Source organism: Blastococcus sp. OS1-29 (assembly GCF_057628075.1).
Genome location: NZ_JBXXJK010000001.1, coordinates 228,787 through 968,629 on the forward strand (window position 1 = coordinate 228,787; position 739,843 = coordinate 968,629).

The 739,843-nt window shown below is 72.6% G+C and carries 723 protein-coding genes, 10 tRNA genes, 2 other RNA genes, 7 pseudogenes and 2 riboswitches (1 of these 744 cut by a window edge); of the genes and pseudogenes, 420 read left to right on the forward strand and 322 right to left on the reverse strand.

Annotated features, from left to right (window positions below; all coding sequences use genetic code 11):
• Nucleotides 1–456: the 3' portion of an ABC transporter ATP-binding protein gene (locus AC2H4J_RS01090; RefSeq protein ID WP_487462975.1), read on the forward strand. Its footprint begins 318 nt before the window's first position; the window shows 456 of its 774 coding nt (coding positions 319–774); its start codon lies beyond the left edge, outside the window; it ends in the stop codon at nucleotides 454–456.
• 2 nt (nucleotides 457–458) lie between these two features.
• Complete coding sequence (locus AC2H4J_RS01095; protein WP_487462976.1) at nucleotides 459–3,011, forward strand: ABC transporter permease; 2,553 nt, start codon at nucleotides 459–461, stop codon at nucleotides 3,009–3,011.
• A 222-nt stretch (nucleotides 3,012–3,233) separates the two neighbouring features.
• Here AC2H4J_RS01095 and AC2H4J_RS01100 read toward each other — a convergent pair whose 3' ends face one another.
• Complete coding sequence (locus AC2H4J_RS01100) at nucleotides 3,234–4,517, reverse strand: alpha-hydroxy-acid oxidizing protein (protein WP_487462977.1); 1,284 nt, start codon at nucleotides 4,515–4,517, stop codon at nucleotides 3,234–3,236.
• A gap of 118 nt (nucleotides 4,518–4,635) precedes the next feature.
• On the opposite strand from AC2H4J_RS01100, the gene AC2H4J_RS01105 reads away from it, so the two are divergent.
• The gene (locus tag AC2H4J_RS01105; protein WP_487462978.1) at nucleotides 4,636–5,682 is read left to right on the forward strand and encodes a hypothetical protein; all 1,047 of its coding nucleotides are present in this window, start codon (nucleotides 4,636–4,638) and stop codon (nucleotides 5,680–5,682) included.
• 9 nt (nucleotides 5,683–5,691) lie between these two features.
• Nucleotides 5,692–6,219 (forward strand): D-glycero-alpha-D-manno-heptose-1,7-bisphosphate 7-phosphatase, encoded by a 528-nt coding sequence (locus AC2H4J_RS01110; protein WP_487462979.1) that lies wholly within the window; start codon nucleotides 5,692–5,694, stop codon nucleotides 6,217–6,219.
• Nucleotides 6,220–6,226: 7 nt separating this feature from the next.
• Here the strand turns inward: AC2H4J_RS01110 and AC2H4J_RS01115 are convergent, their stop codons facing one another.
• The 4 genes from AC2H4J_RS01115 to AC2H4J_RS01130 all read right to left on the reverse strand — a co-directional run bounded on the left by AC2H4J_RS01115 (nucleotide 6,227) and on the right by AC2H4J_RS01130 (nucleotide 9,549).
• Nucleotides 6,227–7,864 (reverse strand): VWA domain-containing protein, encoded by a 1,638-nt coding sequence (locus AC2H4J_RS01115; RefSeq protein ID WP_487462980.1) that lies wholly within the window; start codon nucleotides 7,862–7,864, stop codon nucleotides 6,227–6,229.
• Nucleotides 7,865–7,958: 94 nt separating this feature from the next.
• Nucleotides 7,959–8,192, reverse strand: coding sequence for a DUF2630 family protein (locus AC2H4J_RS01120; protein ID WP_487462981.1), 234 nt, complete (start codon nucleotides 8,190–8,192; stop codon nucleotides 7,959–7,961).
• Nucleotides 8,193–8,206: 14 nt separating this feature from the next.
• Complete coding sequence (locus AC2H4J_RS01125; protein WP_487462982.1) at nucleotides 8,207–9,124, reverse strand: prephenate dehydrogenase/arogenate dehydrogenase family protein; 918 nt, start codon at nucleotides 9,122–9,124, stop codon at nucleotides 8,207–8,209.
• Complete coding sequence (locus AC2H4J_RS01130; protein ID WP_487462983.1) at nucleotides 9,121–9,549, reverse strand: PaaI family thioesterase; 429 nt, start codon at nucleotides 9,547–9,549, stop codon at nucleotides 9,121–9,123. Before AC2H4J_RS01130 ends, AC2H4J_RS01125 begins: the two co-directional genes overlap by 4 nt.
• A gap of 11 nt (nucleotides 9,550–9,560) precedes the next feature.
• Here AC2H4J_RS01130 and AC2H4J_RS01135 point away from each other — a divergent pair, with 11 nt between their 5' ends.
• The 5 genes from AC2H4J_RS01135 (at nucleotide 9,561) to AC2H4J_RS01155 (ending at nucleotide 11,998) form a co-directional block, all read left to right on the forward strand.
• Nucleotides 9,561–10,223, forward strand: a complete 663-nt coding sequence (locus tag AC2H4J_RS01135; protein WP_487462984.1) for an O-methyltransferase — start codon at nucleotides 9,561–9,563, stop codon at nucleotides 10,221–10,223.
• Complete coding sequence (locus AC2H4J_RS01140) at nucleotides 10,220–10,714, forward strand: tRNA adenosine deaminase-associated protein (protein WP_487462985.1); 495 nt, start codon at nucleotides 10,220–10,222, stop codon at nucleotides 10,712–10,714. The genes AC2H4J_RS01135 and AC2H4J_RS01140 overlap by 4 nt, the downstream gene beginning before the upstream one ends.
• Entirely contained in the window at nucleotides 10,711–11,358 is a 648-nt protein-coding gene (locus tag AC2H4J_RS01145) for an HAD-IA family hydrolase (protein ID WP_487462986.1), read from the forward strand. The genes AC2H4J_RS01140 and AC2H4J_RS01145 overlap by 4 nt, the downstream gene beginning before the upstream one ends.
• Before the next feature lie 82 nt (nucleotides 11,359–11,440).
• Complete coding sequence (locus AC2H4J_RS01150; protein ID WP_487462987.1) at nucleotides 11,441–11,899, forward strand: nucleoside deaminase; 459 nt, start codon at nucleotides 11,441–11,443, stop codon at nucleotides 11,897–11,899.
• A 10-nt stretch (nucleotides 11,900–11,909) separates the two neighbouring features.
• Nucleotides 11,910–11,998 (forward strand) — tRNA-Ser (locus AC2H4J_RS01155).
• 126 nt (nucleotides 11,999–12,124) lie between these two features.
• On the opposite strand, the gene AC2H4J_RS01160 is transcribed toward AC2H4J_RS01155, so the two are convergent.
• Together AC2H4J_RS01160 and AC2H4J_RS01165 are read right to left on the reverse strand one after the other, a co-directional pair.
• The gene (locus AC2H4J_RS01160) at nucleotides 12,125–13,762 is read right to left on the reverse strand and encodes a serine/threonine-protein kinase (RefSeq protein WP_487462988.1); all 1,638 of its coding nucleotides are present in this window, start codon (nucleotides 13,760–13,762) and stop codon (nucleotides 12,125–12,127) included.
• A gap of 17 nt (nucleotides 13,763–13,779) precedes the next feature.
• Nucleotides 13,780–14,127: a hypothetical protein gene (locus tag AC2H4J_RS01165; protein ID WP_487462989.1), complete on the reverse strand. Its 348-nt coding sequence runs from the start codon at nucleotides 14,125–14,127 to the stop codon at nucleotides 13,780–13,782.
• A gap of 134 nt (nucleotides 14,128–14,261) precedes the next feature.
• On the opposite strand from AC2H4J_RS01165, the gene AC2H4J_RS01170 reads away from it, so the two are divergent.
• From AC2H4J_RS01170 to ffs, 3 genes are all read left to right on the forward strand, one after another.
• Nucleotides 14,262–14,346: transfer RNA gene (locus AC2H4J_RS01170), tRNA-Ser, on the forward strand.
• A gap of 23 nt (nucleotides 14,347–14,369) precedes the next feature.
• Nucleotides 14,370–15,878: an aromatic amino acid ammonia-lyase gene (locus AC2H4J_RS01175; RefSeq protein ID WP_487462990.1), complete on the forward strand. Its 1,509-nt coding sequence runs from the start codon at nucleotides 14,370–14,372 to the stop codon at nucleotides 15,876–15,878.
• Between the two features lie 45 nt (nucleotides 15,879–15,923).
• Nucleotides 15,924–16,019, forward strand: an RNA gene (gene ffs, locus AC2H4J_RS01180) — signal recognition particle sRNA small type.
• A gap of 10 nt (nucleotides 16,020–16,029) precedes the next feature.
• Here the strand turns inward: ffs and AC2H4J_RS01185 are convergent.
• Entirely contained in the window at nucleotides 16,030–16,788 is a 759-nt protein-coding gene (locus AC2H4J_RS01185) for a hypothetical protein (protein ID WP_487462991.1), read from the reverse strand.
• 152 nt (nucleotides 16,789–16,940) lie between these two features.
• Between AC2H4J_RS01185 and AC2H4J_RS01190 the strand changes: the two genes are divergently transcribed.
• Nucleotides 16,941–19,052, forward strand: a complete 2,112-nt coding sequence (locus tag AC2H4J_RS01190) for a DNA polymerase III subunit gamma and tau (RefSeq protein ID WP_487462992.1) — start codon at nucleotides 16,941–16,943, stop codon at nucleotides 19,050–19,052.
• 20 nt (nucleotides 19,053–19,072) lie between these two features.
• Here AC2H4J_RS01190 and AC2H4J_RS01195 read toward each other — a convergent pair whose 3' ends face one another.
• Nucleotides 19,073–19,903: an N-acetylmuramoyl-L-alanine amidase gene (locus tag AC2H4J_RS01195; protein ID WP_487462993.1), complete on the reverse strand. Its 831-nt coding sequence runs from the start codon at nucleotides 19,901–19,903 to the stop codon at nucleotides 19,073–19,075.
• A gap of 48 nt (nucleotides 19,904–19,951) precedes the next feature.
• Here AC2H4J_RS01195 and AC2H4J_RS01200 point away from each other — a divergent pair, with 48 nt between their 5' ends.
• The 6 genes from AC2H4J_RS01200 to AC2H4J_RS01225 all read left to right on the forward strand — a co-directional run bounded on the left by AC2H4J_RS01200 (nucleotide 19,952) and on the right by AC2H4J_RS01225 (nucleotide 26,848).
• Complete coding sequence (locus tag AC2H4J_RS01200; RefSeq protein WP_487462994.1) at nucleotides 19,952–20,290, forward strand: YbaB/EbfC family nucleoid-associated protein; 339 nt, start codon at nucleotides 19,952–19,954, stop codon at nucleotides 20,288–20,290.
• 25 nt (nucleotides 20,291–20,315) lie between these two features.
• Nucleotides 20,316–20,915: a recombination mediator RecR gene (gene recR / locus AC2H4J_RS01205; protein WP_487462995.1), complete on the forward strand. Its 600-nt coding sequence runs from the start codon at nucleotides 20,316–20,318 to the stop codon at nucleotides 20,913–20,915.
• Between the two features lie 292 nt (nucleotides 20,916–21,207).
• Nucleotides 21,208–22,848, forward strand: a complete 1,641-nt coding sequence (locus tag AC2H4J_RS01210) for an ABC transporter substrate-binding protein (protein WP_487462996.1) — start codon at nucleotides 21,208–21,210, stop codon at nucleotides 22,846–22,848.
• A 126-nt stretch (nucleotides 22,849–22,974) separates the two neighbouring features.
• The gene (locus tag AC2H4J_RS01215) at nucleotides 22,975–24,081 is read left to right on the forward strand and encodes an ABC transporter permease (RefSeq protein ID WP_487462997.1); all 1,107 of its coding nucleotides are present in this window, start codon (nucleotides 22,975–22,977) and stop codon (nucleotides 24,079–24,081) included.
• Nucleotides 24,081–25,172 (forward strand): ABC transporter permease, encoded by a 1,092-nt coding sequence (locus AC2H4J_RS01220; protein WP_487462998.1) that lies wholly within the window; start codon nucleotides 24,081–24,083, stop codon nucleotides 25,170–25,172. The genes AC2H4J_RS01215 and AC2H4J_RS01220 overlap by 1 nt, the downstream gene beginning before the upstream one ends.
• Nucleotides 25,169–26,848, forward strand: coding sequence for an ABC transporter ATP-binding protein (locus tag AC2H4J_RS01225; protein WP_487462999.1), 1,680 nt, complete (start codon nucleotides 25,169–25,171; stop codon nucleotides 26,846–26,848). Before AC2H4J_RS01220 ends, AC2H4J_RS01225 begins: the two co-directional genes overlap by 4 nt.
• 1 nt (nucleotide 26,849) lies before the next feature.
• Here AC2H4J_RS01225 and AC2H4J_RS01230 read toward each other — a convergent pair whose 3' ends face one another.
• On the reverse strand, nucleotides 26,850–27,209 hold the full coding sequence (locus tag AC2H4J_RS01230) for a Rieske (2Fe-2S) protein (RefSeq protein ID WP_487463000.1): 360 nt from the start codon (nucleotides 27,207–27,209) through the stop codon (nucleotides 26,850–26,852).
• Nucleotides 27,210–27,347: 138 nt separating this feature from the next.
• Here AC2H4J_RS01230 and AC2H4J_RS01235 point away from each other — a divergent pair, with 138 nt between their 5' ends.
• Together AC2H4J_RS01235 and AC2H4J_RS01240 are read left to right on the forward strand one after the other, a co-directional pair.
• Nucleotides 27,348–29,402, forward strand: a complete 2,055-nt coding sequence (locus AC2H4J_RS01235; protein ID WP_487463001.1) for a TPM domain-containing protein — start codon at nucleotides 27,348–27,350, stop codon at nucleotides 29,400–29,402.
• Between the two features lie 78 nt (nucleotides 29,403–29,480).
• Entirely contained in the window at nucleotides 29,481–30,239 is a 759-nt protein-coding gene (locus tag AC2H4J_RS01240) for a VOC family protein (protein ID WP_487463002.1), read from the forward strand.
• Nucleotides 30,240–30,466: 227 nt separating this feature from the next.
• Here the strand turns inward: AC2H4J_RS01240 and AC2H4J_RS01245 are convergent, their stop codons facing one another.
• From AC2H4J_RS01245 to AC2H4J_RS01255, 3 genes are read right to left on the reverse strand one after another with little or no spacing between them, the layout of a single operon-like run.
• Nucleotides 30,467–30,889: a PPOX class F420-dependent oxidoreductase gene (locus AC2H4J_RS01245; RefSeq protein ID WP_487463003.1), complete on the reverse strand. Its 423-nt coding sequence runs from the start codon at nucleotides 30,887–30,889 to the stop codon at nucleotides 30,467–30,469.
• On the reverse strand, nucleotides 30,886–31,854 hold the full coding sequence (locus AC2H4J_RS01250; RefSeq protein WP_487463004.1) for a pirin family protein: 969 nt from the start codon (nucleotides 31,852–31,854) through the stop codon (nucleotides 30,886–30,888). Before AC2H4J_RS01250 ends, AC2H4J_RS01245 begins: the two co-directional genes overlap by 4 nt.
• A gap of 11 nt (nucleotides 31,855–31,865) precedes the next feature.
• On the reverse strand, nucleotides 31,866–32,864 hold the full coding sequence (locus tag AC2H4J_RS01255) for a pirin family protein (protein WP_487463005.1): 999 nt from the start codon (nucleotides 32,862–32,864) through the stop codon (nucleotides 31,866–31,868).
• 165 nt (nucleotides 32,865–33,029) lie between these two features.
• Between AC2H4J_RS01255 and AC2H4J_RS01260 the strand changes: the two genes are divergently transcribed.
• Both AC2H4J_RS01260 and AC2H4J_RS01265 read left to right on the forward strand, forming a co-directional pair.
• Nucleotides 33,030–34,031 carry a methylenetetrahydrofolate reductase gene (locus AC2H4J_RS01260; RefSeq protein WP_487463006.1) on the forward strand — a complete coding sequence of 334 codons (1,002 nt, stop codon included), beginning with the start codon at nucleotides 33,030–33,032 and terminating at the stop codon, nucleotides 34,029–34,031.
• Nucleotides 34,028–34,795 (forward strand): class I SAM-dependent methyltransferase, encoded by a 768-nt coding sequence (locus tag AC2H4J_RS01265; protein WP_487463007.1) that lies wholly within the window; start codon nucleotides 34,028–34,030, stop codon nucleotides 34,793–34,795. The genes AC2H4J_RS01260 and AC2H4J_RS01265 overlap by 4 nt, the downstream gene beginning before the upstream one ends.
• 31 nt (nucleotides 34,796–34,826) lie before the next feature.
• On the opposite strand, the gene AC2H4J_RS01270 is transcribed toward AC2H4J_RS01265, so the two are convergent.
• Nucleotides 34,827–35,372 carry a GNAT family N-acetyltransferase gene (locus AC2H4J_RS01270; RefSeq protein ID WP_487463008.1) on the reverse strand — a complete coding sequence of 182 codons (546 nt, stop codon included), beginning with the start codon at nucleotides 35,370–35,372 and terminating at the stop codon, nucleotides 34,827–34,829.
• 71 nt (nucleotides 35,373–35,443) lie between these two features.
• Between AC2H4J_RS01270 and AC2H4J_RS01275 the strand changes: the two genes are divergently transcribed.
• The 6 genes from AC2H4J_RS01275 to AC2H4J_RS01300 are packed head-to-tail and all read left to right on the forward strand — an operon-like array spanning nucleotide 35,444 to nucleotide 42,716.
• The gene (locus tag AC2H4J_RS01275) at nucleotides 35,444–36,040 is read left to right on the forward strand and encodes an ArsR/SmtB family transcription factor (RefSeq protein WP_487463009.1); all 597 of its coding nucleotides are present in this window, start codon (nucleotides 35,444–35,446) and stop codon (nucleotides 36,038–36,040) included.
• A complete protein-coding gene (locus tag AC2H4J_RS01280) occupies nucleotides 36,037–37,329 on the forward strand; it encodes an MFS transporter (protein ID WP_487463010.1) in 1,293 nt (430 codons plus the stop codon). The genes AC2H4J_RS01275 and AC2H4J_RS01280 overlap by 4 nt, the downstream gene beginning before the upstream one ends.
• Before the next feature lie 44 nt (nucleotides 37,330–37,373).
• Nucleotides 37,374–39,035 carry a circularly permuted type 2 ATP-grasp protein gene (locus AC2H4J_RS01285; RefSeq protein WP_487463011.1) on the forward strand — a complete coding sequence of 554 codons (1,662 nt, stop codon included), beginning with the start codon at nucleotides 37,374–37,376 and terminating at the stop codon, nucleotides 39,033–39,035.
• Nucleotides 39,029–39,979 (forward strand): alpha-E domain-containing protein, encoded by a 951-nt coding sequence (locus tag AC2H4J_RS01290; protein WP_487463012.1) that lies wholly within the window; start codon nucleotides 39,029–39,031, stop codon nucleotides 39,977–39,979. Before AC2H4J_RS01285 ends, AC2H4J_RS01290 begins: the two co-directional genes overlap by 7 nt.
• Nucleotides 39,976–40,863, forward strand: coding sequence for a transglutaminase family protein (locus tag AC2H4J_RS01295; RefSeq protein ID WP_487463013.1), 888 nt, complete (start codon nucleotides 39,976–39,978; stop codon nucleotides 40,861–40,863). The genes AC2H4J_RS01290 and AC2H4J_RS01295 overlap by 4 nt, the downstream gene beginning before the upstream one ends.
• 44 nt (nucleotides 40,864–40,907) lie before the next feature.
• Nucleotides 40,908–42,716 (forward strand): ABC-F family ATP-binding cassette domain-containing protein, encoded by a 1,809-nt coding sequence (locus AC2H4J_RS01300; RefSeq protein WP_487463014.1) that lies wholly within the window; start codon nucleotides 40,908–40,910, stop codon nucleotides 42,714–42,716.
• A gap of 30 nt (nucleotides 42,717–42,746) precedes the next feature.
• On the opposite strand, the gene AC2H4J_RS01305 is transcribed toward AC2H4J_RS01300, so the two are convergent.
• The 4 genes from AC2H4J_RS01305 to AC2H4J_RS01320 form a co-directional block, all read right to left on the reverse strand.
• The gene (locus tag AC2H4J_RS01305) at nucleotides 42,747–43,613 is read right to left on the reverse strand and encodes a VOC family protein (RefSeq protein ID WP_487463015.1); all 867 of its coding nucleotides are present in this window, start codon (nucleotides 43,611–43,613) and stop codon (nucleotides 42,747–42,749) included.
• Complete coding sequence (locus tag AC2H4J_RS01310; RefSeq protein ID WP_487463016.1) at nucleotides 43,606–44,118, reverse strand: RNA polymerase sigma factor; 513 nt, start codon at nucleotides 44,116–44,118, stop codon at nucleotides 43,606–43,608. The genes AC2H4J_RS01305 and AC2H4J_RS01310 overlap by 8 nt, the downstream gene beginning before the upstream one ends.
• Nucleotides 44,119–44,169: 51 nt before the next feature.
• Nucleotides 44,170–45,903, reverse strand: coding sequence for a 2-isopropylmalate synthase (gene leuA, locus AC2H4J_RS01315; RefSeq protein WP_487463017.1), 1,734 nt, complete (start codon nucleotides 45,901–45,903; stop codon nucleotides 44,170–44,172).
• 159 nt (nucleotides 45,904–46,062) lie between these two features.
• Entirely contained in the window at nucleotides 46,063–46,698 is a 636-nt protein-coding gene (locus AC2H4J_RS01320) for a helix-turn-helix domain-containing protein (protein WP_487463018.1), read from the reverse strand.
• 187 nt (nucleotides 46,699–46,885) lie between these two features.
• On the opposite strand from AC2H4J_RS01320, the gene AC2H4J_RS01325 reads away from it, so the two are divergent.
• Nucleotides 46,886–48,799 carry an anthranilate synthase family protein gene (locus tag AC2H4J_RS01325; protein WP_487463019.1) on the forward strand — a complete coding sequence of 638 codons (1,914 nt, stop codon included), beginning with the start codon at nucleotides 46,886–46,888 and terminating at the stop codon, nucleotides 48,797–48,799.
• Here the strand turns inward: AC2H4J_RS01325 and AC2H4J_RS01330 are convergent.
• Nucleotides 48,783–50,375, reverse strand: a complete 1,593-nt coding sequence (locus AC2H4J_RS01330) for a phospholipase D family protein (RefSeq protein ID WP_487463020.1) — start codon at nucleotides 50,373–50,375, stop codon at nucleotides 48,783–48,785. The genes AC2H4J_RS01325 and AC2H4J_RS01330 overlap by 17 nt on opposite strands.
• A gap of 74 nt (nucleotides 50,376–50,449) precedes the next feature.
• Between AC2H4J_RS01330 and AC2H4J_RS01335 the strand changes: the two genes are divergently transcribed.
• Genes AC2H4J_RS01335 through AC2H4J_RS01345 form a run of 3 tightly spaced genes read left to right on the forward strand, consistent with a single transcriptional unit; the run spans nucleotide 50,450 to nucleotide 54,017 of the window.
• Nucleotides 50,450–51,715, forward strand: coding sequence for an aspartate kinase (locus AC2H4J_RS01335; RefSeq protein ID WP_487463021.1), 1,266 nt, complete (start codon nucleotides 50,450–50,452; stop codon nucleotides 51,713–51,715).
• On the forward strand, nucleotides 51,712–52,776 hold the full coding sequence (locus tag AC2H4J_RS01340; RefSeq protein WP_487463022.1) for an aspartate-semialdehyde dehydrogenase: 1,065 nt from the start codon (nucleotides 51,712–51,714) through the stop codon (nucleotides 52,774–52,776). The genes AC2H4J_RS01335 and AC2H4J_RS01340 overlap by 4 nt, the downstream gene beginning before the upstream one ends.
• Nucleotides 52,777–52,793: 17 nt before the next feature.
• Nucleotides 52,794–54,017: a glycosyltransferase family 87 protein gene (locus AC2H4J_RS01345; protein ID WP_487463023.1), complete on the forward strand. Its 1,224-nt coding sequence runs from the start codon at nucleotides 52,794–52,796 to the stop codon at nucleotides 54,015–54,017.
• Here the strand turns inward: AC2H4J_RS01345 and AC2H4J_RS01350 are convergent.
• The 3 genes from AC2H4J_RS01350 to AC2H4J_RS01360 all read right to left on the reverse strand — a co-directional run bounded on the left by AC2H4J_RS01350 (nucleotide 53,950) and on the right by AC2H4J_RS01360 (nucleotide 56,831).
• Nucleotides 53,950–55,746: a S9 family peptidase gene (locus AC2H4J_RS01350; RefSeq protein WP_487463024.1), complete on the reverse strand. Its 1,797-nt coding sequence runs from the start codon at nucleotides 55,744–55,746 to the stop codon at nucleotides 53,950–53,952. The genes AC2H4J_RS01345 and AC2H4J_RS01350 overlap by 68 nt on opposite strands.
• Nucleotides 55,747–55,826: 80 nt before the next feature.
• Nucleotides 55,827–55,900 (reverse strand) — tRNA-Pro (locus tag AC2H4J_RS01355).
• A gap of 40 nt (nucleotides 55,901–55,940) precedes the next feature.
• Entirely contained in the window at nucleotides 55,941–56,831 is an 891-nt protein-coding gene (locus tag AC2H4J_RS01360; RefSeq protein WP_487463025.1) for a metallophosphoesterase, read from the reverse strand.
• A 51-nt stretch (nucleotides 56,832–56,882) separates the two neighbouring features.
• On the opposite strand from AC2H4J_RS01360, the gene AC2H4J_RS01365 reads away from it, so the two are divergent.
• Nucleotides 56,883–57,335: a GatB/YqeY domain-containing protein gene (locus tag AC2H4J_RS01365; protein ID WP_487463026.1), complete on the forward strand. Its 453-nt coding sequence runs from the start codon at nucleotides 56,883–56,885 to the stop codon at nucleotides 57,333–57,335.
• Here AC2H4J_RS01365 and AC2H4J_RS01370 read toward each other — a convergent pair whose 3' ends face one another.
• Genes AC2H4J_RS01370 through bagA form a run of 3 tightly spaced genes read right to left on the reverse strand, consistent with a single transcriptional unit; the run spans nucleotide 57,336 to nucleotide 61,761 of the window.
• Complete coding sequence (locus tag AC2H4J_RS01370) at nucleotides 57,336–59,540, reverse strand: transglycosylase domain-containing protein (RefSeq protein ID WP_487463027.1); 2,205 nt, start codon at nucleotides 59,538–59,540, stop codon at nucleotides 57,336–57,338.
• Nucleotides 59,541–59,581: 41 nt separating this feature from the next.
• Nucleotides 59,582–60,769, reverse strand: coding sequence for an ATPase BagB (bagB, locus tag AC2H4J_RS01375; protein ID WP_487463028.1), 1,188 nt, complete (start codon nucleotides 60,767–60,769; stop codon nucleotides 59,582–59,584).
• On the reverse strand, nucleotides 60,769–61,761 hold the full coding sequence (bagA, locus tag AC2H4J_RS01380) for an ATPase BagA (RefSeq protein ID WP_487463029.1): 993 nt from the start codon (nucleotides 61,759–61,761) through the stop codon (nucleotides 60,769–60,771). Before bagA ends, bagB begins: the two co-directional genes overlap by 1 nt.
• Nucleotides 61,762–61,820: 59 nt before the next feature.
• Here bagA and sp36 point away from each other — a divergent pair, with 59 nt between their 5' ends.
• From sp36 to AC2H4J_RS01395, 3 genes are read left to right on the forward strand one after another with little or no spacing between them, the layout of a single operon-like run.
• Complete coding sequence (gene sp36 / locus AC2H4J_RS01385; protein WP_487463030.1) at nucleotides 61,821–61,991, forward strand: Sp36 family protein; 171 nt, start codon at nucleotides 61,821–61,823, stop codon at nucleotides 61,989–61,991.
• Nucleotides 61,988–62,452, forward strand: a complete 465-nt coding sequence (locus AC2H4J_RS01390) for a RidA family protein (RefSeq protein WP_487463031.1) — start codon at nucleotides 61,988–61,990, stop codon at nucleotides 62,450–62,452. The genes sp36 and AC2H4J_RS01390 overlap by 4 nt, the downstream gene beginning before the upstream one ends.
• Nucleotides 62,452–63,243: an NUDIX hydrolase gene (locus AC2H4J_RS01395; RefSeq protein WP_487463032.1), complete on the forward strand. Its 792-nt coding sequence runs from the start codon at nucleotides 62,452–62,454 to the stop codon at nucleotides 63,241–63,243. The genes AC2H4J_RS01390 and AC2H4J_RS01395 overlap by 1 nt, the downstream gene beginning before the upstream one ends.
• Before the next feature lie 62 nt (nucleotides 63,244–63,305).
• Here AC2H4J_RS01395 and AC2H4J_RS01400 read toward each other — a convergent pair whose 3' ends face one another.
• Both AC2H4J_RS01400 and AC2H4J_RS01405 read right to left on the reverse strand, forming a co-directional pair.
• The gene (locus AC2H4J_RS01400) at nucleotides 63,306–63,980 is read right to left on the reverse strand and encodes a Crp/Fnr family transcriptional regulator (protein WP_487463033.1); all 675 of its coding nucleotides are present in this window, start codon (nucleotides 63,978–63,980) and stop codon (nucleotides 63,306–63,308) included.
• A gap of 164 nt (nucleotides 63,981–64,144) precedes the next feature.
• Nucleotides 64,145–64,447, reverse strand: a complete 303-nt coding sequence (locus AC2H4J_RS01405; RefSeq protein WP_487463034.1) for a hypothetical protein — start codon at nucleotides 64,445–64,447, stop codon at nucleotides 64,145–64,147.
• Nucleotides 64,448–64,486: 39 nt separating this feature from the next.
• Between AC2H4J_RS01405 and nth the strand changes: the two genes are divergently transcribed.
• The 5 genes from nth to AC2H4J_RS01430 are packed head-to-tail and all read left to right on the forward strand — an operon-like array spanning nucleotide 64,487 to nucleotide 68,276.
• A complete protein-coding gene (gene nth / locus AC2H4J_RS01410) occupies nucleotides 64,487–65,290 on the forward strand; it encodes an endonuclease III (RefSeq protein WP_487463035.1) in 804 nt (267 codons plus the stop codon).
• Complete coding sequence (locus tag AC2H4J_RS01415; protein ID WP_487463036.1) at nucleotides 65,287–65,865, forward strand: TlpA family protein disulfide reductase; 579 nt, start codon at nucleotides 65,287–65,289, stop codon at nucleotides 65,863–65,865. The genes nth and AC2H4J_RS01415 overlap by 4 nt, the downstream gene beginning before the upstream one ends.
• Nucleotides 65,862–66,596, forward strand: a complete 735-nt coding sequence (locus AC2H4J_RS01420) for an NUDIX hydrolase (protein ID WP_487463037.1) — start codon at nucleotides 65,862–65,864, stop codon at nucleotides 66,594–66,596. The genes AC2H4J_RS01415 and AC2H4J_RS01420 overlap by 4 nt, the downstream gene beginning before the upstream one ends.
• A 14-nt stretch (nucleotides 66,597–66,610) precedes the next feature.
• Complete coding sequence (locus AC2H4J_RS01425) at nucleotides 66,611–67,087, forward strand: cupredoxin domain-containing protein (RefSeq protein WP_487463038.1); 477 nt, start codon at nucleotides 66,611–66,613, stop codon at nucleotides 67,085–67,087.
• Between the two features lie 7 nt (nucleotides 67,088–67,094).
• The gene (locus AC2H4J_RS01430; RefSeq protein WP_487463039.1) at nucleotides 67,095–68,276 is read left to right on the forward strand and encodes a MarP family serine protease; all 1,182 of its coding nucleotides are present in this window, start codon (nucleotides 67,095–67,097) and stop codon (nucleotides 68,274–68,276) included.
• Nucleotides 68,277–68,345: 69 nt separating this feature from the next.
• Here AC2H4J_RS01430 and AC2H4J_RS01435 read toward each other — a convergent pair whose 3' ends face one another.
• The 3 genes from AC2H4J_RS01435 to acs form a co-directional block, all read right to left on the reverse strand.
• Nucleotides 68,346–69,272, reverse strand: coding sequence for an alpha/beta fold hydrolase (locus AC2H4J_RS01435; RefSeq protein ID WP_487463040.1), 927 nt, complete (start codon nucleotides 69,270–69,272; stop codon nucleotides 68,346–68,348).
• A 10-nt stretch (nucleotides 69,273–69,282) separates the two neighbouring features.
• Nucleotides 69,283–69,783, reverse strand: a complete 501-nt coding sequence (locus tag AC2H4J_RS01440; protein ID WP_487463041.1) for a phage holin family protein — start codon at nucleotides 69,781–69,783, stop codon at nucleotides 69,283–69,285.
• A gap of 151 nt (nucleotides 69,784–69,934) precedes the next feature.
• On the reverse strand, nucleotides 69,935–71,890 hold the full coding sequence (gene acs, locus AC2H4J_RS01445; protein WP_487463042.1) for an acetate--CoA ligase: 1,956 nt from the start codon (nucleotides 71,888–71,890) through the stop codon (nucleotides 69,935–69,937).
• Between the two features lie 100 nt (nucleotides 71,891–71,990).
• On the opposite strand from acs, the gene AC2H4J_RS01450 reads away from it, so the two are divergent.
• On the forward strand, nucleotides 71,991–72,683 hold the full coding sequence (locus tag AC2H4J_RS01450) for a (2Fe-2S)-binding protein (protein WP_487463043.1): 693 nt from the start codon (nucleotides 71,991–71,993) through the stop codon (nucleotides 72,681–72,683).
• A 642-nt stretch (nucleotides 72,684–73,325) separates the two neighbouring features.
• Complete coding sequence (locus AC2H4J_RS01455; RefSeq protein WP_487463044.1) at nucleotides 73,326–73,505, forward strand: hypothetical protein; 180 nt, start codon at nucleotides 73,326–73,328, stop codon at nucleotides 73,503–73,505.
• A gap of 23 nt (nucleotides 73,506–73,528) precedes the next feature.
• Here AC2H4J_RS01455 and AC2H4J_RS01460 read toward each other — a convergent pair whose 3' ends face one another.
• Together AC2H4J_RS01460 and AC2H4J_RS01465 are read right to left on the reverse strand one after the other, a co-directional pair.
• The gene (locus AC2H4J_RS01460) at nucleotides 73,529–74,557 is read right to left on the reverse strand and encodes an S-adenosylmethionine:tRNA ribosyltransferase-isomerase (protein ID WP_487463045.1); all 1,029 of its coding nucleotides are present in this window, start codon (nucleotides 74,555–74,557) and stop codon (nucleotides 73,529–73,531) included.
• Nucleotides 74,554–75,243 (reverse strand): SDR family NAD(P)-dependent oxidoreductase, encoded by a 690-nt coding sequence (locus AC2H4J_RS01465; RefSeq protein ID WP_487463046.1) that lies wholly within the window; start codon nucleotides 75,241–75,243, stop codon nucleotides 74,554–74,556. The genes AC2H4J_RS01460 and AC2H4J_RS01465 overlap by 4 nt, the downstream gene beginning before the upstream one ends.
• A gap of 48 nt (nucleotides 75,244–75,291) precedes the next feature.
• Between AC2H4J_RS01465 and soxR the strand changes: the two genes are divergently transcribed.
• Complete coding sequence (gene soxR / locus AC2H4J_RS01470) at nucleotides 75,292–75,750, forward strand: redox-sensitive transcriptional activator SoxR (protein WP_487463047.1); 459 nt, start codon at nucleotides 75,292–75,294, stop codon at nucleotides 75,748–75,750.
• Between the two features lie 67 nt (nucleotides 75,751–75,817).
• Entirely contained in the window at nucleotides 75,818–76,669 is an 852-nt protein-coding gene (gene ygiD / locus AC2H4J_RS01475; protein ID WP_487463048.1) for a 4,5-DOPA-extradiol-dioxygenase, read from the forward strand.
• Nucleotides 76,670–76,732: 63 nt separating this feature from the next.
• On the opposite strand, the gene cobA is transcribed toward ygiD, so the two are convergent.
• The gene (gene cobA / locus AC2H4J_RS01480) at nucleotides 76,733–78,046 is read right to left on the reverse strand and encodes a uroporphyrinogen-III C-methyltransferase (RefSeq protein WP_487463049.1); all 1,314 of its coding nucleotides are present in this window, start codon (nucleotides 78,044–78,046) and stop codon (nucleotides 76,733–76,735) included.
• Nucleotides 78,047–78,246: 200 nt separating this feature from the next.
• Between cobA and AC2H4J_RS01485 the strand changes: the two genes are divergently transcribed.
• Nucleotides 78,247–78,456 carry a hypothetical protein gene (locus tag AC2H4J_RS01485; protein WP_487463050.1) on the forward strand — a complete coding sequence of 70 codons (210 nt, stop codon included), beginning with the start codon at nucleotides 78,247–78,249 and terminating at the stop codon, nucleotides 78,454–78,456.
• A gap of 4 nt (nucleotides 78,457–78,460) precedes the next feature.
• Here the strand turns inward: AC2H4J_RS01485 and AC2H4J_RS01490 are convergent, their stop codons facing one another.
• Complete coding sequence (locus tag AC2H4J_RS01490; protein ID WP_487463051.1) at nucleotides 78,461–78,928, reverse strand: type II toxin-antitoxin system PemK/MazF family toxin; 468 nt, start codon at nucleotides 78,926–78,928, stop codon at nucleotides 78,461–78,463.
• Between the two features lie 142 nt (nucleotides 78,929–79,070).
• On the opposite strand from AC2H4J_RS01490, the gene AC2H4J_RS01495 reads away from it, so the two are divergent.
• Complete coding sequence (locus AC2H4J_RS01495; protein ID WP_487463052.1) at nucleotides 79,071–79,265, forward strand: hypothetical protein; 195 nt, start codon at nucleotides 79,071–79,073, stop codon at nucleotides 79,263–79,265.
• Between the two features lie 2 nt (nucleotides 79,266–79,267).
• Here AC2H4J_RS01495 and AC2H4J_RS01500 read toward each other — a convergent pair whose 3' ends face one another.
• Together AC2H4J_RS01500 and AC2H4J_RS01505 are read right to left on the reverse strand one after the other, a co-directional pair.
• Nucleotides 79,268–79,693, reverse strand: a complete 426-nt coding sequence (locus AC2H4J_RS01500; RefSeq protein WP_487463053.1) for a VOC family protein — start codon at nucleotides 79,691–79,693, stop codon at nucleotides 79,268–79,270.
• A gap of 76 nt (nucleotides 79,694–79,769) precedes the next feature.
• Nucleotides 79,770–80,360: an MSMEG_1061 family FMN-dependent PPOX-type flavoprotein gene (locus tag AC2H4J_RS01505; protein ID WP_487463054.1), complete on the reverse strand. Its 591-nt coding sequence runs from the start codon at nucleotides 80,358–80,360 to the stop codon at nucleotides 79,770–79,772.
• Between the two features lie 35 nt (nucleotides 80,361–80,395).
• Here AC2H4J_RS01505 and AC2H4J_RS01510 point away from each other — a divergent pair, with 35 nt between their 5' ends.
• Nucleotides 80,396–80,788, forward strand: a complete 393-nt coding sequence (locus AC2H4J_RS01510) for an acyl-CoA thioesterase (RefSeq protein WP_487463055.1) — start codon at nucleotides 80,396–80,398, stop codon at nucleotides 80,786–80,788.
• 9 nt (nucleotides 80,789–80,797) lie between these two features.
• On the opposite strand, the gene AC2H4J_RS01515 is transcribed toward AC2H4J_RS01510, so the two are convergent.
• A complete protein-coding gene (locus tag AC2H4J_RS01515) occupies nucleotides 80,798–81,439 on the reverse strand; it encodes a lysophospholipid acyltransferase family protein (protein WP_487463056.1) in 642 nt (213 codons plus the stop codon).
• Between the two features lie 42 nt (nucleotides 81,440–81,481).
• Complete coding sequence (locus AC2H4J_RS01520) at nucleotides 81,482–82,207, reverse strand: ANTAR domain-containing protein (protein WP_487463057.1); 726 nt, start codon at nucleotides 82,205–82,207, stop codon at nucleotides 81,482–81,484.
• 146 nt (nucleotides 82,208–82,353) lie between these two features.
• On the opposite strand from AC2H4J_RS01520, the gene def reads away from it, so the two are divergent.
• Genes def through AC2H4J_RS01540 form a run of 4 tightly spaced genes read left to right on the forward strand, consistent with a single transcriptional unit; the run spans nucleotide 82,354 to nucleotide 84,702 of the window.
• On the forward strand, nucleotides 82,354–82,911 hold the full coding sequence (gene def / locus AC2H4J_RS01525; protein ID WP_487463058.1) for a peptide deformylase: 558 nt from the start codon (nucleotides 82,354–82,356) through the stop codon (nucleotides 82,909–82,911).
• The gene (locus AC2H4J_RS01530) at nucleotides 82,908–83,558 is read left to right on the forward strand and encodes an HAD hydrolase-like protein (RefSeq protein ID WP_487463059.1); all 651 of its coding nucleotides are present in this window, start codon (nucleotides 82,908–82,910) and stop codon (nucleotides 83,556–83,558) included. Before def ends, AC2H4J_RS01530 begins: the two co-directional genes overlap by 4 nt.
• Before the next feature lie 5 nt (nucleotides 83,559–83,563).
• Complete coding sequence (locus AC2H4J_RS01535) at nucleotides 83,564–84,046, forward strand: FBP domain-containing protein (RefSeq protein WP_487463060.1); 483 nt, start codon at nucleotides 83,564–83,566, stop codon at nucleotides 84,044–84,046.
• A gap of 38 nt (nucleotides 84,047–84,084) precedes the next feature.
• Nucleotides 84,085–84,702, forward strand: coding sequence for a flavodoxin family protein (locus AC2H4J_RS01540; RefSeq protein ID WP_487463061.1), 618 nt, complete (start codon nucleotides 84,085–84,087; stop codon nucleotides 84,700–84,702).
• A gap of 6 nt (nucleotides 84,703–84,708) precedes the next feature.
• Here the strand turns inward: AC2H4J_RS01540 and AC2H4J_RS01545 are convergent, their stop codons facing one another.
• A complete protein-coding gene (locus AC2H4J_RS01545) occupies nucleotides 84,709–85,941 on the reverse strand; it encodes an MFS transporter (RefSeq protein WP_487463062.1) in 1,233 nt (410 codons plus the stop codon).
• A 93-nt stretch (nucleotides 85,942–86,034) separates the two neighbouring features.
• On the opposite strand from AC2H4J_RS01545, the gene AC2H4J_RS01550 reads away from it, so the two are divergent.
• The 4 genes from AC2H4J_RS01550 (at nucleotide 86,035) to AC2H4J_RS01565 (ending at nucleotide 88,506) form a co-directional block, all read left to right on the forward strand.
• Complete coding sequence (locus AC2H4J_RS01550; protein WP_487463063.1) at nucleotides 86,035–86,364, forward strand: tetratricopeptide repeat protein; 330 nt, start codon at nucleotides 86,035–86,037, stop codon at nucleotides 86,362–86,364.
• A 73-nt stretch (nucleotides 86,365–86,437) separates the two neighbouring features.
• Entirely contained in the window at nucleotides 86,438–86,635 is a 198-nt protein-coding gene (locus tag AC2H4J_RS01555) for a hypothetical protein (RefSeq protein ID WP_487463064.1), read from the forward strand.
• A gap of 38 nt (nucleotides 86,636–86,673) precedes the next feature.
• Nucleotides 86,674–87,462: a Fic family protein gene (locus tag AC2H4J_RS01560; RefSeq protein ID WP_487463065.1), complete on the forward strand. Its 789-nt coding sequence runs from the start codon at nucleotides 86,674–86,676 to the stop codon at nucleotides 87,460–87,462.
• A gap of 36 nt (nucleotides 87,463–87,498) precedes the next feature.
• Nucleotides 87,499–88,506, forward strand: coding sequence for an aldo/keto reductase (locus AC2H4J_RS01565; protein ID WP_487463066.1), 1,008 nt, complete (start codon nucleotides 87,499–87,501; stop codon nucleotides 88,504–88,506).
• Here the strand turns inward: AC2H4J_RS01565 and AC2H4J_RS01570 are convergent.
• Both AC2H4J_RS01570 and AC2H4J_RS01575 read right to left on the reverse strand, forming a co-directional pair.
• On the reverse strand, nucleotides 88,469–88,741 hold the full coding sequence (locus AC2H4J_RS01570) for a hypothetical protein (RefSeq protein WP_487463067.1): 273 nt from the start codon (nucleotides 88,739–88,741) through the stop codon (nucleotides 88,469–88,471). The genes AC2H4J_RS01565 and AC2H4J_RS01570 overlap by 38 nt on opposite strands.
• 52 nt (nucleotides 88,742–88,793) lie before the next feature.
• A complete protein-coding gene (locus AC2H4J_RS01575; RefSeq protein WP_487463068.1) occupies nucleotides 88,794–89,636 on the reverse strand; it encodes an HAD family hydrolase in 843 nt (280 codons plus the stop codon).
• Between the two features lie 126 nt (nucleotides 89,637–89,762).
• Between AC2H4J_RS01575 and ssd the strand changes: the two genes are divergently transcribed.
• The 7 genes and pseudogenes from ssd to AC2H4J_RS01610 all read left to right on the forward strand — a co-directional run.
• Nucleotides 89,763–90,821 carry a septum site-determining protein Ssd gene (ssd, locus tag AC2H4J_RS01580; protein ID WP_487463069.1) on the forward strand — a complete coding sequence of 353 codons (1,059 nt, stop codon included), beginning with the start codon at nucleotides 89,763–89,765 and terminating at the stop codon, nucleotides 90,819–90,821.
• Entirely contained in the window at nucleotides 90,818–91,957 is a 1,140-nt protein-coding gene (locus tag AC2H4J_RS01585; protein ID WP_487463070.1) for a TadA family conjugal transfer-associated ATPase, read from the forward strand. The genes ssd and AC2H4J_RS01585 overlap by 4 nt, the downstream gene beginning before the upstream one ends.
• Nucleotides 91,951–92,742, forward strand: coding sequence for a type II secretion system F family protein (locus AC2H4J_RS01590; RefSeq protein WP_487463071.1), 792 nt, complete (start codon nucleotides 91,951–91,953; stop codon nucleotides 92,740–92,742). Before AC2H4J_RS01585 ends, AC2H4J_RS01590 begins: the two co-directional genes overlap by 7 nt.
• Nucleotides 92,739–93,455: a type II secretion system F family protein gene (locus AC2H4J_RS01595; RefSeq protein ID WP_487463072.1), complete on the forward strand. Its 717-nt coding sequence runs from the start codon at nucleotides 92,739–92,741 to the stop codon at nucleotides 93,453–93,455. Before AC2H4J_RS01590 ends, AC2H4J_RS01595 begins: the two co-directional genes overlap by 4 nt.
• A 225-nt stretch (nucleotides 93,456–93,680) precedes the next feature.
• Nucleotides 93,681–93,818 carry a DUF4244 domain-containing protein gene (locus tag AC2H4J_RS01600; RefSeq protein ID WP_487463073.1) on the forward strand — a complete coding sequence of 46 codons (138 nt, stop codon included), beginning with the start codon at nucleotides 93,681–93,683 and terminating at the stop codon, nucleotides 93,816–93,818.
• 44 nt (nucleotides 93,819–93,862) lie between these two features.
• Nucleotides 93,863–94,195 carry a TadE family type IV pilus minor pilin gene (locus AC2H4J_RS01605; RefSeq protein ID WP_487463074.1) on the forward strand — a complete coding sequence of 111 codons (333 nt, stop codon included), beginning with the start codon at nucleotides 93,863–93,865 and terminating at the stop codon, nucleotides 94,193–94,195.
• A pseudogene (locus AC2H4J_RS01610) lies at nucleotides 94,192–94,533 on the forward strand (Rv3654c family TadE-like protein); the annotation flags it as partial. The gene AC2H4J_RS01605 and the pseudogene AC2H4J_RS01610, both read left to right, overlap by 4 nt.
• A gap of 27 nt (nucleotides 94,534–94,560) precedes the next feature.
• Here the strand turns inward: AC2H4J_RS01610 and AC2H4J_RS01615 are convergent.
• From AC2H4J_RS01615 to AC2H4J_RS01625, 3 genes are read right to left on the reverse strand one after another with little or no spacing between them, the layout of a single operon-like run.
• Nucleotides 94,561–94,953 carry a YybH family protein gene (locus AC2H4J_RS01615; RefSeq protein WP_487463075.1) on the reverse strand — a complete coding sequence of 131 codons (393 nt, stop codon included), beginning with the start codon at nucleotides 94,951–94,953 and terminating at the stop codon, nucleotides 94,561–94,563.
• Nucleotides 94,950–95,909 carry an agmatinase gene (speB, locus tag AC2H4J_RS01620; protein ID WP_487463076.1) on the reverse strand — a complete coding sequence of 320 codons (960 nt, stop codon included), beginning with the start codon at nucleotides 95,907–95,909 and terminating at the stop codon, nucleotides 94,950–94,952. The genes AC2H4J_RS01615 and speB overlap by 4 nt, the downstream gene beginning before the upstream one ends.
• Entirely contained in the window at nucleotides 95,909–97,480 is a 1,572-nt protein-coding gene (locus tag AC2H4J_RS01625; RefSeq protein WP_487463077.1) for a purine-cytosine permease family protein, read from the reverse strand. The genes speB and AC2H4J_RS01625 overlap by 1 nt, the downstream gene beginning before the upstream one ends.
• Before the next feature lie 144 nt (nucleotides 97,481–97,624).
• Here AC2H4J_RS01625 and AC2H4J_RS01630 point away from each other — a divergent pair, with 144 nt between their 5' ends.
• Together AC2H4J_RS01630 and AC2H4J_RS01635 are read left to right on the forward strand one after the other, a co-directional pair.
• Nucleotides 97,625–98,209, forward strand: coding sequence for a cupin domain-containing protein (locus AC2H4J_RS01630; protein ID WP_487463078.1), 585 nt, complete (start codon nucleotides 97,625–97,627; stop codon nucleotides 98,207–98,209).
• Nucleotides 98,210–98,223: 14 nt separating this feature from the next.
• On the forward strand, nucleotides 98,224–98,895 hold the full coding sequence (locus tag AC2H4J_RS01635) for a cyclase family protein (RefSeq protein WP_487463079.1): 672 nt from the start codon (nucleotides 98,224–98,226) through the stop codon (nucleotides 98,893–98,895).
• Nucleotides 98,896–98,905: 10 nt separating this feature from the next.
• Here the strand turns inward: AC2H4J_RS01635 and gabT are convergent, their stop codons facing one another.
• Complete coding sequence (gene gabT, locus AC2H4J_RS01640) at nucleotides 98,906–100,267, reverse strand: 4-aminobutyrate--2-oxoglutarate transaminase (protein WP_487463080.1); 1,362 nt, start codon at nucleotides 100,265–100,267, stop codon at nucleotides 98,906–98,908.
• A gap of 128 nt (nucleotides 100,268–100,395) precedes the next feature.
• Entirely contained in the window at nucleotides 100,396–102,798 is a 2,403-nt protein-coding gene (locus AC2H4J_RS01645) for a DEAD/DEAH box helicase (RefSeq protein WP_487463081.1), read from the reverse strand.
• A 216-nt stretch (nucleotides 102,799–103,014) separates the two neighbouring features.
• Between AC2H4J_RS01645 and AC2H4J_RS01650 the strand changes: the two genes are divergently transcribed.
• From AC2H4J_RS01650 to topA, 4 genes are all read left to right on the forward strand, one after another.
• Nucleotides 103,015–105,288: a sodium-translocating pyrophosphatase gene (locus tag AC2H4J_RS01650; RefSeq protein WP_487463082.1), complete on the forward strand. Its 2,274-nt coding sequence runs from the start codon at nucleotides 103,015–103,017 to the stop codon at nucleotides 105,286–105,288.
• 169 nt (nucleotides 105,289–105,457) lie between these two features.
• On the forward strand, nucleotides 105,458–105,781 hold the full coding sequence (locus AC2H4J_RS01655; protein ID WP_487463083.1) for a hypothetical protein: 324 nt from the start codon (nucleotides 105,458–105,460) through the stop codon (nucleotides 105,779–105,781).
• Complete coding sequence (locus AC2H4J_RS01660) at nucleotides 105,778–107,247, forward strand: alpha/beta hydrolase (protein WP_487463084.1); 1,470 nt, start codon at nucleotides 105,778–105,780, stop codon at nucleotides 107,245–107,247. Before AC2H4J_RS01655 ends, AC2H4J_RS01660 begins: the two co-directional genes overlap by 4 nt.
• A 207-nt stretch (nucleotides 107,248–107,454) precedes the next feature.
• Nucleotides 107,455–110,298 (forward strand): type I DNA topoisomerase, encoded by a 2,844-nt coding sequence (gene topA / locus AC2H4J_RS01665; protein WP_487463085.1) that lies wholly within the window; start codon nucleotides 107,455–107,457, stop codon nucleotides 110,296–110,298.
• Nucleotides 110,299–110,340: 42 nt separating this feature from the next.
• Here topA and AC2H4J_RS01670 read toward each other — a convergent pair whose 3' ends face one another.
• On the reverse strand, nucleotides 110,341–111,150 hold the full coding sequence (locus AC2H4J_RS01670) for a trans-aconitate 2-methyltransferase (protein WP_487463086.1): 810 nt from the start codon (nucleotides 111,148–111,150) through the stop codon (nucleotides 110,341–110,343).
• A 204-nt stretch (nucleotides 111,151–111,354) separates the two neighbouring features.
• Between AC2H4J_RS01670 and tmk the strand changes: the two genes are divergently transcribed.
• The 5 genes from tmk (at nucleotide 111,355) to AC2H4J_RS01695 (ending at nucleotide 116,525) form a co-directional block, all read left to right on the forward strand.
• The gene (gene tmk, locus AC2H4J_RS01675; protein WP_487463087.1) at nucleotides 111,355–113,451 is read left to right on the forward strand and encodes a dTMP kinase; all 2,097 of its coding nucleotides are present in this window, start codon (nucleotides 111,355–111,357) and stop codon (nucleotides 113,449–113,451) included.
• Entirely contained in the window at nucleotides 113,448–114,617 is a 1,170-nt protein-coding gene (locus AC2H4J_RS01680) for a DNA polymerase III subunit delta' (RefSeq protein WP_487463088.1), read from the forward strand. Before tmk ends, AC2H4J_RS01680 begins: the two co-directional genes overlap by 4 nt.
• A gap of 107 nt (nucleotides 114,618–114,724) precedes the next feature.
• Nucleotides 114,725–114,797 (forward strand) — tRNA-Thr (locus AC2H4J_RS01685).
• Between the two features lie 399 nt (nucleotides 114,798–115,196).
• Nucleotides 115,197–115,535: a hypothetical protein gene (locus AC2H4J_RS01690; protein ID WP_487463089.1), complete on the forward strand. Its 339-nt coding sequence runs from the start codon at nucleotides 115,197–115,199 to the stop codon at nucleotides 115,533–115,535.
• Nucleotides 115,536–115,814: 279 nt separating this feature from the next.
• Nucleotides 115,815–116,525, forward strand: coding sequence for a hypothetical protein (locus tag AC2H4J_RS01695; protein WP_487463090.1), 711 nt, complete (start codon nucleotides 115,815–115,817; stop codon nucleotides 116,523–116,525).
• 27 nt (nucleotides 116,526–116,552) lie between these two features.
• Here the strand turns inward: AC2H4J_RS01695 and AC2H4J_RS01700 are convergent.
• Nucleotides 116,553–117,140 (reverse strand): annotated as a pseudogene (locus AC2H4J_RS01700) (helix-turn-helix domain-containing protein); the annotation flags it as partial.
• A 188-nt stretch (nucleotides 117,141–117,328) separates the two neighbouring features.
• Here AC2H4J_RS01700 and AC2H4J_RS01705 point away from each other — a divergent pair.
• Nucleotides 117,329–117,625, forward strand: coding sequence for a hypothetical protein (locus AC2H4J_RS01705; protein ID WP_487463091.1), 297 nt, complete (start codon nucleotides 117,329–117,331; stop codon nucleotides 117,623–117,625).
• Nucleotides 117,626–118,038: 413 nt separating this feature from the next.
• Here AC2H4J_RS01705 and AC2H4J_RS01710 read toward each other — a convergent pair whose 3' ends face one another.
• The gene (locus AC2H4J_RS01710) at nucleotides 118,039–118,401 is read right to left on the reverse strand and encodes an ArsR/SmtB family transcription factor (protein ID WP_487463092.1); all 363 of its coding nucleotides are present in this window, start codon (nucleotides 118,399–118,401) and stop codon (nucleotides 118,039–118,041) included.
• 67 nt (nucleotides 118,402–118,468) lie between these two features.
• On the opposite strand from AC2H4J_RS01710, the gene AC2H4J_RS01715 reads away from it, so the two are divergent.
• Nucleotides 118,469–120,415, forward strand: coding sequence for a heavy metal translocating P-type ATPase (locus AC2H4J_RS01715; protein ID WP_487463093.1), 1,947 nt, complete (start codon nucleotides 118,469–118,471; stop codon nucleotides 120,413–120,415).
• Between the two features lie 52 nt (nucleotides 120,416–120,467).
• Here the strand turns inward: AC2H4J_RS01715 and AC2H4J_RS01720 are convergent, their stop codons facing one another.
• Nucleotides 120,468–120,962 carry an inorganic diphosphatase gene (locus AC2H4J_RS01720; protein WP_487463094.1) on the reverse strand — a complete coding sequence of 165 codons (495 nt, stop codon included), beginning with the start codon at nucleotides 120,960–120,962 and terminating at the stop codon, nucleotides 120,468–120,470.
• A 57-nt stretch (nucleotides 120,963–121,019) separates the two neighbouring features.
• Here AC2H4J_RS01720 and dacB point away from each other — a divergent pair, with 57 nt between their 5' ends.
• The 10 genes from dacB to AC2H4J_RS01770 all read left to right on the forward strand — a co-directional run bounded on the left by dacB (nucleotide 121,020) and on the right by AC2H4J_RS01770 (nucleotide 130,242).
• Nucleotides 121,020–122,444, forward strand: a complete 1,425-nt coding sequence (gene dacB, locus AC2H4J_RS01725) for a D-alanyl-D-alanine carboxypeptidase/D-alanyl-D-alanine endopeptidase (protein WP_487463095.1) — start codon at nucleotides 121,020–121,022, stop codon at nucleotides 122,442–122,444.
• Between the two features lie 118 nt (nucleotides 122,445–122,562).
• Nucleotides 122,563–123,645: a zinc-dependent metalloprotease gene (locus AC2H4J_RS01730; RefSeq protein WP_487463096.1), complete on the forward strand. Its 1,083-nt coding sequence runs from the start codon at nucleotides 122,563–122,565 to the stop codon at nucleotides 123,643–123,645.
• Between the two features lie 7 nt (nucleotides 123,646–123,652).
• Nucleotides 123,653–124,654 carry a tRNA lysidine(34) synthetase TilS gene (tilS, locus tag AC2H4J_RS01735; RefSeq protein ID WP_487463097.1) on the forward strand — a complete coding sequence of 334 codons (1,002 nt, stop codon included), beginning with the start codon at nucleotides 123,653–123,655 and terminating at the stop codon, nucleotides 124,652–124,654.
• Nucleotides 124,651–125,235: a hypoxanthine phosphoribosyltransferase gene (hpt, locus tag AC2H4J_RS01740; RefSeq protein ID WP_487463098.1), complete on the forward strand. Its 585-nt coding sequence runs from the start codon at nucleotides 124,651–124,653 to the stop codon at nucleotides 125,233–125,235. Before tilS ends, hpt begins: the two co-directional genes overlap by 4 nt.
• Before the next feature lie 186 nt (nucleotides 125,236–125,421).
• Nucleotides 125,422–127,410: an ATP-dependent zinc metalloprotease FtsH gene (gene ftsH, locus AC2H4J_RS01745; RefSeq protein ID WP_487463099.1), complete on the forward strand. Its 1,989-nt coding sequence runs from the start codon at nucleotides 125,422–125,424 to the stop codon at nucleotides 127,408–127,410.
• Nucleotides 127,407–128,006, forward strand: coding sequence for a GTP cyclohydrolase I FolE (gene folE, locus AC2H4J_RS01750; protein ID WP_487463100.1), 600 nt, complete (start codon nucleotides 127,407–127,409; stop codon nucleotides 128,004–128,006). Before ftsH ends, folE begins: the two co-directional genes overlap by 4 nt.
• A complete protein-coding gene (folP, locus tag AC2H4J_RS01755) occupies nucleotides 128,003–128,854 on the forward strand; it encodes a dihydropteroate synthase (RefSeq protein ID WP_487463101.1) in 852 nt (283 codons plus the stop codon). Before folE ends, folP begins: the two co-directional genes overlap by 4 nt.
• On the forward strand, nucleotides 128,847–129,227 hold the full coding sequence (gene folB / locus AC2H4J_RS01760) for a dihydroneopterin aldolase (RefSeq protein ID WP_487463102.1): 381 nt from the start codon (nucleotides 128,847–128,849) through the stop codon (nucleotides 129,225–129,227). The genes folP and folB overlap by 8 nt, the downstream gene beginning before the upstream one ends.
• Entirely contained in the window at nucleotides 129,224–129,730 is a 507-nt protein-coding gene (gene folK / locus AC2H4J_RS01765) for a 2-amino-4-hydroxy-6-hydroxymethyldihydropteridine diphosphokinase (RefSeq protein WP_487463103.1), read from the forward strand. Before folB ends, folK begins: the two co-directional genes overlap by 4 nt.
• Nucleotides 129,727–130,242 (forward strand): DUF3180 domain-containing protein, encoded by a 516-nt coding sequence (locus AC2H4J_RS01770; protein WP_487463104.1) that lies wholly within the window; start codon nucleotides 129,727–129,729, stop codon nucleotides 130,240–130,242. Before folK ends, AC2H4J_RS01770 begins: the two co-directional genes overlap by 4 nt.
• Before the next feature lie 105 nt (nucleotides 130,243–130,347).
• Here AC2H4J_RS01770 and AC2H4J_RS01775 read toward each other — a convergent pair whose 3' ends face one another.
• Complete coding sequence (locus AC2H4J_RS01775; protein WP_487463105.1) at nucleotides 130,348–131,538, reverse strand: ABC transporter ATP-binding protein; 1,191 nt, start codon at nucleotides 131,536–131,538, stop codon at nucleotides 130,348–130,350.
• Nucleotides 131,539–131,564: 26 nt separating this feature from the next.
• On the opposite strand from AC2H4J_RS01775, the gene AC2H4J_RS01780 reads away from it, so the two are divergent.
• The 3 genes from AC2H4J_RS01780 to AC2H4J_RS01790 all read left to right on the forward strand — a co-directional run bounded on the left by AC2H4J_RS01780 (nucleotide 131,565) and on the right by AC2H4J_RS01790 (nucleotide 134,150).
• The gene (locus AC2H4J_RS01780; RefSeq protein WP_487463106.1) at nucleotides 131,565–132,272 is read left to right on the forward strand and encodes an ABC transporter permease; all 708 of its coding nucleotides are present in this window, start codon (nucleotides 131,565–131,567) and stop codon (nucleotides 132,270–132,272) included.
• Complete coding sequence (locus AC2H4J_RS01785; protein WP_487463107.1) at nucleotides 132,269–133,003, forward strand: ABC transporter permease; 735 nt, start codon at nucleotides 132,269–132,271, stop codon at nucleotides 133,001–133,003. Before AC2H4J_RS01780 ends, AC2H4J_RS01785 begins: the two co-directional genes overlap by 4 nt.
• 145 nt (nucleotides 133,004–133,148) lie before the next feature.
• Nucleotides 133,149–134,150 (forward strand): glycine betaine ABC transporter substrate-binding protein, encoded by a 1,002-nt coding sequence (locus tag AC2H4J_RS01790; RefSeq protein ID WP_487463108.1) that lies wholly within the window; start codon nucleotides 133,149–133,151, stop codon nucleotides 134,148–134,150.
• Between the two features lie 4 nt (nucleotides 134,151–134,154).
• Here the strand turns inward: AC2H4J_RS01790 and AC2H4J_RS01795 are convergent, their stop codons facing one another.
• Complete coding sequence (locus AC2H4J_RS01795) at nucleotides 134,155–134,763, reverse strand: DUF1684 domain-containing protein (protein ID WP_487463109.1); 609 nt, start codon at nucleotides 134,761–134,763, stop codon at nucleotides 134,155–134,157.
• A gap of 91 nt (nucleotides 134,764–134,854) precedes the next feature.
• Here AC2H4J_RS01795 and AC2H4J_RS01800 point away from each other — a divergent pair, with 91 nt between their 5' ends.
• On the forward strand, nucleotides 134,855–136,294 hold the full coding sequence (locus AC2H4J_RS01800) for a DUF6779 domain-containing protein (RefSeq protein WP_487463110.1): 1,440 nt from the start codon (nucleotides 134,855–134,857) through the stop codon (nucleotides 136,292–136,294).
• Here AC2H4J_RS01800 and AC2H4J_RS01805 read toward each other — a convergent pair.
• Nucleotides 136,291–137,031 carry an SDR family oxidoreductase gene (locus AC2H4J_RS01805; RefSeq protein ID WP_487463111.1) on the reverse strand — a complete coding sequence of 247 codons (741 nt, stop codon included), beginning with the start codon at nucleotides 137,029–137,031 and terminating at the stop codon, nucleotides 136,291–136,293. The two genes, AC2H4J_RS01800 and AC2H4J_RS01805, sit on opposite strands and share 4 nt — an antisense overlap.
• Nucleotides 137,032–137,318: 287 nt before the next feature.
• Between AC2H4J_RS01805 and AC2H4J_RS01810 the strand changes: the two genes are divergently transcribed.
• The 8 genes from AC2H4J_RS01810 to AC2H4J_RS01845 all read left to right on the forward strand — a co-directional run bounded on the left by AC2H4J_RS01810 (nucleotide 137,319) and on the right by AC2H4J_RS01845 (nucleotide 145,550).
• Nucleotides 137,319–138,263 carry a Rossmann-like and DUF2520 domain-containing protein gene (locus AC2H4J_RS01810; RefSeq protein WP_487463112.1) on the forward strand — a complete coding sequence of 315 codons (945 nt, stop codon included), beginning with the start codon at nucleotides 137,319–137,321 and terminating at the stop codon, nucleotides 138,261–138,263.
• Entirely contained in the window at nucleotides 138,260–139,138 is an 879-nt protein-coding gene (panC, locus tag AC2H4J_RS01815; protein WP_487463113.1) for a pantoate--beta-alanine ligase, read from the forward strand. Before AC2H4J_RS01810 ends, panC begins: the two co-directional genes overlap by 4 nt.
• Before the next feature lie 8 nt (nucleotides 139,139–139,146).
• Complete coding sequence (gene panD / locus AC2H4J_RS01820; RefSeq protein WP_487463114.1) at nucleotides 139,147–139,554, forward strand: aspartate 1-decarboxylase; 408 nt, start codon at nucleotides 139,147–139,149, stop codon at nucleotides 139,552–139,554.
• Complete coding sequence (locus tag AC2H4J_RS01825) at nucleotides 139,551–140,360, forward strand: type III pantothenate kinase (RefSeq protein ID WP_487463115.1); 810 nt, start codon at nucleotides 139,551–139,553, stop codon at nucleotides 140,358–140,360. The genes panD and AC2H4J_RS01825 overlap by 4 nt, the downstream gene beginning before the upstream one ends.
• An 11-nt stretch (nucleotides 140,361–140,371) precedes the next feature.
• The gene (gene lysS / locus AC2H4J_RS01830; RefSeq protein WP_487463116.1) at nucleotides 140,372–141,877 is read left to right on the forward strand and encodes a lysine--tRNA ligase; all 1,506 of its coding nucleotides are present in this window, start codon (nucleotides 140,372–140,374) and stop codon (nucleotides 141,875–141,877) included.
• Between the two features lie 151 nt (nucleotides 141,878–142,028).
• Nucleotides 142,029–142,373, forward strand: coding sequence for a histone-like nucleoid-structuring protein Lsr2 (locus tag AC2H4J_RS01835; protein WP_487463117.1), 345 nt, complete (start codon nucleotides 142,029–142,031; stop codon nucleotides 142,371–142,373).
• A gap of 341 nt (nucleotides 142,374–142,714) precedes the next feature.
• On the forward strand, nucleotides 142,715–145,252 hold the full coding sequence (locus AC2H4J_RS01840; RefSeq protein ID WP_487463118.1) for an ATP-dependent Clp protease ATP-binding subunit: 2,538 nt from the start codon (nucleotides 142,715–142,717) through the stop codon (nucleotides 145,250–145,252).
• A gap of 103 nt (nucleotides 145,253–145,355) precedes the next feature.
• The gene (locus AC2H4J_RS01845; RefSeq protein ID WP_487463119.1) at nucleotides 145,356–145,550 is read left to right on the forward strand and encodes a hypothetical protein; all 195 of its coding nucleotides are present in this window, start codon (nucleotides 145,356–145,358) and stop codon (nucleotides 145,548–145,550) included.
• Here the strand turns inward: AC2H4J_RS01845 and AC2H4J_RS01850 are convergent, their stop codons facing one another.
• The gene (locus AC2H4J_RS01850) at nucleotides 145,551–146,450 is read right to left on the reverse strand and encodes an HhH-GPD family protein (protein WP_487463120.1); all 900 of its coding nucleotides are present in this window, start codon (nucleotides 146,448–146,450) and stop codon (nucleotides 145,551–145,553) included. It abuts the gene before it with no gap.
• A 77-nt stretch (nucleotides 146,451–146,527) separates the two neighbouring features.
• Here AC2H4J_RS01850 and AC2H4J_RS01855 point away from each other — a divergent pair, with 77 nt between their 5' ends.
• Nucleotides 146,528–147,202 carry a MucR family transcriptional regulator gene (locus AC2H4J_RS01855; RefSeq protein WP_487463121.1) on the forward strand — a complete coding sequence of 225 codons (675 nt, stop codon included), beginning with the start codon at nucleotides 146,528–146,530 and terminating at the stop codon, nucleotides 147,200–147,202.
• A 1-nt stretch (nucleotide 147,203) separates the two neighbouring features.
• On the opposite strand, the gene disA is transcribed toward AC2H4J_RS01855, so the two are convergent.
• The 3 genes from disA to AC2H4J_RS01870 form a co-directional block, all read right to left on the reverse strand.
• Complete coding sequence (gene disA / locus AC2H4J_RS01860) at nucleotides 147,204–148,289, reverse strand: DNA integrity scanning diadenylate cyclase DisA (protein ID WP_487463122.1); 1,086 nt, start codon at nucleotides 148,287–148,289, stop codon at nucleotides 147,204–147,206.
• A 126-nt stretch (nucleotides 148,290–148,415) separates the two neighbouring features.
• Nucleotides 148,416–149,780, reverse strand: a complete 1,365-nt coding sequence (radA, locus tag AC2H4J_RS01865) for a DNA repair protein RadA (protein ID WP_487463123.1) — start codon at nucleotides 149,778–149,780, stop codon at nucleotides 148,416–148,418.
• A gap of 55 nt (nucleotides 149,781–149,835) precedes the next feature.
• On the reverse strand, nucleotides 149,836–150,423 hold the full coding sequence (locus AC2H4J_RS01870) for a copper chaperone PCu(A)C (protein WP_487463124.1): 588 nt from the start codon (nucleotides 150,421–150,423) through the stop codon (nucleotides 149,836–149,838).
• Nucleotides 150,424–150,630: 207 nt separating this feature from the next.
• Here AC2H4J_RS01870 and AC2H4J_RS01875 point away from each other — a divergent pair, with 207 nt between their 5' ends.
• On the forward strand, nucleotides 150,631–151,221 hold the full coding sequence (locus tag AC2H4J_RS01875) for an RNA polymerase sigma factor (RefSeq protein WP_487463125.1): 591 nt from the start codon (nucleotides 150,631–150,633) through the stop codon (nucleotides 151,219–151,221).
• 10 nt (nucleotides 151,222–151,231) lie between these two features.
• On the forward strand, nucleotides 151,232–152,116 hold the full coding sequence (locus tag AC2H4J_RS01880) for a hypothetical protein (RefSeq protein WP_487463126.1): 885 nt from the start codon (nucleotides 151,232–151,234) through the stop codon (nucleotides 152,114–152,116).
• Between the two features lie 18 nt (nucleotides 152,117–152,134).
• Here AC2H4J_RS01880 and AC2H4J_RS01885 read toward each other — a convergent pair whose 3' ends face one another.
• Nucleotides 152,135–152,992 (reverse strand): UbiA family prenyltransferase, encoded by an 858-nt coding sequence (locus AC2H4J_RS01885; RefSeq protein WP_487463127.1) that lies wholly within the window; start codon nucleotides 152,990–152,992, stop codon nucleotides 152,135–152,137.
• A 121-nt stretch (nucleotides 152,993–153,113) separates the two neighbouring features.
• Here AC2H4J_RS01885 and AC2H4J_RS01890 point away from each other — a divergent pair, with 121 nt between their 5' ends.
• The 7 genes from AC2H4J_RS01890 (at nucleotide 153,114) to AC2H4J_RS01920 (ending at nucleotide 158,528) form a co-directional block, all read left to right on the forward strand.
• Nucleotides 153,114–153,596: a CarD family transcriptional regulator gene (locus AC2H4J_RS01890; RefSeq protein ID WP_246980866.1), complete on the forward strand. Its 483-nt coding sequence runs from the start codon at nucleotides 153,114–153,116 to the stop codon at nucleotides 153,594–153,596.
• Nucleotides 153,597–153,631: 35 nt separating this feature from the next.
• Nucleotides 153,632–154,291 (forward strand): 2-C-methyl-D-erythritol 4-phosphate cytidylyltransferase, encoded by a 660-nt coding sequence (gene ispD / locus AC2H4J_RS01895; RefSeq protein WP_487463128.1) that lies wholly within the window; start codon nucleotides 153,632–153,634, stop codon nucleotides 154,289–154,291.
• Nucleotides 154,288–154,806, forward strand: a complete 519-nt coding sequence (gene ispF, locus AC2H4J_RS01900; protein WP_487463129.1) for a 2-C-methyl-D-erythritol 2,4-cyclodiphosphate synthase — start codon at nucleotides 154,288–154,290, stop codon at nucleotides 154,804–154,806. The genes ispD and ispF overlap by 4 nt, the downstream gene beginning before the upstream one ends.
• Nucleotides 154,807–154,816: 10 nt before the next feature.
• Nucleotides 154,817–156,220 carry a cysteine--tRNA ligase gene (cysS, locus tag AC2H4J_RS01905; RefSeq protein WP_487463130.1) on the forward strand — a complete coding sequence of 468 codons (1,404 nt, stop codon included), beginning with the start codon at nucleotides 154,817–154,819 and terminating at the stop codon, nucleotides 156,218–156,220.
• Nucleotides 156,202–157,173, forward strand: coding sequence for a 23S rRNA (guanosine(2251)-2'-O)-methyltransferase RlmB (rlmB, locus tag AC2H4J_RS01910; RefSeq protein ID WP_487463131.1), 972 nt, complete (start codon nucleotides 156,202–156,204; stop codon nucleotides 157,171–157,173). Before cysS ends, rlmB begins: the two co-directional genes overlap by 19 nt.
• A gap of 124 nt (nucleotides 157,174–157,297) precedes the next feature.
• Nucleotides 157,298–158,143, forward strand: coding sequence for an IS110 family transposase (locus AC2H4J_RS01915; protein WP_487463132.1), 846 nt, complete (start codon nucleotides 157,298–157,300; stop codon nucleotides 158,141–158,143).
• Nucleotides 158,144–158,315: 172 nt separating this feature from the next.
• A complete protein-coding gene (locus tag AC2H4J_RS01920) occupies nucleotides 158,316–158,528 on the forward strand; it encodes a hypothetical protein (RefSeq protein WP_487463133.1) in 213 nt (70 codons plus the stop codon).
• Between the two features lie 307 nt (nucleotides 158,529–158,835).
• Here the strand turns inward: AC2H4J_RS01920 and AC2H4J_RS01925 are convergent, their stop codons facing one another.
• Nucleotides 158,836–159,603 carry a DeoR/GlpR family DNA-binding transcription regulator gene (locus AC2H4J_RS01925; protein ID WP_487463134.1) on the reverse strand — a complete coding sequence of 256 codons (768 nt, stop codon included), beginning with the start codon at nucleotides 159,601–159,603 and terminating at the stop codon, nucleotides 158,836–158,838.
• 199 nt (nucleotides 159,604–159,802) lie between these two features.
• Between AC2H4J_RS01925 and AC2H4J_RS01930 the strand changes: the two genes are divergently transcribed.
• The 3 genes from AC2H4J_RS01930 to AC2H4J_RS01940 all read left to right on the forward strand — a co-directional run bounded on the left by AC2H4J_RS01930 (nucleotide 159,803) and on the right by AC2H4J_RS01940 (nucleotide 162,896).
• Nucleotides 159,803–161,341, forward strand: coding sequence for a PTS mannitol transporter subunit IIBC (locus AC2H4J_RS01930; RefSeq protein WP_487463135.1), 1,539 nt, complete (start codon nucleotides 159,803–159,805; stop codon nucleotides 161,339–161,341).
• 67 nt (nucleotides 161,342–161,408) lie between these two features.
• Nucleotides 161,409–161,846: a PTS mannitol transporter subunit IIA gene (locus tag AC2H4J_RS01935; protein WP_487463136.1), complete on the forward strand. Its 438-nt coding sequence runs from the start codon at nucleotides 161,409–161,411 to the stop codon at nucleotides 161,844–161,846.
• A gap of 9 nt (nucleotides 161,847–161,855) precedes the next feature.
• Nucleotides 161,856–162,896: a zinc-dependent dehydrogenase gene (locus tag AC2H4J_RS01940; RefSeq protein WP_487463137.1), complete on the forward strand. Its 1,041-nt coding sequence runs from the start codon at nucleotides 161,856–161,858 to the stop codon at nucleotides 162,894–162,896.
• 120 nt (nucleotides 162,897–163,016) lie between these two features.
• Here the strand turns inward: AC2H4J_RS01940 and AC2H4J_RS01945 are convergent, their stop codons facing one another.
• The 4 genes from AC2H4J_RS01945 to AC2H4J_RS01960 form a co-directional block, all read right to left on the reverse strand.
• Entirely contained in the window at nucleotides 163,017–164,312 is a 1,296-nt protein-coding gene (locus AC2H4J_RS01945) for a DUF445 domain-containing protein (protein ID WP_487463138.1), read from the reverse strand.
• A 91-nt stretch (nucleotides 164,313–164,403) separates the two neighbouring features.
• The gene (locus AC2H4J_RS01950) at nucleotides 164,404–165,714 is read right to left on the reverse strand and encodes a S1C family serine protease (protein WP_487463139.1); all 1,311 of its coding nucleotides are present in this window, start codon (nucleotides 165,712–165,714) and stop codon (nucleotides 164,404–164,406) included.
• 105 nt (nucleotides 165,715–165,819) lie between these two features.
• On the reverse strand, nucleotides 165,820–166,596 hold the full coding sequence (locus AC2H4J_RS01955; RefSeq protein WP_487463140.1) for an ABC transporter permease: 777 nt from the start codon (nucleotides 166,594–166,596) through the stop codon (nucleotides 165,820–165,822).
• Nucleotides 166,597–166,645: 49 nt separating this feature from the next.
• The gene (locus tag AC2H4J_RS01960) at nucleotides 166,646–167,563 is read right to left on the reverse strand and encodes a universal stress protein (RefSeq protein WP_487463141.1); all 918 of its coding nucleotides are present in this window, start codon (nucleotides 167,561–167,563) and stop codon (nucleotides 166,646–166,648) included.
• Between the two features lie 188 nt (nucleotides 167,564–167,751).
• Between AC2H4J_RS01960 and AC2H4J_RS01965 the strand changes: the two genes are divergently transcribed.
• The 11 genes from AC2H4J_RS01965 (at nucleotide 167,752) to AC2H4J_RS02015 (ending at nucleotide 179,175) form a co-directional block, all read left to right on the forward strand.
• The gene (locus AC2H4J_RS01965; protein WP_487463142.1) at nucleotides 167,752–168,435 is read left to right on the forward strand and encodes a hypothetical protein; all 684 of its coding nucleotides are present in this window, start codon (nucleotides 167,752–167,754) and stop codon (nucleotides 168,433–168,435) included.
• A gap of 83 nt (nucleotides 168,436–168,518) precedes the next feature.
• The gene (locus AC2H4J_RS01970; RefSeq protein ID WP_487463143.1) at nucleotides 168,519–169,121 is read left to right on the forward strand and encodes a DUF1326 domain-containing protein; all 603 of its coding nucleotides are present in this window, start codon (nucleotides 168,519–168,521) and stop codon (nucleotides 169,119–169,121) included.
• A 4-nt stretch (nucleotides 169,122–169,125) separates the two neighbouring features.
• A complete protein-coding gene (locus tag AC2H4J_RS01975; protein ID WP_487463144.1) occupies nucleotides 169,126–169,941 on the forward strand; it encodes a DUF2182 domain-containing protein in 816 nt (271 codons plus the stop codon).
• Between the two features lie 235 nt (nucleotides 169,942–170,176).
• A tRNA-Thr gene (locus AC2H4J_RS01980) sits at nucleotides 170,177–170,247 on the forward strand.
• A gap of 473 nt (nucleotides 170,248–170,720) precedes the next feature.
• Nucleotides 170,721–172,532: a site-specific DNA-methyltransferase gene (locus AC2H4J_RS01985; RefSeq protein ID WP_487463145.1), complete on the forward strand. Its 1,812-nt coding sequence runs from the start codon at nucleotides 170,721–170,723 to the stop codon at nucleotides 172,530–172,532.
• 4 nt (nucleotides 172,533–172,536) lie between these two features.
• The gene (locus tag AC2H4J_RS01990) at nucleotides 172,537–175,029 is read left to right on the forward strand and encodes a DEAD/DEAH box helicase family protein (protein ID WP_487463146.1); all 2,493 of its coding nucleotides are present in this window, start codon (nucleotides 172,537–172,539) and stop codon (nucleotides 175,027–175,029) included.
• A 3-nt stretch (nucleotides 175,030–175,032) separates the two neighbouring features.
• Entirely contained in the window at nucleotides 175,033–175,968 is a 936-nt protein-coding gene (locus AC2H4J_RS01995) for an S-4TM family putative pore-forming effector (RefSeq protein ID WP_487463147.1), read from the forward strand.
• Between the two features lie 166 nt (nucleotides 175,969–176,134).
• Nucleotides 176,135–177,010: an SMODS domain-containing nucleotidyltransferase gene (locus tag AC2H4J_RS02000; RefSeq protein ID WP_487463148.1), complete on the forward strand. Its 876-nt coding sequence runs from the start codon at nucleotides 176,135–176,137 to the stop codon at nucleotides 177,008–177,010.
• Between the two features lie 236 nt (nucleotides 177,011–177,246).
• Nucleotides 177,247–177,405 carry a hypothetical protein gene (locus AC2H4J_RS02005; RefSeq protein ID WP_487463149.1) on the forward strand — a complete coding sequence of 53 codons (159 nt, stop codon included), beginning with the start codon at nucleotides 177,247–177,249 and terminating at the stop codon, nucleotides 177,403–177,405.
• Nucleotides 177,406–177,565: 160 nt separating this feature from the next.
• Entirely contained in the window at nucleotides 177,566–177,985 is a 420-nt protein-coding gene (locus AC2H4J_RS02010) for a hypothetical protein (RefSeq protein ID WP_487463150.1), read from the forward strand.
• Between the two features lie 437 nt (nucleotides 177,986–178,422).
• Nucleotides 178,423–179,175 (forward strand): DUF5131 family protein, encoded by a 753-nt coding sequence (locus AC2H4J_RS02015; protein ID WP_487463151.1) that lies wholly within the window; start codon nucleotides 178,423–178,425, stop codon nucleotides 179,173–179,175.
• On the opposite strand, the gene tcmP is transcribed toward AC2H4J_RS02015, so the two are convergent.
• The 5 genes from tcmP to AC2H4J_RS02040 form a co-directional block, all read right to left on the reverse strand.
• Complete coding sequence (gene tcmP / locus AC2H4J_RS02020; RefSeq protein ID WP_487463152.1) at nucleotides 179,172–180,332, reverse strand: three-Cys-motif partner protein TcmP; 1,161 nt, start codon at nucleotides 180,330–180,332, stop codon at nucleotides 179,172–179,174. The two genes, AC2H4J_RS02015 and tcmP, sit on opposite strands and share 4 nt — an antisense overlap.
• Nucleotides 180,333–180,403: 71 nt before the next feature.
• Complete coding sequence (locus AC2H4J_RS02025) at nucleotides 180,404–180,850, reverse strand: hypothetical protein (RefSeq protein ID WP_487463153.1); 447 nt, start codon at nucleotides 180,848–180,850, stop codon at nucleotides 180,404–180,406.
• Nucleotides 180,847–182,916: a hypothetical protein gene (locus tag AC2H4J_RS02030; RefSeq protein WP_487463154.1), complete on the reverse strand. Its 2,070-nt coding sequence runs from the start codon at nucleotides 182,914–182,916 to the stop codon at nucleotides 180,847–180,849. The genes AC2H4J_RS02025 and AC2H4J_RS02030 overlap by 4 nt, the downstream gene beginning before the upstream one ends.
• Nucleotides 182,913–184,625: a hypothetical protein gene (locus AC2H4J_RS02035; RefSeq protein ID WP_487463155.1), complete on the reverse strand. Its 1,713-nt coding sequence runs from the start codon at nucleotides 184,623–184,625 to the stop codon at nucleotides 182,913–182,915. The genes AC2H4J_RS02030 and AC2H4J_RS02035 overlap by 4 nt, the downstream gene beginning before the upstream one ends.
• Nucleotides 184,622–186,031 carry a tyrosine-type recombinase/integrase gene (locus AC2H4J_RS02040; RefSeq protein ID WP_487463156.1) on the reverse strand — a complete coding sequence of 470 codons (1,410 nt, stop codon included), beginning with the start codon at nucleotides 186,029–186,031 and terminating at the stop codon, nucleotides 184,622–184,624. The genes AC2H4J_RS02035 and AC2H4J_RS02040 overlap by 4 nt, the downstream gene beginning before the upstream one ends.
• Before the next feature lie 354 nt (nucleotides 186,032–186,385).
• Between AC2H4J_RS02040 and AC2H4J_RS02045 the strand changes: the two genes are divergently transcribed.
• The 3 genes from AC2H4J_RS02045 to AC2H4J_RS02055 all read left to right on the forward strand — a co-directional run bounded on the left by AC2H4J_RS02045 (nucleotide 186,386) and on the right by AC2H4J_RS02055 (nucleotide 189,828).
• Nucleotides 186,386–186,637, forward strand: a complete 252-nt coding sequence (locus AC2H4J_RS02045) for a hypothetical protein (RefSeq protein WP_487463157.1) — start codon at nucleotides 186,386–186,388, stop codon at nucleotides 186,635–186,637.
• Nucleotides 186,638–186,846: 209 nt separating this feature from the next.
• Nucleotides 186,847–189,612, forward strand: coding sequence for a helix-turn-helix transcriptional regulator (locus AC2H4J_RS02050; protein WP_487463158.1), 2,766 nt, complete (start codon nucleotides 186,847–186,849; stop codon nucleotides 189,610–189,612).
• A gap of 30 nt (nucleotides 189,613–189,642) precedes the next feature.
• A complete protein-coding gene (locus AC2H4J_RS02055; protein ID WP_487463159.1) occupies nucleotides 189,643–189,828 on the forward strand; it encodes a hypothetical protein in 186 nt (61 codons plus the stop codon).
• A 20-nt stretch (nucleotides 189,829–189,848) separates the two neighbouring features.
• On the opposite strand, the gene AC2H4J_RS02060 is transcribed toward AC2H4J_RS02055, so the two are convergent.
• The gene (locus AC2H4J_RS02060; protein ID WP_487463160.1) at nucleotides 189,849–190,493 is read right to left on the reverse strand and encodes an RNA polymerase sigma factor; all 645 of its coding nucleotides are present in this window, start codon (nucleotides 190,491–190,493) and stop codon (nucleotides 189,849–189,851) included.
• A gap of 153 nt (nucleotides 190,494–190,646) precedes the next feature.
• Between AC2H4J_RS02060 and AC2H4J_RS02065 the strand changes: the two genes are divergently transcribed.
• Complete coding sequence (locus AC2H4J_RS02065) at nucleotides 190,647–190,853, forward strand: dodecin (RefSeq protein WP_487463161.1); 207 nt, start codon at nucleotides 190,647–190,649, stop codon at nucleotides 190,851–190,853.
• 69 nt (nucleotides 190,854–190,922) lie between these two features.
• Here AC2H4J_RS02065 and AC2H4J_RS02070 read toward each other — a convergent pair whose 3' ends face one another.
• Nucleotides 190,923–191,321: a DUF5313 family protein gene (locus AC2H4J_RS02070; RefSeq protein WP_487463162.1), complete on the reverse strand. Its 399-nt coding sequence runs from the start codon at nucleotides 191,319–191,321 to the stop codon at nucleotides 190,923–190,925.
• Nucleotides 191,322–191,420: 99 nt separating this feature from the next.
• Between AC2H4J_RS02070 and AC2H4J_RS02075 the strand changes: the two genes are divergently transcribed.
• From AC2H4J_RS02075 to AC2H4J_RS02100, 6 genes are all read left to right on the forward strand, one after another.
• Nucleotides 191,421–191,852: a CBS domain-containing protein gene (locus AC2H4J_RS02075; RefSeq protein WP_487463163.1), complete on the forward strand. Its 432-nt coding sequence runs from the start codon at nucleotides 191,421–191,423 to the stop codon at nucleotides 191,850–191,852.
• A gap of 72 nt (nucleotides 191,853–191,924) precedes the next feature.
• Nucleotides 191,925–192,842, forward strand: coding sequence for an EamA family transporter RarD (gene rarD, locus AC2H4J_RS02080; protein ID WP_487463164.1), 918 nt, complete (start codon nucleotides 191,925–191,927; stop codon nucleotides 192,840–192,842).
• A gap of 127 nt (nucleotides 192,843–192,969) precedes the next feature.
• Nucleotides 192,970–193,293, forward strand: a complete 324-nt coding sequence (locus tag AC2H4J_RS02085) for a DUF3263 domain-containing protein (RefSeq protein ID WP_487463165.1) — start codon at nucleotides 192,970–192,972, stop codon at nucleotides 193,291–193,293.
• A 144-nt stretch (nucleotides 193,294–193,437) separates the two neighbouring features.
• Nucleotides 193,438–194,793, forward strand: coding sequence for a LytR C-terminal domain-containing protein (locus AC2H4J_RS02090; RefSeq protein ID WP_487463166.1), 1,356 nt, complete (start codon nucleotides 193,438–193,440; stop codon nucleotides 194,791–194,793).
• Nucleotides 194,794–194,868: 75 nt separating this feature from the next.
• On the forward strand, nucleotides 194,869–197,679 hold the full coding sequence (locus tag AC2H4J_RS02095) for an alpha/beta fold hydrolase (RefSeq protein WP_487463167.1): 2,811 nt from the start codon (nucleotides 194,869–194,871) through the stop codon (nucleotides 197,677–197,679).
• Nucleotides 197,676–198,548, forward strand: a complete 873-nt coding sequence (locus AC2H4J_RS02100) for an ABC transporter permease (RefSeq protein ID WP_487463168.1) — start codon at nucleotides 197,676–197,678, stop codon at nucleotides 198,546–198,548. The genes AC2H4J_RS02095 and AC2H4J_RS02100 overlap by 4 nt, the downstream gene beginning before the upstream one ends.
• Nucleotides 198,549–198,714: 166 nt before the next feature.
• Here AC2H4J_RS02100 and AC2H4J_RS02105 read toward each other — a convergent pair whose 3' ends face one another.
• Nucleotides 198,715–199,548 carry an HAD family hydrolase gene (locus AC2H4J_RS02105; RefSeq protein ID WP_487463169.1) on the reverse strand — a complete coding sequence of 278 codons (834 nt, stop codon included), beginning with the start codon at nucleotides 199,546–199,548 and terminating at the stop codon, nucleotides 198,715–198,717.
• A gap of 60 nt (nucleotides 199,549–199,608) precedes the next feature.
• A riboswitch (SAM riboswitch) is annotated at nucleotides 199,609–199,741 on the forward strand.
• 12 nt (nucleotides 199,742–199,753) lie between these two features.
• Here AC2H4J_RS02105 and thrC point away from each other — a divergent pair.
• The 3 genes from thrC to groL all read left to right on the forward strand — a co-directional run bounded on the left by thrC (nucleotide 199,754) and on the right by groL (nucleotide 203,327).
• Complete coding sequence (thrC, locus tag AC2H4J_RS02110; protein WP_487463170.1) at nucleotides 199,754–201,031, forward strand: threonine synthase; 1,278 nt, start codon at nucleotides 199,754–199,756, stop codon at nucleotides 201,029–201,031.
• Nucleotides 201,032–201,223: 192 nt separating this feature from the next.
• A complete protein-coding gene (locus AC2H4J_RS02115) occupies nucleotides 201,224–201,424 on the forward strand; it encodes a cold-shock protein (RefSeq protein WP_179706813.1) in 201 nt (66 codons plus the stop codon).
• A 274-nt stretch (nucleotides 201,425–201,698) separates the two neighbouring features.
• On the forward strand, nucleotides 201,699–203,327 hold the full coding sequence (gene groL / locus AC2H4J_RS02120) for a chaperonin GroEL (RefSeq protein ID WP_487463171.1): 1,629 nt from the start codon (nucleotides 201,699–201,701) through the stop codon (nucleotides 203,325–203,327).
• A 146-nt stretch (nucleotides 203,328–203,473) separates the two neighbouring features.
• On the opposite strand, the gene AC2H4J_RS02125 is transcribed toward groL, so the two are convergent.
• On the reverse strand, nucleotides 203,474–203,863 hold the full coding sequence (locus tag AC2H4J_RS02125) for a VOC family protein (RefSeq protein ID WP_487463172.1): 390 nt from the start codon (nucleotides 203,861–203,863) through the stop codon (nucleotides 203,474–203,476).
• Between the two features lie 25 nt (nucleotides 203,864–203,888).
• On the opposite strand from AC2H4J_RS02125, the gene AC2H4J_RS02130 reads away from it, so the two are divergent.
• Complete coding sequence (locus tag AC2H4J_RS02130; RefSeq protein ID WP_487463173.1) at nucleotides 203,889–204,689, forward strand: DUF72 domain-containing protein; 801 nt, start codon at nucleotides 203,889–203,891, stop codon at nucleotides 204,687–204,689.
• On the opposite strand, the gene AC2H4J_RS02135 is transcribed toward AC2H4J_RS02130, so the two are convergent.
• A complete protein-coding gene (locus AC2H4J_RS02135; RefSeq protein WP_487463174.1) occupies nucleotides 204,686–205,681 on the reverse strand; it encodes a Gfo/Idh/MocA family protein in 996 nt (331 codons plus the stop codon). The genes AC2H4J_RS02130 and AC2H4J_RS02135 overlap by 4 nt on opposite strands.
• A gap of 37 nt (nucleotides 205,682–205,718) precedes the next feature.
• On the opposite strand from AC2H4J_RS02135, the gene AC2H4J_RS02140 reads away from it, so the two are divergent.
• Nucleotides 205,719–205,997, forward strand: a complete 279-nt coding sequence (locus AC2H4J_RS02140) for a DUF4031 domain-containing protein (protein ID WP_487463175.1) — start codon at nucleotides 205,719–205,721, stop codon at nucleotides 205,995–205,997.
• Here AC2H4J_RS02140 and AC2H4J_RS02145 read toward each other — a convergent pair.
• Complete coding sequence (locus AC2H4J_RS02145; protein WP_487463176.1) at nucleotides 205,936–206,610, reverse strand: HD domain-containing protein; 675 nt, start codon at nucleotides 206,608–206,610, stop codon at nucleotides 205,936–205,938. The two genes, AC2H4J_RS02140 and AC2H4J_RS02145, sit on opposite strands and share 62 nt — an antisense overlap.
• 64 nt (nucleotides 206,611–206,674) lie before the next feature.
• Here AC2H4J_RS02145 and AC2H4J_RS02150 point away from each other — a divergent pair, with 64 nt between their 5' ends.
• On the forward strand, nucleotides 206,675–207,454 hold the full coding sequence (locus tag AC2H4J_RS02150; RefSeq protein WP_487463177.1) for a phospholipid scramblase-related protein: 780 nt from the start codon (nucleotides 206,675–206,677) through the stop codon (nucleotides 207,452–207,454).
• Nucleotides 207,455–207,832: 378 nt separating this feature from the next.
• Here the strand turns inward: AC2H4J_RS02150 and AC2H4J_RS02155 are convergent, their stop codons facing one another.
• Nucleotides 207,833–208,081, reverse strand: a complete 249-nt coding sequence (locus tag AC2H4J_RS02155) for a DUF6458 family protein (protein WP_487463178.1) — start codon at nucleotides 208,079–208,081, stop codon at nucleotides 207,833–207,835.
• A gap of 246 nt (nucleotides 208,082–208,327) precedes the next feature.
• Between AC2H4J_RS02155 and AC2H4J_RS02160 the strand changes: the two genes are divergently transcribed.
• Together AC2H4J_RS02160 and AC2H4J_RS02165 are read left to right on the forward strand one after the other, a co-directional pair.
• On the forward strand, nucleotides 208,328–208,462 hold the full coding sequence (locus AC2H4J_RS02160) for a hypothetical protein (protein ID WP_487463179.1): 135 nt from the start codon (nucleotides 208,328–208,330) through the stop codon (nucleotides 208,460–208,462).
• A 53-nt stretch (nucleotides 208,463–208,515) separates the two neighbouring features.
• Nucleotides 208,516–211,506, forward strand: coding sequence for a helix-turn-helix transcriptional regulator (locus tag AC2H4J_RS02165; RefSeq protein ID WP_487463180.1), 2,991 nt, complete (start codon nucleotides 208,516–208,518; stop codon nucleotides 211,504–211,506).
• 192 nt (nucleotides 211,507–211,698) lie between these two features.
• Here AC2H4J_RS02165 and AC2H4J_RS02170 read toward each other — a convergent pair whose 3' ends face one another.
• On the reverse strand, nucleotides 211,699–213,429 hold the full coding sequence (locus AC2H4J_RS02170; protein WP_487463181.1) for a DEAD/DEAH box helicase: 1,731 nt from the start codon (nucleotides 213,427–213,429) through the stop codon (nucleotides 211,699–211,701).
• Between the two features lie 295 nt (nucleotides 213,430–213,724).
• Between AC2H4J_RS02170 and AC2H4J_RS02175 the strand changes: the two genes are divergently transcribed.
• Complete coding sequence (locus tag AC2H4J_RS02175; RefSeq protein WP_487463182.1) at nucleotides 213,725–214,543, forward strand: alpha/beta hydrolase; 819 nt, start codon at nucleotides 213,725–213,727, stop codon at nucleotides 214,541–214,543.
• 12 nt (nucleotides 214,544–214,555) lie between these two features.
• Entirely contained in the window at nucleotides 214,556–214,927 is a 372-nt protein-coding gene (locus AC2H4J_RS02180) for an N-acetyltransferase family protein (RefSeq protein WP_487463183.1), read from the forward strand.
• Between the two features lie 60 nt (nucleotides 214,928–214,987).
• Here AC2H4J_RS02180 and AC2H4J_RS02185 read toward each other — a convergent pair whose 3' ends face one another.
• The 3 genes from AC2H4J_RS02185 to AC2H4J_RS02195 all read right to left on the reverse strand — a co-directional run bounded on the left by AC2H4J_RS02185 (nucleotide 214,988) and on the right by AC2H4J_RS02195 (nucleotide 220,419).
• Complete coding sequence (locus AC2H4J_RS02185; protein ID WP_487463184.1) at nucleotides 214,988–216,673, reverse strand: DNA repair helicase XPB; 1,686 nt, start codon at nucleotides 216,671–216,673, stop codon at nucleotides 214,988–214,990.
• Nucleotides 216,674–216,843: 170 nt separating this feature from the next.
• Complete coding sequence (locus tag AC2H4J_RS02190) at nucleotides 216,844–218,118, reverse strand: class I SAM-dependent methyltransferase (RefSeq protein ID WP_487463185.1); 1,275 nt, start codon at nucleotides 218,116–218,118, stop codon at nucleotides 216,844–216,846.
• A gap of 36 nt (nucleotides 218,119–218,154) precedes the next feature.
• Nucleotides 218,155–220,419 carry a helicase-associated domain-containing protein gene (locus AC2H4J_RS02195; protein ID WP_487463186.1) on the reverse strand — a complete coding sequence of 755 codons (2,265 nt, stop codon included), beginning with the start codon at nucleotides 220,417–220,419 and terminating at the stop codon, nucleotides 218,155–218,157.
• A gap of 122 nt (nucleotides 220,420–220,541) precedes the next feature.
• Here AC2H4J_RS02195 and AC2H4J_RS02200 point away from each other — a divergent pair, with 122 nt between their 5' ends.
• Together AC2H4J_RS02200 and AC2H4J_RS02205 are read left to right on the forward strand one after the other, a co-directional pair.
• Nucleotides 220,542–220,757: a hypothetical protein gene (locus AC2H4J_RS02200; RefSeq protein ID WP_487463187.1), complete on the forward strand. Its 216-nt coding sequence runs from the start codon at nucleotides 220,542–220,544 to the stop codon at nucleotides 220,755–220,757.
• A gap of 72 nt (nucleotides 220,758–220,829) precedes the next feature.
• The gene (locus tag AC2H4J_RS02205) at nucleotides 220,830–222,485 is read left to right on the forward strand and encodes an AMP-binding protein (RefSeq protein WP_487463188.1); all 1,656 of its coding nucleotides are present in this window, start codon (nucleotides 220,830–220,832) and stop codon (nucleotides 222,483–222,485) included.
• A gap of 25 nt (nucleotides 222,486–222,510) precedes the next feature.
• On the opposite strand, the gene AC2H4J_RS02210 is transcribed toward AC2H4J_RS02205, so the two are convergent.
• Complete coding sequence (locus AC2H4J_RS02210) at nucleotides 222,511–222,837, reverse strand: hypothetical protein (RefSeq protein ID WP_487463189.1); 327 nt, start codon at nucleotides 222,835–222,837, stop codon at nucleotides 222,511–222,513.
• Between the two features lie 50 nt (nucleotides 222,838–222,887).
• Nucleotides 222,888–223,664 carry an endonuclease/exonuclease/phosphatase family protein gene (locus AC2H4J_RS02215; RefSeq protein ID WP_487463190.1) on the reverse strand — a complete coding sequence of 259 codons (777 nt, stop codon included), beginning with the start codon at nucleotides 223,662–223,664 and terminating at the stop codon, nucleotides 222,888–222,890.
• A 68-nt stretch (nucleotides 223,665–223,732) separates the two neighbouring features.
• Between AC2H4J_RS02215 and AC2H4J_RS02220 the strand changes: the two genes are divergently transcribed.
• On the forward strand, nucleotides 223,733–224,299 hold the full coding sequence (locus tag AC2H4J_RS02220; RefSeq protein ID WP_487463191.1) for a hypothetical protein: 567 nt from the start codon (nucleotides 223,733–223,735) through the stop codon (nucleotides 224,297–224,299).
• 19 nt (nucleotides 224,300–224,318) lie between these two features.
• Here AC2H4J_RS02220 and AC2H4J_RS02225 read toward each other — a convergent pair whose 3' ends face one another.
• The gene (locus AC2H4J_RS02225) at nucleotides 224,319–225,014 is read right to left on the reverse strand and encodes a hypothetical protein (RefSeq protein WP_487463192.1); all 696 of its coding nucleotides are present in this window, start codon (nucleotides 225,012–225,014) and stop codon (nucleotides 224,319–224,321) included.
• A 155-nt stretch (nucleotides 225,015–225,169) separates the two neighbouring features.
• On the opposite strand from AC2H4J_RS02225, the gene AC2H4J_RS02230 reads away from it, so the two are divergent.
• Together AC2H4J_RS02230 and AC2H4J_RS02235 are read left to right on the forward strand one after the other, a co-directional pair.
• Entirely contained in the window at nucleotides 225,170–226,327 is a 1,158-nt protein-coding gene (locus AC2H4J_RS02230; protein WP_487463193.1) for a sensor histidine kinase, read from the forward strand.
• Entirely contained in the window at nucleotides 226,324–226,983 is a 660-nt protein-coding gene (locus tag AC2H4J_RS02235; RefSeq protein WP_487463194.1) for a response regulator, read from the forward strand. Before AC2H4J_RS02230 ends, AC2H4J_RS02235 begins: the two co-directional genes overlap by 4 nt.
• Before the next feature lie 6 nt (nucleotides 226,984–226,989).
• On the opposite strand, the gene AC2H4J_RS02240 is transcribed toward AC2H4J_RS02235, so the two are convergent.
• On the reverse strand, nucleotides 226,990–227,310 hold the full coding sequence (locus AC2H4J_RS02240) for a DUF202 domain-containing protein (protein ID WP_487463195.1): 321 nt from the start codon (nucleotides 227,308–227,310) through the stop codon (nucleotides 226,990–226,992).
• On the reverse strand, nucleotides 227,307–227,666 hold the full coding sequence (locus tag AC2H4J_RS02245; protein WP_487463196.1) for a YidH family protein: 360 nt from the start codon (nucleotides 227,664–227,666) through the stop codon (nucleotides 227,307–227,309). Before AC2H4J_RS02245 ends, AC2H4J_RS02240 begins: the two co-directional genes overlap by 4 nt.
• 119 nt (nucleotides 227,667–227,785) lie before the next feature.
• Between AC2H4J_RS02245 and AC2H4J_RS02250 the strand changes: the two genes are divergently transcribed.
• Nucleotides 227,786–228,181: a cold-shock protein gene (locus AC2H4J_RS02250; protein WP_487463197.1), complete on the forward strand. Its 396-nt coding sequence runs from the start codon at nucleotides 227,786–227,788 to the stop codon at nucleotides 228,179–228,181.
• Here the strand turns inward: AC2H4J_RS02250 and AC2H4J_RS02255 are convergent.
• Complete coding sequence (locus AC2H4J_RS02255) at nucleotides 228,178–228,666, reverse strand: DUF2771 family protein (RefSeq protein WP_487463198.1); 489 nt, start codon at nucleotides 228,664–228,666, stop codon at nucleotides 228,178–228,180. The two genes, AC2H4J_RS02250 and AC2H4J_RS02255, sit on opposite strands and share 4 nt — an antisense overlap.
• Nucleotides 228,657–230,168: an MFS transporter gene (locus tag AC2H4J_RS02260; protein ID WP_487463199.1), complete on the reverse strand. Its 1,512-nt coding sequence runs from the start codon at nucleotides 230,166–230,168 to the stop codon at nucleotides 228,657–228,659. The genes AC2H4J_RS02255 and AC2H4J_RS02260 overlap by 10 nt, the downstream gene beginning before the upstream one ends.
• A 116-nt stretch (nucleotides 230,169–230,284) precedes the next feature.
• On the opposite strand from AC2H4J_RS02260, the gene AC2H4J_RS02265 reads away from it, so the two are divergent.
• Nucleotides 230,285–231,100 (forward strand): DUF3027 domain-containing protein, encoded by an 816-nt coding sequence (locus tag AC2H4J_RS02265; protein WP_487463200.1) that lies wholly within the window; start codon nucleotides 230,285–230,287, stop codon nucleotides 231,098–231,100.
• A 68-nt stretch (nucleotides 231,101–231,168) separates the two neighbouring features.
• Here AC2H4J_RS02265 and AC2H4J_RS02270 read toward each other — a convergent pair whose 3' ends face one another.
• Nucleotides 231,169–231,402 (reverse strand): DUF2530 domain-containing protein, encoded by a 234-nt coding sequence (locus tag AC2H4J_RS02270; RefSeq protein WP_487463201.1) that lies wholly within the window; start codon nucleotides 231,400–231,402, stop codon nucleotides 231,169–231,171.
• Between the two features lie 145 nt (nucleotides 231,403–231,547).
• Here AC2H4J_RS02270 and AC2H4J_RS02275 point away from each other — a divergent pair, with 145 nt between their 5' ends.
• From AC2H4J_RS02275 to thpR, 5 genes are all read left to right on the forward strand, one after another.
• Nucleotides 231,548–233,092: an NCS2 family permease gene (locus AC2H4J_RS02275; RefSeq protein WP_487463202.1), complete on the forward strand. Its 1,545-nt coding sequence runs from the start codon at nucleotides 231,548–231,550 to the stop codon at nucleotides 233,090–233,092.
• Nucleotides 233,093–233,207: 115 nt separating this feature from the next.
• Nucleotides 233,208–233,642, forward strand: a complete 435-nt coding sequence (locus AC2H4J_RS02280) for a MarR family transcriptional regulator (protein WP_487463203.1) — start codon at nucleotides 233,208–233,210, stop codon at nucleotides 233,640–233,642.
• Nucleotides 233,639–235,033: an MFS transporter gene (locus AC2H4J_RS02285; RefSeq protein ID WP_487463204.1), complete on the forward strand. Its 1,395-nt coding sequence runs from the start codon at nucleotides 233,639–233,641 to the stop codon at nucleotides 235,031–235,033. Before AC2H4J_RS02280 ends, AC2H4J_RS02285 begins: the two co-directional genes overlap by 4 nt.
• A 48-nt stretch (nucleotides 235,034–235,081) precedes the next feature.
• Nucleotides 235,082–235,468 (forward strand): hypothetical protein, encoded by a 387-nt coding sequence (locus AC2H4J_RS02290; RefSeq protein ID WP_487463699.1) that lies wholly within the window; start codon nucleotides 235,082–235,084, stop codon nucleotides 235,466–235,468.
• An 8-nt stretch (nucleotides 235,469–235,476) separates the two neighbouring features.
• Nucleotides 235,477–236,022 (forward strand): RNA 2',3'-cyclic phosphodiesterase, encoded by a 546-nt coding sequence (thpR, locus tag AC2H4J_RS02295; protein ID WP_487463689.1) that lies wholly within the window; start codon nucleotides 235,477–235,479, stop codon nucleotides 236,020–236,022.
• A 63-nt stretch (nucleotides 236,023–236,085) separates the two neighbouring features.
• Here the strand turns inward: thpR and AC2H4J_RS02300 are convergent, their stop codons facing one another.
• Nucleotides 236,086–237,054 (reverse strand): aldo/keto reductase, encoded by a 969-nt coding sequence (locus tag AC2H4J_RS02300; protein WP_487463205.1) that lies wholly within the window; start codon nucleotides 237,052–237,054, stop codon nucleotides 236,086–236,088.
• A gap of 27 nt (nucleotides 237,055–237,081) precedes the next feature.
• On the opposite strand from AC2H4J_RS02300, the gene AC2H4J_RS02305 reads away from it, so the two are divergent.
• Complete coding sequence (locus AC2H4J_RS02305; protein WP_487463206.1) at nucleotides 237,082–237,903, forward strand: thioesterase family protein; 822 nt, start codon at nucleotides 237,082–237,084, stop codon at nucleotides 237,901–237,903.
• Nucleotides 237,904–237,989: 86 nt separating this feature from the next.
• Here the strand turns inward: AC2H4J_RS02305 and AC2H4J_RS02310 are convergent, their stop codons facing one another.
• Genes AC2H4J_RS02310 through AC2H4J_RS02320 form a run of 3 tightly spaced genes read right to left on the reverse strand, consistent with a single transcriptional unit; the run spans nucleotide 237,990 to nucleotide 240,111 of the window.
• Nucleotides 237,990–238,688, reverse strand: coding sequence for a TetR/AcrR family transcriptional regulator (locus AC2H4J_RS02310; RefSeq protein ID WP_487463690.1), 699 nt, complete (start codon nucleotides 238,686–238,688; stop codon nucleotides 237,990–237,992).
• A complete protein-coding gene (locus AC2H4J_RS02315) occupies nucleotides 238,604–239,395 on the reverse strand; it encodes an ABC transporter permease (protein ID WP_487463207.1) in 792 nt (263 codons plus the stop codon). Before AC2H4J_RS02315 ends, AC2H4J_RS02310 begins: the two co-directional genes overlap by 85 nt.
• Nucleotides 239,392–240,111, reverse strand: a complete 720-nt coding sequence (locus tag AC2H4J_RS02320) for an ABC transporter ATP-binding protein (RefSeq protein WP_487463208.1) — start codon at nucleotides 240,109–240,111, stop codon at nucleotides 239,392–239,394. The genes AC2H4J_RS02315 and AC2H4J_RS02320 overlap by 4 nt, the downstream gene beginning before the upstream one ends.
• 201 nt (nucleotides 240,112–240,312) lie before the next feature.
• On the opposite strand from AC2H4J_RS02320, the gene AC2H4J_RS02325 reads away from it, so the two are divergent.
• Nucleotides 240,313–241,119 (forward strand): TrmH family RNA methyltransferase, encoded by an 807-nt coding sequence (locus AC2H4J_RS02325; RefSeq protein WP_487463209.1) that lies wholly within the window; start codon nucleotides 240,313–240,315, stop codon nucleotides 241,117–241,119.
• Between the two features lie 26 nt (nucleotides 241,120–241,145).
• Here the strand turns inward: AC2H4J_RS02325 and AC2H4J_RS02330 are convergent, their stop codons facing one another.
• Nucleotides 241,146–241,619, reverse strand: coding sequence for a YflT domain-containing protein (locus AC2H4J_RS02330; RefSeq protein ID WP_487463210.1), 474 nt, complete (start codon nucleotides 241,617–241,619; stop codon nucleotides 241,146–241,148).
• 44 nt (nucleotides 241,620–241,663) lie between these two features.
• On the reverse strand, nucleotides 241,664–242,599 hold the full coding sequence (gene sepH, locus AC2H4J_RS02335; protein WP_487463211.1) for a septation protein SepH: 936 nt from the start codon (nucleotides 242,597–242,599) through the stop codon (nucleotides 241,664–241,666).
• Between the two features lie 225 nt (nucleotides 242,600–242,824).
• Here sepH and AC2H4J_RS02340 point away from each other — a divergent pair, with 225 nt between their 5' ends.
• On the forward strand, nucleotides 242,825–243,331 hold the full coding sequence (locus AC2H4J_RS02340) for an alpha/beta hydrolase family protein (protein ID WP_487463212.1): 507 nt from the start codon (nucleotides 242,825–242,827) through the stop codon (nucleotides 243,329–243,331).
• Nucleotides 243,328–244,773 carry a circularly permuted type 2 ATP-grasp protein gene (locus tag AC2H4J_RS02345; protein ID WP_487463213.1) on the forward strand — a complete coding sequence of 482 codons (1,446 nt, stop codon included), beginning with the start codon at nucleotides 243,328–243,330 and terminating at the stop codon, nucleotides 244,771–244,773. Before AC2H4J_RS02340 ends, AC2H4J_RS02345 begins: the two co-directional genes overlap by 4 nt.
• Nucleotides 244,774–244,850: 77 nt before the next feature.
• On the opposite strand, the gene serC is transcribed toward AC2H4J_RS02345, so the two are convergent.
• Complete coding sequence (gene serC / locus AC2H4J_RS02350; protein WP_487463214.1) at nucleotides 244,851–245,966, reverse strand: phosphoserine transaminase; 1,116 nt, start codon at nucleotides 245,964–245,966, stop codon at nucleotides 244,851–244,853.
• Between the two features lie 138 nt (nucleotides 245,967–246,104).
• The gene (locus AC2H4J_RS02355; protein ID WP_487463215.1) at nucleotides 246,105–247,235 is read right to left on the reverse strand and encodes a citrate synthase 2; all 1,131 of its coding nucleotides are present in this window, start codon (nucleotides 247,233–247,235) and stop codon (nucleotides 246,105–246,107) included.
• Nucleotides 247,236–247,387: 152 nt separating this feature from the next.
• Here AC2H4J_RS02355 and pdxH point away from each other — a divergent pair, with 152 nt between their 5' ends.
• A complete protein-coding gene (gene pdxH / locus AC2H4J_RS02360; RefSeq protein WP_487463216.1) occupies nucleotides 247,388–248,035 on the forward strand; it encodes a pyridoxamine 5'-phosphate oxidase in 648 nt (215 codons plus the stop codon).
• On the forward strand, nucleotides 248,032–249,402 hold the full coding sequence (locus tag AC2H4J_RS02365; RefSeq protein WP_487463217.1) for an MFS transporter: 1,371 nt from the start codon (nucleotides 248,032–248,034) through the stop codon (nucleotides 249,400–249,402). Before pdxH ends, AC2H4J_RS02365 begins: the two co-directional genes overlap by 4 nt.
• Before the next feature lie 44 nt (nucleotides 249,403–249,446).
• On the opposite strand, the gene AC2H4J_RS02370 is transcribed toward AC2H4J_RS02365, so the two are convergent.
• Entirely contained in the window at nucleotides 249,447–250,139 is a 693-nt protein-coding gene (locus AC2H4J_RS02370; RefSeq protein WP_487463218.1) for a UdgX family uracil-DNA binding protein, read from the reverse strand.
• 87 nt (nucleotides 250,140–250,226) lie between these two features.
• Between AC2H4J_RS02370 and AC2H4J_RS02375 the strand changes: the two genes are divergently transcribed.
• From AC2H4J_RS02375 to ppc, 5 genes are all read left to right on the forward strand, one after another.
• Nucleotides 250,227–251,138 carry an ABC transporter ATP-binding protein gene (locus AC2H4J_RS02375; protein WP_487463219.1) on the forward strand — a complete coding sequence of 304 codons (912 nt, stop codon included), beginning with the start codon at nucleotides 250,227–250,229 and terminating at the stop codon, nucleotides 251,136–251,138.
• Entirely contained in the window at nucleotides 251,135–252,325 is a 1,191-nt protein-coding gene (locus AC2H4J_RS02380) for an ABC transporter permease (protein ID WP_487463220.1), read from the forward strand. The genes AC2H4J_RS02375 and AC2H4J_RS02380 overlap by 4 nt, the downstream gene beginning before the upstream one ends.
• 39 nt (nucleotides 252,326–252,364) lie before the next feature.
• Nucleotides 252,365–253,345: a TIGR03557 family F420-dependent LLM class oxidoreductase gene (locus AC2H4J_RS02385; RefSeq protein ID WP_487463221.1), complete on the forward strand. Its 981-nt coding sequence runs from the start codon at nucleotides 252,365–252,367 to the stop codon at nucleotides 253,343–253,345.
• A gap of 79 nt (nucleotides 253,346–253,424) precedes the next feature.
• Nucleotides 253,425–254,291 carry a tetratricopeptide repeat protein gene (locus AC2H4J_RS02390; RefSeq protein WP_487463222.1) on the forward strand — a complete coding sequence of 289 codons (867 nt, stop codon included), beginning with the start codon at nucleotides 253,425–253,427 and terminating at the stop codon, nucleotides 254,289–254,291.
• A gap of 73 nt (nucleotides 254,292–254,364) precedes the next feature.
• Nucleotides 254,365–257,154: a phosphoenolpyruvate carboxylase gene (ppc, locus tag AC2H4J_RS02395; protein WP_487463223.1), complete on the forward strand. Its 2,790-nt coding sequence runs from the start codon at nucleotides 254,365–254,367 to the stop codon at nucleotides 257,152–257,154.
• Nucleotides 257,155–257,364: 210 nt separating this feature from the next.
• Here the strand turns inward: ppc and AC2H4J_RS02400 are convergent, their stop codons facing one another.
• Nucleotides 257,365–258,765 carry an FAD-dependent oxidoreductase gene (locus AC2H4J_RS02400; RefSeq protein ID WP_487463224.1) on the reverse strand — a complete coding sequence of 467 codons (1,401 nt, stop codon included), beginning with the start codon at nucleotides 258,763–258,765 and terminating at the stop codon, nucleotides 257,365–257,367.
• Nucleotides 258,766–258,848: 83 nt separating this feature from the next.
• Here AC2H4J_RS02400 and AC2H4J_RS02405 point away from each other — a divergent pair, with 83 nt between their 5' ends.
• The gene (locus AC2H4J_RS02405; protein ID WP_487463225.1) at nucleotides 258,849–259,157 is read left to right on the forward strand and encodes a putative quinol monooxygenase; all 309 of its coding nucleotides are present in this window, start codon (nucleotides 258,849–258,851) and stop codon (nucleotides 259,155–259,157) included.
• Nucleotide 259,158: 1 nt separating this feature from the next.
• Here the strand turns inward: AC2H4J_RS02405 and AC2H4J_RS02410 are convergent, their stop codons facing one another.
• From AC2H4J_RS02410 to AC2H4J_RS02425, 4 genes are all read right to left on the reverse strand, one after another.
• Nucleotides 259,159–259,974: a hypothetical protein gene (locus AC2H4J_RS02410; protein WP_487463226.1), complete on the reverse strand. Its 816-nt coding sequence runs from the start codon at nucleotides 259,972–259,974 to the stop codon at nucleotides 259,159–259,161.
• A 95-nt stretch (nucleotides 259,975–260,069) separates the two neighbouring features.
• Complete coding sequence (locus AC2H4J_RS02415) at nucleotides 260,070–260,879, reverse strand: Fpg/Nei family DNA glycosylase (RefSeq protein ID WP_487463227.1); 810 nt, start codon at nucleotides 260,877–260,879, stop codon at nucleotides 260,070–260,072.
• A complete protein-coding gene (locus AC2H4J_RS02420; protein WP_487463228.1) occupies nucleotides 260,872–262,251 on the reverse strand; it encodes a cryptochrome/photolyase family protein in 1,380 nt (459 codons plus the stop codon). Before AC2H4J_RS02420 ends, AC2H4J_RS02415 begins: the two co-directional genes overlap by 8 nt.
• 37 nt (nucleotides 262,252–262,288) lie before the next feature.
• Nucleotides 262,289–262,609 carry a GNAT family N-acetyltransferase gene (locus tag AC2H4J_RS02425; RefSeq protein ID WP_487463229.1) on the reverse strand — a complete coding sequence of 107 codons (321 nt, stop codon included), beginning with the start codon at nucleotides 262,607–262,609 and terminating at the stop codon, nucleotides 262,289–262,291.
• 162 nt (nucleotides 262,610–262,771) lie between these two features.
• Between AC2H4J_RS02425 and AC2H4J_RS02430 the strand changes: the two genes are divergently transcribed.
• The 7 genes from AC2H4J_RS02430 (at nucleotide 262,772) to AC2H4J_RS02460 (ending at nucleotide 267,947) form a co-directional block, all read left to right on the forward strand.
• Nucleotides 262,772–262,847 (forward strand) — tRNA-Arg (locus AC2H4J_RS02430).
• A gap of 330 nt (nucleotides 262,848–263,177) precedes the next feature.
• Nucleotides 263,178–263,480 (forward strand): urease subunit gamma, encoded by a 303-nt coding sequence (locus AC2H4J_RS02435; RefSeq protein ID WP_487463230.1) that lies wholly within the window; start codon nucleotides 263,178–263,180, stop codon nucleotides 263,478–263,480.
• Nucleotides 263,477–263,971, forward strand: coding sequence for an urease subunit beta (locus tag AC2H4J_RS02440; RefSeq protein ID WP_487463231.1), 495 nt, complete (start codon nucleotides 263,477–263,479; stop codon nucleotides 263,969–263,971). Before AC2H4J_RS02435 ends, AC2H4J_RS02440 begins: the two co-directional genes overlap by 4 nt.
• Nucleotides 263,964–265,673, forward strand: a complete 1,710-nt coding sequence (locus tag AC2H4J_RS02445; protein ID WP_487463232.1) for an urease subunit alpha — start codon at nucleotides 263,964–263,966, stop codon at nucleotides 265,671–265,673. The genes AC2H4J_RS02440 and AC2H4J_RS02445 overlap by 8 nt, the downstream gene beginning before the upstream one ends.
• Nucleotides 265,674–266,393 (forward strand): urease accessory protein UreF, encoded by a 720-nt coding sequence (locus AC2H4J_RS02450; RefSeq protein ID WP_487463233.1) that lies wholly within the window; start codon nucleotides 265,674–265,676, stop codon nucleotides 266,391–266,393. It abuts the gene before it with no gap.
• Nucleotides 266,383–267,078 carry an urease accessory protein UreG gene (gene ureG, locus AC2H4J_RS02455; RefSeq protein WP_487463234.1) on the forward strand — a complete coding sequence of 232 codons (696 nt, stop codon included), beginning with the start codon at nucleotides 266,383–266,385 and terminating at the stop codon, nucleotides 267,076–267,078. The genes AC2H4J_RS02450 and ureG overlap by 11 nt, the downstream gene beginning before the upstream one ends.
• Entirely contained in the window at nucleotides 267,078–267,947 is an 870-nt protein-coding gene (locus tag AC2H4J_RS02460; protein WP_487463235.1) for an urease accessory protein UreD, read from the forward strand. The genes ureG and AC2H4J_RS02460 overlap by 1 nt, the downstream gene beginning before the upstream one ends.
• Before the next feature lie 90 nt (nucleotides 267,948–268,037).
• Here AC2H4J_RS02460 and AC2H4J_RS02465 read toward each other — a convergent pair whose 3' ends face one another.
• Nucleotides 268,038–268,934: a dioxygenase family protein gene (locus AC2H4J_RS02465; RefSeq protein WP_487463236.1), complete on the reverse strand. Its 897-nt coding sequence runs from the start codon at nucleotides 268,932–268,934 to the stop codon at nucleotides 268,038–268,040.
• A 134-nt stretch (nucleotides 268,935–269,068) separates the two neighbouring features.
• Between AC2H4J_RS02465 and AC2H4J_RS02470 the strand changes: the two genes are divergently transcribed.
• The 4 genes from AC2H4J_RS02470 to AC2H4J_RS02485 are packed head-to-tail and all read left to right on the forward strand — an operon-like array spanning nucleotide 269,069 to nucleotide 271,735.
• Nucleotides 269,069–269,443: a hypothetical protein gene (locus AC2H4J_RS02470; RefSeq protein ID WP_487463237.1), complete on the forward strand. Its 375-nt coding sequence runs from the start codon at nucleotides 269,069–269,071 to the stop codon at nucleotides 269,441–269,443.
• A gap of 31 nt (nucleotides 269,444–269,474) precedes the next feature.
• The gene (locus AC2H4J_RS02475; RefSeq protein WP_487463238.1) at nucleotides 269,475–269,921 is read left to right on the forward strand and encodes an SRPBCC family protein; all 447 of its coding nucleotides are present in this window, start codon (nucleotides 269,475–269,477) and stop codon (nucleotides 269,919–269,921) included.
• A gap of 40 nt (nucleotides 269,922–269,961) precedes the next feature.
• Nucleotides 269,962–270,813 carry an NAD-dependent protein deacetylase gene (locus AC2H4J_RS02480; protein WP_487463239.1) on the forward strand — a complete coding sequence of 284 codons (852 nt, stop codon included), beginning with the start codon at nucleotides 269,962–269,964 and terminating at the stop codon, nucleotides 270,811–270,813.
• A 7-nt stretch (nucleotides 270,814–270,820) separates the two neighbouring features.
• Complete coding sequence (locus tag AC2H4J_RS02485) at nucleotides 270,821–271,735, forward strand: MSMEG_6728 family protein (RefSeq protein WP_487463240.1); 915 nt, start codon at nucleotides 270,821–270,823, stop codon at nucleotides 271,733–271,735.
• Here the strand turns inward: AC2H4J_RS02485 and AC2H4J_RS02490 are convergent.
• A complete protein-coding gene (locus tag AC2H4J_RS02490) occupies nucleotides 271,732–272,154 on the reverse strand; it encodes a PaaI family thioesterase (RefSeq protein ID WP_487463241.1) in 423 nt (140 codons plus the stop codon). The two genes, AC2H4J_RS02485 and AC2H4J_RS02490, sit on opposite strands and share 4 nt — an antisense overlap.
• Nucleotides 272,151–272,507, reverse strand: coding sequence for a VOC family protein (locus tag AC2H4J_RS02495; RefSeq protein WP_487463242.1), 357 nt, complete (start codon nucleotides 272,505–272,507; stop codon nucleotides 272,151–272,153). The genes AC2H4J_RS02490 and AC2H4J_RS02495 overlap by 4 nt, the downstream gene beginning before the upstream one ends.
• Before the next feature lie 139 nt (nucleotides 272,508–272,646).
• On the opposite strand from AC2H4J_RS02495, the gene AC2H4J_RS02500 reads away from it, so the two are divergent.
• Entirely contained in the window at nucleotides 272,647–273,342 is a 696-nt protein-coding gene (locus tag AC2H4J_RS02500) for a YbaK/EbsC family protein (protein WP_487463243.1), read from the forward strand.
• Here AC2H4J_RS02500 and mscL read toward each other — a convergent pair.
• The 4 genes from mscL to AC2H4J_RS02520 form a co-directional block, all read right to left on the reverse strand.
• Entirely contained in the window at nucleotides 273,339–273,776 is a 438-nt protein-coding gene (gene mscL / locus AC2H4J_RS02505) for a large conductance mechanosensitive channel protein MscL (protein ID WP_487463244.1), read from the reverse strand. The two genes, AC2H4J_RS02500 and mscL, sit on opposite strands and share 4 nt — an antisense overlap.
• Before the next feature lie 51 nt (nucleotides 273,777–273,827).
• Complete coding sequence (cpaB, locus tag AC2H4J_RS02510) at nucleotides 273,828–274,448, reverse strand: Flp pilus assembly protein CpaB (protein WP_487463245.1); 621 nt, start codon at nucleotides 274,446–274,448, stop codon at nucleotides 273,828–273,830.
• Nucleotides 274,449–274,554: 106 nt separating this feature from the next.
• Nucleotides 274,555–274,884: an FmdB family zinc ribbon protein gene (locus tag AC2H4J_RS02515; RefSeq protein WP_487463246.1), complete on the reverse strand. Its 330-nt coding sequence runs from the start codon at nucleotides 274,882–274,884 to the stop codon at nucleotides 274,555–274,557.
• A gap of 135 nt (nucleotides 274,885–275,019) precedes the next feature.
• Nucleotides 275,020–275,886: a class I SAM-dependent methyltransferase gene (locus AC2H4J_RS02520; protein WP_487463247.1), complete on the reverse strand. Its 867-nt coding sequence runs from the start codon at nucleotides 275,884–275,886 to the stop codon at nucleotides 275,020–275,022.
• 163 nt (nucleotides 275,887–276,049) lie between these two features.
• On the opposite strand from AC2H4J_RS02520, the gene AC2H4J_RS02525 reads away from it, so the two are divergent.
• Nucleotides 276,050–276,544 carry a MarR family winged helix-turn-helix transcriptional regulator gene (locus AC2H4J_RS02525; protein ID WP_487463248.1) on the forward strand — a complete coding sequence of 165 codons (495 nt, stop codon included), beginning with the start codon at nucleotides 276,050–276,052 and terminating at the stop codon, nucleotides 276,542–276,544.
• 6 nt (nucleotides 276,545–276,550) lie between these two features.
• Here AC2H4J_RS02525 and AC2H4J_RS02530 read toward each other — a convergent pair whose 3' ends face one another.
• From AC2H4J_RS02530 to AC2H4J_RS02540, 3 genes are read right to left on the reverse strand one after another with little or no spacing between them, the layout of a single operon-like run.
• On the reverse strand, nucleotides 276,551–278,083 hold the full coding sequence (locus AC2H4J_RS02530) for a carboxyl transferase domain-containing protein (protein WP_487463249.1): 1,533 nt from the start codon (nucleotides 278,081–278,083) through the stop codon (nucleotides 276,551–276,553).
• Nucleotides 278,080–279,273 carry a CaiB/BaiF CoA transferase family protein gene (locus AC2H4J_RS02535; RefSeq protein ID WP_487463250.1) on the reverse strand — a complete coding sequence of 398 codons (1,194 nt, stop codon included), beginning with the start codon at nucleotides 279,271–279,273 and terminating at the stop codon, nucleotides 278,080–278,082. The genes AC2H4J_RS02530 and AC2H4J_RS02535 overlap by 4 nt, the downstream gene beginning before the upstream one ends.
• A gap of 45 nt (nucleotides 279,274–279,318) precedes the next feature.
• Nucleotides 279,319–279,912: a 5-formyltetrahydrofolate cyclo-ligase gene (locus tag AC2H4J_RS02540; RefSeq protein WP_487463251.1), complete on the reverse strand. Its 594-nt coding sequence runs from the start codon at nucleotides 279,910–279,912 to the stop codon at nucleotides 279,319–279,321.
• A 26-nt stretch (nucleotides 279,913–279,938) separates the two neighbouring features.
• Between AC2H4J_RS02540 and AC2H4J_RS02545 the strand changes: the two genes are divergently transcribed.
• The 6 genes from AC2H4J_RS02545 (at nucleotide 279,939) to AC2H4J_RS02570 (ending at nucleotide 284,341) form a co-directional block, all read left to right on the forward strand.
• A complete protein-coding gene (locus AC2H4J_RS02545; protein ID WP_487463252.1) occupies nucleotides 279,939–280,883 on the forward strand; it encodes a UTP--glucose-1-phosphate uridylyltransferase in 945 nt (314 codons plus the stop codon).
• 79 nt (nucleotides 280,884–280,962) lie between these two features.
• Entirely contained in the window at nucleotides 280,963–282,399 is a 1,437-nt protein-coding gene (gene glp, locus AC2H4J_RS02550; RefSeq protein WP_487463253.1) for a molybdotransferase-like divisome protein Glp, read from the forward strand.
• Nucleotides 282,400–282,457: 58 nt separating this feature from the next.
• The gene (locus tag AC2H4J_RS02555; RefSeq protein ID WP_487463691.1) at nucleotides 282,458–283,018 is read left to right on the forward strand and encodes a GNAT family N-acetyltransferase; all 561 of its coding nucleotides are present in this window, start codon (nucleotides 282,458–282,460) and stop codon (nucleotides 283,016–283,018) included.
• Nucleotides 283,019–283,184: 166 nt separating this feature from the next.
• The gene (locus tag AC2H4J_RS02560; RefSeq protein WP_487463254.1) at nucleotides 283,185–283,850 is read left to right on the forward strand and encodes a hypothetical protein; all 666 of its coding nucleotides are present in this window, start codon (nucleotides 283,185–283,187) and stop codon (nucleotides 283,848–283,850) included.
• A 108-nt stretch (nucleotides 283,851–283,958) separates the two neighbouring features.
• Nucleotides 283,959–284,032, forward strand: a tRNA-Ala gene (locus tag AC2H4J_RS02565).
• Nucleotides 284,033–284,107: 75 nt separating this feature from the next.
• Complete coding sequence (locus tag AC2H4J_RS02570; protein WP_487463255.1) at nucleotides 284,108–284,341, forward strand: hypothetical protein; 234 nt, start codon at nucleotides 284,108–284,110, stop codon at nucleotides 284,339–284,341.
• Nucleotides 284,342–284,353: 12 nt separating this feature from the next.
• Here the strand turns inward: AC2H4J_RS02570 and AC2H4J_RS02575 are convergent, their stop codons facing one another.
• From AC2H4J_RS02575 to AC2H4J_RS02590, 4 genes are read right to left on the reverse strand one after another with little or no spacing between them, the layout of a single operon-like run.
• Complete coding sequence (locus tag AC2H4J_RS02575) at nucleotides 284,354–285,130, reverse strand: enoyl-CoA hydratase/isomerase family protein (RefSeq protein WP_487463256.1); 777 nt, start codon at nucleotides 285,128–285,130, stop codon at nucleotides 284,354–284,356.
• 17 nt (nucleotides 285,131–285,147) lie between these two features.
• Nucleotides 285,148–286,443 (reverse strand): MFS transporter, encoded by a 1,296-nt coding sequence (locus tag AC2H4J_RS02580; RefSeq protein ID WP_487463257.1) that lies wholly within the window; start codon nucleotides 286,441–286,443, stop codon nucleotides 285,148–285,150.
• Nucleotides 286,440–286,880, reverse strand: coding sequence for a MarR family transcriptional regulator (locus AC2H4J_RS02585; RefSeq protein WP_487463258.1), 441 nt, complete (start codon nucleotides 286,878–286,880; stop codon nucleotides 286,440–286,442). Before AC2H4J_RS02585 ends, AC2H4J_RS02580 begins: the two co-directional genes overlap by 4 nt.
• 44 nt (nucleotides 286,881–286,924) lie before the next feature.
• On the reverse strand, nucleotides 286,925–288,445 hold the full coding sequence (locus AC2H4J_RS02590; RefSeq protein WP_487463259.1) for a dolichyl-phosphate-mannose--protein mannosyltransferase: 1,521 nt from the start codon (nucleotides 288,443–288,445) through the stop codon (nucleotides 286,925–286,927).
• A gap of 43 nt (nucleotides 288,446–288,488) precedes the next feature.
• Between AC2H4J_RS02590 and rsmI the strand changes: the two genes are divergently transcribed.
• Complete coding sequence (gene rsmI / locus AC2H4J_RS02595) at nucleotides 288,489–289,328, forward strand: 16S rRNA (cytidine(1402)-2'-O)-methyltransferase (protein WP_487463260.1); 840 nt, start codon at nucleotides 288,489–288,491, stop codon at nucleotides 289,326–289,328.
• A 52-nt stretch (nucleotides 289,329–289,380) separates the two neighbouring features.
• Here the strand turns inward: rsmI and AC2H4J_RS02600 are convergent, their stop codons facing one another.
• Nucleotides 289,381–290,268, reverse strand: a complete 888-nt coding sequence (locus AC2H4J_RS02600) for a DUF559 domain-containing protein (RefSeq protein WP_487463261.1) — start codon at nucleotides 290,266–290,268, stop codon at nucleotides 289,381–289,383.
• Nucleotides 290,269–290,398: 130 nt separating this feature from the next.
• Nucleotides 290,399–291,511 carry a magnesium/cobalt transporter CorA gene (corA, locus tag AC2H4J_RS02605; RefSeq protein WP_487463262.1) on the reverse strand — a complete coding sequence of 371 codons (1,113 nt, stop codon included), beginning with the start codon at nucleotides 291,509–291,511 and terminating at the stop codon, nucleotides 290,399–290,401.
• A 71-nt stretch (nucleotides 291,512–291,582) separates the two neighbouring features.
• Here corA and AC2H4J_RS02610 point away from each other — a divergent pair, with 71 nt between their 5' ends.
• The 8 genes from AC2H4J_RS02610 to AC2H4J_RS02645 all read left to right on the forward strand — a co-directional run bounded on the left by AC2H4J_RS02610 (nucleotide 291,583) and on the right by AC2H4J_RS02645 (nucleotide 300,700).
• The gene (locus AC2H4J_RS02610; RefSeq protein ID WP_487463263.1) at nucleotides 291,583–293,088 is read left to right on the forward strand and encodes an amino acid permease; all 1,506 of its coding nucleotides are present in this window, start codon (nucleotides 291,583–291,585) and stop codon (nucleotides 293,086–293,088) included.
• A 74-nt stretch (nucleotides 293,089–293,162) separates the two neighbouring features.
• Nucleotides 293,163–293,828: a hypothetical protein gene (locus AC2H4J_RS02615; RefSeq protein WP_487463264.1), complete on the forward strand. Its 666-nt coding sequence runs from the start codon at nucleotides 293,163–293,165 to the stop codon at nucleotides 293,826–293,828.
• A 39-nt stretch (nucleotides 293,829–293,867) separates the two neighbouring features.
• Nucleotides 293,868–295,664, forward strand: coding sequence for a methionine--tRNA ligase (gene metG, locus AC2H4J_RS02620; RefSeq protein ID WP_487463265.1), 1,797 nt, complete (start codon nucleotides 293,868–293,870; stop codon nucleotides 295,662–295,664).
• The gene (locus AC2H4J_RS02625) at nucleotides 295,661–296,563 is read left to right on the forward strand and encodes a TatD family hydrolase (protein WP_487463266.1); all 903 of its coding nucleotides are present in this window, start codon (nucleotides 295,661–295,663) and stop codon (nucleotides 296,561–296,563) included. The genes metG and AC2H4J_RS02625 overlap by 4 nt, the downstream gene beginning before the upstream one ends.
• 57 nt (nucleotides 296,564–296,620) lie before the next feature.
• Nucleotides 296,621–297,457, forward strand: a complete 837-nt coding sequence (locus AC2H4J_RS02630) for a hypothetical protein (RefSeq protein ID WP_487463267.1) — start codon at nucleotides 296,621–296,623, stop codon at nucleotides 297,455–297,457.
• Nucleotides 297,458–297,843: 386 nt separating this feature from the next.
• Nucleotides 297,844–298,935, forward strand: coding sequence for a resuscitation-promoting factor (locus tag AC2H4J_RS02635; protein ID WP_487463268.1), 1,092 nt, complete (start codon nucleotides 297,844–297,846; stop codon nucleotides 298,933–298,935).
• Nucleotides 298,899–299,795 carry a 16S rRNA (adenine(1518)-N(6)/adenine(1519)-N(6))-dimethyltransferase RsmA gene (rsmA, locus tag AC2H4J_RS02640; RefSeq protein ID WP_487463269.1) on the forward strand — a complete coding sequence of 299 codons (897 nt, stop codon included), beginning with the start codon at nucleotides 298,899–298,901 and terminating at the stop codon, nucleotides 299,793–299,795. Before AC2H4J_RS02635 ends, rsmA begins: the two co-directional genes overlap by 37 nt.
• Entirely contained in the window at nucleotides 299,792–300,700 is a 909-nt protein-coding gene (locus AC2H4J_RS02645; RefSeq protein ID WP_487463270.1) for a 4-(cytidine 5'-diphospho)-2-C-methyl-D-erythritol kinase, read from the forward strand. Before rsmA ends, AC2H4J_RS02645 begins: the two co-directional genes overlap by 4 nt.
• A gap of 11 nt (nucleotides 300,701–300,711) precedes the next feature.
• Here the strand turns inward: AC2H4J_RS02645 and AC2H4J_RS02650 are convergent, their stop codons facing one another.
• Nucleotides 300,712–301,326, reverse strand: coding sequence for a TetR/AcrR family transcriptional regulator (locus AC2H4J_RS02650; RefSeq protein ID WP_487463271.1), 615 nt, complete (start codon nucleotides 301,324–301,326; stop codon nucleotides 300,712–300,714).
• A gap of 47 nt (nucleotides 301,327–301,373) precedes the next feature.
• A complete protein-coding gene (locus AC2H4J_RS02655) occupies nucleotides 301,374–302,375 on the reverse strand; it encodes an acyl-CoA desaturase (RefSeq protein WP_487463272.1) in 1,002 nt (333 codons plus the stop codon).
• A 171-nt stretch (nucleotides 302,376–302,546) separates the two neighbouring features.
• Here AC2H4J_RS02655 and AC2H4J_RS02660 point away from each other — a divergent pair.
• The 6 genes from AC2H4J_RS02660 to AC2H4J_RS02685 all read left to right on the forward strand — a co-directional run bounded on the left by AC2H4J_RS02660 (nucleotide 302,547) and on the right by AC2H4J_RS02685 (nucleotide 308,479).
• Nucleotides 302,547–302,619 (forward strand) — tRNA-Gln (locus AC2H4J_RS02660).
• Between the two features lie 32 nt (nucleotides 302,620–302,651).
• Nucleotides 302,652–304,112, forward strand: a complete 1,461-nt coding sequence (gene glmU / locus AC2H4J_RS02665) for a bifunctional UDP-N-acetylglucosamine diphosphorylase/glucosamine-1-phosphate N-acetyltransferase GlmU (RefSeq protein ID WP_487463273.1) — start codon at nucleotides 302,652–302,654, stop codon at nucleotides 304,110–304,112.
• Between the two features lie 14 nt (nucleotides 304,113–304,126).
• Nucleotides 304,127–305,107, forward strand: a complete 981-nt coding sequence (locus AC2H4J_RS02670; protein WP_487463274.1) for a ribose-phosphate diphosphokinase — start codon at nucleotides 304,127–304,129, stop codon at nucleotides 305,105–305,107.
• Between the two features lie 320 nt (nucleotides 305,108–305,427).
• Nucleotides 305,428–306,126, forward strand: coding sequence for a 50S ribosomal protein L25/general stress protein Ctc (locus AC2H4J_RS02675; protein WP_487463275.1), 699 nt, complete (start codon nucleotides 305,428–305,430; stop codon nucleotides 306,124–306,126).
• 106 nt (nucleotides 306,127–306,232) lie between these two features.
• Nucleotides 306,233–306,796: an aminoacyl-tRNA hydrolase gene (gene pth / locus AC2H4J_RS02680; protein WP_487463276.1), complete on the forward strand. Its 564-nt coding sequence runs from the start codon at nucleotides 306,233–306,235 to the stop codon at nucleotides 306,794–306,796.
• Nucleotides 306,797–307,051: 255 nt separating this feature from the next.
• Nucleotides 307,052–308,479 carry a sugar transferase gene (locus AC2H4J_RS02685; protein ID WP_487463277.1) on the forward strand — a complete coding sequence of 476 codons (1,428 nt, stop codon included), beginning with the start codon at nucleotides 307,052–307,054 and terminating at the stop codon, nucleotides 308,477–308,479.
• Between the two features lie 119 nt (nucleotides 308,480–308,598).
• On the opposite strand, the pseudogene AC2H4J_RS02690 reads toward AC2H4J_RS02685, so the two are convergent.
• From AC2H4J_RS02690 to AC2H4J_RS02705, 4 genes and pseudogenes are all read right to left on the reverse strand, one after another.
• Nucleotides 308,599–309,135, reverse strand: a pseudogene (locus tag AC2H4J_RS02690) (transposase); the annotation flags it as partial.
• Between the two features lie 84 nt (nucleotides 309,136–309,219).
• Nucleotides 309,220–309,855 (reverse strand): WecB/TagA/CpsF family glycosyltransferase, encoded by a 636-nt coding sequence (locus AC2H4J_RS02695; RefSeq protein WP_487463278.1) that lies wholly within the window; start codon nucleotides 309,853–309,855, stop codon nucleotides 309,220–309,222.
• Nucleotides 309,856–310,381: 526 nt separating this feature from the next.
• On the reverse strand, nucleotides 310,382–311,065 hold the full coding sequence (locus tag AC2H4J_RS02700; RefSeq protein ID WP_487463279.1) for an N-acetyltransferase family protein: 684 nt from the start codon (nucleotides 311,063–311,065) through the stop codon (nucleotides 310,382–310,384).
• Between the two features lie 198 nt (nucleotides 311,066–311,263).
• The gene (locus tag AC2H4J_RS02705) at nucleotides 311,264–312,376 is read right to left on the reverse strand and encodes a GNAT family N-acetyltransferase (protein WP_487463280.1); all 1,113 of its coding nucleotides are present in this window, start codon (nucleotides 312,374–312,376) and stop codon (nucleotides 311,264–311,266) included.
• Between the two features lie 454 nt (nucleotides 312,377–312,830).
• Between AC2H4J_RS02705 and AC2H4J_RS02710 the strand changes: the two genes are divergently transcribed.
• The gene (locus AC2H4J_RS02710) at nucleotides 312,831–313,652 is read left to right on the forward strand and encodes a polysaccharide deacetylase family protein (RefSeq protein ID WP_487463281.1); all 822 of its coding nucleotides are present in this window, start codon (nucleotides 312,831–312,833) and stop codon (nucleotides 313,650–313,652) included.
• Nucleotides 313,649–314,953, forward strand: a complete 1,305-nt coding sequence (locus tag AC2H4J_RS02715) for an O-antigen ligase family protein (RefSeq protein WP_487463282.1) — start codon at nucleotides 313,649–313,651, stop codon at nucleotides 314,951–314,953. The genes AC2H4J_RS02710 and AC2H4J_RS02715 overlap by 4 nt, the downstream gene beginning before the upstream one ends.
• Nucleotides 314,954–314,990: 37 nt before the next feature.
• On the opposite strand, the gene AC2H4J_RS02720 is transcribed toward AC2H4J_RS02715, so the two are convergent.
• Nucleotides 314,991–317,255 (reverse strand): hypothetical protein, encoded by a 2,265-nt coding sequence (locus AC2H4J_RS02720; RefSeq protein WP_487463283.1) that lies wholly within the window; start codon nucleotides 317,253–317,255, stop codon nucleotides 314,991–314,993.
• Nucleotides 317,256–317,570: 315 nt separating this feature from the next.
• Between AC2H4J_RS02720 and AC2H4J_RS02725 the strand changes: the two genes are divergently transcribed.
• Nucleotides 317,571–319,022, forward strand: a complete 1,452-nt coding sequence (locus tag AC2H4J_RS02725) for a tyrosine-protein kinase domain-containing protein (protein WP_487463284.1) — start codon at nucleotides 317,571–317,573, stop codon at nucleotides 319,020–319,022.
• Nucleotides 319,023–319,174: 152 nt separating this feature from the next.
• Here AC2H4J_RS02725 and galE read toward each other — a convergent pair whose 3' ends face one another.
• Nucleotides 319,175–320,152: a UDP-glucose 4-epimerase GalE gene (gene galE, locus AC2H4J_RS02730; protein ID WP_487463285.1), complete on the reverse strand. Its 978-nt coding sequence runs from the start codon at nucleotides 320,150–320,152 to the stop codon at nucleotides 319,175–319,177.
• Nucleotides 320,153–320,228: 76 nt separating this feature from the next.
• Complete coding sequence (locus tag AC2H4J_RS02735) at nucleotides 320,229–320,879, reverse strand: arsenate reductase/protein-tyrosine-phosphatase family protein (RefSeq protein ID WP_487463286.1); 651 nt, start codon at nucleotides 320,877–320,879, stop codon at nucleotides 320,229–320,231.
• A 251-nt stretch (nucleotides 320,880–321,130) separates the two neighbouring features.
• Here AC2H4J_RS02735 and mfd point away from each other — a divergent pair, with 251 nt between their 5' ends.
• The 7 genes from mfd (at nucleotide 321,131) to AC2H4J_RS02770 (ending at nucleotide 331,479) form a co-directional block, all read left to right on the forward strand.
• Nucleotides 321,131–324,673, forward strand: a complete 3,543-nt coding sequence (gene mfd, locus AC2H4J_RS02740) for a transcription-repair coupling factor (protein ID WP_487463287.1) — start codon at nucleotides 321,131–321,133, stop codon at nucleotides 324,671–324,673.
• Nucleotides 324,674–324,725: 52 nt separating this feature from the next.
• Nucleotides 324,726–325,745, forward strand: a complete 1,020-nt coding sequence (locus AC2H4J_RS02745) for a SurA N-terminal domain-containing protein (RefSeq protein ID WP_487463288.1) — start codon at nucleotides 324,726–324,728, stop codon at nucleotides 325,743–325,745.
• A 27-nt stretch (nucleotides 325,746–325,772) separates the two neighbouring features.
• A complete protein-coding gene (locus tag AC2H4J_RS02750; RefSeq protein WP_487463289.1) occupies nucleotides 325,773–326,678 on the forward strand; it encodes a nucleoside triphosphate pyrophosphohydrolase in 906 nt (301 codons plus the stop codon).
• Nucleotides 326,679–326,992: 314 nt separating this feature from the next.
• A complete protein-coding gene (locus AC2H4J_RS02755; protein ID WP_487463290.1) occupies nucleotides 326,993–328,192 on the forward strand; it encodes a mechanosensitive ion channel family protein in 1,200 nt (399 codons plus the stop codon).
• A gap of 13 nt (nucleotides 328,193–328,205) precedes the next feature.
• The gene (eno, locus tag AC2H4J_RS02760; RefSeq protein WP_487463291.1) at nucleotides 328,206–329,483 is read left to right on the forward strand and encodes a phosphopyruvate hydratase; all 1,278 of its coding nucleotides are present in this window, start codon (nucleotides 328,206–328,208) and stop codon (nucleotides 329,481–329,483) included.
• Nucleotides 329,480–330,040 (forward strand): FtsB family cell division protein, encoded by a 561-nt coding sequence (locus AC2H4J_RS02765; RefSeq protein WP_487463292.1) that lies wholly within the window; start codon nucleotides 329,480–329,482, stop codon nucleotides 330,038–330,040. Before eno ends, AC2H4J_RS02765 begins: the two co-directional genes overlap by 4 nt.
• Entirely contained in the window at nucleotides 330,037–331,479 is a 1,443-nt protein-coding gene (locus tag AC2H4J_RS02770; RefSeq protein WP_487463293.1) for a DUF501 domain-containing protein, read from the forward strand. The genes AC2H4J_RS02765 and AC2H4J_RS02770 overlap by 4 nt, the downstream gene beginning before the upstream one ends.
• A 9-nt stretch (nucleotides 331,480–331,488) precedes the next feature.
• Here AC2H4J_RS02770 and AC2H4J_RS02775 read toward each other — a convergent pair whose 3' ends face one another.
• Nucleotides 331,489–332,100, reverse strand: a complete 612-nt coding sequence (locus AC2H4J_RS02775) for a TMEM175 family protein (protein WP_487463294.1) — start codon at nucleotides 332,098–332,100, stop codon at nucleotides 331,489–331,491.
• A 105-nt stretch (nucleotides 332,101–332,205) separates the two neighbouring features.
• Here AC2H4J_RS02775 and AC2H4J_RS02780 point away from each other — a divergent pair, with 105 nt between their 5' ends.
• Together AC2H4J_RS02780 and AC2H4J_RS02785 are read left to right on the forward strand one after the other, a co-directional pair.
• On the forward strand, nucleotides 332,206–332,976 hold the full coding sequence (locus AC2H4J_RS02780; RefSeq protein WP_487463295.1) for a uracil-DNA glycosylase: 771 nt from the start codon (nucleotides 332,206–332,208) through the stop codon (nucleotides 332,974–332,976).
• A gap of 9 nt (nucleotides 332,977–332,985) precedes the next feature.
• A complete protein-coding gene (locus tag AC2H4J_RS02785; RefSeq protein ID WP_487463296.1) occupies nucleotides 332,986–334,365 on the forward strand; it encodes an NAD(P)/FAD-dependent oxidoreductase in 1,380 nt (459 codons plus the stop codon).
• A gap of 309 nt (nucleotides 334,366–334,674) precedes the next feature.
• Here AC2H4J_RS02785 and AC2H4J_RS02790 read toward each other — a convergent pair whose 3' ends face one another.
• Nucleotides 334,675–335,574, reverse strand: a complete 900-nt coding sequence (locus tag AC2H4J_RS02790; protein WP_487463297.1) for an alpha/beta hydrolase fold domain-containing protein — start codon at nucleotides 335,572–335,574, stop codon at nucleotides 334,675–334,677.
• Between the two features lie 84 nt (nucleotides 335,575–335,658).
• On the opposite strand from AC2H4J_RS02790, the gene AC2H4J_RS02795 reads away from it, so the two are divergent.
• Nucleotides 335,659–335,732 (forward strand) — tRNA-Leu (locus AC2H4J_RS02795).
• Here the strand turns inward: AC2H4J_RS02795 and AC2H4J_RS02800 are convergent.
• A complete protein-coding gene (locus tag AC2H4J_RS02800) occupies nucleotides 335,692–336,936 on the reverse strand; it encodes a N,N-dimethylformamidase beta subunit family domain-containing protein (protein WP_487463692.1) in 1,245 nt (414 codons plus the stop codon). The genes AC2H4J_RS02795 and AC2H4J_RS02800 overlap by 41 nt on opposite strands.
• 136 nt (nucleotides 336,937–337,072) lie before the next feature.
• Here AC2H4J_RS02800 and AC2H4J_RS02805 point away from each other — a divergent pair, with 136 nt between their 5' ends.
• Both AC2H4J_RS02805 and AC2H4J_RS02810 read left to right on the forward strand, forming a co-directional pair.
• Nucleotides 337,073–337,639 (forward strand): hypothetical protein, encoded by a 567-nt coding sequence (locus tag AC2H4J_RS02805; protein WP_487463298.1) that lies wholly within the window; start codon nucleotides 337,073–337,075, stop codon nucleotides 337,637–337,639.
• Between the two features lie 487 nt (nucleotides 337,640–338,126).
• Nucleotides 338,127–338,951, forward strand: coding sequence for a Bax inhibitor-1/YccA family protein (locus AC2H4J_RS02810; RefSeq protein ID WP_487463299.1), 825 nt, complete (start codon nucleotides 338,127–338,129; stop codon nucleotides 338,949–338,951).
• A gap of 174 nt (nucleotides 338,952–339,125) precedes the next feature.
• Here the strand turns inward: AC2H4J_RS02810 and AC2H4J_RS02815 are convergent, their stop codons facing one another.
• The 5 genes from AC2H4J_RS02815 to AC2H4J_RS02835 form a co-directional block, all read right to left on the reverse strand.
• Nucleotides 339,126–340,346, reverse strand: coding sequence for an acetyl-CoA C-acetyltransferase (locus AC2H4J_RS02815; protein WP_487463300.1), 1,221 nt, complete (start codon nucleotides 340,344–340,346; stop codon nucleotides 339,126–339,128).
• Between the two features lie 99 nt (nucleotides 340,347–340,445).
• Nucleotides 340,446–341,465 (reverse strand): SGNH/GDSL hydrolase family protein, encoded by a 1,020-nt coding sequence (locus AC2H4J_RS02820; RefSeq protein WP_487463301.1) that lies wholly within the window; start codon nucleotides 341,463–341,465, stop codon nucleotides 340,446–340,448.
• 128 nt (nucleotides 341,466–341,593) lie between these two features.
• Complete coding sequence (locus tag AC2H4J_RS02825; RefSeq protein ID WP_487463302.1) at nucleotides 341,594–342,028, reverse strand: GNAT family N-acetyltransferase; 435 nt, start codon at nucleotides 342,026–342,028, stop codon at nucleotides 341,594–341,596.
• Nucleotides 342,029–342,032: 4 nt separating this feature from the next.
• On the reverse strand, nucleotides 342,033–344,018 hold the full coding sequence (locus AC2H4J_RS02830) for a VWA domain-containing protein (protein ID WP_487463303.1): 1,986 nt from the start codon (nucleotides 344,016–344,018) through the stop codon (nucleotides 342,033–342,035).
• Nucleotide 344,019: 1 nt separating this feature from the next.
• Nucleotides 344,020–345,474, reverse strand: a complete 1,455-nt coding sequence (locus AC2H4J_RS02835) for a sigma 54-interacting transcriptional regulator (protein WP_487463304.1) — start codon at nucleotides 345,472–345,474, stop codon at nucleotides 344,020–344,022.
• Nucleotides 345,475–345,627: 153 nt separating this feature from the next.
• Between AC2H4J_RS02835 and ilvA the strand changes: the two genes are divergently transcribed.
• The 4 genes from ilvA to AC2H4J_RS02855 all read left to right on the forward strand — a co-directional run bounded on the left by ilvA (nucleotide 345,628) and on the right by AC2H4J_RS02855 (nucleotide 350,909).
• Entirely contained in the window at nucleotides 345,628–346,845 is a 1,218-nt protein-coding gene (ilvA, locus tag AC2H4J_RS02840) for a threonine ammonia-lyase (protein ID WP_487463305.1), read from the forward strand.
• 131 nt (nucleotides 346,846–346,976) lie between these two features.
• A complete protein-coding gene (locus tag AC2H4J_RS02845) occupies nucleotides 346,977–347,978 on the forward strand; it encodes an ATP-binding cassette domain-containing protein (protein WP_487463306.1) in 1,002 nt (333 codons plus the stop codon).
• Entirely contained in the window at nucleotides 347,975–348,778 is an 804-nt protein-coding gene (locus tag AC2H4J_RS02850) for an ABC transporter permease (RefSeq protein ID WP_487463307.1), read from the forward strand. The genes AC2H4J_RS02845 and AC2H4J_RS02850 overlap by 4 nt, the downstream gene beginning before the upstream one ends.
• Nucleotides 348,779–348,869: 91 nt before the next feature.
• Nucleotides 348,870–350,909, forward strand: a complete 2,040-nt coding sequence (locus AC2H4J_RS02855; protein ID WP_487463308.1) for a M3 family metallopeptidase — start codon at nucleotides 348,870–348,872, stop codon at nucleotides 350,907–350,909.
• An 80-nt stretch (nucleotides 350,910–350,989) separates the two neighbouring features.
• On the opposite strand, the gene AC2H4J_RS02860 is transcribed toward AC2H4J_RS02855, so the two are convergent.
• The gene (locus tag AC2H4J_RS02860; protein WP_487463309.1) at nucleotides 350,990–351,310 is read right to left on the reverse strand and encodes an RNHCP domain-containing protein; all 321 of its coding nucleotides are present in this window, start codon (nucleotides 351,308–351,310) and stop codon (nucleotides 350,990–350,992) included.
• A gap of 7 nt (nucleotides 351,311–351,317) precedes the next feature.
• Nucleotides 351,318–351,821, reverse strand: coding sequence for a transcription elongation factor GreA (greA, locus tag AC2H4J_RS02865; protein ID WP_487463310.1), 504 nt, complete (start codon nucleotides 351,819–351,821; stop codon nucleotides 351,318–351,320).
• Nucleotides 351,822–352,020: 199 nt separating this feature from the next.
• On the opposite strand from greA, the gene mca reads away from it, so the two are divergent.
• Both mca and AC2H4J_RS02875 read left to right on the forward strand, forming a co-directional pair.
• Nucleotides 352,021–352,908, forward strand: a complete 888-nt coding sequence (gene mca / locus AC2H4J_RS02870) for a mycothiol conjugate amidase Mca (protein WP_487463311.1) — start codon at nucleotides 352,021–352,023, stop codon at nucleotides 352,906–352,908.
• Nucleotides 352,905–353,225: a hypothetical protein gene (locus tag AC2H4J_RS02875; RefSeq protein WP_487463312.1), complete on the forward strand. Its 321-nt coding sequence runs from the start codon at nucleotides 352,905–352,907 to the stop codon at nucleotides 353,223–353,225. The genes mca and AC2H4J_RS02875 overlap by 4 nt, the downstream gene beginning before the upstream one ends.
• Before the next feature lie 19 nt (nucleotides 353,226–353,244).
• Here AC2H4J_RS02875 and AC2H4J_RS02880 read toward each other — a convergent pair whose 3' ends face one another.
• The 4 genes from AC2H4J_RS02880 to AC2H4J_RS02895 form a co-directional block, all read right to left on the reverse strand.
• On the reverse strand, nucleotides 353,245–353,793 hold the full coding sequence (locus AC2H4J_RS02880; protein WP_487463313.1) for an AMIN-like domain-containing (lipo)protein: 549 nt from the start codon (nucleotides 353,791–353,793) through the stop codon (nucleotides 353,245–353,247).
• A gap of 250 nt (nucleotides 353,794–354,043) precedes the next feature.
• A complete protein-coding gene (locus AC2H4J_RS02885; RefSeq protein ID WP_487463314.1) occupies nucleotides 354,044–354,865 on the reverse strand; it encodes an ABC transporter permease in 822 nt (273 codons plus the stop codon).
• The gene (locus tag AC2H4J_RS02890) at nucleotides 354,862–355,842 is read right to left on the reverse strand and encodes an ATP-binding cassette domain-containing protein (protein WP_487463315.1); all 981 of its coding nucleotides are present in this window, start codon (nucleotides 355,840–355,842) and stop codon (nucleotides 354,862–354,864) included. Before AC2H4J_RS02890 ends, AC2H4J_RS02885 begins: the two co-directional genes overlap by 4 nt.
• A gap of 142 nt (nucleotides 355,843–355,984) precedes the next feature.
• Nucleotides 355,985–356,671 carry a PadR family transcriptional regulator gene (locus tag AC2H4J_RS02895; protein ID WP_487463316.1) on the reverse strand — a complete coding sequence of 229 codons (687 nt, stop codon included), beginning with the start codon at nucleotides 356,669–356,671 and terminating at the stop codon, nucleotides 355,985–355,987.
• Between the two features lie 155 nt (nucleotides 356,672–356,826).
• On the opposite strand from AC2H4J_RS02895, the gene AC2H4J_RS02900 reads away from it, so the two are divergent.
• Nucleotides 356,827–357,417 carry a hypothetical protein gene (locus AC2H4J_RS02900; protein ID WP_487463317.1) on the forward strand — a complete coding sequence of 197 codons (591 nt, stop codon included), beginning with the start codon at nucleotides 356,827–356,829 and terminating at the stop codon, nucleotides 357,415–357,417.
• 22 nt (nucleotides 357,418–357,439) lie between these two features.
• Nucleotides 357,440–358,690, forward strand: coding sequence for a geranylgeranyl reductase family protein (locus AC2H4J_RS02905; protein ID WP_487463318.1), 1,251 nt, complete (start codon nucleotides 357,440–357,442; stop codon nucleotides 358,688–358,690).
• 7 nt (nucleotides 358,691–358,697) lie between these two features.
• On the opposite strand, the gene trhA is transcribed toward AC2H4J_RS02905, so the two are convergent.
• Nucleotides 358,698–359,510, reverse strand: coding sequence for a PAQR family membrane homeostasis protein TrhA (gene trhA / locus AC2H4J_RS02910; protein WP_487463319.1), 813 nt, complete (start codon nucleotides 359,508–359,510; stop codon nucleotides 358,698–358,700).
• A gap of 148 nt (nucleotides 359,511–359,658) precedes the next feature.
• Here trhA and AC2H4J_RS02915 point away from each other — a divergent pair, with 148 nt between their 5' ends.
• From AC2H4J_RS02915 to phoH2, 4 genes are all read left to right on the forward strand, one after another.
• The gene (locus tag AC2H4J_RS02915; RefSeq protein WP_487463320.1) at nucleotides 359,659–360,438 is read left to right on the forward strand and encodes an isoprenyl transferase; all 780 of its coding nucleotides are present in this window, start codon (nucleotides 359,659–359,661) and stop codon (nucleotides 360,436–360,438) included.
• A 12-nt stretch (nucleotides 360,439–360,450) separates the two neighbouring features.
• Nucleotides 360,451–361,668, forward strand: coding sequence for a DUF885 domain-containing protein (locus tag AC2H4J_RS02920; RefSeq protein ID WP_487463321.1), 1,218 nt, complete (start codon nucleotides 360,451–360,453; stop codon nucleotides 361,666–361,668).
• 2 nt (nucleotides 361,669–361,670) lie between these two features.
• On the forward strand, nucleotides 361,671–361,973 hold the full coding sequence (locus AC2H4J_RS02925; RefSeq protein WP_487463322.1) for a hypothetical protein: 303 nt from the start codon (nucleotides 361,671–361,673) through the stop codon (nucleotides 361,971–361,973).
• Between the two features lie 260 nt (nucleotides 361,974–362,233).
• Nucleotides 362,234–363,529: an RNA 5'-3' helicase PhoH2 gene (gene phoH2 / locus AC2H4J_RS02930; RefSeq protein WP_487463323.1), complete on the forward strand. Its 1,296-nt coding sequence runs from the start codon at nucleotides 362,234–362,236 to the stop codon at nucleotides 363,527–363,529.
• 78 nt (nucleotides 363,530–363,607) lie between these two features.
• Here the strand turns inward: phoH2 and AC2H4J_RS02935 are convergent, their stop codons facing one another.
• The 32 genes from AC2H4J_RS02935 to AC2H4J_RS03090 form a co-directional block, all read right to left on the reverse strand.
• Nucleotides 363,608–364,543, reverse strand: a complete 936-nt coding sequence (locus AC2H4J_RS02935) for a type IV toxin-antitoxin system AbiEi family antitoxin domain-containing protein (protein WP_487463324.1) — start codon at nucleotides 364,541–364,543, stop codon at nucleotides 363,608–363,610.
• Between the two features lie 164 nt (nucleotides 364,544–364,707).
• On the reverse strand, nucleotides 364,708–364,971 hold the full coding sequence (locus AC2H4J_RS02940) for a hypothetical protein (RefSeq protein WP_487463325.1): 264 nt from the start codon (nucleotides 364,969–364,971) through the stop codon (nucleotides 364,708–364,710).
• A complete protein-coding gene (locus tag AC2H4J_RS02945; protein WP_487463326.1) occupies nucleotides 364,968–367,907 on the reverse strand; it encodes a hypothetical protein in 2,940 nt (979 codons plus the stop codon). Before AC2H4J_RS02945 ends, AC2H4J_RS02940 begins: the two co-directional genes overlap by 4 nt.
• Entirely contained in the window at nucleotides 367,888–369,933 is a 2,046-nt protein-coding gene (flhA, locus tag AC2H4J_RS02950) for a flagellar biosynthesis protein FlhA (RefSeq protein ID WP_487463327.1), read from the reverse strand. Before flhA ends, AC2H4J_RS02945 begins: the two co-directional genes overlap by 20 nt.
• A 175-nt stretch (nucleotides 369,934–370,108) precedes the next feature.
• Entirely contained in the window at nucleotides 370,109–371,251 is a 1,143-nt protein-coding gene (locus AC2H4J_RS02955) for an EscU/YscU/HrcU family type III secretion system export apparatus switch protein (RefSeq protein WP_487463328.1), read from the reverse strand.
• 16 nt (nucleotides 371,252–371,267) lie between these two features.
• On the reverse strand, nucleotides 371,268–372,032 hold the full coding sequence (fliR, locus tag AC2H4J_RS02960) for a flagellar biosynthetic protein FliR (protein ID WP_487463329.1): 765 nt from the start codon (nucleotides 372,030–372,032) through the stop codon (nucleotides 371,268–371,270).
• 7 nt (nucleotides 372,033–372,039) lie between these two features.
• Nucleotides 372,040–372,315, reverse strand: coding sequence for a flagellar biosynthesis protein FliQ (gene fliQ / locus AC2H4J_RS02965; RefSeq protein ID WP_487463330.1), 276 nt, complete (start codon nucleotides 372,313–372,315; stop codon nucleotides 372,040–372,042).
• A 2-nt stretch (nucleotides 372,316–372,317) separates the two neighbouring features.
• Complete coding sequence (gene fliP / locus AC2H4J_RS02970) at nucleotides 372,318–373,184, reverse strand: flagellar type III secretion system pore protein FliP (protein WP_487463331.1); 867 nt, start codon at nucleotides 373,182–373,184, stop codon at nucleotides 372,318–372,320.
• Entirely contained in the window at nucleotides 373,181–373,630 is a 450-nt protein-coding gene (locus AC2H4J_RS02975) for a FliO/MopB family protein (RefSeq protein ID WP_487463332.1), read from the reverse strand. The genes fliP and AC2H4J_RS02975 overlap by 4 nt, the downstream gene beginning before the upstream one ends.
• On the reverse strand, nucleotides 373,627–374,361 hold the full coding sequence (fliN, locus tag AC2H4J_RS02980; protein ID WP_487463333.1) for a flagellar motor switch protein FliN: 735 nt from the start codon (nucleotides 374,359–374,361) through the stop codon (nucleotides 373,627–373,629). The genes AC2H4J_RS02975 and fliN overlap by 4 nt, the downstream gene beginning before the upstream one ends.
• Complete coding sequence (locus AC2H4J_RS02985; RefSeq protein ID WP_487463334.1) at nucleotides 374,358–375,479, reverse strand: flagellar motor switch protein FliM; 1,122 nt, start codon at nucleotides 375,477–375,479, stop codon at nucleotides 374,358–374,360. The genes fliN and AC2H4J_RS02985 overlap by 4 nt, the downstream gene beginning before the upstream one ends.
• A gap of 104 nt (nucleotides 375,480–375,583) precedes the next feature.
• On the reverse strand, nucleotides 375,584–376,048 hold the full coding sequence (locus AC2H4J_RS02990) for a flagellar basal body-associated FliL family protein (protein ID WP_487463335.1): 465 nt from the start codon (nucleotides 376,046–376,048) through the stop codon (nucleotides 375,584–375,586).
• A complete protein-coding gene (locus AC2H4J_RS02995) occupies nucleotides 376,045–376,950 on the reverse strand; it encodes a flagellar motor protein MotB (RefSeq protein ID WP_487463336.1) in 906 nt (301 codons plus the stop codon). Before AC2H4J_RS02995 ends, AC2H4J_RS02990 begins: the two co-directional genes overlap by 4 nt.
• Nucleotides 376,947–377,717 carry a motility protein A gene (locus AC2H4J_RS03000; RefSeq protein WP_487463337.1) on the reverse strand — a complete coding sequence of 257 codons (771 nt, stop codon included), beginning with the start codon at nucleotides 377,715–377,717 and terminating at the stop codon, nucleotides 376,947–376,949. The genes AC2H4J_RS02995 and AC2H4J_RS03000 overlap by 4 nt, the downstream gene beginning before the upstream one ends.
• A gap of 3 nt (nucleotides 377,718–377,720) precedes the next feature.
• On the reverse strand, nucleotides 377,721–378,014 hold the full coding sequence (locus tag AC2H4J_RS03005) for a flagellar FlbD family protein (protein WP_487463338.1): 294 nt from the start codon (nucleotides 378,012–378,014) through the stop codon (nucleotides 377,721–377,723).
• Between the two features lie 191 nt (nucleotides 378,015–378,205).
• Nucleotides 378,206–379,447: a flagellar hook protein FlgE gene (locus AC2H4J_RS03010; RefSeq protein ID WP_487463339.1), complete on the reverse strand. Its 1,242-nt coding sequence runs from the start codon at nucleotides 379,445–379,447 to the stop codon at nucleotides 378,206–378,208.
• 66 nt (nucleotides 379,448–379,513) lie between these two features.
• Nucleotides 379,514–379,948: a flagellar hook assembly protein FlgD gene (locus tag AC2H4J_RS03015; protein WP_487463340.1), complete on the reverse strand. Its 435-nt coding sequence runs from the start codon at nucleotides 379,946–379,948 to the stop codon at nucleotides 379,514–379,516.
• Nucleotides 379,949–379,966: 18 nt separating this feature from the next.
• Nucleotides 379,967–381,667, reverse strand: coding sequence for a flagellar hook-length control protein FliK (locus AC2H4J_RS03020; RefSeq protein ID WP_487463341.1), 1,701 nt, complete (start codon nucleotides 381,665–381,667; stop codon nucleotides 379,967–379,969).
• Entirely contained in the window at nucleotides 381,664–382,611 is a 948-nt protein-coding gene (locus tag AC2H4J_RS03025) for a lytic transglycosylase domain-containing protein (protein ID WP_487463342.1), read from the reverse strand. Before AC2H4J_RS03025 ends, AC2H4J_RS03020 begins: the two co-directional genes overlap by 4 nt.
• Nucleotides 382,599–383,066 carry a flagellar FliJ family protein gene (locus AC2H4J_RS03030; RefSeq protein ID WP_487463343.1) on the reverse strand — a complete coding sequence of 156 codons (468 nt, stop codon included), beginning with the start codon at nucleotides 383,064–383,066 and terminating at the stop codon, nucleotides 382,599–382,601. The genes AC2H4J_RS03025 and AC2H4J_RS03030 overlap by 13 nt, the downstream gene beginning before the upstream one ends.
• Nucleotides 383,067–383,130: 64 nt before the next feature.
• A complete protein-coding gene (locus tag AC2H4J_RS03035; protein ID WP_487463344.1) occupies nucleotides 383,131–384,441 on the reverse strand; it encodes a FliI/YscN family ATPase in 1,311 nt (436 codons plus the stop codon).
• Nucleotides 384,438–385,208 carry a FliH/SctL family protein gene (locus tag AC2H4J_RS03040; protein WP_487463345.1) on the reverse strand — a complete coding sequence of 257 codons (771 nt, stop codon included), beginning with the start codon at nucleotides 385,206–385,208 and terminating at the stop codon, nucleotides 384,438–384,440. The genes AC2H4J_RS03035 and AC2H4J_RS03040 overlap by 4 nt, the downstream gene beginning before the upstream one ends.
• A complete protein-coding gene (fliG, locus tag AC2H4J_RS03045) occupies nucleotides 385,192–386,274 on the reverse strand; it encodes a flagellar motor switch protein FliG (protein WP_487463346.1) in 1,083 nt (360 codons plus the stop codon). The genes AC2H4J_RS03040 and fliG overlap by 17 nt, the downstream gene beginning before the upstream one ends.
• Nucleotides 386,275–386,344: 70 nt before the next feature.
• Nucleotides 386,345–387,934 (reverse strand): flagellar basal-body MS-ring/collar protein FliF, encoded by a 1,590-nt coding sequence (gene fliF, locus AC2H4J_RS03050; RefSeq protein ID WP_487463347.1) that lies wholly within the window; start codon nucleotides 387,932–387,934, stop codon nucleotides 386,345–386,347.
• Nucleotides 387,934–388,248, reverse strand: a complete 315-nt coding sequence (gene fliE, locus AC2H4J_RS03055; RefSeq protein ID WP_487463348.1) for a flagellar hook-basal body complex protein FliE — start codon at nucleotides 388,246–388,248, stop codon at nucleotides 387,934–387,936. The genes fliF and fliE overlap by 1 nt, the downstream gene beginning before the upstream one ends.
• Nucleotides 388,249–388,250: 2 nt before the next feature.
• Complete coding sequence (locus AC2H4J_RS03060) at nucleotides 388,251–388,655, reverse strand: flagellar basal body rod protein FlgC (protein WP_487463349.1); 405 nt, start codon at nucleotides 388,653–388,655, stop codon at nucleotides 388,251–388,253.
• A 2-nt stretch (nucleotides 388,656–388,657) separates the two neighbouring features.
• Nucleotides 388,658–389,005, reverse strand: a complete 348-nt coding sequence (gene flgB, locus AC2H4J_RS03065; RefSeq protein WP_487463350.1) for a flagellar basal body rod protein FlgB — start codon at nucleotides 389,003–389,005, stop codon at nucleotides 388,658–388,660.
• A gap of 358 nt (nucleotides 389,006–389,363) precedes the next feature.
• A complete protein-coding gene (locus AC2H4J_RS03070; protein ID WP_487463351.1) occupies nucleotides 389,364–389,720 on the reverse strand; it encodes a hypothetical protein in 357 nt (118 codons plus the stop codon).
• Nucleotides 389,717–390,103, reverse strand: coding sequence for a flagellar export chaperone FliS (gene fliS / locus AC2H4J_RS03075; protein ID WP_487463352.1), 387 nt, complete (start codon nucleotides 390,101–390,103; stop codon nucleotides 389,717–389,719). Before fliS ends, AC2H4J_RS03070 begins: the two co-directional genes overlap by 4 nt.
• A 58-nt stretch (nucleotides 390,104–390,161) precedes the next feature.
• A complete protein-coding gene (gene fliD / locus AC2H4J_RS03080) occupies nucleotides 390,162–391,538 on the reverse strand; it encodes a flagellar filament capping protein FliD (protein WP_487463353.1) in 1,377 nt (458 codons plus the stop codon).
• 116 nt (nucleotides 391,539–391,654) lie between these two features.
• On the reverse strand, nucleotides 391,655–392,830 hold the full coding sequence (locus AC2H4J_RS03085; RefSeq protein WP_487463354.1) for a flagellin N-terminal helical domain-containing protein: 1,176 nt from the start codon (nucleotides 392,828–392,830) through the stop codon (nucleotides 391,655–391,657).
• Between the two features lie 129 nt (nucleotides 392,831–392,959).
• A complete protein-coding gene (locus tag AC2H4J_RS03090) occupies nucleotides 392,960–393,931 on the reverse strand; it encodes a sigma-70 family RNA polymerase sigma factor (RefSeq protein ID WP_487463355.1) in 972 nt (323 codons plus the stop codon).
• A 196-nt stretch (nucleotides 393,932–394,127) separates the two neighbouring features.
• Here AC2H4J_RS03090 and AC2H4J_RS03095 point away from each other — a divergent pair, with 196 nt between their 5' ends.
• The 8 genes from AC2H4J_RS03095 (at nucleotide 394,128) to AC2H4J_RS03130 (ending at nucleotide 400,919) form a co-directional block, all read left to right on the forward strand.
• Entirely contained in the window at nucleotides 394,128–394,613 is a 486-nt protein-coding gene (locus AC2H4J_RS03095; protein WP_487463356.1) for a flagellar protein FlgN, read from the forward strand.
• Nucleotides 394,610–396,049: a flagellar hook-associated protein FlgK gene (gene flgK, locus AC2H4J_RS03100; protein ID WP_487463357.1), complete on the forward strand. Its 1,440-nt coding sequence runs from the start codon at nucleotides 394,610–394,612 to the stop codon at nucleotides 396,047–396,049. The genes AC2H4J_RS03095 and flgK overlap by 4 nt, the downstream gene beginning before the upstream one ends.
• Before the next feature lie 5 nt (nucleotides 396,050–396,054).
• Nucleotides 396,055–396,945 carry a flagellar hook-associated protein FlgL gene (gene flgL, locus AC2H4J_RS03105; RefSeq protein WP_487463358.1) on the forward strand — a complete coding sequence of 297 codons (891 nt, stop codon included), beginning with the start codon at nucleotides 396,055–396,057 and terminating at the stop codon, nucleotides 396,943–396,945.
• Entirely contained in the window at nucleotides 396,945–397,433 is a 489-nt protein-coding gene (gene fliW / locus AC2H4J_RS03110) for a flagellar assembly protein FliW (RefSeq protein ID WP_487463359.1), read from the forward strand. The genes flgL and fliW overlap by 1 nt, the downstream gene beginning before the upstream one ends.
• A gap of 131 nt (nucleotides 397,434–397,564) precedes the next feature.
• Nucleotides 397,565–397,864, forward strand: coding sequence for a carbon storage regulator CsrA (csrA, locus tag AC2H4J_RS03115; protein WP_487463360.1), 300 nt, complete (start codon nucleotides 397,565–397,567; stop codon nucleotides 397,862–397,864).
• 222 nt (nucleotides 397,865–398,086) lie between these two features.
• A complete protein-coding gene (locus AC2H4J_RS03120; RefSeq protein ID WP_487463361.1) occupies nucleotides 398,087–398,590 on the forward strand; it encodes a hypothetical protein in 504 nt (167 codons plus the stop codon).
• 70 nt (nucleotides 398,591–398,660) lie between these two features.
• Complete coding sequence (locus tag AC2H4J_RS03125) at nucleotides 398,661–399,761, forward strand: sigma-70 family RNA polymerase sigma factor (protein WP_487463362.1); 1,101 nt, start codon at nucleotides 398,661–398,663, stop codon at nucleotides 399,759–399,761.
• Between the two features lie 159 nt (nucleotides 399,762–399,920).
• Entirely contained in the window at nucleotides 399,921–400,919 is a 999-nt protein-coding gene (locus tag AC2H4J_RS03130; RefSeq protein ID WP_487463363.1) for a hypothetical protein, read from the forward strand.
• 111 nt (nucleotides 400,920–401,030) lie between these two features.
• Here AC2H4J_RS03130 and AC2H4J_RS03135 read toward each other — a convergent pair whose 3' ends face one another.
• Complete coding sequence (locus tag AC2H4J_RS03135; protein WP_487463364.1) at nucleotides 401,031–402,323, reverse strand: YncE family protein; 1,293 nt, start codon at nucleotides 402,321–402,323, stop codon at nucleotides 401,031–401,033.
• A 221-nt stretch (nucleotides 402,324–402,544) separates the two neighbouring features.
• On the opposite strand from AC2H4J_RS03135, the gene AC2H4J_RS03140 reads away from it, so the two are divergent.
• Together AC2H4J_RS03140 and AC2H4J_RS03145 are read left to right on the forward strand one after the other, a co-directional pair.
• Nucleotides 402,545–402,892, forward strand: a complete 348-nt coding sequence (locus AC2H4J_RS03140; RefSeq protein WP_487463365.1) for a hypothetical protein — start codon at nucleotides 402,545–402,547, stop codon at nucleotides 402,890–402,892.
• Nucleotides 402,889–403,653, forward strand: a complete 765-nt coding sequence (locus AC2H4J_RS03145) for a hypothetical protein (protein WP_487463366.1) — start codon at nucleotides 402,889–402,891, stop codon at nucleotides 403,651–403,653. The genes AC2H4J_RS03140 and AC2H4J_RS03145 overlap by 4 nt, the downstream gene beginning before the upstream one ends.
• A gap of 57 nt (nucleotides 403,654–403,710) precedes the next feature.
• Here AC2H4J_RS03145 and AC2H4J_RS03150 read toward each other — a convergent pair whose 3' ends face one another.
• The 4 genes from AC2H4J_RS03150 to AC2H4J_RS03165 form a co-directional block, all read right to left on the reverse strand.
• A complete protein-coding gene (locus AC2H4J_RS03150; protein WP_487463367.1) occupies nucleotides 403,711–405,672 on the reverse strand; it encodes an NlpC/P60 family protein in 1,962 nt (653 codons plus the stop codon).
• A 184-nt stretch (nucleotides 405,673–405,856) separates the two neighbouring features.
• Complete coding sequence (locus AC2H4J_RS03155) at nucleotides 405,857–406,048, reverse strand: hypothetical protein (RefSeq protein ID WP_487463368.1); 192 nt, start codon at nucleotides 406,046–406,048, stop codon at nucleotides 405,857–405,859.
• A 131-nt stretch (nucleotides 406,049–406,179) separates the two neighbouring features.
• Entirely contained in the window at nucleotides 406,180–407,469 is a 1,290-nt protein-coding gene (locus AC2H4J_RS03160) for a citrate synthase (RefSeq protein WP_487463369.1), read from the reverse strand.
• A 38-nt stretch (nucleotides 407,470–407,507) separates the two neighbouring features.
• Nucleotides 407,508–408,926 (reverse strand): class II fumarate hydratase, encoded by a 1,419-nt coding sequence (locus tag AC2H4J_RS03165; protein ID WP_487463370.1) that lies wholly within the window; start codon nucleotides 408,924–408,926, stop codon nucleotides 407,508–407,510.
• A 205-nt stretch (nucleotides 408,927–409,131) separates the two neighbouring features.
• On the opposite strand from AC2H4J_RS03165, the gene AC2H4J_RS03170 reads away from it, so the two are divergent.
• A complete protein-coding gene (locus tag AC2H4J_RS03170; protein ID WP_487463371.1) occupies nucleotides 409,132–410,001 on the forward strand; it encodes a hypothetical protein in 870 nt (289 codons plus the stop codon).
• A gap of 83 nt (nucleotides 410,002–410,084) precedes the next feature.
• Entirely contained in the window at nucleotides 410,085–410,762 is a 678-nt protein-coding gene (locus AC2H4J_RS03175; RefSeq protein ID WP_487463372.1) for a DUF1707 domain-containing protein, read from the forward strand.
• Nucleotides 410,763–410,774: 12 nt separating this feature from the next.
• Here AC2H4J_RS03175 and glpX read toward each other — a convergent pair whose 3' ends face one another.
• Nucleotides 410,775–411,818, reverse strand: coding sequence for a class II fructose-bisphosphatase (glpX, locus tag AC2H4J_RS03180; protein WP_487463373.1), 1,044 nt, complete (start codon nucleotides 411,816–411,818; stop codon nucleotides 410,775–410,777).
• A 67-nt stretch (nucleotides 411,819–411,885) separates the two neighbouring features.
• Between glpX and AC2H4J_RS03185 the strand changes: the two genes are divergently transcribed.
• Entirely contained in the window at nucleotides 411,886–412,515 is a 630-nt protein-coding gene (locus tag AC2H4J_RS03185; protein ID WP_487463374.1) for a DUF4245 domain-containing protein, read from the forward strand.
• A 235-nt stretch (nucleotides 412,516–412,750) separates the two neighbouring features.
• Entirely contained in the window at nucleotides 412,751–412,993 is a 243-nt protein-coding gene (locus tag AC2H4J_RS03190) for a hypothetical protein (RefSeq protein ID WP_487463375.1), read from the forward strand.
• Nucleotides 412,994–413,012: 19 nt separating this feature from the next.
• On the opposite strand, the gene AC2H4J_RS03195 is transcribed toward AC2H4J_RS03190, so the two are convergent.
• Genes AC2H4J_RS03195 through AC2H4J_RS03205 form a run of 3 tightly spaced genes read right to left on the reverse strand, consistent with a single transcriptional unit; the run spans nucleotide 413,013 to nucleotide 415,571 of the window.
• Nucleotides 413,013–413,231 (reverse strand): exodeoxyribonuclease VII small subunit, encoded by a 219-nt coding sequence (locus tag AC2H4J_RS03195; RefSeq protein ID WP_487463376.1) that lies wholly within the window; start codon nucleotides 413,229–413,231, stop codon nucleotides 413,013–413,015.
• Entirely contained in the window at nucleotides 413,228–414,472 is a 1,245-nt protein-coding gene (gene xseA / locus AC2H4J_RS03200; protein WP_487463377.1) for an exodeoxyribonuclease VII large subunit, read from the reverse strand. Before xseA ends, AC2H4J_RS03195 begins: the two co-directional genes overlap by 4 nt.
• Before the next feature lie 43 nt (nucleotides 414,473–414,515).
• Nucleotides 414,516–415,571: a lipid droplet-associated protein gene (locus AC2H4J_RS03205; RefSeq protein ID WP_487463378.1), complete on the reverse strand. Its 1,056-nt coding sequence runs from the start codon at nucleotides 415,569–415,571 to the stop codon at nucleotides 414,516–414,518.
• A gap of 124 nt (nucleotides 415,572–415,695) precedes the next feature.
• Here AC2H4J_RS03205 and AC2H4J_RS03210 point away from each other — a divergent pair, with 124 nt between their 5' ends.
• The gene (locus AC2H4J_RS03210) at nucleotides 415,696–416,661 is read left to right on the forward strand and encodes a 4-hydroxy-3-methylbut-2-enyl diphosphate reductase (RefSeq protein WP_487463379.1); all 966 of its coding nucleotides are present in this window, start codon (nucleotides 415,696–415,698) and stop codon (nucleotides 416,659–416,661) included.
• Nucleotides 416,662–416,667: 6 nt separating this feature from the next.
• On the opposite strand, the gene AC2H4J_RS03215 is transcribed toward AC2H4J_RS03210, so the two are convergent.
• Nucleotides 416,668–417,741 (reverse strand): DNA recombination protein RmuC, encoded by a 1,074-nt coding sequence (locus AC2H4J_RS03215; protein WP_487463380.1) that lies wholly within the window; start codon nucleotides 417,739–417,741, stop codon nucleotides 416,668–416,670.
• A gap of 79 nt (nucleotides 417,742–417,820) precedes the next feature.
• Nucleotides 417,821–418,453 (reverse strand): hypothetical protein, encoded by a 633-nt coding sequence (locus AC2H4J_RS03220; protein WP_487463381.1) that lies wholly within the window; start codon nucleotides 418,451–418,453, stop codon nucleotides 417,821–417,823.
• Between the two features lie 167 nt (nucleotides 418,454–418,620).
• Between AC2H4J_RS03220 and AC2H4J_RS03225 the strand changes: the two genes are divergently transcribed.
• Genes AC2H4J_RS03225 through AC2H4J_RS03235 form a run of 3 tightly spaced genes read left to right on the forward strand, consistent with a single transcriptional unit; the run spans nucleotide 418,621 to nucleotide 420,936 of the window.
• Nucleotides 418,621–419,751, forward strand: coding sequence for a sensor histidine kinase (locus AC2H4J_RS03225; RefSeq protein WP_487463382.1), 1,131 nt, complete (start codon nucleotides 418,621–418,623; stop codon nucleotides 419,749–419,751).
• Nucleotides 419,748–420,431: a response regulator gene (locus AC2H4J_RS03230; protein WP_487463383.1), complete on the forward strand. Its 684-nt coding sequence runs from the start codon at nucleotides 419,748–419,750 to the stop codon at nucleotides 420,429–420,431. Before AC2H4J_RS03225 ends, AC2H4J_RS03230 begins: the two co-directional genes overlap by 4 nt.
• 52 nt (nucleotides 420,432–420,483) lie before the next feature.
• Entirely contained in the window at nucleotides 420,484–420,936 is a 453-nt protein-coding gene (locus AC2H4J_RS03235) for a VOC family protein (protein WP_487463384.1), read from the forward strand.
• Between the two features lie 8 nt (nucleotides 420,937–420,944).
• Here AC2H4J_RS03235 and AC2H4J_RS03240 read toward each other — a convergent pair whose 3' ends face one another.
• Nucleotides 420,945–421,478 carry a methylated-DNA--[protein]-cysteine S-methyltransferase gene (locus AC2H4J_RS03240; protein ID WP_487463385.1) on the reverse strand — a complete coding sequence of 178 codons (534 nt, stop codon included), beginning with the start codon at nucleotides 421,476–421,478 and terminating at the stop codon, nucleotides 420,945–420,947.
• On the reverse strand, nucleotides 421,478–422,977 hold the full coding sequence (locus AC2H4J_RS03245; RefSeq protein WP_487463386.1) for an AlkA N-terminal domain-containing protein: 1,500 nt from the start codon (nucleotides 422,975–422,977) through the stop codon (nucleotides 421,478–421,480). Before AC2H4J_RS03245 ends, AC2H4J_RS03240 begins: the two co-directional genes overlap by 1 nt.
• On the opposite strand from AC2H4J_RS03245, the gene AC2H4J_RS03250 reads away from it, so the two are divergent.
• Entirely contained in the window at nucleotides 422,976–423,137 is a 162-nt protein-coding gene (locus tag AC2H4J_RS03250) for a hypothetical protein (protein WP_487463387.1), read from the forward strand. The genes AC2H4J_RS03245 and AC2H4J_RS03250 overlap by 2 nt on opposite strands.
• A gap of 120 nt (nucleotides 423,138–423,257) precedes the next feature.
• Complete coding sequence (locus AC2H4J_RS03255) at nucleotides 423,258–424,466, forward strand: HNH endonuclease signature motif containing protein (protein ID WP_487463388.1); 1,209 nt, start codon at nucleotides 423,258–423,260, stop codon at nucleotides 424,464–424,466.
• Between the two features lie 84 nt (nucleotides 424,467–424,550).
• Here AC2H4J_RS03255 and AC2H4J_RS03260 read toward each other — a convergent pair whose 3' ends face one another.
• The gene (locus AC2H4J_RS03260) at nucleotides 424,551–424,838 is read right to left on the reverse strand and encodes a cupin domain-containing protein (RefSeq protein WP_487463389.1); all 288 of its coding nucleotides are present in this window, start codon (nucleotides 424,836–424,838) and stop codon (nucleotides 424,551–424,553) included.
• A 128-nt stretch (nucleotides 424,839–424,966) separates the two neighbouring features.
• On the opposite strand from AC2H4J_RS03260, the gene ychF reads away from it, so the two are divergent.
• The 3 genes from ychF (at nucleotide 424,967) to AC2H4J_RS03275 (ending at nucleotide 430,081) form a co-directional block, all read left to right on the forward strand.
• A complete protein-coding gene (gene ychF / locus AC2H4J_RS03265; protein ID WP_487463390.1) occupies nucleotides 424,967–426,040 on the forward strand; it encodes a redox-regulated ATPase YchF in 1,074 nt (357 codons plus the stop codon).
• Between the two features lie 71 nt (nucleotides 426,041–426,111).
• Nucleotides 426,112–428,580, forward strand: coding sequence for an excinuclease ABC subunit UvrA (gene uvrA / locus AC2H4J_RS03270; protein ID WP_487463391.1), 2,469 nt, complete (start codon nucleotides 426,112–426,114; stop codon nucleotides 428,578–428,580).
• A gap of 325 nt (nucleotides 428,581–428,905) precedes the next feature.
• The gene (locus tag AC2H4J_RS03275; protein WP_487463392.1) at nucleotides 428,906–430,081 is read left to right on the forward strand and encodes a flagellin N-terminal helical domain-containing protein; all 1,176 of its coding nucleotides are present in this window, start codon (nucleotides 428,906–428,908) and stop codon (nucleotides 430,079–430,081) included.
• A gap of 111 nt (nucleotides 430,082–430,192) precedes the next feature.
• Here AC2H4J_RS03275 and AC2H4J_RS03280 read toward each other — a convergent pair whose 3' ends face one another.
• The 3 genes from AC2H4J_RS03280 to AC2H4J_RS03290 are packed head-to-tail and all read right to left on the reverse strand — an operon-like array spanning nucleotide 430,193 to nucleotide 433,498.
• On the reverse strand, nucleotides 430,193–430,948 hold the full coding sequence (locus AC2H4J_RS03280) for a succinate dehydrogenase/fumarate reductase iron-sulfur subunit (RefSeq protein WP_487463393.1): 756 nt from the start codon (nucleotides 430,946–430,948) through the stop codon (nucleotides 430,193–430,195).
• Complete coding sequence (locus AC2H4J_RS03285) at nucleotides 430,945–432,741, reverse strand: fumarate reductase/succinate dehydrogenase flavoprotein subunit (RefSeq protein WP_487463394.1); 1,797 nt, start codon at nucleotides 432,739–432,741, stop codon at nucleotides 430,945–430,947. Before AC2H4J_RS03285 ends, AC2H4J_RS03280 begins: the two co-directional genes overlap by 4 nt.
• A gap of 13 nt (nucleotides 432,742–432,754) precedes the next feature.
• Nucleotides 432,755–433,498 (reverse strand): hypothetical protein, encoded by a 744-nt coding sequence (locus AC2H4J_RS03290; RefSeq protein WP_487463395.1) that lies wholly within the window; start codon nucleotides 433,496–433,498, stop codon nucleotides 432,755–432,757.
• A gap of 318 nt (nucleotides 433,499–433,816) precedes the next feature.
• Nucleotides 433,817–434,035: riboswitch (cobalamin riboswitch) on the forward strand.
• A gap of 119 nt (nucleotides 434,036–434,154) precedes the next feature.
• Here AC2H4J_RS03290 and AC2H4J_RS03295 point away from each other — a divergent pair.
• The 3 genes from AC2H4J_RS03295 to AC2H4J_RS03305 all read left to right on the forward strand — a co-directional run bounded on the left by AC2H4J_RS03295 (nucleotide 434,155) and on the right by AC2H4J_RS03305 (nucleotide 438,383).
• Nucleotides 434,155–436,587 (forward strand): ribonucleoside-diphosphate reductase subunit alpha, encoded by a 2,433-nt coding sequence (locus tag AC2H4J_RS03295; protein ID WP_487463396.1) that lies wholly within the window; start codon nucleotides 434,155–434,157, stop codon nucleotides 436,585–436,587.
• Complete coding sequence (locus AC2H4J_RS03300) at nucleotides 436,584–437,630, forward strand: ribonucleotide-diphosphate reductase subunit beta (protein ID WP_487463397.1); 1,047 nt, start codon at nucleotides 436,584–436,586, stop codon at nucleotides 437,628–437,630. The genes AC2H4J_RS03295 and AC2H4J_RS03300 overlap by 4 nt, the downstream gene beginning before the upstream one ends.
• Before the next feature lie 120 nt (nucleotides 437,631–437,750).
• Complete coding sequence (locus AC2H4J_RS03305) at nucleotides 437,751–438,383, forward strand: LURP-one-related family protein (RefSeq protein ID WP_487463398.1); 633 nt, start codon at nucleotides 437,751–437,753, stop codon at nucleotides 438,381–438,383.
• Here the strand turns inward: AC2H4J_RS03305 and AC2H4J_RS03310 are convergent, their stop codons facing one another.
• From AC2H4J_RS03310 to AC2H4J_RS03320, 3 genes are all read right to left on the reverse strand, one after another.
• A complete protein-coding gene (locus AC2H4J_RS03310; RefSeq protein ID WP_487463399.1) occupies nucleotides 438,384–439,079 on the reverse strand; it encodes a hypothetical protein in 696 nt (231 codons plus the stop codon).
• A gap of 44 nt (nucleotides 439,080–439,123) precedes the next feature.
• On the reverse strand, nucleotides 439,124–440,473 hold the full coding sequence (locus AC2H4J_RS03315; protein WP_487463400.1) for a multicopper oxidase family protein: 1,350 nt from the start codon (nucleotides 440,471–440,473) through the stop codon (nucleotides 439,124–439,126).
• A 91-nt stretch (nucleotides 440,474–440,564) separates the two neighbouring features.
• Nucleotides 440,565–441,059 (reverse strand): hypothetical protein, encoded by a 495-nt coding sequence (locus AC2H4J_RS03320; protein WP_487463401.1) that lies wholly within the window; start codon nucleotides 441,057–441,059, stop codon nucleotides 440,565–440,567.
• Between the two features lie 174 nt (nucleotides 441,060–441,233).
• Between AC2H4J_RS03320 and AC2H4J_RS03325 the strand changes: the two genes are divergently transcribed.
• The 3 genes from AC2H4J_RS03325 to AC2H4J_RS03335 are packed head-to-tail and all read left to right on the forward strand — an operon-like array spanning nucleotide 441,234 to nucleotide 444,018.
• The gene (locus AC2H4J_RS03325; protein ID WP_487463402.1) at nucleotides 441,234–442,214 is read left to right on the forward strand and encodes an LLM class flavin-dependent oxidoreductase; all 981 of its coding nucleotides are present in this window, start codon (nucleotides 441,234–441,236) and stop codon (nucleotides 442,212–442,214) included.
• 43 nt (nucleotides 442,215–442,257) lie between these two features.
• A complete protein-coding gene (locus AC2H4J_RS03330) occupies nucleotides 442,258–443,001 on the forward strand; it encodes a hypothetical protein (RefSeq protein ID WP_487463403.1) in 744 nt (247 codons plus the stop codon).
• A gap of 24 nt (nucleotides 443,002–443,025) precedes the next feature.
• Complete coding sequence (locus AC2H4J_RS03335; RefSeq protein WP_487463404.1) at nucleotides 443,026–444,018, forward strand: adenosine deaminase; 993 nt, start codon at nucleotides 443,026–443,028, stop codon at nucleotides 444,016–444,018.
• 73 nt (nucleotides 444,019–444,091) lie between these two features.
• Here the strand turns inward: AC2H4J_RS03335 and AC2H4J_RS03340 are convergent, their stop codons facing one another.
• A complete protein-coding gene (locus AC2H4J_RS03340) occupies nucleotides 444,092–444,481 on the reverse strand; it encodes a VOC family protein (protein ID WP_487463405.1) in 390 nt (129 codons plus the stop codon).
• 76 nt (nucleotides 444,482–444,557) lie between these two features.
• Here AC2H4J_RS03340 and AC2H4J_RS03345 point away from each other — a divergent pair, with 76 nt between their 5' ends.
• Nucleotides 444,558–445,454, forward strand: a complete 897-nt coding sequence (locus AC2H4J_RS03345) for a DUF1028 domain-containing protein (protein ID WP_487463406.1) — start codon at nucleotides 444,558–444,560, stop codon at nucleotides 445,452–445,454.
• The gene (locus AC2H4J_RS03350; protein WP_487463407.1) at nucleotides 445,451–446,974 is read left to right on the forward strand and encodes an MFS transporter; all 1,524 of its coding nucleotides are present in this window, start codon (nucleotides 445,451–445,453) and stop codon (nucleotides 446,972–446,974) included. Before AC2H4J_RS03345 ends, AC2H4J_RS03350 begins: the two co-directional genes overlap by 4 nt.
• On the opposite strand, the gene AC2H4J_RS03355 is transcribed toward AC2H4J_RS03350, so the two are convergent.
• Nucleotides 446,936–447,916, reverse strand: a complete 981-nt coding sequence (locus tag AC2H4J_RS03355; protein ID WP_487463408.1) for a magnesium transporter CorA family protein — start codon at nucleotides 447,914–447,916, stop codon at nucleotides 446,936–446,938. The two genes, AC2H4J_RS03350 and AC2H4J_RS03355, sit on opposite strands and share 39 nt — an antisense overlap.
• Before the next feature lie 9 nt (nucleotides 447,917–447,925).
• Nucleotides 447,926–448,315 carry an MmcQ/YjbR family DNA-binding protein gene (locus AC2H4J_RS03360; protein WP_487463409.1) on the reverse strand — a complete coding sequence of 130 codons (390 nt, stop codon included), beginning with the start codon at nucleotides 448,313–448,315 and terminating at the stop codon, nucleotides 447,926–447,928.
• A 153-nt stretch (nucleotides 448,316–448,468) separates the two neighbouring features.
• Between AC2H4J_RS03360 and AC2H4J_RS03365 the strand changes: the two genes are divergently transcribed.
• Genes AC2H4J_RS03365 through AC2H4J_RS03380 form a run of 4 tightly spaced genes read left to right on the forward strand, consistent with a single transcriptional unit; the run spans nucleotide 448,469 to nucleotide 452,065 of the window.
• Entirely contained in the window at nucleotides 448,469–449,410 is a 942-nt protein-coding gene (locus AC2H4J_RS03365; protein WP_487463410.1) for an ABC transporter ATP-binding protein, read from the forward strand.
• A complete protein-coding gene (locus AC2H4J_RS03370) occupies nucleotides 449,407–450,219 on the forward strand; it encodes an ABC transporter permease (protein ID WP_487463411.1) in 813 nt (270 codons plus the stop codon). The genes AC2H4J_RS03365 and AC2H4J_RS03370 overlap by 4 nt, the downstream gene beginning before the upstream one ends.
• Nucleotides 450,156–451,400: a sensor histidine kinase gene (locus AC2H4J_RS03375; protein ID WP_487463693.1), complete on the forward strand. Its 1,245-nt coding sequence runs from the start codon at nucleotides 450,156–450,158 to the stop codon at nucleotides 451,398–451,400. The genes AC2H4J_RS03370 and AC2H4J_RS03375 overlap by 64 nt, the downstream gene beginning before the upstream one ends.
• Nucleotides 451,397–452,065 (forward strand): response regulator, encoded by a 669-nt coding sequence (locus tag AC2H4J_RS03380; protein ID WP_487463412.1) that lies wholly within the window; start codon nucleotides 451,397–451,399, stop codon nucleotides 452,063–452,065. Before AC2H4J_RS03375 ends, AC2H4J_RS03380 begins: the two co-directional genes overlap by 4 nt.
• Before the next feature lie 132 nt (nucleotides 452,066–452,197).
• Here the strand turns inward: AC2H4J_RS03380 and AC2H4J_RS03385 are convergent, their stop codons facing one another.
• Entirely contained in the window at nucleotides 452,198–455,152 is a 2,955-nt protein-coding gene (locus AC2H4J_RS03385) for a helix-turn-helix transcriptional regulator (protein ID WP_487463413.1), read from the reverse strand.
• A 283-nt stretch (nucleotides 455,153–455,435) separates the two neighbouring features.
• Here AC2H4J_RS03385 and AC2H4J_RS03390 point away from each other — a divergent pair, with 283 nt between their 5' ends.
• On the forward strand, nucleotides 455,436–456,704 hold the full coding sequence (locus AC2H4J_RS03390; protein WP_487463414.1) for an MFS transporter: 1,269 nt from the start codon (nucleotides 455,436–455,438) through the stop codon (nucleotides 456,702–456,704).
• A 15-nt stretch (nucleotides 456,705–456,719) separates the two neighbouring features.
• On the opposite strand, the gene AC2H4J_RS03395 is transcribed toward AC2H4J_RS03390, so the two are convergent.
• Complete coding sequence (locus AC2H4J_RS03395; RefSeq protein WP_487463415.1) at nucleotides 456,720–459,281, reverse strand: putative bifunctional diguanylate cyclase/phosphodiesterase; 2,562 nt, start codon at nucleotides 459,279–459,281, stop codon at nucleotides 456,720–456,722.
• 261 nt (nucleotides 459,282–459,542) lie between these two features.
• On the opposite strand from AC2H4J_RS03395, the gene AC2H4J_RS03400 reads away from it, so the two are divergent.
• Entirely contained in the window at nucleotides 459,543–461,783 is a 2,241-nt protein-coding gene (locus tag AC2H4J_RS03400) for a putative bifunctional diguanylate cyclase/phosphodiesterase (protein ID WP_487463416.1), read from the forward strand.
• 4 nt (nucleotides 461,784–461,787) lie between these two features.
• On the opposite strand, the gene AC2H4J_RS03405 is transcribed toward AC2H4J_RS03400, so the two are convergent.
• The 4 genes from AC2H4J_RS03405 to AC2H4J_RS03420 all read right to left on the reverse strand — a co-directional run bounded on the left by AC2H4J_RS03405 (nucleotide 461,788) and on the right by AC2H4J_RS03420 (nucleotide 465,927).
• Nucleotides 461,788–462,333, reverse strand: a complete 546-nt coding sequence (locus AC2H4J_RS03405) for a PaaI family thioesterase (RefSeq protein WP_487463417.1) — start codon at nucleotides 462,331–462,333, stop codon at nucleotides 461,788–461,790.
• A 111-nt stretch (nucleotides 462,334–462,444) separates the two neighbouring features.
• Nucleotides 462,445–463,260 carry a succinate dehydrogenase/fumarate reductase iron-sulfur subunit gene (locus AC2H4J_RS03410; RefSeq protein ID WP_487463418.1) on the reverse strand — a complete coding sequence of 272 codons (816 nt, stop codon included), beginning with the start codon at nucleotides 463,258–463,260 and terminating at the stop codon, nucleotides 462,445–462,447.
• The gene (locus AC2H4J_RS03415) at nucleotides 463,257–465,203 is read right to left on the reverse strand and encodes a fumarate reductase/succinate dehydrogenase flavoprotein subunit (protein ID WP_487463419.1); all 1,947 of its coding nucleotides are present in this window, start codon (nucleotides 465,201–465,203) and stop codon (nucleotides 463,257–463,259) included. The genes AC2H4J_RS03410 and AC2H4J_RS03415 overlap by 4 nt, the downstream gene beginning before the upstream one ends.
• 19 nt (nucleotides 465,204–465,222) lie before the next feature.
• A complete protein-coding gene (locus AC2H4J_RS03420) occupies nucleotides 465,223–465,927 on the reverse strand; it encodes a succinate dehydrogenase cytochrome b subunit (protein ID WP_487463420.1) in 705 nt (234 codons plus the stop codon).
• Between the two features lie 268 nt (nucleotides 465,928–466,195).
• On the opposite strand from AC2H4J_RS03420, the gene AC2H4J_RS03425 reads away from it, so the two are divergent.
• From AC2H4J_RS03425 to AC2H4J_RS03435, 3 genes are all read left to right on the forward strand, one after another.
• The gene (locus AC2H4J_RS03425; protein ID WP_487463421.1) at nucleotides 466,196–466,801 is read left to right on the forward strand and encodes a sulfite oxidase-like oxidoreductase; all 606 of its coding nucleotides are present in this window, start codon (nucleotides 466,196–466,198) and stop codon (nucleotides 466,799–466,801) included.
• A gap of 7 nt (nucleotides 466,802–466,808) precedes the next feature.
• Nucleotides 466,809–467,540: an FAD-binding oxidoreductase gene (locus tag AC2H4J_RS03430; RefSeq protein WP_487463422.1), complete on the forward strand. Its 732-nt coding sequence runs from the start codon at nucleotides 466,809–466,811 to the stop codon at nucleotides 467,538–467,540.
• A gap of 69 nt (nucleotides 467,541–467,609) precedes the next feature.
• Nucleotides 467,610–468,179 (forward strand): hypothetical protein, encoded by a 570-nt coding sequence (locus AC2H4J_RS03435; RefSeq protein ID WP_487463423.1) that lies wholly within the window; start codon nucleotides 467,610–467,612, stop codon nucleotides 468,177–468,179.
• A 4-nt stretch (nucleotides 468,180–468,183) separates the two neighbouring features.
• Here the strand turns inward: AC2H4J_RS03435 and AC2H4J_RS03440 are convergent, their stop codons facing one another.
• Nucleotides 468,184–470,298, reverse strand: a complete 2,115-nt coding sequence (locus tag AC2H4J_RS03440) for a catalase (RefSeq protein ID WP_487463424.1) — start codon at nucleotides 470,296–470,298, stop codon at nucleotides 468,184–468,186.
• A 142-nt stretch (nucleotides 470,299–470,440) separates the two neighbouring features.
• Between AC2H4J_RS03440 and AC2H4J_RS03445 the strand changes: the two genes are divergently transcribed.
• Genes AC2H4J_RS03445 through AC2H4J_RS03455 form a run of 3 tightly spaced genes read left to right on the forward strand, consistent with a single transcriptional unit; the run spans nucleotide 470,441 to nucleotide 472,932 of the window.
• A complete protein-coding gene (locus AC2H4J_RS03445) occupies nucleotides 470,441–471,253 on the forward strand; it encodes a formate/nitrite transporter family protein (protein ID WP_487463425.1) in 813 nt (270 codons plus the stop codon).
• 48 nt (nucleotides 471,254–471,301) lie between these two features.
• On the forward strand, nucleotides 471,302–472,204 hold the full coding sequence (locus AC2H4J_RS03450; RefSeq protein ID WP_487463426.1) for an ABC transporter ATP-binding protein: 903 nt from the start codon (nucleotides 471,302–471,304) through the stop codon (nucleotides 472,202–472,204).
• Entirely contained in the window at nucleotides 472,201–472,932 is a 732-nt protein-coding gene (locus AC2H4J_RS03455; protein WP_487463427.1) for an ABC transporter permease, read from the forward strand. The genes AC2H4J_RS03450 and AC2H4J_RS03455 overlap by 4 nt, the downstream gene beginning before the upstream one ends.
• Before the next feature lie 4 nt (nucleotides 472,933–472,936).
• Here the strand turns inward: AC2H4J_RS03455 and AC2H4J_RS03460 are convergent, their stop codons facing one another.
• Nucleotides 472,937–473,590, reverse strand: a complete 654-nt coding sequence (locus tag AC2H4J_RS03460) for a hypothetical protein (RefSeq protein WP_487463428.1) — start codon at nucleotides 473,588–473,590, stop codon at nucleotides 472,937–472,939.
• A gap of 192 nt (nucleotides 473,591–473,782) precedes the next feature.
• Here AC2H4J_RS03460 and AC2H4J_RS03465 point away from each other — a divergent pair, with 192 nt between their 5' ends.
• Nucleotides 473,783–474,628: a HipA family kinase gene (locus tag AC2H4J_RS03465; RefSeq protein WP_487463429.1), complete on the forward strand. Its 846-nt coding sequence runs from the start codon at nucleotides 473,783–473,785 to the stop codon at nucleotides 474,626–474,628.
• The gene (locus AC2H4J_RS03470; protein WP_487463430.1) at nucleotides 474,625–475,020 is read left to right on the forward strand and encodes a DUF3037 domain-containing protein; all 396 of its coding nucleotides are present in this window, start codon (nucleotides 474,625–474,627) and stop codon (nucleotides 475,018–475,020) included. The genes AC2H4J_RS03465 and AC2H4J_RS03470 overlap by 4 nt, the downstream gene beginning before the upstream one ends.
• A 28-nt stretch (nucleotides 475,021–475,048) precedes the next feature.
• Here the strand turns inward: AC2H4J_RS03470 and AC2H4J_RS03475 are convergent, their stop codons facing one another.
• The 7 genes from AC2H4J_RS03475 to AC2H4J_RS03505 form a co-directional block, all read right to left on the reverse strand.
• Nucleotides 475,049–475,348, reverse strand: coding sequence for a 4a-hydroxytetrahydrobiopterin dehydratase (locus AC2H4J_RS03475; protein ID WP_487463431.1), 300 nt, complete (start codon nucleotides 475,346–475,348; stop codon nucleotides 475,049–475,051).
• Nucleotides 475,349–475,372: 24 nt separating this feature from the next.
• Nucleotides 475,373–476,083, reverse strand: coding sequence for a phosphoadenylyl-sulfate reductase (locus AC2H4J_RS03480; protein WP_487463432.1), 711 nt, complete (start codon nucleotides 476,081–476,083; stop codon nucleotides 475,373–475,375).
• The gene (locus AC2H4J_RS03485; RefSeq protein WP_487463433.1) at nucleotides 476,080–476,241 is read right to left on the reverse strand and encodes a hypothetical protein; all 162 of its coding nucleotides are present in this window, start codon (nucleotides 476,239–476,241) and stop codon (nucleotides 476,080–476,082) included. Before AC2H4J_RS03485 ends, AC2H4J_RS03480 begins: the two co-directional genes overlap by 4 nt.
• Entirely contained in the window at nucleotides 476,238–477,911 is a 1,674-nt protein-coding gene (locus tag AC2H4J_RS03490; protein WP_487463434.1) for a nitrite/sulfite reductase, read from the reverse strand. Before AC2H4J_RS03490 ends, AC2H4J_RS03485 begins: the two co-directional genes overlap by 4 nt.
• Nucleotides 477,912–478,007: 96 nt before the next feature.
• Nucleotides 478,008–478,094 carry a putative leader peptide gene (locus AC2H4J_RS03495; RefSeq protein WP_487463694.1) on the reverse strand — a complete coding sequence of 29 codons (87 nt, stop codon included), beginning with the start codon at nucleotides 478,092–478,094 and terminating at the stop codon, nucleotides 478,008–478,010.
• A gap of 58 nt (nucleotides 478,095–478,152) precedes the next feature.
• Complete coding sequence (gene cysC, locus AC2H4J_RS03500) at nucleotides 478,153–478,671, reverse strand: adenylyl-sulfate kinase (RefSeq protein WP_487463435.1); 519 nt, start codon at nucleotides 478,669–478,671, stop codon at nucleotides 478,153–478,155.
• A 43-nt stretch (nucleotides 478,672–478,714) separates the two neighbouring features.
• Entirely contained in the window at nucleotides 478,715–479,182 is a 468-nt protein-coding gene (locus tag AC2H4J_RS03505; protein ID WP_487463436.1) for an RrF2 family transcriptional regulator, read from the reverse strand.
• A gap of 35 nt (nucleotides 479,183–479,217) precedes the next feature.
• On the opposite strand from AC2H4J_RS03505, the gene AC2H4J_RS03510 reads away from it, so the two are divergent.
• Complete coding sequence (locus AC2H4J_RS03510) at nucleotides 479,218–479,979, forward strand: (deoxy)nucleoside triphosphate pyrophosphohydrolase (protein WP_487463437.1); 762 nt, start codon at nucleotides 479,218–479,220, stop codon at nucleotides 479,977–479,979.
• A 357-nt stretch (nucleotides 479,980–480,336) separates the two neighbouring features.
• Here AC2H4J_RS03510 and AC2H4J_RS03515 read toward each other — a convergent pair whose 3' ends face one another.
• Nucleotides 480,337–480,507: a CsbD family protein gene (locus AC2H4J_RS03515; protein WP_487463438.1), complete on the reverse strand. Its 171-nt coding sequence runs from the start codon at nucleotides 480,505–480,507 to the stop codon at nucleotides 480,337–480,339.
• Nucleotides 480,508–480,959: 452 nt separating this feature from the next.
• On the opposite strand from AC2H4J_RS03515, the gene AC2H4J_RS03520 reads away from it, so the two are divergent.
• From AC2H4J_RS03520 to AC2H4J_RS03545, 6 genes are all read left to right on the forward strand, one after another.
• The gene (locus tag AC2H4J_RS03520; RefSeq protein ID WP_487463439.1) at nucleotides 480,960–482,603 is read left to right on the forward strand and encodes a peptide ABC transporter substrate-binding protein; all 1,644 of its coding nucleotides are present in this window, start codon (nucleotides 480,960–480,962) and stop codon (nucleotides 482,601–482,603) included.
• 190 nt (nucleotides 482,604–482,793) lie between these two features.
• Nucleotides 482,794–483,720, forward strand: a complete 927-nt coding sequence (locus AC2H4J_RS03525) for an ABC transporter permease (RefSeq protein ID WP_487463440.1) — start codon at nucleotides 482,794–482,796, stop codon at nucleotides 483,718–483,720.
• The gene (locus AC2H4J_RS03530) at nucleotides 483,713–484,663 is read left to right on the forward strand and encodes an ABC transporter permease (protein WP_487463441.1); all 951 of its coding nucleotides are present in this window, start codon (nucleotides 483,713–483,715) and stop codon (nucleotides 484,661–484,663) included. The genes AC2H4J_RS03525 and AC2H4J_RS03530 overlap by 8 nt, the downstream gene beginning before the upstream one ends.
• Entirely contained in the window at nucleotides 484,660–486,429 is a 1,770-nt protein-coding gene (locus AC2H4J_RS03535) for an ABC transporter ATP-binding protein (protein WP_487463442.1), read from the forward strand. The genes AC2H4J_RS03530 and AC2H4J_RS03535 overlap by 4 nt, the downstream gene beginning before the upstream one ends.
• Nucleotides 486,430–486,433: 4 nt before the next feature.
• A complete protein-coding gene (mshB, locus tag AC2H4J_RS03540; RefSeq protein ID WP_487463443.1) occupies nucleotides 486,434–487,330 on the forward strand; it encodes an N-acetyl-1-D-myo-inositol-2-amino-2-deoxy-alpha-D-glucopyranoside deacetylase in 897 nt (298 codons plus the stop codon).
• On the forward strand, nucleotides 487,327–487,758 hold the full coding sequence (locus AC2H4J_RS03545; RefSeq protein ID WP_487463444.1) for a hypothetical protein: 432 nt from the start codon (nucleotides 487,327–487,329) through the stop codon (nucleotides 487,756–487,758). The genes mshB and AC2H4J_RS03545 overlap by 4 nt, the downstream gene beginning before the upstream one ends.
• On the opposite strand, the gene AC2H4J_RS03550 is transcribed toward AC2H4J_RS03545, so the two are convergent.
• Both AC2H4J_RS03550 and AC2H4J_RS03555 read right to left on the reverse strand, forming a co-directional pair.
• A complete protein-coding gene (locus tag AC2H4J_RS03550; RefSeq protein ID WP_487463445.1) occupies nucleotides 487,703–488,455 on the reverse strand; it encodes a GNAT family N-acetyltransferase in 753 nt (250 codons plus the stop codon). The genes AC2H4J_RS03545 and AC2H4J_RS03550 overlap by 56 nt on opposite strands.
• On the reverse strand, nucleotides 488,433–491,330 hold the full coding sequence (locus AC2H4J_RS03555) for a bifunctional diguanylate cyclase/phosphodiesterase (protein ID WP_487463446.1): 2,898 nt from the start codon (nucleotides 491,328–491,330) through the stop codon (nucleotides 488,433–488,435). Before AC2H4J_RS03555 ends, AC2H4J_RS03550 begins: the two co-directional genes overlap by 23 nt.
• A 222-nt stretch (nucleotides 491,331–491,552) precedes the next feature.
• Between AC2H4J_RS03555 and fdxA the strand changes: the two genes are divergently transcribed.
• On the forward strand, nucleotides 491,553–491,870 hold the full coding sequence (gene fdxA, locus AC2H4J_RS03560; RefSeq protein ID WP_487463447.1) for a ferredoxin: 318 nt from the start codon (nucleotides 491,553–491,555) through the stop codon (nucleotides 491,868–491,870).
• Nucleotides 491,871–491,905: 35 nt separating this feature from the next.
• The gene (gene dapC, locus AC2H4J_RS03565) at nucleotides 491,906–492,991 is read left to right on the forward strand and encodes a succinyldiaminopimelate transaminase (RefSeq protein WP_487463695.1); all 1,086 of its coding nucleotides are present in this window, start codon (nucleotides 491,906–491,908) and stop codon (nucleotides 492,989–492,991) included.
• 4 nt (nucleotides 492,992–492,995) lie between these two features.
• On the opposite strand, the gene AC2H4J_RS03570 is transcribed toward dapC, so the two are convergent.
• From AC2H4J_RS03570 to dapD, 3 genes are all read right to left on the reverse strand, one after another.
• Nucleotides 492,996–493,511 carry a hypothetical protein gene (locus AC2H4J_RS03570; protein WP_487463448.1) on the reverse strand — a complete coding sequence of 172 codons (516 nt, stop codon included), beginning with the start codon at nucleotides 493,509–493,511 and terminating at the stop codon, nucleotides 492,996–492,998.
• Nucleotides 493,512–493,583: 72 nt separating this feature from the next.
• Nucleotides 493,584–494,237, reverse strand: a complete 654-nt coding sequence (locus AC2H4J_RS03575; protein ID WP_487463449.1) for a hypothetical protein — start codon at nucleotides 494,235–494,237, stop codon at nucleotides 493,584–493,586.
• A 101-nt stretch (nucleotides 494,238–494,338) separates the two neighbouring features.
• A complete protein-coding gene (gene dapD / locus AC2H4J_RS03580; protein WP_487463450.1) occupies nucleotides 494,339–495,313 on the reverse strand; it encodes a 2,3,4,5-tetrahydropyridine-2,6-dicarboxylate N-succinyltransferase in 975 nt (324 codons plus the stop codon).
• 35 nt (nucleotides 495,314–495,348) lie between these two features.
• On the opposite strand from dapD, the gene dapE reads away from it, so the two are divergent.
• From dapE to AC2H4J_RS03615, 7 genes are all read left to right on the forward strand, one after another.
• On the forward strand, nucleotides 495,349–496,461 hold the full coding sequence (dapE, locus tag AC2H4J_RS03585; protein ID WP_487463451.1) for a succinyl-diaminopimelate desuccinylase: 1,113 nt from the start codon (nucleotides 495,349–495,351) through the stop codon (nucleotides 496,459–496,461).
• A complete protein-coding gene (locus tag AC2H4J_RS03590) occupies nucleotides 496,458–497,294 on the forward strand; it encodes an LOG family protein (RefSeq protein ID WP_487463452.1) in 837 nt (278 codons plus the stop codon). The genes dapE and AC2H4J_RS03590 overlap by 4 nt, the downstream gene beginning before the upstream one ends.
• On the forward strand, nucleotides 497,294–497,680 hold the full coding sequence (locus tag AC2H4J_RS03595; protein WP_487463453.1) for a DivIVA domain-containing protein: 387 nt from the start codon (nucleotides 497,294–497,296) through the stop codon (nucleotides 497,678–497,680). Before AC2H4J_RS03590 ends, AC2H4J_RS03595 begins: the two co-directional genes overlap by 1 nt.
• On the forward strand, nucleotides 497,673–498,131 hold the full coding sequence (locus tag AC2H4J_RS03600; protein WP_487463454.1) for an SRPBCC family protein: 459 nt from the start codon (nucleotides 497,673–497,675) through the stop codon (nucleotides 498,129–498,131). The genes AC2H4J_RS03595 and AC2H4J_RS03600 overlap by 8 nt, the downstream gene beginning before the upstream one ends.
• Nucleotides 498,128–499,033 (forward strand): DMT family transporter, encoded by a 906-nt coding sequence (locus tag AC2H4J_RS03605; protein ID WP_487463455.1) that lies wholly within the window; start codon nucleotides 498,128–498,130, stop codon nucleotides 499,031–499,033. Before AC2H4J_RS03600 ends, AC2H4J_RS03605 begins: the two co-directional genes overlap by 4 nt.
• Nucleotides 499,034–499,065: 32 nt before the next feature.
• On the forward strand, nucleotides 499,066–499,641 hold the full coding sequence (locus AC2H4J_RS03610) for a DNA-3-methyladenine glycosylase I (RefSeq protein ID WP_487463456.1): 576 nt from the start codon (nucleotides 499,066–499,068) through the stop codon (nucleotides 499,639–499,641).
• 108 nt (nucleotides 499,642–499,749) lie between these two features.
• Nucleotides 499,750–499,917, forward strand: a complete 168-nt coding sequence (locus AC2H4J_RS03615) for a DUF3117 domain-containing protein (RefSeq protein WP_012947303.1) — start codon at nucleotides 499,750–499,752, stop codon at nucleotides 499,915–499,917.
• A 137-nt stretch (nucleotides 499,918–500,054) separates the two neighbouring features.
• Here the strand turns inward: AC2H4J_RS03615 and AC2H4J_RS03620 are convergent, their stop codons facing one another.
• Entirely contained in the window at nucleotides 500,055–500,564 is a 510-nt protein-coding gene (locus tag AC2H4J_RS03620; RefSeq protein WP_487463457.1) for a DinB family protein, read from the reverse strand.
• 140 nt (nucleotides 500,565–500,704) lie between these two features.
• On the opposite strand from AC2H4J_RS03620, the gene AC2H4J_RS03625 reads away from it, so the two are divergent.
• The 3 genes from AC2H4J_RS03625 (at nucleotide 500,705) to AC2H4J_RS03635 (ending at nucleotide 502,712) form a co-directional block, all read left to right on the forward strand.
• The gene (locus tag AC2H4J_RS03625; protein WP_487463458.1) at nucleotides 500,705–501,112 is read left to right on the forward strand and encodes a hypothetical protein; all 408 of its coding nucleotides are present in this window, start codon (nucleotides 500,705–500,707) and stop codon (nucleotides 501,110–501,112) included.
• 85 nt (nucleotides 501,113–501,197) lie between these two features.
• Nucleotides 501,198–501,884: a DUF6766 family protein gene (locus tag AC2H4J_RS03630; protein ID WP_487463459.1), complete on the forward strand. Its 687-nt coding sequence runs from the start codon at nucleotides 501,198–501,200 to the stop codon at nucleotides 501,882–501,884.
• 66 nt (nucleotides 501,885–501,950) lie between these two features.
• Nucleotides 501,951–502,712, forward strand: coding sequence for a LamB/YcsF family protein (locus tag AC2H4J_RS03635; protein WP_487463460.1), 762 nt, complete (start codon nucleotides 501,951–501,953; stop codon nucleotides 502,710–502,712).
• Here AC2H4J_RS03635 and AC2H4J_RS03640 read toward each other — a convergent pair.
• A complete protein-coding gene (locus tag AC2H4J_RS03640; RefSeq protein WP_487463461.1) occupies nucleotides 502,709–503,446 on the reverse strand; it encodes an ANTAR domain-containing protein in 738 nt (245 codons plus the stop codon). The genes AC2H4J_RS03635 and AC2H4J_RS03640 overlap by 4 nt on opposite strands.
• Before the next feature lie 68 nt (nucleotides 503,447–503,514).
• Here AC2H4J_RS03640 and pxpB point away from each other — a divergent pair, with 68 nt between their 5' ends.
• Together pxpB and AC2H4J_RS03650 are read left to right on the forward strand one after the other, a co-directional pair.
• A complete protein-coding gene (gene pxpB / locus AC2H4J_RS03645; RefSeq protein ID WP_487463462.1) occupies nucleotides 503,515–504,129 on the forward strand; it encodes a 5-oxoprolinase subunit PxpB in 615 nt (204 codons plus the stop codon).
• Nucleotides 504,130–504,984 carry a 5-oxoprolinase subunit C family protein gene (locus tag AC2H4J_RS03650; RefSeq protein WP_487463463.1) on the forward strand — a complete coding sequence of 285 codons (855 nt, stop codon included), beginning with the start codon at nucleotides 504,130–504,132 and terminating at the stop codon, nucleotides 504,982–504,984.
• On the opposite strand, the gene AC2H4J_RS03655 is transcribed toward AC2H4J_RS03650, so the two are convergent.
• From AC2H4J_RS03655 to glgA, 4 genes are all read right to left on the reverse strand, one after another.
• Nucleotides 504,977–505,753 (reverse strand): ABC transporter ATP-binding protein, encoded by a 777-nt coding sequence (locus AC2H4J_RS03655; protein WP_487463464.1) that lies wholly within the window; start codon nucleotides 505,751–505,753, stop codon nucleotides 504,977–504,979. The two genes, AC2H4J_RS03650 and AC2H4J_RS03655, sit on opposite strands and share 8 nt — an antisense overlap.
• Nucleotides 505,750–506,829 (reverse strand): FecCD family ABC transporter permease, encoded by a 1,080-nt coding sequence (locus AC2H4J_RS03660; protein WP_487463465.1) that lies wholly within the window; start codon nucleotides 506,827–506,829, stop codon nucleotides 505,750–505,752. The genes AC2H4J_RS03655 and AC2H4J_RS03660 overlap by 4 nt, the downstream gene beginning before the upstream one ends.
• 10 nt (nucleotides 506,830–506,839) lie before the next feature.
• Nucleotides 506,840–507,781: an ABC transporter substrate-binding protein gene (locus AC2H4J_RS03665; protein ID WP_487463466.1), complete on the reverse strand. Its 942-nt coding sequence runs from the start codon at nucleotides 507,779–507,781 to the stop codon at nucleotides 506,840–506,842.
• A 231-nt stretch (nucleotides 507,782–508,012) separates the two neighbouring features.
• Nucleotides 508,013–509,185 carry a glycogen synthase gene (gene glgA, locus AC2H4J_RS03670; protein WP_487463467.1) on the reverse strand — a complete coding sequence of 391 codons (1,173 nt, stop codon included), beginning with the start codon at nucleotides 509,183–509,185 and terminating at the stop codon, nucleotides 508,013–508,015.
• A gap of 73 nt (nucleotides 509,186–509,258) precedes the next feature.
• On the opposite strand from glgA, the gene glgC reads away from it, so the two are divergent.
• Nucleotides 509,259–510,479 (forward strand): glucose-1-phosphate adenylyltransferase, encoded by a 1,221-nt coding sequence (gene glgC / locus AC2H4J_RS03675; RefSeq protein ID WP_487463468.1) that lies wholly within the window; start codon nucleotides 509,259–509,261, stop codon nucleotides 510,477–510,479.
• Nucleotides 510,480–510,571: 92 nt separating this feature from the next.
• Here glgC and AC2H4J_RS03680 read toward each other — a convergent pair whose 3' ends face one another.
• Nucleotides 510,572–510,913: a type II toxin-antitoxin system PemK/MazF family toxin gene (locus AC2H4J_RS03680; protein ID WP_487463469.1), complete on the reverse strand. Its 342-nt coding sequence runs from the start codon at nucleotides 510,911–510,913 to the stop codon at nucleotides 510,572–510,574.
• On the reverse strand, nucleotides 510,910–511,158 hold the full coding sequence (locus tag AC2H4J_RS03685; RefSeq protein ID WP_487463470.1) for a hypothetical protein: 249 nt from the start codon (nucleotides 511,156–511,158) through the stop codon (nucleotides 510,910–510,912). Before AC2H4J_RS03685 ends, AC2H4J_RS03680 begins: the two co-directional genes overlap by 4 nt.
• A 118-nt stretch (nucleotides 511,159–511,276) precedes the next feature.
• On the opposite strand from AC2H4J_RS03685, the gene AC2H4J_RS03690 reads away from it, so the two are divergent.
• A complete protein-coding gene (locus tag AC2H4J_RS03690; RefSeq protein WP_487463471.1) occupies nucleotides 511,277–514,483 on the forward strand; it encodes an RHS repeat-associated core domain-containing protein in 3,207 nt (1,068 codons plus the stop codon).
• Between the two features lie 601 nt (nucleotides 514,484–515,084).
• Here the strand turns inward: AC2H4J_RS03690 and AC2H4J_RS03695 are convergent.
• On the reverse strand, nucleotides 515,085–515,744 hold the full coding sequence (locus tag AC2H4J_RS03695; protein WP_487463472.1) for an O-methyltransferase: 660 nt from the start codon (nucleotides 515,742–515,744) through the stop codon (nucleotides 515,085–515,087).
• A 187-nt stretch (nucleotides 515,745–515,931) separates the two neighbouring features.
• Here AC2H4J_RS03695 and sigE point away from each other — a divergent pair, with 187 nt between their 5' ends.
• The 4 genes from sigE (at nucleotide 515,932) to AC2H4J_RS03715 (ending at nucleotide 519,045) form a co-directional block, all read left to right on the forward strand.
• Nucleotides 515,932–516,489, forward strand: a complete 558-nt coding sequence (gene sigE / locus AC2H4J_RS03700) for an RNA polymerase sigma factor SigE (RefSeq protein ID WP_487463473.1) — start codon at nucleotides 515,932–515,934, stop codon at nucleotides 516,487–516,489.
• On the forward strand, nucleotides 516,486–517,064 hold the full coding sequence (locus AC2H4J_RS03705) for an anti-sigma factor family protein (RefSeq protein ID WP_487463474.1): 579 nt from the start codon (nucleotides 516,486–516,488) through the stop codon (nucleotides 517,062–517,064). The genes sigE and AC2H4J_RS03705 overlap by 4 nt, the downstream gene beginning before the upstream one ends.
• A gap of 74 nt (nucleotides 517,065–517,138) precedes the next feature.
• Nucleotides 517,139–518,608 (forward strand): S1C family serine protease, encoded by a 1,470-nt coding sequence (locus tag AC2H4J_RS03710; protein ID WP_487463475.1) that lies wholly within the window; start codon nucleotides 517,139–517,141, stop codon nucleotides 518,606–518,608.
• A gap of 92 nt (nucleotides 518,609–518,700) precedes the next feature.
• Entirely contained in the window at nucleotides 518,701–519,045 is a 345-nt protein-coding gene (locus AC2H4J_RS03715; RefSeq protein WP_487463476.1) for a twin-arginine translocase TatA/TatE family subunit, read from the forward strand.
• On the opposite strand, the gene AC2H4J_RS03720 is transcribed toward AC2H4J_RS03715, so the two are convergent.
• Nucleotides 519,042–519,494, reverse strand: coding sequence for an SRPBCC family protein (locus AC2H4J_RS03720; protein ID WP_487463477.1), 453 nt, complete (start codon nucleotides 519,492–519,494; stop codon nucleotides 519,042–519,044). The genes AC2H4J_RS03715 and AC2H4J_RS03720 overlap by 4 nt on opposite strands.
• 70 nt (nucleotides 519,495–519,564) lie before the next feature.
• Nucleotides 519,565–520,716: an Mrp/NBP35 family ATP-binding protein gene (locus AC2H4J_RS03725; protein ID WP_487463478.1), complete on the reverse strand. Its 1,152-nt coding sequence runs from the start codon at nucleotides 520,714–520,716 to the stop codon at nucleotides 519,565–519,567.
• Between the two features lie 220 nt (nucleotides 520,717–520,936).
• Here AC2H4J_RS03725 and AC2H4J_RS03730 point away from each other — a divergent pair, with 220 nt between their 5' ends.
• From AC2H4J_RS03730 to AC2H4J_RS03740, 3 genes are read left to right on the forward strand one after another with little or no spacing between them, the layout of a single operon-like run.
• Nucleotides 520,937–521,299, forward strand: coding sequence for a hypothetical protein (locus AC2H4J_RS03730; RefSeq protein ID WP_487463479.1), 363 nt, complete (start codon nucleotides 520,937–520,939; stop codon nucleotides 521,297–521,299).
• Between the two features lie 37 nt (nucleotides 521,300–521,336).
• Nucleotides 521,337–522,047: an AzlC family ABC transporter permease gene (locus tag AC2H4J_RS03735; RefSeq protein ID WP_487463480.1), complete on the forward strand. Its 711-nt coding sequence runs from the start codon at nucleotides 521,337–521,339 to the stop codon at nucleotides 522,045–522,047.
• The gene (locus AC2H4J_RS03740; protein WP_487463481.1) at nucleotides 522,044–522,358 is read left to right on the forward strand and encodes an AzlD domain-containing protein; all 315 of its coding nucleotides are present in this window, start codon (nucleotides 522,044–522,046) and stop codon (nucleotides 522,356–522,358) included. Before AC2H4J_RS03735 ends, AC2H4J_RS03740 begins: the two co-directional genes overlap by 4 nt.
• Here AC2H4J_RS03740 and AC2H4J_RS03745 read toward each other — a convergent pair.
• The 3 genes from AC2H4J_RS03745 to AC2H4J_RS03755 all read right to left on the reverse strand — a co-directional run bounded on the left by AC2H4J_RS03745 (nucleotide 522,355) and on the right by AC2H4J_RS03755 (nucleotide 524,681).
• Nucleotides 522,355–522,825, reverse strand: coding sequence for a methylated-DNA--[protein]-cysteine S-methyltransferase (locus AC2H4J_RS03745; protein WP_487463696.1), 471 nt, complete (start codon nucleotides 522,823–522,825; stop codon nucleotides 522,355–522,357). The two genes, AC2H4J_RS03740 and AC2H4J_RS03745, sit on opposite strands and share 4 nt — an antisense overlap.
• 70 nt (nucleotides 522,826–522,895) lie before the next feature.
• Nucleotides 522,896–523,450, reverse strand: coding sequence for a DUF1003 domain-containing protein (locus AC2H4J_RS03750; protein WP_487463482.1), 555 nt, complete (start codon nucleotides 523,448–523,450; stop codon nucleotides 522,896–522,898).
• Complete coding sequence (locus AC2H4J_RS03755; protein WP_487463483.1) at nucleotides 523,443–524,681, reverse strand: magnesium transporter MgtE N-terminal domain-containing protein; 1,239 nt, start codon at nucleotides 524,679–524,681, stop codon at nucleotides 523,443–523,445. The genes AC2H4J_RS03750 and AC2H4J_RS03755 overlap by 8 nt, the downstream gene beginning before the upstream one ends.
• A gap of 25 nt (nucleotides 524,682–524,706) precedes the next feature.
• Here AC2H4J_RS03755 and AC2H4J_RS03760 point away from each other — a divergent pair, with 25 nt between their 5' ends.
• The 3 genes from AC2H4J_RS03760 (at nucleotide 524,707) to AC2H4J_RS03770 (ending at nucleotide 527,564) form a co-directional block, all read left to right on the forward strand.
• On the forward strand, nucleotides 524,707–525,576 hold the full coding sequence (locus AC2H4J_RS03760; RefSeq protein ID WP_487463484.1) for a PhzF family phenazine biosynthesis protein: 870 nt from the start codon (nucleotides 524,707–524,709) through the stop codon (nucleotides 525,574–525,576).
• A complete protein-coding gene (locus AC2H4J_RS03765; protein WP_487463485.1) occupies nucleotides 525,573–526,499 on the forward strand; it encodes a DMT family transporter in 927 nt (308 codons plus the stop codon). The genes AC2H4J_RS03760 and AC2H4J_RS03765 overlap by 4 nt, the downstream gene beginning before the upstream one ends.
• A 111-nt stretch (nucleotides 526,500–526,610) precedes the next feature.
• A complete protein-coding gene (locus AC2H4J_RS03770) occupies nucleotides 526,611–527,564 on the forward strand; it encodes an HpcH/HpaI aldolase/citrate lyase family protein (protein WP_487463486.1) in 954 nt (317 codons plus the stop codon).
• Nucleotides 527,565–527,606: 42 nt separating this feature from the next.
• Here AC2H4J_RS03770 and AC2H4J_RS03775 read toward each other — a convergent pair whose 3' ends face one another.
• Nucleotides 527,607–528,020, reverse strand: a complete 414-nt coding sequence (locus tag AC2H4J_RS03775) for a DUF4190 domain-containing protein (RefSeq protein ID WP_487463487.1) — start codon at nucleotides 528,018–528,020, stop codon at nucleotides 527,607–527,609.
• Nucleotides 528,021–528,219: 199 nt separating this feature from the next.
• Here AC2H4J_RS03775 and AC2H4J_RS03780 point away from each other — a divergent pair, with 199 nt between their 5' ends.
• Nucleotides 528,220–529,797: an FG-GAP-like repeat-containing protein gene (locus tag AC2H4J_RS03780; RefSeq protein WP_487463488.1), complete on the forward strand. Its 1,578-nt coding sequence runs from the start codon at nucleotides 528,220–528,222 to the stop codon at nucleotides 529,795–529,797.
• A gap of 106 nt (nucleotides 529,798–529,903) precedes the next feature.
• The gene (locus tag AC2H4J_RS03785) at nucleotides 529,904–531,103 is read left to right on the forward strand and encodes an acyl-CoA dehydrogenase family protein (RefSeq protein WP_487463489.1); all 1,200 of its coding nucleotides are present in this window, start codon (nucleotides 529,904–529,906) and stop codon (nucleotides 531,101–531,103) included.
• 11 nt (nucleotides 531,104–531,114) lie between these two features.
• On the opposite strand, the gene AC2H4J_RS03790 is transcribed toward AC2H4J_RS03785, so the two are convergent.
• Together AC2H4J_RS03790 and AC2H4J_RS03795 are read right to left on the reverse strand one after the other, a co-directional pair.
• Nucleotides 531,115–533,169, reverse strand: coding sequence for an ArnT family glycosyltransferase (locus AC2H4J_RS03790; RefSeq protein WP_487463490.1), 2,055 nt, complete (start codon nucleotides 533,167–533,169; stop codon nucleotides 531,115–531,117).
• Complete coding sequence (locus AC2H4J_RS03795) at nucleotides 533,166–534,449, reverse strand: bifunctional glycosyltransferase family 2/GtrA family protein (protein WP_487463491.1); 1,284 nt, start codon at nucleotides 534,447–534,449, stop codon at nucleotides 533,166–533,168. Before AC2H4J_RS03795 ends, AC2H4J_RS03790 begins: the two co-directional genes overlap by 4 nt.
• A gap of 106 nt (nucleotides 534,450–534,555) precedes the next feature.
• On the opposite strand from AC2H4J_RS03795, the gene AC2H4J_RS03800 reads away from it, so the two are divergent.
• From AC2H4J_RS03800 to AC2H4J_RS03810, 3 genes are all read left to right on the forward strand, one after another.
• Entirely contained in the window at nucleotides 534,556–535,491 is a 936-nt protein-coding gene (locus AC2H4J_RS03800; protein WP_487463492.1) for a quinone oxidoreductase family protein, read from the forward strand.
• Between the two features lie 175 nt (nucleotides 535,492–535,666).
• On the forward strand, nucleotides 535,667–535,978 hold the full coding sequence (locus AC2H4J_RS03805; protein WP_487463493.1) for an EthD family reductase: 312 nt from the start codon (nucleotides 535,667–535,669) through the stop codon (nucleotides 535,976–535,978).
• A 2-nt stretch (nucleotides 535,979–535,980) separates the two neighbouring features.
• Nucleotides 535,981–537,528 (forward strand): acetolactate synthase large subunit, encoded by a 1,548-nt coding sequence (locus AC2H4J_RS03810; protein ID WP_487463494.1) that lies wholly within the window; start codon nucleotides 535,981–535,983, stop codon nucleotides 537,526–537,528.
• A 45-nt stretch (nucleotides 537,529–537,573) separates the two neighbouring features.
• Here the strand turns inward: AC2H4J_RS03810 and AC2H4J_RS03815 are convergent, their stop codons facing one another.
• On the reverse strand, nucleotides 537,574–537,711 hold the full coding sequence (locus AC2H4J_RS03815; RefSeq protein ID WP_487463495.1) for a hypothetical protein: 138 nt from the start codon (nucleotides 537,709–537,711) through the stop codon (nucleotides 537,574–537,576).
• 77 nt (nucleotides 537,712–537,788) lie between these two features.
• Nucleotides 537,789–537,929 carry a hypothetical protein gene (locus tag AC2H4J_RS03820; RefSeq protein ID WP_487463496.1) on the reverse strand — a complete coding sequence of 47 codons (141 nt, stop codon included), beginning with the start codon at nucleotides 537,927–537,929 and terminating at the stop codon, nucleotides 537,789–537,791.
• A gap of 136 nt (nucleotides 537,930–538,065) precedes the next feature.
• Here AC2H4J_RS03820 and AC2H4J_RS03825 point away from each other — a divergent pair, with 136 nt between their 5' ends.
• Both AC2H4J_RS03825 and AC2H4J_RS03830 read left to right on the forward strand, forming a co-directional pair.
• On the forward strand, nucleotides 538,066–538,536 hold the full coding sequence (locus AC2H4J_RS03825) for a YeeE/YedE family protein (RefSeq protein WP_487463497.1): 471 nt from the start codon (nucleotides 538,066–538,068) through the stop codon (nucleotides 538,534–538,536).
• Nucleotides 538,533–539,006, forward strand: coding sequence for a DUF6691 family protein (locus AC2H4J_RS03830; protein WP_487463498.1), 474 nt, complete (start codon nucleotides 538,533–538,535; stop codon nucleotides 539,004–539,006). The genes AC2H4J_RS03825 and AC2H4J_RS03830 overlap by 4 nt, the downstream gene beginning before the upstream one ends.
• On the opposite strand, the gene AC2H4J_RS03835 is transcribed toward AC2H4J_RS03830, so the two are convergent.
• A complete protein-coding gene (locus AC2H4J_RS03835; protein WP_487463499.1) occupies nucleotides 538,993–539,403 on the reverse strand; it encodes a cupin domain-containing protein in 411 nt (136 codons plus the stop codon). The genes AC2H4J_RS03830 and AC2H4J_RS03835 overlap by 14 nt on opposite strands.
• Before the next feature lie 186 nt (nucleotides 539,404–539,589).
• On the opposite strand from AC2H4J_RS03835, the gene AC2H4J_RS03840 reads away from it, so the two are divergent.
• The 3 genes from AC2H4J_RS03840 (at nucleotide 539,590) to AC2H4J_RS03850 (ending at nucleotide 542,559) form a co-directional block, all read left to right on the forward strand.
• Nucleotides 539,590–539,928 carry an S-adenosylmethionine decarboxylase gene (locus tag AC2H4J_RS03840; protein ID WP_487463500.1) on the forward strand — a complete coding sequence of 113 codons (339 nt, stop codon included), beginning with the start codon at nucleotides 539,590–539,592 and terminating at the stop codon, nucleotides 539,926–539,928.
• Nucleotides 539,929–539,930: 2 nt separating this feature from the next.
• Nucleotides 539,931–540,728 carry a hypothetical protein gene (locus AC2H4J_RS03845; protein ID WP_487463501.1) on the forward strand — a complete coding sequence of 266 codons (798 nt, stop codon included), beginning with the start codon at nucleotides 539,931–539,933 and terminating at the stop codon, nucleotides 540,726–540,728.
• Between the two features lie 355 nt (nucleotides 540,729–541,083).
• Entirely contained in the window at nucleotides 541,084–542,559 is a 1,476-nt protein-coding gene (locus AC2H4J_RS03850; protein WP_487463502.1) for a sialidase family protein, read from the forward strand.
• A 74-nt stretch (nucleotides 542,560–542,633) separates the two neighbouring features.
• Here the strand turns inward: AC2H4J_RS03850 and AC2H4J_RS03855 are convergent, their stop codons facing one another.
• Entirely contained in the window at nucleotides 542,634–542,939 is a 306-nt protein-coding gene (locus AC2H4J_RS03855) for a trypsin-like serine protease (protein WP_487463503.1), read from the reverse strand.
• A gap of 472 nt (nucleotides 542,940–543,411) precedes the next feature.
• On the opposite strand from AC2H4J_RS03855, the gene AC2H4J_RS03860 reads away from it, so the two are divergent.
• The 6 genes from AC2H4J_RS03860 to AC2H4J_RS03885 are packed head-to-tail and all read left to right on the forward strand — an operon-like array spanning nucleotide 543,412 to nucleotide 547,532.
• Nucleotides 543,412–544,641 carry a TadA family conjugal transfer-associated ATPase gene (locus AC2H4J_RS03860; RefSeq protein ID WP_487463504.1) on the forward strand — a complete coding sequence of 410 codons (1,230 nt, stop codon included), beginning with the start codon at nucleotides 543,412–543,414 and terminating at the stop codon, nucleotides 544,639–544,641.
• Complete coding sequence (locus tag AC2H4J_RS03865) at nucleotides 544,638–545,501, forward strand: type II secretion system F family protein (protein WP_487463505.1); 864 nt, start codon at nucleotides 544,638–544,640, stop codon at nucleotides 545,499–545,501. The genes AC2H4J_RS03860 and AC2H4J_RS03865 overlap by 4 nt, the downstream gene beginning before the upstream one ends.
• A complete protein-coding gene (locus AC2H4J_RS03870) occupies nucleotides 545,498–546,439 on the forward strand; it encodes a type II secretion system F family protein (protein WP_487463506.1) in 942 nt (313 codons plus the stop codon). The genes AC2H4J_RS03865 and AC2H4J_RS03870 overlap by 4 nt, the downstream gene beginning before the upstream one ends.
• A 28-nt stretch (nucleotides 546,440–546,467) precedes the next feature.
• Entirely contained in the window at nucleotides 546,468–546,671 is a 204-nt protein-coding gene (locus AC2H4J_RS03875) for a hypothetical protein (RefSeq protein ID WP_487463507.1), read from the forward strand.
• Entirely contained in the window at nucleotides 546,664–547,074 is a 411-nt protein-coding gene (locus AC2H4J_RS03880; RefSeq protein WP_487463508.1) for a TadE/TadG family type IV pilus assembly protein, read from the forward strand. Before AC2H4J_RS03875 ends, AC2H4J_RS03880 begins: the two co-directional genes overlap by 8 nt.
• Nucleotides 547,071–547,532 (forward strand): TadE/TadG family type IV pilus assembly protein, encoded by a 462-nt coding sequence (locus AC2H4J_RS03885; RefSeq protein ID WP_487463509.1) that lies wholly within the window; start codon nucleotides 547,071–547,073, stop codon nucleotides 547,530–547,532. The genes AC2H4J_RS03880 and AC2H4J_RS03885 overlap by 4 nt, the downstream gene beginning before the upstream one ends.
• A 1,036-nt stretch (nucleotides 547,533–548,568) precedes the next feature.
• Here the strand turns inward: AC2H4J_RS03885 and helR are convergent.
• Complete coding sequence (helR, locus tag AC2H4J_RS03890; RefSeq protein ID WP_487463510.1) at nucleotides 548,569–550,719, reverse strand: RNA polymerase recycling motor ATPase HelR; 2,151 nt, start codon at nucleotides 550,717–550,719, stop codon at nucleotides 548,569–548,571.
• 143 nt (nucleotides 550,720–550,862) lie between these two features.
• On the opposite strand from helR, the gene AC2H4J_RS03895 reads away from it, so the two are divergent.
• Nucleotides 550,863–551,264 carry a VOC family protein gene (locus AC2H4J_RS03895; protein ID WP_487463511.1) on the forward strand — a complete coding sequence of 134 codons (402 nt, stop codon included), beginning with the start codon at nucleotides 550,863–550,865 and terminating at the stop codon, nucleotides 551,262–551,264.
• Between the two features lie 81 nt (nucleotides 551,265–551,345).
• Here the strand turns inward: AC2H4J_RS03895 and AC2H4J_RS03900 are convergent, their stop codons facing one another.
• Both AC2H4J_RS03900 and AC2H4J_RS03905 read right to left on the reverse strand, forming a co-directional pair.
• The gene (locus AC2H4J_RS03900; RefSeq protein WP_487463512.1) at nucleotides 551,346–551,501 is read right to left on the reverse strand and encodes a DUF6131 family protein; all 156 of its coding nucleotides are present in this window, start codon (nucleotides 551,499–551,501) and stop codon (nucleotides 551,346–551,348) included.
• A 119-nt stretch (nucleotides 551,502–551,620) separates the two neighbouring features.
• Nucleotides 551,621–551,857, reverse strand: a complete 237-nt coding sequence (locus AC2H4J_RS03905) for a hypothetical protein (RefSeq protein WP_487463513.1) — start codon at nucleotides 551,855–551,857, stop codon at nucleotides 551,621–551,623.
• Nucleotides 551,858–551,911: 54 nt separating this feature from the next.
• Between AC2H4J_RS03905 and cutA the strand changes: the two genes are divergently transcribed.
• Both cutA and AC2H4J_RS03915 read left to right on the forward strand, forming a co-directional pair.
• On the forward strand, nucleotides 551,912–552,238 hold the full coding sequence (gene cutA, locus AC2H4J_RS03910; protein ID WP_487463514.1) for a divalent-cation tolerance protein CutA: 327 nt from the start codon (nucleotides 551,912–551,914) through the stop codon (nucleotides 552,236–552,238).
• 96 nt (nucleotides 552,239–552,334) lie between these two features.
• Entirely contained in the window at nucleotides 552,335–554,143 is a 1,809-nt protein-coding gene (locus tag AC2H4J_RS03915) for a putative bifunctional diguanylate cyclase/phosphodiesterase (RefSeq protein ID WP_487463515.1), read from the forward strand.
• Between the two features lie 2 nt (nucleotides 554,144–554,145).
• On the opposite strand, the gene AC2H4J_RS03920 is transcribed toward AC2H4J_RS03915, so the two are convergent.
• Nucleotides 554,146–554,433, reverse strand: coding sequence for a DUF6343 family protein (locus AC2H4J_RS03920; RefSeq protein ID WP_487463516.1), 288 nt, complete (start codon nucleotides 554,431–554,433; stop codon nucleotides 554,146–554,148).
• Between the two features lie 46 nt (nucleotides 554,434–554,479).
• Here AC2H4J_RS03920 and prfB point away from each other — a divergent pair, with 46 nt between their 5' ends.
• The 13 genes from prfB to AC2H4J_RS03985 all read left to right on the forward strand — a co-directional run bounded on the left by prfB (nucleotide 554,480) and on the right by AC2H4J_RS03985 (nucleotide 565,641).
• Nucleotides 554,480–555,592 (forward strand): peptide chain release factor 2, encoded by a 1,113-nt coding sequence (prfB, locus tag AC2H4J_RS03925; RefSeq protein ID WP_487463517.1) that lies wholly within the window; start codon nucleotides 554,480–554,482, stop codon nucleotides 555,590–555,592.
• 94 nt (nucleotides 555,593–555,686) lie between these two features.
• Nucleotides 555,687–556,367, forward strand: coding sequence for a cell division ATP-binding protein FtsE (gene ftsE / locus AC2H4J_RS03930; protein ID WP_487463697.1), 681 nt, complete (start codon nucleotides 555,687–555,689; stop codon nucleotides 556,365–556,367).
• 46 nt (nucleotides 556,368–556,413) lie between these two features.
• On the forward strand, nucleotides 556,414–557,298 hold the full coding sequence (gene ftsX, locus AC2H4J_RS03935; protein ID WP_487463518.1) for a permease-like cell division protein FtsX: 885 nt from the start codon (nucleotides 556,414–556,416) through the stop codon (nucleotides 557,296–557,298).
• Nucleotides 557,299–557,357: 59 nt separating this feature from the next.
• Nucleotides 557,358–557,834, forward strand: coding sequence for an SsrA-binding protein SmpB (smpB, locus tag AC2H4J_RS03940; protein ID WP_487463519.1), 477 nt, complete (start codon nucleotides 557,358–557,360; stop codon nucleotides 557,832–557,834).
• A complete protein-coding gene (locus tag AC2H4J_RS03945; RefSeq protein ID WP_487463520.1) occupies nucleotides 557,831–558,754 on the forward strand; it encodes an NADP-dependent oxidoreductase in 924 nt (307 codons plus the stop codon). The genes smpB and AC2H4J_RS03945 overlap by 4 nt, the downstream gene beginning before the upstream one ends.
• A gap of 126 nt (nucleotides 558,755–558,880) precedes the next feature.
• Nucleotides 558,881–559,774 (forward strand): amidohydrolase family protein, encoded by an 894-nt coding sequence (locus AC2H4J_RS03950; RefSeq protein WP_487463521.1) that lies wholly within the window; start codon nucleotides 558,881–558,883, stop codon nucleotides 559,772–559,774.
• Nucleotides 559,771–560,160: a VOC family protein gene (locus AC2H4J_RS03955; RefSeq protein ID WP_487463522.1), complete on the forward strand. Its 390-nt coding sequence runs from the start codon at nucleotides 559,771–559,773 to the stop codon at nucleotides 560,158–560,160. The genes AC2H4J_RS03950 and AC2H4J_RS03955 overlap by 4 nt, the downstream gene beginning before the upstream one ends.
• Nucleotides 560,161–560,335: 175 nt before the next feature.
• A complete protein-coding gene (locus AC2H4J_RS03960) occupies nucleotides 560,336–561,154 on the forward strand; it encodes an N-acetyltransferase family protein (protein WP_487463523.1) in 819 nt (272 codons plus the stop codon).
• Between the two features lie 10 nt (nucleotides 561,155–561,164).
• Nucleotides 561,165–562,043 carry an SCO6745 family protein gene (locus tag AC2H4J_RS03965; protein WP_487463524.1) on the forward strand — a complete coding sequence of 293 codons (879 nt, stop codon included), beginning with the start codon at nucleotides 561,165–561,167 and terminating at the stop codon, nucleotides 562,041–562,043.
• Between the two features lie 239 nt (nucleotides 562,044–562,282).
• Complete coding sequence (locus AC2H4J_RS03970) at nucleotides 562,283–563,422, forward strand: magnesium and cobalt transport protein CorA (protein WP_487463525.1); 1,140 nt, start codon at nucleotides 562,283–562,285, stop codon at nucleotides 563,420–563,422.
• 2 nt (nucleotides 563,423–563,424) lie between these two features.
• Nucleotides 563,425–563,835 carry a protein-tyrosine phosphatase family protein gene (locus tag AC2H4J_RS03975; RefSeq protein WP_487463526.1) on the forward strand — a complete coding sequence of 137 codons (411 nt, stop codon included), beginning with the start codon at nucleotides 563,425–563,427 and terminating at the stop codon, nucleotides 563,833–563,835.
• A 129-nt stretch (nucleotides 563,836–563,964) separates the two neighbouring features.
• Nucleotides 563,965–564,340, forward strand: a transfer-messenger RNA (tmRNA) gene (gene ssrA, locus AC2H4J_RS03980).
• A gap of 332 nt (nucleotides 564,341–564,672) precedes the next feature.
• A complete protein-coding gene (locus AC2H4J_RS03985) occupies nucleotides 564,673–565,641 on the forward strand; it encodes an MsnO8 family LLM class oxidoreductase (protein ID WP_487463527.1) in 969 nt (322 codons plus the stop codon).
• A gap of 60 nt (nucleotides 565,642–565,701) precedes the next feature.
• On the opposite strand, the gene AC2H4J_RS03990 is transcribed toward AC2H4J_RS03985, so the two are convergent.
• Together AC2H4J_RS03990 and AC2H4J_RS03995 are read right to left on the reverse strand one after the other, a co-directional pair.
• Nucleotides 565,702–566,793 carry an FUSC family protein gene (locus AC2H4J_RS03990; RefSeq protein WP_487463528.1) on the reverse strand — a complete coding sequence of 364 codons (1,092 nt, stop codon included), beginning with the start codon at nucleotides 566,791–566,793 and terminating at the stop codon, nucleotides 565,702–565,704.
• 16 nt (nucleotides 566,794–566,809) lie between these two features.
• Nucleotides 566,810–568,558 carry a BCCT family transporter gene (locus tag AC2H4J_RS03995; RefSeq protein WP_487463529.1) on the reverse strand — a complete coding sequence of 583 codons (1,749 nt, stop codon included), beginning with the start codon at nucleotides 568,556–568,558 and terminating at the stop codon, nucleotides 566,810–566,812.
• 208 nt (nucleotides 568,559–568,766) lie between these two features.
• Here AC2H4J_RS03995 and AC2H4J_RS04000 point away from each other — a divergent pair, with 208 nt between their 5' ends.
• The 6 genes from AC2H4J_RS04000 to AC2H4J_RS04025 all read left to right on the forward strand — a co-directional run bounded on the left by AC2H4J_RS04000 (nucleotide 568,767) and on the right by AC2H4J_RS04025 (nucleotide 573,455).
• Nucleotides 568,767–569,264, forward strand: a complete 498-nt coding sequence (locus AC2H4J_RS04000) for a DinB family protein (RefSeq protein ID WP_487463530.1) — start codon at nucleotides 568,767–568,769, stop codon at nucleotides 569,262–569,264.
• A gap of 86 nt (nucleotides 569,265–569,350) precedes the next feature.
• Entirely contained in the window at nucleotides 569,351–570,484 is a 1,134-nt protein-coding gene (locus AC2H4J_RS04005; protein ID WP_487463531.1) for a beta-propeller fold lactonase family protein, read from the forward strand.
• A gap of 51 nt (nucleotides 570,485–570,535) precedes the next feature.
• Nucleotides 570,536–571,864, forward strand: coding sequence for an FAD-dependent monooxygenase (locus AC2H4J_RS04010; protein WP_487463532.1), 1,329 nt, complete (start codon nucleotides 570,536–570,538; stop codon nucleotides 571,862–571,864).
• Nucleotides 571,865–571,963: 99 nt separating this feature from the next.
• The gene (locus AC2H4J_RS04015) at nucleotides 571,964–572,347 is read left to right on the forward strand and encodes a (R)-mandelonitrile lyase (RefSeq protein ID WP_487463533.1); all 384 of its coding nucleotides are present in this window, start codon (nucleotides 571,964–571,966) and stop codon (nucleotides 572,345–572,347) included.
• Nucleotides 572,348–572,435: 88 nt separating this feature from the next.
• Nucleotides 572,436–572,903 (forward strand): LysM peptidoglycan-binding domain-containing protein, encoded by a 468-nt coding sequence (locus tag AC2H4J_RS04020; RefSeq protein ID WP_487463534.1) that lies wholly within the window; start codon nucleotides 572,436–572,438, stop codon nucleotides 572,901–572,903.
• A gap of 48 nt (nucleotides 572,904–572,951) precedes the next feature.
• Nucleotides 572,952–573,455, forward strand: a complete 504-nt coding sequence (locus tag AC2H4J_RS04025) for an SRPBCC family protein (RefSeq protein ID WP_487463535.1) — start codon at nucleotides 572,952–572,954, stop codon at nucleotides 573,453–573,455.
• Here AC2H4J_RS04025 and AC2H4J_RS04030 read toward each other — a convergent pair.
• A complete protein-coding gene (locus AC2H4J_RS04030; RefSeq protein ID WP_487463536.1) occupies nucleotides 573,410–574,453 on the reverse strand; it encodes an NADP-dependent oxidoreductase in 1,044 nt (347 codons plus the stop codon). The genes AC2H4J_RS04025 and AC2H4J_RS04030 overlap by 46 nt on opposite strands.
• Before the next feature lie 204 nt (nucleotides 574,454–574,657).
• Here AC2H4J_RS04030 and AC2H4J_RS04035 point away from each other — a divergent pair, with 204 nt between their 5' ends.
• From AC2H4J_RS04035 to AC2H4J_RS04090, 12 genes are all read left to right on the forward strand, one after another.
• The gene (locus AC2H4J_RS04035; RefSeq protein WP_487463537.1) at nucleotides 574,658–575,497 is read left to right on the forward strand and encodes a fumarylacetoacetate hydrolase family protein; all 840 of its coding nucleotides are present in this window, start codon (nucleotides 574,658–574,660) and stop codon (nucleotides 575,495–575,497) included.
• A 4-nt stretch (nucleotides 575,498–575,501) separates the two neighbouring features.
• Complete coding sequence (locus AC2H4J_RS04040; protein ID WP_487463538.1) at nucleotides 575,502–576,419, forward strand: VOC family protein; 918 nt, start codon at nucleotides 575,502–575,504, stop codon at nucleotides 576,417–576,419.
• Nucleotides 576,416–578,017, forward strand: a complete 1,602-nt coding sequence (gene mhpA, locus AC2H4J_RS04045) for a bifunctional 3-(3-hydroxy-phenyl)propionate/3-hydroxycinnamic acid hydroxylase MhpA (RefSeq protein WP_487463539.1) — start codon at nucleotides 576,416–576,418, stop codon at nucleotides 578,015–578,017. Before AC2H4J_RS04040 ends, mhpA begins: the two co-directional genes overlap by 4 nt.
• Before the next feature lie 3 nt (nucleotides 578,018–578,020).
• The gene (locus AC2H4J_RS04050) at nucleotides 578,021–579,478 is read left to right on the forward strand and encodes an ATP-binding cassette domain-containing protein (protein ID WP_487463540.1); all 1,458 of its coding nucleotides are present in this window, start codon (nucleotides 578,021–578,023) and stop codon (nucleotides 579,476–579,478) included.
• A gap of 82 nt (nucleotides 579,479–579,560) precedes the next feature.
• Nucleotides 579,561–580,775: an amino acid ABC transporter substrate-binding protein gene (locus AC2H4J_RS04055; protein WP_487463541.1), complete on the forward strand. Its 1,215-nt coding sequence runs from the start codon at nucleotides 579,561–579,563 to the stop codon at nucleotides 580,773–580,775.
• Nucleotides 580,776–580,785: 10 nt separating this feature from the next.
• Nucleotides 580,786–581,691 (forward strand): branched-chain amino acid ABC transporter permease, encoded by a 906-nt coding sequence (locus AC2H4J_RS04060; protein ID WP_487463542.1) that lies wholly within the window; start codon nucleotides 580,786–580,788, stop codon nucleotides 581,689–581,691.
• Nucleotides 581,688–582,749, forward strand: a complete 1,062-nt coding sequence (locus tag AC2H4J_RS04065; RefSeq protein ID WP_487463543.1) for a branched-chain amino acid ABC transporter permease — start codon at nucleotides 581,688–581,690, stop codon at nucleotides 582,747–582,749. Before AC2H4J_RS04060 ends, AC2H4J_RS04065 begins: the two co-directional genes overlap by 4 nt.
• Nucleotides 582,746–583,474 carry a GntR family transcriptional regulator gene (locus tag AC2H4J_RS04070; RefSeq protein WP_487463544.1) on the forward strand — a complete coding sequence of 243 codons (729 nt, stop codon included), beginning with the start codon at nucleotides 582,746–582,748 and terminating at the stop codon, nucleotides 583,472–583,474. The genes AC2H4J_RS04065 and AC2H4J_RS04070 overlap by 4 nt, the downstream gene beginning before the upstream one ends.
• Entirely contained in the window at nucleotides 583,471–584,217 is a 747-nt protein-coding gene (locus tag AC2H4J_RS04075; RefSeq protein ID WP_487463545.1) for an SDR family NAD(P)-dependent oxidoreductase, read from the forward strand. Before AC2H4J_RS04070 ends, AC2H4J_RS04075 begins: the two co-directional genes overlap by 4 nt.
• Complete coding sequence (locus AC2H4J_RS04080; protein ID WP_487463546.1) at nucleotides 584,214–584,618, forward strand: nuclear transport factor 2 family protein; 405 nt, start codon at nucleotides 584,214–584,216, stop codon at nucleotides 584,616–584,618. The genes AC2H4J_RS04075 and AC2H4J_RS04080 overlap by 4 nt, the downstream gene beginning before the upstream one ends.
• A 26-nt stretch (nucleotides 584,619–584,644) precedes the next feature.
• The gene (gene kce, locus AC2H4J_RS04085) at nucleotides 584,645–585,580 is read left to right on the forward strand and encodes a 3,5-dioxohexanoate:acetyl-CoA acetone transferase (protein WP_487463547.1); all 936 of its coding nucleotides are present in this window, start codon (nucleotides 584,645–584,647) and stop codon (nucleotides 585,578–585,580) included.
• Nucleotides 585,581–585,641: 61 nt separating this feature from the next.
• Complete coding sequence (locus AC2H4J_RS04090; RefSeq protein WP_487463548.1) at nucleotides 585,642–587,168, forward strand: adenylate/guanylate cyclase domain-containing protein; 1,527 nt, start codon at nucleotides 585,642–585,644, stop codon at nucleotides 587,166–587,168.
• A gap of 42 nt (nucleotides 587,169–587,210) precedes the next feature.
• On the opposite strand, the gene AC2H4J_RS04095 is transcribed toward AC2H4J_RS04090, so the two are convergent.
• Genes AC2H4J_RS04095 through AC2H4J_RS04105 form a run of 3 tightly spaced genes read right to left on the reverse strand, consistent with a single transcriptional unit; the run spans nucleotide 587,211 to nucleotide 590,339 of the window.
• The gene (locus AC2H4J_RS04095) at nucleotides 587,211–588,311 is read right to left on the reverse strand and encodes a tetratricopeptide repeat protein (protein WP_487463549.1); all 1,101 of its coding nucleotides are present in this window, start codon (nucleotides 588,309–588,311) and stop codon (nucleotides 587,211–587,213) included.
• On the reverse strand, nucleotides 588,308–589,858 hold the full coding sequence (locus AC2H4J_RS04100; protein WP_487463550.1) for a hypothetical protein: 1,551 nt from the start codon (nucleotides 589,856–589,858) through the stop codon (nucleotides 588,308–588,310). Before AC2H4J_RS04100 ends, AC2H4J_RS04095 begins: the two co-directional genes overlap by 4 nt.
• A 22-nt stretch (nucleotides 589,859–589,880) precedes the next feature.
• A complete protein-coding gene (locus AC2H4J_RS04105; protein ID WP_487463551.1) occupies nucleotides 589,881–590,339 on the reverse strand; it encodes a hypothetical protein in 459 nt (152 codons plus the stop codon).
• A 448-nt stretch (nucleotides 590,340–590,787) separates the two neighbouring features.
• Here AC2H4J_RS04105 and AC2H4J_RS04110 point away from each other — a divergent pair, with 448 nt between their 5' ends.
• From AC2H4J_RS04110 to AC2H4J_RS04120, 3 genes are read left to right on the forward strand one after another with little or no spacing between them, the layout of a single operon-like run.
• The gene (locus AC2H4J_RS04110; protein ID WP_487463552.1) at nucleotides 590,788–591,186 is read left to right on the forward strand and encodes a hypothetical protein; all 399 of its coding nucleotides are present in this window, start codon (nucleotides 590,788–590,790) and stop codon (nucleotides 591,184–591,186) included.
• Entirely contained in the window at nucleotides 591,183–593,210 is a 2,028-nt protein-coding gene (locus AC2H4J_RS04115) for a GMC family oxidoreductase (protein ID WP_487463553.1), read from the forward strand. Before AC2H4J_RS04110 ends, AC2H4J_RS04115 begins: the two co-directional genes overlap by 4 nt.
• A complete protein-coding gene (locus tag AC2H4J_RS04120) occupies nucleotides 593,207–595,120 on the forward strand; it encodes a peroxidase family protein (RefSeq protein WP_487463554.1) in 1,914 nt (637 codons plus the stop codon). The genes AC2H4J_RS04115 and AC2H4J_RS04120 overlap by 4 nt, the downstream gene beginning before the upstream one ends.
• A 32-nt stretch (nucleotides 595,121–595,152) precedes the next feature.
• Here the strand turns inward: AC2H4J_RS04120 and AC2H4J_RS04125 are convergent, their stop codons facing one another.
• Together AC2H4J_RS04125 and AC2H4J_RS04130 are read right to left on the reverse strand one after the other, a co-directional pair.
• Nucleotides 595,153–596,178, reverse strand: a complete 1,026-nt coding sequence (locus tag AC2H4J_RS04125; RefSeq protein WP_487463555.1) for a potassium channel family protein — start codon at nucleotides 596,176–596,178, stop codon at nucleotides 595,153–595,155.
• Nucleotides 596,179–596,256: 78 nt separating this feature from the next.
• A complete protein-coding gene (locus tag AC2H4J_RS04130) occupies nucleotides 596,257–597,996 on the reverse strand; it encodes a class I adenylate-forming enzyme family protein (RefSeq protein ID WP_487463556.1) in 1,740 nt (579 codons plus the stop codon).
• A 97-nt stretch (nucleotides 597,997–598,093) separates the two neighbouring features.
• Here AC2H4J_RS04130 and AC2H4J_RS04135 point away from each other — a divergent pair, with 97 nt between their 5' ends.
• The 3 genes from AC2H4J_RS04135 to AC2H4J_RS04145 are packed head-to-tail and all read left to right on the forward strand — an operon-like array spanning nucleotide 598,094 to nucleotide 600,313.
• Nucleotides 598,094–598,945, forward strand: a complete 852-nt coding sequence (locus tag AC2H4J_RS04135; protein WP_487463557.1) for a patatin-like phospholipase family protein — start codon at nucleotides 598,094–598,096, stop codon at nucleotides 598,943–598,945.
• Between the two features lie 11 nt (nucleotides 598,946–598,956).
• Nucleotides 598,957–599,496 carry a dihydrofolate reductase family protein gene (locus tag AC2H4J_RS04140; RefSeq protein WP_487463558.1) on the forward strand — a complete coding sequence of 180 codons (540 nt, stop codon included), beginning with the start codon at nucleotides 598,957–598,959 and terminating at the stop codon, nucleotides 599,494–599,496.
• Between the two features lie 19 nt (nucleotides 599,497–599,515).
• Entirely contained in the window at nucleotides 599,516–600,313 is a 798-nt protein-coding gene (locus tag AC2H4J_RS04145; RefSeq protein WP_487463559.1) for a methyltransferase domain-containing protein, read from the forward strand.
• Between the two features lie 84 nt (nucleotides 600,314–600,397).
• Here AC2H4J_RS04145 and AC2H4J_RS04150 read toward each other — a convergent pair whose 3' ends face one another.
• Both AC2H4J_RS04150 and AC2H4J_RS04155 read right to left on the reverse strand, forming a co-directional pair.
• Nucleotides 600,398–601,960 (reverse strand): long-chain-fatty-acid--CoA ligase, encoded by a 1,563-nt coding sequence (locus AC2H4J_RS04150; RefSeq protein ID WP_487463560.1) that lies wholly within the window; start codon nucleotides 601,958–601,960, stop codon nucleotides 600,398–600,400.
• A gap of 32 nt (nucleotides 601,961–601,992) precedes the next feature.
• Nucleotides 601,993–602,628, reverse strand: coding sequence for a TetR/AcrR family transcriptional regulator (locus AC2H4J_RS04155; protein ID WP_487463561.1), 636 nt, complete (start codon nucleotides 602,626–602,628; stop codon nucleotides 601,993–601,995).
• A gap of 106 nt (nucleotides 602,629–602,734) precedes the next feature.
• On the opposite strand from AC2H4J_RS04155, the gene AC2H4J_RS04160 reads away from it, so the two are divergent.
• From AC2H4J_RS04160 to AC2H4J_RS04170, 3 genes are read left to right on the forward strand one after another with little or no spacing between them, the layout of a single operon-like run.
• Nucleotides 602,735–603,952, forward strand: a complete 1,218-nt coding sequence (locus AC2H4J_RS04160) for an acyl-CoA dehydrogenase family protein (RefSeq protein WP_487463562.1) — start codon at nucleotides 602,735–602,737, stop codon at nucleotides 603,950–603,952.
• On the forward strand, nucleotides 603,949–604,926 hold the full coding sequence (locus AC2H4J_RS04165) for an acyl-CoA dehydrogenase family protein (protein ID WP_487463563.1): 978 nt from the start codon (nucleotides 603,949–603,951) through the stop codon (nucleotides 604,924–604,926). Before AC2H4J_RS04160 ends, AC2H4J_RS04165 begins: the two co-directional genes overlap by 4 nt.
• Nucleotides 604,927–604,928: 2 nt before the next feature.
• Nucleotides 604,929–605,810: an enoyl-CoA hydratase-related protein gene (locus tag AC2H4J_RS04170; RefSeq protein ID WP_487463564.1), complete on the forward strand. Its 882-nt coding sequence runs from the start codon at nucleotides 604,929–604,931 to the stop codon at nucleotides 605,808–605,810.
• Here the strand turns inward: AC2H4J_RS04170 and AC2H4J_RS04175 are convergent.
• Nucleotides 605,807–606,475 (reverse strand): hypothetical protein, encoded by a 669-nt coding sequence (locus AC2H4J_RS04175; protein WP_487463565.1) that lies wholly within the window; start codon nucleotides 606,473–606,475, stop codon nucleotides 605,807–605,809. The genes AC2H4J_RS04170 and AC2H4J_RS04175 overlap by 4 nt on opposite strands.
• Before the next feature lie 160 nt (nucleotides 606,476–606,635).
• On the opposite strand from AC2H4J_RS04175, the gene AC2H4J_RS04180 reads away from it, so the two are divergent.
• The 5 genes from AC2H4J_RS04180 to AC2H4J_RS04200 are packed head-to-tail and all read left to right on the forward strand — an operon-like array spanning nucleotide 606,636 to nucleotide 612,160.
• The gene (locus AC2H4J_RS04180; protein ID WP_487463566.1) at nucleotides 606,636–607,808 is read left to right on the forward strand and encodes a sensor histidine kinase; all 1,173 of its coding nucleotides are present in this window, start codon (nucleotides 606,636–606,638) and stop codon (nucleotides 607,806–607,808) included.
• On the forward strand, nucleotides 607,805–608,479 hold the full coding sequence (locus AC2H4J_RS04185) for a response regulator (RefSeq protein WP_487463567.1): 675 nt from the start codon (nucleotides 607,805–607,807) through the stop codon (nucleotides 608,477–608,479). The genes AC2H4J_RS04180 and AC2H4J_RS04185 overlap by 4 nt, the downstream gene beginning before the upstream one ends.
• Before the next feature lie 56 nt (nucleotides 608,480–608,535).
• Entirely contained in the window at nucleotides 608,536–609,063 is a 528-nt protein-coding gene (locus tag AC2H4J_RS04190; protein WP_487463568.1) for a (2Fe-2S)-binding protein, read from the forward strand.
• Nucleotides 609,060–610,070, forward strand: coding sequence for an FAD binding domain-containing protein (locus AC2H4J_RS04195; protein WP_487463569.1), 1,011 nt, complete (start codon nucleotides 609,060–609,062; stop codon nucleotides 610,068–610,070). The genes AC2H4J_RS04190 and AC2H4J_RS04195 overlap by 4 nt, the downstream gene beginning before the upstream one ends.
• Complete coding sequence (locus AC2H4J_RS04200; protein ID WP_487463570.1) at nucleotides 610,067–612,160, forward strand: xanthine dehydrogenase family protein molybdopterin-binding subunit; 2,094 nt, start codon at nucleotides 610,067–610,069, stop codon at nucleotides 612,158–612,160. Before AC2H4J_RS04195 ends, AC2H4J_RS04200 begins: the two co-directional genes overlap by 4 nt.
• A 105-nt stretch (nucleotides 612,161–612,265) precedes the next feature.
• On the opposite strand, the gene AC2H4J_RS04205 is transcribed toward AC2H4J_RS04200, so the two are convergent.
• Nucleotides 612,266–612,763 (reverse strand): MarR family winged helix-turn-helix transcriptional regulator, encoded by a 498-nt coding sequence (locus AC2H4J_RS04205; protein ID WP_487463571.1) that lies wholly within the window; start codon nucleotides 612,761–612,763, stop codon nucleotides 612,266–612,268.
• A gap of 106 nt (nucleotides 612,764–612,869) precedes the next feature.
• Between AC2H4J_RS04205 and AC2H4J_RS04210 the strand changes: the two genes are divergently transcribed.
• The 8 genes and pseudogenes from AC2H4J_RS04210 to AC2H4J_RS04245 all read left to right on the forward strand — a co-directional run bounded on the left by AC2H4J_RS04210 (nucleotide 612,870) and on the right by AC2H4J_RS04245 (nucleotide 619,100).
• A complete protein-coding gene (locus AC2H4J_RS04210) occupies nucleotides 612,870–613,433 on the forward strand; it encodes a YceI family protein (RefSeq protein WP_487463572.1) in 564 nt (187 codons plus the stop codon).
• 183 nt (nucleotides 613,434–613,616) lie between these two features.
• Nucleotides 613,617–614,120 (forward strand): MauE/DoxX family redox-associated membrane protein, encoded by a 504-nt coding sequence (locus AC2H4J_RS04215; protein WP_487463573.1) that lies wholly within the window; start codon nucleotides 613,617–613,619, stop codon nucleotides 614,118–614,120.
• Nucleotides 614,110–614,889, forward strand: a complete 780-nt coding sequence (locus AC2H4J_RS04220; protein ID WP_487463574.1) for a DsbA family protein — start codon at nucleotides 614,110–614,112, stop codon at nucleotides 614,887–614,889. Before AC2H4J_RS04215 ends, AC2H4J_RS04220 begins: the two co-directional genes overlap by 11 nt.
• A gap of 25 nt (nucleotides 614,890–614,914) precedes the next feature.
• Nucleotides 614,915–615,262, forward strand: coding sequence for a hypothetical protein (locus AC2H4J_RS04225; protein ID WP_487463575.1), 348 nt, complete (start codon nucleotides 614,915–614,917; stop codon nucleotides 615,260–615,262).
• A 98-nt stretch (nucleotides 615,263–615,360) separates the two neighbouring features.
• Nucleotides 615,361–617,262: a translational GTPase TypA gene (gene typA, locus AC2H4J_RS04230; protein ID WP_487463576.1), complete on the forward strand. Its 1,902-nt coding sequence runs from the start codon at nucleotides 615,361–615,363 to the stop codon at nucleotides 617,260–617,262.
• 222 nt (nucleotides 617,263–617,484) lie between these two features.
• The gene (locus tag AC2H4J_RS04235) at nucleotides 617,485–617,985 is read left to right on the forward strand and encodes a DUF5994 family protein (protein ID WP_487463577.1); all 501 of its coding nucleotides are present in this window, start codon (nucleotides 617,485–617,487) and stop codon (nucleotides 617,983–617,985) included.
• 124 nt (nucleotides 617,986–618,109) lie between these two features.
• Nucleotides 618,110–618,670: pseudogene (locus tag AC2H4J_RS04240) on the forward strand (NAD-dependent epimerase/dehydratase family protein); the annotation flags it as partial.
• 85 nt (nucleotides 618,671–618,755) lie between these two features.
• Nucleotides 618,756–619,100 carry a hypothetical protein gene (locus tag AC2H4J_RS04245; RefSeq protein ID WP_487463578.1) on the forward strand — a complete coding sequence of 115 codons (345 nt, stop codon included), beginning with the start codon at nucleotides 618,756–618,758 and terminating at the stop codon, nucleotides 619,098–619,100.
• Here the strand turns inward: AC2H4J_RS04245 and AC2H4J_RS04250 are convergent.
• The 5 genes from AC2H4J_RS04250 to AC2H4J_RS04270 form a co-directional block, all read right to left on the reverse strand.
• On the reverse strand, nucleotides 619,097–620,080 hold the full coding sequence (locus AC2H4J_RS04250; RefSeq protein ID WP_487463579.1) for a sulfite exporter TauE/SafE family protein: 984 nt from the start codon (nucleotides 620,078–620,080) through the stop codon (nucleotides 619,097–619,099). The two genes, AC2H4J_RS04245 and AC2H4J_RS04250, sit on opposite strands and share 4 nt — an antisense overlap.
• A 225-nt stretch (nucleotides 620,081–620,305) precedes the next feature.
• Nucleotides 620,306–621,727, reverse strand: coding sequence for an MFS transporter (locus AC2H4J_RS04255; protein ID WP_487463580.1), 1,422 nt, complete (start codon nucleotides 621,725–621,727; stop codon nucleotides 620,306–620,308).
• Entirely contained in the window at nucleotides 621,727–622,728 is a 1,002-nt protein-coding gene (locus AC2H4J_RS04260; RefSeq protein WP_487463581.1) for an anion permease, read from the reverse strand. The genes AC2H4J_RS04255 and AC2H4J_RS04260 overlap by 1 nt, the downstream gene beginning before the upstream one ends.
• 35 nt (nucleotides 622,729–622,763) lie before the next feature.
• Complete coding sequence (locus AC2H4J_RS04265) at nucleotides 622,764–623,381, reverse strand: DUF47 domain-containing protein (protein ID WP_487463582.1); 618 nt, start codon at nucleotides 623,379–623,381, stop codon at nucleotides 622,764–622,766.
• A 101-nt stretch (nucleotides 623,382–623,482) separates the two neighbouring features.
• Nucleotides 623,483–624,052, reverse strand: a complete 570-nt coding sequence (locus AC2H4J_RS04270; RefSeq protein WP_487463583.1) for a sigma-70 family RNA polymerase sigma factor — start codon at nucleotides 624,050–624,052, stop codon at nucleotides 623,483–623,485.
• 69 nt (nucleotides 624,053–624,121) lie between these two features.
• Between AC2H4J_RS04270 and AC2H4J_RS04275 the strand changes: the two genes are divergently transcribed.
• From AC2H4J_RS04275 to AC2H4J_RS04295, 5 genes are read left to right on the forward strand one after another with little or no spacing between them, the layout of a single operon-like run.
• The gene (locus AC2H4J_RS04275; protein ID WP_487463584.1) at nucleotides 624,122–624,778 is read left to right on the forward strand and encodes a zf-HC2 domain-containing protein; all 657 of its coding nucleotides are present in this window, start codon (nucleotides 624,122–624,124) and stop codon (nucleotides 624,776–624,778) included.
• Nucleotides 624,775–626,535: a copper resistance CopC/CopD family protein gene (locus AC2H4J_RS04280; RefSeq protein ID WP_487463585.1), complete on the forward strand. Its 1,761-nt coding sequence runs from the start codon at nucleotides 624,775–624,777 to the stop codon at nucleotides 626,533–626,535. Before AC2H4J_RS04275 ends, AC2H4J_RS04280 begins: the two co-directional genes overlap by 4 nt.
• Nucleotides 626,536–626,556: 21 nt before the next feature.
• Nucleotides 626,557–627,270, forward strand: a complete 714-nt coding sequence (locus tag AC2H4J_RS04285; protein WP_487463586.1) for a YcnI family protein — start codon at nucleotides 626,557–626,559, stop codon at nucleotides 627,268–627,270.
• Nucleotides 627,267–627,920, forward strand: coding sequence for an SCO family protein (locus AC2H4J_RS04290; RefSeq protein ID WP_487463587.1), 654 nt, complete (start codon nucleotides 627,267–627,269; stop codon nucleotides 627,918–627,920). The genes AC2H4J_RS04285 and AC2H4J_RS04290 overlap by 4 nt, the downstream gene beginning before the upstream one ends.
• Nucleotides 627,917–629,002, forward strand: a complete 1,086-nt coding sequence (locus AC2H4J_RS04295; protein ID WP_487463588.1) for a hypothetical protein — start codon at nucleotides 627,917–627,919, stop codon at nucleotides 629,000–629,002. The genes AC2H4J_RS04290 and AC2H4J_RS04295 overlap by 4 nt, the downstream gene beginning before the upstream one ends.
• 331 nt (nucleotides 629,003–629,333) lie before the next feature.
• On the opposite strand, the pseudogene AC2H4J_RS04300 reads toward AC2H4J_RS04295, so the two are convergent.
• Nucleotides 629,334–629,795: pseudogene (locus AC2H4J_RS04300) on the reverse strand (phosphocholine cytidylyltransferase family protein); the annotation flags it as partial.
• Nucleotides 629,792–630,901 carry a CDP-glycerol glycerophosphotransferase family protein gene (locus AC2H4J_RS04305; RefSeq protein ID WP_487463589.1) on the reverse strand — a complete coding sequence of 370 codons (1,110 nt, stop codon included), beginning with the start codon at nucleotides 630,899–630,901 and terminating at the stop codon, nucleotides 629,792–629,794. The gene AC2H4J_RS04305 and the pseudogene AC2H4J_RS04300, both read right to left, overlap by 4 nt.
• Before the next feature lie 481 nt (nucleotides 630,902–631,382).
• On the opposite strand from AC2H4J_RS04305, the gene AC2H4J_RS04310 reads away from it, so the two are divergent.
• From AC2H4J_RS04310 to AC2H4J_RS04325, 4 genes are all read left to right on the forward strand, one after another.
• A complete protein-coding gene (locus AC2H4J_RS04310) occupies nucleotides 631,383–632,027 on the forward strand; it encodes a M23 family metallopeptidase (protein WP_487463590.1) in 645 nt (214 codons plus the stop codon).
• 22 nt (nucleotides 632,028–632,049) lie between these two features.
• Nucleotides 632,050–632,463, forward strand: coding sequence for a helix-turn-helix domain-containing protein (locus AC2H4J_RS04315; RefSeq protein WP_487463591.1), 414 nt, complete (start codon nucleotides 632,050–632,052; stop codon nucleotides 632,461–632,463).
• Nucleotides 632,464–632,483: 20 nt separating this feature from the next.
• Complete coding sequence (locus AC2H4J_RS04320; protein WP_487463592.1) at nucleotides 632,484–632,897, forward strand: VOC family protein; 414 nt, start codon at nucleotides 632,484–632,486, stop codon at nucleotides 632,895–632,897.
• Nucleotides 632,898–633,009: 112 nt separating this feature from the next.
• Nucleotides 633,010–633,082 (forward strand) — tRNA-Ala (locus AC2H4J_RS04325).
• Between the two features lie 200 nt (nucleotides 633,083–633,282).
• Here the strand turns inward: AC2H4J_RS04325 and AC2H4J_RS04330 are convergent.
• The 3 genes and pseudogenes from AC2H4J_RS04330 to AC2H4J_RS04340 all read right to left on the reverse strand — a co-directional run.
• A pseudogene (locus tag AC2H4J_RS04330) lies at nucleotides 633,283–634,308 on the reverse strand (tyrosine-type recombinase/integrase); the annotation flags it as partial.
• 74 nt (nucleotides 634,309–634,382) lie between these two features.
• Nucleotides 634,383–634,625: a helix-turn-helix domain-containing protein gene (locus AC2H4J_RS04335; protein WP_487463593.1), complete on the reverse strand. Its 243-nt coding sequence runs from the start codon at nucleotides 634,623–634,625 to the stop codon at nucleotides 634,383–634,385.
• 179 nt (nucleotides 634,626–634,804) lie between these two features.
• On the reverse strand, nucleotides 634,805–634,972 hold the full coding sequence (locus AC2H4J_RS04340; RefSeq protein WP_487463594.1) for a hypothetical protein: 168 nt from the start codon (nucleotides 634,970–634,972) through the stop codon (nucleotides 634,805–634,807).
• Between the two features lie 530 nt (nucleotides 634,973–635,502).
• On the opposite strand from AC2H4J_RS04340, the gene AC2H4J_RS04345 reads away from it, so the two are divergent.
• The 3 genes from AC2H4J_RS04345 (at nucleotide 635,503) to AC2H4J_RS04355 (ending at nucleotide 639,763) form a co-directional block, all read left to right on the forward strand.
• Entirely contained in the window at nucleotides 635,503–637,482 is a 1,980-nt protein-coding gene (locus AC2H4J_RS04345) for a hypothetical protein (protein WP_487463595.1), read from the forward strand.
• 106 nt (nucleotides 637,483–637,588) lie between these two features.
• Entirely contained in the window at nucleotides 637,589–638,215 is a 627-nt protein-coding gene (locus tag AC2H4J_RS04350; RefSeq protein ID WP_487463596.1) for a hypothetical protein, read from the forward strand.
• 1,023 nt (nucleotides 638,216–639,238) lie between these two features.
• Complete coding sequence (locus tag AC2H4J_RS04355; protein WP_487463597.1) at nucleotides 639,239–639,763, forward strand: hypothetical protein; 525 nt, start codon at nucleotides 639,239–639,241, stop codon at nucleotides 639,761–639,763.
• A 392-nt stretch (nucleotides 639,764–640,155) separates the two neighbouring features.
• On the opposite strand, the gene AC2H4J_RS04360 is transcribed toward AC2H4J_RS04355, so the two are convergent.
• The 5 genes and pseudogenes from AC2H4J_RS04360 to AC2H4J_RS04380 form a co-directional block, all read right to left on the reverse strand.
• Nucleotides 640,156–644,238, reverse strand: a complete 4,083-nt coding sequence (locus AC2H4J_RS04360) for a helix-turn-helix domain-containing protein (protein ID WP_487463598.1) — start codon at nucleotides 644,236–644,238, stop codon at nucleotides 640,156–640,158.
• Between the two features lie 154 nt (nucleotides 644,239–644,392).
• Entirely contained in the window at nucleotides 644,393–644,884 is a 492-nt protein-coding gene (locus tag AC2H4J_RS04365; RefSeq protein WP_487463599.1) for a hypothetical protein, read from the reverse strand.
• Nucleotides 644,885–645,433: 549 nt separating this feature from the next.
• A pseudogene (locus AC2H4J_RS04370) lies at nucleotides 645,434–645,940 on the reverse strand (site-specific integrase); the annotation flags it as partial.
• Between the two features lie 15 nt (nucleotides 645,941–645,955).
• Nucleotides 645,956–647,593 (reverse strand): tetratricopeptide repeat protein, encoded by a 1,638-nt coding sequence (locus tag AC2H4J_RS04375; RefSeq protein WP_487463600.1) that lies wholly within the window; start codon nucleotides 647,591–647,593, stop codon nucleotides 645,956–645,958.
• Between the two features lie 785 nt (nucleotides 647,594–648,378).
• Nucleotides 648,379–650,994 (reverse strand): glycosyl hydrolase family 28-related protein, encoded by a 2,616-nt coding sequence (locus AC2H4J_RS04380; protein WP_487463601.1) that lies wholly within the window; start codon nucleotides 650,992–650,994, stop codon nucleotides 648,379–648,381.
• Nucleotides 650,995–651,675: 681 nt separating this feature from the next.
• Between AC2H4J_RS04380 and AC2H4J_RS04385 the strand changes: the two genes are divergently transcribed.
• A complete protein-coding gene (locus AC2H4J_RS04385; protein ID WP_487463602.1) occupies nucleotides 651,676–652,797 on the forward strand; it encodes an MBL fold metallo-hydrolase in 1,122 nt (373 codons plus the stop codon).
• 117 nt (nucleotides 652,798–652,914) lie between these two features.
• Here AC2H4J_RS04385 and AC2H4J_RS04390 read toward each other — a convergent pair whose 3' ends face one another.
• From AC2H4J_RS04390 to AC2H4J_RS04405, 4 genes are all read right to left on the reverse strand, one after another.
• A complete protein-coding gene (locus AC2H4J_RS04390; RefSeq protein ID WP_487463603.1) occupies nucleotides 652,915–653,175 on the reverse strand; it encodes an STAS domain-containing protein in 261 nt (86 codons plus the stop codon).
• A gap of 79 nt (nucleotides 653,176–653,254) precedes the next feature.
• A complete protein-coding gene (locus AC2H4J_RS04395; protein ID WP_487463604.1) occupies nucleotides 653,255–653,854 on the reverse strand; it encodes a GerMN domain-containing protein in 600 nt (199 codons plus the stop codon).
• Nucleotides 653,851–655,224: a sensor histidine kinase gene (locus AC2H4J_RS04400; RefSeq protein WP_487463605.1), complete on the reverse strand. Its 1,374-nt coding sequence runs from the start codon at nucleotides 655,222–655,224 to the stop codon at nucleotides 653,851–653,853. Before AC2H4J_RS04400 ends, AC2H4J_RS04395 begins: the two co-directional genes overlap by 4 nt.
• Entirely contained in the window at nucleotides 655,221–655,931 is a 711-nt protein-coding gene (locus tag AC2H4J_RS04405) for a response regulator (RefSeq protein ID WP_487463606.1), read from the reverse strand. The genes AC2H4J_RS04400 and AC2H4J_RS04405 overlap by 4 nt, the downstream gene beginning before the upstream one ends.
• Before the next feature lie 114 nt (nucleotides 655,932–656,045).
• Between AC2H4J_RS04405 and AC2H4J_RS04410 the strand changes: the two genes are divergently transcribed.
• The gene (locus AC2H4J_RS04410) at nucleotides 656,046–656,384 is read left to right on the forward strand and encodes an STAS domain-containing protein (protein ID WP_487463607.1); all 339 of its coding nucleotides are present in this window, start codon (nucleotides 656,046–656,048) and stop codon (nucleotides 656,382–656,384) included.
• A gap of 12 nt (nucleotides 656,385–656,396) precedes the next feature.
• Here the strand turns inward: AC2H4J_RS04410 and AC2H4J_RS04415 are convergent, their stop codons facing one another.
• The 16 genes from AC2H4J_RS04415 to AC2H4J_RS04490 all read right to left on the reverse strand — a co-directional run bounded on the left by AC2H4J_RS04415 (nucleotide 656,397) and on the right by AC2H4J_RS04490 (nucleotide 675,889).
• Nucleotides 656,397–656,642, reverse strand: coding sequence for a hypothetical protein (locus tag AC2H4J_RS04415; RefSeq protein ID WP_487463608.1), 246 nt, complete (start codon nucleotides 656,640–656,642; stop codon nucleotides 656,397–656,399).
• Between the two features lie 382 nt (nucleotides 656,643–657,024).
• Nucleotides 657,025–657,690 (reverse strand): fasciclin domain-containing protein, encoded by a 666-nt coding sequence (locus tag AC2H4J_RS04420; RefSeq protein ID WP_487463609.1) that lies wholly within the window; start codon nucleotides 657,688–657,690, stop codon nucleotides 657,025–657,027.
• A gap of 153 nt (nucleotides 657,691–657,843) precedes the next feature.
• Nucleotides 657,844–659,502, reverse strand: a complete 1,659-nt coding sequence (locus AC2H4J_RS04425) for a molybdopterin-dependent oxidoreductase (protein ID WP_487463610.1) — start codon at nucleotides 659,500–659,502, stop codon at nucleotides 657,844–657,846.
• Between the two features lie 132 nt (nucleotides 659,503–659,634).
• Nucleotides 659,635–659,868 (reverse strand): hypothetical protein, encoded by a 234-nt coding sequence (locus AC2H4J_RS04430; RefSeq protein WP_487463611.1) that lies wholly within the window; start codon nucleotides 659,866–659,868, stop codon nucleotides 659,635–659,637.
• A 585-nt stretch (nucleotides 659,869–660,453) separates the two neighbouring features.
• The gene (locus AC2H4J_RS04435; protein WP_487463612.1) at nucleotides 660,454–660,723 is read right to left on the reverse strand and encodes a hypothetical protein; all 270 of its coding nucleotides are present in this window, start codon (nucleotides 660,721–660,723) and stop codon (nucleotides 660,454–660,456) included.
• A gap of 60 nt (nucleotides 660,724–660,783) precedes the next feature.
• The gene (locus AC2H4J_RS04440) at nucleotides 660,784–661,125 is read right to left on the reverse strand and encodes a hypothetical protein (protein ID WP_487463613.1); all 342 of its coding nucleotides are present in this window, start codon (nucleotides 661,123–661,125) and stop codon (nucleotides 660,784–660,786) included.
• Nucleotides 661,122–665,705: an HAD-IC family P-type ATPase gene (locus AC2H4J_RS04445; protein ID WP_487463614.1), complete on the reverse strand. Its 4,584-nt coding sequence runs from the start codon at nucleotides 665,703–665,705 to the stop codon at nucleotides 661,122–661,124. Before AC2H4J_RS04445 ends, AC2H4J_RS04440 begins: the two co-directional genes overlap by 4 nt.
• Nucleotides 665,706–666,046: 341 nt before the next feature.
• Entirely contained in the window at nucleotides 666,047–666,304 is a 258-nt protein-coding gene (locus tag AC2H4J_RS04450) for a hypothetical protein (protein WP_487463615.1), read from the reverse strand.
• The gene (locus AC2H4J_RS04455; protein WP_487463616.1) at nucleotides 666,301–667,386 is read right to left on the reverse strand and encodes an enolase C-terminal domain-like protein; all 1,086 of its coding nucleotides are present in this window, start codon (nucleotides 667,384–667,386) and stop codon (nucleotides 666,301–666,303) included. Before AC2H4J_RS04455 ends, AC2H4J_RS04450 begins: the two co-directional genes overlap by 4 nt.
• Nucleotides 667,383–669,044: a GMC family oxidoreductase gene (locus tag AC2H4J_RS04460; RefSeq protein WP_487463617.1), complete on the reverse strand. Its 1,662-nt coding sequence runs from the start codon at nucleotides 669,042–669,044 to the stop codon at nucleotides 667,383–667,385. Before AC2H4J_RS04460 ends, AC2H4J_RS04455 begins: the two co-directional genes overlap by 4 nt.
• On the reverse strand, nucleotides 669,041–669,739 hold the full coding sequence (locus AC2H4J_RS04465; RefSeq protein ID WP_487463618.1) for a gluconate 2-dehydrogenase subunit 3 family protein: 699 nt from the start codon (nucleotides 669,737–669,739) through the stop codon (nucleotides 669,041–669,043). Before AC2H4J_RS04465 ends, AC2H4J_RS04460 begins: the two co-directional genes overlap by 4 nt.
• Nucleotides 669,739–670,167, reverse strand: coding sequence for a hypothetical protein (locus AC2H4J_RS04470; protein WP_487463619.1), 429 nt, complete (start codon nucleotides 670,165–670,167; stop codon nucleotides 669,739–669,741). Before AC2H4J_RS04470 ends, AC2H4J_RS04465 begins: the two co-directional genes overlap by 1 nt.
• 1 nt (nucleotide 670,168) lies before the next feature.
• Nucleotides 670,169–671,965 carry a thiamine pyrophosphate-requiring protein gene (locus AC2H4J_RS04475; RefSeq protein WP_487463620.1) on the reverse strand — a complete coding sequence of 599 codons (1,797 nt, stop codon included), beginning with the start codon at nucleotides 671,963–671,965 and terminating at the stop codon, nucleotides 670,169–670,171.
• Nucleotides 671,966–672,032: 67 nt separating this feature from the next.
• The gene (locus AC2H4J_RS04480) at nucleotides 672,033–673,835 is read right to left on the reverse strand and encodes a glycoside hydrolase family 15 protein (protein WP_487463621.1); all 1,803 of its coding nucleotides are present in this window, start codon (nucleotides 673,833–673,835) and stop codon (nucleotides 672,033–672,035) included.
• A gap of 34 nt (nucleotides 673,836–673,869) precedes the next feature.
• The gene (locus AC2H4J_RS04485) at nucleotides 673,870–674,922 is read right to left on the reverse strand and encodes a glucose 1-dehydrogenase (protein WP_487463622.1); all 1,053 of its coding nucleotides are present in this window, start codon (nucleotides 674,920–674,922) and stop codon (nucleotides 673,870–673,872) included.
• Nucleotides 674,923–674,962: 40 nt separating this feature from the next.
• The gene (locus AC2H4J_RS04490; protein WP_487463623.1) at nucleotides 674,963–675,889 is read right to left on the reverse strand and encodes an aldose 1-epimerase family protein; all 927 of its coding nucleotides are present in this window, start codon (nucleotides 675,887–675,889) and stop codon (nucleotides 674,963–674,965) included.
• Between the two features lie 111 nt (nucleotides 675,890–676,000).
• Between AC2H4J_RS04490 and AC2H4J_RS04495 the strand changes: the two genes are divergently transcribed.
• The 5 genes from AC2H4J_RS04495 to AC2H4J_RS04515 all read left to right on the forward strand — a co-directional run bounded on the left by AC2H4J_RS04495 (nucleotide 676,001) and on the right by AC2H4J_RS04515 (nucleotide 685,216).
• Complete coding sequence (locus tag AC2H4J_RS04495; protein ID WP_487463624.1) at nucleotides 676,001–676,444, forward strand: MarR family winged helix-turn-helix transcriptional regulator; 444 nt, start codon at nucleotides 676,001–676,003, stop codon at nucleotides 676,442–676,444.
• Nucleotides 676,445–676,523: 79 nt separating this feature from the next.
• On the forward strand, nucleotides 676,524–680,102 hold the full coding sequence (locus AC2H4J_RS04500; protein WP_487463625.1) for an ATP-binding protein: 3,579 nt from the start codon (nucleotides 676,524–676,526) through the stop codon (nucleotides 680,100–680,102).
• An 83-nt stretch (nucleotides 680,103–680,185) separates the two neighbouring features.
• Entirely contained in the window at nucleotides 680,186–682,204 is a 2,019-nt protein-coding gene (locus AC2H4J_RS04505; RefSeq protein WP_487463626.1) for a hypothetical protein, read from the forward strand.
• 25 nt (nucleotides 682,205–682,229) lie between these two features.
• Nucleotides 682,230–683,873 carry an FAD-dependent oxidoreductase gene (locus AC2H4J_RS04510; protein WP_487463627.1) on the forward strand — a complete coding sequence of 548 codons (1,644 nt, stop codon included), beginning with the start codon at nucleotides 682,230–682,232 and terminating at the stop codon, nucleotides 683,871–683,873.
• Complete coding sequence (locus AC2H4J_RS04515) at nucleotides 683,870–685,216, forward strand: sensor histidine kinase (RefSeq protein ID WP_487463628.1); 1,347 nt, start codon at nucleotides 683,870–683,872, stop codon at nucleotides 685,214–685,216. The genes AC2H4J_RS04510 and AC2H4J_RS04515 overlap by 4 nt, the downstream gene beginning before the upstream one ends.
• Here the strand turns inward: AC2H4J_RS04515 and hcaB are convergent, their stop codons facing one another.
• The 3 genes from hcaB to AC2H4J_RS04530 are packed head-to-tail and all read right to left on the reverse strand — an operon-like array spanning nucleotide 685,217 to nucleotide 689,749.
• Nucleotides 685,217–686,023, reverse strand: coding sequence for a 3-(cis-5,6-dihydroxycyclohexa-1,3-dien-1-yl)propanoate dehydrogenase (hcaB, locus tag AC2H4J_RS04520; protein ID WP_487463629.1), 807 nt, complete (start codon nucleotides 686,021–686,023; stop codon nucleotides 685,217–685,219).
• A gap of 27 nt (nucleotides 686,024–686,050) precedes the next feature.
• Nucleotides 686,051–689,302: an ATP-binding protein gene (locus tag AC2H4J_RS04525; protein ID WP_487463630.1), complete on the reverse strand. Its 3,252-nt coding sequence runs from the start codon at nucleotides 689,300–689,302 to the stop codon at nucleotides 686,051–686,053.
• A 42-nt stretch (nucleotides 689,303–689,344) separates the two neighbouring features.
• Nucleotides 689,345–689,749 carry a CBS domain-containing protein gene (locus tag AC2H4J_RS04530; protein ID WP_487463631.1) on the reverse strand — a complete coding sequence of 135 codons (405 nt, stop codon included), beginning with the start codon at nucleotides 689,747–689,749 and terminating at the stop codon, nucleotides 689,345–689,347.
• Nucleotides 689,750–689,866: 117 nt separating this feature from the next.
• Here AC2H4J_RS04530 and AC2H4J_RS04535 point away from each other — a divergent pair, with 117 nt between their 5' ends.
• The 3 genes from AC2H4J_RS04535 to AC2H4J_RS04545 all read left to right on the forward strand — a co-directional run bounded on the left by AC2H4J_RS04535 (nucleotide 689,867) and on the right by AC2H4J_RS04545 (nucleotide 693,407).
• Complete coding sequence (locus tag AC2H4J_RS04535) at nucleotides 689,867–690,427, forward strand: gluconokinase (protein WP_487463632.1); 561 nt, start codon at nucleotides 689,867–689,869, stop codon at nucleotides 690,425–690,427.
• On the forward strand, nucleotides 690,424–691,893 hold the full coding sequence (locus tag AC2H4J_RS04540; RefSeq protein ID WP_487463633.1) for a GntP family permease: 1,470 nt from the start codon (nucleotides 690,424–690,426) through the stop codon (nucleotides 691,891–691,893). The genes AC2H4J_RS04535 and AC2H4J_RS04540 overlap by 4 nt, the downstream gene beginning before the upstream one ends.
• Before the next feature lie 119 nt (nucleotides 691,894–692,012).
• Nucleotides 692,013–693,407, forward strand: coding sequence for a protein kinase domain-containing protein (locus AC2H4J_RS04545; protein WP_487463634.1), 1,395 nt, complete (start codon nucleotides 692,013–692,015; stop codon nucleotides 693,405–693,407).
• Between the two features lie 9 nt (nucleotides 693,408–693,416).
• Here AC2H4J_RS04545 and AC2H4J_RS04550 read toward each other — a convergent pair whose 3' ends face one another.
• The 5 genes from AC2H4J_RS04550 to AC2H4J_RS04570 all read right to left on the reverse strand — a co-directional run bounded on the left by AC2H4J_RS04550 (nucleotide 693,417) and on the right by AC2H4J_RS04570 (nucleotide 698,288).
• Nucleotides 693,417–694,187 (reverse strand): motility protein A, encoded by a 771-nt coding sequence (locus tag AC2H4J_RS04550; protein WP_487463635.1) that lies wholly within the window; start codon nucleotides 694,185–694,187, stop codon nucleotides 693,417–693,419.
• 3 nt (nucleotides 694,188–694,190) lie between these two features.
• The gene (locus AC2H4J_RS04555) at nucleotides 694,191–694,538 is read right to left on the reverse strand and encodes a flagellar FlbD family protein (protein WP_487463636.1); all 348 of its coding nucleotides are present in this window, start codon (nucleotides 694,536–694,538) and stop codon (nucleotides 694,191–694,193) included.
• A gap of 147 nt (nucleotides 694,539–694,685) precedes the next feature.
• The gene (locus AC2H4J_RS04560) at nucleotides 694,686–695,990 is read right to left on the reverse strand and encodes a hypothetical protein (protein WP_487463637.1); all 1,305 of its coding nucleotides are present in this window, start codon (nucleotides 695,988–695,990) and stop codon (nucleotides 694,686–694,688) included.
• Nucleotides 695,987–696,412: a hypothetical protein gene (locus AC2H4J_RS04565; protein ID WP_487463638.1), complete on the reverse strand. Its 426-nt coding sequence runs from the start codon at nucleotides 696,410–696,412 to the stop codon at nucleotides 695,987–695,989. Before AC2H4J_RS04565 ends, AC2H4J_RS04560 begins: the two co-directional genes overlap by 4 nt.
• A gap of 34 nt (nucleotides 696,413–696,446) precedes the next feature.
• Nucleotides 696,447–698,288, reverse strand: coding sequence for a hypothetical protein (locus AC2H4J_RS04570; protein WP_487463639.1), 1,842 nt, complete (start codon nucleotides 698,286–698,288; stop codon nucleotides 696,447–696,449).
• A 110-nt stretch (nucleotides 698,289–698,398) separates the two neighbouring features.
• On the opposite strand from AC2H4J_RS04570, the gene AC2H4J_RS04575 reads away from it, so the two are divergent.
• Nucleotides 698,399–699,169 (forward strand): MerR family transcriptional regulator, encoded by a 771-nt coding sequence (locus tag AC2H4J_RS04575; RefSeq protein ID WP_487463640.1) that lies wholly within the window; start codon nucleotides 698,399–698,401, stop codon nucleotides 699,167–699,169.
• Here AC2H4J_RS04575 and AC2H4J_RS04580 read toward each other — a convergent pair.
• From AC2H4J_RS04580 to AC2H4J_RS04590, 3 genes are read right to left on the reverse strand one after another with little or no spacing between them, the layout of a single operon-like run.
• A complete protein-coding gene (locus AC2H4J_RS04580) occupies nucleotides 699,147–699,368 on the reverse strand; it encodes a hypothetical protein (RefSeq protein WP_487463641.1) in 222 nt (73 codons plus the stop codon). The genes AC2H4J_RS04575 and AC2H4J_RS04580 overlap by 23 nt on opposite strands.
• A 45-nt stretch (nucleotides 699,369–699,413) precedes the next feature.
• Nucleotides 699,414–699,896: a bacterioferritin gene (bfr, locus tag AC2H4J_RS04585; protein WP_487463642.1), complete on the reverse strand. Its 483-nt coding sequence runs from the start codon at nucleotides 699,894–699,896 to the stop codon at nucleotides 699,414–699,416.
• Complete coding sequence (locus AC2H4J_RS04590; protein WP_487463643.1) at nucleotides 699,883–700,125, reverse strand: (2Fe-2S)-binding protein; 243 nt, start codon at nucleotides 700,123–700,125, stop codon at nucleotides 699,883–699,885. Before AC2H4J_RS04590 ends, bfr begins: the two co-directional genes overlap by 14 nt.
• Before the next feature lie 150 nt (nucleotides 700,126–700,275).
• Between AC2H4J_RS04590 and AC2H4J_RS04595 the strand changes: the two genes are divergently transcribed.
• On the forward strand, nucleotides 700,276–701,058 hold the full coding sequence (locus AC2H4J_RS04595; RefSeq protein ID WP_487463644.1) for an isocitrate lyase/PEP mutase family protein: 783 nt from the start codon (nucleotides 700,276–700,278) through the stop codon (nucleotides 701,056–701,058).
• A 3-nt stretch (nucleotides 701,059–701,061) separates the two neighbouring features.
• Here the strand turns inward: AC2H4J_RS04595 and AC2H4J_RS04600 are convergent, their stop codons facing one another.
• Entirely contained in the window at nucleotides 701,062–702,249 is a 1,188-nt protein-coding gene (locus tag AC2H4J_RS04600; RefSeq protein ID WP_487463645.1) for an acyltransferase family protein, read from the reverse strand.
• 267 nt (nucleotides 702,250–702,516) lie between these two features.
• Between AC2H4J_RS04600 and AC2H4J_RS04605 the strand changes: the two genes are divergently transcribed.
• Nucleotides 702,517–703,224, forward strand: coding sequence for a response regulator (locus AC2H4J_RS04605; RefSeq protein ID WP_487463646.1), 708 nt, complete (start codon nucleotides 702,517–702,519; stop codon nucleotides 703,222–703,224).
• A 10-nt stretch (nucleotides 703,225–703,234) separates the two neighbouring features.
• On the opposite strand, the gene AC2H4J_RS04610 is transcribed toward AC2H4J_RS04605, so the two are convergent.
• The 14 genes from AC2H4J_RS04610 to AC2H4J_RS04675 form a co-directional block, all read right to left on the reverse strand.
• Nucleotides 703,235–703,960: a response regulator transcription factor gene (locus AC2H4J_RS04610; protein ID WP_487463647.1), complete on the reverse strand. Its 726-nt coding sequence runs from the start codon at nucleotides 703,958–703,960 to the stop codon at nucleotides 703,235–703,237.
• Nucleotides 703,961–703,993: 33 nt separating this feature from the next.
• Nucleotides 703,994–704,671, reverse strand: coding sequence for a response regulator (locus AC2H4J_RS04615; RefSeq protein ID WP_487463648.1), 678 nt, complete (start codon nucleotides 704,669–704,671; stop codon nucleotides 703,994–703,996).
• Entirely contained in the window at nucleotides 704,665–705,264 is a 600-nt protein-coding gene (locus tag AC2H4J_RS04620) for a hypothetical protein (RefSeq protein WP_487463649.1), read from the reverse strand. Before AC2H4J_RS04620 ends, AC2H4J_RS04615 begins: the two co-directional genes overlap by 7 nt.
• Before the next feature lie 44 nt (nucleotides 705,265–705,308).
• Nucleotides 705,309–705,962 (reverse strand): signal peptidase I, encoded by a 654-nt coding sequence (locus AC2H4J_RS04625; protein WP_487463650.1) that lies wholly within the window; start codon nucleotides 705,960–705,962, stop codon nucleotides 705,309–705,311.
• A 32-nt stretch (nucleotides 705,963–705,994) separates the two neighbouring features.
• On the reverse strand, nucleotides 705,995–706,612 hold the full coding sequence (locus AC2H4J_RS04630) for a TasA family protein (RefSeq protein WP_487463651.1): 618 nt from the start codon (nucleotides 706,610–706,612) through the stop codon (nucleotides 705,995–705,997).
• A gap of 230 nt (nucleotides 706,613–706,842) precedes the next feature.
• Nucleotides 706,843–708,594 carry a sensor histidine kinase gene (locus tag AC2H4J_RS04635; protein ID WP_487463652.1) on the reverse strand — a complete coding sequence of 584 codons (1,752 nt, stop codon included), beginning with the start codon at nucleotides 708,592–708,594 and terminating at the stop codon, nucleotides 706,843–706,845.
• Entirely contained in the window at nucleotides 708,591–708,965 is a 375-nt protein-coding gene (locus AC2H4J_RS04640) for a response regulator transcription factor (protein ID WP_487463653.1), read from the reverse strand. The genes AC2H4J_RS04635 and AC2H4J_RS04640 overlap by 4 nt, the downstream gene beginning before the upstream one ends.
• A gap of 159 nt (nucleotides 708,966–709,124) precedes the next feature.
• Complete coding sequence (locus AC2H4J_RS04645) at nucleotides 709,125–709,757, reverse strand: DUF3618 domain-containing protein (protein WP_487463654.1); 633 nt, start codon at nucleotides 709,755–709,757, stop codon at nucleotides 709,125–709,127.
• 34 nt (nucleotides 709,758–709,791) lie between these two features.
• Nucleotides 709,792–710,313 carry a phage holin family protein gene (locus AC2H4J_RS04650; protein WP_487463655.1) on the reverse strand — a complete coding sequence of 174 codons (522 nt, stop codon included), beginning with the start codon at nucleotides 710,311–710,313 and terminating at the stop codon, nucleotides 709,792–709,794.
• Nucleotides 710,314–710,316: 3 nt separating this feature from the next.
• Nucleotides 710,317–711,099 carry a hypothetical protein gene (locus AC2H4J_RS04655; protein ID WP_487463656.1) on the reverse strand — a complete coding sequence of 261 codons (783 nt, stop codon included), beginning with the start codon at nucleotides 711,097–711,099 and terminating at the stop codon, nucleotides 710,317–710,319.
• A gap of 202 nt (nucleotides 711,100–711,301) precedes the next feature.
• Nucleotides 711,302–712,099 carry an enoyl-CoA hydratase/isomerase family protein gene (locus AC2H4J_RS04660; RefSeq protein WP_487463657.1) on the reverse strand — a complete coding sequence of 266 codons (798 nt, stop codon included), beginning with the start codon at nucleotides 712,097–712,099 and terminating at the stop codon, nucleotides 711,302–711,304.
• Nucleotides 712,096–713,007 carry a KPN_02809 family neutral zinc metallopeptidase gene (ypfJ, locus tag AC2H4J_RS04665; protein ID WP_487463658.1) on the reverse strand — a complete coding sequence of 304 codons (912 nt, stop codon included), beginning with the start codon at nucleotides 713,005–713,007 and terminating at the stop codon, nucleotides 712,096–712,098. Before ypfJ ends, AC2H4J_RS04660 begins: the two co-directional genes overlap by 4 nt.
• The gene (locus AC2H4J_RS04670) at nucleotides 713,004–713,669 is read right to left on the reverse strand and encodes an SIMPL domain-containing protein (RefSeq protein ID WP_487463659.1); all 666 of its coding nucleotides are present in this window, start codon (nucleotides 713,667–713,669) and stop codon (nucleotides 713,004–713,006) included. The genes ypfJ and AC2H4J_RS04670 overlap by 4 nt, the downstream gene beginning before the upstream one ends.
• Nucleotides 713,670–713,697: 28 nt before the next feature.
• A complete protein-coding gene (locus tag AC2H4J_RS04675; RefSeq protein ID WP_487463660.1) occupies nucleotides 713,698–715,281 on the reverse strand; it encodes a helicase HerA-like domain-containing protein in 1,584 nt (527 codons plus the stop codon).
• Between the two features lie 73 nt (nucleotides 715,282–715,354).
• On the opposite strand from AC2H4J_RS04675, the gene AC2H4J_RS04680 reads away from it, so the two are divergent.
• From AC2H4J_RS04680 to AC2H4J_RS04690, 3 genes are read left to right on the forward strand one after another with little or no spacing between them, the layout of a single operon-like run.
• A complete protein-coding gene (locus AC2H4J_RS04680; protein WP_487463661.1) occupies nucleotides 715,355–715,750 on the forward strand; it encodes a hypothetical protein in 396 nt (131 codons plus the stop codon).
• A gap of 1 nt (nucleotide 715,751) precedes the next feature.
• Entirely contained in the window at nucleotides 715,752–717,005 is a 1,254-nt protein-coding gene (locus AC2H4J_RS04685; RefSeq protein ID WP_487463662.1) for a glutathionylspermidine synthase family protein, read from the forward strand.
• Between the two features lie 9 nt (nucleotides 717,006–717,014).
• Nucleotides 717,015–717,461 (forward strand): nitroreductase family deazaflavin-dependent oxidoreductase, encoded by a 447-nt coding sequence (locus tag AC2H4J_RS04690; RefSeq protein ID WP_487463663.1) that lies wholly within the window; start codon nucleotides 717,015–717,017, stop codon nucleotides 717,459–717,461.
• On the opposite strand, the gene AC2H4J_RS04695 is transcribed toward AC2H4J_RS04690, so the two are convergent.
• Nucleotides 717,458–718,789: an MFS transporter gene (locus AC2H4J_RS04695; protein WP_487463664.1), complete on the reverse strand. Its 1,332-nt coding sequence runs from the start codon at nucleotides 718,787–718,789 to the stop codon at nucleotides 717,458–717,460. The genes AC2H4J_RS04690 and AC2H4J_RS04695 overlap by 4 nt on opposite strands.
• A gap of 146 nt (nucleotides 718,790–718,935) precedes the next feature.
• Here AC2H4J_RS04695 and AC2H4J_RS04700 point away from each other — a divergent pair, with 146 nt between their 5' ends.
• Entirely contained in the window at nucleotides 718,936–719,529 is a 594-nt protein-coding gene (locus AC2H4J_RS04700; RefSeq protein WP_487463665.1) for an RNA polymerase sigma factor, read from the forward strand.
• Nucleotides 719,519–720,115 carry a hypothetical protein gene (locus tag AC2H4J_RS04705; RefSeq protein ID WP_487463666.1) on the forward strand — a complete coding sequence of 199 codons (597 nt, stop codon included), beginning with the start codon at nucleotides 719,519–719,521 and terminating at the stop codon, nucleotides 720,113–720,115. Before AC2H4J_RS04700 ends, AC2H4J_RS04705 begins: the two co-directional genes overlap by 11 nt.
• Here the strand turns inward: AC2H4J_RS04705 and AC2H4J_RS04710 are convergent, their stop codons facing one another.
• Nucleotides 720,116–721,180 (reverse strand): winged helix DNA-binding domain-containing protein, encoded by a 1,065-nt coding sequence (locus tag AC2H4J_RS04710; RefSeq protein ID WP_487463667.1) that lies wholly within the window; start codon nucleotides 721,178–721,180, stop codon nucleotides 720,116–720,118. It lies immediately after the preceding gene.
• A gap of 39 nt (nucleotides 721,181–721,219) precedes the next feature.
• Between AC2H4J_RS04710 and AC2H4J_RS04715 the strand changes: the two genes are divergently transcribed.
• Complete coding sequence (locus tag AC2H4J_RS04715; protein WP_487463668.1) at nucleotides 721,220–721,798, forward strand: class I SAM-dependent methyltransferase; 579 nt, start codon at nucleotides 721,220–721,222, stop codon at nucleotides 721,796–721,798.
• Nucleotides 721,799–721,947: 149 nt separating this feature from the next.
• The gene (locus tag AC2H4J_RS04720) at nucleotides 721,948–722,379 is read left to right on the forward strand and encodes a DUF1801 domain-containing protein (RefSeq protein WP_487463669.1); all 432 of its coding nucleotides are present in this window, start codon (nucleotides 721,948–721,950) and stop codon (nucleotides 722,377–722,379) included.
• Nucleotide 722,380: 1 nt separating this feature from the next.
• On the opposite strand, the gene AC2H4J_RS04725 is transcribed toward AC2H4J_RS04720, so the two are convergent.
• On the reverse strand, nucleotides 722,381–723,022 hold the full coding sequence (locus AC2H4J_RS04725; RefSeq protein WP_487463670.1) for a phosphoribosyltransferase: 642 nt from the start codon (nucleotides 723,020–723,022) through the stop codon (nucleotides 722,381–722,383).
• 187 nt (nucleotides 723,023–723,209) lie between these two features.
• Here AC2H4J_RS04725 and AC2H4J_RS04730 point away from each other — a divergent pair, with 187 nt between their 5' ends.
• Entirely contained in the window at nucleotides 723,210–723,419 is a 210-nt protein-coding gene (locus AC2H4J_RS04730) for a three-helix bundle dimerization domain-containing protein (protein WP_487463671.1), read from the forward strand.
• A gap of 42 nt (nucleotides 723,420–723,461) precedes the next feature.
• Complete coding sequence (locus AC2H4J_RS04735) at nucleotides 723,462–725,081, forward strand: ABC-F family ATP-binding cassette domain-containing protein (protein ID WP_487463672.1); 1,620 nt, start codon at nucleotides 723,462–723,464, stop codon at nucleotides 725,079–725,081.
• Here AC2H4J_RS04735 and AC2H4J_RS04740 read toward each other — a convergent pair.
• The gene (locus AC2H4J_RS04740; RefSeq protein ID WP_487463673.1) at nucleotides 725,078–726,313 is read right to left on the reverse strand and encodes an amino acid deaminase/aldolase; all 1,236 of its coding nucleotides are present in this window, start codon (nucleotides 726,311–726,313) and stop codon (nucleotides 725,078–725,080) included. The two genes, AC2H4J_RS04735 and AC2H4J_RS04740, sit on opposite strands and share 4 nt — an antisense overlap.
• A gap of 128 nt (nucleotides 726,314–726,441) precedes the next feature.
• On the opposite strand from AC2H4J_RS04740, the gene AC2H4J_RS04745 reads away from it, so the two are divergent.
• Nucleotides 726,442–727,782, forward strand: coding sequence for a D-arabinono-1,4-lactone oxidase (locus AC2H4J_RS04745; RefSeq protein WP_487463674.1), 1,341 nt, complete (start codon nucleotides 726,442–726,444; stop codon nucleotides 727,780–727,782).
• Nucleotide 727,783: 1 nt separating this feature from the next.
• On the forward strand, nucleotides 727,784–729,031 hold the full coding sequence (locus tag AC2H4J_RS04750; RefSeq protein ID WP_487463675.1) for an MFS transporter: 1,248 nt from the start codon (nucleotides 727,784–727,786) through the stop codon (nucleotides 729,029–729,031).
• A gap of 64 nt (nucleotides 729,032–729,095) precedes the next feature.
• Here AC2H4J_RS04750 and AC2H4J_RS04755 read toward each other — a convergent pair whose 3' ends face one another.
• Complete coding sequence (locus tag AC2H4J_RS04755) at nucleotides 729,096–729,986, reverse strand: oxidoreductase (RefSeq protein ID WP_487463676.1); 891 nt, start codon at nucleotides 729,984–729,986, stop codon at nucleotides 729,096–729,098.
• Between the two features lie 24 nt (nucleotides 729,987–730,010).
• On the reverse strand, nucleotides 730,011–731,192 hold the full coding sequence (locus AC2H4J_RS04760; protein ID WP_487463677.1) for a zinc-dependent alcohol dehydrogenase: 1,182 nt from the start codon (nucleotides 731,190–731,192) through the stop codon (nucleotides 730,011–730,013).
• A 288-nt stretch (nucleotides 731,193–731,480) separates the two neighbouring features.
• Between AC2H4J_RS04760 and AC2H4J_RS04765 the strand changes: the two genes are divergently transcribed.
• The 3 genes from AC2H4J_RS04765 (at nucleotide 731,481) to AC2H4J_RS04775 (ending at nucleotide 735,189) form a co-directional block, all read left to right on the forward strand.
• The gene (locus AC2H4J_RS04765) at nucleotides 731,481–733,133 is read left to right on the forward strand and encodes a M23 family metallopeptidase (protein WP_487463678.1); all 1,653 of its coding nucleotides are present in this window, start codon (nucleotides 731,481–731,483) and stop codon (nucleotides 733,131–733,133) included.
• Nucleotides 733,134–733,238: 105 nt separating this feature from the next.
• On the forward strand, nucleotides 733,239–734,156 hold the full coding sequence (locus AC2H4J_RS04770) for a cation diffusion facilitator family transporter (protein ID WP_487463679.1): 918 nt from the start codon (nucleotides 733,239–733,241) through the stop codon (nucleotides 734,154–734,156).
• A gap of 76 nt (nucleotides 734,157–734,232) precedes the next feature.
• A complete protein-coding gene (locus AC2H4J_RS04775) occupies nucleotides 734,233–735,189 on the forward strand; it encodes a cytochrome c oxidase assembly protein (protein WP_487463680.1) in 957 nt (318 codons plus the stop codon).
• Between the two features lie 10 nt (nucleotides 735,190–735,199).
• Here the strand turns inward: AC2H4J_RS04775 and AC2H4J_RS04780 are convergent, their stop codons facing one another.
• Nucleotides 735,200–736,744, reverse strand: coding sequence for an MFS transporter (locus AC2H4J_RS04780; protein WP_487463681.1), 1,545 nt, complete (start codon nucleotides 736,742–736,744; stop codon nucleotides 735,200–735,202).
• 79 nt (nucleotides 736,745–736,823) lie between these two features.
• On the opposite strand from AC2H4J_RS04780, the gene AC2H4J_RS04785 reads away from it, so the two are divergent.
• From AC2H4J_RS04785 to ctaD, 3 genes are all read left to right on the forward strand, one after another.
• Nucleotides 736,824–737,333: a metallophosphoesterase family protein gene (locus AC2H4J_RS04785; RefSeq protein WP_487463682.1), complete on the forward strand. Its 510-nt coding sequence runs from the start codon at nucleotides 736,824–736,826 to the stop codon at nucleotides 737,331–737,333.
• Nucleotides 737,334–737,347: 14 nt separating this feature from the next.
• Entirely contained in the window at nucleotides 737,348–738,178 is an 831-nt protein-coding gene (locus tag AC2H4J_RS04790; protein ID WP_487463698.1) for a putative RNA methyltransferase, read from the forward strand.
• 138 nt (nucleotides 738,179–738,316) lie between these two features.
• The coding region (gene ctaD / locus AC2H4J_RS04795) for an aa3-type cytochrome oxidase subunit I (protein WP_487463683.1) at nucleotides 738,317–739,843 on the forward strand (1,527 nt) is incomplete at its 3' end.

A 739,843-nucleotide genomic window follows, 5' to 3' on the forward strand; every position in this document is an offset into this window, starting at 1 on the left:
GTCTTCCAGGCGTTCAACCTGCTGCCGACGCTGACCGCCGAGGAGAACATCACCCTGCCGCTCGACCTGGCGGGAAAGCCGGTAGACCGCGAGTGGTTCGACGTCGTCGTCCGGGCCGTCGGCCTGCAGGACCGGCTCGACCACACGCCCGCCCAGCTCTCCGGCGGCCAGCAGCAGCGCGTCGCCGCCGCCCGTGCGCTGGTCACCCGTCCCGAGATCGTCTTCGCCGACGAGCCCACCGGGGCGCTGGACTCGCGCTCCGGCGCCGACCTGCTCGCCTTCCTGCGCCGGGCCGTGGACGAGTTCGGCCAGACGATCGTCATGGTCACCCACGACGCGAACGCGGCCGCGCACGCCGACCGGGTCGTGTTCCTGGCCGACGGCCGGATCGTCGACGAGCTCGCCGCCCCCACCGTCGAGGCGGTCCTCGACGCCATGAAGCGGCTGGGCAGCTGACGATGCGCCGGGTCATCCTCAAGGGCCTGCTGGCCCGCAAGCTGCGCCTCGTGCTGACGGCGATCTCGATCAGCCTGGGCGTCGCGTTCGTCTCCGGCACCTTCGTCCTCGGCGACACGATGACGGCCACCTTCGACCAGCTCTACGAGGGGCTGACCGAGGGCACCGACGTCACCGTCCGAGGAGAGTCGGCGTTCACCGACACCAGCACGCTGGGCAGCACGAAGCCCTTCGACGCGGACGTGCTCGCGCGCGTGCGGGCTGTCGACGGCGTCGAGTCCGCGGCGGGCGTCGTCACCGGCTATGCGCTGATCCTGGACAAGTCGGGCGAACCGGTGCAGCCGGGCGGCGCCCCCACCCTGGGCGCCAACTTCCCGGACGGCGACGAGGTCGCGGCCGGCCTCACCGGAGGCTTCACCCTGCGCTCCGGGACCGCGCCGAGCGGTCCGGCCGAGGTGGCCGTCGACGCGGCCACGGCCCGGAAGCACGGCTTCGCCCCCGGCGATCCGGTGACGATCCTGTTCGCCGACGGACCCCGCACGTTCACCGTCTCCGGCATCGCCGGCTTCGGCGAGGCGGACAACCTCGCCGGCGCCACCATGGCCGCCTTCGACCTGGCCACCGCGCAGCAGGTCCTGGGCAAGGCCGGGGTCTACGACAGCATCGACATAGCGGCCGCGCCCGGAGTGGGCACCGACCAGCTGCGCGACCGGGTCGCCGCCGTGCTGCCCGACGGCCTGGAGGCGGTGACCTCCGAAGAGGTCGTGGCCGAGGGCAGCGCGGCCGTCGCCGACGCGCTCGGCTTCTTCACCACCGGGCTGCTCGGCTTCGCGGCGATCTCGCTGCTCGTCGGGGCGCTGATCATCTGGAACACCTTCTCGATCCTCGTGGCCCAGCGGACCCGCGAGCTCGCGCTGCTGCGGGCGGTGGGCGCCTCCCGCCGCCAGGTGCGGTTCTCCGTGATCGCCGAGTCGTTCGTCATCGGCCTGGTCGCCGCCGTCCTCGGGCTGGGGCTCGGCGTCGGCGTGGCGGCCGGGCTGCGCGCCGCGCTCGCCGCCGTCGGGATCGAGGTGCCGACGACGACGCTCCAGGTGGAGCCGCGCACCATCGTGGCCGCGCTGTTCGTCGGCGTCGTGGTGACAGTGCTGGCCGCGCTGATCCCGGCCCGGCAGGCCACCAAGGTCGCGCCGGTCGCGGCGATGCGGGCGATCGACGCGCCCGCCAAGCCCGTCGGCCGGGTCCGGATCATCGCGGGCGGGCTGCTGACCCTGCTCGGTGCAGCCGGTCTCGCTGCCGCCATCGCCGCGGAGGGCAGGCTCGCGCTCGCGGGCATCGCGATGCTGCTGACCCTGGCCGGGGTGCTCGCGCTCGCGCCGCTCATCGCCACCGCCGTCACCCGGGTCCTCGGTGCGCCGCTGGCCCGGCTCGGCGGGACGACGGCCGCGCTCGCCCGGCGGAACGCGCTGCGCAGTCCCCGGCGGACGGCGAACACCGCGACCGCCCTGATGATCGGTCTCGCGCTGGTGTCGACGGTCACCGTCGTCGCGTCGTCGATGAAGGCGTCCGTGGCCGACGTGATCGCCGACAGCAGCCGCGCGGACTTCATCCTCAAGGCCGCCGGGCAGGCGTCGCCGGGGCTCCCGCCGCAGCTGGCGAAGGAGATCCGCGGCGTCGAGGGCGTCGGCACCGTGAGCGAGATGCGGTTCGGCGCCGCGCAGGTCGACGGCGCCGGCGCCTTCGTCGCCGGCATCGACCCGGCCACCATCGAGACCGCCGCGAACCTGAAGGTCGAGTCCGGAGCCGTCGCCGACCTGCACGCCGGGTCGGTCGTCGTCTCCGACGCAGTGGCCAAGGCGCGGGGTCTGTCGGTCGGGGACCCGGTCGACATCGTGTTCGCCCAGACAGGAGCGCAGCGGTTCACCGTGGCCGGCGTCTACGGCAACACCGCGCTGATCGGGGGCGACTACGTCGTCGACCTCCCCACGCTCACCGCCAACACCGGATCGGCGCTGGACGTGGCCGTGATGGTCGTCGCCGCCGAGGGCGCCGATCTCGCCGACGTGCGGGCCGGGATCGAGGCCGTCACGGCCGACTACCCGATGGCCCAGCTCGACGACGCGGAGTCCTTCACCGAGGCGCAGGCAGCGACCATCGACCAGCTCCTGGCCATCGTCACGATGCTGCTGGCGCTCGCGGTGATCATCGCGCTGCTCGGGATCGTCAACACGCTGGCGCTCTCGGTGTTCGAGCGCACCCGTGAGCTCGGCCTGCTCCGCGCGGTCGGCATGACCCGCCGGCAGGTGCGGGCGGTCGTCCGTTGGGAGGCGGTGATCGTGGCCGTCCTCGGGGCGTTGCTGGGCGCCGTCCTCGGGCTGGCGTTCGGGGCGGCCCTGACCCGCGGGCTGGCGGGGGAGGGGCTCAGCATCCTCGAGATCCCCGGCGGGCGGCTGGGTCTCTACGTGCTGTTCGCGGCGCTGGCCGGCGTGCTGGCCGCGATCGCTCCGGCGCGGCGTGCGGCGAAGGTCGACGTCCTCCAGGCGGTGGCCGCCACCTGAGCCGGACGACGGCGCGCAGGCCCGCCTGCGCGCCGTCGGAAGCTGTGGGGGCGGGAGGCCGGGCCTGACGGTCTGGCCGCGTTGGTCGGTCTACCCAGCAGTGGGTAGCCACTCAATTGCCGGCTCTCCCGCCCCGCGAGAACTGTGACCCACCACACACGGCGGCGTCAACCCGCCCTCGGAGTGTCGCCCCCGACGAGTCACAGGCCGGGTCGTGGGCGGTCAGCCGACGCGGCGGAGCACGTCCTTCGTCAGCTGGTGCACCGCGGTGTGCCCGGTCAGCCCCAGCGTCAGGTCGAACTCGCCCAGGACGTCGGAGATCACCTGCCGCACGCCCTCCTCGCCGGCCAGCGCCAGCCCCCACGCGAACGGCCGCCCGAGCAGCACCGCGGATGCCCCCAGCGCGACCGCGGTGAACACGTCGGCGCCACTGCGGACGCCGCTGTCGAGCAGCACCGGCGCACGCTCGTCGATCGCGGCCACGACGTCGGGCAGCGCGTCCAGCGCGGCGATCGAGCGGTCCACCTGCCGCCCGCCGTGCGTGCTGACGACGACGCCGTCGACGCCCTCGTCCAGCGCGCGCCGGGCGTCGTCCGGGTGCAGCACGCCCTTGAGCAGGATCGGCAGCCGCGTCCTCGACCGCAGCCACGCGAGGTCTGCCCAGGTGATCGACGGGCGCGAGTAGATGCCGAGGAACGTCTCGACGGCGGCCCGGGGGAGCGGTGAGCGCAGGTTGTCGCGGAACGACCCGGGCCACGCCTTCGCCATGCCGACCAGCGCCTTGACCGCGGCGGGGGTCGGCCGCGGCTGGGCCTCGCCCGAGCCGGACGTCGCCGCCGCACGCTGCTCCACCAGCTTCCGGAAGACGGGGTCGGACGTGTACTGCGCGATGCCCTTGCCCAGCGCGAAGGGCAGGTGGCCGAGGTCCAGGTCGCGGGGCCGCCAGCCCAGCATCGTCGTGTCGAGGGTGACGACGAGCGCGTCGCAGCCGACCGCCTCCGCCCGCCCGACCAGGCTCTCGACCAGCTCGTCGGACGTCGACCAGTACAGCTGGAACCAGCGCGGGGCGTCCCCCATCGCCGCGGCGCACTCCTCCATCGACACCGACGCCTGATTGGAGAACACCATCGGCACGCCGAGCGAGGCCGCCGCGCGCGCCACCGCGAGGTCGGCCTCGTCGTGCACGAGCTCGAGCGCCCCGACCGGCGCCAACAGCAGCGGCGAGGGCAGCCGCCGTCCGAACAGCTCGATCGAGGTGTCGCGGGAGCTGACGTCCCGCAGCACGCGGGGGACGACGGCCCACCGGTCGAACGCCGCCCGGTTCGCCCGCTGCGTGGCCTCGTCGCCCGCGCCGCCGGCGACGTAGGAGTACGCCCGCGCGTTCAAGGCCTGCTTCGCCTTCGCCTGCAGCGCCCGCACCGCCGTCGGCACGCGGGGGTGGTGGCCGTAGACGCCGGCCCGGTAGACCTCGTCCTGCCGTCGTCGTCCCGCCCCTGGTTCGTCCACGCGGTCACCGTAGTGAGCGGGATCTCAACCGCCCGGGCCGGGGTTTTTCGCGACACGCCGCACGACACGCCAGCGGGCACCGGTCACGGGCTGGGAACGAAGCGTCACGTCCCGCATCATGAGTGCGCACAAGCAACGCAATGGGGGAGCACGTATCAGCACCACTCCGTGGGGCGCCGCCGGGCATCGGGCGGGGACCCCCAGCACCTTCCGCGCGGCGTCGTCCGCCGGACTCGTCACCGGTTTCGTCGCCGTCCTGTTCGGCCTCGCGCTGGCCACCGCCGCGCCGGCCTCCGCCGCGAACGATCCGTCGCGCCCGGAGGGGCACGTCACGCACGGCCCGAGCTGCCGCCCCGGGGGTCTGGTCGTCGAGGTCGTCGCCGGCACCAGCCCCTACGCCGTGCGGCTGGCCACCACCCGCACGCCGTCCGGCGAGGACGAGGCCGTCCTGCAGCCGGGCCAGAGCGTCGTCCTGCACAGCGGCGATGTCGCGTACGGCGAGACGATCGACGGCCGGCTGGAGTTCACCGCGATGGACGGCAGCGGCGTGACCTTCGTCGACGAGCTCGAGGAGTACAGCTTCACGCGCCCCAGCAAGGAGGACTGCGACGCGATCGCGGAGCCGTCCTCGACGCAGCCGGCCGGCACGACGACGGCATCCGGTTCGGCGGGCTCGAGCACGCCCACGACGGCGGCCACCACCGAGGCGCCGGGCACGGGCAGCGGGACGCCGACCCAGGGCGGCATCGCGCCGACCGTCGGTGGCGGCACCCCCGCGCCCCAGCAGGTCATCGCCGGCGACACGGTCACCGTGCAGGCGGGCGGCTTCCTGCCGGGCGAGCTGGTCACCGTCCAGCTGCAGGGCAGCGACCGCGTCCTGGCCACGGCGACGGCCGGCCCGGACGGGACGGTCCGCGCCGACGTCCGCATCCCGGACAGCACCGGCGCCGGCGCGACCACCGTGCGCCTGACCGGCACCCGGTCCGAGATCGTGACGGACGTCGCCCTCCAGGTGGCGGTCGCCGAGACCCCGCTGGCCTCCTCCGGCGCGGGAGACGTCGTGCCGCTCGTCGCGGCCGCGCTGGCCCTGATCGCGGCCAGCGGCGGCCTCGTCTCGGTGGCCGGCCGGCAGCGCGGCCGCGGCGTCACGATCCGGAGGGCCTGAGGCCGCGTCGTGAGCCGGCTGCCGGAGCTGGTGCTCTTCGATCGCGACGGCACACTCGTCCGCGACTTCCCGTACAACGGCGACCCGGACTGGATCCGGCCGGTGGACGGCGCCCGCGAGGCGCTGGACCGGCTTCGCGCGCACGGGGTCCGGGTGGGCGTGGTGACCAACCAGTCGGCGGTCGGGCGCGGACTGATCACCCGGGCGCAGGTCGAGGCCTGCAACGCCCGGCTGACCGACCTGCTCGGGCCGTTCGACACCGTGCAGGTCTGCCCCCACGGTCCGGACGACGGGTGCGCCTGCCGCAAGCCCGCGCCCGGCATGGTGCTGGTCGCCTGCGCCGAGCTCGGCGTGGACCCGACGCGGTGCGTGGTGATCGGCGACGTCGCCGCCGACACCGACGCGGCGGTGGCCGCCGGCGCGACCGGCATCCTCGTGCCGACCCCGGTGACCCGGCGTCAGGAGGTCGCGGCCGCCGCCCACCGGGCCGACGACCTCGCCGGGGCCGTCGACGACGTGCTCACCGGACGCTGGTAGGCGCCGCTCAGCCTCGCTGCCGCAGCGCGTCGAACAGCACGGTCTGCAGGTCGTTCTCGTCGACCGCCGAGTACGCGGCGCCGCCGGTGGCGGTGGCAATCTGCTTCAGGGCGTCCATGTCGGCGTCGGGCCCCAGCGCGATGCCGATGACCTTCACCGGCCGGCTGGGGTCGACCTCGGCGCGGAGCTGCTGCAGGAGGGCGGGCAGCCCGATGGTGCCGTCGTCCTCGTCCTTGCCGTCGGTGACGATGACGACGCTGTCGACGGCGGTCGGGTCGTAGTTCGCTCGGGCGGCGCGGACGGCGGCCAGCGTGGTGTCGTACAGCCCCGTGCCGCCCGGTGAGAGACGCCGGGGCAGAGAGTCCAGCGCCTCGGCGAGGGCGTCGCGCTGCGGGCGCCCGCCGGCGTCGGCCGCCAGTGCCCGGGTGGGCACGAGCTCGGTCCAGTCGGTGTCGCCGTCCAGCTTGCGCGCGAAGATCCACAGCCCGATGGCGGAGTTGTCGGGGAACAGGCCCAGGGCGCTCTTCGCCGCGTCCCGCGCGAGGGTGGCGCGGGTGCGGGGGCCGACCGGTGCCTTCATCGAGGTGGAGACGTCGAAGACGGCGAGCAGCCGCGACGGCTTGGCGAGGCTGGAGAGCCGGGCGAACAGCGCCTGCACGTCCGCCGGGTCGAGCCGCAGCGCGACCGGTGCGGCCTTCTGGACGCCGGTCTGCTCGCCCGCGCCCGGGGGCGCCGCGCCGTCGGGCCCGCGGAAGCCCGCCTTGCGCACCTGCGTCTGGGCGTGGGCGGAGGTGAGTGCCCGGACGACGGCGTCGGTGGCCGTCCTGGCCGCTCCCGCCGCCGTGCCCACGCGGAGCACCGGGTAGTCGAGGAAGGGCGTGCCCTCGGAGGGATAGACCGCGATCAGCGACGGGTGCGCGGTGTCGGAGTTGGCGCGGAACACCTCCTGCTCGCTCACCGGCACGATCGGGGCGTCGGCCCCGCCCGCGGCGCCCGCGGCGAGCGCGTCGGCGGGCGCGATCGGCGTCGTCCGCGCCGCGGCGAGCACCGCGGCGACGACCGCGTTGTCGGCTTCCGGGCCGCCGCCCAGGGACGAGTGCACCGCGCCCAGGGCGGACAGGCCCTCGGCGCTCGCGGCCAGGTCGGGCACGGCGAGCGGGCGGCCGGTGGTGAGCGCCTGGGTCCAGGACGGCGGCTGCGCGCTCCAGCCCAGCGCGTCGGCGACCGCGCGGCTGGTGGCGAGGACCACCGGCGAGGAGCCCATCGACCCGGCGGCCTTCAGCGGCGCGTCACCGGCGCGGGCGACCCACAGCGACGAGTCTGGCACCCAGACCGCGGGCAGCGCGCCGGCGTCGAGCGCCCCGAGATCGCCGACGGTCTGCAACGGTTCCTGGGCGGTCACGCGGGCGACGGCGCAGGCGCTGTCGGCCAGCTGGATCGGGTTCGCCAGCAGCTGCTCGGTGAGCGCGCCGAGCTCGGGCGCCACGGTCACCGCGACGGTCGTGCGCGTGTCGCACCCGCGGCCGGACCCCGCCAGCAGCCAGGTCAGCCCACCGGCCAGCAGGACGACGACGACACCGGCGGCGAGCAGGAGGGTGGCCGCCGGGCGGCGGGGCGTGGCAGTGGGATCGGCGTGGCGGCCCATGTTCGCTCTCTGTAGCTAGCTCAGGGGGTGGGCGCGGTTCCCCCCGGAGTCCGCAGTGACAGCGTAGATGGGCGCTGTGACCGTTCGGTCACGCCTACTGGAGGTAGCCCTCCACGGTCGACTCCGGCCGGACCTCCGCCTCGTCGGGGTTCTCGTCGTACTGGCGCTTGGCCCGCCGCTGCCGGAGCAGGTCCCAGCACTGGTCCAGGTCGGCCTCGAGGCGGCCGATCCGGGCGCGTTGCTCCTCGGTGTGCTCCTTGGTCTCGCGGAGCTGGTGCTCCTCGTCGACCAGCGCGTGGATGCGGCTGAGGATGTCGGTCTCGTCCATCCCCACAGCCTGCCCTACCCGACCTCGGGGACCCACCCCTCCACGAACGCCGCCTGCCGGCCGGTGATCGCGCCACCGGCACGGCCCACCGCCAGCAGGGCGGCGCGCTCCAGCGGCACGCGGACGGCGCGGGCCCCGGTCGCCCGGGTCGCGACCGCGTGCCCGGCGGCGATCAGCTCGGGCCAGGGCCGGTCCAGCTGGGCCTGCACGCGGGCCAGCGCGTCGGCGGTCGGGACGGCGTTGCCCTCGACCATCGCGGTCACGAACGCCGGGTCGCTGCCGATCACGCGGGTGCCGTCGCGGAAGCTGCCCGCGGCCAGCGCCAGCGCCAGGGGCCCCGCCTCGGCGGCGGCCGCGGCGAGGGCGGCGGCCAGCAGGTGCGGGACGTGGCTGATCGCGGCGACGGCGTCGTCGTGCTCGGCGGCCGTGACCGGCACGACGTGCGCGCCGGCGCTCAGCGCGACCTCGGCGACCCGCAGCCAGCGCGGCAGCTCGGTGCCCGGCTCCACGCACAGCGCCCACCGCGCGCCGGTGAACAGCGCCGGGTCGACGGCCGTGTGGCCGGAGCGCTCCGTGCCGCACATCGGGTGCCCGCTGACGAAGCGCCCGCCGAAGGCGGCCCCGAGCTCGGCGACGACCGGCCGCTTGACCGAGCCGAGATCGGTGATCGTCGCGTCGGCGTCGACGGTCAGCCCGTCGAGGGCGCGGGCCATCGCCGGCAACGGGACGGCGAGGACGACGACCCCCGCCAGCTCCTGCGTGATCGCGACCCCGCGGGCCGCCGCGGCGTCACGGGCGGCCGGGTCGACGTCCCATCCGCTGACCTCGCGGCCGGCGGCGACCAGGGCGGCGGCGAGCGACCCGCCCAGCTGGCCCAGCCCGACGACGGCGACCGGCGGGACGGGCATGGTCGCGACGGGGAAGGCGGTCATGCCTGCGCCCACGGGCGGTCGGTGCGGAAGACCCGGGCCAGCGCGGTGGCGACCAGCCGGTCGTCCTGCGCCCGCGCCTCGATGCGGTAGACCGCCGACCGGTTGGTGCGGTGCACCTCGACGCCCTCCGCCGTCAGCACGTCCCCGGGGCGGCCGGGGGCGCAGAACTCCGTGTGCACGTCCTGGGCGACGGCCACCGTGCCGTGGCTGTTGCTCACCGCCGCGTGGACGACGTCCAGCAGGGCCATCGTCGCGCCGCCGTGCGCGGTGCCGACGGCGTTCAGGTGGCTGGGCGCGACGGTCATCGTGGCTCGGGCGTACCCGGGGCGGACGTCGGTGAGCGCGATGCCCAGGTGGGCGGCCAGCGGGTCGGCCGCCAGCCGCGCGAACAGCTCGGCTGGGACGTCGTCGCGCGGGTCCGCCATGATCGGACCCTATGACGCCCCGGTCGTTCCTCCTCACCCAGGAACTCTCCGACTACGTTCGCGCCGGTTCCGAACCTCCGGACGCGCTCGTGGCCGACCTGCTGGCCGAGACCGCCGCGCTGGCCGGACGGGGGGAGGCGCCGGCGACCTTCCAGATCGCGGCCGAGCAGGGCGCGTTCATGCAGTCGCTCACCCGCGCGCTCCGTGTCCGGACGGCGATCGAGATCGGCACGTTCACCGGGTTCTCCGCGCTCTGCATCGCCCGCGGCCTGCGCGCCGACGGCTCGCTGCTGTGCCTCGACCGCAATGCCGAGTGGACGGCGGTCGCGCACCGGTACTGGGAGCGCGCGGGGCTCGGCGACCGGATCGAGCTGCGCCTGGGCGACGCGCTGCCGACGCTGCGGAGCCTGCCGGCCGAGGAGACCTTCGACCTGGCCTTCGTCGACGCGGACAAGACCGGCTACCCGGCCTACGTCGCGGAGCTGTACCCGCGGATGCGCACCAACGGCGTCGTACTGCTGGACAACACGCTGCGCGGCGGCCGGGTCCTGGCGCCGGAGACCGACGACGACCGCGCGGTCGTGCAGCTGAACGCCGACCTCGTCGCGGACCCGCGCTGGGAGACGGTGCTGCTGCCGCTCGCCGACGGGCTGACCATGCTGCGCAAGCGATGAGCGCGCCGGAGCGGACCAGCTTCGCGGTGCGGGTGAGCCGGCCGTCGTCCGGCTGGCAGGTGGAGCTCCTCGCCGACGACGCCGGGGACGAGCTGCCGGTGCTGGAGCGGGCGCTGGGCGAGCCGGGGGCCGACGGCTGGCCGCCGCCGTTCGTGCTGGTCGTCGACTCGCGGTTGTACTTCGTCGTCCTCCGGCACGGGCCGGGCGGCATGGTGCGGGCGCTGATCTCCGACGCGACGATGCTGGAGTGGGTGCTGGCCGCCGAGGTGGTCGAGCGCTACGGCATCGGCGTGGACACCGAGGGCGCGTTCGACGAAGACGAGGCGGGCTGGCCCGGCGGTGACCTGGACATCTTCGCCGACGACGGCCTGCCGCGCGACGAGCTGCACCGCATCGTGACCGCCGACGACCTGTGGGCCGACGAGATGGTCGAGCGCATCGCCGCGCGGCTGGGGTTCGCCGGCGAGCTGGCCGCGGCGGTGGCGCCATGACGGTCTCGGCGGTGGTCTTCGACCTCGGCGGCGTGCTCACCGAGAGCCCTATCCGGTCGTTCACGGCCTACGAGCGGGAGGCCGGCCTGCCCGAGGGCCTCATCGTGCGGCTCAACTCGACCGATCCGCACACCAACGCGTGGGCCCGGTTCGAGCGCAACGAGCTCGACGTCGCCGGGTTCTCGGCGGCCTTCGAGGCGGAGGCCGCGGCGGCCGGCCACCGGGTCGACGCCGCGCGGGTGCTGGAGGCGCTGCGCGGGGAGCTGCGGCCGGCGATGGTCGCCGCGGTCCGCTCGTTGCGGGCGGCCGGGCTGCCGCTGGGACTGCTGTCGAACAACGTCGCGCCGATGGAGCGCAGCGGCCGGCTGGGGGAGCTGCTCGAGCTGTTCGACGCGATCGTCGAGTCGTCGGTCGAGGGCATGCGCAAGCCCGAGCCGGAGATCTACGAGCGGGCGCTGGCCCGGCTCTCCGAGGCGGTGGGACGGCGGATCGCGGCTGTCGACTGCGCGTACCTGGACGACCTCGGCATCAACCTCAAGCCGGCCCGCGCACTGGGCTTCTCGACCATCAAGGTGGTCGAACCCGCCGCGGCGCTGGCCGAGCTGTCGTCGCTGGTCGGCTTCCCGCTGGACGGCGGCGCATGAGCGAGGCTCCCACTACTCCTTCCGGCACAGTTGAGCTCTGCTCCCCCTGTGTCAGCAGAGCCCAACTGTGCCGAGAACACCGATGACGCCCGAGGAGGCGATGGGGCGGGCGCTCGAGCTGGCGGCCGCCGCGCCGGAGTGGGGCGACACCCCGATCGGCGCCGTCGTCCTCGGCCCGGACGGCGCCCTGCTCGCCGAGGCCGCCAACGAGCGGGAGAAGCGCGGCGACCCGACGGCGCACGCCGAGGTGCTCGCGCTGCGGGCCGCCGCGCAGCTCTTCGGCGACGGCTGGCGGCTGACCGGCTGCTCGCTCGTGGTGACGCTGGAGCCGTGCACGATGTGCGCCGGGGCGAGCGTGCTGTCCCGCGTGGCGCGGGTGGTCTACGGCGCCGACGACCCGAAGGCAGGCGCGGCAGGGTCGCTGTGGGACGTCGTCCGCGACCGCCGGCTCAACCACCGGCCCGAGGTGACGGGCGGGGTTCTGGCCGACGAGTCCGCCACGCTGCTACGCGCGTTCTTCCGCGCTCAGCGGGGCCTGTAGTCTCTGCGGCGGTGGCGTGTCCGAGCGGCCGAAGGAGCACGCCTCGAAAGCGTGTGAGGGCAACCCCCTCCGTGGGTTCAAATCCCACCGCCACCGCCACGTGGGACGGCGGCGTCCGTGCAGGTCAACGACCTGGCGGACGCCGCCGTCTGCGTCCGGACCAGATCGGTCGGACTGCCTACGGCTGGTCCTCGTGCCGGCGGCCGATGGGGCGGCGCGAAAGCCCTACGCCTGGTTGTCGGAGTCGAGCAGGAGCCGGCCGCCATCGCCCTGGCTGAACCTCAGCACGTGGTGCTCGGTCTGCTGACGGCCGTCCTTGAAGACGTACAGGATGTCGAGCGTCGGCTCCATCGATCCGTCCGCGCTCTGGATGTTGCTGACCTTCACGTCCTTGAACTCGCTCCAGAACCCGGAGAAGTTCGCGTAGGAGTGTGCGCTCTGGAACGCGGGACTGGTCAGCTGGTAGGCCGCCTGGAGGTTGCCGGGGATGTTCGTGAAGAAGTCCTTGACGGCCTTGTCCACGTCCTGGGCGCGCACGGCTCCGGCGGTGGCAGCCTGCGTGGTGGGGGCCGGGGCGGAGGACTCGGCAGCACTGGTGGCGGCCGGGGCGCTCGACTCGGCGGCCGACTCGGTGGCCGGCTGCGACGCCGACGTGCCGGCCGTCGAGGAGCCCGAGGCGTCGGAGCTGTTGTCGGCGAACGGGTCCGTCACCCACAGTGCGATCAGCCCGCCCAGCACCAGCACGACGAGAGCCGCGGCCACCCACGGCCCGCGGCCGCGCCGCCGGCCCGGCTCACGAGGCGTCGGCTGGACGCGGGGCCGCGCCACGGGCGAAGGCGGCGGCGCGGCGGCCGGTGGAGCAGGCGCGGCGACCGGCGGAGCAGACGCGGCGACCGGCGGACCAGGCGTGGCGGCGGCCGCAGCCGCCTGGGCCGGGAACGTCGTCGTCCGGACCCGGCCGGGTGCGCCCGAACCCAGGTCGGTGCGCGCCAGCAGGATCGTCGTCGTGTCGCCGTCGCGTCCGGCGGCGAGCTTCGCGAGCTCGTCCCGGACCTGCGGCATGGTGGGGCGGTCGGCGGGATCGGCGGCAAGGATCTTCTGCAGCGGCTGGGTGAGCGCCCCCGACCGGTGGGGCGGCACGACCTGCCCGCCGGCGACCCGGTGCAGCATGCCGAGCGCGTTGTCCTCCATACCGAACGGCGGCGTGCCCTCGAGGCACGTGTACAGCGTCGCGCCGAGGGAGAAGACGTCGCTGGCCTCCGTCATCGGGTTGCCCTGGGCCACCTCGGGCGCCAGGAAGGCCGGCGTCCCGGTGATCTGGCCGGTCTGGGTCAGGGTGACGTCGCCGCTGGCGTGCGAGATGCCGAAGTCGGTGATCTTCACCAGGCCTTCGACGGCGCCGCCCTCGCCGATCAGGATGTTGGCAGGCTTCACGTCGCGGTGCACGATCCCGGCGGCGTGGGTGGCGGCCAGGGCGTCGGCCACCTGGGCGCCGATCTGCGCGGCCTGGTCGACCCGCAGGACGCCGTCCTCGCTGAGCACCTCCGCGAGGCTCCGGGACGGCAGGTATTCCATGACCAGCCACGGCTGGCCGTGCTCCAGGGCGACGTCGTAGACGCTGATGGCGTGCGGATGGCTCAGCCGGGCCGCGATCCGCCCCTCCCGGAGCGCGCGCTGGCGCTGCTGGTCGGCGTCCGCCTCGCTGACGCCGACCGCCGTGAGCACCTGCTTGACCGCTACGCGACGGCCGAGCAGCTCGTCCTGGGCAAGCCAGACCGCCCCCATGCCGCCCCCGCCGATCTGCGACTGCAGGCGGTAGCGCCCCGCGACCAGGCGGCCGGGAGCGGTGACAGGACGGGTCATGGGTGGGGGTCGCGGGATCAGACGCCGGAGGGGACCCCGAAGCGGCGCACGTACTCCTCCTGGGCGCCGGCCGGCAGAGCGTCGTAGAGGCTGCCGAGTTCCTCGTGCACCGACGGGTCGAGATCGTCGAATATCTGCTTCCAGCTGGGTGCCTCGTCGTAGGACCGGGTCAGGAGCAGCTCCCAGGCCTGCGACTGACGGTCGCGCTTGCCGCGCTCGGCCAGGAAGTCCGACAGGTAGGCGTCCTTCGCGGCTGCCTTCTCCGCGGATGTCGCACCCGGAGGCAGGCCCGCGGGGTCTCCGCCCTTGAGCACCTCGACGATGGCCGCCACCACTTCGGCTCGCACCTCGCTCGGTTCGCTCATGTCCTGCCTCCTCCCTGATCGTTCCGCTACGGGCACTTCCCCGGCGACCCGAAGATCAACCGCCTGCGGGAAGGATGCCCCACCACCGCCGGCCCGGCGCCTCTGGGCCGCCCGGTACGATCGCTCCTGCACCTGGAGGATTCGCCTAGTGGCCTATGGCGCTCGCTTGGAAAGCGGGTTGGGATAAAACCCTCGGGAGTTCGAATCTCCCATCCTCCGCAGCTGAGGACGACGATCCGCCCATGGACGCCGTCCAGATCGACGTTGAACCCGTACCCCTCGCTGACCTGCTGGCGGTCGCCCGGGGCGCGCCCGTGGCGCTGAGCGACGCCGCTCGGGAACGGATCGCGGCCGGACGACGGGTCGTCGACGGCGTGCTGGCCTCCGGCCGGGCGGTCTACGGGCTGACGACCGGCGTCGGGCACAGCAAGGACGTGCGGGTGCCCGACGAGGCCCTGATCGGCCAGCAGTACATGATCGTGGCGACGCACTCCGGCGGCTTCGGTCCGCTGCTGCCGACCGAGGTGACGCGCGCGGCCATGGCGGTGCGGCTCGTCGGCCTGACCCGCGGCGGCTCCGGTGTGAGCCCGGCCGTCGCCGACTCCCTCACCGCCCTGCTCAACGCCGGCGTCCACCCGCTGCTGCCGCGGACGTCGTCCGTGGGCGCCGCCGACATCGGCGCCATGGCGTTGATCGCGCAGGTCGCGATCGGCGACGGGCGCGCGGAGTACGGCGGCGAGGCGCTCGACGGCGGGGAGGCCCTCGCCCGGGCCGGGATCGAGCCCCTGGTGCTGCAGGCGAAGGACGGGCTGGCCCTGGTGTCGGCGAACGGGGTGTCGGTCGGCCAGGGGGCCCTGGTCCTCGAGCGGGCCCTCGCCCTGGCGGACGCCGCCGAGACGGTCGCGGCCCTGTCGATGGAGGCCACCCGCGGCAACCCGTCGGTGGCGCTTCCGGTCGTCGCCGAGGGCAAGCAGTTCCCGGGTCTGGTCGAGTCGTGCCGGCAGCTGCGGGCCGCGCTGGCGGGCAGCTACCTGTGGGACACCGGGGCCCCGGCGTCGGTGCAGGACCCGCTCTCGTTCCGCGTCGTCCCGCAGGTGCACGGGGCGTTCCGGGACGTCGTCGCCTGGGCCCAGCGCGCCGTGGAGACCGAGCTGAACGCCCAGGCGGACAACCCGCTGGTGTCGCCGTCCGACGGCACCCTGGTCTCCAACGGCAACTTCCATCCGATCCTGATGGCCGTCGCGTTCGACGCGCTGCGGGTGGCGATCGCCCACGTCGGCCAGCTGAGCGACCGCCGGCTCGGGCACCTCTGGACGGCGTTCTTCGCGGCGATGTCGGCCGGCGGCCCGCCCTCGCCCGGCAGCCCGCCGCCGGATCTGCCGGGGATGCACCTGCGCTATCCGGCCGCGGCCGCCTACGGGGAGCTGCGGCAGCTGGCGTCGCCGGTCAGCCTCGACGTCGGCGTCCTGGACCAGGGCGTGGAAGACCACGCCACGGCTGCGCCGCTCAGCGTCCGCAAGGCCGACGAGGCGCTCGACGCGCTCGCCGACATCCTCACGATCGAACTGCTGCTCGCCGCCGACCTCCTCGACCTGCGGTCCGAGCTCCCCGGCCTCGGCGAGGGGACGCGAGCCCGCTACGCGTCGGCGCGCGGCGCGATCGCGGTCTCGCCCGATCCGTCGACGGCCGGGCTCCACGCGGCGGTGCGCGCCACCCTGTCGCCGCCGGACCCGCGGAGCCGCCGCGCATAGGGCCCGGGGTGCCCGGGGTGGTGCGGCTTTCCACTAGAGTGGCGTCCAGACCCCTCGTGTGGCGTCATCCTGTGAACCTCCCCAGGGCCGGAAGGCAGCAAGGATAAGCGGGCTCTGGCGGGTGCGCGGGGGGTCCTTTTCTTTTCCCGGGTCAGCCCATGCGCAGCGACGCGACCAGGTCGCGGACCATCTGCTGACCGGCGGGGCCGCTGGCGAACATGCCGGCGACGTTGACGAACTTCCCGCCCGCCAGGATGTGCACGTCGACGGCGGTCATCGGCGGCTGGCTGTCGATGTCTCCCGTGCGCATGTGCCCCTGGTCGGCGCCGGGCACGGTGATCGGCTGGTACTCGGAGCCCAGCGTCGGAGCCTGGTCGGCCGGAAAGATCCGCACCGAGATCTGGGCGTTGGTGCCGTTCCCCAGGTCGGGGCCCGTCCAGACGAAGCTGGCCGGCGCGTCGGCGTTGCCCGGGTCCTGGACGTCGGCGGCCTGCGCGCCCGGCGGGACGGCGAAGGTGACGCCCTGGAACGTGCGGGCCTCCCAGCCGGCGGGCAGCGGCGCAGGCTGCGCGGTGCTCGGAGCGGCGGCAGCGGCGGGCGGGGTGGCGCCCGCGCTCGCGCCACCGTGGGACGTCTCGGTCTCCGGCGGCACCGTGGACGCAGTGGGGGCGGCGTCCGAGGACGCCGCTGCCGATCCACGCGACGGGCCGGTCGTCGCGTCCGAGTGGTCCGCGGTGGCGGAGTTCCCGTCGGCGGTGCTCCACGCGACGGCTCCGACGGCTCCGACGGCTCCGACGGCCACGACGGCGGCCGCGGCGGCCACGGCCAGCCGCCTGCGACGTCCGGTCTGCGGGGGCGTCGGCTCCGCCGTCGTCCGCTCGTCGATCACCGCAGTCTCGTCGTGGCCCATGTTCTGTGTGTCGGCGCGTTCCCGGTCCGACTTGAGGCCGGGACTGTGCACGTATCAACGCCACGTCCAACGGATGAGGTCACTCCGCGCACAGTCGCGCTGGTCGGCGGCGCAGATTCCGGACCGTCGGTGCCGCCACGTAACCTCGCGGCGTGGCTCTGGCGCTCTACCGCAAGTACCGGCCGGCGACCTTCGCCGAGGTCGTCGGGCAGGAGCACGTCACCGCGCCGCTGATGAACGCGGTCGACGGCGGCCGGATCAACCACGCGTACCTGTTCAGCGGGCCGCGCGGCTGCGGCAAGACGTCGTCGGCACGCATCCTGGCCCGCTCGCTGAACTGCGCGCAGGGCCCGACGTCGACGCCCTGCGGTGTCTGCGAGTCGTGCATCGCGCTGGCGCCCGACGGTCCCGGCTCGCTCGACGTCATGGAGATCGACGCGGCCAGCCACGGCGGCGTCGACGACGCCCGTGACCTGCGGGAACGTGCCTTCTTCGCCCCGGTGAACAGCCGCTACAAGGTCTACATCGTCGACGAGGCGCACATGGTCACCACGCAGGGCTTCAACGCCCTGCTGAAGGTGGTCGAGGAGCCGCCGGAGTTCCTCGTGTTCGTCTTCGCGACCACGGAGCCGGACAAGGTCCTGCCGACCATCCGCTCGCGCACCCACCACTACCCGTTCCGGCTGGTGCCCCCCACGACGCTGCGCGGCCTGCTGGAGAAGACCTGCGCGGCCGAGGGCGTCACGGTGGAGCCGACCGTCTTCCCGCTGGTCGTCCGCGCGGGCGGTGGTTCGGTCCGCGACTCGCTGTCGATCCTCGACCAGCTGCTGGCCGGCGCGGGGCCCGAGGGCGTCACCTACAAGACCGCCGTCGGGCTGCTGGGGGTGACGGACGACGCGCTGCTCGACGAGACGGTCGACGCGCTGGCAGCGCACGACGCCCCCGCGGTCTTCCGCGCCGTCGACCGGGTGGTGGAGGCCGGCCACGACCCGCGCCGCTTCGCCACCGACCTGCTCGACCGGCTGCGCGACCTGATCGTGCTGGACGCGGTGCCCGACGCCGGCGGCAACGGCCTGCTCGACACCCCGCCCGACCGGCTCGACCTGATGAGCCAGCAGGCGTCCGCGCTCGGCTCGGCCACGCTGTCGCGGATGGCCGACACGGTGCATGCCGGCCTCACCGAGATGCGGGGGACGACGGCGCCGCGGCTGCTGCTCGAGCTGGTCTGCGCGCGCATGCTGCTGCCGGCCACCGACGGCTCGGCGGCCGCGACGCTGCAGCGGCTGGAACGCCTCGAGCGCCGGATGTCGATCGCCGGGGAGACGGCGGGCCGTCCGGTCGCCGAGGCCCCCGTTCGCGAGGCGCCCCGCCCGGCGCCGGCCCAGGCCGAACCGGCGCCCGCACCTGCGCCCGCGCCCGACGCCGGGCCGCGCAAGGAGTACGTCCGCCCCTCGCGGCAGCGCGCGGAGCCGCCGAAGCCCCCCGCCCGCCCCGCGCCCACCCCTGCGCCGGCCGCCGACGACTGGCCGGAGACCGTGCAGCCGGGGTCGGGCAAGAGCCGCGCGCCGGCACCGGCCCGTCCCGCGTCGAGCGAGCCGGACATCCCGCTCCCGCCCGAGCCGACGGACGACGAGGACTATCCGCACGCGCCCAGCCCGGGGGCGGCGAGCGCCGCGGCGGCCCGCACGGAGACGGCCGGCACCCCGGCAGCGCTGCCGCGGGCGGCAGCCGAGTCCTCACCCGTGCCGCGCGGCGGCGAGCCGACCCCGGTCGTCTCGGCGAACCCCGAGCCCCCGGCCGACGGCGACCTGACCACCAGCGACGTCCGCCGGGTGTGGCCGGAGCTGCTCGCCGTGGTGAAGCGGCACAAGCGCACGACCGAGGCGCTGCTCAAGAACGCGCAGGTGCACCAGCTGCACAACGGCGTGCTCACGCTGGCGACGTCGTCCCCCGCCCTGGCGAGACGGCTCGGCGACGACCTGAACAAGGACGTCATCCGCGAGGCGCTCAACGAGCTGCTGGGCGTGCGCTGGCGGGTGGACGCGGTCGTCGAGGGTGCGGCCGCGGCCGCCGGCGTCGCGGTGGCGCCCGAGCAGGCCCGCGCGGCCGCCCGGGCAGCCGAGACGGCCGAGGCCGACGAGCTCATGGCCGAGCGGGCCGCGGAGACCGGTGGCGACAAGGAGCCCGAGCCGGTGGTCGACCAGGAGCAGGCGGCGTTGTCGCTGCTGCGCGCCCAGCTCGGCGCCCACCCGGTCGACGGTTAGTGCACTAACTGCCGCTTCGGCTAGCGCCCCAGGAAGTGCAGAACGGCCGCCGTGAGCTGGGCGGCGATCGCCTGGCGACCGGCCGCGCCCGACATCAGCGCGGCGTCGGCGGCGTTGCGCATGTTTCCGCACTCGACGTAGACCGCCGGCACCGCGTTGAGGTTCAGCCCCGCGAGGTCGCGCCGCGGGTCGAGCCCGTCGCTGCCCGTGTAGTTGCTCACCGGCTCCACGGCGGTCATCGCGTCCCGCACCGCGGCCGCCAGCGCCGAACTGCCGGCGGCCACGGCGGGCCCGGCCGGCGCCAGGGACGACGTGATCACGTGGAAGCCGCGCCCGCCCGCCGCCGCGCCGTCCCCGTGGATGCCGACGAACGCCGCCGCGCCCACCTGCCCCGCCAGCTGCCCCCGCACGTCCACGCACGGCCCGACGCCGGCGTCGTCCTGGCGGGTCAGCACGACCTCCACCCCGGCCGCCGTGAGCTGGTCGCGCATGCGCAGGGCGACGTCCCAGGTGAAGGCGTGCTCGGGATATCCGGCGTCCGTCGCGGTGCCCGTCGTGTTGCAGGGCTTCGTCCCGCCGTCGCCGTCGGGCACCAGGGCGTTGATGACGTCCGGGTGGGCCGCGTTCCCGCCGTTGTGACCCGGATCGAGGACCACGACCAGGGCGGGTGCAGGCGGCGGCGCCGGTGCCGGTGCCGGCGCGGGCGAGGGCGATGCGGATGCGGGCGGCGGAGGGACCGCGGAGGCGCCGGCGCTCGGCGTTGCTCGTGCGGCCGGCGGGGCGGGAGGTGTGGCGGTGCAGCCGGCGAGGGTCACCAGGAGGGCCGCCGTCGCCGCCTGCAGCCACCGCACGGGTCCAGGGTGGCACGGACCGTCGGGTCGGCGGCCTACCCTCATGGCATGTTCCCCGGTGGCCAGCCCGACCTCTCCCAGCTCATGAAGCAGGCGCAGCAGATGCAGCAGCAGCTGGTCGCCGCGCAGCAGGAGCTCGCCCAGCGCGAGGTCACCGGCTCGGCCGGCGGCAACCTGGTCACGGCCACGATGACCGGCAGCGGCGACCTCGTCTCGCTCACGATCGCGCCTGACGCCGTCGACCCCGACGACCTCGAGACCCTGCAGGACCTCGTGGTCGCCGCCGTCCGTGACGCCAAGCGCGCGGCCGACGACCTCGCCGCGACCACGATGGGCCCGCTCGCCGGCGGCCTCGGTGGCGGCGGCCTGGGCCTTCCCGGCTTCTGACCGCCCGACACCGAAGAGGAACACCGTGTACGAGGGCGCCGTCCAGGACCTGATCGACGAGCTTGGCCGGCTCCCCGGCGTCGGGCCCAAGAGCGCCCAGCGGATCGCCTTCCACCTGCTGGCCGCCGAGTCCGCCGACGTCACCCGGCTCGTCGCCGCGCTCACCCGGGTGCAGCGGGAGGTCCGCTTCTGCGTCACCTGCTACAACGTCGCGGAGGCCGAGCAGTGCAAGATCTGCCGCGACCCGCGCCGGGTCGACGACGTCCTGTGCGTCGTCGAGGAGCCCAAGGACGTCGTCGCCATCGAGCGCACCCGTGAGTTCCGCGGCCGGTACCACGTGCTGGGCGGCGCCATCAGCCCGATCGACGGCGTGGGACCCGACGACCTGCGGGTCAAGGAGCTCATGACGCGGCTGATGAACGGCGCCGTCACCGAGCTGATCATCGCCACCGACCCCAACCTCGAGGGCGAGGCGACCGCGGCCTACCTCGCGCGGCTGGTGTCGCCGATGGGGCTGGCCGTCTCGCGGCTGGCCAGCGGGCTGCCCGTGGGCGGCGATCTCGAGTACGCCGACGAGGTGACGCTCGGCCGGGCGTTCGAGGGCCGCCGCCGCATCGACGCCTGAGGGCGCGGCCCCGACCGCCGTCCTCCCCCACGGTTCGGGGTCCTCCCTCGCCGTCGACCGTGAGGTAGATCCCCTGTCGATCAGCGACCCTGATCATCAGCGCGCGGCGAGCGGGGGTGGCGGAACCGGATCTGCCGTCGGAGCTGCGCGCAGTCACGAGGCGGTAACAGTGCTTCCGCCGAACTTCTTACTGCTGAAAGACCGTGTTAGACCTGTTTCCTCCATTGGCCCGGCGGCCGCGATGGCGCATCTTCCCGTGCCCGCGAGCCGCCGTCTGAAGACGAGGTAACGGATGAGATCCGGTTCGAGCAGCCGTCGGCGCGTGGTCGTCACGGCGGGCGTTGCGGCCACGGCTCTGGTGCTGACCGCGTGCGGCGGCAGCAAGAACGACAACAGCGGCTCCTCCAGCGGTGGTGGTGGCACGCTGACCATCGGCACCACGGACAAGGTCACCACGCTCGACCCTGCGGGTTCCTACGACAACGGCTCGTTCGCCGTCATGAACCAGGTGTTCCCGTTCCTCATGAACACCCCGTACGGCAGCCCGGACGTCGAGCCGGACATCGCCGAGTCGGCCAAGTTCACGTCGCCGACCGAGTACACGGTCAAGCTGAAGTCGGGCCTGAAGTGGGCCAACGGCCACGACCTGACGTCCTCCGACGTCAAGTTCTCGTTCGACCGTCAGCTGAAGATCGCCGACGAGAACGGCCCGTCGTCGCTGCTCTACAACCTCGAGAGCACCGACGCGCCCGACGACACCACGGTGGTGTTCCACCTGAAGTCGGAGAACGACCAGATCTTCCCGCAGATCCTGTCCAGCCCGGCCGGCCCCATCGTGGACGAGGACGTCTTCTCGCCCGACAAGGTCACGCCGGACGACGAGATCGTCAAGGCCAAGGCCTTCCACGGCCAGTACACGATCACGAGCTACAAGCTCAACAGCCTGGTCTCCTACAAGGCCTACCCGGACTACAAGGGCCTGCTCGGCAAGGCGAAGACCGGGACGGTCAACGTCAAGTACTACGCCGACTCGTCGAACCTGAAGCTGGACGTGCAGAAGGGTGACATCGACGTCGCCTTCCGCAGCCTCTCGGCCACCGACATCGAGGACCTGCGCGGCAACGACAAGGTCAAGGTCGTCGACGGCCCCGGCGGCGAGATCCGCTACATCGTCTTCAACTTCGACACCCAGCCCTACGGCGCCAAGACCCCCGAGGCCGACCCGGCCAAGGCGCTCGCCGTCCGCCAGGCGGTGGCCGACCTGATCGACCGCAAGGAGATCGCCGACCAGGTCTACAAGGGCACCTACACGCCGCTCTACTCCTTCGTGCCGAAGGGCCTCACCGGCGCCATCGAGCCGCTGAAGGACAAGTACGGCGACGGCAAGGGTGGCCCCGACGTCGAGAAGGCGAAGGCGGCGCTGCAGGCGGCCGGCGTGCAGACGCCGATCACGCTGAGCCTGCAGTACTCCAACGACCACTACGGCCCGTCGTCGGGTGACGAGTACGCGCTGATCAAGGACCAGCTGGAGTCCAGCGGCCTGTTCAAGGTCGACCTGCAGACCACCGAGTGGGTGCAGTACTCCAAGCAGCGCACCGCCGATGCGTACCCGGCCTACCAGCTCGGCTGGTTCCCGGACTACTCGGACGCGGACAACTACCTCACGCCGTTCTTCCTCACGAAGAACTTCCTGAGCAACCACTACTCCAACCAGCAGGTCAACGACCTGATCCTCCAGCAGGCGAGCACCCCGGACGCGAGTGCCCGCACCAAGCTGATCGAGCAGATCCAGGACCTGGAGTCCGCCGACCTGTCGACGGTGCCCTACCTGCAGGGTGCCCAGGTCGCTGTGGTCGGATCGGACGTGAACGGCGCCCAGGACACCCTCGACGCCTCGTTCAAGTTCCGCTACGCCGCCCTCAGCAAGGGCTGATCCGCACACGGATCACGCCCCGGCTGAGAGGCTGAGGCACGCGGCCCCGGGTGACCCGCTCCGTGCGGGTCACCCGGGGTCCGGTCTGTCACGGCCCGCCTAGCCCGTCCGACCACAGGTGGAGAGATGACCACGACCACGACCGAGCTCACCGGCAGCGGTGCAGCTCCCGACGCCGCCCCGTCGGCGTCGGTCAAGCGACGCGGTGGCGGGGGAGGCCTGGGCAGTTATCTCCTGATCCGCTTCCTGCTGATCTTCCCCACGGTGTTCATCCTGGTGACGACCGTCTTCATCCTGATGCGCTCCACCGGTGACCCGATCACGGCGGCGCTCGGGGGCCGGCTGACCGGTGAGCAACTGGCCGAGCGGGTGCACGCCGCCGGCTACGACCGGCCGATCCTCACCCAGTACTGGGAGTACCTGGGCAACGTCTTCACCGGCGACTTCGGGACGACGATCAGCGACAACCGCCCGGTGACCGAGGTGCTGACCACCTACGGCGCGGCCACCCTGGAGCTCGCCTTCTACGCACTGCTGGTGGCCTTCGTGGTCGGCATCCCGCTGGGCCGGCTGGCGGCCTACTTCCGGGACAAGTGGAGCGACGCGACGCTGCGGGTGTTCGCGATCCTCTGCTACGCCACCCCGGTCTTCTTCTTCGGCCTGCTGCTCAAGCTGATCTTCGCGATCCAGCTGGGCTGGCTGCCGGTCGCCGGCCGCGCCTCGACCGGCGCGGAGATCCAGCTGGAGAGCATGGACGGCGCGACCGGCATCTTCCTGATCGACGCCATCAAACTGGGCGATCCGGAAGTGATCTCCGACGTCCTCCAGCACGCGATCCTGCCGGCCATCGCGCTCGGCCTGCTGACCGCGGGCATCTTCCTGCGCCTGGTGCGCACCAACGTGATCGGCACCCTGGGCATGGGCTACGTCGAGGCGGCGCGCTCCCGCGGCGTCCCCGAACGACGGCTGCTGAAGAAGCACGCGTACCGGCCGGCGCTCATCCCCATCATCACGGTGATCGGCCTGCAGATCGCGCTGCTGCTCAGCGGGGCGGTGCTCACCGAGACGACCTTCGAGTGGAAGGGGCTGGGCTTCCAGCTCACCGAGTACCTGAAGGCCCGCGACTTCGTCGCCGTCCAGGGCATCGTGGTCCTGCTGGCGGTGATCGTGGCGGTCACCAACTTCATCGTCGACGTGATCGCCGCGCTGATCGACCCCCGGGTGAGGTACTGATGGCCACCGTCGCCACACCACCGGACGCCACACCTCCGGGTGCCGCGGCCGCCGTCGCCGGCCGGCGCCGCGGCTGGCGCAGCCTGCCGCTGATCCGCCAGCTGCACCAGAGCGTCGGCCTGCAGCGCGGCATGCTCGTCGCGGGCCTGGTGCTCAGCGGCATCTTCGTGCTCACCGCGATCCTCGCCCCGCTGCTGGCGCCCTACGAGTTCAACCAGCTGCGCGACCCGTCCGGCCCGTTCGGCGCGCAGCAGCCGCCGTCGTCGGAGCACCTGCTGGGCACGACCGTCGGCGGCTACGACGTGCTGTCGCGGGTGATCTGGGGGTCCCGCACCGCGCTGTACGTCATCGTCATCGCCGTTCTGCTCTCGATCTTCCTCGGCGTGCTGCTCGGGCTGCTCTCCGGCTACTTCGGTGGATGGCTGGACCGCGTGCTCGTCGTCATCTGCGACGCGATCTACGCCTTCCCGTCGCTGCTGCTCGCGATCGTCATGGCGATCGTGATCAGCGGCGGCCAGTCGAGCCTGTGGGGCGGCATCATGGCCGCGGCCATCTCGATCACCGTCATCTACGTGCCGCAGTACTTCCGGGTGGTGCGTGCGGAAGTGGTGCGGATCAAGGCCGAGGCGTTCGTCGAGTCGGCGAAGGTCATCGGCGCCGGCCACTGGCGGATCATGACCCGGCACGTGCTGCGCAACTCCACGCGGACGCTGCCGCTGATCCTCACCCTGAACGCCTCCGAGGCCGTCTCGACGCTGGCCGCGCTCGGCTTCCTCGGCTTCGGCATCGAGCCGACGTCGGCCGCCGAGTGGGGCTTCGACCTCGGCAAGTCGCTGTCCGACGTCACGAGCGGCATCTGGTGGACGTCGTTGTTCCCCGGCCTCGCCATCGTGCTCGTGGTGCTCGGCCTGACACTGGTCGGCGAGAGCCTCAACGACCTGGCCGACCCGCGGCTGCGCACCCGCCGCCGGGGCGCCGACGTGCCGCCGGACGCCGTCGACGTGTCCGTCGTCCCGGGCGGGCCGCTCGGCGCCGGCCCCGCCGGGCTCGACGGCCTGGAAGGGCCCTCCGAAGGGGAGTGGAAGCAGTGAGCGACGTCGTCGACATCGACCGGCTGTCGGTCAGCTTCGCGACCGACGCGGGCACGGTCGCCGCGGTCCGGGACGTCAGCCTGTCGGTCGACGCCGGCGAGGTGCTGGCGATCGTCGGGGAGAGCGGCAGCGGCAAGACCGTCACCGCGCGCAGCATCCTGGGACTGCTCCCGGAGACGGCGACGACCCGCGGCGCCGTGCTGCTCACCAGCAAGGACGGCGGCAGCACCCACGACGTCGTCACGCTGACCGGGGCGCGCCTCGGTGAGGTACGCGGACGGGACGCCGCCATGGTGTTCCAGGAGCCGTCGACCGCCCTCAACCCGGTGTTCCCGGTCGGCTGGCAGATCGCCGAGGGCCTGCGCGCGCACGGCAAGTACAGCCGCAAGGAGGCCCGCGCCAAGGCGATCGACGTCCTCCGCCGGGTCGGCATCCCCGACCCCGAGCATCGCGTCGACCACTACCCGCACCAGTTCTCCGGCGGCCAGAAGCAGCGCATCGTCATCGCGCAGGCCCTGGTGCTCGACCCCGGCGTGATCATCGCCGACGAGCCCACCACCGCCCTCGACGTGACGGTGCAGGCCGAGATCCTCGACCTGCTGCGTCGCTGCCGCGACGAGTTCGGCACCGCGATCGTGCTGATCACCCACAACATGGGTGTGGTCGCCGACCTCGCCGACCGCGTCGCGGTCATGTACCAGGGGCGGATCGTCGAGGAGGCCGACGTCCGCACCCTGTTCTCGGCGCCCCAGGACCCCTACACCCAGCAGTTGCTGGCCGCGGTCCCGCGGCTCGGGCAGGGCACCGCCCGCACGCGGGAGCGCGCCGCGGCGCGGCCCGAGGGCTGGCAGACGGCGCCGCCCGTCGTCACCGCCACCGATCTGCGGATCGTCTACCCCGGCCGGCTGCGGCAGCCGGACTTCGTGGCCGTCGACGGCGTCAGCTTCTCGATCCGGCCCGGCGAGGTGCTCGGCCTGGTGGGCGAGAGCGGCAGCGGCAAGACCACGATCGGCCGGGCCATCGCGGGCCTGACCAAGGTCAGCGGGGGATCGCTGCAGGTGCTCGGCTCGGAGATGAACGGCGTGAAGGAGCGCTCGTTCCGGCCGGTGCGCAAGCGGATCGGCTTCGTCTTCCAGGATCCCGCGTCTAGCTTCAACCCGCTGCTGACCATCGCCGAGGCCGTCGCCGAGCCGCTGGTCGTGCACAAGCGGGCCGACGATCCCCGGGCCGCCCGCGCCCGGGTCGACGAGCTGCTCGAGGCGGTGCAGCTGCCCCGGTCGTTCGGCGACCGCTTCCCCCACGAGCTCTCCGGCGGTCAGCGTCAGCGGGCCAGCCTGGCCCGCTCGCTCGCCCTGAACCCCGAGCTGCTGATCGCGGACGAGCCGACGTCGGCCCTCGACGTGTCGGTGCAGGCGAAGGTGCTGGAGCTGTTCGACGAGATCCAACGCGAGTTCGGGTTCGCGGCGCTGTTCATCAGCCACGACCTCGCCGTCGTCGACCTGCTCGCCGACCGGATCGCCGTCCTCTACAAGGGCAAGCTGGTCGAGGAGGGCACCGGCGCTGAGGTGCTGGGTGCCCCGCAGCACCCGTACACACAGCGGCTGCTGGCCTCGCTGCCCGTGCCCGACCCGGACGAGCAGGCGGTGCGGCGGGGCGTCTGGAACGAGCTGCGGTAACTCAGTCGAGGACGACGTCCGTCCCCTCGCGGGTCGCCCGGCGCACGCGCAGCCTGGCCAGCTTGCCGAACGCGGCGACGAGCTGCGTGTAGACCGGCGTCGGCCCGTGGTAGCCGAGGAAGCCGCGCGGCCCCTCGACCATCTCGCCGGTGCGGACGTCGTACCGGCTCTGGTGCCAGGGGCACACCAGGCAGCCGTCGGCGTCGAGACTGCCCCCGGCGAGGTCGGCCAGCTGATGGCGGCAGCGCCGGGACACGGCGAAGTACCGGTCCTCCCCGCGGTTGCCCACCGCCCACTCGCCGTGGCCGCGGACGATGCCGGGCGGCAGGTCGGCGGCGGGGATCCGGTCGGGCTCGGGCACGGAGCGGCTCCTTCTGGGACGGACGTCGGCTGACCGCCCCTACCCACAGCCGGCCGCCGGGAACTCCGGACGTCGTCCGCTCGTGCGTAGAGTCCGGACGTCCCCATGGGACGCCCACGCGCATCGGAGGTTCCAGTCGTGCGACGGCTGTCTGTCGTTCTCGGCCTGTCGGCCGTCCTGCTCCTCGCCGCCGGCGGCCCGGCGCTCGCCGATCCCCCGTTCGGTGTCTCCGGCCGGGTCACCGACCAGTCCGGGGTGCTCAGCAGCAGCGAGAAGGCCGACGTCGAGACGGCGATCGACCAGCTGCAGAAGAACGAGGGCATCAACGAGTACGTCGTCTTCGTCAACTCGTTCGAGGGCCTCAGCGGCAAGCAGTGGGTGGCGCAGACCGCCGAGCAGTCCGGCCTGGGCGCCGACGACGTCATGCTCGCCGTCGCGACCGGCGGCGAGCGGCACTACGGCGTCCACCCCGGAAGCGCCATCGACACCGGCAAGCTCAACACGGTCGTGATCGACGACGTCGAGCCGAAGATGGCGTCCGGCGAGTGGGGCGGCGCGGCGATCGCGCTGGCCGACGGGCTGGGCGGCGGGTCGACCTCGGGCGTCTCGTCCGGCGCGGCCACGCTGGTCGTCGTCCTGGCGCTGATCCTGGTCGCCGGCGGCGGCTACCTGTTCTTCCGCTCGCGCAGCCGTCGCCGTCAGCGCGAGACCCCGGCGATCGAGCGGCACCAGCCCGTGGACCCCTACGCCGGGACGCCGACCGACCAGCTCAACTACCGGGCCAGCGCCGCCCTGCTGGACCTCGACGAACGGTCGCGCGCCGCGGGGACGAACCTCGACATCGCCCGCTCCTACTTCGGCGAGGAGGCCGTGCCGGGCTTCGACCGCGAGCTGGCGACCTCGCGCGACGAGCTGGCCCGGGCGTTCACCATCCGGCAGGAGCTGGACGACGAGATCCCCGAGGACGAGCCGACCCAGCGGCGGATGCTCGCCGAGCTGCTGAAGCTCACCGGCTCGGCCGGCGAGCGGCTGAAGAAGCAGGCTGCCGCCCTCGACGAGCTGCGCGAGCGGGAGCGGACGGCGCCGCAGGTGGTCGAGGACCTGAGCCGGCGGATCGCGGATCTCCAGCAGCGGCTTCCGGTGCAGGAGCAGAAGCTGGCCTCGCTGCAGAGCCGGTACGCCTCGGCAGCGGTGACGTCGGTGGCGCAGAACGTGCGCGAGGCCGGCGTCCGGCTGGACGCGGCGCAGCAGGCGGTGGACCTGGCCCGGCAGGATCAGGCGGCCGGTCAGGCCGGCCGCTCGGTGGGCCGGCTGCGCGGTGCGGAGGATGCCGTCGGCCAGAGCGCGACGTTGCTGGACGCGATCGACCGCATGGGCACCGACCTGGCCGCGGCCGAGGAGCGGCTGCCCGCGGTCCGGGCGGAGACCGAGAAGGACCTCGCCGAGGCACGCTCCCTGGTCCAGTCGGGCGACCGCAGCGGTCTGCAGCCGCAGATCGCCCGCGCCGAGGCGGCGCTGACCGCCGCGGACGCCGCCCTCCGGCCGGCCGACGGCTCGGCGGGCGATCCGCTGACGGCACTGCGGCACCTCGAGGAGGGTGACCTGGCGCTGGAGCAGGCGCTGTCGGTGGCGCGGGACGCCCAGACCCAGGCCCGCCGCGCGGCGGAGCAGCTCGACCAGGCGCTGCTCACCGCCCGGTCGACCACCGCCGCCGCGGCGGACTTCATCAGCACCCGGCGGGGTGCGGTCGGCCCGGAGGCGCGGACGCGGCTGGCCGAGGCGCAGCGGCACCTCGACGCCGCCGAGGGCATGGGACGGAACGACCCGGCCGCTGCGCTGGGCGAGGCCCGGCAGGCCGACCAGCTCGCGCAGTACGCCCTCGAGGTCGCCCAGCGCGACGTCGGCCAGTGGTCGCAGCAGACCGGGTACGGCGGCTACGGAGGCGGCTACGGCGGGAGCTGGGGCAGCGGCTGGGGCGGCGGCTACGGCGGTGGCTGGGGCGGCCGGCGCGGCGGGATGAGTCCGCTCGGCGCCGGGCTCGGCGGGCTCCTGCTGGGCGGCCTGCTGTTCGGCGACCACGACAACCACGGCGACTGGAGTTCCGGCGACTGGGGCGGCGGCGGTTTCGGCGACTCCGGCGGCGACTTCGGGGGCGACTTCGGCGGCGGCGGCGACTTCGGCGGCGACTTCTGACCGTCCACGGGCGGGCGCCTCTGGGAAGTGTCGGTGCCCGGTGGGACGGTTCCCCTCCCTACTGATGGAGGAGGAGCCATGCCCACACGAGACACACCCTGGCCGAACGGCACGCCCTGCTGGGTCGACTACGGCGCGGCCGATCTCGACGCCACGAAGCGCTTCTACGCCGATCTGCTCGGCTGGGAGTACACCGGCGGCGAGCCGGAGTTCGGGGGCTACCTGACGGCGACCAAGAACGGCGAGCAGGCGGCCGGTCTCGGCCCGCAGCAGGACCCGCACGACCCGCCGCGCTGGACGACGTACTTCGCGACGGACGACGCCGCCGCCACGGCCGCCCGCATCACCGAGGCCGGCGGCACCGTGCTCGTCGAGCCGATGGAGGTGGGGCCGATGGGCACGATGGTCATCGCCCTCGATCCGCAGGGAAACCCGTTCGGGCTCTGGCAGGCGGGCATGCACACCGGTTTCCGGATCGTCAACGAGCCCGGTGGTGTCACGTGGAACGAGGCGGCCGTCGACGACCCGGACGCGGCCCGGGCCTTCTACGGCGCGGTCTTCGGCTTCCGCTTCGACGAGGTGCCCGAGTCCGGCGGCTACACCACCTTCGCGACCGAGGACCGGCCGCTGGGAGGTCTCGGCGGCCACCAGCCCGGATCGCCGAAGGGCTGGACCACGTGCTTCTCGGTGGCATCGACCGACGCGGCCGTGGCGGCGGTCGATGCGGCCGGCGGCAGGGTGACGATGGCGGCCACGGACACCACGTTCGGCCGGTTCGCCGTGGTCGAGGACCCGTGGGGCGCGGCGTTCTCCGTCATGGAGTCGACGCAGGCCTGATCGTGGCGCGCCTCGGCGTCGCTGCTTCCCCGGCGTGCCAGGGTCCCCGCATGCTGAACCGGCGGGCGGCCCTGACCGCCGGCGGGGTCGCGGCCCTCGGGCTCGCCGGCATCGGTGCGGTGCAGCCGTCGGTCCACCGGTTCGTCCTCGACCTCGTCGATCCCGAGCCGGCCGCGCCGGCACCGAGGTCCGCCGCCGGCCCGCACGCCTCCGGCGTGCTGCGGGGATCAGCCCCGCAGCTGGCCGTACACGTGCTCGGGCCGGAAGCGGACGACGAGCCGGCGGTCCGCCACCATGGCGGCGCGGTACTCGTCCCAGTCGTCGTGCTCGCCGTTGATGCCGCGGTAGTAGGTGACCAGCTCCTCGACCGTGTCGTCGTGCGGGTCCGCGGCGACCGGGGTGAGGTCGGCGGTGCCCTCGACGGCGATCCAGGTCCAGAAGTCCTTCGAGGCGACGTGCAGCGTGACGCGCGGGTCGCGCTCGAGGTTCCGGGTCTTGGCGCGGTCGGCCGTGACCGAGACCCGGATCAGCCCCGACTCGGAGTCGTAGAAGTACCCGACGTTCGACACCTGCGGTCGGCCGTCGCCCTTGATCGTGACGAGCACGCCCCAGGAGTTCTCGGCGAGGAAAGCCAGCATCTTCTCGTTCACCGCTGCCGTCCTCGCGCCTTGAGCGGCACCGGCGGCAGCGGCGGGGCCTCCAGCCGGTCGCCGTCGTATCCGACGACCGCGCCGAAGCGTCCCGACTCGGCGTTCCACTGCTCGGCGTAGTCGGCGATCTCCTCACCCGACCGGCCGACGAAGTTCCACCACATCACCAGCTGCTCCTCGAACGGCTCGCCGCCCAGGAGCAGCAAGCGGGTGGGCTCTTCCGCACTCAGGCGGAGCGTGCGCCGTCCGGTGCCCAGGTAGAGCATTGCGCCGCGGTCGAGCGGCGCACCCTCGACGGTTGCCGAGCCGGACGAGGCCAGCAGCCCGTACTCGAACTCGGGCTCCAGCGGCAGCTCGACGTCGGCGCCGGCGGTCAGGTCCAGGTCGACGCCCACCAGTGGCGTGTAGGCGATCCCCGGCGAGGTCGCGCCGCCGAAGGAGCCCATGAGCACCGTCGTGGTCAGGCCGTCGGAGGTCCAGCCGGGCAGGGTCGCGTGGTGCTCGAAGGCCGGCGCGGTCTCGCGGTGGGCATCGGGCAGGGCGACCCACAGTTGCGCGCCGTGCAGGAACCGCGGGTGTTCCACCGGCGACTGCTCCGAGTGCGCGATGCCGTGCCCCGCCGTCATCAGCGCCAGCTCCCCCGGGCCGAAGCTGACGTCGCTGCCCAGTGAGTCGCGGTGGTGCACCGCCCCCTCGAGCAGCCACGACACGGTCTGCAGGCCGGTGTGCGGGTGCGGCGCCACCTGCATGCCGGCGGACGCGGCGACGTCGTCCGGACCGTAGTGGTCGACGAACGCCCACGCGCCCACCAGCCGCCGGCCCAGCGTCGGCAGCAGCCGGCGGACGCGCGTGCTCTCACCGAGCAGCACCTCCTTGCCGGGCAGCAGGTCCAGGACCGGCCGGGCCGAGCTGGCCTCCAGCCCACCCAGGACCTGTGCTGCCGGACGACGGTCGAGATTGCTCACGGGCGCACCCCCTACTCGGACGTCTGGCCAGTCTCGCCCCGGACCGCGCCGTGCGGAACGTAGGAGGCGGGAATGGAACCGAGTCGTCCGGCCTGGAAGTCGGTGAAGGCGTCCATGACCTCCTGGCGGGTGTTCATGACGAACGGTCCGTACATGGCAATCGGCTCGCGGATCGGTGCGCCGCCGAGGATGACGACGTCCAGCGCCGGCGTCCGCGACTCCTGCTTCACGGCACCGTTGATGGTGATCGTGTCGCCGGGGCCGAAGACGGCGAGCTGCCCGGTGCGCACCGGCTGGCCGTCGATGCCGACCGAGCCCGCGCCGGAGAGGACGTAGACCAGCGCGTTGAAGTCGGGCCGCCAGGGCAGGTCGAGGGTGGCGCCGGGCGCGACGGTGGCGTGCACCATCGCCATCGGGGTGTACGTCGAGCCCGGCCCGGTCTGGCCGGCGACGTCCCCGGCGATCACCCGCAGGAACGCGCCCGCGTCGGGGCTGGCCAGCAGCACCGACTCGTCGGCGCGCAGGTCCTGGTACCGCGGCTCGACCCACTTCTGCGCCTGGGGCAGGTTCACCCACAGCTGCAGTCCGTGGAACAGCCCACCGCTGACCACGAGCGACTCCGGCGGCTTCTCGATGTGCAGGACGCCGCCGCCCGCGGTCATCCACTGGGTGTCGCCGTTGCTGATCGAACCGCCGCCGCCGTGGGAGTCGGCGTGCTCGAAGGTGCCGTCGATGATGTAGGTGACGGTCTCGAAGCCGCGGTGCGGGTGCCAGCTGGTGCCCTTCGGCTCGCCCGGCGCGTACTCGACCTCGCCCATCTGGTCCATGTGGATGAACGGGTCGAGGTCGCGGAGGTCGACGCCCGCGAATGCGCGGCGGACCGGGAACCCCTCGCCCTCGAAGCCGGACGGCGCGGTCGTGACCGAGCGGACCCGGCGGCGGACCGTCCCGGGTGCGGGCACGGGGACGCGCGGAAGGGTGGTGGTGTCCTCGACGGTCACGGCAGGCATGCCGGCCTCCTTTGTTGAGATCTCAACTACTGAGGACTGTAGCGCTGCCGACCCTCGAAGTCATTCCCCCGGACTTTCTGTACACGAAGTCCCGCCCCGACAGGGACTTCGTGTACAGAAAGTCCCCGGGGTTTGGGGTTCCGGAGGACGGGTCAGCTCTCCACGATGGAGCCCGAGTTCGCCCTTGCCGGCCGCCTGGGCTGTCCGAAACGGATGGTGTTCGGGCCGTGCGGTGGAGTCCGGGACGACGGCCGCTGCGAGCTGGCCGACCATTCGTGCGTCTTCCTCGACACCCCACTGGTCCGCTGGTCCGAGCCGCCGGTGCCACCCGCCGCTCCACGTCAGCCGCCCATGGTGCTCGCCGACCTCTCCGTCACTCCCTTCGACGGTGCCTCCGTGCGGCGCGTCGTCGGCACCCTGGCCCCGGTCTCCGACGGCCTGCTCGTCGGCGAGCACGCCAACCGGCCGGACTTCCCGCCGACCATGTTCGCCGCCGAGGTGATGGCCGCCGGCGGCCGCGTCTGGACGACGCTGGCCTGCCGCGACCGCAACCGCGTCGTCCTAGAGCAGGAGCTCGCGGGCCTGGCCGCGGTCGGCGTCGACGGTGTCCTGTGCGTGACCGGCGACGGCCGCGGTGCCAGCGTCCGGCACGGGGTCACGCAGGTGTTCGACCTGGACGGCGTCCGGCTGGCCGCCCTGGCCGCGGGGATGGGCCTGCCGGTCGCCGTCCCCGAGTCTCCGGAGGCGCCGCCGGTCGACCTGCGCCCCGCACGGGTGGTCGAGAAGCAGCGGGCCGGCGCCCAGCTCTGCGTGCTCAACCATGTGAGCAGTCCGGCCCGGGTCGCCGAGTTCGTGACCGCGGCCCGCGCAGCCGGGGCGACGCTGCCGTTCGTCGCCGGGGTCGCCGTCTACACCGACGAGCCGTCGGCGCGGGTGCTCCAGCGCTTCCCCGGACTGCACCTGGACGACGCCGTCGTGGAGTCGGTACTGGGCGCCGAGGACCCGCGCGACGCCGGCATCCAGGTCGCCGTCGCCGAGGCGCGGGCGCTGCTGGCGATCCCGGGCGTCGTGGGGGTGAACCTGTCCGGAGCGGGATCGAGCACGGGCGTGGACGAGGGTGCCGCGGTGAAGGCCGCGATTGCCGAGCGACTGAGAGAGGTGGCATGACCGAGCTCGAGAGCGAGGCCATGGAGGCGGAGTTCGACACCGTCGCCGGATGGACCGAGGAGGCGGTGCGGGCGCTCGGGCAGGAGTACGCGATCCCGGCCGGGTGCCGAGGGACGGGCAGCGAGGCGGCGCTGCGCTGGCTGGCCGACCGGCTCGCCCTCGCCCCCGGCACGCGGATGCTGGACTCGGGCGCCGGTGTCGGTGGGCCGGCCGGATGGCTCGCGGCCGACCGTGGCGTGCGGACGGTCTGCGCCGAGCCGATGGCCGCCGCGGTGCGCGCGAGCCGTCGGCTGTTCGGACTGCCCGCGGTGGTGGCGCTCGGGCAGGGGCTGCCGTTCGCCGGCGCCTCCTTCGACGCCGCCTGGTGCCTCGGCGTCCTCTGCACCACCTCGGACAAGGCCCCGGCGCTCGCCGAGCTGCGCCGGGTGCTCGCGGACGGCGGCCGGCTCGGTCTGCTGGTCTTCGTCGCCGACGCAACCCTGAGCCCGCCGCTGCCGGAGGGGAACGCCTTCCCGTCCGAGGCGGAGCTGCTCGGCCTCCTGCGCGACGCCGGGTTCGTGCTCGAGGACTCGGCCGACGCGGACCTGGGCGACAGTCCGGAGGAGTGGACCGAGCGGGCCGACGCCGTGGACGCCGAGGTGGCACGCCGCCACGGCCAGGACCCCGCCTTCCGGCAGGCGCAGGAGAACGCGAAGCGCGTCGGCCGGCTGCTCTCCGCCGGCGAGCTGCGGGCCTGGCTGGGGGTCGCGACCGTCGTCCGGTGAGCGCTCACGTTTCAGGGGATCCTGCCGCCGGTCAGTCGGTGGCGAGGCGCGCCCAGAGCAGTTCGTCGTACCGCACGCCGTCGCCGTAGCGGTGCGACTGGCGCAGCCGCCCCTCGCAGGTGAAACCGGCCTTCTCCGCCACCCGCCCCGAGGCCACGTTCTCGACCGCGTGGAAGAGCTGGATCCGGTGCAGCCCCAGGTCGGTGAACGCCCAGCGGCAGGCCACGTCGACGGCCAGCCCCGCCAGGCCGCGGCCGCGGGCGGGCGGCGCGATCCAGTAGCCGATCTCGGCGTCCTCCTGGTCCCGATCGATCCGGTGGACGGAGATCGAGCCGAGCAGCTCGGCGCCGTCGACGAGCGCCCAGGAGGCGTGGTCGCCCAGGGTCCAGTCGCGACGGCGGGCCAGGCCGGCGACGACGTCGTCACGAGTCGCCTGGGACGAGCCGTGCCAGAGCCGGCCGCCGGGTGACTCGAGTGCCGCCCAGTAGGCGTCGGCGTCGTCCTCCCGCCACGGGCGCAGCAGGAGGTCGCCCAGGCGCAGCTCCACGGGGTCGATGGGGGGCGGGGTGTCGGCCATCCGCCGATCGTCGCGCACACTAGTGCAAAGAGAAGGTTGCAAAGAAGCGTTTGCACTCATATCCTCACCGCATGCCCGAGGAGCGACCGGTGGAGACCGCCGTCCAGGTGAGCGACGTCCGGGCGCTGCGCGCGCTGGCTCATCCGCTGCGCAGCCGCCTGCTCGCCCAGCTCCGGCTGCACGGCCCGGCCACCGCCAGCCGGCTGGGCCGCGCCGTCGGAGAGAGCAGCGGGTCGACCAGCTACCACCTGCGCCAGCTCGCGGCGTACGGGTTCGTCGAGGAGGTCGAGGGCGAGGGCACCGCCCGCGAGCGATGGTGGCGCGCCCGGCACCGGCTGACCAGCTGGCACGCCGACGAGATCGAGGCGCAGGAGGGCGGCGCGGAGGTCGAGGACGAGCTGATCCGCATCCAGCTCGACGCCCGCGGTCGGGTTCTCCGGGCGTGGCGCGAGCAGCGCGAGGTGCTCGACCCCACCTGGACGGCGGCGGCCTCGCTGAACGACCACGTGCTGCGCCTGCGCCCCGACCAGGCGCGCGAGCTGGCCGACGAGCTGAACGCCGTCCTCGCGCGCTGGATGGCTGCGCACCCCAGCGACGTCCCGGCCGAGGGCACGGAGCTCGTCGAGGTGTTCACCGACCTCGTGCCGCTGAAGGAGTACCCGCTGTGAGCGCGCCGACGACGGTGCGGTCGGCCACCCGGCGCCTGGTGGGGCTCACCGCGCTGCGCTGGCTGCCGGTGGGTCTCACGACGCCGATCACCGTGCTGCTCGCCCAGGCCCGCGGGCTCTCCCTGGCCGAGATCGGCGTGCTGTTCACCGTGCACGGGGTCGTCGTCACGCTGCTCGAGCTGCCCACCGGCGGCCTCGCGGACGTCCTGGGTCGCCGTCCTGTCGTGGTCACCGGCGCGCTCCTGCACGTGATCTCGTGCGTGGTCTTCGCGACCGCGGCCAGCTTCCCCGGCTTCCTGGTGGCGATCCTCGTGCTCGGCACGGGCCGGGCGCTGGACTCCGGCCCGGTCGAGGCCTGGTACGTCGACACCGTGCACCGGATCGACCCGGCCGCCGACGTCGCCCCGGGGCTGGCCAGGCACGGTGCGGCGGACGGCGGCAGCCTCGCCCTGGGCGCGATCGTCGGCGGGCTGCTGCCCGCGCTGCTCGGCGGCGCGGGGGCGACCGGGCTCGCGCTGCCCTACCTGGGCGCCGCCGTCCTCGACCTGGTCTTCATCGGCGCCGTCGTCCGCCTGCTCACCGAGGACCGGGCACCCCGGCGGGGCAGCGTCCGGACGTCGCTCGCGGCGGGGGCGCGGGCCGTGCCCGGAACCGTGACCGGCGCGGTGCGCATGTCGGTCACCGACGGGCCGATGCGGCTGGTCCTGCTGCTCACTGCGGTCGGTGGCATCGGGCTGGTCGCGTGCGAGCTGCTCGGCCCGGGGCGCTTCGCCGACCTCGCCGGCGGCCGCGACCACGGCGCCGCGCTGTACGGCACGGTGCTCGCGGTGTCCTTCGCCGCCGCGGCGGTCGGGTCGATGGCGGCGCCGGCGCTGCGCCGGCTGCTGCGCGGCTCCACCCGGATCACCTGTGCGGCGCTGTTCGTCCTCGGCGCGGTCGCGCTGGCCGCCGTGGCGGGGCCGGACCTCCTGTTCGTCGTCGGCACGGCGTTCGCGCTGTACTACCTGGCGCACGGCTCGGTGTGGCCGCTGCTGAGCGCCGTCCTGCACACCCGGGTGACGGCGGCGCACCGGGCGACCGCGGTCTCGGCGATGTCACTCGCCCAGGCCCTGGGCGGGATCGCCGGCAACCTCGGGGTCCCGCCGGTGGCGGCGCACCTGACTCCCGGGGCGGGCTTCGTGGTCGTCGCCGGGGTCGTCCTGCTCGGCGGGCTGGCCTGCCTCGGGCTGCCCCGGTCGACGGTCGCGGTGCCCGCGGACGGCGAGGTCGCTCCCCTCGGCGTCGTCTGACGTCTCGAAACGCGCGTGACACACGTTCTCACTAAGTTCGACCCATGGCGGACCTGTTCGACGGCTACCCCCTCGGGGAGGTCTGGGACGAGATGTTCGCCGATGCGGGCGTCCCGCGTCCGGCCTACTCGGGGCTCTACGCCGCTGTGCAGCCGATCGACGGCGAGGAGCTCGCCGCCCGCGCCGACCTGCTGAGCCAGACCTACCGCGACGCCGGGGTCACGTTCGCGCACGCGGGCGAGGAGCAGCCGTTCCCGCTCGACATCGTGCCGCGGGTCATCGGCGCCGAGGAGTGGGCGGTCATCGAGCGCGGAGTCGCTCAGCGGGTCCTCGCGCTGGAGGCCTTCCTGGCCGACGTCTACGGCGCGGGCCAGGTGTTCGCCGACCGGGTCGTGCCGCGCAACGTGGTCACCACCAGCGCGCACTTCCACCGGCAGGCGCACGGGCTGGTGCCGCCCAATGGCGTCCGCGTGCACGTCTCCGGCATCGACCTGGTGCGCGACGAGGCCGGCGACTTCCGGGTGCTCGAGGACAACCTGCGGTCGCCGTCCGGCGTCAGCTACGTCATCACCAACCGCGCCGCGATGAGCCAGGTGCTGCCCGAGCTGTTCGCCGACCACCGGATCGAGCCGGTCGCCGAGTACCCGAGCAAGCTGCTGGCCGCGCTCAAGGCCTCGGCGCCGTCGAACGTGGCCGACCCGACGGTCGTCGTCCTCACCCCCGGCGTCTACAACTCCGCGTACTTCGAACACGCGCTGCTGGCCCGCCAGATGGGCGTCGAGCTGGTCGAGGGCCGCGACCTGATCTGCGCGGGCAACCAGGTCAGCATGCGGACGACGGACGGCCAGCAGCGCGTCGACGTCATCTACCGCCGCATCGACGACGAGTTCCTCGACCCGGTGCACTTCCGCCCCGACTCGGTGATCGGGTGCGCCGGCGTGCTCAACGCCGCGCGGGCGGGGCGGGTGACCATCGCCAACGCCGTGGGCAACGGCGTCGCCGACGACAAGCTGATCTACACCTGGGTGCCCGACCTCATCCGCTACTACCTGGGCGAGGAGCCGGTGCTGGCCAACGCCGACACCTACCGGCTGGACCAGCGCGACACCGTGGAGTGGGTGCTGGAGTCCCTCGACCAGCTGGTGCTCAAGCCGGTCGACGGCTCGGGCGGCAAGGGCATCGTCATCGGGCCGCGCTCGGACGAGAAGACGCTGTCCGACCTGGCGGTCAAGGTACGGGCGCGGCCCCGGGACTGGATCGCGCAGAAGCCGATCGGGCTGTCCACCTGCCCGACGCTGGTGGGCGGGCGGATCGCCCCCCGGCACGTCGACCTGCGGCCGTTCGCGGTCAACGACGGGTCGGATGTGTGGGTGCTGCCCGGCGGGCTGACGCGAGTGGCGCTGCCGGAGGGCGAGCTGGTGGTCAACTCCAGCCAGGGCGGTGGCTCGAAAGACACCTGGGTGATCAGCCCGCCCCGCCAGGCGACGGACGTCGACGAGCCCGACCGCACCCGCGTCGAGTTCACCGCCGCCGACCTGCCCGACGAGCCGCCCGCGCAGGACCCGGGCCCGCTGGGCGACACGGTCGTCGGCCAGTCCCAGCAACAGCAGCAGCAGAAGGACCCCGTCCTTCTCGGCACTCGCAAGCTCGCGCCGAGCCTCCGGACGAGGCCGAACAGCCAGCGGAAGGGGTCCTCCTCGTGCTGAGCCGGATCGCGGAGTCGCTGTTCTGGATCGGCCGCTACGTGGAGCGCGCGGACGACACCGCCCGCATCCTCGACGTGCACACCCAGCGGCTGGTCGAGGACCCGTGGATCGACGAGCGCCGCGCCTGCTCCAACCTGCTGGCGCTGATGGGCTCGCCGACGCCGGAGAGCGAGGCCGACACCGAGCGGGTGCTGGCCACGCTCGCCTTCGACCGGGCCAGCCCGAGCTCGATCGTCGGCGCCCTGTCGGCGGCGCGGGAGAACGCCCGCGGCGCGCGCGAGGTGCTGTCGGCGGAGATCTGGGAGTCGCTGAACGTCACCCACAACGCGCTGCCGCAGCAGCGGACGATGGCCCGCCGGTACGGCCCGCACTCGCTGTTCCGGTTCGTCCGCGAGCGGTCGGCCATGGTCTTCGGCCTGGCCGACGCCACGATGAGCCGCGACGAGAGCTGGTTGTTCCTCATCCTCGGCCGGTCGATCGAGCGCGTCGACATGACCTCGCGGATCATCTCCACGCGCATCCTGGCCGGTGACGCCGCGCCGTCCTGGACCCTTGTGTTGCGCTCCACCGGCGCCTACGAGCCCTACCTGCGCACCTACCGCGGCGTCGTGAACTCCAGCCGGGCGGCGGAGTTCCTGCTGCTCGACCGGCTGTTCCCGCGGTCGGTGTTCGCCGCGCTGGAGCAGGCGGAGGCGTGCCTGGCGGACCTCGAGCGGTCGACCGTCCGGGACGGGTCGCGGATCGGCGTCGCCGGTGAAGCGCACCGCATCGTCGGCCGCGCCCGCACGATGCTGGAGTTCATGAGCCCGCCCGAGCTGCTGGCCCAGCTGCCGTCACGCCTGGAGGAGCTGCAGCGCACCTGCTCGGCGGCCAGCGCCGCGGTCACCCACCGTTTCTTCACCGAGCAGGCGCCGCAGGTGTGGGTGCCGGAGGAGGCCGGGTGACCCAGACGCAGGAGATCCAGTCCGCCCCGCGGCCCGCGGCCCACCGGTGGCGGCTGCAGGTCGTACACCGCACCCGGTTCCACTACACCGGACCGGTCCGCTCCTCCTACAACGAGGCCCGGCTGACGCCGGAGAACAGCAACCGGCAGACGACGTTGCGCTCGCGGGTGGAGATCGAGCCGGCGGCGACCGCCTATCCGTACCGCGACTACTGGGGCTCGACGGTCACCGCCTTCGACCTGCACAGCCCGCACTCCGAGCTGGTGGTCACCGGGACGTCGATCGTCGAGGCCGGGCCGGACCTCGCCGGGCACGACCGGGTCGGCTGGAGCGCGCTGGGCGCGCGGGAAGTGCGCGAGCAGTTCGGCGAGCTGCTCACCCCCACCCTGCTGACCGCGATGGACGCCGAGGTGGTGGACGCCGCGCGCGACGCCGTCGGCACCGCCAAACCGCACGAGGCCGGGGCGCTGGTCTGCCGGTTCGTGCACGACCACATCCAGTACCTCTCCGGCGCCACCAACGTGAAGACCAACGCCATGCAGGCCTGGGCGAAGGGCACCGGTGTCTGCCAGGACATCTCGCACGTGACCGTCGGCCTGCTGCGCGCGCTCGGCCTGCCCGCGCGTTACGTCTCCGGCTACCTGCACCCGAAGCCGGACGCCGCCATCGGCGAGCCGGTGACGGGGGAGAGCCACGCGTGGGTGGAGTGGTGGGACGGCGGCTGGAACGGGTTCGACCCGACCAACACGGTCGAGATCGGCCCGCGGCACGTGACGCTCGGCCGGGGCCGGGACTACGGCGACGTCCCGCCGTTCAAGGGCCTGTTCTCCGGCCCGAAGAGCGAGGGCCACACCGTGACCGTCGAGGTCACCCGGCTCGCCTAGCGGCGGTCAGTGCACAAAACGTCGCAGGGGATACTGGGGTACCTATGAGCGCACCCCTGAACCTGGTCAACCTCGAGCGGGTGCACAAGGCCCACGGCACGACCGTGATCCTCGACGATGTCTCCCTCGGGGTCGCCGCCGGCGAGCGGATCGGTGTCGTCGGCCGCAACGGCGGCGGCAAGAGCACCCTGCTGTCGATGCTCACCGGCGCCGACGAGCCCGACTCCGGCCGGGTCACCCGCCGCGGCGACCTCGCGATGGGCGTGCTGGACCAGTCCGGCACGCTGCCCGAGGGGACGACGGTCCGCGACGTCGTCCTGCCGCCGTCGATGTTCGCCGCCGAGCACGAGTGGGCCGGCGACCCCGCCGTCCGCTCGGTGCTGACCGGGCTCGAACTCGACCGCCTCGGCCTGGACGCCCCGGTCGCGCCGATGTCCGGTGGCGAGCGCCGACGGGTCGCCCTGGCGGCCCAGTTGATCCGTCCGCTGGACCTGCTGGTCCTCGACGAGCCGACCAACCACCTGGACGTCGAGGGCGTCGCCTGGCTGGCCGAGTACGTCAACCAGCGCGCCGGTGGGCTCGTCGTCGTCACCCACGACCGGTGGTTCCTCGACGAGGTCTGCACGACCACGTGGGAGGTCGCCGACGGCAACGTGCACGCCTACGACGGCGGCTACTCGGCGTACACCCTGGCCCGGGCCGAGCGCGCCCGGATCTCGGCGGTCACCGAGGAGCGCCGGCTGAACCTGGTGCGCAAGGAGCTGGCCTGGCTGCGCCGTGGCCCGCCGGCCCGCACCAGCAAGCCGAAGTTCCGGATCGAGGCCGCCCAGGCGCTGATCGCCGACGAGCCGCCCGCCCGCGACTCGATGGCGCTCAAGGGCTTCGCCGCCCGCCGGCTCGGCAAGACCGTCTACGACGTGGAGCACGTCGACTACTCGGTGCCCACCGACGACGGTCCGCGGATGCTCTTCAAGGACCTGGACTGGAACGTCGGCCCGGGCGACCGGATCGGCATCGTCGGGGTGAACGGCGCGGGCAAGACGTCGCTGCTCAAGCTGCTGGTCGGGGAGACCGAGCCGGACGCCGGCCGGATCGTCGTCGGCCAGACCGTGGCGCCGGCCTACCTCTCGCAGCACGTCACCGAGCTGCCGCCGAGGGCACGGGTGCTGGAGGCGGTGCAGGAGGTCGCGCGCATCGCGCGGATCGGCAACCAGGAGATCTCCGCGTCGACGCTGGCCGAGCGCTTCGGCTTCGCGGCCAACCGGCAGTGGACGCCGGTGGGCGATCTCTCCGGCGGCGAGCGTCGTCGGCTCCAGCTGCTGCGGCTGCTCATGGCCGAGCCGAACGTCCTGGTGCTCGACGAGCCGACCAACGACCTCGACATCGACACCCTGACCGCCCTCGAGGACCTGCTCGACAGCTTCCCCGGCACGGTGCTGGTCGTCAGCCACGACCGGTACTTCGTCGACCGCGTCTGCGACAAGGTCGTCGCGCTCCTCGGTGACGGCACGCTGGCCGAGCTGCCGGGCGGGGTCGACGAGTACCTGGCTCGCCGCGCCGCCGGGGGAGCGCCGCTGACGACGGCCGCCGGGGCGGAGACGCGACCCGTCGGGTCACCGTCGACGACCGTGTCAGCCGCCGACGTCCGCGCCGCCAAGAAGGAGGCCTCGCGGCTCGAGCGGCGGATGCTCAAGCTCGACGCCGACGAGAAGAAGCTGCACGAGCAGCTCGCCGCTGCCGCCTCCGACTACGCGAAGGCCGCGGAGCTGGACGCCCAGCTCAAGGCCGTGCACGCGGAGAAGGAGCAGGTCGAGGAGGAGTGGCTGGTGGCCTCGGAGCTCGCCGAGGGCTGACCCTCCAGCGTCCTACCTCACCATGGCGGGTCAGCTGAGCTGGCCGAGGTAGAACGGCAGCCCCTGGTCGTCGTGGCAGTGCACCGTGAGGCCGTAGGGCTGCCGCTCGATCTCCCCGGCGTCCCCGCCCGCCGTCCGCACCACGGCGACCGCGACCTCGATGTCGTCGACGGCGTACATGGGCACCATGCCGGGCTCGTCCGACCCCCCGCCGATGCCCAGCATCGGTGTGGTGCCCTCCACCTGCCAGCCGTCGGGCACGCGGCCGGGCACCGCCGTCCAGCCGAGCACCGCCTCGTAGAAGTCGCGGGCCCGGGCCCCGTCGGGCACCTGCAGGGTCAGGTACACGGTGTCGCCGGGCTTCGCGGTGGCCGCGGCGGCGGCCGGCGCGCTCTGCACCATCCAGCGGTGGCCGTAGGGGTCGATGAGCCGCCCGCCCCGGCCGTAGGGCTCATCGGTCGCCGGCCGCTCGACGGTCGCACCGGCGTGGGCGGCGCGGTCCATCACGGCGTCGACGTCGGGCACCGAGAGGTGCAGCGACACGGGGGGCTTGCCGTCCCCCGGCCCCTCGAGGCCGTACTCGGGGTAGGCGTCGGCGAGGTAGAGGGTCGCGCCGGCCACGTCGAGTTCGGCGTGACCGATGCGGTCGCCGTCGAGGTAGGGATCCCCGACGGTGTGCGCGCCGAACGCCTCGGCGTACCAGGCGATGGCTGCCCGGGCGTCGCGGACGATGAGGTAGGGCACCAGTGCGGACATCGGGGAGGCACCTCCGGAGGTGGGACGGGCGGGCTGCTGCAGGAGTGCCCGGCGCAGGCGCTCGCGCAAAGACGCGGCGAACGCCGGGTCGGGGTGGATGGGCTGGATCGGCTGCCGCAGGCCGAAGAACGGGTCAGTCATCGCTGCCCCCGGTGGAGACGTAGTCGCGGCGGAAGGCGTTGCGGGCGCGGACGAGCAGGGCCTCCGTGGCGTGCACGGTGCGCTGCAGGAGTGCGGCCACCTGCGGCACGGGAAGATCGTCGACGTAGCGCAGGGTGAGCGCGGCGCGATGCTGCGGGGACAGCCGGTCGAGGACCTGCCGGGCCCGCAGCGCGTCGAGGCGGACGTCCCAGGGGTCGTCCACGACCGCAACGTCCACGAGTCGCAGGCTGCGTCCCTCCCGCTCCTGCCGGCGCCAGTGGTCGACGAGCTTGTGCCGGGCGGTGCCGATCAGCCAGGCCACCGTGACCGGCCCTTGTGCGCGGACGGCGGCCAGGAACGTCTCGGCGGTGAGGTCCTCGGCCACAGCTACCTGCCCACAGCGGGCGAGCAGGTAGCCGTACACCTCGGGCAGCGCCCGGTCGTAGAGCGACAGCAGCCCGGGATCGGGCGGTGGTCCCACCGCGCGCGATCCCGGGCTGCTCATGTCTCTCCGTCGTCCGGGCACCAGAGTTTCCGACGCCCGCCGACGAACTTTCTAGCGCTGCGCGCGGTTGACCGCCGACACCACCGCGCGCAGCGAGGCGCTGACGATGTTGGGGTCGATGCCGACGCCCCAGAGGACGCGGTCGCCGACGGCGCACTCGACGTAGGCCGCCGCCCGCGCGTCCCCGCCGGCCGACATGGCGTGCTCGGCGTAGTCGAGCACCCGGACGTCGACGTCCACAGACTTCAGCGCGTCGACGAAGGCGGCGATCGGCCCGTTGCCGCGGCCCTCGACGGTGACCGGGACCCCGTTGTCGACCAGCTCGACCACCATCTCGTCGACCTGGTCGCCGTGAGCCGTGTGCCGGTGCCCGGCCAGCGAGAAACGGCCCCACGGTGCGTCGGGGTCGGGCAGGTACTCGCTGCTGAACGCGGTCCACATCTGGGCGGCGGTGACCTCGCCGCCCTCGTCGTCGGTGTGCTGCTGGATGACCGCGCTGAACTCGATCTGCAGGCGACGGGGCAGGTCGAGGTGGTTCTCGGTCTTCATGATGTAGGCGACGCCGCCCTTGCCGGACTGGCTGTTCACCCGGATGACGGCCTCGTAGCTGCGGCCGACGTCCTTGGGATCGATCGGCAGGTAGGGCACCGCCCAAGTCATCTGGTCGACGGTCTTCCCGGCGGCCGCGGCGTCGGCCTCCAGGGCCTTGAAGCCCTTGTTGATCGCGTCCTGGTGGGAGCCGGAGAACGCGGTGTAGACCAGGTCGCCGCCGTAGGGGTGCCGCTCGTGCACGCCCAGCTGGTTGCAGTACTCGACGGTGCGGCGGATCTCGTCGATGTCGGAGAAGTCGATCTGCGGGTCGATCCCCTGGCTGAACAGGTTCAGGCCCAGGGTGACCAGGTCGACGTTGCCGGTGCGCTCGCCGTTGCCGAACAGGCAGCCCTCGATGCGGTCGGCGCCGGCGCGGTAGCCCAGCTCCGCGGCGGCCACCGCGGTGCCCCGGTCGTTGTGCGGGTGCAGGCTCAGGACGACGGAGTCGCGGCGGCCCAGGTTGCGGTGCATCCACTCGATCTGGTCGGCGTAGACGGTCGGCTCGGCCATCTCGACGGTCGCCGGCAGGTTGATGATCGTCGGCCGGTCGGGGGTGGGCTCCCACACGTCGGTGACCGCGTTGCAGATCTCGACGGCGAAGTCGAGCTCGGTGCCGGTGAACGACTCGGGTGAGTACTCGAACAGGATCTCCGTGCCGACCATCTGCTCGGCCAGCTTGCGCACGAGTTGCGCGCCGTGGACGGCGATGTCGATGATCCCCGCCCGGTCGGAGTTGAACACGACGCGGCGCTGCAGGGTGGACGTCGAGTTGTAGAGGTGCACGATCGCCTGCTTGGCGCCGCGCAGCGACTCGTAGGTGCGCTCGATGAGCTCGTCGCGGGCCTGGGTCAGCACCTGGATGGTGACGTCGTCCGGTACCAGGTCCTCCTCGATGAGCTGGCGGACGAAGTCGAAGTCGGTCTGGCTGGCGGCGGGGAAGCCGACCTCGATCTCCTTGTAGCCCATGCGCACGAGCAGCTCGAACATGCGCCGCTTGCGGTCGGGGGTCATCGGGTCGATGAGCGCCTGGTTGCCGTCGCGCAGGTCGACCGCGCACCAGCGCGGGGCCTTCGTGGTGACCGTGTCGGGCCACGTGCGGTCGGCCAGGACGACGGGGGTGAAAGGGGCGTAGCGGTGGATCGGCATCCCCGAGGGCTGCTGGGGGTTGCGTACGTGCGGGTGCTGCTCGTTCACGGAAGGGCTCCTCTGGCGCGGGCTGGACTCAGCTCCGATGGGGCGGTCAGCAGCGCCTGGAACGCGCGAAACCCGCGGCGAGGGGGCCGACCTAGGAGAGGGCCTCGCCGCGGCTCATAAGCAGGAGGCTGCCGCGCACGGCACCACGGTAGCAGCGCCTCAGGCGATGTCGCAGTGACACCGGCAGGTGTCGGCATGCACCGGCGCGCCGGATCGGTCGTCGAGCTGGTCGCACTCGGCCGGGCAGGTGCAGGAGAACGCCTCCCGGACGTTCGTGAACTCGCCCGCCAGGAAGCGCCGTTCCCGCTCCGCCGCCCTCGCCGCCCACCGCACCCGACGCCGCTCCTCGGCCCGCTGCTCCGGCGAATCGCCGGGTTGCGGGAGCTGGTGGTCCTCCGGCGTCCCCATGGCGAGCCGGAACTCGTCACGCAGATCCCGACGCCGGTCGAACGTGTACCGCGGCCGGTCGCGCTTGTAGCGGTGCTCGCCGTGCCACCAGTCCTCGTCGCCGTACCGGGTGTCCAGGTGTGCCGGGAAGCGTCGCCCGCTCATGTCTCGCACCGCCGCGTCGCTCATCGGCCCGACCTCGCGGCCGTTGCCGTCGACGAGCGCCAGCCGGAGCGCTGCCACCTCAGCGATGCGTGCGAGAAGAGAGGTGGGTAGGTCTCGCGTGCCGGACTCGGCCTTGGCAACGGCCGACGCGCTGATACCGGCGGCCGCGGCGACCTCGCGCTGCGACATGTCGGCGCGCCGGCGCACGCGCCGGAGCGCTCCGGGCAGGTCGAACGCTGTCATGCCCGGAGCTTCCGTCGCCGGGCCTCTCCGCCGGGGGACAAGGAACACATCTGTGGACAGTTGAGCTCTGCTGACGCCGGGGGAGCAGAGCTCAACTGTCGGACAGGTAACTCGGTGGCGGCGGACTCGTGCCGGAGGCTCACGATGCGCGGCCGGGTCCGATGAGAGCCCCGCATAGACTGCGCCGGTGGAGCGTCCCGGACCGAACGGCACCGCCGAAGCCGTGGCCGACGCCGCCACCGTCCTCGAGCTCCTCACCGACGACGCCTCGTTCGCGCTCATCCGGCACCAGGGCTCGGCGTTCGTCGACGTCCTGCTCGGCACCGTGCACGACGCGCCGTCGCTGGCCGAGATCCCGCTGCGCGCCGACCGCGCGCCCGGCCCCGACGTCCTGGCGCTGGTGCCCTACCGGCAGGTCACCGAGCGCGGGTTCGTCGCCCACGACGACGGGATGCCGCTGGCGTGCCTCGTCGTCGACCGGCACCTGCGGGTCGACGTCGACGACTTCCTGGCCGCCTGCCCCGCCACCGGACTGACCCTCGACGACGTCGCCTACGACCTGGACGACGACCAGTACGCCGACGTCGTCCGCCGGATCGTGCGCGACGAGATCGGCCAGGGTGAGGGCGCCAACTTCGTCGTCCGCCGGACGCTGACCGCCCGGGTGCGCGACTGGTCGACCGGGCAGGGGCTGGGCGTCTTCCGCAGCCTGCTGGCGAACGAGAAGGGCGCCTACTGGACGTTCTACGTCAACACCCCCGAGCGCACCCTGGTCGGGGCGTCGCCGGAGCGGCACATCACCAGCCGCGGCGGCACGGTGACGATGAACCCGATCAGCGGCACCTTCCGCATGCCGAAGGACGGCGTCTCCGCCGACGACCTGCGCTCGAAGCTCGAGGCCTTCCTGCGGGACGAGAAGGAGACCCTCGAGCTGATGATGGTGGTCGACGAGGAACTGAAGATGATGGCGGCGCTGTGCCCCGAGGGCGGCCGCGTCATCGGACCGTTCCTCAAGCCGATGAGCCACCTCGTGCACACCGAGTACATGCTCGAGGGGCACGCCTCGGCCGACCCGCGCGACCTGCTGCGCGGCAGCATGTTCGCCGCCACCGTGCTGGGCAGCCCGGTCGAGAACGCCTGCCGGGTGATCAAGCGCTACGAGACGTCGGGTCGGGGCTACTACGGCGCGCTGATCGCCGAGTTCGGCCGGGACGTCGACGGCGGCGCCACCCTGGACGCCCCGATCGTCATCCGGACGGCGGACATCGACCGCGCCGGCAACCTGCGGGCGAGCGTCGGCGCGACCCTGGTGCGCGACTCGGTGCCCGAGTACGAGGTCGCCGAGACCAAGGCCAAGATCGGCGGCCTGCTCGCGGCGCTGGGCGCCGGTCCTGCGGCGGGGGGCTCGGCGCGGTTCGACGTGCACGACCTGGTGCCCGCCGACTCGCCGCTGCTGATGGCCCGCAACGCCCGGCTGTCCCCGTTCTGGCTCAACGAGTCGCCGTCGCCGATCCGCTACCCCGAGCTCGTCGGCCGCACGGTGCAGCTGATCTCGGCCGAGGACGACTTCGCGAACATGCTCGCCCACATGCTGCGGTCGATGGGCATGAAGGTTCAGCAGAACACCTGGCGCGAGGTGGCGGACGGCGGCGCCGGCGACCCGGACGTGCTGATGATCGGGCCCGGCCCGGGTGACCCGCGCGCGACCGACAGCGCGCGGATCAAGGTGCTGCGCCGGCTGACCGCCGACCGCCTGGCCGCCCGCCGTCCGCTGGTCGCCGTCTGCCTCGGCCATCAGGTGCTGGCCTCGGAGCTCGGCCTGCCGCTGCGCCCGAAGCGCACGGTCGTGCAGGGCGCGCAGGAGCGGATCGACCTGTTCGGGCGCGAGCAGGTGGTCGGCTTCTACAACACGTTCACCGCCGCGCTGCCCGACGACCCGGCCGCGCTGGCCTTCGAGTGCGCGACCGACGACGACGAGGTCGTGGCGCTGCGCGGGCCGGGCTACGCCGGGCTGCAGTTCCACGCGGAGTCGGTGCTCACCCCCGACGGCCGCTCGATCCTCGCCGACGCGTTCCTGACCGCGCTCAGAACTCCTTCTTGAGCCGTTTGCGCAGCGGCCGGCCGTCCGGGTCGTCGAGCAGGCGGTAGACCGGGGTCGCCCACAGCCGGGTGACCAGGGGCAGCTTCTCGGCGCGGTGCGGGCGCAGCCGGCCCGGCGGGCGAGGGCCCGTGCCGCCGCCCTCGTGCCAGGCGTCCAGGGCGCGGGCGCTCGCGACGACGGTCTCGACGAACCGGTCGGGGTCGAGGATGTCGTCGTCCGCGCTGCCGTCGCCGGGCAGGTCCAGGTGCTCCCGGGCCAGCATCAGCCGCAGGCCGCGGGCCAGCGTGCGCGCGCCGTCGCCGGTGCCGGCCGGGTCGCGGGGCTCGCGCGGGTCGCGGGTGGTGTCGAGGACGCCGCTGGACAGCTCGCTGTCGTGGGTCCAGGAGCGGCGGTTGAAGTTGTCGCTGCCGACGCTCACCCAGACGTCGTCGACCACGCACACCTTCGCGTGCACGTAGACCGGCGTCCCCTGGTGGTTCTCGACGTCGAACACGTGCACGCGGTCCTTCCCGGCCCGCTGGCACATCTCGATCGCCTGCCAGCGGCCGATCAGCTGCGGCCGCTTGGCGAACGCGCCGTCCTGGTCGGGCACGCGCGGGACGACGACGACCAGGTGCAGCTCGGGGTGCTCGCGCAGCGCGTCGGCGAACAGCCGCGCCACGTCGGCCGACCACATGTACTGGTCCTCGAGGTAGATCAGCCGGCGGGCCCGCTGGATCGCCTTCGTGTAGCCGCGGGCCACCGAACGCTCGCCGTCGGGCGCGAAGTCGTACGGCGGCCGGATCGCCGGATAGGTGCGCAGGCTCTGCACGAGGTGCGGCCCGCATTCCGGCGGCGGCGGCAGCTGCGGGGGGAGCGGGTCGGCGTGCATCCGGGTGTGGTGCAGCTTGTCGTGCACCCAGGCGATGGGGTGGTCCTCGTCCGGCGAGTTGGGGTCCTCCCAGCGCTCCCGGAACACCGTGTCGAGGACGCCGACGCCGGGCCCGCGGATCTCCAGCTGCACGTCGTGCCACGGTGGAGTAGGCCCGTAGACCTCGGCCATCGGCAGCCCCTGGGGGTCGCCGCGGTGTTCGGCGTCGTCGCGGCGGGAGTAGCAGAGGTCGATCCCGCCGACGAAGGCGACGTCCTTCTCCGGGGCCTCGTCGTGCCGGAGGACGACGAACTTCTGGTGATGGCTGCCCATCCGGCGGATCCGCTGGTCGAGGATCACCTCACCGCCGCCGTGCTCGATCTCCCGGTCCAGCGCCCGGTTGGACTCCTTGTTCAGCGCGAGCTGCTGCATGTGCGACCGCCACACCAGGCCGCGGACGCAGACGCCCTTCTTCACGGCCTCGGTGAACAGTTCGGCGACCGTGGGGCCCTCGGGGCGGAGCAACTCGCGAGGATCGCCGCGCCAGTCGGTGAAGAACAGGTGGTCGCCGGGGTTCAGGGCACGCACCTCGTCGACCAGGCGGTCGAAGTACGCGTTGCCGTGCACGAGGGGTGTGACGAGGTTGCCCGCGGTCCACGCCGGCAGCGTCGTGTGGGGGTTTCCCCGCTCGTCGGCGCGCAGCAGCCAGCCCTCGGGGTCGTCCATCGGATGATCAGATCCCGTGCCGGTCAGGGACGCAACCGCCGGTGCGTGGCGAGACCTCGGTAGCCTGTGGACCCGTGGCCCTCGTCGTCCAGAAGTACGGCGGTTCCTCCGTCGCCTCCGCAGAGCACATGAAGCGTGTCGCCGAGCGGATCGTCGGCGCGAAGAAGAACGGTGACGACGTCGTCGTGGTCGTCTCCGCGATGGGCGACAGCACCGACGAACTGCTCGACCTGGCGGGCCAGATCACCGACGACCCGCCCGGCCGCGAGCTCGACATGCTGCTCACCGCCGGCGAGCGGATCTCGATGGCGCTGCTGGCGATCGCCATCTCCACGCACGGCTACGAGGCGCGGTCGTTCACCGGCTCGCAGGCCGGCGTGATCACGACCGGCAGCCACGGCAAGGCGCGGATCATCGACGTGACCCCGGGGCGTCTGCGGTCGGCGCTGGACGAGGGCTCGATCGTCATCGTGGCCGGTTTCCAGGGCGTCAGCCAGGACACCAAGGACATCACCACGCTCGGACGCGGCGGTTCGGACACCACCGCCGTCGCCGTCGCCGCGGCGCTGCGGGCCGACGTCTGCGAGATCTACACCGACGTGGACGGCGTCTACACCGCCGACCCGCGGATCGTCCCGAACGCCAAGCGGCTGGACACCATCACCTACGAGGAGATGCTCGAGCTCGCCGCCTCGGGAGCGAAGGTGCTCATGCTGCGGTGCGTCGAGTACGCCCGGCGCGAAGGCATCCCCGTGCACGTCCGCAGCTCCTACTCACAGCTCCCCGGCACGATCGTGGCCGGCTCGATGGAGGACCTCCCGGTGGAACAGGCGATCATCACGGGCGTCGCGCACGACCGCTCCGAAGGCAAGATCACCGTCTACGGCGTGCCGGACCGGCCGGGTGAGGCCGCGCAGATCTTCCGCGTGCTCGCCGACGCCGAGATCAACATCGACATGATCGTGCAGAACGTGTCGGCCGAGGCCAGCAAGCTCGCCGACATCTCCTTCACGCTGCCGGTCAGCGACGGGCCGGCGGCGATCGCGGCGCTGGAGAAGGTCAAGCACACGGTCGGTTACTCCGACGTGAAGTTCGACCAGCACATCGGCAAGGTGTCCCTCGTCGGCGCCGGCATGCGCTCGCACCCGGGCGTGTCCGCCAAATTCTTCGGCGCGCTGGCCGACGCCGGTGTCAACCTGGAGCTCATCAGCACCTCGGAGATCCGCATCTCGGTGGTCTGCCGGGACACCGAGGTCGACATCGCGGTGCGCGCGGTGCACGACGCGTTCGACCTCGGCTCCGAGGTCGAGGCCGTGGTCTACGGAGGGACGGGCCGATGAGTGCGCTTCTGAATGGGCATGGTTCGAGTGACGGCCTGCGGGTCGGCATCGTCGGTGCGACCGGTCAGGTCGGCACCGTGATGCGGCAGATCCTCGCCGAGCGGAACTTCCCGCTGGCCGAGCTGCGCTTCTTCGCGTCGTCCCGCTCCGCCGGCAGCACGCTGCCGTGGGCGGACGGCGAGATCATCGTCGAGGACGCCGCGACGGCCGACCCCACGGGCCTGGACGTCGCGCTGTTCTCCGCCGGTGCGACCACCTCACGGGCGCAGGCGCCGCGGTTCGCCGAGGCGGGGGTGACCGTCGTCGACAACAGCTCCGCGTGGCGGCGCGACCCCGACGTCCCGCTGATCGTCAGCGAGGTCAACCCGCAGGCGCTGGCCGAGATGCGCAAGGGCATCATCGCCAACCCCAACTGCACGACCATGGCCGCGATGCCGGTGCTGCAGCCGCTGCACGCGGAGGCGGGGCTCGTGCGGATCATCGCCAGCACGTACCAGGCGGTGTCGGGCAGCGGGCTGGCCGGCGTCGAGGAGCTCGACCTCCAGGTGAAGGCGGTCGTCGACAAGGCCGCCGAGCTCACCCACGACGGGTCGGCGGTGACGTTCCCGGAACCGGTCAAGTACGTGCGCCCGATCGCCTTCAACGTGCTGCCGATGGCCGGCTCGCTGGTCGACGACGGCACGTTCGAGACCGACGAAGAGCAGAAGCTCCGCAACGAGAGCCGCAAGATCCTCGGCATTCCTGACCTGAAGGTGTCGGGGACCTGCGTCCGGGTGCCCGTGTTCAGCGGGCACTCGCTGTCGCTCAACGTCGAGTTCGCCCGGCCGCTGTCTCCTCAGCGGGCCACCGAGCTCCTGTCGACCGCGCCGGGTGTGGAGCTGTCCGCCGTCCCGACGCCGCTGCAGGCCGCGGGCCGGGACCCGAGCTTCGTCGGCCGGATCCGGCAGGACCCGGGTGTCGACGACGGCCGCGGGCTGGCGCTGTTCGTGAGCAACGACAACCTGCGCAAGGGCGCGGCGCTCAACACGGTGCAGATCGCGGAGCTGATCGCCGCCCGCTGACTTGGGGGGCCCTGCCGATGGCCCGGACCGTCACCCGGCCGGCGGCCGTCGGCGCGGTCGCGGTCGCCGTCGGGCTGTACCTGAGCGGGCCGGTCGTCTACTCGCCGTGGCACCGCTTCTTCGACCTGCGGGTGTACCGCGGCGCGGTGCAGTGGTGGCTGCACGGCCGGCCCCTGTACGACTTCGTGCTGCCGCACACGTCGAAGGGGTTCACCTATCCGCCGTTCGCCGTCCTCGTGCTGCTGCCGGCCGCCGTCGGCAGCGAGACGACGGCCGAGGTGCTGCTCACCGCGGTCTCGACGGTGCTCGTCGGCCTGACCACCTGGATGCTGCTCGCGCCGGTGGCCGACCGGCACGGGTGGTCGCGGTGGTTCGTCGTGGCCCTGGCCGTTCCGCTGGTCGTCGCCCTGGAGCCGATCCGCGAGACGCTGGGCTGGGGGCAGGTCGGCCTGATCCTGCTGACGCTCGCCCTGGCCGACGTGGCGGCGCTGCGGTCCGGGCGGCCGTGGGCCGGCGTCGGCCTGGGCCTGGCGGCCGCCATCAAGGTGACGCCCGGCCTCTTCGTCGTGTACCTGCTGCTCGGCGGACGACGGCGGGCAGCCGGCGTCGCTGCGGGCACCTTCCTGGCCGCCACCGCACTCGCGTTCGCCCTGAGCCCGCGCGACAGCGTGCACTTCTGGACGCGGGCGCTCTGGCAGACCGGCCGCGTGGGGGCGGCCGACCGGACGTCGGACCAGTCGGTGATGGGACTGCTCGCGCGAGTGGCCGACCCGGGGCCGCCGGACCGGCTGGTCTGGGCGCTGCTCGCGGCGGCCGTCGCCGTGGTCGGGCTGGGGCGGGCGGCCCGGGCGGCGCGGGCGGGTGACGACCTCACCGGCGTCACGCTCACCGGGCTGGTCTCCTGCCTGATCAGCCCGATCGCCTGGACGCACCACTTCTTCTGGGTGGTGCCGGCGGTCGTCGTCCTGGTCGACGTCGCCGCCGGCACGCCGTCCCTGACCGGGCTCCGTGCGCGCGGGGCGGCCATGGCGGCCGTGCTGGTGACAGCCGTCTTCGGGTCGTCGCTGATCTGGTTCTTCCCCGGCGCCACCGCTGCGCGCGCCGGCGTCCTGCCGGTGCTGGGCGAGAACGCCTACCTGCTGGTGAGCGCCGCGCTGCTGGTCCTGCTCCCGATCAGGGACGTACGTGCTTCAGCGCGAACGCCAGCGCCACCTCGACCTGCCGAATCGTCTCCTCGATGACCAGCGAGCCGTGGCCGGCGTCGAACCGGTACACCTCGTGTTCCTTGCCGAGCTTCTCCAGTTCGGCCAGGTAGTTGTCGATCTGCCGGATCGGGCAGCGCGGGTCGTTGGCGCCGGCGACGACCAGCACCGGTGCGGCAACCGCGTCGACGTAGGTCATGGGGGAGGACCGTACGTAGACGTCGTGCACCTCCTCGGGTGCGCCGCCGAACAGGGCGCGGTCGTAGGCCCGGAGGCCCTCCATCTCGTCCTCGTAGGCCGCGAGGTAGTCGGCCACCGGCACCTCGGCGATGCCCGCGGCCCAGCGCTCGGGCTGGGTGCCGAGGCCGAGCAGCGTGAGGAACCCGCCCCACGAGCCGCCGGACAGCAGCGCGCGCTGCGGGTCGACGACGCCCTCGGCGACCAGGGCGTCGTACACGGCGCCGACGTCCTCGAGCTCGGTGAGCCCCGGCCGGCCGGTGAGCGCGTCCCGCCAGGCGCTGCCATAGCCGGTGGAGCCGCGGTAGTTCACGTGCACGACGGCGTATCCCGCGTCGACGTAGGCGGCGCGGCGGGCGCGGTAGGAGTCGTCGTCGGCGGCCTCGGGGCCGCCGTGCACCAGGAACGCCGTCGCGTACGGGGCCGGGCCGGACGGGCGGACCAGCAGGGCGTGCACCTTCCCTCCGGGCCCGGGCACCCAGCGGTCCTCGACCGGGTAGGCGGCCGGCGGCTCCTCGTCGGTGACCGTGAGGACGACGGGCCCGTCGGCGCGGCGGACGACCGGCGGCAGCTCCGAGTTGGACCACGCCAGCTCCACGGTGCCGTCCGGCCGCGCGGTGGCCCCGCGGACGACGCCGGTCGGGGTGTCGAGCTTCTCGAGGACACCGCTGCCGAGGTCGTAGCGGTACAGCTCGCTGCGGGCGGCGTGGTCGTGACCCACGAGCAGCGCGGAGCCGTCGGGGTAGAAGCTCGCCGTCACGTCGCCGGGGAGGTCCAGCTGGATCTCGGACTCGGTGTCGGCGGCGACGTCCCAGATCAGCAGCTCCTCGCGGCCGCGGCGCTCGTGGCCGACCAGCAGGCGGCGGTCGTCGGGCAGCGGGCCGAACTCCAGCGCGTGCAGGCCGCGACCGTCGCCGTCCCACTTCTCGGCGACGACGCTGTCGTCGTCCGTGCGGAGCACCCGCAGTGCCGGATAGCGCGGATCGCCGTGCTCGGAGTGGGACATGACCAGCAGGGCGTCGTCCCGGGTCAGGGCGTCGACCGACGCGGGGTCGGGGTGCCGGTAGATCACCCGGGGAGCGCCACCGGACGGCGCCAGCCACAGCTCGCTGCCGTCGTCGGTGGAGCGGCCGATCGCGACCGTCGTGCGCCCCACCTCCAGCCCGGCCGGATAGGCGGGCTGCACCTGGGGGACGGCGACGGTGTCGGGGCCGCCGGCGAACGGCTGGGTCTGCCAGATGCCGAACTCGTCGCCGTCGGTGTCGGCGAACCACCAGATGGTCTCGCCGTCCGGGCTCAGGGTGCTCATCAGCGTGCCGTTGGGCCGGTCGGTGACCTGGCGGCGCTCACCGGTCTCGCGGTCCCATGCGTACTGCTCGACGACGCCGCTGACGTCGGAGGAGTACAGGTTGCGGTGCGGGGCGTCCTGCGCCCACTCCGGGAGCGAGACCCGCGGCGCGCGGAACCGGGCCTGCCAGCGGGCGGTGACCTGGGGGGAGAGCGCGGGAACGGCGGTGGGTTCGGCAGTCACCGATCCATCCTCCCAGGCCCAGGCCATGCACTCTCAGAACATGACTCAGGGGCCGCCATCGGCGGCCCCTGAGCAGTGCGTCGGGGTGACAGGATTTGAACCTGCGGCCTCGTCGTCCCGAACGACGCGCGCTACCAAGCTGCGCCACACCCCGAGGTCCGTCGAGAAGTCTAACGCCCGCCGGCGAGCGGCTTTCAGGCGGTCCGGGCGGTGAGCGTGAGCAGCGTGGCCTCGGGCGGACAGGCGAACCGCGCGGGGGCGTAGGGGCTGGTCCCGAGGCCGGCGGAGACGTGCAGCCAGGTGCGGTCGGTCCACCGGTGCAGCCAGCGCACCCGCTCCCGGTCGATGCCGCAGTTGGTCACCAACGCGCCGTAGAAGGGCACCCGCAGCTGGCCGCCGTGCGTGTGCCCGCTGAGCAGCAGGTCGTAGCCGTCGGCGGCGAACCGGTCGAGCACGCGCGGCTCGGGGGAGTGCGCCAGCCCGATCCGGACGTCGGCGCTCGGGTCGGCCTCCCCGGCCACCTGGTCATAGCGGTCGCGCTTGAGGTGGGAGTCGTCGACGCCGGCGAACGCGATCCGCCGTCCGTCGACCGTCAGCTCGCCGGCGGCGTTGGTGAGGTCGAGCCAGCCCCGGTCCTGCATGCCGTCCCGCAGGTCTCGCCACGGCAGCTGGACGCCGTGCACTCGCTTGTGATCGGGCCAGAAGTACTTCAGCGGGTTCTTCGGCCGCGGGGCGTAGTAGTCGTTGCTGGCCAGCACGAAGGCGCCGGGGCGGTCCATCAGCGGGTCCAGCGCCTTCAGCGTGCCGGGGACGGCGTCGTGGCCGGCCAGGTTGTCTCCGGTGTTGATCACCAGGTCCGGCTCCAGCTCGGCCAGGCCGGCCACCCACTCCTGCTTCGAGCGCTGGTTCGCGGTCATGTGCAGGTCGGAGATGTGCAGGACGCTCAGCGGCGCCGAGCCCGGCGCCAGGACCGGGACGTCGAAGCGGCGCAGCGTCCAGCGGTTGCGCTCGTAGAGGCTCGCGTAGGCGGTGACCGCCACGCCGGAGGCGACCGCGGCAGCGGGGAGGGCGGTGTACCAGCGCACGTCGGAAGCCTACGTGCGCGGCGTTGCGGGCCGTCGTGTCAGGCTGAGCGGGTGCCTGACCTGAAGGAACAGCTGCGTGCCGACCTGACCACCGCCATGAAGGCCCGTGACGAGTTGCGCACGGCCACCCTGCGCATGGTGCTCACCGCGGTCACGGCCGAGGAGGTGTCCGGCAAGGAGGCCCGCGTCCTCAGCGACGACGAGGTACAGGCCGTGCTGCGCCGCGAGGCGAAGAAGCGGCGGGAGGCCGCCGAGGCCTTCGAGACCGCCGGACGCACCGAGCAGGCCGAGCGCGAGCTGGCCGAGGGCGAGGTCCTGGCCGGCTACCTGCCCGCGCAGCTCGAGGACGCCGACCTCGCTGCGATCGTCGCCGACGTCATCACCCGCACCGGGGCGTCCGGGATGAAGGACATGGGCAAGGTGATGGGTGCGGCCAACGGTGTCGTGGCCGGCCGGGCCGACGGCGGCCGCGTCGCCGCGGAGGTGCGCCGCCAGCTCGGCTGACTAGTGGCCGCCGCCGTTGCCGGGGTTCCCGCCGTCCTGGCCCGGGTTGCCGGCGTTCGGGTCGGGGGTCGTGGCCGGCGGCTGGTCCGTGGGAGCCGGTGCGGGTGCCGGTGCGGGCTCGGGTGCCGGTGCCGGCGCGACGTAGCCGGTGCCCTTGGTGCCGGCCGCGACCGCCGGGTCGGCCGGCGGGAACGGCACGACCGGCTCGGCCGTCAGGATCGGCGTCATCGCGGCGTTGAAGATCTGCGCCGGGATGCCACCGCCGTGGCCACCGACGTCCTCGCCGGCCTTCGGGTTGAAGTACATGACGCTGACCGAGTACGTCGGCGTGATGCCGACGAACGTCGCCGACTTGTCCCCCTGGATCGTCCCGGTCTTACCGGCGATCGGCACACCGGGGATGGCGGCCTTGCGGCCGGTCCCGTCCTCGACGACGTGCACCATCATGTTGGCCAGCGTGTTCGCGACGCCCGCGGGGATCGCATTCGGGGTGCAGTGGTCGCCGGTGTCGATGACGGCACCCTTGTCGTTCTCCAGGGGCTTCCCGTTGCGGTCGAGGATCGACGTCACCGGGGTGGGGTCGCACCGCGTTCCCTGGGCGGCGATGGTCGCGTAGGCGGTCGCGAGGTCGAGCGGGCTGGTCGCCACGGTGCCCAGCGTGAACGAGCCGAGCTGGTTGTCGATCGTGTACTGCCCGAAGTCGTCGCACTTGCCGTGGCACTCGGCGATCTGGCGCGGACCGTCGAAGTGCATGCCCATGGCCTTCGCGGTGGTGACCGGGCCCTCCATGCTGCCGAGCGCGTCCTCCAGCCCGACGAAGTAGGTGTTGGCCGAGGCCGTGAGCCCGGTCGTCATGTTGTAGGTCGAGGCGTACCCGGGGTTGTCGTTGAAGACCTTGTACGGCGCCCCGCGGGTGCCGCCGTTCTGCTTGTAGACCTTGGAGTAGTACGGCTGCGGCACGTTCAGCGTGTACTCGGAGCCGAATCCGGCGGCCAGTGCGGCGGCGGCGGTGAAGACCTTGTACGTCGACCCGGAGCCGAGGCTGGCCTGCACGTTCAGGTTCACCGACTCGCACTCGTCGCCCGAGCAGCCGTACCGGCGGTTCTCGCTCATGGCCAGGACGTGCCCGGTGCCCGGCTGCACCGCGGTGAGGATGCCGGCGAACCGGTCGCCCATCGGCGCGTAGTTGAGCACGCCCTGGTCGCCGTTCTGCTGCACGTCGGGCCGCAGCGTCGTCTGGATCGTCAGGCCGCCGCCGTCCAGCTGGGCGTTGCTCAGACCGAGCGCGCCGGTCAGGTACGTGCGCAGGTAGTCGCAGAAGAAGCCACCCACCGCGGCGTCGATGCAGCCGTTCGGCGGGTCGGCACCCTCGACGACCGCCACCGGCTGGGCGGAGATGTCCGCGGCGTCCTTCTCGGAGATGTGCTTGAGCTGCTTCATCCGCGCCAGCACCTGATTGCGCCGGTGCGCGGCGTTCTCCGGCTGCGTGATCGGGTCGTCGTTCGCCGGGCTCTGCACGAGGCCCGCAAGCATGGCCGCCTGGGGCAGGGTGAGGTCGGCGGCGTTGACGCTGAAGTACTTCTGCGCCGCGGCCTGGATGCCGTAGGCGCCCTCGCCGAAGTACACGATGTTCAGGTAGCGGGTGAGGATCTCGTCCTTGGAGTAGCTCTTCTCCAGCGCCAGGGCGAGACGGGCCTCCTTGAGCTTGCGGCCGACCGTCTGTTCCTTGGCCGCGTTCTGCTCCTCGGGCGTGGCCGCGGTCTGCAGCAGGGTCTGCTTGACCAGCTGCTGGGTGAGGGTCGAGCCACCCTCCTGCACCGACCCCGCGGCCACGTTCTTGACCAGCGCGCGCATGGTGCCCTGCACGTCGAGGCCGTTGTGCTCGTAGAAGCGCGAGTCCTCGATGTCGACCAGGGCCTGCTTCATGACGTCGGAGATCTGGTTCGGCGCCACGGGCGTGCGGTTGTTCTTGAAGAAGTTGGTGATGAGCGACCCGTCGGCGGCCAGCACGCGCGTGTTGCCGGCCGGTGTCTGGTTGGTCAGCTCGACCGGCAGGGCGTCGAGCAGCGACGCGGAGTTGCGGGCCACGAGGCCGCTCCCGCCGACCCATGGGAACAACAGCCCGGCCAGCAGCGCACCGGCGACGACGATCGTCGCGGCGAGCTTGGCGAGCAGAAGGGGACGGGACTGCGCGTTCTCCGACATCGACGCCGAGGATACGTGGCGGCGGCCGTCTCCCGCCCAGGTCAGCCGCGGCGCGCGGGGAGCACCCGGGCCCGGGGCGTGCCGGTCGGCGTGTCCGTCTCCGCCCCGGTCAGCTCGCCGGCCATGACCCGGAGCCCGTCGAGGTCGTGCACGTCGCCGGCTGCGGCCGGGACGGTGCGGACGGCGACCTCCGGGTGGGCGCTGGTGAACCGGTCGGCGAGGTGCTGCTCGCGGGCCGCCACGGTCATGCGCTCGGCGTGCACCCGCAGCGCGGCGGCGACGACCTCCGCGCCGTCCGCTCCCGACTCGGCGACCTCCTCGGCGGCGCCTTCGGCACGGGTGGCCGACAGCGCCGTGGTCGCCGGGGGGTGCGTGCGGTTCAGCACCAGGCCGGCCAGCGGCATGCCCTCGGCGGACAGCCGGTCGACGAAGTAGGAGGCCTCCCGCAGCGCGTCGGGCTCCGGGGTGGCGACGACGACGAACCAGGTACCGGGACGGCGGAGCAGCTCGTAGGTGGCGGTCGCGCGCTCGCGGAATCCGCCGAACATGGTGTCCAGCGCCGCGACGAACGCGGAGATGTCGCGCAGCAGCTGGCCGCCGAGGATCTTCGACACGATCCGGCTGAAGATCATGAACCCGGCGCTGGCGAACTTCAGCCCCGCCCGGCCGCCACCGGTCAGCAGCCGGATCATCGTCCCGTCGAGGAAGCGGCTCATCTTGTTCGGGGCGTCCAGGAAGTCGAGCGCGGACCGCGACGGTGGCGTGTCGACGATGATCAGGTCCCACTGGTCGGTGGCGCGCAGCTGCCCCAGCTTCTCCATCGCCATGTACTCCTGCGTGCCGGAGAACGACGAGGACAGCGACTGGTAGAAGGGGTTCTCGAGGATCGCCTGGGCCCGCTCCGGCGTGGAGTGCGCGGCGACGATGTCGTCGAACGTCCGCTTCATGTCCAGCATCATCGCGTGCAGCTCGCCGTCCGCCCCCGGGACGTCCACCCGGCGGGGCTCGTTGTCCAGCTCCTCCAGGCCGAGGGACTGCGCCAGCCGCCGGGCCGGGTCGATCGTGAGGACGACGACCGTGCGGCCGGCCTCGGCCGCCGCGAGCGCCAGCGCGGCCGACGTCGTCGTCTTGCCGACACCACCGGACCCACAGCAGACGACGATCCGCGTCGCCGGGTCGGCGATCAGCGCGCCCAGGTCCATCGGGCGGGCCTGCGAACGGTCGGCCATCAGGCGGCTGCCTGGGTACGGAGGTGGTCCTCGAGCCGGCCGGCCAGCTCGAACAGCGTGCCGAGGTCCATCGGGCCCGGCAGCAACGGGAGCTCGACCGTGGGCCGGCCGAGCGCCTCGACCTCGTCCCGCAGGGCGTCCTGCCCGGCCCAGCGCTTCGCGTGCTCGCTGACCTCCGCGGCCAGCGCGTCGGCGATCGCGGCATCCCCCGGCAGGTGCGCGGCGGCCAGCGCCGGCAGCAGCTCCGCGCCGGTGAGCAGGCCCTCGGCCGCGTCGGTCATCGCGTCGACGGGCAGCACCGGCTCGGTCGCCATGTTCACGATCACCGAGCCGACGGGCAGCCCGGCCTTCGCCAGCTCCTCGATCGCGTCGGCGGTCTCCTGCACCGGCATGTCCTCGAGCAGGGTGACCAGGTGGACGGCCGTCTGCGGCGACCGGAACACCGCCATGACGCCGTCGCTCTGCGTCTTGATCGGGCCGGAGCGGGCGAGCTGGCCCATCTCGTTGGTGACGTTGAGAAATCGGGTGATCCGGCCCGTGGGTGGTGCGTCGACGACGACGGCGTCGTAGACCTGCCGCCCGTCGTGGCGGCGCGTCACCGCCTCCTTGATCTTGCCGGTGATCAGGACGTCCCGGAGGCCCGGGGCGATCGACGTGGCGAAGTCGATGGCGCCCATCTTGCGCAGCGCCCGGCCGGCGCGGCGCAGGTTGTAGAACATGTCGAGGTAGTCGAGCAGCGCCTCCTCGACGTCGATCGCCAGCGCCTTGACCTCGCCGCCACCACGGGCCACGGCCACCCGGCGCTCCTCGTAGGGCAGCGGCGGGGTGTCGAAGAGCTGCGCGATGCCCTGCCGGCCCTCGGTCTCGACCAGCAGGACGCACCCGCCGTCGGCGGCCAGGGCGAGGGCCAGCGCGGCGGCCACGGTGGTCTTGCCCGTCCCGCCCTTGCCGGTGACGACGTGCAGTCGCGGCGGGGCGGAGAGGGGGCTCACGTCACCAGCCTAAGAGCAGCCCCGACGGCGGGCGCGCGGGCTGCGCTAGCGTCCTGGCCATGACCGAACCGGCCCGCCGCAAGTGGGAGTACGCCACGATCCCGCTGCTGACCCACAACACCAAGGCGATCCTCGACTCCTGGGGAGTCGACGGGTGGGAGCTGGTGACCGTCCTGCCCGGTCCCGGCGGCCCCGAGCAGCTCGTCGCCTACCTGAAGCGGCCGGCATGACCGAGACCAGCTGGCACGCCCGCCTCCAGGAGCTCGGCATCCGGCTCCCGGCCGTCGCGGCGCCGGTCGCCTCCTACCTCCCCGCCGTCCGCAGCGGGTCGCTGGTCTACACCTCGGGGCAGCTGCCGTTCGTCGACGGCGGGCTGCGCCGCACCGGCAAGGTCGGCGGCTCGGTGGACCTCGAGGAGGCCGCCGCCGACGCGAAGGTGTGTGCGCTGAACGCGCTGGCGGCGATCGACGGCCTGGTCGGCCTGGACTCGGTCGCCCGGATCGTCAAGGTCGTCGGTTACGTGGCCAGCGCGGAGGGCTTCACCGGCCAGCCGCGCGTGGTCAACGGCGCCAGCGAATTCCTCGGCAAGATCTTCGGGGACGCCGGGCAGCACGCCCGCAGCGCGGTCGGCGTGGCCGAACTGCCGCTGGGCGCCCCGGTGGAGGTCGAGCTCACCGTCGAACTGCGCTGATGGCCGTCGAGCCGAAGCAGGCGGCCACCGTCCTGCTGCTGCGCGACGGCGCCCCCGGCCTCGAGGTCTACGTGCTGCGCCGCACCAAGGGCATGCCGTTCGCCGGGGGGATGACCGCCTATCCCGGCGGTGGCGTCGACCCGCGCGACGGCGACACCGAGATCGGCTGGGCCGGGCCGCCGCCGGCGCAGTGGGCGGCCGCGTTCGGCTGCGACGAGCGGATGGCGCGCGAGCTGGTCTGCGCCGCCGTCCGGGAGACGTTCGAGGAGGCCGGCGTCCTGCTCGCCGGTTCGGACGACGGTTCCGTCGTCCCCGATGTCTCCGGGGACGACTGGGAGGAGCAGCGGCAGGCGCTGCTCCGCCGCGACCTCTCGCTGGCCGAGCTCCTCGCCGGCCGAGGGCTGGTGCTGCGCTCGGACCTGCTGCGCCCGTTCGCGCACTGGATCACCCCGCCGGTCGAGCCGCGGCGCTACGACACCAAGTTCTTCGCGGCGGCGCTGCCGGTCGGGCAGGAGGCGCGGCACGTGTCCGGGGAGGCCGACGAGGCCGACTGGCTGACGCCGTCCGCGGCGCTGGCGGAGGTGTCGGCGGGGGTGCGGCCGATGATGCCGCCGACGATCCACACCCTCACCCAGCTCGACCGGTTCCCCGACGTCGCCGCCGCGCTGGCGGGCTCGCCACCGGACCCGATGGAGCCGATCAGCCCCACGTTCGAGGAGACGCCCGACGGGAAGTGGGCCGTGCTCCCCGACGGCACCCGCATTCGGCTCGTGGTGCCGCTCCCGTCCTGAACCGGTGAACGCGAGATGCCCAGAACCAGGTCGGTTCTGGGCATCTCGCGTTCAGTGCTCGTTCAGCGGGCGCGGCGGCGCAGGCGCTCCTCGTCGAGGACGACGACCGACTTGCCCTGCAGCTGGATCCAGCCGCGGTGCACGAAGTCGGCGAGGGCCTTGTTCACCGTCTCGCGGGAGGCGCCGACCAGCTGGGCGAGCTCCTCCTGCGTGAGGTCGTGCTTCACGCGCAGGCCCTCGGACTCGCGGCTGCCGAACCGGTCGGCCATCTGCAGCAGCGCCTTGGCCACGCGGCCGGGGACGTCGGTGAAGATCAGGTCGGCGACCGAGTCGTTGGTGCGGCGCAGGCGACGGGCGAGGACGCGGAGCAGCTGCTCGCCGATCTCGGGGTGCGCCTCGATCCACAGCCGTAGCGTCGACTGCGGCATGCGGGCCAGCTTCACGTCGGTGACAGCGGTCGCGGTGGCCGTGCGCGGGCCGGGGTCGAACACCGACAGCTCACCGAACTGGTCGGACGGCCCCATGACGGCGAGCACGTTCTCGCGGCCGTCGGGGGAGCGACGGGAGAGCTTGATCTTGCCCGCGGTGACGATGTAGAGGCTGTCACCCGGCTCGCCCTCGTTGAAGATGACTCGGCCGCGGGGCAGCGTGAGCATCTCGAGTCGGCTGACCACCGGCTCCACTGCCTCATCCGAGAGCCCCTGGAAGAGCCCGGACTGGGCCAGCACCTCGTCCACTGCACGTCCTCTCGCAAGCGATTCGACGGACGCCCCGACAGAGTGCACTGGCGTCCGTGTCCGCAGGGAGTCTAGGCGGCTGTGCCATCGATCACCCGATCGGTGGGCACGCACGTCCCCCCAGCGAGCGAGTGGCGTCGCGCACACCCGCTGCGCCGACGGGCTCAGACCAGGGGCGGATTCGCCGTCGTCCTTCGGCCGCGCCTGCGGCGTCGCCAGCGGGAGAGGGCCCGCCGGATGCCCGAGGACGCGAGCGTGTCGACCTCGCCGACGGTGGCGGTGTCGAGGAACTCGGACACCTCACGGGGGGACGCCGGACGACGCAACGGCTCCTCGACCCGCTCCATGACCAGCAGGAAGGCGATCAGCAGCGGGGGGAAGAGGATGACGCTGAACGCGACCACAGCGACCTCCTCCGCCTTGCTCCCCGCGCGACCGGGTGTCGCGACCTCGTCCGATGATGACACGGCCGAGACCTGTCAGCCGGGCCGCCTACGCTCGGATGCGTGTCAGCGACCGCCCCTGTCGAGCCCGCCTACGCCCGGCCCGTGCGCCTGCGCCGCCCCACGCGCGCGGCGCTGACCGGCGCTTCTCCGTTCGATCCGGAGGAGACGCCGCTCTCGCGCACGAGGCGCGCCCGCCGGATGGCCCGCGAACTGGCGGTGCTCCACCCCGACGCGCACTGCGAGCTCGACTTCACCAGTCCGTTCGAGCTGCTGGTCGCCACGGTCCTCTCGGCGCAGACCACCGACAAGATGGTCAACAAGGTGACGCCGACCCTGTTCGCCCGCTATCCGGACGCCGTCGCGCTCGCCGGTGCCGACCGGGACGAGCTGGAGGCGATCCTCAAGCCGACCGGGTTCTTCCGCGCCAAGGCCAACTCGGTGCTCGGCCTCAGCCAGGCGCTGGTCGAGCGGTTCGACGGCGAGGTGCCGGGCCGGATGGCCGACCTGGTGACGCTGCCGGGCGTGGGCCGCAAGACGGCGAACGTCGTCCTCGGCAACGCCTTCGGGGTGCCGGGGCTCACCGTCGACACCCACTTCGGGCGGCTGGTGCGCCGCTTCGGCTGGACCGAGGAGGACGACCCGGTCAAGGTCGAGGCCGAGATCGCTCGGCTGGTGCCGAAGAAGGAGTGGACCGACTTCAGCCACCGGGTGATCTTCCACGGACGACGCGTCTGCCACGCGAAGAAGGCCGCCTGCGGGGCGTGCGGCCTCGCGCAGTGGTGCCCGTCCTACGGCATCGGACCGGTCGACCCAGAGCTGGCCACCAAGCTGGTCAAGTCCCCGGCCGCGTCGGACACCGAATGAGACGGACGGCGGCGGCGGGCGCGCTCCTGCTGACGGTGGCGCTGAGCGGATGCTCCGCCGGCACGGGTGCCGCCACGCCTCCGGCGGCATCGGGGTCCACGCCGCCCGGCGCGCTGCAGGCCTGTCCCGAGCAGTCCCGGACCGCGGCGACGGGTGCCGAGGTCCTGCCGGCGCTGTCCTTCGACTGCCCGGGCGGCGGCACCCTCGACCTCGGTCGGGCGCCGGGGGAGCCCACGGTGCTCAACCTCTGGGGCAGCTGGTGCACGCCCTGCCGCGAGGAACTGCCGCTCCTGCAGCAGTTCGCCGACGCCGCGGCTGGGCAGGTACGGGTCATGGGCGTGATCAGCAAGGACGGCCGCCCGCAGGCCGAGTCGTTCGCCGCCGATGCCGGCGTCACCTTCCCCAGCGCGTTCGACGGGAAGGGTGACCTGATGACCGACCTCGGCCTGCGTGGCCTGCCGTACACGTACTTCCTCGACGCCGACGGTGCGGTCGTCTACACGCAGATCGGCCCGGTCGCGTCGGTGGACGAGCTCCGCGCGCTCACCGCCGAGCACCTGGGAGTGCAGCTGTGATCCCGGAGTACCTGAAGCGGCTGATCGACTCCGCCGACGACCTGCCGCTGCGGCACCGGATGCCGGAGGCCACGGCGACCGCGCGGCGATCGGCGGTGCTGATCCTCTTCGGGGAGGGCCCCCGCGGCCCCGACGTCCTGCTGATCGAGAAGTCCGCGCACCTGCGCAGCCACGCGGGGCAGCCGGCCTTCCCCGGGGGCGGGGTCGATCCGGGTGACGACTTCCCGATCGGGACGGCGCTGCGGGAGGCCGAGGAGGAGGCGGGGATCGATCCGGAGGGCGTCCGCGTGCTGGCGACGCTGCCCGAGCTGTTCCTGCCGCCGTCGAACCGGCTGGTGGTGCCGGTCATCGGCTGGTGGGACGACCCGCGGGACGTGACGGTCGGCGATCCGGACGAGGTCGCGCGCGTCGCCCGCGTGCCGCTCGACGACCTGACCGACCCGGCCAACCGGTACCGGCTGCGGCACCCGGCGGGGTTCATCGGGCCGGCTTTCTGCGTCGCCGACATGGAGGTCTGGGGCTTCACCGCGGGGCTGCTCGACGCGATTCTCGACGCGGCGGGGCTGGCCCGGCCGTGGAACACCGCCGACGTGCGGCCGTTGCCCGAGTCCGCGATCCGGCCCTACCGGCTCCCCGGCTCGGCCAACGACGAGGAGGACGACGCCGCCGCGCCGACGGTCGCGGACCCCGCGCCGGACGGCCCTCCGACGCGTACGGTTCCCGGGCGATGACAGAAAGGACCTTCGTGCCCCCCACCCTTCGCAGGCTCAGGATGGGCCCCTGCACGAAGGCCATCGCCGCACAGGTCCCCGTGGTCGCGGCCGTGATGGTCCTGTTGACCGGCTGTGGCGGAGACTCCCCGGCGGCGTCCGGCGCGGCGCCGACCACGGCCGACGGGGTGGGCACGGTGACCGTCGCGCCCGACGGCGTCCAGGAGATCACCCTGCAGACGCAGGACGACTACGTCTTCACTCCCGACCACTTCACGGTGGCGCCCGGCAAGGTGCGGCTGACCGTGACGAACGTGGCCAAGCAGGCCACCCACGCCTTCGACTTCACTCCCGGCCAGGGCCCCGCGCGGATCGACGCGTCGATCCCACTGCTGGCGCCGGGGGAGAAGAAGACGATCGACTTCGACGTCGCCGCCCCGGGCGACTACCCGTTCGACTGCGCGTTCCACGTGCAGCTGGGGCAGGTCGGCACGATGACGGTCCGGGGCTGATCGGCCGGTGTCCTTCGTCGACCTGGTGCTGATCGCCCTCGCGCTGCTGTTCGCCCTCTCCGGCTTCCGCCAGGGCCTGCTCGTCTCGGCCACCTCCATCGTCGGGTTCCTGGGCGGCGCGGTCCTGGGCGCCCAGCTGTCCCGGTCGGTGGCCGACCGGATCGACGGGTCGAGCGTCACGCGGGTGTTCGCCGCGCTCGTCGTCGTCCTCGCCGGGGCGTTGCTGGGCCAGATCCTGGCCGGAGCAGCCGGCCGTGCCCTGCGCTCCCGGGTGACCTGGGAACCGGCGAAGCTCCTCGACTCGGTCGCGGGGGCCGTCGTCTCGTCGGCGGCGGTCCTGCTGGTGGCCTGGATGGTCGCCTCCCCGCTGGCCAGCTCGCCCTTCCCGTCGGTGTCCAGCCAGGTGCGGCAGTCCGCGCTCGTGCAGGCGGTCGACAGGGCCGTGCCCGACAGCGTGCGGGCGGTCTACAACAACCTGCGCGACGCCATCGACCGGCGCGGGCTGCCCGACGTCCTCGACCCGCTGACGCCCACCCAGGTGCGCGACGTGCCGGCGCCCAACCAGCAGTTGCTCAACAGCCCTGTCGTGGCACAGGTGCAGGACTCGGTGGTCAAGGTCAGTGGCATCGCGCCGTCGTGCTCCCGCCAGATCGACGGCTCCGGGTTCGTCTATGCGCCCGAGCGGGTCATGACCAACGCCCACGTGCTCGCCGGGGTCACCGATCCGATCGTGCACGTCGGCGGCGACGAGTACGACGCGACACCGGTCTTCGTGGACCCGGAGGTCGACATCGCCGTGCTCGACGTCCCGGGCCTGCCGGAGAGCCCCCTGCCGTTCGCGCCGCACCCGGCCGCCACGGGCGCGGACGCGATCATCATGGGCTTCCCGGGCGGCGGCCCGTTCTACGTCGGGGCCGCCCGCGTGCGCGACCAGGGGGAGATCAGCGGGCCGGACTTCCGCAACACGCAGACCGTGCGCCGCGACGTGTACGCCCTGAACGGCATCGTGCGGGCCGGCAACTCCGGCGGCCCGCTGTTCGCGACCGACGGGACCGTGCTCGGCGTCGTCTTCGCCTCAGCGATCGACGACCCCAACACCGGTTACGCGCTCACCGCGCTCCAGGTGGCCGACGCCGCGCGCGCGGGCGCGAACGCGACGGCCCAGGTGGGCACCGGTCCCTGCGAGTAAGTCCCCGGAAAGGACCCCGTTCTCCTCACCGCTCGCACGCTCGCGGCGAGCCTCTGAACGGGGCCGGGGTCAGCGCGCCCAGACCTCTATTGCGGCGGTGATTTCGTCGGGTGCCTCTTCCTGCGGGAAGTGCCCGATGCCGGGCAGCTCCCGCCATTCGTAGGCGCCTGCGACGTAGCGGCCGGAGCCGCGCGCGGTGCCGGGCAGCACGCAGGTGTCGAGGGCGCCGTGCACCTGCAGCGTGGGGGCGGTGATCGGCGCGGCCATCCGCCGGGCGTAGCGCAGGCCGTCGGGTCGCAGCTGCGAGCGCGCCGCCCAGCGGTGGTACTCCATCGCGCCGTACGCCGCCTGCGGGATCCGGGACGCCGACCGGTAGCGGTCGACGGCCTCCGCGAAGTCCGCCGTCCGCCGCCACTCGGGCCCGGCCCAGCGCTGCATCAGGTCGGCCACCGGGTCGTCGTCGGCGCGGGTGAGCATGCGCTCGGGCAGCCGCGGCACCTGGAACCTCAACGCGTAGGCCGACGCCCGGCGCTGCCGTGAGTCGGTCATGCCGGCGCGCAGCCGCCGCGGGTGCGCCATCGACAGGACGACCAGCCGCCGGACGCTGCGCGGGTGCAGGGCCGCCGTCGTCCAGCCGAGCAGGCCGCCCCAGTCGTGCCCGACGACGACGGCGTCCTGCTCTCCGAGCGCCCGCACGAGCGCGGCGACGTCGGCGGACAGCGTCGGCAGGTCGTAGCCGCGCGGCGGCTTGTCGCTGGCGCCGTAGCCGCGAAGATCCGGGGCGACGGCGTGGAACCCGGCGGCCGCCAGGGCCTCCAGCTGGGTGCGCCAGGTCCACCAGAACTGCGGGAACCCGTGCAGCAGCAGGACCAGCGGTCCCGTACCGGCCTCGGCGACGTGCAGGACGATGCCGTTCGCGGAGATGCTGCGGTGGTTCCAGGGGCCGGGCAGCAGCACGCTGGTCGCGTCCGGCGGCCCGTCCGGTGGGACGGTCACGAGGTCGGGGTCAGAGCGTGTACGACTCGGTGCCCGGCCGCTGGACCCGGCCGTTGGTGATCTCCGGGACGGCGCGGTGGCGCTCGCCGGGCGCCTCGCGGTGCAGCACCTCGGGCAGGTCGTGCAGCGTCTCGAGCGTGCGCTCCGGCTTCTCGATCTTCTTGATGAACCGCCGTCCGACCAGCGCGGCGAGGCCCGCGACGAGCACCAGCGCGAACCAGACGATCAGGTAGGAGATCCACCGCTGCAGTCCCAGCCAGGTGATGAACTCGGCGAGCGCGATGAAGAAGAAGAACGCCGAGAACGCCAGCACGACCCCGGCGGCGCCGAAGGCCCCCGCGCCGATGCCGGCCTTCTTCGCCGCCTTGCCGACCTCGGCCTTCGCCAGCTCGATCTCGCCGCGCACCAGCGTCGAGAAGTCGGCCATCGCGCTCTGCACGAGGGTGCCGACCGAGGGCTCGGTCGTTCCCGCGGACCCGTCGCGCGGGGCCGGTGACACGGTGTGGGCCACGGGGGCTCCTCCTTCGTAGGGCAGGGCTGCTCAGGGGAATCGTGCCTCATGGGGGCTGTTTCCACGCATTTCGGCTCCCTCCCGGGCACCGCCCCGGCTCCGAGCAGGGTCCGGCCGCGAGCCTGCGAGTGGTGGGGGGCGAGGGGTGTTTTCAGTCCTCGGACGGCGCGGCGGGCAGCTTCTCCTTGATCAGGTTCATCACGGAGGAGTCGGTGAGGGTGGTGACGTCGCCGAGCTCGCGGTTCTCCGCGATGTCGCGCAGCAGCCGGCGCATGATCTTGCCCGACCGGGTCTTGGGCAGTTCCTGCACCACCATGATCTGGCGCGGCTTGGCGATCGGGCCGATGTCCTTGCCCACGTGGTTGCGGAGCGTCTGCACCAGCTCGTCGCCGGAGTCCTCGCCGCTCTCGCGGAGGATCACGAACGCCACGATGCCCTGACCGGTGGTGGGGTCGCTCGCGCCCACCACGGCCGCCTCGGCCACCGCGGGGTGGCCGACCAGCGAGGACTCGACCTCGGTGGTGGAGATGCGGTGGCCGGACACGTTCATGACGTCGTCCACCCGGCCGAGCAGCCAGATGTTGCCGTCGGCGTCCTTCTTGGCGCCGTCCCCGGCGAAGTAGAAGCCCTGGTCCTTGAACCGGGACCAGTACGTGTCCACGTAGCGGTCGTCGTCGCCCCAGATGGTGCGCAGCATCGACGGCCAGGGCTCGGTCAGCACCAGCAGGCCGGTGGAGTCGTCGGAGAGCTCGTTGCCCTCGTCGTCCACCACCATCGCGGAGATGCCCGGGAAGGGGGTCTGCGCCGACCCCGGGACCAGCGACGTGACGCCGGGCAGCGGGTTGATCATGTGGCCGCCCGTCTCGGTCTGCCACCAGGTGTCGACGATCGGGCAGCGACCGCCCCCGATGTTCTGGTGGTACCAGAGCCAGGCCTCGGGGTTGATCGGCTCACCGACCGACCCGAGCACCCGCAGGCTGGAGAGGTCGAAGCCCTTCGGGACGTCCTCGCCCCACTTCATGAACGTCCGGATGACGGTCGGCGCCGTGTACAGGATCGTCACGCCGTACTTCTGGATGATCTCCCACCAGCGGCCGCGGTGCGGCGTCTCGGGCGTGCCCTCGTACATGACCGACGTGGCCCGGTTGGCCAGTGGCCCGTAGACGATGTAGCTGTGGCCGGTCACCCAGCCGACGTCGGCCGCGGTCCAGAAGACGTCGTCGTCGGGCTTGAGGTCGAAGCTCGCCCAGTGGGTGTAGGCGACCTGGGTCAGGTAGCCACCGGTCGTGTGCAGGATGCCCTTCGGCTTCGCCGTCGTCCCGGACGTGTACATGATGTAGAGCGGGTGCTCGGCGTCGAAGGACTCCGGCTCGTGCTCGGTCGACTGCTTGTCGACGACGTCGGACCACCAGAGGTCGCGTCCCTCGGTCCAGTCGACGTCCTGACCGGTCCGCTTGACGACGACGACGTTGCGGACGCCGGGGCTGCGGCCCACCGCGTCGTCCACCGCGGGCTTCAGTGCGCTCGGGGCGCCACGGCGGTAGCCGCCGTCGGAGGTGATGACCAGCACCGCTCCGGAGTCGTCGAGCCGGCTGGCCAGCGCGTCGGCGGAGAAGCCGCCGAAGACCACCATGTGGACGGCGCCGATGCGGGCGCAGGCCAGCATCGCGATGACTGTCTCGGGGATCATCGGCATGTAGATGGCGACCCGGTCGCCGGTCTGGACACCGAGCTCGAGCAGGGCGTTGGCCGCCTTGCAGACCTCGTCCTTGAGCTGGGCGTAGGTGATGGTCCGGGTGTCGTCGGCCGGTTCGCCCTCCCAGTAGTAGGCGACCTGGTCGCCGTGGCCGTCCTCGACGTGCCGGTCGACGCAGTTGTAGGCGACGTTGAGCTTGCCGCCGACGAACCACTTCGCGAACGGGGGGTTGCTCCAGTCGAGCACCTCGTCCCAGTCCTGCGTCCAGGTCAGCCGGCGGGCGGCCTTCTCCCAGAACGCGAGCCGGTCGGCGGCCGCCTCGTCGTAGACGTCGGGGCCGACGTTGGCGTGTGCGGCGAGGTTCTCGGGCGGTGCGAAGGTGCGGCCCTCGGCGGAACTCGACTCGCTCATGTCTACCTCCGTATGACCTACGTGTGGCGCGGCTCCCACCACACCGTATGGGGTCGCCCCGGTTCCCGTCTCCCGATGGGGTGCCCCGCAGACTTGCCCGGTGGACGACGTCGCGCAGGCCTCGGTCGCGGCGCGCCTCCCGGGCGCCGCAGGGCTCGGGTTGGTGCTGCCGCCGGCCGCGCCGCTGGTGCCCGCCGCCGACCTCGCCGACCCCGACCGGGTGGCGCGGCTGATAGCGGCGCGGGCCCGCACCGTCGACCGGGTGACGGCGACGGTGTGGTGGTACTCGGTGTCGACCGTCCTGCTGACTCCCGCGCTGGCCGGGCTGGTCACCGGCATCCCGCTGTCGGGCCGGCTGGCCGACACGGCACTGGCGTTCCGGGGCGACGGGCTGCCGGTCGCGGCTGTCTCGACGGCGAGGACGGACGACGTGGCCGCGGACCTGCACGAAATGCTGACCGCCGCCGTCACCGCGGTAGCCGCCGCGGGACGGATGCGCTCGAGCCCGCTGTGGGCGATCGCGACCGACTCGATCGCGAACCAGCTGCTCGCCCTCGGCCGGGCGCTGGGGGACGTGCCGGGCGCGACGGCGCACGCGGCGCCCCTGGCCTCGGCGATCGGGGCTCCGCTGCCGGTGCCGCGCTACGTCGATGTCGCGGGCGCACGGTTCACCCGGCGGGCGTCGTGCTGCCTCGTGGTCGAGCTGCCGGGAGGGGCCTTATGCACGTCCTGCCCGCGCCGGACTCCGGTCGAACGGCAGGCGCTGCTGGAGCAGGCCGCCCGCTGGTTCTAGCGCCGGGGGGACGACGCGATGTCCCTGAAAGCGGCATCAAGGCAACGTTCCGGCCGATGGGACCGCCCCCGCCGAGAACGTCACCCGGGAAAGACCGACGGCGCGTTACCGAACGGGACGCCCGTGCGCTTCCGGTACAGCCGGCAGATCTTGTCGTCCGGACCTGAGGGCCGCTCACCCTCGGGGTGTCGCTGGACGTAGGAGTGGAATGCGAACCGGCACCGCAGTGGCTTCCGAGTCATGGACCCACGCCAGGAGTCGCCGTTCCCACCCGGAAGGGGAATACGGCGCCTCGGGCGCCAGCCTGTCCGATGCGCGGGCGTACGGCCGGCTGGACGGGCTACGTAACGCTGAAATGGGTCAGCCCGGGCGGAGTCGGGAAGCGTTCGTCCAGGTAGGGCGGCCATGGACGATGTCGTGGGCTCGCAGACGGCGGGCGTTGTGGTGCCCGATGGTGGAGCTGGGTGGGGGACTGTGCATGCCGTGCCCCGGACGGGAGCCGGCCGAGCGTGAGGCGTTGCTGGAGCAGGCCGCCGCCTGGTTCTGAATCACGTGCACTCCGGGTCCGGTTGCCCGATTCGGACAAGAATGCGGTCCCTATGCCCCTGTTCGGCGTCCAGCAATGGCGGGACGATCTCCGCCATGCCGGTGGTGCGTGCAGTCCTCCTGGTCGTCGTCGCCTTCGCGTTCCTGATGGCCGTGTCGCTGGTCTTGATCCGGGACACCGGCCCTCTCGAGAAGGTCGTGCTCGCCGCCGTCGCAGTCCTGCTGGCGACGTTGGTGCCGCGCATCCAGCGGCTCGGCAGACCTGTCACTCGGTAGCCGGTTCCGCGCCGAGGCCGTCCTCACGGCAGGAAGAGCATCGAGTCGCCGAACTCGTGCCAGAGGTACCGCTCGGCGACGGCGCGCTCGTAGGCCGCCGCGACCAGCTCCGGGCCCGCGACCGCCTCCAGCAGCTGCAGGTGGCTGGCCTCCGGCTCGTGCAGGCCGGTGATCAGCCCGGTCACGACCCGGGCCGGCCGCTCGCGGCCCAGGACGACATCCGTCCAGCCCTCACCTGCTCGCGTTCCGCCGTCCTCGTCGGTGACCGTCTCCAGTGCCCGGGTGACTGTCGTGCCCACCGCGACCACCCGTCCTCCGGCCCGCCGGGTGCTGTTCACCAGCCGCGCCGTCACCTCCGGGACGGCGAACCGCTCCGGGTAGGGCGGCTCGTGCAGCTCGGGGCTGGAGACGCCGGTGTGCAGGACCAGCGGGACCACCGGCACGCCACGCGCCATCAGCGCGACCAGCACCTCCGCGGTGAACGGCCGCCCGGCGCTCGCCATCTCCGCGCTGCCCGGCTGGGTCGCGTACACGTTCTGGAAGGCGGCGAGCTCGAAGTCGCCCTGCAGGTAGCCGTACTCGATCGGCGACCCGTGCGCGGGCAGGTACACCGTGGCGTCGACCGCCGGTGACGTGCGGGCGCGCCACAGCCGCGATGGCCGCGCGGGATCGGGATGTCCAGCGATCAAAGTGAGCCGGACGCCGCCAGGGAGCTCCAGTCGCGTGCCCGGTTCGCAGCCGAGGTCGGGCCCGCTGTTGTCCCGCCGGCGCAGCTCCACGACCCAGTCGCCGTCGTCGAGCGTCGTCGACCAGTGCAGCGGCACGGTGACGCCGTCCGCCCGTCGGACGGGCAGCCGGCCCGGCAGGGTGGCCGAGGTGTTGACGACGACCAGGTCGCCGGGATCGAGCAGCGACGGGAGGTCGCGGAAGCGGCCGCTGGTGACGCTGTCGGGGCGCAGGGCCATCAGTCGCACCTCGTCGCGCTGCAACCCGCGCCACTCCGGCGGTGTGGTCGCCGCCGCGTCGGCGGGCAGCGCGAACGTCGGCGTCATCGGGAGGCCTCCGCCGGAACCAGGTCGCCCGCGCGGTAGCGCCCGCTGGGCAGGTCGCCCTCGATCAACGCCAGCAGGGACGGGACGACGGTCTCCGGCGCCGGGCGGTCGCTGATGTCCTCACCGGGGAAGGCCGCCTGGTGCATGGCGGTGGCCATGTCGCCCGGGTCGACCGCGTAGACCCGCAGCTCCGGGTTCTCCGCGGCGAGGACGGCGGTGAGCTGATCGAGCGCGGCCTTGCTGGCGCCGTACCCGCCCCAGCCCGCGTACGCCTCGACGGCGGCGTCGGAACTGATGTCGACGACCGTGCCGCCGGCGGCCCGCAGCGCGGGGAGGGTGGCCTGCACGAGCGCGAGCGGCGCGGCGACGTTCACCTCCAGCACGCGACGGAAATCGTCGGCGCGGAGGTCGGCGAGGGCGGGGAGCGGGCTGGGACCGAGCTCGCTGGCGTTGTTGACGAGAAGGTCGAGCCGGGGTCCCACCGCCTCGGCCAGCACGGCGCGGTGTCCGGGATCGGCGACGTCGCCGGGGACGGCGGTGACGAGTTCGGAGGAGACGGTGGCATGCAGTCGCGCGGCGTCGCGGCCGTCGACGACGAGTCGCCACCCCCGGTCGGACAGGGCGGCGGCGAGGGCTCGGCCGAGGCCGCGGGAGGCGCCGGTGATCAGTGCGGTGCGGGAAGTCATGGGACTACCGTTGAACTTCAAGCGCACTTGAGGTCAAGGGGGTGCCGGGTGGAACTTCTGGCGATCGGCGAGGTGTCCGCGCGCTCGGGGATGGCAGCCTCCGCCCTCCGGTACTACGAGGACCAGGGGCTGATCAGCAGCACGCGGACGCCGGGTGGCGCGCGGCGATATCCCCGCAGCGTCCTGCGCCGACTCGCCGTCATCCGCGCCGCGCGGAACGTGGGGCTGTCCCTTCCGGAGATCCGCGCGGCGCTGGAGACCCTGCCCCCTGGTCGACCGCCGACCGCGACCGACTGGGCGGTCCTGTCGCAGGGCTGGCGGGACCGGCTCGACGAGCAGATCGCCGCCCTCTCGAAGCTCCGGGACGGGCTCAGCTCCTGCATCGGCTGCGGCTGCCTGTCGCTGGACCGGTGTGCGCTGTCCAATCCCGGGGACGTCGCTGCGCGCGAGGGCGCCGGTGCGCGGTGGCTGCCGCCTGCGCTGCGCCGGGTGCCCCCGGGCGGCTGACCGGCCGTGCCCTCGCAACCTGCGACGGCGGGGGCCATGATCGCCAGGACGACAGGGGGGAGGGGTCATGACCGTCATGCCCGCCGCGTTCTTCGGCCACGGGAACCCGATGAACGCGCTGGAGAAGAACCGGTACACCGAGGCCTGGCGGGCGTTCGGGCAGTCGGTGCCCAAGCCGCGGGCGATCCTCGTCGTCTCCGCCCACTGGTACGTGCAGGCGACCGCCATCACCGCCATGCCCAAGCCGCGGACGATCCATGACTTCTACGGCTTCCCGCCGGAGCTCTTCGCCGTCGACTACCGGGCACCCGGGCTACCGGAGCTGTACGACGAGGTCGCCGACATCGTGCACCCGACCTGGGTGGGCGCCGACCTGGACAGCTGGGGAATCGACCACGGCGCCTGGTCGGTGCTGATGCACGCCTTCCCGGAGGCCGACATCCCCGTCGTCCAGCTCTCGATCAACGCGCTCAAGCCGTTCGACTACCACCTCCAGCTCGGTGCCGCGCTCGCCCCGCTGCGGGAGGACGGCGTGCTCGTGGTCGGCAGCGGCAATGTCGTGCACAACCTCGGCGGGGTGAGCCGCGCGCTGCCCGACGCCGGGTTCGACTGGGCGCAGCGGTTCGACGAGCAGGCCAAGGAGATGATGCTGACCGACCCCACCGAGATCGGGCGGCTCGACGGGCACCGCGACTACGACCTCGCCGTGCCGACGCCCGAGCACTTCCTGCCGTTGCTGTACGTGGCCGGGGTCGCGGGTGCTACCAGCGCGCCCACCGACGTGCTCGTCGACGGTTACGCGTACGGCTCGTTGTCGATGACGGCCTACACGGTGGGGATGGAAAGCCCGGCCAGCGATGGCACCGGGTTCGCCGCGAGACTGCCGGACGGACCGCCGCCCGACGGCGCGAACATCTGAAAGGACCCCGTCCTCCCCACCCTTCGCAAGCTCAGGGCGGTGCCCGGGACGGGGCCGCGGGGCCTACTCCCAGTCCGTGTCGTCCGCCGGCGCCTCGTGTGGGCGGTTCAGGCCCACGACCTCACCGACCACCCAGACGGCCGGGGGTCGGACGCCTTCCCGCGCGATCGCATCGGGCAGCTCGGCGAGCGTGGTGCGCACCGTGCGCTGCGTCGCGATGGATCCGTCGGAGACGATCGCGACCGGCGTCGCGCCGGGGCGCCCGTGCTCCAGCAGTGACGCAGCGATCGCCGGCGCGGTGTCGACGCCCATCAGGACGACGACCGTCCCGCGCAGCCGCCCGAGCGCGGCCCAGTCGACGAGCGAGTTCGGATGACCCGGCGGCAGGTGCCCGGAGACGACGACGAACTCGTGCGTCAGGCCGCGGTGGGTGACCGGGATGCCGGCCAGCGCGGGGACGGCGATCGCGCTGGTGATGCCCGGCACGACCTCGACCGGCACGCCCGCGGCGACGCACGCCTCCAGCTCCTCCATGCCCCGGCCGAAGACGAAGGGGTCGCCGCCCTTGAGTCGCACCACCCGCTTGCCCGCCTGCGCGCGGTCGATGAGCAGCGCATTGATTTGCTCCTGCGCCATCGACCTCCCCCGCGGCAGCTTCGAGGCGTCGACGACCTCGACGTCCGCGGGCAGCGAGGACAGCAGTGCCTGCGGGGCGAGGTGGTCGGCGACGACGACGTCGGCCTGCGAGATCGCCCGCCGGCCGCGGACGGTGATCAGCCCGGGGTCGCCGGGGCCGCCACCCACGAGGACGACGGAGCCGCGCCGTCCGCCCGCGGGTACGCGGGACGCCCGGTCGGCGATCGAGCCGTCGGTCAGGCCCGCCACCACGGCGTCCCGGATGCCGATCGCCCGCTGCGGGTCGCCGCCGCCGTGCACGCCCACCACGACGTCGTCGTGCCGCCCGATCGCCGGCGTCCACACGCTGGAGGCACGGCGGTCGTCGGCACGGGCGCAGAAGATGTGCCCCTCCTCCGCCTCCGCGCCGACCGCCGCGTTGACGGCGGGGTCGTCGGTGGCCGCCACCGCGTACCAGGCGCCGTGGAGGTCCCCGGGCTCGTAGCCGCGCCGGATCCAGGTGAGCGAGCCCGCCGCGGCCCGCGACTCCAGCGCCGGGGTCACCTGCGGACTGACGACGGTCACCCGCGCGCCGGCGTCGAGCAGACCGGCGATCCGGCGGTGCGCCACCTGCCCGCCGCCGACGACGACCACGCGCCGGCCCGACAGTCGCAGCCCGACCGGGTAGACGGGTGCGCCGGGACCTGCGTGCGGAGGCGGCTCGGTGCTCAGCAGGACTCCTCGGGACGGACGGGTCGGCACAGGATCCCATCCAGCACGTGCGGCAGCTCCAGCACGCTGTGCGTGATCCTGCTCGGACCGCCCGGTGGCCCGAGTTCTGTGCGGCTCGGGAGGAACCGACCCCGTGGCGCGCCTACCCTTGCTGGTCGGTACACCAGCGAGGAGGAAGCACGCTGTCCGACGACATCGAAGCCGAGACGCGGACCAGCACGGACGACGCCGTGCTGCTGTTCATCGGCGGACCGCTCGACGGCCGGGTGGAGGTCCGTGCCGCGCGGCACGGCGACCCGCTGCCGACGGTCACCCATGTGCATCTCCACGACGGGCCCAAGGTCGTGCACCGCTACGACCTCGAGCCGCTCATCGACGGCGTCGGCATCTACAACCTGCGGCCGCCGGCGCGTAAGCCCGCGCCCGACCGGGCGGACTGACGGCTCACCAGCCCTGCGCGCGCCGGGCCTCGGCGACGACGCGGTCGAAGCGGACCCGGTCCAGCGCCGCGCCCTCCCGGCGGACGGCGCCCGGGTCGAGCACGAGCAGTCGGTCCAGGCGTACCTCGCTCGGCCGACCGCGGGAGTCCCAGGCGCCTGCCCCCAGATCGGTCCAGTGGCGACCGTGGCGGGCCTCGTCGGCGGCGTCCAGGTCGTGATCCTGGCTGGAGAGCATCAGCCCCAGCAGGTCCCTGCCTCGCCGGCCGATGACGAGGACCGGACGGTCCTTCCCGCGCCCGTCGTCCTCGTCGTAGGGCACCCACGCCCAGACGACCTCGCCGGGGTCGGGGCGGCCGTCGTCGCGCGGCCGGTACTCGACGTCAGGGGCCGGCTGCCCGCGGGTGTGCGCCGGCCGGCGGAGCACCCGAGCGACCCGCCCAGCGACACGGAGCAGGTCTCGGGCACGCGGCATGGCGCCACCGTACGACCACTCAACTGTCACTTGTGACACATCGGCACCAATTGGTCACGGACAGGGTTCATTCTGCCGATGAGGGGGCACCATGGTCCCAACGGGGCGTCGTGGCGGGGCCCCCGGGAGAACGGGGACTCCCATGACGACGTCCGAACCGGCTCGTCCGGCGGCACCGCGGGCGCGGGAGGTGCAGGCGAGCGTGCTCGCCGCCTTCCAGCTCGTCGAGGACGCCCACTACTTCGGTAGCGACCGTCGGCCCCGGCGGTGGCGCGCCCGCGTGATGGCCGAGCGCGCCGTCGCCGACCGCAAGCTCGCCCGCGACCTGGCCAGCTGACCTCAGGTCACGCAGAACTCGTTGCCCTGCGGGTCGGCGAGCGTGACCCACTCGTACGGCCCCTGGGACTGCCGCCAGAGCTCGGTGGCGCCCAGCCCGACCAGGCGGACCACCTCGGCCTCGCGGCGCTCGGCCCCCACCCGCACGTCCAGGTGCACGCGGTTCTTGACCGTCTTGGGCTCCGGCACCGCCTGGAACAGCACCCGGGGGCGGCCGGGATCGGGCGAACGCAGGGCCGCGCCCGTTCGCCACACCAGCGCCCCGCGGTGGCGCACCGTGTCCTCCTCGGACGCAGCGCCGGAGTCGACCATCCGCTGGATGAGCGCCTCGTCCTGCGGCTCGACCTGCCAGCCGAGCGCCTCGGCCCACCAGTCGGCGAGCTCGTGCGGGGCCGTGGAGTCGATGGTCACCTGGAGGTCGAACGCCATGGCCGCACGCTAGGGCAGGCCCCGTTCAGGGGCTCGCCGTGAGCTTGCGAACGGTGAGGGGAACGGGGTGTTCTTCTCACAGCTCCAGCGCGAGGTCGGCCCGCAGGGTGGCCTCGTCCGGGATGGTCTCGTCGCGGCAGTGGTCGCGCAGCACCTGGGAGAACGGGGGGAACGCGGAGCGCTCGACCCGCCGCTCCGGGTCCCACAGGCCCGACCGCATCACCGACTTCGAGCACTGGAAGTAGGCCCGCTCGACCTGCAGGACCAGCACCGACAGCGGGGGGCGGCCGAACTCGGTGAAGTCGATGCCGAGCGCGTCGGAGGCCAGCAGGCTGGTCCTTCCGTAGACGCGCAGCGTCTCGTCGATGCCGGGCACGAAGAACATCAGCGCCGCGCGGGGGTTGGCCACCACCTTGCGCAGGCTGTCGACGCGGTTGTTGCCCTGCCGGTCGGGGAGCGCCAGCCGGTTGCCCTCGAGCACGTGGACGAAGCCCGGCTCGCCGCCGCGGGGCGACACGTCCGGATCGCCGTCCGGCGAGGCCGTGGCCAGCGTCGCGAAAGGCGACAGCCGGATGAACGCCGCGCAGTGCTCGTCGATGCGGTGGATGACCTTGTCGAGGACGCGCTGTCCGGGCGTCCGGTACCGGTCGAGGGGGGATTCAGGCACGGGGCGACGGTAGCCGCCCGCTACGGTTCCTCCTCGTGCCGCAGGTCTGGAGCTCGCCGGTTCGCTACGTGGAGTGCGACCAGCAGGGCGTCGTCTTCAACGCGCACTACCTCACCTGGGCCGACGAGGCCTCGAATCACTGGTGGGTCGCGAACGGTCTGCACTGGGACACGGTCGCGGCACGCGTCGACCCCGTTGTGAAGGCCAGCACGCTGGAGTGGACGTCGTCGGCCCGCTGGGGCGACACGGTGACGGTGGACGCCGAGACGGAGAAACTCGGCCGCACGAGCGTGACCGTGCGGTACACCGTCCGCGTCGGGGACCGCGTCTGCTGCGTCGTCCGCAACACCTACGTGGCCACCGACGCGGCTCGGGCCACGCCCTGGCCCGAGGACATCCGGGCGGCGCTCGCGGGAGGGCTCAGCTGAGCCCGGAGCTCACCAGCCGGCCTTCTCCTGGCCGGAGAGCTCCGCGATCGCCTCCATGATCGTGTCGGTCACCTCGCGCCGGGCCTTGCCGTTGTTCGCCTTGCCGCGGTACTCGGGGAAGGTGAGCGGCTTGCCGAACGTCACCGAGAAGCGGTGCGGCCACGGCCAGGGCGCGCCGATCGGCTGGATCCTGTCGGTGCCGGCAACCGCCACGGGGACGACGGGGCAGTCGGCGGTCAGCGCCAGCCAGGCGACCCCGGTCTTGCCGCGGGCGAGCCGGCCGTCGCGCGAGCGCGTGCCCTCGGGGTAGATCCCGAACCCGCCGCCGGCCCGCAGCACGGTCATGGCCGTGTCGAGGGCCTCCTGCGCGGCCCGGTTGGTCTGCCGGTGGACAGGCATCGCGCCGAGGGCGGTGAACAGAGTGCGGGTCAGCCAGCCCTTGAGCCCGGTGCCGGTGAAGTACTCGGCCTTCGCCAGGTACCCGACCCGTCGCGGCGCCATGAGCGGGATGACCATGCTGTCGATGAAGGACAGGTGGTTGCTCGCGATGATGAACGGGCCGGTGGCCGGCACGTTCTCACGCCCGACGATCGTCGGCCGCAGGATGAGGAACGCCGGCCGCAGCACGAACCGGGCTATGAGGTAGAGCACGCCGCATTGTCCCGAATGGCGCCGGCGATGGTGGAGCCAGGCTCACCGGAGGGACTGGGGAGGCGGGCAGGCGTCGCGGATGATGGCCCGGACGTCGTCCGGAAGCTGCCCGTGCCCGGTCGCCGACTCGGTGATGACCTGGGCGATGTCGCGCACCTTCCGGTGGGTGTGGCTGGAGATGTGCGCCAGCAGGTCGAAGGCCACCGGGTCGCTGCAGCTGGTCAGCAGCATCAGGATCCCCTTGGCCTGCTCGATGCACGCCCGGCTGGCCATCGCGGCGCGCATCTGCCCCACCTCGGCCTGCAGCGCCTGCGCGCGGTCGGTCGGCGAGCCCGGCGGGTGGCACTCGGTGATGTCGACAGCCAGTCCCTCGACCGCGGTGACCACACCGTGGTCGTCGGTGCGGCACTCCCCGACGGTCACGACGTCCCGCTGCTGGCCGTCGGCCCGGATGGTGCGCGTCTCCAGCGCGAAGTCGCGCCCTGCCGAGCACGCCCCGGACATGGCGGCGAGGAGCCGGGCGCGGTCCTCGACGTGCTGGTACCGCAGGTAGGTCTCGGTGTCCGGCTGCGGCGCGGTCGGGGGCAGGCCGTGCAGCATGAACATCTCCGGCGACCACCACCAGCCGCCGCTGCGGCGGTCGTAGCGGTAGCGCCCCGCGATGCGGACGGACTCCTCGTCCTGCAGGCGTGGAGCGGGCGGCCCAGGCGTGACCGTGCGTGGCGCGTTGTCGACGAACCGGTGCCGGGACACGGTTGCTGAGGACATGGCTTCCCCCCGGGCTGACGCTCCGATGGGGGGACGGTACGTGCCAGGCGCGCCACGCGCAGGATTCAGGACGTGGGTGCTCGTGCCGTCACGGTCGGTTCCATCGGGACGACGGCGCGTCGGACCGGTCCCTAGGATCGGTGGACATGCGCCTGCCCGGCCGTTACGACGGCGTCGCCCGACCGATCGTCACCTACGGCAGCGATCCCGTGCTGCACCACCCCTGCACGCCCGTGGCGGAGTTCGACGCGAAACTCCGCCGGCTCGTGCTGGACATGTTCGCCAGCATGGAGGCGGCCGACGGTGTCGGGCTGGCCGCCAACCAGATCGGCGTGGACGCGCGGATCTTCGTCATCGACTGCCCGGACGCCGAGGACGAGGACGTCGTCGGGTACGTCATCAACCCGACGCTCACGCTGCCTGCGCCGGTGGGCGACGAGCCGGCCGAGCTCATCACCGACGAGGGATGCCTGTCGGTCCCCGGCCCGTACGCCGACCTGCCGCGGGCCTACCGGGCGCGAGTCGACGGTGTCGACGTCGACGGCAACCCGGTGACGATCGAGACGACCGGCATGGCCGCACGCTGCCTCCAGCACGAGGTCGACCACCTCAACGGCACGGTGTACGTGGATCTGCTGCCCGCGGAGCAGCGCGAGCAGTTGCTGGCCGAGGCGGCCGGGCCGGGCGGCGACCTGCCGGCATGAGCCGGCTGGTCCTCTTCGACCTCGACGGCACGCTGGTCGACTCCTCGCCGGGCATTCACGCGTCGGTGCGGGTCGCGGTGGCCTCGCTCGGCCTGCCGGAGCCGACGGCGGCGCAGCTGCGGGCCATGGTCGGCCCGCCGCTGCAGGAGGGTTTCGCGCTCGGCTTCGGCTTGACGGGCGACGAGGTCGACCGGGCCGTGACCGCCTACCGCGCGTACTACTCGGCGGGCGCGATGCTCGAGGCGCCGCCGTATCCCGGGATCCCGGACCTCCTGGGGCGGCTGCGGGCCGACGGGGCGACGCTCGCCGTCGCCACCAGCAAGCCGGAGCCGTTCGCCGTCGCCGTCCTGGAGCACGCCGGGCTGCTCGGGCAGTTCGCCTCGGTGCACGGCGCGACCCTCGACGGCGCCGTCCGGCACAAGGACCAGGTGGTGGCCGCCGCGCTGGCGCGGCACCCCTCGGGCCGCGACCCGGTCCTGGTCGGCGACCGCGCGCAGGACGTCCGGGGCGCCGCGGCGCACGGACTGCCGTGCATCGGGGCGGGCTGGGGGCCCGCGGAGGACGGCGAACTCGAGGCGGCGGGCGCGGCGATCATCGCGGCCACGCCGGCCGACGTCGTCGGTGCGCTGGCGAAGATGTCGGGATGAGACCCATGACCGAGCAGCAGGTCCGGCGGTCGTTCGTGAACTGCTCGCGGGGCGAGGCCCAGGGCCTCACCCTTCCCCGGGGCTTCGCCGACCTCGACTGGGCGCGGCTCGACGTGTTCGGGTGGCGGGACCCGAAGGCGCCGTTGCGTGGATACCTGGTCCTCGACGTCGCCGAGGGACCGGTCGGCATCGCCGTGCGGGCGGCGGACTCGCGCATGTCCAGCGGGACGGCGGTGATGTGCCTGCTCTGCGAGACCGGGCAGGCCGGCGACGCGGTGTCGCTGTTCACGGCGCGGCGCACCGGCGGGGCCGGGCGCAACGGCAACACGGTCGGTACCTACATCTGCGCCGATCTCGGCTGCTCGGAGCGGGTGCGGACGGAGATCCCGCCGTGGCTGCAGCTGCGTGATCCGGTGGAGGTGGTCGCCGAGCGGGCCACCGAGCTGCGCGAACGGGCCGAGCGCTTCCTGGCCGCCGTCCGGCGCTGATGTGTGAGCACGGTGCGCCGCGGGGCACCTGACCGCGCATGACCGAATCGACGCCGCTGCGCGCCCTCGCCCTCGTCTGCACGCTCTCGCCCTCCCCGACGGAGTCCAGCAGCGAGCTCATGGCTCGTCAGGTGCTCGACGAACTGGCGAAGCACGACGTCACCGGCGACGTCGTGCGGGTGGTCGACCACGACGTGAAGCCCGGCGTCGAGGTCGACATGGGTGAGGGGGACGCGTGGCCGGCGATCCGCGCGCAGATGATGGCGGCAGACATCCTGATCGTGTCCACGCCGACGTGGGTCGGGCACATGAGCAGCGTCGCGCAGCGGGTGCTGGAGCGGCTGGACGGCGAGCTGTCCGAGACCGACGACTCCGGCCGGCCGGTCATCAGCGGCAAGGTGGCGGTCACCGCCGTCGTCGGCAACGAGGACGGCGCGCACAAGATCACCGCTGACCTGATGCAGGGCCTCAACGACATCGGGTTCACGATCCCGGCGCAGGGTGGTACCTACTGGAACGACGAGGCCATGGGCAGCCGCGACTACAAGGACCTCGACGAGACGCCGGAGGCGGTCGCCTCCACCACGGCGACCCTGGCGGAGAACGCGGCAGTGCTGGCGCGGGCGCTGAAGCGCACGCCGTACCCGAGCAGCTGAGCGGGCTCAGGCCGCGAGCGCCTCGGCGTCCTCGGTCCGGGCCGACGCCGGCTCGAGTGCGCGACGGCGGAGCGTCAGCAGGGCGACGGCGCCGAGCGCGAGCACGATGACCACCACGCCGTAGATCTCCGCGGTCCGCTGGAGTCCGATGTCGCCGACCGCGATCCCCGCGGCGACCGCGGGGATGCTGAACGCGAGGTAGCCGACGACGAAGATGCTGGCCAGCAGACCCGCCCGGTAGCCGGACGCGACGCCGGCGGTGATCGTCGCGATGGCGCCGAGGAAGGCCCCGCCGAACCCGAACCCGCTGACCGCCGCAGCGACGAACAGCGCCGGCACCGAGCCGGCGAACAGCGTCGCCACCGTGCCGCCGACGCCGACGGCGAAGACGAGGGCGCCGACCACGAGGGCCCGCTCGGGCGCGGCCTTCCCGAGGGCGAGCGAGCCGAGCACGCCGGTGCCGTTCAGCGCGAAGATCAGCAGGCCGCCGGCCAGGTGGTTGTCGACGCCGAAGACGTCCACCAGCAGCGACGGGCCGAGCGAGGCGAAGAGCCCACCTATCGCCCAGCAGGCGGCCACGACGGGCAGCGCCACCAGGAACGGCCGCCGGTTGGCCGGCGGCACGTGGACTCGCGGCCGCAGCGACGACACCGTGCCCGGCAGGCGGGCGGAGGTCTCCGGCAGCCAGAGCAGCGTGCCGACCGACGCCAGGACGAACACGACCGTGAGGACGGAGAACACCCAGTCGGTCGGCGACGGGACGTACTGCACCAGCAGGCCGGCGCCGACCGCGCCGAGCGACAGGCCGAGCCCGGGGGAGGCAGTGTTGATGAACGCGCCGAGGGGCCGCTCGCGGTTCTGCAGGTCGAGGACCGCGGCGCCCAGCGTGCTGGTCAGCGCGCCGGTCGCCAGCCCCTGGACGATGCGGGCGGCGAGCAGCCAGCCCACGCCGTCGGAGACGAGGAACAGGACCATCGACGCGGCCTCGAGGAGGAACGCGACGACGAGCACGGGCCGTCGTCCCACGTGGTCGGACAGTCCGCCCACGACCAGCAGCGAGATCAGCAGGGCCAGCGCGTAGATGCCGAAGATCGTCGTCAGCACGCCCGAGCTGAACCCGAACTCCTGCTGGTAGACGCGGTACAGCGGCGACGGGACCCCGGACGCGGCGAGCATCAGGACCAGGAGCACCGCCACCCACCAGAAGGCAGCCGGCCTGCCGAGGCGACGAGAGGGCACGAAGAGGGGCAAGCCACCCGGCCGCCGGCGCATTCCCGCGGCTCCGCGCGCCGGGCGGGGAAGGGCCGAGGGGTGCGGTGCGTTGTCGCATGCATGACCCAGTCGTTCGAGATCGACCTGCACTCGGAGTACCTGCGGGCCGACCTGTTCCTGGCCATGGGACAGCCCACGGAGGCGGCGCGCATCCTGACCCACGTGGTGGCCGCGGAGCCGGCGAACCCGGCCGCGGTCGAGCTGCTCGCCCGCGCCTACTTCGGCTCGGCGCAGCTGGGCCGGGCCGAGGAGACGCTGACCCGGCTGATCGGTCTGGCGCCCACCAACGGCTGGGCGCGGCGGGCGCTGGCCCGCACGCTGGAGCGGCAGAGCCGCCACGACGAGGCCGTGGCCCACCACCGCGTGGCGGACGCCCTCGGCGCGGAGTGACGGCACGCCGTCCGGGGCCGCGGGAGGTGGCTGCGGGGGCCGCGGATCCTGCCCGACGGAGGAGCCTGCGCCCATGAGCATGCTCGGACGACTCATGGGCAAGGTGACGGGCACCGTCAAGCAGGCCGAGCGGGGCGACCACGGCGCGCACGGCACCGGTGATCGCAACGTCGGCGGCCGGGTGGGCGGTACGGCCGCCCCCAGCGCCCCCGTGCCGCCGGAACTGCCACTGGACGACGACGGGACCGACGCCCGCAACCTCGGGGGCTGATGGCGGTTCCGGGGCGGGCGCCTCGTACCGTCCTGGGCGTGACCATCCCCGTCCGTTCCGGCGGCGCACGACCGACGGCCCGCGCCGCGGGACCCGACCCACTGGCCCCCCTCCTCGACCTCCCCGGTGTCCGGGAGGCGGCCGACGGTGCGCGGGCCGGAATCGACCGGCTGCTCCGGCACAAGGTGCTGCGCCGCGAATCGGCGGGCGTGAGCACCGAGTCGGCGCTGCGCGGCGCCCGCGCGTCGGCGGCTCTGGAGGGTGTGGACGTCCCGCTGGCCGACCTGCGCGCCGGCAGCGTGTCCGATCCGCTGGTGCAGGGCGCGCTGCGGGTGTCCGCCGGGCTCGGCTCGATGATCGACACCTGGTCGCGGGCCCCGGGTCAGGTGCTGGCGCGGCTGCACGTCCTGGCCGCTGCCGACCTCACCGACAGCGGCGAACTCGGCCGTCCGGCGCCGCACGCCGGCCCGCGGTTGGCGGGCCTGTTCGCGCTGGCCACCGGGACGACGTCCGCTCCGGCCGTGCTGGTCGCCGCGCTGGTGCACGGCGAGCTCGCCGCGCTGGCACCGTTCGGCACCGCCGACGGCGTGGTCGCCCGGGGCGCGGCCCGGCTCACCGGGATCACCCGCGGGCTGGACCCGAAGGCCGTGTCGGTGCCCGAGGTCGGCTTCGCCGAGCTGGGCCGGGACGCGTATCTCGAGGCGCTGGACGGCTATGCCTCCGGCACGCGGCCGGGTGTGGCCGGCTGGCTCGTGCACTGCTGCCGGGCCACCGAGCACGGCGCCCTCGAGGGGCTGGCGATCTGCGAGAGCCTGCTCCGCGGCTGACCAGCGGGCCGCCGCGGGAGCGCGAACACTGACCCCATGGACTACCTCGACGTCGACGGGCTCGGCCCGGTCAGCCGGATCGGGCTGGGCACCTGGCAGTTCGGCTCGCGCGAGTGGGGATACGGCGACGCGTATGCCGACCGTGCCGCACGCGACATCGTCCGACGGGCCCGCGAACTGGGCGTCACGCTGTTCGACACGGCCGAGATCTACGGCTTCGGCCGCAGCGAGCGGATCCTCGGCGAGGCGCTGGGTCACGAGCGGGCCGACGTCGTCGTCGCCAGCAAGATCTTCCCGGTCGCGCCCTTCCCGCCGGTGATCCGGCAACGCTTCGAGGGCAGCGCGAAGCGATTGGGCCTGTCGCGGATCCCGCTCTACCAGGTGCACCAGCCCAATCCGCTGGTGCCCGACTCGGTGATCATGCCCGGGTTGCGCACGCTCCTGGACGACGACCGGATCGGCGCCGCCGGCGTCTCCAACTACTCGCTGGACCGCTGGCGTGCCGCGGACACCGCGCTGGGGCGCCCGGTGGTCAGCAACCAGGTGCAGTTCTCGCTGGCCCACGCCCAGCCGCTCGACGACCTGGTGCCCTTCGCCGAGCGGGAGAACCGGGTGGTGATCGCCTACAGCCCGCTGGCCCAGGGCCTGCTCGGCGGCCGGTACACGGTCGGCCACCGTCCGGGCGGCGTCCGGGCGGTGAACCCGCTGTTCGGCTCCGAGAACCTGCGCCGGGCCCAACCGCTGCTCGACGTGCTCCGCGAGGTGGCCGACGCCCACCAGGCCCGGCCCGCGCAGATCGCCCTGGCCTGGCTCGTGGCGCTGCCGCGCGTGGTCGTCATCCCGGGGGCGTCCAGCGTCGAGCAACTGGAGAACAACGCGGCCGCCGCGGCGATCAGCCTGGCGACCGACGAGCGGGCCGCGCTCACCGCCGCGGCACAGGCCTTCCGCCCGCTGTCCGCCACGCGGACGGCCGTGGACGGCGTCCGCGAGTTCGCCGCCGGCTGGCTCAGTGCGGCGCGAGGAGGTAGCCGGCCACCGCAGTGAGGACGACGCCGGCGCCGGCGCCGGCGGCTGCGGCCAGCCAGGCGCCGGTGAGCGCGCCGGCGGCGACACCGCCGAGGAGGGCCAGCCAGGGCCCGGACAGCGAGACGAACAGGCCGATGCGGCGCCGGCGGGAGCGCCTTCGCCGGCGCGGGGCCGCTCGGGCGGTCTGACCGAACAGAACCGCGGCGCCCACGACGGCAAGCACGGCCAGCCAGGCGAGGACCACGGGAACCACGTCGGCAGGATGGCCCACCCGGCGCGAGGCGGGGGAGTGCCTCGCCGTCGGGTCAGGCGCCGCGGTGGCGTCGTCGGCCGGGAAGCGGACCGAGGGCCGACGGCGGGGCCGAGCGCAGCGCCCGGTGGCGGGCGTACCAGGCCAGGCCGACGACGGCCGCACCCACGCCCATGGCCGCGCCGGTGACGACCGGGGTCGGCGGGGCCGAGAAGCGGGCCCGCATGCTCACCGGGCGGGTGAACTGCAGGACCGGCCAGCCGTTCTGGAGCGCCGCCTTGCGCAGCCCCCGGTCGGGGTTCACGGCGGTGGGGTGGCCGACGGCCGACAGCATGGGCAGGTCGGTGATCGAGTCGCTGTAGGCGTAGCAGTCGGCGAGGTCGTAGCCGCCCTCGGCGGCGAGCCGGCGCATGGCCGCGGCCTTGTTCTCGCCGTAGGCGTAGAAGTCGATCTCGCCGGTGTAGCGGCCGTCCGCGACGATCATCCGGGTGGCGACCACCCGGTCGACGCCGAGCATCTCGCCGATCGGCTCGACCATCTCCGCGCCACTGCTGGAGACGATGACGATCTCGCGGCCCGCGGCGCGGTGCTCCTCGATCAGATCGGCCGCCTCGGCGTAGACGAGCGGGTCGACGATCTCGTGCAGCGTCTCCTGGACGATGTCCTGCACGGTCGCGGCGTCCCAGCCGGTCACCATCGTGGTGAGCTGGGCGCGCAGCCGCTCCATCTGCTGGGCGTCGGCGCCGGCGAGGGAGAAGACCAGCTGCGCGTAGGCTGTCTTGAGCACGGCGCGGCGATTGATCAGCCCACCGTTGAAGAACGGCCGGCCGAAGGCCAGGGTGCTGGACTTGGCGATGACCGTCTTGTCCAGGTCGAAGAACGCCGCGGCGCGGGTCACAAGACACGACTGTAAGTGGACAGGAACGGGGCGGCTGGCTCCGCGCGCCGTCCACACCCGTTCGGGTCATCCACAGTTTCCCTCGGGATATGGCACTGTCTGCCCGCCCGCTGCTGGGCTGGCGCCGTGTCCCCTCCTCACGGCCCCTCCTCCCGCCCGCTCGTCGTCAGTTCGGACGAGGAGCTGATCGACGATCTGCTCCGGTTGCTCGCCACCGCGGGCGCCGAGCCGGAGCTGGCCACCGGCGGCCCGGCTCTGCGTCGCGCGCACCGGGATGCGCCGCTGGTGCTGGTCGGCGCCGACGCCCTGACGGGCAGCGCACTGCGCTCCCTGCCGCGCCGCCCCGGCCTCGTGGTGGTGACCCCACGCGAGCTCCCGGCCAGCGCATGGGCCGCAGCGGTCGAGCTGGGGGCCGAGCGCGTCGCGGTGCTTCCCGTCGACGAGGCGTGGCTGGTCTCGCGGGCGTCGTCGGCGGTGCGCGCCCCGGTCGAGCGCGGGTGGCTCGTCGTCGTCGGCGGCAGCTGCGGCGGGGCCGGTACCAGCACCGTCGCGGCCGCGGTCGCGCTCGCCGCCGCGCCCGGCGTGCTCCTCGTCGACGGCGACCCCTGGGGTGGCGGCCTCGACCTGGTCCTCGGCGCGGAACGCGCCGACGGCCTGCGGTGGCCGGACCTGGCGGGCCTGCGGGGACGCGTTGCCGGCGACGCCCTGCTGGCGGCGCTCCCCGAGGTCGGCGGTGTGCATCTGCTCGCCTCGGCGCGGGAGGCGCCGGACGAGGTCCCCGCGGAGGCGCTGACGGCCGTCGTCGAGGCGGCCCGGTCGGTCGGGTGCCCGGCGGTCGTCGACCTGTTCCGTGCCGGGCCGCACGAGGCCGGCCCGGTGGCCGCCGACGCCGATCTCGCGGTTCTCGTCGTGCCCGGCCGGCTGCGGGCTGCCACCGCTGCCCGGCTGCTCGTGGAAGCGTCCGGTTCGCCCTGGTCGGGCGCCCAGCTGGTCGTGGGCCGGGTGCCCGGCGGGCTCGGTCCGCGCGAGGTGGCCACCGTCGTGGGACGGCCGGTGCTCGCCGAGCTGCCGCACGACCGCAGCGCGGTGGCGCGGGGCGAGCGCGGGGAGCCGCCCGATGTGGGAGCCCGGTCTCCGCTGGGCGGCGTGGCCCGGCGCATCGTCGCGGCGGTCAGCGCGCGGTGACGGCGCTGCTGGACCGGGTCCGCGCCCGCCTCGCCCTCGAACCCGTCGCCCCGACCCACGCACGGGTGGCCGCGCTCGTCCGGGAGGAGACCGGTGGACTGCTGGGGGAGGACGACGTCCTGCGCGCGGTGCGGGAGGCGATCGACGACGTGGCCGGCGCCGGCCCGCTGGAGGTGCTGCTGCGCGAACCCGGGGTCACCGACGTCCTGGTCAACGGCCCCGACGAGGTGTGGACGGATCGCGGCGCGGGGCTGACGCGGACGGCGGTGCGGTTCCCCGACGACGACGCCGTCCGCCGGCTCGCCGTCCGGCTGGCGGGGCTGGCCGGACGTCGTCTGGACGACGCAGCTCCGTGGGTCGACGTGGGCCTTCCCGACGGCACCCGCCTCCACGCCGTCCTGCCACCGGTCTCGGGCAGCGGCACGTGCCTGTCCTTGCGGGTCCTGCGGCGGTGCGCGTACTCCCTGGACGACCTCGGTGCGCTGGGCACGCTGCCCGGGGAGAGCGGTGAGTTGCTGCGGGCGGTCGTGGCGGGACGGCGCCCCTTCCTGGTCACCGGTGGCACCGGCACCGGGAAGACGACCCTGCTGTCGGCGCTCCTGGGCGAGGCGGATCCCGCGGACCGGATGGTCCTTTGCGAGGACGCGTCGGAGCTGAACCCCGCGCATCCGCACGTCGTCCGGCTGCTCACCCGCCCCCCGAACGTCGAGGGCGTGGGCCAGGTGACGTTGCGGGACCTGGTCCGGCAGGCGCTGCGCATGCGGCCGGACCGGCTGGTCGTCGGCGAGGTGCGCGGGGCCGAGGTGGTCGATCTGCTCGCCGCGCTCAACACCGGGCACGACGGCGGCTGCGGCACACTGCACGCGAACCGGCCGGCGGAGGTGCCGGCGCGGCTGGAGGCGCTGGGCGTGGCCGCCGGGCTCGGCCGGACGGCGGTGCACAGCCAGGCCGCCGCGGCCCTCGCCCTGGTCGTGCACCTGCGCCGGACCCCTGGCGGACGCCGGGTCGACGAGATCGGCGCGCCACGGCGGTCGGGCGACCTCGTCGTCGTCGAGCCCGCATGGCGCGCCGACGGCGGCCCCTGCCCCGGCAGGGCGCGCATGGAGGAGCAACTCGCGGCGCAGCCGCCGTGCTGACCGCGGCCCTCTGCTGTGCCGTCGCGCTGCTGGCATGGCCGGACCGGGACACCGTCCGGCGCTGGAGAGTGGCCGCCCTGGCTGGCCGGGGCGCCGTTCCCCGGGGCGGTGACATCCGGACACTGCCCCTGCCGGCCGCCGCGGCTGCGGTCGCCGTGCTCGCCGGCGCCCTCCTCAGCACCCCGCTGGTCGCGGTGCTCGGCGGGACCGTTGCCCTCCTCGGGGTGCGCTCCTGGCTCTCGGCGCGGGCGGCACGGGCGGGCGGCGGACGGCTCCGGTCGCTCGCCGACGGGTTGGGTGCGCTCGCCGCGGACCTGCGCAGCGGCCGGTCCCTGGCGGCGGCGATCGAGTCCGCGGCGGTCGCGTGCGCCGACCAGGACTGCGGGGCCGCCCTGGCGAGGGTCCTGCGGGCACCTGCCCTCCCCGGCGGCCATGCCGATCCGCTGCTCGCGGACGCGCTCACCCGGGTCGCGGCCGCGGTGCAGTTGAGCGGACGCACCGGCTGCTCACTGGCGGCCGTCGTCCGCGCCGTCGAGGACGACCTGCGTGCCCGCCACCGACTCCGGCACGAGCTGCAGACCGCCACCGCAGCGCCCCGCGCCAGCGCAGCGCTGCTCGCCGGGCTGCCGGTGCTGGGGCTGGCGATGGGGCACGGGATCGGTGCGGATCCGTGGGGTGTGCTGACCGGCACCGCTGTCGGCCAGGTGCTGCTCGTCGCGGGAGTCGGGCTCGAGGCCGCAGGCGTGGCGTGGTCGCGCCGGCTGGTCGCGCGGGCTGCGCCATGAAGGCGGCGGCGCTGGCGCTCGGCGCGGCCCTGCTCCTGTGGGCACCGCGGGTGGACCCCCACCGGGTGACCTCGGTGCGCTCGCCGCGACGGTCGGAGGCGAGGGGACGGAGCCCGCTTCCGGTCGGCCCGAGACGGGTGCTCTCCGGCGCCGCGGCGCTCGCCGTCGCGTTGCTGGTCGGCGGCCCCACCGGCCTGCTCGCCGGCGGCATCGTCGCCGTCCTGGGGGAGCGGCTGCTCCGGAGGGGGGCGGACGACGGCCGGCGCGAGACCCGGGCGGCGCTGCTCCGCGACCTGCCGGCCGCATGCGACCTCATCGCCGTGTGCCTGATGGCCGGCGTGCCGGTGCCCGGGACGGTGGCGGCGGTGGGCGAGGCGGATGCCGGTCCGGTCGGCGCCGCGCTGCGTCGGGTGGCGGCGCTGCACCGGCTGGGTGCGGACCCGCGGCGTGCGTGGGACGACGTCCCCGACGAGCTGGCGGGGCTGGGGCGGGCCCTCGTCCGCGCCGGCGAGTCCGGCGCGGCCGTCGTCCCGGCGCTCCGGTCGCTCGCCGCCGACGGCCGAGCGGCCGCGCGGCTCGAGGCCGAGGCCGCCGTCCGCCGGGCCGGGATCTGGGTGCTGGCGCCGCTCGGAGCGTGCTTCCTCCCGGCCTTCCTGTGCCTGGGTGTCGTGCCCCTGGTGCTCGGCATCGCGGGCGACGTCTTCCGCTGGTGACCTCCGTGTCCACAGGCGGCCGCTCTCTCCACAGATCCGACCTGTGCCCGGGCCGGGTGGCCTCCGGCCGCGAGGGTCGGTGCAGCGCCCGGCCAGCGGGCTCGACGGAGGAGGTTCGCGATGACCAGCAGCACCACAGCCAGCACCACAGCCCGCCCACGACCGTGGTGGCGGGCCGCCCTGGTGGCGCGGTGGGCGACGGTACGGGAGAGCGGGGAACGAGGGATGAGTACCGCGGAGTACGCGGTCGGCACGGTCGCCGCCTGCGCCTTCGCCGCCGTCCTCTACCGCGTCGTGACCGGTGGCTCGATCGTCACCGGCCTCACGAAGCTGGTGGAGTCCGCGCTGGCGACGCTGTCCTGAACGCCAGGCTCCGGCGTGGGCGACGGATCCGGGCGGAGGCCGGCATGGTCACGGCCGAGACCGCCGTCGTGCTGCCCGTGCTGCTGTTCGTCCTCGCGGGTGCGGTGGCGGCCGTGACCGTGCTCGGGGCGCAGTTGCGCTGCGTCGACGCCGCCCGGGAGGGGGCGCGGGCGGCCGCGCGCGGGGAATCGGAGGTGGCGGTGCGGCGGCTGGTCGACCAGCTGTCGCCGGGCGGAGCAGTCACGCGGGTGAGCGGCGAGGGCGAACAGGTGCGGGTGACGGTCACCGTCCGGGTCGCACCCCTCGGGCCGATGCCTCTGGCGGTGACGCTGTCCGGCGCGGCGGTCGCCGTCCGCGAGCCCGGTGGCGCCGGGTGAGGGGCGGCCGTCCCGCCGGCGACCGGGGCTCGGCGACCGTCTGGGTCCTTGCGCTGTCCGGCGTCCTGGCGGTCCTCGCCGCCGCGGTCGTGCTGGTCGGCGCTGCCGCCGTCGCCAGGCACCGCGCGGGCACCGCGGCGGACCTCGCCGCCCTGGCCGGAGCCGGGCGGGCCGTCCTCGGGGAGCCGGATCCCTGCGGGCTCGCCGCCGAGGTGGCCCGGGCGAATGCCGCGAGCCTGGTCTTCTGCTCCGTCGACGCGTCGGCGGTGGTCGAGGTCCGGGTCAGCGTGCCGGTACGGCTGGGCCGGCTGGGGGTGCACGCGGCTTCGGCCCGGGCCCGCGCGGGGCCGGTGCCGGTGGGCGGGTCAGACAGCGGGGTCGGGGGAGAGGTGCTCGTGGACCCCGACCCACCGGCCATCCCGTTGGGCGAACACGATCGTCTCCCGCTCCCGCAGCACCTCGGTGCCGGCGTCGGTGGCGACGGTCGTGCGCACCCGGTGGGTCAGCACCGCCGCGTCCCCGAGCAGCTGGACGACCGTGTCCTGGGTGGAGCAGTCGAGCACCCGGAATCCGTCCTCGGCGGCCCAGCGCGCCCACTCCTGCCGGTACTCGGCGGTGGAGGTGATCAGCCGGTCGGTGGTGTGGAACAGGAAGGTCGCGTCCTCGGCGAAGCAGGCGAAGTAGCCCGCGACGTCGCCGCCGCCGAACGCGGCCACGAGCGCGGCCGCGGCTCGCCGCACCTCGTCCTCGGCGCTCATGCCGGCGGTGCCATGGCCGACAGCAGCTCGAACGCCACGTGGGACGCCGCGATGCCGGTGATCTCGGCATGGTCGTAGACCGGGGCCACCTCCACCAGATCGGCGCCGACCAGGTTGGCGCCGGCGAAGGAACGCAGGATGGCCAGCAGCTCGCGGCTGGTCAGGCCCCCGGCCTCGGGGGTCCCGGTCCCGGGGGCGAAGGCGGGGTCCAGGACGTCGATGTCCACCGAGACGTACACCGGGCGGTCCTCGATCCGTGCCAGGACCCGCTCGATCACCCCGCGGATGCCCAGGTCGTCGACCTCGCGTGCATGCACGATCTGGAATCCGAGCTCGCCGTCCTCGACGAGGTCCTGCGTCGAGTAGAGCGGCCCGCGGATGCCCACGTGCAGGCAGCCGCTCCGGTCGAGCAGCCCCTCCTCCGACGCCCGGCGGAACGGGGTGCCGTGGGTGTACTCCGCGCCGAAGTAGGTGTCCCAGGTGTCCAGATGGGCGTCGAAGTGGACGACGGCCACCGGGCCGTGCTTCGCGTGCAGGGCGCGCAGCAGCGGCAGGGCGATCGTGTGGTCCCCGCCGATCGTCAGGAGCCGCCCCGCCCGCTCGAGCAGGGCGCCGGCGCCGGCCTGGATCTCAGCGATGGCGGTCTGGATGTCGAATGGGTTGACCGCGATGTCACCGGCGTCGACGACCTGCTGGCGGGCGAACGGCTCGACGTCCAGGGCCGGGTTGTACGGCCGCAGCAGGCGCGAGGACTCGCGCACGTGGGCCGGGCCGAAGCGGGCTCCCGGGCGGTAGCTCACCCCGGAGTCGAACGGCACCCCCACCACCGCGACGTCGACATCGGACACCTCGTCGATCCGGGGCAACCGGGCGAACGTCGCCGGTCCGGCGAACCGCGGCACGACCGTGCCGTCCACCTGCCCGAGCCGGCCGTCTCGCGTGATCCGCTCGGCCATCACGCGACCGGCTCGGTGGGAACGGAGGCGCGGCGTCCGGCGCGGTGGACCGAGGCCCGTGGGTCATCCACGACCGTCGGCGCCTGGCCGTCACGCACGGGCACCCACCGCGGTCCCTCGGGTCCGAACGCGTACCGCGGCTCCGGGAACGCGAACAGCAGGGCCAGGTAGATGACGGCGGCCAGTCCGAGGGACACCGGGAGGCTGACGTCGATGCCGCCCGCGACTGCGTTGCGGAAGGGCCCCTCGATCAGCGGCGGGTAGTTGGCGAACAGCAGGCCGGCGATGGCGGCCGGTATCCAGGCCGTGATGCCTCGCCAGTTGATGCCGTTGTCGAACCAGTAGCGGCCGCCCGTCCGGCCCTGGTTGAACACCTGCACGTCCGGCGGCGAGTAGTAGCCGCGGCGGACCACGTAGCCGATGGTCATGATGATCATCCACGGCGTGGTGCAGATGACGATGGCACCGATGAAGGCATTGACGCTGCCCAGCAGGTCGAAGGCCAGCCTGCCGACGAGGATGAACAGGAACGCCAGCGTCCCGATGAACAGCGACGCCTGCACGCGGTTGAGTCGCGGGAACACCGAGGAGAAGTCCAGGCCGGTGCCGTACAGCGACGTGACGCCGGTCGACATGCCGCCGAGGAACGCGACGACGATCAGCAGCACCGCGTACCAGAGCGGCGAGGCCTGGATGAGTCCCACCACGTAGTCGTCGCCCGTGACCAGGGTCGCGGTGCCGACGCCGAAGAAGAACGGGACGAGCGTGGCCAGCTGGCCGAGCAGCGTGGCGCCCATCAGCCGGCCGCTGGGCGTCCCCGCCGGGATGTACCGGGACCAGTCACCCAGGAACGCGCCGAAGCTGATCGGGTTCCCCATGACGATCAGCGCGGAGAGGATGAACGTCGGCCAGAAGCCGCCCAGTGCATAGGCGTCGGGGCCCGGGTCGTAACCGAAGTCGAAGACCGACGCGTAGGCCACGATGCCCAGCAGGAAGAGCACCGTGTTGGCCAGGACGACGACCTTGTTCACCAGCAGCATGAACTGGTAGCCGTAGATGACGACGACGATGACCAGGGCACCGAGGACGGCGTAGATGATGCCGCGCAGCAGATCCGAGTCGCCCACCCCGAAGAGCCTGGTGGCCGCGCCGACGATCGCGTCGCCGCTCACCCACACCGAGATCGAGTAGAAGGCGATCGCGGTGAGCAGCGACAGGAACGAGCCGAGCACCCGTCCGCGGACGCCGAAATGGGCACCGGAGGAGACCGCGTTGTTGGTTCCGGTGCGCGGCCCGAACAGGCCCATCGGCATGAGGATCAGCGCGCCGACGAGAACGCCGAGGATGGTCGCGAGGACCGCCTGGACCAGCGAGAGTCCCAGGAGCACCGGGAAGGTGCCGAGGATGACGGTGGCGAAGGTGTTGGCGCCGCCGAACTGGATGCGGAACAGGTCGAAGGGCCCCGACGTCCGCTCCGCGTCCGGGATCGTGTCGATGCCGTGCTGCTCGACGTCGGTCACGCGGGGCCGTGCCGCCTCCGCCGCGAGGCCCGCCATCTCGGGTCCGCTCATGTGCCACCTCCGGGTGAGTCAGTGGCACCCGGCCACCGCGGTGGGCAGAGGCTAGAGGCAGGGTTGTCTGGGGGACAACTAATGTTGCGCGGATTCTTCGTGCGGCATGCTGGTCTCCGGGACCGCGTACGCAGGGAGGCTGGGATGGCGGGGGAGGTGCGCCGGCTGACCCGCCCCGCCGACCCGGTGGGCGCTCTCATCGGCGTCCGCCTGCGGGCGGCGCGCCAGGCGGCGGGACTGACCCTGGCGGCGGTGGCCGAGCAGGCCGGTCTCACCAAGGGGTTCCTCAGCCGGCTCGAGCGCGACGAGGTGTCGCCGTCCGTCGCCTCCCTGGTGACCGTCTGCGGTGTCCTGGGCATGAGCGTCGGCAGCCTGTTCGAGGCGCCGGAGACGTCCCTCGTCCGGTCCGGCGACGCGCCCTTGATCAACTTCGGCGGGCGCGGACTGCGCGAGTTCCTGCTCACCGCCGGCACCCAGCGGCAGCTGCAGGTGATCCGGTCGATCGTCGAGCCCGGTGGCGGCGGCGGTCCCGAGCTCTACGCGCTCGCCTGCGACGTCGAGTTCGTCTACGTCGTCTCCGGCCGGCTGCAGTTGCTCCTGCCCGGCGAGACGGTCGACCTCGCCGCCGGGGACGCGTTCACCATGCCCGGAGCCACACCGCACACCTGGCTCAACCCCTCGTCGCGCGCCGCCGCCGAGGTCCTCTGGGCCCTGACCCCGGCGCCGTGACCGGAGGAGGCTCCGTGAGCGGCTCGCCCGTGCGCGACATCGTCGACCTGTCCCACCCGCTCGCCGACGACACTCCGGTCTACCCGGGCGACCCGGTGGCCCGGTTCACGCCCGCCACGACGATCGAGGAGCACGGCTACAACGTCCTGCACGTGCGGATGGGCTCGCAGACCGGCACGCACGTGGACGCGCCGTTCCACTTCCTCGCCGACGGCGCCCGCATCGACGAGCTGCCACTCGAGCTGTTCCTCGGCCCCGCCGTCGTCGCCGACGTGCGCGGCAAACCGCCCCACGGCTCCATCACCTGGTCCGATCTGGCGCCGGTGGCCGATCGGCTCGCTGCCGGGCGGATGCTGCTGCTGCACACGGGGTGGGACGCCCACTGGGGCACCGACGCGTACTTCGACCACCCGTTCCTCGACGGGGACGCCGCCGCGCGCGTGGTCGCCGCCGGTGTGCGGACGATCGGGCTGGACGCGCTGAGCCTCGACGAGACGGTCCTGGGCGGCGAGCCCGTGGCCGGTTTCGTCGCCCACGCCGTCGTCCTCGGTGCCGGCGGCGTGATCGTCGAGAACCTGCGCAACCTCGGCGCCATCCGCTCCGACGAGCCCGTCGTCAGCGTGCTGCCCCTCCGTCTGGTGGGCGCCGACGGCGCCCCGGTCCGGGCCGTCGCCTTCGACGTCTGATCGCCGGGGATCAGGCGGGGGCGACCCCGAGCAGCGCGGAGCTCAGCACGTCCAAGGCGTCGTCGAGCAGGTCCTCCCCGATGACGAACGGCGGGAGCAGCCGCAGGACGTTGCCGTACGTACCGCAGGTCAGGACGACGACGCCCTGCTCGTGGCACGCGCGCGCCACCGCCGCGGCCGTGAACGGGTCCGGCTCGGTGCTGCCGGGCCGGACCAGCTCGACCGCGATCATCGCGCCCCGGCCGCGCAGGTCGCCGATCGCCGGCTGCTGCTCCTGCACAGCGCGCAGTCGCGCGGTGATCGTCTCGCCGAGCGCGGCCGCACGGGCGACCAGCCCGTCCTCCTCGATGGTGGTGATGGTGGCCAGCGCCGCGGCGCAGGCGACGGGGTTGCCGCCGTACGTGCCACCGAGGCCGCCGACGTGCGGGGCGTCCATGATCTCGGCGCGACCGGTCACGCCGGACAGGGGCAGGCCTGCGGCGATGCCCTTGGCCGTGACGATCAGATCAGGGACGACGTCCTCGTGCTCGCTGGCGAACATCGCGCCCGTCCGGGCGAAGCCGGTCTGCACCTCGTCGGCCACGAACACCGCGCCGTTGGCCTGCGACCATCGGGCCAGGCCGGACAGGAAGCCCGGTGCCGGCACGATGAAGCCGCCCTCGCCCTGGATCGGTTCGATCACGATCGCGGCCACGTTCTCGGCGCCCACCTGCTTCTCGATGACCTCGATCGCGCGCGCGGCGGCCTGCTCGCCGCTCAGGCCGTCGCGGAAGGGGTACGACAGCGGGGCGCGGTACACCTCCGGCGCGAAGGGGCCGAAGCCGTGCTTGTAGGGCATGTTCTTGGCCGTCAGTGCCATCGTCAGGTTGGTCCGGCCGTGGTAGCCGTGCTCGAAGACGACGACGGCGGACCGCTTCGTGTACGAGCGCGCGATCTTCACCGCGTTCTCCACGGCCTCGGCCCCTGACGACAGCAGGATCGACCGCTTCTCGTGGGTGCCTGGGGTGAGCCGCGCCAGCGCCTCGGACACGGCGACGTAGCTCTCGTACGGCGAGATCATGAAGCAGGTGTGCGTGAAGGCGGCGGCCTGCTCGGCGACCGCTGCGACCACCCGCGGCGCACCGTGCCCCACGCCCGTGACCGCGATGCCCGACCCGAGGTCGATCAGGTGGTTGCCGTCGGCGTCGACCAGCACGGCGCCGCCGGCGCGTTCGATGAACGTCGGGAGCATGATCCCGATGCCACGGGCCACGGCGCCCTCACGACGACCGAGGAGCTCCCTCGAGCGGGGTCCGGGGACGGCGGTCACCAACTCCCGGTGCTGGGGGATGCCGTTCACGGTCAGGTCGGCGGACGGTGCTGTGGCGGTCAACGCGCGGCTCCTCGTGAGATGGACGGAGTAGCAGGGGACGGTCGCCCGAGTGTCCGGTCGGACGACGCTCGGAGACCCTCGCCGCACAGGTGCGGTGCGGGCGTGCCGGTGTACAGAGTGGCACCCGGTCAGAAGACCAGGTCCTCCTCTTCTTCTCGGGGGTCGGCGCCCCCCGGCTCGGGTGCGGCCGCGAGCTCGTCGAGGACGACGTCGAGGATGCGGACCGCACCGGCCTTGTCCAGCGGGTCGTTGCCGTTGCCGCACTTGGGTGACTGGACGCAGGAGGGGCAGCCGCTCTCGCACTCGCAGCTGGCCACCGTGGCGCGGGTCGCCTGCAGCCACCGGCGGAGGACGGCGAATCCACGCTCGCTGAACCCGGCCCCGCCGGGGTGGCCGTCGTACACGAAGATCGTGGCGGTCCCGGTGTCCGGGTGCAGGGCCGTCGAGAGGCCGCCGAGGTCCCATCGGTCGCAGGTGGCCAGCAGCGGCAGGATGCCGATGGCTGCGTGCTCGGCGGCGTGCAGCGAGCCGGGCAGCTCGACGTCGTCGACCTCGGCGCGCTCGACGGCGCGGCCGTCGAGGGTCAGCCAGACCGCGCGGGTGCGCAACTGGCGGGCGGGGAGGTCGAGGGGGAACTCGGCGAGAACCTCGCCGGTGCCCAGCCGGCGCCGTTGGTAGGCCACCACCTGGTTGGTCACGTCGACCACGCCGGTGTGCGCGGTGACGGTGCCCAGCCGCTGGCTGCGTTCGATCGAGACGATACCGAGGTCGGTGACGTCGCGTGCGACGGTCGTCCACTCCGGGCTGTCGGCGTGCACGACGGCGCACGCGTCCTCGACGTCGAACTCGTCCACGACGAACGTCTCGCCGCGGTGCACGTACAGCGCGCCGTCGTGCACCGTGGAGTGGGCGGCCCCGCCGTCCACCGTGCCGAGCAGCCGCCCGGTGCCGGCTTCGATGATCGACACCGGCTCGTCCCCGCTGCCCCGGATGTCCACGTCCGGCCGGCCGCGGCCGGCCCAGTACCAACCGGCCGGCCGCCGCCGGAGCTGCCCCTCGGCGACGAGCTCGGCCAGCCGTGCCTCGGCGGCCGGACCGCCGAACTCGGGCAGGTCCTCCGGCCGCAGTGGCAGTTCGGCCGCAGCGCAGCACAGCTGCGGTCCCAGCACGTACGGATTCGTCGGGTCGGTGACGGTGGCCTCGATGGGCCGGCCGAACACCGCGCCGGGGTGGTGGGCGAGGTAGTGGTCGAGCGGGTCGTCCCGGGCGACGAAGACGACCAGGGACTCCCGCTGGGCCCGGCCGGCGCGCCCGGCCTGCTGCCAGAGCGACGCCAGCGTGCCGGGATAGCCGGCCAGGACGACCGCATCGAGGCCCGCGATGTCGATACCGAGCTCCAGCGCGTTGGTCGTCGCGACCCCCAGCAGGTCGCCGGCCGAGAGGGCGCGCTCGAGTTCCCGCCGCTCCTCGGGCAGGTAGCCCCCGCGGTAGGAGTCGACGCGGCCGACCAGGTCGGGCCGGCCACGGTCGTGCAGCAGTCTCCGCGCCTGCTCGGCGACGGACTCCGCGCTCCGCCGCGAGCGGACGAACGCCAGGGTCCGGGCGCCCCGCTCGACCAGATCGGCGAGCAGCCCGGCGGCATCGGAAGCGGCCGAGCGGCGCAGGGGCGCGCCGTGCTCGCCGGTGCGCTCGGTGAGCGGGGGCTCCCAGAGCGCGAACGTCGCCCCGGGCCGGGGGGAGCCGTCGTCGGTGACGGCCGCGACCGGAGCGCCCACGAGCCGGGACGCCGCCGCCGCGGGCTCGGCGACCGTGGCCGAGGCGAGCACGAACACGGGCTCCGCCCCGTAGCGGCGGCAGATCCGGCGTAGCCGCCGGAGCACGTGCCCGACATGGGAGCCGAAGACCCCGCGGTAGGCATGGCATTCGTCGATGACGACGTAGGCGACCCGGCGCAGCGTGCTCGACCACTTCTGGTGGGCCGGGAGGATCCCGCGGTGCAGCATGTCCGGATTGGTCACGATCCACCGGGAGTGCCGGCGGACCCAGTCACGCTCCTCGCCGGGGGTGTCCCCGTCGTAGGCGGCGGGCCGCACGGACGGGTCGGCGAGCGCCGCCACCGAGGCGAGTTGGTCGCGCGCCAGGGCCTTGGTGGGCGCGAGGTAGAGCACGCATGCCCGCGGGTCCTCGGCCAGGCGGGTCAGCGCCGGCAGCTGATACGCCAGCGACTTCCCCGACGCGGTGCCGGTCGCCACCACGACGTGGTGGCCGTCGCGCGCCAGTTGCGCGGCGTCGACCTGATGGCGCCAGGGTGCGCGGACGCCGCGCTCCTCCAGCTTCGACCGCAGGGCCGGGCTCACCCAGTCCGGCCAGGCCAGCGTGCTGCTCTGCCGTACCGGCACGTGGTGCACGTGGGTGATCGGTCGCTCGTCCTCTGCGGTCGCGGAGAGCACCGAGGCCAGCAGGTCCCCGCCCGGCAGGGCGGTTCCCGGGCCGGCGGGGGGAGCCGGACGGACCGGGTGGAGCGTCGTCACCGCACCACTGTCACACCTTCCTGAGACAGAGGTCGGGAAGGAATGCCACGAGTGTGATGCAGACAACAGAACGTCAGGACTCTGTGTACTGCGTGTGACCTCACTTACACTCGCGCCGCGCACCGGTGCGTGGGCTTCTCGCATGCCGGTCGCACCTCCGCCGATCCGGGGTGCACGAACGCCACCCGGCGGCCGTCGACCGCTTGGAGGAAACACATGCCCGACAGTTCGCTGTCCGGCGGGGACATGGCGCTGGTCGCCATCGTCCTCGTCGTCTCCCTGGCCGCGCTCGGTTTCGCCGCCTATCTGGTCAAGGCGGTACTCGCCGCCGACCAGGGCACGGTGAAGATGCGGGAGATCGCGCAGGCGGTGCAGGAAGGTGCGGCGGCCTATCTGAGGCGGCAGTTCCGGACGCTCGGCGTCTTCGCCGTGATCGTCTTCCTCCTCCTGCTCGTCCTCCCGGTCGCCGACGGGGGATGGGGCACGCGTGTGGGCCGCGCGGTCTTCTTCCTGATCGGCGCGGGCTTCTCCGCCTCGGTGGGCTTCATCGGCATGACTCTGGCCACCCGGGGGAACGTCCGGGTGGCTGCCGCCGCTCGTGCCGGGGGCTACCGGCCGGCCTTCCGCATCGCGTACCGCACCGGCGGCGTCTGCGGCATGATCACCGTCGGTCTCGGGCTCTTCGGGGCCGCACTGGCGCTGCTGCTGTTCGACCAGACCGCGCCGATCGTGCTCGAGGGCTTCGGCTTCGGCGGCGCCCTGCTCGCCATGTTCATGCGCGTCGGCGGCGGCATCTTCACCAAGGCCGCCGACGTCGGCGCCGACCTGGTCGGCAAGGTCGAGGCGGGCATCCCGGAGGACGACCCGCGCAATGCCGCCACCATCGCCGACAACGTCGGCGACAACGTGGGTGACTGCGCGGGCATGGCGGCCGACCTCTTCGAGTCCTACGCGGTCACCCTGGTCGCGGCCCTCATCCTGGGCCAGCACTTCTTCCAGGCGCCGGGCATGGTCTTCCCCCTGCTCGTGGCCGGAATCGGCGTCATCGCCTCGGTGGTCGGCATCCTGGCGAGCAACCCCGGCAAGTCCGACTCGAGCGGTCTCGCGCCGATCAACCGCGGCTTCTTCACCTCCGCGGCCGTGTCGCTCGTGCTCGTGGCCGCGGCCGCGTTCATCTACCTGCCGAGCATCGGTGACGGCGCGAAGCTCTCCGTCAGCCCGCAGGTGCTCGGCTTCCTCTCCGTGCTCATCGGGGTCGTCCTCGCGGCAGCCATCCAGCAGTTGACCGGCTACTTCACCGAGACCAGTCGCAAGCCGGTGCGCGACATCGGGCGGAGCTCGCTGACCGGCCCGGCGACCGTGATCCTGTCCGGTATCTCTCTCGGACTGGAGTCGGCGGTCTACGCCGCGCTCCTCATCGGCGCCGCGGTCTACGGGGCGTTCCTGATCGGCGGCGGTGCCGCGCTGTACGCCATCGCGCTGGCGGGCTGCGGGCTGCTCACGACCGCCGGCGTCATCGTCTCGATGGACACCTTCGGGCCGGTGAGCGACAACGCCCAGGGCATCGCCGAGATGTCCGGCGACATCGACGAGGAGGGTGGCCGGGTCCTCACCGACCTCGACGCCGTCGGCAACACGACCAAGGCGATCACCAAGGGCATCGCGATCGCGACGGCCGTGCTCGCCGCGACGGCGCTGTTCGGCTCCTACAGCGCCCAGCTCCAGGTCGCGCTCGACGAGGCGGGGGAGAACGCCGCGAACACCCTCGCCGAGGCGTTCAGCCTCGTGAACCCGAACAACGTCGTCGGCGCGGTGATCGGTGCGGCGGTTGTGTTCTTCTTCTCCGGCCTGGCGATCAGCGCCGTGTCCCGGGCGGCGGGCCGTGTCGTGTTCGAGGTCCGCGAACAGTTCCGTACCCGGCCCGGGATCATGGATTACACCGAGCGGCCCGACTACAGCGCCGTCGTCGACATCTGCACGAAGGACTCGCTGCGCGAGCTGGCCACCCCGGGTCTGCTCGCGGTGCTGGCACCGGTCGCGGTGGGCTTCGGCCTCGGGTTCGGTCCGCTGGCGGCGTACCTGGTCGGCGCGATCGCGGCCGGCACCCTCATGGCGGTCTTCCTCGCCAACTCGGGCGGCGCCTGGGACAACGCGAAGAAGATGGTCGAGGACGGTGCCTACGGCGGCAAGGGCAGCGACGCGCACGCGGCGACCGTCATCGGCGACACGGTGGGCGACCCGTTCAAGGACACCGCGGGCCCGGCCATCAACCCGCTGATCAAGGTGATGAACCTGGTCGCACTCCTGATCGCTCCCGCGGTGGTCACGCTCCGGGTGGGTGACGGCGCCAACACCACGGTGCGCGTGCTCATCGCACTCGCCGCCGTGCTGATCATCGTGATCTCGGTGGTCATCTCGAAGCGGCGCTCGGTGGTCGTCGGTGGCGCTCCGAGCGACACTCCCGACGCGCTCACCACCCGCGCTTCCTGACCTACCCACAGCCGGGATCCTCCGGTCGGCCGACGCCAGCCGGAGGATCCCGGCGGCATTCTGTGGACAGCGACGCCGGCTGTGGACGGCTGCCCCGCGCATCCGCCGGACCGCCCTAGCGTCCGTCTCCTCCGGTCCGCCCTGGGCCGGGACGACGACGGAGGCCGCCATGTCGCATCCCCTATCCGGCACCTCCTTCGCCGTCCTGCCCGACCGGGTGACCGCACTCGCCGACGAGCTGGTCGCGCTCGCGACGGAGCTGACCGGCGACGTCGAGCAGATCCGCTCGGCCGCTGCCTGCTTCCCCGACGCGCTCGAGGGCCTCGAGGGCTGGATGGCCGGTGCCACGGCGACGGCGTGGGCCCAGCTGTGCCACCTGCTGGTGACGCGCACCAGCGCCCTGGCCGACGTGCTGACCGCCGCCGTGGCGGCCTACCGGGCGGAGGACGCGGCCCTCGCAGGTTCTTTCGGGCCCGGTCGGCAACCGCGATGACCGCCCCACTGGCCGACGACGTCCGGTTGCGGAGCCTCGCCGGCTGGGACGTGCAGCAGGTCCGCCGGTCGGTGACCCTGCTCGCCGGTGCGATCGAGGGCCTGCCGACGTGGCGGGCGCGGCTGGAAGGCGTGGAGCGCGCCGTCGGGGCCGGGGACTGCTGGTCCGGTCCGGCCGCGCACAGCGCGGCCGGCGCCCTCGCCGAGGTCGCGGCGGCGGCTCATTCGGTGGCAGCGGCGCTCGAGCAGTCGCTCGCGTGCTACCGCAGGCTGGTCGTCGAAACCGCCCGCGCGCAGGAATCCGCCGAGCAGGCCCTGGCCCAGGCGGTCCTTGCCGACGGCGTCGACGGTCGTCCACCCGCCGCCGACACAGCCCGGTGGCACGCCTCGCTGGCCGGGGCAGCCGCCGACGACGCCGGCGACGCCCTGGCCCGGCTCGGCGTCCGGGACGCCTTCGCCCCCGCGCACTTCTTCCAGCTGCTCGTGCACGTCCCCGTCATGGGACCGATCCAGCCGCCGCCGGTGCCGGGGACCCGGGTGCCCACCGAGGTCGCGCAGTGGTGGGCCGGGCTGTCCGGGGTCCAACGGTCGGCCGTGATCTCCATGTGGCCGGCCGTGGTGGGCGCCCTCGACGGGGTCCCCGCCTGGGCGCGGGACCGGGCCAACCGGCTGCTCCTCGACCGCGCCCTTCAGCATCCCCGGACGTCGACTCCGGCGGCCGGCACGGCTCGCGCCGTCGCGGCCCGGATCGCGCGGGAGGAGGCGGCGGGGCAGACGGTCCAACTCCAGTTGCTGGATCTCGACGGCGACCGAGTGGCCCTGTCGCTGGGGGATCTGGACACCGCCGACGAGATCGCCGTCCTCGTCCCGGGTGTCGGCAACACCCCGGAGGACGACCTCGGCCGGCTGATCGGCAACGCGCGTGACATCGCCTCCGCGACCCGGAAGGCGTCGGACGGGGCATCGCTCGCGACGATGGTCTGGCTGGGATACAGCACCCCGGCGACCATCCTCACCGGCAGCATGCGCTTCGCCGCGGAGGACGGCGGGCCGGCACTGGCCCGCACGCTCGACGGGTTGGCGGCCGCTCGCACGGCCACGGCGACGGGCACGGCGCGCACCACGCTGGTCGCCCACAGCTACGGCACCGTGGTGGTCGACGAGGCGGCGGACGAGCCCGGATGGCTCGCCGCGGATGCCGTCGTGCTCCTGGGCAGCCCGGGGATGGAGGACTACGCGAACAGCCTCGAGGCGCCGGAGGTCTTCGACGCGGCGTCCCCCGGTGACCCGGTCACCTGGTTCCCCTGGAACGGGGACCGGTGGACCGGGGGCTCCTACGGGGCCACCGGTCTGCCCGTCAGCCCCGACATGGGGCACTCGGACTACCTGGAACCGGAGTTCCCGACACTGGCCGCGGTGGGGGAGGTGGTCGCCGGCGTGCGGGCCGCGGAACCGGGCCACTGCTGACCTCGGGAACCGTGGGGAACACCGCGCGGCGCATCGCGTTTGTCCCCGTGACGGCACGCCCACGGAGGGTAGCCCTCGGCGCCTTGTCGGCTGGGTGGCTTACCGTGGCCCGCCGGGGGCCGATTCGGGGCGTTCCTCTTCCGTCGTGGCCGACCGGACGGGAACCGCACGAACACGGCACCACCCCGCACCACCGACAGGAGCACCGTGCCCACGAAGACCAGCCAGACCGGAAGCGAGACCGCGGCAGCGACCGACGGCGACACCGTGGTGCCCGCCCGCCGGGGCGGCGCCGCGGCCAACGGCAAGCCGCTGGTCATCGTGGAGTCGCCGACGAAGGCGAACAAGATCGCCGGCTACCTGGGCTCGGGCTACGTCGTCGAGGCGAGCGTCGGGCACATCCGCGACCTGCCCCGCAACGCCGCCGACGTGCCCGCCGAGCACAAGGGCGCCGCCTGGGCCCGCCTGGGCGTCGACGTCGACAACTCCTTCGAGCCGCTCTACGTGGTCAGCCCCGACCGCAAGCAGCAGGTCAGCCGGCTCAAGCAGCTGATGAAGGGCGCCAGCGAGGTCTACCTCGCGACAGACGAGGACCGCGAGGGCGAGGCCATCGCGTGGCACCTGGTCGACACCCTCAAGCCGCGCGTCCCGGTGCACCGGATGGTGTTCCACGAGATCACGCCCGAGGCCATCGCCCGGGCCGTCGCCAACCCGCGCGCGCTCGACACCGCCCTGGTCGACGCGCAGGAGACCCGCCGCATCCTCGACCGCCTGTACGGCTACGAGGTCAGCCCGGTCCTGTGGAAGAAGGTCCTGCCGAAGCTGTCGGCCGGGCGCGTGCAGTCCGTCGCCACCCGGATCGTCGTCGAGCGCGAGCGCGAGCGGATGGCGTTCCACGCCGCCGACTACTGGTCGCTCGAGGGCACCTTCGCCGTGCCGAAGCCCGCCGCGGCCACCGACGAGGGCGAGCCGACGACGGTCCGCGCCAAGCTGGTCGCCGTCGACGGCAGCCGGGTCGCCACGGGTCGTGACTTCGACGCCGCCACGGGGCGGGTCACCGGCGACGTCGTCCACCTCGACGAGGCCGGTGCCCGAGGCCTCGCGGCACGGCTCGAGGGCCGCCAGGTGAGCGTCACGCGGGTCGACGAGAAGCCGTACCGCCGTCGTCCGTACGCCCCGTTCACGACGTCGACGCTGCAGATGGACGCCGGACGCAAGCTGGGCTGGTCGTCCGCGCAGACCATGCGGGTGGCGCAGCGGCTGTACGAGAACGGCCACATCACCTACATGCGTACCGACTCGACGAACCTGTCGCAGGAGGCCATCAACGCCGCCCGGCAGCAGGCCCGCGAGCTCTACGGCGACGCCTACGTGCCGGCCGAGGCGCGGCGCTACAAGAGCAAGGCCAAGGGCGCCCAGGAGGCGCACGAGGCGATCCGCCCCGCCGGTGACAACTTCCGGACGCCGGGTCAGCTCGCCCCGCAGCTGGCGCGCGACGAGTTCCGTCTCTACGAGCTCGTCTGGCAGCGCACCGTCGCCTCGCAGATGGCCGACGCCGTCGGGCAGACCGTGAGCATCCGGCTGGCCGGGCGCAGCGCCACCGACGAGGCGGTCGAGTTCACCGCGAGCGGTCGGACGATCACCTTCCCCGGCTTCCTCAAGGCCTACGTCGAGTCGCGCGAGGAGGGCAGCGCGTCCGCCGGGGACGACGAGGGCAACGACGACGCCGAGCGCCGGCTGCCGCGGCTGGAGCGCGGCCAGCAGCTCGACACCCGGGAGCTGGACGCGAAGGGCCACACCACCAGCCCACCGGCGCGCTACACCGAGCCGAGCCTGGTCGCCCGGCTGGAGGAGCTGGGCATCGGCCGGCCCTCGACCTACGCGTCGATCATGCAGACGATCCAGGACCGCGGGTACGTCTGGAAGAAGGGCAACTCGCTGGTGCCCTCGTTCATCGCCTTCGCGGTGGTGAACCTGCTGGAGCAGCACTTCGCGCAACTCGTCGACTACGACTTCACCGCCTCGCTGGAGGAGGAGCTCGACGAGATCGCCGGCGGCAACCTGCAGCGCGTCGACTGGCTGACCGAGTTCTACTTCGGCGGCGAGGGCCGGCACACCGGCGGGATCGCGGAGTCCGGCGGCCTCAAGCAGATCGTCGGCCAGCGCCTGGAGGAGATCGACGCACGTGGCGTCAACTCGATCCCGCTGCAGGCCACCACGACCGACGGCAAGCCGGTCGTGGCCCGGGTGGGCCGGTACGGCCCGTACCTGCAGGTCGAGGGGGACGACGGCGCACGGGTCAGCATCCCGGAGGACCTCGCGCCCGACGAGCTGACCAGCGAGAAGGTGCAGGAGTTGCTGGCCGCGCCGTCCAGCGACCGCGAGCTCGGCACCGACCCGCAGTCCGGGCACCCGGTCGTGGTCAAGGCCGGCCGCTACGGCCCGTACGTCACGACGGTCGTGCCCGAGGGCAGCAAGGACGCCCCGCGGACGGCCAGCCTGTTCTCCTCGATGTCCCCGGAGACGGTCACCTTCGAGGAAGCCATCAAGCTGCTGACCCTGCCGCGCACGGTCGGTGCGGCCCCCGACGGCGAGGAGATCCAGGCGCTGAACGGCCGGTACGGGCCCTACCTCAAGAAGGGCACCGACTCCCGGTCGCTCGACAGCGAGGAGAAGCTGTTCACGACCACGCTGGAGGAGGCGCTGGCGATCTTCGCCCAGCCCAAGCAGCGCGGACGTCGGGCGGCGGCGGCCCCGCTGAAGGAGCTCGGGCCCGATCCGGTCACCCAGGGCGTCGTGACCGTCCGCGAGGGCCGGTTCGGTCCCTACGTCACCGACGGCGAGACCAACGCCAGCCTGCGCAAGGGCGACGACGTCGAGTCGATCACCATCGAGCGCGCCGCCGAGCTGCTCGCCGACCGTCGGGCCCGCGGACCGGCGACCAAGAAGAAGGCCGCCAAGAAGGCCACCGCGAAGAAGACGCCCGCGAAGAAGGCACCCGCCAAGAAGGCCGCGGCGAAGAAGACGGCGGCGCCGGTCACGACGGGCTGACCGGCTCGAGGACCTCCGGCCGCGCGGAACCCGTCCCGTCGATCAGAAGGGGCGGGTGGCGACGGCGAAGACCCGGCGGAACGGCAGCAGCGTCGTCCCGTCGGGGCGGCTCGGGTAGGCGCCCCGGAGCGCCGCGGCGTACTCGGCGGTGAACTCGGCGGCCGCGTCGTCGTCGGTCAGCAGCGCGACGACCGGCCGCAGGACGGTGCTCCGGACCCAGGTGAGCACCGGATCCGTGCCGCGGAGCACGTGCAGGTACGTCGTCTCCCACACATCGGGTGCGAGGCCGGCGGCGGTCAGGACGTCGAAGTACTCGGCGGGATCGCGCACCGTGTCCGGCCGGGGCGCGGCCTCCGCGAGCCGGGAGTTCCAGCGCGGGGAGTGGCACAGGTCGGCGAGCAGTGCGTGCGTGGGCGCGCGGAAGTTGCCGGGTACCTGGACCGCGAGCCAGCCCCCGGGTCGCAGCCACCCGGCCCAGCGGGTGAGCAGCGACTCGTGGCCCGGCACCCAGTGCAGGACGGCGTTGCTCACGACGACGTCGACCGGCCCGTCGGGCGTCCACTCGCGGACGTCGCCGGCGGTGAACTGGACGCGTCCGGGAATCGCGGAGACGGCGGCCGCGGCGAGCATCTCGGGGGAGGAGTCCACGCCGGTGACCGAGGCCCCCGGCCAGCGCTCGGCCAGGGTCGCGGTCATCGTGCCCTCCCCGCACCCGAGATCCACCACGCTCGCCGGCGCCTCGGCGTGCACGCGGCTGAGCAGGTCGATGAACGGGCGGGCCCGCTCGCCGGCGTAGCGGAGGTAGACGGCCGGGTCCCAGCCGGGCGGTCGGGACTCGCCTGGTGCACTCACGTCGACGAACTTAGTGGGCCACCGGTCGGCCGATCCCGGTCCTCGTCGGGGTGAAACCTCCCGGAGTCGTCGGATGTGACCGGTACCGTGAGGCCGCCGAGGGACGCACAGCCGCTCCTCCGACCCCCGGGAGTTCCGATCCGTTCCGACACGACGCCACCGGCGCCGCAGCCCGACGACGGGCACGGCGCGCCTGCCGACGTCATGGGAGCCGTCGGGCTGGTCGCCAAGTTGCGCGCGGTCCTGCGGGTCCGTGACTTCCGGCGGCTGTGGATGTCGATGGCACTGTCGAGCTTCGGCGACTGGCTCGGCCTGCTCGCGATCACCGCGACCGCCACCTCGCTGGTCAGGGGGTTCGCGGCGGCCAACTTCGCGCTCGGCGGCGTGCTGCTGTTCCGGCTGCTCCCGGCGATCGTCCTGGGCCCGCTGGCCGGCGCCTTCGCCGACCGGTTCGACCGCCGCAAGACGATGGTGGTCGTCGACCTCATCCGGTTCGGGCTGTTCGCCTCGATCCCGGTCGTCGACAACCTGATCTGGCTGTTCGTGGCACAGTTCCTGATCGAGGCCTTCACGCTGTTCTGGATCCCGGCCAAGGAGGCCGCCGTCCCGAACATGCTCCGCAAGGATCAGCTGGAGCCGGCCAACCAGCTGTCCCTGGTCACCACCTACGGTCTGACGCCGGTGCTCGCCTCGATCGTCTTCGCGCTCCTGACCAGCGTCGGCGGGCGACTGTCGGCCGTCATCCCGGGCGTCGACCAGGTCGACCTGGCGCTGTACCTGAACGCCCTGACGTTCCTCGTCGCCGCGTTCGTCATCTGGAACCTGCCCTCGATCAGCGGCCGCCGGGCAGCCGGTCCGGTGGCCCTGCAGGAGACCTTCTTCGGCTCGCTGAAGCGCGGCTTCTCCTTCGCCGGACACACCCCGCTGGTGCGCGGTCTGGTCGTCGGCATCACCGGCGCGTTCGTGGCCGCGGGAGCGATCATCGCGACCGGGCAGTTCTTCGTCAACGCGCTGGGCGGCGGTGACGCGGCCTACGGCCTGCTGTTCGGCGCCGTGTTCGTCGGCCTCGGCACGGGCATCGCCTTCGGCCCCAGCATCGCCCGCGACCTCGCGCGCGAGCGGATCTTCGGTCTGGCGATCGTGGGCGCCGGCGCCATGGTGCTGCTGCTGTCGTGGACGTTCACGCTGTGGATCGCCCTGCTGCTCGTCGTCTTCATGGGCTTCTTCGCCGGCATCGCCTACCTGGCCGGGTTCACCCTCATCGGCACGGAGGTGGAGGACTCGATCCGCGGGCGCACGTTCGCGATCGTGCAGTCTCTCGTGCGGGCCGCGCTGATTCTCTCCCTCGGGCTGGTCCCGTTCGGGGTGGGCGGGATCGGGCAGCACCAGGTCGACGTCGGCATCTTCACGGTCCCCCTGACCGGCGAACGGGTCATGCTCTTCGCCGCCGGCCTGCTCGCCCTCGGCGTCGGCGTCGTCGCCTACCGGCAGATGGACGACGGCCGGCCGGTACCGCTGCTGGCCGACGTGATGACCGCGCTCCGGCGGGACACCACGGCTCGCCGGCGGCTGGCCGGCGGCGGCGTCTTCATCGCCTTCGAGGGCGGCGAGGGCGCGGGCAAGTCCACCCAGGTGCGCCGGCTGCAGGAGTGGCTGACCAACGAGGGCCTGGTCGCGCGGGCGACCTTCGAGCCGGGTGCGACGCCGTCCGGGGCCGGCATCCGGTCGATCGTGCTGGACCGCGCGCACACCGGGATCGCGTCCCGCTCCGAGGCGCTGCTGTACGCCGCCGATCGCGCCCAGCACGTGCACGACGTCCTCCGGCCGGCGCTCGACGCCGGCGAGGTCGTGATCACCGACCGGTTCGTCGACAGCTCGCTGGCCTACCAGGGCGCCGGCCGCACCATCCCGCTCGACGACGTCCGGATGCTCTCCCGCTGGGCCACCCAGGGGCTCGAGCCCGACCTCACGATCCTGCTCGACCTGCCCCCCGAGGTCGGCCTGGCGCGGGCGCGGGGCCGGGCGGTGGCCGACCGGCTCGAGTCGGAGTCGCTCGACTTCCACCAGCGCGTGCGCCAGACCTTCCGCGCCCTGGCCGAGGCAGATCCCGACCGGTACCTGGTCGTGGACGCCACGCTGGCGCCCGACGAGATCGCCGCGGTCATCCGTGTCCGGGTGGCCGAGCTGCTGTCCGGCCTTCCTCTGCAGCAGCTCGCCCAGACCGGACCCGCGGTGCGGGTCCACGAAGGCGCGCACCATCCGCATGCCCAGACGGGCTCGACCCCGCAGCTGCACCCGTGACCGCACCCGAGGGCGTCTGGGGGCAGGTCGTCGGTCAGGCCTCGGTGGTCGCCGAGCTGCGGGCGGCGATCGAGAGCCCGGCGGCGATGACGCACGCCTGGCTGTTCACCGGGCCCCCGGGTTCGGGGCGGTCGGTGGCCGCCCGCGCGTTCGCCGCCGCGCTGCAGTGCCCGGACGGCGGCGACGGCACCTGCCACGCCTGCCGGACCGTGCTCGCCGGCACCCACGCCGACGTGCACGTGGTGGTGCCGGACGGGCTGTCGATCGGCGCCGCCGAGGCGCGCGAGCTCGTGCGGGTCGCCGGGCGGGCGCCGTCCCAGGGGCGCTGGCAGGTGATCCTGGTCGAGGACGCCGACCGGATGACCGAGCAGGCGTCCAACGCGGTGCTCAAGATGATCGAGGAGCCGCCGCCGCGCACGGTGGTCATGCTCTGCGCGCCGAGCCTGCACCCGGACGACGTCCCGGTGACCATCCGGTCCCGCTGCCGTGTCGTCGCGCTGCGCACCCCTCCCGTGGACGCGATCGCCGACGTCCTGATCACCCGCGACGGCGTCGACCCCGCGCTGGCGGCCTGGTCGGCGGGGGCGGCCGGTGGCCACGTCGGTCGAGCCCGGCGGCTGGCGCGTGACGAGGACGCCCGGCTGGCGCGGAAGGCGGTGCTCGACGTCCCCTTGTCGTTGGTTTCCCTCGCCGCCTGCCTGGACGCCGCCGACGACCTGGTCGGGGCTGCGCAGGAGGAGGCGGACGTCGCCACAGCCGCTCTCGACGGCGCGGAGACCGAGGCGGTGAAGGCCAGCCTCGGGGTGGGTGCGCGCGGCCCCGGTGTGGCGGCGGCGAGCCGGGGGGCGGGCCAGCTGAAGGAGCTGGAGCGCAAGCAGAAGTCGCGGGCCACCCGGCTCGGCCGCGACTCGCTCGACCGCGCGCTGGTCGACCTCGCCGGCCTGTACCGCGACGCGCTCGTCCTGGACGCGGCGCCCGCCCAGGTGCCGCAGCTCAACCACCCCGACCGCAGGGCCGACGCTCAGGAACTGGCCCGTCGCATCGGGGCCGAGGAGGCGCTGCGCCGGATCGACGCGGTGCTCGCGTGCCGGCTGGCGCTGGAGCAGAACGTGAAGCCCCGGATCGCGCTCGAGGCGCTGACGGTCGCACTGCGCCTGCCCGCCTGAGAAAGGACCCCCGTGCCCCGCGCCGCTCGCAGGCTCGCGGCGGGCCCCTGCACGAGGGCCGCTCCGCAGAACCGGCGCGGCGGTGTCGTAGGCTGTCCGGGCAGTCCGCCGCCTTAGCTCAGTCGGTAGAGCATCTCACTCGTAATGAGAAGGTCGTCGGTTCGATTCCGACAGGCGGCTCTCCTCCAACGGCTCATCCAGCGCGAGCTCCACGGCGCCCGCGACGGACATCTCGTCGCCTGCCCGCCAGAGGAGGCGGAAGGTGTCGTCGCCGAGCGACGCCCGTGCCCGGGCGAGCCACGCCTCGCGCCGACGGGCGATGAGCGGCCAAGACTGTGTCCCCTGCCGATTTCGCAGGCATTCCGCCGCCCCCGCCAGGAGCACCGCCCGTTCGACGTGACCTTCGGCCATGGCCAGTTCGGCGTGCGCGTCGAGCACCCCATGGATGCCCAGCCGCTCTCCGGTCCGGTACATCTGCGTCACACTCTCCCGGAGCAACCGCTGGGCGGTGGATAGGTCGACGTCCGCTCTCGCGACGTCGCCCAGGGCCAGATGAAGTAGGGATACGAATCGGGGCAGTTGCAGGCGGAGATAGAGCGCCAGGCTCTCCTCGAGGAGGCGTCGCGCCGCCGACAGATCACCCCGGACGTCCGCGGCGATCAAGCCGAGGTGGTGCAGCGACGCGGCCTCGATGAAGGCGTGACCCGTCGAGCGCGCCGTCCCCAATGCCTCGGACAGAAGACCGGTGGCGTCCTCGGACTCCTCCTGCACCCGGGCGGTGAACCCCGCGGCGAGCAGCGCCTCGGCAAGCCCCGGTTCGTCGCCGAGGGACCGGAAAAGCGCGACGCTCTCGCGCAGCCAGAGGCGCGCCTGCTCGTAGTCGCCCTGCGTCGTCGCTACCTGGCCGGCGCCGAGTAGGGCCTGCGCCCGGGCGCGGTGCAACGGGAGGGCGGCCGGGAGACCCAGCGCCGCCTCCAAGTGCGCACGACCTTCCCCGGCGTAACCGCGGACGTACCAGAAACTCCAGAGGGCGGCGGCCATCCGCAGGGCCGCCTCGGCGTCCCGCGCCGCCACCGATCTCATCAGGGCTGCACGGAGGTTCTCGCGCTCGTCGTCGAGCCGGTCCAGCCACGGGGCCGCTGCCGGAGTGAAGGCAGCGCGTGCGGCCTCCTCGGCCAGGGCGAGGAAGTAGCGGTCATGACGTGCCCGCTGGACGTCGCGCTCGCCCAGCGCCGTCAACTGCTCGTCGGCGAACTCGCGGATCGTCTCGAACGACCGGTAGCGCGGCTCGTCCGTTGCAGAGGGAACGAGCCGCAGGAGACTGTTCCGCTCCAACTCCTCCACGGTTTCCAGCAGGTCGGTCTCCCACTCGCGGCCGGGTCCGTGGATCGCTTCGAGAGCGGCGAGGCTGACCCCGCCCTCGAAGACTGCGAGCGCTCTGAAGAGCCACTGAGCATCCGGTCGGAGCAGGTCGTAACTCCAGGCGATGGTGGCCCGCATCGTTCGCTGTCGCTCGGGGGCATCTGCAGCCGCATCACGCAGCACGGTGAGCCGATGATCGAGTCGCGCCAGCAGGGCCGACGGTGGCAGGACAGGGATCCGGGCCGCCGCAAGCTCGAGCGCCAGCGGGATGCCCTCCAGTCGACAACAGATGGCGGCGACGGCGGCCGCGTCTGCCCGCCGGAGGGCGAAGTGGGCCTGCGCCGCCTGGGCGCGGCGCAAGAAGAGGTCGACGGCGGGATTGGCGGCCAGCGCCTGCACCGAGACCGGATCCCGGGTACCCGGGGTGGGCAGTGGTCCGATCGCGATCTCATGGCCCGTGCGCAGGCGCAGAGCGACCCGGCTCGTGATCAGGACCCGCAGCAGCGGCAGCTTCAGGGCCAAGTCGGCAATCCCCCCGGCGGCTGAAGCGATCTGCTCGAAGTTGTCCAGCAGCAGCAGCGCGCGGCGGCCCTCCAGCGCGCGGCTGAGTGCCTGCGGCAGTGCTGCGGCACCGGCGTCGCGCAGGCCGACCGCCGCGCCAATCGCGGGAAGGACCAGGTCAGGATCGCTGACTGAACTCAACGGCACCCACACCGGCTCAGCGGGGACCGACCGGCGCCACCGAGAGGCCGCCTCGAGAGCCACGCGGGTCTTCCCGACACCGCCGGGACCGGTCAACGTCAGCACCCGCACCTCCGGTCGCACAAGGAGGTCGGTGATCGCGGCGACCTCCTGGTCACGGCCTATCAGCGGGCCGCCGGGCACGGGAAGGACGGCCCCTGGCACGCGCGTTCCGGACAGGCTGCGTGGCCGCGCCGCCGCGCGGAGTTCCTCGCTTTGCAGAGGATCCAGCGCCAGTGCGGCGATCAGCCGGTCGACGGTGTCGCGATTCGGCCGCCTCAGGCCCTGCTCCACGTAGCGCAGTCCCCGGATGCTGAGCTGGGCGCGCTCGGCCAACTCCTCCTGGGTGAGGGCTCTGGCCAGTCGATGCTCACGAAGAAGCTGCCCGAAGCACGCCTGGTCGGCTGCTGCAGTTCTCATCGCTCGCCGTCCGCCCGAACCGGGGCCGTGTGGATCGCGATGCTAGTCAGTCCCGGGATCAGCGGTAGCCGAATCTGTGCCGCTGACTGTGCCGCCGCTTGTTCCTGGTGCCCTCCGACATGCCTGCCTACGGTCCGATCCAGGGCGCCCACTCAGACAGACCGCCACGACAACCCCCGGAGGGACCCATGGCATTCGCGATGCTCGCGCACATCCCCGACCTGACCCCGGAGCAGTACGAGACGGTGGTCAAGAAGGTCAACGAGAACGGCACCCCAGCCGGAGCTCTGTTCCACGCCGGCGGCCCGGTCGAGTCCGGATACCGCGTGGTCGAGGTGTGGGAGACCCGCGAGGCGGCCGACGCCTTCTACGGCTCCACCCGCTACCTCGAAGCCGCAGCCGGGATCACCACCGAGCCAGAGATCGTCATGACCTGGCCGATCCACGGACTCGACGAGGGCAGCGGATGGCACGCCACGCCCTGATCACCCGCTCCTGCCCGGCGCCGCAGCCCGACGCCGAGCAGGAGCCCTCCCGAGGTCCATCCGTACGCCTCGGCGTCCACGTCCGTTTCCAGCGTCCTGGGAGGCCGAGATGCCCGCCGCCTGCAGCGCCATCACGACTCGATGCCCGCGCGCGAGATCGGTCCCGGGCAGCATCGGCATCTCCGCCCGGCTGCTGTTCGCAGCATGTCGATCTGGGAGTACGCCGCCGGCCTGAGCCCCGGTGGGCACAGTCCAGCCGGCGTCGTCAATCAACTCGGCTTCGCTCTCGCGCTCGCCGGATACGCCGTCATGGCAGTCAGCCTTCTCCGGATGCGACCCGGGGGTGACAGGACGGGTGCCGTCACCGGAATATCCACCGACCACCGACAGCGGCCCAATGCGTCGTCATCGGCCTAGGTCGCCGGCAGCCGCCCGACGGATGTGTGCGCGCCGTCGCGACCGGCCGTGTGGTCGGCGTGGGACAGCGCCTGGCGGACCAGTTCGCCGATGTGCTGGTCGGCGAGGCCGTAGAAGACGAAGTTCCCCTCCCGCCGGTTGGTCACCAGGCCGGCCAGTCGCAGCTTGGACAGGTGCTGACTGACGGCCGTGGGGGTGGTACCCGACAGGTCGGCCAGGCAGGCGACGGAGGTCTCGCCCTGCATGAGCGCCCACAGGATGCTCAGCCGCGTCGGGTCGGCCAGCATCCGCAGCGCGTCGGCCGCCCGACGGACGTCCGCCGGAGCGGGCATGTCGAAGTCGTCGATGCCCTCGTGCACGACCTCACGGTAGCGCCCCAGACCAGGACCTGCGCACCTTCGCAGTTGCGCAGGTACTGTCGACCGCGTGACGACGTCGGGCACGAGCGCCCGTCCTGCCGCCCGCACCGATCCGGCCGCACCGCAGCCGTCGATCCTCTGGTCACTGACCGAGGTGCGCTGGGCGGCGTCGGCCCTGGGCCTGTTCGTGCTGGGCGGTCTCGCGCAGTTGGCCGGGGCGCCGACACCGCTCTCCTGGGCGCTCTACCTGGCCTGTTACGCGGCCGGGGGCTGGGAGCCTGCCTGGGCGGGTCTGCAGGCGCTGCGGGCGAAGTCCCTGGACGTCGACCTGCTGATGATCGTGGCGGCGCTCGGCGCCGCGGCGATCGGCCAGATCTTCGACGGCGCGCTGCTGATCGTCATCTTCGCGACCTCGGGAGCGCTCGAGGCCTTCGCCACCCGGCGCACCGCTGACGCCGTCCGCGGGCTGGCGAAGCTGGCGCCGGAGCAGGCCACGCTGCTCCTGGACGACGGCACCGAGCGTGAGGTCGCCGCGGCCGACCTGGTCGTCGGCGACCACGTGCTCGTGCGACCCGGGGAGTCGCTCCCCGCCGACGGCCGCGTCGTGGCCGGCGCCTCGGAGGTCGACCAGGCGTCGATCACCGGGGAGCCCCTGCCGGTGGACAAGACGGTGGGCGAGGAGGTCTTCGCCGGCACGAGCAACGGCACGGGCGTGCTGACCGTCGAGGTGACCCGCGCGTCGCAGGACAGCGTGGCGGCCCGGATCTCGTCGATGGTCGAGGAGGCCAGCGCCACGAAGGCGCGCACCCAGCTGTTCATCGAGAAGGTCGAACAGCGCTACTCAGTGGGCGTGGTGGTCGCGACGCTGGCCATCTTCGCGATCCCGCTGCTCGCGGGCGACGACCTGCAGCGCGCGCTGCTGCGCGCGATGACCTTCATGATCGTCGCCTCCCCGTGCGCGGTGGTGCTGGCCACGATGCCGCCGCTGCTGTCGGCGATCGCGAACGCGAGCCGCCACGGTGTGCTGGTCAAGTCCGCGGTCGTCATGGAGCGCCTCGGGACGGCGTCCGTGGTCGCGCTCGACAAGACCGGCACCGTGACGCGCGGCGTGCCCACCGTGGTCGCCGTCCGTGCGGTCCCCGGCGGTCCGTGTGACGACGAGGAGCTGCTCCGCATCGCCGCCTCGGCGGAGTCGCCGAGCGAGCACCCGCTGGGCCGGGCGGTCGTCACGGCCGCGCGGGATCGCGGCCTGGTGCTGCTGCCGGTCAGCGGCTTCTCGGCAGCGGTCGGCTCCGGCGTCACGGCCACCGTCGACGGGCGATCGGTCCGTGTCGGCTCGCCCGCCTCCGCGGCCGATGGCGCCAGCGCGATCGCGGCGATCGTCGAAGGGGAGCAGGAAGCGGGCCGCACCGCGATCGTGGTCGAGCTGGACGGCCGGCCGATCGGTGTCCTCGCGCTCTCCGACCACGTCCGGGCCGAGGCGCGGCAGGCGGTCGCAGACCTCCGCGAATGCACGGACCGCGAGCCGGTGCTGCTCACCGGTGACAACGCCCGTGCCGCCGGAGCGCTCGCCACGCACGTGGGCCTGACCGACGTCCACGCCGGCCTGCTGCCGCGGGACAAGGTCGACGCCGTCCGGGCACTTCAGGACGACGGCCACCGGGTGCTGCTGGTCGGCGACGGGATCAACGACGCTCCGGCACTGGCCACCGCGGACATCGGCGTCGCCATGGGCGGGATCGGCTCCGATCTCGCACTGTCCACCGCCGACGTCGTCATCGTCCGCGACGACCTCCGCACGCTCCCGGCCGTCGTCCGGCTGTCCCGTCGCGCCCGACGGCTGGTCGTGCAGAACCTGATCGTGGCGGCCACCGTGATCGCGGTCCTCGTCACCTGGGACCTGGTCGGCCACCTCCCGCTGCCGCTCGGCGTCGCCGGCCACGAGGGCTCGACCATCCTCGTGGCACTGAACGGCCTGCGGCTCCTCCGGCGCTCGGAGTGGACCGCGAGGTGACCGAAGGGCCCCTGCAGGGGCCCGCTGCGAGCGTGCGAGCGGGGGGCCTTCCTCAGTGGTGCTGGGGCTCGTTCTTCGCGCGCTCCAGCGAGGCGAGGATCTCCGCCTCGGCCGCCTCGCGGCCGACCCACTCGGCACCCTCGACGGACTTGCCGGGCTCGAGGTCCTTGTAGGTCTCGAAGAAGTGCTGGATCTCCAGCCGGTCGAACTCCGAGACGTCGTTGATGTCCTGGAAGTGCGCCATGCGGGGGTCCGTCGCGGGAACGGTGAGGACCTTGTCGTCCCCGCCCTTCTCATCCGTCATCCGGAACATGCCGATGGCGCGGCACGTGATCAGGCATCCCGGGAACGTCGGCTCCTCGAGCAGCACCAGCGCGTCCAGCGGGTCGCCGTCCTGCCCCAGGGTGTTCTCGATGTACCCGTAGTCCGCCGGATAGCGGGTGGAGGTGAACAGCATCCGGTCCAAGCGGATGCGTCCGGTGGCATGGTCCAGCTCGTACTTGTTCCGCTGGCCCTTCGGGATTTCTACCGTCACGTCGAACTGCACCCGCCTAGTCTGGACTACGGCGGCCCCGCGCGATCAGCGGAGGTCGCCCTTTGGGGGGTGGGCACCATCGCGTCGAGTGGTTCGACGATCGTCAAGGCGAAGACCGGACGGTTCCGGCGACGGCTCGCGATGGGTGTCATCGGCCTCGTGCTGCTGCTCATCGCCGGCGTGGTCGGCCTCGGCGTGCTGCTCGCCGAGGGTGGCGGTTCCGGCAGCGCGAACGACGCCGTGGCCGTGCCCGAGGCGAAGCTTCCCCAGCTCGGGAACCCGACGCCGGTCCTGGCCGCCCTCAGCAAGGACGCGCCCGAGCCCACGAAGGAGGCGCTCACCAGCCGGTTGACCCCGCTGCTCACCGCGGCCGGTCTCGGCACCGGCGTCTCCGCCGAGGTGGTCGACGTCGCCACCAAGGACGTCCTGCTCGATCTCGACGCGAGCGACCCCGCCACGCCTGCATCGACGGCGAAGCTGCTCACCGCCGCCGCCGCGCTGACCACCCTCGACCCGTCCGACACCCTCGAGACCACGGTGGTCGCGGGGTCGTCGCCGGGCGAGGTCGTCCTGGTCGGCGGTGGCGACGTCACCCTCTCGCGCACGGCCCCGTCGCAGACGTACCCGGGTGCGCCCACCGTCGCCGATCTCGCGACCCAGGTCCTCGCGGCGATGCCGGCGGGGACCCCGGTGACCAGGATCGTCGTCGACAGCTCGCTGTTCAGCGGTCCGCTCACGGCCAGCGGCTGGGGCGCCGCGGACGCGCCGTCCAGCTACGCCGCCCCGGTCACCGCGACCGCCGTCGACGGCGCTCGGGTCAGCCCCGGGTCCACCGCGCGCAGCGGCCAGCCGGGCATCGACGCCGGCGCGGCGCTCGCCGACGCCCTCGGCGCCCGCGGGGCAGCCGTCGTCCTCGGTGAGGCCCCGGCCGGTGCGAAGACGCTCGCCACCGTGCACTCCGCGCCGATCTCCCGGCTGGTGGAGCAGGCGCTGTCCATGTCGGACAACATGCTGGCCGAGGCGCTCGCCCGTCAGGTCGCGATCGCGCGCAAGCTCCCGGCGAGCTTCGACGGCGCGGCGCAGGCGGTCATCGGCGCGCTCACCGACGCCAAGATCGACACGACCGGCGTGACCCTCAAGGATGGCAGCGGCCTCTCCCGTGACGACCGCGTTCCCGCCTCGGTGCTGACCGCGGTCGTGCGTGGGGCCGCCGACGACAGCCTGCGGGGAACCTCGGCGATCCTCTCGGGCCTGCCGGTGGCCGGGTACGACGGCACGCTGTTCGACCGCGGCGACGCCGAGACGGCGCCGGGCACCGTCCGGGCGAAGACGGGGACCCTCCTGGGGGTCCATGCGCTGGCCGGCACGGTGCTCACCGTCGACGGCCGGCTGCTGGCCTTCGCGGTGGTGGCCGACGGCTCGGGCAGCGACGCTGCCGCCGAGGCCGCCCTCGACCAGTTCGCGGCAGCGCTGGCCGGATGCGGGTGCCGTTGACAGGACCCTTCCGGCCCCGCCGGTGAAGGCCTCGTCCTCCCCACCCTTCGTAGAGCTCAGGGCGGTGCCCGGGACGAGGCCGGCGGCGGGACCCTGCAGGAGGGCCTAACGTGAGGCAATGACGAGCGCCTCCTCGATGGTCGACTGGGACCTGGCCGGACGGACGGCCCGGAAGCTGATCAGCTCCGGACCGTCGACCACCCGCGAGGAGGCCGCCGACGTCGTCCGCGAACTGCACGAGGCGGCCGCCGTCGCCCACGCCCACGTCGAGAAGCTCACCGGCATGCGGCCGGTCGCCGACGGGCCCACACCCGAGGTCGCGGTGGTCGACCGGCCGGCGTGGGTCGACTCCAATGCCAGCGGCATGGCCGCGCTGCTGGACCCCCTCGTCGAGGCGCTGACCGAGAAGCAGGACAGCCGCCCGGGACCGCTGGCCACCGCCATCGGCTCGCGCGCGACCGGCGTCCAGGCCGGTGGGCTGCTCGCCTTCCTCTCCTCCCGCGTCCTCGGGCAGTACGAGATCTTCGGCACCGGCGGCCGGCTGCTGCTGGTCGCGCCGAACATCGTCGCGGCCGAGCGCAAGCTCGGTGTCGACCCGGCCGACTTCCGGCTCTGGGTCTGCCTGCACGAGGCCACCCACCAGCTGCAGTTCACCGCCGTCCCCTGGCTCAAGCCGCACCTCGAGTCCGAGATCGCGAAGTTCGTCGAGGCCACCGACCTCTCCGCCGACGTGCTGCGCGAGCGCCTCCAGGACGTCCTGCGCGGTGTCGCCGACGCGATCCGTGGCAGCGACGAGAACTCCGAGGGCCTCATGGCGCTGATCAAGGATCCGGCGCAGCGCGCCGTCCTGGATCGGGTCACGGCGGTGATGAGCCTCGTCGAGGGGCACGCCGAGTACGTCATGGACGGCGTCGGCCCCGACGTCGTGCCCACGGTGAAGACGCTGCGCAAGCGGTTCGCCCAGCGGCGCAAGGGCCGCGGACCGCTGGACCGGGTCCTCCGCCGCCTCCTCGGCCTCGAGCAGAAGATGAAGCAGTACGCGGAGGGGCGGGTCTTCGTCGGCGGGGTGGTCGACCTCGTCGGCATGGAGGGCTTCAACCGCGTGTGGGAGGGGCCGCAGAACCTGCCGCTCCTCGAGGAGCTGACCGCCCCCGAGCGCTGGGTGGAGCGGGTGCACGGCCGCCCGGCCATCCCGGCCTAGCCGCGACGTGGCCGGCCCGCACCCGGCGGTCGCACAGCTCCGCAGCGCCGTCCGCCCCGCGCTGACCGCCTCGGACGAGCCGGTGCTGGTCGCCTGCAGCGGGGGAGCGGACTCCCTCGCCCTCGCCGCGGCCATCGCCTTCGAGGCGCCGCGGGCCGGCGTTCCCGCGGGGGCGGTCACCGTCGACCACGGCCTTCAGCCGGGTTCCGCTGCCCGGGCCGATGCCACCGCCGGTCTGCTGCGCAACCTCGGCCTCCAGCCGGTCGACGTCGTCCGCGTCGAGGTCGGTACCGACGGCGGACCCGAGGCGGCCGCCCGGACCGCGCGGTACCGGGCCCTGCGGTCCGCGGCCGCCCGGCACGGCGCCCGCATCGCCCTCGGCCACACCCTCGACGATCAGGCCGAGACCGTCCTCCTGGGTCTGGGCCGCGGTTCGGGTTCCCGCTCGGTCGCCGGGATGGTCGCGCGGAACCCGCCGTTCTGGCGGCCCCTGCTCGGCATCCGGCGGGCCACGACGCGCGCCGCCTGCGCCGCACTGGAGCTGCCGGTGTGGGACGACCCGTGGAACGACGACCCGGCCTACACGCGGGTGCGGCTGCGCACCGAGGCGCTGCCGCTGCTCGAGGAGATCCTCGGCGGCGGGGTGGCGCCGGCGCTGGCCCGCACCGCCGCGCTGCTGCGGGAGGACCTCGACCTGCTCGACGCCCTCGCGGCCGCGGAGCTCGACCGGCTGGCCGGTGAGGTCGGACTGCCCGCGGCGGACGTCGCAGCCCTGCCCGATGCGCTGCGCCGCCGGGTGCTCCGCGGCTGGCTCCGCGCCGCCGCCGTCCCCGATCTGCAGGCGGTGCACCTGGCCGCGGTCGACGCGCTGCTCACCGGCTGGCACGGGCAGGGCCGGGTCGACCTACCGGGCGGCGCCGGCGTCGTCCGGACGTCTGGCACCCTGACCGTGGTGCCCGCGCACGATGGGCCGCCCGCTGCACCCGACCCCGAGGAGCCTGTTCCGTGATCGAGCCTGCGACCAAGTCCGGGGCCCTGGGTCCCGACCACGGCTACGGCCCGGACATCGACCACGTCCTCCTGACCGAGGAGCAGATCCAGGCCAAGATCGCGGAGCTCGCCGAGCAGATCGCCACCGACTACGCCGGCCGGGAGGTCCTGCTGGTGGGCGTCCTGAAGGGGGCGGTGCTGTTCATGAGCGACTTCGCGCGCGCCCTCCAGCTGCCGACGCAGATGGAGTTCATGGCGGTCTCCTCCTACGGCTCGGCCACCAGCTCCTCGGGCGTCGTCCGGATCCTCAAGGACCTCGACCGCGACATCACCGGCAAGCACGTGCTGGTGCTCGAGGACATCATCGACTCGGGCCTGACGCTGTCCTGGCTGCTGAAGAACCTGGGCGGCCGCGCCCCGGCGTCGCTGGAGGTGTGCGCCCTGCTGCGCAAGCCCGACGCGGTTAAGGTCGACGTCCCGGTGAAGTACATCGGGTTCGACATCCCGAACGAGTTCGTCATCGGCTACGGGCTGGACTACGCCGAGCGCTACCGCGACCTGCCGTACGTCGCCACGCTCAAGCCCGAGGTGTACGCGTAGGGCGGCCCTCCCCATCCGGGGCATTCCGAGCCCGCATCCAGCGGTTGCACAGGCGCCCCGGTGTACCGTCGATCGTGACGACGCTGCACCCAGCGCCGGGGTGCTCGCCCCAGTCGCAGGCGGCGTCCCCGGACGATCAGGAGGGTGGACGGGCCGACCGGGTCTCCCGGCGCCCGGCATCGGTGTATGGAACGTAAGAAGATCTTTCGCTCCGTGTGGTTCTGGGTCGTCGTCGTCGTCCTCGTGGCCCTCACGTTCTCCACGCTGTTCACCGGCAAGGGTGGCTTCAAGGAGGTCTCGACCTCCACGGCGCTCGCCCAGTTCCAGGACGGCAACGTGGCGTCGGCCACGATCAACGACAAGGAGCAGACCCTCGACCTCGAGCTGAAGAAGCCGGTCGAGGGCAGCGACAAGGTCACCGCCTCCTACCCCCTCGGCGCGTCCAACGACATCTTCGGGATCGTCTCGGGCACGGCGCAGGGCAGTGACGGCGTCAAGTTCGACACCAACGTCACCCAGGACAGTCTGCTGGTCAGCCTCCTGGTGAGCTTCCTGCCGTTCCTCGTCCTCCTCCTGCTGCTGTTCTGGCTGTTCAACTCCATGCAGGGCGGCGGCCGCGGCGTCATGCAGTTCGGCAAGTCCAAGGCCAAGCAGGTCACCAAGGACACCCCGAAGACGACGTTCGCGGACGTCGCGGGCGCCGACGAGGCCGTCGAGGAACTGCACGAGATCAAGGACTTCCTGCAGAACCCGGTCAAGTTCCAGGCCGTCGGCGCGAAGATCCCCAAGGGCGTGCTGCTGTTCGGCCCGCCCGGAACCGGCAAGACGCTGCTCGCCCGCGCGGTCGCCGGCGAGGCCGGGGTGCCGTTCTTCTCGATCTCCGGCTCGGACTTCGTCGAGATGTTCGTCGGCGTCGGCGCCAGCCGCGTCCGCGACCTGTTCGAGCAGGCCAAGCAGAACGCGCCCGCGATCATCTTCGTCGACGAGATCGACGCCGTCGGCCGCCACCGTGGCGCCGGCATGGGCGGCGGCCACGACGAGCGCGAGCAGACGCTCAACCAGATGCTCGTCGAGATGGACGGCTTCGACGTCAAGGGCGGCGTGATCATGATCGCCGCGACGAACCGGCCCGACATCCTCGACCCGGCGCTGCTGCGGCCCGGCCGCTTCGACCGGCAGATCGCGGTCGACCGGCCCGACCTGCTCGGCCGCAAGGCCATCCTCGCCGTCCACGCGAAGGGCAAGCCGCTCGCGCCGGACGTCGATCTGGAGACCGTGGCCCGACGGACGCCCGGCTTCACCGGCGCCGATCTCGCCAACGTGCTCAACGAGGCCGCGCTGCTCACCGCCCGGCACAACGGCTCGCTGATCAACGACTCCACGCTCGAGGAGGCGATCGACCGCGTCATCGCCGGCCCCGAGCGGAAGACGCGCGCGATGAGCGAGAAGGAGAAGAAGGTCACCGCCTACCACGAGGGCGGCCACGCCCTGGTGGCGCACGCACTGCCCAACCTGGACCCGGTGCACAAGGTGACGATCCTGCCGCGCGGCCGCTCGCTCGGGCACACGCTCGTGCTGCCGACCGAGGACAAGTACACCCAGACCCGGTCGGAGATGATCGACACCCTGGCCTACGCCCTGGGCGGGCGCGCGGCCGAGGAACTGGTCTTCCACGAGCCCACCACCGGCGCCGGGAACGACATCGAGAAGGCCACGTCGATGGCCCGCGCGATGGTCACCCAGTACGGCATGAGCGCCAAGCTCGGCGCGGTGAAGTACGGCAGCACGGACGCCGAGCCGTTCCTGGGCCGCGACATGGGCTCCCGGCCGGACTACTCCGAGGCGGTCGCCGCCGACATCGACGCCGAGATCCGGGCGCTGATCGAGGCCGCGCACGACGAGGCCTGGGAGATCCTGGTCGAGTACCGGCCGGTGCTGGACAACCTGGTCCTCGAGTTGATGGAGAAGGAGACCCTCTCCAAGGAGGACATGGCGCGGATCTGCGCGCCGGTCGTCAAGCGGCCCTCGCTCGCCCCGTACAACGGCTTCGGCAAGCGGACGCCGTCCGACCAGCCGCCCGTGGAGACCCCCGCCGAGCGGGCCGCCCAGAACGGCGGCTCGGTCAACGGGCACACCACCCCGGTCGGGGACGTCGGAGCCCCCGCCCAGCGATGAGCGCGGGGACCGCTCCGCCCGCCGGCGGGCCGATCGACGAGGCGCGCGCCGCCGCTGCGGTCCGGGAACTGCTGCTCGCCGTGGGCGAGGACCCCGACCGTCCCGGGCTGCAGGACACCCCGGGGCGCGTCGCCCGTGCCTACGCCGAGATCTTCGCCGGCCTCGCTCAGGACCCCTACGAGATCCTGTCGACGACGTTCGACGAGAACCACGACGAGCTCGTGCTGGTCAAGGACATCCCGATGTACTCGACCTGCGAGCACCACCTGGTCCCCTTCCACGGCGTCGCGCACATCGGTTACATCCCCGGCGAGGACGGCCGCGTCACCGGCCTGTCGAAGCTGGCCCGGCTGGTCGACGTCTACGCGCGCCGGCCGCAGGTCCAGGAACGGATGACCGGCCAGATCGCCGATGCGCTGAACGAGGTGCTCAAGCCGCGCGGCGTCCTCGTGGTCATCGAGGCCGAGCACCTCTGCATGGCGATGCGGGGCATCCGCAAGCCGGGCGCCACCACGGTGACCTCTGCCGTGCGCGGGATGTTCCGGGACAGCGCCGCGACCCGGAGCGAGGCGATGAGCCTGGTGCTCGGCCGGTGAACGTCCCGCTGCCACGGCCGGGCCGCTGCATCGTGATGGGCGTCCTCAACGTCACCCCGGACTCGTTCTCCGACGGCGGCTGCTTCGACGACACCCCCTCGGCGGTTGCCCACGGCCTGCAGATGCACGCCGCCGGGGCCGACTACGTCGACGTCGGTGGGGAGTCGACCCGGCCGGGCGCCGACCGGGTGGACGCTGAGGAGGAGAGCCGACGGGTGCTGCCGGTGATCGCCGAGCTCTCTGCCGCGGGCGTGCGCACCAGCGTCGACACCACCCGCGCCGAGGTGGCCGAGGCGGCGATCGCGGCCGGCGCGACCCTGGTCAACGACGTGAGCGGCGGCCTCGCCGACAAGAACATGGCGGACCTGGTCGCCGACGCCGGTGTCCCGTGGGTCCTGATGCACTGGCGCGGCCACAGCCGGGAGATGTACGCGGCGGCCCAGTACGGCGACGTCGTCACCGAGGTGTGCGCCGAGCTGATGGCCCGCGTCGAGGACGTCGTGGCGGCCGGTGTGGCACCCGAGCAGCTCGTGCTCGACCCCGGCCTCGGCTTCGCGAAGAACGCCGAGCACAACTGGGCGCTGCTGGCCGGCCTCGACCGGCTGGTCGGGCTCGGGCTGCCGGTGCTGGTCGGGGCGTCGCGCAAGACCTTCCTCGGCCGGCTGCTGGCCGGTGCCGACGGCGCCGTCCGGCCGGCCGAGCTGCGCGACGACGCGACGTTGGCCACGACCGTGCTGGCCGCCCAGGCCGGCGCCTGGGCCGTGCGGGTGCACGACGCGGGCGCCTCGGTCGACGCGATCAGAACGGTCGAGGCCGTGCGGGCCGCAGGGGGAAGCGTTCGTGGCTGAGCGGCACCCGGCACCCGACCGGATCGCGCTGCGTGGCGTCCGCGCCCACGCGCACCACGGCGTCTACGCCTTCGAGCGGGAGCGCGGGCAGCTGTTCTCCGTGGACGCCGTCCTCGAGGTCGACATGCGCGCCGCGGCCGCCGGCGACGACCTGGAGAAGACCGTCAACTACGCCGATCTGGCCCAGAAGTTGCACGCCGTCCTCACCGGCGAGCCGGTCAACCTCCTCGAGACCCTCGCGCAGCAACTGGCCGACGTCTGCCTGGCCGACCCGCTCGTCGACGCCGTCGACATCACCCTGCACAAGCCGCAGGCCGAGCTGGGCGTGCCGTTCGACGACGTCACCGTCTCCATCCGCAGGGTCCGGCCGTGACGCGGGCGGTCCTGTCACTGGGCGCGAACCTGGGGGACCGGGCGGGGACCATCCGCACGGCGATCGCGGCACTCAAGGACGACGGGGTGCTGGTCGCCCGCTCGACGCTCTACGAGACCCCGCCCTGGGGGCCGGTCGAACAGCCGCCGTTCCTCAACGCGGTCGTCGTGGTCTCCGGCCCGCTCGACGCTGCCGGCTGGCTGGTCCGCGCGCACCAGCTCGAGCAGGCCGCCGGCCGCACGCGCGAGCTGCACTGGGGGCCGCGCACGCTCGACGTCGACATCGTCACCGTCACCGAGGACGACGGGACGCCGGTGCTGTCCGACGACCCGAGGCTGACCCTGCCGCATCCCTACGCCCACGAGCGGGCGTTCGTCCTGCTGCCGTGGGCGGCGCTGGAGCCGGGCGCCGTGCTGCCCGGCAAGGGACGGGTGGCAGACCTCCTCGACGCCCTGCCCACCGACGACCTGCTGGCGGTCAACCGCTGGGACCACCTGCATTGAAGCCGGTCCATCGCCGCGACCTCGTCGTCCTGGCCGCCGGTCTCGCCGTCGCGACCTGGCTGCTGGTGCGCGCCTTCTACCAGCAGCTGCCGCCGCTGGACTGGTGGCTGCCGACCCCGCTGGTCGTCCTCGCGATCGCGGAGGCCCTCGGTGCCCGCACGCTGCGCAGCCGCCTCGCGGACCTGCGCGAGGCACGCGCCGCGCGCGACCGGGCGGACGCCCGGCCCCCGACCAAACTGGTCCGCCCGGTCGAGCCCCTGATGGTCGCCCGCCTGGCGGTGCTGGCCCAGGCCAGTGCCTACGTCGGCTCGGTCTTCGCCGGCATCTGGATCGGGGTGCTGCTGCACGTCGGCCCGGCGGTCCATCGGCTCCAGACCGCGGGCCAGGACACCATCACCTCGGCTCTCGGCGTCGTCGGGTCGGCGGGAGTCGTGGCCGCCGGCCTGTGGCTGGAATCGGTGTGTCGCGTGCCCCCGGAGGACCACGACCCCACGCAGGGCGTCAGCGCCTAGTCCGAGCCCCGTGGGCGACGTCCTACCTCACGGTTCTGGGTCCTCCCTCACCGTCGACGGCGGGGGAGGACCCGGAATGATCAGCGACCCTGATCATCGTCGGGCCTACACGGAGCCGGCGGCCTCGGGGACGGTGCCCTCGACCGAGCGACGCAGGGCCGCGTGCAGGGAATCGGGGGTGAGGACGCCGAGGAACCGGTTCCCGTCGAGGACGGCGACCCAGCCCGCCTCCTCCTGCAGCATGACGGCCATCGCGGTCTTCAGCGACGTGTCGACCGGCACCCACGCCTCCATGCGGCGCGCGGACGCGCCGACGGTCCCGGCCCCGGTGGCCCGCTCGGCCGACAGCCAGCCGTGCAGGTTCTCGTCGTCGTCGAGGACGACGGCCCAGCGCGCCCCGGCCTTCTGCAGTGCGGCCCGGGCGTCGGCCAGCCCGTCGGTGACGTGCACGACCGGCGGTCGCTCCAGGTCCTGGACGTCGATGTCGGTCACCGCCAGCCGCTTGAGGCCGCGGTCGGCGCCGACGAAGTCCGCGACGAACGGGCTCGCCGGGCGGCCGAGCAGGTCGGCGGGCGTGGCGAACTGCTCGACGTGGCCACCCTGGCTCATGACCGCGATCCGGTCGCCGATCCGCACGGCCTCCTCGATGTCGTGGGTGACGAACACGATGGTCTTGCGCACGGCGGACTGCAGTCGCAGGAACTCCGACTGCAGCCGCTCGCGCACGATCGGGTCGACGGCAGAGAACGGCTCGTCCATCAGCAGCACGGGGGGATCCGCGGCCAGCGCGCGGGCCACCCCGGCGCGCTGGCGCTGGCCGCCCGACAACTGGGCCGGGTACCGGTCGCCGTGCAGCGAGGGGTCCAGGCCGACGGTCACCATGAGCTCGTCGACCCGCGCCCGGATCCGCTGCTTGTCCCAGCCGAGCAGCCGGGGGACGGTGCCCACGTTGGTCCGTACCGTCTGGTGGGGAAACAGCCCGATGCTCTGGATCACGTAACCGATCCGGCGGCGCAGCTGGTCGGGGTCGACGCGGGTGACGTCCTCGCCGTCGAGCAGGATCCGGCCGGTCGAGGGCTCGATCAACCGGTTGATCATCTTCATGGTGGTCGTCTTGCCGCAGCCGGAGGGGCCGACCAGCACGGTGAGCTCGCCGGCGGCGAAGGTGAGGTCCAGTTCGGCGACGCCGACGGTGCCGTCTGCGTAGACCTTGCTGACGCCCTCCAGCCGGATCTCGGCGGCCGTGCTGCCGGCGTTCGTGCTCGCCCGGTGGGTCGGGCGCGCAGTAGCGTCCACGGGGTGATCCTCCTCGGAAGCGCCCGGTGAGCGCGGCTGCGGGTGCGACCGGGGGGCTCGTGCTGGCAGCGGACGCGCCGCCCAACCCCTGGTTCGACCCTTCCTACGTCGTCGACAACTGGGACACCATTCTGCGGTACCTGGGCGAGCACGTGCGGCTCACGATCGTCGCCGTCGTCCTGGGCGCGGTCATCGCGCTCCCGCTGGCCGTCCTGGCCCGGCGCAGCAGGTTCCTCGCCGGTCCGGTCCTCGGGCTCTCGACGATCGTGTACACGATCCCGTCGCTGGCCATGTTCGCCTTCATCTTCCCGTTCACCGGGCTGTCCTCGACGACGGTGCTGATCGGCCTGGTGGCCTACTCGCTGGTCATCCTGGTGCGCAACTTCCTCGCCGGACTGCAGGGGGTTCCGGACGACGTCCGCGAGGCCGGCCGCTCCATGGGGTACGGCCGGCTCCGGCTGTTCTGGCAGATCGACCTGCCGCTGGCGCTGCCGGCGTTCATGGCCGGGCTCCGGATCGCCACGGTGTCGACCGTGGCGCTCACCACCGTCGGCGTGCTCGTCGGCCACGGCGGGCTCGGCCAGCTGATCACCGGCGGCTTCAACGCCAACTTCTACCGCGCGGAGATCGTCACCGGCACCATCGGCTGCGTCCTGCTGGCGCTGGTGGCGGACGTCCTGCTGGCCGGCGTCGAGCGGCTGCTCACCCCGTGGGCACGGCTGGCGCGGGCATGAACGCCTTCGGGGACGCCCTGGTCTATCTCAACGACCCGTTCAACTGGAGCCGGCCCGGCGGCATCCTCGACCTGCTGGGCGTGCATCTCGCCATCTCCGGGATCGCCGTTCTCGCGGCCTTCGTGCTGGCCTTCCCGATCGGGGTGCTGCTCGGCACGTCCGGCCGCGGCGGCGGTGCGGTCGTCGTCCTGTCCAACGTCAGCCGGGCGATGCCGACGCTCGCGCTGCTCACCCTGTTCGCCGTGAGCGCGATCGGCTTCGGCAACAAGGCGACGACGATCGCGCTCGCCGTCTTCGCCTTCCCCCCGATCCTGACCAACACGTTCGTCGGCTTCCGCGGCGTGGACCCCGACGTGCGGGAGGCAGCCCGCGCCATGGGCCTGAGTCGCATGCAGGTCATCGGCCGGGTCGACCTGCCGCTCGCGCTGCCGCTGGTCATGACCGGACTCCGGACGGCGGCGGTGCAGGTGGTGGCGACGGCGGGTCTGGCCGCCCTCGTCGGCGGCGGAGGCCTGGGGGTGATCGTGACGCTGGGCTTCGGTCAGCAGGACTACGGCCTCATCATCGCCGGAGCGATCCTCATCGCCGCGCTCGCGCTCCTCACCGAACTGCTCCTGGTCGTGCTCACCTGGTCGGTGACGCCCGGGCCGCGACGGTTCCCCTCGCTGCGGCCGCGGGGTCGTCCGGCGTCCGGGCAGCCCGAGCCGGTGGCGGCCGGCATGCCGCTCTGAACCCGGGTCGATAACGAATCAGCAACAACGGGGGCCCCAGGTGCATCGTGCGCAACCGACAGGAGTTGCATGACGCGTGCGGGAGACCTCTCGCCAGACACGCGTCGCGGCCACCAGCCGCACGGGACACAGAAGGCGGGCACCCATGCGCGCGCGGATCACCGTCATCGCACCCCTCCTCGCCGTGGTCGCACTGACCGCGGCCTGCGGGAGCTCGGGCTCGTCCGGCACCGGGGGTGGCAGCAGCGCGAGCAGCGGCAACGCGTCGGGCAGCACGTGCGCTCCGGTCCCAGGCAACAAGCTCGTCGTGCTCGAGGACGACAAGCACCTGCAGAACGCCGACAACGTCATTCCCGCGGTGAACGCCGCGTTCTCCCAGAGCCAGCCGGCGCTCCTGCCGGCACTGAACGCGGTGTCGGCCAAGCTCACGACCAAGGACCTGGTCGACATGAACGCCGCCGTCGACGTCGACCGCAAGAGCGCAGCGGACGTCGCCGCCGCGTGGGTGGACAAGAGCGGCATCACCAGCGGCCTCGACAAGGGCAGCGGCCCGGTGGCGGTCGGCGGCGCCGGGTTCACCGAGTCCACGGTCCTGGCCAACGTCTACGCCGACGTGCTCAAGGCCGCCGGGTTCGACGCCTCGGTCCGGGAGGTCGGCAGCCGAGAGCTGTACCTGAAGGCGCTCGAGAGCGGCACCGAGATCCAGGCGTTCCCCGAGTACCTGGCCACCCTCACGGAGTTCCTGGATGCCGACGAAGCCCGGCAGGTCGCCAGCGGCGACGTCGACAAGACCCTGGAAGCACTGAAGCCCCTGGCCCAGACGGCGGGGCTGGCGGTCGGCGACCCGTCGAAGGCCGTCGACCAGAACGCCTACGCCGTCACCACGGCGTTCGCCGACAAGCTGAAGGTGAAGACGCTGTCGGACCTCGCGAAGGCCTGCGGTGACGGCTCGCTGGTCCTCGGCGGTCCGGCGGAGTGCCCGACCCGCCCGTTCTGCCAGCCCGGCCTCGAGAAGACCTACGGCCTCAAGTTCGCCAGCTTCCAGCAGTACGGCGACACCGGTGGCCCGCTGACCAAGGCCGCGATCCAGAAGGGCGAGGTCTCGATCGGGCTGGTCTTCAGCTCCGACGGCGCGCTCGCGCAGTAAGCCGTCAGTACCAGGCGCCGCCGGGGGGCAGTTGCTCCCCGGCGGCGACCGGTGTCGTGACCCGGTTCCCCTCGGGAGCGAGTGGACACGACCAGCGCGGGTCATAGGTGCACGACGGGTGGTAGGCGAAGTTCAGGTCGACCACCAGTCCCTCACCCACCCCACCGAGGTCGGCTCCCTTGACGGTGTCGAGCAGGTAGCGACCGCCCCCGTACGTGGTCGTCCCCGCGCTGCCGTCGCGCAGCGGCAGGAAGACACCACCGCCGTAACTGTCCAGCCACCACACGTCGAGCCGGCCGACGCCGTCGAGCTGCACCGTCCCGACCCGTGCGAACGGCACGACCCCGTCACCGGCCGTGGGTACCTCCAGCCGCGCCTCCTCGGCCGGCTCCACGACCGCGTCGAAGCGCAGCGCCGGGTCGTACGGCCCGAACGGCAGGCCGCGGAACCGCTCGCGGGCGGCGGCGTCCAGGGGCGAGTCGGGGTGGGTCGCGAACAGTTCGTCGCGGCCGTCCCGCCAGCTGCGCCAGCCGGTCTCCGGGTCGGCGGCGGCCCGCGCCGCGGCGTAGAGCGCGGCCACCCGGCGGCGCCAGTCGAGCAGCGTCAGCGTCATGGCGGCCACTCTGGCAGCAGTACGGTCACGACGCGGAAGCGACCTCGGTGACCGACCGTGCACACAGCGCTGCCGCCGCTACGCTGGGGCCATGCCCCGCCGCGAGGACGACGTCGCCCCGCGGCCGGACGCCTCCACGACCCGGACCCTGACGCTCGTCGGCGGTTTCGTGCTCGCCGCCGCGGCCACCCTCGCCGTCTTCCTGACCGATAACGCCCAGTTCCTGAAGCTGGCGGTCGTCGCGGTGGCGTGGGCCTTCGTCCTGGCCACGTTCGCGGCCGGACGGCGGAGCACCGACCGGGTCGCCGCCGCGGCGCGGGAGCGGGAGCTGCGCTGGGCCTACGAGCGGGAGCTGGAGCGGGAGGTCGCCGCCCGCCACGAGTACGAGCTCGAGCTCGAGAACGACCTGCGCCGCGAGACCGAGGACTCGATGCGGTACGAGCTCGAGGCGCTGCGCGGCGACATCGCGTCGCTCTCGGGTCTGCGCGACGAGGTGGCGCGGGTGTCGCAGCTGCACGGTGACCTCGCGTCGCTGGCCGCGTTGCGCGAGGAGGTGGCCCGGGTGGCCGCCCTGCGCGACGACGTCGCAGCCCTCAACGCGCTGCGCCAGGACCTCGGCCAGCTCGCCGAGCTGCGCGCCGACATGAGCCGGCTGCGCGCCGAGCTCACCGAGCAGCTGTCCAGCGAGATGCTGGTCGAGCGGATCGTCATGCGCACCCAGGCCAGCCGGACGTCGGCCGACCCGGGACGGCTGGATCCCCCGACGCGCACTTTCGAGACCACCCAGAACTGGGCCGACGACGTCCCGCCCCGGGAGCTCACCGGAGGCTGGTCCGCCGTCCGCCTGGACGAGCCCCGCGAGACGCCCCGGTCCGAGCCTGTGCGGGTCGAGCGCGCGGCGACCCGGCCGCCCGTCCCGGCGCCCACCGCGCACGTGCGGCCCTGGGACGCGCCGTTGCCGACCCCGCCCTGGGAGGTGCCGCCGACGACGTCGTGGCCGGCCGTCCTGGAGCCGGAGGCGCCGCCGCTGTGGCCGCCGACGACCCGTCACGAGGAGGCCGCGGCTGCCTCCCGGCACTCGGCGCACGAGGTTCCGGTGCCGTCCACGACCAACTTCCCGATGACGCCGCGGCCGGCCGAGCAGCCGCCGTCGCCGTTGGAGTGGCTCGCCGCCCGGTCGCTGCAGGAACCGTCGACGTCCCCGTCGATGCGCCCGGCGCCGCACCGTCGCCGCTCCGACGCGGGCCCCGGCGACGCGGTCGACCCCGCGGCCGCGCCCACCACGCAACGCCCGGCGGTGCCTCCGGCGCAGCCCCCGGCACAGCCCGCCGTGCGGATCGACGACCGCGGGGGCTACCGCGTCCGCGTCCGCGAGGAACCCGACCCGGAGCCGGCCACCCAGGGCACCCGCGTGGCCGAGATCCTGGCCGAGAACGGCGTCAGCCCGTCGACCGGCGGACGGCGTCGCCGGCGGTACCGCGACGAGGACGACTCCGACGACGTCCTCGCCCGCGTTCTTCGAGGTAACTAGCGGCCGACCGAGAGCCGTCCGCCGTCCAGCACGAGCGTCTGCCCGGTGACCCAGCCGGCGCCCTCGCCCAGCAGATAGGCGGCGGCCTCACCGACGTCGGCCGGCACCCCGAGGCGGCCCACCGGGTAGCCGGCCGCCACCTCCGCCTCGCGCCCCTCGTAGAGCGCCTCGGCGAAGCGGGTCTTCACCACGGCCGGCGCCACGGCGTTGACCCGCACCTTCGGGCCGAGCTCGACGGCGAGCTGGGTGGTGAGGTTGATGACCGCGGCCTTGCTGACGCCGTAGGCGCCGATGTTCTCCGACGACCGGAGGCCCGCCACCGACGCCACGAACAGCACAGAGCCGCCGTGCTCGCCCATCCAGGCGCGCCACGCCTCCTGCACCAGGCCGAGGGACGAGACCACGTTCGTGTCCAGGATCTTGCGGAACGCGTCGAGGTCGAGGTCGACCAGCGGGCCGTAGACCGGGTTGACGCCCACGTTGCCCACCAGCATGTCCAGGCCGCCGAACGTCTCGATCGCCGTGCGCACCGCCGCCGCCCGGTGCGCGGTGTCCCCGGCGTGCCCCGCGACGGCCACCGCGACGTCCGCCCCGCCCAGGGTGTGGACCGCCTCGGCGAGCGCCTCGGGCTTGCGCGCGGTGAGCACCACCCGGGCACCCCGGTCCACCAGGCTCTGCGCGATCGCCAGCCCGATACCCCGGCTGCCGCCGGTGACCAGGGCGGTCCGCCCGTCCATCGTGCCCACCCTGTGCTCCTGTCCTCGCCGGCCGGATCCGGTGCCCACGGTAGGGGCGAGGGCGGCACCCCGTCCGGGTGTGGTGAGCGAAGCCACAGCCCGCACACGTTGCGGGGCGCAGCGGGCGGTCCCACACTCGCCTTCGGCGGCCGCACTGTGCGACACATCCGGTTGCAGCAGGACGTCCGCCGCACGACAGCGCCACCCGCACGACCCGGTGACCCCCAACGGAGGGGGCCACTCCCGACGTCTGGTACCCGACAGGGACTGGAACGAGAGGTGCACCGATGCCTGCTTCCCGCAGGACCCTCCGCGCTGCCGGCCTGACCCCGGCAGCCATCGCTCCCGCCCGCCTCCGCGTGGGTGTCGTGGGTGCCGGCCGGGTCGGGGCCGTCCTGGGCGCCGCCCTCGCCGCCGCCGGCCACGACGTGGTCGCCGCCGCGGGCCTGTCCGCCGCCTCCGCCGAGCGGGCCGCCCGCCTGCTGCCCGGCGTACCGCTGCTGCACACCGACGAGGTGGTCGCCGCCTCCGACCTCGTCGTCCTGGCCGTGCCCGACGACACGCTGCCCGGCCTCGTCGCCGGCCTGGCCGAGACCGGGGCCTGGCGCCCGGGCCAGCTGACCTTCCACACCTCGGGCGCCCACGGGCTGGCCGTCCTCGCCCCGGCCGAGGTGGCCGGGGTGCTGCCGCTCGCGCTGCACCCGGCCATGACCTTCACCGGCAACCCCGAGGACGCCGACCGGCTGGTCGGGACACCGTTCGGGGTCACCAGCCGCCCCGCCCACCGGGCGGTCGCCGAGACCCTCGTGCTGGAGATGGGCGGCGAGCCGTTCTTCGTCGCCGAGGCCGATCGCCGGCTGTACCACGCGGCGCTGGTCACGGGCGCCAACCACCTGGTCACGCTGGTCGCCGAGGCCGCCGACCTGCTCCGGGCGGCCGGCGTCGACGAGCCCGCACGGGTGCTGACGCCGCTGCTGACCGCGGCGCTGGACAACGGGCTGCGCCGTGGCGACCGCGGGCTCACCGGACCGGTCAGCCGGGGCGACGTCGGCACGGTCGCGGACCACCTGGACACCCTCAACGACCGCGCCCCCGCCTCGGTGGCCGCCTACGTCGCCATGGCCCAGCGGACGACGGAACGCGCGCTGGCCAGCGGACAGCTCAAGCGGCACGAGGGCGCGCCGCTGCTCGACCTCCTCTACGAGGCGGCCGACACCACGAGCTCCCGGTGACCACGACGACCGCCCCGGCCGTCGCCGAATCGGTTGCCGAGCTGCGAACGCTCCGCGACGCGCTGCCCGGCCCGGTCGCGCTCGTGCCGACGATGGGCGCCCTGCACGAGGGGCACCGGGCGCTGGTCCGGGCCGCCCGCGAGCGCGCCGGCAGCGTCGTCGTCTCGGTGTTCGTGAACCCGACCCAGTTCGGGCCCGGTGAGGACTTCGACCGCTACCCCCGCACCTGGGACGCCGACCTGGCCGCCCTCGCCGAGGAGGGGGCCGACCTGGTGTTCCACCCGGGCGTCGACGACGTCTACCCGCCGGGATCGGCGGGCGTGACCGTCGAGCCCGGCCCGCTGGGATCGGTGCTCGAGGGCGCGGTGCGGCCGGGCCACTTCGCCGGCGTCCTCACTGTCGTCGCCAAGCTCTTCGGCCTGGTCCGGCCCGACCTCGCACTCTTCGGCGAGAAGGACTACCAGCAGCTGACACTGATCCGCGCCATGGCGCGGGAGCTGGCACTCGGCGTCGAGGTGGTGGGGGTGCCGACGGTCCGTGAGGACGACGGCATGGCGCTGTCCAGCCGCAACCGATACCTCGACCCCGCCCAGCGCTCGGCCGCCGCCGCCATCTCCGCCGCACTCCGCGCCGGAGCGGCCGCGGGGCCCGACGGTGGTGACGCCGTCCTGGCCACCGCGCGCTCGGTGCTCGCCGGGCAGCCGACGCTCACCGCCGACTACCTCGAGCTGACCGACCCCGACCTGGGACCGGCGCCCGCCGTGGGGCCCGCCCGCCTGCTGGTCGCCGCGCGCGCCGGCACCACCCGACTGCTCGACAACGTCGCCGTCCACCTGGCTTCCGCCCACCCACCAGCCCCCGGGGAACTCCGATGATGCGCACGATGCTCAAGTCCAAGATCCACCGCGCCACGGTGACCCAGGCCGACCTGCACTACGTGGGCTCGGTGACCGTCGACGAGGACCTCATCGACGCCGCCGACCTGCTGCCCGGCGAGCAGGTGGCGATCGTCGACGTGACCAACGGGGCACGCCTGGAGACCTACGTCATTCCGGGCGAGCGGGGCAGCGGGGTCATCGGCATCAACGGGGCCGCCGCGCACCTCGTGCACCCCGGTGACCTGGTCATCCTGATCAGCTACGGCGTCATGGACGAGACCGAGGCGAAGAGCTACCTGCCCCGCGTGGTGCACGTCGACGGAGCCAACCGCGTGGTCGAGCTGGGTGCCGACCCGGCCGCGCCGTCCCCGGGCGTGCTCGGACAGGTGCGCGGCGACACGATCGCGTCGTGACGCTGCTCGCGGTCGACATCGGCAACAGCCAGACCGTCCTCGCCACGTTCGAGGGCGACCAGCGGGCCGGTTCCTGGCGGGTCACGACCGCGCCGCGGGCGACCGCCGACGAGCTGCGGTTCCTCTGGCGCGGGCTGATCCGCGACGCCGAGATCACCGGCGTGGCCGCCTGCTCGACGGTGCCGGCGCTGCTGCCCGCCGTCCGCGAGCTGCTGGACTCCCTCGAGGTCCCGGTCGTGCTGATCGGGCCCGGGGTGCGCACCGGCGTCCCGCTGCACGTGGACAACCCGCGTGAGGTCGGCTCGGACCGCGTCGTCACGGCGCTGGCCGCGCACGAGTTCTACGGCACGCGTCCCGACGGGCGGGGCCGGCCGGTCGTCGTCGTCGACTTCGGGACCTCCACCAACGTCGACGCCGTCGGCCCGGACGGGCAGTTCCTCGGCGGCGCCCTCGCGCCGGGCGTGGAGGTCAGCCTGGACGCGCTGGCGACCCGCGCGGCGCAGCTGCGCTCGGTCGAGCTGACCGTGCCCGAGCACGCGATCGGGAAGAACACCGTCGCGGCGCTGCAGTCTGGTCTGGTCCTCGGGTTCGCCGGTCTGGTCGACGGACTGGTGTCGCGGATCGCCGCCGAGCTGGTGGCGCAGTTCGGGGCGGCGCCGGTCGTCGTCGCGACCGGCGGGCTGTCCCCGCTCGTGGTGGACAGCTGCCGGTCGATCACCGAGCGGGAGCCCGACCTGACCGTGCACGGACTGCGGCTGGCGTTCGAACGGCATCAGGCGGCAGGCCGCCGTCCGGGCCCCCCGTAGGCTTCGCGTCCGTGAGCGACGAACCACCCGGCCAGCCTGAGGAAGAACTGCCCGAACAGATGCGGGTGCGGCGGGCCAAGCTGGACCGCCTGCGCGAGAGCGGCATCGACCCGTACCCGGTCTCGGTGGAGCGGACGACGACGCTCGCCGACGTCCGTGCCGCGAACCCGGACCTGCCCCCCGACACCATGACGGGGGAGAAGGTCGGCGTCACCGGCCGGGTCATCTTCTTCCGCAACACCGGGAAGCTCTGCTTCGCCACCCTGCGGGAGGGCGACGCCGAACTGCAGGTGATGCTGTCCCGCGACCGCGTCGGCGAGGAGTCGCTGGCCGCCTGGAAGGCCGACATCGACCTGGGTGACCACGTGCTGGTGACCGGTGAGGTCGGCACGTCGCGGCGCGGAGAGCTCTCGGTGTTCGCCGATTCCTGGCAGCTGACGGCGAAGGCGCTGCGCCCCCTGCCGGTCGCGCACAAGCCGATGAGCGAGGAACTGCGCGTCCGACGTCGTTACGTCGACCTGATCGTGCGCGACGAGGCGCGGCGGACCGTTCGTCAGCGGGCCACCGTCATGTCCACGCTGCGGAGCGGTCTCAATTCCCGTGGTTTTCTCGAGGTCGAGACGCCGATGCTGCAGACGGTGCACGGCGGCGCCGCGGCCCGGCCCTTCCGGACGCACATGAACGCGTTCGACCTGGATCTGTATCTGCGTATCGCGCCCGAACTGTTCCTGAAGCGCTGCATCGTCGGCGGTCTGGAACGTGTCTTCGAGATCAACCGCAACTTCCGTAACGAGGGTGCCGACAGCTCGCACTCGCCGGAATTCGCGATGCTCGAGACCTATCAGGCGTATGCGGACTACCAGGTGATGGCCACGCTCACCCGTGAGCTCATCCAGGAGTGCTGCGCCGGGCTGTACGGCGACCATGTCGCGCGCCACCACGACGGCACCGAGATCGATCTCTCCGGCGAGTGGCCGCAGATCCCCCTGTACACCGCGGTGTCGGACGCCGTCGGCGAAACGGTCACGCCGGAGACGCCGATCGAGACGCTGCGCGCGATCGCCGAACGGCACGAGATCGGTGTCGATCCGGCCTGGATCCCCGGGAAGCTGGTCGAGGAGCTGTTCGAGGCGCTCGTCCAGCACACGTTGCAGTCGCCCACGTTCGTCATTGACTACCCGCTGGACACCTCGCCGCTGACCAGGGCGCACCGCAGCGTGCCCGGGTTGGCGGAGAAGTGGGACCTCTACATCGGCGGGATCGAACGCGCGACGGCCTACTCCGAGCTCGTGGACCCGGTCGCCCAGCGCGAGCGGTTCTCCGCGCAGGCCGTCCTCGCCGCCGCCGGTGACCCCGAGGCCATGGCCCTGGACGAGGATTTCCTCGAGGCGCTCGAATACGGGATGCCGCCCACCGGTGGCATGGGGATGGGCATGGATCGGCTGATGATGACGCTCACGGGCCTCGGAATCCGGGAGACGATCCTGTTCCCGCTGGTCAGGCCGATTTCTTCTTAGGAACCGGGTCGGGGTCGTTTCCCCACAAAGAAGCGCCGCCGCGCAAGGGATTGACGGAATTGCGCGTCGCTGTGATGTAATGGTGCTGTCGCCCTTACTGGGCGTCAATTCCGTTCGGCTTCCGGGCCGCTGCGACAAGTGAGGGTGCTTAATGGCGCGCAAGGTTCAGGTCATCCTGAGCGACGACCTCGACGAGAACCTCTCGGCGGACGAGACGGTCAGCTTTTCCCTTGACGGGACCTCGTACGAGATCGACCTGGCGGAGAAGAACGCCAAGGAGATGCGTGACGCCTTCTCCCGTTACGTCTCGGCCGCCCGAAAGGTCGGCCGCGGGAACCGCGCTTCCGGCGGTGGCCGCTCCCGTGCGACCGGCGGTCGCATGGACCGCGAGCAGGCCGGCGCCATTCGCGACTGGGCCCGCAAGAACGGCCACCCGGTGAGCGACCGCGGTCGCATCCCTGCCAGCGTCGTCGAGGCCTACGAGGCCGCGCACTGAGGCTGTACCCGTGATGTCCGTGTGACGTCCGCGCGTGTCCTGCGCGCGGCGACGGCCCGGTTCCCCGCATGGGGAGCCGGGCCGTCGTCGTCCCCGGGTGCGGACGCTCCCACCTGCACGGAACACCGTCCGCTGTCGGCGTAACGGGCGCGGAAACAGGGCGCCGCCCGCGGGAGTTGGAACGGGCAGCCACCCACCGCCCCGCCGAACCGCGACGGGACGTCGTGGTCCGCGACTACAGTGGAAAGACCGGTGCCCCCAGCGCCGACGGATGTCGGGTGCTCCTTCCCATCACCTGGGAAGGGCAGTGCCGGACCAGCCGGTCGAAGGAGAATGAGCAGATGTTCGAACGGTTCACCGACCGAGCCCGCCGCGTGGTCGTCCTTGCCCAAGAAGAGGCTCGGATGCTCAACCACAACTACATCGGCACCGAGCACATCCTCCTGGGTCTGATCCACGAGGGTGAGGGAGTCGCAGCCAAGGCGCTCGAGTCCCTCGGCATCTCGCTCGAGGGCGTCCGCCAGCAGGTCGAGGAGATCATCGGCCAGGGTCAGCAGGCCCCGTCCGGTCACATCCCCTTCACCCCGCGGGCGAAGAAGGTGCTCGAGCTGTCGCTGCGCGAGGCGCTGCAGCTCGGCCACAACTACATCGGCACCGAGCACATCCTGCTCGGCCTGATCCGCGAGGGCGAGGGCGTCGCCGCCCAGGTCCTGGTGAAGCTCGGCGCCGACCTCAACCGCGTCCGCCAGCAGGTCATCCAGCTGCTGAGCGGCTACCAGGGCAAGGAGCCGGCCGCGGCCGGCGGTCCTGCCGAGGGCACCCCCTCGACGTCCCTGGTCCTCGACCAGTTCGGTCGCAACCTGACCCAGGCGGCGCGCGACTCCAAGCTCGACCCGGTCATCGGGCGGGCCAAGGAGATCGAGCGCGTCATGCAGGTCCTGTCGCGCCGGACCAAGAACAACCCCGTCCTCATCGGCGAGCCCGGCGTCGGCAAGACCGCCGTCGTCGAGGGCCTGGCGCAGGCCATCGTCAAGGGCGAGGTGCCCGAGACGCTGAAGGACAAGCAGCTCTACACGCTCGACCTCGGTGCGCTCGTCGCCGGTTCCCGCTACCGCGGTGACTTCGAGGAGCGGCTGAAGAAGGTCCTGAAGGAGATCCGCACCCGCGGCGACATCATCCTGTTCATCGACGAGATCCACACCCTCGTCGGTGCCGGTGCCGCCGAGGGCGCGATCGACGCGGCCAGCATCCTCAAGCCCATGCTGGCCCGCGGTGAGCTGCAGACGATCGGCGCGACGACGCTCGACGAGTACCGCAAGCACCTGGAGAAGGACGCCGCTCTCGAGCGCCGCTTCCAGCCCATCCAGGTCGGCGAGCCGACGCTGCAGCACACCATCGAGATCCTGAAGGGTCTGCGCGACCGCTACGAGGCGCACCACCGGATCAGCATCACCGACGCCGCCCTCGTGGCCGCCGCGACGCTGGCCGACCGGTACATCTCCGACCGGTTCCTCCCCGACAAGGCGATCGACCTGATCGACGAGGCCGGCGCGCGCATGCGCATCAAGCGGATGACCGCCCCGCCGGACCTGCGCGAGTTCGACGACCGGATCGCCGGCATCCGCCGCGAGAAGGAGTCGGCGATCGACGCGCAGGACTTCGAGAAGGCCGCGTCGCTGCGCGACAAGGAGAAGACCCTCCTCTCGGAGAAGGCCGAGCGCGAGAAGCAGTGGAAGGCCGGCGACATGGACGTCGTCGCCGAGGTCGACGACGAGCAGATCGCCGAGGTCCTCGCCAACTGGACCGGCATCCCCGTCTTCAAGCTCACCGAGGAGGAGACCTCGCGTCTGCTCCGCATGGAGGACGAGCTCCACAAGCGGATCATCGGCCAGGAAGAGGCCATCAAGAGCGTCAGCCAGGCGATCCGGCGCACGCGTGCGGGCCTCAAGGACCCGCGCCGTCCCGGTGGTTCCTTCATCTTCGCCGGCCCCTCGGGTGTCGGTAAGACGGAGCTGGCGAAGGCGCTGGCCCAGTTCCTCTTCGGTGAGGACGACGCGCTCATCCAGATCGACATGGGCGAGTTCCACGACCGGTTCACCGTGTCGCGGCTCGTCGGTGCCCCTCCCGGCTACGTCGGCTACGACGAGGGCGGCCAGCTGACCGAGAAGGTGCGGCGCAAGCCGTTCTCGGTGGTCCTCTTCGACGAGATCGAGAAGGCGCACGCCGACGTCTTCAACACGCTGCTGCAGGTGCTGGAGGACGGCCGGCTGACCGATGGCCAGGGCCGGATCGTGGACTTCAAGAACACGATCCTGATCCTGACCACGAACCTCGGGACGCGGGACATCTCCAAGGCCGTCGGTCTGGGCTTCCAGAAGGGCAACGACACCGCCAGCAACTACGAGCGGATGAAGCTCAAGGTCAACGAGGAGCTCAAGCAGCACTTCCGGCCGGAGTTCCTCAACCGCATCGACGACATCGTCGTGTTCCACCAGCTGACCGAGGCGGAGATCATCCAGATCGTCGACCTCATGCTGCAGCGGGTGGAGACCCAGCTGGCGAACAAGGACATGTCGATCGAGGTCACCCCGGCGGCCAAGTCGCTGCTGGCGACCCGCGGCTTCGACCCGGTCCTGGGTGCCCGGCCGCTGCGCCGGACCATCCAGCGCGAGATCGAGGACGCGCTCTCCGAGAAGATCCTCTACGGCGAGCTGACCGCTGGTCAGATCATCGTGGTGGACATCGAGGGCGAGGGCACCGACGCGAAGTTCACCTTCCGCGGCGAGGCCAAGCCGATCGACCTGCCCGACACCCCGCCGGTGGCCCTCTCGGGCGCCGAGGGCGACGACGAGGGTCCGGCCGCAGCCAAGGCCGAGTAACCCCCGCGCGAACGACAGGGGCCGCTTCCACCGTCACGGTGGGGGCGGCCCCTTCGTCGTCCCGACGGAGGATGCTCGACGTGTGGCCAGGGGTGATCACCCGATGCGGACGCCGGTCTACGGCGGCCTGCTGATCATGGCGGCCATGCTGGGCTCGATCGTGGTCTGGGAGGGCAGCGAGCCGATCTGGTTGCGGACCTGCCTCATGGCAGTCGCGCTGGTGGTGGCTCTCGTCGGATGGCTGATGACGTTCCGCGACCTGACCCCCCGGCGGGGACGTCGTCCGCCCTCAGCGTGATCAGCCCTGCGGGAGCCGGAAGCGGCCGTCGGGGGTCTGTTCCACCAGACCGTCGACGAGCAGCGAGTCGAGGCAGTGCGACCGCTGGACGGCGTCGTCCCACGCCCGGTCCAGCGCGGCGGCGTCCACCGGCTCGTGCGCCGCCCGCAGGACGTCGAGCAGCCGGCCGCGCACCTGGCGGTCGGTGCCCGCGAACTTCTGCACCCGTCGCGCGGGCCCGTCGTGGGGCGGTGAACCGGCCCGCACCCAGGCGCACCGGTCGCGGACCGGGCAGTCCCCGCAGCGCGGCGTGCCGGCGACGCAGACGAGCGCGCCGAGCTCCATCGCGGCCACCGAGAAGCGGGCCGCCCGGCCGCGGTCGGGCGGAGTCAGCGCGACGACGTCGGCCAGGTCCGCCACCCGCGCGTTGCCGGCCTCGGCGCGCCCGTGCAGCAGCCGCGCCACCACCCGCCGCACGTTGGTGTCCACCACCGGCTGCGGGTGCCCGTAGCCGAAGCAGGCCACCGCGCGCGCCGTGTAGGTGCCGATGCCCGGCAGCGCCTCCAGGTCCGCGACATCGTCCGGGACGACCCCACCGTGCCGTTCCACGATGGCCGCCGCTGCCTCGTGCAGCCGCAGGGCGCGGCGGGGGTAGCCGAGCTTGCCCCACGCCCGGATGACCTCGGCCGGTGAGACGGCGGCCAGCGCGGCGGGGGTGGGCCAGCGCGCGATCCACTCCCGCCAGACCGGCTCGACGCGGGCCACCGGGGTCTGCTGGAGCATCACCTCGCTGACGAGCACGGCCCACGCGTCGACGTCCGGACGCCGCCAGGGGAGGTCCCGGGCGGCGCCCTCGTACCAGTCGACGATCGCCTCGCCGGCGTCCGGACCGTTGAGGATGGCGGACGGCGGGCTGCTCACGGGAACCCAGTCTGCCGTGCCGCCGCGGCGGCGTGCCGAGCCGGCCGGCGCGGGAGCCGCGCGCTAGCGTTCCCGGGGTGTTGCACCCGGTCGGCAAGCTCCCTGCGGCCGTCTACTGGCGCCGCCGGGCGGTGCTGCTGCTCCTCGTGCTGGCAGTGGGCGGAGGTGGCGCCTGGTTCGCCGTCACGCTGCTGACCTCCCGGGCCGATGCCGCAGCGGCCACGACCATCGTTCCCCGTCCGGTGCCGGCCCTGGAGCGGGTCGTGCCGTCGTTCGCGTCCGTGGCGACACCGACGCCTCCGCTGGTTCCCACGAGCGCAGCGGCGGTCCCGGCGGCCCCCGCCGTGCCGGTCTCGGCGGCCGGCGGCCCGTGCACCGACGACATGATCGGCCTGCAGGTGCGCACGCCCGGCACGGCGACGGTCGGCAGCAAGCCCACCTTCGAGCTGCTGGTGTCGAACGTGTCGGCCGTGCCGTGCGTGCGGGCGCTGGACAAGGGGCTGCAGGAATTGCTGCTCTTCGACTCGGCCGGCACGCGCATCTGGGGCAGCAACGACTGTTTTCCGGAGGCCGGCACTGATACCCGGACACTCGCACCGGGGGAGACGGTGACCGTCCCGCTCGTGTGGGGCGGCCTGACCAGCGAGCCGACCTGCACGGCCCCGCGCTCGAACCCGCCGTCCGGGAGCTACCTGGTGCGGGGCCGGCTGGACACCAAGGTCTCGTCGGACGCCGCGCTCACGCTGAGCTGAATCAGCTGTAGCGGTCGAGGATCGAGGTTTCGGCCAGCCGGGACAGCCCCTCGCGGATGCCGCGGGCGCGCGCCTCGCCGACGCCCTCGACGGTCAGCAGGTCCTCGATCGTGGCGGCGAGCAGCTTCTGCAGGCCGCCGAAGTGCTCGACCAACCGGTCGATGATCCCGGTGGGGAGCCGCGGGACACGGTTGAGCAGTCGGTAGCCACGCGGACTGACGGGGGAGTCCAGCGCGTCCGGGGACGTCGGCAGCCCGTAGCAGCGGGCGACGACGGACAGGTCGAGCATCTCGGTGGCGGTCAGCGCCCGCAGGTCGGTCAGGACCTGCTCGATGCTGCGCGGACGGCGCCCGCCACCGGGCAGGTAGTCGCGGACCAGGAGCGCCCGGTCCTCCTCCACGCCGGCCAGCATCTCGTCCAGCTGCAGCGCCAACAGGCGGCCGTCGGTGCCCAGCTCGACGACGAACCCCTCGATCTCGTCCGCGATGCGGCGGACCATCTCCAGCCGCTGGCTGACGCTCATGGCGTCGCGCACGGTGACCAGGTCCTCGATCTCCAGTGCCGACAGCGTGCTGGCGACCTCGTCCAGACGGAGCTTGTACCGCTCCAGGGCGGCCAGGGCCTGGTTCGCCCGCGCCAGGATGGTGGTCGGGTGCTCGAGCGTGTAGCGCCGTCCGGCCACGTAGACGCTGATGATGTGCATCGACTGGCTGACCGAGATGACGGGGAAGCCGGTCTGGATGGCCACCCGCTCCGCCGTGCGGTGCCGGGTGCCGGACTCCTCGGTGGGGATCGTCGGGTCGGGCATGAGGTGCACGCCGGCCCGCACGATGCGTGTGCCGTCGTAGGAGACGATCACCGCGCCGTCCATCTTGGCCAGTTCCCGCAGCCGGGTGGCCGAGAGTGCGACGTCGAGCGCGAAGCCGCCCGTGCACAGCGACTCCACCACGCGGTCGTACCCGAGGACGATGAGCGCGCCGGTGCGGCCGGCCAGGATGCGCTCCAGGCCGTCACGCAACGCCGTCCCGGGGGCGATGCGGCCGAGGAGTTCGCGCAACGCGATCTCGGGGTCCACCTCGGCGGGCACGAGCGCTCCTGACGGTCGAGTGGTGCGGCGGCTGAGTCTACGTGGCCCGGATGGCCGGGGCCCGGGCTCGGGTCCCGGCTCCTCCAGGAGATCGCCGCGGCGCGGCGCATACGAAACTCTAGTGAGTCAGAACAGACGGTGGAAGGCCGTACCCAGATCGGGGACCTCCACCAGGCGCATCCCCGGCGGAGCGGCGCCGGCGTCCGGGGGGACGAGGGCCACGGTGTAGCCCTGCCGGGCGGCCTCAGCGAGCCGGCGACCGGTGCCGCCGACCCGGCGGATCTCGCCGGAGAGCCCGACCTCGCCGATCGCGACGATGCCCGACGGCAGGGCCCGGTCGTGGTGCGCCGACGCGATCGCCAGTGCCAGCGCCAGGTCGGCTGCGGGTTCGGCGATCCGGACACCGCCCACGGAGGCGGCGAACACGTCGGCGTCGGCGAGCTTCACGCCGCCGCGGCGCTCCACCACGGCGTTCACCATCGCCACCCGCTGGGAGTCCAGGCCGCTCACCGCCCGGCGCGGGTTGCCGCCACCGCCCGTGCTCGCCACCAGCGCCTGGACCTCCGCCAGCAGCGCCCGGCTGCCCTCGAGCGTCACGGTGACGCAGCTGCCCGGCACCGGGGCCGTCCGGCGGGACACGAACAGGGCGGAGGGATCGGGCACGCCGACGACCCCGGCGTCGCCGATCTCGAAGCAGCCGATCTCGTCGGCCGGTCCGAACCGGTTCTTCGTCGCCCGCACCAGGCGGAGCGTCGAGTGCCGCTCGCCGTCGAAGGCGATGACGACGTCGACCAGGTGCTCCAGCGTGCGCGGACCGGCGATCGCGCCGTCCTTCGTGACGTGCCCGACCAGGATCGTCGTCATCCCGCGGCTCTTGGAGACGGCCGTGAGCGCGCTGGCCACCGCGCGGACCTGGGTCGCCCCGCCGTCGGTGCCGTCGCCGGGGGACCGCACGGTCTGGACGCTGTCGAGGATCAGCAGGGTCGGGTCGACCTGCTCGATGTGACTGAGGACGGCGGACAGGTCGGTCTCGGCGGCCAGGTAGAGCCGCTCGTGCAGGGCGCCGATCCGCTCGGCGCGCAGCCGCACCTGCCCCGCCGACTCCTCGCCGGACACCACGAGCGCGGGACCGTTGGTTCCGGCCACCTTGTGGGCCACCTCCAGCAGGAGCGTGGACTTGCCGACCCCCGGCTCGCCGGCGACCAGCAGCACGGCGCCGGGCACCAGGCCGCCGCCGAGCACGCGGTCGAACTCCGGGATGCCGGTGGGGACGGCCCGGGCACCGGCGAGCTCGACCTCGGCGATCGGGCGGGCCGGAGCGGTCACCGGGCCGGCCGAGACCGAGCGCAGGCCGGGCGCCGGGGCGCCGACCTCCTGGATGCTGCCCCAGGCCTGGCACTCGGGACACCGGCCGACCCACTTGGCCGAGGCGTATCCGCACTCGGAACAGCGGTGGGCGGGGCGGGCGGACTTCACTCCAGCGGGCGGCACCCGGCCACGCTAACTCCGGGGTCGGACAGTTCCGGGGAGGACGCGGGCCGGGGGATCAGCCCTCGGTGTTCGCCTTCTGCTTGTCGTGGAAGTCGTACGCGTCGCCGCGCTCCTGGGCCTTCGGCGGGTTCGCGACCGTGACCGGCAGCGTGACCTCGCCGGCCTTCTCGAACGTGAAGGTCACCTGGAGGTACTGGCCGGTGTTCAGGGTGTCCTCGAGGCCGGTGAGCGTCACCGTGTAGTCGCTGTTCTGCTGGCCGACGAAAACAGACGACCGCGCGGGGATCTCGATCTGGTCCGCGGGCCCGCTGCTGCTGCTGCTGGACGAGATCCGGCTCGCGGGTTTCGCTATCTCGGCGGAGGCGAAGCCCTTCCCCTCGACCCTGACCAGGGTGTCGGCCTCGGAGCCGCCGTTGACGAACGCCACCTGCAGCTCGGCGTCGTCACCACGCTCGTAGCCACCGCTGCTGGGCGCCTCGAGCTCGGCCTGGCGGATGGAGATGTCGCCCACCTGCCCCTGGGCGCCGGTCTTGTCGCGCACCTGGGTGGCGGTCTGCGTCACCTGACCCGCGCTGCACGCGGACAGCGCGACGGGGGACAGGAGCAGCACGCCCATCGTGGCGGCGCGCAGCGCGCGGTTCACAGCCGTCGACCTCCAGCGGAACGGTCCGGCCACCGCGGGATCGGTGGCACGGGGTCGTCCGGAGCCTAACGGGCGGGCAGGGCGTAGCGCTCAGAGGGAACGCGGATCTCGGCGAGTCCCCCGAACGAGGCCCGTGCGGTGCAGTCCGCGCGCCGGTCTGCCGATCAGAGAGGGAGCGGGATCGGACCAGGGCGGGAGGCGGGGCGGATGGCGACCGGACTGCCCTTCGACGACGTCCTGGCGGCCGCGCAGGCGGGCGCCCCCTGGGCCTTCGAGGTCCTCTACCGCGACCTGGCGCCCTCGGTGACCGGATACCTGCGGTTGCACGGCGCGGCCGAACCCGACGACCTGGCCAGCGAGACGTTCATCGGGGTCTTCACCGGCCTGAGCGGATTCACCGGCGACGAGGCGGCGCTGCGCGGCTGGGTCTTCACCATCGCGCACCGCAGGCTGGTCGACGACTGGCGTCGGCGCAGCCGCCGTCCGCAGATCGCCGACGACCCCGGCGACCTGACCGCGTTCCTCGGGGGAGACGTCGAGGACGACGCCCTGGCCGGCCTCGGCACCGAGGTCGTGCACCGGCTGTGCGCCGAACTGCCCGACGACCAGCGCTCGGTGCTCCTCCTGCGGATCCTGGCCGACCTCACGATCGAGCAGATCGCGCAGGCGATGGGCCGGTCGGTGGGTGCCACGAAGGCCCTCCAGCGCCGGGGGCTGCGCACGCTGCGCACGCGGCTCGAGAGCGTCCCGGAAAAAGTCGGCGCCGGCGCGTACCCCTCCGCGGCCCTGCGGCGATGACAGGGGTGAGATGACCACAGCAGCCGACGACGCCGCCGACGAACTCGCCTTCGAGGCGTTCCTCGCCGGTCGGCCCGTGCCCGCGCAGGCCGACGGCTCTTCCCCTGCCGTCGCGTCCTTCGCGGGTGCGGTCCGGGCTTCGGCGACCGTGCCGGGGCGGCCCAGTGCCGCCCTCGCCGAACTGCTGGCCACCGGTCTTCTCACCGACCAGTCGAGCCCGTCCGCCCGGACGGCCCCAACGACCGGGGGATCGCCACGGCGCTCCCGGGTCCGGAGACGGAGATTCGCCATGTTCTTCCCCGCCCTGATCGCCAAGTTCCTGTCCCTCGGCGCCGTGGCCCAGGCCGCGTCCGGTGTCGGCATCGCCGTGGTGGCGTTCACCGGCGCCGGTGCCACCGGGCTGCTGGGCAGCGATGTGCAGACCACGTTGACCGGCGTCGTCGGCGCCGCGGAGGAGAGCGGCGACGTCAGCACGCCGACCGTCTCCCCGACGGCCGAGCCGACCGACACCGAGGCGGTCGAGACCCCCACCGAGAGCCCCGCGCTCGAGAGCCCGGCCCCGGCCGCGGCGGCATTCGACGCGAAGGCGTGGGCCGTCGAGGGCCCGAGCGACACCGAGTCCTTCGGCGAGTGGGTGCGCAAGGCCGCGCGCGCCGGGCAGGCCGACGGCGCCGTCATCAGCTCGTGGGCGCGCAAGAAGCACGTCGACCTCAGCGAGGTCGAGGGCATCGAGGACGTCAAGGGCATCGACCACGCCCCGTCCGCGACGCCGGCGGCGCCCACCGCTGCGGTGCGCACCGAGAGGGAGACCGAGCACTCGACCGAGTCCTCCCACGGCAACGGCCGGGGCAACGGCGGCGGCAACAGCGGCACCAGCGGTCGCGGCAGCCACTGACGCGAGGCGGGGCCGCGGTCAGCCGACCGCGGCCCCGCCCAGCAGCAGCAGGACGACGTCGAGAACGGTCAGCACCATGACCGCCGGGAAGGCGAGCCGGCGGAATCGCGAGGCACCGGCCGCGGCGGCCACCGCGACCGCGGGCGCCGCGACAGCGAGGACGACCCACCCCACCGCCGGAGGTGGGCCGTCCGGGCCGGCCACCAGCACCACCGACGCGCCGCCGAGCAGCAGGGCGGCGACCACCGCGGACATCCGGGCCCCGAGCCGGTGCGGCAGGCCGCGCACCCCGGTCGCCAGGTCGTCCTCGAGGTCGGGTGCCACGTTCGTGAAGTGCGCCGCCGCACCGAGCGCCCCGCCGGCGGTGATCAGCCACCACGGCGCGACCGGCGTCCCCGGGGCGGCCGCGACGACCCCGGCCGGGAGCGCCCCGAAACCGGTCACGTAGGGCAGCAGCGAGGCCGCGGTGCGCTTCAGACCCGCGTTGTAGGCCCATCCGCTGGCGACGAGGACGAGCAGCAGGAGTCCCGGGACCAGGCCCAGGGCGAGCGACAGGACGACGGCCAGCGCGGCCGACGCCAGGGCCGCCGAACGCAGCCGCTCGGGTCGGAGGGCACCCTGGACGACGGGCTTGTCGGTTCGCGCGACGGCGCGGTCGCGGTCGGCGTCGAGCCAGTCGTTGCTCCAGCCGATGGACACCTGACCTGCGAGAACGGCGATCCCGACCAGGGTCGCGCGGCCGCCGGGCACGCCCGCGAGGACCGCCAGCAGCGCCGCCACCGTGGTGACCGCGACCGTGGGTCCCAGATGCGTGGCGAGGGCCCACGCACGGAGCCCGGCCAGTGGTCCACCGACCGGCCGAGGCACATCGGTCACGCTCTGTCAACCCCTCAGATGTCGGTCACTATGGCTCTGACCTGCAGATTTACGGCCCGGGACAGATCCGTTCGCCAGTCTTCCGTGGTAACCTAGGGACAGCGAAAGGGGTCACATCCACATGGGCTTCACTGTCGGCGAGACCGTCGTTTACCCGCACCACGGTGCCGCACTGATCGAGGCGATCGAGCAGCGCACCATCAAGGGCGTCGAGAAGGCCTACCTCGTACTGAAGGTCGCTCAGGGCGACCTCACCGTGCGCGTTCCGGCTGACAACGCAGAGATCGTCGGTGTCCGTGACGTCGTGGGACAGGAGGGCCTGGACCGGGTCTTCGAGGTCCTGCGCGCGCCGCACACCGAGGAGCCGACCAACTGGTCGCGCCGCTACAAGGCCAACCTCGAGAAGCTGGCCTCCGGTGACGTGAACAAGGTGGCCGAGGTCGTCCGCGACCTGTGGCGCCGCGACAAGGACCGTGGCCTCTCGGCCGGCGAGAAGCGCATGCTCTCGAAGGCCCGTCAGATCCTGGTCAGCGAGCTCGCGCTCGCCGAGGGCACCAACGAGGACAAGGCCGAGATCCTCCTCGACGAGGTCCTGGCTTCCTGAGCCTCGCGCTCGATCGCATCTCCCAGACCACTCCCGTGCACGCTGTCGGCATCGTCGCAGCGGCCGGGAGTGGTCTGCGTCTGGGGGCAGATCTGCCCAAGGCACTGGTCTCCCTCGCCGGCCGCCCGCTGGTCTGCTGGGCGGTCGACGCACTGCGTGCCGGGGGGGTCGACGAGGTCGTCGTCGCCGTTCCCGCCGACCAGCGCATCGCGTTCGCCGCGGCGCTCGGCAGCGGCGTCCGGCTGGTCGACGGCGGTGCGAGCCGCACCGCGTCGGTGCGCGCTGCTCTCACCGCGGTGGCGGACGCCGAGGCCGTCCTCGTGCACGACGCCGCCCGCCCGCTGACCCCGCCGGACGTCGTCGCCCGCGTGCTGGCCGCCCTGGCGTCCGGCGCCCGCGCGGTGGTCCCGGTGCTGCCGGTGGCCGACACCACGGTGATCGTCGACGACGACGGCACCGTCACGGCGACACCCGACCGGTCTGCGCTCCGCCGGGTGCAGACGCCCCAGGGTTTCTCGCGCATCGTGCTGGCGGACGCCTACGGCGAGCTCCCGGTGGACGCGGAGCTGACCGACGACGCCGCCGTCGTCCGGGCGCACGGTGTCCCGGTCAGCACGGTGCCCGGTGACGAGCGGGCCGCGAAGGTGACCGTGCCGCACGACCTGGCGCTCGCAGAGCTGCAGGTGCGGGCATGAGCCTTCCCCGCGTCGGCATCGGCAGCGACGTCCACCCGATCGAGCAGGGCCGCCCCTGCTGGCTGGCCGGTCTCGAGTGGCCGGGCACCGACGGCTGCGCCGGGCATTCGGACGGTGACGTCGTGGCGCACGCCGTCGTCGACGCCGTCCTGTCCGCAGCAGGGCTCGGTGACATCGGAGTCCTGCTGGGCACCGACGACCCGCGCTGGGCCGGCGCCTCCGGCCTCGCCGTCCTCGAGCACGCCCGCGAGGCGCTCGCCGCCGCCGGCTGGCAGGTCGGCAACGTCTCGGTGCAACTGGTCGCCACCGACCCGAAGCTGGGCCCGCGCCGGGCCGAGGCGGAGGACGCGTTGTCGGCGGCCCTGGGTGCGCCGGTGAGCGTCACCGGCACGACCACCGACGGCCTGGGGCTGACCGGTCGCGGCGAGGGCCGGGCCGCGATCGCCACGGCGCTCGTGGTCCGGACGGGGGAGACCGACGCCGCGTCCGCACAGGTCACGCGCGACGCTCCGTAGACTCCCCGCAGTGAGCCTCCGCCTGTACGACACGGCCGCCCGAGCGGTCCGCGACTTCACGCCCCTGCGTGCCGGTCAGGCGTCCGTCTACGTCTGCGGGCTCACGGTGCAGGGCCGCCCGCACGTCGGCCACGTTCGGGCCGCGCTCGCCTTCGACGTGCTGCGCCGGTGGCTGGTCCAGAGCGGGCTCGACGTCACCTACGTCCGCAACGTCACCGACATCGACGACAAGATCCTCGCGAAGTCGGAGGCGCACGGTGTGCCGTGGTGGGCCTGGGCCTACGAGAACGAACGGGCGTGCACCCGCGCCTACGACGTCCTCGGCATCCTGCCGCCCACCTACGAGCCGCGGGCGACCGGCCACATCCCCGAGATGATCGTGCTGATGCAGCGCCTGATCGACCGCGGCCACGCCTACGCCGTCGACGGCGACGTGTACTTCGACGTGCGGTCGTTTCCCGCGTACGGGGAGCTGACGGGCCAGAAGGCTGACGACCTGCAACCGGCGGACGACGTCGTGGACTCCTCGCTCAAGCGCGATCCCCGCGACTTCGCGCTGTGGAAGGCGCACAAGGACGGCGAGCCCGAGACGGCGTCCTGGGACACCCCGTGGGGCCGCGGGCGGCCGGGCTGGCACCTGGAGTGCTCGGCGATGGTCGGCAAATACCTGGGACCTGAGTTCGACATCCACGGCGGCGGGCTGGACCTGCGCTTCCCGCACCACGAGAACGAGCAGGCCCAGTCGCGGGCCGCCGGCGACCCCTTCGCGCGGTACTGGCTGCACAACGGCTGGGTGACCCTCGGCGGCGAGAAGATGAGCAAGTCGATGGGCAACACCGCGCTGGTCGACGAGGTCGTGCAGCGCGTGCGGGCGGTCGAGCTGCGCTACTACCTGCTGACCCCGCACTACCGCTCGACGATCGAGTTCACCGACGCCGCTCTCGACGAGGCGGGGATCGCCTACCGCCGGCTGGAGTCCTTCGTCCGCCGGGCCGCCGAGCGGGTGGGTGCGGACGCCGGTAGCCCCGTCCTCTGCGCCGAGTTCACCGCAGCGCTCGACGACGATCTGGGCACCCCGGCCGCGGTCGCCGCGATCCACGAGCTGGTGCGGGAGGGCAACACCGCGCTGGCCGAGGGCGACGACTCGGCCGTGGCCGGGGCGCTCGGCTCGGTCCGCGCGATGCTCGGCGTGCTCGGCCTGGACCCGCTCGACGCCCGGTGGGCGGCCGGCGGGAGCGACGAGCAGCTCACCTCCGTGACCGACGGTCTCGTCTCGCTGGCGCTGGAGCAGCGGCAGGCGGCACGAGCCCGCAAGGACTACGCCGCCGCCGACGCGATCCGGGCCCAGCTCACCACCCTCGGCGTCTCCGTCGAGGACACCCCCCAGGGACCCCGATGGGAGCTGACCCGCTGATGGCCGGCAACAGCCAGCGACGCGGCCGCACGACCGGTGCCGGCAAGAAGACCGCCACCGCGGGAACGGGCGGCAAGAACCGCCGGTCGCTCGCCGGCCGTGGCGCCACCCCCCCGGCGGTCAACCGCCCCGGGCACCCCGCGCAGCGCAAGGCGGCGGCGGAGGCGAAGGCGCGGGCCGACCGCACCCGCGCCCGCCAGCGCGCCGAGGAGGCGCCGGAGCTCCTGCTCGGCCGCAACCCGGTCGTGGAGGCGCTGCGTGCGCAGATCCCGGCGACGGCGCTCTACGTGGTCACCGATGCCGGGCGGACGGACGAGCGCATCACGGAGGCGGTGCAGCTGGCGGCCGACCGTGGGCTGCCGCTGCTCGAGGTCGGCAAGGCCGAGTTCGACCGCATGTCGCAGGGCGCGCTGCACCAGGGGATCGGCCTGCAGGTGCCGCCCTACGACTACGCGCACCCCGAGGAGCTGCTCGACATCGCGCGTGACTCGGGCCGCCCGCCGCTGATCGTGGCGCTGGACGGGGTCACCGACCCGCGCAACCTCGGTGCCGTCGTCCGCTCGGCCGCGGCCTTCGACGCCCACGGTGTCGTGGTGCCGCAGCGCCGCGCCGTGGGCATGACGGCCTCGGCCTGGCGTACCAGCGCGGGTGCGGCCGCGCGCCTCCGCGTGGCGCGCGCGGTCAACCTCTCCCGGGCGCTGATCTCCTACCAGGAGGCGGGCCTGCAGACGGTCGGCCTGGCCGCCGACGGTGACATCGACCTCGACCGGTACGACGGGTTCGCCGACCCGGTCGCGCTGGTGGTGGGCGCCGAGGGCACCGGCCTGTCCCGGCTCGTGCGGGAGCGGTGCGACGTCGTCGTCCGCATCCCGATCGACCGTGCCACGGAGTCGCTCAACGTCAGCGTGGCCGCCGGCATCGCGTTGTACGCCGCGGCGGCCGCGCGCCGCTGATATGACCTGAGGCAGTCCTTCACGGACACCTCCGGAGGTGCTTGGAAGGGACCGTCAGGTTCCTCAACTCGAAGGTCCGGCGTTTGTGCGCCGTGGTCTTCCGGCACCCCCGGAGGTGGGTCCCGTGGTTGTTCATGCTGCCCCAGTCACGTCGTCGACGGTCTCCCTGGCTATCGATGTCGGGAAGTCCTCGTTCGCCTGGTCCCTGACGGATTCAGCGCGGGTGCGGTTGCTGGGGCCGGTCGAGTGCTCGATGACCGGTCCGTCGCTGCGCGAGCTGGTGTCGCGCATCGAGCGCGTGTTGCCGGCGGAGGCGCAGGTCAAGGTCGGGGTGGAGGCGGCCGGGCACTACCACCGGCCGCTGGTGGCCCCGACTGCGTGGCCGGCCGGCTGGGAGGTGCTCGAGCTCAACCCGGCGCATGTCACAGAACAGCGCCGGGTGATGGGCCGGCGACGGGTCAAGACCGACGCGATCGATCTGGAGGCGATCACCGAGCTTCTGCTGGCCGGCCGCGGCTTGGCCGTCACCCCGGCCGAGGCTGTGCTCGGTGAGCTCACCGCGTGGTCGGCGCACCGGAACCGCCGGGTCGCGATCCGCACCGCGACGAAGAACCAGCTGCTGGGCCAGCTCGACCGGTCCTTTCCCGGGCTGACGCTCGCGCTGCCGGACGTGCTGGGTACCAAGATCGGGCGGCTGGTCGCCGCCGAGTTCGCCGACCCGGCCCGGCTGGCCGCCCTCGGCGCCACTCGACTGATCCGCTTCGCCGCCACCCGCAACATTCAGCTTCGCCGGCCGTGGCCGAGCGGCTGGTCACCGCCGCCCGCGATGCGCTGCCCACCGCCGATGCCGCGGTCGCCCGTCAGGTGCTGGCCGCCGACCTGGTCCTGTTGGCCGACCTGGACTCGCAGATCGCCGCGGCCGAGGCCGAGCTGGCGTGGCTGCTGCCGGTCAGTCCGTTCACCACGCTGACCACCGTGCCTGGCTGGGGCACCGTGCGGGCCGGGAACTACGGCGCCGCCCTGGGCGATCCCGCCCGCTGGCCCGGACCCGGCCAGGTTTACCGGGCCGCCGGTCTCTCGCCGATGCGCAATACGAGTCCGCCGGCCACCGCCGGGACGGCGGCATCAGCCGGGAGGGCAGCGTGGCACTGCGCCGCGCATTGATCGACCTCGGCCTCGGGCTCTGGCTCAACGACCAGCCCAGCCGCGGCTACGCCGCCGGACTGAAGGCCCGCGGCAAGCACGGCGGCATCATCGCCTGCGCGCTGGCCCACCGCGCCAACAAGATCGCCCTCGCCCTGGCCCGCGGCCAGGCCCACTACGACCCGAACCGCTGGAGCACACCGGAGGACTGACCGGCTCCCTTCACAACTCCGGCCGGTGGTGCCACCCTGGACCGCACGAAGGGCCGGATCAGACGCCGCATCCGCTATGGCGGACACCTCCGGGTGTTACGTCGTGCCTAGCTTGGCGCCCGGCCCTTCGCCCATGACAGCAGCCCGAACGACGCCAGATGACCCGCCCCCCGCGAGGTCGCATAAACCAGCGTGGGCGCTCGGCACCGGACCCATCACAGCACCACCGGTCAAGATCACAACCAGCTCCGCTACGCGGAGCCGATGCTGCACGTCCACACGAACGCTTGACACGACCTACCGGCAGCTAGGCGACGACGACCTCCACGCCGGCCTTGTCGAGGGCCGCGAGGGTCTCCTCGTCGGCGCCGTCGTCGGTGATGAGGACGTCGACGTCCTCCGGGGCGGCGAAGCGCACCAGCGTCTCGCGGTTGAGCTTCGTGGAGTCGGCGAGCACGATCACCCGCTGGCCGGCGTGGACCATCGCCCGCTTGATCGATGCCTCGGCCTCGTCCGGAGTGGTGAAACCGTGGTCGACGGCGATGCCGTTGGTGCCCAGGAAGGCGACATCGACCCGCAGGTCGGCGAGCTTGCGGATGGCCTCGTCGCCGACGGCGCACTGGGTCACGCCACGCACGCGGCCGCCGAGCATGTGCACCGTGATCCCCGGCGCGTTCGCCAGCCGGGCCGCCAGCGGCACGGCATCGGTGACGACGAGCAGCCGCCGGTCGGTGGGCAGCAGCTCGGCCAGCGCCGCGGTGGTGGTGCCGCCGTCGAGGATGATGCTGCCGTCCATGCCGGGGACGAAGTCCAGCGCCGCGGCGGCGATCTTGGCCTTCTGCTCGGCGAGGTGACCGGTCCGCTCGCCGAGGCCCAGTTCCACGAGGGCCACCGCGCTGACCGGCACCGCCCCGCCGTGCACCCGGCGCAGCATGCCCGCCCGCTCCAGCACGGCGAGGTCGCGGCGGACCGTCTCGGTCGTGACGCCGAACTGCTCGGCCGCCGTGGTCACGCTCAGCCGGCCGCGCTGGCCGACCAGTAGCGCGAGGGCGTGCTGCCGCTCCTCGGGATACATGCCTCCACCTTTCCACGCAGGTCCGATGCCCGGCCGTGTGGTCTCCTGCCGCATATCTGTGGGTTTCTGTTGAAGCGTGTTGACAGACTAGCCCCGCTGCGTGACCCTGGTCACGTCTCGGCCGCCGGCCTCGCACCTCCGGGGGATCGGCCGGGCCCACGGCAGTCGACAACCATCCGTCCCCACGGGAGGAAAGCCAGTGAGCGCGACCACCACCGCACCTTCGGGAGCGTCCGGCGCGAGGATCGCGGTGCAGAAGGTCGGCACCTTCCTCTCCGGAATGATCATGCCGAACATCGCCGCCTTCATCGCCTGGGGCTTCATCACGGCCCTCTTCATCGAGAAGGGCCCGTTCCCGGTCGGCGGGATCGGCGGGTTCGGCAACGGCGCCGACGGGGTGCCGAACGTCGGCCTCGTCGGCCCGATGATCCGGTTCATGCTGCCGCTGCTCATCGCGGTGCAGGGGGGCCGGATGGTCTACGGCGTCCGCGGGGCGGTCGTCGCAGCCGTCGCCGTCATGGGTGTCATCGTCAGCACCGAGCAGCCCATGTTCCTCGGCGCGCTGATCATGGCGCCGCTGGCCGCCTGGGTGATGCAGCAGCTCGACAAGCTCTGGGACGGCAAGATCAAGCCCGGCTTCGAGATGCTGGTCAACAACTTCTCCGCGGGCATCGCCGCGGCCGCGCTCGCGGTGGCCGGCTTCTTCGCCTTCGGGCCCGTCATCGAGGTCATCTCCAAGGGCCTCGGCAACGGCGTCCAGTGGCTCGTCGACCACTCGATCCTGCCCCTGGCGAGCATCATCATCGAGCCGGCCAAGATCCTCTTCCTGAACAACGCCATCAACCACGGCGTGCTGACGCCGCTCGGCATCCAGCAGGCGGCCGACAAGGGCAAGTCGATCCTCTTCCTGCTCGAGGCCAACCCCGGCCCCGGCCTCGGCGTCCTGCTCGCCTACACGTTCTTCGGCACCGGGCTGGCCCGGAGCACGGCCCCGGGCGCCGCCGTCATCCACTTCTTCGGCGGGATCCACGAGATCTACTTCCCGTACGTCCTGGCCAAGCCGAAGCTCCTGCTCGGCATGATCCCCGCCGGCATGGTGGGCATCGGCACGCTGGTCGTCTTCGGCGCCGGCCTGCGGGCGCCGGCCGCTCCCGGCTCGATCATCGCGGTGCTCGCCGAGACCCCGGGCGGCAGTTTCATCGGCGTGATCCTGTCGGTCCTGCTCGCGGCGACGACGTCCTTCCTGATCTGCTCGCTGCTGCTCAAGCTCGACCGGAACAAGGACATCGACCTCGCCGAGGCGACGGCCGAGATGGAGGCCCTGAAGGGCAAGCGCAGCTCGGTCGCGGGCTACCTCTCGCCCGGCGACGAGGCGGTCGAGGACCAGCTGGAGGCCGCGGGGATCCACCACCACGCCGCTGCCGCCGCGGGCAAGCCGATCCACCGGATCGTCTTCGCCTGCGACGCCGGCATGGGCTCGAGCGCCATGGGGGCATCGGTGCTGCGCAACAAGATCAAGAAGGCGGGGTTCGCCGACGTCGACGTCCAGAACGTGGCGATCGCGAACCTGACCGACGACGTCGACCTGATCGTCACGCACCAGGACCTCACGCCGCGGGCCCGGACCATGTCCCCGTCCGCCCAGCACGTGTCGGTCGACAACTTCATGAACAGCCCGCAGTACGACGCGATCGTCGAGGAGCTGAAGACCACCAACGCGCAGGGCGCCTCGCGTTGATCAGACCGGCCGGCCGGCACCAGGATGACCTGGTGCCGGCCGGCCGCACCACATCCTGGGGGAGCCCATGAGCGACGTCCTGACCCAGTCCCATATCAAGGTCCCCGGTGCGGCGCGCAGCAAGGACGACGCCATCCGCGAGGCCGGCCAGCTGCTGGTCGACGCCGGGGCGGTCACCCCCGCCTACGTGGACGCCATGTTCGAGCGCGAGAAGTCCGTGTCCACCTACATGGGCAACTACCTCGCCATCCCGCACGGCACCAACGAGGCGAAGGACGCCATCACCCGGTCGGCGATCTCGGTGGTGCGCTACGACGAGCCGATCGACTGGAACGGCAACGAGGTGCGCTTCGCCGTCGGCATCGCCGGTGTCGAGAACGGGCACCTGGAGATCCTGGGGAAGATCGCGATCGTCTTCTCCGACTCCGACGAGGTCGAGAAGCTGCTGGCCGCCGGGTCGGCCGACGAGCTGTACGAACTGCTGTCCGCGGTGAACGAGGACTGAGAGGAAGACATGAAGGCGCTGCGCTTCTACGCACCGAAGGACGTCCGACTCGAGGACGTCCCCGAGCCCGACTGCGGCCCGGACGAAGTCAAGATCCGGGTGCGCAACTGCTCCACCTGCGGCACCGACGTGAAGATCTTCAACAACGGGCACCAGAACATCAGCCCGCCGCGGACCATGGGCCACGAGGTCGCCGGCGAGGTGGTCGAGGTGGGCGCCGACGTCACGGGGTGGGCGCCCGGTGACCGCGTCCAGGTGATTGCCGCCGTGCCCGACGGCGAGTGCTACGAGTGCCGCAAGGGCTGGATGGCCGTCTGCGAGAACCAGACCTCGATCGGCTACCAGTACGACGGCGGCTTCGCCGAGTACATGATCGTGCCGCCGCAGGTGCTGAAGGTCGACGGACTCAACCGGATCCCCGACAACATCGGCTTCGACGAGGCCTCGGTCGCCGAGCCGTTCGCCTGCGCCATCAACGCCCAGGAGCTGATCAAGGTCGGCGACGGCGACACGGTCGTCGTCTTCGGCGCCGGACCGATCGGCTGCATCCACATCCGGCTGGCCCGTGCCAACGGCGCGAGCCGGGTCTTCCTGATCGACGTCAATGCCGAGCGCCTGAAGATGTCCGCCGACGCCGTGCAGCCCGACGAGGTCATCAACGGCAGCGAGGTCGACGTCGTCGAGCGGGTCAAGGAGCTCACCGGCGGGCGCGGGGCGGACGTCGTCATCACGGCGACCGCGGCCAACATCGCGCAGGAGCAGGCGATCGGGATGGCGGCCCGGCGCGGCCGCATCTCCTTCTTCGGCGGCCTGCCGAAGACCAACCCCTACATCACGTGCGACTCGAACCTCGTGCACTACCGCGAGCTGATGATCATGGGGGCCAACGGATCGGCGCCCGAGCACAACAAGCGCGCCCTGGAGTACATCTCCAGCGGGAAGGTGCCGGTCAAGGAACTGATCACCGCGCGGTTGCCGCTGGAGCGGGCCCTGGAGGCGTTCGACATCGTGGCCAAGGGCGAGGCCATCAAGGTGACCATCGAGCCCTAACACTGCGATCCTCCGGATCGCACCGCGGCCACGAGCCGTCCCCTGCTGTGCTGAGCCCTACCGTCGCACCTGCGCGGAGCCCTCCGGGCCCCACTCGGCGCGACACTGCCCAGGTGCGGGTCAGCCGATCAGCTGCGCCACCGTGTAGATCACCAGGCCGGCGAGGCCGCCGACGACGGTGCCGTTGACGCGGATCCACTGCAGGTCGCGGCCGACCTGCAGCTCGATGCGCCGGCTGGTCTCCTCGGTGTCCCAGCGGGCGACGGTGGTGCTGACCAGGTCGGCGATATCGGGGGAGAACCGCTCGACGAGATAGCCCGCGATCGAGTGCGAGTGCCGCTGCACCAGCTCGCGGACGGTCGGGTCGGTCTGCAGCAGGCGCGCGCCGTCGCGGATGAAGCCTGCCAGCCGGCCCCGCAGCTCGGACTCCGGATCGGCGGCGGCGGTCAGGACGGCGTTCTTGGCGTTCCGCCAGAGCGATCCGGACCAGGTACGGACGGCGGGGTGCTCGAGCAGCTCCTTCTTCAGGTCCTCGATCCGGGCCGCGGCCTCCGGATCCGTGCGCAGCGCGTGCACGTACGCCCGCAGCCGTGCGTCGTAGGAGCGCCGCAGCTCGTGCCGCGGGTCGCTGCCCACCTCCTCCAGGAAGCTCTGCAGGCCGGCGAACACCCGGTCGAAGACGCGGTCGTCGACCCAGTCGGGCACCCACGACGGCGAGGCGTCACCGAGCTGCGCGCGGAAGACCAGGCGGTTCTCCTGCAGGAACCGTGACAGCCCCCGCAGGCCGGCCGACAGCACCTCCTGATGCCGGTCGCCCTCCACCACCAGCTCCAGGGCGCGGGCCACCGGCGGCGCGGCCGGGGTGGCGTGCAGCTTGCGGTCGACCAGGTTCGCGACGGCGGGCTCGAGGTCCTCGTCGCGCAGCAGCCCCGACAGTGCGGTGACCAGGGCGCCGGCGTCACCCGCCAGCCGCTCGGCCCGCCCGGGCGCGGCCAGGAAGCCGCCGAGCCGGCCGGGTACGTCGATCGTGGTCAGCTTGGCCTCGACCACGCTCCGGGTCAAGAAGTTCTCCTGGACGAAGGCGCCGAGGCTCTCGCCGATCTGGTCCTTCTTGCGCGGGATGATCGCGGTGTGCGGGATCGGCAGCCCGAGGGGATGCCGGAACAGCGCGGTGACGGCGAACCAGTCGGCCAGCGCGCCGACCATCGAGGCCTCGGCGGTCGCCCGGACGTAGCCGACCCAGGCGCCCGCATCCTGACCGAGCAGCACGCACGCGAGGAAGACCGCGGCAGCGCCCAGGAACAGGCCGGTCGCCAGCCGCTTCATGCGGGTCAGGTCGCGGGCGCGCGCAGGGTCCTCGAGGGACCCGGCGAGGAGAGATCCGGCGAGGGGGGCGGACGGTCGGGGTGCCGGCACTTGCACCAGCCTAGAGAAAGGACCCCCCTGCCCCCCACTCCGCTCGTGAGCTCGCGGCGCGGGGCCCTGCAGGGGGGCCGTCCTGTCGGACTCAGCTGGCCGAGCCCAGGGTGACCTCGACGGTCTTGGTGTCGTTCCCGCGCCGCACGGTCAGCGTGACCTTGTCCCCGGGAGCCTTGCTGCGCACCGCCGCGGTGAGTTCCGTGGACGTCGTCACCGGCCGGTCGCCGACCGCGGTCACGACATCGCCGGCCCGCAGTCCGCCGTCGGCGGCCGCCGTGCCCGGCTGGACGGACACGATCTCCGCGCCGTCCCCGACACCGGAGTTCTGGCTGTCCGCGGCGGTCCGGCTGCTCACACCGAGGAAGGCCCGGGTGGCCTTGCCGTTGGCGATGAGCTCCTTGGCGATCCGCTGCGCGGTGTTGGACGGGATGGCGAAGCCCACGCCGATGTTGCCACTCTGCGACTGGGAGCCCGGCCCGCCGGCGGCGACGGTCGCGATCGCGCTGTTGATGCCGATGACCTCACCGGCCCCGTTGACGAGCGCGCCGCCGGAGTTGCCGGGGTTGATCGCGGCGTCGGTCTGGATCGCGTCGAGGACGGTCGAGTCGTCCTGCGACGAGCCCGTCTCCACGGCCCGGCCGGTGGCGCTGACGATCCCGTCGGTGACCGTGTTGGACAGCCCCAGCGGCGCGCCGATGGCCACCGCCACGTCGCCGACCTGGACCTTGTCGGAGTTCGCGAACGTGGCCGGCTTGAGGCCGCTGGCGTCCTTCAGCTTGACCACCGCGAGGTCCGACGACGGGTCGGTGCCGACGACGCTGGCGTCGTAGAGCCTGCCGTCGGAGGTGCGCACCTGGACGGTGCCGGTGCCGGCTCCCTCCAGGGTGACCACGTGGTTGTTGGTCAGCACGTAGCCGTCGTCGGTCAGGACGACGCCCGAGCCACTCCCCGAGTTCGAGCCGCTGGACACGTAGATGGTCACCACGCTGGGCGCCGCCTTCGCGGCCGCCGCCGTGGCGGTCGTCGCCGTCTCGGGGTTCTTGATCGTGACGCTCTGGGCCGAGGCACTGGGGGAGTTGCTCGGCGTCGACGAGTCGATCAGGCCGGCCACCCCCGCTCCCGCGCCGCCGCCGATCAGGGCGCCCGCCACGAGACCGGCGATGCCGATCCGCAGCCGGCCCGCGCGCCGCTCCGGGCGCGCTGCGGGAACCGGCTCCGGGGCGGGGAACGGGTGTCCCCCGTAGCCCGGGTAGTACGGCGGCGAGGGTGGCGTCTGCACCTGCGTCTGCGTCCACGGGGCGTGCCCGCCGTAGACCGGCTGGGCGGGGGCCTGGGGCGGCGTTCCGGCCGAGCCCGTCTGGGCGTCGTCCGCGCCGGGCCCGGTTCCGTATTCGCTCACTGCTGTGGTCCTCCCTCCGCGCGGCCGACGTGGCCGCCGCGAGATCTCCACTGTGCGTGCTGCCGCTGGCCCGTCGCTGGAGGCCGGCTGTGAGATTCCTGGAAGTCAGCGCGGGAGGTCGTCGAGGATGGCGCCGCGGGCGATGAGTTCGGTGACCGTCCAGACCGCGAGCACCTGCGCGGCGAGCAGCCCGATCAGGACCAGCAGCTGAGCCGCGCCGGCCTCGAGCGGGCTCCCGCCGCCGAGCAGGACCCCGACGAACGCCCCCGGGAGGGTCACCAGCCCCACCGTCCGGGTCTGGTCCAGGCCCGGCACGAGGGCGGTGGCCGGGGCCTGGCCGCCGACCAGGAGGACGGCGTCCCGGTGGAGGAGTCCCAGCGCGAGTGCGGCCTCGAGCTCGCCACGGCGCGCGTGCAGCTCCTCGCGGAGGCGTCGTCCGGCCAGCGACGTGGCGGTCATCGCGCCGCCGATCAGGATGCCGGCGACCGGGATGACGGCCGTGCCGCGCAGCGGCACCGACCCACTGGCCAGCACCAGGGCCACCACCGGTGCCGCGCCGGTCACGATGGGCACGGCGGTCGGCAGCAGGCGCGCGGTCCGGCCGGAACTGCGCAGTCCCCGGCCGGTCACGCGCCCGGCGGCGGTCGCGGTCGCGACGGCGAGCATGAGGACGACGAACACGGCCGACAACGCCAGCGAGCGCACGACGACGAGAAGGACGGCGGACACCCCGGCCAGCTGGACCGTGGCACGCACGGCGGCGAGCACCACCGGCCGGTCCTGACCGAGACCGGACAGCCGGCCCGCGACCGCAGCCACCACCGCCAGGACCACCAGGACGACGGCCAGGCGCGGCCCGACGGCGACGACCGAGGACCCCACGACCGCCGATCCTGCCCGTGGCCGGGCCGGGACGCGCAGGCCGGGCCGGTCAGGAGGGCGGAGCGGCCTCCTCCGGGGTGCCGCCCTCCGACGAGCGCACCGCCGGCACGAGGGCCATCGGCGACGTGCAGTGCCGCAGGAGCCAGCGATGCGGGCCGTCCATCGACCGGTGCAGCAGCGTGCCGTGTCCCACGCTGATCACCACCAGCGGGGAGGGGCACGCCGCCCCGAGCACCTCGTCGGGCCGGGGCGAGGGCAGGTCGGACCGCAGGACGTGCACGTCCGGGAAGCGCTCGGCCCACGCGTCGTCGTCGTCGACCCAGCTCGCCGCCACGTTCTGCTGCGGGGACCGGGTCAGGAGCAGGGAGAGCGGCACGCCGTCCCGCTGGGCGGCGGTCGCGGCGAAGCGGGCGACCGCCTCGTCGTCGGCCCGGTCGCCCATCCCGAGGACGGCCACGATCGGCCGCCCCGGCTGCGCCGGTCCGCGGCGGCGCGGCACGACGACGACGGGGGCGCGGGACCGGGCGGCCACCCGCACGGCCACGGTGGCCAGCACCATCTCGTCGGCGGCGCCGGTGGCCGAGCTGCCGAGCACCAGCAGCTGGCTGTCGTCGGCGGCGCGCAGCAGCGCGTCGACCGGCTCGTCCGGGACGACGTCGGTGGAGGCCTGCACACCGGGCTGGTTGCGCCGGGCGACCGTGTACGCCACCGCCGTGATCCCGCGGGCATGGGGGAGTTCCGGCGACGGTGCTCCGCCCGGCTCCCCCCGGCCCAGGTAGGGCGCCGCATGCAGGATCAGCAGCGGTGCGTTCCGCCGGGCGGCCTCCTGCGCGGCCCAGCGGACCGCGCCGAGCCCGACCTCGGTCCCGTCGACGCCGACGACGACCGGGCGGCCCGGTGAGGCGGCGTCCGGGGTCTGCGCCTCGTCCTCCCCGGCGCGGTCGGCGGGGGCCATCGGGGCGGACATCGACACGGTGCACCTCCGGGAGCAATGGGTCCTTCCCTGACCTCGAGCCTCCTCGTTGCGAACGTCACAGGGAAGGGGCTCGCGGCCCCGTGTGCATCCGCGGGGACGGGGTATGTCCCGACCGGCGGAGCGGGCCCGGCATCGGCGGGCACCGCCCGCGCATGCCCGAGTGCATCTGGAGGCCGCCTGTGTCCATCCGCCGTCCGGTCGCTCGTGTGCTGCTCGGCTCCGCCCTGGCCGGTGCCGGCGCCCTCGCGGTGGTCGGGGGCCTCGCCCTCGGCGGCCCCGGGCTGGTCGGCGTCGGGCTGGCCGCGGCCCTGGCCGGGTGTACGGCCGCGGGGATCGCCCGGGAGGCGCCGGCTCGCTCACGCGGCTCGGTCCTGGAGGCCGCGGTGTGGGCGGCGGGGTGGACGGCCGGGGTGATCCTGCTCGTGGCCGGGATCTCGACCGTCGCCGGCGGCGCGGTGGCCGCGGTCGTCGTCCTCGCGGTGACGTCGGTTGTCGCGCTGCGGTGGGGTCGCCGCCAGCGCGCGCGGACCGCCCCGGCGGCGGGCCAGGTGGTCAGGCTGCCCGTCGGTCCAGCTCCCTCGGGCTTCCCGGTCGGCAGCCGCATGCTGCCGGTGACTGCCCTGAGCACGCGGGCCCTCGGGGAGGAATGGCTGCGTACGACGGCCGCTCTCGCCGGGCGTCTCTCGCCGGCCGCCCGGGCGTCGCTGGTGGGCCGCCGCGAGGAGGCGCTGGACGAGTTGGAGCTGCGCGACCCCGACGGCTTCGCGCGCTGGCTGGCCGCCGGCCCGGGCAACGACCCGGCGGAATTCGTGCGCGGGGGACCGGCCCAGCGAGGACCGGTCGCGGGCACCGACGCCGCCTGACGAGCGGTCGAAGCGTCGTCCGCACGGTTGACCGACCGCGTAGCACGGTTGGAGACTGGCCGCCTCTTCGCAGGAGGCCGGCCATGGCATGGAACCTCGAGGGCAGCTACACCGAGACGTGCTCGTGCGAGCTGATGTGTCCGTGCAACCTCTCGCTGGACCACGGCGCCACCTACGACTTCTGCCGGGTCGTCCTCGCCTTCAACATCCGTGCGGGGGACATCGAGGGGACGGACGTCGGCGGACGGCGGGTCGTCGCCATCGCGGACACCCCGAAGGTGATGACCGAGGGCAACTGGCGCCTCGGCGTCTACATCGACGACCGGTCGACCGAGGAGCAGTTCGGCAAGCTGGTCCAGGTCTTCGCCGGCCAGCTGGGCGGCCCGATGGCGGCGCTGGCCCCGCTGGTGGGCGAGATGGCCGGCGTCGAGCGGGCGGCCATCGAGTTCGTCGACGACGGCGTCCGGCACAGCGTCCGCGTGGGCGAGGCGATCGACTTCGAGGTCGAGGACGTCGTGCCGTTCGGCAAGGAGGACGGTCAGCCGGTGCGGTTCGACGGCATGTTCCACCCGGTGGCGCCCGATCTGACGATGGCCGAGAACCGCCGCTCGCACATCGATGCCTTCGGAATCCGGTTCGACGGCAGGACCGGACTGTCGACGGCCTCGTTCTCCTGGGCCGCCTGAGCCGATGAACGCGCCGGCCCGGCCTCGCCCGGCGGCGGGCGGCGGCCTGACCCCGGCTTTCGGCGCCGTCCGCACCCGGCGGGGCCTGGTCGCCCTCCTGTTCGCGCTCGCCGGTCTCGGGTGGTGGTGGACCGCCGGGCAGATGCGCGGCATGGACGAGGGGCCGTGGACCGGCCTCGGCACGCTGGGCTGGTTCCTCGGCATCTGGGTCGTGATGATGGCGGCGATGATGTTCCCGTCGGTCGCGCCGACGGTCGCGCTCTACGCCACGATGACGAGACGGCGGTCCGCGATCTCGCCCCTCCTCTTCGTCTGCGGCTACCTGCTGACGTGGGCGGCCGCCGGGCTGGTCGCCTTCGCGGTCATCGCGCTCGTCGGCCGGGCCGCGGGCGACGTCCTCGCCTGGGACCGGGCCGGCCGGTGGGTGGCGGGAGCCACCCTCGTCGTCGCGGCGGCCTACGAGCTGACGCCGCTCAAGGACGTCTGCCTGGGCAAGTGCCGCAGCCCGCTCGGTCTGCTGGTGGGCTCGTGGCGGGACGGCCCACGCGGCGCGCTGCGCATGGGTGCACGCAACGGCGCCTGGTGCGTCGGCTGCTGCTGGGCGCTGATGGCCTCGCTGTTCGCGCTGGGGGTCATGAGCGTCGTCTGGATGGCCGTCGTCGCCGGACTGATCGCGGTGGAGAAGACCCTGCCCTGGCGCCGGGCGGCGACGTACGGGACGGCGGTCCTGCTGCTCGCCCTGGGGATGCTGCTGTTCGCCGCCCCCTACGCCATCCCCGGGCTCACCCTGCCCGCGACGAGCCAGATGAACGGGATGTAGGCCGCCGGGACCACCCGCCCGGCAGTCCGGGCTCGGGGCTGCGCAGACGTGGTCCCTATCCTGGGGTCGGGAGCTCGCTCCCGTGTGCCGCCGACGTGGCGCAACTGGTAGCGCACCCGACTTTGGGTGTCGAAGCACTGTGTTACAGGCGCCCCGTGTCACACATGCTGAGCGTGAGGGCGGGCTAGGCTGCTCAACGGCTTGACGATGGTGTGTTACACGTCCAGCCTGTCCTGCCGGAGTGGCGTAGCGGTAACGCAACTGTCTTGTAAACAGTAGTCGCGGGTTCGACTCCCGCCTTCGGCTCTCTTCCCGTGGCGGTTCCTCTGGGTGCCGCCTCGACGGGTCAACAACGCGCGGAGCGAGGGGCTAGCGCCCGGTGGCCGGTGCCCGGGCTTCCCCGCGACACCTTCGGGAGACGCCTCGGGGCGAGGCGGCGACGCGCCCCGGTAGCGCCCGCAGCGTCCCCCAGGGCACCCCCAGGCGGTCACCCAAATCAATGCGGTCCGAGCCTCCCCGCGCTCGGCCTGGGGCGCGTGTGCCACGCTCCATGCCAAGACATCTCGTCAAGTCGCATGGGTGTGAGCCTGGAGTTGCTTCGCTTGCCGCTCCGGTGGAGCGCGTGGACAGTCTCGCCGCAGATCAGCCGATCTTCCGGATCCGTGACAGGAACCGCCTCGCTGCGCCGATAGACCTCTACGGGGTGCTCGCTGACGGGTGTCCGGTCTTCGAAGGGATAGCAGAGCGGTGGAGCACGACACGACGGACGCGAGGACTTCGTGAGCCCCGTCCGCAACCAGAATCCCAAGGGTCGCCTCGAACTGACCTGGAAGGGCAAGGACCTCGCCCTCATCCCTGCCGAGCACGGCAAGTACGACTACTCCTGGGTCGACCCCTCGGACCCACGTGCGTGTGAGGTCAAGAGCATCGAGCGCCTTGGGCGGGTGGGTGCACCAGACGGTCCCGTCGGAAGTGACGAGAACCTGCTCATCCAGGGTGACTCGGGAGATGCGCTACGCGCGCTCGGCAAGATCCCGGAGTGGTCGGCGAAGTACACCGGCAAGGTGAAGTTGGTCTACATCGACCCACCGTTCAACACCGAGCAGACCTTCGAGCACTACGCGGACCAACTCGAACACTCGGTCTGGCTCACGATGATGCGAGATCGCATTCGGGACATTCAGCCGCTCATGAGTGACGACGCGTCGATCTGGGTCCATCTCGATGACGCCGAAGTGCACCGGATGCGCCTGCTCTTGGACGAGGAGTTCGGGCCGGAGAACTTCGTTGCCACAATCCTGTGGCAACGCGTGGACAACCCGTCATCCCGAACCTCGGGCAAGATCGTCCCCAGCCACGACTTCATCCTCGTGTACTCCCGCAGCCAGGCGTTCACCCCGAACCGGCGACTGGTCGGCGAACTCCCCTCGCACTACGACAGACGCGATGAGGAAGGCCGCCCGTATTGCAGTCGATCCCTCCGCAAGGCAGGCACCGCCGCCTTGCGGACGGACCGACCGTCGATGTGGTTCCCGATCCCTTCGCCGTCTGGCGGCGAGGTCTGGCCGATCCGCTCAGACGGCACCGAAGGGCGCTGGCAGTGGGGTCAGGACAAGGTGCAGCGCGACTACGACCTGTTGGAGTGGTTGCCGAGCCCCCGCGGCCAACTGGAGCCCTTCATCCGCATCTATCCGCCGGACGAGTACTCGGCACCGTTCCACACGTGGTGGCCGTACTCAGAGGTCGACAGCAATCGCATCTCCAAGATGGAGATCAAGGCCCTCGTTCCTGGGATCACCCCGTTCAGCACCCCGAAGCCGGAGCGCCTGCTGGAGCGCATCATCAGCATCGGTTCAAACCCCGGCGACATCGTGCTCGACTGCTTCGGCGGGTCCGGGACCACGGCCGCGGTCGCGCACAAGATGGGGCGTCGCTGGGTGACCGTTGAGTTGCAGCAATCGACCGTGGACGCCTTCCTCCAGCCCCGGCTAACGAAGGTGGTCGAGGGTCAGGACCCAGGCGGAATCACCACGAAGACTGAGCGGGTCGCCGTCGCTGATCTCCCCGAAGGGATCACCGTGGACGACGCTCAGCGGTTCACCAGCCTGCTGGGCAAAGTCGCCAAGGCCATGGAGGGCCTGGACGAAGCGACGCTGAAGGCGCTTCGCGCCGCCACGAAGACCAAGGACGAGTCGACCGCCCAGTGGCAGGGCGGCGGCGGCTTCACCGTCGCTCGACTCGGTCCATCCATGTATGACGTGGACGACGAGGATGGCACGGTCTACCTCTCCGACGCCGCCACGAATGGTGCCTGGTCAATAGCCGTCGCCGGACAACTCGGCTACACGCTCACCCCGGACCACCCGGTCTTCTGCGGTGTCAAGCGCCGCATGCGTCTGGCCGTCGTCGACGGAGTGGCCGACGAGCAGGTCATCCGCACTGTCGTCGAGCACCTGGGTGACGGGGAGCGGGCTGTGATCGTGGCTAAGGCTGCACTCCCAGACGCCGAAGCATTGTTAAAGGACCTCTCTCCAGGTTCGCGGCTGCGCAAGGCACCCGACGACCTGTTCCCGAAAGCGACGGTGAAGTAAAGCCGTGGAGATCGCATACGACGAAACGCTCATCTACGAGATTGCCGCACGCTTCGATCTTCGGGAACCGAACCGTCAAGCCCTTGAGGCCGTGATCGCGGCCATCGTCAAGGCGGACGGAAGTTTCACCGAGATGGTGGCTGATCTAGCCACCGGCGTCGGCAAGACCTTCCTCATGTCCTCCCTCGTCGAGTACCTGGCGACCCAGGGGGTCCGGCACGTCCTCGTCGTCACGCCGAACGCGACCATCCAGCGCAAGACCCTCGCCAACTTCGATGCCGCGTCCGCCAAGTACGTGGCTGGGGCCGAGATCGCCCCGCTCGTGATCACTCCGGAGAACTTCCAGATCGCTTCGGTCGGAACTGCTCTGCGCAATCCCAACCGCCTGAAGGTCTTCGTCTTCAACATTCAGCAGTTGATCCGGCCCACGGACAACGTCTCGCGACGAGTGCGAGAAGACGACGAGAACCTCGGTGACGCGCTATACACCTACCTGGAAAACACAGACGATCTATTCGTCATCGCAGACGAGCACCACATCTACCACGATCGCGCCCAGGCATTCTCCGCCGCGGTGCGCCACCTGAACCCAGTCGCCCTCATCGGGCTTACCGCGACCCCAGACCCTGCCGACGTAGCGAAGATCATCTTCCAGTACACCCTGGGAGAAGCCATCGCCGACGGCCACGTCAAGACCCCCGTCATCGTCTACCGCAAGGACGGGCAGCGGGACGAGCGCACCCAGTTGGCCGACGCCTGCCAGTTGCTGCGGCACAAGGAGGCCGCCTACCAGGAGTACCGGAGCCTCCATCCCGACCTTCCGCAGACTCATCCGGTGCTCTTCGTGGTGTGTCAGTCGATCGACCACGCCACCGAGGTCGGGCAAACCCTGGCAGGGCCGAACTTCATCGGGGATCCCCAAGCCGTTCTGGAAATCACCTCTCAGTCATCGGAAGAGGCCCTCCAAGCCCTCGCCGACGTGGAGGCTTCCGACTCGCCGATCCGGGCCATCGTGAGCGTGAACATGCTGCGCGAGGGCTGGGACGTGAAGAACATCGCCGTCATCGTCGCCCTGCGCAGGCTCGCGTCACAGACCTTGACCGAACAGATCCTCGGGCGTGGTCTTCGCCTGCCATTCGGCCACCGCACCGGCGTCCCTGCGGTCGACCAGGTCGACTTGGTCGCGCACGACTCCTACCAGCAGTTGCTCCAGCAGAAGGATGTCCTTCGGGAACGCCTTCAGACCCCTGCCGTGCAGACGGCGGTCGACGAGCACGGCGCCGCGCCGACGACCATTGCGCCGCTGGGCGCAGAGGCGACCCCAACGGCGGTCGGTGGATCCGACTCACAATCTCCGGTGACGTCGACTGGCGGTGTGCCGTCACGGGCTGCCGCTGTCCTCCCCGGTCAGGCCGCTCTGTTCGGACTGGACGGCGAGGACGAGCCCGCGTCAGAGGCAGCCCCAACCCTCTTCTTCGAGGAAGTCGACACCCGACAGGCGGCTCCCACTCCGCAGCCGCAGGGGCGAACCGACGGAGCGCCCCAGATCACGTTCCCGCGAGAGGTATCACGGCTCGTCGTGTCTCCGTTCTCGCTCGTGGACATCCCCGACGGCGATGCTGAGGCGGCTGGCGCTCGGTTCATCCGGGAAGTGCCCACCTTCATCTACCGCGACGCGCTGGAGGCCCGGCGCAGCGGGGCCGACGTGCGCATCACGGTCACCCCGCAAGCCAACGCTGAGGCCCAGCAGGTGCTCGTCGGGATCGACGTTGTACGGCTCCAACTGACGCACGAGATCGTGCGACAGCCCGAGGTGACTGCGGACCGCCGCGAGAAGAACGCGGCGAGACGACTCGTCGACGCCTTCCTCAAGGGGGCTGGCGTCTCGTCCTCCGAGCAGGCATCGGCCGAATGGGGCGAACAGCGGCGGCGCCAAGCGGTTGAGGGGCTCCGTGTCTTGATCCGTAGCGCCATCGGTAACCGTAAGCAGGAAAGGCAGGTCGACCTGGAACCGGTCACCCTGCCGCTGGAGCCCGTCCTCGTGGACCCGAACGCTCCGAATGCGTACAACGACCCCTACATCAAGGGCGTGCACTTCCAAGGCTGGCGCAAGTCGATCATGCCTACCGCAGCGTTCGACGCGAAGACCACCGAATGGGAACTTGCCAAACTCCTCGATCGTGACGACGAGATCGTCTGGTGGCTACGCCTTTACACCAGCGGTCAGGCATTCATCCCCACGGAGACCGGCCGGTACTTTCCCGACTTCATCGCACTCGACAAGAGCGGTACCTACTGGGTCATCGAAGGCAAGGCGGACAGCGATGCACGCGACACCGACGTGATCGCCAAGAAGGTCGCCGCCGAACGATGGGCACGCCTCGTCCGTGACGAGGAGGAGTACGGCACCTGGCGGTACATGTTCGTCACCGAGTCCAACATCAAGTCCGCTGCCGGATCCTGGAACGGCCTCTACACCGCTACCAACCCCGAGTGAGCCGTGTCAGGAGCCGTCCGTCGCACTGATCCACCGATCACCGAGCAGCAGAACACCGAGCCGTTCCTTCGGCTCCTTGCCGCGCAACGGCGCCTGTATGCCGATGTGAAGGCCAGCCATAACCGCAGGCTGATCGCACTCGCGATCATCGCGGCGGTCACGATCATTGTCGGCGTCCTCGCTTCATCAGCGCGCAACTACATCGGCGGGATCGTCGCGATCGGGATGGGCCTCTGGGCTGTCCTCGGCGAAGTGGTGGAGAAGCGGAAGAACGGAACCGCGGCCAGCATTCAAGAGGAGTTCGACACCGGCCTCTTCCGTCTCGACCGCCACCCCTACCTGGCCACCCGGCCCAGTGACTGGGACATCACCGAAGCCGCCAACCGCGGGTCCCGCGATGGACTGCCCAACTGGTATCAGCCGCGCTCCCTCAGCGACCTCGTTCGCCCTCTCGATGTCCTGGTTTGCCAGCGGGCCAATCTGGACTATGGGGTCTCCCTGCACCGCGCCTACGCCCGCTTCCTGATCCTCGCCTTGGGCGTAGCCCTCGTCCTCGCGGTCACAGTCGGGGTGGCTTTCCAGTACACGCTGCTCAACTGGCTGTTCGCGCTCGTCGCGCCTCTGGCGGCGACGGCCGCTGCTCTGGTCAAGGAGGCTGTACTGCATCGGGAGAGCGCCATCCACAAGGCGACTCTTCAGGCCAAGGTCGCGGACATGTGGCGCAAGGCGCTCGACGACCCGGCCTCCGTCAGTGACACGGACTGCCGCGCGGCGCAGGACCGCATCCTGCAACTCCGGCAGACGAATGCCCGCGTCCCCGACTGGTTCTACAACCGGATGTGGGACCAGGACGAGGCAACGATGCTCGCGAACTCATCCCATCTCGTCGAGGAAGCCCGAGCCCGCGGGCACGTCCTGCCGGATCGCGGCGACACCTAACCGACACCGGCAGCAGCGCCTTGGCACAACGGCGACCAGCGTCTTCGACTGGTCTGGGCAGCGGCACTGTCGTAGGGCGGGGTTACGGTCCCGCCTCACGCCAGCCGACTACACCAGCAGCGGTGCCTACGACTGGGCCTGCGCGCCGATCACTACGGGGGAACCGATGCCTTACACCGTCTCCAAGTCCTTCGACGAGTTCCAGGCCAACATCGCGCTCACCGCGACCCAGCAGCAGGAGGTCCGCGACAAGAAGGCCAGCGCCACCGCGGCCGTCAAGCGCGGGTTCCCCGCCTCATCGAACATGCCGACTACGGCGCAGAAGTTGATCGGCTCAGCGGCACGCTCGACGATCATCCGGCCACTCGATGACATCGACATGCTCGCCGTGTTCGACCACACCCTCGTCTGGCCCACCTACCAGTACGACTCTCAGGCGTTCCTCTACCGAGTTCGGGACGCCCTCAGGAGCGAGACGAGCGTCCGCCTCGTCGGTAGCAAGGGCCAAGCCGTCCGGCTCCAGTACGTCACCGGCGCACACGTCGACCTCACCCCCGCCTTCAACCGGCAAGGAGGCGGCTACCTCATCCCCAAGGGCGACGGAGGCTGGCTCGCCACCAATCCCGACCAGCACGCCGACTTCATGGCCACCCGCAACCAGGCACTGAGCAGTCGCCTCAAGCCGCTCGTCCGCATGCTCAAGCGCTGGAACCGCAGCCACAGCAGTCGGCTGAAGTCCTTCCACCTGGAGGTCATGGCCCAGCACGGCGTCGGCTACCTCTACTCCAACGAAGGCGAACGCATCGAGGACTTCTTCCAGAATGCCGAGTACCGACTGGACGTGGCCGATCCAGCGGGTCTCAGCGGCACCTTCACGTCAAGTTGGTCCTGGGACAAGCGTCAGACAGTCATCACCAGCCTGCGCAGCGCGCGCGACCGCGCGTCGAAGGCTCGCGAGTACGAGCGAAACGGGCAAATCGCATCAGCCGTCGGGCAGTGGCAGATCATCTTTGGCAAGGACTGGTTCCCCGCCTACGGGTAAACGAGCGTTGGTGCCGCTGCTCAACCCCTCGCGTGCCAGTGGGATCTTTAGAGCAGGACGAGACACTGGACACCCTGAAGCCGCTCACTTGATGGCTATCGGCCTGGGAGGACTTCGGCCAGAGAAGGTACGCCCTGACTGGTCGGGCTCGTAGCAGTCCCTTAATGACTCCCTGTCTGCCGCGGGAGTCGCGCGACTAACAGATTGCGGGTCAGGTGGTCGCTAGCGTTAAGGGCATGACGTTGGACGAGTACAACCGCATCGCCGGAATCGCGACATTCTGGCTGCTCGAAGTCTTCGGAGAAGACGAGAACGCCATGCCCGAGGACTCCCCATGGTGGTATGACGCCGCAGAGGAACTCCTGCGCAACATCGGCATCAACCGGCCGCAGTAATGGCACGCTGGTCGGAGTGAGCGTTGCGCGCATCACCTGCAAGCCCGTTCACTGAGGCTCCGGCGCCCCTGTGGCTCGGGCAGCGGCCAGGGGGATCTCGGGCACCCATGTCGCCGCGCGAGTCCGTTAGCCTCGGCCGCACAGGCAGCGAGGAGGGGTCTTGGCTCACGAGTCCAACGGATGCACGTGCTGGCAGTTCTCTCTCCCCACCGGTGAGCACCACCCTGCCGCCCGGCTGTTCTCAGAGGACCGGGTCGCCGTCACATCCAAGGCTGGGGATCGTGTCCAGGGCATCCCTGGCGTCGTGTGGCAGGACGGCGACACCCCCCTGGTGAGCGTTGACCTCGACGACAGCAAGGACTCGTGGTTCTGCGCGCCGGAGGACGTGGCTTCAGTTGAGATCGTCTCCAAGATCGATGCCGACGCAGCCCTCAAGGCAGTCCGCGCGGCGCTCGTCGACCCCCTCAACCGGCTGGAGGAGGACCTCCTCCTGTCAGTGGTGACCGGAGACCACGAAACCGTGGAGATCACCGTGCAGCGGAGAACCTGGAGTTGCTGCCCGCCCGGCGCGGAGTGGTGACCTGCTGCGGCCCGAGCCGACGGGCGGGTAGCCGATCCATGTGTGACCACCGCGCATAGACGACCAGCGGTCGCCCGCAGGATGTAGCAGCAGCCTGACGTCGTCGTAGGGCGGCGCTACGGTCCGTTGCGGCTGTCCCAGGAGCATGACAGGCCCCTGGGGCTGCCGGGCCTCTGGAACGCAGTAGCGGGCGGCTCAGGGGCTGTCCGAGTCGGATGACCGACTGCTCGGGCACCCCGCTCCGACCTCGATGGCCGGGGGCCGGAGCGGGGCCACCGGCGGAACGACTGACGTACTCCAGCCCTGTAGATCCTGCCGGGACTGGAGGAACGGGTGAGGCGATGTCAGACCCTCCACCTACGTTCGCGGCGTCCGGGATGGACGTGGACGCTGCCGATAGCGTCCGTGGAGTCCGAGACGAGCGAGGGGGTGGAGACGTGGCGAGCAAGAGCACCATCGAGTGGACCGAAGTCACCTGGAACCCCACGACCGGCTGTGACCGAGTCTCGGTGGGCTGCGACAACTGCTACGCGCTGACCCTGGCCAAGCGGCTCAAGGCGATGGGCGCAGAGAAGTACCAGAACGATGGGGACTCGCGCACCAGCGGCCCTGGGTTCGGCGTAACCGCGCACCCACAGGCCCTTTCCGCGCCGTTCTCTTGGCGCCAACCGCGCTTGGTCTTCGTCAACTCGATGAGCGATCTGTTCCACGCGCGCGTTCCACTCGACTTCGTTCGCCAGGTCTTCGACGTAATGGCAGCGACGCCGCAGCACACCTACCAGGTGCTAACCAAGCGCGCCGCCCGCCTCCGAAAGGTCGCCGACCAGTTGGACTGGCCGGACAACGTCTGGATGGGTGTCAGCGTGGAAAACACCGATGCTCTATGTCGGGTGGATGACCTGCGCGATGTTCCGGCAGCCGTTCGCTTTCTGTCTTGCGAGCCGCTTCTGGGGCCGCTCGATGACATCAACCTCCATGGGATCGACTGGGTCATCGCCGGTGGCGAAAGTGGATCCGGGCACCGACCGCTTGACCCGGAATGGGTCATCAACCTGCGGGACGACTGCACGGCGGCCAAAGTGCCGTTCTTCTTCAAGCAGTGGGGTGGGCGCACTCCAAAGGCCGGTGGGCGCACGCTTGAGGGGCTGATCTGGGATGAGATGCCCGCTCGGGGGCTCGCGACCGCCTAAGTAGGGGGCTGGACGACCAGTTCACGGGTCTTGCCACCGATGCCGGTACTGGCGGTGCCGCCCTGGTGGTGCAGTGCCTTCACCGCCTTCCGGACCACCGACTCACGGACCTGCCCGTAGAAGTCGCCGAACACGGCCTTGGTGTGGTCGACCACTCGGAACCCGACAGGGTACGAGCGCAGGAGGGACCGCAGGTTGTCGGTGATGACCGGCAGGGCAGCCTCCTCGACGGTTTCCAGTACGGGGCGGACCGTGGCCGTGGTGGTGAAAAGCGTTCCCTGGTCCTCCTCGGCCTGCGCATCCACTTCGACTTCCTCCAAGGTGTCCCACCACGCCTGCGTGCTGCGCGCGACCGCGTCCCCGAACACCCAGAGGCCGTGCGGTGCCCGCGTACCGAAGATGAGGTCGTAGACCGGCTTGTGCGTGGGCGCTCGCCGGACCGGAACCGGCACCAGGTCCATTCCGGTCGCGGAGGACAGGCGGTTGGAGAAGCCAGCAACAACCGCCTCAACGGCGGCGTCGGTCACCCCGCCCGCGAAGTGCTCCCGCCACCAAGGGCCGCCGACGGTGTCGTCCATCCGCTTCATGGTCGCCGCGTTGGGTTGGCTGGCGGTGACGTGCCCGCCAATCCGACGAACGGCTTCCAGGCTGAAGTTGAGCAGGAACTCCGTGGGCGGCCACCCCTTCTTCCGCTCGCCGTTGAGGAGCCCGCTCATCCGGTCGAACGGCAGGCCCAGCCCGCACGGGTCCAGGAACAAGAACAGGGGGCATCCGACGGCGGAGGCGACGACGCGGTCCAGGACGTCTTGCACGTCTCCCCGGTGGGCGTGGGCGGTCACGCCCTTTGCGGCGTACTCGTCGACGACACCGGCGAGGACGCGGGCCGATTCAGCGTCCTGCTCGACGAAGAAGCAGGTCCATGCCAGGTTGACGCTCGCGTACTGCGCCTGCGCGACCATCATGATCTTCTCGGCCGAGGCGGGCGTGCCGTTGGCATACCGCCCTCGGCCGGCGTAGCCGTCGAGGTAGACAACCCGACGCCCGATTGAGCCGGTCATCCCGGCAAACGGGGGCACGTACTTGTCGAGCAGGGTGTGCTTGAAGACGCTGGGTAATGCCTGCCCCGACCAATACTTTTCCCTGGCCCCCGTCGCCATGAGTGCCCCCTCACTGTGGTTGGGCGAAGCGTGCCAGAGGACGGCGACAGCACCTCAGCCGACGCCCGTGGTCACGTGCGGCGTTTCGTGCTGTCCAGTCGCGTGACGGATCGCTCTGCTTCCAGTTCCTCGCGAAGCAAGCGGTTCTGCTCGGCGAGGAAGACGATCTGACTGGCAGCCCGGTCACGCTCCCCTCGGGCGGTTTCCCTTTCCTCGCGGTACCGCCGAGCAAGCCGCGTCGCCTCCGCGAGGTCTGCACGCAGCCGATGGATCTGCGCCTCGCGCTTATCCGGCATCTGGTCGCTCTGCCGTAAGGCGTCTGCACGCCGCTCGAAGTCCTCGGCGATCGCGACGTACTCGGTGCGGTAAAGGTAGTTACGGGGAACGCCTGCCTCTGTTGCCAGGGACTTCAGCGTCAACTTTCCGTCGCTGACGGCAGCGTCTCCGGCCAGGATGCGGGCGGCGGCTTCTTCGAGTCGTCGCCGGTTCCGCTGGGTCGGGTTCTCGGTTTCGGTCATGCCTCCTCCTGGGCGAGTAACGGCTCGATGAGGTCTTCCACTTCGCGGATCTTCTGCTGCACGCGCTGGCGCTCCCCGGTCGGTATCCGGCGGTCGGATAGAGAGACCTTGAGCGACTCCAGGCCCCCTACCCAGACGGGTGCGTGCTCGCGGTGGATGGTCGCGTTGGCGCACTTGGTCGGCTCGCAAGAGCCCACGAGTGGCCGGGTCTTGTCCGCGACGCCGCGCAAGCACCTGGCGCGGCTGGGATCGGTGAACCAACAATGCGCCAGTGGGCCGATGTGCAGCGTGTCAGCACGAGCCTTCAACAGGGTCCTGACTGCATCATCGCGGTCGCGGACCTGCGGGGCATCGCTCGCGTCGGCGAGACCCGCGTCAGCAATGGCGGCGGCGAGGCTTGCCGCACCGAGGCCAATGACCGGCTCTCCTCGTTCGGCGGCGTCGATGACGCGCTCGACTGCCGCCGCCGTGGCTTGACGGCGTTCGTGTTCCACTTCGGCTTGGAATGCTGTGACGGACTCGCCGTGCTTTCCGGCATAGCCCTCGGTCGTGGCCACCGAGATGTGCTTGAGGTGAACCTTCCCCGCAATGACGCCGTTGGGGCGCCAGCCGATCTCGCGTGCCAACTTCCTGCGAAACTGGCGAGGAACCAGGTCCCACTCCACGGGGATAGGTGCAAGCCCGGCCGTACCACCGTGCTCCCCGACCCACGACCGGAACTCGGAGAAGTGGTCCGCAAACGCGCTGATGACGAGTGGATTCCGGCTAGTTGTAAGTGCCTCCGCGAGTTCGATCGCCTGCACGACCTCGTCGATGACGACCCAGGTCTCTCGGCGTCCGCCCGGCGGTTCGCCCTTCAGCAGACTGCTCTGGATGCGTCGGCGGATGACTCCGGGAGCGAACTCTTCACGCTTGATGGAGTTGCGTTCGATCGCCGCGATCTCGCTGCTACGCATTCCTGAGAGAGCGGCGACGACGATGTAGCAGGCGATACGGACGAGGTTGGTCATGCCCGCTAAGGAGTCCAGGCTGAACTCCCCACGCCAGGGCTGTGCAGCATCACTGTCGGACGCGAGGGCAACGCTGCTGACCTCGGTGAGGATCCCGCCCCTAGCGACTCCTAGTTTCTCGGCTGCTCGCTGGATTGCTTCCAGGCGCTCCGGCTTCAGCAGGACGTCCGGATCCTTGACTCCGATGTTGAGCGCGATGGTCGTGCGGCAGACATCGCCGCCGATACGGCCGATGCGGGGGGTGGCTGCCGGGAGTTGGCGGCCCTCGGCCCGGAGCCGTTCTAGGTACTCCGTCAGTGCGTCGTCCACACGCCGGGCGCCAGGCACGCCGCGTTGCGCTGGTGCACTGCGAAGCCGCTCGACCTCACGCTTGGCCGCCAGCAAGTCTGGCCCGGCGACCTGAACGAGGAACAACGCAGCGGCAAGCAGGGGGGCAAACACCTCGTCCGGGATCAGGGGGGTCTTATTTCCGTTCGACCCAACACTCGGTTCACCGGCGGCGGCGACGGCGCTGATGTCACCCCAGGGGCGGAAGCCTGCTGCGTATGCGTCATGTGTCAGCAGCGAGCGGTAGTCGGCGAAGACTCTCAAGGCGCTGACGGCGATGTGCCGTGACTCGGGTGTGATCGTGTCCAGGAAGCCGTCGCAGTGCCCCTGGGTGACGCGGCTCAATGAGCGGACACCCTGGTCATCGAGGTATGCGAACCAGCGTCGCCAGTAGGAGAGGCGCTGTGGCGGCAGCGCCCATGGCGGGTACGCCGAGCGACGGACGTCGGGCAGGTGATGCTCGATTCCGACTCGGGGCTGCATTAGACACAGCGCGACCTCTTTGGCGGTGATTCGCCAGAGAGGGTTCCTAATGCCGGTCCAGTTGATGACGGTGTACCGCGCGTACGCGGGCCAGACGTCGAGCGCACCCAAGTCCCAGCGGTCGCTGCTGAACGGAACGGCGCTGCTGTCAGCAGGCGCTGTCCAAGAGAGGTATCCGAGCACATCGAGATCCGGCGGGAACACGGCCGACTCAAGCGGCGCGGCGTGCAGACTGTTGGTCGTCATTGGAGTTGCTCTCCCGGTCCAACGGGCAGGGCGGCTGCTTCAGCGGCCACGACTGCGCTGGCCTCCGCGAGGGCAGCAGTCGAGTAGCGCGGCAGGATCCGCGTTGTCAGTTGCACCCAGGCCGCCCCGTAGACGCTCAGCCACTCGCCTTGGGGGAGGTCGTCGGCCCGCTTGCGGATGTAGTCCTCCAGCCGAAGCAGGTTCGGCAACTTGGCTGGTGTGATGACGGCGAGCGGGCAGACGAGACACGACCAGACGCTGGCTGTGCAGAAGTTGCCCTTCGCGACGAAAGGTGAGTCGTACGGGTCCCGGCAGGTCGCCGCGAACATGTCCCATTCACCCGTGGTGGCGGGCACTGCCCGTTGGCTCATCACGTCAGCGCCGTCCACGGCGTCTGCGAGTTGCTCGTCATCTGTGAGGATGAGGGCCACCGTTTCGGCCCGGCGCAGAAGGTCTTGCTGAGCCGCCTCGACCGTTTCCGCCATGACTTCGGGGTCCGCCGACCGCGACAGGTAGTGGTCTCCCTCAACCGCCGCAGTGCGATTCGGGTCGATGGTGACGGCGCCGTGCCAGTCCCGGCCCTTGCGCACGGTCCACGTGGTCCTGAGGCGGCGGAGGTCGAGCGGCAGTGGCTGGCCGTCGTCGTCGGTCAGTCCTGTCCGCTCGATGAAGCGTCTACGGTGCTTCCCCCAGCGCGCGTCTGCGAAGTCGGCGACAGCGCCGCCCCCTGCCTCGGTGAAGCAGATCCACACGTGCGACTCGTCGTTCATGAGTGACCGCAGACGTTCCGACGTCCGCAACCAGTCGCGTAGCAGTGCAGGCCCACTCCACGGGCCCGCCTCCCTGTAGACCATCGCCTGGCGGTCTGACGCGCGCCGTTTGCGGAAGGCGACGCGCAACTGCCGCTTGCCCTGCCATTCGAGGTCGGCAGTCATCAGCGCGTTCATGCTCTCGGGAGGCAAGCCGAACTCCAGGCCGAGTAGCACGCGATAGGCAAGGGCTGTATCCATGTCGGGCAGCAAGGCTCGGCGGTAAGCCGTGAAGGCATCCGAGTCCGTAAGCCACCCGTCGGGGTGTCGCTGGCGCAGATCGTCAACCGGTTCGAGGCTGGAGCCTGCGAGCCACTGCAACCATGCCTGGCTACCGCCAGCGGACGGGCCTGTCTCGGACAGCAGTGCAGTGACTCGGCGCTGCTCCACGCGCCCCGCGCGCACGATCTCTTTGCACTTCGAAACGAGGCGTGTGTACTCGCCATGCGTGTACGCGGCGAGGGGAGTGCTGCGTGCCTTCGAAGCGCTGACGCGCGTGCCTGCTAGGTGGGGCGTCACATCGGACGAGACGGGGCGGCTCACTCCCGCTGCGGGCGTGGCTGCCGTGAGCAAGATCCGATTGCGGTTCTCGACGGCGCGCTTCTCCTGCTGCCAGTAGTCGTATAGCCGCTCCACCGTCAGGTCCCGAAGGTCCCCACGGAAGCCGTCGTCGTCCAACCACCTGGCGAAGCGGCCGATCGCGTCGCGGTACTTCTTGGCGGTCCACGCGGTCTTGACTGTCCCGTTCGCGTTCGTCAAGGACAGCAGCGCAAGAGCCAGAGGGCGAACCACCGCCGGGCACGGCAGATGGCTGAGGTCCAGCCGGAGTGGCTCGTCGCCTTCGAAACGCAGGTGCAAGGCCAGCGGTACCTGGACGAGCCCGTGGCGCGGGGCGGTCATGACGCACCCGCCAGGTCCTCTGCGTCGAAGTCCTCTTCTTCGGCCAGCAGTTCCATCTCGGCGTCGGTGAGGATCCGCGCGGGGTCTTGCAGGGCGAGGTAGACCTCTGTCGTCTGGAGGCTGCTGTGTCCGAGCAAGTCTCTCAGGATGAGGAGGGGGTCCTTCCGTCGCAGAATGGCCATGAGGAGCGGGTCCCCGCCGCTGAGTTCAGCCAGCCGCTCCGCCCGAGACAGGGAGCCCCTCGTCAGTTCGTTGAGGGTCTCCACGGCGAACGTGTGTCGCAGCATGTGGGGCGTGACCACAGGGAAGTTCGGGTCGAACTGCCGACAGCGGTCTGCGGCAGTCCTGAAGGTGTACCGCCAGTTGCCCTCTGACACGGGCGCACCGGTGCTCCTCACGAACAGGAGCCCGCTGCCGCCGTCGGGGGCCACAAGACGACGTCGCTGCGGAATGCTCAGGTGGGACCAGCGCACCCGCCGTCCGTTAATCGTCGCCCCCTCCCTCGTCGGATCCGTGACGATCAGGGGCCGCTGTGGCTCCCACGATGAGCCGTCGGTGTAGAGCGGACGCTCCAGGGACGCGTAGTCAGCGACAGCGCTGAGTGCGGGGGCTGTCACCCACGTCGTCCTGGCCCGCGCTCCCTTCGCAATCTTCTGCGACACCGGGAGCGGGATGTAGTTCTGGAAGGGGCCAGCAGGCTGTGGCATCTCCCAGACCAGCAGGTTCGAGAACTCCTGGCGACGGAGGCCGCTGTGGCGCACCAGTTCCCCCATGGCGCGGTTGCGGGTGGCGAGGCGCCCCGCGAAGTCGCCGTCGGGTTGACCAGTGGGGGCAGCGCCTCCGAGACCGGTAGAGACGAACATGTCTGCGTAGTCGACGTCGAGGTGTCTCAACGTGGCGAGGGCGGACCCGGCCTTGGCGCGGGCGAGGTTCCGCTTCACCGTGTCCTGGCCCCTGTGGGAGCGGGGGAGGCGCAGCACCTTGTAGTTGAACGGCGGCGCGCCGATCCTCCCGACCTCGACCGCCCATGCGTAGAAGTTCTCCATGGCTGAGACAGCGCGGTTCCAGGCCGACCCGCCGATGGCCTGAGAGGCATCGTCGGCGTCACCCTGGAGCCGGACCTCCCGGTAGTCCGACACCGCTGCCTTCAACCGGTCGACGTCGTCGAACAGCCACTGGTCGCGCGATCGCAGGAACTGCGCCCAGGCGAGGACATCATCGGCGTAGCCCGCCCACGTCCGTGGCGAGTGGCAGCCTCGCTCGCGCAGCGAGCGGAGCCAGGCGTTCAGGTCCTCGACGGGGCGCATCTCGTCGTCGAGTACGAACGGCAGCCCGTCGGGGATCGGCACGGGTGGGTTGCGGGTCAGAGCCTGGACGTGGGACCGGCTGAACACGTAGGTCTGCACGGGAGGCTGCTCCTCGACGGGGGACTGGGTGTAACACGGCGCCACACTTCTGCAAACGGTATCGGTCACCTCCGACAGGTCCTGGAGATGTCACACGTACCGTTTCAACCCCTAACCGACTTGTAATCGGGCGGTTGCGGGTTCAAGTCCCGCCGTCGGCTCCGTGCTCGCCTGTTGCCCGGGTGGACCCTCGACGTGACGCCGGCGGATCGTCTGCGAAAAAAGATGGTCCCCCCTCGTTACGGGAAGTCCAGCATTGCGCTAATTTCCTCCGCGCCGACAGGCCGAAGCAATCGATCAATTCCCGACCGGGTCCGTCGGATGGCATTTCCATTCCCTTTCGGAGGTATCGCCATGCCCCTCAAGCTCTCCGCTCTCGACGGCATCACCGACGGCATCTCGGGTGCCCTGCAGAGCAGCGCGGGCGCCGGAGCCCACTCGTCCCTGCCCGCCTTCCTGCCTGACGGCCTGCCCGCGCACCTGGTCAGCGCCTCGATCGAGGGCGCGCTGGCTCCGATCGCCGCTGCGGCGGTCCTCCTGGCCGCCGGGGGGCTCCACGTCCTGCGCACCCGGCCGACCGTCGCACTGCGTTTCCCCTTCGCCTGACGCTCAACGTCGGCTGCGCTCGACAATTCGGCCCGCGATCGGCCGGAGGGCAATTCCTCGACTGCGCACCGCATCGACCACAATTCCGCTGCGAATGGTTCGGCGGGCGCATTTTCACGGTCAACTCCGTGGCGGAGTATTCGGTCGCGAGAGTAGCGCGGACTGCCGAGAGTCTGGACTGTCGCGGGGCGCCACGGCAGGATGACCCGGTGATCGGGACGGCGGGGGTCCCCTACGTCGGCAGAACGCACCACCGGGCAACGGTGGCGGCGGCCTTCGCCGAGCCCGGCCACATCGTGCTCGTCTGCGGTGAGGCCGGCGTCGGCAAGTCGTCGCTCGTGGCCGCCGCACGTGCCGGCGCGACCACCGACGTCATCGAGGGGTCCTGTCTCCAACTGGCCGGGCAGGCGCTGCCCCTGGCCGCGCTGGAGCAGATCTTCTACGCCCGCGGCGGGTGGCCGACCGCACCGGAGGACTCCGAACAGCAGTCGTCGGAACAGCGGCTCAAGGCCGTGCGGCAGTGGGCGGACGCCCTCGCGCCGAGCGGCGCGCCTTCGCCGACCACGCTCGTGATCGACGACCTGCAGTGGGCCGACGAGACCACCTGCGACTTCCTGGTCTACCTGGCGTCCACGGCCGCGCGCCGCGGGCTCAGCCTGGTGCTGACGCTCCGCGACGACGAGACGCCGCGGCTGGACCGGGTGGAACAGGCCGTCTCCGAGCTGATCCGGCTCCCCGGCGCCAGCTGCGTGGAGCTGCAGCGACTGGACCGGGAGGAGACGCGCGAACTCGTCGCCGCCCTCACCGGCAGCGACACCGTCGACGTCGAGAGCTGGTACGAGCAGTCGCAGGGGAATCCCTACCTGCTCGGCGAGCTCGTCAAGGACCCGGGCTCGCGCCGGGTCAAGGACCTGCTGCTCTCCCGGGTGCGCGCCCTCGGCCCGGACGCCGCCGAACTCGTCGGTCTGGCCGCCATCTTCGGGCTCTGGGTGCCCGACCGGCAGCTCTGCCGCGCGTCGGGGCTCCCTCCGCGGCAGTACGGAGCCGCCGTGCGGGAAGCGGTGCATGCCGGCGTCCTCGTCGTCGACGGCGCCGACTACGCCTTCCGGCACAGCCTCATGTGCGAGGCGGTGCTCGCGCAGCTGCTGCCGTTCGAGCGCCGCGACCTGCATCAGCGCGCCGCCGAGGCCCTGGCGGAGGCCGCACCCGACGACGTGGTGACGGCCGCGGCGGTGAGCATGCACTGGACGGAAGCGGGCATCCCGGAGCAGGCCGCGGAGTGGAGTCTCCGAGCTGCCCGCGCCGCACGGTCCCGCCGGGCGTTCGTGGAGTCCTGGGGCTACTACCAGCGGGCCGTCGACTTCGGTGGGCGGACGCCGGGGCTGGACCTCGCCCTGGAGGTGGCGGGAACCGCCCGCCTGGCCGGGGATCCGGCTGCTGCTGCGGCCGTGCTGGAGAAGGCGCTGAGCGCCGGAGCCTCGGAGCCGGCCGAGCGGGCCACCGCGCTCGAGCGCCTGGGCCTCTTCCGCTGGGAGGCCGGTCTCACGGCCGGCAGCAGGGATGCGTACCTGGAGGCGGAGCGGGCTCTCGCTGCGGACGTCACGGCGGTGCACGCGCAGGTCTGGGGAGCGCTCGCCCGAGCGGCGCTGATCATGGCGGAGTTCGACGAGGCGATCGAGATGGCCGATCGTGCGGTGGACGCGGCCCGGTGCTACGGCACCCCGGGGGTGCTCGCCGACGCGCTGATCACCCGCGGTATCGCCGCCGCCATCTCCGGGCAGCCGCGCGGCCTCGACACCCTTCGCGAGGGGGTGGCCCTCGCTCGGAACGTCGAGGACCGCGGCGTGCTCTGCCGGGGGTACGCGAACCTGATCCTCGCGTACGAGTTCTCCGACCTCCCGGCGCAGGCGTGCGACGCGGCGCTGGAGGGGCTGGCCCTCCTGCCGGAGTACGGGTTGGAGCTCGCGGTCGGCGCCGCGTTGGCCTGCAACGCCGCGAACATGCTGATCCGCCGTGGTCACTACGAGAAGTGCGCGACCGTCCTCGCCGATCTCCTCGATGGGCGCGCCGTGCGCGGCCAGGGTCTGCACCTGTACATCGAGCGGGCAGAACTGCACCTGCGGATGGGGGATCTGGCCGGCGCACGAGCGAGCCTCGCCGCGGCGGCACCGCTGAGCGAGACCGATGAGCCCGCCGTCGTCGCCGCGCTCGCAGCCGCCACCGCCGAGCTGCTCGCACAGGAGGGTGACCGACACGGTTGCCTCCGGACGGTGGACGACGCCCTCGGGCGGCTGGCCGGCACGCAGGACCGCCGGTTCCGCACCGAACTGGTGGGCATCGCGCTGCGCAACGAGGCCGACCGGGCCCTCCCGCCGGCACGTCGGCGCGACGCCACGGCCCGGGAGCGACTCGACCGCCTCGCCGCAGAACTCGAAGGACTGGCGCCCGGGGCGGACGACGACGTCGACCAGACCGCGCACCATCGGACGGCGCGCAACGAGCTCGCCCGCGCGCAGGGGGCGGCGACCGCGGAGGACTGGCACGAGGCGGCGGCGCTCTGGCGCGCAGCGCAGCGCCCACGCGAGGAGGCCTACTGCCTGCTGCGCGCCGCGGAGTGCCACGTCGACGACAAGCACCGGGAGAAGGCGGCGGTCGCCGCACGCGAGGCGCGCGAGATCGCCGTCCGCCTGGGGGCCGCGCCGATCCTCGCGGAGGTGGACGCCCTGGTCGGTCGCACCCGCCTGTCCGCGGCCCCGGCTCCGCGCACACCGGCGGACGATCGACCCTACGGACTCACCGAGCGCGAGTACGAGGTCCTCGCGCTGCTCGGCACCGGTGCGACGAACCGGGAGATCGCCCGGAAACTGTTCATCAGCGATCGCACAGTGGGTGTTCACGTGTCCCGTGTTCTGCATAAGCTGCAGGTCACCAACCGTGCGCAAGCCGCAGCCCTTGCGGTCAAGGTCGCCCGGTAGGAGCCGGACGCCTCGCTGGAAGGGACTTCGATGTCGCCGTTCAAGCTGTCGCTCGTCAACCCGGGGAACGACGACCCGGACGAGACCGTGGAGCTGGACGACGAGCTCGTCGCCAAGCTCAAGCGGGTCGTCGACGACAACCCCGACCTCACGCTGGCCGAGGCCCTGCGGCAGGGAATCATCCACGTCGCGGAGAACGGCCCCGCCAGCCGCTGATCGGCCGGCCCGGCCTGCGCTCAGCGCAGGCTGGGCTCCAGCTGGGCGCGCAGGGCGCGGACGGCGCGGCCGCGCAGCGGGCCGAGGCTGCCCCGCGGGATGCCCAGCTCCTCGCTGAGCGCGTCGTAGGACGACGGCTCGCGGAGCAGCGCGCGCACGATCCGGCGCTGGCTCGGGGGGAGCGTCTCGACCGCCTCGTCGAGGGCGCGCCGCAGCTCGTCGTCCATCAGAGCCGTGGCGACGTCGGTGTCGTCGGGGGCGACGCGGTCGGCGACGTCCTCGGTCGGGATGGCCCGCTGCTGGCCGCGCAGGACCGCGAGCGCCTCCCGTCGCGCCGTGGTGGACAGCCAGCCGGGCAGGCAGCGCGGGTCGTGGATGCGGTCGGCGTTGCGGAACAGCAGCACCCACGTGCGCTGGACCGCCTCGTCGATGTCCGCCTCGCCGCGCAGGACCACCCGCGCCGCCGACCGCAGCAGGCCCTCGTACCGCCGCACGGTGCAGTGCCACGCGGTGGGGTCGCCGGCGCAGAGGGCCTCGAGCAGCCCGCGGTCGTCGTCCGCACGGTCGTCGGGAGCGGTGCGAGGGGTGGGAACCAGGGTCAGGACGGACATCGGGTGCGCTCCTTCGGCGTCGTTGCGGAACGACGCGAAGTCTTCGGAGTTCACCGGGTGCCGAAATCCGTCGGACGACGTATTCGGGGCCGCGGGAAGTACGTACGTCAGGGCGACGGGTCATCCGCACGACGTACGCAGAGGGCGCGCGCGACGCCGGTTTCTGCCACGGTCGACGCATCAACCCCTCAGCAAGGAGGAGGCATCGTGAGTGACCACGTGTACAGGCTCACCGAGGTCGTCGGCAGCAGCGAGACGAGCGTCGCCGACGCCATCCGGACGGCGGTGCGCAAGGCGTCGCAGACCGTCCGGAACATCGAATGGTTCGAGGCGAAGGAGGTCCGCGGCCAGGTGGTGGACGGCGACGTCGCCTACTTCCAGGTCACCGTCAAGCTCGGCTTCCGCGTGGATTGAATGGTTCTTTCGGCTCCGTCCAGAGGCTCGCCGCGAGCTTGCGAGTGGTGAGGGGGACGGGGTCCTCTTTCAGTCGAAGCTGCCCGCCCCACCGTGGCGGTACGGGGACCGGCGCTCGACCCGGTCCCGCTCGGCCCGTTCGGCGCGGACCCGCGCCGCGGTGCCGGGCGGGAAACCGGCCTTGGTGGCGCGGTGCTCGATGGTCTCGGTCATGAAGGCGATCGAGAACATCAGGGCGATGCCCAGGCCGCCGAACGCCGCGGTCAGCCGGTAGGCCAGCGGGACCGGGGGCAGCAGGAGGCAGAGCGCCATGAGCGGCAGGGCCTGGACGGCGGTCCGCACCAGGTGCCGCACCATCCAGGTCCGGCCGGTGGTGTCGGCCAGGACCCACGGGGCCAAGCGGCGGGGGAGTCCGCCGCCCATGGCGTACCAGACCCACTGGGCCGGATTGGGTCGCTGCACGGGCACCCATCGACGGTAGGCCGGTTTCGCGCGGCGTTGCCGTTCGCGTGCAGCGGGTGCACACTCCCGGCACCGTTCCGCGCAGGAGTCCGTCAGGAGGTTCCGGTGCAGATCAGCCAACTGCTCCGCCACAAGGGCCGCGAAGTGGCCACCATCGACGGAGCGCAGACCGTGCGCGACGCCCTGGGCGTGCTGGCCGAGAAGGGGATCGGCGCGCTCGTGGTGTCCTCCGACGGACGGCGGGTCGAGGGCATCGTCTCCGAACGCGATGTCGCCCGGGGGCTGCACGAGCACGGCGCCGGGCTGCTGACCCAACCGGTCTCCAGTGTGATGACCGCGCAGGTGCACACCTGCGCGCCGCACATGAGCGTGCACGACCTCGCCCGGACGATGACCGACCACCGGGTGCGGCACGTGCCCGTGGTGGAGGACGATGTCCTGGTCGGCATCGTCTCGATCGGCGACGTCGTCAAGGCCCGCCTCGACGAGCTCGAGGAGGAGCGCAAGCACATGGTGGACTACATCCAGACCGCCTGAAGAAGGACCCCGTCCCCCTCACCACTCGCAAGCTCGTGGCGAGCCTCCGGACGGGGCCATTACCGTGCGGGAGTGGACGAGAGACGCCTGGGAGTTCTCTCCGGGCTCTCCGCCTACGCCCTGTGGGGACTGTTCCCTCTCTACTTCCCCCTCCTGGAACCGGCCGGTGGGCTCGAGATCGTGGCCCACCGGGTGCTCTGGTCGGTGGTGTTCGTCGGCCTCCTGCTGACCGTCCGCCGGCACTGGGGGCAGGTGCGGGCCCTGGTCTCCGACCCGCGCCGGCTGCTGGTCCTCGCCGGCGCCGCCCTCCTCATCGCGGCCAACTGGCTGGTCTTCGTCTACGGCGTGAACTCCGGCCAGGTCGTCGAGACCTCCCTCGGCTACTTCATCAACCCGCTGGTGAGCGTGCTGCTCGGCGTCGTGGTCTTCAGCGAACGGCTGCGGCCGCTGCAGTGGTGCGCCGTGGGCATCGCCGCCGTCGCCGTCACGGTGCTCACCGTCGACTACGGCCGCCCGCCGTGGATCGCGCTGGCGCTCGCGGCCAGCTTCGGTCTCTACGGCCTCATGAAGAAGCTGGTCCGGGTGGAGGCGGCGCCCGGCCTGTTCGTCGAGACGGCGCTCGTGGCGGTTCCCGCCGCGGTCGTGCTGGCGGTCCTGCACTCCTCGGGGAACGGCACCTTCGCCAACGCCGGGGCCGGCCACGCCCTGCTGCTGGCGAGCTCGGGCATCGCGACCGCCATCCCGCTGCTGCTCTTCGCCGCGTCCGCCAGCCGCATCCCGCTGTCGACGGTCGGGCTGCTGCAGTACCTGACCCCGCTCATGCAGCTGGCGATCGGCGTGTTCGTCTACGACGAGCCGATGCCACCCGCCCGGCTGGCCGGGTTCGTGATCGTCTGGGTGGCGCTCGCGGTGTTCACCGCCGACAGCCTGCGACACGCCCGGACCGCAGGCCGACGTGCGATCGTCGACACGATTCCCGCCGGTCTCTGACGCCTCTCGAGTCCCAGCGGCCCGCGCCCACCGTCGGCGCCCGCCGAAACCGTCGGTACCCCCCGCTAGCGTCGGCGGCGAGCGACCGAGTCGCGGCTCGCCCGTCACGTGAGGAGTTCCACCGGCCATGACCGACGACGCGACCGCGCTGGTCTCCCCGCCCCCGGCCGAGGCTCTCGGCGACGAATCCGCGCAGGTCACGGGGGGAGGACTGTCCCGTCGCGAACACGAGATGCTCGCCTTCGAGCGTCATTGGTGGCGGCAGGCGGGTGCGAAGGAGACGGCGATCCGCGACCGTTTCGGAGTTCCGCCGACCCGCTATTACCAGGCGCTCAACGCCCTCGTCGACCGTCCGGACGCCCTCGCTGCCGACCCGTTGCTGGTCCGCCGGCTGCGTCGGCTCCGACGCGCGCGGGCACGAACACGTTCGTCTCAGGGTTCTAGTCAATGAGAGTTACAACGATTAGATTCGCTCACTGTGGGCAGGCACGCCGAATCAGGCAGTGACGGGCGGGACCGGGGCAGCAACCCTCCGGTTGCCGCGAATCGTCGGCGCACGGACGCCCCCGATGGCCTCTGGCGAGGAGCCCCGAGCATGAACGATCAGGCCGGCGCTCCCTCGCGTGACCGCTCCGTCGACGCCGGGCGCCCGGCGCCTGCCGGCGTTCGCCGCGCCCCCGACGCCGGCCGCCAGGTGTCCCGCTCACGTCTTCCGCTGCCCCCGGTCCCGGCCGCCCCCGCCCGGCCGAGCGTGCCGCGCACGCCCGCCGGTCCGCGTACCACCGCCGCCCCCTTCGCCGCCGTGCCGTCGCCGGAACCGCGTTTCGAGCTCGACCTCGACGACGCGTTCCCCGCCGCCGGCGGCCGCGCCGCCGGCCGCTCGTCCGGTTCGGCTCCGGCGATCGCCCGCCCGAGCCGTGCGCGGGTCGATGCGGAGCCTGCGCTCGCCTCGACGGGTCCCGGCGTAGCCGGTGGCTTCCGCCCCACGCCCCTCCCGCCGCGCGTCCCGCGCCAGACGGGGCCGACCAGCGCACCGTCCCCCGCGTACGGCGACTGGACGAAGCCGTCCCGCTCCGGCGAGGTCGACCTCGTCGCGGACGAGTTGTCGATCCGTGGGCAGCGGGTGCCCGCACCCGGAACGACGGCCATCCCCGAACGGCGCAGCTCGGGTCGCCGCCGCCAAGCGGTCGCGCCCATCCGGGACTCGATCGACCACGAGTTCGACGCCGACTACGAGCTCGACCACGACATCGACCGCGCCCACGACGACGACCGCGCGCCCCCGCCCGTCCGTGGGCCCGTCAGCGGGCCGGTCGTCGGTGGGCGGGCGGCCATGCGCGCCGAGCGGCAGGCCGCCGACATGGCTCGCCGCAAGCGGGAGAAGCAGACCGGCTCGGCCGTCGCCGTGCTCGACGAGCTCGACGCGGACGGCGCGGCCCGCAAGCCCCGCCGGGTCGTCAAGGGCCTGCTGGCGATGACGGTCGTCGCCCTCGGCGTGCTCGGCGTCTACTCCTACGTCTCGCCGGAGACCAAGGAGGTCGCGTCCCAGTCGACGGCGAATGCTCCGGCGATCGTGCCGGACGCGACGGCGCCGCTGCCCGAGCTGCCCAGCGCGCCGGTCGACACCCCGGTGGAGGCCACCACTCCGGTGCGCGCGCCGCTCACCGTCCTCAACGCCACCGAGACCACCGGTATGGCCGCCAAGGCCTCGGACGCCTTCGTGGCCGGCGGCTGGGAGTCGGCGGGAGTCGGCGGGTACAAGGGTGGCGACATCGCCGCCAGCACGGTGTTCTTCACCGAGGGCGACGAGACGCAGCGGCAGGCAGCCCTCCAGCTGGTCGACGCGTTCCCGCAGCTGCAGGGGCCGAGCCCGCGGTTCTTCGACCTTCCGGCCGGCGTCCCCGCTCCGGGCCTCGTGGTGGTCCTCGCCGCCGACTGGCAGCAGCCCTGATCGGTCGCTGACCAGCGGCGGAACACGACCGGCCGCTCGTCCGTTGGCCGCAGCGTGCGCTCCCTCCGCGGGTCCGTGCGCTCCCGCCCGCGCTCCGGCGCCCGTGCGACGCTCGCCGCCCTGCTCGCCGTCCCGCTGCTCGCCGGCACCGTCCTCGTCGCGCCGTCGGCCACCGCGGACGGCGTCCGCACCGAGGACGCCCGGGTCCCCTCGGGAACCGGCGCCGACGCCGTCGAACTCGACACGACGACCTACCTCCCCTCCGGTGGCGGCCGCGCGCCGGCGATCGTGCTCGCGCACGGTTTCGGGAGCAGCAAGGACGCGATGGCGGCCGGCGCACGCGACCTGGCCGAGCGCGGCTACGTCGTCCTCACGTACTCGGCCCGTGGCTTCGGCCGCAGCACCGGCCAGATCGGGCTGGACGATCCGCGCTACGAGGTCGCCGACCTCTCGACGCTGATCGACCGGCTGGCCCAGCGGGACGACGTCCGGCTCGACGGTCCCGGCGACCCGCGGGTCGGTGTCGCCGGCGGCTCCTACGGGGGAGCGCTGGCCCTGCTCGGGGCCGCCTACGACCACCGCATCGACGCCATCGCGCCGCAGATCACCTGGAACTCGCTCACGTCGGCACTCTTCCCGTCACAGGCGGGCACGGTCGACGCGGGCACGGTCGCGGCAACCCCGCAGACCGCGGGCACCGGCGTCTACAAGCGGCTGTGGTCCGGACTATTCTTCGGTGAGGGCGCGGCCCCCAGCGGCGGCCTGCTCGGCGCGCTGGGCGGTGGCGGCACCGGCGCGGGGGCGCCGTCCGGCGCCATCGATCCGTCGGCGCTGACCTGCGGCCGGTTCCGCGCCGACATCTGTGCCGCGTACCAGACGGCCGCCGCCACCGGCACGCTCACGCCGGAGATCGCCGCCGTCCTCGACCGCAGCAGCCCGGCCGGCGTGCTGGACCGGATCACGGCGCCCACGCTGCTGATCCAGGGCACCCAGGACACGCTCTTCGGCCTGGGCCAGGCCGACGCCAATGCCCGCGGGATCGCCGCGAACGGAACCCCGGTGAAGGTCGTCTGGTACGCCGGGGGGCACGACTCACAGGCGTCGGACGACGTGACCGCCGACCTGCGGGACCAGGTGGCGCAGTGGTTCGACTTCCACCTGCGCGGCACGGGCACCGACCCCGGCACCGGCTTCCGGTTCCCCGAGCCCACCGGGCTGGGCAGCACCGCCGGTGTCACCCGCGTGCAGGGCGGCAACCAGACCGTCGTCGCGAGCCGCTATCCCGGTCTGGACGGCGGACCCGCGGCGCGCCGGGCCACCGTGGCGCTGCGCGGCCCGACCCAGCCGGTCGTGACCCCCGCCGGCGGCGCCCCCGCGGCGCTGACGACCGTGCCGGGCCTCGGCGCGCTGTCCGCGGCGCTGGGCGGCAGCACGCTGGAGATCCCCGGCCAGTTCGCCGCGTTCCAGAGCGAGCCGCTGGACTCCGCCGTGGAGGTCGTCGGTGCACCGACGACCGAGATCGCCGTTTCCGCACCGTCGGGCACCGCCACCCTGTTCGCGAAGCTGTACGACGTCGCACCCGGCGGGACCACCAGCCTGCCGGCCGGGCTGGTCGCGCCGCTCGCGCTGACCGGGCTCTCGATCGACCCGGCGCGGCCGACCCGGGTGCCGATCACCCTGCCGGCGATCGACCACCGCTTCGAGGTCGGGCACACGATGCGGCTGGTGGTCTCCTCCACCGACCAGGGGTTCGCGCTGCCCGCGCAGGCGGCGGTGTACTCCGTCGGCCCGGCCGGAGACGGTCTGGCTCTGGGGGTGCCCGAGGTCGGTGGCCGGACGCAGAACGATGCCGGGTCGTCCCGCTGGTGGGTGCTGCTCGGCGTGCTGGCCGGGCTCGGGCTGCTGGGCTGGGCGACGGCGGAGCTGTGGGGCCGACGCCGCCGTCGGCGGGTGTCGGCCGTCGAGCCCGACGGCGAGGACGTGCCGCTGCGCTTCGAGGGCGTGACCAAGGCCTACAAGGACGGGTTCGTGGCCGTCCGCGACCTGTCGTTCGAGGTGCGCCGCGGTCAGGTGCTCGGCCTGCTGGGACCGAACGGGGCCGGCAAGACGACGTCCCTGCGCATGCTGATGGGGCTGATCCGGCCGACGGAGGGGCGGATCAGCATCTTCGGGCACGCGGCCGGCCCGGGCGCACCGGTGCTGTCGCGGCTGGGCTCCTTCGTCGAGGGCACCGGCCTCCAGCCGCATCTCTCCGGGCGGGACAACCTCACCCTCTACTGGGCGGCGACCGGCCGGCCCGCCGAGGACGCCCACCTGGACGAGGCCATCGAGGTGGCCGGGCTCGGGACCGCCATCGACAAGCGGGTGCGCAGCTACAGCCAGGGCATGCGCCAGCGGGTCGCCATCGCCCAGGCGATGCTGGGCCTGCCCGACCTGCTCGTGCTCGACGAGCCGACCAACGGCCTCGACCCGCCGCAGATCCACGCGATGCGGGAGGTGCTGCGCTCCTACGCGGCGACCGGCCGCACCGTGATCGTCTCCAGCCACCTGCTCAGCGAGATCGAGCAGACCTGCAGCCACGTGGTCGTCATGGCCAAGGGGCAGAAGATCGCGCAGGGCACGGTGGAGGAGATCGTGGGCACCGGTGGCGCGGTGCTGATCGGTCTGGCCGCCGACGGGGACACCGCGCGGGCGATCGCCGTCCTGGAGGACCTCCCGGGGGTGAGCGCCGAGGTGACCGACGACGGCCTGGTCGCCGAGCTCGACGGCACCAGCCGTGCGCGGGCGCTGCAGGCCCTGGTGGAGGCCGGCGTGGAGGTCGACCAGTTCACGCCGCGGCGCCGGCTCGAGGACGCCTTCCTGGCGCTGGTTGAGGAGAGCTCGTGAGCACCACCGAACACGTGCAGGTGACCGGGGCGGTCGCCGGCTACAAGCCGGGCCGCACGCTGCGCCTGTCGGTGGAGCTGCGCCGGCAGTTCAAGCGACGTCGCACGATCGGCGTCTTCGCGCTGATGGTCGCCCTGCCGCTGATCCTCATCGGCGCGCTGCAGCTCGGGGCGAGCGACAACGCGCAGCAGAACAGCCGGATCAACCTGGTCGACGTCGCCACCGCGAGCGGGCTGAACTTCACCCTGTTCGTGCTGTTCGCGACCACCGGCTTCTTCCTGGTCGTCGTCTTCGCGCTGTTCTTCGGCGACACCGTGGCCAGCGAGGCCCAGTGGGGCTCGCTGCGCTACACGCTGGCCACCCCGGTGCCGAGGGCGCGGCTGCTCCGGCAGAAGTGGTACGCGGCGCTGGTGCTGTCGGTCGGGGCGTTCCTGCTGCTGGTGGTCGTGGGGCTGGTGGCCGGCGGCATCGCCTTCGGGTTCGAGGCGATCACCACGCCGGTGGGCGTGGCGATCGGCCAGGGCGACGGTCTGCTGCGGCTGGCCGGGATGGTCGGCTACCTGACCGTGCACCTGCTCGTGGTCGGCACGCTGGCCTTCTGGCTCTCCACGGTCACCGACGCGCCCCTGGCGGCCGTCGGTGGCGCGATCTTCACGATGTTCGTGTTCGCCATCCTCGACCAGGTGGAGCAGCTCGGATCGATCCGCGACTGGTTCCCGACGGCGGGCGAGTTCGCCTGGACCGACCTGCTGCAGACGCCGGTCGATTCGGGCGCCCTGTTCCGCGGGGTCATCCAGTCACTGGTGTACGCGGCGATCTTCACCGCGCTCGCCTTCCGCCACTTCGCCCGCCGGGACGTGACGTCGTAGCGGCATTGCCTCTCGCACCGAGTGGCTCTGAAGGCGGTTTCAGGGCAACGGCCTGGAGCCAGCGCCGCGTTGCCGCCGCGGGGAGACCGTAGCGTGCGCTGACCTCGATGCACCCCTGAATGGGCATGTCAGGGACATGACGCCGCTCTCGCCGGGGACGACTTCGTCAGAGGCTTGCTCTGACGGCCTGAGCCCAGCCTTCGCCCATGGGCCCATCCGTGGCCCAGACGTTGGGGATGGCGTCGATGCGTGCGGCCATCCCGTCGACCGCGGCACCGTTGGCGGTGATCCAGAGCCGTCCGACCGCGGGTGCCATCTCCAGGTCGCTCACGCTGTCGCCGATCGCGATCGCGTCCGCCGGGCTCAGCCCTCGTCGCTCCAGGTCCCAGGCGATGGCGGCGCCCTTGGTGATGCCGCGCGGCATGAGGTGGTAGATCCGCGCCGGCGCCGGGTCGTCGTCCAGGGTCGTGCGGGCCCGCGGCGGCAGCGCACCGTTGTCCTTCAGGGTCAGCCAGCTCGCGCCCTGCTCGGCGAGCCACGCGTCGACCGCGAGCGGGTCGACCCGGCCGCGCAGCAGGGCATCGGTCTCGTGGGTGGCGTGCCAGGGTGCGTGCCACTCGAGCCGGCCGGGATGCGCGGCGAACAGCCGGTCCACGATGCCCAGCTCCGCCATGACGGCCATCGGCGTCCGGCCCTCGTAGTCGGCGGGAAGTTCCCCGCCGAGCCGGTGCAGCTCCCGGCCGCCGTCCCAGGCGATCGTGGCGCCGAGCTCCGCGATCGCGCCGTCCGCGGCGAAGATCCGGGCGGCCTCCACGACCTGCTCGAAGGTCCGTCCGCTGACCAGGACCAACGTGACGCCGGCCCGGTGCAGCTCGAGCAGTGCGGTCGCCGGGTCGTCGGTCAGGTCGCGTCCTGCGGTGTGCCAGAACGAGCCTCGCGGTCCGACCATCGTCCCGTCGAGGTCGGTGTAGACGATGCGCGCGGAGGAGGGAGGAGCCACAGCTCACATCCTGACCGGCGGTGGGGAAAGGCCCGCGCCTGGGTACAGTGAGCGGCGTTCCACTCATCCAGAGGGGCAGAGGGACACGGCCCGATGAAGCCCCGGCAACCGCCGTCCGTCGCGATGCAGCGACGGCGGGAGGTGCCAATTCCGTCCCGCGCGGCTCGACGGCCCGACGCGGGGAAGATGAGGAGGTAGTCGTCGCATGACTCTGACCGCTCCCACCGCCACCGAGATCCCGGCGTGCCCCGCGCGAGGGCTGGTGTGCCGCAACTGCGGCGCCACCTTCGGGCTGATCGCTGAACACGCCTGCGCCGAATGCTTCGGACCGCTCGAGGTGGACTACGACCACGACCTGCTCACGGCGGTCACCCGCGAGCAGATCGAGGCCGGCCCGCAGAACATCTGGCGGTACGCCGCGCTGCTGCCCGTGGGCCAGGACCCGGCTTCCCGGGTCACCCTCGACCCCGGGATGACGCCGCTGGTGCGCGCCGATCGCCTCGCCGCGGAGCTGGGCCTCACCGGCGGCCTGTGGGTGAAGGACGACTCCGCCAACCCGACCCACTCCTTCAAGGACCGCGTGGTGTCGCTGGCGGCCACCGCGGCCAAGGGGCTCGGCTACCGGAAGATCGCGGCCGCCTCGACCGGCAACCTCGCCAACTCCGTCGCCGCGCACGCCGCCCGGGCCGGCGTCGAGTCCTTCGTCTTCATCCCCTCGGACCTCGAGCCGGGCAAGGTCGTGCAGTCGGCGGTCTACGGTCAGACGCTCGTCGCCGTCGACGGGTCCTACGACGACGTCAACCGGCTGACCAGCGAACTCGCCGAGACCGACGAGTTCGAGGACACCGCGTTCGTCAACCAGAACGTGCGGCCGTACTACGCCGAGGGCTCCAAGACGGTGGGCTACGAGATCGCCGAGCAGCTCGGCTGGCGGATCCCGGCGCAGGTGGTCATCCCCATGGCCTCGGGTTCGCTGCTCACCAAGGTGGACAAGGCCTTCCGCGAGCTCACCTCCGCCGGCATCGTCGAGGCGACCGAGTGGACGATCTTCGGGGCCCAGTCGGCGGGCTGCGACCCGATCGCGACCGCGTTCGACAACGGCTGGGACGTCGTCAAGCCGGTGAAGCCCACCGGCATCGCCAAGTCGCTCAACATCGGCAACCCCGCCGACGGCCCTTACGCGCTCGACGCGATCCGGCGCACCGGCGGCTCGGTCGGCCGGGTCGGGGACGACGAGATCGTCCAGGGCATCCGCGACCTCGCCCGCACCACCGGCGTGTTCGCCGAGACGGCCGGTGGCGTGACGGTGGCGGTGCTGCGGCAGCTGGCCGAGGACGGCCGCCTGGACACGAGCAAGGAGACCGTCGTCCTCAACACCGGCGAGGGACTGAAGACCCTCGACCCGCTGGAGCCGGTCGTCGGGCCCACGCACCGGGTGAGCCCGTCGCTGAAGTCGGCGCGGGAGTCCGGCCTCATCGCATAGCCCGTCACCGGACCGGGGGACGACGTCGCAGAACGTACATATCGATTCTGCGTGGATTACCTGATTTCCGGGCTTTCTTGTTGTACCTTTCCGCGCGGTTCGAGTTCCACGTTCGTGCTGACGGGCGGAAGAGCAGAAACCCGGCCCCCCGATTCAGAGGGGTCGTCCGTCGCACGAAACGTGGGAGCACACGTGGCACAGGGCACCGTGAAGTGGTTCAACGCCGAGAAGGGCTTCGGCTTCATCGCCGTCGACGGCGGTCAGGACGTCTTCGTCCACTACTCGGCCATCCAGATGGACGGGTACAAGAGCCTCGAAGAGGGCCAGCGGGTCAACTTCGAGGTCGTCCAGGGCGCCAAGGGCCCCCAGGCGGACCAGGTCACCGCGGCCTGATCTCTCAGCTCGACACCGAGGCCCGGTCCCCTTCGGGGGGCCGGGCCTCGCTGCGTCTCCGGAGCCTCGGGAACAGCAGGCCCGGGTACCCCGTTCTTGCACTCACAAGGGTCGAGTGCCAGACTCGTTTCTGGCACTCGGGACACCCGAGTGCCAATCAGGTCGGAACGGTGAGGCACCGGTGCGTGGGCCGCAGGAGCGTCCACGCCACTGGCGTCGTCCGTCGCGGGCACCACCCGGCCGTGCACGACCAAAGCCTGGAGGACATCACCACATGGCCAAGATGATCGCGTTCGACGAAGAGGCGCGCCGTGGCCTCGAGCGAGGGATGAACATCCTCGCCGACGCCGTGAAGGTGACGCTCGGCCCCAAGGGCCGCAACGTCGTGCTCGAGAAGAAGTGGGGTGCCCCCACCATCACCAACGATGGTGTGAGCATCGCCAAGGAGATCGAGCTCGAGGACCCGTACGAGAAGATCGGTGCCGAGCTCGTCAAGGAGGTCGCGAAGAAGACCGACGACGTCGCGGGTGACGGCACCACCACCGCCACCGTGCTGGCCCAGGCGCTCGTGCGCGAGGGTCTGCGCAACGTCGCCGCCGGCGCGAACCCGATGGCCCTCAAGAAGGGCATCGAGAAGGCCGTCGCCGCCGTCTCCGAGTACCTGCTCTCGACGGCCAAGGACGTCGAGACCAAGGAGCAGATCGCCGCCACCGCGTCGATCTCCGCCGCTGACCCCGCCATCGGTGAGCTCATCGCCGAGGCCATGGACAAGGTCGGCAAGGAAGGTGTCATCACCGTCGAGGAGAGCAACACCTTCGGCCTCGAGCTCGAGCTCACCGAGGGCATGCGCTTCGACAAGGGTCACCTGTCGGCGTACTTCGTCACCGACCCCGAGCGCATGGAGACCGTGCTCGACGACCCGTACATCCTGGTCGTCAACTCCAAGATCAGCTCGGTCAAGGACCTGCTCCCGCTGCTGGAGAAGGTCATGCAGTCGGGCAAGCCGCTGGCGATCATCGCCGAGGACGTCGAGGGCGAGGCCCTCGCGACCCTGGTCGTGAACAAGATCCGCGGCACCTTCAAGTCCGTCGCCGTCAAGGCCCCGGGCTTCGGTGACCGCCGCAAGGCCATGCTGGCCGACATCGCCATCCTCACCGGTGGCCAGGTCGTCAGCGAGGAGGTCGGGCTCAAGCTCGAGAACGCCGACCTGTCCCTCCTCGGCCGCGCGCGCAAGTTCGTCACCACCAAGGACGAGACGACGATCATCGAGGGTGCAGGTGAGGCCGACCAGATCACGGGTCGGGTGAACCAGATCCGCGCCGAGATCGAGAAGTCGGACTCCGACTACGACCGCGAGAAGCTGCAGGAGCGCCTGGCCAAGCTGGCCGGTGGCGTCGCCGTCATCAAGGCCGGCGCCGCGACCGAGGTCGAGCTCAAGGAGCGCAAGCACCGCATCGAGGACGCCGTCCGCAACGCCAAGGCCGCCGTCGAGGAGGGCATCGTCGCCGGTGGTGGCGTCGCTCTCGCGCAGGCCACGGCCGTCGCGTTCGACAAGCTCGACCTCGAGGGTGACGAGGCGACCGGTGCCAACATCGTGCGCGTCGCGCTCGAGGCCCCGCTGAAGCAGATCGCGATCAACGCCGGCCTCGAGGGTGGCGTCGTCGCGGAGAAGGTCCGCAACTCCGACACCGGCTGGGGCCTCAACGCCGCCACCGGCGAGTACGTGGACCTGGTCAAGGCCGGCATCATCGACCCGGCCAAGGTCACCCGCTCCGCGCTGCAGAACGCCGCCTCCATCGCGGCGCTCTTCCTCACCACCGAGGCCGTCATCGCCGACAAGCCGGAGAAGTCCGCGCCGGCGATGCCGGGTGGCGACGGCGGCATGGGCGGCATGGACTTCTGAGTCCAGCCCCCTCGTAGTACAGCAACGCCCGGCAGGGGCGGTCCGCTTCGGCGGGCCGCCCCTGTCGGCGTCTCCAGGGGTGTTGTGCACGCTTCGGGAGTCCTGCAGACGCCAGGAAGCGTGCACAACACCCCCGAAGCAGGGCCTCAGGGGGTGAAGACGCAGAACTCGTTGCCCTCGGGGTCGGCGAGCACGTCCCACTCGATGGCGCCGTCGGGCTCGGTGTCGGCGTCCCGCATCCGGACGAGGGTGGCGCCGGCGGCCAGCAACGCCTGGGTGTCGCCGAGGACGTCGTGGTGCATCCGGTTCTTGACGATCTTGGCCTCGGGCACCGGCACGATCCAGATCAGGGGACCCGCGCCGGAGGGATCGACGATCGGCACCGGCCAGTCGAGGGGCCGGGTCCAGTCCTCCTCGGGCGGCGCGACCGTGTCGCGGCGCACGTAACCCATCGCGCCGCACCACCAGTCAGCGAGCGCCTGGTGGTCGAGCGCGTCGAGGCAGAGGTCCTTGAACCGGGCGGGTGCGTCAGCCATGACGCCGCAGGGTAGGCGGCTCTCCGTGACCGTGATCATCGGGACGTCAGGCTGGCAGTACCGCGACTGGCGCGGCGCCTTCTACCCGCCGAAGCTGCCGCAGCGGTTGTGGCTCGAGCACTACGTCGGCCACTTCGACACGGTCGAGAGCAACAACGCGTTCTACCGGCTCCCCGAGTTCGAGACGTTCGTGAAGTGGCGCGAGCGGACGCCGCCGGACTTCCGCTGGGCGGTCAAGGCCAGCCGCTTCCTGACCCACATCAAGCGGCTGCGCGAGCCGGAGGAGCCGGTCGGCCGGCTCATGGAGCGCGCGGCCGGCCTGGGTCCGAAGCTCGACACGATCCTGCTGCAGCTGCCGCCGACGTTGAAGGCCGACGCCGACCTGCTCCGTGACTGCCTGGCGCAGTTCCCCGGGGGAACCAGGGTAGCCGTGGAGCCGCGGCACGAGAGCTGGTGGACCGACGAGATCCGGGCGCTGCTCGAACGCTACGGCGCCGCGCTGTGCTGGGCCGACCGCGACGAGAAGGCCATCGCGCCCCTGTGGCGGACCACCGACTGGGGCTATCTGCGCTTCCACCACGGCTTCGAGCAGTGGGCCTACCGCCCGGAGACGCTCCAGCTGTGGGCGGACCGGCTGGCCGCGACCTGGGGGCCGGGGGAGGACGTGCTCGTCTACTTCAACAACGACCCCGGCTGCGCCGCGGTCGCCGACGCGGTGGTCTTCGCCGACGCGGTCCGGCGGGCCGGAGGGACACCGACCCGGGTGCCGACGGCGGAGCAGGCCGGGGGACTCGCATGGGCGGAAGGCCAGAAGACCCCCGGCTAGAGGACGGCGGGATCCTCCGCCTGCCGGACGCCGAGCTGCTCGGCGGCCTCGCCGAGGACGGTCTGGACGGCCAGGGTGTCCGCGAGCGGCATGACGCTGCTCTCGATGCGACCGGCACGCACGCACTCGGTCACCTCGATCAGCTCGTGCGAGTACCCCGCCCCCAGCGGGTGCCGCGTGATCGTCTCCGGCTCGGCGCCGGGGCGGTGCAGCACGATCGTCGTCGGGTGGTGGAACCGGGGGAGGACGTCGATCCAGCCCGTCGTCCCGAAGACCCGCGCCTGGCCGGGCAGGGCATTGCGCAGCGAGGTGGTGAGCGTCGCCGTCCGTCCGTCGCCGTGGTCGAGCAGCAGGGCGGCCTCGGCGTCGGCGCCGGAGGGGAACAGCGACCCGGCAGCCACCACGCGTTCCGGCGTCCCGAGCAGCATCTGCGCGAAGGAGACGACGTAGACGCCGAGGTCGAGGAGGGCGCCACCACCGTGGGCCAGGTCGAACAACCGGTCGGTCGGGTCGTACTCCCGCGCCACCCCGAGGTCGGCCTGGACCGAGCGCACCTCACCGATCGCACCCTCGACCACGAGGTCCCGCAGGGCGACGACCGCCGGCTGGAAGCGCGTCCACATGGCTTCCATGACGAAGACGCCGGTCTCGCGCGCGAGGTCGACGATCTCCGCGGCACCGGCCGTCGTGGCGGTGAACGCCTTCTCGATCAGCAGCGCCTTGCCGGCCCGCAGCGCGGCGAGCGCGATCGCGTGGTGCTGCGGGTGCGGGGTGGCGACGTAGAGGACGTCGACCTCCGGGTCGACGACGATGTCCGCGTAGGACCCGTGCGCCCGGTCGAGGTCGTGCCGGTCTGCGAACGCCCGCGCGCGGTCGGTCGAGCGGGACGCGACCGCAGTGACGCGGGCGCCGTCGACCACGGCGAAGTCGGCGACCACCTTCTCCGCGATGCGGCCCGGCCCCACGACTCCCCAGCGGATCTCAGCGCTCACCCGCCGAACGCTAGCCGGACCCGGCAGACTGCCGTCCGTGACCGTGCTGATCGACACCCCGGTGTGGCACTGGCGCGGCCGGCTGTGGTCGCACCTGATCAGCGACATGTCCTACGACGAACTGCACGCCTTCGTGCAGGGAGAGCTCGGCATCCCTCGGCGGGCCTTCCAGGGCGACCACTACGACATCCCGCAGGACCTCTACGACGTCGCCGTCGCGGCCGGAGCGCAGCCGGTGGGAGCGCAGGAACTGCTCAGCCGGCTGCTGGTGGCGGGTCTGCGGGTGCGGAAGCAGCGCGCGCCCGGAGCAGGCTGAGCTCCGCGGTCAGGTTGGCCGCCGCCCGGGCCGCCCACTGCGCCGCCGCCTCCGGCGTGCGGTAGAGGGCGGGCAGCGCGAGCAGGTGCTCCAGGACGGCGATCCGGCCGGCCGTGAACTCGTCGTCCGACAGGTGCGCGTACTCCTCGCGCACCGCCGAGGCGTAGGCGGCGTAGGCGTCGGGCGGCCCGGCCAGCACGGCGAGGTCGGCGTCGCAGAGCACCGCGCCGTTGGCGTCGTCTGGCCCGGGATCGTGGGCCGCCGTGAGCAGCACGAGCCGCTCCACCTCGTCGAGGCGGGCGTCCGGGACCAGCCCGCGCAGCCCGACGCGTGCCCGGGCCGCACTGACCTGCTCGTTGTCGGTGCGGTCGGGCTCGTAGACGACGTCGTGGTACCAGGCGGCCAGCCGGACGGCGTCGGGATCCTCGGCGCCCGGTAGCGCACCCACGATCCCCAGGACGGCGGCCAGGTGGGCGAGGTCGTGGTACCGGCGGTGCGGCTGGCTCCAGGCGTCGACGACGGCGGCCCACTCGGTGCGCGAGGTGGGGGAGTCGCCCGCGAGGAGGGCCCAGGCCTCGAACCCGACCAGCGAGCCGGCGGAGAGGTCCGACATGGTCGCGAGTCTGGCACGCGCCGCTGCGCCCCCGCGGACGTCCCGGGGCGCTAGCTTTCCCGCCGTGACTCAGCCGCCGCCTCCACCAGGCTGGTACCCCGATCCCGCCGGCACCGCCGGAACCCGCTGGTGGGACGGGCAGGGGTGGACCGACCACGTCCAGGAGGCGACCCCGCCGCCCCCGCCTCCGCCTCCGCCGCCTCCGCCGTCCTCAGCCGTTCCTCCGCCACCCCCGCCCGGCGTCGGCCCCTCGCTCTTCGAGCAGCCCGTCCTGCTGGTCTCCCAGAAGACCAAGCTGATCGAGCTGACCAACGAGTACGCGGTCTACGACGGCGAGGGCCAGCAGATCGGGGTCGTCGTCCAGGTCGGGCAGAGCGGACTGAAGAAGGCGATGCGGTTCGTCTCCAACCTCGACCAGTTCATGACCCACCACCTGGAGGTGCGCGACGCCCGGGGCCCGGTGCTCGTGCTCACCCGGCCGGCCAAGGTGATGAAGTCGCGCGTACTGGTGCAGCGGCCGGACGGTTCACCGATCGGCGAGATCGTGCAGGCCAACGTGTTCGGCAAGATCCGGTTCGACCTGGTCGCCGGCGGGCAGCTCGTCGGCGCGATCCAGGCCGAGAACTGGCGGGCCTGGGACTTCTCGATCACCGACGCGGCGGGGACGGAGGTCGCCCGCATCACGAAGAAGTGGGAAGGCCTGGCGCGGACGCTGTTCACCACCGCCGACCGCTACGTCGTCCTCGTGCACTACCGGCTGCCCGATCCGCTGGCGAGCCTGGTCGTGGCCTCGGCGCTGACCGTCGACACCGCGCTGAAGCAGGACGACCGCGGCTTCAATTGACATCGTCGTCCTCCGGACGACACCGCGGCCATGACATTGCGATCCTCCGCATCGCATCGCACCGCGGCCACGAGCCGTTCCCGAGCAGGGTTGAGCGCGTTCGTCGCGCCTGCGCGGACCCTCCGGGCCCACTCGGCGCGACAGGACCGTGCTCCCGTTGGCGCGTAGACTTGCTCGTGTCCGGGCCGGGTGCATCGTGCCCCCGGGTGCCATTTGGTTACGCCTTCACGGAATACCGCCCCGACCTCGGTCGGGGGCTGGAGCCGGGTTGTGCATCTCGCCGCGAGGCGGCCGTCATCCGGTCCGGACCTGCTCATGACACGCGACAGCCCCCGTCCTCCGTGAGGGCGGGGGCTGTCGCGGCTACGCCGGTGTGGATCAGTAGGTCTCTTCGGTGGTGCTGCGCCGGACGGGGGCGTCGGCCGGAGCCGCGTAGCCCTCGCTGTGGGTGACCCGACGCCGGGTGCGCGGTCCCCAGACGGCCAGCTCGAGGACGATGCCCAGGGCACCGACGATCATCAGGATCCAGCCAACGACGTCCAGGTTCACCCCGGAGACGCTCACGTTCAGCGCAAAGGTGAGGATCGCACCCAGCGCGATGAGGACGATCGACGTTCCGAGCCGCATGATGACTCCCTTCGTGGGGGTCCGGCGGGGGATTGCGCATGCCGGACCGGCGGCGGGCGCCGCGCTGCGGACCATGCCCTCAGCGCACTAGTTCCAATCGTCTGACCTCGACGGATCCCTCGATCGGGTGGGTCTGAGGGGTCTCAGCCCCATGCAGCGGCCAGGACTGCGTGAACGCCCGATGCCAGGGGGCACCCCTTAGGCCGAACGTCGTCGTCGTCCACTCCGGACGACGAAGGGAATGTCATGTCACCGCGCCAGCCCAACCCCGCTCTCGACGAGGAGCTCGCCTACCGGCGGCAGCTGCTGGAGGAGGCGGCCCTCACGGGCGGCTCCGGACGTCGAGGCGCCTGGTTCCGCCCCCGCCGACGTCGCCGCTGATCCCCGCGACGTCCGTGGCGGCCCTGTCGGAGGGGCGTGCCACGATCGATGTCGTGCCGCGCTGGGATGACGCCCCGATCGTGGGCCGGGCCGAGGAGCTCGGCCGCCTGCTGGCGCACGTCCAGCGGGCGGCCGAGGGGCACAGCTCCGCCGTCCTGCTCGCCGGCGACGCCGGGGTCGGCAAGACCCGGCTGCTCGACGAGTTCACCGCGCGAGCGACCGAGCGCGGCGTCCGGGTCCTCTCCGGCCACTGCGTCGACCTCGGGGACGTCGGGCTGCCCTACCTGCCGTTCGTCGACCTGCTGCGGCCGGTCGCCGGCGACCCCGAGCTCGCACCCGACGCCGCGGCGAATCCACTCCTGATGGGCCTGCTCGCGGGCCGGGCCTCCGGGCCGCCACCGGTGTCACCGCCGAGTGAGGGGCGTGAGCTCAGCCGTCCGCTGTCGCACCGGGCGACGCCGCAGCCGGTGGACGACGGCCGGCTCCAGCTCTTCGAATCGGTCGCCGGACTCATCTGCGAGCTCGCTGCGGCGGCACCGCTGGTGATCGTGCTGGAAGACGTCCACTGGGCCGATCGGTCCAGTCGTGACCTGCTCCGCTACCTCTTGTCCCGGCTGGTCGACGACTCGGTGCTCGTCGTCGCGTCCTACCGCGCGGACGACCTGCATCGCCGGCATCCGCTCCGTCCGTTGCTGGCTGAGCTCGTCCGACTCCCGATCGTCGAGCGGATCGATCTGGCACCGCTGCCCGACGCGGACGTGGCAGCTCTGGTCCGCGAGCTCGCCGCCGGGGGCGTGCCCGAGTCGACGGTCGACGACGTGGTGGCCCGAGCGGAGGGCAACGCGTTCTACGCCGAGGAGCTGCTGGCCGCGGGCCTGCAGGGCGAGACCCTGCCGCTCGGGCTCACCGACGTGCTCCTGGCGCGGGTGGAGCAGCGATCGCAGGCGGCCCAGCAGGTGCTCCGGATCGCAGCCGTGGCCGGCCGGCGGGTGCGGCACGAACTGGTCGCGGCGGTCGGCGGGCTCGCCACGGGCGTGCTGGAGGAGGCGCTGGCCGAGGCCGTCCACCACCATCTGCTCGTCGTCTCAGACGACGGCCGCTACCGCTTCCGGCATGCCCTGCTCCGCGAGGCCGTCCTGGCCGACCTGCTGCCCGGCGAGCGGGTGCGGCTGCACGCGTCGATCGCCACCTACCTCGCGGAGAACCCGGGCGCAGGCACGGCCGCCGAGCGCGCGCACCATGCCCGGGAGAGCAACGACCTGCCGCGCGCGTTCAGCGCCTCCCTCGAGGCAGCGGTGGACGCCTGCAACGTCGGGGCTCCCGCCGAGCAGCTGATGCACCTCAAGGAGGCGCTCGCGCTGTGGTCGGTGGTGCCCGACGCCGCCGAACGGGCCGGACGCGACCAGGTGGCGCTGCTCCTCGAGGCGGCCGCGGCCGCGCGGACGGCGGGGGAGCCCCACTGGGCCGTCGCGCTGCTCCGCTCGGCGCTGGACGAGCTCGGGCCGGACTCGCCGGCCGCGGTGCGGGCGCGCGTGCACTACACGCTGGCGCAGGCCATGGTCCGCGTCGAGGACGACGCCGGGGCCCACCGCGAGAGCTCGGCCGCCATGGCGCTGGTGCCGGCCGATCCGCCGTCCGAGGTGCGTACCTGGGCGGCGGCGACCCATGCCCGCATGAGTTACACCGTGGGTCTCATGGCCGAAGGTGACGCCGCCGCCGATGAAGCGCTCGCCGCGGCCGACGTCCTCGGACTGGACAGCGCCTGGTCCGACACCGCGGTCTCCCAGCTGCGGGTGCGCCCCGACACCGATCCGGCGGAGGTGCGACACCGGCTGGACGAGGCCCTCGAGCGGGCCCGCCGCTCCGGCGACCTGGACGTCGAGATGCGGGTTCTGTACAACCGCGCGAGCGTCGCGTTCGAAGGCGGCGACATCGTGGAGGCCCTGACCTGGACGCGCCGGGCGACGACGCACGCGCGGGACCTCGGCATCGAGTGGTCGTTCTATCCCGCGGAGCTGCGGCATCTGCACGTCACCGCCCTCTACCTGGCCGGCGACTGGGACGCGAGCCTCGCCGAGGCCGACCTCCTGGCGCGGGTGCCCGAGATGGCGGCGCACGTGCGGGCCGCGGGCCTGCTGGTGCAGGTCGGCCGCGGCGATCCGGCGGCCCGGGAACGGCTGGCGTGGGCCACGGCGCTCATCCCGCGCCTGCACGAGCACGTGCTGCTCGGCCTGGTGACGGCCGGCGCGGAGATCGACCTGGCGGCCTGGGACGGCGACCCGGGCCGCGCCGTGGAGGCCGCGCTGGTCGCCTGCCGCCGGCTGCAGGCGCAGTGGCCCGACGACCACCTCGGCGTCCTGCGCCTGGTCGGGACGGCGCTGGCGCCGGTGGCCGACGCGGCGGCAGGGGCCCGGCTGGTCGGCGACAGCGGCAGCGCCGAGCGGTGGGTGACCGCCGGGGAGGAGCTGGTCGTCATCGCGCGGTCCGCGGTCGACATCTACGGCGCCGCGTACGGACCGCTCGGCATGGAGGCGGTCGCCTGGCTGGCGCGGGTCGACGCCGAGGACGCGCGCCTGCACGGCGACGCGTCACCTCAGCTGTGGTGGGCCGCCGTCGAGGCGTTCGGGTTCGGGCACGCGTACGAGGAGGCTCGCTCGCGGTGGCGGCTGGCCGAGGCGTTGCTGGCCACCGGCGACCGTGCGGGCGCCTCCGAGCAGGCAGGCGCGGCGCACGAGGTGGCCGTCCGGCTCAGGGCCGGGCCACTGCGGACGGCGGTCGAGGCGCTGGTGCGGCGCGGCCGGCTCGACGTCGCACTCCCCGGCGTCCGCCCGGCCGGCATCGCGGCAGTGCTCACGCCCCGGGAGGCCGAGGTGCTGGCCCTGCTCGCACAGGGGCGCACCAACAAGCAGGTCGGCGCCGAGCTGTACATCAGCGAGAAGACGGCGAGCGTCCACGTCAGCAACATCATCGCGAAGCTCGGCGCGAGTGGCCGCACCGAAGCCGTGGCGATCGCTGCCCAGCGCGGCCTGCTCGCCGATCGTTGAACCACAGAGGCCCATGACCCTCGCCATTCCGGGCATCTCCGGTTCAACGCTGCCCGAGCCGAAGGTTCTGGAGTGCCGCTCGTCCACCCCGTGACGTCGGCCGGGAACAGGGCGTCGATCGAGGAACACGGACTCGATTGCGTCGCATGGGAGCCCGGAAGGACATTCCGCCGACCAGAGGACGACTTCGGCTCAGAGCATCGTGCGGAGGCGCTCGCGGCGGGCGCGCAGGACGTCGACCGAGGCGGACGCCGACGGCGGCCCCGGCACCGAGGCCCGCAGCTGCGTGTGCACCACCGCCTGCGGCTGTGACGTGCGCGCAGCCACCCGGTTGACCAGCCGGTTGATCTCGCGGCGCAGCTCGGCGGCGTCGCGCCACGACCGGCCGGCGTCGTTCTCGTCGGGGTGGTCCTCGACGATCAGGAAGTCCTCGCCGTGGTCGCGGTGGCTCTGCGCGATCCGCAGCCGGAGCTCCTCGTCCCGCTTGGACAGCAGCTCGGCGGTCTGCGCCGGGGTCAGCAGGCCCGGGATGCCGAGGAACTCCTCGTCCTCCTCGCCCACCACCACGGTCGGGCCGGAGCCCTCACCGGTGTGCGCCGTCCCGCTGTGCAGCACGTGCGCGAACCGCGCGTCGGCCTCCAGTGCCTCCCACTGCGGAAGTCCGTCCGGGTCCTTCTCCTTCGGCGGCAGCGGCTCGAGATCGAGCTCGTCACCCACCTCCGTCTTCGGCGGAGGCATGACGTGGTTGCGCTCCTCCTCCATCGACGCGGCGAGGGAGAGCAGCGGGCGCACGGCCGGGAGGAACACGGTCGCCGACTCGTGCGGGGCCCGCGAACGCACCACGCGGCCGACGGCCTGGGCGAAGAACAGCGGCGTCCGGTAGGAGGTCATCCACGCCAGGACGGCGGCCCGCGGCACGTCGACGCCCTCGGAGATCATGCGGACGCACACGGCGATGCGGGCCGACCCCGTGGCGAACCGCTCGATCTTCTTCGACGCCTTCGGGTCGTCGGACAGGATCAGCTCAGCGGCCTTGCCGGTCACCCGGCGGACGATCTTGGCGTAGTCGCGGGCGTCGTCCTGGTCGCTGGCGAGGATCAGCCCGGCGGCGTCCGGCATGCCGTTCTCGCGCAGGTGGGTGATCCGGTCGTCCATCGCGGCGATCACGTGCGGCACCCACTGGCCCTTGGGATCCAGCGCCGTCCGCCACGCCTGCATCTCCACCGACTTGGTGCCGGCCTCCGACAGCGACGCGGCCACGACCTCGCCGGCGGAGTTCCGCCAGCGCGACGTCCCGGTGTAGGCGGCGAAGACGACCGGACGGACGACGGAGTCCGCGAGCGCCTCCTTGTAGCCGTAGGTGTAGTCGGCGCGGCTGACCAGCCCGCCCTGCCCCTCGAAGCTGTCCTCCTCGTACCGGACGAACGGGATGCGCTCGTCCGGCTTGGTGCGGAACGGCGTCCCGGTCAGGCAGAGCCGGCGGGCGGCGCGGCCGAACGCCTCCTCCGACGCCTGGCCCCAGGACAGGCCGTCACCGGCGTGGTGCACCTCGTCGAGGATGACCAGCGTCTTGAGCGAGGTCGCCCGCGCCGCGTGCAGCATCGGCTTGCCGGCGACCTGGGCGTAGGTGGTGACGTAACCCTGGGTGCCCGCACGCACCGGGCCGACGGCGTTGGTCAGGCCGGGGTCGAGCACGATGCCCAGCCGGTCGGCGGCGTCGGCCCACTGCAGACGCAGGTGGTCGGTCGGGCAGACGACGATGACCCGCGCGACCTCGCGGCGGGAGAGCAGCCGCGCGGCGAGCGTCAGCGCGAAGGTCGTCTTGCCCGCGCCGGGTGTAGCGGTGACCAGGAAGTCCTTCGGGGACTGCTGCTCGTACTGCTCGAGGGCGGCCTGCTGCCACGCTCGGAGCGGCCGGCTCATCGTCTGCGGGCTCAGGGCCTCCGCTCGTGCTGCACTCCCCATATCGGGACCCATTCTGCGGTCCGCGGAGGCAACACGCCCAACCGATCGCCTCCCGCGCGCCTCCCCGAAGGCGACGTATAGGCGTGGTCCGCAGGGCGCTGACCAGCGCATATCGATGTCAGCCCCGATGCGTGTGGCGATCCTCATGTTCGTGGCGGACCGTCACGTCACGCCCCGGCGGCCCCGGCTTCCCCAACGGCCGCACGAGTCGGCCCGGGACGCTCCGTCCCAGCCTCCGGCGCATCCTGGACGCGTGCGGCACCACCGTCTACGAGCGCTCGCGGGCGCCGCAGTCATCGTCGCCGGCCTCGGCGGGTGTGGCGCGCAGGCCAGCCCGCCCGGTCCGTCCCTGCCGGCGCTGGCCGCCACGGTGGTCCCCGGCCCGCGGGGCGAGGTCGAGGACGTCCACCTGGCCGGCAGCAGCTTCGGCGCCCACGGCGACTACACGATCTACCTGCCGCCCGGGTACGGCCTGGACCCCGAGCGGCGCTACCCCGTCGTCTACCTGCTGCACGGCGGATCGGACACCGTCAGCTTCTTTCTCGAACTCGGCATCCAGGAGGCCATGGAGGAGGCTCTCGGGTCGGGCACGGTCGGCCCGATGCTGCTCGTGCTGGTCGACGGCGGGCCGAAGTTCGACGGCGACGGCCATGCGACGAGGAGCTTCGACGACTACCTCGCCGCCGAGCTGATCCCGGACGTCGACCACCGATGGCGCACGCGGGCCGAGCGCACCGGCCGGGCCGTCGGCGGGGTCTCCCTCGGCGGACGGCACGCCCTCGAGTTCGCGGCGGCGCACCCGTCACTGGTCGGCGCGGTGGGTGGGCACAGCACCACGGTTCCACGCTCGCCCGAGGCGCTCGCGCAGGCGAAGATCCCGATCTACCTCGACGTGGGCGAGAGCGACGGCCTGTACGACGACGACGCGGCCCTGGCGAGGCAACTACGTCGCCTCGGCGCGCACGTTCTGTGGCATCCCGCCCCCGGTCAGCACGGGCGGCCCTACTGGTCGGCCCATCTGCCCGACTACCTGCGCTTCTACTCCGATGCGCTCGGTGCCCGCGGCGGCTGACAGGCTGCGGAGGTGAGCGGGAGCGATCTCCGACTGCAGTGGCTGAGCCGGCCTGACGACGTCTCCGACCAGCTGCACCGCGCGCTGACGGAGTGCTGGCGGGACGTCGTGAACGCCGGGGGAGCGGTCGGGTTCGCCGAAGAGGTACCCGTGACCGAGGACGTCGTCGCGCCGGTGATGCGCCAGATCGTCGACGGCCTGCACCCGCGGCTGAGCCGACTGCTGGTCGCCACGACGGACGACGACGTCGCCGGCTGGCTGCTGCTCACCGGCAACGCCGACCCGGTCGTGTCGCACTGGGGCCGGGTGACCCGCCTGCAGACCGCACCGTCGGCACGGGGGACCGGGGTCGGCCGGGCGCTGATGGCCCTCGACCTGCGGTGAGCGTGTGCGCCCACCACCCATTTCCGGGCGCAAAACGGGGCGTGGGCGCACACGCTTCGTTCAGTCGGCGGGTTCGTCGGTCCAGTCGGGGCCATTGACCTCGCCGAGGCCGGCCAGGTCGGCGGCGTCGACGATCGTGTACGCGTAGCCCTGCTCGGCGAGGAAGCGCTGCCGGTGGGCGGCGTACTCCGCGTCCAGGGTGTCGCGGCTGACCACCGTGTAGAAGTGCGCCTGGCGGCCGTCGGCCTTCGGGCGCAGCACCCGGCCGAGGCGCTGGGCCTCCTCCTGCCGCGACCCGAACGTGCCGGACACCTGGACGGCGACCGCGGCCTCCGGCAGGTCGATCGAGAAGTTGGCCACCTTCGAGACGACGAGCGTGCGGATCTCCCCGTTGCGGAAGGCGTCGAAGAGCTTCTCCCGCTCCTTGTTGGTCGTCGAGCCCTGGATGACGGGCGCGTCGAGCGCGGTGCCGAGCTCCTCGAGCTGGTCGAGGTAGGCGCCGATCACCAGCGACGGCTCGTTCGGGTGCCGCTCGAGCACCCGGCGGATCACCGGCAGCTTCGACTGCGCGGTGGCCGCGATCCGGTACCGCTCCTCGGGCTCGGCGACGGCGTAGGTCATCCGCTCCTCGTCGTCGAGCGACACCCGCACCTCGATGCACTCGGCCGGGGCGATGTAGCCCTGCGCCTCGATGTCGCGCCACGGCGCGTCGTAGCGCTTGGGCCCGATCAGGGAGAAGACGTCGTCCTCACGCCCGTCCTCGCGCACGAGCGTGGCGGTGAGCCCGAGCCGGCGACGGGACTGCAGGTCCGCGGTCAGCCGGAAGATCGGCGCGGGCAGCAGGTGCACCTCGTCGTAGACGATCAGGCCCCAGTCCTGGGCGTCGAACAGGTCCAGGTGCCGGTACTCGCCCTTCCGGCGGGTGGTGATCACCTGGTAGGTGGCGATGGTGACCGGGCGGATCTCCTTGCGCTCGCCCGAGTACTCGCCGATCTCCTCCTCGGTCAGCGACGTCCGCGCGACCAGCTCGCGCTTCCACTGCCGGCCGGCGACGGTGTTGGTCACCAGGATCAGCGTGGTCGCCTTCGCCTCGGCCATCGCCGCGGCGCCGACCAGCGTCTTCCCGGCGCCACAGGGCAGGACGACGACGCCGGAGCCGCCGGCCCAGAAGCCCTCGACGGCCTCCTGCTGGTAGTCGCGCAGATGCCAGTTCGACTGGTCGAGCTCGATCGGGTGCGCGGCGCCGTCGACGTAGCCGGCGAGGTCCTCGGCCGGCCAGCCGATCTTGAGCAGCGCCTGCTTCAGCCGGCCGCGCTCGGAGGCGTGGACGACGATCGAGTCGTCGTCGATCCACGCGCCCAGCATGGGGGCCACCCGCTTGGAGCGGATGACCTCCTCGAGCACGGCCCGGTCGGAGGTGGTGAGCACCAGCCCGTGCACCGGGTTGTTCGCCAGGGTCAGCCGGCCGAACCGGTCCATCGTGTCGGCGATGTCGACCAGCAGCGCGTGCGGCACCGGGTAGCGGGAGTACCGCACCAGCGCGTCGACGACCTGCTCGGCGTCGTGACCGGCGGCGCGGGCGTTCCACAGCGCCAGTGGCGTCACCCGATAGGTGTGCACGTGCTCCGGGGAGCGCTCCAGTTCCGCGAACGGGGCGATCGCCGCGCGGCAGTTCTTGGCCAGCGGGTGGTCGACCTCGAGGAGCAGGGTCTTGTCCGACTGGACGATCAGCGGGCCGTCACTCACGCGTGGCTGTTCCTTCGGGGGGAGAAAGGGGGACTCTCCACCGTAACCGTGAGGGGCGACCGAGACTTCCCGGTACTGCCATCCCGAGCTGACCCCGACGGCGGTCTGTGCCAGTGACCGCGCGACGGTTAGTGCACAAACCGCCGCTCGGTGGCGTCAGACGCGGCGGGTCAGGTCCAGTCGCGGTGCAGCGGCGGTGGGGTGGCGCCCCGCCGCTGCAGGAGCACCTGGTTCAGACCCATCTTTCCTTCCTCGAAGCCGAGGGCGCTCGCCGACATGTAGAGCCGCCACACCCGGGCGCGGCCCTCGCTGGTCAGCGCCACCGCCTCGTCCCAGGAGGACTCGAGATTGCGCACCCACGCGCGCAGCGTCAGCGCGTAGTGCCGGCGCAGCGCCTCGACGTCGATCACCTCGAGGTCGGCCGTCGTCAGGGCGTTGAGCATGTCGCCGATGCTCACCAGCTCGCCGTCCGGGAAGACGTAGCGGGCGATGAAGCTGTCGTCCTCCCAGGTCGTCTCCCCGGCGTCCCAGGAGATCGCGTGGTTGAGCAGCCGTCCGCCGGGGCGCAGCAGCGCCGCGAGGTTCTGCGCGTAGCCGGGCAGCTTGCCGCGGCCGACGTGCTCGGCCATGCCGACCGAGCTGATCGCGTCGAACGGGCCGTCGTCGATCACGCGGTAGTCCTGCACCCGGATGTCGACCTTCTCCGTCAGCCCGGCCTCGGCCACGCGCTTGCGGGCCAGCGCTGCCTGCTCCTGGGACAGCGTGATGCCCACGACCTGCACGTCGTAGCGTTGGGCCGCGTGCAGGGCGAGGCTGCCCCACCCGCAGCCGACGTCGAGCAGCCGCATGCCCGGGCGCAGCGCCAGCTTCCGGCAGACCAGGTCGAGCTTGGCCTCCTGCGCGACCTCCAGGCCCACCGACTCGTCGTCCCAGACGGCGCAGGAGTAGACCATCGAGGGCCCGAGCACGAGCCGGTAGAAGTCGTTGCCGACGTCGTAGTGGTGCGAGACCGCGGCCGCGTCGCGCCGGCGGCTGTGCCGCCGTCCGTACCGGCGGACCCGGACCTCCTCCGCCGGCGGCGCGGGCTCGCGCCCGACGACGCCGAGGGCCAGCCCGGTCCGCACGAGCGACACCCGGTCGGCGACCGAGGGCCCGCCCGACTGCCCGGGAGCCAGGCGGCCCGACGAGCTCAGCGCCGCGAACGCCGCGTACAGGTCGTCGCCGGCCACGTCCAGCTCTCCGGCGACGTAGGCGCGGGCCAGGCCGAGCTCACCCGGCGCCCACACCAGCCGGCGCACGGCCTGCGGCGAGCGGACGACGACCTCCGGGGCGTCCTCGGGCCCGGCCGTGCTGCCGTCCCAGGCGGTCAGCCGGACCGGCAGCCGCTCCACGCCGAGGACGACGGCGAGCGCTCCCGCCAGCCGATCGGCAACGGTCTCCGTCATGTGGGCCTCCCGCCCAAGATGTTGGGGAGATCAACTTTACTGCGCCGGGGAAGCCCCCTGGTCCTCCTCGACGAGTGCGACCGAGGTGATCCGGTGCACCGCGAACGTGCTGTTCTCTCCCCGCCGCTCGTCGTAGCCCTGCAGGAAGCCGCCGGCCAGGGACACCGGGCGCACCACCCGCTGACTGCCGCTGCCCTGGGCGTCGACGTAGCCGAGCCAGACCGGCAGCCCCGCGCTGACCGCCCGGGAGAGCAGCTCCAGCGTGCTCGCCGTGGTCACGCCGGGGATCTGCCGGACCGCCTCGCCGCGGCGGGCGGCCAGCGCCGCGTCGCCGGCGCGCATCTGCCGCACGGTGGCATCCAGTTCGTCGGTGGTGAGCGGCCGCGGGAGGGGAGAGTGCTCGGTGCCCGTCCGTCGTCCGGCTGCCCGCGGACGGGCGGGGGGCCGGGTGAGGACGGCGCCGCCCGGGTTCTCCCCGGCCGGGGCGTACCCGGCTTCGCGGAGCACCGTGAGCACCTCGTCGGCGCCCAGGCCGCTGACCAGCACGCCCGGGGCCAGCCGCCGCAGCTCCGCCGCCGCCGCGCGCCGGTCGTTGAGCACCTGCGACAACAGCCCGTGGTCGTCGGAACGGACGTAGGACTCGACGGCCCCGACGCGGAGCCGGCCGTGCTGCCGCGCGACGTCGTCGATGAGGTAGTCCAGCGCCTGCGGCACCGGGGTGCGCGAGGCCTTCGAGAAGAAGTCGTGCAGGTCGGTCGCCGACCAGCCCGAGTCCAGCGCGCGCCGCACGCTGAACTCCGAGACCCGGAAGACCGTGGCGCCGCCGGAGGACTCGACGTCCGCGACGACGGCGAGGGTGTCGGCCAGCTCGGCGACCAGCGGCCCCGGCGCGATCAGCGACAGGTCGGGCTGGGCCAGCACGTGGTCGACCGGCTCGGGCAGCAGCCCCCGCATGCCGTCGCCCGCGCCGTCCTCGCCGGAGGCCAGCAGGCCGCGGCCGGCGGTGGACAGGACGCCGCCGACGACGACGCCCAGGCGCGCGGCCTCGGCGAGCATCGCCGTCACCGGCGCGAGCCGGTCGGCCCGCCGGGGGGTCCGCCAGCGGAGCAGGGCCACCAGGTCGTCGCCGGCCAGCCCCGAACCCGGCGGGAACTCGGCCAGCACGGTGAGCGCCGAGCGGCGGATCGCCGGTGCCGTGTGGCGCACCAGATCGGGGGAGAGCGGGTTCACGGCCTTGCCGGCCACGTCCCGCTGGCCGACCAGCGACGGCAGCCGCACCCCGGCCAGCCAGCCCACGGCGAGGGCCGCCCACCGGTCCGGCAGGTCCTGCTCGCGCCACACGTCGTAGGTGCGGGTGGGCAGCCACTCGTCGCGGTGCGGGCCGCCCACGTCGAGCAGCCCGGCGGCGTAGGCCAGCTCGAGCAGCCAGGCCGCCTCGGGCTCACCGACGTGCAGCACCCGCGCCAGCCGCTTCTGGTCGCGCACCCCGACGCCGCCGCTGCGCAGCAGCCCGGCCGGCTCCTCCTCCAGGACGGCCAGCAGCTCGCCGACCTTGCCCACGCTCTCCAGCGCCGCCCCGGCCGCGCGCCGGTCCACCGAGCCCTGCTCGTGGGTGGTGAGCGCAGGCTCGGGGCGCAGCCGCGGCGGGCCGTAGGGGCGGTCGCCGCGCAGGCGCAGGCCGATCTCGCGGGGCAGCTCGACGTTGAGCGCGTCGATGCGGGCCAGCAGGCCCCGCTGGAGCAGCCGCCGGGCCGGCGTGCGGGCGCCGTCCGCCGGCCCGTCCGGCAGGTGACCGACCGGGCGCTCGCCGGCGAGCCGCTCCAGCACGGCGCGCTCCTCGGGATCCAGCTCGCCGAGGGCGACGTCGAGGTCGGCCGGCAGCTGCAGGCGCAGCTCGGCCGCCCGCCGGCCCAGCCCTGCCGGGTGCCGGACGGCGCGGCGCACGGGGTCCGGCGCGCGCAGCAGCTCGTCGCCCCACAGCAGGGCCCGCGTGGCCAGCCGGTCGAGCGCGGCGACGAGGACGTCGTCCGGCAGCTCGGGGAGCGCCGCGGGAAGCTCGTCCGCCGTGACTCCGTCGGTGGGCGCGAGCAGGACGACGTCGAGGACCTGCAGGGTCGCCGCGTCCAGCTCGTCGAGGGCGCGGTCGACCGAGACGGGGACGGCGAGCCGGCTGGCCAGCGCGACGACATCGGAGGGGGCGGGACGGGCGACGTCGGGGCGGGCCACCAACAGCGCAGCCAGCTGCTCGTCGCTGCGGGTGCGCAGCCAGGCGGCCAGCGTCGCTGGAGGTTCCGGAGGCATCCGGTCCACGCTACGTCGTCCCGGCAACTACCCGGTCGGAGCACCCTCCGCGTGGCTAGGGGAGACACCGGAGACGCGGCGCGAGAAGATGGGGCGAGACGTCCCCGAGATCCGGAGCTGAGATGGCCAAGCGCAAGGCGAAGAACGTGCACCTGGTGGAGCCGACCTGGGGGGAGTCCGACGGCGGCGGCCCCCCGCTGACGGAGCTCTCCGCGTCGGTCGCCGGGCCGCTCTCGCCGTTCGGTGAGGACCACAGCTTCCCGCTGCCGGTGAGCGCGATCCGCTACGCGCACCCGACCGACAAGCCCAACCGGGCCGGCGTGCAGCTGGTCGACTGAAGGGCCCTCCTGCCCCCCACTGCTCGCAGCGGGACCCTGCAGAAGGGCCGACTCCAAAGGAACGAGGCACCCATGTCCACTCCTGCGCTGCCGTCCTACAGCAGCGGGACCTCCACGGTCCCCCTGCTGGGCGACACGATCGGGGCCAACCTGGATCGGACGGCAGCGCGGGTCGGCGCCCACGAGGCGCTGGTCGAGTGCGCCACGGGCCGCCGGTGGAGCTATCCGGAGTTCCTCGCCGAGGTCGACGCCTGCGCCCTGGGGCTGGACGCCCTGGGTGTGCAGAAGGGCGACCGGGTCGGCATCTGGGCGCCCAACTGCGCCGAATGGGCGTTCGTCCAGTACGGGACGGCGAAGCTCGGCGCGATCCTGGTCAACATCAACCCGGCCTACCGCACGCACGAGCTGTCCTACGTGCTGAAGCAGGCCGGCATCTCGGTGCTGGTCAGCGCCCCGCAGTTCAAGACCAGCGACTACCGGGCCATGGTGGCCGAGGTGCGCGGCGAGTGCCCCGACCTGCGTGAGGTGCTCTTCATCGGCGACCCCGACTGGGAGCAGCTGATGGACACCGGCCGGGCGGGCGACCGGGCGCTGCTGGCCGAGCGGGAGACCCAGCTGTCGGCCGACGACCCGATCAACATCCAGTACACGTCGGGAACGACGGGTTTCCCGAAGGGCGCCACGCTCACCCACCACAACCTGCTCAACAACGGGTTCTTCGTGGGCGAGGGCTGCACCTACACCGAGGCCGACCGCATCTGCATCCCGGTGCCCTACTACCACTGCTTCGGCATGGGCATGGGCAACCTGGCGGCCACCTCCCACGGCGCGACGATGGTCATCCCGGCGCCCGGTTTCGACCCCGCCCTGACGCTGCAGGCGGTGCAGGACGAGCGGTGCACGTCGCTGTACGGCGTCCCCACGATGTTCATCGCAGAGCTGGCGCTGCCCGACTTCGCCGACTACGACCTCTCCACCCTGCGCACCGGGATCATGGCCGGCTCGCCCTGCCCGGTGGAGGTGATGAAGCGGGTGGTCGCCGAGATGGGCATGGAGGAGGTGACCATCTGCTACGGCATGACCGAGACCTCGCCGGTGTCCACCCAGACCGGTGCCGACGACGACCTGGACCGCCGGACGTCGACGGTCGGGCAGGTGCACCCGCACCTCGAGGTCAAGGTGGTCGACCCGGCGACCGGCCTGACCGTGCCCCGCGGTGAGCCGGGGGAGTTCTGCACCCGCGGCTACTCGGTGATGCTCGGCTACTGGAACGAGCCGGAGAAGACCGCCGAGGTCATCGACGCCGCGCGCTGGATGCACACCGGCGACCTCGCGGTCATGGACGCCGAGGGCTACCTGAACATCGTCGGCCGGATCAAGGACATGGTCATCCGCGGCGGGGAGAACGTGTACCCGCGGGAGATCGAGGAGTTCCTCTACAGCCACCCCGACATCGTCGACGCGCAGGTCATCGGTGTCCCGGACGAGCGCTACGGCGAGGAGCTCATGGCGTGGGTGCGCCTGCGCCCCGGGGCCCCGCCGCTCACCGCCGAGGGGCTGCGCGAGTTCTGCGCCGGCAAGCTCGCCCACTACAAGGTGCCGCGCTACGTCAAGATCGTCGACGAGTTCCCGATGACGGTGACCGGCAAGATCCGCAAGGTCGAGATGCGCACGGTCTCGGTGGAAGAGCTCGGCCTGGAGTCGGCGGCGTCGATCAAGAACGCCTGAACGGCGGTCGGTGCACCGACCGCCGCTACGCCTTGGCCTTGTCCGACGACGTCGGGGTGAACCGGACGATCAGCTTCGACAGCAGGCTGCCGGCGACGACCCAGATGAGTGCGGCCAGCCCGTCGTTGATCGCCTCGGCGATCTTCGGGTCCGACGGCGTGAAGAGGTTCTTGGTGAACCAGCCGAAGGTGTCCCGCCAGCCGGCCGTGAACGTCACCAGCGGGTTGGTCGGGTTCGCCTCGAACAGCACGAAGACCGCGTGGATGACGATCAGCGCGGCGATGACCGAGCAGACGACCCGGACGACCGTGGCGAGGAGCGAGAAGACGCGCGCTGAACCGGTGCTGGCCATGACCGCATCGTGACGCACGAGGGGCAGGTACGCGAGTCGTCGGGTAACGGTCAGACCGGCCCGCAGGGGACGACGAGCGGGCGGTGATCGGACAGCCCGAGGCGCGGTGTCTCGGCGGGACCGGTCGCCCGGAGCCCGCCGCGCACCAGCACGTGGTCGAGCTGCCGCCGGGGCTCGTCGATCGGGAAGGTCGGCGCGGCCCCGGTTCCGCGCATGCCCGTCACCTGGGTGGCCTGGGCCGGCCCCATGTTGAGGTCGCCCATCAGTACCAGCGGCTCCGGCGTGCCGGTGAGCGACCGGACGAGCCGGCTCAGTTGCAGCGCGCTCCAGGCGGGGATGAAGGACAGGTGCGTGGTGCAGACCGTGAACTCCCCGAACGGCCCGTCGAGGACGGCGGCGACCGCGACCCGGGGCTCGTCGCGCACCCAGACCGGCTTGCGCGAGCCGGTGAACCACATCGGCACACTGACCCGCAGTGCCGGCAGCCGGATCACCCGCCACGAGACGACCGGGTAGCGGGACAGCAGGGCGATGCCGTAGGTGGCGGAGCCGGGCTGCTCGTCACCGGTGGCGGCCATCCAGGTGCCGCCCGGGGTGCCGGCGAGGGCGGCGACGAACTGGTGCTCGGTGGCGCCCATCGCCTCGGCGGCCACGGCCGTGAGGTCGGCGCCGAGCGATCGCGGCTGGTCCCGGTCGACCTCCTGGAGCCCGAGCACGTCGACGTCCAGGCTCTTCACGGCGGCGGCCAGCCGGTCGATGTCGACCGCGCCGTCGTCCAGGGAACGACCGTGCAGGATGTTGAAGGTCGCGATGCGCACGTCCGCCATGTGCCCCGCCCGGGCCGCTTCTACCGTGTTCGTGCGTGCCGCAGGCGCCGACGGGTAGCAGGACCGGCGTGCAGCCATCGGACCGGGACGAGATCCGCGACCTCCTCAAGCGCACCGCGGTCGCGCTCAAGCACGGCGACGTCCCGTTCGCGCTGTGCGGCGGGTACGCCGCCTGGGTGCGGGGCGCCCCGGAACCCGACCACGACGCGGACTTCCTCATCCCCGAGGCGGAGGCGGAGCGGGCCGCCACGGCGCTGGCCGACGCGGGGCTGGAGGTGCAGGAACCCGCCGAGGACTGGCTGGTCAAGGTCGTGGCGGGGGGCTCGTTCGTCGACGTGCTCTGGCGCACCTGCGGTCACCCGGTGGAGTCGGACCTGATCGACCGCGCCGACGTCCTGCCCGTCCTGTCGGTGCACATGCCGGTGCTGACCGCCACCGACATCGTCGTCACCAAGCTGCACGCCCTCGACGAGCACTACTGCGACTTCGGCCGGCTGCTGCCGGTGGCCCGCGCGCTGCGCGAGCAGGTGGACTGGGCCGCGGTCGGCCGCGAGGTCGCGGACAACGACTTCGCGGCCGTCTTCCTGCAACTGCTGGACCGGCTCGGGATCGTCGAGGATCCGGCCGCCGCCTGAGCTCCGGTCGTCCGTCGCCTCAGCCGCCGGCAGGGACCCGGACGTCGGCGCGCGCGGTCCGGACGCTCCGGACGGCGCCGGTGAGGTCGAACGCCACGATCGTGAGGCCGGCGGCGACTCCCCACTGCGCGGCGATCTCGAGCGCGCCGGAGAGCCCGGCGAAGTGCACGAGCGCGGCCGCGCTGACCACGGCCGGGCCCCACCAGCGGACGGCCCCGGACCGGGCCAGCGCCAGGCAGGTCAGGGCCACGACGGGCATGCCCAGGAGGCCGACGACCCCGACGGGCACCGACCACCATCCCGGGGCCTCCGAGAGGCGGTCGAGGAACGCGTTCATCGCGGCCGGATCCAGGTCGGCGGCCGTCGTCTCCAGGGCCAGCAGGTGCAGCATGCCGAAGGCGCCGAAGCAGGTGGAGAGCACCAGGACCAGCGTCGCGCCGATCCGGCCGCCGGTCCGGCCGCGGAGCCGCGCGAGCAGTCCGACCGCGGCATACGCGAGCAGCACTCCCGAGAGGACGTGCAGCAGCCCGGCGGACGCGATCCGGCCGGCGCCGCCGGCCATCGCGGCGACGTCGTCGAGTGCGTCGAGATCACCCAGCAGCGTCTCGGCGACCGCGATCGGCACCCAGCTCAGGCCGAGGGCGAGGGCAGTGGCGCGGCCGCTCAGCGGAAGGTCGCCGTGTCCCTGCAGGTCGGCGGTGGGCGTGGGTGCCATCGAGTGCTCCTGTTCGTCGATCGGAGCGGCCGACGCTAGGAGCGCGGTGCGGCCGCCGTCGTCCTCCCGGCGCCGATGGTTCTGTCAACCCTGGGTGATCACCCGATCGACGCAGGGTGCTGCTGGAACCGGCCTCCACGCCCTAGCGTGGCTCCGTGCGACCGCTCCCGGCCTCCGCGCGGCCTCCCGTGCTCGACGCGGTGCCGGCGCTCGCGCTGCTCCTCCTCGGGTGGGCCAACATCGCGTTCGGGCTGGGCAGCTTCGACGCCGGCGAGTCGCGCGTGCTCGACGCCGTCCTCCTCCCGGTCAGCGTCCTGCCGCTGGCCTGGCGCCGCGTCGCGCCCTGGCCGGCGTTCCTGCTGGTCGCGGGCGGCATCCTGGTGCCCGACCTGTTCATCCGCACCGGCTTCACGACCTACGGTGAGTTCCTCGCGCTCGTCCTCGCGCTCTACACGGTGTCCGCCCACGCCGCCGTCCGGTACGCCGTTCCCGCGCTGCTGATCAGCCAGCTGGAGTTGCTCGTGCTGGCCGCGCGGCGGCCGGACTTCGACGACCTCGGCGCCTACCTCTTCTGGACCGTCGTCACCGTCGGGCCGTGGGCCGCGGGACTGACTGCCGCCGCTCTGCGTCGGCGCAATGCCGCGCTGCACGACCTGGCCGCCCACCAGGCGGAGCTGGCGCGGCAGGCGATCGTCGACGAACGTGTCCGCATCTCGCGAGAGCTGCACGACGTGATCTCCCACCACGTGACCCTCATGGTGGTGCAGGCGTCGGTGGCCGACCGGCTGCTGCATAACGACCCCGCCCGGGCCCGGGCGGCACTCGCGCACGTGGCGCGCGCCGGACGCAGCGCGGTCGAGGAGCTGGAGCTCCTCCTGCAGGTGCTGCGCACCCAGCCGGACGAGAGTCCCGCGTCGCCACCGCCGTCGCTGGCCCGGCTCGGCCAGCTCCAGGACGACCTGCGGGCCGCGGGCCTCCGCGTGGACTGCACGGTCGAGGGCGACCGGCGCGAGCTCGCGCCGGCCGTCGACGCCTCCGCCTACCGGATCCTGCAGGAGGCGCTCACCAACGTGCTGCGGCACTCCGGCGGGGATACCGCCCGGCTGTGGCTGCGGTACGGCCCACGACAGCTCGAGCTCGAGGTGTGCGACGACGGCCGGGGGCGTCCGGTGCCTGCGCGCTCAGGCGGAACCGGTCTGGTGGGCATGCGGGAACGGGCGCTGTTGCACGGCGGCACGTTCGAGGCCGGCCGGTCCGCCGGCGGTGGTTTCCGCGTCCACGTGTCCCTGCCGGTCGCCCCGGGAACCACATGACGTCCCCGGCCATCCGCCTGGTCATCGCCGACGACGAGGAACTGATCCGTAGCGGCTTCCGCTTCCTCCTCGACGCTGAACCCGATCTCCAGGTCGTGGCCGCCGTCGCGGACGGCCGCGCGGCGGTTGCCGCCTGCCGCGAGGAGCGGCCGGACGTGGTGCTGCTCGACGTCCGGATGCCCGTCCTCGACGGGATCGCCGCCGCTGCCCAGATCCTGCAGCTCCCCGATGCGCCCCGCGTCGTCATGCTGACGACGTTCGACCGGGACGAGTACGTCCACGAGGCGCTGGGTGCCGGCGTCAGCGGTTTCCTGCTGAAGACCGTCTCGCCCGCCCGCCTGGCGCAGGCCGTGCGACAGGCCGCTGCGGGCGAGACGTTGCTCGCGCCTCAGCTGACGCGGCGGCTCGTCGACGACTTCGTCCGGCGTCCGAGGCTCCGCGACGGCCGGGTCCCGCAACTGACCGAACGGGAGGCGCAGGTGCTCCGCGCCGTGGCCAAGGGGCGTTCCAACGCGGAGGTCGGGGCCGAGCTCTTCCTCAGCGAGGCGACCGTGAAGACCTATCTGAGCCGCATCCTGCTCAAGCTCGGGCTCCGCGACCGGGCCCAGGCCGTGAGCTACGCCTACGAGCAGGGGCTCGTGCGGCCGGGGGAGTGACCACGGTCAGTACGCGACGACCACGCCGACGGCGGCCGCTGCAGCGGTGGCCACCGCGACGGCGGTCACCGCGGCGACCATGCCCGGCGCAGAGACGGCCGTGCTCGTGGCAACGCTCCGGCGCACCTGGCGGTAGCGCACTCGGGCCAACCCGGCCAGGGTGCCCAGCCCGCAGAGGGCCGCCACGCACCCCGCGACCAGCAGGGCCGGCGAGCCGCTCCGTATCGCGCTGTGCGCCAGGAGCCCGGCCACCGCCAGCGCCCCGAAGCCGGTCCGCTGCCAGGACAGCGCCGTCCGCTCCGGCTGGGTCTCCATCGGGGAGCTCACCGGCCGATCACCTGGACGGCGACGAGGACGGCGACCACGGTGATGACGGCGGCGACCGCCGTGGCGACCGCGGGCAGCAGCCGGCTGACCGGCAGCGGCCGGTCGGCGCCGATCGCCTCCTCGTTGGCCCGCCAGCGGCGGTAGCCTGCGACGGCCGTGCCGAGCCCGGTCAGGACCAGCGCGAACGCCACCGCGGCGCTGCCCCAGCGGACCCCGAGGTCAGGGGCGTAGGTCGCCACGGCGACCCCGCCGGCGACGAGCGCCAGGCCGGTGCGCAGCCAGGCGAGGAGGGTGCGTTCGTTGGCGAGGGTGAACCGGTAGTCCGGGTGCGCGGGAGGCTGCTGGTCGGGGCGCACCGGGTCAGGCTAGGGCGGGGACGTCGTCGGCACTAACCTGGGCGCGTGCGGCCACCACGCCGCCGTCGTCCCTCCGGCCCGCGTGCCGGCCCTGGTAGCGAGTGACTGAGGAATCCAACGTGCCCACCGGCAAGGTCAAGTGGTTCAACCCGGAGAAGGGTTTCGGCTTCCTCGCGCGCGAGGACGGCCCCGACGTCTTCGTGCACAAGGACGCGCTCCCTGCGGGGACGGCGGAGCTGAAGCCGGGCCAGCGGGTGGAGTTCGGCATCGTCGCCGGCAAGCGCGGTGACCAGGCGCTGCAGGTGCGCATCCTCGACCCGCTGCCCTCGGTGGCGGCCAAGGTCGCGGAGCGCAGCCGGAAGAAGCCCGACGAGCTGATCCCGATCATCGAGGACCTCATCAAGCTGCTCGACGACGTCGGCGAGGGCCTGCGCCGCGGGCGGCACCCCGACCGCGGGGAGTCCCGCAAGGTCGCGTCGGTGCTGCGCGCGGTCGCGTCGGACCTGGAGTCCTAACCGGCCGGCGGGGCGCTGCTGGACGGCGCCCCGCCGACGTCGCCGCCCGCACGGAGGAAGCCGACCGGCCAGGCGCCGGAGAACTCCCCGCAGGCCCCACCCTTCTTCTCGACCACGACGAGGTAGAACGCCGGGGGGACGACGTCGGAGGTGTTGATCCCGTCGAAGACCCGCTTGCCGTCGGGGACGTCGACCTCGCCGATCGCCTGCTCGAGCTTCTCGTCGAAGACCTGGACGCTCCAGCCGCGCTCCGCCACTGACGCCGGCACCTTCAGGGTGATCGCCGAGTCGGGGGAGACCTCGATGATCGGCGGGGTGGTGTCGTAGCGCTTGCCGTCCCCGTCCAGGCAGAACTGGGTGGGGTGGACCGGAACCTGCTGGGAACCGACCGCCACGTCGACGTCCTCCGGGGCCGCGGCCTGCCCGCGGCTGCACCCGGCGAGGACGAGCAGCAGCAGGGCAGCGGCGCACCTGCCTACGACCACCGCTGCTCCACAGGGGTCGTCGGGGCGTCCGGGGAGACCTCGCGGAACGGGCGCGGGGTGGCGCGGTACATGCTCCAGACGATCAACCCGACGGTGAGCACCAGCAGCCCGGCCGCCACGGTGAAACCGAGCCAGCCGGTCGGGGGGAGTGCGATGCCGAAGGCGCCGCCGACCACCCACGCCAGCTGCAGCCAGGTCTCCGAGCGCGCGAACGCGGAAGCCCGCAGGCTCTCCGGCACCTCGCGCTGGATGATCGCGTCCAGCGAGACCTTGCCCAGCGCGTTCGTCACCGAGGAGACGAGCACGACGGCCGCGGCCATGGCGAAGCTGTAGAAGACCGCGGCCACGACCGTGATGGCCGCGGCCGCGGCGGCGGAGAACAGCACGAGCCGGTCGGGGTCGGCGGCGTGCAGCCGGGAGCCGGCGGCCGTGCCGGCGAAGCTGCCCACCCCCGCGGCCAGGGCGAGCGCACCGAGGGCCAGGGTCGCCTTCCATCCCCCCGGGAAGGTGGCCTGGATGAGGAACGCGGCGAAGATCGTCAGGAACCCGCCGAGGCCGCGCAGCGCCGCGTTGGCGCGCAGGGCGAGGACGACGTGCGGGCTGACGCGGCGGCGGCGCCCCTTGCCGACGGGGATCTCCGCGGTGGTCAGCACGTCGGCCGGCAGCTCGCCGCCGGGCACGTCGACGTGGTGGGGGAGCCGGATCGCGAACGCCCCGCCGACGAGGAACACGGCCGCTGTCGCGCCCAGCTCCCAGTCGAACCCCAGCACCTTCGCGATGCCGGCGCCGATGCCGCCCGCCACGGCCGCGGTCGCCAGGCCGAACACCGACAGGCGCGCGTTGGCCGACGTCAGCGACATGGCCTGCGGCAGCACGCGGGGGACGACGGCAGCCTTCAGGACGTTGTGCGCCTTCGAGAGGACCAGCACGCCGAGGGCCGAGGGATAGAGCCACAGGTCGTGGAAGTGGCTCATCATCACGAGGGCGAGGACGCCGCGGCCGAGCTGGCTGCCGGCCATCGCCCAGCGCCGTCCGCGCTGGAGCTTGTCCAGCGCCGGCCCGATCACCGGCGCCAGGACGGCGAACGGCGCCATCGTGACCAGGAGATAGAGCGCCACGTTGCCGCGCTGGGTGCCGCTGGCGGCCGCGAAGAAGAGGGTGCCCGCGAGCGAGACGGCGACCATCGCGTCACCGGCCATGTGGAGCGCGTTGACCCACAACAGCTGGGTCAGGCCGCTCTCGGCAGCCCCGTCGGCCCGGCTGGCCGCCTGCACCCGGTGGGCGGCGGCCGCGGTGAGCTGGCGGGAGCGGGCCACGGCCACGCGGGTCACGGTCACCTTCGGAGCCGGGGAGGTCACCGGCGGCACGACGTCCGTCGGTTGCTCGTCCGGTCGCCACCAGCCACCGGCGTCGTCCGAGGGCCCGCCGGGCCGGGGCACGCCCAGGGGCGTGGTGTCGATCCGGTCGGGCCCGGTCGGCTCGGAACGCCCGGAGGACCGCACGCGCCGACCCGAACCGGGCGGACGACGGGAGGCGGGCACGGGTCCATGGTGCCGCACGAGTCCGTGCGCGGGAGCCGGTCGACCCCCGCGGGCGGTTCGTCAGGGACAATGGCCGGGTGAGCGACTTCTCCGGACACGCACGGTCCGTTCCCGACCCCGCCCTGGTGGCCGCGGTGGACCTGGCCCGTGCCGCCGCGGTCGAGACCGCGGGCGACCCGCAGGTCGTCGGCGACCACCTCGGCGCGACGCCCGAGGCGGTGGCGCCGGAGACCGGCGAGGTCCCCGTCGAGGCGCTCGGCAGCGTCCTCACCCACAGCTTCGAGAGCCGTCTACCCGGCTACGTCGGCTGGCACTGGGCCGTCACCGTCACCCGTGCGGCCGGCGACGACGAGGTCACCGTCGACGAGGTCGTGCTGCTGCCCGGCGAGTCGGCGCTGCTGGCCCCGGCGTGGGTGCCGTGGCACGAGCGGCTGCGCCCGGGCGACCTCTCGGTCGGCGACGTCCTGCCCTCGACCGAGGACGACCCCCGGCTCGCGCCCGCGTACACCGTCGACGACGACTCGGCCGACGACCCCGAGGGCAGCGTCGTGGCCTTCGAGCTCGGGCTGGGCCGCGAGCGGGTGATGTCCGCGGAGGGCCGCGGCGAGGCGGTCGGGCGCTGGACGGCCGGGGAGTTCGGTCCCGAGTCCTCCATGGCCCGGCACGCGCCCGGTCCGTGCGTGACCTGCGGGTTCTACCTGCCCCTGGCCGGCTCCCTGCGTCAGCAGGTGGGTGCGTGCGGCAACGCCTACGCCCCCGCCGACGGCCGCGTCGTCACCGCCGATTACGGCTGCGGGGCGCACAGCCAGGCGACGCTCGTCGTCGACGAGACGACCGAGGTCGTCCGGACGGCGCGCTACGACACCGGCGGGTTCGACGTCCTCACCGACTGAAGAAGGAACCCCCTTCCTCCCCGCCCTTCGCACGCTCGGGGCGGGCCCCTGGAAGGGGGCTGCGCTGCTCAGTCCCGGTGGCGGTCGCGCCGGGGGAGCTGGCCCTGCAGGCGCATGATGCCCAGGCCCAGCAGCCCCAGCCCGATCGCCGCGACGCACGTCCAGGTCCACATCCGGTCGACCCGGTCGCCGAGCAGCAGCAGGGCCACGAGGGCGATAGCCCACAGACCGGTGCCGGCGAGCACCACGCGCGCGGTGTCCACCTGCAGCGGGGGCGGGGCCTGCTTCGTCGGTCCGGGCACGATGTGACCTTAGGCGGACTACATCACGATCCGTACCGACCTGGCCTCCGGCGGACGATCATGTGGCACGCTGTCGCCGCCCAACCGGCCGGTGGGGGGCGCGCCCCCGGACCGGTCAGGAGACCGTTCGCACCGGGGAGTCCGAATGCCCGACAAGTCTCGTCCCTCCAGGGGAGCCGGCAGCGCGAAGGCCACGGCCGTCGACGACACCGGCACGCCGGCCGACGTCATCGGGGGCGCCGCCCCGCCCCGCCGCAGCGAGGGGCCGCGACCCCGGCCGAGGAACGGGCTCGACCGCTACTTCGAGATCAGCGCGCGCTACTCGAGCGTCGGCCGCGAGCTGCGCGGCGGCCTCACCACCTTCTTCACGATGGCCTACATCGTGGTGCTCAACCCGATCATCCTGTCCGGCGCGGACATCCACGGGAGCAAGCTCCCGTTCACCTCGGTCGCGGCGGTGACCGCGCTGGTCGCCGGTGTGATGACGATCCTCATGGGTGTCGTCGGCCGCTACCCGTTCGCGGTGGCCGCCGGGCTGGGCATCAACGCGATCGTCGCCGTGTTCGCCGCCACGCAGATGACGTGGCCGGAGATCATGGGCCTGATCGTCCTCGAGGGCCTGGTGATCACCGTGCTGGTGCTCACGGGCTTCCGGCGGGCCGTCTTCGAGGCGATCCCACCGCAGCTGAAGACGGCGATCGCCGTCGGCATCGGCTTCTTCCTGACGATCATCGGGCTCGCCGATGCCGGCATCATCCGCCCGGGCATCCCGCTGATCAGCTTCGGCGTGAACGGCGAGCTCGCCGGGTGGCCCACGCTGATCTTCGTCGTCGGCCTGCTGCTGACCAGCGTGCTCGTCGTCCGCAAGGTGAAGGGCGCGCTGCTGATCGGCATCGTCGTCTCGACGATCCTGGCGATCATCATCGAGGCGGCCGCGAAGATCGGGCCGCGCACCGGTGCCGACGGCAAGGAGGTCAACTCGCACGGCTGGGCGCTGCAGGTGCCGAAGCTGCCGAGCAGCGTGGTCGACAAGCCGGACTTCTCGGTCATCGGCCACTTCTCGCTGTTCGGCGGCTTCTCCCGCATCGGTGTCGTCGCGGCCATCCTCATCGTGTTCTCGCTGATGATCGCCGACTTCTTCGACACGGTGGGCACCGTGACGGCGGTGGGCGCCGAGGCCGGGCTGCTCGACGAGGAGCACAACCTGCCCAAGTCGCAGTCGGTGCTGCTGATCGACTCGCTGGCCGCCGCGGCCGGTGGCGCTGGCAGCGTCTCGTCGAACACCACCTACGTCGAGAGCGCCTCCGGTGTCGCCGACGGCGCCCGCACCGGGCTGGCCAGCGTGGGCACCGGCGTGCTCTTCCTCGTCGCGATGTTCTTCACCCCGCTGGTGCAGATCGTGCCCTCGGAGGCCGCCGCCCCGGCGCTGGTCATCGTCGGCGCGCTGATGATCAGCCAGCTGCGCTACCTGGTCTGGGACGACATGGCCCTGGTCATCCCGGCGTTCCTGACCATCGCGCTCATGCCGTTCACGTACTCGATCACCAACGGCATCGGCGCCGGCGTCCTCAGCTACGTGCTGCTGCAGTCGGTCACCGGCGGCCGGCGGCGGATCCACCCGCTGATGTGGCTGATCGCAGTGCTGTTCCTGGTCTACTTCCTGCTGAACCCGCTGCAGCAGCTGCTGTAGCAGCTCCCACATCCGGGGTGTTCTGGACGCGAAGGCGTGCGGAACACCCCGGACGCGCGTCCGCCGTCGGCGCGGTGCTGAGCACTGCTAAGGATCCGGGGCTACCCTCGGCCTCGTGAGCCGGACGACGCTGGACACCGCGGCGCTCGCCCACGACCTGCGCCTGGCGGTCATGCGGCTGTCCCGCCGGCTGCGCAGCCATCGTGTGAACACCTCCGTCACCCTCACCCACCTGGCCGCCCTCTCCACGCTCAAGCGGCACGGCCCGATGAGTCCCGGTGAGCTGGCCGCCCACGAGCGGGTGCAGCCGCCGTCGATGACCCGCGTGGTCGTCGCCCTGGAGGGCATGGGGCTGGTGACCCGCACACCGCACCCCACCGACGGGCGGCAGGTCGTCATCGGGCTCACCGACGGCGCCGACGAGTTGCTGTCGGCCGAGGCGCGAGCCCGGGAGGCCTGGCTCAGCGGCCGGCTGCAGCAGCTGCCGGCCGAGGACCGTGCCGTGCTGCGCGAGGCGGCGGTCATCATGGACAAGCTGGCCAGTGGGTGACCCGGCTGCCGACTGACTCCAGCACCGAACCCGCGGCCCCCGCCCCGGACAACGGCATGTTCCGCGCGCTCCGGGTGCGCAACTTCCGCATCTACGCGTCGGCGAACCTGGTCAGCCTCACCGGTACCTGGATGCAGCGGATCGGCCAGGACTGGCTGGTCCTGCAGCTCTCCCACGACAGCGGGGTCGCCCTCGGCCTGGTCACCGCGCTGCAGTTCGCGCCGACGCTGCTGCTCAGCATGTACGGCGGGGTGCTCGCCGACCGCTACGCCAAGCGCCGCGTCCTGCTGATCACCCAGGCACTGATGGGGCTGCTCGCGCTGGTGCTCGCGGTCCTGGTCGCCACGGACGGGGTCGCCCTGTGGCACGTCTTCGTCCTGGCCGGCGGTCTGGGGGCGGTGTCCGCCGTCGACGCCCCGGTGCGCCAGGCGTTCGTCTCCGAGATGGTCGGCCCGGCGCTCCTCACCAATGCCGTCAGCCTGAACTCGACGATCTTCAACGGCGCCCGGCTGGTCGGCCCGTCTCTCGCCGGCCTGCTCATCGGGGCCTCGGGGGGCGACACCGCGCCGGCGTTCTTCGTCAACGCCGCGAGCTTCGCCTTCACCATCGGCGCGCTGGCCGGGATGCGGGCCGCGGAGCTGAAGCCGAGCCGCCCGGTCGCCCGCGGCAAGGGGCAGCTCCGGGCCGGGCTGGCGTACACCTGGGCGCACCCCGACCTGGTGCTCGCCATGGTGCTCGCGTTCGTGATCGGCACGTTCGGCTTCAACTACCAGGTCACCATCGCGCTGATGGCCCGCGAGGTGTTCCACCTCGGCGCCGAGGCCTTCGGCCTGCTCTCCACCGCATTCGCCGTCGGGTCGCTCAGCGGCGCGCTGCTGTCGACGCGGCGCAGCGTCCGCCCGCGGCAGCGGTTCCTCGTCGGCTCGGCCGTCGTCTTCGGGCTGCTCACCGTCGTCGCGGGCCTGATGCCCGGTTATGCGTCGTTCGCCGTGCTGCTGGTGCCCACGGGCGCGGCCGCCCTGGTGTTCAGCGTGGCCAACAACAGCTTCGTCCAACTGGGCGCCGACCCGCAGATGCGTGGCCGGGTCATGGCGCTCTACTTCATGTGCTTCATGGGGGGCACGCCGATCGGGGCACCGCTGATCGGCTGGATCTCCGAGAACCTCGGCGCACCGTGGGGGCTCATCCTCGGCGGCGCGGTCTGCGTCGTAGCCGGGCTGACCGCCGCCGCCTTCCTCGCGCGTGGCCGTGCGGTGCGGCTGGAGGCCCGGCTCACGCCGCCCCGGCTCTACCTGCGGGTCGGCCCGCCGGCCGTCGCGTCGCCACCGCTGCGGGCGGCGGAGGAGGCCGTCGCCGACCGTGCGCCGGGGGTCCAGGCCCGCGGCGGCTGACCCGGGCGGGAGTAGCCTCGCCGCCATCCCACCGGTCGGGGAGGCGCGATGGTCGTCCCACTCCTGCAGATCGGCGGCACCGTGGCGGTGACCGCCGCACTCATCGCCTGGACCGGCCCGACCGTGCGGTGGGTCCTCCGCCGCCGGGGGAACCGCCGCGCCGCCCTGCATCCCGAGTCGCAGCGCCGTCCGTTGCAGGTCGTGGCCGCCGACGTGCGACGGCTGGGCAGGCAGCTCGCGCTCGTGCCCGCCGGTGCGCCGATGGCCCGCCGTCGCGCGCTGGCCGCCGCCTACGAGGACGTCCTGATCGAGGCGGCGGTGCTGCTGGACGTCCCGAACGACCTGCGGACCTCGCCGGTCGGCCCGGTCCGGGACGCGGCCCGGCTACGGCTGCTCGCCGACCTGGAGAACGCCGGGCTGGCGGTGCACGCCTGACCCGGCGGCTGTTCCTTGCCGTCGACCCGCCGGACGAGGCGCGCGCGGACCTCGAGCGGGCGCTGCAACCGCTCCGGGACATGCCCGGCGTCCCGCGGTGGACCGCGCCCGACCGCTGGCACCTCACCCTGCTGTTCCTGGGCGCGGTGCCGGAGGACCGGGTCCCTCCGCTGACCGAAGGCGCCGGGGCGGCCGTCAGGACGGCACCCCCCATGAGCCTGCGCCTGGCGGACGCGGGCCGGTTCGGGTCGGTGCGCCGTCCGCAGGTGTTCTGGGTCGGCCTGGACGGCGACGTCCCACCGCTCGTGGCCCTGGCGGAGCGGCTGGCGCGGGCCGCCCGGGCGCTGGACCTGCCGGTGGAGGACCGGCCGTTCCGCCCGCATCTGACCGTCGGTCGCTGGCCGCCGCGGCGGCCGGCCGACGGCACGCTGCCGGAGCGGCTGGCCGGCTACCGCGGTCCGAGCTGGCCGGTGGACGGCGTCCGCCTGGTCGAGAGCCACCTCGGCCGGCGGACGCCCTACGAGACGGTGGCCGCCTGGCCCTTGGTGACGTGATGGAGCGGCCGCGTCGCAGGGACCCATGCCGAGCGTGCGAGGCATGGGGGGCGACGGGGTCCTTCACCAGGCGTACTCCATGGGAGCCGCCTTGTAGCCGGGGAAGATGTCGTCGAGCCGGGCGAGCTGGCCGGCGTCCAGGGAGATGTCGAGCGCCTGCAGTGCCCCCTCGAGCTGCTCCATGGTCCGCGGACCGACGATCGGGGCCGTCACGGCCGGCTGGTGCAGCAACCAGGCGAGGCCTACGTCGGCCGGTGCCGATCCGATGTCGCGGCAGAACGCCTCGTACCGCTCCAGGGCCGGGCGGTGCTGTTCCACCCGCTTCTGCGTGCGCTCGTCGGCCCGCCGTCCGCCCTCGGCCTTCTCCAGCACGCCGGCGAGCAGTCCGCCGGCCAGCGGGCTCCACGGGATGACGCCGACGCCGTAGTGCAGTGCTGCGGGCAGCACCTCCAGCTCCACGTGCCGGGTGAGCAGGTTGTAGTGCGACTGCTCGCTGACCAGCCCCTGGAAGTTCCGGCGGCCGGCGGCCTCGTTGGCCGCGGCGATCTGCCACGCGGCGTGGTTCGACGAGCCGATGTAGAGCACCTTGCCCTGCGCGACCAGGGTCTCGCAGGCCTGCCAGATCTCCTCCCACGGCGTCCGGAGGTCGACGTGGTGGAACTGGTAGAGGTCGATCCAGTCGGTCCGCATCCGGCGCAGCGACCCCTCGCAGGCGCGGACGATGTTGCGGGCGGAGAGGAACGTGTCGTTCGGCCAGTCGGACATGCCGCCGTACACCTTGGTGGCCAGCACCGTCTTCTCGCGCCGCTCGCCGCCCTGGGCGAACCAGCTGCCGAGCACCTCCTCGGTGCGGCCCTTGCCCGCGTCGAAGCCGTACACGTTGGCGGTGTCGAAGAAGTTGACGCCCTCGGCGAGGGCCCGGTCCATGATCTCGTGCGAGTCGGTCTCCGCGGTCTTCCAGCCGAAGTTCATCGTGCCGAGGCAGAGGCGGGAGACCGACAGGCCACTGCGTCCGAGGTGCGTGTATTCCATGCGCAGCACCCTGGCACCCTGATCGGCGTGCCGCAGGACGATGTCGCCCCCGCCTCCTTCGCCGCCTCGACGGCGGTCCGTCGCGCCGACGGCGGCGTCGTCGCCGACCTCGACCCGGGCTGGGACGTCGGTGGCAGCATCCTCAACGGCGGTTATCTGCTCGCCGTCGTCGGCCGCGCCGCGGTGCTGGACAGCCCGCATCCCCACCCGGTGGCGGTGTCGGCCAGCTACCTGCGGGCGACCGGCCCCGGCCGCGCGACCCTCGCGGTCACGCCCGGGCCGGCCGGGCGCACGCTCGCGCACAGCACCGTCCTGCTCTCGGGCGCGGACGGCCCGACCCTCTCGGCGCAGGTGACGACGGCGACCCTGGGCGCCGACGAGCCGGTGTACGCGCTGCCTGCGCCGGAGATCCCGCCGGTCGAGGAGTGCCTCTCGGGCCGGGGTGGCGAGGATCTCGGCGGGCGCCCCATGCCGGAGGTGGGACTGCGCCGCCGCGTCGAGACGCGCCTGGACCCGTCGACCGCCGGCTGGGCGATGGGCCGACCCGCGGGGGAGCCGGTCATGCGCGGCTGGGTGCGGCTCACCGACGGCAGCGCGCCCGACCCGTTCAGCCTGCTGCTGTTCGCCGACGTGCTGCCGCCCACGAGCTGGTCGATCGGCCTGATGGGCTGGGCGCCGACGGTGCAGCTGCAGGTGCTGGTCCGCGCCCTGCCTGCCCCCGGCTGGTGTGCCGTGGAGGCGCGGGCCAGCGAGGTCGCCGGCGGGTGGCTGGACGAGGACTACCGGATCTGGGACTCGACCGGCCGCCTGGTGGCCCAGAGCCGGCAGCTGGCCCGCGTCCCGCGATGATGATCAGGTGAAGGACCCCGTCCCTCTCACCCCTCGCTCGCTCGGGGCGAGCCTCCGGACGGGCCCACGGTGTGGCCGGACGGCGGTCAGGGCGCGGGGAGGACGACGTCCCCGGTGAGGTAGTGCTGCACGTTCGGCCCGATCGCCGCGACCAGCCACTCCGGGGACGCCGACGCGAGCGGCTCCACCTTGAGCACGTAGCGGGCCATGACGATCCCGATCAGCTGGCCGGCGACCAGTCCGCCGCGGATCTCGCGCTCGGCGGGGGAGAGGTCCAGCGTGCCGACGACGCGCCGCAGCACCTGCGTCACCAGGAACTCGCGCAGCAGTTTCGCCGTCCACTCGTTGCCGACGGCGGACCGGACCAGCGCCAGCCCGGCCGGGCGCATCGGGCCGTCCCAGACCTTCAGGAGCAGCCGGACGACAGCCGCGCCGAGCTGGTCGCGGCCGGCGGCGAGCACCTCGGGCAGGAGGTCGGCGGGGTCCGCCGGTGCCTCGATGGCGGCCAGGAACAGCTGGTCCTTGTTGCCGAAGTAGTGGTGGACCAGCGCGGGGTCGACCCCGGCGGCGGTGGCGATGCCCCGGATCGTCGCGCCGTCGAACCCGCGCTCGGCGAACAAGGTCCGGGCGGCGGCCAGGACGACGTCCCGGGTGTCGGGGGTGCCCGGACGCCGTCCCGGCCGCCGGTTCGCGGCGGCGCTCAGGGGGTCCTCCGGCGCAGCGTGGCCGCCGCCAGGGACAGGGCGAGCAGCGCGACACCGGCGACGACCGCGAGGTCCCTCCAGAGGGTCCCGGTGGCCGAGGCCGACCGGCCGACCTCCTGCAGCGCGTCCACGGCGTACGTCAGCGGCAGCACGTTGCTGATCACCTGCAGCCAGCCGGCCATCTGGTCGACCGGCACGAGGAGGCCGCACAGGAAGAACTGTGGCAGCACGATCACCGGCATGAACTGCACCGCCTGGAACTCGGTGCGGGCGAATGCGCTGGCCAGCAATCCGAGAGCCACCCCGAGGACGGCGTCCAGGACGGCGATGAGCACGACGAGCCAGATGGAGCCGGCGACGTCGAGGCCGTAGACCGTCGTCGCGATCGTGACGGTGACCAGTGCCTGGACCGCGGCGGCGATCCCGAAGGCGGCCCCGTAGCCGAGCAGCAGATCCATGCGGGCGAGGGGAGTGGTGAGCAGCCGCTCGAGGGTGCCCGACGTCCGTTCCCGCAGCATGGCGATGCTCGTGACCAGGAACATGACGACGAACGGCAGGATGCCGAGCATGGTGAGCCCGACGCGGTCGAAGATGCTGGGCTGACCGGGGAAGGTCGGCACGTCCTTCCACAGCAGGTACAGCAGCCCGAGCAGCACGCTGGGGAGCACCAGCATCATCGCGATGGTGCGGTGGTCGTGCCGCAGTTGGCGCAGGACCCGGCCGGCGGTGGCGGCGGTCAGGCGCGGGCTGAGGTGGGTCGCGGCGGGGCGTCGGATCGTGGCGGTCATGCCGCCACCTCCGCCCGGGCGCGGACGACGTTGAGGAAGGCCTCTTCGAGGTCCTGGGATCGGCCGTCGGCGCGCAGCTGCGCCGGGGTGGAGTCGGCGAGCAGTTCGCCGTCGCGGAGCAGGAGCAGCCGGTCGCAGCGGCCGGCCTCGTCCATCACGTGGCTGGAGACGATCAGCGTCGTCCCGGCCGCGGCCAGGGCGTGGAAGCGCCCCCACAGCTCGACGCGGAGCACCGGGTCGAGGCCGACGGTCGGCTCGTCCAGGACCAGGAGCTCGGGGGCCCCGACCAGCGCGCAGGCGAGCGAGACCCGGCCCCGCTGGCCGCCGGACAGGTCGGCCACCAGCTGATCGGCGGCATCGGTCAGGCCCACGTCGGCGATCGCCACCTCGGCCTCGCGTGCGCTCACGCCGTACAGCGCGGCGAAGTAGCGGGCGTTCTCCCGTACCGACAGGTCCTCGTAGACGCTGGGCGCCTGGGTCACGTAGCCGACCCGGCTGCGCAGGCCGGCGGATCCGGCGGGCTCGCCGAGCACCGTGACCGCACCCGAGCGGACCTGCTGCACCCCGACGATCGCGCGCATCAGCGTGGTCTTCCCGCTGCCGCTGGGCCCCAGCAGGCCGGTCACCTGCCCCGGGACCACGGCGAACGACAGGCCGTCGAGCACCTGCCGATGGCCGCGGTCGACGAAGAGATCGGTGACGGTGACGGCGTCCATGGCGTCCTCCGAGAACTCAACAACTGATGAACTCAACGCTAGATGAGTTAAGCGGCGCCCGTCAACGGAGCCCTTCGTCCCTGCCATGTTGATCAGCGAACCTGATCGTTCTGCGTCCTCCCTCGCCGTCGACCGTGGGGGAGGACCCCTTTTGACCAGGGGACCTGATCAACACGGGAGAGCGGCGGGCAGAATCGGGGCGTGCCCGCACCCGTCGTCATCACCGACCCGGACGACCCGCGGGTGGCCGACTTCCGCGACCTGAAGGCGGGGGACCGGCCGGAAGGAACGCCGCGGTGGGGCGGCCCGGTGATCGTCGAAGGGGTTCCCGCCGTCGAGCGGCTGCTCGCCTCGGACTACCGGATCCGTGCGGTGTTCGGCGTCCCCGGCCGGGTGGCGGCGCTGGACCTGCCGGACGGCGTGCCCGCCTACGAGGCCGACAAGTGGTTGCTGTCGGAGGTGATCGGGTTCCGGCTCACGCGCGGGGTGCTCGCGTCGGCCGACCGCCGTCCGCCCGCGGACCTGGACCATCTGCTGACCGGACCGGATCCCGCGGCCCCTCGCCGGCTGGCCGTGCTGGAGGCGCTCAACGACGCGGAGAACCTCGGCTCCATCGCCCGCTCCGCCCTCGCGCTCGGCGTCGACGGCCTGCTGCTGTGCCCGCGCTGCGCCGACCCGTTCTACCGCCGCTCCGTGCGGGTCTCGATGGGGCACATCCTGGCGCTGCCGTTCGCCGTGCTGCCGGGGTGGCCCGGTGACCTCGAGCGCGTGCACGCGGCCGGCTACACGACGGTCGCGCTGACCCCCGCGATCGACGCGGTCGACCTGACCTCGATCGACCCGGCCGAGCACCCCCGGACGGCGGTGCTGCTCGGTGCCGAGGGCCCGGGCCTGACGCCCGAGGCGCAACAGGCGGCCACGATCCGGGCGCGGATCCCCATGCGCGAGGGCGTGGACTCCCTCGGTGTCGCGGCGGCGGCCGCGATCGCCTTCGCCACCCTCCGCTGAACGGCGGCCGGGGCACCGACCGCCGGTCAGCCGCGCAGCGCGAAGTGGGCGAGCAGCGCCCGGGCCTCCTCGGCGTGGGACGGCGCGCACATCACGTCGTACCGGTTGGCCATGATCTTGCTCGTGCTCGTGAAGTCGCGGCGCCCACGGGTGGCGGCGTAGCCCATCCAGCCGAACGCGGCGCCGAAGGCCAGCCCGATCAGCAGGCCGGTCAGCACCGAGCCGATCCAGGTGCCGCCGTTCGTGGAGAAGATGCCGAGCAGCAGCCCGACGAACAGCCCCCACCAGGCGCCGCCGGCGGCCCCGGCCGCGATCGCGCGGCCCTGCGTCAGCCGGCCGGTCACCGTCTCGATCATCCGCAGGTCCGTGCCGATGATCGTCACGTTCTCGACCGCGAACTTCTCGTCGGAGAGATAGTCGACGGCGGCCTGCGCCCGCTCGTAGTCGTCGTAGGACCCCACCTGGACGCCGCCGAGCGGCATCGACACCGAAGCAGCCATGTCCGTTCAACTCCCGGGCTCGTGGATCGTGCCCAGTATCGCTCTCAGCGGTGCCGGCGCACCCCGAACACGATGTCCTCCCACGCCGGGATGCGGGCGCGCGGGTCGTCGTCCTCGGGCTCCTCGCCGGAGCGGCCGAGGACCACCGTGTCGTGATCGGCGACCTCGTCCAGCAGCGCGTCGATCGACCGGTCGTCGTCGGGCGAGCCCGTGGCGGGGTGCACGTCGCGGACGCGCTCCTCGTCGTAGGCCGCGAGGTCGGTCGGGAGGATCTCGGGGGTGACCGTGTCGTGCACGACGTCGTCCTCGGCGCGGGCGGGCTCGCGGACCACGGACACGGCCCGGCGCGCGGCGGCGACGGCCAGGCCGGCCGGCACCTCGGGGACGACGCGCACCAGGCGGGTGCCCTCGGCGAAGTCCAGCGTGGCGGCATCGGACGGCGCCACGGTGCGCGAGGGGATGTCGAAGGCCCAGCGGGTCGTCCCGGACTTGTCGCCGGCCCGCCATGCGCCGGTGACCTGCCACGTGCCGTCGTCGCTGCGGTAGGCGTCCCAGGTGACGGCGTCGAGATCGGAGTCGATCAGCCGCAGCCGGTCGGTCATGAACTGCTGGAGCGCGACGCCGGCCGGGCCCTCGCTGAGCCGGACGCGGGCGTCGCGGCCCTGCTCGGCGACGCGGGCCCGCTCCTGGATGACCGGGTGGGCGAAGCGCATGATCCGCTCCACTCGCGTCCCGGACGCGGCGGCGACCTGCTCGGGGGTCTCGCCGGCCCGGATCCGCGACTGGATCACCCGCGGGGGCAGCTCGGTGCCGAGGTCGACGTCGATCTGCGTCAGCCGGCGGGCGTCGCCGCGCGCGGCCGCCCGCAGCCGGTCGTCGATGGCGAGCTCGAACTTCTCGCCCTCGCCGTCGGAGCCGTCGGCGACCAGCACCACGCTCTTCCCGTCGTCGGAGAGCGCCACGAGGCGCAACGTGCGCATGGGCGTACCTCCGCGGTGCGTGTGAGCGGGTCCGGGACCGAGACCGGAGTCCGAGGCTATCGGCGCGCGCAGCGCACGCAGCGCAGGCCGCTCGGCGTGGCGAGCGGCGACCCTCCGTGAACGCGGTGCGGGGACGGCGGGATCCCGCCGATGAGGGACGGGTGTGCCCCGTTCGTGCCGCGGACTCGGCACAGTGAGCCGCCGAACGGGCGAAGGAGGTGCGCGATGGCCGGACCGATGATCCAGCGGCGTCCCGTCGCCGCCACCGATGGGCTGACGGACGACGTCCGCCGCCGGATCGCCGCCATCTCCGGAGCACCCGGGGCCTGTGCCGCGCCGGCCGCCGCCGGCATCGCCGAACCCGGGCGGATCGGTGCCCACGGGTGGTCCTACGGCGGCTACCTGACCCGCGTCTCGCTGACCCGGTGGCCGGACCTGTTCGCGGCCGGTGCCACGCTTGCCGGGATGAGCGACCTGCGCACCTTCTTCGCCGGCACCCAGTCGTGGATGGCCGGCCTGCACCGGCTCACCTCACCGGTGCCCCTGGCCCACGGCGACCGGGACACCGACGTGCCGGTCGCCGAGTCGGTGCAGGCACACCGGCAGCTGCAGGCCCGCGGGGCGCCCAGCGAGCTCCTGCTGCTGCCCGGCGAGGGCCACACCGTCGTCGGCCGGGACGACCTCGTCGAGCTGAGCGGGCGCGTCGCCGCCTGGTTCGACCGCTGGCTGTGAGCCGGCCGCTCCTCGACGGCTACCCCGCGACGCCCGCCGACGAGGCGGTCACCCCGGACGGCCGCCTGCGCGACGGTTACGCGGCGCTCGCGCCCGCCCTGGAGGACCTCGGCGTCGTGGGCCTCGCCGCCGCGGCCGACGTGATGGCCGTCGAGCGGGGGGCGCGCGGGGTCACCGTCGCGTCGTGGACGGACGGCCGACAGACGGTGCGCCCCCTGCCGCTGGACCCGTTCCCGCGGCTCGTGTCGGCCGCCGACTGGGCCCGGGTCGCCGCCGGGGTCGAGCAGCGGCACCGCGCGCTGAACGCCTTCCTGGCTGACGCCTACCGGGCGGCCGGACGGCGGCGCGGGGACGCCGACCGCGACCCCGAGCTCGTGCGCGCCGGGGTCCTGCCGCAGTGGGCGGTCGCCCACAGCCCCGCCCGGCACGCCGATGCGGTCGGGCAGGCGTGGCCGGGGCAGCCCCGCGCCAGCGTGGCCGCGGTGGACGTGCTCCGGACCGCGACCGGGGAGTGGATGGCCGCGGCCGACCACGTGCAGGTGCCGGACGGGCTCGGCTACGCGCTGGCCAACCGGGAGAGCGCGCGGGCCGCGCTGCCGGCCCTTTCCGCGCCCGACGATCCCGGGGCCGCGGTCGACGTGCTCCGCGAGGGCCTCGCCACGGCGGCGCCGCCGGGCACGGGCAGCCCGCGGATCGCCGTCCTCAGCGCGGGGGAGAGCGACAACGCCTGGTTCGAGCACCGCGTCCTGGCTGACGCGCTGGGCGTGCCGCTGGTCCGCGCAGCCGACCTCTGGCCCCGACCGGACGGCGGTGTCGAGGCGTCGCTGGACGGCGTCCGGCACCCGGTCGACGTCCTCTACCGGCGGTTCGACGACGGCATGCTCGGCGCCTTCCGCACCCCCACCGGGCAGTCCCTGGACGCGCTGTTGACCGAGGGCGTGCGGTCGGGCCGGCTCGGGCTGGCGAACGTGCCCGGCAACGGGCTCGCCGACGACACCTCGACCTACGCGTGGGTGCCGGCGATGATCCGGTTCTACCTGGGCGAGGAGCCGATCATCGGCTCGGTGCCCACCTGGGTGCTGGCCGACGACCGCCAGTGGGCGCAGGTGCGCGACCGGCTGCACGAGCTGGTCGTCAAGCCGGTGGCCGGCTACGGGGGCCGGGGCACGGTCTTCGGCCCGGCGTGCTCGTCGGCGGAGCTGGCGTCGCTGGAGGCCGAGGTCGCGGCGGCGCCGTACCGCTACGTCGTCCAGGAGCCGGTGGCCGCGACGACGTTGCCGACCCTCGTCGACGGGACGCTGCAGCCCCGCCGGGTGGACCTGCGGGTGCTGTCCGTCGCGGGTCCCGGCGGCACGGCGAGGGCGCTGCGCGCACCGCTGACCCGGGTGTCCCTCGGGCCTGGCGCCGGCCGCGGCACGAAGGACACCTGGCTGCTCGACTGAGCCCGCAGCGTTGAACCCGAGAGGCCCAGAACCGCACCGGTTCTGGGCCTCTCGGGTTCAACGGTCCGCCGGGTGGCTCAGAGGCGCTCGACCACGTGGTCGATGCAGGCGGTCAGCGCGCTCACGTCGTCGGGGTCGACGGCGGGGAACATGCCGATCCGCAGCTGGTTGCGGCCGAGCTTGCGGTAGGGCTCGGTGTCGACGACGCCGTGCGCCCGCAGGATCTTGGCGATCTGCGCGGCGTCCACCGAGTCGGCGAAGTCGATCGTGCCGACGACCAGCGACCGGTGCGCCGGGTCGCTGACGAACGGCGTCGCGTACTCCGACTTCTCGGCCCAGCCGTACAGCCGGGCCGACGACTCCCGGGTGCGGTCGACGGCGCCTGACAGGCCGCCGAGCGAGTTCAGCCACCGGATCTGGTCGGCGAGCAGGAACAGCGTGGCGACCGCGGGGGTGTTGTAGGTCTGGTCCTTCGACGAGTTGTCGACGGCGATCGAGAGGTCCAGGAAGCCGGGGATCCAGCGGCCCGACGACTTGATCTCGGCGACCCGGGCCAGCGCGGCCGGGGACATCACCGCCAGCCACAGGCCCCCGTCGGCCGCGAAGGACTTCTGCGGGGCGAAGTAGTAGACGTCGGTCTGCGCGATGTCGACGGGGAGCCCGCCGGCGCCGCTGGTGGCGTCGATGAGCACCAGCGCGTCGTCGTCCGCCCCGGCCGGGCGCGCGATCGGCGCCATCACGCCCGTGGAGGTCTCGTTGTGGGCCCACCCGTAGGCGTCGATGCCGGCCTCGCCCGTGGGCAGCGCCAGCGAGCCCGGGTCGGCCTTGGTGATCACCGGGTCGCTCAGGAACGGCGCCTCGGCCACCCCGGAGGCGAACTTCGCGGAGAACTCGCCGTAGGTGCCGAAGGCGGCGCGGTCGCGGATCAGCCCGATCAGCGCGGCGTCCCAGAACGCCGTCGTCCCGCCGTTGCCCAGGACGACCTCGTACCCGTCGGGCAGGTCGAACAGCTGGGCCAGGCCGCTGCGGATCTCTGCGACCAGACCCTTCACCGGCGCCTGCCGGTGCGAGGTGCCCATGACCGCGGCGCCGTCGGTGGCCAGCGCCTGCAGCGCCTCCGGGCGGACCTTCGAGGGTCCGCAGCCGAAACGCCCGTCGGCGGGCAGCAGCTCAGCGGGGATCGTGATGCTCATCCGGGGAATTGCCTCTCGGTTTCTCTGTGCCGGTACGACCGGTCATCGGGATTCGGACGACGGTGTCCGGCGGGAGACGGCGACGGCCCGGGACCGCGCAGGGCGGGACCGGGCCGTCGACACGTCGGATCAGGCGCTTCAGGCCGGCGCGACCTGCGTCGTCGCCTTGGTCGTGATGGTGTCCCAGCCCTCGACCTCGTCGGGCTTGCGCGGGTCGGGACCGATGTAGCGGGCCGAGGGGCGCACGAGGCGGCCGGTGTTCTTCTGCTCGAGGATGTGCGCGCACCAGCCGGCGGTGCGGGCACACGTGAACATCGAGGTGAACATGTGGCTGGGCACCTCGGCGAAGTCCAGGACGATCGCCGCCCAGAACTCCACGTTGGTCTCGACCGGGCGGTCGGGACGCCGCTCGCGCAGCTCCTTGAGGGCCGCCTTCTCCAGCGCCAGGGCGGCCTCGAAGCGGGGTGCGCCCAGCTCCTCGGCGGAACGGCGCAGCACGCGGGCGCGCGGGTCCTCGGCCCGGTAGACCCGGTGCCCGAAGCCCATCAGCCGTTCCTTGCGGTCGAGCAGGTCCTTCACGTACTTCTCGGCGTCGCCGGTCTGCTCCACCTCGTCCAGCATGTGCAGGACGCGGGAGGGGGCGCCGCCGTGCAGCGGGCCGGACATGGCGCCGATCGCACCCGACAGCGAGGCGGCCACGTCGGCGCCGGTGGAGGCGATCACACGTGCGGTGAAGGTGGAGGCGTTCATGCCGTGCTCGGCGGCCGACGTCCAGTACGCGTCGACGGCGGCGACGTGGCGCGGGTCGGGCTCGCCGCGCCAGCGGATCATGAACCGCTCGACGATCGTCTTGGCCTCGTCGATGCGCTTCTGCGGGACGGCGGGGATGCCGATGCCGCGCGCGGACTGCGCGACGTAGGACAGCGCCATGACCGCGGCCCGGGCGAGCTCCTCGCGGGCCTCGTCGGCGCTGATGTCCAGCAGCGGCCGGTAGCCCCAGATCGGCGTGAGCATGGCGAGCGCGGCCTGCACGTCGACGCGGACGTCGCCGGTGTGCACCGGGATCGGGAACGGCTCGGCCGGGGGCAGGCCGGGGCCGAACTTGCCGTCGACGAGGAGGGCCCACACGTTGCCGAACGTGACCTTGCCGACCAGGTCCTCGATGTCGACGCCGCGGTAGCGCAGCGCGCCGCCGTCCTTGTCGGGTTCGGCGATCTCGGTCTCGAAGGCGATGATGCCCTCGAGGCCCGGTACGAAGTCGTCGGCCATCTCGCAAACTCCTCTGCGCGCGGGTCGTGAGGCCGGGAAACAGCCCACGATTGCCTGCCGACCCTAGGCGGTGGCGACACGCCCGGCACACGCGGGGGCGGCCCGACGGCCCGCCGCGAGCCTGCACGGTTGCGCGGTGCCAGCATGGCCACGTGCCTGACCTGTCGCGGATGCGCAACGAATACACGGCCGGCCGCCTGCGCGAGGAGGACCTCGCCCCGACCTGGGTCGAGCAGTTCGACCGCTGGTTCACCGACGTCGTGGCCGCCGAGCTGCCCGAGCCGAACGCCGTCGTCGTGGCGACGGCGGACGCCGACGGTGCACCCGATGCGCGGATCGTGCTGGTGAAGGGCTACGACGAGAGCGGCTTCCTCTTCGGCACCAGCTACGCGTCGGCGAAGGGCGCACAGCTCGCGGTCAACCCCCGGGCGGCGCTGGTCTTCCCATGGCACGCCCTGCAGCGCCAGGTGCGGGTGACCGGCCGGGTCGAGCGGGTCGGCGACGCCGCGTCCGACGGGCTCTGGGACCCGCGGCCGCGCGGGTCGCAGCTGGCGGCGGTCGCCTCGGTCCAGTCGACGGTCGTCGATTCCCGCGAGGAGCTGGCCGAGCGGGTGCGGCTGCTCGACGAGCAGACGCCGGGGGACAAGGTGCCGCGTCCCGCGATCTGGGGCGGTTATCGGGTCGTGCCGGAGACCGTCGAGTTCTGGCAGGGCGGGAAGGACCGGTTGCACGACCGGCTGAAGTTCGTCCGGGACGACGCGGAGGGTGGCGGCTGGATCGTGCAGCGACTCGCTCCATGACCTCTCCGGTCGACCCGGTCGAGGGGGGCGCGGCGGTCGAGGAGCCGGTACCGGCGCGGCGGTCGGGCTGGGCGATCGACACCGCGCCGCTGCGCAACCCGCACTACCGGCGGCTGTTCGGCGGTGTCGCCGCGACGATGCTCGGCCAGCAGATGACGCTGGTCGCCGTCCCGTTCCAGGTCTACGAGCTCACCCGCTCCTCGCTGCTGGTCGGTGTGACCTCGATCGTGGCGCTCGTGCCGCTGATCGTCTTCGGCCTGCTCGGCGGCGCGATCGCCGACGCGATGGACCGCCGCAAGCTGATGCTCATCACCTCCAGCGGAGCCGCGGTGACCAGCGCGTTGCTGGCGGTGCAGGCCCTGCTGCCCGGCGGCGGCAACCTCGCGGTGCTCTGGGTGCTGGCCGCGTGCGTCTCCGGCTTCGCCGCGGTGAACCAGCCGACCCGCAGCGCGGTCATCCCGGCGCTGGTCGGACCCTCGGGGGTCGCGGCCGCGAACGCGCTGTCGATGACGGTGCGCCAGGCAGGGGTCATCGTCGGCCCGCTGATCGCCGGCGTGCTCATCGGGCTGGGCGACCTGTTCCTGGCCTACGCCGTCGACGCGCTGGGCTTCCTCGTGGCCACGGCGCTGCTCCGCGGGCTCCCGCCCCTGTCGCCGGGGGTGGCGGTCGGGAAGCTGCGGCTGAGCGCAGCCGTGCGCGGCGTCGGGGAGGGCTTCGCGTTCCTGCGGACGCAGCCGGCGCTGCTCATGACCTTCGTCGTCGACATCATCGCGATGACGTTCGGCTGGCCGCAGGCGGTGTTCCCCGAGCTGTCGCAGACCCGGTTCGCCGAATCGGCCAACAGCCTCGGCTGGCTGTTCGCCGGCGCCTCGATCGGAGCGCTGCTGATGGGGCTGTCCTCGGGTTGGGTGACGCGGCTGGACCGGCAGGGCGCCGTCGTCCTCGCCGCCATCGCCGTCTGGGGGGTGGCGATCGTCGGCTTCGGTTTCGCACCCGCCCTCTGGCTGGCCGTCATCTGCCTCGCCGTGGCCGGCGCCGCGGACATGGTGAGCGCCGTCCTGCGGACGTCGATGCTGCAGATCGCGGCACCCGAGGAGATGCGCGGACGCATGCAGGGCGTCTTCATCGTCGTCGTCGCCGGCGGCCCGCGGCTGGGTGACCTGCGGGCCGGGGCGCTGGCGACCGCGACCTCGGTGACCGTCGCGATGGTGTCCGGCGGCGTGGTGATCGTGCTGGCGATGCTCGTCGTCGCCCTGGTCGTGCCGTCGTTCCGGCTCTTCCGCGCCGGGCGGCCCGCGGAGCAGGCCCGGCCGGGTTCGCCAGCCCCCGAGGATCGCGAGGACCGGCCGGGCCCCTCCGTCGCCTGAACGAATACACGACTTCGGGCCGTTTGTGTACCGGAACCGGCGCTTCAGGCCAGGGCGTGCGCGACCACGGTCAGGTCGGCGACCAGGGCGTCGTAGGCGGCGGCCCGGCCCTCGTCGGGGGTGCGCAGGATCGCCGAGGGGTGGGTGGTCGCGAGCATCCACGTCTGCGCGGGGGCGCCCTCGTCCGGCTCGTCGTCGTCGGCCTCCTGGTGCCCGTCGTCGGTTCCGGCCGACGGTGCGGGCGGCGTCCAGGGGATCAGCTGGCCGCGGTCCTTCGTGATCCGGAACGACGGCGAGATCAACGCCTTCGCCGCGGTCGCGCCCAGGCAGACGACGATCTCCGGCTGGAGCACCGTGAACTCGGCCTCCAGCCAGGGCCGGCACGCCCGCAGGTGCTCGGGGCCGGGCGTCTGGTGGATCCGGCGCTTGCCCTTCGGCTCGAACCGGAAGTGCTTCACGGCGTTGGTCACGTAGGCGTCGCGACGGTCGATGCCGGCGTCGGCCAGTGCCCGGTCGAGCACCTTGCCCGCGGGTCCGACGAACGGTTCGCCCGCTCGGTCCTCCTGGTCGCCGGGCTGCTCGCCGACGAAGACGATCCGCGCGGTCTCCGGGCCCTCCCCGAACACGGTCTGGGTGGCCGGCTCCCACAGCTCGCAGGCCTTGCAGCCGGCGGCCGCGGCGCGCAGCCCCTCGAGCCCCACCCCCGACGGCGGCTGGGCCGGCACGTTCTCGGTCATGTTCCGATTCGACCGCAGCCCACCTCCCCGCGCGAGCTCACGCCGTCGATACGGTTCGGCACAGGACCACGGAGGGCGGGAGACCAGGTGCTCGAGTTCGACGGGCTGCACAAGAGCTTCGGTGACAACCACGTGCTCGACGGCGTCGGCTTCAGCGTCGCGGCGGGGTCGATGTTCGGCTTCTGCGGCTCCAACGGCGCCGGGAAGACGACGGCGATGCGGATCGCGATGGGGCTGCTGCGGGCCGACGCCGGCGAGGTGCGGTGGCGCGGCACACCCCTGAGCCAGGAGACCCGCCGCCGTATCGGCTACATGCCGGAGGAGCGCGGGCTGTATCCCAAGATGAAGGTGGGCGAGCAGGTCACCTACTTCGCCCGCCTGCACGGACTGGACGCCGCGGCCGCGGTGCAGGCCAGCGACGAGTGGGTGGGTCGACTCGGTCTGGCGGGGCGACGGGGCGACCCGGTGGAGAAGCTCTCACTGGGCAACCAGCAGCGCGTGCAGCTGGCCGCGGCGCTGGTGAGCCGGCCGGAGGTGCTGATCCTCGACGAGCCGTTCTCCGGCCTCGACCCCGTCGGCGTGGACTCCCTCGCCGAGGCGCTGCTGGACCAGGCGCGCCAGGGGGTGCCGGTCGTCTTCTCCAGCCACCAACTGGATCTGGTCGAGCGGCTGTGCGACTCGGTGGGCATCCTCGCCCGCGGCCGGATGGTGGCCACCGGCACCGTCCAGGAGCTGCGGCGCCGCGAGGGAGGCCAGGTGCTGCGGGTCGTCGCCCCGGACGCCGCGCCCGGCTGGGCCGCCGCACTGCCCGGCGTGCGGGTCGTGTCCGAGCAGGCGGGGGACACCCTGCTGGAGCTGGCGGACGGCGCCGACGACCAGTCCGTGCTCGCCGCGGCGGTGCGCACCGGCCGGGTGACCCACTTCGCCTGGCGGGAACCCAGCCTGGTCGAGCTGTTCCGCGAGGTCGTCGCCGTTCCCACCGAGGAGGTGGCGGCGTGACCGCCCCGCGTACGCCCGGCAGCAGCGAGCTGGTCCGGCTGGTCGCCGCCCGGGAGGTCTCGACCCGCATCCGCGACAAGACGTTCCTGATCAGCTCCGCCGTCATCCTGCTCGTGGTCCTGGGCGCCATGGTGTTCCAGGCCGTCGTCGCCTCCGGGGCCAACGACGTCACCGTCGGGGTGGTCGGCGACGCGAGCACCCTGGAACCCGCGCTCGTGGCGCAGGGGAAAGCCGTCGGTGCCGACGTCACCGTCCGCACGCTGGCCGACGAGGCCGCGGCGCACCGAGCGCTGGCCGACGGGGACGTCGACGGCGCGCTGATCGACGGCTCGGGCCGTGCGCCGCGGCTGCTCGTCGAGCGCAGCCCGGACAGCACGTTGACCGCGACGGTGAAGGGCGCGGTCGGCCAGGTCGCCGTCGGCCGTCAGCTGGCGGATGCGGGGATCGCCCGGCTCGACGTGCCCGATCTGGCGGTCACCGCCCTCGCCCCGGGCGGGGATCCCACCGGTGAACGCACGGGCATCGCCGTCATCGGGATCATCGTGCTCTACACGTTGCTGATCCTGATCAGCCAGTTCGTGGCCCAGGGCGTCGTCGAGGAGAAGGCGACCCGCGTGGTCGAGCTGCTGCTCTCGACGATGAAGCCGTGGCAGTTGCTGGCCGGCAAGGTGATCGGGCTCGGGCTGCTCGGGCTGGCGCAGATCGTCGCGATCGCGGCCGTCGGCGTCACCGGGGCGCTGGTCTTCGACCTCGTCAGCCTGCCGGGTCAGCTCATCAGCACCGTGCTGTCGGTCGTGGCGTGGTTCGTCCTGGGGTACGCCTTCTACGCGTCGCTCTTCGCGGCGGCGGCGTCGCTGGTGAGCCGCCAGGAGGACCTCGCCGGCGTGATCACGCCGATGTCGATGGTGCTGGTCGTCGGGTTCTTCGTGGCGCTGCGGGCCGCCTCCGACCCGGCGGGCTCGCTGGCCCGGATCACGTCGTTCGTCCCGGGCCTCTCGCCGCTGGTCATGCCGGTGCGGGTCGCGGCCGGGGGCGCGGCGTGGTGGGAGGTGCTGGTCGCCGTCGGGCTGATGCTCGTGGCCATCGCACTGGTGGTGCGGCTCGGCGGCCGCATCTACGCCGGCGCGCTGCTGCGCACGAGCGGCAAGACCAAGCTGCGCGAGGCGCTGCGGGCCGAGCGGGTCTGAGCCGGGTTGCGCCCGTCCACCCGCGGGTAGCCGGGCGACATGGGCATGCAGCTGGGCTACACGATGATGACCGAGCAGGCCGGGCCGAAGGACCTGGTCGGCCACGTGGTGGGGGCGGAGGAGGCGGGCTTCGACTTCGCCGTCAGCAGCGACCACTACTTCCCGTGGCTGGACGAGATGGGCCACTCGCCCAACGCCTGGACGACGCTCGGCGCGGCCGCGCAGGCGACCAGCCGCATCCCGCTGATGACGTACGTGACCTGCCCGACCTTCCGGTACCACCCGACGCTGGTCGCGCAGCAGGCCGCGACGCTGCAGATCCTCGCCGACGGCCGGTTCACCCTCGGGCTGGGCGCCGGCGAGAACCTCAACGAGCACGTCGTCGGCGGCGGCTGGCCGCCGGCCGACGTCCGCCAGGACATGTTGGTGGAGGCGATCCAGATCATCCGCGACCTGTTCGACGGCGACGGGTACACCAACTTCCGCGGGGAGCACTTCGACGTCGAGTCGGCCAAGCTCTGGGACCTCCCGGACACGCGGGTGCCGATCGGCGTCGCCGTCTCCGGGCAGCAGTCCTGCGCGATCGCCGGCGAGCACGCCGACGTGATGATCGGGGTCGAACCCAAGCCGGAGCTGGGCGAGATGTTCGACGCGGCCGGGGGCGCGGGCAAGCCGCGGATCGGCCAGATGCCGATCAGCTTCGGCACCGACGAGGCCGCGGCCGTCACCCGGGCCCACTCGCTGTTCCGCTGGTTCGGGCTGGGCTGGAAGGTCAACGCCGAGCTGCCCGGCCCGCCCGCGTTCGACGCGGCCAGCCAGTTCGTGCGCGAGGAGGACGTCGCCGGCAGCATCCCGTGCGGGGACGACGTCGACGCGGTGCTCGAGGCGGCGAAGGAGTACGCCGACGCCGGCTTCACGCACCTGGCCCTGGTGCAGATCGGCGGCGACCAGCAGGTGCCCTTCATCCAGTGGGCCGAGCAGAAGCTTCTGCCGGCCTGGCGGGACGCGTTCGGGAACTGACCGGGTCACGCACACCTTTGGGGTGAGGTCACCCGGACGGGAGACGCGCAGCGGCGTCCGGCCCGGAATCATCGCCAGCATGACCGAGGACCTGGACGCGCGCCTCCGGCGGCTCCAGGCCTCCGGAGCGGCCGACGCCGACGAGCTGATCGACCTGGGCTGCGACCTGGCCGACGCCGGCCGGCAGTCCGACGCCGAGTGGTGCTTCCGCCGCGCCTCGGACATGGGCGACACCGTCGCCTCGTTCAACCTCGGCAACGCGCTCGCCGCGCAGCAGCGGTGGGAGGAGGCCGTCGCCGCCTACGAGCTGGCGCTGGCCGGTGGCGAGCCGGACGCCTGGCGCAACCTGGGCAAGGTGCTCGAAGACCTCGGCGACCTCGCCGGCGCCATGCGCGCCTACCGCGGCGCGGCCGACGCCGGCGACCTCGAGGGCGGCCTGCAGCTGGCGTTCCTGCTCCGCGAGCAGGGCGAGCGGCACGCCGCCATGGACGTCGCCCAGGAGATCGCCGCCATGGGCGACCAGGAGGCCGCCGCCGTCGTCGCCTGCTGGCGCTGGTGCGCCACCCTCGACCCGGCGCTGGAGCCCGAGCTCCGCGCGGGCCAGAACTTCTTCCCGGCGGCCCGGGCCGACCTCGCCCACCTGCTCCGCTCCACCGGCCGCGCGGCCGAGGCGCGCTTCGTCCTCGAGCGCGGTGCCAAGCTGGGCGAGGCGGTGGCCTGGCTGCCGCTGGGCAACTTCTACGCCGACGAACTGGAGGACGACGAGGCGGCGGAGGAGGCCTACCGCGGCGGTATCGCCGCCGGTGAGGCGTACTGCCACCACAACCTCGCCGTCCTGCTTGCCGAGCGCGGTGACTTCGACGGAGCGGTCGAGCAGTTCCGCCTCGGCGCGGCCGCCGGTGACCAGCTCGCCGCCGAGGCGCTGCGGGAGCTCGAGCGCGGCTGAAGAAGGACCCCGTCCCTCTCACGCTTCGTAAGCTCAGCGCGAGCCTCCGGACGGGGCCGTAGATACTGCCTGCGTGTCCGAAGCCACAGTCGACGTCGCCGACCTCCGCTCGTCCGAGGCCAACGAACCCCAGAGCGACGCGCCACTGCGCGAGGACATCCGCGTCCTGGGGCGCGTGCTCGGTGACGTGATCGGCGAGCAGGCGGGCCAGCACGTGCTCGACCTGATCGAGTCCACTCGCGTCGAGGCGTTCAAGATCCGCCGCTCGGAGGTCGACCGCGAGGAGTTGGCCGACCGGCTCGGTGGCCTCGACGTGAAGTCCGCGAACCACGTCATCCGCGCCTTCAGCCACTTCTCGCTGCTGGCCAACCTGGCCGAGGACATACACCACGAGCGCCGCCGCCGGTTCCACCGGCGCGAGGGCTCGCCGCCGCAGATCGGCAGCCTGGCCGCCGCGTTCCAGGCGATCGACGCCGCCGAGCTGGAACCGGAGGCGGTGGCCCGGGAGCTGGCCGGCGCGCTGGTCTGCCCGGTGGTCACCGCCCACCCCACCGAGGTGCGGCGCAAGACGATCTTCCAGGTGCAGCGGCAGGTGGCCGCGCTGCTGCGGGAGCGCGACCGGGTCACCGACATCGACGAGAAGGAGTGGTCGGCGCAGCTCTGGCGGTCGGTGCTCACCCTCTGGCAGACGGCGCTGCTGCGGCTGTCCCGGTTGCGGCTCGAGGACGAGATCGACGAGGCGCTGCGCTACTACGAGCTGTCGCTGTTCGACGTCATACCCGCGATCAACGCCGAGATCCGGCGGGCACTCGAGGAGCGCTGGCCGGACGCCGGCCTGATGCCCCGGCCGATGCTGCTGCCCGGGTCGTGGATCGGCGGCGACCGCGACGGCAACCCGTTCGTCACCGCGGGCGCCCTGCGGCGCGCCACCACGCAGAACGCCGCCGCGGCGATGGGGCACCACCTGCGCGAGCTGGAGGCGCTGCGCGGGGAGCTGTCGATGTCCGATCGGCTGGTCACCCCGACCGAGCAGCTCTACGCGCTGGCCGAGAACTCCGAGGACGACTCGCCGTTCCGGGCCGACGAGCCCTACCGCCGGGCGCTCGGCGGCATCTCGGCGCGGCTGGCCGCGACCGCGCACGCGGTGCTCGGCCGGATCCCGGGGCCGACGCCGGATGTCCAGCTGCCGCCCTACGACTCGCCGGACGAGCTGCGCGCCGACCTCGACGTGGTCGACGCCTCCCTGCGCAGCCACGGCGCCACCGAGCTGGCCGATGACCGGCTGCTGCGGCTGCGCGAGGCCGTCGAGGTGTTCGGGTTCCACCTGTGCGGGCTGGACATGCGGCAGAACTCCGCCGTCCACGAGGAGGTCGTGGGGGAGCTGCTGGCGTGGGCCGGCGTCTGCGACGACTACGCGAGCCTCGACGAGGAGGCGCGGGTGGAGCTGCTGTCCGGCGAGCTGACGCGGCGCCGTCCGCTCGTGCGGCCCGACGCCGAGCTCTCCGACACCGCGCGCGGGGAGCTGGACGTGCTCCTCGCCGCCGCCGAGCAGGTGGTCCTGCTCGGACCGCGGACCATCCCGAACTACGTGATCAGCATGTGCGAGTCGGTCAGCGACGTGCTCGAGACCGCGGTGCTGCTCAAGGAGGTCGGCCTGCTCGACCCCGGTGCGGACGGCGGCCCGGCCTGCTCGATCGGCATCTCGCCGCTGTTCGAGACGATCGACGACCTGAGGAACGCGGGCGCGACGCTGACCGCCGTCCTGGGTCAGCCGCTGTACCGGTCGCTGGTGGCCGGCCGGGGGAACATGCAGGAGGTCATGCTCGGCTACTCCGACAGCAACAAGGACGGCGGCTATCTCGCCGCGAACTGGGCGCTGTACCGGGCCGAGCTCGACCTCGTCGAGGTGGCGAAGCGCGAGGGCATCCGGTTGCGGCTCTTCCACGGCCGCGGCGGCACGGTCGGCCGGGGTGGCGGCCCGAGCTACGAGGCGATCCGCGCGCAGCCGCCCGGCGCCGTCGCCGGGGCACTGCGGCTCACCGAGCAGGGCGAGGTGATCGCCGCCAAGTACGCCGAACCCGACCTCGCCCGCCGCAACCTGGAGGCGCTGGTCGCCGCCACCCTGGAGTCGAGCCTGCTCGACATCGAGGGGTTGGGGGACGACGCCGAGCCCGCCTACGAGCTGCTCGACGACCTCGCCGCGCGCGCCCAGCAGGCCTACCGCGCTCTGGTGCACGAGACACCTGGGTTCGTCGAGTGGTTCCGGGCCGCAACGCCGATCAGGGAGCTGGGTGAGCTCAACATCGGCAGCCGGCCGCCGTCGCGCAAGGCCGGGGACAAGATCTCCGACCTGCGTGCGATCCCGTGGGTGTTCAGCTGGTCGCAGGCCCGGATCATGCTGCCCGGCTGGTACGGCACGGGTGCGGCCCTGGAGTCGTGGGTCGAGGGGTCGGACGAGAAGCTGGCGAGGCTGCAGGAACTGCACCGGCGCTGGCCGTTCTTCCGCAGCGTGCTGTCCAACATGGGCATGGTGCTGGCGAAGACCGACCTGGAGCTGGGCGCGCGCTACGCGGAGCTGGTGCCCGACGAGGACCTGCGGGCCCGGGTGTTCGACCAGATCACCGCCGAGCACGAGCGCACCTGCCGGATGTTGCTCGCGATCACCGGCGACGACCACCTGCTGGCCGACAACCCGTCGCTGGCGCGCTCGATCCGCAACCGGTTCCCCTACCTGGAGCCGCTGCACCACCTCCAGGTGGAGATGCTCCGGCGCCGGCGGGGTGGGGACGACGACGAGCTGACCCGCCGGAACATCCAGCTGACGATCAACGGGATCGCGACCGCCCTGCGCAACAGTGGGTGAGAGGGGACCCCGTCCTTCGCACCCCTCGCACGTACGGGGCGAGCCTCCGGACGGGGCCTGAACGGTCGGGGTCACTCCCGCGCGGGGGGAGCCCCGGCTGCGCCTGCTGGTCGACGACGCGGCCGCGGCGGTGCTGCTGCGCCGGAAGGCGATCGACCTCTGCCTGGTGGCGGACGGCAGGCCCCTCGCGCTCGGTCGAGCCGGCTGAGCTCAGCGCCGGGTCGCGGCGCGGACGGCGGCCAACAGGGCCTCGCGCTCGTGCAGCGTCGTGCGGGCCCGTCCCCGGGTGGCGCCGAGCGCGACCTCCGCAGCGTCGATCGCCTTCCAGTCGTCGATCAGGACCGGCTCCGCCCCGCGCGCCACGAGCGTCTCGACCAGGTCGCCGACCGGCCCAGAGGCCCGCAGCGTCCCGTCGGCGGCGTCGGCCAGCAGCGCGGCGACGGTCTCGCGCGCGTCGTGCTTGTTCGTGCCGACGACGCCGCTGGGCCCGCGCTTGATCCACCCCGCCACGTACTCGCCGAGGGATGGCCGGCCGTCCCGGAGCACCCGCCCGGCCTCGTGCGGCACCGTGCCCGACCGTTCGTCCACGGGCAGCCCGGGCAGCGGCATGCCGAAGTACCCCACCGAACGGACGACGAGGTCGGCGGCGAGCAGGTCGACCTCGCCGGTACCCATGGCTCGTCCGTCGGCATCCACCGCGGTGCGCTCCACCTCGACCCCGGTGACCCGCTCCTCGCCCAGCAGCCGGACCGGCCGGGCGAAGAACCGCAGGTGCAGCCGCGTCCGGCCCGGCTCGGGCACGTGGTCGGCCCACCCGCGCAGCACGGCGAGATTGCGGGCCACGTTGCGGTCCTCGGCGGCGCGCTCCTCGGCGACCGGGTCCAGCTCGAGGTCCGCGGCGTCGACCAGCACCGTCGCGTTCTCCAGCCCGTCGAGCTCCCGCAGTTCCTGGGTGGTGAAGGAGGCCTGGGCCGGGCCGCGCCGGCCCAGCACGGTGACCTTCTCGACGGCGGTGCCGGCGAGGGTGTCGAGGACGTGCTGCGGCATGTCGGTCGATTCCAGCTCCCCGGGGGTGCGCGCCAGCACGCGCGCCACGTCCAGGGCGACGTTGCCGACCCCGACCACGACGACCGACCTGATCCCGGCCAGCGCCGCTTCGACGCGTTCCCGGTCGGCGTCGGGGTGGCCGGTGTACCAGGCGACCAGGTCGGTGGCGGCGAGGCTGCCGGGCAGGTCCTCACCGTCGATCCCCAGGTGCCGGTCGAGCGAGGCGCCGTAGGTGTAGATGACGGCGTCGACGTGACCGCGCAGCTCGTCCAGCGAGATGTCCCGGCCGATCTCCACGTTGCCCACGAACCGGACCATCGGGTGGTCCAGGAACCGGTGCAGGGTGTCGCGGATGGCCCGCATCTTCGGGTGATCGGGCGCGATGCCGTGCCGGACCAGCCCGAACGGCGTGGGCAGTCGGTCGATCAGGTCCACGGCCACCGGGACGTCGTCCTGGCGGGTCAGCGCGTCGGCCGCGTAGATGCCCGCGGGGCCGGCGCCGACGACCGCCACCCGCAGGGGGCGGTCCTCGGACGGGGGACTGGCAGAACCGTCGGCGGGCACGACTGGCATCCTGACCCGGCCCGGGGCCCCGGCGCCAGACCAACACCCGGGTCCGTCCCGATCCCGTGCCACCTGGAGGACCTGTGTCCGTCGTCGTCGTCGCCACCATCACCCCGAAGCCGGAGCAGGTCGACGCGGTGCGGGAGGCGATCCTGGCCGCCGTCCCGAAGGTGCACGCCGAGCCGGGGTGCGAGCTCTACGCGCTGCACGAGGGCAAGGGACAGTTCGTGATGGTCGAGCGCTGGGAGAGCGCCGAGGCGCTGAAGGTGCACGGCGCGGCAGAGGCGCTGACGACGCTCGGGGGACAGCTGGCCGACCGGCTCGCGGCTCCGCTCGACGTCCGGCGGCTCACCGCCGTTCCGGCCGGTGACGCCGGGAAGGGTGCGGTCTGACTCAGCTGCAGGACACGTTGCGGTCCAGGTCGCCACGCAGGTATTGGGTGAGGGCCACCCGTCCGCCGGGCACGAGCGCCGGTTTGAGGCAGGCCCTCTGGGCCTCGGTCAGACTCGACGCTCCGGCGAGCCAGCTGTCGGCCGCGGCCAGGGTGCTGCCGGCGGGGACGGTGCCGACGATCTGGGCCCACTGCTGGCCGGTCGAGTAGATGCCGACGCGGCCGCCGGCCGCGAGCAGGTAGCTCGCCATTCCCTCGAGCGCGGCCCGGTTGCGCGCCAGCGCGTCGGAGCTGCCGCTCTGCCAGGTGTTCATGGTCTCCACGTCCAGCCACCAGGTGTAGCTGCTGGGCCGGCCGTCGATCTGGGCGGTGCGGGCGGCCGGGGTGAAGAACGAGTCGATGCTGTTCTGCGTGCGCTCCCAGCCGTACTGCCAGGAGCAGGCCGCGCTGTTGCTGCCGTCGCACGCGCCGTAGGGCGTGGACCCGGTCTTCGGCCAGGTGGTGACCTGGTTGCGCAGCTCGCCGGGGTTGGCGGTGTTGAGGTACACCTGGGCGCGGGGTTGCGCGGGCAGCGCCCCGGAGGAACCCCAGGCCCAGGTCAGCTGTGCGGCCAGGCAGGGATTGCCGCGGGTCGACAGGCCGCCGTTGATGCCCACGACGGCGAACGCGCGGTCGGAGGGGAGGGTCGTGCCGCATTGCGGGTAGGAGACGTCGTAACCGATCGGCGCGGGTGCGGCGGAGGCCGTTCCGGGCAGCGCGAGGAGCGCCGCGACCGCAGCGAGGGTCACGACGATCACCGCACGCAGTGCCGACGTCATCGGCCGCGAAGTTACACGTCATCCCGCGGTTACGGGATCCCTCGTCGGAGTCATCGGACTGATTCGTACCGCAATGGGGGTGCCTTGTCTCGCTCTCAGGCCGGCTGGCAGACCGGGCACCAGTAGAGGTTCCGGCCGACCATGACCTCGGTGCGCACCTCGGTGCCGCACACCCGGCAGGGGAGTCCGGTCCGCCGGTAGACGTAGTGCGCGTCCTCCCGATCGGCCGGGCCGCGACGGCGACTGCGGTGCTCGGGGCAGGTGGTGACGATCCGCCCGAGTCGCACGCCGGCCCGCATCAGCCGGACCAGGTCGGTCCACATCGCCGCCCACGCGTCGCCGTCGACGCTGCGGCCGGGCCGGAACGGGGAGACGCCGTGCCGGAAGAGCAGCTCCGCGCGGTACACGTTGCCGACGCCGGCGAGCACCGACTGGTCCATCAGGAGGGCGCCGATCGCCGTCCGGCTGCGAGTGATGCGCTGATGTGCCACGAGGGGATCGGCCTTCGGTCGCAGCGGGTCGGGGCCCAGCCGGGCGAGGATCGTCGCGACCTCGGGTGCGGCCACCACCTCGCACGCCGTCGGGCCGCGCAGGTCGGCCCACACCCCGCCGCCGTCGGGCCCGTCGCCCTCCCAGCGCATGCGCAGTGCGCCACGCGCCACCGGCGGCTGGCCGGACCCGCTGATGAAGGTCCCGTAGAGGCCGAGGTGGACGTGCACGGAGTCGCCGCCGAAGCGGGCGAACAGGTGCTTGCCGTAGGAGAAGACCTCCTCGAGCTCCCGCCCGTCGAGCAGCGCGGCGCCGGCCGCGAACCGCCCCTGCGGGCTGGTCACGTGCACCGGCCGGCCGGCGAACAGGGTCGACAGCTGGCGGGCCAGCCGGAACAGGGTGTGCCCCTCAGGCACCGGACCGGACCTCCTGGTAGCGGGCGAGGGCGACCTGCCGCTCGTGTGCGTGCTCGACGATGGGCTCGGGATAGCCGGCGGGCACACCACCGGGCGCGAGCCACGGTTCGTGCACGAAGCGGGTCGGGACGTCGCGCAGCTCGGGCACCCAGCGGCGGACGTACTCGCCGTCCGGGTCGAACTGCCGGCCCTGCCGGGTCGGGTTGAACACCCGGTAGTAGGGGGAGGCGTCCGTGCCCGTGCCGGCCACCCACTGCCAGCCGTGGTTGTTGCTGGCCAGGTCGCCGTCGACCAGGTGCGCGAGGAAGTAGCGGGCGCCGCGCCACCAGTCCACGTGCAGATCCTTCACGAGGAACGACGCGACGATCATGCGCACCCGGTTGTGCACCCACGCCTCGCCCAGCAGCTGCCGCATCCCGGCGTCGACGATCGGATAGCCGGTGCTGCCCTCGGCCCACGCCGCGAACCGGGCGTCCGCGTCCGGACCCTGGTCGTAGGTCATCGCTCCCATGCGCTCGTCGAAGGCCCGGTGCGCGGTCTCCGGCCGGTGCCACAGCACGTCGGCGTAGAACTCGCGCCAGGCCAGCTCGTCGGTGAAGCGGCCCACGGCACCCGCGTCGGCGCCCTCGTGGCGGGCCGTCGCCAGCTCGGCCAGCAGCGTGCGCGGGTGCAGGCAGCCGTACTTCAGGTACGGGGACATGCGGCTGGTCGCGTCTGCCGCCGGGCGGTTCCGTCCGTCGTCGTAACCGGACAGGGCCTCGTCGCGGAACCGCTTCCAGGTGGCCAGCGCGGCCCTCTCGCCGGCATCCGGGAGGCGTGCGGTGAGCTCCTGCGCCGGCGGCAGGCCGTCAGACGTCACGCCCGTCGCCCACCGGACGCCGTCCGGCCGGGGCGCCGGCGCCCGCCAGCCGTGCGCGCGCCAGGCGCGGGCGAACGGCGTGTACACCTTGAAGGGCGTGCCGTCGCCCTTGGTCACCCGGCCCGGCGTGACCGCGTAGGGCGAGCCGGTGCGGACCAGCGGGACCGCGCCCAGCGCCTGCTCGACCGCCGCGTCGCGTCGCCGTCCGTACGGGCCGGCGTCCGCGGAGACGTGCACGCTGCCTGCCGCCAGCTCGCGCACCAGGCTCGGGACGACGTCCGCCGGGTCGCCGGCGCGCACGACCAGCGCGCCGTCGAGCTCCTCCTGCAGCGCGGCGAGACAGTCGCGGAGGAACTGACGCCGGGGCGCGCCGGACGGGCCCCAGAGCCGCGGGTCGACGACGAACAGCGGGACGACGGCACCGTCCGCGCCCGCGGCGTCGACGGCCGCGAGCAGCGCCGGGTGGTCGGAGAGCCGGAGGTCGCGGCGGAACCACAGCAGCGACGTCGGCACCTGCGGAGCCTAGGCGGGGCCGGCCGGTGCCCGCAGATCAGCGGTCGGCGGTCTCCAGGCCGAAGTGCGGTCGGTCCTCCGCCGCGACGAGGTCCATGTGCTCGGGGTGCTGCTGGATGTAGTGCCGGACGAAGGAGCAGTAGGGCAGCACCGTCAGCCCACGCTCGCGTGCGGCCGCGAGGACGCCGGCCACGAGGATGCTGCCGATGCCCCGGCCACCGACGGACGGGTCCACCTCGGTGTGCGGAAGGGTCATCGTGGTGCCGTCGACGTGATAGCTCGCCAGGCCCACGACGCGGTCGTCGACCCGGACCTCGAAGCGTCCCCTCTCCGGGACGTCCACCACCTTCGCGTCCATGCTTTCCTCACCTTCCGTCCCCCGGCGCCGTTGCCGGAGCCTGACGTGTACCCGCACGGTAACCCGGTATGTGCCGCCGGGGGTTCACTTCTAGTGACGAGTCGGGTGTGGCGGGTGTTCCCGGCGGGCCGCGATCGGTGGCTCCGTTAGCCTCTGCGATGCGGCCCCGTAGCTCAGGGGATAGAGCATCGGTTTCCTAAACCGTGTGTCGGAGGTTCGAATCCTCTCGGGGCCACCAGCCGTGTCGGCCGTCGGCCGAGCAACTGGTCGACCTTGGTCACCGGTGGAGCAGGTGACGGCGTAAGTCTGCGGCCTCCCGGGACGGGATCAGCCGGCGGCGCGCCTTCCGGCGTTCCGGCCCGGGTACCCCCTCGGCTCGGTCGCTCGCGCCTGCAGATGCGGAGAGCAGCCGTCGGGACAGCTTCGGTGGTCACCGCTTCGCCCCCGTGCCAGTGTGTGAGCCACGTCACGCACCGATCGGCGTGGAGGTGGACGACGGGCGTACTCATCCGCCCGACCGATGGAACCGGCCGCGCACCCGACCGGACGACGACACGAGGGGCCTTCCATGCTGCTCTCACTGCACGAACGTGAACGCCTGATGATCTACACGGCGGCCAAGCTCGCCGGTGAGCGCAAGGACCGTGGCCTGAAGCTCAACCTCCCCGAGGCCACCGCGCTGATCACCTCGTTCCTCCTCGAGGGGGCGCGCGACGGCCGGATGGTCGAAGACCTCATGAGCGCCGGCCGCGACGTGCTGCACCGTGGCGAGGTCATGGAGGGCGTGCCGGAGATGCTCGCGCAGGTGCAGGTGGAGGCCACGTTCCCCGACGGCACCAAGCTGGTCACCGTCACCAACCCGATCTCATGACTGCCCGCGGCGAGCACCCCAGCGACGACCCCGGCGGCAAGGACAGCCGGGGCCGGGACGGCGAACGCCACCCGCACAGCGGACAGAACAGTCCCAGCCAGCCTCGGCGCCCGGGCACCGGTGAACGTCAGGCGCCCCGGCGGCGCTACACCGGCGACGACCCGCACGGCGACGAGCCGCTGATCCCCGGGCAGATCCTCTACGGGGACGACCCGGTCGTCATCAACGCCGGCAAGGATGTCGTCACCCTGCGTGTGGAGAACACCGCCGACCGTCCCGTCCAGGTGGGCTCGCACTATCACTTCGCCGAGGTCAACCACGGCCTGTCGTTCGACCGGAAAGCGGCCTGGGGGCGGCGACTCAACGTTCTGTCCGGCGGCTCCATGCGCTTCGAGCCCGGTGCCGCCGAGCAGGTCGAACTGATCCCGATCGCCGGTCAGCGCATCGTCGCCGGGCTGCGCGGCGAGTGCGGAGGACCGCTCGATGGCTGAGATCAGCAGGCAGGAGTACGCCGCCTCGTTCGGCCCCACCACCGGCGACCGGATCCGGCTCGCCGACACCAACCTGTTCATCGAGGTGACCGAGGACCGTTGCGTGGGCGGCGACGAGGCGGTGTTCGGCGGCGGGAAATCCATTCGCGAGTCGATGGGCCAGTCCCGAGCCACCCGCGCCGAGGGCACTCCGGACCTGGTCATCACCGGCGCCGTCGTCCTGGACCACTGGGGGGTCGTCAAGGCCGATGTCGGCATCCGCGACGGTCGCATCACCGCGCTGGGCAAGGCCGGCAATCCCGAGACCATGGATGGCGTCCACCCCGATCTGGTCATCGGCCCGTCGACCGAGATCGCGTCGGGCAACGGGCTCATCCTCACCGCGGGCACGATCGATACCCACGTGCACCTCGTGGCCCCGGCCTCCTTCGAGGTCGCGCTGGCCGCCGGTACCACGACGGTGGTCGGCGGGGGCACCGGACCCACCGAGGGATCCAAGGCGACCCTGGCGACCCCGGGGGCGTGGTGGCTGCAACGGATGCTCGACGCCGTCGACCCGTGGCCGATCAACGTTCTCCTGCTCGGGCGCGGCAACACCGTCAACCACGAGGCGCTGTGGGAGCAGCTGCGCGGCGGCGCCGGCGGGTTCAAGGTGCACGAGGACTGGGGCGCCACGCCCGCTGCCGTCGACGCAGCTCTCAGCGTCGCCGACGAGTCCGGCGTCCAGGTCGCCATCCACAGCGACACCCTCAACGAGGCCGGTTTCGTCGAGGACCTGCTCGCCGCGGTGAAAGGGCGGACGTTCCACGCGTACCACACGGAGGGTGCCGGGGGCGGTCACGCGCCCGACATCATCCGGATCGCGGGCGAACCCTACGTGCTCCCCGCCTCGACCAACCCGACCCGGCCGTTCACGCACAACACGATTCCCGAGCACCTCGACATGGTCATGGTGGCCCACCACCTGAACCCGCAGGTGCTCAACGACCTCGCGTTCGCCGAGAGCCGGGTGCGCACCGGCACGATCGCCGCCGAGGACGTGTTGCAGGACATCGGTGCACTGTCGATCATGTCCTCCGACGCGCAGGCGATGGGCCGGATCGGGGAAGTGGTGATCCGTACCTGGCAGACGGCGCACCGGATGAAGCAGCTGCGCGGCGCTCTGTCCGGAGACGGGCGCGCCGACAACAACCGCGCCCGCCGCTATGTCGCCAAGTACACGATCTGCCCCGCCGTCGCGCACGGTCTCGAACACGAGATCGGTTCGGTCGAGCCGGGGAAGATGGCTGACCTGGTGCTGTGGCAACCGGCCCTGTTCGGCGTCCGCCCGACCGTGGTGTTCAAGGGAGGCATGGCTGCGGTCGCCGCACTCGGTGACCCGAACGCGTCCATTCCGACCCCGCAGCCGGTGCTGCCGCGCCTGGGCTACAACGCGCACAGCCCGGCGAGCGCCGATACCGCCGTCGCGTTCGTCTCCCAAGCGGCGATCGACGACGGACTGTCCGACCGGCTGACCACCCGCCGTCCGCTGGTCGCGGTCGGCAACGTCCGCGGACGCACCAAGGCGGACCTGCCGGAGAACACCGCGCTCCTGCGCATCGAGGTCGATCCCGACACCTACAGCGTCCACGTCGACGGCGAGCTGATCGAGCACGAGCCGGCCACCGAACTGCCCATGGCCCAGCGTTACTTCCTCTTCTGAATGAGCATCACGTCAGCGGTTCCCGGCCCGGGCGTCTCGCCGGCGCTGCTTCTCCTCGCCGACGGCCGGTTGCCCGCCGGCGGGCACGCACACTCCGGGGGGCTGGAGGCGGCCGTCGGCCTGAAAGGTGTTCATGACGTCGCCGGTGTCGTCCACTTCCTCGAGGGCCGACTGCAGACGGTCGGTGTGGTCGCGGCCGCGTTCGCCGCGGCAACCTGCCAGCAGGCTCACGACGGCGAGCTGACCCGACCGTCGAGGGTCGCGTTGCTGGACCAGGAACTCGACGCGCGCATCGCGTCGCCGGCGTTGCGCGTCGCCTCCCGGCGGCTGGGGCGGCAACTGGTGCGAGCAGGGCGCACGATCTGGCCGCACCCGCTGCTCGACGAGCTGTCGACCGCCGTCGGACGCGGACCCCATCAGCCGGTCGCTCTCGGAGTCGTGGCGGCCGCTGCCGCACTGACAGCTGCTGACGCTGCCCTGCTCGCGGCGCACGAGTCGGTCACGGGGCCGGCGACTGCGGCGGTACGGCTGCTGGGACTCGACCCGTTCACCGTCCACGCGGCCCTCGCCAGGCTGGCACCCCAGGTCTCCCGCATCGCCACGGAGGGAGCGGGCTACGCCGCCTGCCCACCACCGGATCTGCCCTCCACCACGGGCCCTCTGCTCGATGTCCTCGCCGAACACCACGCCACCTGGGAGGTGCGTCTCTTTGCCTCATGACCACGCCGACGAGTCCCACCCGCACGAGCACACGCACTCCCATGCCGACCGATCCGGCGCGCTCCCGCGGTCCGCGGGCCGGGCGCTGCGGATCGGTATCGGTGGGCCCGTCGGATCCGGCAAGACGGCGCTGGTGGCGGCGCTGTGCCGCACGCTCAGCACGCAGCTGGCATTGGCAGTGGTGACCAACGACATCTACACCACCGAGGACGCCGACTTCCTGCTGCGCAACGGTGTGCTGCCCGCGGAGCGAGTGCGTGCTGTGGAGACCGGCGCCTGCCCGCACACCGCCATCCGCGACGACATCTCGGCCAACCTCGAAGCGGTGGACGAGCTCGAGGAAAGTCTGCCGCCGCTGGATCTGATCCTCGTGGAGAGCGGCGGGGACAACCTGACCGCGACGTTCAGCCAGGGCCTGGTCCACCACCAGATCTTCGTGATCGACGTCGCCGGGGGGGACAAGGTGCCGCGCAAGGGCGGCCCGGGCGTGACCCGGGCGGACCTGCTGGTCATCAACAAGACCGACCTGGCACCTCTGGTCGGCGCCGACCTCGAGGTGATGCGGCGCGACGCCCACGTCAAGCGCGGTGATCTGCCGGTCCTGTTCACCTCGCTGACCCAGGACCCCACAGCGGCCGACGTCGCCGGTTGGGTACGCGAGCGTCTCGCCGTCCCCGTGGACTGATGGACGCCGCCGCCGAACTGGTCGTCGAAAGAACTCACGGTCCAGCGGGACGCACGCGGATCAGCCGGCTCCATTCCGCGACCCCCTACCTCCTGCGACCGACCCATGCCGCCGCTGCCGAACCGGTGCCCTGCTGGCAGCTGGCCGGCCAGGCGCCGGCACGGGTCGCGCTGGTCGCCGGGGCCGGGGGGCCGGTCGGCGGAGACCGACTGAGCCTGCAGATCGACGTGGGACCCGGAGCGATCCTCATACTCCGCGCGGTCGCCGCGACGCTCGTCCTGCCCGGCCCGCACGGTGGGCGATCGCGGGTGATGGTCACCGCCCGCGTCGCGGACGGCGGCACCCTGGTGTGGCTGCCGGGCCCGACCATCGCTGCCCGCGGCTGCGACCACCACGCCACCACGCAGGTCGACCTCGCCCCCGATGCCCGACTGCTCGTCCGGGAAGAGCTGATCCTCGGCCGCAGCGGCGAGCAGCCGGGCGCCGTCCGCCAACGGCTGCGAGTGACCGTTGCCGGGGTGCCCCTCCACGATCAGGACCTGCACCTCGGCCCGGGCGCCTCGGGGTGGAACGGGCCGGCCGTCACCGGTGGGCGACGGGCCCTGGGCTCGCTCCTGATGGTGGACCCGACGCTGGGCTCGGTTGCGGCCGAACCCTGCCTGGACGCATGCGCGGATTCGGCTGTACTCCCGTTGGCCGGCTCCGGCCGCCTGCTCACCGTTCTCGCGGCCGACGCACTCGCCCTGCGGACCCGGCTCGACGCCGTGCTCACCGCCTTCGGACCCCCGCCGGGCGACGTGCGAAGCACGCCGGCCGTCCGCGCGGTGGCCGCGCCACCGCAGCTGCCGGCGCTGCAGACTCCCGCCTAGCAGCCGCGGACACGTCTTCATCCGCTCCGGTCGTCCTGGGCCTCCGCTGCCGGGGGCGGGGCCTGCCGGGCCGGCCGGCGGCCCCGCGGCTCAGGCGGCCTGGAAGGAGCGCTTCGCCAGGCCGATGGCGTAGCCGTCGATCGTCGTCGTCACCGGAGCCGTCGGGTCGGTGGCCGCGCCCAGGGCGACGAACAGCGGCGTGAAGTGCTCGACGGTGGGGTGCGCGTACGGCATCCCCGGTGCGCTGGAGCGGAACCGGGCCAGCTCCTCGACATCGCCCCGGTTCAGCGCGTCGGCCGCCCACAGGTCGAACTCCGACGACCAACCGGGCACCGCGTTCGGGTTGTGCCAGTCGATGAAGGGCAGCCCGTGCGTCATGTAGCCGGAACCGATGACCAGGACGCCGGACTCGCGCAGGCTGCGCAGCCGCTCCCCGAGGGCCAGCAGCCGGGTGCTGTCGTGGGTCGGCATCGACAGCTGCAGGACCGGGATGTCGGCCTCCGGGTACATGATCTTCAGCGGCACCCAGGCGCCGTGGTCCAGCCCGCGGGTGGCGTGCTCGTGCAGCGGCTCGCTGTCGGGCATGAGCGCCGCGACGTCGCGGGCGAGGCGGCTCGCGTCCGGGGTGTCGTAGCGCATCCGGTAGTACATCGGGTGGAAGCCGCCGAAGTCGTAGACCAGCTCCGTCGGCGCGCTGGTGCTGATACTCAGGGGAGCCGACTCCCAGTGCGCGGAGACGATCACGATCGCCCGCGGCTTCGGCAGCGCCCGCGCCCAGGCGTGCAGCTGGGTCATCCAGTCGGTCATCTCGAACAGCATCGGGGCGCCGTGGCTGAGGTACAGGCTCGGCAGCGGCCCGTCGTCCGGCGTCCAGGGCCGGTGCTCGCCGGTGGATGCGGCCCGGAGCAGGTGCGCGGCGAACGGGTGGGTGGCCGGGATCAGCGCGTCCGCGGCGGCGGTCGTGCTCTGTCCTGCGAGCTGGGTCATCTCTGCGTCTCCTCGTCCTGGCCGGCACGCGGCTCTTGGTACTCATTCTGCCCAACTCGTTTGAAAGTTCAAGCATTCCCCGCTCCGGGTCGTCGTGCTTCCTGCGCGGGCACGGCGGACGTAGCGTCGGATCCGTGGTCATGGGTCTGGTCGAGCTGCTCTTCTTCGCGGTCGCCCTGGGCCTGTTCCTGCTGCTGGGCTGGACCGTCTGGACGGCGGTGCGCGGCGGCACCCGGGGGGCGGGCGCTCTGCCCTCGCGGGAGCGTGCGGAGATCGCCGCGGCGATCGCCCAGGCGCGATGGGTGCCCGGCCACGACGAGGTCGACGGGACGACGCGGGTGCTGGTCCGGCGGGCGTACACGGGCCTGGACGGCCACCCGGTCGTGCTCGAGGAGCGGGTCCTGGAGTCGTTCCCGGCCGACGACCCCGCGTGGGAGGGCCGGTTCACCGAGGCCATGTCCAAGGCCCGGTTCCGCTGCACGTACCTGAACACCGAGGAGGGCTCGTAGCCGCCGCAGGGCCGCACGGGAGGATGGCGGCATGAGTGAGGTCGTCGCCACCGCAGAACACGTCGTCCGTGCCCCGTCGGAGCGGGTGATCGCCGCGCTCGGCGACTACGCGGAGACCCGGCCCCGGCTGCTGCCGGAGCAGTTCAGCCAGTACCGGGTCGAGTCGGGCGGTCAGGGGGCCGGCACCCGCGTGCGCTGGCGGTTCGCCGCCACGTCCAAGCGCGTGCGGGACCAGCTGATGACCGTCACCGAGCCGGTCCCGGGCACCCTCGTCGAGTCCGATGCCAACTCGTCGATGGTCACCACCTGGACGGTGCACCCCGCGGATGCCGGAGTCACCACCGTGCGGGTGCGCACCACCTGGAACGGCGCCGGGGGCATCGGTGGGTTCTTCGAGCGTACGTTCGCGCCGAAGGGCCTCCAGCGCGTGTACGGAGAGATCCTCGGCCGACTCGACCGCGAACTCGCCGGCGGCTGAGCGCCCGGCGCGGTTGCCGATCCGCTGGGACCATGGACCGGTGACCGCCGCGCCCACCACCGAGCTGCGGCCGGGGTCGCTCGACGCGCTCGCCGACCTGGTCGCCGACGGCGACGTCGTCGTCCTCTCCGGGGCCGGTCTCTCCACGGACTCGGGCATTCCCGACTACCGGGGCGCGACCGGCAGCCTGCGCCGGCACACCCCGATGACGTACCAGACCTTCACCCGGGACCCCCGCGGCCGGCACCGGTACTGGGCGCGCAGCTACGTCGGCTGGCGGCAGATCCGCGGCGCCCGACCCAACGACGGGCACGTGGCCGTGGGGGAGTTGCAGCGCGCCGGGCTGATCGGCGGGGTCATCACGCAGAACGTGGACGGGCTGCACCAGGCCGGCGGGGCGACCGGGGTCGTCGAGCTGCACGGCGGGCTCGACCGGACGGTGTGTCTGGGCTGCGGGGACGTCGCGGGCCGCGCCGAGCTCGACGTCCGGCTGCGGGAGGCGAACCCGACGTTCGGTCCCCGGGTCGACGAGGTGAACCCCGACGGGGACGCCGAGCTGCCCGACGAACTGCTCGACGGGTTCGTCATGGTCGGCTGCCTGGCCTGCGGGGACGGCCCGCTGAAGCCCGACGTCGTGTTCTTCGGCGAGACCGTGCCCCGGGACCGGGTCGAGCACTCGTTCGGCCTGGTCGAGGCGGCGGGCAGCCTGCTCGTGCTCGGTTCGTCCCTGACGGTCATGAGCGGCTACCGGTTCGTGCTGCGCGCCGCGAAGCTCGGCATCCCGGTGGCGATCGTCAACTCGGGGCCGACGCGCGGCGACGCGAAGGCCGACGTGCGGATCGACGCGCCGCTGGGTGTCGTGCTGCCCGAGCTGGCCCGCCTGGCCGGCTGAATTCGGCATGCAGACCTTCCTCCCGGTCGCCGACTTCGCCGACAGCGCCCGGCTGCTGGACTCCCCGCGCCTGGGCAAGCAGCGGGTGGAGACCCTGCAGATCCTGCGGGCGATCGAGCTGCCCGACTACGGGTGGGCCAACCACCCCGCCGTCCTCATGTGGCGGGGGCGGACGCCGGCGCTGGTGGCGTACGGGCTGGCGATGGCCCGGATCTGGCAGGAGCGTGGCTTCGCCGACAGCACCGCGAGCCAGATCGGCGAGTTCGCGCCCGACGTCGTGGGCCGGCCGCAGGACGAGCTGGCTGCCGCTGGTCTGCTGCCGTCCTGGCTCGGCGACGAGGAGTTGCACCGCTCGCACCGGTCGAACCTGATCGCCAAGGACCCCAGCTTTTACCGCGCGCGTTTCGGCGAGCGGTTCGGCGCCGAACCCGACGACCTGCCCTACGTGTGGCCGCCCCCGGACGACGTGCCGCCGGTGCCGCCCGCCGACGGCGTCCGGGTCTGGGTGGTCCGCCCCCGCTCGCACGACGAGCTCGGTGCGTGCGTGGCCGCCGGCGTCGTGGGGCTCGGGACGCAGTCGGGCGTCGACGTCGACGCGCGAGGACTCACGCCCGTCGAGCTGCGAGGGCTGGCACGAGAGCTGTCGGGACGGCGGCCGGCGAAGGACCTCCGCCAGCTGTCGGCGTTCCTCGACGAGGTCGCGGTCGGCGACCGGGTCGCGCTGCTGATCGAGGGCGGCGCCGCGTTGCTGGCCGGTGAGGTGACCGGCGACTACTCCTTCCAGGGGCGGGAGCGGCTGCCGCACCGCCGCCGGGCCCGCTGGGACCGGGTCGTCCCCCGGGCGGCGGCGCTCCCGCCGGCGACCTTGCAGGATCCGCGAGCCCTGTTCCAGGTCACCCTCGACCCGGCGGCGCTGGCCTAACCGCCGCCCGGCAGCGGCACGTTCTGCAGCCGCACCTGACCGCGGGCGACCAGCTTCCCGTCGTCGGCCCGGGTCAGCACCACCTGCCAGAGCTGGAGGGTGCGGCCCTGCTGGATCGGCTCGGCCACGACGTCGAGGACGCCGGAGGTCATGGGGCGCAGGAAGTCCGTGCTGTTGTTGACGCCTACCGAGAACTGGCCGCGGTCGGCCACGGCCGCGCTCGCCCCGATGCTGGCGGCGGACTCGACGACCGTGCAGTAGACGCCGCCGTGCACGACGCCCCACGGGGTGTGCTGGTCCGGTCCCAGGTCGACCGTGCCGGTGACCCGGCTGCCCGTGGCCTCGCTGACGGCGAACTTCGTCGACGCCACGAAGGCGCTGGCCGCGCTCAGGTCCACGGACGGCAGGTCGGCGCTCATGCGTCCCACACCAGGCAGAAGGGGTGGCCCACCGGATCGGCGTAGACGCGGAAGTCGCCCCCACCGCCGGGCAGGCGCCGGGCGCCCAGCTCGAGCACCTTCGGCTCGGCCTCCTCGACGTCGGCGACCCGGATGTCGAGGTGGAACTGCTGGGGACGGTTCGGGTCGGGCCAGTCCGGGGGCTGCAGGTCCGGCGCCTGCTGGAAGGCGAGCCGGTATCCGGCGCCGGTGATGACGACCCAGTCGTCGCCGGGGCTGCCCTTGACCTCCATGCCGAGCACGTCGGCGTAGAAGGTGGCGAGCGCGTGGGCGTCGGGAGCGTCGAGGACGACGGAGTGGAGCTGGCCGATCATGAGGCCATCCTGTCGTGCTCCCCGGCCTCGCGACAGTCGGATCCCGGCCGGTCAGCGCGGCGTCCCGGCCACCCCCTCTGCCGCCGGACGCGCCGGTGCCGCAAGATCTGCCCGTGCCCTCGCGACCTGGTCCCGCCCGATGAACGCCCCTCGCCTGGGCTCGCTGACCTGGCTGCCGGCCACCGAGCGGCCGGATCTGCTGGGCGCCCCCGTCGCTGCCGCCCTCTCCCTGCTGCCGGGCCCGGCCTGGGTCGCGGAGATCGACGCCGACCTCGCCGACACGGCAGCCTTCTGCGCCGCCTACGACGTGCCGCTGGAGTCGTCGGCGAACTGCGTGGTCGTCGCCGCACGCCGCGCCGGGCAGACGACGCTGGCGGCGTGCCTCGTGCTCGCCACCACGAGAGCCGACGTCAACGGGCTGGTCCGGCGGCACCTGCGCGCCCGCAAGGCCTCGTTCGCGCCGCAGGACGTGGCGGTGGCCGAGTCGGGCATGGAGTTCGGCGGGATCACCCCGGTGGGCCTCCCCGACAGCTGGCCCCTGCTCATCGACCCGGAGGTCGAGGCGGCCGACTTCGTCGTCATCGGGTCGGGCACGCGGGGCGGGAAGCTCGCCGTGGCAGGGTCGCTGCTCGCCGCGCTGCCGGTCGCCGAGGTGCTCGAGGGGCTCGGGCAGCCGGTTCCGCCCGTCCCGGCCGCCCCGGCGGAGGTCGCCCCGGCCCGTCCGATGCGCGCGCCCGACGACAGCGATGTCGGCTGGGGGGAACGGCCCGCCGATCCGGCTGACGACGACCGTCGCTACCTGGAGGACCGCCCGCCGCACTGGGGCAGCGACTAGAGCTGCCCCGGCAGGACGGTCGTGCCCGGGCCGGACGGGTCGTGGCCCGGGCCCATGCCCTGCTGCGCGCGGAGCAGGTCGCGGATCTCGAGCAGCAGTTCCACCTGCGTCGGCTCGGCAGGGCCCGCCTCCTCGCCCCGCTTGCGGCGCTCCATGATCGCCTTCATGGGCAGGACCACGACGAAGTAGACGACCGCGGCGGTGAGCACGAAGGTGATCACCGCGTTGATGAACGCGCCCCAGGTGAACGACTGGCCGTTGACCGTGGCCGTGCCGCCGTCGACGCCACCGCCCCCGATCAGGCCGATGAGGGGTTCGAGGAACGACTTGGTGAACGACGTGACCAGCGCGGTGAACGCCGTGCCGATGACGACCGCGACCGCGAGGTCGACGACGTTGCCGCGAAGCAGGAAGTCCTTGAATCCCTTGAGCATGGAGCCCATCCAGCCATACGGCGGCGGAGAGGGACAGGTCTCTTCGGCGCGTCATGGTGGTGGAAGTGTCACGGTGAGCGTGGCGGAGGTCGCCGCCGCAGCCAGCCGCGCCGCCGTCTCCGGGTCGACCGCGAGCAGGAGCAGCCCGGTAGCGGACCGGTCGTCGGCGGCACCGGTCGTCGCGACGACCAGCGCGCCTTCCGCGATCACCTCCGCGGATGCGGCGTCGGCCGTCGTGGCCAGCACGTCGACCCGGTCGCCGGTGCGCACCAGTGCAGCGACGGCCAGGTCGGCCAGCCGGACGGGGGCAGCCACCTGTCCGGGTGGGAGCAGGGCTGTGACACCCGCCCCGACGAGCCGCGCATCGGTGACCGGCTCGCGGGCGCGCATACCGCCGGCCAGGACCCGGTGCAGCAAACCGTGCGGATCGTCGACCACCCCGGCGGGGATCACGGCTGCCGGATAGCCGGCGATCGTGAGGTCGGCTGCCGTGAGGACGGTGCCGGCCGGGAGGTCGCGCGCCGACACGACGACCGGGACGGTGTCGGCGTCCGATGCTGTCGGCGCCGGGGACGGCCGCACGGCCAGCACGAGAGCGAGAACGGTCAGGACCGCCGCGGCCACCTGCCGCGCGAGGTGTACCGGAGAGCGGGGGCGGCGGAAGCGCGGCATGCCCCGAGGCTCGCCGGCTCAGCGGCCCTGCGCGAGGACCTGGGTCAGGTTGTGGACGAGCGGACGGCCTGTGGACGGACGGGACGGTCCTGGCGGTCCTCCGTGGTCAGCTGGCGGCCTTGGAACCGCCGGCGGACGTCGACGGCGCGGGCGTGGAGGAGGAGGTGGTCGATGAGGACGAGCTGTCCTTGGAGGTCGACGAGGAGCCGTCCTTCGACGTCGACGAGGAGGCGCTGTCGGACGCGCTGGCGCTCGTGCGGCTGTCGGTCCGGTAGAAGCCGGAGCCCTTGAAGACCACGCCGACGGAGCCGTACACCTTGCGCACGGGCGCGCCGCACTCCGGGCACTCCGCCACGGGTGCGTCGCTGAAGGACTGCACCACCTCGAACTGGTGCTTGCCCTCGGGGTTGGTGCAGGCGTACTCGTACGTGGGCACGGCGGTGGCTCCCATTGATGCTCTGGTCCGGTGGGCCGGGATTGGCACTCGCACCCGGCGACTGCCAATGATGCGCCATTCGGCGACGGCCCGTCCACGCGCGTCGCCCACGTCACGCCCGGGGGAGGGACGCGGTCAGTCCGGACGGCGTCCGGTGCCCACGAGCAGTTCGCAGGGGGCGACGAAACCGTGCGGCCCGTCGAACCGGCTCAGCTGCTCGCCGATCTCGGCCCACACCGCCGTCCGGGCGTCCGCGTCCAGGCCGGCCAGCATCTGGTGCAGCGCACCGAAGGACTCCTGCTCGAAACGGACGCAGTCCTCGACCGACGTCAGCCGAAGCGGCGCGGCGACCGGCTGCACCCGCACGTCGTCGAAGCCGGCCTCCTGGAGCGCGGACTCCAGGACACCGGGGTCGCCGAGGCTGAACGGGCCAGGCTGGCCCAGGACCGGCGGGCCAAGCTGCGCCCGTGCGCGGATCACCGCCAACGGGAGGGCGAAGAATCCGTTGGCCTCGGGGGTGGAGTAGGTGATCGTCGCGAAGCGGCCGCCGGGCCGGAGCGCTCCGCGAATTCCGGCCAGGGCCGCACTCCGGTCCGGGAAGTAGATGAGGCCGACCCGGCTGGTCGCCGCGTCGTAGTCCGCGTCGACGTCCAGGGCCTCGCCGTCGAGTTCCTGCACGGACACGTTGTGCAACCCGGCCTGGTCCGCCTCGCTCTTCGCGTAGCGGAGGATCGCCGGGGAGATGTCGGTGGCCAGCACGTGACCGCCGGGACCGGCCCGGCGTGCCGCCGCCAGGGTCTGGCCCCCCGCTCCGGCCGCCACGTCGAGGACCCGTGCACCGACGTCCACCCGGGCCATGTCCAGCATCAGCTCGGTGGCCGGACCCAGCCAGGCCTCCAGGGTCGGGCCCCACCGGTGCCAGGCGTCGGCCGTCTGCTCCCACTGGGCACGGGTGCTCGACTTGTAGGCGACCGGATCGAAGGTCGGGGGTGGGGTGGTCATCGTCGGCTTTCGGGGGGAGGGGACGGGCTCCTCGATCGGCCCATGATCGCCCGGAGTCGACCGCCGCAGAAGGGACCGGCGACCCCGACGACCCGTCGACCAGCACGTGCTGAACTGCGCACGGGGCCCGGAACTGCACCGAGTAGCCCGATAGGTTCGACGCGTGACTCAGCGGTGGCTGGACGAGGAACAGCAGCGGACCTGGCGTGCGTGGCTCGCCGTCTCCGAGCTCGTGCCTCGCGCGCTCGACACCCAGCTGCAGCGCGACGCCGGCCTCAGCCACGCGGCGTACGTCGTCCTCGCCATGCTGTCCGAGGCGCCCGGTCGCAGCCGCCGGATGAGCGACCTGGCGCGCCGGGCCAACCAGTCGCAGAGCAGGCTGTCGCACACGGTCGCCCGGCTGGAGGAGCGGGGCTGGGTGCGCCGCGAACGCTCCGCCGACGACGGCCGCGGCAACGTCGCCGTGCTCACCGACGCCGGCTGGGACATCGTCCGCACGGTCGCTCCCGGGCATGTGGACGCCGTCCGCGAGGCGCTGTTCGCCCCGCTCACCGCCGAGCAGACGCGCGTCCTCGGCGACGCGATGGAGGCGATCCTCGAGCGGCTCGATCCCGATCGCAGCCTGCGCATCGACCTCTCGGCCGACGCGGAACGCTAGCCCGGGTCAGCGACCCAGGTGCCGGTAGCGGTGGAGCCGGCTGCGGAAGCGCTGGGTGTCGTCGCGGCCGAGCAGCCCGGCGAGCTCCTCGCCGAGCACCCGGCCCAGCCGCTGGCAGAACTCGGTGGGCTCGTCGGCGGCGTCGGGGCGCTCGGGCACGACCCGGTCGACGATCCCCGCGCGCCACAGGTCCGTGGCCCGCACCCCCTGCGCGGCGGCCATCTCCCCGGCGTGCGTGATGTCGCGGTGCACGATCGCCGAGGCGCCCTCCGGGGGCAGCGGGCCGAGCCAGCCGTTGGCCGCGGCCAGCACCCGGTCGGCCGGCACCAGGGCCAGCGCGCCACCCCCGGTGCCCTGGCCCAGCAGCACCGCCAGGGTGGGGGCCTTGAGCATGACCAGGTCGTGCAGGCAGCGGGCGATCTCCCCGGCCATGCCGCCCTCCTCGGCCTCCCGGGAGAGGGCGGCGCCGGGGGTGTCGATCAACGTGATCAGCGGCAGCCGCAGCTCCTCGGCCAGATGCATGCCGCGCCGGGCCTCGCGCAGCGCCGCCGGGCCGAGCGGAGCCGACAGCGACTGCCCGCGCCGGTCCTGGCCGAGCACCACGCACGGCGCGCCGCCGAACCGGGCCAGCGCGAGCAGCAGCCCGGGGTCCTTCTCCCCGGCGCCGGTGCCGGACAGACCGACGACGTCGGTGGCCGCCGTGCGCAGCAGCCGCCGCACGCCCGGCCGGTCCTCCCGGCGGGAGGCGGTCACCACGTCCCACGCGGTGCGCCCGTCCTCGGGGTCGTCGGCGTCGGTGCCGTCCTCGGCCGTGGGCTTCTCCGCGCCGCTGACGTCGAGGTGCCAGGTCTGGCGTGCCGCGAGCACCCGCAGCGCCCGGTCGGCGACGTCGGCGATCTCCTCGTGCGGGACGACGGCGTCGATCAGCCCGTGGACGGCGAGGTTCTCCGCGGTCTGCACGCCCTCGGGGAACTGCTCCCCGTACAGCGCCTCGTACACGCGCGCACCGAGGAAGCCGATCGCGGCACCCGGCTCGGCGATGGTCACGTGCCCGAGCGAGCCCCAGGACGCCAGCACGCCGCCGAACGTCGGGTTGCGCAGGTAGACCAGGTACGGGAGTCCGGCCTCCTTGTGCCGGGCGATCGCCGCGGTGATGCCGACCATCTGCAGGAAGGCCACCGTGCCCTCCTGCATGCGGGTGCCGCCGGAGACCGGGGCGGCCAGCAGCGGCAGCCCTTCCTCGGTCGCCCGCTCCACGGCGGCCATCAGCCGCTCGGCGGCGGCGACCCCGATCGAGCCGGCGAGGAAGCCGAACTCGCCGGCGACGACGGCCACCCGCCGGCCGCGCAGCATGCCCTCGCCGGTGATGATCGACTCGTCCTGACGGCTCTTCTCCGCCGCGGCCGCGAGCTCGGCGGCGTAGGACTCCGACACCTGTCCCCGCTGCACCGGGGAATCCCACGACGACCACGACCCGGGGTCCAGCACCAGGTCCCGCAGGGCCCGGGCGTCCAGCCGCGCGGGGCGGTCGGCGCTCACGTGGCGGTCCCGTCGACCGACAGCCAGGCCCGGATGGCGGCGCCGTCGGCACCCAGCACCGGGGGAGCGGCGTGGTCGTGGCGGGTGGTCTCGGTCTCGCCGTCCGGACCCGGTGCGAAGAACCGCAGGGGCGGGCCGGGCAACTGGATCCGGCCGAGGGTGGCGTGCTCGACGTCGACGAGGAGCCCCTGCGACAGGGTCTGGTCCCAGCCGTAGACCTCGTCGAGGGTGCGCACCTTCCCGGCCGGGATGCCCGCGGCGGCCAGCCGGCCGAGCAGGTCCTCCGGGTCGATGTCGGCGAACGCCTTCTCGAGCAGGGCGATCACCTGCTCGCGGTTGCCGACCCGCTCGCCGTTGGTGGCCATGCCGGGCGCCTCGGGGTCGAAGCCGAACTCGGCGCACAGCCGGCGCCACAGCCCCTCCGACCCGCAGGAGAGCTGCACGCTGCCGCCCCGGCAGTGGAACAGGCCGTACGGGACGATCGACGGGTGGTGGTTGCCCTGCGCCCGCCCCACCTCGCCGGCGACGGTCCACCGGGTGCCCTGGAAGGCGTGCACCCCGACGATGGCGGCCAACAGCGAGGTGCGCACGACCTGCCCGCGGCCGGTCCTCTCGCGCTCCAGCAGGGCAGCGAGCACGCCGTAGGCGCCGTACATGCCGGCCAGCAGGTCGCCGATCGGGACGCCGACCCGCTGCGGGTCCTCCGGCCCCGACCCGGTCAGCGACATCAGCCCGCCCTCGCCCTGGGCGATCTGGTCGTACCCGGCGCGGGTGCCCTCGGGACCGTCGTGGCCGAAGCCGCTGATCGACAGGGTCACCAGCCGAGGGTTCAGCTCGGCCACCACGTCGGTGCCGAAGCCGAGCCGGGCGAGCGTGCCGGGGCGGAAGTTCTCCAGCAGCACGTCGGCGCGGCGCAGCAGCTCGGTGAGCACGGCCTTGTCGGCGTCGTCCTTGAGGTCGAGGGTGATCGACTCCTTGTTCTTGTTCGTCGACAGGAAGTACGTGGACTCCCGGTCGCCGGAGTCCGGCTGGACGAACGGCGGACCCCAGCCGCGGGTGTCGTCACCGCTGCCGGGGCTCTCCACCTTGATCACCCGGGCGCCGAGGTCGCCCAGCATCATCGCGGCGTGCGGCCCGGCGAGGGCCCTCGTGAGGTCGACGACGAGGACGCCGTCCAGTGGTCCGCTCATGCGAGGAATCATGGTCGCCATCGGCGCCGCCCCCCACATCGGGCCTCATCCCATGGCAGACACGGTCTGCCAACCCCCTGACGGTGTGACCACGGCGGTGACCGGCCGGTCGTGCGGCTCGGCCGGCAGTTCGTCGAGGAACTCGTCGTCGAACAGCAGGGCGACCACGACCGCGTCCGGCCGCGCGTGCTGCAGGGCGCGGTCGTAGTACCCCGCTCCTCGCCCCAGCCGGATCCCGTTCCGGGCGACGGCGAGAGCCGGGACGACGACGATGTCCGCCATTCCCACCGCGGTGGCACCGAGCCGCGGCCCGAGCGGCTCCAGCACGCCGTGTCGCCCGGGGGCGAGCCGGCCTGTGTCCACGGCCCACGCCAGCTCACGGCCGTCGGTGGGGGTGACCGGCAGCAGGACCCGGGCGCGGAGCTGGGTGAACGCCGCGGGGATCCGCCCGTGCCCCGGCTCGTCGTCCTCCGGCACGTACGCCGCGAAGACCCGCACGCCGGCCAGCCCGCGCAGCAGTGCCCTCGTGACCGCGGCTGCTGCCGCCTCCCGCTCGCGCACCGGGCGTTCCGCGCGGCGGTCGAGGATCTGTGTGCGCAGCGCTGCCTTGGCCGCACCTGCCGCGGGATCCCGGGTCACGACCGCAGGCTAGCTAGGCTGCGCCAATGTCCAGCCCCACCGCCTCCCCGGCCCGCCGGTCGGCCACCAAGGCCGTCATCCCCGTCGCGGGCATGGGCACCCGGTTCCTGCCCGCCACCAAGGCCGTGCCGAAGGAACTGCTGCCGGTCGTCGACCGTCCCGCGCTGCAGTACATCGTCGAGGAGGCGGCTCGCGCCGGCCTGCCCGAGGTGCTCATGGTCACCGGCCGCAACAAGGCGGCCATCGAGGACTTCTTCGACCGGCAGCCCGAGCTGGAGACGGCGCTGGAGAAGAAGGGCGACGCCGACCGGCTGGCCGCGGTGCACGAGTCCACCGACGTCGCGCAGGTGCACTTCGTCCGCCAGGGCGAGGCCAAGGGGCTCGGCCACGCGGTGCTGCAGGCCGCCGCGTTCGTCGGCGACGCGCCGTTCGCGGTACTGCTCGGCGACGACCTGATCGACGCCCGCGACCATCTGCTGGAGGAGATGCTCGCCGTCCAGGCCGAGCACGGCGGCTCGGTCATCGCGCTGCTCGACGTCGGCATGGAGAACATCGACAAGTACGGCGCGGTCGCGGTCGAGCCGGGCGAGCATCCGGTCATCGACGGCGACGAGGTGGTCCGCGTGACCGGCCTGGTGGAGAAGCCGCCGGCCGACGAGGCGCCGAGCAGCCTGGCCATCATCGGCCGCTACGTGCTGGCCCCGGAGATCTTCGACGCGCTTCGCGGAACGCAGCCGGGCCGCGGTGGGGAGATCCAGCTGACCGACGCGCTGGCCACCCTCGTCGAGCGCGGGGAGCCGGTGCACGGCGTCGTCTTCAGCGGTCGCCGGTACGACACCGGTGACCGGCTGGACTACCTGAAGGCCGTCGTCCGGCTGGCGGTGGAGCGCGACGATCTGGGCCCGCCGCTGCGTTCCTGGCTGCGCGAGTTCGTGGCCGACCTGCCCGCAGAGGGCGCGTCGCCGTCCTGACCGGGCTCGGCAGGGGCACCATCGGGCGGCGGGGCATCCGCAGAGCTGCCCGCGGCACGGCGAGACGACGGTGGTGAGGATGAGTCAGGACAGCACGGGCGCGGGGTTCCGGGGTTTCCGGGACACCGCGCAGGTGGACATGCCGATGGCTCCGCCGCGCGCGACCGGCCCCGTCTCCGGCCGGGCGCCCATGGGCACGCTCACCGAGCACCGGACCGGTCCGATCGTGGATCGCCCGCTGCAGGCCTCGCAGCCGGTGCCGATCCTCCAGCTGTCGGAGGGCCTCGCCACGGTGCGCACCGTGGAGCGCCACCTCGACGAGATCCTCGCCGCGGTGCCCCAGCCCGACCCGATCGAGCTCGCCGTCCTCGACGCGCAGGGGCTGCTCTGCGCGGAGGAGGTCACCAGCCAGCGGGCGCTGCCCGCCTTCGACCAGGCGGCGCTCGACGGCTACGCGGCCCGCGCCGAGGACGTTCTCGACGCGACCCCCGAGGCGCCGGTGGACCTGGCCGTGGTGGGGGAGAGCCTGCCCGGTGCGGCGGCGCCGTCGTCCATCGGTCCGGGCCTGGCCCTCAAGGTGGCTGCGGGCGCCATGCTGCCGACCGGGGCCGACGTCGTCGTCCCGGCCGTCTGGACCGACCAGGGAACCGTGCGGGTCGCCGTGCACGCCGGGCCGCCGGCGGGCAGCTACGTCCGCCGGACCGGCGACGACGTGGCGCCGGGTGACCCCGCCGTCCAGGTCGGGACGCCGATCGGTCCCGCCCAGATCAGCCTGCTCGCCGCCGTCGGCCGCGAGCGCGTGCTGGTGCGGCCACGCCCGCGGATCGCCGTGCTGTGCGCCGGCTCCGAGCTGGTGGACGTCGGGACGACGCCCGCGCCGGGCCAGCTCGTGGACGTCAACAGCTACGCCCTCGCGGCCGCCGCGCGGGACGCGGGGGCCGAGGCCTACCGGTCGGGGATCCTGCCTTCGGAGAAGCGCCGTCTCACCGAGGTGCTGGAGAGCCAGCTGCTGCGCAGCGACCTGGTGCTGATCGCCGGCACGTTCGCCAGCGGCGGGTTCGACATGGTGCAGGAGGCGCTCGCCGAGCTCGGCGAGATGCGCTTCCGGCAGGTCACGATGCACCCTGGCCCGGCGCAGGGGTTCGGGCGGCTGGGTCGCGACGACATCCCGGTGATCTGCATCCCCGGCGAGCCGGTGGCCGCCCTGGTGGCGTTCGAGGTGTTCGTCCGGCCGGCGATCCGGCTGATGCTCGGCAAGCGCCAGCTGTTCCGCCGCACCGTGCAGGCGATCGCCGGGCAGCCGCTGATGTCGCCGCTGGGCTACCGGCAGTACCTGCACGGCACGGTCATGCGGCATCCCGACGGCGGGTACGTCGTCGAGCCGGTGGGCGACGGCACCGAGGCGCTGCTCGCCCGCATGGCGCGGGCCAACTGCCTGATCGTCATCGACGAGGACGTCACCGAGGTGGCGGCCGGCGGACTGGTCACCGTGATGCCGCTCCTCCTGGGCGGCTGAGCTGGAGCCCGCTGCCCACCCCGGCTGGCCGGCCACGCTCGGCTGGGGCCCGGTCGAGCTGCACCCCCTCCGGCGCCGGGACGCCGGCGAGTGGAGCCGGCTGCGCGTGGCGAACGAGTCCTGGCTGAGCCGCTGGGAGCCTTCGCACGCGCTGCCCTGGCGGGACCGCCACACGCCACCGGCCTACCACGCGATGCGCCGCGCGGCGCTGCGTCGCGCGCGCCAGGGCACGTCGCTGCCGTTCGCCGTCCGCGTCGAGGGTCGGCTCGCCGGTCAGGTGACCATCGACAACGTCGTCCGCGGGGCGCTGCGCGCCGGCTACCTCGGCTACTGGATCGACCGCGCGGCCGCGGGCCGCGGCATGGCCTCGCTGGCCGTCGCGCTGGTCTGCGACCACGCCTTCACCGATGTCGGGCTGCACCGGCTGCAGGCCGACATCCGGCCCGAGAACGGTCCGAGCCAGCGGCTCGTCGAGCGGCTCGGCTTCCAGCGCGAAGGCCTGCTGCGGCGCTACCTGGACATCGACGGCGACTGGCGGGACCACTTCGCCTACTCCCTGCTGGCCGAGGACCTTCCCGGCACCGTGCTCGCCCGATGGCAGGAGCGGATACCACGGTGAGCGACTCCGGCCCCGGCAGGTCCGCCGCGACACGCCCCGTGAGTCACACGGGCCTCAGAACACATCAGCGACACACCGCGCGCCTCCCGGGATCGCGCGGCCGACCTGCATAACCTCGCCCCTGCGAGTGACTCATGTGACAGGTGGTGTTCGAATGGGATCGGGCGTGCTCTTGGCCGCTCTGGTCGTTCTCTGGTTCGTCGTGCTGGTGCCCATGGTGGTGACCCGCGGCGACACGCAGGGAGGCCGGGCGGAACTGGCCGACTCGGGCCGGACGCTGCAGCGGCGCCGGACCGTGGACCCCGTGGTCCACGCCGACACCGAGCGCGTCTCGGTCGACCGCGACCTCCTGCGCACCAGCGGTGAGCTGCAGGTCGACGTGCACGCGATGCGCCGCCGCACCCTCGGCGGCCTGGTCGCCCTCGCGGCGCTCTCCCTGGCCGGCGCGGTGCTCTACAGCCCGTGGCTCTGGACGGCGCAGCTGTTCCTCGACCTCGCCGTCGTCGGGTACGTGCTCGTGCTCCGGAAGGTCGCCCGCCGCGAGCGCCTGGCCGCCCGCCGGGCCGCACGTGCCGCGGCCCGCGAGGCGCTGCGTGCCGCGACGCGTCAGGTGCCGGTGGAGGAGTCGGTCCACGAGACCGTGGCCCAGACCGACCTGCCGCACCCGAGCGTGCCCATCGCCCCGGTCGCCCAGTTCCGGGCACGGGTCATCAAGGCGCGGACGGCGGCGCCGGCCGGCTGGCAGCAGAGCGCGGTGGTCGGGCTGGACGACGACGACATCGGGTTCGCCGACATCGACGAGTACCAGCCGCGCAAGGTCGCCAGCCTCTGAAGAACACCCCCTGCCCCTCACCGCTCGCATGCTCGCGGCGGGACGTTGCAGGGGACCGACTCCCCGGTGCTGGCGCCGGGGAGTCGGGACGGTAAACTGTCCATCGAAGGGGCTGTGGCGCAGTCCGGTAGCGCACCTCGTTCGCATCGAGGGGGTCAGGGGTTCAACTCCCCTCAGCTCCACACCTTCACCGCACCAACCAGCCGACGCCGTCGGGGCCTCCGCCCCGGCGGCGTTCGCCGTTCCAGGAGGACACAGTGAACTCGCCCGAGGCACCGGAACCGCCCGAGCCGCAGGCGGCCCGCGCCCGCCGGCTGATCTGGGCCGGTGGCACCGTCGTCGCCCTGTGGTTCATCGCCGACGGGCTCAGCGGCCTCTGGCCGGGGGCCGGTGGGCTCACCCGGGTGCTGATCGCCGTGGCGGCCGTCGTCGTGGTGCTCGCCGTCGTCCTGGGCGTCGTCGCCGTCGTCCGGCGCGATCGCGAGGACTGAGCCCGGGGCTCCTCAGCGGGCGTTGCGGAAGTCCGGCGTCCGCTTCTCGACGAACGCCCGCACGCCCTCGATTCCTTCGGGGTCGGCGGCGGACTCGGCGATCAGCTGCGCCTCGTCGTCCAGTTGCTCCTCGAGCGTGCGGATCGCGGCCTGCCGCACCAGCGACCGGGTGCGGACCATTGCGCGGATCGGGCCCGCGGCGACCTCGTGGGCCAGCGCGATCGCGGAGTCGCGCAGCTCGTCGTCCTCGACCAGCCGCCCGACGAGGCCGAACAGGTGGGCGTCCGCCGCCGACAGCGTGCCGTTGGTGAGCATGAGCTCCAGTGCCCGGGGGGCGCCGAGCGCGCGGGCGAGGGCCCACGACGAGCCGCCGTCGGGGGAGAAGCCCAGGCCGCCGTAGCCGGGGCGCAGCTTCGTGCCGCGCCCGCAGACGACGACGTCGCAGGCGCCGATCAGGCCCAGGGCGGCCCCGGCGACGGCACCCTGCACGCCGGCCACCACGGGCACCGGGGTCGCGAGGAGCAGCCGGATGACGTCGTGCCAGTCGTGCGCGAGCTGTCCGACGAACGCGCCCGGGTCCTCGGCGTCGCCGAAGGACTGCACGTCACCGCCCACGCAGAACCGGGGTCCGTTGCCCAGCAGTAGGACAGCCCTGGTCTCCGCCGGTCGGTCGCGGAAAGCGGCGGACAGCTCACCGGCGAGAGCGGGGGTCAGCGAGTTGCCCCGCTCCGGCCGGTCCAGCGTGATCCGCCAGACATCGCCGTCGATCTCGGTCAGCAGCTCGCTCATCCCGCCACCGTAGGGCGTCAGGAGCGGGCGCGTGCCTCCGCCTGGAGCTCGTCGTCGATCGCCCCCGGAGCGCCGCCGAACTCGTCGGCCACCTCGCCGGCGATGTCGTCGTCGGTCGGGGCATGCCCGCCCGACGCCATGTCGGCGTCCGCCCGGGCGAGCATGCGGTGACCGGTGGCCAGCACGCCGATGCCGGCCACGACCGCCACCGCCCCGACGATGAACGGCACGTGCAGGTTGAAGTGCTCGGCGAGCTTGCCCGCGGCGAACGGGGCCAGGCCACCGCCGATGAACCGGACGAAGCCGTAGGCCGCCGACGCGACCGGCCGCTCCACCGGCGAGACCAGCATGACGGCCTGGGTGGTCAGCGTGTTGTTGATGCCGACGACGATGCCCGAGGCGATGACACAGACGATCAGCGCCCAGCGGACGTCGGTGAACAGCCCGATGAGCAGCAGCAGGACGGCGAAGAAGCCCAGCGCGCCGTACAGCGACGGGGCGGTGCCGAAGCGGGCCTGCAGCCGCGGTGCGCCGATGACTGCGAAGAAGGCGACGAGCAGACCCCAGCCGAAGAACACGAAGCCGAGATGCACCGCGTCGAGCTCCATGGGGTACGGCGCGTACCCCAGCATCGTGAAGAAGCCCCAGTTGTAGAGCACCGCGGTCAGGCTCATGGTCAGCAGGCTGCGGTGGCGCAGCGCCTTGAGCGGCGCCAGGACCGACGTGCGGTGGGCCGGCTTCGGGGTCTCGTCCAGCAGGACGACGGTGGCCAGCAGGGCGATGGCCATGAGGACGGCGACGCCGAAGAACGGGCCCCGCCAGCTGATGTCGCCGAGCAGCCCGCCGACCAGGGGTCCGGCGGCGATGCCCAGGCCGAGCGCGGCCTCGTAGAGGACGATCGCGCCGGCGAAGCCACCGGTGGCCGAGGCGACGATGACCGCCAGCGACGTGGCGATGAACAGGGCGTTGCCCAGCCCCCAGCCGGCGCGGAAACCGACGATGCCGCCGATCGAGCCCGACAGCCCCGCGAGCGCGGAGAACACCACGATGATCACCAGGCCGGTGATCAGGGTGCGCTTGGCGCCGATCCGGCTGGACACCCAGCCGGTGAACAGCATGGCCACCGCGGTCACGACCAGGTAGCTGGTGAACAGCAGGCTGACCTGGCTCGGCGTGGCGTGCAGTTGCACCGACAGCGCCGGCAGGATCGGGTCGACCAGGCCGATGCCCATGAAGCTGACGACACAGGCGAAGGCGACGGCGTAGACCGCCTTCGGCTGCTTGAACATGCTGGAACCGGCGGCGGAGCTCACCGGCTCACCTCCTTCGTGGGCCGGCGCAGCGCGTCGGCGAGACGGGTCAGAGCGGGGATGGCGTCGGCGATCCGTGCGACGTCGTCGGCGGGCAGTTCGGCCAGCGCGCCGTCCAGTCGCCGGGTCCGGGCGGCTCGGCGCTCGTCGACGAGCGCCTGTCCGCCGGGGGTGAGGCTGAGCCGCACGGCGCGGGCGTCGTCCGGATCGGAGTCCCGCTGCACGAGCCCCTGATCGACCAGCCGGGCGATGAGGCTGCTCATGGACGGCTGGCTGACGCCTTCGGCCACGGCGAGCTCGGTCAGCCGGGCCGCACCGGAGCCGGCCAGGCGGGAGAGGGTGGCGGCGGCCGTGCGGCTGAAACCCTCGCGGCGGGTTGTGACCGCGGTGAGCCGGAGGACGAGAGCCTCGAGCTCGGCGGCGGTCAGGACGGGCGGCACGCAGTCAGTTGTACAACCCAACTATGTAAATGACCAGCCGACGCTCAGATCCATGACGGAAACCACATCCGCAGCGCCCACTGCGCACGGCTCAGCGGATCGCCGGTGAGCAGCGGGTAGAAGAAGGCGAAGGTGGCCGCGACCAGGGCCACGTAGAGACAGACGGCGCCGAGCCCGACCTGGCGGCGGGCGGCGTCGTCGTCCGCACGCCCGAGCACGTCCTGGAGCGCGAGGGTCACCGCCAGCACGAAGAACGGCACCACGGGCGCCATGTAGAAGATGAACATCGTGCGCTCGGGGTTGTTGAACCAGGTGAGCCAGCCCGCCGCGATCGCGACCGCGGCCACGATCGCGGCCGGGTCCCGGCGCGCGACGATCCGCCAGACGAGCCACAGCATCGCGGGCGCGAAGGCGAACCAGAGGGCGGGCGTCCCGATCATCAGGATGTAGCGGATGACGGGGGCGCCGTCCGCGCCGGTCAGGCCCTGCGGGTTCCAGAGCAGGATCGGCCGGCCGTCCACCAGCCATGACCACGGGCCCGACTGCCACGGGTGCGGGGTCGACAGGTTGTTGTGGAAGGTCAGCCACTGCGCGTGCTCGTGCCACAGCGAGCGCAGCGCGTCGGGGACGAACGGGAACGCCGTGTGCGGATGCTGCTGCGCCCAGGCCTTGCCCTGCGAGGTCTCCCCGAGGAACCAGCCGGTGAAGCTCGCCACGTAGGTCAGCACCGGGACGGCGCCCAGCGCCCAGACCGCCCCCGGCAGGCCGCGGCGCAGCGCGGTGCGGGCAGGCCGGGGGACGCCGGAGTCCCGCCACGCGGTGCGGTCCCAGAACAGCGAGAGGACGGCGAAGAAGGCGAGGAACCAGACGCCGCTCCACTTGACCGCGCAGGCGCAGCCGAACAGGAAGCCCGCGGCGATCCGCCAGCCGCGCGGTCCCAGCCGCGCCGGGACCCCGTTCATCGCGCGCACCCGGGCCCGCACCGTGTCGCGGTCGACGACCAGGCAGGCGACGGCGCCGAGGACGAAGACCTGCAGGAAGACGTCGAGCAGACCGATCCGCGAGATGGCGAAGGAGAAGCCGTCGAGCGCCAGCAGCAGACCGGCGAGCAATCCGAGCAGGGTGGAGCCGGTCAGCCGTCGCGCCAGCCGGACGAGGACGACGACCGCCACGGCGCCGGCGACCGCGGAGGGGAAGCGCCAGCCGAAGGAGTTGTAGCCGAACAGCTGCTCGCCGATCGCGATCATCCACTTGCCCAGCGGCGGGTGGACGATGAAGGAGTAGCCGCGGTTGTACTCGAAACCCCAGGTCAGCAGCTCGTGCGCCTCGGGCGGGTAGTACGCCTCGTCGAACAGCTTGTCCGGCGGGTACGTGATGCCCCAGAGCCGGCTGGCCAGGGTGGCGACGCCGAGCACGGCGGTCAGCACCCACGACAGCCGGCCGTCCAGTGGCAGGGGCGGCGTGCGGTCGCGGCGCGGGCGGGGGAGCGGCCACCGACGCGACGGCGCTGCCACGGCGGGATCCCGGGGGCTCGGGTCCGCCCGCTCGGGAGCCAGTACCGCCATGCCGCCAGGGTAGTGACCGGGCTGCCCGTGACAGGCTCGTCCCGTGAACGGTCGGCTGGTCCTCGGCGGGGCGCCCCTCGGGCAGCCGGGGGACGTCGGCCCGCGGCTGCGCGAGGTCATGGCGTCGGCCGACGTCCTGGCCGTGGAGGACACCCGGCGTCTGCACCGCCTCGCCGCCGACCTGGGCGTCACCTTCACCGGCCGGGTCGTCACGTTCCACGAGTCGGTGGAGCAGGCCCGCCTGCCCGGGTTGATGGCCGCGCTGGCCGAGGGCGCCACGGTCCTGCTGCTCACCGACGCGGGCATGCCGTCGGTGTCCGACCCCGGCTACACGCTGGTCCGGGCGGCGATCGACGCCGGCGTTCCGGTCACCTCGGTGCCGGGCCCGTCGGCGGTGACCACCGCGCTGGCGGTGTCCGGCCTGCCGGTCGACCGGTTCTGCTTCGAGGGCTTCCTGCCACGGAAGGCGGGGGAGCGGCGCTCGCGCCTGACGTCGCTGGCCGACGAGCGGCGGACGATGGTCTTCTTCGAGTCGCCGCACCGGCTCGCCGATGCGCTCGTCGACGCCGCGGCCGCCTTCGGGTCCGATCGGGAGGCCGCCGTCTGCCGGGAGCTGACCAAGACCTACGAGGAGATCCGCCGGGGGCCGCTGACCGAGCTCGCGTCGTGGGCGGCCGAGGGGGTGAAGGGCGAGATCACGCTCGTCGTCGCCGGTGCGCCCGAGCGGGCGGTCGAGATGGACGACGCTGCCCTCGCCGCGGCCGTGGCGGAGGAGGAGGCGGCCGGCGCCACGCGCAAGGACGCGATCCGGGCCGTCGTCGTCCGCACGGGACTCCCGCGCCGCACGGTCTACGACGCCGTCCTCGCCCACAAGACGCCCTAGCCCGCTCGCCGATTGCGCGGTTCCGGCCCGATCCGACGTCCCTGATCGGGCCTCACGTGCGCAATGACGACGAGGCGAGAGCGGCGGCGATCATCGCGATGAGCTTTTCGGGCTCGTAGAGCATCGCTGCGGTGACGAACACGACCTGCCAGCCGGCCGCGCGGAGTCGGTTCAGCCGGTCACGGTCCCTGGCGAACTGCCGGTTCTCGGCGTGCCAGAGCCCGTCATACTCGACCACCACCCTGTGCTCCGGCCAGGCGAAGTCCACCCGGCCGATGAAGCCCTCGCGGTCCCGGATCGTGAACTGGGCGACCGGCTCCGGGAGATGGCTGCGGCCGATCAGCAGGCGCAGCCGGGTCTCCTGCGGTGATCCGGCCAGGCCGTCGGCGAGCGCGGCGGCCCTGCGAGCCCGTGCGGAACCCGGGCCGTGCAGGGCCGCGGCGTGGCGGCGAACACCTGCGAGGTCGACCACCTTGGTGTCGATGAGCCGGTCGAGCGCAGCCACCGCGTCGTCCTCGGGGAGCACCGCCGCGAGCCGCGTCGCCGTCGCCTCCGGAGAGGTGGTCGGCACACCCCGGCGGTGCCAGATGTGGTCCTCGCACAGGGCAGCCCGTCTGGTGTGCAGGCCGGTGATCCGCAGCATGGACGTCCCCGGCGCGAGGGTGACCTCGACGTCGTCGTCGGGGCCGGCGAGATCGACCCCCCACAGAACGGCGGCGCTCCGGCCGGTGACGACACCAGCCGGCAGGAGTGCGATCGCCCCGCGGGCGCGGAGTTCATGCGTCACGGGGACGTCGCGGTGGACGTAGACGTCGCGGAACAGCCGGCGCCAACTCGCCCCACGGAGTTGCTTGCGGCTCAGCAGCCCAGCAGTGAGGACAGCTGACCCGCGGAAGACATCGCTGGTCAGCTGTGTGGGGACGGAGGGGGCGGGCGGCACCGACGAACCCTGGCGGATCCACGGGGTTCCCGCTGGCGTCGTCCACAGGCCGCCGTCGTTGCGTCGTCGTGGCCCGATTCGGCCACCGGGATCGGGCCCTCAGCGCGCAATCGCGGGGCGAGCCAGGTCTCTACAACCAGCCGTTGCGCTTGAAGCCGCGGTAGAGCAGCGAGCAGACGGCGACGATGACCAGCAGCACCAGCGGATAGCCGAACTTCCAGTTCAGCTCCGGCATGTACGTGAAGTTCATGCCGTAGACCCCGGTGATCAGGGTCGGGACGGCGATCATGGCGGCCCAGGCCGAGATCTTGCGCGTGTCCTCGTTGTCGGCCAGCGAGGTGCGGGCCAGCGATGCCTGCAGGATCGACGTCAGCAGTTCGTCGAGCGAGCTGACCTGATCGCGCACCCGGATGGCGTGGTCGAGGACGTCGCCGAAGTAGGACTTCATCTCGCGCGGTATCGCGTCGATCTGGCGGTCGGCCAGCTTCTGCAGCGGCACTTCCAGCGGCGAGACGGCCCGGCGCAGCTGCATGAGCTCCCGCTTGAGCTGGTAGAGCCGTCCGATGTCGTCGGTGCGGTCGGGACTGAACACCGACGCCTCGAGCTCGTCGACGTCCTCCTCGACGGCGCCGGCCACCTCCACGAACAGGTCGACGACGTGGTCGGCGATCGCGTAGAGCACCGCCGACGGGCCGAGGCAGAGCAGGTCGGCCTGGTCCTCGAGGCGGTGCCGCAGCTCGGTCAGCTCGCCGTGGGCGCCGTGTCGCACCGTGATGACGTAGTTCGCCCCGAGGAAGATCATGACCTCGCCGGTGCCCACGACCTCGCTGGTCGCCGTCAGCTGTTCGTGCTCCACGTAGGTGGCGGTCTTGAGCACCATGAACAGGGCGTCGTCGTAGCGGTCGAGCTTCGGGCGCTGGTGTGCGTAGACCGCGTCCTCCACGGCCAGGGGGTGCAGGCCGTACCGCGAGGCGATCGCGGTCAGCTCGTCCTCGGTCGGGGTGTAGAGGCCGAGCCAGACGAAGCCCCCGCGTTCGGTCGCCACCCGCAGCGCGTCCTCGGGCGCGACCGGCTCCTGCCGCACGCCGTCCACGTAGACCGCGCAGTCGATCACCGCCCCCATGCCGGGTTCGCGGGTGGGCGCCTTCTGCAGCGTCGAGGGGCGGGGCCGCGGTGTGGGCGTGCTCCGAGCCTCGGCCGTCCGGTCGGGCAGCCGCAGGGCAGACGGGTCCTCGCTGCTCATGGCTGCAGCGTAGGCATGCGGCGCGGCGGCACCCGTGCGACGCTGCCGGGAGAGGACGACTGGAGGACGCCGTGGCGACAGGTACACGCCGGATCAAGTCCGTCGAGGACTCCATCCGCGACACCGACGAACCGGAACACAGGCTCCGGCGACATCTGTCGGCGCTCGACCTCACCGTGTTCGGTGTCGGCGTCATCATCGGCACCGGCATCTTCGTGCTCACCGGAGTGGTCGCCAAGACGGTGGCGGGGCCGTCGGTCGCCATCTCGTTCGTCATCGCCGGCGTCGTCTGCGGACTGGCGGCGATCTGCTACGCCGAGTTCGCCTCCACCGTGCCGGTGGCCGGGTCGGCCTACACGTTCTCCTACGCGACCCTCGGCGAGTTCGTCGCGTGGATCATCGGCTGGGACCTGGTCCTCGAGCTGGCGCTGGGTGCCGCCACGGTCTCGGTGGGCTGGTCGGGGTACCTCAACCAGCTCCTCGGCGACCTGGGGATCCCGCTGCCCACGTCGATCGCGGGGGAGACGGCGACGGTCAACATCCCGGCGATCCTCATCGCGCTGCTGATGACCGGCGTCCTGATGCTCGGCATCAAGCTGTCCTCCCGGGTCACCGGGGTCATCGTGGCCATCAAGCTCGTGATCGTGCTGCTCGTGATCGCCGTCGGCGTCTTCTACGTCAAGGCCGCCAACTACCACCCGTTCATCCCGCCCGCGAAGGCCGGCGAGGGCGGCAGTGGCTGGTCGGCCCCGCTCATCCAGACGCTGTTCGGGTTCACGCCGAGCACCTTCGGCGTGGAGGGCATCCTCGCCGGCGCCGCGATCGTCTTCTTCGCGTTCATCGGCTTCGACATCGTGGCGACCGCGGCGGAGGAGACGAAGAACCCGAAGAGGGACCTCCCGCGCGGCATCATCGGCTCGCTGGTCATCTGCACGGCGCTCTACGTCGCGGTGTGCCTGGTCGTCGTGGGCATGCAGCAGTACACGAAGCTGTCGGAGACGGCGCCGCTCGCCGACGCGTTCCGCAGCGTCGGGCTCCCGTTCTTCTCCGGGGTCATCTCCCTGGGCGCGCTGGCCGGGCTGACCTCGGTCGTGCTGATCCTGATGCTCGGCCAGTCGCGGGTGCTGTTCGCGATGAGCCGCGACCGGCTGCTGCCGCCGACCCTGGGCCGGGTCCACCCGGCGTGGGGGACGCCGTACAAGCTCCAGCTGATCACCGGCGTGGTGGTCGCCGTGCTCGCCGGGTTCGTGCCGCTGACGACGCTGGCGGACCTGGTCAACATCGGCACGCTGTTCGCGTTCGTGCTGGTCTCGATCGCCGTCTGGATCCTGCGCCGCACCCGCCCGGATCTGCAGCGGTCGTTCCGCGTGCCCTGGGTGCCGCTCGTGCCCATCCTCTCGGCACTGGCGTCGATCTACCTGATGCTCAACCTGAAGGGCGAGACGTGGGTCCGTTTCGCCGTCTGGATGGTCATCGGCCTGATCGTCTACTACGCGTACGGACGGCGGAACAGTCGCTTCAGCACCCCCGGTGGCCGCGAGGACGCCGCTGCCGCGAACGCCGCACGGCGCGCCTGAGCCGCCGTCACCCGCGCGGGTGAGAAACCCGGGAGACCCTTCAGCCACAGCCGGGACGCGCCGAGCTGACCGGTATGGCGATCAGCGTCCTCGACGTCCGGGACACCTTCGCGGCCCCGCGCGCCCTCGCGCCGGTGCCGGCGACGGGTGCCGCGACGACCGCGACGGCGCCGCGCCGCATGCCGGTGACCGCGGCCTCGGCCGGTGTCCTCGGCGTCCTCCAGGCCGTCGGACTGATGGCGCTCGCGCTGACCCACCTCGACGGGCTGTTCTCCGCCGCGAACCGTCCCGCCGGATGGATCGCCGCCACCGTGCTGCTCGTGCTCGCCGCCTGGATCGTGCTGAGCGCCGGCAGCGGCGCCGCGCTGATCGACGCCGCCGGCCGCACGCTCTTCCTCGCCGTTGCCTACGCCGAGCTGCTGCTGGTGGCCGTGCTCCTCGTCGTCGCGACGGCCCTGCCGGTCCCGACCCCGGGCGACATCCCCGTCCCGCTGCTCGGGCTGATGGCCCTGGCCGTTCCGGTCGCCAAGCTGCTGCTGGCGAGCGCGCCGACCGCGCAGCGCTGGGTGGCGGCCGGACCGCGCACCCGCGTCCGTCGCGCCGACCCGGTCACGACGCACCGCACGCTGGCGACCGTGACGCTCGGCCTCATCGGCCTCTCCCTGGCGGCGATCGCCGTGCTCGCGCCGGTGCCGACCGACGGCCCGAACGCCCCGGCATCGGTCTACAGCCAGCACTGAGTCCCAACCGGGTGGACGCCGCTCCGTACTGTTTGACCCGTGAGTGATCGGCACATCCTGACCGCAGTCGCCTGGCCCTACGCGAACGGGCCGCGGCACATCGGCCACGTCTCCGGGTTCGGCGTCCCCTCCGACGTCTTCAGCCGGTTCCACCGCATGTCCGGGGACAAGGTCCTCATGGTCAGCGGCACCGACGAGCACGGCACCCCGATCACGGTCGCGGCCGACGCCGAGGGCATCACGCCCCGGCAGATCGCCGACCGCAACAACCGGATCATCGTGAACGACCTGGCGAGCCTCGGGCTCTCCTACGACCTGTTCACCCGGACGACGACGCAGAACCACGCGGCGATCAGCCAGGAGATCTTCCTCGGGCTGCTGAAGAACGGGTACGTCTTCCCGAAGACGACGCTCGGCGCGATCAGCCCGTCGACCGGCCGCACCCTGCCCGACCGCTACATCGAGGGCACGTGCCCGATCTGCGGCTACGACGGCGCCCGCGGCGACCAGTGCGACAACTGCGGCAACCAGCTCGACCCGATCGACCTGATCAACCCGGTCAGCAAGATCAACGGCGAGACGCCGAAGTTCGTCGAGGAGGAGCACTACTTCCTCGACCTACCGGCGTTCACCCGCGCGCTGGGCGACTGGCTGGCCACCCGCAAGAGCTGGCGGCCCAACGTCCTGAACTTCAGCGTCAACCTGCTCGCCGACCTCAAGCCGCGCAGCTACACCCGCGACATCGACTGGGGCGTGCCCGTGCCCCTCGACGGCTGGCGCGACCGCAACGACAAGCGGATCTACGTGTGGTTCGACGCCGTGGTCGGCTACCTGTCCGCGTCCATCGAGTGGGCCCGCCGCTCGGGGGACCCCGAGGCCTGGCGGCAGTGGTGGCAGTCGCCGGACGCCGACGCCTATTACTTCATGGGCAAGGACAACATCGTCTTCCACTCCGAGATCTGGCCCGCCCAGCTGCTCGGCTACAACGGCGAGGGCGACAAGGGCGGCACCCCGGGCGACCTGGGGCGGCTCAACCTGCCCACCGAGGTGGTCTCCAGCGAGTTCCTCACGATGGAGGGCCGCAAGTTCTCCAGCAGCCGCAACGTCGTCATCTACGTGCGGGACTTCCTCGCCCGGTACGACGCCGACGCGCTCCGCTACTTCATCGCGGTCGCCGGGCCGGAGAACCAGGACACCGACTTCACCTGGGCGGAGTTCCTCCGCCGCAACAACGACGAGCTGGTCGCCGGCTGGGGCAACCTGGTCAACCGCACCGTCTCGATGGCGGCGAAGAACGTCGGCGCCGTCCCGACGGCCGGCGACCTCACCGACGCCGACCGCGCGCTGCTGGCGACGACGTCCGGCGCGTTCGCGCCCGTCGGCGACCTGCTGGCCCGCAACCGGCAGAAGGCCGCCGCCACCGAGGCGATGCGCGTCGTCGGCGAGGCGAACAAGTACCTGTCGGACCAGGCGCCGTGGAAGCTCAAGGAGGACCCGGAACGCCGGGACACCGTGCTGCACACCGCGCTCCAGGCGATCAAGGACTGCAACGCGCTGCTCACCCCGTTCCTCCCGCACTCGTCGCAGAAGGTGCACGAGCTGCTGGGCGGCACGGGCACCTGGTCGGTGGCGCCGGAGGTGCACGAGGTCACCGACCTCGACGACGGCTCCCCGTACCCGATCATCACCGGCCCCTACGACCAGGGTCAGGCCGTCTGGGCGTCGACGCCGCTCGCCCCGTCGGGCACGCCGCTGGCCGCCCCGACACCGGTGTTCACCAAGCTCGACGACTCGATCGTCGACGAGGAGATCCGGCGGCTGGAAGAAGGGGAATGAGTCGCTCGGCCGCGTCGCGGGCGAACCGGCGGGGCGAACCGCCGCCGTCCCCGGAGCCGCTGCCGGCCCCCGCGCTGGACAGCCACACCCACCTCGACATCGTGCTGGGCGAACGGCCGGCGGACGACGAGCACGGCGAGTGGGCGTCCCCCGAGGCCGTGGACGCGGAGATCGCCGCTGCCGTCGCGGTCAACGTGACCCGGCTGGTGCAGGTGGGCGTGGACGTGCCGTCGTCGCGGTGGTCCGCGGTGCTGGCGGACCGGCACCCGAACGTGCTGGCGGCCGTCGCCCTGCATCCGAACGAGGCCGGCGCGGGAAAGGCGACGGACGACGCCCTCGCCGAGATCGACCGGCTGGCCGCGCTGCCACGGGTACGGGCCATCGGCGAGACCGGGCTCGACCGATTCCGGACCGGACCGGAGGGGTGGGCGGCGCAGGAGGCGTCGTTCCGCGCGCACATCCGGATCGCGAAGGAGCGTGGGGTCGCCCTGGTCATCCACGACCGGGACGCCCACCAGGAGATCCTCCGGGTGCTCGACGACGAAGGGGCCCCCGAGCACACCGTGTTCCACTGCTTCTCCGGTGACGCGGCCTTCGCCGCGGCGTGTGTCGCGCGCGGCTTCGTGCTCTCCTTCGCCGGCACCCTCACGTTCGGCAACGCCGGCTACCTGCGCGAGGCCGCCGCCCTGACGCCGGTCGACCAGCTCCTGGTCGAGACCGACTCGCCGTTCCTCACGCCCATGCCCCACCGCGGCCGCGCGAACGCCTCCCGGCTGGTGCCACTGACGGTCCGCGCGCTCGCCGAGGTGACCGGCATCGGGCTGGAAGAGCTGTGCCACATGCTGACGGTGAACGCCGAGCGCGTCTTCGGCCCGTGGGAGCAGACCTCAGGGCGTTGACGCCGAGGGCGTGCCCACCCGGCGCCGCCGCGCCGCTGGGCGAGGCACACTGGTGCCGTGGGTCGTCTGATCGCCGTGGTGCTCTTCATCGCCGTGCTGGTGCCGGGCTTCCTACTGGGCCGGGCCTGGTGGCTGGCGGCCGGCCGTCGCGCGGTCGCCGCGGGTTCGGTCGAGCTGGCGGAGCCGACCCCCGAGGGCACGCGGGCGCTGCAGCGACAGGCCCAGCACGGACGGCGGCTGCGGCGGGTCGGCCTGCTGCTCGGCATCGCCGGGGTGATCGGCAGCGTGGTGCTGTTCGCCGAGGCCTCGGTGTTCCTGTGGGTCCCGGTGCTCGTCGTCGGTCTGCTGGCCGGCGTCCTGCTCGCCGAGGTGACCCGGCCGGGCCCGCGCTGGAAGACCGCGGTGCCCCCCCGTCGTCCGCGCCAGTCGGAGCAGATCTCGCCCTGGCTGCTCTGGACGATGCGGGCGGTCGTCCTGGCCGAGCTCCTCCTGGCGGTCGCGCTGCGGCGCAGCGGTGATCTGCCCGACGGCGTGTCCTGGGCGGCGGTCGTCGTCCCCCTGGCCGGCTGGCTGCTCGCGGAGGCGGCGCTGTTGCGGACGCTGGTGCGGCTGCTGCCGGCCCAGGGCGCCGACGTGCCGGTCGACGAGGCGCTGCGCACGTGGACCGCGCACCTGGTCACCGCCGCGGCCAGCGTGCTGGCGCTGCTGCCGCTGGGCACCCTGCTGCTGGTCGCGGGAATCAATCCCGATCGCGACGCCCAGGGCTTCGATCTGCTCCCGGTCACCCTCGTGGCAGGGGGTTTCTCCGCGCTGGCGGCGGGGATGGCGGTGGCGGGTTTCCTGCTCACCTGGCTGCGGCCGGTGCGGGCCGGCGCGCGGGCGCTGGCCGGCTGACGGGCGGCCGGGGTTACCCCTCGGCACCCTCGAAATGCGCCCCGCGCAACCTCTCTTCACTGTGACGTCGATCACCGCGACCGGCGTCACTTCCCCAGGCGTCTCAGTAGCACCACCCGGCACGTCCGTCACGCAGGGTATCGGCGTGCCCACGTACCGCGCTTGAGAGCCTCTGGTTCACTCCCTGTGCACAGTTGCCAGCCGAACCGTGTTCGTTATCGTGTCGTGACCGACAGCCGGGGTGGAGACCGACCCGGGCGGCGTTCACCGGCCTGGAGCCTCGCTCCGGGCCGGATTGCCGTCCGAGCCGGCCTCGTGACCGGCAGGCCGTCCTCGGATGGCGTGCCCGTTCTCCTGCCCGGGTTCTGTGACCCGATGGATGTGTCTTGCGCCGCTCGCTCCAGCTCAGCCTGTTCGCCGTCGTCCTCCTGGGACTCATCGGCGGCACGCTGGCCTTCTTCGTCGCCCAGAAGTCCGTGACGCTCACCGTCGACGGACAGATCCGCCACGTCGGCACCTACGCCGACACGGTGGGCGACGTGCTGGACGACGAGGGGCTGCAGCCCGCCGCGCACGACGTCCTCCTGCCGGCGGCCGGTGACGCGCTCCGGGACGGCGACACCGTCGTCCTCAACCGCGCGCGCCCCCTCCAGCTCACCGTCGACGGCGTCTCCCGCCAGGTCTACGTCACCGCGCGATCGGTCGACGAGGCACTCGGCCAGCTGGGTTACCGGGCTGACGGCCTGGTCCTGTCGGCCAGCCGCAGCGAGCGTCTGCCGCTGCGCGGCATGGATCTGACGATCACCACGCCGAAGGAGATCGTCCTGGTCGCCGACGGCCAGCAGCGCGTCGTCACCACGACCGCGGCCACGGCCGGCGACCTGCTCGCCGAGCAGGGCATCGCGCTGAGCCAGACCGACAGGACGAGCATGTACCTGAACCAGGGCCTGCTCAACCGCATGCGTCTCCAGGTCTACCGCGTGCAGATCAACGAGGTCTCGCAGACCACCGCCGTGCCGGCGGAGAAGGTCGAGACGCCCGACCCCGAGGCGTTCGTGGGTGAGCGCACGGTGACCACCCCGGGCGTCGACGGCCAGAAGGTCACGCGCTACAAGGTCACCGTGGTCGACGGGGTCGAGACGGGCCGCGAGGTCATCGACGAGGCCGTCACCGTCCAGCCCGTCACCGAGCAGACCACCGTGGGCACCAAGCCGAAGCCCGCTGCGCCGGCCGTTGCCGACGGCAGCGTCTGGGACAGCCTGGCGAAGTGCGAGGCCGGCGGGAACTGGGCCGCGAACACCGGCAACGGCTACTACGGCGGCCTGCAGTTCAACCTGAAGACCTGGACGGCCAACGGCGGCGCGGGGCGGCCCGACCAGGCCAGCCGCGAGGAGCAGATCGCCGTCGGCCAGCGGGTCCAGGCCTCGCAGGGCTGGGGCGCGTGGCCCAGCTGCTCCAGCAAGCTCGGCCTCCGCTGACCGATCCGCTCCCGTCCGACGGGCTGCTGGGGCCGGCCGCCATCCGCGAGCTGGCCCAGCAGCTGGACCTCCGGCCGACCAAGACGCTGGGGCAGAACTTCCTGCACGACGCCAACACGATCCGGCGGATCGTGCGCACCGCCGCGCTCCGGCCCGACGACGTCGTCCTGGAGGTCGGCCCGGGTCTCGGCTCCCTGACCCTCGGGCTGCTCCCTGCCGCGGCGAGGGTGGTCGCCGTCGAGATCGACGAGCGGCTGGCCGCCCGGCTCCCGGTCACCGTCGGGGAGCGCCGTCCGGACCTGACCGACCGGCTGACGGTCGTCACCGCGGACGCCCTGCGCATCCAGGAGCTGCCGGGCCCGCCCCCGACCGCGCTGGTGGCGAACCTGCCCTACAACATCGCCGTCCCGGTCCTGCTGAACCTGCTCGAGCTGCTCCCGACGCTCGACCGCGCCCTGGTACTGGTCCAGGCCGAGGTCGCCGAGCGGCTGGCCGCGCCGCCCGGGCACGCGGCGTACGGCGTCCCCTCGGTGAAGGCCGCCTGGTACGGCGAGGTGCGCCGGGCCGGCAACGTCGGACGGCGGGTCTTCTGGCCCGAGCCCAACGTCGACTCCGGGCTGGTGTCCCTGGTCCGCCGTCCGCCGCCGCCGGGTGACCGTCTCGCCACCTTCGCCGTCATCGACGCCGCGTTCGCCACGCGGCGCAAGGGCCTGCGCGCCGCCCTCGCCGGCTGGGCGGGCAGCCCCGCAGCGGCCGAGGCACGGCTCCGGGCCGCCGGGATCGACCCGAGCACCCGCGGGGAGCGGCTCTCGGTCACCGATTTCGCGCGGCTGGCCGCGACCGCGCCGGTGCAGCCGTGACGGCGGTCGTCGCCCGCGCCCCGGCCAAGGTCAACGTGCACCTGGGGGTCGGTCCGCTCCGGCCGGACGGCTTCCACGAGCTGCGGACGGTGTACCTCGCGGTCTCGTTGTTCGACACCGTGACCGTCCGGCCGGGCGAGGGCCTGTCGGTCTCGGTGACGGGCATCGACGCCGGCCTCGTGCCGACCGACGGCCGCAACCTGGTCTGGCGGGCCGCCGAGCTCCTGGCCCGGCACGCCGGGGTGCGGGCGGACGCCGCCATCGAGATCGCCAAGTCGATTCCGGCCGCCGGGGGTCTCGCCGGCGGGAGTGCGGACGCCGCCGCGGCTCTCGTGGCGCTGGACGGGCTGTGGGGGACCGGCGCCGCGCGCGCCGACCTGCACCGGCTGGCCGGGGAGCTGGGCAGCGACGTGCCGTTCAGCCTGGCGGGCGGGGTCGCCCTGGGCTCGGGACGTGGTGAACAGGTCTCCCCGGTGCTCGCCCGGACGCCGACGCACTGGGTGCTGGGCATCGCCGGCGACGGACTGTCCACCCCGGCGGTCTACGCCGAGCTCGACCGGCTGCGCGCGGCGGGCGCCGTGCCGGGGGGCGATCCCATCGCGCCCGTGGAGCCCGCCATCGCCGCGCTGCGCAGCGGCACGCCGCCCGCCCTCGCGGAGGCGCTGGCCAACGATCTGCAGGCCCCGGCGCTCGCCCTGCGACCCGAGCTCGGCCGCGCCCTGCGGGCGGCGACCGCCGCGGGCGCCCTCGCCGCAGTGGTGAGCGGGTCCGGTCCCACGGTCGCGGCGCTGGCGCGCGACGAGGAGTCGGCCGTGCGGCTGGCCGCGGAGCTCGCCGGCGCCGGCGTCTTCCGGACCGTCCGGGCGGTGCACGGCCCGGTCCCGGGCGCGCGGCTGGTGGCCTGAAGCCGGCGAGCTCAGGCCTCGCCGGCCAGCGGGTCGTCGACCGGCTCCGGGGCCGGGTCCAGGTGGCTGAGGCCGTTGTAGGCCAGGTTCACCAGGTGGGCGGCCACCTGGCGCTTGTCCGGCGACCGCGTGTTCAGCCACCACTGGCCGACCAGCGCCACCATGCCGACCAGCGCCTGGCTGTAGAGCGCGGCGAGCTGCGGGTCGTAGCCCCGCGAGTCGAACTGGCGCCCGAGCAGGTGCTCCACCTTGCGGGCGACCTCGCCGATCAGCGACGAGAACGAACCGGCGCCGCTGGTCACCGGGGCGTCCCGGGTCAGGACCCGGAAGCCGTCGGTGTCGTCCTCGATGTACTCCAGCAGCACCAGCGCGGCACGCTCGAGCAGGTCGCGCGGGTGGCCGGGCGTCGCGAGCGCAGCGGTGAACCGGTCGAGCAGCACCTGCATCTCGCGATCGACGACGACCGCGTACAAGCCTTCCTTGCCGCCGAAGTGCTCGTAGACGACGGGCTTGCTGACGTCGGCACGGGAGGCGATCTCCTCGATGGAGGTCGCCTCGTAGCCCTTCTGGCCGAACAGCTCGCGGCCGATCGCCAGCAGTTGTTCGCGGCGCTGCGCGCCTGTCATCCGCACCCGTGTGCGCTGGCCGCCGCCCGCCGCGCCGATGTCGTCGCTCAGACCGACGCCATCTCGGGCAGAGGGGCCTCCGGACGCCGGCGCTTCGCGGCCAGCCGGACCGGGTCGGGCCACTTGACGTCGCGGGCCCAGCGCAGCTTCTCGAACAGCCAGATGACCCGGGCGCTGATGTCGATCTGCCCGCGCAGGACGCCGTGGCGGGCACAGGTCGGGTCCGCGTGGTGCAGGTTGTGCCACGACTCGCCCGCGCTCAGGATGGCCAGCGGCCAGAAGTTGGTCGCCTTGTCGCGCGAGGTGAACGGCCGGTTGCCGACGACGTGGCAGACGGAGTTGATCGACCAGGTGACGTGGTGCAGCAGCGCCACCCGCACCAGGCTCGCCCAGAAGAACGCCGACCAGGCGCCGCTCCAGCTGTGCGTCACCAGGCCACCGATCAGCGGCGGCAGGGCGAAGCTCAGGAATGCCCAGAAGGCGAACAGGCGGCTGGTGATCCGGAGGCCGCCGTCCTTCAGCAGGTCGGGCGCGTAGCGCTCCGCGTTGGTCTGCCGGCGGTCGAACAGCCAGCCCAGGTGCGCGTGGAACATGCCCTTGACCAGGGCGCGCGCGTCGGTGCCGTAGCGCCAGGGGGAGTGCGGGTCGCCCTCGCGGTCGGAGAAGGCGTGGTGCCGGCGGTGGTCGGCGACCCACTGCACGACCGGCCCCTGGATCGCCATGCAGCCCACGACGGCCAGCCCGATGCGCAGCGCGCGGTTGGCCTTGAACGAGCCGTGGGTGAAGTACCGGTGGTAGCCGACCGTGACCCCGAGCAGCGTCAGGAAGTAGAAGCCGACGGTCAGCCCCACGTCCAGCCACGAGAGGCCCCAGCCCCAGACCGCGGGCACGACGGCGGCCAGCGCGAGGAACGGCACGATGACGAAGAGGTAGAGCACACCCTGCTCGAGCGCCCCCTTCTCCTTGCCCAGCGCATTCGCCGGGAGGCCCGCGTTCGGGTCGGCGGTGCGCGGCGGAGCTGTCGGGCGGGTGAGTGCGGGAGCGGACAAGAGTTCTCCAGAAGCTGTGATGACGCCTCGCGCGCGGTCGGGGACCGTCCTGCACGAGGGCTACGTCCCCGTAACCTACGGCAGCGTAGGGAGACCTGCGACACGGCCCGGTTAGGCTCCTGACCGGACGCCGTCCCGCGACGGCGCCTGCGTGGCCACCCGTGCCGCGGGTGGGGGATGGGGTAATCGGCAGCCCGCCGGCCTTTGGAGCCGTGCAGTCTCGGTTCGAGTCCGAGTCCCCCAGCTGTACCGACCTGTCGCCGTCCGAGGAGATCCGTGACCCCGCAGGAACCCGCCGCCGGCATCGCGCCGCTGGCCGCCGTCGTCGTCCTCGCCGCCGGGCAGGGCACCCGCATGCGCTCGTCCACCCCGAAGGTGCTGCACGAACTGGGTGGGCGCAGCCTCCTCGGCCACGTGCTCGCCGCCGCGGAACCGCTGGGTGCGGGCACGACCGTCGTGGTCGTCGGCGCCGGCCGGGAGGCGGTCGAGGAGCACCTCGCCGCGATCGCTCCGGACGCCGTGCCGGTGCTCCAGGCGGAGCAGCGGGGGTCGGGGCACGCCGCCGCGGTCGCGCTCGACGCCGTCCCCGACGTCGACGGGCCCGTGCTGCTGGTCAACGGCGACGCACCCCTGCTGCGCACGGAGACGGTGCGCACCCTCGTGTCCGAGCACCAGCGGGCCGGCAGCGTGCTGACCGTCCTGACGGCGCAGGTCGACGACCCGACCGGGCTCGGCCGCATCGTCCGGGACGACGCGGGCGCCGTCCGGGCGATCGTCGAGGAGCGCGACGCCACCGAGGACCAGCGGGGGATCCGCGAGATCAACGCGGGCGTCTACGTCGGCGACGCGGCGGCGATGCGCCGGACGCTCGCGCGGCTCGGCTCGGACAACGACCAGGGCGAGCAGTACGTCACCGACATCCTCGGCCTGCTCGTCGCCGAGGGAGCGCCGGTGGGCGGTGTCCTGGCCGACGACCCCGACGACGTGCTCGGCTGCAACGACCGCCGCGAGCTGGCCGCGCGGCGCCGCACGCTGAACGACCGCGTGCTCGACGCGCTGATGGTGTCCGGCGTGACGGTCGTGGACCCGGCGACCACCTGGGTGGACGTGACCGCCGAGGTTGCGCCGGACGCGGTCCTCCAGCCGGGCACGCAGGTGCAGGGCGCCACCACGATCGCCTCCGGCGCCGTCGTCGGGCCGGACACCACGCTGCTCGACTGCGAGGTGGGCGAGGGCGCCTCGGTCGTCCGGTCGCACTGCCAACTGGCGGCCATCGGCCCGCGGGCCACGGTCGGTCCGTTCAGCTACCTGCGACCCGGCACCGAGCTGGGTGCCGGGGGGAAGATCGGGGCCTACGTCGAGACGAAGAACGCCCAGATCGGCGAGGGGTCCAAGGTCCCGCACCTGTCCTACGTGGGCGACGCGACGATCGGCCGCGGCGCGAACGTCGGGGCGGCGACGGTGTTCGTCAACTACGACGGCGTGACGAAGCACCGCACGACGATCGGCGACCAGGTGCGCATCGGGTCCGACACCATGCTCGTGGCGCCGGTCACCGTGGGGGACGGCGCCTACACCGCCGCGGGATCGGTGATCACCGTCGACGTCCCGCCCGGGGCCATGGCCGTCGCGCGGGCACCCCAGCGGAATGTGGCAGGCTGGGTGCGTCGCCGCCGGGCCGGCACGCCCGCTGCGCAGGCCGCTGAAGCGGCCGAGAACAGGGACACCGAGCAGTAGGGACGAGCGAGCCGATGAGCGCGATCCGGCAGGCGAACAGCAAGAGCCTCATGCTCTTCTCGGGACGGGCCTACCCGGAACTGGCCACCGAGATCGCCGGTCATCTCGGCGTCACGCCGACGCCGACCGCGTCGTACGAGTTCGCCAACGGTGAGCTCTTCGTACGGTTCGAGGAGTCGGTGCGTGGCTGCGACGCCTTCGTGGTGCAGAGCCACACGGCGCCGATCAACACCTGGCTCATGGAGCAGCTGATCATGGTCGACGCGCTCAAGCGTGCGTCGGCCAAGCGGATCACCGTCGTCGCGCCGTTCTTCCCGTACGCCCGGCAGGACAAGAAGCACCGCGGGCGCGAGCCCATCTCGGCCCGCCTGGTCGCCGACATGTTCAAGACCGCCGGGGCCGACCGGCTCATGGCCGTCGACCTGCACACCGCGCAGATCCAGGGCTTCTTCGACGGCCCCGTCGACCACCTCTTCGCCCTCGACCTGCTGGTGGGCCACGTGTGCGAGAAGTGGGGCGACCGCGACCTCACGGTGGTCTCGCCGGACTCCGGCCGGGTGCGCGTGTCCGAGCGCTGGAGCGACAAGCTCGGCGGCACGCCGCTGGCCTTCATCCACAAGACCCGCGACCCGATGCGCCCGAACGAGGTCGTGGCCAACCGCGTCGTCGGCGAGGTCGAGGGCCGCGTCTGCATCCTGGTCGACGACATGATCGACACCGGCGGCACGATCGTGAAGGCGGCCGAGACGCTGTTCGAGGCCGGCGCCGCCGACGTCATCGTCACCGCGACCCACGGCGTCCTCTCCGGACCGGCCGTCGACCGGCTGAAGAACAGCCGGATCAGCGAGGTCATCGTCACCAACACGCTGCCGATCGAGCCCGAGCGCCACTTCGACAAGCTCACGGTCCTCTCGATCGCGCCGCTGCTCGCGCGGGCGATCAAGGAGGTCTTCGAGGACGGCTCGGTCACCAGCCTCTTCGACGGGAATAGTTGACACTTGCGATCCTTCGGATCGCACCGCGGCCAGAAGCCGTCCCCCTGCTGCATGGAGCCGTTTCCGGCCGGGTTCGGGGAGCCTCCGGCCCCCGCTCACCACGGCCGCCCCGTGGGGCGGCTCTTGTTCCGGCGTCCTCGTCTCCCGACCCGTCCGGACTCGGGGGACCCTCCGGGCCCCTGCTCGGCCGGACCGCGTATCCTTCTGGTCAGCCCGGCGAGGGAGTCTTCCGACTCCGTGATCGACGTGCGTCTGCCCTCGAGGTGTGCCGCGCCCGTTCGCCGCGCGAGACCCGATCCACCTCTTGAGGAGCACACCCCGTGGCTGACTACCGCCTCGAAGCCGAGACCCGCACCGAGTTCGGCAAGGGCAGCGCCCGTCGCACCCGCCGCGCCGGCCGCGTCCCCGCCGTCCTCTACGGGCACGGCCAGGACGTCGTCCACCTGTCCCTGCCAGCGCGCGAGTTCGCCGCCGCGCTGCGCAACGGCGGTTCGAACGCCCTGCTGACCATCGTGCTCGACGGCAAGGACCAGCTGGCGCTGACCAAGGCCGTGCAGCGCGACCCGATCAAGCGCACTCACGAGCACGTCGACCTCGTCATCGTCCGCCGCGGCGAGAAGGTCACCGTCGAGGTCCCCGTCCACGTCATCGGCGACACCGCCCCCGAGACCCTGGTGAGCATCGAGCTCAACACCGTCTCGCTGACCGCGGCCGCCACCAACATCCCCGAGTCGATCGAGGTCGACGTCACCGGCCGCGGCGCCGGCGAGGGCTTCACCGCGGGCGACCTCACGCTGCCCAGCGGGGCCACCCTGGTCACCGACGAGGCCGCGCTGGTCGTCAACCTGATGGCCGCCCCGACCGCCGAGGCCCTCGAGGCCGAGCTCGCCGAGGCCGAGGCCGAGGCCGGCATCGAGCGCGAGGAGACGGACGAGGAGAAGGCTGCCGAGGCCACCGAGGGTGCCGGCGACGCCGCCGAGGCCGCTGCGGCCGAGGACTCCGGCTCCGACGAGTCCTGAGCGGGATCCGCTGACGGCGAGCACGACCGCCGGGGGCGCCGGCACTGCCGGCGCCCCCGGCTCGGCCCTGCCCGAGGTTCGGATCTCCGAGGGGCCCTTCCTCGTCGTGGGGCTGGGGAACCCGGGGCCCGGCTATGCCGGGAACCGCCACAACGTGGGGGCGATGGTCCTCGACGAGCTGGCCACGCGCGCCGGCGTCCGCCTGTCGCCGGGCAAGGGTGCGCGCTCCCGGGCGCTGTCGGGTGAGGGGCGGCTGGCCGGACGGCGGGTCGTCCTCGCCCGCCCGCTGACCTACATGAACGAGTCCGGAGGCCCCGTCCGCGGGCTGCTCGACTACCACCACCTCCCCGCCGAGGACCTCGTGGTGATCCACGACGAGCTCGACATCCCCTTCTCCGCGGTCCGCCTCAAGCGCGGTGGCGGGGAGGGCGGCCACAACGGGCTGCGTTCGGTCACGCGCTCCACGGGGACCAAGGACTACCTGCGCGTCCGCGTCGGCATCGGTCGGCCTCCCGGTCGCCAGGAGGCGGCCGACTTCGTCCTGAAGGACTTCTCGTCGACCGAGCGCAAGGAGCTCGACCTGCTGATCGTGGAGGCCGCCGACGCCGCCGAGGCGCTGCTCGCCAACGGTCTCGCCGCCGCGCAGAACGAGGTCCACCCCCGCAGCTGACGCTGTGACGGGGACGACGCCCCCAATGGGTGAAGACCGACTCGCCGTATTGACCTCCTAGGTGACGCTGCGTGACTCTTGTGGGGAACTCGAGCGCCTAAACGGGGGCAATCGCGACGACATCCGTCGTCCATCCGCCGCCCGGTTCGCCGTTCGATCACACACGGTTACGCGGGGGGCGTCGTGCTGCTGGAACGAAATGCGTTGAGCCTTGACCTTGCTGGGGTACCACTACCCCGTACGGGCACAGAGCAGTTGGCGCCTGAGCCAGCTGTCGTCGACTCTCCTGCAGCATCGTCCGCCTGGGCCCGTCGCTACGCGGCCACCCTGGCCGGCCTGGAGGCTCTGGCCGCCGCCCTGACCGGCGCAGTCGTGCTGGCCCTCGGCTCCGCGCCGGCGCCGACGGCGCTGCTATGGACCCTGCTCGCGCTGGTGCCTGCCTGGCCGCTCATCCTGACCGCGATGGGGGCCTACTCCGAGCGGGTGTTCGGCAGCGGGAGCGACGAGTACCGCCGGGTCGGCCGGGCCGGATTCATGCTCCTGGCCTGCACCGGTCTGCTGTCCTACGCCGCTGCGTTGGATCTCAGCCGCGCCCTGGTGCTCGTGGCGGTGCCCGCTCTCACGGCGGGAACGCTCGGCCTCAGGGTCGGGGCGCGCTGGCGGCTGCGCGCCCTGCGGGCCCGTGGCCGGTGCACCAAGCGCGTCGTCGTCGTCGGGCGGGGTGGGCCCGCGCTCGAACTCAGCGGGTTCCTCCAGCGGGAGCACTACGCAGGGATGGAGGTCGTCGCGCTGTGCGTTCCCCCGGCCGACCGCGTGCGGGTGGCCGGTACGTCGGGCGTGCCCGTCGGTGGGCTGGACGAGGTCGTCCGGCTGGCGCGGCAGCTGCGCGCGGACGCCGTCGCCGTCACCTCGGCGAGCGAGACAGCCGCGCAGTATCTCCGAGAGCTCTCCTGGCAGCTCGAGGGGACGGGGATGGAGCTGCTCGTGGCGCCGGGCCTGATCGAGGTTGCCGGCCCGCGCCTGCACATCCGCCCGTTCGAGGGCCTTCCGCTGCTCGCGGTGGAGCAGCCCCGGTTCGAGGGGTGGCAGCGCATGGTCAAGACGGGCATGGACCGATCCATCGCCCTGTGTGCGCTCCTCGTACTGGCTCCCGTGCTGCTGGGCATCGCACTCGCCGTGCGGATGTCGAGCCCTGGGCCGGTGCTCTTCCGCCAGGAACGGATCGGCCTCAACGGTCGTGCCTTCACGATGCTGAAGTTCCGCAGCATGGTCATCGATGCCGACCGCCAGCTCGAGAACCTCAGGGACGCCAACATCTCCGACGGTCTGCTGTTCAAGCTGCGCCAGGACCCGCGGGTGACTTCGGTCGGGCGGTGGCTCCGCCGCCTCTCCCTCGACGAACTGCCCCAGCTGCTCAACGTGGTCGGCGGGTCGATGTCGCTGGTCGGCCCCCGTCCGCCGCTGCCGGGTGAGGTGGCCCGGTACGACTCCTCGGTGAGCCGCCGGCTGCTGGTCAAGCCGGGTCTGACCGGCCTGTGGCAGATCTCGGGCCGGAGCGACCTCCCCTGGGAGGAAGCCGTGCGCCTGGACCTGAGGTACGTGGAGAACTGGTCACTGGCCCTCGACACCAAGATCATCTGGAAGACGTTCGCCGCCGTGCTGCGTGCCCGCGGGGCGTACTGACCCCAGTCGGCCGCATACCTCGCGCCCGCTGAGTCAGCGGGCGCGGGGAAGGGTGCCTTACGGCAGCCTCGCACGCAATGACGTCAAGCCCTCGAGGGCAGTGCCATACGGCCGTCTTAGTCGTGCGCGGTGCAGTACGCGGCGATCACCGCGGCGGCGCCGGGCACCTCCCGGGCGACCCGGCGGACCGCCGCGATCAACTGCGTGACGGAGTCCTGGGTGGCCACCGCATCCTCCAGCACCGTGGAATCCAGCGCGCGGCGGGTCTTCCCGGCCAGCGCGCCGGTGGCCTGCACGACCTCGCGAATCGCGTCGAAGATCCGCTGCGGCCTCTGCGAGCGGGCCAGTCGGCGCCGCCAGTAGGTGAGCACCGTCGGATGGAACGCCCTCGCATCGACCGCCAGCCCGCAGGCAGCCTTCCAGCGCAGGTCGAACGTCAGCGCCTCGGCCGCTTCACGATCCGAGCGCCCCTCCAACGCCTGCAGCACCAACACCGCCCCGACCACATCGGCCGCCACGCTCGGTCTGCCCAGGGCCGAGGGAAACAGATCGGCGAACATCGCATCCGGGAACAACCGGCGGCGATGCTCGGCCAGGAACGCGTACACGCTGCCCGAGGGCAACAGACCACGCAGCCACGACTCGGCGTCCATCATCCCATGCTGGGCCGGGGAAGTGCCCTCATAACCCTGATCGTCCCGCCGACCCCGGCGTCAGACGAGCCCCTTCTTCAGCAGGCTCTAGGCAGCCGACGCGGTCCCGGGTGGCACGGTGCTCGTCCTGGCGGCCGCCAGAGGGCGTGCGCCCTGTCCCGTGACGTACTGCGCGAGGGATGCGCGGGCGCGGAGTGCACGCACGGCATCGACGCTGTATCGACGCCAGAGTCGGCGCGGTTCCTTCGCGACCCGCACGAGCCAGTTGAGCTTGAGCGGATAGGCCCAGGACGGGTAGTAGGAGTCGCCGGCGAACTGGTCCAACCAGCCGCCGCACGTCGCGACGAGCATGCCCGTGCGCGCCAGGTCCAGAGCGTAGAAGTCCTGGAGCGGCGTGCCCAGCCCCACGATGACCAGCTGCGTCCGGAGGGCGCGCAACTCCTTCCGCAGGGCACCAGCGTCAGGCAGTCCGTCGTACCCGTCCCGCATGAGGACCACGCGATGTCCATACTGCTGCTCGATCTTCTTCGAGACGAGCTCCAGCGTCTCCGGCGTCGAGCCCAGGAGTGCGATGCGAAGCCCATGACTCCGCTCGAGCACTCGGGGCAGGACGAGGTCCGCACTGGTCCGGCAGGTGTTGCTGTCGACCCCGAGGAGGCGGCAGAGGAAGACCCCGTCGAGGCCGAGGTAGTCGAACCGGTCCAAGGGGACGCCGGCCTCCATTGCGACGAGGGCACTGAAGTGATTGAGCCACGTGATCGTGGTCCCGACCCCCCGAGAGATGCGGGCCGACAGTTCATCCGCGAAGAATTCAACGCAATCCTGCGGCGGCTCGTCCAGGCGGCGGACGAGTTCAGTCGAAGCGCTCGCCATGGCGTTCCTCTCGTACGACTCGGAAATTCGCGACACTGCCGACCGAAAGTCGGCTCGCTGCAGTGACGGTACGGAAGTCGGGCGAGAAGAATGGTCGGTTCAGCAGGGTCCGTCACCCGTAAGGGTCAATACGACATCAATGACTCCAGGGGCGCCGGAATGGCTGGGGGGTCGTCGCTCGGACGATCGCTGCGGCCCGGGCGTGGGCGCCCGCCGGTCCTCCACGGACGCGCAGCCGAGCCGGGCCTTCCCGGTGGCCGGACGACGTGCGTCGGACACCGGCGGGCCCGGCTCGGGAGAGAGGGCCACAGCCGCTCACTGCGGCCGCTGTTCACCGGGGGCGTCGCCGGTGCGGCGCCGCCGGGCGGCAAGGGGACTACTTCGTGAGCGAAGCCGCGGGAGTCGCCGGCCGGAAGGTCACCGACGACTTACCCATCCGCCACCGCAGCCGACGCTCGAGGTTCACCTCGAACCCTGCCCGGTAGCAGCCCTTGAGCGACGCGGTGTTGTCCACGCCCACGAACGTGGTCACGTACCGAGCGCCCACCGAGCGAGCCTGCTCCGCGATCAGGGACATCGCAGCGCTCATGATCCGCTGACCGCGGAACCCGGTCGGCGTGTACGCACCTTCAAGCAGCGCCGTCTCGGCATCCAGAGGCGGGAAGGTTCCGTTGAAGTGGCTGCGCAGGAACTCGTTGTCCTTGCTGCTGAACACCCACTGCGTGTAGCAGGGGACGTCATCCTCGGTGACCGCGACGAAGCAGGACCCGGCCCCGGCCTCCAGCAGCCTCAGCCGCTGATCCCGGTCCCACTTCTCCTCGAGGGTCAAGCGGTCGGCTGACTCGAGCACGGCCGGAACGTCCTCGTCCCGAATGGGTCGGACGGTGATCGGGATCAGCGCCTCGGGAGCGGTGTGGGGAACGTCCAGGTCTCGCTTCAGACCGTAGGCGGTCTGGTCGGACTTGAGTCGCTGGCCGGCCGATCGGTAGAGCTGCTTCAGCAGCGCCGGGTCCTGCAGCGAACCGCCCAATAGCCTTGCCGCGTTGCGGAATGCACTCACCACAAGTTCCTTCCATTAATGGACAGGTGACAGCCATTCGGGCGGTCCTCTGGCCACTCACGAAAGCGATTGCGATCGCGAGCTGTCAATACGGGGCGAGGACTCCTCACCCGACGGGGACAGGCTGTCGTCCGACGAGGCGAACGATGAACGGGAAGTTGCCGGCGCCGCGGGGACACCCGAGGAGCCCGGGCAGCCTCAGTCCTCATCCGCTCCTACGGACGCCAGCCCCGCGCGCGCCGTCGCCACCCGGGTGCGCACGCTGCGCACCCACGTCCGCCCTCGAGGGTGCGCCCGCAGGAAGCTCGTGGCGCTCTCCCGCGGCCAGCGGCGTGCGGCATCCAGACCGGCGGTGACGGGATCCCGGCTGACCGAGCCATTCAGGATCGAATGCTCCCCGTTCGCCAGCCGTCTCTTGTACTGCTCCTCGCCCTTTCCCAGATCCAGCAGTCGGAGGCCCTGGTCGGGCATCTCGCGGAGGATGTCGAGACAGAGGATGAGGCCGGGCGAGTAGCGGCTGAAGGCGGTTCGATACACGGGGAACCACCAGGCCAGCACCGACGGTGAGCGCAGCCCCAGGTGTGCAGCCACGACGTCGTCGCCGGCGCGCAGCACCGTCAAGGGCGCCCCGAACTCGCTCGTCTGCTCGTCGAGCAGGTCGTGGACCAGCCGCCGCATCGCGGGGTCTGCGAGGACGTCCCGCCGGCCGGTGCGCTTGTACTGCTGAGACTTCCACTCCAGCAGTCGGTCCAGGACGGCGTGGTTCGGTTCGCTGAGAACGAGCGACACGGGCCCGTGGTCTCGCTCGAGTCCCCGCCGTCGCCGCGCGGTCGTGGTCTGCAGTGAACTGGACGACGTTTTCAGTGCCGCGGAGTAGGCCGCCCAGCCGTCGCTCAGGTCCACGACCGGTGACTCGTCCTCCACCCATCGGTGCGGTGCAGAAGAGAGCCACGGCGCCTGGGTCGCGACGACGTGGTCAAAGTGCCAGGCGCGGAGCCCGCAGGCGCGGAGCAGGGTGCGCGCGTCGACATGGGCCGTGTCGGGCGCCACCAGCCCCTGCACGTCGGAGAAACCCAGCCCCACGGCCCGCCCGAGACCGGCGCGGCCGGACTCGAAGGGGAAGAAGCCCGTGACCCCCGCGTCATCGGTGAAGACGGCGACCCGGGTCCGCGGACGCACCCGCGCCCAGGCCACTGCGAACTGAGGACTGAGGAACGGGCTGGCGAGCTCACTCCTGGAGTTCTGGATGCTCGTCCATTCCGCCAGCTCTCCGGCGCCTAGTTCCTGTGGGGTGACGACTTCGATCTTCACGCTGGGTTCCTTACGTACTGCGGGTCGGTGGAGCTGGTGTTGCCCGTGATCGGTCGGGCTCCTCGGAGTCGGCGAGCTGCCAGGCGAAGGCGGGCTGACGGTGTCGAGGTCGCGATCGGCCCAGGTGTCGACGTCTCACGGTCCTCTCGCCCAGTTGATCCGAACCGCTGCGCTGGCCGGGTGTGTCGGGTGCCTCGGTCGAGTGACGCGTCTCTGCATCCGCATCGGCGGCTGCCCCCGAGCGTGCAGGAGGTGCCGACGGACGGGCAAGTGACCCAGGCCGGCATAGCCCCTTGGGGGGGAGGGGGGCTGGAACCTGTCACCGGTGGCACCGTCGGGCCCGGAATGCGGTTCCGTCCCGCCGGGTGAAGCAGCATGACTGGCATTACTCGAAGTGAGGGGGACTGGGACGAACCCATTAGGGCGAAGGGGCCGGAGTTCTTACACTGAACGGGTGGAAAAGGCGCGCACGGACGACGGTAATCGAACCGTCCCGATCCTGCTGTATCACGCGGTCACCGGGACGCCGGGAACGCATATTGCGCCCTTCGCCGTCACCCCGCGAGAGTTCGGGCGGCAGCTGGATCGCATTCTCGAGACGGATTACCGGTGCATCACGTTCAGCCAGCTGGTAGACGAGGTCGTTGCATCCCACCGTGTCCCGGAGAAGACCGTCGTCATCACGTTCGATGACGGATACGCCGATTTCGCCGAGCACGCCCTCCCGGCCCTGCGGGAACGGAACCTCAGTTCAACGCTGTACGTGACCACCGGCTGGATGGAGGGCGGCGGCCCACGCGAGCCAGGCCCCTCGGATCGGATGCTGGCCTGGTCGCAGCTGCCTGAACTGGCCGCCCAGGACGTGGAGATCGGCGGGCACAGTCACCGCCATCCGCAGCTGGACACGTTGAGCTCCGCGGCCCTCCGGGATGAGATGGTCCGCCCGAAGGAGCTGCTCGAGGACGTGCTCGGCGAACCGGTGCGCAGCGTCGCCTACCCGCACGGCTACAACGGCCTGCGGGTTCGCCGCGCGGCCCGCCGAGCCGGCTACGACTCCGGCGCCGCGGTCCGCAACCGGCTGAGCCCGCAGGGTGAGGACGTCTTCCGCTACTCGCGGTTGACGGTGGGATCGGCGACCACCGCCGACGACGTAGCGGCATGGCTGGTGCCGCAGGAGCCGGGCCGGGACCGGGAATCCCTGCGGACCACGGCCGGGCGGGCCTACCGCCGGGGCCGGGCGCTCCTGCGGGGAAGGCCGGGATCGGTGTACGCGTGACGACCTCGCCCACCCGGCGGATGGGCGCAGACCGTGCAGGTGCCGTCCGCGCGCGCGGCTCGGTGCGGCCGGCTGCGGCGCCGCCCGAGGTGCTGACCGCCGGCTTCGTCCGGTCCTACGCGCTCTACTGGGTGCTCGGGCTCGGCTTCCTGTGGTGGCCGATGCTTCTCCTGCGTGCGCTCCGCGGACGAACGCGCGGCGCTGCCGCGCACCTGCTCCCATCCGCCGTCGTGGTCTGCCTGTCGCTGTCGCTGCTGTGGGCCGCCGTCGCCGGCGCCGATCTGTCGCGCGTCATCTCCGCGTCGTACAACCTGACGATCTGGATCACCCTGGCGGTGCTCACGACAGTGCGCATCGACGTGCGCGCGCTGCTCTTGGGCGTCGCACAACTCGCCGGAGCCCAGAGCATCGCTGTCCTGGCCGCTGCGGCGGTGCATCCGGCCCTCGACGGGCTCTCGCTGCCGTCGTCGTACGTCCTGCCGGCCGCACTCGCGGAGGACCCGGCGTTCGAGAGCTTCACGTCGGTGCGGCTGGTGATCGAGGACTACTTCGGCGGCGCCGTCCTCCGCGCCGCCGGGTTCTTCGGCAACTCGACCTGGGCGGGGGCTCTGGCGGCCCTTGGCATCCTGGGCTCCATCCGCCTTCTCCGGGGGACGCGGGGCCTCACGCGGGCGTTCTACGCGGCGCTGCTCGTCCTCGATGCTGTCGTCCTCTACCTGTCGTACTCGAGGAACACCTGGGTCGCCGTCCTGGCGGCACTGCTCGCCATGGCGGTGGTGACGCTGGTCCGCCGACGTCAGTGGTTCGCGCTTCTGGTGACGGCGACCGGAGGAGCAGCGGCGCTGCTCTACGTCCTGACGTCGGTCGACCTGACCGCGACCTTCGACGAGGTCAACAGCGTCCGGGAGGGCTCTCTCGGCAGCCGCACCGCCATTTACGAGGCGACGTGGAAGGCGATCCAGGAGTTGCCCTTCCCGCTCATCGGCAGTGGCGTCAAGGACCGGATGCCGGGGCTCGTGGCAAGCCTCGGCACGCACAGCGGCTACCTCGGGATCCTGTACCGCGGCGGCTGGCTGGCCCTCGCAGCACTCGTCGCGTGGCTGATCGTCCTGTCGTGGCAGTCACTGCGGGCGTTGTCGCCGCTGGCGCTGGGCAGCGCCGTGCTGGCGACGATCTGGTTCATCGCGGAGGACATCGACGCCGGCCATCTGGCGCCGTTGGCGCTGGTCATCACGCTCGCAGCGCTTCAGCGCCGCCCCGCCGCGGAGTCAGCGGATGCCGAGGAACCGCACGCCGCCTGATCGCGCCCCGACCGTGCCGTCCGCCCGATCGGGTCGGTCAGCGTCGGACGGCGGGGGCCGGCACCCGGCCGGTGATCTCGTGCAGTCGGCCGCGCCAGGACAGGTGCTCCGGCTGGAGATCACCACGCGGACCGGGCCGGCGGAGCAGGTCCGCCAGCAGCTGCACCGCTTCGGTGTCGTCGTCCGGCAGGGTGGTGACGCAGGCGGCGAGCTGCTCGGGAACGGCGATGCCCCGGGCCGCGACCTGGAACCCGACGAGCGCGTTGAGCAGTTTCGCCGGCGTGATCGTGGCGGCACGAGGGCCGCGATAGGCGAGGATCGCGACCTGCCAGTGCTCGATCGATGCGGGCAGCGCTCCGATCGGGACCCCCGGCCGCATGACGACGCCGGCGTCCAATAGCTGCTGGGCGGCGTCGGCGTCCTCGACGGGGCCGACCGTCTCGACCCGCAGCCCGGCGCGGCTGGCCGTGCACAGCAGGTCGACGTCCACCTCGGCGTGGATCGAACCGAACCAACCGACGATCGGCCGGCGGTCCGCGGCCGACGGCCAGACGTGCGAGAGGAACGCCTCGTCGGCCGCGGGCGGCACCACGTCGATGGTCCGGTCGAGCCGCGCCTCGAGGTCACGCGCCACGTAGGGGTTGTCGCTGACGATCCGCCACGCGGCGGGCAATGACGCCTCGGCGCGCTGCGCGTCGCGCGGCGGGTGGAAGCGGGACGGGGCGAGCACCCAGTCGATCACGGCATCGTAAGTGACCCGAGCTCCCCCGTCTGCCAGCAGCCGGGCCAGCTCCAGGTAGGCCGGGCTCGGCGCGTAGAGGAGGACGTCGACGGGCCGGCCTGCCGCCTCGGCGAGGATCCAGCGGGACATCCGCCGCGCCCAGGCCCGGGGGGCGAGGACGGCGAACGGCGTGGGCGGTACCAGCCGGATCTGCGGCGGAGGTGGCGTGCTCACGTCGGCCGCGGCCCGCTGCCGCACCAGGGACAGTGGCGCGGTGAGCAACTGCCGGAATCGGCGGGGCTGGCTCTCGACGAACACGACCGACCCGGTCTGCGCCGCGGCCAGGGCAAGGCTCTGGTGCCGCTGCCACAGGTACCCCCACCGGATGCTGGACAGGACCACCAGCAGCTCGCCGTCACCGGCGGCGGCGGGCTCCGGTGTCGAGCGTGGGAGCGTGGCGCCGGACAGCCGCAGGTGGGCGGCCAGCGCCAGGTAGGACACAGGCGTCACCAGCGCGATCACGACCAGTGAGCCGGTCGCCATCGCGGCGAGAACGGTGATCCCCATGGACAGCGGGACGAGCACGAACGCGCCGGCGCCGACGATGCGGGTCCGGCCCAGGTAGGTGGCCCTGGCCTGCAGCTGTAGGTACACGCACTGCGGGATCCCGCTCAGTGCCGCGACGGCCGACACCGACCAGAGGCTCCACGGGTGGTAGCTCGCCGGCAGGAGGATGGCCAGAGCCGGGCCCGCGGCCACCGCCCCGACGAGGGCGAGCGCGGTCACGGACACCAGGTGGGCGCGGCGGGCCGCCGGCTCTCCGCGCATCAGGCGGGGCAGCCAGTGGTTGGAGAGAGCGACGCCCGCCGATGCGGCGAGCTGTCCGACGGTGAAGGCCGCCTGGTACTCAGCCAGCGCAGCGGCACCCAGGGCGCCCGCTACGACCAGTCGGTCACCGCTCCACAGCGCCACCACTGCGACCTGGGAGAACGTCAAGGGCAGCGACAGCGCCGCGCGCCGTTTCACCGCTGACCAGGGGGCAGATCGGAACCAGTCGGGGTCGGCCCACCTCAGCGCGACGAGGACGGACACCACCACGCCGAGGGCCCAGGTCGCGAGGTACCACTCCAGCGAGCCGGTGAGAGCCGCCGCGCAGGCCCCGATGCCGATGGACACCGGGCCGATCGCCACGGTCAGGGCCGCCCAGACACCAGCCAGGCCGCGGCCGGCGACCCGCGCGAGGACGAGGGCGGCCATCGCGTTGACGGAGCCGACGAGGACCGCGAAGAACAGGGGAGCCCATTGCGCGGCGAGGGCCGCCGCCGAGCCGACCACACCCAGTGCCAGTACCGGCAGGACAGCGCCTCGTCGGAGGCCACCGGTCTCGGCGCCGCTCTCCCAGCTGGTGACCATGCCGGGAAGGCCCATCCCGACGAACATGGTGACGAACTGCTGGATCACGACGACCACGCCGACCGTGCCGTAGTCCACCGGGGTCAGGTTGTGCGTCAGTACGGGGATCAGCGCCGCGCTGGCGACCGCCTGAGCGCCGACGGCACCGAGGTACATCAGCTGCTTCATCGGATCGCCGAGGGGATGGTCCGCAGGGAACGGCGAGCAAGGACGCACGCAGGCGGTCGGTGCTCACTCGTCTGTACGGTCAGCATGGTTCCGTTCCTGTCGCAGCCGGGGCTCGGCATGTCGGAGAGCCCTCCGTGGAATAGCTCGTCGCGCGAAGGCGGACGCCACCCGTTCGGACGAATCCTCTCGCCGACGGCGCGCACGCTGTCCGGTACCGCCCCTTCCTCATCGGAGGGTACGGGTCGCGGAGAATGCGCAGCGAATTCTGGGACAGCGCCTCTCCCATAAGGGGTAGAAGGCCCCCGGAAGGTGCCAATGGGACCTATTCGGGCACTTATCGTTCAGAAGAGGTGCAATGTCACGCATCGGGAGCGTGCCGATCAGAGGAATGGACCAGTGGACTTCAGAGAAGCACTTTCGGCGTTGCGCGCAGCGTGGTGGATGCCGTTGGTCGGTGCTCTTCTCGGGGCAGTCGCCGGATTCGGCATCTGCTGGGCCCAGACCCCGCTGTACACCTCGCCCACGCAGTTGTTCGTCTCTTCCACCGATTCCGGCTCGACGTCGGACTTCGTGCAGGGCAGCGAGTTCTCCCAGCAACGCGTCGCGTCCTACGCCCAGCTGCTCATGGGGGAGCGGCTGGCCGCCCGGGTCGTGGACGCGCTCTCCCTCGACATGACTCCGCAGGAGCTGTCCCACGCGATCGAGGCGACGCCCGTTCCGGACACCGTGCTCATCGATGTGACGGTGACCGACCCCTCCCCTCAGCGGGCGCAGGAGATCGCCCGGGCCGTAGGGTCGGAGTTCAGCGACATGGTGAGCGAGTTCGAGAGCCGGGGCGCCGGTCGTGCGGCGCCGATCGAGGTCTTCGTCGCCGAGGACCCGATGGTTCCCACCGCAGTCAGCTCGCCCAAGACCATCCGGACCACCGCGGTGAGCCTGGTCCTCGGGATCCTCGCCGGCGTCGGGCTGGCGATCGGCCGCAGGCGCCTCGACCGGTCCGTGAAGGATACCGACGTGGCTGCCGACCTGGCGGGAGCACCGGTGATCGGCACGGTGGCGGTCGACCGTTCCATCCAGCAACGGCCCGTGGTCGAGGAGGGCGTGCTGGATCGGGTGGCGGAGGACTTCCGCCGCATCCGCACCAACCTGCAGTTCCTCAGCGTCGACCAGCCGCCGCGAGTCATCATGGTCTCGAGCGCGCTGCCCGAGGAGGGCAAGACGACGCTGACCGCGAACCTGGCGCTAACGCTGGCCGACGCCGGCCGGACGGTCACCGTGGTGGAGGCCGATCTGCGCCGGCCGCGGCTGACCCGCTATCTCGGCTTGGTGGGCGGAGCCGGCCTGAGCAACGTGCTTGCCGGCACCGCCGACATCGATGACGTCCTCCAGCAGTACGGCGACGGTCGGCTGTCGGTGATCGCAGCCGGCCCGACCCCTCCCAACCCGGGCGAGCTCCTCGCGTCCAGCCACATGGCGGTGTTCCTGGGCAAGCTGCTGGCACGCAACGACTACGTGCTCCTCGACGCTCCTCCGCTGCTGCCCGTGGCCGACTCCGCCGGCCTCGCCGTGCACACGGACGGCACGCTGCTCGCGGTGCGGTACGGGAAGACGCGGGCCGACCAGCTCGAACAGGCGGCCGCCACTCTGGAGCGGGTGGGGTCCAAGACGCTCGGCGTCGTCCTGAACTTCATGCCCCCCAAAGCGGACATCGCCGCTGCTTACGGATACGGCTATGCGTACAAGAACGACGTGGAGGCCCGCTCGTAGTAGTCAGTGGCGCCGGCGCCGGCGCGGGCGCGGGCGCCGGTCCCCGCGGGTTCCGGGTGACCGGCGCCGGGCGTTCCGGCGATTGCCGCGCGAGGGCCCGACCGCCCAGGGGATGTCCGCCGCCATCGGCGACCCGTCCGCCAGGGAGCTCCTCAGCGTGGCTGGCGCTCGACCCAGCCGTTCCAGGCGGACGCGACCATGTCCTGCAGCCCGTACTGCGCGCTCCAGTCCAGCTGCTCCCGGATGAGGGCGGCAGAGGCGACGACACGGGGCGGATCACCCGCCCGGCGCGCCACAACCACAGGCTCGGACCATGCCTCCTCAGCCGTGCCGACGACCTCACGGATGCTGGTGATCATCTCCCGTACCGACACCCCCTCACCGCGACCGATGTTCGCAGTCAGTGCGCTGACCCGGCCCTCTGCCAACGACCGGGCCGCCGCCACGTGCGCGGTGGCGATATCGGCGACGTGGATGAAGTCGCGGACGCAGGTGCCGTCCGGAGTGGGGTGGTCATCGCCGAAGATCTGCGGTGCCTGGCGTGCGGCCAGCCGCTGGAAGACCATCGGGACGAGGTTCGACGTGCCTCGGTCGGTCAACTGGGGCGTGGCGGTACCGGCCACGTTGAAGTAGCGCAGGCTCACCCACCGCAGCCCGGTGGCCGTGGCGACGTCGGCGACCATCTGTTCGCCGATGAGCTTGGTCGTCCCGTACGGATTCACGGGCCGGCAATCGGTTTCCTCGGTCACCAGCTCCGTGTCGACATCGCCGTAGACGGCGGCGCTGGACGAGAAGACGAACGACTCCACGTCCGAGGCGGTGGCAGCTGCCAGCAGCACGCGCAGGCCCTCGACGTTCTGGTGGTAGTAGTACAGGGGGCGGCGAACCGACTCCTCCACCTGCTTCTTCGCCGCAAGGTGCACCACGCCGCGAACCGAGTGCTCGCGCAGGGTGCGCGTCAGCAGGTCACCGTCCAGGACGCTCCCCTGGACGAACGGGACGCCCCCCACGCGAGAGGCGTCGCCGGTCGACAGGTCGTCCAGCACCACCACGTCGCAGCCGGCCTGTCGCATCGCCGAGACCACGTGGGCGCCGATGTAGCCGGCTCCGCCAGTCACCAGCCAGGTCATGCGCCGAGCCTAATGGGCTGAGTCTCGGATCCGATCCGATACCGGGGCGGTCGGGCCAGGCTCGGCGGGTCGGGCCTCAGCGCGGCGAGGAGCATCGAAGGCCAGGCGAGTCGGGGACCCCACCCGCCGCGAGCGCCGCGAGTCGACGCACCAGCGGCACGACTGCCACGGCTATCGCCGCAGCCGCCTCTTCGTGCGCCTCGTAGGACAACCCGATCGGGTCTCGAACGTCGTCGTCGCTGCTGCCCCGTCGTCGGGACCTGGCCTTGGCCAACTGACGCACCCAGTCTCCGACGGAACCGGTGGCAAGAGCGCATCCCGGCAGAGTGCCGTCCGCGAGCAGGTGATGGAGGGCCGCGGCCTCCCGCAGGGTGAAGGTGCGGCCCAGAACCCGCGGCGAACGCTCGAGGACCTCCCGCCGGTGCTGCTCGGTCATTGTGAGAACGAGATCGGCTTCGTTCACCATGGCCTCGCTGAGCTGGCGGGCCCGAAAGTCGCCCGCGTCCGTCCCGTACCGCTGCAGGGCTCCAGCGCTGTCGGGGTGCATGCCCGAGCCGACGACCGCACGGATGCCGGCGCTGTGCAGCCGAACGGCCCCCGCCTGCGCTCCCGACGCTGAGTCGAGAACCGACTGCCCCAGCCGTTCGGCCATCGGAGAGCGGCAGACATTGCCCGTGCAGACGAGCAGCACTGTGGCGCATGGACGAGTCGACTCCGGGCTGGTCACGGCTCCAGTGTCCGGACGGCGGCTCCCTCGGTCACCGCCGCTTCATCTGTCTGGGTGAGGTGTCCGCCCCACCGACGTCGTCCCCATCACAGGCATTGGCACGTGCACGCAGGGCCCGGCGCGGCTGCTACGTCTCGCCGTGCGGCCCTCTCGCCGCCCCCGCCTCGGAAGGCGAAGCAACGGCTAGCCTGACGAAAGGCCCTCCGATCTACGCGGGATGTCGGCCGCCCGATCCTCCAGGGAGAACCAGCGTGACCTTGCGCGGCGTGCTCGACGTCGTCCTCACCGACCCGGGGATGTCCCGCGTGGTCGCTTCGGCCGGCCGTGCCTCGCTCGCCGTCACCGCGCCGCCGCCGGTGCAGCCGCTGGTCGCCGCCGCACTGGCGGCCCAGCAGCCGGGCGCCGGCGTGCCGGTCCTGGTGGTCACCGCCGGCGAGCGCGACGCCGACCAGGTCGCAGAAGGGCTCCGCTGCTTCCTCCCGGACCGGCGGGTCGAGACCTTCCCGGCCTGGGAGACGCTGCCGCACGAGCGGCTCAGTCCCCGCGCCGACACCGTCGGACGGCGGCTGGCCGTCCTGCGCGACCTGTCCCACCCCGGCGAGAACGGGACGATCGACGTGCTGGTCGCGCCCGTCCGCAGCCTGCTCCAGCCACTGGCCCCGGGCCTGGGCGACCTCGTCCCGGTCGAGCTGCACCCGGGGGCCGAGGCCGACCTCGACGACGTCGCTCGAGCGCTGACCGACGCCGCGTACACCCGGGTGGAGCTGGTGGAGAAGCGCGGCGAGTTCGCCGTCCGCGGTGGCCTGCTCGACGTCTTCCCGCCCACCGAGCCGCATCCGGTGCGGGTGGAGTTCTGGGGCGACGAGGTCGACGAGCTGCGCTACTTCGCAGCGGCCGACCAGCGTTCGCTCGACGAGCGGCCCGACCGGCTCTGGGCACCGCCCTGCCGCGAGCTGCTGCTGTCACCGGAGGTGCGTGAGCGGGCCGCGGCGCTGGCGGTCGAGCACCCCGAGCTGCTCGAGATCCTCGGCAAGCTGGCCGAGGGCATCGCGGTCGAGGGCATGGAGTCGCTGATCCCGGTCCTGGTGGCCGGCGAGATGCAGCTGCTCACCGACCTGGTGCACGTGCGCACGCACGTGCTGGTCTGCGACCCCGAGCGGGTGCGCACCCGCGCCGCGGACCTGGTGCGCACGGCGGAGGAGTTCCTGGCGGCCTCCTGGTCGACGGCCGCGGAGGCCGGACAGGCGCCGATCGATCTCGGTGCGTCGTCCTTCCGTGATCTGGCCGAGATCGAGACCGCGGCCCGCATCCGCGGCCTGCCGTGGTGGACCACCGGGCCCTTCACCCTGCAGGCCGAGGACGACGAGGAGCAGGTCACCCTCGACGCCACCACGGTCGAGCGGTTCTCCGGCGACGTCCCGCGCGCGACCGAGCAGGTGCGCACCTGGACCCACGACGGGTGGCGCGTCGTCGTCACGTTCGCCGGCCCGGGGCCCGCCCAGCGCGCGGCCGACCAGCTCGCCGAGGCCGACCTCGGCGTCCGGCTGGTACCCGACATCGCCGCGTCCCCGGACGGCGGACTGGCCCACGTCACGCAGGGCAACCTGGAGTCCGGGTTCGCCTTCCCCGGCGTGGGGCTGGCGCTGCTCACCGAGCACGACCTGACCGGGCAGCGCGGCACGTCGATGCGCGACGCCACGAAGATGCCCGCGCGCCGGCGCAACGCCGTCGACCTGGTGCAGCTGCAGCCGGGCGACCTGGTGGTGCACGAGCAGCACGGCATCGGCCGGTACATCGAGATGATCAGCCGCACGGTCAACGGCGGGCAGCGCGACTACCTGATCGTCGAGTACGCGCCGTCGCGGCGGAACCAGCCGCCGGACCGGCTGTTCGTGCCCACCGACTCCCTCGACCAGCTCACCCGCTACGTCGGCGGTGAGGCCCCCGCGCTGTCCAAGCTCGGCGGCGCCGACTGGAAGAACACCAAGAGCAAGGCCCGCAAGGCGGTCAAGCAGATCGCCGCGGAGCTCATCCGGCTCTACTCGGCGCGGATGGCCACCAAGGGGCACGCGTACGGCCCGGACACCGTCTGGCAGCGCGAGCTCGAGGACGCCTTCCCGTTCCAGGAGACCCCCGACCAGCTCGGCGCGATCGACGAGGTCAAGGCCGACATGATGCAGCCGGTGCCGATGGACCGGATCATCTGCGGCGACGTCGGCTACGGGAAGACCGAGATCGCGGTGCGGGCGGCGTTCAAGGCGGTGCAGGACGGCAAGCAGGTCGCCGTCCTGGTGCCGACGACGCTGCTGGCCAACCAGCACTACAAGACCTTCTCCGAGCGGTTCGCGCAGTTCCCGGTGAAGGTGGCGGTGCTGTCCCGCTTCCAGTCGGACGCGGAGAGCCGGAAGATCGTCGAGGAGCTCGGCCGGGGCGAGATCGACGTCCTGGTCGGCACGCACCGGTTGCTGCAGCCGACCACCCGGTTCAAGGACCTCGGGCTGGTCATCGTCGACGAGGAGCAGCGGTTCGGCGTCGAGCACAAGGAGTACCTGAAGAGCATGCGGACGGCGGTCGACGTCCTGTCGATGTCGGCCACCCCGATCCCGCGCACCCTGGAGATGTCGTTGACCGGCATCCGGGAGATGTCGACGATCCTCACCCCGCCCGAGGAGCGGCACCCCGTCCTGACCTACGTGGGTGCGTGGGAGGACAAGCAGATGGCGGCGGCGATCCGCCGCGAGCTGCTGCGCGACGGGCAGGTCTTCGTCATCCACAACCGGGTGCAGTCGATCGACAAGGCGGCGGCGAAGATCCGAAACCTGGTGCCCGAGGCCCGGGTCGCCGTCGGCCACGGGCAGATGAAGGAGCACGAGCTCGAGCGGATCATGGTCGGCTTCTGGGAGAAGGAGTACGACGTCCTGGTCGCGACGACGATCATCGAGTCGGGCCTGGACATCCCGAACGCCAACACCCTGATCGTCGACCGCGCCGACACCTTCGGGCTCTCCCAGCTGCACCAGATCCGCGGCCGCGTCGGCCGTGGCCGCGAGCGCGCGTACGCGTACTTCACCTACGACCCCACCCGGCCGCTGACCGAGACCTCGGTCGACCGGCTGACGACCATCGCGCACAACACCGACCTCGGGGCCGGCATGGCGGTGGCGATGAAGGACCTCGAGATCCGCGGCTCGGGCAACCTGCTCGGCGGCGAGCAGTCCGGGCACATCGCCGGTGTCGGCTTCGACCTCTACGTGCGGCTGGTCGGCGAGGCCGTGACCGACTACCGCGCGCAGATCAGCGGCGAGGACGCGCCGGTCGAGCCGCTGGAGGTCCGGGTCGACCTGCCGGTCGACGCGCACCTGCCGCACGACTACATCCCGGGCGAGCGGCTGCGCATGGAGGCCTACCGCAAGGTCGCCTCGGTGCAGACCGACGACCAGGCCCAGGCGGTGCTCGACGAGCTCACCGACCGCTACGGCCCCCCGCCGGCGCCGGTGCTCAACCTGCTGGCCGTGGCCCGGTTCCGCACCGCGATGCGGGCCCTCGGGGTCACCGAGGTGTCGCTGCAGGGCAGGGCCATCCGGATCAGCCCGGTGGTGCTGCCGGAGTCCAAGCAGATGCGCCTGGCCCGGCTCGCCGACGGCGCCTCGTACAAGGCCGCCGTCGAGACCATCGTGCTCAAGGTGCCGGTCGGCCCCGACCGCCGCACCCCGCTGCGGGACGTCGCCCTGCTGGAGAACGTGCACTCGCTGCTGACGGCCGTTCTCGAGCAACCCGTGGCCGCCGCATCCTGAGATGGACCACGTCCTCCCGACCCGTCGACGGCACGTGTGGCAACCTGCGGGCGTGCTCAAGCGTCGCGTTCCCCGGGTGCTCGTCACCGCGTTCCTGCTCGTCGTCGCGGTGGGGGGACTCTCCGGCTGCCGGACCTCCCCGAACGTCGCGGCGTACGTCGGCCAGGAGCAGATCACCGTCGCCGCACTGAACTCCGCCATCGACCAGCGCCTGGCCGACGAGGACATCGCGGCCTACGCCAAGGGCCACGAGGACGAGTTCACCCGGCGGGTGCTGTCCCTGCTGGTGCAGAACCGGATCTACGCCGCCGCGGCCGAGAAGTACCACGTGCAGGTGGGCGACGGCGCGGTGCAGGCGCGGATCACCCAGCTCCTGGGCACCGACGACCCGGACACGGTCTACGGCTCGCTCGCCCAGCAGGGCATCGGCCGGGAGGACGTCTTCGAGAACGTCCGCCAGCAGCTGCTCCGCCAGCGGATCGCGGAGGCGGAGGGCAAGGCGGACGCCCTGGACGTCACGGCGCTGAAGGCCCGCTACAACCAGGTCCGGGAGAGCCTGAAGCAGATCTCGTTCGGCTACATCACCGTGCCGGACGACGCGACGGCCGCCACCGTGGTCGCGCAGCTCACGGCCGACCCGGCGAGCTACCCGGCCGTGGCCGCCGCGCACCCGGACCAGAACACCCTGACGACGCTGCAGAGCCGCACGGCCGACAAGCTCCCCGGCGTGCTTGCGAAGGGGATCACCGCTGCCAAGCCCAACAGCGCTTTCAGCACCCCGGTCCCGGAGATCGGCGGGGTCGTCGTCACCTTCGTGGCCGGGCCGGTGTACCCCTCGTTCGAGGAGGTGCGCCCCGACCTGGAGAAGGAGGCCGGCGACACGGTCGACAAGGCGGGCGCCGCGCTCGTCGACGACGTCCGCAAGGACCTCGGCGTCCGGGTGAACCCCCGCTTCGGCGCCATCGAGGGCGGCAAGCTCGTGGCCGGCAGCGGCGGTGTCGTCGACATCCTGAAGGACGACGCGGCGAAGGCGGCCGCGGCGTCGTCCGCGGCCCCCACCCCGGGCAACTGACCCGCGGGCGTCGCGGACACTGACCGGGTGCCCACCTCCGTCGTCACGGTCAGTCCACGCCTGCCGGGTCTGCTGGGCCCCGCCGCCTGGCGCACGATCTCGGCCGGGGGACCGCTGGTCGCGCTGCCCGGTGCGGCCGCCACCGCGGACGTGCTGCGCGCCGAGGGGTTCGAGGTGCGCGACGTCATGGACCTCGCGGCCGCCGGGGACGACGCCGTCGTGCTGGCCGCACCCGACGAGGTCACCTACGCGGCGGCCCCGGTGGTCGGCGCCCCCGAGCCGGTGGGGGCCCGGTTGCTCGACGCCGTCGCCGTGATGGACCGGTTGCGCTCGCCCGGCGGGTGCCCGTGGGACGCCGAGCAGACGCACGCCTCGCTCCGCGGCTACCTGCTCGAGGAGGCGCACGAGGCCTACGACGCGATCGTCGACGACGACCCGGTCGCCATGCGCGAGGAGCTGGGTGACGTGCTGCTCCAGGTCCTCTTCCACGCGCGGGTCGCGGCCGAGGCCGTCCCGGGGCGCCGGTTCGACGTCGACGCCGTGGCCGGCGATCTGGTCGACAAGCTCGTGCGCCGGCACCCGCACGTGTTCGGGGACGCCGGCCCCCGGGACGTCGCCGCGGTCGAGGCGGGCTGGGAGGAGATCAAGCAGGCCGAGAAGCAGCGCCGGTCCCCGACCGAGGGGGTGTCACGGTCGCAGCCGGCGGCCGCGTGGGGGGCCGCGCTGGTGCGGCGGGCCGGCCGGGCCGGCCTGTCGACGCCCGAGCCCGCGGTGCTGGAGGCCAGCAGCCCCGAGGAGCTGGGGGAGCGGCTGTTCGCCGTCGTCACCGCCGCGGAGCAGCGCGGCTGGGACGTGGAGGACGCGCTCCGCGAGGCGGTCCGCCGCTACGCCGGGGAGCTCGACGCCGAGGCCGAGGCCCGCACCGCCCCCTGAGGGACTTTCTGTACCGAAAGTCCCTCGTGTCCGCCGGTCCGGCGGGGGTGTGGGGCAGTACACGTTCCCCGGGTGACAGCCGGGGGGGGAGCAGCACCTAGCGTGGCGGGGGTCCCCGGATCCATCCGAGGCCGGGCCCCGCGGTCGCGCGTTGCCCCGGGCGCGCCGCAGCGCCGCCGACGTCCCCGCCAGACCGCCGCCCGGCCACGAACCGTGCTGTCGCGCGGCCCCGGAGAGGAGCGATCCCGCTGTTCCGCAGACCTTCCCCGTCTGTCCCCGATCCCACGGCCACGCCGATGGAGGTGCACGACCTGATGCCCACCCAGACCTGGCAGCTCCTCGTCCTGCTCGCCGCCGCCGCGGTGGGCGCCTGGTTCGCCGGGGTCACGATCGGGGTGCTGGTCGGACGGCTGGGCCGACGCTCACCCGTGGTCGCCGGCATCGCGCGTCGCGGCCGCACGCCGCTGCGCACGCTGCTGGTCCTGGCCGCGGGCATCTCGGTGCTCGACGCCGCGCCCACCACGGGGGCCTGGCAGGGACCGGTGGTCCGGCTGCTGGGCCTGGCCCTCATCGGCACGGTGGGCTGGTTCGTGGCCGTCGCCGTCTTCGCGGCCGCGGACCTGGCGGTGGCGCGCTACGACGTCGACGTCGTCGACAACCGGCACGCCCGGCGGGTGCGCACCCAGATCTCGCTGCTGCGCCGGCTGGCGGTCGTGGTGATCGGCGTCCTGTCCGCCGCGGCGATGCTGCTCACCTTCCCGGCCGCCCGCGCCGCCGGCGCCAGCATCCTGGCCAGCGCCGGGGTCATCTCGCTGGTGGCCGGTCTGGCGGCGCAGACCTCGCTGGCCAACGTCTTCGCGGGCCTGCAGCTCGCCTTCACCGACGCCATCCGGGTGGACGACGTCGTGGTGGTCGAGGACGCGTGGGGCCGGATCGAGGAGATCACGCTGACCTACGTCGTCGTCCACATCTGGGACGACCGCCGCATGGTGCTGCCGTCGACGTACTTCACGACCACCCCGTTCGAGAACTGGACCCGCAAGGAGTCCGCCGTCCTGGGGTCGGTGGAGCTGGACGTGGACTGGACGATGTCCTTCGAGGCCATGCGCGCCGAGCTGGACCGGCTGCTGGCCGACCACCCGCTCTGGGACCGCCGCGCGGGGGTGCTGCAGGTGATCGACGCCGTCGGCTCCGTCGTCCGGGTGCGGGCACTGCTCAGCGCCCGGGACGCCGGCGCGCTGTTCGACCTGCGCTGCCAGATCCGCGAGTCCCTGGTGACCTGGCTGCAGCGCGAGCACGCGCACGGCCTGCCGCGCGTGCGGCTGGACGGCGCTCCCGCGGCCCCCGGGTCCCCGGTCGAGCCCGTCGCGGGGCCGGAGAACGCGGCGCTGTTCAGCGGCAGCAGCGAGGCCGAGGAGCGGTCCCGCGCCTTCGCCGGGGCCCGCGGAGCCGCCTCGTCGTCCCGTCCACCGCGTGCCGCACGCGGGCGCGCCGTCCGGGACGGACGGGGCTGACTAGGCTGCCCCCGTGCCCAGCATCGATGCCGTAGGCGCGCGGGAGATCCTCGACTCGCGCGGAAACCCCACCGTTGAGGTCGAGGTCGCGCTCGACGACGGGACGATCGCCCGGGCCGCCGTGCCCAGCGGCGCGTCCACCGGCGCGTTCGAGGCCGTGGAGCTGCGCGACGGCGGTAAGCGGTACGGCGGCAAGGGCGTGACCAAGGCGGTCGACGGCGTGCTCGACGTCATCGGCCCCGAGCTCGTCGGCTACGAGGCCAGCGAGCAGCGGCTGATCGACCAGCAGCTGATCGACCTGGACGGGACGCCGGACAAGTCCCGGCTCGGGGCGAACGCGATCCTCGGCGTCAGCCTTGCCGTGGCGCGCGCGGCCGCGGACTCCGCCGGCCTGCCGCTGTTCCGCTACGTCGGCGGGCCGTCGGCGCACGTGCTGCCGGTGCCGATGATGAACATCCTCAACGGGGGCGCCCACGCCGACAGCAACGTCGACGTCCAGGAGTTCATGATCGCCCCGATCGGCGCCGCCACGTTCGCCGAGGCGCTGGCCATGGGCACCGAGACCTACCACGCCCTCAAGGCCGTGCTGAAGAAGGACGGCCTGGCCACGGGTCTGGGCGACGAGGGTGGCTTCGCGCCGAACCTGTCGAGCAACCGCGCCGCGCTCGACCTGATCACCCGCGCGGTCGAGTCCGCCGGGTTCACCGCCGGCACCGACATCGCCTTCGCCCTGGACGTCGCGGCCACCGAGTTCCACGAGGGCGGCGCGTACGCGTTCGAGGGCAAGAAGATGTCGGCGGCCGAGCTGACCGAGTACTACACCGGTCTCGTCGACGCCTATCCGATCGTGTCGATCGAGGACCCGCTCTCGGAGGAGGACTGGGACGGCTGGATCGCGCTCACCGCTGCCCTCGGCGACCGGGTGCAGATCGTCGGCGACGACCTGTTCGTCACCAACCCGACCCGGCTGGCCGACGGCATCGCCCGCAAGGCCGCCAACGCGCTGCTGGTGAAGGTCAACCAGATCGGCACGCTCACCGAGACCCTGGACGCGGTGAACCTCGCCCACCGCAGCGGCTACCGCTGCATGATGAGCCACCGCTCCGGCGAGACCGAGGACACCACGATCGCCGACCTCGCCGTCGCCACCGACTGCGGGCAGATCAAGACCGGCGCCCCGGCGCGCAGTGAGCGCGTCGCGAAGTACAACCAACTGCTGCGCATCGAGGAGGAGCTCGACGACGCAGCCCGTTACGCGGGCGCGGCCGCCTTCCCGCGCCTGGCGGGATGAGCAGCACCCGCGGACGGCGGGGCGGGTCCCCGTCCGACGGACGGCGGACCACCGGCCGGGTGCCCCGCGTGCACTCGACGCGGCCGGTGCGCACCGGGCTGCGGTCCGGTGCGACCAGCCGTCCGGGCCAGCGGCGCCCGGGACGACGGACGGCGGGCGCCGCGACATCGTCGGCCCTGCGCCGTCGTCCGCTGTTCACCGGGCGGGCGGTGCTGCTGGGCGGGCTGGTGCTGCTCCTCGCACTGACGCTGGCGGGACCGATCCGGCAGTACCTGGCCGGTCGCGCGGAGCTGGTGCGGCTCGCGGCCGAGGGCCAGACGCTGGACCAGCGCGCGACCGATCTGCGCAACCAGCTGGTGCGGCAGAGCGACCCCGCCTACGTCGAGCGGCAGGCCCGGGAGCGGCTCACGTACGTGCTGCCCGGTGACCGCCTGGTGATCATCGCCGACGGCGCCGCCACCGACGGCGACGCCGGAACGGTGCCCGCGGCCGTGCCGGCCGACCCGGTGCCCTGGTACGAGGGGCTGCTGGACTCGGTGAGGGCCGCCGACGGATGACCGACCCGGTTTCCGACGACGACCGCGCCGTCATCGAACGGCAGCTCGGGCGGCCGCCTCGGGCTCTCGTGGCCGTCGCGCACCGCTGCCCGTGCGGTCAGCCCGACGTGGTGCAGACCGCGCCGCGGCTGGAGGACGGCACCCCGTTCCCCACGGTCTACTACCTCACCTGCCCCCGGGCGACGGCCGCGGCCAGCCGCCTCGAGTCGGCCGGGCGGATGCGCGAGTGGCAGGACGAGCTCACCACGGATCCCGAGCTGGCGGCCGCCTACCAGGCGGCCCACGACGCCTACCTGGCGACCCGTGACGCCGTCGACGTGCTGCCCACCCGCATGTCGGCCGGTGGCATGCCCGACCGGGTCAAGTGCCTGCACGCCCTCGCGGCGCACAGCCTCGCGGTCGGTCCGGGCGTGAACCCCGTCGGCGACCGCGCCGTCGCGGAGATGGGGGAGTGGTGGGCGGCCGGGCCGTGCGCCCCAGGAGCAGCCGTGAGCCGGGTCGCCGCGATCGACTGCGGCACCAATTCGATCCGCCTGCTGGTCGCCGACGTGCCCGCCACCGGGGCGCACACCGACCTGCTGCGCCGGATGGAGATCGTGCGGCTCGGACAGGGCGTCGACGCCACGGGCCGGCTGGCGCCCGACGCCATCGAGCGCACCCGCCGCGTCCTCGCCGAGTACGCCGCCGCCGCGCGCGACCTCGGCGCCGCGAAGGTGCGGATGGTCGCTACCAGCGCCACGCGCGACGCGGAGAACCGCCGCGACTTCGAGGACATGGTGGTGGCGACGCTGGGCCAGAAGCCCGACGTCGTCCCGGGCCGGGAGGAGGCGGAGCTGTCGTTCCTCGGCGCGACCGGCTCACTGGACGCCGCCGCCCGCGCCCACGGCGCACCGCCGCCGCTCCCGCCCTTCCTGGTCGTCGACATCGGCGGCGGGTCGACGGAGTTCGTCCTCGGCGACGGCGCCGGGGTGCGTGCCGCCCGGTCGGTCGACATCGGCTGCGTGCGGATGACCGAGCGGCACCTGCACGGCGACCCGCCGTCCGACGGGGAGATCCGGCGGGCCGAGGACGACATCCGGGCGGCTCTGGACGACGTCCGTGCCGAGGTGCCCGTCGCCGACGCCGCCTCGCTGGTCGGGCTGGCCGGATCGGTGACCACCGTCGCGGCGCTGGCCCTCGGACTGCCCGCCTACGACCCGGACGCCATCCACGGCTCGCGGATCGATCTCGACGCCGTGCGTGCGGTCACCGCCGACCTGCTCGCCGCCACCCGGGAGCGGCGGGCGGCGATGCCGGTCATGCACCCCGGCCGGGTCGACGTCATCGGCGCCGGCGCGCTGGTGCTGCGCGTGCTGATGGACGAGTTCGGCATGGCCGAGGTGGTCGTGAGCGAGCACGACATCCTCGACGGCATCGCGCTCCGGCTCGCCCGCGGCTGAACGGCCGCCTCAGCCGGCCGCCTCGGCCTCGCCCTCCGGCGCGAGCCCCGCGCGGATGGTGCGCTCGAACCGGCGGTCGGGGACCAGCCAGACCAGCGCGACCACCGTGTAGACGGCGATCGCCAGCCACGCGGCCACGAACGACAAGCCGATGCCGAGGAGGTACATGGCCGGCGACAGCTTGCCCTTGAGGTCGCGGCCGACCGCCGCGGCGACCAGGGACCTCTTGCCCTGGTCACGGATGATCACCTTCTCGAGCGTGTAGAACGCCAGCGCGGCGGCGAGCAGGACGATGCCATAGGCCGCGGCCGGGACGCGGGCGAAAGAGTTCTCGCCGAGCCACGCCGTGGTGAACGGGACCAGCGACAGCCAGAACAGCAAGTGCATGTTCGCCCAGAGGATGACGCCGTTGACCCGGTCGGTCGCCTGGAGCATGTGGTGATGGTTGTTCCAGTAGATGCCCAGATAGACGAAGCTCAGCACGTAGGTGAGCAGCACGGGCAGCGCCTCGTGCAGGGCCGCCCACGTCGTGCCGTGGGGGACGGGCAGCTCCAGCACCATGACGGTGATCAGGATCGCGATCACGCCGTCGCTGAAGGCTTCCATCCGGCCGGTCGACATGGCACGCGACGGTAGTTCCCCCTGGCCGTCGACGTGGCCGCCGTGCGTGCGCTGTGCTCGCGATGATGAACTGACGGTGTGGCAGTCGACGCCGGAGGGTTCCCGGTGACCCGGACGGCGGCGGGCGTCGCGCGTTCGGCCCGCAGCGCGCCCGACCTCGCCACGCTGGATGCGCGGATCTCCGGCTGCTACGCCTGCCCCCGGCTGGTCGCCTGGCGGGAGGAGGTCGCCCGGGTCAAGCGGGCGTCGTTCCGCGACTGGGACTACTGGGGCCGCCCGGTGCCGGGTCTCGGGCCGGCCGACGCCCGGATCGCCGTCGTCGGACTGGCCCCGGCCGCGCACGGCGGGAACCGGACCGGCCGGGTGTTCACCGGCGACCGCAGCGGCGACTGGATCTTCGCCGCGCTCTGGCGGGCCGGCCTGGCCAACCAGCCGACGTCGACCCACGTCGGCGACGGCCTGGAGCTCACCGACGTGCGCGTGGCCGCCTCGGTGCGCTGCGCGCCGCCGGCCAACGCACCCACGCCTGCGGAGCGGAACACCTGCTCGCCGTGGCTGGCCCGGGAGCTGGCGCTGCTGTCGCAGCTGCGGGTGATCGTCGTGCTCGGCGGCTTCGGGTGGACGGCGCTGTGGCCGGTCCTCGCCGCCGCCGGATACGAAATCCCACGCCCGCGACCGGTGTTCGGGCACGGCGCGGAGGTGGAGCTGGCCGGCCCGAACGGACCGCTCACGCTGCTCGGCAGCTACCACGTGAGCCAGCAGAACACCTTCACCGGGAAGCTGACCGAGCCGATGCTCGACGCCGTCCTCGCCCGCGCCCGGGCGCTGGCCGACGGCGCCGGTTCTCCCCCTGACGCCGGGCCGCCGGAGCCCTAGGCTGCCCCAATGGCGCAACGTCCGGTGATCCTGGTCGTGGGCGGCGGGTACGTCGGCCTCTACACCGCCCTGCGGCTGCAGCGGAAGCTGTCGCGCGGGCGGGCCGAGATCGTGGTGGTCGATCCGCAACCGCACATGACCTACCAACCGTTCCTCCCGGAAGCGGCCGCCGGATCGGTCGAGCCGCGGCACGTGGTCGTGCCCCTGCGGACGACGCTGCGCCACTGCCGCGTCATCACCGGCGCGGTCATCGGCCTGAGCCACGCCGACAAGCGGGCCCGGATCGCACCGATCGAGGGCGCGCCCTTCGAGGTGCACTACGACGTGCTCGTGATGGCCGCCGGCTCCGTGGCGCGCACCCTCCCGATCCCGGGGCTCGCCGAGCACGGCGTCGGGTTCAAGACGGTCGGCGAGGCCATCTTCCTGCGCAACCACGTCCTCGCCCGGCTGGACGCGGCCAGCTCCACCGACGATCCCGCGGTGCGGCAGCGGGCACTCACGTTCACCTTCGTCGGAGGCGGCTACGCCGGCGTGGAGGCGTTCGCCGAGCTCGAGGACATGGCCCGGCACGCGATCGAGCGCTACTACCCGCGGCTGTCGCCGTCGGACATGCGCTGGGTGCTCGTCGAGGCGATGGGCCGCATCCTGCCCGAGGTCGACCTCGACATGGCCGCGTACACGGTCCGCCAGCTCACCGAGCGGGGGATGGACGTGCGGCTCAACACCCGGCTGGAGTCGATCTCCGACGACGGTGTCGTGCGGCTCAGCGACGGCGAGGAGTTCCCCAGCGAGACCCTGGTCTGGACGGCCGGCACCAAGCCGAACCCGATGCTCGCCGAGACCGACCTGCCGGTCGACGGGCGGGGCCGGGTGGAGTGCGAAGCGACGCTGCAGGTGCGCGGGATGCCCGATGCGTGGGCTGCCGGCGACCTGGCCGCCGTTCCCGACCTCACCAAGGACGAGCCGGACGCGACGACGGCGCCGAACGCGCAGCACGCCGTCCGTCAGGCCAAGGTCCTCGCCGACAACATCGTCGCCGTCCTCGCCGGGGAACAGCCCAGGCCCTACCGCCACGAGTACGCCGGATCGGTGGCCAGCCTCGGCCTGCACAAGGGCGTGGCGCAGGTCTACGGCGTGAAGCTCAAGGGCTGGCCGGCCTGGTTCATGCATCGCACCTACCACGTGAGCCGGGTGCCCACCTTCAACCGCAAGGCCCGCGTCGTCGCCGACTGGACCCTGGCGTCGCTGTTCCGGCGGGAGGTCGTGTCGCTGGGCCAGCTGCAGGACCCGCGCCGCGAGTTCGTGTTCGCCGCCAACACCGGCCGCCCCGGGCACCTGTCGCCGGCCCGTCCCGAGCAGCCGTCGGCCCTGCCGCAGACGGGGAGCTGAACCTCACTGCTTGACCCTGGTGACGCGGCTTATTTGGTGACAGCCTGCCGTCGCATCCCGGTGCCGCCGGTGTACCGCCAGGCTGAACGAGCTCCGTGAGGGCCTGGCTGAGACGTTGCGGGCCCGGCGGCCCGGGGCGTGCCGACTGGCGACAGGGCTGCGCGCCTCGAGCGCCGATCAGTGAGCGACCGGCTGCACGTCCCGGACCGCGCGGTGCTGACCCCACTGATGCAAGCAGCGGAGGCAGCAAGTGAACGGTAGGGACGGCGAGCGCGCCGTGGAAGCCCGCTTCGGCGGGGTGGACTGGTCTCAGCCGAGCCGGGACGCGAGCCCGGCGCCGAACGCGGTGACCGCCGCCGTCGACGCGGGCACGAGGCCGGCCGAGGCGTGCGCGACGTGCCACAGGCCGTCCCAGCGGCGCAGCTCCACCGGCACCCCCGCGGCGCGGGCCGCCACGGCCAGCCGGACGGCGTCGGGCAGCAGGATCTCCTCGCTGCCGACGTGCACCACCATCGGCGGCAGCCCGCCCAGGTCCTTGGCGAGTGGGGCGAACTCGGCGGCGGTCAGGTCGGCGCCGGCCGCGAAGTCGGCCGCGCAGCGGCGCAGCCACGACGGCCGGAGCATCGCGTCGGACCGGTCGGCCGGCCACTGCGTGCCGAGCAGGTCCAGCCAGGGCGAGACCAGACCGAGGACGGCGGGCAGCGGGTCGCCGGCATCGCGCAGCCGCAGCGCGGCGGTGAGGGCCAGCCAGCCGCCGGCCGAGTCGCCGGCGAGCGCCGTCCGGCCGGGCGCGGCGCCGCCGCGGAGCAGCTCGCGCCAGGCCGCCAGGGCGTCGTCCAGGGCGGCGGGGAACGCGTGCTCGGGCGCCAGCCGGTAGCCCAGCAGGTGCACGGTCGCGCCGCTCGCGGCGGCCAGCTGGGCGGCCAGCGCCCCGTGCGTGCGCACCGAGCCGATCGTGAAGCCGCCGCCGTGCAGGTAGAGGACGGCGCGACCGAGGCGGCCGCCGCGGGGGGTGAACACCCGGACCGGGCGGCCGCCGAGCCGGCCGGTGCCGACGTCCACACCGTCGGCGAGCGGCGTGGGTCCGGTGACCAGGTCGAGCCACCAGCGCTGCACCGCCACCGGCGTCCGCGGCCCGAGGACCGGTCGCACCAGGCCGCGGACGGCGGCCCGCATCGCGCGGGCGGGGACCTGCGGTCGGCGACTCACGGTGACCTCCGGACGACGGGGGGACCGGGTCACGGTACGGGTGACCCGTCGTCGTCCCGGCGCCCCCGCTAGCGTGCGCAGGACGCCCCCGTAGCCCAATCGGCAGAGGCAGGCCCCTTAAAAGGGTCCCAGTGTCGGTTCGATCCCGACCGGGGGCACGTCCTGGACGCCCACACCGGCCCGGGCGAGCACGTTGGCCACCAGGGCGCTCAGCACCGGGTCGACGACCAGGCTGCCCCCGAACGTCAGCGATCCGGCGGAGAACACGAAGCCGCCCCCGGGGTGGTCGTAGTACGTCATCTCGGCTCCGGGGCCGACGCCGTCGGGCGCTCCCTGGGCCAGCACCACGAGTCCCTCGGGGAGCACCGAGGGCGTGACCGGTGCGGGGTCGATCAGGCAGCCGGGCGCAGGAATCCCGGTCGCGCCCGGCCCCCGGGTGGTGTCGACCTCCCAGCCGCTGGCCTTCCCGTTGCCGGCGCCGGTGTTGAGCCCGGAGTCGCCGATGGCGTCGCCGTCGGCCACTCCGGTGCCCGCGAACAGGTCGTGCCCGGCGGCCCGGACGAGGAACGGTGATCCCACGACGCCGCACCGCTCGGTGGCGACGCCGAGGAGCGCCAGCTCGGGCTTGCCCTGCGTCCGGAAGAGGGCGAGCTCGCGGGGGCCGCCCTCGACGCCCAGGCGGAACACCATCTCGGTCCCACCGTTGTCGGGCTCGCCGATCTCGAAGATCCCGTCGCCGCCGAGGTAGGCGACGCAGCCGCCGGCGTCGAGGTAGGCGGCGAGCTTGTCGTACATCTCCGTGGTCCAGTACTCGGGATGGGTCCCGAAGATCAGGCACGGGTACCGGGCCGGATCGCAGCCCTGCTCGTGGAAGTCGACGTCGGTGTAGACGTCGGGATGCTGACCCTGGCCCTCCAGCCACCCGAGGATCCACAGCTCGCCGCGGGTGAGATGCAGATCGCCCTCCGGTGCGGCCCCCGGCATCGGGCGCAGGAAGCTCGTGCGGGCCAGCCCGGTGTACTTCGACTGCCCGCCCCAGCCGTTGTAGGCCAGCCACGTGTTGACGTTCGCCAGCACGGCGATGCCTGCCCGGTCCGGCGGCGCCGGCTTCACGACGAACGTGATGTCGCAGGAGGTCTCGGCGGAGTCCGTGCAGTGGGCCGAGTAGATGCCCGAGATCCAGTCCGCGGGGATCGTGAGGTCGAAGGTGGGCGTCCAGCCGCAACCGTCGCGCCATGGCTCGTCGGGGACCGGCTGGCGGGGTGCGGTGAACTCCTGGGAGCCGACGGGGAGGGAGTCGACCTCCGGGCCGGTGGAGACGTGCCGCTGGAAATCGGCGACGGCGGCTCCCTCGCCGGACATGTGGAACGAGATCACCTCGCCCGGTGCCGCCGACAGCGGCCAGCAGTAGCCCTCGATCGGCCGCAGCGAGGACTCGCCCACCACGACGCCGCCGTCGAGGGGGGAGTAGCCGACGACGTCGTCCCAGACGTCGCCGTTGACGCTGGCCGTGACGAACTGCCAGCCCTCGCCGGTCGCCACGGCAGCCGGGGTGTCGCCGAACACGAAGCTCGACCCCTGGTTCTCCCCGACCCAGAGCGTGCCGCCGCCGGAGTGGTGGGCGAACAGGTCGGCCTTGCCGCGGCCGGTGAAGAAGCCGGAGTCGACGTGCCAGCCGGCGGCGGGGTTCACGGTGCCCCACCGGCTCAGGTCGAACGCCGAGCCGTCGTTCTCCCCGACCCAGACCGACCCGTCCGCGGCGCTGTACCCCACGACGTCGGTGCGCCCGTTGCCGACGAAGTCGCCGGTGGCGAACTGCCAGTCCCCAGCCGGGTCCACGGCCGCCCAGGTGCCCATGAACGTGAAGGCCGAGCCGGTGTTCGCGCCCACCCACAGCGTGCCGCTGTCGACGTGGTGCGCCAGCAGGTCGGCCTTCGCCCTCATCGTGAAGAACCCCACGCCGATCCGCCATCCGCTCGCAGGCGACAGTGTGGCCCACAGGGAGAACGCGAACGCGGAGCCGCGGTTCTCACCGACCCAGACCGTGCCGTTGCCGGGGTGGTAGGCGGCGACGTCGGCGAGGCCGTTGCCGGTGAAGTCGCCGACGGTGATCTGCCAGCCCGCCGCCGGACTCAGGTGGGCCCAGGCCTCGGTGAACGTGAAGTGGCCCTCCTCGTTGGCCCCGACCCACAGGGAGCCGTCGGCCGGCAGGTAGGCCAGCACGTCGGCCCCGGGACCCCCGAGGAAGCGGCCGGCCTGGACCACCCAGCCCGCCGCCGGTGACACCGTCGCCCACTGGTCCAGCTGGAACACTCGCTCCGGCACGGCGCGCTCACTTCCGGGACGACGGGGGACAGGTCGGGCGGCGAGGCTCCCAGGCTGCGCGTCACGGGATCGTCACGGGGCATCGGTGTCCCGGGCTGCGGGGGCCACCCGGACGGGTCAACCCACGACACGCCGGAACGTACCGGGGGCCCCGAACGTTGACCTGGACGAGTGGAGTGCAGCACCGTGACCTCCACGGACCGACCAGTTCCCTCAGGGAGATGACGATGCCCAGCAGTAACCCGGCCTTCAGCCGGTTCGGCGCCGACGGGAACGGCCGGCAGCAGCCGGCGCCGTGGGGCGCTCCGCCCCAGCAGTACGGCGCGCCCGGCCAGTACGGCGCGCCCTCCCAGCTCGACCCGTATGCGGCGCAGTCGCCGTATGCGGCCGCCACCCGCTACATGACGATGGACGACGTCGTGACCAAGACGGGGATCTCCTTCCTGGTCACCGTCCTGGCCGCCGCAGCGACGTGGGCCCTCCCGGGCGACATGGCCTGGGGCCTCGCGCTACCGGCGGTGCTGGTGGCGTTCGTGCTGGGCCTGGTGATCTCGTTCAAGACGATCGCCAACCCGGTCGCCACGCTGGCCTACGGCGCGCTGTACGGCGTCGCCCTCGGCGCGATCAGCGAGGCGTTCAACGCCGTCTACGACGGGATCGTCATGCAGGCGGTCATCGGCACCTTCGGTGTCTTCGCCGGCATGCTCGTCGTCTACAAGACCGGCGCGATCCGGGTCACCCCCAAGCTGACCCGCTGGGTCGTCGGCGCCGCCATCGGTGCCCTCGTCCTGATGGTGGTCAACATGGTCGCCAGTTTCATCACCCCGGGCGGCCTCGGCCTCCGCAGCGGTGGCGGACTGGCCATCGTGTTCAGCCTGGTCGTCATCGGCATCGCGGCGTTCATGCTGCTGCTGGACTTCGACATGGCCGACGAGGCGATCCGCCGCGGCGCCCCGGCGAAGTTCGCCTGGTACATCGCCTTCGGCCTGCTGGTGACGGTCGTCTGGCTGTACATCGAGATCCTGCGGCTGCTCAGCTACTTCCGCGAGTGACTTCCTGATCGACCGACTGTGGCCCGGCTCCGCGAGGAGCCGGGCCACAGTCGCGTCCGGGGCCCTGTCGTGCGCGCCGCGCGACCCTGACCTGGTCGAGCCGCCCGGGACGAGCCGAAGGCCCGGTCCCCGTGAGGGGCCCGGGCCTTTCTGCTTCGTACCGACGACGTCAGCTCAGGACAGGCGCTCCAGGACCATCGCCATGCCCATGCCGCCGCCGACGCACATGGTCTCCAGGCCGAACGTCTTGTCCTTGGTCTGCAGCCCGTTGATCAGCGTGCCGGTGATGCGGGCGCCGGTCATGCCGAACGGGTGGCCGACGGCGATCGCCCCGCCGTGCACGTTCAGCCGGTCGATGTCGATGCCCAGGTCACGGTAGCTCGGGATCACCTGCGCGGCGAAGGCCTCGTTGATCTCGACCAGGTCGATGTCGCCGATGCTCATGCCGGCGCGCTGCAGCGCGAGCTTCGAGGCGTCCACCGGGCCGTAGCCCATGATCTCCGGCGAGAGCCCGGTGACGGCGGTCGACACGACGCGGGCCAGCGGAGTCAGGCCGAGCTCGCGGGCCTTGGTGTCGCTCATGACCACCACGGCGGCCGCGCCGTCGTTCAGCGGGCAGGCGTTGCCGGCGGTCGCGCGGCCGTCCGGGCGGAAGACCGGCTTGAGCTGAGAGAGCGCCTCGAGCGTGGTGCCCGCCCGCGGGCCGTCGTCCTTGCTGACGACGGTGCCGTCGGGCGTGGTCACCGGGGTGATCTCGCGCTCCCAGAAGCCGTTGTTGATGGCCTCCTCGGCCAGGTTCTGGCTGCGGACGGCGAACTCGTCCATCTCCTGGCGGGAGACGTCCTTGAGCAGGGCCAGGTTCTCGGCGGTCTGCCCCATCGCGATGTAGATGTCGGGGACGTCGCCGTCCTCGCGCGGGTCGTGCCAGCTGTCGGCGCCGCTCTCGGCGACCTTGGCCACGCGGGCCTCGGCGTCGGCGAACACCGGGTTCTTCGTGTCCGGCAGGGAGTCGCTGTTGCCCTTCACGAACCGGGACACCATCTCGACGCCGGCGGAGATGAACACATCGCCCTCGCCGGCCTTGATGGCGTGCATCGCCATGCGGGTGGTCTGCAGCGACGACGAGCAGTAGCGGGTGATCGTCGTGCCGGGCAGGTGGTCCATGCCGAGCAGCGTCGCGACGACGCGGCCCATGTTGTAGCCCTGCTCGCCCCCGGGCAGGCCGCAGCCGAGCATCAGGTCGTCGATGTCAGTGGGGTCGAGCGCAGGGACCTTGTCGAGTGCCGCGCGCACGATGGTGGCGGTCAGGTCGTCGGGACGGAGGTCCTTCAACGACCCCTTGAAGGCGCGGCCGATGGGGGAGCGGGCGGTCGCGACGATGACGGCTTCGGGCATGGGGTCCTCCACGATGAGGCGGTCCGCGGACGGTCGGCGGACGACGGGTCGCCCCCGAAACTACTCCGCGGTAGGACCCGCCACGCGCGGCGTCGTCCCTCAGCCGACGACGGTGGCCTCCGCCGACTCCTCCATGTCCTCCGGCGTCGGGAGGTCGGTGGGCCGGCGGCGGCGCAGCATCGCCCACGGACCGCGCGGACCGGTGTCGGAGCCGCGCTTCTCGGCGGGCTGGACCTCGGTACCGGTGCGGCTGGCGGCGCGGGCCGCAGCCTCCGCGACCGGGCGCACCGTGCCCCGGCGGATCGGGCGCACGCTCCGCTGGGGTGCCGGCCAGACGCCGACGGCGTCCGCGACGGACGGCAGCAGGATCGCGGCCGCCTGGGCGTAGCCCAGCGCGCTGGGGTGGAACTCGTCGATGCTGAACATACTGCGGTCGGAGGCGAACGCCGGCCCGAGGACCGAGCCGAGGGACACGGTCCGGCCGCCGGCCTCGACGACCGCGATGGTCTGCGCGGCTGCCATCTGCCGGCTCCAGCGCCGGGCGAAGGTGCGCAGCGGCTGTGCGATCGGACGGATCGTGCCGAGGTCCGGGCAGGTGCCGACGACGACCTCGCAGCCGGTCTCGATCAGCCGGCGGACGGCGCTCTCGAGGTGCCGGACCGCGGTTGCCGGCTTGGTCAGCGTCGTGACGTCGTTCGCGCCGATCATGATCAGCGCTACGTCCGGGTGTTCAGCCAGTGCGCGGTCGACCTGGTCGCCGAGCTCCTTGGACTCCGCTCCGGTGACAGCGAGGCGGACGAGGCGCACCGGCCGCTCGGCGAGTTCGGCCAGCGCTGCCGCGATCAGCGCGCCGGGGGTCTCGGCCGCCCGCTCGACGCCGAGGCCCACCGCGCTGGAGTCGCCGAGCACGGTGAACACGAGCGGTTTGCCCTTGCCCCGGCCGTAGATACCGTCGCCCGAGGGCGGGTCGTCCTTGGAGGTCCGCGCCTCCACCCGGCGGCGGGCGAGGCGGGCCTCCTCGCGGAGGAGGGCGTAGAAGGCGGCGCCGGCCAGCCCGAGGCCCCCGCCGTAGGTGGCGGCGCCGGTCGCCAGTCGTCGCGCTGTCGCCGTCCGCGTCACGGTGCCTCCGTCCCGGTGCTGCTGCCCGTCGTTCCACTCGTGCCCTGAGGTTATCGGCCCTCACCGGTCCGACCTGTGGCCTCCTCACCCGCAGGTGTGACGCAGTGCACACCAGGGCCCTGACGTGTTCAGGCCAGGACCAGCAGCATTCCGACGTGCGGGCCGCCCTCCGGCTTGTCGAACCGGTCCGTGACCACCGCGAAGCCCATCCGCTCGTAGAACCCGACGGCCGGCACACGGGCGTCGCACCACACGAGATCCCCGCCGAGCGCGGCGAGCCGGGTGAGCCCCTCGGTCACCAGCGCCCGGCCCGCACCGGTGCCCCGGACGGAGGGATCGGTGGCCATGCCGCGCAGTTGCCACGGCGCGCGCGCCGGTCGCCACGGGCAGGGTGCCGGGGAGAAGCGGACGACGCCCGCCAGCCGGCCGTCCGGGGTGCGGGCGGCGAGGTGGAACGTGCCGGCCGGGTCCGCGAGGCGGTCCACGGGACGGCCCTCCCGCAGGACGTCGCGCCACAGGGGATACGTCGTCCCCGCGTCGGACTCCTCGACGGTGATGGTCACGCCCTCAGCGTGCCCGACGGCCCCGGCGGGTGCGGAGGTAGTCGGCCACCACGTACTCGCCGAGGCGTTCGGGGTCGGGCTGGAACACGCGGCCGCCGGCCCGCTCGGTGATGTCGTGGACGAAGTGCACCAGCCCGGGGTCGGGATCGAGGGCGAACACGTTCACCGTGGCGCCGCTGCGGGCGACGCGTTCCACTTCCGCCACCGTGCGGGCGATGGTCTCGGGCATCGGCGGCCAGCAGAAGAACGGCGTCCCGTCGTCCTCCAGGTGCGCGGTGGGCTCGCCGTCGGTGACGACGAGGACCACCGGTTCGGCATCCCGGTGATGGCTGAGGAACCTGCGCGCCAGCATCAGGCCGTGCTGCAGGTTGGTGCCCTGCAGCGTGTCGACCGACAGCTCGGCGAGCGTCTCGGGGCGCAGCACCTGCGCCACGGAGGAGAAGCCGATGATCTGGATGGCGTCCTGCGGGAACCGCGTCGTCACCAGGCTGTGCAGCGCCATCGCGGTCGACTTCGCCGCACCCCACGTGCCGCGCAGCGCCATCGAGTAGGAGAGGTCGACCAGCAGCGCGACGGCCGCGCCGGTCCGCCGCTCGGTCTCGACGACCTCGAAGTCGTCCACGGCGATGCGCACCCGCCGCTCGCCGTCGGCACGCGGCTCGTGCGCCGTCCGCAGGACGGCGTTCTTGACCGTGCGGACGACGTCCAGCGGCTGTTCGTCGCCGAACCGCCACTCCCGCGAGCTGCCGGTGAGCTCCCCGGCGGAGCCCGCGTCGGTGACGTCGTGGTCGCCGCGGCCGGTGGCGTCGAGCTTGGCGAACACCCGGCGCAGCGCGGTGGCGCCCAGCCGGCGGACGGCCTTCGGGGAGAGCTCGAGCCGGCCGTCGGAGCGGTTGAGGTAGCCCTGCCGCTCGAGCTCGCGCTCCATCTGGCGCAGCGCGGCGAGGTCGTCGACGGCGGGCCGTCCCAGCGCCCGCTCGAGGAGTTCCTCGTCGATGTCGGCCAGCGACGCGCCCGCGTAGCCCTGCGAGAGCTGGCTCGACAGCGCCTCCAGGTCGGCGAGCTCGGCGACGGCACTGGTCGCGTCACCCAGTCCCAGGCCCTGCTCGCCGTCGGGCACCTGCCCGCGCTGCCCCCAGGGCAGGTCGGGCCGGGCCTGGCGGAGTGCGTCCTGCAGGTGGGACATCTCGCTGGCCAGCCCCATGTCGGCCATCGTCTGGGCCATCAGGTCGGACAGTTCCGCCCGCTGATCGGGGGACAGGCCCGCCATCATCCGTTCCTGCGCGGCCGCCCGGCGGGCGAGGGAGTCGATGAGCTCCTCGATCGACTCGGGGTTGTCGGGGAAGAACTGGCCGTGCTTGTCCATGAACTCGGCGAACTGCTCATCGGTGTCCTCGCCGCGGTTGTGCGCGTCGATGAGCTGCGACAGGTCGGCGACCATGTCCTTGACCGCCTGCATGTCGGCCTCGGTCGCGTTCTCCAGCGCGTTCTTCATCGAGGCGAACGAGCTGTCGAGCACCTCGCGGCGCAGCAGATCCTGGATCTGCTGGTAGGCCTGCCGGGCCTCGTCCGACCGCCACGGGTAGTCCTTGAGCGCGCGGACGGCGCCGGCGGTGTCGTCGGGCAACGCGTCCAGCTCGTCCTCGGCCAGCCTCGCTGCGTCGTCCGGGTCGGGGAACAGCTCGCGCTTCTCGGCGGTCAGCGCCCGGTCGAGCAGCTCGCGCACTTCCTGCAGCGTGCCGTCCATGCGTCCGGCGGTGCGGGCCTTGCGCAGCCGCTCGCGGACCGAGCGGCGCAGCTCGTCCAGGCCGCGTCGTCCTTCGGTGCCGCGGCGCAGCAGCTCGCGCAGGGCCTCGCGGACGCCGCTGCCGGCGAGCACCGAGTCGCCGATCTCGTCGACGGCATTGCCCAGGTCGTACGGCGGCGCGAGTGGATCCGGACCGCCGTGCCAGCGGCTGTAGCGGTACCCGCGCCCGTGTCGCGTCGGCACGTCAGGCCCCGTAGATCGTGCGGGTGCCGTCGGTGTCCTTGGCCAGCCGGCGGGTCAGGTAGAGCCCCTCGAGGGCGAACTCGACGGCGGCCGCCGCCTGCTCGGCCGACTGCTCGTTCTCGTCGACGCCGAGCCGGCCCAGCAGCTCCGCCAACCTCGGGATGGTGCCCAGCTGGCCGAGCAGTGCGGGGGCGGGCACGAGCTCGCCGCTCTCGACGGTCTCGCCGCCGGTGAAGTGCTCCTGCAGGCCGGTGAGGTCCAGTCCGGCGCAGCGGGCGCGGAAGGTCTGCGCGGTCGCCTGCCGCAGCAGGTGCTCGAGGATCTCCAGCTCCCGCTCGTCGTCCGGGTCCGCGCCCGAGTCGGCGAACTCGACCTTGCCGCGGCTGGCCGGCACCACGCTCGGGAGGTCGACGACGCGCGCCACCGGCCGGGTCTCCCCGGCGATCGCGGCCCGGCGGACCGCGGAGGCCGCGATCGTCTCCAGGCCGGCGATGGCGAACCGCGCGCTGACCCCGGAGCGCTGGTCGACGTGGGTGGACTCGCGGACCAGGCGGGTGAAGCGGGCCATGATCTCGGCGAGGTGCTCGGGGACGAGCGGGCGCTCGAAGGCGTCGCCGCCGCTCCAGGAGACGTGCGCCTCCTGGTGCAGCAGCCGGATCTCGTCGGCCAGCTCCAGCGGGTAGTGGGTGCGCACCTCGGCCCCGAAGCGGTCCTTGAGCGGGGTGATGATGCGGCCCCGGTTGGTGTAGTCCTCGGGGTTGGCGCTCGCGACCAGCAGCAGGTCCAGCGGCAGCCGCACCCGGTAACCGCGGATCTGGATGTCGCGCTCCTCGAGCACGTTGAGCAGCGCCACCTGGATGCGTTCGGCGAGGTCGGGCAGCTCGTTGACGCTGAAGATCCCGCGGTTGGTGCGGGGGACGAGGCCGTAGTGGACGGTCTCCGGGTCGCCCAGGGTGCGGCCCTCGGCGACCTTGATCGGGTCGACGTCGCCGATGAGGTCGCCGACGCTGGTGTCCGGCGTCGCGAGCTTCTCGCCGAACCGGTCGCTGCGGTGCAGCCACCCGACGGGGGTGGCGTCGCCGTGCTCGGCGATCTGCCGGTGGGCCCAGACCGAGATCGGGTGCAGCGGGTGCTCGTTGAGCTCGCTGCCGACCAGGACCGGCGTCCACTCGTCGAGCAGGCCGACGAGGGTGCGGATCAGCCGGGTCTTGCCCTGGCCCCGCTCGCCCAGCAGGACGAGGTCGTGGCCGGCGATGATGGCCCGCTCCACTTCCGGCAGGACGGTGTCCTCGAACCCGACCATGCCGGGCAGGCTCGGTTCTCCGCGGCCGAGCCGCTCGAGCAGGTTGGTGCGGAGCTCGGCCTTGACCGGGCGGTAGGCGGCGCCGCTGTCGCGCAGCTCGCCCAGGGTCGTGGGGGCGGGGGAAGGGTTGCCCTGCGTGGGGACGTCCGTCACCCCGCCAAAGGTACGACGGGGAAGGCGGTTGTGGACCTGTCGTGGGCCCGGAGGGTCCCGGGGGGACACCCGGACGCGCTCCACGCAGGTCGGGACGGCACCTGGCCGCGGTGTCGCGCGGAAGCGCGACAGTGTCACTGCGATGATCGGCTCGTGAGCGAGATCCCCCTGGTCAGTGGTGCCGACGTCGACGCCGCCGCCGCGCTGCTGGCCGACGTCGTCCGGCACACCCCGCTGTGGCATTCCCGCGGGCTGGCCGACCGGGTCGGCGGGCCGGTCTACCTGAAGTGCGAGAACCTGCAGCGCACCGGCTCGTTCAAGATCCGCGGCGCGTACACGCGGATCTCCCGGCTCACCGACGCGGAGCGGGCGCGGGGTGTCGTCGCCGCGAGCGCCGGTAACCACGCGCAGGGGGTCGCCCTCGCCGCGCGGCTTCTCGGCTGCTCGGCGACGGTGTTCATGCCGGTGGCCGCCCCGCTGCCCAAGGTGGCGGCGACCCGCTCCTACGGAGCGGAGATCCGGCTGGTGGGGCAGACCCTGACCGAGGCGCTCGCCGCGGCCGCCGAGTACGCCGAGGACACCGGGGCGATCTTCATCCACCCCTTCGAGCACCCCGACATCATCGCCGGGCAGGGCACGGTGGGGTCGGAGATCCTCGAGCAGTGCCCGGACGTCGCGACGGTCGTGGTGAGCGCCGGAGGCGGGGGACTGCTCGGCGGGGTCGCGGCGGCGGTCAAGGCGCGCCGTCCGGACGCCCGGGTCGTCGCCGTCCAGGCCGAGGGAGCGGCCGCCTTCCCCGACTCGCTCGCCGCCGGCCGGCCGGTCCCGCTGACGACCATGACGACCATGGCCGACGGCATCGCCGTCGCGTCACCCGGCGAGCTCACCCTCGCCCACTGCGCGCAGCTGGTCGACGAGGTGCGCACGGTCAGCGAGGAGGACCTGTCGCGGGCGCTGTTGTTCTGCCTGGAGCGGTCCAAGCTCGTCGTCGAGCCCGCGGGGGTGGCCGCCGTCGCCGCGGTGCTGGCCGATCCGGAGTCGTTCCCGCCGCCGGTGGTGGCGATCGTGTCCGGCGGCAACATCGACCCGGTGCTGCTGCTGAAGGTGGTCCAGCACGGCATGGCGGCCGCCGGCCGGTATCTGTCGCTGCGCGTGCGGGTGCCCGACCGGCCGGGGTCGCTCGCGGCGGTGCTCGCCGAGTGCGCCGCGGTCGGTGCCAACGTGCTCGAGGTGGAGCACGAGCGGACCGATACCCAGCTGCACATCGGTGAGGTCGAGGTGTTCGTCGTCCTGGAGACCCGCGGTCCCGACCATGCCGATGAGGTCACCTCGGCGCTGACCCGGGCGGGGTTCGCGGTGCTGCCGGGCTGACCTGCGCCGCGATGAGTTTCGGCGGGGGCACCCGTCTCCCCTGACATGGATCCGGAAAATCGACGTCTGCTCGTTCGCCGGTCGCGAAAAGCGGTCGGAAAATGTCACCTCGACGCCCTAGCGTTCCGGTCATGAGCGACGCGATCGTGGTCGAGGGTCTGGTCAAGCGCTTCGGCGAGACCACCGCGCTGGCCGGGGTGGACCTGACCGTCCCCGAGGGCTCGGTGCTGGGCCTCCTCGGGCCGAACGGCGCGGGGAAGACGACCGTGGTGCGGATCCTCACCACGCTGCTGCGCGCCGACGCCGGCCGCGCCGAGGTCGTCGGCCTCGACGTGGTGCACCACGCCGACGAGGTCCGTGCCTCCATCGGCCTGACCGGGCAGTACGCCGCCGTCGACGAGTACCTCACCGGCTTCGAGAACCTCGAGATGGTCGGGCGGCTCTACCACCTGGGAAAGCAGGAGTCGCGGGCCCGGGCGGACGAACTGCTCGCCCGGTTCGACCTCACCGACGCGGCGAACCGCCCGGCCAAGACCTACTCCGGCGGCATGCGGCGCCGCCTCGACATCGCCGCCTCGTTGATCGCCCGGCCGCGGGTGCTGTTCCTGGACGAGCCCACGACGGGCCTCGACCCACGCAGCCGGCTGGGCATGTGGGAGTTCATCGCCGACCTCGCCGACGGCGGCACGACGATCCTGCTGACCACCCAGTACCTGGAGGAGGCCGACCGGCTGGCCGACCGGATGGTCGTGATCGACCACGGCCGGGTCATCGCCCGCGGCACCGGCGACGAGCTGAAGTCGCAGGTGGGCGGTCAGCGGCTGGAGTTCACGGTCACGCGGGCCGAGGTGCTGCCCGACATGGTCGAGCGGCTGCGGCCACTGGCGGTCGACGAGCCGCAGGTCGACGTGCAGTCCCGGCGGTTGACCCTGCCGGTCAGCGGGGGAGCGGACGTGCTCGCCGAGGCGCTGCGCCGGCTCGACGGCAGCAGCGCGGAGATCTTCGACGTCGGGCTGCGGCGTCCGGATCTGGACGACGTGTTCCTGGCACTGACCGGGCACGTGACCGAGGACGCGGCCGACGCGTCCACCGACGAGGCCGAGCCGGCCGCTGCCATGGGGAGTGCCCGATGAGCGCGCTGGGAGTCGCCGTCGCCGACGGCCTGACCATCACCCGCCGCAACCTGATCAAGGTCAAGCGGGTGCCTGATCTGATCGTGTTCGCGACGCTCAGCCCGATCATGTTCGTGCTGCTGTTCCGCTACGTCTTCGGCAGCGCTATCCCGATCCCGGGCATCGACTACGCGGAGTTCCTGCTGCCCGGCATCCTGGCGCAGACGATCGTGTTCGGCTCGACCATCACCGGCGCCAGCCTGGCCGACGACCTGCAGAAGGGGCTGATCGACCGGTTCCGGTCGCTGCCCATGTCCCGGTCGGCCGTGCTGGTGGGCCGGACGGTGGCCGACCTGGGGCTCAACAGCATCTCGATCGTGGTCATGGTCGTCACCGGGCTGCTGGTGGGCTGGCGGGTGCACTCCTCGCCGGGCGAGGTGGTCGTGGGCTTCCTGCTCCTGCTGCTGTTCTCGTACGCCATGAGCTGGGTGATGGCGACGGTCGGCCTGCTGGTCCGGACGCCGGAGGTCGTGCAGAACGCGAGCTTCATCGTCATCTTCCCGATGACCTTCATCGCCAACACGTTCGTGCCGACCAACAACTTCCCGGCGTTCCTCAAGGTGATCGCCGACTGGAACCCGGTGTCGGCCGTCGTCCAGGCCGCCCGGCAGCTGTTCGGCAACACGGCGCCGATCCTCGAGACGTCGAATGCCTGGTCCCTGCAGCACCCGGTCGTCTACACGCTGATCTGGGCGGTCATCCTGCTCGCGGTCTTCATCCCGCTGTCGGTGCGCATCTACCAGAGGACGGCGAGCCGCTGAGAGTCCCGCTCCAGGGGTGATGTGCACGCTTCCGGGGCCCCGCAGCACCCCGGGAGCGTGCACAACACCCCTGGAGCGACAGGATTGCTCCGTGTCTCCTGACAACCCGCTCGCGTCCGCGTCCGAGCTGCCGTTCTCCCTGCCGCCGTTCGCCGAGATCACCACCGAGCACCTGCGCGAGGCGCTGCTCGCCGGTATGGCGGGACAGCGCGCGGAGGTCGCCGCGATCGTCGGGTCGTCCGAGCCGCCGACGTTCGAGAACACGGTCGTCGCCCTCGAGCGCTCCGGCCGGCTGCTGTCCCGGGCGGAGGCGGTGTTCGGCAACCTGGCCTCGTCGATGTCCACACCGCGGCTGCGCGAGATCGAACGGGAGATGGCACCCCTCGAGGCCGCGCACGCCGACGCCCTGCGGCTGGACCCCGCGCTGTTCGCCCGGATCGACGCGGTGCACGAGGCCCGGCACGACGCGGGGCTCGACGACGAGGCCGTGCGGCTGGTCGAGCGATACCACCTGGACTTCGTCCTGGCCGGCGCGCAGCTGGACGATGCCGGGCGCACCCGGCTGACCGAGCTCAACCAGGAGCTCTCCACCCTGTCCACGACGTTCGGGCAGAACCTGCAGCTGGCGACCGAAGTCGCCGCCGTGCGGGTCGGCGACGCGGCCGAGCTGGGTGGTCTCGACGACGAGGAGATCGCGGCCGCCGCGACCGCGGCGGCCGACCGCGGCGTCGAGGGGTACTTGATCACGCTGCTGCTCCCCACCGGGCAGCCGGTCCTCACCAAGCTGCGCGACCGCGACCTGCGCCGGCGGGTGTTCGAGGCCTCGATCGCCCGGGCGTCCTCCGGCGAGCACGACAACCGGCCGGTCGCCCTGCGGATCGCCCGGCTCCGCGCAGAGCGGGCCCGCCTGCTCGGGTTCGACACCCACGCCGATCTGGTCCTGGCCGACTCGACGGCGCGCACCACGTCGGCAGTCGACGCGATGCTGGCGTCCATGGTTCCCGCGTCGGTGACGAACGCGCAGTCCGAGGCGGCTGCGCTGGCCGTCGCCGCCGCCCGGGACGGTGTGGAGTTCGCGGCCTGGGACTGGGCGTTCTACAGCGAGCAGGTCCGGGCGCAGCGGTACGCCGTCGACACGACCGCCCTGCGCCCGTACTTCGAGCTGGACCGGGTGCTGACCGACGGCGTCTTCCACGCGGCCGAACTCCTCTACGGACTCCGGTTCACCGCGCGACCGGACCTGCGCGGCTACCACCCCGATGTGCGGGCGTGGGAGGTCAGCGACGCCGACGGCGCCGGGGTCGGCCTGTACCTCGGCGACTTCTTCGCCCGCGAGGGCAAGCGCGGCGGGGCGTGGATGAGCTCGTTCGTCCGCCAGACGCGCCTGCTCGGCACCCGACCGGTGGTGGTCAACAACCTGAACGTGTCCCGCGCGCCCGAGGGCCAGCCGACCCTGCTGACCCTCGACGAGGTCAACACGCTGTTCCACGAGTTCGGGCACGCGCTGCACGGCCTGAGTTCCGCGGTGACCTATCCCCGCTTCTCCGGCACCAGCGTCCCGCGGGACTTCGTGGAGTTCCCCAGCCAGGTCAACGAGATGTGGGCGCTCTGGCCGCAGGTGCTGGGCAACTACGCCCGGCACGTCGAGACGGGGGAGCCGCTGCCCGCCGCCGCCGTCGAGGCCATCGACGCCGCGCGGCTGTGGGGTGAGGGCTTCGCGACGCTCGAGTACCTGGCGGCGACGCTGCTCGACCAGGCGTGGCACCGGATCACGCCCGAGACGGAGGTGGGCGACCCGGTCGCGTTCGAGCAGCAGGCGCTCGAGGCCGCGGGGGTGGCGTCAGCGCTCGTGCCGCCGCGCTACCGGACGACCTACTTCCAGCACATCTTCGCCGGGGGGTACGCGGCCGGCTACTACTCCTACATCTGGTCCGAGGTGCTCGACGCCGACACCGTCGAGTGGTTCAAGGAGAACGGCGGCCTGCGCCGGGAGAACGGCGACGCCTTCCGGACGAAGCTGTTGTCCGTCGGGGGCTCGGTCGATCCGCTGGACGCGTTCCGCGCGGTCCGTGGCCGGGACGCCGACCCGATGCCGTTGATGCGACGCCGGGGTCTGGCTCCCACGCCGTGACCTTCAGGGGTGTTGTGCACGCTTCAGGGGTTCTGCCCGGCTCCAGATGCGTGCACAACACCCCAGGAGCAGGCCGACGCTCACAACCAGGGCAGCGACAGCACCAGGTCCAGGTCGTCGGGGGACTCGCCCTCGCGGACCAGGCGGTTGGGCTGCCGGTGCCCGCACACGGTGCAGCGGTGCACGACCTGCCAGCCCTTGCCCGACTTCTCCACGAGCCCGATCGGCTCCATCGCCGCCCGGCACTCGCTCGCCCGGTCGCCGGGCAGTTCGTCGACGTGCAGGGACCACAGGCAGAACGGGCAGTGGTTGCGGTAGTGCCCGTCGGTGTTGGCCGGCACGGGTGCGGAGCAGTGCACGCAGGCGAAGCCGGTGTTCTCCGCCCGCCGGGAGCGGCTCACGGGGTCGTCAGGGGACGAACGGCTCGATGCCGACGACCTCGACGCTGATGTCGCGGCCGTTGGGGGCCTGGTAGGTCACCGTGGCGCCGGGCTTCGCGCCCATGATCGCCGCGCCCAGGGCCGACTCCGGCGAGTACACCGTCAGTCCGGTGCTGCCGGCGATCTCCCGCGAACCGAGCAGGAACTTCTCCGTCTCGTCGTCGCCGGCGAATCGCACGGTGATCACGGTCCCGGTCGCGGCGTTGGTGACCTCGGTCGGTGCCTCGCCGACCGTCGCCTTGCGCAGCAGATCGGTCAGCTGACGGATGCGGGCCTCCTGCTTGCCCTGCTCGTCCTTGGCCGCGTGGTAGCCGCCGTTCTCCTTGAGGTCGCCCTCTTCGCGACGGGCGTTGATCTCCGCTGCCATGGCGGGGCGGCCGGCCACCAACTGGTCGAGCTCGGCCTTCAGCCGGTCGTGGGCTTCCTGGGTCAGCCAGACGCCCTGGGACTGCTCGTCAGTGGGGGTGGACACGTTGCGGTACTCCTGTGAACTCGGCGGACCCGTCCCCGAACGGGGAACCGGCCATGGGTTGATCCGCCAAGCTAACACCGCGGTCACCGGCTGTGCACGGATGTGGGGCGGGCGAGCAGCAGGATCCGGAACCGCGGCGGATCGGGGTGCGTCACGGGGCGTCTGCCGGGGACGTCGTCGCGCGGGGGACAATGGACGGGTGACCGAACCAGACCAGTTGCGGCTGCTCGCCGTCCACGCGCATCCGGACGACGAGTCGAGCAAGGGCGCCGCGACGATGGCGAAGTACGTGGCCGAGGGTGCCCGCGTGCTGGTGGCGACGTGTACCGGCGGTGAGCGCGGTTCGGTGCTGAACCCCGCGATGGACCGGCCCGAGGTGTGGGAGCGGCTGCCGCAGATCCGCGCCGAGGAGATGAACCGCGCGCGGGAGATCCTGGGCGTTGAGCAGGAGTTCCTCGGGTTCGTCGACTCCGGTCTGCCGGAGGGCGACCCGCTGCCGCCGCTGCCCGACGGCTGTTTCGCGCTCGTGCCGATCGAGGAGGCCGCTGCCCCGCTCGTGGCGCTGATCCGGCGCTTCAAGCCGCAGGTGATCACCACCTACGACGAGCGCGGCGGCTATCCGCACCCCGACCACATCAAGACCCACGAGGTGTCCGTGCACGCCTTCGAGGCGGCCGGTGACCCCGAGCGGTACCCCGACCTGGGCGAGCCGTGGCAGCCCAGCAAGCTCTACTACCACATGAGCTTCACGCTCCCGCGTACGAAGGCGCTGCACGAGGCCATCCTCGCGACGGGTGCGGAGTCGCCCTACACCGAGTGGCTGGCGAACTGGGACCCGGCGCACGACATCTCCCACCGGGTCACCACCCGCGTGCCCTGCGCGGAGTACTTCCCGGTGCGCGACGCCGCGCTGATCGCCCACGCGACGCAGATCGACCCGGAGGGCCGGTGGTTCGCCTGCCCGATCGACACGCAGCAGCAGATCTGGCCGACGGAGGACTACGAGCTCGCCCGCTCCCTGGTCGACGTCGCCACGCCGGAGGACGATCTGTTCACCGGCATCCGGAGTGAGGTGGGAGTTCGATGAGCACCGTCCTGCTGGCTGTCGCGGGTGACCAGCTTCCTGAGGACGTCGGCAAGTCGGGACCACTCGGCCTGCTGCTGACCGTGCTGCTGCTCATCGCGGTGTTCTTCCTCGTCCGCTCGATGAGCAAGCACCTGAAGCGGATCCCGCGGAGCTTCGACCCGGCTGATCGCCTCGAGGAGATCCCCGACACCCCGGCCGAGCTGCTCGAGCCCCAGCCGGGGGAGCAGGTGCTCGACGAGCTGCGCAAGGCCCCCCGGGCCATCGAGTCGCCCCGCCGCAGCGTGGACGACCGGCCGGACCGTCCCGAGCGGGACTGATCCGACCGGTCGGCCCGGCCTACCAGGCGTGTGCGACGTCGATCACCACGCGCACGGTGGAACCGGGGCCGGACAGGGTGAAGACGCGGAACGGAAGCCTCGCCCGAAGGCCCAGGCCCTCGCTGGTGTAACCCTCGAAGCCACCCGCCGCGGCGACCTGCCGGAAGGTCCGGAAGCCGCTGACGTCGGCCACGTCGCCCGAGAATGCCGGCGGCGAGCCGTTGTTGTTGACGCCCAGGCTGATCTGCAGGAACGCCCCGCCGTCCAGTGGAACGACCGCGCCGGACGCGTCGGACCGGACCGCCGGGACGTACTCCACCCGGTAGGACGCGACGCGCGTGCTGCCGGTGACGTCGAGGACGAGCCGGTCGTAGCACACGTGCTGCGCGGCCCGGACGGCCGCGAGTTCCGAACCCCGGAGTGAGGGCGCGGAGTTCCCCGTCTGCTTGGCAAGCGAACCCCAGGTGATCCCGCAGTAGGGCGCGGCCTGGGCCGTGGCGGGAAGGACGAATGCGGCAGTGGCCGTCGTCAACGCGAGAACGAGGAGTCGGAACGGGGAACGGGACATGGTCGCCTCCTGTGGGCTGCGCCACCGATCTGGCGACGTAGTTGGGAGGATCCGCCGACACGCCCGCGGGGGCGATGGGCAGGGAGTGCCAATGGCAGCCGAAGTTCGGACGTCGTCCGGCTGATTACTGCCAAAGAGCGGCGGTCATTCGGCCCAGTGCGCGTTCTGGTTCGCGAAACGAAGATCACCCCGCCACACTCCGTGACGACCGGCGGTCGGGACGGCGGTGCGCCGTCCCGACCGCCACGCCTCACAGCGAGCGCTGGTACCGGCCGAACGCGCGGGTGCCCAGGTAGGCCATCGCCGTGGCCAGCGCGACCAGGAGACCCAGTCGCGGCCAGACCGCGCCCCAGTCGGTGCCCGCTGACAAGGCCTCGCGCGAGGCGACCACGGCCCAGTCGACCGGGTTGTAGCGCGCCGCGGTCTGCACCCACCCGGGGGACAGGCGGGTGTCCATCACCGCGGAGGAGAGGAACTGCAGGGGGAGCACCACGAACTGGCTGATCCCGATGAGCGCCTCCTGCTGACGGAGCAGCAGCGCCAGGGCGTTGGACAGCGAGGCCACGATCACCGAGATCAGCACGGCCGCGACGAGGGTGACGGCGACGCCCACCGGACCGCCGGGGAACCGGGCGCCGGCCAGCAGCGCCACCCCGACGACGACCAGGGTCTGGAACACCGTCGTCAGCCCCTGGTAGGCGAGGGTGCCGATCATCATCGCGCCCCGCCGCACCGGAGAGGCGAGCAGTCGGTCCATGACCCCGCGGTTCATGTCCTCGATGTAGACGGTGCCCGCCCAGCCGCTGGAGAACAGCGCCGTCATCGTCACCACGCCCGGGGTGATGAATTCCAGGTACGAGCCGCGCTGAGCGAACCCCGGCAGCTCGACCACGGAGCGGAAGAGCTCCCCGAACAGCAGCAGCCAGATGATCGGCTGCACCAGCGTGGCGACGGCGAACGCCGGCTGGCGCCACAGGGCGCGGGTGGAACGCGCCGTCAGGTAGGCCGAGTGCTGCAGCAGCGAACCGCCGGGGGCCGCTGTCGGGGTCGGCGTCGTCGTCAGCGTGCTCATGCCGCCACCTCGAAGCTCCGGCCGACGTGGCGCAGGTAGACGTCGTCGAGCGACGGCCGGCCGACGGTGACCGATTCCGCGGTGAGGCCGGCCTGGTCGAGCGCCGCGAGCACCGCGGGCACCGCGCCGGCCCCGCCGTCCGCACGGGCCCGCAGGACCGTTCCTTCCGCGGTCACGTCGTGCAGGTGGGGCAGTCGCCCGAGCACGGCGATGCCGGCCGGAACCGCGGTCGGTGCCGCGAGCTGGACCTGCACGGTGTCCCCCCGCAGGGCCCGCTTCAGTTCCTCCGGCGTTCCTTCGACCGCGATGCGTCCGGCGTCGACGATCGCCAGGCGGTCGGCCATCCGGTCGGCCTCCTCGAGGTAGTGGGTGGTCAGCAGGACGGTGACCGCCTCGTCCGCGGCGAGCCGGGAGATCTCGGACCACATGTCCGTCCGCGCCTCGGGGTCGAGTCCGGTGGTGGGCTCGTCGAGGAACAGCACCCGCGGCGAGTGGACGACGCCCAGCGCGACGTCGAGCTTGCGCGCCATCCCGCCGGAGTACGTCTTCACCAGCCGGTCGGCGGCGTCGGCGAGCCCGAAGCGATCCAGTAGCTGCTGGGTCCGGGCGCGGGCGTCGATGCCGGACAGGCCCTGGATGCGTGCGGCGAGGACGAGGTTCTCTCGCCCGGTCGCCATCGGGTCACCCGACGGCTTCTGCGACACCAGGCCGATCGCCCGACGGACGGATTCAGGACGGCGGAGGACGTCGAGTCCGGCGACCCGGGCGCCGCCGGAATCGGGTCGGGACAGGGTGGTGAGGATGCGGACGGTGGTGGACTTCCCGGCGCCGTTCGGGCCGAGGAGAGCGAAGACGCTGCCGGTGTCGACCTGCAGCGACAGGCCGTCGAGGGCGCGGACCGGCGGTGCGCCGCGGCCGGAGCGATAGGTCTTCACGAGATCGGCGGCCGCCAGGGCGACGCGGGGTGGAGCGGACATGCGGAAACTCCCTCGGGGATGGAGGGGGTCCGCCGCGCCTATCGTGGAGATGCGCCTCGGGATGGGCCGCGTGCGGTCCGCCTCGGGTGTTCGGGCCCCTGTCCGGTGTTGCCGCACCGGGCAGGGGTTCTCTGTCGCCGGGTCAGGCCGGCGGTTGCGGTGCGAGCGCGCGGGCCTCCTCCCCGAGATGGGCGACCGGATCGCCCAGGATCTCCTCGAACGCCAGACCCTCGGCGCGGAGCTCGTGGATGCGTCGCCAGATCGTCGTCCCGGCGAAGGTGCCGGCCCGGATGTCGCGGGCCAGGGCGCTGACGAAGTCCAGTTCCGCGGTCACCAGGCAGCGGCGGTACCGGCTCTCGACGAGGAAGAGCTCGGGGAGTGCCCGCTCCTGTGCCACCTCGAGGTTCGCGTCCAGGGCGCGCAGGTCCATGCGCAGCCGCTCCGCACGCTCGCTCAGCAGCCGCACGACCTCGTCCGGGGGCAGGCCGGGCATCAGCGAGAGACCCGCCTCCAGCGACGTGAAGTCGCGCACCGGCGTGGACAGCAGCTCCGCCAGCCAGTCCTCGAACTCCTCTTGGCCGGCCGCGGTGATCTCGTAGACGGTCCGCTCGGGACGCCGTCCCTCCCGCGTGGTCTCCCGCGCGGCGATCAAGCCGTGCTTCTGCAGCGACTCGACCACCGAGTACAGCGATCCGTAGTTGAGCTTGATGCTCTGTTCCTTGCCACGGGTCCGCAGGGTCGTGGAGATCTCGTAGGGGTGCATCGGGCGCTCGGACAGGCACGCCAGGACGGCGAGGGCGAGCGGGTTGGACACCCGGCGACGGGACACGGCACCTCCAGTGATCGAGAAAAAGTATTCGATATCGAGTATCCGATGTCAATCACGATGTTCTCTCTCGGCGAAGGCCTGTTTCTTCCCAGCGACGACGGAGACGATTACCTTGTAACTGTGTAATCGCCACTGCGATCGGTCGGGAGGCCACCATGCATGGACATCGATTCGCCGACGCCGCGTTCGGTCCCGGGTTCGGGCGTGGGCGCGGCAGAGGCCGCGGCGCGGATGCCGCCCCGCCGATCGAGCGCGCCGAGGTGGCGGGCTGGTTCGCCGGCCGGCTGCCCGACGCCTGGTTCACCGGTCCCGTGGACCTGGCGATCGACCGCGACGAGATCACCGTCGTCGGCACGCTCGCCGAGCCGGAGTCGGGGGAGGGCGACCCCGCCGCCGCCCGCGCGGGACGGATCAGCCGGTTCCGGGAGGAGACCCGCCAGCAGCGCATGGCCATCGCCGACGCCGCGCAGGAGCGCTACGGCCGGTCGGTCGCCTGGGGTGCTGCGTGCGGCGAGGACCGGGAGATCTTCACCAACGCATCCGTGCCGGTGATGACGCGGCTGCGCCAGCGCGAGCGGCTGGTGCTCGACACCCTGGTCGACGCCGGCGTGGCCCGCTCGCGGTCGGAGGCGCTGGCCTGGGCGGTGCGGCTGGTCGGTCAGCATGCCGACGACTGGCTGACCGAACTCCGCGATGCGATGGCGTCGGTGGAGGAGGTCCGAGGACGCGGTCCGCAGGTCGGGTGACCCGCCAGGGACACTGGACGACGTGCCGGTCCGTGCAGCCCCCGCAGCCACCGACGTCCTCGTCGTGGGCGCCGGTCCCGCCGGGTCCGCCGCCGCGGCCTGGGCGGCGCGCGCCGGGCACGACGTCGTCCTCGCCGACGCCGCCGTGTTCCCCCGCGACAAGACCTGCGGCGACGGCCTGACGCCGCGGGCGATCGCGGAACTGGACGCCCTCGGGCTGGGCGACTGGGTGCGCGGGCACGCGCGCAACCGAGGGCTCCGCGCCGCCGGGTTCGGCCGCGAGTGGCAGCTGCCCTGGCCCGGCGGCGCGTTCCCCGACCACGGCAGCGCCGTCCCCCGCACGGAGCTCGACGCGCGGATCCGGGAGGTCGCGCTGGAGGACGGCGCGGCCCCGCTGGACGGCGCCCGGGCCGTGGACGTCGAGCGGGACGGCGACCGGGTCACCGCGGTGGTCTTCGAGTCCGCCGATGACGAGCGGTTCCGGGTGGCCTGCCGCCGGCTGGTGGTCGCCGACGGCGTGCGCTCCCCGCTGGGCCGGTTGCTGGGCCGGGAGTGGCACCGGGGGACCGCCTACGGCGTGGCCGCCCGGGGGTATGTGCGCTCCGGGCGCAGCGACGACGAGTGGATCTCCTCGCACCTCGAGCTGCGTGGGGAGCAGGGCGAGCTGCTGTCCGGCTACGGCTGGGTGTTCCCGCTGGGCGCGGCGGCGGGCGAGGTGAACATCGGCGTCGGCACGCTGGCGACCGCCCGCCGTCCGGCCGGGGTGCAGCTCAAGGCCCTGCTCGAGACGTACACCGACGCCCGCCGCGACGAGTGGCAGATCGAGGGCGGCGTCCGGGCGCCGGCGTCGGCGCTGCTGCCCATGGGCGGGGCGGTGTCCGGCGTCGCCGGCCGCAACTGGGCGCTGATCGGCGACGCGGCCGGGTGCGTCAACCCGCTCAATGGCGAGGGCATCGACTACGGCCTGGAGACCGGGCGCCTGGTCGTGGACCACGTCGGCGAGGCGGACTGGACGGCGGCCTGGCCGGCGACGCTGCAGCAGCACTACGGCGAGGCGTTCTCCATCGCCCGCCGGCTGGCCGGGCTGCTCACGCTGCCCCGCTTCCTCCCCGCGGCCGGTCCTGTGGGCATGCGCTCCCGGGGGCTGATGACGGTCGCGCTGCGGGTGATGGGCAACCTGATCACCGACGCCGACCGCGATCTCGTGGCCCGCACCTGGCGCACCGCGGGCCGGCTGTCGGTCCGCCTGGACGACCGCAAGCCCTTCAGCTGACCGCCACTCAGACGAAGGGACTGTTGTAGACCGCGAAGTAGACGGCGATGTAGTGGCAGATCGCCGCGACGATCGTCATCGCGTGGAACACCTCGTGGTACCCGAAGGTCCCCGGCCACGGGTTGGGCCGCTTGACCCCGTAAGCCACCCCGCCGGCGGTGTACAGCAGACCCCCGACGGCCAGCAGCACCATCGAGGTCACGCCGGCGATGTGCAGGATGTCGGTGAGCACGAACACGGCGACCCAGCCGAGCCCGATGTAGAGCGGCACGCCCAGCCAGCGCGGCGCGGTCGGCCAGCTGAGCTTGAGGATGACGCCGGCGAGTGCCCCGACCCACACGCCGCCGAGCACCCAGTAGCCGGTGGGCTCATCGACGGCGAGCAGCGCGAACGGCGTGTAGGTGCCCGCGATGAACAGGAAGATCATCGAGTGGTCGAGCCGCTTCATGATCTTCCAGCCGCGGGGTGACCACCGGCGCCGGTGGTAGAGCGCGCTGATGCCGAACAGGCCACAGATGGTCAGGCTGTAGACGGCGACGGAGAAGCCCGCCCGGGCGCCCTGCACCGAGGCGAGCGGGATCAGGACGGCGCCCGCGACGATGGCGCCGAAGAACGCGAACAGGTGCAGCCAGCCGCGCATCCGCGGCCGGGTGTCGGGGTGTTCCCAGTCCTCGTCGCGGAAGTCCGACGCCGTCCAGACGTGGTCCGCGTGGTCGCCCTCCTCCAGGACGGCGGTCATGGCCTGGTCGCGCGGCGCCTCGAGCTCGGCGCCGTCGGCCTCCACCCGGACGGGCTCGTTCTGGGGGGGAAGGGCGCTCATGCTCCGAGGTTACGGAGCCGTAGGTTGCGCGTCATCCTGAACGGCCTGTGACTTCCGTGGGGGGAGGGCGGTACCGGTCCGGCGTCGTCCGGAAACGCGTCCGGTAAGGCGTCCGGCCGGCCGCGGGCGGGAGGCTTAGTGTGGCCCCGTGGGGGTGCGCCAGACGGTTCGCGATGTGCTGACCCTGGTCTACGAGCGCCGGCTGGCCCGGGCACTCGAGGGTGCCGACATCCCGCGACACGTCGGCGTGATCATGGACGGCAACCGGCGCTGGGCGAAGGCCATCGGGCTGGAGGACGTCGCCCACGGGCACCGGCGGGGCGCGGACAAGATCGTGGACCTGCTCGGCTGGTGCGACGACGCGGGCGTCGCGGTCGTCACCCTCTTCATGCTCTCGACGGACAACCTGCGGCGGCCGGAGCCCGAGCTGAGCGCGCTGATGCAGATCATCGAGGACGTCGCGGTCGACCTGTCCCGTCCCGGCCGGCGGTGGAAGGTGCGGGCGATGGGGGCGCCGGAGGTGCTGCCGCCGGAGACCGTCGCCGTCCTCAAGCAGGCCGAGGAGGACACCCGCGACCGGCCCGGTGCCACCGTGAACCTCGCGGTCGGATACGGCGGACGACGGGAGATCGCCGACGCCGTCCGCTCGCTGCTCGCCGAGCACGCCGAGCGGGGCACCCCGCTGGACGAACTGGTCGAGGGCCTGGAGGTCGAGCACATCGCCGCCCACCTCTACACCCGCGGGCAGCCCGATCCGGATCTGGTCATCCGGACCAGCGGCGAGCAGCGGCTGTCGGGCTTCCTGCTCTGGCAGACGGCGAACACCGAGTTCCACTTCACCGACGTGTACTGGCCGGACTTCCGCCGGGTGGACTTCCTGCGCGCGCTGCGCGACTACGCCGCGCGGCACCGCCGCTTCGGTGGCTGACAGACTCGGGCCATGCCGGCTGGAGCCCTCGACATCCCCCTCGAGTACGTGCGGCTGGGGCTGCGCTTCGACCGGCTGGAGGCCGGCTTCGTGGACGCCTACACCGGCGACCCCCGCATTCGGGCGCAGGTAGGCGACGAGCCGGCGCCCACACCGCTGGGCCTGCGCGACCGGGCGCGGGAGCTGCTGCGCGACCTGGACGCCGCGGGGCTCCCCGCCGACCGGCAGGAGTTCCTGCGCGGCCAGCTGACCGGACTGGAGTGCACGGGGCGCAAGATGAGCGGCGAGCCGGTGGGCTTCGTCGACGAGGTCGCCGCCTACTTCCAGGTCGACGTCACGCTCGGCGACCCCGAGGAGTACGCCGTCGCGCACGCCGAACTCGACGCGCTGCTGCCCGGCGACGGCACGCTCGCCGAGCGCTTCGCCGCCCATCGCCGGCGCGAGGAGTGCCCGCCCGACCGGCTGGAGGTCGCCGTGCAGGCGCTGTCCAGCGCGCTTCGCGACCGCGCGCGCGGGCTCTACGGCCTGCCGGAGGTGGAGACGGTCCGGTACGAGGTGGTCACCGACAAGCCCTGGTCGGGGTTCAACTTCTACGAGGGGGACTACCGGTCCCGCGTGGCGATCAACGCCGACCTGCCGCACCGGCTCAGCGCGCTGCCGCACCTCGTCGCCCACGAGTCCTACCCCGGCCACCACACCGAGCACTGCCGCAAGGAGCTCGGCCTGGTCGAGCGCGCCGACCGCGTCGAGCACACCGTCTTCCTGGTCAACACCCCCGAGTGCCTGATGGCCGAGGGGCTGGCCGACCTCGGCATCCCGGCGTCGGTCGGCGAGGGCTGGGGCCCGTGGGCGGCGGAGATTCTCGGCGACCTCGGCCTGCATTTCGACGGGCACCTGGCCGAGCGCCTGGCGGCCGCTGCCGCGCCGCTCAACCGGGTCCGGCAGGACGCCGCCATCCTGCTGCACGACCGCGGCGCCGACGCCGACGAGGTGAGCGCCTACCTGCAGCGCTGGTCGCTGGTGAACCAGGACCGGGCCACCCAGCAGATCCGCTTCCTCACCGATCCCCTCTGGCGCGCGTACATCTCCACCTACGTCGAGGGGTACGACCTGCTCAGCCGCTGGCTGGACGACCGGCCCGCCGACCAGCCCGTCGAGGACCGCTTCGTGCGGCTGCTCGACGAGCCGCTCACCCCGGGGGCCGTCGCCGCCGAGTTGCGGACCCGCTGAGCATGTCCCGCCGAGACCCTCGGGCGGCCCGGTTCCTCGGGCTGTGGACGGCGGGCTGGCTCGCCGTTCTCCTGATCCTGGGGTTGCTGTGGGTGGGTGATCTCTCGCTGCAGTGGCCCGTGCTCGTCGTCCCCCTGCTGTGGGCGCTCGTCGCTCTCCGACCCCGCCGCGGACTCCGCGATCGGACCGCCGACCGGCCCCGCGACCGAGCGCGCGACCGGCCCCGCGGCTGGGAGGTCCTGCCCCCCGCACGGACCGACACCGTCGAGCGTCCCGCCGTCCACGACCCGCCCGATCCGGGCTGAGACCGCTCCACGGGTGGGGTTACTGGGACGTCTGGTACCCCTTCGGGGGACACGCCGGATCTCGATAGGGGTAGAGGACACGAATCTGTCACCCGGGCGGCCTAGCGTCCGCAGTGGATGACGAGCTGCCCTCGCCGTCCACGGGAGGCCCGGTTGGTGCTGACGAGTTCGTCGACCAGGGGGGCCGGAACCCGGCCTCTGCGCCGGGGCCCGGCCACCATCGAGCGGGGGCGCGCCGTGCGCCCCACGGGAGACGCCTCGTGACCACTCGTCGTACGTTCGTGCTCGACACCTCCGTCCTGCTCTCCGACCCGGGCGCGCTCCTGCGCTTCGGCGACTGCGACGTCGTCCTCCCGCTCGTCGTGGTCGGGGAACTCGAGGCGAAACGCGACCACCCCGAACTCGGCTGGTTCGCCCGTCAGTCGCTGCGCATCCTGGACGACCTGCGGGTGACCCACGGGCGGCTGGACGCGCCCGTGCCCGTCGGTGAGGACGGCGGCACCCTGCACGTCGAGCTCAACCACAGCGATCCGTCGGTGCTGCCGGCCGGCTTCCGCAACGACAGCAACGACAGCCGGATCATGGTGGTCGCGCTCAACCTGCGCGCCGAGGGCCGCGACGTCTCGCTGATCACCAAGGACGTGCCGCTGCGGGTGAAGGCGGCGGCCGTCGGCCTGGACACCGACGACTACCGGATGCACGACGCCAAGGACGCCGGCTGGACCGGCATGGCCGAGATCTCCCTCGACGACGCCGAGCTCGACGGCCTGTACGAGGCCGGCGAGGCGTTCGTGCCGGCGGCGGGCGAGCTGCCGCCGCACACGGGGCTGGTCCTGCTCTCCTCGCGGGGTTCGGCGCTGGGCCGGGTGACCGCGGACAAGCAGGTCCGGCTGGTGCGCGGAGACCGGGAGGCGTTCGGGCTGCACGGGCGGTCGGCCGAACAGCGGATCGCCCTCGACCTGCTGCTGGACCCCGACATCGGCATCGTCTCCCTCGGCGGCCGGGCCGGCACCGGCAAGTCGGCGCTGGCGCTGTGCGCGGGCCTGGAGTCGGTGATGGAGCGGCGGGCGCACAAGAAGGTCGTCATCTTCCGGCCCCTGTACGCCGTCGGCGGCCAGGAGCTCGGGTACCTCCCGGGCAGCGAGAACGAGAAGATGTCGCCCTGGGCGCAGGCGGTCTACGACACCCTGGGCGCGCTCGTCTCCCCGGCGGTGATCGACGAGATCGACTCCCGGGGGCTGATCGAGGTGCTGCCGCTGACGCACATCCGCGGGCGGTCGCTGCACGACTCGTTCGTCATCGTCGACGAAGCGCAGTCGCTCGAGCGCGGCGTGCTGCTGACCGTCCTGTCGCGGCTGGGCTCCGGTTCACGGGTGGTGCTCACCCACGACGTGGCGCAGCGGGACAACCTGCGCGTCGGCCGGCACGACGGCGTGAACGCCGTCATCGAGGCGCTGAAGGGGCACCCGCTCTTCGCGCACGTCACCCTGACCCGCTCGGAACGTTCGCCGATCGCCGCGCTGGTCACCGAGATGCTGGAGGACCTCCCGCTCTGACCGTCGCTCCCGGGGTGTTGTGCGCGGTCGAGGGGTCCTGCAGAGGTCCCGGAGTGTGCACAACACCCCCGGAGCGGGTCACCGCCGGAGCGCTGCCCGTTCCTTGGCCCGCCGCACCCGGGCGGCCAGCCGGTCGGGGCGCTGCAGGTCCGCCCAGACCCACCGCACGACGCTCCACCCCTCGTCGCGGACGGCGTCCTCGCGGAGCTTCTCCTCGAAGACGGCGTCCCCGGGATCCTGGCCGGGGCGTAGCAGCCGCCCGTACTTGATGCGGCCGTCGAACTCGCCGACGAGCCGGTGCTCCTCCCAGGCGAAGTCCGTCCGCGCCACGTGCAGGCCCGTCTCCGTGCGGACCTCGAACTGGAGTTCCGACGGCGGGAGCTTCCAGCGGTGCAGCACCACGCGACTGCGGGACTCCCCGACGCTCTCGCTCCGCCCGTCGGCAGCAGCGACGGCGCGGGCCGCACTCCGGCTGCCCGGTGCACCCACGATGTCGAACAGGCGCGAGCGCAGTCCCTCGTGCGAGAGGAGCTGCTGGTTGAGGGCGGCGTCGAGAGCGACGACCGCGACCTCGTGGGGCAGCGACCGCGCCAGATCCAGCGCAGTGCGGATCGGATCGGTGACCAGGACGCCGTCGACGTCCACGACCTCGTCGTCCCGGAGTCTCGCGACGTGACAGCAGAGGGTCGAGCTGGTGTCGTTCCAGGCGCGCGGACGGCGGGTGATGTGCACGCGGTCGAGGGCGACACCCCACATCGGCAGCCCGTGCAGGACGGCCGCGGACTGGTGGCTGACCACCGCCTCTCGCCGCAGGCCGGCCAAGGTCGCCCGGATGAGGAGCCGGTGCCGCTCGGTCCGGCTCGTGGGGAGGATTGCGTCGACGTAGGCGCCCCGCCGCAGCCGCTGCAGCTCCCCGGCGCGGGTGAGCCGGCCCAGCTCGCCGTCCGAGATGCCGGAGGTGACGGCATCGCGCCGCAGGAGGAGGCCGTCCGGTACCTCGTCGATGTCGGTCATCCGACGACCCTGCGGCGCACGCGACCGGCCGGAGGGGTCCCCCCATGATCGGTGGACAGCCGCAGAGGCTGTGGACAACCGCTCCAGGGGTCGAGTTGACGCTTCGTGGGTCCCGCACGACCCGGGAACCGTGCACAACACCCCTGAAGGGCGCCGGCGACCGGTCAGTCGGTCGGCGCGTGCTGGCCGTCGACGTTCTCGGGGTCGGACGGCGTCCCCGGCTGACGCGCCGACCGGGCCGCCGGGCCGGAGGGCCGCGGAGTCGCCACCGCCCGCAGCAGGGCCACGACGCCCCAGCCCGCCGCGAGGCACCACGGCAGGCGCGTCACCATCTCTTCGGTCGTGAGGTCTCCGCGGAGCCCGAGCGCGAGAACGGGCAGGGCCAGCACGAACCCGACGAGGAGCACGTCCCAGCGCAACGGGCTCATGTCTGCGGGTTCTCCAGCCGCTCACAGAGCAGCGACGCCCACCGGTGCGGCGTCGCGCGCGCACCGTCGATGAGGGCCACCGGGGCGTCCACGCGGCGGATCACGGCGGCCGGGTCGGCGCTGAGGTCGGTGTCCTGGACGACGATGGCGTCCACCTGGGGCAGCCGGGCCAGCCACGGCTCCAGGTCCTCGGGCTTGCGGGTCGCCTCGACGACGGCCCAGACCGCCACCGGGTCGAAGATCGTCATCATCTGGGTGGTCCAGTACGCGTCGGCGCGCATCGGGGCGTCCACGGCCACGATGGTCACGGTGCCGGCGACGGCGGCGTCGTCGCGACGGTTCATCGCCGCGCCCACCGTGGTCACCCGGCTGCTCTCGGGAGCAAGGCCGGCCAGGTCGCCGCGGGTGGCCCACTGCACGCGGTCGGGGTCCAGCCGCAGGGAGGCGGCCAGCGTCTGCGCCGTCCGCAGGGTCTCGATGCCCGGGCCGACGAGGAACAGCACCTCGCCCGCACCGTTCGGCAGCTCCGGCGCCTTCGGCAGGTGGAGTGCGAGCGCGCGGGTCAGCGCCGCGTACGTGCCGCGCGCGGCGACGTCGTCGGCGAAGGTGGCGCCGAGCAGGCCGCGGGGGACACCCAGCTCGACGAGCCGGTCGGCGACTGCTCCGGTCGCGATCGCGGCGGGAGCGTCGTCGCTCACGAGCCCGGTGGCCGCCTCGGGGGACGGGTCGAACAGGCGCTCGGGCAGCTCGAGGACCTCCGGGCGCGCCATCAGCGGCGCGACGGGGAGCCGGGTCACCGTCGCCCACACGTCGTCGGTCGAGACGCGAGCGGCGTCGGTCTGCGGGGCCTCCGGCTCGACGACGGGGCCAGACGGCGCCGTGGGGGCGGCGGCCGACGCCGACGAGCGGCGCGAGGGTGCCGGGGGAACCGGCGGGCGGCCACGGCCCCGCGAACCCGGCAGCGGGGGAAGCAGGGAGAGCGGCGGCATGATCGTCGTGGAGTCGAACGACATCATCGGTGCGGGGTCGCTCGCGGTACGGGCGAGCAGCGGCGCGGGTTCCTCGGCGGCGTCCTCGATGACCGCGGCTTCGTCGACGACGACGTCCTCGACCACATTCTCGACCAGGACATCCTCGACCCCGTCCTCCATGACGACGTCCTGGACCAGGGGCTCCTCGACGAGGGGCTCCTCGACCGTGGGCGCGGCGGTCTCCATCGGCGCGTCGACCACCTCCTCGGCGGGCGCCGGCTCCTCGGCCACGACATCGTGGGCGATCGTCTCCGCGGGGAAGACCTCGGCACGCTCCTCGAACAGCGACGGCTCGAGCGTCTCGGCCACGATGATCGGCTCCGGCGCGCTCGCCTCGGCCCAGATCGGGGTGTACGTCGAGGTGCTGGGAGCGACCGGCGTGGCGGGCTCCCCCCACAGCGTCGCCGACATCGTGGGCGGGCCCCACATCGAGGTGGCGGGGGACAGCACCCACGCCGGAACCGGAGCCGCCTGCCGGACGACAGGCGCGAACGGGTCGAGGGGACGGTCGTCCGGCGTCGCCGCGCGGGTCTCGAGCACGGGCACCTCGAACATGGGGGCACCGGTGACCGGCGCCTCGTGGGCAGGGAGGTCGTACACGGGGGTCTCGACGGCGGCCGAGGCGAAGGCCGGCTCGAACTCGGGACCCTCGAACGCGGGTGCCTCGAACGCGGGGACCTCGAGGACGGACTCGTCGAGCATGGGGACGGACTCCAGCGCGACGTCTTCCGCGACGACGACCTCGGGGGCCGACGATGCTGAGGCCGGTGAGGCCGGTGAGGCCGGTGCGGCCGGTGCGGCCGGGGTGCCGATCCCGGCGTCCGCGTACCGGTCCGTCGGCTCGACGGCGGGCGCGCCGAACTGCACGACGTCGTCCTCGAGGACCACGTCCGGCGAGGCGGGAGCGGTCAGCGAGGTGTCCGGCGATGCGCCGTCGAGCACCTTGCGGAGGATGCCGGCGAGCGCCTCGTCGGAGTGCCCCTGCGCCAGCGCGTCGCGCAGCACCTCGGCGATGGCCTCCTCCCGGGAGGAGACCGACGGGGTCACGACCTCGGGCTCGGCCGCCCAGGTGGGCACCTCGACCGTCTGGGCCATGCTCGAGGAGGGCGCGATGACCTGATCTCCCACCGGTTCCTCCTCCTGCGGTGCCGGGGAAGTCGGCGCCGCTGTCTCGTCGATGCGCACCGGTCCCGGGTCCACGCCGGTCCGGCTGGCGCCGGGCCGGACGAGGGCCTCCTCGACCGCTTGGCGGACCTCGCGGTCGCCGGCCACCATCCGCGCGAGCGCGGCGGTGAAGGGGGACGGCGCGTCGGGGACGTCGTCGCCGGGGAGCACGCGCCGGTCCCCGTCGCGGCCGATCGGCGCAGCGCCCTCGTCGAGGGGTGCAGCGGGGTAGGCCGTCGGGCGCGCCGCCGAGGCACGCGGGAACGCGGCCCGGCCGTACGCCGGGGCCGCTGCCTCCTGCTGCTTGGCGGCGAGGAGCGAGGCGAACTCGTTCACCCGCTCGTCGTCGACCGGGCGCTTCGCCGGAGCGGCCTGCCAGGACGGCGCGGACGTACGGGCGGCCGGAGCGGCGGGGCCGTCGGTGGTGCGGGACGCCTCGGCGGCCCACGCGGCGGCGCCGTTGCGAGCGGGAGCCGCGGCGCGGGCGCGCGCGGGAGAGGCTGTGGCCAGCGGCGAGGAGAAGTCCGCCGGGACGTCGTCCTGACGGGCCGTCGGGGGCACCGCGGGCTTGGTCAGATCCGGGGCCACCTCGGCGACGTACCGCTCGGTCGCGAAGAACCCGAGCACGCCACCGGAGCGCACGCGGCGGACGCCGACCACGCGGGCGGACGGACCGAACTGTTCGCGCGCCGCGGCGATCGCGTCGTCGCGCGTGGCGGCCTCAACGGATCGCAACGGCACCGCTCACAACTCCCAGCGATTCGATCTGTGCCGTCCGGGAGACCTCGGCGTAGGAGATCACCGGCAGGCGGGGCAGGACCTGCCGCATCAGGCGGGCCAGGGGGGCCCGGACCTGGGGCGAGCAGACGAGGACGGGTGACAGACCCGACCGCTCGGCCTCTTCGAGCAGGCCGCTGCAGCCGTGGACGAGGGCATCGATGGCGCCGGCGTCGAGGGCGAGCACGAGCCCGGCGTCGCTCGGCCGGACCGCCTCGAGGAGGCGCTGCTCGAAGCCGGGGTCGAGCGTGAAGACGTGGAGGCGCTCGTCGGGCGTCACGTACGGATGACTGATCGCCGAGCCGAGTGCCGCCCGGGCCGCCTCGACGAGACCGTCGAGATCGGTGGACGTCTTTGCACGTACAGAGAGTGCCTCGAAGATGCGCACCAGGTCCCGGATCGACACACCCTCTTCGAGCAACGCGTGCAACACGCGTTGCACCTCTCCCAATGTGAGCAGGGTGGGGGTCAGTTCCTCGACGACGACGGGATGCGTGCGGCGGACCATCTCGACGAGCAGGCGCACGTCCTCGCGGCCGAGCAGGTCGGCGGCGTTCTGCCGGACGACTTCGGCGAGGTGGGTCGTGATGACCGACGAGCGGTCGACGACCGTCGCGCCGGACAGCTCGGCTTGGCGCTGCAGCTCCACCGGGACCCACTTGGCGGCAAGGCCGAAGACGGGCTCGCGCGTCGCCTTGCCCGGCAGTCCGTCGAGATTGTCGCCGATGGCGAGCACCGTGCCGCTCGGCGAGATGCCCTTCGCCGCCGGCACGCCGTTGAGCCAGATGACGTACTGGGAGCCGGGGAGGTCCAGGTTGTCGCGGGTGCGGACCAGCGGGATGACCAGACCGGTCTCCATCGCGACCTTGCGGCGCAGCGCCTTGACCCGGTCGAGCAGGTCACCGCCGCGGGTCGGGTCCACCAGCTCGACGAGGTCGAAGGCGACCTCGAGCTCCAGCGGGTCGACGCGCATCTTCTCGGCGATGGCCTCGGGGGAGTCGGGCTTGGGCTCGTTCTCGAGCGCGGCCGCCGCGGCCTCGGCCTCCTCGTCGACCGGCGCCACCTCCGACATGCGGGCGGCCATGATGAGGAAGGCGGAACCGATGACGAGGAACGGCAGCTTCGGCAGCCCGGGGATCAGGCAGAGCGCGATGGCCGCGCCTCCGGCGATCCGGATCGGCTGCTTGAACCGGCCGAGCTGCGCGAGCAGGTCGGTGCCCATGTCGCCCTCGGTGGCCGACCGGGTCACGATGATGCCGGTCGCGGTCGAGAGCAGCAGGGCGGGGATCTGGGAGACCAGGCCGTCGCCGACGGTCAGCAGCGAGTACGTGGATACGGCGTCGCCCGGCGCCATGCCCTTCTGGATGACCCCGATGGCGAAGCCGCCGATCAGGTTGATGATCGTGACGATGATGCCGGCGATCGCGTCGCCCTTGACGAACTTCGACGCACCGTCCATCGAGCCGTAGAAGTCGGCTTCCGCGGTCACCTCGAAGCGACGCTTGCGGGCCTGCGCCTCGTTGATCAGCCCCGCGTTCAGGTCGGCGTCGATGGCCATCTGCTTACCGGGCATGGCGTCGAGGGTGAAGCGGGCCCCGACCTCGGCGACGCGGCCGGCACCGTTCGTGATGACCACGAACTGGATGATCGTGAGGATCACGAAGATCACGAGCCCGACGACCAGCGAGCCGCCGATGACGAAGTGGCCGAACGCCTCGATGACCTTGCCGGCGTAGCCGTCGCTGAGCACGAGCCGCGTCGAGGACACGTTCAGCGAGAGCCGGAACAGCGTGGCGATGAGGATCAGGGAGGGGAAGACCGCGAAGTCCAGCGGCTTCTTGATCTGCATCGAGACGAGCAGGATCAGCAGCGAGCACGTGATGTTCAGGCCGAGCAGCAGGTCGAGGATCGCCGCCGGCAGCGGGACCACGAGCATCAGGACGATGGCGACGACCCCGATGGGGACGGCCACCTTGCTCACGTTCTTCATGCGTCCACCCCGCGCGGGGACGACGGACGCTGGCTCACCCCCTCCTCATCGGCAGGGCCGTCAGCCGCCGGTACCCCCGCCGATGGCGCCGTCCCACCTCACCGAAACGGGTCCTCCCTCACCGTCGACCGTGAGGGAGGACCCGTGATGATCAGCGACGCTGATCATCACGGGCTCAGGCGGCGATGCGGCGGCGGCCGGCCTTCGGCAGGTCCTTGGTCTCCGGCGGCTCGAAGCCCGGCCGGTGGAAACCGCCCTTCACGCCGCGCGCCCCCAGGTGCATGACGAAGGCCAGCACGCGGGCCACGGCGGTGAACAGCTGCGCCGGCACCTCCTGCCCCAGTTCGCAGGAGGAGTGCAGCGCCCGGGCGAGCGGGATGTCCTGCACCATGGGCACGCGGTTCTCGGCAGCGATCGCACGCAGTCGCGCGGCGACCTCGCCGGCGCCCTTCGCGACCACCCGGGGGGCGCCCTTCGCCGGGTCGTACTTCAGCGCGACGGCGACGTGGGTGGGGTTGACCAGCAGAACGTCGGCCTCGGCGGCGTCGGCCATCATGCGGTTGCGCGACATCGACAGCGCCACCCCGCGACGGTGCGCCTTCATGTGCGGGTCACCCTCGGACTGCTTGTGCTCCTGGGTGATCTCGTACTTGCTCATCTTGAGCTTCTTCATCGTCTTCATGCGGACGACGACGTAGTCGGCGACCGCGATGAGCAGCCCGGTGATCGCGACGACGCGGAACATCATGATCGCCGAGGACGTGAACGTGGCCGCCACCGCCGACAGCGGCAGGGCACCGGCGGAGGAGACCAGGTGCTGAGCCCGGTCGCTGGTGATGATCACGACGGTGCCGAGCGCCGCGGTCTTGATCAGCGCCTTGGTCGTCTCCCAGAGGCCCTGGGTGCCGAACATGCGCTTGATCCCGGGGAAGGGGTTGAGCTTCTTCAGCGTCGGCTTCATCGACTTGGTCGACACCGTGACGCCGCCCTGGGCCGCCGAGGCGGCCGTACCGACCACCATCATCCCGACCGCCATCGGGAGCAGGGTCGTGACGAACGCCGACAGCGCCTGACCCATCAGGGCCGACAGTGCCTCCGTCTCGGGGTGCTTGGCCACGGCGCCGACCTGCAGGAACAGCTTCTGCACGGCGTCGAACGAGTTGCTCACCAGCCCCGGGAGCAGCACGCTGGCCGCCGCGACGCCGAGCCAGGTGCCGAGTTCCTGGGTACGCGGGATCTGCCCTTCCTTGCGCGCCTTCTTCAGGCGCTGGGGAGTGGGCTTCTCGGTCTTCTCACCACCCGGGCCGTCCTTAGCCACGGCTCACCGCCACCGGTCAGCCCCCCCGCAGCGAGAGCATCGCGCGGGTGGCGTGCTCCATGAGGGCGTCCAGGGCGGGCGGTAGCAGCGGGAAGGTCAGGCCGAGCATCGTCAGCGTCAGCATGATCTTCACCGGGAAGCCCAGCTGGAACATGTTGAGCGCGGGGGCGGCCCGGCTGAGCAGCGCCAGGGCGACGTCGGCCAGCAGCAGGACGGCGACCATGGGCCCGGCGATCTGCAGCCCGGCCAGGAACATCATCGAGAACGCCTTCACCATGACCGCCGCGATCTGGTCCGTCGGCACGTTCCCGCCGACCGGCAGGCCGACGTAGGAGGTGGCGAACCCCCGCACGATGAGCAGGTGCCCGCCGCTGGTGAACAGCAGCGTGATGGCCAGCAGGTAGTGCAGCCGGCCGACCGTGGCGTGCTGGGTCATGGACAGCGGGTCGAAGGCGGGCTGCAGCGAGAAACCGCCGGTGACGTCGATCAGGTCGCCGGCCATCTGCACGGCCGTGAAGAGCACCTGGACGACGAAGCCGAGGGCCGCACCGATGACCACCTCGGTCAGCGCGGTGACGACGAGATAGCCGGCCGTGGGCGCCGGCAGGCCCGCCGCGATCTTGGTCGAGAGCAGCACCGACAGGGCCATGGCGAAGGCGGCCTTGACCGGGCCGGGGATCGCCTTCGAGTTGAACGGCGGGGCCAGCAGCACGAACCCGGTGGCACGCGCCGTCCCGAGCAGGAGTGCCGCCAGCGTCGTCGCCGGGACCGAGAGGTCCATGGCGGCCTCAGGTCCGGTCGAGCAGCGCCGGCAGCTGGTGGAACAGCGCCTGCGTGAAGCTGACCAGCTCGGAGAGCACCCAGTTGCCGGTGACCAGCAGCGCGATGGCGACGGCGATCATCTTCGGCACGAAGGACAGCGTCGGCTCCTGGATCTGGGTCGCCGCCTGGAAGAGCGAGATCAGGAAACCGACCAGGAGAGCGGTCAGCAGGATGGGGGCGGCGACCTTCGCGGCCAGCATCATCGTCTGGGCCGCGATCTGGGTGACGTCTGCGTCGCTCATGGCTAACCACCGCCTCCGTAGGAGTGCACGAGGGCTGTGGTGATCAGCGCCCAGCCGTCGACGACGACGAAGAGCAGCAACTTGAACGGCAGCGACACGATGGTGGGCGGCACCATCATCATGCCCATCGCCATGAGCGAGGCGCTGACCAGCATGTCCAGCACCAGGAACGGGATGAAGATGACCAGCCCGATGATGAAGGCGCTCTTGAGCTCCGAGAGCACGAACGCCGGGATCAGCGTGGTCATGCTGACGTCGGCCTTGTCCTTGGGCGCCTCCTCGCCCGAGAGGCCGATCATCAGCTTGAGCTCGTCCTCGCGGGTGTTGGCGAGCAGGAACTTCTGCAGGGGGACGACGCCGGCGTCGTAGGCCTGCGACACCGTCATGGTTCCGTCCATGTACGGCTGGACGGCGTCCTTGTTGATGTCGGAGAAGACGGGCCCCATGACGAACAGCGTCAGGAACAGGGCGATGCCGGTGAGCACCTGGTTCGGCGGCGACGTCTGCAGGCCCAGCGCGTTCCGGGTGAGCCCGAGCACCACGATGATCTTGGTGAACGAGGTGCACAGCAGGAGGACCGACGGGGCGATCGACAGCACCGTGATCGCGAGGATCAGCGTGATCGAGGAGCTGGGTGTGCCGTCGCCGACGGAGATGTCGACCGTGCCGGCGCCGGGCACCACCGGCGAGACCGGCGCGGTGGGGGCGACCGGGGAGGTCGGCGCGGCCGAGGCGGGCCCGGCCAGGACGGCCAGAGCCACGCTGCTGAGCACGGCGAGCAGCAGCACCAGGGCCGCACGCCGACGGGTCGACGGGACCCTCGTGGTGCCGCCGGCCGCCGCGGCGCGGCGTGCGGTCGACGCCGTCACGGCTTGCGCACCGTCCGCTCGCGCAGCGAGTGCACGAACGTGCCCCAGCCGGCGGGGTCGAAGACCGAGCCGGCCAGCGCGCCGCTCGACGTGCGCGCGGTGACGACACTCGCACCGGCCGACGCGGGGGCAGCGTCCGCCGTGGTGGCGTTGGCCGCGGGCCGCGGGGCCGGCAGGCGGCGCGCGGCCAGCGCCGAGTCCACGATCTCGGAGTCGACCTCGGCGAGCAGGGTCACCTGCTCCTCCGTGGCACCGATGACCAGGACGACGTCGGCGATGCGGACGACGTTGACGGTGCTGGACCGGCCCATGCGCTGCCGCGCGACGACCTCGATGAGGCCGTTGCCCTGACCCAGGCCCTTCTTCTTCGCCAGCCGCGCGGCCCAGAGCAGCACGACGGCGATGAAGCCCAGGGACAGGATCAGCCGGATGATCATCCAGGTCATGCGGAAACGGCCCCCAGCTCGGCGGCATCGGTCACGATCTCGCTGATCCGCAGACCGAAGTCCTCGTCCACGACGACGACCTCGCCGCGGGCGATCAGCGTGCCGTTGACGAGCAGGTCGGCAGGGGCACTGGCCGCACGGTCGAGCTCGACCACCTCGCCCGGGTGCAGCGAGAGCAGTTCCTGCACGGTCATGCGGGTGCGGCCGATCTCGACGGTCACCTCCATGGCGACGTGCCGCAGCAGGTCGAGGCTGCCGCGCTGGCTACGGGTGTTCGGGAGGGTGACCTGGAGGGCGAACGTGGCCTGGTGCTCGCCGTCGGCGAGCAGCGGAACGGCGACGAACATGCCCTTGTCGCGGAGCCCGTCCAGGGCGGCGACCGGCTCCTCCATGCGCTCGGAGGCGACGCGCACGCGGCCCAGCGTGGCCGCGGCGGCCTCGAGGGCCGGCCGCAGCGCGGCGGCGACGTCCATCTTGCCGACGGGGGAGTTGTTCAGGGCCTCCACCACGTCGGCGGAGATGACCAGGACCATGTCCCCGCTGACCTCGCCGGACAGCCCGGCCGCGACCGCGGACGTGGCGCCGGGCGGCAGCGGGACGGCGTCCGGGTCGCTGACCGGGTTCCCGGGGATCAGCTCGACCGTGGCGGGCACGAGGGAGGCGGCCGCGCGGGCGGCCGCGGTGACCACCGCGGAGACGGTCTGGGAGTCCTGCGACGTGTCGGTGCTCATGCTGTGTCCTTCGCGGCGGCGTACGGGGTCGGGACGATGGCGGCGGCCAGACGGCGCCGGTGGTTGCTGGCGATCGCGTAGGCGAACGTCACGTCGTTCGTGGTGACCTCCAGCGGCGCGTCCGGGGGGTGCCGCAGCAGCAGCACGTCACCGACGGCGAGGGAGAGCAGGTCGGCCGAGGAGACGGTCAGCGGCGCGAAGCGCACGCTGACGTCGACCGGCACGAGGTTCAGCCGCGCGGTCAGCGCTTCGGCGGCGCGCTTGCGCTTGGCCAGCGCGGAGTCCGACAGCTGGGGGGACGCCGCGTTGTTCAGCGCCTGCGCGAACGAGGAGAACGGCAGGACCAGCGTGGCCTCGCCCTCCCGGCTGCCCACCGACATCGTGAACGACGCGACCATCACGGTGTCCGAGCCCGCGGCGGCCTGGGCCAGCTGGGGGTTGTACTCGTGTCCGAGGAGAGCCGGCTGGATGTCGGTGATCGTCGCGAACGACACCGCGAACTCGTCGAGCAACCGGTCCAGCAGGTGGTTGGTGATGGTGGTCTCCATCGCCGTCATCGGCCGGCTGGGCTGGTCGGCGTTGCCTGAACCACCGAGCATGTGGTCGACGATCGCCATGGCGATGTCGAGCGGGTAGGCGAGCATCCCCTTCCCGGCCATCGGCTCGAGGCTGAACGTGGAGATGTAGACCGGGTTCGGCAGGGTGACGATGTAGTCGTCGTAGGAGGACTGCTCGATCCCGATCAGCTCCAGCCGGGCGCCCGCCCGCAGGAACGTGGTGAGGATCGTGGTCGCCTGGCGGGCGAAGGCCTCCTGCGCGATCTGCAGCACCCGGACGTGTTCACGGGAGAGCTTCGTCGGCCGGCGGAAGTCGTAGGTCTTCGGCGTTCCACGACGGCGCCCGCCGGGCGTGACGGGGGCGGCCGGGGCGGCCGGTGCGGGAGCAGGAGCGGGCGCGGCAGGCGCCTCGGCCGCGGCCGGTACGGACGGGGTGGCGGGGGCGGCGTCCTCGGCCGCCGGGGGCGCCTCTGCGGAGGTCTCGGCCGGTGGGACGGGTGACTCCGCCGCTGACTGGGGATCCGGCTCCGTGGGGGCCGGTCCGGTCGATGGTTCGGTCACGTTCCACCTCATCGGCGGGGACGGGACCGACCCTGACCGGCGGCGCCGTGGCGCCGCCGGTCACTCGGGGAGGGTGTGGCGGATGGTGCTACTGGGTCACGGCGTCACTGGGTCACGTAGTCCGTGTAGTAGATGCCCATCACCAGCTGCTTGTGGTCCTCGGTGTAGGCATCGATGATCTTCTGCTGGAGAGCGGCCTTCAGGGCGTCGCGCGCGCCGGTGACGTCGCCGGGCGCCGCCTGGGAGAACGTCGAGATGATGAGGTCGGTCGCCTTGGAGCCGTCCACGCCACCGTGCTCGCCGCCGGAGGCGCCGTCCGTCGTCAGCTCCAGTGCCACCCCGACCTTCAGGTAGCCGCCGCCGGCCAGGTTGACCGCGACCGGGTCGAGCGTCAGGAAGGTGCCGCTGGACACCGGCTTGCTCGGCGTCGAGCTCCCGCTGAACAGGAAGAAGTACGCGGCGCCGCCCGCGGCGAGCAGCAGCACCAGGACGACGAGCAGCAGCTTCTTCTTGCCCTTCGTGGGAGCCTGCTCGGTCTCCGCGGCCTTCTCCTTGGTGCGGGTGCTCATGGCGTGACTCCTTGATGGGCGGCGTCGATCCCCGGCAGCAGGGCGTTGGCCTCTGCCGAGGCGTTGGACAGGACGACGATGTCGACGCGACGGTTGACGCTGAGCGCGGTCGGGTCGGTGATCGGGACGAGGGGCTGGGTCGATCCGTACCCGGCGGCGTACATCCGCGGTTCGGCGACGCCGTCGTGTGCCAGGTAGGTGAGCACGGTGGTGGCCCGGTAGGCCGACAGCTCCCAGTTCGACGGCCACTTGCCGCCGCGCGTGACCGGCAGGTGGTTGGCATGGCCCTCGATGCGCAGCACGTTGGGCAACCCGCTCAGCGTGGGGGCGACGGCGTCCAGGATCTGCTTGCCCTTGGGCCGGAGAACGGCCTCCTCCGCGTCGAAGAGGACGGCGTCGGCCACGATGTGCACGACCAGTCCGCGCTCGTCGATCTGGTACCGCGCGGCGCCGCCGTACCCCGCCTTCTGCAGCGCCGCGTCGATCTTGTCGCGCGCGGCGGCGAGCTCGTCGTAGGCGTGCTGCGCTTCCCCGGCGACGTTCTGTGCCCGCTGGAGGGCGGCCTCCGCGGCGGCCTTCGCGACCTGGGCCTGGTCGGCCTGCTGACCGTTGGCGATGCCCTGGGCGATGTCGGCCGGCGCGGGCAGCGAGTCGAGCACCGAGCCCGGGGGCGTGGTGCCCGGCAGGGCGGTGATCGGTGCGCCGAAGCTGGTCGACAGGCCGGAGGCGAGGGCGGCGAACTTGGCCTTGTCGACCTGGCTCATCGCGAAGAGGACGATGAACAGACACATGAGCAGGGTGACCATGTCGGCGTAGGAGACCAGCCACCGCTCGTGGTTCTCGTGCTCCTCCTCCTCGTGCTTCTTCGGGCGCTTGCGGCCCGGGTGCGCGGAGCCGCTCATGCCGCCTCCCGCGCGACCTCACTGGGCGGCACGAGTGCGGTCAGCTTCTGGCGGACGGCGCGCGGGCTGGTGCCGGCCTGGATCTCGGTGATGCCCTCGACCAGGAGCTCCATCTGCGCGGCCTGCAGCTCGCTGATCCGGGTGATCTTGGCGCCCATGGGCAGCCAGAAGATGTTGGCCGAGAGCACCCCCCAGAGCGTGGCGACGAACGCGCCGGCGATGAGCGGGCCCAGCGCGCCGGGGTCGGACAGGTTCTCCAGCACGTGGATCAGGCCGACGACGGTGCCGATGATCCCGACGGTGGGCGCGTAGCCGCCCATCGCGGTGAAGAACTTGGCGGCGACCTTGTCCTCGCCCTTCTTGGCCGAGATCTCACCCTCGAGGACGGTGCGCAGCTCCTCCGGGTCGGTGCCGTCGATGCCCATCTGCAGCCCGCGCTTGAGGAACGGGTCGTCGATGTCCTTGACCTGCGCCTCCAGCGCGAGCAGGCCCTCCTTGCGGGCCTTCTCCGCCAGGGAGACCAGGGTGGCGATGCGGTCGGCGATCGGGGGCACCTTCGCCGGCATCAGCGCCTGCTTGAACCAGCCGCCGATCTTCATGACGTCGGCCATGGCCGAGCCGGCGATCGCCGCACCGAACGTGCCGCCGAACACCAGGATCATCGGTGGCACCAGGATGATGGCCATGGGGCTGGAGCCCTCCATGATCATCATGATGAGCAGCGAGCCGGCCGCCGCGGCGATGCCGATCAGGGTCGCCGGATCCATGGGTCAGCGCTCCTCTCGGCTCGGGAACGGGACGACGGAGGAGCTCCCCGCCGCGTCGTCGGGGGTCTGCTCGGACAGCCCGGAGCGGTACTCGCCCCGGTCCATCTCGTAGGAGGTGGCGAGGATCTGGGCGCGGTATTCGCGGATCTCGTCGAGAACCTCGTCCACGCTCTCCTTGACCACGTACTTGGTGCCGTCCACCAGGAAGGCGACGGTGTCGGGGTGGCCCTCGACCCGTTCGATCAGGTCGGGGTTGAGCGCGAACCGCTCTCCGTTCAAGCGCGTCACACGGATCACGGATCGGTCCTCTTGCTCGTCGGGAACCCGCTGACCCGTGGTCAGGGGGAGTCACTGTTTCTCTTCGGCTCACCAGCGTCTTTCCTTGAGCCGAACAAGCCCCGTCGCGGGCCCGGCGAGGCCCGGAACGACGCGGAAAGCGGGGCGGCCCGGTCACTCCGAGGAGTGACCGGGCCGCCCGGGGTCACCGCTTATCGCTTGAGGTTGACCAGGTCCTGGAGGATCTCGTCGGAGGCCGTGATCACGCGGCTGTTGGCCTGGAAGCCGCGCTGGGCGACGATCAGGCCGGTGAACTCCTCGGCGAGGTCGACGTTCGACATCTCGAGCGCGCCGGAGTTGAGCACGCCGCGCCCCCCCACGCCGGCCAGGCCGACGGAGGCCGTGCCCGAGTTGACCCCGACCCGGAAGGTCGAGCTGCCGGCCTTCTCGAGCCCGCTCGGGTTGCTGAACGACGCCAGCGCGAGCTGGCCGATGGGCTGGCGCAGTCCGTTGGAGTAGACGCCGGTGATCGTTCCGTCGTTGCCGAGCTGGAAGGACTGCAGCGAACCCAGCGCGTAGCCGTCCTGGTCGGTGGCCGTGACGGTGCTGGCGCCGCCGAACTGGGTCAGCGCGGAGACGTCGACGGTCACCGAACCGGTCCAGCTCGGGAAGGTGGCCACCGGCGGCGTGAACGGGGCGATGGTGCCCGGAGGAGTCGCCGGGGTGACGAGGGCACCAGCGGAGTCGAAGGCGACCGTGGCGCTCGGGACCAGCAGCGCGGTGCCGTTCTCGTGGGTGATGTCGAGGGTCCAGGTGTTGTCCGTCGCCGTCTTCGTGAAGTTGTAGAACACCTTCTGCGCGACGCCCTGGCTGTCGTACATCGTGACGCCGGTCTGGAACGTGTCACCGGCGATCGCGGCCGCGGGAAGGTTGCCGCCGAGCGCGCCGGTGCTGGTCTGCTTCGGGTTGACGATCTGGCCGTAGGGCACCGAGAGGTCACCGATCGGACCGTTGGGGTTGACGACGCCGGCCTTGTTGGCCATCCAGCCCTGCAGCACGCCGCCGTTGGGCGTGACCAGCTTGCCCTCCCCGTCGAAGTCGAAGGAGCCGGCGCGGGTGTACAGGTTCTCGGTGCCGGAGCGGGTGACGAAGAAGCCGTCGCCCTCGATCATGAAGTCCGTCGACCGGCCCGTGGTCTGCGTGGCGCCCTGAGTCCAGTTGGTGGTGGTGGCGGCCAGCTTCACGCCGAGCCCGACCTGGGCCGGGTTTGTGCCGCCACGGTCGGCCGCCGGTGCGCCACCGGCGCGGACGACCTGGGAGAGGGTGTCCTGGAAGACGGTCTGGCTGCTCTTGTAGCCGACCGTGTTGACGTTGGCGATGTTGTTGCCGGTGACGTCCATCTTGGTCTGGTGGGCGCGGAGGCCGGAGACGGCCGAGAACATGGAACGAAGCACGGGAGTTGCTCCTCGAGTGTTGGGTCCGCCGGGTGGCGGGGGAGTCGGGAGTGGTCGGGACGACGGTCAGGCGCTCGCCGGGGTGCTCGCGACCTCGGTGATGCGGCCCATGGCGACGGACACGCCGCCGACCATGACCGACGCCTCGGTCGTGTCGTTGCCGAGGCGGACCGACGTCACGAGTCCGGTCTGCTTGGCGCCGCTCGAGTCGCTGTAGGTGACCGTGCGGCCCACCAGCGCGCCGGCGCTGCTGGAGCGCTGGAGGGCCAGCATCGACGCGTTCTGCTTGGCGATCTCCTCGAGCTTCTCCACCTGCGTGAAGGTCGCGTTCTGCGCCATCAGTTCGCTGCTGCTCGCCGGGTTGGACGGGTCCTGGTACTTCATCTGAGCGATGAGGAGCTTGAGGAACATGTCCTTGGTGCTGCCCTGGTCCTTCCGCTCCACCGTGGTGGTGGCGGGGACGTATGCGGTTCCGGCGGTCCCGCTCACTGCGTCCGGCATCGGTCGGTCGCTCCTTCTTCAGACGCGGTAGTCCACGCCGGACGACGTGGATCGGTTGGCGGAGGGCGCGGGCCCACTGACCCCGGTATCGGCAGGCCGTTCCCACGGTCGTGACCGGCCGTCGCCCGGGTCCTGCCGGCTGCCCCGGTCGCCGAAGCCCTGCTGCTGGGCCATGGCTTGTTGCTGGGCCTGCTGCTGGGCGCTGTGCCGGGCCAGCCAGGCCCCACCGCTGTCGCGGTCGACCTCCAGCCGGGAGGTGGTGAGACCGGCGGCCTCGAGATCGCGGCGCAGGTCGGGGAGCGCCTCGAGGAGTGCGGCCCGGCCGTGCTCGTGCGCCCCGCGCAGGTGCAGGTCGATGGTGCCCTTCTGCAGGGTCACCTGGACCTCGACCGGTCCGACGGAGTCCGGGGTGAGGACCAGGGTCATGGTGTGCGCGCCGTCCGGGCCGTTCGCCAGGACCGCGACCTGCCGGGCGACCTGGGTCCCCACCGGCTGGGAGGCCGCGGCGCCGGTCGCCCCGCCGGCGGCAGCGGTCGCCAGGGTCGGCACAGTCGTGACGGGGGCGCCCGACGGCAGCACCGGCGCCGGCGCCGGGGTGGCGCCGCCGTCGGCCGAGCCCTGCTGGGAGGACGTGTCGGTGCCGGCGGACCGGCCCTGGCCGGCGGTCCCGGTCCCGGCCACGGGCAGGGAGACGTCGGACGTGGGGGCGGCGACCGGATCGGAGGCGCGCTGGGGCGTGGGCGCAGTGGGAACGGCGGCGGCGTCCGGGGGGAGGACCGACGGTGTCGTCCCGGGGGCGGTGGCGTCGGCCGCGGGCAGGTCGGCCGGTCGAGCGGCTGCGGCGTCCACGGTCGCCGTCGCGGGGGTCGGCCCGGCCGCAGGGGGCGCGGCGGTGACCGGCGCCGCGGTCGGGAGGTCGTCGGCGCGGACGACGGTGAAGTCGGAGAGCGCTGCCTCGGCGGCGGTCGGGGACGCGGCGGCAGGACGGCGCGCGGTGGCCGACGGCGCGGCGTCGGTGTCCACCACCACCGCCGACCGGGCCGGAGCGGTGCCGGTGCCCGGCGCGGTGTCCGGGACACCGACCGCGGCCGGGTCGACGGACGCGGCGGCGGCCCCGGCGGCGATACCGGCGAGCGGGGTGGTTCCCGTGCCGGTGGTCGGAGCGGCGTCCGGCGCCGGCGTCGGCGGGACAGCGCCACCCATCAGCAGCGCCCACACGGCAGCCGGCACTCCGCCCCCGGCGGTCGCGGCGTCGAGCGCCGGGGGAGCACCGTCCGGGTCGATGGCGAGGGGACCGTCGGTGCCCGTCGCCGGAGCGGGGACCGAGGTGTCGCCGGTCGTGATCGCGGCGTCGGCGTCGGCGTCCGTCGCGGGGTGCCCGACGGCCTTCACGGAGCGGGGGGCTGCGTGCGCTGCCGCCCGCTGAGCGCGGTGGGCCGCGCGGTCCCCGGCCTTCTCGGCCTTGTCCGCAGCCCGGTCGGCAGCGTCGTCCCTCCGCTCGGCCCGGTCGGCAGCGCGAGAGGTGGCGCGGTCGTCCGGCGTGCTCCGACGCTCGATGTCCCGCTCCGAGGGACCCCGGCCGCCGGCGCGGTCGGTGGACATGGCGTCGTCGAGCATCGACGCGAACGCGTCGCCACCGCGGCCGGGAGCCGAGCTGCGGGACGTGGCGCTCCCGGTCGACGTCGTCCGGACCGGGTTCGTGGTCACGGGTGCGTTCATCGGTAGGCCTCCGCCTTGCTCATCACGCTGCGCACGTAGTTCTGGGTCTCGGAGTACGGCGGGATGCCGCCGTACCGGCTCACCGTTCCGGGGCCGGCGTTGTACGCCGCCAGGGCCAGGTCGGTGGAGCCGAACTGCCTGGTCAGGCTGCTCAGGTAGCGGGCCGCGCCGTCGATCGCCGAGTTCGGGTCCATCGCGTTCACGCCGAGCCCCTTGGCCGTGGACGGCATGAACTGCATGAGGCCCTGGGCTCCCGCGGGGGAGACGGCCTGGGAGTTGAAGCCGGACTCCTGGCTGGCCATCGCGGCGAGCAACGAGGCGTCGACGCCGTAGCGGCTCGCCGCCCGGCTGAAGAGGTCGGCGTACGGCACACCGGCCAGCGCCGCACCGGCGGTCGGGGACGGCATCGCGGTCGTCTGCTCGGGGAGGATCCGGCGGATGACGGTGGGATTGCCGACGTCCTGCACCTTGACCGACTCGCCCGCCTGCGGGGCGGCGATCATCTTGCCGTTGCCGACGTAGACCCCCACGTGGTCGATCCCGGCGCGCGAGGACGAGTAGTCGAAGAACACGAGGTCACCGGGGCGGGCGTCGGCGAGCGAGGCGACGGGCCGGCCCGAGGTGGCCTGCTGCGATGCGGTGCGCGGCAGGTCGATGCCGAGGTTCTTGTAGACCACCTGGGTCAGGCCCGAGCAGTCCAGGCCCTTGGCCGGATCGGTGCCGCCCCACACGTAGGGCACGCCGATGTACTGCTGCGCCTGGGAGACGACCGCGCTCTCCGACGCAGTCGTTCCGATGCTGGTCGTCGAGAGCGCCGAGGTGGAGTTCAGGCCGGCCTTCGCCGCGACGGTCGCCCAGTCGCCGGAGCCGGTCGACCTGGTCGAGGACAGGAAGCGTGACTGGATCTCGCTGATCCGGCTCTGGACCTGGGTCACTCCGTCCACGGGACCTCCTCGGCCGCATGGACATCGGCGGCCCTACGGCGGCCGGCGCGGCCGGTGACCAGGTCGTCGACGGCGCGCTCCTCGGCCGCGTCCTCGGCGTGTTGCAGGGCCAGCTGGTGGCGCTCCTTCAGCTTCTCCATGCCCTTGGTCCGCTGGGCGGCGGCGGTCCACCGGGCGCGCACCAGCTCGGCCTGCTCCGCCTGGGCGGTGGCCAGGGCGCGGGCGTCGGAGGCGTCGGTCGCGGCGGTGCGCATCAGGGTCATCGCCAGGACGAAGTCGCGCGCCTGCAGCGACTGCGGCAGCACGGCCGCGCCCAGCGCGGTCTCGTACTCGGTCGCCCGTCGGTCGGCGTCGGCGGCGGTGTTCGCGGCCTGCGCCGCCAGGGCGGCGGCGGCCCGCTCCTCGGTGCGGCGCAGCTCGAGGACCGGCTGCAGCCGGAAGGCAGCCCTCTTCACGCTGTACCCCTGCGCGAGTCGACCGCGCTGGTCACGACCGGAGCGCGACCTCGCTCAGCGCTGGTCACGAGCCGCTCACGATCCGCTGCAGCCACGCCCACGACTCCGTCGGCGGGGTCGACTCACCCATCGGCTGCTGCAGGAAGGACTCGATCGCCGGCGCGAGCTGGCGCGCCCGGTCGACCAGGGGGTCGGTGCCGGTCTGGTACGCGCCGATCTCGATCAGCTCCCGGACGTCGCGCAGCGCGCCCATCAGCCGGCGGACCTCGCGGGCGTCGGCCATCTGCTGCGGCGGGACGACCGCCGACGCCACCCGGGAGATCGACTCGAGCACGTCGATGGCCGGGAAGTGGCCGGTGGTGGCGAGCTTGCGGGTCAGCACGATGTGCCCGTCGAGGATGGACCGGGCGGTGTCGGCGATCGGCTCGTTGTGGTCGTCGCCCTCCACCAGCACCGTGTACAGGCCGGTGATCGATCCGGTCACGCCCGTGCCGGCCTTCTCCAGCAGCTGCGGCATCATCGCGAAGACGCTCGGCGGGTACCCGCGCGTGGCCGGCGGCTCGCCGGCGGACAGGCCGACCTCGCGCTGGGCCATCGCGGTGCGGGTGATCGAGTCCATCAGCAGCAGGACGTCGCGGCCCTGGTCCCGGAAGGCCTCGGCGATGCGGGTGGCCACGAACGCGGCCTTGAGACGTACCAGCGGGGGCTCGTCGGACGTCGCGACGACGACGACCGTGCGCGCCATGCCCTCGGCGCCGAGGTTCTCGTCGAGGAACTCCTTGACCTCACGGCCACGCTCGCCGATCAGCCCGATGACGCGGACGTCGGCGTCCGTGCCGCGGGTGATCTGGGCCAGCAGGCTGGACTTGCCGACGCCGGAACCGGCGAAGATGCCCAGGCGCTGTCCCTTGCCGCAGGGCACCAGGGTGTCCAGTGCGCGGACGCCGAAGGTGAGCGGCTGGTCGACCCGCGTGCGCGACAGCACGTGCGGGGTCTCGCTGGCCAGGTCGACGTAGGAGACGAGCGAACCCAGGGCGGGACCGCCGTCGACGGGGCGGCCCAGGCCGTCGAGCACCCGGCCGAGCAGCGCGTCGCCGACGGGCACCTGCAACGGCATGCCCGTCGCGCGGACGGGGGCGCCGGCGTGGACACCGGAGAGGGTGCCGAGCGGCATGCAGGTCAGCCGGTCGCGGCTGACGGCGACCACCTCGGCGAGCAGCCCGCGCTCGCCCGGGTCGACCTCGACCAGGTCGCCGACCGCGGCGGAGAGCCCGTCGACGGTCATGGTCAGGCCCATGGCGCCGCTGACGGAGCCGGTCACCTGCGGCCGGGCTGCCGCGCGGGCCCGGGTCATCAGCGCGGGGGAGATCGTCATGAGGAGAGGACCGCCTGCACCCGCTCGAGCGCGGCCATCAGCTGGGCGTCGATCCGCCGGGGCCCGGTCTCGGCGACCGCGCCGGCCCGCTCGACGGTCGGGTCGGCGACGACGCGGACTGTCTCGGGGAGCTCGGCCAGCGCCCCGGCCGGGATCTCGCCGATGTCGTCGGGGTGCACCCGGACGACGGCGGGCGAGTCGGCCGGCACGAGAGCCAGCGCGCGCCGCACCGCGTCGAGCACGGGGGAGTCCGCGAGCGCGAGCTCCCGCCCGAGCAGGTCCTCGACGAGGGTCAGGACCGTGCCCATGATCGTCTCGCGGATGTCCTCGGCCAGGGGGACGGTGGCCTCGTCGAAGCGGGTGGCCGCCGTGCCGAGAGCGGCGACGGCCGACGCCACCCGCCGCTCCCAGCGCGCCTGGACGTCGGCCAGCCGGGCCGCGGCGGCGCGCTCGGTGTCGGCGACGACGGTGGCAGCGGCCTGCATGCCCTCGGCGTGGCCGGCCGCGAACCCCTGCGCGTGGGCGTGCTGGCGCAGCCGGTCCAGCTCCTCGGCGTACACGTCGCCGAGCCGGAAGCTCGTGCTGCCGCCGCCGACCACCGGCAGGTCCGCGGCCCGGCGGATCGTCGTCCGCCGTTCCTCGACCTGCGCCGGCTGCTCGGGTGACTCCCGCGGCGTCGGGTGCTGAACGGGACCCTGCTCGCGGTAGGGGGTCGCCTTCTGCGTCCCTCCGCCGCGCAGCAGCACACCCTCACGCAACGAACTCATCGTCCTGACCGCGCGTCAGCGTGAGCACGCCGGACTCCTCGAGGCCGCGGATGATGCTGACGACCTTCGCCTGGGCCTCCTCGACGGTGCGGGTGCGCACCGGGCCGAGCAGCTCGATCTCCTCGCTGAGGTTCTCCGCGGCGCGCTCGGAGAGGTTCCGGACCACCTTGTCGCGGACGTCGGGCCGCACACCCTTGAGCGCCGTCGCCAGGTCGTTGGCCTCCACCTCGCGCAGCACCTGCTGCAGGGAGCGGTCGTCGATCGTGACGATGTCCTCGAAGACGAACATCTGGGAGCGGACCTGCTCGGCGAGCTCGGGGTCGGTGTTGTCCAGCCACTCGAGGATGGAGCGCTCGGTGGGCCGCGGCGAGCGGTTGATGATCTCGACGAGGGTCTCGACGCCGCCGACCGTCGTCATGTCCTGGTGCGCGAGCAGCGAGCCCATCCGGCGGCCCAGCTCCTCCTCGACCAGGCGCACCATCTCCGGTGAGGTGCGGTCCATCGTGGCGACGCGGTGCGCGACCTCGGCCTGCTGCTCGGGGGCGAAGCCGGACAGCACCTCGGCCGCCTGAGCGGGCGTCAGGTGGGCGAGGACCAGCGCGATGATCTGGGCGTGCTCGTCCTTGAGGAACGTGACGAGCTGACGGGTGTCGGCGTTGCGCAGCGAGGCGAACGGGACCTCGGTGTAGACGACGTTGAGCCGCGACAGGATGCCCTCGGCCTTGTCCTCGCCGAGACCGGCCGCGAGGATCTCGCGGGCGAAGTCGACGCCGCCGCGGCCGATGAAGTGCTGGGCGGTCATGAGGCTGTGGAACTCGTTCATGACGCCGTCGACGTCCTCGACCTCGACCGAGCCCAGGCGCATGAGCTCGCGGGTCAGCGACTCGACCTCGCGCGGCCGCAGCTTGGACAGCAGGATGCCGGCCTCTTCCTTCGACATCTGGGCGAGGAAGACGGCTGCCTTGCGCAGGCCCGGCAGCTCCGGACGCGGGGGAGGTGCGGGGACGGCGGGCAGGTTCGGGGTGCCCCCCATCCCGAGGAGCTGCTCGACGCTGGCGATGCTCATGCCGACTCCTCGCTGATGTCCGTGGCCTGCTGGTTCAGGGCTGTGTCCCTGGATGTACCGGCGCGCTCGCTCACGACTTGCTCTCGCTCAGCCAGCCGCGCAGCATCGCGGCCACCTCGTCGGGCCGCTCGCTGACCATCGAGGAGATCTCGCCGCGGACCTTCTGCCGCTCGGCGGCCTCCAGCTCCATCGCGCGGTTGTCGACCTCGACCGCCTCGCGGGTGCTGGCGATCCGCAGCCGGTCCAGTTCGGCGAGCATGTCGTCGCTGAGCTCGAGCGGCTCGTACTCCTCCTCGATCTCCTCCCGGCGGCGCGAGCGCAGCCAGACGAGGAGGACGACGAGAGCGATGCCCGCCGCGATGCCGCCGGTCTTGATCATCGACCACATCTGGGCGCTGGACTCGGCCTGCTTGGCCGCGGCCAGGTCGGCGGCCGCCTTCTTGGCGGCGGTCGTGTCGAACGGCATGGAGGCCACCGTGATCGCGTCGCCGCGGGCGGTGTCCAGGCCGACGGCGTTGCCGACGAGCGACTGGATCTGGTTCTGGTTGAGGCTGCCCGCGACCCCGTTGTCCATGACCACCGAGACCGTGAGCCGGTTCAGGGCACCCGGCGCGGCGTCGATGGTGGTCGTCGTCTTGTCCACGGCGTTGTTGTCGGTCGTCGCCGTCTTGTCGTAGCTCGACGCCCCGCCGGTGGTGGACGACGCGTCGGGCATGTTCTCCGGGCCCAGGACGCCGCCGACCGGGGTGCCGCTGCCGGTGTACTTCTCGCTCGACGTGCTCGACGACAGCGGCGGCGTCCCGTTGTTGTAGGTGTAGGTCTCCGACGTCGACTGCTTCTTGTTCAGGTCGACGTCGGCGCGCACCGACACCTTCGAGTGGCCGGGACCGACGACGGTGTCGAGGATCTGCTGGGCGTTGGCGGCCAGCCGCGCCTCGTACTCCTGCTCCACCTGGGAGCGGGCGTCGCCGGCTCCCGCGGTGATGCCGGTGCCGGGCGCGGAGAGCACGTGACCGGTCGAGTCGGTGACCGTCACCTGGTCTGGGTTCATGCCCTGGACGCTGGAGGAGACGAGGTTGGTGACCGCCTGGATCTGCTCACCGGTGAGGTTCGTACCGGGGGCCAGGTCGAGCAGCACCGATGCGGTGGGCTTCTTCTGGTCGGTCACGAAGACCTCGTCCTTGGGCAGGGCGACGTGCACGACGGCCTGGTTGACGCCCGTGAGTGCCTCGAGGGTGTTGGAGAGCTCGCCCTCCAGCGCCCGCTGGTAGGTCACCTGCTGCTGGAACTCGCTCGTGGTGATGCCGGTCTGGTCCAGCAGGGCGTACCCGGTGTCCTGGCCGGCGGGCAGGCCCTTGCCGCTCATGGTCAGGCGCAGGTTGTAGACCTGGTCCTTGGCGACCATGATCGTCTGCCCGCCGTCGGCGAGCGTGTAGGCGACGCCCTCCGCGTTGAGCTCGTCGACGATCGCCGACGCGTCCGAGGACGCGAGGTTGGAGAACAGTGGGGCCTGGGTGGGGGCGGTGATCCAGCGGTAGAAGAAGAACCCGCCGAGGAGCAGCCCGACGAGCAGAATGCCGATGACGACCTTCTGCCCCAGGCTGATCGTGGAGAACGTGGAGCGGGCGCGCTCCAGCGTCCCGGCGAGTGCCGACTTCATCAGACGGGCATCCTCATGATCTCATTGAAGGCCTCAACGGCCTTGTTCTTGATGGTCACGACCATTTCGGTCGCCAGTGAGGCCTCGTTGCTCGCGATCATGTAGTCGTGGACGTCCTTCAGGTCACCGGTCGCGGCCTGGGTCGCGAGGGTGTCCGACGTCTTCTGGGCGCTCTGCAGCTGGTCGAAGGACGACGCCAGGATGGAGGCGAAGCCGTCGGCGTTCTGCGCCTGCGGGACGCCGCGCGTGTCGCCGGCGACGCCGGTGATGGCGCCGATGCCGACCGGCAGGATGCCGCCGATGGAGGAGGTCATGATCAGCCCTTCCCGAGCCGGAGGGCGGCCTGGTAGGCGTTGGTGGCGCGCTCGACGACGGCGAGGTTCGCCTGGTAGGCGCGCTGGGCCATGAGCAGGTTGGTCATCTGGTCGCCGAGGTCGATGTCGGGGTACTTCACGTACCCGTCCTTGTCGGCCAGGGGATGGTCGGGCTCGTAGACCATGCGCCCTTCAGCGCTGCCGAACTCGGCGGTGGCGACCCGGACGCCGCCGGTCCCGGACCCGTAGTCGACGGCCTGGGCGTTGATGAACCGCTCGCGGAACGCGTCCTGGTTGCTCGGGTTGACCGTGTTGATGTTCGAGATGTTGTCCGAGACGGCGTCCATCCACTTGCGGTTGACCATCAGGCCGGACGCCGAGATGCCGAGGGTGTCGAAGATGGCCATGGTCACTGCGTCCTGAGGGCGGTGCGCAGGACGTTGTACTTGCCGTCGAGCGCGTTGAGGGCGAGCTGGTACCGCAGGCCGGTCTCGGTGGCGATGACCGTCTCCTGGTCCAGGTTGACGTTGTTGCCGTTGGTGTTGGTCGGCTCGAGCGATCGCGCGGTGTAGGCGCCGTTGGTCGCCGGCAGCTCGCCGTTGCGCAGGGCGCCCTTGAGCGAGGACTCGAAGTCGACGCGCCCGGCGAGGAAGCCGGGCGTGTTGATGTTCGCGATGTTGTCCGCAGTGACTCGCTGCCGCTGCGCCAGCCCGGAGAGGGCGGCGTGCAGGGCCGTCGAGGTGGCGTCGCCGATCATTGAACGGGTCGCCGACGGGTGCAGCAGGACACGATCGACCTCCGGGTACGCGGAAGGCACTCGCGAGCGAGTGCGGGGTCCGCCGATCCGTGGCGATGTGGTGCTGTCCGTGCTCTTCCCTCATCGGCACCCGGGTGCCGAGGCCTGACGGCCTGTCAGCCACACGAGGGACAGCAGGGCCGCAGGAGGGGCGGGGGACGGATGGGACCAGCGGTGACCTCGCCGTGTCCTGGGCCGACCGGGGCGGGGGAGTTGGCAGCTTCCGTGCACAACGGTGCCCTGGGCGGCCGCCGGACCCCCAGAACGCACAAACGCCCCGCCGCCGGCGGCAGCCGGGACGAGGCGACGGGGAAGGGGCCTAGAGGGCGCGGTCGATGTAGGCGGCGACCGGGCGGGTGGACGAGTAGGACATCCGCGCGGCGACCTCGCGCTGCCGCTGCGACTGCGTGATCCGCTCGATCAGCGCCTCGGCGACGGCGAGCTGGTGCTGGAGCAGCCGGGCGGCGCGTTCGCGCAGGTCGGCCGGGATCTGCCCCAGGCTCGACGGCGGCACCCAGTCGTCGGCACGTCGTCCCCAGGCCGCGATCTCCTCGGCCCGGCCGCGCGCCATGGTCTCCTCGGCGGCGAGGACCTCGCCCTCGAGGTGGTCGAGCACGACGGTCCAGTTGATCGGACCCGGCTGCTGGCGGCCGTCGGAGGGGCGGCTGTCGGTCATGACGGAGTGCCGGCCAGCGACAGGGCGGCCTGTCGCCAGGCGTCGCGCAGGGGCTCGACGACCTGCCGGCAGGCCGAGATGCGGTTGGTGTCCAGCTTGATGTTGGCCTGGACCAGCTCGCTGATCAGCCAGTTGTAGAGCGACGCCAGCCGCGGACCGCCCTCCCAAGCGTCCACCTGCAGGCTCGAGAGCAGCTCGAGGACGATCGCCTGGGCGTGCTGCAGCTGCTCGCTCGCCGCCTCGCGCTCGCCCGCGGCCGCGGCCTTCTGGGCCCGCTCGAGGTCGAGGGCCAGCCGGTCGTACAGCATCACGAGCACCTGCTGCGGCGACGCCGTCGCGACGGAGTCGCCGAGGTACCGGGCGCGGAGGGAGGCGGAGCTCATCGAGGTTCTCCTGGAGCGGTGGGAAGAGCGTGCAGGTCAGCGGATGTACGGGCGCGGGTCACGAACGGGGCAGCTGGCTGATCTGGCCCGCCAGCCAGGTGGACTGGTTCTTCAGCGAGCTCAGTGCCGTCTCCATGGCGGTGAACTGCGCGGTGATCGTCTCCTTGCGCTTCGCCAGGCGGAGATCCCAGTCGGCGATGCGGTCCTGGATGTCCTTGATGATGGAGTCCTGGCCGTTGGCCATGCTGACGAGCGTTCCGGTGGTCGCGTCGGACGCGGAGACGGCGACGTTGCGCAGCCGCGTCGCCAGGCCCAGGACCGCCTTGACGTCGTCGCCGTTGCCCGGGATGCCGTCGGGGTTCGAGGCCGGCGTGCCGAGCACGATGCGCTTGGCCAGGTCCGGGGTGGCGGTCAGGGCGGCGGTGAACTTCGCCGAGTCGAACTTGATCGTGCCGTCCTTGTTCAGCTCCAGGCCGATCGCGGCGGGCGATCCGTCCTTCCCGACGGCTCCGGACACCGCGCTGGCCAGCGCGCCGGACAGGGAGGACACCGACCAGTCGCCCTTCAGCGCGGCGGTGCTTCCGGTCGCGGTGGACGTGTAGTCCTTGACGGTCTTGATGCTGGCGTTGACCGCGTCGACCAGGTTCTGCATCTTCGCCGCGACCGAAGCCGGGTCGGACACGACGCTGACGGTCACCGGCGTGAGCGGGTCGGCCTTCACGGCCGTGATCGTCGTGCCGGGCAGCACCCCGGTGAAAGTGTTCGTGGCCGACGCCACCGTGTAGGCGTTGACGGTGCCGACGCTGATCTTGGCGTCCTGCGCCTGCTGGTTGGGGAGGGACGTGCCGGCGCCGGTGAGCGTGAACTCGCTGGCGGCGCCGGTGGTCTTCGAGGTCACCTGGAGGCCGACCTCGGTGTCGCTGATCTTGACGACGGCGGCGGACAGACCCAGCGAGCTGGCGTTGATCGCCGCTGCCGCGTCGGCGATGGTCTGCGTGCCGCCGATGGTGATGGTCCCCGTGACTGCGCCGGACTTGTCCTTGACGGTGATGCTCGAGGTGCCGTACGCCGACGTGGGGGACGTCCAGACGCCCGGTGTCTCGCGGTTGATGACTGCGTGCGGGGCGGCGAGCTGGGTCACGCTGAAGGTCAGCGAGCCGGTCAGCGCACCCGCGCCGGCGGTCGCGGTGGCGTTCCCGCTCGAGGTGCTCGTGGCCCTCGTCGTCGACCAGAGGTCGGGCGTGAGCGCGGTGTCGGCCGCGGCGGTGATCGCCAGGAACGTCGTGTTGACGGTGCGGTAGGCCGAGGCGGCGTTCTGCGTGTCGGTGAGCTTGCTCTTCAGCGCCTTCTGCGGCGCGGCCTCGACCGTCATCAGCTGGCTGATGATGCTCGTGGTGTCCATGCCCGACACCAGTCCGTCGACACTCATGCTCATGGTGGCTGCCTCCTGGTTCGGGATCGGGTCGTGCTCCGTGCGAGTGAGGGGGGAGGCCGGTGGGCCTCCCCCCTCACCCGGGTGGAGCTATGGGCCTAGCTGGTCGACTGACGGGGTCACTTGAGCAGCTGCAGGACTCCCTGCGAGGCCTGGTTGGCCTGCGCGAGCATCGCGGTGCCGGCCTGGGTGAGGATCTGGTTGCGGGTGAACCCGACCATCTCCTGCGCCATGTCGGCGTCGCGGATGCGGCTCTCGGACGCGGTCAGGTTCTCGACCGTGACGTTGAGGTTGTTGATGGTGTGGTCGAACCGGTTCTGGATGGCACCCAGGTCGGCCCGCGTGTTGGACACCGCCTTGATCGCGGCGTCGATGGCCGTGACAGCCGCCGAAGCACCGTCGATGCTGAGCGTCGCGGCGTTGTCGCCCGCGGCGGTGCCGCCGAAGCCGGTGGCACCCAGGGCGGTCTCCACCGCGGTGGCGTCGGCGTAGGTGGCGTTGGCAGAGGAGAACGTCAGGTTCAGCTGGGTGTTCGTGGTGCCGTCCCACGCGCTGCTGGCGCTCCACTCGGTGCCCGACAGCGCCGTGGTCAGCTGGCCGTCGACGAGCGCCTTGTTCTTCGCGGCGTCATCGACGGTGCCACCGGTGGACCACTTGGACAGGTCGAGGGTCTTCCCGGCCACCACCGCGGTGGGCGCGGAGGTCGCCGCCAGGTCCAGCGTCAGACCGGTCACCTGCGAGCCGGTGCCGCTGGCGGACTTGGACACGTCGACCGACGCGAGCCCGAGCCCGTTGGCACTCATGTCGGAGCCGATCTTGACGCCGATGGTCTCGCCGACGTTCGCCCCGACCTGGAACTTCTTGTCGAAGAGGCCGTCCAGCAGCTTGGTGCCGTTGAACGTGGTGGTGTCGGCGATCCGGGTCAGCTCGCTCTTGAGCTGGCTGATCTCGGACTGGATGTTGCCCGTGGCGTCGCTGTTCAGTCCGCCGGAGTTGGCCGCCTGCACCGACAGGTCGCGCATGCGCTGGAGAATGCTGTGCGTCTCGGTGAGCGCACCTTCAGCGGTCTGCACGACCGAGATGCCGTCCTGGGTGTTGCGGACGGCGACCTTCAGGCCACCGATCTGAGAGCGCAGGCCCTCGGAGATGGCCAGCCCGGCCGCGTCGTCGGCGGCACGGTTGATGCGGAAACCCGAGGAGAGCTTCTCGAGCGACTTGCTCATCTGGCCGTCGGTGACGGACAGGTTGCGGTACGCGTTGAGCGCCGCGATGTTGTTGTTGACGCGCAAACCCATGGTGATCCTCCTTGGACGGGGTGTTCCCGCTGCATCCGTGCTGCGGGCGGTGCGAAGTCTTACTGGTCATTACGGCCGCGGGAGCCCGGGCCTTGAGGCGAACCCCGGTCCTTTTTGGCCGCGGTTCACTCAGGCGGGTTGCGCCCGCGGCCCCCATTCCGCCCGCGGGCGGGGTACTGCTGCCTGCAGGGGAGCGCGGCCGGCAACCCGGTCGAGGTAGCTCTTCTGCTGGTTCCGGGCACGGACCCCGCCGTCGGCGGGAACCGGTCGGCCCTCCCACACCTCGCTCATCGCTGCGTGCAGGAGGGTCAGCGCGCGTGCTCGCATCTGCGAGACCCGCGAGAGCGTGACGCCGAGGTCGTCGGCGATATCGGTGAGCGATTCGTCACCGAAGAAATTGCGTTCCACGACCTCGGCGAGCCGGTCGGGCAGGGCGCGGATCGCTTCGTGCAGGTAGCGGGCGCGCTCGCTGCGCAGCAGCGCGCGCTCGGGGGAGTCGCCGGTGTCGGGCAGGTCCAGGGAGCTGCCGTCGCCTGCGGTCTCGGCGTCCATGCTGACCATCACGGCCCGGTGGACGTCGATCTGCAGGCTGTCGAGGTCGGCGCGGGGGACACCGAGGCTCGCCGCCAGCTCCTCCCGCGTGGGCGGTCGGCCCAGCGAGATGGTGAGCGCGTCGGCGGCGGCGTCGGTCCGGCGCGCGGCCGCACGCACCGACCGGCTGGCCCAGTCGCCCGAGCGCAACTCGTCCAGCACTGCGCCCTGGAGTCGCGCGAGGGCATAGGTGGCGAAGGAGGCGCCGGCCGACGGATCGAACCGCTTGGCGACCTCGACCAGGGCCACGTGGGCGCAGGAGAGCAGATCGTCGCGGCTGACGTGCCCGGGCAGTGAGATGCGCGCGGCCACGGCGTTGACCGCGAAGGACGCCAGCGGCAGGTGTTCGGTGACCAGGTCGTCGATCTCCCGCTGGGCGCGGCCGTGGGCGGCCGGCTGCGGGCGCACGTTCGGGTTCCGGTCGCGCTGCTTGCGGTCACGCTGCTTCTGGTCGTGCAGCGACCGCTCACGCAGGGGGCGGTCGGCCGCCAGGGCACGGGCTGGGCTCACGTCCTACTTCTCGGCTGACCCCGGGGCGCACCGCACCACGTGTCGGCAGATTTCCATCTCGACTTGATTGCGGACTTGTCGGCTTCGGCTTGAGGGCCCCCGGCGGGGTGCCGATGGCAGGTCGACGAAGATCCGCCGGCGGTGCGAGTGGCCGCAGGCGTTTGCGGACGGACGACGACGGAAGGGCGGTGGACTCGTGGACTACCAGCACCTGTCGACATTGCTGTGGCGCGAGCAGGAGCTCCTGGACCTGCTGCTGTTCAAGGCCGAGGAGAAGCAGTACCTGATCCTCACCGGCAAGACCCGGTGGCTCGCGCGGATCGCCCACGAGATCGAGGTCGTCCTCGAGCAGCTCCGCACCCTCGAGGTGGAGCGGGCCGCCGCGACCGAGGCGATCGCCGTGAAGCTGGGTCTGGGCGCCAACCCGTCCCTGCGTCAGGTCGCGGACGCGGCGCCGGCGCCGTGGAACGACCTCTTCGCCAAGCACCACGAAGCCCTGCTGGTCCTGGTCACCGACCTGCGCAGCCTCTCCGACGCGAACCGGGAGCTGATCGAGGGCGGCCTCGCCGCCATCGGCGACGCGCTCCTGTCGGTCAAGTCGCAGTCCGCGGGCACGTACGGCTCCACCGGTCGCACGGACGACGGCTCGCACCGCGCGGTCACGCTGGACGGCGCACTGTGAGCACGTTCGGCAGCCTCAATGCGGCGACGACGGCCCTGTGGGCGCAGCGGCGTGCCCTGGACGTGACCGGCCAGAACATCGCCAACGTCAACACCGAGGGCTACTCCCGCCAGCGGGTCGACCTGCAGGCGATGGGCGGCAGCGTCGTCCCCGCCTTCTTCTCCACCAGCTCCGGTATCGGCAACGGCGTGAGCGCGGACGACGTGACCCGGATCCGGGACGCCTTCCTGGAGGGTCGCGGACACACCGAGCACGCCAACAGTGCGCGGCTGACCACGGAGAACGAGACCTACCAACTGGTTCAGCAGGCGTTCCGCGAGCCGGGAGAGACCGGGATCCAGAGCCTGCTGGCGGACATGTGGTCCGGCTGGGAGGACGTGGCGAACCAGCCGCAGGACGAGGCGGCCCGCGGGCAGGTGCTCAAGCGTCTCGAGACCCTGGTCGGCGGCATCCACTTCAGCCAGGCCTCGCTCGGTGCGCAGTGGACCCAGTCCCGCGAGAGCCTCGACGTCCTGGTCTCCGACGTGAACGCGGCGGCCAACAACATCGCCGACCTCAACAAGGCCATCCTGCGTGCCAACCAGAGCGGGACACCGGCCAACGACCTCTCCGACCAGCGCGACCTGCTGGTCATGAAGCTCGCCGACCAGGTGGGCGCTACCGTGCGGCACGGGGACTTCGGCGTCGTCGACGTCCTGGTCGGCGGCATGACTCTCGTCTCCGGGTCCACCGCGGCCAGCCTGGCGACCGCCGGCACCAGCAGCGTCGACGGAGTGACGGTGGATCCGCCGCGCATCGTCACCGGGACGGGCGGCTACGCCGTGCGCGTCGGCGGCACCGCGGAAGGACAGCTGAACTCCCTCAACACGATCATCCCGGGCTACCGCGCCGCCATGGACGCCACGGCGGTGAGCCTGGCGACCGCACTGAACAACGCGCACACGACCAACGCCTTCGACCTGAACGGCGACGCGGGCGGGCCGCTGCTCGGTACCGCCAGCGGCCCCATCACCGCTGCCTCGCTGACCGTGCTGATCACCGACCCGAAGAAGATCGCGGCGTCGTCCGTGCCACCCACGACCGACCCCGGCCCTCCGGTCGTCGTCACGCCGGCGCTCGACCACGGCAAGGCCGACGAGATCGCCCAGCTGCGCCAGTTGAACACCGGTCCCACCGCGACCGATGCGAACTACCGCAAGATGATCACCGAGCTGGGCGTGCAGTCGGCCGTGGCCGCCCGCAACCTCGACATCCAGTCGGTCATCAGCACCCAGGTCGACGCCGCCCGGGAATCGGTGGCCGGCGTCAACATCGACGAGGAGATGACCAACATGCTGTCCTTCCAGCACGCCTACTCGGCGGCCGGCCGGCTGGTGACGGCCATCGACGAGATGTTGGACAAGCTGATCAACGGCACCGGCCGAGTGGGGCTGTGATCTGAATGCGCATCACCCAGCGCGCAGTCGCGCTCACCAGCCTCCAGGGTCTCAACCGCAACCTCGACGGCCTCGGCAAGCTGCAGCAGCAGCTCACCTCCGGTCGGCTCATCAGCGCGCCGTCGGACTCGCCCACCGGTACGAACCGGGCGATGCAGACACGGTCGGACCAGGCCGCGGTCGCTCAGCAGGCCCGCAACATCAGCGACGCCAAGAGCTGGCTCGACCAGACCGACTCAGCTCTGCAGCAGATGCTCGACACCGCCAACCGCGTTCGTGACCTCACAGTGCAGGGAGCCAGCACGGGGTCGAACAGCGGTGAGAGTGCGCAGGCCATCGCCACGGAGGTGGCGTCCCTCCGCGAAGGACTGTTGAGCCTCGCGAACCGTCAGATCAGCGGGCGCCCCTTGTTCGGCGGCGTCACGCCGAAGCCGCAGGCCTACGACCAGACCGGCGCCTACATCGGCGTCCCCGGCCCGCCGGTCACCCGCCGGGTCTCCGACACCGAGGTCGTCCGGGTGGACACGACCGGTCCGCAGGCGTTCGGTCCCGTCGACCCCGGCGGTGACGACCTGTTCGCGATCGTGGACAAGATCGCGAAGGACGTGGTCGCCGATCCGGCCGCACTCCAGACGCACCTGGGCGCCCTGGACAAGGTCATGAGCGGCATGCGGACCGCCCTCGCGGACGTCGGTGCGAGGGCCGCGCGGGTCGATCGCGAGGAGCAGGTCAACTCCGACCGCTCGCTGACCCTTTCGTCCCGGCTGGCCGAGACCGAGAACATCGATCTGCCCAACACGATCATGCGGCTGCAGATGCAGCAGACCGGCTACCAGGCGGCGCTGAGCGCTACCGCCAAGGCGCTGCAGCCCACGCTGCTCGACTACCTGCGCTGATGGCCGCAGCCGCCCGCACGACGCCGTCCCCGGTCGCGACGCGGCCCGCCCCCGCGCGGCCGCCGGCCCTCACCGCGGTGCCCACCCCGGCGCCGGTCGTGCCGTCGGTCCAGGTGCTCCAGCTCGCCGAGCCGCTGCCCGGCTTCCCGACGCACCGCGACTACGTGCTGGTGCCCGCCGATCCGGGTGGTCACCTGTTCTGGCTGCAGTCGGTGGCGCCGGACGGCCCCCGGTTCCTCGCCGTCTCGGCAGCCTCGTTCTTCCCCGAGTACGAACCGGTGCTGCCCGGCGCTGCCTGCGACGAGCTGGAGCTCGCCGATGCCGCCGAGGCCTCGCTGTTCTGCCTGGTCACCGTTCCGGACGGCGACGTGGCCGCGGCGACGGCCAACCTCCGGGCGCCGCTGGTGGTCAACCCGGTGACTCGCCGGGCCCGTCAGCTCGTGCTCACCGACGGCGTGCACGCCATCCGGGCGCCCATGCGCCGATGACCGGTCGAAGGCGCCATGTCACCCTGGTGTCACGTCATCGGGATGCGGGCGTAGCGCCCAGACACAGCTGAACACGTCCGATCGACGGGCATTGCCAAGGACGGCCACACCACACCCATGGAGGGGTACACGTGCTCACACTCACCCGCAGCGTCGGCGAGACCATCCGGATCGGCGACGACATCGAGGTCCACGTCGTCGAGGTCCGCGGCGGAACGGTCCGCCTGGGCTTCAAGGCTCCCCGCGAGGTCGCGATCCACCGCGAGGAGGTGTACCGCCAGATCGCCGAGGCGAACCTGCTCGCCGCGCAGGTGACGGCGGACAGTCTCGGTGCCCTCGCCGCCTTCGCGCCGACCGCCACGGCGGCCGAGAGCGTGACCGACGACGGTCCGGACGCCGAGAACAGCGGCGAGGGCGCGGAGACCCTGTGACGCCTGAGGCGACGGCCTGACAGAACTGCATGGCGGACCCGGTCCCAGATTTGGCACACGCTCACAACGTGTCGGTGCCAGAACGCCCCTCGGTACCGACACGGGCAACTTCTGCCGAATAAGTCCGGCAGAACTGCGTAGAACACGGCGAGTGTTGTCGGCTTCGTTGCCGAGGGCGTAGGGCAGATTTCCTCCTGAAGCACGTGACAGGGGGCGATCAGCATGGAACACAGCGCAATGGGTGCCGAGGCATTCGATGCACAGGCATTCGAGGCACAGGCCAACCCGGCCGAGCCGGAGACCGTGGTCGTCCACGTCCAGCTCCGGCCGCGACGTGGTGCCACGCGCAAGTGCCTGGCCGCGCTGGCGAACCTCGCCGCCGAGCACCCGGAGGTCGGCTTCGCCGTCACCGGCCTCAGCAAGGACGACCGCGTCGTCCGCGTGACCGTCGGCGTCGACCTCGGCCCGCGGACCGCCGTCGCCAAGTTCTCGCCGCAGGCGCAGGCCGCCTACGCCTTCGTCAGCGCCATGTTCACGTCGCTGTACGACCACATGCCGGTCTACACCGCCGAGCCCGGCCCGGCCGAGCGCGCCGCGGCCGCCGTCCTCATGGGGCAGGCCGCCGGCGGCGTCCTCGCCGCGGACGTGCTCGAGGGACTGCCGGCCACCGCCGCGCCCGTCCCGAGCCCGCGGATGCCCCCCCCCGGTGAACGCATCCCGGCCTGACGGCCTCCCGAGCGACTTCCGGGCCTCCTTCCCCGAGGCCCTCCTTCCCCGTAGGTCCCCAGGAGTACCCGTGTCCGATCTCGTCCCGTCCCCGACCCTTCTCACCGACAACCGCAACCGTGTCCGCCAGCCGCTGATCTTCGGAGGCATCCCGGAGGCCGACGGCTGGGCGCTCGCGCCGATCACCCCCCGCGACCGCGTCCACTTCCGCGTGGACCACGAGCTTCCGCTCGACGAGTTCCGCGCCGACCTGCCCGACGGCGTCACGGTCAGCTACGACCAGGGTGACGGGCTCTACCGGGTCGACGGCGCCTGCGGGTCGGCGTCCGTGCTGGCCGACTGGATCCGCGCCTGGGCCGCGCGCCACGGATCGTCCACGATCGGCCTGCGGGCGGAGACCGACGTCCGGCGCCGTGCCCCGCGCGACCTGCCGGCCGACTTCCTGGGCGACCTCTGCCGGCACTACGGGCCGGTCAGCCTCAAGCGCCTGCAGCGCAACATGAGCACGATCCGGCTGCACCTGCCCGACCCCGACGACCTCGGCCAGCAGGTCTACGAGTGGGTGCTGAAGGCGGTCGCGCAGTACGACGAGGGCAAGGGCGTCCCGTTCGGGGCGTTCCTGGCCACGCAGCTGTCGAAGTGGGTGCACGACCTGGGCCGCAACGCCCACGGGCGCACCGCGGCTGACACCGAGCACAAGCAGCAGAAGGCGATCGCGGCGTTCATCGCCGAGCACCAGCGGCGCCCGAGCGAGAAGGAGCTGGCCGCCTACATGGGCCAGAGCGTGGCCACGCTGCGCCGCAACTCGCAGACCGTCGCCACCCTCAACGGGCTGCGCAACCTCCAGTCGCTGGACGGCGGGCCCGACGCGACCGAGATCCTGCTGCCGGACTCCTCCGAGGCCCCGGACGAGATCATGGGCGAGGCGGAGCAGACGCTGCTCTCGCACGCGCTCACCGCCGCCTGCGCCCCGGACCCGACCGCACGGCGGGACCAGCGCGCCGGCCAGCCCAACGTGCTGGGCTGGGCCACCTGGTACCTGACCACCTGGGGCGGGCAGACCAAGACGCAGCTGTCGTCGGACCTCAACACCTCCGTCCGCAACATGAACGTCTACGCCGACCGGGTCGAGCAGGCCCTCAAGGCTCGCCTGTCCGAACTCGTCGACTGACCGTCGGGGGCCCATGTTGATCAGCGTCGCTGATCAACATGGGTCCTCCCACGCCGTCGACCGCGGGGGAGGACCCGGAACGGCGGGGTAGGACGGCGGTTGTCCACAGCCGGCGTCGCGGAGTCTGCACCGCCCCGCGTCGGCAGTGAGACTTCCGGCGTGCACCCGCAGCTGAGCGCCCTCGCCGCCGGTCGTCTGGGCGTGTTCACCAGCCAGGAGGCCCTGCGGGTCGGTTACAGCGTGGACGACATCCGCGCCGAACTCCGCACGCGCCGGTGGTCGCGCCTCCGGAAGGGCATCTACATCCGCACTGACGATCTGACGTCGGCCGACGATCGCCAGCGGCACCTGATCGAATGCGTGGGCGTGCTGATGAGCCTCGGTCCCGGGCCGGTGCTGAGTCACGCGTCCGCGGCCCGGCTGCACGGGCTGGTCCTGCCGTGGCGGTCCTCGTCGGAGGTCAGGCTCACGGCGGCCGACAAGTGGCGTCGCGGCCGCGAGTACCGGGTGGCCCAGGCCATGATGACCGCGGACGAGGTGGAACGGTGGTCTGCGTTCCGGGCGACGTCGGTGCCGCGAACGCTAGTGGACTGTGCCCGCGAGTGGTCGCTGACCGACGGAGTGATCGCGATCGACGCTGCGCTGCAGAACGGGAAGGTCAGCCGAGCCGAGTTGCTGCGCGCGGTGTTGGCCGGAAGTCACCGGGTCGGCATCGCGCAAGCGGCTCGAGGGCTCCGACTCGCGGACGGTCGTGCGGAGTCACCCCTGGAGACCCGGGGGCGCCTGGCCCTCCTCGCCTCCGGCCTCCCGCTTCCGGAACTGCAGGTCGAGATCCATGGGCCGGCAGGGCTCCTCGGGCGGGCGGACGGCTGGTACGAGGAGGCCGCAGTGGTCATCGAGTTCGACGGCCGGATCAAGTACACCGATCCGCTGTACGCGGCCTCGCCGGCCGCGGCGTTGTGGCAGGAGAAGCGGCGGGAGGACGAGATGCGGGCGCTCGGCATTCGCTTCGTCCGTGTCGGGAACGAGGACCTCGGGCGTCCGTGGTCGGCGATGACGGCTCGCATCGAGGCGTTGCTGGCAGCCCCATACGTCGGCCCACGCCGGTGGCGCGCCGTCCGCACCGCCGAGCCGGGCGGGGCTTCGGACGCCGCCTGATCCGGCCCGCGACGTCGTCCTACCCCACCGTTCCGGGTCCTCCCCCGCCGTCGACGGTGGGGGAGGACCCCTGTTGATCAGCGACGCTGATCAACATGGCGCGGGGCGGGGCTACTTCCAGGTGGTGAGGACGGTGCGGTCGACGACGCCGGCGCGCACGCGCTGGGGGTGGTCGCCGACCGGGATCGTCGCGGTCGGCGTCGCGGTCGCGTAGTCGATGACGACGACCTTGTCCTCACCGCTGACCGACACCCAGCACTCGTCGCCGACCGCACCGTTGGTCGCCCAGTAGGGCTTCGCGCCGACGTCGACGATCGTGTGCCGCAGGCTCGTCCGGTCGACGATCGCCGCGTAGTCGTCCATGGTCCCGGCCGCGCACAGCGTCGTCCCGGCCGGGTTGATCGCCAGGCCGTGGTGAGCGGAGTCCAGGACGTACTGCTCGCGCGGCATGCCGTTGGTCCGGTCGGGCAGCGGGACGACGCGCTTCACCGCGCCCACCGCCGGCTCGCCGGGATAGGTCTGGGCAGGGTCGGCGTCCGGCGCCTGGGTGTCGAACTCGACGAACCCGTGGAAGAACGACACCTGCAGGTAGACGTAGCGCTCGTCGGGTGCGACGGCCATGGGGCGGACGGCGGAGCTCATCCCCGGGTACCCCGCCTCCGCGAGCTCCTTGCCCATGTCCCACCGCGCAGCGATCGACATGTCGCTGTTGTTCACGATCTGGAAGACCCGCTCGCCCTTGGTGGTGTCGAGAGCGGGCTGGTCGGTCGGCGTGTAGACGGTGCCGATGCTGGCGTGGAAGATCCGCGAGCCGTCGCGCGTGTAGTTGTTCTCGTGCGGGGTGTCGCCGCTGTCGAACTCGCGCAGTTTGGCGCCGGTGCGCAGGTCAAGCTCGTGCACCTTGCCGGCGGTGGAGTCGCTGACCAGCAGCCGCGTGCCGTCGGGGGAGACGCCCATGTGGTCGGCGCGGTAGCCCTCCATCGGGAAGCGCCAGCGGATCGCGCCGCTGGCCAGGTCGATGCCCACCACGTCGGCGAAGCTCGGCCGGCTCACGGCGACCATCCGCCCGTCGTGGGTGGTGAACATGTCGTCGGTGTACTGGTCGTGTCCCTCGCCCACGCCCTGCTGGACGGCGAGGTAGAACGCCAGCTTGTCCGGGTGGCTGAGGATGTCGGTCATCCGCTCGGTCTTGTCCGGAATCATGTTCAGCGTCCGCAGCGGCTTGTGCGTGCGCGCGTCGACGACCGTGGCGGTGCCGTCCCAGTTGTTGCCCACGAACATGACGTCGCGGGGGGCTGCGGACGACGAGCCCGGGGCAGCGGAGGCGGCCGTGACCAGCGCGCCTGCGGTGACGGCGGTCGTGGCGAGGCCGACGGCGACGGCGACGGCGGCGGTGCGGCGCATGGGGGCTCCCTGGCGGTCGGCGGTGCCATGAAAACGGCCTGGACGGCGTCCGGTTACGCGGCGATCTCCTGCCGTCGGCCGAAAAGGGTGTCGCGAACGGGTCGATCGGGGCCGTGCGCTGCCGATATCCACCACGTGAGAGCGAGCCCCGGTCCCCGCCGCCGCCCCCGGGTGGCGACGCCGGGTACGGGCCCGCTGCCCTGCGGCCGGGACGGGCTCGGTTGAGCGCGGCCCACGCCGGCGAGCCCGGCCCCGAGACGCTCGTGCCGCACTGGCTGGCCGGGGTGCACCGCACCCAGCTGGCGACGGCGGTGCGGGCCGCGCTGACCGGCCGCGCCATGCATCCGGTCGCTGCCATCCATCTCGAGGACGTGCTCACCGAACTGCACGTCGCGGCGGCCCGCGACGCGGTGTGGCCGGCGTCGGCCGCCCGGGTCCGCCGGGCCACCGGCTGGGGAGAGGACGTGCTGCCGGTGCGGCTCAGCGCGGCCGAGCGGTCCAGCGTCCTCGCCGTGCCGGGCCTGCCGGACGCCGTCCGCGAACAGCTCGGGGAGGCGACGGGCGAGTGACCGACTCCCGGTTCGGCGGCTCCTCGGCCGGCCTGATGCAGCGGCTGCGGCCGACCCGCGTGAGCGTGGGGGAGCTGCGCGAGGTCGCCGACGCCATCCTCCCCGCCCTGGCCACCCCGCGGCTGCGGCTCGGTCTGGTCCAGCGCACCGGGGCGGGCTCGGTCCTCGTCGTCGAGGAGGACGAGCGACAGGTGCGGACCGGGCTCCACGAGCTCGCCGACGACATGACGCGCGCGGGGGTTCCGCCGACGGCCACGGGCATCGCGCAGGCCCTCACCTCGTGGGTGGCGCACCGGCCGGTGGCCGACGCGACCGCGGCGGCCGGCGGGATCGCCGTCCTCGACTGGGCCGATCCGGACCGCACGTCGGTCGGGTGGGGAGTCGTCGTCCGCAGAGGGGAGTTCGCGCTGCCCTGGACGCCGTCGTCGGCAGCGGGTGCGGACGAGGTGCACCGCACCCGGTCGGCGGCCACCGGGCGCGCGCAGGACGTCGACCTCGCGCTGCGGGTGGAGGGGCCGGTGGCGCTGTGGTCGCACCGTGACCTCCCGGTGCTGGCGACCTCGGCACTGATGGACCCGGAACGGATGCTCCGGCGGATCACCGCGGCCGGGCTGGAGATGACCGACATGCACGTCGTGGTGACCCCGCACCGCCCGGTGGCCTGCGCGGGCCCGGGCATCGCCGCTCGCCTCGCCGGGGAGTCCAGCGAAGCCAGCGTGACGTTGCCGGGACGGGACGTCGAGACCATCCCCTGGCTCTAGGCCCCGTCCCGGGCCCCGCCCTGAGCTTGCGAAGGCTAGGGAGGACGGGGTCCTTTCTCAGGAGATGGCGCCGTACTCCCAGTGCCAAGGCTCCGGCTTCTCCGCGCGGGGGCGTGCCCAGTCCGGCTGCACGAACCCGAAGCGGGCCGAGTTGGCCGTCATCCAGGTCCACTGCGGCGAGCCGGCGACGTTGATGCCCCCGCACAGGTCGACCGCGAGCGCCCACCCGTGGTTGGACGTGCCGGGGTACGCCGCCAGCGCCGGCTTGCGCTGGAACGCCGACACCTGGCTGGCGTAGGAGCGGTACGAGTCGGTGATGCACAGCGGCGACCCGAAGGTGGACTCGAACGCCGTGCTCATCGCGGCATAGGACGCCGCGGCGTCGCAGCGCAGGGCATGGCGGGCCACCCCCAGCGCGCACAGCGCCTCGGGCGGGATCTGGCCGTTGGCGTACCCGCCCCAGGCCGGACTGACCGGACCGGGTGCCGGCAGCGGCGCGCCGCAGGCACCGGCAGCGGCCGGGGCCAACGCGGGGTTCGGCATCGCCGGGGCGGGCAGCGTCACGCGGGTGACCGACGAGCCGGCCACGACCGAGCGGACGCCGACCTGGTAGGTCGCCGCAGAGGCGCCGACGACGTCACCGTCGCCCACGTAGATGCCGACGTCCTGGCCGCCGGGGGAGAAGACGAGGTCACCGATCTGCAGCCCGGCGACGTCCACCGGCGCGCCGGTGCTCCACTGCGCCTCCGGCGTGGAGGGGACGGCGTACCCGGCGAGCAGCCACGCCGCCGCGGTCAGGCCGCCGCAGTCGTAGCTGTCCGGGCCGGAGGTGCCGCCGAGGAACGGCTTGCCGAGCTGGGACAGCGCGGTACTGACGGCCGCGACCGTCTCCGCCGGTAGCACCGTGACCGGGCTGTTGCCGATCACCGCCCACGCCACGCCCGGCACGGGCTGACCGGCCGCATCCAGGGCGGGGGACATGCCCGGTGGCAGGTCGGTCGCGCCGGTCAGGCTGGCGGCCGGCGGGGGCACGATGCCGGCGTCGGCGAGCCGGGTCAGATAGGTCTGCCAGCGAGCCAGTGCCGAGCTGTTGCGGTCCTGCTGTGCGCCGGCGGTCGGGATCGTGCCCAGTGCCGCGAGCTGAGCGGTCACGGCGGGGCTGAGGCCCTTCACCTTGTTCCGCACCGCGACCAGCACGGAGGACGCCTGGGCGCGGGCGGACGTGACGGCGGCCTGCGCCTCGGTGACGCCGGCGCGCGCGGCGGCCAGCGCGGTCGATGCGCGCTCGGCGCGCGCGACCGCCGCCTCGCGGCTGCGGTCGTCGCGGTCGGCCACGGCCTGCCGGTAGAGGACGTCGGAGGTCGCCCCGTCGTCGTGCACGTTCAGCGCCAGCACCGGAAGGCGCTGGGTGGACGCGGCACGGTACAGAGCTGCGGCGGTGCCGCCGACGACCTGCTGCTGGGCGTCGACCTTCGCGAGGGCCGCCTGCTCGGCGGCGCGTGCCTGCTGCAGTTCGGCCTGCCGCTCGGTGACGGACTGCTCGAGCTGCCGGTAGTGACCCGCCTGCCGGAGCAGGGTGTTCTGGGCGGTCAGTGCCAGCGACGCGGCGTCGTGCGCACCGCCGGTCGAGCCGCCGCCGTCGGTACCGGGCAGCGCCAGGACGGCGACCGCAGGCAGCAGCAGGGTGCTCGTCGCGACCACGCGCAGCCGGGTCGACCAGCGGGCACCGGTCCGTTCCGAACGGCGCGCGGCGGCTGTACGGCGAGGCGCCGGCTTGCGGGCCGCCGTCCGCCCGGCGGGCCGGGCGGACGGAGTCTTCCGGCGGACCGGCTGCCCCGTGCGGGCGGCCGCGGCCGTCGCGGTGGCGGTGGCGGCACGCAGAGCCTGGAGTTGGGCAGGCGAGAGGGTCTGGCCGGCCGCGAGGGCCTGGCGCAGGGCCAGCGCCTCACGGAGAGCCTGCGCCTCACGGGCACTGAGAGCCGGGCGGGGACGGACGGCGGACGTGCGTGATGCAGGCACTGCAGCGTCCCCCGGCGGTCTCGTCGTCGTTCCGTGGTCTGCCCTGCTGCGGGTGCAGCGGAGCGTTGACCTCGTATCGACGTGCCGAGGGGGGTCGCTGAAAGTCTTCTACCCCTCCCTCACCCCTCCGGGTGAGGGTGAATCCGGGGCCGTTCCAGCAGAACTGACCCGCACGGGGGAGGGGTCAGGGCGCCCACCAGGCGCCGTGCCGGTGGACGAGCGGGATCCGCAGCTCGCCGCCGTCCTCGGTGGAGACGACGAACTCGAGCTTCGTGATCCGCAGCGGTGGGCCGTCGTCCGGCGGCTCGATCACCTGGCCGGTGGCCAGCGGCATCGGCGGCACGACGAGGACGTCGTCGCCCGGCGGTTCGGCCATCGGCGGTCCTCCTGTCGGTCGTGTCCGGGCGGGGAGCGCGTCCACCGTAGGGCGACCGCCGCGACGCGGCGCGGGCCGGGTAGCGCCTCCACGGAGGAGGAGCTACCCGGCCCGTCGTCCGGGGCTGTCGGTTACCGCTCGCCGAGCGGGACGAAGCTCCGTTCGGTCTCGCCGGTGTAGAGCTGGCGCGGCCGGCCGATCTTGGTGGTCGGGTCGGCGATCATCTCCCGCCACTGGGCGATCCACCCGGGCAACCGCCCCATCGCGAACAGGACCGTGAACATCCGCGTCGGGAAGCCCATGGCCCGGTAGATGAGGCCGGTGTAGAAGTCGACGTTCGGGTAGAGCTTGCGCGAGACGAAGTAGTCGTCCTTCAGCGCGATCTCCTCGAGCTGGCGCGCGAGGTCGAGCAGCTCGTTGTTGCCGCCGAGCTTGTCCAGCACGCTGTCCGCCGTCGCCTTCACGATCGCCGCGCGCGGGTCGTAGTTCTTGTAGACCCGGTGACCGAAGCCCATGAGTTTGACGCCCGGCTCCTTGTTCTTCACCCGCTCGACGAAGCGCGGGATGTTGCCGCCGTCGGCCTTGATCGCCTCGAGCATCTCGAGCACCGACTGGTTCGCGCCGCCGTGCAGGGGGCCGAACAGCGCGTTGATGCCGGCCGAGACCGAGGCGAACAGGTTGGCGTGCGAGGAGCCGACCAGGCGGACGGTCGAGGTGGAGCAGTTCTGCTCGTGGTCGGCGTGCAGGACGAACAGCATGTCCAGCGCCTTCACGAACTCCGGGTCGACCTCGTAGGGCTCGGCCGGGAACCCGAAGGTCATGCGCAGGAAGTTCTCGACCAGCCCGCAGGAGTTGTCGGGGTAGAGCTGCGGCTGCCCGACCGACTTCTTGTAGGCGTAGGCCGCGATCGTGGGCACCTTTGCGAGCAGCCGCAGGGTGGAGATCTCCACCTGCTCCTCGTCGAAGGGGTCCAGCGAGTCCTGGTAGAAGGTCGACAGGGCGCTCACCGCCGACGACAGGACCGGCATCGGGTGCGCGTCGCGCGGGAACCCGTTGAAGAACTGCTTGAGGTCCTCGTGCAGCAGCGTGTGCCGCCGGATGCGCTGGTCGAAGGAGCCCAGCTGGTCGGCCGTCGGCAGCTCGCCGTAGATCAGCAGGTAGGTGACCTCGAGGAAGGTGGACTGCGAGGCGAGCTGGTCGATCGGGTAGCCGCGGTAGCGCAGGATCCCGGCGTCACCGTCGATGTAGGTGATCGCCGACGTGCACGAGGCCGTGTTCACGAACCCGATGTCGAGGGCGACCTTGCCCGTCGTCGACAGCAGCTTGCTCGTGTCGAGCCCATCGGAGCCCTCGGTCGCCTCGACGACGGGCAGGGCCAGTTCTCCACCGGGGTAGCGCAGGGCTACGTCTGTGTCGCTCACGCCTTCGGACGCTACTGCTCCATCCCCGGTGGTGCCCGTCAGGGGTGGGTCATGGACAGCACGTCGAGCGCCTCGTCGAGCTGCTGCTCGCTGAGCTTGCCCTGCTTCACGTAGCCGCGCTCCAGCACCACCTGGCGGATCGTCTTCTTCTCCTTGAGCGATTGCTTGGCCACGATCGCGGCCTCCTCGTAACCGATGTACTTGTTCAGCGGAGTGACGATCGACGGCGAGGACTCGGCCAGCTCGCGGCAGCGCTCGACGTTGGCCGTGATGCCGTCGATGCACCGGTCGGCCAGCAGCCGGCTGACGTTGCTCAGCAGGCGGATCGACTCCAGCACGTTGCGCGCCATCAGCGGCAGCGTGACGTTGAGCTCGAAGTTGCCCGTGGTGCCGGCGAACGCGACGGCGGCGTCGTTGCCGATGACCTGGGCGGCGACCTGCACCGTGGCCTCCGGCAGGACCGGGTTCACCTTGCCCGGCATGATCGAGCTGCCGGGCTGGAGGTCGGGCAGGAAGATCTCGCCGAGCCCGGTGCGGGGGCCCGAGCCCATCCAGCGGAGGTCGTTGGCGATCTTGACCAGGCCGACGGCGATCGTGCGGAGCTGCCCCGAGGCCTCGACTAGGCCGTCGCGCGAGCTCTGCGCCTCGAAGTGGTCGCGGGCCTCGGTCAGCGGCAGGTCCAGCTCGCCGGCCAGCCGCTCGATGATGGCGGCGGCGAACCCGGGCGGGGTGTTGATGCCGGTGCCGACGGCGGTGCCACCCAGAGGGAGCTCGCCGATCCGGGGCAGCGACGCGCGCAGGCGCTCGATGCCGTACCGGACGGCGGCCGCGTAGCCACCGAACTCCTGGCCCAGGGTCACCGGCGTGGCGTCCATCAGGTGTGTGCGCCCGCTCTTGACGACGTCGGCGAACTCGTCGGCCTTGCGCGACAGCGACAGTTCGAGGTGCTGCAGCGCGGGGATCAGGTCGCGCACGATCGCGCCCGTGGTGGCGACGTGGATCGCCGACGGGAAGACGTCGTTGGACGACTGCGACGCGTTCACGTGGTCGTTCGGGTGCACGGGCTTGCCCAGCGCCTCGGTGGCGAGGGTGGCGATGACCTCGTTGGTGTTCATGTTGCTCGACGTGCCCGAGCCGGTCTGGAAGACGTCGATGGGGAAGTGCTGGTCCCAGTCGCCCTGGGCCACGGTGGTGGCGGCTGCGGTGATCGCGGCGGCGACCTCCGCGTCGAGCACGCCGAGGTCTGCGTTGACCGCCGCGGCCGCTCCCTTGATCGCGGCCAGGGCGCCGATCAGCTCGCGCTCGATGGGCGTGCCGGAGATCGGGAAGTTCTCGACGGCTCGCTGGGTCTGGGCCCGCCACTTGGCCCAGGCGGGGACGCGGACCTCGCCCATGGAGTCGTGCTCGATGCGGTACTCCGTGCCCTTGGTCTCGCTGCCCTGGTTGTCGCTGGCCACGCTGCGCTCCCGGTGATGTGGATGGTGACGGTGCTCCGGGAAGGACCCTAGACACCCCGGTTCGCGTCGCACGGCTGGTGTCCGCGGGGAGTTCGTCGTCGACGCGTCGCACCCCGTCACCGGGCGCGCCCCAAGCGGTGCCGGTGACCGCCAGGGAGCCCTAGCATCCGCACCCCGGACCCGCATGCCGTCGAGGAGCGCTGCCATGTCACAGCCGCCGTACGCGCCGCGAGGTGGCAGCGAGCCGGAGGGAGAGCAGCCCGGGGCCCAGGGATGGCCGCCTTCCCCGGAGAACGCCGACGAGCCGACGCAGCAGTTCGGCACCCCGGGAGCACCCCAGCGGGAACAGACGCAGCAGTTCGCGGCACCGCCGTCCTACGGCCCGCCGGGGCAGCCGTACGGGCAGCAGCCCTACGGCCAGCCGGCCTACGGCCCGCAGCCGGGGCAGCAGCCCTACGGCCAGCCCCAGTACTGGCAGCCTCAGTACGGCCAGCCCCCGTACGGCCAACCCCCGTACGGCCAACCCCCGTACGGGCAGCCCCCGTACGGCCAAGCCAGCTACGGGCAGCCGGGGCAGCAGCCCTACGGCCGGCCCGGCGCACCGTGGGGTGCCCCCGGCGGGCCGGGGAACCGGCCGCCGAAGGGCAGCAGGAACACCCTGATCGCGCTGGTCATCGCCGGTGTCGTCGTCCTGGCCGCGATCGGCGTCGCCCTGTTCCTGGTGTTCGGCGAGGACGACAACACGGCGACGGCCGGCTCCGCGACGAACAGCGCGACCACCGGCGCGGCCTCGTCGACGGCGGAGCGGACCACGTCCTCCAGCTCGTCCGGTGCGTCGCCGGACGGCGCGAGCGGCATCCCACCCGCGGGCGGCACCCCCGACGGTCTCGGCGACGATCCCGTCCTCGACCAGTACGCGCAGAGTTGCTACGACGGCGACATGGCCGCCTGCGACACCCTCTACAACGAGTCGGAGGTCGGCTCGGACTACGAGACGTACGGCGGCACGTGCGCCGGTCGCCAGCCGGCCACGAACTCCGACGTCGTCTACTGCACCGACGCCTTCCCCGGCTGACCCGGTCGCGCCCGTCGCCTCGAGGGACGGCCCGGGGCGGGGTACGAACCGGCAGGCGCCGCGACGCACTACGGTCCGTAGGCGTGTCCGACGCCCTCGCCCCCGACGGTCCGCGGGCCGTCCGCGCCTCCGATGCCGACCGCGAGGCCACCGTCACGCGCCTCCAGTCAGCGCTCGGAGAGGGGCGCATCGACCTCGATGAGTTCGGTCAGCGGGCCGACGCCGCCTACGCCGCGGTCACCCGGAACGAGTTGGACCATCTGGTCGCCGATCTGCCGCTCCATCCCGCCCGGCCGGTCGAGATCGTCGGCCGGCGCACGCAGGAGGAGGTCTCGACCGTCTTCGGCGACGTCGTCCTGGCCGGAGGGGCGGCGCCACCGCAACGGGCCAGCACCGTGTTCGGCGACGTCCGGATCGACCTGCGGGGGCTGCGCACCAGCGAGGAACGCATCGACCTGCACCTGAGCACGGTGTTCGGTGACATCGACGTGATCCTCGCCGAGGGCGTGGACGGTGAGCTCCACGGTCGCACCCTTTTCGGCGACCGCACGATCGCCCTCGCGCCCGTGCAACGGCTCGCGGGCACGCCGCTCATCGTCGTCCACGCCAGGACGATCTTCGGCGACCTCCGGTTGCGGAGTCTCGCCCCCGGCGCGTCGGCCAGTCGCTGGTCGGCGTTGCTGGATCGGCTGGCGCGGCGGACGACTCCCCCTCCGCCCTCAGCGGGCGCGCCGCCACCGGCCTCGCCGACGCCGTCGTGAGCCGCCTGTTCCTTACTGCTCGTCGCGGTCGAACGGCACCGCCGAGTAGGCCCGCAGCTTCTCCAGCGAGTGCAGGCTCTCGATCGAGCGGATCGTGCCCGAGCGCGAGCGCATGACCAGCGACTGCGTGGTGCAGCCGCCGGCGCGGTACTGCACGCCGCGCAGCAGCTCCCCGTCGGTGATGCCGGTCGCCACGAAGAAGACGTCGCCCTGGACGAGGTCGTCGATGTGCAGGACCCGGTCGAGGTCGTGGCCGGCGTCGATGGCCTTCTGCCGCTCCTCGTCGTCCTTGGGCCAGAGCTTGCCCTGGAGCGCACCGCCCATGCACTTCAGCGCGCAGGCGGCGATGATCCCCTCCGGCGTGCCGCCGATGCCGAGCAGCAGGTCGACGCCGGTGCCCTCCCGGGCGGCGGCGATCGCCCCGGCGACGTCGCCGTCGGTGATGAACTTGATGCGGGCGCCGGCCTCCCGGACCTCCCGCACGAGGTTCTCGTGCCGGGGGCGGTCGAGGATGCAGACGGTCACGTCGCCGCGCGAGCTCTTCTTCGCCTTGGCGATGCGGGCGATGTTCTCCGCGACCGGCGCGGTGATGTCGACGACGTCGGCGGCCGCGGGGCCGGTGGCGAGCTTCTCCATGTAGAAGACGGCCGAGGGGTCGTACATGGCGCCGCGGTCGGCGACGGCCATGACGGCGATCGCGTTGGGCATGCCCTTGGCCATCAGGGTGGTGCCGTCGATCGGGTCGACGGCGACGTCGGTCTCGAAACCGCTCCCGTCGCCGACCTGTTCGCCGTTGTAGAGCATCGGGGCCTCGTCCTTCTCGCCCTCCCCGATGACGACGACGCCGTTCATGCTCACGGTGCCGATCAGCGCGCGCATGGCGTCGACCGCGGCCCCGTCGCCGCCGTTCTTGTCGCCGCGGCCCACCCAGCGGCCGGCGGCCATGGCGGCGGCCTCGGTGACCCGGACGAGCTCGAGGGCCAGGTTCCGGTCCGGTGCCGGTCGGTCGGTCCGGAAGCCGCGGTTCGTCGGGAGACCTTCAGGGACGGGCAGCACGGGACCTCCTGATCGGACCACCGGCGCTGGTGGCAAAGGGGGCAAGCTCTCCTGCGATCCTAGGTGCATGACCGCAGCCGGCCCGCCGAGTCAGCGACCGCCCGGGATGGACGACGCCCCGGGCCCCGAGCAGGGAACCCCGGCGAGTCCGGCCGTCCAGCGGGCGGCGCGCATGAACGCGGCCAACATGGTGCGTTCGCTGCTGCCGCTGGTGCTGATCTGCCTGGTGATCGTCTGGTGGACCAGCTTCCGGCAGGGTCCCGACGTCCAGCCGGTGCGCACGGTCGACCCCACCTCCACGATCGACCTGGCGGCCGCGCGGGCGAGCTACCCGATCGTGGTCCCCCAGGGCCTCGGGAAGGACTACCGGCCGACCAGCGCGCGCACCGATGCCGGCGCCGCCTCCGAGGGCGACCCGGTGACGCTCGAGATCGGCTACGTGACCCCGTCGGACGAGTTCGCCGGCTTCGTGGTCAGCGACGACCGCCGGGCGGACCCGGTCGCCGCGGTGCTCGACGGCGCCGAGGAGAGGGGGGCGGTCGACGTCGCCGGCCGGTCCTGGACGCGATCGACGACGCGGAAGGGCGAGACCGTGCTGTCCCGGGACGACGGCGGCGTGGTCGTCACCGTCAGCGGATCCGCGTCCGAGAAGGAGCTGGAGACCGTCGCGGCAGCGGTGGCGCCCTACACCCCCTGAGTGCCGCGGCTTCCCCGGTCGACGGGCCGAAATGTGGTCTACGTCACGACATGATTACTGTCCGGTGCGCCGCGCGTCGGCGATTCGCGACTGGCGGGACGCTTCCGCCCCACCCGTCACGCGAGCCACTCGCGCACCCCCAGGAGTCCCCATGCCCCCTCGTGTTCCCTGCTCCGGCGGCGACCACCGGCCACCCGCCACCGGCGGTTCGTGTGCCTGCGGGATGGTGACCCGGGTGCCCTCGGCACGGCCGCCGGTGCGCCCCGGCCCGCTCGTGCCGCCCGAGGTCCGCGACATGCTCGCGCGGTGCCTCTACGACGGTCCCGGTGACCCGCTGGCAGCCGACCTCAACAACCACCGGCTGGCCGACATGCAGATCTCCCGCCTGCTGCGTCTGCGGGCCGACCGGGTGCTCGCCCTCCTGTCGGACGCGGGGCTCGTCGTCACCACCGACGGCGACGTCCGGCGCGCGGCCTGACCGCAGCCGGCGGCGCCGGTCAGTCCTGATCGGCGCCGTCGGCGGGGGACGCGGCCGCCAGCCGTTCGCGGGCCCGGTCGAGCCAGTGCTGGCACAGCTTCGCGAGCTCCTCGCCGCGCTCCCAGAGCGCGAGCGACTCCTCCAGCGTCAGCCCGCCGGCCTCCAGGCGGCGGACGACGTCGGCGAGCTCCTCGCGGGCCTGCTCGTACGTGGTCGTCGGCTCGGTGCTCTCGGTCATGCGTCCTCCTCGGTCGGCGATGTCGGGTCGGCGGCGCGGTCGACGCGGACGGCCAGCCGGCCGCCGGCCACCCGCACGCGCAGCAGCTCGCCGTCGCTGACGTCGGCGGGGTCGCGCACCAGGGCGCCGTCGACCCGCTGGACGACGGCGTAGCCACGGTCGAGGGTGGCCGCGGGCGACAGGGCGGCCACCCGGGCACGCGCATGTTCGAGGTCGCGCTCGGCGCTCTCGACGCGGTGCACCAGCGTGCGCCGGGCCCGCGTACGAAGGCCGAGGACGTCGTCCACGCGACCGTGCAGCAACCGGTCGGGGGAGGCGAGCACGGGGCGGGTGCGCACCGACTCCAGCCAGCGCTCCTGCTGGTCGAGCCGGGTGGTGAGCAGGTGCCGTGCGCGGGACCGGAGACCCTCGACCAGCCGCCGCTGCTCACCGATCTCCGGGACGATCCGGTGCGCGGCGTCGGTGGGGGTGGCGGCCCGGACGTCGGCGACGTGGTCGACCAGCGTCGTGTCTGTCTCGTGCCCGACGGCGGTGACCACCGGCGTGCGGGTGGCGGCGATGGCGCGCACCAGGCCCTCGTCCGAGAACGGCAGCAGGTCCTCCACCGAGCCGCCGCCGCGCGCGATGACGATGACCTCGACGGCCGGGTGGGCGTCGAGCCGGCGCAGCCCGTCGATGACGTTCTGGGCGGCCTGCGGCCCTTGGACCGCGCAGTTGAACATCTCGAACCGCACGGCCGGCCAGCGCCGGCGCGCGGTCACCAGCACGTCCCGCTCGGCCGCACTGTCCCGCCCGGTGATGACCCCGACGACCGCGGGGGCGAAGGGCAGCGGCCGTTTGCGGACGGCGTCGAACAGACCCTCTGCCGCAAGCAACTGCCGGATCCGCTCGATGCGGGCCAGCAGCTCGCCGAGGCCGACGGCGCGGATCTCGGTCGCCCGCAACGAGAACGAGCCGCGTGCCACGTAGTAATCGGGCCGGGCGCGGACGATCACCCGTGAGCCCTCGGTGAGCTCCAGCCCGGGTCGCTCCGCCACGTCGCGGTGACAGGTGACCGGGACCGAGAGATCGGCCGCAGGGTCGCGGAGGGTGAGGAACACCGTGGCGGCGCCGCCTCGACGGGACAGCTGCGCGACCTGCCCCTCCACCCACACCTCGCCCAGGCGGCCGATCCAGTCGGCGACCTTGCGCGCCACCGTGCGCACCGGCCAGGGCGCCTCGGGGGAGGACGGAGCAGTCACCCGGTGAGGGTGTCAGACGGCACCGACACCCTCGGCCCAGCCCTCAGGTCCCGCGCGGGGCCAGCGGGCTGGACGCGATCGCCTGCTCCTCGAGCTTCTCCAGCCGGTTGCGCAGCATCGTCAGGTAGGGCGCGCGGGCACGGGTCGCCTGCTCGTAGGCGATCAGCTCCTCGACGGTGTTCAGTGCGTAGCCGCGCAGGCGTCCACGGAGCTGGGCCACCGTGAAGGCGTCATAGCCGTCGACGGGGGCGTTCCGTGGGGCCGGGGAGACCGACTCGGCGGTCCCGGTCGAGTCGGCGGTCCCGGTCGAGGCGTCAGTGCCGGTCGAGGCTTCCGCACCGGTCGAGGCGTCGCTCTCGGGCGCGGTGTCGCTCTCGGGCGCGGCGACGCTCTCGGGCGCGGCGACGCCCTCGGGCGCGGCGACGCCCTCGTCGGTGACGGTCGCGTCGACGGCCGCGATGTCACCTGCCGGCGTGAGGACGTCGACCGTCGTCGCCACGTCGGCGGACGGCTCCGCCTCCAGCAGTGCGGGCTGGACGGCGGTGGTGTCCTCGGCCGTCGTCGCGGACTTCCGTGGCCGCGCAGCCTTCCTGGCGGGCGCCTTCTTGGCGGCGGCCTTCTTCGCGGCGGCCTTCTTCGCCGGGGCAGGGGTCCCTGGTGCCGTCTCCTCCAGCGTGGGGGCCTGGTCGACGAGCTCGTCGATCGCGATCTCGTCCAGGATCTCCTGGGTGTCGGGAGCCTCCTCGGCGGTGGCGACCTCCTCGTCGAGGATCAGGTCGACGTCCGCGCTCGTCGGCTCGGTGTCGTCGGCGCGGTCGAAGGCGGACTCGCGGAAGCCGGTGGGCGCCGGCAGCGGCTCGTCGTCGTCGAAGGTCGCCAGACCGGGCTCGTCCTCGCCGCGCAGGCCGGTGAACAGCTCGTCCCCGCGGGCGACGAAGCCGGCGTACTGCTGCTGCACCTTCATCGCATGCTGCATCGCCAGCCCGATGAGCCGCACCGGCAGGCCGGGCAGGGTCTCGGGGAGCTTGCGCGCCTCGTCCAGAACGGTGGCGGCCAGTCCGGCGGCGGCGCGGACGACCTCAGGTATCTCTCGGGCCATGGGCACACCCTGCCCCACAACGAACGGGGCGACACCCCCTGTGTCCAGTTCCACCCTGAGGGGCGGTGGCCAGTGCCACGTCCGGGACCACGGTCGGTCTCTTCGCCCCGCCTACGATGGGTGCATGGCTGATCAGCGCGGACGCGTCCTCCTGGCCGACCCACGTGGGTACTGCGCCGGCGTGGACCGCGCGGTGATCGCGGTCGAGCGGGCGCTGGAGATCCACGGCGCACCGGTGTACGTGCGGAAGCAGATCGTCCACAACAAGCACGTCGTCGCCACGCTGGAACGTCGCGGGGCGATCTTCGTGGAGGAGACCGATGAGGTCCCCGAGGGCTCGGTCGTGGTCTTCAGCGCGCACGGCGTCTCGCCGGCGGTGCACGAGGAGGCCGCGAACCGGCAGCTGCGCACCATCGACGCGACCTGCCCGCTGGTCACGAAGGTGCACCAGGAGGCGAAGCGGTTCGCCCGCGACGACTACGACATCCTGCTGATCGGCCACCGCGGGCACGAGGAGGTCGAGGGCACCGCCGGTGAGGCGCCGTCCCACATCCAGCTCGTCGACGGGGCGGACGACGTCGCCAACGTGCAGGTGCGCGACCCGGAGAAGGTGGTCTGGCTGTCGCAGACGACGCTCTCGGTCGACGAGACCCTCGCCACGGTCGACCAGCTGAAGAACCGCTTTCCCGGGCTGCAGTCCCCGCCCAGCGACGACATCTGCTACGCCACCCAGAACCGTCAGCAGGCCGTGAAGCAGATGGCCGGCGAGTGCGACCTGGTGCTCGTCGTCGGGTCGACCAACTCGTCGAACTCCGTCCGCCTCGTCGAGGTCGCGCTGGAGGCCGGGGCGCGCGACTCGCACCTCGTCGACTTCGCCTCCGAGATCGACGAGGCGTGGCTGGAGGGCGTGGGCACGGTCGGCGTGACCAGCGGCGCCTCGGTGCCGGAAATCCTCGTCAGTGACGTCCTGGACTGGCTGGCCGAGCGTGGCTACGCCGACGTCGAGACGGTCAAGGCGGCGGAGGAGCGGCTGGTGTTCGCCCTCCCGCACGAGCTCCGCCGCGCCGAGAAGGCCGCCCGGACCGAGTAGCCCGACCTAGCCCGTTGTGCCGTCGCGGGACTCCTCCAGCTCGTCGTCGGACGGCTGGGCCGGCCGCAGGGTGCGGATGGTCGCCTCGACCGGGGCCGGCTCGGGCACCGGGCTCTCGGCGATGCCCAGGTCGTCGAAGCGGCGGGCCGCGGTCAGCACCGAGCGCTCGTAGGAACCGACCGTGTCGTTGAAGCGGGCCATCGTCGTGCCGAGAGCGGAGCCGAGCCGGTTCAGGTGCCCGGACAGCGTGCTCAGCCGGGCGTGCAGCCGCCGGCCCACTTCCAGCACCTGGTCGGCGTCCCGCGCGAGGCGCTCCTGCCGCCACGAGTAGGCGACGGTGCGCAGCAGCGCGAGCAGCGTGCTCGGCGTCGCGACGACGACGTCCTTGGCGAAACCGTGCTCCAGCAGTCCCGGCTCGGCTTCCAGCGCGGTCATGAGGAAGCCGTCCGAGGGGACGAACAGGACCGTGAACGGCGCGGCGGGCCGGAAGGCGGTCGGGTAGCGGCGCGCGGCCAGGGTGTCGATGTGGGTGCGCAGCTGCCGGGCGTGCGCGGCGACCCGCTGCGCGCGGACGGTGATGTCGTCGGCCTGGACGGCCTCGATGTACCCGGTGAAGGGCACCTTCGCGTCGACGATGACCTGTCGGCCGTCGGCCAGCGTCACCACGAGGTCGGGGCGGACGCCGGCGCCCTGGTCGTTGACCGCCGACGGCTGCTCGACGAAGTCGCAGTGCTCGACCAGCCCGGCCACCTCCACGACCCGGCGGAGCTGGACCTCGCCCCAGCGCCCGCGCACGTGCGGTGTGCGCAGGGCCGTGACCAGGGCGGCCGTCTCCTGCCTCAGCTGTGCCGAGGTGGAGCCGACGGTGCCCATCTGCTCCCGAAGCTCGCCGTGCGCGGTGGCACGCGCTCGCTCCATCCCGGCCAGCAGCCGGTGCAGATGGTCGAGCGACTCGTGCACGGGTTCGAGGCCGGTGTCGTCGGGGCGGTTCCGGGACAGCAACGTGACCACGCCGAGGGTGACGGCGGTGGCCAGCAGTGCGCCGAGGAGGAGACCGGTGAGCAGGGAAGCGGCGTCCATGTCCGGGAGGGTGCCGCACGGGTACGACACAACGTGGGACGAAGCCGGCCGCTGGTGGCGGCCGGCGCCGTCGCTGCGCTCATGCCGGCTGGCGCTGCGCCTCGATCGGTCGGCTCGTACGGGCGCCGGTCGCGGCAACCCAGACACCGAACCCGATCGCCCAGAGCCAGAAGAGGAACAGCGGGAAGAAGAACCCGGCGAGGAGGCCGCACAATCCCGCGACGGCGGTCACCACCCGCAGGGCAGACGGCAGGGCGCCACGGATGGCCAGGACCAGTGCGGCGCTCCCGATGAGGAAGGCGCTGGCGCACACCGCCACCAGGTTGCTCATCTCGCTCAGTGCATAGACGACCGGATGCGGAAGGGCCCTCAGTGGCGCGCCGCCCTCGGCGAAGACGACCGCCACGCCGCCGACCAGGAACCAGCCGACCACGGCGGCCGCGGTGCCGCCGACCATCAGCCCCCAGAACGTGTCGCCGCCCGAGCCCAATTCCGACCGCATGCGCCGGGCGAAGGGGAGGAGGCCGACGGCGGCGAAGGCACCGAGATAGGCCAGGGCGATCGAGCGGGCCCAGCTCCCGGTCGCCATGTACGCGACGACGGTGCTGTTCTCGTAGTCGCCGCCGGGCGATCCGATGCTCATGAAAGCGAGTGGGGTGCCGATGCCGTAGGCGAGCATTCCCAGCCCCGCCGTCCGTCGTGAGATGTCCATGGTTTCCTCCTGCAGTCGGGGCGGCCGTGCGGTCGGCGGAAACATAGGTTCGGCACCCCGGACACGTCGTCCTGCGCACTGACCATCTGCAGGTCGGCCGCGCGCAGGATCCTCACGTCATCCGCGAGGAGGACGCCGGAACACCGGAGGAGATCTAGGTTCTGCGGATGACCCGGCGGTCGATCGCTTTCGACGTGCTGCTGGCGCTCGTCGTCCTGGTGGCAGGTCAGACGGAGGCGTGGCTGGGCTGGCAGGAGACGCACCGGCAGGGTCCGCACTGGGTCCAGGCGCTGGGCTACGGCCTCGCGGCCGCCGCTCTGGTCATCCGGCGGCTCCACCCGTTGCGCTGCGTCGTGCTCGTCTGCGCCGTGCTGGCACTCGAGTTCGCCGCCGTGGGGTCGCCGGAGGGGATGGGCCTCGCGCTCATGCCGATGATCGCGGCGTACTCGGTGGCGAACGGTGAGGACCGGCGGCGCGCGCTGGCCGGCCTGGCCGCCCTCGTCGGGCTGGGCGCGGCCTGGTTGGCCTTCGACCCGCTCACGGTGCGACCGATCCAGTACGTCCAGGGGAGTAGTTGGCTCTCGTTGTGGCTGGTCGCCTGGTTGCTGGGCGCGTACCTGCGCACTCGCCGCCTCTACAAGGAGGGGCTGGCCCGCGAGCAGGAGGAGCGCGCCCTCACCGCCGTCGCCGAGGAGCGCAACCGGATCGCCCGGGAGTTGCACGACGTCGTCGGCCACAGCGTCAGCGTGATGACCGTGCAGGCGTCCGCCGTCCGCCGGCTGATGCGGCCCGACCAGGAGAAGGAGCGGGCCGCCCTGGAGACGGTCGAGGCGGCCGGCCGGGAGGCGCTGGCCGAGATGCGCCGGATGGTCGGAGTGCTCCGATCCGGTGACGCGCCCCCCGACCTCGCCCCGCCGCCCACGCTCGATCAGCTGGACCGGCTGGTCGAAAAATTCCGGCGGGCGGGGCTCGACGTCTCCTTCGAGACGACGGGGGAGCCGGCGCCGCTGCCACCCGGCCTCGACCTCACGGCCTACCGGCTGGTCCAGGAGGCGCTCACCAACACACTGCGGCACGCGGGAGCACGCCAGGCACTCGTGCACATCGGCCACGGCGACGACCGGCTGGTCATCTGCGTGCGCGACGACGGCGCGGGGCCCAACGGCTCACCCCCGGGCACCGGGCTGCTCGGCATGCGCGAGCGGGTCGCGGTGTACGGCGGAACGCTCACCACAGGTGCCGCGGAGGGCGGCGGATTCGAGCTGCGCGCCGAGCTGCCGGTGGTGACGGCGTCATGACCTCCGCCGGACCGGTCCGCGTGTTCGTCGTCGACGACCAGGCTCTCGTGCGCGCCGGGTTCCGGATGATCCTGGAGGCCGAGTCCGACCTCGTCGTTGCGGGGGAGGCCGCGGACGGCGAGGAGGCCGTCGCGCGCGTCACCGCTGACCCGCCGGACGTGGTGCTGATGGACGTCCGGATGCCGGGCGTCGACGGCATCGAGGCGACCCGGCGCATCCTGGCTGACCCCGCGCACGCCGCCGTCCGCGTGATCATGCTGACCACGTTCGACATGGACGAGTACGTCTACGAGGCCCTCCGGGCCGGCGCCTCCGGCTTCGTGCTCAAGGACGTCCCGCCCGAACAGCTCGTCGACGGCATTCGGGCCGTCCACAGCGGCAGCTCGCTGCTCGCCCCGTCGATCACGCGGCGGATGATCGAGGTCCACCTCGTCCGTCCAGCGGTCGTTCCGGCCCCGGACTCACTGACCCCGCGCGAGCGGGAGATCCTCGGCCTGCTCGGCCGCGGCCTGTCCAACGCGGAGATCGCCGACACGCTCGTGGTGTCGGAGACGACGGTCAAGACGCACGTCGGCCGGGTGCTGATGAAGCTGGGGCTCCGCGACCGCGTGCAGGCGGTGATCTTCGCCTACGAGAGCGGCGTGGTGACGATCGGCTACAACCCGGCCGCGGGGCGGTAGCCGCCGCGATCGCGGACAGCCGGAACGTCAGCGCATGGCCCACAGTGGCCCGGTGACCGACACCTCCGAGCCGCTGGCCCGCCCCGACGCCATCCATCACGTCCGGCTGACAGTGACCGACATCGCCCGTTCCAAGGGCTTCTACGTCCGCCTGCTGGGCGCGGGGCCTGCCGTCGACTTCAGCGATCAGGCGGGTGACCCGGCCGTGCTCGCGGACCCGTCGCGCGTCTACGGCGGCTGCGTCTTCTCCGTGGGCCATCAGTTGCTGGGTCTGCGTCCGGTGGCCGAAGCGGGAGATCGCTTCCGGTCCACCCGGGTGGGGCTGGACCACCTCAGTCTCGCCGTCGGGTCGGTCGAGGACCTTCATGCGGCCGCGGGCCGCCTGGATGAGGCCGGCGTCGAACACGGCGACATCCAGGAGCTGACCGGGTTCGGGATCGCCATCCTGTCCGTGCAGGACCCGGACGACATCAACCTGGAGCTGACCGCCCCCCTGCCTCGCTGACGCCGGGATCAGGCGGCGAGCGGTGCGTGCTCCGCCTCGTGGTCGAGCAGCCAGCGCTTGACCGGCGTTCCCCAGCGGAAGCCGCCGAGGCCGCCGTCGGAGCCGAGCACCCGGTGGCACGGCACGAAGAGGGCTGCCGCGTTGCGAGCGCAGGCGTTCGCGGCGGCCCGGATCGCGGCGGGCCGGCCGCAGCGCGCGGCGAAGGCGGCGTAGCTGTCGGGGTGCCCCGCGGGCACGGTGCGCAGGATCTGCCAGGCCTCGGTGAGGAAGGGCCCCGACCGCTGGCGGACCGCGACCTCGTCGATGGCCGTGACGTCACCGGCGACGTACTTCTCCACCGCGTCGAGCACGGGCAGGTCTGCCACCCGCTCGCTGCCGGCCGGACGCAGAGAGAGGTGCACGACGGGCAGCAGATCGGCGACGTCCGCGGTCCAGCCGCTGGCGAGGACGACGTCGTCGGCGTCCACGAGCACGGTGAAGGGCCCGGGTGGCGTGGTGATCGTGGCGTGGCGGGCTGGGCCAGGGCGGGCTGGGGTGGACATCAGGCACTCCTCGGGAGGGCAGGTTCCGGGCTCGGGCGGGTGAAGAGGGCGGGCACGGCGAGCGCCCACAGGTGCAGGACGGCGTAGGACGACCACGGCCGCCACCGCGCGGCGGCGTCGGCGTCGCTGCTGCCGAGGGACTCCAGTGACCGGCGCACGGCGAGGTCGCCGGGCAGCCAGACGTCGGGGTCGGCGAGGCCGCGCAGGCCGACGAGTGCCGCGGTCCAGGGACCGATCCCGGGGACATCGAGCAGCGCCCGCCGGGCCTCGTCGCGGTCGGCACCCGGGTCGAGGGCGATGCCGTCGCCGGCCAGCGCGGCCGACAGGGCGTGCACCGTGCGGCGGCGCGCGCCGGTCAGGCCGACGGCGGTGAGATCGGCCTCCGCCAGTGCTGCCGCCCGGGGGAAGGCGTGGGTGAGCGTGCCGACCGGCTCGGCGAGAGGCGTGCCGGCTGCTGTCACCAGCCGTGCGGTGAGGGTGCGCGCCCCGGCCACCGAGACCTGCTGACCGAGGACGGCGCGCACGGCCAGCTCGTCGGCGTCCGGCGAGGCCGGCACCCGGCGCCCGGGGGCGGCAGCCACGACGGGTGCCAGGGCGGGATCGCCGCCGAGCACGTCGTCGACCGCGACCGGGTCGGCGTCCAGGTCGAGCATTCGGCGGCAGCGGGTGACGGCGGCCCCCAGGTCGCGCAGCTCGGCGAGCCTCAGTCTGGCCGTGACCCCGGCGCCGCCGCCGGGCGCGGGGGACAGCTGCACGACCGCCGGGCCGTGCGGCAGGTCCAACACGCGGGAGAACGTCGTCCCGTCCCACTCCTCCAGGCCGGGGACGGCGTGAGCGCCCAGGAACAGCAGCACCTCGTCCGCGGCGTAGGGAGCGCGGGCCGCGAGCCGGATGGTCAGCCAGCCGGGTGCGGCGTTCGTCGCCCCGGACGGGGTCGTGGTCCTGCGGAGCCCGGTCGGTGACATGGCGAACACCTCGCGGACGGTGTCGTTGAACTGCCGGATGCTGGCGAACCCCGCCGCGAAGGCGACGTCGGCCATCGGCAGGTCGGTGGTCTCGATGAGCAGTCGCGCGGTCTGGGCGCGCTGCGCACGGGCGAGTGCGAGCGGACCGACGCCGAGCTCGCCGACCAGCAGGCGGTGCAGCTGGCGCTCGGAGTAGCCCAGCCGCGCGGCCAGCCCCGGAACGCCGGAGCGCTCCACCTCGCCGTCCGCGATGAGCCGCATGGCGCGGGCGACTACGTCCGCCCGGACGTCCCACTCGGGTGACCCGGGGACGGCGTCGGGACGGCAGCGGCGGCAGGCGCGGAAGCCCGCCGCCTGGGCTGCCGCGGCGGTCGTGAAGAAGGAGACGTTGCGGGCGAGCGGGGTGCGGGCCGGGCAGGACGGACGGCAGTAGATGCCGGTCGTGTGCACGGCGGTGAAGAACCAGCCGTCGAACCGGGCGTCGCGCCCGGCGACCGCGCGGTAACAGCGCTCGTGGTCCAGCGTCCGGCTCATGAAGACGAGCATGCCAGCCCCGGACGGCGAGAACTGGCGGTTTTCGGACGTCGCCGTGCCCTCCGTCGACTCCACCGTCTCCACCGTCCGGTGGACGGCGGGACCGCGCACCGGCGGTTCCCGCGGCGGACTCGGGACTGCTGCCGTCTCCGGTCACTGATCACCTCGTGTCAAGAGGCCCCGTTCATCTGTGGACAGGCGGTTGACCTGGGGATTCGTGGTGCGCGAGCCGCGTGTTGCCGGTATTATTCGAACAAGTGATCGAGGGCGGGGAGGTGTCGTGCGGGAACTGCTGCAGGCACTGCTCGACGCCGGCGATCTGGACGATCTGGTCACCGACGCCCAGGTGCTGGATCGGACGGCGCTGCTCACGGCGATGGTCAATGCCGGACAGGCGGAGCTGGCCCGAACGGTGCGCCGGGCTGAGAACCTCCAGGCGCCGGAGCGCGACGGGCAGAAGTCGATGCGGTCCTGGCTCCGCGGTCATCTACGACTGTCGGCAGGTGCGGCGCACCGCCTGGTCCGCAACGGCCGCGCACTGGAGCAGCTGCCGGCCGTGGCCGCAGCGTTCGCCCGAGGCACGGTGAACGCCGAGCAGGTCGCCGTGATCGCCGCGGTTGCGGCGGGGGATGTGCAGGCGGAAGCGGTCGGGCAGGGCATCGACCTCGCCGAAGTGGACCGGATCCTCGCCGACGTCGCCTCCACCCGGCCGTACGACGAGCTGCGCGCGGTCGTGCAGCACTTCCTGGACCGGCTGGATCCCGACGGCACCGAACCGGATCCGACCGAGCGGCGCGGAGTGTCGATCGCCAAGCACGCCGACGGCAGCATCACCCTCCGCGCCGACCTCGACGCCGTGGGCGGGGAGAAGGTCCAGACGGTGCTGGAGTCGATGGTGCAGGCCTCCCGCCCCAAGGGGGACCTGCGCACCCGCGCCCAGCAACTGGGTGATGCGTTCGTGCAGTGGGCCGACAACACGCTCGCTGCCGACGGGCTGCCCATCCTGCGCGGATCCAAGCCTCATGTGATCGTGACCATTCCGCTGGCGGACCTGGTCGACCTGGCCACCCTCCCGGGTGCGGGGCGGACCGGCTACGGCTCGCAGATCTCAGCAGCGCGCGCCCGGATGCTGGCATGCGACGGCAACATCACCCGCATCGTCATCGGCCCGGAAGGGCAGCCACTGGAAGCGGGTCGCACCAAACGGCTCTTCCCGTTGCACCTGCGGCGGGCCATCGAGGTCCGCGACCACCACTGCGTATTCGCCGGCTGCGACGCTCCCAGCTTCTGGTGCGACGTGCACCACCTCATTCACTGGGCCCACGACGGCCAGACCGATCTCGACAACGGCGCCCTCCTCTGCGAGCGCCATCACGCGAAGGTCCATCACGGCTTCCGGATCGAGCGACAACCCGACGGCCGATGGCGCACCTGGCGCCCCGACGGCACCGAGATCGTCGTCTACGAACCCCTGCACGCCGGCGTCTGAACCCGCACCCTCCTCAGAGGACGCGGCGCTCCGACGTGAGCTCGCTCGGGGTGTCCCCTGTATTTACCGTCGCGCTGGGCTCGATCAGCACACCTCTGCGCCGTCTCGGGAGGCCGGCTGGTGCGCCACACCCTTGGGGACGACGTAGAGCTGACCTGGGCCGAGGGCGACGTCGCCGTCGTCCAGGCGGATCGTCAGAGATCCGGAGAGCACGAGGAACACCTCGTCGGTCTCGGGGTGGCTGTGCAGGGTGAACTCGCCGTGGGTGCGCACGACCCGCAGGTCGTAGTCGTTGAGGACGGCGACGGTGCGGGGCTGCCACGGCTGCTCGAGTTGTCCGAGGGCGGCGGCCAGGTCGACGGGTGCGGGCATCGGGCCATCGTCGTCCGTCAGGTGCTCGGGGTCCACGTAACCTGGGCTCGAGAGAGCGAGCTTGCGAGCTCGACAGAAGACACAGCAGCTGGGCGATCGCGGACGACGAGCGCCAGCGAGGAGAACGCGTGAGCCTCACCATCGGGATCGTCGGCCTGCCCAACGTCGGCAAGTCGACCCTCTTCAACGCCCTGACCAAGAACGACGTCCTCGCGGCGAACTACCCGTTCGCGACGATCGAGCCCAACGTCGGCGTGGTGGGCGTGCCCGACCCGCGGCTGGCGAAGCTCGCCGAGGTGTTCGGCTCGCAGAAGATCATCCCGGCGACCGTGTCGTTCGTGGACATCGCCGGCATCGTGCGCGGGGCGAGCGAGGGCGCGGGCCTGGGCAACAAGTTCCTGGCCAACATCCGCGAGAGCGACGCGATCTGCCAGGTGATCCGGGTGTTCACCGACCCCGACGTCGTGCACGTCGACGGGAAGGTGTCTCCCGCCGACGACATCGAGACGATCAACACCGAACTCCTGCTGGCCGATCTCCAGACGCTGGAGAAGGCGGTCCCGCGGCTGGAGAAGGAGATGCGCAAGGACAAGGAGCGCGCCGCCCTGCACGCGGCCGCCGTCGAGGCGCAGCAGGTCCTCAACGAGGGGAAGACGCTCTTCTCCGCCGGCATCGACCCCGCACCGCTGCGCGAACTGGGTCTGATGACCACCAAGCCGTTCCTCTACGTCTTCAACGTCGACGAGGAGGAGCTGGGGAACGAGGAGCTGATCGCCGAACTGCGCGGACTGGTCGCACCGGCCGAGGCGATCCTCATGGACGCCAAGATCGAGTCCGAGCTCGCCGAGCTGCCCGACGACGAGGCCGCCGAGCTGCTGGCCGGCATCGGGCAGGACGAGCCGGGGCTCGACCAGCTGGCCCGGGTCGGCTTCGCGACCCTCGGGCTGCAGACCTACCTGACGGCCGGACCGAAGGAGACGCGCGCCTGGACGATCCCGGTGGGCGCGACCGCCCCCCAGGCGGCCGGCGTGATCCACACCGACTTCCAGCGCGGCTTCATCAAGGCCGAGATCGTCTCCTTCGACCAGCTGATCGAGGCCGGCTCGATGGCGGACGCCAAGGCCAAGGGCTGGGTGCGCATGGAAGGCAAGGAGTACGTCATGCAGGACGGCGACGTCGTGGAGTTCCGCTTCAACGTCTGACGGCGGGCCAGGCCTCGGGAATGGCCATGGACCGCGAGGTCCGCTTCCGGCCGGCTGGGTAGTCTGCGGAGGTGGCTGTCGATCCGACCGACCACTTCGTGCGGGTCCGGGGCGCCAGCGAGCACAACCTGCGCGACGTCGACGTCGACATCCCGCGCGATGCGATGGTCGCCTTCACCGGCGTCTCCGGTTCGGGGAAGTCCTCGCTCGCGTTCGGCACGCTCTACGCCGAGGCGCAGCGACGGTACTTCGAGTCGGTCGCCCCGTACGCCCGCCGGCTGCTGCAGCAGGTGGGCGCACCACACGTGCAGGAGATCACCGGGCTGCCACCGGCGGTGGCCCTGCAGCAGCGTCGTGGGGCGCCCAGCTCGCGGTCGACCGTGGGCACCCTCACCACGCTGTCCAACCTGCTGCGGATGCTCTACTCGCGTGCCGGCACCTATCCGAGGGGCGCCTCGCGGCTGGACGCGGAGGCGTTCTCGCCCAACACCGCGGCGGGTGCCTGCCCGCGCTGCCAGGGGCTGGGGCTGGTGCACGACGTCACCGAGGACCTGCTGGTGCCGGATCCGTCGCTGAGCATCCGCGAGGGTGCGATCGCGGCGTGGCCGGGGGCCTGGCAGGGCGCCAACCTGCGCAGCATCGTGAACGGCCTGGGCATCGACGTCGACATGCCCTGGCGCGAGCTCAGCAAGAAGGACAGGGACTGGCTGCTGTTCACCGATGAGCAGCCATCGGTGCTGATCGCGCCCGAGCCCGGCCGCATCGACCACGGCTACCACGGGAAGTTCTGGAGTGCGCGCAAGCACGTCATGCACGTGCTCGCCGACTCCACGAGCGCCCGGATGCGTGACCGGGCGATGCGGTTCGTCCGGAGCATGCCCTGCCCCGTGTGCCACGGCAGCCGGCTCCGCCCGGAGGCGCTGGCGGTGACCTTCGCCGGCCGTTCGATCGCGGAAGTCAACGCCATGCCGCTGGCCGAGCTCGTGGCGTTGCTGCGTCCCGTGGCGAACCTGCCCGACGCGGATGCCGCCACGTCGAGCGCCGCGTCCGGAGAGTCGACCGAGGTCGCGGTGCGGATCTGCGCCGACCTGGTCGCCCGGGTCGAGGTGCTGCTCGACCTCGGGCTGGGCTACCTCGCCCTCGGGCGGCCGTCGACGACGCTCTCGCCGGGCGAGGCGCAGCGCCTGAGGATCGCCACCCAGCTGCGCTCGGGGCTGTTCGGGGTCGTCTACGTCCTCGACGAGCCCTCGGCGGGCCTGCACCCGGCCGACGCGGAGCCCCTGCTGGACGTGCTCGACCGGCTGAAGGCGTCGGGCAACTCGCTCTTCGTCGTCGAGCACGATCTGGACGTCGTCCGCCGCGCCGACTGGGTCGTCGACATCGGCCCCGGCGCGGGCACGGGCGGCGGACGGGTGCTCTACAGCGGCCCGGTCGCCGGACTCGAGGACGTGGAGGAGTCGGCCACCGGTCGGTACCTCTTCGGGCGCGTCCAGCCGCTCGAGCACCGCACCCGCTCTCCGCGGGGCTGGCTGCACCTGCGCGGGGTCTCCCGCCACAACTTGCAGGACGTGTCCGTCGACGTGCCGCTCTGCGTGCTGACCGCCGTCACCGGGGTCTCCGGCTCCGGCAAGTCGACGCTGGTCACACAGGTGCTCGCCGAGGTCGTAGGCAGCCACCTGGGCCTGACGCCCGAGAACCAGGACGACGCGGAGCTCGAGGTCGACGTGCAGGATGCGTCCGGGCTGGAGTCCTTCGACCGCCTCGTCCTGGTCGACCAGCGGCCGATCGGCCGCACCCCCCGGTCCAACCTGGCGACCTACACCGGCATGTTCGATGCCGTGCGCAAGCTCTACGCGTCGACGGACGAGGCGCACGCGCGCGGCTACACAGCCAGCCGGTTCTCCTTCAACGTCCCGGAGGGCCGGTGCGAGACCTGCCAGGGGGAGGGGTTCGTCGCGGTCGAACTGCTGTTCCTCCCCGGCACCTACGCGCCGTGCCCGACCTGCCACGGCGCGCGCTACAACGCCGAGACCCTCGAGGTGACCTACCGCGGCACGAACATCGCCGACGTACTGGCGATGTCCGTCGACGACGCCGCGACGTTCCTCGCCGACGTGCCGGCTGCCTCACGGAGCCTGGAGACCCTCCGGGACGTCGGACTGGGATATCTGCGCTTGGGCCAGCCCGCGACCGAGCTCAGCGGTGGTGAGGCCCAGCGCATCAAGCTCGCCACCGAATTGCAGCGAGCCCGCCGTGGCCACGCGCTGTACCTGCTCGACGAGCCGACGGCCGGGCTGCACCCCGCCGACATCACGCTGCTGCTGCGACAGCTGCACCAGCTCGTCGACGCCGGCAACACGGTCGTCCTGGTCGAGCACGACCTCGACACGGTCGCCTCCGCCGACTGGGTCATCGACCTGGGCCCCGGCGGCGGTGACGCGGGCGGTCGCGTGGTCGCCACCGGGCCTCCGGCCGAGGTCGCCGCGGCCACGGGCAGCGCCACCGCGCCCTACCTCGCCCGGCGGCTCCGACGCTCCTGACGGTCGGCGTCGACGTCCGTCCGCCGGCTGTCGCGACAGCATTGCGGAGACCTCGCTCGCACGGGGGTCGCCCTCGCCTGGGTAGCCGGAAACGCCGCTGACCTCGCGTTTTGCGTCTCGGGCGAGAGAACCGGCTCCAGCTGCATCGGCACTGCGCACGGCGATCGTGACCGTGGTCGACAACTTTCACCCCATCAGTCACAACTGTTTCAGGGTTTCGCCTCAAGTTTCACAGGGCTCCCGCCGTAGACACCACCAGCACCAAGCAAGGCCTTCGCTGCACGGACGTAGCGGAGGAGCAAGGTCCCTTCCAAGGAGGAACATCGTGGGTCTGCGCGTCAACAACAACATCGCGGCGCTCAACGCGTACCGCAACCTGTCCGTCACCGACGGCCAGATGAGCAAGTCGCTCGAGAAGCTCTCCTCGGGTTTCCGCATCAACCGTGCCGCCGACGACGCGGCCGGGCTGGCCATCTCCGAGGGCCTGCGCTCTCAGATCGGTGGCCTGAAGGTCGCCGTCCGCAACACCCAGGACGGCATCTCGGTCGTGCAGACCGCTGAAGGTGCGCTCACCGAGACGCACAGCATTCTTCAGCGCATGCGCGACCTGTCGGTGCAGGCGGCCAACGCCGGCGGCATCAACGACGACGCCAAGGGCAACATCCAGTCCGAGATCAGCCAGCTCAAGAGCGAGCTGACCCGGATCGCCGACACCACCACGTTCAACGGCACCAAGCTGCTGGACGGCCTCTTCGACAAGAAGTTCCAGGTCGGGGCGAACGTCGGCGAGACCATCGGCGTCAAGGTCGGCGCTGACATGAGTGCCAACGGGCTCGGGCTCGCGTCGGTCGACGTGTCCAAGGCCGCCAGCGGCACCGGTTCGAAGGTGGACGGGCTGCAGCTCGACCTGGTGGCGACCTCCGCGCCCACCGCGGTGGTGGCCGGGAAGACCCTGGACCTGTCCAAGTGGTCCACCGGTGGCACCGTCGATGACGCCGCGAAGAACAAGGCGCTCGTCGACGGCCAGCTGACCACGGCCCTGTCGGGCACCGAGTGGAGCGCCAGCAGCGCGTGGGACGGCACCACGAACACGACGCTGAACCTGACGTTCTCCTCCAACAAGGCGACGTACGCCGACGCCTCGGCCGTGGAGACCGCCCTGGGTGCTACCGGCTTCAGCGGCACCGCCGCGGGCGACAACGCCGCGACGCTCAGCATCGACGGTGCTTCGGCGGCTGTCACGGCCATCGACGCCGCGATCAAGACGGTGTCCAACACGCGGGCCGACCTGGGTGCCATCCAGAACCGGTTCGACCACACCATCAACAACCTCAACGTCACGGTCGAGAACCTGACCGCGTCCGAGAGCCGCATCCGCGACGCCGACATGGCGCAGGAGATGGTCGGGTTCACCCGCAACCAGATCCTCACCCAGGCCGGCACCGCGATGCTCGCGCAGGCCAACCAGGCCTCGCAGGGTGTCCTGCAGCTGCTGCGCTGACCTCGGTCGGCTGAGTAGCTGAGGCGCTCAGTACTACGAGCACCTCCCTGGACGAGGGGGGAGGCCTTCGGGCCTCCCCCCTCTTTCGCGTTCCCTGGAAGCCGAGGGAGCTCAGTCCTTCGGCCGGCGCCTGATCTTCGACCCCAGGAACGTGATCGGGTCGAACTTGCGGTCCACCACCCGCTCCTTCAGCGGGATGATCCCGTTGTCGGTGATGTGGATGCCCTCCGGGCAGACCTCGGTGCAGCACTTGGTGATGTTGCAGTAGCCGAGCCCGAAGTCGTCCTGCGCCGCGTGCCTGCGGTCGACCACGTCCAGGGGGTGCATGTCCAGCTCCGCCAGCCGGATGAGGAACCGGGGACCGGCGAACGCCGCCTTGTTCTCCTCGTGGTCGCGGATCACGTGGCAGGTGTCCTGGCAGAGGTAGCACTCGATGCACTTGCGGAACTCCTGCGATCGCTCCACGTCGATCTGCTGCATCCGGTGGTTGCCGTCGGCGTCCCGCGGACGGGGCGTGAACGGCGGGATCTGCGCCGCCTTGTCGTAGTTGAACGACACGTCGGTGACCAGGTCGCGCATGACCGGGAACGCCCGCAGTGGTGTCACCGTGACGATGTCGTCCTCGCCGAAGGTGCTCATCCGGGTCATGCACATCAGCCGTGGCCGGCCGTTGATCTCGGCGCTGCACGACCCGCACTTGCCGGCTTTGCAGTTCCACCGGACGGCGAGATCGCCGGCCTGGGTGGCCTGCAGTCGGTGGATGATGTCGAGGACGACCTCGCCCTCGTTCACCTCGACGGTGAAGTCCTGCAGGTCGCCGCCCGTGGCGTCACCCCGCCAGACCCGGAACCGCGCGCTGTAGCTCATGCCGACTCCTCGAAGATCTCGGCCAGCTCCGGCGGCATCTGCGGCAGCGGTTGTCGCGTGACCTGGACGCCCCCGTCGGGGGCAGGGGTGCAGATCAGGTTGAGCTTGGCCCACTCGGGATCGGCGGCCGGGAAGTCGTCGCGGGTGTGGCCGCCCCGGCTCTCCTGCCGTTCCAGCGCCGCACGGGCGACGCACTCGCTCACCAGCAGCATGTTCGGCAGGTCGAGCGCGAGGTGCCAGCCGGGGTTGTACTGCCGGTGTCCCTCGACCGAGAGGTTGGCGACCCGAACCTTCAGCGCCTCGATCCGCTCGAGCGCCTGCTCCATCTCCGGCGCGGTCCGGATGATCCCGACCAGGTCGTGCATCGTCTGCTGGAGGTCGTGCTGCACGGTGTACGGGTTCTCGCCGCCCTCCCGCTCGAAGGGGGCCAGCGCCGCGCGGCCGGCGTCGGCGAGCTCCTCGTCCGGCAGTGGCGCCCGCGACGGGCGGGACGCCGCATGCTCGGCGGCGGCCGCACCGGCCCGCCGTCCGAAGACCAGGAGGTCGGACAGCGAGTTGCCGCCCAGCCGGTTGGACCCGTGCATGCCGCCCGCGACCTCGCCGGCCGCGAACAGCCCTGGAACGCGCGCCGCCTCGGTGTCGGGATCCACCTCCACGCCGCCCATCACGTAATGGCAGGTGGGGCCGACCTCCATCGCCTCGGTCGTGATGTCGACCTCGGCCAGCTCCTTGAACTGGTGGTACATCGAGGGCAGCCGCTTGCGGATGTACTCCGGCGAGCGGCGCGTGGCGATGTCGAGGAAGACCCCGCCGTGCGGCGTGCCGCGGCCGGCCTTGACCTCGCTGTTGATCGCGCGGGCGACCTCGTCGCGGGGGAGCAGCTCGGGGGGACGGCGGTTGTTCTTCTTGTCCTCGTACCAGCGGTCGGCCTCGTCCTCGCTCTCCGCCGTCTCCTTGCGGAAGAAGTCGGGGATGTAGTCGAACATGAACCGGTTGCCCGCGGAGTTCTTCAGGATGCCGCCGTCACCGCGGACGCTCTCGGTGACCAGGATCCCGCGTACCGACGGCGGCCAGACCATGCCGGTCGGGTGGAACTGGACGAACTCCATGTTCACCAGCGACGCGCCGGCCTGCAGCGCGAGGGAGTGCCCGTCCCCGGTGTACTCCCACGAGTTCGACGTCACCTTGAAGGACTTGCCGATCCCGCCGGTCGCGAGGACGACGGACGGCGCCTGCCAGGCGACGAACCGCCCCGACTCCCGCCAGTAGCCGAAGGCCCCGGTGATCCCGTCGGCGTCGGTGAGCAGCCGGGTGACCGTGCACTCCATGTAGACGTCGATGCCGAGCGCGACGGTGCGCTGCTGCAGCGTGCGGATCAGCTCCAGGCCCGTGCGGTCCCCGACGTGGGCGAGGCGGGCGTAGCGGTGGCCGCCGAAGTCACGCTGGCTGATGAGCCCCTCCGGCGTCCGGTCGAACAGCGCGCCCCAGTCCTCCAGCTCGCGCACCCGGTCCGGGGCCTCCTGCGCGTGCAGCTGCGCCATCCGCCAGTGGTTGAGCATCTTCCCGCCGCGCATGGTGTCGCGGAAGTGCACCCGCCAGTTGTCCTCCGGCCAGAGGTTGGCCATCGCGGCCGCGATCCCACCCTCCGCCATGACCGTGTGCGCCTTGCCGAGCAGCGACTTGCACACGACCGCCGTCCGGGCGCCGTTCTCGTGGGCTTCGATGGCGGCCCGGAGGCCCGCACCTCCCGCCCCGACGACGACGACGTCGTACTCGTGCCTCTCGAGTTCCATCAGCAGGGCTCCATCAGAAGAAGCGAAGGTCGGAGATCGTGTCGGTGGCCACCATGAACACGTAGAAGTCGGCGAACGCGACGCTGAACAGGGACGCCCAGGCGAACTTCATGTGGTTGGTGTTCCACCGCGAGACGAGGGTCCAGAACCGGTAGCGCAGCGGGTGCCGGGAGAAGTGGTTGAGCCGGCCGCCGACGATGTGCCGGCAGGAGTGGCAGGACAGCGAGTACATCCACAGCAGTCCGGCGTTCACGAGGAGGACCAGCGTCCCCAGCCCCATGTGCCCCCAGGCGCCGGTCCCGTCGCGGAAGGAGAGCACCGCGTCGTAGGTGAGGATCACGTTGAAGACGAGCCCCGCGTAGAAGAAGTAGCGGTGCACGTTCTGGAAGATCAGCGGGAACCGTGTCTCGCCGGTGTAGCGGGCGTGCGGCTCGGCCACCGCGCACGCCGGCGGGGACAGCCAGAACGACCGGTAGTAGGCCTTCCGGTAGTAGTAGCAGGTCAGCCGGAAGCCCAGCGGGAAGACCAGGATGTACAGCGCCGGCGAGATCCACGAGGGCCCGGTGAACAGCTCCGGGAACGTGTCGCCCTCGCACTGCGTGGTCAGGCAGGGCGAGAAGAACGGCGAGATGTAGGGCTCGGCGAAGTAGTGCGCGTTCTGGAAGGCGCGGAACGTCGAGTAGATGATGAACGCGACCAGGGCCAGGACGGTCAGCAGCGGCTGGAGCCACCAGCGGTCCTGCCGGAGCGTCCGCACAGCGATCGCCGCGCGCCGCGGGGCGGGTCCGCCGTCACCGCGCCCGGGGGTGACCGCCCCGGTCCGGCGGGGAGCCGTCGCCGTCACGATGCCGTGTGGCTCGGTGTGCAGGAGCCTTCCGTGTTCGTCGCCGCCCCGTGCTGACCCAACGACATCCGTGCCTCCCGGCTGGTGACCCCGCTCACATGGCGGCCCGAGCGAATCTGATCACGGAGATCGGGCCGGGGAAAGGGGGGCGACGGCGATTCGCGGCATGTCGATCGCCGAGCCGACACGCCGACCAACATGTAGGGGCCGCATGGACGTTGTGCCGCCACATATGGTGGGCGTGCAGCTGGTCCGGACCGCTTGCACGAGCGGTCCGGGGCAAGAGGGAACCCGGTGGGAATCCGGGACTGTCCCGCAGCGGTGAGTGGGAACGACCGCCGTCACGAGCACTGGGTGTGCGAGCACCTGGGAAGCGACGGCCAGTAGGAGCCGACCGGTCCGGTCGGCGAGCCCGCGAGTCCGAAGACCTGCCAGCCGCACCGCGCACACCCCGTGCGCGGTCGTCCGGGGCCTCGGGGATCGGGTCCGTCGGACAGCCCCGGCCTGCCCGGGGCTGGCGGCTCCTCCTCGCCCGGACTCTCCGAGTCCAGCTCACGAGGAGCGAGCAGATGACCCTCACCGACCAGCCGGCGGCTCCGTCGCCCGCCATGTCCCTGGCCCTCGACGGGGCGCGCGCCGGCGCCGCCACGACGGGCCCGGTCCGGCCGGCCGCCGTCCGCAGCGCCATGCAGGTGCGCAAGCGCAGCGGCCACCTGGAGCCGGTCGACGTCAACAAGATCGTCCGGGCGGTGGAACGGTGGTGCGACGACCTCGAGTGGGTCGACCCGCTGCGCGTCGCCACCCGGACGATCAGCGGCCTCTACGACGGCGCGACCAGCGCCGAACTCGACCGGCTGTCGATCCAGACCGCAGCGGAGATGACCGGTGAGGAGCCGGAGTACTCCCGTCTGGCGGCCCGGCTGCTGGCCAATTACCTGCGCAAGGAGGTCGCCGGCCAGGCGATCGCCTCGTTCAGCCAGAGCGTGGCGCTAGGTCACGCGGAGGGCCTGATCGGCGCCGAGACGGCGGCCTTCGTCGCCCGGCACGCGCGCAAGCTCGACGACGCCGTCGACCCGGACGCCGACCGGCGGTTCGAGTACTTCGGCCTGCGCACCGTCGCCGACCGGTACCTGCTGCGACACCCGACCACCCGGCTGGTGGTGGAGACGCCGCAGTACTGGCTGCTCCGGGTGGCCTGCGGGTTGTCCCGGACGCCGGCCGAGGCGATCGGCTTCTACCGGCTCATGAGCTCGCTGGCCTACCTGCCCAGCTCGCCGACGCTGTTCAATTCCGGCACCCGGCACACGCAGATGAGCTCCTGCTACCTCGTCGACTCACCGCGCGACGAGCTCGGGTCGATCTACGAGCGGTACGCCCAGGTGGCCGCGCTGTCGAAGTTCGCCGGAGGCATCGGCATCTCGTGGTCGCGGGTGCGCTCCCGAGGCGCGCTGATCCGGGGCACCAACGGACGCTCGAACGGCATCGTCCCCTGGCTGCGCACGCTCAACGCCTCGGTAGCGGCGGTCAACCAGGGCGGCCGGCGCAAGGGTGCGGCGTGCGTCTACCTCGAGCCGTGGCACCCCGACATCGAGGAGTTCCTGGAGCTGCGTGACAACACCGGCGAGGACGCCCGCCGCACCCACGACCTCAACCTGGCCAACTGGATCCCCGACGAGTTCATGCGCCGGGTCGAGGCCGACGAGCCGTGGTCGCTGATCGACCCCGACGAGGTGCCGGAGCTGCCCGACCTGTGGGGGGAGGAGTTCGACACCGCCTACCGGGCCGCCGAGGCCGCCGGCCGGGTCGTCCGGCAGCTGCCGGCCCGCGAGCTCTACGGGCGGATGATGCGCACCCTCGCGCAGACCGGCAACGGCTGGATGACGTTCAAGGACGCCGCCAACCGCACCTGCAACCAGACGGGCCGGCCCGGCAACGTGGTCCACCTGTCCAACCTGTGCACGGAGATCATCGAGGTGTCGAGTGACGCCGAGACGGCGGTCTGCAACCTCGGCTCGGTGAACCTGGCGGCGCACCTGGCCGCCGACGGGATGCACTGGGAGAAGCTGCGGACGACGGTGCGGACAGCGGTGCACTTCCTCGACCGGGTCATCGACATCAACTTCTACCCGAGCGAGCAGGCGGCCACGAGCAATCCGCGCTGGCGGCCGGTGGGTCTCGGGCTGATGGGGCTGCAGGACGTCTTCTTCGCGCTGGGGCTGCCGTTCGACGGCGCCGAGGCCAGGGAGCTCTCCACGCGCATCGCCGAGGAGATCTACCTGACCGCACTGGAGGTCTCGGCCGGGCTCGCGGCCGAGCACGGCGCCCACCCGGCGTTCCCGGAGACGCGGGCGGCCGCCGGGCAGCTGCAGCCCGACCTCTGGGGCGTCACCCCCACGCAGACGGCGCGCTGGGACCGGGTGCGGGCGGCCGTCGCAGAGCACGGGCTGCGCAACTCGCTGCTGGTGGCCATCGCTCCCACGGCGACCATCGCGTCGATCGCCGGCTGCTACGAGTGCATCGAGCCGCAGGTGTCGAACCTGTTCAAGCGGGAGACGCTGTCGGGGGAGTTCCTGCAGGTCAACGGGGCGCTGGTGAGGGAGCTGAAGCGGCTGGGCCGGTGGACCGACGACGTCCGGCAGGCGCTCAAGCGGGCCGAGGGATCGGTGCAGGGCATCGCCGGCCTGCCCGAGGAGACCCGGCGGCTGTTCCGCACGGCCTGGGAGCTGCCGCAGAAGGCGCTCATCGACCTGGCCGCCGCGCGAGCCCCCTACGTCGACCAGAGCCAGTCGCTGAACCTCTTCCTGGCCAGCCCGACCATCGGGAAGTTGAGCTCGATGTACCGCTACGCCTGGACCAGCGGCCTGAAGAGCACGTACTACCTGCGCTCGCGGCCGGCCACCCGGATCCAGCAGGCCACCGTCGCGGTCGCCTCGGCCCCGTCCGACGACGCCGCCGTCGCCTGCTCGCTGGAGAACCCGGAGAGCTGCGAGGCCTGCCAGTGACCGCCGTCCCGACCCCCGCCGTCCGCACCGATCAGGAGAACGCCATGCTGCTCGACCCCGGGATGGAGCTCACCCTCCGGCCGATGCGCTACCCGCACTTCTACGACCGCTTCCGCGACGCCATCAGGAACACCTGGACCGTGGAGGAGGTGGACCTGCACTCCGACCTGGCCGACCTGCAGCGGCTCAGCCCCGCCGAACGGCATCTGGTCAGCCGGCTCGTCGCCTTCTTCGCCACCGGCGACACGATCGTGGCGAACAACCTGGTGCTCAACCTGTACCAGCACGTCAACTCGCCCGAGGGGCGGCTCTACCTCTCCCGGCAGCTGTTCGAGGAGGCGGTGCACGTGCAGTTCTACCTGACCCTGCTCGACACCTACGTGCCCGACGAGAACGAGCGGCACGCGGCGTTCGCGGCGGTGGAGACCATTCCCTCCATCAAGCGCAAGGCGGAGTTCTGCTTCCGCTGGATCGACTCCCTCGGCGACCTGGACCAGCTGCGCACGCGCGAGGACCGGCGGACGTTCTTGCTCAACCTGATCTGCTTCGCGGCCTGCATCGAGGGGCTGTTCTTCTACGGCGCCTTCGCCTACGTGTACTTCCTGCGGTCGCGTGGCCTGCTCAACGGCCTCGCCAGCGGCACCAACTGGGTGTTCCGTGACGAGTCGATGCACATGGCCTTCGCGTTCGACGTCGTCGACACCGTCCGCCGGGAGGAGCCCGACCTCTGGGACGACGAGCTGGCGACCCAGGTCAGCGACATGCTGGCCGAGGCGGTGGAGTGCGAGTACCGGTTCGCCGAGGACCTGCTCGGCGGTGGCGTCTCGGGCATGAGCCTCGCCGACATGCGCGCCTACCTGGAACACGTCGCCGACCGGAGGTTGGAGCTGCTGGGGATCCCGCCGCGCTACGGCTCGGTGAATCCCTTCGCGTTCATGGAACTGCAGGACGTGCAGGAGCTGTCGAACTTCTTCGAGCGGCGGGTGTCGGCGTACCAGCTCGGTGTGGGCGGGTCGGTGTCCTTCGACGACGACGACTTCTGACCGCCTGAGCCCCGCCCGGCGGGCCGGTGGACGCACCGGACCGCCGGGCGTTGCCCGGATAACCGCACCCATGCGCCAGGATGGGCGTCCGCATCCCCGATCAAGTCCGGAGCAACCCACGTGACCGTGCCTCCCGTACCGCAGCAGCCGTCCGGAGCGCCGGCCGTCATGTACGTGCCCCGGTTCTTCGTCAAGCAGCGGATCACGCTCATGGTCAACCGCTACGAGATCCGGATCGCCAACCCCGACGGCACCGAGGGCGCGCTGATGGCGTTCGCCGAGCAGAAGCGGATGAAGCTCAAGGAAGAGATCAACTTCTTCACCGACGACTCCAAGACCCGCCGGGTGTTCTCCTTCAAGGCCCGGCAGCGGCTCGACGTGCACGCCGAGCACGACGTGTTCGACGAGGGCGGCCAGCAGCTCGGGTACTTCAGCAAGGCGTTCGGCGCGAGCCTCCTGCGGTCGACCTGGAACCTGTCGGGCCCGGGTGTCCAGGCGGTGGGCCAGGAGCGCAGCCAGCTGGTCGCGATCCTGCGCCGGATCTGGAACTGGATTCCCTACCTCGGCGACATCTGGGTGCCGTTCGTCTTCCACTTCGACTTCGTCGACACCGCGACCGGGCAGCCGGTGATGACCAGCGAGCGGATCTGGGCGGTGCGCGACCGGTACGCCGTCACCGTTCCCGACCAGCGGCTGGACTTCCGCGTCGCCGCCGCCATGGCCGTCGCCCTGGACGCGCTGCAGAGCCGCTGACTACTGCAGGATCCCGACTCCGCGGGAGATGACCAGCACGGAGACCACCAGCGCGCTCGTCGCCTCCACGCCCATCAGCAGCTTGGCGCGGCCGGTCAGCGGCATCGTGTCGGTCGGGCTGAACGCGGTGGAGTTGGTGAGCGAGACGTACAGGTAGTCGTGCAGGGCGGGCACCCAGCCGGAGTTCTTGCTCGACCCGACGGCAACCTCGGAGATGGTGTCGTGGTTCTCGTCCTGCGAGAACCGGAAATCGGCGGGCGGGATCTGGTCCCGCGGCTTCTGCGTGCGGGTCACCGGACCTCCGCGGTCGAGCTCCCAGTACGCCAGGCCGAACACGATCACGTTGGTCAGCCACACCTGCAGTGCGGCCACGAGCAGCGCCCGCCCGTCCTGCACGTGGCTCTCCAGCAGGGCGCGCAGCAGCATGACCAGCGACGCGGTGTTCGCCAGCCCGATGAGCGCGACCAGGGCCAGGCTGGCGACCCGCGACAGGCGGGTCTGGCGGGTGAGCCGCCGCGGGTTGACCACCGTCAGCGCGACGAGGAGCAGCAGGCCGAGCAGCGGGATCAGCAGCCGGGGCAGCACCAGCAGCGTCGCGGGCAGCAGCGCGTACAGCGCGATGGCGGCGAGGACGGCGACGACGGCGGGCAGCCGGGCCTCGCCGCGGCGCTCGTGCCGCACCGATCCGTTGGTCACGTCCTGCTCATCGGCGCCGGTGCGCCGGTCCTGAAGCCCACGTCTCACTCCGGCTGGTTCGCATCCGATCCGCCCACCCGGTACGGCTCGGTCACCCCGGCGTAGGCCAGGTGCGCCACCAGACCGTCGCGGGCGTGGTCGAGGTTGTGGCAGTGGTCCATCCAGATGCCGGGGTTGTCGGCGACGAAGGCGATCTCGTAGGTGTCGCCGTCGGCGACGTTGAGCGAGTCCACCCACCAGGGGCTGCCCGTCGACCGGACGCCGTTGCGGGACAGCACGACGGCGTGGTGCCCGTGCAGGTGCATCGGGTGCACGTTGCCGCTGTCGTTGCTGATGGTCATGCGGACGACGTCGTCCTCGGCGACGTGGAACATCGGCACGTCCGGGAAGAGCTTGCCGTTGATCGTCCACCAGAAGCCTGGCTTGCCGTCGACGAGGCCGATCCGGCGTCCGATCCGGTAGTCGAAGTGCCGGTCGGCCTGGTCCGGGTCGAACGGGAGCGGCGCCGGGCTGCCGTAGCTGAGCAGGTCCACGCTCCGGCCGGGCTCCGGGGCCGGGTCGACGTGCGTGCCGCGGGGTCCCACCACCAGCGCCGTCCCGCCCCCGACGTCGATCCGGGCAGGGGCGGTCACCAGCAGGTCGACGCGTCCGCCCGCCGTGACGAGGACCCCCTCGCCGGTGACCTCGGACGGCTGGTTGACGTCCCGGCCGTCGACGGCGACGACGCGGTACGGGCTCCCGCTGACCCAGGCCGGCAGCGGCCCGTTGTCGGTGTTGATCAGGCGCACGCGGACGGCGGAGTCGGCCGGTGCGGCCACCGAGGTGACCCCCGTGCGGCCGGCGAGGGTCCGCCGCCCGCTGTAGGTGTGTACGGGGGCGACGACGTCCTGCGCGCCCCGGGGGTCCGGCGGCAGGACGACCAGCGTGCCGAAGAGGCCGTCGCGCACCTGTTCGTGGGAGACCTGGTGGGAGTGGTACCAGAAGGTGCCGGCGTCCTCGGTGCGGAACCGGTAGAGGTACTTCTCACCGGGGCCGACGGCGTCCTGCGTGACGCCCGCGACGCCGTCCTCGGCATTGGGGACGTCGACGCCGTGCCAGTGCAGCGTGATGCCGTCCGGCACGTCGACGTTGGTCAGCGTGACCTGGACCAGGTCGCCCTGGTGCGCCTCGATCAGCGGGCCGGGCGAGGTCCCGTTGAGGGTGTAGCCCTCGACCCGTTCGCCGCTGGCGAGCGCGAACGACTGCCTGCGGGCGGCCAGCGCGACGGCGACGTCCGGCTTCCCGTCGGCCGGTCCGGTCAGGTCGGCGACGCTGATCCCGCCGCCGTGCTCGTGCTCGGGGCCCCCGCCGTAGTCGACGTGCCCCATGTCCATGACCGAGTAGGTCGAGGGCACCAGGCTCGTGGACCAGTACCAGCCGAGGCCGCCGAGCAGGAGTACCGCGACGGCCGCAGGGACGAGTACCCGCCACCGGCGGCGGAGGACGTCAGTTGACAGGACGCGACGCCTCGGGGGCCGACGAACCGGTCGTCTGCCGCGGGACGTCGAACGCGCCGGTCGAGCTGCTCCGGGCGACGGCCGACCCGCGCGCGAGCATGGATGCCCGAACGGCGGTGCCGAGGACGGCGAAGGCGTTGATGCCGTGCAGGGCCCCGACGACCGGCGCGCTGAACGACACGAAGGCGAGGACCACCTGCAGCACGATCAGGCCGAACACGATCGCGGCCCACTTGGGCGCTCCGGGGACGGACTTCGCCGCGAAGAACGACACGATCAGGAGTGCGAGGCCGAGGACGGGGATGACGTACATGCCGTCGATCCCGTGCAGGACCTGGCCGAAGTTCGGTTGGAAGTTCTTGTCGACGACGAGGCCGTTGTCGACGTCGTGCAGGACGCCGAAGCCTCCCAGCGCGATCGCCATCGCCTGGACGACGACGCCCAGCGCGATCAGGCCGGACAGGACGCGGTAGGTCTGCTTCACGATCGTTCCTCCGAGAGCCCCCTGACGGACCGCTCGGGTCCGTATGACGCGGACGTTGTACACCCAGGGCGGGGCGCGAAGACAGATGTATCCGCACGGCGCGCTGTCGGATCGGGAAGCCCGTCGGGACGGACCGCGTTGCACCGGGCAACCAACTCGGAAGGCACGAATTCCATGCGTATCCCGCTGTCCATCCTCGACCTCGCGCCGATCAGCCGCGGTGAGACCGCCGGCAGCAGCATCGCCGCGAGCGTCGCCCTCGCGCAGCGCGCGGAGGAAGCCGGCTATGTGCGGGTCTGGTACGCCGAGCACCACAACATGCCGTCGATCGCGTCGTCGGCGACCAGCGTCCTGATCGCGCACGTGGGCGCGCACACGAGCACCATCCGGCTCGGCGCCGGCGGCGTGATGCTGCCCAACCACGCCCCGCTCACCATCGCCGAGCAGTTCGGCACGCTCGACGCCATGTACCCGGGCCGGATCGACCTGGGGCTGGGCCGGGCCCCGGGCAGCGATCAGAACACGATGTACGCGTTGCGCCGCGATCCGATGTCGGCGGACAAGTTCCCGCAGGACGTGCTGGAGTTGCAGGCCTACCTCGCCGGCCAGACGCGGGTGCCCGGCGTCGACGCGATCCCGGGCAAGGGCAGCCGCGTGCCGCTGTACGTCCTGGGCTCGTCGATGTTCGGCGCGACGCTGGCCGCCGCGCTGGGGCTGCCGTACGCCTTCGCGTCCCACTTCGCGCCGCAGATGCTCGAGCCGGCGGTCGCCGCCTACCGGCGCGAGTTCCGCCCCTCCGAGCAGCTCGACCGGCCCTACGTCATCGCCGGCGTCAACGCCCTGGCGGCCGACACCGCGGAGCAGGCGCAGGAGCAGCTGCAGCAGTCGCGGCGGTTCCGCGCGATCGCGCTGTTCGGCCGCGGCCAGGCGCTCACCGACGAGCAGGCCGACCAGCTGCTCGCGCAGGGCGCCGCGCAGCACGTCGACCAGATGCTGACCTACGCCGCCGTCGGCACCCCGGCCGAGGTCGGCGAGTACCTCGACGGCTTCGCGAAGTCCGCCGACGCCGACGAGCTCATCGTCGCCCACCCGGCGCCCACCCCCGAGGGCCGGCTGCGGTCGGTGACCCTCGTCGCGGAGGCGATGGAGTCCTGAGCGCTCACAGGTCGCGCACAGCCGCAGCGGCGACGATGCGCGGGTGGAACTGCGTTCGGTAGGCGTCGGGGCGATCGACGAGGTGCTGGAGGAGGCGGTCGGACGGCGGCACCGGCCCGACCCCGCCCTCGGCCGGACCGCGGGGCCGGCAGGCAACGCCCAGCTCACCGCCTGGACGGGGCTGCTGCTGCTCGCCCTGGCGGTCGTCGAGCTCGTGACGCTGATCGACGTCCGCGGACTGCTCAGCTGGCACGTCGTCGTCGGGGTCCTGTTGTCCGCCGTCGCGGCGCTGAAGATCGCGAGCGCCGGATGGCGGTTCCTCCGCTACTACGGCCGCAGCCGCCCGTACCGGCAGGCCGGGCCGCCGCCGATGCTGCTGCGCATCCTCGGGCCGTTCGTCGTCCTGGGCACCGTCGCCGTGCTCGCCTCGGGCCTCTGGCTGATCGCCGTCGGGCCGGCCATCGGACGTCGGACGCTGCTCCCGCTGCTCGGTCAGCGGATCGATCTCGTGTCGCTGCACCAGGCATCGTTCGTCGTGTTCGCGGTCGCCGCGGGGCTGCACCTGCTGGGACGGTTCGTGCCGGCGGTCGTGCTCGCCACCGAACGAGGGCGCCGGGACGGCGGACGGCTGCGGGGGCGCGGTCCGCGGATCGCCGTCCTCGTGGCGGCGGTCGTCGCCGGGGCGCTGGCCGCCGCGCTGATCCTCCCCGCCGCGGCGCCGTGGCAGGACGAGCACGGGGACTTCTTCCCCGGCGGTCCGCCGCCCCCGGGCTTCAGCCACAGGTAGTCGCGGCGGATAACGTTCTCCCGCGTGAGCGACGACGTCCCCGTGCTGCCGACCGCCGAGCTGCACGTGCACATCGAGGGCACGCTCGAGCCGGAGCTGGCGTTCTCCCTCGCCGAGCGCAACGGCACCCGCCTGCGGCACGCCGACCTGGGTGAGCTGCGCCGGGCCTACGCCTTCGCCGACCTGCAGTCGTTCCTGCATCTCTACTACGAGCTGACCGAGGTGCTGCAGCGCCCGGAGGACTTCGCCGACCTCGCCGACGCCTATCTGGCGCGGGCGGCGGCGCAGGGCGTCCGGTACGCGGAGGTGTTCGTCGACCCGCAGGCGCACACCAGCCGTGGGGTGCCGCTCGAGGTCGTGATGGAGGGGCTCGGGGAGGCGTTCCGGAAGGCCCCGTCCCGGCACGGGATATCGGCCCGGCTGATCGCCTGCTTCCTGCGCGACCGCGACCCCGCCGAGGCGGAGGCGCTGGTGCCCCGGCTGGCGCCGTACCCGGACCTCGTCATCGGCGTCGGCCTCGACAGCGCCGAGGTCGGCTTTCCGCCGGAGCTGTTCGAGCGGGCGTTCGCGCTGGCCGCCGACCAGGGGCTGCACCGCGTCGCGCACGCGGGGGAGGAGGGGCCACCCCCGTACGTCTGGTCGGCCCTCGACCGGCTGGGCGTGGAACGCATCGACCACGGCAACCGCAGCCTCGAGGACCCGTCGCTCGTCGCCCGGCTGCGCGAGGAGCAGGTGCCATTGACCGTCTGCCCGCTGTCCAACGTGGCCCTGCGATGCATCGACCGGCTCGAGCAGCACCCGCTGGTGCGCATGCTGGACGCGGGCCTCGCCGCGACGGTCAACTCGGACGACCCGGCCTACTTCGGCGGCTACCTGCACGACAACGTGGCGGCCGTGACCCGCGCCCTCGGCCTGTCCGCGGGCCAGCGCCGGCAGCTCGCCGAGAACAGTTTCCGGGCCAGCTTCCTGCCCGACGTCGACAAGGCCCGCTACCTCGCCGAGCTCGGAGTCACCTGAGGCGGCAGCGATGTGCAGCCAGGGCGCATTTCTCAGCTGGAATGCGCCCGCAGCGCACATCGCCTGGTGGCGGTCAGGGCTGCTCGACCACGTAGAGCCTGTTCCCGTCCGGGTCGCGGAAGGAGAACATCGGCGGCACCCCGGGGAAGCGCAGCACCTCGGTGTCCACGTCGACACCCGCGCCGGTGAGAGCGGCGTGGTCAGCGGTGGCATCCGCGGTGGTGAACCGGATCCCGGTGTCCACGCCGGTCGCCGTCCCGTCCTGTGCGGCGGCCAGCGCGATCGTCGTCGTGGCACCGGGCGCGGCCACCTCGATCCACCGGCCGCCCGGGAACGGGCTGTCCATCCGGATCTCGAAGCCGAGCACGCCGCCGTAGAACGCGAGCGCGCGCTCCTGGTCGCTGACCGGTACAGCGACGGTGCGGACGTCGGAGATGCGGGTGGTCATCGAGGCATCGGTCATGACGGTAGGACTCCCACCGCGGGCCGGACTCATCGCCGGGTTTGGCCCCCCGGGGAGTCGCGGGTAGGGCGCAGCGGTGACCTACTCGATCGTCGCCCGCGACCCCGACACCGGGGAGATGGGCGTCGCCACCCAGTCCCAGGCCTTCGCCGTCGGCAGCAGCGTGCCGTTCGCCCTGCCCGGGCACGGGGTGATCGCCACCCAGTCGATGGCCGAGCCGATGTACGGCTCGGTCGGCCTCGACCTGCTGCAGGGCGGGTTCACCGCGCAGGAGGTGCTCACCGCCCTGAGCAGCGTCGATCCCCAGCCGCAGCGCCGGCAGGTCGCCGTCCTCGGGGTGAACGGTGACCTCGCGGCCTACACCGGCGAGCACTGCGTCGACGCCGCCGGCCACCTGATCGGCGACACCTGCGTCGCGCTGGCCAACATGGCCGCCTCGCCGCTGGTCTGGGAGACGATGGTCGAGCGGTTCGAGAACTCCGGGGGGCCGCTCGCGCAGCGGCTGCTCAGCTCGCTGCAGGCCGCGGAGGAGGCCGGGGGCGACTTCCGGGGACGACGATCGGCGGCGATCCTGGTCATCCGCGCGACCACGACCGGCCGCCCCTGGCACGACACCGTGGTCGACCTCCGCGTCGACGACTCCCAGGACCCGGTCGCCGCGCTCGCCGACCTGCTGGTCACCCGCGCCCGGTACACCGACGTCGTCCGCGCGTTCCAGCAGGCGATCGACGGCGACCCGGTCACCGCCGACCGCGAGCTCGAGCTGCTGCGGCCGATGGACCCGACCACCGAGCCCGACCAGCTGATGTGGCGGGCCGTGGTCGCGGGCCTGGCCGGCCGGGAGGAGGCCGCCCGGGAGATGCTGGTCGAGCTCGGCAGGTGCGCGCCGCAGTTCCTGGAGGCGGCCCGGCGGTTCGGCAAGGCGGGTCTCATGCCGGCCGACGTGCTCGACCGGATCCTGCCGGTCGGGTGAGCAGCCGCGCAGGCGGATCCCGGACCGAACCCGATCCGCGTCGGTGGGCCGCCCTCGCCGTCTGCGTCTCGGCCCTGTTCATCACCCTGCTCGACGTCAGCATCGTCAACGTCGCGCTGCCGTCGATCCGCCGCAGCCTGGGCGCGGATCCCTCCGAGCTGCAGTGGGTCGTGTCCGGCTACGCGCTCGCGTTCGGGATGGTGCCGATCATCGGCGGCCGGCTCGGCGACGACCGGGGCCGCAAGCCGATGCTCATGCTCGGCATCACCTGCTTCGTCGCCTTCAGCGCGCTGGTCGGCCTCGCGCCGTCGCCGGGGGTCATCATCGTCGGCCGGGTGCTCCAGGGGCTGGCCGGCGGGCTGCTCAACCCGCAGGTGTCGGGCATCGTCCAGCAGCTCTTCCCGCGGATCGAGCGCGGCAAGGCCTTCGGCCTGCTCGGCGCAGCGGTCGGCATCGCCACCGCCGCCGGGCCGGTGGTGGGCGGGGCGATCATCGCCCTGGGCGGCCCCGAGCTGGGCTGGCGGCTGTGCTTCCTGGTCAACGTGCCGGTCGGCATCCTCTCGCTGGTGCTCTGCGCCCGGCTGCTCCCGCCGACGCCTCCGCGGGACGGCAACCGGGCGCTCGACCTGCCCGGCGCCGCCCTGCTGACCGTCGGCGTGTTCGGCCTGCTCTTCCCCGCGGTGGAGTTCGACGCGAGCCACGACCTGCGCCTGGCGTTCCTGGTGCTGCCGGCGCTGGCGGTCCTCGTGGGTTTCGGCTTCTGGGAGCGCGGCCCCGCCGTCCGCCGGGGTCACCCGCTGATCGACCTGGGCCTGTTCCGCATCCGGTCCTACACCGACGGCGTCGTCCTCGCGGTGCTGTTCTTCTGCGCCTACACCGGCACGCCGCTGGTGCTCGCGCTCTTCCTGCAGGACGGGCTGGGCTTCTCCCCGCTGCACTCGGGCCTGACCGCGTCGGCGTACGCGGTCGGCGCCGCGATCTCCGCGCCGATCGCCGGTCGCCTCCTGCACCGCCACGGCCGGCGGGTGCTGGTCGCCGCCCTCGTGCTGTTCGGTGCGGGGGTCGGAGCCGCCGCGCTGGTGGCGGCCTCGGCGGCCGGGGTCGTCGGTCCGTCGGCGGTCGCGCTGCTGATGGCGCCCGCCCTCCTGCTGGCGGGGCTCGGCGGGGGATCGGTGATCACCCCGAACCAGGCGCTGTCCCTCGCCGAGGTCGACGTCCGCGGCGGCTCGACGGCGGGCGGGATGCTGCAGACGTCGCAGCGGATCGGCAACGCCATCGGCGCGGCGGTGATCAGCGCGGTCTTCTACGCCGCCGTCGCCGGCGCCCCCGCCGCCGGGGCGGCGCGGGCAGCCGAGTACGGACGCGGTTACGCGACGGCCCTGCTGGTCAGCGTCGGTTTCACGCTGGCCGCCTTCGCCGTGGCGGTGCGGGACGCCCGGCGGCCGGCCGCTCCGACCACCGGGCGTCCCGCACCGGCCGGCTCACCACCAGCCGTGGCGCTTCGCCCAGATCAGCAGTAGCACCGACGACACGACCATCCCGGCCACCAGCACCGTCAGGAAGACCGGGTCGGTGCGCGAGTTGACGATGACGTTCATGCCCATGACCGACGACAGCGCGGTGATCGGCAGGGTGACGGCGGCGATGACGGCCAGCCGTTCGGCCGCGATGGTCATCTTCGTGTTCGTGCGCGTCTGGTAGAACTCGATCACGCCCTGGAGATAGTCCTCCTGGCTGTGCGCCATCGTGGCGAGCCGGGAGAACTGGTCCACGTTGTTCTCCAACAGCCACTGCCCCTCGTTGCCGAACACACCGAGGGCGTGCATGCGCCCGTAGACCTCCGAGCTCAGGGCGGCCATCGTCCGGACGGTCAGGAGGCCGTGCCGCACGCGGAACATCCCGTCGAGGAACCGTTCCGCGTCGCCGAACTCGCCGCCCGTCACCTGCTGCTCGTAGCGCCACACCTCGGTCGTGCGCGAGCTGATGTGGTCGCGCATCCGTCCGGTCAGCGCCGACACGACCGCTGTCGACAGCTCGTAACCCGACGGCGGGCTGAGTCGTCCGCCGTCCACGCGTCCGGCGATCAGATCGGTCTCGACCCGGGCCGCGGCCGGGTCGACGGCGACATTGACCGGGCCGTGCACCGTGACCAGGTAGCGCTTCCCGATGAACTGGTCGAGCTCGACGTAGTGGACGTGTCCGCCGGCGCCGGCCTCCGGCGCGTGCAGGACGACGAACACGTGGTCGGCGTAGACATGCACCTTGGGTACGGGGGAGCGCCCGATGCAGTCCTGGACGGCCTTGGGGTGGAAGCCGAACACGTCGCCCAGCACGCGGACGGCGTCCGGGTCGCCCTCCGGGATGTCCACCCACAGGACGCCGTCGGTACGGCACAGCAGGTCCGGGAGGTCGGCCACCTCGTGTCGGCCGACCCGCTCGGGGGTGATCAGCCGGATCTCCATGGGCCGGGGCTACCGCGGTGCGACGGGATGCTCGGCCAGGAGCCGGCGGGGCGCCCGGCAAGCCCAGGCCTCGACCGCCAGCTCGGTCAGCGCCTGAGTATCGAGGCGGTCCAGCCGGCACAGGACGGCCGGATAACCGTCGAAGTGGTGCGTCGTGAAGTAGACCTCCGGCTCGTCGGCGATCAGCGCCGCCTTGGCGCCCTCGTCCGGCACCCGGGCACCGAGCACGATCCCGGACGGCGCGGCGTCCCCCAGCTCGTCGAGGTCGGTGCGGCGCAACGGCCGCTCCCAGACGAACAGCTTGTCCTTCACCCGCCACTGCCGGGCGCCGCGCGAGACGACCTCGCTGGTCTCCGGCAGCGCGAGGCAGGCCGTCGCGACGTCGTCCAGGGTGGTCATGGGCCGCACGGTACGAGCCCTGGGACAGCCGGGACAGGGGGTGCGACGTGTACGACGAAGGTCGTACGTGCCGAGCGGCCAGAGCTGGTCCCTGCGGTGGATGGCAGATGCCGCCGGGCCGCCTAGCGTCGACGCCATGATGAGGGACGACGCATGATCGAGGCGCGAGGACTGACGAAGCGGTACGGCGACAAGGTCGCCGTCGAGGGGCTGTCGTTCACGGTCCGGCCCGGCATGGTGACCGGATTCCTCGGACCCAACGGCGCGGGCAAGTCGACGACGATGCGCATGATCATGGGGCTGGACCGGCCCACCGCCGGCAGCGTGACGGTCAACGGCCGGCAGTACGACGACCTGGCCGCCCCCCTGCACGAGGTCGGCGCCCTGCTCGAGGCGCGGGCCGTGCACACCTCCCGATCCGCCTACAACCACCTCCGCGCCCTGGCCGCCACCCACGGCATCTCCCGCGCCCGGGTCGACGAGGTCATCGACCTGGTCGGCCTGACCGACGTCGCCCGCAAGCGGGCCGGCGGCTTCTCCCTCGGCATGGGTCAGCGGCTCGGCATGGCGACGGCGCTGCTCGGCGACCCGCCGACCGTCGTCCTGGACGAGCCGGTCAACGGGCTGGACCCCGAAGGCATCCGCTGGGTCCGCGACCTGCTCAAGGGCCTGGCGGCCGAGGGTCGGACGGTCTTCGTCTCCAGCCACCTCATGAGCGAGATGGCGCTGACCGCCGAGCACGTGATCGTCGTCGGGCGCGGTCGGCTGATCGCCGACACCACCGTCGCGGAGATCATCCGCGAGGCGTCGACGAGCGCCGTCCTCGTGCGGAGCCCCGACGCCGCGCAGCTGCGGACCGCCCTCGCCGGCCCCGACGTCACGGTCTCGAGCACCGAGGCCGACGTGCTGACGGTGACCGGGCTGACCGCCGCCCAGATCGGCGACACGGCCCGCGGCCTGGGCGTCGCGCTGCACGAGCTCACCCCGCAGCACGCCTCGCTGGAGGAAGCCTTCATGACCATGACGCGCGACGACGTCGAGTACCACGGCCATCTGGCCGCCGAGGCGACCGTCCTGGAAGGGGAGCGGGCATGAGCGCGCCGACCGCGACGCCGTCCCGTCCGACGCGGGAGCGGGTCACTCCGGTCCGGGCCGCGAAGTCGGAGTGGATCAAGCTGATCTCGCTCCGGTCGAGCTGGATCACCTTCGCCGCCTCCGTCGTCGCGGTCATCGGGCTGGGAGTGCTGATCTCCTACGTGACCAACAGCCACTGGGCCGAGATGGATCCGCAGGAGCGGCTGCGGTTCGAGCCGGTTCAGCGCAGTCTCGCCGGCATCAACCTCGCCCAGCTGGCCATCGGCGTCCTCGGTGTCCTGATCGTGACCGGCGAGTACTCCACCGGCATGATCCGCTCGAGTCTCATGTCGGTGCCGCGACGGCTGCCGGTGCTCGCCGGCAAGGCCGTCGTGTTCGCCATCGCGACCTTCGTGCTCATGCTCGGGTCGGCCTTCGTGGCCTTCCTGCTCGGTCAGCAGGCGCTCGGTTCGCACGGCACCACGCTGAGCGCCCCGCACGCGCTCCGGGCGGTGTTCGGCGTCGCGCTGTACCTCACCGTCATCGCGCTCTTCGCGGTCGGGATCGGGTTCATCATCCGGAACACCGCGGGCGGCATCGCCACCCTGTTCGGCCTGCTGCTGGTTGCGCCCGGCCTCGGCCAGTTGCTGCCCACGTCGTGGCAGCCGCACATCCTCCCGTACCTGCCCAGCAACGCCGGGGCGGGCGTGTACTCGGTGCGGACCGACCCCGGCATGCTGAGCACGTGGACCGGCTTCGCGGTGCTGTGCGGCTGGGCCCTCGCCGCGCTGCTCGTGGGCGGATTCCTGCTGCGCCGGCGCGACGCCTGACCGACCCCGCAAGTACGCCCGACTCCGCGCGGGGGCCCTGGCGCCGATGGGCGTCGGGCCACCCGCGCGGAGTCGACGCGCTCGTCGCCCTCCTCGTCCTGGCCCTGGCATCACCGGCGACCCTGCACGCCGCACACGGGACGCCGTGGGCCTGGGTCCTGGACCTGGCCATGGTGGTCCCGCTCGTGTGGCGCCGGCGCTTCCCGGTGCCGGTCTTCGCGATCCAGGCGTTGATCGCGCTCGTGCAATGGGCGTTCGCGGTGCGGCTGAGTGCCGACATCGCCCTGCTGGTCTCGCTCTACACGGTGGCCACCACGCAGTCACGGCGGATCGCGGTGACCGCACTGGCGGTGCTCGAGGCCGGGGTCGTGCTCGCCGCCGTGCGGTTCGCCCCGGCCGGTGACGTGCTCGGCTCGCTCGTGTTCCTGTCGGGGCTCGTCGTCGCGGCGTACTTCCTCGGCACCAGCGTCCGCAACCGCCGCGCCTATCTCGGCGCACTGGTCGACCGGGCTGCGCGGGCAGAACGGGAGCGGGACCAGCAGGCCCGGCTGGCCGCCACCGCCGAGCGCACCCGGCTGGCCCGCGAGCTGCACGACATCGTGGCGCACAGCCTGACCGTCGTCGTGACCCTCGCCGAGGCAGCGGCGGTCACGGCGGAGTCCGATCCGCCGTCCGCCCGGGACGCGATGGGCCAGGTCGCGACCACGGGACGGGCGGCCCTGGCCGAGATGCGCCGGCTGCTCGGCGTCCTGCGGGACGAGACGGACGGCGACGCCGCGCTGGCCCCCGCGCCCGGGCTGGACGGCCTCGACGCGCTCGTCGCCGGCGCCCGGGCCGCGGGTCTCCCCGTCCGGCTCACCGTCGGAGGCCGGCCGCAGCCGCTGCCCACGGCGATGGACGCGACCGCGCACCGCGTCGTCCAGGAGTCGCTGACCAACGTGCTCAAGCACGCGGTCGAGCCGTCGGCGGTCGACGTGGTGGTGCGCTGGGGCGAGCGGGACCTCGTGCTGCAGGTGAGCGACGACGGCCGGTCGCCGACCGCGACGGGCGAGCCCGGCCACGGCCTCGTAGGCATGCGCGAGCGGCTGGCGATCTTCGGAGGCGAGCTCTCAGCAGGCCCCACCAGGTCGGGCGGCTGGCGCGTGCGCGCGGTGCTGCCGCTCACCGAGGTGGCGCAGTGAGCATCCGGGTCCTGCTCGTCGACGATCAGGCGCTGCTGCGCACCGGCTTCCGGATGATCCTGCAGGCCCAGCCGGACGTGGAGGTGGTCGGCGAGGCGGTCGACGGAGCGGACGCGGTGCGCCAGGTGGCGGCGCTGCACCCCGACGTGGTGCTGATGGACGTCCGCATGCCCGTCATGGACGGCGTCCAGGCGACCGAGGCCATCGTCGCCGGCGGAGCGGCCGCCCGCGTGCTCGTCCTGACCACGTTCGACGTCGACGAGTACGCGTTCGCCGCGCTGCGGGCCGGCGCGAGTGGATTCCTGCTCAAGGACGTGCCCCCGGCGGAGCTCGCGGGCGCGATCCGCTCGGTGGCCGCCGGCGACGCGGTCGTCTCACCCCGGATCACCCGCCGACTGCTCGACCGTGTCTCCCTGGAAACCCCGGGGAGTGCGCCGGATACCGGCCCGCGGAATCAGGTGCTCGAGGTGCTGACCGACCGGGAGCGCCAGATCTTCGGCGAGGTGGCGAGAGGACTCAGCAACGCCGAGATCGCTGCCCGGCTGTACCTGTCGGAGGCCACGGTGAAGACCCACATCACCCGGATCCTCGCCAAGCTGCAGCTGCGCGACCGCGTGCAGGTGGTGATCTTCGCCTACGAGCGCGGGCTGCTCGACGACCGCTGAGCAGCCACCAGCCGCGCAGGAGCGCGGCACGCCCAGGCCCTCGCCCACCAGCTCGGCGAGCGACCGCTGGTCCAGCGCGTCCAGCCGGCACAGCACGACCGGTACGCCGTCGAAGTGCACCGTCGTCCCCGTTCATGCGCCGCCGCTGAGCCCCAGTCGATGGGCGACCGCGGCCGCCTCGACCCGACCGCTCACGCCGAGCTTGGCCAGGATGTTCGACACGTGCACGCTCGCCGTCTTGGGGCTGATGAACAGCGCCGCGGCGATCTGGCCGTTGGACCGCCCCGCCGCCACCAGCGCCAGCACCTCGCGCTCCCGGTCGGTCAGCCCGAACGGCACCGCCGGCGGGGCCGAAGGCGTCGGCGTCGTGGAGGCTCCGAGGTCGATCCGCGCCCGGCGGGCGAGGGCCTGGACGTCGTCGAGAAGCGGCTGCACGCCGAGCCGTCGGCAGGTGGCGGCGGCTGCGCGGAGCAGCTCGCCCCCGGACTCGCGCTCGCCGGTGCCGCAGAGCGCTTCGGCCAGGCGGTACTGCGCGTAGGTCAGCGGCCAGATGTCGCCGGCCACCTCCCACGCGCGCAGCGCGTCCTGCCACGGCCGGACGGCGGGCGCACCTGTCCGGCGGAGGAGTTCGGCCTCGCTCATCGCGCGGTAGGCCCGGCTGGCCGGCGCCTCGGTTCCGACGGCGGCAAGGATCGACGGGGGGAGGACCGCCTCGGCGACGACCACGGGGTTCTCTTGCCGGTCCAGTGCCTGCACGGCCAGGTCCGCGCCGATCCGCGTGCTGAGCCACATCAGGGGCCAGGAGTAGCGGGCCGACCATGCGGTGCTCTCCGTCAGCCCGCCTGCGATCAGCGCGGCCGCGGTGCCCAGCTCGCCCCGCGCCCGGGTCACCTCGGCCTCGACGTAGAGCAGCGCCTGGGTGAACTGTGGCTCCGGGTTGTCGCCGAGCTGCCGCCGGGCGTTCCGGACGTGCTGCATCGCCTCGTCGAGCCGGCCCGCCTTGGCGTCCATGTAGCCCAGAAGTTCCTCGACCGATGCGGGGAAGACGCCGGTCAGCCCGATGCCGGCGACCCCCTCGGCGAGTTCTACCGCCTCGTCCCACTCCCCGAGCCGGACCAGCGGCTCGACGAGGTTGCCCACGAGGTAGGCGCCGAAGTTGCGAGGCAGTCCCACGCGGCGGGCCAGCTCGACGCCCTCCCGGGCCGCGGCGGCTGCGTCCCGGTGCAGGCCCCTGGCCTCCAGGGCGTCGGAGAGGTTGACGTAGCCGCGCAGGGCGGTCTCGTGATCGTCGATGGCCAGAGCCAGCTGCAGCCCCTCGCGCAGGAGCGACTCGCCCTCCTGCGGGTCCTCCAGGTAGCTCAGCGACGAACCGAGGGTGATGAGGGCGCTGGCTTCCTGGCTCGCCGCCGCTGCGGCCCGCGCGGCCGCGAGTGCGGTGCGCCCCACGGCCGGTCCCCGATCGGCCCCCATGCGCATCAGCGTGTTGGCCAATGATGTCAACAGTGCGGCTCGGGCCAGTGTGGGTGGATCCTCCGGAAGGCGCGCCAGCGCTACCTCGAGCTCCTCGATGGTCTCCCCGCCTTCGCCCAGGGCGCGCCAGGTGACGGCTCGCTGGTCAACCACGAAGGCGGCCCGCTCCGGGTCTCGGTCGGCGTCGATCAGGTCGAGTGCCTGCTGGAGCAGGGTCAGCGCCCGCACGGGATCACCGCCGTGGAAGGTCGCCCGCGCCGCCAGCTGCAGGACCTCCACCTGGTCGGTGCCGGCCGCGGCCTCCGCGTCGGGCACGCTGCGCCACACCTCGAGCGCCCGCTCCAGGTGCTGGCGGGCCTCGGCCGGCGCGAACGCGTCCATCGCCTGCCGGCCGGCACGGACCGAGGCGGCCAGTGCCCGCGGCATGTCATGTGCGGCGTACCAGTGGACGGCGAGGGTCGCGGCGACGGAGGAGTCGTCGCCGGCCAGCCCCGGATCGCGCTCGAGGGCCTCCGCGTAGGCGGTGTGCAGCTCCACGCGCTCGCCGGGAAGCAGGTCCCCGTACACGGCGTCGCGGGTCAGCGCGTGCCGGAAGGCGTAGCCGCGACCGGTGCGGTCGACGAGGAGGAGCGAGGCGTCGACCGCCTCCCGGAGCGCCTCGTACAGCTCGGCCGCGGACAACGCGGCCACCTGGGCCAGCAGCCGTTCGGGGACCCAGCGCCCGGCGACAGCCGCCGTGCGCAGGAGTCGCTGGGCGGGGCGGGACAGCTCCTCCGCCCGGGAGAGCAGCACGTCGCGCAAGGAGGGCGGGAGGTCGGTCTCGTCGGCGCCGTCGCGCACCGTCTGCACCAGCTCCTCGACGAAGAACGCGTTGCCCTCGGAGCGGTCGTAGACCAGCTCCACCATGGCCGCGGGCGGCGTGGATCCCACGATCGCCGACATCTGCGCGGCGACCTCGTCGCGGCTGAAGCGCTCGAGCTGGACTCGTTCGACGCCCCGCAGGCGTTCCCAGCCCGACAGCAGCGGGCGCAGCGGCGAGCGGCGGTCCACCTCGTCGGAGCGGTAGGTGAGCACGAGGAGCACGCGGGTGCCCTGCAGCGCCCGGACGAGGAAGGCCACCAGATCCAGCGTGGTGCGGTCGGCCCAGTGCAGGTCCTCGACGACGAGGACCAGCGGGCGTTCCTGCCCGAGCCGGGCGAGCACTCCCAGCACGAGTTCGAAGAGTTGCGCGGTGCTGCCGGCGGTCGGCGGTGCGGGAGCCACGTCTCCCGACGCCAGTTCGGGAAGCAGGCGGGCGAGCTCACGTCGACCAGGGCCGAGGAAGCGCTCCAGCTCGGCGTCGGGAGTGGACCGGACCAGCGTGCGCAGCGCCTCGACCAGCGGGACGAGCGGCAGACCCTCGCCGCCGAGCTCGATGCAGCCGCCGGTGAGCACGCGCACCTCGGGGCCGAGCCCCCCGAACGCCGCCTCGAGCAGCCGGCTCTTGCCGACGCCGGCCTCCCCGCCGACCAATACGACGGAGGCCTCGCCGGCGGCGGTGCGGTCGAGGGCACCGCGCAGCCGGGCCAGCTCCTGTTCCCGGCCCACCAGGACAGGACTGACCACGTCGACCGGCACGCGCAGATGCTGGCATGCGGACCGCATCTGAGGTGCCTCAGGACCTCTCCTCCCGGGGACGACTCCCGCTCTGAGGAAGGTGCCGGCCCCGGAGCCCGGCGGATCTGAGGTAGCGGACCTGTCAGGAACGCGACGACCGACCGATCCGGGGACCGGCACCTCAGCGGAACTCTTGGGTCATCGCCAGAGCGGCGGGAACTGCGGAGGAGATCGAGATGAACGACCACGACGTCGTCTGCAAGGGCATCGTCATCATCGGCCTGAGCACCGTGGACGTCCGGCCGTGAACGCCGCCCCGGGCACCATGCGCGGCGCGCTCCGCCACCGCCCCTTCCGTCGGCTGCTGATCGCCCTCGCCGTCTCGCAGGCGGGGGACTGGCTCTACAACGTGGCGCTGCTGGCCTTCGTCTACGAGCGCACCCACAGCGCCGGCTGGCTGGCCGCCACCACCGCCGCGCGGATCGTGCCGATCGTCGTCCTCGGCCCGCTCGGCGGCGTGCTCGCCGACCGATTCGACCGACGCCGCGTCATGGTCGTCTCCGACGTCCTCCGGGCCGTGCTCATGCTGGGGCTCGCCGCGGTCGCGCTGGCCGGACTGCCCGTCGTCCTCGCGCCCGTGCTGGCGGGGCTCGCCACGGCCGCCGCCGTGCCCTACCTGCCGTGCACCGCCGCCACCACTCCGCGGCTGGTCCCCGACGCCGACCTGCCCGGGGCGAACGCGTTGCGGTCCGCGGTCGGCATGGGCGCGATCGCGGCGGGACCGGTGGTCGGCGCGGTCGTGCTGCTGGTCGGGCCGCCCAGCACCGCGTTCGTCATCAACGCCGCCACGTTCGCCGTGTCGGCGCTGGCGGTGCTGTCGATCCCGGGCGGCCGGACCTTCGCCCCGCCGCCGGCGCCGGCGCCGGCCGAGCGGCAGGGGATCGTGTCCGACGTCGTCGAGGGCGCTCGTGCGCTGCGCGGCCACCCGGTCGCCGTCCGCCTGGTCGGTGCCGACGTCGTCTGCAGCGTCATCTACGGCGCGCAGACGGTGCTGCTCCTGCTGCTCGCCCGGCACCTCGGCTTCGGCGACGCCGGGTACGGCTACGTGCTCGCCGGTCTCGGGGTGGGCGGCATCCTGGGGACGACGGCCGCCGGTCGGGCCGCCGCCAGCAGCCGGCCGCGCGCCGTGCTCGTCGGGGCGCTGCTGGTGCTCGCCGTCCCCTCGAGTCTGATGGCCGTGGTTCCGTGGCTGCCCGGGCTGCTGGTGCTGGGCATGGTCGGCGGCGCCGGAGCCGTGGTGGTCGAGGTCCTCTGCGAGACCGCGCTGCAGCGGGAGCTGGACGAGGAGGTCTTCGCCCGGGCCTACGGCGTCGCGCTGCCGGTGATCCTGGGCGGCATCGTCGGCGGCTCGCTGGTCGCGGCGCCGCTGGTCGCGCTGGTGGGACTGACCGGGACGATCGTGCTCACCGGGGCGCTGGCCGCCGGGTACGCGGGCGTCATCCTGCTGCCGCGCCGGGCCGTCGGGCGCCACCGGGCCCCGCGCCGGGTCGCCGTCGCCGGAGCGGTCGCGTAGGGCGAGCGGCGCTGTTCACACCACTCGGAGGCCGCCGTGTCCGGCGGCCTTCGAGCGCGTCGCCAGCCAGGCGGGCAGCTCGCCGGTCGGCATGGGCCGGGCGAGGTGCCAGCCCTGGACGAGGTCGCAGTGCATGGAGGCGAGCAGGTCCCACGTGGCGGCGTCCTCGACGCCCTCGGCCACGACCTCGAGTCCCAGGTGCCGGCCCAGGTCGATGATCGCCCGCACGATCGCGACGTCCTCGCTCTCGGTGCCCAGACCGGTGACGAAGCTGCGGTCGATCTTGACCTCCTGCACGGGCAGGCGCTGGAGGTAGGACAGCGAGGAGTAGCCGGTCCCGAAGTCGTCGACGGACAGGCGGACGCCGAGGTCGCGGAGCTGGTGCAGGACGGCGACCGCGCGGCTCGGGTCGGCCATCACCGAGCCCTCGGTGACCTCGAGGGTCAGCCGCTCGGCGGGGACGCCGTGCCGGCGCAGCAGCCGATCGACCTCCTCGACGAGGTCGGCGTCGTGCAGGCTGCGCGCGGAGAGGTTCACCGCGACCGAGAGGTCGTGGCCCGCTCGCCGCCAGCGGGCGGACGCGGCCAGGGCGCCGTCCAGGACCCGCGTGGTGAGCGGCCCGATCAGGCCGCTGCGCTCGGCGATCGGGATGAACTCCTCCGGCGGGACCCAGCCGAGCTCGGGGTGCTGCCAGCGCACGAGCGCCTCCACCCCGACGACCTGCCCCGAATCGAGCCGCGCCTTCGGCTGCACGTGGACCTGGAGGTCGCCGTTCTGCAGCGCGGCGCGGAGCTCGGTGACGAAGGTGAGCCGCCGCGGGGTCTGGTTGTGCATCTCCGGCTCGTACAGCCGCATGCTGCGGGTCGAGGTCTTCGCGTCGTACATCGCGAGGTCGGCCCGCTTGAGCAGCGTGGCCGCGTCGGTCGCGTGCGCGGGGGCCAGCGCGATGCCGACCGAGGCGCCGACCTCGACCTCGAGCCCGTCGAGGGCGATCGGTTCCTCGAGCGAGCGGAGCATGCGGCGCCCGATGCGCAGGACCCGCTCCTCGTCGGAGGTGTCGGGCAGGAGGACGGCGAACTCGTCGCCCCCGAGGCGGACGACGGTGCCGGCGGTCCCGACGGCCGAGCACAGCCGCGTGCCGACCTCCACGAGGAGGGCGTCGCCGTGCTCGTGTCCCAAGGTGTCGTTGACGGCCTTGAACTCGTCGATGTCGAGGATCATGACCGCTGCTCCGGCGATCCGGCCGGCCGCCACCTCGTCGAGGGAAGCGGCCAGACCCCGCTGCAGGAAGGCGCGGTTGGGCAGGCCGGTGAGCGCGTCGTGCAGCGCGTCGTGCCTCAGCCGGCCGATCAGCTCGCCGTTGCGCAGCGCCACGCCGGCGTGGTTGGCGACCGTCTCGAGCAGCAGCACGTCGTCGTCGTCGAAGGTGCGGATCGTGCCCAGGCGGTCGGACACGACGAGCAGCCCGAGCGTCCCCTCGTTGCCGGCGAGCGGGACGATCACCGCCTCACGCATGCCGTAGGAGGCGAGCCAGCGGCGTCCGGCCGACTCCCGGGTGTTGCGGGGCAGGAGCAGCGGGCGGCCGGTGCTGATGACCTGCTCGATCACCCAGTCGTCGTCCTCGCTCTGGGGTTCCTCCGAGCGGCTGAGCCGGTCGTCGGCGTCCAGGCGGGCGCGGGCAACCAGGCTGCCGTCGGGGGCGAGGAACGCGGCCGAGGCCCGTTCGGAGTGGAGCAGCTGCTTCGCCTCGCCCAGCACGTTGCGCATGACGTCGTCGATCTCGGGCGCACTGCTCACGGCCTGGCTGAAGCGGTAGAGCCGTTCGAGGTTCAGGTGGCGCTCGGCGAGCGACGCGTACGCGCGGAAGCTCAGCAGCATCAACAGCCCGAACACCAGCAGCAGCACGGCGCTGTCCAGCGATGCGGACAGGCTGGTCACCGCCACCAGACCGGCCGTGACCGCGATCGCCGGCGCGGGCTGGCCGATCCCCGTCTTCATCAGGCCGAGGAAGCCGAGACCGCGACCCTCGTGCAGGGCGATGACCGAGCCGACCGCGAGCGCGCTGAGCGCGGCCGCGGCGAAGGCTCCGCCGAAGGCGCCGGCCCAGGTGATCGGTCCGGTCGTGCCGGGCACGGTCGCGACGACACGGAACACCGCGACAGCGACCGAGACCTCCGCGAGACCCAGCGCGAGGTTGAAGGCGCTCTTGATCGGCCCCACGCGGCGGACGAGGACGAAGACGATTGCGGCGGCGACCACGCGCCCGACCAGCAGGTCCTGCGGGGCGCCGAGGAACAGACCGAGCACCAGCGGGATCTCGCTCAGGGAGATCGTGTGCGCCTCGCGCCGCACCTGGATGTGCAGCACGAAGGACTCCGTCAGCAGGTACCCACAGGTGAGGGCCCACCACGGGAGGACCGGGTGCTCAAGGAAGGTCGCCTCGCCGACGAACGGCGCGGCGGTGACGGCGACGATCGCCAGAAGGGTGGCGATCATCCCCAGGACGCCGAGCGTCTGCGAGGACAGCCGCACGCTGCGCGCGGGCGACCGCCGGTCGGTGCGTGTGATCGTCGCCAAACCGGTGCCTCCCTTCGCGCGATCTCCTGGTGTTGTCGTCATCGCGAGCCGATCCCTGAACTGCGCTCTCCCTCGAACGAGGGATCGCCAGACGGGGGCCGCGCCGGCACGTCTGCGCAGGTCAGCGGCGCGCTGGGGGAGTTGCCGGCCCGGAGCCGCGCGGGCGCCCGATCCGGTGGGACTGCAGGAAACGGCCGATCGGGCCGATGGGATCCCATGCGCGCGCACCGGACCGACGGCGGAGGACAGGCCTCTGCCTCCGTGCGCGCGCACGACTTCTCGCTGACCGGCGTCCGGCTGCTCGCGGCCGTCCTGGCCTCGACCTACGGGCTGTCGCTGTTCGCGAACGCCCTCGGGGCCCGCGGCGTCCTGGCGGCGCTCGCGGTCGGCGGCAAGGCGCTCTTCCTCGTCGGGCTGGTGGCGCTGCTCGTCCTCCGGGCACGGCGCACGTCGCAGGACCGGATCGCCTGGCTCAGCCTCGCCGCCGCCGTCGCGGCGTACTCGGTCGGGACCGCCGGCTACCAGATCGTCGGCCAGGGCGGCCCCGTGTCGGCGCGCCCCGACTGGTTCGACGCCGGGTTCATGGCGTTCTACCCGTTGGTCTGCGCGGCGCTGTTCCTCATGCTGCGCGGGCGGTTGCCGCAGTTCACCTCGAGCATGTGGCTCGACGGCATCGTGACCGGGCTGACCGCCGCGTCGGTCGCGACCGCGCTCGCCCTCGGGGAATCGTTGACCGAGAGCGGTGGCACGGCGCTGGTCGTCGTCTACCCGATCGCCGACCTGCTGCTCCTGGTGCTGCTCGCCGGGGCGCTCGCCGTGATCGGCCGCGGGTCCGGTGCCATCTGGTGGCTGCTCACCGCGGGCACCACGTTGTTCGTCCTGACCGACACCGTCTACGCGTACCGGGTCGTGCAGGGCACCTATGCGGTCGGCGGGGTGCTGGACACCGGCTGGGGAGTGGCCTTCCTCTGCTTCGGGCTGGCCGCCTGCCAGGCGCCGCGGCCGGTCACCTCCCGCGGATTCGACGGCGTCCGGGCGCTCGTCGTCCCGGGGATCTGCGCGCTCACCGCCCTGGTCCTGCTCCTGGTCGGGTACTCCCGGGACAGCGACGCCCTGGCCGGCGCCCTGGCCTTCGGGGCGGTGCTGGCGGCTCTCGCGCGCACCGTGCTCACGTTCCGCGAGGTGCAGGGCCTGGCCGACAGCCGCCGGCAGGCCCGGACGGACGAGTTGACCGGCCTGCCGAACCGCCGGTCGGTCTTCGAGGCCCTCCAGGGCACCGACGCCCGGCTCGCCGCCGGCCGGGCGGTCGCGGTCGTCGTCCTGGACCTCGACCGCTTCAAGGAGATCAACGACTCCCTGGGCCACGCGGTCGGCGACGCCCTGCTCCGGCAGGTCGGCCCGCGCCTGACCCGCGAGCTGCGCGAGCAGGACGTGCTGGCCCGGCTCGGCGGGGACGAGTTCGTCGTCCTGGTCGACGACCTGGACGCCGCAGGGGCGACGGCCCTCGCGGAGCGGCTGCGCGCCCAGCTGCAGCAGCCGTTCCTCGTCGGCGGGATGAGTCTCACGATCGACGCCAGTGTCGGGGTCGCGATCGGTCCCGAGCACTCGGCCACCGCGGAGGAGCTGCTCCAGCTCGCGGACCTGGCGATGTACTCGGCCAAGGGTGCGCGCACCGGCGTCGCCGTGTTCGACGAGCAGCGCGACGGAGGTGGGCGGCACCGGCTGGAGGCGGTCGGCCAGCTGCGACGCGGCATCGCCGACGGCCAGCTGGTGCTGCACTACCAGCCCAAGCTCGCCCTCTCCTCGGGCGCCGTGGACGGGGTGGAGGCCCTGGTCCGCTGGCAGCACCCCAGCCGGGGGCTGCTCTTCCCCGACGCGTTCATCGATCTGGCGGAGTCGGCGGGCCTCATGAGCCGGCTGACCTCCACGGTCGTGGAGATGTCGTTGGCGCAGTGCCGGCGCTGGGCCGACGACGGCATCCGGCTCACCGTCTCGGTCAACGTCAGCCCGTCCAACCTGGTCGACGACGACTTCCCCGACGAGGTCGCCGCGCTGCTGCACCGGTTCGGGCTCCCGGCGTCGGTGCTGGTGCTCGAGGTGACCGAGAGCATCCTCATGGAGGACCGCGAGCGCGCCGTCCGCGTGCTCTCCCGCCTGCGCGAGGCCGGGGTCGGCGTCTCGATCGACGACTACGGCACCGGCTACTCCAGTCTCGCCTACCTGGCCGCCCTCCCGGTGACCGAGCTGAAGCTCGACCGCGTGTTCGTCGCGGCCATGACCGGCAGCTCACGGGCGGCCTCGATCGTCACCTCCACCCTGCAGCTCGCGCACGCGCTCGACCTCGTGCTGGTCGCCGAGGGCGCCGAGGACCAGGCGACCGTCGACGCGCTCAGCAACCTCGGCTGCGACATCGTGCAGGGCTACCACCTCAGCCGCCCGCTGCCGCCGGCGCAGCTGCTCGACTGGCTGCGCGACCACCGGGCGGCACAGCAGCGGGTCTGACCGGTCAGCTCGCCGGGACGGGGAAGACCAGCAGGGAGCTCGACGCCGTCGCGACGCTGCGACCCTGCGCGTCCAGGACCTCGGCCTCGGCGAAGGCCACCCGCCGTCCGGGCTTCGTGACCCGGCCGATCGCGGTGAGCGGTCCGCTGGTGGAGTGCACCGCGCGCAGGTAGTTCACCTTGATCTCGATCGACGTGTAGGCCATGCCGCTGGGCAGGGTCGTGTGCACGGCACATCCGGCCACCGTGTCGAGCAGCGTGCAGACCAGCCCGCCGTGCACGACGCCGATCGGGTTGTAGACCGACTCGTCGAGAACGCAGCCGAACTCGACGCAGCCCTCCTCCAGCGACCGGATGTCGAACTGCATGAGCATCGCGATGGGCGGCGGCGGGAGGACGCCGTCGCGGATGGCCTCCATCGTCTCCAGCCCGGACCGCTCTCTCGCGCCCGCAGCCGTGATCAGCGGGTCGTGCCAGGTGACCGTGCGGGAGCGGGCATCACCCCACGCGGGTGCCGTGTCAGGTGGCGCCGTTGTCACATCTGAGTTCATGAACCGAACCTAGCATGACGATGCCGACGGAAACGCGCAGGAGCGGGCGCTCGTTGCGCGGAAAGGGCCCCTTCCGAGGTGTCGGAAGGGGCCCTTTGCGCGCAATGGCGGCTAGCTCTTGGGGCGGGCGCCGGCGCGGAGCGCGCCGAGCAGGTCGTGGTTGAGCCGCGAGATCGTCTCCATGGAGATGCCCTTGGGGCAGGACGCCGAGCACTCACCGATGTTGGTGCAGCCGCCGAAGCCCTCGCGGTCCTGCTGGGCGACCATGTTGACCACGCGGTCGTTGCGCTCGGGCTGGCCCTGCGGCATGAGCCCGAGGTGGGTGACCTTGGCGGCGGTGAACAGCATCGACGACGCGTTCGGGCACGCCGCCACGCAGGCGCCGCAGCCGATGCAGGTGGCGGCGTCGAACGCGGCGTCGGAGTCCTTCTTCGGCACCGGCGTCGCGTGCGCCTCGGGTGCCGTGCCGGTCGGCACGCTGATGTAGCCGCCGGCCTGGATGATCCGGTCGAACGCCCGCCGGTCGACGGCGAGGTCCTTGACCACCGGGAAGGGGCTGGCCCGCCACGGCTCGATGTCGATCGAGTCGCCGTCGGAGAACGACCGCATGTGCAGCTGGCAGGTGGTGGTCTGCTGCGGACCGTGCGCCTGGCCGTTGATCATGACGCCGCACATGCCGCAGATGCCCTCGCGGCAGTCGTGGTCGAACGCGACCGGGTCGTCGCCGTCGAGGATGAGCCGCTCGTTGAGCACGTCGAGCATCTCGAGGAAGGACATGTCGGGGGAGATGTCGCTGACCTTGTAGGTCACCATCTTGCCCTTGGCCGTCGGGCCGCTCTGCCGCCAGATGCGCAGGGTCAGGTTCATCCCGCGCTTCTCCGACTGATGGCCGACGGTCGAGTGCGGCCCCTCCTGGGTGATGGTCACTTGTAGCTCCGCTGGGCGAGGTGGACGTACTCGTACTCGAGGGCTTCGCGGTGCAGGACCGGGGGCTGCCCTTCGGGCGTCCACTCCCAGGCCGCCACGTACGCGAAGTGTTCGTCGTCGCGGAGCGCCTCGCCCTCGGGCGTCTGGCTCTCCGCGCGGAAGTGGCCGCCGCAGCTCTCGGCGCGGTGCAGGGCGTCGACGCACATCAGCTCGGCGAGCTCGATGAAGTCCGCGACCCGGCCGGCGTGCTCGAGGGTCTGGTTGAAGGAGTCCTCGGTGCCGGTGACCTTCAGGTTGGTCCAGAACTCCTGGCGGATCTCCGGGATCCGGTCCAGGGCCTTGCGCAGGCTCTCCTCGGAGCGCTCCATGCCGCAGAGGTCCCACATCAGCTTGCCCAGCTCCCGGTGGAAGGACGCCGGGGTGCGGGTGCCGTTGATCGCGAGCATGCGCCGCACCTGCGACTGCACGTTCTCCAGCGCCTCGATCGCCGCCGGGTGGCTGTCGTCGACCGGCTCGAACGGGCCGGCGGCGAGGTAGTCGCTGATGGTCGCGGGCAGCACGAAGTAGCCGTCGGCGAGCCCCTGCATGAGGGCGCTGGCGCCGAGCCGGTTGGCGCCCTGGTCGGAGAAGTTGGCCTCGCCGATCACGAACAGGCCCGGCACGTTGGACTGCAGGTCGTAGTCGACCCACAGGCCGCCCATCGTGTAGTGGACGGCCGGGTAGACGCGCATCGGCGTCTGGTAGGGGTCCTCGCCCGTGATCTGGGCGTACATGTCGAAGAGGTTGCCGTACTTGGCCTCGATGGCCGGCCGGCCCAGTCGGGCCATGGCGTCGGCGAAGTCGAGGTAGACCCCCAGGCCGCCGGGGCCGACGCCGCGACCCTCGTCGCACATGTTCTTCGCCTGCCGCGACGCGATGTCGCGGGGCACCAGGTTGCCGAAGGCCGGGTAGATGCGCTCGAGGTAGTAGTCGCGCTCGTTCTCGGGGATCTCCCTCGGGTCACGGGTGTCGCCGCGCTCCTTCGGCACCCACACGCGGCCGTCGTTGCGCAGCGACTCGCTCATCAGCGTGAGCTTGGACTGGTAGTCGCCCTTGACCGGGATGCAGGTCGGGTGGATCTGCGTGTAGCACGGGTTGCCCATGTAGGCGCCGCGCTTGTGCGCCCGCCAGATCGCCGTGGCGTTGGAGCCCTTGGCGTTCGTGGACAGGTAGAAGACGTTGCCGTAGCCACCGGTCGCGAGCACGACGGCGTCGGCGTAGTGGGTGGTGATCTCGCCGGTGACCAGGTCGCGGGCCACGATGCCGCGGGCCTTGCCGTCGACGACGATCAGGTCGAGCATCTCGGTGCGCGCGTGCTGCTCGACGTTGCCCGCGGCGATCTGGCGCTCGAGGGCCTGGTACGCGCCGTAGAGCAGCTGCTGTCCCGTCTGGCCGCGGGCGTAGAAGGTGCGCGACACCTGCGCGCCACCGAAGGACCGGTTGTCGAGCAGGCCGCCGTACTCGCGGGCGAAGGGCACGCCCTGGGCCACGGCCTGGTCGATGATGTTCACGCTGACCTCGGCCAGCCGGTACGAGTTGCTCTCGCGCGAGCGGAAGTCGCCGCCCTTGACCGTGTCGTAGAACAGCCGGTGCACGCTGTCGCCGTCGTTGCGGTAGTTCTTGGCGGCGTTGATCCCGCCCTGCGCGGCGACGCTGTGCGCGCGACGCGGGCTGTCCTGGTACCAGAACGACTTGACCTTGTAGCCCTGCTCGCCCAGCGTCGCGGCGGCCGAGCCACCGGCCAGCCCGGTCCCGACGACGATGACGTTGAGTCGGCGGCGGTTGGCCGGGTTCACCAGCTTGCCGCGGAACTTCCGTTCGCTCCAGATGTCGGTGATCGGGACGTCGGTCGGGGCCTTGGTGTCGGCGATGGGCTCACCGACGGTGAAGAGTTCCAGAGGCATGAGGAGTGCGTTCCTGTCCTTAGTCCACGAGCCCGAAGACGACGGCCGCCGGCACGACGAGGTACCCGGCGATGAGGAGGGTGGCGAAGGCGATCGCGAAGGCGTTGACCGAACGCTCCCGCCGCCGGTTGCTCTGACCCAGAGTCTGCGTCGCGCTCCAGATGCCGTGCCGCAGGTGCATGCCCAGCAGGATCAGCGCGATGACGTAGACGATGGTGGGGATCGGGCTCTGGAAGCTCGCGACCAGCCGGTCGTAGGGCGTCGAGTTCGTCCCGTCGGGGTTGGCGACCCCGAACGTCAGGTCCAGCAGGTGGTAGACGATGAACAGGCCGACGATCACGCCGCCCCAGCGCATGGTGCGCGACGCGTAGGTCTGGGCCACCGACTTCTTCGTCACGTACCGCTGCGGCCGGGCGCGCCTCGCCTGGCGCCACAGCGAGACCGCGGCCCAGATGTGCACGATGACCGCGACGGCCAGCACGACCTCGAGGATGGTCAGGAACCACCGGTAGCCGAGCGCCGGCTCGCCGACCGTCCGCAGCCACTCGGAGTAGGAGTTGAAGGATCGCGCGCCTTGGAAGACGTGCAGGTTGCCGATCATGTGCGCGATCAGGAACAACAGCATGATGATGCCGCTGACCGCCATGACGACCTTCTTGAAGACCGAGTTGGTCTTCGCGACCTTCGGGGTCCTGCGCTGGGCCGAGTCCGTAACCGTCACCACGCACGCAACGCTAGGTCCACCCGCAGGTTGCGGCCAGATCAACACGGGGTGACAACGCTCATGTAAGGCTGCCCTCACTGCGGCGCGTCCTGCCGTGCCGCGCCGCACGCCGTTGACGGCCCGGCGTCGGCGCGAGGACCATCCGCACGGCCATGGGGACGAGCCTCGGAGGACGCTCGGATCCTCGACCGGGCGGCCGCGCACGCGCACCGCCGGCGCGGGCCGCGCACGTGCCGGCCCGATCGACGACCGCAGTGGGGGAGTGACCATGCCCGGTGTCACCAGAGGGTTTCTCGGCCGGCGGGCGCGGGATCCGCGGCTGCCCCCGGGGCAGTACGACGTGGGTGCCGACTGGCCGGTGCTGACGGCGGAACCGACGCCGCGGATCGCTCCGGAGACCTGGAGCATCAGCGTCGACGGGAAGGTGGAGAACCCCACGACGTGGACGTGGGACGAGGCGCACGCGCTGCCGCGGTCGGAATACCGCGGCGACATCCACTGCGTCACCACCTGGTCGAAGTTCGACACGCAGTTCGCCGGGGTCAGCGTGGACACGCTGTTCGAGGCGGCCCGACCGACCGCCGAGGCGCACTTCGTCATGGCGACGTCGAAGACCGGCTACACCACCAACCTGCCGCTGGAGCACGTCACCGGCGGCAAGGCGTGGGTGGTCTGGGAGTTCGACGGCAAGCCGTTGCCGATCGAGCACGGCGGCCCGGTCCGGCTGCTGGTGCCGCACCTCTACTTCTGGAAGAGCGCGAAGTGGGTCAGCAGGCTGACGCTGCTCGCGCGCGACCAGCCCGGGTTCTGGGAGCAGAACGGCTACCACGACCTCGGCGACCCCTGGCGCCAGCAGCGCTACCAGGGAGATTGAGGACGTCGTGACCGAGGTCCTCGGCCCCGGAGCCGCGGACGCCCCGCGGGGCGGCTGGCGGACGGCGACGGTCTTCGGCGTTCGGCGGCCGATCCAGCGCTCGGTGGAGCTGCGGCTGGACGTGCACGACCGCATCGACCACCTGCCCGGGCAGCACTACGTCGTCCGGCTGACCGCCGAGGACGGGTACACCGCGCAGCGCTCGTACTCGGTGGCCTCCGCGCCGGGCGACCCGCTGGTCGAGCTGTTCGTCGAGCGGCTGGACGACGGCGAGGTGTCCACCTACCTCGCCGACGTCGTGGAACCGGGCGACGAGCTGGACGTGCGCGGCCCGATCGGCGGCTGGTTCGTCTGGGACGGCGAGACCCCCGCCCTGCTGGTGGCCGGCGGGTTCGGCGTCGTCCCGTTCATCGCGATGCTCCGGCATGCGAAGGCCCTGGGCCGCGAGGACCTGCTGCGCATCGCGGTCTCCAGCCGCACGCTGGCGGAGCTGCCGTACGCCGACGAGCTGACGGCCGCCGGGGCGCTGATCGTGCTCACCCGTGAGGCGCACGGCATCCGGCCCGCCGGGCGGCTCACCGCGGGCGAGCTGGTGCCGCTGTGGGAGCCGGGCCAGACCGCCTACGTCTGCGGTGGATCGTCGTTCGCCGAGTCGGCCAGCCGGATCCTGGTCGACCTCGGGTTCCCGGAACCGAAGGTGCGGGTCGAGCGGTTCGGTCCCAGCGGCCCGACGGTCTGACGACGGCGAACCCCCTCGCGGGGGCCCGCCGTCGTTACCCTCGTTGCAGAGCTCTGGGGGGAGACGGCCATGGCCGACGACGACGCGCTCCGGCGGGACCTGTTGTGGCGGATCGAGGCGCGGCGCGGGTCGATCCAGGCCTATCTCCGCGCTCATCGGCCGCGCACCCGCCGCCGTTCCACGATCACCGTCGTCCTCAGCTCGCTGGCGGCGCTGTTCACCGCCGGCCCCGCGCTGGGCGGCGAGCCGTTCGCGCAGGCGGTGCAGAACAGCCTGGGCCTGGCCAGCGACAGCTACGTCTGGCGGACGCTGTGCTTCCTCACCCTGCTGGTGTCGATCGGCAGCGCGATCCTGGTCAACCTCGGGAAGGCCGATGACGATGTCGCGAAGCTGTCCAGTGCCGAGGCGGCGAACACCGAGCTGGAGGGACTGACCGGGCTGCTGGAGTACGGCCGCGTGTCCCTGGAGGACGGCAGCAAGCTCTACCAGCAGTACATCGTGAAGATCCCGTTCGTCGACGACCTGCCGGCCAGCACCCCGCCGGCGCCGTGGCCGGGGCAGTACGCGGCCCCGCCGTCGGCGCCCGACTCCTACGCACGCCCGCCGCGCGGTCAGTACCCGCCCCCGCCGCCTGGCTGAGCGTTCAGGGGGACGGCGGGACCATCGACGCGGCGACCAGCGGGGTGCGGTCCCACGCCCGGTGCATGCCGAGCGCGGCGATCAGCCCGGCGGCGAGCTTCGCGCTCGCCTTCTTGCCGGTCAGCACGCCCGGCGCCTCCGGATCGATGCCCGCGGCGGCGAGCACCGCCACGCCGTCGCCCCATGCGGCGACCGCCTTCAGATGCCGGAACATCTCCTGGAGCATCACGACGGCCCGGAAGTCGCCGTCCTTCGGGGCGCCGTCGGCCACCACGATCGCGTCGAACTCGATCGACCGGCCGGTGGCGAAGGTGCGCTCGACGATCTCCACGTTCTTGCCCTTGACGAGCTGACCGCCGTGGGGGGCGATGACGCGCAGCAGCGCACCCTCGGCCTCCAGCGCCGTGCGCAGCTTCGCGATCCCGTCGAGGTCTGCCTGCGGCCCGGCGACCACGCCGACGATCCGGCCGGCGACGGGGAACGGCGTGGGCTTGATCTGCCGCAGCGCGGGTGACTCGGCCCCGTGCTCGACCGGCTCAGGAGGAGGCACCGGCAGTCCGAGACCGAGGGCAACCTGCGTGCAGAGGTTCTCGTCGAGCTTCGCGAGCACGGTGAGCGCCCGCTCCTTGATGCCCTGCTCGTAGCACTTGCCGAGCTCGAACGTGTAGGCGTCGATGACGTGCTGCTGCTCGACGCTGGTCAGGCTGGCGTAGAACAGCGCCGCCTGGGAGTAGTGGTCGTCGAACGACGCGGGCGCCGTCCGCCCGACCTCTCCCGCCACCGCCCGCGGCACGTGCACGTAGCCGCCGTCGGCCCAGTCCGACGGGAACGGGACCCCGTCGTCGACGCTGTTGGGCGTGTAGGGCGCCTGCCCGGTGTGGATCGCCTGCTGGTGGAACCCGTCCCGGGCGTTGTCGTTGACCGGCGCGTGCGGGCGGTTGATCGGGATCTGGGGGAAGTTGGGGCCCCCCAGCCGGGTGAGCTGGGTGTCGAGGTAGGAGAAGTTGCGGCCCTGCAGCAGCGGGTCGTTGGTGCCCTCGATGCCCGGCACCAGGTGCCCGGTGTGGAAGGCGACCTGTTCGGTCTCGGCGAAGAAGTTCGTCGGGTTCCCGTTGAGCACCAGCGTGCCGATGACCTGCACCGGCGCCAGTTCCTCGGGCACGAGCTTGGTCGGGTCCAGCAGGTCGATGCCCTCGAACGTCTCCTCCGGGGTGTCGGGGAAGACCTGGATGCCGAGGTCCCACTCGGGGAAGGCGCCGTTCTCGATGGCGTCGTAGAGATCGCGGCGGTGGAAGTCCGGGTCGACGCCGGCGGCGATCTGCGCCTCCTCCCAGGTGAGGGAGTGCACGCCCAGGCGGGGCTTCCAGTGGAACTTGACCAGCACCGTGTTGTGGTCGGCGTCGACCAACCGGAACGTGTGGACGCCGAAGCCTTCCATCGTCCGGTAGCTGCGCGGGATGCCCCGGTCGCTCATGTTCCAGATCGTGTGGTGGGTGGCCTCGGTGTGGAGGGTGACGAAGTCCCAGAACGTGTCGTGCGCCGACTGCGCCTGCGGGATCTCCCGGTCGGGATGCGGCTTGGCCGCGTGGACGATGTCGGGGAACTTGATCGCGTCCTGGATGAAGAAGACCGGGATGTTGTTGCCGACCAGGTCCCAGGTGCCTTCCCTCGTGTAGAACTTCGTCGCGAATCCGCGGGTGTCGCGCACGGTGTCGGCCGAGCCGCGCGAGCCCAGCACGGTGGAGAAGCGCACGAAGACCCGCGTCTGCAGGCCCTTCTCCGCAAGGACGGCGGCCCGGGTGACCTTCGCTGCGGCGCCGTTGGCGGTGAACACGCCGTGCGCGCCGGCCCCTCGGGCGTGCACCACGCGCTCGGGGATCCGCTCGTGGTCGAAGTGCATGATCTTCTCGCGCAGGTGGAAGTCCTCGAGGAGGACCGGACCGCGCGGCCCCGCCTTCAGCGAGTGGTCGCTGTCGGGGATGCGGACCCCGTTCGGCGTGGTGAGCGCGTCGCCGGACTGCTCCCGGGGATCGCGGCCGTCCTCGGGGCCGTCGTAGCCGACGCCCGTGGGGCTGACCGTGCGCGGGGCCTTCTGGTCGGGCTGGCGTGCTGGGGGCATGAGAGCTCCTGACGGTCGGATCCTGCACTCATCGGTCGCGCTACCCCTGGGCCCGCTGCCGAACCCTGGCTGCCACAGGGCGGAAGCCGGTGTGCACCGGCAGGCGCCGGGTAGAGGACGACGACCGTCGTGAGGAGTGCAGGTGGACCAGGCGCGAACCGAGCTCGGCGAGAGCGACAGCCCCATGGAGGACGAGCTCGCCGAGGCCTTCGGCCGGATCGTGAGCGAGGGCGCGCAGCGCCTGCACCGCACCTGGCGCGAGGTGCTCACCACCGGCCTGGCCGGCGGCCTGGAGGTCGCGACCGGCGTGGTCGCCCTCCTGGCCGTCTACGCCGAGACCGGCAGCCACCTGCTCGCCGGGCTGGCGTTCGGTATCGGCTTCATCGCGCTCCTGCTGGCCCGGAGCGAGCTGTTCACCGAGGGCTTCCTGGTGCCGGTGACAGCGGTCGTCGCCGGCCGGGCCGCCGTCGGTCAGCTGGCCAAGCTCTGGGCCGGCACGCTGGTGGCCAACCTCGCGGGCGGGTGGCTGGTCATGTGGCTGGTCGTGCGGGCCCTGCCCGGCCTGGGGGCCACCGCCGTCGAGTCGGCCCGGACGTTCGTCGACGCGCCGCTGGACCTGCGGTCGGTCTGCCTGGCCCTGCTCGCGGGCAGCTTCATCACATTGATGACGCGGATGCAGCACGGCGCGAGTTCCGAGGCCGGCAAGGTGGCGGCGGCGCTGGCCGGGGCGTTCCTGCTGGCCGGGCTCGTCCTGTTCCACTCGATCCTCGACTCGCTGATCATCTTCGGCGCGCTGCACGCGGGCGCGCCGTTCGGCTACGCCGCCTGGCTCTCCTGGTTCTGGTACACGGCGCTGCTCAACATGGCGGGCGGCCTGGGCGTGGTCACCCTGCTGCGCCTGGTGCGCAGCAAGGAGCTGCTGGAGCAGGAGCGGGCCGCCGCCAAGGAGTCCTGAGGGGCGCGCCTCGCACACCGGAAACGTGCTGGTCGCCATGCTGCTCCCATGATCGAACTCGCGGGCCTGACCAAGCGCTACGGCGCTCGCGTCGCCGTCGACGAGCTGACGGTCACCATCCAGCCCGGCCGGGTCACCGGCTTCCTCGGTCCCAACGGCTCGGGCAAGACGACGACGATGCGCTGCGTTCTCGGACTGACGCGCCCCACCTCCGGAACGGCCACCGTGCTCGGACGGCCGTACCGCGAGCTGGCCGAACCGATGCGCCGGGTCGGTGCGCTGGTCGACCCGCGCGCCCGCCACCCCGGCCGGACCGCCTACCGGCACCTGCTCGCGCTGGCCCAGAGCAACCGGCTGCCCCCCGCCCGGGTGGACGAGGTGATCGAGCTGGTCGGGCTGGACGCCGTCGCCGACGAGCGGGTGCGCGGCTTCTCACTGGGCATGGGCCAGCGGCTGGGCATCGCGGCCGCGCTGCTGGGCGACCCCGACGTCCTCCTGCTCGACGAACCGGTGAACGGCCTGGACCCCGAGGGCATCCGCTGGGTGCGGGAACTGCTGCGTGCGCTGGCCGACGAGGGACGCACGGTGCTCGTCTCCAGCCACCTGATGAGCGAGATGGAGGACACCGCCGACCACCTCGTGGTCCTCGGCCGGGGGCGGTTGCTGGCCGACGTCCCCATGGAGGAGCTGCTGGGCGCGCACTCCGCCGTCCGGGTGCGGACGCCGCAGGGGCCGATGCTGGCCGACGCGCTCCGGCGCGCCGGCGGCACGGTGGAACTGGAGATCGACGGCGCGCTGCGCGTGGACGGGCTCGGGCTGGCCGAGGTCGGCGACGTCGCGTTCGTCGCCGACGTCCGGCTGCACGAGCTGAGCCGGGTGACCGCGTCGCTCGAGGCCGCCTACCTCGCCCTGACCGACGCCGACGTCGAGTACCGGGCGGTGGCCCGGTGAGCGGGGTGCTGCGCAGCGAGTGGACGAAGCTCTGGTCGGTGCGGTCGACCTGGTGGTGCACGGCCGTCTACCTGCTGGTGGTCGGCGGGGGCGGCTGGCTGGCTGCGGCGGGCACGGACTCCGCCGCCCGGGCCGACGTCGCGGTGCAGACCGCGCTCACCGGTTTCGGCATCGGCCAGCTGGTGCTCGTCGTCCTCGGCGTCCTGGTCGTGACCGGCGAGTTCGCGTCGGGCATGGCGCTGGTGTCGCTGACCGCCGTACCGCGCCGGAGCCGGCTGCTGCTGGCGAAGACGGTCGTCGTCCTCGCGTACTGCCTGGTGCTCAGCGCGCTGCTGGCCGTGGTCTGCGCGCTGGCCGCCCGCACGCTGACCGCCGTCCCCGGTGGGGTGCAGCCCGGCGACCCGGCCGTGCTGCGCACCCTCGGCCTCCAGGTCGGCGGCGCCGGTCTGGTCGGCGTCCTGTCCGTGGCGCTGGGCACCGTGCTGCGGTCGACCGCCGGTGCGGTCGGGATCGCGATGGCGCTGGTCTTCGTGGCGCCACCGGCGCTCGCCCTGGTCGGCAGCCGGCTCGCGTCGCGGCTGTCCCAGTCGCTGCCGGCGCTCCGGGTCGGCGAGGACGCCTTCCTCGCCGTCGCGACGCCGTGGCAGATCGGCATGGCGGTGCTCGCGGGCTGGACGGTCGTCGTCTGGCTGCTGGGCGCCGTGCTCTTCGCGCGGCGGGACGTCTAAGGGATCACGGTGCCGGCTCGCTCGTCGCCGGCGGGCTGGTGGTCGTCGTCTCGGTCGTGGTCGGGCTGCTGCTCGTCGTCTCGCTGCTGGTCGTGGTCCCGGTCGGAGTGGTCGTGACCTCCGGGGTCGTCGTCACGGGGGTCGTCGTCACGGGGGTCGTCGTCACGGCGCTGGGCGTCCCGCCCGGCGTCGACACCGCTGCTGCCACGGCGGCGCCGACCGTGGTGGTCGGTGCCGGCGGCTTCGTGGTCGTCCGCGGGGCGGATGGCGTCGTCGTCCGCGGGGGCGTGGCCCGGAGAGCCGGCGCCCGCGGGGCGGCCACCACGAGCGCATTCCCGGTCGCGACCGCCTGCTCGGTGGCCGGTGCCGCCGGGCCCCCGGTGTAGGCGGGGCCGGCGAGCCACTGGCGGGGGTCCTGCGTCGGGTCGGCGGTGGGCGGGGAGGCGTCGTTCTCGGAGTGGGGTCGGTCGGTGACGGTGCTGCTGTCGCTGTTGGCCGCGGCCGGGATCACGACCAGGCCCACCCATGCCGTGGCGAAGGTGACGGCCAGCACGAGCAGGGTGTCCAGGGGGCGGCGCCAGCCGGGCACCTCGAGCCACTCGTCCGGGCTGGCGCCGCCGGTTCGAGGGGCGCGCCGGCCCGCAGGACTCCTCGCCATCGCTGCCTCCCGAGGTCCGCCGGTGGACGTCGAGGGCACACCCTGCTGACCTGCGGGTCCTTCCCGGGACGTCGTCGGCGCGGCCGGCCTGCCCTCGACGCCGTCGCTCGGCGGGTTGCGACACGCCGGAACGGGATCGTCGCCATAAGTGCGGAGCCGCGGCCCGTCCTGACCACGTAGGTTGTCGGCACTGTGCTGCCCTCGGTCACCGCCACCCGTTACGTCACCCCGCTGCGCGAGGGTGGGTCGCTGCCTGGGCTCATGGAGGCAGACGACCTGGGCACCTACGTGGTCAAGTGGCGCGGCGCCGGGCAGGGCGTCAAGGTGCTCGTCGCCGAGGTGGTGTGCGGCGAGCTCGCCCGGGCACTGGACCTGCCGGTGCCCGCGCTCGTGACCGTCGACGTCGCGCCCGAGCTGGCGGTGGGGGAGCCGGACGTCGAGGTGCAGGAGCTGCTGCAGCGCTCGGCCGGCCGCAATCTCGGCCTGGACTACCTGCCGGGCGCCCTGGACTTCGAGGCCGGCGCGGACGGCGTCGATCCCGGCCTGGCCGGCCGCGTCCTGTGGTTCGACGCGCTGGTGGGCAACGTCGACCGGTCGTGGCGCAACCCGAACATGCTCTTCTGGCACGGACGGTTGCAGCTGATCGACCACGGCGCGGCCCTGGCCTTCCACCACAACTGGCCGGGTGCGGCCGCCGCGGTCACCCGGCCCTACGACGCGTCCGCGCATGCCCTGCTGGAGTGCGAGCCGCAGGTGCCTGCCGCCGATGCCGCGCTCGCCCCGCGGGTCACCCGGCCGGTGCTCGAGCAGGTGCTGGCGCAGGTGCCCGACGAGTGGCTCGAGGACGACGACCCTTCCGTGCTGCGCTCGCGGTACGTCGACCAGTTGCTCGCCCGGCTGACCGCCCGGGACGCGTGGCTGCCCGGTCTGGTCGCTGCCGCCGAGGCAGGCGGGGGCGGCCGCCGCCGGACCCGCGTGGGGGAGAACCGGCCGTCCTGGCTCGGTCCGCCGCCGCCCGAGGGGGTCACCCAGCGATGACCCGGGACACCTTCGAGTACGCCGTCCTGCGCGTCGTCCCCCGGGTCGAGCGGGGGGAGACGCTCAACGCCGGCGTCCTCGTCTACTGCCGGCAGCGCGACTACCTCGGCTCCCGCGTGCACCTCGACGTCGACCGCCTGCGGGCGCTGGACCCGACCGCCGACGCGGTCGCGATCGGCCGGGCGCTGCAGGCGGCCGCGGACATCTCCGCCGCCGAGCCGGGTGCGGGTGCGGCCGGGCGGGAGGCGCTGGGCTCGCGTTTCCGCTGGCTGACCGCGCCGCGCAGCACGGTCATCCAGCCGGGCCCGGTGCACACCGGGCTCACCGAGGACCCGGACGCCGAGGCCGACCGCCTCCTCCGCCTGCTCGTCCTCCCCGTCACCGGCGGTTAGTGCACAAACCGCCGCGACGGTTTGTGCACTAACCGCCGCTCGGGAGGAGGGCGTCGATCCGGCGGGCCAGCTCGAGGTCGAGTTCGGTCACGCCGCCCGCGGAGTGGCTGACCAGCGTCAGGTGCAGGGTGCGCCAGCGCAGGTCGACGTCCGGATGGTGGTCCAGCTCCTCGGCGACGTCCGCGATGCGCACGATCGCGTCGACGGCGTCGCGGAAGGTGGGCAGCTCGACGGTGCGGGAGAGGCCGTCGCCGTCCCCGGACCACCTGGGCAGTCCGGGCAGCGCGGCGGCGATCTCGTCGGGGGACAGGCGCGGGGGACGGGGCATGCCGCCATCCTGCCGCCGATCAGACTAGGTGTGGATGCCGCACTCGGTCTTCCCTCGGCCGGCCCAGCGGCCGGCACGCGGGTCCTCGCCCGGGGCGACCGGCCGGGTGCAGGGTTCGCACCCGATCGACCCGTAGCCCAGCTCGAACAGCGGGTTGACCGGCACCTGGTGCTCGACGACGTAGGCGTCGACCACGTCCTGTGTCCAGCCGGCCATCGGGTTGACCTTGACCATCCCGCGCTTGGCGTCCCAGTCGACCAGCCTGGTGCCGGCGCGGCTCTCCGACTCGTCCCGCCGCACGCCCGACCCCCAGGCCACGTAGCCCGCGAGCGCCTGGGCCAGCGGCTTGACCTTGCGCATCTCGCAGCACAGGTCGGGGTCGCGGTCGTGCAGCCTCGCCCCGAAGGACAGGTCCTGCTCGGCGACGGTCTGCGGCGGGGTGACGTTCACCAGGGTGATGGGCAGCGCCGACGTGATCCAGTCGCGGGTGCCGATCGTCTCCGCGAAGTGGTAGCCCGTGTCGAGGAAGACGACGTTCACCCCCGGGATCACCCGGCTCGCCAGGTGGGAGAGCAGCCCGTCGGCCATGGACGACGTGATCGCGAAGCCCTCGCCGAAGGACTCCCCGGCCCAGCGGAGGACGGCGAGCGCCTGCTCCACCGGGTCGGCGATGCCCTCGAACCGGGCGTTCGCCTCGGCCGCGAGCTCCGGCGTCGGCAGGACGGCGATCGTCACTCCTTCACCCCTGTCGCGATCAGGCGGACCGTGAAGGCCCGCAGGCAGGCGCCGCAGCGCCAGCCGTTCTCCCCGTGGGGGGTCAGCTCCTCGTCCCCGCAGTACGGGCAGTGGAAGACCGGCAGCTGCCGGGACCGTCCGCCCGTCTCCTCAGTCACAGCAGCCAGCTCTCCTCGGCGCGCGCCACATAGGCGGCGAACCGCTCGCCGGGCTCGCGACGGTCGAGGTAGCCGCGCAGCACGCGCTCGCAGTAATCCGCGGTCTCGGCCTTGGTCACCTTGTGGCCGCGGAACTTGCGCCCGAACGCGGCGTCGGCGCCGCCCAGGTGGCCGCCCAGGTGAACCTGGAAACCCTCCACCATCTCGCCGCTGTCGTCGCGCACCATCGAGCCCTTGAAGCCGATGTCGGCGGTCTGGAAGCGGGCGCAGCTGTTCGGGCAGCCGTTGACGTTGATGCCGATCGGCTCGTCGAAGTCCGGCAGCCGCTTCTCCAGCTCCGCGTACAGGTCCTGCGCGTGCTGCTTGGTCTCGACGATCGCCAGCTTGCAGAACTCGAGGCCGGTGCAGGCCATGGTGCCGCGGCGGAAGGCGCTGGGGCGCACGAGCAGGTCGAGCTCGGCCAGCGCCGCGACCAGGGTCTCGACGTTCTCGTCGGGGACGTCGAGGATGACCATCTTCTGCTGCGTCGTCGTCCGGATGCGGCCCGCCGCGTACCGGTCGGCGAGATCGGCGATCCGGGTGAGCACCGTGCCGGTGATGCGGCCCGTCCGCAGGGCGAAACCGAGCGCGTTGGCGCCGTCCTTCTGCTTGGCGACGCCGACGTGGTCGCGCTGGTCGTGCGCGGCGGGAGCCGGCGCCGGACCGTCCGGGAGCGGCTCCTTCAGGTACTCGTCCTCCAGCACCTGGCGGAACTTCTCCGGGCCCCAGTCGGCCATCAGGAACTTCATCCGCGCGTGGTTGCGCTGCCGGCGGTAGCCGTAGTCGCGGAAGATGGAGGTGGCGCCCACCCACACGTCGGTCACCTGGTCGGGCCGGACGAAGACGCCGATCCGGTGCGCGAACTTCGGGTTGGTCGACAGGCCGCCGCCGACCCACAGGTCGAACCCGGCCTCGCCGTCGGCGTTGACAACACCCACGAACGAGACGTCGTCCAGCTCCGGCTCGGTGCAGTGGTCCGCGCAGCCGGACATCGAGGTCTTCCACTTGCGCGGCAGGTTGCTGAACGCCGGGTCGCCGACGTAGCGCGCGACGGTCTGCGCCATCACGTCGCTGGCGTCGAGCACCTCGTCGGCGAGGACGCCGGCCAGCGGGCAGTTGAGCATGCCGCGGGGGGTGTCGCCGCAGGCCTCGGTCGTCGTCAGCCCGACGGCGCCGAGCCGGTTCCAGATCTCCGGGACGTCCTCGATGCGGATCCAGTGGTACTGGATGTTCTGCCGGTCGGTGATGTCGGCGATGTCGCGGCCGAACTCGGTGCTGATGCCGCCGAGCACGCGCAGCTGGTCGCTGGACAGCGCCCCGCCGTCGGTGCGCACCCGCATCATGAAATAGGAGTCCTCGAGCTCCTCGGGCTCCAGCAGGGCGGTCTTGCCGCCCGGGATGCCCTGGGCGCGCTGGGTGTAGAGGCCCATCCAGCGCATCCGGCCGCGGAGGTCTCCGGCATCGATGCCGTCGAAGCCGCTCTGCGCGTAGATGTCGAGGATCCGCTCGCGGACCTCGAGGCCGTCGGAGTCCTTCTTCATCCGCTCGTTGGGGTTCAGCGGCTCTCGATAGCCGAGAGCCCACTGGCCCTGCCCTCGTTGCGGACGGGTGCTCGTGCGGGGAGTGGTCACGGTCGAACTTCTTCCTGCGCTCACCACGCACGGCGCCGGCCGTGCAATGGGGCGCTGCAGATCGGGGACGCGGAGAGTCGCGCGGGAAATCTGGTCTCAGCGCTGAGAGCGACAGGCGGCGCTGGACACGCGCGCCAGGTCGACGTGCAGACGCGCGACGAGGAGGCTGCCGCGATCCGTCACGCCGCCAATGGTCTCACATCCTGCGGCGCTTCCGGCCCCCGTCGATCGGTGGAACCGCTCACTCCGCCATGGCTGCGCGGATCCGCGTCACGGCCTCCGGGAGGGGGGTGATCGAGGTGTCGACGACGACCTCGGCCCGTACCGGCGGCTCGTACGGATCGCTCACCCCGGTGAACTCGCGGATCTCCCCGGCGCGCGCCTTCGCGTACAGGCCCTTCACGTCGCGCTGCTCGCACACCTCGAGGGGTGTGGACAGATGCACCAGCACGAACGGGCCGTGCTTCTCGACGAGCTGACGGGCCGCCTCCCGCGCCGCCTCGTACGGTGCGATCGCCGCGACGACGACGGTGCCGCCGTGCTTGACGATCTCCCCGGCCACCCAGCCGATGCGCGCGATGTTGAGGTCGCGGTGCTCCCGGGAGAACGTGAGCTCGCTGGACAGGTGCGTGCGGACGACGTCGCCGTCGAGCACCGTCACCGGCCGCCCCTCCGCCTCCAGTTGGGCGACGAGCGCATCGGCGACGGTGGACTTCCCGGCCCCGGAGAGCCCGGTCAGGAAGACGGTCACGCCCTGCATGCGCACCAGTCTCCAGCACCGGCGGACGGCGCCCGCCCGAGGGTCAGTGCGCGGCGCCGAACGAGTGCCAGGCCGCTTCCATCGCGACCAGCGCGGCGGCGCGCTCCGGCAGCCGCCCGGCGACGACGTCCGCGAGGGTGACCTCCTCGAGCACCTGCCGGTAGGCCTCGCGGGCGGCCACCCAGACGGTCCCGAGGGTGCTCGCGGCGCCCGGGTACTCGACGTCCTCGGGCCGCTTGCCGTGGACGTCGGCGAGGAATCCCTGCTCGACGCGCATGACGCGGGCGATGGAGATCTCCGTCGGCGGGAGGGCCAGGCGGTAGCCGCCGTCCCGTCCCCGCTGGCTGGTGACCAGCCGCGCGTGCTGGAGGTCGCCCAGGATGGCCTGCAGGAAGCGGGACGGGATGCCCTGCGCCGTCGCGATGCGTTCGCAGGTCAGCGCTTCGGGCGTCACCGCCGCGAGTTCGAGGGCCGCTCGCACGGCGTAGTCGGTCCGGGCAGTGATGCGCACGGGCTCGATCATGCCTGCTCTGGGAGGGTGGAGCCGTGTTCCAGCTGCGTTTCACCACTGTGGTGGAGGCCCCGCTGACCGTGGCGTTCGACGTGGCCCGGGCGCTGGGGCGTCCGTGGGACGCGCCGCTGGAGGAGGTCGTCTCCGTCCGGCCCGAGCGCGATGTCTACGCGGTCACGCCCGGCCGCGGCTGGCGGTGGCTGACCCATTCGCGGCGGTTCTCCGCCACCGGTGCCGGCACGCAGGTCGACGAGCAGGTGGACTGGGCGACGTCGCTGCCCGGTCTGCTCGGCGGGTTCGTCGACCAGGTCGTGCTGCGCCGGCGGATCCTGCGGGCGATGCAGAGCCATCTGGACGCGTACGCCGCGGCGGCGGCGCGGGCGGCCCTCGACGTCGTCCAGGTGGTGGGCGCGGCGATCGTCGACGGCGACCGGGTGCTGGTCGCTCAGCGGTCCGGTGGTCCCTACGACGGCCGCTGGGAGTTTCCGGGCGGCAAGGTGGAGCCGGGGGAGTCCGACCTGTCGGCGCTGGTGCGCGAGATCGCCGAGGAGCTGGGGACGGAGATCGTGCCGCAGGCATTTCTCGGTGAGGTGCTGCTGGACGGCGTCGTCGGCGGTGGAGCGCCCGGCGTATCCACCCTGCGCGTGTGGTGGGCCCGGCTCGCCGGCGGTGCGCCCGTCGCGCACGAGCACGCGGCCCTGCGCTGGGTGCGCGCCGACGAACTCGACGCCCTGGCCTGGATCGACGCGGACCGCCCCCTGCTCCCCGCCGTCCGCACCCTCCTCACCCGCCTCTGACCCCCCGGCGGTTTGTGCACTGACCGTCGCGGCGGTCAGTGCACAAACCGTCGGAGCTGTGGACAACGACCACGGCCGGCGGCTGGGGACAGCCACCATGCGCGGGTGTATCTGCGATCCATAGCTCGTGGACGCGGGCTGGCGGGTGATCCGCCTCAGCGCTGCGGATCTCCGGGACATGGGCGCCGTCGTCGCGCGCATCGCCGCGGCTCTGGCGGAGCCGCTGTCCGCCAGCTGAGTCCTGCTGAGTCCTCCGGACGAGGGAACTTTGTGTACAGAAAGTCCCCCGGGACGGCGACGGACGCCGCATCCCTGGCGGGTGCGGCGTCCGGTCGTGGCTGACTTTCGGGGTGCGGCCTACTTGAAGACGTCCTTGACCTTCTCGCCGGCCTGCTTGAGGTTCCCGCTGACCTGATCGGCCTTGCCTTCTGCCTCGAGGTCCCGATTGTCGGTCGCGTCGCCGACGGCTTCCTTGCCCTTGCCGCCCAGCTCCTCGGCCTTGTTCTTCATCTTGTCGATGCCACTCATCGTGATGTTTCCCTTCGTCGCGGTGCCAGGTCTTGTGTGCATTACCCGCTCGGCGCCATGCGACACGCCTGATCGTGGCCGCCCTGGAAACCCTCGTCCCACACGTCACTTCCGCGGGAAACACGACGGGTTCCTGGGTCGTGCGGTGTGGATGTTGCGGTTGTCGCAGTGCCATCAACTTCAGGTCACAAATGAATGACGGCGGTGGACTACCGCTTCCGACGGTGCCTAGGGTCCACCCCGTCACAGTGAGCAGCCTTGGGTCCCATGACCCGGACTTCTCATCGATGGTGAGTCGGAGGTCGTGCGAGCGGTGCCACTAGTCGCGCCCCTCTGCAGGCGCCCACTCGGACCGGTCGACCGGAACGCTTCCGTGGTCCGACCGGGAGCGGGCGCAGTATCGATGCACCCAACCGGGCTCGGACGAGCCCAGTATTTTTAGGAGACGCAGGATGACGGTATCGACCCGCATAGGTCGTGGCCTGGCGGCCGCGGCCGCCGCGGCCCTCTTGCTCACAGCGTGCTCGAGCAACAGTGACTCGGGCTCCAGCGGCAAGAGCGAGAGCAGCGCCGGCGGTCAGGGGATCGTGACCGCCAACTCGAGCGAGCCGCAGAACCCGCTCATTCCCCAGAACACGAACGAGCAGGGCGGCTCCAAGATCCTCTCGTCGATCATGTCCGGCCTCGTGTACTACGACGCCAAGGGCGAGCCGCACAACGACCTGGCCGAGTCCATCGAGACGAAGGACCAGACCAACTACACGATCGCGATCAAGAGCGGCCAGAAGTGGTCGGACGGCTCTGCAGTGACGGCGAAGAACTTCGTCGACGCCTGGAACTGGGGCGCCCTCTCGACCAATGCCGCCCTGCTGAGCTCGTTCTTCGCGCCCATCGAGGGCTACGACGCGGTCTCGGCCGACCCGCCGACCGCCCAGACGATGTCCGGCCTCGCCGTCGTCGACGACACGCACTTCACCGTGAAGCTCTCACGCCCGCAGGCCGACTTCGCGCTGCAGCTGGGTTACATCGCCTTCTACCCGCTGCCCGATGCAGCCTTCACCGACATGGCGAAGTTCGGTGAGGCCCCGGCCTCCGACGGGCCGTACATGTTGAAGTCGCCGACGGCGTGGCAGCACAACGTCAAGATCGATCTGGTGCCGAACCCCGACTACGATGGTCCGCGCAAGCCGAAGAACGGCGGCATCTCGCTGGTCTTCTACCAGACGCAGGAGGCGGCATACAACGACCTGCTGGCCGGCACCCTCGACGTCCTCGACGCCGTGCCGCCGAGCGCGCTCGGCAAGTTCGAGCAGGACCTGGGCGACCGTGCCGTCAACCAGCCGGCTGCCATCTTCCAGTCCTTCACCATCCCGCAGAACCTGCCCCACTTCTCCGGTGAGGAAGGCGCGCTGCGCCGCCAGGCGATCTCGATGGCCATCGACCGCCCGACGATCACCAAGGCGATCTTCCAGAACACCCGCACGCCGGCCACGGACTTCACGTCCCCGACGATCGCTGGTTACGACAAGAACCTTAAGGGCAACGACGTGCTGAAGTTCAACGCGTCGAAGGCCAAGGAGCTGTGGAAGCAGGCGGACGCCATCTCCCCGTGGAGCGGCACCTTCTCCATCGCCTACAACGCCGACGGTGGTCACCAGGCATGGGTCGACGCGACGACCAACAGCATCAAGAACACGCTGGGCATCGACGCGCAGGGCAAGCCGTACCCGACGTTCGCGGCGCTGCGGACCGACGTCACGAACCGCACGATCACCGGCGCATTCCGTAGCGGTTGGCAGGCCGACTACCCCGGTCTGTATGACTTCATCCAGCCGCTGTACTACACCGGCGCCAGTGCGAACGACGGGGACTACTCGAACCCGGAGTTGGACAAGAAGATCGACGAGGCCGCCTCGGCCAAGACGATCGACGAGTCGAACAAGCTGCTCAACGACGCGCAGGCCATCCTGTTCAAGGACCTGCCGGCGATCCCGCTGTGGTACTCCAACGTCACGGGTGGCTACGGCGAGGCAGTGTCCGACGTCCAGATCGGCTGGGACTCCGACCCGCTGTACTACGCGATCGCCAAGAAGTAACCGCCTGACGGTCTGACCGTCGGCAACGGTGCGGGGTGGGGTCCACTGGACCCCACCCCGCAACCATGATCAGAGGCGGTACCGGCAGGCGGCCGTGCCTGCCACGGTCGTAGATTCACACCTGCGGACTCGCACGACGAGAATGCGCCTGCGCGCTCCCACGACGAGCGCGCACGATGAGGAGGTCCTGGTGGGCTGGTACGTGGGACGACGGGTCCTACAGCTGGTGCCCGTGTTCTTCGGCGCGACCTTGCTGGTCTACGCCCTGGTGTTCCTGCTACCCGGTGACCCCGTCGCGGCGCTGTCCGGGCAACGGCAGCTCGCCCCGGGGGTAGCCAACCAGCTGCGACACCAGTACCACCTCGACCAGCCGTTCATCGTCCAGTACCTCATCTACCTCAAGGGAATTCTTTCCCTTGATTTCGGCACGTCCTACTCGGGCCGCCCGGTCATCGACGTCATGGCGCAGGCCTTCCCGGTCACCATCCGGCTGGCACTCCTGGCACTGCTCTTCGAGGCGGTCTTCGGCATCGGGGCAGGGCTGATCGCCGGCCTGCGTCGGGGCGGCTTCTTGGACGCCACCCTTCTGGTGGCCAGCCTGATCGTCATCGCCGTCCCGATCTTCGTCATCGGGTTCATCGTGCAGATCGTCTTCGGTGTCAAGCTCGGCTGGATCAGGCCGACCGTGGGGCCGGAGGCCCCCTGGGCGCAGTTGATCGTCCCGGCGCTGGTCCTCGGCTCGATCTCGTTCGCCTACGTGCTGCGCCTGACCCGCGACTCGGTCACGGAGAACATCACGGCGGACTGGGTGCGCACGGCGACGGCAAAGGGCCTGTCCCGTCGCCGTGTCGTCACCACGCACGTGCTGCGGAACTCGCTGATTGCGCCCGTGACGTTCCTCGGCGCCGACATCGGGGTGCTCATGGGCGGCGCGATCATCACCGAGGGCATCTTCAACGTTCCCGGCGTCGGCCATGCCCTGTACCAAGCGATCATCCGGGGTGAGGGCCCCACGGTCGTCTCGATCGTCACGGTGCTGGTGATCGTCTACATCTTCGCCAGCCTGTTCGTCGACCTGCTCTACGCCGTCCTGGACCCGAGGATTCGCTATGTCTGAGAGCGCACTCCGGGCCGAACAGGTCCATTTCGTCGCCGACCTGGAGGAGACCCCTCTGGCGGACACCGATCAGGTGGACGAGTCGACCCCACCCGGCGGTCTGTGGCTCGAGGCCTGGCGCACGCTGCGGCGGCGCCCGTTGTTCGTCTTCTCGGCGCTGATCATCCTGCTGCTGATCGTCGTGTCCGTCTTCCCCGGCTTGTTCACCGGCCAGGACCCTCGCCACTGCGTGCTGCAGAACAGCCTCGGCGGAGGGCGTTCGGGCCATCCGTTCGGCTTCGACCTGCAGGGCTGCGACGTCTACTCGCGCGTCGTCTACGGGGCCCGCGCCTCGGTCAGCGTCGGCGTCCTGAGCACGACGCTCACTGTGCTCATCGGCGGGACCATCGGCGCCCTCGCCGGCTTCTACGGCGGCTGGCTGGACGCGGTCCTCGCCCGCATCACCGACATCTTCTACTCCGTGCCGCTGCTGCTCGCGGCCATCACCTCCATGCAGGCGTTCGCGGACAAGACCGTCATCGTCGTCGCGCTCGTGCTCGCCGTGTTCGGCTGGCCCCAGGTCGCCCGCATCATGCGCGGCTCGGTCATCTCCGTCCGCAGCGCCGAGTACGTCACGGCCGCCACCGCGCTCGGCGCGTCGCGGATGAAGGTGCTGCTGCGGCACGTGCTACCCAACGCGCTACCGCCGGTCATCGTCGTCGCGACCGTGTCGCTCGGCGCGTTCATCGGCGCCGAAGCGACGCTGTCGTTCCTCGGCATCGGGCTGAACCCGGCCACCACGGTGTCCTGGGGCGGCGACATCAACCAGGCGCAGAACGTCCTGCGCTCCAACGCGTCGGTGCTGCTCTACCCGGCCGCGGCGTTGTCGGTCACCGTTTTGAGCTTCATCATGCTGGGCGACGCCGTGCGCGAGGCCCTCGACCCGAAGTCACGGAAGAGATGAGCGACACCATTTCCTCGTCGGTGCAGACGCCCGTCGATCCCTCCGCGCCGCTGCTCGAGATCGTCGACCTCGACGTCAGCTTCCGGTCGGCCCGCGGCAAGGACGTGCCCGCCGTCCGCAAGGCGAACCTCGTCGTCCACGCCGGGCAGACGGTGGCCATCGTGGGGGAGTCCGGCTCGGGAAAGTCGACGACCGCGCACGCGATCATCGACCTGCTCCCGGGTACCGGGCACGTCACCGGCGGCCAGATCCTGTTTCAGGGCCGCGACCTCACCAAGCTGAGCCCCCGGGAGTTCGAGGGGATCCGCGGGGACGCCATCGGCCTCGTGCCGCAGGACCCGATGTCCAACCTCAACCCGGTGTGGAAGATCGGCTTCCAGGTCGCCGAGGCGCTGCGCGCCAACGGCCGGGCCAAGGGCGCCGAGGCCAAGAAGCAGGCCGCGCAGCTGCTGACCGAGGCGGGTCTCGGTGACGCCGAGCGCCGACTCAAGCAGTACCCGCACGAGTTCTCCGGAGGCATGCGGCAACGCACGCTGATCGCCATCGGGCTGGCGGCCCGGCCCAAGCTGCTCATCGCCGACGAGCCGACGTCCGCCCTCGACGTCACCGTCCAGCGGCAGATCCTCGACCACCTCGAGGAGCTGACCGCAGAGCTCGGCACCGCGGTGCTGCTCATCACCCACGACCTGGGCCTCGCCGCGGAGCGCGCCGAGCACCTGGTCGTCATGTACAAGGGGCAGGTCGTGGAGTCCGGGCCCGCCCGGAAGATCCTGACCGCCCCACAGCACCCCTACACCCGCCGGTTGGTCGCCTCGGCGCCGTCGCTGGTGGCCCGGCGCAGCGACACCGCCGCCGCCCGTGCGGAGGTCGTGGAGCGCGCGGAGCAGGTCGCCGACGCCGCGGTGGCCGACGGCGGCGCCACCGCCGCCGCGGCCGTCACGGGCGCCGACATCCTCAGGATCGAGAACCTGACGAAGGTCTACAAGCTCCGGGGCGCCGGCCGTCGGGCAGGTGACTTCAAGGCCGTCGACGACGTGTCCTTCTCCGTCCGCCGGGGGACGACGACCGCGGTCGTGGGGGAGTCGGGCTCGGGCAAGTCGACGCTGGCCCAGATGGTGCTGCGGCTGCAGGAGCCCACCGAGGGCCGGGTGCTCTTCGACGGCGCGGACGTCACCAGCTTCGACCGCAAGGCGCAGTTCGCCTTCCGCCGCAGGGTGCAGCCGATCTTCCAGAACCCCTACGGCTCCCTGGATCCGACGTACAGCATCTACCGCACGATCGAGGAGCCCCTGCGGCTGCACGACGTGGGCGACAAGCGGTCCCGCGAGGCGACGGTGCGCGAGCTGCTCGACCGGGTGTCGCTGCCGCCGTCGGTGATGCGCCGGTTCCCGAACGAGCTGTCCGGCGGTCAGCGCCAGCGCATCGCGATCGCGCGTGCGCTGGCCCTGCGCCCGGAGGTCGTCGTCTGCGACGAGGCCGTCTCCGCCCTCGACGTGCTGGTGCAGGCGCAGATCCTCGACCTGCTGTCGGAGCTGCAGGCCGAGCTCGGTCTCACCTATCTGTTCATCACCCACGACCTCGCCGTCGTCCGGCAGATCGCCGACCAGGTGTGCGTGATGCAGAGCGGGAAGCTCGTGGAGCACGCGGACACCGACACGGTGTTCGAGAACCCGCAGCAGGAGTACACGCGGGCACTGCTCAACGCGATCCCCGGTGCGACCCTCGCGACCTCGGTGGTGGACGCCCCGGCACGGTCGGGGGAGTAGCGGCGTGAGCGACGACCGGCGGCTGTTGCTGGTGCACGCCCATCCCGACGACGAGACGATCAACAACGGCGCCACCATGGCCCGGTACGTCGCCGAGGGCGCCGCGGTCACCCTGCTCACCTGCACGCTGGGTGAGGAGGGCGAGATCCTCGTGCCCGAGCTCGAGCAGCTCGCCGCCGACCAGGCCGACCAGCTCGGTGGCTACCGCATCTGGGAGCTGCGCGCCGCGATGGCGGCCCTCGGGGTGACCGACATCCGGTTCCTCGGCGGCCCGGGCCGGTTCCGGGACTCCGGGATGATGGGGACGCCGGCCAACGAGCATCCGCGCGCCTTCTGGAACGCCGATCTCGACGAGGCCGTCGCGCACGCCGTCGCCGTGGTGCGCGACGTCCGCCCGCAGGTCGTCGTCACCTACGACGAGAACGGCGGCTACGGCCACCCCGACCACATCCAGGCCCACCGCGTCGCGATGGCAGCCGTGGAGGCCGCCGCCGACCCCGCCTACCGCCCCGACCTGGGGACGGCGTGGACGGCGGCCAAGGTGTACTGGAACTGCCTGCCGCGCTCGGTGCTGCAGCAGGGCATCGACGCGATGAAGGCCGCCGGGGATGAGTCGTTCTTCGGCGCCGTCGACAGCGCCGACGACCTGCCTTTCGCGGTGGACGACGACCTGGTGACCGCGGCGGTCGACGGGCGCGCCTACGCCGGCGCCAAGGACGCCGCCATGCGATCGCACCCCACGCAGATCCAGGTCGACGGACCGTTCTTCGCACTCTCCAACAACCTGGGCCTCGAGGTCCTCGGCGTCGAGTACTACCGCCTCGTGCGCGGGGAGCGTGGTCCGGCGGGGCAGGCGCCGGACGGCTGGGAGGACGACCTGTTCGCGGGTCTGGCCGGATGAGCCGAGGCCGCCGGGTGGGCGGCGGCGCCGTCGTCCTGGTGCTGGCCCTGTGGATGGCGCTGGTGGAGGTCTTCTGGCTGCCGCTGCGGATCGGTGGTGTGCTCGTGCCGGTCTCGGTGGTGGCTGCGGTGGTCGCCAACCTGCTGCTGCCCCGGCTGGCCCTGCGGCTGTCAGGCTCGCGGCTGGTGGCCGGGCTGACCGGGGTGGCCTGGCTGGTCGTGGTCGTGGCGGGCATGATCCGGCGACCGGAGGGTGACCTGCTCATCATCGGCGGCGGGGCGACCGGCGTGGTCAACCTCGCCTTCCTGCTGTGCGGGGTGCTGGCGGCGGCCTTCGCCGTCGGCCGCGCGCTCGGCGGCCCACGGCCGGCGGTCAGGCAGGAGCCGGCTCCGGGCCGAGCCGGTAGTGGTAGCGGTGGTGCTCGGTGAAGCCCAGCCGCTCGTAGAGCGACAGCGCGGGCGCGTTGCTCCCCGCCACCTGCAGCAGGCAGGAGAGGGCGCCGCGCTCGCGCGCCCAGGTGCCGAGCCCGGCCATGACGGCGGTCGCGAGTCCCTGCCGCCGGTAGCGGTCCTCGACGGTCACCGCCGTGACCACCAGCCAGTCGTCGACGACGACGCCGCGCGCCACGGCGGCCAGCGGAGCCGGGGCCGGATCGCAGCGGATCGCGGCGAAGACCGGGTCGTCCGCGTTCACCAGCACCGCCCGGGCGACCGGTGGCAGCGGCGTGCCCCGGTAGCGGTAGCCGGCCAGCCAGGCCTCGTCGGGCTCCGGCGCCAGGTCGACCGCGATCCGCGGCGGCGGCCAGCCGGCCAGCGGGGCGGTGAGCACCAGGTTGTCGTCGTCCCGGATCCAGCCGGCGGCGTCGAGGGCCGCGTCGGCGGCCTCGCCGCCGGGCACCGGCACCTGCGCCCGTGGGCGCAGCCCGCGGGCCGCGTACCAGTCGGTCAGCGCGCGGACGGCGGACGGCAGGTCGGCCGCTGGGTCGCCGACGACGAGCGCGGAGTTCGCCCGCCCGGTGAAGCCACCGCTCGCCCGGAGCAGCCAGTCGCCGAAGCGCTCCTCCTCCAGGCCCCGCCAGCTGCGGGCCGCCAGCCGCTCGAGGTCAGCGGGCGAGACGCGGGGCACGCACCCGATCCTGCCGGTCGTCACCCGCCGGCCGGGGAGCGGGGAGGGCGACCTGCGCCGGGCGCCCGGGCAGCCAGGCGAGGAACGTGTCGGCCGGCATGGGGCGGGCGATGTGGTAGCCCTGGGCGACCTCGCAGCCCCAGGCCCGCAGCGCCTCGAGCGTGGCGGCGTCCTCGACGCCCTCAACCACCATGCTCATGCCGAGGTCCAGGCTCAGCTGCAGCGTGCTCCGGACGATCGCCGCCGCCCGCTCGTCCGACGTCAGGTGGCTCACGAAGCTGCGGTCGAGCTTCAGTTCGTCGACCGGCAGGGCGCGCAGGTAGGACAGCGAGGAGTAGCCGGTGCCGTAGTCGTCGATGGACAGGCGGACGCCGAGCCGTCGCAGCGCCGCCATGACCTGCTGGCTGCGCGCGGCGTCGGCCATCAGGACGTCCTCGGTGATCTCCAGCGTCAGCGCCTCGGCCGGCACCCCGCAGCTGTCGAGCAGCATCCCGACCTGGTCGGGCAGGGCCACGTCCTGGAGGTTGGAGACCGACAGGTTCACCGCCGTCGAGAGGTCGAGTCCGCGGGACCGCCACAGCTGGAGGTCCCGCAGCGCACGCTCGAGCACGCGCAGGGCGAGCCGGCGCATGAGCCCCGCCTGCTCGGCCAACGGCAGGAAGACGTCGGGGTAGAGGAGCCCTCGTTCGGGGTGGTTCCAGCGGACCAGCGCCTCGACCCCGATCACGTTCCCGGTCCGCAGGTCCAGCTTGGGCTGGTAGTGGACGTCGAGCTGGTCGTCGTCCATGGCGGTGCGCAGCTGTTCCAGGGTCTGCAGCCGGTCGCGGGTGGCCGGTGTGCCGTCCGGGGCCCAGATCTCGAATCCGAGGCGGCCCCGCTTGGCCACGTACATGGCGGTGTCGGCGCGGGCCAGCAGGAGGGAGCGGTCGCGGCCGTGGTCGGGGCAGACGGCGATGCCGATGCTGGCGTCGACGTGCAGCGGCATGCCGTCGAGCACGAACTCGTCGCGCAGCGCGGCGCCGAGCGCCACCGCGACCTCCCGGGCCCGGTCGGCGTCGGCATCGGGCAGGAGGACGGCGAACTCGTCCCCGCCCATGCGGGCGAGCAGGTCGTCCGTGCCGAGCGTGGCCTGGAGCCGCGGGCCGACCAGGCAGAGCAGGTCGTCACCGACGCTGTGCCCGAAGCTGTCGTTGATCTCCTTGAACCGGTCGAGGTCGAGCATGAGGACGGCGCAGCGGCGGTCGCCGGACCCGTAGACCGTGCGCTCGAGCTCCTCGATCAGCCGTCGCCGGTTGGCGAGCCCGGTGAGCGGGTCCTGGTGCGCCTCGTTCGCCAGCTGCGTGAGACGCAGTTGCTCGACGGCGCGCAGCGCGGCGTTCTCCACCACGAGGGCGCCTTCCAGCGTGACCTGGCGGACCGCGTCCTGCACGGACGCGGACCATCCCCGGCGTTGGTGGGTCGTGCCGGTCACGACGACGCCCAGCAGCCGGTCGCCCGACAGCAACGGCACGCTCACGTACGAGGCGAGGTCGAGGGCCGACACCAGGCGGGGATCGAGGAGCTCACTGCCGGCGGCGTCCTCGACGAACACGGGCAGCTTCTCCTGCTCGGTCAGCCGCCACAACGGCACATCGGCCGCCGGTCGCCCGATCAGCTGGCTGCGGACGACCTCGCGGTGGGCGTCGGGCCAGCCGACGTGGATGACGTCGCCGATGTTCCCCTGGTCGTCGACGAGGTACGCCGCACTGCGGTCGGTGCCGGCCAGCGCCTGCACGGCTCGGGCGAGGACCTCGGCGGCCACGTCGACGCCGGTGGCCTTGGAGCCCTCGACGAGCATCTGGCGGACGACGCGCGCGGTGGCCAGCGACGTGGCCCGGGCCTGGCTGGTCCGCGCCTGCTCGATGACCCCGCCCAGGTGCGCCCCGGCCGCGGAGGCGAGTCGGCGGACGTCCTCGGAGAACGGCCGGACCTGGCCGCTGTCGAGGGTGAGCACCCCGGCCAGGTTCGGGGACCGGCCCAGGGGGACGGCGAGGCCGGAGCCGATGCCGAAGCTGTCGGCCCACCAGCCGGTGAGCAGCTCGGAGTCGCGGTCGGCGGTGATCGGCTCGCCGGTGCGCAGCACCGTCTCGGCCAGCTCGAAGCTCACGGGGGCGTTGCGGAACTGCGCCCACGTGGCGGGGTCGCGGCGGCCGTCGGCGTAGCTGGCCATGCGCGGCACCAGCCGGCCGTCCTCGAGCAGGAAGATGCATGCGCGGTCGACCTCGCCCAGCTCGGCGAGCTTGCGGCACGCCTCACCGAGCAGGGAGTCCATCGACTGTCCCTTGGCGGCGGATTCGATCAGTCCGAGCAGCACCTCGGCCTGCGCCGTCCGGCGTTTCTCCGACCGGCGGGTCCAGGTCTCGGCCAGCGCGACCGCCAGCTTGGGGGCGGCCTGCCGGAGCAGGTGCGGCGAGGCGGCCGCGGCCGGCTCCACGGTCAGGACGCCGATCGGCGCGCCGTCGACGAGGAGCGCCTGACCGTGCACCGAGCGGATGCCGAGCGCCTCGATCTCCCTGTCCGCCGCCCGGCGACCGGTGGCATAGGCCTGCACGGGCTGGTCGTCGCGGATCACCCTCGACAGGAACGGCGACTGGCCCAGGGAGACGGGGGACCGCAGCCGGGGGGGCTCGACGAGCGGTTCTGCGGTGGTCGCGACGGCCGAGCGGAAGGCCACCACCGACTCGCTGCTCGCCTCGTAGACCCATACGGCGACGCGGGTCGCCCCTGATGCGGCGCGCAGGCGTTCGAGCAGGGTCTGCAGTGCGCTCTGGGCATCGAACGGCGACTCGCCCCGTTCGACCCGCGGGGCCGGAACGGGCGACCGTCGCGAACGCACCCGTCGTGCTGACACGCGATCAAGATCGGCATGCTTCGCCGATGCTTGAGTCGCCCCTCCGGCCCTCCCCCCTCGGAGGGAGAGCACCCCGCGCGGACCCGTCGCGTCCGGGGACGCAGGGGCGCGGCATACTGAGCGCGCGAAGATCGACTGCCGGGAGTCCCCCACGGGGCCGCCCGGCGCTGCCCCGCGCGCCCCTGGGAGGGACCCACCGTGACGTACGTGATCACTCAGCCCTGTGTCGACGTGCTCGACAAGGCGTGCATCGACGAGTGTCCGGTGGACTGCATCTACGAGGGCGACCGGATGCTCTACATCCACCCCGACGAGTGCGTCGACTGCGGTGCGTGCGAGCCGGTGTGCCCGGTCGAGGCCATCTACTACGAGGACGACGTCCCGGACAAGTGGAAGGACTTCTACGACGCCAACGTCGAGTTCTTCTCCGACCTGGGCAGCCCCGGTGGCGCGGCGAAGACCGGGAAGATCCCCAAGGACCACCCGCTGGTCGCCGCCCTCCCTCCCCAGGGCGAAGGGCACTGACGGCCGCGACCCGGGGGGCGGGGGCGGATCGCTCGCTGCCCGACTTCCCGTGGGACGCCCTCGTCGAGGCTCGAGGGCGCGCCGCCGGGCATCCGGGCGGGGTGATCGACCTGTCGATCGGCACCCCGGTCGACGACACCGCCGACCTCCTCTCCGGGGCGCTGGCGGCCGCGGGCAACGCGCCCGGCTATCCCACTGCGCTCGGCACCGCGGAGCTGCGCACCGCCGCCGCGGGGTGGCTCTCCCGCCGGCTCGGCGTCCGGATCGCCGACCCGTTGGGTGCCGAGCCCTCCGTCGTCCCCACGATCGGCTCGAAGGAGCTGGTCGCCCTGCTGCCGACCCTGCTGGGGCTGCAGGGCAGCGGCACCGTGGTCATCCCGGAGGTGGCCTACCCGACGTATGAGGTGGGGGCGGTCCTGGCCGGGCTGGCGGTGCGCCGGGCCGACGCGCCACCGGCCGACGCCACCGGGATCGTTCTCGTCTGGCTCAACTCGCCCGGCAACCCGCACGGGCGGGTGCTGACCGACGACCAGCTGCGGGAATGGGTCGGCTGGGGGCGGACGCACGGCATCCCGGTGGTGGCCGACGAGTGCTACATCACGCTCGGTTGGGACGTCGAGCCGCGCTCGCTGCTGCACCCGTCGATCGCCGGGGCCGACCACGCGGGGCTACTGGCGGTGCACTCGCTGTCCAAGCAGTCCAACGCCGCGGGCTACCGGGCAGGGCTGCTCTCCGGTGACCCGGAGCTGGTGCGCCGGATCTGGGACGTGCGCCGCCACCTGGGGTTGCTCGTACCGGCCCCGGTGCAGGCGGCCATGACCGCCGCCCTGGCCGACGACGGCCACGTCGACGCCCAGCGCCAGCGGTACCGGGCCCGCCGGGACCAGCTGGCCGCGGCCGTGCGGACGGCGGGGCTGCGCATCGACCACTCCGAGGCGGGCCTGTACCTGTGGGCTACGCGCGACGAGGACTGCTGGACGACGATCGACTGGCTCGCCGGTCTGGGCATCGTCGCCGCGCCGGGCAGCTTCTACGGCCCGGCCGGATCGCGGCACGTCCGCCTGGCTCTCACCGCGACCGACGAGCGCATCGCGGCCGCGGTGGAGCGACTCGCGGCGTAGCGGCTCAGGCCGGCCCGCGGAGCTGGACGACGCCGCCGGGGCCCACCTGCCGGGCGGAGGTGAGGCTGAGTGTGGCGCGGCGGAGCGCCTCGGCGGCGGTGATGCCGGCCGAGAGGTCCGCGATGCCGGCGGCGGCCGACAGCCCAGGCACACCCAGCCCGTCGACGGCCGTGACCAGTCGGTGCGCGACGGTGTGGGCGCCGACGGCCGACCCGGACATCACGATGACGAACTCGGCCGGACCGGAGCTGCCCAGCCAGTCCTCACCGCGCAGCGAACGGGCGAGCAGCGAGGTGACCTGGCCGACCGTCGCGGCCGGGGTCGGCCAGCCGTCGTCGCGGCGCAGCAGCCCGATGATCAGCAAGGTGGCGGCGGGCGTCCCGTCCGGAGCCGACAGCTGGCGGTCGAGGCGGGCGAGGACGGCCTCACGCGCGGGGAGCAGCGCGGTCACATCGGCGACCCCGGTGTCGTCCGCGGCGAGGAGGGCCGCGGAGCCAGCGGAGTTCGGCGCGATCGTCATGGACGTGTCTTCGGCCGGCCGCCGTCCCTTACTGAACCTGTTTCGTTCCGTTTCCCTCCGTGGGGGGAGCCGCTACGCGCAGGCCACCGTGTCGGCAGCGAGGGCGCCGACCAGCGCGGTGGCCATCTCCTCCCACTGCCGGTACGCGAGCGGATGAGCGCTGCGCTGAACCCTGTCCGCGACCGTCGTGAGGTCGCCGACCTCCCAGCCGGGCACCCGGACGAGGTGGTCGAAGAACTTGTTCGCCGCGTAGACCGGGTCCTGCACCTCCGCCTCGGTGCCCCAGCCGGCTGAGGGCCGCTGCTGGAACAGGCCGAGGGAGTCACGGTCGCCGTAGTCGAGGTTGCGCAGCCGCGACTCCTGCTGGGCGGTGGCCAGGGCGATCACCAGGGCGCGGTCCGGGAGGCCGCGGTCGCGCGCGACCTGAGCGATCGTGCGAGCGTTCGTGACCTGCTCGGCGGTGAAGGTGAACGGCGAACCGGCGATCGTGCACTGTCCGACCACGGCCGGCACCCCCTTGCTCTGGCTGTCCCAGGCGACCCCGACCAGGACCGCGGCGGCGACGACGAGCGCCGGCCACCAGCGATTCGCGTCCCAGCCCTTCTTCCGCCGGGTGCGCTTCCTCCGGTTGCCCGCGACCGCGGGACGGCGGCGCTGGGGCGGGCGGCGTCGGGTGGTCCTTCTCCTGGTCCCGGCGGGATGAGAAGTGATCGTCGAGCCGGCCATCGCCGTCGACTGTATGTCGGCCGGACGACCTCTCGGCGCTCCCCGGCGAGTCTCGGCGAGGCGTCCCAACGACGGTTAGTGCACTAACCGTCGCCCGGCGCTCAGTTGGCGTGGAGGTCGGCGTTCAGCGCGCCCCAGTTGCCGTCACGCGGGAGCGCCTCGAGGGCACCGCTCACGCTGTTGCGACGGAAGAGCAGCCCGTTGCGGCCGGAGAGCTCCGCCGCTTTGACCACCGAGCCGTCGGGCAGCGTCACCCGCGAACCGGCCGTGACGTAGCAGCCGGCCTCCACGACGCAGCCGTCGCCGAGGGAGATGCCGATGCCGGAGTTGGCGCCCAGCAGGCAGCCGGTGCCGATCGAGATCACCTGGGTACCGCCGCCGGACAGCGTGCCCATGATCGAGGCGCTGCCGCCGATGTCGCTGTCGGCCCCGACGACGACGCCGGCTGAGATCCGGCCCTCCACCATCGACGGGCCCAGGGTGCCGGCGTTGTAGTTCACGAAGCCCTCGTGCATGACCGTCGTCCCCTCGGCGAGGTGGGCGCCGAGCCGCACCCGGTCGCCGTCGGCGATGCGGACGCCGGAGGGGATGACGTAGTCCACCATCCGCGGGAACTTGTCGACGCCGAACACGGTCACGTGCCCCACCGCCGCGCGCAGCCGGTGGGCGTTGAAGCCCGCCGCCTCCACGGGGCCGGCGGACGTCCAGGCGACGTTGGCGAGCAGCCCGAAGATGCCGGTCAGGTTTGCGCCGTGCGGCTTGACCAGGCGGTGGGAGAGCAGGTGCAGGCGGAGCCAGACGTCGTGGGTGTCGACCGGCGGTGCGGACAGGTCGGGGATGACCGCGCGGACGGCGATGACCTCGACCCCGCGCGCCTCGTCGCGGCGCACCAGGCCGCCGTAGTCCGGGCCGAGCTCACCGGAGAGCTCCAGCGCGCCGAGGCGGGTGGTACCGGGCTTGGCGTCGTCCGGGGCGCCGAGTCGTGGCTCGGGGTACCAGGTGTCGAGCACCGTCCCTGAGGGGGTCACGGTGGCCAGACCGGCGGCGACGGCAGAGGGAGGGACGGCGTCAGTCACGAGAGGGACGCTACCGACCCCTACGCTGAGGCATCGTGAGCGACCTTCCCGAGCTGGACCTCTCCGCCGACGTCCTCACCCTCACCCGCGCGCTGGTGGACGCCCCGTCCGTCTCCGGTGCGGAGAAGGCCCTCGCCGATGCCGTGGAGGCCGCGTTGCGCGCACTGGGCGGCCTGGAGGTCGAGCGGGTCGGCGACGCCGTCCTCGCACGGACGAACCTGGACCTGCCCAGCCGGATCGTGCTCGCCGGGCACCTCGACACCGTGCCCATCGCCGACAACGTGCCCAGCTCGCTCGACGAGGCGACCGGCCGGCTCTACGGCTGTGGCACCAGCGACATGAAGTCCGGCGACGCGGTGATGCTGCGGCTGGCCGGCCGGTTCGGCGTCCCCGGCGCCACGCCCGCGCACGACCTCACCTTCGTCTTCTACGACAACGAGGAGGTCGAGCACGCGAAGAACGGGCTCGGCCGCGTGGCGCGGGAGAAGCGCGGCTGGCTCTACGGCGATCTCGCCGTCCTCATGGAGCCGACGGACGGCGAGATCGAGGCCGGCTGCCAGGGCACGCTGCGGGCGCGCCTGGAGACCACGGGGCGGCGGGCGCACAGCGCGCGCAGCTGGCTCGGGGTCAACGCCATCCACGCGCTGACCGGCGCCGTCACGGCACTGGCCGCCTACCAGCCGCGGACGGTGGAGATCGACGGGTGCGAGTACCGCGAGGGCCTCAACGCCGTCGGCATCTCCGGCGGTGTCGCGGGCAACGTGATCCCCGACGAGGCCGCGCTCACGGTGAACTTCCGCTACGCCCCCGACCGTGACGAGGACGCCGCCGAGGCGCACGTCCGCGAGGTCTTCGCGGCAGCGATCGCCGACGGGGCGACGCTGACGGTCACCGACAACGCCGGCGGCGCGCTGCCCGGACTGTCGGAGCCCGCGGCCGCCGCGTTCGTCGCCGCCGTCGGGCGGCCGGCCCGCGCCAAGCTCGGCTGGACCGACGTCGCCCGCTTCGCCGCCTTCGGCATCCCCGCGGTCAACTACGGCCCCGGCGACCCCCAGCTCGCCCACACCCGCGAGGAACACGTCCTGGTCGACCGGCTCCAGCCGGCCGAGGCCGCGCTCGTCGCCTACCTGTCCGGGAGCCCCGCATGACCCTGCCGCCGCCGACCCCGCAACCCGAGCGGCGGCCGCGCCCCACCCGACACCGCGGGCCCGTGGTCCTGCGGGGCGGCGAGCCGGGCGGGCAGCCGGAGGGCTCGACCACCGATCAGCGGCTGCTGGACCGGCGCGGGCCGAGCGACTGGGTGCACACCGACCCGTGGCGCGTCCTCCGCATCCAGAGCGAGTTCGTCGAGGGCTTCGGCCTGCTGGCCGAGCTGCCCCGGGCGGTCAGCGTGTTCGGCAGCGCCCGCACGCCCCGCGAGCACCCGCACTACAAGGCCGGCGTGGCCATCGGCGCCGCGCTGGCGGAGGCCGGCTATGCGGTGATCACGGGCGGCGGGCCGGGCGCGATGGAGGCCGCGAACCGGGGCGCCAGCGAGGCGGGCGGGCTGTCCGTCGGCCTGGGCATCGAGCTGCCGTTCGAGCAGGACCTCAACGAGTGGGTCGACGTCGGCATCGCGTTCCGCTACTTCTTCGTGCGCAAGACCATGTTCGTCAAGTACGCGCAGGCCTTCGTCATCCTGCCCGGCGGCTTCGGCACCCTCGACGAGCTGTTCGAGGCGCTCACGCTCGTGCAGACCCGCAAGGTGACCCGGTTCCCGGTCATCCTCTTCGGCACCGAGTACTGGTCGGGCCTGATCTCCTGGGTGCGCGGGACCCTCGCCGAGACCGGCACGATCAACGTCGCCGACATCGACCTCATCACCCTCACCGACGACGTCGACGAGGCGCTCGCGGTCATCCAGGCAGCCGACGCCGAGCGCCGGGCGGGCGAGGGCGGCGGCGGGATGCAGCACATCCACCCGGGTCCGCTCGAGGCCTGATGCTCGCGTTCGTCGCCTTCGTCGTCGGCGTCCTCCTCGTCGGCGGCCTGCTGTTCCTCGGCGCCTCCCTCCTGATGGGCCGCGGGGAGACCCAGCCACCTGCGGACCTGGACCGCTCCCCGGTGGAGCTCCCCGACGACCGCCCGGTCACCCCGGACGACGTCCGCGCCCTGCGGATCTCCCCGGTCTTCCGCGGGTACCGGATGAGCGAGGTCGACTGGCTGCTCGACCAGTTCGCGCTGGCGCTCGAGGAGCGGGACGCCGAGATCGCCGCGCTCACCGAACGCCTCGCCGTCCGTCCGGTCGAGCCCCCGCACGCGAACGACGACGGGACGGACGACGCGGCCGCGCCCCCGGCCGACGAGGAGGAGCACCCCCGTGCCTGAGCTGACCGAACGGATCGACGTCGACGCGCCGCCGGAGCGGACCTGGGCGGTGCTCACCGACTGGACGGCGCAGGGCGAGTGGATGCTCGCCACCGACGTCCGCGAGGTGGACGGGCCGGCGCAGCGGCTGCACGGCCGGCTGGCCGCTCGCACCGGACTCCCGCTGCCCGGCGGCCGGCACGTCGGCGTCCTCGACACCATGATCATCACGAAGTGGGAGCCGCCGCGGCTGGTCGAGGTGCAGCACACCGGCCGGCTGATCCGCGGGCCCGGCATCTTCCGGATCGAACCCCGCGGAGAGCAGTCGACCCTGGTGTGGACCGAGCGCCTCTACCTCCCGTACGGCTACCTCGGCGAGCTCGGCTGGTTCCTGATCCGCCCCCTCGCCGTGGCGGGCATCCGGCGCTCGCTGAAGCGGTTCGCCGCCGTCGCCTCGCGAGGGCAGTCGTGAGCCGACGGGGGTGGGCGCTCTTCCTCGCCATGTCGGTGATCTGGGGCATCCCGTACCTGCTGATCAAGGTGGCCGTCGGGGAGACGTCACCGGTGGTCGTGGTCTTCGCCCGCTGTGTCGTCGGCGCGGCGATCCTGCTGCCGTGGACGATCGCCAAGGGCCAGCTGCGACCCGCGCTGCGGCACTGGCGCGCGCTGCTGCTGTTCACCCTGCTGGAGATGGCGGGGCCGTGGCTGCTGCTGTCCTACGCCGAGACGACCCTGTCCAGCTCGCTGACCGGTCTGCTCGTGGCGACGGTGCCGTTCGTGGCGGCGCTGGCGGCCCGGCTGGCCGGTGAGGACGAGCGGCTGACCCCGGTCCGCCTGCTCGGCATGGGCATCGGCGTCGTGGGCATCGCGGCGCTGCTCGGGCTCGACGTGGGCGGCGCGCAACTGCTGCCGATCCTCGCCGTGGCGCTCACGGTGGTCGGGTACGCCACCGGCCCGCTCGTGATCAGCCGGTCGCTGCCCGAGGTGCCGGGCGTGGCGGCGAGCGCGATCGCCCTCGGCGTCACCGCGGTGGTCTACGCGCCGTTCGCGATCCCGCGACTGGGTCAGGTGCGGGATGCGTCCGGGCCGGCGTTGCTGTCGCTGGCCGGTCTCGGGGCGGTCTGCACGGCGCTGGCGCTGGCCCTGTTCTTCGCGCTGATCCGCGAGGTGGGCCCGCAGCGCGCCCTCGTCATCACGTTCGTCAACCCGGCGGTCGCGGTGCTGCTCGGTGTCCTGCTGCTCGGGGAGCCGTTCACGCTCGGGATCGGCATCGGACTGCCGCTGGTCCTGGCGGGCTGCGTCCTGGCCACCCGCCGGGGACATCCCCAGCACCCCGAGCCGAGCACCGAGAGCCTCGACGCGGCCGCACGCTGATCGTGTCGTACCCCGTGGCTACCGTCGGCGCCGTGGAAACTCCGCGAGTGCGCTGCGCCTGGGCCGACAGCGCTCCCGAGTACGTCGTCTACCACGACGACGAGTGGGGCACGCCCCTGCGCGGTGACGACGCGTTGTTCGAGCGGCTCTGCCTCGAGGCGTTCCAGTCCGGCCTGTCCTGGATCACCATCCTGCGCAAGCGGCCGGCGTTCCGGGCGGCGTTCGCCGGGTTCTCGATCGACGCGGTCGCCGAGTTCGATGCCGACGACGAGGCCCGGCTGATGGCCGACGCCGGCATCGTGCGCAACCGGGCGAAGATCGCTGCCGCCATCACCAACGCACGGGCGGCGCAGCAGCAACCGGAGGGGCTGTCGGACCTGCTGTGGTCGTTCGCGCCCGGCGGGGGGCGAACCCGGCCGGCCACGCTCGCCGACGTGCCCGCCACGAGCCCCGAGTCGGTCGCGATGGCCAGGGAACTGAAGCGGCGAGGCTTCTCCTTCGTGGGCCCCACGACCGCCTACGCCCTCATGCAGGCCACCGGAATGGTCGACGACCACGTCGCCGAGTGCTTCCGAGCACACCCGCGTTCCGAGCCTGCAAGGGGCTGATGTTGGACGGAAGCCGGACATACGGGATCATTGGTCAGAGCACAGCATCGACGGACGCCGTATCGCCTTCCTGCCCGGCAGGTGGTCCGGCTGGCGAAGGAGGCACGCATGGCGGCCATGAAGCCGCGCACGGGTGAAGGTCCCCTCGAGGTCACCAAGGAGGGGCGAGGCCTGGTCATGCGGGTGCCGCTCGAGGGAGGCGGTCGCCTGGTCGTCGAGCTGTCGCCCGACGAGGCGGCCGCGCTGTCGGAGGCACTGAAGGGCGCCACCAGCTGACACCTCCCCGCGAGCCTGCCTCCGGGCAGCCCGCGCACGACGACACGGCCCCGGCCGCCGGCACACAGCCGGCGCCGGGGCCGCGTCGTTGGCGTCGCCGCCGACCGCCTGGGGGACTTTCTGTACAGAAAGTCCCCTCATTCGCCGGTGACGCCGTCGATGGCCTCCCGGATCAGGTCGGCGTGGCCGGCGTGCCTCGCGGTCTCCTCGATCAGGTGCAGCATCGTCCAGCGCAGGTCGAAGTGCTCGCCGTTGCCGCGTGGCTGCACCGACAGCTGGTCGAGGCTCGTCGCGGCCGCCACCACGTCACGGCTGCGAGTGCAGGCGTCCTCGTAGCGCCGGCGCAGCTCATCGGGCTCGAGGTCGGCGGCGGTGCGGAACTCGTAGTCGGGATCGGCGTCCCAGTCGATCCCGACCCACCGCTCGTCCTCCGGCTGGCCGGCGAAGCGCACGGTGAACCACGAGTCCTCGACCAGCGCCAGGTGGTTGAGCAGGCCGGCGAGGGTGAGCGTCGACGGCGGATGTGGCCGGGAGAGCTGCTCGCGGGTGAGCCCTTCGCACTTCAGAAGCATCGTCGCCCGCTGCAGGTCCAGAAAGGCGGTCAGCTGGGCGAGCTCGGGGCCGGTCTCCGGCGGATCGGTGCGCATCGGCCCGACCTTGCCCGACGCCTGGTCGGGCAGCAACGCCCGGGTCCGCTGCCCGACCGGGTGAAGATCGTTTGCGCCCCGCGTCCCCTCGGGTAGCGACCGTCGAGGCACGCCGTGTCGTCGTCGGGGAGGTGAGGCGCGTGCGCAGGAGACGGTCCGCGAGGGCGAGCAGGGCGCTGGTCGTCGTCGGAGCGCTCGCCTGGGTGCTGAGCGGTTGCGCCAGTACGCAGCAGCCCGAGGTGCAGCGGGTCGCGACGTCGTTCGAGGACTCCGGGGCGGACCCGGGGGCGCGCTGCGATCTGCTCACCCCGAAGGCCCTGGCCGCGCTCGAGAAGAGCGAGTCGCAGCCCTGCGCCGACGCGATCGGCCAGCTTCCCCTGGACGGGGGAACCGTGCGGTCGGTGCAGGTCTGGGGTGGCGACGCCCAGGTGAAGCTGTCCGGCGACACCGTGTTCCTGACCGAGACGAGCGGCGGCTGGAAGGTGTCGGCGGCCGCGTGCACTCCCAACGCCGACGCGCCCTACGACTGCGAGGTGACGGCGGGATGAGGGGTGTCCGGGCTGTCTTCTGGCTCTACCTGGCCGTGATCGTCGTCGGCGTCGCGTACGCCATCGCGCTGGGGCTGATGGGCCGATGAGCGAGAAGTCCCGCGGGTTCCTTCGCGACAATTCGCTCAGCCTCGGCTTCGGCGCCGTCTTCCTGGCCACCCTGGTCGGGCAGGCGCTCTCCGGGGTGGCCGACTTCAACGCCCAGCAGATCGCCGACGGGCTGGAGCCGGTCTCGCTCGGGGAGTACGTCACGTCGTCGTCCTTCGGCGTGGACGTCATGGAGAACTGGCAGTCGGAGTACCTGCAGTTCTTCCTCTACATCTTCGCCACGGTCTGGCTGGTGCAGAAGGGGTCGTCGGAGTCGAAGAAGCCCGGCGAGGAGGGCATCGAGTCCGACGAGGAGCAGCGCGTCGGTCGCTTCGCCGGCGACGACTCGCCGGAGTGGGCGCGCACCGGCGGTTGGCGGACGGCGGTGTTCTCCCGCTCCCTCGGCCTGCTCATGGGCGGGCTGTTCCTGCTCACCTGGGCCGCCTCCTCGATCGCCGGCTGGGCCGCCTACAACAGCGAGCAGCTGGGCCAGCTCGAGGACCCGGTGAGCTACCTGGGCTATCTCGGTGCGGCCGATTTCTGGAACCGCTCCTTCCAGAACTGGCAGTCCGAGATGCTCGCCGTCGGCTCCATGGCGGTGTTCTCCGTGTACCTCCGGCAGCGGGGATCGCCCGAGTCCAAACCGGTGGGGGTAGCGCACGCGGAGACCGGTCAGACCGGCTGATCGACCTGTCGCGATGTCGACTTGTCGCCCTCTCGACCGAGGCGACGGGGGTGCGAGACTGCGCCGGTGAGCACGATCGATCTCAACGCCGACCTCGGTGAGGGGTTCGGGATCTGGCGGCTCGGGGACGACGACGCGCTGCTCGGTGCCGTCACCAGCGCGAACGTCGCCTGCGGCTTCCACGCCGGCGACCCCGCGACGATGCGCCGGGTGTGCGCCCGGGCCGCCGAGGCGGGGGTCTCCGTCGGCGCCCAGGTCTCCTACCGCGACCTCGCCGGGTTCGGCCGCCGGTTCATCGACGTCGAGCCGGGTGAGCTGGCCGACGACGTGCTGTACCAGGTGGCCGCCCTCGACGGCATCGCCCGCGCCTCGGGCACCCGCGTCTCCTACGTCAAGCCGCACGGCGCGCTGTACAACGCCGCGGTGGCCCACGAGGAGCAGGCACGCGCCGTCGTCGACGCGGTCGCCGCGTACGGCGGCGAGCTGCCGGTCCTGGGTCTGCCGGGCTCGGCCCTGCTGCGGGCGGCGGAGTCCGCCGGTCTGCGCGCCGTCCGGGAAGGCTTCGCCGACCGCGGGTACACGGCGGCGGGCACGCTCGTGCCGCGACGGAAGCCCGGCGCGCTGGTGCACGACCCGGCCGCGGTGGCCGACCGGGCGGTGCGCATGGCCGTGCACGGCGAGGTCGTCGCCCTCGACGGGACGCGCGTGCCCCTCGACATCGAGTCGGTCTGCGTGCACGGGGACACCGACGGCGCCGTGGAACTGGCCCGCGCGGTGCGGACGGCGCTGGAGGCCGCCGGCCTCGCCCTGGCGCCCTTCGCGAGCTAGTCGGCCTCCCGGCCGGCCGCCAGTTCCGCGCCGGTGAGCGCGCCCGCCAGCAGGTCGGCCGCGACGTCGTCGACCGTGACACCTGCGGCGTAGGCGTGCGCGCGGATCAGGGTCAACGCGTCGGGGGCGCTCAGCTCGAGCCCGACGCTGAGCTTCCCGATCGCCTCCCAGACGGCGGCCCGCCGCCGCGGCGCCGGGCCGTGCATCCACTCCGGCCCCTCCGCGGGGGTCCACTCCGACCAGACGGCGGCGTCGCTGAGCGCGGAGGTGACCAGCTCGCCGACCGCCATGGCCTCGAAGACCTCGAGGTCGAGCACCTCGGCGGAGGTGCGGAAGTAGAGGTCGATCGCCCCGGCGCCGGCCAGCGCCGGCTGCAGCGGGAGCGCGACGACGGCCCGGAACGGGGTCTCCTGGACCAGGAGCTCGGTGAACACCGGCCACCGCCGCCGCAGGTCCTCCTCGACCGCGAACACCGGCTGCCGGGTGTCCTGGGCGGTTATGCACGGTCCGGAGCCGACCGTGAACTGCAGCCGCTCGGCCACCTCCGCCGCGTCCGAGCTCGCACCCAGGGGCACCCGCTGCTGGGAGCCGTCGACCAGGCTGAGCCCGGCGTCGTCCACGTCGAGCGTGCGGGCGCACGCGCCTGCCAGTCGGACCGGGAGCAGTTCGGGGCCGGCCAGGGCGGGATCGGTGAGCCCCGCGAGGGCGGACGCGAAGCGTTCGGCGATGCTCACGACTCATCGTGCGCCACTGAATGGTGGTCCGCTTGGTCAGACCGGCCGCCCGAGTCGATCATGGAGGCGTGACACCCACCGTGGTCCGCTACGGCGAGCGCGCGCTGCTCGTGGAGGTGGCCGACCTGGCCGCGGTGGCCGCCGTCCGGACGGCGCTGGAGCGCTCGCCGCTGCCCGGCCAGCGCGATCTCGTGCCGGCCGCCCGCACCGTGCTCGTCGTCCTCGACCGGGCGGTCACCGACCTGGATGTGGCGACCCTCCGCCGGCTCGACGCCGACGCCCCGGTGCCCGCGGAGCGGACGGCGGTCGTGGAGCTGCCCGTCGTCTTCGACGGCGCAGACCTGGGCGACGTCGCCGAGCTGACCGGCCGGGACGCGGACGACGTCGTCCGCACGCTGACCACCGTCGAGCTCACCGTCGCCTTCTGCGGCTTCGCGCCCGGCTTCGGCTACCTCACCGGGCTGCCCGAGGAGCTGCACGTGCCCCGCCGCGCGACCCCGCGCACCCGGGTGCCGGCCGGCTCGGTGGCGCTGGCCGGCCCGTACGCCGGCGTCTACCCGCAGGCCTCGCCGGGTGGCTGGCAGCTGGTGGGCCGCACGGACGCCGTCCTGTTCGACGTCGACCGCGACCCGCCGGCGCTGCTCTCGCCGGGCACCGCGGTGCGCTTCCGGGACGGAGGCTGAGTGCTCGCCGTCCTCGCGACCGGTCCGCTGACCACGGTGCAGGACCGTGGCCGCAGCGGGTTCGCCGCCATCGGGGTGCCGCGCTCGGGCGCCGCCGACGACGCAGCCGCCGGACTGGCCGGCCGGCTGGTCGGGAACGACCCGGCGGCCGCCGTCCTCGAGGTCACCGCGGGCGGCCTGCGGCTGCGTGCCGAGCGGACCCTGCTGGTCGCGGTCACGGGGGCCCCGGCGCCGGTGACGGTGCGCGGGCGGGCCGCGCCGTTCGGGGCGCCGCTCACCCTGCGGCCGGGGGCGGAGCTGGCCCTCGGTGCGCCGTCCCGCGGTCTGCGGACCTACCTGGCGGTGCGCGGCGGCATCGACGTCCCGCCGGTGCTCGGCTCGCGCAGCACCGACACCCTCTCCGGGCTCGGGCCGCCGCCCCTCGCGGTGGGCGACCGGCTGCCGGTGGGCAACCTGCGGGCGGAGGAGCCGATCGTCGACGTCGCGCCGGTGCGGGCGCCGTCGTCCGAACCCGTGCTGCGGGTGCTGCCGGGGCCGCGCCGTGACTGGCTGGCCGCCGAGGCCTGGACGGAGCTGACCACGCGGCAGTGGACGGTCACCGCCGACAGCAACCGGGTGGGCCTGCGGCTGGCCGGCCCGTTGCTGCCGCGAGCCCGGGACGACGAGCTGCCCAGCGAGGGGCTGGTGCCGGGTGCGCTGCAGGTGCCTCCGGACGGCGCCCCGGTGCTGTTCCTCGCGGACCACCCGGTGACCGGCGGTTATCCGGTGCTGGCGGTCGTGCTGACGGCCGACCTCCCCGCCGCCGCGCAGGTGCGCCCGGGCGACGTCCTGCGGTTCCGGCCGGCGGTCACCTGACCGGCATGACCGTCGGGCCGTCCGGTCCGGCGACGACCTCGGCGCGGGCGCCGTAGTGCGTGGCGAGCGCGGCCGGGGTGAGGACGTCGGCCGGCGGGCCCTCGGCGACCACACGCCCCTCCGACAGCAGCGCCAGCCGGTCGGCGTACTGGCCGGCGAGGGTGAGGTCGTGCAGCGTGCTGAGCACGGTGAGCCCGTCCTGCCGGCGCAGCCGGTCGACCAGGTCGAGCACCTGCTGGGCGTGGCCGAGGTCGAGCGCCGCCGTCGGCTCGTCGAGCAGCAGCACCCGCGGCTGCTGCGCCAGCGCGCGGGCCAGGACGGCACGCTGCTGCTCCCCGCCGGACAGGGTGGCCAGCGGCCGCTCGGCCAGCGGGCCGAGCCCGAGGCGGTCCATGACGTCGGCGACCACCTGCCGGTCGACCGCGCGCGGCGCCGAGAGCAGCGGCCGGTGCGGGGTGCGGCCGAGGGTGACGTACTCGCGGGTGGTGACGCCCTCGGGCAGCACCGGGGTCTGCGGGGCGTAGGCGAGGATGCGGGCGCGTTCCCGCCGGGGCACGCCGGAGGTCGGGACGCCGTCGACGCGCACCTGGCCCTCGTGTGGGTGGAGTCCGAGGATCGAGCGCAGCAGCGTCGACTTGCCCGAGCCGTTGGGGCCGATGATCGCCAGCCACCCGCCCGGCTCGACGGTGAGCCGCACGGACTCGACGACCCGGGTCCGCCCGTAGTCCGCGGACAGGCCGACGACCTCGACGCGTGCGCCCCCGCTCACCGGCGCCGCGCCCCGAACCACAGCAGGCCCCCGAAGAAGGGGGCGCCGACGAAGGCGGTGACGACGCCGATGGGCAGCTCCGCCGGTGCGAGCACGACGCGGGCGACGAGGTCGGCGAGCACCAGGAACGCGCCGCCGATCAGCAGCGAGACCGGGAGCACGCGGGCGTTCGAGCCACCGACGAACCGGCGCGCGATGTGCGGCACCACCAGGCCGACGAAACCGATCAGACCGCTGACCGCCACCGCCGAGGCGGTGGCCATCGACGCGGCGAGGATGACCAGCAGGCGCACCCGGCGGGGGTGGACGCCGAGACCGCTGGCCTCGTCGTCACCGACGGCCAGCACGTCGAGCGGCCGGCCGCAGAACAGCAGCACGAGGCAGGCGGGAACGAGGTAGGGGAGCACCAGGGCGACGTCGGACCACTGGGTGCGGCCGAGCTGGCCGAGCAGCCAGCCGTAGACCTGGCGCAGGTCGTCGGTGTTTTGCTGCTGCACGAGGGTCTGCCCGGCGGCCAGGAACGCGGCCACCGCCACGCCGGCCAGCAGCAGGGTGGCGCTGTGCGAGCCACCGGCCGCCGTCCCGAGGGCCAGCGCGCAGCCGACGCCGACCAGAGCGCCGACGAAGGCGGCCAGCGGCACGATCCCGAACGGGCCGAGCGTCGACGTGGGGGAGTAGGCGATGACGAGAGTGGCGCCGAGGCCGGCGCCCGCGGCGGCGCCGAGCAGGTAGGGATCGGCCAACGGGTTGCGGAAGACGCCCTGGTAGGCGCCGCCGGAGATGGCCAGGCCGGCGCCCACGAGTGCGGCGAGGACGACGCGGGGCAGCCGGAGCTGCAGGAGCACGGCCTCCTGGGTGGGTCCCAGGCCGCCGGTCAGATGGACGCCGGGCAGGCGGTCGAGCAGGGTGACGACGACGGCGCCGGGCGGCAGGGGGAGGGCCCCGACCCAGACGCCGGCCAGCAGCGCGGCGACCAGGGCGAGAGCCGCCCCGGCGAGCACCGGACCGGGCCGGCGGCGCCTGCGCGGCGCCACCGGCTCGGTCTGCGGGCGGGTGCCGCCCGCCGTCGTCGTCACGGTGCCTCGTTCAGCCCTTGAGCTCGGCGGCGACGGACTCGGCGAAATCGGCGACCCGCGGTCCCCAGCGGGAGGCGATGTCGTCGTCCACGGCGAGGACCTTGCCGTTCTTGACGGCCGGCACGGTGTCGAAGGCCGGGCGCTGGGCGAGGGTCTCGGCGGTCTGGTCGCAGCACTTGGTGTCGGCGAGCACGATCAGGTCGGGCGCCTGGCCGACGATGTACTCCGCCGAGAGCTGCGGGTAGCCGCCGGCGGGGTCGGGGGCGCCGTCGGCGATGTTCGTCAGGCCGAACATGGCGTAGATGCCGCCGATGAAGGTGCTGCTCGCCGCGCTGTAGAAGGTCGGATCGAGCTCGTGGTAGACCTTCTCGCCCTTGGCGTCGGCCGGCACGGAGGCGACGGCCGCCTTGATGCGCTTCTGCATGTCGGCGACGACGGCGTCGGCCTTGTCGGCGTGCCCGGTGGCCTGACCCAGGGTGTCGATCTGCCGGTAGGTGTCGTCGAGCGTCTTCGCGCCGCCGAGCAGCAGCGTGGGCACCTTAAGCGCGGCGAGCGCGGCGACGATGCCGTTCATGTCGTCGCTGAGCACGACCAGGTCGGGGTCGTACTTCGCGATGGCCTCGGCGTTGGGCGTGAAGGCCGACAGGTCGGTGGTCGGCACGTCCTTCGGGTAGTTGGACGTGCTGTCGACGGCCTTGACCTGGTCGCCGGCGTCGATCGCGAACAGCATCTCGGTGGCGGTGGCCGACATCGAGACGATGTGCTCCGGCTCCGCGTCGAGGGTCACCTTGCCGTTGTCGCCGGTGACGGTGACCGGGAAGGCGCTGCCCGACGAACTGCTCGCCGCTGCCTTGTCGCCGGAGGAGGAGCCGCCGCAGGCCGTGAGGGCCAGGAGCAGCGAGAGCAGCAGCGCCAGGAAGGGCAGCCGCTGCGTTCGGGTGGTGCGGGGCACGGGAATGCCTCTCTGAGGAGGCGGAAGACATCGCCCACTGAGCCGGCGAGGACGCCGCTCCATGCGCGACCCTTACCGCGAGGGTCGGTGACATGACGGAAGGGCAGGCGATCTGGCTCGGGCCTTCGAGTGGCCTTCACAGTTGCGGGACAGCGCCGGGTTCTCGCCGGACTTCGCTGCCGCTCCGTCACCGGCCCCGGGGGCCGGCGCGAGGAAAATACCAGGGGGCGGTCAGGCCCGGGCGGCGAGCACCCGCGAGTAGACCTCGACGGTCTGCTGGGCGATGGCCGGCCAGCCGAACTCGGCGAGCACCCGCTCGCGGCCGGCGGCGCCCATCGCGGACGCGCGACGGGGGTCGGCGGCGAGCTCGGCGATGCGTGCGGCCAGGCCGGCCTCGAACGCGGCGGGATCGGCCGGGTCGTAGTGCACCAGCAGTCCGGTACGGCCGTCGTCGACGACCTCCGGGATGCCGCCGACGTCGCTGGCGACCACGGCGGTGCCGCAGGCGGCGGCCTCGAGGTTGACGATGCCGAGCGGCTCGTAGACCGAGGGGACGACGAAGACCGTGGCCGCGGTGATCAGCGGGACGAGCTGCTCGCGGGGCAGCATCGCCTCGATCCAGACGACGCCGCCCCGGCGCTGCTGGAGCTCGGCCACGGCGTCGGCGACCTGCTGGCGCTCGGCGGGGGTGTCGGGGGCGCCGGCGCAGAGCACCAGGCCGACGTCCGGCGGCAGTTGGTCGGCGGCGGCGAGCAGGTGCATGACGCCCTTCTGCCGGGTGATCCGCCCGACGAAGAGGGCGTAGGGCCTTTCCAGGTCGACGCCCAGGTCGCGGACGACGTCCGGCGCGTCGGTCGGGCGGTAGGCGTCGGCGTCGACCCCGTTGCCGACGACGAGCACGCGATCGGGGTCGAGGTCGGGGTAGGCGTCGAGGACGTCGGTGCGCATGCCGTGGCTGACCGCGATGACCGCGTCGGCGGCGAGGTACGCCGTCCGTTCGACCCACGAGGAGAGCCGGTAGCCGCCGCCGAGCTGGTCGGCCTTCCACGGCCGGCGCGGCTCGAGGGAGTGGGCCGTGACGACGTGCGGGACGCCGTGCACCAGCGAGGCGAGCAACCCGGCCGCGTTGGCGTACCAGGTGTGGCTGTGCACGAGGTCGGTGCCGGCGAGCGCCGCGGCGATCTCGACGTCGACGCCGACCGCCTGCAGCGCCCCGTTGGCGCCCTGCAGGTTCGCCGGCACGGCGTGGCCGACGGCGTCGGCGCGTTCGGCGCCGAAGCAGTGGACGTCGATGTCGGGACCGCCGGGCAGCGAGCGCATCGCGGCCACCAGGTGCTCGACGTGCACCCCCGCGCCGCCGTAGACGTCCGGCGGCCACTCCCGCGTCACGATTCCGATGCGCACGAGGTCACCCTAGGGGGCGGAACCGCGCGCGCAGGACGGGCGAGTGCTCGCTCCACCAGCTACGTTGCGGAACATGCGTGGCGGTCCTCGGGTGCTCGGCATCGTGCTCGCGGGCGGTGCGGGGAAGCGGCTGGCCCCCCTCACCGACGACCGGGCCAAGCCGGCGGTGCCGTTCGGCGGCAACTACCGGCTGATCGACTTCGTGCTGTCCAACCTGGTGAACGCCGAGATCCGGCAGATCGCCGTCCTGACCCAGTACAAGAGCCACAGCCTCGACCGGCACATCACCCAGACCTGGCGGATGTCGCAGCTGCTGGGCAACTACGTGACGCCGGTGCCGGCGCAGCAGCGGCTCGGCCCGCGCTGGTACACCGGCAGCGCCGACGCCATCTTCCAGAGCCTCAACCTGGTCTACGACGAGCGGCCCGAGATCGTCGTGGTCTTCGGTGCCGACCACGTGTACCGGATGGACGTCGGTCAGATGGTCGACCAGCACATGCAGACCGGCGCGGGCGTGACCATCGCCGGGCTGCGCGTGCCGCGCAAGGATGCGACCGAGTTCGGCGTCATCGACTCCGACGCCGAGGGCAAGGTGCGCGGCTTCCTGGAGAAGCCGGCCAACCCGCCAGGCCTGCCCGACTCGCCGGAGGAGAGCTTCGCCTCGATGGGGAACTACGTGTTCACCACCGACGCGCTGCTCGATGCGCTGCGCACCGACGCCGCCGACGAGTCCTCGGTTCACGACATGGGGGGCTCGATCATGCCGATGCTCGCGGAGGCGGGTGCGGCGTGGGTCTACGACTTCTCGACCAACGTCGTCCCGGGCGCCACCGAGCGCGACCACGGGTACTGGCGCGACGTCGGGACGATCGACGCCTACTACGACGCGCACATGGACCTCGTGTCGGTCACCCCGGTGTTCAACCTCTACAACGACCGCTGGCCGATCTTCACGCTGCCGCCGCAGCTGCCGCCGGCGAAGTTCGTGCTGGGTGGCCGCGCCGAGGAGTCGATGGTCAGCGCCGGCGCGATCATCGGTGGCGGCTCGGTGCACAACTGCGTCGTCTCACCGGGGGTGCGGGTGGAGCGGGGAGCCCGCGTCGAGGACAGCGTGCTCATGGACGGCGTCTACATCGGCGAGGGCGCGTACGTGCGCCGGGCGATCCTCGACAAGAACACCGTGGTGCCGCCGTGGGCGCGGATCGGGGTCGACCACGCGGCCGACAAGGAGCGGTACCACGTGAGCGAGGGCGGCGTGGTCGTGCTGGGCAAGGGCGCCCGCGCAATCGTCTGAGTTCACGCCCGTTGTGCGCTCAGCGGGGTGATCGCTGGGGGGTCATCACCCCGCTCTCCGCACAATTGCGCGCCTGGGGTGATCCGGGCTCGTCAGAAGGCCAGTACGCGGCGTAGTCCGCGATCCACCTCCCGCATCACCGACAGCGGAACCGTTCCGGTCCGTTCTCGGAGGTCATCCTTGTCGAGCGTGACGATCGCAGTCACGTTGACGACCGAGTCGCGGGGGAGTCCGGTCGCGGCGGCCGGGAGGAACGTGTTCCCCGGCATGGCCGCAAGCGCGGTGTTCGAGGTGACGACGGCGGCGAGCACGGTCGAGAGCCGGCTGGCGTTGTAGGTGTCGGCCTGGATGACGAGCACGGGGCGTCGTTTGGCCGGCCGGCTCCCCACGGCCGGACCGAGGTCGGCCCAGTAGATGCCTCCGCGTTCGATCACCAGTCGTCGTCGGGTCCGTCGAGGGTCCGCCGTCCCGCGTCGACGGCGTCCTTGGATGACTCTTCCGGGTGTGCCGACTTCTCCAGGGCCAGGTCGATCTGGCGGGTCGTCGACTCGTCGTCCAGTTCGTCGAGGTAGTGCCGGGCGGCCGTAGCAAAGAACTCCGAGCGGCTCATACCCAGTTCGGCCGCGCGCTTGGAGGCCCGGTCGAAGGTGTCGTCGGGCAGCGAGATCGCCGTCTTCATACGCCGAGTATGACCCGGTATAACCCAGGTGTCGAGTCAGAGGCGTGGCGCGGCAGCAACAGGTCGTCCGAAGACCCGATCGCAGGTGAGATCCGGGCTCTCGCGGGATGACCCAGCAGTGGACGGCGCTGATCGAAACCTGCCGCGAGCGCTGGTCAAGCTTGCCGCTGACCTGCACGAAGAGGCAGCGACCGCGATCTACGGGCCGGAGGACGTGCCGTCGGTGACAACGGCCAATGCCACGACGCCGGGCAAGGACGGCTACAAGCCGGCGACGATCCACTACCTGGACGCGTCGGGTCGTGAGGTGAACACCGCGACGCCGTCGGGTCCGGACGCGCCGTCGGCGGGGTTCATCGACACGGCCGAGTACGACCAGTACGGCAACGTCGTCCGCTCCCTGGACGCGACGAACCGGCTGCTGGCGCTGGGGCAGCTGCCGTCGGCGGCGGCGGACCTGGCCGCGCTGAGCCTGACGCAGGCGGGCACGGCGACGCGCGCGGTGGCGCTCTCGTCGGAGTCGACCTACGGCCTCGAGGGGCTGGACCTGCTGCGCAGCCGGGGACCACTGTTGCGGCTGGCGTTGGGCAACGATCCGAACAACGTGCAGCTGGTCCACGACGTGACCACGTACGCCTACGACGAGGGCAAGCCGGACGGCGTGGCCTATCACCTGGTCACTACCCAGACCGAGGCGTTGCTGGTGGCTGGGTCCGTGCCGGAGCAGTTGGTGGACGTGGGCGTCACGGTGAACCGGTACAACCCGATCGACGGTGCCTCACCGATCGGTCCGACATCGGGCTGGAAGGTCGGCCAGCCGACCGAGGTCGTGGTGGATGCCGGCGCGGGTGGTGCCGCGCTGACGGCCCGGGTCCGGTACGACGAGCAGGGTCGCGTGGTCGAGTCCCGTAAGGCCGGTTCGACCGGGTCGGACGCCGGTACCGGTCGGTCGGTCTACTACACGGCGGGCGCGAACAGCGAGCGCGCCGAGTGCGGCAACAAGCCTGCCTACGCAGGCTTGGCGTGCATGAACTACGTCGCCGGAGCGGCGACCGGTCTGGACACCGGCCGGATGGCGTCCAACCTGCCGGTGAAGACGATCACCGGCTACAACCGGTACGGGTCGATCGCCGCGGTGACCGAGTCGGCCACCGGGCCGGTGGCGGGCGCGACCGTCACTCAGTCGCGGACGACGACGACGGCCTACGACACTGCTGACCGCGTCACGTCGGTGACCATCAGCGGGACCGGCACCGGGACGGCGGCCGTGGCGTTGGGCCAGACGGTGTCGACGTATGACCCGGTGTCGGGGGATGTGACCCGAGTGGAGTCGCGGGACCCGGTCACCGATGCCGTGGTGTCGGCGACGGAGAAGACGTTCGACCAGCTGGGTCGGATGACCCGGTACGACGACGGCGTCGGCGGGGTCACGACCAGCGTCTTCGACCAGTTCGGCAAGCCGACGACGGTGTCGGACAGCCTGGGGACGTCGACGTCGTTCACCTATGACCGGTCGGTGGAGCCGCGCGGGTTCGCGACGTCGGTGACGGACTCGGTGGGCGGCACGCTGTCGGCGACGTACGGGCCGGACGGGCAGCTGCTGACCCAGTCGCTGCCCGGCGGGGTGGCGCTGGGGGTGTCCTACGACGCGAACCGCAACCCGGTCTCGCGGACCTACACCCGTGCCGGTGACGGTCAGGTGATCTCGTCGTCGGTGGTGGTGGAGAACGGGTCGGGGCAGTGGATCACCCACACCACCGCGGCGTCGTCGAAGCGGTACTCCTATGACCGGATCGGCCGGCTCACCGACGTCTCGGACACGACGGCCGGGGTCGGGTTGTGCACCGCCCGGCGGTACGCGTTCAACGACCGGGCCGAGCGGACGTCGCTGACGACGGCGGTGTCGGGCACCTCGACGTGCGCGGACCCCGGCAATCCGGGGTCGGCGGCGGTGTCGGCGACCGGCTACGCCTACGACTCCGCTGACCGGCTGGTGTCGGACACAGCCACGGGCGCCGGCGCCTGGACCTACGACCCGCTGGGGCGGATCACCACGGCACCGGGACGCGGCTCCCCGGGCGCCTCGGTGACGAACACGTTCTACGCGAATGATCTGGTGGCGTCGCAGACGATCGCCGGGGTCGCTCGGCAGTCGTGGACGCTGGACGCGCTGCAGCGATTCTCCTCCTACACCAACGACGCGTGGGTGGTCGGCGGGACCGGGCAGCCGGGCTGGCAGCAGGCGGTCACCAAGGTCAATCACTACGACTCCGATTCCGATTCGCCGGCGTGGATCACCGAGGACGCGTCGCTGCCGGACGAGGTGACCCGCTACGTCGACGGGCTGGACGGCAACCTCGCGGTGCAGACCGGCAAGACCGGTGCCCGGGTGCTGCAGCTGGTGGACCTGCACGGCGACGTGATGACCACCGTCCCGATCCGGGACGGGGAGTCCACGGCGGACTGGACGGCGCTGCGCCACCAGACCGCCGACGAGTACGGCAACCCGACCGACCTGACCACCGGCACGGTGCGGGCCTCGACCGGGCAGACGCCGGGACGCGACGGCCGGTACGGCTGGCTGGGCGGCAAGCAGCGCTCCGCCGACGCCCTGGCCGGCGTGATCCTCATGGGCGTCCGGCTGTACGACCCGGGCACCGGCCGGTTCTGGTCGGTCGACCCCGAACCAGGCGGCAACGCCACCGCCTACGACTACTGCTCGGCCGATCCGGTCAACTGCACCGACCTCGACGGGCGCTGGGGCTGGCTGGACAAGGTCGTCAAGACCGTCAAGAAGGCCGCCAAGGTCATCGCACCGCTCGCTGAGCTAGCGTCGATGATCCCAGGTCCGATCGGTGCCGCCGCTGCAGGTGTTTCCGCGGTGGCCTACGCCGTATCCGGGAATAAGTCCAAGGCCCTTCAGGTAGCGGTTGGTATAGCGCTGGCCGCGGTCGGGGCCGGCGCCGCCATCGCTGTAGCGAAGACTGCCGGCGCGGCCCTGAAAGCGGGGAGAGGCGTGCGCCTCTTCCGAAGCGTGGGCCCCGATGAGCTCGCGGATATCCGCAAGACCGGTAATTTCCGGTCTGGCAATGGATCGATGGAGGATAAGTGGTTTGCCACCACTAAGAAGCACGCGCAGGAATGGGGTGCGAAGTTAAAAAATCCACCCGGCAGTAAGATTGTAAGTACCCGAATCTCCCGGACTGCTTTGGCAAAGTTGGAAAGTAGGCAAAAACTCGACGGTATTGGCCCCGCCTATGCCGTCGGCCGCTCGCAGTTGGGTTGGTTCAACAAAATCCGTTCCCGAATCCGGATCCATAGGTAGGAGATTGTCCATGCGAGTAAGAGTCCACCTCCTGAGGGCCGAAGACGGTGGACGTCTGGGGCCGACGTCCACTCGTTATCGTCCCCAACTGCACATTGGCCAGATGTTGAGTAGCGGCGAACGCGTCGAGTGGGATTGCGAGTGGTTGCTGATGCGTCCCCTTCACCCTGGAGAGGATGCAGAGGTGGATATTCGCTTGACTTCGCTGCCCTCATCGGTACTGCAAAAATCGGAAGTTCTTCACTTCTACGAGGGACCCCGCTTGGTTGCGACCGGAACAATTTTGAGGATCTAACGGGCCGAGCCGTGCGAAGTTGGCGGGCTACATAGTGCTGGACAAGCTCCGGGCCGGGTTATTTTAAGGCGACACTCCATAGGCGCCGACGGCAATGCTGGAACATCTCGTCCGGCGTCTCTCAAAGACGGTCTGAGTACGACTTTGTGAGATCTCGGTTGCGTCGAACGCCTCTGTGCCGCACGTCCCTGTTCCACATTCCTGCCCTAGCCGTTAGTAACCGTGGGTGCGGTTGCGCGCATCAGCACAAGTTCTGCCTGACTCCCAGACCTGCGTGGAGGAGTGGTGTATTAACTGGGCGGTTGTTCAGGCGCGCTTGGTCGCAACCAGGAGTCCGTCACCGATGGGGAGGACGGCGGATAGCAGGGTCTCGTCGTCCCGGATCATGTGGCTGATCTGGCGCCAGGCCACCGTCTGCGGATCGCGGACCGTTCGCTCAGCGACGCGCATCCCCTCGAGCAACCCGTGGCAGACGAGCATGCCGCCCACGCGCACCAGGTCGAGCAGGCCGGCGAGGTGCTCGGAGTACTCCCGCGGCGGGCCGGCGCACACGACCATGTCGTAGGCGCCGGGCGAGAGTCGGGGCAGCACCTCGGCCGGCGTCCCGAAGATCATCCGCGCCCGGCCGGCGGCGAGACCCGCCTCGGTGAACGCCTTCTTGGCGGCGCGCAGTTGCTCCGGGTCGCCGTCCAGGGCCGTCAGGACGCCGTCCGGACGCATGCCCTGCATCAGCCACAGCCCGGCCAGGCCGCCACCACTGCCGATCGACACCACGGATCGGGCGCCCACGGTCGAGGCCAGCACCGCGAGCGTCGCGCCGACCGCGGGCTCCACCGGCGGCGGCCCCGACAGGTGGAAGGCGCGCTCGCGAGCGGCGACCATCTCCGGCGTCTCGACGGCGAACCGGTCGGCGTAGGCGGCACCCTCGGCGGTCGCGCCTCCAGGCGGATGCTGGGCGCTCGTCACTGGGGTGAGGGTAGTGGTCGGGGCGGACGTCGTCGGAAAGCTGTGTATTTGCTGCGAACAGCTGGGCCCGGGAACAGGGGGACGGCACTCGTCCGTTGGTCGTGGCGTGCGCCTGAAGCGAGCCGCGTCCCCTGTCCCCGCTGAGTCCGGGGAGGTTTCTGTCGGTCCCGTCTGCGATCCTGAGGTCGTGTCCGACACCGCCGCGCGTCCCGAGGCCGAGGCCTGGGTCGCCCCGACGTGGGAGCAGGTCGTCCGTGACCACTCCGCGCGGGTCTACCGGCTCGCCTACCGCCTGTCGGGCAACGCGCAGGACGCCGAGGACCTCACGCAGGAGACCTTCGTCCGGGTGTTCCGCTCGCTGGCCAGCTTCTCGCCCGGCACCTTCGAGGGCTGGCTGCACCGCATCACCACCAACCTCTTCCTCGACATGGTCCGCCGCCGGCAGCGGATCCGCTTCGACGCGCTACCCGAGGACACCGAGCGCCTGCCCGGCACGGCGCCCAGCCCCGAGCAGGTCTACGCCGACACCCACCTCGACCCGCAGATCCAGGCCGCCCTCGACGCGCTCTCCCCGGAGTTCCGCGTCGCCGTCGTCCTCTGCGACATCGAGGGCCTGACCTACGAGGAGATCGCGGCGACCCTCGGCATCAAGCTCGGCACCGTGCGCAGCCGCATCCACCGCGGCCGCGTGCAGCTGCGCGAGGCCCTGGCCCACCTCGCCCCCCGGGCGCCGGTGATGCCATGAGCATCCCCGAGAGCCACCTCGCCCAGGAGGCCATCGCCGCCCTCGTCGACGGCGAGCTGACCGCCGGCCCGGCCCACCGCGCCGCGCGGCACCTCGCCGGGTGTCTGCAGTGCCGCATGGCGGTACAGGCCCAGCGCGAGGCCAAGGAGGCGCTGCACGAGAGTGCGGACGTCGACCTGCCCCGCGACCTGATGTCGCGGCTGTGCGCCATCCCGTTCACCACCGACGTCCCGGGCTCGGGCGGCGGCGGCACCATGACCGCAGGCCCGGGTGAGCTCACCGTCGCGGGCACCTCGGGGGCCTGGTCCTTCGACCTGCACCCGCACCGCCGCCGGCACACCGACGACTCCACTGGCCGCTGGCTGCGCCGCGGTTTTGTCGGCACGCTCGTCGGTCTCGGCGTCGGAGTGACCGCACTGGCCCTCAACCTGCCGTCCGCGCCCGTACCCCAGCCGCAGGCGCCGGTCGCCGGCCCGACGTCCACCCAGCAGCACACCGGCGTCGTGCCGCCGGTCGTCCGCACGATCACCGTCGGCACCACCACGGCCCTGCTGCATCCGGGCGGGACCCCCTGACCACGCCCGACGGCACGGGACGGCACTCCGCCGCCGAGGGCGACGAGGTCTTCGCCCGACCGGCCGACGGCATCGTGGACGACGCGCCCGTCCGGCTGAGCCCGCGGCCGGTCACCGGCCCGCGCCCCAGCCCCGGTCAGGAGGCGGCGTTCGGGCGCCCCGAGGCCGTCGACGGTTCGTTCGCGGGCAACCGGCCCACCCCGCCGACGCGCCCGGTCCCGCCGCCGCCCGCCGAGGCGCTGCTGCGCGCCTTCGGCCCGCCCGCCATCGGTCAGCGCGGCCTGCAGGACCCGCCCACGGGACGGCCCGGCCGCCGCAACACCTCCTCCGGGCCGTGGTGGAAGCCCGACGCCCGCAGCGATCCGTGGCGCGACCCCTACGCCCCCGCTGGCCTCGGCGCGCCGGCCGTCTACGACGAGGACGCCCAGGCGGGCCCGATCGTCGTCGACGCCAGGGGGCGCAAGAAGCTCCGGCTGCGCGACCTGTCGATCCGCCTGACCGTCCTCGGCCTGCTCGCCGTGCTGCTGGTCGGGGCGATCGGCGGCGGGGTCGGCTGGTTCCTCACCCGGAAGACCAGCGAGACCCCGCTGCTCGCCCCCGGCACGCAACTGTCGAAGGTCGAGCCGGGCGTCACCCGCAAACCCGGCTCGGTGTCCGACATCGCGGAGAGCGTCACGCCCGCCGTCGTGTCCATCGAGGTCCGGGTCGGACAGGCCGGCGCCACCGGGTCCGGCGTCGTCATCGACGGCAAGAACGGCTACATCGTCACCAACAACCACGTCGTCTCCGGCGCCGACGGCGTCCAGGGCGCCGAGATCCGGGCGGTCTTCTCCGACGGCAGCGGCTCGGCCGCCCGCATCGTCGGCCGCGACCCGGCCAGCGACGTCGCCGTCGTCAAGGTCGAGAAGCCCGGCCTGCTCACCGCATCGCTGGGCAGCTCGAAGGACGTCGTGGTCGGCGACCCGGTCGTCGCGATCGGCTCGCCGCTCGGCCTGGCCGGCACGGTCACGAGCGGCATCGTCAGCGCCCTCGACCGGCCGGTGCGGCTGGCCGGTGAGGGCAGCGACACCAACGCCGTCATCAGCGCCATCCAGACCGACGCCCCGATCAACCCGGGCAACTCCGGCGGCGCGCTGGTCGACGCCTCCGGCGCGGTCATCGGCATCAACACCGCGATCGCCTCCACCGGCGGCGGGTCGATCGGCCTCGGGTTCGCCATCCCGATCGACCGGGTGCGCGACATCGCCCAGCAGCTCATCTCCACCGGCTCGGCCGTGCACGCGACGCTTGGGGTGGCCACGCGGTCGGTCACCGACGGCACCCGCGACGGGGCGTTCGTGCTCAACGTGGAGCCGGGCAGCGCCGGGGCGGACGCCGGCATCCGCGAGGAGGACATCGTCATCGCCGTCGACGGCGAGCCGGTGGGCAGTTCCGAGGAGCTCACCGTCGCGATCGACGCCCACGCGCCCGGCGACACGGTCACCGTCGAGGTCGTGCGCGGCGGTGGGTCGACCGAGCTGAAGGCGACGCTCGACAAGGCCTGAGAGAGGACCCCGTCCTCCCCGCCCTTCGCAGGCTCAGAGCGGCCCCTGGACGGGGCCGCCTACGCTTATCCCACTGAGGAGGGAGTGGCCGCGTGTTCGACTCGATCGGCTGGGGCGAGATCATCGTCCTGGGTCTCGCCGCGCTCTTCATCTTCGGCCCCGAGCGCCTGCCCACCCTGGCCAAGGACGCCGCCGCCGGCCTCAAGCGGGTGCGCGAGGCGATCACCGGCGTCCGCGAGCAGATGAACGACTCGCTGGGCGACGACTTCGCGGAGTTGCGCGACCTCGACCTGCGCAAGTACCACCCGAAGACGTTCATCCGCAGCCAGCTCCTGGGTGACGACGACGGTCCGGTGTCGTCGCCCGTGGTCTCGGCGCCCGCACCCCGGCCGCGCGACCGGGCCACGCCGCCCCCGTTCGACCCCGACGCGACCTAGCGCGCGTCGGCCTCGGCGGCCTGCTTCAGCCGCGCCAGCGTCTCGGTGATGCCCTGCTGGTTCCGCTCCGGGAACTTCGCCCAGCGCACGACCGCGTCGGTGACCGGATCGGCGCGGGACATGTCGAACGTCTCGGTCACCGTCGTCCCGCCGTCCGCCGTGGGCGTCAGCTCGTAGCGCCAACGGTTCGCGGTGAAGTGCCGCCAGGCGATGAGGCGGTTCGGCTCGAACTCCACGACCCGGTTCACGATCACGTACGGGACGCCGAACAGCTTCATGCGGACGACGAAGCTGTCGCCTTTCGCGGTGATGCGATCCGGCCCGCGCAGCACCGACTGCACCGAGCCCGAGCCGTCGATCCGGCTGTGCTGGCGCGGCGCTGCGAGGATCGCGAACACCACGCCGGGCGGCGCCTTGATCCTGATGCTGTCGGAGACCTGATCACTCATCCCGCGACCGTATGCGGCCGTCCCGGACGGCGCCCTGCGACGGTTAGTGCACTAACCGTCGCAGGGGCCCTCAGCGGCGGACGGGCGTGAGGCCCAGCGACATCCCGGACAGGCCGCGCTGGCGGGTGGCCAGGCCGTCGGCAATCTTCTCCAGCGCCTGTGCGGCCGGGGAGTCCGGCTCGGCCAGCACGATCGGGGCGCCGGCGTCACCGGCCTCGCGCAGCCGGGTGTCCAGCGGGATCTGGCCGAGCAGCGGCACGCGGGCGCCGAGGGTCTTGGTGAGCGCGTCGGACACCGCCTCGCCGCCGCCGGAGCCGAACAGGTCCATCCGGGAGCCGTCGGGCAGGTCCAGCCACGACATGTTCTCGACCACGCCGACCACCTGCTGGTGGGTCTGCGTGGCGATCGCACCGGCGCGCTCGGCCACCTCGGCGGCGGCGAGCTGCGGCGTCGTCACCACGAGGATCTCGGCGTTCGGCACCAGCTGGGCCACGGAGATCGCGACGTCACCGGTGCCGGGCGGGAGGTCCATGAGCAGGACGTCGAGGTCTCCCCACCACACGTCGGCGAGGAACTGCTGCAGCGCGCGGTGCAGCATCGGCCCGCGCCAGACCACCGGGGTGTTGCCGGGGGTGAACATGCCGATCGAGATGACCTTCACGCCGTAGGCCTGCGGCGGCATGATCATGTTGTCGACCTGGGTCGGCTTGTCCTCGACGCCCAGCATGCGGGGCACGGAGTGGCCGTAGATGTCGGCGTCGACGACGCCCACCGACAGCCCACGCTTGGCCAGCGATGCGGCGAGGTTGACCGTGACCGACGACTTGCCGACCCCGCCCTTGCCCGACGCGACCGCGTAGACGCGGGTCAGGGAACCGGGCTGCGCGAAGGGGATCACCGGGTCGGCGGCGTCGGTGCCTCGCACGGTCTTGCGGAGCTCGGCGCGCTGCTCGTCGCTCATCACGTCGAGCTCGACCTGCACCGAGGTCACGCCCGGGACGGCGGACACCGCGGTGGTGACGCGGTTGGTGATCGTCTCGCGCATCGGGCACCCGGCGACGGTCAGGTAGACCTCGACCCGGACGGCGCCGTCGCCGCCGATCTGCACATCCTTGACCATGCCCAGCTCGGTGAGCGGGCGGTTGATCTCGGGATCCTGGACGGTGGCCAGAGCGGCGGTGACGGCGTCGAGCGCCGGCGTGCCGGTCAGCGTGTCGGTCATCGGTGCGTGACTCTCCTTCGACGGAAGACCCTGATCCGGCGGTCGGCCTGAGGACGGCGACCTGCACGATCGGGTCGCCTGCCACTGTACGGCGGACGATTCGGGGTGCCTTCGGCCCACGGTTCCTGAGGCCCTCAGACGCGCGGATCCCCTCGGGGCAGCCGGACACTGCCCGGTCGACCGATGTCCGGGCGCAGGCCTCAGGGCGAGTGTCGCCGTCATGACGACGACCGCGCTCGACACCGGCACCACCCCCGCCACCGACGCACTCCGCGTCCTGCTCGACGACGTCCTCCTGTCCGTGACCGCCGACGACGCCGACCGCTACGCCGGAGGCACGCCGGCGGGGCAGGCGCTGCGCTCCCTGGCCGCGCTGGCCCGGCAAGCGGCCAGCGCGCTGACCGCGCAATCCGCGGGCACGCTCGACGGCGCACCCGGCAGCGCGGTGCAGCAGCAGTTCACGGACGCTGCCCGCCTGCTGGGCGAGGCAGCCGATGCCGCGCACGGGGAGTCCTGGCGGATCGCCGACCTGCTGGTGCGGGCCGAGCGGGTGCAGGCTCGGCTGGCGGCGAGCGGAGGGTGACGCGGTGGGCGGCCCTGGGGTCGCTAGCCTCGCGGGAGTGTCGTCCCCCGAGCGGTCCGCGATGCTGCGCGACGCCATCGGGCTGGGCGTGGCGGTCGGCCTCTACGGCGCCGCGTTCGGTGCCGCCGCCGACGCCGCCGGGCTGAACCTCTGGCAGGCGATGAGCCTGTCGGCGCTGATGTTCACCGGCGCCTCGCAGTTCGCCTTCGTGGGCGTGCTCGGCGCGGGGGGGAGCGCGCTGGCCGCCGTCGGCAGCGCCCTTCTGCTCGGTACCCGGAACACGGTCTACGGCGTCCGGCTGGTGCCGCTGCTCCAGCCGCGGGGCGTCCGCCGGGTCGGCCTGGCGCACTGGGTCATCGACGAGACGACGGCGATGGCGCTTGCGGCCCCGAACCGCGCGCTGGGGCGGCTCGCCTTCCTTGCCACGGGGGCGGCGATCTACCTGATGTGGAACGCGATGACCGTCGTCGGCGCGCTGGGCGCTGCCGCGCTCGGCGGCACGGCGCGGGCCGCGCTGGACGCGATCGTCCCCGCCGCGTTCCTGGCCCTGCTCTGGCCGCGCCTGCGCAGGACGTTCCCCGAGGCGGCGACCCAGCGGCGGGTGGCGCTGGGCGGTGCGGTGGTCGCGCTGGCGCTGACGCCGGTCGTGCCCGCCGGCGTACAGGTGATCGCGGCGGTGGTGGCCGTGGCGCTGGCCGGACGGCCGCGGGCCACCGAACGGCCGACGGCGGCGGAGGAGATGGCGTGAGCGGCACCGTGCTGTGGGTGGCCGTGCTCGGCGCCGCCTTGGGGAGCTACCTGCTCAAGCTCGCCGGGCTGTCGGTGCCGGCGGCGTGGGTGGAGCAGCCCTGGGTCGCCCGGATCGTCGACTTCGTCCCGGCCGCGCTGCTGGGCGCCCTCGTCGCGGTGCAGGTGGCGACGAGCGGGCGGGACCTGGTCGTCGACGGCCGGCTGGTCGGGCTCGCTGTCGCCGCTCTGGCACTGGCGCTGCGGGCGCCGTTCATCGTCGTCCTCCTGCTGGCCGGGGCCGCGGGAGCGCTCGTGCACGTGCTGGCTTAGAACAACCGCTCCTCGCGGTGCTCGAGGTCGAGAAGGAAGCGCTTGCGATCGAGGCCGCCGCCGAAGCCGACCAGGCTGCCGTCGGCTCCGACCACCCGATGACAGGGAACGACGACCGGCAGCGGGTTGCGCCCGCACGCGGTGCCGACAGCCTGCGCGAGGGTGCGGTCGCCGAGGTCGCCAGCGAGGTCGCCGTAGGAGCGGGTGACGCCGTACGGAATGTCGGCTATCAGCTTCCACACCGCCAGCTGCAGCGGATTGCCGGTCGCGCGGATCTTCAGGTCGAACGAAGTCCGGCTGCCGGCGAAGTACTCGTCCAGCTGGGTGCGGACGTCGGTGAACGCCGCGTCGTCGCGCGGGCCGAGGTCGTCGACGTCCGTCGGTGCCATCCAGAGCCCGACCAGGACGCCGTCCGCCCGCACCGCGGTCAGCGAGCCGATCGGTGAGGGGATCACCGAATGCGTCATGGACACGGGGAGGACGCTAACGCCGGGCAGCGACACTTCCGCGCTCGTCGAGTGTCGGTTTGGTGTCGTCTCAGGCGGTCGGAGGGGACGACAACCCGACACTCGTGGGCGGCTCGGCCGACCGGTCGCGCTTCTTCTTGTCCTTCTTGCGGTCCTCACCGTCGGCGGCCGGCGGCGTCAGCCGGCCCAGCTGGTCGCGGATGAAGTCGCGGGTGGCCAGCTCGCCGACGGAGATGCGCAGCGCGGCCAGTTCCCGGGCCAGGTACTCGGTGTCGGCGCGGATCGACGCCGCGCGCGCCCGGTCCTCCTCGGACTGCACGCGGTCGCGGTCCGCCTGGCGGTTCTGCGCCAGCAGGATCAGCGGGGCGGCGTACGCGGCCTGCGTCGAGAACGCCAGGTTCAGCAGGATGAACGGGTAGGGGTCCCACCGCAGGTGCACCGCGGCGACGTTCAGCGCGATCCAGACGACCACGATGATCGTCTGGACGGCGAGGAACCGGCCGGTGCCGAGGAAGCGGGCGATGCCCTCCGCGAACTGACCCACGGCGTCCGGGTTGAGCCGCAGGAAGCCGCCGAAGCTGCGGGTCCGGCTGCGCGGGACGTCGAGCCGCTGGCTGTCAGCCACGACGGGCCCGCTCGCGCCAGTCGTCGGGCAGCAGGTGGTCGAGGACGTCGTCGACGCTGACCGCGCCGACCAGCCGGCCCTGGGCGTCGACCACCGGGGCCGCGACCAGGTTGTACGTGGCGAAGTAGCGGGTCACCTCGGCCAGCGGGGCCTCGGGGCGCAGCGGCTCCAGGTCGTCGAGCACGCCACTCACCAGCGACGACGGCGGCTCGCGCAGCAGCCGCTGGAAGTGCGCGAGCCCCAGGTAGCGGCCGGTGGGCGTGGCCGACGGCGGCCGGCACACGTAGACCTGACTGGCCAGGGACGGCGTCAGCTCCGGCTCGCGCACCCGCGCCAGCGCCTCGGCGATCGTCGCGTCGGGGGAGAGGATGACCGGCTCGCTGGTCATCATGCCGCCGGCGGTGTCCTCCGAGTACTTGAGCAGCTGGCGCACCGGCTCGGCCTCGTCGGGCTCCATGAGCTCCAGCAGCCGGTTGCGGTCGACGTTGGAGAACTCGGCGAGCACGTCGGCGGCGTCGTCGGGGTCCATCGCCTCCAGGACGTCGGCGGCGCGGCGCTCGTCGAGCGTGCCGAGGATGACCACCTGGTCGGGCTCGGGGAGCTCGCCGAGGACGTCGGCCAGCCGATCGTCGTCCAGCGCCTCGGCGACCTCGTGCCGCCGCTTGACCGGCAGCTCCTGCAGCTGGTGGGCGAGGTCCGCGGCGTTGAGCTCGCGGTAGGTGGCCAGCAGCGTCTCGGTGCCCTGGCCCGACTGCGGCAGCGCGAGCCCCTGCACCTCGTCCCACCCCAGCTGGTGCTGCTGTCCCCGGCGGCCCAGGCGGCCGGGCTCCTGGACGGCGAGCTTCGACAGCACCCAGTCGCCGGTGCGGGTCTGCTCCATTCCGGCGTCGACGACGTGGGCGGGGCGGCCGGACTCGTTGATCCGCACCGAGCGGTCCAGCAGCTCGCCGAGCACCAGGGTCTCGCCGGCGCGCTGCTCGAACCGCTTCAGGTTGATCGTTCCCGACGCCAGCATCACCGCGCCCGCCTCGATCGCGGTCACCCGGCCCATCGGCACGAATATCCGGCGCCGGGCGACGACCTCCACGACCAGGCCCAGCACGCGCGGCGCGGCCGTGTCGACCCGCAGTGCCACGACGACGTCGCGGACCTTGCCGACGCGGTCGCCGTTGGGGTCGAAGACGGTCAGTCCGGCCAGTCTGGAGACATAAGCCCGGGTCACCGTCGTCACGACCCGGAAGGCTACCGTCGGCGCCGTGGCAGGCCCGGGGATGCTGGAGTACGAGATCGTCGACGTGTTCGCCCCCCGCGCCTACGCCGGCAACCCGCTCGCCGTCGTGTTCGACACCGACGCCCTGTCGGCCGAGCAGTGCCAGGCGCTGGCGAACGAGTTCCACCTGTCCGAGACGTCGTTCCTCAGCGCCCCCACCGAGGCCGGCGCCGACTACCGGGTGCGGATCTTCACGCCGTACGCCGAGCTGCCGTTCGCCGGCCATCCGAGCGTCGGTGCGGCGCACACGCTCGTGCGCACCGGCCGGCTGCCGGCCGGCACGGTGCGCCAGGAGTGCGGCGTCGGCGTGCTCGACCTCGTGGTGGACGACGGCGGCGCGACCCTGACCGGAGGCAGCCCCAGCCTCGGCGTAGAACGGGCACCCGAGGCGCTGGCCTCGGCGATGGGGCTGTCGCCGGACGACGTGGCCGGTGTGCCCGCCCACCTGGCCGGCTGCGGCCTGCCCTTCACCTACCTCGCCGTGCGGCCGGGCGCGGTCGACCGCGCCGTGCCGGACAAGGCGGCGCTCGACGGGCTCGGCGTCGGCGAGGGCGTCTCCGTCCTCTCCTGGGACGCCGACAGCTCCAGCGCCTACGCCCGCGTGTTCGCCGGTGACCTGCACTGGGACGAGGACCCGGCCACCGGATCGGCAGCGCTCGGCACCGGCGTGTGGCTCGTCGCCACCGGGCTGCTCGGCGCCGACGGCACGTCGTCCTACGTCGTGCGTCAGGGCGAGAAGCTGGGTCGTCCGTCGGTGCTCACCTGCACGGTGACGGCGACCGGTGGGACGGCGCGGTCGGCGACCGTGCAGGGCGCCGTCGTGCCCATCGCGTCGGGCCGCATCCGCATCCCGTGAACGACACAGCCGCCCCGGCCGCATGGGCGCTGTACCGGCCCGGCGGCCGCGACCTCGCGATCATGGCCGTCGCCGTCGTCGGCATCTCGCTGTCGGGCCCGCTGACCGCGCTGGTCCTCGCGCCCGCGCTGGCCATCGCCTTCTGGCGCAACGCCGCCGGCGCGGCCGCCATGCTGCCGGTCCTGCTCACCCGCGAGCGGGGCGCGCTGAAGGGGCTGCGCCGACGCGACCTGAACAGCTCGCTGGTCGCGGGGCTGTTCCTGGCCGCCCACTTCGCCGCCTGGCTGCCCAGCCTGAACATGACCAGCGTCGCCGCCTCGATCGCGCTGGTCACCACCACCCCGGTGTGGACGACGCTCATCGCCCGGCTGTCGGGCGTCCGGCTGCCCCGGGTCGTGTGGTGGGGGCTGCTGCTGGCCGTGTTCGGGGCTGCGCTGATCGCCGGTGTCGACGTCACGGTGAGCCGCGAGGCGGTGCAGGGCGACGGCCTGGCGCTGCTCGGCGCGGTCGCCGCCGGCGGCTACGTGCTGGCCGGGGCCCGGGCGCGGGAGCGGCTGTCGACGTCCGCCTACGCCGTCGTCTGCTATTCGACGTGCGCCGTCGTCCTCGCCATTGCCGCGCTCCTCGTGGGGGTGCCCTTGGGTGGGTTCAGCGCGAAGGACTGGTGGCTGATCGCGGCGATCACGTTCGTCGCGCAGTTGCTGGGCCACACGCTGTTCAACCTGGTGGTGCCGCGGGTCGGCCCCACGATCGTCAGCCTCGCGATCCTGCTCGAGGTGCCGGGGTCGCTGATCGTCGCGCTGATCCTGCTGCACCAGGCGCCGCCGCTGCTCGCGCTGCCCGGCATGGCGGCCGTCGTCGTCGGCGTGACGCTGGTGGTGCGGGCCAGCCGGCCGACGACCCTGGTCGAACCGGGTACCTGAGGGGTTGATCACTTCGCGGGGCGGCCGGTCCGCGGCGTCGCTACTCTCCGGTAGCTGAGACGTCCCCCCACCGAAGCTGTGCAGTCACCCACCCCACCCGCCGGAGGCACCGTGGCCGAGCTCCGATCCCGTCGTTCCAACCTCGCCGTCCCGGGCAGCAACCCCCGGTTCCTGGAGAAGGCCAAGGGCCTCCCGACCGACCAGGTCTTCCTCGACCTGGAGGACGCGTGCGCGCCGCTGGCCAAGCCCGGCGCCCGCAAGAACATCGTCGCCGCGCTCAACGAGGGCGGCTGGGGCGACAAGATCCGCACCGTGCGGGTCAACGACTGGACGACGGAGTGGACGTTCACCGACGTGCTCGAGGTCGTCGGCGGCGCGGGCGCCGAACTGGACTGCATCATGCTGCCGAAGGTCGCCGACGCCGCGCAGGTGAAGGCGCTGGACATGCTGCTGACCCAGATCGAGAAGGCCAACGGCTTCGAGGTCGGCCGGATCGGCATCGAGGCGCAGATCGAGACGGCGCAGGGCCTGATCAACGTCAACGACATCGCGTTCGCCAGCCCGCGGATCGAGACGATCATCTTCGGGCCGGCCGACTTCATGGCGAGCATCAACATGAAGTCGCTGGTGGTGGGCGCCCTGCACCCCGACTACGCGGGCGACCCGTTCCACTACATCCTCATGCAGATCCTGATGGCCGCCCGCGCCCGCGGCGTGCAGGCGATCGACGGCCCGTTCCTGCAGGTGCGCGACGTGGAGGCCTTCAAGGAGGTCGCCAAGCGGTCCGCCGTCCTCGGCTTCGACGGCAAGTGGGTGCTGCACCCGGGCCAGGTCGACGCCGCGAACGAGATCTACTCGCCGTCCCAGGAGGACTACGACCACGCCGAGCTGATCCTCGACGCCTACGACTGGGCGACGTCGGAGGCCGGTGGCAAGAAGGGCTCGGCGATGCTCGGCGACGAGATGATCGACGAGGCCAGCCGGAAGATGGCCCTGGTCATCGCCGGCAAGGGACGCGCGGCCGGCATGGAGCGGACGTCGTCCTTCACGCCGCCAGAAGAGTGACGACGACGGCCGCTCGGAGCGATCTGGGCGGCCGTCGACGCGTCAGGGGCCGAACGAGCCGTTGGCCAGCGCCACGAACGCGATGATCCAGAAGACGATCAGCAGCACGAAGATCGCGGTGAAGATGCCGCCGACGATGACGCCCGCGAGGGCCAGCCCCTCGCCCTGCTCACCGGTCTGCTTGATCTGCTTGCGGGCGATGATCCCGAGGATCAGCCCGGCCGGGGCGAACACGAAGGCCAGCACCAGCGCCAGGATCGCCATTGTGTTGGTCGGCGCCCCGTAGGCCGGCGGGTAACCCGGGGGAGGCCCGTATCCGGGCGGTCCGTACGCGGGCTGGCCGTACGCGGGCTGGCCGTAGGCCGGCTGCGGGGGGTAGCCGGGCGGCGGTCCGTACCCCGACGGCGGAGGCGCCTGTGGGTCGCCCCGGTACAGGTTCTCGTCACTCGTACTCATGGGGTCCTCTCGCCTCCGGCTGTCACCGATCAGGGGTACTCCACCACGATCGGCGGATCGGTTCGGCGACCGTCGCGTCGCGGCCGGCCGTGTCGTGGACCGCGCGACGGACGAAGTGCCCTGTTCACAGGAAGCGGCAGGGGTCGACTCTTCATCGCATGGGCCGGAACCGGTGGGCGGCGTCGACGAGGTGATCACCATGGCGCGCTGGCGTCTGTCCATCGCAGTCGTGCTCGGCCTCGTGCTGGGCGTCGTCCCTACCGTCGCGGCCCCGGCCGCGACCCTCGCCGGTTATGACATCTCCTGGCCGCAGTGCCCGACCTCCGCCGGTGGCAGCGGGCTGCCGCTGCCCCCTGCGTCCGCCCAGTTCGTCGTCATCGGCCTGACCAGGGGGCTGCCGTTCACCCAGAACCCGTGCCTCGCGAGCCAGGTCGGGTGGGCGGGGCAGAACGCCGTCCCCGCGCAGGCGTACACCATTGCCGCCTTCCCGACGTCGGCGCAGCTGAGCCAGTACGGCACCACGGGCCCGTGGTCGGCGACCACGCGGGCGGGGCAGCTGTCCAACGTGGGGTACGCCGAGGCGCGGGACGCACTGAGCAGCCTGTCCGGTGCGGGCTTCGACCCCCGGATGGTGTGGATCGACGTCGAGCCGCGCTCGGCGCAGCCGTGGCCGACCGCCTCGGCCACCCAGCAGCGGGAGAACCGGTACATCGTCGAGGGGTTGATGAGGGGGCTGCGTGACGCCGGGCGCCCCTACGGGGTCTACTCCTACCAGTCGGCCTGGCAGTCGATCACCGGCTCGTGGTGGCAACCCGGCGTGCCGGTGTGGTCGCCGGCCGGGCACCTGGACTACCCGACCGAGGCGCAGGACAAGTGCACCCAGCCCAGCTTCTCCGGCGGGCGCGTCTACCTGGCGCAGTGGACCGACGACGTCCGCGACTACGACATCACCTGTGGCGGCTACGACTTCTCGGCACTGCCTGTTCCGCCGTCGAGCCTGTCGAACTCGACGCAGGACTGGAACGGCGACTGGACGAACGATGTGCTGGTCCGGAACCCGGCCACCGGCGACCTGCGGCTCTACGGCGGCACCGGGCGAGGCACCTTCGGCCCGGGATCGACGGTGATCGGCGTCGGCTGGAACGTCTTCGACTGGCTGGACACCGTCGGTGACTGGAACGGCGACGGAACCCTCGACGTCCTGGCGCGGGAGACCGGGAACGGGAACCTGTGGCTGTACCCGGGAGACGGCCGCGGCGGCTGGCGGCCGTGGACGGTCGTGGGGATCGGCTTCCAGGTCATGAGCACGCTGACCGGCCCCGGTGACTTCAGCGGCGACGGGTTCCCCGACCTGCTGGCGGTGGAGGCCGCCACGGGAAAGCTGTGGCTCTACCCCGGCAACGGGTACGGCGGATTCCTCGCCCCGGTACTGGTGGGCGCGGGCTGGTCCGTGATGCGGGTGGCGTTCAGCCCTGGGGACTTCGACGGCGACGGCTGCCCCGACCTGCTGGCCGTCGAGAACGCGACCGGCTTCCTGTGGCTCTACCCAGGCACCTGCACGGGTGGCTGGCGGGCCCGGGTCCTCGTCGGCAGCGGTTGGAACGTCATGGACGCGCTCGTCGGCATCGGCGACTTCAACGGCGACCGGACCGCCGACGTGCTGGCCCGCGAGGCATCGACCGGCATCCTGTGGCTCTACCCCGGCAACGGGAGCGGAGGCTGGCTGGCTCGGGCGGGGGCGGGCGTCGGCTGGAACGGGCTGAACCCGCTGTTCTGAGCCGCCCTCCGGTTCGGGGCGTGATCAGGCACACCGCGAACAGCCGGGATCGGTGGCTCATACTGCCGGGTAACAAACGGACACCGCAGTCCCGAAGGAGCGACCGTTGACCCGCTTGGCGCAGACCGCCGATCTGACCGACATCCAGCGCGAGATCCTGTCGACGGTCAGGAGCTTCGTCGACAAGGAGATCATTCCGCACGCGCAGGAGCTCGAGCACGCCGACGAGTACCCGCAGGAGATCGTCGACGGGCTCAAGGAGCTGGGGATCTTCGGCCTGATGATCCCGGAGGAGTTCGGCGGGCTGGGTGAGTCGTTGTTGACCTACGCGCTGGTGGTCGAGGAGATCGCCCGCGGCTGGATGAGCGTCTCGGGTGTCATCAACACGCACTTCATCGTGGCCTACATGCTGATCCAGCACGGCACGCCGGAGCAGAAGGAGCGTTTCCTGCCGCGGATGGCGACCGGTGAGGTGCGGGGCGCGTTCTCGATGTCCGAGCCGGGGCTGGGGTCCGACGTGGCCGGCATCCGCACGAAGGCGACCAGGCAGGGCGACGGCAGCTACGTCATCGACGGCCAGAAGATGTGGCTGACCAACGGCGGTTCGTCCACGCTGGTCGCCGCGCTGGTGCGCACCGAGCTCGGCGCGGAGAAGGCGCACCAGAACCTGACCACGTTCCTGGTGGAGAAGCCCGCCGGCTTCGGCGAGGTCGTCCCCGGTGTCACCATCCCCGGGAAGATCGAGAAGATGGGCTACAAGGGCGTCGACACGACCGAGCTCGTCTTCGACGGCTACCAGGCGAAGGCCGAGGACATCCTGGGTGGCACGCCCGGCAAGGGCTTCAGCCAGATGATGGACGGCGTCGAGGTCGGCCGGGTCAACGTGGCCGCCCGCGCGTGCGGCATCTCGATCCGCGCCTTCGAGCTGGCCATCGCCTACGCCCAGCAGCGGGAGACCTTCGGCAAGCCGATCGCCCAGCACCAGGCGATCGCCTTCCAGCTGGCCGAGATGGCCACCAAGGTGGAGGCCTCGCACGCGCTGATGGTGAAGGCCGCGAAGCTGAAGGACGCCGGCGAGCGCAACGACGTCGAGGCGGGCATGGCCAAGCTGCTGGCCAGTGAGTACTGCGCCGAGGTCACCACGCAGTCCTTCCGCATCCACGGCGGATACGGCTACTCCAAGGAGTACGAGATCGAGCGGCTCATGCGCGAGGCGCCGTTCCTGCTCATCGGCGAGGGCACCAGCGAGATCCAGAAGACGATCATCAGCCGCGGCCTGCTCAAGACCTACGCACTCAAGCGTTAGGGGGGCCTTTCTCAGCCGGTGGGCTGGGTCAGGTCGTAGAGGGTCACGCCGTCGACGGTCTGGGCGGCGAAGTTCTGCTCCACCCACGCCGCGATCTCCCGCGACGTGTCGCTGCCGCTGTCGCTGCGCATCCCGACGCCGCCCCCGATGAACCAATGCACCTCGCCGTCGGCGACGTCCTGCTGGAACTGCGCCAGGGTCGGCGACGGGTCGCTGCCGTTGAAGCCGCCGATCGGCATCACCGGCAGCTGCGCGGCGAGCTGGTACCCCGCCGCCCGGTTGGCGCCGACGGCGGCGGCCACCCAGGTGTAGGAGGACGCGTCCTTCGACAGCGCCGCCGAGACGTCCGCGCTCACCTGCGCGGCGTCGAGCAGTCCGCCGATCCCGCCGGCGCCCGGCGTTCCCGTCGTCCCCGCGGTGGCGCCGGGGAGCCCGGGGATCCCGGTGCCGGGGAAGCCGTTCCGCGGGCCCGGGACGCCGGTGAGGCCGGTGCCGTTCGTCATCCCGAGCGGCGGCATCGCCCCACGGCCACCACCGAAGCGCGCGAACCCACCGGGAGCGCCGCCGAAGCCACCACCGAGCACCGTGGGCCCGGCGCTGGGGATCGAGCCGGTGTGCACGGTGCCCGCCGTGTCCAGGGCGTACGCGGCCGGTGCTCCGAGGGACGCGAGGACGGCGACGGCGGCCAGCACCGCGGCCACGGAACGGCCCACCCGGTCGGCGACCAGCAGGCCGACCGCGGCCAGCAGGCCCGCCACCAGCAGCAGCCACTTCAGCCAGGGGTGGAAGTCCGGGGACCGGTCCAGCAGCACCCAGGCCCAGGTGACGGTGCCGCCGAGGGTCGCCGCCAGCACGATCCGGGTCCAGAGCAGCTCGCGGCGGCGCCACAGCAGCGTGCCGCCGATGCCCACCAGCGCCGCGATGGCCGGTGCGAGGGCCACCGTGTAATAGGCGTGGAAGATGCCCGCCATCAGGCTGAAGACGAGCCCGGTGACGACGAGCCAGCCGCCCCACAGCACCAGCGCCGCGCGGCGCGGGTCGGTGCGGGGCGCGCGGCCAACGGCGACCAGCCCGGCCACGCCGAGTACCAGCGCCGCGGGCAGCAGCCAGGTGACCTGACCGCCGATGTCGGCGGCGAACAGCCGGACGATGCCCGTCTCGCCCCAGCCGCGGCCGCCGCCGACGCTGCCGGTCTCGGAGCCGGTGATGCGGCCCAGGCCGTTGTAGCCCCAGATGAGCTCCCACACGGAGTTGGTCTGCGAGCCGCCGATGTAGGGCCGCATCGACGCCGGCACCAGCTCGACGACCGCCACCCACCAGCCGGCGGAGACCAGCAGCGCGAGCCCCGCGCCGAGCAGGTGCAGGACCCGTCGCCGCAGCGAGGTGGGGGCGGCGATGAGGTAGACCAGGGCGAAGGCCGGGAGGACGAGCAGCGCCTGCAGCATCTTGGTGAGGAACGCGAGCCCGACGAGGACGCCGACCAGGGTCAGCCAGCGCCCGCTCGCCCTCTCGGTGGCGCGGGTGAGGGCGTATGCGGCCAGCGTCAGGAGCAGCACCAGCAGCGCGTCGGGGTTGTTGAACCGGAACATGAGGACGGCGACCGGCGTCAGCGCCGTCACCGCGCCGGCTAGCAGCCCGGCGGACGGCCCGGCGACCCGGCGCACGGCCAGGTACAGCACGCCGACGGTCGCGACACCCATCAGCGCCTCGGGCACGAGGATCGACCAGGAGGAGAGACCGAACAGCCGCACCGACAGTGCCATCACCCAGAGCGAGGCCGGTGGCTTGTCGACGGTGATCGAGTTGCCGGCGTCCGAGGAGGCGTAGAAGAACGCCTCCCAGTTGGTCGAGCCGGCCTGCGCCGAGGCGGAGTAGAAGGCGTTGGCCCAGCCGGAAGCGCCCAGGCCCCAGAGGTAGAGGACGCCGGTGCCGGCCAGCAGGGCGAGCAGCGCCGGGCGCACCCACCGGGCGTCGTCCTCGCGGCCGCGGACCAGGGGTCTGAGACGTCCGGCAGCAGGGACGGCGACACGGGACGCCGCCGCGGTGGCCGGCATCGTGGTCGTCACGCGGCCGTCTCCGGGTCGAGGACGGCGCGGTCGACCTCGACGGCGGCCGGACCGGAGCGGAAGACCCAGCCGCGGAACAGCACGAACCGCAGCAGTGTCGCGGCCGCGTTCGCGGCCACCAGAACGGCCACCTCCGCGGTGCGCGAGGGGGTGGCGGTGGCCGCGTGCAGGCCCCACAGCGTGCCGCTGGTGAGCGCCAGCCCGAGACCGAAGACGACCAGGCCCTGCAGTTGTGCGCGGGCCGCTCCGGCGCTACCCCGGATGCCGAACGTCAGCCGCCGGTTCGCCGCGGTGTTGGCCACGGCGGTCAGCAGCAGCGCGGTGAGGTTGGCCGCCTGGGCACCCACCCCGTGCCGCAGCGCCACGAAGATCGCGAGATAGGCCAGCGTCGAGAGCACTCCCACGAGGGCGAAGCGAACGAACTGGGTCACCAGACTCGGGGGCACGCCGGGGACCGGGGAGGTCAGGGGCTGCCGGCCGATCTGCGCGCGCAGCTCCGCCACCGGCAGCCGGCCGGTGGCGAACGCGCGCAGCATCCGCACGATCCCGGCGAGGTCGGCGCGGGCCGTGGCGACGATGTCCACCCGGCTGTCGGGGTCGTCGATCCAGTCGACGGGCACCTCGTGGATGCGCAGGCCGGCGCGCTCGGCGAGCACCAGCAGTTCGGTGTCGAAGAACCAGCCGGAGTCCTCGACCAGGGGCAGCAGCCGCCGGGCGACGTCGGCCCGGATGGCCTTGAAGCCGCACTGGGCGTCCGACAGCGAGATCGCCAGCGTCCGGCGCAGCAGCAGGTTGTAGCTGCGGGAGATGACCTCGCGCTTCGCGCCACGCACGACCCGGGACGACCGGGACAGCCGGGTGCCGATCGCCAGGTCGGAGTGCCCGCTGATCAGCGGCGCGACCAGGGGCAGCAGCGCGGCGAGGTCGGTGGAGAGGTCGACGTCCATGTAGACGAGCACGGGGGCGTCCGAGCGCAGCCACGCCGTCCGCAGGGCCCGGCCCCGTCCTGCCTCCGGGACCACGACCACGTCGACGCCGGGCAGCTCGGCGGCCACGCGGGTGGCCACCGCGACCGTCCCGTCGGTGCTCGCGTTCTCCGCGACGGTGATGCGGAAGGGGAACGGCAGCGCGCTCAGGTGGGCGTGCAGCCGGCGCAGGCAGGGCTCGAGGTCGGTCTCCTCGTTGTGCACGGGGACGACGACGTCGAGCACCGGCGGCCGGGGAACGGTGGCCGGAGCCTCAGTGGCCTCGTCAGACGTGCCGGGCAGCAGAGCGGTCATGCGATCAACATCGCGGCCTCACCTGGGGCGACGCCCGGAAGTGGCTGCACGTCACCTGTGAGTCCCGGCGCGGGCGGCGTCGCTGCCGCCGTGTTAGCAAGGGGGCATGCGCGCAGCTGGAGTGACCGAGTTCGGTGGGCCCGAGGCCCTGCACGTCGTCGACGTCCCCGACGAGCCGATGGGCCCGGGAGAGGTGCGGGTGCGGGTGAGCGCGGCGACGGTGAACCCGACCGACACCCACGCCCGCGCCGGCGCCTACGCCGACCGCGACCCGGTCAAGACGCCGCCGTGGGTGCCCGGCATGGACGCTGCCGGGGTGGTGGTCGAGGTGGGCGAGGGCGTCGACCACCTGGCCCCCGGGGACGCGGTGATGGCCATCGTCGTGCCGTCCGGCGCGCACGGCGGGTACCGCGAGGACCTGGTGCTGCCGGGTGACTCGGTGGTGCGCGCCCCGGCCGGCACGGACGCCGTCGCCGCCGCCACGCTGCCGATGAACGCGCTCACCGCGCGGTTGGCGCTCGACCTGATGGCGCTGCAGCCGGGGCAGGTCGTGGCGGTCACGGGTGCGGCCGGCGCCTTCGGCGGCTACGTCGTCCAGCTGGCCAAGGCCGACGGGCTCACCGTCGTCGCCGACGCGAAGGAGTCCGACGAGGACCTGGTGCGCTCCCTCGGCGCCGACGTCGTCGTCCGCCGCGGGGACGACGTCGCCGACCGGATGCGTGAGCACTTCCCCGAGGGGGTCGACGGGCTGGCCGACGGCGCGGTGCAGGACGCGCTCGTGCTGCCGGCCGTGAAGGACGGCGGCGCGGTGGCCACCGTGCGCGGCTACCGCGGCGACGGATCGCGCGACCTGCGGGTGTTCCCGACCCTGGTCCGCCGCGTGGCGCAGGACCGCTCCGCGCTGGACCGGCTGCGGCAGCAGGCCGACGACGGCGTCCTGACCCTGCGGGTGGCGCGCACGTTCCCGGTCGAGGAGGCGGCCGACGCCCACCGGATGCTCGAGGCCGGCGGGGTGCGCGGCCGGCTGGTGCTCACCTTCTAGGTGTACCGAGCCAGGACGTGGGTGACACGGCTGGTCGGGGCGCTGGCCGGTGCTGTCCGTCCGGTCGCGCCGGGGGGTGCTGGCCGCGTCCTGAACTCGCGGGCGTCGCACCGTCCTGGTTGTGTGCTGGGAAGTTCCGGGCGACAGGGCCCGGCCGACCCTCGGAGGGCGCGCGATGGTGCACAGGCTCGTGGTCAGCTACGGACAGCCGGAGGACCCGGCGGCCTTCGACGCCTACTACCGCGACACCCACGCACCCCTGGCGCTCGCCCAGCCCGGTCTGGTCCGGTTCACCTTCGGCCACCCGCAGTCGCTGGACCCCTCGCAGGAGGCCCCGTACCTGGTGGCCGAGCTCGACTTCGACTCCGAGCAGGCCATGGGGGAGTCGTTGTCGTCGCCGGAGGGACGCGCGGCGGGCAAGGACATCGGCAACTTCGCCACCGGCGGCGCGACCTTCGTGCACTTCGACGTGCAGCAGGCGAGCTGACGATGAACGGCGCGCAGGCCCTCATCCGCACGCTGGTCGACGCCGGCGTCGACGTGTGCTTCGCCAACCCGGGCACGTCGGAGATGCACTTCGTCGCGGCCCTGGACGACGTCCCCGACATGCGCGCGGTGTTGACCCTGTTCGAGGGCGTGGCGACCGGCGCGGCCGACGCCAACGCGCGGATGGCCGGCCGCCCCGCGGCGACGCTCCTGCATCTCGGGCCCGGCATGGCCAACGGCGTCGCCAACCTGCACAACGCCCGCCGCGCGCGCACCCCGATGGTGAACGTGATCGGCGACCACGCGCGCTCGCACAAGCGGCTGGACGCGCCCCTGGAGAGCGACATCGACGCGGTGGCCGGCACGGTCTCGGGCTGGGTGCGGCGCTCGCTGTCGCCGGCCGACGTCGCCAGTGACGCCGCCGAGGCGGTCGCGGCCGCGTCGTCGGCCCCCGGGTCGATCTCGACCCTCGTCCTCCCGGCCGACGTGTCGTGGGAGGACGGCGCCGAGCCGGCCGCTCCGATCCCAGCCCGTCCCGCGCCGCTGGTGCCGCCATCGGTGGTCGAGGACGTCGCCAAGGTGCTGTCCCTCGGGGAGCCGACCGTGCTCTTCCTCGGCGGCGACGTGATGGACGCCGACGGCCAGCTCGCCGCAGCGCAGGTGGCGGCCGGCACCGGCGTGCGGCTGCTGTCGGAGACCTTTCCGGCGCGCGCGGTGCGCGGCGCGGGCCTGCCCGACGTCCAGCGGCTGCCCTACCCGCCGGAGCTGGCCATCGCATCGCTGGCCGGCACGAAGCACCTGGTGCTCGCCGGCGCGTCCGCGCCGGTGCACTTCTTCGGGTACCCGGACGTGCCCGGCCACCCGGTGCCCGCGGACTGCACGGTGCACGTGCTCAGCGCACCGGGGGAGGACGGCGTCGCCGCGCTGCAGGCCCTCGCGGAGGTGGCGGCGCCGGACGCGAAGCCGGAGGTGCTCGAGGCATCGCGGCCGGAGCTGCCCACCGGCGAGCTCACGCCGCGGGCGATGGCGGCGGTCGTCGGGGCGCTGCTGCCCGAGAACGCGATCCTGGTCGACGAGGCGCTGACCTCGGGCGTCGGGCTGGCCGAGCTGACCTCCGGCGCACCGCGGCACGACTGGCTGTGCCTGACCGGCGGCGCGATCGGCGACGGATTGCCGATGGCGCTCGGCGCGGCGATCGCCTGCCCGGACCGGCCGGTGATCGGCATCCAGGCCGACGGCAGCGCGATGTACACGATCTCGGCGCTGTGGTCGTACGCGCGGGAGCGGGCCGACATCACGACGATCGTCTGCGACAACGGGTCCTACGCGATCCTGCAGCACGAGCTGGAGCGGGTCGGCGCCGCCAGCGACGGCGAGCGCGCCGGCCGGCTGCTCGACCTCGGCGGCCCAGCGCTCGACTTCGTCGCGCTGGCCACCGGCATGGGCGTGCCGGCGACGCGCGCGACGACGGCCGAGGAGCTGGCCGACCAGCTGCGGCGCGCGCTGGAGGAGCCCGGCCCGCACCTCATCGACGCGGTGCTCGCCGCGTAGGAGTGGTGTGCGGCTCCGGCTGCCCGGAACCGCACACCTGCGAACTCAATGCCTCTTGGCGTGGACCACGGTCTCCATCTGCGAGGTGTGGTCGTTCTTCGCCTTCTTGTCGAGCCGCTTCTCCTTGATCGACTTGCCCGCGGGCTTCTTGCTCGTCGACTTGTTCGGGGACTTGTCACCCATGGTGCGCTCCCTCATCGGGAGCCTCGGACGGCTCCGTGGAGCGGACGGTACGCGGTGCCGGGCCCGGACCGCGGATATCAGTGCCGCTTAGCGTGGACGACCGTCTCCATCTGCGACGGCGCGTGCTCGGACTTGGCCTTCTTCTCCAGCCGCTTCTCCTTGATGGACTTCGCGGCGACCTTCTTGGTGTGGGACTCGTGCGGGGACTTGTCACCCATGGCGTGCTCCCTCGTCGCGGACCGAGACTGGTTCCGTAGGGCGGACGCTACGCCGCAGGGCGCTCGTTCGGGCATGGTCACGACGGCCCCGCGGTGACAGTCTGTGCGCCGGTCTCGCGGCGAAAGGCTTCCCACCATGTTCGACGTCATCGGCGCACAACTGCCGTGGTGGGTAGCCGGTCCCGGCGTCGGCCTGTGCGTCGTGGCCCTCTACGGGCTGATCAACGCGCGGCTCGGCGTCTCGGGCGCGTGGTTGGCGACGATCGCGCCGGTGGAGGGCTGGCGGCCCGAGGCCTGGCGGCGCACCTTCCTGCTGGCCCTCGCCGGTGGCTGCGTCATCGGTGCGCTGCTGGGGCCCCCGGTCGTGGTGCACGGCTACGGGCGGCTGTCCGAGGTGCTGCCGCCGGTGCTGCTGGTGCCGGTCCTGCTGTTGGTCGGGGTGGCGCTGGGCTACGGCTCGCGCTGGGCCGGCGGGTGCACGTCGGGGCACGGGATGTCGGGCTGTGCGGCGGCGTCGCCGGACAGCGTCGCGGTGACGGCGACCTTCTTCACCGTGGCCGTGGCGATCACCCTCGGGCTGCACTGGCTGACCGGCGGCGCGCTGTGACCCGCGGCGTGCGCTGGTCGGCGCTCGGCGTCGGCCTCGTGTTCGGGTTCCTGCTCACCGCGAGCGGGCTCGGCGACTACGACACGATCCACGACGGGCTGCTGCTGCAGGACCCGTACATCTTCCTGATGATGGCCAGCGCGATGGGCACGGCCTTTCTCGGTCTCGCCGTCCTCCGCCGGACCGGTCGCACCCGGTACGCGGGACGCCTGTCGCTGCCGCACCACCGGATCGAGCGGCGGCACGTCTACGGCGGCGCGATCTTCGGGCTCGGCTTCGGGGTGGGTGCGACCTGCCCCGGGATGACCCTTGCGATGACGGCGACCGGCGGTCTGCTCGGCCTCGTCGTCCTGGTCGGGCTGCTCGGCGGCCTGTGGCTGCGCGGTCGGGTGGAGCGCAGTCAGCAGCGCCCGCTCAGCACCGAGCCGGAGACGTCGGCGGCGTCCCGGGCGGCCGTCAGCGCCCGGTGAGCCCGGGCAGGTTCACCACGATCGCCTCCTGGCTGCTGCGCGCGATCACCACGACGGCGTCGGAGTCGGTCGGGTTCTCCTCGCGGTGCGGCGTGAACGGCGGGACGAAGACGTAGTCGCCGGGCGACGTCTCCAGCCGCACCTCCTCGCCGTCCTCGGCGAACACGAAGACCGGGTGGCCGGAGACGACGTAGATCGCGGTCTCGGAGTCGCCGTGGTGGTGGTCGCCGGACGCCGTCCGTGGCGATACCTGCGTCTGACCCATCCAGACCCGCTGCGAGCCGACGGTCTTCGCGGAGACCGCCTCGAGTCGCTGCATGCCGGGTGTCTGGCCGGTGTCGGCGGACAGGTCGGCCGCGCGCAGATGGCGGAGCGGCTGGTGCCAGTCGTCGGTCATCGACGGACCGTAACGGCCGCGCGACCGCGTCGACAACGGGCCACCCGTTGGTGGACCGGCGTCCACGTACGGGTGACGGCGCCGGTCACTGAGGGTGAGAAACAGCCCGCTGACGTTTCGGAGAGCTGCACGGGCTGCCTACGGTTCCGGCTGCTTCAGACGCCAGTCCAACGGGGGAAAACAGTCGTGCGTGATCTCGCTCCACACATCCATCGTCAGCGCCTCGTCATCGAGGGGACGCCCACGGACCTGATCACCGCCGAGGACATCACGTCCTACCTGTCGGCGCTGTCGGTCGAGCTCGACATGGTCGAGATCCTCGCGCCGGTGATGCACCAGTCCGATCTCTACGGCTGGGCCGGCTGGATCCACTGGGAGACGTCGGGGGCGCACTTCTACGCGTGGGACGACCCGAAGTTCTTCAGCGTCGACATCTACACCTGCAAGGCGTTCTCGGCCGACGCCGCGGTCCGCTTCACCGAGAAGTGGTTCGCCGCGACCGAGATCGTGCACAAGGAGTTCTGAGCGTGCTCGCCGAGGCGTTCGCGCTCGACGCCGACGAGGCCCAGCGGCTGGTCGACGAGCTGATCGGCAGTGCCCCGGGCACCCGCCGGCTCGGCGTCCACCTCGCGGGGCGCGACGACGCCGCCGCGCTGCTGAGCCTGCAGGTCGCCGCCGACGTCTTCCTGGACGCGTTCGGCAACGACGCCGACCTGCTGCGTGAGCACTACGCGGCGTTGCTGCCGACGATGACGCACCTGCTCGTGCTGGACCGCGTCACGCGCACCGCCGTCGGCTCGCTGATCCTGCAGGCCGCGCCGGCCGAGGAGCTGAAGACCGTCGTTGACCTCGCGGGTGCCCCGTGGTCGATGCCGGCGGACGACGCACTGGCCGCGCTCGGCCTCGCCCGTGGCGACCGGACGGCGGTGGACCAGCTGCTGCTCGCCGTCCACCCCGCGTACCGCAAGGTCGGGATGGCCCAGCTGCTGATGTACGCCGGCTGGGTGCTCTCGGTGCAGCGCGGCATCCACCGCTGGACGGCGATCCTCGACGAGCCGCTGCTGCGCGGCATGAACGAGCTGACCCACGGCGCGCTCGTGCCGATCGGCGGGGCGGCCACGCTGCCCTACCTCGGGTCGGCGGCGAGCACGCCGGTCAGCATCCGGATGGACCCGGCGACCGACGTCGCGCTGATGCGCCGCATCGGCCGTGCTGGCGGGGCCGCGGCCGAGCACGCCCAGTTCTGCGACGAGCTCGAGGCCGGCCACCAGGCCTTCCAGTCGGCCATACGGTCCGTCAGCGAGGACGCCACCGAGGCCGCCTGAGGGCGACGCGTTCCGAGGTTTCGGGGGACCGGGTGCCCCGAGCGGATTCGGGCGCCAAGGTACCCGCGCCGCTCTCTCTGGGCGGCGCGGGACCCGAGTGTCGTCCGGGCCCACGTGTGCGGGAGCACCACGTCGGCCTCGTACAGCGAGACCGTTTCGGTCGGGGGGCGGCCGGCGCCGGAGGCACTGGTCCCCGAACGTAGGAGCCCCTAGAGTCCCGCCCGCGGACCGACCCCTCTCGCCTGGCGCGATCGATCGGGCGGCGGGGCCGTGCCAGCGGGGGGCGACTTCACCGACGGCATCGACCGTCCTGGCCACACGCCGTCGGACCTCCGACCTCTGCGAGGTGGTCTCGTTGCGCAGCTCCTCTTCCCTGATCATCGCCGGTGCATCGGCCGCCCTGCTCGTGGCCGCGGCCGAGCCCGCGTGGGCCGGTCCATACGCCGTCGGGGCGCCGGTCCTGGCCTCAGCGGTCAACCCGCTGAACCCCAGCTGCACGGCCGGCGGGCCGGGCACCAACTACCCGGACACGGAGGTGGAGCCCTTCGTCGCGGTCGACCCGACGGACGCCAGCAACGTCATCGGCGTCTACCAGCAGGACCGCTGGGACACCGGCGGATCGCGCGGGCTCGTCGCCTCGAGGTCGTCCACCGGTGGGACGTCCTGGACCCAGAACGCCGCGGCCTTCAGCGAGTGCTCCGGCGGCGACCCGGTCTACGACCGCGCCTCGGACCCGTGGGTCACGTTCGACCCGCAGGGCAACGCGTACCAGATCTCGCTGTCGATCTCGGCCGACGAGGTGACCTCCGCCGTCCTGGTGTCGAAGTCGACGGACGGCGGCGCGACCTGGGACGCACCGACGACACTGATCCGCGACGACAGCACCATTGTCTTCAACGACAAGGAGTCGATCACCGCCGATCCGACCCGGCCCGGGTACGTCTACGCGGTGTGGGACCGCGGCAGCCTTCCCGGTGGCTCGCGGAGCCCGGTGTCCGAGGCCCACTCGTTCGCATATCGCGGCGTGCCGATGTTCTCCTTCACCAGCGATTACGGGGCGAACTGGTCCACGCCGGCCGCGATGAGCAACGCGAACGTGTTCACCCTCGGGAATCAGATCGCCGTGCAGCCGAACGGCACCCTGGTCGACGTCTTCTGGACCAGCCGCGGTTCCGGCCTGCAGCCCTCGCCCCAGCAGAGCTTCATCGGCGCGATGGTCTCCACGGACGCCGGCGCCCACTGGTCTCGGGTCATCAAGATCGCGAACTTCGTCGACGTCCAGGGGTGCGGGGTCGAAGACGTCTGCGATCCCGACACCCAGCAGCCGGTGCGTGCCGGCACTGACATCCCCGACATCGCCGTCGACTCCACCGGCCGCATCTATGTCGTGTGGGCCGACGGCCGGTTCTCCGGTGGGACGACGCCCGACGTCGCCCTGTCGACCTCGACCGACGGCGCGAAGTGGACGGCGCCGGTCCAGGTGAACCAGACGCCGGTGGCGTCGGCGGCGGCCTTCGATCCTGCTGTGGCGGTCGCTTCTGACGGAACGGTGGGCGTCCTCTACTACGACTTCCGGAACAACACCGCGGCTCCGGGCGTGCCGACCGGGGTCTTCCTCGCCCACTCCCACGACCAGGGAGCGACGTGGACCGAGAACCGGCTGCACCCGGACTTCGACATGGAGAACGCACCCTTCGCCCGGGGCTACTTCCTGGGTGACTACCAGGGGCTGGCCGCGATCGACCGGGACTTCCTGGCGTTCTTCTCCGTTGCCGGTAGCGCCGACAACTCGGCCGACGTGGTGTCCGTGCGGACGACGCCGGCTGCGTGACCCGACCGGTGGGGGCCAGCCGGGGCACCGGCCGGCCCCTCACCGAGGGCGGCGCGGCCTGGTTGCCCGACGATTCAGGTGTGCGCGGCGATAGTGCTCCGGATGAAGGACAGTGCCGCGGCCGTGTCGATGCGGTCGGCGTAGGTGACGCCGGCGCACTGGCCGTTCGTCACGAACGAGTTGACGGCCAGGATGGTCCGACCGAAAAGGATCGGGCCGCCGGAGTCGCCGAAGCACATTCCGCCCTTGCCCTGTGCCGGGTTCGCCGTGACCTCGAGGAATTCGCTCGCGATCTTGCCGTTCGCCTGGATCAGCTCGACCGGAGCCCGGTATCTGGTGAAGGCCTCTCCTGGGTCGAGCTTGTTCAGGAGTGCGCACACTCCGCCTCCCCATCGGCCGGGACAAGGCCGTCCTCGTCGACGGCTGCGCAGGACGCCCTCCGGACGACTCGAGCCTGCGAGCGGATTCCGCCCCGGAACGGTCACGTCACTATTGGCTGGTTCCGTGGCCACCGTGCCGAACTCGGCGAGCCTGAACCCGGGCACGGCCACCGTGCGGCTCACTGCCTCCGTGCGCTTCACCGAAGCGCCCCGGTCGGTCGGCGACTACGACCTGATCCGCAAGGGCAACGCCGGCACCGTCGGCGGAGAATGGAAGATGGAGATCCCCGAGAGCTCACCGAGAGCGATCACCGTTCCTCGGGGAGCCGGCGGCGGGCGGGCCCGTTCACCCGGTCGGATGCTTCTGCCCGTCACGGACGGTTGCGTTGTCCACAGATCGGCTGATCAGGTCCCACCGGACGGTCCAGTTCTCATACAGTCCCTCGACTTGTGATCGATCGACGGGGGATTCGTGCCAACCGCTCTGGATGTCGTGGACGGCGAGGTCCGCGAGCTCATCCGGCGCCGCGGGCTCGACCCGTTCACCGATCCCGCTCCGGTACGGGTGCTGGTGCGCGACGTCGTCGCCGAGTACTCCGAGCGGTCGCTCAACTCGGCGCTGCCGCCGATCGGTGACCCGGAGTCCGTCGTCCGCGACGTGCTCGACCGGGTCGCCGGCTTCGGGCCGCTGCAGCGCTACCTGGACGACCCGGAGATCGAGGAGATCTGGGTCAACGAGCCCGGTCGGGTGTTCGTCGCCAAGCGCGGCCGCAGCGAGCTGACGACGACGATCCTCGCGCCCGGCGAGCTGGCCGACCTGGTCGAGCGGATGCTGCGCACCTCGGGTCGACGGATCGACATGTCGACCCCGTTCGTCGACGCGATGATGCCCGACGGCTCCCGGCTGCACGTGGTCATCCCGGACATCACCCGGCGCCACATGGCGGTCAACATCCGCAAGTTCGTGCTCCAGGCGCACTCGCTCGACGAACTCGTCGCACTCGGCACCCTCACGACCCAGGCCGCGCGGTTCCTCGAGGCGTCGGTCGCGGCCGGGCTGAACATCCTCGTCTCCGGCGGCACGCAGGCCGGCAAGACGACGCTGCTGAACTGGCTCTGCGCCTCGATCCCGGCGCGCGAGCGAGTGGTCACCTGCGAAGAGGTCTTCGAGTTGCAGGTGCCGCTGCCCGACGTGGTGTCCATGCAGACCCGCCAGCCGAACCTGGAGGGCGCCGGTGAGATCCCGCTGCGCCGGCTGGTCAAGGAGGCGCTGCGGATGCGGCCCTCCCGCATCGTCGTCGGCGAGGTCCGCCAGGAGGAGTGCCTCGACCTGCTGATCGCGCTCAACTCCGGCCTGCCCGGCATGTGCACGCTGCACGCCAACAGCGCCCGCGAGGCCGTGGTGAAAATGTGCACCCTGCCGCTGCTGGCCGGCGACAACATCGGGACGGCGTTCGTCGTCCCCACCGTCGCCTCCAGCGTCGACCTGGTCGTGCACGTCGGCACCGATCCCGACGGCCACCGCAAGGTGCGCGAGATCGTCGCGCTGCCCGGCCGGGCCGAGGACGGCGTGGTCGAGACCGCCGACATCTTCACCACCCGCGACGGCCGGTTGGTCCGTGCCGTCGGGTACCCGCCCCACGCCGACCGGTTCGCGGCGCGCGGCCTCGATCTCGCCTCGCTGCTCGAGGACCGGGCATGACGCAGTCCGGGGCGTTCCTCGGACTCCTGCTGGGCACGGGGCTGCTGCTCGTCTGGCGCAGCGGTCCGCGGGCGCCGAAGCGGCGCAGCGATCCGCGCCGTCCGGGCGGCCGCCAGCAGCTGCTCTCCGCGGCCGGCCTCACCGGCATCAACGGCGCGCAGCTGCTGGCCCTGCAGCTCGGCCTCGGCGTCCTGGTGCTGATCGTCGTCCTGCTCACCACCGGCACGGTCACGGTCAGCCTGGCGTTCGGGCTCTTCGGGTTCGCCGTGCCCTGGCTGCAGGTGCGCCGGCTGGCCGCGAAGCGCACCGCGGACCTGCGCGAGGTCTGGCCGGAGGTCGTCGACAACCTGGCCTCGGCGGTGCGCGCCGGGCTCTCGCTGCCCGAGGCGCTGTCCGCGCTCGCCGGCCGGGGCCCGGAGGTGCTGCGGCCGCCGTTCGCCCGGTTCGCCGCCGAGTACCGCTCGACCGGCCGGTTCAGCGACTGCCTGGACCGGCTCAAGGGCGATCTGGCCGACCCGGTCGGCGACCGGATCGTGGAGACGCTGCGGGTGGCCCGAGAGGTCGGCGGCACCGACCTCGGCCGGGTGCTGCGGACGCTGGCCACCTTCCTCCGCGAGGACGCCCGCGCCCGGGCCGAGCTCGAGACCCGCCAGGGCTGGGTGGTGTCCGCAGCGAGGCTCGCCGTCGCCGCACCCTGGGCCGTGCTGCTGCTCCTGGCCACCCAGTCGACGACGCTCGCGGCCTACGACTCGCCGCTAGGCACCGCGATCCTGCTCGGCGGGGGTGTCGTCTGCGTGGTCGCCTACCGGATCATGCTGCGCATCGGCCGGCTGCCCCAGGACGTGCGGGTGCTGCAGTGAGCGCCGGACTGCTGGGCATGCTGATCGGCCTGGCCGCGGCGCTCGGCCTGATCCTAGCGGTCAGCTACGCGCCGCCGTTCCGGTCCGTGCCCCTGGTCGACCGCCTCGCGCCGTACGTGCACGACACCCCGGCGCCGTCCCGGCTGCTGGGCACCGCCACCCAGCCCGGTCTGCTCACCGCCCTCCAGCGCGTCTTCGGACCCGTGGTCGCGGACGGCGCCCGGCTGATCGACCGGATGGTCGGCGGCCGCGCCGCGGTGCGCCGCCGGCTCGACGCGCTCGGAGCCGACCTCACCGTCGAGGACTTCCGCGTCGAGCAGGTCGTCTGGGGCGGCCTCGGATTGGTCGGCGCGGCCGCCGTGGCCACCGTCGGTTCCGTGGCGGCCGGCGGGGTGAACGTGCTGTCGGCCGGACTGCTCTGCCTCGCCGGGCTGCTCGGCGGGGTGCTCGGCCGCGACTGGTGGCTCACCCAGCAGGTGCAGAAGCGGGAGGAGCTCCTGCTCGCCGAGTTCCCGGTGGTCGCCGAGCTGCTCGCCCTCGCCGTGACGGCGGGGGAGAGCCCGACCGCCGCGATCGCCCGGGTGACCCGGCTCTCCGGTGGCGAGCTCGCCCGCGAGCTGGGCTCGGCGCTGGGTCGCGCCCGCGCGGGCGTGCCGCTGGTCGACGCGCTGCAGGAGGTGGCCGACCGGACGTCGCTGGACGCGCTGGCCCGGTTCGTCGACGGGCTGCTCGTGGCGATCGAGCGTGGCACCCCGCTGGCGGAGGTGCTCCGCGCGCAGGCCGCCGACGTCCGCGAGGCCGGCAAGCGCCGGCTGCTCGAGGCCGGTGGCCGCAAGGAGATTGCCATGATGGTGCCGGTCGTCTTCCTGGTGCTGCCGGTCACCGTTCTCTTCGCCCTGTTCCCGGGGCTGATCAGCATCGTCTCGCTGGCGCGATGAGCCGGCGGACCTGGAGGAAGGACCACGGATGCGCGCATACGCGTACCTGACGGCGGCACTGTCCGCGCTCACCGCGCGGGTGCGCGGGGACGACCCCGAACGGGGCGACGTCCCGGGCTGGGTGATGATCACGGTGATGACGGCGGCGCTCGTGCTGGCGATCCTCATCCCCTTCCGGACGGCGATCGTCAACGCGGTGACCAAGGCGCTCGCGTCCGTCACGGGTGCCTAGCCCCGGCGTTCCGGCGGAGGACGGCGAGCGCGGGAGCGCCGTCGTCGACTTCGTGATGGTCTCGATCCTGATCGTCACGCTGCTGCTCGCGGTGCTGCAGCTGGCCGTCTACGTGCACGTGCGCAACGTGGTGACGGCGAGCGCGCAGGTCGGCGCCCGCTACGCCGCCAACGCCGACGTCGCCTCGGCCCTCGGCGCCGCGCGCACGGTCGAGGTCGTCGCCCGCGCCACATCGCCCCGGACGGCGAACGCGCTGACCTGCACGTCCGGCGAGGAGGTCGACCCGACCGGTCTGACCCTCGTCGTCGTCCGCTGTACCGGGTCGGTGCCCGCGCTGCTGGCGTCGCTGGGGAACCTGCTGCCGCTCGAGGTCACCGGCCGTGCGGTCAAGGAGACGGCGTGACCTGGCTGCGGTCGCGGCTGGGCGACGGCGAGCGCGGCTCGGCGCTGGTGGAGTTCGTGTTCATCGCGCTGGTCGTCTTCGTGCCCTTGATCTACATCGTGGCGGGGTTCTCCGCGGTGCAGCGAGGGGTGTTCGCGTCGACTGCGGCGGCGCGGGAGGCCGGCCGGGCGATCGCGACCGCGCCGGATCCGGGGACCGGTCGGCAGCGTGCACTGCGGGCCGCGCAGCTGGCGGTCGAGGACCAGTCGGTCGAGGCGACCGACGTCCGGGTCGACTACGTCGGGCCGGGGATGGAATGCGGGAAGGGTGGCGGCTACTCGCCGACACTGCTGCCGGGGGAGGAGTTCTCCGTCTGCGTCGCTGTGACCGTCCGGATTCCTTTCCTGCCGGAGTTCATCGATGCCAACACCGCAACCGGTCAGTTCGTCGTCGAACGTGACCGCTACGTCGACCGCTGACGTCGGCCACGAGATGGACTTGGGGATCATTCGGAACCTTCGCTGAATTCGGTGGGCCGGCGAGTCCGTGACGCGGAGTCGCCGGTTCGGGCGGCTGACGACACAAAGGCGCTCGGTCGCGCCCGGAAACCAGGAGAGGTGACGACCGGTGGGGGATCGCGCACAGATATGGCTCTTGCGCGTCGCGCGAACCGACCGCAATGGTGTGGGCCCTGGAAAAGCCATTGCTCGAAAGGACGCCAACCATGCGCGCACGCAGAGCCAGCATCCTGATCGTCGCCGTCGTCGGCGGATCTGTTGCCTTCACCACGCCCGCAGTGGCCGCGAGCGGCAGTTGTGTCGGGCAGTTCGCCCGTGCCGGCGTGGTCCCGGGAGCAGATGCCCGCGAGATCCGAGGGCCTGGCCTGGGGCAGGTCGTCCGGGTAGTGGCCAGCGCGCACGAGGACTGCGCATCCGTACTGCCCATGGCTCCGTAGCGCTCATCGACCGTGACCCACGAGCACTGATCGAGCGCCTTCTGCCGGTGTTTCGAGACCGAGCGTGGTCGACCTCGGGTAGTTGTCTGGCCCGTCGGCAGAAGGAGGACGCTTGTGCCTTCCCTCGGCCAAATGGGCGCAGTAGTGTCCGGCACCCCAGGGGGACCGGAGACCCGATTGTTGTGAGGGCAGTGGTGCCCCGAACGTGTCGCGGAATCGGATCCCCGGAGGTTGTCATGCGCTCCTCACACCGATGCACGGTGATTGCCGCGTCGGTCCTCGTGGCCGTCGGCGTGGCCGGCCCTGCGTCCGCCAGCCCACCCCGATCGGGACATTGTCCCGGTCCGTTCACAGCGGTCGACCAATCGCAACTCGCTCGGGCGATCGAAGATGCCGGTGCTCCACGGGAAGTCGCCGAGAGCGCCGCCGCTGGGGCCTTCGGGCAGGTCGACAAGAATGGCGACAGAACTCTCTGCTACATCCCGATCGGCAAGAAGGAATACGTCAACGTCATCGACAACGTGGTGCCCCGAGCCAGGTGACCTGAGTCCGGGCGAGCGTCAGGGGCTCGTGAGAACGACGAGCTGCTGGGTCGCCCGGGTCATCGCGACGTAGCGGTCGACCGCGCCTTCGATGCCGGTGCCGAACGACTCGGGATCGACGAGGACGACAAGGTCGAACTCGAGCCCCTTCGCCAGCTCCGGCGTCAGCGACCGCACCCGCGAGGTGGCCTGGAAGGTCGGGTCGCCGATGACGCACGCGATTCCCTCGGCGTGCTCGGCGAGCCAGGAGTCGACGATCGAGCCCAGCTCCGACACCGACCCGTGGACGACGGGCACGCCGGTGCTGCGGATCGACGTGGGCACGTTCGCGTCCGGCAGCGCCGCCCGGATGACCGGCTCTGCCTCGACCATGACTTCCTCGGGCGTCCGGTAGTTGATGCGGAGCGACGCCAGCCTGACGTCGGTCAGTCCGACCCGCGACAGTCGCTCAGTCCACGACTCGGTGAACCCGTGCCGCGCCTGGGCGCGGTCGCCGACGATGGTGAAGCTCCGCGACGGGCAGCGCAGCAGCAGCATCTGCCACTCCGCGTCGGTCAGCTCCTGCGCCTCGTCGACGACGATGTGCGCGAACGGGCCCGCGAGCAGATCGGGGTCCGCGGTGGGCAGCGCCCCCTCGTCGATCAGCGCGTCGCGCAGGTCCTGGTGGCGCAGGGTCGTCATCAGCAGCAGCTCGGAGTCGTCGGTCGCGATCAGCTCGTCGATGACCGTGGACATGCGCTCCCGCTCGGCGGCCACGGTGGCCTCGTGCCGGCGCCGGCGCCGCGAGGTCTCCGGGTCGCCGAGCCGCTGCCGGGCGGCGTCCAGGAACGGCAGGTCGGGCACGGTCCAGGCCTGCGGGTCCGTGCGCTGCAGCAGCCGGACGTCGTCCGCACCGAGCTCGGGGGCGCACCGCTGCAGGTAGGCGGGCACCGACCAGAGGTCCCCGACGAGGTCGGCCGCCTCCAGCAGCGGCCATGCCCGGCCGAACGTCGCCAGCAGCTCGCGGTTCTGCTGCAGCGACTTCCGCAGCAGCTCGTCGGACTCGTCGCCGTCGTACTTGTCGATGAGGATGGTGAGCAGCTCCTCCCAGATCTGGTCGCGGCCCTCGTTGTGCGGCGTCCCGGGGTCCGGAACATCGAACGCCTCGGCCCACTCCTCGGCGCTGAGCCGGAGGTCGCCGGCGTCGGTCTCCACCGTCATGCCCGTGGTGGGCGGCTCCTCGTAGAACCTGGCCGCCGCCTCGATCACGGCTGCGACGTCCAGGCCGGACTTCAGCCGGGCGACGTCCGGGTCGGGCTCGACCGCGGCCGTGGCTCCCTGCGGCACCAGGTCGCGCAGGGTGCAGGTGGGCACGCCCTCCTCCCCGAGGCTGGGCAGGACGTCGGCGACGTAGGCGAGGTAGGGCTGGTGCGGGCCGACGAACAGCACGCCGCCGCGACGGTGCCCGAGCCGGGAGTCGGCGTAGAGGAGATAGGCGGCGCGGTGCAGCGCCACGACGGTCTTGCCGGTTCCCGGGCCCCCGTCGACGACGAGAGCGCCGCTGGATCCCGCCCGGATGATCGCGTCCTGGTCGGCGGCGATGGTGCCCAGCACGTCCCGCATCTGGGCCGAGCGGTTCGTCCCCAGACTGGCGATGAAGGCCGACTGGTCGTCCAGGGCGGCGGCGTGGCCCGCGAACTCGTCGGCGGTGAAGACCTCGTCCCAGTAGTCGTTGACCCGTCCCCTGATCCAGCGGTACCGCCGGCGACTGGTCAGTCCCATCGGGTTGGCGTGCGTCGCCCCGAAGAACGGCTCGGCCGCCGGTGACCGCCAGTCGAGCAGCAGCCGGCGCCCCGAGCCGTCGGTGAGGCCGAACCGCCCGACGTACACCGGCTCCGGGTCGCGGGCGTTGACGATGCGACCCAGGCACAGGTCCAGGCCGTAGCGGCGCAGCGCCCGCAGGCGGGCGGTCATCCGGTGGATCTCGAGGTCGCGGTTCAGCGCTTCCTCGCCGATGCCGCCGGGCGCCCTGCGCTCGGCGTCGAGGCGTGCGGAGAGCTCGGCGATGGTCTGGTGCAGGCTCTCCGCGATCGCCGCGAAGTGCTGCTCGTCCTCGTCGATCAGGGCCGGATCGGCCTTGGCGGACAGGCGGTCGGGAAGGTCGAACGCGCTGGTCAGGGGGGAAGTCACGGCATCAGCTCCGATCTGAGGCCGCGAACCTTAGAACGAAATTTCGGGGCTCATGAGAGGCGCCGATTTCTGCTACAAAGAAGAGGGGAGGAGTCGCTAGGTTGGGCCGCGTCCACGACCGCCCGCACCCGAGGGAGCCTCCCGTGACTTCTCGCCTCAACCCGTACATCGGCTTCGCGGACAACGCCCGTGATGCCATGGAGTTCTACCGCGACGTGTTCGGCGGCGACCTGACCGTGAGCACGTTCGGGGAGGCAGGCGCCGCTGCCCCGGGCGACGAGGACAAGGTCATGCACGCGATGCTCGAGACGCCGTCCGGGTTCGCCCTCATGGGCTCCGACACGCCCGCCGGCATGACCCGTCCCGATGCCAGCTTCATCTCGATCAGCCTCAGCGGCGACGACGAGGAGCTGCGGGGGTACTTTGAGAAGCTCTCCGCTGCCGGCTCGGTGACCATGCCGCTGGAGAAGCAGATGTGGGGCGACGAGTTCGGCATGTGCGTCGACCCCTACGGCGTGACCTGGATGGTCAACATCAGCCAGTGAGCAGCGAGCCCCGCCGTCACGGGTGACGGCGGGGCTCGGTGGTGTGTCAGCGACGGACGGCGGGGCCGTCCGCAGGGTGGATCAGTACCAGTGTCGGCGTCCGCCGATCGCGCGACCGGTCCCGCCGACGATGGCCAGGACGGCGCCGATGACGACGAGGATGATGCCGATCGTCCACAGGATGCTGATCTTCAGGAGAAGACCCAGCACCAAGAGCACGATTCCGAGGATGATCACGTGGTCCTCCACTTGGTCAGGCCGACGGGACCCGTCAACCGGTGTGGGAAGTCTGTTCCCCGTGATCACTGCTAACACGCAGCGAAACCGCAATTTTCACCCGATGGAGGGGCCCTGGCTCAGCCGCCGCGCTCGTCCTCCGCCCGGGCGACACCACGGACGGCGGTCAGCAGCGACTCGTCGTGACCGTCCCCGCGCTCGAACGCCTCCCGTGCCGCCGCGGGCAGCAGGGTCAGCGCGACGGTGTCCAGCCAGGCCACGTCGCCCGCGACCCGTCGTCCCACCTGTAGACCGTCGCCGTCCGCCCGCAGCACGTACTCGTCGCTGTCGAGCCTGATCGTCATGTCGTCGCTCATGGGGCCCTCCTACCCGCCCGGCGCCGTGGTTCCACCCGCCGCCAGGATGCAGCGATGGACGAGGAGTGCTGCGAGGTCGTCGTGACCGCCGCCGACCCCGAGTGGCTCGCCGGCTTCACCCGCACGCTGGTGGAGGAACGCCTCGCCGCCTGCGGCCACGTGAGCTCGCCGATCCGCTCGATCTACCGGTGGGAAGGGGTCGTGCACGATGAGAGCGAGGCGCGGGTCGCGCTGCACACCCGGCGTTCCCTCGTGCCGGCCGTCGTCGCGCGGACCCAGGAGTTGCACTCCTACGACGTACCTTGTGTGATTGCACTGTCACTGTCAGGTGGTAATCGCGAGTACTTGCAGTGGGTCGTGAACGAGACCCGCGAGCCGTGAAAGCACCTCACTCCATGGGGGGCGATCACCCAGCGAACATGCCTGATCACTGTCCGCATGGGAAGAAACTGGAACGGGACTGACAGGGACAGCGACGTGGACGACGGGGTGGGGCACGTGGTGGCACGACGGGCGAGGCGGGCGCTGCCCGTCGACGTGCGCGTCAGTGACGGCACTCGCGCCACCGGGGAACTCCTGGTGGAGGCGGTCCTCGACGCGCTGCCCTCGCCGACCGTCCTCCTGGATCCCGACGGCACGGTGGTGCTGACCAACTCCGTCTGGCGCGACGCCGCCCACGTGCTGGACGACGATCGCTTCCGGGTCGGCGTGGGCGACGACTACTTCGCCCTCGCCCGCCGCGTCCGCGACGACACCGCGACCGACGGCGTCATCGCGAAGGTCCGCGCCCTCTCCCAGGGCGCGCTGCACGAGGTGTCCGCCGACTACGCGCTGTCTCATCCCGAGGGCACCCGCTGGTACCACCTGCAGGCCTCGCGGGTCGACCAGGTCGGGCACGTGGTCATCACCCACACCGACATCACCGGCCGCGTCGACGCCGAGCAGGCCGCACTCTGGCGCGCCCGCCACGACCCGCTGACCGAGCTGCCCAACCGGGCGCGGCTGCACGAGCTGATCGACGCCGAACTGCAGCGCCCGGGCCGCCCGCCCGTCACCGTCCTCTTCCTCGACGTGGACGGGTTCAAGGAGGTCAACGACTCCCTCGGACACGAGGTGGGCGACGACCTGCTGCGCCAGGTGTCCGAGCGGCTGACCGGCCGCACCCGCACCGGCGACACGGTGGGCCGCCTGGGCGGTGACGAGTTCGTCGTGCTGTGCCCCGACTGCGACGCCGCCGGTGCCGAGGCGCTGGCCCAGCGGTTCCGCAGCTCCTTCGACCGCCCGTTCGACCTCGGTGGCCGCGTCGCGCGACTGACCGCGAGCATCGGCGTCGCCACCGCGGGGGAGGGCGGCCCCGCGATGCGATCGTCGGAGCTGGTCCGCGACGCGGACCTGGCCATGTACGCGGCGAAGGCGGCCGGCCGCAACGGCGTCCGGACGTTCACCAGCGACCTGCGCTCGGTCGCCCAGCGCGGCCTGCTCGTCGCGGCCGAGCTCCAGGAGGCGATCGAGACCGGCCAACTGGTGATGCACTACCAACCGGTGATCCGCCTGCCCTCCGGCGAGCCCGACGGCGTCGAGGCGCTGGTCCGGTGGCAGCACCCGGAGCGTGGTCTCATCGCGCCGGACGAGTTCATCCCCATCGCCGAGCAGCACGGGCTCATGGAGCACCTGACCCGCTGGGTCCTGGCCACCGCGGCACGGCAGAGCGCCGCCTGGACCCGTGCCGGCCTGACCCTGATCACCGGCGTGAACATCAGCGCCAGCCACCTCGCCACCGGCACACTGGTGGACGACGTCACCGCGGCTCTGGCGGAGTCCGGTCTGCAGCCCGAGCAGCTGGTCCTGGAGCTCACCGAGACCAGCGTCGCCCTGGACCCGGCGCGCGCGGCCGCACAGTTCGCCGCGCTGCGGGTGTCCGGCGTCGAGGTCTCCCTCGACGACTTCGGCAGCGGCTACTCCTCCCTCAGCCAGCTGGTGTCCATCCCGGCCGGCGTCCTCAAGATCGACCGCAGCCTGATCGGGGGGCTGGGCAGCGCCTCGGGCCAGGCGGCCGCCGCGGTGGCCGCCGTCGTCAGTCTCGGCCGGGCCTGCGGCATGCGCGCGCTCGCCGAGGGTGTCGAGACCGAGCGGCAGCTGACGATGGCCACCGAGCTCGGGTGCACCTTCGCCCAGGGCTTCCACATCGCCCGCCCTATGCCTGCCGACGAGGTGCCCGGCTGGTTCGCCGCCCGGGCGGAGCGGCGATCCGCGCGGCGCCGCGTCCCCGTCGGCGCCGCTCGCTGAGGTCAGCCCGGTTCGCCGCGCGCCTTCCGGCGGGCGACGACGACCAGGTCGACGAGAGCGATCCCGGCCAGGACGAAGAGGACGACGGCCGCCCAGACCGGCACGCCGAATGCGAGGAACACGATCCCGCCGGCGACGCAGACGATCAGGCCGAAGGCCGCCAGCACCAACCGGAGGGTCAGTGCCGACTGGGCGGGCGGAGCACCCGCGAAGCCGGCCGTCGGGTCGTGGTAGTCGGGAAGGCCGCGCTCGTAGTCCTCCCGCGAACGGGGTTTTCGAGGCTCACTCATGCCACGGACGCCTACCCGTGGAGCAGGAGCACTACCCTGGCCAGACGTGGCTGCTGACTTCTCCGTCGTCCTGGACGAACTGAACACGACTCTGAAGTCGATCGAGGCCGTCCTGCGCATCGACGACATGCGCAGCGAGATCGCCGACCTGGAGCAGCAGGCGGCGGCACCCGATCTCTGGAACGACGTCGACGCCGCGCAGGCGGTGACCTCCCGGTTGTCCTACCTGCAGGGTGATCTGCGTCGCGTCGAGGAGCTGCGCAGCCGGCTCGACGACGTCGCGCTGATGCACGAGATGGCGGCCGACGAGAACGACGACGAGACCCTGGCCGAGACCGAGCGGGAACTGGCCAGCATCCGGTCGGTCATCGACGAACTCGAGGTCCGCACCCTGCTCAACGGGGAGTACGACTCCCGCGAGGCGCTGGTGACCATCCGCTCGGAGGCCGGGGGTGTTGACGCCGCCGACTTCGCCGAGATGCTCATGCGGATGTACCTGCGCTGGGCGGAGCGGCACAAGTACCCGACCGAGGTCATGGACATCTCCTACGCGGAGGAAGCCGGCATCAAGTCCGCGACCTTCGCCGTCCACGTGCCCTACGCCTACGGCACCCTCTCGGTCGAGCAGGGCACCCACCGGCTGGTGCGCATCTCGCCGTTCGACAACCAGGGCCGCCGGCAGACGTCGTTCGCGGGCGTCGAGGTGCTCCCGGTCGTCGAGCAGACCGACCACGTCGACATCCCCGAGAACGAGATCCGGGTGGACGTCTTCCGGTCGTCCGGCCCCGGCGGGCAGAGCGTCAACACCACCGACTCCGCCGTCCGCATGACGCACATCCCCACGGGCATCGTCGTGTCCTGCCAGAACGAGAAGTCGCAGATCCAGAACCGCGCCGCCGCGCTGCGGGTACTCCAGGCCCGGTTGCTCGTCGTCCGGCAGGCCGAGCAGCGGGCCGAGATGGACGCGCTGAAGGGGGAGGGCAGCAGCTGGGGCAACCAGATGCGCTCCTACGTCCTGCACCCCTACCAGATGGTCAAGGACCTGCGCACCGAGCACGAGACCGGCAACACCGCGGCGGTGCTCGACGGCGACATCGATGCGTTCATCGAGTCGGGGATCCGGTGGCGCCGTCAGCAGGAGACCGTCGACGCCGGATGACCCTTCCGGCCAGCTGAAAACGACTCTCGACAGTTCTCCGGCGAACGCGCCGTCCGGGTGCCGCGGGCAGGTAGCGTGGCACCCCGTGATCGAAATGCAACACGTCACCAAGCTCTACCCGGCCAGCGGCCGGCCGGCCCTCGACGACGTGACGACCGAGATCGACAAGGGCGAGTTCGTCTTCCTCATCGGGTCCTCCGGTTCGGGGAAGTCGACGTTCCTCCGGCTGCTGCTGAAGGAGGACACCCCCACCTCGGGCACCGTGAGCGTCAACGGCCAGACGCTGAACACGCTGAGCAAGTGGAAGGTGCCCAAGCTGCGCCGCACCATGGGGTGCGTCTTCCAGGACTTCCGGCTGCTGCGTGACCGCACCGTGGCCCAGAACGTGGCCTTCGCCCTCGAGGTGATCAACAAGCCCGCGCGCACGATCAAGCGGGTCGTGCCCGAGGTGCTGGAGATGGTCGGCCTGGAGGGCAAGGCCAACCGGCTGCCCAGCGAGCTCTCCGGCGGCGAGCAGCAGCGGGTGGCCATCGCCCGCGCGTTCGTCAACCGGCCCCTGGTCCTGCTGGCCGACGAGCCCACCGGCAACCTCGACCCGGAGACCAGCGAAGGAATCATGCTGCTGCTCGAGCGGATCAACCGCACCGGCACCACGGTGATCATGGCGACCCACGACTACCACATCGTCGACTCCATGCGCCGTCGCGTCATCGAGCTCAACGGGGGCGTCATCACCCGCGACCAGTCGCGCGGTGTGTACGGGGTCGGCCGGTAGCACCGGCCCGCCAGCGACTGCTCACGACCTCCACGACAGGGAATCCATGCGCGTCAACTTCGTCCTCTCCGAGGTGGCCACCGGGCTGCGTCGCAACCTGACCATGACGGTGGCGATGATCCTGACGACCGCCATCTCGCTCGGTCTCATGGGAACCGGCCTGCTGATCTGGCACATGATCGATGACATGAAGCAGATCTACTACGACAAGGTGCAGGTATCGATCTTCCTTGCCGACGGCGTCACCGACGAGCAGCGCTCGGCGATCGAGACCAAGCTCAAGGACTCTCCCGAGGTCAAGAACTACATCTACGAGTCCAAGGACGAGGCGTTCCAGCGGTTCCAGCAGCAGTTCTCCCAGCAGCCCGAGTTGGTGCAGAACACTCCCGCCGACGCGCTGCCGGAAAGCTTCCGCGTCGAGCTCAAGAACCCCGAGCGCTACCCGGTCATCGCCCAGGAGTTCCCGAACGGCCAGAACGGCGTCGACCAGGTGCGCGACGAAGGCGACTTCCTGGACCGATTGTTCAGCCTGCTCAACGGCGCCCGGAACGCGACGATCGCCGTCGCGGTGGTGCAGGCGCTGGCGGCGCTGCTGCTGATCTCCAACACGATCCAGCTGGCAGCGTTCAACCGGCGCAACGAGACGAACATCATGCGGCTGGTCGGCGCCTCCCGCTGGTACACCCAGCTGCCGTTCATCCTCGAGGCCGCGCTCGCCGGCCTGGTCGGCGGCCTGCTCGCGGTGGTCGGCCTGGTGCTGACGAAGGTGCTGTTCGTCGACCGCACGCTGGCCGGCCCGATCAAGGCCGGCATCATCACCGGCATCGACTGGAGCCAGATCGCCCTCACCGGCGTCGAGATCACCGCCGCCGGTGTGGGGTTGGCCGGGCTCGCCTCCTACGTGACCCTGCGGCTCTACGTCCGCCTCTGACCTGAGCTGCCCTCGCCGCGCCGGGAAAGGCGGTGGCGACCGGCCGGTAACCTGGAGTCATGCCGCGTGAGACCGGGCGAAAGCTCATCGCCCAGAACAAGAAGGCGCGGCACGACTACTCGATCCTCGACACCTACGAGGTCGGCCTCGCGCTGACCGGCACCGAGGTGAAGAGCCTGCGTGCCGGGCGGGCCTCGCTCGTCGACGGGTTCGCCTCGATCGACGACGGCGAGGTGTGGCTGCAGCACGTGCACATCCCGGAGTACGTGCAGGGCACCTGGACCAACCACGCGCCGCGCCGCAAGCGCAAGGTGCTGATGCACCGCGCCGAGATCGACAAGCTGGTCAGCAAGATCAAGGAGGGCGGGCTCACGCTCGTCCCGCTCGACCTGTACTTCAAGGACGGCAAGGTCAAGGCCACGCTGGCGCTGGCGAAGGGCAAGAAGGCCTACGACAAGCGGCAGGATCTCGCCGAGCGCGACTCCCGCCGCGAGATCCAGAAGGCCTTCGGGCGCTACGTGAAGGGCCGCCGGTGAGAGCCGCCGTCTACGACCGGTTCGGCGACGAGTCGGTCCTGCGCATCGTCGACGACCACCCCGAGCCGCCGCTGGGCCCGGACGTCGTCCTCGTCCGCGCGCACGCCGCCGGGGTCAACCCGGTCGACATCGGCATCCGCGAGGGCCATCTCGCCGGTGCCTATCCGCACCACTTCCCGATCACGCCGGGCTGGGACCTCGCGGGCGTCGTGGAGAAGGTCGGGCCCGCGGTCGTCGACTTCGCCCCCGGGGACGAGGTGTTCGGCTACGTCCGCCGGGACGACGTCCAGTGGGGGACGGCGGCCGACCTCGTGCCCGCGCCGCAGCGCTGCCTGGCGTCCAAGCCGGACTCGCTGTCGTTCGCCGAGGCCGGGGCTCTGCCGCTGGCCGGGCTGACCGCGTACCAGGCGCTGACCGAGGTGCTCGACGTCGGCGAGGGCGACCGCGTGCTCGTGCACCGGGCCTCCGGCGGGGTCGGCTTCTTCGCGGTCCAGATCGCCGTCGCGCTGGGCGCCCACGTCATCGGGACGGCGAGCCCGAAGAACCACGGCTTCCTCCGCGACGCCGGCGCCGCCGAGGTGCTCGACTACTCGGCCGGCCCGATCAGCGGGCAACTCGCCGATCCCGTCGACGCCGTCCTCGACCTGGTCGGCGGGGACGTGCTCGTCGACGCCCCGAAGCAGGTCCGCGACGTCTCCCGGATCGCCTCGGTGGTCGACCCGTCGGTCAACGACATGGGTGGGCGCTACGTGTTCGTGCGGCCCGATCAGCACGATCTCGAGGAACTCGGCCGCATGGCCGACGCCGGGCAGTTGCGGGTGCCCATCGCGAAGGCGTTCCCGCTGGCCCAGATCGCCGACGCCCACCGGTTGGTCGGCGAAGGCCACGTACGCGGCAAGGTCGTCGTCACGCTCCAGTGACTGCACCCTCCGGGGGCGATGTGCGCTGAGGGCACATTCCGCCGGCCGGGAGGCGCCCCTACTGCACACCGCTCGCGTCGACGGCCACCCCGGTCGTCCAGTGCGCGGGCCGCTAACGTCCGGGCGGTGGAGATCGCCCCGCCCGTCGTCGACGACGACGTCCCCCGGTACTGGCGCGAGCTCGGCCTGCCCGGCCTGGTGGACGTCCACGTGCACTTCCTGCCGCCGCGGGTGCAGGCGAAGGTCTGGCAGTACTTCGCCGAGGGGGAGAAGCACTACGGCGTCGAGTGGCCGCTGGCGTACGCGATGCCCGACGAGGAGCGGCTGGCGCTGCTGGACAGGCTGGGGGTGCGGGCTTTCCCGACGCTGCCTTACCCGCACAAGGCCGGGATGGCGGCCTGGCTCAACGACTGGTCGGCCGAGTTCGCACGCACCGACCCGCGGATCCTGCAGTCCGCGACCTTCTACCCGGAGCCGGAGGCGCCGTTCTACGTCGCCGAGGCGCTGAAGCACGGAGCGCGGATCTTCAAGGTGCACGTGCAGGTCGGCCACTACGACCCACGCCATCCGCTGCTCGACGCGGTGTGGGGGCGGCTCGAGGAGACCGGCACGCCGGTGGTCATCCATTGCGGCTCCGGTCCGCTCAAGGGCGAGCACACCGGGCCGGAGCCCGTCACCGGGCTGCTCGAGCGCTACCCACGGCTCCAGCTGGTGATCGCCCACCTCGGCATGCCCGAGTACCGCGACTTCCTGGAGCTTGCCGAGCGCTACGAGCGCGTGCACCTGGACACCACGATGTTCGCCACCGACTTCACCGAGCGGCTCATGCCGTTCGACCGGGCGGACCTGCCGCGGCTGGCGGCGCTGCGGGACAAGGTGCTGCTGGGCAGCGACTTCCCGTCGATCCCGTACGCCTACGCCCACCAGCTCCAGGCGCTGCACCGCCTGGAGCTGGGGGAGGACTGGCTGCGTGCGGTCCTGTGGCACAACGGCGCCCGCATGTTCAGGATCGCCGGGTGACCGCCACCTTCTCGCTGACCGCCACCGTCCTGGGCACGCCGGACCCGCAGGGGCTCGCCCGCTTCTACCAGCGGATGCTGGGCTGGCCGATCCGCGACGACACCCCGGAGTGGGCGACCCTGCGCCCGGCGGACGGGAGCACGGGGCTGTCCTTCCAGCTGGAGACCGACCACGTGCCGCCGGTCTGGCCGCCGGTGCCGGGCGCCCAGCAGATGCAGCAGCACCTCGACATCCTGGTCGACGACCTGGAGGCGGCCGGGGCCGTCGCCGTCGACGCCGGGGCCGAGCAGATCGGCGGTCACGAGGACGACGACGAGGTCGTACGGGTCTACCGCGACCCCGCCGGCCACCCCTTCTGCCTGTTCGTGCGGAAGGCGCCGCGGTGATCGACCTGCCGCCGGGCTGACCGCCCGCCCGCTCGCCGACGACGACGCCACGGCCGTCGCTGCCGTCCTGGCCGCGGCCGAGCACGTCGACGACACCGGCGAGTACCCGGACGCGGAGGACGTCACCGAGTGGTGGCGGGGCTGGGGCCTGGACGCGCCCCGTGACGGGATCGCCGTGTGCGATGCGGCCGACGTCGTCGTGGCCTATGCGACCGTCATGGCGTCCTCGACCTTCCGCGAGAGGTTCGACGTCGACCTCGAGGGCCGGGTCCGGCCCGATCTCCGCGGTCAGGGCATCGGCCGCGCTCTGCTCTCGTGGCAGCTCGACCGTGGGCTCGCCGTGCACGCCGAGCGGCAGCCGCAGGCGCCCGCAGCCCTGCGGGTCGAGGTGCCGGGCAGCATGCCGTCGCTGGAGGCACTGGCGCGCCGGGCCGGGCTGGTGCCGGAGCGGTGGTTCCAGGAGATGCAGCGGCCTCTGACCGACCTGCCGGAGGAACCCGCCGCGGGTGGCGTCGACGTCGTGCCGTTCGACTGGGACCGGGACGACGAGGTGCGCCGGGCGCACAACGCCGCGTTCACCCGGCACCACGGCTCGTCGGAGCGCGATCCCGAGGCGTGGCAGTCGCTGTTCACCGGCCAGCGCAACTTCCGTGCCGACCTGTCGCGGCTCGCGGTCGCGGACGGCGCCGTCGTCGGTTACGTGCTGGCGTACGTGTTCGAGGCCGACACTGCGGCACGGGGCTCGCGCGAGGTGTCCCTGGGGCAGATCGGCGTTCTGCCCGCAGCGCGCGGCCGCGGCGTCGCCAGCAGCCTCATCGCGGAGGTGCTGCGGACGGCGGCGGAGAACGACTGCCAGAGCGCGTCCCTCGGCGTCGACACGGAGAACGTCACCGGGGCGCTGCGGCTGTACGAGGGACTCGGGTTCCGGCCGGTGCGGTCGCGGGTCTCCTGGGCTCTCGCCCTGCCCCCGGTGGGGGCGCCGGCCGCTCAGTAGGGTGCCGGTCATGGTCAGCGTCGATCAGCACCCGTCCGGTCTCGACCCCGCCCTCGTGGCCCGTGCCCACCGCGCGGTAGAGCCGCTGCACGCGCACATGTACTTCGCGCCGGAGCACGACGAGGGGTTCAGCGCGCTCGGCCTGAAGTCGGGTCGGATGTCGTACTTCGCCGGGCGGGCCGCGCCCATGGGTGCCGTCGGGGCCGGCGTGGTGACGGCGACCTTCTACAACTTCTCGCCTTCCCTCGTCGCCCATATGATCCCGCGGGCCTGGACGCTCGCCTCGCCGGAGCAGGTCGTCGCCGCGCGGTGGGAGGTCGCCCGTGGCTCGCTGACCCGGCTGCTCGGCCAGGACGCCATCGACTCGGCGGAGTTCGCCGAACTCGCCGGGCTGCTGCGCGAAGCATGCGACGCGCTGACCCCCGAGGGGCGCCCGCTCTACGCCGCGCACGCCGACCTCGGCTGGCCGGGGGAGCCGCTGCTCGACCTCTGGTACGCGGCGACGCTGCTGCGCGAGCACCGCGGCGACGGACACATCGCCGCCCTGCTGCACGCCGACCTCAACGGCCTGGAAGCCCTGATCACCTATACGGCGACCGGCCGCGGCTTCGTACTGTCCGCGGCGAAAGCCACGCGCGGTTGGAGCGACGAGGAGTGGGCGGCAGAGTCGGCCGCGCTGGTGGAGCGCGGACTGCTGGACGACGACGGCGCTCTGACTGCTGAAGGCAAGGACCTGCGGGCCCGCGTCGAGGCGGAGACCGACGTGCTCGGGGCTGACCCGTGGCTGCTGCTGGGCCAGGAGCGGACCGAGCGCGTGATCGAGCTGGGCAGGGGGTTCGCGCGGCTGCTCGTCGCCGGCGGAGCCTTCCCCCGGGAGATCTTCGGCTGAGCCACCCCGGTCAGCCGGTCGGGTGACTGGACAGGGCATGGGACCATGGACGACGGCCTCCGCGACGGGGGGACCGGACGGGAGGAGGTGAGCCGATGCGCAGCGACACGCGTACCGAGCCTCCCAGTTGCCATTCCGAGGTCCTCCCCGCCTGAACCCGGTCGAACGACCGCCGGACGGCGCTGCGTGAGGACCTCCCGGTGTCCTCCGCCGTCCGTCATCCCCCGGGAGCCGTCGTCATGTCCGAGCGCCGCCTCGCGCCGCTGAGCGCACTGAGCACCCTCACCCGCCGCCCCGCGCGGGTCGACGTCCGTCCGGAGTCGGCCGGCTCGCCGCCGTCGGCGCCGACCGCCGGGCCGTCGCGGGTCATCGACAACGCCGTCTACTCCGACGGTCGCCGGGTGGCGACCCCCGAGTCGCCGGAGGAGAGCCGCGAGGAGTTGGCGGCCGGTGAGGACCGCCTCGCGTGGCTGGGGCTCTACCGTCCGGAACCGCAGGAGCTGGGCGCGCTGGCGGAGCTGTTCGACCTGCCCGAGCTCGCCGTCGAGGACGCCATCAAGGCCCACCAGCGGCCGAAGTTCGAGCGGTACGGCGGCACGCTGTTCGTCGTCCTCAAGGCTGCCCGGTACCTCGACGCCGCCGAGGAGGTCGAGTTCGGGGAGCTGCACCTGTTCCTCGGCGCGGACTTCGCGATCACCGTCCGGCACAGCGAGTCGCCCGACCTCTCGCGGGTGCGCCGGCGGCTGGAGAGCGAGCCGGCGCTGCTGGCCAAGGGCAGCGAGGCGGTGCTCTACGCGATCCTCGACGCCGTCGTCGACGACTACCGGCCGGTCGTGGACGGGCTGGCCAACGACATCGACGAGATCGAGACCGAGGTCTTCCGCGGTGACCCCGGCGTCTCCCGGCGCATCTACGAGCTCTCGCAGGAGGTGCTCGAGTTCCAGCGTGCGGCACGGCCGCTGACCGGGATCCTGGCCGCGATCACCGCCGGGTTCGACAAGTACGGCGTCGACGAGGAGCTGCGCAGCTACCTGCGCGACGTCGCCGACCACGTCACCCAGGTGACCGAGCGCGCGGAGGGCTTCCGGCTGCAGCTGCGCGACATCCTCACGGTGAACGCGACGCTGGTCGCCCAGCGGCAGAACGACGAGATCCGCGAGCTGACGGAGGCCTCGATCGCCCAGGGCGAGGAGGTCAAGAAGATCTCGGCCTGGGCCGCCATCCTGTTCGCGCCGACCCTGGTGGGCACGGTGTACGGGATGAACTTCGACCACATGCCCGAGCTGCACTGGCAGCTGGGCTATCCGCTCGCGCTGTTGCTGATGATCGGCGTCAGCGTGGTCCTGTACTTCGTCTTCAAGCGCCGCAACTGGATCTAGCGGTGACCGGCTGGGCGGAGGAGCGCTGCGTCGTCCGGCTGCCCGGGGGCGGGCTCGTGCGCGGCCGCCGGCTCGGGGATGCGCCGACACCTGCCGACTTCACCCTGGTGCTGGCCGGGGGACCGGTGCCGGACTGGCCGCACCGGCGGGTGCGGTGGCGCGACTTCTGGGTGCCGTCGGACACCGCGGACGCGCTCGACGCGCTGCACGAGGTCCGTCGTCGGGCGCGCGCCGGCGAGCGGGTCGAGGTCGCCTGTCGCGGGGGAGTGGGCCGCACCGGGACGGCGCTGGCCGCGCTCGCGGTCCTCGACGGGCTGACCCCGGGGGACGCCGTCCACTGGGTACGCGCCAACTATCACCGCAAGGCCGTCGAGACGCCCTGGCAGCGGTCGTGGCTGCGTCGGGTGCGCTGAGCATCGGGCGCTGATGCGCAGTTCCGGACGCTCGAACCGCGCATCGCCGCACCCTGCTCCGCCAGGACACCCTCGGACGGGGGAACACGTTCGCGGCCGCAACCGTTAGGCTCTCTGCACAACTACACAGGGGGTGAATGGTCTCGACTTCGGTCGGGTGACCAGGGGAAGCGAGCCGAGGAAGGCAACGATGAGCTCGTTAACCATCCGTTGCAAAACACACAAGCGCCGACTCTGATCAGCGCGCGTACGCCCTCGCTGCCTGACGGCAGCTAGGCGTCGCTGTCAGCCCGGGTTCGTCATCGGCCCGGATCCTGGCATCAGCTAGATGACTCACTGCGCGTGCCGGTCACGGGCGCGCGCGGGACACCAAACAGTGACTGGGCCCGTCACACCGACTTGTCTGCATGATCGGTGGGGTCGAGCAGAGGCAACGCGGACTGCGCTCGGAGAAGCCCTGGTGATGCGTCGAAGGACGCGGGTTCGATTCCCGCCACCTCCACCACGGGGTTTTCCTCGAAAGCCTGGATTCGTTTCCGCGAACCGGCGCTCGGAGAGAACCCCCGGTGAACCCCCGTTCCACCACGTAGGGCCCGGTCAACCGACCGGGCCCTACGTGCGTCTGCGCCCGTCGCGCCGACCTTCGAGCCGTACCCGTGAGGCGTCGACGGGCTACCCCGGGAAGACGTCGTCCTGCCTGTAGAGCAGCTCACCTTCGCCCTCGCCCAGGGGACGATGAGCCAGGCGGGGTGGCTCGGAGGCGTCTGTTGCGGGCGATGCTCGCGCCGGGGAATTACGGCCGGAAGCCGAACCGGGCGTCCGAGGTTGGCTGCTGATGTGAGGCTCTCGCTGCTCGACCGCTCCCGCACCCGTGCCGGCTTTCCCGAGGGGGCCGCCCTGACGCACACCGTGGAGCGGGCAGTCGTGGCGGAGCGGCTCGGCTATCACCGGATCTGGGTGGCCGAGCACCACGGCTGGCCGGGTATCGCGTCCGGAGCGCCGGCGGTGCTGCTGGCGGCGGTCGGGGCGCACACGGCAACGATCCGCCTCGGGTCGGGCGGGGTGATGCTGCCCAACCACCAGCCCCTCATCGTGGCCGAGCAGTTCCTGATGCTGGCCGGACTCCATCCGGGCCGGATCGACCTCGGCGTGGGCCGCTCGCTCGGCTTCACCGCGCCCGTGCGCCGCGCTCTGCGTCGCTCCGGCGATGAGCCGGACACGTTCGCCGACGACATCGTCGAACTCCGTGGCTACGTCGAGCGGACCGCACCGGTCACCGCCCACCCGGTCGCCGAGGCGCCCGTCCCGCTCTTCGTGCTGGCCACTGGCCGCGGGATCGAGGTCGCCGCCCGGCTCGGACTCCCGGTCGTGCTGGGTGGTCCGGTGCTCGACCGGCCCGACCTCGCGGACCTGCTCGCGGCGTACCGCCACGACTTCCGTGCACATCGGGATAGCCGTCCGCACGTCACGGTCTCGCTCGACCTGCTGGTCGCCGACACCGATGCCGACGCCCGCGAGCTGGCGCTCCCCGAAGTGTGGGCGATGGTCCGCTCGCGGCGCACCGGCGTCTTCGACGCCCTGGAGCCGGTGGCGACCACCCGCGACCAGCGCTGGGACGACCAGCTCGCCGGGCGAGTCGAGCGCGCCCTCGACGCTGTCACCACCGGCAGTCCGAAGACGGTCCGCCGCCGCCTCGAGCAGCTCGCCGATCGCACCGGCGCCGACGAACTGCTCGCCACCGGCGCCACCTACGATCGCGCGGCGCTCGCCGACTCCGACGCCTTGCTCGCGGGGCTGCTGGCCTGATCGAGTTGAGCTCGCGCCCGGCCAGGCGGTCCTGCGAGGGCTCGGTCCGGGTCGGAGTCGTCAGACCGCCGTCGCCGAAGCCCTCTCGTCGGCGGACCGGAGAGTGTCCAGCGAGCGGTACATGCCGATCGTGACCGCGCCCAGTGCGAAGAAGCCCTCGTCGTCGGCGACCTCGGAGGTGCGCAGCAGCGTCGTCAACCGCCGCAGGGAGGACTCGGCGGCTGCCAGGGCCAGGTCCCGTTCGTCGGACGTCTGCGGGTCCGCGGCGGTGCGGTACGGCGTGCGGACGACGCGCGCCAGGCTGTCCAGCGCATCGGCCAGCACCCATCCCGTGCCGCCGTCGATCCGGTCGATCCCCCGACGGTGCGGCTGGAACTCGACGACGAGCATGGTCAGGTCGTCGACCAGGACGGCGACCCGGTCCAGCGCGCGGGACTGCTCCCGGATGCTTGCGGCCGTGCCTCCCCAGCGGCGTGCGCGAGGGTTGGCCCGTCGCGCCCGCTCGACCACGCTCTCGGCGTGCCGCATGCGGTCCAGCGCGACCTCGAGGTCGTGCCCGCGCCGCGCCCACTCCCCTGGGCTGGGTACCTCCCCGCGGCGCAGGCCGGCGGCGATGTCCTGCAGGTGCCGGTCGAGCAGCTCGCGCGTCGTCGCGATCCGCCGCACGGCGGTGGTGAGCTGCAGGGGCGGGAAGAGCACCGTGGTGACCACGACCCCGATGGCCGCCCCGAGCAGGGTCAGCCCGGCGTAGCGGAGGGCGTACTCACCCGGGTCCGCAGAGCCGACGGTGATCATGAGGACGGCGGCGAAGCTGACCCAGCTGGCCTGCTCGCGCAGCGGCCGCCACTGCTCCACGCCGATCGCCAGCGCCACGAGGAGGGCGATGGTGGCCGCACCCGGCAACGCGTGGGCGAGTCCGTAGACCCCCACCGCGAGAGCGAAGCCGAGCAGGATCGCGAGCACCGTCCGCCACGCCGCCGCCGCGGAGTCGGCGACGGTCGGGTGCACGGCGATGACCGCGCCGAGGGGGGCGTAGTACGCGTAGGCGGCCAGCGGCGGCGGCAGCAGCACGGCCACCTGCCAGGCCAGTGCCGCCGCCAACGCCGCCCGCACACCACGCTGCACCCACGGTTCGCGCAGCAGTTCCCCCATCCGGCTCACCGCGGGTCTAGCCGGTGCGACGCGACGGACCGGAGTCGGTGTCGCAGGTCGCCTCCACCACCAACGCGAAGTCGTCCCCGTGCCGGGTGATGCCGTCGACGACGGCCTGCTCGACCGCTTCCGTGGCGTAGGTGCGGCGCAGCACGAGCGGGTCCGAGCGCACGTCCTTGGCGAGCGAGACGGCCAGGCCCACCATGACCAGGGCGAACGGCAGCGCCGCGATGATCGTCAGGTTCTGCAGCCCGGCGAGGGCCTTGTCCCCGCCGACCAGCAGCATCACCGCCGCCACCGCACCCATCACGACGCCCCAGAAGACGACCGTCCGCCGGCTCGGCGCCAGGGTGCCTCGCTCGGACAGCGAGCCCATGACGACCGAGGCGGCGTCGGCGCCGGAGACGAAGAAGATCCCCACGAGGACCATCACCAGCACCGTCATCACGGTCGCCAGCGGGTAGTGCTCGAGCACCCCGAACAGCTGGCCCTCCGAGGTGGACTGCCCGGCGACGTCCAGGCCGTCCCGCTGCGCGGCGATGCCGGCCCCGCCGAAGATGGCGAACCACATCAGCGTGACCACGCTCGGCACGAGCAGGACGCCGGTGACGAACTGGCGGATGGTGCGGCCACGGCTGATCCGGGCGATGAAGACACCGACGAACGGCGTCCAGGAGATCCACCAGGCCCAGTAGAAGACGGTCCACCCGCGCATCCACTCGGCCATCGGGTCACCGCCGCTGGCCTCCGTTCGGGAGGCCATCTGCGCGAGGTCGGAGAAGTAGCTGCCGATCGCCCCGGGCACGAGGTTGAGGATCAGCACGGTCGGTCCGACCACGAACACGAAGACCGCGAGTACGACCGCCAGGACCATGTTCACGTTGGACAGCCACTGGATGCCCTTGGCGATGCCGGACACGGCCGAGGCGACGAAGGCGATGGTGAGCACCGCGATGATGGCGACCAGGACGCCGTTCCCGACCTCGCCGGCCCAGCCCAGGATCTCGATGCCGCTGCCGATCTGCAGCGCCCCGAGGCCGAGGGATGCGGCCGAGCCGAAGAGCGTGGCGAAGATGGCCAGGACGTCGATGAGCTTCCCGGCCGGGCCCTCGGTGCGGCGCCGGCCGAACAGGGGCTCGAACGCCGAACTGATCAGCTGCCTGCGGCCGCGGCGGAAGGTGCCGTAGGCGATCGCGAGACCCACCACCGCGTAGATCGCCCACGGGTGCAGCGTCCAGTGGAACAGGGTGGTGGCCATCGCCGTCTGGATGGCCTCGGGGGTCTCACCCTCCACCGTCCGGGGCGGCGGGGTGACGTAGTGCGTCAGCGGCTCGGCGACGCCGTAGAACATCAGCCCGATGCCCATGCCGGCGCTGAACATCATCGCGATCCACGAGACGGTCCGGAACTCCGGCTGCTCGTCGTCGCGGCCGAGCGGGATGCGCCCGTACTTGCTCCCCGCCAGCCACAGCACGTAGACGACGAAGGCCGACGCGAGGGTCACGAACAACCAGCCGAGGTTCTTCTCGATCCAGGTGAGCGCGCTGCCGCTGGCCGAGCCCAGTCCGCTCGGGCTCACGAACCCCCAGGCGACGAACGCCAGCGCGAGCACCGCGGCGACGGCGAAGACCCCGCGGTCGAGGACGGCCCTCTCGTCGGCCACCGGGAGCGGGGCCTCGGCGATGGCGGGGTGCAGTGCGTCGTCCGTCGGCGGACCGCCACCGGGCCCGGTCGGGTCGGTCGGTGCAGTGGGTGTCGTCGTCACAGGTGCGTTCGGCGCCCACGCGGGGGCGCCCCTCCGTTCGGTGCGCAAGGGGGTACCGGCCGACGGTTCAGCCGGTTTCGCTCGTGGAGCCGTCCGGGGGCTCCACGGCGGCTCTGGTCTTGGTTGGTGTCGCCGGCCGATGCCAAACGTGATGTCGCCCGCCCGGAGGACGGCGACGCGGACACTCCGCCCGTGGCACGCTCGGGCGGTGACCGTCTTCCCGCCCACGTTCGCCGAGGACGTGATCGACCGGCCGCTGCAGCAGCAGTTCGAGGCTTTCCTCGACGAGCACCGTCGTGCGCTGCACGACTGCCTCGACGGGCTGACCGAGGACCAGGCCCGCCGCACGCTTGTGCCCTCCCGGACCACGCTACTCGGGCTCGTCAAGCACGCCGCCTTCGTCGAGAAGGTCTGGTTCGACGAGGCCGTCACCTGCCGGACGCGTGCCGAGATCGGCATTCCGGCGACGCCCGACGAGTCGTTCGTCCTCGACGACGGCGACACGATCGAGTCGGTCCGGCGGGCCCACCGGGAGGCGTGCGAGGCATCCCGGCGGACGACGTCCACCCTCGGTCTGGACGACCTCCTGCGCGGTAACCGCCGCGGACCCCTGCCGCTGCGCTGGGTCTACCTGCACCTGCTGCGCGAGCTGGCTCAGCACTGCGGGCACGCCGACATCCTGCGGGAGCAACTGCTCGCCGGATGACACGCCGGTGGCGGGGTGGAGCCGTCCCGCCGCGGGGTAGCCCCTCCCTCGATGCACGGGGGCGCCTCGGCCGGATCGGGAACCTCATGGACCTTCGGCACAGCACCCACGGGAAGCACCGTCGGCGGCGGGCCCATCGGCTCCTCGTCGTCGCGGCCGGCCTCGTCGTGGTTGCGGGACTCGCCGTCGCCGCCGTGCTCTGGACCCGCGGACCCGGCCGCACGGAGGGTGAGCAGCAGGCGAGGTCGAGCGCCGCCCCCGGCACCTCGGCGACGCGCACCGCGACGCGAGTCCCGGCCGCGAGCTCGCCGATTCCGGTGGCCGGTCAACCGGTCCCCGTCGGCAAGACGCCGCACTTCATCGCGATGGCCCCGGACGGCCGCTTCGCCTACATCGCCGACCCCGGGGCAGCTGCGGTGTTCCGGTTCGACACCGCGACGGCCACGGTGACCGCGACGATCGCGATCCCGGAGGCGCCACCACAGATGCTGACGTTCTCCCCGGACGGGCGGCGCGCGTACGTCTCGGCCTACACCCCGGACTTCGGCGTCGACTTCCTCGTCACGATCGACACCGCGACCGACACGCCGACCGCCGCGCTGGCGGTGGGGCGGGGGCCCTACGCCGCCGCGACCACTCCCGACGGCCGGCTGCTCTACGTGCCGTACTACGACGAGGAACACCTCGACGTCATGGACACGGCGACCGGCGCGATGGTGGACCGGATCCCGGCCGCGCCCTGCCCGCACTGGATCGTCTTCACTCGCGACGGCCGGTTCGCCTACACGACCAACCACTTCTCGAACCTGGTGACGGTGCTCGCCGTCCCGCAGAACACCGTGGTCGCGACCATCCCGGTGGGCAACGGGCCGCACAGCCTCGAGATGTCCCCGGACGGGTCCCGGATCGCGGTCGTCGACTACGCGGGGGACGACGTGCGGCTCATCGACCCGGCCAGCAACACCGTCGTCGGCACCGTGCCCGCGGTCGGCGCCGGCCCGCAGGACGTCACCTACGCGCCCGACGGCAAGCACCTCTACACGGCCGACGTGAACGACGGCACCGTCGCGGCGGTCGACGTGTCGACCGGGGCCGTGACGGCGCGGATCCCGACGGGTGCGAGCCCGACGAGCATCGCCGTCACCCCCGACGGACGCCGCGCGTTCGTCACGGACTTCGACGAGGGCACCGTGCGGCCGCTGGACACGGCCACCGGCTGAACCGCGAAATCCGTTGACGCGGCCGGCTCGGCGGGAAGACCCTGCCGAGCCATGCGGGTGGCGATCATCGGGGCCGGTCCCGCCGGCCTGTTCCTCGGGGCCGCCCTGGCGGGCCGGGCCCACGACGTCGTGGCGGTCGACCGGGACACCGGGCCGCCGCCGCAGGGTCACTGGAGCCGACCCGGGGTGATGCAGTTCCACCACGCGCACACGTTCCGGACGCAGGTCGGCCTCGCGCTCGGCCGGGAGTGGCCGGCCGCTCTGGAGGCGTGGCTCGATCTGGGGGCCGAGCCGGTCACGTTCGACGTCCCGGGCATGGGCGTCGTACCCGCGGGGCACCGGTCGAGCCGGGACACCTTCGAGCGCGCGCTGCGAGCCACCGCAGCGAGGGTGCGGGGCCTGACCGTCCGGCGGGGCCACGTGGACGGCGTCCTGGCGCCGGACGGTCGCGTCCGCGGCCTCGTGGTCGACCGCATGCCGCTCGAGGCCGATCTCGTGATCGACGCTGCGGGGCGCTCCGGCCGCGCCGTCGACGAGGTGCGGGCACGGGCGACCGTCGGGGGCCCGTGCGGCATGGCCTACGTCGACCGCCAGTACCGGCTGCACGACGGGTGCGACCCCGGACCGATGACCGATCCACTCGCCTGGCAGGCCGACCTCGACGGCTGGCAGGTGCTGGTGTTCCTGCACGAACGCGGCCAGTTCTCGGTCGTGCTGATCCGGCCCACCGCCGACGCGGCCCTGAAGGACCTCAGGCACGCGGCCGCGTTCGACGCCGCCTGCCGGGCGGTGGACGGCCTCGCCGCGTGGACCGACCCCGCGCGCGCCGAGCCGATCACCGACGTCCTGCCCGGCGGCCCCCTGCGCAACGCCTACCGCGGTCAGCAGACACGTGACGGCCGGCCGTGCGCCCCGGGCCTGGTCAGCGTCGGCGACTCGGTCGCCACGACCACGCCGATCTTCGGCCGCGGCGTGACGACGACGTTCGCGCAGGTCCTCCGGCTGCTCGCCCTGGTCGACAGCGGCGACGACCCGGCCGCCATCGCGGAGCCGTTCGACGCCTGGTGCGAGCAGACCATGCGGCCGTGGGTCGCCGACCACGTGGCGATGGACGCCGACACCGTCCGCCGATGGGAGGGCGGGGACGTCGACCTCACGCGGCGCCTGCCGTCGGACCTGATCCTCGCCGCCGCGGCTGCCGACCCCGCGATCATGGCGCGCACCGGTGGCTACCTGTCGATGCTCGAGCTCCCGTCGTCGCTGGACCCGGTCGAGCCGATCGCCCGTGCCGTGTACGCCACCGGCTGGCGGGCGCCGCACCCGGCCGGACCATCCCGGGCCGAACTGCGGGAGATCATCGCGGCCGCGGTGGGGAAGTAGAGGGGTACTGCCGGTACCCCCGCTCGGCACACACTGCTACGGGCCCACGGAAGGGGGTTTGCTGGACGGCGTCCCGAAGCCGGCACGAGAGAGAAGACGATGGAATTCCTGCCTCCGCAGCCGACGGTCAAGGGCCCCGCCGAGTGGTTCACCGGCGACGTGCACTTCGACGTCATCGCCCGCAGCCAGACCGCCCGGGTGAACACCGTGCGTTTCGCGCCGGGTGCCCGCACCGCCTGGCACTCGCACGCGCTGGGCCAGACCCTGCACGTCACCGACGGCGTCGGCCTGATCCAGGCGCGCGGCGGGGAGGTCCAGGTGATCCGCCCCGGCGACGTCATCTGGACGCCGCCCGGCGAGGAGCACTGGCACGGCGCCGCACCCGACCGGTTCATGGTGCACACCGCCATCTGGGAGGGCGACGACACCAGCTGGGGCGACCTGGTCACCGACGAGGAGTACGGCTACCCCGACCCCGCCTGACCCGCGCGGTGAGCCCGATCGGTCTTGTACCGCCGCGGCGACGGCGGGACAAGTGGGCGGCGCCACGTCCCCTTCCCCGGGAGTCGCGATGGACCTCTACGGAATCCAGCTCAGGCAGCCGCAGCCGTGGGACCTCGTCGGCCGCAGGGTGGCCATCGCCGCCCTCGGGACGGCGTTCGAGGCCACCTACGGCTGGGTGATCCGTGCCCCGGACGGCGTGCTCGCCGAGGGGTCGTTCACCGCGGGATCGATGGGGCTGCTGGAGTCGTTCGTCCACGAGGCGCCGGTCGACACCGACTTCATCGGCGAGGCCACGTTCGAACTGGCCGGCGACGACCCCCGCGGGGTGCGCGACGCCGGGCTGGACACCCAATCCGTGCCGATCATCGTGATCGGCGGCATGGAGGGCTACCAGCTCCACCAGGTGGTCCGCGGCGACACGGTCAGCGCCATCGCCCAGGCGACCGGGTCGACCGTCGCGAAGATCGCCGCGGCGAGCCGGCTCCGTGACCCGAACAGGATCCAGGTCGGTCAGGTGCTGCGCGTGCCTCTCTAGTCGCCGACTCCGCCCGCGCGCGCGACGATTCCCGCCAGGAGGTGACGAATGGCCGGGACCGTCGACGTGGTGACCGAGACGGTGATCCCGCGTCCGGCGGCGGAGGTCGCCGCCTTCGCCGGCGATCCGGGCAACGCGCCGCAGTGGTACGTGAACATCGACTCCGTCGAGTGGCGGACGCCGCCGCCGGTCGCCGTCGGCTCGTGCATGGACTTCGTCGCCCGCTTTCTCGGCCGCCGGCTCGCCTACACCTACGAGGTCGTCGAGCTGGTGCCGAACGAGCGCCTGGTCATGCGGACAGCGGACGGCCCCTTCCCGATGGAGACGACCTACAGCTGGCAGGCGCTGGACACCGGCGCCACGCGGATGACCCTGCGCAACCGCGGCCTGCCCCGCCGGCTTCTCCACGGTGGCCGGGCCGTTCCTGTCGGCCGCGATGCGCCGGGCCAACCGGAAGGACCTGGCCGCGCTCCGCGCCCGCCTCGAGGGCGGCAGCTGAGCCCAGGTCAACCGAGGCGGATCACCCGCTTGCCGAGGTTCTCACCCCGGTAGATGCCGGCGATGGCGTCCGGCGCGGTCTCCAGTCCCTCCAGCACGTCCTCCCGGTGGTGGACCTGCCCCGCCCGCACGAGTTCCGCCAGCTCGGCGACGGCCGCGCCCATCCGCTCCTGGTGGTCGAAGAAGAGGAAGCCCTCCATCCGCGCCCGCTTGGTCAGCAGATGACGCTCCACGCGCGGTCCGGCAGGCCACGGCTCCCAGCTCGACACAGCTGCGGTCCCGCAGACCGCGATGCGTGCCCTGACGTTGATCAGTGGCAGCACGGTGTCGGTGACGGTTCCGGACGTGTTGTCGAAGTAGCCGTCGACGCCGTCGGGTACGGCGGCGGCCAGGTCTGCGGCGAAGGTGGCGGAGCGGTAGTCGACGGCGGCGTCGAACCCGAAGTCATCGAGACAGATGCGCACCTTCTCGGGGCCGCCGGTGATCCCCACGGTGCGGCAGCCCGCGAGCCGGGCGAGCTGCCCGGCCACCGAGCCCACCGCCCCCGCGGCGGTGGAGACGACGACGGTCTCCCCGGCCACGGGGCGGATCACCTGGTTGATCCCGATCCACGCCGTCACCCCGGTCAGGCCGAGCACGCCGAGGGCCAGCGACGGCGACAAACCCTCCTCGTCCACGCGGCGGAGGACCGCCTCGGGGCGGACGGTCGCGAACTCCTGCCAGCCGAAGCTGCCCATCACCCGGTCGCCGACCCGGTACCCGCCGCCGGCGCCGGCGACGACGGTGCCGACGGCGAACGAGCGCATCACCCCGCCCAGCGGGACGGGGTTGGAGTAGTTCGCGGCCTCGTTGACCCAGCCGCGCATGCCCGGGTCGACGGACAGGAACTCGTTGCGGACGAGGAGCTCCTCCGGGCCCGGTGCCCGCACGTCGCCCTCCACGAGCGCGAAGTGCTCGGCCTGGGGGATGCCGGACGGGCGAGAGGCCAGGACCACCAGTCGCTGGCGGGCCGGTGGCATCGGCTCGAGCGGGGCGTCGTCCGGTGTACGCATGGGGTCCTCCGTGACGGTGCGTCCGCGCACCGCGAGTGAAATCGACTTTTCTGGCTTGGAATCGTTTTTTCCTTGCGCGATCGATCCTAGCCGTGCTTGAGTGTGAACCAGACCACGGCGGTGATCATGCTCACTGCCCCACACACGTCCGGCGCCGTCCTCTGATCGGCGGAGCGGATGGAAACAACTCGAGGAGATGGCTTCGTGCGGCTTGCGAACGTGGACGGGCGGCTGGCAGTTGCCGACGGCGACGAATGGATCGATGTCGCCGAGGCCAGTGGCGGGCGGTTCTCGCCCGATCCGCAGGCGATCTACGCGCGCTGGGAGGACTTCCGCGCGTGGGTGGCCGACGGCCTCCCCGCCGACGCGCCGCGGGTGACCGGCCGCCTGGGGATCCCCGTCCCCGCCCCGCGGCAGGTCGTCGCCATCGGCCTCAACTACCGCGAGCACGCCATGGAGAGCAACCTCGCCATCCCGGAGCACCCGGTGGTCTTCGCCAAGTTCCAGTCCTCCCTCGCCGGCCCCGACGCCGTCGTCGAGCTGCCGAGCGACAACGTCGACTGGGAGGTGGAGCTCGTCGTCGTCATCGGCAAGGAGGGCCACCGGGTTCCGGCCGAGAAGGGCTGGGACCACGTGGCCGGCCTGACGATCGGTCAGGACCTGTCGTGGCGGGCGGTGCAGACGCGCGGACCGGCCCCGCAGTTCTCCCTCGGCAAGTCCTACCCCGGTTTCAGCCCCGTCGGCCCCGTCGTCGTGACCCCCGACGAGTTCGCCGACAAGGACGACCTCGCCATCAGCTGCGCGCTGGACGGCGAGGTCCTCCAGGACGGCCGCACGGGGGACCTGATCTTCTCGGTGCCCGAACTGGTCGCCCGGCTGTCGGAGGCACTGACCCTCTACCCCGGCGACCTGATCTTCACCGGTACCCCCAAGGGCGTCGGCATGGGCCGCACGCCGCAGCGATTCCTGCAGCCGGGCACCCTCGTGAGCACCATCGAGGGCATCGGCGACCTGTCCACCACCCTCGTGAACCCCGGAGCGTGACGCCATGGCTCTCCACCGGTTGAGCTCGTTCGTCCTGCAGGTGCCCAACGTCGACGAGGTCGTCTCCTACTACGAGGAGTTCGGCCTCACCCACCACGGTGACCGGTCCTTCTCCACGACCGACGGCGGTCGCCAGCTCACGGTCGAGGAGGGCTCGTTCCGCCGGATCTCGACGGTCACCGTCGGTGCGGACGACGCCGACGACCTCGGCCGGATCGCGGCCAGCCTGACCCGGCTGGGCGTGGCGCACACGCTGGAGGACGACCGGCTGGAGACCGCGGACCCGGCCACCGGCACCGGTGTCGTCGTCGCCGTCGAGGCGCGCGTCGAGCAGCCGGCCCAGCCGCACCCGCAGTACAACGGGCCGGGCAGCATCGTCCGCACCGGCGAACGGGCCTACGGCGCCTCCACCGACGACCGCGTGCAGCCGCGCCGCCTCGGGCATGTGGTGCTCGGCAGCCCGGACGCCGAGACCTCGACGCGGTTCTTCAACGAGGGCATCGGGTTCAAGGTCAGCGACCGGGCCGGGGTGGGGGCGTTCATGCGCTGCAGCACCGACCACCACAACCTGCTGATCATGCCGGCGCCGATCACCTTCCCGCACCACACGTCGTGGCAGGTCGACGACGTCGACGCCATCGGGCGCGGCGCGATGTCGATGCTCGAGGACCACCCGGAGCGGCACGCCTGGGGCCTCGGCCGGCACTACGCCGGGTCGAACTTCTTCTGGTACCTGAAGGACCCCTCGGGCACGTTCAGTGAGTACTACTCCGACATGGACTGCATCGTCGACGACTCCCTGTGGCAGCCGGAGGCCGTCGAGGGCGCCCGCGGGCTGTTCCGCTGGGGCCCGCCGCCGTCGCCGTCCTTCCTCAACCCCGAGGACGTCGCGGCCATGATGACCGGGGCGCACTCGAAATGAGCGGCGCCGTGGACGCGAGCGCGCAGGCCGATGTCGAGGTCGACGTCGTCATCGTCGGTTTCGGCCCGGTCGGTCAGTACCTCTCCTACAAGCTGGGCCGCCAGGGCTGGACGTCGGCGTGCATAGAGCGGTTCCCGGGGGCGTACGCCTTCCCGCGCGCGGTGCACTTCGACGACGAGGTCGCCCGGTTGTTCCAGAGCATCGGCCTGGACTCCGAGACCAACCCGGTGATCCAGCAGTACGACAACACCTACCGGTGGGTCAACGCGAACAAGGAGACCCTGCTCGAGCTGGACTGGAAGGGCACCGGGCGGTCCGGCTGGCACACGTCCAACTTCTTCAACCAGCCCGACCTCGAGCGCGAGATCGACAAGATCGTCTGCACGGAGGAGCACGCGCAGGTCTTCCGCGGCTGGGAAGCGGTCGACGTCGCCCAGGACGAGCACGGCGCCACGGTGCGCGCTCGCCGGACCGACGGTGGTCCGGATGCCGAGACCCGCACCTTCCGCGGCACGTACGTCATCGGTGCCGACGGGGCCAACTCGTTCGTGCGCAGCCGGATGGACGTCTCGATGACCGACCTCGGCTTCGAGTTCGACTGGCTGATCGTGGACATGCTGCCGCACGAGCCCATGCACTTCGACCCCCCGGCGTGGCAGTGGTGCCGTCCCGAGGGCCCGACGACCGTCGTCCCGGGCGGGGCGCCGCACCGCCGGCGCTGGGAGTTCATGCGCATGCCGGGGGAGACCATCGAGGAGCTCAACACCCCGGAGACGGCCTGGCGCCGGCTCGCGGAGTGGGGGCTCACCCCGGAGAACTCCGACCTCGAGCGGCACGTCGTCTACCGGTTCCGGGCCCGCTGGGCCGACGACTGGCGGGACGGCCGGCTCTTCCTCGCCGGCGACGCCGCGCACCTCATGCCGCCGTTCGCGGGCCAGGGCATGTGCGCCGGCATCCGGGACGCGGACAACCTGGCCTGGAAGCTCGACGCGGTCCTGCGGGGTGCGGCCGACGACGGGCTGCTGGACACCTACGGGCCCGAGCGCCTGGAACACGTCCGCTACTTCATCCAGATGTCGATGGGGCTCGGCCAGGTCATCTGCGTCAGCGACCCGGAGGCCGCAGCGGCCCGGGACCAGCAGATGATGGCGGGTCTCGCCGACCCGTCGCTGGCACCGCCGCCCCCGCCCCCGCCGCACCTGGGCCCGGGCCTGATCGGCACGCACCCGGAGGCCGGGTTCACCTCCTACCAGGGGCGGGTCACGGTCGACGGACGGAGCGGCCGCTTCGACGACCTCTTCGGCTACGGCTGGACCGTGCTCGGCCGACCCGGCGCCCTCGCCGCGCTCGACGGGGAGACCCGCGCGTGGGCGGAGGACTACGGCGTCCGCTTCGTCGAGATCGGCGACGGCGCGCCGGTGTCCGACGACGAGGGCACCTACGGGGCGTGGTTCGACGAGCTCGCGGCCGATGCCGTCGTCGTCCGTCCGGACTTCTACGTCTACGACGCGAGCCCGGCCACCGGCCTGGACGACGTGCTGCGCACGCTGCGGTCGTCCCTGCGGTCGTCCCTGCGCGCTGACGCACCCGTGGGCTGAGCCGTGCCGCTGCTGGAGGCCCGGGGCCTCACGAAGCGCTTCGGGGGCGTCACCGCCCTCGACGGCCTGGATCTCCGGATCGAGGCGGGCGACGTGGTGGGGGTGATGGGTCCCAACGGCGCGGGCAAGAGCACGCTGCTCAAGACCCTGCTCGGGGAGATCCGGCCCGACTCCGGCGACGTGCTGCTCGACGGACGGTCGGTGCTCGGCTGGCCGATCCACCGGATCGCCCGGTCGGGAGTGGCCCTGGCCAACCAGGTGCCGCGGCCGTTCCTAAGGCTGACCGTCGAGCAGAACATCCGCGTCGGCTCCCTCGCGCGGGGTGACCGGATGCGGGACATGGACGTCCTGGGACTGTGCGGCCTGGCCGAGAAGGCCCACCGGCCGGCAGAGAGCCTCGGTCTCCTCGACCTGAAGCGCCTCGAGCTGGCCCGCGCGTTGTCCCTGCACCCGCGCGTCCTCTTCCTCGACGAGGTGGGCGCGGGGCTGGTGGCGCACGAGACCGAGCAGATGATCGACATCGTCCGCAAGGTGCATGCCGAGGGGGTGGCGCTGGTCGTCGTCGAGCACGTCGAGACGGTCATCCGCCAACTCGCCCAGCGGGTCGTCGTCATCGACTGGGGCAAGGTCGTCGCCAGCGGCACCCCCGACCAGGTGGCCGCCGATCCCGTCGTCCGGTCGATCTACCTGGGCGAGGGCGTCCCCACCGCGCGCAGCGGGGAGCGTCCCGGGCGTGTCTCCACCGAGCCTCCGCTGCTGGAGCTCGACGGGGTCACCGCGCGCTACGGCAAGGCGGTCGCCCTCGACGGCGTCAGCCTGCGCGTCCAGCCCGGCGAGGTCGTCTCCGTGCTCGGTGCCAACGGGGCGGGCAAGACCACGATGACCCGGGTCATCACCGGCCTGCTCCCGGCCGCCGGCGGCGAGGTGCGCGTCTCCGGCGCCGTGGTGAACGCGCTGCCGCCGCACCGGCGGGTGACGCGCGGGGTCGCCTGCTGTCCCGAGGGACGCAAGATCTTCGGCGAGCTCACCGTGGAGGAGAACCTCCTGCTCGGTGGGTACACCCTGGCCGGCCCCGATCGGGCCGCCCGGGCCGACGAGCTCTGCCGGCTCTTCCCGCTGCTCGCCGAACGCCGCGACCAGACGGCCGGCACGCTCAGCGGGGGGCAGCAGCAACTGCTCGCCATGTCCCGCGCGCTGATGTCCGACCCGCGGCTGCTGATCCTCGACGAGGCCTCACTCGGCCTGTCCCCGGTCGCCGTCGACGCGGTGTACGAGGCGGTCGGCCGCATCCGGGACGCCGGCACCTCCGTCCTGCTGATCGAGCAGAACGCGCACCGCAGCCTCTCCATCTCCGACCACGCGTACGTGCTCGACCGGGGTCGGGTCACCTACGACGGGCCTCCCCAGGCCCTCGACGACGCCGATCGGCTCTCCGCCGCCTACTTCGGCGCTGCCCGCTAGCACTCCCGCACTCCAGCAGTCGCACACCACTTCTCCCTCCCGTCCGCCGTGGGTCGACCGCGGTCCGAGAAAGGCCATTCCCATGAAGCGTAGGAAGACCCTGGCCGTCGTCGCCGCAGGCGCGGCGCTGACCACCCTGCTCGCGGCCTGTGGCGGTGACGGCGGTGGAGGCTCCTCGGGCGACGCGGTCGTCCTCGGCGCATCGATCTCGCTGACCGGCCCGCTCGGCGTGTTCGGCCCCTCGCTCAAGGCCGGCTACGAGCAGGCGGTGAAGGCGATCAACGACGACGGCGGAGTCGAGGTCGACGGTCAGAAGCGCAAGCTCGAACTCGTCATCAAGGACAACAAGTCCGACCCCACCCTGGTCACCTCCACGACGCGTTCGCTGATCAACGACGAGGGCGCCGTCGCCCTGCTCGGCTCGGCCACCCCGCCGATCACCATCCCCTTCTCCATCGTCGCCAACCAGGAGCAGGTTCCTGCGGTGTCGGGACTGACGCCGACGGGGGCATGGCTGCAGGCCAGCAAGGACGGATGGAAGTACGCCTGGGACGTCTTCATCGACGAGAAGGAGCAGACGGCGGTCAACTTCCAGGCCTCCGACCTCGTCCAGACCAACAAGCGGGTCGCGCTGTTCACCGACACGGCCGAGGACGGCGAGGCCATGGGCGCGCTCTGGGAGGCCCAGGCGCCCAAGTACGGCTACGAGATCGCCTACCACGCGAAGTTCCCCGTCGGCACCACCGATTTCAGCCAGTTCGTGCAGGCGGCCAAGGACGCCGACGCCGACGTGATGATCGCGCAGGTGATCCCGCCGGACGCCGCGGCACTGTGGAAGCAGATGAACGCCCTGGGCTACGCGCCGAAGACGGCCTGGCCGGAGAAGGGCGGCACGGTCGGCTTCCCGCAGGCCGTGGGTGAGCTCGCCAACGGGGCGTCGGTGTTCGGCTGGTGGACGCCGGACAACGGCAACGTCGGCGGCCAGAAGCTCTACGACGCCAACAAGTCGAAGTTCGGCGACGGTCTCGGCACCCAGTCGCTCGTCTCCGCCTACGCCATGGTGCAGATCCTCGCCGACGCCATCGAGCGGGCCGGCAGCACCGACCCCGACGCGATCAACGAGGCGCTGGGGAAGACCAAGGATCTGAAGACCGTGCTGGCGAACATCACCTTCGAGGACAACCACCGGGCGGTCATCCCCGCCAGCGCGGTGCAGTGGCAGGGCGATTCGCAGGTCATCGTGTGGCCGGCGGACGAGGCGGCCGGCAAGCTGCTGGTGCCCGGCCAGGCGGGCTGAGGCTCCGGCCATGACCGTCGAAGCCCTGCTGAACGGGGCGCTGCTGGGCGGGCTCTACGCCCTGGTGGCCCTGGGCCTGTCCCTGGTGTTCGGGATCATGCGGGTGGTCAACCTGGCGCACGGCGTCCTCGTGCTGGCCGGCGCGTACGTCGCGATCCTGGTCGCCCGGGTGATCCCGGTCGACCCGCTGCTCAGCTTCGTCGTCGTCGGGCCGGTGGTCTTCCTGGTCGCCGCGCTCATCCAGCGGCTGCTGCTGCAGCGGCTGGTCGGCACGTCGATGGAGGCGCCGCTGGTCGCGACGTTCGGCCTGCTGCTGATCGGTCAGGGGCTGTTCACCTTCGGGTTCGGCACCACGCCGCGGTCGCTCTCGGCGCCGTGGGGGAGCAGCGGGTTCACGGTCGCCGGCCTGACGGTGCAGACGGTCAACCTCGTCGCGTTCGGGCTGGCCGTGGTGGTCATCGCCGCCTCGCAGGTGGTGCTCACCCGCACCCGGTTCGGCTCGGCGCTGCGTGCCTCCGCGGCGGACCCCGCGACGGCGAGCACGCTCGGGATCGACATCCCGCGCATGCACGCACTCACGTTCGGGGCCGCTGCCGCCATCGCGGCGCTGGCCGGGATCGTCTACGGCACCGCCTTCTCGGTGGAGCCCAACGGCGGCCTGCCGCTCCTGGTCCTCGGGTTCACGGTGGTCGTCATGGGCGGTGTCGGGTCGATCCCCGGCACCCTGCTCGGTGGTGTCCTCGTGGGTGTCGTCTCGGCCGCGGTCGGCGGGCTGGTCGGACCGGTGTACTCGCCGATCGCGGTCAACGTGCTGCTGCTCGTCCTGTTGCTGGTCCGTCCCCAGGGACTGCTGGGCGCCCCACGCCGCGCGACGCGGAGCCCCCGCCGTCCGGTACCGAAGGAGGTGGCCGCGTGACCGGCTCGTCGAGGAGGACGGCGCTCGGCCTGGCCGGCTGGGTCCTGGTCCTCGGAGTGCTCCTGCTCATCCCGGGGAACGTGCCCCGGGGGACGCAGGAGATCCTGCTGAACCTGCTGATCTGGGTGGGTGTCGCGCAGGCGTGGAACATCGTCGGCGGGATCAACGGGCAGCTGTCCCTGGGCCATTCGGTGTTCGTCGGCGCCGGCGGTTACACGCTGGCCATGGTCGTCGCCAAGGGCGGCCTGTCCTGGCCGATCGCGCTCGTCGTCGGCGGGGTGCTCTCCGCGGCGCTGGCGTGGCTGGTGTCCTACCCACTGCTGCGGCTGTCGGGGGTGTACTTCGCGATCGGCTCCTCCGCGGTCGCGCTCATCGCCCTCGCCTGGATGGTCACCTGGAACTGGACCGGCGCCAGCCGCGGGCTCAACATGCCGCTGTCCGCCCTGCCCGACCGCGCCCTGAAGTTCCAGCTCATCGCCTCGCTCGCGGTCCTGACCTGCGTGGTCACCATGCTGGTGCTGCGCTCGACGTTCGGCCTGCGGCTGATGGCCGTGCGGGACGACGAAGGGGCGGCCGCGGCTCTCGGGGTGCCCACGCGCAGCGTGAAGCGGCAGGCCCTCGTGCTCAGCGGGCTCCTCACCGGGCTGATGGGCGGCGCGATCGCCATCAACCAGGCGTCGATCGAGCCGAACTCGATGTTCAGCCTGCAGTGGGTGGTGACCGCCCTCGTCATGGTGATCGTCGGCGGCATGGGCACGGTCACCGGTCCGGTGATCGGGGCGTTCGTCATCTACTACCTGGTCAACCGGGCGCTCGACGGCCAGCCGGTGCTCCAGGCGCTCCTCAGCGGCGTGCTCGTCATCGCCGTCATCGTCGCCGCCCCGGGCGGGATCGTCGGGCTGCTCCGCAGCGCGATGGCGGCGCTGACCGGCCTGCGCCGCCCGTCGACCGGGACGGACCCCGGCGCGCGTCCGACAGGCCCGGACCTGCCGGAGCAGGTCACCGCGAATGCGTACGGCGATGATGTGAGCCGCGCAGGAACGAGCGGAGGGTCGTGACGATCGTGGTGACTACGGAACCGGGGAACGGGCGGCTGGTGGCGATGCCCGTGGCCGAGCGGAAGGCGAAGACCCGGGCGATCGAGGTCTACGACGCGGTCCGCGAGCGCATTCTCAGCGGAGAGCTGCGTCCGGGGGAGAAGCTGGGCCCGGCGGCGCTGGCGCAGGACTACGGAGTGAGTGTCAGCGTCGTGCGCGAGGCGCTGACCCGGCTGGCCGAGCAGAGTTTGGTCAATGCCCAGCCGCAGCAGGGCTTCCAGGTCGTCCCGATCTCCCGGGCGGATCTGCTGGAGTTGACCGAGGTGCGGCTGGACATCGAGACCCTCGCGATGCGTCGGTCGGTCGAGCGCGGCGACGTCGAGTGGCGCTCCGGCCTCGTGGCCGCGCACTACCTGCTCGAGAACACCGAGACGTACCAGCCCGGCGACCCGCCGGTCATGAGCGAGGACTGGTCTCGGGTGCATGCGGCGTTCCACCACCACCTGCTGGCCGCGTGCGGCAATGCCCGGCTGCTGGAGATCGCGCAGTCCCTGCGCGACGCGGGCGATCTCTACCGTCGGTGGTCCGTTCCCATGCCCGGCAGCAAGGGCCGGGACATCGCCGGTGAGCACCGCTCGATCGTGGAGGCGGTGCAGCTCGGCGACGGCGAGCTGGCGCAGCGCCGCCTGGCGGCGCACATCGCGCACACCACCGACGTCCTGCTCGAGGAGGAGTCGGCGCAGTGACCACGTCCCTGTTCGTCACCGGTGCCTCCAGCGGGATCGGCGCCGCGTTCCTCGGCCAGATCCCGGCAGGCATCGGGGAGCCCCACACCTTCAGCCGCCGCCCCTCCGCCGGCCACTGGACGGGGGCCGACCTCGGCGACGCCGCCCAGTGGCCCGCCGTCGTCGCCGCGATCGAGGCGGCCCTCGACGCGGAGCAGCCGGCGCACGCGGTCTTCTTCCACTGCGCCGGCACCAGCGACCCGGTGGGTCGGGTCGCCGACCTGGACCCGGGCGAGTACGCCTCCGTCGTCATCCTCAACGCGGCGTCGGGGATGGCCCTCGGGCAGGCGTTCCTGCGGGCCTGCCGGGAGCGCGGCATCCGGGCCACGCTCGTGCTGTGCGGATCCCCCGCGGCGGGGAAGGACACGACCGGGCTGGCGCACTACTGCGCGGGCAAGGACGGTCTGCACCACTGGGGCCGCATCGCCGCTGCCGAGCAGGACGGCACGGGCAACCGGGTGATCACCGTGGTGCCCTACGCGGTGCTCACGGATGTCGTGCGCAGCGTCATGACCCGGAATCCGGACGAGGTCCCACTGGTCCACTACTTCCGCCAGGTCGAGGCGGCGGGGGAGTTCGCCACCCCGGAGACCTGCGCGGAGCACATCTGGACGGCGATCGAGGGCGCAGCCAACGGTGACGTCGTGCCGGTCGGCGCGCGGGTGATCGCCGACCGCGCCGCGGCGACGGTCGGCACGTCATGACCGACGCCGAGGTGCACACCTCGCTGCTCGCTCACGTCGCCCGGTACTTCGACGCCTGCGACCGGTGCGACCTCGACGAGGTCATGGCCGTCCTCGAGGGCGCGACGGTGGTCGCGGGCGCGCAGGAGGTCAGCGACCCGGCCGCCATCAGGGCGGTCTACGAGGCGCGGCAGCCGGCCCCGACCGCCGATGGCCGGCGGAGCACCAAGCACCACGCCACCAACCTGCTGGTGGACGGACCGGACGCGGACGGGCGCTACGGCGCGTCGGTCTACTACTTCCGGCTCGAGCCCTCCGAGTCCGGCCCGCGCATCGCCACCAGCGGGCGGCTCGAGCAGGTCGTCGTCCCCGTCGACGGCGGGTGGCGGGTCCTGCGCCATTCCATCGTGACCGACTTCTGAGCCAGAACCCCCAACGAGGAGCACCCGTGAAGCGAGCCGCGAAGACGATCATCTCCTGCGCACTGACGGGGTCGGTGCACACGCCGTCGATGTCGCCCGGGCTGCCGGTGACCGCCGAGCAGATGATCGAGCAGGGCAAGGGAGCGGTCGAGGCCGGAGCCGCGGTGCTGCACCTGCACGCCCGCGATCCGCGGGACGGCCGCCCGTCCCCGGACCCCGAGGTGTACCGGCCGTTCGTCTCGGCACTGGCACAGGACACCGACGCCGTCATCAACATCACGACGGGCGGCGCGATCACCATGACCGTGCAGGAGCGGCTGGCCGCGGCGCTGACCTTCGAGCCGGAGCTCGCGTCGCTCAACATGGGCTCGATCAACTTCGACTTCTCCGGCGCGGCGGCGCGGGAGCGCGAGTGGAAGTACGACTGGGAGAAGCCCTACGTGCTGGGGAGCAGCGGGAACATCTTCGCCAACACCTTCGACCAGATCGAGGCGACGCTGCAGCAGCTCGGGCGGGAGCGCGGCACCCGGTTCGAATTCGAGTGCTACGACGTGGGCCACCTGTACAACCTGGCCCACGTCGTGGAGAAGGGGCTGGCCGAGCCCCCGTTCTTCATCCAGGCGATCTTCGGCATCCTCGGCGGGATCGGCCCGGACGTCGACAACCTCGCCCACATGGTGAGCATCGCCGACAAGCTGTTCGGCGAGGACTACCAGCTGTCCGCCTTCGGTGCGGGGCGGCACCAGATGACGTTCGTGACCGCGTCGGCACTGATGGGCGGGAACGTGCGGGTGGGCCTGGAGGACAACCTCTTCCTGGGGCGGGGACGGCTGGCGGAGACCAACGCCGAGCAGGTGGCCAAGGTGGCGCGGGTGCTGACCGAGTTGGGGCACGAGATCGCCACGCCGGACGAGGCGCGGACGATGCTCAAGCTCAAGGGCCGCGGCACCCTCAAGGTCTGACCCGGCCCCGTCCGGGGGACGGCGGTCGGCGTCCTGCCCCGCCGTCCGCGATCATGATCCGGTGACCAGCGGCGACGGCAGCGACCCGGAGACCGTCCGGCACGACGACCGCTGGGCCTACTGGGCCCCGACCGGCCGCGTGGTGGTGCCGGCGATCGTCCTGCTGGTGCTCGTCGCCAACCTGGTCGGGGTCGCCACGGTGACGATGCTGCTGATCGGCGTCGACGACGGCCGCGGCAGCGACGGCCGGACGCCGGTGCTGATCGCCGTCGCCGCCTACCTGGTCGTCGCCCTGCCGTCGGCGGTGCTGGTGGGGCTGCGCCGGCAGCGGGTGACCAACCGGTGGCTGATGGGCCGCCGCGAACCCTCCGGCGACGAGGCCGCGCACGCCCTGCGACTCCCGGTCGAGACCGCCCTGGTGGCGGGCGTCGTCTGGCTGGTCGGCGCCGCGGTCATCGGGGTCGTCTCGGCGGTGGCCTTCCCCGACTGGCGGGTCGGGCTGCGCACCGGCGTCGCCACGCTCCTCGGCGGGATCGCCACCGCCGGTGTCACCTACCTGCTGGTCGCCCGCGCGGCGCGCGCCGTCACCGCGATCGCGCTGGCGGCGCATCCGCCGGACGGCGCGCTCACCCTCGGCGTCCGGCCCCGCCTCCTCCTGACGTGGGGCCTCACCAGCGCGGTGCCGATGGCCGGCGTCGCCCTGCTGTACCTGGACCCCAGCAACCCGCGCGGACCGGGCCGGGCCGCCGTCGTCTTCCTCGTCGTCGTCGCGGTGCTCGTCGGCGGTCTGGCCACGCTGCTCACCGCCCGCGCGGTCGGGCAGCCCCTGCGCGACCTGCGGGAGGCGGTCGGCCGGGTGGGCGAGGGGGATTACGACGTGCGCGTCGTCGTCGACGACGCCGGGGAGATCGGGCTCCTCCAGGAGGGCGTGAACAGCATGGCCGCGGGCCTCGCCGAGCGGGAGCGCATGCGGGACCTCTTCGGCCGGCACGTCGGTACGTCGGTCGCCCAGGAGGCACTCGCCAGCGGGGTGTCCCTGGGCGGCTCCGAGCGCACCGTCGCGGCGCTGTTCGTCGACATCGCCGGGTCCACCTCGCTGGTCCGCCGGACCGGACCGGAGCAGATGGTGGGCCTGCTCAACCGCTTCTTCGAGGTCGTGGTCGACGCGGTCGAGGAGGGCGGCGGACTGGTCAACAAGTTCGAGGGCGACGCCGCGCTCTGCGTGTTCGGCGCACCGACCGACCACGCGGACCCGGCCGGGGCGGCACTGCGCGCAGCCCGCCGCATCTGCGACTCCGTGCAGGAAGCCGGCGAGGTGGACGTGGGCGTCGGTGTCGCCTGCGGCCGGGTGTGGGCGGGTCAGGTGGGTGCCGCGAGCCGGCTCGAGTACACGGTCATCGGCGATCCGGTCAACGAGGCGGCGCGGCTGACCGAGCTCGCCAAGGACCATCCCGGCCGGGCGGTGGCCAGCGAGCCGGTCGTCCGGGCGGCCCGGGAGGACGAGCAGGCGCACTGGCAGCGGGACCGCGAGGTCGAGCTGCGCGGCCGTGACGAGGCGACCAGGACCTGGGTGCGGCGCGAGGACTGACACGGCCGACTCCACGCCGGACCCGTCGGGCCGACGGTCCGGTCACGCACCCTGCCGGATCCGGCGGGCCCGCGCGCAGAGCACGGGATCGCCGGCGCCGCGGGTGAAGGCCTCGTCGAGGACGGCGAGCGCCTCGCCCTGCCGACCGGCGAGGTGCAGGCACCAGGCCAGCAGCGACAGCGCCGGCCCGGAACGCCGCAGGTCGACGTCCTGCTGTGCCCAGACCACGGCCGAACCGGGATGCGGGTGGACGTCGGCGTGGAACTCGGCCAGGTGGTGGAGGTAGTGCACCTCGCCGCGGGCCACCGAGGCCAGGTAGGCCGCCACCGCGTAGCCGTGGCACTCCGCGGCGCACTCGGGTCGGCCGGCCCCGGCGAACGCCGTCCCCAGCGCCTCCCGGAACTCCGGGCGGTCCACCTCCGCCAGCACCGCGCGGTAGCCGTCGATCGCCTGTGCCCACCGCTGCAGCGCGAGGTCCAGCGCCGCGCGGTGCGCCGTCACGTACCACCAGTCGGGGTAGGCGCGGTCGGCCTCGGCCAGCAGCCGGGCCGCCCGCTCGGGGTCGTCGGTCGCCTTCGCCAGCTCGGCGCGCTGCACGCGCACCCAGGCGAACGCACGCATCTGCTTGGCGGTGATCTCCTCCTCGGCCGCGGCGTACAGCTCGTCGGCGTCGTCCCAGCGACCGGTCGCGGCCGCCAGCGCGGCCAGCCGGGCCGTCGTGCTCCAGAGGGGGTCCTGCTGCGCCGCCTCCTGGTAGCCCGCGCGCGCGGCCGCGTAGTCGCCGGTGAACAGTGCGACGTCGGCGGCCAGCACCCGGCCGGGCGGCTGTGCGGTGAGCCCCGGGACCGCCGTCAGCGCCGCGCCGGCGAGGTCGGGCCGGTGGACCGCCAGGGCGAGGGTGGCGCGCAGCAGCCGCAGGTCCGGCCAGGTGGGGAAGCGCTCGACCGCGACGTCGACGTCCGCGCCGAGGGCCAGCAGGTCCTCGGGGCGACTGCCGGCGAGCACGATCTCGCGGTGCCGCAGCGTCAGCAGCGCGCTCGCTGCCGCGGGACCGCCGTCGCCGGCGGCCTCTCGGTCCGTGCGCAGCCGCCGCACCGTCGCCAGGTCGGCGCGAAGACCCGACGTCGCCAGGAGCTCGGTCACCACGGTTCGGCCAGATAGGGGAAGTCGGCGAGGAACGGGGTGTCGTTGGCGACCGGGTTGGGCGGCGTCTTCGGGGTGATCGGGGCGGCGTCCCAGAGCGCCTGGTCGTTCAGCGTCTCCACCGAGTAGCCCGGCGTGCTCATGTCGAGGAACAGCGAGAGGAACCGGGTCGCCACCTGGTCCTCGAGCCGCCGCCCGAACGGCCAGGTGCCGGTGGTGTCCACGTCGATCGCGCAGACGTTGGGGATGAAGATCTCGAACGGCCGGCGCAGCGGGATCTCCACGTCCGACCGTTTCCACGAGTCGTCCGGCATGCGCAGCTCCTGGAAGATCAGCTTCCGGCTGCGCGGGAACGCGGCGGCCGCGGTGGCGTAGGTCCGATGCACCGAGACCGGGGCGCCGTCGTGGTCGAAGACGCCGGCCAGTCCCAGCGCGGAGACCGAGGGCCCGAACCCCCAGCCGAGGTGCGCCAGCCGCCGGACGAACGCCGGTGCCAGCCAGAAGTTGTCGGCGCCCAGCTGGCGGTTGTCCTCGCGCTCGCTGAGTCCGGCGTCGGCGAAGGGCTGCCCGACGGTGTCGACCAGCTTGTAGCGGCGGAGCTCGTCGTCCAGCCCACGACGGCGCAGCAGCGCGACGGGGTTCTCCGTCCAGAGCGGGTCGTCGGGGATCGTCTCGATCTTCGCCGCGGCCTTGCGGACCCAGCTCTCGCCCCACACGTTGACCACCCGCTCCTCGTCCGGGCGCGGGCTGAGGAACGCCAGGGGCACCTCCAGCACGAGCGCGTTGCAGTTCCCGCCCGCCCGGGCGTCCTCGCCGCTGTAGACGAAGCGGTAGTTGCCGTCGGCATCCTTCGCGAAGCTGTCGCCGTCCCAGGTCAACGGACCGTCGGGCAGGTCAAGCTTCACCCCGTGGCCGTGCCGGGGGTTCGCCGGGTCGTAGTTGAACAGCGTGTTGCCCTCGAGCTCCAGCAGGGTCTTGGGGATCGGCAGCTCGCGCACGTCCTGCCGGGCGAACGGCACCTCGTAGAACTGCGGCGCGTAGTTGATCGAGCGGAAGAAGCCGGTCAGGTCGTTGAAGAACGCGTCGTCCCGGCCGCCGAGATAGGCGGTGAGCGCCATGCCGGACGGCGTCCGGATGCTCGTGACCTCGTTGGTCGCCACCCGCTCGGTGAAGTCCCCGCCCGGGAAACCGGTGAAGCGCACCGTGGCGATCCCCGCCTCGTCGACCGTCACCCGGATCTCGGCGGCCTCCCGCTGGCCCAGGTAGTGGTCCCGCATCGCGTCGAAGTAGCGGGTGAGCGCTGACAGGCTCCAGTCGTCGGCCGACGGGCGGACCGAGCGCGCGTGCGGGTTGACCCGGAGCCGGTAGAGCATGTCGGTGTCGAAGACCCCGGGCTCCGGGACGGCGGCGAGGGTCAGGGCGAGCACCACCGTCTCCTGGTCCGTGGCCGGGCCCGGGTAGCCGAACATGTCGTAGACGTCGGCGGCGCTGACATCGACGTCGGAGAAGATGCTGTTGACCGAGTTCGGATCGTTGTGGTCGGCCACGCTGGCCCTCCTGCGGGTGTCGTCAGAACCCGGCGCGGGACCGGTCGTCCATCCGCCGCAGCGAGCGCCGCAGGTCGTGCGCGAACCAGGCGCCGCCGCCCAGGCCGAGCAGGGCGTCGAGCACCTTGCCCTTCGTCGTCGTCGGCACCCGCTCGATGGCGAGGTCGACGTGCGAGCCGCCGGCGCCGTCGGACTCCACCGTGTAGGTCCAGCGACTGCCCGGGCCGAACGCGTTGCTGTCCAGCACGTCGAGGGTGACCACGCCGGGTGCCGACCAGTCGTACCGCAGCCGCTGCCAGACGCCGCCGGCCGCGGAACCCTCCGTGACCTCGGCCCAGGTCGCCCCCTGGTCGTGGACGACGAAGTGCGCCGGGTCGCTGTTGCCCCAGATCTCCTCGCGCCCCGGGCCGAAGTCGGTCAGCGCCGCCACGAACCGCTCGGGGGACACCGCGCCGTGTGCCTGGACGTGCACGCGCCCCATGGCTCCCCCTCGGTGCAGACCGGCCCGGCGCCCGTTCCGGAAATCCACGTGAATTGGTGCAGGAATGGCACCGGCCCCCCGGTATGACCGAGGAGCGTCCACTCGACCCCATTTCCTGTCAAGGTGTGCTGGACGAGGCACTGGTCAGCACGGCCGGGTGCGGCGCGTTGGCCGGCCGGCCGCTCAGAGCAACGGGCGAAAGGACGCCGGGCGAAAGGACGCCGGACCCCCTTGTGGTCGCGGGCGGGTGAGGAGGAATCTGAGCGCCGCCGGACCGGATATCCGGTGTGCCAGCCATTCAGGGGGAAGGTCACCGGTGCCCGTCGGGAACCGGTGATCAGCGCACGGCCGTCGGCGGAGAACGGCATTTCTCCTGCCCGCGCAATGTGCGCCGTGCGCACTCCTCCGCAGAGTTCGCCCGGGGCGAGCCGGGTGGGGGAGGGCCGCAGTGCCGGTCATCGAGACGCTCGGGAAGGCCGCTCGCTTCGCGCTCGGCGGGGTCCGCATCCTTGCGGGCTCGACGGGTCTGCTGGCCCCGGCGATGATCATCAGCCGCTTCGGGGACGACGACCCGACCACCAACCCGGCCGCGATCTACGGACTCCGGCTCTTCGGCATCCGGACCGTCCTCATCGGGGCCGATCTGTTCCGGCTGCGCGGACGCGCCCTCGACCGCGCGCTGTGGGCCGCGCCGATCATCCATGCCAGTGACACCGCGACCGTGCTGACGCTGCAGCGCAACAAGCAGCTGTCCCCGGAGCGCGCTCGGCCCCTGGCGCTGATCTCGGGCCTGAACACGCTGCTCGCGGTGACCGCCTACCTGGCCTCGCGGAGGAGACGGCCGTGACCGCACCGGCCGGCGCGGCGGACGAGACCTTCGACTACGTCGTCGTCGGTTCCGGCGCCGGAGGCGGCCCGGTGGCTGCGAACCTGGCCGAGGCGGGACACCGCGTCCTGCTGCTGGAGGCCGGCCTGGACGACGAGGACGACGACTACCGGGTGCCTGCCTTCCACGGGCGGGCCAGCGAGAACCCCGGCATGAGCTGGCCGTACTTCGTCCGGCACTACGACGACCGGGCACAGCAGGAGCGCGACGGGAAGTACCGGCCCGAGCACGACGGCGTCCTCTACCCGCGCTCGGGCACCCTCGGCGGCTGCACGGCCCACAACGCGATGATCACGGTCTACCCTCACGACGCGGACTGGGACGGCATCGCGCGGGCGACCGGCGACCGCAGCTGGCGCGCGGGCGCGATGCGCCGCTGGTTCGAGCAGCTCGAGGCATGCGCTCCCGCGTACAAGCGCCGTCCGCGGGCGTTGCCGCGCAACCCGTGGGTGGCGCGGGTCCTGTCCTGGCTGCCGCTGGTCAGCGACAAGTACACCAACCGCAGCCGGCACGGCTTCGACGGCTGGCTGCACACGACCCTGGCCGACCCGACGCTGGCGCTCGGCGACCCGCAGGTCCTCTCGGTGCTCAAGGCCGCCGCCGCGCGCAGCCTCGCCGGCTTCCTGAACCGTCCGCTCGCGCCGTTCGAGGGGCTCGCCACGGCGGTCGACCCCAACGACTGGCGTGCCCGCAAGCACCTCGAGGGGCTGTGGCTGATCCCGATCGCCGTGCGGAACGGCCGGCGGAACGGCACGCGGGAGCGCATCCGGGACGTCGCCGGACGCCTTCCCGATCGGCTGACGGTGCGCACCGGCTCGCTCGCCACCCGGGTGCTGTTCGATCCGCCGGCCGCGGACGGCGTCCCCGTCGCCACCGGCGTCGAGTACCTGGCCCAGCCGCACGCCTACCGGGCCGATCCGCGCCCGACCGCCCAGTCGGCAGCGGAGCCACGCCGGGTGCGCGCCGCCCGTGAGGTGATCCTCGCCGGGGGCGCCTTCAACACCCCGCAGCTGCTGAAGCTCTCCGGGATCGGGCCGCGCGAGGAGCTGGAGCGCTTCGGCATCCGCTGCCGGGTCGACCTGCCCGGGGTCGGGGAGAACCTGCAGGACCGGTACGAGGTCGGCGTCGTCACCAGGCTGACGAAGGACTTCCGGCTGCTCCGCGGGCTCACCTTCCGCCCGCCGGGTCCGGGGGAGCAGCCCGACCCGGGCCTGCGCGAGTGGGCCGAGGGACGCGGCGTCTACACCACCAACGGGGCGCTGCTGGGCATGGTCCGCCGCTCCCGGCCCGGGCTCGCCAGCCCCGACCTGTTCCTCTTCGGCCTCCCGGCGAACTTCACCGGCTACTACCCGGGCTACTCCGCCGAGCTGGAGCAGCAGAGCGACGTCCTCACCTGGGCGGTCCTCAAGGCGCACACCGTCAACCGGGCGGGCAGCGTGCTGCTGCGCTCGGCCGATCCCCGCGATCCCCCCGACGTCCGGTTCCGGTACTTCGAGGAGGGCGACGACGCGGGCGGGGCGGATCTCGACGCGGTCGTCACCGGCATCGAGGCGGCCCGGTCGATCATGGCCTGCCTCGAGGACCAGGTCGCCGAGGAACTGGTGCCGGGCGCCGCGGTGCGGACCCGCGAACAGTTGCGCTCGTTCGTGCGCGACCAGGCCTGGGGCCACCACGCCTCCTGTACCTGCGCCATCGGCGATGCCTCGGACCCGCGCGCCGTCCTGGGCAGCGACTTCCGCGTGCACGGGACCCGCGGTCTGCGGGTGGTGGACGCGTCGGTCTTTCCGCGCATCCCCGGCTTCTTCATCGTCAGTGCGATCTACATGGTCGCGGAGAAGGCCAGCGCGCTCATCGCCGCGGCCGCCGACACGTCCCCGGCCGGCGCTGCGCCGTCCCGGGACCTGCGGCAGGTCCTCGCCCGCCTGCCGCACCCCCGCAAGCCCGCCCGCTCGACCGTTCGCTCGACCGTCCAGGAGATCCGATGAGCACCGAGACCCCAGGCAAGACGGGCATCTCCGCGTCCGTGCCGCAGCAGCGTGCCGGCTCCGACGGGCACCCGAACAAGCGGTCCGCGGGGGGACCGCCGCCCGTGCCGGGCGCGGACTACCGGCGGACGCCGTTCTGGCGCGTCTACGACTGGCTGGCGCAGGGCGTCGACCGCTGGCGCGGCTGGGACAAGCTGCCCGTGCCGGGTGGCCTGGCGGTGCTGATCGGGGTGCGCACGATCCTGCGGCAGCACAACCTGTACGACCCGACGTCCGTGGTGCCTTCGGACGCCGCACCGGTGCCGGAGCGCACGCCGGAGCACTTGGTCGCCCGCAGCGTCGACGGCACCTACAACGACCTCGACCACCCGGACATGGGCCGCGCCGGCGCCCGCTTCGGCCGCAACATCCCGCTGGACGAGATCCTGCCGGTGACGCACGAGCAGCTGATGGAGCCGAGTCCCCGCGAGGTCAGCCGCCGGTTGCTCACCCGCGACCCGTTCCTGCCGGCGACGAGCGTGAACACGCTCGCCGCGTCGTGGCTGCAGTTCATGATCCACGACTGGTTCACCCACGGGGAGGGCGACACCTCACGGCTGGTGGACATCCCGCTGGAGCCGGGGGACCCGTGGTGGGAGAACCCGATGCGCATCCCGCGGATCAAGCTCGACCCCACGCGCCCGGCCGGTGCCGACGGGCCGGTCACCACGGTCAACGACGTGACGCACTGGTGGGACGGGTCGTCGCTGTACGGGTCGACGCTCGAGGAGCAGAAGCGGGTGCGCACCGGCGAGGGCGGCCGGCTGCGGCTCACCGACGACGGGCAGCTCCCGTTCCCCGACGACCCGGCGCTGGACCCGACGATGAAGCCCGGCTGGTGGACCGGCCTGGGCATGCTGCTGACGCTGTTCGCGCGCGAGCACAACGCCGTCTGCGCGCGGCTCGCGTCGGAGTACCCGCACTGGGACGACGAGGAGCTGTTCCAGCGGGCGCGCCTGGTCGTGGCGGCGCTGTTGGCGAAGATCCACACCGTCGAGTGGACGCCGGCGATCATCAGCCACCCGACGACCGTGTACGCGTTGCGGGCCAACTGGTTCGGGATCGCGGGGGAGCGCATCGCCCGTGCGTTCGGGCGGATCAGCGGCAGCGAGGTCATCAGCGGCATCCCGGGCGCGGCCACCGAGCACTACGGCGTGCCGTTCTCGCTGACCGAGGAGTTCACCGCGGTCTACCGGATGCACCCACTGCTGCCGGACGACTTCGACCTGCGGACGGCGGACGCCGACGCACCGCTCGCGCAGCTCGGCTTCCGGGCGCTCGCCGGGCCGCACTCGAAGGAGATCACCGCGCAGTACGCGATCGGCGACCTCTTCTACAGCTTCGGGACGACGCACCCCGGCGCGATCGTGCTGCGCAACTACCCGAAGTTCCTGCAGGAGTACGAGCGGCCGGACGGGAAGAAGATCGATCTGGCCTCGACCGACCTCGTCCGCGTGCGGGAGCTCGGCGTCCCCCGGTACTGCGAGTTCCGCCGGCTGCTGCACCTGAAGGCGCCCTCGTCGTTCGTAGACCTGACCGACGACGCCGAGCTGGCGGCCGAGATGGCCGCCCTCTACGGCGACGTCGAGAAGGTCGACCTGATGGTGGGGCTGTTCGCGGAGAAGCGGCCGACCGGGTTCGCGTTCAGCGACACCGCGTTCCGCATCTTCATCCTCATGGCGTCGCGCCGGCTCAACAGCGACCGGTTCTTCACCAAGGACTTCCGGCCGGAGATCTACTCGCCGACCGGGCTGAACTGGGTGCGGGACAACGACATGCGCACCGTGCTGCTGCGGCACTTCCCCGAGCTGCGGCCGGCGCTGCGCGGGTCGGACAACGCCTTCGCCCCCTGGAAGCGGGTGACGGAGTAGCCCAGAGGGACTTTCTGTACAGAAAGTCCCGGTCAGTTGCTCCTGACCACCACGAGGACGTCGCCGGTCTGGAGTTCGCCGATCAGCGGGTCGTCGAAGCGCAGCGTGCGACCGCCCCGCGTGACCGAGAGGACGATGTCGCGCAGCGACCGGGGGCCCAGCCCCACCTCGCTGGAGTTCACCGTGCGCTGGTGGAGGTCCAGTCCCTGGCCGCCGGTGACCAGGTCCTCGACGACGTTGACCACCTTCGGGGCGTCGGTGGACAGCCCGAGCAGCCGGCCGGACGTCGCCGAAGTGGTGATGACCGTGTCCGCGCCGGACTGCCGCAGCAGGTTGGCGTTCTCCTCCTCGCGGACGCTGGTCGTGATCGGCACGGTCGGGTTGAGCTGCCGGACGGTGAGCGTGATCATCACGGCGGCGTCGTCCCGATTGGCGGCCACGATGACGGCGCGGGCGCGCTCGACCGATGCCCGACGCAGCACCTCGGTGCGGCCGGCGTCGCCGACGATGCCGGTGAGCCCGAGCGAGTTGGCCTCCTCGATGGCGCGTGACTCGGGGTCGACGACGACGATCTTGTCCAGCGGCGTGCCGAGCGCCTGCAGCGAGCGGATGGCGCTGCGGCCCTTGGTGCCGTAGCCGCAGACGATGACGTGCTGACGCACGCGGGACCTCCAGCGTCGGATGCGGAACTCCTCGCGGGAGCGCGCGGTCAGCGCCTCCAGGGTGGTTCCGATGAGGACCAGCAGGAACGCGATGCGCAGTGGCGTGATCAGCAGGATGTTGACCAGCCGCGCACCCGGGGTGATCGGCGTGATGTCGCCGTACCCGGTGGTCGAGAGGGTGACCGTCGCGTAGTAGACGGAGTCGAGCAGTGAGAGGCCGACGCTGTCGTTGTCCCGGTAGCCGTCCCGGTCGATGTAGATGACCACGACGGTGACCGCGAGCAGGGCGACCGCGATGAGCACCCGGCGCCAGACCTGGCGGACCGGCGACGGCTCCTCGTGCGCGATCTGGACGCCGGTGTGCTCGGTCTCCACCCCGATGCGCTCGCCCTCCACCCCGCGGACGATACGGAGGGAGGGCGGGACGGTGCGCGCCGCCGCACCCGAACGGGTCAGGCGCGGCGGCGCGGCAGGTCAGCCGGTGACCTTCCCCCGCTCCCTGGCGGCGAGCTCGCGCTTGAGCACCTTGCCGGCGGCGGACACCGGGATGGCCTCGATGAAGACGACGTCGCGCAGCCGCTTGTACGGGGTCACCTTGTCGTTGACCGCGGCCATCACCGACTCGGCGGTCAGTGCGGCGCCGGCGTCGTCGGCCTTGCGGACCACGTAGCCGACCGGCAGCTCCCCGGCCTCCTCGTCCGGCCGGCCGACCACCGCGGCGCCGGCCACACCGGGGACGCCGAAGAGGACCTCCTCGAGCTCCCGCGGGAACACGTTGTAGCCCTTGTAGAGCAGCATGTCCTTGGTGCGGTCGACGATCGACAGGTAGCCGTCCTCGTCGAGGACGCCGACGTCGCCGGAGTGGAACCAGCCGTCGGCGTCGATCGACTCCGCGGTGGCCTCGGGGCGGTGGGCGTAGCCGCGCATGACCTGCGGGCCGCGGATGCAGACCTCGCCGCGCTCGCCGACCGGCAGGGGCGCGCCGCCGCCGAGCGGGCGGATGGAGATCTCGGTGTCGAAGACGGGGACGCCGACGGTGCCGGGCTTGCGGGTGCCGGACCGGAACGACGGGTTGCCGGTGGCCTGCATGGTGACCTCGGTGAGGCCGTAGCCCTCGCCGATCACCGCGTTGGGCAACAGGGCCGTCAGCTTCTCGATGAGGGCCACCGGCAGCGGGGCGGCGCCGCTGGACACCCCTCGGACGCGGGACCAGTCGTGGTCGGCGAACCCGGGCACCTGCAGCAGCGCGACGAAGACCGGCGGCGCCCCACCGATGGCGGTGACGTCGTAGCGTTCCATGTCCTCGACGTACTTCACCGGGTCGAAGCGCATGTGGATGACGGTCGTGGTCCCGCCCATGACCATGCCGTTGAGGTACCCGATCGCGCCCATGGCGTGGAACCACGGGGTCAGGTTGATGATGCGGGACTCGCCGAGCCGCGTGGGGTACTCGTCCGCGCCGATCTGCTGCCGCACGGTGACGTCGCCGTGCTCGTCCAGCTCGGGCAGCGAGCCGGAGGTCCAGCAGGCCGACTGCAGGACGTTCGTGACGACGTTGCGGTGCGGGAGCTCCACGCCCTTGCTCACCCCGGTCGTGCCGCCGGTGTAGGCGAGGTGGGCGAGGTCGGCGACCGGGTCGACGCCGGCGTCCAGGTGCCGGTCGGTGGGGTCGGCGCCGAGCAGGTCGGCGGCGTCGATGTCGCCGTCCTCCAGCCCGTCGAGGCGCGCCGCGAAGTCGAGCGTGTGCGCCTCGCCGGTGACGATCACGGTCGTGACCGGGGTGGCGGCCAGCGCGCTGCGGACGAACGGCAGCACCTGGTCCCGAGTGATGAGCACCGTGGCACCGGCGTCGGTGAGCTGCGCGGCCAGGTCGGGCGCGGGGAGCAGCGGGTTCGTGGGGGAGAAGGTGGCCCCGGCCAGCATCACGCCGTAGTAGAGCGGCGGGTACTGGCGGCAGTTCGGGATGTGGACGGCGACGACGTCACCGCGCCGGACGCCGTGGTCGGCCAGCCAGCCGGCGACGGCGTGCGCGCGGGCGCCCAGCTCGGTGAACGTCAGCGGGACGTCGTGGTCGATGAACGCCTCGCGGTCGCCCCAGCGCCGCACGGCCGCGCGCAGGATCGACCCGACCGGGACCTGCGGGTACTCCAGCGACCGGGGGAGTCCCGGCGGCCAGCTGGCTGCGGCGGTGGTGGGGGTCTGCGTCGCGGTCATGCGCATCCACTTCGTCGGGGTACGAGACGGTACCGCCAGCGTGGCCCAGCTCACACGCTGTGTCGAGACACGTCCGGGTGTCTGTGAGGATGTCGCCATGAGCGACCAGCGCACCGCCCTCGTGCTCGGCGGCGGGGGCATCACCGGCATCGCCTGGGAGATCGGAGTGCTGGCCGGTCTGGCGGAGGCGGGCACCGACCTCAGCCGCGCGGACCTCGTCGTCGGCACCTCGGCGGGTTCCGTGGTCGGCGCGCAGATCACGTGCGGGGCCGAGCTGGAGGCGATGTACGACCGGCAGCTCGAGCCGCCCACGCACGAGAAGGTGGCCCGGATGACGCGCGGCAATCTGGCTCGCTACGCCTGGGCGATGCTCTCTAGTCGTGGTCATGACGTCGAGTTCCGCCGCCGCATCGGCACCCTCGCACTCGCCGCGGAGAAAGCGGGACTCACGCCCACCGAGCAGGAGCGCCTGGACGTGATCGGGTCGCGGCTGGTCAGCAGCGAGTGGCCGGCGCGGGCGCTGGTGATCACCGCTGTCGATGCGGAGACGGGCGAGTTCCGGACGTTCGACCGCGACTCGGGTGTGCCGCTGCTGCAGGCGGTAGCGGCCAGTTGTGCGGTGCCGGGCGTCTACCCACCGGTCACGATCGACGGACGGCGGTGCGTGGACGGCGGCATGCGGTCGGCCGCCAACGCGGACCTCGCCCACGACTACGACCGCGTCGTCGTCCTGGCGCCCATCCCGCGCGGGGTGGGCCCGATGGCGTCGGTCGACGCGCAGGTGTCCGGCATGGTGTCGCGGGTCGCCGTCGTCTCGCCGGACGCCCCGAGCAAGACCGCGATCGGCCGCAACGTGCTCCACCCGGCTGCGCGGGCGCCGTCGGCGGAGGCGGGCCGGGCGCAGGCGGCGTCGGTGGCCCAGCGGGTCGCCGAGGTCTGGAACGGCTGACGGGGAGACAGATGGGCAAGGTCCTGTACTCGGTGACGATGTCGCTCGACGGGTTCATCGCCGGCCCGGGCGGGGACATGTCGTGGCTCGCGCCGTACATCGGGCCCAATCCCGAGATCGATGCGCTGCAGCAACGCATCGGCGCCCTCCTCATCGGAGCCCGCACCTACCGCGGCGACGACCCGAACCGGGGCACGGACAAGGAGGGCGCGTTCAGCGGCACCTGGGTCGGACCGTCGTTCGTCGTCACTCACGACCCGCCCGCGGAGCCGGTGGACGGGCTGGAATTCCACGCGGACGTCGCGAGCGGTCTCGCCGCGGCCCGGGCGGCCGCGGGCGACGGCTACGTCAACGTCCTCGGCGCCGACATCGCGCGGCAGTGCCTCGACCTCGGTGAGCTCGACGAGGTCCTGGCGATCATCGCGCCGTTGATGCTCGGCGACGGGACGCCGCTGTTCCACCACGCGGGTGGGCGGTCGGTGCGGCTGGAACGGATCAGCGCGAACACCGCTCCGCTGGCGACGAACGTCTGGATGCGCGTCGTCCGCTGAGCGCGACGACGATGGCGGCGTGGGCGCCGACGAGGGATACCTGCTGGACAACCGGCAGGCGCTGGCCGCGCAGCGGTTCGGTGCACTGGCGGCGCTGTTCGACGCGTCGACCTTCCGGCATCTGACTGCTGTTGGTCTGAGTCCCGGCTGGCGCGTCTGGGAGGTCGGGGCCGGCGGACCGACCGTCCCGGCGTGGCTCGCCGAGCAGACGGGGCCGGACGGCGAGGTCGTGGCCACCGACATCGACCCCACCTGGATAGCGGGGCCCGACCCCGCATCGAACCTCCGCGTCCTCCGGCACGACGTCGGTACCGAGCCGCCTCCCGACGGCCTGTTCGACCTGGTGCACGCCCGGTTGCTCCTCGTGCACGTGCCGCAGCGCGCGCAGGCACTCGCGGCGATGGTGGCGGCGCTCCGGCCCGGTGGCCGGCTGGTGGTCGAGGAGGCCGACCCGGCGCTGCAGCCGCTGCTCTGCCTGGAGGACGACGGCCCCGCGCAGCAGCTGGCCAACCGGCTGAAGACCGGCTTCCGCCGGCTGATGGCCGACCGCGGCGTCGACCTCGCCTACGGCCGGAGGCTGCCGCGGCTGCTCCGGGAGGCGGGCCTCGTCGACGTCGCCGCCGACGCCTACTTCCCGATCACCGGCCCGGCCTGCGTCGAGCTGGAACGCGCCACCACCGAGCAGATCCGCGACCGGTTGCTCGCCGCCGGCCTGGCCACGGCCGAGGAGATCGAGCAGCACCTCGCCCACCTGTCCGACGGGCTGGTCGATCTGGCGACCTCACCGATGGTCACCGCCTGGGGGCGCAGGCCCTGATCGCAACCGCCGGGCACTGTGCAGCTGGGGCGCATGCTCGGCCGGAAACGCGCCCTCCCTGCACATCGCTCGGCGGCGACGTGGTCAGACGACGGGGGAGGCCACCAGTGAGCCGGCGGAGTGCTCCTGGCGCAGCGACGTCTTGAGCACCTTGCCGCTGGGGTTGCGGGGGAGCGCCCCGACGATCGTGTACTCGCGCGGGTTCTTGTAGCGCGCGAGCCTCTCCCGGCACCAGGCGGCGAGTTCCTCGGCCGTCGGCGGGTCCGCGGCGTCGCGGGGCGCGACGACGGCCAGCGGCGCCTCGCCGTACTTCAGGTCGGGCACCCCGATCAGCGCCACCTCGCCCACCTTCGGGTGCGCGGCGAGCACGTCCTCCACCTCGGCGCAGTAGATGTTCTCCCCGCCCGAGATGATCATGTCCTTCAGCCGGTCGACCACGAAGTAGTAGCCGTCCTCGTCCTGCCGCACGAGGTCGCCGGAGTGGAACCAGCCCCCGCGGAACGCCTCCGCCGTCTCGTCCGGCTTGTTCCAGTACTCCTTCATCACCATCGGGCTGCGGTAGACGATCTCGCCCACCTCGCCGCGTGGGACGTCGTTCATGTCCGGGTCGACCACGCGCACCTCGACGTTGAGCATCGGCGTGCCCACGGACCCGATCTTGCGGATCGAGTCCTCGCCGCGCAGGAAGCAGGTGACCGGGCTGCACTCCGTCTGCCCGAACGCGGTGACCACCTCCGCCTGCGGGAAGGTGTCGATCAGCGTGCGCAGCAACGTCGTCGACGCCGGCGCCGCACCCCACGAGATGCGGCGCAGGTGCGACAGGTCTCGGTCGGCGATGCCCGGCACCGCCACCACCGCGGCCCACATCGCCGGCACGAGGAAGATGCTCGAGACCTTCTCCCGCTCGATCAGGTCGAGCGTCTCCGCCGGGTCGAAGGCACCCGACCGCAGGATCACGTTGGTGCCGCCCACCAGCAGCGGCGGCAGCCCGCCGGCCAGCCCGGCGATGTGGAACAGCGGCGCACCCGGGGCGGCGACCCGGTCCTCCGGGTGCCAGCCGAGGTGGGTGACCTGGCTGAACACGTGCATCAGCAGGTTGTGGTGGGTCAGCACGGCGCCCTTGGGCCGGCCCGTCGTCCCTGACGTGTACATGATGAAGGCGGGCTCGTCCTCGTCGACGACGACGTCGAGCGGTTCGTCGCCGGCCGCGGCGAGCGCCGCCTCGAACTCCTCGCCGATCGTCAGCACCGAGCCGACGTCCGGCGCCTGCTCCCGCGCCTTCGCGCCGACCCCGGCGAGCGCGGCGTCGACGACGAGCACCGTCGCGCCGGAGTCGGCCAGCACGTAGGCGACCTCGTCGGCGACCAGCCGGAAGTTCACCGGGACGACGATCGCCCCGAGCCGCACCCCCGCGAGGTAGGTCTCCCACGTCTCCATCCCGTTCAGCGCCAGGACGGCGACCCGGTCGCCGGTGCTCACGCCCCGCTCGCGCAGCACGCGAGCCAGCCGGGTCACCCGCTCGTCCAGCTCCGCATACGTGCGGCCCGCGCCTTCGAACCGCAGCGCCCACGTGTCCGGCGTCGTGCGGGCCCATCGCCCGAGCTGGTCGCTCATCGTCATGCCACGGCCCTGCACGGTGGGGATCACGCGGCCATGCTGTCGGCGCCGGGTCCGACCGGTCAACCCTGACCGTCGAGCGCCAGCATCCGGTGGGCCAGCCGCTTCCAGAGCGCGACGTGCGGGTCGGTCGCCGCCGGCCGGTTCTCGAACGCGTAGACGATCGCCACCCCGCGCATGCTCGTGAACAGCAGCTCGCAGAGCTCGGCGTAGAGGGGGGCGACGGCGATCTCCGGTCCCCAGATCTCGTCGGCCACCGCGCGGATCGCCGTCCGCAGTCGCCGGTCCTCGGTGCGCAGCGCCGCCCGTAGCTCGGGGTCCGTGCGGGCCGCCGTCCACAACTCCATGGCCGCCCAGAACGGCGGTTCCAGGAAGGTCGCCCACATGAGGTCGATGGCCCGGTCGACCCGCTCGCGGCCCGCCGGCTGGTCGGCCATGACCGCGGCGGCGCGCACCCGCACCTCGTCGAGCAGTGTCGACGACAGGTGGCCCGCGGCGGCGACCAGCAGCTCGGCCCGCGACGGGAAGTGGTGCAGCAGCCGGCCGCGCGAGACCCCGGCCCGTGCCTGGACGGCGAGCGTCGACGCCCCCGCGTAGCCGTCGGCCACCAGGCACGCCACGGCCGCGTCGAGGATCAGCAGGCGGCTGCCGGCGGACCGCTCCGAGCGGGTCCGGCTGCCGGTCGCGGCGGCGGTCATCGCGTGAGCGTAGAAGCGATCCGGCAGGCCGAACAGTCACCGTTGACCGTTCCGCGGAACCGGTGACACCCTGCGGCAGACCCCAGACCCGACGAGAGGTGGATCCGTGGACTTCGACGACAGTCCCGAGGAAGCCGAGTACCGGGCGCACGTGCGCGGCCTGCTCGAGGCGCACGCGGACGAGCTGCTGCACCTGGCGCCCGGGGAGTCGCTCGACCCGGCGACCCACCAGGCGGAGTTCCGCGCGACGGAGCGGGTGCTCGCCGAGGCCGGACTGATCGGCATCCCGTGGCCCCGCGAGCACGGCGGGCAGGGCGGCACGCTGGTGCAGCAGGCGATCGCCGGCCAGGAGTTCGCCCGGGCCCGCATCCCCACGCTGATCAACCACATCGGCATCGGCATGTGCGGGCCGACGGTGATCTTCCACGGCAGCGACGACCAGAAGTCCCGCTACCTCACCCGGCTGCTGCGGGCCGACGACGTCTGGTGCCAGCTGTTCAGCGAGCCGGCGTCCGGTTCGGACCTGGCGGCGCTGCGCACCACCGCCGTCCGCGACGGCGAGGACTGGGTGGTCAACGGGCAGAAGGTCTGGACGACGCTGGCGCACGTCGCCGACTACGGCATCCTGCTCACCCGCACCGACCCCGACCGCCCCAAGCACGCCGGGCTGACGATGTTCGTCGTCGACATGCACGCGCCCGGCGTCACGGTGCGGCCGCTGCGGCAGATGGCCGGCGGCTCGGGGTTCAACGAGGTGTTCTTCGACGACGTCCGCATCCCCGACAGCGAGCGCCTCGGCGAGCCCGGCGAGGGCTGGCGGGTCGCACTGACGACGCTGATGAACGAGCGGGTGGCCATCGGCGGCGCGGGCAGCGACCTCGGCGTCCCGGTCGAGGTGCTGGCGGCGCACGCCCGGAACCGGCTGCCGGAGCTCGCGCCCGACCGCCAGGTCGTCGCCCGACAGGCGGTGGGCCGGGCCGTCGTCGAGCTCCTGGCCACCCGCTACACCGGCTACCGGCGGTTCACCGTGCTGAGCCAGGGCGGCCTGCCCGGTCCCGAGGCCGGTGCCGGCAAGCTCGCCGGGACGGCGGCCGCGCGGCTCGCCGCCGACGCGGGCGTGCGGCTGCTCGGCGACGAGGCGGTCTACGCGGCGACGGCGGACGGCGACGACACCTGGCAGCGCACCCAGGCCTCCCTGCCCGGGCTGGCGATCGCCGGCGGCACCGACCAGGTGCTGCGCAACATCCTCGGCGAACGCGTACTCGGCCTGCCGCCGGAACCCCGGGGGGACAAGACCGGCCCGTTCTCGGGAGGTGCGCGATGAACTTCGACCTCGACACCGACCAGCGCGACGCCGCGGCGGGTGCGCGGTCCTTCTTCACCGGTTCGGCCTCGCCGGCCGCCGCCCGGGCAGCGCTCGAGGGGGGAGCGATCGAGCCGGGCCGCAAGGCGCTGGCCGAGATCGGCTTCCTCGGCATCACGGTCGCCGAGGACGCCGGGGGAGGCGGGGGCTCCCTGCTCGACCTCGCCGTCGTCGCCGAGCAGGGTGGCGCGGTGCTGGCCGGGCCGTCGCTGGTGACCGCGGCGCGGGCCGCCGTCCTCCTGGCCGACCACCCCGATCTGGCCGGACAGCTCGCCGACGGGTCGACCGCGTTCTCCGTCGTCGACGGGTCGAGCCCGTCGATCGACGCCGCGAGCGCCACGACGTTCCTCGCCCTGGAGGACGGCGCCCTCGTCGTCGGCAGCGGCGAGGTGACCGTCGGCGCGCCGATCGACGCCACCCGGGGACTGGGCACCGTCCGGCTCACCCACCGGCGGGTGCTGCGCGAGGACGCCGCCGACCTCTGGGCCCGGGCCCGGCGGGTGGGCGCCGTGGTGCTCGCCGCCGAGGGACTCGGCGCGGCCGACCGGGCGGTGCAGCTGGGCGTCGCGTACGCCAAGGAGCGGCAGGCGTTCGGCCGCGCGATCGGCTCCTACCAGGCGGTCAAGCACCTGCTGGTCGACGCGTGGGTCGGGGTCGACCAGCTGCGCTCGCTGGTGTGGTGGGCGGCCTGGGCGGCCGACCACGCGCCCGACGAGTTCCCACTGGCGGCGTCGGCGGCCAAGGCCTACGCCGCGCGGGTGTTCGAGCAGGCCGCGGAGACGGTCATCCAGGTGCACGGCGGCATCGGCTTCACCTGGGAGCACGACGCGCACCTGTACTGGCGGCGGGCGAAGGTCGATCGGCTGCTGCTCGGGGACGAGGCCGAGCACCTGGACGCCGTCGCTCGGCTCGCGGTCACCGGCGCCCTCGGCTGAAGGTGGACCTCACCGAGATCCGGTACGACGTCGCGGACGGCGTCGCGACCATCACCCTGCACCGCCCGGAGCGGCTGAACGCGTTCACGCTGACGATGGCCGACGAGCTCGCCACGGTTGCCGCCGCGGCCGACGCCGACGACGCCGTCCGGGTGGTCGTGGTGACCGGTGCGGGCCGCGCGTTCTGCGCCGGCGCGGACCTCGGCGGCGGCCCGGAGACGTTCGCCGACCGCCGCACCCGCGAACGCCCACCCGGGCCGCTCAGCGAGCAGATCGGCGGATACCCGAGGGACGCCGGCGGCGTGGCCAGCCTGCCGTTCGCCGCGCTGCGCAAGCCGGTGATCGCCGCGGTGAACGGCCCGGCGGTCGGCATCGGCGCCACGCTGACGCTGCCGATGGACATCCGGATCGCCGCCGGGTCCGCACGGTTCGGCTTCGTGTTCGCCCGCGTCGGCATCGTGCCCGAGGCCGCGTCGTCGTGGTTCCTGCCGCGGGTCGTCGGCATCAGCCAGGCGATGGAGTGGGTCGCGACGGGGCGGGTGTTCGACGCCGCCGAGGCGCTGCGCGGGCGGCTGGTGTCCCGCGTCGTTCCTGACGAGGAGCTGCTGCCCACCGCCTACGCCCTCGCGCACGAGATCGTGCAGAACACCAGCGGGGCAGCGGTCGGTGCCGCGCGGCAGCTGCTCTGGTCGATGCTGGGTGCGCCCTCGCCGTGGGACGCCCACCGCGCCGAGTCCCGGGCCCTGGTCGAGCTCGGCGACGGGCCGGACTCCGCGGAGGGCGTGGCCGCGTTCCTGGCGAAGCGGCCGCCGGTGTTCACCGCCCGCCTGGAGGACGTCGTCCCCCGGTGGCCGGAGCCGCCGGAGGACGTCGTCCCCTCCTAGCGCACGCCGAGTGTCGACTTGTCGTCGTCTCGACCGGCAGGAGATGACGACAAGTCGACAGTCGCGGCCAGCCGCACGCCCACGGTGGCGAGCGCGAAGGCCATCGGCAGGAAGGCGGCCGCCAGGATCAGCGGGTTGCCCGACTCCGACGTCACCTGGTCGAGCACCACCGAGGCCGCCCCGGCGACCGGAAGCCACCAGCCGGCCACCCCGGCGCGGGTCAGGCCGGCGAGCAGGACGACGAGCGCGACGAGTCCGAGCAGGATCGGGAGGACCACGACCAGCGCGATCGTGCCGCTGTGCCTGACGGCGGCGAAGGAGTCCGCGGCGTGCGACGTGCCGGCGAGGGCGATGGTCACGAGATTCATGACCGTGCTGGAGACGAAGCCCAGGACGCCGAGGACGGCACCCCAGACGCCGATGGTCACCGGCGTCGACCCGCGGTCCCGGAACTCGTTCCACAGGACGGCGAGCGCCGGGAGGAGCACCACCCAGCCGAGCGCCTCGACGAGGGCCGCGGCGGTCATGGCACCGGGGTGGGCGGTGGCGGTGACGAGCTGGACGGCGTCCGAACCCTCCGTGCCCGAGGGCCAGAGGAAGTAGGACGCCAGGTGCAGGACGGGCGAGGCGACCAGACAGGTGGCAGCGACGCGTCGACGGTTCACGGGAACTCCTTCGGACGACGGGGCCGCGGTCGAGCGGCGTGCCGGGAGCGTCGCGCTGAGGAACCCGCTGCCACATCGCCCGGACGTCGGTGTTCTGCGCGGCCGCGCCTACATCGCGCGATGGATGTGAGCGGCGCGTCCGCGCGGTTACGGTGCGGCCGTGCAGCAGACGGAGCGCCCGTCGCGGACGGATGTGCTGGTCGACGCCGTCGTCGCCCTGGCCTTCTCCGTGCTCGCCCTGATCGAGTTGCAGCTGCACTGGGACGACGGCTACTCCTTCGGCTCGCCGCTGTGGAACATCCCGCTGCTGCTGGCCGTCACACTGCCGGTCGCGCTGCGCCGCCGGGCCCCGCGGTCGGCGCTGTGCATCGCCTTCGGCGGCGTCGTCGTCCCGTCGCTGTTCGTCGCGCACACCCTCTTCTTCTTCGGCGGACTGTTGCCGCTCGCGTTGCTCGTCTACTCGGCAGCTCGGCAGGTCGAGCGCTGTCCGCTCGCCGTGCTCGCCGGGCCCGCCGCCCTGCTGGCGGTCTATCCGCTCCGTGTGCCCCCGTTCGACGCCGGTGACTACGCCTTCGGCGCGGTGCTGTTCGGTGCCGCGTACGCAGCCGGCCGGCTGGTCCGCCGGATCGAGCGCCAGCGGCTGCTGCTGGCCGACGCGCTGGCCGCGCAGTCCCGCGAGCAGGCCGCCCGTGAACGGGCGCTGCTCCTCGACGAGCGGGCGCGGATCGCGCGGGAACTGCACGACGTCGTCGCCCACGCCGTCTCGGTGATGGTGGTGCAGGCCGGCGCCGCCCGCTTCGCGCTGGGCACCGACGAGGACGAGGTGCGGGAGCGCCTGCTGTCGGTGGAGTCGACCGGGCGCAGCGCCGTGGACGACCTGCGACGGCTGCTGCATCTGCTGCGCGCCGAGGACGACACCTCGCAGGACGTCGGCCCTCAACCCGGCCTGGGGTGGCTCGCGGAACTGGTCGACGGCATGCAGCGGGCCGGGCTGCCGGTGCGCCTGGAGATCGGCCCGCTGCCCGCGCAGCTGCCCTCGCTGCTCGACGTCACCTCCTACCGGCTGGTGCAGGAGGCGCTGACGAACGTGCTCAAGCACTCCGCCGCGGAATGGGTCCGGGTGGAGGTGCGGGCGGAGGGGGAGGTCCTCGTCCTCGAGGTGGTCGACGGCGGTCCGCCGCGGGAGGAGCGCTCCACGGGCGGGGGCCAGGGTCTCGTCGGGATGCGCGAGCGCGTCGCCCTCTTCGGTGGCCGGCTCGACGCCGGGCCGGACGGCACCGGCTGGCGGGTGCGGGCGGAGCTGCCGTTCCAGGGCGCCGGGGTGCGCGGGTGATTCGCGTCGTCCTGGTCGACGACCAGGCGCTGGTACGCGGTGGCTTCCGGTCCATCCTCGACCGGCAGGACGACATGGCGGTGGTGGGCGAGGTCGCGGACGGCGCCGAGGCGCTGGCGGTGTGCCGGCGCGAGCAGCCCGACGTCGTCTGCATGGACGTGCGGATGCCCGTCATGGACGGCATCACCGCCACCCGGCGGCTGCTGCAGGAGCCTCTGCCGCCGCGGGTGCTCGTGCTCACGACGTTCGACCTGGACCAGTACGTCTACGACGCGTTGCGCGCCGGCGCGTCCGGCTTCCTGGTCAAGGACGCCCCGCCCGAGCGGCTCGTCGCAGCGGTGCGGGCGGTTGCGGCAGGGGAGGAGCTGTTCGCGCCGACCGTGCTGCGCCGGCTCGTGGAGGCGTACGTCCGCGAACCGCCGGACGACGTCAGCGACGTCCTCGCGCCCCTGACCGGACGGGAGCGGGACGTCCTGCGGGCCCTGGCCGGGGGGCTGACGAACGCGGAGATCGCCGCCGCGCTCTACCTGTCGCCGGCCACCGTCAAGACGCACATCGCCCGGATCCTGCCCAAGCTGGGACTGCGCGATCGGGTGCAGGCCGTCGTCCTCGCCTACGAGTGCGGGCTGGTCCGCCGGGGCGAGGGACCCGCCCCGCACCGCAATCCCTGAACCGGTTGCGCACCGACATCGTTTGTCCACACCCGTCGGCGGGGCAGGAGCGCCCCGTGGACACCGAGATCACCCTCCGGGTCGACGGGGCGGCGCACCCGCTCACCGTCGACACCCGGACCACGTTGCTCGACGCGCTGCGCGAGCGGCTGCGCAACACCAGCCCGAAGAAGGGCTGCGACCACGGCCAGTGCGGTGCGTGCACGGTTCTCCTGGACGGGCGGCGCGTGAACAGCTGCCTCGTCCTGGCCGTCACCGTGGGGGACGCCGAGGTGACCACCTCCGACGGGCTGGCGACCGCCGACCGGCCGCACGCCCTGCACCGCTCGTTCGTCGAGCACGACGCCTTCCAGTGCGGCTACTGCACGCCCGGCCAGATCTGCTCGGCGGCCGGGATGCTGGCCGAGGCCCGCGCCGGCTGGCCCAGCGCGGTGACCGAAGCACATGTCGCCGACCACGCTGTGGACCTCTCGGATGCCGAGATCCGCGAGCGGATGAGCGGCAACCTGTGCCGCTGCGCCGCCTACGCGAACATCGTCCCGGCGGTGGCCGTGGTCGCCGAGGCCGAGGGCGTGCGGCGGTGAGGGAGTTCCGCTACGAGCGCTCGGACGACGCGGCCTCCGCCGTCGCCCTGCTGGCCGGCGCCCCGGACGGCGCCTTCCTCGGCGGTGGCACGAACCTGGTCGACCTGATGAAGCTCGGCGTCGCCACCCCTGACCTGCTGGTCGACGTGCGCGAGCTCACCTCCCGCGAGGTGACCGACCTGCCGGGCGGCGGCCTGCGCATCGGCGCGGGCGTGCCCAACGCGGACCTGGCGGCCGACCCGCAGGTTCGGGAACGGTTCCCCGTGCTCTCCCAGGCGCTGCTCGCCGGCGCCTCCGGGCAGCTGCGCAACCGGGCCACCACCGGCGGGAACCTGCTGCAGCGCACCCGCTGCGGCTACTTCACCGACGTCACCAAGCCGTGCAACAAGCGGACGCCGGGCAGCGGCTGCGGTGCCCTGGACGGCGTGCACCGCAACCACGCGATCCTCGGCCAGACCCTCGAGGGGCCGGGCACCTGCGTCGCCACCCACCCGTCGGACATGGCGGTGGCGATGGTCGCGCTGGACGCCGTCGTGCGCGTGCTGGGTCAGGACGGCGAGCGCGCGATCCCGATCGCCGAGCTGCACCGGCTGCCCGGCGACGACCCCTCCCGCGACACGACGCTGCGGCACGGCGAGCTGATCACCGCCATCGACGTGCCCGCACCGGGCATGCCCTCCCGCTACCGCAAGGTGCGTGACCGGGCCTCGTTCGCGTTCGCGCTCGTCAGCGTCGCGGCTGCGCTCCGGGTGGAGGACGGCGTCGTGGCCGACGTCCGGCTGGCGCTCGGGGGAGTGGCGCACAAGCCCTGGCGGGCGACCGCGGCCGAGGAGGCACTGCGCGGCCGGCCGGCCACCGAGGAGTCGTTCGCGGCCGCCGCCGACGAGGAGCTCGCCGCGGCCACCCCGCTGCGGGACAACGGTTGGAAGGTGCCGATGGCGCGCAACGTCGTCGTCCGCACCTTGCTCGGTCTTGTGGGGCCCGACCTGACGGGGGCGACCCGATGACCACCCTGGACCGCGTCGTCGGCGCCGGTGTCGACCGCATCGACGGCCCCGCCAAGGTGCGCGGCACCGCGCCCTACGCCTACGAGCAGGACCCCGGCGAGCCGATCTGCCACCTCGCCGTCGTCCAGAGCACGGTGAACCGGGGCCGCATCACCCGGCTGGACCAGGCCCGCGCCGAGGCGATGGCGGGTGTGCTGACGGTGCTGACCCCGGCGAACGCGCCGCGGCTGGGCGAGGGGCTCGCGTCGGACCTGCCGGTGCTGCAGTCCCTGGACGTGCACTACCAGGGGCAGGTGGTGGCGGCGGTCATCGCCGAGACGTCGGAGATCGCGAAGGCCGCGGTGGGCGCGGTCGTCGTGGAGTACGCGGCGGAGGAGCCGGACGTCGTCCTCACCGCTGACCGCCACGACCTCTACGCACCCGACCAGCTGATGGCCGGCTTCGACACCGACTCGGTGATCGGCGACGTCGACACCGCGCTGGCCGCCGCCGCGGTGAGCATCGACGCCACCTACGAGACGCCGACGCAGCACAACCACCCGATCGAGATGCACACCTCGATGGCCCGCTGGGACGGCGACTCGCTGACCCTCTGGGACGCCAACCAGGGGCCGCACACCATCGTCGACGACCTGGCCACCGGCTTCGAGCTGGACAAGGGGCAGGTGCGGGTCATCTCGCCCTACGTCGGCGGCGCGTTCGGGTCGAAGGCCTTCACCCATCCCAACCAGATGCTCGCTGCGATGGCCGCCCGCGTGGTGGGCCGGACCATCGTGTTCGAGCTGACCCGGCAGCAGATGTTCTCCCTCGTGGGGCACCGGACCCCGACCATCCAGCGGCTGCGCCTGGGTGCCGACGCCGAGGGCAGGATCACCGCGATCAGCCACGAGGTCGTCGAGCACACGTCGAAGATCAGCGAGTTCGCCGAGCAGACCGCGACGCCCACCCGCGTGCTGTACGGCGCGGCCAACCGGCGGACGACGCACCGGCTGGCCCGGCTCGACGTCCCGCCGCCGACCATCATGCGGGCGCCGGGGGAGACCCCGGGCATGTTCGCACTCGAGTCGGCGATGGACGAGCTCGCCGTCGCGCTCGGCGTGGACCCCGTCGAGCTGCGCATCCGTAACGAGCCCGAGCGCGACCCCGAGCGCGACGTGCCGTGGTCGAGCCGCCACCTGGTCGAGTGCCTGCGCACCGGCGCCGAGCGGTTCGGCTGGGCCGGGCGTGACCTCCGCCCGCGGATGCGCGCCGAGGGGCGCTGGCTCGTCGGCACCGGGGTGGCCGCGGCGACCTATCCGACCCGGCGGCGCAGGGCGCAGTGCCGGATCTCGGTGGACGGCCGGGGCCGTCATGTCGTCGAGATCGACGGCTCTGACATCGGCACCGGCGCATGGACGGCGCTGACCCAGATCGCCGCCGACGCGCTCGGGGTGTCGATGGACGCCGTCGAGCTGCACATCGGCGACAGCCGGCTGCCCAGGGCCGGGGGCGCCGGCGGGTCGACCGGACTCGCCTCGTGGGGATCGGCGATCGTGCTCACCGCCCGCGACCTGAGGCGCCGGATCTCCGAGGAGTTCGGCGGCCAGCTGCCGGGCGACGGCATCACCGTGGACGGCGGCTTCGACGGGAAGACACCCGCCGCGCAGACCCACTCGATGCACGCGTTCGGCGCCCACTTCGTCGAGGTGCGGGTCGACGCGGACACCGGCGAGGTGCGGGTACCGCGGGCGACCAGTGTGTACGACGCGGGCACGATCGTGAACGCGAAGACGGCGCGCTCGCAGTTCCTCGGCGGGTTCAGCATGGGCGTCTCGATGGCCCTGCACGAGGAGACGGTGACCGACCCGCGGTACGGGCACTACGTCAACCACGACCTGGCCGAGTACCACGTGGCCACCAACGCCGACATCGGCGAGCTGGACATCACCTGGCTCGACCACCCCGACGAGCTCGCCAACGAGCTCGGGCTCAAGGGCATCGGCGAGATCGGCATCACCGGCGCCGCGGCCGCCGTCGCCAATGCGTACTGGCACGCGACCGGCCTGCGGGTCCGCGACCTGCCCATCACCCCCGACAAATACTTTCGATGACGCGCCGCGCCATCACCGCGACCAGGAGCCGTCCCCCACGTGAGCGGAGCCCTGTCGTGTCCCGCGCAGGGAGCCCTCCGGCCCCCACGCCGCAGGACACCCTGCTCAGGGCTGCTGGTCGAGGTGGCGAAGGAGGGTCTCGCCGATGTCGCGCATGTTCTCGACCTGCTGCGGGGTCAGCTGGTCGAACAGGTGGGTGCGCACGCTCGTGACGTGCACCGGCGCGGCGGCCTCCAGCGCGGCGAAGCCCTCGTCGGTGAGGACGGCGAGCTGACCCCGACCGTCCTCGGCGCAGACCTGCCGGCGCACCCACCCGCGCTCTTCCAGGCGGGACACCGCGTGCGAGAGGCGGCTGCGGGAGGACAGGCAGCGGTCGGCGAGCTCGCTCATCCGCATCATCCGCTCGGGCGCTTCCGACAGCGCCACGAGGATCTCGTAGTACGCGTGCGAGATACCGGTGCCATGGGTCAGCTCCCGGTCGAGGCGGTCCTGCAGCAGCATCGAGCTGAACAGCCACGCCCGCCAGGCCTTCTGCTCTTCCTCGTCGAGCCAGCGGGGCTCACCGGCGGCACCTTCGTGCCCGCGGTCGTGTGACTCAGCCAACACCTGCACTGTCATGACTCAAGAGTACTGGCGGAATACTCAAGCCTTCAACTACGCTACGGTCGAGCAGAAGGTCAAACGCTCAACAACTTCTCGGAGGCATTTCATGACCAGCCCCACCACCGTCCAGGTCCCCGGCTACGTCGTCGGCACCTGGGACATCGACGCCGCTCACTCCACCGTCGGCTTCTCGGTCCGCCACATGATGGTCAGCAAGGTCCGCGGCTACTTCCGCGAGTTCTCCGGCGAGCTCGTCACCGCCGAGAACCCGACGCAGTCCAGCGTGACCGCCACCATCAACATGGACTCGATCGACACCCGCCAGGAGCAGCGCGACGCGCACATCCGCTCCGCCGACTTCTTCGACGTGGGCAACCACACCGAGATGACCTTCCGTTCCACGGCCGTCAAGACCGACGGCGCCGACTGGACCGTCGAGGGCGACCTCACCATCAAGGGCATCACCAAGCCCGTCACCCTGGAGCTGGAGCTCAACGGCTTCGGTCCGGACGCCTACGGCGGCACGCGCGCCGGCTTCTCCGCCAAGACCGAGATCTCCCGCAAGGCCTTCGGTGTCGACATCGACATGCCGATGGACGGCGGCGGCGTCGTCGTCAGCGACAAGATCAACGTCGAGCTCGAGATCGAGGCCGTGCTCCGCACCGCCTGACGTCCGCTGCCGGGTCCCGCCGCGAGCCTGCGAGTGGTGGGGGGGCAGTGGGCATTTTCCGAGGGCCCCGGGCGATACGCCCGGGGCCCTCGTGGCGTTCGGGGCGATCGCGGGACCTTCGGCCCGGGTCGGCGACCGGGAGGTCCCGGGAACTTCTCCGCGCCGTCGTTCGACTATGACGGTGTGCGATGGAACGCGGCCGCGGTCGCCCTCTGGACCGCGACCGCGGCGCGGATCGTGCTGGGCGGCGTGTTCGTCGTCGCCGGCGCGCTCAAGCTGCCCGATCCGGCAGAGGCCGTCCGGGCGGTGCGCGCCTACCGGCTGCTCCCCGAGGCACTCGTCGCCCCCGTCGCGTTCGGGCTGCCGGCAGTGGAGATCGCGATCGGTCTTGCGCTGCTCCTCGGGGTCTTCGTGCGGACGGCGGCCCTCGCGTCGTCCGTGCTCCTGATCGTCTTCCTCGTGGGCGTCGGCTCCGCCTGGGCCCGGGGGCTGCAGATCGACTGCGGGTGCTTCGGCAACGGCGGAGAGGTCGCTGCGGGGCAGACCGCGTACCCGGCCGAGATCGGGCGGGACGTCGTCCTGCTCGTCATCGCACTGGCCCTCGCCCGGTGGCCCCGGTCGCGACTGGCGCTCAGCACGTACCACCACCCCCTGCCGACCCACGAGGAGCTGCTCCGTGCCCGCTGACCGGTCGGGTTCCACCAAGCGCGCCTCCGCCCAGCAGCGGATCGCCCAGAAGCGCGCCGCCGAGGCGGCGGCCAAGGCGCAGGCCGAACGCCGGCGACGCGCGATCGTCGGCGGGGTGGCGGCGGCGGTGCTCGTGGTGATCGCCGTCGTGGTCGTGATCGTGGTGCAGACCCAGCGCACCACCACGTCGGCCACCGCACCCGTGCCCGGGCACACCGTCGCCGGAGGCGCCGCGGTCCAGGTCGGTCAGGCGAGCGCGCCGGTGACGGTCGACCTGTACGAGGACTTCCAGTGCCCGACGTGCAAGGCGTTCGAGCAGCTCACCGGCGCCACCGTCGCCCAGCTCGTGGCCGACGGCAGCATCAAGGTCAACTACCGGCCGATCGCCATCCTCGACCGGTTCTCCTCCACCGAGTACTCCACGCGCGCCCTCAACGCTGCGGGGGTGGTCGTGGACGCGGCCGGGGCCGACGCCTTCCTGACGTTCCACGGCCTGCTGTTCGCCAACCAGCCGGCGGAGAACAGCGCGGGCCTGCCCGACGACCAGTTGATCGCCTTCGCGAAGCAGGCCGGCGCGTCGGGTGGCGCGGTGGAGGCCCACATCCGCGACCGGTACTACGCGGACTGGACCGCGAAGGTCACCGACGCGGCCAGCAAGACCGGCTTGCAGGGCACGCCGACGATCCGCATCGACGGGAAGGACCTGCCGCTGGCGCAGGCGACGCCGGAGGGATTCACCGCCGCGGTCAAGGCGGCGGCGAACCGGTAGGTGGACGGGTAGGAGACTGGTCGACATGTCGACCCCGACCCTGACCCGCACCCGGTTTCCCTCCGCCGTCCTCGTCGCGATCGGCCTCGCCGTCGGCTTCGGCGTCGCCCAGGGCACCGGCAACCGTGCGCTGGGCGGTCTCGTCTTCGCCGTCGCCGGACTCGCCGCGGCCTGGCTGTGGGTGCAGCGACGTGGCTGGGCGGTGGCTCTCGGCCTGGGTGCCCTGTACATCGCGGCGTTCGTCCTGGCCCACGTCCTGTCGCTCGGCGTCGGTCTGCCGGCGTGGCTGGCGGTGAGTCTGGTCACGGTTGTCGCCGCAGGGGTGACGTTCGGGGTGGCCGACAGCCCGCGACAGGACGCCGTCCGCCGCTGAGCGACTACCATGGGAAGGTCGCCGGGCCGGCGGCCGTTACTTCCGATGTCGGTGCGAGAGCGCGCCGGATCCCCGAAATCCCTGAGGTGCCTCTTCGCATGCCCACCCGCGACGACCTGCGCAACGTGGCGATCATCGCCCACGTCGACCACGGCAAGACCACCCTGGTCGACGCCCTCCTCCGCCAGGCGGGTGCTCTCGGGCGCGCCAAGGGCGAGGGCACGGACAACGACGAGACGCAGACCCGCGTGATGGACTCGATGGACCTCGAGCGCGAGCGCGGCATCACCATCCTGGCCAAGAACACCGCGATCCACCTGGCCGACGAGAACGGCAACCCCGTCGTCGTCAACATCGTCGACACCCCCGGCCACGCCGACTTCGGTGGCGAGGTGGAGCGCGGCCTGTCGATGGTGGACGGCGTCGTCCTGCTGGTCGACTCCTCCGAGGGCCCGCTGCCGCAGACCCGTTTCGTGCTGCGCAAGGCGCTGGGCAAGGGCCTGCCGGTCATCCTCGTGGTCAACAAGACCGACCGTGCCGACGCCCGCATCGGCGAGGTCGTCGACGAGACCTACGAGCTGTTCATGGAGCTGCTCGATGGCACTGGTATGGACCCCGAGAAGGTCGATCGCTACCTCAACTTCCCGATCGTGTACTGCAACGGCAAGGCAGGAAAGGCGTCGCTGACGCGGCCCGCCGACGGCGAGACGCCCGACAGCCCGGACCTCGCGCCGCTGGTGAAGACCCTGCTCGACACCGTCCCGGCCCCGGTCTACGACGCCGAGGAGCCGCTGCGCGCGCAGGTCACCAACCTCGACGCGTCCCCGTACCTCGGCCGGCTGGCCCTGCTGCGCATCCACAGCGGCACCATGAAGAACGGCCAGCAGGTCGCCTGGTGCAGGACCGACGGCACGATCAAGAACGTCAAGATCACCGAGCTCCTCGTGACCGAGGGTCTCACCCGCACCCCGGCCGACAGCGCCGGCCCGGGTGAGCTCGTGGCCATCGCCGGCATCGAGGACATCATGATCGGCGACACGCTCGCCGACCCGAACGACCCGCGCCCGCTGCCGCCGCTGACCGTCGACGAGCCGTCGATCTCGATCACCATCGGCATCAACACCTCGCCGCTGTCGGGCAAGTCGGGCAAGAAGCTCACCGCCCGCCTGATCAAGAACCGCCTCGACCAGGAGCTGGTCGGCAACGTGTCGGTGCGGATGCTGCCCACCGACCGCCCCGACACCTGGGAGATGCAGGGCCGTGGCGAGCTGGCGCTGGCCATTCTCGTCGAGCAGTTGCGCCGCGAGGAGTTCGAGCTCACCGTCGGCCGCCCGACCGTCGTCACCAAGGAGATCGACGGCAAGCTGCACGAGCCGGTCGAGCGCGTCACCATCGACACCCCCGGCGAGTACGTCGGCACCCTGACCCAGGCGCTGGCCACCCGTCGCGCGCGGTTGGAGAACCTGGTGCACCACGACACCGGCTGGGCGCGGATGGAGTACATCTGCCCGTCCCGCGGCCTCATCGGTTTCCGCACCGAGTTCCTCACCGAGACCCGCGGCACCGGCGTCCTCAACCACAACCTCGAGGGCTACGAGCCCTGGATGGGCGACATGCGCGCCCGGCCGACCGGCTCGCTGGTGGCCGACCGCCAGGGCGTGGCGACCACCTACTCCATGTTCTCGCTGCAGGAGCGCGGCCAGCTCATGGTCCAGCCGGGCACCGAGGTCTACGAGGGCATGATCGTCGGTGAGAACTCCCGTCCGGACGACATGGACGTGAACATCACCAAGGAGAAGAAGCTCACCAACATGCGCAAGTCCACCTCCGAGGAGCTGGAGCGCCTGATCCCGCCGCGCATCCTGAACCTGGAGCAGGCGCTGGAGTTCTGCGCCGAGGACGAGTGCGTCGAGGTGACCCCGGCCACGGTGCGCATCCGCAAGGTGGTGCTGGACCAGACCGAGCGCGGCAAGGCAAAGAACCGCAAGCCCAAGCCCTGACAAGGCCTCCGTCCTCCTCATGACTCGCCAGCTCGCCATGAGGCTCGGGACGGGGCTGGCGGGCTCCGGTGTGGCCGTCGGGTCACGGTTGGTGACGACGGGCCGGGGGACGGCGACGCGCGCGGCCACGCCTCCCAGGACGCGCTCCTGACCTCGGCATACGTTGGCATCGGGTCCGTGTGTCGCGGGTCCGGTCGAGGCGAGGAAGGCGGCCGAGCGCTGATGACGGCGAGCACCCGAACGGCTCTGGACGAGGGGTTCCGGGGCGGCATCGATGTCCGGGTGAGTCTCCGCGCCGGCGCGGGTGACGGGAACTCCGCCTTCGACGGCGCCTGGTTCCCCCGCAGCCGGGATCTCGCGACCGAGGTGCCCGAGCTGATCGCGGAGCTGGACCGCCGCGGCCTCCGGGTCGAGCGGTTCACCTACGCCCTCGGCGCCTGGTCCGCGCCCATGGACCGCAAGGTCGTCGTCGGGGGCCGGATCGTGCGCACCGGCGGGTTCCGCAGCATGGATCCGGGCGTCGTCTGCCTGACCTGGGACGGCGGCAGGCGGCGCGCCGACCTGCTCGTTGTCCCGCCGGAGACCGACGTCCTCACCGGTGCCCGGGCGCTGCGGCTGTGCACCCGCCGTGGCCTGCCGCGCTCACCGCAGATGGTCCTCGCCGCGGCGCGCTCCACCCCGCTCCCGCAGGTCCCCGTCCTGCCCGGGCGCCGGGCCGGCTGAAAGAGGACCCCGTCCCTCTCACCACTCGCAAGCTCGCGGTGAGCCTCCGGACGGGGCCGAAGGGCGTTCTGCTGCGCGCGAACCGGGTGGACGGCGGGGGACCGGGTCCGCTGGAGTGAGCCGCATGCGACTCCTCGTCCTCGGCGGCACCCATTTCCTCGGCCGGCATGTCGTCGCCGCGGCCCTGGACCGCGGGCACGAGGTCGCGACGTTCACCCGGGGGATCTCCGGGGCGCCACCGGAGGGCGTCCGCGCGCTGCGCGGCGACCGAGACGATCCCGACGCGCTGCCGGCGGCGCTCGACGGATGGGCGCCGGAGCTCGTCGTCGACACCTCCTGCCAGTCCCGCGCCGCAGCCCGGAACGCGGCCGCCGCGCTCGCCGACGTCCGCGGCTACGCCTTCGTCAGCAGCCTCAACGCGTACGCGAACTGGCCGCCCGGACCGATCGGCGCCGAGGACGACGAGCCGACCTGGCAGACCGACGACGACGAGTACGGGCCGAACAAGGCGTACGCGGAACGGGTGATCGGCGCGGCGGTCGGCGACCGGTTCCTCACCGCGCGCGCCGGGCTCATCGTCGGCCCGTACGACCCCATCCACCGGCTGGGCTGGTGGCTGGACCGGATCAGCCGCGGCGGTCGGGTGGTCGTCCCGGATGCGATGGACCAGCCGATCGCCGTCGTCGACGCCCGCGACCTGGCCGGCTGGCTGGTGGAGATGGCCGAGCGGGGCGAGAGCGGCGGGGTCAACACCACCGGCCCCGCAGGGCATGACGACGCTCGGCGATCTGCTGGACATCTGCCGGGAGGTCACCGGTGCCGAGGTCGAGTGGGTGCCGGTGCCGGAGGTGGACCTGCTGGCCGCCGGCGTCCAGGAGTGGGTGCACCTGCCGCTGTGGCTGCACCGGGACGTCGCCCGCACCGCCTGGGACGTCGACACGACGCGGGCCCGGAAGCTGGGGCTGCCGAGCCGTCCGGTGCGCGACTCGGTCGCCGACACCTGGGCGTGGCAGCGCGCGCACGAGCGGCCGCCGCTGCCGCCCGGCGCGCACCGCAGCGAGCCCGGCCTGCCTCCGGAGCTGGAGGCCCGGCTCCTGGCAGCGAGCGACGGTTAGTGCACCAACCGCGCGGCGGTTTGTGCACTGACCGTCGGAGAGTGGACCGGGGTCACGTCGGCGACGACGTTCCCCGTCTCCGCGAGGACGGCGGCCGCCTCGGCGGACTCCAGGGCGCGGTGCTTGCGGTGCTGCCGGAACGAGTGGACGACGGCGACCGCCCACACCGCGTAGAGCAGCCCGTAGATCGTGTAGCGCACCGGGTCGGCCGCGTCGATCCAGTCGCTCCTGAGCAGCGTGCGGGTGTTGGTCAGCACGATCATCCCGCCGACCAGGGAGCCGAGCATCCGCGGCGGGATGTGGCGCACGAGCCAGGCCGCGAGGGGCGCCGCGATCAGACCGCCGCCGAGCAGCCCGGCCACCCACACCGCGTTGATGCCCTGGGAGCCGAGCGAGAGCAGGAAGCCCAGGCTGGCCGCGAGCGCGACGAGGAACTCCGACGTGTCGATGGAGCCGATCACCTTGCGGGGCTCCAGCCGGCCGCTGGCCAGCAGCGCGGGGGTGCCCACCGGACCCCAGCCGCCGCCGCCCGTGGCGTCGACGAAGCCGGCGACCAGGCCGAGAGGGGCGAGGAAGCGCTTGCGGATCGGCTTGCCCAGGTTGCGCCGGTCGATGCCGCGCAGCGTGAACCGCACCAGCAGGTAGACGCCCAGCGAGACCAGGATCAGCGACATCACCGGCGCGGCCACCGCGGTGGAGAGCCGGGAGAGGACGGTCGCCCCGGCGAAGGCGCCCAGCGCCCCGGGGACGCCGACCTTGGCGACGACCTTCCAGTCGACGTTGCCGAACTTCCAGTGCGACAGGCCCGAGGCGAGCGTGGTGCCGATCTCGGCGAGGTGGATGGTCGCCGAGGCGACCGCCGGGTTGGTGCCGATGGCCAGGAGCAGCGTCGTGGACGTGACGCCGTAGGCCATGCCCAGGCTGCCGTCGACGAGTTGGGCGCCCAGGCCGACCAGGGCGAGCAGGACGAGGGTCTTCAACGGAACGGGCTCCGGATCTGGAGGACCCGCCGGAGCGGACACGGCGGGGAGGAACGAGGGGCGGACGCGGAGGTCAGGAGCCCGGACAGCGACTGGCGCAGACGCGCAACAGGTCGACGTGGATCCGCCCCACCAGGAGCACCGCCGTCGCCGTCACGGACGTATGTCTACCAGAACGATCGACTTATGACGGATGTCGTCCCACAGCGCGGGATGTGGTGGCGGTCACGGTGCCAGGACGTCGTTGCGGATGGTCGTCCACGAGATCACGCCGCCCGCGGCGAAGAGTGCGGCACAGGCGAGGAGGGCGAGCCGGAATCCGCTGGTGAACGCGGTGGGGTCGGCGTAATCGTCGCCGGACAGGCCGACCGCGACCGGCAGGGCGGCGACCGCGAGCAGCTGCGCGGCGCGCGCGACGGCGTTGTTCACCCCGCTCGCGATCCCGGCCAGCGCGTCCGGCGCGGCGCTCAGGACGGTGGCGGTGAGCGGGGTGATCGTGACCGCCATGCCCAGCCCCTGCAGCAGCGAGCCGGGCAGGATCTCGATCCAGTACGGGGCGCTGCCGTCGACGCCGACCATCCACAGCGTGCCCACGGCCACGATCAGCGGCCCGATGGTCATGGGCAGCCGCGGGCCGATCCGGGTGGCCAGCGCCCCCATCCGCGGCGAGAGCAGGGTGATCAGCGCGATCGAGGGCAGCAGCGCGGCGCCGGCGGCCGTGGCGTCGTAGCCGAGCGTCGTCTGCACCTGGAGGACGAGGAACAACCCGCTGCCCCCCAGCGCGCCGTAGATCACCAGCGTCGCGAGGTTGGCACCGGTGAACTGACGGTCGCCGAACAGCCCCAGCGGCAGCATCGGGCCGGGGGCGCGCCGCTCGCGGACGACGAACGCGACGGCCGCGGCGAGGCCGAGCACCGCGGCGCCGACGACGTCCGGGCGCAGCAGGCTCTCGCCCGCGCCGATCAGCGCGTAGGTGACCCCGCCCAGGGCCACGGCGCCCAGCACCGCCCCCGCGTAGTCGAACCGGCCGTGCGCCGCGGGGTCCCGGCTCTCGGGCACGTGCCGCCCGGACACGGCCGCGATCACCACCGCGAAGGGCACGTTGAGCAGGAACACCAGCCGCCAGCTCACGGCGTCGACCATCAGGCCGCCCAGGAACGGCCCGATCAGGCCGGAGATGCCGGCGAGGGAGGACCAGAGGCCGATCGCGCGGGCGCGGTCCTCGGTCCGGAACGACGACTGGATCAGGGCCAGGCTGCCGGGGGTGAGCAGCGCCCCGCCGATGCCCTGCAGCGCGCGGGCGGCCACCAGCTGCCCGGTGTCCTGCGCGAGTCCGCAGAGCAGGGAGGCGCCGGCGAACCAGCAGACCCCGATGACGAACACCTTGCGGCGGCCGTAGCGGTCACCGAGGGCGCCCCCCAGCAGGATGAGCGAGGCCAGGCTGAGCGTGTAGCCGGTGATGGTCCACTGCAGGCCGGACAGCGAGGCGTCCAGGTCGCGGCCGATCGAGGGCAGGGCGACCTGGACGGCGGTCGAGTCGAGGAACGCCATCCCCGACGCGAGCACCGTGACGGCGACCAGCCAGCGGCCCTGCGTCGTGCCGAGGGCGACCGGTTGCCGCGCACGGCCCCCGGACGCCTCGGACATCAGCCGACGACGAGGTCGGTGAGGAAGTAGGCCACCGCCGCCACGATGCCGGCAGCGGGCAGGGTCACGATCCAGGCGACGACGATGTTGCTCGCGACACCCCAGCGCACCGCGGACAGTCGCCGGGTCGCGCCGACGCCCATGATCGACGTGGTGGTGATGTGCGTGGTCGACACCGGGACGGCGAACACCGTCGCGGTCGCGATCATCACGCCGGAGGCCACCGTCTGGGCCGCGAAGCCACCGGTCGGCGTCAGCTGGATGACCCGCCGGCCGAGCGTGCGGATGATGCGGAAGCCGCCGGAGTAGGTGCCGGCGCTGATGGCGAGCGCCGAGGCGAGGATCACCCACAGCGGGACGTCGAAGCTGCTGATCTCACCCGAGGTGAGCAGGGCGAGGGTGATGATGCCCATGGTCTTCTGGGCGTCCTGGGTGCCGTGCCCGAACGCCATCGCGGCCGAGCTCAGGATCTGCGCGTGGCGGAACCCCCGCTCGGTGCGGTGCGCGTTGCGGTGCCGGAAGGTCCACAGGAGAGCCAGCATGAACAGGTAGCCCAGGCCGAAGCCGATCAGCGGCGAGAGCACCATCGGGACGACGACCTTGTCGAGGATGCCCATCCACTTCACCGACTCGGCCGCGGCGAGGGCGGCGCCGACGAGGCCGCCGATCAGCGCGTGCGACGACGACGAGGGCAGCCCGAAGTACCAGGTGATCAGGTTCCAGGCGATCGCCCCGATCAGCGCGGCGAAGACGACCTTCAGCCCTTCCGCTCCGGTCGGCGGCTCGATGATGCCGCCGCCGACGGTCGCCGCCACCTTCGTCGAGATCAGCGCGCCCACGAGGTTCATCACCGCGGCCAGCGCCAACGCCACCCGGGGGGTCAGCGCCTTGGTGGACACCGCCACGGCGATCGCGTTCGCGGCGTCGTGGAAGCCGTTGGTGTAGTCGAAGACGAGCGCGACCGCGACGATGACGAGCAGCGCGAGGAAGGCCGCATCCATCAGCGGAGATCCATCAGCAGGCGATCCATGAGGCTCTAGGACTCCTTGACGGCGATCGTCTCGACCACGTTGGCGACGTGCTCGAACGCGTCGGCTGCCTCCTCGAGCTGGTCGGCGACCTCCTTGAGCTTGAGGATCTCCAGCGCGTCGAACTCGCCGCTGTAGAGCCGGGAGAGCAGCCGGCGGTAGAGCTTGTCCGCCTCGTTCTCGATCCGGTTGACCTCGATCCAGTAATCGGAGAGGTCCTTGAGCGTCTTCAGCCGGGGCATCGCCTCGGCCGTGGTCTGCGCGCAGCGCTGCAGGAGCTCGACCTGCTGGTGCATCTCGGCCGGCAGCGTCCCGAGGCCGGTGAGGATCACCAGGTCGGCGGCCGCCTCGACGAAGTCCATGACGTCGTCGAGGTCGCTGGCGAGGTTGTAGATGTCCTCGCGGTCGAACGGCGTCACGAAGCTCGTGTTGAGCTGCCGGAAGATGGCGTGCGTCGTCTGGTCACCGGCGTGCTCGAGCTCGCGGAGCTTGTCGTTGAGCTCCGCCCGCCGGGCGTGGTCGTGCACGAAGTCGCTGAGGACGTCGGTGGCGGCCACCAGGTTCTCCGCCGAGGCGGTGAACAGCGGGTAGAAGCTCGAGTCCTTGGGCGTCAGGCTGAAGGGCACGCGTCGGCTCCGTATCGGGAGGGGAAACGGACGGCGTCCTGGAGACGCACGGCCGTCCGGCAGCATAGGGGCCGCCGCCGGGCCGGTGCGCTCCGGCGGGGTCAGGCGTGAGCCGCGTCGCTCTCGCCGCCGTCCTCTTTCACCCCGGCGAGGGAGTCGATCAGATCGGCGCGGGCCCGCGCCACGCGGGAGCGGATGGTGCCCACCGGGCAGCCGGCGACCTCCGCGGCCTCGGCGTAGGGCAGCCCGAGCAGCTGGGTGAGGACGAAGGCCTCGCGGCGGTCGGGGTCGAGCCGGGCCAGCAGGTCCGCGACGGTGGCCCCCTCGGCCACGGTGTCGGCGGCCAGGTGGTCCCGGTGCAGCAGCGTCTCGAGGTCGGCGTCGTCCCTGAGCAGGGTCACCCGCCGACGGCGACGGGACCGGACGGCGTCCGCGCAGACCCGGCGGGCGATCGAGAGCAGCCAGGTGCGCACCGACGACCGGTTCTCGAAGCGGTGCAGCGATCCGAACGCGCGCAGGTACGTCTCCTGCGTGAGGTCGTCGGCCGTGCCGCGGTCGCCCAGCGCCGCGCAGAGCCGCCACACGTCGGACTGGGTCGCGCGCACGAAGGCCGCCGCGGCCAGGGGGTCGCCCCCGGCGGCGTCGGCCGCGATGCGCTCGAGTGGGTCCATGTCTCCATCTTCATCGGCGGGTGCAAACCGGCCGGGAACCAACCGGCCCCCGCGAACGACCAATGAACCATGTCCTGCTCGCCCTTCCGCGAGGCGATCTCCGCGCGGCTCGACGGAGAGCCCCTCGGCATGCCCGCGGCCGAGCTCGATCGGCACCTCGGCGAGTGCCCGGCCTGCCGCACCTGGTCGGCCGACGCCTCCCGGGTCACCCGTCGCGCCCGGCTCGCCGCCGCCCCCGCGGTCCCCGACCTGACGGCCACGGTGCTCGGCGCGCTGCCCCGGGAGCTCCCGGGTGTGGCCGCCGCCGCCCGCGCGCAGGTCGTCGGCACGGCGCTGCGGCTGGCGCTGCTCGCCGTGGGCGTCGCGCAGGCCGGGTTCGCCTGGCCGGAGATCGCCTTCGGGGAGGCGGCGATGAGCGCCCCGGTGCACATGGCCCACGAGACGGGCGCCTGGAGCCTCGGTGTGGCCGCCGCCTTCCTGGCCGTCGCCGCGGCGCCGAAGCTCGCCGCGGGCGCGCTGCCCTTCCTCGGCACCTTCAGCGCTTTCCTCGTGGCCGTGACGCTCGCCGACCTGCGCGCCGGGCACGTGCACGCCGACCGCGCGGCCGTGCACCTGGTGCTGCTCGCGGGCCTCGTCCTGGTCGCGGCGGTCGCCTGGCGGGGACGCCGCCGGCGCGTGGCCGCCCTGCCGTCGTCCCGGCGGGCCCATCGGCGGGTGCCCGCGTGAGGCGTGTCCTGCTGCTCGCCCTGTTCGGCGGATGGCTGCTGGCCGGCGTCGTGACGGCGGGACCGGCGTCCGCGCACGCCTCCCTCGTCACCACCACTCCCGGCGAGGGCGCCCGCGTGGCGCAGGTGCCGTCGGCGGTCACGCTGCAGTTCAGCGAGGGTGTCTCGCTCGGGGCCGGATACGCGCGCGTCCTGGACTCCGGCGGGCGGCGCGTCGACGCGGGGACGGCGTCCGTCGACGGCGACCTGCTCAGCATCCCGCTGCGCACCGGACTCCCGGACGACGGCTACCTCGTCACCTATCGCGTGATCTCCGCGGACTCCCACCCCGTCGCGGGGGCCTTCTCGTTCGTGGTCGGCGCCGGCAACCTGGTGCCCACGGGAGCGGCCGCCGCCCAGGACCGCACCGACCCGGTCGTCGGAGCAGGACTGCCGGTCACCCGGTGGATCGGCTTCGCCGGCCTGGCGCTGGCCGTCGGGGTCCCGCTGCTCGTACTGCTCTGCTGGCCGGGCGGGTGGGCGTCGGCCCGGCTGGGGCGGATGGCGACCTGGGGAGCGGTCGCGGTCGCGGTCGGCGCCCTGGGCAGTCTCCTGCTGCAGGGCCCCTACGCGGCGGGCAGCGGGCCCGGCTCCTCGCTCGACCCGACCCTGCTGCGGGCCACGCTCGCCTCCGAGGCGGGGCGCGCCCTGCTGGTCCGTCTCGTGCTCGCGCTCGCCCTCGCCGTCCTCCTCTGGCGGGGATGGCGCCGGGCCGAGGCCCCGTCGGCCGGCCGGGTCGTCATCGGCGGGCTGCTCGCCGCCGGCATCGTCGTCAGCACGGCCGCGATCGGGCACCCCGTCGCCGGGTCGTGGCCCGGGCTGGCCATCCCGGTGACGGTGGTGCACGTCGCGGCGATGGCGACCTGGCTGGGCGGTCTGGCGGGCCTGCTCGCCGGCGTGCTGCGGCCCGACGTGCCGGCCGACGACGTCGCCGCCGCCGTGCCCCGGTACTCGCGGATCGCCTTCGCCTCGGTGGTGGCGCTCGTGGTCAGCGGCACGGTGCAGGCCGTGCGGGAGGTCGAGTCGCCGACCGCGCTGTTCGCCACCGCCTACGGCTGGGTGCTGGTCGCCAAGCTGGTGCTCGTCGCCGTGGTGCTCGCCGCGGCCGGGGTCTCGCGGGTGTGGGTCCAGCAGCGGCTCGGCGTGCGCCGCTCCCGTCCCGGCGCACGGCGCAGCGTCACCGCCCACGCGTTCGCGGCCACGGCCGACGACGGGGTCGCGGAGGCCGCCCGGGCCCGGGGACACGTGCAGTCGGAGAACGCCGCCGAGCACGTGCCGTCGCTGCGCCGCTCGGTGCTGGTCGAGGTCGCGGTCGCCGCCGCCGTCCTGGCGCTGTCCGCCGTCCTGGTCGGCCTGCCGCCCGCACGGGCCGCGGTGGCCCAGCCGGTGGATGCCGTGCTCCAGCTGGAGGGCGCCGCGGGGCCGTCGGGCAGCGTCCAGGTGTCGATCGACCCCGCCCGGCCCGGTGCGAACACGCTGCACCTCTATCTCTTCGACGACAGCGGCGCGCTCATCCAGCCCGTCGGCATCACCGTCAGCCTCACCGAGGCGAGCCAGCAGATCGGCCCGATCGACGTGAAGCTGCAGCCCGGCGGGCCGGGGCACTACATCGCCGAGGGGATGGACATCCCCGGCGCCGGCACCTGGACCCTCGCCGTCTCGGTGCGCACCGACGAGTTCACCGCCACCACTGCCAGCACCGACTTCCCGGTGCGTTGACCCCTGATGAATTGGAGTCCCGTGTTCTTCTCCCGACTCGCCGTCGTCGCCGCGACCGCCGCCACCGTCCTGGTGGCCTCGGCCGGCCTCGCCTCCGCCCACGTGGGTGTCTCCTCGCCGGACGCAGCCGCGGGCGGCTACGGCAAGGTCACCTTCCGGGTGCCGAACGAGAGCGACACGGCCAGCACCGTCAAGATCCGGATCCAGCTGCCGACCGACACCCCGCTGGCGTCGGTGTCGACGATGCCGGTGCCCGGGTGGACGGCGACCACGACGAAGACACCGCTGAACCCGCCGGTGAAGGACGACGACGGCAACACGATCAGCGAGGCCGTGTCGGTCGTGGAGTTCGACGCCGCGGCCGGTGGGGGCATCGGCCCGGGCCAGTTCCAGGAGTTCTCGCTGTCGGGCGGCCCGTTCCCGAAGGCCGCCTCGCTGACCTTCCCCGTCGTCCAGAGTTACAGCGACGGTAGCGAGTCGGCCTGGATCGAGCCGACCGTCGACGGCCAGGCCGAGCCGCAGCACCCGGCACCGGTGCTGAAGCTCTCCGCGGACGCGCCGGCGGCCGCTCCCACGACCGGCAGCGGCGCCGTGGCGGCGCACGACCACAGCAGTGACGAGCTGGCCGGCTCGCCCGCCGGGGTGGCGCTGTTCCTGGCGATCCTCGCGCTGCTCGTGGGCCTCGCGGGCGTCGTCCTGGGGGTGCGGGCGTCGCGACGTACGGTGGGTTCGTGAGCCGAACGCGTCGATCCGGGGCCGCGGCGCTCCTGCTGGCCTGCGGGCTGGCCCTGTCGGCCTGCGGGTCGGCGACCGCGCAGAGCAGCGGGCACAACCACCCGAGCGCTCCGGCGTCGGTCGCGGGTTCCAAAGACACGTACGCGGGCATCGACCTCGCCGAGCCGTACCGGCGTCCCAGCTTCACGCTGACCGACACCGCCGGCGCGCCGTTCGACTTCAAGCAGGCGACCGCCGGCCGGCCGACGCTGCTGTTCTTCGGCTACACCCGCTGCCCCGACGTCTGCCCAACCACGATGGCCGACATCGCCGTCGCGCTGCGCGGTCTGGACGCGGCACTGGTCGAGCAGTTGCAGGTGGTCTTCGTGACGACCGATCCCGCCTACGACACCCCGCCGGTGCTGGGGGAGTACCTGGGGCGCTTCGACGCCGACCTGCCGCACCCCTTCATCGGGCTGACCGGCGACCAGGCGGCGATCGACCAGGCGCAGCTGGCCACGGGGGTGCCGCTGGCCGAGGACAGCGGCAAGCTGCACTCGTCGTTACTGCTGCTGTACGGATCCGACGACCAGGCGCACGTGGCCTTCAACGCCGGCAACACCGCGCGGGACATCGCTTCGGACCTGCGCCGGGTGACGGGCGCCCCGTGAGGCGTGGCGGCGCCCGCCTGCTCGTCGTCGTGCTGGCCGTGCTCGCGAGCCTCGCGCTCGCCGGCCCCGCGTCGGCCCACGTGGGCGGGGGGACGGCGGGCAGCGACTTCGACGGCCGCGTGACGGCGCTGACCCCGGCGCTGCCCGGTGTGACCGTGCGCGTGCTGCAGTTCGGCGACGACCTGGAGCTGGTCAACCGGAGCAGCACCGAGGTGGAGGTGCCCGGCTACCAGGGGGAGCCGTACCTGCGGATCGGGCCGGACGGCGTCTGGCGCAACCAGCACAGCCCCGCGACCTACATCAACCTCGACCGGTACGCCCGCGTGACCCTGCCGGCGGGGGTCGACAGCCGGGCGGAGCCGCAGTGGCTGCAGCTGTCGTCGCAGCCGCACTACGTCTGGCACGACCACCGCACCCACTGGATGACGCAGGGGCTGCTGCCGCCGGTGGTCGCCGCCGACCCGGGCCGCAGCCACACCGTGTTCGAGTGGACCGTGCCGCTGCGCTCCGGTGACACCGACGCCCGGGTGCAGGGGGTGCTCACCTGGACGCCGCCGCCGTCGCCGTGGCTGGTCTGGCCGGTGTACGTCGCCACCGCCCTGCTCGCCGTGGCCGCCGGCGTGCTCGCCCGCACGGCCCGCCCGCTCGGGGGGCTGATGCTGGTCGGCGCGGCCGCCGCCCTGTGGCACGCCGGGGCCACGCCGGTGCCGGCGCTGAGCGCCGGGTCGCACACCGGCGCGATCGTCGCGGCGATGCTGCCGGCGTTGACCGCGGCCGCGGTGGCAGCGATCGGGTTCCGTGCCGCGGGTCGGGGTCGGGGTGCGATGGCGGGCCTGAACGCCCTCGTCCTGGGGTGGTTGCTGCTGGTGCAGGGGCTGCCGGACGTCGACGTCCTCTGGTCGGCGAACGTGCTCACCAACGGGCCGCAGGCCGTCGGCCGGGTCGCTCTGGCGCTGCTGCTCGCGCTGGGGGTGGGGCTGGTGATCGGCGGGATCGCCGCCGTGCGCCGCTTCCGCGAGGTGGCCGTCCCGGTGACGCCCGAGGCGCCCCCGGGACGACGGGGCAGCCGACCTCAGCCGTGAGCGGCAGGACCGGCGCGCCCCAGAAGAGGGCGTTGGCCCGCTCGAGGTCGCGCTCGAAGTCGACCTCCACGGCGGAGAACGCGGAGATGTCCAGGGGGCGGAACCGGAGGCCCTCCAGCTCGATCGCCGTCTCGATGGCGCGCTCGAAGTAGTCTTGGTCGCCGCACGCGTCCAGGTGCGCGATCAGGGCCGCCTTGTCCTCGCTGGAGACGTAGTTGATGCCGACGGCCTCGCCGAGCCCGCCGACGACGGTCTTGGACAGCTCGGCGATGTAGCCGTCGGCGTCGAGGGTGTACTTGACCTCCTCGTCGGCCACGGTCGCGGTGTCGACGCAGACGAAGCTCTCGTCGGCGCGGACGTGGCTCATCACGTGGTGCAGGACGGCGGGGTCGAACACGACGTCACCGTTCATCCAGAGCACGCCGCCGTCGCGGGAGTTGGACAGCCCCCGCCACAGGCTCTTGGACGTGTTGGTGCTCGCGAAGTGCGGGTTGTAGGCGAAGCGCACGTCCGGCGAGGCCGCCATGAGCAGGTCGCTGGAGAACCCGACGACGACGGTGATGTCGGTGTCGACGCCGAACGCCTCGCGCAGCGCGTCGAGCTGGCGGCGCTGGATGGTGCGGCCGTCGCGCAGCAGGGTGAGCGGCTTGGGGGTGCTCCGCCCGAGGCGGGTGCCCATGCCGGCGGCCAGGATCACGGCCTGGACCGGGGGGTGCAGGTGCCGTGGCGCCGCGGTGCGGGCCAGATCTCGCGGAGAGCTCGTCAGGGCTCGGTCGGTGGTCCGCACGTTCATCCCCTTTCCATGGTGGATCGTCCGGCGGGGTCGCCGGGCGGGAAGAGCAGGTCGAGCACGCGGTCGGTCGCGTGCCCGTCTTCGAGCGGGCAGAAGGTGCGCTGGAACTGCGCGTACCGGTCTGCCAGGTGTGCGGCGGCGGCATCGCTGCCGGCGATCGCCGCGATGACGTCCTCGCTGGTGAAGACGAGCGGGCCGGGCGCTACCTCTGCCAGGTCGAAGTAGAAGCCACGCACGTCGTCGCGGTAGTGCTCGAGGTCGTAGGTGAAGAAGACCATGGGTTTGCCGGTGACGGCAAAGTCGAACATCGCCGACGAGTAGTCGGTGACCAGCATATCCGCCGCCAGGTAGAGCTCCGCGGATTCGGCCCGATCGGACACGTCGACCACCGGCGCGCCCGGCGGGACGGCGATCCGGCCGGCCACCATGCTGTGCAGTCGCAGCAGCAGCACGTGGTCGGCGCCCAGGCGCTCGGCGAACGCGCCGAGGTCGATCGGCACCTCGAAGTCCTGGTCGCCGGCATGGTCGAACACGAGGTCGTCGCGCCAGGTGGGGGCGTAGAGGACGGCGGTCGTCCCGTCGGGGACGCCCAGTTCCTCCCGCACCCGCGCGCGGACGTCGTCGGCGTCGGGACGGCTCATGACGTCGTCGCGCGGATAGCCGGTCTCGCGGACGGGGCCCCGGAACCGGAACGCGTGGCTCAGTCGCGGGGTGCTGACCGCGTTCTGGGAGAGCAGGAGATCCCAGCGGGCGACGTCCTTGTCGGGGTTGTCGAGCCAGCCGGGCCGGACGGGCGCGTCGTGGTGGATCTTCTTGAGCGGGGTGCCGTGCCAGGTCTGGCAGTAGAAGGCGCCGGGCTTCTTCTCCCACTGCATCGACATGCAGTCGTTGGCGACGACGACGTCGGCGTCCCCCAGGACGGCGCGCGCCTCGGGAGTGCCGTAGAGGACGGTCTCGACGTCGTGCGGAAAGGTCGGCCGGGTCTTCTCCGTGCACAGCCAGGTGTGGGTCAGCTCGAGGTCGTCGCGGGTGAGCGCTCCCTCGTAGATGGCTCGGGGGTTGTCGGCGAACAGGCCTCGGAAGGTGAAGTAGACGACCTTCACCACCGCTGGGACTCCTCCGGGAGGGGCGGGACGCCCGGGGCGTGCGGCATCGCTTCCCTCCTAGGTCCTCCGTGGGCGGCCGGTGCCGATCCGGCCCGGCCGATGCCCTGAAGTACACGGGTTGGCGCGGGCGCGGCGCAATGCCTTCGTTGTTCCAGGACGGCAACGTTCTGTCACAGGAGGCCGGACGCGGAGACGTCGGCAAATGACACCCATGTCAGTAACGCGTGTGACTGGGGAGATCTGTGAGGCAGGCCCCACGGCGTGTCCCGGGGAACGCGCCGTACGTCGGGTTACGGAAGTGTCACGGAATGTTTATATGAGGCGCAACCGAAACCGGTGACTTCCCACCACCACGACGGGCAGGTGCATGGACGCACGAGTTGGCCAGGAGCCCTCCACGGAGCTCCTCACCGCGGTTCGCCCCGCCCGCCGTCACGGTCGGGCCCGCCGTCCGCTCCGCTCAAAGTCCCGCCGTCCGGCCGTGCTGCTGAGTGCCCTGCTCGTCGGCGGCGTCGCGGCGTCGGTGTTCGGCCTCACCGGACAGGCGGTGGCGTCGTCGGGCGGCGCCTCGGTCATGGAATCGCTGTCGACGACGGACGAGGCCGACCTGCTGCCCCAGGCGTCGGTGACGGTGGCCGAGGCCCAGGCGCGGCTGCAGGAGGTGGCCGCCTCCCGGGCGGCGCGGGCCGAGGCGGCGGAGGCCGCCCGCGAAGCCGCCCGGCCGAAGTTCGTGATGCCGATCAACGGCGCCCGGTTCTCGAGCTGCTTCTGCTCGCGCTGGGGAACGTTCCACTGGGGCATCGACCTGGCGGCGCCCATGCACACGCCGGAGTACTCGGCGGGTGACGGCGTGGTGCTGCGCGCGGGCGCGGCCAGCGGCTTCGGCCTGGCCGTCTACATCCTGCACGAGAACGGCGACGTGACCGTCTACGGCCACATGGACAAGATCCTCGTCAAGCCGGGCCAGTTCGTGGAGGCCGGCCAGACGATCGCCCTGCTGGGCATGCGCGGGGAGTCGACCGGGCCGCACCTGCACTTCGAGGTGCACCAGGGCGGCGAGGAGGGCAAGCGGATCGACCCCGTCGCGTGGCTGGCCGCCCGCGGCGTCACCGTGCCCGGCGCCTGAGGCGCATGTTCTGATCTTCCGCGTGAGTCGCGCCGTCGAGGAGTCGAATCGGCGGCTGCTGCGCGCGCGGGACGCGATGGACCGGCGCTACGCCGAGCCGCTCGACGTCCCCACCCTGGCGCGGATCGCGCACGTGTCGGAGGCCCACTTCATCCGCACGTTCCGGGCGACGTTCGGGGAGACCCCCAACCGGTACCTGCAACGGCGGCGGGTCGAGCGGGCGATGTGGTTGCTGCGCTCGTCGGACCGGTCGGTGACCGACATCTGCATGGACGTCGGGTTCTCGTCGCTGGGCACCTTCAGCCGGGTCTTCCGGGACGTCGTGGGGGAGCCGCCGTCGGTGTACCGGCAGCGCGGGCCGCTGGCGCCGGTGCCGTCCTGCTTCGCGATGGCGTGGCTGCGACCGAGCAGTTTTGGAGAAGCCCCGGGGGAGTGAGCGCCCCTAGCGTTCGACCCATGTTGACCGGACTCACCATCACCCAGATCTACGTGCCCGACCAGGACCAGGCGCTCGACTTCTACGTCGGGAAGCTCGGGTTCGAGGTCACCAACGACATGCAGTTCGGCCCGATGCGCTGGCTCACCGTGGCGCTGCCCGGCCAGCACGACCGCGCCGTCCTGCTGGAGAAGCCGGGTCCTCCGTCGATGAGTGAGGAGACCGCCGCCCAGGTGCGCGAGCTGATCGCGAAGGGCGCCGCCGGCGGGCACCTGTTCTTCCGCACCGACGACGCCTACAAGACCCATGCCGAGCTCAAGGAGAAGGGCGTGGAGATCACCGAGGACCCGGTCGACCAGCCCTACGGCATCGACTTCGGCCTGCGCGACCCGTTCGGCAACCACCTGCGCATCGCGCAGATGAAAGAGTTCTGACCCTGCTCCCCCGGTGGCGGCGCCCGACGCGGGCGTCGCCACCCCTGCGCGGGATCGGCTCGGCGGCCCTGTAGAGTTGCCGACGGCTCGGACACACCAGACCGAGTTGCAAGGGGCTGTGGCGCAGCTGGTAGCGCACCACACTGGCAGTGTGGGGGTCAGGGGTTCGAGTCCCCTCAGCTCCACCCCTCTGAGCAGGGCTTTCTTCGTCCTGCGCGCTTTCAACCAACTCCGTGGTTGCAGTTCTGGTTGCAGTTTGCATGCCCTTACTTGTCAGCAGCAGGCCGCCCATCCGGTCCGCCGCCTCGCGGGCCAGTGCCGGCATGACGTGGCTGTAGATGTCCATGGTGGTGCGCATCTGGCTGTGGCCGAGCAGCTCCATGACCACCCGCGGGTGCACGTTCTCGGACAGCAGCAGCGTCGCGGCCGTGTGCCGGCCGTCGTGCAGCCGGACGTGGCGGACGCCCGCCTGCTGCAGCAGGCGCGTCCAGTCGTCGTAGTCGGTCTTCTTGTCGATCGGCCGGCCGTTCGCCTGGGCGAAGACGAGGTCCTCGTCCTGCCACTCGGAGCCGGCCGGCATGCGCTCGCCGAGCTGGGCGGCCTTGTGCCGGTGCAGCTCAGCGACCAGCGGTAGAGGGAGCGCCAGGGTGCGCTGGCTGCGCTTGGTCTTGGGCTCCTCGTAGATCAGGCCACCGCCGCGGACGCGGTGGATGCTGCGCCGGACCGTGAGGGTGTTGTTGAGCAGGTCGATGTCCTTCCACTGCAGCGCGAGGGCCTCGGACTGGCGCAGCCCGAGGGCGAGCGCGACGGTCCAGCGGGCCGAGTTGCGGACGGTGCCGGCCGCCTCCAGGACGGCGCGGGCCTCGTCGAGGTTCAGGGCGGTGGCCAGGTCGCTCGGCCGCTGGGCGGGCGGGTCAACGAGGGCGGCGACGTTGCGTGGGACGTGCCCGCGCTGGACGGCGACGGTGAGGGCGCGGGACAGGATCCGGTGGTGGCGGAGCACGGTGGCGGGGGAGTAGCCGGCGTCGAGGAGTGCGGTGTAGAGCTGGTCGAGGTGCTCCGGCCGCAGCCGGTCGAGGCGGTGGCGGCCGATGCCAGGGATCAGGTGCTTGCGGACGGCCGACTCGTAGCTCTCCAGCGTCCGCAGTCGCACCCTGCGCGGGGCGATGGTCGTCAGCCAGTGCTCGAGCCACCAGGCGACGGTCGGGGTCGACGTCTCGCTGACCGTGCCAGAGTCGCGCTTGCGCTCGAGCTCTCGGACCTTGGCGACCACGACGCCGCGGCTCTTACTGCTGACGTGCCGGCGGTCGAGCGTGCCGTCGAGCGTGAACCCGACGGAGACGTAGCCGTGCCAGCGCCCGTCAGCGCCCTTGTAGATCGTCGACTCGCCGTTCGACGCGCGTCCCGCCATCCGCTACCCCTCGGCGCTCTGCCGGAGGCTCAGTCTGGGGGACTGCTCAGCCGATGCGTAGGCGCGCTGTGGATTCACGCGGCATCCGGAGGAGGCTGTGGACCGGCCTGGGGACTTTCAAGCCGGTCCACGTATCGCTCGAGTTCGGCGCGCGTGAGTCGGCAGCTGCGACCGATGTGTACGCGACGCAGCCGTCCGCTCTTCATGAGCGCGTACACCGTCGTGCGACCGACGCCGAGGACCTCCGCCGCCTCTTCGGGAGTGAGGAGGAGCCGATCGGCGGCCAGGACGCCCCGGAGCGGCTGCGGATCACCCATGTCGACATCTCCCGGATCAGTCGCGCGTTGCTGCGTGAAGGCTGCCGTACGACGGTGGGGGAGCGGCCTGCCGACAATCTCCAGTCACTCGCCAGTCATGGCGACTCAGCGGTGACCCCGGCCGACAGGAGACTCGAGCCGCGACTCCTGCCGTACTGGAGAAGTCCTGGAGATGGGATTCAGCGCACGTCGGGGGCGCCGGTGAGGTGGGCGCGTCTCCGGTAGGCCTCCAGTGCGGGCTGAACTGCCCGCGCCAGGGCGGGCAGGTCCCGGTCGTAGATCCGCCCGTCGTTCAGCTGGCTGGCGAGCTCGCCGAGCAGCCGGGGCCAGTCGCGGCGGGTCGGCACGAGAGGCACCTGGACTTCGACGCGCCGCTCCAAGACCTCCACCGCGGACAGGCCCGAGCCAGCGGCCCTGGCCTGCTCCCACGCCCGGTGCCGGCAGGTGGCGGAGCACCACTTCGGGATAGGCCCCCGTCTTCCCGGCGTCATGGGTCCACCGCACCACCCGCATGCCGTCGCGGCAGTCCTCCGCTCGCGACCCTGTACGTCCGCTGCGGCCATATCCGCGTGGGCCTTCGGAGTCGTCCGCTGGGCTTGCTGACGCCGTTGCCGCTCGCGCTCCCGCCGTCGGGCTCGGTACTCGGGGCTACCGCTGGTTCCCATGCTGTCAAGGCTCCGGACGAGTCTCCAGAAACCCTTCACCACGAATCGGCAGACCCCAGGTGCATGAGGTGTGATGCCTCGTGATTTTGGAGGCTCCAGTGCTGCTGGCCCCTGGGCGGTCGCTCCGTTTAGCAACGTTCGTGTGCCTTGTCGATCACTCGCCATGCGAGAGTCCTGATGCTGACGCAGCTTGCTTGGGCCGAGGGTGGGGAATGTCAACGGATCGTGCTGCCGAAAGACGCGTCAAGTTCTACGGCGTCCACGACTTGGGTAGTCACTGGCAGGCGGAGCGCGCCGCTGCCGTTCTCGAACATTTCGACTCGACAGCCACGACGCGGACGGTCGCTGACGTCATCGAGCTGCATAATGCGCAGCTGTTCGCGGCTAACGGCCTGTTCCCAGCTGCCTATAGCGACGAGCAGCAGGGGACTGTACGTGCCCGTGTGCCGGCGGTGCGCGGGGCGGTCGGCAAGTTCTTCAATGCCCTGAATGAGGACAACCTGGTGGCGCAGGTCGGCGAGGTCGACTACCAGTACCACGCGGATCTGCTGGAGTTTTTCGCGCGGTTCAAGGTCTATGACCGTTGCAGCGCAGCCATTGTTCTGCAGGTGCTCGATCACGCGGGTATCCGTCTCGGCGAGATGCTTGCCCAGCCGGATCTGGTGCGGGCTTGTGATGCGGAGCTTCGGGCTCGGCTGATTGCCGATCCGGCCAACGCCGAGTACTTACTGCGCAAGTACCTAGAGAAGGACATCCGGCGCCCCGTCCACTTGCCGGCCCGTCTAACGATGGCCGATGCGCGGGCTCTGCTGGATGCCTTCCTGGACAGTGACGACGCCAACCCCAGCTGGGTAGAGCTCATCGCAACGGCGCCGCTGAACAAGCACCCGGCCCTGGGCCTCGACGCCAAGCTCAAGCTAAAGGCGAAGCGGAAGCACGACCGGTGGACCGAGGACTTCTTCAAGGAGAACGCCGGCATCAGAACCGGCTGCGAGGTGGCCATCACCGATGACCAGACGGAGCCGGTGGAGGCCTCAAGCGACGGACTGGTCAGCAAGTTCTCCTACAGCCGGCGGTGGCTGGAGGAGGGTCTGGACTATCCGACAATCCTGAACAACTTCATCTACCTGTTCGAGTTCGCTGACCGGCACATGCTGCTGACGCTCCCGTCGTTCGACGCGCAGCGCGGGGTCTTTGAACGCCTCATGGGCGTTGCGGGCCGTGATGCCTACCCGATCGGTGCAGCCTTCCGCTTCAAGGCCCAGGCCGCGCTGATACAGACGGTGCTCTTTCACCACTTCCTGCGCAGCCAGCAGATTGAACTGGAAACCGTCGTCGCCTGGTACTTCAGCCACTACCTCCCGGAACACTTCGGCGCAGCCAATCTCCGCTTCGTCCCGTCGAGTCAGGCAGCCAGCTACCTGGAGAAGAGCCGCCACCTCTTCGTTGAGATGGAGAGCGTTGTCAAGCAGTTCGCGCTGTACGTAGAGAACGGGGAGCTGGACACCGAGCTGCTTGCCATCGCCTCAGGCCAGGTCAGCTACAAGGCGATCCCCAGTCTGCTCGAGGGCAAGTACGTCTATGCCAGCGACGACAGGGACATCCAGCAGGTCCTGTACCTGCTGTTTTCTGACCAATCAGAACTGGCCTACATCAATGAGGAGCTACGGGCTGACGACGCAGCCAACCTTCTGATCGCCAACCAAGTGGCCTACAGCGACTTCGAGGAGTATCAGCGGCGGCAGGTCGATTACCTGATCGAGCAGGGCGTCTGGACGGACAAGGGGGAACGCGTCCACTTCACCAGTCCGTACCAGTTCCGGGTCCTCCGTGGCCTCTTCCATACCGAGGCGGCTAGCTACTACCACCACCCGGCCGAGGCGCGGGCCCTGATCGACGCCATGGTGGCCAAAGGCTGGCTGGTGCAGCGGAGCACCTTGCTGACGGATGCTGAGGCGAGCTACTTCAATTACAGCCTGAACCAGTCCGAGTTCAGCAACGGACCGGACCTACGTAACCGCTACCTCCACGGCTCGCACATTGATGTCGGCGACGAGGACGAGCACTTCCGTACCTACGTGACGGCACTCAAGCTACTGATTGCGCTCGTCATCAAGATCAACGACGACTTCTGGTTGCAGGCTGACGAGACAAGCGGGAACCCGGCAAGTGAGGCCGCGAACGTCAGCTAACCGCAACTGCGCAGGAGGCCGGCGGCGGCGTTCAGAGCGGCATACACCCCGACGATGCGCAGGCTCTGCCTTCCTAGCCGCCGCTCAGCCTGCCGATGGCGTAGGCATGACCCCGCGCGCCGCTGGCGGCATCCTCGCTGGCCTGACATTGGTCGCCTGCATGACCGGGTGCAGCTCCCGAGGGGGCGGGTCGTCCGTCGCCATCGTCGAGAGCGCACCCACGGCGGACGCCGCCGGCTTGGTCGTCGCTCTATACCCGCAGTGCGACGTCGGGACCGAGATTCTTGACTACCTGGCGACCGGCGAGAACGGCGGCGACCCGTCGTTGGACCAGGTGTTCGCTAGCCACGTCGGCGTGCCGGCGCCCCAGGCCAGGGCCCTGGCAGACCAGTACATCGAGTCATGCGACCAGCAGGCCGCCCAACAGGAAGCGGCGGCGTCATCGTCGGCCGCAGAGGCGTCGGCACGGGCGTCGGCGTCGGTGGCGGCAGCCGCATCTTCGGCCTCCCAGGCTCAGCACGACGCCACGGTGGCGGCCCAGCGGCAACGGTCCTGCGCGGCCATCGGCGGCCAGGCAGGGGACAGCCTGTGCCAGTCCGCGTCACAGGGCAGCGCCGCCGATGACCCGTACTACCCCTGCTCGGCGGTCTATGTGGAATTCACCGACGGGGGGACGATCGACCAGACCTCGCTCCACAACGTGAACATCGACCATCCTGGCTGCTTCGGGTAGGACAACGCGACGTCGGCATCTCCCGGCCGTCCGCTTTAGTACGGATTAGCTGTCCCATAGGGGGCGGCTCAGGACCAGTCGGACCAACCGTTCGAACAGGCAGCGCGGCTGCCTACCTCTTCGTCACAACGAGTCCCGCCACGGCAAATGCAAGACGTGTGACGGCGGATGATCTTGAGGTCTTGAGTTCGTCGGGGCGCAGCGCAGGCGCCGCGTGGGCGAGGACTGATCAAGGGCTTGCGGCGTGTCTCTGAAGGCGGCTTATGGGACAGGCGGCAGGGGAGCGGCTCTTTGGAGTCATGCCCAACTGCGTGTCCGCGTTCGAGTATTCGAGTCTGCTGCGACATGAGCCACGCTCCACTGGCCCGGCGGTTGCCCGCAGGGGGTGCCGGTGGCCGCCATGATGGACAGGTGGTGGAACAACAGCGCTGGCCCACCCGTCGACTGATGGCCGCTGCGTGCTGGCTCGCGGTGATACTCATCGCTAGCGCAAGCCGGAGGATCCCCGCAGCCCCTACTGCCGTACCGGACACAGCTGACGAGCCAGCGTCTACGCAAAGTCCCACAGACGCTGTGGTCGAGGACCCGAAGCCCGACGCCCGTAAGGCAAAGACCGGGTCCACACCCCAAGAAGCGCAAGGCGACCGGATTCCTAGGACTCGATGGCAACGTTTTAGGTCTCATACGAAACGCGCGTGCGGGGCAATATGGACCTTTATTAAGCGAGGAGCTACCGCGACTGTTCTAGTCTTAGGCGTCCTCGCCGTACTAACCGGCGTGGTCGGCATTTGGCTACTGCCAAACACGAGTGTTCCCCAGCCTTCGGCGCCAGACGTCACGCTCGACTTCAAGCCCTTCAACGACACGCATAGCCCGGTCACAGTTCAGGCAACCTTGTCGCAAGAGCAGAGTTCCAAGTCGGAGTCGGGATCAATACACTCAAGTCTCGATGTAAATATTAATAGCAATAAACTGTCGGTGGACGAGTGGTCGCTTATTATCACTGTCCCGGATGGTGCCCGCGTGGATTACCCCCCGCCCGTCAGCCTCAATCGATCGCCCGACGACCACACGATGGTGGCCGTATTTGCGCCCGACAGGCATCAGTCGTCCTTCTCGGCCTCGCTCACATGGGAGGGCCTCGACGTGGGTCCACTTCAAGTTCGAGGACCCAACCTCGTTGCCACGTTTCCGTCCATCAGTGTCGCCGGTGCAGTAGACACTGGGTTTGCACCGAATCCGTTTCCCAGCCCGGAAGTCACCGTCGAGCGGTACCTAGATCCCGGTAGCGACTACGTCTATGCAGCCGGGCCGCCGCCTAATGACGTCGGCCAGTACATGTGGTCGTGGAAATATGAGCCGCAACAGCCGGCTGAAGGCGGCTTTGTCAGCCAGAGCATGACTGCTGAGGCGCACAGCGCTACCAGAGAGGAGCAAGTCCACGCGGACGAGTTCAAAAGCGGCATTCTTATCGGTGTTGCCGCCGCGGCGCTTATGGCGGGTGTTCAAGAGTTCGTGAAGTCAGCGACCGAGGGACGGAGTGACTGACCGGACGGGCAATAGCAGCACGTCGATGTGGAAGCGCTTAGGCGTCCCTAGGTGGGCCGCTCAAGGCCCGCGACTCGGGTTTACTTGCCGGCATGCCTTCGTACGACTCGGAGATCGCCCGCATCGAGGCCATGGTGGAAGACATCAGGGCGATCAGGAACCGGACCTGTGAACCGAAGGACCGGAGCAACCCTCGGTACCACGCGCTGTCTATGGCGGTTTCCGGTCTCTCAAAGGCGGCGGACGACATGCGCAACGAGAGTTAAGAGCAAGGCAGTGCCGGACTGTCCCTGAGTGGGCCGCTCAGGACACAAGCGTCCGGCCGGCCCCGGAAGGCGGCCGGGGAAACACTGGCGTGTCGGACCATGACTTTGTCAGCTAGCTCTGAGCGATCACCACGCGCGCCCGTCGGCGGGCAGGTCGTCCTCGATATCACGCAGAACGTCCCTATCGGCAGACTTTGCCATGTCAGTGTAGAACCGCTTCTCTATCGACCCGGCTGGCAAGTCTTTAGCAATATCGCGTGACCTGTCGCGTTGCTCGATGGTCTCCGGGAAAGGTTCGCCGGGCGTGCCGCTGCGGATTCCGGAGATCGAGGCAGCCCACAGTGCTTGACGCATCGATCGAAGTGCCTCCGGGCCGAGTCGGTCGGCAGCGTGCAGTGCGGCCTTTACGAAGTCCGGCCGGTCCCAGATTAACGTGCGGGGAGCTTCGTGAAGAATGGCGACAACAGCGTGGGTCAACCTTTCTTCGCCGGATTCGAGTGCGTTTTCCAAGAGCTGCACGACTTGGAGGTCGAACCCGTTTGCCACTGCGGCGAATAGGTCGGCACCTAGCGTCCGCCGACGCAGGGATTCAATCCCTTCGGAGATCCAGGCCAGGATGCCCCTAAGCGTAGTTAGGAAGTCTGAGGTGTCGCGGACCTGAAGGTCATTGTCCCAGGAGTATGGCAGCGCGGCGTAGTTGCGGACGGAGTCTAAGGACTCGGCGAACAGAATCCGGTCTTCGAGCAGCCCGATAACCCATTCCGGCTCGGAGGCGGATCGAGTGGCTAGTGCCTGGGAGACGGCGTAACCACCGATCCCAGGCAGGGTGATGAGGTCTTGACGAATTAGGCCCAGTTCGGCGTCGGAGAAGTTTTCCCAGGAAAGGCCTAGCTCGGCCCGGAACGACATGAAGATGTCGTCGGCCAGGCTCTCGTCGTCGCCGAATCTGAGTGCCGCGAGCAGACGGGTGGCCTCGGCCGTCTGGGTTCGTGCCAGCAGTTGCGCCGCTCGGGCGACGTTTCGTCGTATCACCACGTCGGGGTCAGCGGCCAACTGCAACAGCAGCTCGAGCTCTCCGGGGTGCAGTTGGCGAAGGCCGCGGTTCCAGCCGATCGCCTGTGACACGGCGCGACGCCGATCTGTTGAGGCGCTGCCGAGTAGTTCCTTGATGCTCTCAAGCGCGGCTGTCGGCTCCTGTTCCGCAAACGCACCGAGGATCACGGGCACGACCGGGTCGAGATCGCTCTGGCCGGGGGTTGCTCGCAGGTACCCGAGCATCGTGTGTGCGAGCGTAGGGCGGCCCTCGATCAGGCCCGCTACGACGGGGCCAGGATGGCCTTCGGTAGCTCCGTGAGCCGCACGCTCTGCGCGGAGGCGCGCGATGAGCAGGTCGACGACTTCGCGGTCTGGGAGGCCTGCCAGGCCGTCAACGACGGCTTGGATGACCGCCAGTCGTTTGCCCTCCATCGCTTGGAAGTTGTCACCACGGTCTCTGATCAGGCGACCCCAGCCGTCGTGGACTGTCAGTGCGAGGAGCGCTTCGACTCCGTTCGGTAGGGAGTCAACGGCCCGCTCTGCGGCGCTATGCGTCGGCCCGTCGCCATAGTTCTCGTGCCAGTACAAGGCATCCCGAATGATGACCACCACGGCGGGGTCCAGATCGCCGGCGGCAGCGATGGCCCCGAGCCGCTCGATGGTCTCGACGAATCCAGGTGTCCATCCCTCTCGTTCATCGCTCGACACGGCTCGTCCGAATAGGCCCGTCGGGTATCGGAGCGCCGACTTGAGGAATTTTGCGGCCGCTCCAGAGCGTCGAAGGTTGGATGAGGCAAGTTCCTCGAAGGCGAGGTCTATGACCCGCTGACGAACCCGCATGATGCTCTGCGGGTTCAGTGAGTATGGCCGGAAGGTGATCGTGTGACCGCGCAGGCGCGGGTCGTCTCCTTCCGTAGCGAGCATCGGCTCGAGCACATCGAAGGGTGACAGTCGCTGGCCGTCGGCGAACCAGGTCGAGGCGATGTCCAAGATCTGGTCGTTGAACCAAATCGGTTTCGCCACCTCGAACTCGGCGAGGTCACGCAACACGCGAAGCGCGTGTTCGGGATGCTGGTTGATCGGGCGCTCGTCGTCTTGAGCGAGCTCCCACAACTGGTTGAGAGCCTCCGGAAGGGTGTCTTCGTTCATTGCCGCGAGCTTGAGCGCGGGCGCCAGTGCTTGAAGAACGATGCTGTAGTCGGTTGCAAGAAATGTCCGCCAGGCGGCGTGTTCACCGTCTAGGCGGTCCGTAGGATTGTCGATGAGCCAGCGGATTGCCTCGAGCGCCCGCTCCGATTGGAAGTACGCGACCTTGGCAAGGGTCGCGGCCAGAGTGCGGCGGTCGATCACGTCCGCCGTCTCGATCCGGGCAAGGAATGCGTCCCACAGGGAGTCGGCCAGGCTTGGCGCTCGGTCATCCATATTGCGAACCTGCCAGTCCACGCGGCTCACGTTGATGAACAAGTGTTCGATACTGCTGCCAGTGACCAAAGGCTCGATTCGTGCCAGGTATCCGGTGCCCAGGGAAGTGGTGTCGTCAAATGCCGCTTCTGTCAGGATGACGTCTCCGAGGAGATCAGGCACGATTCGCAGCGACTCGCCGCGGCGACGCAAAATCCCGGCGTTCTCCAGGCTGCGCAGGTGCTTGTGCAACTCGTCGTAGGGCTTCCCGACGATCGCGCTCAACGACTCGCGCGCCGCTACCTCGTTCGTTCGGAACGGTTGCAGGGCAGCAAGTGCATCTAGCACTGCGCGACGAGTGGGTGGGTCGAAGGCCAGTGGGTCATTCACGAGCGCATCGCGAAACCCCCGCATGATGTGGAACCGGATATTCTCGTCCTGCTCCAATGCTGAGGGCTCCAGCTGGCCCTGCTTGATCAGGACGCCACCGACGACGGTAGCCAGCGGGGAGTCGTTGGTAAGCGTTGCGAGTCGTCGCGCAACCGCCTCCGGCGCTTTGCCACCCAAAGCTTCGCGCGCCAGAGCGGTTGCCTCGTCGAAGTCCAACTCCTCGAGCGCGACCTCTGTATGCGGAACGGGGAGAAGGCCGTGGCGCGCCAACCCCTCCCTCAGGGACCGCAATCCGTAGGGCCGGGTAGCGAGCACGATCTTGGCGTCTCGGTTGCGGCGCCAGACGCCGGCGACTATCCCAGGGGCCTCGGTAAGTTCGTGAGCGTCGTCGATGACGACGGTGAGTTCGCCCTCGTGGGGAAGTAGCTCGAAGTCTGCGGCGGACACGTGCGCGTCGCCCGCCAAGATCCGAACCTTGGCAGCGGCGGGCGCGGCGTCCGCGAGAGCCTTCAGCAGCCTGGTCTTGCCAATGCCACCGGCACCGGTCACGAACGACAGAGTTGCATCTGCCTGGTATGCGGCACTCGCGAGCTGGGCGAGTAGCGCCTGTCGGCCGGCCAGGCTCCACTCATGGTTGAAGATCGTCGAGGGGGATGCATCGAAGTACTCCTCGGGGTGGAGCCACGGCCTCGGGGAGGGAACGCCGAGGAACGACTCGCGGTGTCCGGGGAAGTAGGTGTCGACGATCCTTACGGCTTGCTCGCGGGGCAGGTTCCGGATGTAGCGGGAGATGTCCTCGCCGTCCCATAGCTCCCAGTTCGCGTGCTTGCCGGCTTCCTTGCGGGCTGCTGGACTAGCGGTGATTCGGGATAGGAACAAGTAATTCTTCGGCGCAGCGATCGTCACCTCTTCGATCGCCTTGCCGACCGCCGTCGGTCCAAACTCGCGGTGCCGCTTGCATTGTCCGGTCGCGAGGTTCGTCCCGGCGGCGGCGACGAGGATGTCAATTCCGTGCTGCTTGTGACCGCGCCCGCCGTAACGGCTCGTGTGCCCCTGGGGATGAAGCGCGGTCATCACTTCGGCGAGTAGGTCTTCGAAGCGCTCCTCGGTCAGCTCCTCGAGTGGGAGCGCGCGCGTCAGCGGTCGGACCGGGAGTCGGACAGTCGGCGCCGACCGGTACGCACCAGCATCCAGAAGCACCGCCTCGTCGACGCCGGCGACCTGCGCAAGAGCGCTGACCATCGCTCGCCTCGGCCGGGACTGACCGCGTTCCCAGCTGCTCACTGCCTGCTGGCCGACGCTGAGTTGTGCTGCCAGAGCAGCCTGGTCAAGACCTAGAGCTTCGCGTCGTTCGCGAATGACCCGCCCCAGTGCTTTGTACATGACGCGAAGCATACGCCTAGACTGCGTGTTGCGGCAGGCACACACGTATCAAATGCGTGTGGTCGTTAGTCAGGGCGGCTCTGACGGGCCATCGGCGGTCGCGTCAAAGTGCTGCCTGGACGGTCAACTCTGACCAGCGGCATCGAGCAGTCGGTCAGTAGACCTGCGGGTCTGGTGGACGCGACTGCCATGATCTCTGGAACGAGTAGCGCGGACCGGCGTCTTGAACCTGCCACTCAATCTGTACGTGGGCCGTTGATCCCAGCAGCGCCTGTGGAACGACGGCGAGGTCCAGCGAGAGACCAGGTTCCACGACCGCGGCCTCGTCGGATCCGTCGATGATCTGACAGCCGACGGGAAGGGTCACGTGCGCGTTGAGTGCGGGGGCGCTGCCGTTATTGGTGAACCGGAGTCGGGCAACATGTTCGTTCTGCAAGGGTCCGGGCCCGAGCTCCCACCGAAAATCGAGAGCCCAGGACACGGCCGTCCGGTGGGCTTCAGCCAGTCGTCGCTTCTCGTCACGCTCAGAGACAGCCGCTTGTCGCTCAGCGGCCTTCGTGGCCCGACGACTGTAAATGAACGAGGCCGCAGCGATGACCAGAGCTAAGGTTGCGATTGACGACGTGATCCAGTCGGATGCGTGCACGCCGTTTGCGTACCAGCCGCCGACCGCCGAGTCGTGCAACGGGCGGCCATGTCGCTGTTAGCGGCTCTCGACCGTCCCGACGAGAGCGGACCCCGAGAGCCCGTGCGAGCTCGGAGTTCGACTAGGGCACCGAGGTCGACTAGTCCCGGGTCATGCCATCTACGTTGCCCAGAGGACGGCAAGCAACTTCGGCCACCGCGTGATCTGCCATGCGTCCCGCATCGTCATACACACGTGTTCCCTGGGCCGCCTCCAGGGACACCTAGAACCGGGACCCCTGCGGCGCGGGATCGCTGCCCGAAGCCCCCGGTGTGGTTGCAGTTGTGGTTGCAGTTGACGGCGTTCGCTCCAGTGCGCCGGCGAGCGCGGTCGTACGTATCGGCATGTCAGATGCCTTACGGAACGACGGCGAACTGCAGCGAACGCGATCATGACGGCCTGGCAGTGTGGGGGTCAGGGGTTCGAGTTCCCTCAGCTCCACCCTTCTGAGCAGCGCTTTCTTCGTCCTGGGCGCTTTCGACCAACTCCGTGGTTGCAGTTTGTATCCCCTTACCTGGCATGAGCAGGGCACCCACCGGTCCGCCCCTCGCGCGCGAGGGCCGGCATCACGTGGCTGTAGATGTCCATCGTTGTGCGCATCTGGCTGTGACCGAGCAGCTCCATGACCACTCGTGGGTGCATGTTCTCGGACAGGAGAAGGGTGGCTGCGGTGTGCCTGCCGTCGTGCAGCCGGACGTGGCGGACGCCCGCCTTCTGCAACAGGCGGGTCCAGTCGTCGTAGTCGGTCTTCTTGTCGATCGGCCGGCCGTTGGGCTGGGCGAAAACCAGGTCTTCGTCCTGCCACTCGGAGCCCGCGAGCATCCGCTCGCCGAGCTGCTCGGCCTTGTGCCGGTGCAGCTCGGCGACCAGAGGAAGAGGGAGAGCCAGGGTGCGGTGTCCGCGCTTGCTCTTGTGCTCCTCGTAGATGAGCCCGCCACCCCGGACGCGGTGGATGCTGCGTCGCACCCTGAGGGTGTTGGCCAGCAGGTCGATGTCTCTCCACTGCAGCGCCAGCGCCTCGGACTGCCTGCTCTACTCCTCGTCCTCGTCCACGACGATGCGCGGGAGCGCCTCTGCGAGGCCCTTGACGAGGGGATTGTCGGCCCCCAGCAGTGAGCGAAAAGGACCGAGAAGGGCAGTGCAGATGGAGGCCACGAACAAGAGTTCGATGGGCGCCACCACGATCATGACGATCACCGCCAACCATGCCGGGCTACCCACATCACGCAGCCAGCCGTAGCTGCCCCGAATGGGGCCGAAGGTGATCGACAGGCCCAATCGCTCGATCGCCGGAGCGATCCAGCCCGCCAGCAGGACGAACGCTGCCCTTAGTGCCGTGCGCGGGAGGCGCCGGGGGGCGATGGCCAGAGTGGCGACCGAGTAGCGCCCCATCACTCGCAGCCCCGCCGAATAGGCAAGTTGACCGGCGAGAACAACTGCCGCGCAAGCGAGGAGAGGAAGGCTAGTCGTCGGCGCTTCCTCACTCTGGGGCACCCGCACGAGAAGAACGACGCTCGCGAGTGCGGCGCCGGAGGAGAGCACGACGCCTACAGCGCGCAGCGTGGTGCCGAGCCTGCGCCGCGTCGCGGAGCGTGCCGCGTCGGGGTCCACGATCCCCTGGGGTGGACGATGCCGGACAGCGACTGCGAGGCCCCAGCCGACTCGGATGAACCACCTTGCGGGTGCCCTGTTCAGCCGTGGGTGCCGGCGCAGGAAGCGGCTCAGCTCGGCTTCAGCGGCCACCCGCGCCACGGCGGGGTCGGCATCGTCTCGGAACCCTTCGGCAACGGCGTCGACGGCTCCGTAGCCCAGCATCGACTGTGCGGCCTTGAGTCGCAGCTCTGGCTCGGGACTGCCCTGGTACCTGCGCGCGAGCTCCTCGATGGTCTCGGCGCCTTCCTCGGCACGGCCAGACCGGAGCAGCTGCCAGGCCAGGTTCGTCATCGCCCGCTCGATGAGCATATGGACGCGAGGCGAGATCCCTTCGCCGGTTGAAGGGTGGATGTCCTGCACCTGACGCCATGTCGCCAGCGCCTCGTCGGTGCGGCCAACTTGCGCCAGCAGGGATCCGCGGGTCAGCAGCGCGTTGGCGGTCGCGAAGGTAGCCCGACCGTCCGAATACTCGGCCATCCGGCTGACCACGTCGTCCAGGAGTCGCAGCGCCCTCTCCGGCTCGGCCGGGTTCGTATCGATGGAGTACTGCGCAAGGAATTGCGCTGCGATGCTTACCGTGTATTGGACGCGCAGCAGTTCCTCGTCCCCGTAGTCCTCGATGAGAGCGGTGAGCTCGTCGCCGATCCGGCGAGGATCCGCCGAAGCCGAGGCGGCCGCCATGTACGCCTCGTGGACCAGTCGAACGTAAGGACGGAGGGGCTCCCGATCCTCCGCGGTGAACCACATCCCCGACTGCATGGGCTTGAGTTCTCGCAGCGCTGTCTGCGCCTGCTCCGCCTCATACGTGCGCCCGCACATCGACAGGGCGATCATGGACTGCAACCAGGCATTGGGATCCGTGTAGTCCAAGGCCAGGGCGCGTACTAGCAACGGCAGCGCGCAGTCGTCATACCCCAGCGCCTGTAGCACGATGGCTCTTCGAAGCACCGCTGCCCGGTCATGAGGCTGGCTCGGGGCTTCCGCCAGCAATTGCTCATCGGTCAGTGATACGGACAAAGTCGCGCTCCTCCCATCGCTGGAAAGCCAACCGATCCTGCATCTGTTCGGCTGGCGGAGGCGCGAGAGGCGTGGCTGGTGCCATCCCATGGCAATCGTTCTCCTCACGGCCGTTCGACGCCACGTGGAACCGTCACCTGCGGTCGGGCGGATGGGGGAAGAGCGACGATGCGCCGGATCGCCGTCCTGGACGACTACCAGTTCGTTGCGACAGGCAACTGCGCTGAAACGAGGCCGCCGTGCCGCGGGGTGGGCATACGCAGGCTGAAGGTCAGTACTCCGCCACCGGCCGCGTGCGGGCGACGCCCTTGTAGTCGCAGCCCGGTCGAGGCAGGGCCGAGGAAGCCATGCAGCGGAAAAGTGCCCGAAGGATGTGTCTCTGAAGACGGCGTCAGGGACGCCTGCAGAGCGACGGAGAACCCTGATCCCGCTGGCTGCTGTTCGCCGTCATGTGAACGTGCAGTGCAGACGGCTATGCAACGGCAGTGAACCTCTGCGAACGCGACTATGACCGCCTGGCAGTGGGGGTCAGCGTTTCGAGTCCCTCAGCTCCACCCTTGCGAGCTCAGGCCGTTCTCCCGCACGGAGAGCAGCCGGAGTCGTTTCCGGCATCCATTGCGGAATCCGCCTGCGGACTGGACCCGCTGCCGTCGCGCACGGCTTGCGGCGACGCGAGGCCATCGTGCGAGGTTCTGTCGCGCAGGACGGCTCCACCCCCAGCCGGTGACTGGGGGTGGAGCCATGTTGACTGCCAGGCCGGCGGGGCGTTCCGCCCGCGCGGGGTATCAGGGGGAGACGTACAGCGGCAGCACGACTCTCGTGTACGTGTGGAACGCCGGGACTGTGATCACATGGTCGCTGGTGATGTTGCCGATTGTGCCGCCGTTCATCACGTCGCTGACCCACTGGCCCGTGACGGCGCCGTTGCGATAGCTGCCGGGGACCACGATCGACAGCCGCGAGTTGGTGGCGGCGTAGGCCGCGGGTCCCGACTGACTGTTGAATCGTCCGAGGTCGGCGAGGTTGTCCCACGACCCGGCCAAGATCTCCACGGTGCTGCCGGAGATCGTCATGTACGGCTCGCCCTTGCTGTCGTGGGTCTCCAGGTTCTCCCCGAAGATCCACGCCGTCGCTCCGCCGCTCACCGAGGCGCCCCGGCCCTCGCGGTTGAGCTGCCGCAGGTACGCGTGGATCGGCCGGCTGATGTCGACCAGGCGCCCGGAGGCGTTGTCCACATAGAGGTCGCCGGTCGCGCTCGGTCCAGTGGTGACGCGGCCGGGCGAGGACCCGATGGCGCCCATGTTCCGCAGCACCATCGCATCCGGCCCGTTCTGCTCGAAAGTGACCGTGGCCGAGGCGTTGCGCAGCTCCACGAAGGACGAGGTGCTGTTGCCCACCGAGATCTTGCCGGTGTTGGCGCCGGCGACCCGAGACCCCATGAAGTCGATGGCCTGCACGTTGCCCCGGACGATGACGGGCGTCTTGATCGTGTAGTCGCCGTAGGGCAGGTAGACCACCTGCTTGCCGGAGTCGATGGCAGCCTGGATGGCCGGGCCGTCGTCGTCAGCGGAGTTGCCCGAGGTGGCGTTCGCCTTCACCCAGTGGGTCAGGTCGGAGTCGCTGCTGCGGGGCGCGTCCGGGTGCGCCAGGTTGAGGCTGGCCACCGGGCTCGTCTCCGTCCACGCCACCGTCTTGTTGCCGCGCCGGTAGTCGGCGGTGCTCCACTCGGTGATCTGGGTCTTCCCCATGAAGCGGTGAGTCGTGCCGTTGCTGACCAGGTTGCCCCAACCGGACGCCGTCACGTTCCGCAGGTGCGCGAAGGAGTCGGCGAGGTCCACGGCGGTGCCCGATCCCGGCCCGGTCAGCGTGACGTCGACGGCGATGAGGACCCCCCGGTTGTTGGTCGCCTGGTACGCGCGCGGGGCACCGCTGACGGTCAGCCCCTCGAAGTCCAGGGACCGGCCGTTGTTCTGGATGGCGACCGTGCGCTGGTTCTTGAGGGTCACGCTGTGGAAGGTCAGGTTGTTGACCGGGGCATCGGTGGGGTCCGTCCAGATGCCGACCGCGAACCCGTCGATGGTCACGTCCTGCACCATCGAGGGGCCGGTGCCGGTCTCCATGGTCATGCCGCGCAGGCCAGAGTTGGCGGGAGCCTTGATGGTGACCCGCTGCATGGCCCCCGAGTTGCATGCGGCCCAGCGCACGCCCACTGCGCCCGGGTTGCCGGCGCCGACGTCGATGGTCAGGTCCTGGAGGTAATTGGCGTAGGCCGTGTTGTCGTTGCCGGTGGAGGCGAGCTGAATGCCGGGGCGGTAGACGTACTTGGGCGAGCCGGCGCTGCCGTAGCCGCTGGCGTTGTCCTTGAGCTTCAGCACGGTGCTGTCCTGGCCGGCGCCGACCAGGCGGATGGCGTTGCCCGGGGAATGCAGCGTGTTGCTCACCAGACAGGTGCCGGCCGGCAGGGCCAGCGTGCGGAACGAGAAGCGGGTGGCGAGGTCGCCGGTGTTCGCGTAGGTGTTCAGGGCGTTCTGGATCCCCGAGGTGTTGTCGGTGACCCCGTCACACTTCACGTTGTAGGGCGAGGCAGCCAGGCTGACGACCCCGGAGTCGGCGGGGAACCGGACGCCGGCGCTCGGCGGTACAGGCTGCGGAGCCACGGTCGGCTGGGTCGGCTGGGTCGTCGGCTGCGGAGCCGGGGTGGGCTCGAGCGTCGGCTTCGTCGCAGTCGCCGCCTCTGACGTCTGTCCGGGCGCCGGCGCCGACGTGGGGGCAGACGGCGCGGTCGCCCCGGTCTTCCACTCGACGTGCAGCGCGGGAGCCTTGCTCGCGCCGGTGTCGAAGCTCGTGGCCACCCGCTTGTCGGAGCCGGTACCGGTGATGCTGACCGCGAGCGCGTTACCTGAAGCCCACCCCGGCCGGGCCACGATCTCCTGCACCACGGCGGTCAGGTCGCTGGTCCGCTGCGCCGGGCCGCGCTTGCCCGCGGACCATGCCGCCGGCGTCCACTGTGCCGAAGCGGTGGTCTTCGGGCGATCTGACACGTCCCCCTGGGCGCGCGTGAAGGTGCCCGGGTTGTCGGCCGCTTGGCCGGTGATGGTCAGTGGCACGGTCGTCGCGGTGCGCGCGTCGGCGGTGAATTGCACGAAGGCGCGGGTGATCGTCGCTCGCGGCGGGATGGCGACCTGGGCGAATCGCAGCCCGACGACCTGCTGCTTCCCCTTGTCGTTCGCCATCTCCAGGTCGGAGCTGTCGAGGACGGTGCGGTCGGACTGCTGCTCGGCATCGTCGGTGCTGGCCCGGACCCGGAAATCTGCGCTGTCGGCCTGGGCGGCCGGGCTGATGAGGACGATGCCGATGGCGGCGAGGAGGACGGACAGGAGCAGGAGCAGTGCGCGTTTCATTGGATCCTCGTGGGGCTATGGGGTGCACGACCGTCAGGTCGGCCACGACTCCGGCGCCGGCCTGGCTTCAGGCGATCAGTGGGGCTGACCGCCACCTCAGCCACAGGCCGGACGCTCTGCGTGATTGCACAAATCGCTTCAGTGACTTTGGAAGAGTTGCACATACTTTCCGCATCGACGAAGTCACGGTGAGTACGGATTCGCCCCTGTAGTCACGCCCGTCCCAGGTGCCACAGCGGCTCGCTACGCGGTGCCCCGGATCGCCGTCGCGACCTGCGCCGAAGCCGCGGAGGGCTCGGGCAGTGACTTGTCTCACTTCCGGACGGGCGCCTGGTAGGCGCACGAGAGGCCACGCGCACCGCCGTTTCGGCGCAGATGATCTCCGGCGGCCCGACGAGCGATTCCTGCCCGACCGGCGGAGCAGTGAGCGATTTCAGACATCGAAAACGACTTTCCTTGACCAAGTCGACTTGCCAAGGTTCACTGACCCACGCATCCGGGTGAGCTGGAACACAGCCGGGCAGTCCTGCCGGCTCGCCCGGTGAGGGTCGGGCCCGCGGCTTGGCGCCCGGCTCCGGGCACCGGTTGTCTCTGCCCCTCATCCGTGCGCACCGCAGCTGTCGGCGAGGCACCGTCCTCGTCGGTCCATGTCCTGATCGCTCGACATAGGAGTGCCTCACCATGTGCGACCAGCTTCCGACGACCACCTCACGCCGGACCCTGCTCAAGCTCGGAGCCGGAGCCGCCGCCACTGTTGCTGCCGGCACCGTTCTGGCCGGCACGGGTACGGCAGCCGCAGCTCCCGCCAACCCGTCGCTCGACAGGTACCGGACCCGGCTGGCACTGCTGGGCACTGCTGGCGGCCCACCGCCCATGAAGGGGCGGGCTGGCATCTCCTCCGCCGTCATGGTGGGGGACGCGACCTACCTGGTCGACCTCGGGCATGGCAGCTTCGAGCAGTTCCACGCCTCCGGCATCCCGGCCACGAGCGTGCGACGCATTCTGCTCACGCACCTGCACTCCGACCACATCGCCGAGCTCTACGTCCTGCCCTGGTTGCGGCACGGCGGCGTGAATGCCCTCCGAGGCCCGATCAGCATTCACGGACCGGGCCGGGCCGGTGGTCTGCCGGATGCCCGCAACGGCCGCCAGGTGGCGACCATCAACGAGGACAACCCCACCCCGGGCACCGTCGACTTCATCGAGCGGTCGATCGAGGCGACGGCCTACGACCTGAACATCCGGATGCGCGACGAGGCCTGGCCCGACATCCGGCAGGTCATCACCGCGCACGACATCGAGTTGCCCGCCGTCGGCGCGTCCCCCCAGGGCAATCTCTTTCCCGACATGGAGCCCTTCGTCGTCTTCGAGGACGACCGGGTCCGGGTGAGCGCGACCCTCGTGCAGCACCCGCCGGTCTTCCCGTCCTTCGGCTTCCGCTTCGACACCGACGAGGGCTCGATCGTGTTCTCCGGCGACACCGCGGCGAGCCAGAACCTGATCCGGCTGGCGCAGGGCGCGGACTACCTCGTGCACGAGGTGATCGCATTGGACTGGGTGGCGAGCCTCAACGTGCCGCAGTCACTGCTGGACCACCTCGCCGAGTCGCACACCAGCATCGACAAGGTGGGAGCGGTTGCCGAGAGCGCCGGTGTTCGTAACCTCGTGCTGAGCCACCTCGTCCCCGGCGATGTCGATGCCGTGAACGACGGGGAGTGGCGCCGCCGCGCGCAGGCCGGGTTCTCCGGAAAGGTCACGGTCGGCCGGGATCTCATGCAGTTCGGGGTCGGGGCGCGCCACTGATCCGCGAGCGCGGCCAGCAGGCCGGGCCCGGAATCGCTCGGCCAACCGGTCACAGCGGTTCGGGGTGGACCCCTCCGGTTGCGCCGGCGCGCCGGCCCCCGTGCCCGGCGCGACGGCTCAGCGCGATCGATCGGGGGCGTCGCGTACGAGCAGCTCGCCGCCGTCGGCGGCGAGGGATCTGCCCATCTCGCGCAACACGTGCAGGCCGGCGGCGTCGGCGGCCCGCACGTGCTGCAGATCGAGGAGCACGCGGGCATGACCACTGCGATGCAGCTGCTCCACCGTCCCGCGCAGCAGGTCAGCACCCTGGAGGGTGAGGTGACCACTGGCGCGGACGGTGCCATTGCGGGCGTCGACGATCTCGGTCAGCGTGGTCATGCCGCCACCCTCGCAGGCGTGCGGGTGATCCAGGCCCTCGCCCGGGAACTCGTCACGGGCTCGTCACGGGATCGCAAACTCAGGAGGGGCGGGCGGACAGCAACGGTGCGTAGTCGGCGGCGGTGAGGGGCGCCGCGGTGAGTTCACCCGACGGCAGTGGCGCCTCCAGGGGCTCGCCGTCGTGGGTCAGCAGCACCGCGGAGATTCCCGGCACGCTGGTCGCGGTCAGCACGATCTGCCCGACCGCACGCCGGCTCTGCTCGCCTGCCGGCGCGTCGCTCGCCCCCGCGAGGTCGACGGTGGCGGTGCCGCCGTCGACGCGGGTCACGGACAGCCGCACCCGCGGGGGGAGCGCCGTGGTGACCTCGGCATCGCGCTCCCCGGACGTCGGGCCCGCGGCGAGCTGGGCGAGCAGGTCGTTGACGCGTTGCGCCGCCGTCGACCCCGTGACGTCGCGGCCGCTCGGGACCAGGACGTCGTGCGCGTCCACCAGGTACACCCGCGGGCGGTCCTGCCGGGCGGGGGAGGAGGTGGCGGCCGGTGACCCGGGCGACGGCGAGGCGAGCGCGTAGGGGATGTCCGTGGGGGCGAGCGTCTCCGGCGCCCCCCCGGTCGGCACGCCGCAGCCCGCGACGAGGGCGGCCGTTGCGAGCAGGAGCAGCCGACGGCGCAGGCTCACGGCGCCGCCGGCAGGGACAGGCTCAACCGCGCGCCACCGAGCGGACTGGCCGAGCACCACGCCGCGCCGCCCTGCGAGGCCGCGGTCTCGGCCACGATGGCCAGCCCCAGCCCGGCTCCCGGCAGGGACGCACGGGCAGCCCGCGGCCCTCGGGCGAAGCGCTCGAAGATGCGTTCCCGGTCATCGGGCGCCACGCCGGGCCCGGCGTCGTCGACCGTCAGCAGGACCGTGCCGTCGCGACGCTCCACCCGCACCGCGCAGGGGCCGCCGCCGTGGCGGTCGGCGTTGTCCAGCAGATTGCGCACGGCCCGCTCCAGCCGGTGCTTGTCGGCGTGGACGTAGGTGCGCTCGTCGTCGTCCGCGGTGAGCAGGTCGAGGGAGTGACCGGTGGCGGTCAGCACCGCCCGCGTCAGCGCGCCCAGCGCGACGCGGGGCGGGGGCCCGGCGTCGGTGGAGCCGCTGTCGAGGCGGGCGAGCTCGAGCAGGTCGTCCAGCGTGGCGCGGAAGCGGTCGAGCTGACCCTCGATGAGTTCCAGCGCCTGCTGCGACCGCGGCGACAGCTCGGCGCGGCGGCCGCCGAGGACCTCCACGCTGGTGACGAGGCTCGTCAGCGGGCTGCGCAGCTCGTGGCTGACGTCGCCGACGAACCGGTCGTCGCGCTCGATGCGCGACGCGAGCGCGTCCACCATCGAGTTGAAGCTGCCCACGATGGCCACCAGGTCGGGGTCGTCGGTGCTGGGCAGCCGGGCGTCGAGCTCACCACCCGCGATCTGCGACGCGGCGGCAGCCACCTGCTCGAGCGGCTGGACGACCCGTCGGCTGGCCCAGACGCCGAAGCCCGCCCCGGCCACCGTCGCCGTGGCCGCGCCGGCGCCGAGCACCGTGGCGACCGTGTGCAGCACCGCGTCCAGCTCGACCAGCGGGGCGACCTCGTAGAACTGCAGGTCGGCGGCGACGACCGGCACGCCGATGACCAGCCGCGGCCCCACGGCGGAGGCGACGCGCATGGTTCCGGCCGAGCCCTCGGTGACGACGGCCTGCAGGGCCGCGGGGACGTCGCGGGCGCCGACGTCGAGCGCCGAGGAGTACCAGGCATCGCCCCTGCGGACGACGACGGCCGCACCACCGGAGGGCCCCACGTCGGCCAGCACGTCGCCGACGTCGGTGCCGGCGGTGGCCAGTCGGCTACGGAGCAGGTTGGCGTCGACGAAGGCCTGCCGGGTGGCGGTGCGCTCACGCTGGTCCAGCAGGTAGCTGCGGGCGAGCAGGAACGTGGTCACGACGAGCACCGCCGAGACGAGCAGGGCGCCGGCGCCGAAGGCCAGGACGATGCGCGCCCGGAGGCCGCGCGGCCTGGGCGCTGCCCTCACCGCGGGTCCAGCCGGTAGCCGAGGCCGCGCACCGTCACCACCAGCTGGGGCGAGCTCGGGTCCCGCTCGACCTTCGTGCGCAACCGCCTGACGTGGACGTCGACGATGCGTTCGTCGCCGAAGAAACCGTGCTGCCAGACCCGCTCGAGCAGCTCCTGCCGGCTGAGCACCCGCCCCGGCGCGGCCGCGAGCTCGCACAGCAGCCGGAACTCCGTCACGGTCAGCGGCAGCTGCTCGCCGCCGCGGTGCACGGTGCCGCGCTGCTCCCGCAGCACCAGGGGGCCGGCCGGGTCGCGGTCGAGCACGACCTCGGGCGGCCCGTCGCCGTCGGACGCGGGTGCCGGCGCCACCCGCCGGCGCAGCGCCCGCAGCCGGGCGGTGATCTCCTTGACCTGGAAGGGCTTGGTCACGTAGTCGTCGGCGCCGGCCTCCAGCGCCGCGACGATGTCGTGGGTGTCGGCCCGGGCGCTGACGACGATGATCGGCAGGTCGTGGGCGCGCCGCACCTCGCGGACGACGTCGAAGCCGTCCATCTGCCCCAGCATCAGGTCGAGCACCATCAGGTCCGGCGGCGAGACGGACACCTGCCGGCAGGCGTCCTCGCCGCTCACCGCCTCTTCGACGGCGTACCCCTCGTCCTCCAGCGCCCAGCGGAGGGCGGTCCGGATGTGGTCGTCGTCCTCGACGACGAGCAGTCGGGGGGCCACGTCGGCCCATGCTGCCATCGGGTGCGGCACGCAACGGGCTCGCCCGGGAACCGTCATGGAATCTCCAAGAAATGGCCAGGCCTCCCGCAATGCGGACCGGCGACCGTTGCGGTCATGACCAGCACCCGTCCGGCGCGGGCTCCCGGCGAGGCCGACGAGGTCGTCGTCCGCCTGGGCGACCTCCCGCTCGGCGAGGGGCTCGCAGACGTGCGCTGGCTGCTCCACGACGCGTTGCGCGCCGGCGCGCGCCGGATCGTGGTGGATCTCCTCGGCGTACCGCCCCTCGCCAGCCCGGCACTGGCGAGCTTCCTGTGGGCCCACCGCGCCTGCCGGGCGCGAGGCGGCGGCCTCGTGCTGCGGAGCCCCGACCGCCGGACGCGGGAGATGCTCCGCCGGACGGGGCTCCGGCAGGTCCTGCGGGTGGAACCGCACGGCCACCACGACGCTGCCTGACCGCCGCCCGCATCACACGACGCGGGTGACCTCGGCAACGGGTGCGTGCGGGGCGTGCCCACGGTTCGCCCGATGGGCGTACAGGGCCTCCCGGTCGGGCAACGAGTGCCCGCCGGGGCAGACGAGCGTGCCGACCTCGCCGACGTAGTAGTGCACCGCGCGCTCGGGGACGAAGAATCGCCGCGCGCGCTGCAGCAGCCGGTGGTCGCAGGTCGGGCAGTGGAGGTTGTGGAGGGACTGGACCCACATCGCAGTCATGGCCGCCAGCCTGCGGTCCGGCCGTCCCGACAAGCCAGCCGATGTGCTGGGTCTGGCGAGCTGTCACGCGATCGCAAACTGCCCCGGCGTCGATGACGGTTTCCGGACGACTCGTCCCAGATCTCCGTAGCGGCCGTCGTGCCGCGGGGCGACGCGACAGGCTGTCGCCACGTCCTGAGGAGGTTCGGTATGAGGTGTTCGCAGTGCGGTGCGCAGAACCACGGAATCCGCTTCTGCACGGGTTGTGGCAAGCGGCAGGCCCCACCGCTGGTGGGGGAACAGCGGATGTCGCGGCGCTCCTCGCCGCACACGTAGGGAATGCACCGCGCGGCCGCCGAACCCCTGCGCGAGGGGTCGGCGGCCGCACAGCCGAGTCGGTGGATCACCCGGCGGTGGGCTTCAGCACCTGGTCGATGATGTAGACGGTGGCGTTGGCGGTCTGCACGTTGCCGCAGATGACCGAGGCCTGCATGCCGGTCTCGGTCCCGTCGCCGGCGACGGTGAAGTTCTCCCCGGACCCGGCGATGGTGACCTTGTCCCCGGCCAGCGTGGTGTGCTCGCCGGCCAGCTTGTCCGGCGTGAGCCGGCCCTGGATCACGTGGTGCGTGAGGATCGTGGTCAGCATCTGCTTGTCGGCCAGGACGGCGTTGAGCGTGTCGGCGGGGATGGCCTCGAACGCCGGGTTGGCCGGGGCCAGCACGGTGATGTCCTGAGCGGAGTTCAGCGTGTCGCCCAGGTTGGCCGCGGTGACCGCCTGGACGAGCGTGGACAGCACCGGGTTGTTGCTCGCCGCAGTGGCGACCGGAGCGCTGCTCATGCCGGAGAAGCTGCCGGCGCCGTCGGCCGGAACCGCGGAGCAGCCCGAGCCGAACGGCTGATCGGCCATCTTCGCGCTGTTGGACGGCGCCGCAGAGCTCATGTCGGAGGAGCTGCTCGAGCCGGAAGCCGCCGTGTCGGAGGAGCTGTCCGAGCCGCAGGCCGAGAGGGTGACGGCCATCGAGGTCGCCGCGACCAGCAGGGCACTACGGGTGAGGAGGGTGCGCTTCACGTCGGTTGTTCTCCTTCGGGTGTCCGTTGCGAGCGCAGCCGTCATGGCCACGTCGCGGGAGGGAGGTGCTCCGGGCCGCGAGAGCGGCTCCGGTTCGCCGCCGACAACGAGCCGGGGCGGGTCTTGGGAGGTCGGACGGGGGGCGTCCGGACGTCAGCGGGCGGTCACCTGGATCGAGTGCCAGCCGCTGGAGCCGTTCGGGAAGGGGCTGGCCCGATCGGAGGTCTGCAGCTCGCCGTTCGCGGCGGTGGCCCGGACGGTCAGGGTGTGGGTGCCGGCCCGGAATTCGTACGGCAGCACCCACTGCCGCCAGAGATCGGCGTCCGTCTCCGGCGAGAGCTCGGCCTGCTGCCAAGCACCGTCGTCGACCTGCACCTCGACGGAAGCGATGCCGCGGGTCTGCGCCCAGGCCACCCCCGCGATCGGACGGCGGCCGGCCGGGAAGGTGCGCAGCGCCGCGGGGGTGTCGATCCGCGAGGCCACCTTGATCGGCGCCTGCGGAGCCCACCCGCGGCGCACCCAGTACGGATCGAAGGCCTCGAAGGTCGTGGCCTCCACCGAGGTCAGCCACTTGCACGCCGAGACGTAGCCGTAGAGGCCCGGGATGATCATGCGGACCGGGAAGCCGTGCTCGGTCGGCAGCGGCTTCCCGTTCATGCCGAAGGCGAGCATCGCGTCCTCGGTGTCCAGCGCGGCCTTCGTCGGCGCGCCGATCGTCATGCCGTCGACGGAGCGGCAGACCAGCTGCGTGGAGTCCGCGCCGATGCCGTTCTCCCGCAGGAACGCGCCCAGCGGAACGCCCAGCCACCGCGCCGTGCCCGCCAACTGGCCGCCCACCTCGTTGGAGACGCAGGTCAGCGTCACGTCCCGCTCGATGAGGTCGCGACGGTCGAAGAGGTCCTGCAGTCCGAAGGTGCGCCGGCGGTCGAACTTCCCCGACAGCGACAGCACGTAGTCCGTGGGCCGGATCTGCGGAACGGTGAGCGCGGTGTCGACCCGGTAGAAGTCCCGGCTGGCGGTGACCAGCGGAGTCACCCCGCGCACCGTCGTGGCCAGGTCCGCACCGGCGGGCAGTCGCGGGGCGGGTGACGCGGGCCGGGGGAGGGTCAGCCCGGCGCGTGCCTCGGCGACGTCGAAGCGCTGCCGGAGCAGGCGGCCGCCCCCGCCGGCGAGCACGGCGACCCCGACGGCCACGCCGCCGGTGACGAAGAAACGGCGCCGGTCCAGGGAGACGCCCTTGCGGTCGCCGGACCCGAGCACGTCGCGCAGCCGATCGGCGACCGACCCGGCCGGCGCGGCCGGGCCGGCGGCAGGAGCCGACCGGCGGGGTGCGGTGAGGGGCGCGATGAGGAGGAGCAGGGTCGGCACGCCCACCAGGGCGCCGAGCAGGGAGGGCAGCCCGTCGAGCGCTCCGGCGGACGGCCGGGTGACCGCCGCGACCACCCCGACCACGCCGAACAGCGCCACCCCCAGCGCGCCGGCCCGCCGGTCTCGCAGTGCGACCAGGCCGACCAGCACTGCGTAGAGCGCGACCACGGCCAGCACTCCGACAACCAGGGCGAGCTTGTCCCGCTCGCCGAACGTCCGGATCGCGAACTCCTTCATCGACTCCGGAACGAGGGTGATCGCGGCGTTGCCGACCGCCACGACGGGCGAGGCGGCCGGTCGCACCAGTCCGGCGACGAGCTCTCCGACCCCCAGGGCCACCGCCGCGGCGAGCAGCCCGGCCAGCGCTCCCAGCACCCGGCGGACCCACCGGCCGCGGTCGGGACGACCGGCGGCGGGAGCCGGGGCGGGCTCGGTGTCGATCATGCCCGGGGTTCGGCCGCTACCGCCTCGACGGTTCATCGGTTGTGCGCAGTATTCGGTGTTCGTCGGACTCGGGGCCGGCGGAGCGCCGCGGTCATGTCTGGGCAGCCGGTCGTAGCGACCGGACGGGACGGGTCAGGGCGGGGGCGTGACCGTGCCCTCCCCGGAAGTGGTCGCGACCGGCGCGGCGGCGCGCGTCGCCGGCGGCGGCGTCCCCGTGAGTGCATCCCGATAGGGGGCACCGGCCGGTGGCTGCGTGGTCGAGCGGCTGTGGGCGGCGATGTAGGTCCCGGCAGCGATGGCGGCGGCCACCGGCCAGTCGACGACGCCGGCCACCCCGAGCGCCGCGACCCCGGCGTAGAACAGCAAGCGCTGCCCGCCCCCGGACCCGGGGTTGGGGCTCGTGGCAGTCCGGGGCGGCGGCGCCGCCGGCCGCGTCGACGTGCCGACGGGCCGGGGGGCGTTGCCGGCAGGGCGGGCGAGCGACACCGTGATCAACGGAAGGCGCAGCGTCAGCGTCGTTCGCTCCCCGGGTGCGCCGGACGTCTGCCCGGCTCCCGAGGTAGCCGGTTGCTGAGCGGTCACGTCGCCCGAGGCGACCTCGGGGTCCGTGCCGTCGGCTTTCCCCGGCGTGGCTTTCTTCGGCGTGGCGCGCCTGCTCGGAGGGGGCATCTCACTCGTGTCCCAGCCGGGTCGGGGCGGGGCGGGCCGATCTCGCGGGGCAGCGCACTGGCTTCCGACCGGCCACGCCGCGCCGGGTTCCGACCTCAGTGCTCGTCATGGTGATCTCGGCAGTGGTCATGGAGACTGTCCTGGTCGGGTCGCTCAGTGCCCACCGTCTCAGGGCCGTTCAGCGACTGTGCTCACGTACCCGCGGCGGATGGAACCATGCCGTCCGCGGACCATCCCCCGGGGCGCCGGGCTCAGCCTGAGGAGGCGCTGGGTCTCTGCTCGCTAGGCCGGCCGGTGCCACTGCCGCAGGGCCACGTAGCCGAGCCCGGCGGCGAGCACGACCGGCCACTCCACGACGCCGGCAACGGCGAGCGCCGCGACGCCCAGAGCAACAGGGACGGGGCTGTCGGGCAGCACGCGCTGGACCATCTCGACGGGGGCGGAGAGCAGGGAAGCGATCTGGTCGCTGGTGCTGTGGCTCCTGGTCGAGGTGCCGGGGTGCGGGTGTGCGGCGCCCGTGTCCACGATGGTCGGGTTGTCGGGATCGGTCATGGTTGCTCCCTGTCGAAGTGGGATGGCGGACGTCCGTGCACGCGCGTCGGGATGGCCGGCTCAGGCCGCGTCGAGGGCTTCACCGAGTGCGTGGAGCATGCGGTTGCGGCGGTCGTCGGAGAGGACGTGTCCCACGCCGGCCACGACAGCGACCGGCCACTCGAGGAGACCGAAGGCGACCCCGCCGGCCAGGCCGGCATAGAAGGCCAGCTTGTCCAGCGGCGGCAGCGTGACCTGGACGTCGGTGTCACCGAGATGGAACTCCAGGTGCGTGGTGTTGACCTCGACGGCGTGCTGCGCGGCCCGCTGGTGGGGTCCGCGGGGGTGCGGCCGGTCCGTCGTGCCGGGAAGCCGCGCGGCCACCCCGGTGGCGGCCGCCGGTGCAGCGGTGGTGGTGGTCATCGGAGCTCCTTGTCCTCGAGTCGGCGGATCCTGCCGACGGTCTGTCCGTCGGGCGCCGGCGGAGCCGCCGGCGCGACGGCCCCGGGACGCCGCCGGTCGTCGGTGCGGTCACCCGCCGGCGGCACGAGGCGGCCGGTGGCGGCGGCCAGGACGGTGGTGCCGGTGGCGCATCCGGCGACGGTGAGCCACGCGATCGGGCCCATCGGTGTGCAGCCGAAGAACTGGCTCAGGCCCGGCGTCTGGATGATGCCCGCGAGGACGACGCTCGACCCGATGCCGGTGGCCAGAACGACCGGATTGCGGCCCCCCACGAGCAGGGTCTGGCCCAGCTGCGTGCCGACCAGGGCGGCCAGGCCCATGGTGCTGGCCCGGCGCCGGGTGCCGGTGAACCGGCCGATCTGCCACGCGGCCAGCGCGCCGGCGCCGGTGGCCACCCCCCGGACGGCGATGTCGCGCAGCAGCGGACTGCCGAGGGAGGGCACCCCGCCGGCCAGCACCTGCCGTCGCTCGAGCGGGTCGCCGGGAGTGGGCGCGAGGGCGATGGCCATCGAGGGGAGGAGGTCGGTGAGCATGTTGACCAGCAGGAACTGGCGGACGCCGAGCGGTGCCCGCCCGGCCAGCGCGGTGCCGGCGAGGGTGAACCCGACCTCACCGGCGTTCCCGCCCAGCAGGATGGCCACCGCATCACGCACTCGCACCCACATCGCGCGGCCCTCGACGAGCGCGTCCAGGAGCAGGCTCACGTCCGGCTCGGTCAGCACCAGGTCCGCGGCGGTCCGTGCGGCGACGGAGCCGCGGGCAGCCATGCCGATGCCCACGTCGGCCAGCCGGATGGCGGCGGCGTCGTTCGCGCCGTCGCCGGCCATCGCCACCACCCGACCGGCCCGTTGCAGTGCCGCGATGATCCGCAGCTTCTGCTCGGGAGAAACCCGGGCGAAAACACTGGCCCGGCTGACCAGCGCGGTGCGGGCGGCGTCGTCCAGGCCCGCGAGCTCGGGACCGGTGACCACCCGATCGGCGGGGATCCCCAGGCTCGTGGCGATCGCCTGAGCGGTGACCGGGTGATCCCCGGTGATCATGACGGTGGACAGCCCCGCGTCCTGCAGAGCGGCGACGGTCGGAGCCGCCTGGGGACGCGGGATGTCGGCCAGCGCCACGAAGCCGAGGAGGGTGAGGTCCTCGGTGAGGTCCTCGGGGTCGGTGTCCGCCGGTAGGCGGTCGACGTCGGACAGTGCCTGGCTGATGGTGCGACGCGCGACGGCGAGGACGCGTAGCCCCTGGCCGGCCAGGTCGTGCACCGTCCGGGCGGCCCGCTCGCGGCCGGCCCGGTCCAGTCGCCGCTTGCCGGCGTCGTCCCGCATGTGCGTGCAGCGGGGGAGCAGCACCTCGGGCGCACCCTTCACGACCAGCCGCAGGCCGTCGCCGGTGCGGCCCACCGAAGCGGAGAACCCGCGGTCGGACTGGAACGGCAGCTCCGAGAGTCCCTCCCAGTCCCGCTCGGGCTGCGGGCCCAGGAACTCGCGGGCGGCGTCCACGATGGCCTGGTCGGTGGCGTGGGGGAGCGGTCGCCCGTCGTCCGGCTGCGGGCAGGCACGCGCCGCGGCACGCAGGACCCGATCGTCGGGCACCGCGCCGGGCGCCCACTGCTGCCTCAGCCCGGCCACGCGCGCCAGGCGCAGCCGGCCCTCGGTCAGGGTGCCGGTCTTGTCGAAGCACACGGTGTCCACCCGGCCCAGGGCCTCCACGGTGCGTGCGGAGCGGACCAGCACCCCCCGCGCCGACAGCCGGCGGGCTGCGCTGAGCTGGGCCACCGTCGCGACCAGCGGCAACCCCTCGGGAACGGCGGCCACCGCCACACTGATGCCGGAGGCGATGGCCCGGGGGAGTGGTCGTCCCCGCAGCAGGGCCAGTGCGGTCACTCCGGCACCGCCCAGCAACGTGATCGGCAAGCCGCGACGGGTCAGCTCCTCCAGCCGGGCCTGCATCCCGACCGGCGCGCTGGCGGAGCCGGCCAAGGCCAAGGCCTGGCCCGCTTCCGTGGCTGCCCCGACCGCGACGACCACCGCGCGACCGGTACCGGCCAGCACGGTCGTGCCTTCGTAGACCAGGCAGGCCCGATCGGCCAGCTCGGCTCCCGGCGTGGCCTGGGTCTGCTTGCCGACGGCCACGGATTCGCCCGTCAGGCTGGCTTCGTCGACCTCCAGGCCGTCCACCTTCAGCAGCCGGGCGTCGGCCGGCACGACGTCCGCCGGCTGCAGGTCGATGACATCTCCCGGCCGCAGGCGGCTGGCCGGGACCTGCCGGATTGCTTCGGAACCGGCGTCGCGCGACCGGGCGGTGAGCAGGCGAGCGGAGAGGCGCTGATCGAGCAGCAACGCGCGCATCGCCTGATCGGCCCGCAAGCGCTGCGCGCCGCTGATGACCGCGTTGGCGGCCAGCACCCCGCCGACCAGCAGCGCATCGGTCGGCGATCCGATCACCGCCGAGGCCGCCGCGCCGGTGGCCAGCACCGGGGTGAGCGGGTCGGACAGCTCGGCGGCGACGGTGCGGACCAGCGCACCCAGGGGAGCCAGTCGCGCCGGTACGACGAGCCCGGGCCGCACGGACGTCGTCGCATCGTCCGGTCCGGTGACCTCGGGAACCGGCCGCGGCAGCCGAACCAGCACCTCATCGGGTTCCAGGGCGTGCCAGGGGGTGTGGAAGACCGGGTCAGGTGGTGGCTGCCGGCAGATCCGACGGGCGGTCACCGTGCCCGACACGAGCGCCAGGCCGGCGGCTGCGGTCACCGGGAGCAGCGCCCGCGAGCGGCGGGCAGGGCCACCGACCGCGGCTAGCAGCGCGCCCAGGAAGGTGGCCGCGGCCGCGGAGGTCACTCCCCGGGCACTGACCGCGGAGGCAGCCGGCAGGGCCGCCAGCAGCCGCGGGACCTCGGTCAGGCCGGGTCCGCACAGCAGATCCGCCGCCCACGGCACTCTTCCCTCGCGGGGGACGACGCCGATGCCCACGTCTGCGGCGGCCAGGGCTTCCTCCTGCGCGGCGATCAGCGCCACGACGTGCCCCTCCGCCTGCAGTCGCCGCACCTGATCGGCCAGCGGGCCGGCGTCGATGACCTCGGCGGCACGGCCGGCCAGCTCGGGCGCCGGGGCGTCGGCGGTGAGGACCAGGCGAAGATCCCCGCCCTGCCCTCCGGCGAGGACAGCATCCGCGTGGGGGTCCAGCTCGGTGCCGACGAGCACCTCGCCCACCGGGACGCCGTCCTCCAGGAGCAGCCGGCGCGACAAGCCACCGATCCCGCCGCGTGCGCCGTCGTCCGCCCGTACCAGCTCCAGCCGTGCGCGTTGCCGCCCGAGGGGCGGGGGGATCGGCAGATCCGGTGCCTCCCACAGCAGCCGCTGGGCGGCGCTCCACACGTGTTCGAGGGTCCACTGGTCGGCCGTCGGGCGGGCGGACACGATCAGCGGCCGGTCGTCGTGCAGGACCGCGCTGTCGACGACCACCGTGTCCACCCGGTCCAACCGACGCAGCGCGGCGGGATCCACGACGACCGTGCCCCGCGCCGACAAGCCATCGACCAGGGTGGTGGCGAAGGATTCGCGTGCGGCCCGGGCCGCCTTCGGGGCGCCGATCAACAGGGCGCGGCCGGCCAGGTCGGCGCTGCCGGTGGCGAGGAGGAGGCCACCCGCGGCCAGCAGGGACCCGGTCGCGGCCCGGTCGGCGTAGCGCTCGACCGGACCGCGCGGTAGGGGCACCGGCCGGTCGGCGTGCTGAAGGGGGACCCTCCGGACCGGTCGGTCCTCGTGCCACAGGTCGCCTGCGCGGGCGGTGAACCCGGCCCGTCGGGACCGCAGGGCCAGCAGGTCCTGCGCGTGTCGGGCGGTCTCGACGACGAGTGTGGGCACGCCCTGTGTCAGTCCGACCACGGCGGCGTTCGACGTCCCGATCACCAGGTCGGTGGCTGACGTGCCCAACCGGGATTCCACCAGCCGGCGCAGCCGCGGCTGGTTGTCGAGCAGGACGACCGCCGCCGCGGCGCTGCCCGGCAGCGACGGCAGCTGCGCGAACCGCCCGACCACCGCAGCGGACAGCCCGGCCAGGTCCGCGGCCAACCCCCATGCCGCCGCGGTGACCGGACCGGCGTCTGCCGGGAAACTCGGGTCATCGGGGTGGTAGCCCGGACGGGTCACTCCGGCGCGGCACTCTGCGCCCCTGATCGCCTCGACGAGCTCCTCCACGGTCAGCGCTCCCGGGTCGAAGCGCACCACCGCCCGGCGGGTCACCAGGTCGACGCGGGCCGAGGAGACGCCGTGCAGGGCCGTGAGCACGGCCTCGACGCGACCGGGCAGCACGTCCGCGGCCGCTCCCTCCAGACCCCACACCTCCAGCAGCGCGCGGCCGTCCCTCGCCCACACCCGCCGCGGGGGCGTGCGGTTCAGTGCAGCGGTCGCCCCGCGGAGCACCCCGCCGGGGGCGCCGACGGCCGCCTCGGCAGCGGCCCGACCGGTTCGTGTGACGAGGGACGCGGTGGCACCGGCCAGCCCCACGGTCGTGCGCACGGACGCGCCGACCAGCGTGGGCACCATCGCTCCGAGAATCCCGAGCCGCAGCATCAGCAGGCCTGGTCACGTGGGGCGCACGGTCGGGGCGGCTCGGTGGGACCACGGGAGACCGGTCCACGGGGCGGTCGCGCAGGAGCCCGTGTGCGGTCAGCGATGCACAACTGCACTGTGGCCCCCTGGCTGCCACCCCGAATGTTGGAACGGATCACGCGGCAGGTCGCTCAGTGGCGACGAGGTTCGGTGGATACCGCGAGCCTGGCTGGCGAAACCGGACCGAACGAGTTCTCAGGAAACTGACAGTCGGACAGGACGAACGGTCACTCGGCTCGATTCCGGCGCCGGCCGACGGGCCCGGAGTTCCGGATCTACTCGTCCTCTTTCCACAGCACGACCAGCTCGCAGTGGTGGGCCCGCAGGTCGTCGGCCACCGCGGCCAGCTCGCAGAGCTGCTCCTCGTCGGGAGGACCCGCGTTGACCTCGACGACCACGCGCGCGTGCCCGGCCCGGCGCAACTGGTGGACGGTGCCGGCCAGCAGGTCGACGGCGACCGGGGTCAGTGGGCCGTTCGTGCGCACCCGGCCGTCGGTCCAGTCGACCACCTCGGTGAACGGCGGGGCGCTCATCGGGCCCGCCACCGCTGCGATCCGGGCGACAGGGTCATCCCGTGCCCCGGCGCGGTGCCGGGGACCATGGCCCCGTCGACCACCGGTGGCACGCCGTCGGCCAGCAGGGGCTCCAGCCGCGCATGGTCGGCGAACCACTCGACGTGGCGCAGCCGCGGCACCGACGCCGCGACCGGCGCGTGCAGGGCGGGCGCGCAGTGCCCCGATACCTCGAGGCCGGCGGCTTCGGCCAGGGCGGCGCAGCGCAGCCAGCCGGTGTAGCCCCCGCACCGGGTGGCGTCGAGCTGCAGGCAGTCCACGCCGGGTATGAGCCGGGCCGCGTCCCGGACGTCGGAGACGTACTCGCCGGCGGCGACGTCGCACCGCAGCACCCCACGCAGCAGTTGCAGGGCGGGGACGTCGTCGCTGCTGACCGGCTCCTCGAACCAGACCACGCCCAGCTCGTCGAGCACCGCCCCGACCCGGCGGGCCTGGCCGGGGGTGTAGCCGCCGTTGGCGTCGACCATGGGCTCGGCGCCGTTCCCGGCCAGCTCGCGCAACCGGCGAACCCGCTCGAGGTCGCGCTCGATCCGGCTGCCCCACGACTCGCCGATCTTGATCTTCATGGCCGTGCAGCCGGCGGCCCGCCATCCCTCGACCTGCTCGGTGAGCTGCGCGTCGTCGAAGGTGGTGAACCCGCCCGAGCCGTACACCGGCACGCGGTCGCGGAGCCGGCCGAACAGGTCGGCCAGCGGGCGCTCCAGCAGGCGGCCCTTGAGGTCCCAGAGCGCGATGTCGACGGCCGAAAGTGCCTGCGCGAACAGTCCGCGCGTGCCGAGGTTGCGGCCGGCCCGGTGCATCGCTCGCCACGCGCCCGGCACGTCGGAGGGCTCACGTCCACGCACCGCCGCGGCGAGTTCCCCGTCGATCAGCGTCGCCGCGGCGGGGGAGCTGTACGTCCAGCCGAGCCCCGTCCGCCCGCCCGCCTCCACCTCGACGGTGACCGCCGTCGTCGCGTCCCAGGCGAACGTGCCGTCGGCCTCCGGGGTGGGGGTGGGGAAGCGGAAGACGCCCGAGCGGACGGCGGTGATCGGCGTGCTCATGGCGCCGCCTCGTGGGCCAGGCCCGATCGAGCCCCGGCGACCATCCGGTCGGCGGCGCGGGCGGCCAGCGCCATGATCGTGAGGGCCGGGTTCGCCGACCCCTGCGTCGGCAGGGTGCTGCCGTCGACCACGAACAGACCGGCCACGCCGAACACCCGGTGGTCGGCGTCGACGACGCCGTCCTCGGGCCGCGCGGCCAGGCGCGCTCCGCCGACCAGGTGGGCGTACCGCTCGATCGTGATGACCTCGCGGGCTCCGGCGGCACGGAGGATGTCCTCCATCGACTGCCGGGCCGCCTTCAGCAGCTGCTTGTCGTTGTCGCACTGGCTGTAGGAGAAGTGGGCGACGGGCAGGCCGTGCCGGTCCTTCTCGTCGGCGAGGGTGACCCGGTTGCCCGCCTGCGGCAGGAACTCGCACAGGGCGCCGAGCGACGCCCAGTGCACGTAGTCGCGCATGTACTCGCGCAGCACCGCCCCCCAGTGCCCCTGGGCGACCACGTGCTCGGCCCAGGTGATGGGCAGCGGACTCACGGTCTGGATCGACCACCCGCGCTTGTACGGCTTGGCCGGATCGGTCTCGTAGAACTGCTCGCTGCTCACCTCCGGAGGCGGCGCCTTGTACATGCGCACCTCCTCGTCGAAGCGGCCCGCCGTCTGCGGCGCGCCCTGGACCATGAGGTAGCGGCCCACCTGGTCGTGCTCGTTGCCCAATCCCTCGGGGAACCGCGGCGTCGCCGACAGCAGCAACAGCCGCGGGGTCTCGATGCTGTAGCCGCAGACCGCGACGGCCCGCGCGCGCTGGCGGTACTCCCGGCCGCGGTGCAGGTAGGTCACGCCGGTGACCCGGCCGGCGTCGTCCACCAGCACCCGGCTGACGTGGCTGTCCGGCCGGATCTCCGCGCCGTGCGCGAGCGCGTCGGGGACGTGCGTGATCAGCGGGCTGGCCTTGGCGTTGACCTTGCAGCCCTGCAGGCAGAAGCCGCGGTAGATGCAGTGCGGCCGGTTGCCGAAGCGGCCGTTCGCGATGGCCACGGGGCCGACGCGCGCCTCGATCCCGGCGGCGTGGGCACCGCGCAGGAAGATGTCGCCGTTGCCGCCCACCGGGTGCGGCGAGTACGGGTAGCGGTGCGGGTCGCCCCAGGGCCAGTCCTCGCCGGCGACCGGGAGCTCGGCCTCGATCGCCTCGTAGTACGGCCGCAGGTGGGCGTAGGAGATCGGCCAGTCCGCGCCCACGCCGTCCGCGCTCCGCGTCCGGAAGTCCGACGGGTGGAACCGGGGGGTGTAGCCGGCGTAGTGAACCATCGAGCCGCCCACGCCGCGGCCGGAGTTGTTGCTGCCGAGCGGCACCGGGTCCTCGCCGCCGATCTGCCGCGGTTCGGTCCAGTAGAGGCCGTGCGAGCCGCGCTCGTCGCTGACCCAGTCACGGTCGGGGTCCCAGAACGGGCCGGCGTCCAGGCAGACCACGCACCACCCCGCGCGGGCCAGCCGCTGCGTCAGCACGGCCCCGCCCGCGCCCGCGCCGACCACCACCAGGTCGACCTCGTCGTCGAGGTCGTGTCGCCGCATGTCCTGCCGCAGCCGGTGGTTGGTGCGGGAACCGTCGTTGGGCAGCAGCCACGCCGACTCGTTGCGCGCGCGTACCGCGGCCTCTCCCTTCACCGGGACTCCCGCTGCAGCAGTTGGGCGTGCTCGGCGCGCGCCTGCTCGATCCGCCGGCCGGCGGTCACCGGATCGGCGGGCTCGGTGTCCTTCTGCTCCCACTTCTCGCGGGCGTCGACGCCGAGGCCGAGGTAGCCGCGGGGATAGGCGGGACCCGGGAAGCCGATCTCGTTCCACGCCCACGGGTGGGAGTAGAAGGCGGTGCACGCGTACCGGGTCCAGAGGCTCCACACATGACCCGGATGGAAGCCGTGCCAGTCGTCGTCGGCCTCCTGCACCGCCTGCACCAGCGCCGCCTGCGCGTCGGAGCCCAGTTCAGCGAAGCCGCGGTCGAACCGGTCGCGCGCGTCCTCGTCCAGGCAGGCCAGGGTGCGCCGCCAGGCGTCGCCGTCCTCGGGCATCGTGTCGTAGTGCCAGCCGTCGGTCTCCCGGAGCGCCAGCCGCTCGTCGATCAGCTCGAGCACGGGCACCCGGGGGTCGCCGTCCTGGGCGAGCAGCAGATCCAGCAGGGGAGCGGCGATCGCCACCTCCTGCACGGTGAAGAACGACAGCCCCGTGGGGTGGCTCAGCCGGGTCAGGACGGCACCGGCGGTGACGTCGTCCCAGCGGTCGACCTGGGCGAGGACGTCGAACCCGGGAAACCGGCCGCGGTTCTGCGGGGTGATCGCACGGGAGTCGGGGCTGCGGTAGGGCATCAGCGCTCCCCCTCGCGGCGCAGGACCGAGGCCAGCAGGCCCATGCCGCCGACCAGGGAGGCCAGCAGGGGCGCGAAGACCGGGGGACCGGACTCCATGTTGTAGAGCGTCCAGCCGCCGGGCCGCTGGGCGATGCCGCGCCAGTGCAGGTAGGTGCCCTGGATGCCGTTGGCGACGATGGCCGCGCTGGCGAGCGGCAGCACGGTCTTCGCGGCGCGGCGGGAGAAGACCGCGGCCACGCCGGCGGGGATGGCCGCCGGGACGACCGCGACCGGCCACCACATCATCCGGTTGCCGAAGCTGGCCTTGTCGTGAGAGAGGTAGATCTCGCCCGCGGTGACCGCGGCGCCGGCCGCGGTCAGGGCGGACAGGGTGCGCTCGAACCGGCCGGTGCGCAGGTCCCGGCGGGCGGTGGAGAGCAGGCTCATCTCAGTCGCCGTCCTTCGTGCCGGGCAGGTACTGCTGCACCTTCTGCTTGATGCCCTGCTTGATGAATCCGGCGGAGTCCTCGTCGCCGTGCAGGACGGCCGATGCGGTCGCCTTCACCTGCTCGAACGTCGCGTGCGGCGGGATGGGCGGCACGTCGGGGTCGCACCGGATGTCCAGCACGGTCGGCCGGTCGGCCGACAGCGCGGCGTCCCAGGCCGGTCCGACGCCGTCCGCGGTGTCGACGTTGATGCCCTGCAGGCCGAGGGAGCGGGCGAACGCGGCGTAGTCGACGTCCGGCAGCGTCTGGGACTCGGCGAACTTGGGCGAGCCCTCCATGGCCCGCATCTCCCAGGTGACCTGGTTGAGGTCGTCGTTGTGCAGGACGGCGACGATCAGCCGCGGGTCGCTCCACTGCGCGTGGTACTTCGCGGCGGTGATGAGTTCGGCGAGACCGTTCATCTGCATCGCGCCGTCGCCCACGAGCGCGATCGACGGCCGGTCGGGATGCGCCCACTTCGCGCCGATGGCGTACGGGACACCGGGCCCCATCGTCGCGAGGTTCCCGGAGAGCGTTCCCCGGACGTCGCCGTGGAACTTCAGGTGCCGGGCGTACCAGTTGGCCGAGCTCCCCGAGTCGCTGGAGACCATCGCGTTCGCCGGCAGCCGCTGCGAGAGCTCGGAGAAGATCCGCATCGGGTTGACCGGGTCGGCGCCGGTCATGGCCCGCCGCTCCGCGGTCTGCCACCAGTCGGCCACGTCGGACTCGACCTTCTCCCGCCAGTTCCGGTCGGCCTTGCGCTCCAGCAGCGGGATCAGCGCCCGCAGCGTGGCCCCCGCTTCGCCGACCAGGTTGATCTCGTACGGGTAGCGCATGCCGATCCAGGCCGCCGACCGGTCGATCTGCACCGCCCGGGCCTGGTCCAGCGCCGGGTAGAACTGCGTGTACGGGAAGTTGGACCCGACGGTGAGCAGCGTGTCGCAGCCCTTCATCATCTTGTCGCTGGCCGTGGTGCCGAGCAGGCCGATCGACCCGGTGACCCAGGGCAGGGTGTCGGGCAGCACGTCCTTGCCCAGCAGCGCCTTCGCCGCGCCGGCACCGAGCAGGTCGGCCACCTCGGTCAGCTCGGCCGCGCAGCCGCGGGCGCCCTGGCCGACCAGCAGGGCGACCTTCTCCCCGGCGTTGAGCAGGTCAGCGGCGGCCCGCAGCGCGGCCGGGTCGGGCGTGACCGTCGCGGGTGCGAAGCCGACGCTCGACGGCACCTCCTTGAAGGCGTGCCCCGGGGGCGTGTACTCCAGCTCGAGCACGTCGGAGGGGAAGATGAGGCAGGTCGGGGCCTGCTGGCTGACCGCGATCCGGATGGCCCGGTCGACCAGGTTGGGCAGCTGCGCCGGGACCGTGCACATCTGCACATAGTCGCTGCACACGTCCTTGAACAGGCTCAGCAGGTCGACCTCCTGCTGGTAGGAGCCGCCCATCGCCGAGCGCGCGGTCTGGCCGACGATGGCCACGACCGGCACGTGGTCGAGCTTGGCGTCGTAGAGCCCGTTGAGCAGGTGGATGGCGCCCGGCCCGCTGGTCGCTGCGCAGACGCCGAACGTGTCGCCGAACTTCGCGAAGCCGACGGCCTCGAAGGCGGCCATCTCCTCGTGGCGGGCCTGGACGAACTGGGGGTCGTCGTCGGCACGCCCCCACGCGGCGAGCAGGCCGTTGATGCCGTCGCCGGGGAAGCCGAACACCTGGCGGACGCCCCAGTCGCGGAGTCGGGCGAGGAGGAAGTCGGCAACGGTCTGGCTCATCGTGGGATCTCCGATCCGGTTGTCCCGTGATAGTTGGTGGATAGCGACTGTCGGTCGGTGACGGGGGTCATTCGTCGTCCCCCGGGTGCCCCTGGTGCGAGACGGGGCTGCCGCTGAGGTGCCGGGCCGTGTTGACCAGCCCGACGTGGCTGAACGCCTGCGGGGTGTTGCCGACCTGGCGCTTGGCGTGGACGTCGTACTCCTCGCTGAGCAGCCCCAGGTCGTTGCGCAGCCCCAGCAGGCGCTCGAACAACCCCTCCGCCTCCTGCGTGCGGCCGAGCCCCGCGTAGGCATCGGCCAGCCAGAAGGTGCAGGCGAGGAAGGCGCCCTCCTGGCCGGCCAGACCGTCGACGCCGCCGTCGGCGTCGGGGCGGTAGCGCAGCAGGAAGCCGTCCTCGTCCAGTTCCCGCGCGACGGCGTCGATCGTGCCGGCCACGCGCGGGTCCTCCCACGGCAGGAACCCGACCCGGGGGATGAGCAGCAGCGCGGCGTCCAGGCCCCGGGATCCGTAGAACTGGGTGAAGGTGTTCCGGTCCGCGTCGTAGCCCTTGGCGCAGACGTCGTCGTGGATCTCCTGGCGCAGCCGGCGCCAGCTGTCCACCGGGCCGGCCAGCCCGAACCGCTCGACCGCCTGCACCGCGCGGTCGACCCCCGCCCAGGCCATGACCTTCGAGTGCACGAACGGGCGCTTCGGGCCGCGGACCTCCCACAGGCTGTTGTCCGGCCGTTCCCACGCGCCCTCGAGGAACTCCATCAACGACTCCTGCAGCCGCCACGCGTCCGGTGTCGAGTGCAGCCCCGCCTGTCGCGACAGGTGCAGACCGTCGAGCACCTCGCCCCACACGTCGAGCTGGAACTGCTCGGCGGCCGCGTTGCCCACGCGCACGGGCGAGGAGTTCTCGTAGCCGGACAGCCAGTCCATCTCGTACTCGGGGATCCGCCGGGAGCCGTCGAGGGCGTACATGATCCGCAGGTCGGCCGGGTCGCCGGCGACGGCCCGCAGCAGCCAGTCGCGCCAGGCGCGGGCCTCCCGGACGTAGCCGGTGCCGAGCAGGGCCTGCAGGGTGAAGCTCGCATCCCGCAGCCAGGAGTACCGGTAGTCCCAGTTGCGCGCGCCGCCCAGCTGCTCGGGCAGGGACGTGGTGGCCGCCGCGACGATGCCGCCGGTGCGGTCGTCGGTCAGCGCCTTGAGCGTGAGCACCGACCGGTGCACGGCCTCGGGCCACCGTCCGCGGTACCGGCAGTGGTCCATCCAGTCGGCCCAGAAGTCGGTGGTCTGCTGCAGCGCGTCCTCGGCCTCGACGACGCGGGGACGCCGGCCGAACGACGCCGCGTGCGTGAGCACGAACGGCACCCGGTCGCCCGCGGAGACCTCGAACGTCGCCTCGATCCGCTGGTGGTCGTGCTCCACGGGCGCATGCGTGCTGAACCAGACGGCGTCCGGGCCGGCGACGGCGGCGAGATCGCCGTCCTCCTGTCGCACCCACGGGACCACGTGCCCGTAGTCGAACCGGAGGACCAGTTCCGAGCGCATCCGGACGCGCCCCGAGACCCCCTCCACGAGCCGGATCACGTCGAGGGCCTCGCCGCGCGGTGGCATCAGGTCGACGACCCGCACCGTGCCGTCGGCGGTGTCCCACACGCTCTCGAGCACCAGGGAGTCGCCTCGGTAGTGCCGGCGGGTGCACGGGCCGCCCGACGCCGGCGCGAGCAGCCAGCGGCCCGCGCTGTCGTCGTCGAGCAGCGCGGCGAAGCAGGCGGGGGAGTCGAAGCGCGGCAGGCAGAGCCAGTCGATCGACCCGTCCCGGCCGACCAGTGCGGCCGTCTGCAGGTCACCGATCAGCCCGTAGTCCTCGATCCTGCCGACCATCGATCCTCCTGTCCGTGCACGCGGGTGGGGTGTGTCAGTCGCCGAGCGTCAGCACGACCTTCACGTCGTCGCCGGCCGGGCGCAGGGCCTCGGCGAAGTCCTCCAGCGGTACCCGGCGGGTGATCAGCCGGCCCAGCCACCCGGCGTCCGCCGCGGCGAGCGACCGGGCGGCCGCCGCGTAGTGCCGCAGGTTGGCGTTGACCGACCCGAGGATCGCGTCGTTCTGGAGCACGATCTCGCGGTTGAGCGCGCCCGCGTCGAGCTGGATCCGTCGGCCGGTGGCGGAGACGCCGGTCAGGCAGGTGATCCCGTAGCCCGCCGTGCCGGCCATCGCGGCCGTGACGAGCGGGGCGGCTCCGGTGGCCTCGACGACGACGTCCGGGCGGCCGGCGCTGACCGCGTCGTCGTACCCGTCGCAGTGGTAGGTGGCCCCGAGGTCGGCGACGAGCTCGGGCTTCCGGCCCTCGCGCACCTGGTCGAGGACGTGCACCTCGAGTCCGCGCTGGACGCCGAGCAGCGCCGCGAGGAGCCCGATCGGTCCGGCGCCGGTGACCAGCACCCGCTCGGGGGCGAACCACGACCGGTTGCCGACGCGCTCGATCTGGTCCCAGGCCTTGGCCACGACGCTCGTCGGCTCCAGGAGTACGCCGACGTCGGCCAGCGCCGGGTCCAGCCGGACGGCGAAGTCGCTCTCGACGCTCCACAGATGGGCGGCGTAGCCGTCGATCGCCTTGATGCCCCGCTCGGTGTACTGCCCGTTGCGGCACATGTCGAAGTCGCCGTGGGCGCAGGCCCCGCACGGCACGGGGTCCGGGCGCCGGACGACGCCGACGACCAGGTCGCCCGCCGAGAAGCCCGACCCCTCGGGTGCCGTGCGCACCCGCCCGAGCGACTCGTGACCGAGGACCAGCCGATCCCGGCCGGGGGGCGCCCAGCCGTACTCGCCGGCGGCGATCTCCCGGTCGGTGCCGCAGATGCCGAGGGCCAGTCCCTCGACGAGCAGCTCGCCGGGGCCGGGTTCGGGGTCCGGCACGTCGGCGACCCGTGCCGAGCCGGCCTGGCCGGGCGTGACGGTCAGTGCGCGCATGCGGGTCGTCCTCCTCGTCGTCGTCCGTCGTGCAGGCTGGTCAGCGGGTTCCCGGTCGGAGCTCCCAGGTCGCCGTGTGCGTCTCCCCCGGATCCAGGGTGAGCAGGCCGTCGCCGGTGCGGAACGCGTTGGGTGCGGCGGTCATCGGCTCCACGCCGAGGCCCCGCCGTCGGCGCGAGGGGTCGGGCAGGGTGTCGCCGGTGAAGAGCTCGACGTAGCGGTACGAGGAGTCCAGCCAGAGGCGCACCGCCCGTCCGGCGGGGGAGCGGACCGACACCTCGCAGCCGCCGTCGTCGTCGGGGATCAGGTCGGTGAAGGCGTTGTCGATCACGCGATCGCCCAGCGGGCTGGGATCGCGCAGGTCGAACCGGGTGCCCTCGACGGGCTCCGTGCCGGTGGGGATGCCGCGGTCGTCGGTGGGGAGGTAGCGGCCCGCAGGTAGCTGGACGGTCAGATCGTCGATGCGCGCCGTCCCGAGGGACAGGTACGGGTGGGCCCCCGTGGCGTACGGGCACGGCCTCGCTCCGATGTTGGTGGCTCGCGTCTCGACGCACAGGCCGCCGGCGTGCAGCCGGTACCGGATCTGGCACCGCATCGGGAACGGGAAGCCCGGGCTGGCGTGCAGGGTGGCCTGCATCGTGATGCTGTGCCCGTTCCCGCCCGCCAGATGCCATTCCGACCAGCGCGTCAGCCCGTGGATCGCGTTGCGCGCGTCGGGCTCGGTGAGCGGAAGCTGGTACGTCTCGCCGTCGAACTCGTAGCGGCCGTCGGCGATGCGGTTGGGCCAGGGGATGAACGTCTGGCCCCGCGCGCCGGTGCACATCTGGTCGATGCCGTAGCCGTCGAGCAACTCGACACCGTCGACCCCGTAGCTCCGCAGCCCCCCGCCGACCTCGGTGACCACGGCCGTGGCAGTACCGAGTTGCAGGGTGAACTGCTTGCCCGACGGCGGCGCGGCCGTTGTCATGCTTCCTCCCTACCCACGTGCAACACTTGCTATACGGCAAGGGTAGGTCGAATTCCGGCCGGCCGCGGGTCGATGCCGGGGCTGCGTGGGCAGGGCGGAGAGGAGCGCGGGGTGGCGACGGTGCCGGAGGACGACGTTCTGCTGGCCCTCGCGCGGATGGTGATGGACGCCTCGGTGCGCGCCTCGGAGGACGGCGGTGGCGTCTCCCCGGTGCAGCTGCGGGCCCTGACCGCCCTCCGGCAGAAGGGTGAGGCGAATCTCGCCCAGCTGGCCGAGGACATCGGCATCACCGTCTCCACGGCCAGCCGGCTGGTCGACCGGCTGGTCGGCGCCGAGTGGGTGCACCGCGCTCAGTCGGAGGCCAATCGGCGCGAGATCAGCCTGACCCTCACCGATGACGGCAAGCGGCTGCTGCGCCGCTTCGACCGGCGGCGCGTGGTGCTGCTGAAGGAGTGCCTGGAGCGTGTCCCCGCGGAGCGCCGGGACGCCGTCGTGCGGGCGATCTCCGAACTGACGCACGCGACCACGGCCGCCGGTCGAGCCCACGACGCGTGACCCTGGGCCGGTTCGGCAAAAGGGTCCTGCGCTGCGGCCCGCGGCGGTACCGTCCGCTGGTCCGACGGGAGAGGGGCCGATGAGCGAAGCGGGAGCCCCCACGGCTGAGCTGGCCGCCCTCGACCAGGCGATCGCCGCGCTGGAGGGTCAGCGCGCCGTCCTCGGTGACCTCGTCGTCGAGACCGCGCTGGCGCCGCTGATCGAGAAGCGGGACCGGCTGCTCGCCGCCTCGGTGGGGGAGCAGCTCAAGCTCGTCACGGTCCTGTTCGCCGACCTCGTCGACTCCACCCCGCTGGCCCAGCGGCTCGACCCGGAGGACCTGCAGCAGGTCATGAGCCGCTACTTCGCGGCGGTGCGGTCCGCCGTCGAGGCCGAGGGCGGGGTCGTCGAGAAGTTCATCGGCGACGCCGCGATGGCGGTCTTCGGCCTCTACCGGTCCAAGGAGGACGACGCCACCCGCGCGGTCCGGGCCGCGCTGGCGATGCTCGCTGCCCTGGAGGAACTGAACGTGCAGTTCGGCGCCTCGCTCGGGGTGCACCTGCAGATGCGGGTCGGCGTCGACACCGGCGAGATGGTCGTCACCGGCATGGCGGAGCGGGAGTCCGGCGAGTTCCTCGTCGTCGGCGAGACGGCCAACCGCGCGGCCCGGCTGCAGACCGCCGCCGGCCCGGGCACCGTGCTGCTCTCGGCCGACACGACCCGGCAGGTGGCCGGCGAGTTCGGGCTGCGCCGGGTGCCCGGGCTGAAGCTGAAGGGCATCGACGGCCCGGTCGACGCCTACGTGGTGGTCGCCGGCGACCGCGAGGGCTACTGGCCGGAGACCCGCGGCGTCGAGGGCGTGGTCACCCGCACCATCGGCCGCGAGCAGCACCTGCGCCAGCTCCAGGACGCCTACGCGGCGGTGGTCAGCGAGCACAACCGGCGGATCGTCACCGTGCTGGGCGAGGCAGGCGTCGGCAAGTCACGGCTCGTGCACGACATCGACACCTGGCTGGCCCGCATCCCCAGCAACGTCTGGGTGCTGCGCGGACGTGCGTCGCCGTCCACCGAGAACGTGCCCAACGCGCTGCTGCGCAGCGTCTTCGCCGAGCGCCTCGGCATCCGGGCCACGGACGCGCCCGAGCGGGTGCGCCAGAAATGGCGCGAGGGCTGGGCCCAGTTGCTCGGCTCCGCCGAGGCGCGCGACGGCGCTCCGGAGACCGTCGCCACGTGGCTCGGGTTCGCCGTCGGCGAGGAGGGCCGTACCGCCGTCGCGACGACCGACCCCGAGTCGCTGCGGCGGCGCGGCAGTGCGCTGGTGCTCAAACTGCTGGACCGGCTGGCCGAGCGGGCCCCGGTCGTCGTGCTGCTGGAGGATCTGCACTGGGCCGACTCCGCCAGCATGGACTCCCTGGAGGCGCTCGCGCAGGCGCCGCCCGGCGGCCCGCTGCTCGTGCTCGCCACCGCTCGCCCGACCCTGCTCGAGCAGCGACCGAGCTGGGGCAAGGGGCCGGGGCACAGTCGGGTGCAGCTCGATCCGTTGTCGGACGACGACGCCCGCAACCTGGTCGCCGAGATCCTGCAGCGCGCCGACGACGTGCCGCCGTCCCTGGTCGACCTCGTCGTGCGCACCGCCGACGGCAACCCGTACTACGTCGAGGAACTGGTCAAGTGGCTGGTCGAGGAGGGCGTGGTCGACACCTCCGCCGACCGCTGGCAGGTGGCCGCCCGCGCCGTCCGGTCCGTCCGGGTGCCGACGACGCTCCGCGGCCTCCTGCAGGCCCGGCTGGACTCCCTCGAGGTGGCCGAGCGCGCGGTGATCGGCGGCGCCGCCGTCGTCGGCCGCGTGTTCTGGGACCAGGCGGTGGCCCGGCTCGCGACGTCGCTCGCCGAGCCGGTGCGTGACGTCGCGCTGGACACCCTGGCCGCCCGTGAGGTCGTCTTCCCGCGACCGCACTCCACGTTCTCCGGCAGCCGCGAGTTCTCCTTCCGGCACGCCCTGATGCGCGACGTCGCCTACGAGGGGGTGCTGCGGTCGGTGCGGCGGAGGCACCACGCGGTGGCTGCGCAGTGGCTCGAGGAGGCGGTCGCGAAGAGCGGACGCCCCGACGAGCACGCCGCCGCGGTCGCGCACCACCACGAGGAGGCGGGGCACCCGGCCGCGGCCGCCCGCTGGTACCTGCGCGCCGGCCAGCACGCGGCCAGCACGTTCTCCGGGGAGGACGCCCTGCGGCTGCTCACCCGCGCGCGGACGCTGGTGCCCACCGGCGAGCGCGACCTGTGGTGCGACGTGCTGCTGGCCGAGGAGTCGGTGCTCGACCGGATGGGCCGGCGCGAGGAGCAGCGGGCCACGCTGGACGAGCTCGGCGCCGAGGACGCCCTCGATCCCGCCCGCACGGCGCAGGTGCGGCTCGCCGAGGGACGCTGGCTGTTCTTCCGCGGCGATTACCCGGCCGTCCCCCCGGTCGCCGAGGAGGCGGCCGAGCTGGCGCGCCGGGCCAACCGGGACGACCTGGAGTCCGACGCACTCATGCAGGGCGGCCGCAGCCTCGCCTACGTCAACGAGCACGACCCGGCGCGCGACCTGCTCAACCGGTCGCTGGCCATCGCCCGCAGGATCGGGGACCACCGGCGGGCCGGGGAGCTGCTGCGCCTGCTCGCCGTCGTCGCCACCAACCGGGGCGCCACGGAGGAGGGCATGCGGCTGCTCGACGCCGCCCGGGCGGAGCACCGGCAGATCAACGACCGCGAGGGCGAGGCCATGGTCGTCGGCCAACTCGGTGCGCTGCTGATGAACTGGGGCCGCCTGGAGGAGGCGCGGGTCGCGTCGGAGGAGGCGCTGGAGGTGTTCCAGGCCACCGGTCATCGCTACCGCGAGGGCGTCATGCTCACCAACCTCGCCCGGATCGCGATGGAGCAGGGCCGGCTGGACGACGCCCTCGACGGCGGCCGCCGGGCGCTGCACCTGACCGAGGAGATCGACGACGCCGAGGGCGTGGTCGCCTCGCTGCAGAGCCTCGGCGACGGGCACCGGCTCGCCGGTGACCACCAGGCCGCGCGGGAGTACCTCGAACGCGGGCTCGAGGAGAGCCGCAAGCACCAGCTGCCGTACTTCACCGCCCACCTGCTCGCGTCCATGGCCGCCGTCGACCTCGCCGACGGCCGCGTCGACGAGGCCGTCGCCCACGCCACCGAGGCGCAGGAAGCGGCCGCGACGGACGACGTCCCGCACGCCCGGGCCCGCGCGGATCTGCTCGCCGGCATGGTCCGCCAGGACGTCGGCGACCCCGCCGCGGTGGAGCTGCTGCGGGCCGTCGCGAAGCAGCACGCAGAGCTCGGGATCGAGGCCGACTGGCTGGAGAGCCTCTCGGTGCTCGCGCTCGCGCTGCAGGACGCCGGGGACCTGCCCGCCGCGCTGGAGGTGGTCGAGGTGATCCTCCCGGCCCTCGACCGCGCGGCCGCCCCGGGCGTCGTCCAGCCCGGCCGGGTGCTGGCCGACGTCCACCGGGTGCTCGCGGACGCCGGCGACCCCCGGGCGGCCGACATCGCCCAGCGGGCCGCGGACTTCCTCCGCGTGCAGGCCGGGCAGATCCGCGACGACCGGCTGCGCGCCTCGTTCCTGGCTGCGCCGGTGAACCAGCGGCTCGCCGCGATCGCGAGCCCGACAACCAGGCGGTAATCCCTCCACGCAGCGGCCGGTCGTGGCTACTCTCCGCCTCAAGCAACCGGAGCGTCCCCGGACGCCGCGCAGACGGGGGGCCCATGGACGTCGTCCCGCGGCCGGTGCGCACCGCCACGGCACCGCCGACGATCGCCTCGCTGTGGGCCGACGTGAGCGGTCGGGACCTCTCCGAGCAGGACCTCGACTGGCCGCCGGACCTCTTCGCCCTCGCCGGCACCGTGCTCAGCCACACCCACGCCTACCGGTTCGCGGTGTCGCCGCCGGCGGGGCAGCACTGGCCCCCGCGCCGCTTCGCCGGCTGGAACGACGTCGTCACGACGACCGCCGAGCAGTGGTGCACCTGGGCGGAGGAGCGGGCCGGGCCACCGCCGGACCTGGTCGGCGACACCTGGGCGGTGCTGCTCGACGCGGCGGACACCGGACTGGACGCCATCGCGGACGGCAGTGCGTGGGAGGTCTGCGAGGCCCTGTTCATCCTGCTGGCCCTGGGCGACGAGGCGTGCGCGGGCGTCGCCGCCACCCTCGACCCGGAGCGCGCGGCCGGGTTCCGCTTCCGCGGCCGGGCCGGGGAGCTGCTCGCCCGCACCGGGTCGCTGTCCGCGGTCCCCACCTACCGGCTGCGGGTGCTGCCGAAGGGCCGCACCCCGCCCGGCGGCATCAGCTTCCGGTCGCTGTCGCGCTACGTCTGCCTGCGGGGCGCCGCGGTCGACGTCGCCTGGCACAAGGCGCCCGCGCGGCGCGCGGGCACCGGCCAGCAGCACGCCAACGTGTTACTGCTCCCGTGGCCGCTGCGGGTGCGGCAGCGGGACTTCCGTCCGTTGCAGGGCACCGTGCACCGCGCCGAGAACGAGCCGTACGGCACCTTCGCGTTCGACCCGGCCGAGCCCTTCGACCTCGACCTGGTGGAGCGGGTGCTCATCGCGGCGCTCGACGAGGTCGACGGCGTGGACGCGGTGATCCTGCCGGAGAGCAGCGTGCCGGTCGACGACGTGCAGCCGCTGCAGGCGCTGCTCTCGCGGTACGGCGTGGGCATGCTCATGGCCGGCGTCCGCGAGCCGGCGCCGGCCGACGGACGGCCGCCCGGCAACTGGGTGCACCTCGGCGTGCACGTCGGCGGCTGCTGGGCGCACTACCGGCAGAACAAGCACCACCGCTGGTTCCTCGACGAGAGCCAGATCAACCAGTACCACCTGGCCGGCGCGCTGCACCCGTCGGTGCGCTGGTGGGAGGCGATGGAAGTGCCGCGCCGGTCGCTCCAGTTCGTCGAGCTCAGCGAGGGCCTCACCGTGGTCGCCGTCGTCTGCGAGGACCTCGCCCGCCTCGACGAGGTGGCCGAGCTGCTCCGGGACGTCGGCCCCTCGCTGGTCGTCACGATCCTGCTCGACGGGCCGCAGCTGGCCTCCCGCTGGACCGCCCGCTATGCCAGCGTCCTCGCCGACGACCCCGGCACGGCGGTGCTGACGCTCACCGCGTCGGGCATGGTGCAGCGCAGCCGCCCGATCGGCATGCCGCCGTCCTCGGTGGTCGCCATGTGGAAGGACCCCACCCGCGGCCTGCGCGAGATCTCGCTGGACCCGGGCTCGGACGGCGTCGTCATGAGCGTCGCGCACACCCGTGCCCGTCGGCGCTGCGCCGACGGGCGGACGCCGGTGGACAACGCCACCGGCCTGGTGGTCGCCGGCGTGCACCAGGTGACCGCGGTGCCCGGTGACCCCCAGCGGGCGCCCGGGCCCCGTGGCGTCACCGGCGTCGCGCTCGGTGCCGCGGAGCTCACCATCGTCACCGCCTGGGCCGACGCGGTCGCCGAGGCGATGGAGCACGCTCCCGAGCGGGTGGCCGACGTCCTCGCCGACGCCCGGCCGGGGGCGCCGTGGCGCCGCGACCTCGACCTGCCCGAGCCGTCGGCGCCGCTGGCGACCGCGCTCACCGCCGTCTGCGACGCCGTCGCCGCCGCGGGGGGCGCCGACGACGCCGTCCTCGCCGTGCTGGGGGACGCGCCGCCCGTGGGCGACGCACCCGTCGCCCTGGGGACGTCGGTGCTGCGGACGGCGCTGGAGTCGCGGCGAGACCAGCGGGCCGTGCGCTCGCCCAGGCGATGAGCCGCCCGAGAGCTGGAGGAGACCGATGAGCCGACCGGTGCTGATGGCGGTGGACGACGACGCCCCGGTGCTCGCCGCCGTCGAACGCGACCTGCGCGACCGCTACGCCGAGCACTACCAGGTGATCACCGCGTCCTCCGGCGACCAGGCGCTCGACCTGCTGCGCCGGCTGCGGCTGCGCGAGGACACCGTGGCCCTGCTGCTGGTCGACCAGCGGATGCCCGGGATGAGCGGCACCGAGCTGCTCGCCGCGTCGCGCGAGTTCTACCCGGACGCGAAGCGGGTGCTGCTGACCGCCTACGCCGACACCGACGCCGCCATCCGCGCGATCAACGACGCCGATGTCCACCACTACCTGCTCAAGCCGTGGGACCCGCCCGACGAGCGGCTCTACCCGGTGCTCGACGACCTGCTCGAGACCTGGCGGCGGCCCGCTCCGGCGGCGAACCTGCGCGTGGTCGGCGACCGGTGGTCGCCGAGCAGTCATGCCCTGCGCGAGTTCCTCGCCCGCAACCTCGTGCCCTACCGGTGGCTGGACCTGGAGGCCGACCCGCAGGCCCGGCTGCTGCTGGACGCCGCCCAGGCCGACGCGGGCACGCTGCCCGTGCTGGTCACCGACGACGGCGAGGTGCTGGTCGACCCCGACCTGACCACGGTCGCCCAGCGGATCGGCCTGCAGGTGCGCGCCGAGCGGCAGGCCTACGACCTGGTCGTCGCGGGCGCCGGCCCGGCCGGGTTGGCGGCCGGTGTCTACGGCGCCTCGGAAGGGCTGTCCACGCTGGTGCTGGAGTGCAACGCGCCGGGCGGGCAGGCCGGCACGACCAGCCGGATCGAGAACTACCTCGGCTTCCCGACCGGGCTCTCCGGCGCCGACCTCACGCTGCGGGCCCGCGAGCAGGCCATCCGGTTCGGCGCGGAGATCCTGGTGCCCGCCGAGGTGGCGGGGCTCCGCCGCGAGGACCCGTACACCGTGATCCGGCTGGCCGACGGCACCGAGATCAGCGCCTCGACACTGCTCATCGCGTCCGGGGTCAACTACCGGACGCTCGACGTGCCGGGCGCCGCCGCGCTCACCGGCATGGGCGTCTACTACGGCGCCGGCCGGGCCGAGGGCGTCGACCACGCCGGCGGCCGGGTCTTCGTCGTCGGGGGCGGCAACTCGGCCGGGCAGGCGGCCATCTTCATGTCGCAGTTCGCCGCGTCGGTGACGCTGCTGATCCGCGGCTCGGAGATGGCCAGCACGATGTCGCGCTACCTCATCGACCGGATCGAGGCCTCGGAGAAGATCTCCGTCGAGTACCGGACGGAGGTCGCCGGCGCGCTGGGGGAGCGGCGCCTGGAGGGACTGCGGCTGCGGTCGAACGGCACCGACGAGCAGGAGGTGGCCGCCGACGCGTTGTTCGTGTTCGTCGGGCAGGCCCCGCGCACCAGCTGGCTGGAGGGCGTCGTCCGCCGGGACGACCGCGGGTTCGTGCTCACCGGCGGCGACCTCGGCATCCCGCCGCCGGACTGGCCGCTGGCCGTGCCCCCGCTGCCGCTGGAGACGTCCGTGCCGGGGGTGTTCGCCGCCGGCGACGTCCGGCACGGCTCGGTGAAGCGCATCGCGTCCGCCGTGGGGGAGGGCGCGATGGCGGTGCGCTTCGCCCACGAGCGGCTGGCCGGTCGGTGACGGCGACGCCCGAACTCGATCTCGCGGTCGCCCTGCGCGGGTCGCGGCTGTTCGCCGAACTGCCGCCCGCCGACGTCGCCGCGCTCGCCGCCACCAGCCGCACCGTGGAGCTGGCGCCGGGCGAGGTGCTGATGAGCGAGGGCTCGCCGCCGGATGCGATGTACGTCGTCACCGACGGCGAACTGGAGATCACCCGGCACTCCACCGGCGCCGAGCTGCTGCTCAACGTCTGCGGCCCTGGGGACCTGATCGGCGAGCTGGGCGTGGCGCACGGACGGCCGCGCTCGGCGACGGTGCGGGCGCGCGGCCCCGCGCGGGTGCAGCGGATCGGGGCCGAGGCGCTGGACACCCTGCTCGCCCATCCGACCGCGGCCCGGGCCCTGCTGACCGCGACCACGCGGCGGCTGGACCGCGAGGAGGGCCTGCTCCGCCAGCACGAGCGGATGGCGGCGCTCGGCAACCTCGCCGCCGGGCTGCTGCACGAGGTGAACAACCCCGCCGCGGCCGTGCAGCGTGGGGCCGCCCGCCTGCGCACGCTGCTCGCCGACGCGAACGGTCCGGTCAACGAGCTGCAGCGGCTGGTGGGGCACGCGACGGTGCCCGGCGACCCGCTCGCGCAGGCCGACGCCGAGGCGGCGGTCGCCGGGGCGCTGGGCGCGGCGGGCGTCGACGGCGGGTGGAGTGCGGCGGCCGACCTGGTGCGCCTCGGCGTCGACCCGGGGGACCTGACCGGCGCGCTGGCCGACCTTCCGGCCGAGCGTCGCGGCGCGGCGGTGCGGGAGCTGGTCCGCGCGGAGGAGATCCGCGCGGTCCTGGAGGAGGTGTCGGCGGGCGCGGACTATCTCTCGAAGATCGTCTCCGGGGTGCGGCCGCTGGCCTACGCCGCCGACCAGTCGCTCACCGAGGTCGACGTCCACGCCGGGTTGGAGCAGGCACTCGTGCTGGTGCGGCACAAGGTGCCCCCCGGCGTCCGGATCGTCCGCGACTTCGATCCGCGGCCCCAGGTGGTCGAGGGCTGGGCCGCGGACCTGGCGATGGTGTGGACGAACCTGCTCGACAACGCCCTGGCCGCCGTGGGGGGCGAGGGCGAGGTCGTCGTGCGCACCCGCGGCGAGCCGGACACCGTCGTGGTCGACGTCGAGAACACCGGGCCCACCGTGCCGCCCGAGGTGCTGGCGCGGGTGTTCGACGCGTTCTACACGACCAAGCCGATCGGGCAGGGCACCGGACTGGGGCTCGCGACGTCGCTGGCGGTGGTCGCCCAGCGGCACAAGGGCTCGCTGACGCTCACCTCCGCCGACGGGGTCACCCGAGCTCGCGTCGTCCTGCCCCGGCACCGCTGATCAGGCGCCCGGCGGTGCGGCGAGGCCGCGCACGTCCAGGCCCCCGTCGCAGGCGATGACGACGCCGGTCGTCGCGGCGGCGTTCGCGCGCGAGGCCAGCTGCACGTAGTGGCCGGTGTAGTCCGCCGGGCGCGGCAGGAAGGCCAGCGGCGCCGCGCCGACGGCGATCTGGTCCAGGCCGGGCAGCGAGGCCGGCGTGCGGTTCTCCTGCCCGAGCGCCCGGGGTCCCCGGATGTCGGTGGCCATGAAGCCCGGCGCGACCCCGTTGACCCGGACGGCGGGGGCGAGCTCGTAGGCGAGCTGGCGGACCAGCCCCACGACGGCGTGCTTCGAGGCGGTGTAGACGACGCCGCCGATTCCCGCGTGGGTCGACGACATCGACGCGGTCATCAGCAGGCAGCCGCGGTGCTCGGCGAGAGCGGGTGCCGCGGCCTTGGCGCCGAGCAGACAGGCCTTCACGTTGACGGCGAACAGCTCGTCGAACGCCCGCTCGAGGGCCTCGACCGGGGTGTCGAGCAGCCCGGCGCCGTAGTCGAACATGCCGGCGTTGGCGACGAAGGTGTCGAGCCGGCCGAACCGGGACAGCGCCTCGTCGACCGCGCGGGCGTTGCCGTCGGCCGTGGTGATGTCGGCGACGACCCCGGCGGCGGCCTTTCCGTGCTCGGCCTCCACCTCGGCGACCCGGTCGGGGTCCCGGTCCACGGCGACCACGCGGGCGCCCTCGCTGACGAAGCGGTCGACCAGCGCGCGGCCCAGCCCCGATCCCGCTCCGGTCACGATCGCCACGTCGTCCTCGAGCCAGCCCATCTGTCCTCCGCTCCGTCGTGCTGCTGTTCAGGTCGTGCCGGCGGCCACCTGTCGCCCCGCGCCCGACCGGTGGGTCAGTTCGAACGCCAGCTCCACCGCTGCGGTCTCCTCCAGCGCCGCACCGGCCGGCGGCGTCCCGGCCGCGCGCCCGGCCTCCGCCAGCTCGGCCTCCTGCCGCGGCGTGGGCACCGCGCCCACGGCCGACAGGAGCGCGGCCGAGGCGGCGAGCAACTGCGCCGCGTCGGCGGGTTCCGCCGCGGCCACCGCCCCGGCGAGCGCCCTCAGCGATTCGGCGACCCCGAGCCGGTCACCCATGCCGTGCCGCCGGCGCAGCGCGGACGCGTGACCCGCGATGCCCGCCCGCGACCGGCCGCGGGCCAGGTCGACGCAGGCCAGTCCGAAAGTGCTGTTCGCGACGGGGCGCGGACCCGCCGGGCCGCCGTGGAAGGTCAGCCCGGAGGCGAGATCGACGGCCGCCGCGTCCAGGTCCCCCCGCCGCAGCGCGACGAGGCCCCGGATGAACTCCGGGGACACCAGGCGCATCGGGTGCGGGAGCTCGGCCAGTTCGACCGAGCGGTCGGCGAGGGCCTCGGCGTCGGCCAGGTGCAGGCGCTCGAAGGCGTGCCAGGCCTGCGAGCACAGCACCCCGGCGATCTCGGCCGGCGCACCGAAGTCCTGCGCCACCACGAGCGCGCGGTCGAGTGCGGCGGCGCCGTCGTCCGCCCGTCCCCGGCGCAGCAGCGCCTCGCCGTGCAGCCGGAGCGCGTGGGCGAGCACCCGGCGGTTGACGAACTCCTCGGCCAGCGCGACCGCCTCGCCGGCGAGCTGCGTCGCCACCGCGACCTCGCCACGGAGGAGGGCCACCCAGCCCAGCTCGGCGAGCAGCAGTGGCCGGGCGGAGAGGTCGCCGATGCCCGTGGCCAGCTCGAGGGCGTCGCCGTACTCGTCCGCGGCGCGCTGGTAGTCGGCGAGCCACAGGTGCATCTCCGCCGACGACCCGAGCAGCTGGCGCAGCAATTGGTCGTCGCCGATCCGGCGGGCCGAGGCGATCGCCCGGTCCAGCAGCAGTTTCGCGGTGTCCTGGTCGCCCCGGCTGCCGGCGGCGACGGCCAGGCTGCGCAGGGCAGTGGCGACCGCGCGGTCGTCGCCGGCGCTCTCGGCCGAGACCAGCGACTGCTCCCAGAGCCGCTGCGACTCCGCCAGCCGCGACGCGCGGAACGCGATCACGCCGGCACCGGCCAGCGCGCGGGCGAGTGCCTGGTCGTCGTGCACGCGTTCGGCGACCGCCCGGGCCGCGGCGAACATCTCGTCGGCCTCCGCCAGGTCACCGCGCAGCAGCAGCAGCTGCCCGGCGGTGGCCAGGCCCCGAGCGCGCAACCGGTCGTCGTCCCCGGGCAGTGCCAGCACCGTCCGGAGACGCTCGATCGCCTCGGTCCAGTGCATCCCCGCCAGCCAGAACGGACCCATCGCCACGCACAGGCGCAGGCCCGTCGTCGCGTCGCCGTCGGCCACCGCGCCGTCGAGGGCGTGGCGCACGTTGTCGTGGTCGGCCGTCAGCTCGCGCAGGGCGGCGGGCCGGTCGGTGCGTCCGATGTCGGCGCTCAACGCCTCGGCGCGCGCGGCGAACCACGCGCGGTGCCGCTGGGGGGCCTCGGTGTCCCCGGCGGCGGTCAACTCCAGCGCGGCCAGTTCGCGCACCGACTCCAGCATCGTCCAGCGCCCGTCCACGTCTGCATGGGGCTGCAGGAGCGAGGCGCGCATCAGCCGGCGCACAGCGGCGGGCACCGAACCGGCGGGAACCGGCGCGCCTGCGCACACCTCGGCAGCGGCCTCGACGGTGCCCTGGCCGGCGAACACCGCCAGCCGGGCGAACACCCGCCGCTCGTCGGCCGACAGCAGGTCCAGGCTCCACTCCAGGGCGGCGCGCAGGGTCTGGTGCCGGCCGGGGGCCGTGCGCCTGCCCCGGCTGAGCAGGGCGAAGCGGTCGGTGAGGCCCTGGACCACCTCCGACAGCGGCCGGTCGACCAGCGCGGCGGCGGCGAGCTCGATCGCCAGCGGCATCCCGTCCAGGTGGGCGACCAGCCGCGCGACCGACGGCGCGGTCCCGTCGGTCAGCGCGAAGCCGGGACGCACCAGCGCCGCGCGCTGCGCGAACAGCTGGGCCGCCTCGACGGCGCCCACCCGTTCGGCGGTCAGCTCTCCGCTCAGGCTGACGGTCGGCAGCGGGGCCAGCCGCCAGACCACCTCCCCGTCGATGTCCAGGGGTTCCCGGCTGGTGACCAGGACGACCAGGTGGGGGCAGTGCCGGGAGAGTCGTTCCACGAGGACGGCGACCGCGTCCAGCAGGTGCTCGCAGTTGTCCAGCAGCAGCAGCATCGCCTTGGGCGCGAGCGCCTCCAGCAGCAGCTCCCCGACGTCGCGCCCGGGCTGCTCGGCCACCCCGACGACCCCGGCGACCGCGGCCGCGACCAGGGCGGGGTCGGTGACCGGGGCGAGCTCGACCAGCCAGGCGCCGTCCGCGTACTCGTCCATCACGTCGAACCCGACCTGGACCGCGAGCCGGGTCTTGCCCACGCCGCCGGGGCCGGTCACGGTCAGCACGCCGGTCGCGGGCAGCAGATCGCGCAACGCCGCCCGTTCGGCCTCCCGGCCCACGAAGCCCGCCCGCAGGAACGGGAGGTTGTGCGCGACCACGCCGAGCGCGCGGGGCGCCGGGAAGGTGCCGGGCAGATCGGGGTGCACGAGCTGGAACAGCCGCTCGGCCGCCGGGAAGCCGCGGAGCTGGAACGAGCCGAGCGCGGCCAGCGTGGCCCCCGCAGGGAGGCGCCCGGCGACCGCGGCCGCGGTGGCGTCCGACATCAGCACCTGGCCGCCGTGCGCGCTCGCCGAGATCCGGGCGGTCTGGTGCACCGCGAGGGAGACGTAGCCGTCACCGACCGGCGTGGCCGGGCCGGTGTGCAGCCCGATGCGGACGCGCACGTCGCCGCCCTCGGGCCACCGGTGGGCGGCGAGGGCGCGCTGGGCGTCCAGGGCCGCCGCGACGGCGTTGCCGGCGTCGGCGAAGGCGAGCAGCAGGGCGTCGCCCTCGGTCTCCACCTCGGCACCGTCGTGACGGGCGACCGCCTCGCGCAGCAGCTCACGATGCTCGGCCAGCAGCGGCAGGTAGTCGCTGCCGAACCGGTGGAAGAGCCGGGTGGACCCCTCGATGTCCGACATCAGGAAGGTGACCGTCCCCGCGGGGAGCGGCCGTCCGCGTCCCTCCGCCGGGGTGCGTGCCACGGCGGCACGCTACAACCGCGCCGTGGCGCGCCGGCAGGGAAATTACGCCGTCCGGCCCCGGTCGAGCAGAGCCCGGCAGACCGCCACCATGTCGACCACGCCGACCAGTTGCCCGTCGTCCATCACCGGCAGGTGCATCAGCGACAGCTCCAGCATCCGCTCGGCGGCCTCGGCGACCGACGTCTCCGGGGAGACCACGGCCGGCTGGTTCAGGTGCAGCTGGTTGATCCGGGTCTCGTTGAGGTCGCGGCCGTCGGCCACCGCCTGGCTCACGTCGGCGTCGGTGATCACGGCGATCGGCACACGCCCGTCGCCGCTGGTCACCACCAGGGCGCTGTCGTGTGCCCGCTTCATCAGGAAGGCGGCGGACGCGACGTGGGAGTCCGGCTCGATCGTCGTCGTGGCCGCGCGCATGAGTGCGCCGACGCTCGGCTGACTGTCGGACATGGCGACTCCTCGGGATGGTGCCCGGTGGCGGCGGGCCCATTGTGGTCCCGCGCGGTCCCGAGGGGTCGGGATCCGCCGCGACCTGCGCTGATCGACGGCCGGCGCTACGGTCCGATCATGGCGGCACCCGGACCATCCGGCACGACCACGATCGTCGTCATGGGTGTGAGCGGGTCCGGCAAGTCCACCGTCGCCGCCACGCTCGTCGACCGCCTGGGGTGGGAGTTCGCCGAGGGCGACGACTTCCACCCGGCGGCGAACGTCGAGAAGATGCGGGCCGGGCATCCGCTGGACGACGACGACCGCTGGCCGTGGTTGCGCAGCCTGGCCGCCTGGATCGGGGAGCACGAGAAGGCGGGGCGCAACGTCGTCGTCACCTGCTCGGCGCTCAAGCGAAGCTACCGCGAACTCCTCCGCGACGGGCACCCGTCTGTCTGGTTCGCGCACGTGACGGCCGCCCCCGAGCTGATCGGCGAACGGCTCGAGCACCGCACCGGCCACTACATGCCGGCTTCCCTGCTGCGGAGCCAGCTGGCCACCCTCGAGCCGCTCGAGGACGACGAGCCGGGTGCCCGCATCTCCGGTGCCGCCCCGCCGGCCGCGGTGGTCGACGAACTCCTCGCCGTGCTCGACGCCGAGCGCGGCCTCTCTCTCAGCGCTCCGGAGGCATCGTCATGAGTGTTCTCGCCGCCGTGGACCACACCCACAGCAGCCCGCTGCTGGTGATCGCCGCGCTGCTCGGCATCGCCGTCGTCGTCGTGCTCATCACCTGGCTGAAGGTGCATCCCTTCATCGCGCTGATCATCGGCTCCGCCGTGCTGGGCGTCGTCGCCGCGGTGAGCCCGGGCGACATCATCACCAGCTTCACCACCGGGTTCGGGGCGACCACGGGCAGCGTCGGACTGCTCATCGCGCTGGGCGCCATGATCGGCGGGCTGCTGACCCACTCGGGCGGCGCCGACCGGATCGTGAACACGATCGTCGACCGGGTCGGGCCGCGGGGGCTGCCGTGGGCGATGGGTGGGGTGGCGGCGCTGATCGGCATCCCGCTGTTCTTCGAGATCGGCGTGGTCCTGCTCATCCCGATCGTGCTGCTGGTGGCCCGGCGCAGCGACCAGCCGGTGCTGCGGGTGGGCATTCCCGCGCTGGCCGGGCTGTCGGTGCTGCACGGGTTCGTCCCGCCGCACCCCGGGCCGCTGGTCGCGATCGCCAACCTCAAGGCCGACCTGGGACTGGTGCTGCTGTTCGGCCTGATCGTGGCGATCCCGGCGGTGATCATCGCCGGGCCGCTGTTCGGCTCGTTCATCGCGCAGCGGGTCGCCATCGCCCATCCCGCGCCGCTGGTCGCGGCGGGGGTCGGTGGGCGCGAGACCGGGAGCACCGGGTCGGCCGGCCTCGGCCCCGACGACGACGGCGACCTCGACCTCGACCTCGGGCAGCCCCAGCAGACCGGGGCGGACGACCGCCCCCGCCGTCAGCCCGCCCTGGGACCGACGATCGCCACCATCCTGCTGCCGATCGTGCTCATGCTGATCCGCGCGGTCGTCGAGCTGACCGTCGATGACCCCAAGAACGGTCTGCAGCAGGTCACCGACGTGCTGGGCAACCCGACGGTCGCGCTGCTCATCGGCCTGATCGTCGCGATGTTCACCCTGGGCACGGCGGTCGGCTTCGGGCGCCAGCAGATCTCCGGCATCGCCGGCGGCGCGCTGCCCGCGATCGCCGGCATCCTGCTCATCGTCGCCGCCGGCGGCGGGTTCAAGCAGCTGCTGGTCGACTCCGGGGTCGGCGACCTGATCGCGAAGTGGGCCGAGGGCGCGCACTTCTCGCCGCTGGTGCTCGGCTGGCTGGTCGCCGTCGGCATCCGGCTGGCCACGGGGTCGGCCACGGTCGCGACCATCACCGCCGCCGGCATCGTCGCACCGCTGGCGGCCGACCTCGACCGGCCGACCGTCGCGCTGCTAGCACTGGCGGTCGGCGCCGGTTCGCTGTTCTTCTCCCACGTCAACGACGCCGGCTTCTGGCTGGTCAAGGAGTACTTCGGGATGACCGTCGGGCAGACCATCAAGAGCTGGTCGGTGATGGAGACGATCATCTCCGTCGTCGGACTGCTCGGTGTGCTGGTCCTCTCCGTCATCGTCTGACGACGTCACCCGTCCGGGGGGCGCTCGCGGTCCGGACGGGGTTGAGCGGGGACGCCCCTGGGAACGTGGTGTCGGCGGGGCACCGGGGGGTGCGCCGGAGCTGCGGTGAGGAGGCCGGCGTGGAGCAGCGGGGACGCCTGCTCAGCAATCGCTACGAGCTCCTCCTCCCGCTGGCCAGCGGTGGGATGGGGCGCGTCTGGCGTGCCCGGGACACACTGCTCGAGCGGCCCGTCGCGGTGAAGGTCCTGCGCGAGGAGCTGGCCGGCGACGCCGTGTTCCGCGCCCGCTTCCGCGCCGAGGCGCAGCACACCGCCGCGCTGCATCACCCGAACGTCGCCTCGGTCTTCGACTACGGCGAGCTCGAGGTCGACGGCGAGTGCCTCGCCTACCTCGTCATGGAACTGGTCGAGGGGGAGGCGCTGTCCAGCCTGCTCGAGCGCGAGCGCCGGCTCGACCCGGCCCGCACCCTCGACCTGCTCCGCCAGACGGCGGCAGCGCTCGCGGCGGCCCACTCTGCGGGGCTGGTGCACCGCGACGTCAAGCCCGGCAACGTGCTGGTCGGCAACGACGGAACCGTCAAGATCGCCGACTTCGGCATCGCCTGGTCGGCGTCCAGCGTGCCGTTGACCGGCACCGGGCAGGTGGTCGGCACCGCGCACTACCTGTCGCCCGAGCAGGCCGACGGCGCCAAGGCCACCCCGGCGAGCGATGTCTACGCCCTCGGCGCGGTCGCCTACGAGTGCCTCGCCGGGCGGCGGGCCTTCGACGGCGACAACGCCGTGCAGATCGCGCTCAAGCAGATCCGCGAGCAGCCCGCGCCGCTGCCGGCCGACGTCCCGCCCGGGATCCGCTCGGTCGTGGAGCGCGCGATGGCCAAGGACCCGGCGGTGAGATACGCCGACGGCGCGGCGCTGCGCCGGGCCGTGGAGGCCGTGGCGACGATCAGCCCGACCGAACCGGTCGCGGCGTCCGTCCCCGCACCCACCGCCTCCTTCCCCGCCCCGACCGGGGTCCTTCCGGTGGCGGCATCGGCTTCGACGGCGTCAGCGCCGGTCCCGGCGGCCCGGCGCACGGGGATCCGCGTGCTCGCCGGGATCGGCGCGGCCTTCGTCGTCGTCGCCGTCGTCGTGGCCGCCCTCGCGGGAGCGGGGGCCCCGAAGCCGGCCCGCGGCGCCGGCGGGACGTCCTCCCCCTCGTCCTCGGCGCCCCCCACTCCCGCTCCGGTCGACGTCGTGGCCGCCGACCTCGTCGGCCGGCCGCTCGAGCAGGTCCAGTCCGAGCTCGTGGGCAAGGGCCTGCAGGTGCAGACAGCGCCGGTGGAGACCGGACAGGTCGCGGCGGGGCTGGTCACCGCGGTCTCGCCCGAGGGTGCGCTCGCACCCGGGACCGTCGTCTCCCTGACGTACGCCATGGCGCCGGCCGTGGCCCCGGCCCCTGCGCCGGCCCCCGCTGCACCGGCCGGCAAGGGGAACGGCCACGGCAAGGGCAACGGCCACGGCAACAAGGACGAGTGACCCCGGCGGTCAGGCTGCGGCGAGCCGTGCCTCGCTCGGCGGCAGCATGGCGCGCAGCCTGTCCCGCAGGGCGCGCGGGCTGGTGCCGGCGAGGATCTCGCACACGCCTTCGAGGACGAGCTGCATCTGGTCCCGGCGCAGATCCGCGTTCCGGCGGATCTTCACGCTCATCGGCAACCAGATGAAGTTGGCCGACAGCACGCCCCAGAGCGTGGCGACGAACGCGCCCGCCACGTGCGGCCCCAGGACCGAAGGGTCCTCCAGGTTCTTGAGCACCTGGACCAGGCCGACGACGGTTCCGATGATGCCGATGGTCGGAGCGTAGCCGCCCATCTTGGCGAAGAAGCGGGAGGCCACCAGGTCGTCGTCGTGGGTCGCGTCGATCTCCCGCTCGAGCACGCGGCGCAGCTGCTCGACCGGGACGGCGTCGATGGCCAGCTGCAGTCCGCGGCGCAGGAACGGGTCCTCGACCGTCCGCGCCCGGTTCTCCAGCGGGAGCATGCCCTCCTTGCGCGCGAGGGTGGCGAGCTCGACGAGCTGGGCGATCAGCGAGGCGCCGGCGGCAGCCCGCTCGGGTCCGAAGATCATCCGCAACCACGGGCCGAGCCGGCGCAGGTCGGCCATCGCGGAGCCCGCGACGGCCGCGCCGAACGTCGCTCCGAAGACGAGGACGAGCGGCGGCAGCAGGACGATCGCGAGCGGGCTGGTGCCCTCGAGCACCATCATCACGAGCAGCGACCCGACGGCCACCCCCATGCCGACGATCGACGCCGGAATCACCGGTCAGTCCTCGTCGGAGCCCGGGGCGTTCTCGGGCGCTCGGTCTCGCGGGTCCCCGGGATGGTCCTCGTCCCGGCGGTACTGCCGGCGCTCGACACGGACCGAGCCACGGGCCACTTTCGCCGCGTGGTCGGCGAACTCGGCCACGCCACCGGCGAGGCGCTTCTGCGCGACGACCACGGCAGCCCGGTGGTCGCGGACGACCAGCAGGACCTCGTCGAACGTGAGCCCGACGACGTACTTCGTGCCGTCGACGAGGCGGATGACGGTGTCCGGGTCGGTCTCGACCCGCTCGATCTGCAGGGGGTCGACCGAGAAGTGCTCACCGTTGCGGCAGGTCACAGCGATCACGGAGCGGTCCTTCCGCTCGGGCGGGGTAGCGGACCCCGATGGCGCCGGTGAGGGCGTTCTCCCCATCGGCGCGCCGACGCCCGACCTGAAGCCGAACTGTGCCCGTGTCACTCCTGCGGGGTGCGATGTCTGCGCTGGTGAGGGGCTTCAGAAGCCGAACAGGAGACCGAGTCCGCCGAAGGTGAAAAGCACCATGACGACGACCAGAGGCAGCTGGTCGGAGGCCCGTGCCCGCCGCGCCGAGAGCAGCGCCCGTTCGTGTGCGAGGGTCACGCCGACCACGTGCCCGACGACGATGGCGCACACCTGCACGAGCGCGATGGTGCCGGCGCTGACCACGCTCAGGTCGACCACGTTGCGGTAGGTGCCGAACAGGTCGGTGCCCCGGGTGCCGAGCGGATTGCTGGCCAGGATCCAGGTCGTCTGGCCGTCGAGGACGAACAGGCTGAAGTAGTGCGCGACCGTGTACCCGAGCGCGATCGGGATGACGGTGGCGGCGTACCGGCCCGGCTGGACGGCCGCCGGCTGCCCCGCCAGGCGCCCGGAGAGCCGGGTGCCCACCAGGTACATCGCGGCGACCAGCGCGATCATCGCCAGCATCCCCAGGGTGCCGCTGGCGACGTCGTCCGAGGCGCCGGGGCCGCTCTGCCAGAACACCGTGCGCGACAGCCCGTCGAACGCGGTGGCGCCCAGCAACACGACGACCACGGCGGCCAGCCCCGGCCGCGCGGGCGTGCTGATGGCTCCGGTCATGGGACTACGGAGCACCAGCCGGCCGTCCTGCCGCCGTCCCCAGGGGGAGAGCCGGGCGATCAGCGACGAGTAGACCTCGAATCCGTCGCCGGCGGCGAACCACTGCTCGCCGAACCACAGCGCGAGCCCGACCTGGACGACGGCGTAGCCGATCAGGAACCAGCCGACGACGGCCGGATCCGACCGGTGCGGCGACACGAGCTCCAGCCACAGGAACACGAACAGCGACCCGGCGGCCGGCCACAGGCCGAGCGCGGGCAGCCGGGCGGCACCGGGCGGCCGGGGGACCGCCACGCGCAACCCACGGTGCACCAGCCGCAGCGGGTTGACCACCCGCCAGACCGGCCCGAGCAGCAGGCTCGCCGGCAGCAGGCCCACCCAGAAGGTCACGAAGAACACCCAGGGAGCCAGGTTGTGCGGCGTGTCGTCGGGCCCGGCGAAGGCGACGGCGACCACGAATGCGGCGACCGCGAGGACGACGGCCTGCAACCCGCGGCGCAGCGGCGCGCCGTCGAGCACCCGCTGCAGCCCCTCGGGCAGCGGCCGCCCGGCGTCGGCTCCGCCCAGCCGCGGCGTGCGCCAGAACAGCAGCAGGATCGCGAAGGTGAACAGGATCGCCGCGCCCGCGCCGAACAGCGCGAGGCCGACGGGGATCGGCAGGTCCAGCCGGGTGCCGACCCCGTGGGCCAGCACCGTCATGAGACCTGCAGGCGGAGAAGGACCGTGTCCGCCTCGTGCAGTTCCACCTCGAAGACGCCCGCGACCGTCGCGTCGAACTGCAGGGTGACCGGGGTGCCGGGCGTCAGGTCCTTCTCGAGGTCGTAGCCGTGCACGTGGATCTTGTCGGCGACGTCGCTGGTGACGACCAGGGTGACCCGCGTCCCCAGGGCGACCGGCACGCGACCGGTGTCGCCACTGGCCTCGCCGTTCGCGACGGTGACCTCGATGCGCTGCTCCGCGGAGGCGGACGACGTCGACGAGGCGCTCGCCGAGGCGGACCCGGACGTCGGAGTGGAGCCCGCGGAGTCGGCGGGCTTCCCCGCGCAGGCGGCGAGGGGCAGGGCGAGGACCAGCGGCAGCCCGATGAGGGCAGCACGCAGCCGGGGACGGGGGTGAGTCACGGGTGGCTCCGGAGGTGTTCGGGCGGGCGGGGGATCAGCGGCGGGTGAGGCCGCTCGTCGCACGCGGTTCCGCGTCGTCCGGCGCGGGTGGCGAGGGTCGGGCGAAGGGATCGCCCGCGCTCGCCCGCTGCGCGTAGCGGGCCACGCCCCAGCTGATCGCCGCGATCAGCGCGAGGGTGCAGGCCAGCACGACCAGGTTGGCCACCAGCCAGAGTCCACCACCGGACTTGGTCAGCTCGCGCTGCAGGATCCGGATCTCGGGGATGGCCTTGCGCGTCATGCCGTCGTCGGCCGTGATCTCGTCGGCCGGGATGGCCGCGTCGGCCGGCAGGTAGATGGGGATGGCGCTGAGCATCCGGCCGTCGTGCAGGCGCAGCAGCGCCTTCCAGTCGTCGTGGATCGGGATCGGCTGCGTCGTCCGGTACCGGCCCTCGCCGGTCTTCTGGAGCGGGTCGACGACCAGGCCCTGCCCCTGCCACGAGGTGATCTGCACCCAGGACGGGTCGTCGAGCGCGTTCGCCGGGTCCAGCTGCACGGTGATGTTCGCCGTCCGCGGGTCGTCGGTGGCGTCCTCGATGCCGAACGTCGCCTGGAGCTTGGGCACGGTGGCGATCAGGCCGTTGGTGACGCTGGCGGCCAGCGCGATCAGCGCGCCGACGACGACGGTGCGGGCCACGGCGGGGCGCGGCAGCCGCCGGCGCAGCCCCGCGGCGAGCAGTCCGCCGAGCAGGCCACCGGCCACACCGCCGACGACCGCCATGATCACGCCCTCGACCAGGATGTCGGTGCCCCAGGGCAGGGTCGCCCGGACGTGCGACCAGCCGTACTCGGTGGCGAACCCGACCGTGCCGATCAGGACGCCGGAGACCGAGCCGAAGGCCAGCGGACGGCGCAGCAGCGGCACCGAGAGCGCGACCAGCTCCACGAGGATCGCCGAGCCCAGGTACAGCGGGAAGGTGGGCGTGACCTCGCCCAGCAGCGGGCCGACGACGAGCGCGATGACGCCGCGGACGACGAGGAAGAACGCGACGGCGGCCAGCGCCCCGCCGCGGCCGATGAAGATGCGTGCCGCGACCAGGGCGAGGCCCGCCGCCGCGGCGATCATGAACGGGGACAGGACCAGGCGGAACTGCTCGACGTCGAAGTCGAACTCACCCTGGAACACCGACAGGCCCAGCAGCAGGCCACCCATCGCCGACGCCTGCCGGACGAAGCGGGTCAGCCGGCCCACCTTCTGGTCGCCGTCGTCGGTGGACAGGCCGCCGTGGCCCTCCTGCTCGAGGATCAGCAGCCCGATGATCGACAGGCCCGCGCCGGTGATGAGCATCAGGTGGGTGGGGCCCCAGAGCGTGACGTCCTGCCCGAACAGCCGGTGCCAGACGTCGTCCAGCGGGAAGCCCAGCAGCGCGTAGAACCCGGCGCCGGTGAGCAGCAGGCCGCCGACGGGCACGTCCCAGCCCTTGATGAAGCGCACGGCAGCGGGTCCCGGCTTCTCGCCCATGGGCATCGCGCAGGCGAAGATGCCCCCGGCGAAGACACCGAACAGGCCGAACAGGATGAAGTAGTGGGCCGGGTTGGCCAGCGGGCCGGGGTCGCGGCCGACGTCGATGTGCAGCGAGATGTCCCAGAGCATGCCGAACAGGGCGCAGAGCAGGGACGCCGTCGTCAGCACGGTGGGCAGGGCGACCCAGGGCGGCACCCCGGTCGCCTTGCCCAGCCGGGTGCCGGCCGTGGTGAGGATCTGCGACCGGCCGGACCGGTGCAGCCACACGAGGCCCAGCACCAGTGCGGTCAGTCCCACCCCGACGATCGACGCGATGATCACCTCGCCGATGGCGGCGCCTCCGGCGGGACGAGTGTCAGCAGCGAGCAGCAACGGAACCCCCTCTGGCCATGCCGGTCATGGAACACCCATGACCGTGACATCGCCAACTGACACATAGAACGAGCGGTTTACCGTGGGGTCACGATGACAAGGATGTGGTGGTGAGCACGCCGGACGAGTCCGCGCGACCGCTCGACGACGGCGACCACGAGCTGACGGTCGACGAACTGGCGGCGCGGGTGGGTGTCACGGTGCGCAACCTGCGCGCCTACTCCGCGCGCGGCCTGCTCCCGCCACCCCGCCTCGTGGGCCGTACCGGCTACTACGGCCGCGAGCACGTCGCCCGGCTGCTGCTGGTGCGCGAGATGCTCGCCGAGGGCTACTCGCTGGCGATGATCGAGCGCACCCTCGCGAGCGCTCCGCCCACCGCCAGCTCGGCCACGTTGGCGCTGCACCGCGCCCTGCTGGCGCCGTGGCTGCCCGCGGAACCGGAGACCCTCAGCGGGGCGGAGCTGGCCGCCCGCGCGGGGGTCCCCGAGGACTCGGCGGTGGTCGACCGGCTGGTCGACATCGGCCTGGTCGAGCGCGTCGGCGAGGGGACGCTGCGGGTGCTCGACCCGCCCCTGCTGACCGCGGGCCTGCAGGTCGTCGCGCTGGGCGTGCCGCCGGACGCGCTCATCGACGCGCAGACGCGGGTCAACGCGCTCGTCCGCGAGATCGCGCAGACCTACGTGCAGATGTTCCTCGACAGCGGTGAGCAGGCGTTCCTCGACGCCGGCGCCCCGCCGGAGCAGCTCCAGCGGGTCCAGGAGACGGTCGGCCGCCTGCAGCCGGCCGCGGCCCAGGCCCTGCTCGCCGCGTTCCGCACGGAGATGGCCGCGGCGGTCGAGCAGACGATCTCGGCCGTGCTCAGTCGGCTGGCGGAGGGATAGGGATCTCCTCCCGTGCCATGCCCTCGCGGCGGGCGTCCTCGGCCTCCTCGCGGGCGCTGATCCGCCGGTCGCGGACGACGGCGAAGACGACCAGGCCGATGAGGATCGCGGCCGGGACGAAGAACCCGAGCGTGGCCACGTAGTGACCGAGGTGGGCCTGCACGTCGATCGCGGACGGGCTGCTCGCGAAGGAAGGCACGGCCCCCATGTGACACCGGCCGATGACAGGGTGTCAAACGGAGGCTCAGGGCGCCTCGGTCGAGAGCTGCGCGGCCAAGTACTGCGGCACCCCGACGCGTTCGATCGCGCCCAACTGCGCCTCGAACCAGTCGGCGTGCTTCTCCTCGTCGTGGACCATCTCCTCGAAGACGGCCGCGGTGCCGTGGTCGCCGAGGTCGTGGCACTCCTTGGCGCCGGCGTTGAACTGCGCGACGGCGGCCTTCTCGCTGTCGAGGGCGAGGGCCAGCATCTCCTCCGCGGTCTCGCCGACCCGGATGGCACCCAGGCGCTGCAGGTTGGGGTGGCCGTCGAACAGCAGGATGCGCTGGATGAGGTCGTCGGCGTCGCGCATCTCGTCGATCGACAGGTCGTAGAAGACCTTGCCGAGCTTGGGCAGACCCCATGCGTCGAGCATCCGGGCGTTGAGGAAGTACGTGTTGGTGACGGTCAGCTCGAACGTCAGTGCGTCGTTGAGCAGTTCGACGACTCGAGGGCTAACGGGCTGCACCAGCGACTCCCAGTTCGGGCTCGGCGACGAACTGGGCCGCACCGGCGGCGTCCCGCTCGGCTCGGACGGTGCAATGCTGGCACACCAGGTCGCGCAGCGTGGAGACGCAGTTCCCGCAGGAGCGGCCGGCCCCGGTCTGGCGCGCGACATCGGCCACGCAGCGGGCGCCGTTCGCGATCGACTCGAGGACGTCGCCGTCGGTGACGACGGCGCAGTGGCAGACGTACATGGAGCGGATGCCTCACCGGTAGCTGGACGGGGCCGCGTGCCGGGCGGACCACCGGCGGCACAGCGCGAGGTTAGCCTGACCTAAGTGATCACGCCAGTGTGGTCCGTGCCACTGTCGCCGACGTGACCCCGCCGGGCCTAGGTTCGGTCCATGGCTGATCTCGCGACCCGCGCCCGCACCCTGCTCGACCTGCACTCCGCTCCGGAGATCCTCGTCCTGACCAACGTCTGGGACGTCGTCTCGGCGCAGGTCGTGGCGGCCACCGACGGTGTCCGCGCGCTGGCCACGGCCAGCCACTCGATCGCCTCGACGTTCGGCTACGAGGACGGCGAGAACATCCCGCTCGAGCTGCACCTGGACATGGTCGGCCGGATCGTCGACGCGGTGGACCTGCCGGTGACCATGGACTTCGAGGCCGGCTACGGCGACGCGGGGGAGACCACCCGCCGCGCGATCGGGCGCGGCGTCGTCGGCGGCAACCTGGAGGACCAGATGAAGCCGCTCGACGAGGCGGTCGCGGCGGTCGAGGCGGTGCTCGCGGCCGGGCGGGACGCCGGCATCGACTTCGTGCTCAACGCGCGGACCGACGCCTTCATCCGGGCTCCGAAGGATGCCGACCGCGGTGAGCTGGTGCAGGAGGCGATCCGGCGCGGCCGGGCGTTCCTCGAGGCCGGCGCGCCCGTGGTGTTCGTGCCCGGCGTGGTCGCGGCCGAGGAGATCGGCGCCCTCGTCGAGGGGCTCGGCCGGCGGAAGCTCAGCGTGATCAGCGTGCCGGGGCGGTCTCTGCCGACCAGCGAGCTGGAGGCACTGGGGGTGGCCCGGGTGTCGACCGGGCCGTTCACGCAGCGGGTCGCACTGACCGCCCTGCAGGACGCGGTCGTGGCCGTCGTCGGTGGGGGCGCCCTGCCGGAAGGGACCCGCGCGCTGAATTGAGCCTCAGGCGGCGGCGCGCGCCACCTCGCGCCGCGGTGCGACGCCGATCGGGACGGTCGCCGGTGCCGGCGGCGCGGCGGCGTGGTCCTTGGCCGGCAGCAGGCGGTCGCGCAGCCGCAGGACGGGCTTCTCCACCGCGACGGTCGCCAGCACGCCGAGCGTGATCGCGGCGCCGTACTTCACGACCTGGGCGGCCGCCGTCGTCGACTCCGGACCGACGCCGGGGAGCAGATCGAGCGCGACTGCCGCCGCGAAGACGTGCCAGATGTAGATGCCGTAGGAGTAGCGGCCGAGCAGAGCCACGGGGACGGCAACCACGCGCGCGCGGGGCACCCAACGGGCCCGGTAGACCAGCAGCAGCAGGGCCGCCGCCGTCAGGTAGGCGACCGTGAAGCCGAGCGTGCTCCCGACCGGTCCCTCCTTGCCCACGGCCGCGAGGTGGACGACGCCGGCGCCGAACACCGCGAACAGCAGCCAACGGCGACCCCGCAGCGCCTCGAACCGCTCGGGCCAGTGCACGCAGACCAGCGCGAGGAGGACGCCGGCGGCCAGCGAGTCGACGCGGAAGTGGGTGCGCCACTGCAGGCGGGTGTCGCTAACGCCGTGGGCCGCACCCCAGACCCGCAGGGCGAGGCCGGCCACGAGGATGCCGATGAGGACGATCGCGAGCAGCCGCGGGGAGCCCTTCCGCCGGGCGAAGATCGGGAAGAGCACGGCCAGTGCGAGGTAGAAGTGCTCCTCGACCGCCAGTGACCACAGGTGCGTGAGCGAGGTGCCGGCGTAGTTCTGCAGGTGCAGGGCGTTCTGCCACAGATACGACGTCCACGGCTCCGGGCCGGCCAACAGCTGCACGGCGAGGAACACGTAGAGGACCGGCCACAGCTTGAGCAGGCGTCGGGCGGTGAACCGCCGGCCGTCGAAGCGGCCCGTCCGCGACTGCTCGGTGAGCACCAGCCGGCCGAGCAGGAAGCCGCTCAGCACGAAGAACAGGTCCACACCCGCCCAGCCGAACTGCCGGCCGGGCCAGGTCAGCGCATCGACCAGGCGGTTGCCGGTGGGCGTGCCGCTGAAGTGCCAGCCGAGCGCCAGCACGATGGCCAGGCCGCGGACGACGTCGAGGTCCAGGCGGCGTCCCTCGCGGGAGCGGCTGCCGCCGGATGTCGGTCGGATGGCGATCGCCGCAGCAGTCATCGAGCCCACGTTATGGATTCGTGACCCGTTGCCGGGCAGTCGAAACCCGTCTCCTGATCACGCTGCGTGATCGGCGCTGCTGGGCAGGCGGTGGTTGTGGGTCAGTTCACACGGGTCGGGCACCGGATGAGCAGTCACCCGTTCGGGGAGGTCGCCGCAGCCGGCCGGCGGCTGGACTCAAGGCGATGCCCCCTCCTGCCGATCACCCGGTCAGGTGATGGACGGTCGCTGCCGTCCACGCCCCGGTAGCCGTGAGGAGGAGAGGTCGTGGCCGAACAGTCCGTGCTCGTCGTGGAAGACACCGACGAGATCCGTGAGCTGGTCACCACGGTGCTGCGGCGGGCCGGTTTCGACGTCCGTGAGGCGACGTCCGGGGCCGCTGCCCTGGAGGAGGTCCGCCGGGATGCACCTGACCTCATCGTGCTCGACCTGGGACTGCCGGACGCCGACGGCACCGAGATCTGCCGTCAGATCCGCGCCGAGACCCAGTGCTACGTCCTGATGCTCACCGCCCGCGCCGAGGAGGTCGATCTGCTGATCGGCCTGGCCGTCGGCGCCGACGGGTACATGGCCAAGCCGTTCTCCCCGCGCGAGCTCGTGGCGCGGGTGCAGGCGATGCTGCGCTTCCCGCGGACGGCGCAGCCTGCCGAGGCCACCGCGCCCGCCGAGGAGACGGTCCGCCGCCTGGCCGAGCTCGAGGTGGACGAGGAGAGCCGCGAGGTGCGGGTGGACGGCGTCGTCGTCGACCTCACCCGAACCGAATTCGACCTGCTCGCGGCGCTGGCCTCCCGGCCCGGCCGGGTGCTGCAGCGCGAGACGCTGCTGCGTGAGGTCTGGCAGACCGACTGGGAGGGGAACCTCCGGCTGGTCGAGGCCCACATGTCCAACCTGCGTCGCAAGCTCGTCGCGGCCGGGCTGAACTCACCGGAGATCCGCACCGTGCGCGGGGTCGGCTACCGGCTCGTCGCCGCCTGAAAGACAGGTCTCAGGCGGTCAGGACGCTGCCCGAGTCGATCCGCGCGCACACCTCGATCAGCGCCACGAGCCGGGTCCGGGAGACCGTGCCCCGCCGGGCGTCGCGGGCGATGGAGTTGCTCAGGAACGCGACCTCGGGGTGCCCCAGCCGGTCGCTCACCGCGGCGAGGCTCTGGGCGGCCAGGGCGACGCCGCCGGCGTCCCCGGCCTGAGCGCTGATCGCTATCGCCGACAACCGGTGCGGCAGCGAGCTCAGGAACATCTCGTGCGTCTGCGGATACGACTCGTCGGTCGGGCGGTCGGCGGGCTCGCTCCGGACCGGTGGCGCGGCGACCGCCGGGGCCAGGCCCCGCATCACGTCCACGAACAGGCGCGGATCGACCGGCTTGGCCAGGCAGGCCAGCGCGCCGGCGGACGAGGAGAGTGCCCGGCACTGCTGGGTGCGCCGGGCCGCGACCACGAGGAAGCGGGCGGTGGACCCCTGCTCCCGCAGCCGCCGCATCAGGGTCGCGCCGTGGCCGTTGCGCATGACCATCTCGGTCACCACGAGGTCGGGTTCGATCAGCGCGGCCAGCCGGAGCGCGTCGTCGGTGCCGACCGCCTGGTGCACGCGCCACCCGCCCAGGTGCAGGAGGGTGATGACCCGGGCCCGGGCGGCGAAGGAGTCGTCGACCACGAGCGCGGTCGGGACCGACGGCGTCCCACCGGGTAGCCCGTCCTGCGGGTCGTGCTGCATGGCGGCCTCGGTCTCTGGTGGGGGAAAGTTCGGTCAGCCCGCGAAGGCGAGTGCCTGCAGCTCGACGACCCGCGCGTGGGCCATCACGCCCCGGCGGGCGTCGGCGGCGATGGCCCGGCAGATCGAGGCCACCTCCGGATGACCCAGCTGGCCGCTGGTGCCGGCGAGCGTGTGCGCCGCCGAGACGACCCCCGGGGCGTCGCCGGTCGTGGTGCTCCGCGCGATGGCCGAGAGCCGGGCCGGCAGGGCGCTGACGTACATCTCCTGGAGCCGGTCCATCAGCTCGGCGTCCAGGTCGTCGTCGTGCAGGTCGTCCACCTCGTGGACGGCCCGGAGTTCACCCTGCGCAGCCGGCCCCGTGGTCCGGCTGCGCAGGAAGTCGAGAAGGATGCCGGCCTCGACCGGCTTGGCGAGGCACGCCATGGCTCCGGCCGCGAGGGACTCGGCCCGGACGTCGTCCGTGGGGTCGGAGGTGACCACCAGGAAGCGGGCGCGCGAGCCGTTGCGGCGCATCCGGCGGAGCATGGCCGGACCGTGCTCGCCGGGCATCGACACGTCGGTGACGACGAGGTCGAAGTCGCCGACGACCGCCTGCCGGAGCGCTTCCACGGCGTTGGCGGCCTCGCGGACCTGCCATCCGCCGAGGCGCAGCAGACCGGCGACGCGGCGGCGCGCGTCGGGTTCGTCGTCGACGACCAGGGCGGTCAGCACGTGATGAACCCGGTCAGCGCGGAGCGGGCGGTCCAGCCGTAGCTGGTCAGCGTCGTCACGGACAGCCGCGGCTGGTACACGAGGTTGTCGGCATCCACCGTCTGGCTGGTGGACAGCGTGCCGGCCGCCGTCTGGGCCATCGGGTAGACGGTGCCGTCGGCGAGGTGGGCGTTGACGAGGTAGCCGTTGACGCCGCGGGTGCCACTGGCCGTCCAGGAGGCGGTCACGGTCAGGTTGGTGTTCTTCGTCGTGGTGGTCGTCGTGACCTCGTTCGGACCGGGGCCGGCCACCGTGCTCGAGGAGGTGCTCTGGACGTTCGTCGAGCTGGTCGCGGAGGTGGTGGTGGAGCTGTAGGCGGTCTGGATCTGCTCGCCGGTGCCGGGGTTGGTGTACACGGTCCGCTTGACGACGGTCGTCGTGGTGGTGCAGGAGTCGTTGACCGTCACGGTGGCCGGTGCCGCCACCGTGAGGGTGGGGACCGTCGTGGTGATCGTGACGGTGTCGCCGAAGGCGGCCGAGGCGGGGAGGCCGGCGCCGGCGATGACGGCGACGGTGAGGAGGAGCAGGGTCAGGCTGCGACGGATGGCGGTCATGACCGGGTTCTCCTCTCGTGTCGTGTGGTGGTGTGCGGGCGGGATCAGGCCGAGGCGGATGCGGACGAGTCGTCGTCCGCCCCGTTCTCGTCGTCCCGGGCGGGGCGCCAGATGGTGAGCAGGAGCCAGCCGACCAGGAGGGTCGGGGCACCGTAGAGCAGGACCTGGGCGACGATCGGGGCCCGCAGGGCCTCGATGACGTGTCCGAGGACCGGGACGACCCCACGCACCTGGTAGGCCGTGTCGCCGTTCAGCGTGGCCTTCCACGGGTCGGCCGCCGGGTTGGCGTCGCCCTTGGTGCGGACGGTCACGGTGCCGTCCGCCGTCCTCTCCACCGAGATGACCCGGTGGGTGACGAGGCTGTGGTCCTCGATCGGGCGGTGGTAGGTGATCACCATGCCCTCGCGGACCTCGGAGACCGCGATCGGCGTGACGATGGTGACGTCACCCGGGTTGATCTCCGGCGCCATGCTCCCGGTGAGCATGGTCATGGTGCGGTAGCCGAGCACGTGCGGGCCGACGGCCAGGAAGGCGAACGTCAGGACGGCGAGTCCGATGAGTCCTCGGACCAGCCACGGGGCCACGAGGCCCACGGTGCGGCGGGCCGTGCCGGCGAGGCCGGCGGCGGAGCTCTTGTCCCCGGCCGGGGGCAGCTGGTCGGCTGCCCCCGGCTCCCGGACAGGGAGGACTGCGGTCATGACGTGATCTCCGTCAGCTCGTGGAGCGTGGCTCAGCGGGCCGAGCCGGTGCGCTGGGTGCCCGTGAAGGTCAGGCTCAGCGCGGCGGACTTGCCCTGGAAGGTGTTGTCGGCCGACGTCGGCAGCGAGATCGCGAACGTCAGGTAGTCCGTGGCACCGGCGGTCAGCGACGCGGGGTTGCTGAGCGTCACGTTGTTGACGACGGGGCCCGACGCGATCAGGCGCTCGGTGCCGGAGCAGGTGTAGGTGGCCGCCGAGGCGGTGCCGGCCTGCGTCCACGGGACGGAGCAGGACTTGACGGCCAGCTGGAGGCCGTTGGTCAGGTCCGTGGTCAGGACGCTCGGGGTCGCGACGGTCGAGTTGAGGGTGACCGAGCCGAGGTCCGAGCTGCCCTTGTTGATCAGGTTGACGGCCCGGGTGAGCGAGTCGCCGGGCACGAAGTTGCTCGTGGTGGCCGGGACGGTGAAGCCCTGCTGGGTCACGTCGATGTCGACGGTGCCCGAGGCGATGGTGGAGGCGATCGGGGTGCTGCTGTCGGTGAAGGTACCGAAGGTGCCGAGGCCGGCGACGGCAGCGGCCGCACCGAGGACGCCGAGCGAGCCGACGACCTTGCGAGCGGTGGGGCTCGAGGCGATGTTCTTGGCGTTCATGACTGGTTCTCCCTGTGTCCGGTGTTCGTGTCACCGGGGGATCCGGCGACAGGGAGAACTCTCCGAGGCCAACCGCAGGCCACCCGCCAGCGATCCGCAAGGAATCCGCAAGGGATACGCGCAGAACCCTCGAATCGCGCTGTTTCCGACCGGACGGTCTGCGCTGACGCCCCCTTCTCGACGCGAGAAGTGGGCCTCGGCGCACACGCGTGAGGAACGGGAGGTGGGGCTCAGGCGCGGGGGAGGGTGAGCGTGAACGTCGTGCCCGCGCCCTCGGCGCTGAGCAGGTCGAGCGTGCCGCCGTGCGCGGTGGTGATGGCCTTGGTGATGGCCAGGCCCAGCCCCACACCGGGGACGGCGTTCTTCTGGGCGGTGGTGGCCCGGAAGAAGCGGGTGAACATCTTCCCCTGCTCGGTCGCGGGGATGCCGATGCCGGTGTCGCTGACCGCCAGCTGCGCCACCGGGACGGCGTCCGGGCAGGCCGCCGCCACGACCTCGCCGTCGGGGAGCCGCCAGGCCTCCCGCAGCGACAGCGTCACCCGGCCGCCGGCGGGCGTGAACTTGACCGCGTTGGAGACCAGGTTGTCGCAGGCCTGACCCAGCCGGACCGCGTCCCCGGGCACCACGAGTCCCTCGGCGGGCACCTCGACGAGCACGTCGACGCCGGCATTCGCGGCCGTCACGCGCACGGACTCCTCCGCGGCGCGCACCACGGTCGCAAGGTCGACGTCCGCCGGCGTCAGCGTGAAGCGGCCTGCGTCGACCTGCGCGGTGAACAGCAGGTCGCCGACGAGGCGGAGCAGCCGGTCGGCGTTCCGCTCGACGGTGGTCAGGTAGGAGCGCTGTTCGTCGGTGAGGGGCTGGTCGTCGTCCTCCAGGACGAGTTCCAGGTACCCCAGGATCGAGGTCAGCGGCGTGCGCAGCTCGTGGCTGATCAGGCTCACGAACTGGTCCTTCATGCGCTCGGTGGCGCGGGCCTCGGTCATGTCGGTGCCGACGAAGTTCCAGCCGGCGTGGTTGCCCTGGTCGTCGGTGCGCGGGGTGATGGCGACCGAGACGGTGCGCTGCTCGCCGCTCGCGGCCACGTAGGTCCAGTCGCGGACGTCGCTGCCGTGTTCCTGCGCGGCACGCACCAGCGCCGCGAGACCGGTCGCGGCGTCGCCGTCCTCGAGTTCCTCCGGCAGGTGGAACTCCAGGATCGACCGCTTCCGGACGACGTCCGGGCGCGGCAGGCCGAGCATCTTCTCCGCGCCGGGGTTCCAGACGCGGATGATGCCGTCGACGTCGGTGCCGATGATCGACTGCTCGGTGACGGCGTCGATCACGCTGGTCATCGTCTGGGCGCGCGCGGCCAGCATGCGCGTGGCCAGGTCGAGCTCGTCGGCGCGGGTCTGCACCTGGGCCAGCAACTGGTCCCGCTCGGCCTCGAGCCGCTCGATCCGGGCCCCCTGGCTCGCGATCCGGCGGGTGGTCTCGTTGACCCCGAGCCCGCCCAGGCCCACCGCGAGCGGCGCGAGCAGCAGAGCGGCCGTCGGGGAGGAGCCGCTGGTCCCCAGTCCCGGCACGGTCAGCAGGGCCGCGGTGCCGACCGTCGCGAGGACGACGCCGCGGCGGCCGGGGCCGGCGACCAGGGTCATGACCGGCGCGGCCGCCAGCAGGAGCACCGCGGGGGAGGCGGTGCCCGCCGTCATCAGCCCGACGGCGACCAGATGCACCAGCGGCACGACGACCGCCACGTCGCCGGTGATCGCCGGCCGCCCGGCGAGCCGGGAGAGCAGCGTGCCGACGAACGCGGCGGTGAGGCCGGCGAGCACGAGTTCGCCGTCGACCACGGGCAGTGCCCCGGTCGCGAGCAGGACGGCGGTCGCGCCGAACAGCAGGGCAGAGGTCAGCGACCGGTCGAGGACGGCCCGGCGGCCGGAGAGCCGGCGGCGAGGCGCACCGCGGCCGAGGACCGCGGTGCCGGCCTGCACGGCGGTCATGCCGGTTGCCTCGCCGTGAGCGCATGCACCTGGTGCACGAGCCCGGAGATCTGGAACGGCTTGGCCAGGTAGGCGTCGGCGCCGGCGGCGAGGCCCGCGGCGACGTCCTCCAGCGAGGCGCCCGCCGAGAGCAGCAGGATGCGGATGCCGGCGGTCGCCGGGTCGGCACGCAGGGCGGCGCACACCTCGAGGCCGGTCGCCCCGGGCATGGAGACGTCGAGGACGGCGAGATCGGGCAGTTCGGCCCGCGCAGCGGCGAGCGCGGCACCGCCGTCGGCGACCGACGAGACGACCGTGCAGCCGGCCTTGGCCACGGCGAGCGCGACGAGGGTGCGGATGTCGTCCTCGTCGTCGGCCACCAGCACGCGCACGCCAGTTCCGTCCACGAACAGGACAACGGCCTGTTCAGGCGGGCCCTGCAGGGTGCCGGGAGCGGCTCTCACCCCTCGGGGTGACCCGGACGGCGCTGCGCCCCGCCGGAGAACCGGCGGGGCGCAGCGGTGGAGCGGTCGGTCCGGGGACCCGGGGTGTCAGGACCCGGTCTGGCTCTGGACCCGCTGCTTGGACTGCTCGGCCTGGCCCTGCACGTCCTGCACCGCGGACTGGCCCTCGTCCTTGACGGTCGCGGCGGCGTCCTGGGCGGTGGACTTGACCGACTCGACGGCGTCCTGGGCGGCGGGCTTGAGCTGCTCGCCGATCTCCTGTGCTGCCTGCTTCGCGGGCTCGAGCAGGGCGTCCTTGTGCTCGCGGACGGCGCTCTCGGCCTGCTGGGCCAGCTGCTTCTCCTTCTCCGACGCCGGCAGCAGGCTCGAGACGAGCCAGCCGACGCCGAACGCGATCAGCCCGGCGGCCATGGGATTGCCCTGGGTCTGGCGGACGACGGCGTCCGGCGCGTTCTGGACGGCCTCGGCCGCCGACGACGCGGCGTCCTGCACCGATCCGGCGGCGTTGGACGCCATGCCGTGGGCCGACGCGGTCGTGTCCTGGGCGCTGCCCATGACCTTCTCCTTCAGGTTCGTCATACGGCCCTTCGCCGCGCTGACGCGACGGTCGACGACGCGGGCTGGGTTGACCTTCTCGTTGAGGGCGTCGACGTCGTAGCTGAGCTCGCGTCGGGTGTCCTCGATCTGCCGGCGGATGACTTCCGGGTCACTCGTGGTCATGTCTGTGGCTCCGATCGATGAAAGAGAGTCAGGGTCAGTTGGGCTTCAGGGCGCCGGGCACCTGCTGGAGGGTCTCCACGGTGCGCTCGGGCTTCGGGTTGACCTGCTGGAACTTCTTGCGGCCCAGCACGAAGGCCACGGCGCCGATGACGCCCCAGATCACCGCGACGATCAGCGCGGCGAGGCCGGCGTCCATGACGTTCTCCAGCGCCCACCAGAGGGCGATGGACAGGAAGAGCAGGACCATGTAGCCCGCGAAGCCGGCGGCGCCGAACATCCCGGCGCCCTGGCCCGCCTTCTTGGCCTCCACCTTGAGCTCGGCCTTGGCCAGCTCGAGCTCCTGGCGCATCAGCGTGGAGAGGTCCTTGCTCACCTCGCCGAGCAGCTGGCCGACCGAGGTGCCCTCGACGTCGGGGCGCCCGGCCTCGGTGGTCGGCGTCCCGATGCTGCCGCTGTAGTCGGCGGCGTAGTTCTGCTCGGGCGCGGCGGTCTGGCCGACCGTCGGGATGCTCTGCGTCGTGCCTGCGGATGTCGCGCCGGAGTAGGGGGTGCTCATGGGTCAGCCCACCCCACCCGGACGCCGGGCCGGGTCGTCCCAGCCGGCCGGGGCCGCCGGCGGGACGATGCTGCCCTCGGGCGGCACGGTGCCGTACGGCGGCGGGGGCAGCGGGGCGGAGCCTGCGGTGGAGTAGCTCGCGCTCGTGCCCGTGTAGGTGCTGGTGGTGTCGGCGTACGACGGCGTCGGGTCGACGTAGTTCGACGCCGGGTAGCCGGTGGTGCCGCTGGACGACGGCCCCGAGTCGCTGTGCGCGGCGGTGACGCCGCGGGTCAGGCGGCCGGCGAGCACACCGGCCGCCGCGGCGCCGAGGAGGAACAGACCCGGCTTGCGGCGGGCGAAGCTGCGCACCTCGTCGAGCAGCTCGGCCGGCTCGCGGTTCTGCAGCTTGCTGGCGAAGTTCTCGACCATGCCCGCGCCCTGCTGGAGCAGGTCACGCGCCGGGCCGGGGGCGCCGGAGCTGGTGCCGTCGGCGAGCCCACGCAGTTCCTGGGCCAGCGACGACAGGCTCTGGCCGGCCTTCTGCTGCTGGGTGATGGCCTGCTCGCGGACCTGGGTGCGGCCCTGGTCGAGCAGGTCCTTGGCCTGGCGCTGGGTCTCCTGCGCGACCTGCTTGGCCTGGTCGGCCGCGGTGGAGGCGACCTGGCTGCCCGCCTGCACGGCGGTGTCCTGCACCTTCTTGGCCTCGCCCTTCGCGACGTCGGTCGTCGACGGCGACTCGGTGGCCCCGGCGTTCGTGGTCATGGGGGCGGGGGGCGGGAACGGCGTATCGATGGAGTGAGTCATCGGTCCTCCTCGGCAAGGGTGTTTCGGGGATCGGGAAGGCGCTCCGGGGCCGCCGTCGACCCGGCGCATCCGTGCGCCGTAGGTGTGAGCGGGCCTGCGGTGATGACGCGGCGGCCGCCGCGTCGTGTCCCCGGCTTCTTCAGGGAGCGCCGCAGCGACCTGGTACCCCGGCCAAGCCAGGGTCGAAACAGGTTCGCCCCGGTCAGTCCGACCAGGGGAAGCAGGGAGGGCGCCGTTCGGCGAAGGCGGAGACGCCCTCGGCGAGCTCCCCGCTGGTGATCGTCTCGCGGTACCAGCCGCTCACCTCGGCCTCGCCGTCGGTACCCGCGACGAGGGCGGCGATCACCTGCTTGGTGGCGCGCTGGGACAGCGCCGAGCGGCTCGCCAGCACGTCGGCGAACCGGTCCACCTCGGCGGCGAGCTCCCCGGGCGGGACGAGCCGGTCGACCAGTCCTGCGCGCAGCGCCGTCGGGGCGTCGATCAGCTCCCCGCTGAACAGCAGGTACTTGGTCATGGCCGGCCCGACCAGGTCGATGAGGGCCTTCGTGGACGACGGCGTGTAGACGACGCCGACCTTCGCGGGCGTCACCCCGAACACCGCCGTCGGATCGGCGAACCGGAGGTCGCAGCAGGCGGCGAGCTCCACCCCGCCGCCGATGCAGTGGCCGCGGATCATCGCGACCGTCGGCTTCGGGAACTCCCGCAGCGCGGCCTGGGCGGCGAGGTTGTCCCGGCGGACGGCGGCCATGGGGTCGGCCGGGTCCGGGCCGCTCAGCAGGTCGGCGATGTCGGCGCCCGCGCAGAAGCTGGGGCCGGCGCCGGTCACGACCAGGACCCGGACGTCGTGGTCCCCGGCCAGCCCGTCGAGCACGCCCGGCAGGCCGGCCCACATGGCCGCGGTCATCGCGTTGCGCTTGTCGGGGCGGTCGATCGTCAGCCGGGCGATGTGCCCGTCCCGCGTGACGACGAGGTTCGGCTGCGCCGTCATCCCAGCCGTCATCCGAGGTCGTTCGTGCCGAAGGTGTCGCACTGGTTCGGGTCACCGCTCTGGTAGCCGGTGCTGAACCACTTCTCCCGCTGCGCCGAGGTGCCGTGCGTGAAGCTGTTCTGGTCGACCCGGCCGTTGCCCAGGTTCTTCTGGATGAAGTCGTCGCCGATCCGCGACGCCGCGTCCAGCGCCCGGTTCACGTCGTCCTGGGTGATCTCGGTGATCAGCGGCTGGCCGGATGCGTCCGGCACGGTCGTGGCGTGGTGGGCCCAGGTGCCGGCGTAGCAGTCGGCCTGCAGTTCGAGGCGCACGCTGCCGCTGGTCGGACCGGTGTCGCCCGGGGTGACCTGGTCGCTGGTGCCGAGGATGTCCTGCACGTGGTGGCCGTACTCGTGGGCGAGCACGTAGGCGTCGACGAATGCGCCACCCTGGGCGCCGAACTGCGACTTCAGCTGGTCGAAGAAGCTGAGGTCGACGTAGACCAGCCCGTCGCCCGGGCAGTAGAACGGCCCGGACCCGCTGGAGGCCGCGCCGCAGCTGGTCTGCGTCGAGCCGTTGAAGAACACGGTGTCGGTCTCGGTGTAGCGGCCGCCGAGCGCCTGACCCCAGTACTCCTGGATCGAGTCGATCTCCGCGACGACAGCGCACTCCTCCGACGCGTTGGCGTCCCCGACCTCCTGGCAGCGCTGGTCGAGCTGGCTGTTGTCGGCCTGCTCGCCGCTGCCGAGGCCCGCCAGGCCGCCGAAGCCCGAGCCCCCGGCCCCGCCCCCGCCTCCGCCGGCCAGCTGGAGGATCACGACGATGATCACCCCGACGAGCCCGAGGCCGCCGCCGCCGACGGCGATCCCGCGGCCACCGCCCATGCCCCGCCGGTCGCTGACCCCCGACGTGTCCAGCCGGCCGCCTTCGCGGAACCTCATCCTCGGAAGACCTCCTGATCGGGTTCGGACATCGTGAAGCGCACCTCGACCGAGCCGTGCACCTCCTGCCGGGCCGGCACGAGGTCCAGGTGCGGTTCGCCCTCGAACCGTGCCATCGAGGCCATGGCCCCCGCGACTCGGAACCCCCCGCCGCCCACGCCGGTGTCGCTCACCTCGACCAGCGCGGTGAGGCTCGCGCCGAAGGCGGCGGCGTACTGCCGGGCCCGGCGGACGGCGTCCTGTACGGCGGCCAGCCGGGCCTGCTCGACGGCACCGCTGTCGGGGCGCAGCGCCCAGTGGGGACCCGAGACCTCCACGTCGTCGAGCCGGCCGAGGGCGACCACCAGCTCCCCGACGGCGTCCAGCCGGCCCAGCGTCAGTCGGGTGTGCAGCGAGGCCACCGGCTCACCCGGAGCGCGGCGGTCGCGCACCTCCAGGTACACCGACACCCCGGTGGTCTCGCGGACCTCGACCGCGTCCCCGGCGGCGGCCACCACAGCGGCGACCTCGTCCTGGCGGGCGCTGCACCGCTCGAGTGCGGTCTCCCGGTCCCGTGCCCGGACCCGGACGGTGACGTCGACGTCGGCGATCTCGGGTTCGACCACCAGCACCGCCTCGCCGCGGACGGTCACCTGGGGCGCGGGCACGTTCGGGCTGCTCATGCGGGCAGTCTCGCGCACCCGCCGCGGGTCAGCGCCGCCGCCGGCGGGTGCCGAAGAGACCGCGGCTGATCTCGCGGCCCAGCGCGGAGGCCGCCGACCGGGTGAAGGCGCGGAAGGCCGACGACCCGAGGACCGCGCCGACGACCCCGCCGTCCTGCGGCTCCGGCGCCTTCCGCCCGCGGGCGGGAGCCGGCCGGGGCGGGGGAGCGGGGACGGGCTTCCGGTGCGCCGCGGGGGGCGGGGCGAGCCGGGCCGCGAGCCGCTCGTACGCGGAGTCCCGGTCGACCGGGGCGCCGTACTTCGTCTGGAGCGGGGACGCCGCCACGACGCCCGCGCGCACGGGCTCCTCGACGGCTCCCATCGACGACCGGGGTGCCCGCAGCAACGTCGCGGCCACCGGGGTCGGCGCGCCCCGCTCGGACAGCACGGTGACGGCGGCCTCACCGGTGCCGAGGCCGGTCAGCATCGCCTCGAGGTCGTAGTCGTCGCTCTTGGGGAACGTCCGCACGGTCTTGCGCAGCGCGTCGGCGTCCTCCGGCGTGAAGGTGCGCAGCGCGTGCTGCACCCGGTTGCCGAGCTGGCCGAGGACGGCGCTCGGGACGTCGGTGGGGTTCTGGGTCACGAAGAAGACGCCCACACCCTTGGACCGGATCAGCCGCACGGTCTGCGTGACCGCCTCGAGGAACGCCTTGCTGGCGCCGGTGAACAGCAGGTGGGCCTCGTCGAGGAAGAACACCAGCTTCGGCCGGTCGAGGTCACCAACTTCGGGGAGCTCCTCGAAGAGTTCGGCGAGCAGCCACATCAGGAAGGTGGAGAACAGCGCCGGTCGGTCCTGCACCGCCATGAGCTCGACCGCGCTGATGACGCCGCGGCCGTCGGCGGCCTGCCGCAGCAGGTCGGCCGGCTCCCAGGCAGGCTCGCCGAAGAAGACGTCGCCGCCGAGGTCCTCCAGTGCGATGAGCTCGCGGAGGATGACGCCCGCCGTGGCGGGGGAGAGGCCGCCGAGGCCCTTCAGGTCTGCCTTGCCCTCGTCGCTGGTCAGCCAGGTGAGCACGGCGCGCAGGTCCTTGAGGTCCAGCAGCGGTAGCCCGGCGCCGTCGGCGTAGTGGAAGACCAGGCCCAGCGAGCTCTCCTGCGTCTCGTTGAGGTCGAGGATCTTCGACAGGAGCACGGGGCCGAAGTCGGTGATGGTGGCCCGGACGGGCACTCCGGTTCCCAGCCCGCCGAGCGCGAGGTAGTCGACCGGGAAGCCGCTGGGCGCCCACTGGTCACCGGTGTCGGCCGCGCGGCGGGCGATGCGCTCGCCGGCCTCGCCCGGCCGCACCAGCCCGGCGAGGTCGCCCTTCAGGTCGGCCAGCACGACGGGGACGCCGGCACCCGACAGCTGCTCGGCGATCAGCTGCAGGGTCTTGGTCTTCCCCGTGCCGGTGGCGCCGGCGATGAGCCCGTGCCGGTTCAGCATCGACAGCGGGACCCGGACCCGGGCGTCGGGATGCGGACTGCCGCCCAGCACCACGGAGCCGAGCTCGATGGCCGGCCCGTCGGTCGCATAGCCCGTGGCGATCCGCGTCGCCGCGGCAGCCAGGTCGGGAGGGTCGCTCTGATCCGTCACGCCGGAACCGTAACGGTGGCCCGGGCCGCCCGACCTATTGTTCTCGACGACGACCGGACCGAGGAGGGCACAGATGGCGGTCTCCAACCGCGTCCGCGCGGCCCTCACCACCACCGTGCTGACCACCGCCGCCACCGGGTTCATGGCCGGCTGCGGCGTCGGCGGCGAGGAGGAACAGGTCGCGTACTGCACCGACCAGGACGGGAAGATCGTCGACGACTCGTACTGCGACGACGGCTACCACGGCCCCGGCGCAGGCTTGTTCTTCCTCTACCTGGGCGCGTTCGGCCGGGGTCTGCCGGTCGGCACCGTGCTGCCGTCGGGCGGCACCCGCGTCAGCCCGACGGACACCACCGCCCGGCGCAACGCGGGCCTGCCGAGCACCGGGAAGGTCAGCGCGGGCACCCGGGTGAGCGGGGGCATCGGCAGCGGGATCGGTCACCGCGCCGGCACCGGCGCCGGCAGCTGAGTTGCGCCGGATCGAGGGCGGCGTCGTCCGTCCGGGCTGGGACGCCGAGATCGAGGCGCAGGGACTGGTCTACAACCGCACCTCCCTGCCCGGCGGCGAGGTCCGCAGCTACTGGCGCGAAGGACCCTTCTACGACTTCTCGATGGCGGAGATACGACGGCTGGAGGGCGCGGCGGCGCAGCTGTTCGAGATGTGCGTGGCGGCCGGCGACCACGTGGTCGACAACGACCTGTTCGACCGGATGCGCATCCCGCCGATCGCCCGCCCCCAGATCCGCAGCACCTGGGCCAGCGAGCCACCGAGCGTCTACGGCCGGTTCGACCTGCGGTACGACGGCGAGGGTCCACCGAAGCTGCTGGAGTTCAACGCCGACACCCCGACCGGCCTGGTCGAGTCCGCCGTCACCCAGTGGAACTGGCACCTGTTCACCGGGCAGGGCACCGACCAGTGGAACGCCCTGCACGACACGCTCGTCGCCGCCTGGCAGCGCAACCTGCTCAAGTGGGAGCGGCGCACCGGCGTGCGCCCGCGGGTGCACCTGGCCTGGACCAGCGAGGAGTCCTCCGGTGAGGACCGGATGACCGTCGCCTACCTGATGGACACCGTGGTGCAGGCCGGGTACGAGGCGATCGAGCTGATCGTCGAGGACATCGTGCTCGACGACGGCGACGGCCGGTTCTACGACCAGCAGGGCCGTCACCTCGACGTCGTCTTCAAGCTCTATCCCTGGGAGTGGCTGATCGAGGACGAGTTCGGTCCGGCCGTGCTCGCCGACGGCGCGCGCCCCGGCGGGACGACGTGGGTGGAGCCGGCCTACAAGATGCTGTGGAGCACCAAGGCCCTGCTGCCGGTGCTGTGGCAGCTGTTCGGCAGCGACCCTGTGCTCGGCCGGTACCTGCTGCCGGCCTACTTCGCCGACGAGATGCCGTCGTCCTGGCGGGACTACGTGCGCAAGCCGATCTGGGGGCGGGAGGGCGCCAACGTGGCGATCGTCCGCGGCGGGATGGTGGCCGAGGAGCAGCCCGGTCGCTACGGCACCGAGGGGTTCGTCGTCCAGGAGCTGGCACCGCTGCCCGACTTCGCGGGTGTCGACGGGCCGCACCATCCGGTGCTCGGCGTCTGGATGGTGGACGGCGAGCCGGCGGGCATGGGCATCCGCGAGAGCGACGGCCTGATCACCGACAACCTCAGCTACTTCGTGCCGCACACGATCGACTTCGCGGCTCCCCGTGCCGGACGGCGGCCGGCGTCCTAGGTTCGGTGCATGCCGCTCGAAGGGAAGTACGAACCGAGTCCGCAGCAGTGGGTCCGCGACCAGGTGGAGCTGTACGAGCGCACCGGCGGCGCGGAGGGCAACACCCTGCGCGACCGCGGCCTGCCCGTCGTCATCTTCAGCACCCGCGGGGCGAAGAGCGGCAAGGTCCGCAAGCAACCGCTGATGAAGGTGGAGCACGACGGCGCGTACCTGATGGTGGGCTCCCAGGGCGGCGCTCCCTCGGACCCGGCCTGGGTCTCCAACCTGCGGAAGGCGCCCGACCAGGTCACGGTGCAGGACGGGCCGGAACCCTGGGACGGCGTCGCCCGCGAGCTGACCGGCGAGGAGAAGGCGCAGTGGTGGGAGCGGGCCGTCGCCGCGTTCCCCGACTACGCCGACTACCAGAAGAAGACCGACCGCGAGATCCCGGTCTTCCTGGTCGAGCGCCGCGGCTAACCTGAGCGCGCCAGCGACTGCTCCAGCTCGGCTGCGTCCTCGTGGACGCTGGCGTGCGGCTGCGGCATGAGGACCAGCGCGATCATCGACACGACGGCGCAGCCGACGATGTACCAGGAGATCCAGGTCGAGGATCCGGTGCGCGCCAGGATCGCGGTCGCGATGAGCGGCGCGGGACCGCCGGCGATCACCGAGGCGAGCTGGTAGCCCAGCCCTGCCCCGCTGTAGCGCACGCCGGTGCCGAAGGTCTCCGAGATCAGCGCCGCCTGCGGGCCGTACATGATGTCGTGCAGGATCAGCGACACCACGATGCCGAGCAGGATCAGGCCGCTCTCCTTGGAGTTCAGCAGCCCGTAGTACGGGAACGCGAAGACGCCGACCAGCACGATGCCGGCCCCGTAGACGATCCGTCGGCCGAGCAGGTCGGAGAGGAAGCCGAAGAACGGCACGCTGACGAACCCGATCGCGGCCGCGATCAACGTGTCGTTGAGCAGGTCGTTGCGGTTCAGCCCGAGGTGTTTCTCGCCGTAGGCGAGCACGAACGTGATGAACAGGTAGAAGGGGGCCTGCTCGGCCATCCGGACAAAGGCGGACGTGAGGACCGCCCGCGGCTGGGTGCGGAGCACCTCCAGCACCGGAGCCTTGACGACGGCCTTCTCCTTGCGCAGCCGGGCGAAGGTGGGCGTCTCCAGGATGGCCAGCCGCACGTAGAAGCCGATCGCGACCAGGACGATGCTGATCAGGAACGGGATCCGCCAGCCCCAGCTCTCGAAGGAGTGCTCGCTCGTCGATCCCGACACGATCCGCACCGCGAGGGTGGACAGCAGCAGCCCGATCGGCACACCCAGCTGGGGCAGGCTCGCCATGAACCCGCGTCGCTTGTTCGAGCCCCACTCCATCGACATGAGGATCGAGCCGCCCCACTCGCCGCCGACCCCGATGCCCTGGACGATGCGCAGGACGACGAGCAGGATCGGCGCCCACACGCCGATGGTGGCGTAGCCGGGCAGCAAGCCCATGAGCACGGTCGCCGCGCCCATGAGGCTCAAGGTGGCGATCAGCGCCGCCTTGCGGCCGATGCGGTCGCCGTAGTGGCCGAAGATGGCCGCGCCGACCGGCCGGGCGGCGAATCCGACGAACTGTGTCGCGAACGCCTCCAGCGTGCCGGCGAGATGCGACGACCCGGGAAAGAAGACGGCCGGGAAGACCAGCGCCGCCGCTGTCCCGTAGAGGAAGAAGTCGTACCACTCGATCGTCGTCCCGATGGTGCTGGCGACCGAGGCCTTGATCCGCTGCGAGCGGACCGTCGTGGATACGTCGGTGGTCATCCTGACTCCCCAACCGCGCCGCCACCCGTTCGCCGGGCGGTCACCTGCGCGGACTGCTGTTCCCTATGCCTCCGAACGCGACTCCTCAAACGAGTGCAGTGGACGTGACAACCGATCGCCTCGGTCCCGCGTCTGAGGGGTGGTCGGTGTCCGCGGGTGGGCTGGGCGAGGGGTGGCAGATCATGCTGGTCGCGCTCGGAGCGGGAGAGGCGGGTGGCGTGGACCAGCAGGTCGCGGTCGGTGCGGAGTGGGACGACGCCCTGGTCGACCTCTACCGCGTCCAGCGCCTGCCGCTGCTGCGCCTGGCGGTGCTGCTCACCGACGACCGGGCCACGGCCGAGGACGTCGTCCAGGACGCGTTCCTCGCGCTGCAGCGCCGGTGGCACGCGGTCGATCCCGCGGCCGCGGCGGGCTATCTGCGGACGTCGGTGCTCAACGGGGTGCGCAGCCTCCATCGGCGCCGCGTCGTCGCCCGCCGGCACCTGCACGCGGTGCGCGCCGAGGACGTGCCGCCGGCCGACCTCGCCCTGCTGCTCACCGAGGACCAGCGGGAGGTGGTCGCGGCACTGCGCACCCTGCCTCGCCGCCAACGGGAGGTCCTCGTGCTCCGCTACTGGTCCGAGCTCAGCGAGGCCGAGATCGCCGACGCACTCGGCGTGGCCCGCGGCACCGTGAAGTCGAGCGCATCGCGGGCTCTGGCGTCGCTGCAGAAGTCGTTGGGAGACCGCCGTGTCCGATGACCTGGAACGAAGGCTCCGGGAGTCGCTGCGCGCGTACGCCGACGTGGTCGACCCGCCCGACGACGACGCACTGCCGACCCCGCCCGCGGCCGCGCGACCGGTGGTGCGGCGGTGGCGGGGCGCCGTCCTCGCGGCGGCCGCCGTGGCAGCGGTCGTGACCGGCGCCCTGGTGGTCGTCGACCTCCGCGACACGGGCTCCGACACGACGGCGCAGTCCTCGGTCGCGGCCGCGGACGACGGCCGCGGGGCGGCGGCGGAGAGCGCGAGTGGCACCGCGTCGGACCAGGCCCTGTCGGCTCCGGCCGACGGCTCCGCCCTGGCCGGCGCGGCGCAGCCGGGCGCCGGCGTCCCCGTCGACCTGTACACCCGCTGCGGGGTGCTCGGGATCGACATCGGCGGGGTCTGGTTCGCCGCGGACCCGCCGCTGGTCGCGGCCGGTGGCAACCCGCCGACCGGCTGGGGCAACCCCGATCAGCCCGGCACGGTCACGATGTCGTCCGCGACCGAGGCCGTGTTCCGCGACGACCTGGGCCACCAGGTCCGGCTGCACGCCGACGAGTCCGCCCGCCCGCCGCTCTGCCGGTGACTAGGGCAGCCGGGCCGCTGCATCGACGATGTCCGCCTCCACCGACGCCGGTAACGAGGTGAACGGGGTGGAGGTGACGGTCCGCTTCGCCCCGCGGCCGGTCCACTGCCAGGTGCCGACCACCTGCCCGCCGAGGACGACGGTCGGCCGGAACATGCCGTTGTTGCCCGGGACGATGCGGTCGGCGAACTCCGGCGCGAGGATCGTCGACCGGTCGCGGTAGCCGAGCACGAACTCGTCGAAGCCGGGCAGCAGGACGACGGCCTCGGCCTCGTCGCGGCAGGCCGCCAGGCGGTCGGGTGTCGCCGGGTCCATCAGGTGCTCGACCCCGTCGACGTCCAGGGTGGCGAGGTGCGGGCGGGCGGTCGCCAGCCCCGCGCGGACGTCGCGCAGCGGCAGCCCGGCCCAGCGTGCGAGGTCGGGCACGGTCGCCGGGCCGTGCCCGACGAAGAACCGCAGCGCGAGCTCCCCGAGGGCCTCGTCGCGCGTCCGCGCGCGGGCCGCCGGCACCCACTCGTCGATCAGCACGAACACTTGCTCGCCCGCGCCGTCCGTGGGCCCCAGGCACAGCGTTCCGGTGCGGGCGAGGTAGCCGAGCAGGTGGTAGCCGCGCTGCCCGGTGGTGGCGACGCCGCCCTCGTCGATGGCCGTGAGCAGGTCGGCCCGCCGCATCCGGCCGCCGCCCACCAGCGCCGAGGAGACCAGCTCCCGCGCCCGCTCGGCCTCGGATTCGGTCAGGCCGAGCTGCGCCCAGCGGGCCGTCAGCGGCGTCAGCGCGCGGGAGGCGAGCAGCTCGAGCATCCAGCGCAGGTCGTCGGCGGCCAGCAGGTGCAGGGTGCCCCGCATGGGCCAGCTGCGGACGATCTCGCCGTCGTCCAGGGCGACCTCGACGTCCTTCCGCCGGCGGGCCGCCGTGCGCAGCGCGACCGACGTGACCGCGCCCGGGAAGTCCTGCGCCTGCACGGCCCCGAGCCGGCGGACCGCCTCGATCGGGCTCGCCGCCCCGGGCCCGGCGAGCCACTGGGCGGCCAGCCGCAGCAGGGCGACCTCCCGCTGCGATGTCATGAGCCCACCGTGGCAGGCGGGTACGACAGACTCCACCTCATGCGGGCGCAGGAGTGGGACGAGCGGTACGCCGCGCAGCAGCAGTGGTCGGCCGAGCCGAACGCCCTGATCGCCGAGCTGCTGTCCGGCCTGCCCGCCGGCGACGCCGTCGACCTCGCGGCGGGGGAGGGCCGGCACGCGCTCTGGCTGGCCGGGCTCGGCTGGCACGTCACCGCCGTCGACTTCTCCGACGCGGGCCTCGGGCGCGGTCGAGCGCAGCCCGGCGCCGACCGGGTCACCTGGGTGACCGCCGACGTGACCACGTGGACCGCGGAGCCGGGGTCCCTCGACCTGGTGCTCGTCGCCTACCTGCACCTGCTCGAGGAGGACACCACGGCGCTGTTCCGGCGGGCGGTCGGGTGGCTCCGGCCGGGCGGCCGGCTGCTCGTCCTCGGGCACGACGTCGACAACCTCACAGCCGGGGTCGGCGGCCCCCAGGAGGCGGCGATCCTGCACAGCGTCGACCGGCTGGCACCGGTGGCCGAACTGCTCGAGGTCGACCGGCTGGAGCAGGTCCGGCGGGTGACCCCGGCCGGCACCGCGCTGGACACCCTGCTGTGGGGCCGCAGACGGGGTTGAGCTGCCGGATTCCGGCGGTAGCCTCCCGCCCATGAGTCGACTCGAGCGGGAACGACGCACACGCATGGTCGCGACGGTCATCGTCTTCGCGATGGTGCTCGCGGTGGGTGCGACGCTGCTGTCGATCCTCCTGAACTGAGGATTGCGGGATGACCGACGCCGCCGAGGTCTGGTTCGCCGCCGCGGGCGACCGCGCGGAGGAGTTGCGGCGCGTTGACGACCTCGTGATGGCGGCCGCGCCGGGGATCGACCGGCAGCTGGTGCGCATGGGCACGGGCGCCATGCTCGGGTACGGGCTGATGCCCTACCGGCCGCGGTCGGCGAAGGAGACGACGACGTGGCCGCTGATCGCGCTCGCCGCGCAGAAGCGGCACCTGTCCCTGTACGTGTGCGCGGTCGTCGACGGCGCCTACCTCCCCGAGCAGCGTGCCGACCGACTCGGGAAGGTGTCCTGCGGCAAGAGCTGCATCCGGTTCACCTCGCTGGACCGGGTCGACACGGACGAGCTGGCCGCGCTGGTCCGCGACGCGGTCGAGGCGACGGCGACCGGCGCGAACGCGTACGCGTACGCCGCGACCTGAGTCAGCCGGTGCTCCGGGCGCGCAGGAGCAGCTCGATCACCTCGTCGTCCCGGGTCGGGCGGAAGTCGTCGTAGAACTGGCCCACTGCCGAGAAGTTGCGCGGGCACTGCAGGCACACCACCTCGTCCGCCTCCGACGTCAGACTCCGCGCGCTCTCGCGCGAACACACCGGTGCCGCCAGCACCACTCGGACCGCACCCTGAGCCCGCGCCACCGAGCAGGCGGCGCGGGCGGTCGAGCCGGTGGCGACCCCGTCGTCGACGAGCAGCGCGACCCGGCCGGTGAGCGGCAGGGGCGGCCGGCCACCCCGGAAACGCTGCACGCGATCGTCGACCTCGTCGAGCTCCCGCCGGGCGGCCCGCCCGAACTCCTCGCGCGGGACGGCCGCCAGCCGCAGCACCCGCTCGTCGGCCACCTCGACGCCGCCCTCGCCGACGGCGCCCATCGCCAGCTCGCGCTGGCCCGGCACCCCGACCTTGCGGACGACGATCACGTCGAGCGGCGCACCCAGCGCCGCGGCCACCTCCGCGGCCACCGGGACGCCACCACGGGGCAGTCCCAGCACGACCACGTCGGGGGCGCGCAGCGGCGCCAGGCGCTCGGCCAGCCGGCGCCCGGCGTCCCTCCGGTCACGGAACCGCACGGGGGGATGGTCGTCCCCCGACGGCCGCTCCGACAGGTGCCGGTCGACCGCGGATGTGGGCGACACGCCGCCGTCGCCGTCCTCCGGGGACCTTGGTCCCTGGCCCGGAACTGTTCCGTCCCCGATCGTCTGTGTCTACCGAGACCACAGTTGCTGCTGCGGCGGCACGCGCACCGAAGGACCGTCCATGGCGTTGGCAGTTCTGCCCTCCGTCCCCGACACCTCCGTCCGTTCCGCCGCCACCCGCCTCGCCCAGGAGTTCCCGCAGCTCAGTTCCCGATCCATCGTCCTGGTGGTGCGCACCTGCCGCGAGGAGCTGCGTGGGTCGCCGAACGACGCGCTGCCGGAGCTGGTCGAGCGGCTGGCCCGTCAGCGGCTGCGGGTCTCCCTGGGCTGACCGCCCGCGGAACCCGGTTGCCCCGTCCCGGAGGATGGGGGCGTGGGTTACGTGGACGTGAGCGGGGTCCGGCACACCCTTCCCGACGGCCGGGTGCTCCTCGACGATGTCGCCTTCCGCATCGGCGAGGGTGCCCGGGCCGCGTTGGTCGGGGAGAACGGAGCGGGCAAGACGACGCTGCTGCGCATCATCTCCGGCGACCTCGTCCCGGAGGCGGGAGCGGTCGCCCGCACGGGCGGGCTCGGCGTCATGCGCCAGTTCATCGGCTCGGTCCGCGACGACACCACCGTGCAACGCTTCCTCGTCGACCTGTCGCCGCCCGCCGTCCGCGAGGCGTGGGACGCGATGGAGGCCGCGGAGCTCTCGCTGATGGAGACCGACGACGAACGAGGGCAGATGGCCTACGCCCACGCGCTCTCGCACTGGGGCGACGTCGGCGGCTACGACGCCGAGGTCACCTGGGACACCGTCACGGTGGCCGCCCTGGGCGTCCCCTACGACGGCTGCAAGTACCGGGAGCTGTCGAGCCTGTCCGGCGGTGAGCAGAAGCGGCTCGCGCTCGAGGCGCTGTTGCGCGGGCCGGACGAGGTGCTGCTGCTCGACGAGCCGGACAACTACCTCGACGTCCCGGGCAAGCGCTGGCTCGAGGAACGTCTGCTCGACACCCGGAAGACCGTCCTGTTCGTCAGCCACGACCGGGAGCTGCTCGCCCGCGTGGCGGACCGTGTCGTGACGGTCGAGGGCGGCTCCGCGTGGGTGCACGGCGGTGGGTTCGTCAGCTACCACGAGGCCCGGGCGGCGCGGCACGACCGGATGGCCGAGGTGCGGCGCCGGTGGGACGAGGAGCACCAGCGGCTGATCGATCTCGTGCGCACCCTGCAGCAGCAGGCGGCCAACTCACCCGACATGGCCAACCGCTATCACGCGATGCAGACCCGGCTGGCCAAGTTCGAGGCCGCCGGGCCGCCGCCGGAGCGGCCGCCCGAGCAGAAGGTGGCCATGCGGCTGCGCGGCGGGCGCACCGGCGTGCGGGCGGTGACCGTGGAGCAGCTGGAGCTGACCGGGCTGATGAAGCCGTTCGACGCCGAGATCTTCTACGGCGACCGCGTCGGGGTGCTGGGCGCCAACGGGGCGGGCAAGTCCCACTTCCTGCGGCTGCTCGCCGGCCAGCACGTCGCGCACACCGGCGAGTGCCGGCTGGGGGCCCGCGTCGTCCCCGGGTTCTTCGCGCAGACGCACGCCCATCCCGAGTGGCAGGACCGGACGCCGGTCGACCTGCTCTGGCACGGCGAACCGGGCCGGCCGGGGGTCGACCGCGGCCGGGCGATGGCCGCGCTGCGCCGCTACGGGCTGGCCGATCAGGGTGACCAGTTGTTCCGCACGCTGTCCGGCGGGCAGCAGGCGCGGTTCCAGATCCTGCTGCTGGAGCTCTCCGGGTCGACGTTGCTGCTGCTCGACGAGCCCACCGACAACCTCGACGTGCTGTCGGCGGAGTCGCTGGAGGAGGCCCTCGGCGCGTTCGACGGAACCGTCCTCGCCGTCACCCACGACCGGTGGTTCGCCCGCTCGTTCGACCGGTTCCTGGTGTTCGGCGCTGACGGGAACGTCTACGAGTCCGCGGAGCCGGTGTTCGACGAGACGCGGGTCCAGCGCGCTCGCTAACCCCAGGCCCTGCCCTCGCCGCGGTAGGTTGGCCACGCCCCGGTCAGCCGCTCGCCGGTCAGCGTGTGCAGCTCGTTCACGTGCTCGCAGAGCTCGCCGGCCTTCGCGTGTCGGAACCACACGCGGTCGCCGACCCGCAGCGCCGCCGTCCCGGGGCCGCGCAGCGGGGTCTGCACCTCACCGGCGCCCTCCGTGCCGAGCCACGAGAGCCCGGCCGGGTAGGTCGGCACGGGCAGCCGGTCCTTGCCCGGCGGCCCCGAGGCGCTCCATCCGCCGCCGGCGACGGTGACCACACCGGGCGCGGGGACCCGCGTGACCGGCACGGCGAACAGCGCCGCCGGCCGTGCCGCGAACGCCCGGTAGCCGTCGAACAGCACCGGGCAGAACAACCCCGACCCGGCCGCGACCTCCGTGACGGCGTCCTCGGCCGCGGTCCGTTCGACGCTGCCCGTGCCGCCACCGTTGACGAACTCCAGCGGTGCCACCGCGGAGACGGCGGCGACGACCTCCGCCCGTCGGCCGGCCAGCTCGCGCGCCGAGAGGCGCTGCATCCTGCGGACGGCGAGCCCGCGCAGCGGCCGGCCGGCGGGGGAGTCCTGCACCCCGGCGATCTGCGCCTCGTAGGCCATCAGCCCCACCAGCGCGAAGCCGCGCCGCTCGGCCACCCGGCGCGCGAGCTCGGCCGCATCGGTGGGCGAGTGCACCGGCGAACGGCGCACTCCCACGTGGACGAGGCCTCCGACCGAGCGGAGGGACGCGTCGACGTCCAGGCAGACCCGCAACCGCGGCCGCTGGTCGACCGGGACGACGGAGTCGACGAGGTCGAGCTGCTCCACCGAGTCCACCATCAGCGTCACCCGGGCCGCCGCGGCCGGGTCGGCGGCGAGGCGCCGCAGGGCCGAGCGGTCCGCCGAGGGATAGCCCACGACCACGTCGGTGCTGACCGGGTCGTCGCCGCCGCACAGCCAGAGGGCCTCCGGGAGCGAGTAGGCGAGGACGCCGCCGAAGCCCGGGCGGGCCAGCACGCGGCGGAGCACACTGCGGTTGCGGACCGACTTGCTGGCCACCCGCACCGGCTTGCCCGACGCCCGGCGCACCAGATCGGCGGCGTTGGCGTCGAGCGCGTCGAGGTCGAGGACGGCGAGCGGTGGGTCGAGGTCGGCGGTCGCCTCGTCCAGCCGGGCCCGGGCGCGCTCGCTCAGTGGGTCGGGGACGGGCTCGGGGAGGCTCATCGCCGGGAAGCGTGCCCGTCACGCGACCGGCGGGTCAACCCGGCACAACCGTTGACCTGCGCACTCGCGGGCAGGAGAGTGCTGGGCGCCGGGGGCGCGGAAGCAGGGGCACCGATCGAGGAGGACGCGTGACCGAAGCTCCGGCTCCCGCCGCGAGTCGCGTGCGCTGGCGCAACTGGGCCGGCAACGAGCGCGCCGACACCGAGGTGGTGCAGCCCGGCTCCGCCGACGACGTTGCCGCCGTCCTCGTAGCGGCCGCGGCGGCCGGGCGCCGGGTGCGGCCGATCGGCAGCGGCCACTCGTTCACCGGCATCGGGCGCCCGGAGGATCTCCAGCTGGTCTGCTCGCGCCTCGCCGGGATCGGTGAGGTCGCCGACGACGGGCTGGTCACCGTGGACGCCGGGGTGCCGCTGCACCGGCTGAACGCCGAACTGGTCCGGCGGGGCTGGTCGCTGACCAACCTCGGCGACATCGACCGCCAGACCGTCGCGGGTGCCATCGCCACCGGCACGCACGGCACCGGGGCCGCGTTCGGAGGGCTGGCGACGCAGGTGCGTGGGCTGACCCTCGTGACACCGTCCGGCGAGGTGCTCGAGTGCGACCACGCCCGCGAGCCCGAGGTGTTCGCGGCGGCGCGGATCGGGCTGGGTGCGCTGGGGGTCGTCACCGCCGTGACCCTGCAGGCGGTGCCGGCCTTCGCGCTGCGCGCCATCGAGGGGCCGGGCACCCTCACCGCGGCGATCGACGGTTTCGACGAGCTGATGACCAGCACCGACCACGTCGAGTTCTACTGGTTCCCGCACACCGACGTGACCCTGCTGAAGTGCAACACCCGGGTGCCGCTGGAGCAGGGGCTCGCGCCGCTGCCGCGCTGGCGTGCGGTGTGGGACGACGAGATCCTCGCCAACGGGGCCTTCGCGGGGGTGGTCGCCGCCGGACGCCGGATGCCGGCGCTGGTCCCGCCGCTGGCGCGGATGTCGGCGAAGGCACTGGGCGCCCGCACCTGGACCGATCACTCCTACCGCGTCTTCGTGAGCCGGCGCCGGGTCCGGTTCCTCGAGATGGAGTACGCGATCCCGCGGACCGAGGCGGCCGCCGTGCTCGCGGAGCTGCGGCGGGTGCACGAGGCCAATGACTGGCGCGCGGCGTTCCCCGTCGAGGTGCGCGTGGCCGCTGCCGACGACATCCCGCTGTCCACCGCATCCGGCCGGGACACCGCCTACATCGCCGCCCACGTTCCCGCGGGAACGGATCCCGGGCCGTGGTTCGCCGCGCTGGAGAGCATCGCGGGCGAGGTCGGGGGACGGCCGCACTGGGGCAAGCTGCACGGTCTCGACGCCGACGTCCTGCGCACCCGTTATCCCCGGTTCGGCGAGTTCGTCGCGCTGCGGGACCGGCTCGACCCCGCCGGCGTCCTCTCCAACGGCTATCTGGACCGGGTGCTCGGGACGCGGGCCGGGCGCGCCTGAGGTGGCGGCCGCCTCGCGCGACGCGCTCTCCCGCGCGACACCGGTCGCGCCGGTCGGGCGGGGCTGGACGGCGCGTTTCGCGCTGATCTGGCTGGGACTGTGGGCCGCGCAGCTCGCGCCGGTGCAGCTGCTGCTGCCGCTCCAGCTGGCCGACGTCGACCCCGTGCACAAGGTGCGCGACTTCGGGCTGGTCAACGGCCTGGCCGGGGTGGCCGCCCTGGTGGCGCTGCCGGTGTTCGGCGCCCTCTGCGACCGCACCCGCAGCCGCTGGGGACGGCGCCGCATCTGGGTGGCCGGCGGCGTGGCGGGCTACGTCGCCGGCCTGCTGCTGACGGGAGCCGCAGGATCCTGGCCGGCGGTCGCCGGGGCGTGGCTGGTGGCTCAGCTCGGCATGTACGCCGCGATGGCCGGCCTGACCGCCACGGTGGCCGACGACGTGCCGCCGGACCAGCGCGGCGCCGTCTCGGCCGCGATCTACGGACCGCAGGCCCTCGGCATCGTCGTCGGCCTGGGCCTGGTGACGGCGCTCGACGGCTCCGCGGTCAGCGGTTACGCGGCGCTGGCCGTCGTCCTACTGCTCGCCGCCCTCCCGTGGGTGCTGCGCACCCGCGAGGCCGAGCCGGGCGACGGCGAGCGGCCACGGTCGCTGCGGACGGCGCTCCGCTCGACCTGGGCCGCCCCGGGGCGCTCGCCGGACTACGCGTGGGCCTTCGCGGGGCGGCTGCTGGTCAACCTCGGCAACGCGCTCGGCACCACCTATCTCCTGTACTTCCTCACCGACGGCCTGCGGGTGGCCGACCCGGAGGGTTCGCTGCTGGTCCTCACGCTCGTCTACCTGGTCGCCACCGTGGCGGCGACCTGGGGCGGGGGAGTGCTGTCCGACCGCACCGGCCGGCGCCGCATCTTCGTGGCCGGGGCCGCGGCGCTGCAGGCGCTTGCCTGCGCCGTCCTGGTGGTCGCGCCGACCTGGCCCAGCGCGCTGCTCGCCGGGCTGCTGCTCGGTGCCGGGTACGGCTGCTACACGTCGGTGGACCAGGCGCTGGTCACCCAGGTGCTGCCCGACCCGGACGCGGTGGCCGGCGAGCTCGGCGTCATGAACGTCGCCGCCGTCGCCCCGCAGGCCCTGGCGCCGCTGATGGCCGCGCTGGTGATCGCGGAGCTGGGCGGTTACGGCGTCCTGTTCACCGTGGCCGGGCTGTTCACCGTGCTCGGCGCGGCGTCAGTGGCGCGCATTCGTTCGGTGCCTTGACCTCGGCCCTCGTCCAGGGGCCCGCGCTGAGCTTGCGAGGCGTGGGGAGGACGGGGGTCCTCTTTCAGAGTTCTGGGTTCAGCTCGCCGGTGCCGCCGATCTCGTCGAGTTCCTTCAGCTCGACCGGGCCGAGCACCCGCGCGGCGGACTCCAGGTTCTCCTCCAGGTGCGCGACGGAGGACGTCCCGGGGATCAGCAGCAGGTTCGGCGAGCGCGCGAGCAGCCAGGCCAGCGCCACCTCCATGGGCGTCGTCTCCAGGCGGCGGGCCACCGCCTCCAGCGCCGCGGACTGCAGGGGCGTGAAGCCACCGAGCGGGAAGAACGGCACGTAGGCGATGCCCTCGCGTGCCAGGGCGTCGATGAGGGGGTCGTCGTCCCGGTGCACCAGGTTGTAGTGGTTCTGCACGCAGACGACGCGGCCGATGGACTGCGCCTCGGCGAACATCTGGGTGGTCACGTTGCTGATGCCCAGATGACGGATGAGCCCCTCGGACTGCATCTCCACCAGCGCCTCGAACGGCTCGGCGAGCGAGCGCTCGACGGGCTCGGCGAAGCCCGGCAACCGCAGGTTCACGACGTCGAGGACGTCGACCCCCAGGTGGTCGAGGTTGTCCTGGACGGCCGAGCGCAGCTCCGCGGGGGTCAGTGCCTCCGGCCACTCGCCCTCCGGGGTCCGCCGGGCGCCGACCTTGGTGACGATCGTCAGCTCGTCCGGGTACGGGTGCAGCGCCTCGCGGATGATCTCGTTCGTGACGTGGGGGCCGTAGTAGTCGCTGGTGTCGATGTGGTCGACGCCGAGCTCGACCGCGCGCCGCAGAACGGCGACGGCCGCGGCCCGGTCGGCCGGTGGGCCCATCACGTGCGGTCCGGCCAGCTGCATCGCCCCGTAGCCGAGGCGGTTCACCGAGCGGTCGCCGAGGGGGTAGCTGCCGGAGTTCTCCGCGGTGGTCGTCATGCCCTCCTCTCTACGCCTCCGCGGTCACGGCTGCAGGAGGACCTTGACCGTGCCCTCCTTCTTCTCCCGGAAGTTCATGTACGCCTGCGGTGCGTCGGCCAGGGGCACGTGGTGGGTGGCGAAGTCGTCGACGCCGAGCGGGTCCGCGTCGGTGAGCAGCGGCAGGATGTCGGGGATCCAGCGCCAGACGTTGGCCTGGCCCATGCGGAGCTGGATCTGCTTGTCGAACATCCGCATGAGCGGCATCGGGTCGGTCGCACCGCCGTAGACGCCGGACAGCGAGATGGTGCCGCCGCGGCGGACGGCCTCGATGGCGGTGTTCAGTGCGGCGAGACGGTCGATGCCGGCGACCTGCATGACCTTCTCCATGATCGCGTCGGGCACGACAGCGGTGGCCTTCTGCGCGAGCGTCGCCAGGGGCGAACCGTGCGCCTCCATGCCGACGGCGTCGATCACCGCGTCCGGTCCCCGGCCGTCGGTGGCGTCCCGGACCCGGCCGACGACGTCGTCCTGCTCGGTCGTGTCGATGACCGTGACTCCACGCGCGCGCGCCCGCGCGAGCCGCTCCGGGACGACGTCCGCGGCGAACACCTGGCCCGCCCCCTGCTGGAGTGCGATCCGGGCCGCCATGTCGCCGATCGGGCCCAGCCCGAGCACGAGGACGCTGCCCCCGTTCGGGATGCCGGCGTACTGCACCGCCTGCCAGGCCGTGGGGAGCACGTCGGAGAGGTAGACGAACCGGTCGTCGGCCGGCCCCTCGGGCACCTTGATCGGCAGGGTGTTGCCGAACGGGACCCGCAGGTACTCGGCCTGGCCGCCGGGCACCTGGCCGTAGAGCTTCGTGTAGCCGAACAGCGAGGCGCCGAAGCCCTGCTCGCGGTTCTGCGTCGTCTCGCACTGCGACTGCAGACCCTGGTTGCACATCCAGCAGGTGCCGCACGAGATGTTGAAGGGGACGACGACCCGGTCACCGGCCTTCAGTTCGGTGACGTCGGAACCGACCTCCCGGACGACGCCCATCGGCTCGTGGCCCATCACGTCGCCCACCGACATGAAGGGCGCCATGACCTCGATCAGGTGGAGGTCCGAGCCGCAGATCCCGGAGCTCGTCACCTCGATGATGACGTCGGTGGGCTCCTGGATGACCGGGTCGGGGACCGTGTCGACTCGCACGTCCGCTCGGCCGTGCCAGGTGACTGCGCGCATGTCTGGTTCTCCCTCGGTAGGGCGGTGATTCGGGGGGTTCCAGGGTCTTTTGCCCCGGCGTGACCCGGATCGCTCCAGTTTCCGGAGATCCCTGCGAGTCCCTCACGCTCTGTGCATCTGCGGTCACTCATTAAGGAATGACAGCGATGAAGCTTTGTGGTCCGCACCACAAAACCGCAGGTGAATACCCCATATCGCAGATCACGAACTGGTCACGGCATGTTTACATGGGTCCCGCTCCTCTCCCCGGGAGTGCGTGTGGAATGCCGTCCAACGGAAGTCAGGTGCATGAGTTCGCTCCACCAGGACCACCTCCTCGTCGAGGGGCAGGAGCCCGCCGCGGGCTCTCCCGCTCGGCGCACCGCACCCCGCGGAACGTCTCGCCGGGTCGCCGAGGAGAAGGCCCCCAGCACGGTCCCGTCGCAGCGGCAGGGGAAGTCGCAGCGCTCCGGGGCCACCCCGGCCACCCCGGCTGCCGCGCCGAGGGCCACCGGTCGCAAGGCTGCCGCGACTGCCGGCAACCTGGCGGCCCGCGCGAAGGTCGCGGCGGCGTCGAAGGCGACGGCGACGACGAAGGCTGCTTCCGCGAAGGCGGCGACGGCCAAGGCCGCCACCGTGAAGGCAGCGACCGCGAAGGCGGCGTCGGCGAAGGCCGCGACCGTGAAGGTGGCGACGGCCAAGGCAGCGACGGCGAAGGTCGCGACCACCAAGGCGGCTGCTGCCGCGCGCAAGGCTGCCGCCGGGAAGGTGTCGGCGCGCACCGCGCCCGCGAAGAACACGGCCGTGAAGACCCCGGCGGCGCCCAAGCCCGCGACTGCTGCGAAGACCAGCCCGGCAATCCGGCCGGCGGCCGTCAAGACCCCGGCCGCGCCCAAGACTCCGGCCGCGTCCAAGACCCCGGCCGCGCCGACGGCTTCGGTGCCGGCGAAGGCTCCGGCGGCCCGGACGAGCTCCGCGGCCACGACCTCCTCCTCTGCGCGGAAGCAGGCTGCGACCAAGGCGACCCGGACCGCGGCACCGACCGCGAAGGCCAAGCCCACGCCCCGGCCCAAGGCGGCCCCTGCCGCCCGCGCCACCACCGTCCGGCCGACGCCGTACAAGCGCACCCCTGCGCCGGCCGAGCCGATTGCGGCGACGCCGGGCGTTGAGATCCCCGCGACGGACGCGCCCGCCACCGAGGTCGTCGCCACCGAGGTCATCGCCACGATGGCGGCGGGCCGCCGTGGGCGTCACCGCGTCAACCGCCCGCCGACGATCCGCCGCCGGCCGGCGCTCTACCTGGCGGCGGCCCTGGTCGGCGCCATCGGCGTCAGCGGCTTCAGCAGCGTCGACCCGAGGGCCCAGGCCACCGACAACGTCAGCCACTCGGTGAGCATCGCCCAGGAGCTCGGCATCCCCTCCACCCCGTCGACCCGGATCACCGACACCCACGCCGCGCAGCGGCTCGGGGAGCTGGCCGTGAGCCGCGCCGAGCGGGGGGCCGAGCAGGCCGCCGCCGCGCAGGCCCAGGCCGCCGCCGACCAGTCGGCGGTCGAGGCGGCCCGCCCGACGGCCGTCCTCCCGGTCAGCGGGGGGCGCCTCACCAGCACCTACGGCATGCGCTGGGGCACCCTGCACGCCGGCATCGACCTGGCCGCGCCCATGCGCACCCCGGAGATGGCCGCCGTCGACGGCATCGTCCTGAAGGCGGGGCCGGCCAGCGGCTTCGGCCTCGCGGTGTACATCCAGCACGCGAACGGCGACGTGACCGTCTACGGCCACATGGACCAGATCCTCGTCACCGACGGCCAGGTCGTGAAGGCCGGCGACGTGATCGCGCTGCTCGGCAACCGCGGTCAGACCACTGGCCCCCACCTGCACTTCGAGGTGCACGTGGGCGGCATCGACGGGCAGAAGATCGACCCGCTCCCGTGGCTGCGCGAGCGCGGCGTCGCCATCTGAGTCGGACCCGGCGCTGAGCGACGCCCCCCGCCGGACACGTTCCGACGGGGGGCGTCGCTCGTGGGGGACACTTTCGCCGTGCGGCAGCCGGCAGGGAGGTAGGGGATGGGACACGACCATCGCCACACCCCCGGAACCGCCGGTGGTGCACACAGCGGCCGCCTCGTCGTCGTCCTGGGGCTCACGCTGGCCGTGCTGGTGGCCGAGGTCGTCGGGGCCGGCCTGTCCGGCTCCCTCGCGCTGCTCGCCGACGCCGGCCACATGGCCACGGACGCCGCGGGACTCGCCCTGGCGCTGGCCGCCGTCCGCCTGGCCCAGCGCCCGGCGAGCGGACGGCGCACCTTCGGCTGGCAGCGCGTCGAGATCCTCGCCGCGGTGGCGAACGGGCTGTTGCTGCTGGTCGTCGCCGGATACGTCTTGGTGGAGGCGATCCGGCGGATCGGCCAGCCCCCCGAGATCAGCGCCGGGCTCATGCTCGTGGTCGCCTCGGCGGGCCTGGTGGTCAACCTGGGCTCGATGGCCCTGCTGCATCGGGGGCGCTCGGAGTCGCTGAACGTGCGCGGCGCCTACCTCGAGGTCCTGGCCGACGCGCTCGGCTCGGTCGCCGTCATCGTCGCGGCCGTCGTCATCGCGACGACGGGCTGGACGCCGGCCGACATCGTCGCCTCTGCCGTGATCGGCTTCCTGGTCGTCCCCCGGGCCTGGAGCCTGCTGCGGGAGGCCTTGGACGTGTTGCTGGAGGCGGCTCCGCGTGGAGTCGACCTCGAGCAGGTCCGCGCCCACATCCTCGGTGTCGACGGCGTCCTCGACGTGCACGACCTGCATGCCTGGACGATCACGTCGGGGTCGCCGGTGCTGTCGGCGCACGTCGTCGTCACCGACGAGGCGCTCGCCGCCGGCCACGGCGGACGGGTGCTCGACGCGCTCTGCTCCTGCCTGGGTGAGCACTTCGACATGGGGCACTGCACGTTCCAGCTGGAGGCCGAGGCCCACGCCGGCCACGAAGCGCCCGTTCACGACTGAATGAGGACACCCGTCGCCGGTCCCGGTCGGGTGGGACAGTGGACAGCGGCAACGGTCAGCTCAGGGAGGCGCAGCAGTGGAGCACGGGCAGCACTCCGGCATGTGGGTGCCCGACGAGCCGCCCACCTGGGGGCGGATGTTCCTGCCGCACCTCGACGCGACCTCGGTGGTGGCGGTGCTCGGCATCGTGGCCCTGCTGGTCTACCTGGGTGCCGTGGTACGTCTGCGGCACTCCGGCGTCAGCTGGCCGTGGTGGCGCGTCGTCGCGTGGGTCGCCGGCACCGTCTCGCTGTTCGCCGTGACCGGTACCTGGATCAACGGCTACTCGATGGTGCTGTTCAGCGTGCACATGACGCAGCACATGGTCCTGTCGTTGATCACGCCGCTGCTGCTGCTCATCGGCTCACCGGTGACGCTCGCACTGCGCACGCTGCCGCGCGGCCAGGGTGCCGTCGGCGCGCCGCGTGCCCTGCTGCTCGACCTGCTGCACAGCCGTTTCGCCCGGTTCGTGGCGAGCCCGTTCTTCACGATCCCGCTGTTCATCGCGAGCCTCTACGGGATCTACTTCACGCCGCTGTTCGACGCGTTGATGGGCAACCCGGTCGGGCACCAGTTCATGCTCGCCCACTTCGTCGTGGTCGGGTTGCTCTTCTTCGGGCCGATCGTGGCCCAGGACCCGTGGCCCCGGACGGTGAGCCACCCAGGGCGGCTGCTGGAGTTGTTCCTGCCGGTGCCGTTCCACGCCTTCTTCGGCATCGCGATCATGATGGCCGAGAGCCTGCTGGTCACGACGTTCGCGCATCCGCCCGCCGGGTGGGGCATCGACGTCATGGCCGACCAGAACGACGCCGGTGGCATCGTCTGGGGCTTCGGCGAACTGCCGACCGTCCTGGTGTTCGCCGTCGTGTTCTTCTCGTGGGCGGGCTCCGAGGAGCGGCGCGGACGCGCCATCGACCGCGCGGCCGACCGCACCTCCGACGCCGAACTCATCGCCTACAACGCCCGGCTGAAGAAGCTCGCCGAGCAGCAGTGACACCGCGGGTTCAGCCCGCGTGCACCACTGCCTCGTCGGGCAGGTCCTCCTTGGTCGCGGTGATCAGCACCCCGGACACGACGGCACCCAGAACCAGCAGCACCGACGCCCACGTGAAGGCGGTCGTGTAGCCCTCCACCTGCGCCTGGAGCCCCACGAGCGGGTTGCGAGGATCGCCGCCCGAGGCGACCACGTCGCTCACGTAGTTCGTGATCGCACCGACCGACAGCGTGGCCAGCAGGGCCGTGCCGATGGAGGCCCCGACCTGCTGGGTGGCGTTCAGCATCGCGCTGGCCGCCCCGGCGTCGTGTACGCCGGCCCCGATGAGCGCCAGGTTGGACAGCGGCACGAAGGTGAAGCCGAGACCCAGTCCGAGCAGCAGCTGGCCGGGGAACGGGATCGACCAGAAGCCGCTGTCGACGGTGAGGAACGACATCGTGAAGAGGCCGCCCGCAGCGAGGAGGCCACCGAGCACCATGAGCGGCCGCGGACCCAGTTTCGGCACCAGCGCGCTGGCGGCCCCGGCGGACACGAGCACGCCCAGCGTGGTCGGGAGCGACGCGAAGCCCGCCTCGACCGGCTTGTAGCCGAGCACCTGCTGGAAGTAGAGGCTCAGGAAGAAGAAGGCCCCGATCAGGCCGGCCCCGACCAGCGTCGAGGTCAGGTAGGCCCCGCCGCGGTTGCGGTCGAGCACGATCCGCATCGGCAGCAGCGGGTTGCGGGTGCGCAGCTCCAGCACGACGAATGCGATGACGAGCAGCGCACCGACGCCGATGAACAGCAGCGCCCAGGGCTCTGCCCACGCGTTGTCGGAATTGCCCGCGGCGGCGTTCTCCTGGGCGTTCTGGGCGACTCGGGTGAAGCCGTAGACGAACGAGGCCAGCCCGAGGGTGATCAGGGCCGCCCCCGGGACGTCGTAGCTCGTGTCACCGGGCGCCTTGCTCTCCGGCACGATCGGGATGGCGAGGACGATCGCGACGACCGCGACCGGCAGGTTGACCCAGAAGCACCAACGCCAGTCGGCGTACTCGGTCAGCACGCCGCCGAGCAGCAGGCCGACGGCGGACCCGCCACCGGCGATGGCGCCGTAGACCGCGAACGCCTTGGCCCGCTCCTTCGTGTCGGTGAACAGCACGGTGAGCAGCGCCAGCGAGGCCGGGGCCAGCAGGGCCCCGAAGGCGCCCTGCAGGGCGCGGGCGCCGAAGAGCATCGCCTCGTTCTGGGCCAGGCCGCCGATGGCGGAGGCCACGGCGAAGCCGCCCGCCCCGACCAGGTAGGTGCGCTTGCGTCCCCAGAAGTCGGCGATGCGCCCGCCGAGCAGGAGGAACCCACCGAACGTGAGCGTGTAGGCGGTGACGATCCACTGCTGGGTCGCGGCGCTGATCTGCAGATCGACCGAGACGGCCGGCAGCGCGATGTTGACGATCGTCGCGTCGAGGATCACCAGCAGCACGGTCAGCGCGATGACGCCGAGGGCGAGCCAGCGGCGCTCGTACGGCTCATCGGCGGTGTGCTCGGCGCCGGTGGCCGCGGAGGGAGTGGCGGGGTCGGTCACAGGAAGTCCTCGGGGTGCGATACGGATGCGGGCCGGATCCTCGGCCGGGGCAAAGCTATCGGCCTGGGAGCATGTCGTCGTGCCTGTTTCGCTGGTGTTGACCTCCGACACCCACGTTCCTCATCGGGCACGTGACCTACCTCATTCCCTCTGGGCAGCGATCGAGGCCGCGGACGTCGTGGTGCACGCGGGGGACTGGGTCGACCCGGCACTCTTGGACCTTTTCGAGGCGCGCTCCCGGCGGTTGGTCGGCGTGTACGGCAACAACGACCACGGACCGCTCCGTGAGCGGCTGCCCGAGGTGGCCCGGGCCGAGATCGAGGGTGTTCGTATCGCCGTCGTACACGAGACGGGTGACAAGAACGGGCGCGAGGACCGCTGCGCCGTCCGCTTCCCCGACGTCGACGTCCTGGTGTTCGGGCACAGCCACATCCCGTGGGACACCACGGCGCGCAGCGGGCTGCGGCTGCTCAACCCCGGGTCGCCGACCGACCGCCGCCGCCAGCCGCACGGCACCTACGTCACCGCGACGGCGGCCGACGGCGAGCTGCGCGACGTGACCTTCCACGCCGTCCCGGCCCGCGCGTGAGCACCGCCCCTCCGCTGGATCCCCGCGCCGTCGCGGCGCTGGCCTGCCCGGTGTGCGCGGCGTCGCTGTCCGTGGACGCCGACGGCCTGGCCTGCACCTCCGGCCACCGGTTCGACCGCGCCCGCCAGGGCCACGTGACCCTGCTCCCGCCCGGACACCGCGCGCCGTCGGGGGACTCGGCCGAGATGGTCGCCGACCGCGCAGCGTTCCTCGGCGCCGGCCACTACGACGCCGTGACCCGGGCGCTGACCGACGCCGTGGGGCAGTCGGCCGGCACGGTGCTCGATCTCGGTGGCGGCACCGGCCACCATCTCGCCGGCGTCCTCGAGGGATTGCCCGACGCCGTGGGGATCGTGTTGGACTCCTCGCCGTACGCCGCTCGCCGGGCGGCCCGGATCCACCCGCGGGCGATGGCCGTGGTGGCCGACACCTGGGCGCGCCTGCCGGTGGCCGACGGAGCCGTCGACCGGGTCCTGGTCGTGTTCGCGCCGCGCAACGGGCCGGAGATCGCCCGCGTCCTGGGCCCGGACGGCCGCCTCGTCGTCGTCACGCCGGAGACCGACCACCTGCACGAACTGGTCGGACCGCTCGGTCTGCTGCGCGTCGACCCGGACAAGACGGCCCGGCTGGCTGCCTCCCTGGAACCGCATCTGGAGCGGCTCGGCGTCGCGCAGCAGCGGGCTGCGCTGTCGCTCGACCGGCAGGCGGTCGCGACGCTGGTCGGGATGGGGCCCCACGCCCGGCACCTCTCGCGGGACGACGTCCGCACGGAGCTCGCCGCCCTGCCGGAGCCACTCCACGTCACCGTCTCGGTGCAGATCGCCACCTATCGACGGGCAGCGTGACGGAGCGTTCGCGGCCGCGTGGCATGCGTCACCGGCGTGCCCCCTCCCACCCGCGAAGATGCCGGGGAGGCAACGTCTAAGCTCCGGAACGTGACGATTGCACCGGCGCCCATCGTGAGTCGGCCGAGTCCGGTTCGTGTGGCGGAGAAGGGTTCGCGGCTGTCCAACCTGCTGCGGACCACCGACCACAAGACCATCGGCCTGATGTACCTGACCACATCGTTCACGTTCTTCATGATCGGTGGGCTGATGGCGATGCTCATGCGCGCCGAACTGGCGCGCCCGGGCATGCAGTTCCTGTCGCCGGAGCAGTACAACCAGCTGTTCACGATGCACGGCACGCTGATGCTGCTGATGTTCGCGACGCCGCTGTTCTTCGCGTTCGGCAACCTGATCATGCCGCTGCAGATCGGCGCGCCCGACGTGGCGTTCCCGCGGCTGAACGCGCTCTCGTACTGGTTGTTCCTGTTCGGCAGCATCATCGTGCTGTCGGGCATCATCACCCCCGGTGGGGCCCCCGACTTCGGCTGGACCGCCTACACGCCGCTGTCGGACATCACGAACTCCCCCGGAGTGAGCGGCAACCTGTGGATCGGCGGCCTCGCCGTCAGCGGCCTGGGCACGATCCTGGGTGGGGTCAACTTCATCAGCACCATCGTCTGCCTGCGGGCGCCGGGCATGACGATGTTCCGGATGCCGATCTTCACCTGGAACACGCTGGTCACCAGCCTGCTGATCCTGCTGGTCTTCCCGATCCTGACCGCAGCCCTGTTCGCGCTGCTGGCCGACCGGAACCTGGGTGCGCTGATCTACTCCCGCGAGAACGGCGGGCCGATGCTGTGGCAGCACCTGTTCTGGTTCTTCGGGCACCCCGAGGTGTACATCATCGCGTTGCCGTTCTTCGGCATCGTCACCGAGATCATCCCGGTGTTCAGCCGCAAGCCGCTGTTCGGCTACAAGGGCATGATCGCGGCCACGCTGTCCATCGGCTTCCTGTCGCTGGCCGTCTGGGCGCACCACATGTTCGCCACCGGCGCCATCCTGCTGCCGTTCTTCGCCTTCCTCACCTACCTCATCGCCGTGCCGACCGGGCTGAAGTTCTTCAACTGGATCGGCACGATGTGGCGCGGCCAGATGACGTTCGAGACGCCGATGCTGTGGTCGATCGGCTTCATGGTCACGTTCCTCTTCGGCGGCCTGACCGGTGTGCTGCTGGCCAGCCCGCCGCTGGACTGGCACGTGCACGACTCCTACTTCGTGGTGGCGCACTTCCACTACGTCGTGTTCGGCACCGTGGTGTTCGCGGCGAACGCCGGTATCGCGTTCTGGTTCCCGAAGATGTGCGGCCGGATGCTCGACGAGAAGCTCGGCAAGCTGCAGTTCTGGATGACGTTCATCGGCTTCCACGGCACGTTCCTGATCCAGCACTGGCTGGGCAACGAGGGCATGGCCCGCCGCTACGCCGACTACCTGCCCAGTGACGGGTTCACCACGCTGAACACCATCTCGACGATCTTCAGCTTCGTGCTGGGTGCCTCGATGATCCCGTTCCTGTTCAACGTGGTGAAGTCGTGGAAGTACGGGCAGCTGGCGCTGCGCGACGACCCCTGGGGCCACGGCAACTCGCTGGAGTGGGCGACCTCGTCGCCGCCGCCGCGGCACAAC

Coding starts and splice junctions, on each gene's coding strand:
- AC2H4J_RS01595 (WP_487463072.1), top strand. CDS start 92,739: ATGAAGGCGGCGGCGCTGGCGCTCGGCGCGGCCCTGCTCCTGTGGGCA.
- AC2H4J_RS02490 (WP_487463241.1), bottom strand. CDS start 272,154: ATGAGCGCCGACCTGCCGTCCGTGGACCTGAGCGCGGCCAGCGCCTTC.
- AC2H4J_RS01615 (WP_487463075.1), bottom strand. CDS start 94,953: ATGAGCGCCGAGGACGAGGTGCGGCGAGCCGCGGCCGCGCTCGTGGCC.
- AC2H4J_RS04445 (WP_487463614.1), bottom strand. CDS start 665,705: ATGGTGCCCACGCTGGTCGGCGCGTCCGTGCGCACGACCGTGGGGCTG.
- AC2H4J_RS01495 (WP_487463052.1), top strand. CDS start 79,071: ATGACGACGTCCGAACCGGCTCGTCCGGCGGCACCGCGGGCGCGGGAG.
- AC2H4J_RS02225 (WP_487463192.1), bottom strand. CDS start 225,014: ATGGCACCCACGCCCACCGCCGACCTGCAGGGACACGGCGACCTTCCG.
- AC2H4J_RS03905 (WP_487463513.1), bottom strand. CDS start 551,857: ATGAGCGACGACATGACGATCAGGCTCGACAGCGACGAGTACGTGCTG.
- AC2H4J_RS03720 (WP_487463477.1), bottom strand. CDS start 519,494: ATGAGTGATCAGGTCTCCGACAGCATCAGGATCAAGGCGCCGCCCGGC.
- AC2H4J_RS04480 (WP_487463621.1), bottom strand. CDS start 673,835: ATGGTCGGCAGGATCGAGGACTACGGGCTGATCGGTGACCTGCAGACG.
- AC2H4J_RS02890 (WP_487463315.1), bottom strand. CDS start 355,842: ATGTCCGCTCCACCCCGCGTCGCCCTGGCGGCCGCCGATCTCGTGAAG.
- AC2H4J_RS02800 (WP_487463692.1), bottom strand. CDS start 336,936: ATGTCCGGCGAGGGAGCCGCCGTCGCCGATTTCCAGCGGCACGTCTCC.
- AC2H4J_RS03020 (WP_487463341.1), bottom strand. CDS start 381,667: ATGAACGCACCCGTGACCACGAACCCGGTCCGGACGACGTCGACCGGG.
- AC2H4J_RS02090 (WP_487463166.1), top strand. CDS start 193,438: ATGAACGATCAGGCCGGCGCTCCCTCGCGTGACCGCTCCGTCGACGCC.
- glgC (WP_487463468.1), top strand. CDS start 509,259: ATGCGTGGCGGTCCTCGGGTGCTCGGCATCGTGCTCGCGGGCGGTGCG.
- AC2H4J_RS02155 (WP_487463178.1), bottom strand. CDS start 208,081: ATGCGGCTCGGAACGTCGATCGTCCTCATCGCGCTGGGTGCGATCCTC.
- AC2H4J_RS02810 (WP_487463299.1), top strand. CDS start 338,127: ATGCCCAGCAGTAACCCGGCCTTCAGCCGGTTCGGCGCCGACGGGAAC.
- AC2H4J_RS04755 (WP_487463676.1), bottom strand. CDS start 729,986: ATGACGACCACCGCGGAGAACTCCGGCAGCTACCCCCTCGGCGACCGC.
- AC2H4J_RS02435 (WP_487463230.1), top strand. CDS start 263,178: ATGCTGCTCTCACTGCACGAACGTGAACGCCTGATGATCTACACGGCG.
- AC2H4J_RS02290 (WP_487463699.1), top strand. CDS start 235,082: ATGGTCGTCCCACTCCTGCAGATCGGCGGCACCGTGGCGGTGACCGCC.
- AC2H4J_RS04620 (WP_487463649.1), bottom strand. CDS start 705,264: ATGACCGCCATCCGTCGCAGCCTGACCCTGCTCCTCCTCACCGTCGCC.
- AC2H4J_RS04255 (WP_487463580.1), bottom strand. CDS start 621,727: ATGTCCGAGGCGTCCGGGGGCCGTGCGCGGCAACCGGTCGCCCTCGGC.
- AC2H4J_RS02815 (WP_487463300.1), bottom strand. CDS start 340,346: ATGCCCGAAGCCGTCATCGTCGCGACCGCCCGCTCCCCCATCGGCCGC.
- AC2H4J_RS01970 (WP_487463143.1), top strand. CDS start 168,519: ATGGCATGGAACCTCGAGGGCAGCTACACCGAGACGTGCTCGTGCGAG.
- AC2H4J_RS04530 (WP_487463631.1), bottom strand. CDS start 689,749: ATGTCCGACAGTCAGCCGAGCGTCGGCGCACTCATGCGCGCGGCCACG.
- AC2H4J_RS01165 (WP_487462989.1), bottom strand. CDS start 14,127: ATGAGCGAACCGAGCGAGGTGCGAGCCGAAGTGGTGGCGGCCATCGTC.
- AC2H4J_RS03730 (WP_487463479.1), top strand. CDS start 520,937: ATGACGACGACCGCGCTCGACACCGGCACCACCCCCGCCACCGACGCA.
- AC2H4J_RS04470 (WP_487463619.1), bottom strand. CDS start 670,167: ATGAGCCTGCTCTCCACCGCCCGCCGGGACCTGCGCACCGGCCGGTTC.
- AC2H4J_RS02520 (WP_487463247.1), bottom strand. CDS start 275,886: ATGACCACCCCACCCCCGACCTTCGATCCGGTCGCCTACAAGTCGAGC.
- AC2H4J_RS01535 (WP_487463060.1), top strand. CDS start 83,564: ATGACCGAGCAGCAGGTCCGGCGGTCGTTCGTGAACTGCTCGCGGGGC.
- AC2H4J_RS03220 (WP_487463381.1), bottom strand. CDS start 418,453: ATGGACATCTCACGACGGACGGCGGGGCTGGGAATGCTCGCCTACGGC.
- AC2H4J_RS04560 (WP_487463637.1), bottom strand. CDS start 695,990: ATGACGGTGCTGGCCCACGGGGTCGGCACCCGGCTGGACCTGCCGATC.
- AC2H4J_RS03570 (WP_487463448.1), bottom strand. CDS start 493,511: ATGACGATCGCGCCGAACTCCGCTGGCTCCGCGGCCCTCCTCGCCGCG.
- AC2H4J_RS03260 (WP_487463389.1), bottom strand. CDS start 424,838: ATGCCCGCACCCGTCGACCTGGCCGCCGCCCTCGGACAACTCGAGCAG.
- AC2H4J_RS04135 (WP_487463557.1), top strand. CDS start 598,094: ATGAGCGACCAGCGCACCGCCCTCGTGCTCGGCGGCGGGGGCATCACC.
- thrC (WP_487463170.1), top strand. CDS start 199,754: ATGACTCTGACCGCTCCCACCGCCACCGAGATCCCGGCGTGCCCCGCG.
- AC2H4J_RS04335 (WP_487463593.1), bottom strand. CDS start 634,625: ATGGGTGATCCGCAGCCGCTCCGGGGCGTCCTGGCCGCCGATCGGCTC.
- AC2H4J_RS04710 (WP_487463667.1), bottom strand. CDS start 721,180: ATGACATCGCAGCGGGAGGTCGCCCTGCTGCGGCTGGCCGCCCAGTGG.
- AC2H4J_RS03630 (WP_487463459.1), top strand. CDS start 501,198: ATGAGCGAGAAGTCCCGCGGGTTCCTTCGCGACAATTCGCTCAGCCTC.
- AC2H4J_RS02210 (WP_487463189.1), bottom strand. CDS start 222,837: ATGGCCAGCACCGGTTCAGCGCGCGTCTTCTCGCTCCTCGCCACGGTC.
- AC2H4J_RS03810 (WP_487463494.1), top strand. CDS start 535,981: ATGAACGGCGCGCAGGCCCTCATCCGCACGCTGGTCGACGCCGGCGTC.
- AC2H4J_RS02315 (WP_487463207.1), bottom strand. CDS start 239,395: ATGACCGCCACGATCCGACGCCCCGCCGCGACCCACCTCAGCCCGCGC.
- AC2H4J_RS03015 (WP_487463340.1), bottom strand. CDS start 379,948: ATGCCGGACGCAGTGAGCGGGACCGCCGGAACCGCATACGTCCCCGCC.
- AC2H4J_RS01120 (WP_487462981.1), bottom strand. CDS start 8,192: ATGGACGAGACCGACATCCTCAGCCGCATCCACGCGCTGGTCGACGAG.
- mhpA (WP_487463539.1), top strand. CDS start 576,416: ATGAGCGGCGCCGTGGACGCGAGCGCGCAGGCCGATGTCGAGGTCGAC.
- ypfJ (WP_487463658.1), bottom strand. CDS start 713,007: ATGAGGTTCCGCGAAGGCGGCCGGCTGGACACGTCGGGGGTCAGCGAC.
- AC2H4J_RS01150 (WP_487462987.1), top strand. CDS start 11,441: ATGACGCCCGAGGAGGCGATGGGGCGGGCGCTCGAGCTGGCGGCCGCC.
- AC2H4J_RS04055 (WP_487463541.1), top strand. CDS start 579,561: ATGAAGCGTAGGAAGACCCTGGCCGTCGTCGCCGCAGGCGCGGCGCTG.
- AC2H4J_RS03230 (WP_487463383.1), top strand. CDS start 419,748: ATGACCTCCGCCGGACCGGTCCGCGTGTTCGTCGTCGACGACCAGGCT.
- fliW (WP_487463359.1), top strand. CDS start 396,945: ATGGCCGCAGCCGCCCGCACGACGCCGTCCCCGGTCGCGACGCGGCCC.
- AC2H4J_RS04590 (WP_487463643.1), bottom strand. CDS start 700,125: ATGTACGTCTGCCACTGCGCCGTCGTCACCGACGGCGACGTCCTCGAG.
- AC2H4J_RS03920 (WP_487463516.1), bottom strand. CDS start 554,433: ATGAGTGAGCCTCGAAAACCCCGTTCGCGGGAGGACTACGAGCGCGGC.
- AC2H4J_RS04275 (WP_487463584.1), top strand. CDS start 624,122: ATGTCCTGCTCGCCCTTCCGCGAGGCGATCTCCGCGCGGCTCGACGGA.
- AC2H4J_RS01705 (WP_487463091.1), top strand. CDS start 117,329: ATGGCATTCGCGATGCTCGCGCACATCCCCGACCTGACCCCGGAGCAG.
- AC2H4J_RS02445 (WP_487463232.1), top strand. CDS start 263,964: ATGGCTGAGATCAGCAGGCAGGAGTACGCCGCCTCGTTCGGCCCCACC.
- folE (WP_487463100.1), top strand. CDS start 127,407: ATGAGCGCGGGGACCGCTCCGCCCGCCGGCGGGCCGATCGACGAGGCG.
- AC2H4J_RS03215 (WP_487463380.1), bottom strand. CDS start 417,741: ATGGACGCCGCTTCCCTGCTCACCGGTCTCCTCCTCGGCGCACTGCTG.
- AC2H4J_RS03285 (WP_487463394.1), bottom strand. CDS start 432,741: ATGGAACTCGAGAGGCACGAGTACGACGTCGTCGTCGTCGGGGCGGGA.
- AC2H4J_RS01460 (WP_487463045.1), bottom strand. CDS start 74,557: ATGACGCCGACGTTCGCGCTGCCCGCCGACGCGGCGGCGACCACACCG.
- AC2H4J_RS03470 (WP_487463430.1), top strand. CDS start 474,625: ATGACCCGGGACACCTTCGAGTACGCCGTCCTGCGCGTCGTCCCCCGG.
- AC2H4J_RS01655 (WP_487463083.1), top strand. CDS start 105,458: ATGTCGCATCCCCTATCCGGCACCTCCTTCGCCGTCCTGCCCGACCGG.
- AC2H4J_RS01185 (WP_487462991.1), bottom strand. CDS start 16,788: ATGGGCCACGACGAGACTGCGGTGATCGACGAGCGGACGACGGCGGAG.
- AC2H4J_RS02590 (WP_487463259.1), bottom strand. CDS start 288,445: ATGGCGGTACTGGCTCCCGAGCGGGCGGACCCGAGCCCCCGGGATCCC.
- AC2H4J_RS02535 (WP_487463250.1), bottom strand. CDS start 279,273: ATGAGCGGACCACTGGACGGCGTCCTCGTCGTCGACCTCACGAGGGCC.
- AC2H4J_RS03450 (WP_487463426.1), top strand. CDS start 471,302: ATGATCGAACTCGCGGGCCTGACCAAGCGCTACGGCGCTCGCGTCGCC.
- AC2H4J_RS04490 (WP_487463623.1), bottom strand. CDS start 675,889: ATGACAACGGCCGCGCCGCCGTCGGGCAAGCAGTTCACCCTGCAACTC.
- AC2H4J_RS02300 (WP_487463205.1), bottom strand. CDS start 237,054: ATGGAATACACGCACCTCGGACGCAGTGGCCTGTCGGTCTCCCGCCTC.
- AC2H4J_RS02025 (WP_487463153.1), bottom strand. CDS start 180,850: ATGACCGAAACCGAGAACCCGACCCAGCGGAACCGGCGACGACTCGAA.
- AC2H4J_RS01490 (WP_487463051.1), bottom strand. CDS start 78,928: ATGCCGCGTGCCCGAGACCTGCTCCGTGTCGCTGGGCGGGTCGCTCGG.
- AC2H4J_RS02365 (WP_487463217.1), top strand. CDS start 248,032: ATGACCTCTCCGGTCGACCCGGTCGAGGGGGGCGCGGCGGTCGAGGAG.
- AC2H4J_RS01540 (WP_487463061.1), top strand. CDS start 84,085: ATGACCGAATCGACGCCGCTGCGCGCCCTCGCCCTCGTCTGCACGCTC.
- AC2H4J_RS04595 (WP_487463644.1), top strand. CDS start 700,276: ATGGCTGATCTCGCGACCCGCGCCCGCACCCTGCTCGACCTGCACTCC.
- fliG (WP_487463346.1), bottom strand. CDS start 386,274: ATGAGCATCGCCAGCGTCGAGCAGCTCCTCGGGATGGGGGGCACCCCG.
- AC2H4J_RS01600 (WP_487463073.1), top strand. CDS start 93,681: ATGAGTACCGCGGAGTACGCGGTCGGCACGGTCGCCGCCTGCGCCTTC.
- AC2H4J_RS01265 (WP_487463007.1), top strand. CDS start 34,028: ATGACCGAGCTCGAGAGCGAGGCCATGGAGGCGGAGTTCGACACCGTC.
- AC2H4J_RS01370 (WP_487463027.1), bottom strand. CDS start 59,540: ATGTCGGAGAACGCGCAGTCCCGTCCCCTTCTGCTCGCCAAGCTCGCC.
- AC2H4J_RS02035 (WP_487463155.1), bottom strand. CDS start 184,625: ATGACCGCCCCGCGCCACGGGCTCGTCCAGGTACCGCTGGCCTTGCAC.
- AC2H4J_RS04025 (WP_487463535.1), top strand. CDS start 572,952: ATGGCCGGGACCGTCGACGTGGTGACCGAGACGGTGATCCCGCGTCCG.
- AC2H4J_RS02650 (WP_487463271.1), bottom strand. CDS start 301,326: ATGACAGGCGCGCAGCGCCGCGAACAACTGCTGGCGATCGGCCGCGAG.
- AC2H4J_RS04380 (WP_487463601.1), bottom strand. CDS start 650,994: ATGAAACGCGCACTGCTCCTGCTCCTGTCCGTCCTCCTCGCCGCCATC.
- AC2H4J_RS03575 (WP_487463449.1), bottom strand. CDS start 494,237: ATGGCCGGCTCGACGATCACTTCTCATCCCGCCGGGACCAGGAGAAGG.
- AC2H4J_RS03875 (WP_487463507.1), top strand. CDS start 546,468: ATGCGCGCATACGCGTACCTGACGGCGGCACTGTCCGCGCTCACCGCG.
- AC2H4J_RS04200 (WP_487463570.1), top strand. CDS start 610,067: ATGACCACCCTGGACCGCGTCGTCGGCGCCGGTGTCGACCGCATCGAC.
- AC2H4J_RS02925 (WP_487463322.1), top strand. CDS start 361,671: ATGTCCCGCCGAGACCCTCGGGCGGCCCGGTTCCTCGGGCTGTGGACG.
- AC2H4J_RS02720 (WP_487463283.1), bottom strand. CDS start 317,255: ATGAAGCAGCTGATGTACCTCGGTGCCGTCGGCGCTCAGGCGGTCGCC.
- AC2H4J_RS01550 (WP_487463063.1), top strand. CDS start 86,035: ATGACCCAGTCGTTCGAGATCGACCTGCACTCGGAGTACCTGCGGGCC.
- AC2H4J_RS01975 (WP_487463144.1), top strand. CDS start 169,126: ATGAACGCGCCGGCCCGGCCTCGCCCGGCGGCGGGCGGCGGCCTGACC.
- AC2H4J_RS01300 (WP_487463014.1), top strand. CDS start 40,908: ATGAGCGCACCCCTGAACCTGGTCAACCTCGAGCGGGTGCACAAGGCC.
- flgB (WP_487463350.1), bottom strand. CDS start 389,005: ATGATCGGCGACGCCACCTCGACGGCCCTGCACGCCGCCCTCTCCGGG.
- AC2H4J_RS01730 (WP_487463096.1), top strand. CDS start 122,563: ATGACGAGCGCCTCCTCGATGGTCGACTGGGACCTGGCCGGACGGACG.
- AC2H4J_RS03620 (WP_487463457.1), bottom strand. CDS start 500,564: ATGCGCACCGATCCGCCGGAGACCGGCCCCGAGCTCGCCCAGCTGACC.
- AC2H4J_RS03000 (WP_487463337.1), bottom strand. CDS start 377,717: ATGGATCCGGCGACCCTGATCGGCATCGCCGCGGCGGCCGGCTCGCTG.
- AC2H4J_RS01935 (WP_487463136.1), top strand. CDS start 161,409: ATGAGCGACGTCCTGACCCAGTCCCATATCAAGGTCCCCGGTGCGGCG.
- AC2H4J_RS01095 (WP_487462976.1), top strand. CDS start 459: ATGCGCCGGGTCATCCTCAAGGGCCTGCTGGCCCGCAAGCTGCGCCTC.
- AC2H4J_RS04320 (WP_487463592.1), top strand. CDS start 632,484: ATGTTGACCGGACTCACCATCACCCAGATCTACGTGCCCGACCAGGAC.
- AC2H4J_RS03120 (WP_487463361.1), top strand. CDS start 398,087: ATGGAACACAGCGCAATGGGTGCCGAGGCATTCGATGCACAGGCATTC.
- AC2H4J_RS02900 (WP_487463317.1), top strand. CDS start 356,827: ATGCATGGACATCGATTCGCCGACGCCGCGTTCGGTCCCGGGTTCGGG.
- fliD (WP_487463353.1), bottom strand. CDS start 391,538: ATGAGCATGAGTGTCGACGGACTGGTGTCGGGCATGGACACCACGAGC.
- AC2H4J_RS03340 (WP_487463405.1), bottom strand. CDS start 444,481: ATGACCGATGCCTCGATGACCACCCGCATCTCCGACGTCCGCACCGTC.
- AC2H4J_RS02880 (WP_487463313.1), bottom strand. CDS start 353,793: ATGTCCCGTTCCCCGTTCCGACTCCTCGTTCTCGCGTTGACGACGGCC.
- AC2H4J_RS03590 (WP_487463452.1), top strand. CDS start 496,458: ATGACCCTGCCGCCGCCGACCCCGCAACCCGAGCGGCGGCCGCGCCCC.
- tcmP (WP_487463152.1), bottom strand. CDS start 180,332: ATGGCGACGGGGGCCAGGGAAAAGTATTGGTCGGGGCAGGCATTACCC.
- mscL (WP_487463244.1), bottom strand. CDS start 273,776: ATGCTCAAGGGATTCAAGGACTTCCTGCTTCGCGGCAACGTCGTCGAC.
- AC2H4J_RS04655 (WP_487463656.1), bottom strand. CDS start 711,099: ATGACTCACTCCATCGATACGCCGTTCCCGCCCCCCGCCCCCATGACC.
- cutA (WP_487463514.1), top strand. CDS start 551,912: ATGGACGAGGAGTGCTGCGAGGTCGTCGTGACCGCCGCCGACCCCGAG.
- trhA (WP_487463319.1), bottom strand. CDS start 359,510: ATGAGCGCCCTTCCCCCCCAGAACGAGCCCGTCCGGGTGGAGGCCGAC.
- AC2H4J_RS03780 (WP_487463488.1), top strand. CDS start 528,220: ATGGCGCGCTGGCGTCTGTCCATCGCAGTCGTGCTCGGCCTCGTGCTG.
- AC2H4J_RS01530 (WP_487463059.1), top strand. CDS start 82,908: ATGAGCCGGCTGGTCCTCTTCGACCTCGACGGCACGCTGGTCGACTCC.
- AC2H4J_RS02045 (WP_487463157.1), top strand. CDS start 186,386: ATGCCCCTCAAGCTCTCCGCTCTCGACGGCATCACCGACGGCATCTCG.
- AC2H4J_RS02385 (WP_487463221.1), top strand. CDS start 252,365: ATGGGCATGCAGCTGGGCTACACGATGATGACCGAGCAGGCCGGGCCG.
- AC2H4J_RS03475 (WP_487463431.1), bottom strand. CDS start 475,348: ATGCCCCGTCCCCCGCGCCTGTCCCCCGACGAGATCGCCGCCGCGCTG.
- AC2H4J_RS04080 (WP_487463546.1), top strand. CDS start 584,214: ATGACCGACGCCGAGGTGCACACCTCGCTGCTCGCTCACGTCGCCCGG.
- AC2H4J_RS02995 (WP_487463336.1), bottom strand. CDS start 376,950: ATGAGCGGCTCCGCGCACCCGGGCCGCAAGCGCCCGAAGAAGCACGAG.
- AC2H4J_RS02055 (WP_487463159.1), top strand. CDS start 189,643: ATGTCGCCGTTCAAGCTGTCGCTCGTCAACCCGGGGAACGACGACCCG.
- AC2H4J_RS02770 (WP_487463293.1), top strand. CDS start 330,037: ATGACCGACCCGGTTTCCGACGACGACCGCGCCGTCATCGAACGGCAG.
- AC2H4J_RS01605 (WP_487463074.1), top strand. CDS start 93,863: ATGGTCACGGCCGAGACCGCCGTCGTGCTGCCCGTGCTGCTGTTCGTC.
- AC2H4J_RS01340 (WP_487463022.1), top strand. CDS start 51,712: ATGAGTGCGCTTCTGAATGGGCATGGTTCGAGTGACGGCCTGCGGGTC.
- AC2H4J_RS01240 (WP_487463002.1), top strand. CDS start 29,481: ATGCCCACACGAGACACACCCTGGCCGAACGGCACGCCCTGCTGGGTC.
- AC2H4J_RS01395 (WP_487463032.1), top strand. CDS start 62,452: ATGGCCGTCGAGCCGAAGCAGGCGGCCACCGTCCTGCTGCTGCGCGAC.
- AC2H4J_RS03170 (WP_487463371.1), top strand. CDS start 409,132: ATGTCACAGCCGCCGTACGCGCCGCGAGGTGGCAGCGAGCCGGAGGGA.
- AC2H4J_RS02170 (WP_487463181.1), bottom strand. CDS start 213,429: ATGAGCCGGCCGCTCCGAGCGTGGCAGCAGGCCGCCCTCGAGCAGTAC.
- AC2H4J_RS02465 (WP_487463236.1), bottom strand. CDS start 268,934: ATGACCCAGCTCGCAGGACAGAGCACGACCGCCGCCGCGGACGCGCTG.
- typA (WP_487463576.1), top strand. CDS start 615,361: ATGCCCACCCGCGACGACCTGCGCAACGTGGCGATCATCGCCCACGTC.
- AC2H4J_RS01840 (WP_487463118.1), top strand. CDS start 142,715: ATGTTCGAACGGTTCACCGACCGAGCCCGCCGCGTGGTCGTCCTTGCC.
- AC2H4J_RS02725 (WP_487463284.1), top strand. CDS start 317,571: ATGGGACCTATTCGGGCACTTATCGTTCAGAAGAGGTGCAATGTCACG.
- AC2H4J_RS01810 (WP_487463112.1), top strand. CDS start 137,319: ATGCCTGCTTCCCGCAGGACCCTCCGCGCTGCCGGCCTGACCCCGGCA.
- AC2H4J_RS02275 (WP_487463202.1), top strand. CDS start 231,548: ATGCCCGACAAGTCTCGTCCCTCCAGGGGAGCCGGCAGCGCGAAGGCC.
- AC2H4J_RS04510 (WP_487463627.1), top strand. CDS start 682,230: ATGAGCCGACCGGTGCTGATGGCGGTGGACGACGACGCCCCGGTGCTC.
- AC2H4J_RS03365 (WP_487463410.1), top strand. CDS start 448,469: ATGATCGAGGCGCGAGGACTGACGAAGCGGTACGGCGACAAGGTCGCC.
- bagB (WP_487463028.1), bottom strand. CDS start 60,769: ATGGCCGACCGTTCGCAGGCCCGCCCGATGGACCTGGGCGCGCTGATC.
- AC2H4J_RS01130 (WP_487462983.1), bottom strand. CDS start 9,549: ATGGCGGACCCGCGCGACGACGTCCCAGCCGAGCTGTTCGCGCGGCTG.
- AC2H4J_RS04770 (WP_487463679.1), top strand. CDS start 733,239: ATGGGACACGACCATCGCCACACCCCCGGAACCGCCGGTGGTGCACAC.
- AC2H4J_RS04440 (WP_487463613.1), bottom strand. CDS start 661,125: ATGACCACCACCACCGCTGCACCGGCGGCCGCCACCGGGGTGGCCGCG.
- AC2H4J_RS04040 (WP_487463538.1), top strand. CDS start 575,502: ATGGCTCTCCACCGGTTGAGCTCGTTCGTCCTGCAGGTGCCCAACGTC.
- AC2H4J_RS04155 (WP_487463561.1), bottom strand. CDS start 602,628: ATGACCGCCGCCGCGACCGGCAGCCGGACCCGCTCGGAGCGGTCCGCC.
- AC2H4J_RS02940 (WP_487463325.1), bottom strand. CDS start 364,971: ATGAGCCCGTTGCGCTGGGACGTGCTCCTCGTCGGGTTCGTGCTGGCC.
- AC2H4J_RS02460 (WP_487463235.1), top strand. CDS start 267,078: ATGGACGCCGCCGCCGAACTGGTCGTCGAAAGAACTCACGGTCCAGCG.
- AC2H4J_RS04660 (WP_487463657.1), bottom strand. CDS start 712,099: ATGACGGCTGGGATGACGGCGCAGCCGAACCTCGTCGTCACGCGGGAC.
- AC2H4J_RS03970 (WP_487463525.1), top strand. CDS start 562,283: ATGTCCGAGCGCCGCCTCGCGCCGCTGAGCGCACTGAGCACCCTCACC.
- AC2H4J_RS01925 (WP_487463134.1), bottom strand. CDS start 159,603: ATGTATCCCGAGGAGCGGCAGCACGCCCTCGCGCTACTGGTCGGCCAG.
- AC2H4J_RS04120 (WP_487463554.1), top strand. CDS start 593,207: ATGAGCACCGAGACCCCAGGCAAGACGGGCATCTCCGCGTCCGTGCCG.
- AC2H4J_RS04630 (WP_487463651.1), bottom strand. CDS start 706,612: ATGAACGCCAAGAACATCGCCTCGAGCCCCACCGCTCGCAAGGTCGTC.
- AC2H4J_RS03685 (WP_487463470.1), bottom strand. CDS start 511,158: ATGAAGACGGCGATCTCGCTGCCCGACGACACCTTCGACCGGGCCTCC.
- AC2H4J_RS01345 (WP_487463023.1), top strand. CDS start 52,794: ATGGCCCGGACCGTCACCCGGCCGGCGGCCGTCGGCGCGGTCGCGGTC.
- AC2H4J_RS04270 (WP_487463583.1), bottom strand. CDS start 624,052: ATGGACCCACTCGAGCGCATCGCGGCCGACGCCGCCGGGGGCGACCCC.
- AC2H4J_RS03370 (WP_487463411.1), top strand. CDS start 449,407: ATGAGCGCGCCGACCGCGACGCCGTCCCGTCCGACGCGGGAGCGGGTC.
- def (WP_487463058.1), top strand. CDS start 82,354: ATGCGCCTGCCCGGCCGTTACGACGGCGTCGCCCGACCGATCGTCACC.
- AC2H4J_RS01465 (WP_487463046.1), bottom strand. CDS start 75,243: ATGACTTCCCGCACCGCACTGATCACCGGCGCCTCCCGCGGCCTCGGC.
- AC2H4J_RS02410 (WP_487463226.1), bottom strand. CDS start 259,974: ATGACGTCGGCACTGCGTGCGGTGATCGTCGTGACCCTCGCTGCGGTC.
- AC2H4J_RS01875 (WP_487463125.1), top strand. CDS start 150,631: ATGGCGACCGGACTGCCCTTCGACGACGTCCTGGCGGCCGCGCAGGCG.
- AC2H4J_RS01175 (WP_487462990.1), top strand. CDS start 14,370: ATGGACGCCGTCCAGATCGACGTTGAACCCGTACCCCTCGCTGACCTG.
- AC2H4J_RS02355 (WP_487463215.1), bottom strand. CDS start 247,235: ATGGCCGACGACTTCGTACCGGGCCTCGAGGGCATCATCGCCTTCGAG.
- AC2H4J_RS04505 (WP_487463626.1), top strand. CDS start 680,186: ATGGACGTCGTCCCGCGGCCGGTGCGCACCGCCACGGCACCGCCGACG.
- ygiD (WP_487463048.1), top strand. CDS start 75,818: ATGACCGTCATGCCCGCCGCGTTCTTCGGCCACGGGAACCCGATGAAC.
- AC2H4J_RS04760 (WP_487463677.1), bottom strand. CDS start 731,192: ATGCGCGCAGTCACCTGGCACGGCCGAGCGGACGTGCGAGTCGACACG.
- AC2H4J_RS04105 (WP_487463551.1), bottom strand. CDS start 590,339: ATGGGGCGCGTGCACGTCCAGGCACACGGCGCGGTGTCCCCCGAGCGG.
- AC2H4J_RS01285 (WP_487463011.1), top strand. CDS start 37,374: ATGGCGGACCTGTTCGACGGCTACCCCCTCGGGGAGGTCTGGGACGAG.
- AC2H4J_RS02145 (WP_487463176.1), bottom strand. CDS start 206,610: ATGTCGGACCTCTCCGCCGGCTCGCTGGTCGGGTTCGAGGCCTGGGCC.
- AC2H4J_RS02545 (WP_487463252.1), top strand. CDS start 279,939: ATGTCCAGCCCCACCGCCTCCCCGGCCCGCCGGTCGGCCACCAAGGCC.
- AC2H4J_RS03815 (WP_487463495.1), bottom strand. CDS start 537,711: ATGGGTGACAAGTCCCCGAACAAGTCGACGAGCAAGAAGCCCGCGGGC.
- AC2H4J_RS01805 (WP_487463111.1), bottom strand. CDS start 137,031: ATGGACGGGCGGACCGCCCTGGTCACCGGCGGCAGCCGGGGTATCGGG.
- AC2H4J_RS02775 (WP_487463294.1), bottom strand. CDS start 332,100: ATGTCGACCGGCCGGATGGAAGCCTTCAGCGACGGCGTGATCGCGATC.
- AC2H4J_RS02235 (WP_487463194.1), top strand. CDS start 226,324: ATGACGTCCCCGGCCATCCGCCTGGTCATCGCCGACGACGAGGAACTG.
- AC2H4J_RS01200 (WP_487462994.1), top strand. CDS start 19,952: ATGTTCCCCGGTGGCCAGCCCGACCTCTCCCAGCTCATGAAGCAGGCG.
- AC2H4J_RS03835 (WP_487463499.1), bottom strand. CDS start 539,403: ATGACCGACGACTGGCACCAGCCGCTCCGCCATCTGCGCGCGGCCGAC.
- AC2H4J_RS03325 (WP_487463402.1), top strand. CDS start 441,234: ATGCGTATCCCGCTGTCCATCCTCGACCTCGCGCCGATCAGCCGCGGT.
- AC2H4J_RS02495 (WP_487463242.1), bottom strand. CDS start 272,507: ATGATCGGCCAGCTCCACTCCGTCGTCCTCGACGCTCCCGACGCCCAC.
- AC2H4J_RS03775 (WP_487463487.1), bottom strand. CDS start 528,020: ATGAGTACGAGTGACGAGAACCTGTACCGGGGCGACCCACAGGCGCCT.
- ftsE (WP_487463697.1), top strand. CDS start 555,687: ATGCAACACGTCACCAAGCTCTACCCGGCCAGCGGCCGGCCGGCCCTC.
- AC2H4J_RS03195 (WP_487463376.1), bottom strand. CDS start 413,231: ATGACCGAGAGCACCGAGCCGACGACCACGTACGAGCAGGCCCGCGAG.
- AC2H4J_RS03035 (WP_487463344.1), bottom strand. CDS start 384,441: ATGACGATCTCCCCCGCGCTGATGACCCGGGCCCGCGCGGCAGCCCGG.
- AC2H4J_RS03440 (WP_487463424.1), bottom strand. CDS start 470,298: ATGCCCCCAGCACGCCAGCCCGACCAGAAGGCCCCGCGCACGGTCAGC.
- AC2H4J_RS04140 (WP_487463558.1), top strand. CDS start 598,957: ATGGGCAAGGTCCTGTACTCGGTGACGATGTCGCTCGACGGGTTCATC.
- AC2H4J_RS03545 (WP_487463444.1), top strand. CDS start 487,327: ATGAGCCGAGGCCGCCGGGTGGGCGGCGGCGCCGTCGTCCTGGTGCTG.
- AC2H4J_RS04390 (WP_487463603.1), bottom strand. CDS start 653,175: ATGACCACGCTGACCGAGATCGTCGACGCCCGCAATGGCACCGTCCGC.
- AC2H4J_RS02450 (WP_487463233.1), top strand. CDS start 265,674: ATGAGCATCACGTCAGCGGTTCCCGGCCCGGGCGTCTCGCCGGCGCTG.
- speB (WP_487463076.1), bottom strand. CDS start 95,909: ATGGCCGAGCGGATCACGCGAGACGGCCGGCTCGGGCAGGTGGACGGC.
- AC2H4J_RS01695 (WP_487463090.1), top strand. CDS start 115,815: ATGACGTGCCCGCTGGACGTCGCGCTCGCCCAGCGCCGTCAACTGCTC.
- AC2H4J_RS01890 (WP_246980866.1), top strand. CDS start 153,114: ATGGGCTTCACTGTCGGCGAGACCGTCGTTTACCCGCACCACGGTGCC.
- AC2H4J_RS01790 (WP_487463108.1), top strand. CDS start 133,149: ATGCGCGCGCGGATCACCGTCATCGCACCCCTCCTCGCCGTGGTCGCA.
- AC2H4J_RS03825 (WP_487463497.1), top strand. CDS start 538,066: ATGTTCGACGTCATCGGCGCACAACTGCCGTGGTGGGTAGCCGGTCCC.
- cpaB (WP_487463245.1), bottom strand. CDS start 274,448: ATGCCGCGCTTCCGCCGCCCCCGCTCTCCGGTACACCTCGCGCGGCAG.
- AC2H4J_RS02085 (WP_487463165.1), top strand. CDS start 192,970: ATGACCGACGACGCGACCGCGCTGGTCTCCCCGCCCCCGGCCGAGGCT.
- AC2H4J_RS04435 (WP_487463612.1), bottom strand. CDS start 660,723: ATGACCGATCCCGACAACCCGACCATCGTGGACACGGGCGCCGCACAC.
- AC2H4J_RS01415 (WP_487463036.1), top strand. CDS start 65,287: ATGAGACGGACGGCGGCGGCGGGCGCGCTCCTGCTGACGGTGGCGCTG.
- AC2H4J_RS01305 (WP_487463015.1), bottom strand. CDS start 43,613: ATGACTGACCCGTTCTTCGGCCTGCGGCAGCCGATCCAGCCCATCCAC.
- AC2H4J_RS01105 (WP_487462978.1), top strand. CDS start 4,636: ATGAGTGCGCACAAGCAACGCAATGGGGGAGCACGTATCAGCACCACT.
- AC2H4J_RS04060 (WP_487463542.1), top strand. CDS start 580,786: ATGACCGTCGAAGCCCTGCTGAACGGGGCGCTGCTGGGCGGGCTCTAC.
- AC2H4J_RS04385 (WP_487463602.1), top strand. CDS start 651,676: ATGTGCGACCAGCTTCCGACGACCACCTCACGCCGGACCCTGCTCAAG.
- AC2H4J_RS02320 (WP_487463208.1), bottom strand. CDS start 240,111: ATGGACGCCGTCACCGTCACCGATCTCTTCGTCGACCGCGGCCATCGG.
- AC2H4J_RS03135 (WP_487463364.1), bottom strand. CDS start 402,323: ATGCGCCGCACCGCCGCCGTCGCCGTCGCCGTCGGCCTCGCCACGACC.
- AC2H4J_RS02845 (WP_487463306.1), top strand. CDS start 346,977: ATGAGCGACGCGATCGTGGTCGAGGGTCTGGTCAAGCGCTTCGGCGAG.
- AC2H4J_RS01940 (WP_487463137.1), top strand. CDS start 161,856: ATGAAGGCGCTGCGCTTCTACGCACCGAAGGACGTCCGACTCGAGGAC.
- AC2H4J_RS04410 (WP_487463607.1), top strand. CDS start 656,046: ATGACCAGCACCCGTCCGGCGCGGGCTCCCGGCGAGGCCGACGAGGTC.
- sepH (WP_487463211.1), bottom strand. CDS start 242,599: ATGCGCACGTTGCGCCTCGTGGCGCTCTCCGACGACGGGAAGAGCGTG.
- AC2H4J_RS04720 (WP_487463669.1), top strand. CDS start 721,948: ATGACCGACGCCGCCGAGGTCTGGTTCGCCGCCGCGGGCGACCGCGCG.
- AC2H4J_RS03725 (WP_487463478.1), bottom strand. CDS start 520,716: ATGACCGACACGCTGACCGGCACGCCGGCGCTCGACGCCGTCACCGCC.
- AC2H4J_RS01625 (WP_487463077.1), bottom strand. CDS start 97,480: ATGAGCGGACCCGAGATGGCGGGCCTCGCGGCGGAGGCGGCACGGCCC.
- AC2H4J_RS04730 (WP_487463671.1), top strand. CDS start 723,210: ATGGCGTTGGCAGTTCTGCCCTCCGTCCCCGACACCTCCGTCCGTTCC.
- AC2H4J_RS02425 (WP_487463229.1), bottom strand. CDS start 262,609: ATGGACGCGAAGGTGGTGGACGTCCCGGAGAGGGGACGCTTCGAGGTC.
- AC2H4J_RS01210 (WP_487462996.1), top strand. CDS start 21,208: ATGAGATCCGGTTCGAGCAGCCGTCGGCGCGTGGTCGTCACGGCGGGC.
- AC2H4J_RS02000 (WP_487463148.1), top strand. CDS start 176,135: ATGCCTTACACCGTCTCCAAGTCCTTCGACGAGTTCCAGGCCAACATC.
- AC2H4J_RS04225 (WP_487463575.1), top strand. CDS start 614,915: ATGTCGACCCCGACCCTGACCCGCACCCGGTTTCCCTCCGCCGTCCTC.
- AC2H4J_RS01880 (WP_487463126.1), top strand. CDS start 151,232: ATGACCACAGCAGCCGACGACGCCGCCGACGAACTCGCCTTCGAGGCG.
- glp (WP_487463253.1), top strand. CDS start 280,963: ATGAGTCAGGACAGCACGGGCGCGGGGTTCCGGGGTTTCCGGGACACC.
- AC2H4J_RS03515 (WP_487463438.1), bottom strand. CDS start 480,507: ATGAGTGGCATCGACAAGATGAAGAACAAGGCCGAGGAGCTGGGCGGC.
- fliN (WP_487463333.1), bottom strand. CDS start 374,361: ATGAGCACCGACACGTCGCAGGACTCCCAGACCGTCTCCGCGGTGGTC.
- AC2H4J_RS01795 (WP_487463109.1), bottom strand. CDS start 134,763: ATGACGCTGACGCTGCTCGACTGGCGCCGCCGGGTGGCCGCGCTCTAC.
- AC2H4J_RS02125 (WP_487463172.1), bottom strand. CDS start 203,863: ATGGCTGACGCACCCGCCCGGTTCAAGGACCTCTGCCTCGACGCGCTC.
- AC2H4J_RS01115 (WP_487462980.1), bottom strand. CDS start 7,864: ATGGGCCGCCACGCCGATCCCACTGCCACGCCCCGCCGCCCGGCGGCC.
- AC2H4J_RS02990 (WP_487463335.1), bottom strand. CDS start 376,048: ATGAGCACCCGCACCAAGGAGAAGGCCGCGGAGACCGAGCAGGCTCCC.
- AC2H4J_RS02695 (WP_487463278.1), bottom strand. CDS start 309,855: ATGGAGGCCGGCGTCCCCTTGGACCGGTTCGACTACCTCGGCCTCGAC.
- AC2H4J_RS04455 (WP_487463616.1), bottom strand. CDS start 667,386: ATGAGCACGCCGATCACCGCCGTCCGCTCGGGCGTCTTCCGCTTCCCC.
- AC2H4J_RS02215 (WP_487463190.1), bottom strand. CDS start 223,664: ATGGCGGACGTGCGCATCGCGACCTTCAACATCCTGCACGGTCGTTCC.
- AC2H4J_RS04015 (WP_487463533.1), top strand. CDS start 571,964: ATGGAATTCCTGCCTCCGCAGCCGACGGTCAAGGGCCCCGCCGAGTGG.
- AC2H4J_RS04765 (WP_487463678.1), top strand. CDS start 731,481: ATGAGTTCGCTCCACCAGGACCACCTCCTCGTCGAGGGGCAGGAGCCC.
- fliE (WP_487463348.1), bottom strand. CDS start 388,248: ATGACCTCCTCCATCGGCGGCATCCTGCCGGTCGGCATCGGCGCCATC.
- sp36 (WP_487463030.1), top strand. CDS start 61,821: ATGACCGAACCGGCCCGCCGCAAGTGGGAGTACGCCACGATCCCGCTG.
- AC2H4J_RS04535 (WP_487463632.1), top strand. CDS start 689,867: ATGGCGGCACCCGGACCATCCGGCACGACCACGATCGTCGTCATGGGT.
- AC2H4J_RS03085 (WP_487463354.1), bottom strand. CDS start 392,830: ATGGGTTTGCGCGTCAACAACAACATCGCGGCGCTCAACGCGTACCGC.
- AC2H4J_RS04475 (WP_487463620.1), bottom strand. CDS start 671,965: ATGAGCCAGACCGTTGCCGACTTCCTCCTCGCCCGACTCCGCGACTGG.
- AC2H4J_RS02340 (WP_487463212.1), top strand. CDS start 242,825: ATGGCCGGACCGATGATCCAGCGGCGTCCCGTCGCCGCCACCGATGGG.
- AC2H4J_RS01630 (WP_487463078.1), top strand. CDS start 97,625: ATGGCGGGGGAGGTGCGCCGGCTGACCCGCCCCGCCGACCCGGTGGGC.
- AC2H4J_RS03805 (WP_487463493.1), top strand. CDS start 535,667: ATGGTGCACAGGCTCGTGGTCAGCTACGGACAGCCGGAGGACCCGGCG.
- hcaB (WP_487463629.1), bottom strand. CDS start 686,023: ATGGGCTGGCTCGAGGACGACGTGGCGATCGTGACCGGAGCGGGATCG.
- AC2H4J_RS03520 (WP_487463439.1), top strand. CDS start 480,960: ATGACGGTATCGACCCGCATAGGTCGTGGCCTGGCGGCCGCGGCCGCC.
- AC2H4J_RS01270 (WP_487463008.1), bottom strand. CDS start 35,372: ATGGCCGACACCCCGCCCCCCATCGACCCCGTGGAGCTGCGCCTGGGC.
- AC2H4J_RS02935 (WP_487463324.1), bottom strand. CDS start 364,543: ATGACCGACATCGACGAGGTACCGGACGGCCTCCTCCTGCGGCGCGAT.
- smpB (WP_487463519.1), top strand. CDS start 557,358: ATGCCGCGTGAGACCGGGCGAAAGCTCATCGCCCAGAACAAGAAGGCG.
- AC2H4J_RS01390 (WP_487463031.1), top strand. CDS start 61,988: ATGACCGAGACCAGCTGGCACGCCCGCCTCCAGGAGCTCGGCATCCGG.
- AC2H4J_RS03990 (WP_487463528.1), bottom strand. CDS start 566,793: ATGGGGGAACTGCTGCGCGAACCGTGGGTGCAGCGTGGTGTGCGGGCG.
- AC2H4J_RS03530 (WP_487463441.1), top strand. CDS start 483,713: ATGTCTGAGAGCGCACTCCGGGCCGAACAGGTCCATTTCGTCGCCGAC.
- AC2H4J_RS01320 (WP_487463018.1), bottom strand. CDS start 46,698: ATGACAGCGTTCGACCTGCCCGGAGCGCTCCGGCGCGTGCGCCGGCGC.
- AC2H4J_RS03210 (WP_487463379.1), top strand. CDS start 415,696: ATGGCTGATCAGCGCGGACGCGTCCTCCTGGCCGACCCACGTGGGTAC.
- AC2H4J_RS01960 (WP_487463141.1), bottom strand. CDS start 167,563: ATGTCCGCCCCGATGGCCCCCGCCGACCGCGCCGGGGAGGACGAGGCG.
- corA (WP_487463262.1), bottom strand. CDS start 291,511: ATGAGCAGCGAGGACCCGTCTGCCCTGCGGCTGCCCGACCGGACGGCC.
- AC2H4J_RS02500 (WP_487463243.1), top strand. CDS start 272,647: ATGAACGCCCCTCGCCTGGGCTCGCTGACCTGGCTGCCGGCCACCGAG.
- AC2H4J_RS01255 (WP_487463005.1), bottom strand. CDS start 32,864: ATGCCTGCCGTGACCGTCGAGGACACCACCACCCTTCCGCGCGTCCCC.
- AC2H4J_RS02765 (WP_487463292.1), top strand. CDS start 329,480: ATGAGCAGCACCCGCGGACGGCGGGGCGGGTCCCCGTCCGACGGACGG.
- AC2H4J_RS03250 (WP_487463387.1), top strand. CDS start 422,976: ATGAAGACGAGCATGCCAGCCCCGGACGGCGAGAACTGGCGGTTTTCG.
- AC2H4J_RS04020 (WP_487463534.1), top strand. CDS start 572,436: ATGGACCTCTACGGAATCCAGCTCAGGCAGCCGCAGCCGTGGGACCTC.
- AC2H4J_RS01260 (WP_487463006.1), top strand. CDS start 33,030: ATGGAGCCCGAGTTCGCCCTTGCCGGCCGCCTGGGCTGTCCGAAACGG.
- AC2H4J_RS02785 (WP_487463296.1), top strand. CDS start 332,986: ATGGCGCAACGTCCGGTGATCCTGGTCGTGGGCGGCGGGTACGTCGGC.
- AC2H4J_RS04425 (WP_487463610.1), bottom strand. CDS start 659,502: ATGATCGACACCGAGCCCGCCCCGGCTCCCGCCGCCGGTCGTCCCGAC.
- AC2H4J_RS03820 (WP_487463496.1), bottom strand. CDS start 537,929: ATGGGTGACAAGTCCCCGCACGAGTCCCACACCAAGAAGGTCGCCGCG.
- AC2H4J_RS02575 (WP_487463256.1), bottom strand. CDS start 285,130: ATGAGCGAGCTGCTGACCGAGATCGACGGCGATGTCTGGCGGATCACG.
- AC2H4J_RS02440 (WP_487463231.1), top strand. CDS start 263,477: ATGACTGCCCGCGGCGAGCACCCCAGCGACGACCCCGGCGGCAAGGAC.
- AC2H4J_RS04485 (WP_487463622.1), bottom strand. CDS start 674,922: ATGCGCGCACTGACCGTCACGCCCGGCCAGGCCGGCTCGGCACGGGTC.
- AC2H4J_RS04680 (WP_487463661.1), top strand. CDS start 715,355: ATGGCGGTCTCCAACCGCGTCCGCGCGGCCCTCACCACCACCGTGCTG.
- AC2H4J_RS01650 (WP_487463082.1), top strand. CDS start 103,015: ATGCCCGACAGTTCGCTGTCCGGCGGGGACATGGCGCTGGTCGCCATC.
- AC2H4J_RS04635 (WP_487463652.1), bottom strand. CDS start 708,594: ATGACCGCCGTGCAGGCCGGCACCGCGGTCCTCGGCCGCGGTGCGCCT.
- cysC (WP_487463435.1), bottom strand. CDS start 478,671: ATGCAGGGCGTGACCGTCTTCCTGACCGGGCTCTCCGGGGCCGGGAAG.
- AC2H4J_RS03435 (WP_487463423.1), top strand. CDS start 467,610: ATGGCCGACGACGACGCGCTCCGGCGGGACCTGTTGTGGCGGATCGAG.
- fliF (WP_487463347.1), bottom strand. CDS start 387,934: ATGAAGTCGGCACTCGCCGGGACGCTGGAGCGCGCCCGCTCCACGTTC.
- AC2H4J_RS02030 (WP_487463154.1), bottom strand. CDS start 182,916: ATGACGACCAACAGTCTGCACGCCGCGCCGCTTGAGTCGGCCGTGTTC.
- AC2H4J_RS04005 (WP_487463531.1), top strand. CDS start 569,351: ATGGACCTTCGGCACAGCACCCACGGGAAGCACCGTCGGCGGCGGGCC.
- fliR (WP_487463329.1), bottom strand. CDS start 372,032: ATGGACCTCTCGGTCCCGGCGACGACGCTGGCGGCACTCCTGCTCGGG.
- AC2H4J_RS03295 (WP_487463396.1), top strand. CDS start 434,155: ATGACCCTCACCGACCAGCCGGCGGCTCCGTCGCCCGCCATGTCCCTG.
- AC2H4J_RS01330 (WP_487463020.1), bottom strand. CDS start 50,375: ATGGACGACCCCGAGGGCTGGCTGCTGCGCGCCGACGAGCGGGGAAAC.
- acs (WP_487463042.1), bottom strand. CDS start 71,890: ATGAGCGAGTCGAGTTCCGCCGAGGGCCGCACCTTCGCACCGCCCGAG.
- fliS (WP_487463352.1), bottom strand. CDS start 390,103: ATGAGCTCCGCCTCCCTCCGCGCCCGGTACCTCGGCGACTCCGTCGCG.
- AC2H4J_RS03355 (WP_487463408.1), bottom strand. CDS start 447,916: ATGGAGATCCGGCTGATCACCCCCGAGCGGGTCGGCCGACACGAGGTG.
- AC2H4J_RS02920 (WP_487463321.1), top strand. CDS start 360,451: ATGCCGGCTGGAGCCCTCGACATCCCCCTCGAGTACGTGCGGCTGGGG.
- AC2H4J_RS02390 (WP_487463222.1), top strand. CDS start 253,425: ATGACCGAGGACCTGGACGCGCGCCTCCGGCGGCTCCAGGCCTCCGGA.
- AC2H4J_RS04650 (WP_487463655.1), bottom strand. CDS start 710,313: ATGAGCACCCCCTACTCCGGCGCGACATCCGCAGGCACGACGCAGAGC.
- AC2H4J_RS03800 (WP_487463492.1), top strand. CDS start 534,556: ATGCGCGCAGCTGGAGTGACCGAGTTCGGTGGGCCCGAGGCCCTGCAC.
- AC2H4J_RS04715 (WP_487463668.1), top strand. CDS start 721,220: ATGCGGGCGCAGGAGTGGGACGAGCGGTACGCCGCGCAGCAGCAGTGG.
- AC2H4J_RS01565 (WP_487463066.1), top strand. CDS start 87,499: ATGGACTACCTCGACGTCGACGGGCTCGGCCCGGTCAGCCGGATCGGG.
- AC2H4J_RS01800 (WP_487463110.1), top strand. CDS start 134,855: ATGCCCCGCCGCGAGGACGACGTCGCCCCGCGGCCGGACGCCTCCACG.
- AC2H4J_RS04345 (WP_487463595.1), top strand. CDS start 635,503: ATGTCAACGGATCGTGCTGCCGAAAGACGCGTCAAGTTCTACGGCGTC.
- AC2H4J_RS03595 (WP_487463453.1), top strand. CDS start 497,294: ATGCTCGCGTTCGTCGCCTTCGTCGTCGGCGTCCTCCTCGTCGGCGGC.
- AC2H4J_RS01215 (WP_487462997.1), top strand. CDS start 22,975: ATGACCACGACCACGACCGAGCTCACCGGCAGCGGTGCAGCTCCCGAC.
- AC2H4J_RS02475 (WP_487463238.1), top strand. CDS start 269,475: ATGAGTGAGGTCGTCGCCACCGCAGAACACGTCGTCCGTGCCCCGTCG.
- AC2H4J_RS01555 (WP_487463064.1), top strand. CDS start 86,438: ATGAGCATGCTCGGACGACTCATGGGCAAGGTGACGGGCACCGTCAAG.
- AC2H4J_RS03155 (WP_487463368.1), bottom strand. CDS start 406,048: ATGGCCGAACCGCCGGGCGACGACGTCCTCGTCGTGCCGCCGATGCCG.
- rlmB (WP_487463131.1), top strand. CDS start 156,202: ATGGGAGCTGACCCGCTGATGGCCGGCAACAGCCAGCGACGCGGCCGC.
- AC2H4J_RS03070 (WP_487463351.1), bottom strand. CDS start 389,720: ATGACCGACAGCCGCCCCTCCGACGGCCGCCAGCAGCCGGGTCCGATC.
- AC2H4J_RS04625 (WP_487463650.1), bottom strand. CDS start 705,962: ATGACCGCAGTCCTCCCTGTCCGGGAGCCGGGGGCAGCCGACCAGCTG.
- ftsX (WP_487463518.1), top strand. CDS start 556,414: ATGCGCGTCAACTTCGTCCTCTCCGAGGTGGCCACCGGGCTGCGTCGC.
- AC2H4J_RS03040 (WP_487463345.1), bottom strand. CDS start 385,208: ATGAGTTCGTTGCGTGAGGGTGTGCTGCTGCGCGGCGGAGGGACGCAG.
- AC2H4J_RS01275 (WP_487463009.1), top strand. CDS start 35,444: ATGCCCGAGGAGCGACCGGTGGAGACCGCCGTCCAGGTGAGCGACGTC.
- AC2H4J_RS03405 (WP_487463417.1), bottom strand. CDS start 462,333: ATGAACTCAGATGTGACAACGGCGCCACCTGACACGGCACCCGCGTGG.
- AC2H4J_RS01160 (WP_487462988.1), bottom strand. CDS start 13,762: ATGACCCGTCCTGTCACCGCTCCCGGCCGCCTGGTCGCGGGGCGCTAC.
- AC2H4J_RS03965 (WP_487463524.1), top strand. CDS start 561,165: ATGGTCAGCGTCGATCAGCACCCGTCCGGTCTCGACCCCGCCCTCGTG.
- AC2H4J_RS01140 (WP_487462985.1), top strand. CDS start 10,220: ATGAGCGCGCCGGAGCGGACCAGCTTCGCGGTGCGGGTGAGCCGGCCG.
- ispF (WP_487463129.1), top strand. CDS start 154,288: ATGAGCCTTCCCCGCGTCGGCATCGGCAGCGACGTCCACCCGATCGAG.
- AC2H4J_RS03205 (WP_487463378.1), bottom strand. CDS start 415,571: ATGGCCCGAGAGATACCTGAGGTCGTCCGCGCCGCCGCCGGACTGGCC.
- AC2H4J_RS04130 (WP_487463556.1), bottom strand. CDS start 597,996: ATGACCGCGACGCAGACCCCCACCACCGCCGCAGCCAGCTGGCCGCCG.
- AC2H4J_RS02850 (WP_487463307.1), top strand. CDS start 347,975: ATGAGCGCGCTGGGAGTCGCCGTCGCCGACGGCCTGACCATCACCCGC.
- AC2H4J_RS03240 (WP_487463385.1), bottom strand. CDS start 421,478: ATGTCCACCCCAGCCCGCCCTGGCCCAGCCCGCCACGCCACGATCACC.
- AC2H4J_RS01135 (WP_487462984.1), top strand. CDS start 9,561: ATGACGCCCCGGTCGTTCCTCCTCACCCAGGAACTCTCCGACTACGTT.
- AC2H4J_RS01500 (WP_487463053.1), bottom strand. CDS start 79,693: ATGGCGTTCGACCTCCAGGTGACCATCGACTCCACGGCCCCGCACGAG.
- AC2H4J_RS04010 (WP_487463532.1), top strand. CDS start 570,536: ATGCGGGTGGCGATCATCGGGGCCGGTCCCGCCGGCCTGTTCCTCGGG.
- AC2H4J_RS04235 (WP_487463577.1), top strand. CDS start 617,485: ATGACGGCGAGCACCCGAACGGCTCTGGACGAGGGGTTCCGGGGCGGC.
- AC2H4J_RS01220 (WP_487462998.1), top strand. CDS start 24,081: ATGGCCACCGTCGCCACACCACCGGACGCCACACCTCCGGGTGCCGCG.
- AC2H4J_RS04540 (WP_487463633.1), top strand. CDS start 690,424: ATGAGTGTTCTCGCCGCCGTGGACCACACCCACAGCAGCCCGCTGCTG.
- AC2H4J_RS01835 (WP_487463117.1), top strand. CDS start 142,029: ATGGCGCGCAAGGTTCAGGTCATCCTGAGCGACGACCTCGACGAGAAC.
- groL (WP_487463171.1), top strand. CDS start 201,699: ATGGCCAAGATGATCGCGTTCGACGAAGAGGCGCGCCGTGGCCTCGAG.
- AC2H4J_RS03425 (WP_487463421.1), top strand. CDS start 466,196: ATGCCCGGTGTCACCAGAGGGTTTCTCGGCCGGCGGGCGCGGGATCCG.
- galE (WP_487463285.1), bottom strand. CDS start 320,152: ATGACCTGGCTGGTGACTGGCGGAGCCGGCTACATCGGCGCCCACGTG.
- AC2H4J_RS02875 (WP_487463312.1), top strand. CDS start 352,905: ATGAGCACCGTCCTGCTGGCTGTCGCGGGTGACCAGCTTCCTGAGGAC.
- AC2H4J_RS01660 (WP_487463084.1), top strand. CDS start 105,778: ATGACCGCCCCACTGGCCGACGACGTCCGGTTGCGGAGCCTCGCCGGC.
- AC2H4J_RS01145 (WP_487462986.1), top strand. CDS start 10,711: ATGACGGTCTCGGCGGTGGTCTTCGACCTCGGCGGCGTGCTCACCGAG.
- AC2H4J_RS04350 (WP_487463596.1), top strand. CDS start 637,589: ATGACCCCGCGCGCCGCTGGCGGCATCCTCGCTGGCCTGACATTGGTC.
- AC2H4J_RS01520 (WP_487463057.1), bottom strand. CDS start 82,207: ATGTCCTCAGCAACCGTGTCCCGGCACCGGTTCGTCGACAACGCGCCA.
- ftsH (WP_487463099.1), top strand. CDS start 125,422: ATGGAACGTAAGAAGATCTTTCGCTCCGTGTGGTTCTGGGTCGTCGTC.
- AC2H4J_RS04695 (WP_487463664.1), bottom strand. CDS start 718,789: ATGACCACCGACGTATCCACGACGGTCCGCTCGCAGCGGATCAAGGCC.
- AC2H4J_RS04600 (WP_487463645.1), bottom strand. CDS start 702,249: ATGACTGCTGCGGCGATCGCCATCCGACCGACATCCGGCGGCAGCCGC.
- AC2H4J_RS01125 (WP_487462982.1), bottom strand. CDS start 9,124: ATGACCGCCTTCCCCGTCGCGACCATGCCCGTCCCGCCGGTCGCCGTC.
- AC2H4J_RS01785 (WP_487463107.1), top strand. CDS start 132,269: ATGAACGCCTTCGGGGACGCCCTGGTCTATCTCAACGACCCGTTCAAC.
- AC2H4J_RS01455 (WP_487463044.1), top strand. CDS start 73,326: ATGCCGGTGGTGCGTGCAGTCCTCCTGGTCGTCGTCGCCTTCGCGTTC.
- tmk (WP_487463087.1), top strand. CDS start 111,355: ATGGGAGCCGTCGGGCTGGTCGCCAAGTTGCGCGCGGTCCTGCGGGTC.
- AC2H4J_RS03795 (WP_487463491.1), bottom strand. CDS start 534,449: ATGACCGCTCTGCTGCCCGGCACGTCTGACGAGGCCACTGAGGCTCCG.
- AC2H4J_RS03535 (WP_487463442.1), top strand. CDS start 484,660: ATGAGCGACACCATTTCCTCGTCGGTGCAGACGCCCGTCGATCCCTCC.
- AC2H4J_RS04030 (WP_487463536.1), bottom strand. CDS start 574,453: ATGCGTACACCGGACGACGCCCCGCTCGAGCCGATGCCACCGGCCCGC.
- AC2H4J_RS04245 (WP_487463578.1), top strand. CDS start 618,756: ATGACGACGCTCGGCGATCTGCTGGACATCTGCCGGGAGGTCACCGGT.
- flhA (WP_487463327.1), bottom strand. CDS start 369,933: ATGAAGAACGTGAGCAAGGTGGCCGTCCCCATCGGGGTCGTCGCCATC.
- AC2H4J_RS04415 (WP_487463608.1), bottom strand. CDS start 656,642: ATGACTGCGATGTGGGTCCAGTCCCTCCACAACCTCCACTGCCCGACC.
- AC2H4J_RS04210 (WP_487463572.1), top strand. CDS start 612,870: ATGACCAGCCCCACCACCGTCCAGGTCCCCGGCTACGTCGTCGGCACC.
- AC2H4J_RS03185 (WP_487463374.1), top strand. CDS start 411,886: ATGACCGCAGCCGGCCCGCCGAGTCAGCGACCGCCCGGGATGGACGAC.
- AC2H4J_RS02195 (WP_487463186.1), bottom strand. CDS start 220,419: ATGCCTCCGGAACCTCCAGCGACGCTGGCCGCCTGGCTGCGCACCCGC.
- AC2H4J_RS03865 (WP_487463505.1), top strand. CDS start 544,638: ATGACGCAGTCCGGGGCGTTCCTCGGACTCCTGCTGGGCACGGGGCTG.
- AC2H4J_RS04500 (WP_487463625.1), top strand. CDS start 676,524: ATGAGCGAAGCGGGAGCCCCCACGGCTGAGCTGGCCGCCCTCGACCAG.
- AC2H4J_RS03745 (WP_487463696.1), bottom strand. CDS start 522,825: ATGACGCATTCGGTGATCCCCTCACCGATCGGCTCGCTGACCGCGGTG.
- AC2H4J_RS02485 (WP_487463240.1), top strand. CDS start 270,821: ATGCAGACCTTCCTCCCGGTCGCCGACTTCGCCGACAGCGCCCGGCTG.
- AC2H4J_RS03360 (WP_487463409.1), bottom strand. CDS start 448,315: ATGACCACCCTGGACGACGTCGCGACGGCCTGCCTCGCGCTGCCGGAG.
- AC2H4J_RS02625 (WP_487463266.1), top strand. CDS start 295,661: ATGAGTCGCTCGGCCGCGTCGCGGGCGAACCGGCGGGGCGAACCGCCG.
- AC2H4J_RS04690 (WP_487463663.1), top strand. CDS start 717,015: ATGCCGCTCGAAGGGAAGTACGAACCGAGTCCGCAGCAGTGGGTCCGC.
- AC2H4J_RS01310 (WP_487463016.1), bottom strand. CDS start 44,118: ATGAGCAGCCCGGGATCGCGCGCGGTGGGACCACCGCCCGATCCCGGG.
- AC2H4J_RS04360 (WP_487463598.1), bottom strand. CDS start 644,238: ATGTACAAAGCACTGGGGCGGGTCATTCGCGAACGACGCGAAGCTCTA.
- AC2H4J_RS02755 (WP_487463290.1), top strand. CDS start 326,993: ATGCCCACCCAGACCTGGCAGCTCCTCGTCCTGCTCGCCGCCGCCGCG.
- AC2H4J_RS02190 (WP_487463185.1), bottom strand. CDS start 218,118: ATGACGGAGACCGTTGCCGATCGGCTGGCGGGAGCGCTCGCCGTCGTC.
- serC (WP_487463214.1), bottom strand. CDS start 245,966: ATGAGCATCACGATCCCCGCTGAGCTGCTGCCCGCCGACGGGCGTTTC.
- AC2H4J_RS02005 (WP_487463149.1), top strand. CDS start 177,247: ATGACGTTGGACGAGTACAACCGCATCGCCGGAATCGCGACATTCTGG.
- AC2H4J_RS04740 (WP_487463673.1), bottom strand. CDS start 726,313: ATGAGCCTCCCCGAGCCCGTCCCCGACCCACTGAGCGAGCGCGCCCGG.
- AC2H4J_RS03615 (WP_012947303.1), top strand. CDS start 499,750: ATGGCGGCCATGAAGCCGCGCACGGGTGAAGGTCCCCTCGAGGTCACC.
- flgL (WP_487463358.1), top strand. CDS start 396,055: ATGCGCATCACCCAGCGCGCAGTCGCGCTCACCAGCCTCCAGGGTCTC.
- AC2H4J_RS04450 (WP_487463615.1), bottom strand. CDS start 666,304: ATGAGCGCCCCGCCGTTCACCGAGGTGGTCGACTGGACCGACGGCCGG.
- fliQ (WP_487463330.1), bottom strand. CDS start 372,315: ATGAGCGACGCAGACGTCACCCAGATCGCGGCCCAGACGATGATGCTG.
- AC2H4J_RS02330 (WP_487463210.1), bottom strand. CDS start 241,619: ATGGCTGCTTCGGTGTCGATGCCGCTCGGCGGCGTCCAGGTGGGGTCC.
- AC2H4J_RS02615 (WP_487463264.1), top strand. CDS start 293,163: ATGGCGATCAGCGTCCTCGACGTCCGGGACACCTTCGCGGCCCCGCGC.
- AC2H4J_RS02670 (WP_487463274.1), top strand. CDS start 304,127: ATGAGCGCGATCCGGCAGGCGAACAGCAAGAGCCTCATGCTCTTCTCG.
- AC2H4J_RS03705 (WP_487463474.1), top strand. CDS start 516,486: ATGAGCATCCCCGAGAGCCACCTCGCCCAGGAGGCCATCGCCGCCCTC.
- panD (WP_487463114.1), top strand. CDS start 139,147: ATGCTCAAGTCCAAGATCCACCGCGCCACGGTGACCCAGGCCGACCTG.
- AC2H4J_RS02205 (WP_487463188.1), top strand. CDS start 220,830: ATGTCCACTCCTGCGCTGCCGTCCTACAGCAGCGGGACCTCCACGGTC.
- AC2H4J_RS04645 (WP_487463654.1), bottom strand. CDS start 709,757: ATGACCACGAGTGACCCGGAAGTCATCCGCCGGCAGATCGAGGACACC.
- AC2H4J_RS02885 (WP_487463314.1), bottom strand. CDS start 354,865: ATGAGCACGCTGACGACGACGCCGACCCCGACAGCGGCCCCCGGCGGT.
- AC2H4J_RS01845 (WP_487463119.1), top strand. CDS start 145,356: ATGCGGACGCCGGTCTACGGCGGCCTGCTGATCATGGCGGCCATGCTG.
- AC2H4J_RS04165 (WP_487463563.1), top strand. CDS start 603,949: ATGAACTTCGACCTCGACACCGACCAGCGCGACGCCGCGGCGGGTGCG.
- AC2H4J_RS03225 (WP_487463382.1), top strand. CDS start 418,621: ATGACCCGGCGGTCGATCGCTTTCGACGTGCTGCTGGCGCTCGTCGTC.
- AC2H4J_RS03415 (WP_487463419.1), bottom strand. CDS start 465,203: ATGCCTCTGGAACTCTTCACCGTCGGTGAGCCCATCGCCGACACCAAG.
- AC2H4J_RS03280 (WP_487463393.1), bottom strand. CDS start 430,948: ATGAGCTACAGCGCGCGGTTCCGGGTCTGGCGGGGTGACGCCACGGGC.
- AC2H4J_RS04610 (WP_487463647.1), bottom strand. CDS start 703,960: ATGCAGCACGACCCGCAGGACGGGCTACCCGGTGGGACGCCGTCGGTC.
- AC2H4J_RS02200 (WP_487463187.1), top strand. CDS start 220,542: ATGGCCAAGCGCAAGGCGAAGAACGTGCACCTGGTGGAGCCGACCTGG.
- AC2H4J_RS03245 (WP_487463386.1), bottom strand. CDS start 422,977: ATGAGCCGGACGCTGGACCACGAGCGCTGTTACCGCGCGGTCGCCGGG.
- AC2H4J_RS02160 (WP_487463179.1), top strand. CDS start 208,328: ATGTCACCGCGCCAGCCCAACCCCGCTCTCGACGAGGAGCTCGCCTAC.
- AC2H4J_RS03460 (WP_487463428.1), bottom strand. CDS start 473,590: ATGGCGAGGAGTCCTGCGGGCCGGCGCGCCCCTCGAACCGGCGGCGCC.
- AC2H4J_RS04260 (WP_487463581.1), bottom strand. CDS start 622,728: ATGGATGCGGCCTTCCTCGCGCTGCTCGTCATCGTCGCGGTCGCGCTC.
- AC2H4J_RS02975 (WP_487463332.1), bottom strand. CDS start 373,630: ATGACCTGGATGATCATCCGGCTGATCCTGTCCCTGGGCTTCATCGCC.
- AC2H4J_RS04670 (WP_487463659.1), bottom strand. CDS start 713,669: ATGAGCAGCCCGAACGTGCCCGCGCCCCAGGTGACCGTCCGCGGCGAG.
- AC2H4J_RS03060 (WP_487463349.1), bottom strand. CDS start 388,655: ATGGCCATCTTCGACACCCTCGGCATCTCGGCGTCCGGCCTGATGGTC.
- AC2H4J_RS04465 (WP_487463618.1), bottom strand. CDS start 669,739: ATGCCCTACCGCAGCCCCGACTCCCGTGCGATCACCCCGCAGAACCGC.
- AC2H4J_RS02370 (WP_487463218.1), bottom strand. CDS start 250,139: ATGACCGAGAACGTGCCGGCCCAGCCGCCGTCGGGGGTGGGGCTCGAG.